Consider the following 881,800-nt stretch of genomic DNA (forward strand, 5'->3'; position numbering starts at 1 on the left):
CGCCGCGTCCACCGATGACCGAGCCGAACTTGGCCGACATGTTCTGGTAGGACTTCTGCGCTTCCGCCTGGCTCGGCAGCGACGCGATCTGGATATAGTAGCCACCGGCGGACGGCGTGCTGGTCGCAGCCGGTGTAGCAGCTGCGGTCTGCTGCTGCGCGGCCTGCGGCTGAGCAGGCGCAGTCGTCGTCGGACGAACATTGCCCTGATTGGTCACCGTCGCCACGACGTTTGCGGGCTGCGAGGACGGACGTGTTGCCGGAAGCGGCGCGGCGGACTGCGCAGCCGGCTTGGTGGCGGCAGGCGTGTTGGCCTGCGGCTGAGCCTGTTCCGGCGCGACCGGAACCCGCGATGCGGCGATGACGGCGGGAGCGCCCTCACCCGGCTTGGCGGTCTGCGGCGCAGCAAGTTCCTCGACCTTGTCAGCCTTCGGCGGCTGGGCTGCCGGCACCTCGACTTCCTGTGCGACAAGCGTGCCGTCAGGCTTGACGATCATGGTGCGGACCTTGCGCGGGGAAACGCCGGTCGCAGCCGAACCTTCGTTCTGTGCGGCCTTTTCTTCCGGCGAAAGCAGGCGCGGATCCTCGGTCTCGCCAACCGGCGTGCCAGCGGCTTCCATATCGGCGTCGTTTTCGCCTTCCAGCGGCAATTGTTCGGGGATCAGAGTCCGCTGAACCACATCCACGGGCTGTTCGTTGCTGGAAATCAGCGCCGGCTGCTTCGGATCGGCAGCGCTGCCGCCGGCAACGCGATCATAAACCGCCTTGTCCTGATTGGGCACGACACGACCGCCCGGATTTTCCGGCACGACCTTCATCGGGTCGTTATCGGCGGAGATGATGACCGGCGCGCCGTTGGAACCGGTGCTCGACGAACCACCGGAGACCAGCGCGTAAACACCGCCGCCGATCAGCACCACGCCGATGGCAGCCGCAACCGGCATGATCCAGCGGCGACCGCCGCGTTCATCCTCGTCACGATAAGCAGCCTGATTGTCGACGTACGTATTTTCGGGCTCACGAGGCGCATTACCACGGGAAGCGGCAGCCTCCTGCATGGAGCGGCGGAAATCCTCTTCCAGCGCCCGTTCGAACTCGTCGGCCTCTTCCGGAGCCTGAACAGGACGAGCCTGGGCAGCTCCGCGGTTTTCCGCGTGCTTGTGGCGGTCGAGACCACCGGCAACAGCAGGAGCAAACAGCGTCGCAAGCTCGGTGTCGATGTCGAGGTCTTCCTCATGGCGGCGGGGAGCCGGCTTCGGCTCAAAAACGCCAACCGGCAGTTCCGGTACATCCATCTCGACGATGGTTTCCGGATGCTCTTCCGTCTCACCGATCTGCGAGGGATCGAAAGGCAGGCTTTCCAGCGTCTGTGGCGCGACAGGCTGGGGAGCGGCCGGGCGCGGCTGAACCGGAGCGGCAGCAACAGGTGCGGCGGCAACGGCAGCAACAGGTGCGACAACGGGCGCAGGCCGGGGCTGCGGTGCGGGCTGCACCTTCACCGGCTGCGGTGCGGGTGCCTGAACGGCCACCGGCGCGGCCGGCTGCTGGCGGACCGGCTGCGGTGCAGGCGCTGGCGCGACCTCCGCTTCAGCGATGTCGGACAGATCCAGATCGAGATCGAGATCGTCAAGCGCAAGCTCGAAATCATCATCGTTGAAGCCGGCGAAATCAAGCTCCTCCGGGGGTGCTGCGGGCGCTGCATCGGCAACCGGCGCTGCCTTCACCGGAGCGGCAGTAACCACGGGCGGTTCAACCTTGGCAGCCTGCGCTGCGGGGACCGCCTGCACGAGCGGCGCTTCACCGCGACCGGGAATGGAATATTTCGCGACGTCGTAAATCAACTCGTCCATCGGCGAGAGATGTTTCGCCGCCGGCTTCTCGGCAGCCTCAACCGTCAGAGGCTCTGCGGCAGGCGTAAAGACCTCGGCGACCGAAGGCGTGAAGGATGGCGCGGTCTCTTCCGCCTGGACGACGGCAGGCACGGGAGCGACTTCGACCTGAGGCTCTACCCGGGCCGCGGCAGGCTGCCGTTCGGAGCGCGGCTCAACCCGCTTCGGGTCGGCAGCCGAAACATCGCGGCGGGCTCCGAAATTGGCAAGCGGCAACCGCAGGCTCGAAAATTCCAGCGAAGACCGGCCGCCATGCGATGGCGGACGAACGGAAATCGGAGCAGGCGCCTGTTCGGCGACGGCGATTTCCACTTCATCGGCGAGATCGAGGCTCTGGGACTCCGGTGTAGCAGCATAAGCGGCGGCAGCAATATTGCTGGAGACATCTGCCGGAAGCTCCGGCATGGCGTGCCATTCCGGCTGGACGGGTTCCGCGGCCTGCGGCTCTTCCCATGCCACCTGTGAGGCAGCCTGCTCGTAGACCATCGGCTCGGCAGGACGCGCCTGGCGCGAATGCACATCGAAAACTTCAGCCACCGCGCCGGCATCATCGCGGAAATCCGCCCGGATATCCTGCGTGGGGGTTTCGACGTAATTGTGGATATAGGCCTCATTGACCTCTGGAAGCAGCTCTTCCGCTGCTTCGGGAGCGAATGTCACCTCGGGTTCCGGTTCAGCTGCCGGCGCAAGTGCGGGCTCGCGGCGAGCGAAAACGGATTCGACCCGCTGCATGAAATCGCTTGGATGGATGCCTGCACGAACATCGTTTGCCGGATCAAGAACGATCGGATCAGCATGCGGCGCATCGTAAACCTCGAATTCCCGAAGCAGCTCGTCCTCGAGATTAAATTCGGGTTCGCGGCGGGCAACCGGTGAGGCAGCGCGTGGCGCAGCTTCGGAACCCGCATGCGAAGGACGATCTTCGAAGCCGACGATACGCGCCAGTTCTGCCAGAGGATCGTTGTCAGCGAAGCCTTCGGACCGGGCGTCCCGGTTATACGCGACATTTTTTTCGACCATTACGTGTTCCACCATCTACGCATTGCAGCTCTTGCCAGCGTATTGTGAGCAAATAATGGTGAGATGTTATCGCATTTCGTCAGGTGCGTCCGCTCCTAAAAGCGTCAGTCCAGACCTCAGAACATTCGCGACAGCATTCACCAGCCCAAGTCTGGCAATGCTCAATTCTCGGTTTTTATCGTTAATAAAACGTAATTCCTGATGGTCTTTACCCTTGTTCCAGTGTCCATGGAAGGAACTGGCGAGATCATAGAGGTAAAAAGCAAGCCGGTGCGGCTCATGCGAAAGGGCCGCGGATTCGATCAGGCGCGGATATTCCGCGAGTTTTGCAACCAGCTGCAACTCATTGATATCGCTGATCAAAGATACAGATGCCGCCATCTCCTCAGCCGAAGGAGAAAGCCCCGGAAACGCTTCCTGCGCCTGCCGGAAGATCGACATTGAGCGGGCATGCGCATATTGCACGTAAAAGACCGGATTATCCTTCGATTGTTCGGTCACTTTTGCAAAATCGAAGTCCAGCGGCTCGGAATTCTTCCGATAAAGCATCATGAATCGCACCGGATCGCGACCCACTTCGTCGACAACGTCGCGCAGGGTCACGAAGTCGCCGGAGCGCTTCGACATCTTCACCGGCTCACCATCGCGGAACAGCTTGACGAGCTGGCACAGAAGAACCGTCAGCTTCGACTTGCCCTCGGAGACGGCGCGCGCGACGGCTTCAAGACGCTTGACGTAACCGCCATGGTCGGCGCCGAGCACATAGATCATCTCGGAAAAACCACGGTCGAACTTGTTCTTGAAATAGGCGACGTCGGCGGCGAAATAGGTGTAGGAACCGTCCGACTTCATCAGCGCGCGGTCCATATCGTCGCCCACTTCGGTGGAGCGGAACAGCGTCTGTTCGCGGTCTTCCCAGTCATCAGGCAATTCGCCCTTCGGCGGCGGCAGCGTGCCCTTGTAGACATGGCCCTTGAAGGTGAGGTCGTTGATGGCCGACAGGATCGGCCCGCCATTGCCCTCATGCAGCGTGCGCTCCGAAAAGAACACGTCGTGCCGGACGTTGAGAAGCGCCAAATCCTCGCGGATCATCGCCATCATCGCGTCGATCGCCTTGTCCTTGACGATAGGCATCCACTTTTCTTCAGGCATGGCGCGCAGCTTGATGCCATATTCATCGGCCAGCGCCTGGCCGACGGGAACGAGGTAATCACCGGGATAGAGACCGGACGGGATGGTGCCGATATCTTCGCCCAGCGCCTCGCGATACCGAAGGAACACCGAACGGGCCAGCACATCGATCTGCGAGCCGGCATCGTTGATGTAATATTCTTTGGTGACGCCGTAACCAGCAAATGCGAGCAGGTTCGCCAACGTGTCGCCGACCACGGCGCCACGGCAATGGCCGACATGCATCGGGCCGGTCGGGTTGGCCGAGACATATTCGACGTTGATCTTCTGGCCCGCACCGATGGTGGAGCGGCCGAAATCGATACCCTGGTTGATCATATCTGCCAGCAGACGCTGCCAGTAACCAACCGACACTTTGAGATTGATAAAGCCGGGACCCGCGACATTGACGCTATCGACATCGCCATCCGCCTGAAGCGCCGGCACGATGAGTTCGGCCAGGGCGCGCGGATTGGTGCCGAGCGGTTTCGCCAGCACCATGGCGGCATTGGTTGCGACATCGCCGTGGCTGAGATCACGCGGGGATTCGACGGTAATTCGACTGAAATCGACCTTTTCGCGGTTCTCTTTCACGAGGTCGAGGGTCTCGAGCGCGTTTTTGATCCTGGTATCGAAATCGGCAAAAATGTTCATCGTTCCAACCTGCGCGAAGGGCTTCTGTTCATGTCCGGTATTTTAGCCGGTCGGCTTCGCGATCGCCCGCTGCCCTATCTCAAATCGGGGGTGTGGTCAAACAGCCGCTGGTGGGCGCGCAGTGCATAACTATCGGTCATGCCGGCCAGATAGTCGCCCACATGCCGGGCTTTTGCGGCGACGCTCATGCCGGAAATGCTGTCTACCCAGTAGTGGCTCTGCATCTCCGCCGGCGTTTCCATATATCGGTGGAAAAGATCGGTGACGATCTGCGTCGCGCCGGCGCGGATGCGCATGATGTCCGGGTGCCGGTAGATATGGGCAAACAGCAGCTTCTTGATCTGCCTGTCAGTCTCGGCCATCCCAGGCGAAAAGGTGGCGACGGTAAAATCGGCGGCCCTGATGTCGGCAGCCCGCTGCGGCTTCAGCCGGGCAAGATTTTGCTGCGCCACGCCGATCACATCCTCAACCATGTGAGTGATCTGGCGGCGCATGATCTCGTTGGCGAAACGTTCCTTGTCGAGCACGGGATATTTCGCCCGCACCTGCGCCATCAGGCCGCTGAGGAATGGTACCTCCTCCAGCATGTCGAAGGTGAGATAACCGGCCCGCAGACCGTCATCGATATCGTGGGTATTGTAGGCGATGTCATCGGCAATCGCCGCCACCTGCGCCTCAAGGCTGGCATAGCTGCCGATCTCGAGATCCTGCAACTCGCAATATTCGAGGATGGGCAGCGGAACCGGCCCTTTGATCCCCTCACCCTTCGCGTTCACCAGCGGGCCATTATGCTTGACGAGACCTTCCAGCGTTTCCCAGGTCAGGTTGATGCCGTCATATTCGGCATAACGGCGCTCCAGCTTGGTGACGATACGCAGGGACTGTGCATTGTGGTCAAACCCGCCATAGGGCAACAGCACCGCATCGAGCGCGTCTTCGCCGGTATGGCCGAAAGGCGTGTGGCCGAAATCATGCACCAGCGCCACGCCTTCGGCCAGATCCTCGTCCAGCTTCAGCGCGCGGGCGAGCGCCCGGGCAATCTGCGCCACCTCAATGGTGTGGGTAAGCCGCGTGCGGTAATGGTCTCCGTCGGGGCTGATGAAGACCTGCGTCTTGTGCTTCAGGCGGCGAAAGGCTGTCGTGTGGACGATGCGGTCCCGGTCACGCTGGAATTCGGAACGCGTCAGGCTTCCTTCTTCCGGAAACAGACGCCCGCGCGTCGTCCATGGATCCGAGGCGAAAACCGCCCTCTCCCCACTTCCGAAACCCAATGCGCGCTGGTCTATGATCATGCATCCACCTGTTGACTTCTTATGGCGGCGACTTCCTTTTGGTCTCGGCCATTGACCTTTTCATTCACCCTTCATACCTATCGCAGAGGTCAGCGCAAAGCATCATCGCCGCGCAGACGCCCTCACACAGGCTATAGACCGTTAATTTGACCGGTTTATAATGGTGACAACGAGATTATTGCTCTCCGGTTCTTGACCCCGGCAGGAGGAACGACATGGAAAACAGCGACATTACCCTTTCGGAAGCAGCGGCAAAGCGAATCGCCCAGATCGTCGCCGCCGACGCCGGCAAACAGGCGCTGCGCGTCTCCGTCGAAGGCGGCGGCTGCTCGGGCTTCTCCTACAAGTTCGATCTGGCCGAAGACCCCGCCGATGACGACATCGTGATTGCGCGCGGTGATGCCAAGGTGCTGATCGACAGCCTTTCGGTCGTCTATATGGCGGGCTCTGAAATCGACTTCGTCGATAATCTGCTCGGCCAGTCCTTCCAGATCAAGAACCCCAATGCCGTGGCAAGCTGCGGCTGCGGCACCAGCTTCTCGATCTGAGTGAAACGGTCCGCGGCTCTGCCTCAATGCTCTCAGCTTTGAGGTGATCCGCGTCCCTCTCCTGCCTCATCCCTGTCTCCCCGCCGCGCAGACGCGCGTCGGCTGGATTCCTGTAACAAGCACAGGAATGAGGGGGTAGAGACATGACGCTGACTTCGCGGCCCAATTCACTCTACAAACCTCCCCTCTATCCACCACATCCTCGCCACCACCTTCCAAAAACGGTGGCAATCGCTTTTGCATCGGGTAAAAGTACCCTCACAAAAGGGAAACTCCGATGAAGATTGCCACCTGGAACATCAACGGCGTCAAGGCGCGCATCGAAAACCTCTGCCAGTGGCTGAAGGATTCTTCGCCTGATATCGTCTGCCTTCAGGAGATCAAGTCGGTCGATGAGGGGTTTCCGCGGCTGGAGATTGAGGCGCTTGGTTATCACGTCGAGACCCACGGCCAGAAGGGCTTCAACGGCGTTGCCCTGCTCTCCAAGGTGAAGCCCGATGAGGTCAATCGTGGCCTGCCGGGTGATGATGCCGACGAGCAGGCGCGTTTCATCGAAGGCGTGTTTTCCGTCGACGGTGGCGCCATCCGCGTCTGCTCGCTTTACCTGCCGAACGGCAATCCGCCTGACGATCCGGTCAAATATCCCTACAAGCTCGCCTGGATGGAGCGGCTGCGGCGCTTTGCCGAAGATCGCCTCGCGTTCGAGGAGCCGCTGATCCTCGCGGGGGACTACAACGTCATTCCGGAACCGTTCGATTGTCACGACCCCCGCGTGTGGGAAGGTGACGCGCTGTTTCTGCCGAAGACCCGCGCAGCCTTCCGCAAGCTGGAGAACCTTGGCTTTACCGATGCCGCACGTGCGACGACGGATGAAGCAGGACTATATTCCTTCTGGGATTATCAGGCCGGCGCATGGCCGAAAAATAACGGCATCCGCATCGACCATCTGATGCTGTCAGCCGAAGCAGCCGACAGGCTGGAATCGGTCAGCATCGAAAAACATGTGCGTGCGTGGGAAAAACCATCCGACCACGTGCCGGTCTGCGGTTACTTCGATTTCAGCCCCGCTGGCTGACAGGCCATCTTTACCGAGCTCTGGCGCGGCAATTTTCAATCCGGATCGTCAATCCGCATGGTCTGCGCCATTGCGATTGCCGCGCGGCGATCGTTCTCACCCGCCAGCGAAAAGGCCTGCTCCTGCAGGTTCTGAATCCAGGTGCAGTCCGCCGCCGTGCATTTATCCAGCGCCGCCGTCATGAAGGCGAGGCCCTGCGTCGTCTGGCCTTCCTGGAAGATCAGGTTGCCGAAAATCGACATGGCGCCGGCATGGCCGTGTTTGCGGGCCTGGTTGAGCCATTTCTTTGCCTGCTGCACATCCGCGCGGCCACCCTCGCCGGCAAGAATCATCTCTGCCAGACGGAACTGGGCCTCAGCCACACCGAAGGTGGAAGCAACCTGGAAATAAAGCTGTCGGGCCTGTGAAAGGTCCATTTTGACGGGGCTTCCGGGAATGCCGTGGCGGTAATAATCAGCGAGAGACAGCAGCGCATTGACGAAAAAGCCCGTATCCTCCGATCCCGGTTCGACACCCTGATTGGCGATTTCGCTGTAGATCTTGAAAGCTTCGAAGTCGTTCTTGGCGACGCCATCGCCATAGGCATACATGTTGGCAAGCGCCCAGCGCGAGCCTGTATGGCCCTTTTCGGCCGCGTAGCGATAGGCCTCGACAGCTTCACCCTTGTTGCCGTTCTTGTAGGCCTTGAAGCCGAACTTGAACAGGTCGAAGGGGCCGGATTCCTTGGTCACGCCCGCATTGATGTCAAAAGCCGCGGCAGGCATTGCGAGCGACGCAAGCAACATGCCCATGAGGAGCGGCTTTAAAACGTTGGCTTCACATTTCAGCATTTCAGCGAACTTCTCTCACTCTTCCCGGCATATAGCCAATACTTGCGGAATACTGCAAAGCCGAACCCCGCCGGGTCGCGATTTTTCGAACACACTGCGTCTTTCCGGCAGCACTTTCCAGCGCACCACCGGTGGTCTCCTGCGGCAATTGCCCAAATTTTCCAGTTAGACAGATATAGGCATAATTTCCGGCAATATAACGGCGTTCCGCCATCCACCGGTCAGCGCCAAACAAGAAATCCGGACGAAATTCCCGTATTACTTGCTTAAACCCTGAATCCAAACCTGTTTTCACTTTCTGCAACCCCGCGGGCCCACATCAAACGCCTGCATGTTCTTCCGATCCCGCCGCCCTAAACATAAGCCAAGCACCCTGTTTGTGGCGGGAAATGGACAGATATGCTCACATTCCAACGCGACCCCACGCTTGCAGAAAAGTGTTGCCAAATCGTCACAAAACTTTCGGGTCAGAAAATTTTATCGAGAAGGAATCATAGTCGGACATGAAAAAAGGCCCGGTTGGTAAACCGGACCTTTATTTTAGCATTAGCGAAAGGATCAGATCAGAACTTGACCTTCACACCCGTCGAGATGGCTGCCACGAGGTCGTTGCCGAAATCGTAGCCTGCCTCGTTGCCGCAGGTGAAACCAGCGCCGCAGGGTCCGCCATTGATGGAGGAGCTGCCCGAGGTCAGGAGGCCGAGAGCGCCGGCAATCTTGAACTCGATGTTCTTGTTGGGCGAATAGACAATCTGTGTGCCGAGCGTCCACGTATCTGTCTGGGTGCCGATGACCGTGGACGTACCGCGATCCCAGGTCAGGCTGACGGCTCCGCTCCACTGTTCGTTGAACTTGTGACCAACGCCGCCGGAGATCGTCCAGCCGTCGCGATAGAACAGGTCAAGCGTGTTCAGGGTGTCTGCGCCACTTGGGACGCAGGGAGATGTGCCGACCGCGCAGAAAGGAATGACCTGAATCTGGCTCCAGTCTGTCCACTTCACGGAACCGAAAGCAAGCCAGTCCGGCGCTATGCCGGATTGAACTTTTAGTTCGATGCTGTCTGGCATGGAAACAGAGCCATAGATCGGCACGAGCTTGCCGCCGTATTTTGCAAGCGTCGGAGATATGGACGGCGGTGTCTGTGGGATCCCTCTAACATCGGCGAAGCCGGTCAAATCGTGATCGACAGCGCTGTTATAAACAAGGCTGGCGCGGAACGCGATCTCGGGAATCTCGTAGGCCATGCCGGCGCGCCAGCCCCAGCCGTCACCTTCCATCTCAAGTTTGCCGACGCCGCTGAAGCCGGACCAGGCCGGATTGAGGCCCAGAACGGCCGGCCCGAGAACCTGACGATACTTATAGCCGCTCAATTCCTGATAGAAGCCGCCGCCGATAATCGAGAAGTCACCCTTGCCAAGATCGAACTTCACCCGGCAGGTGGTCGCGTAATTGTGCGACTTGACCTTGGTTTCGATATTGTAGCTCGATCCCTGCCAGATACCGGGATTGAGATGCGCGCCCCAGGGCTGCGAATAGTCGAACATGCAGTCGCCGAAATCGCCGATCGATGCCTTGGCCCCGATGCGGGTCGACCAGAAGTTTTCGGAGTCATCTGCCGTCCTGGACCAGGATGCAGGCAAGGGGCCACTTTTCAGCGGATTGTCCCGCGCATTCTCTATCTTGCGCTGCGGTGCGACGAAGGTCGCGGAGCTGTCGAGAACGTAATCGGACGGATCGAACAACAGATCGATATTATAACCGCCGCGCTCGAGACCGCCGGCCAGTGAAGGCGTTACCGCCGCGATGCTGACTGCGAAACATACCGCGCCGCGAAAAATTGCAGTTTTTGCCATCTCTCTCCCCAATCAAGGCAATGTGATCATCAAAAGAGTGAAGCGCTTCGCGGAAAATGACAATCTGCCGCACACTGGCACAGTTCTGCGACACTTCTCCATTTTTTACGTAAGAATTTCATGTCCATCCCCTTGCATAATCATTTTAGGTTATTTTTCTAATTAAACGGAAGCGACACGACACAAAATGAAACAATTTCCCACGCGTGACGGGAATTGTCGCCAAATAACCACACACGCGCGTTTCCCGAAGAAAGCCGCTTATCACGCCGTTTTTGTTGGCTTTTTTGACTGATCGGGAGATTTTCGAGCGCGAGATGGCGAGAAATGATCGCCCTCCAGCGAGCAACATGATTCGTCGTTGCAACGCAGCAATCGATAGACGGCGACCCTGTCGCTCCATAACAAAAACGCCCCGTTTTTAGCGGGGCGTTTTTGTTCATGCAAAGCCGCAAGCGGCATGTCACCCCGCTTCGCTTACCCGCGTGAGCGCCGTTCTCAGGCTTGCGAGCTGAATTTCCAGCTCAGCCTTGCGCTCGCGTTCGGCGGCAACGACTTCCGGATCGGCATTGGCCACGAATTTCTCGTTCGACAACTTCTTGTCGATGCGTTCCATTTCCGCGTCCACCTTGCCGATCGCCTTCTCGAGACGAGCCTTTTCGGCCGCAAGATCGACCAGATTGCCAAGCGGCAGGCAGATGGTCGCCTCACCGACGATGATCTGGGCCGATCCCTTCGGCGCGACATCGGCGGCACGGATTTCATCGGCCCGCGCCAGACGCCGGATAGCGGCGGCGTGGCGATCGAGCCGTGCTTCCGTGGAGGTATTGGCGCCAACGACCACCAGCGAGGCAGTGGCACCCGGCGGCACGTTCATCTCGGCGCGCGTCGAACGAATGCCGGACACGAGATCGATCAGCCAGTTGATTTCCGCAGCCGCGGCGTCGTCGCGGAACTCCGGCTCCGGCCAGTCGGTAAGGCAAAGCAGATCATCGCGCTCCTTGCCCTCACCGGCCGTATGCGCCCAAAGCTCTTCCGTCATGAACGGCATGAAAGGATGCAGCAGCTTGTAGATCTCATCCAGAACATAAGCCGCGCAGGCCTGCGATTCCGACTTGGCCTTTTCATCGTCGCCGCCGAAGACCGGCTTCAGCAGTTCCAGATACCAGTCGCAGAACTGGTTCCAGACGAAACGGTAGAGAATGCCTGACGCATCGTTGAAGCGGAAGTTCTCAAGTGCCGCCGTCACATCGCGGGCCGTGTTGGCAAGCTCGGTCAGGATCCAGCGGTTGATCGTCAGCGAGGCGGTTTCCGGCAGGAAATGCGGGTCACGCTTCACGCCATTCATCTCGGCAAAGCGCGTCGCATTCCAGAGCTTCGTGCCGAAATTGCGGTAACCCGCAATACGTGCCGGATCGAGTTTCACGTCGCGACCCTGCGCCGCCATGATGGCAAGCGTGAAACGCAGCGCATCGGCACCATATTCATCGATCAGTTCCAGCGGGTCGATGACGTTGCCCTTGGATTTCGACATCTTCTGGCCGTTCTTGTCGCGAACCAGCGCATGAATATAGACCGTGCTGAACGGCTCAACCGGGTTACCGGCGTCGTCCTTCATGAAATGCAGGCCCATCTGCATCATCCGCACCACCCAGAAGGGGATGATGTCGAAGCCGGTGACAAGCACGTTTGTCGGATAATAGCGCGCCAGTTCCGGCGTCTGTTCCGGCCAGCCGAGCGTCGAAAACGGCCAGAGCGCAGAAGAGAACCAGGTGTCGAGCACATCTTCGTCGCGCGTCAGGATTTCGCCCGGAGCGAAGTTCTCAAGCTTTTCCTCGACCCAGGCCTTCCACGGGCCTTCATGGGCGATGTAATGCTGGATGGCCGCCTGCAGCGCCTCTTCCTCGGTCTTCTCGACGAACACCTGCCCGTCTGGGCCGTACCATGCCGGAATCTGGTGTCCCCACCACAATTGCCGCGAGATGCACCAGGGCTGGATGTTCTCCATCCATTGGAAATAGGTGTTTTCCCAGTTCTTCGGCACGAAATTGGTGCGGCCTTCGCGAACCGAGGCAATCGCCGGCTGCGCCAGCGTCTTGTTGTCGACCCACCACTGGTCCGTCAGGCGCGGCTCGATCGGCACGCCGCCGCGGTCGCCATGCGGCACCACATGCTTGTGCGGCTCGATCCTGTCGAGCAGGCCGGCTTCCTCAAAAATTTCGACGATGATCTTGCGGGCGGCAAAACGGTCCTGACCTTCCAGACGGTCCCATGCGCCATGCAGCGCCGCCGGATGGTCGAGGCCTTCGAGGAAATCCTCGTTCTCCTTGATGGAGATGGTACCATCGATATTCATGACATTGATGGCGCGCAGGCCACAGCGTTTGCCGACTTCGAAGTCGTTGAAATCATGCGCGGGCGTGATCTTGACCGCACCCGTACCGGCGGTCGGGTCGGCGTAATCATCGGCGACGATGGGAATCCTGCGACCGACAATGGGCAGGATGACGTGTTTGCCGACGATGCCCTTATACCGCTCGTCTTCCGGGTTCACGGCAATACCGGTATCACCAAGCATGGTTTCCGGACGCGTCGTGGCGACAACGATATAGTCGCGGGTCTCGAACTCGGTGGGCTTGCCCTCCTCGTCGAATGCGGTCGGGTACTGATAGGTAACGCCCTTTTCGAGCGGATAGCGCAGGTGCCAGAGATTACCCTTGACCTCGATCTGCTCGACTTCCATGTCGGAAATCGCAGTCAGCAGCTTGGGATCCCAGTTGACGAGGCGCTTGTCCTTGTAGATCAGGCCCTGCTTGTAGAGCGTGACGAAAACTTCGAGAACAGCCTCGGAGAGACCTTCATCCATGGTGAAGCGTTCGCGCGACCAGTCGCAGGACGCGCCGAGACGTTTCAGCTGGTTGAAGATCAGGCCGCCGGATTCGGCCTTCCATTCCCACACCTTCTCCACGAAGGCCTCGCGGCCCATGTCGCGACGGCCTGGAAGCTGCTGCTCCATCAGCTTGCGCTCGACGACCATCTGCGTGGCGATGCCGGCATGGTCCATGCCCGGCTGCCACAGCACATCCTTGCCGCGCATGCGCTCGAAGCGGACCAGAATATCCTGCAGCGTGTTGTTGAGCGCATGGCCCATGTGCAGGGACCCCGTCACATTCGGCGGCGGGATGACGATGGTGAAGGTTTCCGCGCCCGGCTTGGCGTTGGCGCCGGCACGAAAAGCGTTAGCCTCGTCCCAGGCTTTGGCGATCTTCGGTTCGACGGTGGCGGAATCGTAGGTCTTTTCGAGCATTTCCTGACCTGAATTTTAGAGTTCTTGTGTGGATTTTTTAAATAAGGATGGACAGTCGAGAGTCAACAGAAACCGACCCTCAGGACGCTCCGTGAGCGACCCGATGGCCGACTATGCCCCGATAACGCTTTCATCTTCAATAAAAAAGCCGCCCCTGTGCCGGGCGGCCCCTGTTTAACGCCGATGCCACGCCTCCCGAGGCGGGCGGGAAGCACCAGGCCCTGCGGCCAGCGTAAAATCAGCGGCGCGAGCCGCGCGCCACGCGCTCGATTTCTTCGCGCACGAGACGCTCCACCAGGGTTGGCAGATTGTCTTCCAGCCATTCCTGCAGCATCGGACGCAGCATCTCGGCCGCCATGTCCTCGATCGAACGACGTTCGACGCCGTCGAAAACCTCGGCCAGCTCACTGAAGGAACGCGCGATCTGCGCGCCCGCGGCGGCCGAGATGAGGTTGAGCGACAGGTCGGAGCCGGCCTGTGCTTTGTCTTCCGGCTGCGGCGCAACCAGATCGAGTGACGGCGCCTCGGCAATGGGTTCCTGCACGTCGATGTCGAAAACCTCCTCGGCGACGGCGGTTTCAATCGCACCGCGCAGCGCCATATGATCAAAATGGTTTTCCGGTACAGGCGCGCTTTCGATGGCAGCGGCAGCGGCCCGGTCCTCGGAAGCGGCGGGCGCCTGCTGTTCCGCAGCAGTTGCCGCAGCCGCCACCATCAGCGGCCGTACATCCGTCGGACGCTGTGGGGCGGCCCGTTCGGTCTGCGCCACGGCGGGAGAAGAGGAAGCTGGAGAAGCCTGCATCGCCGCGCGCTGGCCCTGCGAGGCGAAGGCCTGCGGCCCCATGGCGGCGTTGCGGTCTGCGGCAGCGCGAACCCGCGCGGCGACATCGGCGAGCGACATCGTCTTTTCGACGGGGATTTCCTGGGGCTCGGCCAGGGATTGTTCATAAGCCGGTGAAAAATCCTGTGCAGGCCGTGCGCCAAAGGCCTGGTTTGCCGGCGGAGGGACGCGGGCCGGCGGGCTGGCTGGCTCCGTCATGTAAGTTGCGTCGCCTGCCGCCTCGTCCTCATCGTCATAAACCGGCGGTAACTGGCCGGAAAATGCGCCGGCGGGCCCTGGCTCGTTGCTTTCGATGATCCGGCGTATCGACGCCAGAATCTCTTCCATGGACGGTTCACGCGCTACGCTTGGCTGAGCCATATCAATCCCCGGTTTCCACTCTCTAGCACCCGGCCTCGCATCCCTTCGGATGCCAGGGGCACTTCGCACCTGTTCAATCTGCACATCACGGCAGCGGCAGCCGAAAACAACCGCCGCGCCGACAGTCTGCAACAGGCCTGAGAAAGACGCTCCGCATCTTCGCAACCCGCTGCAGGGGTCATGCGGGGCAGAAATACGCACACCCCGAATCACCTTAGTTTAGGGTAGCATAGCCACGAACTAAATCACTGATTCGACAAGTTTCGTGATGATACACAGCTTTGTGGGCGCGATGTTCTCGAAGACGCACACGGGATAAATTTCCAATCTTCACAAAAACGCCGGGGTGGAAATTCCACCCCGGCGTCAAGAACAGAATGATGGTACGGTGATCAGAAAACGAATTCGGCTGCCTTGGCGAAACCCGGCAGCGGCTTGACCGAAGCATTGAAGAAGGTCGCGGCCGACGTGCTGGCGCCATCGCGGCGATAGACGGTGGCCTTTGCGGCATTGCCGTATCCGACAACGACGACGAGACGCCCGCCATCGCGCAACTGCTCGGTAAGTGCCGCCGGCACTTCCTCGACAGCGCCGTTCACGAAAATCAGATCGTAAGGCGCTTCGCTCGCATAACCTTTTTCGAGATCGCCGGTGACGACAGCGACATTGTCATAGCCAAGCGAAGCGAGCGTTTCGGTCGCCTGTGCGGCGAGCGCTTCATCGCATTCGAGCGAAACGACGGAGCCGGCAAGCTGGGACAGGATGGCGGCCGCATAACCGGAACCACCGCCGACTTCCAGGACCACGTCCTCCCTCGAAACGGCCGCGAGCTGCAGCAGCTTCGCGAGCGGCGAGGCCTTCATGACATAACGTGCCGGGCGGCCATCCCGGGCGGGACAGATCTGCAAATCCTCATCCACATAGGCAATCTGCCGTGCACCCGTCGGCACGAACGCCTCGCGCGGCACACTCAGAAACGCCTTCAGCACCGAATGCGAAGTCACGTCGGTCGTACGCAGCTGGCTGTCGACCATATTGGCGCGCGCGGTTTCGAAATCCATCATGTCGTTATCGCCTCAATTTCACGGATGCCGGTCGGGAAGTCCCGGCTCCAAAAGCTCAAAACGGCGCGGGCCTCCCCTCGCCTTTGAATAATCTCATAATTGGCCAAGAGCGCGCTTTCAAGCGCGGTAAGACGGATGTGGGGTAAAAAGCAGGATGGCAGTGGTTTTCTTCGCGGAACAAACGGCGAGACGTCGCCAATCGTGACGCGGAACAGGAAAAATTATCGTACCGTGGGAGAATTTTGGAGGCCTCGCCCGGAATTGAACCGGGGTACAAGGATTTGCAGTCCTCTGCGTCACCACTCCGCCACGAGGCCTCACTGACAGCTTTTTCGCTGTCGTGGCGGGGATTTAGAATAATCCTAATCGATGCGCAAGAGGCTCATTCTGAATATCGTCCTTTTTTTATTCTGAATAGCCGTTCTGCACACGTTCGCCTAAAGCGGCGTTGACTCCCTCCCTGCCTATCCCATAATCAGCACCAGCGCTGGGCGGCGCGCATCAAGACATCAAGGGAAAACGAAACTCTGTCACCGGAGGGAAAGCCCGTGCGCGATGATGAAAAATACCAACGCAGACATCTCTGGATGAGAACGTGGAAAGGCGAGCGTGGCCTGAACGGCGAACTGCTCAACGACTTCGTATGCATTGTCGAGGGGGAGATAGTCGGCCGAATCTCTGAACAAGAGACTGGCCCGATGCGCGGTACCTACAAATGGGATGGAGGGCATTCAAGGCGCATCAGGGTCAAGGTGCTTCCACAGGGCGGCTATGCGCCAGACGTGCACGAGGCGGCACGCAAGGTGGAAGATCACTATGACCTGTTGAGACAAGAGGCTGGGCTGCCTCCTGTCGTTGGTATAAAGGTGAAGGCATGAGCGACCAAACCAACAAGGCCGGCGACGGCATTCACGAGAACCACTGGTGCGAGCATCCGGGCTGCAAGCAGTGGGGCGGTTTCGGCTTCAGCCGGTCGAAGGCCGAGAAGTCATCCTGGCATTGCTGGGAGCATTACCCGCAGCGGGAGATATTCAAGTCAAACTGACCGCCATCAATTGGCGGCCAATCCTTTCGGAGCGCGAAAGCCTTTCGTCTCGGCTTCTTCGGGGTTGGAAAAGCACCACGACGGAATCACCATTCCGCGGTACGGGCTTTCCAATGTGTGGTAGATCCTGCGGTCCGTGCCGAACACCGGTTCGTCCTCAGGGCAGACTGGCCGATTTACGAGCCTTCCCTTGATGCTGAGCCAGTAAGACGCCTGCTCTGGCTGGGTGATCCGGCCCACAAAGAACGAAGCAATCGCAATCCCGACAATCAGCATGATGATCATCAGAATGTTTGCCGGCCGAAAAGTGCCGCTCGCGATGGTTGGGCTGAAAGCCATCAGCACGAACCCGGCGCCAGATACCGCGCGCCCATACCCGGAGTAGGCTGTGCCAAGCCACTCCTGAGGCTGTCCAGCAAGAACCCACAGGAATCCGAACAGACCCACATAGCAGGAGCCGGCGGCGATCAGTGTCGCGCCATAGACGCCGACATGGCTACCTTCCCCGCCCTGCCCTGTGTCTCTCTGCTGATGGATGAGAACGTCATAGGCGGTCGGGAAATAGCGCAGGAACATAATCGCGCTGGAGACAAGCAGAAAGAGCGAAGAAGCGCTGGAGATGAAAGGGTTCGGGCTCGCAAAGCCAACGGTCCAATAAAGGATGTTCGCGGCCACCGTCCACAAAAGAAGCGGATTATTCATTGTTCTGATCAGCCCTCTGCACCATCCGCAGCATCCCTGTCATATTCGCCAGGACGTCGGACTTCATTCTGTCAATGGCTCGCGCCCCCGATTCGACGGCGATTGAGTTAAGCCGCAGGCTCTCCCGAGCCTCGCTGATCTCACTGTCGAGTTGTGCGTGCCGATTTGGCCGGTAATTCCCACTCATGCGGCGGATGAAGGTTTTCAGCTTCATGTACGCCCCCTATCCTGCAGGGCCTCAAGCGTCATTTTCATGAGTTCCGCTTGCGTCTGCATCTGGTTTTTAAGGACTTCCGTCATGGTCGCGAATTTGATCGCGTCGTCCTTATGGGCTTCCTTGGCTGCCAATACTTGGTCCTGCGTTTGGAATAGCTTCTTCGTCAGCCACATCACTGCGCCGATCAGGAAGACAATCGCAATCCCGAGGACGCCATAGTCCAGAAGCTTGTCGAAGGCGGACAGCTGAACAGGATCAGGCATATCCGCCCTCCTCTCAAAATGGTTTCTCGGTCTGCCTGATCAGGTCAGGGAGTTTCGAGAGAATGATTTCCTCCAGACCCTTGGCGTCGACGCCGAGCTTTTGCATCGCTTCCGGGTTCTTCTCGATGACGTATTTCGAAGCCTCGGCCAGGATCGTGTCGTTGATGACGCCACCGACATTCGGGAGACCCGCCTTGCTTAAAGCAAACCGGATGGCATTAGCGGCCGACTGGTGAAGGGCCTCACGAAGCTTGGCTTCGATCTCGACGCGCTGCTTTTCGTCCGTCACTTTGAGGAGAGCAATCAGGCGGGCGCTAATCCATGTCACCAGCACCGGACCGACGGTAGACACCAGCAGCACAATGACAGGCTGCACGATTGTCCACACCTCATAAAGCCAGGACGATGGTGCTATGACCGGTCCAGCGTCTTGCGCCCATGCAGGAGCGAAGACGAATGTCAGGATGCAAGCGAAAGCCATCACCGCGGCAATGACATACCAGATGCGTGCCATGATCAGCCTCCCGCCTTCTGTGCTTGGTTGATTGCGTGCGTGATCGTCAGATACGCCGCAGAGGCCGCCACCAGCGTGGTGCCGAGCGTTGCGGTGTCTTTGTTCGCGCACAGTGCCTGAAGGCTCTCGTAGGCCGCCTGTGCGGCTGCTGCGGTCTTCGGCTTGAGCTTGTCGGCCACAATGAATGGCTGAAGCACGGCATAGGCAGTTTCACCAGCCGAGCACACCTGCGGCAGGCTGTTGCGAATGCCGGTATCAATCGATCCGGTGGACTGGCATGCGGACAAGCCAAAGGCTGCCACCGCCACAATGAGCAGAGACTTGAACATGATTGTTCCTTTGATGAAGGGGTTAAAGGCGGGCGGCCTGGACGTGCATCCAGTCGTAGTTCTTGGCGCGGCCCAGAGACAGCCATCCCTCGCTTTCCCACGCCACCCAGAAGGAAACAGCGTCGGGCTTTGCAAGGCGGGCTTTGTCGCGGCCCCATTTCAACTGGTTGCGCTCCGGGTCGAAGTCGATCGCGATGCCCCAGCTGTGCATCGAGTAGCTGGAGCCACCGCGCATCTTGCGAACGTTGAGAGATCCGCCGAACAGATCGATGCCGATGTTCTTGCGCTCGGCAGAGGAATAGGTGCCGGCAATCTTCTGGAACGCGCGCTCTGCGGACTCGGCTACCCGCTTGTGAACCGTAATCTTCTTGATCCGGGTGCCCTTGTCCCACGCCAGCCACGTGTCGAAAGGTATTTCGATGCTGGTCTGGTTCTGCCCCACGGCGCCGAAGAATGCTGGGACATCCGCTTGACGGGGCCACACCGTTTTTGACGGCTGGAACGTTTCCTTCTCTGGAACCTGCGCGCGCTCTTGGATCGCAGGCACAGAAGCGGTCGAAGAGAGGCGGAGAGCGGAAACTGTCGCCTCATTGGCAATACCGCTAGCCGGTATGCCCTTCGCGCTCTGGAAGGCCTTTAGGGCCGCCACAGAGATCGGCCCGAGCTTCCCGTCTATGACGCCAACAGGATAGCCGTGTGCCGTCAGCCGGCTTTGCAGCCACTGTTCAAAGTTCATAGCGATGTCCTGATTGTGGGTTATGGGTGCCGGGCTACGCCAGCGCTACTTGAGGAAAGCCAGCCATTCGGATAGCGTGCCGGAAACTCTGGGGGTCCAAATGAAACGTGAACTTGGCGTGCCGTTAAAAGACGGCGTGAAAGAAATTCAAAGACTATTGGCGCGACGTGACTTGTTCGCGACCATCAAGGATCACGAAATGGTCGATGCCCATGAGGCGGAGATCCGCCGCCGCGTGCAAAACGACCATCGTATTCCTTACGATATGCCTGGTACTGAGCAGTTCAGAGCCGCGAGATGACCGTGCAGATTTCCGTTATTCTGCCGAACTTCAACGGCGAAAAGTACCTGCGTCGCGCCATTTCCTCTTTCATCTCGCAAGACCACGAAGAGAAGCAGCTCGTCATCGTTGACGCGAAATCAACTGACGGCTCACACGAGATCATCAAAGAATTTACGGCTCGCCCTGATGTCCTCTGGGTTCAGGAGCCGGATCGGGGAATTTCTGACGCCGTCAACATCGGAAACAAAGCCGCGTCCGGTGACATCAAAGGTTTTATGGGATCAGATGACGTTCTGCTTCCCGGCGCACTGTCCAAGGTTGCTACGTACGCCGAACTGGTTGATTTTGATGGCGTGTATTTCAACAAGTACCTGTGCTTCGTGCAAGAGCGGCAGTTGATCCGCCGGCCGCCGCCGGTCGATACGATCTCCGTCGAGAACCTTCTCAAGCACGGCACGATCACCGACCTGCAGACTATTTTCTATCGCCGCCGCGTTTTTGAAAAATACCAGCACAACCCCGAAAACAAGACGTGCATGGATTACGAACTGCTCCTTGAACTCGCCAAAGACGGCGCTTTCCTTGCCCATGTCGATGACGAGATCATTCTCGAATACATGGATGGCAACATCTCTCACGGGTCCAACCAAAAGCAACTCGATGAAGCCCATGCCGTCGCTCTCCGCTTCAAGGGAGACTATGACGGGCCTATGTGGAGCGATGGGATGACTGGACGCATACCAACCACCGGGCAGACCGGCTCATCAAACAGTTACAAGGAAGCCTATGAGGACTGCGAAGCTCGTTTTGCTGCGGCGGTAAAGGACTTCGACGCCGAACGCGAAGCGCTGAAGGCTGAACGCGATGCCGTTCATGCCGAATTAGAGCGGTCGAGGCAGGAGATGTCTGACCGTATCACCTTCCTAGAGTCCAAGCTTCTGAAATACAAAAAGCCTTGGCGACTGCTGTTTAAGTGACCGGCCAGTCTATAGAACTTATCGCCGCCGGTGACTTGGCGGCCGCGACTTTATTGGTCAGGGATTCCAGTGTCGCTTGACATTTCACGACATGCTCTTTCCCATCTCGGCCAGCCTGTTGGATTTGACTGTCGCTGTGCGGCTTGAATGACCATTGTCCCCGCTCATCGCAAACCCAGAACGGTGTCTTCCAGTCTGCCGGCCGATCTGGGATAAGGCTGTCAGTCACAGAACCCATCAGATTAATCTGATCTTTGACGCCGCTCGGGTATGTGTGGGCGGCGCCGAGGGCCTCAGAAATAAAGCCAGACGTTATCTCAGATTCGCACCGGGCTGACAGTTCGATAATTTTTGCCCGTCGGACGGCATCGATTGGCGTAGCCGCTACAGAAATTCCATACGGAGATAAGACATCTGTGAGAGCGTCATCAGTCTGTTGGCCGTTCTCGTCCTCCGGCCAACGTGTCGCCGCGTTACCGCGACCTATCCAATCTTTGTAATTTGCGTCGTCTTCAGAAATGACCGTCTGACGAGCGGAAGAATAGATGGCTCCGTTATCGCGCAGCCAATACCAATCACGAGGGTTAAACATTTGAGGGTCTCTTGATTTAGAGGTGTCAGTGGTATTGCCCATCCTCGGTTTTTGCGAGAAACATCAGCTTCAACCAGAAGGTATCATCCGTGGGCTACATTCGTTTCTTGTTAGCTGTCTCCGTCGTCCTGGCTCATGCTGGCCCGCTATACGGCGTAGGGCTGATGACCGGAGGAGAAATTTCCGTTCAAGCGTTTTTCATTTTGAGCGGCTTCCTGATGGCGCTCGTTCTCAACGAGACGTACACATCCACTTCTCGATTTTACTGGAACCGATTTTCCCGAATTTACTCAGGCTACATGGTGGCCTTGTTGTGCGCTTTGATCGCCATGTATTTTTGCAACGACAATCTTCTGCACCGAATTTGGCAGGGGGAAACGGCGCTCGGGGCGAAGATCCTCGCGTATATTGCAAACTTTACGATCTTCGGTTCGGACCTAGTCCTTTTCTTGGATGGCCCGCCAACAGGCTTGGAAGTGGTCCCATTGAAGTTCCAGACGGCACCAACAACGACGTTGCTAGCACTGCCTCAATCTTGGTCGCTGTCGATTGAACTAATGTTTTATCTCCTAGCCCCCTTCGTATGTCGGTCACCCCTCAAGCTGGCCGGTATTTTTCTTCTGGCTGTCGCCTCTCGGTTGATTTTGGTCAAGCTTCTTGGAGATTTAGAGCCGTGGAATTTTCGAGTGTTCCCCGTTACCCTGATGTATTTTACTGCAGGATCACTTTGCTATTTTCTTGTGCCGGCAGCGAAAAAGGCCCCCAAACTCATCGGGAGAAGCCTGGTCGTCACTATCGCAATTTGGATCATGATCTTCGACCTGCTCCCCTCATCAGTAAATTGGCTGCTTCTGCCAACGATCGCTTTGGGAGCGCCGCTGACGCTGGAGACATTCAAAGGGAAAATAGAAAAAGGATTCGGTGACATGTCGTACATGATTTACCTGATCCACATCCCCGTGCTGTTCGCGCTGCAATTTTCAGGAATCCCATATCCACTCCTAGTCGTTACCATCACGATAGTAGCGTCGGCACCTCTCTGCCTTGTTAGCAACGCGCTCGACCGTAAGATCCGGCAGGGATACCCGAGCAAGAAGCTTCGGGTTGGATTGGCAACTTAAGAATCTGGCCAGAACTCATGGTATAGATTGATGAGGCTCCCGTCGTACTCGGCCTCGTTGCTGATGCCCCATGTCGATTGGTCACCGATCAGATAATTGAACTTCACCTTTCCATTCCACTCGATGAAATCGACATCTGATGTATTTATTCCTTCACCTTGGGCGTCAGGCGCCAGAAGCTGCTGGAAAGCCGTCAGGTGTGCGTTGCCGCCGAATGACTGGATATGGATGAAGTCATTCGTGCGTGCCATCGCTGTGATGTATTTGCCACCGACGCAGAAAAGATAGGTGACCATATACCACCCATTTTCCGCGTAACAGACCGTCGGGCATGCGGCATAGAAATCCCGATTGCACAGATCTCCGATGGGTTGCCAAGTTTCCAAATCTGACGACTGCAGAAAACGAAACGAGAAGGGCGATGCCTCATTCGTTTCATACACCAGAATATATCCGTGAGGTCCAGCGCAGACTGATGAATTGAAGAACTGGTAACCGCCAGATGATTGCCTGACGAACTGAGGTGGGTTTGGGATGGTCCATGTGGCGGGATCAATTTCCCACCTCATAATCCTGTTTGAGCCGGAGACTGGTGTCGTCGCCGCAAATATAAATATTCGGCCGGATTCGCTGTAAGCGCACCCCAAGCACCCAGAAAAAGGGATTTCCGCGATCGTCTGCCAAGTGTCAAGCGCATCATGATATTTCTCAATGATGATCGACACCCCGACGAACGCGGTCCATTGACGTCGGAACTCAGCTCGGTAGAGGCTGCCACCATATATAAAGGAAGATTTCTCCCACATCTCCAGCGGAGATTTATGGATGAATGGCGCTGTCGAATATATCATAGATATTGACCTCCAGCGTTCGTGCTTCCAGCGGCTGTTCCAGGGAAGAAGTTAGCGCCTCCACCATTGGTTTTGATCACCCCATTGGCGTTCGCGTAATATCGGGGACCGTTTGCCGCTCCGCTGAAACTTGCTGCTGCAGCTTCTATCGTGCCGCTTTCGGCCGATGCGAACGCGCCGTTGAATGTGGGACCGCCAGAGAGAGTAGTTGCTCTGCTAGTTATAGATATCGTCCCGCTGTCTTTGGCGAACAAATGCGTAGAGCAGTTTCCGTTGATCGTGTTCGAACCTGACGCAACACAGTACCCGCCGAGTTCCGCCAACACATGAGCATAGACACAGGCATTAAATGCCATGCTCTCGTAGCTGAGCGTTCCACCATTCGAAGCATACAAGCCGGACCCATTCTGAGCGACAATCGAACTGGCAGCTACTTGAAACCCCTTGACCTGAAATGCCGCGCCATAGGACGCACCAAATGGTGACACGGTAGCGCAATTTACAAAGCACAACGTCGGGTTTGCTACGTTGCCAACGACCTGGATCTTCGTTGGGCCGGTCTGACCGGGAACATAGCCTGCGAGTTGGAACGGATCGGTGTAGGTGCCATTCGCGACATTAATCGTGACCGTAAACCCGTTCAGGTCGATCTGCGTCTGCAGGTAATTGGAAGCCTTGGTTAGGGTCTTCCACGGCGATCCGACCGAACCATCGTTGTTATCGTTACCGGTGGTGGCGACGTAGAAGGTGGTGTCTGCATTCAACCGCCTGCGATATGCCGATGACTCGACGTTCACCATGCACCAGTTGGAGCCGTTGCGGATGAGCGTCACAACCGTGCCTGCTAGCAGGTCGCCTGCAGCCACCGGGGTGCCTCTCAGAGATAGGATAGGGCTTGCTCCGAGGGCGTTGACGTTCAAGGTCGCAGCGCCAGTGTTTGTGGTCGCGACCTTGACGTTGATCATCATTCCATCGACCAACGATGCGGGCACCGGTGCAAGGGTCGCTGTCAGAGCATTAGCCGTACCGCCCGCGACGGCATACAGCAGCCGTCCGGACTGAATCGCTTGCGAAAGCTGGAGTAATTTTGTCGCGTCAGGCGTGATGCCGGCCGACAAAAGCACGTTCCATATCTGCCCGATTGGCCAACCCGCCGTCCAGTTGAAGAGTTCCTGATCGGCCTCGCCGCAAGGGTAGCCGCTCTGCAACTCAGATGCCAAAGGCACGCGAGTGTTGTCATCGAGGCTGTTCCACGGAACAACACCGTTTGTATAGACCATGGGAGTTTCCTTTAATTGCAGAGATATGGATCGATTGGCTCTGGGCATAGCCATGATGAGCCGTCGCAGAGGCCGCCCCAGCCAGCGCCAAAGCCGAACACCTTGCCTGTCTGGAGACTCATGTATGGTGTAATGCCAGGAGCCAGCGGAAGAACCCGGAACGACACCGGGAGCATGATCTGTTCCAACGTCGTCAGCGTCCGACCCGGCGAAACAGCAACGCGCGCGCCGCCGAGGCTGGTGACGGTTGCCATGTCGCCCCAGAGGTGCTGAGCGGCGGCCGATAGGCTGTCGATATCCCAGAGTTGGCGCACCTGATAGCGACGGGCCAGCAGGAACCGACGGTAGACCTCATCATCATCAAGGCAGATATCGCCCGTGCCAGCTTCTTGGCAGTTAGACCAGACGCCACCCTCGCAAAGACCGACGATCGGCTGGTTTGGATTTGTCACGCCGCACGAGAAGCCAAACACCGGCACCGGAACGCATATGCAGTGACACCGGGGCCAACCAAGCTGGCGCCCGATGATGGTCAATTGATCTCCCGCCGCGTCGAGAATATCGAACTTCGAGGGGATTTCGCAGGTCTCGATAACCGCATCAGCGATTTGCTCCAAGTCCTGGCGGATGATGGAGAGAAGATTGGGCGACTCCCTGTATTGGGTGAGGATTTTATCGACCCGCTCCTCGACAAAGGCACTCTTATCTGGGCACTCCATGTCAAACCGCCGTCACTGTGATGTTGGCAAGCGTGATCGTTGCGATCTTGTCGAAGTCAATGGCCAAGGGCAGTGCTGCAAGAGCATTGGCAATCAGCGCACCCTGCCCTGCCGTCACTTCCACGTTCGGATAGACGCAGGAGATAATCGTGCGGATCATGTGCAGCGTGATGTCCTGCCCGTTCGCCGGCCGTTTGGCACCGGTGAGCCCCGCGAACAGCGTCTGAGCGATTGCTGCGTTCGATGGAGGCGGGCAGCCGTCGGCGCCGTTCTGCTTTGAAACCGTGATGGCCAGCTTTATCGGCGTCTCGATCGGCCGCATGATGCTGATAGACCGGCAGAAGCCGTCAATCTCCGTCGAAACCACCGTGTTGCCGTAGCTCGATATGCCCGGGACGATGTATTGCCGCGCGACCGTGGCCACTTCTTCATCCGAACCGCCAAGAGCCGCAACGCTGACCGAGTGAGCGGCGATGCCGTTTGCATCGGTGCTTCCGCTGTCGTTGCTGTAAATCTTCGCCCACATGACGCCGTCGACGTTCAGCACAGCCCGATAGAAGTCAGCATCGCGCGTGTTGGCTACGCCGGCGTTGGTGATTGCCTGGCGCAAACTCTCGTCACTTTCGCCCAGCACGCGCGAGATCAGGCGCAGACGGGCCAGGATATCGAGGTTGATGCCTTCCGCCTGTTCCGGGTCGCGAGACTGATAAGCCTCCTCCCCTATTTCCCAAGCCTGAGTGATCGCATCTGCCCTTAGACCGTTCAGCTGGCCCATCGGAGACTGTGAAGTCTGAATAAGACCGGGGCCGAAGGTGACGTTGTTCGCCGCTTCCAGCTCAGCAAGGATCACCGTCAGGGGTTTGCGCGAAAATCCGGTGCTGACTACGCCGTAATCCGTCATATCTGCACCTCTTCATCAAACATCGTGAGCACGTTGACCTCATCAATGATCACGCCTCGCGTATTGCGTTCGAAGCCAACCGAGAACGAGGTGATATCCTCAACCCCATCGGTGTTCATTATTTCTGCCTTGACGACGCTCTCGGCCAACGCCGGGTCATATTGGCGGCCAAGTATCTGGTCGAGCCAAGGAACGCCGCATGTCGTGTCCAGAAACCACTCTTCCGCGTGCGTCTGGAGCCTTTGGCGGACGTGCTGACCTACAGCCAAGGCATCAGTCGCCACGGCCAGGTTGCCGTCTGCGGCCAGATACAGGTCATTGCTGGCCTGATCGATCGCAAGGCCAATTCGGACTTCCGTCATAGAACCATCGCCCTCAGCTTTGTGGCAAGCGCGGCAAGAGCCGCCTGTTGCGTTATTGGCCAGATGCCGGTTGACGAGCCGGACGACACCGTTGTCGTCAACACGGCAAGAATCTCACAGACCTGCGCGAGGACATCGAGAAAATCGCCCTCGGCGCCATTCATCTGAAACTTGCCGTCCGGTGATGCCTTGAAGCCGAACGAGCCCGATCCGTTTGCCCGGAGGTGGAAGTTCTCCAGATCAATGCCGGGGATGTCCTGCGAAAGGCTCTCCCCGCCTGAGATCGACGCGCGCATATTCGACAGGTGGAACGATCTGGCGTCGGTTGGTGTGGCATCGCCGCCTTCTTCCCACCCATCCATCGCCCGCATCTGAGGAGTCAGCATTACCGGCGTACCTACCGGGATAGGGAACGTCATGCCGCCGTTTGCGGTCATGGGCTGATCCAGAGGCACTTCGAACAGTTCCGGCATGTCCAGCTGCTCGCCATTCACTACCGGCTTGTACAGCGGCTTCACGTTGACGGTGCGCCCATTCCACGCGGAGGTTGTCACGCCGGGTATAGGGCCCCAGGTTGCGTCCTTTTCAGCCTGCGCAAACTGGCCGATCAAATCCTGAGGGGTGTTTGTGGTCTTGCCGATATAGCCTGGCATTACTTTTTCACCCCTTCATCAACCTTCCCGCCTTTGATTGCCTCGGCGGTGATGTCGACCTTGAAGTCTCCATTGTGGTTGTCGCCGCTATAGGTGACGGTCGACACCCGATAGATTCCGTCATCCGCGTTCATTTCGAGCGTTTGGCTTTTAAGCTGCACACGTCGGTTCGGCCTGATCTCGGGGTTTAGAAGCGCAGAGACCCGCACCCCGTTATCCGTTATTGCCGGAGTTCCAATCATGCCGGTTTCCGGTGTGATCAGCGTGACGCTGCCCACATACCCATTCCCGGGGATGATCTCGATCGTTTCGTTCTGGATGGACCAGTAAAAGCCATTCCCTCGGCCGATCGTATCCATCTCTCTGGAGCATGAGCCGCACGCCGCATATGGGCGCTTGAAAGTCTTGCTTTCCAGATCCTCTGGATATTTGAACTCGCCGCGGCTTACCCCCTGCTTCTCCATCTGCTTGGCGATTTCATCCACCACTTCCTTGACCGGTGTTCCGGCTGGGAAGGATTTGCTTATGGTTGCTCGTCTGAGAGCTTTGTCACCATCGCCGCAGGAAATGATGGTCATGATATTCGGGCCGTCTCTACGGTGCTCTACGTCACGCACAGCGCCCTTGAATATCACGCCGACGTTCCCGCTTTCGCCTGGCGGGATATAACCGGCCTCAAGGGTGATCGTGTCCAGTTCCTTCCCGATGCTATTTCGAGTACTTTCGGCCAGATTAAAGAGGGTGATGTCTGCCGAGTTCGCGGAACTCGATATGCCCTTCGTTATCTGGAAAGCGATCTTGATCTGGTCGACTGTGCTGTTGCCAGGGTTGACGACATACCCACCATTGAACTTCGCCCTTACCTTCCGAAGATATTGCAGAGCCATTTACTGAACCTCCGCGACTTCCTCGTCCGTTGCATGGAAAAGGCGAACTGTGCCCGCCGGCAATGCCGATCGGTCAGGCTCCGCGCCTTCGGTGACGGACGCGGCGAAGATGACGCCAAGCCCGAAATCAAACGGCGCGAGAAGATCAATCCCTGTCACGATACGCCGCCCCTGAAGGACGGGCTTGTCATCAATCGAAAGGTCGAAAGACCAGCGATCAGACGATGGATTGTACCGGACGCGGAGCGTAATGCGCCGGCCGTCGATTATCGTCCCGAACTGCTGATCGGCCTGATCAAGTATCTCAAACCTGTTCATTACCCACCAAAGACGTTTGAGAGGATCGACTTGTTTGCCGCCGGCGCTGTCGTCACGCCGGCATCGCCGCGCTGAACTGTGCCGGAAGCCCTGTCCGCTGTGGTCGCTCCCTTTGAGGCGTTAGGGCTTGGCGCCGCGGCCTTCGTGCTTTTGGTGCCGCCTGCCTTACCCCGCTCAGCGTTGTCACCATCTGGATCGGCCGCATAAGACGTCCCGACGATGATCACTTCCTGAAGCTCGACCCGCGCTCTCAAAACCGTCGAGAAAGTTGCGTCTCGATCGGGATAGATGCCCTTGATCAGCAGGTTGTTGTAGACCTTCAGCCCTGACACCAGCGAGAACGGCACTCGGCTTTCCTGAAAAGCAACCAGAGCATTGAAAGATGCGGTTGCCGCATCGTTCGCTATCTCAAGGCCTAGCCTCTTCGGCATAACGACCGCATGATCGGTGATCTTGGCGCCGGTCTCGATGGGTATCTCGGTAATATCCAATTCCGAGGTGTGCCGTTCGGACAGCACGCAACTGATAGGAACAGGACCAATGGCAGATGAAAATGCGATGATCGATGCCATCAGAGCCCGCCTCCTACCAATCGTGCCGGTGGTGTTGCCGCGTTTGCAGATGCGTTTCCTACCGCCTGCCCTACCGCCGCCCCAACCTGCGGGGTGACGTTCTGAACACCTTGAACCGTTACGCCACCGACCTGTACTGTCACCGACTGGTTGCGGCTGTCGTTGACCGTGTTTTCGATGCTCTGAGTCGCATTAGCCGCGTTCATCTTGGCCATGTTGCTACGAGCATTCGAAACGCCGATATCGAGGTCATCAGCCACCTTGCCTGGAGAAGGCCCAAGACCCGCGCGGCGCGCAAGACGAGCGTTATCTAGATCGAGATTGACCTTGCCGTTGTCATTGGAGCCGCTGTAGCTTGAAACGACGCCCTCGCCGCCCCCGGCCAACAGGTTTTTCGCCCACTCTGGGACCGCCGCTGATATGGCGCTGGAAATGGCTGTCGCAGCTGCGTTGCCCATCTCTGACCAGAAGCCCAGCAGGTAGTTGCCGAGCGCCTTCAGGCCTGACCAGATGCCGTTTGCTATGGTGAGCCCGGTTGACGACCAGTCAAACGTCGTCGCGCCATCGGAGACCATGCCCCAGACCATTGACAGGCCATCTATGATAGCCCGCGCCATCAGACGGCCAATGTCCTGCCAATTGATTGAGCCGAAGGCTTCAGGAAGCTTCTTCACCCACTCAATGAACTGGCCGATGATGCTATCGCCGCCCTCAAGCCAAGTCAGGAAGTCTTCGACTGCGAGCCCAGCAAGAGCGAAAGCCGTGACAACCGGAAACGTCCAGGCAAAGAGCGCACCCATCGCCACGCCGAGCGCGGTCAGATACGGCCTCACCTTCTCGATATTTTCCGAGAGGAACGTGAAATGCCGAACAGCACGCTCAATCACGACACTGAACACGTCCACAGCAGCCGAAAACGTCTTGCTCAGCGCGTCTGACAGCTTCTGGGCCGCTCCGCTGGTGGAGAAGCGGTTGACGGCGTCCATGAGGTCGCCAAGCTTGTTTTTCGCGACTTCGAAGAAACCAGCCTGCCCGATCTTGTAGAGAAACCGCGTCCAGCTATCCCCAAGGTTGGAGATCATGCCGTTCCACGTCTTCGACTGCCGGATCATGGCGCCGCTGAAACGGTTGCCGAACTGCTCGCGGATGAAACCAGTAATCTCGGCGCCGCTTTTTTTCACGGTCTTGGTGAGGTCTTTGCCGTTTTCCGTCCAGGAGAACGTCACCTGGTCACCAGCCTGTGACGCGCGAAGACCAAACTCTTTCAGTCGCTCAAACTCGCCCGTCGAAGCATCCGCGATCATTTCAACCGCTGCCATCAGGTCCTTGCCCATGGCGGAAGATGCGTCACCAAGACTTTCGAGCAGGCCGGTCGTAGGGTCCAAACCATAAGCCCGCAGGCGAACGAATGCCTCACCGACCTGCTTCAGGTCATACGGAGTCTTTTGAGCGAACTCGGCAACCCAATCCAGTGACTGACGCGCCTTTTCAGTCGATCCCTCAATGGTGACAAGGGTAGTTTCCAGCGCTTCGAACTGCGCGTTTGTGCTGATCACCGCCTTGCCGAGGAATCCGAGGCCAGCCGTTAGCGCTGCACCAGCCGCGGCTGCGGCTGCTCCTGCGATCGATGCAAAGCGCGTCAGACCAGCTGCAGCGTTATCCAGACCGGAATTGAAGCGTTTTAGATCGGCTTCACCTTGAATATCGTACCCAAGTACGGCAATTAATTCATCAATGACCATTCGTTGGGTTCCTACTAGTCGCTAGTCGCCCAGCATCGAACCGAAGCCGGAGATGAAATGGGTATCGAAAAGAAGCGGATGTACTGCCCAGAGGAAAACAAGTACGTCCTTGCTGAGCGCACGAAGCCCAATCACCTCCTGCACCTTGTCCTGACGCTCCTGACGTTCGGCCTCTGGCTCATCGTCTGGATACTGGTGTCGTTCTCGAGCGGCCTCAGTTCATATCGCTGCCCGTCGTGCGGGGCCCGAACCAAAAGCGCTTTCTTCAACAAGGTGCGCGTCGACCATGCCAAGTAAGCTTGGCGTTCTGCTCGCTGCACTTTCCTTTTTTGCCGCTCCAGCCTTCGCGACTGAAATCGCTGGCCGCGCGTCCGTTGTCGACGGAGACACTATCGAGATCGCGGGCCAGCGAATCCGGTTTGATGGCATTGACGCCCCTGAATCTGGTCAAGTATGCCGCACCGCATCTGGTGAAGCCTACCGCTGCGGCCGGGTGAGCGCTGATGCTCTCGACAAGTTCCTTGCGCAGTCCCGCCCGACATTCTGCATCCCCAAGGGAAAGAGTTATGACCGGGTCGTGGCTGTCTGCCGGCGCGCAGACGGCGCCGACGTCAATAGCTGGATGGTCCGAAGCGGGCATGCCGTAGACTGGATCAAGTATTCCAAGGGCCGGTATGCCGACGAACAACGCGAGGCAAAGGCCAACCAGCGCGGCGTCTGGTCTGGTGAGTTTCAGATGCCTTGCGTTGTCCGCGGTTCTAGGTGCGACTAGGCACTGCCTTCTCTTGCATGGCCGCTTTGAGGTCTAAGGCCTCGTGCGCGTCCATCACGTCTTCCAGCGTTACCCATCGACGCAGATCGGCCTGAGTGTAAACTGGCGGGTCCGACAGGATCGGCCGCCAGAGCCACATATCAAGGTTCGGGGCAATGCGTTGAGCTTGGGCGGCAGTTAACCCACCGCCGCCGCTCTTGGGCGTCCATTGCCCTGCCCGCCGGAGAAAAAACTGCCGAATACCTCTTTCAGGACGAAAGCGCACACCGGGATGATGTTGCCAAGGTTTTCGGAGAAGTCGCCGTCGAGATCGGCCTGTTCGTAGTGGCCGGAAGGACGCTGGATTTTCGCCAGGCCAATGATGTCACCGACCAGTCGGGTGTATTCTTCAGCGTCGAGACGGTCGAACACATCCGTCAGCAAGCCGATAGCCTTGATGCCAACCTGTCGCTTGCCTTCTTCCGTGTTCGCCTGCTGGAGGTCACCGAGGATAACCGGCAACTGGTCAGCGATGCCGCCGGCCGCCTTCATAAGCCGAGCCTGTAGGCGAAGGGCCTCTGTTGCCAGAGGCCGATCAACCTTGACGGTCATGGCGCCGATCTTACGCTCAGCCATTCGGAACCTCCGGCGTCCATTCGCCTGTCACCAGAACCCATTCACGCACGACGGCGTTGGTGCCCTTCTGGTCATTCGGCGCGGTCTGGATGAAGCACTTGTCGGCCGTACCCCCCTCGCCGCTCGACGTGTCATAGACAGTAACCGGGAAAGCTGCGTTCGGAGACGCGAGCGCCTGTTGACGCTTGAGCTTCTGTGTGAGCAGCCGATGCGTCGGGCTGGTGTGCATCAGGCGCAGCGTGATAGTCGCGCCCTTGTTGGCCGATACCGAGAAGAGAGCGGAGCCGTCGGCGCCGATCAGCATCGTGCCTTTGTCCGCCAGTGGGGCGACAACGATAGCGTCGTCACCATCCCAGAGGCCCTGGATAAGCTGGCCGTCCACCATGTTGGAGGTGTTGACGAAGCCATATGCGGAAGTGATTGGCATTGTTCAGCCCTCCTTAGAACGTCATCTGATAGCGCACGACGGCGTAGTGGACCGCGCCGGCGTAGCGGAAGCGGCATTCGATCGCTGGAGCAATGCGAGCCTTACGCTGGCTTTCTGGGACATCAAAGACGCTCGGGACAGTGATCTGAACCGCCGCCTCATATTCGCCCGTCTCGGGGTTAAGGTCGCTTGCGATCAGCCCCGCCCTGGTTGCCTGCTGCATAACTGTGCGAACGGCACCAGCGAGCATCTGCATGCCGCTGTCATCGAACTTGATGCGGGCATTGTTGAGGAGGATGCCCAAGGTCTCTTCCTCGGTGCGCGCGATGATCCAGTCTGTCGTGTGAATTTCATCAAGGAACACGTTCGCGGTGAGCGTCGACCCTTCCACAACGAAATTTCGGCTTCCGATGTCGATAAATGTGTTCGCCATGTTGCCGACGGATTCGGACTGACCAACACCAGGGGTGAAGCCAGTAACGGCGGTGAGCGCTGCGGAGCCGATATTGACAGCCGGCACGCCGGGAAGGTTCTTGAACTTCGCCGTGTATGCGGTATTGGCGTCATCAAAGCTGCGCGTCTGCATGTAGGCAGCCAGAGACGCAGCAGGATATGCTGCTGCCGAGGTGTGGTAGAAAACACCGGCGCGATCGAAATCGCCCTTGTTGCCGCCAGCAATTGACGTGGTGTCTGCCGGGTTTTCTGTATCGACGTCGTTGCTGTCGATGATGGCGAGTTTGGGCTTTGCCTGAACCCAAGGCAGGAGGCCCGGAAGTGCGGCGACGTCGCGCAGATTGGCCGCAATGGTCAGGAAATACCAGTCGCTGTCATAGGCGTAGAGCAGATCAAGCTGCGCCTGCAGTTCGGCAGAGGTCATCGTGCCATCGTCGGCAACGTGGCCGATCTTGATCTGACGCGGGCGTGGGTTCTGCGAGAAAGCAGAGAGAGCGGCCTTATACGCGCTGGTCGTCGTCGCCCAATCTTCCGCGACTTCCTCGATCGAGCCATAAAGCTTGGTGCGCTTCGTGGTATCGACCTTGCCGGCGACTGTTTCGGTGGTGATGATCAGCTGCGTCCCGAAACCACGGCGGCTCGGGAAGGCATCATTGCGCGAGAGCTGTACGTCGACAACTCTGCTGTACGGAAGGACGGCCATACCGTTTTCCTTTCTGGTTTGGGGTTAGTCAGTTCGGCCGATGTCGAAGCTGTATTGCTCGATCACATCGATGTTGTGGGCGTCACGGGTGATGCCTCGAACTATGAGGTCCATCTGTGCCCGCGGCTGCCATGCGTTGTTGATCCAGTCTGGCACATGCCGGATCTGCGAAGATTCATGCATAATCAGCGATGGATAGGCCGGCTCCATCGCCTGGCTGATTTGCAGGGCGGAAAGGATCGGTCGAAGCGTATCGGTAGGCGTTGCGCCATAAGCATGGACTGAAAAACGCCATTCGCGCTCCATCACGGGCGCCGCCGATACTTGGCCAGCAGTTTCGGCATAATCCGTCGTGATCTGATGCTCTCGCACGTCGATTGCGCCGGTCATGTTGACCATGCAGTATTTGCCGCTCGGCGTTGGGCCACTCTGATGGGATTTGATGGTGGTCTGGCCTGTCTTGGCCTTCACCCATCGAACAATCGCGCTGTGGACTTCATCATCGGTCATGTTGACACCGCTTTTGCAACGCTTGGCAGCAAATCCACCGGTGCAGCGATGTCCTCTCCATTCCAAAGCATGCTGTTTGACTTGCACCACCCCCGCATCGCATCCCATTCGCGATCATTGAAGCTGATAAGGATAGCAGCGTCTGACGGTGGGCACTGACGCGCCAAAGCCATATTCATTTGGCCAGCGGGCGTCTCAGGCAGCTTTCGCCCCAGTAAAGCATCTCGAACAAGCGAAAGGCTTCTCTTCATGGCTTCAGCCTCCCCAATGCTGCGCGATAAAATTCCCCGTCTTGCTCACGGTCCCAGACGAACAACACACGGTAATTGATGCCTTTGCTCGTAATTCTGTCATCGAGGGCGATTAGAGCGCGGCTCCAGATGACCCAGCCAGCCTCGGTGCGGATACCTTCCGGCATATCCATCAGCTGTGCGCCTTTGACCGGCTGCACAACGGCCCTGATGTCGGTTGTTGTCGTCGCTCCGTCGACCCACTCGCCATTGTCATTGTAGTAACCTGGCGCTTCAGTGGTTCGGCTGACCGTCCAAGCACGCCGATCAATGCCGTAGCCTGCCAGTCTGGTCATTCGTCAATCTTCCAGGTTATGGCCGCTCGCATTTCGCCGCTGTCTATAAGCGGGTTGCTGGAGCCCTTTAGCTCGATCGTCACCGGACTGTTCGGCGGGCTGGAGAGAGAGGTGATTTCCGCCTGCACATCGCCTTGCGCCTTGATGCCGAGCTTAGACAGCACCTGCCGCAGCGGGACTTCACCACGCAGAATTTTCGATGCCGACGACTTCATGGCGCTTCGATAAGCGTTTCGGTTCGCCCGCATGGCATTCGACAGGAATGGACGCTCTGGGATCGGGCCCCCCCATCCACCTCCTGAGGCACCGCCGCGCGTCCCGAAGTGGTTCCAGATGCCCTTCATGATATTGTCTTGGTCGGCCTCGCCCTTTGGGAGACCAACCTTGATCTGCGACGGGCCTTTAAGCTTCGCCGCTACCGCCTTCAGGTTGACCCGCTGATTGCGCCTGATCTTCACTGTGAACATCTACGCTCTCCAGGTGCTCGCCCGCTTCCTTAGGCTTCCTTGTGGATTTCTGCGATGTCGCCGCATAGGTCCGCAGGTCGGATGACGCTAGAACAAGCTTTTCGCCAGCTTCGCTCAACTCAACGTCACGCGTTTTGCCGGGATGGATGAAGACAACGCCGGTCGTGGTGTGCACTGCTTGGCGCTCGTCGCTGGTGTTTCGAATTTTCATGGGACACCTCAAACCACGGCCACAGCCGGGAAATTCTTTCTGAGCAAAGCTAGAAACTCTCGCCCGTAGGCTGTCAGGGAATAGCCGGCGGCCGAATTGCTGCCATCGGAGCCGGAAACCCCGAAGAACTCTGTTTCGCTATCGCCCACCTTGTCTCGCTTTATGGCGCCGATACCGGCCGATCCGCTTCCAGAAGTGGTGCGGTCTGGCTCGCCTTCCAACGTCAGCCTGTGAGCGACAAGGAGCATTTGAGCCCTTGCCCTATCGCGCTCCAGCCAAGTGTCTCCGACCTCGTCAAATGCCTCGTTGAGCATAAGCTGAATGAGCACGTCACTGACCGGTGTAAACTCGGGGTAACGGGCTTTGAATGTCGCCGGTGTTGGCTGAACATAAGGCATATCTCAACTCCGGTGAGGAAAGCCCCGGCCGTTTCCAGCCGAGGCGGTGTCGTTATTCCGCCAGTTTGGCGTCGATCAGCTCTTTCAGCTTCACCTTCGAAATGTTGCCCGGGTACTGAAGGCCGAGTTCATCAGCCTGCTTCTTGAGGTCATCCATTTCGGTCGGCTGGTTGCCGGCTTCAGAGACTGCCTTTTCGGCAGCTTCAAGCTTGGTACGCAGTTCCGCGATCTGCTGATCGCGATCGGCAACCTGCTTCTTGAGGTCAATAACCTCTTCGCTGTCGCCCTCGTCGCCTGGCGCTTTCTTCTCGCCCTTGGCAAACCAGCCAGTGTCGAGCGCTGCCTTGAGGGCGCCGGCTTCGATTTCGCCCTCCCAGACCTGATAAGGGTCAAGGAAGACGAGACCTTCGGCTGTGTGCAGACCGCGCGGGCCGGGAGATACGTTCGTGATTTTGGTCATGTGACGATCTCCTTAGATGCCGTCGATGTAGGAAACAGCCTTCGGCAGGCGAATTTCCGTGCCACCGGTGCGCAGGATGCCGGCCACTTCCCAGGTCATGGAGGACTTCTGGAAAGGAGGCAGGAACCGGTGTGGCATCGGCAGGTGGAAGCGAACGACTTCCGGATCGCGGCGATAAGCCACCATGCGCGCCGTACCGCCGGAGCCGGCAGTGTTGAGCGCACGCAGGGTGCGGATCGTAAGCGGGCGGCCGGTCTCCGACGTGTAGGTGTTGTTTTCACGAAGGAAGGTCGCAATCGTCTTATCGGCGGCATTGCCGATCGGGCGGGTTGCGATGGCGTTGAACCGGGAGAACGGAAGCAGGATGGTATCAGCCATCTCGACTTCCTGGGTGGAGGTCACGATCCCTTCGATTGCGGAGTTGATATCCACAAGGATCTGCTCCGGGGTCTTTGTCGACCAGGTAGTCGTGGAGCCCGTACCCGTCGCCGCTGCGGTGGTTGCAGGAACGGTCGGGTCATTGACAAGACCAGTCCAACCCTTCTCCGCCTGACCGGTCATTGCTGTGGTCCAGAGGAACTGTTCAGCAATGGCGCGGGCTGCCTCGCCCTTTTCAGGGCCAAGCTGACGTCCTTCGAGCGCGGCGACCTGCACCTCTTCAAGCGACCACTCGTAGCCGATACCGGCCAGCTCGAAGCCTTTGAGGAACTGATCCCGGGTGACGTCGGCATAGGGCATATCGAAGCCCTTGCCGCTCAGGAACTCCGCCTTGCCGGCGGCGTCCGAGGAGCGGAACAGCGTGCCACGCGCCCACTCACTGCCTTCGGTGACCACAGGGATCAGAGAGGCATAGTCGAAGTTCGGGTATTTCCGCTGATAAACCGTGCGCTCGATGTTGTAGAACGCAGGGGTGACGAAGCCAAGCGCGGCCTGTGCGTCGGTGAAGTCAATCTTCTGCATGTTCGCGCCTCCTTAGCGCTTCGCCAGCCGGGTCAGACCGGCAGCGCTGAGCGTGTCCTGGAAGAACCAGCCGGTAAGGATGGTATTCGAGGTCGATACGTTGGTGATGGCGCCAGCAGACGTCACATAGGCCTGATCGCCGTCAGCGACAGCCACGCTGGACTGCACCCAGATGACGCCCTGCGTGAGGATGCCCGCAGTGGAATACTGAGGGTACGAGTCCGCCTGTACGCCGGTCGCAGCCACTGCGGGAGCGGCATAGTTGGCGATCGTGATACCCATCAGGGCGGCGGAAGGCGTGGCAGTGACGCCATGGTCACCGGTGCCACGGAAGACCGGCTTACCGAAGCCGATCGCTGTCGCATCCTCGACGGTGCGGGAAATGCGGTTGCTGGTTTCGCCATTCGCGATCATGCCGGCGTAGCCGACAGGGCGAACAGCATCATAAGTGGTCTGGACAGCAGGCATTGAACTGTTCTCCTGTTAAGCCGCGTTGCCGGTGTTTTTCCATGCATCGCGCAGCGACTGGTCGCGATCCTGGCGAGCCTTTTCGGACTCGGTGCGTGCATCGCCAGTCTGCCGGACGCCGTCAGCAACGACGCGGGCAAAGGGGTCAGCAGATTTGGCGTCCTTGGCAATCGCCCGGAACATGCCGGTGATCATGTCGTCGGAAGCATCCTTGATCATCTCGTCACCGAGCTTGGACTTGACCGCTGCGCGGCGAAGATCGGCGTCGGAGCCCTTGATCTCGATACGGCTGTCGATGGCCTTGATCTGCTCGATAAGGGCAGACCGGTCCGCAACAAGGCGGTCGATGTCTTCCGGCTTGATCTGTGCGTCGATCAGCTTCTGGTTTTCAGCCTTGAGTGTGCCGATCTCCTGATCCTTCGCGGCAAGATTGGCCTTGGCTTCGCCCGCAGCCGTTTCCATATCCGCAATCTTCTTGTTGAAGCCGTCGAGCGCGCGCTGCACGATCTGGGCGTCCTTGTCAGCCAACTCGACCGAGAGGCCGTCAACCATGAGGGTTCGGTTCGTCATCGACCGAGTTCCTTTCTCATCTACGAGGGGGATAGGGCTTGCGCCCCAGTTAACCGCACCGTCACCGATGCGAGCTTGAGAACCAGCCCGCGCCCGATCCACGATCGCGAGATGATTGATCTTGATGTTTGTCTGGGTGGCGTTGAACTGCTGGCCGTCGGGCGTTACGCCGTCGCCCCAGACCAGTTCGCAGGTGTAACCGGCGGAGAGTTCTCGCTTGCCGTCCTCGACTGCGGAAATAGCCGCTGCGTCCTTGAGGATCAGCGGGAGATGAACCCACTCGCCATCCTTCTTCGCAGCCGTGCTGACCTCGCCTACTGCAAGCTCTTTCCAGTTATCGGCCGTCACCGCCTCGTCGGGGTGGTTCATTGTCACCGGGGCGTGGGTGAAGCTCTGGAGGCTGGCATCAGCAAATACCTGATCGGCTGGACGATATACCCGCACGATCGGCATGGACGGCTTTCCCACCTCGTCGCCGGAATAAAGCTGGATGCCGGTGCGAACCGACTTGGCTTCGGCAATAAGATATCCGTCGGCCGTCCGACGAGTGCCGGACACCTTTACAGCGTCGGTAAATTGCATGATGGTTCGTTCCTCAAAAGAGGTTGATGATGGCGGCAAAAGAACACTGCTTTAAGATACCGTCAGCAGAGATGCCTCGGGTTCAAAAGCTTCTAAAAGGTACTGGATGTCGGTTTGGCGCCGTGTATGAGGAGCCTCCTGGCAAAAGGTGGTTCCACTGTATGTTCGACGCGAGCACCGAAGGCGGGTTTTTAGCTTACATGTATCTCAATCATTACGACGAGGTTTCAGCCTGACCGACGAACACTACAAAGCACTGCGAACGCTGATCCTTGACCAGAACGTCAAGATTGAAGCGCTGACCATGGAGGTCAGAGCGCTGCGTGCTGCTGTCGAAACAACTGAGGTCGTCTATCTCAGCCCTGAGGACATGAACGCCATGCCCATCGAGGTTCCCGAGGACGTCAAGCAGTTCCTGCCGGACTAAAACTCGACCACACCGCGAGCGATGCAGCGGCAGTTGATCGGCTGCCCCGGTGGCAATCCACCCTCCGCACCCGTCGCCTGTCCCCACTTGTAGACTTTGCCGTCAAGCTGCCTGTGCCGCTCTCTCACGCGCTCATCGTGAGCGGTGGTCCACGTATAGGCCGTTACCCCTGCCTGCTCCTGCCGGATGCGGTTGAGGTCGCTGTTCAACTTGGCTGTCTGATCTTTGGCAATGTTCTTTGCCCGCCGATCCGCAATTCCAAAGTCGTTCTGCAGCGCCTTGCGCAGCGTCGTTACCGAGTTGCCTGCGATGCTGTTCTGGTAGACCGTCTGCTGGATGCGCTTGATCGTGTCGTCTGCCAACCCAGAGATAAGCGAGACGTTGCGGGCGACAGCCGTGGTCAGATAGTCGGCCAGGGCTTCCTGCTGCACCACCGCAGCCAAGTTCACACCCAGAGCGCGGCGGGCTGTTTCGATAAAGGTCGATGTGTGCCGCTGCGCCTCAAGATCGAGGATGCGCTTCACGGTATTCGAAGCGTTGCGGGCCAGCGCCACAGCAAGCATCTGCACACGGCTGAACCAAGACTGGTCAGCATCGGCAAGCAAGGCTCCCTGTGCGCGTTTCTGCTCTCGCTCTGCCTGATACAGCTGGATGATGCTTTCGCGCGTCTCTGTGGCTATCTGGGTCAACATGGACCGAAGCGCCGAGTAGTATTCCTTCTCGGTCGACAGTCTCGGTTCAATCGTTGGCAGCGCTGCTGATGTTCCGGCCTGACGCCCCGCCCGCCTGCCGAGCTTCGACATGGAATAGCGGAGCATCATTCCTCCTCAGCGGGTGGCTGCGTGCCGTCTTCGTTGTCGTCGTCTTCGCCAAGGTCGAAGTTTGTACCGGTTTCAGCCATCGCCTGATCGAGGCCGGGATAGAAGCCGCTCTCCACCAACTGGTTGCCGACGACAGTGCGAAGCTCTCCACGCGTTAGTACGCCTGTGCGGCCAAGGATTTCGGCCGTCTCGGCGTTCATCTTGCCGATCTCCGCCTGTTCCTTCTCGCTCATCTGCTCAAGCGGAGCCCAGGTATAGAAGATTTCCGGCGGGCGAGAGCCCAGAGCAGAGCGGATCAGGCATTCATCCAGCCGATAGAGCGCTGGCGTGATCTCCAGAGATTGCGTCGAGGCAATCCGGTCATGGTAGTTAGCCATGCTGTGATCGCCGTTTGATCCGAGGCCAGAGGGTGCCGTGCCGAGGAACCGCGTCATTGGGATATCGGCAGCCCCGCAGAACTGCTGGATGAACTGCTGCATGACGTCTGGCAGCGTGGCGAAGGATATCGTCTTCCTGTCGTATTCCTCGTCTTTGTCGAGGATCAGCGCGCGGTTGATACCCTTTGCCGTGGCTGCCAGCATGAACCGATCAAGCAAGCGCTGCGAATATGTCGGGTCAGCGAGACTGGCCATGAAGTCGGGAATGCGGAACACGTCAACGTTGGCCTCAAAGACCAGAGACGCGATATTTGCAGCCGTGGCATCGGCGTTCTTCATAGCCGCATACATGGCCTCCAGAACGCTATCGCCCCACCCCTGATTGATCCCACCGTTCAGGAATGCATCCGCCTGTGCGGCGCCCACGAAGAGGGAAAAGCGCGATGGATGGATGCGGACCAGAGAGTTGGCGCCGGTCACCTCGTAATAAGCAGGCTTACCATAGAACTCGGACATGACGTCCTGATCGATCTCACCGGCGGCCAGATCGCGGCGGCCGAGAACCGTCAGATACCGAACGCCACCCTTCTTGATCCGCTCAGGCGCCAAAGGCGATGCCAGATCATTGTCACCGGTCCCGATGTAGAGAGCAGCGCCACCCCAGAGCCGTGCCTTGATCAGCACATCGAGCAGCTTCTTCCAGAAGCCGAGGCGGTTCTGCTCTGCCTCGATAAGCTCGATCTGCTTTTGCTCGGCCTGCCAGTCCCTGCCCTTGCGAACAGCGTCCAGCGCCGGGATATCGACTGCCTTACGCCCCATCCAGTTGGACCGGTAGATATTGGCGATCTGGACTTCATCCAGCATCTGGAAGCCGTAGGTCGTCAGCGCCATCTTGTCGCGCATCGGGTCGCCAAGGCCGGAGACGACAGACCGGAGGCTGTCATTCGTCCTCATCTTGATCACTTCACCCATTTGCGCTTCCTGATGTTTGGCGGGTTCTTCACGGTGTCCCGAACGATGGCCGGCAGTTCCTTGATCACGCCCTTAATCCCGTCACGCTTCTTTGCCTCGGCAAGCATCTGCCGGCGCTTTTCACATGAACTGCAGGGCATGGGCTATCCGACGTTCGAAAGCGTGTAATTCGACCCGCGCAGGCCTTCGACGGCATATCGCAGGGCGTCAATCACATGGTTGTTCTTGTCGTTCAGAACCGGCAGTACCTCATCGGTGACAGGGTCCGTTTTCCACGAGTAAAGCGTCAGTTCATCAATCATGTGCTTGCAACGTGGATGTACCACGATGTCATAGCTCTTGAGGAACTCGATGCCATCCTCGACCGAGCCCGCGCCTTTTTTGGCTGGCTTGATCCGGGTGTATCCATGGCGCTTCATGTAATCGATCGTCTCAGGGCGGGCGCTGTCAGCCGTGATAGGCCAGTTGCGCGCCATCTTGAGGTTGTCTTGGTCCAGCCTGTCGAAGAGATCAGGCGTCCTGTCGATCTCGCACCCGACCTTGTATACCTCGCGGTCCACATAGAGCGTGCGACCGATAATGAAACATCTGATAAGCACGGTCGGGTCGATCGAGAAGCCCCAGTCAGCGCCAAGGTAGAACCTGGCGTCGGCCGGCGTTTCGAACTGCTCGACCTTCCAGTTATGGAAGACCCTCGCTTCGCTGTTCCGCAGATACTCGCCAAGCCAGATATGCCGGTACTTGTCCGGGTCTCTGCTGGCGTCCCATTCCATGTCCTCGCGAAGCACATCCGGGAAGAACGGGTTGAGGTCCCAGTTCACCCTACGGACGATAGACCGCGGCGGCGCCCCTGATGGCAGCCTGAACATCGAATCCACCGGATCGCTCTCATGACGAGGGTTCCAGGTGAACCAGATCTCCGAGCCGTCCTTACGAATAGTCGGGCCTAGGTTCGTCAGGCTCGATTGCGAAACCGTCGTGGCTTCTTCCACCCAAGCGATGTCGATGCCTTCCAGGGACTTGATGCTTTCCACGTTCGAACGCAAACCAGCGAACACGAAATGCGAACCATTCGTTCCCTTTATCTCGGTGTCGGTAGACCGGAAGTATGCGCCGAAGCCCATCTCCCTGATCTTGTCATCCAGAAGCCGCTTGACCGAGTCCTTGATGGACTTCTGGATTTCACGAGCGCAAAGAACCCGGATAGGCCTCTGCCGAGCTTTGATGACCAATGCAGCGGCAAACGCGTGAGACTTCCCAGAACCTCGCCCACCATAGGCAGCGCGATATCGTATCGGAGAGCCATCCGGCATCTGCTCATCGAACAGAAACCGGAATGCCTTAGGTATCTGAACTTTCGCCATCATCCCCTACGAACTCGACAACGAAGTGGTTCTCAGTCACCACGGGCTTGTCGGCGTCACCAGTGTGCATGACGGATTGAAGTTTCGGATGCATGTAGGGTGCAGCATCCTTGGCTATCGCCGCAGCCGCGTCCCATTCCTGTTTCTGGAAGTGCTCATCCATAGCCCGCAGCATGACCTCAAGGGGCGTCATTCTGCCCGAGGCTATAGCTTCCTGCGCCGCCTTTGTGGATCGCACTGTACGGGCTCCCTTGGGCCTGCCAGAGCCTTCTCGTTTGCCACCGCGCATGTTTGATTTCCGGTTTGATTAATATTCAAAGTTGCGGCCGGCCTTGTGAATTGCCTATCGCACCATTTGCGAATCTATGCCGCTGTGGTTTTATCGGGCTTCCTCTACAACTCTAGGAGAGAGCCATGGGCATTGAGCGCCCCACCGCAGAGCAATTAGACAGTGTGCTAGACCTCATCCACGACATTGCCGCCGAGGCCGCGGGTGAAGACGGTATCCCACCTAAGGTAGATAGCGCGCTCGACAGGATCATCTCCCTGTCTCGCTACAAATTCGATGTCACCAATGAGAAAGCAAAGCGATGAAACTTTCAGACGGCGAGAAACTAATTCTACTGGCACTGGCGGATCAAAAGGACGGCAAGGAGGAAATTGACCTCGACTTTATCCGCTCCGCAATTTTCAACGGTCAGTCGTGGGCTATTTCGTGGGAATACCCTGGCATAGCGACCGAAGATACTGAGGAGGCTATTGCAAAGGAAACAGTCGACATCCTTTCAATGTGGTCTTACATCGAGAGCAGCGTGAAAAAGCTCACGGCAGACGAGCAAACCACGCTCGCAGCTAATGTCTATCCATATGATCTGACGTTCTCAGGTTTCGATGGCAACCACGATAAACACCACAGCGTTGCGTCATTCCTGATCAACAACATGGACCGCTTTTCCGAATTCAAGGGCCGGTCTTTGAACTCTCACTCCCAATCAAGTCTTCCCTCATACCGGAAGATGCTCCCAGCCTATGACGCAGAGATGCGCAACCTCGGCTTTGGTGGTCGAGGGCTCCCAGCCGACAGTATCGAGAAGATAATCAAAGGATGAAAGGATGAGGGCGCAAATTAAGCGCCCTCTCCCGCTCTTGCTCGGTGGTGGTCATGGGGTGGAGAGCCGCTTGTGGATGTCGGGGTAGTTAAGCCGAACCCAATCGGTTGCTCCCCTTGCGAAAGCCACCTTGACGGCGCTCTCAAGCTCATGCTCCAGCCCCTCAATTTTATCGATCATCTCAAGGATCTTGCCGGGGTCGGTAATAACCGCCTTATCCTTTCCTTCCGCCTCTTCACAGAGTTTGGGGAGATCGGGCATGCTGAACCCCATGCCGTTGGCAAGCTCTGTCATCGCTCCCTCCATGTGGGCGGGTGAAGGGGGTTAGGCGGCGACGGCCGGCGAACTGTAGTCGAAGAACCAGCCGTTATAGTCTGCCGTCTCCGGCCCGAATTGTTCAGCCTTGGGCAATTCACCGATCTCGGCCCAATACTCAGGGGTGGCGCCGCAATAGAGCCGCTTGTCACCATCGCCGGATATCTGCCAATCGCTGATCCATTCGCCCTTAGCGTTGTCGGGATCGTAAGACGCCCAGCCCTCTTGGGACTTGTAGAAGTTGACGGCTGACGCATCCCATCTGGCCTGGACAATACCGAAGTCAGCAGTGAGTACGAGAACCCACCGGCCATCCTTGGGCGCTTTGTCCATGGTCTGCCAGTTGAGCATCTCTCATCTCCTGAAACGAATTCAGCCCCACCTTGTTACGGGCGGGGCTGGTGAAAAATACGGGCGCACCATAATCGGCCCCGAAGGGTGGCAGCCTACCTGGGCTTTCGTCTGCCGTTTAACCGACTAGCGGGACTGCACTTACCTCAAGATTACATCCCGCTCGGATGAGGACCGCCGCCCGATCTCGTCGCTTCGCCTTCTCGGCTATCACTGACGATCTGAATTGGTCAGGAAGGAACGGCCAGGCATCCCAACCTTCACGAGCTATGCCCGCCTTCCTGATTTGCTGCGAGGGCCACACGCTACCGTGGCTGACGGGACAAGGCTACCACTAGGGCAGATATGCCTACCGGCCGTCATCGGTTTTAAGTGGCTGGCCAGACCACTGCGCTTCTGCGTTTCAGCGCCGCCTCGCATTCCGTTGCCCTGTTGGGCGAATTGGTCCCTCATGCTCCTTAGCCGAACCGTGGCCCGGCTACTGGTAGAACCCAGAGGTTCGGGATGCATGAGGTGTCTGGTTGCGGTGGCAGGATTTGAACCTGCGGCCTTCAGGTTATGAGCCTGACGAGCTACCGGGCTGCTCCACACCGACATATGTCAGTTCAGCATGCGGACGGTGATATCCCGATCCGCTGCTGTAAAGAATGTCACCGACCGGTTGTCAGTGATGACAATGGCGTTTCCGTCTTCATCAAAGAGTGCGAAGCAGTCTATGCCTTCATGCACAATCTTCTTGATGTAGCCTTCGCCGGTTCGTTTCGTTTGGGGCTGCTGCATTATGCCGCCTCCAGCTTGGCGCGTCTCCGGGCTTCCCGCTCGCGCCGTTGGTTGCCCTCCATCAGCCTTTGATTGAGAGCGGCCAACTCCGGACTGCTCAAGTCCAGTATCGGCCTTGCATCCGCGGTCATTCCAAATGCGATACCGTTCTGCCTGATCGTGCCGCAGTTGTTCGACGTTACATCGGATTGATCGCTTTCTCCCTCATTTTCGGACAATGAGCAATCTTCACTGTTCAACCGAACGAGGGCAATCTGGTTGAGATTGTTCGCAATTATCGAACAAAGCTTGACAATCTCGCGTCTCAACATTCGGTCTGACATGTCATTTTCTGCCGCGAAGGCCGCGATTTTCATGCCTTTTCTGACTTTCACCCACGACCAGGCATAAATCAACTTCCTTTCTGGCTCGGACAGGTAGCTGTTCACCCATGTCCATACCTGCTCCATTCGCGCCAGACTGGCCGCTGATGCGGTTTCCTTGCTGTGCGCTGTATCGGACCCATACGCCTCTTCGTGCCTCCTGACGGCCTCAGGCATGGCGCTGCCGTATTCCTTCGGGCCCTTGTGCTTTGGCATCAGTCGGAGCGTGTCAGCCATCTCCAGAACGCGACCCTCAACTGCTTTCCATGTCCATGCCTGATATTTCATGCCGCCTCTCCAATCATATCCAGAAGGTCGCCCTGAACGGGCTGAAAAAACTTGATCCCGATCAGGACGCGCAACACATGCGTGGTCGGTATTCCGCAGTTCATTGCCCTTGCCTTCCGGCGCAGGCTGCCGAGGTCTATTCTATCGAAGTCGTTCACCAATGTTGAACGCTTTTGCAGTTCAGGGTTCCGAATTATGACCGATGACACCGCCTTGATCATGTCGGAATACAGTTCGGCCGCATTGTTTCTGGTCCCTGTCATCAGCATGAAGACGAGCTTCAGGTGTTCCTCTCCGTGGACCGTGCCTATTTCCCTCACGGTGGGCTTGCAGTAGCACTCGAAAGGCTTCCGGCTGGTTGGGCTATGCAGATGCCCGTCAAAGAGCTTCACGCCGCACTGACGGGCAATCTTGTAGATGTCGCATCTGTGGGCGTGGTGCTTCATTCTGCCCTCGCCTCCATCTTCTTCCTCCACTTGGAGACAAAGCCCTTTTTGACTGTCCCGCGCATGTAAAGAATCGTGGTGTGGTTCTTGTGCGCCAACTGGCCGAGATAGGTTGCCTTCAAACCGGGGAATTGCGCGTCTGTCTCCAGAATGATCAGACGACGCGTCATTGATGTTTCCTGATCACGCTTTTCCGATTGGAAATGTTCGTAGGTAATCCCATGGGCGATACAGCGGAGTTTGATGAACTTCCGAACCTTATTCGGGTCGCGCTCTGCGTCTCTGATCGCTCGCTGGTGACGATTCCAGGTATTGACGTGCTCTCTGGGCTCCAGCTTCTTCATCTGCCTGGTCGGCGCTAGATAACGGACCACACCGACATCTGTCCTAGTGGCCTTAGCTTGCACAGCGATGTTGACGACCTTGCCCTTGCCCATCAATCGCTGGCGGACAGCCTTGGCCTTAGCTTTCAATTGCTCCTCATAGGAGATTGTCACCATCTGGTTCATGCTGCCTCGCTTTCAGGATCTGGGCCGTCGATGAATGCGACACGCGGCAGAGTGACCTTGGCACCGGTGAATGTGGTTCTGACCACACAGCCAGCCTTGAGAGGCGCGGGCACCGGTGCTTCTTCCACCTGCTTGACGATCGGGTCCGAGCGTCGAACGTTTCTTTTGCGATACGGGAATATTCCGCGGCGGGTACTGGTCATGTTCTTGACCGCGCTGCAGGTTATGCCGAGCTTTTCCGCCATCTCGTGCAGCGTGTAGCCGTCAAGCCAGAGGGCAGCAGCAGCGGCTATCTGTTCCTTGGTGTAAAGGGAGCGGTGGTGGGTCATGCTGTCGCCTCATTCATTTCAATGGACGATGAAGCCTTTTCGACGTTCTCATAGGAACCGAAATGACAAGGATCGCTAAGGCCGTATGGGTTAATCTCGATAAGGATGAAACTGCCGTCTGACAGCATCGCCAGATCAAACACGACCGTTTCAATGTGGAGCGCTGGCTTCAGCCTCTTTTCAAAGAACGCGTCGATGCTTTTGCGGATATCGCGGGCCGCCTTGACGATGCGAACCGGTGTTGGCGCCATGTAGTCATAGTGACTAACCGCGATAAGCTTTCCTTCCTTCACGAAGCATCGAAACTCGTAGCTGGGGGTGATGCGCGGATCGAAGTCCCGCACTGCAATGTAGGCCGCCTGCTCTGGCAACCACCGGAACTCCATCAGGTCGTCCATGACCCTCATAGAGCCCATCAGCATCATCATCGCTTCCTTGCCCGAGATCACTGCCGGAACTGCGAATGGCCAGATGTTGTCCTTTGGCGAACGGCTGCTCAGTCTCACGAACTTGCGATCCCATCCGATAAAATGATCAAGTCCAAGCGCCATTCCTTTCAGGAACGTATTCACCCCTTTGCCGTCGTAAAGCTCACACAGGCATTCCCAGACGCGCGGTACATCAATGTCGATGAGTCTTGTCGGCACTGAGAGCGCCATCACGTCCTTTGGCCACTGGTCCATGAGCGTCGGCTTGACACGAGAAAGCCACTGAAGAGATACCTTGCGATGCTCTTCGGGCGTTGGCATTTTGGGTTCCGGAATTTCGAACTTCATGCCGTTTCCCGCCTTTCCACGCTGATCTCTTTGCCCTTGCGTCGTGCCTTCTCGACAATGGTTCGCTTATTGCTGCCTTTGGCTTTGACGAATGGCTTGAGGTTGAAATGGGCGTCGGCATCGCTGATGGCAGGCTCATCGTTGAAATGCTCACCGCGGATCGGTCGGCCGTTCATGAAGCCAACGACGTGAGCCAGCAGTTCTGTTAGCGCAGCGGCCCTCGTTGGATAGATCTTCGGCTTGTCGCCCTTGTCCATGACGGGATTCGGTTTGGCTTCCCGGCATACCCGGATCATGGCTCTGTAACCGCCTGGCACTTCTTGGACGTATGCCGCGTATTGGTTCGTCATGCTGCGATCTCCATGTAGGCGCCGATCACTTCTGCCGCGACTTGCGGGACGATGGCGTTTCTAGCGGCATCAGTTGCCCCCACGCTTCTGGGAAGCCCATCACCCACAATTCGAAAGCGGGCGAGTGCACTTTGCCAAGGCTCGTTCCACGGAAAGGATTCGATGACCCTCCCCACTCGTCCAACCGTCCTGACACGTGGTTCTTGCCATGATTGCTCGTCCCGCTCGGTGTTGGCAGCGATCCACCAGTGGCGATCACGTCTATGGGGGGCGCGGACACCGAAAGCCGGGACAATGACGGCCCCGCAGGCATATCGATCGTCTTCCAAGTCTGCGCGTACGGCGGCGAACCATTCTTGGCCAATCTTGCTCGCAACCTGCTCTCCAAAGACCACTGGAGGTCTGCACTCGGAGATAAGGCGGTGAAAAGCGGGCCAGAGGTGTCGTTCGTCGGCATGGCCTCTCTGCTTCCCCGCGACCGAAAGCGACTGACAGGGGCATGATCCTGTCCACACTGGCCGCCTGTCTTCCCATCCAGCGAGGCGGAGAGCATATGACCATCCGCCAATGCCTGCGAAGAAGTGGCACTGCGTATAGCCCTTGAGGTCATCCGGCTGGACATCAACGATGCTCCTTTCGTCAACATCGCCAGGCGCGATGAGGTTCTTTGCTATGAGATTGCGAAGCCACTGAGCGGCGTAGGGATCGAATTCGTTGTAATAGGCGGCCATCACACCAACCTCCTCGACATGCGGCTGTCTTCGAATGCCGGTCCAAAGCTGGTGCTTGAGCCGTTCCATTGGATTTCCTGTCGCCGGGGGAACTCGTTCTCGCGGGACAGAGCCAGAATGAACTCGGCCTTGCCCTTGACTTCGGCCAAGGTGTCTTCCCACAGGCGGTAGTCGTCGGTTCCTTCCTCCGGCTCCATGCCGGCGACTGCCGGGTAGGCCTGATGGACGATGATCATGTTGTCGACGTCCTTGTCGATGTTGCCGAGCATGCTCTTGTAGGTCGGCCGGCGGCGCTTGGCGGCCATGAGGCGGTCACGGTAGGTCTTGCCCCATGTGCCATCATTGCTGTTCTTGTTGATGTGGGTGAGCGCGATGATCGGAATCTTCCGCTTCATGGCGATGTTCTTGAGCGTCGATGTCGCCCGGTTCGCCTTCTTGAAGTCGTCGGCGTCTTCCATCTTGCCGGTCCATGCCAGCTTGAGGATGTGGTCGAGAACGAAGCACTCGATGCCGTGTTCGCCCTGCAGCCGGTTGATGCGCTCGTCCACCTCTTCCAGCGTGATCTGCTTGGAAATGATGTCGATGAACTTCAGGCGCTTGATGTCGGCCCCTGCCCTTACCAGCTGGTCGACTTCATCCTGTGAGACTTGGCCACGCTTCTGGCGTTTCGCAGATATCCCGGTCCGTCTCGCCTTCTCTCGCATAATGATCTGATCGGTAGGCATTTCACCACTGAGACCGGCGATCGGGTGGCGCTCCGCCAGATTGAAGAAGCACTGCCAGGCTGCAGCAGACTTGCCGGTCTTCACGTCGCCGCCAATCACCAGCAGTTCACCGGTGCCAAGCGGCCCCATGAGATTGGTTAGTTCAGGAATGCCGAGGTCAAGACCGGCCACACGGCGCCCAGCAATGGCGTCAGACGTTACGCCGAGTGTTCGGTCCACCGCATCAAGAAAGCTTTCCTGCGGCTCGTTACGGGCCTCTATGTCGGTGATGATGGCAGACAGTCGCTGACGGCAGTCTTTAATCTGGTCGATGAACTCCAGTTCATCAGCTGCCCGGGTTGCCGCGGTGCTGGCGTCGTCGCCAACCGCGATTGCTTCCCGGCGGTGATAGTACTCGGTCACAGCATCGGCATAGTCGGGCGTGTTGACGATGTTGACGGCTTCAGCTGCAAGGTGAGCCACATACTGCGACACTGTCATGTCACCGATCTTGACCGACACCAGTTCCGGCGACATGTGCGACCGCACCGTGACGGCATTCGCTTCCTTGTTGATCGCCCGCAGCTTCAGGATAGCCGTGTAAATGTCCCGGTGGATGCGCTCGAAGAAGTGCGAGACGTCGAATGTCACTGGCACGCGACTTACGGCATCGTTGTTCATCAGCAACGCGCCGAGCAGTGCTTGCTCAGCCTCGATATTCGCCGGGATGAACGTTTGGTTCATGGCGTTCATAGTTCCAACTCCCCTTGACGGGCGTCTTTCCGGTCGAGCATGCGCAAGACCGTTTCGCCTTCGTGTTTCTTGTCCCAGATGAACCAGCCATTGAGCATCGGCGGCGCGCCCTGCCCCGTGAAATCAATCTTCCAGCGCATGAGGTAGACGCGGGCTGGCGGGTATTTCGCCCAGAAAGGCGCAAGGCCTCCGGCTCCCGGGAAGCCCCAATTCATGAGCAGGCCCATGTATTCGACGCCAAGTGTCTCCAGTGCGTGATACAGCCATCGAGCTTTGCCATTGCCCCATCCGCATTCCGCAAATGGCGGGTTCTCAAGAATGGCTGGAGCTGGAGCTTCCTTGAAATCGTAGAAGTCCTTGATCTGGGCACCGCACCCTCTGTCGATCAGGTCGCTGTCATAGGTGCCGATCCCATGGGCGCGGAGTTCGCTTCCGATAACGCCAGTGCCGCAAGCCGGTCCCCATATGATCTGAAAGGCCTTCAGGCGCTCCAGCTCGGCGTGAATGACTGCACGAATGGGTTCGATGGGGGTCGGGTAGAACTCGTTCTCCTCGCGCTCAAGCGCATCGATCTTTGAATAGGTGCCGTCGAGAAGCTTGACAGGAACAGGCTTGCTCTTTTTACCGGTGGCGCGGAACAAGCCGCGTGCGGATGGTGCATTCATGCGCCCACTCCCGCAAACAGATCGCCAGACGGCGCGCGCTCGTTGCGCTGTTGAAGAAAGTCTTGGAATGCCGGGCGATACCGGCCCGCGTGGATTTCGACGCCACGCCAGCACACAGCGAGCGCAGCAGCTTCGGCCGCATTGTCTCGGGTGGCCTTCTTCGCCGGCAGGATAATCCCTTCAAGCTCGCACTGCTCAATGGCGGCGCGCTTCCAGTCGTTCTTGCCGTGATTGTCGAGTGGCGGCTTGTATCCAGCGCCGAAGAACATCTTTCGCCAGGTCGCGGCGCTGATGGTTCCCCATGGCTTTCCCCAATTGCCGAGCGTGGCATAGACGGCGCCATGCAGCATGCAAGAAGATACCGTTGCGGCCGAACCTTTTGGGCTCATCTTGAGAGCGGTTTCCAGAACGATAAAATCCGGCTTCTCGTCCTTGATGAGCTTCGTCACCTTGAGGCCCATCTGGTCGGCGCAGTATTCTATGGATGCCTTTGCCGGGAACTCCATCACGTCGCAGCGGATCGACGCTAGAGCGTTCTTGGTTTCCCAGAGAGCCCAGCCAGCGTGTTTTGAAACGTCGAGACCGAGAACTCTCATGGCGTCACCTCCAACGGAACAACCCGATACGCCTGATTGTCGCCATGGGTGCGCAAGCGCTGGATGTGATATCCGTATGGCTCAATGCGCTTGCGGACGTCGGAAATGATAGCTGCGGTCTGCTTGAGGCGATTGTCTTCTATGCCTTGCTTCTGGCCGTGGATGGCTATGGAAAGGTCAATCCGGTTCAATCCGTCGGCGCCGGATGCAAGCAGCGTCTCAAACGCCTTGGCTTCTAGCGGAGACAGGTGCTGTTTGACCTTTGAAGGCTCTGGCAATTCGCCCATGTGGTTGCCGCAAGTGGGGCATGAAACCAAAATCATGTTCACCTCGTGGAAGAAAGAACCCGGTGCGGGGTCCGCTTTACATTCTCGCACCGGGTTAGTTGGGCCAGCGCTTGGGAGGTCGGCTGGCCGGGGGAACTCAATCGTCTTGCTTGAGGGTGAAGGGGTCACCGTCGCCCGTATCGGCGGCCGGTTCCTCCTTGGATCGCGCTGCCTGGGCTTTCTCCATCGCAGCCTTCCAGTTGTCGGCGTATTTCATTTGGCCGCGCTTCCATCCGGTCATATACGCGACGTCTTCATCGCTATTCGCTGGATGTTTGGAGCTGCCGGGGCCGCCTTCGCCAACGAGGCCATCTGCCTCGCCCTTCGCATCATACATCTGGAGCCGGTCGGCTCTGTCGGCGAACAGGTCACCGTTGCTGGCGTCTGGGATAAGGCCGAGCTTGGCGAGAATTTTCTGGTGCAGGCTATGCTTTGTCACGATCGAGGAGCCGTCACCCGCCTTCCGCGCTTTTTCGTGGAAGGTGATTTCCTCCTTCGCGAAACCCCATTCCTTGGCCCGCTTGAAGTTTTCCTTTCGCTTGGCTTCCGCGCCGGCGATGACAGCCAGTTCGTCGCGCTCCTGTCGGCAGAGAAAGCCGTAGAGCGCCGCTCGTTCATCCTCGTTGAGAGTTGTATTCCTGACCGCTGCTGTCATTCGCCCTTCCCTTTCCTATCCTCGTTTCGTTGCTTCCTTCGCTCTGCGCACTTCCTCAGCCAGAGCCGAAATTCTTCCATCAATGTCCGCAAAAGGATCACTGCCGAACCTCCCTTTCTCGACCTCCAGATCGTGCTGAAGGCGTTTAATTCGTCGTTCGCAGAGATTGAGGTAGCCAGCCCGAAGGCGCCCGAAGACCGTCAATGTCGGCATGGTTTCGCCGTTGATCAGGCGACGGAGAGCGCGGGGCTTCATGCCAACTTCGCGAGCTACACGCTCAAGCGCATTCATCTGATCGCCGTTACCGCGGGTCTCAATCTCAAGCATCTTGCGCCCGTATTCGCGCGCGATATCTGGAGAGAACATTTCAAGGGTACTCATCGACATTTCCCTGTTTTCGATTTTCCTAATTGTCTCGTGGTGGTTCGAAGTTTGTCTGATCACGGTTGCCGTCCTCGATAGGTTGAACCCATCGAGAGAGGCGCACACGAAAGGAGTTCAGCCGCCGCCCAGAGGCGAAAGCCAGTAGTTGTCGCGAGGCGTGCCGCCCGACCGTTCAGCCCGCCAGCCGAAAGGTTCGATAGCCTCGTTGATTTTGATGAAGTCGTTGCAGAGTGACACGAAAGACCAGATCGGTTCGGCCCGCCAAGACAGACCCGCTCTTGCCATAAGATGCTCTGCGGAAATTTGACCCGGATAAACCGCGCATAAGGCTTTGAAGACAGAGCCAGCGCGGGTGTCCGTCGTATGAGTGACCAAAGCCGGAAGGGGATATTGCTTGAGAGCAGCCATCACTTCTTCCTCGTCGCCAGGTGCGCCATAACGGCCGCCACAACGAGCGATGCAATGAACGCCGAGAAAGCCACAGATGCCCATATGAGGAGTTGCTGTTGATCAGGGTGCATAGAGGCGATCATGCCGCCCTCCGCCCGTAGAGTTCGTCACGGGTCATCAGACCGTTGCTGCGTGTCAGTTGACCGGCGGCGATCTGGCGAAGGCGACGGGCGACTTCGCGCTTGCCGTTGCGCGGGTGCTTGGTCGACGTGCGCAGCTTCTTCGATGGTTTGGAGATCACTGGCATGTTCGGGAGAACAGCAAGCCGAGGGCTTTCCAGATTGAGCGGAATGGACGCCGCGCCACCGAAGCCAATAGCAGCAGCAACAGCCATAACGGCACCATATCCAAAATGTGCAATTCTCATGATCAATTCCCCTTCTGAACTTGGATTGGCCGCTTCGGGTCGGATTTCTCGTATCCCTCGATCTGATGCTGGACAGAGAGGTCGAATAGGATTTCTGCGAGCTTTGCTTTCGGGGCGGTCATGCGCCACCACCAACGTCTTCGAGAATTGGTGCGGAGGAGTTACTGACGAGCTCCCCCGCCGATATCTGATGAGCATTCTCGCCGCCGGTTACATCGTCGCCTCCTGCGTTGGCCCGTTCACCGCTCCTCTCGTCAACCGGGAGACTTACGTTCGTCGGGGCTTTGGTCAGCGCAGCTTCGCTCGTCGTGGCGGCTGCGAATTCGTATTCGGGCCACGGCGCCCAAGCGATCGGATCGACGCCGGGATTGAAGCCAGACCATCGGTTGCCTTCCAGAAGCCCGCCAGACTGCGTGTAACGCGGCGGTATCCAGTAGGACTGCGAGACAACTCCGTGCTCGTCTACAGCGAGGATGTATTCCTTGCGGAAGCTTTCCGTGACTATCGGGCCATCTTTGCCCTTGCGGGTGTAAGGCACCATCTTGCCGCGCGGTGCCTGGGAGAGATCGTGGTTCCAGTTGCTCATGCTGCTGGCTCCACGCCGAGAACAAAATCGTTTGGCTCTACAAGACCGCCGGTGAGATCAGCGATCTTCCTCATCTGGTCGGGACGCGGAACGCGCTCTCCGTACATCCACTTACGGACGCCGGATTCCGATACGCTGCCCATCAGTTCACCGAACTGTGCTGGGCTGATCTTCTTGTCGGTTAGGTACTGTGTGAGCTTCATGCTGCAAAGTTACCCATATTGGGGAATATTTGCAACCCCAAAATGGGGCGCGACAGATATTGTTTAAATTTGCGATGTTACCCGATATGGGAAACAACCTTAAAAAGCTCAGAAACGCCTGCAAAATGACGCATGACCGTGCGGCTGAAGCTATGGGTGTTTCAAAGGGCCAATACATCAAGCTCGAGCGCGGGGAGCGCCGACTAACGCTTGAGTACATAAATCAAGCGGCAAAAGCTTTCGATGTTAGCCCGTCTGACGTGATTGTGGACGGTGATGATGGACTTGCATCACAAGATGAAGGTCCGAAGGTAGGGCGATCACGACCCGACTTCTCTGTGAAACTCGCTGACCTGTTCGCAAAAGTTATGCGTTTGAACGCAAACCAACAGGCTCAGATAATAGCTGTAGTGGAAGAACGATTGAAGGCTACGAAAAATCCTGAGCGACAATCACAAAGCAGTTCTCATGATTGATGCTTACCGTCCACTCGCCGCCATGGATTTTTTTCATCGTCTCTGCGATCGATCCGGCGTCCCGCTGCACGCGGCCAAGCAAACGCTTGATCTCCAGGGTTTCATCGGCGGCGAAATCCTTAAGTTCGTCAACAGATCTCTCGTGAGAATTATCAATTACCCGTATTTGATGATTGATTGCCACCCCGATACTCCCAGAACACTGCCTTCTTCAGCATCCTCTAATAGTGAACGAAATGAGAACATTTGCAAGTAGAGTCTTTTGGCGATGAAGAGGTTGTGATGAAACGACCCCAGCCTCCCCGCGAACGAGCTGCCCGCGCCCTGTGCCGTCTCAGCGACGTGCCAGAGAATACACCTTTCGAGCATAAGCCGATGTGGGAGAGCTTCTTGCCGGAGGTGGATGCAGTGCTTGAGGCGGCGCTGGGAGCAGTCGAGCTTGAGCGGTTAAAGCGGGACGAAGTGAAGACGCAGTAGCGGAGCGCAAAACAAGAGGGGGCGCGCACGGCGCGCGATTGGGGAAACATATGGGCGAATTAGTTGAAGGTGACGATGGCCTCCCGGCGGAGGATGTTGGTCCTTGGGCGAAGGAGAAACATGAATATCTCTGTCGCTATGTGGACATTTCTCGTGGAGCGCGCGGAAAGTTTATAGGCCCGTCAAAGGCCGGAGCCACCTATATCGACTTGTTCTGCGGTCCTGGCAGAGCTCAGGTGAGAAAAGGTGAATTCATAGACGGGAGTTGCGTTGCGGCTTGGAAGAAGAGCGTAGAAGGAGGGTACCCATTTACATCCGTCTTTATCGCTGACAAAGACGAGGCGAGACTTGAGGCTGCGACTGTGCGCTTAAAGGCTGCGGGCGCGCCTGTCGTTTCCTTTCACGGAGCCGCTATCGATACAGCGAAAATTATCCTCAATAGATTGGACCATAGAGGATTACATTTTACTTTTCTTGATCCGTATAACCTGGGTGTGTTGGATTTTTCGATATTCAGCACCCTGGCGAAACGAAAACGTATGGATATCCTAGTCCATCTAAGCAAAATGGACCTCCAAAGAAACTTAGGCCGGAACGTGAAGGCTGACGTTTCTGCCTTTGACGCCTTTGCGCCGGGATGGAAAGCCGTCATCGATACTGCGCAAGGGCAACAGGGAATTCGCGTCGAGCTTATAAATTACTGGAAGTCCTTGATCGCTGGTGTTGGGTTCGAAGCGTCTCCAGAAATGAAGCTTTTGAAGGGGGAGCAAGAGCAGCACCTATATTGGTTATTGCTGGTGGCTGGCCACGACCTTCCCCACAAATTTTGGAAGGTCGCGGCTAAGACGGATAAGCAGACCGCCTTTGATTTTTCTTAAGCTGCGGCGGCAGGCATCTCATCCCATGTTTTCCCGCGATAAGATCTGCCTGCTGCCTTTTTGTTCTTTCCGCCCCACTGTTTGAAGAAGAACGCCGCGCTATCATCCATGCATTGATCGAATATTTCATCGATCCATGCTGGGTCCATTGGTCGTGCATTAGGTCCGGATTCCCCACCGACGATAGCCCAATGAATGCCGTTGAGTTTACCGCCCTTCACAGAACCGATGAGCGGCTCGTAGGAAACGAAGCGAATAGCGGCCGGTACATTGCGCAAATCATCAAGGCGGTGAAGTACGCGTCCATCTTCGACACTGGTTCCGAGCCAGACATTCGGCAGGATGTCGAAACCATCGCTCAGGATTTCAGCCATTCGATCCGGACGTTTTGTCAAAATCTGATACGTGTGCCGGCGTGTGTCCTTCATCGCTCGCCAAACTTTGCGAACGAAATCCACAGGCACGTCAGGATGGAATAGGTCAGACATCGAGTTGACAAAAACATTACGCGGTTTCGACCATGTCGCCGGTATCGACAGCGCCTTTTCATCGAGAGAAATTGCACCGGTCCATTTTGCTCGACCGCCGCTCTTACGCGTGAGGCCTTTGTACTTTTCTACGCCCATAGCTTCGAGACGAGCAGCCATTCTCATAGCGTAGCAGTTCGTGCAGCCGGCGCTCATGATGGTGCATCCGGCTACCGGGTTCCATGTTGCGTCAGTCCATTCGATTGAAGTTTCAGCCATTGGCAAACCCTCTTGAAGATGGTCACCATTTTACCAAAGATCGTTAATTTTTCGATAAAAATCGACAGAAAAAAGGGAAATACTTTTCTATTTCAATCTCTTAGCTATGCGGTTTAAGCATTTCTCTGGGGTTTCTACGCGATACGCTACGGCAGGTTTCTTTTTGCTCTGGAAGAGGAAGAGATTTCCCTTATCTCCCGTTTCTACCAATTACCCTCAGAGCAAGAACCAAATAAACAAATAACCCTTTAGAAATTCAGCTTTATAGATTGGACCCGCAGATTTGCGACCCAATTGACCCGCAGATTTGCGACCCAAGGAATTATTCGAACGGCAGTCGGATGTAATAGATATTCGATTTCCGGTGTTCCCTGACCACGATCAGAACCCCCTCACCTTCGAGCTCGGAAACAGCCCTCAGAACCTTGTCCTCGGACATGCGGAGGCGTTTGGCTATCTCCTTGATGCCATACCAGCATGACTGGTCATCGCCGTTCATTCGCTTCGCCAGCCAGTAGCCGACGCGGAAGGCGCGATCCGATAGCGCGTCCATCTCACAGATGAAATCGAGCCACTTTCGCCGCTTGTCATAGAAGGCTGCGGCCGACTGGCCGTCGTCGTTTTTCAGGTTCATGCCGATACTCATAACCCTGCCCCATTTTGGGGTCAACAAATTATTCCCCATTTTGGGGTTGCAATGTTACCCAGTTTGGGTAATATCGGTTCCATCAGCAGCGACGAAGAAGCACCACCACCCGCCGATCTCGCTGCCATCACAAGAACCGGAGATGAGACGGATGGCCAAGATTGAACTCAGGCATTTGGATTTGGAGAAAGCTGCATTGCGCCGCGCGGTGGATAAACTCCACTCGCAGAAGATCGACACGGCTTGGGGCGCGAACGGCCTCGTAGGCGAGACAGCAATCAAGCTCCTCAACACCGAGGAATTTCTCATCCCCCGCGATGTCATGGGCCTCCAGCGCACTCCAGCAACGCGCGATGAAGCGTCTCTCAGCGCCCGGCTGATTATGGCCGGCATGTGCGGCGATTGGCCGGAAAAATACGGCCATTACCCCGACGACCCACGCGCCGCCAAAATTCTTCGCGCCGACTGATCGCATTCGGCATCCGTCTCCGGGCGGATCTCCAATTCGATCTCAACCACTGAGGATGAGCAAATGGCATGGGTAACTCGATACAGGATTGAAGACGGCGCCCGTGTTTTCAACGGCACCGAGTTCACGACCGACGAATGCGACGTGTTTGAGTATCGCAGCGAAGGTGAAGCGAACGACGATGCGGATGAGTTCGGCGGCGAGGTCGTCAAGTTCGAGCGTTATGCCACCCACGCTGATCCGTCTTCTTGCGCCATTCGGGTTTCCAACCCCATCGTCCACGGCGCCGTCATCGGTCGTCTGGAAGCGGCTGAGTGATGACTATGAGCGCAGAAGCAGAATACTGGCGAGAAGCCGTCATGTACGCTTTCGAAGGCATCGATCGCTTCGACGTGATCGAAGGTCTCGGGAAAGAGCAGCTTGACGAAATTGGCGAAGCTCTGGCCACGAGCGCTGAGAATCAGTCCATGGCCTTCGGCTGGGATGTCGCCTCATCAAACCGAGCGGCGGACATCAAGCGCCAAGAAGATGAGCTTCGCAAAGAGATTGCACGTGAGCGCAGGAAGATAACCTGCCGTTCCTGCAACGGCCACGGATACACGGTTAGCCAAGGCCCATACCACTCATCAACAAGCAGTTGCTTCAAGTGCAATGGCGCAGGCCGGCACGATCCGTGACTGCACCACCCGCCCCGCATAGGGCTTCAGACAAGGGATAGGGAACATGAGCGAGATTCACTTGAAGCTAGTTGATGATCACATGCCGGAAGATATTACGGCTTTGATCGAATACTTGCGAGAAATGGCGTGTGTTCATCCGCAAAGCGGCGAGCGGCAAATGCCTTCGAAGACTGATGACGCTGTTTTCGACATGGCGGCTAACTCACTCGAAAGAATGCAAACCGCTCTACGCATCATCGAAAACCCGATGGATCACTTCCGTCAGATGGCATCCGATGAAGGCGCGGACCTAGTTGCGCCAGTAGCGTTGAAACTAGCTGATGACCCGAATTACCTCAAGGGCATAGCTAGGGATGCGCTCTCTCTCCCATCCCCCACCAAGTAACCACAGCACAGCGGGAGAAGAAGATGAGCGCGGTAGCCGCATCTCCAAAATACAAGATTGGTGAAACGGTGATTTATGACGATCACCAAGGGCGTGCACAGACAGGTGCCGTTCAAAGTATCCAGGCGACTTGGACTCCGTGGGGCGATGGCGACCCCCTCATAATCTACAGCCTCTATCACCCGACCTACAGGCGAAACAATCATTACGCCGCCGAGGAAAACATTCTCGGCCTCGCCTAACCAACCCACCGGCTTTGTCAGAGTAACCCGAGATATGAAGGGGCAGGAAATGGCCACCGATACCGCAGCAATTCAGAAAATCAAAACCTTGAAGAGTGATGCCGCGAAGATCGGCGGCTTCCACGAATGGTTCACGAAGTCATTTGCTGACAAGCAGCATCACGACAAACAGAACTTCGGTTTCAATATCAACCACAGCAGCGAATACAACGCTTTCAAAACTACGGTGTGGTTCTACGCCTATGCCGGCCAATACGGCAGTTCGTCTGTTTACAGCCAACTTTCGGTTCAAGACCGCGACACGGTATGCAACGCCTTCATCAAGGCACTCAACAAGCACCAGAAGCTGATTTTTGCGACCATGGCCGACATCATGGAAAAGCAAGCCGCTTCGTTGCGCGAGACGGCTGAAAGCGAAATCGCCGCCATGCAGGCGATGCTCGAAACGCTGGACGTCCCAGAACAGGATGCCGCGTGATGCCCTCCGCTTTCTCCACCACCAACACACAAGAAGCGGATGATCCGACCGAGATTTATATCGAGCTCGGCAATCACATCCGGCGCATCGACACGCGTACCAGGTCTTTCAAGCGCCAGTTCCGCGCCGTCATCGCCGTGATGATCGCAGTTTGCAGCGTCTCAACGTCGTGGGCCTTCGTCGGATACCCGAAATATCAGCGCATGGCGCTTATCAATCAGGAGCAATTCGCATGGGCAAAGTAGCAGAACTGCATTCTGAGGCCGAACGTCTTGGATCGATCACCGATCGCCTTGTCCATCGCCTCAACCCTGAGGGGTTCGTTGAATTTCAACTTCGCCAGACCGTCAACGACGCCATCAAGGAACTTGGGCGCGAGAAGGTCATGGAAATCATCAAGGAGGCCGCAGAGTGACCTATTTCCGCACCAACTTTCAAGATTTCTGCGATCGATCAGGATGCAGCACCGAAGACGTCATGAGGGTTTACGAAGCTCTTGGTGGCGGCGCTTGGATGGCCGGCGGCGCTATTCGTCGAACACTCATCGGCCAGGCTCTCGACAGCGACTTTGATTTCTTCTTCAAGTCGGCCGAGGCTCTCGCAGACTGGGAATCGGGCTTGCCATCTGGGCTCAAGCTGGTCCGCGAGACAGAGCATCATAAGCATTGGAGGGGAACCATTGCCGGCTCCGATTTGCCAATCGATGTTCAGGCCATCAGGTTCAGATTTTATGACAACGCCGAGCAGGTAATCGACAGCTTCGATTACACCGTCACAATGTTTGTCCTCGATGGCGATGACATGGTCACCACGCCTTACGCGCTGTGGGATCTCGGCCGACGCAAACTCGCCGTTCACAAGATCAGCTATCCGGTCGCCACGATGCGCCGACTGCTCAAATATACCAAGCAGGGGTTCACCGCCTGCGCAGGTTGCCTCCAGTCCATCCTGAAAGAGACAGCGTCATCGCCGGAAGCGATGAGCCAGCTCGACATCGAATACGTAGATTGAGGATCGCGCCAATGACCTATCTCTATCTCGACATCGAAACCATCCCGGCGCAGACCGAAGCGGCAAAGGAACGAGTAGCTTCCACGGTTAAGCCTCCTGCTCAGATGAAAAAGGCTGATACCATCGCGACGTGGGAGAAAGAACAAAAGCCCGCAGCCGTCGAGGAAGCTATTGCTAAGACCAGTTTTGACGGCGGCATGGGCCATGTCTGCTGCATCGGCTTTGCAATCAATGACGGCCATATCCATTCGGAGAGCGTGAAGACCCTATTGGAGGAACGGCAGGCCATTGAGGCTTTCATCGAGGTGGTGGAAATCAGCCGCCAGAATGGCTGGGAAACCATTCAGATAGTCGGCCATTTCATAGCCGGTTTCGATCTCCGTTTCCTTACCCAGCGCGCTATCGTCCTGGGCGTCCGTCTCCCTGATTGGTGGCCGCGCGATCCTAAGCCGTGGTCAAACGAGGTTTTTGACACAATGGTCGCATGGGCCGGCGCTAAGGGAAGCATCAGCCTCGACGCGCTGTGCTTTTCTCTGGGCCTTGAAGGCAAAGGCGATGTTGACGGCTCCATGGTCGCTCAGATGTGGGCTGACGGCAAGCATGATGAGATCGGCTCCTATTGTCGCGATGACGTGGCGCGCGTCCGTAGGGTTCACCAGAAGATGCTGGCCGCTCTCGGGGAGGCCGCGTGATGGCAACCCAAGACGAAATAAAACTCCTTTTTGCGGAGTTCCCACGTGAGGCCATTAGCTGGCGCGCTCAGACCGTCACCAAGAATGGCGATAAGGCTATGGCTCTTGCCTACATTGATGCACGAGACGTCATGGATCGCCTTGACAGCGTGTTGGGCTCAGAGAACTGGCAGGACCGCTATGAGTTTAGCGGCCCACGCACCATTTGCTACCTGTCGATCAAAGTGGGTGATGAATGGATCACCAAGGCAGATGGCGCTGGCGATACTGATGTCGAGGCAGAAAAAGGCGCCATCTCTGATGCTTTTAAGCGAGCAGCGGTGAAATGGGGCATTGGGCGATATCTCTATGCCATGCCGACGCCATGGGTTCCCTGCGATACCTACGAGCAGGGCGGAAAGCTGCGCTGGCGCTCTTGGAAAGAGAACCCTTGGGATCATGTCCGCATGCCAAACGCTCCGAAGCCGAGCGCAGCAGCGCAGAAGCGAGAGCTTTCCGAGATCGATAAGGACCTGGCCGACTGCCACACCATCGTCGCCGTCGACAAGTGCGCAGCATACTGGCGCGACGTGGCAGCGAAAGACAATTGGTCTCGCGACTACAAACAAGCAGCAGCAGACAAATTTGAGGCGCGCCGTAACGCGGTGCAGAAGGAGGCCGCATGACCACGAGATACGACGCAGTTGCAGTTCGCCGCTACAAGGATCGCGACGGCAACGAGAAGAGCCAGTTCACGACAATCGGCACGGCATGGCCCATGCGCGACAAGGACGGATTTACCGTTCGCCTCAACGCCGTCCCAGCGCCCACAGATGGCGAGTTCGTTGTTTTGCTGATGCCACCACGCCAGAAGGACGAAAACCGTTCCAGCGGGCAATCCCGTGGCGATGCGGGGCAAGGCCGGAACGCAAACTTCTCGAATGACATGGACGACGATATCCCGTTCGCACCGGAGTGGCGCTAATGGGGCGCGCGCTTCTCGTTATTGATGGCGACCAGAACCGCCGCAAGGCTGTTGACTGGATCGGCAAGGCACCTTTCGGCACCCGCGTTGAGTTCAAGGCGTCGAAGCGCACCCTGCCCCAGAATGATCTTCTGTGGGCACTCCTGACTGAAGTTTCGCAGCAGCTGGAGCTTGGCGGCAAGAAGTATGAGCCCGCGCAGTGGAAGGCAATATTCCTCCATGCATTCGGTCGCGAAGTCAGCTTCCTGCCCAGCTTGGACCAGAAGACATTTTTGCCGATCGAGCTTTCATCATCCGACCTGTCGAAGGACGAGATGACCGACTTTATCGAATTCATCCTCAAGGAAGCGGCCGAGCGCGGCGTGGTCTTCAATGATCCTCGTCAGCTCGAAACGGCCGGTTCCAACAATTCTGGTGACAATCCCCCTGCCCGGTCACCAGAGGATGAGCCAGAGGCACCGCCCCCAGCCTCTGGCTCATCAACCCATCCAGATGCCGAATGGCTGAAAACCGCTGCACGGATGCTGTGGGCGGCAACAAACACCTACGGCAACACTGATGCCAACCTTGGCGTCCTTAACGCTCAGCGGCTCGCTGTGGGCGATTTGGTGACCGCCGAGATAACCCAAGGCGCGAAGGATAAGGCCGGGTCGATCTACCGAACCTGCAAGCAAGTCGTGATGCACGAGATCGGCCGCGAAAAAGCACTTGAAATCATCTGCCGTCACGCCGGCATCGAAGCAAATCAAATCGGAGGTGAAGCATGAACCGCTTAATCCGCCGCGCCATCCACCACTGGCTCGCTTGGAAGTCGAGACGGAACCTTGCCCGGGAATACAACTGGCAAGCCGAGATCGACGCCGACATTAAGCGAGCAAAACAATCCCACGGCAAGACAGGACGCGTCCGCGATCTGGAGCGCCGCAAGCGGGACATGATGACACGCGCGCTGGGAGGGCAGAGGTGATGGCCCGGACAGTCGAAGAATGGCGCGGCCGCACCGATGACACCATGCCGCCGCCTCGCGTGAAGGATCGCATTCGTGAGCGCCAGGGCAACAAGTGCGCCTTAACCGGCGTGGTGCTTGGTTCCGACGAGAAGGTTCAATACGACCATATCGTGCCGCTCTGGCTTGGCGGAGCCAACACCGAGAGCAATCTGCAGGCCGTCACCGCGGAAGCCCACAAGAAGAAAACCAAGGCCGAGGCAACCGTTCGGGCGAAGTGCAATCGCGTGCGCAAAAAGCATCTCGGTATCAAGGGTCAAAAGCGATCCGGCTTCCAGAGCAATTTCAAACGCAAGATCAACGGTGACGTGATCGACACCAGAACCGGGGAGATCGTGAACAGATGAGCACCGACAACCCAATGTCGTTCTACAGACAGAACGTGGATGCGTGGGGGCCGCTGGAGTGGTTTGACCGTCTGGCAAAGGCCGTGCACGCCCGCAGTCAAGCAGTGCGCGACAAAGACGATATCGCCTTCGAGACCTACAATAACATCGCTTCATCCAGCGCTACCCGCCTTGTGAGCGATTTCGAGGACAAGGTGCGGATGGCTTTGACCACGCTGCGCGAACTGGAGAAGGCGAACGTCGCATATGTCGATGCCAATACCGAACTCCTCTCCACCCTCGAAAGCTTGCAGCGCGAGGACGAGGAACTGAGGCAGCGGCTCGACGTCGGACCATGCGGTGAAGACGCGATCGACGTTGCCGAAAGCGCGGCGGACCATCTCCTTCACCGCGCCGAGGCAGCAGAGGACGAGGTGAAGATTATCCGAGAGGCGGTGGGCGAATTGCTGGATCAAGCGGAGCATGTCTGCCTTGGCGCTCATACGCCAGCCAACATCAAGGAGGCTGCGAGAAATCTGGCAACCCCGATCAAGAATGTTCACACAGCCCTCGCCAGCACAGGAGGCGAACACCATGCAGAGTGAAGAAAGCAACACGCTGGTCAAACTGGCAAAAGCGGTCATCGAACACGCACCCGAAGGCGGAGACGCATTCTGGGGTATCAAATTCAGCGATATTGAAGCCGCCCTGTCCGCTGCGGAGCCGGTGGATTATCAACTCGTGTTCTCGGATGGGAGAACATCACGCGTTCTATATTCCAAGGATGAAGCCGATCGCTTCAAGAAGGCGAGTGACATCACTGTTGACATTCGTGCACTCTACGCCGCCCCTCCCGCGCCATCCGTGGCGGTAAAGGCTAAGCTCATCGCGGAGCTTCGCGAGATGGCAGGAAGCATCACATATGCGGAAGAACCATCGCGAGTAATGCTGGAAGCTGCCGACGCCCTCTCCGCACAGGTGCATAACCAGTCTGTGGAAAACGGGGAAAGCGGGGACGAATGACGAAACATGCTGTCATCCCCGCCGGATGCTGGCCTGCTGTCCTTAGAGATGAGCACGCGGCAGCCTATGCCGGAGAAAAGACGGTCGATGCCTTCATCAGCCGTGTTGGAACCGTATGGCCTCGGCCGTTCATCGAGACCGGAACCGGCAAGGGCAGATTCAGAGCGTGGCGGAAGATCGACCTAGACAAGGCTATTGGCGTAGACGAAAACGCCGACCCGGAAGTGTGGTGATGATACCTGTCACCATGCCTCCATACACCTCGTTCAAGACGCTGGCCAACGGATCGACCGGCTACTATTGGACGTGTCCTACCCTATACCGCAAGGCTGGCTGCCCCTACCGCAGCGCGGCTCTTGGCGTCAACCTCTCTCAAGCAGAACTGGTGGCCGCAGCAAAGGTCTGGAACGATCGGCTGGAAGGTTGGCGCAGGGAAAAGGCAAACCCTCGTCACGAGCCCGATACGAGCCGATACGGCACTGTCGAGTGGCTTGTGAACGTCTACCTGTCTCACAATTCGTTTCTGGAGCGCGTAGGCGAGTTTAGCCGCGCCGATTACAAGCGTGTCTTCAAACGCGTGACAGACGTTCAGATAACGAAACCAAATGGTGACAAGGTCAGGTTTGGCGATGCGAAGGTCAACAACGTCGGCGTGAGCACTGCTGAAAAGGTCTATCTGCACTTCTCGGGCGATAGCGCCAACAGGATGGGTGAGAAGGTCGTCACCTATTGCAAGGCGATGTGGAAGCGCATGCGGCCGCATTACCCGGACCAGTTCCGAAATGATGTTGCGAACCCGTGGGAAGGCGTTACCGTCAAGAGACGTCAGAAGGCCACTAAGGGTTATGTCGATCGCAAAGCGGTCTATGAGTTCGCTGATGGGGCAATAGAGAATGGCCGCGGGGAGTTGGCTGCGGCGGCTGTGCTGGCCTTCGAATGGCTGATGCGACCATCATCCATCGGCGCAGGCTTCGCCCCGTGGACCGGCTATAGAGCCTCCGACCATCCCGATAAGATCCGGCTGAAGCATCGCAAGAACGATGCGCTGGCGCTGCACCCGCTCGAGTTCGTGGACGAGGATGGGTCGAAAGTCCTGCTCTATTCCCAAGCCGAAGAGGTTCTTCGCAAGGCGCCGAGATATGGCACATCAATCGTGTGCAAGAAGAACGGTCAGCTTTTTGGCGACGGTACGTTCTTGGCTCATGAAGTCAGGGAGATGGCAGACAAGCTCAGGAAGGATGAAAAACTCTCAGCGCCAGAATTCAGCCTGGATATGTGCAGGCATGGAGGCATGACGGAGCTTGAGGAGAAAGGCCTAACCGAAGGTCAAGGCAGAGTGCTGTCAAAGCACAAGACGGCTTCGGCTTATCGCGGGTATGCGAAAGAGACAGAGAAGCGCGTTCTAGAGGCCACGAAAAAGCGTTTTGGCCGTTCTGAATAGTCAAAATTTGTGAATGAAATCAATGGCCGTATTCGGCAGAAAATGTATCGTTTTTGGCCGCCTTATTCAGAACGCCTACTGAAAACATTACATTTTGTCGGGATTTGCAGTCCTCTGCGTCACCACTCCGCCACGAGGCCTCACACGCTCATCAATGGAGCGATGGCGGGCATTTAGAACGAATCCATTTGGGGCGCAAGAGGGATCGTTCCGAATGTCGTGTTTTTTCAGCCGGGTACGTGGAGTTCAACCGCCCACCTTGTCTAAGTCACTAAGATGACATGGCTTTTCGCGTCATCCCGCTGCTCCGGACGAAAAATTGCCCGCAGCCGAAGCGTTTTCGACTGCGGGCAACCTGTGCATTTTCAGGAACGGTCGATCAAATCCGTCCCATCAGAACCAGGATCAGCACGATGACCAGCACCAGTCCGAGACCGCCCGAAGGGCCGTAACCGTAATTATGATAACCCCAGCTTGGCAGCGCGCCGATGAGGAACAGAATGAGCAGGATGACAAGGATGGTGCCGAGCATGTTTAACCCTCCACTATTGGCATGTGTCCGACTGCTTCAATGACGCAGCGCGTGAAAAGTTCCCTCTTCCGGCCTCTCCAGCAGACTGAAAGAATGACGGCAGACGTGCCGTTTCAACAGGTTACACCGCTTTTGCCCAGACATGATGGTCCGGCCGGAAGGGGCGTGCCGTCCCCCGCGCCTGGCGGATCAATGTCCCGGACAGTGAAGATGAGAAACTGTGCATAGTCTCGCGCGTCGCATCCATCGCGAGTTCTGGATCGCTGCAATTTATTCGAGGTAATTTCTCGCTCTATGTCTATTTTCGGTTGTCCGCCATAGTGAAGACAGTCCCCCGTACCCTGAAACCGGCGGGAGACGGAGAGATCCGGCTTCGCTGGCAGTGCGCCGGATCTCTCCCGCCCCCTCCCTCGCTCCGTCCCACTCCTGCCGCAGGCAGGTCGGCACACGTACATGTGACCGACGACCATGCGTGCTACCCCTTGCCTCGTCTCAGCCTCTCCGGATAGACCCCCGTGACGGGAGGGAGAAACGAGAATCATATGTCCGGTTTTGCGAACCTCATCCCGCTTTTCATCTTTGGCTTCCTCGTCTATTTTTTCTTTCGCTGGGTCGCGCGCGACATTCAGAACCCAAAGCGCAAGTAGTCGGAAGGAATAATACTGCCGCATCCGCCGCTTCCGGGAACCTCCGCGCCTCCATATCGTTTTTGCAGATGGACCTCGGAGGACAGGATGAAAACGCTCGCATCATCGGCCGCAATAGCCCTTTCGCTCGCGCTTGCGGGATGCACGACCGCCGGTCCGGCACCCTATGTGGAGCCCATTCCCGGGAGCATCATCTATAAAGGCCAGCCGCGCACAAAGCTGACGAAGTCACCGATCGGCAGCACCTTCACCCATGAGTTCCGCATAGACAGCAGCACAAGGGCGGTGGAAACCTATCGCATCGCGCCGGATCGCTCACTGGAACTCATTGACCGGCGCATCCTTCGCGAATGGCTGTTCGGACGCGACGACTGACCGCACCGGTCGGCTCCGAAACGGATTGCGCATCCCGCCTGCTTCGTTTAGAGCCGGGCGCGAAACCAACATGGATGAGCGATGAACACGCGCTGGCAGAAACCCGTCCTGATCGCCTTCGAAACGCCGGGTGATTATACGAGCATCGAAACAACCCAGGCCGCCTCCTGGGCCCTGATCGAGGACTGGCCGGTGGAGGATGGCGAGGCGCTAGACAAGGCGCTGCTGGTCTGCGCCGCCGTGGATGCCGGCAGGAAAAAGCCTGAAGACGCGCGCAAGGCCTTCATCGCCGCCGCGATCGAAGCGGGGCTCGACATCAAGGCGTAACGGCCCCGTCACGCGTCGCGACGGAGGCGCCAGGGGCGCTAACGTCAAGTTCATGGTTCGATCGATCGATACAGAGGAAAGCGTCCGGATATATGAAAAAAGCCCTGTTCATCTTTCTTCTCTCCTGCCTGGCGATCGGCCTTCTCGGCCACCTCGTCGTGGCGTTCGTCGTCACCGGCTGACACGCCGTAAATCAGGCGTTAAGAATCCCTAAATTTCATTCTGCTGTTATGGAACCGCGTTAAACTTTTTCCGTTCTCTTTTCGATCGAACAAGGAGGATTGAAATGCGTGACGGACTGAACGGTTTTCTTGAGATTTCGATGATCGGCTTCGTGGTTGCAAGCTGCCTCTTCATGGTGAACCTGCCGATCTGATCGGGGAACGAGCTTCGCAGGAGAGCATTGCGGTAAAGCTGGTGATGATGCCACCGGCACAGAAAATGCGGCCTTTTGGGCCGCATTTCTTTTTCATAGGACTTTCAGGATCAGGCAGAAAGCTTGGCGGCGATTTTCGCCACATGCGCGCCCTGGAAGCGCGCGCCTTCAAGTTCGACTTCGGAGGGCTGGCGGGAGCCGTCGCCATCGGTAATGGTGGAGGCGCCGTAAGGGGAGCCGCCCTTGATTTCATCGACACCCATCTGGCCCTGGAAGGCATAGGGCAGACCGACGACGGCCATGCCGTGGTGCAGGAAGGTCGGCAGGAAACCGAGAATAGTCGATTCCTGGCCGCCATGCTGGGTGGCGGAAGAGGTGAAGGCGGAACCTACCTTGCCGACGAGCTTGCCGCCGAACCACAGGCCGCCCGTCTGGTCCCAGAAATTGCGCATCTGCGAAGCGACCGTGCCGAAGCGGGTGCCGGCGCCGACGATGATGGCATCGTATTCAGCCAGTTCGTCCACGGTGGCGATCGGCGCCGCCTGGTCGAGCTTGAAATGCGAAGACTTGGCGACCGCTTCCGGCACCAGTTCCGGAACGCGCTTGACGACGACGTCTGCGCCCGCCGATTTTGCACCCTCGGCAACAGCATATGCCATCGTTTCGATGTGACCGTAGGAAGAGTAATAGAGCACCAGAACTTTCGTCATTTTCTTTGTTTCCTTTGGGTTTATCGTTTCCGGCGTCCCGGCCAGAAGCCTTTTCAAAAACGTGATGATCATTAGCGGCGACCCGTTACAAGCATGTGATGAAAATCTAGCTCACAGGCTCCTTCCACGCCAGCGGCCTATCGGCATACGCACTGTTCACCATAAGTGAACGGAAAAGCGAAACGTCAACTATTTGCCGAAATACATTTTTTCAAAACCGCTTTGCAATCATCGGGCGCGGGGCTAACGTCTGATAAAACAGATGACGAGTACACCCATGTCCAATCCCTCTTCCGCTCAATCCGTCGTGACCGCCGCCATGCTCGCCATTGGCGACGAGTTGCTTTCGGGCCGTACCAAGGACAAGAATATCGGCCACCTCGCGGACGTGCTGACCATGTCCGGCATCGACCTCAAGGAAGTGCGTATCGTTGCCGATGAGGAGGACGCGATCGTCGAAGCGCTGAATGCGCTACGCAGCCGCTATGATTATGTCTTCACCTCGGGCGGCATAGGCCCGACCCATGACGACATCACCGCGGATGCGGTGTCCGTGGCGTTTGGCCTTCCCTGCGAGCACGATGCCGAAGCCTTGCGGATACTTGGCGACATGTATCGTGCCCGTGAGATGGAATTCACCGATGCGCGCAAGCGCATGGCGCGCATGCCGAAAGGTGCTGTCCACATCGCCAACCCCGTTTCCGTCGCCCCCGGCTTCATCATCGGCAATGTCTATGTCATGGCCGGCGTGCCGCAGGTGTTCCAGGCGATGCTCGACAACGTCATGCCGACGCTCCGCACCGGCGCCAAGGTGATGTCGCAGGCCGTACGCTCACCGTATGGCGAAGGCGATATCGGCACGCCGCTGACGGCCATCCAGAAAGCCCATCCCGAAACCAGCATCGGTTCCTATCCGAAATATGACGGGCAACGCTTTTCGACGGAAATCGTGGTGCGCGCCCGGGATGCAGGCGTGCTGAAGGCCGCGGCGGATGCGGTCGCGGCCATGATCGAAGCCATCGGACAGGAGAAAAGACTGGCGGCAGGCAGGGGCGACGCAACGGCTTGAGCGAGAAAGGGCCTTTGACGAACGGGCTTTGACCAAAATCAAGGTGGCGGCCTGCAAAGGCGGCCACTCTCCCCACAGAAATTAGATGTCACCGAGGAGAGATAAATGGGTTACAAAACGATATTGGCAGTGGTCGACAATGTTTCGAACACACAGAAGCTCGGCGAATTCGTGGTGAGCCTTGCAGACCAGTTTTCCTCGCATGTCATCGGCCTGCACATGGAAACGCTGGCCGCCGTTCCCCTCGTCGCGCCGATGGAAATTCCCGATCCCGCCACCGTGCAGGCCCTGCAGGATGTGGCACACAAGGAAACCACCGATGTCGGCTCGCTTTTCGAGCGTACGCTATCGGCCAACGGCATCTCGCATGAATGGCGAAGCTTCGTTACCTCGGTGGGTTACGCCTCCGCCTCTGCCATCGACAGCGCCCGTTGCGCCGATCTCGTCGTCGCCCGTCAGAGCAGTTCCTCGGCTTTGTCGGACAGCCGCACCGATATTGACAGCTTTCTCTATGAAAGCGGCCGTCCCGTTCTCCTCGTCCCGCATGTGCTCACCGTCGCCAAGCCGATCAAACGCGTCCTGATCGCCTGGAATGGCTCTCGCGAGGCGACGCGCGCCACTTTCGACGCCCTGCCCTTTCTGAAAGCCGCGGACAGCGTCGAGATATTCTCCGTCGACCAGGCAGAAAGCGAAACGCAGTCCTCCGGGTTTGCCGGTACGGAACTGGCCGCCACGCTCGCCCGCCACGGCGTGAACGTGACGGTGACCTCACAGGAGAAGATTGCCGGCCTTTCGCCGCAGGCGGCTATCGAAAATCGCCTTTCCGATAACAGCATCGACCTTCTGGTCATGGGCGCTTACGGCCATTCCCGCTGGTGGGAACTGCTGTTCGGCGGCGTTACCCGCACGCTGCTCGATTCCATGACGGCGATGACGCTGCTGTCGCGTTGAATATGGATGCGGCGCAAATGGCGCCGCCAGCCCCCGCCATCTCGCTCGAAAGGAGCGTCCGCCACTGGTTTCTTCTCCCCCCGGGGGAGAAGTCCGCGGCAGCGGGATGAGGGGGCGAGGGAAAAGATAGACCGAGAGCCAGCCCCCTCATCCGTCCCTTCGGACCACCTTCTCCACCTAGGGGGGAAGAAACAAGCGGCATTCTCTCAGCCAAAATCACGCCGGATAAGCGCAAAGCTTGCCTTTTTGCCGGTCTTGCGGCTATTAGCCAAAGCCATCGACAATTTTGACCAGATGGTAGACGACATGTCCCTTCCCGATAAAGCCTTTCCCGTTTCCTGGGACCAGTTTCACCGCGACGCCCGTGCGCTTGCCTGGCGTCTTGCCGGTCTCGACAAAGAGTTCCGGGCGATCGTCTGCATCACGCGCGGCGGCCTCGTTCCGGCGGCGATCATTTCCCGCGAACTGAACATCCGCATGATCGATACGGTCTGCATCGCCACCCGCCATGACTACGTCAACCAGGGTGATACGGTCCTCTTGAAAGGCGTAGCCCCCGAGCTGACTGTTGATGCCGGCGAAGGCGTGCTTGTCGTCGACGATCTGACCGATACCGGCAAGACGGCGCTGGAAGTGCGCGAGATGCTGCCGAAGGCGCATTTTGCCTGCGTTTACGCCAAGCCGAAGGGCGTGCCGACCATCGACACGTTCGTCACCGAAGTGAGCCAGGACACCTGGATCTATTTCCCCTGGGACATGGGCTTTACCTATCAGGAGCCGATCGCCAAGGGATCGCGCGGCTGAGTGCCCACAGGGACCCATTTCTCATCCGTCATTGCGGCCTTGAGCCGGAATCCAGCCACGGCGCGTCTGCGCCGTGAGTCTCTTGCGATCAAGGACTTGATCGCGCTGGACCCCGGATCTGGTCCGGGGTGACGGAGTGAGGATGCACCAACCGCGCAAGACTTCCCCCAGCAATATGCACTCTTTCGCCGTCCCACCCGGGGGCGGCTTTTTTGTGTGAAAAGGCCTTTTTGCCGACAGCGGAAAACACGGAAAAACCGCAGTGTCGCCATTATGCCTCACCCCGGAAATGCGGGGTTTTGCCTTTCCGTTGCGGAAACCAGCCTCGCGCAAGCTTCAAATTTTTCCGCCAAGTCACTGATTTTTCTGAGAGCTTTTCCTATCCCCGTTTTCCACAGGCACTCCACACAATATCTTGTGGTTAAAAATGGGTTTCAATCTATGGCTTGACGAATCTGTGTCGCGAGAGGAAAGTGACAAATATGTTGCGGCGGCAACGAACCGGAAAGTAACGAGGCCGGTTCTTCTCCATCTTTAGCGCGCATGTCCAAACGGCGTCCCGGCCATGAGGGGGCGGTTCGCCGATGGCTTTTCTGCGCCTTCGGAACCGCCAAAAACATTACGCGGGGACTGGCAGCAAGAATGTGTTAACACTATATATAGTAGGCTTGCAGCCATCTTAAACACGAGATACAGGGATGACATCCAAGGATGAACATCCCATCAGATTGGCAACAACCGGCTGCGCGAAGGCATCGCACGGCTGGAACGAATTTTTGCGCCCTTCACCGGGCGCCCCAATGGACGAGGACAGAAACCATGCGCATTGAACGCCGCTTCACGAAGCCCGGCCAATCGCCTTATGCGGAGATCGACTTCCGCAAGGCCGTCAGTGAAATCAAGAACCCGGATGGATCCATCGTGTTCCGTCTGGCTGACATCGACGTTCCCGCGCAGTTCAGCCAGGTTGCCACCGACGTTCTGGCGCAGAAATATTTCCGCAAGGCCGGCGTGCCGAAGTTCCTGAAGAAGGTTGAGGAAAATGACGTTCCTTCCTTCCTCTGGCGCTCCGTGCCCGATGAAAAGGCTCTGAAGGATGTTCCGGAAGCCGAGCGCTACGGCTCCGAGACCGATGCACGCCAGGTTTTCGATCGCCTGGCAGGCACCTGGGCCTATTGGGGCTGGAAGGGCAAATATTTCTCGTCCGAAGAAGATGCCCTCGCCTTCCGCGACGAGCTTGCTTATATGCTCGCCACCCAGCGTGTTGCCCCCAACTCCCCGCAATGGTTCAACACCGGCCTGCACTGGGCCTATGGCATTGATGGTCCCGGCCAGGGCCACTTTTATGTCGACCCCTTCACCGGCAAGCTGACCAAGTCCAAGTCGGCTTACGAACATCCGCAGCCGCATGCCTGCTTCATCCAGTCCGTTGAGGACGACCTCGTTAATGAAGGCGGCATCATGGATCTGTGGGTGCGTGAAGCGCGCCTGTTCAAATACGGCTCCGGCACCGGCTCCAACTTCTCTTATCTGCGTGGCGAAGGCGAAAAACTCTCCGGCGGCGGCAAATCGTCAGGCCTGATGAGCTTCCTCAAGATCGGTGACCGCGCAGCCGGCGCCATCAAGTCCGGCGGCACGACCCGCCGCGCAGCGAAGATGGTCGTCGTTGATGCCGACCACCCGGATATCGAAGCCTATATCGACTGGAAGGTGAACGAGGAGCAGAAGGTTGCCGCTCTCGTCACCGGTTCCAAGATCGTCGCCAAGCACCTGAAGGCGATCATGAAGGCCTGCGTCAACTGCGAAGCTGACAACGGCGATTGCTTCGACCCGGCCAAGAACCCTGCCCTGAAGCGCGAAATCCGCGCCGCCAAGAAGGACATGGTGCCGGAAAACTACGTCAAGCGCGTCATCCAGTTCGCCGAGCAGGGTTACAAGGACATCCAGTTCAAGACCTATGACACGGACTGGGATTCGGAAGCCTACCTCACGGTGTCGGGCCAGAACTCCAACAACTCCGTCTCGCTGAAGGACGATTTCCTGCGCGCTGTCGAAAATGACGGTGACTGGAACCTGACCGCCCGCAAGGACGGCAAGGTCATGAAGACGCTGAAGGCCCGCGACCTCTGGGAAAAGATTTCCCACGCCGCCTGGGCGTCTGCCGATCCGGGTCTGCACTTCAACACGACGATGAATGACTGGCACACCTCGCCGGCGGCCGGCCCGATCCGCGCTTCCAACCCGTGCTCGGAATACATGTTCCTCGATGACACGGCCTGCAACCTTGCCTCGCTGAACCTTCTGCAGTTCAAGGATCAGGCGACGAAGCGCATCGATATCGCCGATTATGAACACGCCGTCCGCCTCTGGACCGTCGTGCTCGAAGTGTCCGTCATGATGGCGCAGTTCCCGTCGCGCCAGATCGCCGAACTCTCCTATGAGTACCGCACGCTGGGCCTCGGTTACGCCAATATCGGCGGCCTCCTGATGTCCTCCGGCATTCCCTATGACAGCGCCGAAGGCCGCGCCATTGCCGGTGCGCTCACCGCCATCATGACCGGCGTGTCCTATGCCACCTCGGCCGAAATGGCCGGCGAGCTCGGCCCCTTCCCGGGCTTTGCGCCGAACCGCGAAAACATGCTGCGCGTCATCCGCAACCACCGCCGCGCCGCCCTTGGCCAGTCGGAAGGTTATGAGGGCCTGTCGGTCAACCCGGTCGCACTCGTCCATGGCGACTGCCCGGATCAGGACCTGATCGCCCACGCAACGGCCGCCTGGGACAAGGCGCTGGAACTTGGCGAAAAGCACGGCTACCGCAACGCCCAGACCACCGTTATCGCACCCACAGGCACGATCGGCCTCGTGATGGATTGCGACACGACCGGTATCGAACCCGATTTCGCGCTGGTGAAGTTCAAGAAGCTCGCCGGTGGCGGTTACTTCAAGATCATCAACCGCGCCGTTCCGGATGCGCTGCGTTCGCTCGGTTACTCCGAAAGCCAGATCGCCGAGATCGAGGCCTATGCTGTCGGCCATGGCAATCTCAACCAGGCTCCCGGCATCAACCCCTCGACGCTGAAGGCCAAGGGCTTCACCGATGAGAAGATCGAAGCCGTCAACGGCGCGCTGAAGAGCGCCTTCGACATCAAGTTCGTCTTCAACCAGTGGACGCTCGGCGCCGACTTCCTCAAGGAAACGCTGAAGGTTTCCGACGAGCAGCTCTCCGACATGAGCTTCAACCTGCTCGAGCACCTCGGCTTCGGCAAGAAGGACATCGAAGCGGCCAACGTTCACGTCTGCGGCGCGATGACGCTGGAAGGCGCACCGTTCCTGAAGAACGAGCACCTGCCCGTCTTCGATTGCGCCAACCCCTGCGGCAAGATCGGCAAGCGTTACCTCTCCGTCGAATCGCATATCCGCATGATGGCGGCGGCTCAGCCCTTCATCTCCGGTGCGATCTCCAAGACGATCAACATGCCGAACGATGCGACGGTTGAGGATTGCGGCGCAGCCTACATGCTCTCCTGGAAGCTGGCGCTGAAGGCCAACGCCCTTTACCGTGATGGTTCCAAGCTTTCCCAGCCGCTCAACGCGTCGCTGGTGGAAGATGAGGACGAAGAAGACCTGATCGAAGAACTGATCCAGCAGCCCGCCGCACAGCAGGCCGTGACGATCACCGAAAAGATCGTCGAGCGCGTTATCGAGCGCGTCTCACGCGAGCGTGAAAAGCTGCCGAACCGCCGTCAGGGTTACACCCAGAAGGCAACTGTGGGCGGTCACAAGGTCTATCTGCGCACCGGTGAATTCGGTGATGGCCGCATCGGCGAAATCTTCATCGACATGCACAAGGAAGGCGCTGCCTTCCGCGCAATGATGAACAACTTTGCCATCGCCATTTCGCTCGGCCTGCAATATGGCGTGCCGCTGGAAGAATATGTGGAGGCCTTCACCTTCACCAAGTTCGAACCGGCCGGCATGGTGCAGGGCAACGACGCGATCAAGAACGCCACGTCGATCCTCGACTACGTGTTCCGCGAACTCGCCGTCTCCTATCTCGGCCGCCACGATCTCGCCCATGTCGATACGTCCGACTTCTCCAACACGGCGCTCGGCAAGGGTATCCAGGAAGGCAAGACCAACCTCGTTTCCACCGGCTGGACCCGCGGTTACAAGCCGACCATCGTGTCTCGCAATGACGGCGAACGCACCGCTTCCGAGCCCAAGGGTTCGGCAACGGCAGCCCCTGCCCGCGCCTCGGCCAACGTGACCTCGTTTGCAGGCTCTGCCGCCCGCAAGCTGGAACCGACAGTCGCCATCGCAACCTCCGAAATCGTCTCCTTCAAGCGGGACTATGAAGAGCGCGCCAAGGAACTGGCCGAAGAAATCGCCGAAGAAGTGATCGACGAGGTCGTCCAGGAAGCCCAGCAGACGGCAACCGCCCTCTTCTCCGATAAGGCCGCCGCAGACGCCGCTTCGGCCAAGACGGAAGCCAAGAAGGTCGAAAACGAACGCCGCATGCGCTCGATCGCTCAGGGGTATACGGGCAACATGTGCTCGGAATGCCAGAACTTCACGATGGTGCGGAACGGCACTTGCGAGAAGTGCGATACTTGTGGTGCGACGAGCGGTTGCAGCTGAGCGTTAGCTTAGACACCACCAAAAAACGACTAGTCTTGAGGGCTCTTTCAGATATGAAAGAGCCCTTCTTCTTTTGATATTTTATCCCTTTCACTACTGGAAACCCGTAGTCCACAATGTTATCTTTCGAGTGGAATGACCGAAAAGCTTTAACCAATCTCGCCAAACATGGCGTCAGCTTTGAAACGGCCCGCAAGGTTTTTGAGGATCCATTTGCCGTGGATATCGAGGATCGTTCGGCTAATTACGGCGAAGTCCGACGACGTATAGTGGGGTTGGGCAACGGATTGGTTCTGACTGTGATCTATACCGAACGCAGCGAAGTGATCCGCATCATCTCGGCACGAAAGGCGACACGCGCGGAGCGCAAGGAATACGACGACAATGGCTGGTAAAATCGATCAAACAGACTGGGCCCGCCTTCACGCCATGACCGATGAAGAGGCGGAGGCGAATGCGCTTGCCGACCCCGACAATCCGCCGCTTTCTGCCGAGCAACTTGCTGCGGCTCCCAGAATGCCGCGCATCAAGATCATTCGCCGGGCCCTGAAGCTGACGCAGGAAGAGTTTTCCGCGCGTTATCATATTCCGCTCGGCACCCTGCGTGATTGGGAACAGGGACGTAGCGAGCCGGACCAGCCGGCCCGCGCTTATCTCAAGGTCATCGCCGTCGACCCGCAGGGCACGGCCGCCGCGCTCCGTAAAGGCGCGGCCTGACCCGCCTCACCCGATAAAATCCAACAGCAGCTTCACATTCAACGCCGCAATCACCACCGCGATCAGCCATGCGAAGCCTGAGAGCCAGAGCGGTGAGCGCAGCTCGCCCATCTTGGCCTTGTCACCGGTGAACATCACCAGCGGGAAGACGGCGAAGGAGAGTTGAAGGCTTAAGACCACCTGCGTCAGGATCAGCAGTTCGCCCGTGCCGCTATCGCCATAGAAGATGGTCACGCCCGCGGCGGGGATGATGGCGATGGCACGGGTGATGAGGCGGCGCAGCCAAGGGGCGAGCCGCATCTTGAGGAACCCTTCCATCACGATCTGGCCGGCAAGCGTTGCCGTGACAGTGGAATTGATGCCGCAGCACAAAAGCGCCACTCCGAACAGCGTCGGCGCAATCGCAAGGCCGAGCAGCGGCGCCAGCAGATTATGCGCCTCGCCGAGTTCGGCGACATTAGTCTGCCCCGCCTTGTTGAAGGTCGCCGCCGCCAGAATGAGGATCGAGGCGTTGATGAGAAGCGCGAACATCAGGGCGATGGTGGAATCGAGCGTCGCGAATTTCAGCGCCTCGCGCTTTTCGGCAATTGTCTCGCCGATTTCGCGGGTCTGCACGATGCCGGAATGCAGATAGAGATTATGCGGCATGACGGTCGCGCCGAGAATGCCGAGCGCCAGATAGAGCATGTCAGGATTGGTGACGATTTCGGTCGTCGGCGCAAAACCAAGGATCACCTGCCCCCAGTCAGGATCGGCGAGCGCTACCTGAATGGCAAAGCACACCGCGATGACGCCAAGCAGCGTGATGACGAGCGCCTCCACCCAGCGGAAACCGAGCCTCTGCAGATAAAGGATCAGAAAGACATCGAGCGCGGTGATGAGAACGCCGATTTCGAGCGGAATGCCGAAGATGAGGTTGAGGCCGATGGCCGTGCCGATCACCTCGGCAATATCGGTGGCGATGATGGCGATCTCGGCGAGCAACCACAGCAGTATGGCCACCGGCTTCGGATAGGCGTCACGGCAGGCCTGGGCGAGATCGCGGCCGGAGGCAATCGCAAGACGGGCGCAGAGCGATTGCAGCACGATCGCCATGATGTTCGAGACCAGCGCAACCGTCAGCAGCGTATAGCCGAACCTGGAGCCGCCGGCGAGCGACGTCGCCCAGTTTCCGGGATCCATATAACCGACGGCAACGAGATAGCCGGGACCAAAAAACGCCATCGCCCGCCGAAACGTGCCGGCATTCGCCTTGACGCGGATCGAGCTGTGAACGTCTGACAACGAGAGATCGTCGCCGTTTCGCCGCCATCCAAAGACTGGCTTCTCCATACTATGCGCTTTCTGAACGGAAATCTGATTAATGCAATTGCAAATCATTCGCATAAAGAGACGCAGGACGCAAGCTGACTTTTGACGCCGCGATGTGGCGCTTAGCCCTCTCCCGGCACTGCGACCGGTCACGCGGGTGCTGGACGATTGACAATGTGGTTACCTGACACCGCGCGCCATTGCCTCGCCATGTCAGCCATCGCTAGAAAGATCGGTGCCATCAGAAATTTGAAAGTGCGTCAGTCCAGCTGAGGAGAAGCGTATGAATATTGTCGCCCATGTCGAAATCCCCGTGACCGATCTTGATCGGGCGATCCGCTTCTATCGCGCGGTTTTTGATGTGCCATTTGCCGAAATCGTCGCGATCCACGATAGCAGAATGGCCTATTTCCCTTTTGACGAAAACAGCAATGGCGCCAGTGCCGCGCTTGCCGAAGGCCCGGCCTATGTACCGACGCGAGATGGAGCGATCGTCTATTTCAGTGTCGCTGATGTGGATGATGTTATTGCCAGAGCCCTTGCCGGTGGAAGCGAGCTCCTATTTCCCAAAACGGCGGTGAATGATGCACTCTTCGTCGCGGAGATTTCCGATAGCGAGGGCAACCGCATCGCCATTCAATCCGCCTGATCGGCCTTCCCAAGACAGAATGACCGGACTCACGTCCTTGTCATCACCTGTTCGCCACCCAAACGGAACAGTCGCGGTAGCGCTGGCGTTGATCTTTCACCAAAACGCTTAAATCTGGGGAAGTTCATGCGACAGCACCGGAATAACGACGTGGTGAACCATCCAGGCCGGTGGCCGAACTATATCATGGGGCACAGAAAGCCCCGCGAATGGCTGATGACGATCAGCGGTGTCCTGCTGCTCTTCGTCGTCGCGGCCGCCGTCGCCATGGGTTACCTCGTCAGCAGCCATCCCGGCAAGCCGGAGCCGAACCCCGGCATTGTCGAAGAACAGGCAGCAGAAGGCTGAGCGACGTGCGGGCCGGTCAGCTGAGGCCCGCGAGATGACCGCTGAACTGCGCCTCGTGCAGACGGCTGTAATGGCCCTTGGCAGCCAGGAGTTCGGCATGAGCGCCGGTTTCGGCGATGCCGCTCTGGTCGACCACCACGATGCGCGAGGCATCGCGGATCGTCGCCAGCCGGTGGGCGATGACGAGGGTGGTGCGGCCTTTGGCAAGCTCGGTCAGCGATTGCTGGATGGCCCGCTCGGTTTCCGTGTCGAGCGCCGAGGTGGCCTCATCGAGAATGAGGATCGGCGGATTTTTCAGGAACATGCGGGCAATCGCAAGACGCTGCTTCTGCCCACCGGACAACTTGACGCCACGTTCGCCAATGACGGTATCGAGCCCGAGCGGCATGGCCTCAATGACGCCGTCCAGCCGCGCGCGCCTAGCGGCATCCATGATCTCCGCATCCGAAGCGCCAAGCCGTCCATATTCGATGTTCTCACGGATCGTGCCGCCGAACAGGAAGACGTCCTGCTGCACGATGCCGATCTGATTGCGCAGCGAGGCGAGCTTCATCTTTCTGATATCGATGCCGTCAATGGTGATCGCACCGTTGGTGACGTCATAAAAGCGCGGCAGCAGCGAGCAGAGCGTCGTCTTGCCCGCACCCGACGGGCCAACGAAAGCTACGGTCTCGCCGGCGCTGATCTTCAGATCGATATTGGTAAGAACCTGCTTGCCCTCGGCGTAACCGAAGCCCACATGGCGATATTCGATATCACCGCGCAGCAATGGCGCTTCCACCGCATCGGGCGCATCGACAATATCGGGCGCGGTGTCGAGAAGCTCGGTGAACCGGCGGAAACCGGCAATGCCCTTGGGATAGGTCTCGATGACCGAATTGATTTTTTCCACCGGGCGGAAAAACACGCCGACCAGCAGCAGGAAGCCGACGAAGCCACCTTCTGTCAGGTCGCCATTCAGAACGAACCAGGCGCCGCAGATCATCACGATCATCTGTGTCAGCCGCATGCTCATGTAGCTCAGCGAGGTGCTGGCCGCCATGATCTTGTAGGCGTCAAGCTTGGTGCGGCGGTATTTCTGGTTGTCTTTTTCGAACAGCGCCCTCTCGTGATCCTCATTGGCAAAGGCCTGCACCACTCGCATGCCGCCGACATTTTCCTCGATACGGGCGTTGAAATCCCCCACACGGCCGTATAGCGCGCGAAAATTCTGCGTCATGCGACCGCCATACCGGCTGGTGACCCAGGCGGTGACGGGCACGACGGCGGCGGTGATGAGCGCCAGCGGCACATTGACCGACAGCATCAGCAGGAACGCGCCGATAAAGGTCATGATGGCGATGAACAGGTCTTCGGGCCCATGGTGGGCCACCTCGCCGATCTCTTCCAGATCCTTGGTCAGCCGCCCGACCAGATGGCCGGTCTTCTGGTTGTCGAAATACCGGAAGGAAAGCTTTTGCAGATGATCGAAGGCCAGACGGCGCATGTCGGTTTCGATATTGATGCCAAGCATGTGTCCCCAGTAAGTGACAGTCGCCATCAATCCGGTATTCAGTACATAGATGAGGAGCAGCCCGACGGAGGCGGCCAGGATGATAGCCCATTCACCGCCCGGCAGCAGCACGTCGACAAAGGCCTTCACCGCCATCGGAAAGCCGAGTTCCAGTACGCCCGACAAGACAGCGCAGGAAAAATCGAGAATGAACAGACCGCGATAGGGGCGATAATAGGCGAAGAAGCGGCGGAGCATAGCGTGACCTGGAGATCGGGCGCGGCAACCTTACGCCGCAAGAAAAACGGAGTTCAATTGTCATATTTCAATGCGCGCGCCAAGACCGATGTTCTATTTTTACCAAAATCGTTCAATAGGTTCAGCAATAAACACACAACGGTAATGTGATCCGATTATATTGCACTTATATGTATCGGTGTGACAGAGTGAATGCACCCTTCGGGGAGAATGCGAGAAAGAGCCTGCCGTGAGTAAGAATGACAGCCGTAAGCAGAGTGGCGAACCGAGATGGCTTGGTCCGGCCAGCCCGACGCGGATCGCCCTGATCCCGCCCATTTCGGCTGCGCGCTGGCTGCTCGTTCTCGTTGCCCTGGCCGGCATCTACTTCTTCCACGGCTTCCTGGTTCCGGTTCTCGCCGCCCTCGTCATCGGTTTCGCCAGCTGGCCGGTCTATACACGGCTTCTTCGGCAGGTGGGCGGCAACACCACGCTCGGCGCCACCATCGCCATCATTCTCATCCTCGCCTTCCTTGTCGTACCGATCTTCATCGCCGCTTCCTACACGGCCAGCGAAATCCGCGAATGGTTCGGCTGGGCAGTGCATGTCAACAAGACCGGCGCCCCCGTGCCGGAGTGGATCGCCGCCCTTCCCGCCGTCGGCCCATGGCTTGGCGAACAATGGGTGAAATATATCGGCACGCCGGGCGCCATCGGTGAAGTGATCCAGCTCGTCAGCGGCGCCAATATCGGCAATATCTACAGGGCGATCCTCGCCGCCGGCAACGGCGCGTTCCATCTGGTGCTGACGTTGCTGTTCATGCTGATCGCGCTGTTCTTCGTCTATCGTAACGGGGCCGGTTTCACCCGTCAGGTCGATCTGGTCGGTGAGCGTATCCTGCCGACGCGGTGGGAACGCATTTCCCGCGTCGTGCCCGCCACCATCAGCTCCACGGTCACCGGCATGACGCTGATCGCCATCGGCGAAGGCATCATCCTCGGCATCGCCTACTGGATCGCCGGTGTCCCCTCGCCCGTCACGCTCGGCGTGCTGACAGGCGTCATGGCCCTCATTCCGGGCGGTGCGCCTCTGTCCTTCACGCTGGTGTCGATCTATCTGGTCGCCAGCGGCTCGCCCGCCCACGGGTTGGCCCTGTTTGTCTGGGGTTCGGTGGAACTCTTCATCGTTGACAAGACCATCCGCCCGAAACTCGTCGGCGGGCCCATCAAGCTGCCATTCCTGCCGACGTTTTTCGGCCTCGTCGGCGGCGTCAAGACCATGGGTTTCCTCGGCCTCTTCATCGGCCCGGTGCTGATGGCGCTTCTGGTTGCGATCTGGCGCGAATGGGTGCGTGAGGTCGAACTTTCCGCGGCCGCCGAAGCTCCGACACCGCCTCCTGCGCAGGGTGAAGCCCTGGACGAGGTCGCCGTGCTCGAGGACAATAGCGAGGAAACCACGGCGTTTCGAAAGGCCGCTTTCTGATTGAAGCCTGCGCCAGACGCGGCAGCTCCGGTAACGACAGATATCCGCGAACGTCGCATCCGCCCATGCTCGGCCTCGTTGCGCATCCGCAACTATCGCTTCTCCGGTACGGGACCTGATCCTCGGCGCGTTGCGATCATTCTTAGTTCTAAGTTTTCATTCAGGTCTGAAACGGATGGAGAGCGGGAAATGCACCATCGCCGTCATCCTCACCTTGTGCCAAGGTTCTAATCACGTCAGATAAAATCACTCGGATGCAGATCCTCGTGACACACCGAGGATGACGTTGGGTGTTTGGCGCGATCCGTCGCTCGCGCTGCGTTTCATGTCGCGTGAATTCCTTCGGTTTGGACACCGCAAAGCGGCCGCGAACCTCTACCGCCGACTTAAAGCACCTTCTCCATGAAGAGGCTGAGCGGATCAGGCTTATAGGGCGCAAAAGCCTCGATCTCCACGAAACCCGCCTTGCGGTAAAGCCCTATCGCCTCCGGCTGGCTGATGCCGGTCTCGAGACGAATGGCAGAAAGGCCAAGCTCCTCACCACGCGCGATGAGCGTATCCATGATCAGCTTGCCGATGCGCAGACCCCGCGCCTCCGGATCGACGAACATGCGCTTGACCTCAGCCGTGCCATCGCCCGCTTCCACCAGCGCCCCGCAGCCGACCACGCGGCTACCCTGCCGCACCACGAAAAAAGAGACATTATCCTTCTCAAGCGCGCCGATATCGACCAGATGATTGCTTTCTGCGGGGTAAAGCGACGCCATATAGGCATTGGAAAGGTCGATGAGGCGCAGAACCGCGTCCTGACGGGGTGTCTCAAGCTTGATTTCGATGGCCAATGCGATGCCTGCCTTCTCTCAAAAAAATGCGTATTTCGTCGTAATGTCACTGCAATCGGGATAGATGAGTTTCTAGAGCATAATTCCCGACAGAGGCAACACACACCATGAAAACAGCCCTCGTTCTCATGACCTTTCTCGGTTGCGACGACAGCGCCACCGATTGCCATTACCTCGCCACCTCGCAACAGCGGTGGACGAGCATCGAACTGTGCGACGCTGTGTCGGAAAAGGAGCTGGAGCGTTTTGCAAACGCGTCCTATCCGGTGGTCGTGGCCGTGTGCCAGACACCGGGTGAACAGAGCCCGCAAACGGCCGGCACTCAGTCCGGTACTCCAGCACCGGCCGATGCCCAGCAGGCCACGGCGGAAGTGACGCCGAAAGAAGAGGAAAGTCTCACCAAACAGGCGATCGGCCGCGTCAGCCGCGTCCTTCCTTCCACCGAAGGCATAAAGCACTTCCTTGGAACGCCTGTGAGGATGGTCGAAAACAGCTATTCATGGATTGCCAAACGGTTCGATAAGTGATTGCGGGCAACCGATCTTCCCTCATTCCTGTGCTTGTCACAGGAATCCAGCGACGCGCGTCTCAGCGGCGGAGAGAGTCCTTCCAGCCCAAGGACTTGGGCTGGAAGGATCCCTGTGACAAGCACAGGGATGAGGATGAGAGGATGCCCCTTCCGGGAAAATTATGATACTCATGCGATTTGTATCAGCCGAAAATTAACCCGACCTCACGCCGCCTCCACCGCCAGCGCCTGCGCATAATATCTCGCCTTCTGCCGTTCTTCCGCAATGCTCAGCTTGCGCACCGCGTGCAACAGTTCGAACAGCGTTTCGGAACCGCTCACGTCACGGAAATGCGACAGCAGTTCGGCAGAGACGGAGGCGGCCGCCTCAGGAAGCTGCGAGCGGGCGGCACGGCGCCACATCAGCGTCGCTTCGCTGAAGACGTCAACGACGTCGCCCGACAGACCAATGGACTGGAACAGCGCCTTCAGCGCATGCGGCCGGCCCGTGGCCAGAATGGCGCGCACCTTGCGGTCATCAAGACCGGAGAGATTGACCATGGCCGCCGTGAAGAACTCAAGCCGGCCCGAACAGACGGCATGGATGAGCAATGCGGGCGTCAGCTCCAGCCTCTGGCGCAGATGCTCCACCAGTGCCGGCAGTTCCGGCGAGGAAACGCTCGATGCGATCAGGATGGTGGCGGAATCTTCCGCTTCGCGGAAAAGACTGTCGGCGCGGTTGCGCGTGATCAGCGCATGAACCAGCGCGGAATCCGCAAGTGCCTCGCTCACGCGGCCCACAAGCAGATGACGCGCATCGGCAGGCAAGGCCTCGCGGCGGAGCAGGAGATCACGGATATCGGCGTCGCAACCGTGACGTTCGGCGATGCGCCGGAGCGAAAACGGTGTGATGAAGGCTTCGTCATTTTCTAGCAGGATGGTGGTTTCGGGCAGGTCGCCAACTTCCGCAAGCGCGGCGCAGACCCCGCGCGGCAGGCCGGGCCTGGCGGCGATGAGCGCGCGGGTCAAGCTTTCACCACGCCCCGCCAGATCGACCAGATCGGCCTCGGCCAGAACCGGCGAACGGGCGATTACCGTGCAGGCGATTTCCGGCTGGTCTTCGGCAAGGGAAACGATAATGGCGCGCGGCGCATCATGGGCGTCCGCAAGCGCTTCGGCAAGCGCCAGCCGCACGCGCGGCGAAGGATCGTCGAGAAGATAGGTCATCGCCATATAGGCGGCATCGCGGTTTTCGCGCGCCATGCCGGAATGCAGATAGGCACGGCCGAGAGCATTGGCGGCATTCGCCCGCTCGGTCGATCCAGCCTTTTCAGACCAGCGAAGAAATGCCTGTACGATCACCTGAGCCTCGAAACACATTCATACAATGGATGGCGGCATCATCGCCGCCACCATGTATAAAACTCTAGGCGCAAATGGTTTACGTTTGGTTCACCATAAAAATTAACCCTCGCCGAAGAAGGCCTATATTTACGACGCAGTAGAGGGGCGCTGCAGCTGGAATACATCGCTGCCGCCATCGCAGTAATCCATATAGCCCATGCGCGCCACGGGACGGGCAAGTCCCATGTCGATGCGCCCATCGTGAATGATCGTTTCATCGATGTGGATCGCCATGACCTGACCGATGACCATCCAGGAATCCGCTGGCTCGCCGTCAATGTCCTTGAGCTGCTGAATCTGGGTTACCCGGCATTCGAGAACCGCCAGTGCCTCACCCACAAAAGGCGCATCCACCACGCGGCCATCGACAGCGGTAAGACCGGCAAGGGCGAATTCATCGACATCATAAGCGACGGGTGCCGAAGACGCATTCATCCGGTCTACCAGATGGCGGCTGACGAGATTGGCGGTAAAGACGCCGGTCTCCTCGACATTGCGCAGACTGTCCTTCCTGCCGCTGGAGGAGAACATCACGAGCTTCGGCCGGTCCGAAATCGCGTTGAAGAAGGAATAGGGCGAGAGGTTGAGGGAACCTTTCCTGCCCTTCGAGCCGATCCAGCCGATCGGGCGCGGCGCGACGATGGCCTTGAACGGATCATGCGGCAGGCCGTGCTGGTTGGTGTCCGTGGTGTAGAACATCAGACGTCCCCGACCCAGGTGACGACATCGGCAAGCTCCGGCCGAGGCCGTTCCACCGGCGGGAATGTCGTCGAACCGACATGAATGAACCCGGCGACCTTCTCCGCCGCATCGACGTCGATTTCCGCGAGAAAGGCCGGATCGAAAGCGAGCCATTCCGTCAGCCAGTTCGCTGCGAAACCGCTGGCATTGGCTGCGAAGATGAGATTGAGGCACACCGCGCCGGCCGACATGATCTGTTCCCACTCCGGAATCTTGAAATGCGGCTTTGCAGTGCTGATGACAGCAATGACGACGGGTGCGCGGGTGAAGCGGGTGCGCTCGGCTTCCTGCTGCTGCAGGTCGAGGTCCGGGTTCTTTTCGAGTGCGATCCGAAGCGCCGTTTCACCGAGACGGACGCGCTCCTCGCCGCGGAAAACCACGAAACGCCACGGCGCAAGCTTACCATGGTCAGGCACGCGCACGGCGAGCCGCAGGATATCTTCAATTTCCGTCTTCGAAGGTCCCGGCTCGGCAAGCTGCAGGGCCGGCGTGGAACGGCGAACCCTGAGGTAATCGAGGAGCTTGATATCACTTGTCATGATCAATAATCTTCCATTCTGCTGTCATCGCAAAAACATGGGCCTTGAAATAGCCACGGCATTGGTTTTGAAGTGATCCGGGAAAATCAAGAAGTCAATCGGTATCGAAAATGTCGGCAATCAAAATCGCGGCGCGTCTGACCATTGCATGTGCCGCGCTTGGCCTGTTATCGCAAGCTGCTTTTTCGCAGGACGCCTTCAAGGACTTCAAGCAACTCGGCGGCACGCCGAAAATGCCGAAACTCAATGCTTTCACCGCTCCCTCCGCCCCCAACGCGCCGACTAGCACCGCCCGCGACATAGTCATGGAAGCCAAGCTGACCGGCGACGGTGAAGCGGTGAAGGAAGGCCTGTCTTGGCGCGTATTCAGCCCCATCCCCGGCACCGACGGTAAATTGCCGATGCTGGCAAGCTCAGAGGGCGGCTCGGCGGAATTCCATCTGGTGCCGGGCGAATATTTCGTCAACGTCGCTTTCGGCCGCGCAGGTGTCACCAAGAAGCTCAACGTGCCTGCCTCCGGCAGCGTCCAGAAACAGGTGCTGATTCTCGATGCCGGTGGTTTCGTGCTGAACGCCGTTGCAGGATCCGACAAGCAGATTTCCGCCAACCAGCTGAAATTCTCTATCTATTCCTCTGACGCCCGTCCCGATGGCGAACGCGGGCTGGTTATGGAAGACATTAAACCGAACACCATCGTGCGCCTCAATGCCGGCACATATCACGTCGTTTCCCAATACGGTAATGCCAACGCCTCCGTGCGCGCCGATATCCAGGTGGAAGCCGGCAAGCTGACAGAAGCGACCCTTCAGCACCGGGCGGCACAGATCACTCTCAAGCTGGTATCCGAAGCGGGCGGCGAAGCCATTGCCGATACAGCCTGGTCTGTGCTGAACGGCGGCGGTGACGTTGTCAATGAAAGCGTCAGCGCCTTTTCGACCATGGTGCTGGCCGAAGGTGAATATACCGCCATCGCCCGCAACAAGGACAAGGTCTACCAGCGCAATTTCAAGGTAACCGCCGGCCGGGATTCGGATGTGGAAGTGCTGATGAAGGATCAGGCGCCGGAAGAGATGTCCGGGGATTTCGAGTAGGCGTCACCCACATCTCATCCGTCATGCCGGACTTGATCCGGTATCCAGCGACGACGCGTCTGTCATCGTGAAGAGAGTCTTTCGCGATCAAGGACTTGATCGCGCTGGACCCCGGATCTAGTCCAGGGTGGCGGAGGTGAATGCGTCGCCTTTGGCAGTGAAATTACCCGCACATCCCCACAAACAAAACGGCCCCCGAAGGGGCCGTAACTGATATTAGGCAACCTGCTTCTTCGCCGCAAGCTTGCGCTTCACATCCGGCGGCGTCGCTTCGTCCACGAGGCTGGTGATTGCCTCCTCAAGCGACATCGATGTCTGGTTCTGCGAGCCGAGACGGCGGATGTTGACGGTGCGCTCTTCCGCTTCCTTGCGGCCGCAGACGATGATGACAGGAACCTTGGTCACCGAGTGCTCGCGGATCTTGTAGTTGATCTTTTCGTTGCGGAAGTCGGTCTCGACCGCCATGCCCGCTTCGCGCAGCGCTTCCGCAACCTCACGACCATAATCATCCGCATCAGAGGTGATCGTCGCGACCACGACCTGGAGCGGTGCGAACCATAGCGGCATGTGACCGGCGAAGTTCTCGATCAGGATACCCAGGAAGCGCTCCATCGAGCCGCATATGGCGCGATGGATCATCACCGGCTGCGTCTTTTCCGAGTTCTGGTCGATATAGAAGGCGCCGAAACGCTCAGGCAGGTTGAAGTCCACCTGCGTCGTGCCGCACTGCCATTCGCGGCCGATGGCGTCCTTCAGGGTATATTCGAACTTCGGTCCGTAGAAGGCACCCTCACCCGGCAGGATGCCGGTCTTGATGCGTCCCTCCGACTGTTCCTCGATGGTCTTCAGAACCTCCATCATCACGCTTTCGGCGCGATCCCACAGATCGTCGGAACCAACGCGCTTTTCCGGGCGCGTGGAGAGCTTGACGACAATTTCGCTGAAGCCGAAATCTTCGTAGACGGAAAGGATCAGATCGTTGATCCGCAGGCATTCCGCCGCCATCTGCTCTTCCGTGCAGAAGACATGCGCATCATCCTGCGTGAAGCCACGAACACGCATCAGGCCGTGCAAAGCGCCGGACGCTTCATAACGGTGCACATTGCCGAATTCAGCAAGACGAACCGGCATTTCGCGGTAAGACTTCAAGCCATGCTTGAAAATCTGCACGTGACCGGGGCAGTTCATCGGCTTGAGCGCAAAGACGCGCTGATCGGCTTCCTCGTCATCGGGATGGGTAAAGGCATGGGCGGATTTCACCGCGAACATGTTTTCCTGATACCAGCCCCAGTGACCGGAGGTTTCCCACAGCGACTTGTCGAGCACCTGCGGCGCGTTGACTTCCTGATAGGTGTTGGCGAGCCGCCGGCGCATATAGGCCGTCAGCGTCTGGAACATGCGCCAGCCCTTGCCGTGCCAGAACACGACGCCCGGACCTTCTTCCTGGAAATGGAACAGGTCCATTTCGCGGCCGAGACGGCGGTGGTCGCGTTTTTCGGCTTCGGCCAGAACGTGAAGGTAATTATCGAGCTCCTCCTGCGTCGCCCAGGCGGTGCCATAGATGCGTGACAGCATTGCATTGTTGCTGTCGCCGCGCCAATAGGCGCCGGCCACCTTCATCAGTTTGAAGGCAGTGCCGATCTGGCCGGTGGAAGCCATATGCGGGCCACGGCAAAGATCGAACCAGTCGCCCTGATAATAGATCTTCAGGTCCTGACCTTCCGGAATCGCATCGACCAGCTCGACCTTGTAATTCTCGCCCTTGGCGGCGAAGACTTCCTTGGCCTTTTCACGCGACCAGACTTCACGGGTAAACGGCTTGTTGCGCTGAATGATTTCCTTCATGCGCTTTTCGATCTTCGGCAGATCTTCCGGCGTGAAGGGCTCGTTCTTGGCGAAGTCGTAATAAAAGCCGTTCTCGATAACAGGGCCGATCGTCACCTGCGTGCCGGGCCACAGTTCCTGCACGGCCTCGGCCATGACGTGGGCGGCATCGTGGCGGATGAGCTCAAGTGCACGCTTGTCTTCGCGCGTGACGATCTCGATCTTGCCATCGGTGATGGTGTCGGACAAATCGCGCAGGGTGCCATCAAGCGTTATGGCGACGGCTTTCTTGGCGAGCGATTTGGAGATGGATTCGGCAACCTCGCGGCCGGTCGTGCCGGGGGCGTAGCTGCGGACGGAACCATCGGGAAATGTAAGGGAAACGGCTTCAGACATCGTTTAGTGCTCCTGTCCAGTCCCGCCAACGAATGCGGGTGGTGTTGGAATAATGATTTGCCCGCGACAGGCGGGCACGCAGGCTGATAAAGGCTTTTGCCATTGCTGTCAAAGGTGAAGGCCGCTCAGCGAAGCATTTCCGCGAGACCATTGACCGTGTTGGCGTTGCGGGTCGTGCCTATACCGAGCCTTCTTGTGGTCAGCGCAGACAGCAGCCTGCTCTCGCTCGGTTTGCCCTTGAAATCGATCCACAAGTCACCGCCGATCACGGCGATCGTCTCCTGTCGGCGATACTTATCGAGAAATCCAAGGATACCTTCGCCAAGCGGTTCACGCATCACCCGCACGCAGACATCCGGCGGATTGCCCTTGGCGAAGGGATTGTCCGCCGCCAGCTTCAGCCAGTCGCCGCCGGAACGAACGAGAATATCGACATGTTTGCCGAAGCGATCTTCGAAGGCGCGCTCCAGCCTGTCCTCAATCTCGCGAACAGGTGTCGCTTCAGCGCGAAAAACAAGATTTCCGGTCGCGACAAGCGTCCTGCAGTCGGTAAATCCCAGCTCTTCCGCCATGGCCCTGAGATCGGCCATGATAAGTCGCTTGCCCACGCCGAGAACGATGCTGTGCAGCAGGGCCACATAGTCATTCATCGATGTCGGCTCCAGTAGCGCCACGGCATCCACCAGCGCCTGCTTCCATCAAGTACTTCCGGCACCGGATCCAGACCGCTTGTGCCGCCCGGTCCGCAGCGCGCCACACGAAACAGCGTCATCCAGCCGCCGGCCCAAAGCCCGTGGCGGGCAATCGCCTCGTAGCCATATTCCGAACAGGTGGGGATATGGCGGCAGGAGTTTCCGATGAAGCCGGAAAGCGTCAATTGATAAAGCCTGATAAAGCCGACACCGAAAAGCCGTCCTGGCGTCCTGGCAAAGCTGCCCGTCCAGTTACGCGATCGCCCGGATTTCACCTCGGTTTGCTGGTGCCGGCAGCCCGGTTCGCCGCACATGGCCTAACCCGCGGCGTCGAGAGCCTGCCGCCCTTCGATCTGGTCGAGCGCATCGACCACGGCTTCGAAGGTCAGCATGGTGGAGGCGTGGCGGGCCTTGAAATCCCTGACCGGTGACAGAACGCGCATGTCCTCGAAACGGCCCGTCGGGCCATCGCCATCCTGTTTCAACATGGCAAGCATGTCTTCCCGCGCCTGCCGGACTTCGCCGCTGGAGGCCCCGACGATGTGGTGCGCCATGATGGAGGCGGAGGCCTGGCCGAGCGCACAGGCACGAACCTCGTGCGAAAACGCCGTTACGATACCGTCTTCGACTTTCAGATAGACCTTCAGCTTCGAACCGCACAGCCGGGAGTGTTTCTCGGCGCTGGCGTCAGCATCCTCAAGAACGCCGATGAGCGGGATATTCCCGGCAAAGTCCAGAATGCGATTATTGTAGATATCGTCCATCATTGGTGCCCGGCGCGCTCAAGAATGCCCAAAACAGGACAGGTCAAATTTTTCTAACACAGCGTTTGTCGCAGTGAAGCTTTCCTGCCCTTCATTCTCATTATATGCTAACGAGCTTTCTGGACATCAAGCCGTGATCAAATTAACGGCTCCGATACCGAAAAAACAGCATCGGCCTTGCCAAAATGCTATAAAACAACCAGATAGCAGCAACTGCGAACATGGGTTCGCGATGTAAAAACGAATTCAGGTGCGGCCTTTACCCGCATCGGGAGAGACGGAATGGATGCGATCGTGAAGAATTTCCCCGGCGCTGGCGCAAAACCCGACGTGGCCGAAGCTCGCCCGAGCCAGGCCGAAGCGGAAGAAGCAGTGCGCGTTCTCTTGCGCTGGGCTGGAGAAAATCCCGCCCGCGAAGGACTTCTGGATACGCCGAAGCGCGTCGCCAAGGCCTATCGCGAGCTTTTTGCCGGTTACGAGCTGAATGTTCAGGACGTGCTCGGCACGACCTTCGAGGAAGTCGGCGGTTATGACGATGTGGTGCTGGTGCGCGACATTCCGTTCTTCTCCCATTGCGAACACCATATGGTGCCGATCGTCGGCAAGGCGCATGTCGCCTATCTTCCGGCCGGTCGCGTGCTTGGCCTGTCGAAGATCGCCCGCGTTGTCGAAATCTTCGGTCGCCGCCTGCAGACGCAGGAAAACATGACCGCGCAGATCGCAAGATCGATTGAGGAAACCCTGAAACCGCGCGGCGTGGCCGTCATGATCGATGCCGAACATATGTGCATGTCCATGCGCGGCGTCAACAAGCAGGGCTCGACCACCCTCACCACCTCCTTTACCGGCACGTTCAAGAACGACCCGGCCGAACAGGTGCGCTTCATGACTATGGTGCGGAACCGTTAAGCACCGGCCCGAAAGCCGTAATGCGGCTTTCGGAAAATCCGATGCGCAAGAAAATTCAGAGTGGCGGGCACTCGTCCGTTTCATCCGCCCCTCTCATCGTTCCGCCAGATGATTTTCCGAGGTTGCCATGTCCATTCCCTTTCCGTCCGCGCCCGTGGACAAGGAAGCGCTTGAAAACGCAGGTCTCTTTTCGCCGAAATTCGACGCCCACGGCCTCGTCACAGCCGTAGTCACCGACGCGCGCGATGGCGAACTGCTGATGGTCGCCCATATGAATGCACAGGCCCTGTCGCTGACGCTTGAGACCGGCATCGCCCACTATTACAGCCGTTCGCGCGACAAGATCTGGAAGAAGGGCGAAACGTCGGGCAACCTGCAGACCGTGAAGGAATTCCGCACCGATTGCGATCAGGACGCCGTGTGGCTGAAGGTCTCGGTCGCCGGCCACGATGCCACCTGCCACACCGGCCGCCGCTCCTGCTTCTACCGCACGGTCGAACTGGCTGATGGCCAGGCGGTGACGAAAATCACCGACGATACGCGCCATTTCGATCCGGCGACAACCTATTCAGGCACATAAACCGCCGCCTTCCATCGGCCGCACCAATTTGCTACCAATATAGCGGGTTCCGGGGCCAAGGGCGGAACCCGAAGAACTGGCAGGGAGTGCGGTCATGTTGGGATGGGGAAATCGTCAGAACCACCTTGCGGCGGGTAACACCGACGTCATCGGCAATGAACCGCCCGTTACACAGATCGTCGATAAACACCGGATAGCGCTCGCGCTTGGCGGTGGCGCAGCCCGGGGCTGGGCCCATATCGGTGTCCTGCGGGCCCTCGATGAAGCGGGCGTCAAGATCGGCATGATCGCCGGCACTTCGATCGGCGCGCTGGTTGGCGGATGTTATCTCGCCGGCAAGCTCGATGAGCTTGAGGAATTCGCCCGTTCGCTGACGATGCGCCGCATTGCCGGCCTGCTGGATCTCACGATCGGCGGCGGCGGGCTCTTCGGCGGAATGCGACTCACAAAACGCATGCAGGAGCATCTGGAAGGGCTGCGCGTCGAAAGCCTCGATCATCCCTTCATCGCCGTCGCGACGGAGTTGCGCACGGGTCATGAAGTCTGGATTCATCAGGGTGATCTCGTGACCGCCTTGCGTTCATCCTATGCGCTGCCCGGCATCTTCGAACCCGTGCAATGCAACGGCCGCACCCTCATCGATGGCGCCCTCGTCAATCCCGTGCCGGTTTCGGTCTGCCGGGCCTATGAGCAGGCGCTGGTCGTGGCGGTAAACCTCAATTACGATCTCTTCGGCCGCTCCGCCGTCGTCAAGCACGCCGCTGCACCGCCCGGCGGCGCACCGCACGACAGCGCGCCGCGCCCCGGCCTGCCGGGCGTCATGGTGCAGGCCTTCAACATCATTCAGGACAGGATTTCGCGCTCGCGTCTGGCAGGTGATCCGCCCGATCTGATGCTTCATCCCCGCATCAACGATATCGGACTGTCGGAATTCCATCGCGCCAGTGAAGCCATCGATAGGGGATATCAGGAAACGCGCGCGCGCATTCCGGAACTGGAGCGCATGCAGCAGGCGTTCCGGCGGTGAGGCGAGAAGCTCGCTCATTCCTGTGCCTGTCGCGGGAATCCAGCCGATGCGCGTCTGCGTGGCGGTAGGAACTCCTTTCAGCCCAAGGACTTGGGCTGACTAGATTCCTGTGACGAGCACAGGAATGAGGGAGAGGACACTAACTCACCCGGCAATATAAGCCTTGATATGCTCCGCTTCGGCCTCGATTTCACCGATCCGCGCCTTCACCACGTCGCCGATGGAGATGATGCCGGCAAGGCGGCCATTCTCTTCGACCGGCACATGCCTGAAGCGCCCGCCCGTCATGATTTCCATCAACTCATCGGTGGTGGAATCGTGGTGACAGCGGATGACATTTTTGGTCATGGCCACTGAAACGGATTGCTGGAGAGAAGCGGCACCCTGGCCCGCCACGGCCTTTACGAGATCGCGTTCCGTGAAGATGCCGAGAACGACACCATCGCCATCGGTCACGACGACGGAACCGATCTTATGTGCGTGCAGCGTGGCCGCGGCCTCACCGATGCTGACCTCAGGATTGACAGTCACGACGTCCCGGCCCTTGCGGTCGAGAAGATCCTTTACGAATGTTGGCATGCCTTCCTCCTCTTTGCAGCGATCCGCAGTGCCGCAGTCTCCCCCGGCGGTTGCAAATCATGAGGTATGGTGCGCTGAGGCCCGCGTGAATGCAATCCCGGATAGGACGCCCGAAAGCAAATTTGCGCCACGCCCGACAAGGAGCGTGATCGGCCTAGCGTAACGGGCGATCGAAAAAGCCGAAGAACAGGAAGCCGAGCAGAAACCCGAAAACATGGGCATCCCAGGCGATCTGACCGCCGACATCGCCGAACAGCGGCACGCCGACCGCAATCAGCACATTGCCGAACAGCCACATCAGCGTGAAGATCAGCACCGTACGGTTGGAGAGCGCCGCAAGAATGCTCTGCCGCGGCATCAGATGGCCGAAAGACGCGCTATATCCGCCCCGCGCCGGAAAGGCGAACCGGCAGGCCGCTCCCATCAGCGCCGAAACGACACCGGACGCTCCGATCAGCACCGTCACGTCCCCCCAGTTCAGAACCGCGTGGCCAAAGGCCGAAACGGCGGCGGAAATGCACCATAACAGCACGAAACGCACTGTTCCGATCCGGCGCAGAACCGGCGCGCCGAAGGCCATCAGCCACAATCCGTTAAAGAGGATATGCTCGATACCGCCATGCAGGAAAGAATAGGTCACCGGCGTCCACAGCCATTCCAGCCCCTGCTGGGAAAACGGCACCGCATAACGCAGCGGAATGAAGCCGAAGGTGAAGATGAACCAGCCATTGCCTTCCTCCGACAGAAGATAGGCGGGAACGACATAAGCAACGATCAGCGCGACCAGGATGCCCACCAGCAGCGATGGCAGATTGAAGACGGGATTGTTCGCATCGTCTTTCGGCTCCGGCGTTTCCGAAACCGGCGGCTGTTCGCCGTCCTCGTAGGACATGGTTCATCCCTGTCTTGGTCGAATTTTGCGTTTCCCGAGCAATATAGGAAGCCTGAAAGAAAAAAAAGCCGTCCCGCCTTCGAAGCGCGCGACGCCGGAACCGTAACCGGTAAAGGCGCCAGGCCAAAAACGGTCCGGCTTGCAGGCCCACCGTAAAAGAACGGGCAGCGCCATTAAATTGTGCTGAAGGAGCTTTCCCCGACAGGGCCGCACCGATGCCACGACAAATGCCGTCAGGCAATATCAACCCTTTGTTAACCTTAACAAATCTAGTTGGCACGAAAATCGCTACACCTCCAGATACAGACGTTCGGATGGACATGATGTCCCAAAAACGAACATGGAGAGATGCTATGAAGAGCATGGCCGGACTGGAGATATATGCCTATTGGGATGAATTGCGCGGCAAGAGCGCCGCTCCACGCCGCGAGGACATTGAACCCTCGAAGCTCAAGACTCATCTCGGCGACCTTTTCATCCTGACAGACAAAGGAGAGGAAACACCCTTCTTCCGTCTTGCCGGCACCCGTCTTTGCGACCTGTTCGGCCGCGAATTGCGGGACCGCCCGTTTTCAGAACTCTGGCCGGCGGCCGGCGCGTCCTTTCCCTGTCGCGTGGCGCTCGGCATCCTGCAACATCAATTGCCCGTGGTCTTCGACATCGATGCTGACGACGGCTACGGCGACGCGCCCCTGGCGTTCGAAATGCTGCTGCTGCCACTGCGCACGGAAGCAGGTGTCGCCCCGCGGCTCCTCGGCGCGCTGCTTCCACAGCAGCCACGGCACCACACATTGATGGTGCCGATACACCGTCTGTCGATGAAAAGCAGCCGGCTGCTGCGTATGGACATCAACCCGGCCGGATATTCGGCCAATGCCGCAGCCGCGTTGCGAACGGGTAGATGCTGAGGCGTCCAGGATCGACGAAGCGATGCTGAAAGCCCATGGCCGCACCGAGCGCGGGGCAACGAAACGTAACGATTTGGTCGATTAGAAAAATTGTAGAGATTAGGCAATACAGTCTGTTAACTCGCACAGGGTAGAAACGGACGATCATCATTCATTACAATTTGCGCTGCCCATGTTTTCGTCCCGTTCGGTCAACACCGCCCAAATTCTGCGCCCGGTTGAGGAAGTTCGCCTCGACGACGCCGTGCGTGTGTCCTTCAACGGCCGCCTCATGTTGCCCGATCACGAAGAATATGATTGCACCGCCACCGAGATGACCGCCGAGAGAGCGCAATTCACCTGCCCGGGTATCGCCCGCAATGGCGATCGCGTCATCGCCTATCTCCAGCATATCGGCCGGATCGAAGGCACGGTGACGTCGCTGACGGCATCCGGTTTCCTCATCGCCATCAATGCGCCCGAGCGCAAACGCGAAAAGCTCGCCGCCCAGCTCGCATGGATCGCCAAGCGTCAGTTGCTGGGCCTGCCGGAAGACCGTCGCCACGACCGCCTGACGCCGCGCAATGCCAGGGCGCAGCTGGTTCTCGAAGACGGCATGCTCGTCGCCTGCCGCCTGATCGACCTGTCGCTCTCGGGCGCAGCAATCGAGATCGAACACCGGCCGCCGCTCGGAAGCCGCGTCCAGCTCGGCAAAAACATGAGCGGCAAGATCGTGCGTCACTTCATGGAAGGCGTCGCCGTTGAATTCGATCGTGTCCAGTCACCCGACGCATTGATCGAGTTTCTTTAAAAAGGCCCCGCACGGCCCGACGCCATTCCCCGCAAAGCGTGAAGTCAGGCAGCGGACAAGGCTGCAGTCAGTCCATCGCACCGTGATGGGCAGTCGGGACCGGGCGGCTTTTTCAACGCACCTTTACCGCAGCATCGCCTCCTCGTCCCTGCCTGAAAATCCGGTCGGCGTGTGTTCGCGACGCGGACATCCCCGTTCAAAAACAAGTCGCCGCTTTCGACCTGTCGTCCAAACAACGTCCCGACAGGAACGCTCCCCTTGGTAATTTGCGGCACGACCGGGGCACGGACATAGCCTGCAACACGCCGTCCGAACTTTTTTCGAGAAAAAAGCAGTTTTTTTGAAGTTTTTTTCGGCACTTTTTCGACGCACGCCAGCAAGGAACACCTATCCCAAAACGGGAAATCCCCTACATCGCCCGCTTCCGCTACGGCCATGAACATGGGTATGAAAACACCTGCGAACGAAAAATCGCTGTCGATACAGCGGCATAAATGGCTACCAAAAACCTAAAGCCGGAATGCGTAAAATTCTAATAAAATTTGCTTCAAACACGTGTAAAAATCACTTCAAATACAGTTCAAAACATCGGCTAATTTGCTGAAATTTAAGCTCAAATTGCGCCACGAAAATTTCCGCCGGGTCAAAAAATACCTGCGAATGTCTCCTCAACACGGGGAGACAAGCAATGAACAACAACCGTATCGTTTTCATCCTGATCGCGTTCATCGTCGGCGCCTTCGCACAGCAGGCCAGCGCATCGCCGGCAGCGGTCATGCGCGTCATCGGCAAGGCCAATCCACCGATCGGCCACTATGAATTCTGCCAGACCTATCAGAGCGAGTGCCAGCCGACTTCGCTGGACAATGGCCCGATGAAGCTGACGGAAGAGCGCTGGAAGACGATGCTTGACGTCAACTACACCGTCAACACCACGATCACGCCGATGACGGACATGGAAATCTACGGCGTCGAAGAACGCTGGGCCTATCCTACCACCGTCGGCGATTGCGAAGATTTCGTATTGCTGAAGCGCAAGATGCTGATGAACAAGGGTTTCTCTGCCTCCAACCTGCTGATCACCGTCGTTCTGCAGCCGAATGGCGAAGGCCATGCCGTTCTGACCGTTCGCACCGACCGTGGCGACTTCGTTCTCGACAATATGCGCAACAAGGTCATGAACTGGTCGGAAACCGAATATACCTATCTGAAGCGTCAGGACACCGCCAACCCGGGTCGCTGGGTGAAAATTCAGGATGGCCGCGCCACCAATGCAGTCGGCGGCATCAACTGACCAACCCGTCTCCCCAAATAAAAAAGCCGGCCACCAAAAGGGGCCGGCTTTTTCATTTTCATCCATCATGCGTCAGAGCAGACCAAGTTCGGCCAGTTCGCGCCTGAGATCGGAAGGCATGTCCTCGCCGCCTCCTCCACCCCCGAGATCGCGCGGCGCCTCGTCATCCTTCAGGTAGCGCCAGCCCTGAAACGGCCGCTTCGGCGCAGGTGAGGTCTCGATCACCTCGGGTCCGAGAACGAGATCGCAGCGTGAAATACCGTCGTCTCCCTTGAAAGAACGGATATCGAGCAGCTTTTGCCGGGCCTGCACCTGCCCCTTGATGACCCAGTAGAGTGAGCCGCCTTCAAGCAGTTCCTCTACCCGTTTGGGGATCATGCGGGTGGTGTGGACGCTGTGCGGCTCAAGGCCCGCAGCCATGGCGGTGAGCGAGCGCTGCGCGACCCAATCCCTCAGGTCCTGGAGTGAATCCGCGCCGACGCAAAGTTTGATGAGATGTAGAGGCATGTCTCTATCAATGCCTTTTTGCGGCGGGCGTCAAGCATGCCGGACATGCCGGGCGCCCAGCCCGCTCAACACTCCACAACGTTGACGGCAAGGCCGCCGGTTGAGGTTTCCTTGTATTTCTCGCTCATGTCGTTGCCGGTCTGGCGCATGGTTTCGATACAGGCATCCAGCGGCACGAAGTGCTGGCCGTCGCCTTTCAGCGCCAGCGACGCCGCCGTGACCGCCTTGACCGCGCCCAGTGCGTTGCGTTCGATGCAGGGCACCTGCACCAATCCGGCGATCGGGTCGCAGGTCATGCCGAGATGATGTTCGAGCGCGATTTCCGCCGCATTCTCGATCTGCTCGGGCGATCCGCCCATCACCGCCGCAAGACCTGCCGCCGCCATGGCCGCAGCCGATCCCACTTCCCCCTGACAGCCCACCTCCGCGCCGGAAATCGACGCGTTATGCTTGATGATGCCGCCAATCGCTGCCGCCGTGAGGAGAAAGTCCCGCACGTCGTCGACGGTGGCATCCTCATGGAAATGCCGGAAATACCGCACTGTCGCCGGCACCACGCCCGCAGCGCCATTGGTGGGCGCGGTGACGACACGGCCGCCGGCCGCGTTCTCTTCGTTCACGGCCATGGCATAGACGCTCAACCAGTCATTCGCCATGACGGGATTCAACCGGTTGCTACGCCATTCCGCATTCAGTTTTTCATAGATCGAACGGGCGCGGCGACGCACCTTGAGGCCGCCGGGCATGATGCCGTCCACCTTCAGCCCGCGCTCGATACATCCGTTCATCGCGTCCCAAATCTGGTCCAGCCGTTCATTCAGCTCTTCGCGCGAAACAACCGTCTCCTCGTTCGCCCGTTTCATCTGGGCGATGGTGCGGCCGGACCGCGCGGCCATTTCCAGCATTTCCTTCGCCGTGGCGAAAGGATAGGGCACGCGCGGGCCGTTATCGATGGTCTTGCCGCGCTGCTTGATCGCCTCCAGTTCCGTATCGGTGACGACAAAGCCACCGCCGACGGAATAATAGATGCGCTTGACCAGCAGCCTGCCCTGGTTGTCGAAAGCGGAGAAGGTCATGCCGTTCGCATGGCCCGGCAGCGGATTCTTCTTGTCGAAGACGAGATCTTCGGCCGTCCTGAACTCGTAGGTCGGATGGCCGGGCGGCGTAACCGTACCGGCCTTCTCCACCGCCTCTATGATGGCGTCCATCGCGTCGGGATCGACAAGGTCCGGCCGCTCGCCGGTCAGGCCGAGAATGACTGCCCGGCCGGTGCCATGACCAATGCCGGTGAAGGCGAGAGACCCGTGCAGGCTGACCTTCAGGCGCGCAACGACGGCACCGGCGGGGCGCGGCCACTCGTCGCTGAGGATCAGCGCCAGAAAGCGGTTGGCCGCCGTCATCGGTCCCATCGTATGCGAACTGGAAGGGCCGATACCGATCTTGAAGACGTCAAAGACCGAAAGAAACATTGAGTTTTTCCTGCGTAATGGATTCCGTCGCATCATATCCAAAGCTGGAACTTATCGCCACAAAAGAGCGGCACCGGCTTTTGCAGCTGCGACATGGGCCTCCCGGAAACGAAAACAGCACGGTTTCCAGAGGAAAACCGCGCCGTTTCAAAACCCGTCAATCAGGAGAGATGCTTATGGGCTGCCAAAAATGTACGTCAATGCGAGAAAAGCGGCAAAGCCTGCGAGTGCGCGCAACGTGACGCCCCAGCAGGATTTCTGAGCGGTTTCTTCCATGATTACTCCAGCTATTCACTCTCCGGGGGATCTTCAAGACCCGGCCCGTGGAGGAAGCATTTATTAAAATCCGGCGCGGAAGGCAAATGCAAAAAGCGGCTAAATGAAGGCGTTTTCGACGGGCTGCCATTCGCGCTTTGCATAGGTATGTTAAAAAACAAAGCGTTAGCGCGACGCTGAAAATAGTGCCATTTCTGTCCTCGCCGCAATTTAGGCTAAAGTGTAACCGTTTTTTAAAGGTTTCATACAAACACCTGTTGAAAACGGCGGACGCGGGCACGTTGCGGTCGCAATTCTTCCGCTGAAACCCATCTTGAATGGCTGCGACCGCTGCTTTATCGACCATGGTCAAACAGCAACGATGCGAGTCCCACATGCAGACATCCTCTTTCCCCGACCGTGAAACTGTTGCTTCGAAACTGACCTCGCTTGCGAGTGAGGATAAGGCCTGGGTGTCGTTGCTGATGGAGAACGCGCTGCAGGACGAGAACCTGCTGGCAGGCCTTAACCTTTATCTCGACCAGCAGGCCGGCGCCCGTTTTCTTAATAGCCTGAAGCTTGAAGCCACCGGTGAATGGCTGGGTGGCCACGCCCCTGCCCGTCTGCAAATCCGCCTCGCGGAAATTGCGAAGGCAAGCCAGCATCCTGCTTATCTCGCCTTCCGCAAGGGGCTGACGGCTTCCGCCGGCCTTGAAAAAGCCTATCCCAAGGCGCCGATCTGACAGGCTCGACTAATCCGGCACCCTGTCGACCACGGCGATGATCGGCCCCATGGGGAACAATGAATCTCGCCTCTTCATCGCGGGAATATCGACGCTGGAAATGGTGCCGTCGAGATAGAGCGCATTCGGTGAATCCAGCACATCTCTGAACAGCGTGGCGAAATCGTAAAAGCGCACGGTATTGTCCGAAATGGCAAAATGTACCATGCCATCGCGAGAGACTCCGACGCCGTTGCGGCGCTTCAAGCTGTCGCTGTCGGGCAGAAAACGCGGATGCAGTCCGCCGTCGATAACAAGCATCGGCCCGGACTGGGTGGCAAAATCGGGCTTCGGGTCGGCCGCCAGATAGGCTTCGGTCGCCAGCACGCCCGCCCTGTGATCCTTCAGGTAAAACACGCCATTCGGAAGAAGATGGAAATTGCCCCACCCACCGCGGGTGCTGAGTGGCGAACGTTCCACGCCGTTTTCGATAAACAGCCCGACCGGGGAATAATCGGAATGATACATGCCGCCATTCATGGCGAAGACACTGAACATGTGCTGACGCCAGAGCGCGGAGGATAGATCGGCGAAAGAACGATATCCCTGTCCTGAGACATGGTCGCGGTCGTAAATCCGGATGGTGCTTTTCGCCGGATCGAAACTGCAGACGGTATAGCGGCCGCCCGCATGATCCACGATTCTGCAGAAATCCACCTGCCCGCCCGCTTCGGCCGAAAATGTCAGCAGCAACGGCAACAGCAGCTTCGCCAGTCTTTTCATCGATCTGTTCATGCCCACCCCGTGATTCTCTTTAGGGGAACATTCGCAGGGAAATTCGGTCAAAGAAAAGGCGTCACCCTGGCTTCAGGGAGACGCCGGACTTTCAGAAGGGGAGATGTCGTCAGCGACGGGCAGCGCGGTCGACGCTGCGGCCGGCATCCTGGGTCGCATCCACGGCGTTCGCCGTATCCCGGCCCATGCCGCGAATGGTGTTGCCGCAAGAACTGAGCGTCACGACGGTCAGCAGAGCCACGAAAACGGTCGAAAGAATGCGTGTGATCATTTGAAACTACTCCCCTATGACTTGCCGTCCGAGGCAAGCGCCGATGTGATATGCGTCACAATAACGTGAGTCCCAAAATTCGGTTCCAGCGGCGTTTCAAAAAATCCTGTCGATGAAAATTAACATGGTTTTGAGCTTCGCGAGGGAAACTGCGCGTGGATCGTGGCTTGAGAAATCCAGTGGGTGATATGACTGACATCAATAATCGGCTTCTGGTGATGACGGCGGGCGGCGTGAACCCTAACGTCATGATCAATGCGCTGGCAGCGCGATTTCCCGACATCCATGTGTTCATGGAACAGCCCGAAAGCAAATCGGCCATCCTCAAGCGCCGGGCAAGACGCCTCGGCTGGATTGTCGCAGTGGGCCAGCTGGCGACGATGGTCGCATCGCGGCTCGGCAAACGCTTCACGGTACGAAGAAGCAAAGAGATCATTGCGGAGCATGGTCTCCTGCCTGATCTGGGCGGCACCATTCCGGTCACGCATTTCGCTTCGCTGAACGATGAAGAATGTCGCAAGGCCGCCAATCTCCTGAAACCGGCTGTCATCTTCACCATTTCCTGCCGTCTGCTGACGCCGGAGACGCTCAGGGACCTGCACTGCCCCATCATCAATTTTCACGCCGGCATCAACCCGGCCTATCGCGGCCAGATGGGTGGATACTGGGCGCTGGTGGAAAAGGACCGGGGCAATTTCGGCGCAACCGTGCATCTCGTTGACAAGGGTGTGGATACCGGCGCCACACTTTACGAAAAACGGCTGAAACCCTCACCTTCCGACACCATCGCCACCTATCCCCTTCTCTTGACAGCAGCCTCGGTCGATATCGCCATCAATGCCATCGAAGACGCCTTGTCCGGCAGCCTTGCGCCGCAGCCGCCCTCGCCCGGAAAGTCGGTGCTCCGCTTTCCACCAACGATCTGGACATGGCTCTGGAACGGTCTGACGAAACGGGTCTGGTAGCGCCGCCAGCACCGCGCTCGGCTCAAGCTTCGTCGCAGATGCAGGGCTGTCTTGCCGCAACAGGCACAGACTTGGCCTCAAAAACGGTGCATGATAATCAAAAGGATCATGCACACATTGCCCGATATCTCCGCCACTTCCGTCATCCCTGCCTCCATCGAGGCCTCACCCGCGCAGGTGCTTGGCCCGGCAAGTCTTGCCGGTCTTTTTCCGCAGGGCGTGCGCGTTTATCTGACAGATACCGGAGCCGCCTCGCAGGTGAAGCTGGTCGATGCCGCAAAGCATCTGCGTGATCTCGGTTATGAGCCCGTTCCGCACCTTGCGGCGCGCCGTATCGCCTCTCGCATCGATTTCGAGGAACAGGTGAAGCGGCTTGCCGGCGACGCCGGCGTGACCGACGTGCTGGCGGTCGGCGGTGGCGTCGAGAAGCCAGAGGGCCCGTTCACGTCTACCATCGACATGCTTTCCACGGGCATTTTCGACCGTTGCGGCATCAGGCATATCGCAATTGCCGGTCATCCGGAAGGCAGCCCCGATTTCAACGACGAAACGGCGACGGCCGCGCTGCGGCTGAAACGCGATTTTGGCGAAAGAACCGACGCCGCCATGCGCATCGTCACCCAGTTCGGTTTTGATTCCGCCCGCTTCATCGCCTGGGCAGAAGGGCTTGCCGCATCCGGTATCGATCTGCCGGTGCATATCGGCGTTTCCGGCCCGGCCAAGATCACCACGCTCCTGAAATACGCCGCGCTCTGCGGTGTCGGCAATTCCATTGCCTATCTCAAGAAAAACGCGCTTTCCCTGACCACGCTTGCCAGGGGCCATTCACCGGAAAGCATCGTCGGGCCGATCGAACGGCACTGGCGGGACAATCCGCAAGGACCGATCCGGCAGATCCATGTCTTTCCCTTCGGCGGGCTGCAGGCGTCATCAGACTGGCTGGTCAGTCGTGGCAGCTGGCGGACCGAAAACGCGGATCACGCCGCAGCCACGGGTTCGGTGGCGATCTAAGCGGCGCGTCGACGGCGCATGATGGCCGTGACGCGTTCCTTCGCCTCATGCCGCCTTCGCGACCTCGACGAATGCATTGCGAATGCTTTCCGCCACTGCGAGCACCGGCCGCGACGCCTTGTCGCCCATAATCAGCCGGATATCGAAATAGCCGAGTTCCGGCAGGCCTTCCTTCTCACCCAGAATGACCATGTCGTTCAGCACATAAGATCGTGGCAGCGGCGCGATGGCGAGATCCGCGGCAATCGCCGCACGCTGTGCCATCGTGTGGCCGCTGAGATAGGCCACGCGGAAATTGCGCCCACGTTTTTCCAGCGAATGAATCGCCTCCGAACGCCAGATGCAGCCCTCTTCCCATATCGAGATCGGCAGCGGATCGCGCAGATAGGCCGTGCCGCATTTCGCACCCGCCCAGACGAGCCGTTCGCGCATCAGCACCTCGCCGGTATCCCTCAGCGGATGTGAAGCACAGTTGACGAGGGCGAGATCAAGACGCTGCTCGTCCATCCGCTTATAGAGATTGGAGCTGGCATCGATTGTGACGTCGATCATGATGCCGGGGAAAGCCTCGGCGAAACGCTTGAGAATGCCCGGCAGCAGCCCGCGCTCGCCAATATCCTCCGGTGCGCCAAGACGCACCACACCGGACAATTCGGGCATGACGAAACGCGACACGGCCTCGTTGGACAAGGCAATCATGCGGCGCGCATAAGTCAGAAGCGTCTCCCCATGCGCCGTCAATGTCACCGAACGCGCATCGCGCAGGAACAGCGTCGTTTTCAGCTGCTCTTCTAGCTTCTTGATCTGCATCGAAACGGCCGATGGTGTTCTGAACACGACTTCGGCGGCGGTCGAGAAGTTTCCCGTTTCCGCAATGGCGACGAAGGTCCTCAATATGTCGTTATCCAGCAACGGCAGCGGTTGGCGGAAAGTCACGGTCATGGCACGCACCTTCAAATATTTTGATTTATAGATGGATATCATTTCGTTTGATTGAATGTCAACAACGGCGCACCATCCTCACATCAATCGTGGTTCAGGAAAGGATGAAGACATGACCATGATACATTACCTGCCCGCGGCGAACCGCTCCCCGCATCGCCCGTCATCCGCCGGCTGGCTGCAGCGCCTGTCAGGCAATATCGCCTCCCATTATGCGTCATGGCGCCGTGCGAGGATGCTCCGCGCGCTGGAAGCGCTCCCGCCTGAAACATTGAAGGATATCGGATGGCCCACAACCGACAACTACGGCAGAAGCGTCATTCGCAAATGACCGCCGGCCGATGGCTCGCAGCCTTTCTTACGCCCGCGAGCCATCGCCCTCTGCAGGTAAATGGCGGCCCCCGGGCGTAAATTGGCCTGCCTGTTTTACATGCGACGCGACGCCCTTTAAAAAGGCTTGTCGCAAAATTTGCATATTTCAAAAGCTATTTTTTGACAGCCCCGATTCCACGGCGTATTTTTCGTTAAAGATGTCGCATACAGGACATCCAGAAGACCAATTCCAAGGGAGGAATTGCGTATTCGCAACGGAGCACGGGCAAATGAGCAGAAACTCCCAGAAGAAGCGCTCAATCGTCTTTTTTCTCATTCCGCAATTTACCATGCTGCCCTTCGCCGCAGCGGTTGAAACGCTTCGCATCGCCAACCGAATGTTGGGCTACCAGGCCTATGAATGGCGCATCGCCTCGCTCGATGGCCAGAAGGTCATGTCATCGAGCGGCATCTGTCTTGAGGCCGATACCTGTCTTGCAGATGAGCGGCGTTACGTCAGCGGCGAAAACCGCCCGGAAATGGCAATCATCTGTTCGGGCATCGATGTGGATCAACACATCAACAAATCGGTCAACGCCTGGCTGCGCGAAGCCTATAATCGCGGTATCGCCATCGGCAGCCTCTGTACCGCCGCCCATATCCTTGCGCAGGCTGGCCTCCTCAACGGCAAACGTTGCGCGATCCACTGGGAAAACCTGCCCGGCTTTTCCGAAGCCTTCCCGCAGGTGGAAGTCTACGCAGATCTCTTCGAAGTCGACAGCAACATCTATACCTGCGCCGGCGGCACGGCCTCGCTCGACATGATGCTGAGCCTGATCGGCCAGGATTTCGGCGAGAACCTCGTCAACCGCGTCTGCGAACAGCAATTGACCGACCGCGTGCGCAGCCCCAACGACCGCCAGCGCCTGCCGCTGCGCGCCCGCCTTGGCGTGCAGAACAGCAAGGTTCTGTCGATCATCGAATTGATGGAAGGCAATCTTGCCGAGCCGCTGTCGCTGCTCGATATCGCCGACGCCGCCGATCTGTCGCGCCGGCAGGTGGAACGCCTCTTTCGCCAGGAAATGGGCCGCTCGCCCGCCCGCTATTACCTTGAAATCCGCCTTGACCGCGCCCGTCACCTGCTGGTGCAATCGGCCATGCCGGTGGTGGAAGTCGCCGTCGCCTGCGGGTTCGTGTCAGCGTCGCATTTCTCGAAGTGTTATCGCGAAATCTACAATCGCACCCCGCAGCAGGAGCGCGCCGAGCGCAAGCTGCTGATCAGTGCTTCGCGCATGGCAATGGCGAGCCAGGCAGGCAAGGCCGCCCATTGAAGGCGGAGTTGAAGGTCCCGAGCGCGACAGGACTTGTCTCAGAGCAAAAACCTGTCCTCCGTCATGCCGGACTAGATCCGGCATCCAGCCACCGCGCGTCTGCGCCGTGAGAAGAGTATTTCGCGATCAAGGACCTGATCGCGCTGGCCCCCGTATCCAGTCCGGGGTGACGAAGCGCGGATGATGGAACTGTGGTAAGATCGCAGGTTCAGGGAGCAGCCAGCAAATCAGACCAATTCACCCAAACGGCCGAACCGCATGGGCGAGGTCCTCCGCCGTCATGCCGGCGCCCGCTCTGTCGCCCGCCTCGCCATGCAGCCAGACCCCGGCTGCAGCCGCTTCGAAGGCAGGTGTGCCCTGCGCCAATAGCGCGCCGATGATACCGGCCAGAACGTCACCCGATCCTGCCGTCGCAAGGCTCGCCGGGGCGTTCGTATTGACCAGCGCCCGGCCATCGGGCGAAGCGATCACCGTGTCCGCACCCTTATAGACCAGAACCGCGCCGCTGCGCGCCGCAGCGACCTGCGCCTTCTCGATCTTGCTCAGCGTCCCATCGGCCGCCAGATCGGCAAACAGCCGGGCGAACTCGCCCTCATGCGGTGTCAGCACGAATTTCCCCGCACCGGACGTGATACGCTCGAACAGGACATCCGTATCATCCCTGAAGGCCGTGATCGCATCGGCATCCAGCACCACCGACTTGTCGCCAAGCAGCGACACGAAGTGCCGCGCCTTTTCGAGATCGCCGAAGCCCGGGCCGAGAACGAAGGCGCCGTGACGCTCATCGTCAAGCCACACGCGCAGATCGTCGGCATTGTCCATCGGAACGTTCATCACGGCCGTCAATGTGACAGACAGCACGTCGAGCGCCGCTTTCGGCGCTGCGACAGTAACGATCCCCGCCCCCGCCTTCAGCGCTGAAAGCGCAGTCATGCGGCTAGCGCCCGTTGCATGGGCGGGGCCCGAGAAGACCGTCAGGTGCCCCCTGCGGAATTTATGGGTCTCCATACCGGCGCGCGGCAAGGCATCCCGCCAGACAAACGGATCGTTTTCCGCCACCGATCCCTTATGAGCCTCCAGGATACGCAACGGTATGCCGATATCGAAAACCTCCAGCGCTCCGCAAAGCTCCCGCCCCGGCATCAGCAGATGACCCGGCTTGCGCGCCATGAAGGTGATCGTGCGCTCCGCCCTGAACGATGCGCCAAGCGCCACGCCACGCCGGCCGCAAAGCCCCGAGGGCAGATCCACGGCAAGAACCGGCACCTTCGCCTGCATGACCGCCTCGATCAGCCGGACTAGCTCCGGCGGAACATCGCGGGACAACCCGGCTCCGAACACGGCGTCGGTCACCACGTCGCCGGAAAGAGGCGTATAGGCATCAAGCGGCAGCGGCGTCACGCCGCTCCGCTCCAAGGCCACGCGTGCATCCCCCTTGAGAAGGCCGATATCGCCGAGATGATGGACCACGACTTTAGCGCCGCTTTGCGCCAGCGCCCGCGCCGCGACATAACCGTCACCGCCGTTATTCCCGCTGCCGCACAGGACGACGAAGCGCAGCGTCTGCGGGTAATGCCGAAGCGCCGAAGCAGCCACCGCCTGCCCCGCACGCTCCATCAAATCGTATAGCGGGATGCCGGATTGGCCGGCTGCCGCATCGATGCGCGCCATCACAGCCGGGTCGAGAAGGAGGAACTCGGAAATGGAGGTCATGCCCCATCATTCCTTCAAAACGCAGGAAAGGCAATCGATACAAAAATAAGCAAAATTTGGAGACCAAAAAATACTCAAATGCATATAATATGTGCAATAGCTCAACCCGCGACCACAGCATAATCGAATTTTAAAAATTTCTAATATTAAAGAAAACCGCAGAAATGCTGATGGATTTTTCGGATTCTAGTGCCGAATTGCCGGTAGAACCGCGAAAAGCGAATGCATTTTGTGCGGGAAACGCCGCGGGGCGAAGTTTTTTCTTCAAGCCCGCTTCCGATCTGGCACAATACGTGCATTCTTGTGGCAGAGCGGGAGTTACCTGCTTTAACGGGAGAAGCGGAGAGATATTTTCTCATGAAAAAGATCGAAGCGATCATTAAGCCTTTCAAGCTCGACGAAGTGAAGGAAGCCCTTCAGGAAGTCGGACTTCAGGGAATCACGGTCACGGAAGCAAAAGGCTTTGGTCGTCAGAAAGGCCACACGGAACTCTACCGCGGTGCAGAGTACGTCGTGGACTTTTTGCCGAAAGTGAAAGTCGAAGTCGTATTGGCGGATGAGAATGCGGAAGCCGTCATCGAGGCGATCCGCAATGCGGCGCAGACCGGACGCATCGGCGACGGAAAGATTTTCGTTTCCAATGTCGAGGAAGTCATCCGCATCCGTACCGGTGAAACAGGCGTGGACGCCATATAATTAAAAAAGTCCCGAGCCGGGGAGGCTTGGGTTTTCACCTCGTCATCATCACACTCAAGGAAAAGTTTAAATGACGACCGCAAACGATATCTTGAAGCAGATCAAGGATAACGACATCAAGTTCGTGGACCTGCGCTTTACCGACCCCAAGGGCAAGCTGCAGCACGTCACCATGGACGTGGTATGCGTCGACGAAGACATGTTCGCCGACGGCGTCATGTTCGACGGCTCCTCGATCGCCGGCTGGAAGGCCATCAACGAGTCCGACATGGTGCTGATGCCAGATCCGGCCACCGCCCATGTCGACCCGTTCTTCGCCCAGTCCACCCTGGTCGTCCTTTGCGATATTCTCGACCCGGTCTCGGGCGAAGCCTATAACCGCGACCCGCGCGGCACCGCCAAGAAGGCCGAAGCCTACCTCAAGGCATCAGGTATCGGCGACACGGTTTTCGTCGGTCCCGAGCCTGAATTCTTCGTCTTCGACGATGTGAAATACAAGGCAGACCCCTACAACACCGGCTTCAAGCTCGATTCGTCCGAACTGCCGTCCAATGACGACACCGACTACGAGACCGGCAACCTCGGCCACCGTCCGCGCGTCAAGGGCGGTTATTTCCCGGTTCCGCCGATCGACAGCCTGCAGGACATGCGCTCCGAAATGCTGACGGTTCTCGCCGAAATGGGCGTCGTCGTTGAAAAGCATCACCACGAAGTGGCTGCCGCACAGCACGAGCTGGGCGTGAAGTTCGACACGCTGGTCTCCAGCGCCGACAAGATGCAGATCTACAAGTACGTTGTGCACCAGGTCGCCAATGCCTATGGCAAGACGGCAACCTTCATGCCGAAGCCGATCTTCGGCGACAACGGCTCGGGCATGCACGTTCACCAGTCGATCTGGAAGGGCGGCAAGCCGACCTTCGCAGGCGATGAATATGCCGGTCTTTCCGAGACCTGCCTCTATTACATCGGCGGCATCATCAAGCATGCAAAGGCCATCAACGCTTTCACCAACCCCACCACCAACTCCTACAAGCGTCTGGTGCCGGGTTATGAAGCGCCGGTTCTGCTCGCTTACTCCGCGCGCAACCGTTCCGCTTCCTGCCGTATCCCCTTCGGCTCCAACCCGAAGGCAAAGCGCGTCGAAGTCCGCTTCCCGGACCCGACCCAAAACCCCTATCTCGGTTTTGCGGCCATGCTGATGGCCGGCCTCGACGGCATCAAGAACAAGATCCATCCCGGCAAGCCGATGGACAAGGACCTTTACGACCTTCCTGCCAAGGAACTGAAGAAGATCCCGACCGTCTGCGGTTCGCTGCGTGAAGCGCTGGAAAGCCTCGACAAGGATCGCAAGTTCCTGACCGCCGGCGGCGTGTTCGATGATGACCAGATCGACTCGTTCATCGAGCTGAAGATGCAGGAAGTCATGCGTTTCGAAATGACCCCTCACCCGGTCGAATTCGACATGTACTACTCAGCCTGATCGGCCCTGAGGGCGCTCCACCGGGGCGCTCCATTCATCGCGGCGGTTTTCCCCGGAAAGCCGCCGTTTTCTTTTGAAGTTCAACCCTGACCGTGAAGAATGCCGAACACGCCAGCGACGCAGCAAACCCGCCTCACGGACTGGCTCATCTTTCTGGCCGTTCCCTTCTTTTTCGCCAGCAACGTCATTTTCGGCCGCGGCGTCGTCGGTGAGGTCTCGCCTTTCATCGCCGCCTTCATCCGCTGGATGGGCTCGACGCTCATCATCGCGCCCTTCATGATCGCCGACTGGCGCAACTGCCTTGCTTTCGTGCGGCACAAGACGCTGCTCTGGCTCGTCCTCGGCATTCTCGGCATGGGCATCTGCGGCGGCGTGGTCTATTGGGGCCTCACCATGACCACGGCCGCCAACGGCACGCTGATCTACACCACCTCCTCGCTGTTCATCATCCTGTTCCAGCGCATCTTTCAGGGCCGGCCAATCCGGAAGCTTGAAGTGGCGGGCATGATTATCGCCTTCGCCGGCGTCGCCGCCATCGTGCTCAAGGGCGATATCTCCGCTCTCCGGCACATGAATTTCAACATCGGCGACTTTGCAATTTTGACCGCGGCCATTGCCTTTGCGATCTATTCCGTGCTGCTGCGCGATCCGGCGGCGCGGCAGATGGCGTCCTTCAGTCTCTTCGGACTGATTGCATTTTCCGGCGCGCTTGTCCTTCTGCCGCCGGCAGCACTGGAACTGGCACAGGGCGGCATGCTGCCTGCCACGCCTGTTGCATGGGCGAAGATCGGCGGCATCATCCTGTTCGCCTCACTTCTGGCCTTTTATTGCTTTACCCACACGGTACGCGTTTTCGGTCCCGCCACGGCGGGAATTACGCTGTACATGATGCCGCCGGTCTCGATCCTCATGGCCACGGTGTTTCTCGGCGAATCCTTCGAGACCTATCATGCCATCGGCATCGTATTGGTCACCGGCGGCGTCATCATCGCCACCGCGCCGATCGGCAAAGGGCGCTGAACACGAACGGCAGAGCGGCGTCAAAGCGCCAGGTCTTGATATTTCGCGTTCCGATACCAACTAGTATTGGGAAAGGAAGTACATGCCATGAAACAAAGAAACGCAAAATTCACGCTTGGCGAGATCGTTCGCCACAAGGTGTTTCCGTTCCGCGGTGTGGTAATCGACGTGGACCCGGAATATGCCAATACCGAGGAATGGTGGAATGCTATTCCCGCGGAAATCAGGCCGGAACGCGACCAGCCCTTCTATCATCTTCTCGCCGAAAACGAGGAGACGGAATATGTCGCCTATGTTTCCGAACAGAACCTCGTCCACGACGAAAACGAGACGCCGCTCCGAAATCCCAATATCGGCCGCATCTTTGACAAGGCGCCGAACGGCGAATGGCGCCCGAAAATGTCCACGGCGCACTGACGCCCGCCAAGCATCTCCCTCCTCCCGGGGATATCGAACACGCATAAAAAAACCGGTCTGTCGCCAGACCGGTTTTCTGTTTTTTCAAGCTTGCGCGGCAATCAGGGCTTCGGCGCGCCCTTGGCAGCGTCCTGAGCAGCTTCGAGCTTCTTGCGAGCTTCTTCCGCCTTCTTCTGCATGCCTTCCTGCAGGCTGCGCTGGCTTTCGGCCAGCTGCGACTGGGTGATTGCCGGGCCGTCATAAGCGCCGGTGAAACCGGAAAGCGCGATCTTGATGGGGTTCGGCGCGCGGCGGAAGTTGATGGAGGTGAAGACCACCTCGCTACCCTTCTTCAGCGAAGCGATCATGGCGTCCGTCAGCGGCACTTCAGCCGTGCACTTGTCGGGAAGGCAAACGGCGTAATCGAGCTTCTGACCCTTGCCGCCATCGATCTGCATCATCACACCCGGAGGAATGAGGCGCGCGGTCGGAACGGAAACCTGCAGCAGCTTGCGGTTGACCTTGCCTTCAACGGTGATGAGGCCAACGGCCGTGATCATCTGGCCGTTCTGGGCGAGAACCACGTTCTGCACGACGCAGACATCGTTGTCTTCCTGCTTGGAGCAGGTCTTGAACCAGCCGAGCGGCGGAGCGCCAGCGCCCTGAGCAGCCGGAGCAGCATCCTGCGCCTGCGAGATGGCCGGAGCGGACACAGCGCCGAGAGAGAGGACCAGAGCGGACAGAGCCGTCCGGGTGAATGTGTTTGCCTTGTGCATCATAAGAGTTCCGTCTCCTGAATGTCTGCCAGAACAGAACCGCTCAAGGTCCTGTTCGTCGATGGCGGTATCCTTCTGCCCGTTCAACTGTCGTTTAAATGAGGCAAATGCGTGACCCGTCTCTTCCGGTCCCCCTGTTACATGCCGTTCGCGGCGATATCCAGCACTTCTTTAACTTTTTCTTGAGCGGAGCCAAGATTTCCCGCGCTTGCATGGGTCATGCAATGTCCGTGTGCTACATATCTGCCAGAATCATGACGATAAACGGTCCTGACGCACATCGGACGGACAGTTGAGACAGGACAGTGACATGCGCAACCTTGCGGCCCTCATCCCCGCATTGTTTCTTTTGGGATCATCCCTGCTCCCCGGCGGGAGTGCGGTAGCGCAACCGCTGCACGCCATCTCGATGCATGGCACGCCAGCGCTTCCCGCAGATTTTTCACACCTTCCTTATGTCAATCCGGACGTGAAGAAAGGCGGCCGCATTTCTTATGGCGTGGTCGGCACCTTCGACAGCCTGAACCCCTTCGTTCTCAAGGGAATGCGCACCACCGCCCGTGGTGTTTGGGATCCGGAATTCGGCAATCTTCTTTACGAGCCGCTGATGTCTCGCTCCAGCGACGAGCCCTTCAGCCTCTACGGGCTGCTCGCCGAAACCGTGGAGTGGGACGACGAGCGCAGCTTCGTTCAGTTCAACATCAACCCCAAGGCGAAATGGTCGGATGGCGAGCCGGTAACGCCTGATGACGTGATCTTCACCTTCAATCTCCTGAAGGAAAAGGGCCGCCCGCCGTTCAACAGCCGTCTCGACGGCGTAGCCAAGATGGAGAAGACCGGCGAACACAGCGTGCGCTTCACCTTCAACGAAAAGGCGAATCGCGAAACGCCTCTCATCCTCGCCTCTTCAACGCCGATCCTGCCGAAACACGCGACCGATCCGGAAAAATTCGAGCAGGCGGGCCTCGGTGCGGTTGTCGGCTCCGGCCCTTACCGAATCAAGACGCTGCGCCCGGGTGAACGAATCATCTGGGAGAGAAACCCCGACTACTGGGGCAAGGACATTCCCGGCAAAGTCGGTTTCGATAATTACGACGAGATCAGCATCACCTATTTCCTCCAGGTCACGACCATGTTCGAGGCCTTCAAGAAGGGCGATATCGACATCTACCCGGAAGGCGATGCCATCAATGGCACCTCCGATACCTCCCACTGGGGGCAGGCCTATAATTTCCCCGCCGTGCATCGCGGCGATATCGTCAAGGACGTGTTCCAGCCGCGCCTGCCGACCGGCATGTTCGGTCTCGTCTTCAACACCCGCCGTGCCGTCTTCGCTGACGAAAAGGTACGCGAAGGCCTTACCTATGCCTTCGATTTCGAGTGGATGAACAGGAACATCCTCGGCGGCTCCTTCAAGCGCACCCAGAGCTACTGGCAGAACTCGCCGCTCGGCGCCTATGGTAACGCCGCCGACGCGCGCGAGCTGGCGCTGCTCGGTGACGCGGCAAAGTCCATGCCGCCGGAGCTTCTGGCCGGCACCTATGCGCTGCCGACCACGGACGGCACGGGCGCCGACCGCAAGGTGCTCAAAATGGCCGTCGATAAGCTGAAAGAGGCTGGCTACAGCATCAAGAACGGCAGGATGTCCGATGCCAATGGCCGCCAGCTCGCTTTCGAAATCATGACGCAGAACCCGGCGCAGGAGCGTATCGCGCTCGCCTATCAGCGTTCGCTGAACCTGATCGGCGTCGCCATGGGCATTCGCTCGGTTGATGACGGGCAATACCAGTCACGCTCGAACAGCTTCGATTACGACATGATCATCCGCTCCCTGCCCTCGTCGCTTTCGCCCGGCATGGAGCAGCTGAACCGCTGGAACTCACTCTCGCGTGATGCGCAGGGCAGCTTCAACTATGCAGGTGTTGCCAATCCCGATATAGACCGGATGATAGAGGCGCTGTTGCAGGCCCGCTCGACGGAAGATTTCCAGGCGGCCGTGCGCGCTTATGACCGCCTGCTTGTGGCGGGACATTATATCATTCCGCTCTATTACATCGGCGCCCAATGGGTCGCCCGCTGGAAATATATCGACCGCCCGGATATCACTCCAATACAGGGCAATCAGAAACAGACCTGGTGGGACGCGCGGGCGCAATAACCTGCCACCGTCATGTCTATCATATAAGGAACATCAGCCATGGAACGCATCGTTGTTGACGTCGTATCGGACATGGTCTGCCCGTGGTGTTATCTCGGCAAGGCCCGGCTCGATCTCGCCATTGCCGAGGTGCAGGATGAAATCAGCGTCGACGTGAACTGGCGTCCCTACCGCCTCAACCCGGACTATCCGCCGGAAGGAGTCGACCAGAAAGCCGCTCTCGAGGAAAAGCTCGGCAAGGAGCGTCTGGAACAGGCCCATGCCACGTTGGTTCAGCTCGGCAGGGAAGTCGGCATTACCTACGATTTCGACGCGATCAAGATCGGGCCGAACACGCTCGATGCCCATCGCCTGTCGCTCTGGGCCCATTCCGAAGGCCGCGACGTCCAGGAACGCGTCGTGACCGGCCTGTTCAAGGCCAATTTCGAGGAAGGCCGCAATATCGGTGATCATGCCGTGCTGGTCGACGTTGCCGCAAAGGCTGGCATGGATGCGAAAGTCGTCGAGCGGCTGCTGGCTTCGGACGCGGACAAGGATACGGTCGTCGCTGAAATCGATGCCGCCCAGCAGATGGGTGTCGCCGGCGTGCCCTTTTTCATCATCGACCAGAAATACGCCATAAGCGGTGCACAAACACCCGATGTCCTGATTGCTGCATTGCGGGATATTGCAAAAATCAAGGCGGACGAGCATAGATCGATGAACTGACGGTCAAACCACCGGCGGTTTTCAACAACTCCATTTTGCCGGTGTTTCCGTGTCCGACCAGACCCTGAAAGGCATTCTGCTCGCCTTTGCAGCCTTCGCTGCCTATGCCTGGAGCGATGCCAGCGTTAAACTCATTGAAGGCCAGATTTCTCCCATAGAATCGGCCTTCTTCGGGGCCCTGTTCGGCCTCGTCGCCCTGCCCTTCATCCGCAAACGCAACGACAGCTGGCTGGATGTGGTGAAAACAACCAACCGGCCGCTCTGGATCATCCGCTTTTTTTCGGCCGGCACCGGCGCTGTCGGCAGCGTGACTGCCTTTACCCATCTTTCCATGGCGGAAGCTTTCGCGCTGATCTTCCTGCTTCCGTCCTTCGTCACCATCATGTCGGTGATGTTTCTCAAGGAACAGGTGGGCATTCGCCGCTGGTCGGCCGTCATCATCGGTTTTCTGGGTGTGCTCATCATCCTGCGGCCCGGATTCCGTGAACTGGGCATCGGCCATCTGGGCGCCATCATCGCCGGCTTCAGCGGCGCGCTCAGCATCGTGATCTTCCGCGCCATGGGCCCATCGGAAAAGAATGTTTCGCTTTATGGTGCGGGCGTGCTGGGCTGTCTCGTCATCAGCGGCGTTGCCATGGTGCCGAGCTTCGTCATGCCGGGTGGCGAACAATGGCTGCTGCTGGCAGGATACGGCCTGCTCGGCGCGCTTGGCAACATTCTGGTCATGTACGCCGCCCAATATGCGCCCGCCGCCATGATCGGCCCGACGCAATATAGCCAGATGCTCTGGGCCATCCTGTTCGGTTATCTGATTTTTGGCGATCGTATCGACGGCTGGATGTTGATCGGCATCGCCCTCATCGTCGGATCCGGCCTGCTGACACTGCTCCGCGAGAAACAGAGAAAGGTGCCATTGCCCGCCTCCATCGCCGCGACAGACCAGAACGTGGCTGTCGGTATTACGCCGGAAGACAGTCACTAGCCACAGAGAGCGAAAAAACCGGTGGCGCTTCAGGCACCGCCGGTCCGGCGTTCAATCAATCGCAAACCCTGACCCGATACATGTCGCCCCAGGCGTTCTGCCTCCAGGCTACATGGCAGCGGGGATAGACGGGTTCATAAACGACCGGCGGGCCATAAGCCGGCGCAGCATAGACGGGCGGACCATAAGCAGGCGCGTAATAGGCGGGGCCGTAGGCATAGCCCGGGTGCCTTGCACCCGCAATCAGCGCTCCGCCAATGATCGTGCCGGCAATGCCGGCGGCAAGGCCGCGGCCGAAATTATTGCGCGCTTCCGCCTGACTGGTGGTGGCAATTGTGGTGCCCGCAATTGTCAAGGCAACCAGACCAGCGGTGGCAAACCTGTTGATATTGGTCCACATCGTCCTGCTCCTTCATCACCCGGCGGCATCCACTCATCCGCCGCACCGGGTATGAGGATGAGATTACGCCTGCGAAGAATACCGGTAGATGTCCGTTTCGTTACATTGCGGTAATTTTCGCTGAGCCGCGTGGGGGCATTCGTGAGTGGCCAAAGGTGGGTGTGGCTTTACCCCCCTCTGCCCTGCCGGGCATCTCCCCCTCAAGGGGGGAGGATGGAGTGGTGGCAGTGCATCTTGCCGATCTCCCCCCTTGAGGGGGAGATGCCCGGCAGGGCAGAGGGGGGTAAACCCCACCCACCTGCGGTACCAAATAGCCCACCCTCTGAAACTCAAATCTACGACCGAGCCAGCTCCGCCAGCTGCGTCATGATCATCGCCGCACCCGTCAGCCGCTTTTCCGGCGTCGGCAGATCGCGGTTGAGGAACAGGCTGTGATCCGGACGGATCTTCGCCATCGATCCCTGCTTGCCAATGTAACCGACAAGCGCCGCCGGGTTCGGGAATTCCTTGTTGCGGAATTGAACGACAACGCCCTTCGGCCCGGCATCCAGCTTCTCGACATTGGCAATGCGGCAGAGCGACTTGATGTAGACGATCTTGAGAAGATGCTGCACTTCTTTCGGCAGCGGGCCGAAACGGTCGATCATTTCAGCGCCGAAACCGTCGATCTCGCTGATATCGGCAAGCTCGCCAAGCCGGCGGTAAAGGCCCATGCGAAGATGCAGATCGGGAACGTAATCTTCCGGGATCATGACGGATGTGCCGACCGAAATCTGCGGCGACCAACCGCTATCCTGCACCTGCTCGTCACCCTTCACTTCGGCCACCGCCTCTTCCAGCATCTGCTGATAAAGCTCGAAACCGACTTCCTTGATATGGCCGGACTGTTCTTCCCCGAGCAGATTGCCCGCACCACGAATATCAAGATCGTGGCTCGCCAGCTGGAAACCGGCGCCGAGCGTATCGAGCGATTGCAGCACCTTCAGCCGGCGCTCGGCAGTCGTGGTCAGCACCTTGTTGACCGGCAGGGTGAAGAGCGCGAAGGCGCGCACCTTGGAGCGGCCGACACGGCCGCGCAGCTGGTACAGCTGGGCAAGACCGAACATATCGGCGCGGTGCACGATCAGCGTATTGGCGGTCGGCACGTCAAGGCCGGATTCGACGATGGTCGTCGATAGCAGAACATCATATTTGCCGTCGTAGAAGGCGTTCATGATGTCTTCCAGCTCGCCCGCCGCCATCTGCCCATGCGCCACCGCCACCTTCAGTTCCGGCACATCCGATTGCAGGAAGGCGTGGATATCAGCGAGATCGGCAAGCCGCGGGCAAACGTAAAAACTCTGGCCGCCGCGGTAATGCTCGCGCATCAGCGTCTCGCGAATGACGAGCGGGTCAAACGGCGAAATGAAAGTGCGCACCGCCATGCGGTCGACAGGCGGCGTGGTGATGAGCGACAGTTCGCGAACACCGGTCATCGCCAGCTGCAGCGTACGTGGAATTGGCGTCGCAGAAAGCGTCAGCACATGCACATCGCTTTTCAGCTCCTTCAGCCGCTCCTTGTGCTTGACGCCGAAATGCTGCTCCTCATCGATGATGAGTAGGCCGAGATTGGCAAAGCTGATGCCCGCACCGAGCAGCGCATGCGTGCCGACGACGATATCGGTCTTTCCGTCAGCAACTTCCTTCTTGGTCAGCGCCAGTTCCTTGGAGCCGACGAGACGGGAAGCCTGCTGCACGCGGATGGGCAACCCGCGAAAACGCTCCGAGAAAGTCCGGAAATGCTGGCGTGCGAGCAGCGTTGTTGGCACCACGACAGCCACCTGCACGCCATTCATGGCGGCAAGGAAGGCGGCGCGCAGGGCCACTTCGGTCTTGCCGAAGCCAACGTCGCCGCAGATGAGACGGTCCATCGGCCGGCCGGCCGCGAGATCCTCCCGCACCGCCTCGATGGCGTTCAGCTGGTCCTCAGTTTCATCATAGGGGAAACGGGCAGCAAACTCATCATAGAGCCCATCGGGCGCGACAAGCTCCGGCGCATGGCGCACGAGACGCGCCGCTGCGATGCGGATAAGCTCATCGGCCATGTCGAGCAGGCGCTTCTTGAGCTTGGCCTTGCGCATCTGCCATGCGCCGCCGCCGAGCTTGTCGAGCGTTGCCTCCGCCGCGTCCGAGCCATAACGCGAGAGGAGATCGATGTTTTCAACCGGCAGAAACAGCTTGGCGTCATCGGCATAATGCAGTTCGAGACAGGCGCGCGGTGCGCCCGCCGCCTCGATGGTCTGCAGGCCGACAAAACGACCAATGCCGTGTTCGGCATGAACGACGAGCGAGCCCTCGTCCAGACCAGCCACTTCCGAGATAAAATCCGCACCGCGTTTGCGGCGCTTGGAGCGCCGCACCATGCGGTCGCCGAGAATATCCTGCTCGCCGATAACGGCAAGATTTCCGGTTTCGAAACCGGCTTCAAGGCTCAGAACCGCCGAGGCCGCCTCGCCTTTGCCAAGCTTCTCCACCTCTTTTAGCGAGGTAACCGGCTTGATCTTCTCAAGCCCGTGTTCGTTCAGCACCTGCAGCAACCGGTCGAGCGAGCCTTCCGACCAGCCTGTTATCAGCACCTTCCAGCCCTTGGCGCGGCGCTCGGCTATGTGCTTCACAGCCAGGGCAAAGACATTGACCCGCTCTTCGCTTTCGCCTTCGGTTGGCTGCCGCGCCCAGCGCGGGCCGACATGCGCGTCCAGCGTGGCGACGGGTCTCCCCTCGCTATCCTGCTCATTGAAGGGTGTCAGACGCACCGCATTGACGGCAGACAGGGCCGTGTCGAAATCCTTGCCGTTGAGATAAAGCTGGCCGGGAGACACGGGCTTGTAGGGCGCACCCTGCGTCGATCCCTTCGTCTCGCCGGAAGCGCGCCGCGCCTCGTAATAATCGAGCACCAGCTTGGAGCGCTCCTTGGCCGCCTCGCGTGCTGTATGATCGGTGACGATGCGGAACCCCTTCAGGTAATCGAAGGCGGTCTCCAGCTTCTCGTAAAACAGCGGCAGCCAGTGCTCCATGCCGGCATAACGGCGGCCCTCGGAAACGGCCTGATAAAGCGCATCGTCACGCGTCGCCGCACCGAACAGCGAGAGGTAATTCTTACGAAACCGGCTGATCGTATCGGGCGTCAGCGTCACTTCACTCATCGGGTTCAGATCGAGCGAGCGCGCCTGGCCGATGGTCCGCTGGCTGGCCGGATCGAAGGTACGGATGCTTTCCAGCGTATCGCCGAAGAAATCGAGCCGCACAGGCTCCTCGGTGCCCGGCACGAAAACATCGAGAATACCGCCGCGCACGGCGAACTCGCCCACTTCACGCACCGTCGCAACCCGGTCGAAACCGTTGCGCTCCAGCCGCGCGGCAATATCCTCCATGCGGATCTGGTTGCCGGGTCTCGCGGAGAAGCCAAGGCTTTCGATGATGTCGCGCGGCGCCATCTTCTGCAGCATGGCGTTGACGGTGACAAGCACGATGGCCGGATGCGGTTTCTTCGCGTGGCTGATGAGACCGGCAAGCGCCGCCAGGCGACGCGCCGACGTGTCGGCGCTTGGTGACACGCGGTCATAGGGAAGGCAGTCCCAGGCCGGCAGCGTCATGACCGGAATATCGGGCGCAACAAAACCGAGAATTTGTTCGAGATCGGCGATGCGCTGGCCATCCGACATCACATAGGCAACCGAGGTGCCTGCGCGCGCCATCTCGGCAAGCAGCAGCGCCTCCATGCCGGCAGGCACGTTTCCGATGCTCAGCGGCGTATCGGCCGACGACACCAGCTTTGCATCGAATCCGGCTATCATGGTTTCAGGCTTTCACATTGTCTGCGGTGACGAGATCGAAATCGGGACGATAGGATGCGATCTTTTCAAACAGCGGGGTCTGGAATTTTGCCGGGATGGCAAGCGCCCCCGTCACCATCTTGACGAGGTCGTTATCCTCTTCCGCCATGATGACTTCGAGCTCATCGAGCTGGTCATCGGAAAGCAGCGCGATATTGTCTTCCGCGAATTGCCCGAGAACGAGGTCCATCTCGCGAATGCCGCGGTGCCAGCAGCGGTAAAGTATCCGCCGGCGTCTCGGATCGAGGTCGGCACTCGTGCGCACCAGTCCAGTCATCGCATTCACCTTTCGGTTGACCATTCAACAGCATGTTGATCGCGACCTCCTATAGAACAGGAGGCGAACGCTTGGGAACCGGTTTTTATCGAAATAATACCACCGCCACGAAAATCTGCCGGTGATAACCCGCCTTTGTGACCTGCGAAGTCTTGCATAAGCCGTCCCCTTCCCCGATTTTGCTGGCCATGCGCCCGGCCATTCTCGATCCGCTGTTTGCCTCCGTCTCCACGCTTGCCGGCGTGGGGCCGAAGCTTGCCGATCTCCTGGCAAAACTTCTGGGACGAGAGAATGCGGACGATACGCGCGTTATCGACCTTTTGTTCCATGCGCCCTCAAACGTCATCGACCGCCGCAACCGTCCCGGCATCGCGCTTGCAGCACCCGGCGCCATTGTCACCATTCAGGGACGTGTCGACCGCCATCAGCCGCCACCGCCGGGTAACCGCTCCGCGCCCTATCGCGTCTTCCTGCACGATGAAACCGGCGAACTGGCGCTGACCTTCTTTCGCGCCAAGGGCGACTGGCTGTCCAAGGCCCTGCCTGTCGATGAAGAGGTTCTGGTCAGCGGCAAGGTGGACTGGTTTAACGGCCGCGCCTCCATGGTGCATCCGGATTTCATGGTGAAGCTTTCCGAAGCGGAAAATCTGCCCCTTGTGGAAGCGGTTTATCCCATGACCGCCGGCCTTTCCGCCAAGGTGTTGCGCAAGGCGATCGAAGGCGGGCTCTCGAAGCTGCCGGTTTTCCCGGAATGGATCGATGAGACGCTCAAGACCCGGCAGGGCTTCGGTGACGTGGCATCAAGCTTCCGCGAGCTCCACGACCCGCGCGACAGTGCCGATATCGAACCGCAAGCCCCGGCGCGCCGACGGCTCGCCTACGACGAATTCCTCGCCGGACAGCTCTCACTGGCGCTGGTGCGCCAGCGGCTGCGCAAGGTGGCGGGCCAGCCAATCCGCGCCAAGGGCGATATCGCCGCCAAAATCCTCGCGCAACTGCCCTTCTCGCTGACGGCAAGCCAGAGCGCCGCCGTCAAGGATATCCTGACCGACATGGCCGGCGAAGACCGCATGTTGCGGCTGTTGCAGGGCGATGTCGGCGCCGGCAAGACGCTGGTGGCGCTGATGGCCATGGCGACGGCGGTGGAGGCCGGCGGACAGGCGGTGCTGATGGCGCCGACCGAGATTCTCGCCCGCCAGCATTACGCCACCATCTCTAAACTCGCTCAGGCCGTGGGCCTCACGGTGGAAGTGCTGACCGGCCGCACCAAGGGCAAGGAGCGCCGCGAGATCGAGGAGCGCGTGGCCTCGGGCGAAGCGCAGATCGTCATCGGCACCCATGCGCTCTTCCAGGACAGCGTCACCTATAAGAACCTTGTGCTGGCCGTGGTGGATGAACAACACCGTTTCGGCGTGCATCAGCGCCTGCGCCTCACCGCCAAGGGCATCACGCCGCATATGCTTGTCATGACCGCCACGCCCATTCCACGCACGCTGGTTCTGGCCGCCTTCGGGGACATGGATGTCTCCAAGCTCACCGAAAAACCGGCGGGCCGCAAACCCATCCAGACGGTGACGATCCCCACCGAACGCATCGGCGATATTGTCGAGAGGCTGCGCGCAGCGCTGAAGGATGGCAAAAAAGCCTACTGGATTTGCCCGCTGGTGGAGGAGACGGAGGAGTCCGACCTCATGTCGGCAGAAGAGCGCCACGCGGTTCTCTCGCAGATGCTCGGCGCCAACATCGGCCTCATTCACGGGCGTATGAGCGGCCCGGAGAAGGACGCCGCCATGCTCGCCTTCAAGAACGGCGAAACCCGCCTGCTGGTGGCAACTACGGTAGTCGAGGTCGGCGTCGATGTGCCAGATGCCACCATCATGGTGATCGAACACGCCGAACGTTTCGGCCTCGCCCAGCTGCACCAGCTGCGAGGCCGCGTCGGACGCGGCGACGAGGCCTCCACCTGTATCCTGCTCTACAAGGGCCCGCTCAGCGAAAACGGCCGCGCGCGGCTCTCCATCCTGCGCGACAGCGAGGACGGATTCCTGATCGCCGAGGAAGATTTGAAGCTGCGCGGCGAAGGCGAGTTGCTCGGCACGCGTCAATCAGGCACGCCTGGCTTCCGCATCGCCAGCCTCGAGGCTCATGCCGACCTCCTGGAAATCGCCCGCAAGGACGCCGCCTATGTCATCGAGCGCGACCCAGAACTGACAGGTCCACGCGGCGATGCGTTACGCACCTTGCTCTATCTGCACCGCCGTGACGAAGCGATTCGTTTCCTGCACGCCGGCTGAAAGAGAACGCCCATGAACATGATCGACCCGCGCCGCCCGCCACCCGCCTTCCGCAAGGGCTACGCGCTCTGCTCGCCGCAGAATATCCTCCAGCCCGAAACATTTGCGAAGAGCGAGAAGAAGGCGATTGGCAAGGCGTTCAAGAAGCCCGGCCGCAAAAAGGCATGGAGCCGGGCGCTGGAAGAAGGCTGGAGCGTGAGGCTGGTCTATATGCGGCTCTTCGTGCCGGTGTTCCACGCCACGACCACCGGAGCAGAGGTCGATGATCTGGACGACGAGGATTGATATGGTCCATTGAATGGACTAATATAATGCTAACTTTAACGCCCGAGGTTAGCCGTGCAGATATCCGTGACTGATGCAAAAAGTCAGCTTACCGAACTGGTGCGCCGCGCCGAAGCCGGTGATGAGGTCATTCTCACCCGTCATGGCCACGCAGCCGTGCGGCTGGTTCCGGTCACCGTCGTGGCGGATAAAACATCCCGTAGCGCCGCGCTCGCAAAAGTGCGCGCGACTGTCGCCAACAAAGGCGATAATGGCCCGGATGCCGCGCATAGTCAGGATTTTCTCTATGACGAGCACGGCCTTCCGAAATGATCGTTATCGATACGTCGGCTCTGATGACGATCCTGCTCGATGAACCCAAAGCGGATGCCTGCGCCTCAGCGCTCGAAACTGATGAACCTCTGCTCATTTCAGCGGGGACGCTTGCGGAGGCCATGATCGTGGCGCAGCTGCGCGACCGTAGCCGGGAACTAGAGATGCTGATCGAAGGTCTGGGCGCCGAAATCAAACCCGTCACCCCCAAATCGGCGCATGGCGTTTCGGAAGCTTATCGCATTTGGGGCAAGGGCGTTCATCCTGCCGGACTAAATTTCGGCGACTGCTTTGCCTACGAGCTGGCGAAAACAGAGGGTTGCCGTTTGCTTTATGTCGGTAACGACTTTTCGCAGACGGACATCCCGGGCGTTCTCTAGATTAGACCGGCGCGATCATCTTCGGCGGCTTGAAATCCGGCGCCACAAGACCACCCGAGATCAGCAGCTTCGCCGCATCCTCCGGGGTCATGTCCAGCATCACGATCTTGTCCTTGGGCACGAACAGCAGGAAACCCGCCGTCGGCACCGGTGTGGGCGGCAGGAAGACGGCGACCATCTGCTGGCCCATCTCGTTGAAGCGATGGGCGAGTTCGCCCTTTGCCTCGGAAGCCACAAACACCATCGCCCATGTGCCTGACGACGGGAACTCGATCAGGCCAACCTTCTTGAAGGAGTTCGAGTGCTCCTTCAGGACGGATTCGAAAAGCTGTTTGATGCTTTTATAGATCGGCCGCACCAACGGCATGCGGTTGAGGATGGATTCACCGACGCCGACAATCCATTTCCCGATCAGGTTATTGCCGAGAAAGCCGATGAGGGTGATGCCGATGACAGCGATCAGCAGGCCGAAGCCGGGAATGGCCACATCGAAATATTGCTCGGGATCATAACGGGCGGGGATATAGGGCTTCACCCAGCTATCCGCCCATTGCAGGAAGCTCCACACCAGCCACATGGTAATGGTGACGGGTGCGAGGATCAGAACGCCCGTAAGGAAGCTGTTGCGCAACCGTGTCGCAAAGGAAATTTTGGGAGGAATGTCGGTCATTTACCGTTCGCGTTAAGCGCTGTCGCTATCGAAACCCGGATGAAAACTGACAATGCCGGATGGCGTTCCCCCATGCAAGCGAAGAACTGTGAAATATTCGTCAGGAATCCCCACAGCGCTTAGGCCCTCGACGGCTTGAAAACCGAAGCGTCCATAATAATCGGGATCGCCGGCAACGACACATCCCGATGCGCTCAGCCGATCAAGCGCACCAAGCCCTTCACGCACCAGCCGGGAGCCGATACCCTCGCCCTGCCGTTCCGGCGTCACCGAAAGAGGCGCAAGGCAAAACCAGCCGCTGTCGCCGCTTGAGAGCGTCACGGGCGAAAAGCCGATATGGCCGACGATCCCTTCGCTGTCTTCGGCCACGAGCGAAACCGTGAGCGCACCGGCCTCCCGCAGCCGCGCCACGATCAGATGTTCGGTCTTGTCGCTTTGGTCGACGTCACGGAAGGCTTCTTCTGTAACGCAGGCAATCGGCTCTTCGTCACCCTGGCGCTCCGGCCGTATGATCATTCCACCGTGACCGATTTTGCAAGGTTGCGCGGCTGGTCGACATCCGTACCCATGAAAACGGCGGTGTGATAGGCCAGCATCTGAATGGGCAGCGAGAAGACCATCGGTGCGATCAGTTCGTCGACGGTCGGCAGCGTGATCGTCGCCATGGTGTCGAGCTTGGAAGCGGCAGCTCCCTTCTCATCCGTGATGAAGATGATACGGCCGCCGCGGGCTGCGACCTCCTGCATGTTCGAAACGGTCTTTTCGAAAAAGCGATCATGCGGGGCGATGACGATGACAGGCATGTTCTCGTCGATCAGCGCGATGGGGCCGTGCTTCAGCTCGCCGGCAGCGTAACCTTCGGCGTGAATATAGGAAATTTCCTTGAGCTTCAGCGCGCCTTCCAGCGCCAGCGGGAAGCTGGTGCCCCGGCCGAGATAAAGCACATCCTTGAAGCGCGACAGATCGCGCGACAGGCCCTCTATCTGCGGCTGGATGATGTTGAGCACCTGGCTCATGATGCGCGGCATCTCGATCAGATGTTGCACAAGTTCCTTTTCCTGACCAGGCTTCAGCGTGCCGCGCGCTTTGCCGGCGGCAATGGCGAGCGAAGCAAGCACCGCAAGCTGGCAGGTGAAGGCCTTGGTGGAAGCGACGCCGATTTCCGGTCCGGCAAGGATCGGGAAGATGGCGTCCGATTCCCGGGCAATGGTCGATTCCCGCACATTGACGATGGCGCCGATCTTGAGATCGCTTTCCTTGCAATAGCGCAGCGATGCCAGCGTATCGGCTGTCTCACCCGATTGCGAGATGAAGAGCGCCGCCTGCGTTGGCTGAAGTGGCATTTCACGATAGCGGAACTCGGAGGCCACATCGATCTCCACCGGCAGGCGCGCATAACGCTCGAACCAGTATTTGCCGATCAGGCCGGAAAGATAAGCCGTGCCGCAGGCGGAGATGGCAAGTCCGGAAAGCTTGGCGAAATCGATGGCCTTATCGGCTTCTTTCACGGTCTTGGAGGCGAAATCCACATAATGGCCGAGCGCATGGGAAATGACTTCCGGCTGCTCGTAGATTTCCTTTTCCATGAAGTGGCGATGGTTGCCCTTGTCGACGACATAGGCCGTCGCCTGCGATATCTGCCGCTCGCGCTTCACCGGCTTGCCGGAGAAATCGATGATCTCAGCACCCTGCCGGGTCACGATGGCGCAGTCGCCATCCACCAGATAGGTGATCTCGTTGGTGAAGGGCGAAAGCGCAATGGCGTCGGAACCCAGGAACATTTCTCCGCAGCCATAACCGACGGCAAGCGGCGGGCCGGAGCGCGCCGAAAGCAGCGTACCGGGATCGTCCTTGAACATCACCACCAGCGCATAAGCACCGGTCACGCGGTTCAGCATCTTCAGCATCGCTTCGCGATGGCCAAGGCCCTCGCGGGTGTATTTCGCCAGAAGCTGCGCCACCACTTCGGTGTCGGTCTGGGTGGTGAAGGTCGCGCCCTCGGCGGTCAGTTCTTCGCGCAATTCGGCGAAGTTTTCGATGATGCCGTTATGGACGACGGCCACGCCATCGACGAAGTGCGGGTGAGCGTTGGTTTCGTTCGGCACGCCGTGGGTCGCCCAGCGTGTATGCGCGATGCCGACCACGCCCGGAAGCGGCTTTTCGGACACCAGCTTTTCCAGATTGAAGAGCTTGCCCTCGGCACGGCGGCGATCCATCGCGCCATTGTCGATCGTTGCAACGCCGGCTGAATCGTAGCCACGATATTCGAGACGCTTCAGTGCATCGACAAGCCGTTCCGCAACGGGCTCAGTTCCGACAATTCCGACAATTCCGCACATATATATCTCCAGACGGCGATCTTTTCGCCGAAACTTCTAATCTTTCCCGTGCAATCCGCAATTATGGCGCCGGTCACTTTCGGTATCGCTTCGTAACGTCCTTCAAGACGACTTTTTCTTCGCTTCCTTCAGCGCCTTCGCCCGCTCCCGCACTACGGTTGCGCGGCCCGGCTTTACCTCCTGGCGCGCACGCCCAAAAGCCAGCGCATCATCGGGCACGTCATCGGTGATGACGCTGCCGGAGGCGATATAGGCCCCCTTGCCAATCGTCACGGGAGCAACCAGCGACGAGTTGGAACCAACGAAGCTGTTCGCGCCGATCCGCGTCTCAGCCTTGTTGTAACCGTCATAATTGCAGGTGATGGTGCCGGCACCGATATTGCTGCCCGCGCCAACGAAGGCGTCGCCGATATAGGTGAGATGATTGACCTTGGCCCCCTCGCCGATCTCGGCCTTCTTGACCTCGCAGAAATTACCCACCTTAGAGTTGGCGTGCAGGTTGGCCCCCGGTCGCAGCCGGGCATAGGGACCAACAGTGGCACCTTCCGCGACATGCGCGCCTTCGAGGTGTGAGAAGGCATGGATCACGGCACCCGGTTCGACCGTCACGCCGGGACCAAAAACGACATTGGGCTCGATCAGCGCGTCCTGACCGATCGTCGTATCGAAGGAGAGGAAGACAGTTTCAGGCGCGATCATCGATACGCCGTCGACCATCAATTCATGGCGGCGGCGCTCCTGCCAGAGCTTTTCGATGAAGGCCAGTTCGGCGCGGTTGTTGCAGCCGACCAGTTCTGTTTCCGGTGCATCGATGGCGACGGCGCGGCGGCCGAGCGACCGGGCGATTTCGACCACGTCCGTCAGATAATATTCGCCCTTCACATTGCCGTTGCCGATCCGGTCGAGCAGATCAAGGGCATTGCGGCCATTGATCGCCATCAGTCCACTATTGCACCAGGTCACCCTGCGCTCTTCGTCGGTCGCATCCTTTTCCTCGCGGATCGCCACCAGCTCGCCATTCTCGACCAGCAACCGGCCATAACCCGTGGGCCGATCGGTATGAAAACCGATCACCGCGACATCGGCGCCGGAAGCAATGGCCTCGCGGGCCCGGTCGAGCGTGGCGGAGGTAATGAGCGGCACATCGCCATAAGCGATGATGAGATCGTCGAAGCCGCGTTCGATTGCCGCACGTGCGGCAAGCACGGCATGGCCGGTACCTTTGCGTTCCGTCTGAAGAAAAGTCTCAACCTGAAGTCCCGGCAGGCTCGCCGCCGTGGCAACATTGTCGGCGTCACGTCCGACGACGAGCGCCACCGTGCCGACGCCCGATCCAGCCACCGCCTCGACCACATGCGCAATCATCGGACGGCCGGCGACCGGATGCAGCACCTTGGATTTCGACGACTTCATGCGCGTGCTGTCGCCCGCTGCGAGAATAACGGCTAGAGAGCTGCGCTCCATAAGACCTCCAACACCCCGTCGGCGACTGCCTGGCAGCCGATACAGCGGCACATGTTTGACTTTGCGCCGTCCGGCAAAACGGACGGGCGCATCGGTAATTTCATTCCGGATTGCTATAACGGCGGCCCACTTAAGAAACCATGCAAATCTGCACCAAATTTCCGCACCGGTTTTCATCAAACGTGATTGGAGCGGGATCACATCCTGCTCCCACCGTCTGATTTATCGCCGGGAGTTGCGGGCAGTGAATTCCAGTACCTGCTGGCGGCCGTTCTCAATCAATCTTTCCATCTCGCGACGCGCGGCGGCCTCGTCATGCAGACGAAAGGCTTCCACGAGCTTCAGGTGCGAAGCTGAAACATCGGAAATTTCATTGGGATCGGTGTCCGGATTGCTCATCCGGAAAATGCCCGCCAGAGCCGCCTTTATCAGCGAACCAACGGTGCGCATGAACGGGTTGCCCGACATTTCGGTGATGAGGACATGGAAATTCATGTCCGCAAGCGCGCGCTTTTCTTTCGAATAAGCAGTATTGCCCATCTCATTGGCATAGGCGGCAAGCTTTGCGATATCCGCATCCTTTGCCCTGATGGCGGCAAGCCCGGCGCCATAGGGTTCGAAGGCTTTGCGGATGTCGTAGAGGTGCAGCAGGAACTCATCGCTGACGCCGGCCTCGAAGTGCCATAGCAGCACTTCGCTGTCGAACATGTTCCAGCTTTCGCGCTCCGTCACCCGCGTACCAATCCGCGCCTTGGGGGAAATCATGCCCTTGGCCGTCAGCGTCTTCATCGCTTCGCGCAATACGGTGCGCGAAACTTTAAGCCGCTCCATCAGCTCCGCATCGCCTGGCAGGATGTCGCCGGTCCTGAAGGTGCCGGACACGATGTCGAGACCGAGCTTGTGAACGACCTGTGCATGATTTGTCCGCAGCTTTCGTAGACCGATCGCCGCATCGAGCATTCCGCGCTGCAAGTGCCATGTCCTTCCGTTCGGTTGGCGATTTTAAAAATCGCGCCAGACGTGTATCTTCAGTCAGAATATAGTGAAAGACATCAAGTTGCCGGAAAAGCAAAGGCAAACTTCATCTACGCAATAAAACCCATGAAAATAAGCAAGGCCGCACATGCGTCGATGTACAGCCCCGATCTTTGCGAACGCAATTTCCCACGTCATCCTCGCCCTTCAGGCGAGGATCCATAGACATGGCGAGTATCATCCGGGTCAAGGCCGAGGATGACACCCTGTCCCACAACGCAGATTATTGCGGCAGCTTGTCGTCCACGCCGGCAACGTAGAAGTTGAGGCCGAGCAGGACCTTATCCTCAGCCTTTTCACCAGCCTTCAGCCATTCCGAGCCGTCCTGCTTCTTCACCGGGCCGGTGAAGGGGTGCAGTTCGCCGGACTTGATCTTGGCTTCGGTGTCCTCGGCCATCTTCTTCACGTCGTCAGGCATGTTGGTGTAGGGCGCCATGGTCAGGATACCGTCCTTCAGGCCGTCCCAGACCGATTCCGACTTCCAGGTGCCATCGAGAAGAGCCTGCGTGCGCTTGATGTAATAAGCGCCCCAGGTATCCTTGATCGCGGTCAGCTGCGTCTCAGGACCGGCCTTGATCATGTCGGAGGCCTGGCCGAATGCCTTGATGCCGCGCTCGGCTGCAACCTGCATCGGTGCCGTCGTGTCGGTGTGCTGCGTCAGGATATCGACGCCCTGGTCGATCAGCGCCTTCGCGGCATCGGCTTCCTTGCCGGGGTCGAACCAGGTGTTGGCCCAGACGACCTTGACCTTGAATTCGGGATTAACGGACTGCGCGCCGAGAACGAAGGCGTCGATGCCCATCACCACTTCCGGGATCGGGAAGGACGCGATGTAACCGGCAACGCCCTTTTTCGACATTTTCGCGGCGATCTGGCCCTGAATGTAACGGCCTTCATAGAAACGCGAATTGTAGGTCGCGACGTTTTCGGCCGTCTTGAAGCCGGTTGCGTGCTCGAACTTCACCTTAGGGAATTTCTGGGCAACCTTCACGGTCGCATCCATGAAACCGAAGGAGGTGGTGAACACCAGTTCGCAGCCGGAGCGGGCCATGCGCTCGATGGCGCGTTCAGCATCCGGGCCTTCCGGAACGCTTTCGAGGAACGGCGTTTCGATCTTGTCGCCGAAGTGCTTCTGCAGCTCTTCGCGGCCGATATCATGCGCCTGCGTCCAGCCGCCATCGGTGCGGCTACCGACATAGATGAAGCAGACCTTCTTGGCGTCGGCGGCTTCAGCGGAGGAAACAACGCCTCCAAGCGCCGCGATGGAAGCGGCAAGTGCGATGACCAGTTTTTTCATTTTTACCCCTGTTGGTTTGGAGACTGGATAGTTTTTACCTGTCCGGCACGAAGGATTTACCCAGCGATGCCGGCGTATTGATCAAGGTCGTGCGGCGATTATGCGAGATGAGCACCAGCACGACAATAGTGGCGATATAGGGCAGCGCCGAAAGCAGTTGCGATGGCACGCCAATGCCGAAGGCCTGCGCGTGCAATTGGCCGATGGTGACAGCACCGAACAGATAACCGCCCGCCAGCAGGCGCCACGGACGCCAGGAGGCAAAGACGACGAGCGCCAGCGCAATCCAGCCGCGCCCGGCGGACATGTTTTCCACCCATTGCGGCGTATAGACCAGCGATAGCTGCGCACCGGCAAGGCCCGCGCACGCACCGCCGAACATGACGGTGAGATAGCGGGTACGGATAACGTTGATGCCGAGCGCATGCGCCGAAGCATGGCTGTCGCCGATAGCGCGGATTTTCAGGCCAGCACGGCTCTTGAACAGGAACCAGCCTATGCCTGCGACAAGCGCGATCGACATGTAGAAAATCAAATCCTGCCGGAACAGGAGCGGTCCGATGAAGGGTATTTCCGACAGGACAGGAAACACGATCGGCTGCAGCTTGATGCCTGGCAGACCAACGAAACTTTCGCCCAGCATGCCCGAAACACCGAGGCCGAGAATGGTAAGGGCAAGGCCCGTCGCCACCTGGTTCGTCACCAGCGTCAGCGTCAGGAAACCGAACAGCAGCGAAAACACCGCACCCGAGGCAATGCCGGCCAGAATACCGAGATAGGGCGAACCCGTCATATGCGCGGTCGCGAAAGCGCAGACTGCACCCATGATCATCATGCCCTCGACGCCGAGATTGAGAACGCCCGAACGCTCCACCACCAGCTCGCCCGAGGCGGCGATGACCAGCGGCGTGGCAGCGGTGATGACGGTGAGGAGAATGGCCTGAAGCATATCCATCACGCCGCTCCTTCTCTGCGATGCGCCTTACCGTTGAAGACCACCTTGATGCGATAAAAAATCAGCGTATCGCAGGACAATACGAAGAACAGCATCAGCCCCTGAAACACCCGCGTCACCTTGTCCGAAACGCCAATGGAAAGCTGCGCCGCCTCGCCGCCGAGATAGGTCAGGGCCAGCACCAGCCCCGAGACGATGATGCCGAGCGGATTGAGGCGGCCGAGAAAGGCAACGATGATGGCGGTGAAACCATAACCCGGCGAAATGCTGGGCTGGAGATGGCCGATGGAGCCGGATGCTTCCGAAATGCCCGCAAGACCGGCCAGCGCGCCCGATAGCAGCAGCGAAAACCACACCATGCGGCTGGAGGAGAAACCGGCAAAGCGCCCTGCCCGCGCCGATTGGCCGAGCACCGTGACCTCGAAGCCCTTCAGCATGTAGCGCATCATGAACCACAGCGCGATGGCTGCAACGATGGCGAATACGAAACCCCAATGCGCCCGCCCGGAGACCAGCATTTCCGGCAGCACAGCACTCTCATTGAAGGGCTTTGTCTGCGGGAAATTATAACCGCCCGGATCGCGCCAGATGCCGCGCGTCAGCCAGTCGAGGAAAAGCTGCGCAACATAGACCAGCATCAGGCTGACGAGGATTTCGTTGGTATTGAACTTGGTCTTCAACAGCGCCGGAATACCGGCATAAAGCGCGCCGCCGACAGCGCCCATCACCATCATCAGCGGCAGGATGAGCGGCGAATGCCAGTCGGGATAAAGCACAGGCAGAATGGAGCCGGTAATCGCGCCAATGGTGAATTGCCCCTCCGCGCCAATGTTCCAGTTGTTGGAGCGATAACAGATCGACAGGCCGACGCCGATCAGGATCAGCGGCGCGGCCTTGATCGCCAGCTCATGCAGGGACCACACTTCCAGCAGCGGCTCGACGAAAAAAGCATAAAGCGCATGCGCTGGATTTTTGCCGAGCAGGGCGAACATGATGGCGCCGACGAGCAGCGTCAGCACCAGCGCCAGCAGCGGCGAAAGCAGGGTGAAAAGCCGGGAGACCCCTGCGCGTTTTTCAAGCTCAATGCGCATGCTGGGCGGCCCCCGAATGTGTGTGAATGCCGCCCATCAACAGGCCGATCTTTTCAAGCGTCATCTCCTCCACCGGATGAGCCTCTGAAAGCTTGCCGTCGGAAATCACTGCGATATTGGTGGCAACCTCGAAGATTTCATCGAGATCCTGGCTGATGACGATAACGGCCGATCCCGCCTTGGCAAGATCGACAAGCGCCTGGCGAATACGACTTGCGGCACCCGCGTCCACACCCCAGGTCGGCTGGTTGACGACAAGCACGGACGGCTGGCGGTCGAGCTCGCGTCCCACGATGAACTTCTGCAGATTGCCGCCTGAGAGCGACCCTGCCAGCGGATCGGCCCCGCTTTTGCGCACATCCATGGTTTCAGATATGCGCCGCGCCGCTGCCCTGATGGCCGACCCCCTGACAATACGCAGGAAACCGCCGGTCAGGAACGCCTTGCGATCGGAGCGGGCCCGCGCGAGCAACAGATTGTCGGAGAGGCTCATTCCGGGAACGGCGGCGTGGCCATGGCGCTCTTCCGGTACGAAACCCGCCCCCATCAGCCGGCGACCGTTGATGCCGATCCGGCCGACCGGCTTGCCGCGGAGATGGATCGCATCGTTATTATAAACCGGGTATTCCCCCGAAAGCGCGTCGAACAGCTCACCCTGCCCGTTTCCCGCGACCCCGGCAATCGCCAGCACCTCCCCGGCGCGCACGGTCATCGAAATCGATTTCAATGCCACGGCGAACGGCGTGCGCGGCGCGACCGAAAGCCCCATGACTTCGATCTGCGGCGCACCCAGTGCTTCGCCCGTCGCGCGCGACACACTGGCGACATCGCTGCCCACCATCATGCGCGCCAGCGATGCCGGTGTCTCCCGACGCGGATCGCAGGCACCAGTCACCTTGCCATGGCGCAGAACCGTGGCGCGGTCGCAGATGCGTTGAACCTCTTCGAGACGATGGCTGATATAAAGCACGGAACGGCCTTCGGCCTTCAGCTTCTCCAGGGTCTCGAAAAGCTTGTCGGCCTCCTGCGGCGTCAGAACCGAGGTCGGCTCGTCAAGAATGATAAGCCGCGGGTTCTGCAGCAGAGCACGGACAATTTCGATGCGCTGGCGCTCGCCGACCGAAAGATCGGCCACATGCGCATTGGGGTCGAGCGGCAGGCCATAGGCGCGCGACAGGGTCTCCGCTTCCCTGGCGATTTCCTTCAATGAAATTTTCGGATCGAGCGACAGGGCAATGTTCTCGGCAACCGTCAGCGCCTCGAACAGCGAAAAATGCTGGAAGACCATGCCGATGCCGAGCCTGCGGGCTTCGCTTGGCGAACCCACCGAAACCGGCTCACCCTGCCAGATGATTTCGCCCTCAGTCGGTGCGAGAACGCCGAACAGCATCTTGACGAGCGTGGATTTACCCGCGCCGTTTTCACCCAGGAGCGCATGGATTTCACCCGGCGCAATATCGAGATCGATACCGTTGCAGGCGGCGAAATTGCCGAACAGCTTGGTCAGCTTGCGAACGGACAGGAGAGGCACGGCCTCCGGCGCCAAAGTTCCAGTCACGAGTTCCCTCTCTCACCAACCGTCCATGCCTTCTTCGAGGCGTTTCAGACGGTCGCGGTCATTGTTCCCAATCCCGCACCAAAAAGTATGCAATGATACATGATCAGGACTTATTGATAACGGTTTTGCTGCTGCGCACAACTGAAAAAGAAGCTGCTTAAATGCAATTTGCACAAGCAATAAACGGCTTTACCTCTTCATCATTTCGCGCCGAGCGTTGGGAAAAACTGTAAAATTCCTCCGATGCAATACAGGTAGATGCCGCTCGCCACGAACCCCACCACCGCCCATGTTGGCGTCTGGAAATGCATCAGCAGCGCATAACCACCAAGGGCGCACCAGATGGCCACGACAAGAAGATTAAGGGACCGCAGCCGCTTCACCCGCACGGGATGCAGGAAATTGATCGGCAGAAATGTCAGGAACACCGAAACAGTCACGACTGTCATGGCGGTGGTGGCGCTGGCATCCATCACGAAGAGCGTGAAGATCACCATGTTCCACACCACGGGGAAGCCCGAGAAGAAATATTCGTCGGTCTTCATCCCCATATCGGCATAGTAGATAGCACTGGACACCACGATCATGCCCGCCGCCACAAAGGACCATGGCTCTCCAATCATGCCGCTCTGATAGAGCGCGAAGGCAGGCAGAAGCACATAGGTCACGTAATCGATGATGTTGTCGAGCGTATCGCCCGACCAGTTTGGCAGCACTTCCTTGACCCGGACCTTCCGGGCGATAGGGCCGTCTATCCCATCCACCAGCAGCGCAAGACCAAGCCACCAGAACATATCGACAAAACGGTGCTCGGAAGCAGCGACGACGCCAAGGAAGGCAAGAAAGGAACCGGACGCCGTTAGAATATGAACGGAAAAGGCGCGGATTTCCGCATAGGGAACACGCTTGTAGTTGAAAATTTTCATGGTCAGCGTCTGCGCCCCGCTTTTCATCCGCCCTGCTTATTCCGGTATGCGGCCATTCACCACGCTTTGCAACCGGCTCAGTCGGCTTATCCTAAGACTAATGTGGCGGCAGACCCAATGAATCTTCACAACCGGATGTTCCCGGACGGAAGTGGATTTGCCGATGCAAAGCCTTTATGATGCTCTGGAAATAACAACGGATCAGGACCATGAGACACTTCGATATCGCCATAACAGGTGCAGGACTTGCGGGTCAGATCGCGGCCATCGCACTGGCACGGGCGGGTCGCCACGTGGCGCTCGTAGCACCTTCCACCGACAGGAAGGACCGGCGCACCACGGCGCTCATGGACCAGTCTATCGGCTTCCTGGACCGTCTCGGCCTGTGGTCACGCATCGCGCCTTCGGCCGCCCGCCTTTCCACCATGCAGATCATAGACGGAACCGACCGTCTGTTGCGAGCACCGACAGTGCAGTTCCGTTCCTCCGAAATCGGCCTGGATGCATTTGGCTGGAACATCCCCAACGAGGCCTTGCTCGGTGTTCTCAGCGAAGCGGTGGAGCAGGAACACAATATTATCCGCCTCGACACCTTCGCCGAGGCGATCGATATCGGCGACGACCGCGTGACGGTGACGCTTGCGGACGGCGAAACGCTCTCTGCCGATTTCCTCATCGGGGCAGATGGCAGGAAGTCGATGGTCCGGGATGCAGCCGGCATCGGCGTGAAATCCTGGTCCTATCCGCAGACCGCCGTCGTTTTGAACTTCGGCCACAGCCGACAGCATGGAAATGTTTCGACGGAATTCCACACGCCCACCGGCCCTTTCACGCAGGTTCCCCTTCCCGGCAACCGCTCCAGCCTCGTCTGGGTCGTCACCCCGCAGCAGGCGGAAGAACTGACTGCCCTGCCACTGGAAGCGCTGAGCCTTCGGGTCGAGGAACGCATGCAGTCCATGCTGGGCGCCGTTACCGTCGAGGATAGCGTCCAGGCATGGCCGCTCTCTTCCATGACCGCCCATCGCTTCGGCAAGGGCCGCGTCGCCCTGATCGGCGAGGCGGCACATGGTTTTCCGCCCATCGGCGCACAGGGACTGAACCTCAGCCTGCGCGACATCATCTCACTGACGGAATTGCTGAGCGCCGTTTCCGACCGCCCCATTGCGGCCGATGCCGGCAGCAGCTTCGACCGCAGGCGGCGGGCGGATGTCTATAGCCGCACACTGAGCGTCGATCTCCTGAACCGCTCGCTGCTTTCGGATTTCCTGCCCATCCAGATGGCGCGCGCAGCCGGCCTGCACGTACTTTCCGGCATCGGCACGCTCCGAAGCATTGTCATGCGCGAAGGCATCGAACCCGGCCGGGGCCTGAAGGCCCTGCCCTCACTGCTGTTCGGCAGCTTCAAAAAGGCTGGATGAAATAAACCACGCCCGTCAGCGTGAGAACCGACAGCACCGTCGAAATCAGGATCGTCGCCGACGCCCGCTCCTGCCACACATGATATTGCTGGCCGATGACGAAGACATTCGTCGCGGTCGGCAAAGCAGCCAGCAGCACGGCGGAATAGATCCACACCGGCTCGAATCGCCCGAGCGACGACAGCACGAGATAAACGGCGAGCGGATGCAGGATGAGTTTTGCCGGCACGATGTAACTGATCTCCACCGGCACCCGCTTCATCGGCCGAAGTGCCAGCGTCACGCCCATTGCAAACAGCGCACAGGGTGCGGCTGATTGCGCCAGATAATCCACCAGCCGCTGCACAGCCTCCGGCGGTTGCCATGACAGCGAAGCGGCCAGGAAACCGGCGATGACGGATACGATGAAGGGATGGGTGATGACCTTGCGAGCCACATCCAGCGCAAGCTTCGCCGGGGAACGCTTGTCGCCGCCTGCAACGGCCATCATCGCCGGCGCGACAATGAAATGCGCGGCGTTTTCGAGGCAGACGATGAGCGCCACAGGCACCGCCGCCTTTTCGCCGAGCGCCAGAAGCGCAATGCCCGGGCCCATATAGCCGATATTTCCGTAACTTGCCGCGAAACTCTGGATCGTCGTTTCAGCGAGGCTGTTTTTCCGGACAAAACGACCGATCAGGAACACAACCAAGAAAATGCCATAGGTACAGACGAGGCTGGCGGCAACGAAATCCATCCGCGCCAGTTCTTCCACCGGCGTTTTCGACACCAGCTTGAAAAACAGCGCCGGCAGCGCCGCGTAGATGATGAAGGTGTTCAGCCAGCCCATCGCCTCGACCGGCTGTTTCGTGATGCGCGCAGCGCCGTAGCCGATCAAGATGAGGCCGAAAAACGGCAACAGCAATCCCACGATGTCAGTCACTATGTCTCCCCCGCAAGCAACTCCAGCGGGAGGCTTAGCCGATTTGCATCAGGATCGGAAAGGTCTCCTGGAACCAGATCGCCACATTGGTGATAAAACCGGATATGAAAGCGAGGCCGGTCAGCACCAGCAACACGCCGAGCAGCTTTTCCACGAGTCCGAGATGGCGACGGAAGCGGACGAGGAAACGCATGAAGGAGCCGGAAAACGCCGCCGCGATCCAGAACGGTACCGCAAGGCCAAGGGAATAAACCGCAAGCAACATTGCGCCGTCGCCGACCGTGTCGCGTGAAGCAGCAACGCCGAGAATCGCGCCAAGAACCGGGCCGATGCAGGGCGTCCAGCCAAAGGCGAAGGCGAGTCCCATGATATAGGCTCCGGACAGCGTCGCCGGCTTGCCCGCGCCCTGAAACCGGGCCTCGCGCGAAAACAGGCCGATACGGAACACGCCCAGGAAATTCAGGCCCATCAGGATGATGATGAAACCGCCGATCTTGGCGAGAATGTCGAGATTCTGGCGCAGAAGCGTGCCTATCGTTGAGGCGCCCGCGCCCAGCGCCACGAAGACGGTGGCAAAACCGAGTGTGAAAAAGAAGGCCGAAAACAGAACGGCCCTGCGAATCTCGGGCCGTGGTGCCGCGTCTTCCGTCCTGAACTGCTCGACCGACACACCCGCCATATAACAGAGATAAGGCGGCACCAGCGGCAGAACGCAGGGCGACAGAAACGAAAGAGCGCCAGCCAAAAGCGCGCTGAACAGGGAAATATCGGCAATCGACAAGAGAAACTCCGCATCCCGCAAAGCCGCCGCGATTCTTGAGAGCCGCTACCGCTTCACGCTTCATTTTCACGCATGTCGTTGCCGCAAAACGATTTCAGCCGCCAGGCAGACACACTTGACGCCGGTTTTATCCCCGGCCGCCCCCTCTCTCCAATCACCTTTTCGGGGGTGCGACAAAAAAAACCGGATTGATCGCCGAAAGCGCTTTTTTTGGGTTGACCGAACGGATCGCTCTACATATGTTCCGCGCACTTCCGAAGGGCAGCCAAGCCCGCCACGGGAGAGCGTAGCTCAGCCGGTAGAGCAACTGACTTTTAATCAGTAGGTCCAGGGTTCGAATCCCTGCGCTCTCACCACCTCATAATATTTTTCGTATGTATTTCCATGGGCTTACCCAACCGGCAGGCAATCATCCCGCCGGGTGTTCAAAGCGTTTCCAACATCAACACAGAAAACAAAAGCGTCGCCACCACGGACGCCTAGCGGTACGCGTAGATGTAACGTGCTATATTGTCATAAAAGCTGGAAAGATAAGCGGGCAGTCGCCTCAGTCGGGTGAACTTGCTGCCTTTATATTCCTCGCGCGTTCCGACGAGCGTATTCGGGTCGCCAAAGGGCAGAAAGTCCCTGTCGGAGACGTAAACGTTGGTGCCATATCCCCAACCGCACTCCAGGGCGCGGTCGAAAGGTAGCGTCATCACACGCGCCGTCTTCAGGAAACGCTCAGCGGCGCTGCGCGAAACGATGTAGCACGCAGATGAACCTTGAGGCCCATAGATGCAGCGGCCAAACGTATCCCCAAATGCACTCGTTCTGCGGCCTTTGAAACCCTTGCGGCGATGATTGGTCAATTTCACGACTGCATCGTCAGGCATGATCGCCACCATGGCCCTCACCCGCTCCGAAAAATCCGGCGTGAACGCCACGTCGTCTTCAACAATCACCGCGACAGGGGCATTGGTTGAAAGAAAGATCTCAAGCGCTTTAATGTGGCTGGCATAACAGCCATATTCTCCCGGCAGTGCGTGGCGCCCGTTGCGCAGTTCGAAGCGGCGTCGGTCGAAATCGCGCCAGTTTTCAGGGAGGACGGTCTTTCCATCAATTCCCTCCACCGGCCGCAAATCAAGATCAAGACCCGCGGCCCCTTCGAGCATTTTTTCCAGTCGCGCCCGCGCACGGGCAATCGAAATGATGTAGACGGGCAAATTGGACACAGGCTGCATTTCGCAAGACACCATAAGCGGGAAACAATGAACCGCCGCGTCCTACAACAATGGGAACGTTGCGTCCACGGTCACGCTCCACTGTCCATCGTCAGGAGTGCCGTGGCTGTAAGCCGGCAAGGAATGGTCGCAATCACTTCCGCGCGGCGGTACGGCGGCAGCGCCAGTTCCAGTCTCTCGGTTCACCGGTGTCCATATGGACCGATTCGGTATGGCAATAGGTGCCGACACCCCCGCGGTTGGGCAGGGAACGGAGATAGGTTGCGAGTTCCCACTTGGATACACCCTTGATCTGTATGTCGGCCGCATCGCAGGTATAGTGTTTTGAACCCTGCCTTATTCCCTTTGGCGGACGGTAGCCCGAGGTGACAATGGCCGGGCTGTTATAATGTCGCTCCACATCCTTGATCATGCTGATGAGCTCCGGCTTGAAACAACCGACTTCAACGCGATCTGTCTGCAGGAAAAGCCCGTTCGGCGCGACGCGGGTCAGGCCGGAGAGCGAGGCAAGCTTCATCAGCCCGGTGGGTTCATCGTCCTCTTCATCGAGATGAGCGTCGTCGAATTCGTCGGACATCATCGAGCGACCGGAGAGCGCAATGCCCATCGTCTTGTCCGCCGCTCCCGGAAGTGCGGCCACCTGCGTGCCACCTGCCGAACCGCTTTCGATCATTTTCGGCAGGCGCTTCTTGGCTGCACCGGCGAAAAATGCTGCAAGCGTGACGCCCTTGCCTTCGCCTTCCTGCTTCTCGTCGCCCATGGCGGCACTGGTCGCGGGCTGCACCGAAGCAAGCTGTTCCGATGCGGTTTGTGGCACCGGCACGGCAGCGGGCTGGCGGTTCTCGCTGTGCTGCTCCGGTACCTGCGCGGCTGACGGCACAGCAACAGGCGCGGATACCGGCTGCGGTTGCGCCACCTGCACAGGGGCGGAGTAAACGCTGCTGAGCGCAGGTGTGATTTTCTGGGAAGGCACGCCCGCCGCGGCCGCGCCGGGCGCCGTGGCGGCCGGGGAAGGCACTGCGGATGCGGTAGAATAGATGCTTGATGTTCCAGCGGAAATTCCCGTTGGCTGCGTCGTCAGTCCGGCGATATCGGCGGCAGCGCCGTAACCCTGTGCCGGGCCGCCCGCTGCCTGATGCTGCGCCGGAGCCGTGGTCGCGCCAGCCGCTGACGCCACGGCGGGATCCATATAATGCCCCTGCTGCGCACCGGCCGCGGGTGCAGCAGTTGCGGCCATCTGCTGCTTCTGCTGTCCGGCTACTTCCGGCTTTTTGGCAGTGGCGGCCATCTCCTCGTCAGTCACCGCCGAAACGCATCCGGAAAGCCCCAGCAACGAAACCGCGATGACGAGACGCCGACAAGAAACGCGTCCCTTTGCGCCCTCGACAGTTTTCATGGGTGGCCTCCGTATCTTTTATTTCCAACAGCAGCACGGGAACGGAATCGTGTGCTTCCCCCAAAACGGGACTGGCCGTTTCGATTCGCGGACTATGCCTCATCCCCTCAGGACAAGGCAAGAGCGCCCGAAAACGCTGCTGCTCACCGGAAAATCCCTACCAGGAACCGGTATTCTGCATAGATATCCACGGTTCGGCTGGTGCGAGGCTTTCGCCTTTCTGCAAAATTTCGAAAGAAATACCATCCGGTGAACGTACGAAGGCCATATGCCCGTCTCGCGGTGGCCGGTTGATGATGATGCCGTTCTGCTGCAGATGCGCGCAAAAGTCGTAGATATTATCGACCTCATAAGCGAGGTGACCGAAATTGCGGCCACCGGTATAATCTTCACTATCCCAGTTATAGGTGAGTTCGAGGCACGGCGCCTTGTTTTCCTTCGCCGCAGCAACGTCGTCGCGAGCTGCAAGAAACACCAGAGTGAAGCGGCCTTTTTCGTTCTCGATTCGGCGTATTTCGGCAAGGCCGAGCAGGTCGACATAGAATTTAAGTGATTCGCCAAGGTCTTTGACGCGAACCATCGTGTGCAGATACCGCATTTTATTCCTCTCCATTACACGGGTCCGAAGCCGTTAAACGCATGATCGCAAGCCCCGGACAAGGACGGCGACATAAAAGCAGCTGCGTAAATCAAAAACTAGGGCTTGCGTGAAACCGTTACCAAGATGTTAATCTGGCGCACAGGAATCAGTTGACCGGTGTATGGCGCGTAATCGAGGGGTTGGCAGGATATGGCTGATAGGATGTCATCGAAAACGATAGTCGATGTCGAGGACCTTTCGGGCGATGCCGTGGACCTGACCGAGATCACCGGCGTCGTGAAGTGGTTCGATGTCGCCAAGGGTTTCGGCTTCATCGTGCCCGACAACGGCACACAGGATGTGCTGCTGCATGTTTCCTGCCTGCGTCGCGACGGTTACCAGACGATCCTTGAAGGCACGCGCATTGTCGCCCTCATCCAGCGGCGCGACCGTGGCTTTCAGGCATTTCGAATTCTCTCCATGGATCAGTCCACCGCCGTTCACCCCTCGCAGCTGCCGCCGGTGCGCACCCATGTGCAGGTGACGCCGTCCAGCGGACTGGAGCGCGCCATCGTCAAGTGGTTCAACCGCACCAAGGGTTTCGGTTTCCTGACGCGTGGCGAAGGAACGGAAGATATTTTCGTGCATATGGAGACACTGCGCCGTTTCGGCCTGACCGAACTTCGCCCCGGGCAGGTTGTGCTGGTGCGTTATGGCGATGGCGACAAAGGCCTGATGGCCGCGGAAATCCACCCGGACAACCCGGTTTCGATCGGGATGTCGCATTGATGTCCGCCCTGCCCGATATGGTGAAGAGCGCCGTTATGGCGCTTCTTTTTTTCACGCTGGCCAGCGCCGCCCAGGCGCAGCAACAGCAGACATTCACCTCCGAACCGCTGCAGATTGAAACGGCCGGGGGAAAAAGCCACGATTTCACTGTGGAACTGGCGCTGAACAATGCCCAGCGCGAGCAGGGCCTGATGTTCCGCAAGAGCATGCCACCAGAAAACGGCATGTTGTTCAATTTCGGTGAACCGCGTGATGTCGCCATGTGGATGCGGAACACGCTTATTCCGCTCGACATGCTTTTCATTGGCCGTGACGGCCGCATCACCCACATCCACGAAAACGCGGTTCCACATTCGGAAGCCATCATCAGCTCCCGCGGGCCAGTGAAATTCGTGCTTGAACTGAATGGCGGCGCTGCGAAACGCTACGGCATCAAGCCTGGCGATATTGTGCGCAGCGCGCAAATCGGCAACCGGAAGTGACGTTACCGCGTTATTGCGTCTGAATGAGCCGGACGATGTTTCGCCCGGCTGGCGCAATGTTCAGTAGACCGGCTCTATATGGCTCAGAATCCTGCAGTTGGAAATGGAAGCGGCAAGGTTGATGGCGATGTCGATCGCCTCGACCGAATCAGCCGTGCCTTCCAGATAGATCACGTCATTTTCGACAGTGGCGGAAATGCGCGACTTTTCGAGACCTGATTCAAAGGCCAGTGCCGAGGTAATGGCCTGGCATACGCCTGCCATGCGGTCACCAAAGAAGCTTTCCTGAATACCTGACAGATTGAACATATGTGTTCTCCTTCTTATGGACATTACAACGCCTTTGGTGGCGGTTTTGTTCATCTCCGGTTCATCTATTTGTTCATCTTCCATTCATCTTGAAAAATTGGAACCCCCCAATCGATCACATTTTAGGTGATCGGGAACCATTTCGTGAGGCGGGCATTTCGCGCATGGGAGTGAAAAGGGAGTGAAAACCGCCATGAAGGCGCGTGAAACAGGAGGAGAATGACATGCTGATCAACAGAACGGAGCCGTGTCACCACGCCTCGTGGATGAAGCCGGTGGCGATCCACCTGCCCTTGTCCGCAGCAGTGGAAATCTACAGCCCGCTGGTAGCGCTGGACATGCTGATGTACCGCTGGCCGGAAGAACACGGCCCGGAATATGAAGAAGCACGCAGAAACTGCCTCGATGCCATCGCCGGACGATGCGACATCGAAAAAGCGCGGGAGTCGTTTCTCATCGCAAGCAGTCACGCTCATATTCTCAACATGCACTGACGTTCATTATCCGCGTTTATGACTGGCCCTTCTCCGTGAAGGGCTTTCTTTTGGCGTTCACTCTTTCAGGCACAATCTCCGCGCGGAAAACTCCCGCCTGCCGCCGGTGACATGTAACTGTCACGCAAACGTTATAATCGGCAGAGACAAATTCCGTGGAATCACCGGGCGGACAAACCGCCGGAAGCTCGGGAGTGGACCTGGCCAGCATGGAAACCGTCTTTGCCCTTTGCGCAATTCTGCTCGTCGCTTTCAACCTTCTCGGTATCTGCCTTGCCGGGTGGCGGCTAAAGCGGCGCGACCCGGAAAATTCCCTTGCGCGGCAAAAACCGCCTGTCTCGATCGTTGTGCCACTGCGCGGTGTGGAAAGTTTCACCCGTCTTACGCTGTCACGCGCCTTCGAGCTCGATTGGCCGGATTACGAACTGCTTTTCTGCGTTGCAGATGAATTCGACCCCGTCATTGCGCAAGTGCGCAAAGCTCAGAGCGCCTTTCCTTCCGTTTCAGCGCAATTGCTCATCGGCGACGACCGGATCAGTGCCAATCCAAAACTGAACAATTGCGTCAAGGGCTGGCTGGCCGCCCGGCATGAATGGGTCATCCTCGCCGATTCGAACGTATTGATGCCGAAGTCCTACGTGACGCGCATGATGTCGGCCTGGCGGAAAGACAGCGGCCTCGTGTGCTCCCCGCCGCTGGGCTCGCGGCCGACGGGTTTCTGGGCGCATGTGGAATGCGCCTTCCTCAACGGCGCGCAGGGCCGCTGGCAATATGCGGCAGAAGCCATCGGAATGGGTTTCGCGCAGGGCAAATCCATGTTGTGGAACAAACCGTTCCTCGAGGACCATGGGGGTATCCGCGCCCTCGCCGCCGAAATCGCCGAAGACGCCGCCTCGACGAAGCTGGTGCGAAACGCTGGCCGCAGGGTGCATCTTGTCTCCGCCCCTTTCGAGCAACCGCTCGGCCAGCGTCACGCCGGCGAAATCTGGTCACGCCAGGCCCGCTGGGCGCGGCTAAGGCGCGTGACCTTCCCGCAATATTTCGCGCCGGAAATCCTGACGGGCGCACTTCCCCCGCTTCTGTTCGCACTCACCGCGGCGGCCATGATGGACGTGAACCTCTTAGCGACCGCCCTCGCCGTCCTCGTCCTCATATACGGCCCCGAATTGGCCCTGACCGCCCTCAACGGGTGGCCAATATCGCTCCATACCCTGCCGGCCATGATCGCACGGGACATCATCATGCCCGTCATCTGGACGAGAAGCTGGATTGGCAGCGCAGTGGCATGGCGCGGCAATGTCATGACAATCGGTACGGCGGAAAGCACTTTGGCCGGCCCGCCAGCGGAATAATGACAATTTATGGGAAGAGGTTACGCCGGAAAGCTGATGCTTTGCCTTAAAATGGTCGGAGTGGAGAGATTCGAACTCCCGACCCTCTGGTCCCAAACCAGATGCGCTACCAGACTGCGCTACACTCCGCCGAGGCGATGGCTGGGGAATACACGGTTCATACGCAGTCCGCAACAGGGAAATTCATCTTTGTTCAGCCGCGACACCGTTGAGCAAAACGTAAGGTCGAACGGGCAGCGCATGAACCGACAGCAAGGGGATAATCGTCTTGACTCTCACTTGAACTCGGTCCATTTCAAATTCAACGTTCCTGACACGATTTGGTTATTCTATTCAGGTACGTGATGAATAATCCGGGGTTTCACCCCGCTGTCCAACCGGAGCAGTTTCGACATGTCTGCGAAGATTTACCGCCCTGCAAAAACCGCCATGCAATCCGGCAAGGCGAAGACCAATGTCTGGGTTCTGGAATTCGACGCCGAGGTTCCGCGCAAGATCGATCCGATCATGGGCTACACCTCCAGTTCCGACATGAAGCAGCAGGTCAAGCTGACATTCGAGACACAGGAACAGGCCGAAGCCTATGCCCAGCGCAAGGGCATCGAATATCGCGTGATCCAGCCGAAAGAAGCGACCCGCAAGGTGGTTTCCTACACCGACAATTTCCGTTTCAACCGCACCCAGCCCTGGACGCACTGAAACACGACGACCAAAGTTTTTGCCGGAGCATCGATTGCCCGGCATGACGGCCCCTTAGCTCAACTGGATAGAGCAACTGCCTTCTAAGCAGTAGGTCGCAGGTTCGAGTCCTGCAGGGGTCGCCAATATTTTCAAGCGCTTAGCGGCATTTCCTGAATCAGTTGTGATTTCGCGGGTTTGGTTTGTCCCTGCGCTGACTGATCGGGGCAACTCGAGGCATTTGATTTGGGCATATTTGCTTTTGAAGCGTTTCTCGCGATCTCTAAGTGAGAAATTCACGCGTCGGATCATCAATCGCACGATCGCAGCATTCGTCGTCATCCGCCAAAACTTGTTCGATGCTTCAATTGCCTACAGCACCTAATCGCTTCCCGCCGGAAATTTTTCACCGCATTGGATATCACTGCGAATTTCGATAGTGTCTTGCTACCGGAGTTTGTGATTCACGGCGGTGTTCGCGCGATTTTTTCAGATGGGGGATTTGGTGGCGGATCAGGAAACGGCGCAACTGAGGCAATTCCAGTTTATTCGCCATGGCGACCAGTCGAGCACGACGCTGGACTGGGAGAGTGGCCCCAGTATCGTCCAGAAGGCGCTCGGCCAAGCCCTTAACGCTCGCAACGTTGCTTTCCTCCTCGGCGCGGGTTGCTCGTCGCTGGAAATCGACGGTAAGCAGCGAGGCATCCCGACGATGGCCCCATTAGCTGCCGAGTTCTGCAAGCACCCACTACCTCCTGAGTTCGATGATGATTTCAACCTCATCACCCCGCCCCCGTGGGGTCTTACCTCCGATGACCCCGAGTTTCTTAATGCCAACGGAGCATCTCTCAACGAAACGGAGTACACGTGGAATCTCGAAAGGCTAATGGAGCTCCTGTTCAGCCTAGCGTTCATTTATAGACGCAGCGACAAAGCTAGCCACAGCGTCTCCTTAAAAACCGTTGAAGGCATCATCAACAAGGTAAAGACGTTTCTTTGGGAGCGGTGCACTGAGGGGGTGTTCGCCTCCGGAGACAATTCACTCTTGGATGTCTATGAAAGCTTCTACCGTCGCCTAGTATTGCGGGATCGGTCTCTACCACGTCCGTGGATTTTTACGACCAATTATGACCTTTTCAATGAGCGCGCGATGGACCGCTTGGGTCTACCGTATACCAACGGCTTTTCGGGAGTTGTTGAGCGTCGATTCAATCCCGCCACGTTCCGCTACGCTCTCGCCGAACAGCTCGACGTTACGAGTCGGAAATGGTCCGCCGTCGACGGATTTGTGTATCTCTGCAAACTGCACGGCTCGTTAAGCTGGACAGAGGACGACCATGGACTGTTTCCAATCCGTGAGGTCTGGCCACAGGATGCGGTTTCCAAGGTCATGATTTACCCTACTCCCGCGAAACAGAATTCAAGTCTTGGCTCACCTTATTCAGACCTTTTTCGCGAATTCCAGAGCCGTGTCGTACGAGAGCAGAGCGTTCTAATTACGGCCGGATTTGCCTTCGGAGACGAGCATCTCAACAACATCATCTATCAGGCGTTGACCATCCCGTCATTCAGATTGATCGTGTTCGCAAACCCCGACTCCAAGGGAGAGATTGCCAAGCTACGCGCCCTAAGCGACGAACGCATTTGGATTATTGGCGGCGATGGTCCCGACGAGAAAAACCCTGCTCACTATTTCAATACGATTGTCGAGTATTTTATGCCACAGCGTCAGAGCGATAGGATCGACAACGCAGTTAGGTTAGTCATTGAGACCATGGGAGCGACGAAGGACGCGACAGATGGGCAATGATGACCGCAAGCGCGCAATCGGAAAGGTGATATCCGTCTCGGCCGATCGGTTTGTGGTCGAGGTTCACGCTGGCACTGACAATTTCACCGTGGTCGGATTTGATGACATTCACTACGTCGCGCGGCTCGGATCGTTTCTTATGATCCCCACGCCTCCCGAGTATGTAGTCGCCGAGGTCGTGGGCTTGCGGGAAAGGGAGGGTCAATCCCGCGAAGGCGGAGAAATGGAAAACGCAAGTGGAGCCAAATTTCTCGATCTAGTCCCTGTCGGGATGCTCCCTATGGCGAGTGACGGCAAGTTTCGTTTCGGCGTCTCAGTTTTTCCATCGCTTTTCGCCGACGCCTTGTATTCACTGGACGCCGAACTAGATCGTATATTTGACACTGAAAATGGGACGGAACCGTCGAGGAATAAGGACGGTGGAACGCCGACGCCACCCGAAGCGACCCGGTACCGCAATCTCGCGATTGGCAAATCCGTCATCTTCGAAGATTACCACGTCAAAGTCAGGATCGACGATTTCTTCGGCGGTCACATCGCGGTTCTCGGCAATACTGGAAGCGGCAAATCGTGCACCGTCGCGTCGGTACTGCAGTCACTCTTTGAAAAGACGGACGAACATCGTGCCCGGGGCGCAACATTCGTCGTCTTCGACGTCAATGGCGAGTACCATGAAGCATTCAAGAAACTGGGAAACGAGTCCCAGATTGGCGTCAAACGGCTCATCATCGACGGCACCTCCGCCTCCCATACCTTTCGGCTCCCGCATTGGTTTCTCGATCTTTCTGAATGGGAGCTTTTGCTCCAGGCCAGCGAACGCACACAACTCCCGATCCTCCGAATGGCGCTAGGCCTAGTCACGTTGTTCGGTCAGGCCTCAGGAGCGCAACTCACCAAGATCAAAAACCACATCCTCGCGACTTGCATCACACAGATACTAGGTGATGAGACCCCGCCGGGGGCGAAAGAGACACGGATTCGCGGCATTCTTCAGCGGTTTCGCACGACCGAGATCAATGCAAACGTCCTTGGCTCCCATATCACTGTAGACTTCGGCAAGATGCCTGGCTTGGAAAGCGCATACAAACTATTGGCCGGCACCAATGGTGCCGGCGGATACATAGACCCCACCATTAAGTTCCCTGACTACGAGAATATCCCTTTCGATTTCACAGCGCTTGGAGACGCGATCGATCTAGCACTGCTTTACGAGGAATCTCACGGCAACCGCCAAATTCGAGATTACTGCTCGCAAATGGTCACACGCTTCAAGGCGCTGGAAAAACGGGGCGACTACGAGTTTCTCCGGCATGTATCCACCGACCAGGTGTCGCAGTCCGAATTTCTTGCGGGATTGCTGGGACTGACGGTCGGGCATGGGGGCGGACACTTTAAATCCGCCCAGATCGTCATTCTCGACATGAACCAGGTGGAGGACGAGGTTGTGGAACTGGTCAGCGCTGTGCTCGCGCGGATGGTGTTCCGGCTTCTTCGGCATGCCGAACCACGCAATCGGTTCCCCGTGCATTTATTGCTCGAGGAGGCCCACCGTTACGTAGCATCGACACCATCGCGATATGCCATGGATGCTGGACGAGTCTTTGAGCGGATCGCCAAGGAGGGACGGAAATATGGTTTATTTCTCCTGGTCTCCTCGCAGCGCCCGAGCGAGTTGTCCAAGACAGTCCTCTCCCAATGCTCCAATTTCGTCGTCCACCGAATTCAAAACCCCGACGACCTGTCCCAGATCAGGCAAATGACGCCCTTCATTTCCGACAGCGTGTTGAAACGACTCCCGTCCCTTCCGAAGCAGCATGCGCTCGTCTTTGGCAATTCCGTCAATCTTCCCACGACGTTCAAAGTTCGTCGTGCTGATCCGTTGCCCGCGAGCACTGACACACAGATAGTTGAACTATGGTTTCAGGAAGATGGACGGAAAGCCCTTTTGATGCTGGGTTCGAGTTCGGACGCCGAGCAATAAGGAAAATCTGCACGGTCCACACGGATGGTGCTGAACGGCACGCAGCTTAATCTGAGGTCGTTACAATACGACTGCTCTGCATCCTGCAGCTCAATTAGCAATACGGCTGACATCGACATCGGTCACGTCGCTTTCCCCCATGGAGCGCCACCTCCTCAGCCTCAGCCTCAGCCTCAGCCGCTGCCGGTCCCGAACCAAATGTCCAAGAAGCCCTTTACCTTACGCTTGCCGTAGAAGAGCTCTCCCAGTTGCCGGGCTCGATCTCTCCTATCAAAGGGTTTCGAGAAGGCAGTCATAGCTCCGTGAAGCTTTTCACGTGTACTTTCCTGGGAAGAAGCAATCATTTCTTTGACCTTCGTGTGCCCCAAGGCCTCAAAATCGTTCAAAACGCGATTGATCCCCCCCTCGAGTGCAGAGCAAAGGAAAAACCGGACTAGGACGTCTTTTTCGGGTTTCCGCAACTGCTCCCAAGATCGGATAACGTGGCTGATTGTATTGGGGAAGTGTAGCACGGCGACCGATAGATTTGTTGGGGTGACGTCCTTGGCCGCTTCGCGAATCTGACGATACATGTCCCTGTGAAAGCTAGGATCGATGGCGCTTATTAGCAAATCGAGTTGAAGTGTACCGGGTGGTGTAAATCGTCCTGACAAGATGTCCAGCAACATTTGAACCATGACATCGCGAAACTTCGGATCGGCAACCCTAAAACTCGATCCCTCTATCATTTCTAGGAAAACATCAGAAAGCCCGTCGGCGGCTGATAAATGGTCAGGCCAATCCGTGACCGGGACAGCCTGCAGCTGTTTTGTCAAATGCTCGCGAACCTTCGTCCAGCGGCTGGTTCTTAGCTCCCTTGCGTCGCGGATGAGGGCCACTGAATACTCAGAAAGTTCAAGCTTCGGTATGTCGTTGTCTGAAATTCGTTCCTCAAAACGCGCAAGTACTCCAGCCATCGACGCACCAAGAAGGCGTTGCAAGAAGTCATAGTGCCTATTCAACGTCTCCAGGTTTATCCATGGTAGATCACCGTTCTCGAACCCACGCCTTATCACCTCATTAGTCAATCGATTCTCGGTTCGACTAGCGCCCGCGTTGATGAGGGCGGTGAAGACAGTCGCCTTTTTGTGAAGGTGAGCGATCCTGTCAAGTTGTTCGGAAGAAGCGCCCTCGCCAGTTATCAAAGCGTTGGAGAAAGCCGTAAAAAACTCGGTTTCATCTGGAACCAACACGCCGTTGCGGGCTGGCTTTGTAGGCACAGGGAGCGACATCTGCCCAGGAGACTGCATAGCCAGGAAGAGTGCGGAACCGAACACGGCATCGCTTTCTGACTCCATCGATTCTGTCAAATGTTCAAAAAACTGTGATGTTGCGAAAATCTTTTCGGCATTGAGGTCTTTCCGCATGTTATGTGGAACCACGGAGTAAACCTCGGCAGCAAGCTCTAATTGCTCTCGGAACTTGACCATATCGCTTACCTCGGGTGCCTCAAGCTGCTCCACGAGATACGAAAAAATGGACGCTTTTAGTTCGTCATTGATCAAGTTGAGGGATAAAAGCTCGGGGAAAGCGGCACGCATTTCCGCGGGTCGCTCAGCGGCATAGGTTGGATACAGAGAGTTCTCACCACCGAAATCTATTCTAGCCTGACTTAGCCAACTTAAACGCACACCTTCCTTCGCTGCGTGGGCTGCAAACCCAAACAAAAATCTCGGGTCGCTCGATATCGCAAACTTGCCCAGTTCCCTCGGCAAGAGGTTGTTCGACGCTTCTGATGTGAGCTTCCGATGCAAATCGCCAAGGAACGAGACCCAACGAATTCCATCTTCAATCTGCAGAATTTTTTTGTCGTTTTGAGAGCCGTGGCTTGTAGCTATCAGCGATCTCACCAATACGGGTAGTTGATCGGGGTGTGCAATTTCAGTCACGGCCAGCAGTCCACGGTAATCCTGCGGGTCGAAGCTGAAACGACGCATGCGCATCACTGATGCGACCAAACTCTTCTGGAAATGAGGTTTGGCATCTCCGTTATAGACTTTGGAAAGGCTAGCAAAATTTGAAACGGAGTTCGGAAGTTCGCCGCTTTCATCCCATTCATCGGCATTCTCTTGGACAACTTGGTCCACACGAACGTCGAAACCTGCCGAATTCGAAATTTCAATAAGTTTTTCAGCGCTGTGAACGGCGGCGTCTTTGATCCGCTGATCAAGCATTAGCTGAAGTGCTAACTCCGGTTCGACGTTGAAGATCATTGCCGAAAGGTTCTGCTCGAGCTCATTGTCGTCGGCGATTTGACGAACTCGTGGTTCGATTGAATCTGGATTATTCAGAAGCCCTGGATTCTCTTCCAAAGCATCCTGATAGGCTATGTAAACTGCAACAGTTGGCAGCTTGAACCTCCCACCGTGCAGTACGTACATTCCAGCAAGCTCGTTGATAAAACCGATGATCTGCCTCGGCGTCGCGCTACCACTTCGATGTCTGATAATTCGGTCGAATACCAGATATACACGAAACAGTTCGTCGCGATCCGAGACATCGGGCAGGGCCTCCCCCATTTTTTCAATGAAAAACTCTCGAGAATTCGACATGACGGGAGGCGAAACCTGAAGTATTTCATCGAAGGTCTTCGTGAAAATTTCACGCGCCCCTAGAGGAGAAAGGGTCAACCGTTCTTTTTTTTCCGAACCGGTCGCCTCTTGTTCTTCGATCAGGTGACGGTGGTATGGTACTATAACGGTCACGGACTGCGATGGGTTATTTTTTTGAACCGACGAACTGCCCGAAAAAACAGCCCGCACTTGCGCCCAATAGTCATTAAGTTCTTTTTTTGGCAGACGGTCTATGTTGTCGAGGACGACAACTACTCTGACCTTTTCGGACTGTACAATCGACAGGATTTCCCTAAGCGTGGTCTGAAATTCGAAATCGTTTGGGTCGATTTCTCTTATGTATTGCGTCACCCTCTGATCTTCAAACTGCTTCGAGCCGATCAGCAATGTTTGTGAGAGCGCCGTTCGATATTTTCCCAACAGGCCTTTTAAGCCTGCGCCCGACTTTCTCCACTCGCAGAAAGTCTTTCGGAGGGCCCAAAGGAAAGTTCCGGCAACGAACAACACTAGCAGCTGGAATGAACCGGACCAGAAGAAGTCAGCCTTCACCGCAGATTTATCGAATTGATGTTTTGCCCAAAAATAATAGAGAGGAAGGAACGGGAGAGCTGCGATAACCAACACGCCCCACCAATCCAAAATCGACTGGTTCTGACCTTGCCCCCAAGTTTTATCCAGTTTTGAGTTCGCTCCAGCGGTTTTGGGTTGCTGTATTCGGGGCGGTAGCGGCGGGGTGTGGTGCGGAGCCATTTCGGCTGCGCAGCACCGCATCACGTCGCGGGTTGATTATCTGAGCGAACTCGGCGGGTGTCAGCCAGCCGAGGCCAGAGTGTGGGCGGTGATCGTTGTAATCGTAGCGCCAGTTTGAAAGCGCTGATCGAGCATGAGCTAGCGACGAGAAGAGAGTCTCATTCAGGAACTCGTCTCGCAACCGCCCATTGAAGCTTTCGATGAAGGCGTTCTGGATCGGCTTGCCCGGTGCGATATAGTGCCATTCCACCTTGGTCCGATCCGTCCATTGCAAGATCGCGTTGCTGGTGAACTCGCTACCATTGTCGCTGACGATCATCTTCGGCTTGCCTCGTCCCTCGATGATCCGGTCCAGCTCACGGGCAACCCGCAGACCGGAAAGCGACGTATCGGCGACGAGAGCCAAGCACTCCCTGGTGCAATCGTCGACCACCGTAAGCACCCGGAACCTGCGACCATCGGTGAGCTGATCCGACACGAAGTCCAGTGACCAGCGATCATTGGCGGCAAGCGGGATCAGCATCGGTGCTCGTGTGCCTATCGCTCGTTTCCGACCGCCGCGCTTGCGCACCGTCAGTTTCTCTTCCCGATAGAGCCGGAAGAGCCGCTTGTGGTTCACAAGGTGACCCTCACGCCTGAGCAGCACGTGAAGGCGTCGATATCCAAAGCGGCGACGTTCATGCGCCAGCGCCTTCATCCGCTCACGAAGGTCATAGTCATCGCTGCGCCTGGTTTCGTAACGGATCGTCATCCGGCAAAAGCCGATGGCTTTACACGCCCGCCGTTCGCTCATCTGGTGGTGATCCATCAGATGAGCGACAGCTTTTCGCCTTGCTGCGGGCGTCACCACTTCTTTCCCAAAAGGTCTTTCAAAGCCGCATTGTCCAGCATCGCATCTGCCAGGAGCCGTTTCAGCTTCGTGTTCTCGTCTTCCAGCGTCTTCAAGCGCTTGGCTTCGGATACGTCCATGCCGCCGAACTTGGCTTTCCACTTATAGATGCTGGCATCGCTGACGCTGTGCTTGCGGCAAAGCTCCGAGACCGGCGTGCCAACCTCGTGCTCCTTCAGAATGCCGATGATCTGTTCTTCTGTAAAACGATTGCGCTTCATTCCCTGGTCCTCTCATTGGGCCAGACCTTACTTCAAAATGGATTATTTCAACGGGGCAAGGTCAGTTCGTTGAACGAACCTCTCGGACTTTCCCCTTCACTTTCCGCTCGACCTCTTGCAACTGTGAGCGATGCTTTGGGAAAGTTGCAATCGCCCAATCTAGGAAGTGCTCCAAGAGCGACCTACGGAACGACGACCCCTGCGATTGCCAGATGTCGAACGTGAAAAAATGATATGCCCGGTTCTGCTTGGTTTTCCGTTGGTCGAGGATTTTTCGAGCGATCTCCACGACTGTGGATTTACCACTGCCCCACGGGCCGTCGAGCCCTATCGCTCGGTCACTTCCTGAGAAGTTCGCAATCGCTTTTGAGAGCGCCACGGCGGTCCGCTCATGACCTTTTCCGTTAAAATGGTCCTCGTTCGAAGGTTCGTCTATGAGAATCGACCTGCGTATAACACCCATAGCTACTTCGGACCCCCGCCCATTAACAACTGATAGGTGTAGGAATACTTTTCCTCAAGCGAGCCGACAACGGAGGCGACTACAAAATCTTGAGTGATCAACAAGTTTAATCGCAGATGTCTTTGTCTCCATCCTGACAAAGGCGCTGCCTGAACCAACGCATTTCTCTACCAAAAATTCAAGGAACTTGTCTCGCATTACAAATCGTCGATATCGTCAGGCCTCAGTGCGCCTTCCTCATTCAGCACATCTTTGAGTGGTCTGCCGCTAGCTTCGCTGAATGACACCTCAAACCTACCCTTGGGAACAACGGAGTTCGTGGGCAGCGACACAGCGCTGTACGGCCATTGGAACTGGGATGACTGGTGGCATGGCAGTGGCGAGATCACTGAGCAACATCGAACGTTTTGCATTTCTCGCATAGCGTCGGGCATCACGGACACGCCGTTCGATGTCGGCACCAGACCAGCCGTCGCTTGCCAGCACCACCTCGGCAAGCGCTTCGTCTGCAAGGTCTCCCCGAAGATAGAAACGGTAGATGTCATGGCGCGCTGTGTCATCCGGGAGAGGAATGCAGAAATGGCGCTCTAGGCGTCCTGCTCGAAGAAGCGCCGGATCGATAATCTCCGGGTAGTTCGTCGCACCGATCACAATAACGCCTTCGTGTGATTGTGCCCCGTCCAAAAGTTCCAGAAGACCGTTGATAACCTGACGATGGTAGTTGTCGTTGCTACTGCCCGTTCTGTCGTCGCGGCTAGTGAAACTGTCGAACTCATCAATCAGGAGGATCGACGGTGCCTGCCGCGCAGCCTCGGCAAACGCCTTGCGCGTTGCCTTCAGCATATCGCCGAGGTGATCCGATCGCCAGAAATGGCCCACACACTCGACGAGGTGTGTAAATCGGCGTTTGCCTGCTGCGAAAACCTACTGCACGATTAGTGGGAGGAGCATTTCACATGTCTGAAAAGATCACACTGCCTTTCCACCCGCATACGATCGCGACTCTCGACGGGGTCCTGATCGGCGATTTTGAGCCTACGGCGGATACGCTCATTTTTGAGTTTGAGATGGGAAGTGGCGAACGCTTCCAATTGAACCTTCACGAGATTCTGCAGGCATTGATTTTTTGTTCAGAAACCGGAGCTATCCCGCCCTTATCGTTAGATTGGATAAGTGAGGCGGCTGCGATCCATGGTAGGGTATTTCAAGAGAATGCATGACGATCGGCAAGATTACGAAGTGGATAGGGACACCGCCGAGAGAGTGCTGGGAAGAAACTATCCTTGGTACAGACCCCAAGGCAACGACCGCGGCTACTTTGCTGTCTGCGCGCGATGCGACAACCCAATTCGTTTGATTGGACTATATACGGGAGGGGTGACACCCCATGGACGCCACGTGGGACGTCCAAAGGATGGCTTTCCGTATTTTGATCGGATTTCCAACGACTTTTGTGCTTACGACCGTCCAAGAAACATCAACAAAGGCGACCGAAGGGAAATCTCTGATTTCGGTCGAAAGATAATCAGGATCGCGATCGAAGAATTCGATCGAGTTATATACGTCCTATCCCAAACGCTCGGCTTCCATGTTTCGACGACGCTTGCTGTAGAGATGCTCCGAGATTGGATAGCTGCAGAGGGGTATCTCTATACGGGTGCCCACCTGCGGAATATTCCATGGATGCTCGCATATTTCTCTCGACGACAATCTCTCTTCGGACGGCGAATCCGCAATAACGAAGAGTTGGTGGCTGCGATTGATAACCACGAACCAAATGCAAATTTCGAGAACCAGACCCTTGTGAAAGGTCGCCATTTTTACTCGGTAACGTTCGAATTCATAGGCCATCGCATACGCCCACTACCCGAGGCGAGGCTCGAAGAATCCCTGACTATGCGCGTGTTCGGAACTGCCCCGTGGGGAGGAGAACCACCATTGATCCTCGAACAACAGGTAGTGTTTGACGATTCACGTTTCGCGGCGTTGATGAATACCTCGCCGGAACGAGCACAAAGGAACGATCGATTGCTTACGATCGCCCAAACGGTTGGTGGCCACCTTGTCGAAGAATAGTTCGGAAATCTCGTCGCTCGGATTTGTAACTTTCAAAACCAGTAACGGCGTCGTGAATGTATCAACAAAGACGATCATTCAGTGCATTAGAATTGCAGTTGAAGAAAAGCGACTGCCACCGCTCGACCCTGCGTTCGAAGGCATTGGTCCGTAAATTGAAATCGTCAAAACCAACGCTCAAGTAGCTCGGCGAAATCGGTCTGAAGTAGTTTTCTGCGATTTCTCGGGCAAAAATCTCAATGTGTTTTATGAGGCTGGGATAGCACGCACCTTTGGAAAGCACGTCTACCGATCACCCAAAACGACGCCGATGTTCCGGCCGACCTTCAACACCATCGTTACCTCAAATATTTAGACAACAATCAGGGGCACACCGAATTTGCGACCATATTGCAACATCGGCTTTCGCCGGTCTCTGTCTCCAAAAAAAACGTTATTTGTTCCGACTACAGCCCAGACGGAAAGGCGATTCGCTTAATGGATGGGCACACATCTTCGGCAATGGCGTGCGACCAATCTAGCGGCTGCGCTGGAGGCGTCCACGGATGTCTATGACGGGTTCGCGACGAAGCTCGCCGATCCCACGACGGAACCGCTGCAGGCGCATTGCGGTCGATAACCATGACCACGATCGAGCCAAACGCTTAAGCGTGCCGACGCTGCCAGTCCAGGAATTTGCGGCGTAATTCCAATAGAATTCCAAATAGAAACTTCATAATCGAAGCTACAACTCGCCGATATCTCCCGGCTGCAGCGGCCCTTCCTTATCAAGGATATCGTCCAGTGATTTGCGCCCAGCCCTCTTGAAGGACAGTTCAAAACTGCCATCGGGGACAACAATATATTGCGACGACCTTCGCGCCGCCTCCAATAGGCTAGGTAAGTCGGCCGAAACCTCATCAATCGTCCAGTTCCGCGACATCGTCCCTTCCTCCAATTATCGACTATGAGATTTCTTAACCCGAAATTTACCAAAACAAGGCAAACTTTAATTAAGACTCCGCGCGGCTTTATGTACACCGCGAGGACGAAAAATGGCAGACCCCATTTTTTTGCTGGATACTAACATACTCAGCAATGCCGGCTTGCAACGTCCTCCACCTGGATTGCGCTCCTGGATGAAAGCCATTGGAGCCAAGTCACAAGCGCTCTCGTTTCCCGTAGTAGCAGAGTTAAGGCGGGGTGCCCACCTGGCCGCTCGAGATGATCCACAAAAAGCGAAGCGCCTCCACGACTGGATCGAAGACATCCTTGCCGTCGACTTCCGATTTGCCGAACTCACCCCCGAAGCCGCCGATCTCTACGCTGAAATGACGACCGTCGGTCCACTGCGGCATCTGTACATGCCGAACCCAAAGCAAAAGAAAGAGAAGCTTGGGCATGATCTTCTTTTCGCCGCCCTATCGATCACCCACGAGATGCCGATTGCTTCCTTCAACGTGAAGGACTTCATGCTGATCGACAGGTACTTTCCACTGCCTGGCGTTTTTCATCCGCTCGAAGCACAATGGCATGTACCTTACCACGCGGGCTCGCCCGGCAATACTTACGGAATGCCGCAAATCTTCCTACCCGAGTTCGTGTCCAGTGGTTTTGATTTCATGAGATAAAGTAAAACCTCTGTTGCTTTCTACGACAGATCGGACTCTTCGAGCCGATAGGCTGCCTTCCCGCAAAAGTTGGGCATGGAGATCAAGAAGAGCGCTCCTGTGTTCCTCAAGCAAGGATTTCGCCCGCCGAAACTCCCTCTGCAGTGTTGCTTCAACGGTCTTGTGAAGACCCTTATAGCGACGACGGTGTGCCGACAGTTCTCGCGGGCTATCGCCAGGCTCGACAGACATTTTGTTTCCAAGCCCCCACCTGGTTTCCATCATCGTTGCCAAATCTGTCGCGCGGTTGAGGTCGGCCGTCGGATCACCGCCGGCTCCGTTCCCATATTCACCAAACAAAATCTCCTCAGCAGCAATGCCCCCAAGCAGCGTCGCAACTTTATCTCTGAAGTATGTGGATGTCTTCCGGCTAAAAAGCCGCTCCTCAAACTCCGTGTGACCCAGAGATTGGGACCGGTTGCCAACCTGAATAGCTCTCTGGATCGAGACCGACACCAACTGGTCCGTCTCCAACAACACACCGAGGATGGCATGGCCAAGCTCGTGCGCGGCTACGCAACGTTGCACTGCCATCGGGATCGTTAGAACTGGCGGCATTGCGTCAATGAGGTCAGCGAGGACAACTGGACGCGCCGCCCGTCGCGCTGTGCGACGGGCATCGCGGACACAACGCTCGATGTCCGCCCCCGACCAGCCTCCGCTCAAGGAAACAATCTCACCGAGATTGTCGTCGATAAGGTCTCTCCCGAGATAGAAGCGGAAGATGTCATGACGCGCTGCCTCATCTGGAAGCGGAATAACGAAATGGCGCTCCAGGCGTCCTGCTCGAAGAAGCGCGGGGTCGATGATATCGGGATAGTTCGTCGCACCGATCACGATGACGCCTTCGTGTGACTGCGCACCGTCCAAAAGTTCCAGAAGGGCGTTGACCACCTGACGATGGTAGTTGTCGTTGCTACTGCTCGTTCTGTCGTCACGGCTGGTGAAACTATCGAATTCATCGATCAGGAGGATCGACGGTGCCTGCCGCACAGCCTCGGAAAAGGCTTTACGCATTGCCTTCAGCAAATCGCCGAGGTGACCTGCCGCCTGCCATCGAGCCGCCGACCCGAGGATTAGGGGAAGGTTACAGGTTCTTGCCAGAGCCGCCGCATAGGACGTCTTGCCCGATCCCGGAGGACCCGAAAGCAAGGCGCCTCGATCGGCATCGTGCCAAGAAAGCCTCCCAGCCTTCCATGCCGCCAAGTCCTCGGCGAGTTCAAGGCCCCAGGCTTTGGCACCGCCGTATCCAGACAGTTCATGCAGGGTCGGTCCAGACGACGCGAGAGCGGAGGGCCGCTTTCGATTTTCGATATGTGGATGTCGACGGAGACGCCCGATGCTGGCCGTCAGGGATCGTCCGCGCCGCAAACCGAGTTCGGCCCGCTTGGGCGATTGGCCCGCCAAAAATTCGGCGTCCGCTTCTGTAATATTCCCAAACCCCATCCGTCGACCCGCGATCTGGTAATCGGTTGGTGCCGGCAGGGCCAAAGAGACCACGATATCAGCGACGATGCGGACCTCGTCCGACATAAGTTCGTCGTCCTGGAGAAGAATGATCGCCCGCTTGAGTTCTCGCAGTTTCCTGAAGGCCTCGAAATCGTCGGCAAGATCAGTCTCTTCGTCTACGACGAGGACGTAGTTGTTGCCGCTTTCGCCACTCTCCGGCACCGTCCCCTCAAGCAACCACTTTGCGGCCATCTTGTAAGCATGAACGTCCACTTTCGGCGGCATGATGAAAGCTGCCACGAACGACGAACGCCTTTTCAGGAAGCATCGGATTGATCGCGACATTGCGATGATCGCAAGATGGGTCGGCAGGGTCAGCTCGTATTTCGAGCTGTAGTACGGATCGCGGTTGCCCATAAGATTAGCTGTATAGGACTGCATTGGATACCTCGGAACATGGAGAATAATGGTGACGCTGGCGGGACGGTCAGGTCCGTATTCTCCGCACCATGGTCTCAGGGCCGAGTAATTCTGTATCGAGATCGACTTCGACGAAACCGCGCAAGATCATCTGGGCCAATCCGGCAACTGGCTTGGTTTCGACGAAAACTGTCAGGCATTCGGCGATCGTCAGGTTGCCATGCTCTTCGAGGACAGCCAGCACCCGCAGCCGATCACCGAGTGCCAGAACTGCACCGCCGTACCTGAGCAGGTCTTTTGCATTTTGAAGGCGAGGCCCCTCGTAGACTTCATCGGCAAGCAGGCGGCGATAGCGCGTGCCCGCTGTCATGGCGACGGCCGCAATTGCGTCGGCGTCGATAGGCAACGCTCTGTCCGGACTGTCGATAAGCATCCTTCCACCGTCGTAGTTGACGATGCCGAAATCGGGCACGTGAGATACTGTGCGACAATCCAGGGAAACAGGCATGCAGCTCCACGAAGCGATGGCTGGATTGACATCCAGCAGACAGGCGGTGTCGCGCGCCACTTGTGACCGAAAAATGGATGGTCCGTCGCATTTGATCGTGGCGGCGGGAGCAAATGTACGGATGGATGCTGAATGACGGCTGGCGCGAACCGATCTCGCGCGCTCTGCGATACCCATATTGAAAACCTCAGACTAAACATGGCCGATCGTCGCCGCGATTGCGCAGCGAAACGAAATCAACCTATTCGTATGAGGTGGGTCATCTTTTGCATGCGAGAACAATTAGTGAACAAATATCCAAAGGTCAAGATATCCATTTAGATTTTATTGCGTCGACGATTGTTATTGGAAAAGCTGTAGAAGTGTCGGTGGTTTGGAATTGGCGATTGCGATCCATTGATCGCCAGTTGCTATCCGCACCGCCATTACGCTTCTTCGCGGCGATTGCTTCCAACCGAGCGCAGGAAGTACGGCCCAGACGCGCCTACTAAAGACAACAGCCAAGGCCATACAGCGGCCGGCTCAGTGGGGTGTGCCGCTTTTTTCAGAAAGGCACGGACGCCCAAGTCCTTTCCGAGGAGATGAGTCCATTTGCTATAAGGGCAACGGCGGAAAGTGGCGACCGGTCAGTTGGGATCATCACCGCCGAGGGGAACGTCCCACCCTCCGCAATACATTAGTTATGATTCATAATAATAAATAGCAAGATTAAAATCCCTGTCATATGGGCATCACGCGATTTGATTGGTGCCGGCATCACCTGATGTACACGCCACGACGTCAACGACTTGAGCCGATATTGACGACAGCGGAGGAGCCTACCTGAACGAAAGAATACTCGACCGCACCTCGCCTCCACCAGGCTGTCGTACTTTCGATCGCGTCATTCTTGTCAAGACTATCCGGTGCACCAAGCCTCTCCGACAACGCATCCAGAAATCCGGCGGGTCTTGACGTGGAATATGCGCACGCTTTGTGTCCATTTGGACCAGTAGCAAGCCAAAAAGACAACGACTCGACTCCCCCAGCCTCTTCTTGCCGCCAGCCCACAACGTCCACCGAACCGCCATCATAGGCAACGAAACTACGACGCCATTCCTCTGTTTCCGCGCCGGTCAGTCGCGGCCAGCCAAGTGCGTCCCCCTCGATCATCGCGGCCTGTACGGTGGGTGCTTCACAGATATTGAGGAGACGCTCCGGCGTCACGTCCGCCGACATTGCCGTAGCCACTCCGAAAACCAGAAATGCGGAGCAAAAGCTGCCAATGGTCGATACATCGAGATACCGATGGGAGCTTGTACCCTTTTCCTTCCTCATGTCTTCTCCGGTTCATCATCTTCTATGGGATCAGGCTAACCGCGTCGTAATGTTGCGGATGAATGCGGCCGGTTAAGGATCATGGCCGCTCATACCAGACGAAACAGACTTCCTGTCGTTTGCAAACGCTCCTCCAGCAATTCCATAAGCTGCTCCTCGCGAATACGCCCCTGTCCAAGGCCAAGCTTCATGGCCAACTCACGCCAACCAAATGTAGGCTGTATCTGGGGTGCGCCGTAGGCGTCAGCAAACCACGCGAGCGCGACTGCGTAGCCGTATCCGTATTCCATCTCAACCGAGCCGCCGACAGATATCCAGATATCGGCACCGATAAAAATCGGCGTCCTGAAATCGCCACCGACTACCATCGACGAGTCTTCTCTGGACGCGAAAACCCACTCCCTGGCGATAGCATCTCCAGTGACGAAGATGATGCTAGCCCAGTCATTATCGACGCTGTCGCATTTCAAATCGCCAAAGACAACGAGGGTAACATGCCCATCGCCCCCTTCAATGCATGTTGAGACTTTGCCACTGACATGCAGGTCCCCGTCAATCACGGTGATCCATGAAGGCGGGGCGAAATCCTCGTCAATATTCAGATCGCCGCGATGAATGCATGCGTCCGCAGTTTCATTTTGGGGACCTCCGGGAACCAACTGAAACCTCAGAAGGGCCTCGGCCACGGCAGGATTAGGCAGCTCTTGCGATCTCCGTACTACAAATTTCTGCCACTCCGCTGACGTTACACTGCTCAAATGCACCAGCTCTCACCTCTTTTCGTCCAACGTAAGTGAACGTCTGCCTGCCACCGGAAGCGGACCTTAGAAGGCTGATATAAACATGTCCAGCAGGGTTGGTTTGCGTACAAACGGCTTCACGGAGTACTTTTGTAGCAGTGGACTGTTTGGAGAGAGAATGATGCCGGAAAGACTTTTACCAGTTTTGCGTCTGTTGTCGGTCGTCACCGCGCTGCTAGGCCCGGCGGGCATGCCCGTTTTTGCAGAATCTCGTTACGTTGCGGCAGGAACAGCGGAACAGCCTACCGATTTGGGTGAGGTCAAGGATGTCCTGACATTCAGCGGACGAACCGGCGAAGGGCCGATGAGAGACGCATGGTTCTCATTCACGCTCCCGAGGGCCGGCCGCGTCAGGATCGCGGTAGACCAACCAGACGTCACATTCGATCTTCGCCTACCTGGCAGTCGCGGCGTCGATGGCGTTGTGATCAGTACCGCCTTCTCGCGTGAGGCCAGCATCGAGTACGAAGTGGATGCGGGAACGTACCTGTTGCGGACCTATGCGGACACGCCCTCAAGTTACACCGTCACCCTGAAGGCAAACTGAGACAGGCGCGGATCGAGTGGCTGGCCTGGCACTCAAATGGCTGGCAGCATGAATGACAAGGGGCGGGAAACTATCCGCCCGCCCTGAAATGACCGCTGTCGGAATTGCCGCTCATAGTCCTGACGTCCAAAAATGGCGTCGGAAGCCGAACGGGCAGTTCGGGCGGGAACCATCATTGAGGAAATCATGGATATCCGCAGGCATTGGCTGTGCGTTGCCACGTAACCTGACGCACAATTAGATAAATGGATTGCAGGTCGCCAGCGAATCCTGCGTGCGATCAGGACGTGTCCAGAAGTCACGTTTTTGCGGAGCCGGCCAGTCTTCGGGCTGGCCGGTTTTGCATAGAGCGACTCGCCAGCCAAGTCTGTTTTCAGATGCAAAAAGTGCTTCGACCTGCCCTATTGTCCCTGATCTTTTTGATGATCATCGCGCTGACTGTGGTGATGGGAGGTGTCATTGGATGGGATGCGGGGTGGTTTCATCTTGCCGATGACCATGCCACCACGATCAGCCGCGATCATGTCTCGCAGGTCCTTTCCCCGGATAATAATAGGCCTTACTTCTCGGTCTTCCCTACTTACCATGGGAACGATAACGCAGGCTGAGAAAAGCGCGCCTTTGCGCTTGATGCAGACCTACGCTGCATTCAAACACTCCGGATGGAGCAGCTACCGCTAATGGTTGACTAGGCCGGAGATCGCGCCTTTTGCGTGTGAAATATTGCCCACCGCTTAAAATCATTATATTATAAAGCAATCATTTGATGTCCGAATATCGATTTATAATTATTGTATTTTTGTAAAATATTGGAGACCCCATTGCGTTACGCCGTAATTTTAAGAACGACGAACGGTGAAAATCCTGTTTTTGAAAGCGATGACATCACGCGTTGCCTGGGATGGATTGCCGATCAGGCAAAAACCGATCCGACAATGGCAAAGGAAGAATACAGGGTAGTTGATAGAGACTTTGAACAAAGCGTCGGAATAGAGCAGGACGAACAGGTCCTGCGCGGAAGGTGGGACATTACCTCCGGCAGCTCTGATCCCGGTTGACCGGTCGCCGTTGCCCGTGACACATCTCGCCTATGCCATCACGCCGCGGAAGTGGCGCGCGCGCAGTTCGGCGACAAGCTTGCGCCAGCAGATGATATTTTGCCGGAGGTGCGTCTGGCCGATGCTGATATCAAGGCGCGCATCAAAGAGATTAACGACCAATTTGATGCAGCTCGGCCGAAGCGGTTGCGGGTTCGGGTAAAAAGCTATTCAACGGACAGGGTATCCATCGCAGTTTCCGATGCAGAAAGCCCCGCGCGCAAAAAGCTTATGCATCTCAACAGGCGGGGCAAGACAGGGATCGAAATCATAGACGCGATCAATAGAAGCGTCCGAGAAACCGTGACAGCAATTCATGATGAGAAAATCGCGAGATGGTTCTGTTCAACCTATGGAAACGAGCTGCTCAACCCTCAGGCATTCAGTATCGATGACGGTTTCAACGTGCTCGTTATTGTGCCCGAGGACTCAAGTTCCCGCCTAACGCACAGGCCCGACCGATATCCGTAAATTATCCACCCAGCTCGCGTAAGAAGTGCGTCGCCAGATATCTCGTAGCCATCGCGGAAAAACCGCCGACTATGATCGAGAAAGAGATCAAAAGTGATATTGTTTCTTGATGACCAACGAACAAGTAGAAAAACGGGAACGCTCCGCTTACTCCACAAGCCGCTGCAAACAAGTAGCCCGACCCCAACCAACGCCGCAGGTTCGCGAACAATACCCCTGCTATAAAAGCCGGTATCACGCCCATTAACCATCCAAACAGCGCTAAGAAAAGCACCTCGGAAACGGACTCAATCCGTAGTGCAAATGCAACTGTAGCGAATGTCGTGCCAAAAAGCGGGCCAATAACCATCGAAAACAAGATGATGTTCCAAGTCGTGGAGGGAGACAAACGGGACATCAGCACACCTCAAACTACGGCGGAACCCTTACCGCACTTGTGCCACTTCATCTGGTGTGCGGTCTGCCCGTCTTTCCCGTAGCAAAATCCTTTACGATCAAGCAACACTCGGTCAAGCGATCATCCGTACCGAATTGGCTCGACACTGATATCAAGCATCGACGCACGCTTCGCAGAGACGGAGGGTATTGGGATCGCGGTACAATTCAGCAGTACGGCAGGGAAGCTCGCCATATCCACACGCTACTTTTCGGCTAAGTGCGCTCCATGATCGGACGACCATTAGGCACGAAAGCCGCCCCGGCGGGATTACGCCAATAGCTGTCATCGACAATGTACCACCTACGCAGTGATCTGTTGTAGTAACGACCGACGCACAAGGATTTATCGTGGTTTCTATAAATTTTCGGCGGGCCTTAGCATCTGACCGCCTTCCCATCACCGACCTTCACGTTCGTGTGAGTAGAGAGACTTATGCTGGCATGCTCCCCTCCGAATATCTTGCGAATGTGATGCCAGGAGAGAAGGCCAATCTATGGGAGAGACGCCTTGCTACTCCTGTTGACTCCGAGAGACTGGTGGTCACTTTAGCGGAGGTAAACTCTGATCTCGCGGGTTTTGCATGTTTCGACCTTGATGAGGAGCCGCATTTCGGCACCTACCTCCATAACCTCTACGTCGATCGATCTTTCCAGGGAAAAAGGCTTGGCCCAAGGCTCCTCGTCGAAAGCATTAACCGTTTCCAAGCAGAACGGCGGGAAGTGCCAGTTCACCTCCTGACGATGCGTGAGAACTACCCAGCGCGCGGACTTTATGATCGCCTCAATGGCCGTGTAGTTGAGCAGAAGCAGAACGTCATGAGCCGCTATCTGGATGTAATTTTCGTCCGCTACCAATGGCCCTCTGCGCGAGTGATGGCTTCAAACGCTTCGACCCTTAGCGCTTACATAAAGGAGGAAGACGGCCGCTGATTTTCGCAGTTTTTACCGCCTGGTTATTGCACGAGCGGCGAACCGAATACTTTGGGAACGGCTGCTTCGTCGAACATGGCAAAACGCTCGACACAGTTATTTGTCAAAGTCGTTCCGTTAGAGTTGAGGGGGGCCGCAATTCCGGCAAATACTACACTTCTGCTGTCCACCATGTCGAAGCTAATGAAAGGTTGGCGTGGCTCAATAACGCAGTTTTGGCGGCATCTCGTTGAGCGCCAACTACCACAACTTGTGCGAACCCTCGCCGATTTAGCTCCGATTTAGCGCGCTGTAACAATGCTGCACCCGCGTCCTGCCAACGATCTTTAGCAGCAACGCAGAAGTCGTCGATCAAAGCGGTAGCACCACCCGGATCGTACACTGGCGGAGTTGGAAACTCTCGCGCTATGAGAAAACCGACTATCAATGTGTTCTCAACCGCGACAAGAGCCACAGTGTCCTCATCACAGAACAGTTTTTCAAACCATGAAAGGGTCGAAGCGGCTGAGTTGGCGGCTTTCTTCCAAAAGCGAGGCTCGTAGTTCTCGTATTCTTTGCGTCTTGCTTCGACAAGCTCCACGCACCGTAGCGCGTCCTCTTTCGAGGCGTTCCTAATTTGCATCTGGCTAACCTTATGGCTGCAGTCATCTCCAATTGCGGCCAGTAGAGTGAGGTGAAACACCTCTGTCAACGTCCGCAATGGGCCAAAAACATCCGAATTCAGTTGCGCCATTCCCGCTGATTGACGGCATCTCGTGCTTATGGCAGGACAGCTACGCCGAACCGTCGGCCAGAAATTCCTACGTAGGGGGATATCATGAGGCAGATACTTTTGCTGAGGCAAACCGAACTCTAAGCGCATAAGCGCAAGTTCATCCTTTCGCTTGTGCGCCACGCCCGAACTTTCATCGAGCATTGGAGCACTTATGCGAGCTATCGCGACCACGCCGGCTCTCGGCGAAGAGGTCTTCGACGTGAATTCCGGGATCGGCGGGACATTCACGGTCTCCATCATAGAAGATATTGGTGACGGAACCCTTATAGTCCGTATTCTGTATGGTGAGATCAAGGAAGACGGTTGGAAATCTTTCGGTCTTTTTGACGGAAATATATTCAAAACCCGGAGAGAGCGCCTTACCAATAGGCGCATTTTACGCTGACGTTCTGTGGCCATCCCCGCAACAGCGAGGGATGGCCAATTCCATGCCACGTACGATCATCCACTCTCTTCATTTCCTCAAGGCAGTTGTCAAACCCGGTGTGGCGGCTTTCCATATTGCGCCTGGGATTTGACGCGATAGCATGCATCTGAAAGCGAACGGGGGCAGAGGTCGTGTTTCAGCGTATTCTATTGGTAGCGGTTACGGCATGCATCGCTTGTGCCAGCGTCTCACATGCGGACATCACCCTTGAGCGTGTTCCAATTGACGGCTCCTCACCCGTTCTCCTGCTGAAAGGTGAGTTCACGACATCGGACAATCCTGACCAAGTTGCGCGTGAAGTCGCCGCAAGCGGTGCCAAGCTGATCACCTTCAACAGCAATGGCGGCAACGTCGCTACGGCGATGGCGTATGGGAGGATGATCAGATCGCTCGGTCTATCGACGCTGCAGCTCCGGTCCGCCGAATGCGCGTCAGCCTGTGCACTCGCTTTCGTCGGAGGCGTGAACCGGCAGGCAGAGCCCGGCGCGATCGGTGTGCACCAATCCTCTTTCTCCCCGGAAACGATTGTCGAGGGGCACACTGCAGTCGCTGCGGTTCAAGCGCTGACCGCCCAGATAATGACGTACCTTGTGGAGATGGATGTCGACCCGAAACTGCTCCAACTCAGCCTGTCCGTTCCCAGCAACGACATGCGTTATCTCACCGCCAGTGAGATGCAGAGCTATAGAGTGACGTGGGGAAGTCTGGCCGACTTAACGGAATCCGCTGCTGCATCCAAGGCCGCACCGACGGTGGTGCCTGCAACTCCACAAACCACTCAAACCCATTTGCCGACAACAGAGGAAAAAGCATTGGCCTTCGTAGCGTCATACCATGACGCTTGGTCTCGCGGGAACGTAGAGGCGCTGACGTTTTTGGAAAAGGCGTATGGCGACACTGTCGACTTCTACGGCAAACCCACACCTAAATCCGTGGTGATTGGCGAGAAGCGGAAATTTGCGGCCAGATGGCCAGTCCGCGCCTACAGCGTGCAGCCAGGCTCGACGAAGGTGACTTGCACGCAAACCTGCAAGGTTGACGGCATCGTTGACTGGTACACGAAACGCGACGTCGGAAACCGTGTTTCGTCCGGCTCGGCCGAGTTCTCTCTGGTTTGGGACCAGAGGGCGGGCGTGATCATCTCCGAAACGAGCAAGGTTATCCAGACCGACAAGAGCGTCTCTCAACCTATACGTCTGATATCCCAATGGACGGAACAGAATGGTGCCTGCCGTGGCGGCAGCGGAGACCTGCCGGAAACAAACGCGGCCTGTGAACGACGCGAAGTCATCAGCAACAAGCTGGAGGCTGCAGGATGGTGTTATGGTCGTGAGGGAGAATATGGCTATCAGATGCGATGGCACGCCTGTGACTCGACATCCTATAAACAGGAAAGCGCGGGAGGGATTGCTTCCCGCGCGGGGTTCAAGAAGCCAGACCTTTCCAGCTACCCTGCTCAAGGTCGTCTTTCCGGAAACACCGTTATGCCCGACTTCAAGGGGCGCGACCGCGAATTCAACAGTTTCAGAACCCGTATTCGAGACGGTATGCGTCAAGGGCCAAACTTCGCTGGCCGATATACCCTTATCCAGATCGGTTGTGGTACAGGGTGCTCATTCGTTATCGTCGCCAACAATCAAACGGGCCGCCCGGGTTCGTTCCCCCGTGGCGGGGAAGAGCACATGTATTTGAGCTTGGACTTTCGCCGCGACAGCCGACTGGTGGCCGCTCAGTGGCTGAACTACGACACCAATACATGTGTGGTCGAGTTCTTCGATTTTGACCGAGATATTTGGAAACCGATCACCAAAACTGACGTCGGTAAAGACGATGCGTGCTATCGGACGATCGCCGAAAACCTCCGTTGAGTTCAGTTTAGTGAGGAACTTCCCGAGCTTAAAAAACCACCTGGCTGCGCCCGGGCCGCTTACGCACGCGCCCGCCGAAGGCCAAACACGACACCTGCCAGCTACAGGTCGCTGAAATTAACCATTAAGTTGCGAGCGACAATCATTGCTACTTGCGGATCATTTTAGCCCTCGGCAATATACCGCGGGGGCTCTTATGAAAAAACGCTACTGGCTACTTTGCGGGCTTATCCTGTTCAGCATTTCGAAATTTTGGGGAACACCGTCGGAGCACGGGAGAACGACACCATCGTCGAGTTTTTCAGAGGAAGCACGTGCCCCGAAAGCTCCGCCATCAGCGATGAGCAACCAACGGCCGACCTCTACTCCTGCACACACCTCTTCCGGGTCGAGCGAGGCGGCCGGCCCGCGGGCTGTCGCGGAAACAACTACCAAGTTCGTCAGTGGGAACGGCGTTGCACTGCGTAGTGCAGCAAATCCAAAGTCTCAAATCATTGACAGACTGGATAGAGGACGGAAAGTCGAACTCCTCCAGTCAGATTTACAATGGTCGAAGATCAAAGATGTTCTGACTCAAAAAGTAGGATGGGTCGCAACCAGGTTTTTGCAGGATGACAAACCCAAGCAAGAGGAAATCTCAAAACCGTCGGAGCCGAAGAGTAAGCCTCCGCCGATACTCTCACCCGCCATCATCATCCAGCGGATCATCGCCGAGTCCGTCGCCGGCTATCCGGGCACATGCGCCTGCCCTTACAGCACGGATCGCAGAGGCCGAAGATGTGGCAGCCGAAGTGCGTATTCAAAGCCCGGCGGATATGCCCCAATCTGTTTCGCACAGGATGTTACGAAATCGATGATTGAAGCTTATCGCTGACTTATCCCTAAGGAGCACCCAATGAGACAAAATCAATCACGCGGCCATGCTCTTTGACGACGCACTCTACGACATCTTCCCCAACCGCTCGAGCAGGCCGTCGAGGTCCGCCCTGGCTTGAGCTGTGTCGCGACTGTCGCCGTTGCGCTCGGCAAAGGCTAACCGCCGACGAAACAAATCCTCAGCGCCAGCACCATCACCCGCCGAAAAGCTGGCAATCGCCAGATCGCGTAGCGTCGCGCCGATCACGTCGAGAATTTCGTGCTGTTCTGCAATTGCCAACCGTCGGCGCATAAGTTCCACCGACCTGTCGGGATGACCGAGCGCAAACTCGTTTTGGGCCAGGTTGCCGACTATACGCAACAGAGCCGGATCGTCCTTGCCAAAGACTATCTCGGCACGCGCGAGAGCCTCGGCATTGAGCTTGCGCGCCTCTTCGAATTCGGAGGCTTCGTGCAGGCAGAAAGCAAGATCGGTCATTGCGGCGAGCACGACGCTCTCTTCCGCTTCCGGGTCCTCCTCAATGATCGCAAGCGCGCCTCGATGCAGATCGATCGCCTCCTGCCACTTGTGATCACGGGCAATCGCGACAGCCCTAGCGGTCATCAGAGAGGCGCGTTCCGGTGGTGTCAGAAAGGGATGCTTGCTATCGATCACAAGCGCCGTTTCAACGGGGTCGACATAGGCGGGGTTGCCTTGTTTCCAGAGTACGAAGCCACGGATCAGACTCGATCTGCCAAGCACATGGGGTTGGTCAGCGGCGGGATTGTCCTCATCCTCGACCAGTTGCTCACAGACACGGGCCAGTTCCAGAAGCAACGCCTCAACACTAAAACGTTTTTTCGGATCGCGGATCATAGTCCTCAAGTCTTCTAGCCGCTGTTCGGGATCGATGGCTGCTGAAAACTCCTCGCCCATCCTCGTGAGCACCCGCTCGATCGCTTCCTCCGCGTCCTCTCGACCACCGGCCCGAGCACAGCGGAACAAGTAAAGCGCCTCTTCGAGATCGCGTTCCGTGCCCTTTCCTTCCTCCTTGGCAACGCCAAGCGTATAGGCAGCTCGTTCGAAACCACCCTCAAGCGCAGCGATGAGCAACCCAATGCCTTTCCGGGCATCTTCCTTCACGCTCGTTCCATAAAAATAGGCAACGCCTAGATTGTTCGCACCGCGGGCATTACCAGCCTGTAGCGCGCGGCGATACCAGTAAAGTGACAGGATCGAGCTCTTCCGAATGCCGGTTCCGGTGCTATAGCGATGGCCAAGGCTAACCATGGAATCACTGTCACCGAGGTGGGCCCCTTGCCTGAACAGCTTGACCGCCAGGCGATGATCTTGCTTTAACCCGGCTCTGCCGTCTGTATAAAAGTGGCCGAGATTGCCCATAGCCGTGCCACAGCCGGCTTTGACGCCTTGTTCGTAATAATCGCGAGCCTTAACGATATCGGCTGGGAAAGGGCCGTCGCCGTGCTGGTACATGCTGGCGATATTGTTCATCGCGTCACCATGCCCGAGGGCTGCGGCCCTTTCGTACCATTCGACCGCCTGTACCCTGTCGAGAATGACGTTACAGTACCCCTGGTCGAAAATGTCGCCCAACACGAAGGCCGCGTCGGCATCGCCGGACATCGCCCGCTGCTTCAGCTCGTCGAGAGGGACGTCGTAAAGTTTGTGCCAGCGTTTCTCAGGGACCGGACCTGCGGTGCGTTTCTCGAAATAGCGGTCTGCGAGCGTCGTCAGATACTTTTTCAGCATGGATGGCATTAGCGATCGGTCCCGGCTGTACATGAATGGGTATGACTAACACAAAAATGCTCTGCCAATTGCGCCGATATTTTTCCACGCGTAGCGTTCTAAACTTTTCCGTCCACGTTCGCTCGAATTGCCAGATGCAGGGCAACGCTGGGGCCGCCAATTTCCTCGTCTCGATACATGTTCAGGGCCTTTCCGTTGTTGTTGGCTTCCGCAAACCGAACTGAGAGCAGCTTAATGGCCAACTCGACGTCGCCATCCTCAACCTTCAAAGCTTCCAACAAGTGACGAATCCGAGTACCGCGTGGCATCGGGATGCTCGCGGTATTTCTTTCCGTAGCGGTGCGATTATTTTCGAGGGAAACAGTCTTCTCACCGACGACAAGCAGAAAACCCTCAAGCGATCGGTCCAGGCTGTCGGCTTGAAGCGTCAGCATCAATTCAGCGACCATAGAAACGGCGTCGAGAATTCGGCGGGCGCGCGCATCCTCAGGATCGATCGAGTCGATACCTCTATCAGTAGCGCGGGCGGTTTTGCAGGATTTCACAGACATTATAGCTCCTTCTGCCGGATATCGGCACTTTGGGGGGTATCCCTAAAGGTCGAGCCTCAGTGGAGCGGTGGTTAAAGCAGTCCGTGACGAATTCAGTAACGCCGGAGAAAAGCTCGAGGCAAATACTCTTTGTCATTTGCTTGGCCCTCCCCCTTCTGAACATCGAACGTTAGCAAAAATCTTGTTAACGAATAGGTAGAGCGCGCCAAGATTGCTTTCAACCTGTACCAAACGAAATTTGAGACCCGCCGACAATCCCCACTAGGAGATTTTCCAGCACACACACCCATCGCAGACCGCCAATGCGACTGTCATGCCTAAACCTCGATGAAAGCCAGATTAGGCCGTGGACTCATTATGGCGAAGAGTAAGACGAATAGACGCCAGCTTGGTCATGGCGAGAAAGTTCATGCCTAGTTTGTCATAGCGCGTCGCAATCCGTCGGTAACATTTCAGTTTGCTGAAGAAGCGCTCGATGAGGTTCCTCTTTTTTACAGCCAAGGGCTGAAGACGAGCGATATCTTCCGGTTGGATTTGGGCGGAATGTTTGCCCAAGACCGCTTTGTTTTCACCTTTGCGCGGAGCCAATCGGCGTCGTAGGCTTTGTCTGCCAGAAGCATGGCACCTACGGGAAGACTATCGAGTAATTGGTCCGGCGTGGTCAGATCATGGGCATTACCAAGTGTGATGGTGATGATGATCCTGATCGGCAGTCTGTTTCCATCAGTCGCGGCGTGGATTTTAGTGATAAGATCACTGCGACTTCGGCCAAGGCAGCGATCCTGATGTCAGCCTTGAGCGTTGCCGCTAAATGATGCACGCGAACCGAGGTGCCATCAATCATCGTCACGCCGTCATCAGGCTGCCGCGTGACTGCGCCCATCAGCCTGTCCCAGATTCCAGCAATGGTCCAACGACATAATCGATTTGTACGGACCATATCTTTCTGGTAAATCACGCGATGGGGTACCTGATCGTGGAACCCAGAAGGTGACGTTGAGCACCTGCCGGTCATCGACATGAGGCGCGCCATACGGCTTGTTAGGCAGGAGTGGCGAAATCATGCGCCATTCAAAGTTGGTCAGATCATAACGGCTCGCCCCGAATCTGAATCAGGTGATACGACTACAGGAAAGGCACGAAACTGACGTGGGATCGCCGATCTAGTCCATCAACTTGGGAAAAAAGACCAATCCTCGGCCAGGAATTCGAGCGTTTCATCGCGGAAATAATATAGAAAATGCCGAGTACTGGCGGTGTCTGCTCCGATCTTTTCCCATGACACGGCGTCACGGTGGGGGTCAGGACCGATTAATTCGTAGAACTCGCCCCAACGAGGAGCAACACCGCTGTAGCGGCCATGGCCGTCTGTTTTATACCATTCATGATCGTTGGTGCTGTCCCAACGCCAGCGGCTACAACCAGCAAATCTCAAAGTGCCCCATATCTCTTCAAATCTCGAACCGGACTTCGAAAACAGGCGCAACGCCCTGAGAATACCCCGCGGCTTTTTGTCGTACACGACCCTGTACGAGCGGAAGCGGACGTTGGCAGAGGAGGCCTCAACTGAAACCTGCGGCTCTGGGGCATTTGGATCGGCCACCCAACCCTCGCCGAGTTGCAATTTGACAAACTTTAACATGCATTACGATTAGCCAACTTGGATAGCCTATACCACTCAATTTATGAGTTCACGGCCTAGTGCGGCAGAAACATTTTTTGAAAAAATGGACGTCGAGAGCGATTTCAGCCAACTCCGAGCGTTTGACCGAAAGTTTCATCTTGCACTTACCAGCGGTGCCGGAACGGCCGATTGCTCTCTTTGATTGATACCTACCTGACAGCAGCGGGCCGCTAGTCGTCTTAGAGTTGATGTTTCGATCCTAAGAACAAAATCTTTGTCGCCCGACCCGACATACACCCAAGGGTGCTGGAAAATGTCAGCATTAACGAAAACATCTGCATCGAGCGTCTCTACAAATGGTGAGATCGCTCCGGGTTCAACACCCAGATTATTTTTCAAACTCTCCGAAGACGCCCAAAAAAGCCTGCTTCGGGGTAACCCAGCAACGTGCGCGAGCTTCGGTAGATTGATACGCTGATCTCGTTGTAAACACGCGAGAATAAAACGCTTTGGACCGCCTCGAACTTCAAAAGCTATCGTCTTGATGCAACGATGGGCTTCAGAGTCCGAAATCTCGTATACGTTTATCGCCTCAAATTTAATGTCCAGACGCTTCAGATATGACGAGACACTAGAAAATTCGCTCACCTCGCGTATCCTTCGTCTCGAGGCCTTTTCACAGTGCAGTGCTTTCAACTAACGGTGCGCATATGAACTCTCGCCAAGAGTTCTTGCTTTTATAGTATTTTTCAACCCCGAGATGCATCACGATTTCGCGATCCATCTGCCAGTCACGTCATTGCATCCAGCTTGATTGTTTTCGGTCAGGCCGACTGTAAAATTATAAGAAATCGCCCGAAAAAGTTACATCTCATTAAGATTTCATGCCTATGAGCACTGCCTCGACGTGGAATTCGCTCGCCGACAGTGTGAGCAGCAATGAGGACGCATGATGACGATAGCAAGCACCATAGGTTTTGCTTCTTTCTGAGCCAGGGGAATTCCGACCGGAAACCTCGGCCAGCGAGATTTCGCAGGATACGAGGCAGGAGATCGGAATGCGTCACTCCCATAAAGTCACCCAATACCTCTACCAGAAACGCGAGGGACTCGGCTTCCTTCCGTCTGCATCTATGAACCTGTCGACGGAGAACGTCGGCCCGACTTTGGTCGGGGGCTTGGAAATACCGGGCGTCCGCTAATCCGGCCGGCACCGCGTCGGGTAAAGATTATTGGCACGAGCCGCACTTTGGCTTGGCCTTGCGCGTGCCCGCCGACAAACAGGCCAAGACCCCACGTGGTCACACGTTCTTCAACGGCAACGGCGTCCACCACGAGAGCGAACTCGAGCACCGCGTCAGCTCTGTACTCCAAACTCTGGCTGGCCTTCGAGAACTCCAGTCGCAATACCCGAAGGTCCACTACATCGACGCCGACGGCGTTCTTCGTGAGCACACCTTCGATTACTTCATCGTTCTCAACGACGGCACACGGGTCGCCGTCGCGGTGAATAGCCGACGGCAACCAATCTCACCTGAGGGGCTAAAAGTTATGATTTCTTCGAAGGCCCCTATTAACCATGATCAACGAAGTGCACCAATCTGGGGCACAAATTGCCCCAGTCCGGCCGGGAAGCTCTATGCAGTGCCGAAAAATCGGTATTGGAAATTCGCTGACCAAAGGAGCCAGGCATGAGCGAGATAGGCGTACGAGCAAAGTGACCATTCAGACGGATCATCCCGTCTGGAAGCACCGTATGCCGTCATCGTGTTCAAGCCTAAGGAGGGCTTCATGCATTTTGCACGTCAGGTTTCCAAACACATTGCGCTTCACAAGGCAGGCCTCGGGTTCCTGAGCATGCCACCGATTAACCCGCGCACCTTCGGTTATGCCAACCGCAAGGCGGAGAACGGCACGTCCGATTCCGGGGACTCTGGTATAACGCGGCATCGTCGTAGGAACGACGACTGAAACCAAGTTCTGGAACGAGCCGGTAGCCGAACGTGCCGTGCGAAAGCCTCCGGCTACGCACGCCAAGACTTTGCGCGGCTTCTCGATCTTCAAGGAAACGGTAGTCTACCACGAGAGCGATCTCGAGCGCCGGGCATCTATCGTCATCCAGCTCCGCAAGGACGTGAAGGCCATTTACTCCCAATTCCCGGTGCTTCTGTACCGTGATGCCGAGGGGGTATGGCGAGAACACGTCTGCGACTTCTGCGTGGTTTTCGACGACGGCGAGATCGTAGCCGTCGCGGTGAAGCACGCCCGTAAGTCGGATGTGATGGCGGACCTGCTGAAGCGCATCAAGGCGGAAGGCTTTCTGCGGAAGAACAAGAACGGCACGACGACGCCTGGTGCGGTCAACGACATTCGCCTCATGACCGAGCGGGAGGCGACATACGGTGCTTACGAGAACGCCGAACGTATCATGCGTGCCCGCCGCATGCGTAACGAGGGCGAATACGCCCGCGCTTATGACGCCGTCCAGAAGTTTCGCGGACCTTTCCGCTTCGGCGAACTTCTCCGCGGGTGCGAGAACCGGGCGGCTCGTCGCACGGCACTCCTGTTGCTGATCGACGAGTGTGTCCTTCTGACCGAGACACCCGGCCGGATCGACGATCTGACCATGCTGATGGTCCGCCGATAACCCCAACCCATCACCCGACTTCTGATCGCCCCACAAGGAGCCTGCGATGCTGACCGACTTCCAGAGACCGAGCCTCTTCCGCCACGCCATCGTCAGAATGCGTCACGCCGATCGCTTCACCGATGACGACGTTAACTGGAAACCCAAGAAACGAGACGCCGACGGATGGACCTTTAGCAACGAGGCGAACGTCAGCGACGAACGCTTCGTGTTGCACGGTGAGGTCTATTCGAAACTCGTCGGCGGAACTGCCAAAATCCGCTATGGCTACAATGATCCTGAAAACCAGCGCCTGCGCGCGATTTTCGGCGACGACACGTTCTCGGACATTGTCGGCAAGCGCCGTGATCTCGCGCTGTTTCGCGAGAAGCTCATCAAGCGCTTCGATGCAGAATGGCTGACACTCGGCAAAAAGCCGCGATGGTCGAAGGAGAAGTTCGAGGCCAAGCTCAGAGCCTGGCGCAGGGAAATCATCGCCGAGATGCTCGGTCTCGATGACGAGGACGCCGAGGCCGACGTCCGCGCCGACGCGATGGTCGAAGTAAAGACCTTTCCGACGCCGTCGGTGAAGACGTTCCGGCGCGACTACAAGCGTTATCACGCCTGCGGCGGCGAAGTCCTCGGGATCGTCCACCGCCATCATGGTCCTGGCCTGCACCTTCGCAAGGTTGACGCGGATTCAACGGCATTCGCCCACAAGCAAGCCCTCAACTACATGACGGACCGCAAGCCCACGATGGCTAAGGTCTACCGTGACTATCTGGCCGCACTGGAGAAGGTGAACGCAGAGCGCGCCACACCGCTCCTGAAGGTCACGCGTCACAAGTTCGAGACGATGATCTCGAAATTCGACGAGTTCGACAAATGGGACGGCCGCCACGGTCGTGCCTCGGCGCTCAAGCGCTTCGGGATGTCGAAGAGAGGTGGCATCCCCGCGTTGTTCGTCGGCGAGCGCATCGAGATCGACTTCTGGAACGTCGATCTCATGACCCTGTTCGTTGAAACCGGGATGTGGGACATCCTTCCGCCATCGTATAAAGAGGCGGTGGTCGGTAAGCGCATCTGGTTCGTAGCAGCGATTGATGTTGCCACGCGCTACATTCTTGCGTTCAGGGGGAGCGTCAACCCGAACGCCGTTTCGGCAGCGGCGGCCATCCGTATGATCATGTCCGACAAGCGGCACATTTCCGAATTCGTCGGGGCGGAGACGCCGTGGATTGGGATGGTCCAGCCGCGCAACATCTTCAGCGACAACGGCACGGAATTCGCCAACGCGCTTGTCGAAGGCATCATGCGCGCGGCGAAGATCACCTTTAACCGGCCCCAGGCGGGCAATCCTAAAGCTCGTCCCTTCATCGAGAGCCTGTTCCACTCCATCGGGCCGCTGATCGCGTCGTTCTTCGACGGCAGAACGTTCGGGTCGATCGCCGAGAAGGGTGATTACAACCCGGAACATCAGATCAGCCTGCAGGTCGACGAGATGATCCAGCTCTTCACCCTGGCGATCTGCGACATCTACCACAACAAGCCGCACAGTGGCCTTGGTGGGGCGTCTCCGCATAACGCCTGGGTCAGGGCGACCCAGGAACATGACATCGAGTTCCCGAGCCAAGACCCCGAATTTATGCTGCATGTCTTCGGTACGAAGTTCAAACGCCGCATCGGGCAATACGGCATCCCATTCATGGGCATCCCGTACGCTAACGAGGAACTGGACCGCCAGCGCAAGAAGTACGGACAGATGGAATTCGAGATCAAAGTTGATCCCGAAAACCTCGAACACATCGCGGTCCGCGGCGACAAGGGCTGGTTTGTCGTCGAGAACAAAGTCGGTATCGCGCGCAATCTGACGCTGGCCGAGTGGATTGTCGCCCGCGCTGACCTGCGGACGCAACACGCCGCGGAGGCGGAGGCAGGTCTCGCGGCGATGTACCGTACCATCAACCGTCTCGCCGAGAGCGGCAGGGCAGCGGCGCTGCGTGCGAACCTTACCCCGCGCAACATGACGGCCGAACACTATGAGGCCCTCGAGGCTGAACTGTTCGGCGCGTGGGTCGCCGTGAAGGCGGCGGACACGCCGACCCTGACGTACGCCTTCGCGCTTCCCGCGGACCCCCTCCGCGAGGGATCGGTATCCGATTCCCGTCTGATCCCGGAATTCCACGTCGAACGCGAACGCGATGCGCGGAAGAAGAAGCGTGCCGCCGCCGTTGACCAGACGCCGACCGAGACGCCCACGCCCACCGAAACCACTGACAACTACTACGAGGAGTACTGAGTATGGAAAACGCTACGAACGTCATCGCTTTCGACGCAATCGCCGACAAGAAGGCCGAAGTCTACAGCGGCTACATCGAACACGCACGCGACACGCGGTTGGGGACGATGCTGCGCGACCTGGTCGAGAACGTGGAGGCTTGCCGCCGTGGCGTGGGATCGCGCCGGCGTGCGTTGTTCCTCATCGGGGCCTCGGGCAGCGGTAAGTCCTTCGCATTGCGCCATCACTTCAGCCGTATCCCCGAATTCCAACCGTGGAAGAACGAGTTCGGCGAGACTGTCCGGCCGCTGCTGAGCATCGAGGCACCGAAGCCGTGCACGACGAAAGACTTCGCCATGGCGATCCTCGATGCGATCGGAGTGCCGTCGAAGGCCAAGATGACGGAGGGCCAGCTCTTCGCGACCGTGAAGGCCCAGTTGCGCGAGCGCGGGATCATCTACCTTCACGTGGACGAAGCCCAGCATTTGCTGCGCCACAGCAGCAGCCGCGCGATCCTCGACCTCCAGGACCGCCTCAAGAGCCTGATGCAGATCGAGGACTGGCCGTTGCACACGATCTATTCCGGAATGCCGGAACTCGCGGAACTGCTTACGGGGGATCAGCAGTTGGCCAACCGTTCGATGGTCATGCGCTTCATTCCTCTGAGCCTGCCCGGCGACAAGGCCAGCATCGCGCAGGTATTGGCCGACATCGTGGAAGGCAAGTGCGGACTTAACCTAACCGATGAGCTCCGCACCGACGACTTCCTCGGCCGCCTGTGCGCTGCGAACAGCGGGTGCTACGGGAAGATCATCGAGGCAGTCCAGGCGGCGTGCTTCCTCGTCATGCACAAGGGCAAGGGAACGGTGGATCGCCGCGCCTTCGCTCACAACTACCAGCGTGACAGTGGTTGTCTTCCGACCGATAACGTGTTCACCGCCGCGCGCTGGAGCGAAATCGATCCCGGCAACGCGCTGGCCGACTTGGCTACCGCTGGTAAGGGAGGCAAGTAATGGTTCTGCCCGTAACGCTTCCCCATCATGACGACGAGGCGGCGATCGATCTGGTCGCTCGTCTTGCCACCGTCAACGGATACCCATCCCTGCGGGAGTTTCTCGCGCATACGGAGACCACGGCCAGTGCAATCGTTCATGGCGAGACGGACGCCCTGTCGCTAGTCAGCGAGTGGTCTGCGGTGCCAGTCGCTACGCTGGGGAAACTGGCGGTGAGGGTGTCTGGGGCGGGCGGCACCTGGCAGATGGGCTGTGCAACCCTCAGCAAGGAGATGCGGCTGGGGCGATTGCAGCGCTTCTGCGCCCACTGCGTCCTAGAGGACAGGGCAAACGGGACGGGACGTTTGGCGTCCCGCGCCTATCGCCGTGCATGGTGGTCGATCCGCGGAATTGAAGGATGCCCGGCTCACGGATGCACCCTGACGGAAGTGGCTGTCGACGCCGCAAGCGACGTCCACGACTTCCCGCAGTTCGTGAAAGCCAATCTCGGACTGATCGAGTACGCCGCGGCAGCGCCTGTCACGAGCCGCCAGCCTCGGCTGGATAAATATCTGCGCGACCGGGTGTTCCTGAATGGCGGGGACGGCTTCCTCGACAGGCTCGACGCCCACGTCGCTGCCGAGTTCTCCCGGTATCTCGGTGATCTCCTGGTCCTCCACGACGTCAGAGCGTGGATGCCCGCCGCGACAGACCTTCGTGAATGGGGTTTCAACCTCGCCGTCAAGGGAGAGGTCGAAATCCAGCGTCTTGTTGCGGACATTATCGATCGAAAGCGCCCAACGACCCAATACATTGAATTCGTACTTGGGCCGATGGTGAAATGGCTCCGACGCAACGCGGCAAAGGAAGCGTACCGACCTGTAATCGATCTCATGCAGGACATCCTCGAGCGCAACATGCCGTTCGGAGAGGGGCATATCATCTTCAATGCCGTGCAAGCGCGCCACCTCTACTGTGTCAACTCCGCTCATGCAGACTATGGGATCACGAAGGATCGGGTCAGAGTATTGATGAAAGCGAATGATCCTGGGTTTCGCGATGGCCTGCCTGACAGCCGCACTTATTTCGACGCCGCGGCTTTGCGGCCCATCCTGGAAGCCGCCAGAAGTACCCTGACGAGCAAGCAAGCAGGCGCGGCACTTGGTCTTCGTGATGAGCGAGTTCACGACCTTCTCGATGCGGGCATTATCGAGCAGGTAGAGACACGGTCTGATGCTGAACGGGCGTACACCCGCATTCGCAGGTCTGCGGTGGAAGAATTGGTTCAGCGCCTGACGGAAAACACGACAACGGTAACCCGAGACGCAGGGCACCTGTCGCTGGCCGACGCCGCCAGAACATGGCGTCGTCCGTTCCACACACTGGTATCCATGATCCTCGAAGGAAGCCTCGAGAGGTTTGTGCTCCCAGGCAACGCACCCGTTTTTCAGAGATTACGGGTGTCACCGCGCGCTTTGGTCAGCCCCTTGGCGGGAGGTGACGACGAACTGATGAGGCTCAAAGAAGCTGAACTCGCGCTCGGCACGACGACCAGCACCATCGCGGACTTGCTCAAGCGTGGCTATCTCCGTCAGCGAACCCTTCGTCGCGAGACCGGACGGACGGTGAAATTCATCGAGCGGCAGTCTCTCAGTGAGTTTCACGCGACCTATGTGTCGCTGACGGAGATCGCGCAATCCCGCAAGGGATACAGGGCCGCGATCAAGGCAGAACTCGACAAAGCTGGAATCGCGCCGATCTTCGAACCCGAAGGATTCATCGCCCGCTTCTACAGGAGATCAGAGATTACCCGGATTGGGTAAGATCGACCCCAAATCGGGTAGAGACCGTCTTATAAAACCCGCTCCCGCGGGTTTTTCTTTGGCTTGCTTCCGAATGTGCCCAAATCAAATGCCGCGGGATGCCCAAGATGTTTTGGAGGCCCCAAAAATTACCTAATGTTTTCAACGATTCATTCTGCAAAATGGACAAACCAAGACCGCGTAATCAAGTTGTCTTAGTTGGGCAGGGTTGGGAACGTTCGGCCGGCCGGGGTATTCAGACCGCGCCATGTGCCCGATTTATGGCCCAAAGACCCGCAAACGTCCCCAGCTGCACGGGCCTTTTGATTCTTCGCGTGGGCGCCGGATCATTCACTGACGGTTCAGGTCTGACTAAGCATTCTCGTGTTTATGGAACCGAAGGCGCCGACACACGTTCAAGTGCCTCAATGGGAGATGACATCATGAAGCTTCTGGCCGCGGTTGTTGCGCTCGTATCGGTCGGCATTCTCAGTGGATGCGTTGACGACAGCGGGTATCGCTCTGGCGGGTATTATTCCTCAGGAGTTTACTATCGCTCATACGACAGGGATCGCTATTACAGGGATCGCTATTACCGCGACTATGATCGCAAGGACTGGCGGGATCGCCGTGAGCACAGAGAGCGACGCGAGGATCGTAGAGATTGGCGCGGCGAACAGCCACGCCAGCCGGAATCCGGCGGCAATAATCGCGTGATACGTCCGCACATTTTGTATCGAAACGCTGATTGACCGCCGATACTAGGATGGCGTTTGGTTAGGATAAGCGGCCAAGCGATGGGCGCGATCTCAAGAACGAACTGCTCAACGGCCGGCTGCTCGCGCTGGTCCGCCTGCACCTTGGCCGACTAGCCGTAAGCGTATAACCAGACGTTATCCCGCCACGCGATGAAGGCCTGAGCTTCTTCCGCCCATTTCTGCTTCGTTGATCCGATATAGGATGCCAGCGTCACGCCGTCGCAGCACTGACGCTCACGCGCTGTGCTGTCGACAAGGTCTGGATGGCATTCTCCCTGTAGTCGCTGATGGTGGGCCCGATGTCAGGTGGGATAGGGGGGCCTACTGGAACGATTCCGCCATGCTTCCGCTTTCGCTTGCCGAGGTAGTTCAAGAACTCTATCCAGTCAGCTTCCGAAATCTCGATTGCCCCATCAGTGTCTTGGCCACCGTGGAACTCATCCTAATAGAAGCCGACAGGGAAGCCGCTTTCGTTGAATGTCGCGTATCTCATATCAGAACCCCGAAGCCCGCCATTTGTATGTCTGCCCCGGTGCACCGAAGGCGGACTGATTTATGTACCTCAATATCCAATTTATAGAACTCAACGAGATTGAGTTCGCATTGAATGACAAAGCTTCCGATCCTTGCGCATTGCCGGCACTCGCTAGTGGGGCAAATATCAGTCAGGTACTTGATGCAACTTCAAAAATTAGGTGCACCGCTTTCGACGGACCGCCTTGTCCTGCGCGAATTCACAAGAGGCGATTTCCCCGGCTATTCAGCCTACCATTCTCTGCAGGAGGTTTATCGATATCTTTACGCTGCACCTCCAACTGGAGATGCTTTGCGAGAGCAGTTCTCGGCGATTTTGGCGGCACCATTTGAGAAGGATGGCGACACCTATCGACTGGCCGTCGAGCGAAAGGCTGACAACGCACTGGTCGGTGAAGTCCTGTTGAAGCTGGCAAGTGTTGATGCACTGCAGGGAGAGGTTGGATATATTTTCAATCCAGAATTCGCGGGGAACGGGTATGCAACGGAGGCTGTTGGCGCGATGGTCAGCATAGGCTTCTCGTCAATCGGATTTCATCGAATCTTCGCGCGGCTGGACGCTGCGAATGAGGGTTCGGTCGGCGTTGTTGAGCGCCTTGGACTGCGTCGAGAAGCGCATTTGATCCAGAACGACCGCTTCCGAGACGTCTGGGGAGACGAGTATATTTACGCGGTTCTTGCTTCGGAATGGAAATCGCGCGCCGGCGTAATTTTGCCGTCCGCTTAGGGCCGACGGCCATAATCGCGCAGAAGCGCCAATTGCGGTCATTGATTAATTGTTTGCTGTCCCCTAAAATCCGCCCAATAGCAGAGGAGATGTATGCCCAGAGGCTTGTGATTTCGACCGCAATTTGCGGCTTCACCTGGCACCAGTATCGGTAGCCGGACCTTTTTGCATATCTTTTCTGCGGAGTTTCTCATGAAATTCGAGGACGTTATCATCCGGCCTTTCGAGGCCTCGGACACAGTAAATCTCTCCAACATCTGGCTCGAAGCCTCGTTGCTTGCTCATCCGTTTATCGGCGAGCGTCGTTTGATGGAGCAAAAGGCACTTATTGAGGAACAATATTTGCCTGGCGCCCAAACGTGGGTCGCAACATTAAACGGCCAAGCTGCGGGCTTTATCAGTCTGCTCGACACTTTCATCGGCGGCTTATTTGTTTCCCCGTGCCATCAAGGCCTCGGTATCGGGCGTAAACTCGTTTCGCACGCGCTGAATTTGAAGGGCGAGCTTTCGCTTGAAGCCTATACTGAAAACGTGCAGGCGATGGGCTTCTATAGATCGCTCGGCTTTCAGGAGCTTTCCCGTCGCGCGATTGATGATGAAGGTTATCCGTTCGAAAATGCCCGTTTGCGGCTAGTCGGCTAAAGACAACTCGTCGGGCGACACGGTAGCCGCCCGACAACCGCTTTGGCCAATCCCCGTCATTAGAATGAGCGGCGGAGGCCCACCGCTTTAGCCGATTTGCATACTTCCATCCTGCTCCCAAGCAGAACGCCTATGCCAGCACTTGCTCTACCCCTGCCCCATCAGCGTGAAATAGCCCCATGCGGCGGCGAAAAACAATATGACAGCAGCAATCGTCAATGCCCTCTTCGCTTTTGGCCCGAGCGGTTCGCGCGGCTTCTTCGGCGGCACCGGTTTGCGGAACTTCACCACATTGTCGTTCATTTCATCATCGTCCTGAATGTCGCTGCTGAAACCTCTGCCGCATCTGTGGCATCGGCTTTTGGAATACCTATCTCTAGCAGACCAGAACTATCATAAATATTACCAAGTTTTCACTTCACCCTTGGGGCAAGCTATGTCACTTCCCACAATCAGAGGAATATAACGGCGACAGACGGACGAACAAACCGGAGAGCGGCGGCAACTCTCTGTAGTATTTTGAACTTTGCGGGTGACGAGAATGAATGACGCCAATACCAGTGGCAGCGATACCAAAAACAGCCAGCCCGATCTGCGCGAGATTTTGGGGACGACCAGAAACGGCCGCAAGAAAAAGTCGCGTCGGTTCCTCTATGTGGCAGCAGCCATTGTGCTGATTGGCGGCGGTCTTGGTTATTATTACCAGTCACGCGCAGTCGGTGTGGCTTATAGCTACACCACGGAAGCAGCACGTCAGGGCGATCTCTCGGTCATCGTCACCTCCACCGGCTCGGTTCAGCCGACGGATCAGGTTGATATATCGAGCGAACTGTCCGGCACGGTGCGCAAGGTCAACGTCACCTACAACACCCCGGTCAAGGCCGGAGACGTTCTGGCGGAGCTGGATACCAACAAGCTGGAAGCCGACGTGCAGAGCGCCCGCGCCAAGCTCGCTTCCGCCAAGGCCAATGTGCTGAAGGCCCGCGCGGACCTTGGCTCGGCAAAGACATCCATGGAGCGCCTGCGATCCCTGGTTCAGAACCGCGTCTCCAGCCAGCAGGATCTGGACGCCGCGCAGTTCACCCATGATGCGGCGGCCGCAACGCTTGAGGTCAATGAGGCGACCGTGCTGTCGGCGGAAGCGGATCTGCGGCTCGCCGAGGTCAATCTGGGCAAGGCCAAGATCGTTTCGCCGATCGATGGCGTTATCCTCACCCGCAGCGTCGATCCGGGCGCCACGGTCGCCTCCTCGCTCAATGCCCCTGTTCTCTTTACCATCGCCGGCGATCTGCGCCACATGGAGCTGCAGGTCTCGGTGGATGAGGCCGATGTCGGCAAGGTGGAAACCGGGCAGAAGGCCACATTCAACGTCGATGCCTATCCCGACCGCAGCTTCCCGGCCGAGATCGAGACCGTGCGCTTCGCCTCGGAAACCGTATCCAACGTGGTGACCTATAAGGGCATATTGACGGTCGACAATGCAGAACTGCTGCTTCGCCCCGGCATGACGGCAACGGCCAATATCATCGTTGAAGAGATCAAGGATGCCCTGCTGGTACCCAATTCCGCGCTTCGTTATACACCGCCGCGCGAATCCGCTTCGCGTGGGGGCGGGTTGATGAGCCTGTTCCGACCGCCCCGCATGGGCCGCTCGCAAAACCGCGATGCCGGCCAGGCCGCCCAGGGTAAAAGGACGGTCTGGGTGCTGCGCAACAACAATCCGGTTTCCGTCGCAATCGAAACTGGCTCCACCGACGGCCAGCATACCGTGGTGAAATCTGGCGAATTAAAAGCCGATGACCAGGTAATTACCGACGCAACGGCCCGTAACGCCGGCTGACGGAGGACAAGCGCATGCAACAGCCGCCGCTCATCGAGTTCCGTGATGTCGTGAAGCAATATGGTCGCGGCGAAGCGACGATCCGCGCGCTCGACGGCGTCAGCCTGTCGATCTGCGAGAAGGAATTCGTCGCCATCATGGGACCGTCGGGATCGGGCAAATCCACCTCGATGAACATCATCGGCTGTCTGGACGTCCCATCGGCTGGCGAATATCTCTTCCAGGGCGTGCCGACCAGCGGCTTCGATAACGAACATCTGACGCTGCTGCGCCGGCACATGCTCGGTTTCGTGTTTCAGGGCTTCAACCTTCTCTCCCGCACCTCTGCGGTGGAAAATGTCGAACTGCCGCTGATCTATCGGGGCATGAAGGCCTCGGAACGGCGTGAGCGCGCCATGGAGGCGCTGGCGCAGGTGGGCCTCAAAGGCCGCGAAGATCACACCACGCAGGAGCTTTCAGGCGGCCAGCAGCAGCGTGTGGCCATTGCCCGCGCCATCGTCACCCGCCCCGCGCTGCTTCTGGCCGACGAGCCGACCGGCAATCTCGATACGAAGACGAGCGTCGAAATCATGGAACTGATAACCTCGCTCAATCGCGACAAGGGCATCACCGTCGTCATGGTAACCCATGAGGAGGATATCGCCGCTTATGCCGGGCGCCTGCTGCGTTTTGTCGACGGCCACCTCGCCTCCGATAGCGCCGCGGATCATAAGGAGACATTGGATGTTCTTTGAAACATCGCGTCTTGCGTTGCGCGCCATCAGCCGCAACCTGTTGCGCTCCTTTCTCACGGTGCTCGGCGTCGTCATTGGTGTGGCCGCCGTCATTGCCATGGTCACCATCGGCAACGGTACGACCGAGCAGGTAAAATCGGAACTGTCACGGCTCGGCACCAACATGCTGTTCGTGCGCCCCGGCCAGTTTGGCCCCGGCCGCGCCAGCACCGAAGCCAAGCGCTTCGATGACCGCGATGTCGAGGCGATCCGCAACCAGATATCGGGCATCCGCGCCGTCGCACCGCAGAACCGCAGTTCCGCCGCAACCGTCATTTTCGGCGGCAAGAACCACCAGACAAGCGTCATCGGCACCACCAATGATTACCTGATCGCCCAGGACTGGACGATCGCGCTGGGTCGTGACTTCCAGCCCGCCGAAGATCGCGGCGGTCAGATCGGCTGCATCATCGGCGAAACCGTGCGTCAGGAACTGTTCGGTGCGGAAAACCCTGTGGGACAGACGATCCGCGTCAGCAACATCTCCTGCCCCGTCATCGGCGTTCTCGCCCGCAAAGGCCAGTCCGGCCTCGGCGACGATCAGGACGACACGATCATCATGCCGCTCAAAATCCACCAGCGGCGCATTGGCGGCACCACCACCATTTCCTCGATCATGGTTTCGGCGCAGGATGGCGTTTCCACCGCCAAGGTGCAGAGCGACCTGCAAAACCTGCTGCGCGAGCGTCGCCGCATCAACATCGGCCGCGAGGATGATTTTACTGTCAACGACATGACGCAGATCGCTTCCGCCATGACCGGCACGACGACGCTTCTCACCGGACTTCTCGGCGCGGTCGCCGCCGTCAGCCTTCTCGTGGGCGGCATCGGCATCATGAACATCATGCTCGTCTCGGTAACGGAGCGCACGCGTGAGATCGGCATTCGGCTTGCCATCGGCGCATTGGAAAAACAGGTGCTGACACAGTTTCTGGTGGAAGCGGTGATGCTCTCGGCCTTCGGCGGCATCGTCGGCATCCTCACCGGCCTCGGCCTCGCCTACGCGGTCGTCAGCTTCCTCAACGTGCCTTTCGTCACCAGCCCATCGATCATCTTCCTCGCCTTCGCCTTTTCAGCCGCCATCGGCGTGATTTTCGGCTATTTTCCCGCGCGGCGTGCGGCGAGTCTCAGCCCGATCGAAGCCCTGAGACACGAGTGATCAATCCGGCCTAACGATCTGCGGCTTGCCGCCATTCCTCAAGCGCCTGTTCTACATCGGTCTGGTAAGACGGCGGGTAGTTTCGCTGCAGGAGGGCGTGCAAATATAATTCAACGGCCCGCCTTTGAGCGTCGTTCAACAGCGCAAATTTCTCCGGGCGGCCGCGCAGATGGGGCACGAACTCGTGCCGGTAACAACCGTCGAGATCGGCGATCATGTAGGCGGGTAGATGAAACCGCATTGCTTCGGCATCAAAAAACGCAGGACTGGCGGAGTGGAGGTCCACGTCCTCCACCGTGATCGCAGACCAATCGTCCTTTTCATCCTCGGCGCGGCGGGCGGCAAGCACATCATGGCTCGCGTAATCATCAATCGCGGCGGCCTCACGAAGACCCACACCGCCGCCTAGGGTGACGTGCGCGAAAGCAGCATTTACCGCCGCCCTTGCCGTGGCCGTGATCTCCCCTGCCGGTCTCAACACGTGAACCGCCCGTTCAATGATGGCCCCCTCCGCCCCCGTCTCCACGCACCGTTGGCCACTCGCCGCCTTCAGTTCGTTCGAACTGAACGCCTTCCGTGGTGGCTGATGACACGCGCCTGCGTGCTTTAGCCTCCCAAGAAAAGGAGAGGAAAAGAATACCGACAACCAACGTCAGGCCGACCAGAATGCCGGCAGCAACGAGGCCAGGTGTCCAAACATCAATCGAGCTGCTGCTATTCCCCACGCCGGCTACCCCCTCACTGAAACCATCCGCATTCAATCTTGCTTCATGACGTCAATCGGATAGGCTCTCCGGAAATCTACCGCATGGAGTCTCGATGTTCAAATCCGTATCCGATAGCGCTGCGGCTGCAGACGGCGGATCGCTTGCCCTTTTTGTGGAGCGACAGGACGGGCAGACGGAAGTGTTTGTGATCCATCGCTCGCTCGCATCGCGCGGGACGCCTCACTATAACAGGATCACGTCAAGCCTCCGGCCACTCTCTGCAGAAGATTGTCGGGAGATCGCCGCGGCTCTCGAACCGCTATTGATGACCACGCCATCAATCCATCCGCTGGCCGATTTCATCGAAGCCTTCAAACAGCAGTCATGATCCTTGGAAAGCTGATTTTGCGTGAGACGCAGTCTGCGGAAAAAACCTGAAACTTGTCATCCGTTACCCTCGGGCTTGACCCGAGGATCTACAAACGTCTCAAGCGATTTGACGGGGATGGAACCCTCGGGTCAAGCCCGAGGATGACGTCGCGTTTGTGGGAGCGCTGTGTGCATAAGAATGTCTACCTCTCCATCGCAGAGATAGCGTAACCAATCAAACGCTGGCTTCTGCCTCACGCTGCTTTGCAAGCGCGGCGAGATCCGCAGGCTTCAACTCAACCGATTCACCGCAGCCGCAGGCAGAGGTCTGGTTCGGATTGTTGAAGGTGAAACCGGAGCGCATCTTGGTCACTTCGAAATCCATCTGCGTGCCGAGCAGATAAAGCACGGCGGAAGGCTGAACCCAGACTTTCGCGCCTTCGAATTCCACCAGATCGTCCTTCGCATCCGGCTCGGTCACGAGGTCGATGGTATATTCCATGCCCGCGCAACCGCCCTTCTTGATGCCGACGCGCACGCCCTTGGCGTCCGGTCCGGAATTTTCGACGATCGCTTTAACGCGCGAGGCAGCAGCCCCGGTCATGGTCATGATTGCAAAGCCCATGGGCCCATTCTCCTTCGACAATCGAGTTCAAGGCTCGATGCTTATGGAATTCAATTTAAGTGCGCCTGACGATGTCATCAAGGGATGACACCAGGCAAAATCAAATCAGTACCAGCCGACGGCAACCTGCGCTTCTTCCGACATGCGGTCCGGCGTCCACGGCGGATCGAAGGTCATTTCGACGGTGACACCGGAAACACCTTCGACGGCGCCAACGGCGTTCTCCACCCAGCCCGGCATTTCGCCAGCGACGGGGCAACCGGGGGCAGTCAGCGTCATGACGATCTTGACCATCCGGTCATCTTCGATATCGATCTTGTAGACCAGCCCGAGTTCGAAGATGTCGGCCGGAATTTCCGGGTCATAAACGGTCTTCAGCGCCGCGATCACATCGTCGCTGAGGCGTGCAAGCTCATCCGGCGGAATGGTGGATACCTTTTCCTGAGCTTCGGTCGCATCCTGGGTCTTTGCAGTGGCATCGGCAGTCATGGTCTTAAACCTCAATCCTGATTTCAAGCTGCGATATCAGGCGAAAAATTTGCGCGCATATTCCAGCGCCTCGACAAGAGAGTCTACTTCGGCGCGGGTATTGTAAAGGCCGAACGATGCCCGGCATGTGGAGGTGACGCCGAAGCGTTTCAAGAGCGGCATGGCGCAATGGGTGCCGGCCCGCACGGCAACGCCGCGCCGGTCGATCACCATCGAGACATCATGGGCGTGAATACCCTCAAGCTCGAAGGAGAAAATGCCGCCCTTGTCCGGTGCATTACCGATGATGCGCAGCGAATTGATCTCGCGCAGCCGCTCCGCGGCATAAGCGGCAAGATCGGCCTCATGTGCAGCAATCGCGGCACGGCCGAGATTATCCATATAATCGAGCGCATAACCGAGGCCGATCGCCTGCACGATGGGCGGCGTACCCGCTTCGAAACGATGCGGCGGCTCGTTATAGGTGACATTGTCTTCGGAAACGTCGAGGATCATCTCGCCGCCGCCCTGGAACGGCCGCATCTCGCGCAGCCGGTCCGCCTTGCCATAGAGCACGCCGATGCCCGAGGGACCATAAAGCTTGTGGCCCGTCATCACATACCAGTCGCAATCGATATCGCGCACATCCACCGGCATATGAACCGCACCCTGTGATCCATCGATCAGCACCGGAATGCCACGCTCATGCGCGATACGGCAGATTTCCTTGACCGGCACGATGGTGCCGAGCGCATTCGACATATGGGTGATGGCAACGAGCTTGGTGCGCTCCGTCAGGCTCTTTTCGAAAGCCTCGATATGAAACGCGCCGTCATCATCAACAGGCACCCAGACCAGCTTGGCGCCCTGCCGCTCGCGGATGAAATGCCACGGCACGATATTGGAGTGGTGCTCCATGATCGAGATGACGATCTCGTCGCCCTCGCCGATCTTGGGCATGCCATAACCGTAAGCGACCGTATTGATCGCCTCGGTGGAGGATTTGGTAAAGACGATCTCGTCCACCGAACCGGCATTGAGGAACCGGCGCACTTTTTCGCGCGCCGCCTCATAGGCATCGGTTGCGGCATTGGAGAGGAAATGCAGGCCGCGATGCACGTTTGCGTACTCATTTGCATAAGCATGCGAAACGGCGTCGATCACCACCTGCGGCTTTTGAGCAGACGCGCCGTTGTCGAGATAGACCAGCGGCTTGCCATAGACCTCGCGCGACAGGATCGGGAAATCCCGGCGCACGGCTTCGATGTCATAAGGGGCCGCCATTGCGGTCTGGTCCATTTCTCGGGCCCTTTCATGGTGCTCTTCTGGAGAGCTCCGGGTTTTGCAGCCGTTACCGCTGCTTCACGTCACCCTCGGGCTCGTCCCGAGGATGACGACGGAGAGGTTGCTAAGCGTGATGCTCCAGCCAGCCGGAAATGATCGTCTCCAGCGCCTCTACCAGATTTTCTTCTTCCAGTTCCTCGACGATCTCGGCAACGAAAGCGTTGACGAGCATCGCCCGTGCCTTTGCCCGCGGAACGCCGCGTGCCATCAGGTAGTAGAGATGGTTGTCGCTGATATCGGCAACCGTCGCGCCATGGCCGCACTGAACGTCGTCGGCGAAGATTTCCAGTTCCGGCTTTGCCGAGAACTCGCCATCGTCAGACATGAGCAGCGTGTTGCACGCCATCTTCGCGTCGGTCTTCTGGGCATCCGGTGCGACCCGGATCATGCCCTGGAAAATGCCCTTCGCGCGGTCGAACACCACGTTGCGGAAAACTTCCGTCGAGGTCGTGTTCGGCACGTTGTGGCCAAGAACCATCGTCACGTCCGTATGGGTTTCGCCACCGAGAAGGTTGACGCCGCGAACGATGAGATCAGTGCCCTCGCCTTCCACATCGATGCGCAGTTCCTGACGCACCAGCTTGCCGCCGGCATTGATCAGGAAGAGACGTAACTTCGCTTCCGCGCCAAGCTTGATGCGCAGCTGGCCAAGGTGAATATCGGCGGCACCCTGCTGTTGCAAAAGGATCCAGGTTGCTTCCGCGCCATCCTCAACGACGATATCGCTGACCGAAGAGACAAGCGCCGCATCGAGCGTCACCGAAAGGTGACGTTCAATGACGGTCGCTTTCGAACCCTTGCCGAAGCGCACCGGGAAGCGGCTGTGAACCTGGCCTGCGCCATGGATAGCCTGCAGTTCGATCGGCTTGTCGAGCTCAGCATCGGCGGGAATTTCGACCACGAGGCCGTCACGCACAAAGCTGCCATTGATGCGGCCAATCGTGTCATCCTTGCTGGCTTCCGCAAGGCCAGCCGCGGCAGAGCCGTCGAGCAGGCTGTCGGCAAAGCGCGATACGCTGACACCATCGACCTTGCCGATATCGGCCGTGCCATGCAGCATGTAAGCCACAGGCGAACCGGCAATAATCGACGCAGCCTTCTCGATGACAGGCGCGGGCCGGTCTTCCGGAACCGTGCGCAGCAGGCTCTTCAGATCGGTATAGTGCCAGGCCTCGATGCGGCGTGTCGGAAGACCACCGGTCTTCAGATCGTCGAACAGCACGTCACGCGCGGCAACCACGGCGCCGTCGCCGGGCAGCTCGCTGAACTTGGCGGTGTAGGCATCGACCAGCGCGGTTTCCGCTGGCGTCAGCCGGTTGGTAGCTTGAATGTTCATGGACATCACCTCCTGGCCTTCGATCAGGCCGCTTCACCGATGATGTCGGCGTAACCGTTGTTTTCCAGTTCCAGCGCGAGAGCCTTGTCACCCGAGCGGATGATCTTGCCCTTGTAGAGAACGTGAACGCTGTCAGGCACGATGTAGTCGAGCAGGCGCTGATAGTGGGTGATGACAACGGTGGCGCGATCCGGCGACTTCAGCGCGTTGACGCCGTCAGCCACGATCTTCAGCGCGTCGATGTCGAGACCGCTATCGGTTTCGTCGAGAACGCAGAGCTTCGGCTCCAGAAGCGCCATCTGCAGGATTTCGGCACGCTTCTTCTCACCGCCGGAGAACCCGACGTTGAGCGGACGCTTCAGCATCTCCATGTCGATCTTCAGATCGCCGGCCGCTTCCTTGACGCGACGGATGAAATCAGGCGTCGTCAGCTCGGACTCGCCGCGCGCCTTGCGCTGCTCGTTCATCGCAACCTTCAGGAATTGCATGGTAGCGACGCCCGGAATTTCGACCGGATACTGGAAGGCAAGGAAAATGCCCTTGGCCGCACGCTCGGCAGCGTCCAGTTCCAGAATGCTTTCGCCGTTATAGAGAATGTCACCGGAGGTGACTTCATAGTCCTCACGGCCCGACAGGATGTAGGACAGCGTCGACTTGCCGGAACCGTTCGGGCCCATGATGGCCGCAACTTCACCAGCGGCAACCTTCAGGTTGAGACCCTTGATGATCTCGGTTTCGGTATCGGCGATCTTCGCGTGCAGGTCGATGATTTCAAGCATGGTATTGTTCCTGTTCATGGTGCGGTTTCAAGGACCGCCTCGTGCGCCCCATCAGGGCTTGTCTCAAATCTCTCATCCGTCATCCTCGGGCTTGACCCGAGGATCCGGGAAGTGGGTTGTCTCTGCTCAGGCCAAGGGCCGTAGATCCTCGGGTTAGGCCCGAGGATGATGTCGAGCAAGGAGTTAACCGACCGAGCCTTCCAGCGAAATGCCGATCAGCTTCTGCGCTTCCACGGCAAATTCCATCGGCAGTTCCTGAATGACTTCCTTCACGAAGCCGTTGACGATCAGCGCGATCGCCGCTTCCTCGGGAATGCCGCGCTGCAGGCAATAGAACAGCTGGTCTTCGGAAATCTTCGACGTCGTCGCCTCATGCTCGAAGTGCGCGGAGGAGTTCTTCGCCTCGATGTAAGGCACGGTATGAGCGCCGCACTTGTCGCCGATCAGCAGGGAGTCGCACTGCGTGAAGTTACGCGTGTTGGTCGCCTTGCGGTGGGCCGAGACCTGGCCGCGATAGACGTTTTCCGAGAAACCGGCGGCGATGCCCTTGGCGATGATGCGGCTCGACGTGTTCTTGCCGAGATGGATCATCTTGGTGCCGCTGTCGATCTGCTGGTGACCATTGGAGACCGCGATCGAATAGAACTCGCCACGGCTGTCATCGCCGCGCAGGATGCAGGACGGGTATTTCCAGGTGATGGCCGAACCGGTCTCCACCTGCGTCCACGAGATCTTCGAGCGGTTGCCACGGCAATCGCCGCGCTTGGTCACGAAGTTGTAGATGCCGCCCTTGCCTTCCTTGTCGCCCGGATACCAGTTCTGGACGGTGGAATATTTGATTTCGGCATCATCGAGCGCCACGAGTTCAACAACGGCGGCGTGAAGCTGGTTCTCGTCGCGCTGGGGAGCGGTGCAGCCTTCCAGATAGGAGACGTAGGCACCCTCTTCGGCGATGATCAGCGTGCGCTCGAACTGGCCGGTGTTCTTCTCGTTGATGCGGAAATATGTGGAAAGCTCCATCGGGCAACGAACGCCCTTCGGCACGAACACGAAGGAACCGTCGGTGAAGACGGCCGAGTTCAGCGTCGCATAAAAATTGTCCGTCGTCGGAACGACCGAGCCGAGATATTTCTTCACCAGCTCCGGATGCTCGCGCACGGCTTCCGAGATCGACATGAAGATCACGCCTGCCTTCGCCAGTTCCGCCTTGAAGGTGGTGACGACGGAGACGCTGTCGAACACGGCATCAACAGCGACCTGACGCTTTTCGACGCCGGCGAGGATTTCCTGTTCTTTCAGCGGAATGCCGAGCTTTTCATAGACCTTCAGCAGCTCCGGGTCGACTTCATCGAGCGACTTCGGGCCGGGGGTGCTTTTCGGCGCGGCATAATAATAGAGATCGTTGAAGTCGATCTTGGGGTAGCTGACGCGCGCCCAGGTCGGCTCTTCCATCGTCAGCCAGCGCTTGTAAGCCTCAAGACGCCATTCTAGCATCCATTCCGGCTCCTGCTTCTTGGCCGAGATGAAACGGATCACCTCTTCCGAAAGACCCTTCGGGGCCTTGTCGACTTCGATATTGGTTTCGAAGCCGTATTTATACTGGTCCACATCGATCTGGCGGACCTGATCGATCGTTTCCTGAACCGCTGCCATGTCGTTCTCCAATCTCGCCGGAGCCAAGGTCCGGTGGCTTGTCAACGTATCAAGGCGGAAAGCCGCCTTATTCATCTTCGGGCAAATCGCTCCGAGCCGTCGGCCGGGGCAGAGCTTATACCCATGTAGGTGCGGGATGGCGCTTTTCACACATCCCGGCAAGCGGAAAATTGCTAATCCGCAATTCTTTGCCGCATTTTACGCGGCCTGACCGGAAAGCTTGCGCCGTCCGGCAATTTTCGCAAACGCAGCGAGCGTCCGTTCGATGTCCGCCTCGTCAGTCGCGTAGCCAATCGAAATCCGGAGCGCGCCGAGCTTGGGATCGCGCCCCATCGCGGTCAAGACATGGCTTTCGCCCACCTTGCCCGATGAGCAGGCCGACCCTGCCGACAGTGCGATACCTTCTATATCGAAGGCGATCTGCCCGGTCTCGGCCTTCAGGCCCGGAAGCGTGAAAAACGTGGTATTGGCGACGCGCGTGACATCGTCACCGTGGATGATCACATCAGGCGCGTTCATGCGCATACCGTTTTCCAGCCGCGCCCGCAGCGCGGAAAGACGCGCCGCCTCAGCCTCGACATTCCGAGCAGCAACAGCGGCGGCAGCACCAAAACCGATAACGGACAGGGTATTTTCCGTACCCGAACGATGGCCCTTTTCCTGGCCGCCACCATGGATCAGCGGCTTCGGCATCATCACCTCGCCGCGCGAGATAAGAGCGCCGGCACCCTTCGGGCCACCGAGCTTGTGAGACGAAATCACAAGGAAATCCGCATCGAGCGCGTTGATATCGAGCGGCACGCGGCCGGCAGCCTGAACAGCGTCGACAACCATCAGACCGCCCGCCGCATGAACCAGCCGCGCCGCTTCCGCCACAGGCTGAAGGACGCCGGTTTCATTATTAACCAGCATGCAGGCGACCAGCGGCAGCCCGGACGACCTGTCATGCGAAGACAGCAACGCTTCAAGCGCGGCAAGATCAAGGACACCCGCTGACGTAACGGGAACTTCCGTTACGTCACTCTTTTCGAAACGGCCACCTTCGCGGAATGCGGGATGCTCGATGGCGGAAACATAGAGCCGGCTTACCCGAACCGGGCTGCGTCCCATCCTGAATTCCGGCACAAGCACCAGATTGGCCGCTTCCGTTGCACCGCTGGTAAAGGTCACATGCGCCGGCTCAGCGCCGCCAAGCGCCGCAACCTCCCGGCGAGCCGTCTCGACGGCGGCGCGGGCGGCACGCCCTTCGCGGTGGACGGAAGACGGATTGCCGGCAAGATCAAGCGCAGACACAAGCACCTCCCGCACGGCCGGCAGAAGCGGCGCCGTGGCGTTCCAGTCCATATATGTGCGCGTCAAAACCGTCATCGCCGAAAGGCTTCATCCAATCTTCAATGCGCGAAAACGCATTTTTCTTGAAATTACAGTTGCGCTTGCCTTATGACACCACCCGAGTGCTTTAGCACACGCAAAGTTTCGAATTATTCTAAACTGCGTTCTAGAAAAGATGACAGAGTTCGTCAAGTCTTCTCATCGGAAGAATGCGGTTGGAGAATGAAAAAACACGACCGGAGTACCAATGCCCGAAGTCATCTTTAACGGCCCTGCGGGTCGCCTCGAAGGCCGTTATCAACCCTCCAAGGAAAAGAGCGCGCCGATCGCGATCATCCTTCATCCGCACCCGCAGTTCGGCGGCACGATGAACAACCAGATCGTCTATCAGCTCTTCTATCTTTTCCAGAAGCGCGGCTTCACGACGCTCCGGTTCAACTTCCGCTCCATCGGCCGCAGCCAGGGCGAGTTCGACCACGGTGCGGGCGAGCTCTCCGATGCCGCCTCGGCGCTCGACTGGGTGCAGAGCCTGCATCCGGATTCCAAGAGCTGTTGGGTGGCGGGTTACTCCTTCGGCGCCTGGATCGGCATGCAGCTTCTGATGCGCCGCCCGGAAATCGAAGGTTTCATGTCGATTGCCCCGCAGCCGAACACCTACGACTTCTCCTTCCTTGCGCCCTGCCCGTCTTCTGGCCTCATCATCAATGGCGATTCCGACAAGGTCGCGCCCGAAAAGGATGTCAACGGCCTGGTCGAAAAGCTGAAGACGCAGAAGGGCATCCTCATCACCCACCGCACCGTCCCCGGCGCCAACCACTTCTTCAACGGCAAGGTGGATGAGCTGATGGGCGAGTGCGAGGACTATCTCGACCGTCGCCTGAACGGCGAGCTTGTGCCGGAACCGGCTGCCAAGCGTATTCGGTGATTTGGGGCGTATTTAAAGCAGGCCTTGATCGACCTATTATGATCCCGGCGGGCTTGGCTTACCCCCCTCTGCCCTGCCGGGCATCTCCCCCTCAAGGGGGGAGATCGAATCGTAGCACAACCTTTCGGCCATCTTGAACGTCCCAGCTGAGGCGAAGAGTAAGCCTCCTGCTGATCTCCCCCCTTGAGGGGGAGATGCCCGGCAGGGCAGAGGGGGGTAAGCCCCACCCGCCAACGTCATCAGCATCGCACCAAAACCCCACCCGTCACCGGCTCCTTCACCCCCGTCGTACCGGGATAGGTCAGCGGCAGCCCCTTCAGCGACCGAACGGCCAGATAGGCCCAGGCCTCCGCCTCCATCGCCCCACCATCGAACCCCGCGTCTTCCGCCGCAATCACCCGCGCTCCGACCTTTGCGGCTAGGTCTGCAAACTCCGCCATGATCACCGGATTGAGCCGACCGCCACCACAGACCACATAAGTCTTCGCCGCCTCCGGCAGATAGCTTGCCGACTTCAGAATGGCGGCCCCCGTCAGATGCGCCAAAGTCCGTGCACCATCGGCCAGCGAGACCTCACCCTTTTCCGGGGGCGCAAAATCGCCACGATCCAGCGAACGGCGAATATTTCCGGAAAAGAACGGGCTTTCCATATAGCGCGCCACCAGCGACGCGACGACGCTGCCGCCCGCCGCCGTCCTGCCGCCTTTGTCGAAGGCCTTGCCCGTATGGGCCTCGATCCACTGGTCGATCAGCATATTGCCGGGGCCGCTATCGAAAGCGGCAAGCTGGCCAGCTTCACCGATGAAGGTGAGGTTGGAGATACCGCCGATATTGACGAAGACCGCAGGCGTCTCAAACCCGTCAGGTAGGTTGGCAGACAGCGCCATGTGGTAGGCCGGAATGAGCGGCGCGCCCTGCCCGCCATGCACCATGTCATTGGCGCGCATATCGTAGACCACGTCGATACCGGTTTCTTCAGCCAGCAAGGGTCCGTCACCGATCTGGACCGTCAGCGCATCATCCGGCCGGTGCAGCACCGTCTGGCCATGAAAACCGATGACATCGATATCATCGGGCTGAAGCCGGTGACGGTGCAGAAAGGATTTCACCGCCGCCGCATGGGCAAGCGTCAGCTTGCGCTCTGCCTCATCAAGATCTCCGGGGCGTTCGCGCCGTTCACGGATGGATTTGGCCGTGACCAGCGCCTTCTGCCAGACGGCCCGCAGGCCGGGATCATAGGGAAAATAACGGCTCGGCCCATGCCGAACCACGCTTTCGCCATCGGTGCGCAGAAGCGCGATATCGATGCCGTCCATCGATGTGCCGCTCATCAGTCCGATTGCCGTTTTGACCTCGCCCACCTGCCGCTCTCCCGCAATCTCGAATCATGCTGACCTTGAATCCCGACATTCATGGCCGAAACGGGTGCACATTTCAAAAAACAATGATAAAGCCGCGACGGTCACCGGTTTTCGATGGCCGTAAAGATCAAACCAGAAAGTAAAAGGTTATGTCCAGGTTCAAGTCCGATTTCCTCCGCACGCTCGATGAGCGCGGCTTCATTCACCAGATCTCCGATGAGGCAGGTCTCGACGAATTGTTCGCCAAGGAAACCGTGACCGCCTATATCGGCTATGACCCGACGGCCTCGAGTTTGCATGTCGGCCACCTCACCCAGATCATGATGCTGCACTGGCTGCAGCAGACCGGCCACCAGCCGATCTCGCTGATGGGTGGCGGCACCGGCATGGTAGGCGACCCCTCCTTCAAGGAAGAAGCCCGCAAGCTGATGACGATCGACATGATTGAGGACAACATCACCTCGCTCAAGCACGTCTTCGCCAACTACCTCGATTACGACCGCCCCGGCAACCCGGCGCTGATGATCAACAATGCCGACTGGCTGCGCGGATTGAACTATCTCGAATTCCTGCGTGACGTCGGCCGCCACTTCTCGGTCAACCGCATGCTGTCCTTCGACAGCGTGAAGACACGCCTCGACCGCGAGCAGTCGCTGTCCTTCCTCGAATTCAACTACATGATCCTGCAGGCCTACGATTTCGTGGAACTGAACCAGCGCACGGGCTGCCGCCTGCAGATGGGCGGCTCTGACCAGTGGGGCAACATCATCAACGGCATCGACCTCGGTCACCGCATGGGGACGCCCCAGCTTTACGCGCTGACCTCGCCGCTTCTGACCACCTCCTCGGGTGCGAAGATGGGCAAGTCGGCCTCGGGCGCCGTGTGGCTGAACAAGGACCTGCTGCCGGTCTATGATTTCTGGCAATACTGGCGCAACACCGAAGATGCCGACGTCGTTCGCTTCGCCAAGCTCTTCACGACCCTGCCTATGGAAGAGATCGCGCGTCTGGCTACGCTCGGTGGATCGGAAATCAACGAGGCGAAGAAAATCCTGGCGACCGAGGTAACCGCAATCCTGCACGGCCGTGCCGCTGCGGAAGAAGCCGCGGAAACGGCGCGCAAGACCTTCGAAGAGGGCGCGCTGGCCGAAAACCTGCCTTCCATCGAGGTTCCGGCCTCCGAACTTGAAGCTGGCGTCGGCGTCCTCTCGCTCATCGTCCGCGCAGGTCTCGCCGGTTCGAATGGCGAGGCCCGCCGCCACGTTCAGGGCGGTGCGGTGAAGATCAATGATCAGGGCGTTTCCGACGAGCGCCAGATGATCGGCACCGGCGAAGTGACCAGTGATGGCGTCATCAAGCTGTCGGTAGGCAAGAAGAAGCACGTGCTGGTTCGCCCGGCCTGACACCCACACCGAACCTGTCATTGAGGGCCGCGAAAGCGGCCCTTTTTACTGGAACTCGAAAATCTGCCTGAAAACACCGGGCGCAATCAGCGACAGCGGGTTGATCGTCAGCTTCGGCTGGTCCGTCTGGCCGGAAAGCTTGAAGGTAATGCCGAGCAGGCCGCGGTCGCGCCCGTTGCCGAGGAAGATGCCGATAAAGGGCAACTCGCCGAACAGCCGGTTCAGCCCGTAGGCGGGCATGAAGGTGCCGGTCATGTCCATGCGGCCATTCTGATCCTTCAGCAGCCCCTGAAACGTTGCGCCGATCTGTTCACCGCGCACAACCCCGTTTTCCACCGCGATCGAACCGTTGACATACACAACCCGAGCAAAGCCGCGCTGGAACTTCTCCGAACTGACATCGATGTTGCGGCGGACCGCATTGTTGAGGCTCCTGCCATCCTCGCCCGTGGGCGTTGCGACGATGTCCTGCAACTTGGCCTCGTTGACCACCGAGAAATTGCGCAGATCCAGCGAGCCGCTCCAGTCGCTGCCATTGGCGGTCGTCAGTGCTAGGTTGAGAAGGCCGCCACGAATGCGGCTGTAGATATTGGCAAACCGCGCGAGCGAACCCGCATCGCTGCTGGTCAATGTCACAGTCCCCGTCGCGCCGCGATTGGTGGTCTGCGCGACCACCGCCTGTCCGTTGCCGGTCACGCCGCGAAAATCGATCGAGCGCACCTTGCCGTCACGCACGCTGACATCGGAATTGACATTGGCAAGGATCTCATCGTTGAACCCGTAGACCTTGTCAAACTGCGCCTTGATGGAAAGAGATGGCTGCGAACGAGACGTACCATCGCCACCGCCGGCGGGACTGCGCAGCTTCGACAGGAAAGGCCTTAGATCCGCGGATTTTCCGGAAGCATTGATAATATAGCCGTTTTTCGAAGCAGCCAACGAAACGGCATAATTATCGGAGGGCGAAAGCTGCACGCGGCTGAGATCGGCCGAGATCAGACCGCTCTTGTTGAAGGCAATGTCGCCGGCGGCGCCGAAACCATCGCCATCGAGGGAAAAATCCGTGATTGCGGTGCGACCGTCCGCCACTTCCATGGTAAAGGCGGCTTTTGCCGGAATGCCGATGCCCTTGCTCCAGCCAAGCCCCGGAAGAATGATCGACGCCTTGGTCAGATCGAGCCGTAGGTCCTGGCGTTTAGGATCGGCACCGTCGATCTCCAAAACGGTTGTGCCACCGAGAACCGAGGACAGCTCCGGCGCGAGTTTGGCAACCTGTGTCTCGGTCAATGTGGCCTTCAGGGACAGGGTGGGAGCCACACCGCTGTTCTTGCGCACGGGCTCCGTCATCTCGATATCCATCGGCACGTCATCGACGCGGCCTTTGCCCTGAAGCAGGAGCTGACGGTCGTTCAACGTCATGAAGCCGTCCAGCGCCGTCACCTTGTGGCCGGCGAAGGGTTTCGTCAGCGACAGGTTTTTCAGATCGAGATCGGCCGTCCACACCGGCGGAGGCGGGTTCTGGCTGGAAAGCAGGCCGATGGTCAGTTTCGCATTGGCTTGCACATCGCCGGCGAAATCCTCCGGCTTGAACTGCGTGTCCTTGAGCGCGTTGATCGGCTTCAGTGTCGCAAGCTCCGCTACGGCGTCTGCGGAGCCCGATACGCTGAGTTCGAGATTTCCAAGCAGAGGCTTGTCATAAACCGAGGAAATCACGAACCGGCTGTTCTCAAGCGCCAGCGAACGGTTGGACGGGAAATAGGACGTCGCCCGCTTGATTTCGACGGCCATCTTCCCGCCTACGAGATCGAAATGCGCATCGACATCACGCAGGGGCGGAATGTCGCCGGTGGTGTTGAGGCGCGTATCGTCAATGTCGAAACGAATCTGCATTTCGCTCTCGCCGAGCACCAGCGGGCAACCGGGACCGCACATCCGGCCCTGCGGGATGAAGATTGCGATGGAGCCATTGGTGACCGTGCCGCCATAAAGATTGGAAACCACCCAGTCGCGCGGCTTGTGCGCCATCCAGAAAGGCCAGAGCTGCTTGACTGCCGTGGCCTCCATCTTCGGTATCTGTCCGCCGAAGCTGATTTCGGGCGACCCTTCGCCGAACCGCATTTTCAGCGATCCCGCCATGTCTCCGAGTGGGCTCGTGACATAAAGCGATGAAACGTCGAGTTGCTTCGTCGCAGCCGTGAAGTGACCGTCCGCCTTCAGGCTGAAAGGAACCGGGGCCTCGCCCGAGGCTTCGGACGAAGCAACCGCATCGTCGACGCGGAGGGACAGACCAAAACCCTCCTCCGTATCGCTGATTACGCCGGCGACCGGAATGATCGTACGTCCGAGTTCCACCCGCGAGTTGTCGATGACAAGCGTGCTTTTTGCGAAATCGTAGCGCGCGTTCACAGTGCCGGCCGTGAAGGGCTGGGCCTCGCCGCCGATCCGAAGCGTGCCGTTACCGAGGCCGAGCGAGATGTCGAGACGCGGCTCCTGCCCCTCCTTGGCCCGGCGGGCAACGATGTTGATGCCCGTCTTGACATTCAGCCCCTCATGGAGGTTTCCGTCCGGATCGTATTTTTCCAGAAACGGGCCAATGTCGAAGCCATCGATACGGGCCTGGAAACCGTCGATCACGCCGCCCGCACCTGAGGTCTTGAGTGACACGCTGGCGATTTCACCGTTGAACAGCGTTTCCCCGTCAAGCGAATAGCCGCCCTGCTGGTCTGGCGTCAGCGACAGTTCCCGCACCTCGATGGTGCGCGGCTTTCCCAGTTCGCCCGGTGGCAGATGAACGGAGACGCTGGAAATATCGATTTCCTCGGTTCCGCTGCTCAGGAAAGCCTGTGCCAGCTTGTCGAGCTGCCCGAAGGCTTCCTGCAATTGCAGCGGCACGGCGTCGAGCTTGACGCTGGCAAGATCGAACCCGTTGCCCTTGGGCAAAAGCGCCGTATCCAGCTCCATCCCGTCGGCTTCTAGGCTCTCCACCGACACGCGACCCGCCAGAAGCGCGAGGGGATCGAGCGCCATGCCGATCGCCCGCGCCCTGCTCAGATGCTGGCCGGATTCCTTCTCGACGATATCCACATCCTCCGCCACCAGCGCAAGGCGCAGTCCGGTGGAGAACCTAATCGCCGATGATCCGATTCGCGCGCTGTAATGCGGTCCGAGCGCCCGTTCCAGCGCCTGCTGCGCCTGGCTGGACAGCGCATTGTCAATCGAACCGGTCTCGACGGAAAGAATGATGCCGCCGATGGAGAGGAAGGCGAGCACGAAAAGAGCCGCGAAAACCTTGAGGAAAGCACGCGCCATGGAACGCGGCGGCGGGCAATGCACGATGATGGGATCCTCGGCCTGAGCCGAAGGCAGATCGTGCAGCGCAACGATATCGCGCCTGCCGAACTTGACCTTTTCACCCCTGACTTCAGCCATACGCCCGTATTTGCCCCTGAATAGCTTTTGTTTCGCCGCAACACCGGAGCGGGATGGCGAAAAGTGTAAGCGGTCCTCGTCTGGAATCCCGCTCAAATTCCTTAACCCGGATCACGGTTGGGATTTGAGGTCGAAACGATCTGAAATCCCAATCGTGATCTGGACGACGCGCGGTTTCGCTATATATCGAATGTGGCAACTTTCACTCAACATCCCGGCGAAAGAAAGGTAGATTATGACAGACTTGACGATTGGCGGCCCGGCTCCCGATTTCACTTTGCCCCGCAACGGTGAAGGGACGGTGACATTGTCCAAACTCCAAGGCAAGGCCGTCGTTCTTTATTTCTACCCCAAGGACGACACGTCCGGCTGCACCGCCGAAGCGATCGATTTCAGCGCGCTGGGCGGTGAATTCGAAGCGGCCAACACGGTTGTCATCGGCATTTCGCCCGACAGCGTCAAAAGCCACGACAAGTTTGCGGCAAAACATTCGCTTTCCGTCATGCTCGCGTCTGACGAGGAGAGGAAGGTTCTGGAAGCCTATGGCGTCTGGAAGGAAAAAAGCATGTATGGGAAAAAATACATGGGTGTCGAACGCACTACATTCCTCGTTGGACCGGACGGCAAGATCGCGGAGATCTGGAACAAGGTGAAGGTCGCCGGCCATGCCCAGGCCGTTCTCGACGCAGCGAAGAAACTCTGAGGGGCCAACCCGTTGTGATGCCCCCGTTCAAAATCATGTCGCTGCGCGGTGGTGCGACGGATGCTATCGCAAGCGCCGATCTCGACAGGAAGACCGCGCTCGCACAGGAGACGGCGACACGGTGGTTCGAGCGCCGCCTGTCGCTGCGCTCTCCGCTGGACCCGCCCCTGCCAGAGCGCCCGGGCAGGCCGGAAAAGCCGGAACTCGTTCCGCCGACCGCAGTGGAACGCCGCTCGCTTCACAGCGTCAAGGGCCGTATCGCGCTGCTGCACGCCATTGCCCATATCGAACTCAACGCCGTCGATCTCGCGCTCGACATTGTCGCCCGTTATGCCAGCGAGCCGGTGCCGCACTCCTTTTTCGATGGCTGGATGCAGGTCGCCTTCGAGGAGGCAAAACATTTCCGGCTGGTGCGCGACCGGCTGAGAAGCCTCGGTGCCGACTATGGCGATCTGCCCGCCCATGACGGGCTGTGGCAGGCGGCGCATTCCACCCGCAACGATCTCACCGCACGGCTTGCCGTCGTGCCGCTCATCCTCGAAGCGCGCGGACTGGACGTCACCCCTTCCCTGCAGGCGAAGATGCGCGAAACCTGCGATCTGGAAAGCGCTGCCGTTCTGGACGTCATCTATAATGACGAAAAGGGCCACGTCGCCATCGGTGCAAAATGGTTCCGGTTCCTCTGTGCCCGTGAGAAAAAGGATCCGGCCGCGACCTTCAGGCTACTGGTGCGCGCCAATTTCCGCGGCCCTTTGAAACCGCCCTTTAATGACCTTGCCCGCGCCGAGGCCGGCCTGACGCCATCCTTTTACCGCTCGCTCACATCCGTCAGCCAGTAGCCGACGCTGCCGAAACGCCACTCCGGCAAAACTTCGTTAACCTTAACGAATTATGATTTCCTTCAAGAAATCGGCCAGTCCGGAGAGAGATTGTGACTGATACGGCGGAAAACCGGGTATTTGGCAAAAAGCGTGAGCCGCACGTGCTCATTCTCGCGCGCGGCGACAAGGTGCGGCACATGACCATCCGGCCCTGGATGGCGGCGCTTGCCGGCTGCACGATCGGCCTTTTTTCGCTCGGTTATCTCGGCGCCACCGGCTACCTTATCCTGCGGGACGACCTGATCGGCGCGACAATGGCGCGCCAGACCCGCATTCAGAACGATTACGAAGACCGCATCGCAGCCCTGAGAGCCCAGGTGGACCGCGTCACCTCCAGGCAGTTGCTGGATCAGCAGGTCGTTGAAAAGAAAGTGGAAAAGCTTCTGCAACAGCAGGCGGCGCTGACCTCGCGGCACGGCCGCATGAGCGAACTGTTGGAACGCGCGGAAAACTCCGGCGTCGCGACGTCGCCGACAGCACCCTCGTCCCTTTCAAACGCCATGGCGCCGGAAAAACGCGCCGATCTGTCGGGCGGTCTCTCGGCGATCGAAAAGCTGATGACATCGCGCCCACCACAGCCGGAACAACCCACCGCTAACGACAGACGTGCTGCTTACCAGCCGGAAGGCGGCGAGACGCCCTCGGACCGCGCCGATCGCGTATTTTCAAAGGTAACTCTGTCGCTGAAGGACATCGAGCGCCAGCAGATATCGCGGATAGCGCAACTGACGAGCGACGCCGAAGACAAGGCGAGTGCGATGCAGGACATTATCCGCCAGGCCGGGCTCAAGATCGATGAGAGCGGCACCGCCGACATTGGCGGACCCTATGCGGAGCCAGAGCGCGGCGAAACCGATCCCTTCAGCCTGTCGCTGACCAATCTCGACACCGCTCTCAACCGGCTGGATGTCGTCAGGGAAACGGCGACGACCCTGCCCTTCGGCAACCCTGCACCCGGCAGGGCGATCACCAGTCGATTCGGCAATCGGATGGATCCGTTTCTCGGCCGCCCGGCGCTACATACCGGCATCGATTTTCGTGCCGAGACCGGCGCAGACGTCAAATCCACCGGCGCTGGAAAGGTGACGGTAGCGGAAAATTCCGGCGGTTACGGCAATATGGTCGAGATCGATCACGGCCAGGGCGTGTCCACCCGATTCGGCCATCTTTCCGCCATTCTGGTCAAGGCCGGCGACCGGGTCGAAGCCGGCGACGTAATCGGCCGCGCCGGCAGCACCGGCCGTTCCACCGGTCCGCACGTGCATTATGAAGTGCGCCGCAACGATACGCCCGTGGATCCGATGCGGTTTCTGATCGCCGGGGCAGAGCTTAAAACCTATTTGAAATAGCGTCCCGGTTTTAACGCTTTTTTTGCTCTTTTAACGATAAATCCCGAAAAACCACGCCTGAGGCTTAAAAGCCCAGCCGCAAGCGGCACGTTTAACGCGCTTTTCCCGTTGTTTCCTTGACTTTCCGGCAATTTGGGCATATCCCCGCGCCAAGTCTTTGCAAGTGCCGTCGCGGCACGCAGGTGTTCTTACCGAACCAGAACGGAAAAAGTTCTTCCTTTGACAACATTCTCTGATCTTGGCCTGAGCCAAAAAGTTCTTTCCGCTATTGCAGATGCCGGCTACACGACGCCGACACCCATTCAGGCTGGCGCCATTCCGCCGGCGCTGGAAAAGCGTGATATCTGCGGTATCGCACAGACCGGCACGGGCAAAACCGCGTCATTCGTTCTGCCTATGCTGACCCTGCTTGAGAAGGGCCGCGCACGCGCCAGAATGCCGCGCACGCTGATCCTCGAGCCGACGCGCGAGCTTGCGGCACAGGTGGCGGAGAATTTCGAGAAATACGGCAAGAATCACAAGCTGAACGTCGCCCTCCTGATCGGCGGTGTTTCCTTCGAAGACCAGGACCGCAAGCTGGAACGTGGCGCCGATGTGCTGATCTGCACCCCTGGACGCCTTCTTGACCATTGCGAACGCGGCAAGCTGCTGATGACCGGCGTGGAAATCCTTGTCATCGACGAAGCCGACCGCATGCTCGACATGGGCTTCATTCCTGACATCGAGCGCATCGCCAAGATGATCCCCTTCACCCGCCAGACGCTGTTTTTCTCGGCCACCATGCCGCCGGAAATACAGAAGCTGGCTGATCGCTTCCTGCAGAACCCCGTCCGTGTCGAGGTCGCCAAGCCCTCCTCTACTGCAAAGACCGTTGCCCAGCGCATCGTCGCCGCCCATAACAAGGACTACGAAAAGCGCGCCGTCCTGCGCGATCTCGTCCGTGCCGAAGAGGCTGAACTCAAGAACGCCATCATCTTCTGCAACCGCAAGAAGGATGTGGCCGATCTTTTCCGTTCGCTCGACCGCCACGGCTTTTCCGTCGGCGCGCTGCATGGCGACATGGACCAGCGTTCGCGCACGACAATGCTGCAGAACTTCAAGGACGGCAATCTGAAGCTGCTCGTCGCCTCGGACGTCGCCGCACGCGGGCTTGATATCCCCGATGTCAGCCACGTCTTCAACTTCGACATTCCCATTCATTCGGAAGACTATGTTCACCGCATCGGCCGCACCGGCCGTGCCGGCCGCTCGGGCAAGGCTTTCACCATCGTCACCAAAAGCGACACCAAATATCTCGACGCCATCGAAAAGCTGATCGGCGAAAAGATCGAGTGGCTGAACGGTGATCTCTCCACCCTCCCCGCGCCGATGGAAAGCTTTGAAAGCAATTCCGGCCGTCGGGGCAAGGAACGGGGCGGCAGAGGCCGCGACCGTAACCGCCGGGACGCCGCACCGGTCGAAAACATCAATCAGGGCGCACAATCCGCTGCGGACGCAGATATCGCGGCTCATGGAGACGACAAGGTGAAAGCAGAACGCAAGCAGGAAAAGGCCCCGCGCAATTCCGACCGCAACAGTCGCAATCCGCTGCACGCCAATGACGACAACCGCGACCGTCGCCGCCACTATCGCGACCATGACGATGGCCCGACACCGGTTGGCTTCGGCGATGACATTCCCGCCTTCATGCTGATCGTGGCCAACGCCAAGGCCTGACCACAGCAATGGACACGATGACGTCGACCATCAAGCCGGGCCTCGATTTTCCGGGCGTCGGCGTGGGCCTTGTCATATTGCGTGAAGGCCGCCTCCTTTTATGCCGGCGCATGAAAGCGCCGGAAGCCGGGTATTGGAGCATCCCTGGCGGCAAAGTCGATCATCTCGAAATGTCGCTAGCCGCGGCGCTGCGCGAAGCCGAAGAAGAGACCGGGCTGACGATCGGCCACGTCGAATTTCTCTGCCATAGCGAATTTATCGACGCAGTGGACCGCCATCACTGGGTCTCCCTGATCTTCGTCACCCGCGACACAACAGGTCAGCCTTCGCTTACGGAGCCGGATAAGCTCTCCGCCATCGACTGGTTCGATCTCGACAAACTTCCTGAGCCGATCTCCGCCTTTGCAAAGGACGCTCTGGCCGCTCTGAAATAATGCTGAGGCAGCCCCGGGCGTCGAATAGTGACGTCGGATGCGGAATTTTCAAAATCGAAAACGGCGGATCAGATTGGGTCGAAGTCAGAATTTCGGACAACGGCACGCTTAATCCACGCCATTTCATTTCTGGAACGCTTATCGCGAGAGAACGGCTTTGCGTTAAGTTCTCCAAATTCAATTTTAAATTGCTTAAATTAGAGCTATGTAAAAAACCGCCCCAGTTTCCTGAAGCGGTTTATACGTAATAAAAAAAATATAATATAGAAGCGAATATAGTCTGGCAGTGCTTATAATCGGAACACTTTCCGAGGCTTTTTACAGCCAATTTCAGTCGTCCCCTGAAACAATTCCATCTAAGCTAATCATTTACTTTCCGTCAAGCAAATCTTCTCGCAAATGCGAAAAAAACATGGCGAAAAAGAGGTGGGGAATTAGAAGGTTTCTATATTAAACTTAGATATCAATAAATTACAGATATGAAAATAAAATGTGCAGATTTATAACGTGCACTGCAAAAGGCATAATCAGCAACAAGGCCTTCGCTGGAGTGTGCTTATACGCGCCACTTGTAATAGTTTTATGAAGTAAAACGGCAAGTGGCGGACTTATGAAATACTTCTTCAGTAAAGCGGCACAGAAAGAAGATATCGGGGCGAAAAAGAGCAGCGCTGCGGTATGGCCGCGAGGCACCATTATCGGCTGACGGCAACAACCACAAGATGCCGCGCCCATCTCAGCATTCGGATCGCCCGACATCGAAGCCAAGCTGCCGCAGTCCAGGCGCCGGCGTGCGATTATGATGGACGACCGGCGATTTTTCCTTTGGAAAACCGATTGGTGCCGATAAACATCAGATCGGGACAACAGGATTTCGACCACGTCATGCTTTCACTTCGCCTGCTAACGATCATCGCCGGTTTTGCCTTTGCGGGTTCAGCAAGCGCGGCATCGATCGGGATCGTTGCCCCGCAGAGCGGCCCCTACGAGCTTCTCGGGCAACAGGTCCGGCAAGGCGCCAAGGCGGCAGCCGCAAAACTCGGCCTGGATGTCGTGGAGATTCACGAGAGCTGCGAAGACGGCAGTGGCGGCGCGATTGCCGATGGCCTCGTGGCGGCGAAAGTAAGCGCCGCGATCGGCTTCCTGTGCACGGAAACGCTTCAGGACGTTCTGCCACCGCTCAAGGCTGCGGCCATTCCGGCCATCACGCTTTCCAGCCGCGCACCCATCCTGATGGAGGACGCGCTGAAATATGGCTGGCCGCTTTTTCGCCTCGCCCCATCGGATCGGGCCGAATCGGCAAGGGCTGCGGAAGTCATTCTTCGCGAATGGAAAGGCCACCCGATCGGGCTCGTGGATGACGGCACGATCTACAGCCGCGAATTGGTTGACCGTATCCGCTCTACGCTGGAGGAAAACGGGCTGAAGCCCACCTTTGCCGATACGATGCGACCCAATCAGGAACAGCAGGTGGCGCTTGTGCGCCGGCTGGCGCGCACCGGCATTACCCATGTCTTCATCGGCGCGGAACGAAACGATATCGCCGTCGTGGCACGGGACGCCGCTTCAGAGAATTTTCCGCTCACCATTCTGGGCGGCGATACGCTGAACGCCGCCAACACCCCCCTCGCACTGGCTGCGAACGTGATGGCCATCACGCGCCCGGCCTATGACACACTGCCTTCGGCGCAGGGGGCAGCCGGCGAACTGCGCGCCGCAGGCATCGAACCCGAAGGTTACGTCCTTCCAGCCTATGCCGCCACCGAACTGACGGCGGCGCTGGCGGAAGCGGCCCAGGCGCAGTCGAAACCGGCGCCGGAGATACTGGCGTCCGGCACGGCCTTCAGAACCGTGATTGGCGATCTCGCATTCAACCCGTCGCATGAGCTTTCGGACAATCCCTACCGCCTGCAGCGCTGGAACGGCCAGCGCTTCGAACCGGCGGACAAAGCCGAAAGGCAGTAACTAAAGCCGGCACCGGGACAAATTCGCGGAGCGGCAGCGGAAAACCATCAGCAACCTCGCCGCTGACCGTTTCAAACCCCGATGCATGGTGTTAAAGGCAAACTTACGCAACGCGTCGAGAGGAGTTTGCCCATGTCCCTGCCCATCCGGATAGCACCGTCGATCCTGGCTTCCAATTTCGCCAAGCTCGGACAGGAAGTCGCCGATGTCACCGAGGCCGGCGCGGACTGGATTCATCTCGATGTCATGGACGGGCATTTCGTGCCGAACATTTCCTTCGGGCCTGATGTCATCAAGGCGCTTCGGCCGCACAGCAATGCCTTCTTCGATTGCCATTTGATGATCGCCCCCGTCGATCCCTATCTCGAAGCCTTTGCCAAGGCCGGCTGTGACAGCATCACGGTGCATGCGGAGGCCGGCCCCCACCTGCACCGCTCTCTCCAGACCATTCGCGGACTGGGCCTGAAGGCTGGCGTCACACTCAACCCGGCAACGCCGCTTTCCGTTATCGAAAACGTGCTCGATGATGTCGACCTCGTGCTGATCATGAGCGTCAATCCCGGCTTCGGCGGCCAGAAATTCATTCCCGCCATGCTCGACAAGATCCGCGCAGCCAAGGCGATGATCGGTCAGCGGCCGATCGAACTGGAAGTGGATGGCGGCGTGACGGCGCAGACCGCAGGCGATATCATCGCCGCCGGCGCCAATGCACTGGTAGCGGGCTCCGCAGTCTTCAAAGGCGATGGCGTGGAGGATTATCGCAAGACGATCGCCCTCCTGCGCACGGCTGCGGAAGCCGGACGGGCGTAATCCGTCACCGCCGAATGCGGAAAGCCGGATGCGGCACAACGAGGCGTCGGGGGAATGTCATGGAAAGCAGCAGGCGGAATTTCCGCGACAGGGCTCTTCCAGCATTTTTCATTCTGCTTGGCGCGCTTGGCTGGAGCGTTTGTTCAGCGGCGTCGGCCGCCATCGGCCTCTATGCCCGTAACAGGCTGGAAACCGATCACGTTGCCGATATCATCACGCTTTTCTTCACGGGCGGATTTTTCGGCTGGCTGCTGGCGCTGGCAGCATTGCGCGTTCTCCCTGCCTTAAAATCCCAACAATTGCGTCTTGCGACAGCATGTCTCGCAATCGCTTTCTTCACGCTCGCCGTGGCGGCAGCATTGTTCGCGTTCGAGTACCGCATCTTTTATGCGCAATGGCATGCGCCAACGTTTTCCCGCATCTGGTTTTTTCAGCAGCTTTTCACGTCGCTCGGTGCAGTCTACCAGTTCGTCGTTCTGGGACTTGGTCTTTATTTTCCCTTCGCCGCACTTCCGCTCGTGCCCGCAGGGGCAATGCTCTGCCGGCGTGCACCGCAAGCGGCGTAGGCATGCAGCTTGATAGATTGAGATTAGCGGAACACTTTGCTAAACGGGCAGCAAATTTCCTCTACTAAGAAAGTCATTGCCATGATCCCTCGTTACTCCCGGCCGGAAATGGTCGCCATCTGGTCGCCGGAAACAAAATTCCGCATCTGGTTCGAGATCGAGGCGCATGCCTGTGACGCGCTGGCCGAGCTCGGCGTCATCCCGAAGTCAGCAGCCCAGACCATCTGGGAAAAGGGCGGCAGCGCCACCTTCGACGTCGCCCGCATCGATGAGATCGAGGCCGTCACCAAGCATGACGTCATCGCCTTCCTCACCCATCTCGCAGAATTCGTCGGTCCCGACAGCCGCTTCGTGCATCAGGGCATGACCTCGTCGGACGTGCTCGATACCACGCTCAACATCCAGCTTGTGCGCGCCGCCGATCTGCTGCTCGCCGACATGGACCGGGTGCTCGCGGCTCTCAAGACCCGGGCCTTCGAACACAAGAACACGGTGCGCATCGGCCGTAGCCACGGCATCCATGCCGAACCGACGACGATGGGCCTCACCTTCGCCCGCTTCTACGCCGAGATGCACCGCAACCGTGAGCGCCTTGTGAATGCCCGTGCGGAAATCGCCACCGGCGCAATCTCCGGCGCTGTCGGCACCTTCGCCAATATCGACCCCCGCGTCGAGGAACATGTCTGCGAAAAGCTCGGACTCATCCCCGAGCCGGTTTCCACGCAGGTCATCCCGCGTGACCGTCACGCCATGTTCTTCGCCACCCTCGGCGTCATCGCCTCGTCGATTGAAAACGTCGCCATCGAAATCCGCCACATGCAGCGCACCGAAGTTCTGGAAGCGGAAGAGTTCTTCTCTCCCGGCCAGAAGGGCTCGTCGGCCATGCCGCACAAGCGTAACCCGGTTCTCACTGAAAACCTCACCGGCCTCGCCCGTCTGGTGCGCATGTCGGTCGTCCCGGCCATGGAAAACGTTGCCCTCTGGCACGAGCGCGACATCAGCCACTCCTCCGTGGAGCGCGCCATCGGCCCCGACACGACAGTCACTCTGGACTTCGCATTGAACCGTCTGGCAGGCGTCATCGAAAAGCTGGTGATCTACCCGGACAACATGCTGAAGAACATGAACAAGTTCCGTGGTCTCGTGCATTCGCAGCGCGTTCTCCTGGCGCTGACGCAGGCTGGCGTATCGCGCGAAGACGCCTATCGTCTGGTCCAGCGCAATGCCATGAAGGTCTGGGAACAGGGTGCGGACTTCCTTGAGGAACTGCTGGGCGACGAGGAAGTGCGCGCTGCGCTCCCCGAAGAGGTCATCCGCGAAAAATTCGACCTCGGTTACCACACCAAGCATGTCGATACGATCTTCGCCCGCGTCTTCGGCAACGCCTGAGACTTGAGCTGAACCCGAGACCTTGACGTTAATGCCGCCGCGACCTTGATCGCGGCGGCATCACAACACAGATATGGCGCATGAAAGTTTCAGAAGCAGATATCCTGATCGTCCCCGGTTATACCAATTCCGGCCCGGATCACTGGCAGAGCCGCTGGGAGCGCAAGCTCTCCACCGCCCGCCGTGTCGAGCAGGCGGAATGGTCGAAACCGGTGAAGGAAGATTGGGTCGCCAGGCTGGTAGAGGAGGTCAACGCCTCCACCAGGCCCGTCGTCCTCGTGGCCCATTCGCTCGGCGTCCCGACCGTAATCCATGCCCTGCCCGAAATCGGCAAGAAGGTATCTGGCGCGCTTCTCGTTGCGCCGCCTGATGTCGCCAATCCCGAAATCAGGCCGAAGCATCTCATGACCTTCGGGCCTTACCCGCGCGATCCGCTGCCCTTTCCGGCGATCACCATCGCCAGCCGCAACGATCCCTTCGGCTCTTATGAACACGCCGACGACATCGCTGCTGCCTGGGGTTCGCTTTTGATCGATGCCGGCATGTCCGGCCACATCAATGCCGAGTCCGGGCACGGCCCGTGGCCGGAGGGCGGCATGGTCTTCGCGCAATTCCTGAGCCGCCTCAAAGGCGTCGAGCCATGACGAGAGCCGCCAACTGAAATCCGCATCGCCGCCCGCCCCTGCCGCGGCCCGGTTTTGCGGATGAAACAGTTCGGCGGCCCTGTCACAAGAATTGAAGGGAAATATGCCAGCCGCATTGTAGAATGCACTCTTTTCCTTTATGGGACCGCTTCAAAGACCAAACGCAACGCCACCAGAATCGGCGTCAACCAAGAGACCTGCAATTATGAACCGTCGCCGCCGTATTTACGAAGGCAAGGCCAAGATCCTTTACGAGGGTCCGGAGCCAGGCACGCTTATCCAGTTCTTCAAGGACGATGCGACCGCCTTCAACAAGAAGAAGCATGAAGTCATCGACGGCAAGGGCGTGCTGAACAACCGTATCTGCGAATACGTCTTCACGCATCTGAACAAGATCGGCATTCCCACCCACTTCATCCGCCGCCTCAACATGCGCGAGCAGCTGATCAAGGAAGTGGAGATGATCCCGCTCGAGGTCGTCGTGCGCAATGTCGCCGCCGGCTCGCTTTCCAAGCGCCTCGGCATCGAGGAAGGCGTGGTGCTGCCACGCTCGATCATCGAGTTTTATTACAAGTCGGATGAGCTCGAAGACCCGATGGTCTCCGAAGAGCACATCACGGCTTTCGGCTGGGCCAACCCCGCCGAGCTTGACGACATCATGGCGCTCGCCATCCGCGTCAACGACTTCCTCTCCGGCCTGTTCCTCGGCGTCGGCATTCAGCTCGTCGATTTCAAGATCGAATGTGGCCGCCTCTTCGAAGGCGATATGATGCGCATCATCCTCGCCGACGAGATTTCGCCCGACAGCTGCCGCCTCTGGGACATCGAGACCCAGAAGAAGATGGACAAGGACCTCTTCCGACGCGATCTGGGCGGTCTTCTGGAAGCTTATTCCGAAGTGGCGCGCCGTCTCGGCATCATCAATGAAAACGAACCGATCCGCGGCACCGGTCCTGTTCTGGTAAAGTAATATCGGCTCGTGAAATAATATTGGCCTCGTAGGGTAAAATCAGGAGAAGATCAGGTGATCAAGGCACGGGTGACTGTTACGCTGAAGAACGGCGTTCTCGATCCGCAGGGCAAGGCAATCGAAGGCGCGCTTGGCAGCCTCGGTTTTGGTGGCGTCGGCCATGTCCGTCAGGGCAAGGTTTTCGATCTGGAACTGGAAGGCGCCGACAAGGCGAAGGCCGAAACCGATCTGAAGGCAATGTGCGAAAAGCTCTTGGCCAACACGGTCATCGAAAACTACGCCATCGCCATTCTCTAAGCTCCAGGAGCCGCCGTCCATGAAATCCGCTGTCGTCCAACTTCCCGGCCTCAACCGCGACCGCGACATGATCGCGGCTCTGACGAAAATCTCCGGTCAGGCGCCTGTCACCATCTGGCAGACGGAGACGGATATTCCCGATGTCGATCTGATCGTCATTCCCGGCGGCTTCTCTTATGGCGACTATCTGCGCTGCGGCGCGATTGCCGCCCGCATGCCTGTCATGCAGGCCATCCGCGAGAAGGCGGAAAAGGGCGTGAAGGTTCTCGGCGTCTGCAACGGCTTCCAGATTCTGGTCGAAGCCGGCATGCTGCCGGGCGCCCTGATGCGCAACGCCTCGCTGAAATTCGTCTGCCGCGAAGTGAAGCTCGAAGTCGCCAATAACGACACCGATTTCACCCGTGCTTACGACAAGGGCCAGATCCTGCGTTGCCCCGTCGCCCATCACGATGGCAACTACTTCCTCGATGCGGATGAGTTGAAATCGGTCGAGGGCAACGGCCAGGTCGTGTTCCGTTATGCCGAAGGCACCAACCCGAACGGCTCGCTGAACGACATTGCCGGCGTCATCAATGCCAAGGGCAACGTTCTCGGCATGATGCCGCATCCGGAAAACCTGATCGAAGCCGCCCATGGCGGCAATGACGGCCGCGGCCTCTTCGCTTCGGCGCTTGGCGTCATCGCAGCCTGACAGACGGGCGGGCTTTGAGCCCGCCTTTTTTGATGCCGGCTGACGGCGTCGTTTTGGCCCTCTCTTCTGGATGACCTGATGTCTTTTGCCCGTCGATCGAATACCCTCAAGGCGACCGGATTGTTTCTAGCTGCGGCGACCCTGGCTGCTTGTCAGCCGAAACCACAGCCGACAGCCTCGGTCTCCCGCGCCGCTCTCCCCACAATGGAACGGATAGCGCTTGGCGCGAATGCCTGCTGGTTCAAATCGGGGGATGCGGCTTTCAAGGCCTATCGTCTGGCCCCTGAACTCAATTCCTTCTCAGGCCGTCCGCGCATCCTGCTCGTGCCGCGCAACAGTCCGGAATCGCGGCCCATGCTGGTCGTTCAGGCCGAAGGCAACCCGGCAAAGCTCGACGCTTTTGGCCCGGTGATGAACGAGGCCATTTCCAGCCGCATCGCAACCGACGTCAAGCGCTGGGCGAGTGGCGGCAAGGGCTGCTGATCTCATCGTAGTATTCTAGGTCTGCGTATCGGGCGAGACGTATCCGCGTCGCTCATTCCTGTGCTTGTCACAGGAATGAGGAAAGGGGAACGCTCGGCAAAAGGCAGACGCCGGCACAAGAAGCTCTTGCCACGTACCATTTATCAATTTGCCGAAGCTGGTCTAAGGGGCCTAAATAAAAAAACCCGCCAACGCCGGTTGGGAATGGCGTGGCGGGCTGCCGCACGGCTTGATGGCGCCGGGGAAAGAAGGCGCCGCTCTCCGGCAAAAAATTAAAGCGGCCGTGTCGGCCATGAAAAAAGCTGGGATTTCGCCGCTTCCTTCAGGGCTTCATCGCGCGTTACGCCGATATCTTCCAGAAGATCATCAGACAGTTCCCGCAAAGCGAGCCGTCCCTGCCGCTTCCGGTGCCAGTTGAACATGCCCGCAATCAGGCGACCAATTGGCGTGCTGGCGATCTTGGCCGGAAAAGGCGCCGGTGCGACCATGTCGCCGGCATCGCGGAACACGCGTTCCCGTTCGTAGCCATCAGGATAGAGCGTATCCGCTGTCGAAAGGTATTGATCCATCTTGCGCATATTGCACCTATTGTCTCCGTGCGTTTGTCTTCATTGAATGCAGACAATAAATACAATTGACTTGCGAAGAGATACAATGCATAAATTGTCACCATGACAAATTGGCTTCCCGATCTCACTGTGGGCGATGGCCCGATATATCTGCGCCTCGCCGACAGTATCGAGGGCGCAATTTCCGATGGCACCCTGCAGGCGGGCTCGAAATTGCCGCCACAGCGCAACCTCGCTTATGACCTCGGCGTGACAATAGGTACAATCAGCCGGGCCTACGCGCTTATCCACGAGCGCGGCCTGGTCAGCGGTGAGGTCGGCCGCGGCACCTATGTCAATGAGCGCAAGACCCCGGCCCCCTCAGCGCCCATGGAGACGGTGGCGGCAGCGTTCGGCAGCACACGCCACGCCGTCGATAGCAGCGCCGAATTCCGGCTCAACACCACGGCGGCACCCGATGTCGGCCAGAGCGTGCTGATCGCCAGACATATCGAGGCTGTCGCCCGCGAACATGCTTACGACGTCACCAATTACGCCCGTTCCTTTCCTGACAACTGGTGCATGGCGGGCGCTCGCTGGCTTTCCCAGAACGGCTGGTCGCCAAAACCGGAAAACATCGTCTCGACGCTTGGCGCCCATGCGGCGGTGATGAGTGTGGTGACGGCCATGACCGCCCCGGGAGACCGTATCGTCTTCGAACCCGTGACCTATTCCCATATCAGCCGCAGCGCTACACTTGCCGGACGGCGGGTGACGCTGGTTGAAGCGGATGACAAGGGCATTGTCCCTGACGATTTCGAGCGCGTCTGCGCCCAGCAGCATCCCAAGATGATCTTCCTGATGTCCGCCGGCCAGAACCCGACCTGCGCCACGCTGCCAGAAGAGCGTCGCCGTGCGATAGCCGATATTGCCCGCCGGTATGGTGTCTGGGTCGTAGAGGACAATCTTTATGGCGCGATGACGCGTGAGGCGATCCCGCTGATCGCAGAATTTGCGCCCGACATTACCTTCGTCGTCGGCGGCCTGTCGAAATCCGTTGCCGCTGGCGTTCGTGGCGGCTGGGTCGCCTGCCCGGCGCAATATTCGTCGCGCATCCGCATTTCCCACTCGATGCTGACAGGCGGTCTGCCCTTCATGCTGGCCGAAGTGAATGCCCGCCTCGTCAACAGCGGTGACGCCGACGACATTCGCAAGGATTGTATCGCCGAGATCAATCAGCGCGAGGCGATTGCCCGGCGGGCCTTTGCCGGGCTGGATTTCAATTCGCTGCCCGATATCGCCTTCCTGTGGCTGAGACTGCCCGAACCCTGGCTTTCCGGCACGTTCCGAAACGCGGCGATGAAAGAAGGCGTGCTGATAGATGACGAGGATGAGTTCAAGGCCGGCCGCACCGACAAGGTTTTCCATCGGGTGCGTGTCAGCCTTTCTGGTCCATCGAACCAGCAAGAGTTGACCCATGCCCTCGGCATCCTGCGCCACCTGCTCGACAACGGCTCGGCCGGTTACGAAAGCGTTGCCTAGAGGGCGGAGAGTCTTTCCTGCAACACCCGGCCTAATTCAGTAACTTATCATTTACCAAAGCGACAAACCTGCCATCCTTTCCGCAATTCGAGGTGGGGAATGATTCGATGGCAGCATTCGATTCCACAGGTGTGAGGGCGTGTTTCGCGCTGGCGATCCTTCTTGCGGCATGTGTCTTGATCGGCATCATGCCCGCCACTGCTGCGGAAGGCACCGTCTTCGACGAATTGCGCTTCGGCGCAACCACCTCGATCTCCAATCACGACAATGGCGGTGAGGATGGCGTCTTTCCGGCCTTCACCGCCTATTTTGATCCCTTCGCCAGTGCATCTGCGGTAACGCTCGGCCAAAAACTCTCCCGCCCACGGCTACATATCGGTGGCGAGATCGGCACTGAGGGCTCGGCGAATACCATTTACGGCGGCGTCAACTGGACCTTCGATCTCAACCCGAAGATCTTTCTCGATTTCGGTTTTGGCGGCCTCTGGCACGATGGCAAGCTGAGAAACAGTGCCGGCGAAACCGGTGCGGAATTCGGCTGCCGGGTGCTTTTCCACGAATATGCGGCGATCGGCTATCGTTTCGATAATAACTGGAATATTTCGACCCAGATCGAGCATGCATCACATGCCAATCTGTGCGATGGGCCCAATGACGGACTGACCCGCGTCGGCCTCATGGTCGGCTACAGGTTCTGAAGAAGCCAAGAAAGCAGCGTTTTGCGGGTAAAACCGCGCATTTTCCTGTCGCACCTTTGAGCCTCTTGCGCTAAAGAACCGGAAACTTCCCTCGGCTCGAACCGCGTGAGACCTATGTCGATTCCAAACTCCATCAAGATCACCCCGGAACTCGTTGCATCCCACGGGCTGAAGCCCGACGAATACCAGCGTATCCTCGACCTGATCGGACGGGAGCCCAGCTTTACCGAGCTCGGCATCTTCTCGGCCATGTGGAACGAGCACTGCTCCTACAAGTCGTCCAAGAAGTGGCTGAAGACCCTGCCCACCAAGGGACCACGCGTCATCCAGGGCCCCGGTGAAAATGCCGGCGTTGTGGATATCGACGATGGCGATTGCGTCGTCTTCAAGATGGAGAGCCACAACCACCCGTCCTATATCGAGCCCTATCAGGGTGCGGCGACCGGCGTCGGCGGTATCCTGCGTGACGTCTTCACCATGGGCGCACGCCCGATTGCCGCCATGAACGCCCTGCGTTTCGGCGCGCCCGACCACCCCAAGACCCGCCATCTCGTGGCCGGTGTCGTTGCCGGTGTTGGCGGCTACGGCAACTCCTTCGGCGTGCCAACGGTTGGCGGCGAAGTGGAATTCGATCCGCGCTATAACGGCAACATCCTCGTCAACGCCTTTGCCGCCGGTCTTGCCAAGTCCGACGCAATCTTCCTCTCGGAAGCCAAGGGTGTGGGCCTGCCGGTGGTTTATCTCGGCGCAAAGACCGGCCGCGACGGCGTTGGCGGCGCGACCATGGCCTCTGCCGAATTCGATGAGTCCATCGAAGAAAAGCGCCCGACCGTTCAGGTCGGTGACCCCTTCACCGAAAAGTGCCTGCTGGAAGCCTGCCTCGAACTGATGAAAACCGGCGCGGTCATCGCCATTCAGGACATGGGCGCCGCCGGCCTCACCTGCTCGGCCGTCGAAATGGGCGCCAAAGGCGACCTCGGCATCGAGCTTGACCTCAACGCCGTGCCGGTGCGTGAAGAGCGCATGACGGCCTATGAAATGATGCTGTCCGAAAGCCAGGAGCGCATGCTCATGGTTCTCGAGCCCTCCAAGGAAGAAGTCGCCAAGGCGATCTTCGTCAAGTGGGGTCTGGACTTCGCGATCGTCGGCAAGACCACCGACGACCTGCGCTTCCGCGTCATTCACAATGGTGAGGAAGTCGCCAACCTGCCGATCAAGGAACTGGGCGATCAGGCTCCCGAATATGACCGCCCGTGGACACCCGCGAAGGTGCCCACCCCGCTTGCGGAAAACGACGTTCCCGCTGCCGATATCGCCGACGCGCTGGTATCGCTCGTCGGTTCGGCCAACAATTCCTCGCGCCGCTGGGTCTACGAGCAGTATGACACGCTGATCCAGGGCAATTCCCTGCAGCTGCCGGGCGGCGACGCCGGCGTCGTTCGCGTCGAAGGCCACGACAAGAAGGCGCTCGCCTTCTCCTCCGACGTCACCCCGCGTTACGTCGAGGCCGACCCCTTCGAAGGCGGCAAGCAGGCCGTGGCCGAATGCTGGCGCAACATTACCGCAACCGGCGCCCTGCCGCTCGCGGCCACCGACAACCTGAATTTCGGCAACCCGGAAAAGCCCGAAATCATGAGCCAGCTGGTTCATGCCATCAAGGGCATCGGCGAAGCCTGCCGCGTGCTGGAATTCCCGATCGTTTCCGGCAACGTCTCGCTCTACAACGAGACCAATGGCCAGGCGATCCTGCCAACCCCCACCATTGGCGGCGTCGGCTTGCTGAAGGATTGGGGCCGCATGGCGCGCATCCGTTTTGCCGCCGCTGACGAAGCGGTGCTGCTTGTCGGCGCACCTGCCGGCCTCGGCACCCACATCGCGCAGTCGGTGTACATGCGTGATATCCATGGCCGTATCGACGGCCCTGCCCCGCATGTCGATCTCGCCGCCGAAAAGAAGAACGGCGATTTCGTGCGTGGCATCATCACGGATGGCCTCGCCACCGCCGTTCACGATTGCTCCTCGGGAGGTCTGGCGCTCGCGGTTGCCGAAATGGCGATTTCCTCCGGAATCGGCGCGACCATCGATGCGGTCGAAGGCCACAACCCGGTCCTCACCTTCTATGGCGAAGATCAGGGTCGTTACGTGCTCACCGTGAAGAAAACCGATCTCGACAAGGTACTGGGTGCTGCGAAGGCAGCCGGCGTTTCCTGCGCCAACATCGGCGTTACCGGTGGTTCCACCGTAAAGCTGGGCACGGCGCGCGCCGTCGAGATTAAAGAATTGCACTCGGCCTATGAATCGTGGTTCCCTCAGTTCATGGACGGCGAAACTCTAGTCGCCGCAGAATGAATTAAGGAGAAACACCATGCCCATGAAACCCGGCGACATTGAAGACATGATTAAGGCGGGAATTCCCGGGGCAAAGGTCACGATCCGCGATCTGGCCGGTGATGGCGATCATTACGCGGCGGAAGTCGTGGCAGATGCATTCAAGGGCAAGACCCGCGTGCAGCAGCACCAGATGGTCTATGACGCGCTGAAGGGCAATATGGGCGGCGTCCTGCATGCCCTTGCCCTGCAGACCTCGGCGCCCGAATGATGACTGAGATCACCGGTCTCTGTCCCATCGGCTGAAAGACCTGACGGCTGAAGAAAGGCCCGCGTGATAGTCCCACGCGGGCCTTTTCATATTCGACGTTATCGAAACCTCTAAAGAGCAGGCGGCGTTTGTGACTCGAGGTCGGCAAATGAGGCGGCTGGCAGAGGCCCGGCCGTCAGCAGGGTAAAGTCGTAACCGGACCTGCGATCAGGCCCGAGAACATATTGCCGGTGCATTCTGAGGAAATTCCGCTTGTTCTTCTTGTAACGCTCCGGTGAAAGCGAATGCTTGAAGCGGATCGGCACGATTTTCGGTTGCGGCGCATCGCCATGACCGGTCAGCGCCACCGTGTTGCAACGATATAGATGGATCGGATCTGTGAGACACTGGATATCGAACCATGTCACCTCAGGGTGACGTGCGATGACGCCAATGCTCTGACGAAGCCGCACGGCGCTCGACAGAAACGCGCATTGCAAGGCCGCCCCACCCAGCGTTGCGAAAGACAACTTCCGTCCATCCAGCGCCTCCGGCTTCAGCTCCAGCACGCGGCCGATGACCGCGAGGGCCAAGCTGGCGCCCATGCTGTGCGAGACCACCAGAACCTCATCCGAAGACTGCTCCAGCGCCGTCAGGACAAGCGCTGCCTTCTCTTCGATCCAGATTCGGGCAATCGGCTCGTCGCGGCCGACTGCGAGTGCGAACCGCCAGTCCGCATAAAGATGCAGGGTGTGAAAGCGCTCGGCAAACGGCAGGAAAGCCTTGGTGAAAAACAGGGCCGCAGCCGGAAGGCTGACCACCAGCAGCCACAGCGGTAAAGCGAAAAGCCAAGGCGACAGGCCAATCACCGCCGCAAGCACGCCACCGGCAAGCATCAGCAGGAACGGAAAAATAAAGAACAGCCCAAAACGCCATGCATGGCGGAAGTAGCGCGCCGCGCCCCCCTCACCGATAATGCCCGCTCCCGCCTTGAAGCCCTGCCAGATCTGCCGCCAGACCGGCGCATTCCGCAATTGTGAGATGACGGCATTATGATCATAGACGATGATGTCCGAACGCGTCCGCCAATCGCCTGACGAGGATTCCACGGTGAATGTTTCGCCGCCCGGCCTGTTCTCCAGCGGCCCCACTGCATAATCGACGGCCCATGTTTTTCCTGCCAGCGCGGCGGCACGCTGATAACGCAGATGATGGGCAGCGGCATCCAGCGGATCGAAACCCGGGAAATAAAGGACAAGTCGTGACGTGACGGTCGGCATGCATAAACCTTCGGGCTGGAGGCACCCGAAAGGATCGCTTGATACAGTGGGCGATGCACGTATAGTAAAAATCGCGACGGAAATATGATTTATTTAAAGGCGGAGAAAATTTGTCTGGCATCGTCGATCAACTGATAAACGGCGTCGTCAAGGGCGCTTTGTCGGAAGTCCTCACCAAGACCGGCATCCGCAAGACACGCCGCGCACGCCGAACGAAAAGCACCGGTTCTCTCGCCGGCGGTATTGTCGGCTCCGTTCTGGAAGCCGCAATCAAGGCCGCAGTCAAACCGAAGCCGGCCAAAAAACAGGTCAGCAAAAGACGCACCGCCGCCGCGCGCAGCCGGCAGAGATATCGCTAGGCGTCGGAAGACCGTTTTTTGGCGCGTTATGCGTTGCAGGAGGCACGCATTTTTTCCTTCCGACGGGTGGAAATCGCGCCACGACATGTTATTTAGAGGCTAACAGAAAGCAGCGGCCTTGAACCGCATGTGAAAGGAATAGGCCTATGAGCGGCATTCACGACATGATCGACAGCGAAGTGAAGAGCAACGACATCGTTCTTTTCATGAAGGGCACCCCGCAATTCCCGCAATGCGGTTTTTCCGGCCAGGTGGTACAGATCCTCGATTATCTCGGAGTCGACTACAAGGGCATCAATGTGCTTGCCGATGCCGACATCCGTCAGGGCATCAAGGACTATTCCAACTGGCCGACGATCCCGCAGCTCTACGTCAAGGGTGAGTTCGTTGGCGGCTGCGACATCGTGAGAGAGATGTTCCAGTCCGGCGAATTGCAGAGCCACTTCCAAGAACAGGGTATCAGCGTCCGCGGCGCGGCCTGATTTCGGCCGGTTCGTCCGGCCCACCCTGATTGTCAGAAATTTATGCCAGGCGTTGCTTCATGCAACGCCTTTGCCGTTCTTTTTGGGGCAATCCTGTGACAAATCTTTCACAATCCACCGCTTCGCGCGCAGGCTCGATGGGGCGTACGGAATTCATTGCGCTGGCCGCAATGCTGATGGCGTTGAACGCGCTCGCCATCGATATCATGCTGCCCGGGCTTCAGGAAATCGGCGCCTCGCTGGGCGTCGAGAATGAAAACCATCGCCAATATGTCATTTCGGCCTACCTTCTCGGTTTCGGCGTCGCCCAGCTTCTCTATGGGCCGATCTCGGACCGTTTCGGTCGCCGCAAGCCGATGCTCTTTGGTCTTGCGATCTACATCGTTTCAGCGCTTGCGGTCGTTTTCGTGCCGTCCTTCTCCGGCCTGCTGCTCCTGCGTTTCATTCAGGGCATCGGTTCTGCGGCAACACGCGTCATCACCATCTCGATCGTCCGCGACATCTATGGCGGCCGCCAGATGGCTGAAGTCATGTCGCTGATCATGATGGTTTTCATGGTCGTTCCGGTCATCGCGCCCGGCACTGGCCAGATCGTGCTCTTCTTCGGAAACTGGCACCTTATCTTTGCCTTCATGGCCGGCATAGCTGCCGTGGTAACGGCCTGGATGTATTTCCGCCTGCCTGAGACCCTGCATCCGGACGATGTCCGTCCTTTCACCGCCCGTTCGGTGCTCGGCGGTTTCAAGATCGTGCTCACCAACCGCATTGCGCTTTGCTACACGCTCTCCAGCACCTTCATCTTCGGTGCGCTGTTCGGCTTTATCAATTCCGCTGAACAGGTCTACAAGGGCATTTACGGCCTTGGTCCATGGTTCGCGGCGGCATTTGCCGGCGTCGCCCTGTTCATGGCCTTTTCGTCCTTCATCAATGCGAGGCTTGTCGGAAGGTTCGGCATGCGCAAGCTGTCGCACGGGTCGCTGCTCGGCTTCATCGCCATCACCTTCATCTGGCTTGTGGTGCAGGTGCTGGGACCGGATCCGATGCCTTTCGCCATCTTCATCGTGTTCTTCGCACTTGCCATGTTCCAGTTCGGCTGGATCGGCTCGAACTTCAACTCGCTGGCGATGGAACCGCTTGGCCACGTCGCCGGCACGGCCTCCTCGGTGATCGGCTTCATGGGAACCATTGGCGGTTCGCTGATCGGCGCCGCCATCGGCCAGGCTTTCGATGGTACCGCACTGCCAATGGTGGCAGGTTTCTTCGTCGTCTCCATCATCGGCCTGATCTTTGTACTGATCGGCGAAAAGGGTGTGTTATTTCATGCCCACAACAAGCCGATCCGCTAAGGGACGTGGAAAAATAAAAGGGCGCGGAATTCTGTTCCGCGCCCTTTTTTGTTTGCTGGTGGGTCTCGCCGACGGCCGTTACCCCGGAGCTGATCCGGGGTTCAGCCAGCCCAAGTCCTTGGGCTGAAAAAGGTCCTTCCGCCGCGCAGACGCGCCGCAGCTGGATGCCGGATCAAGTCCGGCATGACGGTGAAGGTTGTGCGCACCCCACAGATCCGGAGCCTCAGACCGTGAAAATCTTCTCGCGCAGCAATTCCCACGTCTCCTGATTAGGCGCCAGCAGCAGCCCGCCATCCACATGGCGGGGCAGATAAGGCGAGCCATCAAGGCGGGCGGCATAGGCGCCCGATTCCTGCGAGATCAATGTGCCGGCCAGGTGGTCCCAGGGCATCAGCTTGTTGTACATCAGGAAATGCATGTGACCGCCGCAGAACAGGCGGTATTCATGTGCGGCGCAGCGATAGCTGGTGAAGAGCCGCACATCGGCCAGGTTCACCAGAATCTTGCGGCGCGTCTCCACGTCGAAATAGCCGGTATTGGCGATACCCACCATCTGCGACAGTTCCGGCGCCGGCACGACCGACATCTGCGTCTGCGCGCCATCGGCGCTGCACAGCCATGCGCCGGAGCCCTTTTCGGCAATGGCCCAGTCATTGCCCATGGGATCGAAGATCAGGCCGGCGACAGTCTCGCCCTTGGAGATGATGCTCATCATCACGCCGAAAAGCGGCAGGCCGGACGCAAAATTATAGGTGCCATCGATCGGATCGACCACGACAGCCAGATCGGCATCGGCAAGCTTGCCAAGCAGCGAAGCGTCGGCCGCCACCGCCTCCTCGCCGATGAAGAGAGCATTCGGCATGATCTCCTGCACGCGGGCGCGGATCAACCGCTCTGCGGCCTCGTCAGCCTCGGTAACCAGGTCGATCGCTTCGGTCTTGATCCTGACGTCGCCATCGCCCAGATTGCGGAACCTCGGCAGGATTTCAACCGCAGCAGCCTCCTGAAGCGCATTGGCAAGAGAGGCGATGTCGAGTTCGAGAGCCATGGGCGAGATCCTTCCATTTGAGCATAAATCTTATAAGGCGACGATTTCCCGCCGCAGCATCTTCCAGCTTTCCTTGTCGGGAGCAGAAAGTATGCCCCCGGTCGTCTGGCCGGGCCGATAGGGCGTGTTGTCGAAACGCGCCGTGTAGCCACCCGCTTCCTGATGGATGAGCACGCCTGCAAGGTGATCCCATGGCATCAGCTTTTCATGGCCGATGAAATGAAGATTGCCGGCGGAAGCGAGCCAATATTCATGTGCGGAGCAGTTAAGCGACAATGCCATCTTTATCTTCGCCATATTGGCGGCGATCACCGGCCGACGATCCGGATGGCTGTGGCCCCACGAAAAGAGGCCGACCATGTCGGACAGTGGCGCGGGATCGGCAACCTTCAGCTTTGCCTGCGATCCGTTCTTGCGGTGGAGATAGGCGCCCTCGCCTTTCAGACTAATGATGGTGTCTCCCATGACGGGATCGTGGATAAGTCCAGCCACGGTCTCACCCTTGACGGTGACCGCGAGCAGCGTACCGAAGGCGGGAAAGCCGGAAGCGTAATTGAAGGTGCCGTCGATGGGATCGATCACGAAGGCAAGCGGCGCGTCGGCAAGGGCGGGAATGACGGAATGATCCGCGTCATAGGCCTCTTCGCCAACAATATGCGCCTTTGGAAACCGCTCGAGCAGCGCTGCGGTTATCAGCTTTTCGGCCAGAACATCCGCCTCGGTGACGAGATCGACGGCGGATGTCTTTTCGGAGATGGCGCCAGCGCTCAGGTTCCTGAAGCGGGGCATGATCTCATCCGTACCGGCAGCGGCAACGGTGGCAACGAGGAAATCGATATCTTTATCGGAAAGGGTCATCGCGCGGGGCACTTCTTCATAAGAGAGGGTGGGCCTCCCTAGGCTCTTCAGATGACGCCCCCGTGACAGAAAGCGCCGAAAAATCAAAAAGTCTGGGGTCGAGGAGATGGGAAGGGTTCACATGCGCCAGCGCCCGCAGCATCACATCCTTCCGACCGGGCATACGCCGCTCGATATCCGCCAGCATTTCCTTCATGGCGTTGCGCTGAAGTCCGTCCTGCGAGCCGCAAAGGTCGCAGGGGATGATCGGAAACTCCATTGCGGCCGCAAATTTCGCCATGTCTTCTTCGGCGCAATAGGCAAGCGGGCGCATGACCATCAGGTCACCCTCGTCATTCAAAAGCTTTGCCGGCATGCCGGCCAGACGTCCGCCATGGAAGAAGTTCATGAAGAAGGTCTCGAGAATATCCTCACGGTGATGGCCGAGCAGCAGCGCGTCGCAGCCCTCCTCCCGCGCGATGCGGTAAAGATTGCCGCGCCTGAGCCGCGAACAGAGCGAACAGTAAGTGCCGCCGGCGGGCACCTTCTCCTTCACCACCGAATAGGTGTCGCGATATTCGATGCGATGGGCAACGCCGATCTTCGCCAGATACTCCGGTAAGACATGCTTGGGGAAATTAGGCTGGCCCTGATCCAGATTGCAGGCGATCAGTTCAACGGGCAGCAGGCCGCGCCATTTGAGATCAAGCAGCAGCGCGAGCAGCCCATAGCTGTCCTTGCCGCCGGAAAGGCCCACAAGCCAGCGCTTCTGGCCATTCAGCATGCCGAAATCTTCGAAGGCCTGGCGCACATTGCGCAACAGCCGTTTGCGCAGCTTGTTGAACGAGACCGAACGCGGCGCATGATCGAACAGAGGATGCGAGGTGCCAGCTTCTTCCGGCGATTCCTGATCTGCCCCGATCTTTTCCGCGATGTCATCGACCCTGGTGAGAATATTCATCATCCGCTCGCTCCGGCACGACTGCCGTTATCCATGCAGGCAATGCTCCCATCCGCCCGGAAGATCAAGCCCCGAATACCGACCAACCTGTTTTCGTCGCCAGCATTTCCAGCGCATGTGACCCGAGCGCCGAGTTGCCGACCTTGTTGAGGCCCGGCGACCAGACCGCGATCGATGCCTTGCCGGGTGCCACCGCCATGATGCCGCCGCCGACGCCGCTCTTGCCCGGCAGGCCGACATGATAGGCGAAATCGCCCGACCCGTCATAATGACCGCAGGTCAGCATCAGCGCATTGATGCGCCTTGCGCGGCGGTCCGACACGACGGTATGCCCCGTCAGCGGGTTGCGGCCGCGATTGGCCAGAAACAGGGCGGCGCGGGATAGCTGCGCGCAGGTCATGGAAAGCGCGCACTGATGGAAATAGACCCCGAGCGTATATTCCACGGGGTGATGCAGATTGCCGAAGGAGCGCATGAAATTGGCGAGCGCGAAATTACGGAAACCCGTCGCCTGCTCGGATTTCGCCACCGTATCGTCGATGCTGATCGTGTCATCATCAGCGAGATACCGCACGAACCGCAGGAGCTCGCCGATCGCCTCGCGCGGCTGATGGCCGGACAAAACGATATCGGTCACCACGATCGCCCCGGCATTCACGAAGGGGTTGCGGGGAATTCCGTGCTCGTGCTCCAGCTGGACTATGGAGTTGAAGGACGATCCCGACGGTTCGCGACCCACCCGGTTCCATACCGTCTCACCGGCCTTGCCGAGCGCCAGCGTCAGCATGAAGACCTTGGAAATGCTCTGGATCGAAAACGGCGTCAGCGCATTGCCAGCCGTATAAGTCGTTCCATCGACCGTGGTGATGGCGATGCCGAACTGATTGGGATCGACCTTGGCGAGTTCGGGAATGTAATCCGCAACCTTCCCCTCGCCCAGCCTCGGCAGCATGCTGTCATGGATGGAATCGACGATACCCTGAATGTCCTGCATGAAGCCTTCCCCAGCAAACAAAAAAGCCGCCCCGAAGGGCGGCTTCCTGAATACTGAAACGCGTCGATTAACGCGAGTAGAATTCGACGACCAGATGCGGTTCCATGACGACCGGGTAAGGAACGTCGGAGAGCGACGGAACGCGAGCGTAGGTCGCAACCATCTTGTTGTGGTCAACTTCGATGTAGTCAGGAACGTCGCGTTCAGCGAGCTGAACGGCTTCCAGAACGGTGACGAGCTGCTTGGACTTCTGGCGAACTTCGATAACGTCGCCCGGCTTGCAACGGTAAGAACCGATGTTGACGCGAACGCCGTTAACCGTGACGTGGCCATGGTTGATGAACTGGCGCGACGCGAAAACGGTCGGAACGAACTTGGCGCGGTAGACGATGGCGTCCAGACGCGACTCGAGCAGGCCGATCAGGTTTTCAGAGGTATCGCCCTTGCGACGGTTTGCTTCGTCGAAGGTAGCGCGGAACTGCTTTTCGCGCAGTTCGCCGTAGTAGCCCTTGAGCTTCTGCTTGGCGCGCAGCTGCGTGCCGAAGTCGCTCATCTTGCCCTTGCGGCGCTGGCCGTGCTGGCCCGGGCCATATTCGCGGCGGTTAACCGGGGACTTCGGACGGCCCCAGATGTTTTCGCCCATGCGGCGGTCGATTTTGTACTTAGCCGATTCGCGCTTGCTCATCGTATTTCCTTCTCAAAGGTTTATACCGGCTTGTTGCCAAACCGGGTTAAGGAAACACGCCCTCCTCTGAGGCCCGTTGCAGGGCCTCTGACAGGCTTCTCACATGCGAATGGAGAAACCACGGGACATGTCGGTGATATTGACCGCCGAACGTCAGTTCTTAAACTGCAGGGCAGTCAACAAAACACACCGGACATCACTGCCCGGCGTTGGGGCGGCTTCTACAGAGCTTTCACGGTTTTGTCAAACAAGGCCTTTCGCTTTTTTCTAAAGTCTGCCCTTGAAAAGCAAAAGTGCCCACCCATCTCTTCGTCGTGATCAGAACTCGGGCCCCTCTGGCGTGTTACCGGACAACACGTGATGTCGAGTTTGTTAAGGTTGGGGCCCACGTATATTCTTGACACGCGTTCCCCATCCGTAAAGCCAACCTCGTCCGGCTAAAGGTTGACTGATGGACTTTCTTCTATCGGATTTTCTCGGCACACCCACCTGGATGTGGGGTGTCTTTATTTCTCTTGTCCTTGGCCTGCTCGCGCTCGATCTCGGCGTACTTCATAAGAATTCCAAGGAAATCGGCGTTCGTGAAAGCCTGCTGATGTCAGGCTTCTATATTGCCATCGGCCTCGCCTTTGGTGGCTGGATTTGGTATCAGTCCGGCCAGCAGTCCGCCATGGAATATGTCACGGGCTTCGTGGTCGAAAAAAGCCTGGCGATGGACAATATCTTCATCATCGCCATGATCTTCTCCTATTTTGCCATTCCGCGCCAATACCAGCACCGCGTGCTGCTCTGGGGTATCCTCGGCGTTATCGTCCTGCGCGGCATCATGATTGCCGGCGGCGCGGCCATCGTCGAAAACTTCCACTGGGTGCTTTACCTCTTTGCGGCCTTCCTCGTCTTCACAGGCCTCAAGATGCTGTTTTCCTCCGACCATGACGAGAACGACATCGGCAACAACCGCATCCTGAAATTCCTGCGCAGTCACCTGCCAGTGACAAACAGGCTGCATGGCGAAAAGTTCTTCGTCAAGGAAACCGATGAGACAACCGGAAAACTGAAGACCTTCGTGACGCCGCTCTTCCTGGCGCTCATCATGGTCGAAATCGCCGACCTCATCTTTGCCGTCGATTCGATCCCGGCGATCTTCGCTATCACCACCGATCCGTTTATCGTCTATACCTCGAACATCTTCGCGATCCTCGGCCTGCGCGCCCTCTATTTTGCGCTTGCCGCCCTGATCCATCGCTTCGCCTACCTGAAATATGCATTGGCTGCGGTTCTGGTCTTCGTCGGTTCCAAGATTTTCGTGGCCGACATGCTCGGCATCGCCAAGATTCCGCCGGCCGTTTCGCTGGGTGTCACCGTCGCCATTCTCGTCACCGGCGTCGTCGGTTCGCTGATCGCGACACGCAAGGAAGCGAAAGCCATCGAGTAATTACACGCGCGAAGGAGGCAGAAAAGCTGCCTCCTTCGTAACATTTTAAGAACTGGCCGGTTTGGTTACTTTATCGAGATGAAATATTACCGCGACGCTCACGTATTTTTTTGCAATTCTTAGAAGAAACGCGATAAAATCTCTCGAAGCATTTTAAATAGCCTATATTGTTTGGAAAGAGGATAAGATGGAAAAGGATGTAGCAAAATCAATAATAGAATTGTCTATATCTATTGACACGATTCTGGGGCAAATGTTCGAATGCATAGAAAAAATATCCGACGAAAAAATTAAATTCGCACTCTATAAATCAGCAAATGATTTAATGGGATATATTGCTAGAGACATTATATTCCCCCTGATTGAAATACATCCTGAATTGAATCCAGAATCGTAGATTTAGTGATATTTATTCGGGGAATTAATCGACGATTACTCGATTTACTAAGACATATTAGGCCGACATAGACGTCTTTATTTCGAAATTTATAAGTGCAACATATGAGATTTGAATCGATCGACCAGGCAATTTCTGAGCAGAAGCTTTGGCGAGCGAAGGAAATACTTCAAGGAAGGCTCAGCCATCCCGAAGTCGATCTGGCGCTCTTTCATAAATATGGCGAAGTGCTGCTTGAGATGAACGATCTCATCGAAGCGGGGCGTATGTTGTTCTGCTCGGGCGCAAGGGACGAGCGCTTCCGGGAAGCGATCGATATCTTCCTCTCAAGAAATGACAGGCGCGAACCGCAACGCTTTCTGGCGCGGTTGCCCTCTTCCATGAGACGGCAACGGCATCTTGCGGAATTTGTCGCTTCGCCGGAATTCGAACGCAGCGGATGGACTGCGGCGCAACTCTCCCACATCGTTCCAATACAAACTGATGTCGACGCTCGTCCCTGTCAACGGCCGCATCGCATGACCTCGATACTGGCGATCGTCTCTTTGGTTTGCCTCCTGGCCCTCAGCCTTGTGGGTCTCTACACGACAATCGGCTCCGCAGTGCGGCTTTTTGCAGATTGGTGATTACTCCGCCGCCAGCCTTGCATCATCCTCAGCCGCATCCGCATCGCCGGGCGCGGTTTTTGCGTCGAGATCGGGAAATGCCACGATACGCTTGCCGGAGAAATCGGCATGCACCACCACAAGCTCCTTCTCCTCGAAATAACTAAGGAGACGCCGTGCGCGGCGGGCGGAATGGGTGCCGTAGGCGCGGGCAATTCGGGCATCGGACGGGCAAGGTTCCTCGCCGAGCGCTGCCTTGACGAGCAGCAGAAAAACGCCCTGCAGGTCATCGGAAACCGACATCGACAATTCCAGCGCCTTCTCCCAGCCTTCGCTTGCCGCCATTGCCGCATCAACGCCTGAACGAGCAATCGCCACCTGCCGGCGGAATTCAGCCAGCGTCATCGGCGTGCCGGGAATGCGGCGCATGCGGGCGCGCACCAGGAAATCCTGATAAAGCACGGCATCGGTACGATAGGCGGATTGAGGGTCATCGAGAATTTCGACGAGAACCGCTGAAATCTTTTCCTCGCGCTCCTCGGGCGTTATTTCCGGCTGGCCCGCACGAGGCGACTGCTCCGGTGCTGGGCCGACGGCCGCGGGAGTAGACCGGGACAATTCAGCCAGAATATCCGTTGTTGGACGCGGAGCCGGCGGTGTGCGACGAACTGCGGGACGCGTGAATTCTTCCGGGTCCGGCGTAAAGATCAGGTCTTCGACGTCCTGCGGCGCATCCGGCAGCGGCATCAGCTTCGGTGAAGAAGAGCGCGCCGAGGTTTCCACCGCCCCGATGACGATTGGCAGCGGACGGCGCGAAAGCGCCGGGCCGAGCGCCACGAAATTACCGCGCTGGAGATCGCGGAACATTTCCGCCTGCCGCCGGTCCATGCCGAGCAGATCGGCAGCGCGCGCCATATCGATATCGAGGAAGGTACGGCCCATCAGGAAGTTAGAGGCTTCCGCGGCCACGTTCTTGGCAAGCTTGGCCAGTCGCTGCGTGGCGATGACGCCGGCAAGACCACGCTTACGGCCACGGCACATCAGATTGGTCATCGCGCCAAGCGAAGCCTTGCGTGCATCTTCCGTGACTTCACCGGCAACCGACGGCGCAAACATCTGCGCTTCATCCACCACCACAAGCACCGGATACCAGAATTCGCGATCGGCATCGAACAGGCCGTTGAGGAAAGCAGCGGCCGCCCGCATCTGCTGTTCGATATCGAGACCTTCCAGCGTCAGCACGCAGGAAACACGATGCTGGCGAATGCGGTTGGCGATGCCCGCGAGCTCGGCTTCCGTGCGCTCGCCATCCACGACCACATGGCCGAATTTATCGGACAGCGTAACAAAATCACCCTCGGGATCGATGATGACCTGCTGCACCCATGGCGCCGATTGCTCGAGCAGCCGGCGCAGCAGATGCGACTTGCCGGAACCGGAATTGCCCTGCACCAGCAAACGCGTCGCAAGCAATTCTTCAATATCGAGCTTGGCCTGCTGCCCGCCCGATAGAGTTCCCATGTCGATGCCGACCTGCAATGTTCCGTTCCTCGTACTGCCTCAGATCCGGCCGATTCCCCTCGCGGCGGCCGAACATGCTCTTTACCAAAAAATCGTCGATTGCGTCTCGCCTATGCCGGTAATGCACAGGCATTTGCGTTCCGGCCTAAGCAGGACGGCGCCAGGCGCGGGCAAAGGCAATACGCCGCCCGAAGACATTGAGCGCCAGGCCGAGAATCACGAGCGCTGCGCCGGCCACTTCGAAGACTGTGATATGTTCCGCAAAAGCCAGATAGGCGCTGATGAAGCCAACGACGGGCACCAGTAGAGAAAACGGCGCCACCGTTCCAGCCGGATACCGCAGAAGCAGATAACTCCAGATACCAGCGCCGACAATTGTCGCACCATAGGCCATATAGATCACCACGAACGCCATGGTCGGCGTCGCATGGACCACCCCATCGACTATCGCCCGAGGACCCTCCACCACGAGCGAAAGCAGGATCAACGGTAGAACAGGCACAAGGCTCGTCCAGGCAACGAAGGAGACCGCATTGACCTGGCCGATGCGGCGATTGACGATGTTACCGCAGGCCCATGCAATGGCGGAACCGACGCCCATCAGAAGCGGCACCAGCGCCGCCGCCGTCATGCGCTCGACGCCGATGACCGCAAGCCCGCCAAAAGCGATGATTGCACCGAGGATTTGCGACGGCAACGGCCGTTCCCCGAGGAACACCACGGCAAGCGCCAGCGTGAAAAAGGCCTGCGACTGCATGACGAGCGAAGCAAGCCCCGCTGGCAGCCCAAGCTTGATGGCCGGATAAAGCAGGCCGAACTGCACAAAACCCATGGCCATGCCGTAAACGATCATATGCCGCCAGGGCACATTGGGCCTGGGCAGGAAAAACACCAATGGCACTGCCGCAAAGAGATAACGAACCCCCGTCAAAAACAGCGGCGGCATATCGTTGACGCCGATCTTGATGACAACGAAGTTGAAGCCCCACAAAAACACGGTAACCAGGGCCAGAAGTATATGCGGCAATGCCATTTTATTATGTCCGAATGTCAGTCGATGGAGGGCGTCATACGCTGGCCGCCCTCTTCCAGCCAAAGGCAACGAGACCAGCGCCGATCAGGAGGCCACCGCCCGTGCGGTTGACAATCCGCTGAACCTTCGGCTTGCGGATCGTATTACGGGCGGCACTTGCCAGAAGTCCATAAAGCGCCGCGTTGACAGTAGCAAGCACAAGGAACGTCGCCTCGAAAATCAGCACCTGCGGCCAGAACGGCAATGTCGGCACCAGAAACTGCGGCAAAAAGGCCACGAAGAACACGATGCTCTTCGGGTTAAGCGCGGTAACGATATAGGCATGCAGGAAGATTTTGAGCGGTCTTTCCCGACCAGTCACGCCGGTTCCATCAGTACCATCGCCACCAACCGGCGAACGCCACAGCTTGATGCCGAGATAGATGAGGTAAGCCGCACCGATCCATTTCAGCCCGGTAAAAAGCGCTGCGGATGTGGCGAGCAACGCACCAAGCCCCAACATCGAGGCCGTCATGGCGGTGAAATCGCCGAGCGCCACGCCTGTCACCGTTGCGGTGCTCGCCTTGCGGCCATGGCCCAGCGCATAAGAAATGACCAGCAGGATCGTCGGTCCTGGAATGGCAAGCATGATGGCGGACGCGGCCACGAAGGCCAGCCAGTTTTCCAATGGCATGATGAATCTCCTCTATCCCGAGTCTTGAGCAAGCCACGGAAAATGTTTTGCTTCAAGCCGGATTGTACGAGCTGTGCAGCTCTCTCCTAATGCCCCCGGAAAACATCCCGGTACGAGTTTCTCCGTAATCCGCGGTCAAACCGGGACCGGCCCCCGCTCCCGCATGTGCGTGCGGAAGCGGCCATCATTGTCAAAACCGCGGCGCCCAGTAGGGCGTTTCCCAGTCTCGCCGCCGCTTCACGCGCGAAGGGTCGAGGCCGATATCGACCAGAAGGCGCTCTGGCAGATCGGCAGGGTCAGTTGGTGGCGCGCGGGGCACGACAGCGGCAATGAGAACCGCTTTGAGAGTTTTCCAGACGCCGAATGTGACGAACAGACGGTCCACCGCATCCGGCAGCGCATATGCTACCAGTGGTTGATTTTTTTGCATGGGAAATCCATCCCGGCGCCGCAAAGCGGCCAGGTCCTTTATCGGTGAAAAACGACAGGACGAAACGACGGGCACAGCAATGATGCCGCACAAACGCGCAGGTCACATGTCGAACGAAATGAAAACGCCAAACGGCAGGGAAATCAGGCCTAAGCCTTATCGGAGGGAGATGCCTCGCATCCCATAACCGCCGATATTCATGCCGGAAAGGCCAGACATGCCGTTAAGGCGCATATTCATGTCATTGGTCATTCCACGCCTCCATTTATAGCGGTTACAGACGAGAGACACCTTACACAGGAAATCCGGCGCGACAAGAGGTCGCAATCTCGAATTGTAAAGAGTCGCAAAAAAGATGCAAAAATGCAACAGACTCATGGAAGGGAAATCAGGACACGGAGACGCTGAGGCCAAAACCCTGCATCAGCCGCCGCGTGGCAAAGTCCGGCTTGCCAGATGTGAAGACGGCGAAGTCGAATCCATCGGGGTGTTCGGCATCCTGGGGCATCGGCACCAGATGACGGGCACGTCTTGCAATTGCCTCGGCGGGATCGAGCCAGTCTACCGGCCAGGGCGCCAGACGGCGAAACACGTTGGCCATGAAAGGATAGTGGGTGCAGGCGAGAACGACGATATCGGTGCGTTTTCCATCGCTTTCGATAAAACAGGGTTCGATTTCGGCAAGCACCGCCTCTTCCGACACCGGCTCCCCCCTGATCCAGCTTTCGGCCATGCGCGCAAGGTTTTCCGAGCCGACAAGGCGGACATGGCATTGCGTCGCGAAGGACTGGATGAGATCGCGCGTATAGGCACGCTTGACGGTGCCGGGCGTCGCCAGAACGGAGACGAGGCCGGAACGGGTGCGCTCCGCCGCCGGTTTGATGGCGGGTACTGTTCCGACAAAGGTCATCTGCGGAAACCGGGCACGCAGATCGGCACCGGCAAGCGTGAAGGCGGTATTGCAGGCGATGACGCAGACTTCCGGGCTGAAATCCTGCAGCAGTTTTTCAAAAAGCGAGAGAATGCGCGCCCTGAGCGCCTCCTCTTCCCAGCCGCCATAGGGAAAACCGGCGTCGTCGGCCACATAGATGAAACCGCGCTCGGGCATCAGCACGCGCGCTTCGCGCAGCACAGTCAGCCCGCCAATGCCGGAATCGAACACCAGCACCGGCTTCAGCACGTCGGTGGCCGCCTCACTCGTCTTCAGCATTCTCCCCTGCTCCCTCGGCCGATGGCCCCGTTGCCCGACCGGCCTGCTTCGGCCACTGCCGGGGAAAACCGTCGAGCGAATTGATCACGCCGCGGAAAACACTGATTTCCTGCTCGGAAAAACCGCGTCTCGACAGCACGGCACGCAGATTGTCGACCATTTTCGGCTTTTTTTCAGCGGGATGGAAATAACCGCGCGCATCCAGCGCTTCCTCGAGATGTTCGAACAGGCCAAAAACCTGCTCCTTGGTCGAAGGCCGCTGCTCGACGGACTGGAAAAGCGTCTCGCCCAGATCGTCCATGCCTGACTTCATCCACTCATAGGACATCAGGAGCACGGCCTGCGCAATATTGAGCGATGCAAAGGCGGGGTTGACCGGAAATGTCACGATCTCATCGGCCAACGCCACTTCCTCATTGGTGAGGCCCCAGCGTTCACGACCAAACAGGATGCCTGTCTTTTCGCCCGCCTTGAATTTTGCCCTGAGCGTATCGGCCGCAGTGACTGGCGATCGTACCGGCTTGAACCCATAACGCTCGCGCGCGGTCGTGGCATAAACGAAATTGAGATCCTTGATCGCCTCTTCCAGCGTATCGAACACCGTCGTCGCGTCGATGACGTGATCGGCCTTGGAAGCGGCGGAGCGCGCCTTTTCGCTTGGCCAGCCATCACGCGGGTTGACGAGGCGCAGCTCGGCAAGCCCGAAATTGGCCATCGCCCGCGCCACCATGCCGATATTTTCGCCAAGCTGCGGTTCGACCAGAATGATCGCCGGGCCTTCCGCCAGAAGTTCAAGCTCGCTGTTTGTGCCTGCCATCGTTGTTTGTCCGTTATTTTTAAAAGCGCGGCATAGACTTTGACGCCGATACCGTAAAGCGCGCTTCACTGGCACAGATTGCCGTTAAAATCAAAGTCGGAGAGAGCGCACACCCGCTCGGCTTTGCTGGAGATGAGAGCAACACCGCTCCCCCGTCATCCTCGGGCTTGAACCGAGGATCCACAACCCGTTGAAATCAATGGATCCTCTGGCCAAGCTCGAGGATGACGGGGAGTGTGACGAAAACCTCGCATCACTCTCCACCGGCTCAAACGGGACCCATTACTCCCCCTTGATGATGTTCGCCATCTCCTCACGCAGCGAGTCCCGGCCTTCGTCGCCAACCCGGTGAATGTCGCTGATGACAGGCCGCCCCTCCTCCTCGATCACATCGAAATGCACCTCGTCCACGGTCGCCTTCATCTCCGCCTCATCCATGCAGGCCCAGAGCTTGAATTTGGCCGTCACGTCAGTCACGCCATCCTTCACCGCGCCCGCCATCACGGACACATCCTGCAGCGGGCAGCCATCCTGCGAGTTGGTCACAACGTCATAACCGAATGGATCGCCCTTCTCGCCGCTTTCGGCCTCGTAAGCCGGCTTCTTGGAGGCTTCACGGTATTGCGCGACGAACTCCTTGCTGAAGAGGCTCGTCAGCATGTCCTCGTCGAATATGTATTTCCAGTTTTCCGCATCGCCGGACCAGTTCTTGACGGTGATGTCCATCACCTTCTGGACGGGATCGGTGGGACCGGCGGCGAGGGCGGCGTGGGAAAAGAGGGCGGCGGCAGACAGAAGCAGAATTTTCCGCATGATATGATCCCGGTAGAGGCCCAGAGACGGGCGAAGCGATTCGCCTGACTGTATTCCGGCATTATGGTTTGGCAATGCGCAAAGCGTTATTGCGCTGCGCCAAAAAAGCGCCCCCCATGGCTTTGCCTCAGGCGCGTGCGATGCTATAGCCCCACCGGATATTTTTCCGACTATGGGCGTCAACAGGCGCCACAGCTTCGAAGGTGAGGAATTCATGGCAAAGATCAAGGTAGCCAATCCAGTCGTCGATCTCGACGGCGACGAAATGACCCGTATCATCTGGCAGCTCATCAAGGACAAGCTGATCCTGCCATACCTCGATCTCGACATCGAATATTACGACCTCTCGGTTGAAAACCGCGACGCCACCAACGACCAGGTCACGGTTGACGCGGCCCACGCCATCAAGAAGCACGGCGTCGGCATCAAGTGCGCCACCATCACCCCGGATGAGCAGCGCGTCGAGGAATTCGGCCTGAAGCAGATGTGGAAGAGCCCGAACGGCACCATCCGCAACATTCTGGGCGGCGTCATCTTCCGCGAGCCGATCATCTGCAAGAACGTTCCGCGCCTCGTTCCGGGCTGGACGAAGCCGATCGTTGTCGGCCGCCACGCTTTCGGTGACCAGTACAAGGCAACCGATTTCAAATTCCCCGGCAAGGGCAAGCTGACGATCAAGTTCGTCGGTGAAGACGGCCAGGTTATCGAAAAGGACGTTTTCGACGCTCCGAGCGCCGGCGTGGCTCTTGCCATGTACAACCTTGACGAATCCATCCGCGAATTCGCCCGCGCCTCGATGAACTATGGCCTGATGCGCAAGTGGCCGGTTTACCTCTCCACGAAGAACACCATCCTCAAGGCCTATGACGGCCGCTTCAAGGATATCTTCGAAGAAGTCTACCAGACCGAATTCAAGAAGCAGTTCGACGAAATCGGCATCACCTATGAGCACCGCCTCATCGACGACATGGTCGCTTCCGCGCTGAAGTGGTCTGGCGGCTACATCTGGGCCTGCAAGAACTATGACGGCGACGTTCAGTCGGACACGGTTGCTCAGGGCTTCGGCTCGCTCGGCCTGATGACCTCGGTTCTTCTGTCCCCCGATGGCCGCACGGTCGAAGCGGAAGCGGCGCACGGCACGGTCACGCGCCACTACCGCCAGCATCAGAAGGGTCAGGAAACCTCGACCAACTCGATCGCCTCGATCTTCGCCTGGACCCGTGGCCTCGCCCACCGCGCCAAGCTGGACGACAATGCGGAACTGGCTAAGTTCGCGGCAACGCTCGAGACCGTCTGCGTCGACACCGTCGAAAGCGGCTACATGACCAAGGACCTGGCGCTCCTCATCGGACCGGATCAGCCCTGGCTCTCCACCACCGCCTTCCTCGATAAGATCGACGAAAACCTCAAGAAAGCGATGGCTGCCTAAGCCTGCTTTACCAAGACGTCAAAACCCGGCCTCAGTGCCGGGTTTTTTTATTTGCACGGTATAGACGAGGCATTCGTTCAATAGAACCGAAATGGACAACCAGATAGCGAACAAATATCGTTACGTGCCGGCTGGTTGAGCCAAGAGAAAAAACTCTGACACAACGCAGATTTCTTTTTGTTCACGGCATCTTGATTAGCGGTTGCACTAGGCGCAGAATTTGATTCTGCGTGTCCAGGGCCAGCAGGACAATAAGACTAAGATTAAACAGCATCTACTTGCACACAACTTGCCCGACACAGTCAAACGTTCATCGTAGCATCCACGCGATCTTGGAAAGACGCTAGGGATGTTGCGGACTTAAAAAATATGAAACGCAGGCCGAAAGCCCTTTGGGTTCGCCTGATGTTTCGACGATTTTGCTTGGGGAGGCAAAAGAGCATGAGTGAACTGATCTTTTACACCAACCCCATGTCGCGCGGGCGTATCGCGCGGTGGATGCTCGAGGAAGTGGGCGTTCCCTATCGAACCGAGATACTTCGTTTCGAAACCTCGATGAAATCGCCCGCCTATCGGCTGATCAATCCGATGGCCAAGGTGCCCGCCATCAAACATGGCGATACTATCGTCACCGAGGCCGCCGCGATCTGCGCCTATCTGGCTGACGCCTTTCCCGGTGCGAACCTAGCGCCCACACCCAAGTCACGCGGGCTCTATTACCGCTGGATGTTCTTTGCCGCAGGCCCGCTGGAAATGGCGGCGAGCATGAAGGCAATGGGTTTCGAAGTACCGAAGGAAAAACTGCGCATGGCCGGCTGCGGCAGCTATGCGGATGTGATGAATACGCTTGAACGGGCCGTCAGCGAAAACCGCTTCATCGCCGGCGATCTCTTTACCGCCGCCGATGTCTATGTCGGCGCCCATGTTGGCTGGGGCCTGCAATTCGGCACGATTGAAAAACGCCCGGCCTTCATCGACTACTTGGCGCATCTGACCGAGCGCCCGACCTTCAAGCGAGCCGCGCAGCTCGATGAGGAAGCGGCGAAGGATATGAAAGCGACGGACTAGAGCATTTCCGGTGATCACGGGATCACCGGAAATGCTCTAGTGTTTGTTTTTACCGCATTGTCCGACGCCGAAGCGAACACGCTTCGGCTGGAAATGCTTCAGCAGGCTTGGCGCTGCCGAGCGCACAATAGTCCCTGAACGATCCACAAACGGAAATTCACAAGAAAAAGGCGGGCCAAAATCCCGCCTTCTCATTTTCTGTCGATCAGGCCGCCAGAGCCGCTGCCACCGCTTCGATGGCCTCCTGCGCCTTGGCGCCATCAGGACCACCCGCCTGCGCCATGTCCGGTCGGCCGCCGCCGCCCTTGCCGCCAAGTGCGGCGGAAGCAGTGCGGACGATATCGACGGCGCTGAAACGGGACGTCAGATCTTCCGTCACGGCGGCGACAGCGCTTGCCTTGCCATCCTCGGAAACGGCGATCAGCAGCACGACGCCAGAGCCAAGGTTGGCCTTGGCCTCGTCGGCGAGCCCCTTCAGATCCTTGGCATCGATACCAGCAAGGGATTTTGCAAGGAAGTTGACGCCCGCGACCTGCTTGACGTCGCTTGCCCCGGCATCCGTCGAACCGCCGCCCATGGCGAGCTTCCGGCGGGCATCGGCGAGCTCACGCTCCAGCTTCTTGCGCTCGTCCAGCAGGCCTTCAACGCGCGACAGAACATCGCCCGGCTGAACCTTCAGCGACGAGGCGAGCGCCTTCACCCGCTCGTCCTGTTCGGCGAGATAGGCAAGCGCGCCCTGGCCGGTTACGGCCTCGAGGCGTCGCACGCCCGCACCCACGGCGCTTTCACCGAGAATGCGGATGAGACCGATCTGGCCGGTGGCGTCCACATGCGTGCCGCCGCAAAGCTCGACGGAATAAGGGCGGTTGGCTTTCGAGCCATGTAAGCCGGTGCCCATGGAGACGACACGAACCTCGTCACCGTATTTTTCGCCGAACAGCGCCATCGCGCCCTCGGCAATGGCGTCATCGACGCTCATCAGGCGGGTGACGACCGGCGAGTTCTGCAACACGATTTCGTTGGCCATCTCTTCGACGACCTTCAGCTCCTCGGCCGACATCGGCTTCGGATGTGAAACGTCAAAGCGCAGGCGCTCGGGCGCGACCAGCGAACCCTTCTGCGCGACGTGGGTGCCCAGCACTTCGCGCAAGGCCTCATGCAGCAGGTGGGTGGCGGAGTGATTGGCGCGAAGGCGCGAGCGGCGGTCATGATCGACCGTCAACTGAACGGCATCGCCCACTTTGAGACCGCCCTTGGAGACGGTGCCCATATGAACGAAGAGGCCTTCGCCGCGCTTCTGGGTGTCGGAAACGGCAAAAGCGCCATTATCGCCGGAGATGACGCCGGTATCGCCCATCTGGCCGCCGGACTCGCCATAAAACGGCGTCTGGTTGACGACGACCTGCACGGTCTCACCATCCACAGCGCTTTCGACGGCCTTACCATCCTTGACGATGGCCTGCACGACGCCCTCGGCGGTTTCCGTGTCATAACCGAGGAACTCGGTGGCGCCGAGTTTTTCCTTGAGTTCGAACCAGATCGTTTCGGTGGCCTTGTCGCCGGAACCGGCCCAATGCGAGCGGGCTTCCGCCTTCTGGCGCTCCATGGCATCCGTGAAGCCGGAAATATCGACGCCGATTTCGCGGGCGCGCAGTGCGTCCTGCGTCAGGTCAAGCGGGAAACCATAGGTGTCGTAAAGCTTGAAAGCGGTCTCGCCATCCAGCATGTCGCCCTTGTGCAGGGTCGAGGTGGCATCCGACAGCAGCGACAGGCCGCGTTCCAGCGTCTTGCGGAAACGGGTTTCCTCAAGCTTCAGGGTTTCGGAGATCAGCGCTTCGGCGCGGACCAGTTCCGGATAGGCGCGACCCATCTGCTGCACCAGCGACGGCAGCAGCTTGTAGATCAGCGGCTCGCGCGCGCCGAGCAGTTCGGCATGGCGCATGGCGCGACGCATGATGCGGCGCAGAACATAACCGCGGCCTTCATTGGACGGCAGCACGCCATCGGCGATCAGGAACGCAGACGACCGCAGGTGGTCGGCGATAACGCGGTGGCTGGCGCGCTTTTCGCCTTCAGCCGGAACACCCGTCGCTTCGACGGAAGCGGCGATCAGTGCGCGGAACAGGTCCGTATCGTAATTGTCATGCTTGCCCTGCAGCAATGCGGAGATACGCTCCAGACCCATGCCGGTGTCGATCGACGGGCGCGGCAGGTCGATGCGCTCTTCCTTCGTCACCTGCTCATATTGCATGAAGACGAGGTTCCAGATTTCGATGAAGCGATCGCCATCCTCTTCCGGCGAGCCGGGCGGGCCGCCCCAGATATGATCGCCATGGTCGTAGAAGATTTCGGAACAGGGGCCGCAGGGTCCGGTATCGCCCATCGCCCAGAAATTGTCGCTGGTCGGGATGCGGATGATGCGGTCGTCGGAGAAACCGGCGATCTTCTTCCAGAGGTTAAAGGCCTCGTCGTCGGTGTGATAAACCGTGACCAGCAGGCGATTGCGGTCGATGCCGAATTCCCTGGTGATCAGGTTCCAGGCGTGGGTGATCGCCTCTTCCTTGAAATAATCGCCAAAGGAGAAGTTGCCGAGCATTTCGAAGAAGGTGTGGTGACGGGCGGTGTAACCGACATTGTCGAGGTCATTATGCTTGCCACCAGCGCGCACGCATTTCTGCGCGGATGCCGCAGTAGAATAAGGACGGGTTTCCAGACCGGTGAAGACGTTCTTGAACTGCACCATGCCGGCATTGGTGAACATCAGTGTCGGATCGTTGCGCGGCACCAGCGGGCTGGAGGGCACAATCTCGTGTCCGTTCTTCTTGAAGTAGTCGAGGAAGGTCGACCGAATTTCATTTACACCGCTCATGCCCACACACCGCTCACAGCTGGAGTCCATCACCGCCATCGGAAATGATGGCTATATTGCAAAATCAATGGCTTTTATCGTCCGCATCCTGCCCTGTCCAGCCATGGAGACCGGCGAAGGCGTACCGACAAAGAAAAAGGGCCACACGACAGAAATCGCACGGCCCGTTTCGTTCAATTCGATTCACATCGAGACAGGCGATCCGGCAACGGATGCCTGAAGCTCGACGGCAGGATCAGCCTTCGTCACCGTCGCCGTCATCGCCGGAATCAGGACCGCCATTCTGCAGGAAACGATCCGCAATCAGGCCGGCGTTCTGGCGCAGCGCCAGCTCGATCTCGTTTGCCGTATCGGGGTTATCGCGCAGGAAGGTCTTGGCGTTTTCACGCCCCTGCCCCAGACGCTGGCTGTTATAGGAGAACCAGGCACCCGACTTTTCAACGATACCGGCTTTTACGCCGAGGTCGACAAGCTCACCGGTCTTGGAAACGCCTTCGCCATACATGATGTCGAATTCCACCTGCTTGAAAGGCGGCGCCATCTTGTTCTTGACGACCTTGACGCGGGTCTGGTTGCCGACAACCTCTTCGCGTTCCTTGACAGCGCCGATACGGCGGATGTCGAGGCGAACGGAAGCATAGAACTTGAGCGCATTACCGCCGGTCGTCGTTTCCGGCGAACCGAACATGACGCCGATCTTCATGCGGATCTGATTGATGAAGATGACCATGCACTTCGACTTGGAGATCGAAGCGGTCAGCTTGCGCAGCGCCTGGCTCATCAGACGCGCCTGAAGACCCGGCAGGCTGTCGCCCATCTCACCTTCAATTTCCGCCCGCGGCGTCAGCGCCGCAACGGAGTCGACCACGAGAACGTCGACCGCGCCGGAGCGCACCAGCGTATCGGTGATCTCAAGCGCCTGCTCGCCCGTATCCGGCTGCGAGATCAGCAGGCTCTGCAGATCCACGCCAAGCTTGCGCGCATAGACCGGATCAAGCGCATGTTCGGCGTCAACGAAGGCGCAGATGCCGCCCTTCTTCTGGGCTTCCGCAATGGTCTGCAGCGCCAGCGTCGTTTTACCCGAGCTTTCCGGACCGTAAATTTCAATGATGCGCCCCTTCGGCAGTCCGCCGATGCCGAGCGCGATATCCAGGCTGAGCGAACCCGTCGAAACGGTCTCCACCTCAACCACATTTTCATTGGAACCGAGCTTCATGATCGATCCCTTGCCGAACGACCGTTCGATCTGGGAGAGCGCCGCTTCCAGTGCCTTGCTTTTATCCACCGATTTATCCTCTACGAGACGCAAAGAATTTTGTGCCATCCGAACCACCTTTAGGTTATTGAAGCCGCACAGGCAATGTAGCAGTATGGGAACGGTATGTACTCTATTTGTTCTCATTTAACAAGGCTGAGCCAGCATATTGAAAACAAATAGTGATAAGTCGTTTGTTCTGCTTTCGTTTTTCTGTGCGCGGCCCCTTGCCGCAAACCGGAGGCGAGGTCAGGAAGACGTCAGTTTAGGCCGAATCGTCCGGCCTTACCATCCGCCAGAGAGGGAAACGCAAGCGTGAAGAAAATACTCGTTCTGGGCGGCGCGCATATCGACAGGCGCGGCATGATCGAGACTGAAACGGCGCCGGGCGCCAGCAACCCCGGCTCTTGGATGGAAGAGGCGGGCGGCGGCGGTTTTAACGCTGCACGCAATCTCTCCCGGCTCGGCTTTCAAGTCAGGATCATCGCCCCGCGCGGCGGCGACGTGACGGGAGAAGCCGTTGCGGAGGCTGCACGACAGGCTGGCGTGGAGGACACGCCGTTCACCTTCCTCGACCGGCGCACACCGAGCTATACCGCCATTCTGGAGCGTGACGGCAACCTCGTCATCGCGCTCGCCGACATGGATCTCTACAAGCTCTTCACGCCGCGCCGGCTCAAGGTCCGCGCCGTCCGGGAGGCCATCACCGCAAGCGATATCCTGCTCTGCGACGCCAACCTGCCCGAGGACACGCTGGCTGCACTTGGCCTCGTGGCCCGCGCCTGCGAAAAGCCGCTGGCGGCCATAGCCATTTCGCCGGCCAAGGCCGTGAAGCTGAAAGCGGCGCTGGCCGACATCGACATCCTCTTCATGAACGAGGCGGAAGCGCGCGCGCTCACCGGCGAGACGGCCGCTGACGTTCGTGACTGGCCGGATATCCTGCGCAAGGCCGGGCTTTCCGGCGGCGTCGTCACCCGCGGCGCAAGCGAAGTCGTGGCCTTCAACGGAAATGAAAAAGCAATCCTCCACCCGCCCCTCATCCGCGAAGTGAAGGATGTAACCGGTGCGGGCGACGCCATGGCGTCTGGCTACCTCGCTGCGATTGCCGAAGGAAAGACGATTGCCGAAGCTCTGAGAAGAGGCGCGGCCGCAGCGGCCATCACCGTGCAATCGCCCTTTGCGACATCCCACGACCTATCAAAAGACAGTGTCGAGGCCATGTTGGGGCTTGTTCCCCAGGCTGAAATACTGGCATGAACCGCTTTTAAGAACTGGAACAATGTAAATGACCCGCCCCATCTCCCCTCTCCTGCCCATCGTCTATTCTCAAGAAGTCGCCGCCGCCAAGCAGCGCGGTGCGCCGATCGTCGCGCTTGAATCCACCATCATCACCCATGGCATGCCCTATCCGGGCAATATCGAGATGGCGGAAAGCGTCGAGCAGATCATCCGTGATCAGGGCGCGGTTCCGGCCACCATCGCCGTCATTCACGGCACATTGCATATCGGCCTCGAGAAGGATCAGCTCGAGGCGCTGGCCCAGACCACCGATGCCATGAAGGTCTCGCGCGCCGATATCGCCTTTGCGATCGCCGAGCGCCGCACCGGCGCCACCACGGTTGCGGCGACCATGATCGCCGCTGCCCGCGCCGGCATCCGCGTTTTCGCGACCGGCGGCATTGGCGGCGTGCACAAGGGTGCGGAAGAAACCTTCGACATCTCCGCGGATTTGACGGAGCTTGCAAAGACCGGAGTGATCGTCGTCTGCGCCGGCGCCAAGGCGATCCTTGATATTCCGAAGACGCTCGAAGTCCTCGAAACCAACGGCGTACCCGTCGTCACTTTCGGTTCGGAAGAATTCCCGGCCTTCTGGTCTCGCTCCTCCGGCCTGCCAAGCCCGCTTTCGCTCAACAGCCCGGCCGCAATCGCCAACTTCCAGGTAACCCGCGAACAGCTCGGTATCGATGGCGGCATGCTGGTGGCCAATCCCGTGCCGGAAGCTGACGAAATTCCGCGCGAGGAAATGGAAATCTACATCAATCGCGCCATCTCGCATGCCGAGCGTGATGAAGTGACCGGCAAGGCGGTCACGCCGTATCTGCTGGGTGACATTTTCCGCCTGACGGATGGTCGCAGCCTCGAAACCAATATCGCGCTGGTTCGCAACAACGCGCAGTTAGCGGCTGAGATTGCGGTGGCGCTGAGCTAACCGTCGGGGTTGGGATCATCCTCAAGCTTGCGGGTGACGCCAGGGTTCGAAAACCTCACCTCCGTCATGCCGGAGCAGATCCGGCATCCAGCCACGGCGCGTCTGCGCCGTGAAAGAGTCTTTCGTGATCAAGGACTTGATCACGCTGGACCCCGGATCTGGTCCGGGGTGACGGATTGCGGATGATCAAGTTCTGCCAAACGCCTCGGCGCTGGGGACATCGTAAGCAATAAAAAAGGCCCGGAGAGCTTTCGCTTCCGGGCCTTGTTTTTCTATTTGAACCCGATCAGTTCTGAGCGACCGGCTTCACCAGCGGCGTCACGCGGCGGATGGTGACGCGGCGGTTCTGCTGTTCCGGGCCGAGTGTCTGGACCTTCAGGTAACGCTCGCCATAACCCTGCGTCGCGAGGTTTTCCGGCGGGATGCCGTAGACGTCGGTCAGCACGTTGGCGACGGAGGCAGCGCGCTCGTCAGACAGTACGAGGTTGCTTTCATCCGAACCGACGGCATCGGTATGGCCTTCGATGAGGAAGGTTTCCGCCGGGTTCTTTTCCAGCGCCTTGTTGATTGCGTCGGCCACCTTGCGCAAGGAGCGAGCCTGCGCCATCGGGATTTCAGCGCTGCCGGTCGCGAAGGTGATCGTATCGAGGTCGATACGGCGCACCTTGTCACGGATACGAGCCGAATAGCGCACTTCATCCAGCGAATAGACACGTTCCACCGGCTCGACAGGCGGCTGTTCCAGGAAGCGGTAATAATCGCGATCCGGATCGCTCGACGTGTCGATGATGTAGTCCGTCACGGGAATGCGCAGACGCATGGGCGGAAGATCGAGACCGGGGTCGCGATAAACGTAATCGCGGTCCGGATCCTCCATCAGCTCCGGTGCGTAGAACAGCACATATTCGCGGCCGCGATCGTCAATGCGCGAACGCTGGATCACGTCGCCATAACGGTTGCGGATCGTCACGACCTGCGTGCCATCCCGGCGCTCCACGGTTTCGCGGACACGGCCGCCCTGCAGGCGCTCGTAATAGGGCTCGCCGCCATCGCGGATGAAGCGCTGGTTGTCATCGCCACGAACGACGACGCGGTCACCGAATTGCAGGATGATCGGCGCATCGCCATCGCGATCACGCGGGCGACCCTCGCGCGGCTGCCATTCGCGTACACCGTCCGGCCGCTCATATTGCGGGCGGCGGTCGATGCGCTCGCCCTGCTGGGAAGTGATGGCTTCCAGCTTTACGGGTGGCGGCGGAGCCTTGCCTTCAGCAGCACCGGCGCGCTGCGCCTCGGCGTCGGAGGTCGGGACCTTGAAGTCGCCGGCCTGTTCGCGTTCACGACGGCGTTCCTCGCGGGTCTGGCGGTTGCCGGAGCGCTCCACTTCCTTGTCGCTGTCGAGAACGGCAGCACCCTTGTCGACCGGCAGGATGACGGTGTCGGCCGTCTTGGACGGGTCCTTGGCGATCGCCTTGGCCTTGTCCAGCTCCTCCTTCGTCATCGGCGGGGCTTCCGTCTGCGGAACGGCAACCTGGTTCGGCACCGGTTCGCCGGCAGGCGCCTGCCCGGTCGTCGCACCGCTCGGCGGCGGGGTCGGCGCGCCTGGCAGCGGGGCTGCGGGTTCCGTCCTACCCTGACCTTCTACCGGCGGCTGTTCGGAAGGCTGGCGGCCAGGTGCAGGGTTTGGCTGGGTCTCAGGTGCAGGCGGGCGCGCGGGGGTCGGCGCTTCTGTCGGAACAGGTGCTTCCTTCGCGGCGGGCTCGGGAGCGGCAGGCTTTTCCTCGGGAACGGCTTTTTCGGCCGGTTCGGCTTTCTGTTCCGGGGCCTTTTCCTCTACTGCCGGTTTTTTGGCGGGTGCCGGCTCACGGGACTTGGCCGGCTGCTCAGCATTTTCAGGGCGAGCTGCTGGCTCCTGTTCGGCCGCAGGCTCTTTCGCGCGCTCCTTACGGGGACGCTCGGGACGCTGTTCGCCCTCGCCTGCAGGCTGCTCGGCCCGTTCCGGGTTGCGCGGACGTTCCTTCGGCTGCTGTTCGGCAGGCGCAGCTTCAGGCGCGGCCTCACGCTGACGAGCCGGGCGCTGTTCACCCTCGCCCTGCGGCTCCTGCGCCCGTTCAGGCTTGCGGGGACGCTCCTGCGGCTGCTCGGCCGGCGCAGGCTCCGGGCGGGCCTCACGCTGCTGTGGTTCCGGCGGCGCTTCGCGCTTGGGCTCCGGCTCGCGCTGGGGCTCCGGTGCGCGCTCTTCACGCTTCGGTTCGGCAGGTTGCGCCTCTTCGGCGCGCTGACGCTTCTTCTTGAGTTCTTCTTCGGGGTTTTCCTGCGCCGGCTCCGCCTGCGCCAGGATTATCTGGCCGGGCGCGGTTTGAGAAACAGGCGCCTGGGCGCGGGCCGCGCCGGCAAAGCCTGCCGCTGCTGGCTCAACCGCGATCGCGAGAGACATGAGTGGAAAAACCACCCCGGTCAGCAATGTGTTTTTCTTTTTCAGCATCAGTGCTTCCTCATCTGCCGTCATTTTATGGGTCGCGAATGACGCGACGTCGTGGGCCCGGCTTGGCACGCAGGCGCTGTTCAACGCCTTACACACGCTCCGGTTCCCATGATGACCAAAGCCTTCTGTACCGGAAATGAACAGATCAAGGCCTTTTCGTGGAGGCTCTGCGGCACAAAGAAGGTCGCTAATATTGCAGTTGCATTTTTTGACCAAGCGGATGAATAATCACATCCGCGCTGAAGGCCACAGGCGGTATCCTCCGTCCTGCCGCGCCTTGGCGCCCATGGCGTCCGCACTGAAAACAACAACAGACCGCGGATGAACGACCAAAAGAGAGGATCGAAATGCCTATTTCCACCCGTCTGCTCGCAGCCGTATCGATTGCCGCCATCTCGCTCTTTTCCGGCGCGGCTCTCGCGCAGGACAAGATCGTCATCGGCACCGAAGGCGCCTACCCGCCCTTCAACAATCTCGAAGCCGACGGCACGCTGACCGGCTTCGATATCGACATCGCCAAGGCGCTGTGCGAACAAATGAAGGCCGAGTGCACCTTCGTGACCAATGACTGGGACGGCATCATCCCCGCCCTTCAGGCCAAGAAGTTCGACGCCATCATCGCGTCCATGTCGATCACCCCGGAACGTCTCCAGAAGGTCGACTTCTCCAAGAAATATTACAACACGCCGCCGGCGATCGCCGTGCCGAAGGATTCGCCGATCAAGTCCCTTGACGATCTCAAGGGCAAGTCGCTCGGCGCACAGGGCTCCACCACCCACTCCAACTACGCTGAAAAACACTTCCCGGATTCCGACGTGAAGATGTATCCGACCGCAGACGAATATAAGCTCGACATCGCCAATGGCCGTATCGACGCCGTCATCGACGATATCGTCGTGCTGTCGGAATGGCTGAAGACCGATGCCGGCAAGTGCTGCAAGATCCTGACACCGCTCAAGGTCGACGTCGACATCAACGGCAACGGCGCAGGCATTGCCGTTCGCAAGGGCGACACGGCGCTGGCCGACAAGTTCACGGCTGCCATTGCCGGCATCCGCGCCAGCGGCAAGTACCAGGAGATCAACAAAAAATACTTCGATTTCGACGTTTACGGCGAGTAAGCCGGTTCGATCTGTTGAAATCTCGTGGCGGAAGGCTTGCCCTTCCGCCATTTTTGTTTGAAAACGTCACCATAACAATCACGGCGGCTTAAGACCGCAGGGGAAAATTGGCATGAGCGGAGCATTTTCCGCCATAGGTGCGTTCTGGACCTATGTCTCGACACTTCTCGATCCCTTCTGCGGGCCGGTCGGTCTCTTCTCGCTTTTCGGAAACGGCACTCTCGTCGCCTGCGGCGATGCGGGCTGGGGCGATGAAATCGCTTTCGGCGTCAAGGTCACGATCTCGCTGGCGCTTGCCACCCTGCCAGTCGGGCTATTGATCGGCTTCCTGATCGCGCTCGCCGCGCAATCGGAAGAAAAATCGCTTCGGCTGGCCGCCGGAATCTATACCACCATCTTTCGTGGCCTACCCGAACTGCTGACGCTCTTCATCGTCTATTACGGCATCCAGATGCTGCTGCAATCCGTGGCAGGTTACATCGGCATTACCGGCCCCATCGAAATCAACGCCTTCGTTGCCGGCATGGTGGCGCTTTCGGTGGTGTTTTCATCCTATGCGTCTGAGGTGCTTCTCTCGGCCTTCAAGGCCATACCGAAAGGGCAATATGAGGCGGGTGACGCACTCGGACTTTCCCGCAGCCGCACCATGGTGCTCATCATCATTCCGCAGCTGGTGCGGATCGCCCTTCCCGGCATGACAAACCTGTGGGTCATCCTGCTGAAAGACACGTCCTACGTATCGATCATCGGCCTTGCCGATATCATCCGCCAGACCGGCATCGCCGCCCGCGTCAGCAAGGAAGCCTTCTTTTTCTACGGCATCGCCTGCCTGCTTTACCTCATTCTCGCGCTCCTCTCATCCATCGGCATCGGTTTCATAGATCGCTGGTCGCGCAAGTCGGAGGCCAGACGATGAGCCATATCAAGGAACTCATTCCGCCACGCCCAGCGCCCATCGTTGCGGACAAACCGCTGAACATCTCCCGTGTCGTCGGCATCGCTGTCATTACGCTCTGGCTGCTTCTCGCCGCCGGGCTGTTATTTGCGATGATCGAGGGTTGGGATTGGGACAAATTTGAACGGTATGGGCCCCGTTATATCGATGGCCTCATCACCACAATCACGCTGGTCGGCAGCTCGATCATTCTCGGCGCCATCCTGTCCGTGCCGATCGCTTTCGCCCGCATGTCTGAAAATCGCGTCATTGGCGCGCTCGCTTATGCCTACGTCTATGTCTTCCGCAGCACGCCGCTGCTGGCGCAGCTTTTCCTGATCTATTACGGTCTCGGCAGCTTTCGCCCGGCGCTGGAAGCCGTTGATCTCTGGTGGTTCTTCCGCGAAGCCTGGTATTGCGGCCTCCTGTCGCTGACGCTCAACACCGCCGCCTATCAGGCGGAGATCCTGCGCGGGGCGATCCAGAGCGTGCCGCGCGGCCAGCACGAAGGGGCGGCGTCGCTCGGTATTTCCAAGTTCATCACTTTCCGAAAGATCATACTGCCGCAGGCGCTGATCGTCGCTTTGCGCCCCTATGGCAACGAGATCATCCTGATGATCAAGGGTTCGGCGGTGGTCTCCATCGTCACCGTCTTCGACCTGATGGGCCAGACCCGTTACGCCTTTTCCCGCACCTTCGATTATCAGGCCTATCTCTGGGCCGCGATCTTCTATCTCACGATCGTCGAAACGCTGCGGCATGTCTGGGCCTGGCTGGAAGCCCGACTGACGCGACACCTCAAGCGTTGAGCCGCAGGATTGGCAGCACTCATCACAAGAGGCTGCCAACATTTTGAAAAATATAACAAATTTGTGACGCAACCCTGCCTTTGGCAAGGTTGGGTTAACCATGCCGTGTTCCCATATCAGATACAGCGGCAATGCTGTGATCGGTCATCATCGATATGGGAACCGCCCTCATGAACAAGGACATGGAAATGATGCTGCGAGGCTATGGCCTCACCACCGCCCAGATATTCTACCGCCTGCCGGACCATCCTCTGGTTCTCCAGACCTACGTCTGGCAGAATTACGATCTGGCCCCCGATTTTCCTGAAATGCACGGCTTCCTCAAGTTCTGGCAGGAAAAGCTCGACGGCCCCCTGCACTCCGTCCGCTATGTGCACCGGCAGGTTATCTCGGCGCAGGAATGGCGCGCGCTCAAAGGGGAGTTCATCCTCCACTAAGCCCTCACACCACATAAACATTGCGCCGGTCCCCGATGCGGCTTACAGCAAACGTCAATTGAAGACGCTGACGGATAAGGCACGATGACCAAGAACCAGAAGATCGACGAAGAGGCGCTCGCCGAGGCCTATAACCGCGCACTCGCGCTTGAAAAGGCCGGTGATGTGGACGCGGCGGTGAAGGCCTATGAGGAAGTCCTCGCCATCGATCCCGATGATCACGGTGGCGCAGCCGTGCGCATCGCCGCCATGGGCCGGGGCGAACAGCCGTCCAAAGCGCCCGACGCCTATGTCGAAACCCTGTTCGACCAGCATGCCGAAGCCTTCGAGGATATTCTTGTCGAGCAACTGGGTTACGCCGTGCCCATGATGGTGCGCCAGCGGCTGCAGACGCTCAATCTCGGCCCTTTCAAACGCCTGCTCGATCTCGGCTGCGGCACCGGCCTCACCGGTGAAGCGCTGCGCGATATGGCTGACGACATCACCGGCATCGATATTTCCGAAAACATGGTCGAGATCGCTCATGAAAAGGACCTCTACGAGACGCTCTATGTCGCCGAAGTTGAGGATTTCCTTGAGGACAATGACGACGAGCCCTTCGACATCATCACCGCCACCGATGTGCTGCCCTATCTCGGCGCGCTGGAACCGCTGTTTTTCGGCGCCGCCGAAAACCTCAATGCCGGCGGCCTGCTGATCTTCTCTTCGGAGACCCTGCCCGAAGAAATCATGGCCGGGCGCCCCTACATGGTCGGCCCGCACCAGCGTTTCGCCCATGCCGAAACCTATGTCCGCGAAAGACTGGCGGCGACCGGTTTCGAGGTGGTTGAAGTGACCGACATCAATGTGCGCATGCAGGACGGCAATCCGACGCCCGGTCATCTGGTGATTGCAAAGCTCAAGGGCTGATGCGACATCGATAGTGGATAAGCCTCGTCCTTCACAAAGGTCATGGCTGGTGCCCGACGTGGCGGCAATTTTCTTCTCCCCGCCGGGGAGAAGGTGGCCCGAAGGGTCGGATCAGGGGGCTGGCTCTCGGTCTATCTCTACCCTCGCCCCCTCATCCCGCTGCCGCGAACCTCTCCCCCACGGGGAGAAGAAACAAGCGGCATCCAATCGCCTCACATTTAACACCAACGGCCTGAATCAACCTCTGAGCAAGATCCGCCAGCCGGTTGAAGAGACTCCACTTTCCGCCCATCAACTCGCCTTCGGGCGCCAGACGATATCCGCCACCTTGAGCTTCTTCGGCACGATCTTCAGATCGTAGAACTCGTCCGCAAGCGCCTGTTGATAGGCGATGGCTTCATCCGGAACCAGCGAGACCCGTCCGAGATCGGCACCGGGGCGCGTCAGCGAGACCTTCGTGACATCCTCGGGGACACCGGTGATGGCCGACAGCGACTTGGCTGTCGCGTCGATGTTGGTCTGCGCTTTCGCACCCACATTCGCCAGTTCCTTCAGAATCAGCGGCACGAGATCGGGATTACTTTCAACAAAATCGCCATTGGCTAGGAAGTAGCTCCACGGATCGACGATGCCTTCGGCTGTCGAGAGAACCCTCGTCGTCGGCTCTTTCTCCGCCACGGCGAAATAGGGATCCCAGATCGACCAGGCATCGATGCTGCCGCTTCGAAAGGCGGCCGCCGCATCCGGCGGGGCAAGATCGACGGGCGTGATGTCTGCCAAGGTCAGCCCCGCCTTTCGCAACGCCTTCACAGTGACGTTATGGGCGCTGGAGCCACGCTTGAAGGCGACCTTTTTGCCTTTTAGGTCTTGGAGCGTCTTCAGCGGCGAATCCTTCTGCACGAGGATCGCCGATCCGCCTGCCGCCGCCTTGTAGGTGCCGACATAACGCAGATTGCCGCCGGCGGCCTGCGCGAAAAGCGGCGGCACATCGCCGGTCGGGCCTATATCCAGCGCACCGGCACCCAGCGCTTCAAGAAGCGGCGGCCCGGAGGAAAATTCAGACCACTTGACCTCGATGCCGCGATCCTTCAGCAGCGCTTCGAGCGCGCCCTGGCTCTTCGCGAGCGCTATCACGCCATTCTTCTGCCAGCCAATCCGCAACGTCGTGGTTGCGGCGCTTGCGCGCCGGATATGCGGCAGAAACACCGCCCCGGTCGCACCCGCAATCAATCCCAATGTTCCGCGTCGTGTCAGCATATGGATATCCCTCGCTATTCCATCCTTCGACAGTAAAAGCGTAGATATTCGAGCGATTTTATCAAAATCCTGGTTTGCGCGCAGACGGCGTTGAGAGAATTGAATGTGCGAATTTGCCGTTACCGGCGAAATAGAATTGTCGTGCCTCTGCGGCAGCTACCGGACGGACCTTCCGACAGTATCAGCCCTGGCAGGCCCGACCGACGCCCAAAAAACCACCCACGAATTAAAACGCCCTCCCCGGCGGCCGGAAAGGGCGTTGATCAAAAACTGACCGGCGACGGATCACTCTTCGCCGGATTTAGGATTATCCAGCAGCATGTAATCGAGCGGCAGTTCCGTCGTATATTTGATCTGCTCCATCGCAAAGGCGGAGGAGACGTCGCGGATTTCGATCTTGGCGATCATCCGCTTGTAGAAAGCGTCATAGGCGGCGATATCGGGCACGACCACGCGCAGCAGATAGTCGACATCACCGCTCATACGGTAGAATTCGACAACCTCCGGGAATTCGGAAACCACTTCGGAGAAGCGCTTCAGCCATTCGATGGAATGGGAGGCGGTGCGGATGGAGACGAAAACCGTGACCTTGGTATTGACCTTGACCGGATCGAGCAGGGCCACGCGCCGGCGGATGACGCCGTCTTCTTCCATCTTCTGGATACGCCGCCAACAGGGCGTCGTGGAAAGGCCGACCTTCTTCGCCAGATCGGCAACAGCCAGCGTGGAATCCTCTTGCAGAATGCGCAAAATCTTACGGTCTAGGCGATCCAATGCGTCTACCCTCCTGAATTAATTTCCTTTCAATACACTAATTTTTGCGGAAAAACAGAAAATTGTTTCACCAAAGCCGCATTTCCACATATTCTCGCAGAACCGGCAACAGTTCCTCCGTAAACCACGGGTTCTTTTTCAGCCACCCCGTGTTGCGCCAGCTCGGATGCGGCAAAGGAAGAATGCCGGGGCCGGAATTGGCGTGAAGATAGCTGCGCCAGTTTTGCACCGTTTCGGTCATGGTTTTGCATCGTCTTTCACCCAGGTGAAAAGCCTGGGCATATTGGCCGATCGCGAGGATCAGCTCCACCTGCGGCATCGCCGCCATGACCCGCGTGCGCCAGTGCGGGGCGCATTCCCGCCGTGGCGGCAGGTCGCTTCCCTTGTCATCATAACCGGGAAAACAGAACCCCATGGGAACGATGGCGAAACGATCCGGATCGTAAAATGTCTCCCGGTCGACATTCAGCCACTGGCGCAGCCTGTCGCCGGAAGCATCGTTGAATGGCAGGCCCGTTTCATGCACGCGCAGCCCTGGCGCCTGCCCGGCAATCAGAATGCGTGCTCTTGCCGACATGACGACCACGGGCCGGGGTTCATGCGGCAGGCGGTCAGCCATTCCCTTGAGCGGCATGTCGCGACAGAGACGACAGCGGGCAATCTCACCGCGCAGCCCGTCCAGCCCATCATCATGCACTGGCCCAACCCTCTCTCCTTCAGCCATGATCCCACCCCAGAAGATGGCGGACGATGGTGAGGAAACCCGCCGCCGGCGTTTCCATATCCGCGGCACGGTGATCCCTCCGCCACTGCGAGGGCTTTTCGAATTCTCCCGCCCAGATGCCAAGCGCCTGCCTGCGCGCGGCTTCCTGCTCGCTCGAAAACTGGAAATATCCCGACGCGACGGCAAAACCGGCCGACACCATGTCCGACGAAACATCCCTGCCGCCGGCGGAACAATAGACGAGCAGTCGCCCGTATCGATCTCTGGAACTGCCGGAGCAGGAGAAATCCGCCGGCGCGGCCAGCCGTTGCAGAACACGGCGCGCCTCCTCGCCGCATGGCCAGCTTTCGCCCCCGCGCAGACATGTCTGCGCAAGCTCCGGCGCATCGATGCCGAGCAGCCGGAAGCGTTCCCTGCCCTTGGAGAGCGTGTCGCCATCAATCACGAAGAAGCGGCCGCCATAGGTTTCGCTGTTGATATGATCGAGCTTGGCGGCAATCAGAACCCCTAGAAAAACCGTAGCAAGGAACAGGCCGCCGTCGCGGACTGCGGAAAAACCCCCGCGCCTGCCTCCATTTCGTCTCATGTAACAACAAACCCTTGTCAGAGATGGCAAACAAATCCTTTCACGGCAGCATCTTCTTAAGATTTTGGGCGTAGTCTGCAAGGGTTCATGTCACCCTGCGTTGTAACAATGAGTAAAAGCGTCAGCACGTCCACCGACAAGATCATCGTCGACCGCTCGAAAAAACATCGCAACAAGGCGGTTTTCGACGCGGTGAAGACGACGCGTGAACGCTTGCAGCAAGGTGCAGGCGCAAGCGATGCCTATGAACGCGAGATGCTGACCATGCACATCGCCGAGACCCTGCAGGGCGCGATGATCATGCCGCTTTTCATCGTGCTTGCCTCCATCATTGGCGTTTACATAACCCGCGATATCAGCCTCATCATCTGGTCGCTGGCTGCATTGAGTTTCCACGCCATTTCGCTGATGCTCGCCAAACGGGCTGCAAAACAGGAAATCACCGCCGAAAACCTCCTGCACTGGAAAAATCTTTTTCTCGGAATGCAGATCGTCATCGGGTGCATCTGGGCGATGTTCTCGCTGGCGGAGCCAACGCGTAATGACCCGACGCTCGTGCTTTTCTTCAAGGGCTCGACGCTGCTGATCGCGCTCTCGCTCACCGCCACGGCCAATTTCATGCTGCGGCGGGCAACCTTCATGACTTTCCTGCCGGTGCTGGCGGCTCTGTGCGTCACCTCTGTCTTCTCGCGCGATCCATTCGATGTCGGTCTTGCGCTGATGTTCGGCATGGCGATCCTGTTCTGCCACCGCATCACCAGCCGGCTTTACCAGACCAGCATCAAGCTCCTCTCCTCGCAGACGGAAAAGGACGACCTGATCGCCGAGCTCGAAGTCGCCAATTCGGTTTCCGACGAGGCGCGGCGACGCGCGGAAGAGGCCAATCTGGCCAAGTCGCGCTTTCTCGCTTCCATGTCGCACGAGCTGCGCACGCCCCTCAACGCCATTCTCGGCTTCTCCGAGGTCATGTCCTCGGAGGTGCTGGGGCCGCTCAACAATCCGCTCTACAAGGAATATTCCGGCGATATCCACCGCTCCGGCCAGCATCTGCTCGATCTCATCAACGAAATCCTCGACCTGTCGCGCATCGAGGCGGGCCGTTATGACCTGAACGAAGAAGCGATCTCGATGCTGGAAATCGCCGAAGATTGCATCGGCATGATCCAGCTTCGCGCCCGCGCCAAGAACATCAGGATCTCCCAGCAGTTTGAAAACAGCCTGCCGCAGGTCTGGGCGGACGAAAAATCGATCCGCCAGGTCGTCCTCAACCTGCTGTCCAACGCCGTCAAGTTCACCCCGCAGGGTGGAGAAATTCTCGTAAAGGCGGGCTGGACGGCCGGCGGCGGCCAATATGTGTCGATCAGGGACAATGGCCCAGGCATTCCCGAGGAGGAAATTCCGGTGGTGCTGTCAGCCTTCGGTCAGGGATCAATCGCGATCAAGAGCGCCGAGCAGGGAACAGGCCTTGGCCTGCCCATCGTTCAGGCCATCCTCGCCAAGCATGACGGCCAGTTCATTCTGAAATCCAAACTGCGTGAGGGCACGGAAGGCATCGCCATCCTGCCCGCGAAACGCGTGCTCCAGAGCCTGCCGGCGGTCGAAGAAACCCATGCCATCCAGCCACGCCGACGGTCCTTCGCTTAAGGCGCCCACAGGAAGGCGTCGCCCGGCTTTCCACCTGGAAATGCCTTGAAGCTGGCAACCTCAGAAGAACAGCGTCGTCACCAGCGAATACAGCACGAAAAATCCGTTCGCCATCAGCAGGCAGAAGACGGCAAAGGAGCCGAGATCCTTGGCGTGCCGGCCCACGGAGGAAATTTCCGGCGAAATGCGGTCCACCAGTTCCTCGATGGCGGTATTGAGCGCTTCCACCGAGAATAAAAGCAGCATCAACACCGTGAAAACGAGAAGATGCGCAAACGGCGCGCCCACGACCAGAAGCAGGCCAAGCCCGACGCAGAAGGCAAGAACTTCGTGACGAAAGGCAGCTTCCTGCCAAAGCCGACCGAGCCCCTGCAGGGAATAGCGCGCGGCAGCGAACAGATGCCGCCAGCCCTTTTCTTTACGAAAGACCGGTTCTGGCGGTGGCATGTGCGGCGTCGCGTCCATCTTCAGCCTCAATGATTGGTGGGCGCGGTGATGCGTGTGTCGACACCCGCTGCCTCAAACGTCGCCATGCCGGAATGGCAGGCGGCGGCGGCCTTGACGATGCCGGCGGCAAGGGCCGCACCGGTGCCTTCGCCAAGACGCATTCCAAGCGCCAGAAGCGGCGTCTTGCCAAGCTTTTCGATGGCTGCCAGATGGCCGGGCTCACCCGAGACATGGCCGATAAGGCAATGATCGAGCGCAGAGGAATTGGCAGCCTTCAGCAGCGCCGCGGCGGCCGTTGCCACATAACCATCTATCAGCACGGGAATGCGCTGGACGCGCGCAGCAAGAATGGCACCTGCAATCGCCGCGATTTCGCGTCCGCCGAGACGACGCATGATTTCCAGCGGATCGGACAGGTGGTCCTTGTGGAACTCTACCGCCGCCTTCACCGCCGCAATCTTGCGGGCCATGACGTCACCTTCCGAACCGGTGCCCGGACCGGTCCACTCTTCCGCCGTGCCGCCATAAAGCGCAAGATTGATCGCAGCCGCTATCGTGGTATTGCCGATGCCCATTTCACCGACGCAGAGAAGATCGGTGCCGCCGGCAATCGCCTCCATGCCGAAGGCCATGGTGGCGGCGCAGTCACGCTCCGAAAGCGCCGGTTCACAGGTGATATCGCCGGTCGGGTAATCCAGCGCCAGATCGAAAATCTTCAGGCCGAGATCATTGGCCACGCAGATCTGGTTGATCGCCGCGCCACCGGCGGCAAAATTTTCCACCATCTGCTGGGTCACAGACGTCGGATAGGGCGTGATGCCGTGGCGGGTCACGCCGTGATTTCCGGCGAAGATTGCCACCAGCGGACGGTTGACGGCAGGCGAACGGCCGGACCAGGCGGCAAGCCACATGGCGATTTCTTCGAGACGGCCGAGCGAACCGGCAGGTTTCGTCAGCTGCGCATTGCGCTCCTTCGCCGCAACAAGCGCGTGCGTGTCCGGGCCGGGAAGCTCGCGCAGCAGCGCGCGGAAATCATCGAAGGGCAATCCGCTCATGCTCATGATATCAGTCTCTCTCATAGCCGGTCTGGCTTTCGCATCGGCTCATGCGTCCGGAAACTTGTGTTTTCCGGCAAATCGGTCTTTGTTGCGCCTCTCATAATAGCGGATGCGCCGCGGAACAACCGGAAATGCAGCGACTGCAACGGAGAGAGCATGAAGGCCCGGGATTTTATAACAGATGTCATGCATTCCCTCGCCTTTCTGAGCCGCCTGCCCGTCCCTTCGCGATTCTTCGAAGGCGACTCGGGCGTGTCGATGGGCCGGGCCGCCCGTGCCTTCCCCGCCGCGGGACTGCTGATCGCCCTGCCCGCCGCTTTCCTGGTTGTCGTGTTTGCGCGCTTCGATGCCTCTCCGCAGCTCACCGGGTGGCTCGCCATCGGCCTGACGGCGCTCATGACAGGCGCGCTGCATGAGGACGGGCTTGCCGACATGGCCGACGGTTTCGGCAGCGGCCGGGACAAGGCGCGTATGCTTGAAATCATGAAGGACAGCCGTATCGGCAGTTATGGCACCATTGCCATGGTTCTTTCCTTTGCGCTCCGCGCCACTGCACTCGCCTCGCTGATCGAAACCCTACCGGGCAAAACCGCTGCCGCCTGTCTGATTGCAGCGCTTGTCACGAGCCGCGCGCTGATGGTGTGGCACTGGCAGTCCCTGCTCGCCGCCAAGACCTCCGGCATCGCCGTCAATGCGGGCCAGCCCGGAGAAAGCGAACGCAACATCGCGCTGGCCGCCGGGCTTCTTCTCTTCATATTGTTCACGCTGCACGCGCTGCCACTGTTTGAGATCGCGCTTGTGCTGGCGGTGGCGGTCATCGCGGCCATGCTGTTCGGCAGGCTGTGCGAGAGGAAGATTGGCGGCCATACCGGGGATACCATTGGGGCTTGCCAGCAGATCACGGAGATCGTGATTCTCGTCGCACTTGCCCTTGCGGCATGAGGGCCTGATATAGATCACCATGGAAACACCCTGCGTCCAGATCTGTCGCCTCGACACGACCCACACTCTCTGCATCGGCTGCGGCCGCACGCTGGATGAAATCGGCGGCTGGACGGGTTATAGCGACGAGACGCGCCGCTTGATCATGCGCGCGCTGCCGCAAAGATTGGCAAATCTGTCCGAGTCCGCCAAGGAGACACATACCGCATGAACAGACTGACCATCGTTCTCCTTCTGCTGGCCGTCGGCCTTGGCCTGCTCGTCGTTAATCACAATGGTGGCCGAACGCTCGGTATCGATAATGATCAGTTTGCCCAGGTCCTTTATCTTCTGCCCATCGCAGGGCTGCTGTCGGCCGGCATTCTGGCGGGAAGACGCGGCAACTTCGGCACCGTCATCCGGCAGCTCGCCGTCTGGCTCGTCATCATCCTCGGCCTCGTCTCGCTCTATCTCTATCGCTATGACCTGCAATCCTTCGGCGACCGGCTGCTCGGCGGTCTGATGCCCGGCCGCGCCGTCGTGGTGACAACATCGGCAGGCGAGCAGGAAATCGTGCTGCACAAATCCATGAGCGGCCACTTCGAAGCGAATGTCGGGATTGAGGGCAGGACGATCCACATGCTGGTCGATACAGGCGCCAGCTCCGTGGTGCTCGCAAATGCGGATGCGACCGCAATCGGCATCGACACCACAAATCTTCGCTATACCGTACCGGTAATGACCGCCAATGGCCGCACGGCAGCAGCACCCGTCACGCTGTCGGAAATCAGCATTGGCCCGATCATACGACGCAACATCCCCGCCCTCGTCGCCCAGGATGGCCAATTGGGCCAGAGCCTGCTTGGCATGAGCTTTTTGTCGACGCTTGGTTCGCTGCAGATGCAGACCGACGAATTGCGGTTGCGGGATCGGTGAGCACTGCCCCCTCGAGATTCATTTCGGGGAGTTTTCTCACGTCTTGGTACCGGAAAGGAAATTCCTCGTCGCGTCTGCAATCGGGATATTCTTTTCACGCGCAAGGGCTGCGGCGGGCCATTGCCCCTTGATTCCCTCGCATTTGATAATTTAAGTTGTTGCTGTTCTCAGGGCGGGGCGCAATTCCCCACCGGCGGTATCGGGACTTTCCCGGAGCCCGCGAGCGCTTCCGGTTTCCAAAGCCGGAAGGTCAGCAGATCCGGTGAGAGGCCGGAGCCGACGGTATAGTCCGGATGGAAGAGGACAAGGCATGGGACGCCTGCGCGTTAGCGGGCTTCGTATTGCATTGTTCGCCCAAGGGATATTTGGCGCTTCTCGAAGCGCGAAAATGCCGCAAAACGGCATAACCCTTGAAAGGCTTGAAATAGAATGACAGTTGCCAGAATTGAAGACGCCATTAACGCCATTTCCCGCGGCGAGATGGTGATTGTGGTTGACGACGAAGATCGCGAAAACGAAGGCGATATCATCGCCGCCTCCGACAGCATCACTCCCCAGCAGATCGCCTTCATGATGAACCATGCACGCGGGCTGATCTGCGTGGCCATGCCCGGAGAGCGCCTCGACGCGCTAGACATTCCGCTGATGGTGTCGCGCAATACCGAATCCCTCAAGACGGCCTTCACCGTGTCGGTGGATTACATTCCCGGCACCACGACGGGCATTTCCGCCGCCGACCGCGCAAAGACCGTGCGCGCGCTGGTATCGGAAGGCTCGCGCCCCGAAGATTTCGCTCGCCCGGGCCATATCTTCCCGCTGCGCGCCAACCCGCAGGGCGTTCTCGGACGCACGGGCCATACCGAAGCCGCCGTTGATCTCTGCCGTCTCGCCGGGAAGTTCCCCTCCGGCACGATATGCGAAATCGCCAATGACGACGGCACCATGGCCCGCCTGCCCCAGCTCGAAGTCTTCGCCGAGCGCCACGGCCTGCTGGTCGTGACGATCAAGGACCTCGTTTCCTATCTCGAGGGTGAGGTTGTCGAGGAAGTGGCGCAGAAGCAGGTCGCCTGACCTGCGCTCGCGTTGTGCTTTGAATACGAAAACGCCCGGCGCAAGCCGGGCGTCCAATTTTCGGGAAAGCGTTTCTGATCAGTTGCGCAGCCGATACCCTGTCTTGAACATCCAGCCGACAACGCCTAGGCATAGCGCCAGAAACAGCGTGATCATCGCCAGGCTGATGACGGGATTGACGTCAGCGATCTCGTAGAAACTCCAGCGGAAGCCGCTGATGAGATAAAGCACCGGATTGAAGTGACTGACCGTCTGCCAGAAGGGCGGCAGCATGTCGATGGAATAAAAGCTGCCGCCGAGGAAGGTCAGCGGCGGCACCACCAGCATGGGAATGAGGTTCAACTGCTCGAAATTCGTTGCCCAGATGCCGATGATGAAGCCGAACAGGCTGAAACTCACAGCCGTCAGCACAAAAAACAGGATCATCATGAACGGATGGGCGATGCTGATATCAACGAAGAACGACGCGGTTATCAGGATGATCGTACCGATCATCAGCCCCTTTGTCGCCGCCGCTCCGACATAGCCGACAAGGATTTCCGTCATCGCCACCGGTGCGGAGAGGATTTCATAGATCGTGCCGGTGAATTTCGGGAAGTAGATGCCGAAGGAGCCGTTGCCGATGCACTGCGTCAGAAGCGTCAGCATGATGAGGCCGGGCGTTATGAAAGCGCCATAGGAAACCCCACCAACCTCCTGAATCCGCGAACCGATCGCTGTGCCGAACACGATAAAATAAAGGGAGGTGGAAATGACCGGAGAGACCACGCTTTGCAGCAGGGTGCGGCGGGTGCGCGCCATTTCGAACAGGTAGATGGACTTGATGGCTTCGAAATTCATTTCTGGCCTCCCACCAGCGAAACGAAGATATCTTCGAGCGAACTCTGCCGCGTGGAAATATCCTTGAAATGGATGTTGGCGGCGAAAAGCGCGCTCAGGACATCGGCAATGCGGCCCTGCTCGCCATTATCCTCGATTTCATAGGTAATGGTGCAGCCATCTTCGGAAAGCGTGAGGCCGAAGGGCGCGAGACTTTTCGGCAAAGTCTCCACCGGCTGGGAAAGCTCAAGAAAAAGCTGCTTGCGGCCGAGTTTCTTCATCAACGCCGTCTTTTCTTCCACCAGCAGCAATTCGCCACCATTGATGACACCCACCCGGTCGGCGATTTCTTCCGCCTCCTCAATGTAATGCGTGGTGAGAATGATGGTGACGCCCTTGGCGCGCAGCTCGGAGACCACATTCCACATGTCGCGGCGCAGGGTCACATCCACGCCCGCCGTCGGCTCATCGAGAAACAGGACCTTCGGCTCGTGCGCCAGCGCCTTGGCAATCAGCACACGCCGCTTCATGCCGCCGGAAAGCTCCCGCAGCATGTTGTCCTTCTTGTTCCAGAGCGACAGGGATTTGAGGATGCTTTCGATCAGCTCCGAATTCTTCTTCTGTCCGTGTAGTCCGCGCGAAAAGCTGACGGTGTTCCAAACCGTCTCGAACTGGTCGGTCGTCAGTTCCTGCGGCACGAGGCCGATGAGGGCGCGGGTCTGGCGAAAATCCTTCACCACATCGTGCCCGCCAACCAGCACCGAACCGTCACCCGGATTGACGAGACCGCAGATGATCGAGATCAGTGTCGTCTTGCCGGCGCCATTGGGACCGAGAAGAGCGAGTATCTCCCCCTCCCGGATATCGAGGCTGACACCTTTGAGCGCCTGGAAGCCATTTGCGTAGGATTTGGTCAGATTCCGTATCGAAACAATGGCATTCATGGCGAATTCTTTCGAAAAACCGAGTAAGATGAACGCCATATAGACCGCAGAGGTTGCAAATGCCAGCCCGGCGGACTGAACACTGCGTTCGGCGGGAGCGGAAAATCAGCCGTAGACGCTATAGAAAAACTGCGCTGCGACGAAAACCAGAAACACGCCGAAGGCCCGCTCCAGCTGCTTCTTGCTGAGCGCATGCGCCAGCCGTGCACCATAGGGCGCGACGACAAGGGTAATGGGGATCAGGAGCACCACGGCGATCCAGTTGATGAAGCCGGTGGAAAATGGCGGCAGCCCCGCATCGCCCCAGCCGGCCCAGATGTAACCCGCAAGCCCCGGCAGCGAAATCAACACGCCGACACCGGAAGAGGTGGCAACCGCCTGATGAATGCTGCGTCCGTAAAGCGTCATGAAGGTGTTGTTCATCACCCCGCCGCCCACGCCCATCAGCCCGGAAAACAGCCCGATGCCGGTGCCCACCAGAAAACGGGCCGGGTTTGGCGGCAGATCGGAACCGAGATGCCAGCTCGCCCGGTTGAAGATCATCCGGAAGGCAAGCGCGAGCGCGATGAAGGCAAAGATCAGGCGCAGCGCCACACTCGAGGCATAGGCTGCAACAATAGAGGCGAGAACGGTGCCAAGCGGCACGGCGACGACCCAGCCTTTCAGAAGCTCGATATCGACGGCGCCCTTCTGGCGATGCGTCAGGAACGAGCGGATGGACGTCGGCACGATAATGGCGAGAGACGTTCCGAGCGAAAGATGCATTCGCACCGCCTCAGGCACATCCAGAAGTCCGAAGACCTGGTAAAAAACCGGCACCAGCACCGCGCCGCCGCCGATACCGAACAGGCCAGCCAGAAGGCCTGCAACCACACCCGCAGCAGCAAGTGCCGCAGCGAAGATCATTATCTCTGAAACTGGGGGCATGAAGGCAGGCTCCCGAAGGCCGTTGTCACAAACATGTGACGCTCATAGCGTATCAGAAAAGGGCGGCAAGCCATGTTGGCCGCAGGTCAGTACGGCGCGACATCTTTTGCCGCAAATCCGCGCCGGATGGACCGTTCTGTGGGATCGCTTCCCATTTCATGCCCTTGCAAAGACGCCGATATCCCCCCGATAAGGCTGTCTTCTTCAACCGGCCTTCGGGCCGGTCTTTTTTTTGTGGGAATGTGGCGGGCGATTATCGAGCTAGCGGCAGCAAAACATCCTCAAGCTTCGTCATTCCGACCATATCCAAAGATCCGGCGCCTATGTCATCGGCGGCAGCCCTATGACAAGCCGCACTCCGTGTTCGACGTCATCCTCGGCCTTGTGCCGAGTATCGCCAATAGCGGCGTTGCAGATGCTCGGGACAGGCCCGAGCATGACGGAGGAGACGCTTTCAAACTCAGCCGCCAACCTCCAACGGCGCGACTTAATCGCAATGCCTGTAACCTGACTTGCGGGTACGCAGGTCGAAGTGAAAATGGTTCCAGTGGTTGGGATCACTGCCCGGCCCGAGAACGGTGGAGAAATATTTGCAGCTATCCGATCTGACGGCCTTCAGTAGTGCCTTTTCGCGGAAAGCGAAGAAACTCTTCTTGCGGACATCGATTTCCTTGCCGTTCTTCAGCGTGATGGTGCCGATATCGATGGCGTTGCCCCGCGCATGTTCCGACCACGGATTGCTGGAACGGGAATTCATCTTGCGGCAGGAATAACCACCCATCGGCGTTATGCGGCCGACGCCGGAGAGATAGCGGAAACGCGAGGACGGTACGAGTTCGAACTTCACCCATTTCGCAAAGGCAAGCGTAACCTGGCAATTGAGCTTCACCGCCGGACGAACCGCGACGCCGCTGGCGAGACCGCTGAGTTCGATCGGGTAATCGATGCCGCAGGTCGGCCCGTCGGCAATACGGGCGACGTCGCGAAAAGCGACACCCAGACGGCGAAGCTCGGCGCGGCAGGCAACCTCCGAAGACGGCATGATGCCGGGCGGCATGGACCGGTCGCTCTGAAGTCCGCCGCGAACGGTCGGATCATTCGGCATGAGCATGGCCACCTCTTCCACCGGCTGGCGGCGGGAGGACGATCCGGGTGGCGGCGGCGGAATGAGCCCGGACTGGCGCCGCGCCGGAGAAACCGCAACCGGATTGTCGGTGCCGATACCGTCCACCACCGGCTGGGCCGAAGCCCCCTCGGCGATTTCGGCATCCTGCTCCTCCGCCAGTCCCCGCACCGGCTCCACGCCGAGCATGGAATCCATGTTCACGCCGCCTTCGCCCTCGGCAATCTGGCTGCTGGCCATTTGCTGCGGGGGTATCTCCTGGCTTTGCGTCGCCTGCACCGGCAGATTGCCATGACCGCCAGCCGCCATGCGTGCCTGATGCTGTGCGTCGAGGGTGGAATAACCCTGCCCTGCCTGGCGCATTTGCAGCAGCGGATCCTGCGAAGCATAAGGCTCCGGCATCGGCTGCGATATGGCCGTGGGATAATCGTTGCTCTGTCCGGCCCGCTCAACCTGATGGAAGGCACCTGCCGGCGCGCTGTAGCCCTGTTGCCGCGACGAACGGATTGCGCTCACGCGTGTGGTGCCGTCCACCTCCGCCGGTGGCACGAGGCCCTCCGCCGAACACGACACCATGACCGTGGAAATCATCAGCAACGTCACAAGACGACGCGGAAGGGAAACATACGCCATACGAGAACCTGTACCTTCAGCGGCCGCAATCCGCGGCAATACAGGTCAAATTTTAAAGAAATGAGGTAAACGAAACCTTATTGGTTGCGGGAAATAACGGATGGCTGGTTCTGATAGCCCAAAACAAAGGGCGCAGCCGGAACCGCGCCCTTCGTTAGATCGAGACGCCTGAAGTCAGGCCGCCCGCGAAACCTCGCGCTCGGTATCATGTCCAAGTTCGAAGCGCGACAGAAGCGAGCGCAACTGGCGGCTTTCCTCGGCGAGCGTCTGGCTGGCGGCGGTCGTTTCTTCCACCATGGCCGCGTTTTGCTGCGTCATCTGGTCCATGTGATTAACGGAGGTGTTGATCTCCTGGAGGCCGGTGGCCTGCTCCCGCGCCGCAGTGGCGATGGAATTCACGTGACCTTCGACCCGGTTTACGAGCGCCACGATTTCTTCCAGTGCATCGCCCGTGGAGCGGACGAGTGCGACGCCGCCGCCGACCTCCTCCGCCGAGCGATTGATAAGGGTCTTGATCTCCTTGGCGGCATTGGCGGAGCGTTGCGCCAGTTCGCGCACCTCCTGCGCCACCACGGCGAAACCACGTCCGGCCTCGCCGGCCCGCGCCGCTTCCACGCCGGCATTCAGCGCCAGCAGGTTGGTCTGGAAGGCGATCTCGTCGATGACGGAAATGATCTGTCCGATCCGCTTTGACGATTCCTCGATGCGGCCCATGGCATCGACCGCGTTGCGCACGATCTCGCCTGAGCGGCCGGCGCTGCTTTTCGTGTCCTGCACCATCTGCCGCGCCTCATTGGCCCGTTCGGATGCGGTGCGCACCGTGGCGGTAATCTCGTCAAGCGCTGCGGCCGTTTCCTCCAGCGCCGCCGCCTGCTGTTCGGTCCGGCGCGAGAGATTGCCGGTCGCGCCGCTGATATCTGCAGCACTGTCATTGACGACATGACCGGTCCGGGAAATCGCTTCGATGGCGCCATGGAGCGCACCCACGGCCCGATTGAAGTCCGTGCGCAGCTTTTCGTAGTCGTCGCCGATATCTGTCAGCGAAACAGTCAGATCCCCATTGGCAAGCGCCTCGAGCGCCTCCCCCAGACGCTCCATGGCATGGGCCTGCCGCTCGGATGCGGAACGAAGGACCATCTCGTTGCCCCGACGCGCTTCCTCCAGCGCCCGCTGCTGGTCGGCCTCACGCGCCTGCAGGGCGCTGCGCTCATTGACGCTGTCACGCAGCACCAGCAACGTCTTGGCAATCGCGCCGATTTCGTTCCGGCGATCGGCGAAGCGGATTTCGGCGGTGCCGTCGCCATCGGCGATCTGCTTCATGCTCTGCCGGATGAGATCGATCGGTCGAGTGACGCCACGCACGACGGCGGCGGCCACGGCAATGACGACAAGGCCGGACAAGATGCACAGGCCGATGTTGAAATACGCGTCGCTCCAGAACACCGCTTCGAGGTCGTCGACATAAACGCCCGTACCCACGATCCAGCCCCAGGGTGCGAAACCGGCGACATGGGAGAATTTCTCCACCGGCTCCGGGGCACCCGGTTTCGGCCAGTAATAATCGACAAAACCCTGACCGCCCGCCTTGACCGTATTCACGAACTCAACGAACAGCGCCTTGCCGTTCGGGTCCTTGTTGGCGGTAAGATCGGTTCCGTTCATTTCCGGCTTGATCGGATGCATCACCATTTTGGGGTGCATATCGTTGATCCAGAAATAACCGCTGCCGTTGCCATACCGCATGGCCGCGATTGTGACCTTGGCCTGCTGCTGTGCCGCCTCCCGCGTCAAGCTGCCGCTTTGTTCCAGGCGATAATATTGATCGAGAATAGCGACGGCCGTTTCGTTCATCGCCGCAAGCCCGGCTTTGCGCTCGCGTTCCATCTCGCCAAAGGTTTCGAACAGGCTGAATGTCAGCGCTGCGGTCAGGATTGCCAGAAACAATGCGACGAGCGCATATAGGCGCATAGATATAGTGACGTTTTTCATATTCCCCCCAACGCCGATGAGTGCACTTCGACCAGCCGATGCTAAGGGGAAAAAATTTATTATGATTAAATACGCCCATTATACGTTGGTATTATCTTCACGGGCGTCGAACACGGCCTGAAATACTCACCATCGCCATTGGCCGCCGGCGGGACAGCCAGTAATTCGATGAAAACCGCTCGAATTTAAAGGCAGCGTTAACCCTGCCTCCCTATCCTCTTTTGCCACAATACCGGTACTTGGAGGCGCGCGATGGCACGGCCGAATTTCCGCTACACGCATTATGACCTGAAGGAATTGCGGGCGGGCACGATCATTGAAGTATCTCTCTCGGCCATCAACAATGTCCGGTTGATGACGGGCGCGAATTTCCAGCGCTTCACCGAATTGCTCGATTTCAAATATCTTGGCGGCGTCGCGAAAAAGTCGCCAATCCGGATCGCCATCCCCGAAACGATGCACTGGCATCTGGTGATCGATGCCGACGGGCATAACGGCCTGGCGGAATCATCGGTCAAGATGCTGCCGGCGCAGCCGCAGGCCGCGCCTCAGCGCAAGGCATCCTGACTTATTTTAAAAAAAACAATGCGATAGCACAGTTTCGCGACTCTTTTTGGCAAGCGCCTGAATCATTGTGTGAAGATGAGGGCTAACGCGATTCCCGCTCGCGACGCAGTTTCGCCCACCAGTCGAGACGTTTGCGGATTTCGCGTTCGAAACCTCTGTCCGGTGGATCGTAAAAGGTGGTCCGCCCCATTTTTTCCGGGAAGTAATCCTGACCCGAAAAAGCGTCCGGCTCGTCATGATCGTAACGGTAGCCGTCACCATATCCCTCGCCCTTCATCAGCTTGGTCGGTGCATTCAGGATGTGTTTGGGCGGAACAAGCGAGCCATTTTCCTTCGCGGCGCGCATTGCAGCCTTGAAGGCCGTGTAGACGGCATTCGATTTCGGAGCGGTGGCGAGGTAGACGCAGGCCTGCGCCAGCGCAAGTTCACCCTCCGGTGAACCAAGATAATCATAGGCATCCTTGGCAGCATTGCAGACGGCGAGCGCCTGCGGATCTGCAAGGCCGATATCTTCCACCGCCATGCGCACCAGCCGCCGGCCGATATAGAGCGGATCCTCGCCGGCATCGAACATGCGGGCGAGATAATAAAGTGCGGCATCCGGGTCCGATCCACGCACCGACTTATGCAGCGCGGAAATGAGATTGTAGTGGCCGTCCTGGCTCTTGTCGTAGACGGGCGCACGGCGTTGCACGATGCGCGTGAGCCCTTCCGTGTCGAAGGTTTCATCTTTCCGCGCCGCGCGCCAGACTTCTTCGGCAAGCGTCAACACCGCGCGACCGTCGCCATCGGCCATGCGGATCAGGCTTGCGCGTGCATCCTCCGTCAGTGGCAGGGGCTTCTGCTCCGCCTCCTCCGCGCGCTTCAGAAGCTCGCTGAGACTGTCCTCGTCATGCGACCGAAATGTCAGGACACGGGCCCGCGACAACAGAGCGGCATTCAGTTCGAACGAGGGATTCTCGGTGGTCGCACCCACCAAAATAATGGTGCCGTCCTCCATGACAGGCAGAAAACTGTCCTGTTGCGCACGGTTGAAACGGTGAATTTCGTCGACGAAAAGCAGGGTCTGGCGACCGTTCATGCGCCTTGCACGTGCCGCTTCGAAAACCTTCTTGAGATCGGCGACGCCGGAAAAGATCGCTGATATCTGTTCGAAAGCCAGCCCCGCCTCGCCGGAAAGCAGGCGGGCGACCGTCGTCTTGCCAGTGCCGGGCGGCCCCCAGAAGATCATCGACCCCAGCGAGCCGCTATCGATCATGCGGCGCAGAACGCCCTCCTCGCCCGTCAGATGCGGCTGACCGCTTACTTCCGCCAGCGTCTTCGGGCGCAGGCGATCGGCGAGAGGCCGCCGGTTGGCGACCTCCACCGGCACTTGCGGGGCGAAGAGATCGTCACTCATCGGAGGAACTGCCGGATACGCTGCCCGTCACGCAGGATTTCCACCCGCCAGAAACCAGGATTGTCATCCAGCGCCTTTTCGACAGCGGCCGTGGAGCCGATATCTGCGCCGTTCAATGAAAGGATCACATCTTTCGGCAGAAAACCGACACGATAAGCCGGCGAGCCACGCTTTACATCGGTGATGACGACACCCGTGACCTGCGAGGGCATGCGCAATTCGTCAGCAAGCTTCGGCGAAAGATTGGCGACGGTCGCGCCGGCGAACGGATTGCGGCCTTCGATCAGCCGTTCGTCGCGGGGAGCGGTCTCGGGCGCAATATCAAGTGCAATCGTCAGCTTCTTTTCCTTGGCCTTGTCCATGACGGTCAGTTCAGCAGATTTGCCTATGCCGGCCGTGGTCAGGCGGTAACCGAGCGCATCGGGATGCTCGACCTCCAATCCGTTGACCGCAGTCACCACCTGGCCCGGCTCTATGCCGGCCTTTTCCGCGGGGCTGCCTTTGACAACGCTGACGACCAGCGCTCCCCGGGCGCGATGCAGGCCAAGCGCCTCCGCGACATCCGAAGTGACGGGATCGAAGGTCGCGCCAATGTAGGGCCGCTGGAAGTTCGCATCGCCCCGTTCAGCAGCAGCCACAAAAACCCGGACCAGATTGGCCGGAATAGCGAAACCGATGCCGTTCGAGCCGCCGCCCTTGGAGAAGATGGCAGTGTTGATGCCGATCAGCTCGCCAGCCATATTCATCAGCGCGCCGCCGGAGTTGCCCGGGTTGATGGAGGCGTCGGTCTGGATGAAGAAGCCGAAATCGCCCTGCGTCACCTGGTTGCGGGCAAGGCCCGAGACGATGCCGCTCGTCACCGTCTGACCGACGCCGAAGGGGTTACCGATCGCCAGCACCAGATCGCCGACTTCGATCTTGTCCGAATTGCCGAGCGGCAGCACCGGGAACTGCTCCTTGGCATCGATCTGCAGCACGGCAAGATCCACCCGGTCATCTTTCATGAGAACCTTGGAGGAAAATTCGCGCCCATCCGCAAGCGCCACCTTGATGTCGTCAGCACCGTCAATGACATGATTGTTGGTCACCACGAGACCGCCGGCTGTGACGATGACGCCTGAACCGAGCGACGACTGCTTTTCCGTGCGGTTCGGCATTTGCTGCCCGAAAAACTGTTCGAAGAAAGGATCACCGGCGAAGGGCGACAACCGCCGCTGCACGATGCGTTCGGCATAGACATTCACCACCGCGCCGGCGGTGCGCTTGACCAGCGGCGCGAAGGAAAGCTGCATTTCCGTGTGGCTGGACGGCACGGTCCTGTTGTCCTGCGCCCGGGCACCCGCTGGCAGGAGAATGAGCGCGGCGAGAAAGCCGGTGGACAGATACTTCAACACGCTTCGCATGTGATTCCTCATCGTCATCAGTATGATGGAGTTATAACGTCAAAGCCTGTAAAGCAAAGAGCGGCAAGATGATGACCGTGGGTTTCAGGCACGGCGGCTTCCGCTGATGGAACCAGCAAAGGCGTATTTTGGTTTCATCCGCACCAGCAGTCCTCAACAGAGACAAGCCATGCATTTGAAAAAGCCCCTCCTCGCCTGCGGCATCCTTTTTGCTTCCTCGCTCCTCTCAACGGCCGGTGCTGCAAGTTTCGACTGCACGAAATCCGATCTCGCAGCGGATGAAAAGGCCATCTGCGACAACCGCGCCCTGAACGATCAGGACGTGAAGATGGCCACCACCTTCGATATCCTAACCCAGCTGATGGCCATGGGCGCCCGCGACACGTTGCGCGACGAGCAGAGCCAGTGGCTGAAGAAGCGCCAGGAATGTGCAGCCGACGTTGCCTGCCTTGCCGGCGCCTATGAGGAGCGCATGAAACGTCTCGGCGAGGCGTTTCAGAGCATCAACCGGCCGCTCTGACCCGATCACACCGCGCGGAGGACGTTCTCCATGAGGCCATGCAGCTGGTCGCGATAACCGGTTCGGGCCGATGGCGCGTCTTCACGGGAGGTCATCACGACGGACAGTCGTTTTGCCGGCGCGATGTACAGCATCTGCCCGCCATAACCCCAGGCATAATAGACCGTCTCGCTCGCCATCTCCCTGATGAACCAGCAATAACCGTAACCGTCGCCGTTGAAGACCGAATTGGTGCGCTGTCGCCATGATTGCTCGATCCAGTCCTGCGAAATTAACCGCTCACCACCGGGTGTCACGCCGCCTCTGCGGTAAAGCTCGCCGAAGGCCAGCAGCGACCGCGCGGTCATCGCCATCTGGTTGCCGCCGAGATAGATGCCCTGCGGATCGCGCTCCCAGCCGCCGATGGAAAACCCTTCCAGGGGCCGAAACCAGTCTCGGGCAAGAGAAAGCGTCGAACGGCCGGATGCCTTCGTCAATATCGCCGACAGCAGATGTGTCGACGCCGTGGAATAAAGCATGCCGCCACCCGGCTCTCCGGCGAAACCCGACCCCAAGGCCATCCGCACCCAGTTGCGGCTGGCGACCCAACGGCCGTAATTCGGCCCGGACATGCGCTCCAGACCGGATTGCATTGACAGGAGGTTACCGACGGTGATCCGCTCCAGCCGGGGATCGGGGTTTTGCGGAAATTCACCGCGCAGAATGGTCGCGATCGGCTGGTCCGCACCTTGGAGAATCTTGCGATCAATCGCCATGCCGACCAACGCGGAGATGATTGATTTTGAGGCCGATTTGATATTGGTGGAGCCGTTCAAACCGGCACCATGATAGGCGCGGCTAGCGATCTCCTCGCCATCGATGCTGACAATGACGGTCTTGAGGCTGGACAGTGCATCCGCCTCCCGCAGCAACGGATCGAAACGGACGTTGTTCCCGGCGCTCTGGGCACGGGCAAGTGAGGCGAAGGGTAGCGATGCCATGAGGGCGAGTGCGGTTCGTCTTTTCATGGTGATGAAGTTAGGCATCGCTGCTTTCTGGAAAAGGGTCGCTGGACGAACATCACTCCAATGTGACTGCCACGCCAGAAACAATCTGCAGTCAGCTCCACATTTACGATGGAAAAACAAAACGTTGAAGGGATACCAGGAATCATCCCGCGAAGTAATTGAATCTGTTTGTGAGCCGAATTCACTCCAAATTCAGACAGCAAAAAGCCGCTCAGAGAGCGGCTCAATTTAAATGGAGGTGGAGAGCTTTCTCCTCCGCCCTGCCGGACTTGATCCGGCATCAGGCACGGCGCGTCTGCGCCGTAAGAAGAGTCTCTTGCGATCAAGGACTTGATCGCGCTGGACCCCGGATCGGTTCCGGGGTGACGAAGCGTGCTTGTATTGCTCTTCGAGCACTCCGGGAAGAAAGCGACGCATCAGGCGTAACCTTCCAACCCACTCTGCGATAGGATTACTCCGGCAATATCCGCACAGCACCCTTGTCTGCGCTCGACGCAAAGGCCGCATAGGCCTTCAGCGCCGTCGTGACATTGCGCTTGCGCGGTGCTTCCGGCTTCCAGCCTTTCTCTTCCTGCTCGGCCCGGCGCGAGGCCAGTTCCGCGTCGGGAACCTTCAGGTTGATCGTGCGGTTCGGAATGTCGATCTCGATCAGGTCACCCTGACGCACGAGGCCGATGGCGCCGCCCTGTGCCGCTTCCGGCGAGGCGTGGCCGATGGAAAGGCCTGACGTGCCACCAGAGAAGCGACCGTCGGTGATCAGCGCGCAGGCTTTGCCGAGGCCCTTGGATTTCAGGTAGCTGGTCGGATAGAGCATTTCCTGCATGCCCGGGCCGCCCTTAGGACCTTCATAACGGATGACGACGACGTCGCCCGCCTTGACCTCGTTGCCGAGAATGCCCTTAACCGCCGCGTCCTGGCTTTCGTAAACGACCGCCGGGCCGTTGAATTTCAGAATGGACTCATCAACACCTGCCGTCTTCACGATACAGCCGTCGAGCGCGATGTTGCCGTAAAGCACGGCAAGACCACCATCCTTGGAGAATGGTTTCTCGACCGAGCGAATGACGCCATTGTCGCTGTCGGTATCCAGATCGTCCCAGCGCGAGGACTGGCTGAAGGCAACCTGCGTCGGCACGCCGCCGGGGGCCGCCTTGAAGAATTCACGCACCGTCTCGCTGTTGGTGCGGGTGATGTCCCAACGGTCGATGGCGTCACCCAGCGTCGCTTCATGCACCGTATAGGTATCGCGGTTGATCAGACCGCCGCGCTCCAACTCGCCAAGAATGCGCATGATGCCACCCGCGCGGTGAACGTCTTCCATGTGAACGTCCTGCTTGGCGGGCGCGACTTTCGAAAGGCACGGAACCTTGCGGGAAAGACGGTCGATGTCTTCCATGGTGAAATCCACCCCGCCCTCGTGCGCGGCAGCCAGAATATGCAGCACCGTATTGGTGGAGCCGCCCATGGCGATATCCAGCGACATGGCGTTTTCAAACGCCGCCTTGTTGGCGATGGTCCGCGGCAGAACGGTTTCGTCTTCCTGCTCGTAATAACGGCGGGCCAGATCGACGATCAGATGACCGGCCTCGACGAAAAGTCGCTTGCGATCCGAATGGGTGGCAAGCGTCGAGCCGTTACCGGGCAGAGACAGGCCCAGCGCCTCGGTCAGACAGTTCATTGAATTGGCGGTGAACATGCCGGAACAGGAACCGCAGGTCGGGCAGGCCGATCGCTCGATAACCTTGACGTCCTCGTCAGAAATCTTGTCATCGGCGGCAGCCACCATGGCGTCGACCAGATCGAGCGCGACGGTTTTGCCATGCAGGACAACCTTGCCCGCTTCCATCGGACCACCGGACACGAAGACGGCGGGGATGTTGAGGCGCATGGCAGCATTCAACATGCCGGGGGTGATCTTGTCGCAGTTGGAAATGCATACCATGGCATCGGCGCAATGGGCATTGACCATGTATTCGACCGAGTCAGCGATGATCTCGCGCGAGGGCAGCGAATAAAGCATGCCGTCATGGCCCATGGCGATGCCGTCATCGACCGCGATGGTGTTGAACTCCTTGGCAACACCGCCGGCCGCTTCAATCTCGCGGGCCACGAGCTGACCGAGATCCTTGAGGTGGACGTGGCCGGGCACGAACTGCGTGAAGGAATTGACGACAGCGATGATCGGCTTGCCGAAATCGCTATCCTTCATGCCGGTGGCGCGCCAAAGGCCGCGCGCGCCCGCCATGTTGCGGCCGTGGGTTGTCGTTCTTGAGCGATAGGCTGGCATGGTGTTTTCCTCAATCTCGGGGCGAAGCGCGCCTGCCCGCAACGCGGTGGAAGCTGCCTCTGCCCTATTTTGCGGTGTTTCTAACGCAAACCGCAAGCGCTGTCACTGTCACCTTAGGGCAAAACAGTACGGTTCGGTACGGTACGCCTTTCCCTTAACGCGGGCGAGCGGACGACGGCCTATCACAAATGCGCGATTTCCGTCTGCCCGGCGCTGTTTTTCCGCAGCAGACTGAAACATATCTGTGCAGCGGCCGTATTGGCTATCATAATCGATTTATCGCCGATGCACCCGGCTTTTGTGGAGGTTCCAATGCCCGCCTATCGTCCGCCCCATATTTCGGCAAGCGAAATCACGCCGAAAAACATCTACCTTTCCAGACGCCGCTTCCTCGGCACAGCGGCGGGCCTTGCGGCAATAGGGCTTGCGGGCCGTGAGGCGGTTGCTGCTCCGCTCGCGGCGAAACCCGGCGCTTACAAGCTGGATGAAAAACTCACGCCGCTTGATGCCGTCACCAGCTACAACAACTTCTACGAGTTCGGCGTCGGCAAATCCGACCCCAAGGAAAATTCCGGCAAGTTCAAACCCACACCCTGGACCGTGAAAGTGGATGGCCTCGTTTCCAAGCCACAGGAATTCGGCATCGAAGAGCTGATGAAATATCAGCTTGAGGAACGCACCTACCGCATGCGCTGCGTCGAAGGCTGGTCGATGGTCATTCCATGGATCGGCTTCCCACTTGCAAGCCTGCTCGACAAGGTCGAACCGCTGGGCAGCGCGAAATATGTTTCCTTCGAGACCGTGGTGCGGCCAGAGGAAATGCCCGGACAGAGCGGCCTGTTCCAGCCCCTGTCATGGCCCTATGTCGAAGGTTTGCGCCTCGATGAAGCCCGCCATCCCCTGACCATCCTTGCCGTCGGCCTTTATGGCGAGACGTTGCCGAACCAGAACGGCGCACCGATCCGGCTTGTCGTGCCGTGGAAGTACGGCTTCAAGGGCATCAAATCCATCGTCCGCATTTCGCTTGTCGAGAAACAGCCGGAAACGACCTGGAAAAATTCCAACGCCCGCGAATACGGCTTCTATTCCAACGTCAATCCACATGTGGACCATCCCCGCTGGAGCCAGGCGACGGAGCAGCGCATCGGCGAAGGCGGCTTCTTTGGCACCCAGAACCGCCCTACCCTGATGTTCAATGGCTACGATGAAGTAGCGAGCCTCTACGCCGGCATGGACCTGAAGGCGAATTATTGACCATGGCTTTCGCCTTCACCTTACCCTCTCTGCCGAAGCGTTACCAACCGGCGGCCATCTGGTCGCTGTATGTCATCGGCCTTGCTCCCGGCGTCTGGTATTTCCACCTCGCCGCAACCGGAGGCCTCGGCTTCAACCCGGTCAAAGATTTCGAACACCTCCTTGGCATCTGGGCGCTTCGCTTCCTCTGTCTAGGCCTGCTGGTGACGCCGCTACGCGATCTCTTCAACATCAACCTCATCGCCTATCGTCGGGCGCTGGGCCTGATTGCCTTTTATTACGTATTGGCGCACTTTACCGTCTATCTGGTGCTGGACCGTGGCCTCGTCTTCAGTTCCATTGCCGGTGATATCCTGAAACGGCCCTATATCATGTTCGGCATGGCGGGGCTCGTCATGCTCCTGCCCCTGGCGCTCACTTCCAACCGCTGGTCGATCCGCAAACTCGGCAGCCGCTGGAACACGCTGCATAAACTCGTCTATCTCGTCCTCATCGTCGGCGTCCTGCATTTCGTGCTGGCGCGAAAATCGATCACGCTGGAGCCGGTGTTTTATATCAGCATGATGGTGGTATTGCTCGGCTATCGGCTGGTGCGGCCGACGATCATGGCGCGGAAGCGGGGAAGACGCGCCGTTGGCAATGCACAGCAACGCCCGTCAAAAACATGAAACCGACGGACCAAAACCCGAAAACCTCGCAACGCCCTAAAATTGCCGGCTCCAGTCAAGCGGCTGTTTCAGAGATTTTCAGCATCATGGCAATGGGGATGGCTCTCGCCCCCACTGATATTGCCCGGACGATGAACAGCGGTCATCGGAACGCACTATCAAAGCTTCTCGAACACATTGAGAATGGCGAGATCAATGAAGAAGACCTGCAAAAGCTTTGGCTGGCCCATCATGCTTCGGACCGTGTCGCCCTGATGGCGCCACTTGCCGATCTTATTCGTCAAATCAGCCAATATTCGCCCGATCGCCAGCCTTAAACACAGAAAACAACGCAAACAAAAAAGCCGGGCGATCTCTCGCCCGGCATTTTAACTCATGACACCCGAAAGGCATCAAACCTTATGCAGCTTCGGCAGCAGCAGCTTCAGCGGCAACGCGAGCCTTGTCGGCTGCGCCCTTGGCGTCAACGTCGCGCTCGACGAATTCGATGACGGCGAGAGCGGCATTGTCGCCCTGGCGGAAGCCGGCCTTCATGATACGCAGGTAGCCGCCGTTACGGTTTGCGTAACGTGCTGCGATCGCGTCGAACAGCTTGCGAACAGCGTCCTGATCCTTGATCTGCGAAATCGCCTGACGACGAGCGTGCAGGTCGCCGCGCTTGCCGAGAGTGACGAGCTTCTCAACGATCGGGCGAATTTCCTTCGCCTTCGGAAGCGTGGTGACGATCTGCTCATGGGTGATGAGCGAAGCAGCCATGTTGGCAAACATTGCCTTGCGGTGGCTGGCGGTTCTATTGAGCTTGCGGCCTGAATTACCGTGGCGCATTGCTATTCTCCTTCTACGCAGGTTCCTTCTTTAAGGCCTGCCGTTTCCTGGCACATGCAGGTGACTTACCTGCTGTTTGACGGGGAAAGGCAGTCTTTGAGGTCTGCCTTCTTGTTTGTTAGTACTGGTCTTCGTAACGCTTTGCGAGATCTTCGATGTTCTCAGGCGGCCATGCCGGCACTTCCATGCCGAGGTGCAGACCCATGGAAGCGAGAACTTCCTTGATTTCGTTCAGCGACTTGCGACCAAAGTTCGGCGTGCGGAGCATTTCGGCTTCGGTCTTCTGGATCAGGTCGCCGATGTAAACGATGTTGTCGTTCTTCAGGCAGTTTGCCGAACGAACCGACAGCTCGAGCTCGTCGACCTTCTTGAGAAGCGCCGGGTTGAACGCGAGTTCCGTAACCGATTCTTCTTCTGCTTCCTTCTGCGGCTCGTCGAAATTGACGAAGACGCCCAGCTGGTCCTGAAGAATGCGAGCGGCGAAGGCAACGGCGTCTTCGCCGGAAACCGAACCGTTGGTCTCGATCGTCATGATCAGCTTGTCATAGTCGAGAACCTGGCCTTCACGGGTGTTTTCAACCTTGTAGGACACTTTCTTGACCGGAGAATAGAGGCTGTCCACCGGAATGAGGCCAATCGGGGCATCTTCCGCGCGGTTGCGCTCAGCCGGTACGTAACCCTTGCCGTTGTTGACGGTGAATTCCATGCGGATTTCAGCGCCATCGTCGAGCGTGCAGATCACGTGGTCGGGGTTCAGGATCTCGATGTCACCAACCGTCTGGATGTCACCAGCGGTTACGGCACCCGGGCCCTGCTTGCGCACGACCATGCGCTTGGAATCGTCGCCATCCATCTTGATGGCGATTTCCTTGATGTTGAGCACGATATCCGTCACATCTTCCCGGACGCCGGGGATGGAGGAGAATTCGTGCAGGACACCGTCGATCTGCACGGCCGTAACAGCGGCGCCGCGCAGAGAAGACAACAGAACGCGACGCAGCGCGTTGCCGAGGGTAAGACCGAAACCACGCTCCAGCGGCTCGGCAACGAGCGTTGCCTTGGTGCGGCTGGACGAGGTGAACTCGACCTTGTTCGGCTTGATAAGTTCCTGCCAGTTCTTCTGAATCATCTTTAAACCTTCCGTTCGCCGCCACCATCCAATCGTGACGGACCGAGCATGAAAACACCGAGAGGAACCAAATTCAGCGGTTCATCGGTGGGTTCTTGAGCGCAAGTCCGCCGATCGAAATCGACGCGCACACGCCAGATACACGAAAATTCCGCCAGACCTGAGGTAAGGCGGAATTTCCGAACCACGGTCGCGTCAGACGCGGCGCTTCTTGCGCGGACGGCAACCGTTGTGCGGGATCGGCGTCACGTCGCGAATGGAAGTGATCATGAAACCGGCAGCCTGCAGGGCGCGAAGTGCCGATTCACGGCCGGAACCCGGACCGCAAACTTCAACTTCAAGCGACTTCATGCCGTGTTCCTGAGCCTTCTTCGCGCAATCTTCAGCAGCGATCTGGGCAGCAAACGGGGTCGACTTACGCGAACCCTTGAAGCCCTTGGCACCAGCGGACGACCAGGCAATAGCATTGCCCTGCGCGTCGGTGATGGTGATCATCGTGTTGTTGAAGGTCGAATTGACGTGCGCGACGCCAGACGTGATATTTTTGCGTTCGCGACGACGGACGCGTGCGGCTTCCTTGGCCATTTTATACCTTTCATTGATCTCTTCACCGCCGTAACACCAGCGGCTACACCGGCAATCAGCCCGTAACCGAGCTTTTCGCCAAACTCAGAAAGGCTGGCGCGGACTGCACCAGCCTCCCCTTTCCGGAGAACCGGAAAATTACTTCTTCTTACCAGCGATAGCCTTCGCCGGACCCTTGCGGGTGCGGGCGTTAGTGTGCGTGCGCTGACCGCGGACCGGAAGGCCACGACGGTGACGCAGGCCGCGGTAGCAACCGAGGTCCATCAGACGCTTGATGTTCATCGACGTTTCGCGACGCAGGTCGCCTTCGACCTGGTAGTCGCGGTCGATGGCTTCGCGGATCTGAAGAACTTCAGCATCCGTCAGCTGATGAACGCGCTTGTCAGCCGGAAGACCGACCTTGCCCATGATTTCCTGCGCGAATTTCGGACCAATCCCGTGAATGTAGGTCAGCGCAATAACAACGCGCTTCGCAGTCGGGATGTTGACGCCAGCGATACGTGCCACGTCTTTTCTCCTTGGTTCCAGTTGCCATCCGGCAAGTGGTGATTCCATTCGAGCGGCCGACAAGACCGCCAGTTCAAATTGATGTCCGTGACAAGTCAAAACGACCGAACCCGGATCTCCCTTCCCTAAGGGAAATCCGCGCCAGTCGCTTGGGATGTCGCGAGTTGGCGCGGTGTTTAACGGAATCAGCGCAAAAAAGCAACCGGCTCCGCCAAGATTCTTTTGCGATCCAAGGGATCAGCCGCCTTTCGAAAAGGAAGATGGGCAAGAACGCAGTCCTCGCCCATTCATTCCTTCGATCAGGCAGAGGCTTTGTCGAGAACGCGCTCGATGGCCTCGGTGACGGCATCGACATCTGCCATGCCATCCAGCGTCACCAGTTCGCCCTGTTCGCTGTAATAAGCGGACAGCGGCGCAGTCTTTTCGCGATATTCCGTCAGGCGCTTGCGGAAAGCTTCCGGATTATCGTCAGAGCGAACAGTACCGCCAGCGGCAATGGTTTCAGCCACGCGATTTTCGATTCGGCGAATCAAAGCCTCTTCGTCCACCTTGAGTTCGATGACGGCGTCGAGCACCAGGTTCTTCTTGCGCATGTTGTCGGCAAGCGCCTTCGCCTGCGGAACGGTGCGCGGATAACCGTCGAGAATGAAGCCCTTGGCACAGTCAGGAGCTTCGATACGTTCGGAAACGATCTGATTGACGATATCGTCGGATACCAGCCCGCCGGCGTCCATGACGGCCTTGGCGCGCTTGCCGATTTCGGTGCCCGCGCTGACCGCAGCGCGCAGCATGTCACCGGTTGAAAGCTGGGGGATCCCGTACTTGTCAGTAAGCCGCTTGGCCTGGGTTCCCTTGCCCGCACCCGGCGGACCCAAAAATATCAGTCTCATCGTCCCCTCTTTCCTCCACGCAACTTCGACTTCTTGATCAGACCTTCATACTGCTGGGCGATCAGGTGACCCTGAATCTGCGCAACCGTATCCAGAGTTACACTGACAACGATCAAAAGCGAAGTACCACCAAGGGCTAATGGAATGCCCGTACGTGCGATAAGTGTCTCAGGAAGGATACAGACGAAGACCAGATAAATCGCGCCGACCACAGTGATGCGGGTCAGAACGTAATCGATGTACTCCGCGGTGCGCTCGCCCGGACGGATGCCCGGAATGAAGCCGCCATGCTTCTTGAGATTGTCAGCCGTATCCTTCGGATTGAACACGATCGCCGTGTAGAAGAAGGCGAAGAAAGCAATCAGCAGGCCATAAAGCGCCATAAACAGCGGCTGGCCGTGTTGCAGCGAGGCGATGATAGAGGTCGCCCAGGTTGGCAGGTTAGTGTTACCCGCAAAGCCTGCAGCCGTTGCCGGCAGAAGCAGCAGCGACGATGCGAAGATCGCAGGAATGACGCCGGCCGTGTTAAGCTTCAGCGGCAGGTGCGAGGTATCGCCCTGGAACATGCGGTTCCCGACCTGTCGCTTCGGATATTGGATCAACAGACGGCGCTGCGCACGCTCCACGAAGACGATGAGGGCAATGACGCCGATTGCAACGACGACGACCGTCAGGATGAGCGGGGTCGAAAGCGCACCGGTGCGGCCGAGTTCCAGCGTGCCGGCCAGGGCCTTGGGCAGACCGGCGGCAATGCCCGCGAAGATGATCAGCGAAATACCGTTGCCGATACCGCGCGAGGTGATCTGTTCGCCGAGCCACATCAGGAACATCGTGCCGCCGAGCAGCGTGATGACGGTGGAAATGCGGAAGAACCAGCCCGGATCAACGACAAGGCCGTTACCGCTTTCGAGGCCGACCGCAATGCCATAGGCCTGCAGCGTGCCGAGCAGCACCGTGCCGTAACGGGTGTACTGGTTGATGATCTTGCGGCCGGCTTCGCCTTCCTTCTTCAACGCTTCGAGCGAAGGCACGACCGAGGTCATGAGCTGCACGATGATCGAAGCGGAGATGTAAGGCATGATGCCGAGGGCGAAAATCGCCATGCGCTCGACAGCGCCACCCGCAAACATGTTGAAAAGACCGAGAATACCGTTGGCCTGCCCACGGAAGGCCTGCGCATAGGCTTCAGGGTTCAGGCCCGGAAGCGGAATATGGGTGCCGAGACGGTAGACGAGAAGTGCGGCAAGAGTAAACCAGAGACGCTTTTTCAGATCCTCCGCCTTAGCGAAGGTCGAAAAATTCAGGTTCGAAGCCAGTTGTTCCGCTGCTGAAGCCATAAATTTCTCCGAATGACCCTTGCCAGCCAGCGCAACCGGCCGATGCGGAAAGGTCTAAAAGATACTGGTCAAAACCGGGCTTCGGACAAACGCGGCTCTGCGCCGCCATCATGCCTCACCCTGTTTTTTATGTCCTATCCCCTCCCCTATGGAAGTTCAAGAACTGTGAGGCTCTCCCTGCAGCACTTTCTGCCGCAAGCGGGGCCAAGGAAGCACACCGCGAAGAGATTTCCCTGATGCTCTATAAATCGATTTAGATCGAAAGCAACAGTGGCCAGGGAGCGCAAACGCCCGGAGCGACAAGCCCCGGGCGCCTGAAGTCTATATATTACTCGGCGGCTTCTGCTGCAACTGCGAGAAGCTTGATCGAGCCGCCAGCCTTTTCGATCTTTTCGATTGCGGGCTTGGAAGCACCGGCCACTTCGAAAGCGACCTTAGCCTTCAGCTCGCCGTCGGCGAGAATACGAACGCCGTCCTTGGCGCGGCGAATAACGCCGGCAGCCTTGAGAGCAGCAGCATCGATCGTTGCGGAAGCGTCAAGCTTCTTGGCGTCGATGGCGGTCTGAATGCGGCCGAGCGATACGACGACATATTCGGAAGCGAAGATGTTGTTGAAACCGCGCTTCGGCAGACGACGGTAGATGGGCATCTGACCGCCTTCGAAGCCGTTGATGGCGACGCCCGAACGAGCCTTCTGACCCTTCACACCGCGACCACCGGTCTTGCCCTTGCCGGAACCGATACCGCGACCTACGCGGATACGATCCTTGGAGGCGCCTTCGTTGTCTCTGATTTCATTGAGTTTCATGATAGGTTACTCCGTCTCACTTCTCGTCAACGACGCGAACGAGATGCTGGACCGCACGGATCATGCCGCGAACCGCCGGAGTGTCTTCCAGGGTGCGCTGACGATGCATCTTGTTGAGACCCAGACCCACCAGCGTCTGACGCTGGATTGCCGGGCGGCGAATAGGGCTGCCGATCTGTTCGACCGTAACAGTCTTCTTGGCTTCAGTAGTTTTCTTGGCCATGATCCAGCTCCTTATTCTTCAGAAGCGTTGCCGGAAGCGGCACGACGAGCCTGAAGGGTCGCATACTTCAGACCGCGCTGTGCAGCGATGTCCTTCGGATGAACCTGATGCTTCAGAGCGTCGAACGTCGCGCGAACCATGTTGTACGGGTTCGAAGAACCGGTCGACTTGGCAACAACGTCATGAACGCCGAGCGTTTCGAAAACGGCGCGCATCGGACCACCGGCGATGATACCGGTACCGGCCTTGGCCGAACGCAGCAGAACCTTGCCTGCGCCGTGACGGCCATTGACGTCGTGATGCAGCGTGCGGCCATCGCGCAGCGGAACGAAGATCAGATCGCGCTTCGCGCTTTCAGTTGCCTTGCGGATCGCTTCCGGAACTTCACGAGCCTTGCCGTGACCGAAACCAACGCGGCCCTTCTGGTCGCCAACGACGACGAGAGCGGCGAAACCGAAACGACGGCCACCCTTAACAACCTTTGCAACGCGGTTGATCGCGACCAGCTTGTCGACGAATTCGCTATCGCGCTCTTCGCGGTTCTGACGCTCTTCGCGGGAACCTCTTTTATCCTGTGCCATTGTCCTTGTCCTTTTTCTTTTACGGGTGGAACGGCAAACGAAAAGACCAGCGGCCCCGAAGACGAGATCCGCATGGTCCGGTGAAATTCCGCCCGGATCGATGTCCGGGCGGAAAAAAATCAGAAGTTCAGGCCGCTTTCGCGGGCTGCATCTGCCAGAGCCTTGATACGGCCGTGATAGATGAACGCGCCACGGTCGAATACAACATCCTTGACGCCAGCCTTGACGCCGCGCTCGGCAACCAGCTTGCCGACAACAGCTGCTGCTGCAACGTCGGCGCCAGTCTTGAGCGAGCCGCGCAGATCGGCTTCGAGCGTGGAGGCAGACGCAAGCGTCTTGCCAGCAACGTCATCGATGATCTGGGCGTAGATGTTCTTCGACGAGCGATGAACCGACAGGCGCGGGCGGCCGTTGGCAACCGCCTTGATCTGGCGGCGCACACGGCTCGCGCGACGTGCAAGTGCTTCTTTCCTGCTAGCCATTTCGCGTGATCCTTACTTCTTCTTGCCTTCTTTGCGTACAATACGCTCTTCAGCGTACTTTACGCCCTTGCCCTTGTAGGGCTCGGGACCGCGGTATTCGCGGATTTCCGCGGCAACCTGGCCAACCTGCTGCTTGTTGATGCCGGAAACGATGATTTCCGTCGGCTTCGGAACGGCAATGGTGATGCCGACCGGAGGCTCGTACACAACGTCGTGGCTGAAACCGAGAGCCAGCTGCAGGTTCTTGCCCTGCATGGCGGCACGGTAACCAACGCCGTTGATTTCGAGCTTGCGCTCATAGCCGTCCTTAACACCCTTGAAGATGTTCTCGATCATCGTGCGGGACATGCCCCACTTCGAACGAGCTTCCTTGGTGCCGTTAGCCGGCGTTACGGAAACGCCGTTATCTTCGAGCTTCAGCTGAATGTCGTCGTTAGCGACGAAAAACAGTTCACCCTTCGGGCCCTTAGCAGTAACCTTCTGGCCGTCGACATTGGCCGTCACACCTGCGGGAACCGGAACGGGCTTTTTACCGATACGAGACATTATTCAATCCTGTCTGTTCGTTATGGAGATCCTTGCTCGGGTCTTAGAAGACCGAGCAAAGAACCTCGCCACCAACGTTCTGTTCGCGAGCCTGGTGATCGGCCATCACGCCCTTCGGGGTCGAAAGGATGGTGATGCCGAGGCCGTTCGCGACCTGCGGAATGGACTTTACCGAGACATAAACCCGGCGGCCCGGCTTGGAAACGCGGCCGATCTCACGGATCACGGACGCGCCTTCGTAGTACTTCAGCTCGATGGTGAATTCGGACTTGCCGTTTTCGAAATCGACCTTGGAATAACCGCGAATGTAGCCTTCAGACTGCAGCACGTCGAGAACGCGTGCGCGGAGGCTGGAAGCAGGCGTGCTTACCGAAGACTTACGGCGAGCAGCACCATTGCGGATGCGGGTGAGCATATCACCCAAAGGATCAGTCATGGTCATGTGCCCGTCTCCTTACCAGCTCGACTTGACAATGCCCGGCACCTTGCCGGAATTGCCCAGCTCACGAAGCGCGATACGCGACATCTTGAGCTTGCGATAGAACGCGCGCGGACGGCCCGTTACTTCGCAGCGGTTGCGGATACGCGTCTTCGAGCCGTCACGCGGCAGCGAAGCGAGCTTCAGGGTGGCCTTGAACCGCTCTTCGATCGGAAGGGACTGGTTCATCACGATCGCCTTGAGGGCCGCGCGCTTGCTGGCCTGCTGGGCGACCGACTTGCGGCGGCGCTTGTTCTTTTCAACTGCGCTTGTTTTCGCCATATCGGAGTTCCTTTTCTACGCTCGTCGTTACGGTTAGTGACGGAACGGGAAGTTGAACTCTGTAAGCAGAGCCCGAGCTTCGTCGTCCGACGTCGCCGTCGTGCAAACGATGATGTCCATGCCCCACATCTGATCAACCTTATCGTAGTTGATCTCAGGGAACACAATGTGTTCCTTGATGCCCATGGCGAAGTTGCCACGGCCGTCAAAGCTCTTCGGGTTCAGGCCCCGGAAGTCGCGAACGCGCGGCAGCGCGATGTTGACCAGACGATCAAGGAATTCGTACATGCGGGCGCCACGAAGGGTAACCTTCGCACCGATCGGCATGCCTTCGCGAACCTTGAAACCAGCGATCGAGTTGCGAGCGCGGGTAACGACCGGCTTCTGGCCGGCAATCGCAGCCAGGTCACCGGCAGCGATCGTGGGCTTCTTGGAGTCGGCAGTCGCTTCGCCAACGCCCATGTTGATCACGATCTTTTCAAGCTTCGGGATCATCATGACGTTTGCGTAGGAGAACTTCTCCTGCATGGCGCCACGGATACGGGAAACGTATTCCGTCTTGAGACGCGGCTCGTACTTATCAGCCATCGATCACTTCTCCCGAACGCTTGGCCACGCGGACCTTCTTGCCATCCACAACCGAGAAGCCAACGCGGGTCGGCTTGCCATCCTTGTCGACGATGGCGATGTTGGAGATGTGCAAGGATGCTTCCTTGTTGATGATGCCGGCTTCCTGGGCCTGGGTCTGGCGCTGGTGACGCTTCACCATGTTTACGCCACGCACAACGGCCCGGTCTTCCTTCGGCAAAACCTGGATTACTTCGCCGGTACGGCCCTTGTCCTTACCGGTCAATACGACAACCTTGTCGCCTTTACGAATTTTCTGCATCGCATACGCTCCTTACAGTACTTCCGGAGCCAGCGAGATGATCTTCATGTGGTTCTTGGCGCGAAGTTCGCGCGGAACCGGTCCGAAGATACGGGTGCCGATGGGCTCTTTCTTGTTGTCGATAAGAACGGCTGCGTTGTTATCGAAACGGATGACGCTGCCGTCAGCGCGGCGGATGTCCTTGGCGGTGCGCACGACAACCGCCTTCATCACGTCGCCCTTCTTGACGCGGCCGCGCGGAATAGCTTCCTTGATGGAAACGACAATAATGTCGCCAACAGAAGCATATTTGCGCTTCGAGCCGCCCAGCACCTTGATGCACATGACACGACGTGCGCCGGAATTATCCGCCACGTCGAGGTTTGTTTGCATCTGAATCATGTCAGGTCGCCTTCTTGTTGTTACCGGAACGGTTGGGCAAACTCTCCCGAGCGAGCCCCCTGCTCCAGCTTATGAATATCTCTTTTTTTGCGCGGAAAAATCGTGACAGGGTGGTTTCCCGAAGGACCTTCCGTGCGCATCAAAGCAAAAGACGCTCGGGTCACGAGCGTCCTTGCGCTGCTTCATACAGGAATTCGCGCCAAGTGCAAGACACCTGGCGCGATTCTGATGAAATTAAGCCTGGGCGGAAACGACCGTCCAGCGCTTGTCCTTGGAGATCGGTGCGCATTCCTCGATGGAAACGACATCGCCGACCTTATACTGATTGTTTTCGTCGTGTGCCTTGTACTTCTTCGAACGACGAACGGTCTTCTGAAGCAGCGGGTGAGCGAATCGACGCTCAACACGAACTACGACAGTCTTCTCGTTCTTGTCGGACACAACGACGCCCTGCAGAATGCGTTTCGGCATATTATTCTTCCTTAGGCCTTGGCTTCTGCCGCCTTCTGGCGGGCAATGGTTTTAACGCGGGCGATATCCTTGCGGACTTCGTTGATGCGCGAGGACTTCTCCAGCTGACCAGTTGCCTTCTGGAAGCGCAGGTTGAACTGCTCCTTCTTCAGATCGGCGAGCTTGTCCTTGAGCTGGTCGGCGCTGAGGCCGCGAACTTCATCGGCTTTCATGTGCCTTGCTCCTTACTCTGCGATGCGCTGTACGAAGCGCGTCTTGACCGAGAGCTTGGCAGCGCCGAGACGAAGCGCCTCACGGGCGATCTCCTCGGACACACCGTCGATCTCGAACATCATACGACCGGGCTTGACCTTGCATGCCCAGTAATCGACCGAACCCTTGCCCTTACCCATACGAACTTCGGTCGGCTTGGCCGTAACCGGAACGTCGGGGAATACGCGGATCCACACGCGACCTGCGCGCTTCATGTAACGCGTGATCGCGCGGCGGGCCGCTTCGATCTCGCGTGCATTCACGCGGTTCGGTTCCTGCGACTTCAAGCCGAATTCACCGAATGCCAGGTCAAAGCCGCCCTTGGCGACGCCCTTGATGCGTCCCTTGAACTGCTTACGGTACTTAGTACGCTTTGGCTGCAACATTTTCTTACTTCTCCGAGCTTATCTTTCGCCAGCGTCAATCAAGCGTTTTCGCGACGACGATCGCCACGATCGCCACGCTCACGGCTTGCAGGGCCCTGTGCGTCGCCTTCGAGACCGCGACGCTCAGAAGCCATCGGATCGTGCTCAAGGATTTCGCCCTTGAAGATCCAGACCTTGATGCCGCAGATGCCGAATGCGGTTTCAGCTTCAGCCGTGCCGTAGTCGATGTCCGCACGCAGCGTGTGCAACGGAACGCGACCTTCGCGGTACCATTCGGTACGAGCGATTTCAGCACCGCCAAGACGGCCGCCGCAGGTGATCTTGATGCCTTCGGCGCCAAGACGCATTGCGGACTGAACAGCACGCTTCATCGCACGGCGGAAAGCCACGCGGCGCTCGAGCTGCTGAGCGATCGACTGGGCAACCAGCGTCGCGTCAATTTCCGGCTTGCGCACTTCAACGATGTTGAGGTGCGTTTCGGAGTTGGTCATCTCGGAAAGCTTCTTGCGAAGCTTCTCGATGTCTGCACCCTTCTTGCCGATGATCAGACCCGGACGAGCCGAGTGGATCGTGACGCGGCACTTCTTGTGCGGACGCTCGATGACGACCTTTGCGATACCGGCCTGCTTGAGTTCCTTGATCAGGTAAGCCCGGATCTTCAGGTCTTCATGCAGCAGCTTGCCGTATTCTGCGGTGTCAGCGTACCAGCGGCTATCCCAGGTACGGTTGATGCCGAGGCGGAAGCCGATCGGATTGATTTTCTGACCCATTATGCGGCCTCCCCTTTTTCCTCGACTTCACGAACAACGATCGTGAGGTGAGCGAACGGCTTTTCAATGCGGGAAGCACGACCACGGCCACGAGCGTGGAAACGCTTCATGGTGATGGACTTGCCAACATAGGCCTCGGCGACGACAAGAGCGTCGACGTCGAGGTCGTGGTTGTTTTCCGCATTGGCAATTGCAGATTCCAGCGTCTTCTTGACGGTGCCTGCAATGCGCTTGCGGGAGAATTCGAGCTCGGCGAGAGCGCGATCAACCTTCTTGCCACGGATAAGAGCGGCAACCAGGTTCAGTTTCTGGGGGCTGACGCGGAGCGTACGGGCAACGGCCTGAGCCTCGTTGTCCTTCAGCCGGCGTTCGGTCTTAGCCTTCGCCATGATTACTTCCTCTTTGCCTTCTTGTCCGCGCCGTGACCGTAATAGGTACGGGTCGGAGAGAATTCACCGAACTTGTGTCCGACCATGTCTTCATTAACCGAGACGGGCACATGCTTGCTGCCGTTGTAGACGCCGAAGGTCAGACCAACGAACTGCGGCAGGATCGTGGAGCGACGGCTCCAGATCTTGATTACTTCGTTACGTCCGCTCTCGCGCACCTTCTCAGCCTTGGTGAGAAGATAGCCGTCAACAAACGGACCTTTCCATACTGAACGAGCCATTAGTGACTACCTCTCTTACTTCTTACGCTGATGGCGCGAGCGCATGATGAACTTGTCGGTCGACTTGTTCGAACGGGTGCGCTTGCCCTTCGTGGGCTTGCCCCACGGAGTAACCGGGTGGCGACCACCCGACGTGCGACCTTCACCACCACCGTGCGGGTGGTCGACCGGGTTCATGACGACGCCGCGAACGTGCGGACGCTTGCCGCGCCAACGGGAACGACCGGCCTTGCCGTCGTTGATGTTGGCGTGGTCAGAGTTCGAAACAGCGCCGATCGATGCGAGGCAGGAGCCGTGCACCAGACGCTGTTCGCCCGAGTTGAGACGCAGGATGGCCATGCCGGCATCGCGGCCGACGAGCTGGACATACGTACCGGCGGAGCGAGCGATCTGACCGCCCTTGCCCGGCTTCATCTCGACGTTGTGGATGATCGAACCGACCGGAATGTACTGAAGCGGCATGGTGTTGCCGGGCTTCACGTCCACTGCCTTGTCGGAGGCGATCACCTTGTCACCAGCAGCGAGACGCTGTGGCGCGAGAATGTAAGCCTGTTCGCCGTCGGTATACGTAACCAGCGCGATGAACGCGGTGCGGTTGGGGTCGTATTCCAGACGTTCAACGGTGCCTTCAACGTCGAACTTGCGACGCTTGAAGTCAACCAGACGGTAGGTCCGCTTGTGACCGCCACCCTGGAAACGGACGGTGATCCGGCCCTGGTTGTTACGGCCACCCTTGGAGCTGAGGCCCTGGGTGAGAGCCTTTACCGGCTTGCCCTTGTAGAGCGAAGCGCGGTCCACGATAACCAGCTGGCGCTGGCTCGGCGTGGTCGGATTGAAACTTTTCAATGCCATTTTATTGTTCCCTTTTGGGTCTTTGCCCGCTTGGGCCTAACCTTTAGAGTCCGGTGGACACGTCGATGGATTGACCTTCGGCGAGCGTGACGACGGCTTTCTTGACGTCCTTCAGCTTACCGGCGAACCCACGGAAACGACGGGTCTTACCCTTGCGGATAAGCGTGTTCACAGCCGTGACTTTGACGCCGAAGAGAGCTTCCACGGCAGCCTTGATTTCAGGCTTGGAAGCATTCTTGGCGACGTTGAATACGACCTGGTTCTGTTCGGATACCAGCGTCGACTTTTCCGTGATCGAAGGAGATACGATCACATCGTAGTGGCGAAGATCCGTCATTTGAACCGCTCCTCCAGAGCCTCTACAGCAGCCTTGGAAAGCACCAGCTTGCCACGGCGCAGGATGTCGTAAACATTGATGCCCTGTACCGGCAGAACGTCCACGTTCGGGATGTTCTGAGCAGCGAGCTTGAAGTTGCCATCAAGTTCGGCGCCGCCGATAACGAGAGCGTTGGTCAGGCCAAGCGAAGCGAAGCTGCCCAGCAGAGCCTTGGTCTTTGCTTCGGACGCGACGAGCTGATCGACGATGATCAGTTCTTCAGCCTTCAGCTTTGCAGACAGGGCGTGACGCAGGGCGAGCGCACGAACCTTCTTGGGAAGGTCATGGGCGTGGCTGCGAACAACCGGGCCGTGGGCCTTGCCGCCGCCGCGGAACTGCGGTGCGCGAGCCGAATGGTGACGAGCGCGGCCCGTACCCTTCTGCTTGTACATCTTCGCGCCGGTGCGGGAAACTTCCGACCGGTTCTTGGACTTGTGGGTTCCCTGCTGCTTCTTTGCAAGCTGCCAGCGAACCATACGGGCCAGAATGTCCTGGCGGGGGTCGAGGCCGAAGATCTCATCCGACAGAGAAACCTTGCCGGCGTCTTTTCCCTCGAGGGTCTTGACGTTCAATTCCATGATAAGGCTCCCTTACTTCGCAGCCGACTTGACGGCGTCGCGGACGATGATCCAGGAACCCTTCGAGCCGGGAACTGCACCCTTCACGAGGATGAGGCCACGGTCTTCATCAGTCGAAACGACTTCGAGGTTCTGGGTCGTAACGCGGGTCTGGCCCATATGACCAGCCATGCGCTTGCCCTTCCAGACGCGACCCGGATCCTGGTTGGAACCAGTCGAACCGTGTGCACGGTGCGAGATCGAGTTACCGTGCGAAGCGCGGCCACCACCGAAGTTGTGACGCTTCATAGCACCGGCGAAACCCTTACCGATCGTGGTTCCGGTGACATCGACCAGCTGGCCGGTCTGAAAATGATTTGCGGTCAGTGTTGCACCGATGTCGATCAGGTTCTCGGGGGAAACCCGGAACTCGACGAGCTTTGCCTTCGGTTCGACATTGGCAGCGGCAAAGTGACCGCGAAGCGCCTTCGTCGTGTTCTTGACCTTGGACTGGCCGGCACCGAGCTGAACTGCGGTGTAGCCATTCTTGTCTTCCGTGCGCTGGGCAACGACTTGTACGTTATCCAGTCGCAATACTGTTACAGGGATATGTTCACCTGCGTCGTTATAGACGCGTGTCATACCCACTTTCTGTGCAATCACACCTGAACGCATTGGTTCATCCTCTTGCGAGCCTTGAAGGGAAAACCCTCTCTGGCCTTTGTTAAGGAGTGCCCTTCGACATCTCACGATGTTTCCGGTCTCCGGTTTGGAAGTCGTTGGATTGCTCCACGTACCTTCCTTGTTATTTCAGCCCTTACCTTGAATGGTTCGGGCCGGGTCTTAGAGCTTGATTTCCACGTCAACGCCAGCAGCGAGGTCGAGCTTCATAAGGGCATCGACAGTCTGCGGGGTGGGGTCAACGATATCGAGAAGACGCTTGTGCGTCCGCATTTCGAACTGTTCACGGCTCTTCTTGTCAACGTGGGGAGAGCGGTTGACAGTAAACTTTTCGATGCGGGTGGGGAGCGGAACCGGGCCGCGAACGCTGGCGCCGGTGCGCTTTGCGGTCGACACGATTTCACGGGTAGAGGCATCGAGGATCCGGTGATCGAACGCCTTGAGGCGGATACGGATATTCTGGCCGTTCATTCGTCTTGTCCTTGTTCTTTGTTATTCGTTTCCGCACGCGGAAACACATGAACTTCTATTGATCGTGGCGCCGCAGATTTTCAAAAATCGAGAGGAATGCGCGTCGCACCCCAATCATTTCAGTAGTCTGTATTGCTAAAAACACCGCGTTCCGCAATCGCTTGCGAATCCAGCGGTGAATGTGAGTGCGCGTTTACGCGCTTTCACCGAATTTTTCAAGCACTAAAAATGCAACGCCGCCAGGCTTTTTACCAAAAGTCCGGCGGCGGTGCTGTTCACACCGCCGCCAGCCTGAATTTCAACGGTCGAGATTACTCGACGATCGAGGCAACGATGCCGGCGCCGACGGTACGGCCGCCTTCGCGGATAGCAAAGCGCAGCTTTTCTTCCATCGCGATCGGAACGATCAGCTCGACGTCAACGGTGACGTTGTCGCCAGGCATAACCATTTCCGTGCCTTCAGGAAGCGTAACGATGCCGGTCACGTCAGTCGTACGGAAGTAGAACTGCGGACGGTAGTTCGTGAAGAACGGCGTATGACGGCCGCCTTCTTCCTTCGTCAGGATGTAGGCTTCTGCCTTGAACTTCTTGTGCGGCTTTACCGAACCCGGCTTGCACAGGATCTGACCACGCTCGACGCCGTCACGGTTAACACCGCGAACCAGTGCACCGATGTTGTCGCCAGCCTGGCCCTGGTCGAGCAGCTTGCGGAACATTTCAACGCCGGTAACAGTCGTCTTCGAGGTCGGACGGATGCCGACGATTTCGACTTCTTCACCAACCTTGACGATACCGCGCTCAACGCGACCCGTCACAACCGTACCACGGCCCGAGATCGAGAACACGTCTTCGATCGGCATCAGGAACGGCTGGTCGATCGGACGCTCAGGCGTCGGGATGTAGGCGTCAACCGCAGCCATCAGCTCGCGGATCGCGTCTTCACCGATCTTCTTGTCGGAATCTTCAAGAGCAGCAAGCGCCGAACCCTTGATGATCGGAATATCGTCGCCCGGGAAGTCGTAGGACGACAGAAGTTCGCGAACTTCAAGCTCGACGAGCTCGAGAAGCTCGGCGTCGTCAACCTGGTCGACCTTGTTGAGGAACACGACGATGGCCGGAACGCCAACCTGACGGGCAAGCAGGATGTGCTCGCGCGTCTGCGGCATCGGGCCGTCAGCGGCGGAGCAAACCAGGATCGCGCCGTCCATCTGGGCAGCACCGGTGATCATGTTCTTCACGTAGTCGGCGTGGCCGGGGCAGTCAACGTGAGCGTAGTGACGGTTGGCCGTCTCGTACTCAACGTGTGCCGTCGAGATCGTGATACCACGGGCCTTCTCTTCAGGAGCCGCGTCGATCTGGTCATACGCCTTGAACTCGCCGAAGAACTTCGTGATTGCTGCCGTCAGCGACGTCTTGCCATGGTCAACGTGACCGATCGTGCCAATGTTGACGTGCGGCTTCGTCCGCTCAAACTTGCTCTTTGCCATTAGTGGCTCTCCATTCTTGTCCCGTGACGGGAATAATCTTCAAAATTCGGTGGGGCGTACCCCGATCACTTCTGACCGGAGTACTTTGCCTGGATTTCCTGCGCCACGTTCGACGGAACCGGCGAATAGTGATCGAACGTCATCGAGTACTGAGCGCGACCCTGCGACATGGAGCGCAGGTTATCGACGTACTTGAACATGTTCGCGAGCGGAACATGCGCGTTGATGACGACGGCGATACCACGGCTTTCCTGGCCCTGGATCTGACCACGACGGGAGTTCAGGTCGCCGATAACGTCGCCGACATAGTCTTCCGGCGTTACGACTTCGACCTTCATCATCGGCTCGAGAAGCTGTGCACCAGCCTTCTTGGCTGCTTCACGGAAGCAGGCACGCGATGCAATTTCGAAGGCGAGAACCGACGAGTCAACATCGTGGAATGCACCGTCGACCAGCGTCGCCTTGACGCCGAGCATCGGGAAGCCAGCCAGCGGACCGGAAGACAGAACGCTTTCGATACCCTTCTGAACGCCCGGGATGTATTCCTTCGGAACAGCACCACCGACGATCTTCGACTCGAACTTGAAGTCTTCGCCTTCGGGGTTCGGTTCGAAGATGATCTTCACGCGAGCGAACTGACCGGTACCACCGGACTGCTTCTTGTGCGTGTAGTCTTCTTCGTGCTGACGCGTGATCGTTTCGCGGTAGGCAACCTGCGGAGCACCGACGGTTGCTTCAACCTTGAACTCGCGACGCATACGGTCAACGATGATGTCCAGGTGAAGTTCGCCCATGCCGGCAATGATGGTCTGGCCGGATTCGTCGTCGGTCTTGACGCGGAAGGACGGATCTTCAGCAGCCAGACGGTTGAGCGCGAGGCCCATCTTTTCCTGGTCGCCCTTGGTCTTTGGCTCGATCGCGATCTGGATGACCGGCTCGGGGAATTCCATGCGCTCGAGGATAACCGGCTTCAGCGGATCGCAGAGCGTATCGCCGGTGGTGGTTTCCTTGAGGCCAGCCAGAGCAACGATGTCGCCTGCATAGGCTTCTTCGATGTCTTCACGGCTGTTGGAGTGCATCTGCAGCATACGGCCGACGCGCTCGCGCTTGTCCTTGACCGTATTCATGACAGACGTGCCCTTTTCGAGCTTGCCCGAGTAGATGCGTGCGAAGGTGAGCGAACCAACGAAGGGGTCGTTCATGATCTTGAACGCGAGCATGGAAAGCGGCTCGGAATCGTCAGCGTGACGCTCGATTTCGGCTTCCGTCTTGGCGTCGATGCCCTTGATCGCCGGAATGTCCAGCGGAGAAGGCAGATAGTCGACAACGGCGTCGAGGAGCGGCTGAACGCCCTTGTTCTTGAACGCGGTACCGCAGAACATCGGGTGGAACTTCACGTCGATGGTGCCGCGGCGAACGAGTTCACGAATCTTGTCGTTGTCCGGGTAGTTGCCTTCGAGGTAGGCTTCCATCGCTTCTTCGTCGATCTCGACAACCGTCTCGATCAGCTTTTCGCGATATTCTTCAGCCTTGGCCTTCATGTCCTCGGGGATCTCGACGACGTCCCACTGGGCGCCGAGCGACTCGTCGCGCCATACGAGAGCATTCATCTCGATCAGGTCGATAACGCCCTTGAACTCGGTCTCAGCGCCGATCGGCAGCTGCATGACAACGGCAGTGGCGCCGAGACGGGTCTTGATCATTTCTACCGAGCGGTAGAAGTCAGCACCGGTCTTGTCCATCTTGTTGCAGAAGATCATGCGCGGAACATGATACTTCTCAGCCTGACGCCAGACGGTTTCCGTCTGCGGCTCAACACCGGCGTTGGCGTCGAGCAGCGCGATGGCGCCGTCGAGAACGCGCAGCGAACGCTCGACTTCGATGGTGAAGTCAACGTGGCCGGGGGTGTCGATGATGTTGAAGCGGCGGGTCTTGCCGTCACGGCCCTTCCAGAAGGTCGTGGTCGCAGCGGACGTGATGGTGATACCACGCTCCTGCTCCTGCTCCATCCAGTCCATCGTGGCTGCGCCATCGTGAACTTCGCCGATCTTGTGCGACTTACCGGTGTAATAGAGAATACGCTCGGTGGTGGTCGTCTTGCCGGCGTCGATATGCGCCATGATACCGAAATTGCGGTAGTCTTCGATTTTATATTCGCGAGCCATAATGGACTGCCTTTCGATATGCGATCGGTTAAGATTACCAGCGGTAATGCGAGAATGCGCGGTTAGCGTCGGCCATCTTGTGCGTGTCTTCACGCTTCTTGACGGCGGAGCCGCGGTTGTTCGCAGCGTCCATGAGTTCGCCGGAGAGGCGATCGATCATGGTCGTTTCGTTGCGCTTGCGCGCAGCGGTGATCAACCAGCGGATTGCGAGGGCCTGGCGACGCTCGGGACGAACATCAACCGGAACCTGGTATGTCGCACCACCAACGCGGCGCGAACGCACTTCAACATGCGGCGCAACATTGTCGAGGGCCGAATGGAACACGGCGAGCGGCTCCTGCTTCGTCTTGCCCTGAACGACGTCGAACGCGCCGTAAACGATGCTTTCTGCTACCGACTTCTTGCCGTGAAGCATGATGGCGTTCATGAACTTGGTGACGACCAGATCACCGAACTTCGGATCCGGGTTGATCTCACGCTTTTCTGCACTATGGCGACGGGACATACTTTTTGTCTCTCAATGTTATTGACGCTATACCACGCGGAGAACCTCGCGCAGCGCCGAATTGTTGTTGCCGAAATTACTTCGGACGCTTCGCACCGTACTTCGAACGGCGCTGCTTGCGGTTCTTGACGCCCTGGGTATCGAGAACACCGCGGATGATGTGGTAACGAACGCCCGGCAAGTCCTTCACGCGGCCGCCGCGGATCATGACGACAGAGTGTTCCTGAAGGTTGTGACCTTCGCCAGGAATGTAGCCGATGACTTCGAAGCCGTTGGTGAGGCGGATCTTGGCAACCTTACGCAGAGCCGAGTTCGGCTTCTTCGGGGTCGTCGTGTAAACGCGGGTGCAAACACCACGCTTCTGCGGGTTTTCCTGCAGGGCAGGAACCTTGTTGCGCTTTACCTGTGCCTGGCGAGGCTTGCGGATCAGCTGGTTTACGGTAGGCATATAACCATCCCTTGCAAAAACTACTTTAGCCACCCTCACGGGTGGCGGCTATGCCGTTGCCGGCGACGATGCACGCATATATCCTCATGCGCAAAACGTGGCCCGATCCGGTTTCACGGATGGACCACCAAGAGCAGAGGACACCGGATGAGGCGTCTTGCGTGCAACATTCGTGTCTTCTACGTGCAATGGAGACCCGTTTGAGATGATGTTCGGGAAAAAGCTTACCGAACGGCCAGCACCCACAGAGGCTCCGATGGCGGGCGTACTACTGTTTTAGCCAGCTTTCGTCAAGGGTGAATCCGCATTTTGCGCGCGCGCCCGGGGCCACGAACGCCACCGCAACGCCATTTCCCCCTCCCTATACCATAAGTCGGCATCAACGGCAGCGATTTTAACCTCCGGCCTTTGGCTTTTCATAAAATCCGTCTATTGATTCCCTCAGGCTGGCCGGACATGGCCGCGCCGCGGGCGGAACCGATTCCCCCTGCCCTGATGACAGCAACGAAAGATCAAGGAACCGCGTCATGAGCACCCTCCCCGACAACGACAACGGACGCGACGAGCCGATGGTCTTCATCGTCATCGGCAAGGCTTACGAAACCGACAACTCCGAGGGTATCGACATTCACGTCATCCTCAGGGCGCCGGATGACGACACAGCCGTTCGCGAAACGCTGAACGCGCTTTCCGAGGAGGGCTTCATCGAAGCCGATCTCGACCAGATCGGCATGCTGACCGAAATTCCCGATGAAGAGCCGCACGCCTCGGCCTATCAGGGCGCGCTCGAAGGCGAAGTCGCCATCATCCGCTTCGCCTGAAGAGCCTAGGCCATGGCGGTCAGACGTGTCGTCGCCAACATCGCTACCTCCGACCCCGCGCGGGCGCAGGTCTTTTATGGCGATATCCTCGGCATGCCGGTCGCCATGGACCACGGCTGGATCGTCACCCATGCCAGCCCGCTCAAGGCGCCGGCGCAGCTAAGCTTTGCGCGCGACGGCGGTTCCGGCACAGATGTGCCGGACTTCTCCATAGAAGTCGACAATTTCGATGAGGTCCGCGACCGGATCGTCGCAGCCGGACTGCCGATAGAATACGGCCCCACCGTCGAGTCCTGGGGCGTACGTCGCCTGTTCGTACGCGACCCTTTTGGAAAGCTTGTTAATATATTAAGTCACTTATAGAATATACAGTCTGAATAATAGTATTGATTCTTAAAAGATTGAATGCCGCACAAACATAGGCTTAGAATAGTTCCGACGCAAAATTTCGGGGTCGGGTTGGATACTTTATCGTCGTCAGACATTATCGATGACATTTATGAAGCGGCGCTTTTTCCCGACCGCTGGTCGCAGGTTCTGGCAAATGCCGGCGGCCGCCTCGGTTTCTGGGGCGGCGCCATCACCTGGGGCAAGGGGGAAGACCAGGCCTGGCTGCACACGCCCAACTTTCAAGAACTGATGAAGGACTACATGGCGGGAGGCTGGAATCACCGCAATGATCGCCTTACGCGTACTGCCCGTGAAGGCCGGTTCGCCTTCGTGCAGGATTTCGACGTCTTCACCCCTGATGAATGGGCCGAACTGCCGATCGTCCGTGAGTTCCTCAGGCCCCGCGGCCTGGGCTATGGTGCGACGACACAGGTCGCGCCGCCCGGCCATCCGGAGATGACAGTGCTGTTTGAACATAGGCTGGAAGCTGGCATAATCCGGCCTGATACGATGGCTGCGCTCGCCGGACTGAGGCCACATATCGCCCGTAGCCTTGCGCTCGCAACGCGGCTGCAACGGCAGAAAGCCGACGCGATGACCTTCGGCCTCAATGCCATTGGCGCTCCGGCAGCCGTGCTGCAGGCAAACGGCCTCATTCTCTCGGCCAACGATCTCTTCCTGTCATTGCAGAAATGTTTCGCCGCCCCCACACGCGACAGTATTGCCATTGCTGACGAGAGGGTGAACCGGCTCCTATACAAAGCGCTGGCCGGGCACGATGCCGGTTCCTTCCCTCTCCCCGCCGGTGAAGATAGACCCTGCATTCTTCACGTCATACCGCTGCGCAAGAAGGCGCTCGACTTATCTCCGAAAGGCAACGCCATCGTGCTCATATCGCAGCCCACCGGCACCATCGCCGACGCAAGCGCGTTATTGAAGGGGCTATACGACCTCACAAGAGGCGAGGCACGCGTGGCTTTGGAAATCATGAAAGGACTTTCGCTACCGGCAGTGGCGAAGCAATTGCAGATTTCCCATGAAACGGTGCGCAGCAACGCAAAGTCGATCTATGCCAAGACCGGCAGCGCAGGCCAGACCGATCTTGTTCGGCGCCTCTCTGTCCTGACCCGCTATAACATCCGGAAACAGGACTAACCCTGCTGCATATGCAGGAATGCCGGGCGGCGGTGGAGGCGCCCGGCCTCTGCCCATAAAAACAAAAACGCCCGGATTGCTCCGGGCGTTTTGCTTCGAACTTTGGGGGGCTCCGCAAAGCCCCTGCCCTGTCTGACCTTACTCGGCAGCCGGAGCCTGGTCCGTCATGTCCTGCAGCATCTGGTTTGCAGAACCTGCACCGGTCCCCTTGCGGCGTTCCTCGAGAATGAGGTCGTCGCGCGAGGTGGCGATGCGGCGGATCTGCGTCATGGTGCCGCCGGTACCGGCCGGGATGAGACGGCCGACGATGACGTTTTCCTTGAGACCCTGCAGCGTGTCCGTCTTGCCGGCAATCGCAGCTTCCGTGAGAACCTTGGTGGTTTCCTGGAAGGATGCGGCCGAGATGAAGGACGGCGTCTGCAGCGAAGCCTTGGTGATGCCGAGCAGAACCGGCTCGCCATAGGCAGGCTTCTTGCCTTCTTCGATCAGGCGGTCGTTGTTGTCATCGAGCTCGATGCGATCAACGTTGTCACCCACGATGTACTGGCTATCGCCAGCATCGGTGATTTCAACCTTCTGCAGCATCTGGCGAACGATCACCTCGATGTGCTTGTCGTTGATCACAACGCCCTGCAGACGGTAGACTTCCTGGATTTCGTTCACGAGGTAGGAAGCCAGAGCTTCCACGCCCTTGATCGCCAGAATGTCGTGCGGCGCAGGGTTACCGTCGAGGATGTATTCACCCTTTTCGATATAGTCGCCTTCCTGAAGGTGGAAGGGCTTGCCCTTCGGGATCAGGTATTCGACCGGCTCGACGCCGTCTTCCGCAGGCTCGATCATCACGCGGCGCTTGTTCTTGTAGTCGCGGCCGAGGCGGATCGTACCATCGATCTCTGCGATGATGGCGTGATCCTTCGGACGACGGGCTTCGAACAATTCCGCAACGCGCGGCAGACCACCAGTAATGTCCTTCGTCTTGGCGCTTTCCAGCGGCGAACGTGCAAGCACGTCACCCTGGGAGACCTTCGCACCTGGCTCGACCGACAGGATGGCGTCGACCGAGAGCTGGAAGCGGGCTTCGCCACCACGGGCAAGCTTCGCAACAGCGCCGGACGCGTCCTTGATGACGATAGCAGGCTTGAGATCCGAACCGCGCGGCGTCGAACGCCAGTCAATGACCTGACGCTTGGTGATGCCGGTGGATTCGTCGGTTGCTTCCAGAACGGAGAGACCGTCGACGAGGTCTTCGAAGTGAACGGTACCTTCCACTTCCGTCATCATCGGACGGGTGTAGGGGTCCCACTCTGCAAGACGCTGGCCACGCTTTACCTTGTCGCCATCATCAACGAAGATCTTCGAACCGTAAGCCACACGCTGTGTGGAACGTTCCGCGCCGCGCTCATCAAGGATCGTAACGGACATGTTACGGCCCATGGCGATGAGAACGCCTTCGGAGTTCCGCAGGATGTTGCGGTTCTTGATCTGGATCGTGCCTTCATAAGACGCTTCGAGGAACGACTGGTCGACCACGTTTGCCGTGCCACCAAGGTGGAACGTACGCATGGTGAGCTGCGTGCCAGGTTCACCGATCGACTGAGCGGCGATAACGCCAACGGCTTCGCCCATGTTGACAGGCGTACCGCGTGCAAGGTCACGACCGTAGCAGACGCCGCAGACACCAACCTGCACTTCGCAGGTGAGCGCCGAGCGGATGCGAACGGACTGGATGCCAGCCTTCTCGATGGCAGCCACGTCGGCTTCGTCGATCAGCGTGCCAGCCTTGACGATGTTCTCGCCGGTGACCGGGTTGTCGATGTCATCGAGAGCCGTACGACCGAGGATACGCGCGCCGAGCGAAGCAACCACCTGACCGGCATCAACGATGGCAGTCATGGTGAGGCCCTTGTCGGTGCCGCAATCCCTGGAGTTGACAATGCAATCCTGCGCGACGTCGACGAGACGACGGGTCAGGTAACCCGAGTTCGCGGTCTTCAGGGCGGTGTCTGCGAGACCCTTACGGGCACCGTGGGTCGAGTTGAAGTACTCGTTAACGGTCAGGCCTTCCTTGAAGTTCGAGATGATCGGCGTCTCGATGATTTCACCCGATGGCTTCGCCATCAGGCCGCGCATGCCGCCCAGCTGACGCATCTGGTTCGGAGAACCACGAGCACCCGAGTGAGACATCATGTAGATGGAGTTCATCGGCTTCTGGCGGCCCGTTTCCGGATCGAACTCGACAGCCTTGATGCGTGCCATCATCTCTTCGGCGACCTTTTCGGTTGCCTTGCCCCAGGCGTCGACAACCTTGTTGTACTTTTCGCCCTGGGTGATGAGACCGTCATTGTACTGCTGTTCGTATTCCTTCACGAGAGCTTCGGTGTCGCCAACGATCTTCACCTTGCTGTCAGGAATGACCATGTCGTCCTTGCCGAACGAAATGCCGGCGCGGCAGGCATGGGCAAAGCCGAGCTGCATGATGCGGTCACAGAAGATGACCGTGTCTTTCTGGCCGCAATGACGGTAGACCGTGTCGATCATCTTGGAGATGTTCTTCTTGGTCATTTCCTGGTTGCAGACGTCGAAAGGCACGTTGACGTTCTTCGGCAGAAGCTCGCCAATCAGCATACGGCCGGGGGTCGTCTCATGGATCTTCGAAACCGGCTTGCCATCGGCATCCACGGTCTTGAAGCGACCACGGATCTTGGCATGCAGCGTCACGACCTTGTTTTCAAGCGCGTGATGCAGCTCACCGATGTCGGAGAAGGCCATGCCTTCGCCCGGCTCGTTCTGGTTCATGATCGACAGGTAATACAGGCCGAGAACCATGTCCTGCGAAGGAACGATGATCGGGTGGCCGTTTGCCGGATGCAGGATGTTGTTGGTCGACATCATCAGCACGCGCGCTTCCAGCTGGGCTTCCAGCGAAAGCGGAACGTGAACAGCCATCTGGTCACCGTCGAAGTCGGCGTTGAAGGCCGTGCAGACGAGCGGGTGCAGCTGGATGGCCTTGCCTTCGACCAGCATGGGTTCGAAAGCCTGGATACCCAGACGGTGCAGCGTCGGTGCGCGGTTCAAGAGAACCGGATGCTCGCGGATGACCTCGTCGAGGATATCCCAAACCTCAGGCTTTTCCTTTTCAACCAGCTTCTTGGCCTGCTTGACGGTCGAGGAGTAACCCTTGGCGTCGAGGCGGGCATAGATGAACGGCTTGAACAGTTCGAGCGCCATCTTCTTCGGCAGGCCGCACTGGTGCAGCTTCAGTTCCGGACCGGTCACGATGACCGAACGGCCGGAATAGTCGACGCGCTTGCCGAGAAGGTTCTGGCGGAAACGGCCCTGCTTGCCCTTGAGCATGTCGGAGAGCGACTTCAGCGGACGCTTGTTGGCACCCGTGATGACGCGGCCGCGACGACCGTTGTCGAACAGCGCATCGACGGATTCCTGCAACATACGCTTTTCGTTGCGGATGATGATGCCAGGCGCACGAAGCTCGATCAGGCGCTTCAGACGGTTGTTACGGTTGATGACGCGGCGATAGAGATCGTTGAGGTCGGACGTCGCAAAACGGCCGCCATCCAGCGGAACCAGCGGACGCAGGTCCGGCGGAATGACCGGAACGACCTTCATGATCATCCATTCAGGACGGTTGCCCGATTCCATGAAGTTCTCGACGATCTTCAGGCGCTTCATCAGCTTCTTCTGCTTGAGATCCGACGTGGTCTCAGCAAGTTCGGCACGCAGGTCGCCGGCGATCTTTTCGAGGTTCATCGAAGCCAGCATCTCATAGATGGCTTCAGCGCCGATCATGGCGGTGAACTGGTCTTCGCCGAACTCGTCAACGGCGATCATGTACTCTTCTTCAGACAGAAGCTGGTTCTGCTTGAGCGAGGTGAGACCGGGTTCCGTGACAATGTAGTTCTCGAAATAGAGAACACGCTCGACATCCTTCAGCGTCATGTCGAGCAGGGTCGAGATACGCGAAGGAAGCGACTTCAGGAACCAGATGTGGGCAACCGGCGCTGCGAGCTCGATATGGCCCATGCGCTCACGGCGAACGCGCGACAGCGTCACTTCGACGCCGCACTTTTCGCAGATGATGCCCTTGTACTTCATGCGCTTGTACTTGCCGCACAGGCACTCATAGTCCTTGATCGGTCCGAAGATGCGAGCGCAGAAAAGACCGTCACGCTCAGGCTTGAACGTACGGTAGTTGATGGTTTCCGGCTTCTTGATCTCGCCGTAGGACCACGACAGGATTTTTTCCGGCGAAGCGATCGAAATCCGGATGGAATCGAAATGCTGCGCAGGCACCTGAGGATTGAAAAGATTCATGACCTCTTGGTTCATGCCTTGTCTCCTTGAGAGGCTAGCTGCTGCCCCTGTTTGCATCTGGACCGGCTTCTTCCCGGGTCGCCGTCCAGAGCTTTAAATACGGATTAACCGCATAATGCGGCGAAAGTATCCCGAACCGCAAAGACCGCTCGGGAAACCGGCAGGCGCCCTCTCAGGCGCCCGCCTCTGTCGTGTTTATTCCGCCGCGTCAGGCAGCTGGTCTTCGGGCTGGTTCTCGATCTTCGAGTTTTCCAGCTCGACGGACAGGCCGAGCGACCGCATTTCCTTGACGAGAACGTTGAAGCTCTCGGGGATACCGGCTTCGAAGGTGTCGTCGCCACGGACGATCGCTTCGTAAACCTTGGTACGGCCAGCCACGTCGTCCGACTTGACGGTGAGCATTTCCTGCAGCGTGTAAGCCGCGCCGTATGCTTCCAGAGCCCAGACTTCCATTTCCCCGAAGCGCTGTCCGCCGAACTGCGCCTTGCCGCCCAACGGCTGCTGGGTAACGAGCGAGTAAGGACCGATCGAGCGAGCGTGGATCTTGTCGTCGACAAGGTGGTTCAGCTTGATCATGTACATGTAGCCGACGGTGACCTTACGGTCGAACGGCTCACCGGTACGGCCGTCGTAAAGAACGGACTGACCGGATTCATGCAGACCTGCCTTCTTCAGCATCGCGGCAACGTCAGGCTCATGCGCACCGTCGAAAACCGGAGTCGCGATGGAAACACCGCGCTTGGCTTCTTCGGCGAGCTTGACGAGCGAGTCGTCATCAAAACGCTGAACCTCGTCATTGGCTTCAGACGCGTAGATTTCCGTCAGCTCGCTGCGAAGCTCGCTGATGTCCATCGTCTTGCGATACTCTTCGAGCATCTCGCCGATCTTCTTGCCCATGCCTGCGCATGCCCATGCGAGGTGGGTTTCGAGGATCTGGCCGACGTTCATTCGCGAAGGCACGCCGAGCGGGTTCAAGCAGATGTCGACATGCGTGCCGTCTTCGAGGAACGGCATGTCCTCGACGGGAACGATACGCGAGACGACGCCCTTGTTACCGTGACGGCCGGCCATCTTGTCGCCCGGCTGGATCTTGCGCTTAACGGCAACGAAGACCTTGACCATCTTCATGACGCCCGGAGGCATTTCATCGCCGCGCTGGACCTTTTCGACCTTGTCCATGAAGCGCTGCTCAAGGCGCGACTTGGATTCGTCGTACTGGCCGCGAAGTGCTTCGATCTCAGCCTGGGCCTTTTCGTCCTCGACGGCGAACATCCACCACTGCGAGCGGGGATATTCGGAGACGACGGCGTTGGAGAGCTCGACGCCCTTCTTGAAGCCCTTCGGACCGGCAATCGAAACCTGGCCACGCAGCATGTCGATCAGACGGCCGTAGACGTTACGGTCGAGGATCGCCTGCTCGTCGTCACGGTCCTTCGCCAGACGCTCGATCTCTTCGCGCTCGATAGCCATTGCGCGCTCGTCCTTCTCCACACCGTGACGGTTGAAGACGCGGACTTCCACGACCGTACCGAACGTGCCCGGAGGCATGCGCATGGAGGTGTCGCGAACGTCGGAAGCCTTTTCACCGAAGATGGCGCGCAGAAGCTTTTCTTCCGGCGTCATCGGGCTTTCGCCCTTCGGCGTGATCTTGCCGACGAGGATGTCGCCCGGCTGAACTTCCGCACCGATGTAGACGATACCGGCTTCGTCGAGGTTCTTCAGCGCTTCTTCCGAAACGTTCGGAATATCGCGCGTGATTTCTTCCGGACCAAGCTTCGTGTCACGCGCCATCACTTCGAATTCTTCGATGTGGATGGAGGTGAACACGTCGTCGGAAACGATACGCTCCGACATCAGGATCGAGTCTTCGTAGTTGTAGCCGTTCCAGGGCATGAACGCGACGAGCGCGTTACGGCCGAGAGCCAGGTCACCGAGGTCGGTCGACGGACCATCCGCGATGATGTCTCCCTTGGAGATGATATCACCGACGGACACCAGCGGACGCTGGTTGACGCAGGTGTTCTGGTTCGAACGCTGGAACTTCTGCAGACGGTAGATGTCAACGCCGGACTTGCCTGCATCGAGATCTTCCGTAGCGCGGATAACGATACGCGTCGCGTCGACCTGATCGACGACACCGCCGCGGCGAGCCGCGATGGCAGCGCCGGAGTCACGCGCAACGATCGGTTCCATGCCGGTGCCCACGAAAGGCGCCTCTGCGCGCAGAAGCGGAACGGCCTGACGCTGCATGTTCGAGCCCATGAGAGCGCGGTTGGCGTCGTCGTTTTCCAGGAACGGAATGAGAGCCGCTGCGACCGAAACGAGCTGCTTCGGCGAAACGTCCATCAGGTTGATGTTGTCACGCGGTGCGAGCATAACTTCGCCCGAGTGACGGCAGACGACGAACTCTTCCGAGAAAGAACCGTCTTCATTGAGCGGCGCGTTGGCCTGCGCGACGTAATACTTCGCCTCTTCCATGGCGGAGAGGTAGATAACGTCGTTCGTGACCTTGCCGTCGGTGATCTTGCGGTACGGGCTCTCGATGAAGCCGTACTTGTTGACACGGGCAAAGGTTGCAAGCGAGTTGATCAGACCGATGTTCGGGCCTTCCGGCGTCTCGATCGGGCAAATACGGCCGTAGTGGGTCGGGTGAACGTCGCGGACTTCGAAGCCGGCGCGCTCGCGGGTCAGACCACCCGGTCCAAGAGCCGAAAGACGACGCTTGTGGGTGATTTCCGAAAGCGGGTTCACCTGGTCCATGAACTGCGACAGCTGCGAGGAACCGAAGAATTCGCGAACGGCAGCAGCTGCCGGCTTCGCATTGATCAGGTCCTGCGGCATCACGGTGTCGATTTCGATCGAGGACATACGTTCCTTGATCGCACGTTCCATGCGCAGAAGGCCCAGACGATACTGGTTCTCCATCAGTTCGCCGACAGAACGCACACGGCGGTTGCCGAGGTTGTCGATGTCGTCGATTTCGCCCTTGCCGTCGCGCAGTTCGACCAGCATCTTGACGACGGCGAGGATGTCTTCCTTGCGCAGCGTGCGCACGGTGTCTTCCGCGTCGAGGTCGAGGCGCATGTTCATCTTCACGCGACCAACGGCCGAAAGATCGTAACGCTCTGCATCGAAGAACAGCGAGTTGAACATCGCTTCCGCCGAATCCATGGTCGGCGGCTCACCCGGACGCATGACGCGGTAGATGTCGAACAGGGCTTCCTGGCGGTTCTCGTTCTTGTCGGCAGACAGTGTATTGCGGATATAGGCGCCAACATTGACGTGGTCGATGTTGAGAACCGGAATCTCGTCAAAACCGGACTGCAGGATCAGACCGAGGGTCTTCTCGTCGATTTCGTCGCCGGCCTCGAGATAGATTTCACCCGTCTCGTAGTTGACGATGTCTTCGGCCAGGTAGTTGCCGTAAAGGTCTTCGTCGGTCGCCTTCAGCGCCTTGAGGCCCTTTTCGGAGAGCTGGCGGATAAGGCGCGGCGTGAGCTTCTTGCCGGCCTCGACGACCACTTCGCCGGTATCGGCGTCGATCATGTCGGTGACGACCTTGGCGTTCTTCAGCGCTTCGGGCTGGAACGGAATACGCCAGCCGTCGCCGTCGCGCTCATAGGAAGCCTTGGTGTAGAAGGTCGACAGAATGTCTTCGCCGTCCATGCCAAGCGCCATCAGCAGCGAGGTGACGGGAATCTTGCGGCGACGGTCGATACGCGCATAGACGATATCCTTGGCGTCGAACTCGATGTCGAGCCAGGAACCGCGATACGGAATGACACGGGCAGCAAAGAGCAGCTTGCCGGAAGAATGGCTCTTGCCCTTGTCGTGATCGAAGAACACGCCCGGCGACCGGTGCATCTGCGAAACGATGACGCGCTCGGTGCCGTTGACGATGAACGTGCCGTTATTGGTCATGAGCGGCATGTCGCCCATGTAGACGGACTGTTCCTTGATGTCCTTGATGGACTTCGCGCCCGTATCTTCATCGATATCGAACACGATGAGGCGCAGCGTCACCTTAAGCGGCGCTGCATAGGTCAGATCGCGCTGACGGCATTCCTCGACGTCGAACTTCGGCGCTTCGAATTCGTAGGATACGAATTCGAGCATGGAGGCGCCGGAAAAATCGGTGATCGGGAATACGGATTTGAAAACGGCATTCAATCCCTCGTCGGGACGGCCACCCTTGGGCTCGTCAACCATGAGAAACTGGTCGTACGAAGCCTTCTGAACCTCAATGAGGTTCGGCATTTCCGCTACTTCTGGAATTTTGCCGAAAAACTTGCGTACGCGCCTGCGACCGTTAAACGAAAGGGTCTGAGCCATCGTCGCTCCTTTAAAAATTGCATCCGGGCCTGCAACGGACGGGAACCGATGGCCAGTCGATCCCGTCAATCAATGGGTATCCTCAATCTCGTTCCACATCCCGGATCGATCAGGCCGGATTGCCTTGATGAGCCGGTTCGGAACCATTCTCTTGAAGAACCCATTACCCAAAAGCCATTTTCACGCGGCTTTTGGGTAATGAGTTTTAAAAACGATGACGACGGGAAGGGGCATTAAGCCCCTTCCCACCAGCAATCGCAAGATTACTTAACGTCAACCTTGGCGCCTGCGTCTTCAAGCTTCTTCTTGAGATCAGCAGCTTCAGCCTTGGAAACGGCTTCCTTGACCGGCTTCGGAGCGCCTTCAACGAGGTCCTTGGCTTCCTTGAGGCCGAGGCCGGTGATGCCGCGAACTTCCTTGATGACGTTGATCTTGTTGGCGCCAGCGTCAACCAGGATAACGTCGAACTCGGTCTTTTCTTCTTCCGGAGCAGCAGCAGCAGCAGCGCCGCCAGCAGCAGCAACGGCTACCGGAGCAGCAGCGGAAACGCCCCACTTTTCTTCGAGAAGCTTGGACAGTTCTGCAGCTTCCAGAACGGTCAGCGAGGAGAGGTCTTCTACGATCTTTGCGAGATCAGCCATTTTGATAGTTCCTTTTGTTCAGTTCGAACCAGTTTGAATATTTACAGCGAAAAACCGCCTTAAGCGGCTTCGTCCTTCTTGGCGTAAGCCGAGAACACCCGAGCCAGCTGGCTTGCAGGTGCGGCGACAACCGTAGCGACGCGAGTTGCCGGGGCATTGAGAAGGCCCAGCAGCTTTGCGCGCAGCTCGTCCAGCGAAGGCAGGGTCGCGAGCGACTTGACTGCTTCGGCGTTGAGCGTGGTTGCGCCCATGGCGCCGCCCAAAACAACGACCTTGTCGTTGGTCTTGGCGAAATCCATGACGACTTTCGGAGCGATCATCGGGTCAGTGCTGTATGCAATCAGCGTCTGTCCCTTGAAGAGATTGGTCATCCCTTCCGACTCCGTACCCTGAAGAGCGATCTTGGCCAGGCGGTTCTTCGCGACCTTGACGGTGCCTCCGGCAGCGCGCATCTTCGAACGGAAGTCGTTCATCTGCGCAACGGTGACACCAGCATAGTGGGCCACGACAACCGAACCGGAAGCCTTGAAGACTTCGTTCAGCTCCGTGACGAATTCGCGTTTTTCCGCTCTTTCCACTGTCTGTCTCCAGTAGACGGGGCCACATGATTGTGAACCCGTCGGGTTTGCCTTTGCCCCAAGGGACCTTTTTACAAAGATCCCGAGCGACGCTCGAGGATCCTGTCCCCCGCTCTGTCGCCGCAAACGGCTTCAGGCACAGGCACACCAGGTTCGAACCGGACAGTCAGGCATCGACAGATGCCTCAAATCCAGCCTCACCCGTCTCATGCAGGCTAAATGATTAAGGCCCGGCCCCGAAGGACATGGCCACCCGCAATCTCGGACAGGAGTTCCGGGTTTCCCCGGAAATCTCCGGCTCCTGGGAGCCGGAAATTCTTTTATTCACACTTCACTCCGGAAGCGCGAGAATTGATTAAGCCGTAACCGACGAAGGGTCGATCTTGACGCCCGGACCCATGGTCGAGGAGATGGCGACGCGCTTGACATAGTTGCCCTTGGCGCCAGCCGGCTTTGCCTTGATGACCGCATCGGCGAAAGCCTTGATGTTTTCCTCAAGAGCCTTGGCGTCGAACGAAGCCTTGCCAACGCCAGCGTGTACGATACCGGCCTTTTCGACGCGAAACTCGACAGCGCCGCCCTTGGATGCCTTGACAGCACCGGCAACGTCCATGGTCACGGTTCCGACCTTCGGGTTCGGCATCATGCCACGCGGGCCGAGTACCTTGCCGAGACGGCCGACGAGCGGCATCATGTCCGGGGTCGCGATGCAGCGATCGAAGTCGATCTTGCCGCCCTGAACGATTTCAACCAGTTCTTCCGCACCAACAACGTCAGCGCCGGCAGCCGTGGCTTCATCAGCCTTGGCGCCACGGGCGAAGACGGCGACGCGAACGTCACGGCCGGTGCCGTTCGGCAGGTTGACAACGCCACGAACCATCTGGTCCGCATGGCGCGGGTCAACGCCGAGGTTCATCGAAACTTCAACGGTTTCGTCGAACTTGGCGACTGCACGTTCCTTGACCATCGAAATGGCGTCGGTGAGAACGTAGAGCTTGTTCGGATCCACGCCTTCGCGGATCTTCTGAATGCGCTTTGCTACCTTGGCCATGATCAACCTACCACTTCCAGGCCCATGGCGCGGGCAGAGCCCTCAACCATTGCCATTGCGCCTTCGATGTCGGCTGCGTTCAGATCCTTCATCTTGGCTTCAGCGATCGACTTGACCTGAGCCTTGGTGATGGAGCCGACCTTGGCGCCCTTGCCAGGCGTCTTGGAACCGGAGGTGATCTTTGCTTCCTTCTTCAGCCAGTACGTCATCGGCGGCTGCTTCATGACGAAGGTGAAGGACTTGTCCTGGTAATAGGTGATGACGACCGGGATCGGCATACCCTTTTCCATTTCCTGCGTGGCGGCATTGAACGCCTTGCAGAATTCCATGATGTTAATGCCACGCTGACCAAGTGCCGGACCGATCGGCGGGGACGGATTGGCCGACCCAGCCTTTACCTGCAACTTGAGCTGGCCTGCAACTTTCTTAGCCATATCTCTCTGCCTTTCAATTCAAACCGGTTGCCCGGCTTCTCTAAGCCGGATTTCTCCGGCGGCTGCGGTTGCGTGGTGCGGCGCCCTGCCCCGGCTTAAAGAGCCAGTTAGCCTTCCACGCGCTTGGGGCATCGCCCCGCCAATCAGACCTTCTCGACCTGATTGTATTCCAGCTCGACCGGCGTTGCGCGGCCGAAAATCGAAACTTCCACCTTCAGGCGCGAACGCTCCTCGTCCACGTCCTGAACCACGCCGTTGAATGACGCGAAAGGACCGTCGGAGACGCGAACCTGCTCGCCGATCTCGAACGAAACCGAAGACTTCGGACGCTCGACACCTTCCTGAACCTGACCAAGGATACGCTCGGCTTCATAATCCGGAATCGGAACAGGCTTGCTGTCCGAACCGAGGAAACCGGTAACCTTCGGCGTGTTCTTGATGAGGTGATAAGCCTCATCCGTCAGGTTGGCGCGCACCAGCACGTAACCCGGAAAGAACTTGCGCTCGCTATCGACCTTGCGGCCGCGGCGCACCTCGACCACCTTTTCGGTCGGCACGAGGATTTTCTCGAAAAGATGGTCCAGACCCTTCTGACGGGCCTTTTCCTCGATCGACTCGGCGACCTTCTTTTCGAAATTCGAATATGCGTGAACGATATACCAGCGCGCTGCCATCTTTACTCTCCGTTCAATCCGTTACCGGCCGACGTTCAGCACAAGGCTGAGAATCCAGCCAATGAGCTGGTCAGCAGCAAAAAAGAACAGAGCCGCGAAAATGACCATCACCAGCACCATAGCCGTCGAAATCATGGTCTCGCGGCGCGACGGCCAAGTGATCTTTGACGCTTCGGCGCGAACCTGCTGCAGAAACGTAAACGGATTGGTTTTGGATGCCATTGACTGCCCACGCAATTACGGCGCGTAAAGCCGAACTAATCAGCCCCACGCACCGCGTGTCTGTTTTGACCCTACATAAACACCGATTCCACTTTTAACAAGAGGAAATCGACATTCGGCGAAATTCGCCGGTAAACCGGCCCCATCTGCCATGCAGCGAAAACCGCGCTTGCGAATGGAAAGTGGCAGGGGCAGAGGGGCTCGAACCCCCGACCTGCGGTTTTGGAGACCGCCGCTCTACCAACTGAGCTATACCCCTTAATCACCTGAACCGGCCGCGAAATCGCTTGGCCAATTCGGTATGCGCTCCTTTAAGGTGCAGGGAAAAGAATGGCAAGTGTGTTTTTTGTTTTTTCCACTCTGCCCCCGAAAATCATGCACCCGTCAGGTTTTGACGTATTTCCGCCAGTCATGCTCTTCCTTGAAACCAAGGATCTCGCGAATCTTGCGGTTGGAGATCAATCCCTCATGCTCTCCGATCTCGCGGCGGAATTGCACCTGAGGGAAATATGTCCGGGCAAGCTCGCGCGTGGGGACCGTTGCCGTAGCTGTATCATTAACGGCATTGAAGACCTGATAACCGAGGCCATCCTTTTCGATGCAAAGATGGCAGATCTGGCCGAGATCACGTGCGTCGATGTAGCCCCAGGCGTTGCGTTTGCGTGTTTCCGGATGGGCAAAGAAATCGGGAAACTTCTCATACTCATGGGGTTCGATGACATTGCCGATTCGCAGCGCGTAAATGTCGTATCCGCTTCGCTCGGCAAATGCCCGCGCGGTTCTTTCATTCACCACCTTCGACAGTCCGTAGGAATCCATCGGGTCGACATCGTAGTCCTCTTCAAGCGGGAAGTGGTGAAAATCCTTCTCGCCCTCGGCGAAACAGACCCCGTATGTGGTCTCGCTCGATGCTATTACTACCTTTCGGATGCCAAGCTTTATCGCGGCCTCGATGACATTATAGGTTCCCATGGCGTTGATACGGAACGTCTCGTTGTCCGGCTTGATCAAAATGCGTGGAACCGCAGCAAAATGGATCACCGCATCAAAGGGCAGAACACCCTTCCCGGTTTCGAACTCCGCGAAGTTCCGATGCATGGAAAGGGCATTAAAAACCTGCCCGCTGTCCGTGATATCGACGATGAGATTGGTCACGCCCGGCCTGTCGAGCGGAACGAGATCGATGTTGTGGACCTCATATCCCTTGCCGATGAGCCACGGGATCACATGCCGTCCGGCCTTGCCGGAACCACCGGTAAACAGAATGCGCTTCTTCATGATACTCCTCATCATCTCCCCAGCAATGAAGTAGCAGCCGGGACCGAGGAACGAAAGCGCCCATCCTCCAGGCGCGAGACACAAAACAAAAAACCCCGCTGTCTCCAGCGGGGTTTTCGTCAAGCCTTTTCAGGCCTTAAGATTACTCGACGATCGAGGCGACGATGCCGGCGCCGACGGTACGGCCGCCTTCGCGGATAGCAAAGCGCAGCTTTTCTTCCATCGCGATCGGAACGATCAGCTCGACGTCAACGGTGACGTTGTCGCCAGGCATAACCATTTCCGTGCCTTCAGGAAGCGTAACGATGCCCGTGACGTCAGTCGTACGGAAGTAGAACTGCGGACGGTAGTTCGTGAAGAACGGCGTATGACGGCCGCCTTCTTCCTTCGTCAGGATGTAGGCTTCTGCCTTGAACTTCTTGTGCGGCTTTACCGAACCCGGCTTGCACAGGATCTGACCACGCTCGACGCCGTCACGGTTAACACCGCGAACCAGTGCACCGATGTTGTCGCCAGCCTGGCCCTGGTCGAGCAGCTTGCGGAACATTTCAACGCCGGTAACAGTCGTCTTCGAGGTCGGACGGATGCCGACGATTTCGACTTCTTCACCAACCTTGACGATACCGCGCTCAACGCGACCCGTCACAACCGTACCACGGCCCGAGATCGAGAACACGTCTTCGATCGGCATCAGGAACGGCTGGTCGATCGGACGCTCAGGCGTCGGGATGTAGGCGTCAACCGCAGCCATCAGCTCGCGGATCGCGTCTTCACCGATCTTCTTGTCGGAATCTTCAAGAGCAGCAAGCGCCGAACCCTTGATGATCGGAATATCGTCGCCCGGGAAGTCGTAGGACGACAGAAGTTCGCGAACTTCAAGCTCGACGAGCTCGAGAAGCTCGGCGTCGTCAACCTGGTCGACCTTGTTGAGGAACACGACGATGGCCGGAACGCCAACCTGACGGGCAAGCAGGATGTGCTCGCGCGTCTGCGGCATCGGGCCGTCAGCGGCGGAGCAAACCAGGATCGCGCCGTCCATCTGGGCAGCACCGGTGATCATGTTCTTCACGTAGTCGGCGTGGCCGGGGCAGTCAACGTGAGCGTAGTGACGGTTGGCCGTCTCGTACTCAACGTGTGCCGTCGAGATCGTGATACCACGGGCCTTCTCTTCAGGAGCCGCGTCGATCTGGTCATACGCCTTGAACTCGCCGAAGAACTTCGTGATTGCTGCCGTCAGCGACGTCTTGCCATGGTCAACGTGACCGATCGTGCCAATGTTGACGTGCGGCTTCGTCCGCTCAAACTTGCTCTTTGCCATGTGAATTGCTTCCTGTGAACGTGAAGTAGTTTCCCCGGCGAACCGGTTTGGTGTCGCCGTTTAAGGCTTTGTAAGCGAATGCGCAAGACTTAATTGTGAAAGCGCCTTCGCGCGCGCTCTAAGCGTGCCTTGTGGGGCGTATATGGTGTATGTTTTGCGACATTCAAACCCGCGCCGTGGCATCACACAGAGATACAGACGAGCCGCCTTTCAGTCGCAGCCAATCACTAATTAAGATATTTCCATCACAACTTCTTTACCTGGGGCGGCTCGATGGCTTAAGGACACTTCATCGCCGGGGGGAGACGGGCGAGCGGAACCGGGCGCTGCCGCGCTGCCATGCATGTCTCGACCGCCGCTTTTCCCCGCGCCGCCTCTCTATCCGTTTCAGGACCAGCCAATGGAAATCTTCACAGCCGCCGGTTTCACGGCATTCTTACAGGTCATTGCGATCGATCTCGTTCTGGCAGGCGACAACGCCATCGTCATCGGCCTTGCCGCCGCCGGTCTTCCCGCGCATCTCCGCCGCAAGGCGATCCTTGTCGGCATCATCGCCGCCACGGTTCTCCGCATCGGGTTTGCCGCCGTCACTGTACAGCTTCTTGCCATCGTCGGCCTGCAACTCTTTGGCGGCCTGCTGCTCGCCTGGGTCTGCTGGAAGATGTGGAGCGAACTGCGCGAAGCTTCGGGATCCATCGAGGACGAGGTGACGGATGAAGAGGCCGACCTGACCAAGGGCCACAAGACGTTCTTCCAGGCAGCGACCCAGATCGTCATCGCCGACGTCTCCATGTCGCTGGACAATGTGCTCGCCGTCGCCGGCGCCGCGCAAGAACATGTGACTGTTCTGGTCATCGGGCTCATCGTCTCGATCGCGCTGATGGGACTTGCAGCCAACTTCGTCGCCAAGCTTTTGCACCGCTACCGCTGGATTTCCTATCTCGGCCTGATGGTCATCATCTACGTGGCGCTCAACATGCTGTATCACGGCACGCTCGAAGTCCTGCCCTACATTCAGGCCTATCTCGGCTGAGCCACCTGCAGAAACACACTTTCAGAAGGCCCGGAAGCCTCGCTTTCCGGGCCTTTTGCATGACGGGGGCCAGCTCACCGACCACCCGGCCTTTGCGTTGGTGGAACGAGCGGGGAATCAGCTGCCGCCTTCGCTGCAACATCCGGAGAAGATTGGGAAATCGTGATTTGTCGCCGGTAGATTCTGGCAATTGAGGTCAGCCACGGGCAAGCCTAGGGAGCTACTTATAAGTCATAATAATAAAAAGAAAGGTAGAGCTCCCAATGGCTTATGACTGGAGCGGCGGACGTACCCGTCGTCTTCGCCGAATGAAGCTTGGCGTCGTCGCCAGTTCTCTCATTCTGCTGGCGCTTCTGGCGTCGCTTGTTCTTGGCTGAGCATGCAGCCTGACACTGACCGGCGGCATGGCACGGTTTTCAAAACCGCCCTGCCGCCGCTCCATGAATATCATGGCGATCAGGTTTTTTTCTCTTCCACGCAGTGAACCGGTTGTTTCATGTCCGGATCCGTCATCACATCGTAGAGATCGGCTTCGTCTCCTTTGGACCACCAGACACGAGCGCCGCCCTGGTATTTTGCTCCGGAGCCTGAAACGACATTGGCGGCGACGATAACGCCGTCCTTCAAGCCCAGCCGAACAAGACTGATGTCGCCGGCATTGTAATAAACCGCCTCCACCGTCTCGGCGCCGCACCGATAGACGGCATCGGTTTTTTCAACCGTCGTATCCCCGGGAAGCGGAATCACCAGATCCTCGGCAAGCGCGCTGGAGGCAGCCGGCAAGGACAGAGCGGCAAGATAGAGTGCTGCAACGGATTTCTTCATGATGGGCCTTCCTGGTTTGACCCCGTCATAAGGTCACGCCAGCAAAGCCAAATTGCGGCAGCTCCAGGAACCGCCGCCATATCCCCGATTCATTGCCGCTGGACGCGTGCATCATTGCAATCCACCCCAAGCGGGGGCTGGCTATCGAAACAGCCAGTAAACAATGCCGAGAATCACGGCCCACATCGCCAAGGATATGGCCAGAACTACGAGATAATTTCGAAACCGTCTGGTCATCCGCCCCCATCGCCGGACGGCCGTTGCTCGACAACCGTAACCGTTGAATTGCTGGATGCGGATAAACCGCAGGGATCAGCCTGTCTACCAAGAGGCTGAATCACAGGCTATTCGGATATTTTACCCGCCCGAAATGGGGTCGATGGACGGAGCAGGACGCACAAATCCGCCAGCGCGCGGGTCTTCGCCACCAGCGCTACACGCTTCATGCGATATCGGCTTGGGAGAGGGCGGCGGAAACCGACCGCCGCCCCTACCCGCCTCAGCTCTTCAGCGCCGTGTTGCACAGGCTCCAGTAGCCGCCGCCCTTCTGGATCCATTTCAGGTCACCGAGCGTACCGTCATTCTTGTTCTTGTGATAGGAGTCGACACAGGTTTTCAGGCGGGCCTTTGCCGGCGTCTCGCTTGAATATTTCTTGTCAACAGCGCTCGGGAAAGCGACGCCCTTCGGAGCCTTGATCGTCGCTTTCTCGGGTTCCTTCTCGGTTGTGGCCGCGACCTGCTTGTCGTCGGCCGCATCTTCAGCCGCCGCCTCGCTGCCGCAGAACTTGGCGCGATAATCGTTCCACTTGACGTCCTTGGCGGACCCGTCAGCTTTCGCCGCCTGATATTTTACGCTGCACTCCTTCATGGTGAGTGCGGCAGCGGGGGAGACAAACGCCGCCGATGCCAGCAGCGCAAAGGATGAGAGAATGACAACCCTGTTCAACATCGAAGACTCCCGTTTGCATGATTGCCGGTCGACTATCTGACCGGATTTTCCGCTTGTCAACGAGCAGTGCGGCATGGATACAAAGTCCGGTTGAGCGAGCATAAATCCATCCTGCCGCGCCTCGGATTCCCCATGAGGCCCGATCCGAACCCACGCTCTCCGATCAAGCCGAAGAATCACGTCTTCGTGTGGCGTCAAGCCTCCATCGGAACGAAATTCCTAAATTTTCGTTAGCATCCCGAACGAATAATGAGGATTTATCGATGTTGAGGATGCCGAAGACCATCTCCGCGCTCGCTCTTGGCGTCGCATTATCTGCCGCTTTTGTTATGCCCGCTGAGGCGTTGAGCCTCATACAGCCTGCCTACGAAACGCAGGCACAAAATTCGGGCCAGCGCGGTTATCCCGCATCCGCCTTTGCCGCGGGAACCGGGGAAGAAGCCACGCCTGACGGATACGCCCTGTCGCAGGCCGAAATAAATCACGTAAAATGGTGCGCGGCGCGTTACGCCTCCTATCATCCTACTGACAATAGCTACCTGGCGCCCGCAGGCACAAGAAGCCAGTGCCGTTCGCCTTATTGAGCGCGACTGGGGGCGCGGCATTCATGGCGTATAGGATAAACTAGAGCCCATCACCGCATCGGCTGAATGCTCACGGCACAAATACCCGGAGACGCGAAACACGTCGCGCAGCGATAAGGTGATTTACTGAGAGGAAGCTGGAGCGGGTAGCGGGAATCGAACCCGCGTATTCAGCTTGGAAGGCTGCTGCTCTACCATTGAGCTATACCCGCGGTGGCGATTTCGATCCGTGCAGAATGGTGGAGGGAGTTGGATTTGAACCAACGTAGGCGTAGCCAACGGATTTACAGTCCGTCCCCTTTAACCACTCGGGCATCCCTCCAGTTATCTGCGAGGATCAAGCGACCAAGCTCTTCAGATTTCGCTGCGGCGAAGCGCCGTTGCGTCGTCTGTGGCGCGTATATGACGGCCTCGTTCGTTTCTGTCAACACGCCCTTTCACGAATTTTCGGGAAAAAATTCAATCCCCTTTGCAGCCCTGTGGATTATCACGGGGGCTGGTGCGCGGCACGCGCCGGAGATATAAGGCGCCATGAGCAAAGACGATCCCAACAACAAATCCACCCGCGACACACATTACGCCAACCTGCGTCGTGCCGTGCGCGACGCGAAGCGCGAGCGCGGTGAAATTCCGACCCCGCAGCAGTCGAAGCGCCGGAACCGCGGCGCCGACGATTGGAAGCCGCCGCAACTTGCGCCCGACCAGGTGCACCTTTACGGCCTGCATACCGTACGCGCAGCCCTTGCCAATCCGGAGCGGCAGATCGTCAAGCTTTCTGTTACCCAGAATGCCTTTGCACGTCTCGATATCGGCGAGGCGGAGGCGCAGCCCTTCCCGGTCGAGATAGTATCCCCGCAGGATATCGACAGGGTTTTGGGGCCTGAGGCGATCCATCAGGGCGTGATGCTGGAGACCCGGCCGCTGCCGGTCAAGCGGCTGGGCGCGCTGAAGGATAGCCCACTCATTCTCGTGCTCGATCAGGTCACCGATCCGCATAATGTTGGCGCCATCATGCGCTCGGCAGTCGCCTTCAATGCGGGCGCCGTCATCACCACGATGCGCCATAGCCCGACCGAGTCGGGTGTGCTGGCGAAATCCGCCTCAGGCGCGCTGGAACTCATCCCCTATATCCAGATCACCAATCTCGCCGATGCGCTGGGTGAACTGCACAAACTCGGCTTCTTCTCGGTCGGCCTCGATTCGGAGGGCCCCGCCCCGATTGAACGGACCTTCAGCGGCGAAAAAATCGCACTGGTGCTGGGCGCCGAAGGCAAGGGCCTGCGCCAGAAGACCCGCGAGACCGTCTCGGCGCTCGCCCGTCTCGATATGCCGGGAGCGATCAAATCGCTCAACGTGTCGAACGCGGCGGCCATCGCCCTTTACGCAACGCAGCAATTTCTGGGCAAAGCGTCGTCCTGACGCTTGCCATTCCTTGCGAAATCACAAAGCGCATCGCATGCTGCGCCTTTGTCATTCGCACGGAGCACATCTCAACATGACCGACCAGACCATCAAACCGACCGGCGAGCTGACGCTCAGAACGCTCGCCATGCCGGCCGACGCCAATCCGGCCGGCGATATTTTCGGGGGCTGGGTCATGTCACAGATGGACTTGGCGAGCGGCATTCGTGCGGCGGAACGCTCTCGCTGTCGCGTGGTCACGGCGGCAGTCAAGGAAATGGCCTTTGAACTGCCGGTGAAGATCGGCGACACGCTGTCCATCTATACCGATATTGCCCGCGTCGGCCGCACCTCCATCACGCTGACGGTAGAGGCCTGGGCGCAGCGGTCGCGTTACGACAAGCTGGAAAAGGTAACCGCCGGCACCTTCATCATGGTGGCGATGGACGAAAACGGGCAACCGACGCCCATTCCTCCGGCGGAGTAGGAGCGATGGAGGTCGCCGTCAACGCCGCAGAAGCCTATTCGCACATCCGCGCGGTGATGGGCATGGTGGTCGGCCTCAGCCTCGCCCGATTGCTGACCGGCCTTGCAGGTTTCGTGCAGCATCCCAAAAAAGAACGGATTTATCCCCTGCACATCGGCTGGGTGGCGTTCCTGTTTCTGATGCTGGTGCATTTCTGGTGGTGGGAGCACCGGCTTTCTGCCACAGGCCATGTACTGGGCTTCGGCGCGTTCCTTTTCCTGATCCTGTTCTGCTCGCTGTTTTATTTCCTGTGCGTTCTGCTCTTTCCCACGGAGATGAAGGAGTACAAGGGATATGAGGATTATTTCCTTTCCCGCAAAAGCTGGTTCTTCGCCTTTCTGGCAGCGCTTTTCGTCACCGATGTCGGGGATACTTTGCTGAAAGGCCAGGACTATCTCGCCTCACTTGGTCCGGAATACCTTATACGCACCGCCATCTACGTCATTTTGTTCACGCTGGCGATCTTCATCGAGAACCGCCGTTTCCATCGGTTTCTCGTCATCTTTGCGCTGATTTACCAGATCGCCTGGATTTTCCGTACTTACGATCTTCTGGCCTGAAGTTTACCCGTTCCGGCAAGCGGGCACGATCCCGGCGTGCCCGCCTGCCTCAAAAGTTCGTCGCCTCAGAACATCGTATTGTTGTTCGCCGCCGTCTCCGGCACGGGCTGGATTACATCCCAATGCTCGGTGATCTTGCCATCGGTCACCCGAAAAATATCGACGATGGCCCTGCCCCGGTCTCCGTCCTTTTCTGTTGAATGAATATGCAGATAGACAAGGTCGCCATCCGCGGCGCTTCTCACGATCCGCGCCTTGGACTGCGGGTTTTCCTTGAAGTGGCCGGTGAAGTAATCCACGAACGGTTTCTTGCCATCCGGCACCATGGGATTGTGCTGCTTGTAGCTGTCGACAATAACGGCAGCACCCTTTTCCACTTCGTGCTTGTTGAAGACGGTATCGTAAAACTCGATCACCAGCTTGCGATTGGCCTCTTCCCGGGCGAAATCCCGCCCGGCGGTTTCGGCCAGCACCGGAACGGCTGTCAATGCGGGCGCAAGAGCGAGAGCGGCGATGGCGAGACGACGTGTCATGACATTCATGGGTGATACCTCTCAATAACCGACGGTGAAGCGCTGGCGGGAATGCTGCGGCTTCTCGATTTCATCGACAAGCGCAATCGCGTAGTCTTCGAAGGAAATGCGGCTACCATCTTCATTGCTCAGAAGATTGTCCTTGCCGATGCGGAATTTGCCCGTTCTTTCACCCGGCACGAACTCGGCGGAAGGCGAAAGGAAGGTCCAGTCGAGCTGCTTTTCCTGTTTCAGCAAATCAAGAAACTCCGCACCCTTGGTGGCCTCGGCCTTGTAAGCGGCAGGAAAATCCGGCAGGTCGACGACACGCTGGCCGGGCGCGATTTCAAGACTGCCGGCGCCACCGACCACGAGGTAGCGTGGAACGCCAGAGGCACGCACGGCCTCGATCAGCGTCACCGGGTCGCTCGCCGTGAAATGCACCGAACTGATCACGGCATCGTGACCTGCAAGCAGTTTTGAAAGTCCGGTTTGATCGAAGACATCGCCTTTCTTTGCAACGACGTTCGGCAGGGTGGCAATCTTTTCGGGGCTGCGGGCAATGGCCGTAACATGATGCCCCCGGTCGGAAAGTTCCTTGAGAATACGGGACCCGGCATTGCCGGACGCACCGATGAGCGCGATTTTAGCCATGGCTTCTTCCTTTTGTTGCTATTGTCGTTGGTCTAAATAATAGACCGAAAGAAAGAGCTATGGTATCGCGTCCTCGGCCGCAAGAAGTCAGCAGCCGGTGATCTGGTCACACGGCGATGACCTGCAAGGATATGGGGTAATCGAAATGTCGGATACGCAGACGAAAGAAATCTTCGACTTCGAGCAGCCCTGCCCCATTCGGGATGTGCTGGACCGCATCGGAGACCAATGGAGCCTTCTGGTTCTCGAAGCGCTGCAGGGCGGCGTGCTGCGCTTCAACGAGTTGAACCGCAGGATTGACGACATTTCCAAGCAGATGTTGTCCCGTACGCTGAAGCGGCTGGAGGAGGATGGATTCATCCGGCGCACGCTTTATGCCGAGGTGCCGCCGCGCGTGGAGTATGAGCTGACAGGTCTTGGCCGCTCGTTTCTGGTACCGATGCAATTGCTGGTCCAATGGGCCGACGAAAACCACGTCCGCATCTGCAAGGCCCGCCTGCAATATTCCGAAAACGACAATCGCAGCTGACCATCAGAGCAATACCTGACCGGCAGCGGCACGCCGCATCTAGTCCAGTCGGTAAACCTTGCAGACCAACCCTTCCGGCTGGCGGTAGGTCATGAAGCCCATGGCATCATAATAACTCTGCCCGAGCGCATTGTCCGCGCCGATGCTGGCGTCGATATTCTTGAGGCCCCGCGCCTCCGCCGCCCTGCGCGTCGCGGCGAAGAGGGCGGATCCAACGCCTCTTCGCGCCGCCTGCGGACTGACATGGGTGCCGATGATGCCCCACCCTTCCGCCACGCCATAGGGATTGTCCGCCCGTGCATAACGCAGCGACTGGAAGCCCAGGATATGCCCGTCTTCATCCTCCGCGACCGAACACTCGATACGGTCGGCGTGCTGGATGTAATTCTCCAGCACCGCCGCGACGTCCGTCGGCGCTTTTCGAAGGCCGGCCGCGAATATCTCGTTTTGAACCGCTGCCATTCCCTTTGCATCGTCAAGTCTTGCAGGCCGTATTTTCATCGATACATCACCTCTTGTCCGTTGCGATGGTTCTGGGCAGGCAAAGCGCGGGTCTCTTCCTATTCAGGACCGGAAAATGAAGGAAGCACCGAAAGCGATCAGCGCAAAGCCGATGACGTGGTTGATGGTGATGCTTTCCTTCAGCCAGAAGATCGAAAACAGCGCGAAGACCGCGAGCGTGATGACCTCCTGAATGGTCTTGAGCTGTGCGGTGGAGTAAACCTCCGAACCGATGCGGTTCGCGGGAACGGCGAGCACATACTCGAAAAAGGCAATGCCCCAGCTGGCGACAATCGCCAGAAAGAGCGCGCTGCCCTTGTGCTTGAGGTGGCCGTACCAGGCGAAGGTCATGAAAACATTGGAGGCGATGAGCATCAGGACAGGCCAGATGTGGGCAGGGCTGATTGAGAACGGCATGTTGGGTCCTGGAAAAAAGAGGGATGTCGTAAAATGCAGCGGAAGAAAGCAGTCTGAGGGGACCCCTCATCCTGCCGTAATGGATTTGCTCTAGCGCATCCGGCCGAAAACCGGAATCGATTTCTACGGATCGCGGCAAGGCCGTGTTCAGCCGCTACGCAACGCATCCGGCGGAATTTTGTTCCGCATGCTCCGTTTCCTTTTTGTACTCATTTTTTCACTGTCTCCCCTTCCCTTTGCGCGTGACTCTCTCCATATTTCGCCCATGGCCAGATCACCGAAAAACTCCACCTCCTCGCCCTCGGGCTTCGAGGAAGCTCCGCAATCGTCATTCGAAGGCGCGCCGCTCGGCGGCAGCGTTGCCGATTGGGTCAAGCAACTTGAGGCGGAAGCGGAAGCATCCTCCGTGGAGACCCAGCGCGAAATTGCTTCGAAGGCGGGCAAGCACCGCAAGAAGATCGAAATAGAAGCGCGCAAGGAAGCGGAAAAGGCCGCCACAAAGCCGGCGAAAAAGACCACCGCGTCCAAAACGGCACGCGGCGTTTCGATCGGCGCGTCGAGCGATCCGAAAACGCGCGCCGCCGCGGGTCTCAATCCTGTGGCAGGGCTCGATGTCTCCTTGGAGGATGCCCAGTCCCTGGCACCGGGCGCGGTGACGGCGACGGTGGACGCGCTTTCCAAACTGATTGAAAGCGGCAACCCGCTCTTCAAGGATGGCAAGCTGTGGACACCCCACAGGCCGGCCCGTCCGCCGAAATCGGAAGGCGGCATCGCCATCGAGATGGTGACGGACTACAAGCCATCCGGCGATCAGCCGACCGCCATTGCCGATCTCGTCGAAGGCCTCAATTCCGGCGACCGCTCGCAGGTGCTGCTCGGCGTCACCGGCTCCGGCAAGACCTTCACCATGGCCAAGGTGATCGAGGCCACACAGCGCCCGGCCGTTATTCTGGCGCCCAACAAGACGCTGGCTGCCCAGCTCTATTCCGAATTCAAAAACTTCTTTCCAAACAATGCGGTGGAGTATTTCGTTTCCTATTACGATTATTACCAGCCGGAAGCCTATGTGCCGCGTTCCGACACCTATATCGAGAAGGAATCGTCGATCAACGAGCAGATCGACCGTATGCGCCACGCCGCAACGCGCGCCATTCTCGAACGTGACGACTGTATCATCGTCGCTTCGGTTTCCTGTATCTATGGTATCGGTTCGGTCGAGACCTATACGGCCATGACCTTCCAGATGCAGGTGGGCGACAAGCTGGATCAACGCCAGCTTCTTGCCGACCTCGTGGCCCAGCAATACAAGCGGCAGGACATCAACTTCGTGCGCGGCTCCTTCCGCGTGCGCGGTGATACGATCGAAATCTTCCCCGCCCACCTTGAAGATGCGGCCTGGCGCATTTCCATGTGGGGTGACGAGATTGAATCCATCACCGAATTCGACCCGCTGACCGGCCATAAGACCGGCGACCTGCAATCGGTGAAGATTTACGCCAATTCGCACTATGTGACACCGCGCCCGACGCTGAACGGCGCGATCAAGTCGATCAAGGAAGAGCTGAAGCTGCGCCTCGCCGAGCTTGAAAAAGCCGGCCGCCTGCTGGAAGCCCAGCGTCTGGAACAGCGCACGCGCTACGATGTCGAGATGCTGGAGGCCACGGGCTCCTGCGCCGGCATCGAAAACTATTCACGCTATCTCACCGGCCGCAATCCGGGCGAGCCGCCGCCGACCCTGTTCGAGTATATTCCCGACAACGCGCTGATCTTCATCGACGAAAGCCACGTCACCGTTCCTCAGATCGGCGGCATGTATCGCGGCGACTTCCGCCGCAAGGCAACGCTGGCCGAATATGGCTTCCGCCTGCCCTCGTGCATGGACAACCGTCCCCTGCGCTTCGAGGAATGGGATGCCATGCGCCCGCAGACCATTTCCGTCTCCGCCACCCCCGGAGGCTGGGAAATGGAGCAATCCGGCGGCGTTTTTGCCGAACAGGTCATCCGTCCGACCGGCCTCATCGATCCTCCGGTCGAAGTCCGCTCCGCCCGCACCCAGGTGGACGATGTTCTCGGCGAAATCCGCGAGACCGCCGCCAAGGGCTACCGCACGCTCTGCACCGTGCTGACCAAGCGGATGGCCGAAGACCTCACCGAATATCTGCATGAACAGGGTGTCCGCGTTCGTTACATGCACTCCGATATCGACACGCTGGAGCGCATCGAGATCATCCGCGACCTGCGCCTCGGCGCTTTCGACGTGCTCGTCGGCATCAACCTGCTGCGCGAGGGCCTCGATATTCCGGAATGTGGTTTCGTAGCCATCCTCGACGCAGACAAGGAAGGCTTCCTGCGCTCGGAGACCTCGCTGATCCAGACCATCGGCCGCGCCGCCCGTAACGTCGATGGCAAGGTCATCCTTTATGCCGACAATATCACCGGTTCGATGAAGCGGGCGATGGAGGAAACCTCCCGCCGCCGTGAAAAGCAGATGGCCTATAACCAGGAACATGGCATCACGCCGGAATCGGTCAAGGCGAGGATCTCCGACATTCTTGATTCCGTGTATGAACGCGACCACGTAAGAGCCGATATTTCAGGCGTTTCCGGCAAGGGCTTCGCCGATGGCGGTCATCTGGTCGGCAACAATCTCCAGGCGCATCTCAACGCGCTGGAAAAATCCATGCGCGACGCCGCAGCGGACCTCGACTTTGAAAAGGCAGCCCGTCTGCGCGACGAAATCAAACGCCTCAAGGCAGCCGAACTTGCCACCATGGACGACCCCATGGCCAAGGAAGAAGCACGTGCGGTCGAAGGCGGCGGGAAAAACAACAGACGGAGCCACTTGTCGATTTCCCCCGTTGAGGGGGAGACATCCGGCAGGGCAGACGGGGATGCCGCTTCCACGAACGAAAGCGGGAAGTCTCTCTTCGCCAAACCTTCGCTGGACGAGATGGGTCCGGGCTCCGACGCAGGAAAACCGCTTTTCCGCAAGAACACGCTGGACGAGATGACCGTGGGCCGTACCGAAAAGCCCGTAAGGGGCGCGGTGCCCGATAAGCCCGCGACCGAACCCGGCAAGAGGTTCTCCCCGCTGCTGGAAGGCCAGCCCGAACGCTCCACGGACGATCCGCGGCCGCTGGTCCGTGGCAAGATCGGCGCCGGTTCCTATGAAGATGCCGGAGAGCAGAAGCGCAAAAGCAGGACCAAGGGCAAGACTGGCCGTCCGGGCCGCTGATGCGCTTTGTGCAAAGCCCGCCTGACATGAACAGCGGCTAAGGCTCCCATCGTTCATGTCAGCGCCGTCTGCGCATGCCGGCGGCGCCTGTCAGCCTTCACAAGGCGTGATCAGCGACTTGACCGCGGTTGCCCCGAACAGCTTGACCAGATCCGCATCAAGCGATGTGGGAATATAGTCTTCGTTTTCCGCCGGTTTCATATAGATCGAGGAATAGATCGGGCCAGCGGGAAACGTGCCTTTGAAGCAGGCTTTCACGATCTTGATCTCGGTGCTGCCTCTGATACGGGGACCCTGAGCGCGGGAACGGCGCACCCGCTCCTGTAGCTCCGCGAGCCTTCCGACGTCTTCGGGCTTTACCCGCCATACGCTCGCCAACATACCATCCCGTTTTTCCGGCCGGAATTTAGCGAGCGCAGCCGCATCCGTATCCGCCACCAGCGCGTAGGTCGCAACGGTTTCTTCGGCTGCGCCGTCTGTCCTGCTCCGGGTGATCATCACGGCGTCACCGGACCGGAGGGAAAGATTGGCTGGCAGTTGCAATCCGACCCGCACATGCTCGAAATCCATCGTCAGAAAATCCTGCCGCATCAGCTTGGGAATGCTGGAAATCGGTACGGTCATGCAACCGGCGAGGAACAGTAGAAAAACAGACAGGCAGGCAAAACGCGATAATGGCAATGTCATCCTGTTGGAACCTGAAAAAAGCAGCTTAATGAAGTGGGCTTGTCAAACCACGTTTGCGGCGTCGCAATCGCCAGACCGCGCGCAAACTTGCGCGAACAACATTGCCGTAACATTATGAAATCAGGAACGCGTAGGCCCGGGGAACGTTGATCGTTTTCGGGAATGATGACAGGAGACCCATATGTATCGAAAAAAACTTATGGCCTTCTGTCTGTTCATGTCCTCCGGTTCAGCTTTCGCCGGCCATATCCAAGACGCCACCTTTCACAGCGCCGCCCTGAACGCGCCGCTCCCTGTCAATATCTATCGCCCCGAAGGTCCGCCGCCCGAAAACGGCTGGCCTGTACTTTACCTCCTGCACGGCCATGACGGCGACCAGAACAGCTGGCGCGATCTCGGCAATATCGAAAAGACGCTCGATACGCTCATCGAGGCTGGCGCCATCCGCCCTCTGGTTGTCGTGATGCCCGGCGTGAAAAACAGCTGGTATGTGGATTCTGCCGCCGTCGGCGGTCCCGGCGATTACGAGACCGCCCTCACCGGCGATCTGCGCCACCAGATCGAAAAAACGCTGCCGGTGCGAAAAGATCGTCAAGGCCGCGCCATTGTTGGCCTTTCCATGGGCGGTTTCGGCGCCCTGCATCTCGCCTATGGCCACGAGGACCTCTATGGCGCCGTCGCCAGCCTGTCGGGCGCCATCTGGCAAAACGTGCCCGCCTCCGATCTCGACAAGACACCCGCCGAACTCAAGCTCATTCAGGACAGCGCCTTTTTCCACCGCGTCGACCGCACCACCGTCACCAGCGGCATCGTGCTTCCCTCAACCGGCGATCATTTCTCCGGCGCCTTCGGCACCCCTTTCGATGCACGTCTCTTTAACGAAAAGAATGTCTTCACCCTCGTCGCACAGCATGTCGCAGAAAGTCAGGATCTCCCCGCCACCTATTTGACTGTGGGAGATGACGATGGCTTCTTCCTCTGGCGCGGTGCCATTGCCCTGCATGAGACCCTGCAGGCGGACAACCGCAAATCCGAACTGCGGGTGACGGATGGCGATCACGTCTGGTCCGTGTGGAAGGTTTCGATCATCGATGCGCTGAAATTCATCGACGGAGAGTGGGACAAGACAGCGGATCCCAACCGCGATTAAATCACGATCTGTCGTTCTTTGCCGGTGACACCGCCCGGCTTTATCCCCGCTTCTTTCCGCTTTTTCCCGCCACGTTCAACGCCACCGCAGCGCGGATCAGCGCTGCCAGCGCCTCCTCATCAACGACATCGCCCTCGTGAAAATCGATGGCGCGCCGCGTGTTGCCCTCAAGGCTCGAATTGAACAGGCCTGACGGGTCCTCCAGAGAGGCGCCCTTCGCAAATGTCATCTTCACCGCGCTTTTATAGGTTTCGCCGGTGCAGAGAATGCCCGCATGCGACCAGACCGGAACGCCGCGCCACTTCACCTCTTCCACCACTTCCGGATCGGCCTTCTGGATCACCGCGCGAACACGCGCGAGCGTCTCGCCGCGCCAGTCGCCCAGCTCCGCGATCTTCCGCTCGATGAAATCTGATGGTGCGGTCTGCTCCGCATCTTCAGTCACCGTGTTTTTCGCCATGACATCCTCCCGATTTCGACGCACGCCTGTTTCTTTTTCACCATAGACCAAATTTTCCTGTCATCCCATGAGGAACCAAATCCGCTCTTTGCCGTTTCTTCCCCGAACGCAATGTTCAGCATAAAAAGGGAAGAAACATCATGAAAATCAATGTCATCGCTCTCGCTGCCGCAGCAGCGCTCTCCTCTTCCGTGGCATTTGCCCAGACGGCTGCCACGGCTCCTGCTGCCGGCGCGGATGCGACCTTGTCGGGCCCCGGCATTACCATGGGTACGAAGGCAACCGGCCCGCTGAAGTTCGTCAATGTCCAGAAGACCGATCTCACCGCTTCCCAGCTTGATGGCATGGATATCTATAACGCCCAGAATGAAAACATCGGCGAAATCGAAGACGTCGTGATCGGCGATGGCAAGGCGGTGATCGGCCTCGTGGCCAGCGTCGGCGGCTTCCTGGGCATCGACAAAAGCTACGTGGTGCTCGATCCGGCCTCCGTGGCCGTTCATAATGACAACGGCACATGGAAGGCCTTTGTCGATACCACCAAGGATGCACTGCAGAACGCTCCGAAGCTCGATTACGACAAGCTGGACGACTGATTACCCCTGCAGTCGAGGCTTGTCCCCCCGCGCTCCGGCGCGGGGGTTTTTCATGCGTGGAAGTCTGAACATCAGGCAGCATTCCCACCGCCCGCACCCTTGCCTCACTGCCCGCCTCTCGCCTATCTTCGGCGCGCAACCTGCAAGGATCGATGCGTGCCCGTCAACAGCCTCCCCAAAATCACCTTCAGCGCCGCAATCATGTTGCTGAGCGCTCTCCCGCTATCCGCACAGTCCACCGGCTGGAAACCCGCCGAGCAGATAAAGACCTATGCCGTCAGCGGCAATACGGGCGGTGCGCTTTATCAGTCCATCGGCGAGCGCGGCCCGACTGCGGGCGTGCAGGCCATTGCCCACACCACCTTCAAGCTGACGTGGCGGAGAGACTACCGACCGCAGCCCGACGGTGCCTGTGTGCTGGCCAGTGCCAGACCCAATCTCACCATCATCTACACCTGGCCAAAGGCACCTGCCCATCTGCCGGCCGCCGTCGCCGCCAGCTGGAAGACCTTCATTTCCGGGGTGGAAACCCATGAGCGAGTTCATGGCGAGCACATTCTCGATATGGTGAGAAAGATCGAAGCCTTCAGCACCGGGCTACGGGCGGAAGACGATCCCAAATGCCAGAAGGTGCGCGCTGTTCTGCAGCAAAGGTTGGGTGAGCTTTCCAACGAGCAGCGGCAACGCGGCCGAGATTTCGACCGGGATGAACTGTCCCCGGGCGGGCGGGTTCACCAGCTCATACTCGCCCTCGTCAACGGCCCATGACAGGCAGTTACTCCGCCGCCTCGCCCTTCAGCAACGGCTCGGCGAGCGTCACGCTCTCCAGCTCGTAGGAATAGCCCTCGAGCATGGTATAGGCCTGTTCTATCGCCTCGATCTGCGCCTCCGCGTTGCGTATGGCTTCGGCTATGGACTGGCTTCGGGCGCGGAGCATCGAACTCAGCACATCGGTTTCCGGCTTCCGTCCGAGACGGTCCATATGTTTACGCACCCGGGTACGGTGCCGTTCGAGTTCCAGAATATGGAAGCGGCTTTTCAGAATATCATCGGTCAGCTTCCGGCGCATGGCAGCCACGGGATCAAAACTGCCGGGTTCCCGCTCGTCCAGAATGAATTCATTGACCAGCGTTTCCAGCATCAGCAGGCCCTTGAGATCCTTGGCATCGGCAAGCTGCGGATCGTAACCCGTGTCATCGAAGACCTTGCGGCGCACGGGATCCTTCAGAAGTTCATAGGCTGTCTGCAGGCGCGCGAACTGCTCGGCATCGCCACCGCTGTCGGGATGGGCAGCCTTCGCAACCTTGCGGTAGGCCGACTTGATCGCCGCCTCGTCGGCATCCCGCTCCACGCCAAGCAAAACATAGGGATCAATCACAAAAACACCTTCAAACGCAAACTGTTACCCGCACGCTGCTACCACTCTCAACCGGTCAGCAACCGGATCATAGGCCAAATCCGCCCCGTGCGGCACCCCGCGACGGCGCTTAAACCGGCAGAACACGAATTTACGCGCTCCCGCACGAGAGGGTCTCTCTGGCGAAAAAGCCCTTGATGCCGAAATTTGTCGGACCCAAGGCGACTATAACGACAGCCGGGACAAAATTGTGGACAGTGGCCGCAAAACGTCGACCGGCATCGGAACCGCCTCCAGCACGGGCCGCCACGAGAGATCGTCACGTGCCCCGAACAAGCGCATTTTCAGGAGGTTATGGTGGAATGTCGCCAAGGGGTGTAAGCTCCCCTTTTGGATCCGAGGGAGGGACGATCCGATGCCGCAAACCATTACCCAGACCGTGACGGATTATGTGCACGCCATGGCCTATGCGGATGAAGGCCTGATGCGCGATGTTTTTGACCCGCGCGCCAGCATCGTCGGCACATTCGAAGGCGCGACTGAATGGCTGTCTCTGGAGGATTTTGTTGATCAGGTCCGCAAAACCGAACGCGGCCTTCCCGATCACGACCCCGCCTTCGAAATCCTCGGCATCGACAAGGAGGGAGACAGCGCCTCGGTAAAGCTGACAACCCGGTTCGACGGTATGGATTTTTACGAATATCTGTCCCTGCTGGAACACGACGGCAACTGGACGATCGTGCACAAGCTCTATCACATAAAGCCGTAGCCACTGCACGAACATCAGTCGTGCAGTGCGTATGAAAGACAGGCCAAATCCTTGAAAATACTGGTGCCCCCGGCAGGGTTCGAACCCGCGACCCCCTGATTACAAATCAGGTGCTCTACCAACTGAGCTACAAGGGCAATCCAGTGCCTTGCCAACTATCAGATTCTGACCGGGTGTAAAGCGAAAACTGATCACGCAGCACGGGCGGCGCGCTTTTCCACACCATGCCCGCAGGCTTGGCGGCAGGATCGTCAAGACGGCAAAAGCGCAGCAATATAAGCGAAGTATTTACGCGGCGCGGCTAAAATGGTGATGAATTATACCCGATTGAGTGAGAACAACGCATCAAATGCGCGCAAGCATACAGAAAATTCAGCTAACGGGCACGATCGTCATCGCCGCGAGCTCCATCCTGCTGGCCACACTTGCCGCGCTGCCAAGCGTTTCCAACTATCTGCGTTACCGCACCAACGCGGCGCAGCTCACCCGCTTCGAAACCGCTCTCCAGTCCGCATGGCTGGTTTCGGCCGAGCGCGGTCCCGCGAACAATGTGATGGGCGCATCCACCGCTGAACAGGATCTGGTCGCAGCTCTCGCTGCCGCGCGCAAGGCAACGGACGACAAGCTGTCGGAACTGGAAGCTTCCTTCGCCGACGACATCAGGACCCAGCCGGAGCTGGCGAAATCGCTGGTCGAGACCCGCGAGAAACTCGCGCAGTCCCGCAACGCGGTGGATCAGGTAGCCGCCCTGCCGTTGTCGGCACGCAGCCACACGGCCATGTCGGGCGCCATATCATCGATGTTCAAGGCCGCCGACAGTGTCAATCTGCTGCGTGGCAAGGCAGCGCGTGCCATCATCAAGGTGACGCCCGATGTGGCGATAGACATCGCGATGACGGGCACCGCCGGTGTCATGCGGGACAGGATCGGCCGCCTCGGCTCCTATGTGATCATGGGTTTGCGGGCAAACAGACAGGAAAAGCTGGGTTATCGCGCCAAGTTCGATGCGGAGATGCAGAGCCTGCTATCACTGAAGGCATCGTTGACCAACTACACCGCCGCCTATCTTTCCACGCCGCGACTGGACAGGGCATTCCGCGATCTCGAAACCTATTATTTCGGTCAGGCGCTGCGCTACGCGCAGAATACGATCGTGATCGCCATGCCGTCCGCCCAGCCGAGCGTGCTTGAATTTTCCAGGAACTATATTTCGGGGATGCGTTCATCCGATACGTTGCGCGATCTCATTCTGGCCGAGACACGCGCGCGACTCGAAAAGAAGCAGCAGGAAGCCCTGATCTACGGCGCCACATCGCTTTTTCTCGCAGGTATTGCGGTTCTGGTCCTGCTGCGGCTCACATCTGTCTACAAAACAGCGCTGTTCCGGCCCATGCAATCCGTTCAGGCACAGATTGCGGCCATCGCCGCGGGCGATCTTTCAGAGGCGCAGCATGAGGACAGGGTCGCCCCGGAGGTGAAGAAGATGTTCCAGGAACTCGACTTCCTGCGGGAGCAGCTTCGTCAAAAGGGCGAAATGGAGAACCAGCAGCGCGCGCTGGCCGAACAGTTACGCGCACTTTCCGAGACGGATGCGCTGACGGGCGTCTTCAACCGACGGGCGCTCGAAAAGGCCGTTCGTTCCCTGTTGACGGGCGAGGACCAGTGTCAGTCGCTCGGCGTGATGATCGTCGACATCGACCATTTCAAATCGATCAATGACCGTTATGGCCATGCCATGGGTGACATTGCACTTCAAAAGACCGCGGCTTTGTTGCGGGGTGCATTGCGCAAGAACGACATTCTTGCCCGCTATGGCGGCGAAGAATTCGTCGTGGTGCTGCAGGATGTCAGCCATGCCACGGCAACGGCAACGGCCGACCGCCTCCGCCGCCTGATCGAAGCCCAGATCGTGGATGAACAAAGTGGATTGTCGCTGACGGCGAGCTTTGGCGTCGTCTGGCAGGAAGCGCGGGCGGTCAACAGCTGGGACGAGTTGATCGCGATTGCCGATGACCGGCTTTATGAAGCCAAGCGCGCAGGTCGCAACCGGGTCTGGGCCACCTATTTCCCGAAAGCCGCCAACGGTTAGAAGCCACCGGTTTCCGACCAACGGCGACGTCAGATCAGGTCCAGCGTCATCACGACAGGGCAATGATCGGAAGCCTTGGGGCGGTCCCAGCCAGTGCGCGGATAACGCTCCACCTCCTGCCCCGGCGGAAAGATGGTGCGATAAGGCTGGCCGGCGCGGACGATTTCGGGAACCCGCGTCGCGTTGCTTTCGGCCAGGCGCGGAGAAAGCCAGATGTAATCAAGCTGGCACAAATGCTGCTCCTGTGGGCCCCGCGAATGATAGAGCGTCCAGCGGTCCATGACATCGCGACGCAGCATAGGATTGATGACAAAATCGTCGGCAGTGAAGACATCGAGCGCACTTCTTGCCTCTTCGACGGGCGTGAAGCTGTAGCCATTGCGCCTGTCACCGGCAATCGCGACGCGTTCCTGATAGTCGTTCATGTCGCCGCAGATCGCGAAATTCTTGTTGCGCGTATTGCCCGCACCCCAGCGATTTTCGATGATGCGGCGCACAGCCATGGCTTCCGCCTCGCGGATCGGCATGGTGCCGAGCCGGGCGTCCAACGCTTCGCGGGCATTGGTCATGGACTTGAAATGCGTGACGTAAAGCGTCAGCGGCTTGCCGCCGATCCTCAGATCGATTTCAAGGCAATCCCGTTTGAATATCTTGTCATCGATCTGGTTGGTCGCGGCAAGTGCCGGATTGAAGAGGTCGAGATTGCGATAGGTCAGCGCCGCATGGCTCTTGATGTCGACCACCTCGATCTTCTCGCCATCCCGCGTCTCCTCGCGCATGACGACCGCGACATCAATACCGCGGCTGTCATTGCCCTCGACCAGATATTTCTGCAGATAGCCATTGCCGACCATGCGATAGAGATAGCCATATTCGAAGGCCTGCAGGGCCGCCATGTTGTCGACTTCCTGCAGGCAGAGAATATCGGCATCCGCGTCGGCGATGGCGAGCGCCGAAAGCTGGCGCGTATCGTCGGTGGATGAGACCATCCGCGCACTTTCAAGGGCCTGATAGGTCGCCTCGTCCCTGATATCAAAAAGCTGGATCGCCCTGTCGCGTCGCGTCTGGTTGCGAAAGCCGGTGAAATCGAAACGGGTGAGAAGATTTTCGATATTGAAGGTGGCAAGCCGAAGCGACATGAATCATTCCCATTGCTGCGACCCCAGCTTAGCCGGTGTCGCTCCGCCTTTCCAGCGTTCGGCAGTGCGTGCGCTCTAAAGCCGCCACCCGCTGCGAATGGCAACCGGAAGCCTGTCACCCACAGCTGCGACTTCACGCGAATAGGCCCTGACCGCCTGCCCATCCGGCAGGTCAAGACGAAGGGCATAACGCTCGCCCTCGTACAGAACCGAGGTGACGGTGCAGGCAATGCCTTCCGCATCCCGCACCACATCCTGCGGCCTCACAAGCACGTCGACCTGCGATGCTCCCGCGCCTCTCTCCATCGCCGCCCGAAGTGCGGACCAGTCGAGGTCGCGCGATGCCCCTTCCGGCAGTGGGAGGCTGAGGATCGTCCCCTGCCCGACCAGCGACCCGACCAGCCTGCCCTCCGGCCGCGCGTAAAGCTCCGCAGGCGCCGCGACCTGAAGCAGCTTGCCGTGCGACATGACGGCGACATCGGTTGCCAGCGCCATGGCTTCCGCCTGATCGTGAGTGACATAAATCATCGTCGCGCCGGAACGGGCATGGAAATCCCGAAATGTCTCTTCCATTTCCTGCCGCAGATGCCGGTCGAGGTTGGCGAGCGGTTCATCGAGCAATACGACGTCAGGCTCGGTGACGAGGCAGCGGGCGAGCGCAACACGCTGCCGCTGGCCACCGGAAAGTTCGGCGGGACGGCGATCCGCGAAGCTCTCAAGTCGGACGGCGGCAAGCGCCTGACGCACCCTCTCGCGGTATTTTTCGCCCGTAATACCGCGCACCTTCAAAGGGTAGCCGGCATTGTCGGCAACCGACATGTGCGGCCACAGCGCATAGGACTGGAACACCATTGCCATGTTGCGCCGCTCCGGCGCCACCATGCTGCCGGCATCGGCCAGCACCCGCTCGCCGAGCAGGATGGAACCATCCGTCGGCTGTTCGAACCCGGCAACCATGCGCAGCACTGTGGTCTTGCCGCAGCCGGAGGGTCCGAGCAGCGCCAGAAAACCGCCTTCCCGCACAGTGAGAGAAACATCGTCCACGGCCGGTTTCGAACCGGCACCGAAGCTCTTCGACAGGCGGTTAAGGATCAGTTTCGCCAAGGCACAACTCCTTTTGGCAGATAGCGCCCCAGAACTTCCAGCAGCAGCATGAGGAAAATCACCATGATGACGACAAGCACCGATAGCGCCGAGGCGAGATCGAAGCTGCCGCTGTCATCGAGGTTGTAGATGAGCACGCCGAGCGTCTGTGTGCCGGCAGACCAAAGGAGCGCCGAAACCGTCAGCTCGTTGCAGGCGATCAGAAACACGAGGATGACGGAAGCCCCTGCCGCGGGCCCGACCAGCGGCAGGATAATATCCTTGAGCCGTCGCCAGAAACCCGCGCCCGACAGCCTTGCTGCCTCTTCCAGCGATGGATCGAATTGCAGGAAAGCGCTGACCATTGGTTTCAGGCTGACCGCGAAGAAAGAGGAGAAATAGGCAAGCAGAATGATCCAGATCGTGCCGTAAAGCGTAATGCCGAGCAATGGAATAGGAGCGGCGAAAAGCAGCACGAAAGAGACGGAAATCACCACCCCCGGCAGCGCATAGGGAATATCCACCAGCGCCGAAAGCAGGAACATGAACCGGCTTTTGCCACGCACGAGGAAATAAGCCGTCAGCACCGTCACCACCAGGAGACACAAGGATGTCGCCGTCGCCAGAAACAGCGAATTGCGGAAGGCCGTGCGGGTCACGCTCTGCCGGTAAAGCAGTTCCTCATAGGCATGCAGCGTTGCGGTCTTGAGGTTGAGCGGCACGCCATAGGCGGGAGCGAGCGAGCTTGCCACCAGCGCCGTCAGCGGCGCCACCAGCATGAAGAACAGGATGAGCCACAGGGCAAGCTCCGCCGGCACCCGCCACAGCCCAAGCCGGAAGGTCGCCGCCTTGCCGGAAAGGCCAATGATGCGATAGTCCCTCCCCTTCATCGCCCGTTCCTGCAGCGCAAGCCCGGCCACGGAAATGATGGCGATCATGGTCGAGAGAATGGCGATATCACCGAAGGTGCTTGTGCCGAAACTGGCAAAACGGCTGTAGATGAGCGTCGGCAGGGTAAAGATCGAAGCGGGGATGCCGAGGATCGCCGGAATGCCGAAATTGCCGACGTTGGAGACGAAGGAGATCGCCGCACCGGCGATCAGTCCAGGCGTGGAAAGCGGCAGGATGATATCGCACAAAACGCGTCGCGGTGCAGCCCCGGAAAGCTTGGCGGCCTCAATGCCATCCTGCGGTAAGGCGAGCAGCCCGGCGCGCAGCGACAGATAGACGAGCGGCGCGTGCTGGACACCGAGCAAGAGTGCGATGCCAGCGATGGAATAAAGCGGCTGCGGCGAACCCATCGCCGGCGCAAGGCCGATGGCCTTCAACAGCGTACTCGACGGGCCGGTCATGCCGATCCACGACAGCGCCGTCACCTGCGGCGGGATCATCATCGGCAGCATGAACAGGAAGCTTAAAATCGACTTGCCACGGATGTCGCAGAGCGTCAGGGCGAGCGCGAAAGCGCCGCCGATTCCGAGTGAAATCAGCATGCCTAAAAACGAGGTGGAGAGCGTGTTCAGCGCCGCATCCCAGAGCGCCGGATCGGCCAGAAGTCGCCATATATCACCATTCAGTGACGAAACGACGCCGGTATAGGCGAGGCGTCCGAGCGGCAGCGCGCTCAGCGCAAAAACAACACTCACCACAAAAGGAAACAGCCAGCGCGGCTGGCTGTTTCCATAAGCCTTGGAACGGGTCATTCCGATTTATCAGCCCTTGGAACCGAAAATATCGGAGAAGGTCTTGAGATCCTGTTCGGAATTCTTCAGTGCATCGGCAGCGCTGAGCGGCAGAACCTTGATCTTGTCGCGGGCCGGGAAACCTTCCGGCATGCCGGCATCGGCACGGACAGGGATGTAACCGAGCTTGACGAAGCCCTGCTGGCCCTTTTCCGAAAGCACGTAATCGACAAACTTCTTGGCCGCTTCCTCGTGCTTGGTGCCCTTGATGATCGCGACCGGCTCGGTGACAGCAGAAACGCCCTCTTCCGGGAAGACGAATTCGACCGGTGCGCCCTTGGCCTTTTCACGGATCGGCATGTAATCGACCACCACGCCGTAAGCCTTTTCGCCCGAAGCGACGGACTTCAGCACCGCGCCGTTGCCACCGCCGGCAATGGCTTCATTGGCCTTCAGCTGCTTGTAGTAATCCCAGCCGAGGCCATTTGCGGCGGCAAGCGTCTGCGCGTGAATCAGTGCCGCACCCGACGTCAGCGGGCTCGGCATGGTTACGAGACCCTTGGCTTCCGCCTTCGCCAGATCTTTCCAGCTCGTCGGCTTCATCGCGGCGGCCGTATTGTACATTATGCCTGTCGTGATGAGCTTCGTGGAGTAATAGAAGCCGTCTGCATCATAGAGCGTGGCATCGATATTCTTGGCTTCGGGAGACTTGTGGGCGAGCAGCTGACCGGCCTGCTTCATGCGCTCCAGCGTCACGGTATCGGCGATCAGAAGCACGTCGGCAACCGGATTGCCGGCGCTGATTTCCGCCATCAGCTTGGCCATGATTTTCGGCGTTCCGTCACGTACCCACTCGACTTCGAGACCGGGATTGGCAGCCTTGAACCCGTCAACGGTCGCCTGCGCGTCCTCATTCGGCTGGCTGGTATAAAGCACCAGATCGGCGGCATTGGCAGCAGTGGCGATGAAGCCAAGCGATACGATGGCGGTGAAAGCGGAGAGCAGCGTTTTCATGGATCCAGTCCCTGTTGTTCGGTGGGACCGCTAAAACATGATTGCATAACATGTATGTGACAGGCAGGATTTTAGTGGTGTGATCTGTTGGGGCCAGCGGGATTGAGGGGAACAGTGCCTCTTGGTGCTTGCGGCTCACCCCCCTCTGCCCTGCCGGGCATCTCCCCCTCAAGGGGGAGATCGGCAAGAGGCGTTGACAGCACTTCATTTTCAACTGTTGCGATAGGCGATACCTTAACCGCGAGTCGATCTCCCCCCTTGAGGGGGAGATGTCCGGCAGGACAGAGGGGGGGAAGCCACAACCCCCGTCGCCGCCGAAAAACCTCGCAACCCTCAAATCGCCGGAACTACCTCAGCCGTTTCCGCCTGAGCCGTCGCAATCAACCGCCCGAGGCGCTTCATGCCTTCCTCGATCATCGCCTCGTTGGCGCAGGAGAAGCTGATGCGCAGCGTGTTCGTGCCCGAACCATCCGCAAAGAAAGCACGGCCGGGAACGAACGCAACCTTTTCCGTGGCGATGGATTTGGCAAGCAGCGCCGCCCCATCCATGCCCTCAGGCAGCGTCACCCAGATGAACATGCCGCCTTCCGGCTTCGTCCAGCTGGTCGTCTTCGGCATGTACTTCTCGAGCGCCGCCAGCATCGCATCGCGGCGTGCGCTATAGGCTGCCTTGATCTTGGCCACCTGCTTGTCGAAGCCGCGCGAGGCGACGCGTTCGATGGCGATCTGGTTGATCGTCGAGGAATGCAGGTCGGCGGCCTGCTTCATCAGCACCAGCTTTCGGATGACAGGAGCGGAAGCGACGATGTAACCGACGCGCAGACCCGGAGCGAGCGTCTTCGAGAAGCTGCCGCAATAGATGGTGCGGGTGTTTTCGATGCCGCCCGAACGGGCAATGTCGAGCGCCATGATCGGCGGAACGGCTTCGCCATCATAACGCAGCGACTGATAGGCCGCGTCTTCTATGACGGCGATATCGAGCTCGTCAGCAAGCTCCAGGAGCTTCTGCCGTCCGGCCAGATCGACGGTTTCGCCGGTCGGATTGGAAAAATCGGCCGATAGATAAGCGAACTTCACCGAACCGCCAAGCTTGGCCGCGGTTTCGCGGTAAGCCTCGGGCGTGCGGTTACCGCCGGGGTTCAGCTGGTCATAGTTGGGCTCATAGGCATTGAATGCCGAGAGCGCGCCGAGATAGGTAGGCCAGGTGACCAGCGCCGTATCCTTTGGCGACAGGAACAGCTTGCCGAGATAATCGAGACCCTGCTGCGAACCGGAAACGATGAAGACGTTGTCGGCGGTGCATTCGATGCCGATCTTGTCCATTTCGCCCGCCAGCCATTCGCGCAGCGGCTTGTAACCTTCGCTGACGGAATATTGCAGCGCGGCGTTGACCTGCGCGCCGGAAAAAATCTCCGCGTAAGCCTGCTGAAACTCCTCTGCTGGGAAAAGAGCGGGGTCCGGAATACCGCCGGCAAAGGAAATGATGTCGGGCTGCTCGAGCAGCTTCAGCAGCTCGCGGATTTCAGACGCTTTCATGCGCGAAGAGCGCGTGGCGAAAATTTGTTCCCAATTGAGCATGGGTACGTTTCCTCTTGTGTCGTTTTTATGCGTGCATCTTTACAGAAATGTCGATACGTCAGCAATACTGACTTATCAGTTTTTCGAATTATTTCTGCCTCCCTGCACATTGCCCTTAACTGGTCTCAATCGAGGCCGATTTCGCGGACAAAGCCAAATACACCCTTGCGCAAAGCTTCACAATCACACCTTTGCGATTGACGCCACGGGGTTTTCCGGCTGGATTGCACGCGAGCCACGACACGGCGAAAGCATCATGGGAGTTTGAGGACATGCTGAAGAATATCGACCCGGCGCTGAATGCCGACGTTCTGCACGCGCTGCGCGCCATGGGTCACGGCGACACGCTGGTGATCTCGGACACCAATTTCCCCTCCGACTCTGTTGCCCGCCACACCACAGTCGGCAAGGTTCTTCACATCGACAACGTCTCCGCTGCCCGCGCAATGAAAGCGATCCTGTCCGTCCTGCCGCTCGATACCCCGCTGCAGCCCTCGGTCGGCCGCATGGAAGTGATGGGCGCGCCCGATCAACTGGAACCGGTGCAGGCCGAAGTGCAGAGGGAAATCGACGCGGCTGAAGGAAAGTCCGCCCCCATGTACGGCATTGAACGCTTTGCCTTCTACGAAAAAGCCAAGCAGGCCTATTGCGTCATCACGACGGGCGAGACGCGGTTTTACGGCTGCTTTCTGCTGACGAAGGGCGTCATCCCGCCGGGCAAGTAAGATCGCACGACAAGATGGGCCGGGTATCTCACCCGTCATGACAATTTCAAGTTGTTGTGGCAAAAACTTCCTCTGGGTTCGCAAAACCAACCGGAGGGGTGAGGCATCATGACACGATATGTCCTGGCATTCTGGAATGTCGAAAACCTGTTTGCGCCGGAGGGTTATCCGGCGCGCGAGCCGTGGATTGCCGAGCGGCTGAAGAACGATCTGAAAGGCTGGACCGAAGACCTGTTCAAAACCAAGGTCAAACAGCTCGGCCTGATCATAAGTCAGATCGGCGGCGCGGGACCGGATCTGCTGGGTGTCTGCGAAGTCGAGAACCGTTTTGTGCTGGAGACGCTGGCGGAACATCTGAACGATCTCATGCCCACGCGGGCCTATCGCGTTGTGCACGCCGATTCCAGCAAGGACCAGCGCGGCATCGACACCGCCTTCATCTATGACAGCAGGAAGCTGCTGATCAACGAGAACGAGATTTTCAGCCATTTCGTCATGCGCCGCACCGGCACGCGAGACATTACCCAGTGCACCTTCATCACCAAGGGGGGCCGCCAGCTTATCGCGCTTTCCAATCACTGGCCGTCGCGATCCGGCGGCGCAGTGGAAAGCGCCGGTTTTCGCATGACCGCCGGTGAGACGCTGGGTTACTGGCACCAGCGCATCAGGGAAGAAAAAGGAAACAACATCGCCGTCATCGCTTTCGGCGACTTCAATGACGATCCTTCCGATGCTTCGCTGCGCTACCACGCCAATTCCACCCGCGAGCGCGACGATGTCGAAAACTCGCAATCGGCCATGTTCTACAATCTTGCCTGGAACTACCTGCGCCAGCCGGTGATGGATTCCGTCGGTTCAGCGCGAACGATTTATGGCACGCTCTACTTTAACGGCGATGCCAATATCTTCGACCAGATTCTCGTCTCCAGATCACTTCTTGTCGGCAGCAGCGGTTTCAAGGTGCGGGAAGAAACCGCAAAGGTCGAAGCCATCGCCGCCATGGTCAGTCACAGCAAGAACGAGGGGCCTATCCGCTTCGGCCTGTCGAAGGGCGACGCGGTCAAAAATGTCAATCTCGGCGGTTTTTCCGATCACTTTCCCGTTTCCGTTCTCGTCGAGGAAGACGACGCCATCATGTGAGGGCACATCGAAAACGAAAGGCCGGAGCTTTCGCCCCGGCCTCCAAAATTTTCATCAAGCAATGAAGCTTAGTTGACGGCCTTGTCGACCAGCTTGTTCTTGCCGATCCAGGGCATCATGCCGCGGAGCTTGGCGCCGACTTCTTCAATCTGGTGGCTGTCGTTGTTGCGACGGATGCCCTTGAAGCGAGCGCCGCCGGCCTTCCATTCCTGCATCCACTCGGAGGTAAACTTGCCGGTCTGGATGTCGTGCAGGACGCGCTTCATTTCAGCCTTGGTGTCGGCAGTGATGATGCGCGGACCGGTGACGTATTCGCCCCATTCTGCGGTGTTGGAGATCGAGTAGTTCATGTTGGCGATGCCGCCTTCATAGATCAGGTCAACGATCAGCTTCACTTCGTGCAGGCACTCGAAATAGGCCATTTCCGGAGCGTAACCGGCTTCGACCAGAGTTTCGAAACCAGCGCGGATCAGTTCGACGAGACCGCCGCACAGAACGACCTGTTCGCCGAAGAGGTCGGTTTCGCACTCTTCCTTGAAGTTGGTCTCGATGATGCCCGAACGGCCGCCGCCAACGCCGCAGGCGTAGGAAAGAGCGAGTTCAAGGGCGTTGCCCGAAGCGTTCTGGTGAACGGCAACGAGGCACGGAACGCCGCCGCCCTTCTGGTATTCGCCGCGAACCGTGTGGCCAGGGCCCTTCGGTGCGATCATGACGACGTCGACCGATGCCTTCGGCTCGATGAGGCCGAAGTGAACATTGAGGCCGTGCGCGAAAGCAATCGCTGCGCCATCACGGATGTTGCCGGCAATGTCGGCCTTGTAGATGTCGGCCTGCAGTTCGTCAGGCGTTGCCATCATCAGCAGGTCGCCCCACTTGGCGGCTTCGGCAACGGTCATGACCTTGAAGCCATCGGCTTCGGCCTTCTTGACGGTCGGAGAACCGGCCTTGAGAGCGATGACGACGTTCTTGGCACCGGAATCCTTGAGGTTCAGCGCATGGGCGCGGCCCTGGGAGCCGTAACCGACGACGACGACATTCTTGGACTTGATGAGATTGAGATCGGCATCACGATCATAATAAACGCGCATTTTATGGTCCTTCCCTAATGCTTGTCTCTCAGTTGTCTGAACCGGAAGCTTAAGCGACCTTGCCGCCCAGTTCCGAATGTACCTTTTCCGTGCCGTAGAGGGTCAGGAAGGCAATGACAGCCTTCTTCGCCCGGGCAGAAAAATCCTTGTCCGGCGCCTCGCCCAGCAGCATGCGCACATGCAGATCCGAGACGATAAGGCCGTAAAAACTGCGATATGCCTCTTCGGCATCATCGAAACGCAGGTAACCGGAACGGCGACCTGCCTCGATCAGCCCACGGGCGCGGCGGTCGATCTGGCGACGACCACGTTCCAGCAGCAGATCACCGAGCTTCGATCCATCCCGGCTCGCCTGCCCTATCGCCAAACGGTTAAGCGCCAATGACACGTCGCCCGCCAGCACATCCAGCAGATCATGGGCGAAAACCTCGAGGTGATCGGCAAGCTGCGGTGCGGAGACGCGGTCACCCGCCTTTTCGAAGGTGCGGACCTTGCTCTGCTGAAAGGTGATCATCGCCGCCAGCAGGCCATCGCGATCACCGAACCACTTGTAAAGGCTTTCCTTGGAACAGTTGGCGGCGCGCGCCAGTCCCGATGTGGTCAGCGCTTTCTCGCCGCCTTCGACCAATAGACGCAATGCCTGGTCCAGAACGGCGTTCTGGCGCGGCGAAAATTCCTGCGCTGTGATCGGGTCGGAAGCCAAGTCTTTCCACTCCAAGGGGCTCGATTGATGTACCGTACGGTACGGTTCGAGCGCCATTTAAGCGGAGGCTGCGTTGCGGTCAAGCGGATTCTTTAGAGGGGGATGAGAATTGACTCGGTGCGGCGTGGGATGAATAGCAACGCGGGTGCGTCTTCAGGCGGTTGTGTGTGGTAGCGGGTCGTCGTTGGGTGTGGCTTACCCCCCTCTGCCCTGCCGGGCATCTCCCCCTCAAGGGGGGAGATCAGCAAGAGGCCCCTTTCACCACTCCATCCTCGACCGTTGAGATAGTCGAAACCTAGCCGCATATCGATCTCCCCCCTTGAGGGGGAGATGCCCGGCAGGGCAGAGGGGGTAAGCCACACCCACCGAAGACCCGCTACGAATGCACAGCCCCAATCTACCCCGCCGCAATCTCGCGCGATGCATCGACGTCCCGTGACGGCGACAGCCCGTAAAAGCGGCTATATTCTCGGCTGAACTGCGAAGGGCTCTGATAACCGACGCGATGGCCCGCGGTGCCGGCATCCAGTCGCTCCAGCAGCATAAGCCGCCGCGCCTCATGCAGGCGAAGCTGCTTCTGGTACTGGACCGGCGTCATGGCCGTGATCGTCTTGAAATGATGATGGAAGGACGAGACGCTCATGCCGATGTGATCTGCAAGGTCTTCGACGCGCAGCTGGCGTGCGAAATTCTCGCGCAGCCATGCGATGGCGCGGGCGATGCGGTTGCCGTGACTTCCAGCGGCAATGATGTTCATCAGCTGCCCGCCGGCCGGTCCGGTCAAAATGCGATAAAGGATTTCCTGTTCGATCAGCGGCGCCACGGCGGCAATGTCTGCGGGACGATCGAGCAGGCGCAGCAGGCGGATGGCCGCATCGAGAAGTTCCGGCGTGGCTGTGTTGACCACGATGCCGCGCTGCGCATTCGTCGGCTCCACCGGTGGATCGATAGGAACACGCCGCATGAGATCGAGCAGCTTTTCACTGTCGATGGCAAGCGAGATGCAGAAATGCGGCACTTCCCTGCTCGCCTCCACCACCCGCCACGCAACCGGCAGATCAAGCGATGTCAGGAGATAATCGCCGGCACCGTAGTTGATGGTGTCCGTCCCCAATTGGACGCTTTTCGATCCCTGGATAACCATGGCGAGACAAGGGCGATAACTGCCGTGGCAGGGAGCGCTCGGAGTCGTACGCCGGCTGATGCCAAGGGAGCCGATTGCCGTCTGCACCTCGCCGTCGCTGGTGGCATGCCGCGCGGCGATGGAAGCAATTTCCTGATAGACATTGAACGACAAGGACATAGGGGAAATCCCTTGACTGACGGAAGAGGTGTGTTTGATGTCATCTATCTAGAAAGCCTCTCGGCCCGCGCAAAGAGCGCACCATCATATTTTTGCAGGATCGTGCAAAAAGCTAGGAGGATCGCTCTAACGCCCGTTCGTTCTTCCATTGCATATTCCGCCGTCCCCAACTCCCGAAAGGATATTCAGATGGCTATTGCAAGAGGTTACGCTGCGACAGATGCGTCGAAGCCGCTTACCCCGTTCACCTTCGAACGCCGCGAGCCGAATGATGACGACGTCGTCATCGATATCAAATATGCCGGTATCTGCCATTCCGACATTCATACCGTCCGCAACGAATGGAAGAACGCCGTCTACCCGATCGTTCCGGGCCACGAAATCGCCGGTGTCGTCCGTGCCGTTGGCTCCAAGGTCACCAGATTCAAGGTCGGTGATCATGTCGGCGTGGGCTGTTTTGTCGATTCCTGCGTCGGTTGCGCCACGCGCGATCTCGACAATGAACAGTACATGCCGGGTCTCGTGCAGACCTATAACTCCGTCGAACGCGACGGCAAGACCGCCACGCAGGGCGGTTACTCCGACCATATCGTCGTGCGGGAAGATTACGTCCTCTCCATTCCGGAAAACCTGCCGCTAGATGCCTCCGCTCCCCTGCTCTGCGCTGGTATCACGCTTTATTCGCCGCTTCAGCACTGGAATGCCGGCCCGGGCAAGAAGGTGGCTATCGTCGGCATGGGCGGTCTTGGCCACATGGGCGTGAAGATCGGTTCAGCCATGGGCGCGGATATCACCGTGCTTTCGCAGACACTCTCCAAGAAGGAAGACGGCCTTAAGCTTGGCGCGAAGGAATATTATGCCACCAGCGATGCCTCGACCTTCGAAAAGCTCGCCGGTACCTTCGACCTGATCCTGTGCACCGTTTCGGCGGAAATCGACTGGAATGCCTATCTCGGCCTGCTGAAGGTCAATGGCACCATGGTGCTTCTCGGTGTGCCTGAACATGCGATCCCCGTGCACGCCTTCTCGGTCATCCCCGGCCGCCGTTCTCTGGCTGGCTCTATGATCGGCTCCATCAAGGAAACCCAGGAGATGCTGGATTTCTGCGGCAAGCACGACATCGTGTCCGAAATCGAAAAGATCGACATCAAGGACGTCAACGAGGCTTATGAGCGCGTGCTGAAGAGCGACGTACGTTACCGCTTCGTCATCGACATGGCGTCGCTCGACGCCTGATGCGTCAGGAAACGGCGAAACAGGAAACGGCGGGAAGCCATGCTTCCCGCCGTTTCTTTGTCACTTGCCTCACGCCTCGTCCTTCAGCGTTTCTTTCTGGGTGATCAGCCGCGCGCTGTGCTGGCCACTCAAGTAAATCCAAAGCCAGCTCCACGCCACGGCCAGCCGCGAACGCGTTCCGATCAGGAAATAGATATGGGCAAGTCCCCATATCCACCATGCCAGCACGCCCTTGAGCTTGAACCGGCCAAAATCGATCACCGCCGCGCGTTTGCCGATCGTGGCAAGATTGCCCTGATGGCTGTAGCGGAAGGGTGAAGGAAACGGCTTGCCGTCAAGCCGCGCCTTGATGACCTTCGCGACGTAAGCGCCCTGCTGCTTTGCCGCAGGCGCAATACCCGGCACCGGCTTGCCGTTTTCCTGATTGACGGCGGCGGTATCGCCGATGACGAAGATATCGGGATCGTCTTCCAGATTAAGCTGTGGCCCGACAATGGCCCGCCCTGCCCTGTCGGCGGCGGCATTGAGCCATTTGGCCGCGGGAGAAGCCTGCACGCCGGCGGCCCAGACGACCGTACGGCAGGGATAATGGGTCTCGCCCACCGTCACGCCCTCATCGCTGCAGGCCGTCACCGGCGTTCCGAGCAGAACCTCGACGCCAAGTTTCTCAAGCGCCTCCTTGGCATAGGCCGAAAGATCCTCCGTAAAGACCGGCAGCACGCGGGGACCAGCCTCGACGAGCAGCACGCGGGTCTTTCGGGTGTCAACGTTGCGGAATTCCGCCGGCAACGCCTTATGGGCAAGCTCTGCAATCATGCCTGCCATTTCCACGCCGGTCGGGCCTGCCCCTATGATGACAAAGGTTAGCAGTGCCTGTCGTTCCTCTTCGCTGGTCGCCAGTTCGGCGCGTTCGAAGGCAAGAAGCAGGCGGCGGCGAATTGTCGTTGCATCCTCCAGCGTCTTGAGACCCGGCGCGGAACGCTCCCACTCATCGTGACCGAAATAGGCGTGGCGTGCGCCTGTCGCGAGCACCAAAGTGTCGAAACGGATCGTTTCACCGGTGTTGAGATGCACGGTCCGGGCCGCCCGATCCACGCCGGTCACCTCGGCAAGCAGCGTCGTGACCTCCTTGCGATCGCGGTAGAGATGACGGATCGGCCACGCGATCTCGGATGTCGCCAGCGCAGTCGTCGCAACCTGATAAAGCAATGGCTGGAAAAGGTGATGATTGCGACGATCGATCAATGTGATGCGGACAGGGGCCCCCTCCAGCCCGTGTACCAGCTGCAAACCGCCGAAGCCTCCACCCACGACGACAACATGATGTTCTTGCATATGTCTCTGCCTTCAAAAGCCCGAGCATCGGTCCGGAAAGTGAATTCCGACTATCGGAAACGCCGATACTCAACCCAGAACCTAGTTCGGCGGGACCGGTTCCGACATATCTCCCGCCGCCCTCGCGCACGGAGCATGCGCAAGGCAGAACATAGGCGAAAAAATTGGCTTTGGTTATGAAATAGCCTGACCGCAGGCCTGCCGAAAACGCCGGACTGTTTCCGCCATGCCATATTCCAGGGCATCCGCCGTCAACCCGTGGCCAATTGAAACCTCGGCCAGATAAGGGATACGTTTCATCAGCTTTGGCAGGTTCGCGACGGTGAGATCATGGCCCGCATTGACGGCAAGTCCGAGCGCCGCAGCATGGTCCGCCGTCCGCCCAAGCGCCTCGACGAGCACATCGGCCTTGTGCGGATCGTCATAACAGCCGCCATAGGGCCCGGTATAAAGTTCGATACGCGCAGCGCCCGTCTCAGCCGCCAGTTCCACCGGCTCGCGTTCGCCGTCGCCATCTGCGAAAAGCGACACCCGCATGCCGCCCGATTTCAGCCGTCCGACGACCTGCTTTAGAAATTTCGCATGCGCGCGGAAATCCCAGCCATGATCGGAGGTTGCCTGCGACGGATCGTCAGGTACGAGTGTGACCTGTTCGGGCTGGGTCTTTTCGCACAGAAGGAGAAAATCCTCACTCGGATATCCTTCAATGTTGAACTCCGCGGAGGGAAACCTGTCATCGATCAGCGCGCGCAGGGCCGGTAGATCCGAGAAGCGGATATGGCGCTGGTCAGGCCGCGGGTGTACAGTCAGCCCGCTCGCCCCCGCCTCCAGTGCAATATGCCCGAAATGCGCGACATCCGGCCACGGAAGATCGCGGCGGTTGCGTAACATGGCAATTGCGTTCAGATTGACAGAGAGTTTTGCGGGCATGGCATCGGGCTCCGGTTTGGAATTGACATCCTGTTTCACGCAGGTTGACGCCGACCGCAAGGAGGCTGATAAATTTTTTATCATACCGGGAACGAAAGTGCGCATGACACGTTCCGGTTTTGATGTAGCGTTTGGCATTATGTTTTTATCGAAAAACGGTCTGTTGCGGGGGAATAAGCAACAGACGCCTTTAAAAAGGCAGACACGCTGCCGGAGAGCGCGAAGGGGGAGACAATGCAGGATGGCCGGATGCCGTTCGAAAGTCACGGCGACGAGGACAAACCTAATCTAAGGGTCAACAGCTTTCTACCGGATATAAGCCTGCCCTCATCGCTGCCCGCGGAACCGGTTCCGATCGCCGACATGGCCAATATCTTCGGAGTGACCCACCGTACCCTGCATTTTTACGAAGAAAAGGCACTGCTGACCTCTAAACGCATCGGACAGATGCGGGTCTATTCTCACCGCAACGTCCAGCGCATGGCCGTTATCAACGTTTGCCGCGAAGTCGGTATTTCCGTGGCTTCGATTACGGAGATCATGGAAAAACTGGTCCGTTCTCTCTCACAGGAAGAGGCAGACGATATATTTCGCGACGCACTAAGGCAGCGAAAGCGAGAGTTGACGGCGGAGCTTTCCACGCTCCAGCGCCAGGCCCAGCAGATCGAGGAACTGCTCGTCACCGATAGCGACGAAGATGGCGCGGACGCGGCCGAGCGGGGACAGGCAAACGACATCGCGCTAACCGATCCTGAACGGAAATGTCTCGAACTCATGGCGGAAGGATACGCCCCTGTCAGGCTCGCCCGCGCCCTTGGCCTTTCGGCAAACGAGCTTAACATCCTCGAAGCGAAGATTATCGGCAAGTTCAGCGCCAGCAACCGTTTTCAGGCGGTGGCCAAGGCGGTTCTGCTCGGCGTCATCCGCGCCTGATCAGGATCAGCGAACGATGGTCAGGGTCTCAGCCGCGCGGGTAATGGCGGTGTAAAGCCACCTCTCGCGCGAGTCCCGGAACGCATAACTCTCATCGAAGAGAACCACGTTATTCCATTGCGAACCCTGGGCCTTGTGCACCGTCAACGCATAGCCGAAATCGAATTCGTCATAACGCTTGCGCGTGGACCACGGAATTTCGGTCTCCACGTCCTCGAAGGCCGCCTTCAGCAGTTTGATCTTGGCCGCACCGCGATCCATATCGTCGTCTTCAGGCCGGATCATCAGGTTGATACCAGGCTTCACCGTCTCGCGCGACGAACTCATCACCTGCCACAGCGAGCCGTTGAGTAGGCCCTTGGCCGGATCGTTGCGAAGGCAGACCAGCTTGTCGCCCGATTGCGGATAATCGGCGGTAAAACCCTTCAGCTCGCGAAGACGTTGATTGTAGCGGCGGCGGGTGCGGTTGGTGCCAACCAGCACCTGATCGGCATCGAGCACTAGCGACTGCGTCACCTCGGATTTGGAGATCACCTGCGCGGAACCATAATCGCCGCGCATGATCTCCCGGCCTTCCCGCACATCCATGGCAAGATGGATGATGGGATTGTCCTTCGCCTGGCGATGGATTTCCGACAGCAGATAATCCGGCTCCTGCTCGGTAAAGAAGCCTCCGCCCGAAACCGGCGGCAGCTGGCCGGGATCGCCGAGCACGAGGATCGGCGTGCCGAAACTCATCAGATCCTTGCCAAGCTGCTCGTCTACCATCGAACATTCATCGATGATGATGAGCGCCGCCTTGGCGAGCGGACTCTGGCGGTTGATGGAGAACATCGGGGCAATCGAGGTCTTGCCGGTTTCTTCGTCTTCCACCGTCTCCTCTCCGCGCGGGCGGTAGATCAGGGAGTGGATGGTGCGGGCATTGGTCGCGCCGCGGGAACGCAGCACCTGCGCCGCCTTGCCGGTGAAGGCCGCAAACAGCACCTCTCCATCGACGTTTTCCGCAAAATGCTTGGCAAGCGTGGTCTTGCCGGTTCCGGCATAGCCGAACAGCCGGAAAACCGGCGACCGGCCTTCCTTGAGCCAGCGGGAAACAGCCTTGAGCGCTTCGTCCTGTTGCGGTGAAAATAACATGCGCCCTCATCGCAGGATTCGAGCCCGGTACGCAACAGAAAAAGAACGAAAGATGAATATCGTGAGCGCTGAAGCGCAGGTTTACGCCCGGTTTTCCCCGTTCGTCATCAGGCTGCTGAAAAAAATATTTTGCGAAGGGAATAAATCACGGACCAACGGTGTCTCTTGTTGTGCCGGCGGCTCGAGCCCGCCCGAACCAAGGAGGATATGTCCATGAAAATCCGCTTCATCGTCCCCGCCCTCGTTCTGGCCTTTGCCGGAACAGCCTATGCCGCCCCGGCGGTCGAAACGGTCAAGACCGCAAAAGGCAATGTGCTCGCAGGTGAAAAAGGCATGACGCTCTACACTTTCAAGAACGACAAGAAGGGCGTATCCAATTGTTATGACAAATGCGCCACGAACTGGCCGCCCTTCTTCGCTGCGGAGAATGCGAAAGCCGAAGGGGCTTACTCCATCGTGACGCGTAAGGACGGCAAGAAGCAATGGGCGAAGGACGGCATGCCGCTCTATTACTGGATCAAGGACACCAAGAAGGGCGATGCCACCGGCGACGGCGTGAACGGTGTGTGGGATGCAGCAAAACCCTGACGAGATGGAAGCTGCGACGCGGGGGAGACAGTCCCCCGCGGCCGGCAGCTTCGAAGCGGAGATGCTGGCCCTGATACCGATGCTGCGCCGTTATTCCCGCAGCCTTTCGCGCTCAGATACCGATGGAGAGGACCTGTTGCAGGACTGCGTCGAAAAGGCGCTGGCCAATAAAGCAACATGGCGCGGAACCGGTTTGAAATCATGGGCCTACACGATAATGACGAATCTTTATCGCAACCGCCACCGGACAGAGAAACGGCATCCTTCGGAAAGTCTCGATGAAACGATCGCCGCTGCCGAAACGCTGGGCGATACGCTGGAGAACGACCGCCTGCACGGCGCGCTTGCGCTGCTTTCGCCTGAGATGCGCGCCGTACTGATGCTGGTGACGGTGGAAGGCTACAGTTATCAGGAGGCGGCGGAGACATTGTCGATCCCGCTCGGCACCGTCATGTCCAGACTGTCCCGCGCCCGCGAAACTCTTCGCCAGCATCTGGCGGCGGATAATATCATTCCCCTGCGGAGACCACGATGAAACGGGCTGATGCCATAACCGAAGACGACCTGCACGCCTATGTCGACGGGCTTCTCTCCGACGATGACCGCGCGGCTGTCGAGGCATGGCTCGCGGAAAGACCGGAAGAGCAGAGCCGGGTGGAAGACTGGAAGAGACAGGCCGACAGCCTGAGAAATGCCTTCGCCTCCTATGCCGCCGCACATCCGCGTGACGCATCGATGCTGACTCACGAAAAGGTCGCACGCGCCTGGCGGCTTAAACCCCTTCTCCTGCGAACCGCGGCAGCCTTCCTGATCTTCACGGCGGGTGCGGCAGCCGGCAGGCTTCTGCCTTGGTCCGTTTCCACACCGCAGGATGTGGTGCTGGCATCGCTGACGACGGACATTCCTGCCCAGGCGAAATCCGCTTATCTCATCTACGCGAGCGAAGTGCGTCATCCCGTAGAGGTGGGGGCCGGGGAACAGCAGCATCTGGCAACCTGGCTTGGCAAGCGGCTCGGCTACCCTTTCGCGATTCCCGATCTTTCGAAGATTGGATATGACCTCGTCGGTGGGCGTCTTATCCCCGTCAGCGGCAAGCCGGGTGCGATGTTGATGTACCAGGACAGGACCGGCAGGCGGGTGACGGTGCTGATAGGCCACAACGAGGAAAACCGCACCACCAGTTTCCGCATGGCCAGCGCCGATGGAATCGAGACCTTCTACTGGATCGACAACGAGCTGGGTTACGCCGTCTCCGCGGAACTGACGCGAGCCGAGGTACAGGCGATCGCCGAGGAATGTTACCGGCAGTTCCCGACATAGGGTCGCCGAGTGGAGCCGTTATTTCAGCATCGGCCAGAGACTGATGACGAGAAGCACGGCCATGCTGATGTTGAACCATTTGAGCCGGACTGGAACGGAGAGCCAGTCGCGAAGCGCCGAGCCGAAACCGGCCCAGGTGGAAACACTGGGAAGATTGACGGCAGCGAAGGCCACCCCCACAAGCATTACGGTAAGGAAATACTGCGTTTCGTCCGTATATGTCGCCATTGCCGTGACCGCCATCACCCACGCCTTGGGATTGACCCACTGGAACGCCGCTGCCGCAAGAAAACTCATCGGCTGCGAAGTCGCCGTGCCTTCATGGAGGCTGCGGGACGTTCCGATTTTCCACGCGATCCAGACGAGATAAAGCCCACCCGCAAATTTCAGCCCGGTGTAAAGTGCCGGTACCGAATGCAACAGTGCCCCGAGGCCAAATCCGACCCCGATCAGCAGCGAAAGAAAGCCCGCACCGATGCCGAGCATATGCGGGACGGTGCGACGGAAACCAAAATTCACGCCGGAAGCAAACAGCATCATATTGTTCGGACCGGGCGTGATGGAGGTGGTGAAGGCAAACAGCACCAGCGCGATAAATGTCTCGGCAGTCATGATCTCTCCTGTGAAGGCAACCCTACCCACGGGACCGCCATCAGACCAGCCCGGCAAACCGATCGACGAGGTCAATTTTTTTGATGGATCGATCCCGCCCGTGCCGGGTTGAGAAGTCGGAACAAAGGCTTATTCTTTCCGCGAAAACCCTGGAGCGAAACGATGTATGATGACATTCCCTACGTTGCCCTCCCATCCGGAAAAGAGGTCCCAGCCCTCGGCCTCGGGACGTGGAACATGGGGGAGACGAGATCATCCGCCGAGCAGGAGGTTGAAAGTATCCGACGGGCCATCGACCTTGGCATGACGTTGATTGACACTGCGGAAATGTACGCGGACGGCCGATCGGAAGAGATAGTCGGCAGGGCTATCGTCAATCATCGCGAAGACGTGTTTCTGGTAAGCAAGGTCTATCCTTGGAATGCCAGCGCCACCGGCACTGTCGACGCCTGCGAGCGCAGCCTCGCCCGGCTCGGCACCGACCACATCGATCTCTATCTGCTGCACTGGCGCGGAGAGCACCCACTCGAAGAAACCGTGGCGGCTTTCGAAAGACTGAAGAGGGACGGCAAGATCGGCGACTGGGGCGTCTCCAATTTCGACACGGACGACATGGAAGAGCTTTTCGCTGTTCCTGACGGCAGGAACTGCGCCGCCAATCAGGTACTTTACAATCTGTCCCGACGCGGGCCGGAGTTTTCGCTGTTGCCCTGGTGCCAGCAACACGGCGTGCCACTGATGGCCTATTCTCCCATAGAACAGGGCCGTATTCTCAAGAACCATGAACTCATACGCATCGCCAAGGCCTATCAGGCGACCCCGGCGCAACTGGCTCTGGCTTTTCTGCTGGAAAGGGAAGGCGTCATCGCGATCCCGAAATCCTCGAATCCCGCGCGCGTCGAAGAAAATCGCGGCGCGACCGATCTTGATATAACCGAGGAGGACTGGGCCGCCCTGGATGCCGTCTTCCCCCCGCCAACGCGCAAGACGGCGCTGGAAATGCTTTGACGCAACAAACGGTTAGGAGACACGTCGGAATCAATCGCTCAAGCGGTTGAATCGGAATGTGAACGCCAAGTCCCATAGGCAGCCCTGTCGCCCAAGGGAAAATCAGGCGGACCAATCGAAACGGCGCGGCAAGCCGCGCCGTTGCATCACGAGAACGCACCGTGCCTATTGCGGTATCCGGTGCTCATATTCCTCTTTCAGACCCAGCCATGTTTCCCAGAAGGGTTCCGGCTCCTCCTCCTGAAGGCGGGCAGCGAGAACATCAAGGTGCACGTGCCAACCGGCGCTGACATTGAGCCTTGTGGTGCGATCCGCCAGCCGGCGATGGATCAGCGTCAGGAGCACGTCCTTGCCAAGAGCCTGGAGTTCGATGGAAACCTCGGCACCCTCGCCCCATGTGAAGACAAGGCGGTGCGGCGGAACAACCGTAATAATGCGGGAAGCCATCCTGTGTTCTTCGGAAAAGCCCTCAGGGCGGCGTCCGGGTGGATTGGAAAGTTCATCATTCCGCCACACCAGCTCGAATGGTGCGCCGGCGGCAAGCCGCATCTCGCCGGAAGCCAGCCAGCGGCGGCGAAGGTCGCTTTCCGTCAGATAGGCCCATACCCGTTCGACCGGCCCCGGCAGCAGCCGCTCGATCTTCAGGGTCGTCGGTTCAACGAGGCGACCATAAGTGTCAGGCATTGCAATATCAGCCATTGTCATTTCCTCCATCTGCAGGGGTTTTTCCCTGATCTTCCTCCCTGAGCATCTGCTCAAGAATATCGAGGCGGCTGCCCCAGAACTGCCGGTAGAAATCCAGCCATTCATGCGCTTCTTCCAGCCGTTCCGGCGCAAGGCGGCAGACATGGATACGCCCCCTCACCTCACGGCGGATGAGCCCCGCATTTTCCAGCGCCTTGATGTGCTTTGAAGCCGCAGCGAGCGAGATGTCGAACGGCTGAGCCAACTGTGTCACCGTTCGCTCACCGCGGGAAAGATCCCGCAGCATCGTGCGTCGTGTGGCGTCGCCCAAGGCATGAAAGACAGTGTCTAGATGTGAAGCGGATAATTCAACCATGTTGTTGAATATAGACTCCCGCCCAAGAAAGTCAACCATATGGTTGAATATATATCAGCCAAGAGCAGGCCATAAAAAAACCCGCGGCGAACCGCGGGCTTGTATTCCAACATCTGCTCTGCACTCGGAGAAATCACATCCCCTGCGAACCACGGTTCATCGCGGCAATGCCCGTGCGGCAGATTTCGATCAGGCCGAGCGGCTTGATGATCGCCACGAACTGGTCGATTTTCGACGACTTGCCGGTGATTTCGAAGATGAAATGCTCCACCGTCGCATCCACGACCTTGGCCTGAAACGCATCGGCAAGCCGCAACGCCTCGGCACGGACTTCACCGGTGCCGGCAACCTTGATCAGCGCCACTTCCCGCTCGATCGGCCGCTCCTGCCCCAGTTCGCGGGCGCGAACGGTCAGGTCGAGAACCCGGTGCACCGGCACGATCCGTTCCAGCTGCGCCTTGATCTGCTCCAGCACGATGGGCGTGCCGCGCGTGACGATGGTGATGCGCGAGAGATGCGCCTCATGTTCGGTTTCCGAAACCGTCAGGCTTTCAATGTTGTAGCCACGGCCCGAAAACAGCCCGATGACCCGAGCCAGCACGCCGGGCTCGTTGTTGACGAGAACCGACAGCGTGTGGTTTTCGACGGCGGCCGTTTCCTTCTGAATGAAGTAGGCAGAGCCGGTGGGTTGTAGGTGTGCGTTCATGTCCTTTTCCTCTCCCGGCTCAGACTAGCTGACGGCCCTTGGCGTCAATGGCGTTGGCAACTGCTTCATCCGTCGCCTCATCCGGCAGCAGCATCTCGTTATGAGCCTTACCAGACGGAATCATCGGGAAGCAATTGGCGAGATTGGCAACACGGCAATCGAAAATGACCGGCTTCTTGACCGCGATCATCTCGGCAATCTTGTCATCCAATTCCTTCGGGTCGTCGCAATACATGCCAACCGCGCCATAGGCTTCGGCCAGCTTGACGAAATCGGGCATGGCTTCCGTATAGGAGTTGGACAGGCGGTTGCCGTGCAGCAGCTGCTGCCACTGGCGCACCATGCCCATATACTGGTTGTTGAGGATGAAAATCTTCACCGGCAGGCCGTACTGGATGGCGCAGGACATCTCCTGAATGCACATCTGGATCGAGGCGTCACCGGCAATGTCGATAACCAGCGCTTCGGGGTGCGCGACCTGAACCCCGATGGCCGCCGGCAGGCCATAACCCATCGTGCCGAGACCGCCCGAGGTCATCCAGTGGTTCGGCTCCTCGAAGCCAAAAAACTGCGCCGCCCACATCTGGTGCTGGCCGACTTCCGTGGTGATGTAGGTGTCACGCCCCTTCGATGCCTCATAAAGCCGCTGCAGGGCATATTGCGGCATGATGACATCGTTGGAATTCTTGTAGGCGAAGGAGTTGCGTGCGCGCCAGCGCTCGATCTGCGCCCACCAATCCGCCGTCTGCGCCTTCTCAGGCTTCTTCGGCAAAGCGCGCCACAGGCGAACCATGTCTTCGAGGACATGGCTGACATCACCAATGATCGGAACGTCGACGCGAACCGTCTTGTTGATCGAGGAGGGATCGATATCGATATGGATCTTCTTCGAATTCGGCGAGAAAGCGTTGATGCGGCCGGTAATACGGTCGTCGAAACGCGCGCCGACGCAGACGAGAACGTCGCAATCATGCATCGTCATGTTGGCCTCGTAGGAACCGTGCATGCCCAGCATGCCGAGCCAGTTCTTGCCGGACGCCGGATAGGCACCGAGACCCATCAATGTCGACGTGATCGGGAAGCCGGTCAGCTCGACCAGTTCACGCAGCAACCGGGTTGCTTCCGGGCCGGAATTGATGACGCCGCCGCCGGTGTAGAAAACCGGCTTTTTCGCCTTCGACATCAGTTCGATGGCGGCATGGATGGCGTTGAGGTCGCCCTGAACCTTCGGCTTGTAGCTCTTCTGCTGGACGGCAGCCGAAGGCGGCGTGTAGGTGCCGGTGGCGAACTGGATGTCCTTCGGGATATCGACAACGACAGGACCCGGACGTCCGGTCTGCGCAATGCGGAAAGCCTCATGGATGATACCAGCCAGTTCGTTGACGTCCTTCACCAGCCAGTTGTGCTTGGTGCAGGGGCGCGTGATGCCAACAGTATCGCATTCCTGGAACGCGTCCGAGCCGATCAGCGTGGTGGGAACCTGGCCGGACAGGCAGACGAGCGGAATGGAATCCATCAGCGCATCCTGCAGGGGAGTAACTGCATTGGTCGCGCCGGGACCTGAGGTGACGAGCATGACACCGACCTTGCCGGTCGAGCGGGCATAACCTTCAGCCGCATGGCCAGCGCCCTGCTCATGGCGCACGAGAATATGCTGGATGTCTTCCTGCTGGAAAATCTCGTCATAGATCGGAAGTACGGCGCCGCCGGGATAACCGAAGATGTGCTCGACGCCGTTGTCCTTCAGCGCCCGCAAAACGATCTCCGCACCTGTCATGCGATTGCTGTTTTCCGTATTGTCCTTATCCGTCATTGCCTGTTTCCATCCCGCTTTGGCTTTGGATATCGAGGAGCCCGAGGGCCTGTTTGAAGACATAAAAAAAGGCCCCTAGAGGAGCCTCGTTCAGCGCATGGGTGCTTTCGCCGGATGGTTACACCATCCTGCCCATGCGCCGTCCCACCACGATAAGTACGTTAAGATTTTTCATGGGCCGGAGTGTTAGCCACAAAAGCCCCAGCCGTCAACGCATATTGCATGAAAAAATCACCGTCGCCTTCTTTTATTACCGGAAAGCGCGTCTGCGCGAAATTTTCGAACGCAAGTGATACACCTGTTGTTAAGCATAATCTTTTATACCGGGAAGGCAGATGCTGCCGGAACCACCGCGATCATCCGCATGTACCGGGAAAAAATGTGAGTAACGACACGTTTCATAACGCATCCCGCATGGGCGAAAACGAACGGCGATCCGGCGAGCAGCCGGCCAACCGCATGCTCGGCCGTGTCATCGCCTGCGACGGCGCACGCGCCACCATTGTTGCGGAAACCGAACCGGGTACCACAGACGTATCGCAGCTCTGGTCCGTCGGACGCCTGATCTCCATTGAAATGGGCACGAGCCGCGTCGCCGCGCTTGTCTTTGCCATGCGGACCGGCGAAGAATACTGGGCGCCAGACAAGCCGAACAGGCTGCTGATCGACGTTGAACTCGTGGGCGAGGTTTATCGTACCGAAGATGGCAGCGAACGCTTTTCCACCGGCATCTCCCGTTATCCCTATCTCGGCGCGGTCGCGCATCGTATCCGTGCGAGCGACCTCTCCAGGATTTACGACGGCGGCAAGCGCGACGCCTGCGTCATCGGCAAGCTGACGCAGGACGATACGATCAATGCCGCCATCAATATTCCGCAGATGCTGGCCAAACATTTCGCCGTTGTCGGTTCGACCGGTGTGGGCAAGACCACTGCGGTCTCCCTGCTTTTGAACAAGGCAATCGAGACCGACCCGAAACTGCGTGTCCTCATTCTTGATCCGCACAACGAATTCGCCGCCGCCTTCCCAGATCATTCCGTCGTCATCGACACCGATACGCTGGACCTTCCCTTCTGGTTGATGCGCCTTGAGGAGTTCGCGGAGGTTGTGTTCCGCGGCCGCAAGCCCGTGCCGGAGGAAATGGATGTTCTGCGGGATCTGATTCCCGAGGCGAAAAAAGCATTTCGCGGAACCGAAGGTTCGGCCGTTCGCCGCACCTCCGACAAGAGCGCGATCACACCGGACACGCCGGTTCCCTACCGCATCGCCGATCTTCTCGCCCTCATTGACGAGCGCATCGGGCGGCTGGAGGGGCGTGGCGAAAAACCGGCGCTGCGCACGCTGAAAGGCCGCATTCTTTCGGCCATCAACGACACGCGCTATAATTTCATGTTCTCCAGCAATACGATCAGCGACACGATTCTGGAAACGGTGGCGCATATTTTCCGCATTCCCGGGGAAGGCAAACCGATTTCGGTATTCCAACTGTCGGGCATCCCGTCCGAAGTGGTAAACTCGGTGGTTTCCGTTCTTTGCCGTATGTCCTTCGAACTGGCGGTGCTGGCGCGCGGTTCGCTGCATATGCTCGTGGTGTGCGAGGAAGCGCACCGTTATGTTCCCGCCGACCCCGAGCGCGGCTTTTTCCCCACCCGGCAATCCATCGCCCAGATTGCCAAGGAAGGCCGGAAATACGGCATTTCGCTGGGCATCATCACCCAGAGACCCAGTGAGCTGGATCAGACAATCCTGTCGCAATGTTCGACTGTTTTCGCCATGCGGCTGTCGAACGAGATCGACCAGAAGATCATTCTCTCGGCTGTGCCGAACGCATCGGCCTCAACCACAAGCTTTCTTTCCTCCATCGGCAATGGCGAAGCCATCGCCTTCGGCGAGGCAGTCGGGGTGCCAATGCGCATGCGTTTCGACCGGGTGCCCACCATCAAATTGCCCAAGGCGAGCGGCACGATCAGCCACGCCAGCCAGGAAACGCCCGATACCGTTGACCTGAACGCCATCGTCACCCGCATGCGCGCCGCAAGCAGACCGGTTATCACAGGCTTTCAGCAGAGCGTGGAAGCGGCCTTTTCAGATCCGGCGGAACCGACCGCGCGGCCTCTCGATGCCGCCGATATCGATCCCTGGAAGCGGGAGTTGGGCGCGGCCGTAAGCGAGGAATACGAACCCTACCGCCCGGACATGCTACCTGGGCGCGCCCTGCCTGCATCACAAAATCCGGTAGGCACCGACACCGCCTCCAGCGCCGTCAACGAGTTGCGCAAAGCCGGTTTCCAGATGCAGGCGCAGAATGGTCCCCAGGGTGATACACGCCCGTCGCTGCGTGAAAGCCTGCTCAAGAAACCGCTCGGCAGTCTCTACAGGAAAGATTGAGTTCCTTCACGGCTGAATACGCATCCAGTCTTCATCCATCTGGTTGCGGAACCATGTCATCTGCCGTTTGGCGTATTGTCGGGTTGCAGCGGCCGATCTTTCAACTACATCCGCCGTGCTCATGCGCCCGGCCAGCATTTCAGCGATCTGGCCAACGCCAATCGCCTTCATGACGGTGGCATCGGCCGGAAGATCGAGGGCGAGAAGCGCCTGTACCTCCTCCACCGCACCGCTATGCATCATGGCTTCGAAACGCCGGTTGATACGCGCATGCAATACCGGCCTCTCCGGCAGGACCACGAGTTTTTGCGCCCGGTCCGGATCAACGATCATCGGGCCACGGGCAAGCTGAAAATCCCTGATGGACTTCCCGGTCGCTTCAAGCACCTCCAGCGCGCGGACAATACGCTGGCCGTCTCCCGGCTGGAGCATGTCGGCCATGACGGGATCGCGCCGGACAAGCTCGGCGTAAAGGATGGCTGCGCCTTCTTCGATCAACCGGGCCCGCATCGGCTCACGGATCGTGTCCGGAATGGCAGGCATGTCGGAAAGCCCGCCTGTCAGCGCCTTGAAGTAAAGCCCCGTGCCGCCGACGATGACGGGGAAACGCCCCTGCCCGCGCAGATCGGCAAGCACGACGGAGATGTCCCGCAGCCATTCGCCCGTGGAGTAGAGGCTGCTCGCCGGCACGTGACCGTAGAGGAGATGCGGCACCCCCTCCATCTCGTCTTCGGACGGTCGGGCGGTCAACACGCGCAGCGTGTCGTAAACCTGCATGCTGTCGGCATTGATGACGACACCGTCCCGCTCCACAGCCAGACGAAGCGCAAGCGCGGACTTGCCGCTAGCCGTCGGGCCGGTTATCAGGATCGCATCAAAATTCTCATCAAGGTTTTTCATCATGGCTCTGGTTGCCACGCTTATCGCCAATCCGTCAAATCCTGTTCTGACACCGGCCCTCGGCGAAGCGGCCGCGAAGGCCGTGAACGCATCGGGCCTCTACTGGCTGGCGGACGGGATTGCCTGCGATATCGCACTGCCCTCCGGCACCGCAATAGAGCAGGCACACAGGGCTATCGCTGACACCCTCGCCGGCCAGCCGATCGATATCGTAATCCAGGAGCAGGACCAGCGTCGCAAGAAACTCCTGATCGCAGACATGGATTCGACCATGATCGGTCAGGAATGCATCGATGAGCTGGCAGCTGAAGTCGGGCTGAAGGACAAGGTCTCCGCCATCACCGCACGCGCCATGAACGGCGAAATCGCCTTTGAACCGGCACTGCGGGAGCGCGTCGCGTTGCTGAAAGGACTGCCGGTTGCTGTCATCGATGACGTCATCGAAAAGCGCATCACGCTGACCCCGGGTGGCAAGGAACTCATCGCCACCATGAAGGCGAAAGGCTATTACACGGCCCTCGTGTCAGGCGGTTTCACCGTCTTCACCAGCCGTGTCGCCGCGGTGCTCGGTTTTGACGAGAACCGCGCCAATCTGCTTGGTGAGGCAAATGGCGAGCTTGATGGCACCGTTGCCGAACCCATCCTCGGAAAACAGGCCAAGGTGGATGCGTTGAATGATATTGCTGCCAAACTCGGCATTTCTCCAGATGAGGCGATGGCGGTTGGCGATGGAGCCAATGATCTGGGCATGCTGCATGTCGCGGGCGCGGGCGTGGCCCTGCACGCCAAGCCGGCCGTGGCGGCCGAAGCGCAGATGCGCATCGACCATGGCGACCTGACGGCGCTTCTTTATATTCAGGGTTATCGAAAGACGGACTTTGTCACCCCATGATCATTCGCGAGACTCCAAGACTTATTCTGCGGGAGTGGAAGGAGAGCGACCGAGACCTTTTCCGTGAAATCAATGCCGACGAGAAGGTCATGGAATTTTTCCCCTTCCGCCGCAGCCATCAGGAAGCGGACGCGGTTCTCGAAACCATCAATGGCATGATCCGCGGCAGTGGTTATGGCTTCTATGCGATGGAGCAGCGGGAAACAGGCGAATCCATGGGATTTTGCGGTATTTCGCCCGTCCTTAATCTCGACCCGCCCTTCCCGGTCGGCACCATGGAGATCGGCTGGCGGCTCGCCACCCGTTTCTGGGGACATGGCTATGTCACCGAAGCGGCGCAGTCGCTGCTCGTGATGGCCTTTGACGAAAAGGAGACGCCGGAAATCGTCTCCTTCGCTGTCTGGAACAACCACCGTTCGACCGCCGTGATGGAGCGAATCGGGCTGAAACGTGATCCCTTGCGGGATTTCGACCATCCCCGCGTGCCCGCGGAGACGCATCCCCATCTGCGTCCGCACGTCACCTATGCGCTGACGCTGGAGCAATGGCGGGCGCGTTGACGTCGTGACCCGCCGGTCCGGAATTATTTCACCGCGGCGTTGCCACCATCGGCAAAAAGCGCCGCGCCAGCGACAAAACTCGCCATCGGGCTGGCGAGGAAAAGCGCTGCCTGCGCCATTTCCTCGGGTTGGGCGATGCGTTTCATCGCATGCAGGCCGGCGGCCCAGTCCTTTTGTGCCTGATCCCCTGCCATCGGCGTGTCCACACCCCCGGGCAACAACGCATTGGCGCGAACGCCGCGGGCGGCATAATCGGCGGTAATACCCTTCACCAGCCCCATCAGCGCGGCCTTCGCAGCGCCATAAGCCGACATGCCCGGTATGCCGACACTGGTGCCGACGAAGCTTGAGGTAAAGACGATAGAACCGCCGCCGCGCCTCAGCATCAGCGGAATCTGATAGCGCGCGCCAAGAAAGGCGGAAGTCAGGTTGACGTTAAGCACGTAATCCCATTCGTCAGGCGAAATTTCCGCCAGCGGCTTGGCGGCACCCACGCCGCCCGCATTGTTGACGGCGATATCGAGACCACCAAAAACGTCGATGGCCGCCTCGGCCAAACGGGAATGGGTTTCCGCAACGCCAGCGTCGCCGGCAACCGTGTGCACAGGTCCGCCCGCCTCACGAATCTCGGCGGCAACCTCGTCCAGCGCCTTTTCGCCGCGCGCATTAATGACGACGGCGGCGCCATGAGCGGCAAACAGGCGCGCCGTCGCGCGGCCGATGCCGGACGACGCGCCGATGATGATGGCGACTTTGTTTTCAAGTAATTTCATAGCCTTGGCCTCCGTTCGGTGGAGGCCAAGGCTTAAAGAGCCGGCAGCATCGGAACCACCCGATTCCTGCCCGACCGTGCGGAAAGCGTTATTCCAGCGGCAGCGCCACCACGCGCAGATTGCCCTGCGCATCGGCCACCATCATGTGGGCGTTCTTGCGGCCTTCCGATTTCAGACCATTCACCCGCACCAGCACGTCGCCCGGAACCTCCATGAAGTCCTGTCCGACTTCCACAATCACATCGCCTGCCTTCATGCCCTTCTGTTCTGCGGACGAACCCGGATCGACACTTGCGACCAGCACGCCTTCAACGCTCTCGGCAATGCCCTTTTCCGTCCGCAACTCATTGCTGAGCACAACGAGATTCATGCCAAGCACGCTCTGCGGCGCTTCACGCACCTCCGGAGTCTGATCCTGGGCTTGATCGTCGCCGCCATCATTGTCTTCCGGCGCGATCACACCGCTGTCGCCGTCGTCAGTCTGCTGGTCGTCAGTCGAAGCTTTCTCATCCGTAGTATCCTGCAGCTGGCCCAGCTTGACCTTGACGGTCTCTTCCTTTCCGTCGCGCAGGATGACGACATCGACTTCCTTGCCAACCGGGCTTTCCGCCACGATCCGCAGAAGGTCGCGCATCTCGTGAATATCCTTGCCATCGAATTTCAGCACGACGTCGCCAGCCTGGATCGGACCGTTTTCCACCGGGCCGCCCTTGGCGACCCCGGAAATCAGCGCGCCCTTGGCGCTGTCCATGCCGAGGCTCGCGGCCACATCGTCCGTGACCGGCTGGACGCGAACACCCAGCCAGCCGCGGCGGGTCTCTCCGAATTCGATCAGTTGCTGAACGATGTTCTGTGCAAGCTCCGTCGGCACGGCGAAACCGATACCGATCGAACCGCCGCTCGGCGAAATGATCGCCGTATTGATGCCAATCACCTCGCCCTTCATGTTGAAGAGCGGTCCACCGGAGTTACCCTTGTTGATGGCCGCATCCGTCTGGATGAAATTGTCATAAGGGCCGGCATTGATATTGCGGCCGCGCGCTGAAATGACGCCAACGGTCAGCGATCCGCCAAGCCCGAAGGGGTTACCGACCGCCATTACCCAGTCGCCAATGCGCATGCTGCGCGAATCGCCAAATTTGACCGCCTTCAGCGGCGTTTTTGGCTCCACCTTCAGAACGGAAAGATCGGTCTTGGTATCGGTGCCGACAAGCGTCGCCTTGAGCTTCGAGCCATTCGGAAAAATCACCTCGATGGCATCGGCACCCTCGATGACGTGGTTGTTGGTGACGACATAACCGGCGGGATCGATCACAAAACCGGACCCGAGGGAATTGACCTTTTCACCGCCTTCCGGCTTCTGGCTGTCGAAATAATCCTTGAAGAACTCCTGGAAGGGCGAACCTTCCGGCAGACGTGGCGGAACCGGCCCCTTGCCATCTGTCTTGACGTTCTGCGACGTGGAAATATTCACCACCGCATCCAGCAGCGGCTCGGCAAGATCGGCAACAGATTCCGGCCCGTGGCTTTGCGCGCCCGCCGGAAGCGGCGCCGCAAGGCTGCCCGCAACAAGCGCTATTACCGCGACTGCGGAAATGCTGCTGCGAAAAGGCGAAAGAAGGGTCACGGCCATATGCGTCCTCGCGTTTCAAATCGTCTTGCCCTGCATATATCGTCAAAGCATAAGGCGGAATGATGAAGTGTAAAAATACCTTTTCGTGAACAGGCGGGGGACGCCTTGCCCTTAGCCACAGCATTGGCACGAAACCCCACCAAAAAGAAAGGGCCGGTAAAAACCGGCCCCTCCAAATTCATTTTATCCGCTATCAGTTCGCCGGCGCAGGTGCGGGCGCGGCCGGAGAGGCAGGGGCCGCACCGTCGATATTGTTGAAATAACGGAAGAAGGTCGAGTCCGGCGACAGAACCAGCGTCGTGCCATTGCCGTTCAGTGCGTTGGCATAGGCCGACATGGAACGATAGAACTCGAAGAAGTTCGGATCGCGCTGGAAAGCCTCGCCGAACACCTTGTTACGCTCCGCATCGCCTTCACCGCGCAGAACTTCGGACTGGCGGCGAGCGTCGGATTCCAGTTCCACAACCTGACGGTCGGCGATAGCGCGGCGGCGCTGCGCTTCTTCGTTACCACGGGCGCGGATCAGTTCGGCTTCCGCAAGACGCTCCGACTTCATGCGTTCGAAGGTCTGCTGGGAGACTTCCTGCGTAAGGTCGGTACGGCGGATGCGGACATCGACGATGCTGATGCCGAGCGATTCCGCATCGGGACGCAGATCGTCACGCACTTCCTGCATCATCGACGCACGTGCATCCGACAGCGCCGATTCGAAGCCGCGCAGACCGTAAACCCGGCGCAGCGATGCGTCGAGACGGGTGCGCAGGCGCGATTCAGCCGACATCTGGTCACCGGAGACCGTCTGCCGGAAGCGGCGCGCATCCGTAATACGGTACACCACGAAGGCGTCGACCTCGTAGAACTTGCCGCCGGAAACCTGAACACGGATATTATCGTGGTCGAAACGCAAGGCGCGGTTCTCGATATATTGCACGCGGTCAGCATCCATGAAGGCGAAGGGCAGCTTGAAATAGAGGCCTGGCGCTGTTTTCACGTCCTGGATTTCACCGAAGCGGACGACGATGGCCTGCTGGCGCTCGTTGACCACGAAGATCGACGAATAACCGAGAAAAAGCAGGACGGCGAGACCGACGAGAACGGCTGTAAGACGGTTACCCATATCAGTTGCCTCCCTGCGGTGCTGCGCCCGGATTGTTGCGCATGATCTCGTTCAGAGGCAGATAAGGCACCACGCCCTGTTTTTCATCGATGATGATCTTGTTGGATCCCTTCAGGACCTGTTCCATCGTTTCCAGGAACATGCGCTGACGGGTCACGTCAGGCGCGGTGCGATACTGGTCATAGATGGAGACAAAGCGCTGCGCCTCACCCTGCGCCTCGTTGACGACGCGCGACTTGTAGGCGTTCGCCTCTTCGAGGATCTGCGCGGCCTGACCGCGAGCGGCGCCGAGCTTCTGGTTGGCGTATTGATTGGCTTCCTGAACGAAGCGGTCTTCGTCCTGCTCGGCACGCTGCACTTCATCAAACGCGTCGGCCACTTCACGCGGCGGCGCCGCATCTTCGATGGCCACGGCATTGATGGAAATGCCGGCGCCATAACCGTCCATGGTGGACTGGATGATGGTACGCACATCCGCCGCAATCGCCTGACGGTTATCGCGGAAGATATCCTGCGCCGGACGACGGCCGACGACTTCGCGCATGGCGCTTTCGGAAACCTGCTGCAGCGTCTCGGCCGGGCTGTCGACGTTGAAGAGATAGGATTTCGGATCGGAAACCGTATAGAGCACCGAGAACTGAACATTCACGATGTTCTGGTCGCCGGTGAGCATCACGCCGCTCGACGAGGACGACGAGGCCCGCGAACCGATATTCTGCTGCTGCTCGGTGACCTTGACGATTTCAACCGTCTCGATCGGCCACAGATGGAAATGCAGACCGGGCATCGAGATTTCGTCCTTCGGACGGCCGAAACGCAGCTCCACCCCGCGCTCGTCCGGCTGGACGGTGTAGATGGACTGGATGCCGAGGAAAACCAGCACGACGAGAACCACGATGGCAACTGCGCCGCCATTGAAACCGCCGGGCAGCACATTTTTGAAACGGTCCTGGCTGCGCCGGATGATCTCTTCCAGATCGGGCGGACCGCCATTGCCGCCGCCACCGCCGCGAGGCCGGTTAGGCCCCTGCCCCCACGGGCCGCCACCGCCGCCCTGGTTGTTTCCTCCACCGCCGCCGCCCCATGGGCCGCCGCCGCCATTCTGATTGCTCCAGGGCATCAATACCTCTTTGTAAAAGCCTCTCCCGGTTCCGTTCGAAAGCGATTGCTCGCGTGCGGCGGGAATATCGACCCGTTATAGGAAGGAGAAGCGTTCGTTTCAACGCAGAGGTGGTAACTAAATACCCAATCTGGGTAAATAGTTCACTTTGCCGCGGCTCTCCGCATATACGTGGTAAACAGAACGGGATAATTGTCCTTTTCCCCAGCGGGAGCCGGGATTTCCTCGGTTTTCTCAAAAACGGCGGGATCGATCTCCGGGAAAAAAGTGTCGCCATCGAGCTTTACCGCGACGTGGGTGACGGAAAGTTGATCGGCGAAGGGCATGGCCTGACGGTAGATCTCTCCACCACCGGCCACGAAGACCTCATCCACGCCCAGTTCCCCAGCCTTGCTTTTGGCGAGCTTCAAGGCCTCCTCCAGTGAGGAGACGACATCGACACCCTGCGGCCGGTAATCGGCATTACGACTGACGATGATATGCGGGCGGCCGGGCAACGGACGCTCGCCGACGGATAAAAACGTCTTGCGACCCATGATGAGCGGCTTGCCCATCGTCATCGCCTTGAAGCGCTTGAGGTCGGTGGAAAGCTTCCACGGCATGTCGAGGTCGCGGCCGATGACGCCGTTCTCGGACACTGCGACGATGATGATGATACGCGGCTCGGTCATACCGCGATCGGTGCCTTGATGCTTGAATCGGCCTCGTAGTTTTCCAGCGTAAAGTCTTCGAACTTAAAGCCGAAAAGGTCCTTGACATCAGGATTGAGGCGCATCGTCGGCAAGGCCTTCGGCGTGCGCGTCATCTGCAGCCGCGCCTGTTCGAAATGGTTGGCATAGATATGCGCATCACCGAGCGTGTGGACGAAATCGCCCGGTTTCAGACCAACCACCTGCGCGACCATCAGCGTCAAAAGAGCATAGGACGCGATGTTGAACGGCACGCCGAGGAAAATATCGGCGGAACGCTGGTAAAGCTGGCAGGAGAGCTTTCCGTCAGCAACATAGAACTGGAACAGGCAGTGGCAGGGCGGCAGCGCCATCTCGTCCACCAGCGCCGGGTTCCAGGCGGAGACAATATGACGGCGCGAGTTCGGGTTGGTTTTCAGGCCCTCGATCAGAAGCGCGATCTGGTCGATGTGGCGTCCGTCCGGCGCGGGCCAGGACCGCCACTGTGCGCCATAGACCGGGCCTAGATCGCCGTTCTCATCGGCCCATTCATCCCAGATGGAAACGCCGTTTTCCTTGAGATAGGCGATATTGGTATCGCCGTTCAGGAACCACAGGAGTTCATGGATAATGGACCGCAGATGCAGCTTCTTGGTGGTGAGGACCGGAAACCCCTCTGCAAGGTCGAAACGCATCTGGTAACCGAACACCGAGCGCGTGCCGGTGCCGGTGCGGTCTCCGCGGTCGGAGCCGGTTTCCATCACATGCCGGAGAAGATCGAGATATTGTTTCATGCGTTCTGCCGCCGATTCCCTGATATCAGGCAGATATAATAGCACAGGGCGGCAGAACCAATCACCGGGGAAACGCTTATCCCCGTTTTTCCGGGAAAATCAGAGCGACTGAAGCTTTCCGAGTTCCTTGGCGACCAGGTAATAAAAGGTCACGCGCGATTTTGAGCGGTCGGCGGCCATGGCTTTCGCAACGGCATCGATTGCCTTGTCGGCGCTGTCATCGGTGACACCAAGCTTCTTGCCGCACCAGCTAGCCTTCACACGTGCAAGCTCTTCCGGATCGGACGCGGACACCAGCGAGGAATCCCGGTTGCGCAGGGCAATGCCGAGATGTTTGACGATCTTGCCGACAACGGCTTCGTCGGCGGCTGCATCGTATTTCTTCACATCTGCGAGATAGTCAGTCATGTCCACTCCTTCGTGTGTCCCCGGCCCGGTGTTGCTTCTAATGACCGGTTGCAGGGAGAATGAGACAGCAATCCCTCGTCGTCAAGAATTGTCTAAATTGCCGGCGTCAAACACGAAACCTTTTCATCGAATTGTCATCTCCCCCCTTTTCTCAGCCGGTCGAAACGCCTATATGAGCCTTGCCGGGGCAACCCGGCTATGGCGATAAACGGTCGGTGTAATAAACCTATTGGACCCGGGGGCGGTACCCGGCGCCTCCACCAAAAACCGGCGGCTTTAAGATGAAAGGCCGGCTTTTGATGGGGGCGAAATAGGATCGACAAGGGTGTAAAGATCGAACTTTTGCTCGGCATGATACCGCCGTTATCGGGTCACAAGTGTAGTTGCAAACGACAACAACGCTAAGGAATACGCTCTCGCTGCCTAATGGCGGTGCGGGAATTCCGCTCTAAAGCCCTCACGGTTAGCCCCGTGAGGCGGGGTTCGGAGGTACCTGGCAACAGAAACCTCCACCTTCTCCATTTTGCCTGAATTGGTTATATGATAGCTGACTTGCGGACAGCATCGGCTTTTCCATTGCTGCCGTTCGGGACATTGCGTATACTTGAGCAAAGCGTAACCATCCGGATCGGAATTGATCCCGGCTCAAGGATTACGCAGAGATTCAAAGTGTTACAGCGTCCTTGGTACCCAAGGCGCGCCGCGCATGAAAAAGACGTTCGAATAAGGGAAAGACAGGACCGCATGGGGCAGGATCATATCCGTTACGACATTCTCGCACAGGATGCCCTTCGCGGCGTTATTCGTAAGGTATTGGGCGAAGTGGCCGCCACCGGCCGACTGCCCGGCGACCACCATTTCTTCATTACCTTCTTGACCGGTGCACCCGGTGTGCGGATTTCGCAGCACCTCAAGGCGAAATATGCCGAGCAGATGACCATTGTCATCCAGCATCAATTCTGGGACCTGAAGGTCACCGAAACCGGCTTCGAAATCGGTCTCTCCTTCTCCGATACACCGGAAAAGCTCGTCATTCCCTATAATGCCATTCGCGGTTTCTACGATCCTTCCGTGAATTTCGAACTTGAGTTCGATGTCCCCCTGGCGGACGAGGAAGAAGCGGAAGACGCGGAAATCACCGCATATCCGGTGTCGCACGAGGCGAAGCCGGCTTCCGCTTCCGAAACGCCCAAGGCCGGCGAGGAAAAGAAGGAAGGCTCCGTCGTCTCGCTGGATGCTTTCCGCAAGAAGCAATAACGCCTGCCTGAGCGCGAAACCCGAGGAGACGTATCCGCATGGCCGCCGATATCGTCAATCTGCGCCAGTTCCGGAAGCAGAAAGCCCGCAGCGAAAAAGAAAAACAGGCGGAGCAGAACCGCCTGTCCTTCGGACGCACCAAAGCGGAAAAGAACCTCACATCAGCCCTGAATGAAAAGGCCGAAAAGGCACTTGACCAGGGCCGGCTCGAAAACGACGCTCACGGGCCCCGGAAGGACTGAGACCGACCTGCCGAGGGACAGACAGGGCCAGCAATCGGAAAAGAATCGTAAAACAGGGGCTTGCCGGCAAAACATGATTCAGATTTCCAGCCAAAGACCGATCTGATGATCCGCAAGCATTCCGCGACGTTGCACGGCCACCGGACCAGTATTTCGCTTGAGGACGCCTTTTGGGACGAGCTGAAAATCATCGCGGAGAGACGCAAGATCAGTTTCGCAGCCCTGCTGGCCGAAATCGATGACAACCGCCCCTCCGACAGCAATCTGTCTTCGTCGCTACGCGTTTATGTGCTGAACTGGCTCAAGACCCGATAAATTCACGACGGAGTCACCCGGCGACGCCAGCCCGCAATTTATGTTCGCCGACTACAAAACATTCCCGCCGAAAACTGGTAACGCTGCGAAAGTATTCATTAAACATTCGCGGACTAATCTGCGCTGCAAGGCATTCCCGTATTGCGTAGCCTTGTTTCCTGCCTTTGTCCGAACCTCCCCGTCCAGACATCCCCCGATGGGGATACCCAGGGTTTCTCCGGGAACAGCCAAGCTTTCTCCCCTTCATTCACTGTCTCTTCAACCGTTTCGGACCTGAAAGTCCGGATTGCGGGGTAGCGACCGGAGCCGGTCCAGACCGCGGACATGGAACCGAAGCAGAGATGAAAAGCGACGCCGAGCCCTTTTCGGAAAATTACGGATTGGCGGGAGCATTTTCCGGGGCGAGTTCCCGGATTGCATTTTCCGTCGGTGGCACCACCAGAACCGGCGCTGACTGCGGCTGCGGCACGGGCTGCTGCTGTTGCTGCTGCAAACGTTCCTGCTGTTCCTTTTCCTGCCGCAGACGTTCTTCGGCAGCAGCCTTCAGCCGTGCTTCTTCCTCTGCCTTCGCCTTGGCTTCCGCCTCCGCCCGTTCCTTTTCCGCCTGCCGCTCAGCCGCCTGGAAACGATAAAGCGCCACTTCGCGGCGCAGGCGTTGCTTTTCAAGAACGCTTGCCTGCATTGCCTCCACCCTGCGCCGCTCCTTTTCGAAGGCCCGCAGGGACAGGTAGTTGGTGAGCGCCGAAACGTCGGTTGTCAGGGCTGGCGCAGCAAGCGGACCGTTGTAATTCAGGCGCAAAGACGGCTCGGCGCCGGCAACCGTTTCGGTGCCGGGATTGAACAGGAGATCGAAGTCGCCATTCACCGTGAAAGCAGCAAGATCAACCGTCGCATCGGCTGTCAGCGTCAATGGATCGATCGCCGCCCGCAAATTCTGGAAATGCAGCGCACCACCATTCACCGAGAACGGCAGGGATACATCGCCGAGTCCGATCTCGCCCTGCCACAGGCTCTGGTCCACCAGCGGCCGAACTTTCGGAGCATCGATCGGCTGCTGCAAGCCATCCGCCGCCTGCAGTATTGGCGGCAGGGCACCGGGATTGAGCCCCTTCAGCACCAGCCCGCTGGCCCGGATTTCACCCGAGCCACCCGCTGATTTCAGCATTTCACCAACGCTTTTGCCGGTCGATTCTGCCGTAAGATCAATGGCCACGCGGCCGGTCGCAACCGGACCGTTCGCATTCGCCCAAAGGATCGGCTCCGGATTGGCGTCGGTTACCGCGATCTTGGTGCGGAAAATGCCCGCCCCCTCGCCCGTGGACATCGCAAACCGTCCTGCAATCTTGCCGCCCATGAAGCCGCCGGTGATGTCGTCGAGTGCGAGACTGCCCGAATCATGCGTTACCTTGGCCGTCAAACCCGTGACCGTGCCGAAAGGTCCAGCCTCGAAGCTTTCCGCCTTGAGCGACAGAGACGCCTTGAGCTGCGGGAAGGCCGGCATGGCCAGCGGCTTGGCATTGAGGCCCCCGGTTTCCGGATCGATCACCGGACCATAGATTGCGTCGCCAAGCCACGCGAGATCGGCGGTCCGGACTGAGAGATCGCCGCTGACGGAATGGGGCGCGGCGCGTTCGAACGTCAGGTTGCCGGAGAAGGGATTACCGCCTGCCTGTCCGCCGACAGAAGAAAGCGCAATTTTTTGTCCATCCACCGCAACTTTCGCATTGGCCTTCACCGCCATGCCCCCACCGAGCTGCGGCAGCCCAACGGCATTCATGATTAGATAGGGCTCGATATCAGCGCTTTCGAGGACGACATCGGCGCTGCCCTCACCGAAATTGGCAGCTGAAACGGCAAAGGAGCCGTTCGCCGAAAAATGTGTGCGTTCCGTCGAGAAGCGGATATCGGTCTGTGCCGGCGCGCCGAGCGTGCCATTGAGCTTGACGGACAGGAGGCCCTCGCCGTCAGCGTCGAAGGGCAACGGGTCAAGCCCGGCCTGGCCGAACAGGATGGCCGTCGACTGGTTTTTCAAGACAGCTTCCAGCGACATGGCCGTGTCATCGGTGATCGACAGGAAATCCGGCATCTTGGCGACGGCGGACAGCCGGCTGCCGTTAACGTTACCGGAGACGGCAACATTGGCGCCGCCGTTTTCGCTGTTGACCGAGACATCCATTGCAAGGTCGGAATTGGCGTACCATGGCGCGCTGGCCGCCAGGCGGCTGAGGAAGGGATGAGCAGGCAGTTTCTGCTGCAGCATCGTAAAGAAGGGCTGCATATCCGCCGCGTGCAGGTTCACCGTGCCCTTGCCCGCATATTTCAGCAAAGAGCCCTGCAATTCGCCTCTTGCCCTGACCTCTGCACCGGCGATATCGCCGGCCGTCATATTTTCCAGCGAAAGAACCCCGCCCGCCATCGTGAAGGCGGTCTCGACATGATTGGCGGTCACCCCGGCTATGTTGAACCGGTCGGCCTTGAACTTCGCAGTAATGCGGTGGTCGAGAACCGAGCTTCCGACCTGATCGCCAAGCGCCAGACTGCCGAGTGCCTTCAGCGCATCCAGGTCGATTTCGTTGCCCGCAAGATCGATCGAAAGATTGGAGGTCTTGCCGTCGGAGCGCCGTTCCAGCTCGCCTTTCAGCGACGCGTCGCCGATGGCGAGCTCCAGATTGTCGAAGCGCTGGTTCAGCGTCGTCAACGAGACATCGGCAGAAAAGCCGGCGGCATTGAGTTGCCGGATGGCCGGATCGACGGAGCCGGAAAGCCAGTTCGCCAGCCCCGAGGGCTGGTTGGACGCAACGAGCATATTGCCGTTGAAGGCCGGACCACCAAGCAGGGTCAACGATCCCTTGGCCTCCAGCTGGGTTCTTCCTGGCAACGTCGCCACCGCATTCACCACCTGCCAGCCGCTGCCCTGCGGCCGAACATCCAGCCGGATGTCACGAATGGTCGTGTCGTCGGAAACCAGGGCGGGAAGGCTGATGCTCGCCTTGCCCGGCACCGGCGGTACGGGAATGCGCGCCACCATGGCGGCAAAGGCCTCGATGCGCTGGCGCACGGAAACGGTGGGCTGGCGCGAGGTCTTGCCGGTCTGCACGACAGGCGGCGCAAAACGTGCGACATCGATCTGCTGGCCATCGGCCGTCAGCAGGAATTCGGGCTTGGCGCCGGTATCGAGCGTCGCCTCTCCGGTCACGACATAGGGATTTTCGTTACCGCCGAGTTCCATGCGGTAGCTCGGTATACGCACGCTCTCATTGGTCAGTTCAAAACTGCCGCGGGTGCGCGGCGAGGAGAAGAGCGATTGCCCGGCCTGTTTCTGCTTTTCGTCTTCCCTGAAGCTGAAAGAAAAGGAACCGCTATAGGCGGGCTTTCCCGCCGCTGCGGCGATGACGCCATCCAGATCGACCTCGACGGGATGCTCATCCGGCACGACACGAACGCGAAGGCCCATGCGGCCATTGGCATAATCAGGTTCGCTGCTTGAGAGGGAGAAAGAGCCGGGATGCCCGTCGACGGCAGCCCGCCCGTCCGCCTTCCATGGTCCGGCCAGCGAATTGGCGGACATATCGGCGGTAAGACCGGTGATCAGGCGGTTGCGGCCCGATTGCTCGTCGATGAACTCGATCTGGCCGCCCTCAATCTGGACGCTTTCCAGAACCACGGTTCGGGCGGGAATTTCCGCGCGGCTGCCGCGCATCCAGTCCAGCGTGCCGTCTTTCAGCAGCCTGATCTTCGCCTTGGGTTCCTCGATGCGCATGTCAAAGATGCGCGCCTCGCCGGAAAGGAAGGGCGCGAGCTCGGCGTCCATGGAAAAACGCGCGACCTGGATGAGCGGCGATCCATCGGCATCCGTCCCGGCCCGGACATCATGCAACGTTACCGAAGGGAACGGCAGGATGCGGGCCTCGACGCGGCCATGCACGACAACCTTCTTGCCGAGAATACGGCTCGCCTGGTCCTCAAAATCACGGCGGAAATCCGTCCAGTCGACGAAATAGGGAATAAGCAGCGCCGAAAACAGCACCACCGCCAGCAGTCCGCCCAGAAAAACCAGAATACGTCCGAGCACTGACCTGCATCTCCCTTCACGAACGCTGCAAACCTATTCTTTTTTGCCTTAACGGCAAGCAGCCTTTTGTACCAATCAAATGTGAGAACGATCAGACAAGACGGAACAACTTGCCCGGATTGAAAATGTTGTCCGGGTCGAGCGACATTTTGATGGCGCGCATCACATCCAATGCATTGCCGGCCTCTTCGGCGAGGAAACTCATCTTGCCCTGTCCTATGCCGTGTTCGCCGGTGCAGGTGCCGTCCATGGCGATGGCGCGGCGGTTGAGACGGGCAACGAAGGCTTCGGTTTTCGCTACGCTTTCCGCATCTTTTCCATCGAACAGAATAAGGACATGAAAGTTCCCATCGCCGGCATGGCCGACGATCGGTGCGAGAAAGCCGTTTTCCTGGATATCCAGCTGCGTTTCAACCACGCAATCCGCCAGCCTCGAAATCGGCACGCAGACATCGGTGGAAAGCCCGTCGAGATGGGGCGCAAGCGCCCGCGAGGCCCAATAGGCGTCGTGCCGCGCCTTCCAGAGCTTGTTGCGTTCGGCGGCATCGCTTGTCCAGCGGAAGTCGATGCTTCCGCATTCAGCTGCGATTTCTGCGAACTGCTGCGATTGTAGCGCCGCCGTTTCCTCGGTGCCGTGGAACTCCAAGAAAAGCGTCGGCTTCTCCGCATAGTTCAGGCCGGAATAGGCATTGCAGGCCCGGACCTGGACCTCATCGAGCAATTCGATACGGGCAACCGGAACCCCCATCTGGATCGTCATGATGACGGCATCGCAGGCCGCCTTGATGCTGTCGAATGTGCAGACGCCGCCGGCGATCTTTTCCGGTATGCCCTGCAGTCGCAGCGTCACCGAAGTGATGACGCCGAGCGTCCCCTCGGCCCCCACGAAAAGCCGCGTCAGGTCATAGCCGGCAGACGACTTGCGAGCGCGGCGCGCGGTGCGGATTTCCTCGCCGTTGGCGACGACGGCGGTAACGGCGAGCACATTGTCCTTCATCGTGCCATAACGCACGGCATTGGTGCCGGAAGCGCGTGTCGAGGCCATGCCGCCGATCGAGGCATTGGCGCCGGGATCGATCGGGAAGAACAGGCCGGTATCGCGCAGATAGACATTGAGGTCCTCGCGCGTCACGCCCGGCTCCACCGTCACATCAAGATCTTCGGCATTCACCTCAATGATGCGATTCATCCGGCTGAAATCGATGCAGATTCCGCCGCTGGGCGCATTCACCTGCCCTTCCAGCGAAGACCCCGTCCCAAACGGAATCACCGGCACCTTATATTGCGAGCAGACCTTCACGACGGCCTTCACATCATCAGCACTCTCGGCAAAAACGACGCCGTCAGGCGCCTGGAGCGTCAGATAGGTGGTGGTGTGGCCGTGCTGCTCCCGAAACGCCTGTCCGGTCTGGAGCCTGTCGCCGAGTTGCTGCTTCAAAACGGCGAGCGCAGACGCAATGCCCTCTTCGTTACGCTTTCCCGCCACCACATCTTTCAACGCCATCGTCCGTCTCCACCGCAACATCAGCCCGTAAAGGATTCGATCCGTTACGAAATTCCGTCAGGTGGTATGGGATAAGGTTAACGCTTTGTCCAGCCGCGCAATGGCGCCAGACGGCAAGGCGGCAACCGTTTTTTATTCCGCAGCAAGCAGCGGCTTGTCTTCCTCCAGCGCCTTGCGGCGGGCGGCAAGTTCCAGTTCGCGGTGAAGGCGGATTTCCTCATCCGCTTGCGGTTTGGCGAAGCGGGCGATCAGCAGGTAGGAGACCGGTGTGATGTAAAGCGTCACCAGCGTCGCGAAGCCCAGTCCGCCGACGATGACCCAGCCGAGCGCGATGCGCGCCTCGGCGCCGGCTCCCTGCGCCAGAACCAGCGGCACGCCGCCAAGGATGGTCGCGATCATCGTCATCATGACCGGACGCAGACGGATGCTGGTGGCTTTTTCGATAGCTTCCCGCACGGTTGCACCCTGATCGCGCAGATGGTTGGCGAATTCAACAATCAGGATACCGTTCTTCGCCATGACGCCAACGAGCAGCACGAGGCCGATCTGGCTGTAAACATTGAGGCTGGAGCCGGTGACGAGCAGCGCGATGACGGCACAGGCAAGGCCGAGCGGCACCGTTGACATGATGATGACCGAACTCAGCACGCTTTCGAACTGCGCGGCAAGCACGAGGAAGATGATGGCAATCGCGAAACCGAAGGTCAGCAGCATGCCGCTCGAATTCTCCTCCAGTGTTGCAGCCTCGCCCAGCGGCAGCAAGCGTGCACCGGGCGGCAGGACGGATTGCGAGAGCTCGTTCACCTTTTGCAGCGCCTCGCCCAGCGAAACGCCGTCCTTGAGATTGGCGGTAAAGCCGACGGAGGGAAGCTGCTGTTCGCGGTTGAGCTGCGGCGCGACCGCATTTTCCTTGAGCGACGCGATGACCGACATCGGCACGATCTTGCCGTCGCCCGTCTTCAGGAAGACATTCTCAAGATCGGTCGGATCATTGATCGGCCGGGTGGAGGACAGGAGCCGCACCGGGATCGCATCGCCATCCACGAAGACGTCGACAATCGAGCGCCCTTCCAGCAGCGACTGCATGGCGCGAGAGAGACCGGTGATGTCGATGCCGAGATCAGACGCGCGCTCACGGTCGATGGAGACCGAAATCTGCGCCTGATTGGGTTCGTTGTCGAAACGTGGCGTATCGAACAGGCCGCTTTCTTCCATGGAAAGCAGCAATTTCTGCGTCGCCTCTGTCAGCGCCGCATAATTGCTGCCGACCATCGCCATCTGCAATCCGTTGCCGGCGCCGCGAATGCGGAGGCTGTTCGGCTGCATCGCGTTGCCCCGCAACGCCGGAACCTTGTTGGCGGCAGAGGTGACATCGGCAGCGATCTGGTTCTGCGTGCGATCTCGGTCGGCCCAGGGCGCCAGCGTCAGCACCATGAAGCCGGTATTGGACGAGCCGTTCATGCCAGTGATGGAGTAGATGTTACGGATTTCCCCGCTGTCGCGAAGCGGCTGCAGGTTTTCTTCGATCCGCTGCAACTGGTCGCGGGTATATTCGAGGCTGACGCCCTGCGGCGCGGTGACCCGCATCATGATAGAGGCGCGGTCCTCGCGCGGCGTCAATTCATTCTGGATCATGCCGAAGGCGATCCATGACAGGCCGGAAAAGATGAGCGCAACGACGATGACAATGAGGGGGTTGTTGAGGCAGGCGGACAGCGTCGACTTGTATGTGGAGGCAAAGACATTACCGAACCAGGCGAGCGGCCCAGTCGGCTCCTTCAGCCCCTCCTTCAGCATGCGCGAAGCAAGCATCGGGCACAGCGTCAGTGCCACGATGGAGGACAAACCCACCGCGAAGGCCAGCACAAAACCGAATTCACGGAACAGGCCGCCAAGCTGACCCGGCAGGAAAGAAAGCGGAATGAACACGGCAGCCAGCGTCGCCGTCGTCGCGATGACGGCGAAAAACACCTCCTGCGTGCCGAGAACGGCAGCGGCCCGGGGCCCCATGCCTTCCGCCCGGCGGCGCACGATATTTTCCAGGACCACGATGGCGTCGTCGACCACCAGACCAGTCGCCAGAACGATGGCGAGCAGTGTCAGGATATTGACGGAGAAGCCGACCATATAAATGGCGACGATGGTGCCAATCAGCGCCACCGGCATGGTGATCGCCGGAATGAGGGTGGCGCGCCAGTCGCGCAGGAAAAGATAAAGCACCACAACGACGATGATCGCCGAGAGCCCGAGCGCCAGTTCGACCTCGTGCAGCGCGCCTTCGATGAAGACGGCATCGTCACTGGTCACGACGACACGCGTGCCCTCCGGCAGATTGGCAGACATGGCGTCGACGGCGGCTTTCACACCGGTCGAGATACTGAGCGTGTTTGACTGTGCCTGGCGGATGATGCCAAGACCGACGCCCTGAACGCCGTTCGAGCGCAGCGACGTGGATTCGTCGTCCGCCCCCAGCATGACGGTCGCCACGTCCCTGAGGCGGATATTGTTCTTGATGAGAAGATTGGAAAAATCCTCGGGCTTTGTCAGGCTCGCGGTGGCGCGCACGACGATATCCTGCGTCGTGCTTTTCAGCGAACCCGCCGGGACATCGAGGGCAGCGCTTGCAAGCGCGTTGGAAACATCGGTCACCGTCAAACCGCGGCTCGCCAATGCTGCCTGATTGAGATCGACGCGAAAGACCTTTTCCTGGTCGCCGTAAAGCTCCACATCGGCCACACCATCGACGGCAGCCAGACGGTCGATGATTTCGTCATCCACCAGCTTTGTCAGATCTTCCATACTGAGCGTGGACGACGTGACGGCAAGCCGCATGATCGGCTGGCTGTCGGAATCCGCCTTGATGATCTGCGGCTCGTCAGCATCGTCAGGCAACTGGTTGGTGACGCGGCCAATGGCATCGCGCACATCATTGGCCGCAACGGCCATGTCGACATTGTCGCCGAATTCCATCGTCACGCGGCTGGTGCCGAATTGTGAGTTGGACGCGATGGATTTGATGCCGCTGACACGCGCCACCGCACCTTCGATGGTCTGCGTTACCTCCTGATCGATCGTTTCAGGCGCGGCACCTTCATACGTGGTCCTGACGCTGATCGTCGGCCGGTCGACGTCGGGCAGTTCGCGCACCTCGACGCCGACCAGAGCCGCGAGGCCGGCAACGACCAGCAGCGTGTTAAGGACCGCCGCCAGAATTGGCCGACGCACGAACAATGCGGTAAAGGCGAGCTTGGAATCCTGACCGGAAGGCGGCTGGGTCGTCATTGGCTGGCAACCTCCTCGGGCTTGGGCTGGTTGCCGACCCGCACCGCCGCGCCTTCGCGCACGCGCTGCAGGCCCTCAATAACGACAGGTTCGCCTTCCGCCAGTTCAGCCTTGACGAGAACGGCATCCGGGTTGCGCTGCACGATCTGCACCCGCACCTTGTTGGATTTATTGTCAGCCACACGCCAGACATAGGAGCCTTCCGCATCCCACTGCACGGCCAGCGGATCAACCGAGGCATAAGTTTCCCCGGCGAAGCGCATGGTGACGCCGAATGACATGCCCGCCCTCAACTCATCCTTCTCATTTCCGAACTTTGCCCGGATGCGGATGGTGCGGCTCGCCTCGTCGACACGGTTGTCGACGGCCTCGATCTCCCCCTTGAAAGTCTCACCCGGGCGCGAAATCGACGTGGCCTCCACCGGCATGCCGATCTTGATCGCAGTCGCAAAACGCTCGGGAGCCCAGAAATTGACGAGAATTTCAGACCGGTCGTCAATGCTGACAATGGTGGACTGCGTCGTGACATTGTCACCGATATTGGCGGCGACGATACCGGCCACGCCTTCGATGGGCGCGACGATATCACGCCGCTTGAGATTGAGTTCGGCGGTGCTCAGCGCAAGCTTGGCGGCTTCTTCGGCAATCTGGGCATCCAGTACGTCGAGGCGCGAAACGGATTTCAGGTTCTTGTAGGAACTGGATTTTTCGACGGCGCTGCGCAGCGCCACCTGCGCCTTGTCGCGTTCGATCACCTGCTCCTCGTCATCGAGCCGCGCCAGCACCTGCCCCTTCACGACGCGTGCACCGGACGATGTACGAATTTCAGAAAGCGTGCCGGAAACCTGCGGCATGACGACGACGGACTGGATCGCCTCGCCATTGCCGATGGCGTTCAACCGGTCGTTGACCGTGCCTTTCTTCACAGGGGCGGTCACAACCAGTGTGGCGTTATTGTTGCGGCGTGCGCCACCCGCATTCTGTCCCGTCGGCGCGCCGGCCGCCGGTCCGCCGGCTGCGGCGACTTCGACCGAAGCAGCGGGTGCTTTGACCAGCCCGATGCTGGCGAGCATATTGCGGGCGTCGGGCGAATAGACGCCCCAGAGACAGAGACCTGCCCCCACCACGGCCAGACTGACACCCACCTGTTTCCAGACCCGCATATAGTTCTCCGGTTGATCATCGCAGCATAAGAAAGCCCCTGAAGCTCAGGCTTCGGGACATCAGCAGTATTCCCCGTCGTTTAAAACGAGGCAACGCACAAATACGTTTCTTACGTAATTGTAATTTGTGATGGATTCTCGTCGAACACACCATAAACGCTATATTATCGCAAATATTGTTCAGCGCGGTAGTCTGTCAGCACGAAATGAGCCGGAGGAAGCCATGAGCACCGTCACGAAAACACAAAATCCCGAAGCCGATCCGCGCGTGAAAGCGGTGTTCGATGATATCCGCACCACCCGCAAATCGGACTTCATCAACAATATGTGGCTTTACCTCGCCTTTGATCCTGATCTTCTGGAAAAGACATGGGGCGAGGTCAAGGCGGTGATGGCGACACCCTCGGCGCTCGACCCTCTGGTGAAGGAAATGCTTTACATCGCAGTGTCCGTCACCAATGGCTGCTCGTACTGTGCTCATTCCCATACGGCGGCCGCGAAAGCCAAGGGCATGACGAATGAACAGCATGCCGATCTGATGCGGATTATCGCGCTCGCCGCCAAGACCAACCAGCTTGCGGTGGCCCTTCAAGTGCCTGTCGATGCCGCTTTTGATGCCGACCAGAGGGCATGAACCCGAAATAATGCCTTGGAATAGGCGTTTTGAGCGGCGATACCGGAATAAAAGCAGAACGCGGTTCTGGCCTTTATATCCCGAATCACTACATTGGGCCGCATGAGCAACAGTTTTGACGATATGCCGTTCTTCGATGAGGAACCCGTGGCGCCGCGCAGGGCAACGAACAATGCCCCTTCGGAAAACGGCGGCGGGCTTGGCATTGCCGCCCGCGCCATGGCTGCGCGCGATCAAACGCGTGCCGCACCCGATTATCTGTCCGGCCTCAACCCGGAACAGCGCGATGCCGTGGAAACGCTGGACGGGCCGGTTCTCGTCCTCGCCGGCGCCGGCACCGGCAAGACCCGTGTTCTGACAACCCGCATTGCCCATATTCTCGCAACGGGCCGGGCCTATCCCAGCCAGATCCTTGCCGTGACCTTCACCAACAAGGCCGCCCGCGAGATGAAGGAACGCATCGGCGTTCTCGTCGGCGGCGCGGTCGAGGGCATGCCCTGGCTCGGCACGTTCCACTCCATCGGCGTCAAGCTGTTGCGTCGTCACGCCGAACTCGTCGGCCTGAAGTCGGATTTCACCATTCTCGATACGGATGACGTGGTGCGGCTGATCAAGCAGCTCATTCAGGCCGAAGGACTCGATGACAAGCGCTGGCCGGCCAAACAGTTCGCCGGCATGATCGACGGCTGGAAGAACAAGGGCCTGACGCCGCCGGATATTCCTGAAGGAGACAGCCGCGCCTTCGCCAATGGCAAGGGCCGCGAGCTCTATACCGCCTATCAGAACCGGCTGAAAACGCTGAATGCCTGCGACTTCGGCGACCTTTTGATGCACCCGATCAGCATCTTCCGCCGCCATACGGATATTCTGAAGGAGTATCACCAGAAGTTCCGTTACATTCTGGTGGACGAATATCAGGACACCAACACGGCGCAATATATGTGGCTGCGGCTGCTTGCGCAGCGCGCCAAGGGCGAGCCGCAAAACGTCTGCTGTGTGGGTGACGACGACCAGTCGATCTATGGCTGGCGCGGCGCGGAAGTGGACAACATCCTGCGCTTCGACAAGGATTTTCCCGGCGCCAAGGTCATCAAGCTCGAACGCAATTACCGCTCCACCGAGCATATTCTCGGCGCGGCCGGCCACCTCATCGCGCATAATGAGGGACGCCTCAGCAAGACGCTGTTTACCGAACGCAGCAGCCCTGACGACGAAAAGGTCGTGGTGCATGCGGCCTGGGATTCCGAGGAGGAAGCCCGCGCAGTCGGCGAAGAGATCGAGCAGCTTCAGCGCAAGGGTCACCTGCTGAACGACATGGCGATCCTCGTCCGCGCCTCCTTCCAGATGCGCGAATTCGAAGACCGTTTTGTCACGCTCGGCCTCAATTACCGCGTCATCGGCGGCCCGCGCTTTTATGAGCGCCTCGAAATCCGCGATGCCATGGCCTATTTTCGCCTCGTCTGCCAGCCGGCCGACGATCTCGCCTTCGAGCGGATCGTCAATACGCCGAAGCGCGGCCTTGGCGATACGACGATCCGCAACCTGCACGACTATGCGCGTGCCCGCGACATTCCGATGCTGGCGGCGGCGGCCGACATCATCGAAACCGACGAGCTGAAGCCGAAGGCGCGCAAGGCGCTGTTCGATGTGGTGCAGGATTTCCGCCGCTGGCAGGGTCTGCTCGAAAACACCGAGCACACCACGCTTGCCGAGCAGATTCTCGACGAAAGCGGCTATACCGCCATGTGGCAGGCCGACAAGACGGCCGAAGCGCCCGGACGCCTTGAGAACCTGAAGGAACTCATCCGCTCGATGGAAGCCTTTGAAAGCATGCGCGGTTTCCTCGAGCATGTCGCCCTCGTCATGGATGCCGAGCAGAACGAAAATCTCGATGCCGTCTCCATCATGACGCTGCATTCCGCCAAGGGTCTGGAATTCGACACCGTCTTCCTGCCCGGCTGGGAAGAAGGCCTGTTTCCGCACCAGCGGGCGCTGGATGAAGGCGGCCGCTCCGGTCTGGAGGAAGAACGTCGTCTTGCCTATGTCGGCATTACGCGTGCCAAGAAACTCTGCCATATCTGGTTCGTCTCGAACCGGCGCATTCACGGGCTGTGGCAATCCACCCTGCCCTCGCGCTTTCTGGATGAACTGCCGCCCGCCCATGTCGATGTCGCAGCATCCGACAGCAATTACGGCGGTTATGGCGGGCGTGGTGGCTACGGACAATCGCGTTTCGACAAGGCAGATCCCTTTGCGAACACCTATTCCACCCCGGGCTGGAAGCGTGCGCAGCAGAACCGTAGCGATGCCACCCGCGACAACTGGGGCACGCGCTCCGGCCATGCGGTGGAACGAATCGGTTATGGCGAAAGCGGCCCGCGCACCCGCACCATCGATGGGGAACTGGTGGCCAAATCCGTGGCCCACACGCCGTCAAAATTCTTCGTCGGCGACCGCGTCTTCCACATCAAGTTCGGCAACGGCAATATCGCTGCCATCGAGGGGAACAAGCTCACCATCGACTTCGACCGCGCCGGCCAGAAGCGCGTTTTGGATGGATTTGTGGAAAAGGTTTGATTCAACAACTATGAGTGCCTGAAGGCCGCTTTTCCCATAGCCCACGTCACGCCATTGCAATAAAGGAGTTGCAATGGGATGTGAGAACCGGGTGAGGACTGCTTTGCATATATTGCCGAAAAGCCAGCGCAAGCTTGCGGTTTTCCTGATCAACATGGACGGCGCCACCAAGCGCCTCGCGGATATGACCGCGCGCCTTGATGCCATGGGTCTCAAGGCGGAGCGCATCCCAGGCGTCAATGGCAGGGAGCTGAATTATCCAATCCCGGAATTCAGCGAAATTTCCTATATGCTGATGCATGGCCGCCGCACGTCACCTCCGGAAATCGGTTGCTATCTCAGCCATGTCGCCTGCGCCCGAAAATTCATGGAAGGCGATGCCGATATCTCGCTCATCCTCGAGGATGACGTGATCTTCGATGATGATTTTCTAAATGCGATTGATGAGGCGGCGCTGAATGACTCAGACTGGGACTTGCTGCGTCTCACGACGGTCAGCAATGGCCGGAAATTTCCGTTCCGTCCGCTCTCGAACGGTCGCTCACTAGCCATTGCGCTGACACGCGAAAAAGGCTCAGGCGCCTATCTCGTCAACCGTCGTGCCGGACAATGGATATCGAAGCTCATCCCGATGCGGCTCGCCTACGATATCGCCTTCGATCTTGAATATCTGTCCGGCCTGAAGGCCGCCTTCATCTATCCGCTCTGCGCCACGCAGGATGCGGATGGTGAAAGCCAGATCCAGAACAATCTGCGCATTTACCGCCTGCCGCGCTGGCGGTATTTTACTGTCCTGCCCTATCGGGCCTATCTGGAAACCAGCCGGTTCCTGCTGCGCGGTATTCGCTTCGCGGTCGCCAGGGCGCGCGTTGCAATGGAACGCGGCAAGGGCAACGCCGCCCCAGCCGGTCATTGATCGCTCCGTCTTACACTTCGCCGGGCGTGAAGCCGACAAGATAAATTGCCGCCACAACGGCTCCGACAATAAAAATCGAGACGACGAAAATCGTCATCCGGTTCAACGGTTTGCGTGTCGTTTTCTTCATGCTGCAATAATGCGTGGCCACATCGCTTGTTCCGCAACGCACAGGATAATCTCGTCCAAATCCGCCAGCTCTCGCAATTCGATTCCGATTCAGGCGCAGATGGGCTAAAGCTCGTGTCCATCTTCAGCTTTTCCGATCCGACATGACAGACACGACGCATCCACGCCTGAATCCGCTGCATCTCGCCGCCGCCTTCGCCAGCGGTTGTCTCTTGACGCTGATGGTGCATTTCAACGGACAGCTGGCCCATTACGGCAACGCGCTGTTTTCTTCCTGGACGGCGCACGGCACTGGCACGGTGGCGGCGCTGGTCTATCTGGCTATCATGCGTTCGAAGAAAGACCTTTCGGCCCCGGCAAAACCGAAAGCGCCGCTCTGGGCCTATTGCGGCGGCGTTGTGGGTGCCGCGATCGTCATCCTCACCTCCACCGCCGTCAATTCACCGCTGGCGCTTTCGGGAACCATTGCGCTCGGACTTGGTGGACAGGTCATCTTCAGCCTTCTGGCTGATATTTTCGGTCTGTTCGGACTGCCCAGAAGAAAGCCGGACCTTCGGGACATGGCGGCAGTGGCGCTCATTCTATGCGGCAGCGCACTCATCATCCTTGTCGGGAGAACGGCATGATCGTCTGGATCGCCATGGCCTTTACCGGCGGCGTCTTCGTGGCGCTGAGCCGCCAGATCAACGGCCGACTCAGCCTGTCAAACTCGCCGCTCATCGCGTCTTTCTGGAACCACATCGTCGGCTTTGCCGTACTGACCGTGATCGGACTCGTTGTCGGCGGCCTCATTCCACCGGGTGCGGCCGATGCACCCTGGCTTGCCTTTATCGGCGGCCCCATCGGCGTCGTCTTCATCGCTTCGGGAAGCTGGCTCATCCCTCGCATCGGCGCGGTCAACACCGCGCTTCTTGTCATAAGCGGCCAGATGGTCTCAGGTGTGATGCTCGATCTTTTCAGCGATCATCCGCCGAAAATCTGGGCCAGCGCTCTCGGCATCCTGCTCATTCTGGCCGGCATGGTGCTGACGCAGCGGCGCAGCCGTTAAATACTTTCGCCTCACGAGTCGCTGCCGCGCGAGAACATGCCGAGCAGAGTCTTGCCGCCGCTTTTACCACCACTGCTCGCAAGCGTCGGGCGGTTGCCGTTCAGCTTCGGCACGACCACCATGCGCTTGACCTCACCGCGCTTGAAGGCCGCGAGGAAGCGGGAATAGTCGCGGAACACAACGCAGCCGTTGGACTCGCCGCGTTTCGCTAGCATGTATGTATGGGCAAGAAGCCCGTCGCGGCCGTGCGGATTGACACCATTTTCCGGCGTCAGGCGAATGGCTTCAACGCCGTGGAAGCGCGCCTCGCGCATTGTCAGCTTGTAGCTTGAAGGCGGTGTGGACCCGCGCATCTTGACGTGAACATAATCGGGATTGTCGCGCATCTTGCCGATACCGGAATGCGCTTCCAGTTTCTCGCCATTCGGCATGTGCACCACGCCGGAAGAGATATCGTAGATCGCCGTGCCATTGCCACGGTCAGGCCACGGAACCGCATCCATCTTGCTTGGCTCACGCATCGGATTATCCGGTTTCGCGAAGGCCAGCATGGCGCCGGTGCTCTGTTTCGGCGCCTGCGGCGCCCGCAGCGGAACCGGCGCAGCGAAAGCAGGCGCAGAGGCGACACCGGGAACGCGCTCATCCGCCTTGGCCGTTGCCGCAGGACGCGGTGACGGCTCGACCGTTTGAGCTGTCGCGACATCAGGTCTGAAGCTTGGCAGCGGCACGTCGTCGGGAAGCAGACTGCTTGCCTCTTCCTCGACCTGCGGTCGGGCCAGCGCCACTTCGAATGCCGGATGCTGTGGAACGGCGCTCTGATAGGCAACCTCGGAGGTGCGTCCAAGCGCCGAATCGACGATCGCGGAAGGCTGAAGCGCGGCAAGTTCCTTGACGGTCGCCTGTCCTTTGGCGTTCGCCGCCGCGCCAAATCGTTCGCCGAATTCTTTCGCGCCGATCTCCGGCATGATGCCGGCAAGGCGGACGGCCTTCTGCTGGCCGTGACTGTGGTCGCTCAGGCGGGAAAACTTGCGGACGTGAATATCACGCGCCGCCGTGCGGGCAATCGCCGCCTCGGCGGTATCCAGCCTTGCCACAAGGGTCTTTTCAAATTGTCCGACGCCATGCGAGGCGGCGGCCATGCCGTGCAGCGAAGCGAAAGCGGCAAAGGCAAAAATGCCGGCAAAGGCACCGCCACCAAGAAGCGCCGACATTCGCCCGAACGAAAAGGATTTGCCTCTCTTGAGGGAATGCGAACCGGCAAGACCGGCGCCGTTATAGGCCGCAGCAGAAAACGCCATGATACTCGTTACTCGAACCGTTCACGCATACCCGGCCGACGCCGGAGGGATTTTGGGACATCCGAAGAACGGGCGAACACCGGGCCGCTTTCGGAACTGACTGGTTCGAAGCATGACGAATTATGGTAACCAAAGTGTTTACGAGTCCCTGCAAAAATATTTCGTTAAGGTCTGCGCATTGTGGGGCTAAGGCGAAACAATGACTTACGCGGATACCGGGTGCCTGTGCACCGCGTGGTCCCGGGGAAGCGCCCTAATGGCGTCATTGGCCTTGAAAAATTTCCGCCGTATTGTCAGGTAAATTCCGACTTTGCCGGAAATTTGCTGGAAATGCGGCAGGAGTGCGACATGAAAGGTCGCTGCTCCCACCACCAGCACATGCCGGGCAGGCGGAAAAAGGCTTGATCCCCCAGGAGCAGCTTGGCATCCTGCCCGGAAAAGGGAGGCCATCATGAAGGCGTTGCTGCTCATCGATATTCAGAACGGTTTCTGCCCGGGCGGCAATCTGGCCGTTGCCGATGGAGACAAGGTCGTGCCCACTGCCAATGCCCTGATCGACAATGGCGGCTACGACCTCATCGTCGCCTCGCAGGACTGGCACCCGGAAAACCACGGCAGTTTCGCCTCGCAGCACCCCGGCAAGAAACCCTTCGACATGGGCGAACTCTCCGGCAAACCGCAGATGATGTGGCCCGACCATTGCGTGCAGGGCACGGCGGATGCGGAATTCCACCCGGATCTGAAGACGGAAGCTTTCGACTACATTCAGCAGAAAGGCGAAAACCCCGCTGTCGACAGCTATTCCGCCTTTCGCGACAATGACCAGAGCGCGACGACGGGGCTTTCCGATTATCTGACCCGACAGGGCGTGACGCAACTTGATGTCTGTGGCCTCGCCACCGATTATTGCGTCAGTTTTTCGGTGCTCGATGCGCTGGACATGCTGCCCGGCGTCAAGGTCCGCTTCATCGAAGATGCCAGCCGCGGCATCGACCCGCAGGGTATAAAAGCCGCTATTGCGACGATGCGTGAAAAAGGCGCGATCATTCTTAAAAGCCGCGACATCTTGCGCGATTAAAGGGAGCTGCGCCTACCAGTTTACCGATTGCCGTGCTCGCCACAGGAGCCCTTTTGATGGGCCTCTGCGCAGTGGGCGCATCAGCGCGGCTTCGGTTTCTCCAGCACGTCTATATCCCCCGCCGCGTCCTCAAGACGTCTCAGGATCGCCGCCTGCGCATCGCGAAGCCCCTGATTGTAGAACATATATCCCAATTCCTCCGCCAGAAAATCCACGAAGATTTCCGCCTGCAGAAGGCCGATTTCAGCTTCGGCTTCCCGGGCAAGATAGTCCCGGACACGTGCGGCCAACGCGGCCTTCTCCTGCTTCTCCAGCATCGATCTTCCATGGTCAGATTGTTCAGCGGCGCCGGAAGAGGGCGATGAGACCGCCCGCCCGGCACCATACCGTAACGGAAGCTTCAAGTTAATCAATCGATCCATTCATGCAATTCGTTTGCCAGTCGGACGGGACGGCGATAGAGCGGCGGCAAGGAGTTCCAGAGATGTTCAATAAAGATTTTCGCGAGGGATTGAAGGGCGGTTTCCCGATCGCCCTCTCCGCCGCCCCTTTCGGTGCGCTGTTCGGCGCGGTCGCGGTCGATAACGGGCTGAGCGTCACCGAAGCCACGATCATGAGCGGCACCGTCTACGCCGGCGCAAGCCAGCTCGTCGGTATCGAACTGTTCGGCCAGAAGGTTGCCCCCTGGCTGATCGTTCTTTCCGTGTTCGCCGTCAATTTCCGCCATATCCTCTATTCCGCCGCCATCGCCCGAATGATCTCGAACTGGTCATTCCTACAGAAGGCCGCGGGTTTCTTCGTGCTGGTGGATCCGCAATTCGCCGAATCGGTGAGGAAATACGAAAATACCGGCACGGTGGGCTTTTCCTGGTACATGGGCTTTGCGGCACCCGTTTATGTGCTGTGGCTGGCCATGACCATTCTCGGCGCATCGCTCGGCAATATGATCGGCGACCCGAAAGCCATCGGTCTCGATGTCCTGCTCCCGATCTATTTCATGGGCATGGTGCTGAGCTTCCGTCAGCGAGAAAATTTCTACCCTGTCATGCTGGCAAGTGCAGTCGGCGCAACGGTTGCCTATCACATCGTCGGTTCGCCGTGGCATGTCAGTCTCGGCGCCGTCGCCGGAATTCTCGTCGCGGTCCTCTATCCGCCGAAACCGAATGGCGCGACGAATTCTGAGAATGGGGTGGAAACGCCATGAGTAACGTTCTGCACGCAGATACGATTTTCCTGATCGCACTCGCCGCCATCGCCACCTATCTCACCCGCATCGGCGGTTATGTGTTGATGACGCGGATGAAATCCATCCCGCCGCGGATGGAGGCGGGCCTGAACGCCGTTCCCGTGGCGGTTCTCACCACACTCGTCGCACCCGCCTTTTTTGAAGGCGGATACGAGGTGAAGATCGGCATGGTGGGCGCCCTTCTGGTCTGCCTGCGCTTTCCCGGCCTGACGATGCTCGCCATCGGCTGGGCCATCGTCATCGCCATCCGGCATTTCGGGCTGCTTTAAGCAACCCGCTCCAATGGCTTGGTCGCCGCAACGAGCCACGCCTTGACTTCTTCGTCGGTTATCAGGGGAGAAAGCTTCTCCAGCACGCCTGCGTGGTAGGCATTTAGCCAGTTGAGCTCCTCGTCAGTTAAAAGTGCGGTGACCACCAGCCTTCGGTCAATGGGGCACCATGTCAGCGTCTCGAAAGAGAACATCGGCTGGTCGCCTCCGGCCACCTCCTCCGCCTCGCGCACATAGATAAGGTTTTCGATACGGATGCCGAAGGCACCGGGACGATAATAACCCGGCTCGTTCGACAGGATCATGCCGGGCAAAAGCTCCTGTGTCGACAGCCGCGAAATGCGCTGCGGCCCCTCATGCACCGAAAGATAGGAACCGACACCGTGGCCGGTGCCGTGGGCATAATCCGCGCCAGCTTTCCAGAGAGCGATGCGCGCCAGCGGATCGAGATCGCAACCGCGCGTTCCCTTTGGAAACCGTGCGGTGCTTATGCCGATCATGCCCTTCAGGACCAGCGTGAAGAAGCGCTTCTGCTCCTCCGGAACGCTGCCGACGGCAACGGTGCGGGTGATGTCCGTGGTGCCGTTGACATATTGCGCACCGGAATCGACGAGGAACATCTCACCATCGGCAAGTGTGCGATCCGTATCTGTCGTGACGCGGTAATGGATGATGGCGGCATGTGCGCCGGCCCCGGAAATCGTGTCGAAAGAGACATCCTTGAGCGGGTTTTGCAGCCCCTGCCCCACCTTGACGCGAGCCGCCTCCAGCGCCTTGACGGCGTCGATTTCCGTCACCGTGCCGGGCTGCTGGCGATCCAGCCAGCAGAGATATTCGACCATGGCCGCTCCATCCTGCACATGGGCGGCGGCGGAACCGGCAAGCTCAGCTCTGTTCTTGCGCGCGCGCGGCAGACGGACTGGATCGGCTTCCTCGATCAGGGAGCCGCCCGCTGCGGTAATTGCGCCGGTCAGCGCCACTGGCGTCAGATCGGCGTCCACCATCACCCGGCCCTTGGCGCTGGCAATGGCGTGCAGGCGATCCGCGATCTTCGACGGCGGCAATTGTGTCGCGAGCTGCGCCAGATAGGCCTCGGCCTCGATGCCGGTCTTGCGCTTGTCGAGAAAAATATCGGCCCTGCCATCTGCATAAATGATCGCGCGGGCGAGCGGGTGCGGTGTATGCGGCACGTCGTTGCCGCGAACATTGAAAATCCAGGCGATGGACGAAGGGTCGGTCACCAGCAGTGCATCTGCCCCCTTTGCGGAAACGGTTTCCGCCAGTGAGGCAATCTTCTCCTTCGCCAGCTTGCCGGTAAATGCCTCTGGCTGAATGACGACGGGCTCCAGCGGTTCGGAGGGACGATCCTGCCACAGCGCATCGAGCGGGTTCTTTTCCAGAAGAACGATTGAACCGCCCTTGCCGGCGATCGCCTTGTCCAGCCGCTTCAATTCAGCGCCGGTGTGCAGCCACGGATCGATACCAAGCCGGAAACCCTTTGGAGCATGTTCGGCAAGCCAGACGGAGGGTGGCGCACCGACCAGATCACCACCAGTGAACACTGTCTGGTCAACCTGCGAGCTTAGCTGCGTCGTATAGCGCCCATCGACGAATACCACCGCTTCCGTCCGCGTTACCAGTGCAATGCCGGCGGAACCGGTAAATCCGGTCAACCATGAGAGGCGCTCGGCGCACTCAGGCACATATTCTCCCTGATATTCATCGGCACGCGGCACCAGAAACCCATCGATACCGAGGGCATCGAAACCGGCGCGCAGCGCCTCGACGCGAGCCTTGCCGAATTGCGGCGCGGATTTGTTTTCGAAGGTCTGGAACATGGGCATCTTTCGGGAACTGTCATGGAGAAAGCTGTTTGTCGGCACCATCAAATCGTTGGCGCGCAACGACAATGCCACGCGGATAAAGCCGGTTTCAAGACATAAGTGATGCCCGGGACTGCGCTGATAAATTGGGCATATTTCGCGAAATAAGTAATACTGAAGGCTTGGTGATATGCAAAAAATGCATTCCTACCCTGAGATATACCCTCTAACCAAACAAAAACACATCGCTTATATCAGGATCAACACAGCGAGAGAGACACTCTCCTGGCAAACAAGGATTTGAAGCAATGGCAAAATCTTTCCTCCGCACCGCCTTCGATCGCGTCGTTGAAGCACGCGAGCGTCAGGTCAGCCGTCATGTCAACGCCGCCCTTCTGAACCTCGACGACAAGTCGCTCGAAGCGCTCGGCATGAACCGCGCCGATCTGCGTCGCAAGGCAAAGTCCAGCTACGTATTCTGATTTTATCCGGCGCGGCATTCCTCCCTACCCCGCGTCCGGACAGGAATACGTCTACCCGCTTGAGCAAGCTCCTCCCAGGCTCGCGGGTTTTCAGGCGGCGCGAAAGCGCCGCCTTTTCTTTTGTCCGCAATAAATGTTGCGAGAGCTTCAGTCCTTGCGAAGATGCAGCGTCACCCAGCCATTGCGCCAGATGGTGCGGATATGGGAAAGCCTTGCGCCATTATAGGCGGAAAGCACTTTCCAGCGCTGTGACGCCAGAATGCCCGACAGGATGACAGTGCCGCCGGGTGCCAGATGCGTGACGAGCTGCGGCGCCATCTTGATGAGTGGCCGCGCGAGAATATTGGCGATGATGAGATCGAACGGGCCATGCTTGCGGAAGGCGTCCGAGTGAAAACCCGGCGCCGTCTCCAGCACCATGCCCGAAACAATGCCGTTAAGCCGGACATTTTCCTTCGCCACCCTCACAGCAACGGGATCGATATCCGTCGCAAGCACGGGAATAGGACGCATCTTGCGCACGGCGATCGCCAGAACGCCGCTGCCAGTGCCGAGATCGAGTGCGTTGCGCACGGGCCGCGCCCGCAGAACCTCTTCGATCATTTCGAGGCACCCCGCCGTCGTGCCATGATGGCCGGTGCCGAAAGCCTGTCCCGCCTCGATTTCGATGGCCAAATCGTTCGGCCGCACCTTGTCGCGATCATGAGCGCCGTGAACAATGAAACGCCCTGCCCGGACAGGCTTCAAACCTTCAAGCGATTTGGCGATCCAGTCGACATCAGGAACAATCTCCTTCTCGATGACAAGGCCCGGAAAGGCCGGCGCAAGCAGCGTACTGATGCGCTCGCGAAATTCCTCTTCCTGCTCCGCCATCAAATAGACAGAGGCTTCCCAGATGTCACGCTTCTCGTCCACCTCGGTCGTGGCGATCGCAACATCCTCCTCGCCGAAATAGTCCGACATCAAATCGAGAATTTCACCGGCCTTGATTTCGGTCGTGGTGACGTAAAGTCGGATTTCGCTCACGGCAGGCTGTTTCCTCTGGCTTCGGCTGTTCAATCTGCCTTTGCCACAAAACCGCACTCAGTCCAATAAGCCGAACGCAATTAAACCTTCGCGCCCTTCAGCAGATTCTGAAGCTTCTGCTCGGCAACATCGGGATTTTCACCATAGGCGATCGTTCCCGCAAAACGGCCATTGGCATCGAGAAGGATAACGGATGCCGTGTGATCCATGGTGTAATCGCCATTCGGGTCCTTCTCATCCACCGGCACTTTTTTGGCATAGATGCGATAGCCTTTCAGCGTCTCGGCAATCTTGTCGGCCGGTCCGGTAATGCCGGTGATCCGCTTCGACACGTTGGACACATACTGCTGCATGATTTCAGGCGTATCACGCTCGGGATCGACGGAAACAAAATAGGCCTGCAGCTTGTCGCCGGCCGGATCCACCTTCTCCATCCAGCCATTCAGCTCGAACAGGGTCGTCGGGCAGACTTCCGGGCAATGGGTGAAACCGAAGAACAGCGCTGTCGGCTTGCCCTGAAAGGCTTTTTCGGTAATCGGCTGACCCGTTTGAGCCGTCAGTTCGAACGGCACGCCATAGGCGGTCTCCACCATCTGCTCGCGGGTCTTTGTCATTTCGATCGTCAGCCAGCTGACGACGCCGGCTAGAACGAGCACGACCGCCCACAATACGATGCGAATATTTCTCATTGTCCAATCCTACCCCGAAAGCCGGCGCCGTGTCCGGGCGTCCGACAGACAGATAGCGAAGGACGGCGGCGACGGCAAATCAACTGGACGTATTTGAGCCGACCGCGCTGATTTGTCACAAAGCCCGACGACGGCGCGGCGTCACAGGCACCAGGCGATACCGCTCTGCACGGCGGAAAGGAAAATATCGGTGCCGTGCCGCACCCAGCCGTCAAACGCAAGAAGCACGATGGCAAGCGAAGCCACCACGGAAAGTCCAGCCAGAATAAACTTCAGAGGATAGGAAACGAGCGCGTTCATGTTCCTATCATAGCCCGTCCGCGCGCAGTCGAAAACCGGTAAAATACTGGAGTTTGCCGTGGCGAGATGGAGAATTGTTAGGGAAAGTTTAAAATCTTGCCATGCATTATGACCCCAGCGGCTTTTCAAGCCTCGACATGATGTCTCCCGGTCCATTCTCCGGCCGCCGCATAAAGCTCAATCCTGCGTGGGCCTGTTAGAGAGCCATCAGAGGAAACCTGCCGTCATGTCCAACGCCATCAAGCAATCCGGCGCATATCTCGAAATCGTTTCCTTTCATCTGGGCGATCAGGAATTCTGCATCGATATCATGGCGATCCGCGAAATCCGCGGCTGGGCGCCGGTGACCCCGATGCCGCACACCCCGCCTTATGTTCTCGGCCTCATCAACCTGCGCGGCGCCGTCATTCCCGTCATCGACATGGCCGGCCGCCTCGGCATGAAAATGACCGAGCCCTCCGAGCGCTCCGCCATCATCGTTACCGATATCGGCGGCAAGCTGGTCGGCCTTCTGGTGGAACAGGTCTCCGACATGATGACCATCCGCTCCGAAGACCTGCAGCCCGCGCCCGATATCATTCCGGAAGAACAGCGAAGCTTCTGCCGCGGCATCGTCGCGTTGGAAAAAAGCATGGTCTGCTTCCTCAACCTCGATACGGTTATCGCCGACGAACTGGCGCGCGAAGCCGCGTAATCCACGGCATCGGCATGGCAATTGCGGGGGCGAGCCTTACGGCTTGCCCTTTTCCCATTTCACCTGCTGGTTATAGAGCGGCACCGTCGATATCGCCATCTTGGCGGAACCATCGGTCAGTTCCCGCGCGTGCACCAGATAAATCAGTGTATCATTGGCCTTGTCGTAGACGCGGCTGACGACGAGTTTCTTCCAGACCAGCGACATCCCCTGCCGAAACACCTCTTCGCCGCCCTTCGAAAGATTGATGTCACCAATCTCCACCGGCCCGGTCTGGCTGCAGGAAATGGCGTTGTTGGAGGGGTCTTCGAACCAGTTGCCGTTTTTCAGCCGGTCGATGACGCCACGCTCGAAATAGGTCACATGGCACGTCACGCCTTTGATCTTCGGATCAGCGATCGCCTCTATCATGATATCATTGCCGATCCAGTCGACGCCGACCTCGCCAACCACCTGCGAATTCGCCGCAGTCACCGGAAGCAACACCAGAAAGCCCGCAAACAAGCCCGACAGAGTTTTCTTTGTCATCGCATCTTCTCCGTTACGCTGCTTCAAACATAGGTGGAAGCCACCGTTACGCAACCCGGGCGGCAGGCCGTTTTTTCATGCTGCACGGCTGGTAGCCCGTGGCGGTAAGTCGACCGGCCACCATGCCGATTTTCTCCGGCAGATCGTGGATATGGGCAACACTCAATGCTTTGGCCGCCGCAATCGACGCGGCCGCGCAGACAACGGCATCTTCCGCGGCATTATGGTGCACGAAACGCAGCTGAAGGTGATGAGCGATCACATTCAGCTTGTGCGACACCAGATTGGGCCAGACATGCCGGGCGATCTTGACGCTGCACAGATAGGAAAGATCGGGATAGGACTGTCGATATTTGTCGAAGGACGCGCGCATGACGCTGAAATCAAAGGCGGCATTGTGGGCTATCATCGTCGCACCATGGAAGTCGTCGATGAACTCCTCCATCACCTCGGGAAATTCCGGCGCATCCTCGACATCGGCAGGGCGGATGCCGTGCACGGCGATGTTGAAGGGCGAAAACCGCATGTCCTTCGGCCGGATCAGCCGTTCCTCGACACGAACGATCGTCCCGTCTTCTATCCAGGCAAGGCCGACGGAGCAGGCGCTGCCCCGCTCTTCATTGGCGGTTTCGAAGTCGATGGCGATGGTTTTCAAGAGTGATTCCCGTTGTTTCTTCCGGCATAAACCGGATCGGCCTCAAAGAGAACCGGCTTCGCTGGAATGCGCTTCCGAAAGCATCCAGTCGATGAGCGTCGCGAGATCGGGATTATCGAGCATACGCCTGGGATAAACGAGGAAATAGGCGAGCGTGCTGGTCATGTCTTTCCCGAATGGCGCAATCAATGCGCCTTCGGCAAGCTCGCGGGAAACGAGCGAACGCCGGGTCAGTGCAATGCCATGCCCGGCCTTGGCGGCATCCAGCGCGCCGTTGCTGTCGATGAAAACGGTGCCGCCGGACGCGTCGACTTCCGCTGCACCTGCCGCTTTCAGCCAGCGCCGCCATTCATTGCGGTTTTCATCATGCAGCAGCGGGACCGATTTCAGATCGCCCGCTTCCCGTAGCGGGCCGTATTTTTCAAGAAGCTGGGGCGAGCAGACCGGCAACGTGCTGTCATCAATGAAGCGGATGCTCTCAAGCCCTTCGTACCGTCCGAAACCGTGCCGGACGGCCAGATCGACGTCGTCCCTCGAAAAATCCACCAATCGGTTCGTGACGCTGATGCGCACATCCACCTGCGGGTGCTGCTGCTGGAAGGCGGGCAATCGCGGCATCAGCCATTGCACGGCGAAGGTCGGTGTGCAGCTCAGCGTCAAAACGGTGATCTCAGACCGCGCTGTCAGCTCCGCCGTCGCCTCGCGCATCATCCGGAAAGCGGTGCGGAGCGCGCCGTAATAACGCTCCCCCTCGCGCGTCAGCTGGATGCTACGCGGCTTGCGAAAAAACAATTGCACACCAAGCCGCGCCTCCAGCTCCCGGATTTGCAGACTGACGGCGCCGGGCGTGACATTCAACTCGTTGGAGGCAAGCGTGACGCTGCGATAGCGCGCTGCGGCCTCGAAGGCCTGCAGCCCTTTCAGAGACGGGAGTTCGGTGGACATGATTTAGCTCAACTCAATTATCGAACGAGAAACAATCGTTTGAAAACACCATAAAACAGAGAGTAAATGGACGCAACAAGACACAACGCGACGTGAAAACCATCACCTCCGAGCTTGAGATTAACTCAACCAATATCGGGTGGATGGCGGGGATTCGGTCTGCGATCATGCCGATGCTCATGCGTTTTGGAGATGATGATGGCGATACAGAAACAGATGGATGCCCGCGAATGGGCGATGCTTGTCGCGCTTTCGCTCCTGTGGGGCGGTTCGTTCTTTTTCATCGGTGTTGCGGTCAAGGAACTGCCTCCCGTCACCATCGTCGCACTGCGTGTTACCCTTGCGGCAATCGCGCTTCAGATCGTCTGCCGCATCATGGGCCTTCGCCTGCCGAGGCAATGGGCGGTGTGGCGCGCCTTTTTCGGCATGGGCCTTCTGAATAACATCATTCCATTCTGCCTGATCGTCTGGGGCCAGACCCATATTGCCAGCGGACTGGCTTCGATCCTCAATGCTACAACGCCGCTCTTCACGGTTATCGTCGCGCATTTTCTCACCACTGATGAAAAGATGACCGGCAATAAGCTGACCGGCGTATTGGTCGGCTTTGCCGGCGTAGCAACCATGATCGGCCCCGCCGCCTTTACCGGCTCATCCGGCCTCTGGGGCCAGATCGCCGTCCTCGGCGCGGCCATCTCTTATGCCTTCGCGGGCATATTCGGCCGCCGCTTCAAGGCCATGGGCGTGCCGCCGCTGATGACCGCCACCGGCCAGATTTCCTCTTCGGCACTGATGCTGATCCCGGCCGCCCTTCTCATCGACAAACCATGGACACTCGCGATGCCGAGCCTCGGAACCTGGGGCGCGCTTGTCGGCATCGCACTGCTCTCGACGGCGCTCGCCTATCTCATTTTCTTCCGCATTCTTGCCAGCGCCGGCGCCACCAACCTTGCCCTCGTCACCTTCCTCATCCCCGTCAGCGCCATCCTGCTCGGTTCCCTGCTTCTAGGGGAGCAACTGGAAGTGAAGCACTTCGCCGGCATGGCGATGATTGCTGCGGGTCTTGCGGCGATCGACGGCAGGCTGCCGTCAAAACTCAGAAGCCTGCTGGGCAACGCACCTGCTTGACAGAATTACACGGCAAAAGCATTGTGCGCCCATGATCGCGAAGCAGAACACCACCCGTCGTCACACCATCACCGGCCACCCGGCAGGGGAAGGTATGTCGTCGCGTTAAGCGATCCATTTCCACCCTGCCAGTCGAGCAGGGTTCGCACTCCTGCTCCCATACGCCCGAGGAGACAGGCATGCAGACTGTGAAATTTGCCGATAATGAAGATTCGCAATTCAGCTTGAATGAAGTCGTCCTGCGCGCCGCGCGGCTGGACGATGCTGAAGCCCTGACAGAAATGTTCAACCTGCCCGGCGTCCGTCACGGCACGCTTCGACAACCATTTCAGTCGGTTGAAAAAACACGAAAATCGATGGAGAACCGCGGCCCCAACGATATCGCCATCGTTGGCGAATGGCGGGGAAAGATCGTTGCCAATGCAGGACTGTTCCGCAGGGCAGGAAGACAGTCCCACATCGCCGATCTGGTAATCAGTGTCCACGACGATTTTGCCGGCAGAGGTGTCGGAACATATATTCTGGCGGCTTTGATCGACACCGCCGATAATTGGCACGATATCCGCCGCATCGAACTCAACGTCTTCACCGACAATCTCCCCGCGATCCGGCTTTACGAGAAATTCGGTTTTGAACTTGAAGGCACCCTGCGCAACGACGCCTATCGAGATGGCAAATACGTTGATGCCCACGTGATGGCACGACTTCGATAGTCGGTTAGCTGCGCAAGTGGTCGGCAAACACTTCCCGAATGGTCCGGCGCGACCATTCGGCCATTTTTTCGTTACGGCCGCGCTCGGCATCCAGAAGGATCAGCGCCTTCCATAAGGCCCACCCGCGCCCGCGCTGCCATGTGGCCTCATCCAGATCGAGCGCTCTGCGAAAAACAGCCCGGCTTTCAGCATCAAGCACATTCCACGCGAGAATGAGATCAGAAGACGGATCGCCTACGCCGGAACTGCCGAAGTCGATGACGGCCGAAAGCCTGCCATCCTTCACCAGCAGATTGCCCTCGGCAATGTCGCCATGCACCCACACCCGCTGCTTTTGCCAATGACTCGAAAGCGCAAGCTGCCATACCTCGATAGCCAGCGCCTGATCAACCTCATCGGCAAGCCGCGCCGCCGAGGCCTTCGCTTCCCCGTCATAGACTGCAAGCGAGCCCCCGCGATGAAAGTTATGCGCCCCTGCGACCGGGCCATCCACAGCATCCGCCTCGTGTAATGATTTCAAGAACGTGGCGACATCAATGGCAATGACCGACAGATCGACCTTCTCCAGATGCTGAGCAAGCGGTTCCCCTTCGAGCCAGCGATAGACCGACCAACGGAACGGATAACCCTGCCCCGGCTGCCCGAGCGCTACTGGAGCAGGGATCGGAAAAGGCAGGAAAGGCGCAAGCGTTGGCAGCCATCGATGCTCCTTCTCGACCTGCGCCACGTAACGGGTGGCGCTCGGCATGCGGATGAGCATTTCATCGCCAAGGCGAAAACTGCGATTGTCCCAGCCGCTCAGCTCCACCGGCCGAACATCTAACGCCGCCCATTGAGGAAACTGGCTGTCAACCAGCGCCCGGACCTGCTCTGCGCTGACGACGATGCGGTCATCCATGCCTTACCCTCCGTCTCAGGCACAAGCTCTAGCGGCAGAGGACAATATTTCCATGACGCCCCTCAGCCGCCGATCAGCGCCAGCCACTCGTCCTCATCCATGGTCTGCACGCCCAGTTCCGCCGCCTTGGCAAGCTTGGAGCCCGCTCCCGGCCCCGCCACCAGAATATCGGTCTTTTTCGAAACGGAACCGGCAACCTTGGCGCCCAGACTTTCCGCCCGGGCCTTCGCCTCGTCGCGGGTAAACTTCTCCAGCGAGCCGGTAAACACCACCGTCTTGCCTGCCACCGGGCTGCCTTCCGTAGAAGGCTTTTCCGCCTCTTTCGGACGAAGTTCCCTTATCAGCCGATCGATGACGTCTAGGTTGCGTGGCTCCTTGTAGAACTCGACAATGGCGCGGGCCACCACCTCGCCGATGCCGTCGATGGCATTAAGCTCGGCCCACGCCTCGCTTGCGGGATCCGCCGCCGCCTTCATGCTTTCTTCGAAATGGTCGTAAGTGCCATAGGATCGCGCCAGAAGCTTCGCCGTAGTCTCACCCACATGGCGGATGCCCAGCGCGAAGATGAGCCTGTGCAGATCTATCTCGCGGCGGGCATCGATGGCGTCGAACAGCTTCCTGACGCTGACCTTGCCGAAACCGTCGATATTTTCGAGCTTGGTCAGATGAGAAGCATCCTGCCGCGCCTTCAGCGTGAAGATGTCGGGTGCGGTCTTGATCGAGAGCGCAGGATCGTCACTTTCGAAGAAGAAATCGATCTGCTTGGTGCCCAGACCTTCGATATCGAAGGCATTACGCGAGACGAAATGTTTCAGATGCTCCACCGCCTGGGCCCGGCAGACGAAACCGCCGGTGCAGCGCGTGACCGAATCGAGCTTGCCGGTCTTCTCATTACGCTCCCGCACCGCATGGCTGCCGCAGACCGGACATTTTTCCGGGAAGGCGTATTTTGCCGCCCCGGCCGGTCGCTTTTCCAGAAGCACGTCCAGAACCTGCGGAATGACATCGCCGGCCCGCTGCACGATAACAGTGTCGCCGATGCGGATATCGTGATCTTCCGGGCGGATGCGCTCACCGCTATTCCCGATGCCCTCGATATAATCGGCATTATGCAGCGTGGCGTTGGTAACGACGACACCGCCGACAGTGATGGGGGTAAGACGCGCGACCGGCGTCAGCGCGCCGGTGCGGCCAACCTGAATTTCGATATTTTCAACCGTCGTGAAGGCTTGCTCTGCTGGAAATTTATGCGCGGTCGCCCAGCGCGGGCTGCGCGAGCGGAAGCCTAGCCGTTCCTGCAGATCAAGCCGGTCGACCTTGTAGACCACACCGTCGATATCGTAATCGAGATCGGGCCGCGCAACACCGATTTCATTATAATGCTCAAGCAATTGCTGGGCGGATGTGAATCGCTTCATCAGCGGATTAACCGGGAAACCCCACTCCCTGAACTTCTCGACGATGCCATATTGGGTATCAGCAATCCGCGTCGGCTGACCGCCATTCGAAACCTCGCCGAGGGCGTAGGCGAAAAACCGCAGCTTGCGCTTCGCCGTCACATTGGCGTCCAGCTGACGCAGGGAGCCGGAGGCAGTATTGCGCGGGTTCACGTAGGTCTGCTTGCCTTCCGCTTCCATCTGGGCGTTGAGCGCCAGAAAGTCGCTTTTGGCCATATAGACCTCGCCGCGCACTTCCACCACATCGGGCGCATCGGCGGGCAGCTCGTTCGGAATTTCCTTGATGGTCCTGATATTGGGAGTGACATTTTCGCCGGTCGTGCCGTCACCGCGCGTCGCCGCTGTCTTCAGCCTGCGGTTTTCGTAGCGGATGGACATGGAAAGCCCGTCGATCTTCGGTTCGGCAGTGAAAGCAATGGAGTCATCAGGCAGATGCCCGAGGAAACGATAAACCGAACTGACGAAGTCACGCAGATCTTCTTCCGAGAACGTATTGTCGAGCGACAGCATCGGTCGCGCATGCACGATGGGCGCAAAGGTCGGAAGCGGCGCGAAGCCTACTTTTTTCGATGGGCTGTCGGCCCGCACCAGCGCCGGGAAATTCGCTTCGATGGCGTCGTTGCGCCGCTTCAGCGCGTCATACTCCGCATCGGAAATCTCCGGCGCATCCTTGCCATGGTAAAGCGCGTCATGGCGGGCAAGCTCGGCCGCCAGAAATGCAAGCTCCGAAGAGGCTTCAAGCTCGGTGAGGTTTTCAACGGGTTTCTGGTCTTTCGACATGACGGCCTCTTTTCGGAATTACCGAACGCTTTTAGCCGAAATAACAAACATTAAAAACAGTTTTGCCGCTGGACTCACAATGCCGAAAGGCACTGCACTGGCATTGCCGCGAAGGTCAGTCCTTGGCTGCGAGAAGACGAGCGGCGGCAGCCCTCGCCTCGTCCGTCACGGACGCGCCAGCAAGCATACGGGCGATCTCTTCGGTGCGGTGCTGCGGCTCCATCGTGGCGACGCGCGTGGCGATACGCTCGCTTCCATCGCCGGACGGACCCTTTGAAATGAGAAGATGGGTCGCCGCCCGTGCCGCCACCTGCGGCGCATGGGTGACGGAAAGGACCTGCACGGTTTTGGACAGGCGGCGCAGCCGCTGGCCGATGGCATCCGCCACCGCGCCACCGACACCCGTGTCGATTTCGTCGAACACCAGGGTCGGTGCCGAACCGCGATCCGCCAGCGCCACTTTCAGCGCCAGCAGGAAGCGGGACAATTCGCCGCCTGATGCGACCTTCATGATCGGACCTGGGCGCGTGCCCGGGTTGGTCTGCACGTGGAATTCCACCGTATCGATGCCGTCGGCCGTCGCCTGCTCGGGATCGGAGGTGACCTCGACGGTAAACCGCGCCCGCTCCAGCTTCAACGCCGGAAGCTCGGCCATGACAGCGTTGGAAAGCGCTTCCGCTGCATTGCGGCGTTTGTCGGAAAGCGACTGCGCGGCACGGTCAAAATCAGCCTTCACGACGCCGAGATTGGCCTCGAGCTTGCCAAGCTTTTCTTCGCCGGCGTCGAGATCGGCGAGATCGGCCACCATTTTTTCGGCGAGAGCGGGGAGGTCTGGCACGGCGACATTATATTTGCGTCCGGCGGCGCGCAACGCGAACAGCCGCTCCTCCACCCGCTCCAGCTCGCGCGGATCGAATTCTGTGCGGCGCAGCGCCGCTTCCACTTCCATCTGCGCATTGGAAAGATTGTCCAGCGCGGCATCCAGCAATTGCACGGTGTCTTCCAGCAGGCCGGGAGCCTCGTGGCTCTTGCGCTCCAGACGCCGCATCATGGATGCTATGACAGGCACGGGCGAAGCATTGCCGTTCAGGAACTCGCTGGCTTCAGCAATATCGCCAGCGATGCGTTCGGATTTTTGCATCACCGCCCGGCGTTCGGCCAGTTCATCCTCCTCGCCATCGCGCGGCGAAAGAGTTTCCAATTCCTCGACGGAAGAGCGCAGGTAATCCGCCTCTCGCGCCGCAGCCTCGACTTTTGCGCGATGCGTCTTTAAGGCCCGGTCAGCATCTTTCCAGGTGCGATAGAATGCCTGAACAGCGCGAGCCTCTTCGCTCAGCCCGGCAAAGGCATCCAGCAGCGTGCGGTGCGCATCCGTATCGACAAGCGCACGATCATCATGCTGGCCGTGAATCTCGACCAGCATCTGACCAAGCTGGCGCATCATCTGCACGCTGATGGCCTGATCGTTGATATAGGCCTTCGTGCGCCCGTCGGAAGATTGCACGCGGCGGAAAATCAGGTCGCCATCGTCATCGAGACCGTTTTCGCGCAGGAGAAGCCGTGTCGGATGATTGTTCGGCACCTCGAAAGTCGCGGTGACCTGCCCCTTTTCCTCCCCGTGGCGCACAAGGCCGCCATCGCCGCGGCCGCCAAGCGCCAGCGAGAGACTATCGAGAAGAATGGATTTGCCCGCACCCGTCTCGCCCGTCAACACGGAAAGGCCCGCCTCGAAACCGAGGTCGAGCCTTTCGATGAGAACGATATCGCGAATTGAGAGCTGGACCAGCATGGCCTATGCCCCGTCTCAGGCGCCGATGAGCTTCTTGCCGGCGCGCGAAATCCAGGACCCCTTATTCTCACGCGGCTCCAGGCCCTGGCCCTTCAGCAGCTTGTAGGAATCCGCATACCATTGGCTGTCGGGATAGTTGTTGCCGAGAACGGCAGCCGCAGTCTGCGCTTCGTCCACCAGGCCCATCGCGTAATAGGCTTCCGTCAGACGCGCCAGCGCTTCCTCGATCTGGTTGGTGTTCTGGTACTGCTCGACGACAATGCGGAAACGCGAAACGGCGGCGAGATATTCCTTGCGCTCAAGGTAATAACGACCGACCTGCATTTCGCGGCCGGCAAGCTGATCGCGGGCGAAACGGATCTTGGCCTGCGCATCCGCGACATATTCCGAATCGGGATAATCGTTGACGACCTTGTTCATCGCCTCAACTGTGCGCTGCGCGGCGCGCTGGTCCTGCGTGACGTCGGAAATCTGCTTCGAATAGGCAAGACCGATCATGTACTGAACGTAAGCGGCGTCCTTGGAACGCGGATATTGCCGCAGGAAACGGCTACCGGTGGTGATTGCCACATCGTTCTTGTTGGTGCGCGTGGCAATGAAGGTCTGCATGACAAGCGCCTTCTGGCCCCATTCGGTGAAGGGGTACTGCTTATCGATCGCCTCGAACTTGCGTGAGGCTTCCGTCATATTGCCTTTGTTCATGTTCGCCAGCGCTTGCTTGTACAGAACGTCAGGCGGATCGGTCTCCACGCCAAGCTTGGTGATGTCGATATCGGGATCGGACTGGCAGGCAGTGACGACGACGCTCGCGCCGACCAACATCAACGAAACGGCGATCCCCCGCATCGTACCCTTCATTGCACCAGACCCTACATGCTTCATTCGACAGTTCCCACTTCCCGCGCAAATACATAAGCATCGGCTTTGTATTGGCGTTCTAGCCATAAAAGCATCCGCAGGGCAACGCAATGATGACGCATTAACGCATTTTTATGGCATCACCCCATGCAATCGCACCATTATCCGGCGATAATTTGCAACTTCCTGCTCCGTCTCACGAAAAAGCCGCCCCGAAGGAGCGGCTTTTTCTGTCAATTGATAGCCTTCAAAAGACCTTATGCGGACCAGGGGGCGAATTCGGGCATATTGACGGCCACAAATTCGCGGGCGCGCACCATCTGGTTGCGTGCGGCCGGAGCCTCTACGATCTCGTAAGCCGTACGGTCGCTCAGCAGGGCCTTCAGCGCATTGGCATTGACCTTGTGACCACCGCGATAAGAACGGTAGCAACCGATGAACTGAGCGCCCGCAAGTGCAAGGTCGCCCACCGCGTCAAGCGTCTTGTGGCGGACGAACTCGTCCTTGGCGTAACGCAGGCCTTCCATGTTGATGACGCTGTTGTCGTCGGAAATGACAACCGAATTCTCAAGCGAGGAGCCCAGTGCATAACCGGCGGCCCAAAGGCGCTCGACATCACGCATGAAGCCGAAAGTACGGGCACGCGACAGTTCGTTCTTGAACGTCTCTGCCGTCAGGTCACCCTTCCAGGACTGCTTGCCGATCAGCGGCGTGTCGAAATCGATGTCGACCTCGAAGCGCGTACCGTCATAAGGACGGAACTCCGCCCAGGACGCACCCGAATCGATACGCACCGGCTTGGTGACCCTGATATAGCGGCGCTTCACGCCAAGGTTCTTGATGCCGACCGATTCGATCGCTTCAATGAAGGGAGCAGAGCTGCCATCCATGATCGGCGCTTCCGGACCGTCTACCTCGACGACAAGGTTGTCGAGGCCCATGGCGTAGATGGCTGCCATGACGTGCTCGATCGTCGCTACCGACTGGGAAAGCGAACGGCCAAGCACGGTGCACAGATCGGTATTCCCGACATTGGCAGACACTGCCTTCAGCTCGGTGACGCTGCCATTGTCATGGAGGCGATGGAAGACGATGCCCGTTCCAGCTTCTGCGGGCTGGAACGTCATCGAGACCGGATTGCCTGAATGCACGCCAATGCCTTTAAGCTGAACGGCATGTGCGATAGTTGTCTGAAATCCGAGCAGTCCGATAGTCATTAGTATATGCCTTTTTTGCAAACCGCGCCGCTTGGGGCCAGCGCCGTTCAAGTTTTCAAGCCGGGTTTTAACGACCGGCGAAGTCAGTCTGTTCCTTCACCCAGCCTCATACATACGCACATGTACGTGCCACGACAAATCACTGTTCGTTTCGGATTGTTACATGCGTAAGCAGCTGACAACGCTAATTAATTTAGTGTTAATAACGTAAAATAAACAAAACGCCCGGATCGTCGGATCCGGGCGTTTCGAGAGGCTAATGGAATCGCCCTCAGTTGGACTGGCGACGCAGGAAGGCCGGGATTTCCAGCTGGTCATCATCGTGGTGGCTGGACGATGCAGGCGTTGCACGGCCGTGATCGTCGAGCTGGCCGCGACGCGGTGCGTAGAGGCTTGCTTCCGGCGAAAGCGGTGCGCGGCGCTGCGGCGCCATGCTCGGCGCATCCATCATGTCGGAAGGAACTTCTTCTTCTTCGCGGCGACCAAGCGAGTTGGTGATGCGCTTCAGAAGACCCATCGGGCCACGCTCTTCCTGGGCAGCAGGAGCGGCATGGGTGCGGTGGTCCAGCTCGGCCTTCACGACCGGCGGGAAGTCTTCGACCTTCGGCATGCGAACCGGCTCAGGCTGGCGGGCAACCGGTGCAGGTTCCTGATAGACGGGAGCCTGCGGCTGCTGCATGCGCGGTGCCGGAGCAGCATGCTGTTCCGGAGCGTGATAGACCGGTGCCGGAGCAACCGGAGCCGGAGCGGCCTGCTGAACCGGCTGGGCCGGACGAAGTGCCGCCGGTGCTTCAGCCGGAGAGGATGCGAACAGCTTGCTCTGCGGACGGAAGTCCTGGGCCGGCTGCTGATGTGCGGCAAAACCGAGTTCACGTTCCATTTCGGCCTCAGCCGAACGGATGGTCTGGGCGATGGGGTCTACGGCCTTCGGTGCCTGCGAAACTGCGGCAGGCTGTACTGCGGCCGGAGCGGGAGCAACGGCCGCGGAAGGACGGATAAGCGGCTTTGCAGCGGCGGCTGCGGCGCGCATTTCGGCAACGTTCTGTTCGCCGACGCCTGCAACGCGGTCAATGCCGGTTGCAACGACGGAGACGCGGATGAGGCCTTCAAGCGCTTCGTCGAAGGTTGCGCCGAGGATGATGTTCGCATCCGGATCAACTTCTTCGCGAATACGGGTCGCAGCTTCGTCGACTTCGAAGAGGGTGAGGTCGCGACCGCCGGTGATGGAGATCAAGAGGCCCTGCGCACCCTTCATCGAGGTTTCGTCGAGCAGCGGGTTGGCGATCGCCGCTTCCGCAGCCTGCATTGCGCGGCCCGGACCGGAAGCCTCGCCGGTGCCCATCATCGCGCGGCCCATTTCGCGCATGACCGAACGGACGTCGGCGAAGTCGAGGTTGATGAGACCTTCCTTCACCATCAGGTCGGTAATGCAGGCAACGCCGGAATAGAGAACCTGGTCAGCCATGGCGAAGGCGTCCGCAAAGGTCGTCTTGTCATTGGCAATACGGAAGAGGTTCTGGTTCGGAATGACGATCAGCGTATCGACGGACTTCTGCAGTTCCTCGATGCCCTGTTCGGCAAGACGCATGCGGCGGCCGCCTTCGAAGTGGAAAGGCTTGGTGACGACGCCGACCGTCAGGATGCCCTTGTTGCGCGCGGCCTGCGCGACGACGGGAGCAGCACCGGTGCCGGTGCCGCCGCCCATGCCGGCGGTGACGAAGCACATATGCGTGCCGTTAAGGTGATCGATGATCTCGTCGATGCATTCTTCAGCGGCAGCGCGCCCGACTTCCGGCTGGGAACCGGCGCCGAGACCTTCAGTGACGTTGACGCCGAGCTGAATGACCCGATCTGCCTTCGTCATGGTCAACGCCTGGGCATCCGTGTTGGCGACAACGAAGTCGACGCCCTGGAGGCCAGCCGTGATCATGTTGTTGACAGCGTTACCACCACCGCCACCGACACCGAAGACGGTGATGCGTGGCTTCAGCTCTGTGATATCAGGCTTCTGCAGCTGTATCGTCATTTTAACATTCCTTCTTTCTCTGGCCGCATCGCCCCGCTGGCCGATTCTTGAAACTCAACTCTGAAACCTCCGGCTTGCGCCCCGAGGCTACTCAAAAACTCTCTTTCAGCCATTGCCCCACCCGGGCTATCCGGCCGCTACCGTTACCAAACGGCGAGAACATTCCGCCTTGCGCCGCATGAATTTCGATGTCCGCCACCTGCGGATAGATCATCAGTCCGCAGGCGGTTGAAAATGCCGGGCCCTTTGCCGCGACCGGAAGACCAGCCACGCCCATGGGGCGGCCGATGCGAACGTTGCGGGCAAGAATGCGCCGCGCCGTTTCCGGCAGCCCCGTCAGCTGGCTTGCACCGCCGGTCAGGACGACGCGCTTGCCGACAATCGGGCTGAAGCCGGACTTCTGGATACGATCACGGATCAATTCCAGCGTCTCTTCGATACGTGCCCGCACGATGCGGGTAACCAATGCTCTTGAAACTTGCGATGGTTGATCGCGATCATCTTCGCCAATCGGCGGGATCGAAATCATGTCGCGCTCATCCGCGCCATTCAGCAAAGCCGAACCATGCACCACCTTCAGTCTCTCCGCATCTTCGATTCGTGTCGAGAGGCCTCGTGCAAGATCTGTCGTGACGTGATGGCCGCCAAGGCCGATCGCGTCCGTATGGATGAGCCGGCCCTCGGCAAAAACCGAGATCGTCGTCGTGCCGCCGCCCATGTCGATGGCGGCGCAGCCGAGTTCGACTTCATCGTCCACCAGTGCTGCTAGACCGCTGGCATAGGGCGTCGCGACCATGCCCTCGACGGACAGATGCGCGCGGTTGACGCAAAGTTCGAGGTTCTTCAGCGCCGTGCGTTCGACAGTCACCACATGCATGTCAACGCCGAGAAGATCGCCGTACATCGACAGCGGATCGCGGATACCGCGCTCGCCATCCAGCGAATAGCCCGTCGGCAGCGAATGCAGGATCGCCCGGTCCTGACGCATGGACTGCTGGCTTGCCGCCACCAGAACCTTGCGCAGATCGCTTGCTTCCACTTCCTGCCCGCCGAGATCGATGCTCGCGGTGTAGATATCGCTCGCTAGTCTTCCTGCCGAAACATTGACGATCAGGCTGTCGACGGTCAGGCCCGCCATACGCTCAGCCGCATCGACTGAAAGACGGATGACGCCTTCCAGCGCGTCGAGGTCGGCAATCACGCCAGACTTCACGCCGCGCGAACGCTGGTGGCCGATGCCGATGATTTCCACCTTGTGGGTGCGGCCAGGCAGGATTTCGCTTTCCTGACGGGGCGTCAGCCGGCCGATCATGCACACGACCTTGGTCGAGCCGATGTCGAGCACCGAAACGATGTGGCTGCGCTTCGAAGAAAGCGGCTTCAGACGAGGCAGACCGAAATGGGAAGAACCGAAAAAGCTCATGTGTTCTTCTCCGCTTTCTTGAGAGCCTTGGTGCGCGCATCGACGGCAGCCTGGCGGCGTTCGGCGGCACCTTCGGTCAGCTGGATCGTTGTACGGTCGGACAGGCGCAGGTCCACGGCAGCGACATCGCGCGACAGAACTTTCTCTTCCAGATCGAGCCGCGCGAGCAATTGCAGCGCCTGCGGCAGGTTTTCTTCTGGCAGCTTGACGACGATGCCGTTGTCGAGATGCAGGTCCCAGCGGCGGCCGGCGATACGCACGTAGGCTCGGACGCGGCTGCGGATTTCCGGCCAGTCAGCCAGCTGCTCGACGAAACCGGCAGCACCGGTTTCCGCGTCGCGGCCGACGAAAAGCGGCAGCGAGGCAAACTTGTTGTCACGCAGCGGCGCAATGACACTGCCGCTCTTTTCGATCAGCGACAGCTCCGAGCCGTGCTGCCAGATGCCAAAAGCCTGACGCTCCTTCAGACGAACCTCGACCGTCTTCGGATAGATCTTGCGGATATCGACATCCTCAACCCAGGGAAGCTGCACCAGCTTGCGGCGCGCGGCGTCGATGTCGAGCGCGATCAGGGACGTGCTGCCATCGAGACCGAGAAGCTGGAAGACATCGATTTCGGAGGTCTGCAGGTTGCCGGAGACCTTCACGTCCTCAACGGCGAAACCGGCCGCGGAGGTCGTTGCCTGCGTGACGATATTCGTATGGCCGCCGAGTGACATGCCATAAAGCCCGGTCGCCGCATAAAAGGCGACGGCCGCAATCGTACCGGTATGGGCGGGAATGTGGATACGTCCGGTCGCAAGGCTGACGCCGAAACGCACGACGCGACGCAGCGGACGCGGCAACACCATGCGATCGTCGGCACTGGCCGCCGCCGCGAATTGCTCGCGCTTTTTTGCCGTCGACTTTTTGCCGATCACCGCAAACACGAAGCGTCCTCCACCATCCAGCTGACAAGGTTACCAAAGGAGCGGCCAGCATGGGCCGCCATTTCAGGCACCAGGGAGGTCGGCGTCATGCCCGGCTGCGTATTCACTTCAAGCCAGATAACTTCGCCATCTTCTGAGAAACGGTCGTCGTAACGAAAGTCTGAACGGCTTACGCCACGGCACCCGATCGCCCGATGCGCCATAACCGCCAGTGTTTGAATTTTTTGGTAAATTTTCGGTGAAATTTCTGCGGGAATGACATGTTTCGAGCCACCAGCAGCGTATTTCGCATCGTAATCATAGAAATTGTGACCGAGCGGCACCACTTCGGTGACGCCCAGCGCCTCGCCGTCGAGCACCCCGCAGGTCAGTTCGCGGCCATGGATATAACGCTCGACCATGACATGGTCGCCGTATTTCCATTCAGAGGACGTGAGTATCTGCGGCGGGTGCGACTGGTCTTCCTTGACGATAACGACGCCGAAGCTCGAGCCTTCGCGCACCGGCTTCACCACATAAGGCGGCGCCAGCGGATGTTCGCTGGTGAAATCGAAGCGGTTCATGACTCGCTCGGCGGCGACAGGAATGCCGGCAGCAGCAGCAACCTTCTTGGCCTGCGCCTTGTCCATGGCAAGCGCCGAGGCGAGCACGCCGGAATGGGTATAGGGAATGGCGAGATATTCGAGGATGCCCTGAATGGTGCCGTCTTCGCCGAAGGGCCCATGCAGCGCGTTGAAAGCGACGTCCGGGCGCAGCGCATCAAGCACGGCGGCGACATCGCGGCCGACATCGACACGGGTGACCTTGTAGCCCTCGTCTTCCAGAGCCTGCGCGCAAGCGTTGCCCGACGACAGGCTGACCGGCCGCTCCGACGAAAATCCACCCATAAGAACAGCTACGTGCTTGCCGCTCATCGATACCTCTGACACCAACTCTCCGTTACGGACCACGCTCCGAACCGACCGGATTTCACGAACGGTGATTCTGGCACATGACCCTTGAGACCAGTTAAACGCCATTAAGGTTAATGAATCGTTTACTTTCGTTAACCGCCGCGCCCAACATGCCGAGTTTGTTAAAGAATCAGCATTGATCCGAATTCCCTCCTTGGAATCAGAGAGTTGCGCGGAATGCAACATGCAGGTTTTCAATGATCGGAAATAAAACGACGCCGGCGCGTCTGCTGCCGCGCGACAAAGGCAAGGCCGAAACGTTAACAGACAGGATTATTCCCCAGGCAAATTATCTGCCGTTTCAGGGTTTTAAAACCGCAGCCTGAATCAGTCTCTCAATCGACGAACATTCTCCGAGGCCTTGACCACACGTGTCGCCCGGATGGATCACATTATCTGCATTATTTCTTTTTTAGCATTCCATAAGAACAAAAATTGCGTTAACGCAGATGTTGCCTCCCAAGGCATGACATTGCAATCATCCAAAATGGAACCAATACCATGACCGACGCGATATCTCCGGTATCGCCGACCGCTGACAATTCGAACGCTGTAAAGACAAATTCGCCTGCACGAGTTCTCACTGCCAGTCTGGTCGGTACGACCATCGAGTTTTTCGATTTCTACGTTTATGCCACAGCCGCAGTGCTCGTGTTCCCGACATTGTTCTTCCCGAACAATGATCCGATGACGGCGCTTCTGGCGTCTTTCGCAACTTTCTCCATCGCCTTTTTCGCCCGCCCCCTCGGCGCCGTGGTCTTCGGTCACTATGGCGACCGCGTTGGCCGCAAGACGACGCTTGTCGCGGCGCTGCTGACCATGGGTGTCTCGACGGTCGTGATCGGCCTGCTGCCGTCCTATGAGACGGCCGGCGTTCTGGCGCCGCTGCTGCTCGCACTTTGCCGCTTCGGCCAGGGCTTCGGTCTTGGTGGCGAATGGGGCGGTGCCGTCCTGCTCGCGACGGAAAACGCCCCTCCCGGCAAGCGCAGCTGGTACGGCATGTTCCCGCAGCTTGGCGCACCCGTCGGCCTGTTCCTCTCGTCAGGCGTGTTCTGGATACTGCTGCACTTCATGTCGCAGGAAGCCCTGCTCAGCTGGGGCTGGCGTATTCCCTTCGTCGCCTCGATCATCCTCATCGCCGTCGGCATGTGGGTTCGCCTGTCGATAACCGAAACGCCCGATTTCCAGAAGGCGATCGAAAAGGAAGAACGAGTCGCCGTGCCGGTCGCGGAACTGTTCCGCAACCACAAGCGCAGCCTCGTGCTCGGCACCTTTGTGGCGCTCGCCACCTTCGTGCTCTTCTACATCGGCACGGCCTATCTGCTCTCCTACAACGTCAAGGTCCTGAAAATTCCGTTCCTCGACGCGCTGGAAGTGCAGATCCTCGGCTCCGTCGTTTTCGGTATCTTCATTCCGATTGCCGGCAAGCTTGCGGAAAAATTCGGTCGCCGCGAAATTCTGATCCTGACGACAGTGCTGATCGGCCTGTTCTCCTTCCTGCTGCCCGGCCTGATGACCGGCAGCGAAGGCTCGATCTTCGTCTTCGCGGCTCTCGCGATGATGCTGATGGGCATGACCTACGGCCTGATCGGAACGGCGCTCGCCGCCCCCTTCCCGACCCGCGTCCGCTATACCGGCTCTTCCATCACCTTCAACATGGCCGGCATCTTCGGCGCGTCGCTGGCGCCTTACATCGCCACGTGGCTGCAGGTGAACTACGGCATGGGTTATGTCGGCTATTACCTCTGCGTATCCGCCCTCATCACGCTGGCCTGCATTCTTCTGTCCCGCAAGGACGAAGTCTGAACCTGGACCAGCGATCAAAGAAGCCCGCGAAACCTTGGTTTCGCGGGCTTTTTCTTTATCCGCCTTGATCTTTATCTGACTTCTTCAACCTTCAAGCGACAGCCTGACGCCGCTCGACATATCCGGTCAAGCAGACGCGGTTGCGCCCGCCTCCCTTTGCGCGATAAAGCGCCAGATCGGCATCGTGCATGACCTTGTCGAAGATTTCGGCATCACCGCGGAAAGCCACCCCGATGGAAATCGTGACCGGGATCTGTAGATCCTGGTATTCCACGGGCGTGGTAGCGATCGCCGCGCGAACCTTCTCGCACATCTGCGTAAATGCCAGCCTGCCAATTTCCTGCACGACCACGAACTCCTCGCCGCCCAGGCGGGCGACATGCGCGTCAGCATCGAAATGCTCCCTTATCGTGCGGGCGACCCTTGAAATGACAAGATCGCCGACGAGATGGCTGTAAGTGTCGTTCACGGATTTGAAGTGATCAATGTCCAGAAAGGCAACGCAATAGTCGCTGCCAAGTTCGGCGCAGGCTGCATAGAGGCCAAGCCGGTTGCTCAAGCCGGTCAATGCGTCGGTATGGCTTAGATGCAGAAAGCGTTCGTGCGACTGTGCAAGAAGCTGAACTTCCTTTGCATTCAGCCAACTGACGAGGAACGTCACCGTAAAAGCGACAGCGCTCCCTAGCGTTACGCTTAAAAATAGACCGTTGACGAGATCCGTCACGAACCCGAGTTTTGCTAAGAGAGACAGGCCACCCGTGCACATCAGGACCACGATGATCGTCACAAGGCATGCGATACGAATGGAGAATTCCAGTGGCTCAAGGCGCCGGCGGCCTTGCGGCGCCGCTACCGAAAAACTAATCATTTTGATCTGTTTTTTCCAAAGACCCAACATCATATCAAAATTGCCTAAGTCACCGATGCGCTAACATTCCCAAATAAAAAGTATTTAATATCGCGGGTCGATATTTAGTCTCGCCCGCCGAAGTTTTCCTTCCTAACATTACAGCAAAAAATATTGATCGACCGTTACGATAAGCGAAACGGCCGATCAATATTAGTATCTTTCTAGATAGAGCGAGGGTTTGGTATCAGGCCCCGAGGAAAGGCTCAACTTCGCGGCCCGGCATGAACAACCCCAGGCGCTTGATTTCCCATTCCAGCCGGATGCCCGATTTGTCAAACACGCGCTTGCGGATCGTCTCGCCCAGATATTCCAGATCGTAACCGGTCGCATGGCCGGTATTGATCATGAAATTGCAATGCAGTGATGACATCTGCGCGCCGCCGATCACAAGACCACGACCGCCCGCCTCATCGATAAGCTCCCATGCGGAATGACCTTCGGGGTTCTTGAAGGTCGAGCCGCCGGTCTGTTCGCGGATCGGCTGCACGGTTTCGCGGTGATGACGCACCGCATCCATATCGGCGCGGATTTTCGCCTTGTCCTCGGGATAGCCCTCGAAGAGCGCACCGGTGAAGATCAGGCCTGCGTCGGCGCCGGAATGACGATAGCTGTAGCCCATATCGGCATTGGAAAGCACATGCTGGTTGCCCTGACGGTCGACCGCGTAGACTTCCACGACACGTTCACGCGTCTCGCCGCCGTTTGCGCCCGCATTCATGCGCAGCGCTCCGCCGATGGAGCCCGGAATGCCGTAATAGAAGTGGAAGCCGCCAATGCCATTATCCATGGCCATGGCCGCAATATGCTTGTCCGGGCAGATCGCGCCCGCCTTGATGCGGTTTTCACCGGCAAGCTCCACCTGGCCGAAGCCCTTGGCGGACAGGCGCACGACCACGCCCGGAATACCGCCGTCACGCACCAGAAGGTTCGAGCCGACGCCAACCACGGTCAGCGGCACATCTTCCGGCAGAATTTTCAGGAAGGCAATCAGATCATCCGTATCGTGCGGCTGGAACATCACCTCCGCAAGACCGCCGGCTCTGAACCACGTCACGCGGTCCATAGGCGCATCCGGTGTCAGACGTCCCCGCAATTCCTTTACCCCGTCGCCGAGCCTCCCCAGCAATTTAACCCCATCGACCTGTCTCATTCAGACTTTCCTGATATGCTCTTCAATTCCGAAGGCAGCGACGCTGCCCATTGCGTGATATTCCCAGCCCCCAAGAGAACCACGAAATCACCCGGATTCGCAATGGCTGCGACCTGTGACGCAAGGTCCTCCCGCTTTTCGAGGAAACGCGCGTCACGGTGGCCAGCGGCCTTGATGGCCGAAACCAGCGCTTCGGAGCTTGCGCCTTCGATGGGATCTTCGCCCGCTGCATAAACCGGAGCAAGAAGAATCGTATCGGCATCGTTGAAACAATGCGCGAAATCATCAAACAGGCTCGAAAGACGGCTGTAGCGGTGGGGCTGGTGTACGGCGATGATGCGGCCCTTGCAGGCTTCCCGCGCCGCCTTCAGCACAGCCTTGATCTCGACCGGGTGGTGACCGTAATCGTCAAAAACCTGCACCCCGTTGGCTTCGCCCGTCAGCGTGAAACGTCGTTTGACACCACCGAAGGAGGCAAGCCCCTTCTTGATGTCGGCTTCCGAAATACCGAGACGATTGGCAACCGCGATTGCCGCTGTCGCATTCGAAACGTTATGGCGGCCCGGCATCGGCAGGACGAGATCCTTGAACGAGAATATCTTGCCGGTGCGGCGACGGCGGATTTCCACGTCGAAAACCGAGCGCGTACCGTCGATGCGCACATTCGAAAACCGCACGTCGGCCTGCGGGTTCTCGCCATATGTGATGACCTTGCGGTCCTCGATCCGGCCAACCAATGCCTGTACTTCGGGATGATCGAGGCACATGACGCCGAAACCGTAGAAAGGCACATTCTCGACGAACTGACGGAATGCGGCGCGTACGGCGTCGAAATTGCCGTAATGGTCGAGATGTTCCGGATCGATATTGGTGATGACGGCGACGTCGGCCGGCAGCTTCAGGAAAGTGCCGTCGGACTCGTCGGCCTCCACCACCATCCACTCACCCTCACCCATGCGGGCATTGGTGCCATAGGCATTGATGATGCCGCCATTGATGACGGTCGGGTCGAGATTGCCGGCTTCCAGGAGCGTGGCGACCATGGAGGTCGTCGTCGTTTTGCCGTGCGTGCCGCCGATGGCGATGGCGTTACGGAAGCGCATCAGCTCGGCCAGCATTTCCGCGCGGCGCACGATCGGCAGGTGCTTTTCCCGCGCGGCGACGAGCTCCGGATTGTTCTTCTTAATCGCGGTCGAAACGACGACGACCTCTGCATCGCCGATATTGTCAGCCGTGTGGCCCACAAAAACCTCGATGCCCTTGTCACGCAGACGCTGCACATTGGCGCTGTCGGCCTGGTCCGATCCCTGTACCCGGTGGCCGAGATTGTGAAGCACTTCGGCAATGCCGCTCATGCCGATCCCGCCTATGCCGATGAAATGCACAAGGCCTATGGCTTTCGGCATCTTCATGCCCCAACTCCTTCAATATTCTTCTTGAATTCCTGTACGGACCGGCCGGAGGCAATCGCCTCCACCAGATCGGCCAGCACATCCGCCGCGTGTGGTTTGCCGGTTGCCTTCGCCGCCGCCGCCGTTGCGGAAAGCCGCTCGGGTTCGGCAAGCGCCGAGGACAGCAGGCCGGAGAGCTTCTGCGGCGAGAGCTCCGCCTGCTTGATGACGCTTGCCCCACCCGCCGCCGAAAGCGCAGCCGCGTTCGCCGCCTGATCATGATCCAGCGCATGCGGATAAGGCACGAGGATCGACGGACGGCCGATCACCGAAAGCTCCGATACCGTCGAAGCGCCCGAGCGGCTGATGACCAGATCGGCCTCGCCGATACGCGACGCCATATCGCCGAAGAAAGGCGAAACATCCGCCTTCACGCCGAGCTTCTGGTAGGACGCGATGACGCTGTCCTTGTCTTCCGGCCGCGCCTGCTGGGTGACGACGATGCGCTTGCGCTGCTCGTCTTTCAGGAGGCAGATTGCGGCGGGTACCGCGCTCGAGAAAAACTGCGCGCCCTGGCTGCCGCCAAAGACAACGAGCTGGAAAGGCTCGCCTGTCTGCGAGGCGGTGTAGGGTATTTCAGAGGCGGCCAGCACCGCTGGGCGCACCGGATTGCCGGTCGCGACGGTCTTCTCGGAATATTGACCATTGGCGGGCGGCAGGAAGCCGCCGGCAATTGCCTTTACCCGCCCGGCAAGTGCCTTGTTGGCGCGGCCCATCACGGCGTTCTGTTCGTGAATGATCGACGGCACTCCAAGCCCGGTGGAGGCCAGCAGCGGCGGCACGGTGGGATAACCGCCGAAACCGACAACCGCGACCGGCTTCAGTTTTGCGACCAGCCGACGCGCCGCGCGCAGGCCAACCCAGAGCTTCCAGAGCGAACGCGCCACGGAAATTGGGTTTTTGGAGCCGATGGTGGCAGACGGAACCACATGAATTTCATCTGCCGGAAACTTGCCCGCATAACGCTCGGCGCGGCTGTCGGTGACGAGATGCACCTGATAACCGCGTGCCTTCAGCGTATGCGCCAGCGCTTCTGCCGGAAACACATGGCCGCCGGTTCCACCGGCGGCAAGAAGAACAATACCCTTGCTCATGATCGTTTACTCCGCGGGAACGCCGGAACCAACGCGGAAGAAACTCCGCTCCTGCGCCCGCTTTTCAGGTCTGTGGCGTGTCAATGCCAGAAGGAAACCGGCGGTCACGCATATCGCCATCATTGACGAACCACCATAGGAAATCAGCGGCAAGGTCATGCCCTTGGCAGGCATCAGTTCCAGATTGACGCCGATATTGATCATCGACTGCATGCCGATCTGCAGCACAAGGCCAGCCACGGCGAAGCGGCAGAAATCATCCTTTTCCTTGAAGGCGTGCGACAGGCCGCGCAGCACGATGAAGGCGAAGATGGCAACAAGAAACATGCAGAAAACGATGCCGAATTCTTCCGCCGCAACCGAGAAGATGAAGTCGGTATGGCTATCGGGAATGATGCGCTTGACGATACCCTCACCCGGTCCGCGACCGAACCAGTCGCCGCGAATGATCGCTTCACGCGCCGTGTCCACCTGGAACGTGTCGCCCTCACCCGTCCAGAAACGGTCGATACGGCCGGCCACGTGCGGCAGCATGAGATAGGCGGAGATGATGCCGCCGACGCCGAGACCACCGAGCATGATGATCCAGAACCACGGCACACCTGCCATGAAGAACATGCCGCCCCAGACAACGGAGGTCAGGATCGTCTGGCCGAAGTCAGGCTGGGCGATGAGAAGTGCGGCCACGATTCCGAAGGTGATGATCGCAAAGAGATTGCCCGGAATTTCCGGATGGCGCGCCCGCTCTGCAAAAAGCCATGCGCAGACGATGACGAAAGCCGGCTTCATGAATTCCGACGGCTGGATCGAGAAAGTGCCGATGGAAATCCACCGCCGCGCGCCCTTCACCTCGATGCCGAAGAACAGTGCAAAGATCATCATCAGCAGCGAGGCGATCAGCATGATGACCGCCACGCGGCGCACCTGGCGCGGCGACAGGAAGGACAAGCCGACCATGATCGCCAGCGATGGCACCATGAACATCGCCTGACGCTCAACGAAAAAGAAGCTGTTGAGGCCGATGCGCTCGGCAACGGCCGGTGACGCCGCAAAGGACAGCATCAGGCCGATGCCCATCAGCGCGATGAATGCCGCCAGAAAGAAACGGTCGATGGTCCAGAACCATTCCGCGACCGGACCGCGATCAACTCGGCTTACCATGGCCTTCAGCCCCCTTTTCCAGAGTGAACGAGCATCGTCATGCCATCGAGCGCCGCGACCTGCGCGACAAACGAATCACCTCTGACTTCAAAGTTCTTATATTGATCGAAGCTTGCGCAAGCCGGGGACAACATCACGATATTGCCGGGCGTCGCGTCTTTTTCCGCATCCGCCGCCGCATGCTGCACGGCCTTGTCCAGGGTGCCGGATATTTCATAGGGCACCGCTTCACCGAGCGTCGCTGCAAATTCCGCCGCCGCCTCGCCGATCAGATAGGCTTTTGCAATGCGCGGGAAAAGCGGTGAAAGGCTGGCAATCCCGCCGGCCTTCGGCAGACCGCCGGCAATCCAGTAAATGCGGTCAAAGCTCGAAAGCGCAGGTGCCGCCGCATCGGCATTGGTGGCCTTGCTGTCATTGACGAAGGTGACATTGCCGCGTCGGCCAACCGGCTGCATGCGATGCTTGAGGCCGGGGAAGGATTTGAGACCTGCACAAACTTCATCCTCGGAAACACCGACTGCAAGGCAGGCCGCAATTGCCGCCGCCGCATTTTGCGCATTGTGGCTGCCGCGAAGCGTCTGGATACCGTCGAGATCGACCAGTAACGACGAAGTTCCCCCATGCGCCCGCAGGATGCGGCTGCCCTCGGCATAAAGACCTTCGGAAACAACATTGCGCTTGGAAATGCGCTCGACCCTGACGCCGGCACGCTCAACGCGATCGGCAATCAGCGTCGAGTAGCTGTCATCGACACCGACAATCGCCGTGCCGCTGCCGGCAACGAGCCGTTCCTTGACGTCGGCATAGTGCTGCATCGTACCGTGCCGGTCGAGATGATCGGGGGTGAGATTGAGAAGAATGCCGGCTGTTGGATTGATCGTGGGCGCCAGGTCAATCTGGTAGGACGAGCACTCAACAACGTAGAAGCGTCCCGCCTTCGGCGGATCGAGGCTAAGCACTGCCGTGCCGATATTACCGCCGAGCTGCGTATCGCGACCAGCCGATTTCAGAATATGTGCGATCAGCGCCGTGGTGGTCGACTTGCCGTTGGTCCCGGTAATCGCAATGAAGGGGCAATCCGGCGCGTGGGCGCGACGTTCTCGGACAAAGAGCTCGATATCGCCGATGATCTCGACGCCGGAGGCTTTCGCCAGATCGACGGACCAGTGCGGCTTCGGATGCGTCAGCGGCACGCCCGGTGCCAGCACGAAGGAGGAGAAACTCGACCAGTCAATCGTCCGAAGATCCGCCGTCTTGATGCCCTCGGCCTCGGCCTTTGCAACGCTGTCAGGATTATCATCGAAAGCCACGACGTCGGCACCGCCGGCGACCAGCGCCCGGGCCGTGACAAGACCCGAACCGCCGAGCCCGAAGAGAGCGACTTTCTTACCCTTAAACGACGTGACCGGGATCATCGCTCACCTCAGCTTCAGGGTAGCGAGGCCAAGCAGCGCGAGGCCAACGGAGATGATCCAGAAACGGATGACCACCTGGCTTTCCGTCCAGCCCTTTTTCTCGAAATGGTGATGGATCGGCGCCATCAGGAAGACGCGCCTGCCGGTGCGCTTGAACCAGAAGACCTGGATGATGACCGACAGGGTTTCCATGACGAAGAGACCGCCGACGATGACCATGACGATCTCGTGCTTGGTGGCGACTGCGATGGAGCCGATCAGGCCACCCAGCGCGAGCGAACCCGTATCGCCCATGAAGATGGCCGCGGGCGGCGCATTGAACCACAGAAAACCGAGGCCGGCACCGATAACGGCGCCGACAATAACGGCGAGTTCACCCGTGCCGGGCACGAAATTGATCTGCAGGTAATTGGCAAAAACGGCGTTACCGGCGAGATAGGCGATCACACCGAAAGTGGCGGCCGCGATCATGACCGGCACGATGGCGAGACCATCAAGACCGTCGGTCAGGTTCACCGCATTACCCGCGCCGACGATGACGAAAGCACCGAAGAGCACGAAGAAATAACCGAGATTGATCACAAATTCCTTGAAAAAGGGAAAAGCGATGGAGCTGCCGAGCGTGCCGCCATGCGGTGCCGAGGCAAGCGCCATCTTCATCATGAAGAACACGGCAATCGCCGCGATCAGGAATTCGATGCCGAGACGAGCCTTGCCGGAAAAACCCTTGTCGCTCTGTTTGGTGACCTTGAGATAATCGTCGTAGAAGCCGATGGCTCCGAAACCAAGCGTCACCATCAAGACCGCGACCACATAGACATTCGACAGGTCGCCCCACAGAAGCGAACCGCCGAGAATGCCGGCGAGGATCATCAACCCGCCCATGGTAGGAGTGCCGGCTTTCTTGAAATGCGTCTGCGGCCCATCGGCGCGGATCGGCTGGCCTTTGCCCTGACGCACGCGCAGCGAATTGATGATGGCCGGTCCAAACAGGAAGACGATCAACGCAGAGGTGAACATCGCCGCCCCCGCCCGGAAGGTGATGTACCGGAACAGGTTGAAGATTTGAATTTTATCCGACAGTTCGACGAGCCAGATCAGCATAATTGCCCTTTCAAAAGGCTATTTCAGACTTGGCGTTCCGTCTCGGGGAATGCCGGATACTTGTCAAGCAGGGCGGCGACAATCTTGCCGAAACCGAGGCCAAGTGACGATTTTACCATCAGCGCGTCTCCCGGTTGCACCCATTGCAGGGCGAAATCGGTGAGTTCCGCCGTCGTGGGGAACCAGATGACGGTGACGCTGTCAGGCAGCGCGTCGCGCAAAGCGGCCATCGCCTCGCCTGCCAGCCACACATGTTCGATACCCGCCGCAAGCAATGGCCCGGCCAATTCCTCATGTAGTTGCGCCGAAAATTCGCCCATCTCCAGCATGTCGCCGAGGACGGCAACGCGACGGCCATGGCCCTGCGTCGGCGTTTCCGCCAGCACCGCGATCGACGCCCGCATCGAGGCAGGATTGGCGTTGTAGCTTTCATCGATCAGAAGGAAGGAGCCGCCGTTGATCTGCAGATGGTGGCGCTGGCCACGCCCCTTCACCGCCTCAAGCGATCCCAGCGCTTCGAAAGCGCGGTCGAGATTGGCGCCCGTGATCGCCACGGCGCCAAGCACCGCCATCGCATTGTCCGCAATGTGCCGGCCCGGAATGTTGAGATGCAGTTCGCTGGTTTCGCCGTTCAGGATCGCCCAGATCGTCGAGCCAGTCGTCGTGCTCTCGAAATCCGCGAGGCGGAAATCCGCCTTGGCATGCTGACCGAAGGTCAGGATGTGTTCGATGCCCTGCTCCTGCGCCGCCTCTTCAAGCTGCTCGAACTGGGCATTGTCACGATTGAGGATGACGGAACCGCCCTGCTCCACGCCCTCGAAAATCTCCGCCTTGGCGGCGGCGATCTCTTCGATGTTGTTGAAGTTGCCGAGATGGGCGGGCGCGATGGTGGTGATGATCGCCACATGCGGGCGGACCATCTTCACCAAAGGCCGGATTTCGCCGGAATGGTTCATGCCGATTTCGAACACGCCGAATTCAGTATCGGCGGGCATGCGGGCAAGCGTCAGCGGCACACCCCAATGGTTGTTGAAGGAAGCCACCGCCGCATGCACCCGGCCCGATGGCGCGAGCGCCTGCCGCAGCATTTCCTTCGTCGTCGTCTTGCCGACCGAGCCCGTCACCGCGATGATGCGCGCCGATGTTCTTTGACGCGCCGCGATGGCAAGCTTGCCAAGGGCTGCAAGAACATCTTCGACCACGATCATCGGCACCGTCAGGCGGCCGAGCGCTGGCAGCTTGGCTTCAGCAACGACCAGAAGTCCTGCCCCGTTGGCAACCGCGAAACTCGTATAGTCGTGACCGTCGACACGATCACCCTTGATGGCGAAGAAAGCTTCACCCGGCTTCACCGTCCGGCTGTCGATGGAAATGCCGGTGATTCCTGTCGGCAGGTTGCCCACCGGGCGTCCTGCGGTGATGGCGATCATATCGGCGACTGTCCATAACCAGCTCAAATTTTCGATCCTTCCAGCGCTGCCAGTGCAGTGCGCACCTGTTCATGATCGGAAAAAGGCAGTGTCACGGAGCCAACGATCTGCCCTTCTTCATGCCCTTTGCCCGCGACGATCAGCGTATCGCCATGCGACAGCATCGATACCGCATGGCGGATCGCCTCGGACCTGTCGCCAATTTCCAGAGCGTCGGGCGCCGCCGCCATCACCTCGGAGCGGATCGTCGCCGCGTCTTCCGAGCGCGGATTGTCGTCCGTGACGATGACGATGTCGGAAAGACGGGTCGCGACCTCGCCCATGATCGGGCGTTTGCCCTTGTCGCGGTCGCCGCCGCAGCCGAAAACGGTGATGATGCGGCCGGAGGTGAAGGGCCGGACCGAGGTCAGCACGTTTTCCAGCGCATCGGGCTTGTGGGCGTAATCCACATAGGCAAGCGCGCCGTTTTTCGTTTGTCCCACTAATTCGAGACGGCCGGCAGCGCCGACAAGCTTTTCGAGCGCCTTGAGCGCCGTTGCGGCGGGAACACCCGTCGACATGGCAAGACCGGCGGCAACAAGCGCATTGGCCACCTGGAAATCACCCGCGAGCGGGATATCGACTTCGTGGATGACGCCGTCATGATGCACTTCGATCATCTGCTTGTGGCGGAAATGCTCAACGCGCTTCAAAGCGAGATATTGCCCGTTCCGTCCGACGGTGCGGACATCGAGACCCGCTTCGCGCGCCGCATGAACCGCCTTGTCCGACCAAGGATCGTCGGCGAAGATCACGGCGGGAGCGCCTTTTTCCATCAGCGTATCGAAAAGCCGCATCTTCGCGGCCATGTAATCCTCGACGGTTGGATGGTAATCCATATGGTCGCGGCCAAGATTGGTAAAGCCGGCGGCAGAAAGGCGCACGCCATCGAGGCGGCGCTGGTCAAGACCGTGGCTGGAAGCTTCCATCGCCGCGTGGGTGACGCCCTCGCTCGCAAGCTCGGCCAGAAGCGCATGCAGCGTCACCGGATCGGGCGTCGTCAGCGCGCCATAATCCTCCCGGCCGGGAGCGATGACACCGGTTGTGCCGATCTGGGCTGCGGCATGGCCGGCGAAAGCCCAGATCTGCCGCACGAAGGAGGCAACCGAGGTCTTTCCCGCGGTGCCGGTGACGGCGACCATGGTTTCCGGTTGTTTTCCGTAAAAGCGGGAGGCGGCAAGGGAGAGATAAAGGCGTGGGTCGGTCACGACCAGAACCGGCACTTCGGCTTCCACCGCGTGCCCGGAAACAACGGCAACGGCCCCCTTGGCAACCGCGTCCTTCACATAGGTCGCACCATCAGCCTTGGTGCCAGGAACCGCAACGAAGAGGCTGCCCGGCGCAGCCTTGCGGCTGTCTGCGGTGATCCCCCCGATTTCGATCGCCCCGATCTCAGACAGGAGCAATTCTTTCAATTCCGGAAACGCATTTCCGGATATATCTCGCAAATTCATCGACTGTTTCCGTCTTGTCCCCCCGGCACGAATCGCCGGAACATCATAAGCTAACAATCAATAAGACACGAGCAAGGCCGAGCCATCCTTGCCGAACTTCGGCTTCACGCCCAGCACCGCCGCCGTGCGGCTGATGATATCGTGCACCATGGGTGCTGCGGACGTGCCGGCGAGTGCCGCGCCATTGCCCTTGTCGGTCTTCGGTTCATCGATGAAGGACAGCACCACATATTGCGGATCATCCATCGGGAAAGCCGACAGGAAGGCGTTGAAGTTCTTGTCGTGCACATAACGGCCGTTGACGACCTTATCGGCCGTGCCGGTCTTGCCGCCGACGTTGAACCCATCGACGCGCGCATTTCGGCCTGAACCGTTGACGCCGTTCCATTCGAAGAGGAAGCGCATATCCTTGCTGGCGCCGGGTTTCAGCACCTGCTTTGCCACCTGATCCGCCTGTTCACGGGTGCGCGGCAGGAAGGTCGGCTCGATGAGTTTGCCGCCATTGACGAGTGCCGCACCGGCAACCGCCGTCTGCAGCGGTGTGGTTGAAACGCCGTGGCCGAAGGAGATGGTGATGGAGTTGATCTTCTTCCACTCACGCGGCTGCGAAGGCAGCGCCACTTCAGGCAGTTCGGTCTGCATGCGGGTGAGAAGACCAAGCCGCGTCAGGAATTCCTTGTGCCCTTCGGTGCCAACGGTATCGGCAATCTTGGCCGTACCGATATTGGACGAAAACTGGAAGATTTCCGGCACTGAGAGCATGCGGCCCTTGCCGTGGAAGTCCTTGATGGTGAAGCCGCCGATGCGGATCGGGTAACGCGCGTCGAACATATCACCGAGGCGGACACGGCCGGAATCAAGACCCATGGCAATGGTGAAGGATTTGAAGGTGGAGCCCATTTCGAACGTGCCGTTCGACATGCGGTTGAGCCAGCCTTCTTTCGCGCCTTCGGCCGGGTTGTTCGGATCGTAATCCGGCACCGAGGCCATGGCCAGCACTTCGCCGGTATGCACATCCAGAACCACGGCACCGGCGCCGATCGCCTGGAACTTGGTGATGGCCAAAGTCACGACTTCGCGCACGATGGACTGCACGCGCAGGTCGATGGAAAGCTTTACAGGCTCGAGCGGCTGATCGCTCGTCATGCCGAGCGCCGTGAGATCGGCAAGACCCTGGCTGTCGACGTAACGCTCCATGCCGGCAACACCGCGGTTGTCGATGTTAACGTGACCGACGACATGCGCTGCGGTCGGCCCGCCGGGATAGAAGCGGCGCTTTTCCGGACGGAAGCCAATGCCGGGAATACCAAGCGCGAGAATCTGGCTCTGCTGCTTCGGCGTCAACTGGCGGCGCAGCCACTGGAACCGCGAATTGGAGGAGAGCTTCTGATAGGTCGTACGCTGGTCGAGATCCGGCAGGACGGTGCGCAGCTTTTCGATGGCCTCGTCAATATCGACGATACGATGGGGCTCGGCAAACAGCGAGACGGTGCGGATATCGGTGGCCAGCACCTCGCCGTTACGGTCGAGAAGATCAGGGCGCGACGCCATCAGCCTGTCGGCCGGCGCGATGCTCGACACCGTCTCCTGCTCTGCCATGCCATATTGCACCAGACGGCCGCCGACGACGGCGTAAAAGGCGACGAAACCGAAAATGAGAAGGCCGACGCGGCTTTTCGCCTGCGCCGCGCGCTTCTTGCGCGCGCCTTCAAACGCCGCATGATCGGTGTGGATGCCGGTCGTGCTGGCGGAAAAGTGAGCCTTGCTCTTCAAAACCATGGCGCGGGAGAGAAAAGACATCAGCGGTTCACCGATCCTGTTATCGTGTCGTCCATGTCGGTTTCATCACCGGCGGTGGCGGAGGCAACGGGCACGGGTCCCGGTGCCGGGCGAGAAACACGGGCACGCGGCGTAGGCACCGGCACGCCGTTGACGGCAATCTGGCCTGCCGGCGGTGATTTTGGCTTGGAAGCGCCACCCAGCGTCGCGCCGGGTTTGGAGCCATTGACGGCAGCGGCGATGACATCCTCGACGCTCATGCCTTCAGGCTCGGGAGGCTGCGGCAATTGCGAACGCAGCATCGGCAGCTCGCGCGGCTGCGCCAGTTGCGTCGGCAGTGTCGGCGAAAGACCGAGTTCCGTTTGATAGGCATTGACGAGACGGTGCAGACGGTTCGGCTGCGTCAGCAGCGCCCAGTCAGCGCGCAGGAGATCGATCGTATCTTTCTCAAGCTTGATTTCCGCCTCCAGCTTGCGGACCTCCTCAAGCTTGAGATCGGCCTTGTGCTTGATCGAATAGGTCACGACCGCCGCAGCGACCATGACCCCCATCAAGATGACATCGAAAGTGCGCAGCATATCAGCCTCCCATCTTTTCAAGGCTGGCGAGATCGGGAAGCTCGAAAATCGAGAAATCCGCAGCGCGCGCCGGTGCCGTGGTGCGCAGGCCAGCGCGGAGCTTGGCCGAACGAGCCCGCGGATTAAGCTCCGCCTCCTCGTCGCTGGCAGCAATCATCGGCTTGCCGATATTCTCGAAAATGGAGGGCTTGTCCTCCACCATCGGCAGATGCCGGGAACCGGCTGCCTTGCCCGAACGGTCGGAGAAGAATTTCTTGACGATACGGTCTTCCAGCGAATGGAAGGTGACGACGACCAGCCGACCGCCGGGCTTCAGAACCTGCTCGGCGGCAAACAATGCCTGCGCCAGCTCACCCAGCTCATCATTGACGAAAACACGCAGCGCCTGGAACACCCGCGTTGCCGGATGAATCTTGTCCTTGGCTTTCCGTGGCGTGACGATCTCGATCAGGCCCGCCAGATCGCGGGTGGTGCGGAAAGGCTCTTCCGCCCTCCTCTTCTCGATAGCGCGGGCAATGCGACCCGGCTGCTTTTCTTCGCCGAGAAAACCGAAGATGCGGATGAGATCGCCAACCTTGGCGCGGTTGACGACATCGGCCGCCGAAACGCCGGAAGCGGACATGCGCATGTCGAGGGGGCCGTTTTTCTGGAAGGAAAAACCGCGCTCGGCCTCGTCGATCTGCATGGAGGATACGCCGATATCGAGAACGACGCCATCAAGGCCGCCCTCGGGCGCATGTTTCGAGAGATCGGAAAATTGCGATTGGATGAGCGAAAGCCGGTCGCCATTGGCTGCGACCATTGCCTGACCGCCGGAGATCGCCGTTGGATCGCGGTCTAGTGCGATGACATTTGCGCCGCGATCGAGAATGGCCTGGGTATAGCCGCCGGCGCCGAAAGTGCCATCCAGAATAATTTTGCCGGGGGCGGGTTCAAGCGCGCTGATGACTTCACGAAGCAGCACGGGGATATGGCGCTGAGGTCCGCCATCGGCATCAGAAGATCGTCCGCCAGAATTCGCCGCCATTGACTGTCCCCGTCCTAGGCGGGGCGAGCAGCCGAAAAACCGCGCCCCGTTCTTGCTTCCGCCTGCGCCGCCAAAAACGCATCCGGTTGCCAAAGCTGAAAATGATCCGCTCGTCCGACAAAGGTGACCTCGGTAGAGATGCCGGTGAATTCCCGCACAAAATCCGTCACCATCAATCGACCTTCCTGGTCGAGCTTCATGAAAACACCGCCGCCGTGAACCAGCAGCGACATTGCGTTCGCTTCCGGCGAGAAGGCATCCATGGACGCTATCTGCCGCTCGTAGCGCTCCAGCAGATCCGGACCGCCGACACTGATTGCCGGAAACGCAAAATCCTGGAGACAATAAAGCTCCTGAATGCCGCGCTTCGCCAGCACCGAACGAAACGGAGACGGAACCGAAACGCGCCCCTTGGCGTCGATCCTGTTCGTCACGTTCGATAAAAAGCGGTCCATTACCCAACTCGCCAAAACCGCATGCCGCAAAGCGATTCATCCGCCCTGCAGCCGACACCGGTACGCACGACACATCGCCAAGCGCCAGGGCGACGTGCCCTGCAGCAGCCCCTTGCAGGCTCCTCACTCGTTTCAGCGATTGCGGGTCAAAAACACGACCCAATGTGGTGTGCATTTGGGATACCATGGGACACTATGGGCGTCAATGGGATGAAGCCGGCACGATACCGCCTTCGCATCGGAAATTCATAAGCCGTTAAGTTTAACGAATGGTTTACTTTGCGAACCGATACGACATCAAAACGATGAAAGCCTGGGCCAACGTGCCCATTTTCCGATTGAGAAACAAATGCTTGCCAGTTCATGCGGAACACACGTCAATTAAATCTCTCAAGTGCGCTGACGCCGCCCGGGAAAACCGCAGCCGGTAGGCATCGACCATCCATAGCATTTTGCGACAGATCAATTGCTGCGGCCCGGTTTGTGCCGGAGCGACACACGTGTGCGCTTCAGCCAGAACCGTCATTCTCCCTCAACAACAACACGGCGAGGCTTGACTTTTTAAACTTTCAATTGATTTTGATTTCTGAAGTTGTGTTTTTCATTGTGAGATAATGATGTTGAATTACGTGGCAGGCTTGCCTGCCTTCATAAGTTATTTTCTGACCAGCCTGCTCTGCCTCGCAGCTTTTTCCGCCGTTTACACCCGCCTTACTCCCCATCGCGAAGGAGAGTTGATCAAGGCCGGCAACATTGCCGCCGTCGTCGCCTTTTTGGGGGCGTTGATCGGCTTCAGCCTGCCGCTGGCCTCGGCGGCTGCCAACTCCGTCAGCCTTCCCGACTATGTGATCTGGGCAGTGATCGGGTTGCTGGTTCAGGTTCTTGCATTCTACATCGCCAAGCTCAGCATGACCGACCTGCACCTCAAGATAACCGAGGACAATGTGGCGGCCGGGCTCTGGAGTGGCGGCATCGCTGTGGTCATCGGGATTCTGAACGCCGCCTGCATGGCCTATTGAGGAACGGACATGTATTTGGACGTGACAGAACATCCGCGTCTTGCGCTCGGTACGATTGCCGCAATAGGCCTCTTTATGGCTTTTTCACCGGACGAAGAGGTACTTTATACCTCAGTGGAAAAATGCCTCGCCTCAGGTGTTTATCCCAAGGCTTGCCAGGCGGCATCCGAAGACGCCAGCCAACATCACCTCGCAACCGCACCGAGATTTCGCAATATGGTCGCGTGCGAGATGGAATACGGTGCGGGAAACTGCTCTGAGCTGAAGCAAAATCTCAATTCCACCAACCCCACCGGCACCGGCGTTTTCACGCCTTCACCAGCCGGATTTGTGATGCCTCGGTCCGTCGAGAACTTTGCTGACTATAGCGAGTATCGACGCCGACAGAAAAACGGCACATCGGGTTCCTCAGGCGCGATGTCGGCCTATCGAAAACGCAACGGCGATCTCGTCACGCCGGATGTGAGAGCGGGCGAACAGAACGGCGGCTCGTTCGGAGGCGGTCCAAGCGGCGCGCTGGCAAATGACGTCAAGACGCTCAACGCCAAAACGAACGTCAAGGGCCGTGGCGGATTTGGCGGCCACTCCTTCTCCGGAAGCTGACATGCGGCGCATCACAGTTCCGCCGCGCCCGGATTGGCGCGAGAAAGCCAATGCGGTTGGCTTCTCCTTTCATGAAATGCATGGCGAGCCTTATTGGGTGGATGATGCTGCCTATTGCTTCGGGCTCGATGAAATCGAGCGCGAGATCGAAGAGCCGAGCCAGGTTCTGCACGATATGTGCATGGATCTGGTCGCCGACATCGTAAACAGCGAGGAGGCACTGGCCTGCCTCGCCATTCCTCGCGATCATCATGATATGATCCGGAATTCCTGGCGGCGGGGTGACCGGCACCTATATGGTCGTTTCGATCTTGCCTATGACGGACGCGGCCCTGCAAAACTGCTCGAATACAACGCCGACACGCCCACATCCGTCTTCGAAACGGGATATTTTCAGTATAATTGGCTGACGGATCAGGTTGCCCTTGGAAACCTGCCGATGCAAACAGACCAATTCAACTCGGTTCAGGAGGCTCTCATCGAGGCCTTCGGGCAATTCTCGAAAGACAGGATTTTCCATTTCGCGGCGGTGAGCGAGGATCAAGAAGATTGCGGCACGGCGATTTACCTTATGGACTGCGCCATTCAGGCCGGCCACCGCGCCCAGTTTCTCGACATCAGGGATATAGGCATCGATGCGAGCGGGCGTTATGCCGACCTCCAAAGTCGTGTCATCGAGCGCTGCTTCAAGCTTTATCCCTGGGAATATATGTTACGCGAGTCGTTCGCCGCCCAGTTGCCCGAACAAAGTGGCGTTTTCGTCGAACCGGCATGGAAGGCCGTGTTATCGAACAAAGGCCTGCTGCCCATGCTTTGGCGGCGCCACCCCAATCACCCAAATCTGCTACCGAGTTTCTTCGTCGACGATCCGGCAACAAATGAACTACGGGATTACGTGGTGAAGCCACTTCTCTCGCGTGAAGGCGAAAATGTGAGCCTTTACCAAAACGGTCGGGAGATATTCTCGGCGCCAGGCGGTTACGGTCAGGAAGGATATGTTTTTCAAGCCTACGCGCCTTTGTTCAAGAGCGAGTTTGGATACGCCGTGCTCGGCAGCTGGATCGTCGCCGACCGACCCTGCGGGCTCGGCATCAGGGAGGACGCCTCGCCCATCACGGCAAATCTCTCCCGTTACGTTCCCCACATCATCGAGGGATGATCCTCGCCGAAATTCGGAAGGAAAATTCGCCAGTTGGCCTGTAAGCCGGGTTCTGTATGGCCCCGGTTTGACCCGGAACGTGGCAGCCATTCATCTGGGACGGCATTTGCATGCCGCCTCGCGCAACCCACCCGGATGACGGGCCCGGAAACCGGCTGTGAACGGGCTTTCGCCCGCCCCGTGTCATCCCTATTCGGTCTTGCTCCCGGTGGGGTTTACCTTGCCGCCGCTGTTACCAGAAGCGCGGTGGGCTCTTACCCCACCCTTTCACCCTTACCATGCGGAGCGCATGGCGGTTTGCTCTCTGTGGCACTTTCCCTGGGGTCGCCCCCGCCGGACGTTATCCGGCACCGTATTTCCGTGGAGCCCGGACTTTCCTCACCTTACCGTCTTTCGACATTGGTAAAGCGCGGCTGCCCGGCCAACTGGCATGGGCTGCATAACCATGTTCCGCAGCGAAAGCCACCGAAAAGCGACGGCCAAGATTAAAGAAATGCGGGTTTGAAATCCGTCGAGAAAGCACCGTCGGCGATTTCTCCGTCTCGTAGCAGCAACGCGCCAAGCCGTCCGATCTCATCGGAGCTCTTGGCCGCCATGCCGTTACCACCGGTCAGAACGGCGATGCGCGGCGAGGCTGTGAAACCAATGGCGGGATAACCGCTGCCGGTTTTGGAGACGACACAGGCGGCCATCGAGACACGCGAGAGATCGATGGCAGGCACCAGCGTTCCGACGATGTCAGCGAGATGATCCCGCACGCTTTCACGTCCGCCGGAACGGAACCATTCCCGGATTTCCGGATCACTGCCGAGCCGCTTGTCATCGGGATCGCCGCCAATCTTCAGGTAGAATTTGCCATCGGGATAGCGGACGGGTGGCAGAAGATAGATATGTTTTGTCGTGTCGCGCGGCTCGTAGATCAGCGACGGCATGCCGGCATATTGATCCAGATCACCCTCATCTATCTCAAAGAAAGCAACGGTGCGTGCATAGACATCCAGCGCTACCGGCTGGGGCAACAGATCTTTGGTAATCGAGAAGCCGCCAGCCGCCACCAACACCCGGTCTGCGGTGTAAACCGCACCTGATGCCGTATGAACCGATGCCCGGCCACTTTCTTCCCGGGTGGAAACAACGATATCGTCGATCAGCGTAACACCCGCCTTTTCCGCCATTATGGCCTGTGCTTTCACCAGCGCGCGGGGATTGACGTAACCGGCATTATCCCTCTCGAAGACGCCTTCGCAGCTCTGTTCGAAGGAGAAATAGGGAAAGCGGCTTTTCAGGCTCTGGTCATCCAGGAGTTCCGTGGAAACCCCGAGCCGAGCCGCCGCCTTCAGAACATCATCGACAAAGGGATTGGCGCCGCCCCGCTCAGGTCCAACCATCAGGCAGCCGACCGGCGCGTAAAACTCGACACCGCTGCGTGTGGCAATATCGCCATAACGTGCAATGGAACGGTTAGCGAGCAACGCCCAGTCGGCATCGCCATCGATGGTGCGGGTAATCCGCGCCTCGTCATAATGGCTGGCGAAGACGCCTTGATGCGATTTTATATCTGCAGGCTCACCGGGACCGATCAGCGCGACGCCATCCACTGTTTCGGCCAGATGGCGGGCGGCGGCGGCGCCCATCATGCCGCGGCCAACGACGATATATTTGAAATGTCCCGCCATGCCGCCCTCTCTACCCGCTTACTTCCGTCGAAACCTTTTAGCCGCTTCGCCCGAAAATGTCAGACGAAAACCGGGGCCATTTCGGCGGCGAACTCATCCTCTGCCAGCTGACCGTTCAAAAGCAGCACGGCTCCCAGCCGTCCGATTTCGTCCGAAGATTTGGCGGAAACGAAATTGCCGCCGGTCAGAACCGCGATGTTGGAAGATTGCGTATAGCCGATGTAGGGATAGCCGCTGCGGGTGATGGAGGCGACACAGGAGCCGGAGGTCACGGGGCAGCCGGCAAGCTCCGGCATCAGTGATAGCGCCCGCTTCTTCAAAAACTCCACCTCCTCAGGCGTGCCGTCCGAATGGAACCAGCCAACCGCGTCAGCCAGCGTTTCCAGCCTGCCCTTCTCGCTCTCGCCGCCGATCTTCAGATAGACCTTGCCGTCGGGATAACGCACCGGCGGCAGGATGTAGACGATGTCGTCCTCGGTCTCCGCGAGGACGATGGTGGATGGCATCGCTCCAAACAGGGCCTGCCTTGCCTCATCCAACTCGAAAAACACGATGGTTCGGCCCGTTGCCGCCATATCGACCGGCGATGGAAGAAGTTCTGCCATGTTGGTAAAACCGCCGGCGGCTACGATGACCTTTTCGGCGGTGTGGATGGCCCCTTCGCGGGTCGAAACCTCAACGCCACGGGAGGTATCGCGAATATGCGCCACCGTCTCGCGCAGCAACCGTGCGCCCTGCGCTTCCGCAATGGCGCACTGCGCTTTCACCAGGGCGCGTGGATTGACGTGACCGGCATTCCGCGCCTCGAAATAACCGCCGTGATCGGCTGGCAGGGAGAACATCGAAAACCGGTCGGCAAGCACATCATGGCCCAGCGTCTCTATGCCAAGGCCTAGACGGTCGGCCGAGGAAAGGGCGCGCGAGACATAATCGCCGGCAAGACCCTTGCCGTTGCCGGTGAACAGGCAGCCCGCTTCGGTGAAAAAGCGGATGCCGCTCTTAGCCTCGATCTCGGCATAACGGTGGATGGAACGTTGCGCCAGTTCCGCCCAGACGGGATCGCCGTCAAACCCGCGAGTGATGCGCGCCTCGTCGTAATGGCTTGAGAACACGCCTTTATGGGTCTTGCGATCGGCGGGTTCGCCCGGGCCGATCAGCGCCACGTCATCCGTTTGCACTGAGAGATGCCGCGCCGCAGCCGCTCCCATCATCCCGGCCCCGACGACGATATATTTGAAATCCGGCATGTCATGCTCCGTATCAGCTTTGCTTCTGACTACAGCATGCCGGGTGGAAGCGGAATCGCTTTTCGCAATTTCTCAGACGATGGAGGCCTCAGCCGGCCAGCAGCGCCTGCACCTTGCCGCAATAACGCTTGGAGACCGGGTTCATGCGGGTTGCGCCATGGCCGGCATTGTACCGCAGGATCGTGCTGCAAACCTGACCGCCGCCCAACTGATGCGCCGTCGCCAGATATTGCATGCCCCAGCGAATATTGGTCTCGGGGTCGTACAGCGCCTTGGTCGTGCCGCGATAACCCATCATCCGCGCCGTTGCCGGCTTGATCTGCATCAGCCCGACCTCGCCGGCGCTGCCACGAGCCTTGGGGTTGAACTTGCTTTCAACCGAAACCACGGCATGCGCCAGATTGGTGGGAACGCCGTAACGCTTGGCATATTTGACGATCAGATCGGAATAATCGTTCCTGAGCGAAGAAGGCAGGCTCTTTTCTGGCATGGGATAACCGGGCTTGCGGAAGAAATTCTCCAGCGTCACGGTCTTGGTCTTCACGTCTTCATCTTTGGCAAAAGCAATCCCCGCCTGCGAAGCGAGTACAGCAATACCCACTACGACAGCAACAACAACCCTGTTCATATGTAGAAAAAGTCTCCAGATCGGAGGACCGGAACAATGAATCGGCACAATTAGTCAACGCCCGGAAAGTCGATCGCGACTCTCCGCTGTCCGGTCTCCTTGATTGATATTGACGGCAGGTTCCCCTGAAGAACGTCACCGCATACAGTGCTGTTCTTAAACTTCCTCAATGCGGATTAACTGTGGCAACCCAAAAAAAGCGACTTGCGGAGCGCGGCAAACCGGGATTCGTTTTCCAGAAACTGCGTTCAGGCGACCGAAAATTTCGGCAGGTTGGCAATCAGCCGGTGCAGGGTGTCAATGGTGGAAAAATCCGCAATGCCATCCACCAGTGCGGGCCGGAAATGCCTCTGGAACGCCGCCACGGCGCCCTCGGTTTTTTCACAATAATTGCCCGTTATTTCAACGCCGTAACCATAGATGGACAGCATCGACTGCAGCGCTTCGACGGGCTGGCCATGGTCGCCGCGCTGGAAAAAACGCCCGCCGCGGATTGGCGCGGGTTCAACCCAATGGCCGACACCGTGCTGCGACAGGATGTCCCACGGGAATTTTTCGCCCGGATCGACCTTGCGGATCGGCGCCACGTCCGAGTGGGCAAGCACCCTTTCAGGGGCGATATGCCACCGCTGGCCGCAATCGCGACATAATTCGATGACGGCTTCCACCTGCTCCATGGGGAATTCCGGCAGCCCGCCGGGATGACCCTGATTGGCGATTTCGATGCCGATGGAGCGGGAGTTGATATCCTCGTCCCCGGCCCAGGAGCTTTTTCCCGCGTGCCATGCACGTCGGGTCTCCGGCACAAGCTGGACGATGCGCCCGTCTTCGAAAACAAAGTAATGGCTCGATACCTGGCTTTCGGGATTGCAGAGCCACGACAGAGCGCCATCGGCTGTCGTCATGCCGGTATAATGAAGAAGAATGATATCGGGACCGGGCACGCCGATCCTCTCGCCGTGATTAGGCGAAGGCGCAACAGTTGCGCCCCCGAAATCCGGGGTAAAATCCGGCAGGCATTCACTCATGCGACGCGGCGTTCTTTCTCGATGGCCGCATAGGCGGCGTTGAGAGCCGCCATACGCTCATTCGCAGCCGCATGCAATTCCATGGGAACGCCACGGGCGATGAGCTTGTCGGGATGATGCTCCGCCACCAGCGAACGGTAACGCTTGCGGATATCCAGGAAGTCGTCGGACGGCGAAACACCGAGCACGCGGTAGGGATCGCGCCCATCCATATGCACATGCCGCGCCATGATCGTTTCGAAATGATCTTCGGTGATATGGAAGATTTCCGCGATACGGCCGAGGAAGGCGAGCTCACGCTCGTGGATCAGGCCATCCGCCTTGGCGATATGAAACAGGCCGTCGATGACGCTTTCCAGCATCTCGCAATTATCGTGACCGGAACCGCAAAGACCGGCAAGCCGCTCCGCATAGGCTTCGTAACCCGCAACGTCCTGACGCGCGAGGTTATAAAGACGGGCAACGTTTTTGGCTTCTTCTTCCGGAAAATCGAAAATCTGCCTGAAGGCCCGCACCTCGGCATCGTTGACGATGCCGTCGGCCTTCGCCATCTTGGCGGAAAGCGCGATGATGGCCACGGAAAAAGAGACCTTGCGGCGCGTTTCCGGATCACCTTCGAACAGGGTGCGGATGGCTTCCACCACGCGACCAAGCGCGTTGCCTGCCGCGTCGCCGATTGCGCCGAGCAGCCGTTCCCACAGGGATGAAATTTGCAAACAGGCGAAATCGAACATCATGACCGCAAGCATGACGGGATATTGCCGCGAATGCAATATCCACAGCGAGTAAGCGGCATTAACTTTTATTCATCTTTGCGACAGTTTTGCTTCAGGAACAAGATAGCGGGGTGAACGGAACTCCGAGTTTTCCACAGGGCACTGGGCCCGTGTCCGCAATGGGCCTATTGAAACGATTATATTCGCCCGGTCAGGTCAAGCCGCTGAAAAAGCGCGAGAAATCGGCGTTTTTCTTGATAAATTCACTTTACACCTACACGCGGCTGTCGCATCCATTTGCCAGACATGTCCAGACATGTGTTTGAGTATACGCAAAAGGAGAGCCATGATGGCCAAACAGAAAGTCGCAATGCTGACCGCGGGTGGCCTTGCGCCCTGTCTCTCTTCGGCCGTGGGCGGCCTGATCGAACGATACAGCGATATAGCGCCTGAGATCGATATCATCGCTTACCGCTCCGGTTATCAGGGCGTGCTTCTGGGTGATCGAATCGAAATCAGCAAAGACATGCGGGAAAAGGCGCATCTGCTGCATCGTTACGGCGGCTCGCCGATCGGCAACAGCCGCGTCAAGCTTACCAACGCCGCCGATTGCGCCAAGCGCGGCCTCGTCAAGGAAGGCGATAATCCGCTTCGTGTCGCTGCCGAGCGGCTGGCGGCCGACGGCGTCACCATTCTTCATACCATCGGCGGTGACGACACCAATACGACCGCAGCGGACCTCGCCGCCTATCTCGGCGCCAACGGCTACGACCTCACCGTCGTCGGTCTGCCGAAGACGGTGGACAATGACGTGGTTCCGATCAAGCAGTCGCTTGGCGCCTGGACGGCCGCCGAAGTCGGCGCGTCCTTCTTCGACAATGTCAGCAACGAGCAGAGCGCAGCCCCCAAAACCTTCCTTATCCACGAAGTCATGGGCCGCCATTGCGGCTGGCTGACGGCGGCCACCGCCCGTGCCTATATCCAGAAGACCAACGGCAACGAATATGTCGAAGGCCTGATGATGAACACGCAGATGAAGAACATCGACGGCATCTACCTGCCGGAAATGGCCTTCGACATCGAAGCGGAAGCCGAGCGCCTGAAGGAAATCATGGACAGACACGGCTACGTCACGCTGTTCGTCTCCGAAGGTGCCGGTCTCGATTCCATCGTCGCTGAACGCGAGGCTTCCGGCGAAGCGGTAAAGCGCGATGCCTTCGGCCATGTGAAGATCGACACGATCAATGTCGGCGGCTGGTTCCAGAAGCAGTTTGCCAGCCTCATCGGCGCAGAACGCTCCATGGTGCAAAAATCGGGCTATTTCGCCCGCTCTGCCCCCGCCAATGGTGACGATCTGCGCCTCATCCAGGGCATGGTCGATCTCGCCGTGGAAAGCGCACTCAACAAGGTCTCCGGTGTCACCGGCCACGACGAAGACCAGAATGGCAAATTGCGGACCATCGAATTTCCGCGTATCAAGGGCGGAAAGCATTTCGACCTCTCTGCCAAATGGTTTACCGAAGTGATGGAACATGTCGGTCAGCCGTTCACAGCGGCCTGATTTTACGGTAGGCTAAAATAAGACGGCGACAGGGAGGGCAAGGAGGAAGAGAATGTCTGGACAGGCCTGGCTGATTTTTTGCGCAGCATGTGCCGTGGTGTTCGCACTCCCCTCTCCCCTTGTATTTTCTGTCGCCTCTTATGCCGCCATCCGCGGCAAAAAGACGCTTTTGGCTTCCGTCAGCGGCGGCGCTCTCGGTATCGTAACCGCCATGACGATTTCAGCCATTCCTGTGGCCGGCTTTGCCTATATGCCGCAGTCTTTCGTGGAAATCGTGCAATGGGCCGGGCTCGGTTGGCTGATGCTGTTTTTCCTGTGGACTTTCGCCACTCCCGCCGCCCAGGCGGCCAATGCCGATAATGACAATCTGGCTGGCAAGTCCGGGAGCGGAACGTTCCGAGATTGTTACGCAACCGCCGCCCTGAGGCCGCGCTATTTCACCTTCTTCCTGGCGCTGTTGCCGCAATTCATCTCCACCACCGGCAATGCGGTAGAGACGTTTGCCGTGGCGCAGGCCGTAGTCCTGCTTCTGGCTCTGGCCATTCTCATCGTGCAGGGGCTGTTTCCCGAATCGACTCTGGCACTGGTGCGGCGCATGTCTGGCGACAAGAAAATCCGCCAGAAGTACCGCACGCACTTCATTTCCGGCCGCGCGGTCAGCGCCGGATACAGGCGCATCGCGGCCTGAAACACTGCAAGTCGCCTCCCGGCTTGCCGCTTTCCTTACAATAGGTTAATGAAGCTCGACGGGACACTGCCTGCTTCGCTCGACGCGGGGGTATCGAAAGACAGGCATAACGAAGGCGGCAACATGCGAAATTCGGGCAAATTCCGCGGAAGAAGGACACTTCTTCTGTCTTCCACCGTGGGTCTGGCACTGGCATTGAGCGCATGCACCAGCGTCGAATATACCGCGAAAGATGGGCCAAACGGCCCTAAAATCGCAACGGTCAACCCCGCAACCACTCCTGCGTCGACATCCGCGCAGCCGGCAGCGACCGAGGCCGCAGCAGCAACCCCGACAGCTGCATCGGTTCAGACCGCCGAAACCGCAGCCTCTTCTCAGGCAGCAGCACTTCCCACAGCCGTCGCCGTCAAGGGCGGACGCGTGGCGCTGCCGCCGGCTACCGAAATAGCTGCCGCCGCTGCGATCACTGCCCAGATGCAGCCGCAGCAGACCGAGGTCGCCCAAGCCGCCGTGGCGGCATCTGCACCCACCGCGGCCGCAGCACTCGCACCGGCAAGCGCCGCTCCCGCGGCGGCAGCCATCGAAACGGCGGCTGCGACGGCCAAACCTGCCTCCCATAATGCCGCGGCCGATCTGCCGCAGGTGGTTGCCGTCAAGGGCAGCTTCCCGCCGGCACCGCCGCCGCCCGGCTCACCCTCCATCGGCACCGAACTGACGGCCGAACGCAAAGTCATTCCGCTGCCCAAGCCGGACAGCACCGTTCTCGCCTATGCCGCCGGACCGACCAACGCCGCCCTTGCCGCCATCCGGCAGAATGAAGCGATGACTGCGCCGCTTAATACGCCACCTGCCGGACGCGAAAAACTGAGCGGGCTGATTTCCAAATACGCCAGCATGTATGATGTTCCGGAAGACCTGGTTCATCGCGTGGTGCAGCGCGAAAGCCGGTATAATCCCGGCGCCTATAACAGCGGTAACTTCGGCCTGATGCAGATCAGGCACGCTACGGCACGCTCCATGGGCTTCGATGGCCCCGCCTCGGGCCTGTTCGACGCCGAAACCAATCTCAAATACGCCGTCAAATATTTACGCGGCGCATGGGTGGTGGCGGGCAACGACCGCGACAACGCCGTCAGGCTTTACGCGCGCGGTTATTATTACGATGCAAAACGCAAGGGCATGCTGCACGTTCTGCGCAAGTGATCGCCTCTGGCGTCGCTCTGAGCGCGGTGCAGCCGTTTGTCCTTGAGCGTCGGGCATTTTCCTTTCGCCATCCCTGGTTTTGTCCCAAGGATTTGAAAACCTCGCAAATATCAGGACGTGCAGATCCTCGGGACGAGCCCGAGGCGACGTATCCGTAGCGGCGCCAGTTGCCTCCCCATCCGTCGGTGGGGCGGTTCTTTGTGTCCCGCACTGCCGGCCCCGTCTGGTTTTCCAGCGTCTCCATCATTCCCCGCCTTCGCCCACAGCCCCTGTCATCAAACTGTAGCGTCACGGCTGTAGACGCCTCTCAATCGACTGAGAGGTGAACAAATGACGAGTGCGGCACCCAAGACCGGCTTCAGCAAGAACACAAAACTGAAGTCCGCATTGCTCCAGCACAAGGCGCTCTCGAAAAGCGGCCTCTCCGAACGGTTCTTCGGCGTTCTTTTCTCTGGCCTCGTCTATCCGCAAATCTGGGAAGATCCCGAGATCGACATGGAGGCGATGGAGCTGGGCGAAGGTCACCGTATCGTCACTATCGGTTCCGGCGGCTGCAACATGCTGGCGTATCTCTCGCGCAACCCGGCCAGCATCGACGTGGTTGACCTCAATCCGCATCACATTGCGCTGAACAAGCTGAAGCTCGCCGCCTTCCGCCATCTGCCCGCCCATCAGGACGTGGTGCGTCACTTCGGCCGCGCCAATATGCGCAGCAACAGCCACGGTTACGATCGCTTCATCGCCGAACATCTTGATGCCACGACCAAGGCTTACTGGTCGAAGCGCACGCTTTCCGGCCGTCGTCGCATTTCGGTGTTTGACAGGAACATCTATCACACCGGCCTGCTCGGACGCTTCATCGGCGCAGGCCATCTCATGGCCAGGCTGCACGGTGTGAAGCTCACCGAAATGGCCAAGACCCGCACTATCGAAGAACAGCGCCGGTTTTTCGACAGCAAGGTCGCGCCGCTCTTCGACAAGAAGGTGGTCCGCTGGTTGACGAAACGCAAAAGCTCCCTCTTCGGTCTCGGCATACCGCCCCGCCAATATGACGAACTGGCAAGCCTTTCCGATGACGGCACGGTTGCCTCGGTTCTGAAGCAGCGGCTGGAAAAACTCGCCTGCAACTTTCCGTTGAGCGACAATTATTTTGCCTGGCAGGCCTTTGCACGCCGTTATCCGGAGCCGCATGAAGGCTCTTTGCCCGCCTATCTCAAGTCGGAATATTACGAGACAATCCGCAACAATACGGCGCGCGTCGCCGTGCATCACGCCACCTACACCGAGCTTCTCTCCAAAAAGCCGGCAAGCGCCGTCGACCGCTATATCCTCCTGGACGCGCAGGACTGGATGACGGATGTGCAGCTCAACGAATTGTGGTCACAGATCAGCCGCACCGCCGCATCAGGCGCCCGCGTCATCTTCCGCACCGCAGCCGAAAAGAGCGTGATCGAAGGCCGGCTTTCCCCCGATATCCGTAATCAGTGGGTCTATCTGGAAGAGCGCTCCAGCGAGCTCAACGCCTTGGACCGCTCGGCCATTTATGGCGGTTTCCATATTTACCAGAGGGCTATGGCATGAAAACCGTCGGTGAGAATGTAAGTCTTGCAGATAGTGCACATGCGAGCCTGATGGACCGCATGTATCGCCACCAGCGACATATCTACGATATCACCCGCAAATATTACCTTCTTGGCCGCGACCGGACCATTTCCGGCCTGAACGTACCAAAGGGCGGCACGCTCCTGGAAGTCGGCTGCGGCACCGGTCGCAACCTGCTGCTGGCCGGCCGCAGGTTTCCTGACGCCAAACTATTCGGCCTCGACATCTCCGCCGAAATGCTGCTGACCGCAGCCGAGAATTTCGCCGGCAGGGCGGAACGCCCGATTTTGCGCGTGGCCGACGCCACCGCTTTCCGCCCCTCCGAGTTCGGTCAGCCCGACGGGTTCGACCGGGTCATGATTCCGTATGCGCTGTCGATGATACCGGACTGGGAAAAGGCAGTGGAACAGGCGCTCAAGGCGCTGAAACCCGGTGGCGCGCTGCATATTGTCGATTTTGGCCAGCAGGAACAGCTGCCGAAGTGGTTCCGCACGCTCCTGCACGGCTGGCTCACGCGCTTCCATGTTACGCCCCGCGCCAATCTTCGCTATGTTCTGGCCAATATGGCAGGCCGTTTTGATGGCAACCTCGAATTTGAGGAAATCGCCCGTGGTTACGCCTGGCGGGCTGTCATTACCCTTCCGGTCACTGAAGCGCCGCAACCGAAAATCCACCGCATCCTGGCCGAGGCCTGATTCCAGAGGGCAGAACGGACCCCGCGCAGCGCCGAGGGGCGTCACCGTCAAGGCTCCTGCAGCGCCTTATTCGGCGATGAATGCGCAAATCGCTTCAAAATCCAGCGACTGTCGGGTGCAAAAAGCACGTTGCCACTTGCCATATCAGTTTGTTTACCATGTTATGCGTAAATCGGGAGATACGGCGCGCCGTTTTGGCGGCCGTATAGGGGCAATATTTTCATCAGGGTTCCAATGCGGCTGCGTTTATCGGCACTATTGTCGGCTTTGCTATTGATCGGCGGCTGCACCTCCACGAGTTACGATCTGCTCGAAACCGCGTCCGTATCCAAGCCAAAATTTTCCGATACCGACCCGCAGGATTTCGGCGTCAACAACCCGCACCGCCATGAGGTGCACGGCATCGACGTGTCCAAATGGAATGGCGATGTCGACTGGCAGACCGTGCGCAAGTCGGGCGTGTCATTCGTCTTCATCAAGGCAACGGAGGGGTCGGATCGAATCGATCCGAAATTCGGCGACCATTGGCGCAGCGCCGCAGCCGCGAATATTCTGCATGCGCCTTACCACTTCTATTATTTCTGCTCGACGGCAGACGCGCAGGCCGACTGGTTCATTCGCAACGTGCCGAAGGACGCCGTTACGTTGCCACCGGTCCTCGATGTGGAGTGGAACCCTGCCTCCCCCACCTGCAAGACGCGCCCGGCTCCCGGCATCGTACGCGCCGAAATGCAGCGCTTCCTCGACCGCATCGAAGCCCATTACGGCAAACGTCCGATTATCTATACCTCGGTTGATTTCCACCGCGACAATCTCGTCGGCCAGTTCAAGGACTATCATTTCTGGGTGCGGTCCGTCGCCGCGCATCCGACCAAGATCTATGAAGACCGGCAATGGGCCTTCTGGCAATACACCGCAACAGGCGTCGTACCCGGCGTAAATGGCCCGACCGACATCAACGTCTTTGCCGGAAGCGAGAAAAACTGGCGGAAATGGATCGCTTCGGCCAAATAGGACGGCCAAGAAGCAACACTTTCCAAAATTCGGCGTTGTTCAACCACGTCAGATCGCCCGATCCGTTTTTTTGTCGCAAACATATGGGTAAAGCGGGCTAACAACCTATCGAGGAAATTCCCATGCCCACGTTCCGGTCGCGCAGCATAATCTTTGCCGCCGCTCTGTCTCTTTTGTCTTCCAGCGCAGCCCTCGCCACGCCACCGGTTGCATCGCCTGACGATCCCAAGCAGGTCGCCTGCGGTGGTGATCTCGGTACGTTTCTTGAAGGCGTCAAGGCCGATGCGCTTGCCAAGGGCATTCCGGCAGATGCGATCCAGAAGGCATTGGCGGGCGCACAGATCGACCAGAAGGTGCTATCGCGTGACCGCGCGCAGGGCGTTTTCCGCCAGACTTTCCTCGAATTCTCGCAGCGCACCGTCAGCCAGGCCCGCCTTGATATCGGCCGCAGGAAGCTGCAGGAGCTCTCCTCCACCTTCGCCCGCGCCGAAAACGAGTTCGGCGTGCCCGCTGGCGTCATTGCCGCCTTCTGGGCCATGGAGACCGATTTTGGCGCCGTTCAGGGCGATTTCAATACCCGCAACGCGCTGGTAACCCTGTCGCATGATTGCCGCCGCCCGGAGCTCTTCCGCCCGCAGCTGCTCGCGCTGATCGAAATGGTTCAGCATGGCGATCTCGATCCTGCCACCAATACGGGCGCATGGGCCGGCGAAATCGGCCAGGTACAGATGCTGCCGAAGGATATCATCGCCTTCGGCGTCGATGGTGATGGTGACGGCCACATCAACGTCAAGAGCAGTGCGCCCGATGCCATTCTGACGGCGGCGAAATTCATCCAGCACCTCGGCTTCAAAAAGGGCGAACCCTGGATTCAGGAAGTTTCTCTGCCCGAGAACCTGCCCTGGGAAAAATCCGGCCTTGGCGGCCCGCTGACCGCCGGCGAATGGTTTGCGCTTGGCGTCACCCCGCGCGATGGCAACAAGAACTTCGCCTCCCTTCCCGCCGCACTCATCATGCCGCAGGGCCGCAAGGGTCCGACTTTCCTCACCTATCCGAACTTCAACATCTATCTGGAATGGAACCAGTCGTTCATCTACACGACCTCGGCTGCCTATTTCGCTACCCGCCTGATGGGCGGCCCGGTCTATGACAAGGGCAACCCAGATCCCGGCTTTGATGACGCCACCATGAAGCAGCTTCAGACCAAGCTCGAAGCACGCGGCCATAATGTCGGCAAGGTGGATGGCATTCTCGGTTCTGGCACCCGCGTCGCCATCCAGAAGGAACAGCAGCGCCTCGGCATGCCGGCGGACGGCTGGCCTACGGCAGCTCTTCTACAGGCGCTTTAACCTGTCTTAACGCTGCTCTCCGGCCCTTAATCTGTCGGCCGGAATCAAGGCGGAAATCGTTAATCTCGACCGGATGACTGGGGATAAAACCCCGGTCATTTACTTTTTTTAAACACATGAAGCACTGCGTGATAAGAAAATAACCATTCATTTTCAGATAATTACGGAAATTCCTTTTTTGAGTCCCTGAAAGACGTGCTGCACCGCATCACAAAAACCGCTTTTCAACTGCCACAAAACGGTCATATTATCGAAGCTGTCAACAAGAGGAGGCACCCATGGGACTTACAAAATCTCTCAATGCCTTGGCAGTCGGTTTGGCGTTTTTGTTCGTAGCGATGATGCTTTTCATCTGACGAGACGTGAAGACCAAACGCAGTGAAGAACCGTAGATGACACGAATTTAAAAAGCGCAGGCCCCGAGGGACCTGCGCTTTTTTCTGTCCGAAAATAGACTGGCTGAAATCACGCGGCGCTGCGGCGCAGACGCTCCAGGCCCAGATTTTCAAGCACGGCATCAACCAGCGGCGCGCGGTTCATGGTATAGAGGTGGAACTCATTGACGCCGCGCCGCTGGAGATCGGCGATCTGCTCGGCCGCAACCTCTGCAGCCACGCGGGCGCGGCCCTCCAGATCCTCGTCATAGCCTTCAAAACGCTCATCCAGAAACGCAGGAATGCTTGTGCCGCAACGTCCGGCGAAACGCTTGAGCTGGGTGAGATTCTGGATCGGCATGATGCCCGGAACCACTGGAATGGTGATCCCCGCCGCCGTAACCCGTTCCATGTAACGTTCGAACACGTCATTATCGAAGAAGAACTGCGTCAGCGCCCGGGTAGCGCCATTATCCGCCTTACGCTTCAGCATGTCGATATCAACAGCATCACTTGCGCTTTCCGGATGCTTTTCAGGATAGGCGGAGACGGAAATCTCAAAGTCGCCCAGCTCCTTGAGGCCCTTTACCAGCGCTGCGGCGTTCTCGTAACCCTGCGGATGCGGTTGGTAAGCCGTGCCGATACCAGTGGAGGGATCACCGCGCAGCGCCACGAAATGACGAACGCCCGCATTACGGAACTCGTCAACGACCTGGTGCACCTCATCGCGGCTCGCGTCCACGCAGGTCAGATGTGCGGCCGTCGCCAGATGGCTGTCGCCGATCATCCGGCGCACCGCGTCCAGCGTCGGCGCCTTGGTGGAACCACCGGCACCGTAGGTGACGGACACGAAGTCCGGGTTCCACTTCTTGAGCTCGGCAACCGTTTCCCATAGCTGGGTTTCCATCTCGGCGTTCTTGGGCGGGAAAAATTCGAAAGACAACCGGATGTCGCCATCACGGCGTGCGGTTTCCGACCTCAACATATCATGCCCTCCCGGAGCGAAGTAAAACCGCCTCTTGCGCCACATCGTCTGCCATCAGCAGCCGCTGGTCGCGGGCAACCCAGATCGTGACGTCCAGAGCTTCGTCGGACGCCTTTTCAGAATGCAGATCGACGGCGCGCTCCAGAGAAAGCCCGGCCTTCTTCATCCACTCTTCCATCAGCGGGTGCGAGAAGCCTAGCCGCACATGCGCGTGTTCGTCGCGCAGATATTCAAAGGAATGCGGCGCAAGATCGATGACGATCAACCGACCGCCCGGACGCAGCATACGCGCGGCTTCCGAAAGGGCGATCTCGGGCTGGTCGAGGAAATGCAGCACCTGATGGATGACAATCAGATCGAAATCCTGTCCCTCGAGCGGCAGATTGAGAATATCGCCATGGCGCACAGAGGCGTTCACCACGCCCGCCTTGTCGAGATTGGCGCGTGCCACCGAAAGCATGTCGCGGCTCGCATCCACGCCGATGGCACGGCGATAAATGCCGCTCAGAAGCTGCAGGATACGGCCGGTGCCCGTGCCGAGATCGAGCAGCGAATCGACGGGCGTGGTGCCCACCAGCTTCAGCAGCGCGCCTTCCACGGCTTCGTCGCTGACATGCAGGCGACGCAGTTCGTCCCAGGCGGACGCATTACGGCTGAAATAATCCTGCGCCCGCTCCGCCCTCACCCGCTTGACGGCGGCCAGTCGCTCACTGTCACGCTGAAGAACCGCGTCGGAAGGCGAGGCCGCTGCAAGCAACTGCCGAACAACACCCGCAGGCTCGCCATCCTGCCGCAAGCGAAAATAGGCCCACGCACCTTCCTGATAACGCTCGATCAGCCCCTCTTCCGTCAAAAGCTTGAGGTGACGGGAGATACGCGGCTGCGACTGGCCAAGGATTTCGGTAAGGTCGGTCACCGTCAGATCGCCGGCCGAAAGAAGCGCCAGCAACCGGAAGCGCGTCGGCTCACCCGCCGCCTTCAGGAGATCCACCAATTTGTCCAGACCGAACGCCACTCTGCCGCGCCTCGCAAGCTAATCAAGATATAAAGATATCTTTATGTCGATGTGGCGCGAGATGCAAGCGCAAAGTGCCGCGCGAGACGATCATCTCCACTTATTACACGGAAAAAGGCCCGCTTTGCGGCGGGCCTTTTTTGAAGTGATGACAAACGGATCAGCGTGTCAGACGCTTGTAGCTCACGCGGCCGGGCTTGATGCTTTCCGGGCCGAGGCGACGGACCTTGTCCTTTTCGTAGTCTTCGAAGTTGCCTTCGAACCATTCCACGTGGCTGTCACCCTCGAAAGCGAGAATGTGGGTCGCGAGGCGGTCCAGGAACATGCGGTCGTGGCTGATGATAACGGCGCAACCGGCGAAGGCTTCCAGCGCTTCTTCGAGCGCCGCCAGCGTTTCCGTATCAAGGTCGTTGGTCGGTTCGTCGAGCAGCAGTACGTTGCCGCCCGCCTTCAGCATCTTGGCAAGGTGCACGCGGTTGCGCTGACCACCCGAGAGGTTGCCGACCTTCTGTTGCTGATCGCCGCCCTTGAAGTTGAAGGCGCCGCAATAGGCGCGCGAGTTCACTTCGAACTTGCCGAGCTTGATGATGTCGTTGCCGCCGGAGATTTCTTCCCACACGGTCTTGTCACCCGCCAGCGCGTCACGGCTCTGGTCGACGTAACCGAGCTGGACGGTATCACCGACCGTGATCGAACCGCTATCCGGCTGCTCCTGACCCGTGATCATCTTGAACAGCGTGGTCTTGCCGGCGCCGTTCGGGCCGATGACGCCGACAATACCGCCCGGGGGCAGCTTGAAGGACAGGTTCTCAATCAGCACGCGGTCGCCATAGGATTTGGTGAGGTTCTCAGCCTCGATGACGACGCGGCCCAGACGCTCGGCGACCGGAATGACGATCTGCGCATCGCCGGGACGGCGGTTTTCCGCTGCTTCCACCAGCTCGTCATAGGCCTTGATACGCGCCTTGGACTTCGTCTGGCGGGCCTTGGGGCTGGAGGCGATCCATTCCTGTTCGCGGCTGATGGCCTTCTGACGTGAAGCATCTTCGCGGGCTTCCTGCTGCATGCGCTTGGCCTTCGCCTGCAGATAAGCGGAGTAATTGCCCTCGTAAGGAATGCCGCGACCACGATCGAGCTCGAGAATCCAGCCCGTGACGTTGTCGAGGAAGTAGCGGTCGTGGGTGATCATCATCACGGCGCCCGGATAGTCGCGCAGGTGCTTTTCGAGCCAGGCGATGGTTTCAGCGTCCAGATGGTTGGTCGGTTCGTCGAGCAGCAGCAGGTCTGGCTGCGACAGCAGCAAACGGCACAGTGCCACGCGGCGGCGCTCACCACCCGAAAGGCCGGTCACCGGCGAATCGCCGGGCGGGCAGCGCAGGGCGTCCATGGCCATCTCGACCTGATTTTCGAGGTCCCACAGGTTCTGGCTGTCGATGATGTCCTGAAGCTTCGCGCCCTCTTCCGCCGTTTCATCGGAATAGTTCATCATCAGCTCGTTGTAGCGGTCAACGATCGCCGTCTTGCTCGCCACGCCTTCCATGACGTTTTGCATCACGGTCTTGTTTTCGTCGAGCTTCGGCTCCTGCTCGAGGTAACCGAGCGTAGCACCTTCGGCGAGCCAGGCCTCACCGGTATATTCCTTGTCAAGGCCGGCCATGATCTTGAGAACGGTCGACTTACCGGCGCCGTTAGGGCCGAGGATACCGATCTTGGCGTCAGGGTAGAAGGAGAGATGCACATTCTCCAGAACCTTCTTCGCGCCATAGGACTTGTTCAGCCCAGCCATGTGATAGATGAATTGACGTGCCATTGTAGCGAATGCTCCACATCGGATTTTTAAGAGTACGTATCGGGAAATTTGCCGCTATGTAGGGTAAATAGGACCTTGGGGCAACCTCTGGCACGATTATGACCCCATGATTATGACAGGCTGCGCGATGAGACGACGGGTACGACGATGAATGAAACGACCGATAGCTTCGCATTCAGCCGGATTGAGAGGCTGGAAGCCCCTTCCGGCGCATCCATCGCCTTCCGTCATCAACCTTCCGCCCTTGCTCCCGCCCGCGGCGTGCTGATGATCTGCCACGGCCTCGTTGAACATGCCGGCCGCTACCGCCGTTTTGCCGACGTCATGTCGCAGCAGGGTTTCGAGGTCTATGCCCACGACCATCGCGGCCACGGTCGCACGAAAGCGGCGGATGCGCCTCTCGGCCGCTTTGCCTGGAAGGATGGCGCGGACAAGGTCGTGACCGACGTCATGGCGATGCGCCGGTTGGCCGGCGAGCGGCATCCCGGCCTGCCGGTGATCCTGTTCGGCCACTCCATGGGGGGCCTCGTGGCGCTCAATGCCGCTGTCAGTTACCCCGACGCCTTCGATGGTCTGTCGATCTGGAATTCCAATCTCAATCCCGGTCTTATGGGCCGTTTCGCGCAGATTGTGTTGCGGGTGGAAAAAATGCTGAAAGGCTCGGATGTGCCGAGCGCCATCCTGCCGAAAGCCACCTTCCGCGCCTGGAACGCGAAAATGCCGGAAAAGCGCACCCGTGCGGACTGGCTGAGCCACGACAAGGCGGCGGTGGACGCGTATGTGGAAGACCCGCTCTGCCAGTTCGAGGCGAGCGTTTCCCTCTGGCAGGATGTCTTTGCACTCTCCTATCGCGGCCCGAAACTTATCGAGCGTCTGCCGAAGGCTTTGCCGCTTTTGCTGGTGAGCGGTGATGAGGACGCCGCCACCAATGACGGCAGGGAGATCGTGTGGCTTGCCGAACGTTTCCGGGAGGCGGGCTTCAGCCATGTCGAGCACACGATTTACAAGGGCATGCGGCACGAAACCCTGAACGAAATCGGCTGGCAGCCCGTCGTAGCGGATTTCGCCGCCTGGTGCGGCCGCGTCGTGGATGACAGTAAAACGCCCTCCCCGTCATTCCGGCCTTGAGCCGGAATCCAGCCGACGCGCGTCTGCGCGGCGAGAAGAGTCTTTTCAGCCCAATGACTTGGGCTGGCTGGATTCCGGCTCAAGGCCGGAATGACGGAATTAGGGGACTCTCAAAATACCGAATGTCGAAGCTGCCGTATCAGCCCCAGTTTAGTGCCGTTCCAAAACGGAATAAGTCCATGAGATAAAATCACATGCGACGCGGCAAGCAGCGGTCTATAAACCGGCAGACACCAAGTACCGGGGGATAGATGACCGACAAGCCGAACAGGAAACCGCCGCTATCGGGCATCCGCGTCATCGAATTGGCGCGTGTTCTCGCCGGTCCCTGGGCGGGGCAGATGCTGGCCGATATGGGCGCAGACGTTATCAAGGTCGAAAACCCCGAAGGCGGCGATGATACACGCGCATGGGGACCGCCCTTCGTTGAGAGCGATGACGGAGAAAACCTCTCCGCCGCCTATTACCACGCCACCAATCGCGGCAAACGCTCCATCGTCGCCGATCTCAAAACACCCGAGGGCTGCGAACTGGTGCGCCGGCTGGTGCGCACCGCCGATGTCGTCATCGAGAATTTCAAGCGCGGCGGACTTGCAAAATATGGCCTCGATTACGAAAGCCTCAGGGCGCTCAATCCGAAGCTGATCTATTGCTCCATCACCGGCTTCGGCCAGACCGGGCCCTATGCCGATCTCGCCGGATACGATTATATCGTGCAGGGCATGTCCGGCTTCATGTCGATTACGGGCGAAGCCGACGGACAGCCGATGAAGGCAGGCGTGGCGGTTGCCGATATCTTCACCGGCATCTATTCCGTATCGGCCATTCAGGCGGCCCTGATCCACGCCATTCGATCTGGCGAAGGCCAGCATATCGACATGGCGCTTCTCGATGTGCAATCGGCCGTTCTCGCCAACCAGAACATGAATTACCTGATCTCCGGCAGGCCTCCCGTCCGGCTCGGCAACGCCCACCCAAATATCTCCCCCTATGAGGTGGTGCCAACGGCCGACGGCTTCCTGATCCTCGCGGTCGGCAATGACGGTCAGTTCCGCCGCCTCTGCAATATCCTCGGCATCGGCGCGATCGCCGATGACGAGCGATACGCGACAAACAAGGCCCGCGTGGCGCATAAGGTCGAGGTGCGGCAGATCGTTTCCACGGAGACGCTGAAATGGCAGAAGCGCGATCTTCTGACCGCCTGCGAGAAGAACGCCGTCCCCGCCGGACCGATCAATTCCATCGAGGAAATGTTCGCGGATCCGCAGGTGAAGGCACGCGGCCTCCGTATCGATCTGGAGGCGGAAGACGGCACTGTCATCCCCGGTGTCCGCACACCCATTATCATGTCTCAGACGCCGCTGCGTTATGAACACCCGAGCCCTAAGCTCGGCGAACATCAGGCGCAGGTGCTGGCCGAACTGGAAAACATCGAAAGGACCACGACGCCATGACTGCAGCCGGAATGAAAAGAACAGGCGGGCAATTGATCGTCGAAGCGCTGAAGGCCAATGGTGTCTCCCGCGTTTCCTGCGTTCCAGGCGAAAGCTATCTGGCCGTTCTGGATGCGCTTTATGAAAGCGGCATCGAAACCGTGGTCTGCCGTCAGGAAGGCGGCGCAGCCATGATGGCCGATACCTGGGGGCGGCTGACGGGCGAGCCTGGCATCTGCATGGTGACCCGTGGCCCCGGTGCCACAAATGCCTCGGCCGGCCTGCACATTGCAAGGCAGGATTCCATTCCGATGATCCTGTTCATCGGTCAGGTGCAGCGGGATGCCCGCGAGCGCGAGGCCTTTCAGGAAGTGGAATATCGCCGCGCCTTTACCGAATTCGCAAAATGGGTGGGCGAGATCGATGATGCCCGCCGCATCCCTGAATTCGTTACCCGCGCTTTTGCCGTCGCCACTTCCGGCCGCCCCGGCCCCGTGGTGCTGACGCTGCCCGAAGACATGCTGGTGGAAGAGGTCGAAGCTCCCGAGGCAAAGCCCTATACGCCCGTCGAGGCACATCCAGGCCTGTCGCAAATGGCCGCCTTCGCCAAAATGCTGGGCGAGGCAAAACGCCCGGTCTTCATCGCCGGCGGCACCCGCTGGTCCGAGGAAAGCGTGACGGGCTTCAAGGCTTTTGCGGAAAAGCACAAACTTCCCGTGGGCTGTTCATTCCGCCGCCAGATGCTGTTTGATCATCTGAGCCCCTCCTACGCAGGCGATGTCGGCATCGGCATCAACCCGGCACTGGCCAGGGAAATCAAGGAAGCCGACCTCGTGGTGCTGCTCGGTGGCCGCCTCTCCGAAATGCCCTCCTCCGGTTATACGCTGCTCGATATTCCCTACCCGTCGCAGAAGCTCATCCATATCTATCCGGAGGCGGAAGAACTCGGCCGCGTCTATCGGCCGGACCTCGCTATCTGCGCCGCCCCGAACGATTTCGTTGCCGCCCTTGCCTCCATCGATCTTGCCGGCAATGCCGCCTGGGCCGGTCGCACGGCCTCAATGCATGAGGCTTATCTCAAATGGTCAACGCCGCCGCAGACAGGCCCCGGCGCCGTGCAGATGGGTCCGATCATGGACTGGATCGAGGCGAACGTTGCTGAAGACGCCATCTTCACCAATGGCGCCGGCAATTACGCCACCTGGCTGCACCGCTTCCACCGCTTCCGCCGTTTCAACACGCAATCGGCCCCGACATCAGGCTCCATGGGTTACGGCCTGCCGGCGGCGGTGGCCGCCAAGCACCTGTTCCCGGAGCGCGAGGTGATCTGCTTTGCCGGTGACGGTTGCTTCATGATGCACGGGCAGGAATTCATCACCGCCGTGCGTTACGGGCTGCCAATCATCACCCTGCTGGTCAATAACGGCACCTATGGCACGATCCGCATGCATCAGGAGCGGGAATATCCCGGTCGTGTCAGCGGCACCGATCTCGTCAATCCGGATTTCAACGCCTTTGCCAAAGCCTATGGCGGACACGGCGAAACGGTGGAAAGAACGCAAGACTTCGCCTCCGCCTTCGAACGGGCACGGGCAAGCGGCAAACCGGCGATCATCGAGGTGAAGCTGGATGCGGAAGCGATCACGCCGACGCGTACCCTGACGCAGATCAGAACCCGAAGCTGATATCGCGCATGGACATGGCTTCGGCATGGTGTAAATCCTGACTGTGACTCACAGCTTAGGAAACGCCATGCCGGATACAGCCCCTCCCGTCATCACCCCACGCGGCGCGAAGATCGAGCCCTCGGCCGGCGCGCCTTTCGAGGCAGTGCGCGTGGCCCGCGATGTGCTGCACACGTCCCGCACGGCAGCACTCGCCACGCTCGATCCCGTCAGCGGTTATCCCTATACAACCGCGACCAATATCGGCATCGAGCCGGATGGCACGCCGTTCTTCTTCGCGGCCGGGCTGACGCTGCACGCCCGCAATATGGAAAGCGATTCTCGTATCTCGCTGACACTCGCCCCTTTCGGCAAGGGTGACGCGCTGACGCTGCCGCGCCTGACACTGGTGGGCAGGGCGGAACAAATCAGCCCGGATGAAGTGCCGATCGTCATCGCGCGCTACATTGCCCGCTACCCCAAAGCGAAACTTTATCTCTCCCTTCCCGACACAAGGCTTTACCGGCTGCGGACGGAAGGCGTGCAGATTAATGGCGGCCCGGCCCGCAACGCCAGCAATATCATCCCCGCCGATCTGCGCACCGATCTGTCAGGCGCAGAAGAACTGATGGCGGCGGCGGAAAGCGAAGCGACCCGCCTTAACGCCATCAAGGGCGAAGCAGCTCGGCTCGCCGCTCTAGCTGGCGCAAAGGCTGGCCGCTGGACGATCACCTCCATCGATCCGGATGGTATCGATTTCGCCTCGGCAAATGATCTGGCGCGACTATGGTTTGCGGAGCGGGTGGAGACGTTGAAGCAGTTTGAGAAGGCGCTTGCTTCGCCGGTGAGGTGACGGACGCAAGCGATTCAAAAAACATGAAAATTGCTTCTACTTGGTATTTTGTGGCCATGTCGCCGCGCCGCGCCGTCACCCCGGACTAGATCCGGGGTCCAGCGCGATCAAGTCCTTGATCGCGAGAGACTCTTTTCACGGCGCAGAAGCGCCGTGGCTGGATGCCGGGTCAAGCCCGGCATGACGGGGAGAGTTTTTGACCCCATCCCATCAAAAAAGGCCGGGCCGCATTCCGCGACCCGGCCTTTTCTTAAAGATCAGACTGATGCTCAGAGAGCAGCGGTGACGATGAATTCAACCTTGTAATCCGGCGTTGCCAGCGCGGCTTCGCTGGTGGCGCGGGCCGGCGGGTTTGCCGGGTCGATCCAGCCTTCCCAGACAGCGTTCATTTCGCCGAAGGTGGACATGTCGGAGAGGTAGATGATGGTCTGCAGGATCTTCGACTTGTCGGAACCGGCAGCAGCCAGCAGGCGGTCGACTTCAGCGAGAGCCGACTTGCTCTGTTCCGTCACGCTCGTACCTTCGCCAACCTGGCCGGCCAGATAAACGGTGTTGCCGTGAACGACGGCGCCGCTCATGCGCTTGCCCGGCTCGATACGCTTGATGGTCATGGAAAACTCCTGTTGATTGGCACTTGAAAAATAGAATGATGCGCGAAAAATCAGCCGCGCAGGTGATGGGTCTTTTCGTAGATCGCCGTGGAGCGCGCGCCGGAACGGCAATAGCCGAGCATCGGGCGCTGCAATTCATCGAGCGCATCCACCATGCCGGCAACGGCATCGGCATCGACGCCGTAGCGGCCGACCGGCACATGCATGATCGTCAGGCCAAGCTGCTCTGCACGCTCGGCAATATCGGCAAAAAGCGGCTGACCGTCTTCTTCGCCGTCCGGGCGGTGGCAGACGATCGACTTGAAGCCGAGTGCCTTGATCTCATCCAGATCGGCGACGCTGATCTGTCCAGTTACCGAATATTCGTCGTCTATGCGCCTGATATCCATGTCATGCCTCCTGAAACCGGCGTCCGCGCCGCTGGCCGTCATCCTTGAAATCCGCATCCGATGTAAGCGGTCAAATCCCATGCGTCAATGATGCGCGGTCTTCATTCGGTACGGCTCAGAGGATGGAAAAGCGCAGACCGAAGGAACGGCTTTCCCCCGGCTGAAGAATATTGAACTCACCGGCTGCCTCAAGCTCGCTACGCCCCACCCATCGATGCGAAACCGGCTCGATGCCGAGCACGTTCGCCGGAGCCTGCTGGTTGCGCCACATCTGCAGATAGGGCAGCGTCTCCGTGCGAAAACGCACGGTGAGCGTCTTCCCGCCAATGGCCGCAATCGGGCCGAGTTTCAATTCCGCCCATTCAGTCTTGCCGGCCGACACGCAGAAAACAGTGCCCGGCTCCTCGCCAAAACGCCAGCCATGGCCGCCGCCATCCAGCATTGCGCCTTCAAGCCGCACCGCATCGTCAAACAGGCGAGCGCCGACATTCATATGGTACATCAGGAATACTGGAATCGGCCGCCCGGACGTATTGACGATCCTGTCATCGAGGCTGACCTCGCCGCTTTCGCCATCGATCTTCCATGTCCGTTCCAGCAGCGCCGTGCCGCCATCGGCAAGCTTCACGGGAACCTCGACGCGCGCCAGCGCATTGGACTCGAGAACATCGAACGCGGTGATCGTTGCGGGATGCGAGGAGAAGGAGCCATGCAAGGGATATCGACGCCCCTCGCGGTCACCATCAATCGGTTCGGGATGACGGATATGATCGGGACCACAGGTAAAAAGAAAGCCTTCAAGCGAGTGGTCGATACGCGCATCGCCATCATCGGGAATGGCGCGGCCGGGCGCGATGTCTATGCCATCGACGACGCAGGCGCCGATATCGAAAACGGAGGTCTCATCGAGGAAAATGCGTGGCGATCTGCCAGCCTGAAACGAACGCAAGACAACCTCCCTGTGGCATTAAAAACGCGTGGTTCACGGAAACGCTACTAACCGTGACGGAAATTAAGATTGCATTAACCGCGAATTCACCTTTTTCACAATAGGGTCAAGATTACGGTGTGTTTATCGGTGACGAAGCAAGGGATAGCAGAATCGTGAAACAGTTTCTTAACGCAGCTCTGGGCCTGACGATCGCCGTGGCGTCGATTTTCGCTCCGCTACAGGCTGGCGCGCAGCAGCGTTATGGCGAACAGACCATGCTGGTTACGCCGGATGGCCGCGTTCTCGATTTCATGCCGGAACGTGGCGACATCGTCATCAGCCGTGACGCGATGGGCCGTACCGTGTTCTACGACCAGTACGGCAACCTGCTGGCCACCGAAATGCCCTCCGGCTACCAGCAGCGGCAGCAGGTACGCCAGCGCGACACCACCTATTATCCACCCGCCCCCGGTGGCCAGTATCGTGAGCCGCCGCGCGACTACGGTTATCAGGACAACGGCAACGTGCGCGATTATCGCGAATATCGCGGCGACGGCTCCGATGAGAATCTCTACACCGGTTCCGTGCCAGCCCCCGGCGCGGTGGAAAGCGGCCCGCTCGGCCAGCCGATGCCGGGAGAAAGCACCACGGCCGCCGTTCCGCAACCGGACCACCTGATCGAGCGGCATACGCCGGTAACGACGCCGGTCAACCGTTCCCGCCAGGAAATCGTCGCGCTCCAGACCTTCCTCGACCGCGAGGGCATCTCCCCCGGCGTGATCGACGGGAAGATGGGCGACAATGTCAACAAGGCCATAGCCGCCTGGCAGGACATGACGGGCGAAAAGCTCGACCCGAACAATTCAGAAGACATTCTGGAACGCCTGCGCGCCTCGGGCGGCATGCCGATTGTGGATTACACGATCACCGCCGCCGATGCCGCCGGCCCCTACGTGGCCTCCATCCCGGACGACTATGCCGAGAAATCGCAGCTTCCTGCCCTTTCCTTCACGTCGACCTCGGAAGCGCTGGCCGAACGCTTCCACATGGATGAGAACTATCTGAAAGAGCTGAACCCCGGCGTCGATTTCTCCGTGCCCGGCACCATCATCAAGGTCGTCAATCCCGGCGAGGCGAAGAAGGGGCAGGTCGCCCGCATCGTTGCGCACAAGGGTATCAAGCAGGTCTTCGCCTATGGCCAGGACGGCAATCTGATTGCCGCCTATCCCGCCACGATCGGCTCCACGGACACCCCCTCGCCAAGCGGCACCCATACGGTAGAGCGTATCGCGCTCAATCCGGGCTACACCTATAATCCCAAGATCAACTTCAAGCAGGGTCAGAACGACAAGATCCTGCAGATCCCGCCGGGCCCGAACGGTCCTGTCGGTACGGTCTGGATCGCCCTGTCGAAGCCGACCTACGGCATTCACGGCACGCCGGAACCCTCGAAGATCGGCAAGACGAACAGCCATGGCTGTATTCGCCTGACCAACTGGGATGCCACCGAACTGGCGAAAATGGTCCGTCCCGGTGTGGTGGTCGAATTCGCGGAGTAAATCGACTGGAAGAAAAAGAAAAAGCCCGGTGGTCCGGGCTTCTTTAGTTATGACGTTTCAGTCGCGCTTTTCCGTCAGGAAATATAGCAGCGCCGCTACCGGAAGAGCAAAGCCGATCCAGGAGGCGGCTTGCCATTCGCCGACCGCATAGGCCCAGCCGCCAACGGCGGAACCAATTGCACCGCCCATGAAAAACGTCGCCATATAGATGCCGTTCAGGCGGCTGCGGAATTCCGCCCCCAGCGTGAAGATCGCCCGCTGCCCGAGCACCAGATTGGTAGTGACACCGAAATCCAGAACGATTGCGGCAATGACAAGAATGGCGAGCGCCAGATGCGATCCCTCAGGCGCAAGATGCGTGACGACGAAAGAGAGTGCTACCGCCAGCAGTGCGAAGAATGTCGCCGCCCGCGTCCATCCGCGATCGGCCATCCGCCCGGCGATCGGGGCGGCGACGGTGCCGGCCGCACCAGCCAGTGCGAAGAGTGCGATCTCACCCTGGCTGAGATTGAAATGCGGCCCGCTCAGATAAAGAGGCGTCGTGGTCCAGAACAGGCTGAAGGCCGCGAAGAGAAAGGCATGATAGATCGCCCGCCGCCGCAGGACCGGCGTGTGAAGCGCCAGCCGGCCCATCGAAGCCATCAAGACGCCATAGCTCAGCCGCGCTTCAGGCATACGGGTCGGGAGGAGCCGGAAAAGCACCACGGCAAGAAGCGCCATGACGGCCGCAGACGTCAGAAATACACCGCGCCAGGAGACAACTTCCGACAGAAGGCTGGAAACCGGCCGCGCCAGCATGATGCCGGCCATCAGCCCGCTCATGACGTTCCCAACCACCCGCCCGCGAATGGCGTGCGGCGCCATATGGGCCGCATAGGGAACGATGACCTGCACCGCCACCGAACTGACGCCGACCAGGAAGGCCGCGATCAGGAACGGTGCGGCGTGCGGGGCAAACGCTGCGGCGGCAAGCGACAATACCGCCATCGAGACCGAACTGACCACCAGCTTGCGGTTTTCAACGAGATCGCCGAGCGGCACGACGAACAGCAGGCCGATGCCGTAACCGATCTGCGTCAGCGTCACGATCAGGCCAGTGGCACCGGCGGAAAGACCAAGCTCCGCTCCGATGATGCCGGCAAGCGGCTGGCCATAATAAAGATTGGCTGCAATCAGCCCGCAGGCTGTCGCGAGCAAAAAGGTCAGGGCCGGGGAAATGGATGTTGCCTCAACATCATCCCCATCAATCACACGCGTCGTCATCATTTTCTCCAATATGGAAACAATCGTTTCCTAAATACTCACAAAATTACTCGGCAAGCCTCATGGCAATATCCACCACGGCCACCATGTCTTTAAGGCTCCGCCCTGTCTTTCCCACCACGCGCATACCGTACATCATGCACAGCATCGCCCGCGCAAGATCATCGGGATCGGCCTTGGACCGCACGGAACCATCCTTCTGCCCTTCGGCAACGAGGCGGGCGACGATCCGCTCCCTCGCCTTCACGGCCCTCTCGACTACAACGGCGATGTCGTCGTCCAGTGCCGCCAGATCCGCAGCAGCACCAACCACCAGACATCCGTCGGAGCCGACACCGCCGTAGGATCGTTCGGCGTAAAACATCAGCCCCGCTCTCAGCCGCTCATAACCGGTGTCGAAACCGGCCACAGCTGCCTCAAAACGCTCGGTCTGTATGATCCTGTAGCGCTCCATCGTCGCGATGAAGACGGCTTTCTTATCCTTGAAGGCCTTGTAGAGGCTACCCTGGGCCAGCTCCATCGCATCGGTAAGATCGCCTACCGAGGTGGCGTGATAACCGCGCCGCGAGAATACCTTGATCGCGCCATCGAGCGCGCGTTCAAGATCGAACTCGCGCGGGCGGCCGCGATGGCGCTGTTCCAGGGAATGGGGCTGGCTGAAATTGCTCATGAGCGGAATATAGGAAACAATCGTTTCCAAATCAAGCAAAAATTTCGCGCCCTGAAGAGGACGTGGGAGCGCCTCGTAAAGGCCGCCTCTTCTCCGCATTTTTGTGGGGAACCCATTTCACCAAACCGTCGCACCGTCGCCGCAACCGGGCGGGATTCGCAACGCGAGGTCAGGCAGCCCTGCGTGTCACGAGACGTGCCAGGTGCGCAACGCGCCTCGGAAGTCTTTTCGGCAGGAGGTTGATGACTTCCTCGGCAAAGGCCGCCGCATTTTCTACCGCCTTGTCGATATTGCTAACCTTCTTGCCATCCAGACAGAGAAGCGTGCCGCCATAGTCGAAAATATCGCGATAGGCCGCCCGCTCGACAATCGCCGTGTTGAGCACGGAGACGTTCTTTTCCGCCAGCAGCATCTTGACGAGCAACAGCGAACGCGTTGCCACCATGGCGTTGACCCGTGTCAGCACGATGGAATGGGCGATCGCCTTACCCATCTTGCGGTTCAGGAATTCGATGTGATCGAGAACTTCGGCAGCGCCACGCGCATCCATGGCCGATCCCTGTACCGGGATCAGAACATGATCGGAAATACCGAGCGCCATGGTCAAAAGCGGCGTTTTTGCGCCGGGCAGGTCAATGATGAAACAGTCTGTATTGGCCCGGTTTTCGCGAATGTGGCCTTCAAGCGAAGCCATCGTCACATGCGAAATCACTGACAGGTTTTCTACCATGCCCGAGAGTTCGTACCAGCGGGAAATCCACAATTGCGGATCGGCATCCAGAACCGTCACCCGATGGCCGCTACGGGCGAGTTCGGTCGCCAGAAGCAGCACAGCCGTGGTTTTTCCGGCGCCGCCCTTGGTATTGGCGAAAGTGATGACTGACATGATACCCCCTGTTTGTCAGAGCCGTTTCATGCTCATTCACGCACCGACGCACTTCATGGTGCTTTCCATAATCTTAACGAACAGGGTTAATAAAACGCTAATAACGATTACGCCGCGGAACAAAAAGCCCGCGATGGCGTCGCGGGCTTCATGGATTAGAGGTCGTATGGTCGCTCGGCACCGATGCGGGGTACAGCGTCGCCGCAGGTTTCTTCTCCCCGCCGGGGAGAAGAAACAAGCGGCACCCTCTCAGCCTCTCACAAACCTGGCGATCAAAGGTAACTCCTTAAAAGCAAGCCTCAAAAAGTGCCTTGGTATTCTCAAGCGTCATCGGCACCGGATTGCCACCGCAGCTCGGGTCCTTGATCGCTTCCGCCGCCAGTTCGTCGATACGATCCGGCTTGATGCCCATGGCGGTGAGGTTCTCAGGCACGCCGAGTTCCTTGCGAAGCTCCAGCACATAGTCATAAAAGCCGTCGAAACCGCCGGAAATGCCAAGATAGGCAGCGGCGCGGGCAATCTTGTCCTCGATGGCAGGACGGTTGAAGCGCAGCACGGCCGGCATGACGACGGCATTGGTCATGCCGTGATGGGTGTTGTAGACAGCGCCGATCGGATGCGAGAGCGAATGGATGGCGCCGAGGCCCTTCTGGAAGGCAACCGCCCCCATGGCCGCCGCCGCCATCATGTTGGTGCGCGCTTCGATATCCGTGCCATCCTTATAGGCGCGCGGCAGGAATTCCTTGACGAGACGCAGGCCCTCCAGCGCCACACCGGCACTCATCGGATGATAGAAGGGCGAGGAATAGGCCTCCAGGCAATGGGCGAAAGCATCCATGCCCGTGCCGGCCGTGATGACTTTCGGCATACCAACCGCCAGTTCCGGATCGCATATGACGACACCGGGCAAGAGCTTCGGATGGAAGATGATCTTTTTCACATGCGTCTGCGAATTGGTGATGACGCTGGCGCGACCGACTTCCGAACCGGTGCCGGCCGTCGTTGGAACCGCGACAATGGGCGCGATCTTTGAGGCGTCTGCGCGGGTCCACCAGTCGCCAATATCCTCGAAATCCCAGACCGGGCGGGTCTGCCCGGCCATGAAGGCGATGGTCTTGCCAAGATCGAGGCCCGAGCCGCCGCCGAAAGCGACGACGCCGTCATGGCCGCCATCGCGATAAGCTTTCACACCCGCTTCCATGTTGATTTCGTTCGGGTTCGGATCGACCTCGGCGAAGATCGCCCGGCCGAGACCCGCCTCTTCCAGCACATCCAGCGCATGCGCGGTGATCGCCATATTGGCAAGGCCGCGATCCGTAACGAGAAGCGGCTTCTTGATACCAAGCGTCTTGCAGGCTTCCGCCAATTCCTTGATCCGGCCACGGCCAAGCTTGACGGCGGTGGGATAGCTCCAGTTGGCGACGATATTCATTTCGTGACTTTCTTCAGATGGTAGGATTTCGGACGGGTCAGGTTCTGGAAACCGAGGACGGAGAGCGAACCGCCACGGCCCGTTTCCTTCACACCGGTCCAGCAAAGCGCCGGGTCGAGATAATCAGCGCGGTTCATGAACACGGTTCCGGTTTCGATCTCGCGGCCGATGCGCCCGGCACGGGCGGCATCTTGTGTCCAGAGCGAAGCGGTCAGCCCGTATTTGCTGTCGTTCATCAGCGCGATGGCTTCGTCATCGTTCTTCACCTTCATGATGCCGACCGCCGGGCCGAAGGTTTCTTCGGTCATGAACTCCATCGAATGATCGACATTGACGAGGACTTGCGGCGCGACATAGGCGCTCTCACCATCATCGGCAGGGAACAGCTTCGGATCGACCAGTGCTTTGGCCCCCTTCGAGACGGCATCGGTAATCTGCGCACGAACCACCTTGGCAAAACGCTTGCTGGCCATCGGCCCGAGCGTGGTTTCCTGCTCCAGCGGATTGCCGAGCTTGTAGTTCGACACCCACGCGACCGACTTCTCGACAAAGGCGTCATAGAGGTTTTCGTTGACGTAGATGCGCTCGATGCCGCAGCAGCATTGCCCGGAATTATAGGTGGCGCCATCCATCAGCGTATCGACGGCGGCATCGAGGTCGGCATCCTCCATGACGTAACCGGGATCCTTGCCGCCGAGTTCAAGCCCAAGACCGGTGAAGGTGCCGGCAGCGGCGCGCTCGATCGCGCGGCCGCCTTCCACCGAACCGGTGAAGTTGACGAAGTTGAAAAGGCCCTCGGAAATGAGCGCCGAGGTCGTGCTGTGGTCGAGGAAGACATTGATGAAGACATCGTCAGGCACACCGGCCTCGACAAAAGCCCGCACCATGCGCTCGCCGACCAGCAGCGTCTGCGCCGCATGTTTGATGACGACCGTATTGCCGGCCATCAAAGCCGGCGCGACGGTGTTGATCGCCGTCATGTAAGGATAGTTCCAGGGCGCGATGACAAAGACCACGCCATGCGCCTCACGCTCGATGCGGCGTTCGAAATTGCCGCTTTCCTCGATGACGAGCGGCGCCAACGCATCGGCTGCAATCGAGGCGACATAGTTGGAGCGTTCGTTGAAGCCTTTGAACTCGCCGCCATAGCGCACCGGACGGCCCATCATATGGGCAAGTTCCGGCACGACCTCGTCCACCATTTCGTTGAGGCGTGCGACGCCCTTCAGCACCAGCTGAACGCGGTCCTCCAGCGGACGACGCGCCCAGTCCTTCTGCGCCTTGCGCGCTTTCGAAACGGCGGCCCGTGCCGCCTCCAGCGACATCGCCTCCCGCTCGGCATAAACCGAGCCGTCGATGGGCGAGATATTCTGGATCATGGTCATGATGTTTTCCCGTAATGATTAGGCTCGTTCGAAACCGCGCGCCACTTCCCAGTCGGTCACGCGGCGGTCGTATTCTTCTTGTTCCCACGCCCCGGCGCGGACGTAATGATCGATCACATCGTCGCCGAAGGCGCTGCGCAGCATTTTCGATCCGTCCAGAAACGCGGTGGCGTCACGCAATGTCTTGGGTATCTCGCGCACATCCTTGCCGCCATAGGCATCACCGACAAATTCGGGCTCAAGTTCAAGTTTATTTTCGATGCCGTCAATGCCTGCTGCAAGCAGGGCGGCCATAGCGAGATAGGGGTTGAGATCGGAGCCGCCCACGCGGCATTCGATGCGGATGCCCTTGGTATCGGCGCCGCAGAGGCGATATCCCGCCGTGCGGTTGTCGAGGCTCCAGATCGCTTTTGTGGGCGCGAAGGTACCCGCCATGAAACGCTTGTAGGAATTGATGTACGGGGCGAGGAAATAAGTAATTTCACTGGCGTGGGCCAGCAGCCCGGCAACATAATGCCGCATCAATTGCGACATGCCGTGCTCCGCATCTTTGTCCAGGAACGCGGGCGTCTTCCCGTCAAGGCTCCACAGCGACTGGTGAATATGTGAGGAACTGCCGGCGGCATTGTAGTTCCACTTGGCGAGGAACGTCACGGCCTTGCCTTTGGACCACGCGATCTCCTTGGTGGCGTTCTTGATGATCGCGTGCCTGTCTGCCATGGTCAGCGCATCGGCATAACGAACATTGATCTCCGCCTGCCCCGCGGACGCTTCGCCCTTGGAATTTTCAACCGGAATGCCGGCCCCCTGCAGGCCCTTGCGCAGCGCCCGCATCACATCTTCCTCCTTGGTCGTCTGGAAGATGTGGTAATCTTCATTATAGCCGCTGGCGAGGTTCAGCCCCTTGTAACCGCTTGCGCGCGCCGCGTCGAAAGTCTGGTCGAAGAGGAAGAATTCAAGTTCGGTCGCCATATAGGCCTTCAGCCCCATGGCCTCCAGCCGAGCCACCTGCTTCTTGAGAAGCGCGCGCGGCGAATGCGGAACCTCTTCGTGGGTGTGATGATCGAGCACGTCGCACAGCACCAGCGCCGTGCCTTCCAGCCACGGCACACGGCGCAGCGTCGAAAGATCGGGCTTCAGGACATAATCGCCGTAACCCTTCTCCCAGCTGGAGGATTTGTAACCGGGAACGGTCTCCATCTCCATGTCGGTGGCAAGCACATAGTTGCAGCTATGGGTTTCCTCAAAGGCGCTTTCGACGAAGAATTCAGCCTGGAACCGTTTGCCCATCAGACGCCCCTGCATGTCGACAAGGCAGGCCAGAACCGTGTCGATGCGCCCTTCGGCGACATCCATTTTAAGCGCGTCAAATGTGTAGCTCGTCATTTTATCCGTTCCCTTTATTGTCGTGACCGGGCGGCCGGGTTGCGGCCGCCCGTTTGTTTAAGCATCAGGCCTTTGCAGCCGCCGCTGCCATGGCAGCCTGCTTGTGCTCCAGCGCGAATTCCTCTTCCGGCGAGAGGATGAGGCGATGACGGCCGATGAAAGCGAAATAGGCGATGGCGACCGCAAACCAGACGGCGACCCAGAGCACGCCCTTTGTGAAGTTCGGATCCTGGATCTGGTAAAGCAGCGTGACGATGGCGATGATGACAGTCAGCACCGCACCTGGAATGCCGAAGGGCGAACGGAACGGCCGCTCGATATGCGGCAGGTTCTTGCGGAGCAGGATGAAGGAAATCGCCTGCATGATGTAGGAGAACATCGCGCCGAACACAGCCATGTTCAAAAGCACGCTGCCGATGATGCTGCCGCCCTGTTCCGCACCCAGCGCGAACCAGATGACCAGCATGACCGCAAGGCCGACGATCGCGCCGGTGATGTTGGCCACGTATGGCGTGCGGTATTTCGAGTGGGTGATCGACAGCACCGTCGGGAAATAACCCGCACGCGACAGCGAATAGATCTGGCGACCCTGCGCATAGAGTATCGTATGGAAGCTGGCGATGAGGCCGGTAAGCGCGACGAGACCAAGCAGCACGACACCGCCATCGCCATAGATCGCCTTGAAGCCATCAAGCAGCGGCTCAAGCGAGGAGCTGAGATGGAAGGCGCCGACGCCCGGCAGCGACGGGTTGAGCAGCACGATCATGAAGGCCGAAACCATCAGCGTGACCATGCCAAGGATGATACCCTTCGGCATGTCGCGTTTCGGATCGACGGATTCCTCAGCCGCGAGCGGCAGCTGCTCGATGGCGAGGAACAGCCAGACCGCGAAAGGCAGCGTGGCGAGAACGCCCGAAAAACCGAACGGGAAGAACGAGCCACCGCCCTCCGGCAATTCCACCGCCTTGCCATCAGGTCCGACGCCGATGTTGAGCGCAAAACGCGAAAAATCGATATTGGGAATGGCACTGATCCAGAAGAACACCAGAACGGCGAGCGAAATCAGCGTGATGACGAGCGTCACCTTGAAGGAAAGCTCGAGCCCGAAGACGTTGAGCGCAAGGAATATCGCGTAAAACGCTATCCACACGAAAGGTGAATAGGCCGGATCGAGGGCGAGAATGGAGTTCACATAGGCTGTGATGAAGGTGACGACGACCGCCGGCGTCAGAACGTATTCAACATTCTCGCAAAGACCGGTGATGAAGCCGCCCCAGGGGCCCATGGCCGTGCGGGCGAAGGAATAGGCCGCACCCGTGTGGGGCAGCGCCGGGCTCATTTCGGCGATCGAGAATGTCAGCCCGAGATACATGATGGCGATGATGATGCCCGCCACCAGCATGCCGCCCCAGCCGCCGGTGGAGAAACCGAAATTCCATCCGGAAAAATGCCCTGATATGACCGCGCCGACGCCAAGCGACCAGAGCGACCACACGCCCGCATAACGGGATAGTCCGCGTTTTTCGAAATAGGATGCATCAGCTTTCTTGTAGCTGACGCCTGACGATGAACTGTCCATGCCCTTCTCTCCTGATAAGAAAAAAACAAGCCAGTCAGCCGTTATTGGCCGATTGTGCCCCAGTCTTCGGCGCCATCAGGAAACTCCCGGATCGCGCCGCACGCATCTGCTGTTCCCGTACCGCTTCGTTTTCCCGGCTTCTTTGACCGGATGGCGGCAGTCTCCCTTCGATGCCTGACCCCGGTGTGTTCACCATCGGCCGGCCCCTGCTCCCTCACTCGTCGATCGATGCGAGTGCCTTCCCCATAAGCTCGTGTAGAAATGCGGCGATGTTCGCCTGCTCTCCTTCATCGGCGATCAGATCGTTGCGGATCTCGATCATGACGTTCAAAAGCCCGTCCGGCAGCGCATGGAGTCGCAACGTATGCGTCACGCCATCTTCCGGGCCATAAGGATCGTTGCGATTGACCGTGAGCGAGGCCCCTTCGGCACCTGTCAGCATGGCGTCAGCGAGACGGCTGTCGGTATCATGCAGGATGCCGATCTCAACCTCGCGGAACCGGCCGTGATAAACCGGCGTGAAACTGTGGATGGTCACCACCACCACCTTGCGGCCGTTCGCCTGCCGCTCGGCGATGATCTCGCTCACCCGCTCGTGAAACGGCACATACAGCGCTGACGTTCGGGCAAACCGCTCCGCTTCGGTGAGGTCGAAATTGCCTGGAATATCATATACTTCGCTTTTCACCGGCATGGCGGACGGCGATTCGGGCGGCCTGTTGCAATCATAGACCAGGCGGGAAAACCTCTGATAAATGAGCGTCGCGTCGAGCTTCTCCGAAAGCAGACGGGCAACCGCCAGAGCGCCGGGGTCCCATGCCACATGACTTGAAAGAACCTCGGGCGACAGGCCGAGCGTGCTTAATCTTTGCGGGACGGTGGCCGAAGCATGTTCGCAGACGAGCAGGACATCGCCCGCCGCACCGGCATTCTCGATGCCAACGGCCTGCCCTTCCGCTTCTGTGAAAAACCGCGAACGCACCGTCATGCACGTACCCCACCCGGAAAACCGTCTTCCCTAACGGCGAAAAGAATTCTTCACATTATGGCGGGTGTCAAATGGAATTTTGAAATTTTCTCTTCATTTTTCCATTGACTCAATCACGGGCAGAGATGTTTATTTTAGCGCACACACCGGCAGAAAGACCGGAAGGGGAAAGATTTGCGCAACACCGCGGCCACCGTGTCGGACGTCATCCATGCCCATTACGACGCGCTGACACGTTCCGAAAAACGGCTGGCAGAAAGCTTGCTCGGCAATTATCCGGTGTCCGGCCTCGGCAGCATCACCACGATTGCCGAAAATGCCGGTGTTTCCACCCCGACAGTGGCGCGGATGGTGCAGAAGCTCGGCTATAAGGGCTACCCCGAATTTCAGGCGCATCTGCACCAGGAGCTGGAAGCGACGATCTCCGGTCCGGTGGCCAAACATGACCGCTGGGCAACCAATGCGCCGGGCCTGCACATTCTCAACCGTTTCGCCGACGCCATTACCGGCAATCTGCGCGATACGCTTGGGGATCTCGATACCGCCGTCTTCGACAATGCCGCCGCGCTGCTTTCCGACCGCAAGCGCAGCATCTACTTCGTCGGCGGGCGCATCACCGGTGCGATTGCCGAATATTTCTTCACCCACATGCAGGTGATACGGCCGAAGACAACGCTGATGTCGTCCAACTCCAGCGCCTGGCCGCAATATATGCTGAATATGAGCGCCGGCGATGTGCTCGTCATTTTCGACATCCGCCGTTACGAGCACGATATGACGACGCTGGCAGAGGTGGCCAAGGCAAATGGGGTGCAGATCATCCTCTTTACCGACCAGTGGACATCGCCGGTGGCGCGTCATGCGCTGCATATTTTCCGGGTCAAAATAGAGGCCCCGTCCGCGTGGGATTCGTCTGTCGTTACGCTTTTTGTCGTCGAGGCGCTGATCGAAGCGGTGCAGAGCGGCACGTGGGACGAAACCAAGGAACGCATGAACGCACTGGAGGGCCTGTTTGAACAGACACGCCTGTTCCGACGCCCTGATAGAACGTGAATATGCGTAGCCGGCATACGACTTGACGCCGATGCCGCACGCTGATTGGATACCTGCGATCGCTACCAGCACGATAAAGCAGGGGAAAAACCAAGCTGGGGAACGCATCTGGTCTAACGGACAAAAACGGTCAACTCGCGCAATTGCTGGCAAAAAGCCCGATAATGGCGGAAAATGGGTTTAAAGTGGCGGAATCCGGATAAATGAATTGCCATCCAGCCGTCACATTAGCTTCATCGAGAATCCGTATCAGCGTCCGCAATATGAGAACACGAAGAGGAGAAAAAAGTGATCTCTCACTGCCGCCGACTGCTTGCTACAACCACCGCACTGGTCATCGCCTCCACCGCTATTGCCGTCGCTGAGCCGAGCGCCGAACTGATCGCCGCCGCCAAGAAGGAAGGCATGCTGACCACCATCGCCCTGCCGCACGACTGGTGTGGTTACGGCGACGTGATCGCCGCCTTCAAGGCGAAATATCCGGAAATCACCGTCAATGAACTGAACCCCGACGCCGGCTCCGCCGACGAAGTCGAAGCAGTTAAGGCAAACAAGGACAATAAGGGCCCGCAGGCGCCTGACGTCATTGACGTCGGTCTTGCTTTCGGCCCGCAGATGAAGGCCGAAGGCCTGCTGCAGCCCTACAAGGTCTCCACCTGGGACGAAATTCCTGACAACGTCAAGGATCCTGAAGGTTACTGGTATGGCGACTATTACGGCGTCATGTCGTTCTTCGTGAACAAGGATCTTGTCAAGGAAACGCCGAAGGACTGGGCAGACCTTCTGAAGGCTGACTATTCCGGTCAGGTCGCGCTTGCGGGTGACCCGCGCGCCTCCAACCAGGCGATCCTCGGTGTTCTCGCCGCCGGTCTTTCAACCGGAGCAAAATCCGGCAAGGAAGCCGGTGAAGCCGGCCTGAAATATTTCGCCGACCTCAACAAGGCTGGCAACTTCCTGCCGACTATTGGCAAGGCTGGTACACTTGCACAGGGTGCCACGCCGATTATCGTTGCCTGGGACTATAATGCGCTGTCCTGGAAGAAGACGCTGAACGACAACCCGCCGACGGAAGTCGTCGTTCCCGAGAAGGGCGTTCTCGCCGGTGTTTACGTGCAGGGCATTTCCGCTTACGCCCCGCATCCGAATGCTGCCAAGCTGTGGATGGAGCACCTCTACTCCGACGACGGTCAGCTCGGCTGGCTGAAGGGTTATTGCCACCCGATCCGCTTCAACGCCATGGTCAAGGCCGGCAAGGTTCCGCAGGACCTGATCGACAGCCTGCCGCCGGCAGCAGCCTATGAAAAGGCGATCTTCCCGACGCTCGAGGAAGTCGATGCCAACAAGGCGGCCGTCACTGGCGGCTGGGATAGCGTTGTCGGCGCGAACGTGAAGTAAATTGTTGAAAACGCACCCCGGCCGATCAAAGCCGGGGTGCTTCTTTTATAATATAGACCTTTATAGACAGACCGTTTGAAAACGGCGTTTGGGGACAAGGATGCCATCAACCAACACCGGCGGACCATCCGACGCGCGCAGAAAGCTGCCGCTGCATTGGATAGGCGTCGTACCTTTTGCCGTTTTTGTGCTGCTGTTTCTGATTATGCCGACGATGAAGATCGTCGTTGGCGCGTTCCAGCGGACAGACGGAACTTTCACGCTTGAAAACATTGCAGGGCTTTTTACCGCATCCATCCTTTCGGCCTACTGGATCTCGATAAAGATCAGCCTCGCTTCTGCAGCGCTCGGCTGCCTGATCGGCTTTGCCGTCGCCGCGGCCGTAGTGCTCGGTGGTCTGCCGCAGCGTATCCGCGGACCGCTTCTCACCTTTTCAGGCGTCGCCTCGCAATTCGCCGGGGTACCGCTTGCCTTCGCCTTCATCGCCACGCTTGGCCCGGTCGGCCTCCTGACCGTCTTCCTGAAGACGCAGGTCGGCATCGATCTCAGGATGCTCGGCTTCAACATCCTGTCCTTCTGGGGTCTCACCGTCACCTATCTGTTCTTCCAGATTCCGCTGATGATCCTCATCATCACGCCCGCGCTTGACGGCCTGAAGCGCGAATGGCGCGAAGCGGCGGAAATTCTCGGAGCCACCGGCTTTCAATATTGGCGCATGGTGGCCTTTCCGATCTTGCTGCCGTCGCTGCTCGGCACCATGTCGCTGCTGTTTGCCAATGCCTTCGGCGCAGTGGCCACCGCAATTGCGCTCACCGGCTCCTCGCTCAACATCGTACCGATCCTGCTCTTCGCGCAGATTCGCGGCGACGTTCTCGGCAATCCGCATCTCGGTTACGCGCTCGCCTTCGGCATGATCGTCGTGACAGGCATTGCCAATGCACTTTATATCTGGCTGCGCGCCCGCAGCGAAAGGTGGCTGAAATGAAGCGTTTCTTCGCCTGGGGCGCGCTGATTTTCGGCCTGCTCTATTTCGCCCTGCCGCTGATCGGCATGACCAATTTCTCGCTGAAAATGCGGCGCGGCGAATATTCTTTCGACGCTTATGCCAAGGTGCTGGGCGACCCGCGCTTCCAGGAAACCTTCAGCTATTCCGTCGTCATGGCGCTGTTCACCATCATTTTCGGCGTCCTGCTGGTGGTACCGACCGCCTATTGGGTGCGTCTGAAACTGCCGGGCCTGCGCCCCTATATCGAATTCATCACGCTTCTGCCGCTGGTCATCCCGGCCATCGTCATCGTCTTCGGTTATATCAGGCTTTACAACACCTCCAGCTGGCTGCCGCTGACCGGCACGAGCTTCGGCACCAACCTGCTTCTGATGTTCGGTTATGCCACGCTCGCCCTGCCCTATATGTACCGCGCCGTCGATACCGGCCTCAGAACCATCGACGTGGCGACACTGACGGAAGCGGCGCAGAGCCTTGGCGCGGGCTGGACGACCATCCTCTCGCGCATCATCCTGCCCAATGTTCTGGTCGCCGTGCTGTCGGGCGCCTTCCTGACCTTTGCCATCGTCATCGGTGAATTCACCATGGCAGCCCTTTTGAACCGCCCGGCCTTCGGCCCCTACATGCAGCTGCTGGGTGCCAACCGCGCCTATGAACCAGCCGCGCTTGCCGTGATTTCCTTCGGCATCACCTGGGGTTGCCTCGGCCTGATCCAACTCGTTTCACGCTACCAGAAGGGCGCGCCTCCCAAGGCCTGAGGACAATATTTCATGAGCTTTTTGACACTTAGCAACATCAAGAAATCCTTCGGCTCCGTCCAGGTCGTACATGATTTCAACATGGCCATCGAAAAGGGCGAGTTCGTCTCCTTCCTCGGGCCATCGGGCTGCGGCAAGACCACGGTACTGCGCATGATCGCCGGGTTCGAAATCCCGACCGGAGGCTCGATCGTCATCAATGGCAAGGACCAGACAACGCTCCGGCCCAACCAGCGCAATATTGGCATGGTGTTCCAGGCTTATGCCCTGTTCCCGAACATGAATGTCTATGAAAACGTCGCCTTCGGCCTGAAAGTCGCTGGCAAACCGAAAGCCGAAATCGACGCGCGCGTGAAAGAAATGCTCCAGCTCATCCACCTGGAGCATCTGGCTGACCGTTATCCCTACCAGATGTCGGGTGGCCAACAGCAACGCGTGGCGTTGGCCCGTGCGCTCGCGCCGAAGCCGGAAGTGCTTTTGCTGGACGAACCGCTCTCGGCACTGGACGCCAAGATCCGTGTTTCGCTGCGCGAGGAAATCCGTCAGATTCAGCAGAAACTCGGCATCACCACCATTTTCGTGACCCACGATCAGGAAGAGGCCCTGTCGATTTCCGACCGCATCGTCGTCATGAATGCCGGCCGCGCCGACCAGATCGGCTCGCCCTTTGATATCTACAACACGCCCGCGACCCGCTTCGTCGCTTCCTTCGTGGGCACGCTGAACCTCATCGACGCGATCGTGGCGGACTCCTCATCCAACACCATCCAGGTCGGGGAGCAGAAAATCACCCTGCAAAAGCCGGTCAATGCGGCAAACGGCGAAAAAATCACCCTTGCCCTGCGCCCTGAAGCGGGTTCGCTCGGCAGCGACGCGAAAGGCGATGTCGCCATTTCCGGCACGGTCACCTCCAGCCAGTTCCTCGGCTCGGTCATCCGCACCCGCCTCGATCTCGGCGGATCCACGCTGTCATTCGACATGTTCAACGATCCCGGCACAGCGCCGCCCGCCGTCGGTGAGCAGGTCACGCTGAAATTCGCAGCCGGTGACCTGATGCTCATCAAGGACTAAAACGCTTTTCCAGACGCAAAACCGCTTCGCCCATTTGCGGCAGATGGTAGAGCAGGTATGACTTCAAACCTGCATACCAACGATGTGAGGCCATGATGCGCGCGCTTTATTACGAACGATTCGGTGAGACCCCCGTTGTCGCGTCCCTGCCGGATCCGGAACCGACAGATGGCGGTGTGGTCATCGAGGTAAAGGCCACCGGCCTTTGCCGAAGCGATTGGCACGGTTGGATGGGACATGACCCGGATATCCGCCTGCCGCATGTTCCCGGCCACGAATTCGCCGGGGTGATTGCCGCTGTCGGCAAGAACGTCACCCGTTTCAAAACCGGTGATCGCGTTACCGTTCCCTTCGTCTCAGGCTGCGGTCATTGCCATGAATGCCGCTCCGGCAACCAGCAGGTCTGTGAGGCGCAGTTCCAGCCCGGCTTCACCCATTGGGGCTCCTTCGCCGAGTATGTCGCGATCGATTACGCCGATCAGAACCTCGTGCATCTGCCGGATACGATGAGCTACGCAACGGCGGCCGGCCTCGGCTGCCGGTTTGCCACCTCCTTCCGGGCAGTGACCGATCAGGGACGCCTGAAGGGCGGTGAATGGCTGGCGGTGCATGGCTGCGGCGGCGTCGGCCTGTCTGCCATTATGATCGGCGCCGGCCTCGGCGCGCAGGTCGTCGCCATCGACGTTGCCGAAGACAAGCTCGAACTTGCGCGGCAGCTCGGCGCGACCGCCACCATCAACAGCCGCGCGGTTGCCGATGTTGCCGAGGCGGTTCGCGAGGTGACGGGTGGCGGTGCACATGTCTCTGTTGATGCGCTCGGCCACCCGCAGACCTGCTGCAACTCCATCAGCAACCTGCGCCGGCGCGGCCGCCATGTGCAGGTGGGGCTCATGCTCGCCGACCACGCCATGCCCGCCATTCCCATGGCGCGGGTGATCGCGCATGAGCTGGAGATCTATGGTAGCCACGGCATGCAGGCGTGGCGTTATGAGGACATGCTGGCGATGATCGAAAGCGGCAGGCTCGCGCCGGAAAAGCTGATCGGCCGCCACATCACGCTTTCCGAGGCCGCAACCGCCCTGCCCGCCATGGACAGCTTCAGGGAAAGCGGCATCAGCATCATCGACCGGTTCGAATAGTGCAGGCTACTGAGACCGTCTGAGGTTTAAGGATTTCGCACCGATCAGGCGCTCCTGCGTCCGAATGTCCGGACCGGAGCGGCTCCCGGGGCAGACGCGTGGACCGACGATGCTGTCGGTCCACGCGCCGCGTGATCCGTCTGGCTATCGCTCCACTGACGGTTTACCAGCTGTTTCTTGCGGACCTCCAGCGGGTCGGGGGTGTCCTCCTCCTCCTGCCGCTTACTTCCCGCAGCTGCGGAGATCGTCGCCAGTCGCGAAATCCACCGCACTAGCTGCATGCCCTTGTGAACAAGCACGAAGATACCAACAATTGCGACCGCTATGATAATCACGAGGTTCCAGGGCGCGTCGCTGGCCCTCGCCGCCCGCTCCATGCGGTCTTTTGTCGTCGGATCAAAACCTAGCGTCGCCTTCAGCCTAGCGATGTCCGCATCGCTGAGCCTGCTGTAACGCTCGCCACGATACAGCACATAACCGCTCCTATCCCCGCTGTTGAGATAACCAATGTCGAATGCTTCCCCGTCGCGAAGAAAAGGCTCTCTGTCCGGCAGATCATAAACAAGATCGATGGTCTCGCCGCCGCCGAATCCGGGGATGACAAAAAACCGGGACTTCCGCGCCTCAGCTTCGCTCACGAATATCGCGGAAAATAGAAACGCGACCGAAAAAAGCGCAATATGCTTCATTCACTCTCTCCAAAAACAACGAGAATGATGACAACTGGCATTACCGAATTAATTTGAAGTATATACTTGCGATAACATCTTAAATTTAATATATATATTTTATATATCTAATGTAGATCGATTTATTACTTAGAATTAGACACACTAAATTATAATAAAATGGACTTCTAACGATGCGACATGACGTATCTCTGCCAACGCTATAAACCATTGGTGCGAACAGCGCCCCACGTTAAGCCGCAATCACACGCAATTGCTTTGAGCATAGCGCCGCGATGATGCGACAGAGCGCAACGTCGGCGAACATGACGGTGAGATACAAGGAACGCGACATGCTGTTTCTCGATAGCGTAACCATGAAAGAAACCCCGGGCGGACGGGATGAATATCCTTTCTCGGTTCCGGCGCTGCGCCATCTGGAACGCCTCGAGTTCAAGACGCCGATCACCTTTTTCGCCGGCAATAACGGTTCGGGCAAATCAACACTGCTGGAAGGACTGGCGGCGGGAATGACTGCCTATGCCATCGGCAATCACGGTCAGGTAACCGGCGACCTTTACCTTCAGCACGCCGAGACCGTAGCGAAGTCGTTCTATTTCGCCCGCAAGAAATATCCGAAAATCCGCATGTTTCTGCGCGCCGAAGACGTGCTTGGTTATATCCGCCGCCAGAATGAGGAAGCGCTGGACGATTTTCGCTGGGAGCGGGAAAAGGCACTGAAAAAAGGCGAGGATTTTCCAGAGGAAACGCCCGAGACATTTCGCAGGATCGTCAGGAACAATATACTCGACCGCCGTTCCCACGGCGAAGGGTTTATGGACATCATGCAGCAGAGGTTGCACGGTGCCGGTCTTTATTTTCTGGATGAACCGGAAAGCCCGCTTTCAATGCAGAAACAGCTCGAACTCGCCGCGCTCATCCGCCATGCGGCCGATCGAGGCGGGCAATTGATCATCGCCACCCATTCGCCCGTCCTTCTGGCCATTCCAGAGGCAACGATTTATCATTTCGACGAGGATGGCATCACCGAACGTCTTTATGACGAGTTGGAGACCATAATCTTCCTGCGGCGCTTTCTCGACAGCCCATCGAAATACCTGAGTGATTGAACAGCATAAGGCTTGAAATCGCGCTGCTCTTGCCGCATTCCCATAAGTAATACGAAATTTAGAAAAGAAGCAGCCTCATGTCTCCCACCACCACACCGGCGGCAGCCCGGCCCCTCAATAGCCAGGATTACAAAACGCTCGGCCTTTCGGCCCTGGGCGGTGCGCTCGAATTTTACGACTTCATCATTTTCGTATTTTTCGCGACCGTGATCGGCCATCTGTTCTTCCCGCCTGAGATGCCGGATTGGCTGGTGATGATCCAGACCTTCGGCATCTTTGCCGCCGGTTATCTGGTGCGGCCGCTCGGCGGTATCGTACTGGCGCATTATGGCGACCGTTACGGCCGCAAGCGTGTCTTCGCTTTCTCAATCCTCTTGATGGCTCTTTCCACGCTGAGCATGGCACTGATGCCGACCTACGCCACCATTGGCGTGGCCGCTCCCATCCTGCTCATCATCCTGCGCATGCTGCAGGGTGCCGCCATCGGCGGTGAAGTGCCCGGCGCCTGGACCTTCGTTGCCGAACACGTGCCCTTCCGCCGCGTCGGGCTTGCCTGTGGTTTCCTCACCTCCGGTCTTTCCTTTGGCATCATGCTGGGCTCGTTGATCGCCTTTGCCATCAATTCGCTTTTCACGCCGGAAGACGTGGCCGGTTACGCCTGGCGCATCCCCTTCCTGCTCGGCGGCATTTTCGGCCTCATCGCCGTTTATCTGCGCCGCTGGCTGGAAGAGACGCCAATCTTCATGGAAATGAAGAAGTCGAAGTCACTGACGGACAAGCTGCCGCTCGGGCTGGTGCTGAAGCACCATATGCGCGGCGTGATCATCTCCGCCCTGCTGACCTGGGTTCTGTCAGCGGCAATCGTCGTCACCACGCTGATGACGGCGACCTTCCTGCAAAAGCTCTACGGCTATACGCCAACGCAGGCGCTCGCCGGCACCAGCTTCGGCACGCTGTTCCTGATCTTCGGCGTCATCATTGCCGGGGCGCTGATCGACCGTATCGGCTCCGGCCTCTTCTTCATGGGCGCCAGCATCTTCTTCGGTATCGCCACCTTCACCTTCTACAGCTACGCCGGCACCTCGCTTCAGACCATGTTCTTGCTTTACGGCGTCATGGGCCTTTCGGTCGGCATGGCCGGTGCGGTGCCCTATGTCATGGTGCGGGCGTTTCCGGCATCCGTCCGTTTTTCCGGCCTCTCCTTCGCCTACAACGTCTCTTATGCCGTCTTCGGCGGGCTGACGCCGATCGGCGTGACGACGGCGCTTGCGATCAACCCCATGGCCCACGCCTGGTATCTGGTCTTCATCGCTGTCCTCGCCTTCGCGATCGGTCTCTACCTCTATCTGCGCGGCAGCGAGATAGAGAGCCATGTCGGCATTGAGGAACTGGCGGCATTGCGGTCGTAGGTTCCACAGTAAACAAAAAAGCGCGGGCAAGACCCGCGCTTTTTATTTGTCCCGGCAATGCGTGAACCATCAGGCCGCGCTATCGATTTTCTCCTCGCCGTTCGTCGGCACGTAGTTGAGCACCGGACCGAGCCAGCGCTCCACTTCCTCAACCGGCATATCCTTGCGGCGCGCATAATCCAGCACCTGATCACGCTCCACCTTGGCAACGCCGAAATAATAGCTTTCGGGGTGGCCGATATAGATGCCCGACACGGAAGAGCCCGGCCACATGGCGTAGCTTTCCGTCAGTTCCACACCCGCCGCATTGGTGGCATCCAGTAGGGCAAACAGAGTTTTCTTTTCGGTATGGTCGGGCTGGGCCGGATAACCAGGCGCGGGGCGAATGCCCGCATAGGCTTCCGAGATCAGTTCGTCGCCGGCAAAAGCCTCGTCCGGTGCATAACCCCAGAACTCCTTGCGCACCCGCTCATGCATGCGCTCGGCAAAGGCTTCCGCGAAACGATCGGCCAGCGCCTTGACGAGGATGGACGAATAATCGTCATTCGCCCGCTCGAAACGCTCGGCAATCGCCACTTCTTCGATACCCGCCGTTACCACGAAGCCGCCGACATAATCGGCAACACCGCTATCGACGGGTGCGACGAAATCGGAGAGCGCCACGTTGGGGCGTCCGTCTCGCTTGGAAAGCTGCTGGCGAAGCGTGAAGAAGGTCGCCAGCTCTTCATTGCGGCTCTCATCGGTAAACAGCCTGATATCGTCGCCAACCGCATTGGCCGGCCAGAAGCCGATCACCGCGCGCGGCCGGAACCAGTTCTCCTCAATGATCTTCTTCAGCATCGCCTGCGCATCGCTATAGAGCTGACGCGCCGCCTCGCCCTGCTTCTCGTCATCGAGAATCGCGGGGAAGCGGCCCTTCAATTCCCAGGTCTGGAAAAACGGCGTCCAGTCAATATAGCGAGAAAGCTCTTCCAGATCATAGGTCTCGAATACCTTTGTGCCGAAGAATTGTGGCTTGACGGCGCTATAGCTCGACCAGTCAATCTTGTGCGCATTCTCGCGGGCGCGGGAAAGCGGCAGGCGCTGCTTCTCACGCTCGTTGCGGGCGTGAGCCTCTGCCACCTTGGCATATTCGCTGCGAATACCGTCGATATAAGCCGGCTTCTGCTCGGCGGAGAGAAGCGCCGACACGACGCCCACGGCGCGCGAGGCGTCGGTCACATAGATCGCCTGCCCCTGCTCATACCGCGGATGAATTTTTACCGCCGTATGCACACGGCTCGTCGTCGCACCACCGATTAGCAGCGGGATGTCGAAACCCTGCCGTTCCATTTCTGCGGCCACATGCACCATCTCGTCCAGCGACGGGGTAATGAGGCCGGAAAGGCCGATCACATCCACCTTTTCGGCGATTGCCGTTTCGAGGATTTTCGTCGTCGGCACCATGACGCCGAGATCGATGATCTCGTAATTGTTGCAGGCGAGAACGACACCGACGATGTTCTTGCCGATATCGTGCACATCGCCCTTGACGGTCGCCATCAGCACCTTGCCGGCCGCCTTCTTCTCTTCGCCGCCGTTCAGGCGCTTTTCTTCTTCCATGTAAGGAAGAAGCACCGCCACGGCCTGCTTCATCACGCGGGCGGATTTCACCACCTGCGGCAGGAACATCTTGCCCGAACCGAAGAGGTCGCCCACCACGTTCATGCCGGCCATCAGCGGCCCTTCGATGACGTGCAGCGGACGCTCCGCCTTCTGGCGCGCCTCTTCCGTATCGGCCTCGATATATTCGGTGATGCCGTTGACAAGCGCGTGCTCCAGCCTTTTCTCGACGGGCAGTTCACGCCAGGAAAGATCCTGAACCTTGGTATCCTTGGCGCCCGTGCCCCGGAAACGCTCCGCGACCTCCAGCAGGCGTTCGGTCGCGTCATCGCGGCGGTTCAGCACCACGTCCTCGCAGGCCTCGCGAAGCTCCGGGTCGATATTGTCATAAACCGCAAGCTGACCGGCGTTGACGATGCCCATATCCATGCCAACCTGGATGGCGTGATACAGGAACACGGCATGCATCGCCTCGCGCACCGGTTCATTGCCGCGGAAGGAGAAGGACAGGTTGGAAACGCCGCCGGAAATATGCGTAAGCGGCATGGTTTCGCGGATGGTCTTGGTGGCCTCGATGAAATCAACGCCGTAATTATTGTGCTCCTCGATACCGGTCGCGACAGCAAAGACGTTCGGATCGAAGATGATGTCCTCAGGCGCCAGCCCGGCCTTTTCGGTCAGCAGCTTGTAGGCCCGCGCGCAGATTTCCACCTTGCGCTGATAGGTATCCGCCTGCCCCACCTCGTCAAAGGCCATGACAACGACTGCCGCGCCGTAATTGTGGACGAGCCGCGCCTGCTGGAGAAACTTCTCCTCGCCTTCCTTCAGCGAAATCGAGTTGACGATCGACTTGCCCTGAACGCATTTCAGACCGGCCTCGATGATCTCGAACTTCGACGAGTCGATCATGACAGGCACGCGGGCGATGTCGGGCTCGGCAGCGATGAGGTTCAAAAACTCCACCATCGCCTTTTCGGAATCGATCAGGCCTTCATCCATGTTGATGTCGATGATCTGCGCGCCGTTTTCCACCTGATCGCGGGCAACGGCCAGCGCCGCCGTGTAATCACCGGCGGTGATTAGCTTGCGGAACTTGGCCGAGCCGGTGACGTTGGTGCGCTCGCCGACGTTGACGAAAGGAATATCCTTGGTCAGCACGAAGGGCTCAAGGCCCGAAAGCGACATGAAGGGCTTATGCTCGGGGATCGGGCGCGGCTTGTAATCCTTGACCGCCTCGGCAATCGCCCGGATATGCTCCGGCGTCGAGCCGCAGCAACCGCCAACGATGTTCACGAGGCCGTCGCGGGCGAAACCCTGCACCTGACGCGCCATCATCTCAGGCGTTTCGTCATACTGTCCGAACTCGTTCGGCAGGCCTGCATTCGGATAGGCACAGACGAAGGTGTCGGCGACGTCTGAAAGCTCCTGCAGGTGCGGACGCATGGCATCCGCACCGAGCGCACAGTTGAGGCCGATGGTAAAGGGGTTGGCGTGGCGCACCGAATTCCAGAAGGCAGACGGCGTCTGGCCGGAAAGCGTGCGGCCAGATAGGTCTGTGATCGTGCCCGAGATCATGACCGGCAGGCGGATGCCCTTGGCCTCGAAACGCTCCTCGCAGGCGAAGATCGCCGCCTTGGCGTTCAGCGTATCGAAGATCGTCTCGATGAGGATGATATCGGCGCCGCCGTCGATCAGGCCGTCGATCTGCTCGCCATAAGCGATACGCAGATCGTCAAAGCTGACGGCGCGGTAACCGGGATTGTTGACATCTGGCGAAATCGAGGCCGTGCGGTTGGTCGGGCCGATGGCGCCGGCCACGAAACGGCGGCGGCCATCTTCCCGCTCGGCGCGCTGGGCGGCGCGGCGGACGATCTGCGCACCCTCGCGGTTGAGGTCATAGACCGCATTTTCCATCTCGTAATCGGCCTGCGCGATGCGGGTCGAGGAAAACGTGTTGGTTTCGAGAATATCCGCACCCGCCATGGCGTAGCGATAGTGGATGTCTTCGATAGCGTCCGGCTGGGTCAGAATCAGAAGGTCGTTATTGCCTTTCTGGTGACAGGCGCAGCCGATGAAGCGGTCACCACGAAAATGATCTTCGTCAAAACCAAGACCCTGAATCTGCGTGCCCATGGCGCCGTCGAGAATGAGGATGCGCTCGCTGGCGGCTTCGCGCAGCGCCTTGAAAATTTCCGCGCCGTCGCGCTTTGCCCCCTCAGGGCCAAACAGATCGTCAAACACGGGCACACTCCTCATTTCGATTTGCAAGATCGCAAGTCGTCAAGTCACATAAAGATATGTTTATGTCAATATATCTTCAAGGGACAGGCATGGCTTTGCGTCGTTGCGTCACGTTACGAAATATCGCTGACAGATGACAGGCTTATACGGCAAGGATATAAGCCGAAGCAGCAAACCGCATGGAGGACGCGATGTCTGAGGACGATCACAACAGCCGAAACTGGAATACCCTGCCCTGGCACCGCCAGTGGCTGGTAAAACAGGCCGAGGGGCTTTTCGACTTCTTCCAGTACCGGGCGCTCAATCCTGCCGGCGGCTTCTTCGATCTCGATGTCAAGGGCGCGCCGTTGCAGGCAAACGATCCCGTGCGCGGCATCCATGCCTCCGCGCGCATGGTGCATTGCTTCTCCATCGGCCATCTGCTCGGCCGTCCGGGCTGTGGCGATATTGTCGACCACGGCATGACCTATCTCTGGAACAGGCATCGCGACAGCGAGCATGGCGGCTATTTCTGGCAGGTTAACGATGCCGGCCCCGTGGACGCCACCAAGCAGGGTTACGGCCATGCCTTCGTGCTTCTGGCCGCCTCCTCCGCCAAGACCGTCGGCCACCCGCTCGCCGACCAGATGCTGGCCGATATTACCGAAGTGCTGGAAACCCGTTTCTGGGAAGAAAAACACGGCGCGATCGCCGAGGAATTCAACCGCGACTGGTCGCCCATCGATAATTATCGCGGCCAGAATTCCAATATGCATCTGACCGAAGCGTTGATGGCCGCCTATGAGGTGACCGGCGACAAAAACTACCTTGGCAAGGCCGAACGCATCGCCGATCTTCTCATCCGCCGTCGCGCCGGTGAACTGGATTTCCGGGTTCCGGAGCATTTCGACGACAACTGGACACTCGATAAGGACTATCGCGGCAACGAGATGTTCCGTCCCTCCGGCTCCACCCCCGGCCATTGGCTGGAATGGGCGCGCCTCCTCCTCCAGCTTTGGGTGTTGGGTGATCGCCGCCACGACTGGATGCCGGTGGCCGCCAAATCGCTGTTCGTGCAGTCCATGGCGCTTGGCTGGGATCGGGAAAAGGGCGGCTTCTTTTATACGCTCGACTGGAACGACACTCCCGACAAGCGGGCAAAGCTCTGGTGGCCAATGTGCGAAGCGGCGGGTGCGGCCCATTTTCTCAACGAAAACCTGCCGGCGGACCCTTTCTATGAAGACAGCTACCGCCGCATCTGGAGCACGATCGCCAACAGCTTCATCGACCATGAAAATGGCGGCTGGCATGAGGAACTGACGGAAAATCTGGTTCCCGCTCACACGCTGTTCCCAGGCAAGGGTGATATATACCACGCCCTCCAGGCCTGCCTCATCCCGCTTTTCCCGGCTACGGGCAGCCTGACAAGGGTGATCGGGGAAAGCGGCGGGGTTTATTAAGCGCGTTGTTCGCAACGGCGTTCGAAGACTTCTCCACTGTCATGCTCGGGCTTGTCCCGGGCATCTGCAGCCTATCGGCCGGACGCAACGCGGTTAGATCCCCGGCATTGGGCCGAGGATAAAGCAACAGTCAAAACCGGATTGTTTCCTCGAAGTCATCCCAGGACTGATACATTTCATAACGCCCGATGCCGGGGATCGGCACATGGCCGTAATAGGGCGAAAGTTGAAACTCGGCGGCCGCCTCGCTCTTGCCTGCCACGGCGGCAACATAGATCGCAGAGGCAAGCCCGGTGCGGTTCGCCCCATGTTCGCAATGGATGAGAACAGGCTTTTCCGCGTTGCGCAGCACCGCCGCCAGCGTTTCTGAATCTTCCACCGAGACTTTCTCGCTTGAGCTCAGCGGATAGTCGACCAGCCGGATGCCGTTGTTTTTCGCGGCCTTGCTTTCGGTATCATACCAGGCTTCACGCTTTTCATCGCGCAGGTTGATGATGGTCTTGATGCCATAGGCCTTGGCGTAAGCGGCGATGTCCTTGCCACTCGGCTGAGCCGAACGATAAAGCTCGCCGGGGATGACCTCGTGAAAATTCCCCGTCAGCTGGCCGATGCCCATATGTGCGCCGGCCAAAACCGGGAGGGCAACGAGGCCAATGGCCGTGATCTTCAAAAACTTCAGAAAAATACGCAAAACATCAACCCGCGACATCAATCGAATGTGTGGCAGATGACACCGCAAACCGGCGAAAACAAGTCACGCCCCGTGGCGGCCTGTGCGCTTCGCAAGCAGCCGGGCACGGCAGGCCCATGGAGCGGTTGCAATGCAGGGCCTTTGGACCCAAGCATAAATTCTCAAAATACCGTGATTGCCGGCACCGGCGTGATCTCTTCAATCAAATTCGGCGGAAATGACGGTAACCCGCCACTCCAGCCTTTGCGGTTCCACCCGCTCGTTGTTGCGCAGGCGAAATGTCCGGCAGGCGGCGAAGGTTTCGCCAGCTTCGATCCGCCTTTCGCTCACCTGATAGGGATCGAACGATACGGAAGCTCGAAAGGCTGGTTCGAAGCCCTCCAGCGTGTAGGTCAGACGCTGGACCGCGACATTGTTATCATTGCGGAAGCTGACGCGAATGGGCTGTGCAGGATCCGGACAGGCGGCCTCGAACCCGGCAGTCGCGACGATATGCTCCAACCGCTGGCTGCTGCGACGCCAGTCGTAAATGACAAAGGTAGCCGTGCCGGACCATATCAGGAGCAGGCAGATGACCACTGGTTTGAGATGCCGCGGAAATGCAATAAGGGTGAGGAGAAGAATGGCGCTGAGAACGGCTCCGACAATCACGTCGCCCCTCCTCCGCTAAAATAAATCTCCATACGTTTCTGCCCTCCCATGCCCTTCCAGCCACAAACGGCCGCGCGAGGCGGTCGTTGGGGTATTATCTCGACGGCGGCTCAAGCCTCTAGCATATGGCGCGAAGTACCGGCATCGCAGCCGTCAGCCACAACTCTATGGGTGCTCCCCCCGGTGTCAAGACAACCAAGCGTGACAGGTGGCGCTGGCATTGCCGTCCTCAGAAAGAACGGCGAAGGGAACCAAACGCCGCCGAAGACGTTCGCAGCATCAGAACAGCATGGCGGGACATAACGAAACGCCGCGGCGTGGAGGTAAGTAGGCCAGCCGGCAGGGACGACAAGCCGCCCCTTGGCACCGCCGAAAGCCACCCCATATTAAAAGTTACTAAACTATGCTACATATCAGTCAGCTCAGGGAGAAAACGATGAAAACGCTGATCGTAACGTCGCTCCTGGCCCTTTCGGCCAGCACCGCAATGGCCGCGGATGCCGTCTACGAAACACCGGCGCCTCCGGTCGCACAGGAAACGTTGCCGGTCTTCACCTGGTCTGGTCCTTATCTTGGTATTCAAGGTGGCGCGGGCTGGGCAAATGGTGATTTTTCGGCCGGTGCCCCCATAGGCTCGGATAATTTCGATGGCGGCATTCTCGGCGCCTTCGCCGGTTACAATTACCAATTCGACAATAATTTCGTTCTCGGCATCGAGGGTGACGTCGACTATAACTGGAATGACAATGATTATGCGGGTGTGAACATTGGCACCGACTGGCAAGGGTCCGTTCGTGGCCGCGTTGGTTATGCCTTCGATCGCGCCCTGCTTTATGGCACCGCCGGCTGGACCGCCACACGCGGTTTCATCGACACCCCCGGCGCCGGCAAGGATAGCGCCACCTTCAACGGCTACACCGTCGGCGCAGGTCTGGATTACGCCTTCACCGACAATGTCTTCGGCAGGCTGGAATATCGTTACAACGATTACGGCGACAAGGACATATTTGGCATCAATACCGACCTTGACCAGCACACCGTTAAGGTGGGCCTCGGCGTGAAGTTCTGATCACAATCGAGTTTTGTAGACCCGAAGCCCGGCCATCCGCCGGGCTTTTTTCGTTGCAGAAGATCAGCGCAGGCTACGATCCGCTCTGCGAAAAAACGGAACAATATGAACTCCGTAAAAATGAAACATTCACAAGCCGTTCAGCAGTTCCGTGCCATCATGCGGGCATAATGAGCCTCTATCTCCCGAAGCAGGCTTATGGAGTAGCCCGATGAAAAAGATAATTCTTTCCACGATTGCCGCGCTTGTTGCCACTGGCAGCATCTTCGCATCCTATGGCAGCGCCAGCGCGCAGGACTATCCCTACCGTCCGCGTTACGATCGGGGTTACGACCGTGGCGGCCCGCCGCCACCGCCCTATCGCGAACACCGTCGCCACAATGATGGCGCAGCCATTGCCGGAGGCCTCGCAGCAGGCGTCATCGGTGGTCTGATCGGCGGCGCCATCGCCAATAATAGCGGCCCCCGTTATTACGAACCGCCACCGCCGCCGCCGCGCTGCTGGTTTGAAGACCGGCGGGTTCCGAATTCCTATGACGGCGGCTGGCACACCGAAAGCATGCGGGTCTGCAACTAATGTCCGATCCTGCGGCCTGGTTTGCTTCAAATGGCAAGCCGGGCTGCTTTCAGCGAATGAGATGGCGGGATACGATTTTCATCCCCACCACGCGCTCTCACCGATACTGCGTGAGGCGCGACAGCACCCCTGCGATCAGCACAGAAAATCAACAACCATCTGATAAAAAAAGAAAAATGGTGGGCCTGGAGAGACTCGAACTCCCAACCAAGCGGTTATGAGCCGCCGGCTCTAACCATTGAGCTACAGGCCCCTTCGGAAAACGCTATCCGAAACACCGGTTTCGCAATGGTTCGAATCCGGTGGTCACGCTCTAACGCAATTTTTACAGCCCGACAAGCCATTGATGCTTTCGCTAAACAGTGCCGCCGTATTAGCTACACAATCTAAGGCAATACCCGTTCAAGGGACTCAATCAACGAGGAAACACCATGAAGACAAAATCGGCCCGCTTTTTTGCACTTACCGCAATGACAGCAGCAGCCATGATGCCGCTCTCCAGCCAGTTGCTCGCGCAGGAGGCCACCCCGCGTGAAGCCACAATCAGCGTTTCCGGCGAAGGCCAGGCGGCCATCGCTCCTGATATGGCAATCCTGTCGTTCAGCGTCGTCAAGCAGGCAGAGACCGCGGCGGCCGCTCTTTCGGAAAATTCAAAGGCGCTGGCCGATGTTCTGAAGGCGCTGAAGGAGGCGGCGATCGAGGATCGTGACCTGCAGACCAGCAACTTCTCGGTGCAGCCGCTTTACAAGCATTATGAGCCAAAGGACGGCGTCTATGTCGCTCCCGAAATCACCGGTTACCAGGTATCCAACGGCCTGACCGTGCGGGTGCGGGACCTGAAGAAGCTCGGCGCGATCCTCGATACATCCGTCAAGCTCGGCATCAACCAGGGTGGAGACATCAGCTTCACCAACGACAAGCCTGAAGCCACCGTCACCGAGGCTCGCAAACAGGCCGTGGCAGACGCTCTTTCCAAGGCCAAGACCCTGACGGAAGCTGCTGGCGTAAAGCTCGGCCGTGTTATCCAGATCACCGAAAACTCGCAGCGCCCGATGCCGGTGCCGCAGGCCATGATGCGCGCCTCCATGGCGAAGGAAGCGGACAGTGTCCCGATTGCCTCTGGTGAAAACAGCTACAGCGTTGTGGTCAACGTCACCTTCGCGCTCGAGCAGTAATCGGCAAGGGGCGGCTTTTGGGCCGCCCCGCATCGGCTCGACCTCCGCCGTAGCACAGATAAAATGAAACGCCCCTCGCTACCGTTCAGGAAGCGAGGGGCGTTTTGTCCATCTGCCGGGACGGGGATGCCGGCAGATCGATCAGGATCGCTGCCTTTAGCGGCGGATCACCGGGCAGCCGCGCTCATTGGCGAATACGATGCGGTCACGGCCGTGGCGGTCAAAACCTGCAACGACGACGCGGCGCGGAGATACATCAACAACACGCGCGCGGCGAAGACCCATGCGGCTTGCCTTTTCTTCCGCAAGCCAGGGCGAGCAGCCACGGCGCGGGCGATCCGGGCGGCCCCAGCCGGGACGATGACCATAACCATCCTGAACCTGAACTCGGAACTGTACATCCGAGCCGGCCGAAGCAGCTGGAGCGGTGACGGAAATACCACCAAGGGCGATGAGGGCAGCCAGGCCGGCTTTTGCGAAGGTGCTGAACATGAACTCACTCCGTTTGTTTCTTTGACGGCGGGGGAACATCCCCCGGCGATTGACGAGACCCTAGACTCGCCCATCTGAATATCAGCAGAACCGAATGTTCAGCAGGCGTTCAGGGTGGTTAACGCGCACACCCCGATCAGGATCCGCACATCACGGCGAGATATGCAGCACGACTTCGCGCCGATGCGACTGATCGCGATGTTCGAAGAGATAAAGGCCCTGCCAGGTGCCGAGCACGAGCCTGCCATCCGTGATGGGAACGCCGATGGAAACCATCGTGAGCGCCGATTTGATGTGGGCGGGCATGTCGTCTGGTCCCTCCAGGGTGTGGACAACCCACCGCATGGAAGGATCGCTCGAAGGCGGGACGAGACGGGAGAAAAACTCCGTGAGATCGCGCCGGACGTCGGGATCGGCATTTTCCTGGATGAGCAGGGAACAGGACGTGTGCCGGACAAAGACTGTCAGCAAGCCTTCCGTTACGCCGGCCTGATTTACGAAGCCTTTTGCTTCAGAGGTAAACTCGTAAAGGCCCTGCCCCTGGGTAGAGATGATTATTTTCTTCTGCGGCACGTTTTTCTTTCAAATAGTCGGGAACAAAATCGGCGCTGCGAACGTTGCACCATGTCAAATTCTATCCGATGGCGATAAGTATAAGACGACAGGGCGATAACAGCCCATGACAGCAGAACGGAAAACCGCCACTGCAGTTGCATAAAACGGGGAAGGGTTGGCAATATAATAATGAATTATCCAGGCTATCCCGTCCACAGACGAACACGGCATTTACAGCGCAGGACTGACACAGGGTGCGAAAGACTTTCTCATGGCACCCACTGACTATCGTGTCGATCTGACCAATTGCGACCGCGAGCCCATCCATATCCCCGGCTATATTCAACCCCATGGCTGTCTCATCGCCTGCGATAACGCTTTGCGCATGGTGCTGCGGCATTCGGCAAATTGCTGCGACATTCTGGGTGTGGAAGGCGATATCAATGGCCGGACCGCCGAAGAGGTTCTGGGCAAGGACCTCGTACACAACCTCCGCAACGCGCTGACTGTAACCGGGAGGACAACGCGCCCGGCCATGTTGCCCGCAACGGAAATGGGCGATGGCAGAAGCTTCGACATTTCGCTCCACCGCTACAAATCCACCACGATTATCGAATTCGAACCGTCCCGCAGCGAAACCCAGCCCCTGGGCACCGCACGCAAGATGGTGGATCGCATTCGCGAGGCGGATAGCGTGGAAAGCCTCATCTCCAGAACGACCAGGCTGGTAAAGGCGACGCTTGGCTACGACCGGGTAATGATTTACCGCTTTGAGGAAGATGGAGCCGGCAAGGTGGTCTCGGAAGCAAAGCAACCGGAACTGGAGAGCTTCCTCGGCCAATATTTCCCCGCCAGCGACATACCCCAGCAGGCCCGCACGCTTTATCTCAAGAACACGCTCCGCATTATCTCTGATGCCAGCGGCACACGAATCCCCGTGTTGCCCGCCCTCGATATCTCCGGCGAACCACTCGACCTCTCTTTCGCGCACCTGCGCAGCGTCTCTCCCATCCATTGCGAGTATCTTCGCAATATGGGCGTCGCCGCTTCCATGTCGATTTCGGTGATTGTCGATGGCGCCCTCTGGGGTCTGATCGCCTGTCACCATTATTCCCCGCGTGTCCTGACCATGCCGGTGAGGATTGCCGCTGAAATGTTTGGAGAATTCTTCTCCATGCATTTGCAGGTCCTCAAGCAGAAACGTCGGCTGGACACCGTCAACCATGCCCATGCCGCGCTCGATCGCTTCCTGCGGCTCGCCGCGCACCACGCCAATATCGAAGAACTGCTGATTGACAGTTTTCAGGATTTTGCCGATCTGATGCCGTGTGATGGTGTCGGTCTCTGGGTAGACAACAACTGGCACGGCCATGGCGCAACACCACCGCATGACGCCATTCCAAGGCTCGCGCGTTTCGTCGCCTCGGCTTCGGAAGGCAGGGTCTGGGCGACCCATGCGCTGTCGCAGGCGATACCTGAGGCGGAAATCTACGCCGACACGGCAGCTGGAATGCTCGCCATCCCACTTTCTCAGGTGAAACAGGACTATCTCCTGTTTTTCCGCAAGGAGATCGTGCAAAATCTGAACTGGGCCGGCAATCCGGAAAAATCTTATGAAACCGGCCCGATGGGGGACCGTCTCACACCACGCAAGAGTTTCGCGATTTGGAAAGAGACGGTGCATCAGAGGGCGCAGCCCTGGTCGGAAGATGACCGGGAGATAGCAGAAGCCGCCAGAATTGCGCTGGTCGAGGTCGCCTTCCATCACAGCGAGCTAATGGCCGGCGAAAGGGAACGCGCCGAAGTGCGGCAGCGCATGTTGAACGAGGAGCTCAACCACCGCGTCAAGAATGTTCTCGCCATCATCAAATCGCTGGTCGGCAATCCCTCACAGGAAGGCAAGACCCTGCAGGAATATGTGGCTGCCCTGAAGGGCCGTATTCAAGCCTTGTCCTTTGCCCATGATCAGATCATCCGAGGCGAAGGTGGCGGCGCGCTGCGCGATCTTCTCGACGCGGAATTGTCGCCGCATCGTTCCCCGGAAACGACGGTGAAACTCGAAGGTCCCCACGTCACACTTGATTCGCGCGCCTTCTCCGTCATGGCGCTCGTTCTGCACGAACTGGCGACGAACGCCGCCAAATACGGCGCGCTTTCGCAGAACGGTGGGCAATTGCATGTGCGCTGGTGGGTCAACGAAAACCGCGATTGCGAAATCGAGTGGCGGGAAGTGCTGACCACCAAACTGCCGACGCCATCCCGCGCCGGCTTCGGCACGGCGCTGATCAGCCGCAGCATTCCTTACGATCTCGGCGGACGCAGTACGTTGCGCTATTTGCCCGATGGATTGGAGGCAGAAATTATGCTGCCCTTCCGTCATGTCTCGTCAGCCACCGAAAGTGTCGAAGTACCCACAGAAAATGAGCCCGCGCGGCAATCCAGCCGCTATAACCGGGAGGAGCCGTTGAAAATATTACTCGTCGAAGATCAGATGCTGATCGCCATGGATGTCGAAAACATGCTCGAGGATAACGGCATCAAAACCATCGAAACGGCGACTTCGTCTGCGATGGCAATTGAAAAGCTGAAAAGCTATGTGCCTGACGTGGCAATTCTCGACATCAATCTCGGTTCGGACACCTCCATTCCCGTCGCCCGGGAACTTCACCGCCGTGGCATCCCGTTCATGTTCGCTACCGGCTACGCCGATGGCAGCATGGTGCCGGATGAATTCGGCGCTGTTCCGGTGATCAGGAAGCCCTATGATGAGGATGCTCTGATGGCCGGGATCGGGGTTTTGGTGGGCGACACGGAGCGCGTTTGAGCGACAAGTGACAAACGTCAACCGAGAGGTTTTCCGTGCGTTTGGGGGCGGATCATTTTTTAATTCGGCGACCGATCTGCTACCGACCGGTGAAACCCCGTTTCCTTGCTTCAGCTGGCGTGATGACGTCCCCCATCTTAATTCTGAAGGCCGTCACTGCATAGTTATCGACATCCACCTCGCATTGAAACGTGACATCGCGCCAGACGTCGCCGACGTTGAATGCGCCGCCAGTCGCGTCAAGAACATTGCCCGATATCCGTCCGCCCGTGTCGGAAAAGCCATACATGCCACGGGTATCAGCGTAAACCTGTCTTATTTGGGCCAGTGCTTCCGCTTGGCAAAGCTGCACGATACGACGCCGCGGCGGTAGATCGCCAAACATCTGCCGTCTCTGCGCCGGTGTCAGTAGAGCCGATGAAAGCAAACTCTTAGCCGCAGGAAGTTTCGCGGGCTTGTTTTCCCTTGCCTCAGAAGGCTTTTCCTCAGGCGGCTTTGGTTGCGGTACTGGCGGCTGCTCCGGCGACGTTTCTTCTTTCATCGGCGCAACCGCGATCTCTCCCTGCTCGGCGGAAGCTTTGAGGTCGCTGTTGGCGGCGGCGGGCGCAGGCTTTTCCTCGGCCGCTTTCTCGGGCTCGCGCGGCGGTTCTGCCGATGGCTGTGTCTTTTCCGCTTCTTCAGTCTTGCCGGCCTTGTCTTCAGGGTCTGCCTGCGCCTCTTCCGGCCGCATGGCGATGGAAGGCAACGTCGCCTGCGGTTGCGGCACCGGTTTCGCTTCTTCAGCCGGTGGCGCGGGAGGTGGTGGCGGAGGTTGCGGTTTTTCCTCTTTCGCCTTCTCCTCACCGGGCGGCGGGGCCTCTTCTGCCTTTTTTTCCTCAGGCGGTGGCACCAGATCGACGCTGATGCTTTCCGGTTCCTGCGGCTCGGCTACACGCTCCGGCAATTCGAAAAGGAAAATCGCCACGACGACAAGATGCAGAAGAACGGAGACGGGCATAGCCCATCCCTTCCACCGCCACCTGCCTGCCGAAACCTGTTGCATCTTACCGAACCAAATCGAACCCGGACATATCCAGCGGAAGCGGATCGCCTGCCTCACACATAAGGCTTGTCGCAGAGTTCGCCAGTGCGGAAAACAAAAAACCCGGCCAGAGCTGACTGACCGGGTTCAATTTTAAAGGAAGCAAAAGCTTAGCTGTCGAGGAAGCTGCGGAGCTTTCTCGAGCGGCTTGGGTGCTTGAGCTTGCGCAGCGCCTTCGCCTCGATCTGGCGAATACGTTCGCGCGTAACCGAGAACTGCTGGCCGACCTCTTCCAGCGTATGGTCAGTGTTCATGCCGATGCCGAAGCGCATGCGCAGAACACGTTCCTCACGCGGTGTCAGCGAGGCCAATACGCGGGTGGTCGTTTCGCGCAGGTTCGCCTGAATGGCGGCGTCGATCGGCAGCAGCGCGTTCTTGTCCTCGATGAAGTCACCGAGATGCGAATCCTCTTCGTCACCCACGGGGGTTTCGAGCGAGATCGGCTCCTTGGCGATCTTCAGAACCTTGCGCACCTTTTCCAGCGGCATGGCCAGCTTTTCGGCCAGCTCTTCCGGGGTCGGCTCGCGGCCAATCTCGTGCAGCATCTGGCGCGAGGTGCGAACGATCTTGTTGATCGTTTCGATCATGTGCACCGGAATACGGATCGTGCGGGCCTGGTCAGCAATCGAGCGGGTGATCGCCTGTCTGATCCACCATGTCGCATAGGTCGAGAACTTGTAACCGCGACGGTATTCAAACTTGTCCACCGCCTTCATCAGGCCGATATTGCCTTCCTGAATGAGATCGAGGAACTGCAGACCACGATTCGTGTACTTCTTCGCAATCGAGATCACGAGACGCAGGTTGGCCTCGACCATCTCCTTCTTGGCGATGCGCGCTTCGCGCTCACCCTTCTGCACCATCGAAACGATGCGACGGAATTCGGCGATGGAAATGCCGGTTTCCGTGGAGAGGTTCTGGATCTCCTGGCGGATTTCCCGGATCGTGTTGCTTTCTTCGCGCGCGAATTCCTTCCAGCCGCGGGCGGCCAGATTGGCGATCGACTTCATCCAGTTCGGATCGAGTTCCGCACCGTGATACTGCTCGAGGAAGCTGTCGCGCTTGACGCCATAGGATTCCGCAAGGCGCAGCAGCCGGCCTTCGTTCTGCATCAGACGCTTGGAAATGTCGTAGAGCTGCTCGACAAGGCTGTCGATGCGGTTCTGGTTCAGCGAAAGCGACTTCACGGCCGTGATCAGCTGATCCTTCAATTCCTTGTAACGGCGCTCCTGGCCGGAAGAAAGCGTACCGGTGCAGGCCAGACGCGCTTCCACCTGCTGATCCTGAAGCTTGCGCAGCTTCTTGTAGGTGTCGGCAATGGTGTCGAGCGTTTCCATGACCTGCGGACGCAGTTCGGCTTCCATCGCGGCAAGGGAAAGATTGGACTCGTCGTCGTCCTCTTCTTCCTCTTCCGGCGGCAGGCCGTCACCACCAACATCGGTGACATCCTCGTCACCGGTCGGAGCACGCAGCTTGCGGGTCTTTTCCTTTTCTTCGGCGGCCTTGCGGTCGGCCTCGATCTTTTCCGGGCTCTGGAACTGCGGCGCAGCCTTGGCTTCCGGGCCGGAATAGGTCGTTTCGAGATCGATGATCTCGCGCAGCAGCGTGGTGCCTTCGTTGAGTTCGTCGCGCCAGATGATCAGCGCCTGGAACGTCAGCGGGCTTTCGCACAGGCCCGAAATCATCGTCTCGCGGCCAGCCTCGATGCGCTTGGCGATGGCGATTTCGCCTTCGCGCGACAGAAGCTCGACAGAACCCATCTCGCGCAGATACATGCGCACGGGGTCGTCGGTGCGGTCGGTTGGTTCTTTCTTCTTGGCGGTCGCAAGCGCGGTGCCGCTGGAAGGCGCAAGTTCGCCACCCTCGGAATCGTCACCATCGGAATCGCCGTCGTCATCGCCACCGGCGGCTTCCTCGGCATCCTCGTCCTCGATCACGTTGATGCCCATGTCGGACAGCATCGCCATCGTGTCTTCGATCTGCTCGGAGGTCACCTCTTCGGACGGCAGGACCGAATTCAGCTCGTCCATCGTCACATAGCCGCGCTTCTTGGCGGCCTTGATCATTTTCTTGACCGCGTCATCCGAAAGGTCGAGAAGCGGGCCGTCCGTCGCACCGTCGCGTTCGTTTTCTGCTTCTTCGTTTTCTTTGACTTTGGTTGCCATCTATCTCGTCGCTTTCCCTGACGCTAACACCTGTTCCGCCGCATCGCCGTCCGCCCCTTGAGCATCCGGCGCATTGCCGCGAATCACTGTCAGACACCTAACGGAATGATCTTTAATTGCCGATTAACCACGGCAGCCTCAGGCAGAATGCAAAGACAGTGCACCCGGAAATGCTTGCTCATGCAATTTCTATCCGCCAAGGCTCATTCCACCTTACTTTTCCTGAATTGGTGATTCCCGCTATTTCCCGCCCCGTCAAGCCTTTGAAGGCGAGACAGCCACGGAAATTCTTAAAAAGAGCCGCATTTTGCGAATTATCACCAGACTATCCCCTATTTAGGACGCCTGCCGCAAAAGGCAACCCCACACACCTTTCAATTCTTGCCGCGACCATCATCCATGACCGACGGCCGGTCCCTTTACCCGGCCGGACATGACCCCGAAACCATCGATGATGGCCTCCTGATTTTCCATTCGGCCGATCTCCAGCTGAACCTCGGCAAGCGCGCGCACCAGAAGCGTGCCGCGCTCATCATCCGTTGCCTCGGCAATTTCGCGCTCCAGCTCCTTTTTCTGCCAGAGGAGCGACTTTGTCCTTTTGTGCAGGGAAAGCGCCTGCACGTAACCTTCCCGTGCATCCTCCATCGCCGCCTCGCCGGTCGCCGTCCACAGACGGGCATTGCGCACCTGCTGATCCATGGTTTTCAGCAGCACGTCAAAGCCCTGCTGCGACAGGCGCTCGATCAGCCCCGCCCGCGATATCGCAGCCGCATTTTCGGCCGCGTAGGTCAGAACCGTAGACCACAGGCGTTGCAGGTCACGGTTCTCATAGTCGATCGCGGCGATCTCGTCATATTCCTCGAGAAGCAGTTCGGGATGGTTGACGATGGTGATGGCCAGAACGCTCTCCCGAAGCGACGGCTTGGTCTGATAACCCCTGACGAGGCCGGATTGCGCCAACCGTTCCGAAATACTGCTGGCAGGTGTCGCCATAGCCCCACCCCGGCCCGGTGCGTTGCGCTGAAAGCCACGCCCCGGCGCCTGTGCGCCATTGCGGCGGAAATTGCCACCCTGCTGCCCGCCTGCCTGAAAGCGCGGCTGGAAGAAGGCATTCAGCCTGTCACGCATGTCCTGTTGATAGAAGCGCCGCACCGTCTCGTCACCAATAACGGCCACGATCTGCCGCAGGCGGCTCTCAAGCTGGGCACGCTTTTCCGGCGTATCGAAAGTAACGCCTGAGGTCTCGCGGCTCCAGATCATCGCGGCCAGCGGCTTTGCCTCGGAAAGAACGCGGTCGAAAGGCGCCCTACCCTCCAGACGCACGAGATCATCCGGATCCTTGCCGTCGGGCAGAAGCGCGAAGCTGACGGAGCGATCCGGCTTGATATGTGGCAAGGCGAGATCAGCGGCACGGTTGGCGGCGCGAATGCCGGCGCCGTCGCCATCGAAGCAGAGGATCGGCTGCGGCGACATCTTCCAGAGCAGATCGAGCTGGCTTTCGGTCAAGGCAGTGCCGAGCGGTGCGACGGCATTTTCGACGCCCGCCTGATAAAGCGCGATGACATCCATATACCCTTCGACTGCAATGACCGTGCCGCCCGCCGCCTGTGAGGCCCGACGTGCACGGGCGAAATTATAGAGAACATTGCCCTTGTGAAAGAGCTCGGTCTCGCTGGAATTGAGATATTTCGCCACCGCATCCGAAGCCATGGCGCGGCCGCCGAAGGCAATCACCTTTTCCCGCGAGGACAGGATCGGAAACATGATGCGGTCGCGAAAACGGTCATAGGAGACCGGCACGTTTTCATGGACCACCAGCCCGCAGGCTTCCATCTGCTCCTTCGACACACCCTTGCTTGCCAGATGCTCCTTCAGCGCGTTGCGACTGTCAGGCGCATAACCCAGCCGGAAGGTCTCGATGGTACGCCCGGTCAACCCGCGATCGCGCAGATAAGCCCGAGCCCGAGCGCCGAGCGCCGTCTGCAGCTGATCCTGAAAGAACAGCGTCGCCATTTCCATGACATCCTGCAGAGAGGTGCGCTCACGCTCCCGCTTCTCCGCCTGCGGATCGGGCTGCGGCATGGAAATGCCGGCCATATCGGCGATCTGCTGCACGGCTTCCGGGAAATTTAAGCCCTCAAGCTCAGTCAGGAAGCGGAAATGATCGCCGGAAACGCCGCAACCAAAGCAATGATACCGCCCTTTGCGGTCCTCACAGTGAAAGCTCGGGCTTTTTTCGCCATGGAACGGGCAGCAGGCCCAATAATCCCCGCGCGGCGCATTGGTCTTCTTCTTGTCCCAGGACACACGTCTGCCGATCACATCGGAGATGTTCACGCGGTCGCGTATCTCATCAAGGAAAGAGTTGGAAAAGCGCATGGGTTACCTGTTCGAGGCCGGTCTTTCATATAAGCGCAGAATGGCGCCAGCACCAACCCTATGAACCAGTTCACAGCCACAATACCCGTTATTCACAGGGTGGCGCAAAAGCTGGCAAAGCCCTTTGCGCCTGCTTCAGGCAAATTTGTGGCGCTGCATCATCACTAAAAATTATGTTTTTGTAATTTGAGCAGTCCGTCCGCGCGATGTAAAAACACAGCCACAGTCAAAGTAACGAAATCGCAGAAATCTGCCGACGCCCGCAGGCACGTCCCCCGAAAAACGCCTGCGCTTGAGAGCATTCTGATCCGCCGGAATGCGTTTTCGTCGACAGAAAAAGGCAGGGCAGCCCACATCTGCCCTGCCTTTACTTTTTTGGCATTGCCGAATTTACTTCAGCAGATCCTTCACGACGCCGGAGGCCTTCGCAAAGTCGATCTGACCGGGATAACGTTCCTTCAGCGCATTCATGCATTTGCCCATGTCACGCAGGCCGGAAGCACCGGTTTCGGCGATGACGGCCTGGCAAAGTTCGCGCACCTTCTCGGCCGGAATTTCTTCCGGCATGAATTCCTTGATGATGACGATTTCTTCGCGCTCCTGAGCGGCAAGTTCGGGACGGCCCGCACCTTCATAGATGCTGGCGGATTCTTCCCGCTGCTTCACCATCTTGGTCAGAATCTGCATGATATCTTCATCGCTGACGGGGTCCTTGCCCACGCCGCGGTTGGCGATATCGCGATCCTTGATGGCGGTCTGGATGAGACGCACGGTCGAGGTGCGGCGCGCGTCACGAGCCTTCAAAGCGTCTTTCAAAGTATTAGCGAACGTGTCGCGCAGCATTTCTTCTTCTCCTTGGGAAAGTGCATTCCGACGCTTTTCGATACGGAAACTTTCCACCCTATTTTTCGAAACGACATAAACGAGCAAACAGGCTCAAGCAAATCAAATGCATAAGGCCTTGAATATACGGCGGTTTAATTCCGCGTAAATCTTGGCCCTGCGGTTGACCGTTTGGGCTGCTTTCGTTATTTTCCGGCACCTGCACGAGATTTTAACGAAGGGTCGGAACGCGAGCTTTATCGCGCGCCCCTTTATGTCACGAAGCCTGCGACAAAAATGGCCCCTTACCCCCTGCCTTTCAAGAGGCGGGGTGCGAAGCGGCAGAAACGGAACGAGATGACCGAGACAGCGCCCTGGACTACCCGCAAACCGACCGCAATGCTTGTTCTTGCCGATGGCACGGTGATTGAAGGAACAGGCATAGGCGCAACCGGCAAGGTTCAGGCCGAGGTCTGCTTCAACACGGCGCTGACGGGTTACGAGGAAATCCTGACCGACCCCTCCTATCTCGGCCAGATCGTTACCTTCACCTTCCCGCATATCGGCAATGTCGGCACCAATGAAGAAGATATCGAAGACCTGACGCCCGCCGCCCGGCGCGGCGCCGTCGGCGTCATCTTCAAGGCCGACATCACCGACCCTTCGAACTTCCGCGCCGTCAAGCATCTGGATGCCTGGCTGAAGGCCCGCGGCGTCATCGGCCTCTGCGGCATAGACACCCGCGCCCTGACGGCATGGATCCGCGAAAACGGTGCCCCGAACGCGGTTATCGCCCATGATCCGAACGGCGTCTTCGATATCGAAGCGCTGAAGGCGGAAGCCAAGGCATGGAGCGGCCTCGTCGGCCTCGACCTCGCCATAGAAGCCACCTCCGGCCAGTCTTCCACCTGGGCTGAAACGCCGTGGGTCTGGAACAAGGGTTACGGCACGCTCGGCGAAGCCGATGCCAAGTATCACGTCGTCTGCGTCGATTTTGGCGTCAAGCGCAACATCCTGCGCCTGTTTGCCGGTCTCGATTGCAAGGTCACGGTCGTTCCGGCCCAGACTTCGGCTGAAGACATCATGGCGCTGAAGCCGGATGGCGTGTTCCTGTCCAACGGTCCCGGAGACCCGGCCGCGACGGGCGAATATGCCGTTCCCGTTATCCAGAACCTCATCAAGACCGACCTGCCGATCTTCGGCATCTGCCTCGGCCACCAGATGCTCGGCCTTGCGGTTGGCGCAAAGACCGAAAAGATGCATCAGGGCCACCATGGCGCCAACCATCCGGTCAAGGACTTCACGACCGGCAAGGTGGAAATCGTTTCGATGAACCACGGCTTTGCGGTGGATACCAAGTCGCTGCCCGAGGGCGTCGAAGAGACCCACATCTCGCTGTTCGACGGTACCAATTGCGGCCTGCGCATCACCGGCAAGCCGGTCTTCTCCGTCCAGCACCACCCGGAAGCATCGCCAGGCCCGCAGGACAGCCACTATCTCTTCCGCCGCTTCGTCAACCTGCTGCGTGAAAAGAAGGGCGAGGCAGCGCTCGCCGAGCGCTGATACTTTTCCAATCCGGACGTTACATGCGGCCCGCTTCTCAGCGGGCCGTTTTCATTTCACGCTTCACAAGCAGCACGAAGCGGATGGTGAGAAGAACGGCGGCTGTCGAAAGACCGATCACAAAGCCGAACCAGACACCGCGCCCGCCGAAACCGAGCGGAAAAGCCATGGTCCAGGCAAGCGCCAGCCCAATCGGCCAATAGGAGATCAGCGCCAGCATCGCCGGTATGCGCGCATCCTTCAACCCGCGCAGCAGGCCTGCCGTCACGGCCTGAATGCCATCGACAAGCTGGAAGATGCCGGCAATCACCACCAGGCTGCTCGCATAAGCGAGCACTTCCGCAGCTTCCGGAAGTTTGGGATCAAGGAACCACTTCGCCAGAAATTCCGGCACCGCCGCAAACAGGATGCCACCGCACAGGGCGATGCCACAGGCGATGGCGTAAATCATGATCGAAGCGCGGATGAGGTTCTTGAAGTCCCCCTGGCCCCGCGCCACGCCGACGCGAACGGTCGCTGCCTGCGAAAGGCCGAGCGGGATCATGAAGGCGATGGAAGCGAGCTGCAGGGCAATGCCGTGCGCCGCGAGCTGTACCGTGCCGATCTGCCCCATCAGGATCGAGGCGGCGGCAAACAGGGTCACCTCGGCAAGAATGGTGATGCTGATCGGCAGGCCAAGACGCAGCACTTCAAAAAGCGCATGCCAGTCCGGCCGCCAGAAGCGCACGAACAGCTCGTATTTCTTCGTTTCCTCGCGCGTCTGCACATAAGCCACGATGAAGATGAAGCTGAAGGCGTTGACGATGACCGCAACCACGGCCGCGCCATTCATGCCCATGGCCGGCAGCCCGAAATGTCCGAAAACCAGCGCGTAAGCCAGTATGCCATTCATGACAAGCATGATGATGGTGGCATAAAGAATGATGCCTGCCCGGCCGATGGCGCTGACAAGGCCGCGCAGCACATAAAACAACAATGCCGGCAGCAGGCCGAACTTGGCGATGGCGAGATAATGGCCTGTCAGCGACGCCACATCCGGGTTCTGCCCAAGCGCAACCAGAATGCGCTCTGCATTCATGAAGATCGGCAGCGCCAGCAGCCAATAGGCAATGGCCACCCACATGCCCATGCGCAAAGAGCGGCGCGCAGACGTTGCATCACCCTGCCCGTAAGCCTGGGCCACCATGGGTACGACGGCAACGGAGAAGCCCGAGCCGAAAATGAAGACGACAAAGAAAAACTGCCCGGCCAGCACCATGGCCGCCAGCTTCTCTGCACCCAGCTGACCGACGATCACCATATCGGTGGTATGGACGCCAAGCTGCGCGAGCTGCGCGCCGATAAGCGGAATCCCGAGAACAAGCGTAGCCTTGAAATGAGAAAACCACGACCCCGATCCGGAAGGAACGGTTCCTGCAACAACCGACGAAGACATTGTAATTCACCCGAACATTGGCCGTTGCCCGCGATTTGCGCAACGGCAGCACGAGGATGAATAAAATAATCGCTGTCTGCATGCAACCGGCAGCAGTGCATGGTTAAAAATTACGCAGTTCTGAAAAGGCTCGACAAATTCGCAATACGAGCCCTCACCAAACACAAGTTTAGTCGAATTTTACCATTCGCCTTTATCCATTAGAACATCGAATAGTTCTTCTAAACTCATAAGCTGCATGACGCAGAATATTCCCGCCTTCGAGGCATGTTTCCCCAACCATTGTTCAAGATGACCTTATCGGTGCATCGGGCTTCAAGGATCTGTAGCTTGCCAAAGAAAACCAATCTTATGACGCGCATTCTGGTTGCCGCGTCATCTCTTGTCGTCGCCGCCTTTGCGGGCTTCTCGTATTATATCGACAGCCTTCAGCATCGGGTCACCACCGAAGCGGTGGCGGAAAATATCGATTCTTCCGGCAAGCAGGCCGCCCAGAGCATCGCGAATTGGCTGAATGGCCGCATCATGCTGACGGAAACCGTGGCAAAGACGCTTGCCAAGCTTCCCGAGGACGGTGCGAAGCTGCAGTTTCTGGAGAATGAGGTGCTGACCGCGCAATTCATGTCCACCTATTTTGGCAATGCGGAAACCGGCACCTTCACCACCTTCCCGAAGACACCGCTGCCGGAAGGTTACGATCCACGCAAACGCCCGTGGTATCTGGATGCTGTGAAGGCCGGCAAAACCGTTCTCACCGAGCCCTATAATGACGCCTCGACCGGCGGGCTCATCATCACGGCCGCCATTCCCGTCTCCGTCAACGGCAAGCTTGCCGGTGTGACAGGCAGCGATTTCTCGCTCGACTCCCTGGTCAAGATGATCACGTCCGTGGATGCCGGCAAGGACGGGTATGCCTTCCTGGTCAGCAAGGATGGCAAGATCCTCATCCACCCCGATGCAAAATTCGTCGACAAACCGCTGACCGATCTCTTCAAGGTCAATACGCCAGCGATTTCCTCCGCGATCTCCCAGACCGAGATCGACGGCAAGGACAAGATCACGAGCTTCATTCCGGTCGCCGGCCTGCCTTCGGTCGACTGGTATCTTGGCTTTGTTGTTGATTCCGATGTTGCCTATGGCGCCATCGGGCAGTTCCGCATGGCCGCCACCATCGCCACCATTCTCGCCGCCACGATCATGATCGGCCTGCTGGCGACCGTGCTCTCCCGCTTCATCGTTCGCCCGGTAACGCAGATGACCTCCGCCATGGAAGGCCTGGCTGCCGGCAATCTCGAGGTCGCCATTCCTGGCCAGGAACGCACCGATCAGATCGGCTCCATGGCTGCGGCCGTTGCCGTGTTCCGCTCGAACGCCATGGAACGCCTGCGGCTCGAAGGGGACGCCGAACAGAACCGCACACTTTCCGAACAGGAGCGTAACGAGCGGGAACGACTGGCAGCAAAAGACGCGGCCGATATTCAGTTTGCAGTCGATTCACTGGCAAAGGGTCTTGCTCATCTCTCCAACGGCGATCTCAATTATCGTATCGATACGCCGTTTGTGTCCCGCATCGATCGCCTGCGCGACGACTTCAATAATTCCGTTGCGAAGCTGAATGCTGCGCTCAGCACCGTCGGACAGAACGCGCTTGCGATCGATGCCGGTGCAGGCGAAATTCGCCAGTCAGCCGACGATCTGGCGCGACGCACCGAACAGCAGGCAGCCTCCGTCGAAGAAACGGCGGCGGCGCTTGAGGAAATCACCACGACTGTCAAGGATTCCGCCCGCCGTGCGGAAGAAGTCGGCCGCCTGGTCGACCGCGCCCGCGGCAATGCCGAACAGTCCGGCGTCATCGTGGAAGATGCCGTGCGCGCCATGGAAGGCATCGAAAAATCATCGTCCGAGATCAGCAACATCATCGGCGTGATCGACGAGATCGCCTTCCAGACCAACCTGCTCGCGCTCAACGCCGGTGTTGAAGCCGCCCGCGCCGGTGAGGCCGGCAAGGGTTTTGCGGTTGTCGCCCAGGAAGTCCGTGAACTTGCCCAGCGTTCCGCCAATGCGGCAAAGGAGATCAAGACGCTGATCAACGCCTCCACCTCGCAGGTGCAGTCCGGCGTCGAACTCGTCGGCAATGCCGGCAAGGCGCTGGAAACCATCGTCCGCGAAGTGCAGGAGATCAACCGCCACATCGACGCGATCGTCACCGCATCGCGCGAACAGTCGACCGGCCTCCAGGAAATCAACACCGCCATCAACACCATCGATCAGGGCACGCAGCAGAATGCCGCCATGGTCGAGGAGCAGACGGCAGCAAGTCATGGCCTCGCCTCGGAAGCGGCGGCGCTGAATGAGTTGCTAGCGCAGTTCCAGCTCGCCACGGCTACGCGGCGGCAGGCGGAATATGGGCGGGCTGCTTAAGGGAGAATGGATATTGGCCGATCGTTATAGCACCGGATCATGGCCAACCATCACCACGCTCGACGTCATCCTCGGGCTTGTCCCCGAGGATCCAACCACGTCTCGTATAAAACATACGTCGCAGATGCTCGGGACACGCCTGAGCATGACGGAGGTGAAATCTTACGCCTTTCTCACCTCATGGCCGGAGCGATCCGGCCATTTTTTTGTCCACCCTCCTAATAGTCGGTTCCCGCCATTCACGCGATCCGCTAGAGCTTGATCGATCATGATCATGCGGAGGGATTCATGCTGGAACTGATTTGGCGCGGCATTGCCATGGGCATTGGCGGCACCGTGTTTATGGACATATGGGCAATCATACTGCACCGGTTCTTCGGCCAGTCCGCCCCGAACTGGGCGCCGGTCGGCCGCTGGTTCTGGCATGTGCCGAAAGGCAGGATATTTCACGACAGCATCGCCACGGCTGAACCCTACGAGCATGAACTGGCGCTCGGCTGGATTTCGCATTACGCCGTCGGGATTCTCTATGGTGTCATTCTTGCCCTGGTGGTCCCAGTCACCTGGTTTGCAAACCCGTCCTTCATAGCGCCGTGGGTCGTCGGCATCATAACGGTGGGCGCAGGCTGGTTCCTGCTGCAGCCGGGTCTCGGCATTGGCTGGGCCGCATCGAAGACACCGAACCCAACGAAGGTTCGCGTCCTCAACCTCGTGGCCCATACCATCTTCGCCCTCGGCATGTATGTCGTGGCGCTCTTGATGAGCTAAACGAAAAGGGGGCTGAAAAGCCCCCTCTCCTCAGATATTCGCCGAGAAGGTATCGCAGTCCTCGACCCGGCCGCTCTGGAAGCCGCGCTTAAACCATTCCATGCGCTGCGCCGAGGTGCCGTGGTTGAAGCTATCGGGCACCACATAGCCTTGAGTCTGCTTCTGCAGCGTATCGTCGCCGATCTGGTGGGCGGCGTTCAGGGCTTCCTCAAGGTCGCCGGTCTCAAGAATGCCCTTCTGTTCGGTAAATTTGCCCCAGATGCCCGCATAACAATCCGCCTGAAGCTCCACACGCACCGACATCTTGTTGGCGTCCGTCTGGCTCATCGACTGACGGCGGCGGTTGAACTCAGGCAGAACGCCGGTCAGGTTCTGGATGTGGTGGCCGACCTCATGAGCAATCACGTAAGCCTGCGCGAAATCGCCAGCCGCGCCGAAACGCTGGTCCAGTTCCTTGAAGAAGCTGGTATCGAGATAGACCTTACGGTCGCCCGGGCAATAGAACGGACCGCTGGCAGCGGAAGCATAACCACAGGCGGAAGACACCTGCCCGGAGAACAGAACCAGCGTCGGCTTCTGATAGGTTTCGCCTGCCGACTGGAAAATGCCGCTCCACGTATCCTCGGTCTCGGCAAGAACGGTGCGGACGAAGGCGGTCGTCTCGTCGGACGATTGCCCCTGTGGTCGCGTGCCGGACTGCTGGGTCCCCGATTGCGTCGTACCGCCGCCATCCATCGACAGATCGCCGCCGGTCAGCAGCGTCAGTGGGTTGATGCCGAGCACCCAGCTGATCAACAGAATGACCAGAAGACCGCCAATCCCGATACCGCCGCCGCGACGCCCGATTGGCACGCGCATCCCGCCTCGGGAAAAAGGATCACTCGGCCCCGCCGACATGCCGCGCCGATCCTCAATATTGTCCGACTGGCGGCGCCCTCTCCATTCCATGCTATTCTCCCGGCGACTATCGCCTCAACAAGCTGCCTTATAACGGCACTATAATACATCTTGTTCCGGAAGAAAGCAGAGGCGGTCAGCGGAGTCTTTCATGCGGCTCTGCGTCTTTGTTTCAGTACGGTCAGAAGCAGGAAGGCAAAGACCAGAGCGCCGGCGGAAATGACCACAAATCCCGCTCCGCCGCCACCGAAAGCAACCTTATTCATGAGGCGTCCGGGAACGAAGGTGAATCCTCCCGCAATCACGATGCCGCCCAGATAAACGCTCTGCATAATCCGCATATGGCGTCTGATATCGCCACGCCGGGCGAAGTAGATCGATTGCAGACAGCCATATATCGTGAAAGCGGAGAGCAGATGGATCGGGCTGAAACCGTAAAACATCCTCAATTCATGGATGAAGAAGGTCGAAACGGAAGTCGAAACCATCAGCAGCACCCAGATCTTGCCGAGCAGCCGGTGGATGGCGGTTCCCTTGGGACGCAGGAAGATGAAGGCCCCGAGAATGGCTGCGGGCATGACGGTGGCGACATGGAATTGCACGGCAAGCGGTGCGTCTAACAGAGGCTGGAATGACATGGGTGCTGTTTCGGCTCGGTTGAAATCACCGGCAATTTCGGCGAAACATGCGGACAGGAAAAACGGATTGGCGCCATCAGCAGGAAAACTTCGTGGATCACCCGTATCTGCAATCCACGCTTCGTGAAATGCACGCCGTTCTGCAATCGCGCAGGCTGTGGCTGACATTCCTTGCGGTACTGGCGATCTTCATCGTGACCGGGCCCTTCGGAACGAGCGAAACCATGAGCTTCGCCGACCGGTTGCTTTACTGGACAATCATTCAGGCCGGCGCCTGGATATTTGCCATATCCTTTTCCATCATCGCCAAAACGATCCTATCAGGCCACATCGACAACATGCTGGCACGCATGATGATCGGCTCGCTGACCGCGGCACTCCCGATCGGGCTGCTGCTCACCATCACCAATCAGATTTTCTACGGCAAGGAGATGGGCTTAACACCGGCTTTGAAAAGCAGCCTCTCATCCCTCCCCCTCTGCGCGATCTTTTGCCTGTTGAGTTACCTCACAACCTGCCAGTCCTTCGAAAAAGCGGCGGAGGCTGAAACGGGCACAGATGCAAATGCAGATCGGGAGGTCAAAGGCATCATCCCCTTGCTGGAACGATTGCCGCCGCAAAAACGCGGAGAATTGTTGCGACTATCGGTTCAGGATCATTACACGCAAATCGTCACCACGCGCGGGCAGCAGCTGGTTCTGCTGCGTTTTGCCGATGCGCTGAAAGAACTCGGCCATACGGCGGGTCTGCAGGTGCATCGTTCCCACTGGATTGCCGATGCCGACTTTATTTCCCTGCGCAAGCAGACAGGCCGTCTGCACATCATTACAAGAGATGGCACGGAGATCCCCGTCAGCCGCTCTTACACCGCGGCGGTACAGGCCCGTTTTGCCGCGCTTGCCCCTGCCCGTTAAGAGTTTCTGTCGATTCCGGAATTTATGGGGTTCCGTTCTCAAAAACATTTGCCTATAAGCCGCTTCTAGCCTGAAAACATTTGAATTGCGCTCCCCGGCCGGTGATCTTCCACCCTGGCCGGTGTTTTGCGCAACCGAAAAGCGGAACGAGAGAGCCCATGCCGAAGCGCCAAGATATCAAGTCCATCCTCATCATCGGCGCGGGACCGATCGTTATCGGTCAGGCATGTGAATTCGATTACTCCGGCACGCAGGCCTGTAAGGCGCTGAAGGAAGAAGGTTACCGGGTCATTCTGGTCAACTCCAACCCGGCGACGATCATGACCGATCCAGGTCTCGCGGACGCCACCTACGTCGAGCCGATCACCCCTGAGGTCGTGGCCAAGATCATTGCAAAGGAGCGTCCCGACGCGCTGCTGCCGACCATGGGCGGCCAGACCGCGCTCAACACCGCGCTTTCTCTTAAGCGCATGGGCGTTCTCGACCGCTACAATGTCGAAATGATCGGCGCGAAGCCCGAAGCCATCGACATGGCTGAAGACCGGGCCCTCTTCCGCGAAGCCATGGCCCGCATCGGCCTTGAAACCCCGCGCTCGATGCTCGCCAACGCCACGGAAATCAAGGATGCAGACCGCAAGAAGCATGAAGCTGCGCGGGCGGAACTGAAGGGCAAGCTCTCCGGCCCCGAACTCGACAAGGCGCTGGACGACCTCGAAAACCAGTGGAACCTCGGCGAAACCGACCGCAAGCAGCGTTACATGGCCCACGCCATGGCCATTGCCGCCCAGGCCATCGATCATGTCGGCCTGCCCGCCATCATCCGCCCGTCGTTTACGCTGGGCGGCACGGGCGGCGGCATTGCCTATAACCGCTCGGAATTCTTCGACATCGTCTCCGGCGGCCTCGACGCCTCGCCGACGACGGAAGTTCTGGTCGAAGAATCGGTTCTGGGCTGGAAGGAGTATGAGATGGAAGTCGTCCGCGACACCGCGGACAACTGCATCATCATCTGCTCCATCGAAAACATCGATCCGATGGGCGTCCACACCGGTGACTCCATCACTGTCGCGCCAGCGTTGACGCTGACCGACAAGGAATACCAGATCATGCGCAACGCCTCAATTGCGGTGCTGCGTGAGATCGGCGTCGAGACCGGCGGCTCCAACGTGCAGTTCGCCGTCAACCCGAAGGACGGCCGCCTCGTCGTCATCGAAATGAACCCGCGCGTGTCGCGCTCCTCTGCGCTGGCTTCCAAGGCAACCGGCTTCCCGATCGCCAAGATCGCCGCCAAACTGGCCATCGGCTACACGCTGGACGAACTCGAAAACGACATCACCGGCGGCGCCACCCCGGCATCGTTCGAACCGTCCATCGACTACGTCGTCACCAAGATCCCGCGTTTCGCCTTCGAGAAGTTCCCGGGCGCGTCGCCGATCCTCACCACCGCGATGAAGTCGGTCGGTGAAGTCATGGCCATCGGCCGTACCTTTGCGGAATCCCTGCAGAAGGCGCTGCGCGGTCTCGAAACCGGCCTTACCGGTCTCGATGAAATCGAAATTCCCGGTTACGAAGAGGGCGAAGGCTCCAAGAACGCGATCCGTGCTGCCATCGGCACGCCGACGCCGGATCGCCTGCGCATGGTCGCCCAGGCGCTGCGCATGGGCATGACCGAAGAGGAAGTCCACGAGAACTCGAAGATCGACCCCTGGTTCATCGCCCAGTTCAAGGCCATCGTCGATACGGAAGCCCGCATCCGCGAGCACGGGCTGCCACAGGACGCCGAAAACCTGCGCATGCTAAAGGCCATGGGCTTCTCCGATGCCCGCCTCGCCAGCCTGACCTCCAAGCGTCCGAAGGAAGTGGCCGAACTGCGCAACAGCCTGAACGTCCGCCCGGTCTTCAAGCGCATCGACACCTGCGCCGCCGAATTCGCCTCGCCGACCGCCTACATGTATTCGACCTATGAAATACCCTTCGTCGGCGCCGCCCGCTCTGAAGCGCAGGTCTCCGACCGCAAGAAGGTCGTCATCCTCGGCGGCGGCCCGAACCGTATCGGCCAGGGCATCGAGTTCGATTATTGCTGCTGCCACGCAGCCTTCGCGCTGAAGGATGCCGGCTTTGAAGCGATCATGATCAACTGCAACCCGGAAACGGTGTCCACCGACTACGACACTTCCGACCGCCTCTATTTCGAGCCGCTGACGGCCGAAGACGTGATCGAGATCATGCGCGCCGAACAGGAAAAGGGTGAACTCGTCGGCGTCATCGTGCAGTTCGGTGGCCAGACGCCGCTGAAGCTTGCAGAAGCGCTGGAAAAGAACGGTATCCCGATCCTCGGCACCGCGCCTGACATGATCGACCTTGCCGAAGACCGCGACCGCTTCCAGAAGCTCTTGATGAAGCTCGATCTGGCCCAACCGAACAATGGCATCGCCTATTCGGTCGAGCAGGCCCGCCTTGTCGCTTCTGAAATCGGCTTCCCGCTGGTGGTTCGCCCGTCCTACGTTCTGGGTGGCCGCGCCATGCAGATCATCCATTCGGAAGGCCAGCTCCAGACCTACCTGCTCGACACGGTTCCGGGTCTCGTACCCGAGGACATCAAGCAGCGTTACCCGAACGACAAGACCGGCCAGATCAACACCCTGCTCGGCAAGAACCCGCTGCTGTTCGACAGCTACCTGACCAACGCCGTTGAAGTGGACGTCGACGCGCTGTGCGATGGCGAAAACGTCTTCGTATCCGGCATCATGGAGCACATCGAAGAGGCTGGCATCCACTCGGGCGACTCGGCCTGCTCGCTGCCTTCGCGTTCGCTCAGCAAGGAAACGCTCGACGAACTGGAGCGCCAGACGACGGCGCTTGCCAAGGCGCTCAAGGTTGGCGGCCTGATGAACGTTCAATACGCCATCAAGGACGGCACGATCTACGTTCTCGAAGTCAACCCGCGCGCTTCGCGTACCGTGCCTTTCGTCGCGAAAACAATCGGCGCGCCGATCGCCAAGATCGCCGCCCGCGTCATGGCGGGCGAGAAGCTCGATCCGGCGATTGCCGCTTACGGCGAGAAGCCTGATCCGCGTAACCTCAAGCACATTGCCGTCAAGGAAGCCGTCTTCCCCTTCGCGCGCTTCCCCGGCGTCGACATTCTGCTCGGACCGGAAATGCGCTCGACCGGTGAAGTCATCGGCCTCGACACTGATTTCGCGCTCGCCTTCGCCAAGAGCCAGCTCGGCGCCGGTGTCGACCTGCCGCGCTCCGGCGCGGTCTTCGTCTCGGTCCGTGATGAGGACAAGGAAGGCGTTCTGCCCGCCATCCGCATTCTCGTGGAAAGCGGCTTCAGAGTGCTGGCCACCGGCGGCACCCAGCGTTTCCTTGCCGAAAAGGGCATCAACGCCGAAAAGATCAACAAGGTGCAGGAAGGCCGTCCGCATATCGAGGACGCAATCCGCAACCGTCAGGTCCAGCTCGTCATCAACACCACCGACAGCAACAAGGCGATTTCCGACTCGAAGTCGCTGCGCCGCGCAACGTTGATGCAGAAGGTGCCCTATTACACGACGATGGCAGGTGCCGAAGCAGCCGCCCTCGCCATCAAGGCGCTGAAGGCCGGCAATCTGGAAGTGAAGCCGCTGCAGAGCTACTTCAACTAAGAGATCAGCAAGAAAGCCTGACGAACTGAATAAACGCCGGAACGCCGCGAACCACCAGGTTGGCGGCGTTTCTCATTGCGTAATACACCTGCAATCCAACGCCGGTATCAAAAAAAACATCATTTCCACCCGCAGGCCGATGACGATTTTTCCCTGTCCCGAGAATTCTCCGCCATCGCCGATCACCCAGTTCCTGAACCCGCATCTGGAGCAAAAGCATGACTGGACGACCGCCCGGCCCGATCCGTGTAGCTTTCCCACTGCGCATCGAACCGGTGATTTTGAATGCTGTCCGCCAGACTGCGAGCGACGAGCTGCGCAGCATTAACGCGCAGATCGAAATTCTTCTGAAAGAAGCCCTTAGGCAGCGTGAGCGAGAGGTAGGCCATGACACGGGCCAAAAATCGAACGAGAGCGAATAGCATCTGAAACGGCAGGCTTTAAGCCGCCAGTGCTTCCCGGACGCAGTTGCGGCCTTCGCTCTTGGCGCGGTACAGCGCGCGGTCGGCCATGTCGGCCAGCGTCTGGAGATCACAGTGTATCTCGCCGCTTGTCGCAATGCCGATGCTGATTGTCACACCGACACGCAGCCCGCCGCAGTCCACCTCTTTCAAAGCAACCGCGTTGCGAATGCGCTCGCCTATCATTGACGCCTTTTGGCTTCCTGCGCCGGGCAGGAAGATGATGAATTCCTCGCCGCCATAACGAGCCAGCACGTCGCCACTGCGAATACTGCCGCCGATCCGCTTTGCCACTTCCTGCAGGACGCTGTCACCGACGGAATGGCCGAAGCGGTCGTTGATCGATTTGAAGTGATCGATATCGAGCAGCATTGTCGCATCGGTGGGATCAGGCCTTGTGGGCATCGTCTGAAAGAAGAAGCGCCTGTTCTTCACGCCTGTCAGCGGATCGGTATTGGCAAGGATCAACAGTTTCCGCTCCGAGCGTTCAGCCACCAGCACCATCACGAACAGGGCAATCGCAAAGTTGAGCATAATGATGAGGAAGAACGCATTGACGATGTTGATGGAGGCGAGAGAGGGTGAAAGCACCCCCTTTACCACCAGAAGTGAAATCAGCCCCGAGACGGTGGTGATCGCGCCCAGCGCGATGCGGGAAAGAAGCGGCTCCTTGCGCCAGCCGCTAAACAGCACCGCGGCCGTGCCGAGATAGGCAAGCGCCGCACAGCCATTGAACAGCGCAGCGCGCAACGCATTGTTCTCCGCCACCTCATACGCGATGACAATCCCGAGAACCACGACAAGACAAGTCCCAAGCAGAGTTTTCTGCGATACAAAACGGCCGTCGCTCAACGTTTTAAGACCAAGCCAGATAAGCGCATAACCTGCAATACCGGATACGATACTGCCCAACCGCCACAAGGCCGGCGACAATATCTTCCACTCGCCATATCCGGCAAGCGTTGAGCCGACGGCCATTGCCGCAAAGCCCGCGGCAAGAGTGACAGGACCGCGCAGGCCGCGATTGGTCAGCATCAAATAGATAAAACTCATTAGCCCCACGATGTAGGAGCATTTTTGCATTAGTATGACTGTTGCAAGGTCAAGTTCACCAAGCATAATACGCTCGTCTATAAATATTTTGATGAGACATATAAAATGACTCGAATAAATTTCAATTAAAACGAAAAACTAACGATGCGTAAAGCATAACAACGCCAAGTTGATATTCGATAGAATATATACTTAGAAAAGACTATTCAAAATTTCTTACATAAAGCATGTCCTGTTTGAATTTCTTGATTTCCATCTCTTTAGCCTGCTCATCAGGGAGGCGAAGCAGGTAGGATGGGTGCACGGTGACAAAAAGCGTCCGCCCTTCTTGCATTGGCAAGGGACGGCCGCGAATCTCCGAGACCTTTTCTTTGCCGCCGGTCAGCGCATATAGCGCCGTTGCACCCATCGCAACGATCAGCTTCGGCTGAACAAGCGCGATTTCCTGGTTGAGCCACCAGCGGCATTGCTCCACTTCCCCCGCATTCGGCCGCTGGTGGATGCGCCGTTTGCCGCGCGTTTCGTATTTGAAGTGTTTCACGGCATTGGTAACGTAAAGCCCGCCGCGGTCCACACCGATCTCTCTGAGCGTCCTGTCGAACAGCTGGCCTGCGGGGCCGACAAAAGGTTTTCCGGCCAGATCCTCGTGATCGCCCGGCTGCTCACCGACGACCATGATCTTCGCGTTTTCCGGCCCGTCACCAAAAACGGTCTGCGTCGCCTTGCAATGCAGGGCACACCGTGTGCAGTGGCGCGCTTCATGCGCCAGCGAAGCAAGCGTGCCATCCGGCAAAGGTGGCTGCTCTTCCCGTGCGGAAGCCGCTGCCTGGAGGCGATGGTGAAACGGCTTCGGTTGGCTCGCCTCCTTCGCCGCCATCTCCAGCACCCGCGCCTCCGCACCCAGAATCAGGTCAGGGATGAGCTCGGCTTCCGGCAGATTCTTCCAGTATTTCTTCGGCATCTCCGCTGTCATGGCCTTGATCTTCAAGCGGGCCGGGTTGAAAATATTGGCGTAATAGGTCCGCCAGAGATCGTCCGTTTCATCCTTGAGATCAGGCTTGGCGGCAGCCTCCCGTGATGTCTGCAGCAGGTTTCCGTCCCATCGGGCGCTGCCCTTCGGCGAGACAATCAACCAGTCCATGTCGGTGAAGCGACGTTGAAAAAACGGAGCCGTACGTTCGATGATGAAATGGTCCGGTTCGAACCACGCCACGAATCGCCGTCGCCCGCCCTGCCCTTGCGGCAATGGCAGCTCCTTGAAACGCACGAAGGCCGTCATCTTGTGATAATCGCGACGGACAGACTTTTCGAGCAGCCGCACATCGGAAACATCCGGATCGGACTTGAACTGCAGCAGGGCCCGATCCCGTTTCAGCCGCCACAATAACCTGTAGAGCAGCGCGAAACGGCCGGGATCGCTGTGGCAGATGACGGCCTGCGCCAGTGCGACAAATGCGGCAGATACGGAAACCGGGGCGGCGCCCTCCGTTGGCAATGGCGCACCGGAAAAGTCGAGAAGCCCAAATCCGTCATCCTGCAGCCGCCAGTCGATCTTCCCCGGCGGTATATTGGCCGCAAGCGCCGCGCGCGCAGCATCGCGCCACTCGGTGAAATCCCCCCGCCCCTCCAGCATCGGGCCATACATCACAACAACGACAATTGTTCAGGCTGCGGCGCAAACATCGCGCGCAGATCCGGCCGTTCGATCAGCTTGCCCGGTGTCCATCCCTCCGCGACGATAAAGGCCTTCACCTTTTTGAGAGATACGCCGAAGCGGGCGATATCTTCCAGCCGCAGGCTGCGGAACTTCCGCGACGAGAGAATCGAGGCAACCGTCTTGGTGCCGAAACCGGGTACACGCAGCAACATTTCGCGATCCGCCGCATTGACGTTTACCGGAAACTGATCGCGATGCTTCAATGCCCAGGCAAGCTTCGGGTCGATGTCAAGATCCAGCATGCCGTTTCCGCCGATAGCGGTTATCTCGCCGATATCGAAACCGTAAAAACGATAAAGCCAGTCCGCCTGATAGAGGCGGTGTTCGCGCATCAGCGGCGGCTTGATGAGTGGCAGGTTCTTCGACGAATCCGGAATTGGGCTGAACGCCGAATAATAGACGCGCCGCAGACCATAGCTTCCATAGAGCCGCGCGCTGGTGGAAAGAATGGTGCTGTCATCGGCGCCGTCGGCGCCCACGATCATCTGCGTGCTCTGTCCGGCGGGCGCAAAACGCTTGGTTTTTCGCGTTCTGACGGTAGGCTCGCCCGCCTCCTCGATCTTCAGGCGAATATCGGCCATAGAGCGGCGAATATTGGCGGGCTGCTTTTCCGGCGCAAAACGGCCGATGCCGCTATCGGTGGGCAACTCGATGTTGATCGACAACCGGTCCGCATAAAGCCCCGCCTCCTCGATCAATTTCGGAGACGCTTCCGGGATGGATTTTAGGTGGATGTATCCACGAAAGCCATGGGTGACCCGCAGTTCACGCGCCACACGCACCATCTCCTCCATCGTGTGATCAGAGGAACGGATGATACCCGAGGACAAGAACAACCCTTCAATATAGTTGCGCCGGTAAAATTCGAGCGTCAGCCACACCACCTCTTCTGCGGTAAACCGCGCCCGTTCCACATTGCTGGAAGAACGGTTGATGCAATAGGCGCAATCATAGATGCAGAAATTGGTGAGCAGGATTTTCAGGAGCGATATGCAGCGCCCATCCGGCGCATAGGCATGACAGATGCCAGACCCTTCTGTCGAGCCCAATCCGCCAGAGGCTGCGGAGTTCCGTTTCGCCGTCCCGCTCGATGCGCAGGAGGCGTCGTATTTCGCGGCGTCAGAGAGAATGGCCAGCCGTTGCCTGATTGACTTCTTCATAATAATGTTCACTATATGTTCTCTTAAAGATTGTCAATCAGGATGTTCAAGTCATTGGAAAGACGAAGAAATATTGATGCCTCAAATTTGCTGGCATTTCGCTGTCGTCTTCTGATATAGTCCGCTCAGTTATGATTTTGGCATGGTTCCGGAGTTCCCCTCCGGAACCTGTTTCTTTTTGTGTCTGCAGGTAAAGCGACCGGAATGCGAAGGATAAAAAAATGGTAGAAAAAGTACCGATGACCCAGGGTGGATTCGTCAAGCTTCAGGAGGAGCTTCGCTGGCGCCAGCAGGAGGAACGCCCCCGCATCATCGAGGCGATTGCGGAAGCGCGCGCCCATGGCGACCTTTCGGAAAACGCCGAGTACCATGCTGCCAAGGAAGCGCAGAGCCATAACGAGGGCCGCATCACGGAACTCGAAGATCTGACGGCGCGCGCTGAAGTCATCGACCTTTCCAAGATGTCGGGTTCGAAGATCAAGTTCGGTGCCACTGTGAAGCTGGTTGACGAAGACAGCGATGAGGAAAAGACCTATCAGATCGTCGGCGACCAGGAAGCCGACGTAAAGGCCGGCCGTATTTCCATCTCTTCGCCGATTGCCCGCGCCCTGATCGGCAAGGAAGTTGGCGACAGCATCGAAGTCAACGCGCCTGGCGGCGCCAAGGGTTACGAGATCCTCGCGGTTCAGTGGGGCTGATTGCCCCATGCAATGCGCCCGCCAGCGGGCGCATTGCTTTTGACCTGTTGCTCCCCTGAACCAGCCGCAAAGACGGAAGCCCATCTTGTCCCACGTCAGCCTGAAAGATGTGCAGGTGCTTGCGCCGAATTTCAAACGCAGGCTCTCCGGCGTCACCTCTACAATCGTTCAGCTGATACCGGTGCAGAACCGGCTGGGACAGAAGGTCGCCACCATCGGCCCCGGCCTGCCGCCGCATCTGCCGCATTTGCGTTTCCGCGACCTGTGGCGGCTCTGGCAAGGCGGCCCGTTTGGCGGCCCGCGCATCTGGCATGCCCGCCGCAACCTCGAAATGTTGCCTGGAATTTTCATGCGTGATGTGCTGCGCATGAAGGTGAAGCTTCTCTTCACCTCGGCCGCGCAGAGGCGGCATTCCGCCTACACCCGTTTCCTGATCTCCAGGATGGATGCCGTGGTGGCCACCAACATCCGCTCGGGCTCATTTCTTGAAGCGCCCCATCGCGTTGTCATGCATGGCGTGGATACCGAACTTTTCCACCCGGCAACCGGTCCTGAGGACACGATAGCCGCGACCGGCTTGCCGGGACAATATCTGATCGGCTGCTTCGGGCGGGTCCGCCACCAGAAGGGCACCGATCTTTTCGTGCGTGCCATGATCGAACTTCTGCCCGCCTATCCGCAATGGACAGCTGTGGTTTCAGGCCGCGTGACAGCGGAACACAAGGCTTTTGCCGAAACCCTTGAAGCAGATGTCAGGGCCGCCGGCCTCTCAGATCGTATCGTGTTTCAGGGTGAAGTTGATGACATCAAGCCGTGGTACAGGCGGCTGACGCTCTATGTCGCGCCTTCGCGCAACGAGGGCTTCGGGCTGACTCCGCTTGAAGCAATGGCCTCGGAAACGGCCGTCGTCGCCAGCAATGCCGGTGCCTACGAGGAAATGATCGTCAAGGGCGAGACCGGGGCGGTTGTTGAAGCGGGGGACTATGCTTCGCTGAGGGATGCGATAAAGACCTATCTCGCCGATCCCGCCATGGCCAAAGTCCATGCGAGTACCGGACTTGCGCATGTGCGCAGCACTTTTCCGCTGGAAAAAGAAGCGGCCAGTCTTGGCGAAGTCTATGAGGCGTTGCGGCGGGGGTAATGCGTCGCAAACCGGAAAATCAGATTTCCACGAGACCGACGCGCTTGACCTGACGGATGGTCAGCATGGTGCGCACCGTATCGACATTCTCATCCGCAGTCAGAACCTCGATGACGAAGTCCTGAAATTCCGTCAGGTTTCTTGCGACGCAATGTAACAGGAAGTCGCTTTCGCCGGATACCATCCAGGCCTGGCGCACGAGAGGCCACCCGGCCGTCGCCGCGGCAAAGGCCTTCAGATTGCTGTCCGACTGGCGCTTGAGACCGATCATGCAGAAGGCGACGAGATCAAAACCGAGCTTCGGCGCGTTCAACATGGCGTGATAACCCTCGATTACCCCCGCCTCCTCGAGCTTGCGGACGCGCCTCAGGCACGGAGGAGCCGAGATACCCACCCTTTCGGCCAGTTCCACATTGGTCATGCGCCCGTCGCGCTGCAATTCGCGCAGGATTTTCAGATCGATGGCATCGAGTTCGACGCTGGTCACGGAGGAGTACCTCGTTAAGCTGGAGAACTTCCTTGTACTATTCGGCGCGGGATTCGCAACAATATGCCGCCAGCCGGTCACAAAATTGCGCGTGCATCCACAACTGCCTTGTTGGTAACGCAAGGCTGCCCTTGAATAAAGGCACTAGACAACCTTAAATACCCGCCAACGAAGGGGTTATGGCCCGTCCGCCCTGCCGCGGCTGGAAGGCCCTCGCTGAAGACCCTGCTATTGAGAAGGAAATTTCCCATGTCTGCCCGCCATACCAAGGTATTGATCATCGGCTCCGGTCCCGCAGGCTACACGGCGGCGATCTACGCGGCGCGCGCAATGCTGAAGCCGGTGCTGATCGCCGGCATGGAACAGGGCGGTCAGCTGATGATCACCACCGATGTCGAGAATTACCCGGGCTTTGCAGACCCTATCCAGGGCCCGTGGCTGATGGACCAGATGCTGAAGCAGGCGACGCATGTCGGCGCGGAAATCGTCAGTGACCTGGTGACCGAAGTTGAAACCAGCGTTCGCCCGTTCGTCGTGAAGACCGATTCTGGCCAGGTATGGACCGCCGACACGCTGATCATCGCCACCGGCGCCAAGGCCAAGTGGCTCGGCATCGAGAGCGAGCAACATTTCCAGGGCTTCGGCGTTTCCGCCTGCGCCACCTGCGATGGTTTCTTCTATCGCAATAAGGATGTGATCGTGGTGGGCGGCGGCAATTCCGCCGTGGAAGAGGCGCTTTATCTCGCCCATATCGCCAAGTCGGTAACGGTCGTGCACAGACGCGACAGCTTCCGTTCGGAAAAAATCCTTCAGGAACGGCTCTTTGCCAAGGACAACGTCAATATCCTCTGGAACACGGAAGTTGCCGAAATTACCGGCGCGCCCGCAAAACCGCCGATGCCGCCCTCCGTTTCCGGCGTCAAGCTGCGCGACACCAGAACCGGCGCGATCAGCGAAAGGCCCATTGACGGCGTCTTCGTCGCCATCGGCCACGCGCCTGCCGTGGAGCTCTTCAAGGGCAAGGTGAAGCTGAAGGACAACGGTTATATGTGGACCGCTCCCGATTCCACCGCCACCGACGTGGAAGGCATTTTCGCGGCCGGCGACGTCACCGACGACATCTACCGTCAGGCAATCACCGCCGCCGGCATGGGCTGCATGGCCGCGCTGGAAGCGGAACGTTATCTCACCGCGCATCAACCGCTTGCTGTCGCAGCGGAATAACTGAAAGGCAGGATAGGCATGGCAATGCCATTGGACTGGGATAAACTGCGCATATTTCATGCCGCAGCCGAAGCAGGGTCTTTCACCCATGCTGCCGACAAGCTGCATTTGTCCCAGTCGGCCATCAGCCGCCAGGTCAGCGCGCTGGAGCAGGATGTCGGCGTCAAGCTGTTTCATCGCCACGCCCGCGGCCTGATTCTTACCGAACAGGGCGAACTGCTCTATCGCACCGCTCACGATGTGCTGCTGAAGCTCGAAACGGTGAAGATGCAACTCACCGAAACGACGGAAAAGCCCAGCGGCAAGCTGCGCGTCACGACGACGGTGGGCCTCGGTCAGGGCTGGCTGACGGACAAGGTGCAGGAATTCCTGCAGCTCTATCCGGAAATGTCGATCCAGCTCATTCTCGACAATGAGGAGCTGGATGTGAATATGCGCCACGCGGATTGCGCCATTCGCCTGCGCCAGCCCCAGCAATCGGACCTCATCCAGCGCAAGCTGTTCACGGTGCACATGCACGTCTATGCCGCGCCGTCTTACATCAATCGCCATGGCGAGCCCCAGTCGGTTGAGGATTTGGACAACCATCGCATCATCTCGTTTGGCGAACCCGCGCCGAACTACCTGCTAGATGTCAACTGGCTCGAAAATGCCGGGCGGTCTTCCGACAATACCCGCACCCCGCATCTGCAGATCAACAGCCAGACCTCGATCAAGCGCGCCTGCCTGCTGGGAATAGGTATCGCCTGCTTGCCGGATTACATTGTCGGCCGGGACCCCGGCCTCATCCAGTTATCGCTCGCGGCCGACATTCCGTCATTCGACACCTATTTCTGCTATCCGGACGAGATGAAAAATGCTGCAAAGCTGAAGGCCTTCCGCGATTTTATCGTCGCCAAGGCGCGCAACTGGAATTTCTGACGTTTAAATAGCCGAACGGATGAAATAGACGTTATTTTTCAAGGAGATACAGGGGAATTCATGGAAGGGCGACCAGTCGCCCTTCGCCAACTTTGCACATAAAATATACCTGAAATATCGAGGCCTGCACCCGACGCATGCCTGACCTGCACAAAAAAGAATTGTTTCGTGCACAAAAAAGCACCATATCGCTCTCAGCTGATGCACACGGTGGCTTTTCCTCCCAGTTCCACCGCATCAGCTGTTCCCCTCTGGAGGTTTTTGACCTTCACACTTAAAGGGCCCTGGATACATCCGGCGGCCCTCTTTTTTTACCCGCAAGAATTTTCTCCAAATTGGCGAAATATCGGATGATGCAACCTTGTTTTGCATTGTCGCTCCCACCATATCTTGGTTGGCTGTCACGCTCGCTCAGGCACGCGACAGCTGTTCCCCTCTGGAGGTTTTGACCTTCAAACTTATCAGGCCGCGGAAATATCCAGCGGCCTTTTTTTTGCCGATGCCACCGCGCCCGTGCGGTCCTCACAGAGACGTGACTTGTATATCGATAATGGTCGATATAAATATCGGGTATGTCAGATATTGAAGAAACCCCAATGAACCCGGAGGAAGTCCTCAAAGCCCTTTCGCACCCCGCACGGCTGAAATTTCTGGAATGGCTGAAGTCTCCGGAAAGCTACTTCTGTCAGGAGCATCCGCTCAGCATGGGTGTTTGCGCCAACCAGTTTCAGATCAGCGGCCTGTCGCAATCCACCGTCTCCTCGCATCTTGCGGTACTGCAGGCGGCGGGCCTGATAAGGTCGAAGAAGGTGGGGCAATGGGTGTTTTTTGAGCGCAACGAGGAAACCATCGATGCTTTCCGCAATTATCTGCAAACCAATCTCTGAGCCTCCCAAGCTTTGAGCCCCGGGGTGCCGGACCGGAACCGCGACACGGTTTCGCACCGGCACCCATATCAGGATAGCGCGCCTGCCGCGCAATTTCGCCAACCGACCAGAAAGTGAAGTCGCATGACCAGTCTTTTCGAACCGGCACAGGCCGGCGATATCGCACTCGCCAACCGCATCGTCATGGCCCCTCTCACCCGCAATCGCTCCCCGGGCGCCATTCCCAACAATCTCAACGCCACCTATTACGAGCAGCGGGCGACAGCCGGCCTGATCGTCACTGAAGGCACGCCCATTTCCCAGCAGGGCCAGGGTTACGCCGATGTTCCCGGTCTTTATAAGCGGGAAGCGATTGAAGGCTGGAAAAAGATCACTGACGGCGTTCATTCGGCGGGCGGCAAGATCGTTGCCCAAATCTGGCACGTGGGCCGAATTTCCCACACCTCGCTGCAGCCGCATGGCGGCCAGCCGGTCGCCCCCTCGGCCATCACCGCCAAATCGAAGACCTATATCATCAATGATGACGGCACCGGTGCCTTTGCCGAAACCTCCGAGCCCCGTGCCCTCACCATCGACGATATCGGCCTCATCCTCGAGGATTACCGCAGCGGCGCGCGCGCGGCACTGGAGGCCGGTTTCGACGGCGTCGAAATCCATGCCGCCAATGGTTACCTGATCGAGCAGTTCCTGAAATCCAGCACCAACCAGCGCACGGATGATTACGGTGGCTCCATCGAAAACCGCGCTCGCTTCCTGCTGGAAGTCGTCGACGCGGTGGCGGAAGAGATCGGCGCCGGCCGCACCGGCATCCGCCTCTCGCCAGTTACCCCTGCCAACGATATTTTCGAGGCTGATCCGCAACCGCTCTATAATTACGTGGTTGAGCAGCTGGGCAAGCGCAATCTCGCCTTCATCCATGTCGTAGAAGGTGCGACGGGCGGTCCGCGCGATTTCAAGCAGGGCGACAAGCCTTTCGATTACGCGTCCTTCAAGGCGGCTTATCGCAATGCCGGCGGCAAGGGCCTGTGGATCGCCAACAATGGTTACGACAGGCAGAGCGCCATCGAAGCCGTGGAAAGTGGCAAGGTTGATGCCGTTGCTTTCGGCAAGGCCTTCATCGCCAATCCTGATCTGGTGCGCCGCCTGAAAAACGACGCGCCGCTGAATGAACCGAACCAGCCGACCTTCTATGGCGGCGGCGCCGAAGGTTACACCGACTATCCGGCCCTCGCCCAATAGCAATGAAAAAGACGCCGCATCGTTGAAAAGCGATGCGGCGTTTTCGTTCATTGCGCGCTTCTCGCCTGCCGGGCGGCAAAATCGGAAAAGGCGCCCATTACGAAGGCATTGGGCAGATGCAGCGCCTGCAACAGCCCATTGCCCGTTTCCCGACCGGTGCTCATCAGCGCCACCTGCAGACAATAGATAGCAAGCAGCACCAGCGAACGGCCAAGATTGGGCCGCAGGTCCTCGTATCGCAAAGCGAGGACCGCCAACGACAGGATCGGAACGGCGATCAGAAGGCCGAGCCCCTTGTGCAGCGACAGCAGCGATCCATCGTAATAGATCGACAGCCCGGCCAGCAGCACCTGAGCGAAGATCAGCACGGGCACGCTTGCCGAAATCACGGCAAAGGCGCGACGCCTGGTCGACATTCCGTTCGCAACCGCGCCCATCACGCCCTGCCTTCGGCGTCGGCCGGATGCGCAAGGTTCGACGGCCGCGGCCTCTCGTCAAGGCAACCGAGACCCGCCAAAGTGGTCGCCACCGCAATGTCGATAGGTGTCTTCGGCTCGCTTCCAAGGAAATCTGTCAGCTTACGATTGCTCATCCTGATCGGCATCTGCCAGAGATATTGCATTTCCAGCACTTCGCGGAACAGCGGAACGAACGGCGCAACCATTTTGATGCCTGTCCAGGATAAACGTCGCCGCTTGACCGGATGGCCCACAACCCGCTCGATCGCTTCAATCAGTTGCAGCCCGTCGAAATCCCAGAAACCTTCCATGTGATAGACGGCAAAGGCCGGAAGCTCGTCTGCACGGTCGAGCAGTCGGCCAATGGTTTCCGCCACGTCAGGCAGATAAGCCCATTGGTGTCCTGCATGGCGGGCGGAAGGGTTCTGCACGCTGCGAACCGGCCTGCCGGGTCGCACCAGCATCTGCGAAAACCAGTTGTTTCTCGCATCCGGCCCAAAGAAGTCGCCCGCCCGGACGATCAGCACCGGCACGCCGCGCATTGAAGCCAGTTTAAGCCGCCGCTCCATCTCCACACGCAACGCGCCCTTGCGGGTAAAAGGCTTTTGGGGGCTCTCCTCGCTCAGCAGCGGAAAGGCGTCAGAGCCGAAATTATAGATGGTCCCCGGGAAAACAATCCTCGCCCCACAGCTTTCAGCAGCCGCGATCGTGTTGTCCAGCATCGGCAATACCTGCTTCTCCCAATCGCGGTATCCGGGAGGATTAACCGCATGGACGATCAGCCGAACACCTTGTGCCGCCTTCAAGACGTCCTGTCCGCTCATGGCGTCACCCACCACGAACTCGACATCGCCAGTGATGTGGGAAGCCCCCTTCCGCCGCGTCATCGCCCTCACGCGCCATCCCCGTTGCTGCAGCATACGGGAGACCTGGCCGCCGACACCCCCATTCACGCCCAGGACCAGCGCCAGTGGCCGATCATTCTCTGCTGAATCTGCGTTGTTTTCATATATCATCGCCGTACTCCTTGTTCTGGGATGGAGTATCGTCGCGTTTTGCGATATACGAAATTATCGAAATCAGTGGATCGGCTATACAAAATTTTATGAGCAAGAACCGCGACGTCAGCTGGGATTTTTATCGCACCTTCCTTAGCGTGCTGAGCGACGGTTCGCTGTCCGCCGCCGCCCGCGAGCTTGGCATCACCCAGCCGACGGCGGGACGTCATATCGGCGCGCTGGAAGAGGCCGTCGGCTTTCCTCTGTTCATCCGCTCGCCGCACGGCTTGATGCCGACGGAAGCAGCCCTTGCGCTCCGCCCCTATGCGGAAAATCTGGCGGCGACGACCGCCGCCCTCATGCGCGCGGCCTCCGGCGAAGTCGGCAAGATCGAAGGCACGGTGCGCATCAGCGCATCTGACATCATCGGCGTCGAAATGCTGCCGCCGATTATCACGGCCATGCAGGAGGTTCACCCGCGGCTTGAAATCGAGCTGTCATTATCAGATACGCTGGAAGACCTTCTAAGACGCGAGGCGGATATTGCCATTCGCATGACCGAGCCCCTGCAGGACGCGATCGTCATGCGTTACATCGGCAATTTCCGTCTGGGATTTCATGCGACGCGCGACTATCTGGCAAAAGCCGGAACGCCAAAGAGCATGGAAGACCTGAACCACCACCGGATGGTCGGTTTTGATCGCAAGACGCCGTTCATCCGGGCGGCCATCCAGCGGATGCGTTCGCTCGATCCTGACATCCCCGATGTTGAGGAAATTTCCTTCGAAATACGCGCCGACAGCAACCTTGCACAACTTGCCATGATCCGCGCCAGCGCGGGCATCGGCGTCTGTCAGATTGGCTTGGCCCGCAAGGACCCGCGACTGGTTCAGGTTCTGCCGAACATCGATATCCCGCTCCATACCTGGGTCGCGATGCACGAAAACCTCAAGACCTCACCGCGATGCCGCGCCGTCTTCAGCGCCCTGGTCGAAGGCCTCAAGGGTCATCTCAAGGAAACCGATCCGGGCGCGCCACCGAAACGGCGCTAAGGCAATACCGCGTCGATACGAGGCAGCCCGCGATCCGCACCTGAAAGGGACCGGCGGAACGGAAAAGCGATCCTGGTTTGCTTAAAATCCACGGATCGCCCGTCAGAATGGTTCGGCCTGCTGCGTTGTCTTGTCCACCACCTCGGCTTCCGGGCGATCGCCGCCCTGGCTGTATTCTTCATGCCAGTGGCCGCTCTCATCCTGATAGCTGATTTCCTCGTCATCGCCACCCACCTGCTGTTCGGCAGCGACGATGCGCGCAGCCTCGACGGCATCCGCATAGGTAGGAAATGTTTCGGAATAAGCGCCGTTCATGCGGTAGGCGAAGCCTCCGTCATGTTCGACGATTTCATACACCACTTTGGTCATGCATGTTCCTCCTGTTTCGGTAGGCGACATGGCAACCACAACCGCGCTTCAAGCATTGCACCCGATGGGGACACCGCGGCATGAGCAGCATGTCCTGCGACATCACTATCCTACCAAAAGCACTCAAGCGCAAATCCTGCTTGATCTGAGGGACGATACGTCACAGCCTGAGCCGATCCGGGGGAAGGGAAATCAATGGCGGGTTCTATTCTGAAACAGGAGCGTATGCTGCTTCTGGCGATACCGGCGGCAATCGTCGCCTATCTGGCCGAACATGCAATTTTCGAAGCGGGAAAGACGGCGACGATCATCGCTGCCGTCGTGCTGATCGGGCTCATTGTTCTCGTCTCGATGCGGGTTGCCCATCACGCCGAAATCCTGGCCGCCAAGGTGGGCGACCCCTATGGCACCATGATCCTGACGCTGTCGGCGGTTGCGGTGGAAGTGCTGATACTCGCCATCATCATGAGCGAATCCAGTTCACCCACGCTGGTGCGGGATACGATCTATTCCGCCGTGATGATCGACATCAACGGCATTCTTGGTCTCGCCGCGCTTCTTGGAGGCCTTCGCCACGGAGAACAGCCGTATAACGATGATTCCGGCAAGACCTATGGCGTGATGATCCTGACAGCCATGGGCATATCGATGATAGTGCCTGAGTTCATTCCTGAACAGAGCTGGCACATCTACTCAGTGTTCACAATCGTGGCGATGATTGCGCTTTATGCGCTGTTCCTCAAAATGCAGGTGGGCCCGCACAGCTATTTTTTCAGCTACACTTACCCTCGAAAGCCACATCCGGCCGGCCAGCCATCCGGCAGCCATGCGGAAGAGGACGATGAAGGCAACGTACCACTCTCCATCGGCCTCATCATCGCCGGCGTGGTTCTGATCGGCGTACTGGCGGAATTCATGTCCGCCTTCCTGGGCGAAAGCCTTGAAGGCACCAGCGCACCGCCAGCGCTGATGGCCGTAGTGGTGGCGACGATCTCGGCATCGCCGGAAATCCTCACCGCGCTCAGGTCCGCCCTGCGCAACCGTATGCAGGCCGTGGTCAATATCGCCATGGGCGCATCGCTCTCGACGGTCATCCTGACCGTGCCCGTGATGGAGGGTATCGCGCTCTATACCGGCCAGCCCTTCATCATGGCCATGACGCCCGTTCAGACCGTCATGGTCTTCATCACGCTCATCGCCGCCGCCATCAACCTCAATGACGGTGAAACCAACGCGATTGAAGGAATGACGCATTTCATTCTCTTCGCCACCTTCATCATGCTGCTGTTCCTGGGGCTTTGACCGAAACGAAAAAAGCCCGGCATCGCTGCCGGGCTTCTTCAATTGAGGTTACAAACCGATCAGCGGCAATCGGCGCAGAAGCGCTGGATGCGCTTGCAGGCCTCTTCCAGCAACTCTTCCGAGGTGGCATAGGAAATGCGGAAGTTCGGGCCGAGACCGAAGGCCGAGCCCTGCACAACGGCAACGCCTTCGGCTTCAAGAAGCTCGGAGACGAAATCCGTATCCGTCTCGATGAGCTTGCCCGACGGCGCGGTCTTGCCGATCAGGCCGGCGCAGGACGGGTAAACATAGAACGCACCTTCCGGAGCCGGGCAGCTGATGCCCTTGGCCTGGTTGAGCATGGAGACGACCAGGTCACGGCGGCCTTCGAAGATTTTCTTGTTCGCCGGAATGAAATCCTGCGTGCCGTTCAAGGCTTCGACCGCGGCCCATTGTGCGATGGAGCTCGCGCCCGAGGTCTGCTGACCCTGGATCATGTCCATGGCCTTGATGAGCGGCAGCGGGCCGGCAGCGTAACCGATACGCCAGCCGGTCATGGCATAGGCCTTGGAAACGCCGTTCATCGTCAGCGTGCGGTCATAGAGCGAAGGTTCTACTTCCACCGGCGTGACGAATTTAAAGTCGCCATAGGTCAGGTGCTCATACATGTCATCCGTGAGGATCCATACATGCGGGTGCTTGACGAGCACATCGGTCAGCGCCTTCAACTCGTCGTGCGAATAGGCCGCGCCCGACGGGTTGGACGGCGAGTTGAACACGAACCACTTGGTCTTCGGCGTGATCGCCTTTTCCAGCGCTTCCGGCTTCAGCTTGAAATTGTCTTCCAGCGTCGCGTCGACGAATACCGGCGTGCCGCCGCAGATCGAGACCATTTCGGGATAGCTGACCCAGTACGGCGCCGGGATAACGACTTCATCACCGGGGTTCAGCGTCGCCATGAAAGCGTTGAACAGGATCTGCTTGCCGCCGGTGCCGACAATCGTCTGCTCCGGCTTGTAGTCGAGGCCGTTTTCACGCTTGAACTTGTCGGCAATAGCCTTGCGCAGTTCCGGAATGCCGGAAACAGGCGTGTATTTCGTTTCACCGCGTTTAATCGCGTCAATGGCCGCTTCCTTGATATTGTCGGGCGTATCGAAATCCGGCTCGCCGGCGCCAAGGCTAATCACATCGCGGCCCTGCGCTTTAAGCTCGCGGGCTTTCTGGCTAACGGCGATGGTGGCGGATGGCTTTACGCGGGAGAGAATGTCGGCAAGGAAGGCCATTTTTAATCGGTCCTATTGGGGTTGACATCGCAGAGCTTGGAAATCTCGTCTGCTGCGGCAATTTCTATGTCGAAAGACGGGCCTAGTTTCAAGGCCAAAAGCCAGCCTATCCGCCGTGGGGTACAATTTAAGCCTTCCTTAACCCGGAAGTAACGCTTGTTGAGCTACATTCGCGAGCCTAGGGGTCGTGTCTCTCTATAGCTGGTTGAAAAATGGCGCCCAAAAGCATCTTTTCCAGTCTTGTCCGCGAGGCCGATGGCACATGGTCCACCGCCTATAACAGCTTCAACCTCAAGTCCGCCCTGCAGCCCATATTCCGTCGCACATCAAGCGGCCCGCTGGACATCGATTCCTTCGAAGGTCTTGTGCGACCCCACCGCAACGGTGAACCGGTAACACCAGGTGAATTTTTCTCGCTGGTGGCACCCGAAGACATCGAAAATATCGACAGCATCCTGCGGACCATCCACATTCTCAACACCGGCAGGCTCAGCCGCTCCCGCGCGCGCATCTTCGTCAATTTCCATCCCGGCCTGTTCCAGACGCCAGCCAAGATGCGGCAGGAAGTGGAGCGCATGCGTCTCGCAGCCCACGAGGCCGGCATGACGGCAGACCGTATCGTCTGCGAAATCTCCGAGAAGAAGGCCTCCGACACCCAGATGGTCGCGGATTTCGCCTACCACATGCACGATATCGGCTTTCGCGTGGCGCTCGATGACTACGGCGCCGGCGATACCGCCATCGAACGGGTAAAGCTCATCAAGCCGGACTATGTGAAATTCGAAGCGGGCTGGGTGCGCGACTTCATGCAGAATTCTGCGGGCGCCGCTCTCCTGCGCGTCATTGTCAGCCAGTTTCGGGAGGATGGCATAGAGCCGGTTTTCGAGGGGTTGGAAACCGGTTGGCAGGTGGAGCAATGTGAAGAACTCGGCGTTTTCCTGATGCAGGGCTACATTCTGGCAAAACCGGAACTTGCGCCCACCAGTTTCGACGCGCGCTTTCCCGAGCTGGGCAGCGCATATTTTTCCCCTGCCGCACGAATGGAGAAAGGCTCCGCGGCTTTTTTCCGTGAGGAGCGCACCTCTGACGCGCATCCCCTGCGCCAGACCCGGACATTCGGAAAACGCGGCCTCTGACGCCAATTCCGGTTCAAAAACGCCCCCGCCACAATATTGCCGCAATAAATGCCGCGGAACGCCAGAATTCGGTCTCCAAGCCGTCCATTTCGAAGCCTCTTTTGTCCTTTAAGAACAGGGACAAGAGGCGACAGCCATGTTTACCAACGACCGCACTTCCGTTGAAAGGTTAAGGGCACAGAGAACGCTGTTTTCCCTCTGGATGGCGGTCGCGGCTTTCCTTGTCATCATCACCATGGCAGCCGGCATCGCGACATCGGCCAATGCGGCTGCGCAAGCGGTGGACACCCTGCATACCTCCGCCATACCGCAGGTGGCTGCGACGACGAAGGCAGGTCCGCATATCCTGCTCATCGTCCTCTCCGCCGCGGCGTTCGTCGGCCTCGGCCTTGGCGGCCTGATGCTTACCCGGCGCAGCCTGAAGGACGAGGCCCGCCGTTATAGATAACGGCCCTCCCCTCGACTTGCGGCATCGGCATGTTGCTGCTAAAGCACCCGGGAAACAGTCGTCCGACACAGCTGGATGACACCTCACAAAATCCCCTGTTTGCCCGGCCGTGACGTCAATGATCTCCCGGCCCCGCGTTGCTGGTGCCAATAATGACGCGAATTCAGGCCAATATGCTGCTTCTGCTCGCCGCAGCAATCTGGGGAGGCGGCTTTGTCGCACAATCCTCAGCCATGGCCTCGATTGGCCCTTTCTGGTTCGTCGGTTTGCGTTTCGCCATCGCCGCCATCGCCGTGCTGCCCTTCGCGCTCATGGAAACCCGGTCCCTGAAATCACCGCCCCGCCCGCGTCAGATCGGCAGCTTCATTCTCGTCGGTCTTGCGCTGTTCGGCGGCGCCACCACCCAGCAGGTCGGGCTGCTGACCACGACCGTCACCAATTCCAGCTTCCTGACCGGGCTCTATGTCATCTTCGTGCCCGTGATTGCCGTTCTGCTTTACCGCCGTCACCCCCACTGGGTCGTCTGGCCCTGCGCGCTGATGATGCTCGGCGGTATATTCCTCCTTTCCGGCGGCGCCTTCGAGACGCTGACGAAAGGGGATATTCTCAGCATCATCTGCGCTTTCTTCTGGGCGATCCAGATCACGCTCGCAGGGCGCTTCGTCTCCGAAAGCGGCCGGCCGCTTGCGCTCTCCTGCACACAATTCGCGGTTTGCTCGCTTCTTAGTTGCATGATCGGCGTTGTGTCCGAACCGATCAGCATGGTCGCCATCGAGGCGTCGATGGTAGAAATTCTCTATGTCGGCCTCGTTTCTTCCGGCCTCGCCTTTGTGCTTCAGGTGATTGCCCAGCGCTACACAACAGCGCCGCAGGCCGCGATTTTCCTGTCGTCGGAGGCGCTCTTCGGCGCCCTGCTGGCCTCGATTTTCCTCAAGGAAACCATTTCCAGTGCCGGCTATGTCGGCTGCCTGATCATTTTCATCGCCATCCTGATCGTGGAATTGGTACCGGAACTGACGCGCAAACGGCAAAAAACCGCGACAGAAGCGGCGTGACGCGAAAAGAACTGTTTTTTCTGTTTTCTCGGGAAATCGCGGTCACGCGTCCAAATTTTTGCCGGGAAAGCTCAGACCGACCGGCAATTATTTCATCAACTATCACTTATGCGAAAAAAATGTGCGGTTCCCACGCGCAACTCTACCGCAGGTTTTTTATCTGACAAAAAGCCCGTAAAAACTTTTGCTTGCCAATTTTCGATAAACGCAGCAATCTACTGCGGTTCGGGCAATTTGCGAGCATGGGAAGGCCTATAAATTTGCGCACTGGGGACGCTATAAACCTCGGGCGGTGGGACGAAAAACGTTGGATGAGAACGCCATTACTTCCCGCTGCGAAGGTCCATTTTCTCAATAGTCAAAAACTGCCTGCCAACGCCCACGCGGGGCAAAACTGTAATGCTGCCTGTAGCTGAACGCGGGCAGAGCGAAAAGGACCTGATGCATGGCCGAAACTGGCACCGTAAAATTCTTCAATACAGACAAAGGCTTCGGCTTCATCAAGCCAGACAATGGTGGCGCTGATATCTTTGTTCACATCTCTGCCGTACAGGCTTCCGGCCTGTCCGGACTTTCAGAAAATCAGAAAGTGAGCTTCGACACGGAACCGGATCGTCGCGGCAAAGGGCCGAAGGCAGTCAATCTGCAGATTGCTGGCTGACCCTAAAACGGCTTTCTTTTCTAGTTGAAGCCCGGCAGGAATGCCGGGTTTTTTTGTGCGCGCCGCAGGCCGCAGCCGTCCGGCGCTCACAGTCCCTTGAGATAGGGGTTGGTCAGCCGCTCCTCACCCAGCCGTCCGCCCGGGCCGTGGCCGCAGATGAAACCGACATCGTCGCCAAGCGGCAGCAGCTTATCGCGAATGGACGCCATCAGCTGCTCGTGGTTTCCACCCGGCAGATCCGTGCGCCCCACCGACCCGGCAAACAGCACGTCGCCGACATGGGCGAAGTTCTGGTCGCGGTTGTAATAGATTACGTGACCAGGCGCGTGCCCCGGGCAATGATAGACCTCGAAGACGTGATCGCCAAAGGAAACCTTGTCACCTTCCTTCAGCCATGAATCCGGCACGACGTTCTTCAGACCGCTGATGCCGTATTTCTGCGCCTGCACCTCAATTCTCTCCAGCAGGGGCCGGTCATCTTCATGCGGCCCGATCACCGGCAGGGAGAGTTTTTCGCGCAACTCATCCGCACCACCGGCATGGTCGAGATGGCCGTGCGTCAACCATATTTCCTTGAGCGTGATGCCGTTTTCAGCAACCACCTGAAGAATGACGTCCACATCCCCGCCAGGATCGACGACGACGCCTTCCTTGGTGTCCTGATCAAACAGGACGGTACAATTCTGCTCAAATGGCGTGACCGGAATAATCCCGGCCTGCAACTTTCCCATATCCCGTGTCTCCTGTCTGATAGATCCGCCATCCTATAGCCCGCTACCGGTTACGGCACAATGGCGACAGGTCGCCTTGTTCTCAGCGGCGAATTCACGAAGAAAATCCCTATTCCATACAGTTAGATAACACGAAGAGGCGGCTCGATGAGACATCATCTTCCCGAAAAATGTGGAACGCCCTGGGGATTGCGACGTTGTAGCACCAGTCTTGAAAGGAGTGAGACACATGGACAAGACGCTTAAAATGCTGATCGCTGGTGGCGCCTTCGCCTTGATGGCGGGCTATGCAAATGCCGCCATGGTCGCAACAACCGCCTCGGATATTTCTGTCCGGTCTGGCCCCGGTGACGACTATCCGGAAGTCGGCCTCGCCACGCGTGGCAGCAACGCCGTGCTGGACGGCTGCATGGAAGGCAGCAGCTGGTGTCGCATCGAGGTGAACGGTCTGCGCGGCTGGGCCCATGCCGATTACCTGAACGTGATGTATGAAGGTTCGCCCGTCATTCTCAAGGAACGCCGCACGGAACTCAGCGTGCCGGTCGTGACCTACGAAAAAACTTCGAGTGTTCAGGCTGAACCGAACCCCGGCGATCCGAATCTGGGCCGCGTCGGCGAAGTCGATCCGCCGCAGTCGGTCATCACCTATATTGACGAGCACCCTGCCGATACCATCACCTATGACGGTGACATTGCCGTTGGCAGCGTCCTGCCGGCCGATACCCGTCTGGTTGAAGTTCCAGATTATCAGTATCGGTATGTGCGGGTGAACGATGTATCTGTACTCGTAGAACCCTCGACACGTCGTATCGTCTACGTCTACCAGTAAGACGGCCATGACCACAGTAATGCTGAGAGCGCGGAGTTTCCGCGCTCTTTTGTATTTGCGGTAAAGGTCGCTCAGGATTCCAGTTGCACCGGCACCCTCGCCATATTATCCACCGCAACAGAAAATGATCGCGGCATTCTCCCGAGCGGACGCATTTTCGGCTATGTTTACAGAATATTGGCGCATCGGCGCCTGCAACATATGATCAGACAGCCGCAGAATATGAAGGAACCGCAGTGCCACCGCAATCGCTCAAAACCGCCGCCGCCAGACAGACACCGGCACTGCCGAAGGTTGACGACGGCAAGATTGACTTCGACACGATCGAAGCGCTGTTTTTCGCCTATCGCGATTTCGTCTCCGATCCCGACGTCATCCTGTCGAAACTTGATTATGGGCGCGCGCATCACCGGGTGGTCTATTTTGTCAGCCGGCAGCCGGGCATGACCGTGGCGGATCTGCTCGATACGCTGCAGATCACCAAACAGAGCCTCGCCCGAGTGTTGAAGCAATTGATCGACGACGGTTACATCCGCCAGATGGCAGGTCCTGAAGACCGCCGCCAGCGCCGGCTCTATCCGACGCTGACAGGCCGCGAACTGGCGTTGGCGCTCAGCGAACCACAATCACGCCGCATCGACCGCGCGCTGGAAGGCCTCGGTCCCGATGCGCGCGCCTGCGTGCGCAAATTTCTGGCGCAGATGCGCAGCCCGGCGACGATGACCAGCGTGGAGGATGAGTGACGATGGCGCAAGCTCCGGCAAAACGTCCACCGGCGGACGACGATGCGGCTCATCTCCTGATCGTCGACGATGACGCTCGCATCCGCGATCTCCTGCAGCGTTTTCTTGGCGACAAGGGATATCGCATCTCCGTTGCGGCCGATGCAGCAGAAGCCCGCCGCAAGATGGTGGGCATCCGTTTCGATCTGCTGATCCTCGACGTGATGATGCCCGGAGAGAACGGGCTTTCGCTGACCCGCTCGCTGAACGAAGACAAATCCGTGCCGGTCATTCTTCTGACCGCCCGCTCGGAAGCGGATTCACGTATTGCCGGGCTGGAAGCGGGAGCGGACGATTATCTCGCCAAGCCTTTTGATCCGCGCGAACTGGTCCTGCGCATCAACAATATTCTGCGGCGCAACACCTCCCCGGACACGCCCAAGATCGAACAGATCATGTTCGGCCCCTACAGCTTCTCCATTCCCAGGAGGGAACTGCGGCGCGGTCCGGAAACGATCCGCCTGACAGATCGCGAACAGGAGATCATGCTGCTTTTTGCGCTACGCGCCGGCGATACCATTCCACGGCACGAGCTGGTGGAAGCGGAGTCGGAAGTGGGCGAAAGAACGATCGACGTGCAGATCAACCGTCTTCGCCGCAAGATCGAGGACGACCCTGCCAACCCGGTCTATCTGCAAACGGTGCGTGGCATCGGTTACCGCCTCAGCGTGGACTGACGAGCACCCAACGAAGGGCGAACGCACGACCATGGCGAGCCTCGATTTTCTCGACACGTTTAAAAAAAGCGCCGTCGCAAAGACCTGGCGCTCCCTCGGCAGATGGCTGCGACACTGGCTGCCCACCGGGCTTTACACCCGTTCGCTCCTCATCATCATCCTGCCGATGATCCTGCTACAGGCCGTGGTCGCGGCCGTCTTCATGGAGCGCCACTGGCAGCTGGTGACCGAACGCCTTTCGGCAGCGGTGACCCGGGATATCGCCGCGATCATCGAACTTCTACAGACAGACCCCGAAGAGGATGACTATCAGCGGGTCATCCGCATCGCCCGCGACAAGCTGGGTCTCAGCGTCTATATCGAGCCCAAGACGGACCTGCCGGCGCCACGGCCGGAGCCGCTGTTCTCGATTCTCGATACCATCCTCGCAAACCAGCTCAGCCAACAGATCGGCAGGCCCTTCTGGATCGATACCTATGGCAACGGCTCACTGGTGGAAATCCGTGTCCAGCTGGATGACAAGACGCTCCGCGTCTTCACCAGCAGAAGCGCGGCCTATGCCTCCAACACCCACATCTTCCTTGTCTGGATGGTTGGCGCATCGCTGGTGCTCATCGCCATTTCGATCCTCTTCCTGCGCGGCCAGATCAAGCCGATAGAAGCGCTTGCCAAGGCGGCGGAGAATTTCGGCAAGGGCCAGAAGGTCAGCGCCTATTCTCCCCGCGGCGCGGATGAAGTACGCCGGGCGGGCCTTGCCTTCATCCTGATGCGGGAGCGCATTGAACGGCAGATGGAGCAGCGCACCGCCATGCTGAACGGTGTCAGCCACGATCTGCGCACCATCCTCACCCGCTTCAAGCTGCAGCTGGCGCTCGCCGGCGACAATCCGGATCTTGAGGGGCTCGACAAGGATGTGGAAGACATGCAGTCGATGCTGGAAGCCTATCTGACCTTTGCCCGTACGGATGTGGAAGAGGATGTCGGCACGCTGGAGCTTCCCGGACTTCTCGAAAAAATCGGCCATGATTTCGAACTGCACGGCAAGAAATTCAGCTACGAACTCTATAATATCGAGAGGATCATCGCGCGGCCGAACGCACTTTCACGGCTCGTCGCCAATCTCGCCGAAAATGCCCGGCGTTACGCCAGTAACCTCCACGTCGATATCCGCAAGGCGCCACGCTCCATTATCATGACCTTTGACGATGACGGTCCGGGCATTCCGGAGAATTCACGCGAGGATGTATTCAAGCCGTTTTTCCGACTGGACGAGGCGCGCAACCTCAATGCCTCGGGCACGGGTCTTGGCCTTTCCATCGTCCGCGACATCGCCCGCAGCCATGGCGGCGACGTGTCGCTGGATAAAAGCCCGATGGGCGGATTGAGGGTTATTGTCAAAATCCCGGCTTGACGGCAGGCCGCCAATCAGCACATTTTCTCGCCGTTACGCACCGGCCTTTCAACCGCAGCCAGTACGATATCTCCATTGGCGTCGGCAAAGCCAAGCGTCAGGACCTCGGAGCGGAACGGCCCGATCTGGCGCGGCGGAAAATTCACCACGCCCAGAACCTGCCGGCCGATAAGGCTTTCCGGCGTATAGTGCACAGTGATCTGCGCCGAGGACTTCTTGATGCCGATCGCCGGCCCGAAATCGATCTTCACCTTGATTGCCGGTTTGCGCGCCTCGGGAAAAGGCTCGGCTTCCACGATCGTACCGACGCGGATATCCACCTTCTCGAAATCGGCATAGGAAATTTCGCCGCTCATCGCCCGCCTCCTCAGCCCGCCAGTTCTTCAGCGCGGGTCTTGGCAGCGGCGACCGCCCTGTCGAACAGGGGCTGCATGCCGTCTTCGGCCATCAGCACGGAAAGTGCCGCGGCCGTGGTGCCGCCCGGCGAAGTCACATTCTGGCGCAGGCGCGCCGCCTCGTCGGAGGACTGGTGCAGAAGCTCGCCGGCGCCAGCCACGGTTTCACGCGCCAGACGCATGGCCACATCCGCCGGCAGACCGGCTTTGCGGCCGGCTTCAGCCATGCATTCCACGAGATAAAAGACATAGGCTGGCCCGCTGCCCGAAACCGCGGTCACGGCATCGATATCGCTTTCGGCATCCACCCATTCGACCGGACCGCTGACCTTCAGCAATCCGTCCACCACGGCTTTAAGCTCGGGCGTCACAAGTTCATTTGCATATGCGCCGGTAACACCACGGCCCACCATCGCTGGCGTATTGGGCATGGCGCGTACCGCGGCAATCGCACCGAAATGCGAAACGAAGGTGGCAATGGTGGTGCCGGCCGCGATGGAGACGACGACCGTTTCCGGGCCCAGCAGGGGCTTCAGCGAAGGCAGCACTGCTTCCATCATCTGCGGTTTCACCGCCACGAAAAGAATGCCAGCCTTGACGCCTTCAGGCGCGCTTTCGCTATGGGCCGCACCCGCTTCCGTAATCGTTGTGCGCATGGCGTCGGAGGGCCGCGGGTCAACGACAATGACCTGCGATCCCGGCACGCCCTTTTTCAGCCAGCCAGACAGCATGGCGCCGCCCATATTGCCGGCGCCCACGAGGACGAGCGGCCCGGAAGCCTTGTACACCATGTTACGCTTCTCCAACGGTCTCGAACATGACCGCTTCGATTGCACTTTTCGCATCCAGACCCGACCAGACGACGAACTGGAATGCCTGATAATATTGCTCGCAGGCCTCCAGCGCGCTGGAGAGCAGCACTTCCACCTGCTGGTTGTTCGGCTCGGCACCGCCTGACAGAAGCAGCGACTGGCGGAAGATCACGACATCTTCCTGCCGCCACAGATCGAAATGCCCCATCAGCACCTGACCGTTGACCTGCGACAGCAGGCAAATGACTTCGTTGACACGGTGATCGGGCACCTTGATGTCAAAGGCGCAGGCAAGATGCAGCGCTTCGAAATCTTCCATCCACGCAAACGAAACGTGATAATCGGCCCAGTGGCCCGCCACAGTCATGGCGATCTCGTCCTCGCCCGAACGCTCGAACGACCAGTCATTCGAGGCAGCGACAATCTCGATCATATCGACAGGATTGGACTGACGCTCAATTTCAAATTCTATCAGACTCATGCGGCACCTTCTCAGCCGGTCGGAATGTCGTGTTTTGAACGCCGGGCACAAAACGCACATACAAACCGGGATAAACATTTGAGACGATTGCCCGACACCACCAGAATAACGCATTCACCCTGTCTGGAGCTTACCGGTCTTTTCGAATCATCATTTAAAATCAGTGTATAATGGCCGAGTCCCGCTGCCACCCCTCGCTCGCCATTTTTGCTTTTTGAGCAGTGGATATCTTCTCCCCCATCACCTCAGGCGAGAGTCTTAAGCGACTCTGCCGATTGTGTTTTTTGGAAGTGTCCACAGGCCCAAAAAATTCGCGTCTGAGCACGACTTTCGGCAACCGGAGATCAAGTCGGACAGAGAGAGCCGAAAAACAAAAAGCCCCGGAATCGCCTGCGATCCGGGGCTTCTGAGAAAAGTGATGAAGAATCAGTCCTTCGTGGCCGAAAGCTTTGCTTCGAGAGCCTCGATCCGGGCGCGCAGGGCGTCATTTTCATCCCGCGCCTGGATAGCCATCTCCCGCACGACGTCGAATTCCTCGCGCCGGACGACATCCAGACTGTTCAGCCAGCGATCGGCCTGTGCGTGGAACGCAGCCTCGGCTTCCTTGCGCACGCCCTGGGCCGCGCCGGCCGCATCCGTCATCAGCTTGGCGAATTCATCGAGAAAACGATTGGTGCCTGTCGTGCTCATGGCGCTCATCCTTCGTCGGTTCAGGGGCATCATCTTGCCCGCTGTTGATAGCATTCAGGTAGGCACTCCACCGTCGCCTTGCAAGCGAAATCGAAAAATCCCAAGAGCTTGCGTCACCTTTGGTATGTTGAGCCATAGCTTAAAGAATCACCTTGACCGCCGCCACCGCAATCGCCATTTTCCTTGGCGTCAAAGAACCGGTGAGCATCATCGCCCGGTCCTTTGAGACAATGGATGATCCGTTGTCCGCCCAGCAACGATGACGGAATATATACGGATTGATAGCCGCTCCCACTTCACTCGCCATCATGCCCTTCCCGAACATCGACCCGATAGCGTTGTCCATCGGTCCTCTGGCGATCCACTGGTACGGCATCGCCTATGTTGCGGGGATCATGCTCGGCTGGCTTTACGCCCGCCGCCTCGCCCGCACGGATCGCCTGTGGCCTAACGACGCCTCACCCATCTCGGCGCAGCATCTTGACGATTTCATCCTGTGGGCTGCTGGCGGAATCGTGCTTGGCGGACGCATCGGCTACATCCTGTTCTACGATCTCGCTGCGGTCGCCGCCAATCCCATCAGAGCCATCGAAATATGGAATGGCGGCATGTCGTTCCATGGCGGCCTGATCGGCACGACGATCGCCATGATTCTTTTCGCCCGCAAGAACGGCATTCCTGTCTGGAGCATGTTCGATATCGTCGCGGCCGTAGCGCCCATCGGGCTGCTCTTCGGGCGCATTGCCAATTTCATCAATGGCGAATTGTGGGGCCGCATTGCCGATGTGCCATGGGCGGTCGTCTTTCCCACAGGCGGCCCTTTCGCTCGCCATCCGAGCCAGCTTTATGAGGCTGGCCTCGAAGGCCTCGTGTTGGCCATCGTTCTGGCCATCGCCATTTACGCCTTCAAGGCTCTGAAGCGGCCCGGCACCGTCACCGGCATCTTCGTCTGCGGTTATGCGCTGTCACGCATCTTCGTGGAATTCTTTCGCGAACCGGACGCGCAGATCGGTTACCTCGCCGGCAACTGGCTGACCATGGGCATGGTTCTGTCCACTCCAATGTTCCTTCTGGGCCTCTGGGCCGTCCTGCGCGCGCGCCGCGCGACAAAAGTCGCCTAAAGCGGTATGGCCAGCCATGACCACACCGCTCGCGCAACGCATCAAATCACTTATCCGGCTCAACGGTCCGCTTAGCGTAACCGACTTCTTTTCACTTTGCCTCGCCGATCCGGAACATGGCTATTACAAGAGCCGCGAGCCCTTCGGCCGTTCGGGTGATTTCATCACCGCCCCGGAGGTGAGCCAGCTTTTCGGTGAAATGCTTGGTGTTTTCGTGGTTCATGCCTGGCAGAGGCACGGTGCACCCGCTGAAACCCGGCTGGTGGAAATCGGCCCCGGCCGCGGCACCATGATGGCGGACATGCTGCGCGTCATCCGCCGCATCGCGCCGCCGCTCTATGAGACGATGCGGGTGCATCTGGTGGAGACAAGCCCCCGCCTTTCCGCCATCCAGAAGGAAACGCTGGCCGAACATGCGGGTCGACTGGCATGGCATGACAGTTTCGACGATGTGCCTGAAGGTTTCCTGCTGCTTGTCGCCAACGAACTTTTCGACGCCATTCCGATCCGGCAATTCGTCAGGACGCCGCAGGGTTTCCGCGAACGCGTGGTCAGCCTCGACGCCAATGGCGACCTCGTCTTCTCCACGGGCCTTGCCAGCATAGACCCGGCGCTGCTTCCGCCGCAGCCCGAACGGCAGCCGCTTGGCACGATATTCGAGATTTCGCCTGCCCGGGAAGCGGTGATGACCGCAATCTGCCAGCGCCTGTCCGCCCATGGCGGCACCGCGCTCGCCATTGATTACGGCCATCTGGTTGCCGGCTATGGCGACACGCTGCAGGCCATGCGCAACCATGCCTTCGATCCGCCGCTCGCCCATCCAGGCGAAGCCGATCTGACCAGCCATGTCGATTTCGAAAGTCTTGTGAAAACGGCCGAGGCGACCGGTGTTCACGTTAACGGCACCCTGAGACAGGGCGATTTCCTCTACGGCCTCGGCCTCAAGGAACGGGCCGGGGCGCTCGCCGCCAAGGCAACCGCGGACCAGACCCTCGCCATCGCCGAAGCCGTCAACCGCCTCGCCGGCGAAGGCGCCGGCAAGATGGGGGAACTTTTCAAAGTCATCGCCGTTTCCAGTCCCGCGCTCCATCTTCTGCCGTTTCGTGCGGTGGATTGACAGCGTAATAACCTCTGGGCCAACATCGTCGCGACACACGAAGCAGGCACACTGCATCACACACGCCGCGCAACGCCGCGGCAACAGGAAACATCTCGCATGACCCTGCTCCACTGGGCTACAGCGAAATTCTCCAAGGAACTCCCGCACCATGCAGAACGTAACGCTGCCCCTCCCCATCCAGAGTCCCCTCCTCGCCGCCTTCGATAAAAATCGCATCCGCCATGGCTTTTTCACCCGGCAGGGCGGCGTTTCCGATGGTCTTTATCAAGGCCTCAATGTCGGGCTCGGATCTGATGACGAGCCGGAACGGGTGCAGGAAAACCGCCGCCGCGTAACCCAATGGTTCGGCCTTGCCCCAGACCGCCTCGCCACGGTCCATCAGGTCCACTCCCCCGAGGTTGTCGTGGTTGACGGAACCTATGACGGCAGCCGTCCGCAGGCAGATGCGATGGTGACAGCGACACCCGGTTTCGTCCTCGGCGTGTTGAGCGCCGATTGCGGCCCCATCCTGTTCGCCGATGCGGAAGCAGGCGTCGTGGGTGCCGCCCATGCCGGCTGGAAGGGTGCTTTGTTCGGCGTGCTGGAAAACACGATCGAGGCGATGACGAAGCTCGGGGCCAACCGCGATCGTATTGCTGCCTCGCTCGGCCCCTCCATCAGCCAGGACAATTATGAGGTCGGGCCGGAATATGTCGCGCGTTTCACCGATATCGAGCCCGCTTACGCGGATTATTTCTCCAGGGCGGAGAAAGAGGGCCACGCCTTGTTCGATCTCAAGCAGTTCACCATCGACCGCCTGACCAAAGCCGGTGTGAAGGCGGAAAATCTTGGTCTCTGCACCTACCCGGACGAAGAACGCTTCTATTCCTACCGCCGCACCACCCACCGCGCCGAACCCGATTACGGCCGGCAGATTTCCGCAATCGCAATTCTGGAGGACTAAGATGGCCCTGCATTTCGAGCTTTCGGAATTCGATGCCCGCCGCGAGCTGCTGCTCGCGAAAATGGCCGAGGAGAAGCTGGATGCGCTGCTGCTTTTCGCCCAGGAAAGCATGTACTGGCTGACCGGCTACGATACTTTCGGCTACTGCTTCTTCCAGACGCTGGTGGTGAAATCGGATGGCTCCATGACGCTGCTGACACGCTCGGCCGATCTGCGTCAGGCCCGCAATACTTCGATCATCGAGAACGTCCTCCTCTGGGTCGATCGACCCAATGCCGACCCGACGCTCGATCTCAAAAATCTGCTGAGCGATCTCGACCTTCTGGGCGCAAAGATCGGCGTGGAATATGACACCCACGGCATGACCGGCCGTGTCGCCCGCCTGCTGGATAACCAGCTTGCGAGCTTCGGCCAGATGGTCGATGCGTCGTATCTCGTCAGCACCCTCAGGCTCGTCAAAAGTCCCGCCGAAATCGCCTATGCCCGCAAGGCTGGCCAGCTGGCCGATGAGGCTCTCGATGCAGCATTGCCGCTCATCAAGCCCGGCGCGGACGAGGCCGCCATTCTTGCGGCAATGCAGGGTGCGGTGCTCGCGGGCGGCGGCGACTACCCCGCCAATGAATTCATCATCGGCTCAGGCGCGGATGCGCTTCTCTGCCGCTACAAGGCAGGCCGTCGTGTCCTCGACAGCAAGGATCAGTTGACACTGGAATGGGCCGGCGTCAGCGCCCATTACCATGCCGCCATGATGCGCACGGTGGTGATCGGCGAACAGGACTTCCGCCAGAAGGAGCTTTACAGCGCCTGCCTGCAAAATCTGACCGCGATCGAGGAGGTACTGCGCCCCGGGCACACATTCGGCGACGTCTTCGATGTGCATGCCCGCGTCATGGACGAGCGCGGCCTCACCCGCCATCGGCTGAACTCCTGCGGTTATTCGCTGGGCGCGCGCTTCTCCCCGTCCTGGATGGAGCATCAGATGTTCCACTCCGGCAATCCGCAGGAGATCACCGCTGACATGACGCTCTTCGTGCATATGATCGTGATGGATTCCGATTCCGGCACGGCCATGACGCTCGGCCAGACATATCTGACCACGGACGGCGCGCCGGAGCCACTGTCGCGTCACAGCCTCGATCTTCTCACAGCTTAAATCGCCCCCGGGTTTGACACAGCGGGAAAACCGCCCTTACATTGCGCCACCTTGGGCAAGAAGGAGCGGAACATGAGAGGGAAAATCGCATGAGCCGGTTGGGGGTTGCCCTCATTGTTCCGGCTTTGGCACTGATCCTGTCCGGCTGCAACACCACGGAAGCGCTGACGCCACAGGTGGATGTTGGCCACAATGCATCACAGTCGACGCCGGTAACACAGGGTGATCTCGACCAGATGGCGGCAGCCGCCGACCGCGCACCCGCAGGCGGGCCGGCAATCGCATCGTCAGTCCCTGCCTATGCACCCCAGAACTCTCTGCAGGCACAGGCACAGGCGCTGTCCAATGGCAGCCAGTACGGGGAACCGCTCCGTCAGAACCAGGCCGCGGCCCCCGCCGTCACGCAACAACCGCCATCACAGCAGACGGCTTCCCTTGCACCTGCCACCGCCGCGAATTCCATCCGCTTCCTGCCCATCATCGGCGCACCGGTTCAGGCGGTGACACCGCTATCCCGCCAACTGGGGGCCGAAGCGCGGGCCAAGGGGCTGACAATCCGCGCATCCAACGACAATTCCGCCGAAAATATTCTGAAGGGATATTTTTCCGCCTTTGCCGATGGCGGCAAGGTCAATGTCGTATACGTGTGGGACATTCTCGACGCCAATGGCGTGCGGCTGCACCGCCTGCAGGGGCAGGAGGCAGTGACCGCGCGAGGCAGTGATCCATGGGCCGCCGTGACCGACAAAGTCATGCAGGACATCGCTGCAAAAACACTCAACGACTACACGTCATGGAAGCAGTCTCAAAGCGGATGAGGTGAAACGACGGGAGAAGTCACAGAGATTTCACGAAAATCATTGCGAAAGCGCGGAGTCCTCTTGCAATCGGAAGCAACAGCGCTATTAAGGCGCGCATGGCAACAAGGCGTATCCGGCAAAGGCTTTTCAGCCGGATGTTCCTCCCCTTGAACGACGCTTGGTTACGGCGGATTGAGCCCCGTGGCGCAAGGCGATGGCATGGAAACAGGCGGCCGCAATGAAGGTTTTCGCAGGCAATTCGAACCGGCACCTTGCCGAAGCGATCTGCAAGTATCTTAATGTTCCTCTCGGAAATGCCACTGTAAAGCGGTTTGCTGACCAGGAAATATTCGTAGAAATCAGCGAGAACGTGCGCGGCGAGGACGTCTTTATCGTCCAGTCCACCTCCTTCCCGGCAAATGATCATCTGATGGAACTGCTCATCATGATCGATGCCATGCGCCGCTCCTCGGCCAAACGAATTACCGCGGTGCTTCCCTATTTCGGTTACGCCCGCCAGGACCGCAAAGCCGGCCCCCGCACTCCGATTTCCGCCAAGCTCGTTGCCAATCTCATTACCGAAGCCGGCGCCGACCGCGTTCTCACCCTCGATCTTCATGCCGGACAGATCCAGGGCTTTTTCGATATCCCCACCGACAATCTCTTTGCAGCACCGATTCTTGCCCGCGACGTGAAGGATCACTACGACACCAACAATGTCATGGTCGTTTCGCCTGACGTCGGTGGTGTGGTTCGCGCCCGTGCGCTGGCAAAGCGCCTCGACTGTCTTCTGGCCATCGTCGACAAGCGCCGTGACCGTCCCGGCGAATCCGAAGTCATGAACGTCATCGGCGATGTCTCCGGCAAGGACTGCATCCTCATTGACGACATCGTCGATTCCGGCGGCACGCTCTGCAACGCCGCTGAAGCCCTGCTGAAAAAGGGCGCGACCAGCGTTACTGCCTATATCACCCATGGCGTACTGTCCGGCGGCGCGGTGGCCCGCGTGGCCTCTTCCAAGCTGCGCGAACTCGTCATCACCGACAGCATCCAGCCGACCACCGGTGTCCAGTCCGCGCATAATATCCGCGTGGTGAGCACCGCCGGCCTGCTCGGCGAAGCAATCAACCGGACCGCGCAGGAACAGTCGGTTTCCGGCCTGTTCGACTGAATAAATTCAGCAATCACGCTGAGGGTTTCCTACGTCTGCCGGTTTTTCCGGCATGCGCTTGAGCCAAAGTGGACGCTTATTCACTCAACGTGATCCTCGGCCTTGTGCCGAGGAGCTAACCACGTCGATAAAATCAAGGCGCGCGGGCAATAGGGACAACCCCGAGGATAAGTCGGAACTGTCTTGCCGCTCGCTCCCACCCCAGCGATGCTGCACCTCGAACTCCCAACTAAGACGACGCCGCACCCGTGTCCGGGGGCCGTTGGAGACGGGTGGCTGCAGCCCTGATTTTCGGCCACCAGCCCCGAACACGGGTAAGTATGGCGTGGCGGCCATTGCGCCAAAGGCTGATCGTATCGGCTGAGATGGCAGCACCGCTGAAGAGGTGACGGTGGTGGCTTATCGCCAGCACCCGGTACAGAAACAGTGTCGTCAGGGCCGAAAACAGGATGGACATCACCACATCGCTGAGGAAATGCCCGCCGGCCGCGATGCGAAGACCGGACATGAGAATGATTGCCCCGGCGGCAAGGGCACCAACTACCCATCGCCCATAGGGCCGCAGGCGCGGCCAGACAAGCACACAGAGAGGCAGGAAAAAACTCGCGATCAGCGCGGTTTCACCCGAAGAAAACGAACAGTTCGAATAGCATTGCGTGCTGAACTGAAAAGGTGGGGTGAAAAGCTGATGCCCGCCAAATTCGGTAACGCTGAACGGACGCGCGCGACCGATCATGGCCTTCAGCACGCCGTTGACCAGCAGCCCGGCACAGAGGATCACGGGACCACAAAGGAACGCCCAGACTCGCCAGCCGGTTCGCTGCGAAGTGCCGAGCCGGAGATTGCCGACGAGGACCAGGAAAGTCAGAAGCGCGGCGAGCTCGACACCTTCCCGCAACGTGTCGCGCAGCCATTCGGGAAACGGCTCCCGGCCAGGCCATGGCTGGCCCACCGGCGAGAAAAACAAGGCGGAAAAGCGCAGATCTATAGAGGGAAAGGTCGCAAACAGGATCACCAGCGCAAGCGCTGCGAACGTGACCCAGATGGTGATCCGCATATGCGAGACATCATTGTCCATTGGCGCTCTCCGGGATGCACTGTGGTGGCAGGCGCCACAGCCCGATTTCCCTGCCCTCGGCAAAGCCCGGGCCGGCGGTCCAGTGCGCCACCGGCTCCTCGCCTGCAAGACACGCCGGCAAGCCATCGGCACTTGCCAGAAACAGCGGATTTTTCGCTTCGCCCGGCTTCAATGGATAAAGAAGGGCATAATGGCTGGATGGCACGCCGGTTTCCGGAAGCGCACGCGTCAACATCTGTTTCTCGTCCCGCAACTGGTAAAAGAGCTCGGCCAATATCGAACGATCATTGGCGACAATTGCGTCCGCACCTGCTTCACGCGCCCGCGACAGGCCGGTCGATACCAGCTCGGAGCTTCCGAGATAACGTGCCATCGCCAGTTTACCGTTCGGCAGGCGCAGGCCCGTTCCCACTATCGTCATCAGCGGCAGCGCGATTGCGACGATGCCGCCGAGGACCAGTGTGGATACGATGAGCCAACGTCGCGATGCCAGGATCGGCACCGCCAGCAGTACGCCTGCCGCATAAGCTCCCACCGCCCAATTGGCGAGTGCCCGCGACATGAGACCCTGTGCCGTGATCAAAAGCACGATCGGTACGGAAAGAGCGACGAGTGCGCGTGCTTCACCGGTTTTTGCGCGGATTGTCGCAACAATCATACCGACGAAGACGTATGGCCCAACCACACCTGCCTGGGAAAAGAAGAATTCAAGCGCGGAGCCGATCTTGAGTTGGACACCGTGCCAGTTGGCATTGTCGGCGGTGTGGCGTGCCGTCATGAAATCATGGGCCGCATTCCACCACAGATTGGGCGCGATGACGGCAACGCAGACGAGCGCAGCAATGACCGCGTCACGCGGCCGGATCCGCCATGCTTCGCAAAGCCAGCTGGCGGCGATGAAGCACGGCAGAAAATAGATCATCGCATATTTCGACATCAGCCCGAGGCCGAAACAGAGACCCAGAGCGATGCTCCAACCCAACGCCGCCCTGCCCTCGCTGCGGGCGAGCGCAAGCTTGCGCACGGATATCATCGACAGCACGATGAACAGCATCATCGGCGTATCGGTCGAGATCAGCAGGCTGCCGAGCGTCACGGCTGGCAAGGTCAGATAGATCACTGCCGCAAGCGAGGCCAGCCTGACATCATAGATCATGCGGCCGAGCACAAAAATGGCCGCCGCCGCAACGCCATGCACGACGGGTGCGGCGAGCCGCACCTGAAACGTGCCCTCCCCGCCGCCCAGAATGGTGGCCGCGCGAATAAGCCAGCCGATGAGCGGTGGCTTGGAATAGGCGCCGAGCGCCATTTCGCGACCCCACAGCCAGTATTGCGCCTCATCGACAAAAAGGTCGGTGCGGTTGAAGGCGAGCCCGAGGACGCGCAGGGCAGTTACGAGGACAATCGCCGAAAACGCGAATGTCAGCCATTGGCGCTCAGCGCCTGCCCGCGCATAAGGCAGGGTCGCCGCCTCATGCATGCTGGCGGCGTTCTGCATGGATCAACCAGAGATTTCGAGCATAGATAAAGAGGCCGGATGCCTGCCCGATAACAAAGACCGGATCGCGCCGCCACAGTGCATAGGAGAGCAGCACCACACCGCCAAGAATCGAAAAATACCAGAAAGCCACCGGCATGACCGACCGGTTGGCCCGTTCCGATGAAATCCATTGAACCAGAAAACGCATGGTGAACAGCATCTGGCCCATGAAACCGGTCAAGACCCATACGAATTCTTCCCAGCTGTTCACATGCAGCATGGACCATAAAGCCGGTACGTTCACGGCAATGTCTCCGTTATGAAAGTTTCAGCCCAGCTTGACCGCTTGCGCCGGCGCAAAAGCCATGCGACGCCGATCAGGTCGTGGATGCCCACCAGCGCCCGGCCGATATTGGTATAATGGGAATTTCCATGCAGCCGCGCCCGGTGCGTGACGTCGACATGGGCGACCTGCCAGCCGTCACGATTGAACAGCGCCGGGAAGTAGCGGTGGTGATGGTCGAAATAGGGCAAAGCGAGGTAGGCGTCGCGGCGAAAGGCCTTGAGGCCGCAGCCGGTATCGCGCGTGCCATCCTTCAAAATTCGCGCCCGAAGCCCGTTGGCAAAGCGGGAGGAAAGGCGTTTTCCCAGCGTGTCGCGCCGGCCGACGCGCTGGCCGGCCACCAGCCCAAGCCGGCGCGGTGCATTGGTGGACAGAAGCGGTGCAAGAAGTGCCGGCAGATTGTCCGGCGGATTCTGGCCGTCGCCGTCCAGCATACATACGATAGGCGCGCGCGCCGCCTGCACTCCGCTGTGGATCGCAGCCGATTGACCGCCCTGGCGGTCGTGCCGCACCAGCCGCAACATGCTGTAACGGGCAGCGAGCTCCAGAACCGCTTCCGCCGTGCGGTCAGAAGAAGCGTCATCCACTACCACGATCTCGAAGCGGCCGACCGTCGCACAGGCGCTCACGATCTCTGCCACCAGCGTTTCAACGCTCGCTTCTTCATTGTGCATGGGCACCACAACGGCAAAATCCGGGGCAGATCGCAAATTGGCTCCGTCACATCCGTCTGCGCGGGTTCCGCAAACATCATCGATTGTGGCGAGAGAAGGAGCGTGAAAAGCTTGCATGAACATGAACAGCCGTTGATCTTCGCTGGATATGCGCCCGTTCTGTTGCAGTTTTATTACGTGGTGCCTATCCGCGCGGCTCTTCGATTTTTTCACGCCATGCGGGAAATTATCCTACAATTCCCTGTCCTTTAACGCGACCGTAAACAATTTTTGCAACGGTACGGCCACGTTTTTTGGGGGGAGGAAAACAGGATGCCGGGTGGAAATCCGACTGCTGTCAAAGCTAAATCATTGTCAATTAAAGCCAAATTTGCCGCGCTCGTTACCGGTGCGACACTGGTTTCCTGCCTGTCGGTGGGGCTGCTGTCCTACGAGATGGGTAAATCGGGGCTGATCGACGCCAGCAAGATCAGGCTCGAAACGGTTGCAGGCAACCAGTCCAAGCAGCTTGATGCCTATACGTTGCGCGTCGAACAAAGCATTTCCGAACTGTCGCAGAACGCCGCGGTGGCCCAGGCGCTCGAAACGATGACCACCGTTGTTCCAACGGAAAAGGACGCCATCATCCAGGCTTTCCGCCGAGAGGGCGTCTCCGAAGAGGAGCGCGCCTCCTTCAACGGCGAAGGGTTGCGGCTGCTCTACGCCATTCGTCATGCGACCATCAACGCCGCCATTGCCAGCGTCTGGCGTAATACCCGTGTCAGCGATATCTACGTGATCGACAAGAACGGCCTGATTATCTATTCCGTGACCAAGGGAAAGAACTTCCTGACCAATGTAACGGAACCGCAGAACGCCGCGATCAAGGAGCTGTTCGACCGCATCGAAGCCGGCAAGGACGGCGTCGTCAGCACCACGGGCTTCAGCGATGGCGAGAATAATTCGGCCATGATCGGCATGCCGCTCGCCGTCTCCAACTGGGGTCAGCTCCAGCGCAAGGGTGCCGTTATCATGCGCATCGCCGCCGATCGCATCGGCGCGGTGGTGACGCCCGAGGAAACCGGCAAGACCATCGATGACGCCGTTCTCCTGAGCGCCGACGGGAAACTCAGGGCTGGCGTCCTCTCGGGCGGTGCGGATGCTGCCGTTTCCGAAAGTCTCGCTGCCCTTTCCAACGTAAACGACGCCGGAACGGTCATGGCGCAGACACCTGCGGGCAATATCTTCTATGCCTATCGTCCGGTCGCCGTCTTCGGACAGAAACATCTTCTTGCCATCGGCCAGCAGGAAAGCAAGGTTCTCGCCGCTGCCAACGATCTCGCCTTCTGGGCAGCGGTCGCAACGCTGGCCGTACTTGCAATAATGACGCTGATCGGGATTTTCGTTTCCGCGAGCCTGACCAAGCCGTTGACCGGACTAGCCGGTCTTATGGAGCGCCTGAACGGCGGTGAAAACAACATCGAGATCAAGGCAGTTTCCCGTGGCGACGAGATCGGCACCATGGCGCGCGCGCTGGAATCCTTCCGCCAGGGCATTCTGGACAAGCAGCGGATGGAAGCCGAAGCCCACCGCAAGGGTGAAGAACTGGACGAGGAACGCGCCCAGCGCGAGATGGAGAAGGCAAGAAGCGCCAGGGAACTGGAAGAAGCCGTGGACGCGCTCGCCACCGGTCTTGCCAATCTCGCCGCCGGCAGGCTCGATCTTCGCATCGAAAAATCCTTCGTTCCGTCACTCGATCATCTGCGCATCGACTTCAACAACTCCATGGCAGGGCTGGAAGCGACGATCTCCAATATCGGCGGAAGCGCCAATGCCATCCGCTCCGGTTCCGGCGAGCTGAAAAGCGCCTCGGAAGACCTGTCGCGGCGCACAGAACGTCAGGCAGCAGCCCTCGAGGAGGCGGCAGCGGCGCTCGGAGACATGACGCAGGCTGTCAATCTGTCGCTGTCGCGCTGCAATGTCGCCGTCGCCGCTACGGCGGATACGATGCAGGATGCCCATAGATCCACGGCTGTCGTCAAAGAAGCGATCGTTGCCATGGAACGCATCGAGACCTCTTCGGCCAAAATTCGCCAGATCATCGATGTCATCGACCAGATTGCCTTCCAGACCAATCTTCTGGCGCTGAATGCCGGTGTTGAAGCAGCGCGCGCCGGCGAGGCCGGCAAGGGCTTTGCAGTTGTGGCGCAGGAAGTTCGCGAACTGGCCCAGAAATCGGCCGCCGCCGCCCGCGACATCACGCAGCTCATCGCCACCTCTGCGGGTGATGTGGAAAGCGGTGTGGCGCTGGTGCTGAAGACCGGTGAAAGCCTGGAACAGATCCAGAAACGCATCCAGTCGGTCAACGACCAGATCGGCGAAATCGCTACCGCGTCGCGCGAACAATCCGGCCGTCTCAGCGAGATCAATGCCTCCGTCAATGAACTCGACCACGTGACGCAGCAGAACGCCGCCATGGTGGAGGAGACAACGGCCGCCGCCTTCTCGCTCGCCAACGAGGCGGATGGCCTGACCGAACAGGTGGGGCAATTCTCCGTGGGCGATCCCCGCCGGCGAGACCAGCGTTACGCGGCATGATGCGCAACAAAAAGGGCCGGAGGCAAAACCTCCGGCCTTTTATTTTGCCTGAAAACCCGGTCCGGGCTCCCAGGGGCAGAAGCCCCTGGGAACACGCCGGCGACCTGGCACCACAGCCCCTCGCCGGCTTCCGGGGAGGACCTCAGAAGAAACCAACCTTGTTCGGGCTGTAGGACACGAGCAGGTTCTTGGTCTGCTGGTAGTGGTCGAGCATCATCTTGTGGGTCTCGCGACCGATGCCAGACTGCTTGTAGCCGCCGAAGGCCGCACCCGCCGGATAGACGTGATAGCAGTTCGTCCACACACGGCCCGCTTCGATGCCCCGCCCGGCGCGGTAGGCGATGTTCGTGTCACGGCTCCAGACGCCAGCGCCCAGCCCGTAAACCGTGTCATTGGCGATTTCGAGCGCCTCTTCCACCGTCTTGAAGGTCGTGACGGAGACAACGGGACCAAAGATTTCCTCCTGGAAAATCCGCATCTTGTTGTTGCCCTCAAAGACGGTCGGCTGAATGTAATAACCGTCCTTCAGATCACCTGTCAGCGTCTTGCGGTCGCCGCCGGTCAGAACCTTGGCACCTTCCTTCTTGCCGATCTCCAGATAGCTCATGATCTTGTCAAACTGTTCCTGCGAGGCCTGTGCGCCCAGCATGGTCGACGGATTGAGCGGATCGTCCTGGCTGATGGCTTGAACGCGCTTGATCGCTTTTTCCATGAAACGGTCATAGATCGATTCATGCACCAGAGCACGCGAGGGGCAGGTGCAGACCTCACCCTGGTTCAGCGCGAAGAAGGCAAAACCTTCCAGCGCCTTGTCGAGGAAGGCATCGTCCTCGTTCATCACGTCGGCAAAGAAGATGTTCGGCGACTTGCCGCCCAGTTCCAAGGTGATGTTGGTGACGTTGTCGGCGGCATAACGCATGATTTCCTTGCCGACCGAGGTGGAACCGGTAAAGGCGATCTTGGCGATGCGGTTGCTCTGCGCCAGCGGCTTGCCGGCTTCAAGGCCAGTACCATTGACGATGTTGAGGACGCCAGGCGGCAGAAGGTCTTCAATCAGCTCCATCACGATGAGAATGGAGGCGGGCGTCTGCTCGGCCGGCTTCAGCACCACGCAATTGCCTGCTGCAAGCGCCGGTGCGAGTTTCCACGCAGCCATCAGGATCGGGAAGTTCCATGGAATGATCTGGCCGACGACACCGAGCGGTTCATGGAAGTGATAGGCGACGGTATCGTTATCGATCTCGCCGATCGTGCCTTCCTGAGCGCGGATGCAGCCTGCGAAATAGCGGAAATGGTCGATGGCGAGCGGGATATCCGCATTGGTGGTTTCACGCAGCGGCTTGCCGTTATCCCAGGTTTCAGCCCGGGCGATGAGATCTAGATTGTCTTCAATGCGCTGGGCGATCTTGAGCAGGATGTTGGAGCGCTCGGTTATGCTCGTCTTGCCCCATTTGTCGCGGGCCTTGTGGGCCGCGTCGAGCGCAAACTCGATGTCGGCTGCATCCGAACGCGGCACTTCGCAGATCTTGTGGCCGGTCACCGGCGAGAGATTGTCCATGTAGCGGCCGGATTTCGGCTCCACCCACTTGCCGCCAATGTAATTGCCGTATTTCAGCTTGAAGGGCGCTTCGCCCGCTTTCTGCTGAACCTGAATATTCATGATTTCATCCTCCCTGATGAAAACGATCCTGAGCGGACCGCATGAAAGGAAGGTGGGCCCAGATGGCGCGGTTCGGTAGAGGGGCGACGCGGTTCCGCAGCGCACATTGTCTCACATCTGCGACAAAGCCGCGTTGATCCGGCGTGATCGGCCGGATCGCAACCACAAGAACGTCAATGAACGTCGAATTTCTTCATCTTGCGATGAAGCGTGGCCCGGCTGATGCCGAGCAAGGACGCGGCCTGCGTGACATTGCCGTTGGTGCGCGACAACACGCGCCGCAGCGCCGAACGCTCCGCTTCCGCGAGGTCGGAACCGCTGTCATGGCGCTGTTCCTGCAGGATATCCGCGGCCGGGAGACCCTGCGCGATGCCGGCATCGTCCAGCTTCAGCGCAAGACGAGCGGCGCGGGTCGCGCCGAGCACGAGATCGTCCTGATCCACGGCGAGCAGCGAAAGCGCCGCCCCGAACCCACTTGGCACGACGACGATGCGTGCCCCCGGAAAGGCACGGCGGAACAGATTGCCCTCGATGCGCTGCGCCGCGTCCTTCACCGCCTGGGTGACAAAAGAAAAGGTCATCTCGTTGATGTCGTCGCGGCAGGTGGAAATATCGAGCGCACCCGTCACCCGGCCGGTATGATCGCGAATGGGAGCCGTGGTGCAGCACAGTTCCGTATTCGACGTGAAGAAATGCTGGTCACGATAGACAACCACCGAACGCTCGTCGACGAGCGCGGTGCCTATGCCGTTTGTGCCAACGCTCTCTTCGCTCCAGACGGCGCCGGACCAAAGGCCGAGCGCCCGGAAATCGCGATCATCGCCGGACGCGCCTCGCCGCTCCAGCGCAACGCCCTGAGCATCGGTCAGGAGCAGGCAGCAGCCGGATCTCCCGACACTGTGGAAAATTCGGTCAAGTTCGTCGGTGCTTTCAGCAATCAGGCCAGCGGCACTTTCACGGGCGCGCCGAAACTCCGTCTCGCTGAGAAAGATCGGCTTGCGATTTTCTTCCGGTGCAAGACGGTGCTTGACCATGCAGCGACGCCACGAGGCGACAATCGGCGAACTTGCGGCTGCGGAACGGTGGCGTGCGGTTTCATACACGCGTTCCGCATGGGCGATGTCTGTCGGCATGCGCTCCTCCCAAAGCTTTTGGGCGATGGTGCGCTGGAAGCGTCGATGTTTCAACAAAAAACTTCGCGACCGGCATCGGAGGCGCAGCTGACGGTCAGACCGCCTTGAAGTAACGCCTGCCGGCAGTGACCTCCGGTTCGTCCTCAACGGACAGGAAGGTGTCATCCACGAGGCTGGCAATGGATGTCAGCGGACCGGGCTTGCCGAAAAAGAAGCCCTGCACCTGCAGGCAGCCTTCGCGGCGCAGGAACTCGACATGGGCCTTGGTCTCCACACCCTCCGCAAGCACGGGAATATTCAGGCTATGTGCCAGAATAAGCGTCGAACGCACGATCGCTTCGGACTGCACATTGGTCGACAGCCCGTCGATGAAGGCGCGGTCGATCTTGATCTTGTCGAAAGGGAAACTCTGCAGCGTCGAAAGCGAGGAATAGCCCGTGCCGTAATCATCCATCGCGATCTTGACGCCGAGCGCCTTGAGCTTGCGGATGGTGACAAGCGCATGGCGGTGATCGGCGATGATGCTGCCCTCGGTGATTTCCAGCTCGAGCCTTTCAGGCGCAAGGCCCGTTTCTGCCAGGATTTTTTCGACCTTGTCCGGGAACTCGTTATCCGCAAGCTGCTGCGGCGCCACATTCACCGCAATGGAAAGCGATTTTTTCCAGAGTGCCGCCTGCGCGCAGGCTTCTCTCAGAACCCACTCGCCGAGTTCGACGATGAACCCCGTCTGCTCCGCGATCGGGATGAATTCGGCGGGAGAAATCATGCCCCGATCGGGATGGTTCCAGCGCAAAAGCGCTTCGAAGCCGACGATACTGCCGCTTCTGGTGTCGTTCTGCTGCTGGTAATAAAGCTCGAACTCGTTATTGGCGAGGCCGCTGCGCATGGCGACGGCAAGCACATTGCGCTCGCGCGCGGCCTCATCCATCGATTTATCGTAAAAGCAGATCGTATCCGAACTGCCGCTTTTTGCCCGGTACATCGCGACATCCGCCTGCGCCATCAGCGTATCGGCATCGATGGAGCCGGTATTGCGGACCGAAATGCCCACACTCGCACCGACCGAAAATGTCTGCCCGTTCCATTCCACCGGCCTGCTGATCTGGTCGATCAGCCTCTGGGCGAATTCGGCGCCATCGGCGCGGGTATAATAGGAATTTGTCATCGCCACGAATTCATCACCGCCCATGCGCGCCAGAAATTCGCCGGCCTTCAGCACGGAACTCGCCCGGTCGGCGATGGTGCGAAGCACGGCGTCGCCCGCCGCATGGCCGTGAACGTCATTGATTTCCTTGAAACGGTTGAGATCGATGGAAAGAAGCGCGGTGTGTGCGCCCAACGAAATATGACGGGTGCGACGATTGAGATGTTCGATGAAGGCTGCCCGGTTGGGAATGCCGGTCAGCGGATCGTGCAGCGAAAGATGGCGATAGCGGGCGACTGCCTGCTGGGTGGACTGGGCGTCGATGACATAAGTGGAAAGCCCCAGTGCCAGCAGCAACAGCGTTACCGCAATGGCACCTCCGCCCATGATGGCCGGCGGCAGCAGATTTTCAGGAATGACGATGCGCGGGTCGAAGGCGAAAGACATGGAGGCCATGCCGGTATAATGCATCGACGCTATCGCCAGGATCAGAAACGCCACCGCGCTGTACTGGCAGAACCGGTTGACGGGCCGCGAGACCCGATTGACTGCAACGGCGCCCAGCACTGCCCCCAGCATGAGGGACGCGATGACATAGTTCTGATCCCAGAAAATCATGCCCTGAACATTGTAGGCCGCCATGCCGGTGTAGTGCATGGCTGCAATGCCGAGACCAAGGATGATCCCGCCGGCTTCCACCAGCACGCTGCGCCCGCCATAGGCAGAAATTCCGAAACCGGCAGTCGTTGTGGTAATCGCAATCAGAAGTGACAGCCCGGTCAGATACGGATCGTATCCCACGTCACCCGCGGCAACATAGCCCAGCATCGCCACGAAATGGGTGGTCCATATCGCCGCGCCGCCATTGACACCTGCCAGAAACAGCCAGTTGACCTTCTGCACCCCCGTCGCCAGACGTGCTTTCGAAAAAAGGCGCATCGACACGAAACTACCGAGCATGCAGACGAAAACCGCTGCGACGGTATATCGATAGTCGTGATCGATGGTAAGGCACTGGAGAACTTTGAGCATTGTCATCTACGCAGTTGGAATTTCGCGTAGCCTTATCATTCGCCAAGTTTTCGCCCGGTTTACATGAATGGATAAGCACATATTAAAAGTTGCAACATGCGAGTGAATTAGTACAACCTAATAAACCCGCAAGGCGTGCGATCGAAAAGCAGGCCTCTCTTGTCTTTGTCTCCCGTTTGTATTATAGCGCCCGCACCCGTGTAGACACCCTTGGAGGCAACGCGGGTGGGATGGCGCTTGCCGCCTCCCCAGTTCAGCGCCCGCGGGCATGAACTCTCCATATAACCTCGAAAGGAATTGCCATGAGCAAAGAATCGTATGAGCTCAAGGCCGAGGCGCGCGAACGAGTTGGTAAGGGGTCCTCTCGTGAACTTCGCCGCAACGGTTTGATTCCCGCTGTCATCTATGGTGACAAGCAGGCCCCCATTTCTATCGCCCTGTCCACCAACGAAGTCACCAAGCGTATCCACGCCGGCGGTTTCATGACGACGGTGGCGACGATCGACGTCGACGGCAAGAAGATCAAGGTTCTCCCGAAGGATTACCAGCTTGATCCGGTCCGCGACTTCACCATGCATGTCGACTTCCTGCGCGTTTCGGGCAACACGCTCGTCAACGTCGAAATTCCGGTTCACTTCGAAAACGAAGAAAAGTCGGACATCAAGATCGGCGGCGTTCTGAACATCGTTCGCCACACGGTGGAATTCCACTGCCCGGCCAACGACATTCCGGAAGCCATCACGGTTGACCTCTCCGGCCTGAAGATCGGCGACAGCGTTCACATCTCGAACGTCAAGCTGCCGAAGAACATCACGCCCGTTATCGCCGACCGTGACTTCACGATCGCAACGATCGTTGCCCCGGCAGCAGGCGTTGAAGAAGAAGCAACTGAAGAAGCTTCCGAGGAATAAAATCGGCGGCCGCAAGGCCGGACAGCTTTGAAGAACAAGGCCCGTTCCGTTTCCGGAACGGGCCTTTTAGTTTTTATGAACTTTAAAAACAGAAAGCTCGCTCCCCGCCAGCGATGCGGGCCCTGTTTCAGCGTCGATTAACACTTCCATGAAACGATACCCTTGCGCCCTCATGGAAACACCGGCGGGTCGAGAAATAGCGTGGGGAAAGGGCTCGGCCCGGAATCTGACGCATCTCTGTCCGAAAGGATGAAACACGGCGCAGCAAGTCTGGGGCAAAGGGTAGCTGCAATCGAACATGGCTCATTCCGTCGAAAGTCGCTTTATCGCGATTGTTTCCGGCGCACTTCTTACAGTGGTCGCCCCGCTCTTCACGCTTTTGCTGACACTTTCTTATAACGAGGCTATTCGCAGCCAGCGCAACCATATCGAAATTCTGCTGTCGACGAATACGCAGGCGCTGGCCCGCCCCCTGTGGGACCTCGATGACGACACGATAAACCAGATTACCGGAACCCTTGTCTCCGATCCCATGATCCGTATGGTCGAGGTCAAGGATACGTCCGGCCAGCTTGATGTCGTTCAGACCGCCGGCAGCGACATCATCCAGGATGCCGCCTCGACGACGCGCGAGGTCATCTACAAGACGACCAAGGGGCCCGTCACGGTCGGCCAATTGACGGTGTATTACGATGATGTCGGTCTTCTGACCTCCCTAAGCCGCACCGAACTGGCCTTTATCACGATTTTCATCCTCGCCATTCTCACCATGGTCCTTGCCGCCATTGCCGGTAACCGCTTCATGGTCATCCGTCCGCTGATGCGGCTGGCCGCGGCAATAGAAGCGACACGACGCCTCGGCTCCCGCCACCACGTCGACTGGCGGTCGAAAGACGAGATCGGCCGGCTGGCGAAAAGTTTCAACGAAATGCAGAGCCAGCTCGAAAAGGAAGAGCTGGAGATAAAGAACGCCCACGCCCGCAAGACGGAAATCTACAACCGCACGCCGGCCATGCTGTTTTCGCTGGACAGGCACGACAGGATCGCCGCCGTCAGCGACTACTGGGTGCAGGCGACCGGTTATGACCGCGCCAGAATACTCGGCCTGAATTTCGCCGACCTCATCCACCCCGATGACCGGACATTATTCCAGGAACGCAAGGCGGCGCATCAGGCGGCTGACACCCAACAGGCAGGCATCACCGTTCGCTTCCACTGCAGGGATGGCAGCGTCATGGATGCCCTCATCCTAGAAAAAGCCCTCGATTCCAGCGATACGGCCCATCACAGCACCTGCCTCTGCGTTATGACCGACGTGACCGAACTTCGGCAGTCGGAAAAACGTAATCGCCAGCAGGCCATTTCCGACCATCTGACCGGCCTCTTCAACCGTCAGGGCTTCGAGGCCATCCTCGACCTGCAGATTCGCGATGCGGACAGGAACGGCAGCGAACTCGCGTGCCTGTTCATAGATCTCGACCGGTTCAAGGCCATCAACGACAATCTCGGTCACGCCGCAGGCGACGCCGTTCTGCGCGAATTCACATTAAAACTGCAGCCGCTGCTGACACCGCTGGACAGCGCCTCGCGTCTGGGCGGAGACGAGTTCGCAATCCTGCTGGCCGGTGACAAGGTGGAAGAGCGCGCCCTGCAGTTCTGTGAGCGCATCTGCACCCTGCTGGACACTCCATTTGAAATCGAGAACAACAGCATCCGCCTCAGCGCCAGTATCGGTATGGCGGTCTACCCCCTTCACGCCGCGAGTGCCTCCGAGCTTCTGCAGAACGCCGACATGGCCATGTATACCCGCAAGCGGACAGGCAAGAACGGCTCCCAGGTCTTCGACAGCTCGATCATGGACAGGGCTCGCGAACATGCGGAACTGGAACGGGATATCGCGCAGGCGCTTTCCGAAGACTGGTTCGAGGCCTACTTTCAGCCAATTCAAAACATTGCAACCGGCCAGACAGCGGGTTTCGAGGCCTTGCTGCGCCTCAACCATCCGGATAAGGGGTTGCTTTCCCCTGCTGCCATCATCAGCCTTGCGGAAGAGAACGGGACCATTCACCGTATCGGCAACGTGATCCTTGATCAGTCGGTCGCCAATCTCGCCAGGCTGTCGCGCCTGCCGGGCATGGCGCAAACCTATGTGGCGGTGAATTTTTCGCCATTGCAGTTCGAACCGGGACTGCCGACACGCATTGCCGGACTGTTGCACCGGCACGGCATTCTTCCCGGGCGGCTGGTCATCGAAATCACCGAAGCGGTCATCATGAAGGACGATCCGCAGATCCGGGCGATCCTCACCGCCATCCATCAGCTGGGTTGCCGCATCGCGCTGGATGATTTCGGCACGGGTTACTCGTCGCTCAGCTATCTCAGCCGCTTTCCGGTCGATATTGTAAAAATCGACCAATCCTTCACCCGCTCGATCTGCGACGATACGGTGGAAATCCGGCAGCGCAACCGCATGCTCGTCGAAGGTATCGCAGCCATCTCGCACAAGATGAATTGCGTTGTCATCGCCGAGGGTGTCGAGACGGAGGAGCAGAAGCTGCTTCTGGCGGATATGGGTGCCGATTATGGCCAGGGTTACTTTTTCGCTCGCCCGCAGCGCGTCGAGCGGCTGATTGCCGCCTATGAGGCCGGGTCTGGACAAAGCCGCACAGCGGCGCGACAAGCCTGAGCCGCGGGGAGTAGTTATGGGATTGATCCGCTTTTGCCTGGTCTTTCTTGCTCTTGCCAATCCCGTCTGCGCGGCCAAGCTTTTCCTCACCACGGAAGTCTACCCGCCCTACAACCTGCAGGGCAGTGACGGCAGCGTACGCGGCGTCTATTTCGACCAGCTCAAGATCATTCTTGAGGACACCGGCACCAGCTACGAGGTCGCCGTCATGCCGTGGGCCCGGGCGATCGCCCTCGCCACAACACAGCCGATGCATTGTGCCTTCGCCACGGCGAGGACCGCCGAGCGGGAAAAGCTCTTCAAATGGGTCTCGCCAATCCATATCGATCGCAACATTCTCGTGGCGCGGCGCAAGGCGAATATCAATGTCGTGAGCCTCGAAGACGCCAAGAAATACCGGGTTGGAACCCAGCGCGGTGACTACACCGAAACCCTTCTGGAAACGCTCGGTTTTCCGCAGGTGGATGTCGGCGCGGATTTCGAGATCACGCTTCACAAGCTGACGGCCGGACGCATCGACCTTATGCCCATGTCGGAAAGCACCTTCAAAAGCCTGCCGGCGCACACTTTCAGGGAAGTGATAACGCTGTCGAGACAGCAGCTTGGGCTTGCCTGCAACAAGAGCGTGCCGGACGAGGTTATCGCGAAATTGCAGGCCCGTCTCGATGAGCTGATCGCCGACGGGACACAACAGCGGATCTTCGACCGTTACGATCTCATCAGGCCCTGAGCGTCGGCCGGCATTGCCGCACCCCCACAAAAAGATTGACAGCCAGCGGATTTCAGGGTGGTGACAACAGCATCATCAGGCACAACGCGGACATGCTTCATGAAGATCATCGCAGGACTTGGTAATCCCGGCACGCAATATGCCGGAAACCGGCACAATATCGGCTTCATGGCGGTGGATGCGTTACAGCGCCTGCCTTCGTTCGCGCCCTGGTCAAAGAAATTCAAGGCCGAGATTTCCGAAGGCGAGATCGCCGGAGAAAAGGTCCTGCTGATGAAACCGCAGACCTATATGAACCTGTCGGGCGAATCCGTGGGCGAAGCGATGCGCTTCTTCAAACTCACGCCGGCGGACATCATCGCCATCCATGACGAACTCGATCTTCCGGCCGGGCGCGTGCGCATCAAGACCGGCGGCGGTCACGGTGGCCATAACGGCCTGAAATCGCTCGACGCCCATTGCGGTAAGGATTACCGACGCCTGCGCCTCGGCATTGGGCATCCCGGTGACAAGGAGCGCGTGCACGGCCATGTGCTGGGCGATTTCGCCAAGGCCGACCGGGTCTGGCTGGAGCCGCTGCTGGATGCGATTGCCGACAACGCCGCCATGCTGGTGAAGGCGGAGGATTCCCAGCTGATGAACAGGCTGGCGCTGGCCACGGGCAGCAAGCCCGAAGCCGAGAAGCCGGCCAAGGCAGCCAAACCCGCCGCGCAGTCTCATATCCACCAGGCACGCAACAGCGCCCAGCCTAAAAAGCTGCCGGAGACCGGGCCGATGGCCGAGATGCTGAAACGGATGTTCGGCAAGAAGGATTAGATCGCGAATGTCTTCGAAGACCATCGCCCCGCGCGAAGCCGGAACCAGCGATCTGGCTGGATTGCTTGATCTCTACCGGGCGCTTAATCCATCCGACCCGGAAATGACGACGGAAGAAGCAAAGACGGCTTTTGCGGCCATGCTCGCCCAGCCGGGTCTGACCGTGTTTCTTGCGACCGAAGGCGAGGAAGCGGTCGCTACCGCCACGCTGCAGATTGTTCCAAATCTCACGCGCGCCGCCCGTCCTTATGCTCTTATCGAAAACGTGGTGACACTGGAAAACCGTCGCGGCCGCGGATATGGCCGCGCGGTCGTACGCCATGCCGTCGAGGCGGCTTTTGCGGCGAATTGTTACAAGGTGATGCTGCTGACAGGGCAACAACGCCCGGAGGTTCACGCCTTTTACGAAAGCTGCGGCTTCGTGCAGAACAAGACCGGTTTTCAGATCCGGCAGGATTGATGCTCACTCCTCCGGCTCGGTCGTGAACATCAGCGGAAATCCCGCTTCCTTGCCGAGATCGGTCGCCTCCTTGGCCTTCGTCTCGGCAATATCACGTTCGCAAACGACGACCACCGCGCTGCCGAAACGGTGCGCCGTCATCATCACCCGGTGGCCGGTCTCCTCGCTCATGCGGAACACGGCTTTCAGCACCACAGTCACGAACTCACGTGGCGTATAGTCGTCATTCAGCAGAATGACCTTGTAGAGCTTCGGCCGCTCCAGCTTTGGCTTGACCTTCGGTTTTGGTTTGAGATCGACAGGACTGTCGCTCATCATGGCCGCTCGTGCCTGCCGTTCATCGCGGTTGCTCATGGGAAAACCCCGTTGATGACGAAAGATTGATCGCTTGACCCGCTTATATTGCGCCGCACCCACGCCATCGGCAAGTCTGTCAGGAATTCCTCGCCTTTAAGAAGCCTTTGCCGGCCCAAATCGACCCGCGGGCTTGACCTTCCCCCGCCCTTTCCGCAAAAGGCTCCTCAACGAATTCTTTCAAACGGACAGGTTTCAAGCCATGGGCTTCAAATGCGGTATCGTTGGATTGCCGAATGTCGGCAAGTCCACTCTTTTTAACGCGCTGACGAAAACGGCCGCCGCACAGGCCGCCAACTATCCCTTCTGCACCATCGAACCGAATACCGGCGAAGTGGCGGTGCCCGATGCGCGCATGAAAATCCTTGCCGACATCGCCGGCTCGAAGGAAATCATCCCGACCCGCATCTCCTTCGTCGATATTGCCGGTCTGGTTCGCGGCGCATCGAAGGGCGAGGGTCTCGGCAACAAGTTCCTCGCCAACATTCGCGAAGTCGATGCCGTCGTACACGTGCTGCGCTGCTTTGAAGACGACGATATCACCCATGTCGAAGGCCGCATCAACCCGGTTGGCGATGCCGAAACGATCGAGACCGAGCTGATGCTCGCCGATCTCGAAAGCCTGGAACGCCGCGTCGAACAAACGCGTAAGCGCGCCACCAGCAAGGACAAGGAATCTCTCGCCCAACTGCCTGTCATGGAAGCCGTCATCGCGCTGCTCACCGACGGAAAGCCGGCACGCCTGCTTTTGAAGACACTGGCGGACGAGGAAATCGAAATCCTCAAAGGCCTCAACCTTCTGACATCGCACCCGGTGCTTTATGTCTGCAACGTCTCGGAAGCCGACGCATCGTCCGGCAACGAGCACACAGCAGCCGTCGCAGAAATGGCGAAGCAACAGGGTGCGGAATGCGTGATCATCTCGGCGGCGATCGAAGCCGAAGTCGCGCAGCTTCCAGCCGATGAAGCCGAAGAATTTCTCTCGGCCCTTGGTCTTAACGAGGCCGGCCTCGACCGGCTGATCCGTGCGGGATACCACCTGCTCGACCTCATCACCTATTTCACCGTCGGCCCCAAGGAAACACGCGCATGGACGATCGTGCGCGGCACCAAAGCACCCGCCGCCGCCGGCGTCATCCACAGCGATTTCGAACGCGGCTTCATCCGCGCCTTCACCATCGGCTTTGACGATTACGTTACCTACAAGGGCGAAGTCGGCGCCAAGGAAGCTGGCAAGGGACGCGACGAAGGCAAGGAATATGTGGTTCAGGACGGCGACGTCATCCACTTCCGCTTTAATACCTGATGCGATCTGAACGGGCTTGCTTCTTTTATGGGGCGGGCCTAGCCGCTTGTTTCTTCTCCCCGACCGGGGAGAAGATTGCCCCTAGGGTCGGATGAAGGGCAACGATGCCGCAGCTCGCTAGCTTCGCCCGCTCATCCCGCTGCCGCGACCTTCTCCGCGGCGGGGGAAGATGCAAGACGCATCCGCTCGCTCCATAGCGCCTTCCCGCTCCGATATTGCGCCACCGATTTGACCTTTACGTAAAGGGAAAAATCCTCTTAGATGCGACGGTATTGACTGTGCGAAGGGAGGAAACCATGGCGCCGGTCGCGACCTATGCTTACGAGGATTTCACGGTAGGGCGGGAGTTTCCGCTTGGACCGCAACCGATCTCCGCAGGGCAGATCATTGCTTTCGCCAGCGAATTCGATCCGCAACCCATGCATCTTTCCGAAGAAGCAGGCCGCCAGAGCATTCTTGGTGGGCTTGCAGCTTCCGGCTGGCACACCTGCAGTCTGCTGATGCGAATGATGGCGGACAGCTATATCTCGGATTCGACGTCGCAGGGTAGCCCCGGCATCGACTACGTCGATTGGAAGAAGCCGGTTCTGGCAGGAGATACGCTTTCTGGGAAATCCATCGTGCTGGAGCAGCGCCCTTCGGCTTCGCGCCCCGGTATCGGCCTCGTGAAATTTCGCCACGAGCTTTATAACCAGCGCGACGTTCTGGTGTCGGACGGCGAAAACACCGTGATGTTCCTGATGCGCGGCAATGGAGGTATTGCGGCATGAGACTGGCAGAACTCTCCCCGATCGGCGAACGAGTGACCCTCGATACGCTGCATTTTTCGGCCGAAGACATTATTCGCTTCGCCCGCGATTTCGATCCGCAGCCATTTCATCTTGATGCCGAAGCCGCAAAGAACAGCGTTTTCGGCGCACTTTGCGCATCTGGATGGCACACTGGTGCAGGCTGGATGAAGTGTTTTCTCTCGTACTGGGCCAAAGAGGTTAAAAGACTGAAGCTTGAGGGCCTTGAACCGCCAAAACTCGGCCCTTCACCGGGCTTTCGCGAACTTAAATGGAAAAAGCCGGTCTTCGCGGGAGACGATGTCACCTACTTCGTCACCCTGCTCGATACCCGGGCGCTGGAATCCCGGGCCGGTATCTGGCTGAACACCACATTTAACGAAGGGGTCAACCAGTCGGGAGAGACCGTCCTGACTTTCCAGAGCGGGGTTCTGGAATTCGAATAATCGAGCGTCGGGGCATGTCATTGCGACCTGCCCCACCCGCCGCTCAATGACCGGAAAATTCCACCAGAGTCCGTACCTCGACACCGAGGTCCTCGAGTTTCTTGCGGCCGCCGAGATCAGGCAGATCGATGACGAAGCAGGCGGAGACGATCTCCGCGCCCATCTGGCGCAAAAGCTTGACCGCGCCCTCGGCAGTCCCGCCGGTCGCAATAAGGTCATCGACCAGAATGACCTTTTCACCCGGCTGCACCGCATCAACATGCATTTCCATTTCATCGACGCCGTATTCCAGGCTATAGGCAACCCTTACAGTGGCATGCGGGAGCTTGCCCTTCTTACGGATCGGCACGAAGCCGGCCGAAAGCTGATGCGCCACCGCGCCGCCCAGAATGAAGCCGCGCGCTTCCATGCCCGCGATCTTGTCGATCTTCGTTCCCGCATAAGGTTGTACGAGTTCGTCCACGGCGCGGCGGAATGCGCGGGGATTGCCAAGCAACGTGGTGATGTCCCTGAAGATGATGCCCGGCTTCGGATAGTCGGGAATGGAACGGATGGCAGCGGAAAGCTCCGAAGCGATAACGGTCATGGTATTTCCAGTTAAAAATGGGAAATGGATGGTTCGGGCCACCCTATCAACTTGACGGCGGCGCACCAACTAAAAAGGACCGGCGCAACCTTCGGCCAACGCCGATTGGTATGGAGCATCGCAAATCCGCATCTTGTGAACGACAACCAGGTCAATGCCAGACTTCAAATAAAAAGGCCCCCATGGAGACCATGGGGGCCGATGACTGCCGGCACCGAAGTGCCGATCAATGTTCCTTGTTGGCGTAGACCGATTTCTTGGTGAGATAGATCAGCGCGGTGAAGATGAACAGGAACACCATGACCATGAAGCCGGTGCGCTTGCGCTCTTCCAGATGCGGTTCTGCAGCCCACATCAGGAAGGCGGCCACATCCTTGGAATATTGGTCCACGGTCTGCGGTGCGCCATCGTCGTAAGTCACCTGATCGGCGCTGATCGGCGGCGCCATCTTCAACGCGACCGCGCTGACGAAATACGGATTGAAATGTGTGCCTTCGGCCACTTCAACACCAGCCGGCGGGTCCTGATATCCGGTCAGCAGCGCATGGATGTAATCCGGGCCGCCCTCCTGATAACCGCCGACGATCGGGATCATGTCGATGATGAATTGCGGGAAACCACGCTCCACGCCGCGCGCCTTGGCAAGCAGCGACATGTCTGGCGGTGCGGCGCCACCATTGGCGGCAGCAGCCGCCTCATGGTTCGGGAATGGCGACGGGAAATGATCTGACGGCACGGCCTTGCGATTATACATTTCGCCGTCGGCATTCGGACCGTCCTGCACTTCATATTCAGCGGCGAAAGCCTTTACCTGCTCTTCCGAATAGCCAAGATCCTCCAGCGTACGGAAAGAGACAAGGCTCATGGAATGGCAGGCCGAGCAGACTTCCTTGTAGACCTTGAGACCACGCTGCAGCTGGCCCTTGTCATATTTGCCGAAAGGACCGGCAAATGACCAGCTCTGCTCCTCGGGCTTGATCACCGGGAAGTGGCCCCCGGCAATCGCATGTTCCGTCTTGGTGGCGAGGTCATGGCTCTCCTCCGCCGCCGAGGCGACGGTGAAGGAACAGCCGATGGCGGCGAAAAGCGCGATGCTCGTTACAAGCTTCTTCATTGTCGTCATCCTTCCTTCGCGCTCAGATTTCGGCAGCCGCAGGCGCGGCACCCGACTTGGCGGCGTTCTTTTCGAGAACGGCCTCGGTAATCGAATTCGGAATACGCCGGGGCGTTTCGACCAGACCGAGGATCGGCATGATGACGAGGAAGAAACCGAAGTAATAAAGCGTGCCGATCTGCGACATGATGACGTAGGTGCCTTCCGCCGGGCGCGAACCCAGCCAGCCGAGCATGATGGCATTCACCACGAATAGCCAGAAGAACATCTTGTACCAGGGACGATAGACGGCGGAGCGAACCTTCGACGTATCGAGCCAGGGCAGGAAGAACAGCACGACGATTGCGCCGAACATCACGAGAACGCCACCCAGCTTGGAATCGATGACCCAGATGTTGAAGGTGATGGCGCGCAGCATGGCGTAGAACGGCAGGAAGTACCATTCCGGAACGATATGCGCCGGGGTCTTCAAGGGATCTGCCATGATGTAGTTATCAGGGTGGCCAAGGAAGTTCGGCATGTAGAAGACGAACCAGGCATAACCGATCAGGAACACGGAAACACCGAGCGCATCCTTCAGCGTCGCATAGGGCGTGAAGGGAACGGTGTCGGTCTTGCTCTTCACTTCGACGCCGGTAGGATTGGTCTGGCCGGTGACGTGCAGCGCCCAGATATGCAGGATAACGACGCCCGCAATCATGAACGGCAGCAGATAGTGAAGCGCAAAGAAGCGGTTCAGCGTCGGCTGATCCACGGCAAAGCCGCCGAGCAGGAACTGCTGGATCCATTCGCCGATGGCAGGAAACGCCGTGAAGAAGCCGGTGATGACGGTCGCTCCCCAGAAGGACATCTGGCCCCAGGGCAGAACATAGCCCATGAAGCCCGTCGCCATCATCAGCAGGAAGATGACGCAGCCAAGAATCCAGAGGATTTCACGCGGCGCCTTGTAGGAGCCGTAATAGAGGCCACGGGCGATGTGCAGGTAAACCGCGATAAAGAAGAACGACGCGCCGTTGGCATGCATGTAGCGCAGCAGCCAGCCGTGGTTGACGTCGCGCATGATCTTTTCGACGGAATTGAAGGCAACCGTCGTTTCGGCCGCATAATGCATGGCCAGCACGACGCCGGTGAGGATCTGCACGATCAGCATGACGGATAGCATCGCGCCGAAAGTGTAGGCGTAGTTCAAATTACGCGGGACAGGATAGGCAACGAAGCTGTCATAGATCATGCGCGGCAAGGGAAGCCGCGAATCGATCCACCTCTCGATGCCGGTAGACGGCTGATAACTGGAATGACCACTCATGAATATCTGTCCCCTTATCCGATCTTGATCACGGTATCGGATGTGAATGCAAATGTCGGGATGGCGAGGTTCTGCGGCGCCGGACCCTTACGTATGCGGCCCGCCGTATCGTAGTGCGAGCCATGGCAGGGACAGAACCATCCGCCGAAATCGCCGGCCTGGCCGAGCGGAACGCAGCCGAGATGGGTGCAGGAACCGACCATGACGATCCAGTTTTCCTTACCCTCGCCGGCGGAACGGTCGATATCGGTCGCCTGCGCGTCGGCGGCAATGTTGGCGTTGCGCGCCACCGGATCCTTGAGTTCGCCAAGAGCGACCGCCTTGGCTTCCTCGATTTCCTTTTCCGTGCGGTTGCGGATGAAAATCGGCTTGCCGCGCCACTTGACGGTAAGTGACATGCCCGGCTCGACCGCCGCGACATCCACCTCGATGGAGGCCAGCGCCAGCGTCGATGCATCGGGGCGCATCTGGTCAATGAAAGGCCATGCAACTGCGGCGGCACCGACGGCACCCGCCATTCCTGTCACTAGATAAAGAAAATCGCGACGGGTCGGTTCACCCGAAGCGTCGTGATTGGTTACGTGCTCGCTCACCGCTACACCATCCTCTGCGCTGTTTTTGCCGTAAATCGCATGAGTCCTCCCGCTATGATTTGATCCAGGACAATCTCCGTCCCACCGTCCTGGACACAACTGCGGCATCAAGAAACCGCGTCACTCTGTGTGATCGCAAAATATTGACCGACTTGGCAAGAGCAAAGCACACAAAGCTGCCGTAATTCTGCCCGAAGCGCCCGATTTGCTTCTCATTTTTTCGCCGCCTCTGGCAGTCGGGCAACATTGTGCACCCAAAGGCGCCATGTTAGGAGACTACGAGGGAGAGCTTGGAAAGCAGGGATTCGGATGACGGCGAAGCTCTCGTGCATGGTCTCCACGGCGGTTGCTGCCGTTCTCGTCATTGCCAGCCTGCGCTACATCACCGATTTCTGGCTTCTTGCCTTTGTCACCAGCTTCCAGCTTCATATCGCCATCATCTGCATCCTGTTGTCATGGCTGGTATTTTGGCTCATGCGCGACGCCTTTTCCGCCGTGCTCTTGGTCTGGTCGATTGCGCTCGCCGTCCATGCGGTGGCCATGCTTCTGGATTTTTCGACATCGGCCACGGCCGCACCGGAGGCGCAGCCGTTCCGGCTGCTTTCCTTCAATGTGCTGATGGATAACGCCGCCAATGCGGAGGTGATTGCCGACGCGATTGTCGAATCACGCGCCGATGCGGTTTATCTCTTTGAAGCTGACGCCCTGCAATCGGCTCTGCCGCGTCTGCAACAGACATATCCGCACAGGCTGGGCTGCTTCAAGGGAACGCCGGGCTGTGACCTCGTGATCCTGTCGAAGCGGCCTTTGCTCGAAGGCCATTTTCATAGTCTTAGCGACCTGCGCCGCGACCGTTTCGCGATCGCCAAAATCGATCTCGACGGCAGGGAAGTCACGCTTGCCGCTGCACATCTTACCAAGCCCTATTTCGACGATTATCACCGCGACGAGCTGGACGAGGTCAGCGAAATTCTCTACCGCGTCACCGGACCGCTCATTCTTGCAGGAGACTTCAATTCGGCAAGCATCGCTCCCGATATGCGGGATTTTCTGGCCGCCAACGATCTCAGGAAAGCGCCTTGGGAACCCGCGACTTGGCCAACGGAAGCGGGACGTTTCGGCATAGCCATCGACCATATCTTCGCCCGTGAACCGGCAACGCTGATAAAAACCACGCGCCTGCCGGACAGTCTCGGCTCCAATCATTACGGTCTGATGGCCGACTTCATGATCGGCAAATAGCGCCGCGCTTTACGGGATCGCCTCGTCGGCCGCGAGAAACCCGCCCGATTGCCGTGCCCAGAGCTCCGAATAGAGTCCGCCCCGCGAGACCAGTTCCGAATGTGTGCCCTGCTCGACGATGCGCCCCTGATCCATCACGATCAACCGGTCGAGCGCCGCGATGGTCGAAAGGCGGTGGGCGATTGCCAGCACCGTCTTGCCCTGCATCAGCTCGTCCAGATTACTCTGGATCGCAGCCTCTACCTCGGAATCGAGCGCCGAGGTCGCCTCATCAAGCACGAGGATTGGTGCATCCTTCAGCATCACACGGGCAATGGCGATGCGCTGGCGCTGGCCGCCGGAGAGTTTCACCCCGCGTTCGCCCACATGGGCGTCAAAACCGGTGCGTCCGCGCTGATCCTCCAGCCGCTTGATGAAGTCGTCCGCCTTGGCCCGTCGCGTCGCCTCCTGCAATTGCGTTTCGCTGGCGTCGGTGCGGCCGAACAGGATGTTGTCCCTGATAGAGCGATGCAGCAGCGAGGTGTCCTGCGTAACCATGCCGATATGGGCCCGCAGCGATTCCTGGGTTACACCCGCAATATCCTGCCCGTCGATGAGAATGCGTCCCTTCTCGACATCGTAAAACCGCAGCAGCAGATTGACGAGGGTGGATTTCCCCGCGCCGGAGCGTCCGACGATGCCTACCTTTTCCCCTGCCCTGATGTCGAGATTGAGGTGGTCGATGACACCGTTCTTTCGGCCATAGTGGAAACTGACATTCTCGAAACGAATGCTCGGTTTTTTAACCTCCAGCATAACCGCGTCAGGCGCATCGACGAGACCGATCGGCTGAGAGATCAACTCGGCGGCGTTCTGCACCGTGCCGAAATTGCGCATGATGCCGTTGAACTGCGTCATCAGGCGCCCCAGCAGGAAATTGAGACGCAGCACCAGCGCCAGCGTGAAGGCCACCGCACCGGAACTGATCTTGCCGGAAAGCCACAGATCGATGCAGAGAGCCGCCATGGACGTGATCATAACGCCTGACAGCAGCGCCATCGATGCCCGCACGCCGGTAATGAACCGCGTGAACGTCATCGTCGCACGCTGAAAGATATCGAAGCCCTGCCGCATGTAGCGGTCATTGGCGTCGTCGCGCCCGAAAAGCCGCAGGGTCTGGATATTGCTGTAGGCATCTACCATGCGGCCGGAAAGCATGGAGGCGGCTTCCGCCGTTTCTTTTGAATGATAGCGGATGCGCGGCACGAAATAGCGCGCCAGCAGCGAGAAGATCGCCACCCAGACAACGACAACGACCGCAAGCCGCCAGTCCAGCCCCCCGATCAGAAACAGCATCGAGACGGAATAGATGCCGACGAACCAGACGCTTTCCATCAACGAGGTCACAAGGTCGCCCGCCGCCTGCCCGCCGGACCAGACCTTGGTGACGATGCGGCCGGAAAAATCGTTCTGGAAAAAGGTCAGCGACTGCCGCGCCACATGCATGTAGGATTGCCAGCGCACCAGGTTGTAGAAGCCGGGCGTGATGATCTGCTGATCCACCAGCGCCGTCAGCATCGTGACGATGAAGCGGATGACGCCGATCAGGACAAGCATGCCGACGAGTTCGCCGCCATGGGTGGAAAGCAACCCGGCCCAGCCTTCTTCCGGTTTTACCGTCGAGAGAATATCAACGAGCCGACCAACGAACCAGAAAAGCGCCGCCTCGATGGCCGCAGTCAGCCCACCCAGCACCAGCATCGCGAAGAACGGCGCTTTCGCCTGCGAAATATAAAACCAGATGAAGGCGAACGTGCTTTCCGGCGGCCGCAAATCGTCCTTGCGGTCGAAGGGCTTTATCCAGTTCTCGAAATACTCGAAGATGCGGGTAATGAGCATGATCCGGATATAGGCGGATTCCCGGTGCGGGAACAGCCGCGGAGGCTACGGTGAGAGATTATATTTCGGTAACGTTCCGAGAATGAAAAAGGCGGGAATAAAAGACGGAGGGCGGGAACCCTGTTTCCCGCCCTTCGTCTTTCCTTACTCCGCAGCCGCTTCCGCCTCGTGATCGGCGATGAAGCCGCCGGACTGGCGCCGCCACAGATCGGCGTAAATGCCGCCTATTGCCACCAGTTCCGCATGGCTGCCCGCTTCCACGATCCGGCCCTTGTCCAGAATGATCAGCCGGTCCATTTCGGTCAGCGTCGAGAGACGGTGGGCGATGGCGATCACCGTCTTGCCTTCCATAAGCGAGAACAGGTTCTCCTGAATTGCCGCCTCGACTTCTGAATCGAGCGCCGAGGTCGCCTCATCAAGTACCAGAATCGGCGCATTCTTGAGGAAGACGCGCGCAATTGCGATACGCTGGCGCTGGCCGCCCGACAGTTTCACGCCGCGTTCACCTACCTGGGCATCGAGGCCCTGGCGACCATGCATGTCGACCAGCGTTTCGATGAAATCCCAGGCATTGGCCCGCTTTGCTGCCGCAATCACCTGCTCGTCGGTGGCTTCCGGATGACCATAGGCAATGTTGTCGCGGATCGAGCGGTGCAGCAGCGACGTATCCTGCGTCACGACACCGATCAATTCTCGCAGGCTGTCTTGCGACACCTTGGAGATGTCCTGACCGTCGATGGTGATCCTGCCGCCTTCCAGATCGTAAAAACGCAGCAGCAGGTTCATCAGCGTCGTCTTGCCCGCCCCCGAACGCCCGACCAGACCGACCTTTTCGCCCGGCTTGATATCAAGCGTCAGCCCGTCGATCACGCCCTTGTTCTTGCCATAGTGGAAGCGGACGTTGTCGTAGCGGATGCCGCCCTGCGGGGCCGCAAGTTCCGGAGCCTTCGGAACATCGACGATATCGTGCGGTTTCGTCATCATCGACATGCCGTCATAGACCGTGCCGATATTTTCGAACAGTGAGGTGACTTCCCACATGATCCACTGCGACATGCCGTTGACGCGCATCGCAAGGCTGATGGCAATGGCGACGGAGCCAGCCGTCACCGAACCCTGCATCCAGAAATAGAGACCGAGCGCGGCCGTTGAAAACAGAACCACCGCATTGTTGAGGTCGATCAGGATGTTGAAGCCGGAAATCTTGCGCATCTGGCGGTGAACGGTTCCGAGAAACACGTTCATGCCCTCACGCGCGTATCTCTCCTCGCGGCCCGCATGGGAAAACAGCTTGATCGTCGAGATATTCGTATAGCTGTCGACTATCCGGCCCGTCATCATGGAGCGCGCATCGGCCTGCTCCTGCGCCAGCCGGCCGAGCTTGGGCACGAAATAGGCGAGGATACCCATGTAGATACCCAGCCAGACCAAAAGGGGGATAACCAGTCGCCAATCGGCAGCCGCGACCATGAACAGCATCGAAACGACAAAGCTGATCGCGTAGACGAAGACGTCGATGACCTTCAGTGCCACTTCGCGGATCGCCAGCGCCGTCTGCATGACCTTGGTCGAAACCCGGCCGGCAAATTCATTGGCGAAAAACGTCATGGAATGGCGCAGCAGGAAACGGTGCATTTTCCAGCGCGCAATCATGCCGAAATTGCCGGCAAGCGTCTGGTGCATCGTCATGGTGTGGATCGCGCCCATCAGCGGCAGCAGAAACAGCACCAGCCCGGCCATGATGATCAGATGCCAGCCCTCATCGGCAAAAAACGTCTCACGATTGGCCGTGGAAAGCCAGTCGACGATATTGCCGAGGAATTTGTAAAGCATCGCTTCCGCAACGGCGATGCCCATCGACATCAGGCCGAGCAGCAGCAGCCAGGGCCAGGCGGGCTTCACATAATGCCACAGGAACGGCAGAAGCGTCTTCGGCGGCACGGAAGGCGTCGAAGACGGAAAGGGATCGAGACGTTTTTCAAACCAGCCAAACATAGGCCAAGCTCCGGCAATAAATCGCCCCGTCGTCAAAGGTAAGCGGACGCAATATGGCCCACGACGGAACGGAAAAGTCTTTGAACATGGCCGTGACAGCCACATGACGAATCGGAATATGGGAAACGCGGCCGAGCCGCGGAGTAACACCTAGGCCAGCAGCAGCACTACTGGGGCCGGGAGGCGAATACGAATGTCATTTGGCATAAGAACCTCCCTTGGCTGGTGTTGAAGATATGGCCTTGTAGCGCAAAAATTAAGCAATGACCAGCCGGAAAGACACCGACACGCTCGAAAACTCGAGATGTGTCGAGTAGCACAAAGGGACGGATTTACCCGCAAAGGTTTCCGACCGCCGCCTGCCGTGCTGCACCGCCTTATTCGGCTGCGTCCTGCGCCTGACCACTCTCATATTCCGTGATCAACTCGATCATTCCGGCCTGAGTATGGCGCTTGAGTTCCCGCCGGTCGCTGGGCTGCGGGGCAAAGGTGACGGTCAGGCCGGTATCCCTTATCGTGCCGATGGCGAAAGATGCGCCGGAGAGCATGCGTACGCCCTCATGCAGCCATAGAGGATCGGTCGCGAAATGCTGGCCGATACCGACCACGATGGGAATGCCCTGCCAGTGTGAAATGCGGTCGTAATGGATGTGGCCTGCCAGAATACCAATGACATCATGTTCGAACAGCAGCTCGTCCAGAATCTCGGTATCGTCAAAGGACAGGGATTCCCACTCCGCATCGGGACGGTCGAAATCAAGCGCCGGCGCATGGTGCATCACCAGCAGCTTCGGCAATTCGGGATGGTTTTCCAGCTCATCCTCAAGCCATTCGACCTGTCCGGGTTCGAAAGCACCCCCGACCTTGCCGGGAACGCTGGTGTCCATGACGATGATGTGAATGCCGGCAATCACCTCGGCATGGTCATAGGGCTCGTCCAGATCCTCGTGGCGATCGAGCATCACGGGATAAAATCCATCGCGGCGGTCGTGATTGCCGAGCGCGAAGAGCACAGGCATACCGAGTTCCGCTTCCTTTATCAGACGCTTGAGCTCCTCATAGCTGCCGGCATCGCCCCGATTGGTCAGATCGCCGCTGACGATGATGAATTCGGGCGGCGGCACCAGCGCCTTGATCTGCGCAAGCGTCGTGGAAAGCGTGGCCGAGGTCTCTGAATAAAGATCGTCATCCTGCACCTGCGGATTGCCCACATGCAGATCGGTCAGATGGACGAAATTCACCCGTTCGGACATGCTATCCCCCTGTTCCTGCGTGCAGAAGATCCGGCTCAAGTAGGCCGACGTCAACCGTTCCCGATGGTTCGGGCAAGCCTGATGATGTACTGGTGAATGGGTAGCCGCCCAGTGTGTCACGCGCATGAATATCCGGTCTGGAATGACACCCGAGAGGGACTTTTCGCAAACTGCCTGTCGTCCCCTGTCCGCGCGTGATAATCGGACGAGCACAGCAACCGCAGTGAGATCTCCATGTCCGGCACCACGACCGAAATCAGAATCGCCCTTTACCAGCCCGACATTCCCGGCAATACCGGCACCATCCTGCGGCTGGCCGCCTGCCTTGGCCTTGGCGTCGACATCATCGAACCCGCAGGTTTCGACATCTCGGATCGCAATCTGAAACGGGCCGGCATGGACTACATTGCGGCGGCTGCCCTCACGCGCCATGTCAGCTGGGATCGCTTCGAGGAATGGCGGGCAACCACCGGCCGGCGGCTCGTCCTCGCCTCCACCAAGGCAGCCCTGCCCTATACTGATATCACCTATCGTGCCGACGATATCCTGCTCTTTGGCCGCGAAAGTGCGGGCGTGCCTGATCACGTGCATGAAAAGGCGGATGAGCGAATCATCATTCCGATGGTCGCCGGGCAGCGCTCGATCAACGTTGCGATGTCGGCTGCGATGGTCACCGGCGAGGCCTTGCGCCAGACCTCATGGTCCTGACCTGCCATCTTTACAGCCAATTTTTCGGGCAAACTTGAAAATTGGCCGTTTTTGCCGCGAAACTGTCGCAACCCGGCCTGTACCGGAGGCGTTCACGCTCCTATACTGATTAGCCGGACAATAAAAATCGCCCTCGCCGAGACGGTCCGCCGGCGGGTGTGTGGAGACGTCGCATGCAGTCCACCATTGTCATCGTCAATCTTCTCGGCGCGGTCGCGCTGCTGCTCTTCGGCCTCGCCCAGGTGAAGGATGGCGTGACCCGTGCCTTTGGCATGAAACTGAGGAGCGTACTCGCCACCGGCACCCAGAACGGGCCCCGATCCTTCTTTTCCGGCTTCTTCGCCACCGTCGCGCTGCAGAGCTCCACGGCAACCGCTCTCACCGTCGCCTCCTTCGCCGAACGTGACCTCATCAAGCCGCGCATGGCACAGGTCGTGCTGCTTGGCGCCAATGTCGGCACCGCCGTGACCGCGTGGATCGTGGCGGCGGGCGTCGAATGGTTGTCACCGCTTCTGATCCTCGCGGGCATCGTGCTCAAGAAGGGAAGCTCCAACGCCAGGCAGGGCGGCGGAACGGCGCTGATCGGCATCGGCCTGATGCTTTTGTCACTGCATCTGCTGAGCGGCGCGACCGAGCCCATGCGCGCCTCGCCCGCGCTTGCCGTCTTTATCGGCCTGCTCGACGGGGCGTGGCCCGTTGCGCTGATTTTCTCCGCGGTGCTTGCCTTCGTCTCCTCCTCCAGCCTTGCCGTGGTGGTGTTGATCCTGTCGCTTGCGGCCACCGGAACGCTTTCCACCGGCCTCGTCATCGTCCTCATTCTCGGCGCCAATCTCGGCGGCGCCATTCCTCCGGTCATCGCCACGCTTTCCGGCCCCGCCTCGGCGCGGCGCATCACCATCGGCAATCTCGCCGTTCGCACCACTGGCTGCCTCATCGCCCTGCCGCTCGCCTCCTATGGCGCGGAGTTCCTACAGCAATTGCCGCTTTCACCCGCGAAACTGCCGGTCGACGCCCATCTCATCTTCAACGTCATCCTGGCCGCGCTCGCATGGCCCTTCTCGGGCCTCATCTCGGATCTGATGACGAAGCTGGTTCCCGGTGATCCGAAAGCCGAAGACGGCCCGAATTTCCTCGATCAACAGGCGCTGGCAACGCCGGTGGTGGCACTGGCCAATGCAACGCGGGAGGTCCTGGGCGTCGGCGACAGCATCGAGCGAATGCTGATCCGCGCCGAAAACGCCTTCAAGCACAACGACCTGGCGCCGCTTGCCGAAATATCCCTGCTCGAAAAAAAGGTCGACCGCCGCCAGCAGGAAGTAAAGGTCTATCTGTCCCAGCTCGGCCGCAAGGGGCTTGACGATGAGGATGCCCGCCGTTCGATCGCAATCATCGATTATGCCATCAACCTCGAACATATCGGTGACATCATCGAAAAAGGCATTTGCGAACAGATCCGCAAGAAGGTGCTGAACAGCTTCAAATTTTCCGATGACGGTTATGAGGAGTTGAAGACCCTGTTCGACATGACCATCGAGAACCTGCGCGCCGCCCAGAGCATTCTGGTGACCGGCGATTTCGAACTTGCCCGCAGGCTGATGGAAAGCAAGGTGGATATTCGCCGCCTCGAAAAACAATCCTCCAACCGCCATCTGGAGCGGCTGCGCGACGGGCTGACGGAAAGCATGCAGACAAGCACGCTGCATCTCGACATGCTGCGCGACCTCAAGCGTATCAACGCCCATATCGTTTCGGTGGCGCACCCCATTCTGGATGAAAGCGGCGTGCTGATCGAAAGCCGTTTGCGATACGCCGAGCCGCGCGCCTAGAGGATTTCAGGAAGCGTCGTCCGGTTTTTCGGTACGGAAAGACGAAAGCACTCTAAAAATCAGTCTGCCGAGGGAAGCCGGCGCATGGTGAATTCGATGCGGTCACCTTCCAGCTGCCGCCAGCTTTCCACTTCCGTCCAGTAAGCGGCCTTGGGAAAGCTGTCGAACCATTCTCGGGCCTTGGCGCGGGCTTCTTCGCGTCCCAGACAAAACGTCTGCCGCACGAACATGCCCTCACGCTTTTGTTCGCCGCCGGCGCTGTCGCGCTCCCTGCGGTGATTGGCAATTCTGCGCTTCAGCCCGTCGAGGGGCGGCGGTCCGGTAAATTTCGTCATGATATTCACCTCTGGCACCTACGTCTTTAAAGATAGTGTCGACACGCTGACTTGGCGAGTCGAATTTGTGCGCGGCGCAAACACCTGCTAGAGGCGGCATGACAGACTACACCGCAGGAGAATGAGACATGGAACGGCCGATCTTGCCGAAGGGCTTGCCCGAGGACATTGAAGACAAGAAGGCCGTTGCCCAGGCATGGTTCCAGCATCTGCGCGACACCATCGTCGCCTCCTTCGAAACCCTGGAAAACGAACTGACCGGCCCCTTGTCCGATCAGGAACCGGGCCGTTTCGTCCAGAAAGACTGGCTGCGTGACAATGGTGAAGGCGGCGGCGGCAAGATGTCTATTATGGAAGGGCGCGTCTTCGAAAAGGTTGGCGTGCACACCTCCACCGTCTACGGCGAATTTTCGCCGGAATTCCGCAAGCAGATACCGGGCGCGGAAGAAGACCCGCGCTTCTGGGCATCGGGACTGTCGCTCATCGCCCATCCGGTCAATCCCAATGTGCCGGCCGTGCATATGAATACCCGCATGGTGGTCACCACCAGCCACTGGTTCGGCGGCGGCGCGGACCTGACGCCGGTGCTTGGCCGCAGGCGGACGCAACAGGACGCCGATACCCAGCTGTTCCACCGCGCCTTCGAGATCACCTGCAACCGCCATCCCGTGGCGGACTATCCACGATACAAGACGTGGTGCGACGAGTATTTCTACCTGAAGCACCGCGACGAGCCGCGCGGCACCGGCGGCATCTTTTTCGACTGGCTGCATCCGCAAGAGCAAAATGGCGGCTGGGACGCCAATTTCGCCTTCGTGCAGGATGTCGGCCGGGCCTTCAATCTGGTCTATCCGAAGATCGTTCGCGCCAATTTCAACCAGAACTGGACGGAAGAGGACCGCGACGAGCAGCTTATTCGCCGTGGCCGCTACGTGGAATTCAACCTTCTCTACGATCGCGGCACCATCTTTGGACTGAAGACCGGCGGCAACGTCGAATCGATCCTGTCCTCCCTGCCGCCGGTAGTGCGCTGGCCCTGAAAACCTCACGCAAATTTGACGCTTATCAGCCATTTTGTCGCAAATAGCGTAAATTAGGACTTATGGAAAAATCAAGGCAGTGGTAGTCTCCTCCCGCAGACGTACTGGAGGAGCTATCGTCATGATTACTTCGAACAGCATGCCTATTTCTGCTTCCGCCGAGGGAGCATCGCAATCCATCGATACCACCGCATTGATTGACCGCCTGGCCGCCGAAATGCGCTCAACAGGCGATCGCGAACTGCCGCATTCCTTTTATGTCGAACAGGTGAAACGCACGCTCGCCGGAAAAGCCGTGAAGCGCGCAGATAACGACGAACGACCCAGCACAAAAATCCCGCCGGCCGGGACGTCCTCCGTTTTCCAGTGCTGGGCGATGCCCGAATAAGTCCGGTATCAGCGCTCAAGGACGCCGCTTTGGAACATAAGCGGCGGACTTTTGTTTCATAACGGAAGGGCAGCACGTCACTTCAATGCTGCCTTTTTCTGAAGCAGGGAGGCAAGACCATGAGACTTTTTGAATGTGGAACGCTCGTGCCGGGCTGCGCCTGGCATACACGGGCAGATGACGATGCTGAAGTCGTCCGCCGCACGGTGGAGCATATGCGCTCGGCCCACGGCGAAACCATTATCCGCGAAAATATGATCGAGAACATCAAGGCCCGCATCCGCGACGAGGCGAATGCGGCTTAGACCGGAGTGTCAGCGCTCTGGCAATATCAGTTCTGAAGCATCTCTTTAAGCCGGGCGGTCAACGCTGCCCGGTCAAGCGAGAAATTGACGTCGATCCACTTTTCCTCAAGGCTTTTCAGCACCTCGCCGACCTGCGGACCGGCCGCGACTCCCGCTGCCATCACGTCTGCACCGCTTAACGGAAATCCGGGCTTCTGGAATTTCTCCGCCCTCGCCAGCAGTGTCGAAAACCGCGCAACCTTCTGCATGGCTGTCTCGCCGGCCGAAATATCGGCACGAGCGGAGGAAAGCGCGAGTTTCAGCCGCGTCTTCACGCCTTCGACACCTTGACGATAAAGCAGCCGGTCGAGCGCCGTCTCCTTCAGTTCGGGATCTGCCGGCGGGGCCGCGGCCCAATGGGCAAGGTAGGCAGCTTCTGCCTTCGACAGCCTCAGCCGCGCGGCCAGAGAGGCCATCCTCTCGCCATCCGGCGGCACGATCGCGGCAAGCCGCAGCATTGGATCTACCGCCCAGCCAAGAGCCTGCTCCGTCGCGACCAGACCGTGAATGGCGTCGATACCCCATTTCTCGGTTTCGGGAAGAATTTCCGTTAGAACGCCCGATTGCCGCATCCAGAGCAGGGCGCGGGAAGGATCGCGGGCCGAAAGCAGCTTTTTCAACTCGCTCCACACCCGCTCGGACGAAAGCGTCGCCAGCCTGTCCTTGGCCCGTGCGCTGGCTCGCAAGCCATCGGCATCCGGGCGGCCAGAGCCATAATGGGCAAAAAAGCGGAAAAAGCGGAGAATCCGCAGATAATCTTCCGAAATTCGCGTCGCCGCATCGCCGATGAAGCGCACGATTCCGGTTTCGATATCGGGCAACCCGTTGATGAGGTCGATGATCTCGCCCTTTTCATCGGCATAAAGAGCATTGATGGTGAGATCGCGCCGCTCGGCATCGGTCTGCCAGTCGGTGCCGAAGGCCACCTGTGCGTGGCGGCCATTGGTCTCCACATCGCGGCGCAGCGTCGTCACCTCGAAACCTTCACCGTCGATGACCAGCGTTACCGTGCCATGCTCGATGCCTGTTGGCACCGCCTTGATGCCCGCGGCCTTGGCCCGCGCAACAACCACGTCAGGGGTCAGCGTCGTGGCCATGTCGATATCGACCACCGGCAGCCCCATCAGCGCGTTGCGCACCGCGCCGCCGACGATCCGCACCTCGCCGCCATCGGCATTCAAAAGCGCGAAAATGCGCTTCAGCGCCGGTTTTTCGAACCAGTCCTGGCCGGCAAGGCTGTTCATGAATAAAACCTTTCGTAAATCGTCCTGACGATGCCCGCCGTAATGCCCCAAATGTAGCGTTCACCATAGGGCATTTCATAGAAAAACCGCTCCTTCCCCTGAAAGATGCGGCTACCGCGCGCGTGGTTTTCAGGGTTCATCAGGAAGGACAGCGGCACCTCGAAAACTTCGTCCACTTCCGCCGGATTGAGCGTGAGGTCGAAGCCCGGCCGAACAACGGACAGCACCGGCTTTATCCGGAAACCCGTGCCGGAGATATAATCCGGCAATCGCCCCACCGTTTCCACGAAGGACCGGGACAGACCGATTTCCTCCTCCGCTTCGCGCAATGCTGCCTCTTCCGGCGTGCGGTCCTCGGCGTCGATACCGCCGCCCGGGAAGGAAATCTGACCTGAATGTTTGCGTAAGGTGGAGGTGCGCTGGGTGAAGATCACCCGGGCATCATTGCCGTCATCGATAACCGGGACCAGCACGGCGGCGTCTTTCAGTTTGATGCCGTTCCCGGACAGCACCACGCCCGGATTGAGGACATGGTCGCCATTTTCGCGCTCGGCCACGCCCTCGCCCTCCTGCAGCACCCGGCGGCGGAAGTCGCTGGCAGTAAAAGCCTTGAGGCCTATTGTCGTGATCGTCATTGCGAAAGCCGTTCCAGTTCATTGGCGGGCATGACTGGAAAAACGACGCCGCCCGAGCGCACCGCGAACATGTCGACGCCGTTTACCTCGATCACTTCACCGAGGGCGACGAGGTCGTACATCACGGCTCGCGAGACAAGCGCTTCCAGACGGCCGCGGACCAGAAGATAGGGCTTCAACTCGCGGTTTTCGCCCGAAATTTCAAACCGCAGCGGATGCTCCCGCCCCGCCTCTACCACGTCGCCAACATTCGTCCGGAAAGTGAGCACAGGCTCCCCATCCTCCTCGCCCACCGTCACCTTCATTTCCACGGCGACGAAAGGCGCATCGACGACCCGTATCCCGACTTTTTCCACAGGAGTTACAAGATAGGTTTTGCCATCCTCATCCTTGCGCAGAACAGTCGAAAACAGCCGCACCAGCGGCGCCCTGCCAATGGGCGTGCCGAGGTAGAACCAGGTGCCGTCAGCGCGGATTTCCATGTCCAGATCGCCGCAAAAGGGTGGATTCCAGCGGTCCACCGGGGCCGGTCCGCGCCTGGCGTCACCGGTCTGTTCCGCGGCGCGGGAAATCAACGCCGCAAGGCCAGCCGCATCATCAGCCGAATTTATCGTCTCCGCTGCCATATTCGAGTCTCGCTTTGCCGATAAGGAAATACTAAGTCACGACATAGTCATTCGAATGGCGCTTGTCAGCGGCCAAGAGAGCAATAAGCTATATGCAGCGCAAAATCCGTTCCGGCTGGCGGCCAGCAAAACCGGAATGCAAATGTGACAGCGGCGAAGGTATGAGGAGAGCGACATGGGCGTGATGAATACCGGCGAAACCCTCGATGAAAAGGCGATCATCGCCTCGGCCGAAAAGGCGCTGTCCGACATTGCGGCGATCCGCGCGGAAGTCTCCAAGGTTATCTTCGGCCAGGAAAAGGTGGTGCAGAACACGCTTCTCGCCATCCTCTCCGGCGGCCACGCCCTTCTCGTCGGCGTTCCCGGCCTTGCCAAGACCAAGCTCGTCACCACACTCGGCACCGTGCTTGGCCTCGACGCCAACCGCATTCAGTTCACACCGGATCTGATGCCGTCAGATATTCTCGGTTCCGAAGTCATGGACCAGGATGAAAACGGCCGCCGCTCGTTCCGCTTCATCAAGGGACCGGTTTTTGCGCAGTTGCTGATGGCCGATGAAATCAACCGCGCCAGCCCGCGCACGCAGTCCGCGCTGCTGCAGGCCATGCAGGAATACCACATCACCATGGCCGGCCAGACATATGAGCTGCCGAAGCCGTTTCACGTTCTCGCAACGCAGAACCCGCTGGAACAGGAGGGCACCTATCCGCTGCCCGAAGCCCAGCTCGACCGCTTCCTGCTGCAGGTGGATGTCGGTTATCCCGAACTTGCCGCCGAACGCCAGATCCTGCTCGACACCACGGGCACCGCCTCGGGCGAAGCACGCGGCGTCATCGATGCGCCCCGCATGATGGAGATACAGGCGCTCATCCGCCAGATGCCGGTCAGCGACAAGGTGGTGGACGCCATTCTATCGCTCGTCCGTTCCGCCCGCCCCGGCCACGGCAACAAGTTGACCGATAAGAACGTTGCCTGGGGTCCCGGTCCGCGCGCCGGCCAGTCGCTGATGCTGACGGCCCGTGCGCGTGCGCTTTACGAAGGCAGGCTCGCGCCCTCGCTTGACGATGTCTATGCGCTGGCCGAACCGGTGCTGGAACACCGCATGGCGCTGACCTTTGCGGCCCGCGCCGAAGGCATGTCGGTGCGCGATGTCATCGCTGCCCTCGTGGAGCAGGCGAAGAACTGAAGCGACGTTCGCGAAAGGACTGCATGTGGCATCCATCGGCCAGATCGTAGACAAGACGCCGGGTAGCGAAGTTCTGGCGCGCGCGCGCCAGCGCGCCGCCCTGGTGCCGGACTGCATGGTCGAGGCAAAGCGCATCGCCAACACCGTCACCGCAGGCTGGCATGGCCGCCGCAAGCGCGGCATCGGCGAAAATTTCTGGCAGTTCCGCCCCTATGCCGAAGGCGAAAGTCTCTCGCGTATCGACTGGCGGCGTTCGGCCCGCGACGATCATACCTATGTGCGTGACCGCGAATGGGAAGCGGCCCACACCATCTGGCTCTGGGCTGACATGTCGCCGTCGATGATGTTCAAATCGACCCTCGGTTCCGTCTCCAAGGAAAGCCGGGCCCTGGTGCTGATGCTGGCGCTGGCGGAAATCCTCGCGCGCTCCGGCGAACGCATCGGCTGCCCCGGTATCATGGAACCGGTTTCGGCCCGGAATGCCGCCGAACGGCTCGCCACCGCGATCATGCATGCGCCGCCGACCGAAGGCATGCCGGAAACGGGCATGATCCGTGGCGCGAGCGACATCGTGCTGATCGGTGATTTTCTCGATGATGCACAGGCCGTGATGGAGCGCATTTCACCGCTCGCACGGCGGGGCTTGCGCGGCCACGTGGTGGAAATTGCCGACCCGGCCGAAGAAACCTTCCCCTATTCCGGCCGCACCGAATTCAGCGATCCGGAAACCGGCGAAAAACTGGTGTCCGGCCGCGCCGAGACCATTCGCGAAGACTATACCCGCGCCTATCTCGCAAGGCGCGAGGCACTCTCCTCGTCGCTTCGCCGGCTGGGCTGGAACTTCGTGTTCCACCGCACCGACCATCTCGCTTCCGAGGCATTGGTGGCCATGCACATGTATCTTTCAGGCGCGCCGGCACAGGGCGGTGGGCAAGGCGGTGGCCGCCGATGAGCGCATTGCCTTTCGTCTTCACCAGCCCCTACATCCTCTTCGGCTTGCTGGCGCTGCCTGCCATCTGGTGGCTGCTGCGGCTGACCCCGCCGCGCCCCAAGGCAGAGGTCTTCCCGCCACTGAAGATTCTGGCGACGGTGTTGAAACGCGAGGAAACGCCGTCGAAAAGCCCGTGGTGGCTCACCTTGCTGCGCATGGCGCTTGCCGCCGCCGTGATTCTTGCTCTCGCCGATCCCGTGGTAAATCCACGCAACAGCGGCATCGCCGGCAGCGGCCCGCTGGTGCTGGTGGTTGACAATAGCTGGGCGTCTGCGCCCGACTGGGAGCGGCGCGTGGCGACCGCGGAAGCCCTGATCGGGGATGCAGAGCGTGCCGAGCGCCCCGTCGCCATCGCTTTTACAGCTGATGCCGAACACGACGCCGTGCCCGGAACGACAGCGGTCGCCCTGGAAAAGCTGGCAGCGGCAAAACCGAAGCCGCTCGTGCCCGATCGTGTCCGTACGGCCGAAGCCATCACCGAAGCGCTTAACGGCACGACCCCCGGCACCCTCGCCTATATCGCTGATGGCGTGCAGACGGCGCAGGACGAAAGCGCCCTGAAAACGCTGGCCAGTCTTTCACCAGCCGAATTCCGTATCGTCAGCGGCGACGGCAACGCCATTGCCGCGATAACGGGCGCAACCAATAATGCCGACGCCATGAGCGTTTCGCTTTCAAGGCTCGATACTGCGGAAGCTGCCCGGTTGACGGTCAACGCGCAGGACAGCCAGGGCCGCATCCTCGCCAATGGCATCGCCACCTTCGCCCGCGGCCAGGCTGAAACAACGGCAACGGTGGAAGCGCCCTTCGAACTGCGCAACGATTTCGCCCGTCTTTCCCTTGAAGGTGTTTCCACGGCGGGTGCAGTGCATCTTCTCGATGACGGCTTCCGCCGCCGCCGCGTGGCGCTGCTGGCAGGCGAAACCGGCAACGACTTCCAGCCGCTGCTGCAACCGCTTTATTACATCAGCCGCGCACTTCAGCCCTTCGTCGATCTCATTCCGCAGCGGCAAGCCGATCTGGCGCAGGCTATCCCGGAAATCCTGCAATCCAACCCCTCCGTCATTGTCATGGCCGATATCGGCCGCCTGCCGCAGGAAACCTATGAGCCGATGCAAAAATGGCTTGCGGGCGGCGGCACGTTGATCCGCTTCGCCGGGCCACGCCTTGCCGCAGCCCCCGCCGACGACCCGCTGGTGCCGGTGACGCTGAGACAGGGCGAACGCGCGCTCGGCGGCGCACTCTCCTGGGCTGAACCGCAACCGCTTGCCGATTTCCCTGCATTCGGCGCTTTCGCCGGCATGCCGAAAGCCGATGGCATTCTCGTCAAACGTCAGGTTCTGGCCGAGCCGACACCGGACCTCGCCGAACGCACCTGGGCAAGCCTTGCCGATGGCACGCCGCTCGTCACCACCCGCAACGTCGAGGCAGGCCGCATCGTGCTGTTCCACGTCAGCGCCGAGGCCAGCTGGTCCGACCTGCCGATATCAGGCCACTTCGTCGATATGCTTCGCCGTATCGTGCAATTGTCCAAGGCGGGCGGCGCTTCGGCTTCCGCCAATGCCCCGGCCGCCGCTCTGCCACCCTTCCGGCTGCTGACGGCGGAAGGCGCGCTATCTGCCGAAATCGGCACTGCCCGGCCGCTAGAAATGCGCGCAGGCCAGCTTCCGCGCACCGGCTTCGACAATCCCCCCGGCCTTTACGGCACAGAGGACGGTTTCGTGGCTCTCAATCTCCTGCCGGCGGGTGCGACGCTGCGCCCGCTCGATACCTCTGCCGCCGGTGTCAGCACGTCAAGTGAAGCGCTGATCGGCGAGACGGCGAAATCGCTGCGTCCCACCCTCTTCATCGCTGCCTTCCTGATGCTGATCGCCGACAGCCTGATCGTGCTCTTCATGAACGGCGCCTTCGCCCGCCTGCCGAAAGCCCGCAGCGCCACAGTGGCCACAATGCTGCTGGCGCTTGGCACCTTTGCCGCCATGGCGCCAAACGATGCCCGCGCCGACGATCCCAAACCCGGCGACGAGCAGATATTCGAGCGGCTGGACACCACCCATCTTGCTTATGTCCGCACCGGCGAAGACGATGTCGACCGCATTTCAGAACAGGGTTTGCAGGGTTTGAGCGAATTCCTGACCTGGCGCACGACGCTGGAGCCCGGCCAGCCTGTCGGCCTTGATATTTCCAAGGATGAATTGTCCTTCTACCCAATCATCTACTGGCCGGTTTCGGCCTCCGCGCCCATGCCGTCCAGCGCCGCCATCTCGCGCATCGACGCCTATATGCGCGCCGGCGGCACCGTGCTGTTCGATACGCGTGACCAGTTCTCCTCGCTCGATACCGGCGCGACCAGCGCCAATGGCGAGCGTTTGCAGGCGATCCTCGCCAATATCGATATTCCGCCGCTGGAGCCCGTGCCGGAGGATCACGTCCTGACGCGTTCCTTCTACTTGCTCACCAATTTCCCCGGCCGTTACAATGGCTCGCCGCTCTGGGTGGAATCGCGTCAGGGTGCCGCCAAGACCACCTCCGGCCTCTCCTCCTCCGGGGACGGCGTGACGCCGATCATGATAACCGGCAATGATTTCGCCGGCGCATGGGCCGTCGATGCGCAGGGCGCACCGGTTCTGCCCACCGTGCCGCCTGACGAGATGCAGCGCGAACATGCCTTCCGCTCCGGCGTCAACATCATGATGTATATGCTGACCGGCAACTACAAGGCCGATCAGGTCCACGTTCCGGCACTTCTCGAACGGTTGGGGCAGTGACATGACATTGACCTTCGCTCCCTTCCTGCCATGGATCGTGATCGCCGTTCTGGCCGTCGCAGCACTTCTCCTTTCCTTCATAGGCCTGTGGCGCGGCGTGCGTGGCGCATGGTTGCGCGGGCTGGCGCTCGCCGCCCTGCTTGCCGCCATCGCTAATCCGCTTTTGACGCAGGAGGAGCGCGAGCCGCTTTCCACCATCGTCCCCGTCATCGTCGATCGTTCGCAGAGCCAGGACGTGCAGGACCGGCCGCAGATGACGGATACGGCGCTTAACGCGCTGAAAGAGCGGCTGTACCGTTTCCCGCGCATCGAGCCGCGCATCGTTGAAGTGCGCGATAATGGTGAAAGCGATTCGCCCTCGACCCAGCTTTTTTCGGCCTTGTCCTCCGCCGTTTCCGATGTGTCGCCTTCCCGCGTGGGTGGCGCGATCTTCCTGAGCGATGGCCAGATTCACGATATTCCCAATGCCCTGCCCAACGCCGAGCAGGCGCTCGGCTTCCGCGCGCCCGTGCACGGCCTGATCACGGGCAAGGCTGATGAGTTCGACCGCCGTATCGAAATCGTTCGCGCCCCGCGCTTCGGCATCGTCAATGAGGAACAGCAACTGACGCTGCGCGTCTTCGATGACGGACGCCCGGCAGGCGGTGGCGCGGCTGAGGTGACGGTGAAGATGAATGGCGAAGAGATCGCCACACTACAGGCGACACCCGGTCAGCCGACGCCGTTCCGCTTCAAGGTCCCACGCGGCGGCAACAATGTCATGGAATTTTCCGTCGCCGAAATCCCGGGCGAAGTGACTGTTGCCAATAACCGCGCCGTTCACCTGATCGAAGGCATCCGTCAGAACCTGCGCGTGCTGCTCGTCTCCGGCGAACCGCACGCCGGCGAGCGGGCATGGCGCAACCTCCTGAAATCCGACGCCTCGGTCGATCTGGTGCATTTCACCATTCTGCGTCCTCCGGAAAAGCAGGACGGCACGCCGATCAACGAACTCTCGCTGATCGCCTTCCCCACCCGCGAGCTGTTCGTCGAGAAGATCAATGATTTCGATCTCATCATCTTCGATCGCTACCAGCATCGCGGCGTGCTGCCGATCCTCTATTACGATTACATCGCCCAATATGTCGAAAAAGGCGGCGCACTTTTGATTGCCGCCGGGCCGGAGCATGCCGGTCAGGATTCGATCGCCATGACGCCGCTCGCCTCCGTCCTCCCGGCGCAGCCGACCGGTCAGGTGCATCAGGCCGCCTTCTACCCGCGCCTTTCGGAAGCGGGCAAGAAACACCCGGTCACCCGCGGGCTAGAGGGATCAGGCAACGAGCCGCCCCAATGGGGCCGCTGGTTCCGCACCATCAGCGTCGACCCGCCGCAGGGCCAGACCGTGATGCTGGGCGATGGTCAGGACCCGCTGCTGGTGCTCAACCGCCAGGGTGAAGGCCGTGTCGCCATGCTGCTGTCGGATCAGGGCTGGCTCTGGGCGCGTGGTTATGAGGGCGGCGGCCCGCATGTGGCGCTTTACCGCCGCATCGCCCACTGGCTGATGAAAGAACCCGAGCTTGAGGAAGAGGCGCTGACGGCGCGCGCCAACGGCCGCACCCTGCAGATCACCCGTCAGACCATCGGCGACGATCCCGGTCAGGCCAGCGTGCGTTTCCCCTCCGGCAAAACCGAGAACATGGCTTTCACCAGCAGCGAGCCCGGTCTCTACAGGATCGAACGCCGCATGGATGAAACCGGCCTGTTCGAAATCAAGAACGGCGATTTCACCACCCTCGTCCATGTTGGCGCAGTGGACGCCCCCGAATTCAAGGCGATGATTTCAACGACCGAAACGCTGAAGCCGCTGGCAGATGCCACCAAAGGCAGCGTGCACCGTGTCGCCGATAATTCCGGCCGGGTCGCACTGCCGGATATATTGCCGGTCCGCGGCGATATCAGGGTTGCCGATGAGGATCGCATGCTGATACGCATGACCGACGAGACGGTGCTGAAAGGCGTCAACAGCCTGCCGCTCTTTGCAGGTTTCGCCGGGCTAGGCGCGTTGCTGCTTGCCTTCTCCGCTCTATGGTGGCGTGAAGGCCGGTAAGGGCGTTCCAGCAAAGATCGTGGGGCCTTCCCCTCGTCTCGGCACGTAAACGGGAAACGGCCACCGCCCGGCGGCCGGGGAAGATGAATATGAATTTCGTTTTAAGCGATGCCGCCGATCCAGAGGCCGAAAAAGCCATCCGCGATCCTCTGGTGGCCTATAATCTTGCTCGTTTCGGCGAAAGCGACAAACGCGACATTATCATCACCATCCGCAATGACGACAATGAGGTCACCGGCGGCCTGGTGGGCCACACCGCCCGCGGCTGGCTTTATGTGCAGCTTCTTTTCGTGCCGGAGACGATGCGCGGACAAGGCACGGCCGCGAAACTTCTGGCCATGGCCGAAGACGAGGCGAAAAAGCGCGGCTGTATGGGCGCCTATATCGACACGATGAACCCGGATGCGCTGAGGACTTACGAACGGTACGGTTTCACCAAGATCGGCTCGCTTGGGCCACTCTCCAGCGGCCAATCCATCACCTGGCTGGAGAAACGGTTCTAGAGCGCCGGCCACGCAAATTTCAGGCGGCGATGCCCGACACCTCGCTGTCGACCGTGCGTCCCATGGTGTCGCGAATCTGTTGACGCAGCCACACGGCTCCCGCATCCGCATCGGTCTGCAATGTCCAGACCATGGCGACAGGCGGGAAATTCAACGTCACCGGCACCGGGCTCACTTCCAGTCCCAGCATCGGCGCATAACGCTGAGCAATGCGCGAAGACACGGTCGCCAGCACGGCTGAGGAGCGCGCCGTTGCCAGCACCGAAAGAAAATCCGGCGCAGCAGCGACGACGTCGATTTCCAGTCCGGTCAGTTCCAGCGCGTCCTTGATACAGCCATGCAGACTGTCGGTCTGCGATATCACCGCGTGCTTGGCCGACAGATAGGCGTCCAGTCCAACGGGATTGGGCAGATCGAGCAGAGCCGGGTTGAAGCAGCAGAGCACGCTGGAAGAATAAAGCGGTTCGCAATGGTGCCGCTGTTCCTTCGAATAGGTGCATCCGACAGCCATGTCGATCACGCCCGTATCCAGCATAGCGGTGATTTCCTGCTGTTGCCCGTTGCGCGCAAGGATACGGATACCGGGTGCGATCTCGCGCAGCCGCGCGGACAGATCCGGCAAAAGCAACAGCTCAACCTCGCTTGACATGCCGAGCCGGAACGTCCGCCGCTCGGTCGCCGGATCGAACACATCAGCCGTCAGCACCGCCGCCTGCGCTTGTCTCAGCGCCTGGCGTACCGGCCCCGCCAGATTGAGCGCCCGCGCCGTCGGCTTCATTTCCTGCCCCACGCGAATGAACAGCTCATCCTGAAACAGTGTGCGCAGGGTGGAGATATTATGGCTCATGGCAGGTTGCTGGATTTTCAGCCGCCGCGCCGCGCGCGTGACGTTCATCTCTTCCATCATCGCATCGAAAGCGACGAGGAGATTGAGGTCGAAGGAACGGAGATTGAAATGATCGATAGTTTGCATAAGTCACATCGATTTGATTGCTAACCTGCCTACACTTAACTGGAGATCGGAAAGTTTCAAGACATTCCTAAACCCAGGAGCCTTCAATGCCATCACGTCGCTCACTTCTCAAAGGCGCCGCCAGCGCCCTCATCGCCGCCCCCTTTGTTGCGCCCTCCGTCGCATTTGCCAAGGCACCGCTTGTCGCCACGCAGGCGCCCGGCTTCTACCGGCTGATGGTCGGCAAGGTGGAAGTTACTGCGCTTTCGGACGGCGTCATTGCGCTGCCGCTTGCCAAAATCTACACCAACACCACGACGGAACATGCGACGAAGGCGCTTCAGGATGCGTTCCTTCCGGAAGAGACGCCTACGTCCGTCAATGCGTTTCTCGTCAACACCGGTGACAGGCTGGTGCTGATCGATGCCGGCACCGGCTCCTATCTTGGCCCAAGCCTCGGCAGGCTCGTCGCCAATATCGAAGCCTCGGGCTACAAAGCGGATGAGATAGATGACGTCGTTCTCACCCATATCCATACCGATCATTCCGGCGGTCTCTCCGCGGATGGCAAGCGCGTCTTCGCCAACGCGACCCTGCGCGTGAATAAGCGCGAAGCCGCTTTCTGGCTCGATGAGGCGAAGGCCAAGGCAGCACCGGAGGCGCTGAAGAAGGGCTATGCCGAAGCCAAAGAAAGCATCCAGCCCTATATCGATGCCGGCAAGTTCGAGACGTTCGGCGACAATGCAGCGCCGGTTCCCGGTCTCGGCTCAGTCCTTTACGCCGGCCACACGCCGGGCCACAGCGGCATCGTTCTCGAAAGCAACGGCCAGAAAATCGTCTTCTGGGGCGATATTACCCATGGCGATATCCTCCAGTTCGATGAACCTGATGTCGCCGTCGCATTCGACGTCGATCAGAAGGCAGCCGTCGCCACGCGTGATCTGGCATTTAAACAGGCGGTGGAAGGCAAATATCTGGTGGCAGGGGCGCATATCGCCTTCCCCGGCATCGGTCATGTGCGCACCGACAGCACCAATTATGATTGGCTGCCGGTGAATTACACGACGCTATAAAGCCGAACAGAATGGCCTGATCCTCAAGGGTCAGGCCATCGTCCCGCACTGACACCCTATGTCAGCGCCACCTGGCGCGTTTCCGTATTGATCATCGTCGCCGCAATGGCGGCCAGTACCAGCAGCCCGGCAAATATGCCGATCGCGACACCAAAACCCTGCGCAATGGCATAACCGAGGAGTGATGGCGCCAGCAGGCCGCCAAGCCGCGCCATCGCCCCTGCGGCACCCATGCCGGTTGCCCGTGATTCCGTCGGGTAAAGTTCCGGCGTAAATGCATAGAGAGCGCCCCAGGTGCCAAGCAACGCAAAGCTCATGATGAGAAGCGAGGCGGCAATCATCGCACCGCCGGAAGCAAGCGTGAAAAGCAGGCATCCGAGCGCGGAGAGCAGGCAGAAGCCGATCAGCGTCGGCTTGCGACCCCACTTTTCGACACCATAGGCCGCAAGCGCGTAACCGGGGATCTGTGCCAGCGCCACCAACACAAGGAAACCATAACCGCGTACGAAACCGAAGCCATCTCCCGCCAGCTTCGCCGGCATCCAGGTGAAGACGCCGTAATAGGAAACGGAAACGAGAAACCAGATTGAGAGGATCATGATGCTGCGTTGGCGCAGCGCCGGTGAAAATATCCCCTGCCCCTTGGACACTTCAGGCTGGAAAAGCCCTGCCCCGGCATCGAGCGGAGCGCGGCCATTCGTGACCAGCATACGGTTGACGACGGCCTTTGCTTCCTCCGACCGACCCGTGCGCAGGAGATAAAGCGGCGATTCCGGCACGAGAAAGCGAAGGCCAAGGCCGAGGACAGCCGGGAACGCGGTTACGGCAAAGATATATCGCCAGGCATCGGCAACACCGGCAAGGCTGGCACCCCAGGCTGCAAGCGCCACGATCAGCGTCCCGACAGCCCAGAAACCTTCCAGAAAGACGAGCCAGCGCCCACGATTCCTGGCGGGCAGGAATTCCGCCATCATCGCATAATCCACCGGCAGCGTGCCGCCCACGGCGGCCCCGGTGAGAAAGCGCAGGACAAGCAGAATGGTGAAATCCGGCGAGAATATCGAAAGCACGCCGAACAGGGCATCACAGGCCACCGTGACGATCAGCACCCGGCGACGGCCATAACGGTCCGCCAGCCGTCCGAAACCCGCAGCACCCAGCAACATACCGAAAAAGAACGCTGTTCCGGTCTGCAGCGCCTGCGGCACCGTCAGCCCAAAGGTTGCGGCAATGGAGGCCGCAGTGAAACCGACGGCCAGAACCTGCATGGCATCCGCCGCCCAGACGAGGCCGAATATGCCCATCAGCCTGCGCTGATAGGCGCCTGCGCCCGCGCGCTCCAGCGCATCATTCATGGTGATTGCCGTCATGCCTCGTCCCTTCGCAAAAACCGACTTTCACTTGCTATCGTATGGGGGGAGGAAACGGAATTGAATTCTGTGGAGGGAGACGCGTTGTTTCGAAACAGGCTACCGGAAGAAGATTTTACCAGACAAAAAGATGTGCACGGCGGTCTCGATGTTTGCCATAGCGCGCAACGCCCCTTCCGTCATCCCGGCCTCGAGCCGGGATCCAGTCACGGCGCGTCTGCGCCGTGGGAAGAGTCCTTTTCAACCCAAAGACTTGGCCTGGCTGCATTCCGGCTCAAGGCCGGAATGACGGGGCTTATGTTGCGCCAAGAAGCAAAAAGCTCTTCGGATATCCCGTCACCCGTAAACCCGAAGAGGCGCCTCGAAACCCTCATCTTCCACTGTCGCGGCCGGCATCACGGCCTCGCATTTGCGCCAGCCGATATTGCCCTTCAGCCGCTGGTGCACGTCATTGCCAAGCGGCACGACCAGCACCCGGTTCGGATCAACCGGCCCCGGAAAATCAAGCGCCGCATAAGCGACCTTCTCGAACCCGAGCGGCATGTAATAGGGCGGATCGCCGATCAGTATCACGGCTTCGGAGCCCTTGCGCCTTGCCGCCGCAATGGCGATCCGGACGAGTTCCCGGCCGATGCCCTTGTTCTTGTGAGAGGGCCGAACCGCAAGCGGGCCAAGCATATGACCCTTCACATTGCCTGCCAGAACCGGCGTCATGCGCACCGAGGCAATCGTCTCGCCATCATCGGCGCAGACGAAGGAGAGCGACCGGTCATGCGGACCCTGCTCGCGGATGCGTGCTGCCGCACGGGTGTGCCGGCCGGGGCCAAATGCTTCTTCGTTGATGACTTCGATGATGGCGTCGTGCGACGCGTCCTCGGTGAGGTAGACAAGATCGTGCTTGGACATGAAGAGACCGAAACTTCCAGAATGCAGATGCGACAATAGATGACGGCTGCGCCGGTTAGGGCGTTCAGGAGCGTCAGCGTCGTCGGAGCATCCGTAGTTCGATCATAATCAAAAATTTCCTCAGATTTGTGAAAATCGCAATTATCAGGAAAATAACGACCCGTCCAGAACAAATCTCGTCGCCGCCCCATTCCAGCTCTGCAGCACGGAAACGCATTGTTCAATGCCGTGCGGGTTCGCGACAACGAGTGAAACGGGTAGGATTGCCGCCAAGGAAACAATCAAGGAGATCGTCATGGGCATGCTGGTGGAAGGCGTATGGAAAGACGTCTGGTACGACACCAAGGAAACCAAGGGGCATTTCAAGCGCAGCGCCTCGCAATTCCGCAACTGGATAACGGCGGATGGCGCACCCGGCCCTTCCGGAGAAGGCGGCTTCGCGGCGGAGAGGGACCGTTACCACCTCTATGTCTCCTTCGCCTGCCCCTGGGCGCACCGAACCCTGATTTTTCGCAAGCTGAAAAAGTTGGAAGAGCTTGTTTCGGTCTCGGTTGTCGACCCTTTGATGCTGGAAAACGGCTGGGAATTTAAGCCTGAAGGTGAGCGGACGCCAGGTGCGACCGAGGATCACCTCTTCGGTTCATCCGCGCTCTGGCAGGTCTACACCAAAGCGGATCCCAAATATTCCGGCCGCGTGACCGTGCCGGTGCTCTGGGACAAGAAGCGCGGCACCATCGTTTCCAACGAATCGGCGGAAATCATCCGCATGTTCAACTCCGCCTTCAACGACCTCACCGGCTCGCAGACCGATTATTATCCTGAGACGTTCCGCGCCGAAATAGACGCGTTGAACGACGTGATTTACGACACCGTCAATAACGGCGTCTACAAGGCTGGCTTTGCCACAACGCAGGATGCCTATCAGCAGAATGCGGTCAAGGTCTTCGAAACGCTGGACATGCTGGAAGACCGGCTGAAGCACCGCCGTTTCCTGTTCGGTTCGGAGCAGACGGAAGCGGACTGGCGCCTGTTCACCACGCTGGTTCGGTTCGACCCCGTCTATGTCGGCCATTTCAAGTGCAATATCCGCCGCATCCACGACTATCCGCACCTCACGGGTTACCTGCGCGATCTTTACCAGACGCCGGGCGTGCCTGACACGGTCGATATGCGCCATATCAAGGAACATTATTACCGCAGCCACCGCACCATCAATCCGACAGGCATCGTGCCCATCGGCCCCGAGCTGGACCTGACAAAGGCCCATGGCCGCGACCCGCTTTCCTGACGAGGGTGGACACTGCTACCAGTGATCGGCGAGCGCCGCCTCGCCGGCAAGTTCTGCAAGGCGGCGGCGGGTTGCGGCCGTCACCCCTTCGGGCAGATTTGAAAGATCGAAAAAGCCGCTTTCGGCGATTTCATGATCCGGCTTTTTCGGCTTGGTCTGGGTAACCTCAAGCCGATAAAGCGCGACATGGTCGCGATTGCTGCCTTCCAGATTGAGATAAACATGGAAAAGCTCAGGCTTTGACGTGGCTTCGAGATTGCCTTCCTCCCTAATTTCCTTGTGAAGCGCCGCGAGCAGGGTTTCACCCCGCTCCACCCCTCCACCCGGCAGATACCAGCCCGGCAGATAGGTGTGGCGGACGAGGAAAATCCTGCCGGTTCCATCATAGCAGGCGGCACGCACGCCAAGAGTTGCGCCGCGCGTGAACAGAAAAACGAAATGCAGCAAACGAATGAAGACGCGCATATGGAACGGACGGGCCTGCCGCCCGGTTGTCTCGTCATTCACCCTGTTTCTCCCCGCCTGCCGGCTTTTGTTGGACGTGCGGCATATCATAGGTTATCTCTGCCGCCATGTTCAAACTTGCGCATATTTCAGACGTCCATTTGGGGCCACTTCCAAAACTCACTTTTCGCGAACTTGCATCCAAGCGTATCACCGGTTTCGTCAACTGGCATCGCAACCGCCGCAAGCATCTCTTCACCGATACGCTGGAAAAGCTGCTGGACGATCTGGAGACAAAATCACCGGATCATCTGGCTATCACCGGCGATCTCGTCAATCTTGCGACCGGCATTGAAATTCGCGCCGCCGCCGACTGGCTGGAAGAGGTGGGTGACCCCGAAAAGACCTCCGTCGTTCCCGGCAATCACGACGCCTATGTGTCCGGCGCGCATGACAAGGCCATGCAGGCCTGGTACCCCTATGTTCGTGGCGATGGCGACCCTGCCGAGTGGGACGACGACCGCAAGATATTCCCCTATATGCGCGTGCGCGGCCCCATTGCGCTGATCGGCTGCTCCACATCGATTGCGACGCCACCTTTCTCGGCCACCGGCTATTTCGGCAACCGGCAGGCGCGCGCCACCGCGGAACTGTTGAAGAAAGCCGGGGAACAGGGGCTGTTCCGCGTCGTGATGATTCACCACCCGCCGATCCGTGGCGCCGCCCCAACGCACAAGCGCATGATCGGCATACGCCGTTTCGCCGCGGCGCTTGGCGTCGGCGGTGCGGAGCTCGTGCTGCATGGCCATACACATTTGAACACAGTCTATTGGCTGAACACGCACCATGGTGAAGACCACATTCCCGTGGTCGGTATCGCCTCTGCCAGCCAGGGGCCCGGTGGGGAAAAACCGCGCGCGGCCTATAATCTCTTCAGCATCTCCGGCGGTCCCGGCACCTGGAACGTGACCTGCGAGCGGCACAGCCTCAATGAGACGGCAACCGGTGTCGCGCTTGAGGATATCAGGGTATTTTATGAAAACGGGCGGCCGCTGGGGTTTTCGCGGCCTGCGGAGCAGAGCCCGGAGGAGTAAACCTTAGCGCGTGCAGCTTACCCCCCTCTGTCCTGCCGGACATCTCCCCCTCAAGGGGGGAGATCGACTCGTGGCGATCTTTCGGTCATCTCAACCTTGGCAAACGAGGCTATGTTAGTGCTTCCTGCTGATCTCCCCCCTTGAGGGGGAGATGTCCGGCAGGGCAGAGGGGGGGTGCTTTGCCCCACCCTCAATGCAAGCCTTACTTCACCCGCTCTTCCAACACTCGGTTGGCCGCAGAAACGATCGCTTCCAGCGAAGCCGCCACGATATTCGTATTCACCCCTGCTCCGAACAGCTTGCCGCCCGGATGTTCCATCTCGACATAAGCGATGGCCGAGGCATTCGAGCCGTGCTGCAGCGAGTGCTCGGAATAATCATTCACCGAGAGATCAATGCCGAGATAAACCGACAGCGCATTGATGAACCCGTCGATCGGACCGGTCCCCTTGCCTTCAATGCGCTTCACCTCACCATTGTCGGTGATCTCGGCGGCAACAATGCGCACGCCCTTGAAATCGCCGGCCGGATAGGTGTGGTGATCGACGAATTTGAGGCGCGCATTCGGCTGCGTCACGTAGCGCTCGATAAAGCGCTCATAGATGCGCTTGGCCGGCAGCTCGACACCCTCTTCATCGGTGATGCGCTGGATATCCTCGCGGAACTCCACCTGCAAATTGCGCGGCAGGTTGATGCCGTAATCCTGCTGGAGGATATAGGCGATGCCACCCTTGCCGGATTGCGAGTTGATGCGGATGATCGCCTCGTAGGAGCGTCCCACATCCTTTGGATCGATCGGCAGATAGGGCACTTCCCAGACGGGATGATTGGCGACCTTGATAGCCTTCATGCCCTTGTTGATGGCGTCCTGATGCGAGCCGGAAAACGCCGTGTAGACCAGTTCGCCTACGTAAGGGTGGCGCTCGGGGATCGTCATCTCGTTGGAATATTCATAGACCGCCTTGATGCGCTCGATATCGCGGCAGTCCAGCTCAGGATCCACACCCTGCGTATACATGTTCAGCGCCAGCGTCACGACATCGACATTGCCGGTGCGCTCACCATTGCCGAACAGGGTGCCTTCAACGCGGTCCGCACCCGCCATCAGGCCCAACTCGGTCGCCGCAATGCCCGTGCCGCGGTCATTGTGCGGGTGGAGCGAGATGATGACGTTTTCGCGGTTGTCGATATTGCGGCACATCCATTCGATCTGGTCGGCATAGATGTTCGGCGTCGCCATTTCCACCGTCGATGGCAGGTTGAGGATCAGCTTGTTGTCGGCCGTCGGCTTCACAACCTCGACCACGGCGTTGCAGATTTCCAGCGCCACTTCCAGCTCGGTTCCGGTAAAGCTTTCTGGAGAATATTCGAAACGGTAACCGCCGCCGGCCTTGGCCGCCATGTCGGTGATCATCTTGGCCGCATCGACCGCGATCTGCTTGATACCGTGCACATCCTTGCCGAACACCACGCGGCGCTGCAGTTCCGATGTCGAATTGTAGAAATGGATGATCGGCTTGTTGGCGCCTTCCAGCGCTTCGAAGGTGCGGGTGATCAGTTCCGGGCGGCATTGCACCAAAACCTGCAACGAGACGTCATCAGGCACATTGCCCTCTTCCACGCACCAGCGGGCGAAATCGAAATCCGTCTGCGACGCGGAAGGGAAACCGATCTCGATTTCCTTGAAACCCATTTCGAGCAGCAGCTTGAACATGCGGGCCTTGCGGTCGTGACCCATTGGGTTGACCAGCGACTGATTACCGTCGCGCAGGTCCACCGAACACCAGATCGGCGCCTTGGTGATCGTCTTGGAAGGCCAGGTGCGGTCGGGGATGTTGATCGTGGGATAAGGGCGATACTTCACGCTCGCGTCGGTCATGCCCTTGGAAACAGTGGTGGTCTTGGCGTCCATGTCGCTTCCTCCTTGCGCCATCCGCGGGCTTATTCAAGCCATCGGCGGATGCGCGGCCCTTGAGGGCCTAAATCCAGTATAAATGAGATTTCGAGATGAGGAGCGTTTGCGCCAGCGGGCTTTCGGCCGCCGGGCGCTCCTCACTGGACCCGGCAACCGCGTGTAAGGTCGAGGCTAAGAAGCGAGAGTGCACCGCACGACGAGGCCTTCGCAGAAATCTGCGCGCTCATGCCGGAAATGGTTGCGATGCTGTTACTCATGGCGATGTGTATAAACAGCGGCTGGCGGTCTGACAAGTGATCTTGTGCGGTGCAGGCCTATTTTGCGTGTCGGCCGATCTCAAGCCTTTCCGCGATCCACAATTTGACAAGCGACTGCCGGGTCACCCCAAGTCTCCGAGCCTCATTGTCCAGGTCGTTGACGACCCACGTCGGAAAATCGATGTTGACACGTTTGGGCTCGATATTCAGATGCCGCGCCGTTGTCCAGTCGAGATACTCACCGATGTCCTCGCCATCATCAGCCATTCTGTCGAATTCTTCTGCGCTTATTGTCTTCATAATGATGCCTCTCTAATTCACGGGCGCGCCGAACGGAAATGATTCGAATACGCCCATCCCGCAGCGTATGCACTGCGAGCCATAATTTGCCGCCGAGAAGAGCGATGAGCGCAAACCGCTCTTCACCGACGCCCAGCGCGGTAACGGTCAAACCGAATTTGTCGTGCCACAACGCCTGAGCATCGACAAAATCAATCCCGTGCTTGTCTTTATTGCCAGCGCTCTTGGCCGGATCAAATTCGAATTCCATGAGAATATAATATAAAAACTATACCATTTCCACTATCCAACCACGCCTTACCAACCGTTGCAACGCCATCATCAACCCGCCGCCGATCAAGCCCCAGAAAGCGCCGGAAACGCCGCCGAAGGAGAGGCCGGAGGCCGTGATGAGGAAAGTGATGGCCGCAGCCTCGCGGGTTTCGGGGTCCTTGAACGCGGCGACCGCTGAGCCGGAAAAGGCGCCGACCAGCGCCAGCCCCGCCACCGCCTGAATGAGGATGGGCGGCGCAAGCGCCACGAAGGCCGTGACCACGCCGGCTAGCAGACCGAAAATAATATAGCCGACACCGCCGATGATCGCCGCCCAATAGCGCCGCTTTGGATCAGGATGGGCATCCTCGCCCGCGCACATCGCCGCCGTTATTGCCGCAAGATTGACCGCATGGCCGCCAAAGGGCGCGGAAAGCAGCGAGAAAAAGCCGGTCGCGGCGAAAAGCGGGCCGGGCTGCGGGTCGTAGTGATTGACCTTCAGCACCGCAATGCCGGGAATATTCTGCGAGGCCATGGTGACAATGAAGAGCGGCAGCGCGATGGAGACGACGGCATGCAGGCTGAAGACGGGCGTTACCCATTCCATCGGCGGCGTCAGCGATTGCGCGACGCTATCGAACGCACCCGCCGGAATATCGACGCCGAAAATCATCACCAGCACGAAGGCGGCAAGGGCCGCAGGTACTGCAAACAGCCGCCTGAAAGCCCCCACGACAATCCACGCCAGAATGATCGGCAGGCCAAGCGCCGGGTTGAAGCCGATCGCCTTGATCGGGGCGAAACACAGGCCGATGATGACACCCGACAGCATGGCATTGGCGAGTGGCGCCGGAATGGAGGCAACCGCTCGACCGAGCGGCTTGAACAGGCCGGCAACGATGATCAGGACGGCGCAGACAATGAAGCCGCCGACAGCCGCAGGAAAACCGCCCTCGATCACGCCCGTCGTGGCCAGAAGTGCGGCGCCCGGCGTCGACCATGCAATGCTGACCGGCAGCCGGGTGGCGACGGAAAGAACGATGGCGCAAAGCCCCATCGCCACCGAAAGTGCCATCAGTCCCGACGCGGCCTCGAAATCGGTCGCGCCCACGGCTTTGAGGCCCTGCAGCACGACGGCAAAGGAACTGGCGAAACCGACAAAGGCGGTGAGGCAGCCCATGAACAGGCTCTGGACGGAAAAATCTCTCAGCATGAAGCACTCTGCGGCCTGCTGCCCGTCGCAAGAAACCGCAGCGATCTGCACTGGCGACGGACACGAACAAATTTGAAGCGTGAAGCGCGAATCTGAAGATAGCAGCACGCTCTGGATGAAGCATGGCTATATTCAGGATCAAAAAAGACGGGGCTTGGCAAGATGAACCGCCGGACTTCGGGTACGCCGGCATGGAAAACGTCATCAAAGTTTAGCGGCAGCACGCTAATCCTCCCTGCATCGCAACGGATCATCCGCCACAGGAGGGAGCTTCATGTTTCGTATCGTCACCATTGCAGCCCTGGGTTTTGCAGCCCTTCCGGCGGCTGCCCAGACCCTGCCGCAGTCGGCCTTTCTGGGCCAGATCGTCGTTTCCTCCGGCCTCTCCATCGATGGCGTCACCTTCGGCGGGATCTCCGATCTCGCTTTCGACAGCGAAACCGGGCGTTATCTCGCAATTTCCGACGACCGCGTGGAAAAGGGCCCGGCCCGTTATTACGAGCTGGAACTGGCGGTGTCGGAAGGCGTCGCCACCCTCAATATCGCCGCCATGCATGAATTGAAGGATGAGACCGGCGCGGCCTTCGCTCCCAAAGGCATCGACGCGGAAGGCATCACACTCGACCCCAAGGGCGGCAAGCTCTATTGGTCTTCGGAACGCGACCTGAAAAACCAGCCGGCGATTTATGTGTCAAACCTCGATGGAAGCGATGTCAAACGGCTGGCGCTGCCCGACGCCTATCTCATCGATGACGCGAAGACCAGGGGCGTGCAAAACAATCTCGGCTTCGAAGGACTGACATTGACACCTGGCAGACTGATCGCCGCCACCGAAAATGCGCTCATTCAGGATGGCCCGAAGGCGACGCCGCAGGCGGGCAGCCCGGCCCGTATTCTCGTCATCGATACCGCGACCCTGAAGCCGGTCGCTGAACATATCTATGTGACGGAGGCGATCTCCAACACACCGACAGCCGCCGAGCCGAAATACAATGACAATGGCCTCTCCGCTCTTGCGGCCCTGCCGGACGGCCGCCTCGTCGCCGTCGAGCGCAATTTCGCCTCCGGGGTCGGCAACCATATCCGCTTCTTCGTCGTCGACCTCTCCCGCGCCGAGAATATTCTCGGCAAGGACAGGATCGATCCGGCATCCGTGGCCGCCGTTTCCAAATCGGCATGGTTCGAAATCAGGGAAGGCGACTTCGGCCTCGACATAGACAATATCGAAAGCCTTGCTTTTGGACCGGTCGTGGATGGCAAACAGCTCTTTGTCATCGCCTCGGACGATAATTTCAACCCGGGCAAGCAGTTCACCCAGTTTGCAGCCTTCGCAGTGCCGGCGAACCTCGGTCAGTAACACACGATAAGGATAGTGCCGGCCCCTGACAGCCCACAGCGCCGGCATGAGCGGACACGACACAACAGGAAACCTGCCTTCACCAGCGGAGAAGACGTGAACCGGCGAAGGCCCCGATCAGACCGGTGAGGAGAATACCCAGCGAATACCAGATCAGCACGAAGGCCAGGCCGTTTTCGCTGCAGAACCAGGAATAGACCCAGGCTCCGGCCGCTCCGGCCGCAAGTCCCGCAGCAAAACCTGCCAGGGCGGGATCGGCAGGAGCAGATCGTTTGAGAGCGGCAAAATTCGCAAAAAACACCGGAACAGAAAAGGCGACGATCAAGAGCGGGCAATGCAGGGCTGAAGAACCCAGGATGAGCCTGCGGTAAGCTTCAGGCAGGGCAAATCCCAGCTGCACGAAGGCCATCACCGCCATTGCCGAAACGATCACCGCGATCCCGACAAACAGGCACCTTCTTTCTCCCTCCGGCCGGGCAAGACGCCTGACCGCGAAAAAAGCGACCATCGCCAGCAGGGCATTGTAGAAAGACTTCACCCAGAAAGCTGGCTCGCTCACCGCATCCCGCATATCGCCGCGCGGTCCCAAAATGATGAACATCAGCAGAAGTGAAACGCCAATCGCCGGCAGGGCTGCAAAGGCCAGCCGACGCTCGAGCGCAAAAGCCGGAACGGGCCTGAGATCTGCTGCCAGTCGCTCGATAATATCTTCCGTTTTCTTCACGTATCGCCTCGCAACTTCGCCGCCAGGGTTTTTAATGTCCTGTGAATGCCGACTCGTGCCGCAAGCTCGGTCTGGCCGGTTTTTTTTGCCGCTTCGGCGATGGACTTCCCTTCAAGCTTCACACTGCGAATGAGCTCGCGTTGCCGCTCCGGCAAATCCTCGAGCAGCCGTTCGACATCCATCCGCGCGGTGACGGCGTCGACAGACCAATCCGCCTCCAGGGTCTCATCCAGCTCCACCTCCCCCCGCATGCGCGCGCCCCTGCGATAGTGATCGATGAGCTTGTAGCGCGCTATCGAAAAAAACCAGGCCGTGAACGGTCTTGAGCGATCATAGGTCGCCCGCTTCGCATGCAGCGACAATAGCGTTTCCTGCACAAGATCTTCCACTTCTCCCCTTGAAGCGGCGTCCATGCGCCGACCGTAGTAAGCAGTCAGCAGCCGGCGCAGGGCATGAAGCAAATGCCTGTAGGCGCCTTCGTCCCCATCGAGGGAACGCAGCATCAGCGTCTTTAAAGTGTCTTCTGAAAGGCTGCCTGTCATTGTCACTATCGGGTTATTCGCAGTCGGCAGCATATTGTTACACGGTGGTTTGAAAAATCTCGCCCGAAGATGTTGTCACAAACGTGTGAAGCTGTAACGACCGCCCATTTCTCCCGAATGGACAATCGTGATCCCCGACATGATGCCGGCGGACATTCGATAACGTCCAGAGGAGACCCTTCATGACCCGCATTTTCACCGCCTTTGCCGCCGCCTCCCTGCTCTCTACTGTTTCCCTCACGGGCATCGCCCATGCCGACGGCATGAAGACAGACGCCATGAAGCCCGACGCGATGAAAATGGAGACGATGAAAAAAGATGGCATGTCCGTGACCGGCAAGAAGGCCTGCATGCACAAGGCCGGTATGGAAATGGACAAGATGAAGAAAGCCGACATGATGAAGGCCTGCGATATGATGAAATAACAACGGCCCGAAAGGAAAAAGCCCGCATCGGTTTTCACCGATGCGGGCTTTACCGACTGAAAATCCGGAACTCAGAGTTCCGACTGGCTTTCGACGATCTTGCCGACGAGGCCATAGTCCTTGGCCTCTTCCGCGCCGAGCCAGTAATCGCGATCGATATCCTTGGCGATCTTTTCTTCGCTCTGGCCGGTGGCCTTGGAGAAAATCTTGATCAGGCGCTGGTTCATCTTGATGATTTCGCGTGCCTGGATTTCGATGTCAGACGCCATGCCGCGCGTACCGCCGGAGGGTTGGTGCAGCAGGAAGCGGGTGTTCGGCAGGCAAAGGCGACGTTCTTTCGGCACCGAAACATAGATCAGCGCGCCGGCGGAGGCGACCCAGCCCGTGCCGATGATGTAAACCTTCGGCTTGATGAACTTGATCATGTCGTGGATGGAATCACCCGATTCGACATGACCGCCCGGAGAATTGACGTAAACGCGGATGTCGTCGTCGCTGGCGGCGGCAAGGGCCACGAGCTGCGTGCAGACCTTCTGCGCCAGTTCCTGCGTGATGCCACCATAGATGAAGATCGAACGCGACTTGAAAAGATTCGCTTCCGTTTCCTTGCCAATCGGCAGTTCCTTGCTCTTGTCGTCTTCGTCTTCGTTCATCAACGGCTCTCTCCAGCAAAATTCGTGCATGCCCTTCGGACATAGTGCGACTTGTTACGTAAGGCAATGAGCAAAAAAGACAAGGTTCGCGCCCGAACAATAAACAGCACCCCCGGCAGATGACGCATGGACAGCTCGTTCGTCTTCGCGATATCGTCAGCGTCTCATTGCAGTGCCGCACGCTGCGGAACCCCAAGACAGCAGGTGAGCGGCGATAATCTTAAGAGGGAACCATGCTGAAAAGACTAAGCCTTGCAGCCGCCGCGCTCGGCCTTACCACCCTGCCCGCTTTCGCGCATTTGAACCCGGAAGAACACGGCTCCTTCATGGCCGGTGTGTCTCACCCCTTCTTCGGTGCGGATCATATTCTGGCGATGGTGGCGGTCGGCATCTGGGCCTCCCAGATTGCTGTCGCGCAAAGTGACCGAAGGGCGCTGTGGATCGTGCCGGCCGCCTTCGTCGGCACCATGGCTGTGGGCTTCCTGATGGCGGTTTACGGCATCGACCTGCCCTTCGTCGAACCCGCCATTCTCGCCTCCGTCATCGGCCTTGGCCTTCTGGTCGCCATGGCGGCAAAGCTTCCCACCGCAGCAGCCGCGGCCGTGGTCGGCGCTTTCGCGCTTTTCCACGGCCATGCGCATGGCGGCGAACTCGGCAGCGCGGGCGCGCTGCAATTCGGCATCGGCTTCATGATCGCCACCGCCATCCTGCACCTTGCCGGCATCGCCCTCGGTCTCGGCATCGCCCGCTTCGGCTCGGTCGCCAGCCGCACGGTTGGCGCGCTCACGGCGATTGCGGGCCTCTCGCTCGCTTTCGGCGGCTGAGGATCATTACCGAAATTTAAAATTCGGACCGCTTTGAAAAGCCAAAATTGTGGCCTACCTCCTTATCGTAGAATTTCGCTTCACGGTAAGGAGGCAGCACATGTCACCGGAAGAAAGCCAGCTTCTCAAGGGCCTGTTCGAAAGAACCAAGGCCGCATCCGCCACCCCACGTGACCGCGAGGCGGAAACGTTGATCGCAGACGCCGTGCGCGATCAGCCCTCAGCTCCCTATTATCTCGCTCAGGCGGTGATCGTGCAGGAGAAGGGACTGGAAGCGGCAGCAGCCCATATCAAGCAGCTCGAAGAGCGCATCCACGCATTGGAAAGCGCCAACCCGGCCCCTCAGGCCGCAGCGCAGGGCGGCTTTCTCAGTTCCATCTTCGGCACCGGCCAGCCGCAGCCGCCAGCTCCGACACCAGCACCTGCTGCTGCCGCGCCGGCCTCGTGGCGCAACGATACCGCTGGCCAGACGGCCGGTCCGTGGGGATCGCCGGCAGCCCAGCAGCAGCCCGGTGGACCATGGGGTCAGCAGCCGGCAGCAGCCGGTCGGTCTGGCGGCGGCTTCCTGCAGGGCGCGCTTGGCACCGCAGCCGGCGTTGCAGGTGGCATGCTGCTTGCGAACTCGCTGAGCGGCATCTTCGGCAGCCACATGTCGTCTCTCGGTCTCGGCTCGCCCTTCGGCGGCAATAGCGGCACTGGCAATGCGCCAGTCGAAGAAACGGTCATCAACAACTATTATGGTGACAGCGCGAACCCGCAGGATAACAATGACGACGATATCCAGCAGGCCGATTACGACGACAGCGCCGATGATGCCGATTTCGATTCAGGCGACGACAGCTCGTTCGCCTGAACTTTTTATCCTTTGAGCCGGATCAGCCGCGGCCGCGATAAGTGGCAACGCCCTGATCCGGCAGCCATACGCCCTCGGGCGCCGGTCCGGTCTGCCAGAAGACGTCGATCGGAATGCCGCCGCGCGGATACCAATAGGCGCCGATACGCAGCCACTTCGGCTGCAGCAATTCCACAAGGCGCTTGGCAATATAGACCGAGCAATCCTCATGGAATGCGCCATGGTTGCGGAAGGACTGCAGGAACAGCTTCAGCGACTTCGATTCCACCAGAAAGTCGCCGGGAATATAATCGATGACGATATGGGCGAAATCCGGCTGGCCGGTCATCGGGCAAAGCGAGGTGAATTCGGGCGCGGTAAAGCGCACGACATAATCGGTGCCGGCATTGCCGTTGGGCACCTTTTCGAGAACGGCCTTTTCAGGGCTCTCTGGCGTATCGACCTTCGTGCCCAGCTGCGACAGGCCGGAAACATCCGTCACGGACATGGAAAACTCCTGTTTTTTAAACGATCACTTTGACGCCATGCGCCTTTTCGCCTTCCGGCTCGACGTGAATGGCAAGGCTGGCGCCCGGTATGACGTCCCTTATGGCATCTTCAAGGCGGTCGCAAATATCATGCGCCTCACGCACCGTCATGATGGCAGGAACGACGACGTGAAAATCGATGAAGGCGGCCGAACCGGCGCGGCGGGTTCTGAGATCATGGACACCGATAATGCCACCGGAATTAGCTGCGATCGCCTTCTTGATCGCCTCATCCTCCTCGGGCTCCACTGCCCGATCCATCAGGCCACCCAGCGAATGCAGGATGACCTTCGAGCCTTGAAACAGAATGTTGACGGCCACGAGAATGGCAAGCGCGGGATCGAGAATGGCATAGCCCGTCATCAATGCCAGGACGAGGCCGACAAGTACGCCTGCCGATGTCACGACATCAGACATGATGTGGTGGCCGTCGGCCGCAAGCGCCGGCGAAGAATGCTGTTTGCCGACGCGGATCAATATTGTCGCCCAGACAGCGTTAATGATCCCGGCCGCGGCATTGATGGCAAGACCAAGTACAGGCGCTTCCGGCAGTCTCGGATTGAAGAGTGCGCCCCAGGCCTCCTGCACGATCAGCAGGGCGGCGACAACGATCAGCACCCCTTCGACGACAGCGGAAATATACTCCGCCTTGTGGTGGCCGAACTGGTGATCGTCATCGGCGGGCTTCTGCGCATAACGAATGACGAAATAGGCGATGAAAGCCGCGACCACGTTGACGGTCGATTCCAGACCGTCGGACAGCAGCGCGACCGAGCCGGTAACCCACCAGGCCACAAGCTTGAGGCCGAGTACACCGAAAGAAAGCGGAATGCCCCAGAATGCGAGCTTCCTGACCAGCGCATTGCCTTCAACGTTCATTTTCTGTCCCCGTGCGGATGCGAACGAATTGCATCATCAAGTCCCAAAACGCACGAACCGCGCGCACGGGGGTACCCGTGCGCGCGGTTCGCTATTTGAGCGTTCTATCGTTCAAACGAGGATCAAGGTCAAGGGCCTTGCGCTCGCGTCCAAAACATCACTATCCGCTTTTCTGCTCGCAGAAACGAATGCGGTTGCCGAAGGGATCGGTCACTTCCATCACATTACCCCATGGCAGTTCTTCAACGCCGGGCTTCATGAAGCGATAATCCTTTGCCGCCAGTTCCCGCTGATAGGCGAGAACGCCATGCATCGTGACAAAGACGTTGGAGCCCGGCGTCGCATCGCCGTGGTGGCCGCTGAGATGCAGCCCCATTCCGGCGCGTGAAATCTGCATGTAGAGCGGGAAATTTTCGCCGAAGCGGTGTTCCCACTCGACCTCGAAGCCGAGAAAATCGATATAGAACTCCCGTGCCTTGGCCTCGTCGAACACCCTGAGGATGGGGAATATCCGCTCGAAAGCGATATCTCCGTCTATGCGCGTCCCGGCATCGGCCATGCTGCCTTCACCCTCTTCAGGCCATAAAATGAAACCGGCCGCAACAGGTGCGGCCGGTAAGGTCAGCTTATTCGGCTGCGACGATCTTGCCGTCCTGCCACTTGAACAGCGAGAAGGTCTGCGAGGTCAGGTCACCGCTTTCGCCATAGGTGACCTTGCCAATTGCGGTCGGGAAGGCTTCACCGCTCTTCAGGACCTTGGCAACCGCTTCGGAATCCTTGGCGCCAGCCTTTTCGATGCCGGCTTTCAGGACTTCGACAGCAGCGTAAGCATTAAGCGTGAAGGCTTCCGCCGGAATGTTGGCGGCCTTCAGCGCTTCCGCGGCAGCCTTGGAATCAGCGTTCTTCAGCGCGTCGGAAGCATTGGTGAAGATCGTGCCTTCGCCAGCCTGCGAACCGATGTTCCAGAACTCGCTGTTCGACAGGCCGTCACCGCCGATAACGGCAGCCTTGGAGCCGATATCCTTCAACTGGCGCACCAGAAGACCGGCTTCCGGATGGTAACCGCCGAAATAGATGATCTCGGCATTGTCGGACTTCAGACGTGCCGTCAGCGCGCCGAGGTCCTTTTCGCCCGGCGTCAGGGCATCGTAGAGAACTTCGGTCACGCCGCCGGCATTCAGCGTCGCCTTGAAGGCATCTGCCAGGCCTTTGCCGTAAGCGCCCTTGTCGTGAATGATGGCGACCTTCTTGTCCTTGAGGTTGGCGAGAACGTATTTCGCCGCAACCTCGGCCTGCTGGTCATCGCGACCGCAGGTGCGGAAGACGTTGGAAAGGCCGCGGTTGGTAAGGCCCGGCGCAGTCGCCGTCGGCGTCACCATCAGCACGCCGTTTTCGGCAAAGACGTCCGAAGCGGGAATGGCGACGCCGGACGTCACCGGACCGACGACGAAGTGAATGCCTTCGGCAACCAGCTGATTCGCGGCTGAAACGCCCTGCTTCGGCTCGCCGCCATCGTCGGCCAGCTTCAGCACGACCTGTTCGCCGAGGATGCCGCCCTTTTTGTTGATTTCATTGACTGCCGTCTGGGCGCCGTTCTTGACCTGGTCGCCATAAGCGGCGACAGGACCGGTAAGCGGCGCAATCAGGCCGATGACGATTTCGGCATGGGCAAGGGGTGCGAATGCGAAGGACGCTGCAAGCGTCACGCTGGTCAATGTCTTCAGTTTCATCCTGGTGTCTCCTTAAAGGGGGTCGCGGGACCCGGTGAGCGCCATGGGCGCCGACCGAATGAAACTATCGGACGCCTCCCGGCGAAAACTCGTTCCATTTTTGAATTCCGAGCCTTCCACTCAACTCATACGGAAGGATTGATGATCTATGCAAGTCACCTTTGCTGGATTAGGTCTATTAGAGGTAAATCAAACGCGAAGCGGGCCATGATCCTATCACTCCGAAGCACGGTATCGCCCCATGGAAATGCTTGGCGTTTGGCCGCCGCTGGAGGATAATCGCGGCATGATCACAGCAGATGACGAATTTCTGACGGGCCTGCCCGTTTTCCAGCGCTTTGAGGACGTGGTTGATCCGACGCTTTATCGTGCCCTGCCACCGGGATGGGGGCTTGCCATCGCCGATATCGTCGATTCAACGGCGGCGATCCAGACCGGCCGATACAAGGCGGTGAACATGGCCGGCGCGGCGGTCATTTCCGGTGTGTCGAACAGTCTCGGACGTCACGACCTGCCCTTCGTTTTCGGCGGCGATGGCGCCGCCGTCACCGTGCCCCCGGGCGGGCTGCCGCTTGCCAGCGCCGCTCTTTCTTCCGTTCAGCGTTGGGTGAAGGACGATCTCGACCTTACGATGCGGGTAGCGCTGGTTCCGGTTGAGGATATTCGTGAGAATGGCTTCGATGTGCGCGTCGCGCGTTTTCAGGCAAGCGACGATGTATCCTATGCGATGTTTTCAGGTGGCGGCAATAGCTGGGCTGAAGCACGGATGAAGGAAGGCCTTTATATCCTGCCCACCGCAGCCGCAGGCGAACGCCCGGATCTGACCGGCCTCTCATGCCGCTGGAATCCCATTCCGGCGACCCGTGGCAAGGTTGTATCCATCATAGCGGTGCCGGGGCAGTCGCGGGACATGCCGGCATTCCGCAAGCTTGTTACCGATCTTGTCGATCTGGCCGAGCAGGACGGAAGGCATGGCCACCCCGTGCCTGAGGAGGGCCCGAAGCTCGGTTTCGTGCGGGAGGGACTGAATCTCGAGGCACGCGCAGGAGCGGCCCATCGCGACGTCTGGGGCCAGTTGCGCCGTTCGTCCCGTATTCTCGGCGAGACCCTGCTTATCAATTTGCTCGGCTTGACGGGTCTTTCGCTCGGACGGTTCAATGCGGAGCGCTATCGGCGCTCCGTCGCCAGCAATACCGATTTCAGGAAATTCGACGACGGTTTGAAGATGACCGTGGATATCGACGGCGCAAGGCTCGAAAAAATTCGCGACCGGCTGGAGCAAGGCCGCCTGTCTGGAAGCTGTTATTTCGGCCTGCATGAGCAGGACGCCGCATTGATGACCTGTATCGTACCCTCCCCGCTTTCACGGGATCACATGCATTTCGTGGACGGCGCTGACGGCGGATACGCGGCTGCAGCAACCCTGCTCAAGCAGCAGATGCAGGCTGTTCCCGCCCGCTGATCGCACCCGGCGCAAAGACCAGCGCGCTCCTTGCGGGATCACCCTCCCGGTCAGGTAACTCACAAACGAAAAACCGGCGTCAAGCGCCGGTTTCAATTCAATGCTGCCGGAGGCCTGACGGCCCCGGATCAGGCGGCTGTCTTGCTGCTCTTCTGCGCCTGGCAATAAATTTCCTCAAGGGAGGCCAGGATTTTCTTAACGGATTCGGAGTTGCTGGAATAATAGATGGTCTGCGCATCCCGTCGTGTCTTTACCAGCCGCTGGGCCCGCAATTTCGAAAGATGCTGCGAAAGAGCGGACTGGCTGAGACCAACCTGAGAGGCGAGAACACCGACCGGCACTTCCGTATCCACCAACGTGCATAAGATCATCAGGCGCTTGGGATTCGCCATCGCTGAGAGCAAGTCTGCAGCGGCGATGCTATGTTCCGACAGAGATTGGTTATCCATACGCTCAAGTCTCCTGATGACAGTCGGAAAGACGGTCATGGTGGCTATTATAGGTGTTCCAAAAGGTGTTTTTATAATTCGGTGGATACGTTGTATATACCTAAATCTTGCTTATATCGTGTCCCTTTCAAAGACTATTCTTCACTAATTATCCATCTAAGACACTTCACCTAAAATATCGGCGTTCTGCCTGATTTTTATCACATTTACAATAAAAACATGTATTAGAATAAGTATTCATAAGCAACAAATGATAAAAATTTCAGCTCCCAAATCACCATAACCCGCGACCGATTTTGAGGCTTTAAGCTTATACCACCTTAAATTTAGCAACGCGCTACAGAATCTAGTTTTACTTTGCGCAATTTTCTCGAAATTTGCAATATGGTTTTTATTAGTAATAATTTTCATGCATAACTTATGATGTCAAAGATACTCTTTCCAACAGGGGGAAGGTAACTTGCCCGGAATATCTGCGGAAAAACAAAAGGGACCCCCGGTGAGGGAGGTCCCTTTTGTTTCCTGGCAAAAGCCAGTTATTTTTTGCGATGACGGGTCAGCCCTGCCACGACTTCGTCAGCGGAAATCGTGCCGACGATCGCGCCATTGTCGACGACACCGATTGCGCCGGAATGTTTGGCCAGCGCATCGAGAATGTCGATCAGGGGGGATGACGGGCGGGCGGTGGCCGCGACGGTCATCTGGCCGTTGCGTTCATCTACGCCCCGCTTCATCACATCCGCAGCGGTCAGCATGGAGATCGGGTTCATATTCTGCACGAAATCCGCGACATATTGCGTGGCCGGTTGCTTGACGATCTGCTGCGGCGTCCCGCACTGGATGATGCGTCCGCCTTCCATCATGGCGATACGATTCCCGATGCGGAAAGCCTCATCCAGATCGTGGCTGACAAAGAGAATCGTTTTCTTCAGCCGGCTCTGGAATTCGAGAAGCTCATCCTGCAGGCGGCTTCTGATAAGGGGGTCGAGCGCCGAGAATGGTTCGTCCATCAGCAGGATCGGCGCGCCGGTGGCAAACGCTCTCGCCAGTCCCACACGCTGCTGCATGCCGCCGGAAAGCTCTCCCACCTTGCGGTCGGCCCAAGCGGAAAGATTGACCAGTTCGAGCTGCTCGGCCACCATGCGTTTGCGCTCCGCTTCCGGTACGCCGGAAAGCTCGAGCCCGAAACCGACATTGTCGGCCACGTTACGCCACGGCAGAAGACCGAATTGCTGGAACACCATGGAAACCGTATGCATGCGCAGGTCGCGGAGCGATTTGGCCGTTGAGCGATAGGGATCGACAAAGCCGGTCTTGGTCTTCACCCCCACATTGCCACGTACCACGGGCGCAAGCCCGTTGACGGCCCTGAGCAGCGTCGACTTGCCCGAGCCGGAAAGCCCCATAAGCACGAGTATCTCGCCTTCGCTCACCGACAGCGATGCATTGGCGACACCGAGCACCAGGCCGGTCTCGGCATTGATCTCGTCGCGCGTACTGCCTCTGTCGATCATCGGCAGCGCGGCATCGGGCCGATCGCCAAAGACGATATCGACATTTCCGAAGATGATGGCGTCACTCATAGATCATCCTCCGTACCGGGAAGGCGGAAAAGCCGGTCAAGAACGATCGCCAGTATGACGATACACAATCCCGCCTCGAAGCCCATGGCGATATTGACGGTGTTCAAGGCGCGCACGACAGGCACGCCCAAACCATTGGCGCCGACAAGCGCAGAAATGACCACCATCGACAACGACAGCATGATCGTCTGGGTAAGACCGGCCATGATCTGCGGCGCGGCAAAGGGCAGCTCCACCTTGCGCAGCACCTGCGACGGCGTTGCTCCGAAGGCGACGGCCGCCTCGACCAGCGCCGGCGGCGTGGAGACAATGCCGAGGCGTGTGAGCCGCACCGGAGCCGGAATGGCGAAGATGACGGTGGCGATCAGCCCCGGAACCATGCCAAGGCCGAACAGCACCAGCGCCGGAATGAGATAAACGAAGGTGGGGATGGTCTGCATCAGGTCCAGCACCGGGCGCATGCCGGCATAGATCCATTTGCGCCTCGCCGCCAATATGCCAAGCGGTATGCCGATGATCATGCACACGGCGCTGGCGGCGATGACCAGCGCCAGCGTCTCCGTCGTCGCTTTCCAATAGCCGAGATTGATGATGAGCAGCAGGCCGAGTGCGGTGAAGACGGGCATGCCGATCGAGCGTCGCGTCCAGGCCGAAAGCGCCGTGACAATCGCCACGATGACCAGCGGATGCGGCGCCTGGAGCACATAAAGCAGGGCGTTGATGACGCTTTGGAAAATGAAGGAAAGCCAATCGAAGAAAAAAGCGAGATTGCCGGTCAGCCAGTCGATGGCCTCCTTGGCATATCGGCCGACGGGCAGGCGGTTTTCAGGAGCGCTGAGCCATTCCACGGTAAGAAAAGACCTTTCTTAAACAAATGCAGAAACAACGACCGGCAGACGGCGGCCGGACGCGGTGCTGGCGCATGACCTGCAATGCGTTGAAAATGCGCGGGCAAGGTCATGCATGGGCATCGATATTTCCCGCTGCATCCAGCCTGTCGCAGAGGCCGGATACAGTCATGCACAGTCTTGCGTTTTAAAGGCCAAGCGCCTTCTTGACGGCGGGCAGGGCGTCGGCGCTGCCATCCTTGGTCTTGACGTTGGCGAGCCAGGGCTCGACCGCAGCCGGATTGGCCTTCAGCCATGCGGTGGCGGCAGCTTCGCCCTCAAGCCCGTCATTCAGGATTTTGCCCATGATCTCGTTTTCCATGGGCAGGGAAAATTGCAGGTTCTTGAGGAAGGCGCCGACATTGGGGCATTCCTCGACATAACCCTTGCGAACATTGGTGTAGATCGTCGCACCACCGAAGTTGGGACCGAAGACCTCATCGCCGCCCGTCAGGTAGGTGAGCTTGAAATTCGCATTCATCGGATGCGGTTCCCAGCCGAGGAAAACGATCGGCTCGCCGGATTTTTCCGCGCGGGCGACCTGCGACAGCATCCCCTGCTCGGAGGATTCGACGACTTCGAACGCCTTCAATCCGAATGTATCCTTGGCCACCATGTCGAGGATCAGGCGGTTGCCGTCATTACCGGGCTCGATGCCGTAAATCTTGCCGCCAAGCGCGTCGCTGTGCGTGGCGATGTCCTTGAAATCCTTGATGCCGAGTTCGGCACCCTTGGCGTTGGTCGCCAGCGTATACTTGGCGCCGGTCAGGTTTTCCCGCAGCGTTTCGACCGATTTGTCTTCGCGGTAAGGCGCGATATCCCCTTCCATGGTCGGCATCCAGTTGCCGAGGAAGACATCGATGTCTTTGTTTTTCAGGGATGTATAGGTAACGGGAACCGAGAGAAGCTTGACGTCGGTTTCATAGCCTAGGCTTTTCAGTAGCACCGTGGCGGTGGCCGTTGTGGCAGTGATGTCGGTCCAGCCCACATCGGAAAACCGCACCGTGCCGCAACTTGCCGGTTCGGCGGCACCGGCCGCGCTGAACGTCATGGAGGAGATTGCTGCGGCCAGAACCAGACAGCGACGTCTATTTGCAAACATTGTTTGCTCCCTTTTTTTCGTTCCCTTGCCATTATCAATATCTTCCGGCCACAATCAACTCGCGTGCATTTGCGTGCTTTGGCCCGCCCGTTTGCGACAAAAACGGCAAAAACGTCGGGATTCGAACCTGCAAATGGGAAAAAGCAGACAGCAGAAATCTGTGTTTTTCGCGCCTGCGCACTTTTCAATCCACATCTTCCTCGTCAAAAGACGCCTGATGCGGCATCGGATCGGGCTTTGTGATCGCCTGGTGAAATCCGGCGCGCCGTTTCGTGAGGTTGCGAGGCGTCCGAAAGGCGCGAAGGCGCTCCGGGAGTGGATAATGGCAAAACTCTATTTCAATTATTCGACGATGAATGCCGGCAAATCGACCATGCTGCTGCAGGCGTCCTATAATTATCAGGAGCGCGGCATGCGCACGCTGATCTTCACGGCCGCGTTTGACGACCGCGCCGGCGTCGGCCGTGTCGCCTCGCGCATCGGCCTGTCCTCCGACGCCCTGACCTTCGATGAAAATACCGATTTGTTCGCTGAAGTATCGGCCCTGCATGTACAGGCGCCCGTCGCCTGCGTTTTCGTCGACGAGGCCAATTTCCTCTCAGAACACCATGTCTGGCAGCTTGCCGAGATTGTCGACCGGCTGGACATCCCGGTCATGACCTATGGTCTGCGCACGGATTTCCAGGGCAAGCTCTTCCCTGCCTCGAAAGAACTGCTTGCGATTGCCGACGAGCTGCGCGAAATCCGCACCATCTGCCATTGCGGCCGCAAGGCGACGATGGTGGCCCGCTTCGACAATGCGGGAAATGTCGTCACGGAAGGCGCGCAGATTGAGGTAGGCGGCAACGAAAAATATGTTTCCTTCTGCCGCCGCCACTGGGTGGAGGCGTTCAACGGCGGCTGAGCGGCTGCGTCCGGTTGCCGCATTTGATTTTTCGCAAAGATGACCGCCCGGCTCCTGCGCTAGAACGGCGGGGACACATTCGCTTGGATGTGCTTTCTCTCAGGAGCAAAATTATGCAGAACAAAATTGCCGGATTTGCCAGCCTCGTCATTGCTGGACTTTTTGCCTTCCCCGCCCTGTCTGCCGAAATCGAAGTGAAGATGCTCAACAAGGGCAGCGATGGTCAGGCGATGGTCTTCGAGCCCGCAACCGTCAAGGCTGCCGTAGGTGACGTCATCACCTTCATTCCGGTGGACAAGGGCCATGACGCGGCAGCCGTGAAGGATATGATCCCCGAGGGGGTTTCCGAGTTCAAGGGCAAGATGAACGAGGCGGTGAAGCTGACGGTCGAGAAGGAAGGCGCCTACGTCGTCAAATGCACGCCGCATCTCGGCATGGGCATGGTCGCGCTCGTTGTCGTGGGCGACGCCGTGCCGGCCAACCTCGATGCCGTCAAGAGCGGCAAACTGCCGAAAAAGGCACGCGACCGGCTGAATGAGGAGATCGCCAGGCTCGGCCTCTGACTGTTTGCCCTCCGGCTCCGCGGCGGCCATTACGTCGCAGTCCGTATGGAGAGCGATGATGGCAGGCGCGGACCGCAGGTTGAGAAAAGTTTCGCAATCATGTTGTATCCCGGTTGACCGGGACATATCTGCAGGACAGTAAATGACCGGAGTCCGACCAGGCGCCGAAGGGCGCCCCACCGGATGGCGGTTTTATTCCGGCATCCAGCCCCGCGGGCAGAGGAGACTATGACGACATGATAGACCGGATCACCGCCACGATTCAGGCAGCCTTCAGTGCCATCGGCAGGGCCGCCGGTCTTCTCGTCGCCTGGCTTTTATGGCCCTTCATGGCCGCCCATGGCTGGTACAGCGGCCGCAACTGGCTCATCAAGGGCCCGATCGCTCTGGTTCTCATCCTGCTTGCCGGCTTCTACGGATATTTCGTCTGGCAAACGCAGGTCTGGAGCAATTTCGATCCGGATTACATTTCCCGTTACAAGCTTGCTGAACGGACCGTGCCGCCCGGACAGGAACTGCCGGCCGCCTCCCCGACGTCGCCCGCTGGCGCAACCGGTGCAGCCGCCAACACATCCGCGCCGGTGTGCCAGCGCTCAGCCATCGTTGACGCTGCCGCCGATCTCACCGATTTCAACGTCAACCAGAATGCATGGATTTCCTCCATGCTGCTCTATCGCCTCGGTCTCTTCGGCATGGACTGGGATAGCACACCGTTTCTCGACAACAAGGCCTCATTCCAGCGCGGCGTCAACCAGGCCGTGCGCCGCACCTCGGTGGAGCTGGTGGATACGCTCGGGCGCGTGCGCGGGACATCGGGCATCAACAACAACCTCCAGGAAGCGCGTGGCAATATGCAGTTCAGCGAATATTCCTGGTATTTTGGTCTCGATCCTTTCGGCCCGAAGACGCCGACTCCCAGCTATTACCGCGCCGCGATCCGCAGCTTCCAGGCCTTCAATGGCGAGCTCGTCGCCTGCAAGGCCGTCTTCGACACCCGCGCCGACAACCTGATCCAGTTCATCGACCGCATTGCCGGCGATATCGGCTCGACATCGGCCATCCTGCGTGAGCGTTCGGAAAACTATAATGGCGGTTGGTTCGATACCCGCGCCGACGACCGTTTCTGGTTCGCCTATGGCCAGCTCTACGGTTATTATGGCGTACTTTCCGCAGCCGGATCCGACTTCGCGCAGGTCATCCGCGAACGCAACCTCACGAACCTGTGGAACGACACGCTCCTGCAGACCCGCGCAGCCTTGCGCATCCAGCCGGCGATCATCTCCAATGGTGAGGAGAGCGGCTGGATCATGCCGTCGCACCTGGCCACCATGGGATTTTACGTTTTGCGCGTTCGCTCCAATCTCGTCGAGCTTCGCTCGGTTCTCGACCGATAAGGCGCAGGTTTTCCCGAAGGGCGGGACCGATCAGACGATCAGGCCAAGGCGTATGGTCTTGGCCACCAGCTGGGTGCGGTTCACGCAGTCGAGTTTGCGGATGGCGTTGTTCATATAGGCGTTGACGGTATGTTCCGAGATGGAGAGAAGCTCGGCAATCTCCACCGAGGTCTTCCCCTGCGCCGTCCAGCGCACCACGTCGAGTTCCCGCTTCGTCAGCGGTGAAGGCCCTCTGGAGCCAGTGCGGCAAAGCCGGTCATAGACCTCCAGCGCGTGTAGCGCGATCATGCCCAGCTCGTTCAGCGCGGCCTGTTGCAGGGTATCGCGATCGCCTGCGAAATTCATCAGATACCGATTGCCGTTCATGCCGTGTACCGGGACCATGAGACCCGAAGTGATGCCCATGCTGCGCACGGAGGATACGGCATCCTGAAGCGTTTCACACGCAATGTCCGGGTCCTGCAACGACCAATATTGCGGCATCATCGATGATGCGCCGCGCCTGATGACGGGACAATCCCCGAGCGCACCGTCGCTGGTCATCGCATTCACGACCCAGATTGGCAGGCTGCTTTCAATGACCGTCGGCAAACCATAGGCATTTTGGCCGCCGGGCAGGAGCAGCAGGGTCACATAGGCGTAACCGAAAGCGTGCATCACTTCCTGCAGCGCCTCCAGCCATTGGGACTTGTCGGCAGCAGCCGACAGATCATCGCATAGCCTCGCCTGACGCTCCGTCTTCACCATTCACGCCCCTTCTCCGCGCCGGGTCTTGACGCCAGGAGCGAAAAAATGCGTGGCCATGACGGGGTTGCGACCTTCATATCGTCTGGATTACCCTGCTAAAGCACCGGCTTTTCGGCCTTGTCCTTCGGCTTGGCCATCAGTTTCTCCAGGAAACCAAGCATGACCGCCGAGGCGACAAAAGCCAGATGGATGATCGTGAACCACATCAGCTTGCTGTCCGAGTACTGATTGGCATTGAGAAAGATTTGCAGCAGGTGAATGGACGAAATGGCCACGATTGACGACGCGACCTTGATTTTCAGGCTTCCGGCATCAAGCTTGCCCAGAAACGAAACCTCCGCATCGGCATCGTCGAAACGGCTGACAAAGTTCTCGTAACCGGAAATCATCACCATGACGATCAGGCTGGCGACGAGTGCCGCATCGATCAGGCCCAGCATGGCAAGGATCATGTCGGCTTCGTCGTAGGTAAAAACGTTCTTCGCAACTTTCAGAAACTTGAGCGCGAAAGAAAAAGCGTAGACAGCCAGCGCCGCGACCAGGCCGAGATAAAAAACGACCAGCAGCCAGCGGCTGGAGAGAATGATCCGCTCGACGAGCAGTTCAAGAGACTTCATTTCCGTATCCGATTATTTAACTGTTATTTTCGGGTATGCTTTCTTTCGCCATGTAAACTGGCCGCGAAGATCGTAGCAAGCATCAATGTCGGCACTTTGACCGCATCGTGGCGTTTTCGCCCTGACCCATCTTTTTTGGCCACGGCCCGCAAACGTAATATTTTTGCAACATAGCGCCCCGCTTTAAAACATGATGCAAAAAGTCATATATAATATGTTGACAGTTATCGTCATGTTTTTTAGTCCTCGCTTATCGGCTCGCCCGTAACCAATCAGAACATATCCAGCCGCGCCTGAGCGCGGCGCGTTTTTGCGCGCCGTAGCTCCTGTGCGCGCATATTCGGGGGTAATCAATGTCCATCTCACGCACGCATTCCGCGCTGCTTCTCTGCACCGCCGTGTCTCTTCTGCCCCTGACCGGCCACGCACAGGCACAGGCACAGGCACAGGCACAGGATGCCGCTTCCGGTACCAATGGCACCACCACGCTCGAAAAAATCGTCGTCAAGGGCAAGCGCGTCAAAAGCGCCAATGCCGTCGCCGATACGCCGCTGGCGAGCCAGACGACTGCGGAAGATATCCGCAAGAAGGACATCGGCAGCATCAAGGACCTCGGCAACAGCACGGAACCCGGCGTCGATTACGTCGATGCCAAGCCCGGCCGGCCCGGCGGCCTGTTCATTCGCGGCCTCGGCGGCGCACGCGTCGTCACCTTGATCGACAATATTCCCGTTCCTTACTTCAACAATTTCGCCCGTCAGGGTCAGGCAACCACCACCCTCAGCGACACAAGCTCAAGCTTCGATTTTTCCTCGCTCTCGACGGTCGATGTGGTGCGCGGCGCAGATTCCAGCCGTATCGGCTCCGGTGCTCTCGGCGGCGCGCTGGTGCTGCGCACGCTCGAGCCGGAAGACCTGATCGGCGAAGGCAGGGACTGGGGCGGTGTCGCCAAGACCACCTATGACAGCGAGGACAGAAGCGTGGGCGGATCGCTCGCCGTCGCCAGGAAGATCGAGAACACCTCGGTCCTGTTCCAGGGCTCCTACAAACGCGGCAATGAAACGGACAACAAGGGTACGGCAGACATCTACGGCACGCGTCGCACCAAGCCCAACCCCGCCGACACCTATGAAAGCAACCTGATGTTCAAGATCCGCCAGGATCTGGAAGGTGGCCACCGCATAGGACTTACTGCCGAACGGTATTCGCTGAGAGACCGCAGCGACATGAAAACCCTTCAGGGTGTCAGCGTATCGGGCTCGACCTATCGCATCGGCGATTACCGCGGTTACGAGGACACTGAGCGCGACCGCGTCTCGCTTGATTATGAATACGAGGCGCCCTCGACTGACGGCGTGATCGATGCCGCCAATCTGTCGCTCTACTGGACGCGCCTCTCCAAGGAATCCGGCGCCGGCGACCGGCTGACCAATAATTCCCTCTATATTCGCGAAGACAGCATGCGCAACAGCGCCTTCGGTATCGTCGGCGGCCTGGAATCCGGGTTCGAGCTTGGCGGCGTGCAGCACACCGTCCGTTTCGGCGGCAACGCCATGACCACCGATTTCAGCCAGGAGCTTTTCGCCAACACGGCCGGTTCGACCTCATCGTCGCAATCGGACATGCCTGACGTGAGCGGCAAGAGCCTCGGCCTTTATCTCGATGACGAAATCGCCTTCGGCAACGGCTTCCGACTGACCCCCGGCCTGCGCTTCGATTCCTACGATTACGATCCCGATGGCTCCGTTTCCAGCAACAGCGGCTACCGAACATTCGGCCTGCCGAGCGGCAATAGCGGCTCGCGCTTCTCGCCGAAGCTTCTTGCCACCTATGACGTCACGCCCGAACTACAGCTTTTCGCACAATGGTCGATGGCCTATCGTGCCCCCACGATCAACGAACTGTATCTGAACTTCTCCAACGTTAGCTCCGGTTACGCTGTTGTCGGCAACTCCGCCCTCAATCCCGAGACCAGCAACGGTTTCGAGATCGGTGCGAACTACGCCTCCGGCGACCTGACGGGAAGCCTGACGCTGTTCCACAACAAGTACAAGAACTTCATCGAACAATATACGACCTCGACAACGCTCTTCCCCGGCTTCGGCGGCAGGGGCAACGGATCGCTCTTTACCTATCGCAACCGCAACAACGTCGAAATCTCCGGTGTGGAGGCCAAGGTCCGCAAGGATCTGGCAAACGGCTTCTTCGCCCACGCTTCGCTCGCCTACGCCTATGGCAAGGACACCGACACCAACGAGTTCATCCGCACGGTGGCACCGTTCAAGTCCGTCCTCGGCGTGGGTTATGCGCAGGATGTCTGGGGCACGGAACTGACGGGCGTTTTCTCCGCCGGCATGCGTGACGACAGGGTGGCCAACACTTTCGACGCCCCCGGTTACGGCGTCTTCAACCTGACCGGTTGGTGGGAACCCGAGCAGACCAAGGGCCTGCGCATCCAGGCCGGCATCTACAACCTGTTCGACAGGAAATACTGGAATGCCGTCGGCGTCCGCGACGTGAACCCGAATTCGGTCAGCACCGTCAATCAGCCGGTCGATTTCTACACGGAAGCAGGCCGCACCTTCAAAATCTCCCTGACCCAGAAGTTCTAAATCCGAGGCGGAAGCATCAACTCCAGTCGGGCGGCCTTTCGGGTCGCCCCTTTTTGTCAGCGGCAATAGAGATAGCCGCCTTTTCGCTCCAGCACGTCGAGATGCAGGTGATCCTGATGGGTAGCATCGCTGCCGGGCGAAAGGACCGTGCGGAAAAACAGGCAAGCGGCAGCGGTAATCGTGCGCTGGAAAGCGCCTTCCGGCGTCCCGTCCTCACCGCGTGGCTTCATCACCAGCGGCTCGCCCTTATCGAAGGAAATGGTGGAAATATCCACGGCATTGCCCTTGGCATGTTCGGAAATCTTGCCGTTTTCCACGCTGTTGCGGTTGCGGCAAATGTAGGTCGAAGCGTTGGCGATCGTCGTCACCTTTCTGTCCGGGAAAGCGAGAGCCGTCGCCGGCACCATCATCTCCTTGGTCCAGCGTGAAAGGGCAAGCGCGGTTTCGCAGCGCATGGTCCCCGATGGCTCCAGCTTGATGCCAGGCAGAACCACCGATAGCTCGACGGGCGATTCGATGCCGCACCCCTGTTCCTCGTCGCGGACGGGCTCAAGAGGTTTGAACTCGGCGCCAATCTCCTTCAACGAGGCAAGACATGCCTGGAGTGCGGCCGGGTCCTCCGGCTTCACCGGCTCCGGTGGCTTCTCCTCAGGTTTCGCCGCTTCGACAGTCGATTTCTTCTGCTCCACGCCATCCTTGTCCTCGCCTTCCTTCTTGGCGTCATCGGAACCCTTGTCTGCGGGTGTCTTTTCACCATCGGATTGCTGGTTTCCGGAAGCATCGGGTTTCGCGACCGGCTGCTCCTCGGGCTGCGGCTTGGGAACGGGTTTGGGTGCTTCCGCCGGCCTTTGCGGCGTCTCGTCGGATGGCTTTTCCGAGGGGGTGGAGGACTGCCCCTCACCCGGTTTCGGCTGCGGCACCGGCACCTGCGCCGGCGGTTCAGAGGCAGAAATCAGTGCGAGGGTGGTTACCAGAAGACACAGGCGATGAAGCATTTTACGGGGCACTCCTGACCGTTTCGGCAGGGGTGCAACGCCGCGGCGGCCCGTAAGGTTCATTCCCTTGCCGAAATCCGCTTGCCAAGGCGGATCGTGCACGCTAACAATTTTCGCATGAACATCGTGTCTAAGAACATTGCTAACTGGTGGTGGAGCAGCTTTACGCGGCCTTGACCAGTCATGTCTTCAGACAAAGTCCAAGCCGCCCGAATTTTCAGGCGGCTTTTTTGTTATCTTGCCGCCTGTCATCGGGCCTGAACAACGGGAAGTGCGAAAGAAATGGTAACGATCATTCAGGATGACGGAGCGGAAACCTACGAGACGAAAGGCGGCATCAAGGTCAGCCGAAAGCGCCGGCCTGCCGATTATGCCAACGCCATCGACAATTATGTCGAAAAGCTCGATTCCCATCGCGGCGCGGTTTTCTCGTCCAACTATGAATATCCCGGCCGCTACACGCGCTGGGACACGGCCATCATCGACCCGCCGCTCGGAATTTCCTGTTTTGGCCGCAAGATGTGGATTGAGGCCTATAATGGCCGCGGCGAAGTACTGCTTTCCTTCATCACCGAAAAGCTGAAGGCGACGCCCGATCTCACGCTCGGCGCTTCCACCACGCGTCGTCTTGATCTCACCGTCAACGAACCGGACCGCGTCTTCACCGAAGAAGAACGCTCAAAAATCCCGACCGTCTTCACTGCGCTGCGCGCCATAGTCGACCTCTTCTATTCGAACGCGGATTCGGCAATCGGCCTGTTCGGTGCCTTCGGTTACGACCTCGCTTTCCAGTTCGACGCCATCAAGCTGTCGCTGGCGCGCCCGGAAGACCAGCGCGACATGGTGTTGTTCCTGCCCGATGAAATCCTGGTCGTTGATCACTATTCCGCCAAGGCCTGGATCGACCGTTACGATTTCGAAAAGGGCGGCGTGACGACGGACGGCAAGTCCTCCGACATAGCACCCGATCCCTTCAAGACAACCGATACGATCCCGCCCAAGGGCGATCACCGTCCCGGCGAATATTCCGAACTTGTCGTGAAGGCCAAGGAAAGCTTCCGCCGCGGCGATCTGTTCGAGGTCGTCCCCGGCCAGAAATTCATGGAACGCTGCGAAAGCAACCCGTCGGCGATTTCGCGCCGCCTGAAGGCGATCAACCCGTCCCCCTACTCCTTCTTCATCAATCTCGGCCATCAGGAATATCTGGTCGGCGCTTCGCCGGAAATGTTCGTGCGCGTCTCCGGCCGCCGCATCGAGACCTGCCCGATCTCAGGCACCATCAAGCGCGGTGACGATCCGATTGCCGATAGCGAGCAGATCCTGAAGCTGCTCAACTCGAAGAAGGATGAGTCCGAACTGACCATGTGCTCGGATGTGGACCGCAACGACAAGAGCCGCGTCTGCGAACCCGATTCGGTCAAGGTCATTGGCCGCCGCCAGATCGAGATGTATTCGCGCCTCATCCACACGGTGGACCACATTGAAGGCCGCCTTCGGGACGATATGGACGCCTTTGACGGCTTCCTCAGCCACGCCTGGGCCGTGACCGTCACCGGTGCACCGAAGCTCTGGGCCATGCGCTTCATCGAAGGCCATGAAAAGAGTCCGCGCGCCTGGTATGGCGGCGCCATCGGCATGGTCGGCTTCAACGGCGACATGAACACCGGACTTACGTTGCGCACCATCCGGATCAAGGACGGCATTGCCGAGGTGCGTGCGGGTGCGACCCTGCTCAACGATTCCAATCCGCAGGAAGAAGAAGCCGAAACCGAACTCAAGGCGTCCGCCATGATATCAGCCATTCGCGACGCGAAAGCCACCAACGCCGCTTCCACCAAGCGCGATGCGGCCAAGGTCGGTACTGGCGTGAAGATCCTGCTTGTCGATCACGAAGACAGCTTTGTCCACACGCTGGCGAATTATTTCCGCCAGACCGGTGCGACCGTCTCCACCGTCAGATCGCCGGTCGCAGCCGACGTATTCGATCGCTTCCAGCCCGATCTCGTCGTGCTTTCCCCCGGACCGGGCAGCCCGACGGACTTCGACTGCAAGGCGACGATCAAGGCGGCCCGCGCCCGCGAATTGCCGGTCTTCGGCGTCTGCCTCGGCCTTCAGGCTCTGGCGGAAGCCTATGGCGGCGAGCTTCGCCAGCTTGCGGTGCCGATGCATGGCAAACCCTCGCGCATCCGCGTGCTGGAACCGGGCCTCGTCTTCTCCGGTCTCGGCAAGGAAGTGACCGTTGGCCGTTACCACTCGATCTTTGCCGACCCCTCCACCCTGCCGCGTGATTTCATCATCACGGCCGAAAGCGAGGACGGCACGATCATGGGCATCGAACATGCCAAGGAACCCGTGGCTGCCGTTCAGTTCCACCCGGAATCGATCATGACGCTTGGCCAGGACGCCGGCATGCGCATGATCGAGAACGTGGTGGTGCATCTGACCCGCAAGGCGAAGACGAAAGCCGCGTGATGGCTGCCGCCGATACCACCAACATCGAGCCGATACGGGCGGAGCACGTTGAAAGCTTTCATCGTGCTCTCGATGCGGTATCGCGCGAGCGGAAATATCTGAGCTTCCTGGAGGCGCCGCCGCTCGATGCGGTGCGCGCCTTCGTTCTCGACATGATCGAAAACAACCATCCGCAATTTGTAGCGATTGCGGATGGCGAAGTGGCGGGCTGGTGCGACATTCGCCGCCAGGACAGAGTAACCCGCGCCCATTGCGGCACACTCGGCATTGGTATCCTACAGGCCTACCGTGACAAGGGACTTGGCGCGCAGCTGATGCGGCGAGCGCTCGATTCCGCCCGTCAAGGCGGGCTGCATCGTGTCGAGCTGAGCGTGCATGCGGACAACGCCAGAGCCATAGCGCTGTACGAAAAAATCGGCTTTGTGCATGAGGGCCGGGCCCGCGATGCCGTTCTGATCGACGGGCGCTATATCGACAGCCTGAACATGGCGATCATCCTCGGCAACTAACCCCTCGGCAGCGCAGCGGAAATACAAAGCGCGAATTTCTTCAGCAGCTGCAGATCGAAATGTCCCTCCCGGCGCAGCATCCAGGTCAGCGCGTCATTCGCCGTCCATGGCTTCTTGTAGGGTCTGACCGAAGTCACGGCGTCGTAAACGTCGCAGATGGCCGCGATACGCGCGTAAAGGCTGATCTCGCTGCCGGCACGCCCGCTGGGATAACCGCCGCCGTCAATTCGCTCATGATGATTGAAGCAGACATCAAGCACCATCTCAGGCATCTGCTCGTTTCGCGACAATATTTCCCGCCCGAATGCCGGGTGGAGATTGATGATTTTGCGTTCGTCGGCGCTTAACCCATCCGCCTTGTTGAGAATGGACGAGGGGATTTCCACCTTGCCAATATCATGCAGCAGGCCACTGACGCCGAGCAGATCGACCGTTCCGCGGTCGAGCCCGAGATAATTACCGAAGAGGATCATCAGCCCGCTGACGGAAACCGAGTGCACGAAAGTCGTTTCATCTTTCGATTTCAGGCGGGTGACCCCGATGAAGATCGCCGGGTTCGACTGCACGGCATCGGAAATCTTGCCCGCCGCCGCCGCCATGCCCTTCAGCGACACAAGGCCGCCGGCTTCTGCGGAAGCAAAGGTCTCGGAAATAGTGCCTGCCGCTGATCGGACCGCATGGGTTACGGCGGCAATGGTTTCCGGGCAATTGTCCGGCGCCAGCGAAACCGCAGCCGAACGCCTGCCGCCTTCGGTATCGTATCCCCTGGCCGTGTTGATGATGATGCTTTCGGCGCCGCTTGATTTCAGTTGCCGCATCAATTCCTCCTGCCGCAAAAGAAAGCGGTGCCGCTTTAAAAATCCCTGATTCGAAAGCGTTCCTTCGACCGCTTCGATAAACATGCCAAGTGTCAGTTGCTGGGTGGAAATTCGTTTGAGCATCAGACGCTTTTATTTTCCTTCCCGGGAATATAACCTAAAACCGCAATTCGTAAAAATGCCGGCGCACAACCGGATGAACTATAAAGGTGAAGTCAAGCCTTCCCAATCCCGCCTAAACTTGAACCTCGAAGATTAGATACCACAAATATGAAAATTTTTTACTCTCGATATATTTAAAACTCAAAGAATCAATTCGAATAGATCCGGAAACAACCCTCGAATGTAAATAATGAAGATTCTCGCATACGACGTAAATCAGGAGCCGAAGAAAGCCGCATGAATTCCAGACTTGAACAGCGCATCGACCAGGGTACGGGCCGTGAACCGGCAGACATGGTTCTCAAGAACGGCCGCTTCTTCGATCTCGTCACCGGAGAACTCGTTGCCTCGGATATCGCCATTTGTGGCGATACGATCGTGGGAACCGGTGAAAGCTATGAGGGTTACCGGGAAATCGATATTTCCGGCAAAATCGTCGTCCCCGGTTTCATCGATACGCATCTCCATATCGAATCGTCGCTGGTGACACCGCATGAGTTCGATCGCTGCGTTTTGCCGTATGGCGTCACCACCGCCATTTGCGATCCTCATGAAATTGCCAATGTGCTCGGGGTGGAGGGGCTTCAGTTCTTCCTCGACAGCGCCATGGAAACCATCATGGACATCCGCGTGCAGCTTTCCTCCTGCGTGCCCGCCACTCACCTGGAAACCGCTGGCGCCGACCTGCCGATTGAAAAGCTGCTGCCGTTCCGGAACCACCCGAAGGTCATCGGCCTTGCTGAATTCATGAATTTCCCCGGTGTCATCCACAAGGACCCGGTGTGCATGGCGAAGCTGGAGGCTTTTCAGGGCCAGCATATCGACGGGCACGCACCGCTTCTTTCCGGAACAGCGCTGAACGGTTATCTCGCTGCCGGCATCCGCACCGAGCATGAATGCACGAGTGCAACGGAAGCGCTGGAGAAAATCCGCAAGGGCATGCACATTCTGGTGCGCGAAGGCTCGGTCTCGAAAGACCTGCATGCCCTGATGCCCATCATAACCGAGCGGCTGTCGCCCTATCTGGCGCTCTGCACCGATGACCGCAACCCGCTCGACATCGCCGAACAGGGCCATCTCGACTACATGATCCGCACCGCGATCGCCAGCGGCGTGGAACCGCTCGCCATCTATCGCGCCGCCTCGATTTCCGCCGCTAAAGCCTTTGGCCTGCGCGATCGCGGTCTTGTCGCGCCCGGCTGGCGCGCCGATCTCGTGGTGATCGACAGCCTGGAAAGCTGCAAAGCCAGCATGGTTCTTTCCGGCGGCCGGATCGTCAACGATGCGCTCTTTGCCACGCGCAAACCGGTCGCACCGGTCGGTCTCGACAGCGTCAAGGCAAGACCCGTGCTCGCCTCGCATTTTGGCGTGCCGGTCACGGAAGGCGAAAGCCCTGTCATGGGCGTGCTTCCCGGCAAGATCATTACCGAGCACCGTCGCTACAGGCTGCCGACGGACGGCAACCAAACCACCGTCGATCTCGAAAACGATATCATCAAGGTCGCCGTCATCGAACGCCACGGCAAGAACGGCAACCATGCCAATGGTTTCGTTCAAGGTTTCGGCCTGAAAAAGGGCGCCATCGCCTCCACCGTCGGCCATGACAGCCATAATATCTGCGTTGTCGGGGTGAGCGAAGACGACATGGCGCTGGCCGCTAACCGGCTGGGCGAAATCAAGGGCGGTTTTGTCGTGGTGGAAGACGGCAGGGTGACAGGCGAAATCGCTTTGCCCGTCGCCGGGCTGATGAGCCTTGAACCCTACGAGACCGTTCGCGATACGCTGCACACCCTGAGAAAAGCAGCCTATGCGCTGGGCACCACGCTGGAAGAACCCTTCCTTCAGGTCGCCTTCCTGCCCCTGCCCGTCATCCCCCATCTCAAGATTTCCGACATGGGCATGGTGGATGTGGACCGGTTTGCGCTGATCTGATGGTGGCTTGGCGACTAGCGGCAGCGAAGAACGCTTCGCCTCCGTTTTTGAGGCCGCTGGCGCGGCCTCATGCCTTCGTCTCCGCAGGCCAGGTGACATAATAATATTTGCCCGCGACCCTGCCGAAATAGGCATTTTTTCCCGTCGCCTTTTCGACATAACTCCCGTTTCCGTCCTTGGAAAGCGCACCGTCTTCGCTGCGCTTCAGTTGAGTATTGAGAAAGTCGACCCAGTTGGTCTTGGCGGTATCGGTAGCTGTGGTCGGCGTTGCTTTTTTCTGGTTGGGATCCCACGCATTGATCGTTTTACCCTGAGTGGGATTGGTAACCTGCAGGGCCCCGCGCTCGAGAGCGCCTACCATTGCCCGGGCGCGCAGATATTGCGCCGGATCGTCGCCAGCCAACGCGAGCTTCGCTTTCAGATTCCGCATGAAAGCGGGCGACGCGATATAGTCGGCCGAAGAGGTTTTTGCCGCTGGTGTCGATGAGGATGTGCGGGCCGCCGATTTCCCGGAAGGAAATACATCGCGGATGGACGGAAGGGCAGCCTTGGCTTTGCCGCCTGAGGACCTAGTATTACCGCTGTTGGGCTGATTGAAATTCTTGATTGAAACGGACATGACAATTCCTGCTTCACTAACGAGTGGTGATGGAAATATACAGGACTCGATGTTTGACGCCGAAAGCTTGCCCAAGACTTGCAGTACAGCCGCAATAAATGCGAAACCATTATTTATGCGGAGGAAAAACGATAATATAAACATTCTAAATTATGAATATACTTAAATAGCTTCGTTACGACGTTAAGACAAAGCCATGACGTCACATGCGGCGGTGGCAACCCGCCCCGCAGCCAGAGACTCTTCGCAGATCAGCACAGGCAGCTTATCGCCTCGGGATCAGCGACCTGCGAAAATAAACGACGCGCTCCGTTTCCTCAAATCCCAGGGCCGCATGCATGCGATGGGAGCTGAGATTGGCGATATCGGCATCGGAGGCAAGTTCGCTGACGCCTTGGTCGATGGCCCAGCGGGTCACCTGCTCCACCAGAAGGGCGGCGACGCCCTGCCTGCGAAACGCCTCCTCCACGTAGATTCCCTCAAGAAACGCCACGGGTGACGTATCGCAGCCGTTGACGTAATCCCGCCGCAGGCTGACCTCGGCAAAACCAATGGCCGATCCGTCAAGATCGTGAACGATAAATCCAGCCCCGGTTTCGCAAACGTCCTGCAACTCAGCCCGATGGTCTTCAGGCGCCGTATCGGGCCAGAGACGGTGTCGCAGAAGGCACCAGTCATCCGGATAGTCGCCAGCATTTCGGACGTCGAAAGTCCCGCTCATTCAACGCTCCCGCAAAACACGTCCAGCCCCTCAAGCTTGACGATGCCGCCATCAAACAGCGGCTCGAAACCCGGCATCGGCAGGATTGTCGTCACGTTCATGCCCCTGGGGATGGGAAACTCCACCGGCTTGCGCGTCAGGTTGAAAACGAAAAGCAGCGTATGCTCGCCCTTGTGACGCGTGAAGGCCAGCACGTCGAGATTTGTTTTCAGGAACGTCATGTCCCCGTCACGCAGCGCGCCATGGCTTTTCCGGAACGACAGAACCGCCCGGTAATGGTTCAGTATCGAGTCCGGCCTTCGTTCCTGCGCATCCGCGGCGTGCATGGCATGCGCATAGGGCACCGGCAGCCACGGTTTTTCAGCGGTCGAAAAGCCGGAATTCTGCTTGCCTGTTTCCCACACCATCGGGGTGCGGCATCCATCGCGCCCCTTGAAGGCTGGCCAGAAGCGGATGCCATAGGGGTCGCGCAAATCAGCGAAAGCCAGCTCAGCCTCCGTCAAGCCAAGTTCCTCGCCCTGATAGAGGCAAATGGACCCGCGCAGGCTGGCGAGAACGCAGATGGCAAGCTTGGCAACCCGCGTCTGTTCTTCGGCGCCTTCCGAAAACCGGCTGAGATGGCGCACCACGTCATGGTTGGAGAAGGCCCAGCAGACCCACCCGTCCGTCACCACCTTGCCGAAAGTCTCGACCGACCCGCGGATGTGTTTGGCGGTGAAATCCGGTCCCAGAAGGTCGAAGGTGTAGCACATGTTGAGCTTGTCGTTGCCGGACGTGTAAGCAGCAACGGTCTTCAACGATCGCGCGCCGTCACCAACTTCACCCACGGTGGCGCGGCCCTCATACTCATCGAGCAGTGCGCGGAAGCGCTTCAGGAATCCGATATTTTCCGGCCGGGTCTTGTCATAAAGATGGTCCTGCATGCCGTAGGGGTTGACGTCCGAAGCGTCGAGCCCGAAGCTTTCCTCGTCGAACAGCGGCGGGTTGTCACGCAGGAGCTTGTCGTGGAAATAGTGATTGACGGTATCGAGCCGGAAACCGTCCACGCCGCGATCCAGCCAGAAGCGTACCGTTTCCAGCAGCGCATCCTGAACCTCGGGATTGTGGAAGTTCAGGTCCGGTTGTGACGTCAGGAAGCTGTGCATGTAATATTGCTTGCGCACGCCATCCCACTCCCAGGCCGGCCCGCCAAAAACTGAAAGCCAGTTTGTCGGTGCCGTGCCGTCCGGTTTGGGATTGGCCCACACATACCAGTCAGCCTTGCTGTTCGTCCGGCTCGCCCGGCTGTCCACGAACCATGGATGCTGGTCCGACGTGTGCGAGATGACCTGGTCGATGATGACCTTCAAGCCGAGGCGATGCGCCTCGGCCATCAGCGCATCGAAATCAGTGAGCGTGCCGAACAGCGGATCGACATTGCAATAATCCGAGACGTCATAGCCCATATCCGCCATGGGCGAGGTGAAGAAGGGCGAAAGCCAGATTGCGTCGACACCGAGCGAGGCGATGTATGGCAAGCGCTTGGTCACGCCGGCGAGATCACCATAGCCGTCGCCCGTCGTGTCCTGAAACGAACGCGGATAGACCTGATAGATCACTGCTCCCTTCCACCAGTCCGATTGCGCTTGGGGTTTGTGGACCGGGGCATGGGATAACGTCATCGGCAATCTCCTGATCGTGTCTGACGGAGAGAATATAAAGCCGCCGCCTCCGCGTAAACCTTAACTTCGCACCTGCACAAACGGCCAAAATCACCTTGTCAGCAGCGCGCACTCGTCGTAAGCCGCATGGCTGGAAAAAACGGGAGGATGACGGCGTGGGCGGACGATTTCTGTCGATTGGCGAATGTATGGTGGAACTGTCGCAGGCCGGCAACGGGCTGCTGCGTAAGGGTTTTGCCGGCGACACCTTTAATACCGCCTGGTATGCGCGCGCCTGCCTGCCGGAGGACTGGTCCGTCGATTATTTCACCGCACTCGGCGACGATCCGCTTTCGGAAGACATGCTGGCATTCATTGCGGAAGCCGGCATCGGCACGGAAAAAATCCGCCGCATCAAGGGCGGCACGCCCGGCCTTTACCTGATCAACCTGAAAGACGGCGAACGGACCTTCAGCTACTGGCGCAATGCCGCGGCGGCAAGACAGCTCGCTGCGGACGCGGACCACCTGCGCAAAACGGTCGAAAACGCCGACGTGGTCTATTTCTCCGGCATTACGCTCGCCATCCTCGCCTCCGCCCATGATGTCGATACATTCCTTGCGGAACTGCGCCGCGCCAGGGCGGCGGGCAAGCTCGTGGTCTTCGATCCCAACATCCGCCCGCGCCTCTGGGCGGACAAGGACATCATGCTGGAGACGATCTCCAATGGCGCCCGCGCCGCGACGCTTGTCATGCCGAGCTTCGACGACGAGGCGAGCCATTTCGGCGATACCTCCGTGGAAGCGACCATTGCCCGTTACCGTTCGCTCGGTGTTGAAAACATCGTTGTGAAGGACGGCGCCAAAGGCGCAACACTCGATTTTGGCGGCAGCCACAGCCATGCCCCGGCGATGAAGGCCGTTGAGGTGGTGGACACGACGAGCGCCGGCGACAGTTTCAACGGCGCCTTCCTTGCCCGCTACGTGACCGGTAACTCACCGGAGGAAGCGGCCACCTTTGCGGCAAGGGCCGCCGCAACCGTGATTGGCCACCACGGCGCGCTGATCAGCCCCGAATTGCTCCCTCTCGTCGGATAGCCGCCACGCCCGGCCAGCAAACAAGGTTTTGCAGCCGTCACAGACCCTGACATGATCCTGTAACAAGCGCGCCGCATATACGGGCGGAAGCCGGGCAATGGGGATTCGCCCGTGCGCAGATGAGCAGGATCGGTGTTCATGACGAGAATCACGATTGTCACAGATGCCTGGCACCCGCAGGTCAACGGCGTGGTTCGCTCGATCGAAAACACCAATACCGAACTCGCGCGGCTCGGCGTCGACGTGCGCATGGTGACGCCACAGAGTTTTTACAGCATCCCCTGCCCCACCTATCCGGAAATCCGCCTTTCGGTTGCCGGCTATCGCCGCGTGGCGGCGGAGATCGAAAAAAGCCAGCCCTCCTTCGTGCATATTGCCACAGAAGGGCCGCTGGGTTTCATGGCGCGGCGCTGGTGCGTCAAGAACCGCATGCGTTTTTCAACCAGCTATCACACCCGCTTCCCCGAATATGTGGCGGCGCGCTTTCCCGTGCCGGAAAGCTGGCTTTATGCCTTCGTGCGCTGGTTCCACAATGGCGGCAACACCTGCATGGTGGCGACGCCAAGCCTTGAGACAGAACTGGAGGCGCGCGGCGTGCGCAACCTCAAACGCTGGAGCCGCGGCATCGACGCCGAGCTTTTCCATCCCCGCCCGAAGGCAAAGCTGCCCTTCGACCTGCCGAGACCGATTTTCATGACCGTGGGACGTGTAGCGGTGGAGAAGAACCTGCCGGAATTCCTCGATCTCGACCTGCCGGGATCTAAGGTCGTCATCGGCGACGGCCCCGCCCGCCATGAATTGCAGGAAAAATACCCTGACGTCCTTTTCACCGGCGTCAAGACCGGCGAGGATCTTGCCGACGCCTATGCGCAGGCCGATGTCTTCGTTTTCCCGTCCAAGACAGACACCTTCGGCAACACCATTCTGGAAGCTCTGGCAAGCGGCGTGCCCGTGGCCGCCTTCCCCGTTACCGGACCAATCGACATCCTTGGCGGCAACCCGGCGGCCGGAGCGCTGGACGACAATCTTCGCGATGCCTGTCTTGCCGCGCTTCATTGTTCGCCCCAGGCGGCGCTGACGCTCTCCAGGAGCTACAGCTGGGAAAAGGCATCCAGGCAATTCCTCGACAATGTCATTCATGCCGCTGGCAAATCGCTGCCGCTGCTCTCCCGCTCCCAACTTGCATGAGTCGATCCCCGAGATTTTCTTCAGGGATAGTGGACGAAACCGATCGGGAATGTCACAAGGCGATCAGGACGCGACTGCCGTTATCTTTAGAACGGGGTCGGGCTGCTGATTGACGTCAGGCGGCTGCCGCGAGATTACGCTGGCCGTCCTTTAGTCCGATAAACCGGTGCCTACCAGGCACCGACCAGAGATTCGCCCGTCAGCGGCACGGCCCGTTCCTTTCCGTCTCGGTCCTTGACCGAAAGAGATGCGGCCATCTGCCTGGGCGACTTGCGGAACCAGTTGGCGGCGACGCTTGCCATATCTCCGATCGCCGCCTGTTTGTGCCATTCGGCAAAGCGCCTGGCTGTTGCTTCAGGCTCCGAACGATAGAAGAAATCGCCGGATTGGCCGAGATCGTTGATGGATGCCGCCATGGCGGAGAGTGGCCGCTGGAACATTTTTGCCGGCACCGACAGCCCCCGGGCGCTATCGGCAAAAGCCGGCGCCATGAAATCGATCGCCCAGCCATCGGCGTCGATCCAGCAGTGGAAATTCTCGCCCGCACCTGTCACGTAACCATCGTCGCGATGATCCGCGAACAGGAGCACCTGTCCGCCAAGATTATAGGCCGCAAGCCCGCCCTTCGGCACGGCCTTCACCTTGTAGTGCTGCTGCAGGATGAAGGCGCCGAAAGTGCTGAAATACATCGAGGCCGAAGCGGGATCGGCATTCTGGGCGAGGAGCAGGCTGTTGATGACGCGGTAGATCCGCTGATAGTCGGTCTGCTTGATCAGCATGATTTTTACTCTTCAAAACAAGGCGTTGGATGAGCGTCCGCCGCTTGTTTCTTCTCCCCGAGGGGGAGAAGTCCGCAGCAGCGGGACGAGGAGGCTAGGCCAGCGATATACGGAGAGCTTGCCCCCTCATCTGACCCTTCGGGCCATCTTCTCCCCGGCGGGGAGAAGAAAATTGCCGCGACGTCTCACGCCAGAATCAACGTCTCTTCTTCGCCTTGCTCTCGAACGGATTGTCCGACCCGCGATAATGCACGCGGATCGGCACGCCCGGCATGTCGAAATCCTTGCGCAGGCCATTGACGAGATAACGCGTATAGCTCTCCGGAATGGCTTCCGGCCGCGTGCAGGAAATCATGAAGGCGGGCGGGCGGGCCTTGACCTGCGTCATATATTTCAGCTTCAGGCGGCGGCCGGAGACGGCCGGCGGCGGGTGCTGCGTGGTCTGCGCGTCGAGCCAGCGGTTAAGCCTTGCGGTGGAGATGCGGCGGTTCCAGACCTTGTCGGTATCGATGATATTCTGCATCAGCCGGTCGAGACCATACCCCGTCTGTCCGGAAATCGGCACGGCGCGAATGCCGCGCGCCTGCGGCAGAAGACGCTCGGTCTTTTCACGCAGATCGGCCAGATAGGCCTGCGGGTCTTCGACGAGATCCCATTTGTTGAAGGCGAGCACGGCGGCGCGTCCTTCGCGGATGACGAGATCGACCAGCTGCAAATCCTGCTTTTCGAACGGAATGGTGCTGTCGAACACGATGACGACGGTTTCGGCGAAGCGGATGGAGCGCAGCGAATCCGCAACCGAGAGCTTTTCCAGCTTCTCCGTCACCTTGGCCTTGCGGCGCATGCCAGCCGTATCGAACATCTTGATGGTGCGGCCGCGCCAGTCCCATTCGACGGAAATACTGTCGCGGGTGATACCGGCTTCGGGGCCGGTCAAAAGGCGATCTTCGCCGAGGAAACGGTTGATCAGCGTCGACTTGCCCGCATTCGGCCGGCCGATGATGGCGACGCGCAGCGGCTTGGTCTCGTCATAGACGGGCTCTTCGTCTTCCTCGTCCTCGCTGCCGGGCTCGCTGCGTGGCAGAACGATATCCGTTTCCGCCTCGTCCACCTCCGGCGGGAAGGCGACGTCTTCGCCGATCGCCTCGACAATGGCGTCGCGCAGGTCGATCATTCCCTGGCCGTGTTCGGCCGAGATCGGGCAAGGATCGCCAAGACCGAGCGTGAAGGCATCATAGAAACCGGCGTCGGAACCGCGCGCTTCGGATTTATTGGCCACCAGCACCACCGGCTTGCCGCGACGTCGCAGCATTTCCGCCAGCGTCTCGTCGGCCGGCGTCAGGCCTGCCTTTGCATCCACGACGAAGAGTGTCACGTCGGCATCGTCGATCGCCGCTTCCGTCTGGGCCCACATGCGGCCCTGAAGCGTTTCCGGCCCGGATTGCTCCAGACCGGCGGTATCGATGATGGTGAAACGCAGGTCGACGAGCTTTGCCTCGCCAGGCCGGCGGTCGCGGGTCACGCCGGGCGTATCATCCACCAGCGCCAGCTTCTTTCCGACGAGACGGTTGAAAAGCGTGGACTTGCCGACATTGGGGCGCCCGACTATGGCGACGGTGAAGCTCATTGATCCTGGTTCCTTAAAGCACGTCTGCCCAAAACGTTACCTGTTTTGGGCAAAGGACATGCGTAAAATAATGCGTTGGATCGCTTTGGCAATGCGAAGATTGTCGGCGCGATCTCGGGCGGGGCAGCGGCGTTAGGCAGCCTTGCCCGAAGCGGTGATGTTATCGAGCATGATCTGCGCGCGATTGGTGACGTTGCGCGGCGCCTGCGTGTCGCCGACGATCTGCTCGAACCATTGCTTGGCCTTGGCGAAATCGCCAGCCTTATAGGCGGCAAGACCGAGCGCCTCGCGGGCGGAAGCGCGCATGGTCTGGCCGTCAGTGCTGAGCGGTTCGGCAAGCGCAGCCACCTGATCATAGGTGCCATTATCGACCAGCAGCCAGGCGGCGCGAACCTTGGCGGCATCACGGAAGACCTGCGGCGCGGAATTATCGTTGCCGATCGCGGTGAAGGCGGCGATCGCACCGGCCGCATCGCCCTTCTGTGACAGCAGCGTTGCCGAACGGAACTTCGCCAGAACGGGATAGTTGCCGTGACCGGAGGTTTCGAGATCGGCGAAAGCCTTCAGCGCCTCATCCGTCTTATTTTCGGAAGCGAGTGTCAGGGCCGCCAGGAACTGATCGCCGGAATTGGAGGCACGGCTGGTGTTCCAGTATTCGTAGATGCCGGCACCGGCGGCACCGAGAACAACGAGGACGGCGGCACCCACGACCACGATACCGTAACGGCCCCAGAAACGCGACAGCTGCTCGGAGCGGATCTGCTCGTTCACTTCGCGGATAAAGGTATCATTCTCGTTTGCCATCAAATTCTCCAATACCCGCGCGGAGATCGTGTCCCGATCCATCCGTCCGCGGACATACCAAGCCGCTTACCCGGATCGGCAAAAGTAAGGCCAACCGGGTCATGGTCGGCCTTCTAGCCTATTTTGCCTGATATGTAAGGGGGAAACGTCGATTTCCTACATGGCGATGGGCTGAACGCCGATCAACCATTCGTGCAGTTTCAGGATGAAAGCCCCCCACAGAACGATGCCGCCGACGACCGCCACCAGATCGTAGCGGCTTGAAACGAAGTCGCGGACCACTTTTTCGCCTGCCCGTTCCCGGCGCTTCAGCGAAATCCGCATCACCACGCCCCAGGCAAGGAACGACACGAAAAGCAGGATCGAAGACGTCTCTCCATTGGCGAGAAGATGCGCGAGCGCCCAGATTTTGACGGCCAGAATGAGCGGATGTTTGGTCTTCGTTGCGATATGGCCAGCCGAGATGAGGCTGGCCACGAGACAGATCATCGCCAGCAACATCAGGGTAATGGCGATGTGGCTCATCCAGACCGGCGGATACCAGAGCATGCCCGTCTCCTGCCGCGCTTCGCCGAAAGCGTAAATGACAAGGCCGAGCGTGATGAGGCTGACGACGGAATAAACGCCCTTGAATGGCCCTTCACCCATCGTCGCGATCATGCGCGCGCGAAACTGCGGTGCGATCACCTTCAGAAGATGGGTGAGCAAAAACAAGGCAAGACAGAGTGCGAGAAAAAGCATGGAACACGGCCCCCGGAGTGGAACGAAGCGGCTCAATCACCGCAGTCAAGAACAGGAATTAGGCTGAAAGTCATGAAAACGCCAGACTATTCAAAGCTTCGCCTTATTCCACCCGCAAAAGGCCACGGTGTTCATATGACGGAAGACTGATGTTTCGCCCCTTTGCCGCCTTTTCCCTGTCGCTTCTCGCCGCCCTTCCCGCTTTTGCGCAAGAGGTGCAGAAGCCGAAGCAGCTTGTCATCGTTTCCTTCGACGGTGCGGGCGACAATACGCTTTGGGAAAGAAGCCGGACGACGGCGAAAGAAGTCGGGGCGCATTTCACCTATTTTCTCGCCTGTACGCTGGTGATGGATCGCAGGACCAGCGCCAAGACCTATCAGGGACCGGGCCAGAAGGCCGGCCGCTCCAATGTCGGCTTCGGCCAGTCGCCGGATGAGGTGGAGGCAAGGCTTAGAAACATCTGGGCCGCCTATCGCGAAGGCCACGAGATCGCCAACCACACCTGCGGCCATTTCGACGGCGGGCAATGGACCGCCGAACAGTGGGACGGCGAATTCACCACCTTCACCAGCACGCTGGAAAACGCCTGGCAGATGATCGGCAAGAAGGGCGAGGAGCCCGAAGGCTGGCGCGACATGGTCAAAAAGATCAATGGTTTCCGCGCGCCCTATCTGTCGCAGGGTCCGGCGCTGACCGCCGCGCAGAAAAAGCACGGCTTCGTTTACGACGCCACCAGCATCACCAAGGGACCGGAATGGCCGGTGGAGCGGGAAGGTATCCAGCATTTCGGCCTGCCGCTGATACCCGAAGGCCCGGGCAACCGCCCGATCATTGCCATGGATTACAACCTCTTCATCCGCCACTCCGTCGGCGTCGAAACGCCCGATCGCTCGAGCGAGTTCGAAGAGCGCGCCTACACTGCCTTCCGCAACGCTTTCGACAGGCAGTACAATGGCGAACGCATTCCCCTGCAGATGGGCTTTCACTTCGTGAAAATGAATGGCGGCGCCTACTGGAACGCCTATGAAAGGCTGCTGCGCGAGGTCTGCCTCAAGACCGATGTCGCCTGTGTGAGCTATGCTGAAGCCATGCCGATGATCGAGGCGCGCAAGAAGCTGAAGACCGAGGGCTGAAGCCTCTTCATGAAAAAAGGCGGCCGATTGGCCGCCTTTTTGTTTGTCAGGGTCGATCAGCATCCAGCTCGCCGCCTCTTGCTTCCCGAAGCAGGTAGCGCTGGTCGATTTCAGGCAGTTCCTGCCCTTCGATGGCCGCTTCGAAAGCTTTAAGACGTTTGTAGATCGACAGGAGTTCAACAATGGTCGTCCATGAGTTGACGAGGTACTGGAACGAGCCACGGACCTGTTCAAAGACGTTGAGCACCTGGTTCATCAGCCCGAGCGTTACCTTGCCGGCAACGATCGACGGGATGAGTACCAGTGTGCCGAAGATGTTGTCCGCCTGCAGATAAAAGATGCGGGCGACGTTGAAGTAGAGATAGTGGAAATAGAGGCGGAAATAATTCTTCCGGACATTCGCGAACAACTCGCTGATGGTCAGGGGATCCGCGCGATCTTCATGGTCTTCACCATAGACAAGTTCTTTTCGATACGCCGCTTCGACGCGCTGATTGCGGAACTCGAGGCCGGGCAGTTTGATACCCACGAGCGCCAGGAAAACGGTTCCGAACACTGACCAAACGATCGCAGCCCATACCAGCGCATGCGGCACGGTCCCGAAAAACGGCAGGTCCGTGATGGTTTCCGAGAAAGTGAACAGGACAGGTAGAAATGCAATCAGAGTCATGATCGCGCGCACGAAGCCTACGCCCAGCCCCTCGACCGTGGAGGAAAAGCGCATCGTATCTTCCTGCACACGCTGCGAGGCACCTTCGATATGCCGCAGACGATCCCAGTTCGACATGTAGAATTCGTTCATCGCCGTGCGCCACCGGAAAATGTAGTGGCTGACGAAAAACAGATTTAGAACGCCAACGAAGATGGCGACGAAGGCAATGCCTGCGAAACCAAGCGACCCCATATATAGCTGCTCAGCCGTAACAGGCGCCGTTCGCGCCAGAGCCTGCTGGATGAGGTCGTAGAACGGCCCGTACCAGGCATTCACCGCAACACTCACCTGCACCGAAAAATACGTCGCGAAAATAATAAGCGCCGAACCGAGCACTGACCAGTTTTGCCAGCGATGGGGCCGATACCAGAACCAGAATGCGGAAAAGATCAGCGCGGCAACGGCGTAATAGATGTAGAACCACAGGAACGGCGTGGACCAGAAAACCGAAACGCCGATGACAGGCTCCTGTCCGGCAGGCAAAGGCGGCAGGCCAATAGCGGCGCCCCAATTGCGGCCGCCGGCATACCAAACGCCGATCATGGCCATCGCCCAGACGAAGGCAGACGTGAAGAACAATTTCGGTTTGGGAAAGAAGGAATGAAACACGTTTCGAACTCACGCGCGTTTGAAATCAGCCATTATTGGCGAAGCACTAGATTGCCCGAACCTAGGGCAGAAATTTGTGCACAGCAACGGCGAAGCGCTGACCTTAACAAGATGTAAGGCAGAGTCCGCGGACGATACCCAGCGGAAACGCAGGATGAAAGGGGAAGAGACGGCGGCCCGCGGCCTTAACCACGCCGCTCCGTGGCGAGCACCGGCAGCATCAGCAGAATGCTGACGACGAGCACGGCGGAGGCGAGAACGCTGGGCGCGGTAAAACTTCCCGTCGCCTCGGCAATCCAGCCGGCGGCAAGCGGCCCGACGATCTGGCCCGTCCCGAAAGCGGCCGTCATCAGCGCAAAGGCGCGACGCGGGCTCGGACCCGCAAATTCCCGGCCGAGCTGTAGCCCGTAAGCGGTGATGACCATGAAGGTCAGCCCCAGGAGCAGACCACCCATGAGCACACCGGACACGGGCGGCAGCATCACGGAGGCGAAGACGCCGACGGCTTCCACGGCAAGAACGATCACGAAAGCACGTTTCAGCCCCTGCGCCCTCAATAGCGGCTTCCAGAGGAACAGGGATACCGCAGCGGCGCAGCCGGTGATGAACCAGGCGAGGAACTCCACGAAAACACCGGCTGCTGCCATGCGCGCTATCGCCACGATGAAGGTGGCTGTGATGACATAACCGAAGCCAAAAAGACCGTAGGCCAACGTCGTCAGGAAAAGCGGTCGTGTCCAGCTGAGCGGCGGTTCCGCCACCGCGGAAGCATGCCGCGGCGGGCCTGCCGGCAATATCCTGAAGACGAGCATAAAGGTCAGGAAGGAGAAGACGGCGCCGGCGATCCATTCCTCCCGCCACGAGGCGCCACCGCCATCGAAGACGACACCGATGAGATAGACCGCAAGCGAGGAGATTGCGATCCCCGCGCCAACGCCCCCATAATGCAACGCCTGGATATTGTCCCTGCCGGCCTTGACGGCATGGCCGATAACGATCTGCGAGGTGAAGATCATGGTCAGCGCACTGGCGATACCGGCGAGAAACCGGATGACTGTGAAAGCGGCGACGGAATTGAAAGCCGCCATCGCCAACAAAAGCGCTCCGGTTGCAAACAGGCCGCTCAGCGCCACCAGCCTTTCCCGTCCCGAGCCCCATGAATAGGCGGCGAGAACCGCACCCGCCAGATAACCGGCAAAGTTACCAGCCGCCACGATCCCCGCATCCCCCGCGGACAGGGGCACATTCGCCATCATGCCGGGCAGGATCGGCGTAAAGGAAAAACGGCCGAAGCCCATGGCGGAGGCCATCATCAGGGCACCGGCGAAACCGAGCGCTGTCAGATGTCTGGCGGAAAGTGGCTTGTCGATGCTCATGCATGGCTTATCGCAACGGGGAGGATAAGGGACAAGCGAGTTATTTTGATCGGCGTTATAAGCGGTCGTTATCGGTCACGCGGTGAGCATCGAGGGTGCCGCGGATTTCTTCTCCCCGCCAGGGAGAAAGTGGCTCGAAGGGTCGGATGAGGGGGCCAGGTTGCCCCCTCATCCCGCTGCCGCGAATTTCTCCCCTCGGGGAGAAGAAACAAGCGGCACGCGCCCGCTCCGGCAGCGAAAACAAGGCGGCAAAGGAGGCGTCGTCAGTCCGCGAGCGTCAGCACCAGCGGTCCGTTCTTGGTCGCGACCACGGTATGCTCATACTGTACCGTCGGCGCGCTTGGATCGCTGTAGAGCGTCCACGGATCATCATCGCCGTCTTCCGCCCAGTAAGCCCCCGTCGAAAGAAATGGCTCGACAGTGAAGACCATGCCTTCCTGCATGATGCGTCGCTCATCCTTGTCCGGCCAGGTCGCCAGTTCCTTCGGCTCCTCGTGCAGCGAACGGCCAATGCCATGGCTCGCCAGATTGGTGATCAGCGTGTAGCGGTTTTTCTTGGCGAAAGCGCCGATGGCATTACCGATATCGGCAAAGGGCCGGCCTGTCTTCACCTGCTGCAGGCCTGTCCACATGGCGCGCTTGCCATCGCGGCACAGCCGCTCGATTTCCTTTTTGACCGGCGGCACGGCGAAAGACGAACCCGTGTCGCCGAAAAAACCGTTCTTCACGGCCGAGACATCGATATTGACGAGGTCGCCCGCCTTGATAATGCGCGCTCCCGGAATGCCGTGGGCCACTTCCTCGTTGACGCTGATGCAGGTCGCACCGGGAAACTTGTAGCAGAACTCCGGCGCCGATTCCGCATCGTTATCCTCGAGCACCTTGCGGCCGATGGCATCCAGTTCGGCCGTGGTGATGCCCGGTTCCAGCGCATCCGCCATGGTCTGCATGGCAACGGCGCATATACGGCCGATATCCTTCAGCATGACCAGTTCTTCGTCGGTGGAGATAACCATATGTCTTTCCGTCATTGTGAATGGCGGGTCTCGTGGCGCCCGCCTTGGTAATCATGAGGCCGTGGCTTTCACCGGATCGGCGCTCCCCGTCAATTCTTTTCTGACGATCGGAGCGACTTTCGTACCATAAAGCTCGATGCCGCGCATGATCTGATGATGTGGCATCAGGCCGATGGCCATCTGCAGCAGGAAGCGATCATTCCTGAATACCCCATGCGCCTTGATGATCTTTTCTGCCACCAGCTCCGGCTCGCCGAGAAAAAGATTGCCTTCCGGGCCACGCGCTGCATCGAAATGGGCGCGGTTGGTCGGCCCCCAGCCGCGCTCGCGGCCGATGCGGTTCATCACCTCCGCCTGCGGACCGTAAAACTGATCGGCCGCCTTGTCGGTGGTATCGGCAATGAAGCCATGCACGTTGATGCTGGTGCGCAGCGTCGTCTTGTCCTGACCGGCCCGCCGGGCAGCCTCGTGGTAGAGATCGAAGAGCGGCGCGAACCGGCGATATTCGCCCCCGATGATGGCGAGCGCTACCGGCAGCCCCATGGCGCCGGCGCGGGCGACCGATTGCGGCGTGCCGCCAACGGCGATCCAGACAGGCAGACGTTCCTGCAGCGGTCGCGGATAAACGCCCCGACCGTTGATGGCCGGGTGCTTGGTGCCCGACCAGGTGACGATTTCCTGTTCGCGCAGCGCCAGCAGCAGATCGAGCTTTTCGGCAAACAGCACGTCGTAATCTTCCAGATCATAACCGAACAGCGGATAGGATTCGATAAAGGAGCCGCGCCCCGCCATGATCTCGGCACGGCCGTTCGACAGGAGATCGACGGTGGAAAACTGCTGGAACACGCGAACGGGATCATCCGAACTCAGCACCGAAACGGCGCTCGTCAGACGTATGTTCTTCGTCTTCACCGCCGCCGCAGCAAGCACGGTGGAGGGCGAGGACACAACATAGTCCGGGCGGTGATGTTCGCCGAGCCCGAACACATCGAGACCTACCTGGTCGGCAAGTTCGATTTCCTCCAGAAGCTCCCTGAGCCGACGCGCGCCTTCCGGCCCCCGGCCATCGGCGGGGTTCGGGTTGACATCCGCGAAAGTGTAAAGACCGAGTTCCATGAACATACCTCTGTTTGCCTGTCCGAGAGATAGGGACTGAGGCCCCCGCAGACAAACGCATAATATGGAAGTTTAGCTTCGAAAAAATGGATGGGCGCCGCCGGATCCGCGTCCTGTGACGCCGGACAGAAATGGCGATTGCCAGCCTGCCTTCTTGGGCATACGCTGGTTAAATATGTGCGAAGTAATGCAAAAAGGGGAAAGCATGCATCGGACAGTTATCGTGACAGGCTCCACGAGCGGCATCGGCCTTGCCATTGCCCAGAGATTTGCAAGGGAGGGCGCAAATGTCGTGCTGAACGGTTTCGGCGACGAGGACGAGATCGAAAAACTCCGTCTGGTGCTGGAAGCCGAAAGCGGCGGGCGCGTGCTTTACCATCCCGCAGACATGACGAAACCGGACGAGATCGCCGATCTCATCCAGTCGTCGCACGATAAGCTCGGCTCGGTCGACGTGCTCATCAACAATGCCGGCATCCAGCATATCGCGCCCATCGAGGAGTTTCCGACGGAAAAATGGGACTGGATCATCGCCATCAATCTGACCAGTTCCTTCCATACCATGCGCGCCGCGATACCGCTGATGAAGAAGGCTGGCAAAGGCCGCATCATCAACATTTCCTCGGCCCATGGCCTCGTCGCCTCGCCGTTCAAATCGGCCTATGTGGCGGCCAAACACGGCATCATGGGCCTGACGAAGACGGCGGCGCTGGAGCTTGCGCAGACCGGGGTCACCGTCAACGCCATCTGTCCCGGTTATGTGCTCACCCCGCTGGTGGAAAAACAGATACCTGAGATGGCCAAGGTGCGTGGCATCAGCGAAGAGGCGGTGAAGAACGACGTGATGCTGGAATTGCAGGCGACCAAGCAATTCGTCACCGTCGATGATGTCGCGACCGCGGCCATATTCCTGGCCAGCGACGCCGCCAGCAACATCACCGGCACGCATATTTCCGTCGACGGTGGATGGACGGCACAATAATCGCCAAATTTTCTTTCCATTGTGGAAAGAATGAATTGCCAAAACGGAAATCGATATGCCCGCCGGGGCGTGCATAGATGAACAACAAGAAACCGGCTCGGCCGCCGGACAAAAAGCAAGGCATTGCATGAACGACGCGATCAGCTTCATCCTCAACAGCGAAACGATCTCGCTTAGGGATTTCGGACCGACAGACACGCTTCTCGATTACCTCCGCATCAGCAAGCGGTTGACCGGGACCAAGGAAGGCTGCGCGGAAGGCGACTGCGGCGCGTGCACGGTGCTGGTCGGGCGGCTGCTGGACGGTTCGCTGCGTTATGAAAGCGTCAATGCCTGCATCCGTTTTCTGGGCTCGCTGCACGGCAGCCATATCGTGACGGTGGAGCATCTGGCAGCCCGCGACGGCACGTTGCATCCCGTGCAACAGGCCATGGTGGATTTCCACGGCTCGCAATGCGGTTTCTGCACGCCGGGCTTCATCATGTCGCTTTACGGCCTGTGGCTGACCAGCGAAAACCCCGGCCGCGCCGATATCGAGAAGTCGCTGCAAGGCAATCTCTGTCGGTGCACGGGTTACGAGCCGATCGTAAAGGCCGCCGAAAAAATCGCTGCCGCCCGCCCGAGCGCCCTGTTCGACCCGCTGCAACGGGACCGCACCGATATCATGGCACGGCTTTGGGCGATCCGCGAAAACGAGACGATCACCATCGTCAGCGGCGAAGACCGCACCATAATTCCGGCAACGCTTGCTGATCTTACCGAAATCTACGCCGCGGAGCCGAAAGCGACCATCGTTGCCGGCTCAACCGATGTCGGCCTGTGGGTGACGAAGCAGATGCGGGCGCTGAACCCTGTCATTTTCATCAACAATCTCGGCGACCTGCAGACCATCACGGTGGGGGAAGACGGTATCACGCTCGGCGCGGGCGTCACCTACAGCCAGGCCTTCAAGACCATCGCAGAGCATTTCCCGCCGCTTGCCCGGTTGTTCGATCGTCTCGGCGGCGAGCAGGTGCGCAACATGGGCACCATCGGCGGCAACATCGCCAATGGCTCGCCTATCGGAGATACACCGCCGGCGCTGATCGCGCTTAACGCGACGCTGACTCTGCGTTCTTCCTCGGGAAACCGCAGCCTGCCGCTGGAAAGCTATTTCATCGATTACGGCAAACAGGACCGGCTCAGCGGCGAATTCGTCGAAAAGCTCTTGATTCCGTTCCAGAAGCCGGAAAGCCACTATGCCGTCTACAAAATTTCCAAACGCCGCGACGAGGATATTTCCGCGCTGTGCGGAGCGTTCAATTTGACGCTTGATGCTGAGGGCGCAGTCGAAGACATCCGCATCGCCTTCGGCGGCATGGCCGGTACGCCGAAACGCGCTGCACATCTGGAGGCGGCGCTTCTCGGTAAAGCGTGGTCGCAGGACACGATTGATGCCGCGCGCGATGCGTTGGATGAGGATTTCACCCCGCTGACCGACTGGCGGGCGACCGCCGAATATCGGCAACTGACGGCCAAGAATTTGCTGACACGGTTTTTCCTCGAGACAGCAGGGGAAAAGCAGGAACTTGCCCGCTTCTCGCTGGAGGAAGCTTGAACCATGGACACCACAAGCTTCGACAAGACCAAGACCGAAATCGACGGCCCGATGCACACCTCGCTCCGGCACGATTCCGCCCACAAGCACGTGACGGGCAGCGCCGAATATATCGACGATATTCCCGAACCCGCGGGCCTCCTCCACGGCGCGCTGGGCATGGCGGACCGTGCCCACGCGGAAATTGTGTCGATAGACCTCTCCGAGGTCGAAGCCACACCGGGCGTTCTCTGGGTGATGACCGGTAAGGACGTGCCCGGCGAAAATGACATTTCCTCCGGCGGCCGTCACGACGAGCCGCTGCTTGCCGAAACCAAGGTCGAATTCCACGGCCAGCCGATCTTCGCGGTCTTCGCCGAGACGCGCGATATTGCTCGCAAGGCCGCCCGGAAAGCAAAGATCACCTATAAGGATCTGCCGCATTTCACCGACATCGATACAGCGATTGAAAATGGCGGCGCGCTCGTCATCGATCCGATGACGCTGAAGCGTGGCGATGCGAAGCTGGAAATGGATGTCGCGCCACGCCGCCTCACGGGCACGATGCGGATCGGCGGACAGGAACATTTTTACCTCGAGGGCCACATCGCCATGGCGGTGCCGGGCGAAGACGATGATGTGACGGTGTGGAGCTCCACCCAGCATCCGAGCGAAATCCAGCACATCGTCAGCCACATCCTGCAGGTGCCATCCAATGCCGTTACCGTGCAGGTGCGCCGCATGGGCGGCGGCTTCGGCGGCAAAGAAACGCAGGGCAACCAGTTCGCCGCGCTCTGCGCCATCGCCGCCAAGAAGCTGAACCGGGCCGTGAAAATCCGGCCGGACCGCGACGAGGACATGACGGCAACAGGCAAACGCCACGATTTCCGCGTCGATTACGAGCTGGGCTTCGATGACGAGGGCCGCATCCACGCCGTCGATGCCACCTATGCCGCCCGCTGCGGTTTTTCCTCCGATCTATCCGGCCCGGTCACGGACCGCGCGCTGTTCCATGCGGATTCCAGCTATTTCTATCCGCATGTGCACCTCACCTCGCGGCCGCTCAAAACCCACACCGTCTCCAATACCGCCTTTCGCGGTTTCGGCGGCCCGCAGGGCATGCTCGGCGCGGAACGATTTATCGAAGAAATCGCCTATGCCGTCGGCAAGGACCCGCTCGATATCCGCAAGCTGAATTTCTACGGCGAGACCGGTTCCGGCCGCACCACGACGCCCTATCATCAGGAAGTCGAGGACAACATCATCGCCCGCGTTGTCGAGGAGCTGGAGACGTCAAGCGACTATCGCGGACGACGCGAGGCGATCATCGAATTCAACAAAACCAGCCCGGTCATCCGCAAGGGCATTGCGCTCACCCCTGTCAAATTCGGCATCTCCTTCACCATGACCGCCTTCAACCAGGCCGGAGCGCTGGTGCATATCTATAATGACGGCTCCATCCATCTGAACCATGGCGGCACCGAAATGGGCCAGGGCCTTTACACCAAGGTGGCGCAGGTCGTGGCCGATGCCTTCCAGGTGGATATCAACAGGGTGAAAATCACCGCCACCACCACAGGCAAGGTGCCGAACACGTCAGCCACCGCCGCCTCGTCAGGCACCGACCTTAACGGCATGGCCGCCTATGACGCCGCACGCCAGATCCGCGATCGGCTGATCAAATTCGCCGCCGAGAACTGGAACGTGCCGGAAGAGGAAGTCGTCTTCCTGCCGAACCGGGTCCGCATCGGCCTTGAGGAAATCGCCTTCAACGACTTCATCAAAAAGGCCTATTTCGCCCGCGTGCAGCTTTCCGCCGCCGGTTTTTATAAGACGCCGAAAATCCACTGGGATCGCGCCGCCGGCCGTGGCACGCCGTTTTATTATTTCGCCTATGGCGCGGCGTGCTCGGAAGTATCGATCGACACGCTGACCGGTGAATACCTGATGGAACGTACCGATATCCTCCACGATGTCGGCAAGTCGCTCAACCCGGCCATCGATATCGGCCAGATCGAGGGCGCCTTCGTGCAGGGCATGGGCTGGCTGACCACGGAGGAATTGTGGTGGGACGGCAAGGGGCGGCTGCGCACCCACGCGCCTTCCACCTACAAGATCCCGCTCGCCTCCGACCGGCCGAAGAGCTTCAACGTCAGGCTGGCGGAATGGTCGGAAAATGCCGAACCCACCATTGGCCGCTCCAAGGCCGTGGGCGAACCACCCTTCATGCTGGCCATCTCGGTTCTCGAAGCCCTCTCCATGGCCGTCGCTTCCGTCGCCGATTACAAGGTCTGCCCGCGGCTCGACGCGCCAGCGACGCCGGAGCGGGTGCTGATGGCGGTGGAACGGTTGAAGAAGATTTGAGGGAGGACGTACCCATGCGGCCGAGCCCCCTCATCCGTCCCTTCGGGCCGCCTTCTCCCCGTCGGGGAGAAGAAAGATGCCGCGCTGTCGAGGCAATTCAAAACGGCTGCGATCGTAGCATGAAGCTTGCCAGAAGTTTCTTCTCCCCGCCGGGGAGAAGGTGGCGCGCAGCGCCGGATGAGGGGGCCAGCCCCAATGCCTGACGCCTCCCTCTCCACTTTCCTCGCCCGCTACACCTCCACAATCCTCGTGGAAATCGAAGCCGTGAAAGGCTCGTCACCGCGCGAGGCCGGCACCTTCATGCTGGTCAGCCAGAAGGCAATCTGGGAAACCATCGGCGGCGGCCAGTTCGAATATATGGCCATAGACCATGCCCGCGCCATGCTGCGCAGCGGTGTTGCCGAAGACCGCATGGATATACCGCTCGGCCCCGAAATCGGCCAATGCTGCGGCGGGCGCACGCTCCTGCGCTTTCGGCTGGTCACGGCGGATATTGCCGCCGCGCTTGAGGCAAAGCTGAAGGGCGAAGCCGAACAGCAGCCCGCCGTTTTCATTTTTGGTGCCGGCCACGTGGGCAAGGCGCTGGCTGAGGCCCTGTCGCTGTTGCCCCTGACCCTGACCGTGATCGAAACACGCGAAAACGAGCTGCGCGATCTTCCGTCTGCAGCGGCGTCCATACTCACCCCCATGCCGGAAGCATTCGTTCGGAAAATCCCGGCAAATGGGGCCGCGGTCATCGTTACCCACGATCATGCACTCGATTTCATGATCGCGAAGGAGGCGCTCGCCCGCAACGATCTCGCCTATGTCGGCATGATCGGCTCGAAGACCAAACGCGCTACCTTCGCGCACTGGCTAGAGCGGGAGGGCGAGCCGCCTTCCCGCCTTGCAAAACTCGTCCTGCCCATCGGCGGTAGCAGTGTCAGAGACAAGCGTCCCGCCGTCATAGCGGCCCTTGTGGCAGCCGAGTTGCTTCAAGCGCTTTTTGCCACCGAAACCGGGCATCGCCACAAAAACCAGTCCGCCCATCTTTAAGGCCAAGATCGCGTTTCAACGCATCCGGCAGGCTGTCGTCTGCCAGATTGTCGGGGCGAAAGCTTTGATAGGCGAAATTTTCCGCTCTTCGCAGACCCGCGCGCAGGCGGGACCACGCGCGCAAGATTGCCGTGCGCATGTTCGTCTCCATAGTCGATTTTCAGAAGTTCAGTTTATCTGTCGGATTGAAAATGCCTTGATTTCCTGACGGAAACCAATGAAACCTTTGAACGGACGCATAAAGAGAGCTTATCCATGAAAATGTCGCGCCAGTTTCCGCTGAATGCCCTGCGTGTATTTGATGCCGCGGCCAGACATCTGAGTTTCACCAAGGCTGGCGAAGAGCTGGGCATGACGCAGACGGCGGTCAGCTATCAGGTGAAACTGCTGGAGGAGAATATTGGCGAGCCGCTTTTTGTCAGAAAGGCGCGGCAGGTTTCCCTGACCGAGGCCGGGCAAAAGCTTGCGCCGAAAGTCGCAGAAGCCTTCAATAATTTGCGGGAGGCGGTCGATAATGTGCGCGATACATCAGACACGACGCTGACGATCCATTCCACTGCCACCTTTGCCTCACGCTGGCTCTCGCGGCATCTGGGCGCTTTCCAGCTCGAGCATCCCTCCATCGCCGTCCGTCTGGAAACGTCTGGGACATTGATCGATTTCAGCCAGTCGGACTGCGATGTCGCTATTCGCTGGAGCAGCGATAATGGTAAAGGGCTGGTCTATCATGAATTGCTGCGCGGCGTTTTTACCCCAATGCTGCACCCTGACCTTGCCGACAGCATCGGCGGATTGCACCGCCCGGAAGATCTGCTGCGCCTGCGCATCATCGACCCCGGTGACATCTGGTGGAGCCAGTGGTTCAAGGAGGTCGGCATCGAAAATCCGGGCCTCGACCGTTATCCACGCAGCCGCCTCAATGTGCAGGCCTTCGAAGCTGCTGCGGCGATCGCCAGCCAGGGCGTGGCCATGCTCACCCCGGAACTTTATGCCGATGAGATTGCGCTCGGCCGCCTTTTTCAACCCTTCGAGCATCTCAGCACCGAGGGCAAGAACTACTGGCTGGTTTATCCCGAAAACCGCCGGAACATCCGCAAGATCAAGCTGTTTCGCGACTGGATATTGAAGCGGATCGAAGAATGTCGCCCGCGCCAGCCAACTTAGTACCCCATATCAGGTGCATAAAAACACCGCGGCGTATCCTCATCCGGGAACAGACAGAGGTGATATTCCCCGTCTTCGGATCGACGCGCCTGACTCTGGGACCAGTTGAAAACGTGACGTCGCGTGACCATGCGGTGATCACCGGGCGCAAGCGAGACCTCGTAACCATCAGACGTCACCCGAACGCTGCGCGTCGGGATCATCTGGCAGTCGCCAGTTTCGGCATCGCCGTTACAGCAGTAGCTTTCATATTTGAATCCCTTGTGGGATTCATGGGCAAGCGCGGTGGCGCTGAATGCAAAAAGCAGAAAAAGAACCGTCAGAACAAGGCGCATCGGCACGGTCTCCGTTGAAAACAACGGCGGCAGCCGGAAGATCATTGCGTCCCTTAACTTAAAATCTCATATCACTCACACCCGGACACAATGGCACCGGGAACTGCGACACCTGCCCCCTGATCTGCTCCGCCCAGGGTTCGCAGCGCCCGCTTTCGGAAAAACCGCCAGCGAAACATGTCATGGGAGCCCTGCGCATCGGCGCGAGAGTCCACAGCCTGATATTCTAACACATCAGCAGGCTGCACACAGGATCATAGCTGAGTCGCCTTAGCCAGCTAAGCACAAACTCAACGACAGGATAGACCGTTTCCAGCTTTCGAGGGCTTGATCGCCCAGCCGGAACGGACCGGCCCAGGATTGCAGACACAACCGCTTTGCATTGTGAACAATCTCTGCCAGGTCTCTGCTTTTCCCTTCCCTAAAGGTCAAATTTCTCGCAAGGTGCGCTGCACAAGGATCAGGGGAACCGCATGTACGAATACGCCATTGCGTGGGAATGGATGGCCTTTGCCGTCCGCTGGCTCCACGTCATCACCGCCATCGCCTGGATCGGCTCGTCCTTCTATTTCATCGCGCTCGATCTCGGGCTGGTCAAACGGGCGCATCTGCCGCCGGGGGCTTATGGCGAGGAGTGGCAGGTGCATGGCGGCGGTTTTTACCACATCCAGAAATATCTGGTCGCGCCTGCCCAGATGCCCGAACACCTGACATGGTTCAAATGGGAAAGCTACGTCACCTGGCTTTCCGGTTTCGCCATGCTCTGCATCGTTTATTATGGCGGCGCGGACCTGTTCCTCATCGACCATTCCGTGCTTGATCTCACCCAGTTCCAGGCCATCGCCCTGTCGCTGGCATCGCTCGCCATCGGCTGGCTATTTTATGATTTCCTCTGCAAATCGCCGCTCGGCAACAATACCTGGGGCCTAATGATCGTGCTTTATGTCGCGCTGGTGGCGATGGCCTGGGGTTACACGCAGGTCTTCACAGGTCGCGCCGCCTTCCTGCATCTGGGTGCGTTTACCGCCACCATCATGTCGGCGAACGTCTTTTTCATCATCATCCCCAACCAGAAGATCGTCGTCGCAGACCTGATCGCCGGGCGAACGCCGGACCCGAAATATGGCCGCATCGCCAAACAGCGCTCGCTGCACAACAACTACCTGACGCTGCCCGTCATCTTCTTCATGCTGTCGAACCATTATCCGCTCGCCTTTGCCACGCAGTTTAACTGGATCATCGCAGCGCTGGTGTTCCTGATGGGCGTTACCATCCGCCACTGGTTCAACACCACCCATGCCCGCAAGGGCAAGCCGACATGGACCTGGCTTGCGACCGCCCTCATCTTCATCGTCATCATGTGGCTTTCCACCGTGCCGAAAGTGCTGACCGGCGAAGAGGAGCATAAGGCCGCCACCCTCTCACCCATGCAGCAGCAATTCGTCAGCGATGCCCATTTTACCAAGGCCCGTGACGTCGTTCAGGGTCGCTGTTCCATGTGCCATGCCGCCGAGCCGGCGTGGGAAGGCGTGCCGTTCACACCGAAATCGGTGAAGCTCGAAACCGACGAACAGATCGCCGCCCATGCGCGTGAAATCTATTTGCAAGCCGGGCGCAGCCATGCCATGCCTCCCGGCAACATCACCGCCATCACCCCGGATGAGCGCAAGGCGCTGACCGCATGGTATGAAAGTGCGGTTTCCGGGGCTGGAAAAGCCGAAGGAAAGACTGAATGAGCCTGGTTCTGCTGCGTGGCCGCCTGCTGAGCTTCCGCCGCGCGCCGCTCGCAATCGACGATACGCAAAGCTATCTCTATATTGAAGATGGCGGCCTGCTTCTCGAAAACGGCAAGATCGCCGCCATCGGCGAATACGCCGATATCCGTAAGACAGCACCCGAAGACGTCGAGGAAAAGGACCACCGCCCGCACCTTATCGTGCCGGGCCTCATCGACATGCACCTGCATTTCCCGCAGATGCAGGTCATCGGCTCCTATGCCGCCAACCTGCTGGAATGGCTGAACACCTATACCTTCCCGGAAGAATGCCGCTTCGTTGAAACCGCGCATGCTCAACGCATCGCCACGCACTTCTACGACGAGCTCCTGCGCCACGGCACGACAACGGCCGCCGCCTATTGCTCCGTGCACAAGACCTCCGCCGACGCCTTCTTCGCGGAAGCCATGAAGCGCAACATGCTGATGGTCGGCGGCAAGGTGATGATGGACCGCAATGCCCCGCAGGGCCTGCTGGACACGCCGGAAACCTCTTATGACGAGACACGCCAGGTCATCGCTGACTGGCACGGCAAGGGCCGCAACCACGTCGCCATCACCCCGCGCTTCGCCATCACTTCCACGCCGAAACAGATGGAAGCCGCACAGGCGCTGGCGCAGGAGTTTCCCGATCTTTTCATCCAGACGCATCTGTCCGAAAATCTCGACGAGATCAAATATACCTGCGAGCTTTACCCTGAAGCGACCGACTACACCGACATCTATGTGCGTTACGGCCTGATGGGCAAAAAGACCCTTCTCGGCCATGCCATTCATTTGTCCGATCGCGAGGCGGATGTGCTGTCGGAAACCGGCGCGGTGGCAGTGCATTGCCCCACATCGAACCTCTTCATCGGCTCCGGCCTCTTCCCGATGAAAAAGCTGCAAAGGCGCGAAAAGCCTGTTCGTATCGCGGTTGCCACCGATATCGGCGGCGGATCGAGCTATTCCATGCTGCGCACCATGGACGAGGCCTACAAAATCCAGCAATTGCTGGGCGAACGTCTCAACCCGCTGGAAAGCTGGTATCTGATGACCCGCGGCAATGCCGAAGCGCTCTCCATGGTCGACCGCATCGGCACGTTGGAGGCCGGCACGGATGCCGACATCACGGTGCTGAACGCCTCCTCGACGTCAGCCATGGCCCTGAAGATGGAAGTGGTGAAAAACCTCACCGAAGAACTGTTCCTGATGCTGACCATGGGCGACGACCGCACAGTGGTAGAGACCTATGTGGCCGGCCAGCCGATGAAGAGCGTGCTGGCATAGTTCGGCTGCGGCCGAAACATAAAGCTGCTAACTCGTTTACATCCGTCACATATTGGATCGAGCGTGTGCCGCCTCTTTCTTCTCCCCGCCGGGAAGAAGAGACAAGTGGCACTCGCTCGCTCCACATGATTGCCTGACGCCATTTCGGACGAAATGCGAATGACCTCTGGAGTGCCCGGTGCCGAACCTAGACACAACCACCCTGCTGATGATCCTCACGACATTTATCGTTGCCGGCATCGTCAAGGGCGTGACCGGCATGGGGCTGCCGACTGTTGCGATGGGCGTGCTCGGCCTCTTCATGCCCCCGGTCATCGCCGCCGGCCTGCTCATCCTGCCCTCCTTCATCACCAATATCTGGCAATTGCTGGCCGGGCCTGATTTCCGGGCCATCGTGAAGCGGCTGTGGCCGATGATGATCGCTATCACCCTCGGCACCATCATCGGCATCCGGTTGATGACGGCGGGCACCGGCGTCTGGACCACCTCAGCGCTCGGCCTGTGCCTCGCGGTTTACGCAGCCTACAGCCTGCTTGCCAGACCGATCTCAATACCGGCAAGGCTGGAACCAAAACTCTCCCCCATCATGGGGCTGGTGACGGGCCTTCTTACCGGCGGCACCGGAATTTTCGTCGTACCCGCTGTGCCCTATATCCAATCGCTGGGTTTTAGCCGAGACGATCTGGTGCAGGCACTCGGCCTTTCCTTCACCATTTCCACCCTTGCACTTGCCGCCGGTCTCGCTTCTCAGAATGCTTTTCATGTCGAGCATCTGTCGCTTTCCGCACTCGCCGTCCTGCCAGCGCTTCTCGGCATGTGGCTTGGCCAGAAAATCCGCCATATCGTTAGCCCGGCGACATTTCGGCGCTGGTTCCTCATCTGCCTGCTCGTGCTTGGCTGCGAACTATCCCTGCGCGCTTTTTGGTGAAACAAGAACGACGATTTCGATGTCGCAACCGTGCTATTCATGTTAAGTGAAGCCATCATTCAAATGTGAAGGCTTTATCCATGGGCAAAATCCTGACCATAGCTGACCTGAAAAACCAGGCGCAGCGCCGTGTGCCAAAGATGTTTTTCGACTACGCCGATAGCGGCGCCTGGACGGAAAGCACCTACCGCGCCAATGAGGATGATTTTGCCAAGATAAAGCTGCGCCAGCGAGTGCTGGTGGATATGACCGACCGATCGCTCGCCACCGAAATGGTCGGCGAGAAGGTTTCGATGCCGGTAGCGCTTTCCCCTACGGGCCTTACGGGCATGCAGCATGCCGATGGCGAAATGCTGGCTGCCAAGGCGGCGGAGGAATTCGGCGTGCCTTTCACGCTCTCCACCATGAGCATCTGCTCCATCGAGGATGTGGCCTCCGTCACTTCGAAACCCTTCTGGTTCCAGCTTTATGTGATGAAGGACCGCGACTTCGTCAACAACCTCATTGACCGCGCCAAGGCCGCCGGGTGCTCGGCGCTGGTGCTGACGCTCGACCTGCAGATCCTTGGTCAGCGGCACAAGGATCTGCGCAACGGCCTCTCGGCCCCGCCGAAATTCACCCCGAAACATATCTGGCAGATGGCGACCCGGCCCAAATGGTGCCTGGACATGACGCGGACCAAGCGCCGCAGCTTCGGTAACATCGTCGGCCACGCCAAGAACGTCTCCGACCTCTCGTCGCTCTCTTCCTGGACGGCCGAGCAGTTCGATCCGCGTTTGTCCTGGAAAGACGTTGAATGGATCAAGGAACGCTGGGGCGGCAAACTTATCCTCAAGGGCATTCTTGACGAGGAAGACGCCCGCGCTTCACTCGATACCGGCGCCGATGCCATCATCGTCTCCAACCATGGCGGCCGCCAGCTCGACGGCGCGCACTCCTCCATCGCCATGCTGCCGAAAATCGTCGATGCCGTTGGCGGCAGGGTCGAGGTGCACATGGATGGCGGCATCCGCTCCGGTCAGGATGTGCTGAAGGCCGTGGCGCTTGGCGCAAAGGGCACCTATATCGGCCGGCCCTTTCTCTATGGCCTCGGTGCGGATGGCAAGCAGGGCGTGACGACGGCGCTCGAGATCATCCGCAAGGAAATGGATGTCAGCATGGCGCTCTGCGGCAAGCGGCTGATTACCGATGTGGATCGCAGCATTCTGGCGTGATGTCAGAAGGCAGAACTTCCGGCGTGACAACCGCAGCTCGCAGACCTCTCTACGGTCATGCCGGACTAGATCCGGCATCCAGCCGCGGCGCGTCTGCGCCGCGAAAGAGTCTCTCGCGATCAAAGACTTGATCGCGCCGGATCCCGACTCAAGCCCGGGATCACGGCGGTCGGTATAGCCTTCGCGCTACACCACCCAGCCCCTCAATGCCCGACCGTTTTCGAAAACACGTTCACGATCACCACGCCGGTGATGATGAAGCCGAGGCCGATGACGGCGGCAATATCCAGCGTCTGGCGGAACACGAAATATCCGATGCCGGAAATCAGCACGATGCCAAGCCCGCTCCAGATCGCGTAGGCCACGCCGACCGGCAGCGCCCGCAGCGTGAACGACAGAAGATAAAAGGCTGCACCGTAAAACAACGCCATCAGCACTGTCGGCACCAGCCTGGTGAACTGCTGCGATTGCTGCAGGAAGGAGGTGGCGATTACCTCGCAGACAATGGCTGCGACAAGCGCGCCATAAGTGAAGACCGCGGTATTCATCGTCACGTATCCTTCTTCGTCTGGGCGATCATCCGGGCCCTCAGAGCCGCCCTGTCGCCACCCGCTTTGCCGTCGTCGGCCAGCAGATCGGCAAACCAGATGCCGTCGGCAGCCAGCCGCACCATCTCCAGTACCACCCCGTCATCCGTTTCTTTATGACGGACAAGACGACCCTCGATCCAACTGTTCCACATGCGTCGAAGCGACGGTTCGCCGACCATCGAAACGGAGATCGCTGCCCATTGCCGACCCGAATCCCTGCCCCGATCAGAGAAAACCGCGTTTACATAGGCCCGCGTGAAGCTTCCAAAAGCTTCACGATCCTGTGAGATGAGCGCATCGATCTCGTTGTCCAGCGCCGCCAGAAGGTCAGTCATGACGGCTTCGAGCAGCACCTGCTTGGAAGGAAAATGGTGAAACAGCCCGCCCTTGGTCACTCCCGCCGCATCCGCCACCGCCTGCACGGAAAGTGCTGCAACCCCTTGTTCAGCAGCAAGTTTCGCCGCGCAATCGAGTAGATTGCGGCGCACCACCTCAGGCTGCTTCTTGCGTTCATGAGCGTTCGTCATGTCGGAAAACATACCGGATGGTTGGTTTCTTTTCAAGGAAATTGTGAGGGCAGCTGTCGGGTTGAAATTCATACTTAATTAAGCATGAAAGCGATCTCTAAAGTTTTAGCGGTTTTGTTGCCGGAAAGTGTCAGTAAAACTTTGCCCAGCGCGGCGATCAAACAAAAGGGGTGAACTATGTCGGGAATGATCAAACGGGGAATGGCGGGTGCCTGGATTTTTGCACTCGCCTTCTTTTGCGCGATCCTCTCGCTCCATGCGTCGCCGGCGCAGGCGGGCTATGCCCATTTCATCATGGACGCCAATACCGGCAAGGTTCTGGCCGCCCGCAATGCCGATGTGCTGAACCACCCCGCCTCGCTCACCAAGATGATGACGCTTTACCTGACCTTTGAGGCGCTGCATGCCGGCAAACTTCGCTGGGACCAGAAGATAACCATGTCCAAGAATGGGGCATCGGTCATCCCCTCGAAGCTCTATGTGCGTCAGGGCCAGACCTTCACCGTGCGAGAAGCCGTCTACGGCATGATCGTCAAATCCGCCAATGACATGGCCGAAGGTATGGGCGATCACCTCGGCGGCTCCGAGGCACGGTTCGCCGAAATGATGACCCGCAAGGCCCGCCAACTCGGCATGACCAAAACGGTCTTCCGCAACGCGTCCGGCCTGCCCAACAAGTCTCAGGTGACGACGGCACGCGACATGGCGAAGCTCGGTCTTGCCTTGCAACGGGATTTTCCCAAAGAATACAACCTCTTCGCCACGCAATCCTTCAATTTTCGTGGAAAGCGCATCCGTGGCCACAACAATCTGATGTATCGTTATCAGGGGATGGACGGCATCAAGACCGGCTATACCAACGCCTCCGGCTTCAATCTCGTCAGTGCAGTCAATCACAATGGCCGCCGCGTCGTCGGCGTCGTGCTGGGCGGCAAGACCGCGCGCAGCCGCGATGCCCAGATGGCTGCACTTCTCGACAAGGCCGTGCCGCAGGCATCGAGAGGCCGCAACACCGAACAGCTCGTCGCCAGTGCCAATGTCAGCCGCACCTTCGATGTTGCCGCCGCCGTGCCGCCGGCTGCCGTGCCGCTGCCGATGTTCGCCGAGCGCCGGGCAGATCCGGTTGCCATGCAGATTGCCACCGCAAACGCCGATGTGGCGGACATGATGCAGGTCTCGGCCATCCCGCGGCCTGCTCCCGCCGCGGCCCCTTCCGGCCAGCGCAGCCGGTGGGAGGTGCAGATCGCCGCCACCGACAGCGAAGCCGCCGCCCGCTCGCTGCTCGCCAATGCGCGCTCCAATATCGGCAACTATTCCGGCATCGCCCCCTACACTGAAGCCGTGCAGAGCGGATCGGCGACGCTCTACAGAGCCCGCTTCACCGGCTTCGAAGACCAGTCCTCAGCAGTCTCCGCCTGCAAGGCGCTGAAGGCACGCTCTTATGCATGTGTGGTGATGACCAGTGAGGGGTGATCCCTAGCGCTTCAGCCAGCCGTTTTCCAACGCATCGGCCAGATAAGGAATACCGTTGACCCGAGCCATTTCGGACATGGCCAGGTTGTCGTAACGGATATTGCGGAAATAGACCTGCCAGCCGCGTGCGGTTTCTTCGAGAACTGCATAGGTGGCAAGCGGGTGACCGGCCTCAACGTGGTGATCGAAAGGCGTATCGTCCCTCCACCCAGGACAGCCGACGCTGCCCGGATTGACGATCAGCCGGCCATCTGAAAGCTGCACGGCGCGTGGGATATGGGTATGGCCGCAAAGCATCAGCGGCTGCGTGATACCCTCAGCCATGGATTCGATTTCGGCCAGAGGCCGCAATTTCAGGACACCTTCAGGCGACAGCGTTTCCAGCCAATATTCCAGATCGTCACGGGGCGAACCATGACAGCAATAAGCGACGTCCTTGAACACCATGCTGAACGGAAGAGTTTGCAACCAGTCCCGGTGCGCAGTGCTCAGCTGCGCATGGGCGGGCCTTTCCCAGCTCCCCATCTCCTCCGGCGCACGCTCGATCAGTTCCCGGTCGTGATTGCCGCGGATGCTGGGAATCCAGTTGCCGACCAGCACGTCGCCGGTAAAACCGGCCTCCAGCGGACCGCTGAAACAATCGCCGAGATTGACAATGTCCTCGATACCGAGCCTGGCGATATCCTCAAGCACCGCCTCCAGCGCGGCGCAGTTTCCGTGAATATCGGCAATGGCGGCAAAGATCATCGGTGTCAGCTTCCTCGATAGGTGGAATAGCTATAAGGCGAGAGCAGCAAGGGCACATGGTAATGACCGCTCTCGTCGGCAATGCCGAAACGGATCGGGATAATATCGAGGAAGGCCGGCTTCGGAAGCACGACACCCTTTCCTCGCAGATAATCGCCGGCATGGAAAACCAGCTCATACTCACCGGCCCTGAAACTGTCGCCAACGAGCAGCGGCCCGCCATCGACACGGCCGTCGCCATTTGTCTGCACCGTCTTCAGCTTGTCACGGCGATCACCGGAGAGCCGGTAGAGATCGATCACCAGCCCCTCGGCAGGCGTGCCGTGCGCGGCGTCGAGAACATGGGTTGTCAGACCGGTCATAGGCTGGGCTCCGCGATTACATAGGGCCTGTCGAAAAAATACTCTTCCAGATTGTTGCCCGGCCCGTCACGGTCGGCAACCAGAAAATCCGAAACCGCCTGCAACGGCATCAGCGGATAGTGCCAGACATTGCGGCGGTAATTCACGCCCTGATCGCCCCGCGCCAGAAACACCCGCGGCCGCCCCGGGCGGCCGCCATCGTCTTCGGCAACGACGACGAGGAAGGGCCGGCCGGAAAGCGGCGAAAAACTCTGGCTGCCGAGCGGATGCCGCTCCATCATCTCGATTTCATGCGGAAAGGCGCGCGGCTGCCCGCGGAAGATATTGAGGATCACACGTGCCCCCTCGCCTGCCGCCTCCGGCGCTGCGAGCGCATGATGCCGCTCCGTCTGGCCGCCATTGATGTACCGCATGGAAGAAGGTGTTGTTTCGATCACGTCGCCGAAGGACGCAAACGCCTCCTTGGTAAGAGGTTGTATGTTGAGAAAATCAGTCAAATGTCATTCACCTTGGGCATGCCAGTTTCGGAGAAGGGAGAGGCGCGCCTGCAAATCCGGAATACTCTGCGTTATCGTTTTCCAGACGACCGAGAGTTCTGCTCGGAAGTAATCATGCACGATCAGATTGCGCATACCCTTCATCTTGATCCAGGGGATTTCCGGGTGCTGCTGTAAAAACGCTGGGTAGTGCCTGTCGAGCTTGGCGACCGCCGCGCCAATCAGGGCAAGACCCATCATCACCGCCATCTGCGTGCGCGTGTCGGAAGAAAAAGCGGCCTCATCCATATCCTGAATGAAATCCCGTATCCTGGAAGCAGCAACATCGATCTCTTTCAGATAGAGCAGAAGCCGATCTGTACTCATACCGCTTTGGCTTCCTTCAGAACGCGCGCCCGAATATCCGAATGCAAGCCGCCCGAGGTGACGACATCGACCTCGACACCAAGCATCGTCTTCAGTTCCTCCAGCAAACCGCCGAGATCAAACAGCGTCGTACCCGGCAGCGCGTCCACCAGAATGTCGAGATCGCTGTCCGGCCTGTCCTCGCCGCGGGCGACGGAGCCGAACACGCGGGGATTTGCCGCATTGAAGCGTTTCGTCGCTTCGCGGATCGCTTCCCTGTTCTTTTCCAGCACCTCGGAAGGTCTCATCGTCATCTCCAAACGGCGCGATTCTAGCAGAATGGTCGCAACGCGCCAATCATCCCTCCGGCAGCATTGCGCAAAGACGAAGCCAGGCGATCTTTTCAACCTGCGCCGTGGCGGTCGCGAATTCTTCGGCTGCGCCGTTACCTATGCGTGTCTCGAAGGCCGAGAGTATATCGTGCCTGTTCAGCCCCTTGACCGCGATGATGAAAGGAAAACCGAATTTATCGGTATAGGCGCTGTTCAATTCGGTAAAACGGGCGTGCTCTTCCGGGGTAAGCCTATCGAGCCCGGCACCGGCCTGTTCGTTGCGGCTGTCTGCCGTCAACTCGCCGGCAATTGCCAGCTTCCCGGCAAGATCGGGATGCGCCCGCAAAACGCCAAGCCTTTCCGCCTCGGAAGCCGCGCGAAACTGCGCGCTAAGCGCGGCATGAACCGCCTTCGCCGTCAGTTCCAGGCCGGCCCCACCAGCGTCATAGGCCCGCTCGGCAATGAATGGCGAATGTTCGAACACGCCGCCAAAACGGGTAACGAAGTCCTCACGCCTCAGCATCAAAGCGCCTCCGGCTTGTGATGCTCATGCCAGTGACGGGCGATCTCGATGCGCTGCGGGATCCACACCTTTTCGTGGCCAAGCACATATTCGATGAAGCGGCGAAGTGCCGCTGCGCGACCCGGACGGCCGACAAGACGACAATGCAGGCCGACACTCATCATCTTCGGCGCACCTTCGATACCTTCCTGATAAAGCACGTCGAAAGCGTCCTTCAGATAGGTGAAGAACTGGTCGCCGGAATTGAAGCCCTGCGGCGTGGCAAACCGCATGTCGTTGGTCTCAAGCGTGTAGGGAATGATCAGGAAAGGCTCATCCTTCACACCCTTCACCCAATAGGGCAGATCGTCGGCATAGGAGTCCGACGAATAGAGAAAACCACCCTCCTCCATGACAAGCCGCAGCGTATTGTCCGAGGGCTTGCCCTGATACATGCCATAGGGACGTTCGCCGGTGACCTCCGTGTGCAGACGGACCGCTTCGACGATGTGCTTACGCTCTTCCTCCTCGGAAAAATCCTTGTATTCCAGCCAGCGGTATCCGTGGCTGGCGATTTCCCAACCCGCTTCCTTCATCGCCGCAACCGCTTCCGGGTTGCGGGCCATGGCTGCGGTCACGCCGTAAACGGTGGTGGTGACGCCAAGCCCGGTGAACATGCGCCACAGCCGCCAGAAGCCGGCGCGCGAGCCATATTCATAGATCGATTCCATGTTCAGGTTGCGCTGGCCAGGCCAGGGCTGGGCGCCGACGATTTCCGACAGCAGCGATTCCGACGCCTTGTCATTGTCGAGAATGCAACTCTCGCCGCCCTCTTCGTAATTGATGACGAATTGCACGGCAATGTGCGCACCGCCCGGCCATTTCGGATCGGGAACATTGCGGCCATAGCCCACCAGATTGCGGGAGTAGTTTTCGGAAATCATTCAGCCACCCAGACCATCTCTCCCAATCGGCAACCGATTTCGGAGACACAAACAGAACTTCGAAGATGCCTGATCCAGACGGATGACGCAGCGCACTTCGAATATGCGATGTCGAACGGTAGCATTCGCATACGGAATGTCGAGATCAATTTTGCCGACATTCCGAAGCTTTTTTGTATACGATTATGATGACGCGCGAGTCAGGCAATCTTGCGGGCGGAAACGCGGCCCATGGGATGAAGCGAGTGCACCCGGAAAGGCGCTCCCGGCTCATCTTCGATGAAGAGCGCAAGGCTGGAAAATTGCAGGGACCGGGACAGCAGCGGCTCGAACACCTTGCGCACGGCCCGCTCGATCCTCTGGCTGCTGGCGGGTTCCACACCGCCGGTCAACGACATCTGGAACCGGAACTCGTCCATCACATGCGGGCTGCCCCAGCGGTGCAGATTGGTGAGCTGCGAGGCCGACAGCCGGTCCGGATCGGCACGCTCGATCTCCGCCTCTGTGAGAGGCGCCCGGTAACGGTCGAATTCCTGCACGACGCGGGCCGCGAAAAAATGCAGCACTTCACAGGGCCGTTCGGGGACGAGGCTGAAGACATTGTCATGCCTCGCCACCACAAGTTGCGGCAACGGAAAGGGTTCCTGCCTGCCGGAAAAATACATCAGGTCGCGCAGGAGCGCCGCTTCGGACTGACCCTCGGCAAGGCGGAAAGGAGCCTTGATGGTGCCATGGAAACCATACCGGCGCGGCAGGGCCGTGTGATAGGAAATCTCCTGCATGCCAAGATCGATCATACCGGGCGGCTCAACCGCCTGACCGGAATAGGCATCGCGCCCCAGCCACGCAGCGGCTACCTGCGTCAGGGGGTCATTGGGGGAAGGCGTGAAATGAATGGCGTATCGCATGCGCTGTCACCTCGCCGCAAAAGCGGACAAACCTGCCTCGTTGCAGGCCAGCAAATAAGTGATTTGCGTGACAGATTAACGACGTAAGCGGTCTGGTCAGAACTTTCCGATGCCCGCCATGGCTATGTTCACGTGTTCTTGAAGCTGGAAACTCCGCGGCACGTCCGGTGCCTTTCCGCAAACGGCCTGTAGCGCGGTATCGGCAAGAGAATGGGCAAGACCGAAGCTCACCTTGAAGCCGCCCGTCAATGCCACAAGCTTCGGGTGACCGGCAACCGTTCCCACCATGGGGTCTCTGCCCGCAGCCTTCGGCCGCAGCCCGGCCCAGCGTTCGAGAACCGGCGCCCCGCCAAGCCAGGGGACAATCGCGGCCGCATCCGCAAGCAGTTTTTCCAGCTTCTCATCCGTATCGAATGGGTCGGAAAAACAATCTTCGCTGGTACTGCCGATGGCGACCGTTCCGTCTTCGTGCGGCACGATGTAAAGACCGTTCAGGAACACCACCGGCATGGCCGGATCGACCGCCGCGTCGAGCAGCGCCGCCTGCCCCTTCACCGGCTGCCCGAGCACCAGCCCGGTGTCGAGGCCCAGTGCGTCCCGGATCAGGGGAAAGGATCGATGCCCATTGGCGATCACGGCGTGGCCGAACACGACCTCGTCACCCGAAGACAGCGCCGCCCGGCCTGTCTCCGCGTCAAGCGAAAGAACGCGGCAGCCCTTGATCAACCGCACATGCCGCGCCTTGCCGAGAAACGCCGAAAGAAGCGCAATCATTGCACGCGGAGCCACCCGCGCCGCCAGCGTATCGAACACGAAACCCGCTGCGCCAGCCGCGTCATCCACCCAGCCCGCAACCGCTGGGCTGTCACCGACATGCCAATGGAACCGGCGCTCACCCGAGACCCAGTTCTCCTGCGCATCCCTTTCATGCCGCTCGGCGATGGGACGCAGATGCGGCTTCGGCAATGGGATGATCCGGCCAGAGCGGCGATAACCGGCGGAAAGCCCCGTTTCCGCCTCCAGCCCGGCGATCTCTTTTTCCAGCGCCACGAGGGCGGCGAACTGGAACTGCTTCTTGTCCGACCAGCGGTCCGGCATATGAGGCATCAGCGCGCCGAGCAGCCCGCCACTCGCGCCGCCACCGGGATGGTCCGCCTCCACCAGCAACGTATCGATGCCGAGCCGTTCCGCCTTAACCGCAGCCCATAGACCCATGATACCACCCCCGACGATGAGGAGAGGGACGGAAGCAGGCAAAGGCGTTCTTGGTGATTGACCCTGTTCGAAAGCGGGATTATCGGCTTTAGCCATGAAAGATTCCAACGACACTATCAGAGAGACTGGCGCACAGGCCGGTTCGGCAACCGGCGAAACCCACACTGCACTCGACTGGCGTGACGGGGATATGCCCTATTCGCTGGCTTTTGACGACCATTTTTATTGCCAGACGGATGGCAGGCTGGAATGTGGCCACGTCTTCCTGTCAGGAAACGGCCTGCCGCAACGCTGGCGGGAACGCGAAGGCGTCTTCCGCATCGGGGAACTGGGCTTCGGCACCGCGCTCAATCTGTGCGAGACATGGCGCCAATGGAAAGAGCTCCGCAACGGCCGCTCCACGTTGCATTTCATCTCCTTCGAACTCTACCCGATGAAGGCGGACGAGATCGGCCGGGCACTTTCCCGCTGGCCGGAGGTGGACGCCGAACGCAGGGCGCTCACCGCCCTCTGGCCCGCCGAACCGAAGGGGAAGGTAGAGATTGAACTCGATGGTGAAACACGCCTGACGGTGGTCTGCGGCGAGGCGCTCACCGGTATTTCCAACAGTCACGAAACCTTCGATGCCTGGTTCCTGGATGGTTTCGCACCTGCGCGCAACCCGGACATGTGGTCGCTGGAGATCATGCAGGCACTGTTCGCCAGGACGGCGCCGGCAGGCACCTTCGCCACCTATGCCGCCGCAGGCTTCGTCCGCCGCAATCTCATCGCCGCCGGTTTTGATGTGGAACGACGCAAGGGTTTCGCAGGAAAACGGGAAATGCTCTGCGGCACCAGGCCCCCGGTTTGACCAAAACGACATCAGCGACCGGTTGCGTCATCAGATACCCGGCGCGGAATATCTTCACCCAGCCACTGGGCGATCTTGTCTTCGAGAATTTCGGGGCTGATGGGCTTCGACAGATAATCGTCCATGCCGGCCTGCAGGCATAGATCGCGGTCAGCATCCTGCGTATGGGCCGTCACGCCAATGATCGGCACATGCCGGCCTTCGGCGGCCGCAAGTTCGGCCGTCCGGATCGCCTGCGTTGCCTGATGCCCGTTCATGACAGGCATGGAGACATCCATGAGGATGATCGCGGGATTATATTCCTCCCACGCCTGAACGGCCTTTTTCCCATTGCCGACGATCAGGAACCGCAGACCCGTCTGCTGCAAAATCTGCGTGAAAACAATCTGGTTGACGTCATTGTCCTCGGCCACCAGCACATCGATCAGGCTGGGCCGCAGCCGGACGGAAACTGTCGGCACCTCTGCCCGCCGCTTCTTTTCTGAAGCAGGACCTTCCGGCCGGGACGAACCGCCGTCCGAGGCACCTGCGAAAGCTTCCGGCCGCGCGCGTTTCAGCCGCACGTCGCGCACCACGTCGAACAGGGTGGAGCGCAACAGCCGCGCCCGCGCGGGCTTCATCAAATGGGCCTGCACGTTGAGATCGGTAAAGAGCGTCTCGTCACCCACGACATCCATGGACGTGAGGAAAATGATGGCGATGTCGTCGAAACGGCGATCCGCCCTGATCCGCTCCACGACGTCCAGGCCGTTCATGACAGGCATGTGATAATCAAGAATGATGGCGTCGATCGAAAGACCCACCGCTACGGCCTCCTGCAGCACGGCGATGCCCGTGGGCCCACCCTCGACGGCATGGCCGTCTATGCCCCAGCTTTGCAGCTGCTCCGTCAGGATGCGCCGGTTGACATCGTTGTCATCGATGACGAGCACCCGGATATTTTCGATCGCCACCGAAAGAGGTGGGACATCCCTCCGCCTTTCGGTCATCTGAAACGGGATGTTGACCTCGAAACTCGACCCCTTGCCCACTTCGCTGACGACATCGATCTTGCCGTTGAACAGTCCGACAAGGCCGACGGTGATCGCCAGGCCGAGCCCGGTTCCTTCGTGACGGCGCGTGGCGGAACTATCGACCTGGCTGAACTTGTCGAAGATCGTCTCCAGCTTGTCGGAGGGAATACCGATCCCGCTGTCTTCGACACGCAGCGACAGGATAGCCTCCGAAGCTTCCGCTGACTGCGCAGAAAGCTCCACCAGCACATGACCGGTTTCGGTGAACTTGACGGCATTCCCGACGAGGTTTGTAACAATCTGGCGGAAGCGTCCGGCGTCACCGATGACCTTGCCGAAAACCGACGGGTCGATCCGCACCACCAGCTCTATATTCTTCTCCAGCGCCGCCGAGGACAGGAGCGAAACCACGTCCTCCACGGCTTCCGCCGGATCGAAAGATACGCTGCGCAGTTTCATCTGCCCGGCTTCGATCTTGGAGAAATCGAGGATGTCGTTGATGATCGTCAGAAGCGCATTGCCTGACTTGACGATGATGTCGGTGAAAGTCTTCTGACGCGTATCGAGGTTGGATTTGGCCAGAAGCTCCGCCATGCCAAGCACGCCGTTCATCGGCGTGCGGATTTCATGGCTCATATTGGCCAGAAATTCCGATTTGGCGCGATCCGCCGCTTCCGCCCGCGAAAGCAGACGTTGCAATTCGCCTTCGCGCATCTTCATCTCGGTCACGTCGGTGACGATCACGAGCCAGTAATTGCCGGAACTGTTGGTGGCTTCCAGGTTGAGCCAGCTCTTGCCGGCGACATGGATTAGCCAGGAGAACGGCCGGTTGGCGGCAATGTTGTCTTTCCAGGCATTGAGCATCGCGGCCGCTTCCTCGGCCGTGCCGAAATCTCCGCGCGCGGCACAATGGGCAAAGAAGCCGGACCAGTCGCGATCCTTTTCCAGCAGCTCGGGAGGCACGTCGAACATCCGCGCCATCGCCTCGTTGGACATGATGATCGTGCCCTGCTCCACCAGCACCAGGCCCTGCGCCATGGCGCGCGTCGCGCCCTGCATATATTCGCCGACGCGCTCCAGCTCGGCCTTCGCCTTGCTGATTTCGGCGTCGCGCATTCGCACATCCGTCACATCGGCATAGGTGCTGAGGATTTTTCCGCCTTCGAGGCGCGTTTTGGAGATGACGGTCACCTTGCCGCTTTTGCTGCGCACCTCGCGGGGGGCAAAGGCCCCATCCTTCAGGAGCCGCTGCGCCCGCTCGCTATAGACCTCGTCGAAAGGCCGATCGCCATAATCATAAAGGCCGCTATCGAAATTCATCCTCATGAATTCGCGATAGTCTTTGCCCACAAGTGATTTCTCGCCGCCGATTTCGCCCCAGACCTGGTAGAAGAACGGATTGACATATTCGATGACGAGATCGGCGCTGAGAAGCAGCACCCCCACGGGCAGCGCGTGAAGTACCGCTTCGAGCTGGCGATGCAGCGCCTCGGCTTCGGCCTGTGTGGCGATCAGCGCCTTTTCCCGCTCCTGCAGGAGGCTGACATCGGTGACGGAGCCCACGAGGTAATATTCGTCATCCGGTGTCGCAACGCGGCCGAGCCGCGTGATGACGGGAATGGACCGTCCGTTGCGCTGAGGCATGTTTCCCGTGCGTTCGAGCGCCTCCCCGGTCCGCAAGATCCGTTCGTTTTCCTGCTGGAACTGGGAGCCATTCTGCGGGAACATTTCGGATTCGGTCTTGCCGATATAGTCGGCGAGATTGCCGCCGAGAAATGCGCCATAGGCGGCATTGGCATAGGTCAGCCGCCTGTCCTGATCCCTCAGGAAAACCCCCACAGGCAATTGTTCGAGGGCAGCGCGCAGCAACCAGGTCTCGCGGATCTGGGCGCTGAGAAGGGTCTCGTGCGCCTTGAACTCGGTCACATCGATGCGCAGGCCAACCAGCATGCCGTTTTCCAGCCGCTTGTTGACCATGCGCACCCAGCGGCCATCGGCGAACTGCTCCACCCTTTCGAGATAGGGCAGGGAAAAATCACGCAACTGCTCCCGCATCCAGCCTTCGAACGCAGGGTCGTCTTCTTTGACGCGACGATATCCGCTCGAAAAATAGAGCGCCTCCATCAGCGCCTCGAGCCGGATGCCTGGCTTCAGCTCGACGCCAAAACCGCTATAGAACTCCGCGAAACGGGCATTGCAATAAACCAGCCGGTTTTCCGGATCGTAGACGACGATGCCGGCATCGATGAAATCCATGAGGCCGCTACTGAACAGCAGGTCCGACGCCCCGCCGATATCCGCCGTCCCCGTCAGAACGCCCAAGGGCATGTCTTCCACCGTTTCGAACAGGAACAGGCTGCCGTCATCATCGGTGAAGCGCTCGCAGCGAAGTGTGTATGGCAGGGAGGAAACCGAGGCATGGCAGGCGATCATCTCGTCCGTCGCAAAAACGAGTGAACGGCGCTCCCTGTCCTCCCGCTCCGCATCACGGATATCAGCCGAGAGGGAAAGGCTGGTGTGGCCTTCGAACGCCCTGAGGGGACGCCCCATCAACCGTGCGTAGGCGGCGTTGACCACGAGATAGCGCAGCTCGCTGTCCTTGATGCACGCGGGCAGGTTCAGGGCAGCAACAGCCCTGCAAGCCTTTTCCAGCAACCCGCTGCCCTCGGTCAATCGATACTCCACAGCGTGCAGTTTCACTTTTGTCGAATCAAATATTTCTAGATGACTTCGCAAAAACGTTATGTGAGAAAATCTGTTTTTGCTATGCGCCCTGCCCGGCAATACACTTTTTTAACCATAATTATTCGCTGCGGCCCAGCTCTTCGGCCAGCTGGCGGCAGCGTTCCGCATGGCTGCCATGCGCCGTCCGGCAGCCATGTCATGAAACTATCGCTTGACTTTGGCGAGTAAAACGCCCACATGCCGGTCAAGCTTTCACCTTCGGCAGCCGCGTGAGCTGCAGCGTATGTTGAGAAGACTTGGTCCGAGAGAGACTTGGCCCGCATGAAGGAAAAGCGCAGAGAATACAGAAGACGGCATGTGCCGCACTGATGCGCAGAAAGTTATTCCAACCCACAAGTTCCCAATTCACGCGGGGTTCTTGACGCCGAAACCGCCGGACAGCAGCCCTGTTCCGGACGATTGGTTTTTGGCGCCCCGAAAGGCATTATATTGACCAGTTTTAGCGAACTCGGCCTCTCCGAAAAGATTGTTGCCAGCGTTACCCAGCTTGGCTACACAACCCCGACCCCCATTCAGGCAAAAGCCATTCCGCTGCTGCTCGAAGGCCGCGACCTCATCGGCCTCGCACAGACCGGAACCGGCAAGACCGCCGCTTTCGGCCTGCCGATCATCGAAATGCTGATGAAGCAGGCGGACCGCCCGGCAAACCGCACCTGCCGCACGCTCATCCTTGCCCCGACCCGCGAGCTGGTGAACCAGATCGGCGAAAACCTGCGCGCTTTCGTGAAGAAGACGCCGCTGCGCATCAACCAGGTGGTTGGCGGCGCATCGATCAACAAGCAGCAGCTCCAGCTCGAAAAGGGCACGGACATTCTGGTGGCAACCCCCGGCCGCCTGCTTGACCTCATCGCCCGCAACGCCATCTCGCTCTCCAAGGTCACCTATCTGGTGCTGGACGAAGCGGACCAGATGCTCGACCTCGGCTTCATCCACGATCTGCGCAAGATCTCGAAGATGGTGCCCGCCAAGCGCCAGACGCTGCTCTTCTCCGCCACCATGCCGAAGGCGATCGCCGATCTGGCCCACAGCTACCTGACCGATCCGCTGAAGGTCGAAGTGACCCCGCCCGGCAAGGCAGCCGACAAGGTGGAGCAATATGTCCACTTCGTCGCCGGCAAGAACGACAAGACCGAGCTTCTGAAGAAGTCGCTCAACGAGAACCCGGATGGCCGCGCCATCGTGTTCCTGCGCACAAAGCACGGTGCGGAGAAGCTCTACAAGCATCTCGAACATATCGGCTTCAAGGTCGCCTCCATCCACGGCAACAAGAGCCAGGGCCAGCGCGAGCGCGCCCTGAAGGGCTTCAAGGACGGCGAGATCAAGGTTCTGGTCGCAACCGACGTCGCGGCACGCGGCATCGATATCCCGGCCGTGACCCACGTCTTCAACTATGACCTGCCGGAAGTACCTGACGCTTATGTCCACCGCATCGGCCGTACCGCCCGTGCCGGCCGCGACGGCATCGCCATTGCTTTCTGCGCACCCGACGAGACCCGCCTGTTGCACGACATCGAAAAGCTGATGAAGATCGATATTCCGGTTGCTTCTGGTGAACGCCCGGCCGGTCTTGCCAGCCCGACGCGCCCCAACAACAACCGCGGCGGACGCAATAACAATGGCGGCCAGCAGCGCGGCCCGCGCGAAGGCGGACGCCACAACGGCGAATCCCGCCCGTCTCGCCACCACGCGCCGCGCGATGCGGACAATGATCTTGAAGTCACCTCAGACTTCAAGCGCGTGAAGCAGGCCGAAGGCGACGCAGGCCGCCCGGCTGGCCCGCGCAAGCATCGTCGTCCGGCCCGCAAGCCCGGCGGCAGCGGCGCCAACCGCCACGCCCCTGCCGGCGGCAACGGCCAGGAAAAACGCGCTTCCGGCAACGGCCATCGCGGCCGCAACCGTTAAGTCGTTCTGAATGGATTGAGGACGCCGCGGCATTGCCGGGCGTTTCTTCTCCCCGCCGGGGAGAAGATGGCCCGAAGGGTCGGATGAGGGGGTAAAGTTGCCGTATCTCATCACCCTTGCCCCCTTATCCCGCTGCCGCGACCTTCTCCCCGGCGGGGAGAAGAAACAAGCGGCACGCGCTCGCCAATAATCAAGCCCCGCAGCCACACCCGGTAGCGGGGCTTTTCTTCGCCTTCAGTTCCCCTGCGCGACCGGACGACGCCGTGACGGCAGGGTCATCGCCAGCACGCCCGCAATCACGCAGACGAGCCCACCCCACATGGCAGGCGTCGGCATTTCCCCCAGAAACGCCATGCCGATGGCGACCCCGACCGGCACCCTGAGATAGGCCTGCGAGGTGGTACCGACCGAACCGAGCGTCTGCATCAGCCGGAAATAGATCATGAAGGCGAGCGCGGTCGAAAACACACTGAGGCACAACAGCGCCGCCAGTGATGCCGCCGAAGGCGACAAGGTCCAGGGTCGGTCGACAATCAGGCTCACGGGCAGCAGCAGGACAGCACCGCAGATAAGCGAGCCAGCGGCCGGCATGATCGGATCGAGCCCTCTGAAATTTTTACTGAAAATGGCCGCGCAGGCATAAGAAAATGCCGCTGTCAGCACGGCGAGCTGGCTCCATATCGCCTCGCCTGCCCCATCAAGTGCCTCCATGCCGATAATGAGGCAAACGCCCGTCATGCCGGCAATCGTGCCGAACAGCTTGCGCCCGCTGACTGCCTCATGCCGGATCACGAGCGCCGTGAGAAGAAAGGTAAAGATCGGCGTCGTGGCATTGAGAATGACGGCGAGGCCGGCATCGATGCTCTGTTCAGCCCAGGCGATCAGCGTGAAGGGGAGAACGCTGTTGATACAGGCCTGAATGAAGAACAGCCGCCACGTCGCTAAATCCGTGGGCAAACGCAACCCGCGCAGCCGGATCACCGCGAAGAGCAGCAGACCGGCGATCATTGTGCGCGATGCGATGAAGGTAAGGGGCGGAATGGTCTCCACCCCGATCTTGATGAAAGTGTAGGATGCGGCCCACAGCGTGGACAACAGGGCCAGAAGCAGCAATTCGCGGGCGATGGGGTTCTCAGAGGACACGGATCGATTTCCAACTAGATTGAGGGTGACCCGTTCTTAACCGGAAAACAGGCGCCTATGCTTCGGCCGCGGCCGAAGTATCAATCCTGCTCTAAAAAGAAGCCCCGCGCGGCGTTGGCCACGCGGGGCTTCGGCAAAACAAATCGATGTCCGGTCAGGCAGATCAGGCCCGGCGCTCATCCACTGAGAAAGCGCCCGGACCGGCCACGAACAGATAGAGGAAGATGAAGCAGAACAGGATGGCGGCATCACCCCCGTTGAGTGCCGGGAAGAAGCTCTTCGGCCCATGCGCGATGAAATAGGCAACCGCCATCTGGCCGGACAGGATGAATGCGACCGGACGCGTGAAAAGACCGATCAGCACGAGAATGCCGCCGACGAATTCCAGAATCGCCGCCACCAGCAGCATCGTCGGCAGGGAGCCTTCCATCTGCGATGCCGGAAAACCGAACAGTTTCTGCGTTCCATGCGAAATGAAAAGCAGCGCCGTCATGATGCGCAACGCCCCGAGTGCCTGTGGGCGATAGCGGGAGAGAGAATCGAAAATTGCCATGTTGATGTGTCCCCGTTGAAGTGGTGAAGCGCCGATAAGAGCGCGATGACACGTTTATGGATACACCTCCGAAATAGCGGAAATCACGTTTCCGATATTGCAGAACTACCTAAAATACTCAAAACGCCATTTTCTACAAATAGTTGATTTCACCATAGAAAATTGACTTTCTTACAGAAGAATCAACTCAGGGCTTCAGACATTTTTTCGATCGCAACAGGCGGAAAAACCGTCCCGCCTCACGCCTGCAGCACCACCACCTTCGAACCGACAGGCACGCGGCTATAGAGGTCGATGATGTCGTGGTTCAGCATGCGGATGCAGCCGCTCGACATGGCGTGGCCGATGGACTGCGGCTGGTTGGTGCCATGCAGGCGGAACATGGTGTCGTTGCCGCCGCGATAAAGATAGAGCGCGCGGGCGCCAAGCGGATTGTTCGGGCCGCCGGGCATGCCGGCTGCGAATTTCAGATTGCGCGGATCGCGGCGCATCATGTTCGCGGTTGGTGTCCAGGATGGCCATTCCGCCTTGCGACCGATATAGGCGTCACCCTTCAGGGCAAGACCCTGGCGGCCTACACCGACGCCGTAGCGCATTGCGCGACCGTCGCCGAGAACATAATAAAGCCGCCGCGCCGGCGTATCCACAACCACCGTTCCAGCCGGATGGCGCGTATCATAGGCCACCTCCTGCCGGCGCAGTTCGGGCTTCACCTTATCGAGATGCATGGCGGGAAGCGGGAATTTTTCCTCCGGCTTCGCCGCGTAATCCAGCCTGTGCTGGCCGATGCCGGTGTTTGCGCAGCCAGCCAGAAACAGCGGCAATCCAAACAGAACACCACGACGTGAAATAGACATGTAACCCCCGCCAAATCATGTGATTAACGAGAGGTATAATTTTATGGTTAACAAACCCCTAATATGAGGTTGCAGTAATTAACCCGCCGCAACCGATGCGGCAGGTTTGCGATTGGCGAGATAAACGCCTGTCACCGCCAGAACCGTGCCTGCAATCATTGCAGGCGTCAGCGTCTCGCCGAAAAGCAGGGCGGCTTCCACCGCGGCAAGCGGCGGCACGAGATAGATCAGCGAAGCGGCGCGCGAAACCTGGCCGCGCCGGATCAGATAAAGAAGCAGCGCCACGGCCCCGATGGAAATCGCGCCGACAGACCAGGCGAGCGTGGCGGCAAGGCCGAGGCTCCAGTCCACATGCCCATCTTCCAGCAGAAACGCGAAGGGAACCGTTACCAGCAGCGCGCCGACATATTGCAGCGTTGCCACCGCCATGATGTTGCCGCCATGCACGTACTTCTTCTGGTAGAGCGTGCCATAGGTGACCGAGGTCATGCCCAGCACATTCACCGCCACGGCGTAAAGCGGCACCGACAGCCCGCCAGCACCCGCGGCCATGACCTTCGGCAGCACCGCGATGGCGATGCCGGCAAAGCCGATGAGCAGGCCGGCGCGCTGCAGCGGCGAAATCCTTTCGCCGATCATGAAACGGGCGGCCACCGCCGTCATCAGCGGCTGCAGGCCGGCGATAATGCCGCCGATCGCCGCCGGCACGCCCTGCCCTATCGCCCACCAGATCATGCCGAGATAAAGACCGTGCAGGAAGACGCCTGACAGGATCGCCCGGAAGATATCGACACGACTTTCGGGCCACTGGATGGACGAAAAGCGGCAGATCGCCCACAGCAAAACGCCCGCCAGAAGATAGCGCAGACAGAGGAAGGTCAGCGGCCCGGTATAATAGACCGCATATTTGGCGGTGACCCAGCCCGTCGACCAGAGAAAGACGAAGATGGCCGGAGCCAAACGGTCGAGCGACATGGGCGCATCCTCTGTGTAGCATGATGTCCGCTACCGGTGCGGAACAGACGGCGAATTGATGTTTCTGCGGCTTCACGCAAACCGGCGAATAGTCGAGCCGGGTGTCCAGCATGGCGGTATCCGCATCCCGGCAAAAGGTCAAAGGCGTTTTGGTGATCACATCTTTCAGATTTTCTGATGCGACGCCGGACATTCATCAACCGAAAGCGAGCGAACAAAATTTATGCATTCGCCCACGGCGCAAACAGCGCCACCGCCCGCTTACACCGCTCGTCGCCCCGCAACCAATTTGCCGATGCCGCATTTATAGGCGGAAGCCGAAAAAACGCTTCTTTTTTAAAACTCTAGGGCGACAAAAAATCTTCTCGGGGAGGCCTGCATAGTTCTTGCATTGCATTTGTCGTTGTATTCATATGGCAAAAAAGGGGACATCGAAGTTGGCATTTGACGAAATGATAAATGCGGACAACACGCCGCGAAGCCCATATGAAAACTATAACGAATGGTACAGCCGGCAGGACAGGGCACACCTGATCCAGAAATCAAAAGACGCGGAAAACATCTTCAGAAAAACCGGCATTACTTTCGCAGTCTATGGCCACGCCGATAGTTCAGAAAAACTGATACCCTTCGATATTATCCCGCGCATCATCTCCGGCCGTGAGTGGCGCAAACTGGCCCAGGGCATCGAACAGCGTGTTCTCGCCCTCAATGCTTTCCTCGACGATATCTACCACAAACAGGAAATCATCCGCGCCGGGCGCATCCCCCGTGAGATCATCGAAAAGAACGAAGCCTTCCTGCCGGAAATGATCGGCTTCACGCCGCCTGGCGGGGTCTACACCCATATCGTCGGCACGGATATCGTCCGCACCGGCGAAGACCAGTTCTATGTTCTGGAAGACAATGCCCGCACGCCTTCCGGTGTCAGCTACATGCTGGAAAACCGCGAAACGATGATGCAGATGTTCCCGGAACTTTTCCATGAAAACCGCGTGCGACGGGTGGAGGATTACCCCTATCTGCTGCGCCAGTCGCTTGCCTCGCTCGCCCCTCCGGGCTGCACCGGCAAGCCGCGCGTCGCGGTGCTGACCCCCGGCATCTATAATTCCGCCTATTACGAGCACTCGTTCCTCGCCGACATGATGGGTGTGGAACTGGTGGAAGGTTCCGACCTTCGCGTCATGGACGGCAAGGTGAAGATGCGCACGACGCGCGGTTATGAGGCCATCGACGTTCTCTACCGCCGCGTCGACGACGACTTCCTCGACCCGCTGACTTTTCGGCCGGATTCGGCGCTTGGCGTTCCCGGCATCATGGATGTCTATCGCGCCGGCAACATCACCATCGCCAACGCCCCCGGCACCGGCATTTCCGACGACAAGGCGATCTATTCCTACATGCCCGAGATCGTCGAATTTTATACCGGCCGCAAGCCGCTCCTGGAAAACGTGCCGACCTGGCGCTGTTCCGAGCCGGACAGCCTGAAATACGTTCTCGACAACCTTGCCGATCTCGTCGTCAAGGAGGTCCACGGTTCAGGCGGTTACGGCATGCTGGTCGGCCCCACCGCATCGAAAAAGGAACGGGCGCTGTTTGCCGAAAAGCTGAGAGCACGCCCCTCCAACTATATTGCACAGCCGACGCTGTCGCTCTCCACCGTGCCGATCATGGTCAAGAACGGCATCGCGCCGCGCCATGTCGATCTGCGTCCTTATGTCCTTGTTTCGGACAAGGTGCAGATCATTCCCGGCGGCCTGACCCGCGTTGCGCTCAAGCAGGGCTCGCTGGTGGTCAATTCCAGCCAGGGCGGCGGCACCAAGGATACGTGGGTACTGGAGGATTAAGCCATGCTGGGCAGAACGGCAAACGGGCTCTACTGGATGTTCCGGTATATCGAGCGCGCTGAAAACATCGCCCGGCTCATCGATGCGGGCCTGCGCGTTTCACTGACGCGCTCAGGCAGCGGCGACGAGGATTGGGACGGCGTGCTGCAAAGCGCGGGCGTGCATGAGGAATTCCTCGAAACACGCGAAAAGGTGACGGCGGCAAATGCTATCGATTATCTTCTTCGCGAGAAATCGAACCCATCCAGCGTCATGTCCTGCATCGAAGCGGGGCGCAACAATGCCCGCATGGTGCGCACGGCGTTGACGCGCGAGACATGGGAAGCCACCAACGAATTCTGGATCGAACTGAAGAACATCCTCGGCCGCAAGCTCAACCATGCGGAACTGCCGCAGACCATCGACGTGATCAAACACCGTGCCGGTCTGGTGCGCGGCGCCTTCCACGGTTCAATGCTGCGCAACGATCTCTACAATTTCTCCCGTATCGGCACCTTCATCGAACGCGCCGACAATACGGCGCGCATTCTCGACGTCAAATATTACGTGCTGCTGCCAGCTGTGGCGCATGTCGGCTCATCGCTCGACAATGCGCAATGGGAATCCATTCTGCGCTCGGTTTCGGCCCACCGTTCCTATGGCTGGGTCTATGATGCGGAATACAAACCGGCCAACATCGCCGACTTCCTTATTCTCAATGGACGCATGCCGCGTTCGCTTGCCTATTGTTACGAGAAGATCGCCAGCAACCTCAATTACATCGCCGAGGACTACAGCGAGCGGCACAAGGCACACGATACGGCGGAAAGCATCCGCGACAGCCTGCGCGCGACCACCATCGCCCGGGTCATGGACGAGGGCCTGCACGAGTTTCTGGAAAGATTCGTCCATCGCAACGGGCAACTGGGACAGGAAATAACGGAAGGCTACCGCTTCTATCAATGAGCGCGTAGACGGGGACAGCTTATGCGTCTGAAAATCACCCATACGACGGAATATGTCTATGACGAGCCGATGCCCTATGCCTTGCAGCGGTTGCGCCTGACACCGCAGACCGGCCCGAGCCAGACGGTGGAGGACTGGGATGTCTCGGTCGATGGCGCCACCGTCGAAGTGACCTATGACGACCATTTCGGCAATCGCGTCGCGCTGGTGGAAACGGAAGGCCCACAGCAGCGGGTCAAAGTGGTGGCGAGCGGCACGGTGAACACGCAGGACAAGGCCGGCGTGTTCGGTCACCACATCGGCAACGCACCGCTCTGGCTCTTCCTGCGCGAAACGCCACGCACCAAACCCGGAAAGCTGGTACGCGAACTGGTGAAGGTGAGCGTCGGCGAGAGCGAGCTTGCCCGCCTCCACAATCTCATGGAAAACATTCACGGCAAGGTGGAGTATGTGCCCGGCTCCACCGACATCGAAACCACGGCCGAAGCGGCACTGGAGGCTGGCAGGGGCGTCTGTCAGGACCACGCCCATATTCTCATTTCCGCTGCCCGGCAGATGGGCCTGCCTGCCCGTTATGTATCCGGTTATCTGATGATGGAGGCGGTGGAGGAACAAACCGCTACCCACGCCTGGGCCGAGGTGCATCTGCAGGGCCTTGGATGGGTCGGCTTCGACGCCGCCAACAATATCTGCCCCGATGACCGTTATGTCCGCATCGCATCCGGTCTCTGCTATCGCGATTGCGCGCCTATATCTGGCATGCGCATCGGCCCGGCCGGTGAGACGCTGAGCGTTTCAGTTACCGTGCAGCAATCGCAGAGCCAGAGCCAGTCCCAGAGCTGAGATCATGGCCGCCAGAGACGACGATACGATCGGTTTCTATACTGACAACGCAACCGCCTATACCACCCGCGGGCAGGCAGCAGACCGCCCGCATCTCAAGACATTTCTGTCGCAGTTGGAAAAAGGCGCGACCATCCTCGAACTTGGATGCGGCGGCGGGCAGGACAGCGAATATATGCTGGCAGCCGGTTTCGACGTGCATCCCACCGATGGAACGCCCGATATAGCGAAGGCTGCGGAAGCCCGACTCGGCATTCCTGTCAGGACATTGCTGTTCGAAGATATCGATGAGGTCGGACGCTATCACGGCATCTGGGCCAATGCCTGCCTGCTGCACGTGCCCCGCCCTGCCCTGCCGGGCATCATCGGCCGCATCCACACCGCGCTGAAACAGGGCGGCGTCTTTTATGCGAGCTTCAAGGCCGGAGAGGCTGAAGGACGCGATACGTTCGGCCGCTATTACAATTATCCGTCCAGGTCATGGCTGGAGGAGCTTTACGGGCAATATGACTGGACGGGCGTAGAGATCGAAGCCCGGCAGGGAAGCGGTTACGACAAGCTGCCGACAGACTGGCTGCATGTCATGGCCAAAAAGCACTGACCAACCGCGACAGGTTGACGGTTGCAAAAAGGCGCAGCACCCGTTTTAATCGCCGTTCTCAATTGAAAGCATGATCCGGTTTATCCTTTTGGGACAAAACCGGCCGGGAGACGGCATTGTACAGCATTTCCGACTATCGCGACTGCCAGTCGCATGGACCCATCATAGCAGAAAGGGTCTGGACGGCGTGGTGGCAAGATAGCGGCCTCAAGGTGGGCGATGTCCTCGAGCACCTGAAAGAGATGACAAATCCTCACGCCCTCCCCACCGGTTTCGTCGCCCATGATGGCGACGCCTATGTCGGCTCCGCTTTTCTCATTCATTGCGATCTCGAGGAGCGCCCGCACTATCTTCCCTGGGTCGCGGCCCTGTGGGTGGAAGAAGACCGCCGACGCTCTGGCGTGGCGCGCGCGTTGATGCAGGCCGCAACAAAAAAGGCCGCCGAACTCGGTCACGAGACGTGCTACCTCTGCTGCGAGGCAAGTCTTGAGGACTATTACCTCAACTGCGGCTGGACCATCCTCGAACGGGGCGTCGGCAAGCACGATCTTACGGTGCTGACCTACAAGACATGACGCCGCCCGCCGCCTACCCATCATTCCTGACCACATCTCGACCATAGGAGGCACCATGCAACCGCCAACAGCCATCATGGAAACCGCGATCTATGTGAATGGTCTCGAAGCCGCCGAGGCTTTTTACCGCGATGTGTTCGGGCTGGAGATCATCCGCAAGGTGCCCGGAAGCTTCGTCTTTTTCAGATGCGGGCAGCAGGTACTGCTGGTTTTCGACCCCGAGAAGTCGCGCAAGGCCGATCCCGATAATCCCATCCCTCGCCATGGCACGGCAGGTGAAGGCCACTTCTGCTTTTTCGCAAGGGACAAATCGGAGGTAGACGGCTGGAAAGCGCACTTCGAAACGCTCGGGATTCCTATCGAGCACTATCACCGCTGGCCGAATGATAGCTATTCCGTCTATATCCGCGACCCCTCCGGGAACTCGGTGGAAGTGGGAGAAGGCAAGCTCTGGGGTATTTGAACAGGGCTGACCGCAAAGAAACAGGACGCCACCGTGAAGAACATCTATGTCGTAACTCATCCTCAGTCGGTCCACCATATCGAGAACCGGGTCGGCGGCTGGTATGATACCGGACTGACGCCGCACGGCAGGACCGATGCCAGGGCGGCGGCTGCCAGACTGGCGACGCTGGTCGGTGGTGAGCCTGTGGAAATCTTCAGCTCCGACCTGCTTCGCGCCTCGCAGACCGCAGAAATCATCGCGGAACGCTTCGGGCAGCCAATGGAGATCATGAGTGACCTCAGAGAAATGAGCTACGGTGAGGCCGAAGGCATGTCGCAGCAATGGCTTGATGAGCGTCAAATCCCGGCACCGCACCATAATCGCCTTGACCATCGTGGCGGTATTGCCGATGGCGAGACGAGACGCGAATTTGCTGAAAGGGTGTATCGAGCCGTAAACATGATCATCGCGCGGCACTGCGCCACGCAGATAATCGTGACCCATGGCTTCGCCCTGACCTTCGTCATCGCGGCATGGATCAAGATGCCGATCGACAGCGCCGGTTATGTCAGCTTTCCGGCGCGCTCCGGCAGCATAACGCATTTGAAGGAAGACGATTACTGGCAGAACCGCGCCGTCGTTTCACTGGCGGATGTTTCGCATCTGACTAACGGTGATGGCTGACAAGAGCCCGCTTGAAAATCGTCCTCGCAAAGGGACGATTGGACACAAAACCTAAACTCTAGCGTCATCCTCGGGCTTGACCCGAGGATGACGTAGAGAGGTGGGAATACTCCGAGACCACACCTCAACCCTTTACGTGCTACTTTCGCAGATCAAATCTGCCGAACCACGATCTCTTCTTCCGCATCGACCGCCAGCGGGTTCTTCAGCGGCAGGCCGAAACCGGCGGCTTCGATTTCGAAGACGTCGCCCGCTTCCGGCTTGATACCTTCGGCGAAGGAAAGCGTTGCCGTGCCGAACATGTGCACATGCACATCGCCAGGCGCACGGAACAGGCCGTATTTGAAGTGGTGATATTCGAGGTTCGCGAAGGTATGGGACATGTTGTCTTCACCCGATACGAACGGCTTTTCGAAAATGACCTTATCGCCGCGGCGGATGCGCGAGGTGCCGCGAATATCGGACGGCGGCGCGCCGACGCGGATTTCCGGGCCGAAGCTTGCTGGACGGAGCTTGGAATGGGCGAGGTACAGATAGTTGATCCGCTCGGTAACGTGATCGGAAAACTCGTTCGAGACGGCGAAGCCAATACGCACGGCTTCGCCCTTGTCGGAAATCACGTAGATGCCGGCCATCTCAGGCTCTTCGCCGCCATCCAGCGCAAACGAAGGCGAGGTGAGCGCCGCACCGGGCGCTGCCGCCACATGGCCGTTGCCCTTGTAGAACCACTCGGGCTGAACGCCCTTTTCACCGGCCTTCGGCTTGCCGTTTTCCAGACCCATGCGGAACATCTTCATGGAGTCCGTCAGGCTTTCCTCGGCGGCTTCCGTGGTTTTCTTGTGCATGCTGTCGCGGGTCGCGGCCGAACCGAGATGGGTAAGGCCGGTGCCGGTCAGATGCAGATGAGCCGGATCGGGATGGGTGATCGGCGGCAGGAAGCGACCTTCGGCATAAGCCTTTTCAAGATCGACGGCATCGCCCAGACCATGCGCGGAAATGACATCTGCAAGGTTCTTGCCGCCATTGGCGGCTTCCATGGCAAGCGCATAAACGGACTCTGCGCCCTTGACTGCGCGTGCCTCTCCGCCTTCTTCGCGAACCGCTACGGTGATGTTGCCGCTGGCATCTTTAATCTGTGAAATGAGCACGGGATTTCCTTCCTCCGGCGCAGTGCGCCTTTATCTCTTCTACGCGGCGCCTTGCGCCTGCATCTTATGAAAGTGGCCGGAAACCGGCCACTTTTTGGACTGCGATAGGGGTGAGCCGATCAGCCCTTGTTCTTGTTGTAGACGTCGAAGAACACGGCGGCGAGCAGCACGAGGCCCTTGACCATCTGCTGGAAGTCGATGCCGAGACCGACGATAGACATGCCGTTGTTCATGACACCCATGATGAAGGCGCCAATGACCGCACCGGTGATCTTGCCAACGCCGCCGGATGCCGAAGCACCGCCGATGAAGCAGGCCGCGATAACGTCAAGCTCGAAGCCCACGCCGGCCTTCGGCGTTGCCGAGTTGAGGCGGGTCGCGATGATCATGCCGGCGAGACCAGCCAGAACGCCCATATTGACGAAGGTCAGGAAGCTCAGGCGTTCGGTGTTGATACCCGAAAGCTTGGTCGCCTTTTCATTGCCGCCCATGGCGTAAATGCGACGGCCGATCGTCGTGCGACGCGTCACGAAGCTGTAGAGCGCAACGAGAGCAAGCATCACGATCAGCACGTTCGGCAGGCCGCGATAGGTGGAAAGCTGGTAACCAAGAAACAGGATCGCGGCCGAAATCAGCAGGTTCTGGGCGATGAAGAAACCGAAAGGCTCGACATCGATGCCATGCTTCACATTCACGACACGGCGACGCCATGCGAGATAGAACAGCACGACGGTAATCAGCACCGTCAGGATCATCGAGGTGGTGTTGAGACCTTCAATGCCGCCGATATCGGGCAGGAAGCCGGTGCTGATGATCTGGAAATCGGTCGGGAACGGACCGATGTTCTTGCCGCCGAGCACGAAGAGCGTCAGGCCGCGGAACACCAGCATGCCCGCCAGCGTCACGATAAAGGACGGAATGCGGTGATAGGCGATCCAGTAACCCTGGGCCGCACCGATGATGCCGCCGATGACGAGACAAATCAGTGCCGCCAGAAAGGGGTTCATGCCCCATTGCACGGTCAGTATGGCCGCGATCGCGCCGACGAAGGCGACGATGGAACCGACCGAAAGGTCGATATGCCCGGCCACGATGACAAGCAGCATGCCCAGCGCCATGATGACGATGAACGAGTTCTGCAGGATGAGGTTGGTCAGGTTCACGGGGCGGAACAGGATGCCGCCGGTATAGAACTGGAAGAAAACCATGATGGCGACGAGCGCGATCAGCATGCCATATTCGCGGATATTGGAGCGAATATAGGATGTGACCGAGACGACGTTACTTTCTTCGTTTGTTGTGTTTGCCGAACTCATGAGTTCTTCTCCCCTGAGCGCATGATAGCGCGCATGATGCTTTCCTGGCTCGCCTCTCCCTTCGGCAATTCAGCGACGATGCGGCCTTCGTTCATGACGTAGATGCGGTCGCAATTGCCGAGCAGTTCGGGCATTTCCGATGAGATCATCAGAACGCCTTTACCATCGGCAGCGAGCTGGTTGATGATGGTGTAGATTTCATATTTCGCGCCGACATCGATACCGCGGGTCGGTTCATCGAGGATCAGCAAGTCGGGATTGGAGAACAACCACTTGGAGAGCACAACCTTCTGCTGGTTGCCGCCCGAAAGGTTGACCGTTTCCTGAAAGATGCCCGACGAGCGGATGCGCAGGCGCGTGCGGAAATCGCTCGCCACCTTCATTTCCTTGATGTCGTCGATGATGCTGGCATTCGAGACGCCGGCAAGATTGGCGAGTGTGGTGTTGTGCAGGATGTTGTCGTTTAGCACGAGACCGAGATGTTTGCGGTCCTCCGTGACATAGGCAAGACCGGCATCGATTGCCTTGCGCACGGTGCTGACGTCAACTGGCTTGCCGTTGATCAGCACTTCACCGGTGATCTTGTGGCCATAGGACTTGCCGAACACGCTCATCGCAAATTCGGTGCGCCCTGCCCCCATCAGGCCAGCAATACCGACGACTTCGCCCTTGCGCACGGTGACGTTGATATCATGCAGAACCTGGCGGTCGCGGTGCTGCTGGTGATAGGCGTTCCAGTTCTTCACTTCGAGAATGGTTTCGCCGATCGGCACGTCGCGCGGCGGATAACGATCTTCGAGATCGCGGCCCACCATGTTGCGGATGATGACGTCCTCGCTGATTTCTTCCTTGTGACAGTCGAGCGTCTTCACGGTCATGCCGTCGCGCAGCACGGTGATCTGGTCGGCCACCTTGCGCACTTCATTCAGCTTGTGGGTGATGATGATCGAGGTCATGCCCTGCTTGCGGAATTCCATCAGCAGGTTCAACAGCGCCTCGGAATCGCTTTCGTTCAGCGAAGCGGTCGGCTCATCAAGGATAAGCAGCTTCACGCTTTTCGACAGCGCCTTGGCGATTTCGACCAGCTGCTGCTTGCCGACGCCAATATCGGTGATCAGCGTCTCCGGTGATTCCTTCAGGCCCACTTTCTTCAGAAGTTCGCGGGTACGGTTGAAGGTCTCCTGCCAGCTGATCACGCCGTTCGAGGCGACCTCGTTGCCAAGGAAGATGTTTTCCGCAATCGACAGGAGCGGCACGAGCGCCAGTTCCTGGTGAATGATGATGATACCAATATCTTCACTGTCGTTGATGGCGCGAAAGTTTCGCACTGCGCCTTCATAGTGGATTTCGCCCTCATAGGTGCCGGCGGGGTAAACACCGGAAAGGACCTTCATCAAGGTCGACTTTCCCGCGCCGTTCTCACCGACGAGTGCGTGGATCTCACCTTCCTTAACCTTGAGGTTGACGTTCTCAAGCGCTTTCACGCCCGGAAACGTCTTGGTGATGTTCCGCATTTCGAGAATGGTATTGGCCATATCGCAATCCAGCGCCCGATTAATTCCGGCGTTTTTATTTTTATGGAAAAACGGGGATGACGCCAAGCCATCCCCGCATGTGTATCAGGCTTATTTCAGCTGGTCTTCCTTGTAGTAACCGCCATCGACGAGAACCTGCTTGTAGTTCTCCTTGGTTACTGCAACCGGCTTCAGCAGGTAGGACGGAACAACCTTGACGCCATTTTCATAGGTCTTGGTGTCGTTCACTTCAGGCTCCTTGCCCTGCATAACGGCATTCACCATGTTCACGGTAACCTTCGCGAGTTCGCGGGTGTCCTTGAAGATGGTGGAATACTGTTCGCCGGCAATGATCGACTTCACGGACGGGATTTCAGCGTCCTGACCGGAAACGACCGGCAGCGGCTGATCCTTCGTGCCATAACCAACGCCCTTCAGCGAGGAGATGATGCCGATGGAAAGACCGTCATAAGGCGACAGAACGGCGTCAACCTTGGCGTCGGTGTAGTAGGCCGAGAGAAGGTTGTCCATGCGGGCCTGGGCCGTTGCCGGATCCCAGCGCAGCGTGCCGACCTTGTCCATGCCGGTCTGGCCGGACTTCACGACGAGCTTGCCGCTGTCGATGTAAGGCTGGAGAACAGACATAGCGCCGTCGTAGAAGAAGAAGGCGTTGTTATCATCAGGGGAGCCGCCGAAGAGTTCGATGTTGAACGGACCCTTGCCATCCTTCAGACCGAGCTTGTCGACGATCGAAGTCGCCTGCAGCACGCCAACCTGGAAGTTGTCGAAGGTGGCGTAGTAGCTGACGTCGCCGCTGTTGCGGATCAGGCGGTCATAAGCGATGACCTTGATGCCCTGCTCGCCGGCCTGCTTCAGCACGTCCGACAGCGTGGTGCCGTCGATCGAGGCGATCACGAGGACCTTGACGCCCTTGGTGACCATGTTTTCGATCTGGGAAAGCTGGTTCGGAATATCGTCGTCGGCATACTGCAGGTCGGTCGTGTAACCAGCTTCCTGAAGCTGCTTGACGATGTTGTTGCCGTCATCGATCCAGCGCGCGGAAGACTTGGTCGGCATGGCGATGCCAACAGCGCCCTTGTCCTGTGCGAAAGCCGGCACTGCGAAAGACGCAGCACCGATGGCACAAGCTGCCATCAGCGAAATAATGGACTTCATTAACTCTCTCCCTTGAGCCCTTCTCTGGACCCGCATGCTGCGGTGCACCAGGAAATTCATGCCGTCAGAGGAAGAAGCCGCGCCCTGCTCGCTCCCTTTTCGCAATTGCGAAATGGAACAGCTGCCGCTCCTCCCCGGCATTCCGCAAATTGTTCTGAATCCATATAACTGTCAAATAGAATAAATCAGTTTCCATATATCAATTATGATATATTAAATCGATACAAAAACCGATGAGGGGTATAAAATCGCGAATGAGCAACCAGAAAGTGTATGAGCAGGCGCAAACAACGGATGCCCTTTTTGTCTTTGAAGACAACCCGTTGCTGCGGGCCGGATTGAAGATGAGCCACCTGCGCATGCTGGTCATGATCGAGGAGCACGGGCAGGTCAGCGCGGCTGCCGCCGCCATGAACATGACGCAGCCGGCGGCCTCGCGCATGCTCTCGGAAATGGAAGCGATCGTCAAATCGCCGCTCTGTCAGAGAGCATCGCGCGGTGTGGTTCTGACGAAGTTCGGCGAGGCGCTGGCGCGACGGGCGCGCACCATATTGCTGGAGCTGCGTGAGGCGAGTCGCGAACTCAATCAGATGAAGTCCGGCAGCGGCGGATCCGTTTTCATCGGCGCGGTGACCGCGCCCGCCATAAGCCTCGTGGTTCCCGCCATAAGACGGGCCATGGACACCTATCCCGGCATTGAAATCAATGTTCAGGTGGAGAGCAGCAACGTGCTGGCGCGGGAATTGCTGGCTGCGCGCCACGATTTCATCATCGGCCGCATACCGGATGACTTTGATCCAGGCCTGTTCTCCATCCACGAAATCGGCATTGAGCGCGCCTGTCTGGTGGTGCGCGAAGGCCACCCGCTTCTGGGCGGCGATCCCGTCACCCTGCAGGATCTTTCCGGTTACGACTGGGTGTTCCAGCCCCCTGGCGCGCTTTTGCGGCGCACCATGGAGGATGTCTTCCTTACCCACGGCGTCGCCATGCCGCGCAACGTCATCAACACGCCATCCGTGGTTCTCACGCTTGCGCTTGTCTGCAACACCGATGCCATTGCGCCGATTGCGCAGGACATGGCCGAATTCGTGGCCGGCCAGCGGGCCGATATCGGCCGGACCCGCATATTGCCGACGGATTTCGAACTGGTCGTCAAGCCCTACAGCATCATCACCACCAAGGGGCGCGTCCTGCCGCCCAGCGCCCGTCTGCTTTACGATCTGGTGCTGGATGAAAGCCGCAAGCTGACTGCCCAGTGACGGCGGCAAGCCAGACGCCACCTTCATCCACTACAAGGGCCGGAAATCGTGACCGGCGAAGGAACAGCCGTATGCTCTTCGGACAATCCGTTTTCCAGTCTGTCGTCGAAAGACTGAAGCAGGAGAAAGAAGACGAAGGCGCAGAGCCGCCGCCGCCCGCGGATCACCGCATTGCCGGCTTCAGCTCAGGCTTCGTTGTCGATACGCATATCGAAGCGCCGCCGGCTGCGAACGGCAATCTCGACGCTTATCTCGCCTTCCTGGAAGACGCCGCGCCACCGGCGGAACCCCAGCCGGAACCGGAGAGCGAACCGGAACCGATGCCGGCCCACCTCGAAAAGACCTCACTTGCCGATGTTTCGGCGGAACTGGCGATCCAGGAGACCGACACTGCGGCAACGCTCGCGGAAAAGCGCCGCGCCTTCGCCCGCCTCAATCATCCCGACCGGGTGAAACCGCAGTTCCGGCACAATGCGACACTGCGCATGACGGCAGCCAATCTCCTGATCGACCAGGCGTTCCGCATGCTTCGGATGCGAGAGCATTTCCGGTAAGAGGCGGGCAGCTCAAGACAGGCGATGAACGGAAAATGGCGACGCGTCAGCCGGCATCGTCCTTATCGGTGGGTGGATTTTCGGCGGCGGGCGCAACCGCCCCGTCCCCACCCTTTTCGCCGTCGCTTGCGGGTTTGAATTTTACCAACAGTTCATAGGCCGCATAGACGCCTATGCCGCCCACGACGGTTCCCCAGAAGAACTCGCGATTGACGAATTCGATGACAGCCCATGCCACACAGAAACCGACGATGAGCAACCGCACCCACAGGGGACGATAAAGCGGATGACTCGTATCGATATTCAGCATGGTGTTTCCGTCTCTGGCTTTTCCGGTCAGTCGCTCGCTGCCGCGCGGGCACCGCATGGCACGGGGATTCCATGCGTCTTGACCGTTTCGCAGACAAATTGCAACGCAAATCGGACCGAGGGATATCAGGCTGCCGTGATGGAGATTACCTGATAACCGGGGGTAACGTGCGACCACGGATGAAATCCGCCGCCCCTTCCGCCCAGCATTGCCGATCTGAGCATGGGGAAACACCGGCGCCGGACGTCAGTCGCGCAGGCGGCCGAGCAGCGCCAGCAATTGGTCGCGGGCCTTCTTGCCGCCGATACGGTCGATGAGCTTTTCCTCGCGGTCGCGCCAGACATCGGAAAGGCGCTCGAGAAGACGGCTACCCTCGGCCGTCATGTCGAGGAAATGAACGCGCCTGTCCTCTTCCGACCTGCGGCGGACGAGCAGACCTTTCTCTTCCATGCTGTCGACGATGGCAACGAAATTAGCCCGCTGGATGCCGAGCGCCTCGGCAACATCGCTTTGTTTAAGACCCGGATTTCCGCCGACGATGACGAGAACGGAAAAATCGGCCGGCCGCAATCCCTGCTCCGCCAGCACATCGGAAAAACCGTTTGCCACGGCAAGTTGCGAGTGCCGCAAATGATAGCTGATCGCAGTCGTCAGCAAACCGTAATCGATCGCCGTAAGATGCGTCGTTTGCGCGCTGCCGCTTTCGACCTTTTCCGTCCGCGGCCCGTTGCTATGTGCCAATCGCAAAGCCATCCGATCCCCCGCCTGATTCGTCCTTTACCCTGCCGAAATCATAACTGACAAAGTCACGAAACTGTATCCTAAATAAATGTAGATGATACTAATATTGTATAAGAATTTGACAGTTAATGGTCGGAAACCCAATGCTGCCCGCCATCTGGCGACAAAATCTGCGCCGAAAGCATGACTATTTACCCGCCAATTTTGAGGGGCCGGAACAGCGGGGCCACCCTTCTCTGGCAGGCATACGGGCACTCCGGTCCACGACGGATGAACATGCTGAAACTGCATGCGGGACCCGTGACAAGCTACTACTTATAAGTGAAATCGATTTCCGCGAGACCTGGGACGCCAAACGACGCAGCCCCGCGCGCAAAGACGCCAAAAACCCGCACGCCCCCACTCCCGGCCCTCTTCCCCCTGCGGTCTCGAAAACTGGCAAGGTTTCGCAAATCTTGGATTTTTAGTCATTGATGCGGAAAGAAAGCTGGGGTATGAACCAACCGCTGCACGCGATTCAAGCGTGACCGCTGCACCCGTAGCTCAGCTGGATAGAGTGTTGGATTCCGATTCCAAAGGTCACAGGTTCGAATCCTGTCGGGTGCGCCATTTTACGCAGAACGTATCACCCCGGATTGCCACGCTTCGTTTTTGACGGGAGCCTATGGAAAGCATGTATGGCGTTGCCGCATCCGGGAGGAGGCATGCTTTGACAAGTGCGCGTCGCGGCAGTCTGAGACGGATTCCCCGAAAACGCCGTTAGACTCCGTCCCGATCGATATTACTGAAGCATTGAAGGCGATGGGCGAAGGCTGGCGGCGGCGGATCAGTGGTGGTCTGAGATAAGCTATCCGGCCTTCGACAACCCAGAGGCAAAAAGCCGCCCGGTGGTTAGAACCACCGGGCGCTGGTTTCAGGCGATTGAAGTCGCAGGATCAAAACTCACGCCATTCATCTCTCGATCTGTCGACGGCGGCATTGCCCGCGAAGGCGGCAGCGAGCTTGTGGCCGAGCGCACGCACGGGTGATGCTACCGGTCTTTCGCCGCCGGCGGCGGTGCGCATCTGCGCGGGCTGGCTCTGCGGCTGATAGGCGCTGTCGCCGAGGCGGAATTGCGACAGCAACTGGTTGAGAGAGGCCACCTCCTTGGCCAGGCTGTGGCTTGCGGCATTGGTTTCTTCGACCATCGCCGCGTTTTTCTGGGTGTCCTGATCCATCTGGTTGACCGCGGTGTTGATCTGCTGCAGGCCCGAGGACTGCTCCTGCGCCGCCTCCACGATGGAAACCACGTGGCGGTTGATTTCCTGCACTTCGGATACGATCGTCACCAGCGCCTTGCCGGTGTCACCCACCAGCTGCACGCCCTGCTGCACCTGATCGTTCGAGGTGGTGATCAGCGCCTTGATCTCCTTGGCAGCATGGGCGGAGCGTTGCGCAAGCTCGCGCACCTCCTGGGCCACGACGGCGAAGCCCTTGCCGGCCTCACCGGCGCGGGCGGCCTCCACGCCGGCATTCAGGGCAAGCAGGTTTGTCTGGAAGGCGATCTCATCGATCACCCCGATGATATTGCTGATTTCATTGGCAGAATTCGCGATCTGCTCCATGGCGACCACGGCGCGGCGCACCACTTCGCCAGATTGTTCCGCGCCCGCCTTGGCGCGACTGACGATCAGGCCCGCCTCCTGCGCGCGTTTGGTGGAATCCTGCACGGTCGTGGTTATCTCCTCCAGGGCCGCAGCGGTTTCCTCCACGGCCGCCGCTTGCTGTTCGGTACGTCTCGCCAGATCGTCAGCGGCCGATTTGATTTCGTTTGCCCCCGCGCCAATGCCGTTGGCGTTCTGCGCAACACGGGTCAGGGCTGCCTGCAGCTTTTCCGCCGATGTGTTGAAATCGTTGCGCACGGTATCGAGCGTTGTCGTGAACGGCTCGCGGATGCGGTAGGAGACATCGCCGTCGGAGAGTTTCGAGAGACCGGCAGCGAGGTTGTCGACGGCGAATTTGACGTCGGCCGCTTCCTTCGCCTTCTGCTGCTCACGGTCGATCCGGTCCTGTTCCGACAGGCTGCGGTTCGCTTCGGTTTCCTGCTCGAGACGAATGCGCTCGATGGCATTTTCACGGAAAACCTGAACCGCCTGCGCCATCTGGCCGACTTCGTCTTTGCGTGCCATTCCGTCGATTTCCGCCGTCGTTTCACCGGCGGCCAGCGAGACCATGCGCTCGCGCAGGCGGGCAATCGGCGTGGTGATGCCGCGCGAAGCCACGAAAAGCGCCAGAATAATGCCGGCCGCGAAAGCAACGCCGACAGCCATCAGCGAGGTGAGGATGGTCGAATTGGTCTGATCGGTCAGGTCGTCGCTTCCCTTGACGACACCCTTGGCAAGCCTGTCAAGAAGATTGGCGATGTCGGCGCCCGTAGCGCGCATGGCAACGTCAGCCCTCAGAAGCTCCGCAGCGGATTCCTGGTTGCGGTTGGCCGAACCGAATTCCACGGCCTTGTCCGTGATGGCGATAATGGCCTTGACGTCTCGCAACAGCCTGTCGAGTGCTGCTGTCTCTTCCGGAAAAATGGCTTTGACATCGTCCAGCCGCGTTACCACCTCCGCCCTGTCCCCCGCATATTCCTGCTTCACGATTTTAAAGTCGGGGCTATTGGCGTCATAAACCATGATCTGATACGCACCATAGGCCATGGACTGCAGGTTGCGGTTTGCCCGGGCAAGCTCCACCAGGGCGGCGTTGTCTTCGGCGATAAAATCGGAATAGGCCGTGTCCGCGTGCTTGTAGCGGTCGGACATGAAGCCGGTGGCGCCAAGACCGACGATGCAGATCGGCAGAATGAGGGAAAGAATTTTTGTGCGGATGCTGGCGTTCTGGAGAAAGGACACGGAAACCTCACGTCATGAAAAAAACCGCTCCTTCCCCGTGCCACAGGAGGTGTTCGGCAAGGCTGGCATGGCACGTCGAGGACCCTGGTCATCAGGGCTTCGATAGCCGCATCATCGGCTGGGATTGCCTCTGCATCATGCATACGCCGAAGAAAGTCCGGGCCTGTCCCTGCAATACGCACAGGTCGTCTCCCCCGTGGCATGGCGCCCCTGAAAGGCCAGGCGCCAGGCCGCATCTTGAGGAAAAGCTGAGCAGAGCCGATCAATCGGCTGCTCGTGATTACTTTTATCGCAAAATAATTATGATCAAAAACTTTATAATTTCTTCACGCCGAAAAATTGCAGGTGCCGACAGGGATTCGCGGTGCAGCTGCTGCCCGCGATATCAAATGACGGAACCAGTATGGAGCAGTGATCTTGCATCATTACCCGACGCAGCGCGGCCGGCGGTGGCGGCGCATCTCGAACCGTCAACGGGAATGCAGGACCTGCGGTTGTGCGGCAGGCGGCCCGCCCGGCTTCGCTGCACTGCGCACGGGGCCGCCGGACTGGCCGGGTTCCCGCTCCGCCTCTTCCTCGACGAGGCTGGCATGGGCCTGCAGATGCAGGCCCATCATCGCGACGAGCAGGAAAAACCAGACGAAACCCGCGCTCAGAAGAAACAGGGTTTCCAGAAAGCCGTATAGCAGGACGTAAAGCCAGACGCCGACATAAAGCCGCGTCAACGGACTGTTGCGCGTGGCGCTGTCCATTTTGCCGAGATTATGGAGCGGCAGCAGATAAATCCATATCAGCACCAGAACCAGCCCCGGCACGCCACCTTCCAGCAGCAGGTCGAAATAGCCGCTATGGGAAGCCGGCGCGGTGGTCGCCCAGCTATTGTCCTCGGTGAAGCTCGACATCAGCGTATCGCTGCGCCAGAAGGCCTGGTAGCCATATCCCAGGATCGGGCTTTTGCGGATGTAATCGATGGCGACAGCCCAGATATCGGTTCGGCCCGTAAAGCTGGCGTCGATGCCCATTTTCGTCAGCATCTGTGAAAACACCGGGTCTACCGTGGTGCCCACGGTCACGGCCGCGCAGAACAAAAGAAGCAGGGTCACGACCATATAACGCCACCGGGGCCAGCGAACGATGAACCAGCCGGTTGCCACGATGATCGGCATCAGGCCAAGCACCGTCTTGCCACCTGTCTTGACCAGGAAGAAAACCGACAGCAGCAGCACCGAGAGGCCGCCGATGAAGGACCAGCGCCTGCAAAGATAAATCGACACGATGATCAGCACCGCCATGACCGATGCGGCCTCGTTCTTGTGCTGGAAGACCCCGCGCCAGTTGCCGGCCAGCAGCGGCTCCAGCGCATCGCTTGCCAGGTGAATGGACCGCGAAGGCAGGGCGACGACGCCGAAATAACACAGGAACAATATGATGAGGACGCAGGTGGCGAGCAGCGTCGTGAAATGCCGCTCGGTGCGCGGCAGCTGCAGGAACCCGCCGGCGAGCACGCAGATGATGGCGCACATGACAAGCCGACGTAGCGAAAACGATGGTGCTTCACCGAGAAGCGAGGTCAAGGCAAACCAGCCGAAAATTGCCGCTGTCAGCAGGCGCGGCGCAAGGATGATGGAGAACGAGCGCTCCCTGGCCATGAATGCCACAAAACTGCAGAGCAGGATGACTGCGGTGAGCTGGTTGAGCAGGTTGGACCCGGCCGCCATGGCGGACCCCAGATAGGTGGAGGAGAGCGAGATATAGGGCGAAAAACCGACTGTGAAGTACAGGAACGTCACATAAAACAATGTGTCCCGCCAGTAGCCACGCCCCTGTCCGTCATGCGGTGCATCCATAAGGGGTTTTTCTCTTCCTCTTTCCACCGCCTCGGCATCCCGTCCGACGCTTTATCCGGTTACCCGAATATCCTCCCAAAATCCTATTTTTTAGTTATATATAATGCACGGAAGAATAGTAATTCCGTCATTTCCGACCGCGCTTCCGGAACGAGGTCAAAGGGTTAGAAACGGAGAAGGACTGCCGGGAAAGAAGCTGCGCCCTCAAGAACGGCTCTCAGGCGTTAACTTCGCATCGAAAATTTAATGCGCTGATTTCCTTAATATTTACCACGAAATTCCTGGCCGGAAAGCCCGCCTCTACTTGCACGACAAGAGAACCGTCTTCGCATGCCGGAGGTATACTCACGCAGCCAGCAGATACTCTATTTAGCGTATATTAACAACTCAAGATATATCTTTGGGTTGATTTCGTAAATGCGCATAGGCTGGAGACCCAGGGTGGACGTTCCGAGGCACACCAGGACGGACGATAGCGATAACGGTCAGTTGACGCGATGCCCGGCGCCGCAAAGCTCAACCGGCGTCCGCCCCATGCGCAGGGACGACGTGCCGGCTGTCGAGCGGGTGCTGAACAGCGCATTCAGGAAGACAGGGCCCACGACGAGCTTCGATTTTCGTTCCTATGTAGAGACGTTGTTCTTCAGCAGCCCCGTTTTTGATCCGGATTACGGCAGCGTGGTTTACGATGCGGGAGAGAATGGCGTGACAAGCGTCATTCTGGCCGTGCCCATGCGGTTTGTCGCCAATGGAAGAACCGTTACGGCGCGCCTGCTCTGTGCTTTCGCGTCGGATGGAAAACTTGGCGCACTCGGGGCCGCGCGCCTGTCCCGCGGCATGCGGGCATCGAAACACGACATGCTGTTTTCGGATACAGCCTCGCCTGTCAGCGCCGACCATTGGGTTGCGACCGGCGGCAACATGCTGCCCATCGAAAGCCTGCAATGGCACAAGGCGCTGAAGCCCTTCTCAACCATCGCACTGCGCATGCCGCGCCGTTCGAAACTGGCCAAGACAACGCTTGCCCTGGCGGCGCTCGGCTTCGTGGACGGCGTCCTGCGCAAATGGAAAAAAGGCCTCAGGCCGCAACAGGCTCCGGGCGCCAGGGTAAAAGAAGTGGATTTCGAAACCTTCCGCCGCGCAGCGCTGCCGATGATCGAGCGTTTTTCCGTCCGCCCGGAATGGTCCCATGACGAATTTCACTGGCTGATCGGCATGAGCAGGACGAATGAGAGCCTGGGCGAACTGAAAAGCCTGACGATCGAGACGGCCGAAGGTCATGTCATGGGAGCCGCCCTGTTTTTCGGCCAGCCGGCGCGAACCGCCTATGTGCTCAATCTCGTCTGTGATGCCGGCCGAGAAAACGATGTCCTCAACACACTGTTCCACCATTTTGACAATGAGAATTACGCCCATGTCACTGGCATGGCGCAGCCCTTTCTGATCAACGCGCTTTACCGCCAGAACCACATGAGCTTCCGCCATGACGGATATTTCTGCATGGCCACCCGGGACGATCTGCTGAGGGAAAGGGCGCTGGCCGGGGATATCTATATAGGCGGACTATGCTCGGAGAGCTGGAGCAAACTCATCACCGATTATTGAGGCCCGCGCAGACCGGCACCAGCCGGGCCGCCGCCTCAAGCCTTGGTAAAACGCCCCACATTGGCCGATATCAGATGGCGCAGGGCCTTCGCGTAACGTTTGGAGCGTGTCTTGGCCGCCAGCGCGCTGGTCCAGTCCACCATCGATCCGTTGATATCGAAATCGCCGAGCTGACCTTCGGGTATATCGCCCTTTTCGATCCGCTCGACGATGGAAGCGAGCGCCGAATAGAATTCCGGCGAGCGATAAGGCGGGTGCAGTGAATACATGCCTTTATCCGTACCGAGAAAATCCAGCCTGTAGACGCCGCTGCGCATCATGTTGGTGCTCAACACCTCCTCAGCGGGCATCGAGACGGGCTGCTGATTATAGGCATAGGAGCGGATGCGCCGTTTGACATCGGGCCTGAGCAGTTCCAGCGAACCGATCCGCTTGGCGAAGCGTTCCATGTCGATCATGAAAAGACGTGTGGAAACGGTGGCGAAGCGCCAGGTGGGAATACGCGACGGCAACTTGCGCGGCTCAGGAATGTTCTTCACGCCGGGCATGCCGACATGGCGGGAAATATCGAGATCGCCCCGCACTGTCGGCGGCCCGGAAAACGGCGTGATGCACAGCGCATCCGGATTGGCTTTCTGCAGCGCGATCGCCTCGGAAAACCAGCTCTGGCTGCCGCCGCCAAACATCATGTCGCTGTCCATGTGCAGCACGTAACGGGCGTTGACCCGTTTAAGACCGTGGAAATAGACGTGGAAAGGACCGCCGTCGAAAGCCTTGGCGGGATAGGGAACCGCCGACCGGGAAAAGAAGGTCTCGGACACCGCCTTGCGCGCCTCATCGCTGTAGTCGACGATATCGACGACGAGATGCGGATAGTTGATCTGCATTTCCTCCAGCATGTCGAAAAGTCGTTTGCGCGACGCTTCGAAGCCTTTGCCCTTGTAGCGACCCGCCCCCACCTGGCCGGTATCGACAGTCAGCAGAATGCGGTCCACCTGTCCGCCCCAGACCCGTAGCTGATGCGGCAACGTCAATGCGGCATGCGGAGCGTCGAAGGGATGCAGATTGACCTGCAGCGCTTTCTGGACGGGAGGAAGCGGCATTTCAGCATTCATAGTCACGCACCACGGTTCCGGAATTCATTGATGATGGCCATCATGGGTTTTTCGTTGAAGCTCCAGTCGAGCGGCAACGGTCGGTTCGCCGTGCCGTCACGACGCGGATAGGCCCAGCGGATCCAGGTATACTGGTCCGAAATACCCCATGTGGTGATCGAGGAAAGCGGGCCGCCGGCCGAGGCCGCCTCAAGAAAATCCCGGACCTGACCGTTGATCAGCAAATCGCGTTCCGCTTCCGGACCGGGCAGCGTCTGGTCCATCACATCAAGCTCCGTCACCAGAACGGCAAGGCCGTAACCGCGCATTTCCGTCACGAAGGCGGCAAGCTCGTCCTTGGCGATCGGCCAGCCGCCGCGCAGGTGCCCCTGCAGACCGATGGCGTTGATGGGCGCCCCTTTTTCCAGAAGCTCGAGAATGAGATTGCGGAACGCCTCGCGCTTGGCCGGCGATTTTTCGACCGCGAATTCCACGTCATATTCATTGAGAACGAGCTGCGCTTTCGGATCGACCTGATGGGCGATATCGAAGGCCTTCTTGATGGCGTCCGGCCCGGCGCCGTAATACCAGGCGTCACGCCGGGCGCGCACATTGCCGGGAACATCCGGGATCGGTTCGTTCACCACGTCCCAGCTATGGACCACATCCCCGTAACGCTCCATCACCTTGACGATATGGGTTTCCATCAGCTTCTCGACCTTGCCGCTGCCACCGATGCCGGCAATCCAGGGGGCATTTGAGGCGTACCAGATGAGCGGATGGCCATGCATGGAAAGCTTGTGCTGACGCGCGAAGTTGGCGAGTGCATCGGCGGGCGCAAAATCGAACACCGCTTCCGATGGCCGCATGACCTCCCATTTCATTTCAGTCACGGGGGTGATGCGCGAGCAATATTTCACGATCGCCTCGCCGATGCGGCTATCGGCGGTGAGGTCAGGCAGATAAATGGCCGCGCCGTAAGGGGCGGTTTTGGTCGAGGTTTTTTTCTGCGCGGCAGAGGCCGTGCCGGTCACGGCGTGCAAAAGGCCCGCGCTTGCCGCACCGCCCAGAAAATTCCGCCGCCCGATCCGCATTCATCCGCCTCCACAACCCCGGCGCATCGAGGGAAAACCGGGATCGATCTTCGCCAGCAACGATGCGCAGCCCAAAATGTCGGAGCGTTTCCGCACATCCGGATGGACCCGGCACGCTCCATTCTCAAAACATAACATTCTGATCATGCCAAAAGGATATTAAAGATTTGCAAGGTTAACCGCCGCTATACCACGTCATAATTGGCCAGCGCCGCTTAATCCGGTAGTAACTTCGCCATGCGAATTCTTGGCCCATGCCTCACGGAGTTTAAAGCTTGATATCCGTTTCGATTGTCATCCCCGTTCGCAATGGCGAGCGTTACATCGTGGAAGCGATCGAAAGCGCATTGCTTCAGGGCAAAACCGTCTGCGAGGTGCTGGTGGTCGATGACGGCTCCACTGATAGCACCGCGCAAAAGGTGCAGGGTTTTTCCGATCCGCGCGTTAAACTGCTTGCCCGGCCGCAGGGACGGCAGGGCGTTTCCGCGGTTCGCAATTTCGGTCTTTCGCAGGCACGTGGCGAGTGGACGATGTTTCTCGATGCCGATGACCGCCTGAAGCCTGGCGCCGTCGCGGCGCTTTGCGCCGGCGTCACCGGCCCGGATGTCGTTGCCGTTTATGGCGATTACGAGCGTATCGATGAAAACGGTGCAAAGATCGGCCGTCGCAACCTCATCCGTCGCCGCGAAAAGCCTGACGGCTTCATCCTTCGGCCGCTGCTCGGCGGAAACTTCATCGTCAATGGCGGCATCATGCTGGTCAGAACCCGAATCTTCCAGGATTTCGGCGGTTTCGACGAGACCCTGCGGTATGCGGAAGACTGGTACGGCTGGTGCAGGTTGGCCGCCGCGGGCCGCTTTGTTTATCTTCCCGGCCGCCACGTCCTCGATTATCGGGTTCACCGGACGAGCGTTATGATGAACCGGCTCTTGACCTTCCGCGATTGCGAACCGGCAATCGAAGCCGTGTTTTCCGATCCCGCCATCGTCGCAGCCATACCCCCGCAGGAGCTCGGACGGCTTCGCCGCAAATCCGAAAACCATATGAACGCCTATACTGTTGCCCAGGCGTTTCGTGCCCGCCGTTACCGGGAAGCCTTTTCGGCACTGGCCGACACCGTCATTCATCGCCCGCGCCAGAGCCTCCGGGCCGTCGTTTTTTCCGCCGCAGCACTTGCCGGAATTTAGGAGTTTCCATGTCCGATATCATGCCGGAAGCGGTGGTGTGCATCCCCAGTTTCCGCCGGCCGGAAGGCCTGAAGAAGACACTTTCATCGCTTGCAGCCCAGAAGGCCGATTTTCCCTTCGCGGTCGTCGTGGTCGATAATGATGGTGCAGGCCAGCAGGGTCTTGCTGTTGCGCGCGCCTTTTTTGCCGAAAACGACATGGCCGGGCTGGCCCTGGTAGAACCGACACAGGGCAATTGTTACGCCATCAACACGGCGTTCCGCACCGCCCGGCAGAGCTATCCTTCGGCGCAATGGTTTCTGATGATCGATGACGACGAGGCCGCCTCCCCCTTCTGGCTTGGGCAAATGGTCTCGGCGGCGAAATCCTTCGACGCCGATATCGTCGGCGGACCCGTCAACCGCGAATTCGACGCCCCGGCTTCCAGGGCGGTTCTTTCGCATCCGCTGTTCGGTTCCATAGAAGCACCGACCGGTCCGGTCGACCAGATCCACGGCTCGGGCAATTGCCTGATTTCACGGCGAGTGTTCGAAACCTTGCCGAAGCCGGAATTCGACGTGCGGTTCAACTTCCTCGGCGGCGGCGACATGGATTTCTTCACACGCTGCCGCAAGGCCGGTTTCAAATTCGCATGGAATGCGAACGCCCTCATCATCGAATACGTGCCGGAAAGCCGCATGGCGCCGCGCTGGATCATGGAGCGCTCGCTCCGGACCGGCATCATCAATTACAGCATCGATCGCGCCCGCCGCCCCGGCCTGAAGGGCGGACTGCTGCTCGCCGCCAAAAATGCCGTCAGCCTGTGCCTGTCGCTCTTCCGTGCCGTTTCCGCATTGCTGAAAACCGGTTCGCTGCTGCCCGCCACCCATCCGCCCCTCATGTCCCTGGGCCGGGTGATGGCGAGCCTCGGCATCACGCTCACCCCCTATAAGGCGCCGGCGAAGAAGAGCTGACGCCCGATCTTACCGTCACGTTTAACCCAGCGTCTTTTGCCTGCCGAACGACATCGGGTTCGCGCGCCGTTTCTGCAAACCGAAAGACGAAAAGGCCGTCGCAAGTACGAGAAGCGGCACGAGCACCGGCCAGAAAAAACAAAGGACAATGCCGGTTACCCGATAAAAATCCCAGCTCTTGTCGCGGCGGGCGCCTTCAATATAGGTCATGGCGAGAGAGGTAACGGTGCCAATTCCATATATGAAAAGAGAAATGGACGTAATCACCATTGGTGGCCTCGAAATATCTCTGATTCGAATAAATTTGTAATATTTGTGTAGTGTAGCGCACCCGTTCGCAGTTGCAACGGGTTTCGGCGCCGCAGCGCGCTGATTCAATAAGTTAGAAAAACCTTACATTTATCGGGCAAGACGGCGCAATGATCTAGCGGTTCTGCCCCGAAGCGCCAAAGCGATACTTCAGCAGCGAATATATGGCGATCGGATTGGTCAGCAGGTAACGTTTTCCAAGACGCTTCGGCTCAAGCATCGCCCGGTAGAGCCATTCCAGCCCCATATCCTGCATCCACTGCGGCGCCCGGCTGTTCTTGCCGGCAATGAAATCAAAAAGGCCGCCGCAGGTCTTGATCACGGCGACGCCGGAAAGCCTGTCCAGATTGCGCGAAACGAAGCGCTGCTCGAGCGGGATGCCGAAGCCGACCCAAAGAATATCGGTCTTCGAGGCGACAATATCGGCAATGATTTCGTCCCCGCGACCCGGACTGAAATAACCATTATGGCGTCCCGAAAAGACGAGGCGCGGATAAAGCCTCTGCATTTCCTCGACCGCCGCACGGTTCACCTCTTCGGAACCGCCAAGGAAATAAAACCGGCTGCCCGTCTCTTCGGCGCGCTTGGCCACCGCATGGACGAGATCCGTCGTTGCAACCCGTTCTCTCAACGCCCGGGCACAGAACTTGCGGGAAAAGATCACCAGCGACATGCCATCGGCGTGAATCTGGTCCGCCTGCCGTAGCATGGCGTCGAATTCGCGGTCGTGGTGGCAGAGCGCGATGACCTGACCGTTTGCGGATGTCGAATAAAACGGCCTTGCACCCGGCGTACGCTCCGTCGTTGCACGCAGGATGAAATCCCGCGCGGTTTCATCGATGGTTGCGTCAGTAATGGGTAGGGACGCAAGAGAAATAACCGGCCAGGAATGACCAGTCTCCTCCGTCTGCGGCATCTCTCTCCCTGTCATAATCTGTCCGGCGTCCAAGATAGGCATCGTTTCATTGTTATGGGCACGCATATGCATAAAATAGAAGGCTTCAAACACTACGAAGAACTATCATTAATATTTTTATAAATCCTCCGCTTGAGGCGGGGAAATTGCACGCCCGCTGGTTGAATGACCTTCCCCTCGCCTATTTCCGTTTGGCGTCCGATGGTTTAATGGACGGAAACATCAATGACAAAGGTCCCGGCCATGGAAACCATTTCAATCGACAACCGCGGCGATTTCGGCCTCTGGGCAATAGAACGGGCGAAGGAAATCGTTGCCAACGAGGCGTCCGATCTCGCCGTTTCCGTCCGTGATGGCGACGAGGCAGGCATTCGCGATGCCGGCAATGCGCTGGGTGCGGCCATCGCCGCCGCTCTCCTTGAAGTTTATGATGGTCTGATCTCGGAAGAATAAGTCGGCGCGGGGTCCCAGGTTTAACGCGCCGCGGCTTCCGCATGATCGTCCCGGCGCAGATAACCCCACAGCCCGAGTGCGATCGCAATGGCGAGGCCGAGAAACAGGCCGCCAGCGCCGCCAGCGACGAGGAAGACCAGCTTGCCCGGCGGCCAGCTTCTGGAGTTCGGCGCAACCGGCTGCGAAATAACGCGGACATTGGTGGAATCGATCGATTGCTGTTCGGCGAGCTGGCGTGACCGGGTAAGATAGGTCTCATAGATCGCCGCTGCCGAGCGGGCGTCGCGCTCAAGATCCCTCAGCCGCACCTGCGCTTCGTTATCGGTAAAGACATTGGCACGCTCCGCCACGGCTTTCAGTCGCAGCGCATCGAGCGAGGAGCGCGCTTCGGCGACATTTGTCTTGGCTGCCTGCAGAATGCGCCGCGCCTCGTCGGCCATGCCGCGTTCCAGCATGGCCCGTTCCGCACCTGCAGTCGCCAGCCGCGGATGACGCGCGCCGTAGGTCAGCGTCATGGCTCCGATCTGCTGCTGCAGGGTGCTGTATTGCGCCCGGATCGTGTTCATGGTCTGGCTATCGAAAATCGCATCGCTTTGCGTGCGGTTCTGCGCGATTGCCGCCTCCATCTGCTTCAGCCGGGATTCTTCCTGGATGACGCGCTGCTGGGCCGCGAGAACCTGTGCATTGAGCTCACCGGAGGCCAGGTTGCTGACAAGCTGGCCATTATTCTCCTGCAGGCCGTTTTCGCGACGGAAATCGGCCACCCGCTTTTCAGCCGCAGTAACATTCTCGCGCATTTCCTCAAGCCGCTTCCTGAGATCGTCGACGACACGCTGGCTGCTGTCGGAGGTCGTCTGGAACAGCTCGGTTTCAAACGCCTTCACGATGGCCTTTGAGACCGTCACGGATTTGTCCGCATCATTGGTCCAGACGGAAAGCGTCACCACGAAGGAGCGTGGGTCGCGTTCCGCTGCGACCCGGTCGCCGAGGGAGCGGAGTGCACCGAGCCGGTTGTCGCCATCTTCCGGCCTGGATGAAAACATCGCCTTCAGCCGGGCGAGCGGCGGCGGGCTGATGAATTCCGGATCCTGATCGAGCTTCAGTTCCTCCACCACCCGCGCCAGTACGTTGCGCGACGTGATCGTGCGCAGCTTGCTTTCGACTTCGAGAATCTGCGTGTCACGCTGCTGGTTCGGCGAGAACACGCCGTCGTTGACAACGTTAAGATTGGAGGGATTGACGACGATATCCGTATAGGCCGTGTAGCGTGGCGGCGTCATATACGCATAGCTGAGCGCAGCCGCGACGCAGAGAATGATTGCTAGAACGATCCAGACGATGCCCCTGCGAAGCCAGATGAGGACGTCGTCAACGCCGATCCTGTCGATATGGCTGAGGCCCGGCAATGCTGCGGCCAGACTTCCGCTGGGCGACGACGCCTTCACCGGTCTCGCGGCCGGAGCGGGCTCGACGGCAGCCGCCGCCGGTTTCGGCTCGAGATGCTCTTTCAGCACCGTGCGTTCGAAAACCTCGTCGTCATCCACCAGATCATCCAGCAGGGAACCATGAGTTTTCGCGGCCGGCGCCGTTTTTTCATCGAGCGGACGTACCTGCTTATGTCCCGCCTTTTGAAGCCTGTACATCAGCCAATCCAACTCGAACGAACCAAAAAAAGCCGGCAACTGATGATCCTCATCGTCGCCATAGCCGCTATCGACGGACAAGTTTAAATATGACGGGTGAATTTTAGGTTACCCGCATCATTGCCGTCATCATCGCCTATTCGCGGCCTCCAGGGAAGGGGAGGATTGACGTGAATGGATCGATACGGTTCTTTCAAGCGTTACATTTTTGAACTATCCATTTGGCCCTCAAGGATTTTACGGAAGCGGAGTTGAGAATGAGCCTGAAATTTGGAACGAGCGGCCTTCGTGGCCTCTCCGTCGATCTGAAAGGAAAAGCGTCGGCCGTCTATGCCACGGCATTTGCGAGGCACCTTCTCACATCGGGCCAGGCAAAGGCGGGCGACCCCATTCTCGTTGGCCGCGATTTCCGCGATTCGAGCCCCGATGTGTCCGCCACCTGCATCGCGGCGTTGAAAAAGGCAGGCCTCACGCCGTTCGATTGCGGCACGGTGCCCACCCCGGCTCTGGCGCTTTATGCTCTGTCGCTGAAGGCGGGCGCGCTGATGATCACGGGCTCCCACATCCCGGCCGACCGCAACGGCATCAAGTTCTACCGCCCGGATGGCGAAATCGACAAGCAGGACGAGACGGCCATCGCAGCCCTCGCCGCCGAAATCGAAGCGGAAGGCATCAGCGACGAAACGGCGACTGCCGAAGACCATTCCGCCATCGCAGCCGAACTATTCTACGAGCGCAACATCGCGCTGCTGCCGGAAAAGGCTCTCTCAGGCCTCAAGATCGGTGTTTACCAGCATAGCACGGTGGCGCGCGATCTCTTTGTCGACGTTCTCGCCCATTACGGCGCCGATGTCGTTCCGCTCGGCCGCTCGGAGACCTTCATCCCCGTCGATACGGAGGCGGTCTCGCCGGAGACGCTTTCGCTTCTCAAAAAATGGGCTCCTGAGCACAGTCTCGACGCCATTGTTTCCGCCGATGGCGACGGTGACCGTCCCCTGCTGGCCGATGAAAGGGGCGTACCGCTGCGCGGCGACCTCATTGGCCTCATCACCGCCAATTTCCTTGGCGCAGGCGTCGTTGTCACCCCTGTAACGTCCAATTCCGGCATCGAGGCCAATGGTTCCTTTGAGGTCGTTCGTACGAAGGTTGGCTCGCCTTTCGTCATTGCCGGCATGGCAGACGCCCTTTCAGCCGGCAAGAACGGCGTGATGGGCTTCGAGGCGAATGGCGGCCTGCTGACGGCCTCTTCCTTCACGCTCAACGGCAGGCCCCTCTCGCCGCTGCCCACGCGTGACAGCTTCCTGCCCGTTCTCGCCGTGCTGCTTCTTTCGTCGGAGCAGAAAAAACCGCTGTCGCAAATCGCCGCCGCCTATAACCTTCCGGTCGCCGCCGCCGACCGCCTGGAAAATTTCGCGCAGGAAAAGAGCGCCGCCCTGATGGCGCATCTGCGCGCCTCGCGCACCAATCTCGAAGCCTTCCTCGCCCCGGTTGGCACGGTGAAAGGCCTGAGCGACATCGACGGCCTGCGCGTGTCATTGACCGACGGCAGCACCATCCACTTCCGCCCCTCCGGTAACGCGCCGGAAATGCGCTGCTACGTCGAAGCTGCCAATCAGGATGAGGCCGAGACGCTTTTGAGCAAGGGGCTCGACCTTATCCGAAATTTTGGATGAGAGTGGATGCCGCATACGCGATGGTGTAGACTGCTTGTATGAAGAAAGCGGACGCCATCAGCAAACTCAAGCAACACGCCCAAGCGGTGGAAAGCATGGGCGCAACCTCGCTTTATCTTTTTGGCTCGACGGCCCGTGATGAAGCCATTGCCTCGAGCGACCTGGATATTTTCATTGACTATGATCCGGGTCGCCGTTTCTCATTGCTCGATCTCGTCGGTATCAAGCAGTTTCTGGAAGAGGAATTGGCGGTGGAAGTGGACGTGACGACACGCAATAGCCTGCACCCGCTGCTCCGCAATGACATCGAACAATCCGCGGTGCGGATATTTTGATGGCCGCACGTAAGGTCGAGCCTGTTCTTGCCGAAATTCTGGAAGCCATAAACGGCATTGAAAACCATACTGCAGGTCTGTCACTTGCTGATTTCAAGCAAAATTGGCTTCTCAAACTTGCTGTGCAGCGCGCTCTGGAAATAGTTTCCGAGGCATCCCGCCACCTACCCGAAGACTTGCTGGAGCTGGCGCCGGATGTCCCGTGGAAGCAGGTTCGCGGTATCGGTAATATTTTGCGTCATGAATACCACAAAATCGCTGACGACATCGTTTGGGCGGTTGTCACCGACTATGTGGCACCGCTTAAAACTGCTGTTGAGACTATCCGACGATCCATCGAAAGTGAAAACTGAGTACTTTTCGGTGTGATGTCCGAAATGTCGCACCCTGCCCGTGCCTGTTGCTCTTCCGGCTCCACGGAGCGATAAGAGCCGGAGGGCCACGAGAGGCGGATTATGACCGGCGAAACCATTACCCTTTATGAAGCGATCGGTGGCGATGCGACCGTCAGGGCGCTCACCCGGCGCTTCTATCAACTGATGGATACCCTGCCGGAAGCAGCCCGCTGCCGCGCTATCCACCCGGCCGATCTTTCCGGCAGCGAAGCGAAGTTCTACGATTACCTGACCGGATATCTTGGCGGACCGCCGGTCTACGTCGAGAAGCACGGCCACCCGATGCTGCGCCGCCGCCATTTCGTCGCCCCCATCGGCCCTGCCGAGCGGGATGAATGGCTGCTCTGCTTCCGCCGCGCCATGGAGGAGACGATCGAAAATCCCAAGCTGCGCGACATCATATGGCCCCCGATCGAGAGGCTCGCCTTTCACATGCAGAACCGGGAGGCGGACAGCCAATGAACACGCAGAACGCGATCATAGCGACCGTGCCCGGGGCCAGATTACGGGCCTTCATTCTGTTGCTGGGCAGCCTGCTGGGTGCTGCCGGCGTCATGCTTGCCGCCGCTGCCACCCATACCGGCGAAACCTATATGCTCGGTAATGCTTCCGCCATGGCGCTGGCGCATGCGCCGGTTCTTATCGCGCTCCATATCGGTGCGGATCGCATCAGGACCGCCATTCCGGCGGGCTTGATCCTCGGTCTCGGCACGGCGATCTTCGCCGGCGATCTCGTTATCAGGCATTTTTCCGGCCATAGCCTGTTTCCATACGCTGCGCCCCTGGGCGGCATCGGCATGATCGCGGGTTGGCTGGTGTTGTGCGCGGGAGCGTTTCTGAAGCCGAAAGGCTGATTGTTTTAGGGCATCTGCATCGTGACCCGGAGTGCGAGCGGAGCTCCCTCACACCTGGCGCCATCTTGCCCTCTCGGCAAGGATTTGACGCTAACCACGCGTCCAGCGAAACGGCAGAATGTTGCGGCCTTTTTCAGCCGCCACACCTGTTTGAAAGGCCGTCGTTTCACCCGGCTGGCGGGCGCGCTGATGAGGAAAGGTCACCACATTGCCGCCGCTTCCGGCAGCGCGGCTGCGTCTTTCGCGTTCGCCGATGATGTCATAAAATTCCGTCGTGGCCGGATCGCTCGCCTGTTCGGCCATCTTGTGCAGTTCCACACCACACGGCCTGTCCGCCGTGCGGTGCTCGTCCGGAAAATTATTGCGCTCGTCGCTCATCGCTGGGGCTCCGTTCATTCATCGTCTGAAGCGCCCGCTCCAGACTGGATTTGCTGCCATTGCGCAGCGGAATGAACGTCTTGCCGAACTTCTTGCAACCGGACTTCACCCGCAGACACGCATCGTGGCTGATACAGTCGATCGGGCAGAAAACGCAGTCGACGGAAGGAAGCACGGTATCGATGCGCGAAACCGCCTCACGCAGGCCGCCGTCGTGGTGGATCAGTTCGGCGCCGAAATTGCTGGCGATCTGGCGAAGATGGGCAACCTGACAGTCACGGCCGCCGACATAAAGAAAGCTTTTCGGACCGGAAAGCTGCTGTTCGGCCACGTCCCGCTCGGTCTGGGGAGCGCCTTTGCCCTGCTTGCCGCCACGTTCGGCCTTCTTCTTTTCCTTGCGTGCCATTCCCTCACCTGCCGGTTGGTTTTTGATACCCCGATATCGGGCCCCGACGTTCGGGATGCCGGCAACATAATAAAGATGAGTTTTGGAGTAAAGTATAAAGGTGATAAATTTCCTCATGTTTTTATGCGGAGGGCTTATCACATAATCGCGAGAAGCAGGCCGATCAGCCGTTTATCCGCAACCCGCCCATGAAAAGCTGTTCCAGATGGCGGGCCGCGTCTTCGAAACGTCCCTCGCCGCCATTCTTGTCGCCCAGCACCGCCCGCACCTGTACATCGAAATCGGCATAGTGCTGGGTGGTCGACCAGATCGAGAAAATGAGGTGGTAAGGGTCACATTTGGCCATCCGCCCGGCCTTCACCCAGGCGCGGATCACCTCGGCCTTCTCATCCACCAGCTGTTTCAACGGGCCTTTCAATTCATCTTCGATATGCGGCGCGCCTTGCAGTATTTCGTTCGCAAACAGCCGGCTTTCGCGCGGGAAATCGCGCGACATTTCCAGCTTGCGGCGAATATAGGAGCGGATCTCGCTTTCAGGATTACCCTCGGCATTGAAAGCGCGCAGCGGGTCGAGCCACGTGTCCAGCACCCGCTCGATCAGGGCCCGATGCATCGCCTCCTTGGTGCGGAAGTAATAAAGCACATTCGGCTTGGACATGCCGGCCGCTTCCGCAATCTGGTCGATGGTGGAGCCGCGGAACCCATTCGTGGAAAAAACACTGAGCGCGGCTTCAAGAATCGCTTCCTGCTTTTCCTCCTGAATGCGGGTCCGCTTCTGTGTTTTCGCTGCGCGCGGTATGGCCATTCTCAGCTCTCTGTTTCTTTTCAATGCAATTGCCGCTACAGTATGCTTAAAAAATAATCGACGTTCATAGCTTAGGCAAAATTACTGCGATTCGTCACAAAATCCCTTGCTGACACCATCGCGAATTTGCAATGTTTACCAGTCGGTCAATTTATCCATCATCGCCGCCACAAGGCAATGGCTGTTATCTTAACCGGCAAAAAAGGGAACGGCACAAGCTTTGCTTTGATAAAAACAAAACAGGTGAGGACGACACTTCATGACGGCGGGTAAGAACTTGACGGTTAATGGCGACCGTCTGTGGGATAGTCTGATGGATATGGCGAAGATTGGCCCCGGCATTGCCGGCGGCAATAATCGCCGCACGTTGACGGATGAGGATGCGGAAGGCCGCCGCCTTTTTCAGCGCTGGTGCGAAGCGGCAGGCCTGACGATGGGCGTCGACCGCATGGGCACCATGTTCGCCACCCGCGCCGGCGAGGACCCGGACGCGCTCCCCGTTTATATTGGCAGCCATCTCGATACCCAGCCGACCGGCGGCAAATATGACGGCGTGCTTGGCGTGCTGGCCGGTCTGGAAGTCGTGCGCAGCCTGAACGACCTCAATATCCGCACGAAACACCCCATTGTCGTCACCAACTGGTCGAACGAGGAAGGCGCCCGCTTTGCGCCTGCCATGCTGGCGTCGGGGGTCTTCGCCGGCATTCACGATCTCGATTACGCCTATAGCCGCACGGATACCGACGGCAAGACCTATGGTGAGGAGCTGAAACGTATCGGCTGGCTGGGTGAGGAAGAGGTCGGCGCGCGCAAGATGCACGCCTATTTCGAATATCACATCGAACAGGGCCCGATCTTGGAGGCCGAAAACAAGCAGATCGGCGTCGTCACCCATTGCCAGGGCCTGTGGTGGCTTGAGGTGACGCTGACCGGCAAGGAAGCCCATACCGGCTCCACCCCGATGGCCATGCGCGTTAATGCCGGCCTTGCTGCCGCGCGCATCCTCGAAAAGGTGCAGGAAGTGGCGATGGCCCACCAGCCGGGAGCCGTCGCCGGCGTCGGCCAGATGATCTTCACGCCCAATTCCCGCAATGTGCTGCCCGGCAAGGTGGTCTTCACCATCGACCTCAGAACCCCCTCGCAGGCAAAGCTCGACAGCATGCGCGCCATCTTCGAACGCGAGGTGCCCGCCATCGCCGAAGAACTCGGCGTCGGCTGCTCGATCGAAGCCATCGGCCATTTCGACCCCGTCACCTTCGATCCTATCCTCGTCGGCCGCGTACGCTCCGCCGCCGAAAGACTGGGCTACAGCCACATGGACATCATCTCCGGCGCCGGCCACGACGCCTGCTGGACGGCCAGAGTCGCCCCCTCCACCATGATCTTCTGCCCCTGCGTGGACGGGCTTTCCCACAACGAGGCCGAAGAAATTTCACCCGAATGGGCAAAGGCCGGCTGCGACGTGCTGTTGCATGCGGTGCTGGAGACTGCGGAGATCGTTGAATGACCGCCACCATCATCAAGAACGGTACCATCGTCACCGCCGATCTCACCTACAAGGCCGACATCAGGATCGAAGACGGCAGAATCACCGAGATCGGCCCTGATCTCACCGGCGGCACCGTGCTGGATGCCACCGGATGTTACGTGATGCCCGGCGGCATCGATCCGCATGTGCATCTGGAAATGCCCTTCATGGGCACCTATTCCGCCGATGATTTCGAGAGCGGCACGCGGGCGGCGCTTTCCGGCGGCACGACCATGGTGGTGGATTTCTGCCTGCCGGAGCCGGGGCAATCGCTTCTCGATGCCCTGCAACGCTGGGACAACAAGGCGACGCGCGCCAATTGCGATTACTCCTTCCACATGGCCGTCACCTGGTGGGGCGAACAGGTCTTCGATGAGATGAAGACGGTGGTTCAGGAAAAGGGCATCAACTCCTTCAAGCACTTCATGGCCTATAAAGGCGCGCTGATGGTGAATGACGACGAGATGTTCGCCTCCTTCTCGCGCTGCGCGGAGCTCGGCGCCATTCCCTTCGTGCATGCGGAAAACGGCGATATCGTCGCGCAGATGCAGGAAAAACTGATGGCGGAAGGCAATGTCGGGCCGGAAGCGCACGCCTATTCCCGCCCGCCCTCCGTCGAAGGCGAGGCGACCAACCGCGCCATCATCATCGCCGATATGGCCGGTGCGCCGCTTTACGTCGTCCACACCTCCTGCGAACAGGCGCATGAAGCCATCCGCCGCGCCCGGCAAAACGGCATGCGGGTTTATGGCGAGCCGCTGATTCAGCACCTGATCCTCGACGAAGGTGAATATGCCAATCCCGACTGGGATCACGCCGCCCGCCGCGTCATGTCACCGCCCTTCCGCAACCGTCAGCATCAGGACAGCCTCTGGGCGGGTCTGGCCTCCGGCTCGCTGCAATGTGTGGCGACCGATCATTGCGCCTTCACGACCGAGCAGAAACGCTTCGGCCTCGGTGATTTCCGCAAGATCCCGAACGGCACCGGCGGGCTGGAAGACCGCATGCCGCTGCTCTGGACCCATGGCGTGGCAACCGGCCGGCTGACGATGAACGAGTTCGTCGCCGTCACTTCCACCAACATCGCCAAGATTCTCAATATCTATCCGAGGAAAGGCGCGATCCTCGTCGGCAGCGACGCCGATATCGTCGTCTGGGACCCGGCGCTTACAAAGACCATCAGTGCGGCAAACCAGCAATCGGCCATCGATTACAACGTGTTCGAAGGGCAGAAGGTAAAGGGTCTGCCGCGCTACACGCTCTCGCGCGGGCTGGTGAGCGTTGAGGAAGGCACCATCGAGACACAGCCCGGCCACGGCCAGTTCATCGCCCGCGATCCCTATCCGGCCGTCAGCCAGGCGCTTTCCACCTGGAAGGAGCTCGTATCGCCACGCAAGGTGGAACGCACAGGCATTCCGGCATCGGGCGTGTGATCATGAGCGAGCCGAAACGCGAAATCCTCATCGCCGCCGCCATTCTCCTCAACGAGAAGCGGCAGATGCTCGTGGTGCGCAAGCGCGGCACCACGCAGTTCATGCAGCCGGGCGGCAAGATCGATCCAGGCGAAACGCCGGAACAGGCGCTTCACCGCGAGCTGGCCGAGGAAATCGGCCTGACGCTGCCCGAAAATGCCGCGCGTTATGAAGGCATCTTTCGCGAGGAAGCCGCCAATGAGCCGGGCGCTGATGTCGTCGCCCATGCCTTTACCGCCAGGCTTCATTCCGAGGTCACCCCGCAGGCGGAAATCGAGGAAGTCCGCTGGCTCGATCTCGACCGCACCCCCGGCGTCACCATCGCCAGACTGACGGAAACCCAGATGCTGCCGCTGGCGCGCGCCGCACTTACGGAAAGTGAAACCAAGCCGCGATGAACCAGGCCTCTTCCTATTCCGTCGTTTCCGCCAGAAAACTGGGCCTCACTTTCGAAACGGGGGACGGCCCGGTTCACGCGCTGTCCAATGTCGATCTCGACGTGAAAAAGGGCGACTTCGTCTCCTTCATCGGCCCTTCCGGCTGCGGCAAGACGACCTTTCTGCGGGTCATCGCCGATCTCGAAAAACACACGTCCGGTGAGATCACCGTCAACGGCACCACGCCGGAAAATGCCCGCAAGGACCGGTCCTACGGCTACGTCTTTCAGGCCGCCGCGCTCTATCCATGGCGCAGCATCGAAAAGAACATCGCCCTGCCGCTCGAAATCATGGGTTACAGCAAGGCCGAGCAGCGCGAGCGCATCGACCGCACCATGGACCTCGTCAACCTCAACGGCTTCGGCAAGAAATACCCCTGGCAGCTTTCCGGCGGCATGCAGCAGCGCGCCTCCATCGCCCGTGCGCTCGCCTTCGATGCCGACCTGCTTCTGATGGACGAGCCCTTCGGCGCGCTGGACGAGATCGTACGCGATCATCTGAACGAACAGCTGCTGAAACTCTGGGATACGACCGGCAAGACCATCTGTTTCGTCACCCACTCGATTCCGGAAGCGGTTTATCTCTCGACCAAGATCGTCGTGATGTCGCCGCGGCCGGGCCGGGTGACCGATGTGATTGAATCCACTTTGCCGCGGGAAAGGCCGCTGGAAATCAGGGAGACGCCGGAGTTTCTGGCGATTGCGCACCGGGTGCGTGAGGGGTTGAAGGCGGGGCACAGCTATGAGGGGTGATGCTGGAAAAGACGCCGTTGCGGCAGGTTTTACCCCCCTCTGTCCTGCCGGACATCTCCCCCACAAGGAGGGAGATCGGCAAGGAGCGCTACCAATGCTCTTTCCACAGGCGTTGAGATGGCCGCGACCATGCCACGAGTCGATCTCCCCCCTTGTGGGGGAGATGCCTGGCAGGGCAGAGGGGGGTAAGCCTCACCCACAGGTCACCGCTAATCATCACCCTCGATGCACGCAGCGGAGCAAAACCCCATGACCCTCCTCCGCCACCGCGTCCTCCCGATCCTCACCGTCCTCCTCGCCATTCTCATCCTCTGGCATCTCGCCGTCATTTACCTCAACATGCCCTTCGCCCGCGACCAGGCCACCCGCGCTGGCCAGACGCCGGGCTTCCTCGAACTCCTGCCGCAAACCTTCGCACAGGAGCGCCCGGTCCTCCCCGCGCCGCATCAGATCATCGCGGAACTCTGGGATACCACCGTCAACAAGGCCGTCACCTCCAAGCGCAGCCTCGTCTACCACGCCGGCGTCACGCTTTCGGCCACGCTGCTCGGTTTCGCCATCGGCGCGGTGCTGGGAATCCTGCTGGCGGTCGCGATCATCCATAACCGCGCCATGGACCGCTCCGTCATGCCGTGGATCATTGCCAGCCAGACGATCCCCATTCTCGCCATCGCGCCGATGATCATCGTTGTCCTGAACTCCATCGGCATTTCCGGACTGCTGCCGAAGGCGCTGATCTCGACCTATCTCTCTTTCTTCCCCATCGTCGTCGGCATGGTGAAGGGCTTAAGAAGCCCCGAAACCCTGCAGCTTGACCTGATGCACACCTATAATGCCTCACCGGCGCAGATCTTCTGGAAGCTGCGCTGGCCCGCCGCCCTGCCCTATCTCTTCACATCGCTGAAGATCGCCATCGCCATCGCGCTTGTCGGCGCCATCGTCGGTGAATTGCCGACAGGCGCTGTTGCGGGTCTCGGCGCGAGACTGCTCTCCGGTTCCTATTATGGCCAGACGGTGCAGATATGGGCGGCGCTGTTCATGGCAGCCGGTGTCGCCGCCATTCTGGTATCGATCATCGGCGTCGCCCATGCCGCCGTCCTCAAGCGAATGGGAGCACGGCCATGACGAACCCCGGCTGGTTTATCGGCGCTATCCTGTTCTGGCTTGCGGCCTGGGCCTTCAACGAATGGCTGGTACGCCAGGCCTTTATTTCCCAGACAGCGAAACGCATAAGTCGCCTCGCCGTGCCGCTGCTGTTCGGCCTTGCCATTCTGGTTCTCTGGGAAGGGGTGGTCCGCGGATTTTCCGTGCCGCCCATCCTGCTGCCGGCGCCGAGCGCCATTCTCGCCCGCCTTCTCGGCTCACTGCCGATCCTCTGGGCGGATTTCCGCCAGACCTTCATCAAATCCGTACTGACGGGTTACATCCTTGGCTGCGGCCTCGGGTTCCTCGTCGCCATCCTCATTGATCGGTCGCCTTTCCTGCAACGCGGTCTTCTGCCCATCGGCAATTTCGTCTCCGCCCTTCCGGTCGTCGGCGTGGCACCCATCATGGTGATGTGGTTCGGTTTCGACTGGCAGTCGAAAGTCGCCGTCGTCGTCATCATGACCTTCTTCCCGATGCTGGTGAACACGGTGCAGGGGCTTGCCGCCGCCAGCCACATGGAGCGCGACCTGATGCGCACCTATGCTGCCGGCTGGTGGCCGACGCTGATAAAGCTGCGCCTGCCCGCCGCCTGGCCCTTCATCTTCAACGCGCTGAAGATCAATTCCACGCTCGCCCTGATCGGCGCCATCGTCGCGGAATTCTTCGGCACGCCCATCGTCGGCATGGGTTTCCGCATCTCGGCGGAAATGGGCCGCAGCAATGTCGATATGGTCTGGGCCGAGATTGCCGTGGCGGCGCTCGCAGGTTCGGGCTTTTACGGTCTTGTGGCGCTCGCAGAACGGGCCGTCACCTTCTGGCATCCGTCCGTCCGTGGGGGACGAACGTAAATAACGAAAAAGGGAACAGCGATGAAAATGAAACTTGCATCCATGCTTCTTGCCGGGGCGTCACTGCTGACCGCATTTAGCGCTCAGGCCGCCGACAAGATCACCCTGCAGCTGAAATGGGTCACCCAGGCGCAGTTCGCCGGATATTACGTCGCCAAGGACAAGGGCTTTTATGAAGCCGAAGGCCTGGATGTCGACATAAAGCCCGGCGGCCCGGATATTGCGCCCGCGCAGGTTCTGGCCGGCGGCGGGGCCGACGTCATCGTCGACTGGATGCCGTCTGCGCTTGCCACGCGTGAAAAGGGCGTGCCGCTGGTCAATATCGCCCAGCCATTCAAATCATCGGGCATGATGCTGACCTGCCTGAAGGAAACCGGCATCAAGAAGCCCGAGGATCTCAAGGGCAAGACGCTGGGCGTCTGGTTCTTCGGCAATGAATATCCATTCCTGTCGTGGATGGCGCATCTGAAAATCCCGACCACCGGCGGCGCCGATGGCGTGACCGTGCTGAAGCAGGGTTTCAACGTCGATCCGCTACTGCAGAAACAGGCCGCCTGCATTTCGACGATGACCTATAATGAATATGGCCAGGTCCTCGATGCCGGCATCAAGCCTGATGACCTCGTCACCTTCAAATATGAAGACGAAGGCGTGGCGACGCTGGAAGACGGGCTCTACGTTCTAGAAGACAAGCTGAAGGACGCCAAGTTCAAGGAGGACATGGTCAAATTCGTCCGTGCCTCCATGAAGGGCTGGAAATGGGCCGAGGAAAACCCTGACGAGGCCGCCGATATCGTTCTCGAAAACGACGCCTCCGGCGCGCAGACCGAAAAGCACCAGAAGCGCATGATGGGCGAAGTGGCAAAGCTGACGGCCGGCTCGAAGGGCGCTCTCGACAAGGCGGATTACGAGCGAACAGTGAAGACCCTGCTCGGCGGCGGCTCCGACCCCGTTATCACCAAGGAGCCCTCGGGCGCATATACGACCGAAATTACCGACGCTGCGTTGAAGTAGGCGCGGGCGGGAAGATAGGATCGCGCGGCGTTGACCGCGCGATTTTCTTGAATGACAACCTCTCTTCCGTCATCCTCAGGCTTGACCCGAGGATCTACCGACGTTTCGATTGCGGCGATGTGCCTGGATCCGCGTCAAGCCCGAGGATGACGGCGTATTAAGCGTTCTCAGAACTCCAGGCCGCGTCACGCATTGGTAACCCATCAAACCAATTACAACACCTCGACCTATACAAAAATGTATATCAACCCTCGTGGCTATGCGGATTGATTTGCACGACAACAAGAATTACAGTCCCGCCCACAAGACTGCCAAATTTGATCTTGTAGAAAAAGCACAGGGCAAAGGTGCTTGAGATTCGCGTTGAGGGGCGTTCGAATCGGGAGGATCGAAAAGGGAGTATTGTGATCCCTTGTTTCACATTCGCCATCGCATGACCTTTTAAGATACGGGCCGCAGCCTGCAGGACATGTGAGCGGATATTGCGCGAGCCAAGACATATGCAGCATAAAGTCACGTTTAACCGTATTCTTTTCCTTCTTCTTCTGTCCGCAACGGCGCTTCCCCTTCCAGCAGCCGCGGAGGGAGAGGCACAGGCGCCGGTGAAACAGCAGAACGTGCCCTCGATCATCGTCGCGCATGTCGCAAAGCGCGACCTCGTTGACCGTGTTATCGCGACAGGCACAATCCGCCCGGTGGACGAAATCTACGTCCAGCCCTTGGTCGACGGCCTGTCGATCGACACGTTGAACGCCGATATCGGCGACCGGGTGGCGGCGAATGCGGTTCTGGCCGTCCTGTCCTCCGATAGCCTCGTCCTGCAAAAGAGCCAGCTCGAAGCCAACAAGGCCAAGGCCGAAGCTTCCGTCACCCAGTCCAAGGCGCAGGTGCTGGAGGCGCAGGCCAATCTGGCCGACGCCCTTCGCCAGCGCGACCGCGCCGCCAAGCTCAGCCAGACCGGTTCAGGCTCCATTTCCGAAACGGAAAAGACCGAAGCCCTCGCGCAGGTGGCGCAGGCTCGCCTCGATGCGGCCAAGCAGGCCGTTTCCGCCGGCGAAGCCGACATCAAGGTGGTTGACGCGCAGATCGCCGATATCGATCTCAAGCTCACGCGCACCGGCGTGAAAACCCCGGTCGCCGGCATCGTTTCAGCCAAGAACGCCAAGGTGGGCGCGATTGCCAGCGGCGCCGGAAACCCGCTTTTCACCGTCATCAAGGACGGCGCCATCGAACTTGTTGCCGATCTTTCCGAAACCGACATTCAAAACGTGAAAGTCGGCCAGAAAGCCTATTTGACGGTTGCTGGCGGAAGAGCGAAAATAGAAGGCAAGGTGCGCCTCGTTTCGCCGACCGTCGATCCGACGACGCGCCTCGGTTCCGTGCATGTGGTGCTGCCGGAAAACAGCCCGGCGCGATCGGGCATGTATGCCAGCGCAGAGATCGTGATCGAGGAGACGAACGCGCTCGCCTTGCCGCTCTCGGCTGTCACTTCCGGGCGTGAAGGCTCGACCGCCCGCAAGGTGGAGGGCGACGTCGTCAAGCAGGTGAAGATCGAGACCGGCATAGAAGACGGTGGATTCATCGAGATCGTCAGCGGCCTTGCCGCTGGAGACAAGGTTGTCGAGAAAGCTGGAGCATTCGTGCGTGATGGTGACCGGATAAGACCGGTGGAAGCCCAGACGGCTGCGTCCAACTGACTGAGGGAATGAAATGAACTTCTCCGCATGGTCAATCCGTAACCCGATTGCGCCGCTTCTCGGCTTCGCGCTTTTGATGATGCTCGGCATGCAGGCGTTCAATACGCTGCCGATCACCCGTTTTCCGAATATCGACGTGCCTGTCGTCGCCGTCACCGTGACCCAGAGCGGGGCTTCGCCCTCCGAACTGGAGATGCAGGTGACGAAGGAGATCGAGGACGCCGTTGCCGCCATCAGTGGCGTCGACGAAATTCAGTCCACCGTGGTCGACGGCCAGTCGACGACAACGGTCGTGTTCCGCATCGAAAAACCGACGGAAGAAGCGGTTCAGGACACCAAGGACGCCATCGACAAGATCCGCAGCGATCTTCCCTCCGATATCGAAGTGCCAGTCGTCAGCAAGATCGACGTCGAGGGACAGGCGATCCAGACCTTCGCCGTTTCTTCGCCGAACATGACGCTGGAGGAACTGTCCTGGTTCGTGGATGACACGATCAAGCGCTCGCTGCAGGGCCAGTCCGGCATCGGCAAGGTCGACCGTTACGGCGGCGCGGACCGCGAGGTGCGCGTTTCGCTCAGCCCCGAAAAGCTCGATGCCTATGGCATCACCGCGACAGAGGTGAACAGCCAGCTGCGCGGCACCAATATCGACCTCGGCTCCGGCCGCGGCCAGGTGGGCGGCAACGAGCAGACCATCCGCACGCTGGGCGATACACGCGATGTAAGCCAGCTTGCCAACACCACGATTGCGCTTTCCAACGGCCGCTTCGTCAAGCTTTCCGAACTCGGCACGGTTACGGACACATATGAAGAGCAGAAGTCCTTCTCGCGCTTCAACGGCAATCCCGCCGTCACCTTTGCGGTGTTCCGCTCCAAGGGCGCGAGCGAGGTTTCGGTCGCCGAAACCGTCGCGCAAAGTCTCGATCAGGTCCGCAAGGACCACCCCGATGTCTCGATCGAGATGGTCGATGACGCCGTCTATTTCACCTATGGCAACTACAAGGCCGCACTAGACACGCTGATCGAAGGCGCGATCCTCGCCGTTATCGTGGTCCTTCTCTTCCTCCGGAACTGGCGCGCGACACTGATCGCCGCCGTGGCGCTGCCGCTTTCCGCGATCCCGACCTTCTGGATCATGGATATCATGGGCTTTTCGCTCAACCTCGTCAGCTTCCTCGCGCTTACGCTCGCCACGGGTATTCTCGTGGATGACGCCATCGTGGAAATCGAGAACATCGCCCGCCATATCAAGATGGGCAAGACGCCGTATCGCGCGGCCCTCGAAGCAGCCGATGAAATCGGACTTGCCGTCATCGCGACCAGCTTCACCATCATCGCCGTCTTTGTGCCCGTCTCGTTCATGCCGGGTATTCCGGGCCAGTACTTCATCCAGTTCGGCCTCACTGTCGCCTTCTCTGTATTCTTCTCGCTGGCAGTGGCCCGTCTCATCACGCCCCTGATGGCGGCCTATCTGATGCGCGCCGAAGACGCGATGGACGATCACCACGACAATGACGGCAGGCTGATGAAGGCCTATACGCGCATGGTGACCGCCACCACACGGAAATGGTGGGCGCGTTATCTCACGCTATTGGGAGCGATTGCCTTCCTCATCGCCTCAGTGATGCTGTTGAGCCAGGTCCCCGGCAGCTTCCTGCCGCCTGATGACGCCTCGCGCGTCACCCTGTCCGTTGAACTGCCGCCCAATGCGACGCTGGATGAGACCGACCGCACGACGACGCAGATCTACCAGGCGATCCGTGACATCAACGGCGTGGAAAGCGTCTTCATCCTCGGTGGTGCTTCGCCCAAGGGGGACCTGGAGCTGCGCCGCGCCACCGTCAATGTCATCCTTGAGCATATCGATCACTCGCTGCTGAAAACGCTCGTCAACAAGGGGCTCGGCTCCATTCCGCTCATCGGCCAATATCTTCCCAAGCTGGAGGAGAAGGGCCGTACACGTCCGCAATGGGATGTCGAGCGGGATATTTTCGCGCAGGTGCGTGGCATTGCGGATGTCCGCATCATCAAGCTGAACGACCGCGCGGAACGCGAGCTTTCCTTCAACTTCCTTTCAACCAACGAGAAGGATCTGAACGACGCCGTGGGCATTCTCGAAAGCCGCCTGCGCGCTTCGCCCATCCTTGCCAATGTCAGCTCGGAAGGCGCTCTGCCCCGTCCCGAATTGCAGATCCGCCCGCGCAAGGATGAGATCGCCCGCCTGGGCATCACGCCGCAGCAGATTTCGCAGACCGTGCGCGTCGCCACCATCGGTGATATCGATGCGCAGCTGACGAAAATCTCGCTGGATGACCGGCAGATCCCGATCCGCGTGCAGGCTTCGCTCGATACCCGCCGCGATCTCGCCACCATCCGCGCCTTGAAGATCAAGACCGCCTCCGGTTCGCTGGTGCCGCTCTACAGCGTGGCCGATATTGATTACTCGGAAGGCCCGAGCTCGATCAAGCGCAACGACCGCAACCGCGTCGTCTCCATCGGCTCGGATGTGCCTTTCGGCACGGCGCTCGATACGTCGACGGCCGAGTTCAAGCGCATCGTTTCGGAAACCAACCTGCCGGCAAGCGTTCGGCTTGCCGAAAGCGGTGACGCCAAGGTGCAGGGCGAAATGCAGCAGGGCTTCGTCAACGCCATGCTGCTTGGCCTTATGCTGGTGCTGGTCGTGCTCATCCTGCTGTTCAAGGATGTCATCCAGCCCTTCACAATCCTGTTCTCGCTGCCGCTTGCCATCGGCGGTGTGGCCGTCGCGCTCATCATCACCCAGAACGCGCTCTCCATGCCGGTTCTCATCGGCATTCTGATGCTGATGGGCATCGTGACCAAGAACGCCATCCTGCTGGTGGATTTCGCCATCGAAATGCGCCGTCACGGCATGGAGCGGGTGCATGCCATGGTGGAGGCGGGACGCAAGCGCGCCCGCCCGATCATCATGACCTCCATCGCCATGTCGGCGGGCATGCTGCCCTCCGCGCTCGGCGTCGGCGAAGGCGGTTCGTTCCGCGCACCGATGGCGATTGCCGTCATCGGCGGCATCATCGTTTCCACGGTGCTGTCGCTGATCGTGGTGCCGGCCTTCTTCCTGATCATGGACGACCTGTCGCGTCTGCTCGCCCACCTCTTCGGCCGTTTCGTCGGCAAGAAGGAAGAGGAGGAGGAGGCCCTCTCCAACGAGAAACTCTCGGAGATCGCCCGCGAAAACAGCCTCGCGCTTTCCTCGCTGGAGGCACGGGTGGCCAGTATGGAAAAGGGCAGCGGCGACAAGGCCGCGGACAAGGGCAGCAATATATTGCGACTGCCGCCGCTTGCCGCCGAGTGAGTGCTGCAGCTTGAAGATTGAGACGCCGGGTCATGTGCCTGGCGTTTCCATATACTTTGGGAGAGCACGACATCGCGGTGCCCCCTCATCCCGCTGCCGCGGACTTCTCCCCTCGGGGAGAAGAAATATGCCGCATGCGCTCGCTCCATATTTCCCTTGTGATTGGAAGCATGAGCAGCCCCATCATTTCCTTCCTCACAACGGCCGCACTCCCGTTTGATCGAAATCAATTCGCTTTCCACCTGAACTGCTAGTCTCCCTCGCATCGGGAATTGCCGGTCGAGGAAAATGCGATGAGTTCAGTGCAGATGGGCGTGAGGGGCAAGGAACATCCCCGGTTTCGTATCGCTTCGGACAGCCCGGCAAAAGGTTTGAGCGGGAGCCGAATGGACGTGAACAAGACCGTGAAGCTGAGCAACAGGGACAGGAACATTCTGCTGCGTGCGCCCTTGATCGGGATCGCGGATGACGCGGTGGCGCTGAAGCTGATGGAGGCGGCGACCATCACCAATGTGAATGCCCGCCATGTGCTTTTTAAGGAAGGCGAACTGGCCCAGCATTTCTATTGCGTGCTGTCGGGTTATGTCAGGCTCTACCGGCTGGATAGGCACGGCCGCGAAGCGGACGTGCGCGTCAGCGGCCCCGGCGATACCTTCAATGAATGCCTGATCTTCGGTAGCGACACCTATCGTTACAGCGCGCAGGCGGCGGAAAGCTGCACCGTGGCGCGTTTCGAACTCACCAGGCTGCGCAGCCTGATCGATCAGGAACCGGCCATCGCCAAGGCCGTCATGCGCTGCCTGTCCAACAGCCTGCTGGCCGCCATGGACTGCGTTGCCAATGACCGCCTGCAGACGGCACCGCAGCGTGTTGCCCATTACCTCATCAATCAGGGCCCGCGCGACGCGACATCCTTCTCGCTGCGGTTGCCGTTCCAGAAAAGCCTGCTCGCCGGCAAGCTCGGCCTTGCGCCGGAGGCCCTCTCCCGCGCTTTCTCCACCCTGAAAAAGTCCGGCGTCACGGTGCGCGGTCGCATCGTCCAGGTCAATGACGTGGCGGCGCTGAAACAGATCTGAAAATACGGGGAGAGGACGAAGGGCGGGAGGCCATCAGGCATTCCGCCCTTCGGTGTATTGCACGGAAGTCATCCAGGCTGCGGTATAAAACCGAAACTGTCGCCCCGCCGCTCGACCGTAAAAAAGCCGCCGAGATGGCCGCCGGACACCAGCCAACCATGGTCAGCCGCCGCCGACAACGCTTCGAGACGCGTCGCGTGGGCGAGTTCGGAATCGATATCATAGACAAAAGCAATTCCGGGATCGGCCGCCTGCATGTCCCCGACATGCAGCACATCGCCCCATAACATCAAGCGCTTATCGTCTCTTCCTATGAGGTAAGCCATCTGTCCGGGCGTATGACCGGGCACCGCGATTGCCTCTATGTCCTCGGCAACCATCCCCACCGAGATCGGCCGCAACATCGCGCCGCAAATATCGATCAGGCGGGCAGCCAGATCGAAACCGCCCTGCCGGGCGGGCGGCAATGTCTTTCGCGCCTCTGCATTGGTGAAAAAGGCAAGATCGGCCTCCGGCACCCATATCTCCGCCTTGGGAAAATAAGGCCGGTCGCCATCGATGAGGCCCAGCGCGTGATCACCGTGAATATGGGTGAGGATGACACGGCTGACATCATCAGGCTGAATACCGGCGGCAATCATAGCCGCGCGGGCATGGCCATAGGCCTCGCCCCAGGCCGTGCCGCAGCCGGCATCGATCAGCCAGATGCCCTCAGGTCCCGAAAGCGTGAAGCAGTTGACGTCCATATCCACTGTTTCGCCGTGATGGCCGGCAAGGGCCGCAGCCAGCGCTTCGGCACCCTGGCGGTGAATGAGATGGCTGACCGGTGCCTTGTAGACACCGTCGACAAAACGGGAAACTTCGTAAGCGCCGAAACGGCGGGGCATCGTCATTGTTCAGAGACCGCCCTGCTCTTTCAGGAAACCGACGATGCGGTCCACGCCATCGCCCCGTTTCATGTCGGTAAACACGAACGGCATGGCGTTGCGCATGCGGGTCGCATCACTGTCCATGACGGTCAGATCGGCACCGACATAGGGCGCAAGGTCCTTCTTGTTGATGACGAGCAGGTCCGAACGGGTGATGCCTGGCCCGCCCTTGCGAGGAATTTCCTCACCCTGGCAGACGGAAATCACATAGATGGTGATATCGGCAAGATCAGGCGAAAAGGTCGCCGCGAGGTTATCACCACCGGATTCGATGAAGACCACGTCGAGATCGGGAAAGCGCTGGTTGAGCCCGGCAATCGCCTGCAGATTGATCGTGGCATCTTCGCGAATGGCCGTATGCGGGCAACCGCCGGTCTCCACCCCGACGATCCTTTCGGAAGGCAGCGCCTGCATGCGCACCAGTGCCTCGGCATCTTCCTTGGTATAGATATCATTGGTGACGACGGCGACCGAATAATCGGCGCTCATCGCCTTGCAGAGCTTTTCCGTCAGCGCCGTCTTGCCGGAACCCACCGGCCCGCCAATCCCAACGCGCAGCGGACCATTACCCGATTTCATCACTCTGTTCCCTTCACTATGCTGTGGTCCAATCTTACGACAACCTCTCAACAGCTCAAATATACGCAAGGATCGTGCCACTTGTTTCTTCTCCCCGCCGGGGAGAAGGTGGCCCGAAGGGTCGGATGAGGGGGCTGGCTCTCGGTATATCTCTACCTTTGCCCCCTCATCCCGCTGCCGCGACCTTCTCCGCGGTGGCGAGAAGAAACAAGTGGCACGCGCTCGCCCCATGGATTGCCGTCGCTTTCACGACCGGAAAAGCCGTGTCCCCTGAGTTTCATGACGCATCGCCGCCGTATCGGCGATGATCGTGGCGCTGCCGAGGTCATCAAGCGTGGATTGGACGGCCCGTGCCGCCACCTCGGCAATCACCGCCTCGCTTGCGGCGAGAATGGCAACGCCATCTTTCTGGCCCGCGACGCCGAGACGGATACCGGCAGAAACGATCTGCGAAACACCTGCATGCAGAAAGGCGGCAAGCGTCTCGCGCAGCGGCACGCCGTGGCCAGCGGCCACAGCGCCTATGGCGACGGGATAGGGAGCCTCTTTCGGCAACAGCTCCAGAACCTCGTGCGGCCAGGCGCTGGCGGCGGAAACGAAGGCGTCCCCCAGAAGCACGGTCTCCCGATAACGCTCCGCCGAACCGGCGAGCGCGCGGCCAAGATCAGCGGTTTCGCTGAGCGCTACGGCATCCTGCGAGCATCGCCAGGCATCTGCCAGAAACACCGCATCGTTCCACAGGCTGCCGTGGCGCAGCAGCGTTTCCACCCAGCCGCTCAACTCGGCGGCATTACGCACACGCCCGTCCTCCACCGTCTTTTCCAGCCCGCCCGAATAGGAAAAGCCGCCGACAGGAAACGCCGGCGACATCCAGGCCATCAGGCGCAGCAGCGCGGCAACGCCGCTTTCCCCGCTCACGCCTCAGCCGTGATCATGATGGTGGTGGCCATGCCCATGCCCGTGCCCGTGCCCGTGATCATGGCCATGCGAGTGGCCGCCATGGGCGTGATAAGCGCCGCGCGCCGGCTGAAACGGCTCTTCCACCTCGCGCACTGTAGCGCCCAGACCTTCCAGCATGGCGCGAATGACATGGTCACGCAGGATGAGAATACGCTCCTCCTCGATCTGCGCCGAAAGATGCCGGTTGCCCAGATGCCAGGCGAGCTCAATCAGGTGAAGGCGGTCCTTCGCCTTGATTTCGAACAGCTTTTCATCCGCCGCACGAACCTCGATCAGATCGCCGTTTTCGACCATCAAAAGGTCGCCATGGGCAAACAGCACGGCTTCCTTCAGGTCCAGCATCACCATCTCGTCATTCTGCAGATGCAGAAGCTTGCGGCGCAGATGCCGCTGGTCATGCGCCAGCGTGACATAGCCGGAGGGCTCGTCGGCAGGGGTTCCGGCCGGGTGATAGGAGGTGACGCGCAGCATGGGATGATCCGTTTCAGAAACAGTCTTGGGGGTCTGATTTTTGACGGATAGGCGGGGGGATTTCAAGGTGTGTTTTTAGGGCGGCAATGCCTCGGAAAACAAAAAGCCCGGCATCGCTGCCGGGCCTCTCTCAAACAACAAAACCAAAATCAGGCCGCAGCGCGGCTTTTCAGGTTTTCCAGAATGTTCTGCGGCGAGGAAACGCCGTAGGGGTCGCTATCGCAATTGTCCGAATAGCCTTCTTCCTCAAACCACTGCTCGACGACGCCATCGTTGATGACGGCGGCGTAACGCCAGGAGCGCATGCCGAAGCCGAGATTGTCCTTGGCGACCAGCATGCCCATCTTGCGGGTGAACTCGCCCGAACCGTCAGGGATGACCTTGACGTTTTCGAGGTTCTGACCCTTGGCCCAGGCGTTCATGACGAAAGCATCATTGACCGACAGGCAATAGATTTCATCAACGCCGAGCGCACGGAATTCCGGCGCCAGCTTTTCAAAATCGGGAAGCTGGTAGGTCGAGCATGTCGGCGTGAAAGCGCCGGGCAGCGAAAAGAGGACGACCTTCTTGCCCTTGAAATAATCGTCGGAGGTCATGTCCTGCCAACGGAAGGGGTTCGGGCCGCCAACGGCCTCATCGCGAACGCGCGTGCGGAAGGTTACGGCGGGCACTTTTTTGCCGAGCATGTCTTGTCTCCTGTTCTGGCGTTTTGCGAGGCATCGCTTGGGATCGATCCGCGCGGAATTCTTTTGCCGTTTCCATAGCGCAAGACGCGCTGCGGTGCAGCATAAAAATGGGATTCCAGCCACCAAATGCGCGAAATGCCGCACGGAATTGGGGATCAATTGTGCAGGTCTATCGACCAGCGCAACAGCGGCGGCAAGGGCGTCCACCAACCGGTTTGAACGCCCGCTTCCCGCAACATCGCGGCTGACCACGTGTTACAGCCGGCGAACGCATTGAACTGGCCATTCGCCTCGAAAAAAGCGTCCGTCAGGCCGTAGCCGGCGCCGGATACCGGACTGACACCGTCATCGTTTCCGGCAAAACTCGCCCGGATGCCCGCGACGAGACGCTGATAACCCGCTTCGGAAATTCGAAGCCGTTTCACTCCGGCGAGATCAGCGGGAAAATCACCTGTCACATCCACATGCATGACGGAGCTGTCCAGCGTGAAAGAGCGCAGAACCGGCATCGGTTTCAAATCGGCCCAGGTGGGCGTCTGAATGTAAAACGAGCGGCCGCCCCAGCCGAACACCAGATAGGCCGCAGCTGGATGATTGACCGCGATCCCACCCTCCTGCAAGGCGGCAAAGACCCGCCGCAGATCGTCATCAACCGGCAGGGCGATATCGGTGTGGATCGGGTTGGATAAGAGCAGGATTTCCCTGCTCTTTTCGCCTTCGCCCACCTGCTCGGCAAAAAACGGGCGCGGCGCAACCGTGCCCAGCACAAGAAGCAGGAGGAGCAGCAGCAGGCCGCCGCCGATCCATCGTGTGAGGCGTCTCAAGAGCGCCTGCCGTCAGAACAGGAAATAACGCTGCGCCATCGGCAGCACGGTCGCCGGTTCACAGGTCAGAAGCTCGCCATCCGCACGTACTTCATAGGTCTCGGGGTCAACCTCGATATGCGGCGTCAGCGAATTGTGGATCATCGAGGCCTTGGAAATGCCGCCGCGCACATTCTTCACCGGCAGCAGCTTCTTCGCGACACCGAGACGCTGGGCAAGGCCACCGTCAAGCGACGCCTGCGAGACAAAAGTGACCGAGGAATTGGTGCGCAGCTTGCCATAGGCGGCGAACATCGGCCGGTAATGCATCGGCTGCGGCGTGGGGATGGAGGCATTCGGATCGCCCATCGGCGCGGCAGCGATCGAGCCGCCGAGCAGCACCATTTCCGGCTTCACGCCGAAAAACGCCGGGTTCCAAAGAACCAGATCGGCACGCTTGCCGACTTCGATGGAGCCGATCTCGTGGCTGACACCCTGGGCGATGGCCGGGTTGATGGTATATTTGGCGATGTAACGACGAACACGGAAATTGTCGTTTTCGCCGGTCTCTTCCTTCAGGCGGCCACGCTGGCGCTTCATCTTGTCAGCGGTCTGCCAGGTGCGGATCGCCACCTCGCCGACACGGCCCATGGCCTGACTATCGGAGGAAATGATCGAAAACGCGCCGATATCGTGGAGAATATCCTCCGCCGCAATGGTTTCCTTGCGGATGCGGCTTTCGGCAAAGGCGATATCTTCGGGGATGGACGGCGACAGGTGGTGGCACACCATCAGCATGTCGAGATGTTCCGCCAGCGTATTGACGGTGTAAGGCCGCGTCGGGTTGGTCGAGGACGGAATGACGTTGGGATTGCCGCAGACCTTGATGATGTCAGGCGCGTGGCCACCGCCCGCCCCTTCGGTGTGGAAAGCATGGATGGTGCGGCCCCTGATAGCCGCAACCGTGTCTTCCACGAAACCGCTTTCATTCAGCGTGTCGGTATGGATCATCACCTGCACGTCATATTCGTCGGCCACCGTCAGGCAATTGTCGATGGCGGCGGGCGTCGTGCCCCAGTCCTCATGCAGCTTCAGCGAGGAGGCACCGGCGAGGATCATTTCTTCCAGCGGAGCCGGCAGAGAGGCATTGCCCTTGCCCGCAAGCGCGAGGTTCATCGGGAAAGCATCGAAGCTTTCGATCATCCGCTCGATATGCCATGCGCCGGTGCAGGTGGTGGCAAGCGTGCCGTGCGCCGGGCCGGAGCCGCCGCCAAGCATGCAGGTCACACCACTCATCAGCGCTTCTTCGATCTGCTGCGGGCAGATGTAATGGATATGCGCATCCATGCCGCCGGCCGTCAGGATCTTGCCTTCGCCGGCAATCGCTTCCGTCGAGGGACCGACGATGATCGTCACGCCGGGCTGCGTATCGGGGTTGCCCGCCTTGCCGATGGCGTGAATGCGGCCGTTCTTCAGGCCCACATCTGCCTTGTAGATGCCGCTATGGTCAACGATGACGGCATTGGTGATGACGGTATCGACAGCGCCCTCTGCCCGCGTCGCCTGGCTCTGGCCCATGCCGTCGCGAATGACCTTGCCACCCCCGAATTTCACTTCCTCGCCATAGGTCGTGTGGTCCTTCTCGATCTCGATGAAGAGTTCGGTATCAGCAAGACGCACCTTGTCGCCAACGGTCGGGCCGAACATGCCGGCATAGGCGGCGCGGGAAATCTTGTATGGCATGGGTTCAGGCTCCTTCGGACGCGGAGAAAATCGATGTGGGGGAAAATCGTGTCAGCCGGCCCGTTCCCGCAAGGGCATCGACCAGCTGTTGTTCGGCGGTAAAGGGATGGCCGCTCCAGCCCTGGTGGCTGAAACCGGCAATCGTCACCTCGTCATCATCGCCGCTGACATTTTCAAGAACATGGGCAATGGCAACGAGGCCGGTGCTGGGGCAGACGTACGGTGCGGGCTTATAGGCTTCGAGCGCCGTATCGAGCCTCTCATGCACACCGCGAGAAATAATGACATGGCTCTTGCCGCCAGCTCGCGCGATGGCCGCGAATTCGCCGGTATAATCGGCGCAGAAATCAGTGAGTTCCGGCCAGGCTGCGCGGATGCCAGGTTCCATTTCGGCAAATTTCGCAGGATCGCGCACCGACCAGATGGCGGCGGCTTGGCGCACACCATGGCTCTCGCGCCATTCGCTTCCCTCCGTCATCTCACGGCCTGGCCGCCCGGTGTTGCACACGGCCACCACATCGGTGCGCGTACCGCCCAGCCCAAGAGACCGGCAATCATTAAAACGGACGACGATATCCGACCGGTCGATAAGCAGGGCCGCGCCTGGCGGCAGCTCCCCGTTTCCGACGATCGTGATCCGCCGCCCCATGGGTTCAGAAACCTTCCGAGAGTTGGCGCAGTTCTTCCGCCCGCTTGCCGCTCGTCTCGGCCAGGCAGGAAGAGATCAGCATCGGCTCCATTGAGCCGCCACGCGCCTGAAAACCGGCAAGTGCGCAATTGGCGTCACGGAACGCCACCCATGAGCGCTGAGCTGTCACCAGCGCGTCGGTTGCACCCTTTCCATCCGCATCCGCCGCCTTGTCACGTTCGATGAGCAGCTTGCGCAGCTTCTGATAAGCGACATTGAGCTCTTTGTCGGCCTTTTCGTAATCCTTGCCGGCGCAAATCGTCATGTCCGCCTGCGTCTGCGGTTCCTTGCAGTTCGGCTCAGTCTGCGCTGCGGCCGACGCCGAGAGACCTGCCGTCACGCAGAAGACGGCGGCCGTGACGAGGTTGTTCTTGCTGATCGCCATCGCTCAGGCCGCCGCGCCGTCATAAGCCTGCGGCTTCAGCGCCCGCGGATCGACGCCATCGAGACAATTGGCATTGACCGCCACCATCGGCGTACCGTCAGGCCCGTCGGCATACGCAAAGCTTTCAATGCCGCAGGTGGAGCAGAAAAAATGATGGATCCTGTGTTTGTTGAAGAGATATTCCCTCAGCGTGCCCTCGCCGGAAAGCAACGTGAACTTGTCACGCGGCGCGAAGGCGAGCGTGGAGCCCAGCCGTTTGCACCGCGAACAATTGCAGACAACAGTGTGATCGAGATCGGCATCGACCTCGAAGCTGACGCTGCCGCACTGGCAGCTTCCATGATAATGCGCCGTCGCCATTTCATAACCTCCCCATGACCTGTTGACGGAAACCATAAACCTCCCGCTTGCCGGAAAGCGGCACCAGCGTCACTTCCCGCTTCTGGCCAGGCTCGAAACGCACCGCCGTGCCGGCCGGAATATCGAGACGCATGCCGCGCGCCTTTTCGCGATCGAAAAGGAGACCCGCATTGGTCTCGAAGAAATGGTAGTGGCTGCCCACCTGCACCGGCCGGTCGCCCGAATTGGCCACTTCGATCGTCACGGTCGGCTGGCCGGCATTGAGTTCGATGGTGCCTTCGGCGGCAATGATTTCGCCTGGTTTCATCGGTGTTCCCCTTATCGTTCTTATGCGGCCGTGGCTGCCGCGCAGCCTTCCGCCTTCAGCACCCGTTTTGTGGATGCCGGGTTATTGATGAGCTTTCCCGCCGGGCGGACGGGTCTTCGCACCAGTTCGCCACCGCAATTCGGGCACGCGCCCTTGAGCACGCCGGTCACGCAATCGGCGCAGAAAGTGCATTCGAACGAGCAGATCATCGCGTCCCGGCTGTCGGGCGCTAGATCACGGTCACAGCATTCGCAATTGGGCCGAAGTTCCAGCGCCATACGTCACCTCACCGGATCGGTTCGTGAACGGTCACCAGCTTGGTGCCGTCAGGGAAGGTCGCTTCCACCTGCACATCGTGGATCATCTCGGCAATGCCGTCCATTACCTGATCACGGGAAATGACATGCGCGCCCGCCTCCATCAGGTCGGCCACGGCGCGGCCATCGCGTGCGCCCTCCACCACGAAATCGGTAATCAGCGCAATCGCTTCGGGATAGTTCAGCTTGACGCCGCGTTCCAGCCGGCGGCGCGCCACCATGGCGGCCATGGAAATCAGCAGCTTGTCTTTCTCTCTTGGGCTAAGGTTCATCGTCGTCCCACGGCTTGGCATCTGCTCCACAAACGAGGTTTGCTGGAGACCAGATCCGACATTTGACAGACCCCGAAGAACGCCTGTCACGAGACGATCCGAGGGGTTTACAGATTCCAGACTTTCGGCACTGGCGCGCCGTTTCGCAAGAGCGAAATGATCGGAAAAAGCAATTTTCTCAAGGAGAAACCATCAGCAGCGGACACGCGCACGACGAGCTTGCCCTGCCACTCGCTGGCACCGCCGCTTTCCCCGGCAATCGCCCGGATTTTAGGCAGAAGCGCCTCGGCCATAGGCCCGATATAAAGCAGCGTGGCAAAGGCAACCTGCCCGGCCAGAACCGCAGGTTTCGCGGTCAGCGCCGCCACCTCGCCCGCAAGCAGAAGTTCTTCGGCATGCACCAGCTTGCCGCCGTGGCGAATGCGCCAGCGGTCGCGGAAAAGCCCGTGCGTCATCGCCTCGCCCATGGCCTGGCGGCCAAGCAGCACGGCTTCGACTGCGATGAATTCTGAGGACTGGTCAAGATCGGCTTCCAGCCTTCGCGTCAGCGACGCCCGGTCGAAGAGGATCGTTTCCTGCGGCAGCCAGTGCAGCTTCGCACCCGGCCCGGCGGAAACATGCGCGGTCACGGTGGCGGTGCCCGACGACGCCTTGTAGACCTTTTCGCAGGCCTGCGTGGTGACCACAAGCGAGGTATCGGCGCCGGCGACTGCCTGCCATTCAAGTTCGTCTCCGCCGGTCAAACCGCCGGAGGAATTGATGAGAATGGCTTCGGCTTCGTTCGAGTAGGTTTCCGGAAGACGGATCTTGGCGCAGCCCTCCTGAAACAATTCGTCCAGCCGGCTGCGCCCTTCAACTGCCTTCGTTACAATGCGTCCTCTGCCACGGGCGCGCTGTTGCCGGACAGGTTGAGCGTCTTCGCAACCGGAAGGGCTGATGGCTTGCTGTTGCTGCTGCACGCGGTCTCCGAAGCGGTTGCGGAAGCGGGATTGGCCTTGGCGACGCAATCCTTCTTGACGACGGCGTCCACGACAAGCTGACCTTCCGTGTTTCGGAAGAAATCCCACATTCTCTCGGCTGCATCAACCGTCCGCGTCACTTCGCCTGTGGGCATCTTGCGCTCCACGGCGGGCTCCGCTTTCGGCGTCTGCTCGCCGCCCGGCTTGCGGGTAACAACGGCGTTTGCGGCCAGAACCTCGGCCTTCATGGTGGCGCGCGGCCAGGCGTGGTCCCAGTCGTTGATGACATAGGACTGGATACGAGCGCCTGCCTTGCAGACATCGTAAGAATTGACCGTGAAGCTCTCGCCCACCTTGCTTTTGGCGGCGCCCTTGCAACCGTCCATTTCAGCCCAGCGCTTCAGCGCCGTCTCGCCGCTATATTGCCAGTAGGATTTGCCGCCGCCCTGATAGGGGTTGGCTGGATCCTTCAGCCCGGCAAAGGCGATGATCGACATCGGCCGCGCGGGTGTGCAGCTTGCCGCATCCGGTGCCCATTTGCCTTCGGTCTCCAGCGGATAACCCGCGCGCAACGACGCAACGAAACCGGCGGCATTAAAATCCTTGGCTCCGGTGCAGATGAATTGCGACAGCATGCGCCCGCCGCCAGAATAGCCGGAACCGTAAAAACGTTCCTCATCGACGCAGAACTTGCCCTTCACCATGGCAATCGCTTCATGAATGAAGCTCACCTCGTCCAGCCCGCCGGGGCGTGTTGTAACGCCGGGGACATTCCAGGCATGGGTGCCCGGCAACTCGCCGTTCAGGCTGCCCGCCAGCGCCACGACCATGAGACCGTCACGCTCTGCGAGCTTGTCCCAGCCGCTGCGGTTCAGCTGGCCATGCGGATTGCTGTTCGAGCCGTGGAAATCGAATACGACAGGCAGCGGCTTTTTTCCATCATAGGCGGATGGAACAAAATAGACGCCGTCGCGTTTCTGCCCGTTAGAGAGAATGGAAAAATCATGCCGACCCGGTTCCATGCCGGGGCCAATACCCTGACCGCAGGTCGATGCCGACGCTGCGACCCCTGCGCCTGCGCTGATTACCAGCCCGAGGAACAGGCTGCGTGCGAAACGCACCCACCGGGAAGCCCGGCCCACTGCAAAGTCTTGAATCATTGACACGCCTTTATTGGCACAGTTTTCCGACAATACGTCGGACGTGCGTGGAATGTAAGGGATCAACTGTCGCGGCGTGCGAATAGACTTTTCCTGTGTCTCGCATGCAGCATTTTCGCTGCCAATATCACAGGCGGTTATTCAATGAAATGCTAAAATTACGCATGAAAGCCATGTCGAGGCGCATAGGCTTTCAAAATATTAATCGCCCGTTTGCACGCCGTGATCGGCGCGCACAGGCTTTGGTCTCGGTTTATACTGTCAGATGCCGCCTCGCTTCCGGCATATCCAGCGTTTCAGCGAGGCCTTGATGCACGATCTCGCCGCGATCCATGATGTAGACGTAATCGGCAAGCTCACGGCAGAAATCCAGATATTGCTCGACCAGCAGGATCGCCATGCCGGTGGAATCGCGCAGATATTTGATGGCTCGGCCGATATCCTTGATGATCGACGGCTGGATGCCCTCGGTCGGTTCGTCGAGAACGAGGATTTTCGGCCGCGTGACCAGCGCCCGGCCGATGGCAAGCTGCTGCTGCTGCCCGCCGGAGAGATCGCCGCCGCGGCGTGACAGCATGGTCTGCAGCACGGGAAACAGGCTGAAAATATCATCCGGGATGAACCGCTCCTTGCGCGACAGCGGCGCATAACCGCTCTCCAGATTCTCCTGGACGCTGAGCAACGGAAAGATTTCCCGCCCCTGGGGCACGTAACCGACGCCGCGTTTTGCCCGCTGGTAAGGTGCGAGCCCGTCCAGCGCCGCATCGCCGAAACGGATCGTGCCGGCGCTGGTGGCCTGCTGGCCGGTGACGGCGCGCAAAAGCGAGCTTTTGCCGACGCCGTTGCGGCCGAGAACGCAGGTGATCTTCCCCATCTCGGCCTTCAGCGACACGCCGCGGAGCGCCTGCGCTGCGCCGTAGTGGAGGTTGATGTTGTCGACTGTCAGCATGGTGAAACTCCAATGACGGTATGGTGGGCGGCGCTACCCCCCTCTGCCCTGCCGGGCATCTCCCCCTCAAGGGGGGAGATTGGCAAGTGGCGAACACTCTTCCCCATAGCATCGTGGCAAAGGAACGAGCGAGGGCGGCATCTGATCTCCCCCCTTGAGGGGGAGATGCCCGGCAGGGCAGAGGGGGGTACGGTCACGGCAAACGCAAACACCACCATCACCGCCCCAGATAATTCTCGATCACCTTCGGATCGCTCGACACAAAGTCGATCGACCCCTCAGCCAGCACCGAGCCTTCCGCAAGACAGGTCACCTTCACCCCAAGGTCGCGGATGAAGCCCATATCGTGCTCAACCACCACCACCGAACGCGTCTTGGCGATTTCCTTCAGGAGCACCGCGGTTTCAGCGGTCTCTGCATCCGTCATGCCCGCCACCGGCTCATCCACCAAGAGAAGCTTCGGCTCCTGCGCCAGCAGCATGCCAATTTCCAGCCACTGCTTCTGCCCATGCGAGAGATTGGCGGCGAGATCGCCGCGGCGGTGACCGAGCCGCACGGTGGCGAGGATTTCCTCGATGCGCGCCTTGTCTTCCTCCGTCAGCCGGTAGAACAGGGTTGCGAACACGCCGCGCTTGCGGTTCAGCGCGAGTTCCAGATTGTCCCACACGGTATGGCTTTCAAACACCGTCGGTTTCTGGAATTTTCGGCCGATGCCGAGCTGGGCGATGTCGGCCTCGTCCTTTTTGGTAAGGTCGATGCTGTCTTCAAAGAGTACCGTGCCGGTATCCGGCCGCGTCTTGCCGGTGATGATATCCATCATCGTCGTTTTGCCAGCACCATTCGGGCCGATGATGGCGCGAAGTTCGCCCGGCTCCACCACGAAGGAGAGGGAATTCAGCGCCCTGAACCCATCGAAGGAAACGGAGACGCCATCGAGATAAAGCAGGCTCTTGGTTCTGTTTTCGGAAACCGTGTTCATGGGCTTACTCCGCCGCCTGTTGCGCAACCGCGCTGTCGTTGCCAGCCTCACGCGCCGCGCTTGCAACCCGCTTTTCCCGCCGTCCGGCCAGATAATGCTGCACGGTACCGACGATGCCCTTGGGGAAGAACAGCGTGACAGCAATGAAGAGACCGCCGAGCGCAAACAGCCAGAACTCCGGGAACGCACCGGTGAAATAGCTCTTGCCGCCATTGACCAGCACCGCGCCGATGATCGGCCCGATCAGCGTGCCGCGCCCGCCGACCGCCGTCCACACCACCACTTCGATGGAGTTGGCGGGCGAAAATTCGCCGGGATTGATGATGCCCACCTGCGGCACGAACAAGGCACCCGCAATGCCCGCCATCATCGCCGAAACGACGAAGGTAAAGAGCTTGATGTTTTCCACCCGGAAGCCGAGGAACCGCACCCGGCTTTCAGCATCCCGCACACCCACCAGCACCTTGCCGAACTTGGAATTGACGATGCCCGATGCGATCAAAAGCGAGAGCGCCAGCATCACCGCCGTCATGGCAAACAGCACGGCGCGGGTGCCATCAGCCTGCACGGAATACCCAAGAATATCCTTGAAATCGGTCAGGCCGTTATTGCCGCCGAAACCCATATCGTTGCGGAAGAAGGCAAGCAGCAGCGCATAGGTCATGGCCTGGGTAATGATCGAGAGATAGACACCGTTGACCCGCGAGCGGAAGGCGAACCAGCCGAAGACAAAGGCGAGCAGGCCCGGCACGACAAGCACCATCAGCGCCGCAAACCAGAACATGTCGAAGCCGTGCCAGAACCACGGCAGTTCCTTCCAGTTGAGGAACACCATGAAATCGGGCAGCACCGGATGGCCATAGACCCCGCGCGTGCCGATCTGCCGCATCAGATACATGCCCATGGCATAACCGCCGAGCGCAAAGAAGGCGGCGTGGCCGAGCGAGAGAATGCCGCAATAACCCCAGACCAGATCAAGCGCGAGCGCCAGCAGCGCATAGGCCAGATATTTGCCGAGCATCGACATGATATAGGTCGGGATGCGGAACGCGCTATCGGCTGGCAACAGCAGGTTGGAGGCGGGAACCAGCACGGCGATGGCAAGGATGATGCCGATGGCGATGGAAATGCGGCGATCGAGCGCGCGCAGGAGGAAGCCGGTAATCATGCTTCGATCGCCCTTCCCTTGAGTGCGAAGAGACCGCGCGGCCGCTTCTGGATGAACAGGATGATAAGAACGAGCACGAGGATCTTGCCGAGCACGGCGCCCACCGTCGGCTCAAGAAACTTGTTGAGCACGCCGAGCGACAGGGCGCCGACCAGCGTTCCCCAGAGATTGCCGACCCCGCCGAACACCACCACCATGAAACTGTCGATGATGTAGCTCTGGCCGAGATTGGGAGAGACATTGTCGATCTGCGACAGCGCGACGCCCGCAAGCCCGGCGACACCGGAACCGAGCGCGAAGGTGAAGGCATCCACCCAAGGCGTGCGAATGCCCATGGAAGACGCCATGCGGCGGTTCTGGGTCACGGCGCGCATCTGCAGGCCGAAGGCGGAGCGCTTCAGGAGAACCAGCAACGCGAAGAAGACGGAGAGCGAGAAACAGACGATCCACACCCGGTTCCAGGTGAAATTGAGATAACCGACGCTGAAGGAGCCGGACATCCAGCTCGGGCTGCCGACCTCCCGATTGGTGGGGCCGAAGATGGAGCGCACGCCCTGTTGCAGGATCAGCGAGATGCCCCAGGTGGCGAGCAACGTTTCCAGAGGTCGTCCATAGAGATAGCGGATGACACCGCGTTCCATGACGAGGCCGACGCAGGCCGTGACCAGAAAGGCGGCCGGCAGGGCAATCGCCAGCGACCAGTCGAACAGGCCGGGGAAATGGCTGCGGATCAACTCCTGCACCATGAAGGTGGAGTAGGCGCCGATCATCACCATTTCACCATGCGCCATGTTGATGATGCCCATGACGCCGAAGGTGATGGCAAGGCCGATGGCGGCGAGCAGCAGCACGGAACCAAGTGACAGGCCGTACCAGACATTCTGCGCGTAATCCCAGAAGGCAAGGGAACTCTCGATGCTGGAAATCGCCTCGTCCACATCCGGTTTCAGGCTCGGATCGACCGATGGCGTCGCCGCCATCAGAATGCTGATCGCATCGCGCCCGCCAAGCGCCTTGATGGTGGCGATCGCTTCTTTCTTCACCTCAAGGGGGCGGTCGGAGGAGAGCAGCGAGACAGCCCGCGCCTCCTCCATCCGGGTCCGCACCTCATTATCGGTTTCCTTGGCGATGGCCGCTTCCAGCAATTCGAGATTTTCGGCGCTTGGCGCTTTCAGGACGGCGTCAGCCGCTGCAAGCCGCACGGATTTTTCCGGGCTGAGCAACGTCAGCCCGCCCATCGCGGCGCGGATGACGCGGCGAAGATTATTGTTGACCCTGATCTTGGTAACGGTCGCCTTCGGCGCCGAGCCGGCGCTTTCACCCGTCAGCGGGTCGATCAGCGTGAAATCGGAACCTGCAGGCTTGGTCATGAAGACGAGATTGTCTGACTTGCGCACGTAGAGATCACCCGCCGCAAAAGCCTCCAGCGCCGGCACCACGCGCGCATCGCCAGTGGCGGCAATCTGCCCGATCAGCACTTCGGCCTGCTTGAAATCAGCCGTGCCGAGCTGGTCGATCAGCGCCTTTGGGTCGCTCTGCGCGAGGGACTGGGCGGCGATCCCCATGGTGAGCCAGAGGAAGATGGCTCCGAGAAAAGATCGGATCGTCATGTCGGGTTCCTTGGAGCGGCGATGTATTTTTGGCGAGGAGTATGCGGCTTACCCCCCTCTGCCCTGCCGGGCATCTCCCCCACAAGGAGGGAGATCGGCAAGATGCGCTCGCATCGCTCCATCTCAACGGAGGAGAAATGCGGGGCCTCGCCGCTTGCCGATCTCCCCACCTGTGGGGGAGATGCCCGGCAGGGCAGAGGGGGGCATGCTTGTTCAGTTTCCAATGATAAAACCGCCCCCACTAAGGGAGCGGCCCATCACAGCGCCCCCGCTAATCAGCTACCCTTACCGCCGCACTTACCCGTGGCCACGTTGAAGTTGCCGCAGGACATCGGCTTCCTCCAATCCGAGATCAGATCCTTCGAGTCCGGCAGATAATCCGACCATTCGTCACCCACCACCTGCGGTGTCTGCTGCACGATCTCAAACTGGCCATCGGCCTGGATTTCGCCGATCAGCACCGGCTTGGTGATGTGGTGGTTCGGCATGACGGTTGAATAACCGCCAGAGAGGTTCGGCACGGAAACGCCGATGATCGAGTCGAGAACCTTGTCCGTATCGGTCGTGCCGGCGGATTCCACGGCCTTAACCCAGGCGTTGAAACCGATATAGGCGGCTTCCATCGGGTCGTTGGTCACGCGCTTGTCGTTCTTGGTGAAGGCATGCCAGGTCTTGATGAACTCGGCATTGACTGGCGCATCGACGGACTGGAAGTAGTTCCAGGCGGCAAGGTGGCCGACCAGCGGCGCGGTATCGAGACCGGCGAGCTCTTCTTCACCCACCGAGAAGGCGACGACCGGAATGTCTTCGGCCTTGATGCCCTGGTTGGCCAGTTCCTTGTAGAAGGGCACGTTGGCGTCACCATTGATGGTGGAAACAACGGCGGTCTTCTTGCCGGCCGAGCCGAATTTCTTGATGTCGGACACGATCGTCTGCCAGTCGGAGTGACCGAACGGCGTGTAGTTGATCATGATGTCCTCTTCCTTGACGCCCTTCGACATCAGGTAGGCCTTCAGGATCTTGTTGGTGGTCTGCGGATAGACATAGTCCGTGCCGGCCAGAACCCAGCGCTCGACGCCCTCGGTATTGGCAAGGTAATCCACGGCCGGAATGGCCTGCTGGTTGGGGGCGGCACCCGTGTAGAAGATGTTGCGCGAGGATTCTTCACCCTCATACTGAACCGGGTAGAACAGGATCGAGTTCAGCTCTTCGAAAACAGGCAGAACGGATTTGCGCGAGGAGGACGTCCAGCAGCCGAAAACGGCGGCGACCTTGTCCTGCGAAATCAACTGGCGGGCCTTTTCGGCGAAAAGCGGCCAGTCGGAGGCCGGATCGACCACGACGGCTTCGAGCTTCTTGCCGAGAACGCCACCCTTTTTGTTCTGCTCATCGATGAGCATCAGCATGGCGTCTTTCAGCGTGGTTTCTGAAATGGCCATCGTACCGGAAAGAGAATGCAGCACGCCGACCTTAATCGTGTCATCGGCAGCGAAGGCGCCGTGGAAGGCGGTGGTGGACAGGATTGCGCCAAGCAGCGCGGCACTGAGCGTCTTGCGGAACATCATCGGAAGGACCCCTCTCCTTGTTGGCCTCTCGTGGAGGCTCAGCGGCATCTTCGGCCGCTGCTGGAGGGACTATCGATCTCGTAAGCGCGAAACCGTATACGTCAATTGACGTAGGCGGGGTGGCGAAAGGTGCAGGGGACGGAACTACCGGACAGAGCGGCCTATGTAGACCGAGAGGTCTCGGCTTGTTTCTTCTCCCCGCCGGGGAGAAGTCCGCGCAGCGGGATGAGGGGGCAAGGGTCGAGATATTGGGAGAGCCTGCCCCCTAATCCGACCCTTCTGGCTACCTTCTCCCCGCCGGGGAGAAGAAAGGCGCGGCAACGTTTCACATCAAGAATGCGGCTTGCGGTCGCTCTCTTCGTCCCGGATCGCCTCGTCATGATACCAGGAGCCAAAATCCACATGCGGCTCTCTCGCCTCGCGTTCGAGGTCGCTCAAGCCATTGGTACGGAACTTGGACGCGCCAGCGCGCCCGCCAACAGGGAATTGGTAGATCGTTGCCGTCTCACGATGAAAGCCAGTCGCCATTTCGGTCATCTCACTCTGTTTGCATCGAAGCACTTGGTCATGGAATCAAACCCGTGAAAGCCGGATTCGCTCCCTTTGATTAAAAAAAAATCACGTTGCGGAAAATATAGGCATAGACAGTGGTTTCGACAAGAAAAACCATTCCGAAAGCGCTGGTTTTTAGGGCAAATGCCAATCCCTCGCGCGCAATTGAATTTCCCGCATCGCAGCATCGCATGGGACTGCCGGGCGCCAGCTATCTATCAGGATTCAATGATGAAACTTGAGGGGTGATTTACCCTGTTGCGTCGCAACAGAAGCCCCTTTGCAGGAAATCCAGAGGCCCTGCGCCAATGGCCCCTGAAAGATTTTTCGAAAAAATCGCCGGATATCGCGAATCTGGCACGCGGCATGCATCTAAGGGGTCAGCCCTTGAACGCGAATGCGCTTCCGGTGGTGAAAGCCGCGGGAGGCCTCAAGGCTTCGCATTGTTACCTATGAGAGGTTCGTAATGACTAAGTTCAAACTCGAGTACATCTGGCTGGACGGATACAAGCCGGTCCCCAACCTGCGCGGCAAGACCCAGATCAAGGAATTCGATGAATTTCCGACACTCGAGCAGCTGCCGCTTTGGGGCTTTGATGGCTCCTCCACGCAGCAGGCCGAAGGCCACTCCTCCGATTGCGTGCTGAAGCCCGTCGCGATCTACCCGGATCCGGCCCGCTCCAACGGTGCGCTCGTCATGTGCGAAGTCATGATGCCCGATGGCGTCACCCCGCATCCGTCGAACAGCCGCGCAACCATCCTCGACGACGAAGATGCATGGTTCGGCTTCGAGCAGGAATACTTCTTCTACCAGGACGGCCGCCCGCTCGGCTTCCCGGAACAGGGCTACCCGGCTCCGCAGGGTCCTTACTACACGGGCGTCGGCTTCAAGAACGTCGGTTCGGTTGCCCGCGAAATCGTTGAAGAGCACCTTGATCTCTGCCTCGAAGCCGGCATCAACCACGAAGGCATCAACGCCGAAGTGGCCAAGGGCCAGTGGGAATTCCAGATTTTCGGCAAGGGCTCCAAGCGCGCCGCCGACCAGATCTGGATCGCTCGTTACCTGCTGCTGCGTCTTTGCGAACAGTACGGCATCGACGTCGAATTCCATTGCAAGCCGCTCGGCGACACCGACTGGAACGGTTCGGGCATGCACTGCAACTTCTCCACCAAGTACATGCGTGAAGTTGGCGGCAAGGAATATTTCGAAGCCCTCATGGCCGCTTTTGCCAAGAACTGGAAAGAGCACATCGACGTTTACGGTCCGGACAACCACCTTCGCCTGACCGGCAAGCACGAAACCGCTCCGTGGAACAAGTTCTCCTACGGCGTGGCAGACCGTGGCGCGTCGATCCGCGTTCCGCATTCCTTCGTCAACAACGGTTACAAGGGTTACCTCGAAGACCGTCGTCCGAACTCGCAGGGCTGCCCCTACCAGATCGCTTCCGTCGTTCTGAAGACGATCGCGGAAGTGCCGCTCGCAAAGTCGGCTGCTGCCTGATATCGAACTGATGGCGTCGCCCGAACCGGGCGACGCCATTTTTCTGTCCACCGAACGGACAGGTGACCTTTCGCCCGTCGCCACATGCGGCATAGTCATCCCGGCGCAGGCATCTGCGTGGTTTTGAGCGATGGCATCGCCGCTTCCTTGACCCGGACAGGGTTCGCCCCGGTGCCTCAAAGCAGGCCATGTGCTTTCGAGCAGAAAGGTGAACGATGGGCATTCTCGACAAATTTTCCCTCAAGAACCGCACCGCCATCATCACCGGCAGCGGCCGCGGCCTCGGTTTTGAAATCGCCAAAGCCTTTGCCGAAGCTGGCGCCCATGTCTGGCTGACCGGCCGCAATGCCGAGACGTTGCAACAGGCGGTCGACACGTTGCGCGAAGCGGGCGGAAAGGCGGATTATGCCGCCTTCGATATTGCCGATACCAGAGCCGGGGCGGCGCTGGTCCACCGCATCATGAGCGAACTCGGCCACCTCGATATTCTCGTCAACAATGTCGGCGCGCGCGACCGCCGCCCGCTGTCCGAGTTCAGCGATGAGGACGTGCTGGAATTGATCCGCACCGACCTCACCTCCTCCATTTCCCTGTCGCGCGATGCGGCGGAAGCCATGGCGGCAAAGACCTATGGCCGCATCATCACCATCACCTCCATTCTTGGCCATATCGTGCGGCCGGGCGATGCGATCTATCCCGTCGCCAAACAGGGGCTGACGGGCCTGATGCGGGCGATTGCCGTGGAATATGGCGCGCGCGGCATCACCAGCAACGCCATTGCGCCGGGCATGTTCGCCACCGAAACCAACGCCGCCCTTGCCGAAAATCCTGAGATGGTGGCCTTTGCCAAGCTTCGTGTACCGCTGGAGCGCTGGGGCAGACCGGACGAGATTGCCGGTGCGGCCCTGTTTCTGGCCAGCGACGCGGCCTCCTTCGTCAACGGCCATGTGCTGACGGTGGATGGCGGCATGTCGGTGCGCCTGTGAAAGGCCGCGGGCGGAAAGGCGCTCAATAGGCATGGCGGCACGGCAACGCATCATCCCCGTCAGGCGCGAATATAACCGCTGGGTCGCCAACCAGACGCTGGAAGATTATGCGTTGCGTTTTACCGCCAAAAGCGCCCGGCAATTTTCCTCCAACCGCATTTCCCACACCGCGATCGGCGCGATTTCCTTTCTGGCTTTGGAAGCCATCGGTGGAGCCATCACGCTTTCCTACGGCACCACCAACGCTTTTTACGCCATCCTTGTCGCCGCCGTGGCCATGCTCGCCGTCGGCCTTCCGATCAGCCGTTATGCCATCCGGCACGGCGTCGATATCGATCTGCTGACACGCGGCGCAAGCTTCGGTTACATCGGCTCCACCATCACCTCACTCATCTATGCCGCCTTCACCTTCATGCTCTTCGCCATCGAGGCGTCGATCATGTCCGGCGCGCTGGAACTGGCGCTCGGCATTCCATTGTGGATCGGCTACATCATCTCCGCCGTCATGGTCATTCCGCTCGTCACCCATGGCGTGCGGCTTATCAGCCGTTTCCAGATCATCACCCAGCCCTTCTGGATCGTCCTCAACATCCTGCCCTTCATCTTCATCGCCTTGATGGACTGGGAAAAATACGATCTCTGGCGCGCCTTTGCCGGCATTCACCATGCGTCCGGCCCGCCGGGCACCATCGCGGATTTCAATCTCGTGGAATTCGGCGCAGCCTCCGCCGTCATTCTGGCTTTGATGTCGCAAATCGGCGAACAGGTCGATTTCCTGCGCTTCCTGCCGGCCGAAGGCCAGAGTAGGCTTCGCCACCGCATAGCCGTCTTTCTCGCTGGTGCCGGTTGGGTCGTCGTGGGTGTGCCGAAGCTCTTGGCCGGTTCATTCCTTGTCGTGCTGACCTTCAGCTCCGGCGTTTCGGTCGATCGCGCCGCCGATCCGGCGCAAATGTATCTCACCGCCTTCGGTTATATGATCCCAAACCAGACGGCGGCAATGCTGCTGATGGTCGCTTTCGTGGTCGTCTCGCAGCTGAAGATCAACGTCATGAACGCCTATGCGGGGTCGCTCGCCTGGTCGAATTTCTTCTCCCGCCTCACCCACAGCCACCCCGGCCGCGTCGTCTGGCTGGTGTTCAATGTGGCGATTGCGCTGCTCTTGATGGAACTCGGCATCTACCGGCTGCTTGAGGAAACGCTCGGCATCTTCTCCATCATCGCCATGGCGTGGCTCTGCACCATCTCGGCCGATCTCTTCATCAACAAGCCGCTCGGCCTTGCCCCGCCGGGCATTGAGTTCAAGCGCGCCCATCTCTACGACATTAATCCCGTTGGCGTCGGCTCCATGGCGCTTTCCGCCACCATTGCGCTGATGGCGCATTTCGGCACCTTCGGCCCGCTCGCCGCCTCGCTCGCGCCCTATCTCACGCTCATCGTCGCCTTCATCGCCTCGCCGCTGATTGCCTGGGGGACCAAGGGCAAATTCTACCTTGCCCGCAAGCCGCGCCAGCAATGGCGCGAAGAAAGCAGCATCACCTGCTCCATCTGCGAGCATCCTTTCGAGCCTGAGGACATGGCCTGGTGCCCGGCCTATGCCGCGCCGATCTGTTCGCTCTGCTGCTCGCTGGACAGCCGCTGCCACGACATGTGCAAGCCGAAGGCGAAGCTGAACTATCAGGTCGCGACCGTCGCCAAAACCTTCCTGCCGAGGCAACTGGTGGCAAAGCTCGCCACCCGCCTCGGGCGCTACGGCATGGCGGCGGCGATTGCCGTCACCACAATCGGTGGCATTCTGGCCATGATCGCGCATCAGGTCGGCACGGCCTCGCCGGAAACGGCAGATGTGGTGAACCGCACCATCCTCATCGTGTTTTTCGTCTTCGCCGTCATTGCCGGCATCGTCTGCTGGTTCCTCGTCCTTGCCCATGACAGCCGGGTGGTGGCGGAAGAGGAATCCTCCCGCCAGAACACGCTGCTCTTGAAGGAAATCGCCGCCCACAAGAAGACAGATGCAGCCCTTCAGGACGCCAAGGAAACGGCGGAGGCCGCCAACCGCGCCAAGAGCCGTTATGTCGTGGGCCTCAGCCACGAGCTACGCACGCCGCTGAATGCCGTTCTCGGCTATGCCCAGATCCTCGAACGTGACGAGACCATTCCCCCTCCCCGGCAATCGGCGATCAAGGTCATCCGCCGCTCCGCCGACCACCTCTCGGGTCTGATCGACGGACTTCTCGATATTTCCAAGATCGAGGCGGGCCGCCTGCAGGTCTATTCCAACGAGATCAACATTCAGGATTTCCTCGACCAGATCGTCGATATGTTCCGCCCGCAGGCGCAGGCCAAGGGGCTGGAATTCCGCCACGACCGCTCGCCCGCTCTGCCGCAATATGTGCGAACCGATGAAAAGCGGCTGCGCCAGATCCTCGTGAACCTGCTTTCCAACGCCATCAAGTTCACCGATCATGGCGCCGTCACCTTCCATGTCGGTTATCGCAGCCAGGTGGCGAGCTTCACCGTGTCCGATACCGGCCGCGGCATTGCCGAAAAAGACCTCGCCCGCATCTACGAACCCTTCCAGCGTGGCGAGGCCGAAAGCGTGCGCCCGATGCCAGGCCTCGGCCTCGGCCTCACCATCACAAGGCTTCTGACAAATACGCTCGGCGGCGAAATTTCCGTTTCCAGCGAAAAGGACAAAGGCTCCACCTTCCGCGTGCGCCTCATGCTATCCGCCGTGCACCGGCCAAACACGGCGCCAGCGCCGGAAAAGACCATCCGCTCCTATTCCGGTCCACGCCGCACTATCGTCGTGGTCGATGACAACGAGGATCATCGCGAGTTGATGCGGCAGGTGCTTTCGCCGCTCGATTTCGTCGTGCTGACCGCGCAATCCGGCCCCGAATGTCTCACCCTTATCGAAGGGGTGAAGCCCGATCTTTTCCTTATCGATATTTCCATGCCCGGCATGACCGGCTGGCAGCTGGTGACGAAGCTGCGCGAGGCGGGCCAGACGGCCCCGCTCATCATGCTCTCGGCCAATATTGGCGACGGCACTGTCGCGGGCGCCGGCGATGACAATCACAACGACGCCATCGCCAAGCCGGTCGATATCCGCCACCTCTGCGACAGGCTCGCCGTGCATCTCGGGCTGAAATGGATTTACGATACCGATCTGCCCCCCGCACCGGAGCCGCAGCCGCCTGCCGAGATCGTCCATCCGGGAGCCATTCACATCCAGGATTTGCAGCGGCTGGGCGAAATAGGCTACATACGCGGCATCGAAGCGAAACTCGCCGATCTTGCCCGCAACACGGAAAACCTGCCCTTCACGCAGGAGCTCGGCGCCTATGTGCAGGCTTTCGATCTGGCCGGTTACGCGCATTTTCTCAAGCGGTTCGAAGACAGTGACAGGGGAGACCTCAAGGCATGAGCGCTCAGGCGGCGGCCCCGAGAGACATCGTATTGCTGGTGGATGACAGCCCGGAAGCGCTGGGATTCCTGACCGACGCGCTGGAACAGTCCGGCTTTTCCGCCCTCATCGCCACATCGGGACAGGCCGCGCTCAACATTGCCGAACGCATTACGCCCGATATCATCCTGCTCGACGCCGTCATGCCCACCATGGACGGTTTCGAAACCTGCCGCCGCCTGAAGGCCAATGCGGCGGTAGCGCAGGTGCCCGTCATTTTCATGACGGGACTGACCGAGACCGAACATGTGGTGCGGGCGCTGGACTCCGGCGGCGTCGATTATCTGACCAAGCCGATCAATATCGATGAGCTGCGCGCCCGCATCCGCGTGCATCTATCCAATGCCCGTTCCGCGCAGAGCGCGCGCGTGGCGCTTGACGCCGCCGGCCGACATCTGCTTGCCGTGCGCGCCAATGGAGCTATCCACTGGTCTACGCCGCAGGCAACGCGGCTCGTCAATGCTGCGACCGGCCGGGATGACGGCATGGAAATCGTCGTCAGCCATATCGGCCGCTGGCTTGGCGAAAGGGCGGCGTCGGAAACCGGTCGCGATGCACCGCTGACGATCACCCAAGCCGGACGCCCGGCCTTGCAGCTCTCCTTCCTCGGCGCGATGGGCCCGGATGAGCATCTGTTTCGCCTGACCGCCGCCAACGAAAAGTCAGATGACCATCTGCTGAAAGAGCATTTCGCGCTGACCACGCGGGAGTCAGAAGTGCTTTTGTGGATCGCCAAGGGCAAGTCCAACCGCGATATCGGCGATATTCTCGGCCTGTCCGCCCGGACGGTGAACAAGCATCTCGAACAGATCTACGTGAAGCTCGGCGTGGAGAACCGCGCCTCTGCCGCGGTCAAGGCGGCGCATATTCTGCATCAGGGGTGACGGCTCGCCAAATTATGGTAGGCTCTTCCGACACATTCTCGCTCAAATACGCAAATTCTGCTTGTTGAACGAGCGGTAACCCCTTGTTTCTTCTCCCCGCCGGGGAGAAGTCCGCGGCAGCGGGATGAGGGGGCAAGGGTAGCGATAAGACCGAGAGCTTGCCCCCTCATCCGGCCCTTCGGGCCACCTTCTCCCCGGCGGGGGAGAAGAAATAGGCGGCAACCACCTCCCAAAAAATCACCACCCCCTGCCCTGAACCCCAACACAGGAACGCACACCCATGAACCGTTTCATCATCCTCTCCGGTTGCTCCGGCGGCGGAAAATCCACGCTTCTCGCCGAGCTCGCCCGGCGCGGTTTCGCCACCGTGGAGGAACCCGGCCGCCGCATCGTCATCGAAGAAACCCGCGATGGCGGCAACGCTCTGCCGTGGATAGACCTCGAAGCCTTTGCGCGCCGCGCCATCGCTGTGGCGCTCGAAGACCGTCAGCATGCGCCAGAGCACGGCACCGTCTTCTTCGATCGCGGCCTGATCGACGCCGCCTCGGCTCTACGCGAGGTCAGCGGTGACCCCCTCATCGAAACGCTGCAACGCGAACATCGCTATAACAGGCTGGTCTTCCTTACCCCGCCCTGGCCGGAAATCTATCAGGCAGACACGGAGCGTCGGCATGATTTTGCCGCGGCCGTGGCCGAATACGACCGCCTCGTCAGGGATTATCAAGCTCTTGACTATGAAACCGTCGTCCTTCCGAAATCAGGCGTCGAAGAGCGTGCTGACTTCATTTTGGAGCGGCTGGACGGAGCGCAGCTGTCTCAGCGATTTTCCAGCAGCTGCGACACGGTCACGAACTCGAACCCGCGCTGACGCAGTCCATCGATGATCAGCGGCAAGGCCTGCCGTGAAGCCTCGCGGCTGCGATACATGACATGCATGATGATGATCGAGCCGTTTTTCGTGTGCTCGATAACGTGCTTCGCAAGAGCCGCTGCATCCTCGGCGATATCTGGATAGGATTCCGGCTCGACATCCCACATGATTGTTTTCCGGTCATGCCGGTATAGATACCACGGCAAGCCGAGCAGCTTCTTGCCATAGGGCGGGCGGAACATGATCTCACCTTTATGACCCGCAGTCCGAATGGCCGCATCGGTGCGCTCGATCTCGTCCCTGATCCGCGCGGACCCCATCAAGGCCATGTTGGAATGCGTATAGCTGTGGTTTCCAACCTGATGGCCATCGCTGACGATCATGCGGGCCTGCGGCAGGTTTTCTTCAGTTTCCTTGCCCGTCAGGAAAAAGGTCGCTTTGATCCCGCGTTCCCTCAGGATCGCCAGGACCTCAGGCGTGAAACGCACCGAGGGCCCGTCGTCAAACGTCAGGGCCACCACCGGCTTCGGCGTCTCGACCCTCGGAATGATCTCCCCGAACAATTGCGTCGTCCGGGATTTGCTGAAGAGATGAACGCCACCGAGCACCACCGCCAGCATGGCAAGACCAAGGATTAGAGACACCACCCGTTTCATCGCCATTGCCACCCCTCATTGCAGTTTTCGGGAGGTTTTGTCTCTCGCCTTATTGTCTCCAGTGTGGCGCCTGTCGCGCAAAAGAAAAGCCCGGCATTACTGCCGGGCTTCGATAGGGTGTCGCAAAAGGCTTAGCTGCCCTGCTGGATGTAGGTGAACTTGCCGTCCGGACCCTTCTTCCACTCGTACATGACATAGCCAGGAAGCTTCGGGTCACCCTTCTCGTCGAAGGAGATCTCGCCGAGCGCCGTCGGGAAGCTACCCTTCTTCAGCGCTTCGGCAACCTTTTCAGGCTCCACGGAACCGGCTGCCTTGGCAGCGCCGGCGATCGCCTGCAGGGCTGCATAGGAGTAGAGCGTATAGGCTTCCGGGTTGAAACCGGCGGCCTTGAACTTCTCTACCAGTTCCTTGTTTTCAGGGCGCAGTGTCGGATCAGGACCGAAGGTGTTGAGCGTGCCTTCGACGGCGTCGCCGGCGATGGAAGCCAGTTCGTTCGATACGATACCGTCGCCCGAGACGAGCTTGGCCTTCAGGCCCTGGTCAGCCGCCTGGCGGATGATGAGGCCGGCTTCGGTATGCAGGCCGCCCCAGTAGATGATGGAAACGCCGGCTTCCTTCATCTTGGAGATCAGCGCCGAGAAGTCCTTGTCGCCGACATTCACGCCTTCGTACATGGCTTCCTTCACGCCGGCGGCATTGGCTGCCTTCTTGGTTTCATCGGCAAGGCCCTGACCGTAAGGCGTCTTGTCGTGAATGATGGCGATCTTGGCGTCCTTGAAATGATCGGCAAGATACTTGCCGGCGATGCCGCCCTGCTGGTCGTCACGGCCGCAGGTGCGGAACGTGTTCCACAGACCGCGCTCGGTGAACACGGGGTTGGTCGCGGCAGGCGTGATTTCGAGAATGCCGTTTTCGGCGTAAACTTCGGACGCCGGAATGGAAACGCCGGAGTTGAAGTGACCGACAACGAATTTCACGCCGTCAGCGACGAATTTATTGGCGACCGAAATACCCTGCTTGGGGTCGGATACGTCGTCGCCCAGCACGATCTTGATCTGCTCGCCATTAATGCCGCCGGCGGCATTGATGTCTTTCGCAGCCTGTTCGGCACCCTTCTGGATCTGAGCGCCGAAAGCAGCGTTCGGGCCAGTCAGCGGTGCGCCGACGGCGATCACGACATCGGCCCAGGCCGAACCGCCAAACGCGACCATGGCGGTCAGCGCGACAGCGGAAAGAAGAGACTTCTTCATTACTTTACTCCCAGTTCCTTTGGATGGGTTGTTTGCGAGGACCTGTTCAGTACCCACCTTAACCGAACAGGAAACGTTCCACTCTGCCGAGTATTAGTGACCCCGGAAAATACCGGCTGTCAATTTTTCTTTTTATAGGAAAATGCCGACGTGCGGTCGTAGAGCCAATAGTAATTATTGACCATCTGGCTCGTCCGGCGCATGCGGAAACCGATGCTGGAAAAAACCAGAAGAAGAACGACGTCAAACACGTAGTAGAAGCCGTTGATGAACGGCCCATCGAACAGCGCGTGATGCAAAAACCGCATCACCACGCCCAGCGCGAGCGTGTAGATCACCACCCGCGTATAACCACCCCAGCCGTCGGCAACGGATTTGCCGGTGCGCCAAGCCGTCCAGAAACCCAGAAGAACAACCAACGCGCGCAGAACATACCGCACGCCGTTATCCGTCTCGAAAAAAAGGCCCTGCATCTCTTTCCCCATCAGTGCCGGGCTGAATACCCAGGCCCTGCCTTGTCTGTCGTCCCGTCGTTTGCCGCCGGGCATTTTATTGTTTACGCCCCGCCATGGATCCTTAAGGTTTTGACCAAAGGACGACGGACCGCCGTTTGCAGTCTTGCGCCGCAAAATTTCCGGCGCAAGTAAAATCTTTCAGTGCCGTCCGCCTTCGAGATAGGCGGCGCGTACCTGCGGATCGGCGAGCAGTTCCTTGCCCGAACCGCTCATCGTCACCTTGCCGTTGACCATCACATAAGCGCGGTCGGAAAGCTTGAGCGCGGCGAAGGCGTTCTGCTCCACGAGGAAGACGGTCAGACCCTCTTCCTGATTGAGTTTCTTGATCGCCTCGAAAATGCCCTTGACGATCAGCGGAGCGAGACCCAGCGAAGGCTCGTCCAGCAGCAGGAGCTTCGGACGCGCCATCAGCGCGCGGCCGATGGAGAGCATCTGCTGCTCGCCGCCGGAAAGCGTGCCGCCGCGCTGGCTCTGACGCTCCTTCAGGCGCGGAAACATCACGAAGATCTTCTCGACGTCTTCCTTGAAATATTTCAGGTTATCGAGATTGGCGCCCATCTGCAGGTTTTCCAGCACTGTCATGCGCGGGAAAATCCGGCGGCCTTCCGGTGATTGGGCGATGCGCTTGCGGGCGATCAGATGGGTCGGCAGCTGGGTAATGTCCTCGCCATCGAAGATCACCTGGCCGGCGCGCGCCTGCGGGCTGCCGCAGATGGTCATCATCAGCGTCGACTTGCCAGCGCCATTGGCGCCGATCAGGCTGACGATTTCGCCCCTCTTCACTTCGACATCGACACCGGCCAGAGCCCGGATATTGCCATAATAGGTTTCGACACCCTGGACTTTCAGAAGCGGTTCACCGGACATCAGGCCGTTCCTCCGTCGAGTTCTTCCGCAATCACGTCTTCCACTTCATCATCCTCGACACCCAGATAGGCGGCGATGACCTTCGGGTCGTTCTTCACATGGTCCGGCGTGCCGTCGGAAATCTTCTGACCGTATTCCAGAACCACCACGTGGTCGGAAATCTGCATCACCACGGACATGTCGTGCTCGATGAGGAGCAGCGACGTACCCTCGTCGCGGATGCCGCGCAGCAGCGTGTTGAGCGCCAGGGATTCCTTCGGATTGAGACCGGCGGCCGGCTCATCGAGGCAAAGCAGTTCCGGCCCCGTGCACATGGCGCGGGCGATTTCCAGGCGGCGCTGCGCGCCATAGGGCAGATCGCCCGCCGGATCGTCGGCACGATCGATCAGATCGGCCTTTTCCAGCCAGTATTTGGCTTTTTCGATAGAAGCATCCACCGCCCGCCGGTATGCGGGCAGGCCGAGAAGGCCGAGGATCGTGTAACCCGAGGCCTTCATCAGCGCATTGTGCTGCGCCACCAGCAGGTTTTCCAGAACGGTCAGGCCCGAAAACAGGCGGATGTTCTGGAAGGTGCGCGCCACCTTTGCCTTCTTGGTGATTTCGAAATCCGGCAGGCGCTCGAGTAGATGCGTCTCGCCATCCTGCTGGCGCATGGTGATCATGCCCATGGTGGGCTTGTAGAAGCCGGTGATGCAGTTGAAGACCGTGGTCTTGCCCGCACCGTTCGGGCCGATCAACGCGGTGATCTCGCCGCGCTTCGCCTCGAAGGAGAAGTCGTTGATGGCCATAAGGCCGCCAAAGCGCATCGAGAGATGTTCGACCTTGAGGATCGTGTCGCCAGTGGTATTGGGTGTCATTGTTGTTGTTCCGGAAGCCATCAACCGTGACCTTCCTTGGTAAAGCTGCCGGAGACGGCCCTGCGTTCTTTAAGGAAAGCCGTGGGTTCACGCGAGCCGACGAAACCGCGCGGCTTGAACAGCATGACGATGACCATGGCAAGCCCGAACAGCAGCATACGATAGAGTTCCGGCGTGAAATCGGGCCCGAAGACATGCTTCAGGAACTCCATTTCGCGCAGAAGCTCGGTGCCGCCGACCATGACGAGCGCCGCAATGGCAATGCCGGTCAGCGAGCCCATGCCGCCGAGAACGACGATGGCGAGAATGACGGCGGATTCGAGGAACACGAAGCTTTCCGGCGAAACGAACCCCTGACGGGCGGCGAAGAAGGAGCCGGCAAAACCGCCGAACATTGCGCCCGTGGCAAAAGCGGTGAGCTTGGTGATGACCGTATCAATGCCGAGCGAACGGCAGGCGATCTCGTCCTCACGCAGCGCTTCCCACGCCCGGCCGATGGGCATGCGGCGCAGGCGGATGGTGACATAGGCCGTCAGCATGCACAGCAGCAGGATCACGTAGAACAGGAAGATCTTGTAATAGGCCGAGGACATCGACAGGCCGAACGCCTTGGCGAAATTGTTCGGCGCGCCGACATCGAACGACCAGATGCCGAAGATCGACGCCTTGGCGATGCCGGAAATACCGAAAGTGCCCTTGGTCACATCCGTCCAGTTGAGCAGCACGAGACGGATGATTTCACCGAAGGCGAGCGTGACGATTGCCAGATAGTCGCCGCGCAGGCGCAGCACCGGAAAGCCGAGGATGATGCCCCAGAAGCCTGCCAGAATGCCGGCAACGGGCAGCAGCACCCAAAACGAGAGGCCGAACTGGCTGGAGAGCAGCGCATAAGAATAGGCGCCCACCGCATAAAAGGCGACGTAGCCGAGATCGAGCAGGCCGGCGAGGCCGACGACGATGTTCAACCCCCAGGCCAGCATCACATAGATCAGGATCTGGATGCCGAAATTGTCGACGAATTTCAGCGAGCCCTGGAAACCGAAGAGCTGCACCGCGATAACGGGATAAAGCAGCAGCAGAACCAGCGCCAGCTTCAGAAAGTGCTTGTGGAAAAAGCCCTTTTCCTCGGAAATCTCCAGAACGCCGCTCTTGGCCTTGGCCAGCTTGCGACGATCCAGCGACGGCTTGATAAAGCCGACCATAAGGAAGCGGCCGATGGCGGCAACGGCGACGAAGATCGCCAGAAGGCCCCAGCGCGTGCCCCAGATCAGCTGGTTGTTGATGTCCTGATAGGTGACGATGCCGACATAAAGAATGAACATGCCGAACGAGATGACGCCCGCAATCAGGCCCTCCTTCACGGCTGTCGCCATCAGGCTGGGGCCGGAAGAGGTGTTTTCGGAAGCGATATTGGCCATGGGATCACACCTTCTCGACTTCCGGGCGACCGAGGATGCCGGTCGGCTTGAAGATCAGCACGAAAGCCAGGATGCCGAAAGCCGCGACATCCTTGTAGGCGATGGAGAAATAGGCCGACCACAGCGATTCGATCAGGCCGATCAGGAGGCCGCCGAGAACAGCGCCCGGCAGCGAGCCGATGCCGCCCAGAACGGCTGCCGTAAATGCCTTGACGCCGGGAATGAAGCCGTCGCTGAAAGAGGCAACACCATAATACATCAGATACATGGTGCCGGCGACCGCGGCGAGTGCTGCACCCATGATGAAGGTGATGGAGATGGTCTTGTCGACATCAACGCCGAGCAGCGCCGCCATCTTGCGATCCTGTTCGGTGGCGCGCTGCGCCCGGCCGAGAGGCGTCTTGTTGACGATATACCAGAAGGCGAAGAGCAGCACCGAGGTGACGACCATGATGATCAGCTGCTTCAGCGACACGGTGATGGCGCCGAAATGATAGCTTTCGGTCACCAGCGACGGGATCGGCTTGTTGCGTGGACCCTGCGTGACCTGGATGAAGTTGGACAGCGCGATCGACATGCCGATGGCAGTGATCAGCGGCGCAAGACGGAAGGAGCCTCTGAGCGGGCGGTAGGCGACGCGTTCGATCACCCAGTTCCACAGGCCGGTCATCAGCATGGCGACGACCATCATCAGAAGCAGAAGAAGCGCCACCGGAATGCCGGCGACAAAGGATGTCACGATCAGGAAAACGATCAGCGCGGCGAAGCCGCCGAGCATGAAAATATCGCCATGGGCGAAGTTGATCATGCCGATGATGCCGTAAACCATCGTATAGCCGATAGCGATGAGGCCGTAGATCGATCCAAGAGTCAGCCCGTTTATGAGCTGCTGGATAAAATACTCCATGTCTTTCCCCCGGGCACGACCTCAAATGGGCCACGCCTCGTTATGTTAATTATAGGGGCGCCCTTGCAGGCAGACCCCCACCCTCAAAATGCATATCGTGTTCGTTAAAAATGTGAAGTCAAAAACGGGCGATCCTGCACAAAATTTGGAATTTCCACACCAGCTGCCGCTTTCCCGATCAAAAGAGCCATGATTTTGGCAGGAAGTGCTGAAAAAATGACGGTCGAATGCTTATTTTAGCATTGTCCAACGCCATTATTTGACGGGCAACGGGCAAAGGAGTAGCGAAGATCGGAACGGCGATATCCCGCAGACGGGATTTAATTGGCAAAGAGATGATCGACATATTGACGAAAGCGGCGCTGGACGCCGGGCAGGCCATCATGGCGGTCCACCGTGCCGGCCCGCATGTGTCGTACAAGGATGACTGTTCGCCGGTGACGGAAGCCGATCAGCGTGCCGAAGCGATCATTCTTGCGGCCCTGGCGGCCCATTTTTCCGATATACCGGTGGTTGCCGAAGAGGCCGTGTCGAGTGGCATCCTGCCGGAAACCGGAGCGGAATTCTTTCTCGTCGATCCGCTGGATGGAACCAAGGAGTTCATTTCCGGCAAGGATGATTTCACCGTCAACATCGCGCTCATCCGCAACGGCGCTCCGGTGGCCGGTGTGGTTTACGCCCCCTGTCGCGGACAGGCGTGGACCGGCGAGGGCAACGCCGCCGAAAAACTCGTCATATCGGCCGAAGGCGTCATCCTGTCGCGCCACCCCATCCGGGCCCGCCAGCGCGGCGCTTCCCCCGTGGCGCTGATCAGCCGCTCGCACTGCACCGCACGAACGGAAGCCTTCGTGGCCGAACATGGACTGAAGGACTGTATTTCTGTCGGCTCGTCGCTGAAATTCTGCATGCTGGCTGAGGGTGCCGCCGATATCTACCCGCGCTTCAGCCGCACCATGATGTGGGACACGGCGGCGGGCGACGCCGTGCTGCGCGCCGCCGGCGGCCGGACGCTGGACTGCTCGGGCCTTCCGCTAACCTATGCGGTGAAGGGCGATGGCGAGGATGCGCTGGCCAATCCGGATTTCATTGCCGAAGGGGCGATGGCGGTGGAACACGCGGGGTAACGGGCGCTCGGCGTTTGCTGCGGCTCTTGCGACGGGCGGCATTGGTGAGCTTCGGTGTGTGCGGCTTTACCCCCCTCTGCCCTGCCGGGCATCTCCCCCTCAAGGGGGGAGATCGACTCGCGGATAGGTCTCCCCCATCTCAACGTTTGCGAATGAAGTGGCGGTAGCGCTTCCTGCCGATCTCCCCCCTTGAGGGGGAGATGCCCGGCGGGGCAGAGGAGGGTAAAGCCACACACACCAAGGCCCCCCAAAAAATAATCTTGTCCCCGCTCATCCCCGCCCCACGCCACCACCTCACAATGCCCCCGCAACGAAACACCGCAGCGCGGAAGGCACATCATGACCGAACAGACGGCGAGACTTCGGCTTCCCTATATCCTCCCCTCGCAGGCGCAGAAACACGTCACCCACAACGAGGCGCTGCAACGGCTCGACGCGATCGTGCAGCTGGTCGTCAAGGCTGTGGTTGCCGCACCGCCCGAAAACGCCGCCGAGGGAGATTGCTTCCTCCTCTCCGCCGACGCTACCGGCGATTGGGCCGGCAAGGGCGGCAGGCTCGCCTTCCGGCAGGATGGCGCGTGGCTCTCGATCACACCGCAGCCCGGCTGGACGGCATGGTTTGCGGCCGAAAGCAGATATCGCGTCCTGCGCGACGGCGGCTGGCGTGACCTGCCACTGCCGGCCACCGGTCGGCTGGAAAGCATGGGAATCGGCACGGAGGCCGATGCCGTCAACCGGCTGGCGCTCGCCTCCCCCGCCAGCCTTTTCACCCACCCGCAGAATGACGGCAGCCACCGCATGACGATCAACAAGGCGGGCCGGGCCGATACAGCCTCATTGCTGTTCCAGTCCGGCTGGAGCGGCCGCGCAGAGATGGGTCTGGCGGGAAATGACGGGTTTTCGATCAAGGCCAGCACGGACGGCGCCTCATGGCACACCGCCATAGTCTGCAGCGGCGATGGTCGCGTCTCGATGCCCAACCGCCCGCTCGCCGTCGCTGGCCTGCCGGCGGGCACGACGAAGCCGGCCAATGGCTCTGCCGCCGGTTTTTCCCTGCTCTCCCTCGCTGAGGGCGGCTTTGCGCTCGGTGATGCGGTGAGTGGTGGTGGGCGCGACCTGGTGGTGCCAGCGAAGGGCCTCTATCTGGCCATATTGACGCTTGCCGTAGTCTCGTCTTCCGGCCACCGGGTGACGCTGTTGATCAACGGCACGGCGGCCGATTTCGACATCGCGGGCAATGTGTCGGACTCAGGCGCGTCGCAGTCGGCAACCGCCTTCCTTCGCCTCGATGCCGGCGACCGCCTGCGGCTGCACCATGAGGGAACGGTGGAATTAACCCAGGGCAACGGCAAAACGTGCCTCTCGCTTGCGTGGATCTGATCTGGACAACCGATGAGAGAGAAAAATTGCGATTTTTGGAAAAATTTTTCCCCGACAAAATAAGGCGACTCGAACAAATCAGGCGAAACCGTTCAAATTCTTAATAAATTGTCACGAGCTGCTTAGGCAATTTTTAAAGGTACGGGGCTAAAGTTCCCGTCATATGGTCTTGAGTTTGTATAGAGTGTCCAATGACCGAAATGATACGCCCACGAGTTAAATATGTCATCGGCCCCGATGGCAGCCCTCTGACGATTGCGGATCTTCCGCCTGCCAATACCCGGCGCTGGGTCATTCGCAGAAAGGCAGAGGTTGTTGCCGCCGTGCGCGGTGGACTGTTGAGCCTCGAAGAGGCCTGCGAGCGTTATACGCTCACCGTTGAAGAATTCCTGTCCTGGCAGTCCTCGATTGCCGATCATGGCCTTGCCGGCCTGCGCACCACGCGCATTCAGCAATACCGCCACTGAGAAAGTGCGCCGGCGCGCCAAAGGCGCCCAACGCCGGATTTTCAAAACGCCCCGTCAGTTTATCGACGGGGCTTTCGGTTTGATTTCGGATTTTTCATTCAGAACCATGCCTGCTGACGGTGAGAGATTGTCACCGGTTTGTGTCCGCTGCGTTTGCTATCCCGCTGTTTCAATTCGGGCGCAAGCCGCTACAGTGGAGATACGAACAGCAATGGGAAGGCAGAGATAATGGATATCAAGACAACCGAAACCGGATCGCGCGGCGAATATCTCGCAACCGTCGACGGCCATACGGCGGAAATGACCTATTCCCGCACCTCCCCTTCCCTCATCATCATCGATCATACCGGCGTGCCCGATGCGCTTCGCGGCAAAGGCGTCGGCCAGGCACTTGCCGCCCACGCCATCGATGAAGCCCGCAAGGGCGGCTGGAAGATCATTCCGCTCTGCCCCTTCTTCAAGGCCCAGACCCTGCGCCATCCAGACTGGGCCGATGTTATCCAGGGCTAAGCGCGCTTTATCCTCTGTCTGAGGGCAGAAGTCGCAAGCGTCGCGGCATATTTCTTCTCCCCGCCGGGGAGAAGGTAGCCCGAAGGGTCGGATGAGGGGGAAACGCCAGTAATATGCGGAGAACTTGCCCCCTCGTCCCGCTGCCGCGAACTTCTCCCCGGCGGGGAGAAGAAAAAAGCGGCTTACGCTTAATCCCTCACAGCCGTTGCAAATATCGCGTCATTTCATAAATGCGTGTCACGCCACCTTCAACGGTGGGGTCCCGGCATGCATGCTCCGGCGGACCTCTTCCCGGAATTCGAGCGTATCCTTTGCGCCGTGCACGGCCACGGCATGCTGCACGGCCGCCTCCATCAGCTCCTCCTGGGAATCGGCCGAAATGGCAACGGTGCATCTGCTGTCACTGGGAAATTCACGGCAATCGATATATTGGCGGGCCATTTTTTCCTCCCTGCAATGGCCGCCCGCACCCGCACGGGTGCGTGCGCGTAAAAGCCTCCGGCTCACGGTCGGAACCCCTGTAAAATACGCCTTTCCGCATGTCCGGACAATCGAAATCGGGGCGGCCGCCCCGTCGTGGCGCGCTGGTGAAGCAGCAAGGCAAAAGGCCGCCCTGATGGAGCGGCCTTTCGAAAAAAAGCATGTCGTCCCGTCATTGAAAGCCGCCTCCTGATCCACCGGCAGCCGTCAATGAGGACGAGGTTCGTCAGTTCTGCGCCACCTGTCAGGCGCGGGCGCGGATGGCTCCGTCGCGGTTTTCCAGTGCGGCGGCCTTTTCATATTCGGCCTGCACCTCTTCTAGCGATGCCTCGGCGGCCTCCTGCTGGGCCTTCAGTTCCCGGATGGAAACCTGAAGATTATCCGCCCGCTGGCGCGCGGCCTTGGCGAAGGTCGGATAGGCGAAATGCGTCGGATCGGTAATGCCCGACTTGCTCTCTTCCAGAGAGATCTGATGCACCAGTTCCTTTGCCATCCGCTCGAATTCGGACATCATCTGCTGCAGCTGGTTAAGCTGCCTGCGTTTTTCATTGACCTGAAATTCCTTCAGGCGAACCAGGCTGTCACGCGACTTCATACGCAATACTCCATGGATAGCGAGACCCGGATCAAAAAGGGCACTATGCCCCCTCGACCGGCCCGTTTAACCCGCCCTTTCAACCGGCCGGGTTAACCCGTTGTGCCGGAATGATTCCCGAAAGTTACCCGGCGTTAATAAAAAACCGCCGCCGTTAACCTTTCGTTTACGGGCATCGTTAATGATAAACACGATCATTTAAGGGTCGGTAAATGCCAGGTCAAAAAAAATGGGCCAGACGATGTAAGAGTCGATTGAATCACTTAGCGGGAAATCCTCACGTTAAGCTTCAATTTTGGCGATGGTGGATTCACGTGCAAAAACAGCGAAATGCCTAGTTTGCTTAATAAATTCGATACACCTTGCCAAAGGCAATTAGAATTTGTTAACCATTTGGTGGCAGCCTGCAAATCAGGCAACGTCTGGATCCGCATCGCGCGAGGCAATGTTTTACCGGTTCGCGGGCGGCAAAGGGGATAATTATGCGGGTTCTACTGATTGAAGACGACAGCGCGACAGCGCAGAGCATTGAACTGATGCTGAAGTCGGAAAGCTTTAACGTTTACACGACCGACCTCGGTGAGGAAGGCGTGGACCTTGGCAAGCTTTACGACTACGACATTATTCTTCTCGACCTTAACCTCCCCGACATGTCGGGTTACGAGGTGCTGAGAACGCTTCGGCTTTCCAAGGTCAAGACGCCGATCCTCATCCTGTCCGGCATGGCCGGCATTGAGGACAAGGTTCGCGGCCTCGGTTTTGGCGCAGACGATTACATGACGAAGCCGTTCCACAAGGACGAGCTTGTTGCCCGCATTCACGCAATCGTCCGCCGTTCCAAGGGCCATGCGCAGTCGGTCATCTCCACCGGCGAGCTGATCGTCAATCTCGATGCCAAGACGGTTGAAGTGGGCGGCCAGCGCGTTCACCTGACCGGCAAGGAATATCAGATGCTTGAGCTGCTTTCGCTGCGCAAGGGCACGACGCTGACCAAGGAAATGTTCCTGAACCACCTTTATGGCGGCATGGACGAGCCGGAACTGAAGATCATCGACGTCTTCATCTGCAAGCTGCGCAAGAAGCTGGCAAACGCCGCCGGCGGCGCGAACTACATCGAAACCGTCTGGGGCCGCGGTTATGTTCTGCGCGAGCCGGATGGCTCGACTGAATATCTCGAAACCGCCTGATTCCTGCTGGAACAGGGCTGTTTTGAAAGACCCGCTGGAAACGGCGGGTTTTTTGTTGACTGCGGGTCGCGGCAGGTCGGCAACGGCGTCCCGCTCAGGCGGAGGCGCCAGAGGACAAAAAATGACGGACGCAATCCCCACCCTCGTGACAAATCGCCTTAACCTTCGCCCACCGCGACTGGACGATTTCCCGGCCTATCGTGATTTCATGGCGTCACCGCGCTCCACCGGCGTCGCCGGACCGCATGATCTTGCCGCCGCATGGGCCATGTTCTGTCAGGACAGGGCATTGTGGTCGTTCTTCGGTCACGGCGCGCTGATGATCGATCTCGCCGAGAGCGGCGAATGCATCGGTCAGGTCGGCATCAATCACGGCCCCCTCTATCCCGAGAAGGAACTGGGCTGGCTGCTTTACGACGGTCATGAAGGCAGGGGTTATGCTGCGGAAGCCGCAACGGCGCTGCGGGACTGGGCCTTCGATACGCTGAAGCTTCCAACCCTCGTCAGCTATGTCGGCGCAGGCAACCGCCAATCCGCCGCTGTTGCGGAGCGAATCGGCGGAGTGCTGGACCCTGTCGCGCTGCGCCCGCTGCCATCAGATCTGGTCTATCGCCATGATGTGCGAAGGGATCGGCATGCAAGGACGTGATCGATAGAGCCGCATTTATGCGGCCCGTCTTTATTTTAAAGCGTCACGCAGAAAGGTCGTGACTGCACCACGGATCTCCTGATGCAGTGCCGCCCTGTCTCTTCCGCCACCGCTGCGGCATATGAATGCTTCATCGGGCGATTCTTCCAGCAGGCGTTTTTCGCCATCTTCCTTGCATATCTGCATGAAACTCAAATGGGTGGCGTCCGATATCACATGATAGGTGGTCGTCGCCTTTGGCAGAAGAGCGGCGACACGGTCTGAATCGGCTTTGATCGCCGCAATCTCCGGCGTTTCCACGCCAGCGGCCATCACCAGAACCGGAACGTCCACCTGTCGCAACGTCTCAGGCAGAAAGCCCGCAGCCGGGCCCAGATCAAGCGAAACGACAGCGCGAATTCGGTTATCATACCTACTCATTGAGAGGCGCGGATCGGCCTTTCCACCACCAATAATTCCCACCTTGCTTAAGAGCCGGTTGGCTTTGCATTGCGGCGGCAGCGGCGTCACATCGCAACCTTCAAGAGCCAGATCGGCACTATATCTTGCGCCTGCGAGTTCCATCGCGGTCCAGCCGCCGAGCGAATGGCCGATGACTGCGATGCGCCGACTGTCGATGCGCCCGGCAAGCGCCTCATCTTTGAGGAGCGCTGTCAGGACCGTACTGATGGCGCGTGGCCTTTCCCAAAGTGCCACCACCTCGTTTCCCTTCTGCGCCTCGAAATCTTCGCCAGCATGATCGGGTGCGGCGACGACATAACCATCATGCACCAGTTCACCCGCAAGCCAGTTGAGGTTGCGCCAGCTGCCGCCGTAACCATGAGACAGCAGCACAAGCGGGTGAGAACCCGGGGCACGGGAGGCGTCCCGGAGAACATCAAGCCCGAAAAATATGGCGTTCTCGCCGACAGTCTCCGCTTTCCCTGAAGACGTGGTTGGATACCACATTGAAACTGCGAGAGTTTTTCCGCCTTGATCAGCCGGCAACTCAATCTGTTTGAAACCTATGGCCTCTTTGGCGGTCACGCTTGCGGTCAGCGCGAAAAGGAGCATTGCAGCTAGTGCCAGTATGCGCATATTTGTCTCTCCGTTGGTCTGGACGGAGAAAAGATTGGCTTATCTAATTGCTGGAGAGACCTTGAACGCGCTCGTCGTCGTGCTCGATCGTGATCGAGGCCGTCGCGGCAACGGCCAGGTTCACGTGGCGGATCAGATCGCTGCAAGCTGCTGGAGATGGCCTGTCATGCCGACACCCTCCCCGCCCGAATTCACCGTATCGAAGTAGTCGTGCCAGCCGCTCTCGGCGGTTGCCTCCACTACTATGAGTCAAAGCCCTTTGTCCGTGCTTTGGACATCGTGGAGTTAGGGTGTCCTGATCCGCTCGAAAAGCCGCACCGGGCTTTCCCGGAACATCGTCTCTCTGATGGGAGAGAAGCCGAAGCGGGTGGCGATTGCGAGGGAGGGTACGTTGAGCGGATCGATCATGCACACGATCCGGTTCGATATGCCCTGCGTGTCGAACCAGCCAAGCGCGGCCTGCACGGCTTCGCTCGCCACGCCCTTGCCCGTCAGATCCCTGTCGATCTTCCACATGGCCTCCGGTGCGGTGTCGAAATCCGCGCCATGTCCGCGGCGCATATGGGCGAGACCCACCTCGCCGACGATTCGTCCCGTGGACAGTTCCTCGACCACGAAGGGCCCGAAACCGAAGACGGACCAGTGGCCGATGAAACGCAAAAGCCGCGCGAAAGCGAGTTCGGGGTCGAGCGGCGCTATTGAGTTCACCCCCGGAATGGGTTGAACGGCCGCGCTCCAGAAAGCGCAATAACGCGCTTCGTCCTCGATGGCATGCGGCCGAAGACAAAGACGCGCGGTTTCGACACGAATCATGAGACCCTCCCCTGGAAACGAAAAAGGGCCGGGCGCTGGCAAAACCGGCCCGACCCCTGATGGCATCACTGTCGCATTGAAACGATCACGCCGCGATCGTCTTTGCCGTGAAGACGATACGATCGTCATGCACCTTGTATTCCACCGTCATATTGGCCTCCTCGGCCAGAAGCAGCGTGTAATAGGGCTGAACGGAATGGGCGTCGACCGCCTCTTCCAGCCTGCCCTCGTAGATTTCCACGAACTTGCCCGGCACGCGCATCATCCGGCCCTTGACGGTGATTTCGAACTTGGCGTCGCCATCGGGGTTTTCAAGCAGCACATCCACATTGCCACCGCGCGGTATCGCGCCATAGGCCACGAGGAAGAGGTTGAGCAGAAGCTTGACGCGGTTCTTGGCAACGATGGCGCGCGGGCCGTTCCAGCTGACTTCCGCCTTCTTTTCGGCCTCTGCAAAATCCTTGGCGGCCTTTTCGGCCTCGCCGGTATCGATCGACGCGCCGGCGGAACCGGAAGCACCGAAAGCAAGGCGGGCGAACTTCAGCCGCACGGATGCGTTAAGGGCTGACGTGCGGATGAGATCGAGCGCATCGTCATCCGTGCCGCCCTCGTCCAGCAGTTCGAGGCCGTTATTGATGGCGCCGACAGGAGAAATCACATCATGGCACACACGGCTGCACAGAAGAGCCGCCAGATCGGGACCGGACAGCGTGATATTGAGTTTGCTGGTCATAAAATTCTCTCCTGCGCAAGGGAGGCGCGGACGGTGTGGAAATTGTTAAGCCATAATGACACCATATTTGGTAAACCGATTGTTAATAGGATGGTTTCAAAATGCCAAATGCCTTAACAGGCCACACTGGAGCCCCGTGTATCCGCCAGGATGCGCGAAACATGCTGTAGAACTTTGACTCTGCGCGTCGGCCCTTTCGAAAAACCGATTCGGATTTTCGAACCGATGCGCTAACGAAACAGACGGACGGACATGACGATGCGCCTTAAGAAAACCCGCACCATTGCACGCCTCGGACTGGGAAAGATCGTCGCGCTCCTCGCGAGCCTGCTGATATGGGTCGCACCGACCGCGGCCCAGAACAGCGATCAATATTCTTTCCAGGAAGTCGTGGATGCAGGCCACGGATTCTTCGGCGAAACCACCGGCGGCCTTGCCAAGGTGGTGGAGCGCGCCTTCCAGCAATACGGTCTTCCGAACGGTTACATTCTCGGCCAGGAGGGCTCCGGCGCCTTCGTTGCCGGCCTCACCTATGGCGAGGGCACGCTTTACACCAAGAATGCCGGCCAGCACCCCGTCTTCTGGCAGGGACCGTCGCTCGGCCTCGATTACGGCGGCCAGGGCACCCGCGCCATGATGCTGGTCTACAATCTGCCCTCGGTTGATTCGCTCTATCGCCGTTACGGCGGCGTCAGCGGCTCCGCTTTCATCGTCGCCGGCGTCGGCATGACCTATCTGAAAAGCAGCGAAGTCACGCTCGCCCCCATCCGCACCGGCATCGGCGCACGCCTCGGCATCAATGTCGGTTACCTGAAGCTCACCCAGCAGCCGACCTGGAACCCCTTCTGATAAGACGGTTGATAGGACGAGACGGTGCGGCGGATTTCTTCTCCCCGCCGGGGAGAAGGTGGCCCGAAGGGTCGGATGAGCGGGCAACCTTGCCGTATCTCATAACCCTCGCCCCCTCACACCGCTGCCGCGGACCTCTCCCCCTCGGGGAGAAGAAACAAGCGGCAAGGTCCCGCCCACGAATTGCCAAAGGGAAACCCCTCCCCACGGTTGCAATAATAGCGTAACGTACCCTCGCGCCCCTCTTTCCGAATGCGCGCGTATCTGAGTTTCGGAGACTGTCCCGCGTGATCGAATATGCCATTCTCTTCGGATTGGGTTTTCTCACCGCAACCCTGCTGGCCCTGCTGATCGCACCCGCGATCCACCGCCGCATCGTCGCTTATACGGAAAACCGCATACGCGCGACAATGCCCATCAGCCCGCAGGAAGTCCGCGCCCAGAAGGACATGGCGCGTGCGCTCTACGCCGCCGAAAACGCCAAGGTCCGCCAGGAACTGGAAACGGAGCGGGAAAAGAACACCTCGCTACGCCTCGCCAACGAGGCCGCTTCCAGCGATGCCTATCGCCTCGGCGAGCAGAACCGCAGCTTTTCCCTGAAGATCGAAGAGCTGACGCTGGAGATCGGCGAATTGCGCGCCGCACTTGACGCCAGCGAAGAGCGCGCCGGCATCATCCAGGCCAACCTCCTGCAGCAGGAGCAGGCTGCCAATGAGCGCGCCAGCCAGATGTCCGATCTCACCGCCCGCCTCACCAACCTGACGCGCGAACTTGATGATTCGAAAATCCTCGCCGCCACCCGCGATCTCGAAGCCGAACAGGCCAAACAAAGCGCCACACGCTTCCGAAAGGAAGGCGAGACCGTCACCCGCGAGCTTCAGGATATCGCCAGCCGCAACCGGGAAGCGATGGAAGCCGTGGCGCGCGAAAGCCGCAAGGTAACGAGGCTTGAGGAGCAACTGGCCAGCACCATCGCCAAAAACGCCGACCTCGACACGATGCTGACCCTGCGCAACCAGGAGGTCGCGCGCCTCAAGGAACAGTTGGCCGCAACCGGCGGCCGCAGCAACGACATGATCATCCGCCTGCCGAACCCCGCCGTTCCCGCCGAAAAGCCGGTTGAGCGGCGGCAAGCCGCAGCGCCGGCCCCTGCCGCCCCGCTCGAAACCGCGCCCACCATCGAGACGGACGCACAACAGACGGCAGCCCCAGAGGATGCCGCCCCCGCCTTCCCGCAGGAGGAGCCGAGCGCACAGCCGGGCGCATTGGCACCGGAAGGTTTGGAACAGGAAATCGAGGATATCCGCAATCAGGGCACCGCGCTCACCGAGCGCCTGTTGAATGTGCGTGGTACCGGTAATGACGAGCCCATCCGCCGCGAAATCGCGAGGATCGCCGCCGAAATGATCGCGCTGACAGCCGCGCAGGAGGGTGAGGCATCGCCTATTCCGGGGCTGCTGGCCAAGGCGTCTGGTTCATCGGGGCGGGAGAGCCTTGCGAAGCGGGCGAAGGTGGTGATGGAGAAGCGGAAGCGTTAGGTACTCGGTGTATGCCGCTTCACCCCCCTCTGCCCTGCCGGGCATCTCCCCCACAGGTGGGGAGATCGATATGCGGCAAGGTTTTGCCGATATCAACGTTAGAGAATGAAGTGGCGATAGCGCATCTTGCCGATCTCCCTCCTTGTGGGGGAGATGTCCGGCAGGACAGAGGGGGGTAAACCCCACCCACCAAGGCAAGCGTAAACTTCATCCGCAAAGATGGCGTTAAGCACTCCTCACACCCGCCCGATCACCCCCGCCATCTGATAAAGCGCCAGCCCGGAAGCCGTCCCCGCATTCAAGCTATCCAGCTGCGGCGACTGCGCAATCCGCGCCGTATGAAACCGCGACAGCACCGATTGCGGCAACCCCTCGCCTTCCGTGCCGATGACGAGCGCCATGCGTTCAGCGCGGGGAATATCGCGGATTTCGGTCTCGCCACCGGGTGAAAGGCTCCAGATCGCAAAACCGGCTGCCGCGAGCCGCTCCAGCATCTCCACTGCCCCGCCGCCGCGATGATAGGGAACCGACAGCACCGACCCCACGGAAACCCGCAGCGCCTTGCGATAGAGCGGGTCGCAGCACGTCTCGTCCAGCAGCACCGCATCGGCATAAAAGGCTGCGGCGTTGCGAAACATCGCGCCGAGATTATCGTGGTTGGAAATGCCGCAGCCGACGAGCACCAGGGAGGACGCGGGAAGTGCTGCCGTCATCTCTTCCAGGCCGTCATCGCGCACCCGCCGCCCGAGCGCCAGAATGCCACGATGCAGGTGGAAACCGACGATACCATCCAGCACCGGCGCTTCGGCCACATAAACGGGCACATCTTCGGGGAAATCGGAAAGAATATCCGCAACGCCGGAAAGCCGGTTGCGCAGGATCAGGATGCTCTCCGCCGCAAAGGCCCCACCCGCCTTGTGGGCGGCGGCCAGCATGCGCAGCACCACCGTACCTTCGGCGATGAAACGCCCCTGCCGGCCGGTGAGATCACGCTCGCGAATATCGCGAAAGGCGGCAATGCGCGGATCGGCCGGGTCGTCGATCGAGATCAGCGCCCGGCCATCCGGCAGGTTATTGACCTCACTGGCCATCAACAGTCACGTCGGCCAGGAACCGGCCGCTGGCGACGTTGAAGACCAGCGCCTTGCGCGTGCCGTTGGCCAGCCGGCCGTAAAACAGCATGTCACCGCCAGAATAGCTGACATTGTCGATCGTGAAGCCCTGCGGCAGGCTGGCGGTGACGGCCATCGGGCCACTACCAGTGGGAACGGCGAGGTTTGGCGCTTCCGTCTGCGTCTGAGCGGCCTTAGACGGCCCCATCGCCTTGTAGACAACCGCACCGAAGACAGCCATAAGGCTGATAAACATCACGGAGCCCGACACGATCTGCAAACGGATCATCTTGCGGCGAACTTTTTCCATGGCCGGATCAAGCGGCTTGTCTTCCTGTTCGTCTTGCTCGATCTGCGTCATCGGGTTCCCTGAAATGCTGATGGATCGGAAAAAATAAGAATGAACGACCCCTTTAAACAAGGCGGAGACGCAAGGAAAGTCCTGATTGCCGGGGAAGACGCCGAAGGCCGCCTCGATTCCTGGCTGGCGGGCGAAGTGGGCAGCGACTTCTCCCGCAGCCGCCTGAAGGCGCTGATCGAACAGGGCGCGGTTTCCCTCAACGGCAAGCCGGTGACCGAGCCGAAAAAGAAGGTGCATCCCGGCGACCGTATCGAGATCGTCATGCCCGAACCGGAAGACCCGGAACCCAAGGGCGAGGACATTCCCCTTAACGTGGAATATGAGGATGAAGACCTGATCGTGCTCGTCAAGCCCGCCGGCCTCGTCGTGCATCCCGGCGCCGGCAACTGGACGGGAACGCTGGTCAACGCCCTCATTCATCATTGCGGCGACAGCCTCTCCGGCATTGGCGGCGTCAAGCGCCCGGGCATCGTACACCGGCTGGACAAGGAAACGTCAGGTGTCATGGTCGTTGCGAAGAACGACAACGCCCACCGGCATCTGGCCGCACAATTTGCCGACCATGGCCGCACCGGGCCGCTGGAACGCGCCTACAAGGCCATCGTCTGGGGCCGCCCGCGCACGCTGCGTGGCACAATCGACGCAGCACTCGGCCGCAGCGTCGACCGCACCAAACGCGCCGTCAAGCACGAGGATTCGGATGATGCCCGCGAGGCAATCACCCATTACGAGGTAGTCGAGCGTTATCACGAGCGGCCGGACGCCACCTGTCTCGCCTCGATGGTGGAATGCCGTCTCGAAACGGGCCGCACCCACCAGATCCGCGTGCACATGGCCCATATCGGCCACCCGCTGATCGGCGATCCCGAATATGGCGCGGCTTTCCGTACCAAGGCGAACCTTCTGGAAGAACCGGCAAAGGGCATCGTCGGGCGCTTTCCGCGCCAGGCACTGCATGCCTATCTGCTCGCTTTCGAACACCCTCGCACTGGTGAGGTGATGGAGTTCGAAACCGAGCTTCCAGAAGACATGGAAGCCTTGGTCGCCGCATTGCGTGCCTGAAAACGCCTGGCGCAGTTCCAAAAAACTGCGCCGCACATTTCGCCGGAAGCTTCGGATAACAAAAAAAGATTAGCGGAACGCGATATTCTGCCAACGGTCCTCTTCATAGACCGCCCCAATTTCGCTTTAATCCTCGCACCTCCTTTGCCTCGCAAAGCCTTGAACCGCCGCACGTTCGAACTGCCTTGAACGGAGCCGGCACGATGACGGGATCGCGTGCGCATGACGATTAAAGACCGCCGGTTTATATTCCAGGAGCTGCGCAGCGTCGAAGGTTACATCGACCCGCCGGATGCGCTCGTCTTCAAGACACTTCTGCAGGCGCAGACGAAAAGCGCCCTTAGTGGCGGCATCGCGGAAATCGGCGTCTATTACGGTCGCTCCTATTTCCTGCTGCGCAAATTCGCGCAGAGCCAGGAAAAGGTGCTGGGCGTCGATCTTTTCGATCTGGACCCGCCGCAAGACGGCAGCCTCGACCAGTATGAACGCCTGATGGAAAACGGCCGCCGGCTGGGTTTCACAATGGATCGGGACCTTATCATCAAGGGTGACAGCACGCGGCTGACACCAGACGACATCACGTCCCGCATCGGTCCGGCACGCTTTTTCAGTATTGGTGGTGGCCATCACCTGCATCACGTGCTGGCCGATGCGAAACTGGCCATGGAGGTGATCGCGCCGCACGGCATCATCGTTTTCGATGACACCTTCAACCCCGCCTGGCCGGAAGTGACGGTGGGTGTCGCCGATTTCCTGCGCACCCACGGCCACAGCCTCGTTTGCTTCGGCATGACGAAATACAAGACCTATGTGTGCCACCGCGAATTTCACGCAACCTATGCGCAGGCCATTGCCATCGATCCGGACCTGCAGGCGCTTGCCCATGTCGAGACGCAGTTCCTCGGCGCGAGGGTGGTGCGTCTGCACAATCCGATGCGCAGACGGGTGATGTACGAGCTGATGGTACGCTCCGGCCTTGGCGGTTTTTCGGAACGAATTTACCGCTCGAAAGTTAAACAGGTCAAAGAAGGGGTCGCCTCGACATAACGCATGTGTGAACGCAGCGTTCGCTTGAAACGCGGCGTGAGCGTACATATCTGTCACATGGGTTCGTGCGGGGTCGGTAACGACCCGCAGCTTACGGCGCGCCTCCGGCGGGTTATTCGCCGATCAAAGAGGGTGCCGTTCCAGACCATAGATAAGGGGGTGCTTTATGGCCCGCAATAGTTTGCCTACGATTACAGCCGGCGAAGCCGGTCTCAATAGATATCTCGACGAAATCCGCAAATTCCCGATGCTGGAGCCGCAGGAAGAATACATGCTTGGCAAGCGTTATGCCGAGCATGGCGACCGCGACGCCGCGCACAAGCTCGTCACCAGCCATCTGCGTCTCGTGGCCAAGATCGCCATGGGCTATCGTGGTTACGGCCTGCCGATCGGCGAGGTCGTTTCCGAAGGCAATGTCGGCCTGATGCAGGCGGTGAAGAAATTCGATCCGGAACGCGGATTCCGTCTGGCCACCTATGCAATGTGGTGGATCAAGGCCTCGATACAGGAATATATCCTGCGCTCGTGGTCGCTGGTGAAGATGGGCACAACCGCCAACCAGAAGCGTCTGTTCTTCAACCTGCGCCGTCTGAAGGGCCGCATCCAGGCCATCGACGATGGCGACCTGAAGCCGGAGCATGTCAAGGAAATCGCGACGAAGCTGCAGGTGTCGGAAGAAGAAGTCATCTCGATGAACCGCCGCCTGCATGGCGACGCATCGCTGAATGCGCCGATCAAGGCGTCCGAAGGCGAGTCCGGCCAATGGCAGGACTGGCTGGTGGATGACCATGACAGCCAGGAAGACGTGCTGATCGAGCAGGACGAACTGGAAACCCGCCGCCGCATGCTGGCGAAAGCCATGGGCGTGCTGAACGACCGCGAACGCCGCATCTTCGAGGCCCGCAGACTTGCCGAGGAGCCGGTGACGCTGGAAGAACTCTCCTCAGAGTTCGACATCAGCCGCGAGCGCGTTCGCCAGATCGAAGTCCGTGCCTTTGAGAAGGTGCAGGAAGCGGTGCAGAAGGAAGCGCTGGAAGCGGCGCGCGCCCTGCGCGTGGTGGATGCGTAAGACAGCCCGCTCATGACGCCAATGCGCTGACCATGAATCATCCTCGGCCTTCGGCCGGGGATTTTTTGTTGGTAAAAGGCGGGCGATAGGAAATGGTCTGCCTCTGAGACCGACGATAGTGCTGGAGGAAAACCGGTAGGAAAAATATCGATGCTTCAGAGGATGCCGCTTACCCCCTCTGCCCTGCCGGACATCTCCCCCACAGGCGGGGAGATCGGCAAGACGCGCTACCGCCACTTCATCCTCGGCCGTTGAGTTGGTCGAGACCTCGCGGCATATCGATCTCCCTCCTTGTGGGGGAGATGCCCGGCAGGACAGAAGGGGGTGAGCCGCACCCACCAACATCCCCGAAACCCATCACCTGACACAGCAAAGACACCGCCGTAGCCATGTAACGAAAAGGGCGGCCTGAGCCGCCCTTTCAATCCTTATTGACCGCCCGTCGCCGGCGCTGATGCCGCCCATTCGCTGAGCGCCTTGTCGAAGGCGGCGATACCGTCATTGCCCTTTTGCAGGGTCAGCAGTGCACGCCGGCCGTTGCGGTAGGACACCGGAATGTCGATCCAGTTGCGGCTCTTCAGAAGCTCCAGATTGGTCTTCATCGCATCCGGGAAGTCGTTGAGCGCGATCATGTGGAAATCGTCGGTGATTTTGGCCGGAACCGCGATCAGCGCGTTGCCGCGATCCTGCTCGGTGCTCTTCATCGCAATACGCTGGACGCTGTCGATCGCGCCGCCTTCAAAGCCGGGCGAAACCGAGAAGACGATCTCGATCAGATGGCTTGCGGGCAGCGACGGATCGGTATTGCGCTTGAAGGTGATCAGCGCGCTGAGGCCACGGCCGGGAACGGTAATCTGCCCCTGCACCGTGGGCGAAGGCTTGCCTTCGGCATCATTTTCCTGCTGCAGCGACCAGGACACGCTGCCTTGAATGGCGGTCGGAACCGTCTGGCCCAGCACTTCCTCATAAAGGAACATGCGGTCGCCGGAAGCCGCGGCGGCAGGTTGCTGTCCGGCAGGTGCGCCAGCCGGTGTGCCGGCAGGTGCACCTGTATTGCCGGCCGGGCTTTCGCCTGCCGGCGGAGGCGCAACATTCTGCTCGTAGACCGACTGACCTTCCGCCGTGACGGGCTGGCCGTTGGCGCCCGGCGCCTGGCCCTCGTCACGCTCGGTGCCATCGGCCAGAAGCCGCTGGGTGAACTTTGTGCCGGTAACCGAACCATCATCTCCATGCGACTGGTTCGGGTGGTTGTTTGGTGTGGCCGTCGGTTGCTGCTGGCCAGCCGCAGGCGGCTGCTGGGTCGCGGGCGGCGTGGTGGGCTGCGTCTGCGCCGTCTCCGGCGAAGATGTCTGGGTACCACCGTTCTGGGCAGAATTGACCAGCCCGCCCACCATGTCGTTCAGCGCATCGCGGTTCAGCCAGAAGGCATAACCACCGCCGGCAAGCAGCGCCACGCCCACAAGTGCCAGCACCACGGAGGCGTAGTTGCGGCGCGGCTTCTTCTTGACCATGTAGGCAGGCGTTGCCGCAGCGGCGCCGAGGCCGGGCGTTTCATCCGAAGACTGGCGGGTGGTGGACGACGCGCCGTCGTAACCGATCAGCTCGTCCAGATCATCCCAGGGCGTACGCTCCCTGTTGTCCTTCGCCTGCGCCTGATCGCCGAAGGGATCGTTATCGGCACGCGGCAGGACGGGGGCGTCTTTGGCGGGAATGGCGATATCCGCATCCTGAAAATAGGACGAGAAATCTTCCACGACGGCCTTTTTCGGAGTGGCCTCCTCGCTCTGTCGCTGCTCGGACAACTCGTCCCGGGCGCCGAAAGCCGGAGTCTGGCCGAACCGCTGATCCGCATCGTCCCGCCTTTCGGGATCCAGCGTCACTTCCGGTTCCTGATAATGATGCGCGGGATAATCGGCAACGAGCGGATGCTCATCCGCCTCGGCGCGCCTGTCGGCATAATCGTCCGCCGCGCGCAGGTCCTCGTCCCGCGCCTCATTCAGCTTGCGCCAGTCATCTTCATCCACCGGCTGCGCCCAGTGGGCCGGAACGGACGCATCCTCTGCGAGCGGTGCGGTTTCGAATTCACGATCATGCTCGTCGGCCGAACGATAGGCCGGCTCTTCCTCCGCACGGGTGAAATAGGTTTGATGCACCTCGTCGGAAGCGACGGGCGATACCGGCGCCACGGGCGCGGGCGCCTCATAAAGCTCTTCCGGCTCGGCTTCGCCATGCTGTTCTACGCGCGGCTCTTCGTGTGGCTCAGCGTAAACCTGATCATCCCGCTCGGCTACGGGCGTTTCACGGCCAGGTTCTTCTTCGGTGGCCTGCTCTTCGTAGACCGGCTCGCGCTCGTCGGCCTCGACGGGGGCGGGCTCTTCATAAACCTGCTCCTGCTCTTCGTGCGTAACAGGCTCGGCGGCATGCGCCGCGCGGTCGTCTTCTTCGATTTCGTGCTGATGGTAAGGCGCGGCCGCGTCTTCCGCGACGGGGGAGAACGCGTCATCCTCCTCCAGCGCCGGAAGCGCCTCGGCATATTCGCTGTCCACTTCGGCAATGGCGGCGTCCAGCTTGGCGATCTGCCGGCGCAACAATTCTTCCGGCGGACGTGGCTTCATATTCTCGAGCTGGCGCACAACCGCACTGCGCGCCTTGTCGTAAACCTTCGCCCGGTTTTCGGGAGTATTGTTCGCCAAGCCATCCACGGCCTTGCGAATGACTGCTACAAAATCCGCCATAAGCACTTTCTCGTCGTGACCGGCGACGTACCGGCCCGATATGGTTTATGAATCTAGATCGCCGAGGACATTAATCCTCAAACGGATCAGTCACAAGTATGGTGTCGTCACGCTCGGGACTTGTCGACAGGAGCGCAACCGGCGCCCCGATCAGTTCCTCCACCTGCCGGACGTATTTGATTGCCTGAGCAGGCAAATCCGCCCATTTTCGGGCACCGACGGTAGATTCTTTCCAGCCTTCCAGCGTGATGTAGATCGGCTCCACACGCGCCTGCGCGCCCTGGCTGGCCGGAAGATGATCGATTTCCTGCCCGTCAAGCTTGTAGCCGACGCAGATTTTCAGCTCATCCAGACCGTCGAGAACGTCGAGCTTGGTCAGCGCAATGCCGGTAATGCCGTTGGTGGCGACCGACTGGCGCACCAGCGCGGCATCGAACCAGCCGCAACGGCGCTTGCGGCCCGTGACGGTGCCGAATTCATGACCCTTTTCACCCAGGAACTGACCGATTTCGTCATTGAGTTCGGTCGGGAACGGGCCTTCGCCAACGCGCGTGGTGTAAGCCTTGGTGATGCCGAGGATATAACCCAGCGAACCAGGACCCATGCCCGAGCCGGCAGCGGCCTGGCCGGCAACCGTGTTGGAAGAGGTCACATAGGGATAGGTGCCGTGGTCGATATCGAGCAGCGAACCCTGCGCGCCTTCAAACAGGATGCGGGCACCGGCGCGGCGCTTCTTGTCGAGCAGCAGCCACACGGTTTCGCTGAACGGCAGGATGCGCTCGGCAATCGAGCCCAGCTCTTCCATGATCGTTTCATGCGAGACTTCGGCCGCACCGAAGCCGCGACGAAGTGCGTTGTGATGCGTCAGGATGCGATCGACCTTGGCGGAAAGCGCCTCCATGTCGGCGAGATCCATGACGCGGATGGCGCGGCGGCCGACCTTGTCTTCGTAAGCCGGGCCGATGCCACGGCGTGTGGTGCCGATCTTGGTGCCGCTGTTGGAGGCGGCGTCCTCGCGCATGCCGTCCAGTTCACGGTGCAGCGACAGAATGAGCGTGGCATTGTCGGCGATACGCAGGTTTTCCGGGGTAACCTTGACGCCCTGCGCTTCCAGACGGCCGATTTCGGCGATCAGCGCATGCGGGTCGACGACGACGCCATTGCCGATGACGGCGAGCTTGCCGGGACGCACGACGCCGGACGGCAGAAGCGAAAGCTTGTAGCTGACACCATCAATGACAAGCGTGTGGCCGGCATTGTGACCGCCCTGGTACCGCACGACGACATCTGCCCGCTCGGACAGCCAGTCAACAATCTTGCCTTTGCCCTCGTCGCCCCATTGCGAGCCGACCACCACAACATTCGTCATTTCTTGCTTTCCTGCTCATGGCGCCTGCGCGCCCGATAACCCGATGGGAAACCCAAACCCGCGAATGTATACTGTGTTGTTTTACGGAAAGCGACCCTGTTTCTTATGGAGAATTTTGCTTTTTCCGTGACAAGCCGCGGATTTCCCGCATTATCTCGCCCCGTGGGCGGCCAAGCGCGGGTGCAAGGCCGCCGCTCACCCCTCACCGTTTTCCCGCCCTTATGAAGAAGCGAAACATCAGCGTGCCTTCGAAAGCCTATATCGCCCTCATCATCGCCACGCTCTGCTGGGGTGGCAACACCGTTGCCGGCAAGCTCGCCGTCGGCCACATCAGCCCCATGGCCTTCACCTTCCTGCGCTGGGTCTTCGCCGTCGCCATCATCTTTGCCATTTCAGTGCCGCAGTTGATCAAGGACTGGCCGGTGGTGAAAAAACGCCTGCCCTATTTCTTCGTGCTCGGCAGCGTCGGTTACACGGCCTTCAACGTATTTCTCTACACCGCCCTGCAGCACACCTCGGCCATCAATGCCGCCGTCATACAGGCTGGCATTCCCATGGTCATTTTTGTTCTGAACTTCATCCTGTTCCGCACCCGGGTGCTGTTCGGCCAGATCGCCGGTTTCTGCCTGACCATTGCAGGCGTGGCGCTGCTCGCCTCGCATGGCGATCCGGTCTCGCTGCTGCAACTGGAAATGAATGTCGGCGACGCCGTCATGCTGCTCGCCGTGCTGGTTTATGCCATCTACACCGTCATCCTGCGCTGGAAACCCACGGTCGACTGGCGGACGCTGATGGCCATCCCCGCCTTTTTCGCACTGCTTACGTCTGTACCGCTGGTCTTCTGGGAAATGTCGCGCGACAGCGTCGTCTGGCCGGATCAGAAGGGCTGGGTGCTGGTGGTCTATGCCGCCATTTTTGCGTCGCTCATCGCACAGATCCTTTACATCAAGGGCGTGGAACAGATCGGCGCCAATCGCGCCGGCCTGTTCATCAATCTGGTGCCGGTTTTCGGCACGTTGCTGTCGGTCGTCGTGCTCAGTGAGACCCTGCACACCTACCAGATCGCAGCGCTCATCATGGCGCTGGCCGGCATTGCCGTGGCGGAACGAAAAAAATCGCCGGCTTCCTGAACCCACAGGGTCAGAAAACCGGCGCAGTCTGGCAGGCATGAAAGGATGGGTTTAAAGCGCGGTTTCGCGCTCGACCGGAGAAAGGGCGGCATTGCCAAGGACGATATCGCCCTTATCGGTGGTGACGATCAGCACTTTTTCGAGCGATCCATCATTGTTCAGCGAAAAGGCAAGGCGCAACGCACTGGAAGACCAGCCAGCGCCGGCCAGGGCGGCGCGCTTGATCGCGGCGCAGTCACCGCAATCTCCAAGGTTTGCAGAAGGCGTTGCCGGAAGATCGGTTGCGAGACCGGAAAAATAATCGTCGAGCGCGCCCATGGTGGTGTTCACATCGCGGTTGACGCGCAACAGTTCCTCACGGCGCACGGCCGTCAGCGGCGCCGCGATGGTCGAAACGCATTGACCTGCGGAAAGGACGCAGCCATCGAAACCATCAGGTGCGGAAACACCAATCTGCGTAACGGCGGACTTCTCGACGGCGGCAAAACCGCGGGCAAAACCGGCAGCGCCAGCCGCGTCGGCATGGTTGGACATGGAAGCAACGGCAATTCCGCAGATGGCGGCAGCAATAATCTTCTTCAGCATTTTCATACCCCGTTTTGCGATCCGCCGGCTTGTGCCGGTCTCGATTTAGTTGTGGAGCGTCTCTTTCAAGGGACGCTCTCCGTCTGTGATCCCACAATGGCACAACACTGTTTTCAGCCGCTTTAAGCCGATTGCTACAATTTTACCGGTTTTCATTTTTGTACAGCGGGCGCGATTTATGAACATGCGCCGGTATCGTCGCCGCGGATTCCGCGGCAACGTCGGGAAGAGAAAAAAAGGGGCCGCATCGCTGCGGGGTATCAAAGGGTGGTAGAGGGTTTTGCAAACGATGCAGCCCCTGCTTCAAACACATGACCCGCCCGCCAAACCGGTTCCTGTTTGGAGGATGGGCATATGCCGGCCGCCCTGACCGTGACATCGGGAAACTCCCCGGTTTAGGCCGCCTGCCCCGCCCATCCTGCGCCGCGCGCACGCCTGATGACCGGTATGGGCAAAGTATAGTCTGGCTGGCAGCACCGGGGACGCGCGGGGATGACGCATTCGGAAAAAAGGCGCCGGGAGGCGGTTTCGCCCCATCCCGGCCACAGGAATTTTCAGCGGGTTAACGCCCGCCCGATCGGCGGCATTTGAATTAACCTTGTCTTAAAACCCGACGTTAATGGTTAGCAATTTAAGAATAACGGAACGAAAGGGTTCCGTTATGCGTGGCGTATTTGCCGTTGTTTTCCTGATGCTCGTTCTCGCCGGCTGCGCCACCGCACCGTCGCAGGTGACCAATGCCTGTGCGATTTTCGAGCAGCGCAACGGCATCTTCAACAATTGGCGGCGTGATGCGAAAGCGGCAGAACGAGAGTTCGGCGTGCCCGTGCCTGTCATGATGGCGACGATCTATACCGAATCCGCCTTCCGCCCTTATGCGCGGCCTCCGCGCACCAAGCTGCTGGGCTTCATTCCCTGGAAACGGCAATCGACAGCCTATGGCTACGCCCAGGCACTCGACGGCACATGGAGTGTTTACCAGCGAGAAACCGGCCGCTGGTCGGCAAGCCGTACCGATTTCACCGATGCCATCCACTTCGTCGGCTGGTATCACGCCAAGAGCCGCCGCGAAAACGGCATTGCACTGAACGATCCCTATAACCTCTACCTTGCCTATTATTCCGGCCATGCCGGTTATGCGAAGGGCAGCTGGCGCAACAACTCAGCCGTCCAGAAGGCTGCCCGCCGCTCCGCCAACATGGCGTTGCGTTACGAGGCGCAGTTGCAACAGTGCGGGTATCGTTGAGGCCGGGCGGGACGAGGCTGGTCTAGGGATTACTTGACGGAGCAGTAAATCCCTCCTCCGTCATCCTCGGACTTGACCAGAGGATGACCTTGAGTTTGGGCGAATGCACATCATCCGCACCCCGTCACCCCGGACTAGATCCGGGGTCCAGTGCCATCAAGTCCTTGATCGCGAAAGACTCTTTTCACGGCACAGACGCGCCGTGGCTGATGCCGGGTCAAGCCCGGCATGACGGAAGACAGCATCACTCCCCGTAAACCGAGAGAAATTCCCGCACGGCATCAATCTCGCTGGAGCGAATTTCATGCCCGCCCGGATGCCATACCGTCTCCGCGGCTCCACCCTGCGCCTTCAGGCTCTGTTCCAGCGCCTTGGTCAGCGGCACCGGGCAGATCGGATCGCGCTCACCCGCCGTGATCAACACCCGGCGCGTGGCTTTGGCAGGGGAAATCTTCGGCTCGAACGGGATGAGCGGATGCATCAGCACTGCGGCATCGAAAAGCCCGGGCTGTTCGATCAGCACATTGGCGAGAATATTTGCGCCATTGGAAAAGCCGAGGCCGATGACCGGACCGGCCTGATAATGTTCCCGGTTGGCCTTGACGAAATCCGCAAGCTTCCCGGTGGCCCGGGCAAGATCGGCCATGTCGTACACGCCCTCGCCGGTGCGGCGGAAAAACCGCGCCGCGCCGTGTTCGGAGACATCACCGACAGGCGAGAGGATGGTTGCCTGCGGCAGGAGACGCGAGCCGAAATCGAAGAACTGGTTTTCATCACCGCCAGTGCCGTGCAGCAGGACGAAAAGCGGTGCACCGACAGCACCGGCGCGGGACTTGTGGAAATAGCTGTCCTTGGTCATCGAAAAATCCTTTCTGGAAGGAGAGGTTCAGTGGCATCCACGCGGCTTTTTCAGCCGAACGGAACATTCCCATGTGGAGCAAGTGCCGCTTGTTTCTTCTCCCCGAGGGGAGAAGTCCGCGGCAGCGGGATGAGGGGGTGAGGGTGCGGTCTATCGCTGGCGTTGCCCCCTCATCCGTCCCTTCGGGCCACCTTCTCCCCGCCGGGGAGAAGAAAGCGCGGCAACATCCTGCCAAAAGCCATCGCGCGATTAAGCAGCCTTCTCATCCCCCAGCGGCTCCAGATGCTCTTCCAGCACGGAGCGCAGATGCGCATGCTGGGTCGGCAGCTTCAGCGCCTCGCCGAGATGGGCAGTGTCCTCGTCGCGGTCGAAACCCGGCTCGTTGGTGGCAACTTCAAACAGCACGCCGCCCGGCGTGCGGAAATAGATCGCCCAGAAATAATCGCGGTCGATGACGGGTGTCACCTGATAGCCGGTGTCCATCAGCGCCTTGCGCACCTCCAGCTGCTTTTCGCGGTTTTCGACCGCAAAAGCGATGTGGTGCACGGAGCCAGCACCCAGCCGCGCGCCTGATATATTCGGCATGGTTTCGATGTCGATGACATCGGCACCGTTGCCGCCGGGCATACCAAGGCGCAACACGCCGTCCTGACGGTCGACTTCCTGATAACCCATGAATTTCAAAAGCTCGGCCGTCGCACCTTCATCGCGAAGTCGCAGCGACGCACCCTGAAAACCATGGATCGCCTGATCCTGACCGATGCCATTGCCGATCCACTGCGCACGGTTGTCATCCCTGACCTCGACCAGCGCAAAACCGTCACCATCGGGACCTGCAAAATGCAGGCGCTTGTTTCCAAAGGCTTCGTCGGCCTTCAGGCCATCCACGCCGGCCCTCGAAAGACGCTCCTGCCAGTAGCCGAGCGACCCGTCCGGTACGGAAAACAGCGTCGTGCCCACTTCGCCGGTGCCGGGACGGCCGCGGGCGATATGTGGAAACGGGAAATAGGTCATGACAGAGCCGGGCGTGCCGACTTCATCGCCATAATAGAGATGATAGACATCAGGCGCGTCGAAATTGACCGTCTTCTTTACCCGGCGCAGGCCGAGCGTATCGGTGAAAAAACTGTTGTTCTGGCGCGCGCTCGCCGCCATGGATGTGACGTGGTGCAGGCCCTTGATCTGGTTGAGCATGATAAACCCCTTCTTGCCTGGCGGGCCGCATGGTTGGGCCCGTCCTCTTCATGGCGTAAAGATGGGGTAACAGTGCTCTCGGGCATAGAGTGGACAACGGGAACGGATTGTTCCCGAATGGTGAACGATAAAACCGACTGTTCAACGACCGATGACCCAGTCAATGATCGTCGGCGACACCCAGGCTCCAGTAACCGACCGCGCGCAGAGCAGCTTTCGGCACGGAAATCTCGTCGGTAAGGAAGGATTTTGCCGCCCTCGCCTCGGATTTTTCGCAGGCGACAAAGACATGCAATCCTTCATGGTCCCCGCTCCAGGCATGGTCGCGCAGCGCTTTTTCAATAAGGCCGGCGGTGCCGGCGGCCTTGCCGCGACGATAGAGCCATGTCCACTCGACATTTGCCGCGCAAACGATTTCCTGCCGCTCGGCTTCGTCATCGATCTCGGCATAGACGCTGAGCTTCTTCCCGGCCGGCATTTCGGCCGCCATGCGCAGCATCACCGGCAGCGCCGTCTCATCGCCGGCAAAGATATAACGTTCGGCCTCCGGGCAGACACCGCTCGGGCCGATGATGCCGAGAACATCACCGGGCTTGGCCGTTGCGCCGAATGTCGCGCCCGGCATGTGGTCACCCTCATGCATGACGAAGTCGATATGGACTTCACCGCGCGCGATATCGCCGGAACGGATGGTGTAGACGCGGCGCGTGAGAAGATCCTCGCCCGCCGGCCAGACGATGGCCCCGGTGGGCGCAAGATAAGGCCAGACCGGCGTTCGGGCCTGATCCGGGACCAGAAGCAGCCGCACATGCATGCCGCCCGTCATCAGCCTTTCAATGCCGCTTTCGACGGAAACCACCAGCCGGCGCATATGCGGCGTCAGATTATAGGCGCGGGCAATCTTGCCGACGAAAAGATTGGGCAGTTCGCGCTGCTGCGCGCCATGGCCGCTCCAGCGGAAATCCAGCCCCGTCTCCCCGGAAAACTCGACAATATGCTCGGCCACCATGGCCTTGACCGACATCAATATATGTTCGGAAATGCAGCTGACGCTTGCGGCGAAACGACCGCCTTCTGCGCTGAAACGGCCATGGCCGTATTCGGTCTTGAACCGAACCGTCGCGCCTTCGCGCTCCATCTCCATATGCTCGGAAAAATGATCCTCGAAAGCATCGACGATCGACAGCGGATCGGGCAGCGAGACGGAGGTTTCGGCAGACAGGAGAGACACGGGCATAATCCTTCACTTCATAGTCTAGTATTCTTTAGACCGGAGGCTGCCGCGCGTAAAGACATTTTGGTTTTGAATCCCGTCATGCCGGACCTGATCCGGCATCCAGCCAGCCCAAGTCTTTGGGCTGAAAGGACTCTTCTCGCCGCGCAGACGCGCGTCGGCTGGATTCCGGCTCACGGCCGGAATGACGGAAGTATATGCAGAGAGGGCTTACACCGATTCCGGCAATTGCCAGTCGATCGGGTCGCGGCCATGGGAGATGAGAAAGGCATTCGCCTTGGAAAAATGGCCATTACCGAAAAAGCCGTTATGGGCGGAAAGCGGTGACGGGTGCGGCGAGCGCAACACCAGATGTTTGCGCTGGTTCACAAAGGCCGCCTTCTTCTGGGCATAGGAACCCCAGAGCAGGAAGACGACATGGTCGCACTCGTCGTTGACGGCGCGGATGACGGCGTCGGTGAATTTTTCCCAGCCCTGCCCCTGATGCGAGGCGGCGCGGGCCTCTTCCACCGTCAGCACGCTGTTGAGCAGAAGCACGCCCTGTTTCGCCCAGCTTTCCAGAAAACCGTGGCCGACCGGGCGAATGCCGAGATCGGCCTGCAATTCCTTGTAGATATTGACGAGCGAGGGCGGGATGCGCACGCCGGGCTGCACGGAAAAGCATAGTCCATGCGCCTGGCCGGCGCCGTGATAGGGGTCCTGCCCCAATATGACGACCTTCACCTCATCGAGCGGTGTCAGATCGAGAGCGCGGAAATAGTCCGCGCCCTTCGGGAAGATACGCTTGCCGGCTGTCTTTTCGGCAAGCAGGAACTCTTTCAGCTTTTGCATGTAGGGGCTGGCGAATTCTGCGGAAAGCACGCGCTTCCAGCTGTCTTCGAGTTTAACGCCTGCCTCTGCCATGCCTGCCTCCATCAGAGCTTATTTGAACCGGTTGCCGCGCTGCAGCACTTCGATCTTGTAACCATCGGGATCGCAAATGAAAAAATATTTTGCGAAAGGCTGGCCCTTGTAATCAGCCTCGATGATCTTGCCGGGGGAAAGCCCGATCTCGTTGAAGCGCTGATGCTCGGCGTCAACATCGGCGACGCTGACGGCGAGATGGCCATAACCGTCGCCCAGCGCATAGGGCACTTCGCGGCCACGGTTGACGGTCAGCTCCAGCTCGAAATCGCCCTCGGCACTGCTGAGATAGATCAGCGTGAAATTCTCGAACTCGGCGCGTTCCGCCACTTCAAGCCCGAAAGCCTGTTTGTAAAATTCCACCGAACGCTTTTCGTCCAGCACCCGGACCATCGAGTGGATCAGCTTGGCCATGGTGTTTTCCTTCTTCTTCCTGTTGACGGCCCGGTTATGCTCCGGGCATCGCGGCCAAGGGGATAAAGACAGTGTGCGGCGCTTTCAACCCTAAAGGCGCGCCACAGAGCCGCGGAGAACACAGATCACGGCAAATGTGATGGCAAAAGCTGCCGGTTTCCGGTGCGGTGGAGCCTGCGGCAACGGGACCCATCCTTTTCGGCCCACCGCTCTATCCTGAGTGCTAAAGTCATGATACCGGCTAGGAATGCGCCTTTTATACCTCTGTCTTGGCTGGCTTATGGTCGCGACCGGCATTGTCGGCGCGTTTCTTCCCGTTTTGCCCACCACGCCTTTTCTGCTTCTGGCGCTCTGGTGTTTTTCCCGCTCCTCGCCAAAACTCGAGGCGTGGCTTCTCGCCCATCCCAGATACGGCCCTTCCCTGCGGCGATGGCGCGAACGCGGCGCAATAGCCCGCAAAGCCAAGATCGCGGCGCTTTCGGCCATGTCCGTCAGCTACGCCGCTTTCTGGTTCCTGAGCGAGCCGCCGCCGTTGCGCGCAGCCGTCGTCGCCGCCGTCATGCTGGGCTCAGCGCTCTTCATCGCCACCCGCCCGGAAAATTGAGGCGGAGGACAGCCCCTATCGGTGGCGAGACTGCGGAAGTACGTAGGGAATATGCCGCGCCGGCAGCCGGCCGACGACACCACCAATGCCATAGACCCTTGCAATGGTCTCATCGCTGATCGTTTCCAGCGATGGGCCACTGGCCGTCACCCGGCCGCCATGCATGACGATAAGTTGATCGGCAAATTCCGCCGCCAGATTGAGATCGTGCAGGATGGCGAGAACCAGCCCGCCGCCGCTTGCAAAATCCCGCGCCGTTTCCAGCACGGCGATCTGGTGGCCGATATCGAGACTTGCGGTGGGCTCGTCGAGGAAGAGCGCCCTTGCCTCGCCATTTTCAACCGGGTTCGGTACCTGCGCCAGCGCCCGCGCAAACTGCACCCGCTGCTGCTCGCCGCCTGAGAGCATGTTGTAGGACCGCTGTTCGAAACCGCGCAGCCCGGCCTTGGCAAGAGCCCGGCGGGCCTGCTCTTCCGGCGCACGCGACCCCTGCGAGACCGCCCCCATGCGGACGATTTCGAGCGCAGTGAAAGGGAAGGCGAGCTGGGTGCTCTGGGGCAGCACGGCGCGGAGCCGCGCAAGCTGGACCGCCGTGAACACCGGCAGGTCGACATCATTATAGGTCACCAAACCGGCCTCAGCGCGCATCTCGCCCGAAAGAACCTTCATCAGCGTGGATTTGCCGGCACCGTTGGGACCGATGATGACATTGACCTTGCCGGGTTTCAGATCGACGCTGACTTCATCAAGCAGCCGACGGCCGGAGCGGATGAGGGTAAGGTTTTCGGCCCGGATCATGACATGTTCCGCGTGGAAAAACCGCCGCGTCCCAGCAGCAGGAACAGAAAGACCGGCGCACCGATGAGCGCCGTGACGACGCCGATCGGCAGTTCCGCCGGTGCGGCCACCGTGCGGGCGAAACTGTCGGCCAGCAGCAAAAGCGCCGCCCCTCCAAGGGCGGAGGCCGGCAACAGGAAACGATGCGACGGGCCGATGGCGAGGCGAAGCAGATGCGGCACGACGATACCGACAAAGCCGATTGAACCCGCCGCCGCCACGCTCGCCCCGCAGGCGGCGGCAACGGCCAGAATGACGACCCGTTTCAGCCGCTGCACCGGTATTCCCATGTGGAAGGCGGCCGCATCCCCGAGGATCAGCGCATCCAGCCCGCGCGCGACGAAGGGAATGATGGCGAGAACGACGATGATGAAAGGCAGGGTGGCCAGTACCTTGGCGGGCGTTGCCCCGCCGAGAGAACCGAGCGACCAGAAGGTGATGTCGCGCAGCGCCCGGTCATCGGCGACGAATATCATCAACCCGGTCATCGCACCGCTGATGGCCGCCACCGCAATGCCGGCCAGAATGAGTGTGGTGGTTGAGGTCGCGCCGTCCTTCGTGGCGATCAGATAGAGCACCCAGGTGTTCAGGAGCCCGCCGAAGAAGGCCATGATCGGCAGGAAGTGAGGGCCGAAAAAAAGCGCGACCGTGGCAAGCGCGCCTTCCCCGAGCGAAATGGCGGCAACAGCAAAGAGCGCAGCGCCCGAGGTGACGCCGACAATACCGGGATCGGCCAATGGATTGCGGAACAGGCCCTGCATCATCGCCCCTGAAACAGCGAGTCCCGCGCCGATCAACATGCCGAGCGCCGTGCGCGGCAGGCGCACCGCCTCGAGAATGATCCTGTCGCGCGCATCGAGCTGATCCGCGCCGCCGGTGAGATAGGCAAGGAGTTCGGAGATGCCGACGCCCGTGGGTCCGCTGATCAGCGATACGCCACAGGCAAACAGCAGGATGCCGACGAGCACGACAAGGGCAACAACGCCCTGACGGGATCTGTCGCCCGCAACGCTGCCCTCGGTCGAACTCAAGACGGCTAGGCTCACGGCTTCACCACATCAGGATAGAGCTTGTTTGCCAGCTCCCGGCCTGCAGCGGGCGTGCGGGGGCCGAAACCGATAAGATAAAGCCCATCCATGCTGATGAGCGCCTTGCTGGCGGCGGCGGGTGTAGACTGGAACGCGGGAAGCGAGAAAGTCTCATCCGCCTTGGCGGCGTGGTCGCCGCGCGCCATTGTGAGCACCACGTCGGGCGCCGCGGCAATGACCGCCTCGTCCGTCAGCGGTTTGTAACCGGTAATGTCCTCCGCCGCGTTGATACCCCCAGCCATTTCGATGATCGCCGCCGCCTCAGTATCCTTGCCCGCCGCCATGACGCGGCCACCGGCAGTGGAAAGCACGAACAGAACGCGTTTCCGGCCCTGTTCCGGCACGGCGGAGACGTCCTTGGTGAGCGCATCAAGCCCCGCCCTGGTCTCGGCAGCCAGCGCCTTCGCCTTGTCCGAGAGCCCCACGGCCGCACCGACATCCTCGATCTTTTTAGGGATTGCATCGCCGCTCGGCGGCGTATCGACGGTGACGAAAGGCACCGCGCTGGCTTTCAGGATGGCGATGACGTCCGCCGGGCCTGAGCCGTCTTCGGAGAGAATGAGATCGGGTTTCTGCGACAGGATACCTTCTGAAGACAGTGCCCGCATATAACCGACGTCAGGCTTTGCAAGCGCATCGGCCGGATAGCTGCTGGTGCTGTCGCGCGCCACGATACGGTCTCCTGCACCCAGCGCATAAAGGATTTCCGTAACCGTACCGCCCAGGGCAACGATGCGTTTAGCCTCCGGATTACCCTTGTCCGAAGCCATGGCGGCCGGCGCGGCAAAGGCAATTGCGGCGGGCACGAGGGCGGCGAAAACAAAGGAACGAAGACGGGAATTCAACATGGCGTTATCCTGAAAAACGACCTGGCGCAGGTTCACCCGCGCCACTAATCTTGAGTTATTTGCACATGTTTATACGCCGCGCAATCGATAAGTGGAGTATTTTTGTTCGCTTTGGCGTGAACCCCTTCCCAACCCCGCCCGCGGACGATATCCTGACTGAAACAGGAAACTTAAAGGGAGACTTTCATGTTTATCGCAATGAACCGCTTTCGCGTCGTGCCGGGTTACGAAGACACATTCGAATCCATCTGGCGCGAGCGCAAATCGCATCTGAGCGAATTGCCGGGCTATATCGAATTTCACATGCTGAAAGGCCCGAAGGCGGACGATCACACGCTTTATGCCTCGCACACCGTCTGGGCCACCAAGGATGATTTTCTTGCCTGGACCAAATCCGAACAGTTCCGCGCCGCCCATGCCAAGGCCGGCGAAAACCGCGGCAAGGTGGAATATCTCTCCGGGCCGCATTTCGAAGGCTTCGACGTCATCATCCACGAAGACAAGAATGGCGAGCGCCGTTCGATTGCCGCCTGAGGCTACCGATGAGCATTGCAGTCCAAAAGACGAACGACGACAGGCGGGCACGCGCCGCCGCCGCGCTCGCTGAAAAACCTGATGGCATCGTGGAGGCCATCGCCGCCAAGGCCGAGGTGACACCAGCTGAAATTCTGGCGATCCTGCCCGAAGGTGCCGCCGTTTCCGCTGCCGCCGACCGCTTCGATGCGATCTGGAACGAGATGCGCAGTTGGGGTGAAATCCTGATGATCGTGCAGACCGGCGATATCGTGCTGGAAGTGCCGGGCCATCTGCCTGAAGGCACGGAGAGTCACGGCTGGTTCAATATCCACGGCGACAGTCCCATCGGCGGTCACATCAAGAAGGACAATTGCGCCGGCATCACCTTCGTCGACCGCGGCTTTCACGGACGCCGCTCCTGTTCCGTCTGGTTCATGAATGCCGCCGGCGGCGCCATGTTCAAGGTGTTCGTCCGCCGCGATGAGAACAAGGAGTTGCTGGCCGAACAACTGGCGAAGTTCGAAGCGCTGCGGAACGGTTTCCGCGGCTGAGAGCTGAGCGGAGGCCGCCGGCAAGGAGTTGCTCCCTTGGACGATGCGGCCTCCCACCACCCTCATTCCTGTGCTCGTCACAGGAATCCAACCAGCCCAGGCCCTTCGGCTGAAAAGAATCTTCCCGCCACGCAGACGCGTGTCGACTGGTGTCCTGTGACAAGCACAGGAATGAGGGCGGAGGGGATGCGAATGGCATAGATCCTCCCGTCGCTCCCTTGCCATCCACACCAAATGTCCACCTGACCGGATTTGAAAATCCGGTTCATCGCACGTTCAGTGCCGTTTTTTATCATCCGGTTCAATTCCACCGGAACCAGCACGGAGCAAGCACCATGACCGACCACCAGCCCCTTCTTTCGCGCCGCAGTTTCGCCGGTCTTCTCGCGCTTGCCCCGCTCTTTGCGGCAGCCGGCGCGGCGGCGGCACCGGCGAGCCTGCGCGGCAGCGTCTCCTATCGCGAACGCATCGCCCTGCCGCCGGGCGCAACCGTTACCGTGCGCCTGATCGATGTGTCGCTGGCGGACGCGCCGTCACAGACGATTGCCGAAACCACCATTCGCCCGCGCGGCCAGGCGCCGGTGCCCTTCGTGCTGCGTTATGACGACCGCGACATCCGTGGCCGCCGCTCCTATGCGCTGAGCGCCGAAATCCGCGACCGCGACCGGCTGCTCTTTACCACCACCCGGCGCTATTCCGTCCTGACCGGTGGCCGCGACGATACCGATCTCGTGCTGGAGCGCGTCGGCGCCGGCCCGGGCCGCCCGGAGCCGGAAGCCGGTATCGACGGGCGCTGGCTGGTCGAGGAAATCCGCGGCGAGAGGGTTCGCGGCCGCCGGCAGGCGACGCTGGAAATCTCCCGCGAAGGCCGCGTTTCCGGAAATGCCGGCTGTAACGGCATTGGCGGTGAAGTGAAGATCAACCGTAACCGTGTCGATTTCGGCCGGATGATTTCCACCCAGATGGCCTGCGCGCCAGACATCATGCGCCAGGAGCGGCAGTTCATCGAAGCGCTGGAAGGCGCCCGCTCCTTCAGGCTGGAGCCGCGCCGCGGCGCGCTGGAACTGCTCGACGGCCGCGGCCGCACGGCAATGCGCCTGCGCCGCGCCTGAGGTTGGCGACCGCCCCGGCAAAACACCCCGCGTCGCCGTGCTGGCCATGGAACATTCCATGTCGCTTCCGGCACGGCGCGCTTCCCTTTCCCGCCCTATGACTTTGACTGCGTTCGTCTTGACGCTTTGCTCCACCGCGGAGCTGCGCTATGGAACGCGCCGAACTGCGTCGGCTGATACCGGCGCGACGTCTCTGAGGGAAAACGAATGACATCCTATGTTCTGACCGTAGCCTGCAAATCGACCCGCGGCATCGTCGCCGCGATTTCCGGTTATCTGGCGGAGAAAGGCTGCAATATCGTCGACAGTTCGCAGTTCGACGACCTCGAGACCGGCAAGTTCTTCATGCGCGTCTCCTTCATCTCGGAAGAGGGCGCCTCCCTTGAAGCCATTACCGACGGGTTCCGGCCGGTGGCGGAAAAATTCGGCATGGAAGCGGATATCTACCCGGACGGCCAACGCATGAAGACGCTGCTGATGGTGTCGCGTTTCGGCCATTGCCTCAACGACCTGCTCTATCGCTGGAAGATCGGCGCGCTGCCGATCGACATCGTCGGTGTCGTGTCCAACCATTTCGATTATCAGAAAGTTGTCGTCAATCACGACATCCCCTTCCACCACATCAAGGTGACGAAGGAGAACAAGCCGAAGGCCGAAGCCCAGCTCATGGAGCTGGTCGAGACAACAGGCACGGAACTCGTCGTGCTCGCCCGCTACATGCAGGTTCTTTCCGATGACCTGTGCCGCAAAATGTCGGGCAAGATCATCAACATCCACCACTCCTTCCTACCAAGCTTCAAGGGCGCGAACCCCTACAAGCAGGCCTATGAGCGCGGCGTGAAGCTGATCGGCGCGACAGCGCATTATGTGACAGCCGATCTCGACGAAGGCCCGATCATCGAGCAGGACACGGTGCGCATCACCCACGCGCAATCAGCCGATGACTACGTTTCGCTTGGTCGCGACGTGGAAAGCCAGGTGCTTGCCCGCGCCATCCACGCCCACATCCACCACCGCACATTTATCAACGGCAACCGCACCGTGGTCTTCCCGCCAAGCCCGGGAAGCTATGCTTCCGAGCGGATGGGGTGAAATCGGGATACACCTGATAAAGCCGGCGGAATTATTTTCGCCGGCCAGCAACCCAGCATCTCCAGTAACCGTTTCTTCGCCGTAGCCTAACAGCGAGGTCATTCACATGAAAAAGCTCGTCATTACCGGCGTCGCGTTGCTCATCGCGGCGGGGTCCGGTTTCGCCCAGCAGCCGCCCCCACCGCCGCCGGGACCGGCGGATGCCAGTCAAAGCACCGATGCTCCACCACCGCCTCCTCCTCCCGGCCCTGGCGGCCCCAAGGAAGCAGGCTGGCGCGGCGGCCCGCATGGCAAGAGAATGCCGCCACCGCCCTCCAAGGCGGCGCATTTCAGGATCGAAGACGGCGAACGCAAGATCGACGTCAAATGTGCCGACGACGAGCCGATGAAGGCCTGCGCCGACATCATGATGCAGATCATCGACAAGATGAACGAATAGGGCCGGCAGGTCCTGCACTGAGGCGGCGCAGCAGCGCCGCTTCAGGGAAACACCACCCGCGCTCTCAGCCCACGCCCACCCGCACCATCCTCCAGCATCAGCCGCCCGCCGAACAGCCCGGCGATCTCCTCGATGATCGCAAGGCCGAGGCCCGCGCCGGGGGCCGCGTTTTCTTCGCCGCGGGCGAAGCGCTGGCGCACCATGGCGCGTTTTTCAGGCGGGATGCCTGGGCCGTTATCTTCCACTTCCAGCCAGACGACGCCCGTCTCCCTGCCCACGCGGACGGTGACTTCCGCGCCGCGACCGGCATAATTGATGGCGTTGGAAACGAGGTTGCCGATCAACTCGCCGATCAAGAGCGGTTCGGCGAGAATGGTCGCCTCGACCTCGCCTTCGAAACCGAGATCGATACCCGCCTCAGCGGCCCGCGGCACGAAATCGGCCGTCACGTTCTGCGCCACAGCCACGAGGTCTATCGCGGAAAAATCATGTTTCTCGCTGGAGCCGGCAGCATCGATATTGGCCATGCGCAGAAGCTGGGCAAGGATATGCTCGGCATGGGCGACCGATGCCCCACCCTTCAGCGCCGCCGCCTGCGCTTCCTCAAGGCTGGCGGCGCGGGCGGAAAGAGCCAGCTGGGTGCTGATGATGGCAAGCGGCGTGCGCAGCTGGTGGCTGGCATTTCCGGTGAAATGCCTGAGCGCATCAAGCGCCGATTGCAGCCGCACCATGAAGGAGTTGACCGTCTCCACCAGATTTTCCACCTCGACAGGCACGGATTGGCGGATGGGGTGCAGATCGTTCGGGCTGCGCTCGGCAATGGCTTCACTGAGCCGGTAAAGCGGGCGCAGCGAAATCGTCACCGCGATCCAGACGATGATCGCCGCCCCGACGATCATAAAAAGCAGGCGCAGCGCCGAGCGCAGGATGATTGCCTGCGCCAGCTGGCTGCGGGCAATGGTGGTTTCGGCAACCGTGACGGAAAAGGGCACGGAATTGATGCCGGTGGAAGCGAAACGCCTGATGGCAGCGATGCGGATCGGTTCATCGCGAAACACGGCATCGCGATAGGCGGGCGTATCACCCTTCGGGTTCTCCACCGTCGGCAGGTTCTGATAGCCGGTGAGGAATTGCCCGTTCGGCCCGTCGACACGGTAAAACACCCGATCCTGGGCAGCCGATGTCAGCATTTCCAGCGCCACATAGGGAATGTCCACTTCCAGCGAACCGTCCTCGGCCACCACCACCCGCTCGGCAATGGCGAGCGCGGAACCGGAAAGCACCCGGTCTGAAACCACATTGGCGGTGTTGACCGCCTCGCGCCATGTATCGGTCAGCGCAACGCAGCCGATGATGGCAGTGGAGATGAGGAGCCAGCCTAGAAGTCGCCGCCTGAGCGAATAGGCGGCCTGTATCATTCAGCCATCTCCGGCAGCTTTTCGAGATAATAACCGATGCCGCGCGCCGTCTTCACCGTCAGCCCGTGCGGCGCGAGCCGCTTTCGCAGGCGGCTGACATATTGCTCGATGGCATTTGCGGAAATATCGTCGTCGAAACCTGTCAGTGACTGCACGATCGCCTCTTTGGCGACAACCTTGCCCGCCCGCATGAACAGCACCTCCAGCAGAGCCACTTCGCGCGCCGGAATATCGAGCGGGCGACCGTCCGCCGAAAAGGTGCGGGAATTAAGATCGAACAGCACCTTGCCGAAACTCAGCGCCGAAGAGCGCAGCCCCGCATTGCGGCGCAGAAGCACCCGCACCCTCGCCTCGAATTCGGTGATATCGAAGGGCTTGATCATGTAATCGTCGGCACCGAGATCGAGCCCCTTGACCTTTTCTTCCGGCGTGCCGCGCGCCGTCAGGATCAGCACTGCCGCTTTGTCCTGGCGCGAACGCATGGAGCGCAGCACCTCGATGCCATCCATTTCCGGCAGGTTGAGATCGAGAATGACCAGATCGAAACTTTCCGCCGTAATTGCCGCATCGGCGGAGGCGCCATCAGAAACCACGTCCACCGCATAACCGCTGCCGCGCAGAAGCGCCGAAAGCCCTTCCGACAGCACCTGATTGTCCTCGACCAGCAAAATACGCAAATCTTCCTCCTGCAACATTGCCGAGTTTAACCAGACCCTTACCGCTTGTGAATGGCCAGCGCCTGCGGCATGATCTTTTCCATGCGTATCTGCCTTCTTCTCTGTCTCTGTCTCTGCATGGCCTCGCCTGCGCTTGCCCAGGCCGTCGTTTTTCCGGCTCCCTCCGGCAAGGCGGATGCGCAGACACTGGTGGTCTATTCCTCGCTCGACGAACCGCTGGCGACCCCGATGATCGAGGGTTTCCAGAAGGCCAATCCCGATATTGCCGTCCATTATGAGGATATGCTGACCGGCGAAATCTACGACCGTATCGTGAAAGAAACCGACGCCGGCAAGAAGACCGCCGATTTCGCCTTTTCCTCGGCCATGGACCTGCAGGTGAAGCTGAGCAATGACGGTTATGCCCAGCGGTCGGATCTCGCCATGAGCGCCCGCTGGCCCGCCTGGGCGAACTGGCGCAACACCGCCTATGCGCTGACCTTCGAGCCGGCGGTTTTTGTCTATCACAAGCCAAGCTTCACCACCGAAAAGCCGCCCGCCACCCGCGCCGAATTTGTCGATTATCTCGAACGTCACGCCAAAGAGGTGCATGGCCGTATCGCGACCTATGACATCGAACGCTCCGGCGTCGGCTTCCTGTTCATGTCACGCGACCAGGAGCAGTTCGGCGATATATGGAGCGTCATCAAGGCCATGGGTGCCGCGGGTGTGAAGGTTTATTCCACCTCCTCGGCCATTCTGGAGCGCGTCTCCGACGGCCGCTTCGTGATGGGTTACAATATTCTCGGCTCCTACGCGGCAGACTGGGCCTCACGCCACCCGGATGTCGGCATCGTTCTGCCGAAGGATTATACCGTCGTGATGTCGCGCATCGGGCTGGTGCCGGAAGCCGCAGCCAATCCTGAACTCGGCCGCCGCTACCTCGAATTCTTCATGTCCAAGGAAGGTCAGACGATCATGGCCCGGCAATTGCAAATCCCCGCCGTCAGCCCGGAAGTGGCGGGCGAAAACACGGCGAACACCATGCAGGCCATCCACGGTGCGCAATTGCGGCCGGTCCCGGTCAGCCCCGGCCTGATGGTCTATCTGGATCAGGTCAAGCGCACCCGCCTCATCGAGCGTTGGAACGAGGCGCTGCGGTCGCAGTAGGTTTGAGCGCCCCACCATCCCTCAGTCCTGTGCCTGTCACAGAAATGAGGGTGAAGCAGGCTTCAAAGGCGCAAAACAAAGCCGTCCACACGCCACAGTGGACGTCCGGCACAAATTAATAGAGAGTAAATGCGCAAGGACTTGCGTTGCGTCAGTTAGATGACAGCTTTTTGTGATGCTCTGCAATCCTTCTTCATTCCGTGGAGGCGGAAGAAGATGCGGGAGGAAATCTTGAGGATTGCCAAGGCCCAGCGTTGAGTACTCAGCGTCGGCACAGATGCGCCCTGAAGCCCTTCCGCATAAACGAGAAACGACGCCCAAAAAGGGCATCCTGAGGAGGGTTTTCTACGTGAAACATTTTCTTATCGGCACATTTCTGGCGGGCATGATCGCGCTTCCGGCGGCTGCGGCAGATTACACCGTCATCGCACCGGCCAATCCCGGCGGCGGCTGGGACCAGACCGCGCGCTCGCTGCAGAGCGTGCTGCAGGAAGAAGGCATTTCCAAGAGCGTTCAGGTGCAGAACGTACCGGGCGCCGGCGGCACCATCGGTCTTGCGCAATTCGCCAGCCAGCAGAAGGGTAACCCGCACGCCCTCATCGTCGGCGGTTACGTCATGGTCGGCGCGATCCTCACCAACAATGCGCCCGTGACGCTGAAGGAAGTGACCCCGATCGCACGCCTGACCGGCGAATATGAAGCGATCGTCGTTCCGGCATCCTCGCCGCTGAAGACCATCGGCGATCTCATCGACCAGCTGAAGAAAGACCCGGGCAGCGTTTCCTGGGGCGGCGGCTCTGCCGGCGGCACCGACCATATCGCCGTTGGCCTGATTGCCAAGGCAGCCGGCGTCGATCCGACCAAGATCAACTACATCGCCTATTCCGGCGGCGGCGAAGCACTTGCCTCGATCCTCGGTTCGCAGGTCACCGCTGGCGTTTCCGGCTATGGCGAATTCGAAGGCCAGGTCAAGGCCGGCACGCTGCGCCTTCTCGCCGTCACGAGCGAAAACCGTCTTGAGGGCGTCGACGCGCCGACGCTGAAGGAAAGCGGTCTTGATGTCGTCGTGCAGAACTGGCGCATGGTTGCGGCAGCCCCCGGCATTTCCGCCGATCAGGAAAAGGCCATCAACGCCGACGTCGAAAAGCTGGTGAAATCCGCCAAGTGGCAGGAAACCCTGAAGACCAAGGGCTGGATGGATACCTATCTCGCCGGTGACGCCTTCAAGGAACAGCTTGCCAAGGACACCGCCGCCACCGAAACCATCCTCAAAGACATCGGACTGGTAAAATGAGCCAGGGTTCCAACCCTTCGCATGATCAAAAGCGTCGCCCCGACTGGGCGGCGCTGGTCATCGCCGTCGCCCTCGTCGCTGTTGCCAGCGTCATCTTCTGGGATAGCGCCCGCCTTGCCAGCGTCACCGGTTACTCGCCGGTTGGCCCGGCCACCGTGCCTTACGCGATTGCCTTCTGTCTTGTCGGACTGGCGATCTGGACGGCCGTCGAGGCCTGGCGCGGGGATTTTCCCGAGCGTGACAGGCAGGAAATCGCTCCGGTCGTGTGGGTCATTGCCGGCCTTGCCGCCCAGATGCTGCTGCTGACAGTTGCCGGCTTTTCCATTGCCACCGGTCTGCTGTTCGCCTTCACGGCACGCGCTTTCGGCAAACGCAAGCTCTGGTTCTCGATACCGGTCGGCATTGTGCTGAGTTTTGCCATCTGGACCGTTTTTGCCCAGCTGCTGCAGCTTTCGCTGCCCGCCGGACCTCTGGAACGGCTGTTCTTCTGACAGCCATTCCAACCATATTCGAGATCACAGGAACCGCCGGCGCGCACTGACGCCAAGCCAGCCGTTCCGCCCGCCCTTCCGCTCGACAGGGGGACATCTGTCCATGAGTACCTTTGAATTCCTGCTGCACGGTCTTGAGGTTGCTGCCCAACCCATGAACCTGCTCTACGCGCTGATCGGCGTGACGCTCGGCACCGCCGTCGGCGTTCTGCCCGGCATCGGCCCCGCCTTGACCGTCGCGCTGCTACTGCCCGTCACTTACCGGCTCGATGCTGCCGGTTCGCTCATCATGTTCGCCGGCATCTATTATGGCGGCATGTATGGCGGTTCGACCACCTCCATCCTGCTCAACACGCCGGGCGAAAGCGCCTCGATCGTGACCGCGCTAGAAGGCAACAAGATGGCCCGCAAGGGCAGAGGCGGCCCGGCGCTTGCCACCGCCGCCATCGGCTCCTTCGTGGCCGGCCTCATCGCCACCATCGCGCTCGCCTTCGTCGCGCCCTACATCGTCAAGCTGGCGCTGGTCTTCGGTCCGCGCGAATATTTCGCACTGATGGTGCTGGCTTTCGTCACCGTTTCCTCCGCCTTCGGGGATTCGGCGCTGCGCGGTCTCACCTCGCTGTTCATCGGTTTTGCGCTGGCCATCGTCGGCATCGACCAGCTGACCGGCCAGACCCGCATGAGCTTCGGCATTCCCGACCTGCTCGACGGCGTGGAAGTCACAACGCTTGCGGTCGCCATGTTCGCCATCGGCGAAACCCTGTTCATCGTGGCGCAGGGCCAGAGCGGCGACGACAAGGTCGAAGCCGTCAAGGGTTCGGTCTGGATGAGCGCGCAGGATTGGGCGCGTTCGTGGAAGGCGTGGCTGCGCGGCACCCTGATCGGCTTCCCGATTGGCGCGATGCCTGCCGGCGGCGCCGAAATCGGCACGTTCCTGTCCTATGCCACCGAAAAGAAGCTGACCAAATATCCGGAAGAATTCGGCAACGGCGCGATTGAAGGCGTTGCGGGTCCGGAAGCGGCGAACAACGCCTCGGCCGCCGGTACGCTGGTGCCGCTCCTGACGCTCGGCCTGCCGACGACGGCAACAGCGGCCATCATGCTCGCCGGTTTCCAGCAGTTCGGCCTGCAGCCCGGGCCCCTGCTGTTTGCCACCAATCCGCAGCTGGTCTGGGGCCTGATCGCCAGCCTCTTCATCGCCAACCTGATGCTCTTGGTACTCAACCTGCCGCTCGTTGGCCTGTGGGTAAAGCTGCTGACCATTCCGAAGCCCTGGCTTTACGCCGGCATCCTGCTGTTCGCAACGCTCGGCACCATCGGCGCCAACCCGTCGGTGTTCGAACTCGGCATGCTGCTCGCCTTCGGCATCCTCGGCTACATCATGCGCATCTTCGGTTATCCGATCGCGCCTGCGGTTGTCGGCCTCATCCTTGGCCCGCTCGCCGAACAGCAGCTTCGCCGCGCACTGGCCATCGGCCAGGGCGACCCGACCGTGCTGTTCACCTCGCCGATTGCCGTTGGCCTGTTCATCGTCGCGGCAGCCGCCTTCATCATTCCGCTCATCATGCGTATCCGCGGCCGTGGCGAGGTGCTGACGCAGCTTGCCGCCAACGAGGATTGAGAACCAAAGAACCTCCCAAGGCAACTGGCCCCGTATCTCCGGATACGGGGCTTTTTTTGTGGAACGTTATGGATTGCGGCGAGGTTGGGGGCGGCATAGATTTTATGAAACCCTCTGAGGAACCCTGTCATGCGCAGCCTTGCAATCCTGACCATCCTTGCTTTAACCGGTTGCACTACCGCCGCCCCCGATGTGGAACCCATTCCCGGCAGTATCACCTATGGCGGGCAGCCCCGTACCAAACTGACAAAGTCCCCCGTCGGCAGTACGCTCAGCAACGAATTCGTGATGGGCGACGGAAGGCTGGCGATCGAGACTTACCGGGTGCAGCCGGACCGATCGTTGAAACTGGAGAGGCGCGAAATCGTCGGCGACTGGCCACCGGATTGACAGCGGCTGTCACGTTGGTCGTGATGGGTAAAACAGACGGGTAAAAGGCACCGACCAAAGTGACGCCGGCCTTTCCTTCCCCTCAACGTCACCTCGGACTTGATCCGATCACCACCAACGCAGTGGGATACTCGGGTCAAGCCCGAGCATGACGGGGAAGAGGTTCGAGCAGATGTTTCATCTGCCCCCGCATTTCCCGCTCACGGCAATTCAGAACCATTCTAAAACATAATTTTGATTTCCGCCCGCCTTGCCAATAAAGCTGATAACGGACATCAAGTTAACCGGACGGAAAGCTTTCCGCCGGTCCGGAACCATTCGCAAGGGACATATTCGTGGCCATCAACTTCACCTTCCCCGTTCGGCTGCTGGCGGCAGCGGCCTTCAGTCTTGGCGCGATGACCGCAAGCGCCGAGGAAATGACGATCAAGCACGCCCAGGGCGAGACCGTGCTGAAAGCCGCGCCGAAAAAGGTTCTGGTTCTTGATGTTCCCTCGCTCGACAATCTCGATGCACTTGGCGTCGAACCGACGGGCGTCGTCGGCTCCAACCTGCCGACCTATCTGCAGAAATATGCCGACGGGAAATATCTGAAGGTCGGCACGCTGTTTGAGCCCGATTACGAGGCGATCAATGCGGCAGAGGCCGATCTCGTCATCGTTGGCGGCCGTTCGCGGGCAAAATATCCGGATGTTGCCAAGATCACACCGGCCATCGACATGTCGGTGGATTCCAAGGAATTCATCGGCAGCGTGAAAGCCAACATCGCCAAGCTTGGCGATATCTTCGGCAAGCAGGAAGAAGCCAAGAAGCTCGATGCCGCCATCGATGAAAAGGTGGCGAAGCTGAAAGAGATCGCCCCCAATTCCGGAACGGCGATGATCCTCGTCACCAATGCCGGCAAGGTCGGCGTTTATGGCCCAGGCTCGCGCACCGGCTGGCTGCACACCGAAATCGGCTTCAAGCCGGTCGCAGCCGACATCGACGACCGCTTCGACCGCGGCGACGTCGTCTCCTTCGAATATCTGGCCGAGGTCAACCCCGAATGGCTGTTCGTGATCGACCGCGATGCCGGCATCGGCCGCGCCACCGATCCCGGCAAGGCGGCCGCGCAGGTGCTGGATAACGAACTGGTCCACCAGACCAACGCCTGGAAGAAAAAGCAGATCGTTTACCTCGACCCGCAGGCGGCCTATATCGTCAGCAGCGGTTATACGGCGCTCACCACCCTGCTCGATCAGGTCTACAAGGCTGTCTCCGACAAGAAATCGTAAAAGCCTCTAGGCATGCGCTTCTGAAGGCTGCTCCATACTCGACGTCATCCTCGGCCTTGACCCGAGGATCCATCGCGCGTCAGGTTGTGGATCCTCGGGTCAAGCCAGAAGATGACCAAGGAGAGGTCGGACACCTGTTTCGGCAGCCTGCCAGGTTACGGGGAGCTTTTACCATTTACGAAAAACCGCCAACGTGAAATCCCTGTCTCTCATCCTTGTCCTGTTGCTAGCCCTGGTGCTCGCCATCACCAGCCTGTTCGTCGGCGTAAGCAACGTTTCGCTCGCAACGCTTTTCGCACCCGACACGAGTGCAGACGCGCTGCGGGTGCTGCTCGTCAGCCGTATTCCGCGCACGCTCGCGCTGATGCTTGCGGGAAGCTCGATGGCGATTGCCGGCCTCATCATGCAGATGCTGGTGCGAAACCGCTTCGTGGAACCTTCCACGGCAGGCACGACGGAATCCGCCGGCCTCGGCCTGCTCGCCGTCACCCTTTTGGCACCGGATACACCGATCTTCGGCAAGATGCTGGTGGCAGCAGCTTTTGCCCTCGCCGGCACCGCGCTGTTCCTGCGCATCCTGCGGCAGGTGCCGCTGCGCGACGTGCTGCTGGTGCCGCTGATCGGCATCATGCTTGGCGGCGTCATTTCCGCCGTCACCACCTTCTTCGCCTATCGCTTCGATCTGCTGCAATCGCTCGGGGCATGGATGACGGGGGATTTTTCCGGCGTACTGCGCGGCCGTTATGAGTTGCTGTGGATCGGTTTTCTCTTCGCCATCGCCGCCTATCTCGCCGCCGACCGCTTCACCGTGGCGGGCATGGGCCGCGACTTCACCACCAATCTCGGCCTCAATTATCGCCGGGTAATGGCGCTCGGCCTCACCATCGTTTCGCTGGTCAGCGCTGTCGTGGTGGTGACGGTGGGCATGATCCCCTTCCTGGGCCTCATCGTGCCGAATGTCGTGAGCCTGATGATCGGCGACAATATGCGCCGCTCGGTGCCGTGGGTGGCGACGCTCGGCGCGGTATTTGTGCTCTCCTGCGACATCATCGGCCGGACGGTGCGCGCGCCTTACGAAATACCCATTGGAACCGTGGTCGGCGTCATCGGCAGCGCGCTGTTCCTCTATATCCTGCTGCGGAAACGCAACCATGCGTGAGAGAAACCCTGACAGGCGCGCAAAAATCGTTCTGCTTGTGCTTGCCGCACTGGCGCTCATTTCCATGACCGCCTTCATGACGCTCGGCGCCAGGGGAAGCTGGAATTTCGTGCTGCCGTTTCGCGGCATCAAGCTCCTGTCGCTTTTGCTGGTGGCCTACGCCATCGCCGTTTCCACCGTGCTGTTCCAGACGGTCACCAACAACCGTATCCTCACCCCTTCGGTCATGGGTTTCGATTCACTCTACGTGCTGTTGCAGACCGGGCTGATTTTCGTCTTCGGCTCGGCAACAGTCGTGATGATCGATCCTCAACTGAAATTTCTGGTGGAAACCGGGCTGCTCGTCGCCTTTTCCGCCCTGCTCTATCGCTGGCTTTTTGTCGGAGCGGAACGCAGCCTGCATCTCCTCGTCCTGGTCGGTATCGTCTTCGGCGTGTTTTTCCGCAGCCTCTCGGGCTTCATGCAGCGGGTCCTCGATCCGAACGAATACACGGTGCTGCAGGATGTGCTTTTCGCCAGTTTCAATTCCATCGATCCGACGCTGCTCACTGTTTCCGCCATCATCATCGGCGTGGTGACCATTATCGGGCTGCGCCTGATGCACACGCTCGACGTGCTCTCGCTCGGCCGCGCGACGGCCATCAGCCTCGGGGTCGAATACAAGCACACCGTGACCGTCATCCTCGTGCTGGTCTCCGTACTTGTCGCCGTCTCCACTGCACTCGTCGGCCCGGTCATGTTCTTCGGCCTGCTGGTCGCGGCCCTCGCCCATTATCTCACCGGCAACGGCAAACACGCCTATGTGCTGCCGGCGGCGATCCTCATCGCCGTGATCTGTCTCGTCGGCGGTCAGGTGGTGCTGGAGCGGGTTTTCGCCTTCGATACGGCGCTCTCCATCATCATCGAATTTCTGGGCGGCATCGTCTTTATCGGTCTCATTCTGAAACGAGGTGCGCGATGATCATCGCCAGTCAGATCAGCAAATCCTATGGTGACAGCGTCGTCATCGACGGCGTCTCGGTTTCCATCCCGGCAGGCGGCGTCACCTCCATCATCGGGCCGAACGGCGCGGGTAAATCCACGCTCCTGTCCATCGTCGCAAGGCTGATGTCCATGGATACGGGAACCGTCACGATCGACGGGCTGGATGTCACGAAAACCCCCTCCGATACGCTGGCGAAGCGGCTCTCCATCCTGCGGCAGGACAATCACATCTCCTCGCGCCTGACCGTGCGCGACCTTGTCGGCTTCGGCCGCTACCCCTACTCCAAGGGCCGCCCCACCATCGAGGACAAGGCCCATATCGACCGGGCGCTTGAATATCTGCACCTTGAAAATCTGGCCGACCGGTTTCTGGACGAACTGTCCGGCGGCCAGCGCCAGCGCGCCTTCGTGGCCATGGTGCTGTGCCAGGATACGGATTATGTGCTGCTTGACGAGCCGCTCAACAACCTCGACATGAAACACGCCTCCAGCATGATGAAAATCATGCGCAAGGCGGCCGACGAGCTGAAGAAGACCGTGGTTCTGGTTCTGCACGACATCAACTTCGCCTCCTGGTATTCCGACACCATCATCGCCATGCGCGAGGGCCGCATCTGTCATCAGGGTCCTGCGGAAGAGATCATCCGCCCCGATATTCTCAAGGAAATCTATGACATGCCGATCAGCGTCAGTGAGATAGACGGCCGGCGCATCTGCCTGTTTTACGAATGACATGATGATTGTGCAGGATTTTTGCTGTCCCGTCGCCTAACATGGAACAGGGCCACAGGCCCGGACGTTAATCGACGGACTTTTCCAAAGCGGCATTCCGTCCGCAACTTCAGGAGACATCGATGAAGACGCACAAGACGAAGAACGACCTGCCTTCAAACGCCAAGTCGACCGTTATCGGCATTCTAAACGAATCGCTGGCTTCGGTGATCGACCTTGCGCTCATCACCAAACAGGCGCACTGGAACCTGAAAGGCCCGCAATTCATCGCCGTGCATGAACTTCTCGATACGTTCCGCACCCAGCTCGACAATCATGGCGACACGATTGCCGAACGTGTGGTCCAGCTTGGCGGCACGGCGCTCGGCAGCCTGCAATCGGTCTCCTCGACAACCAAGCTCAAGGCCTATCCGACCGACATCTACAAGATCCATGACCATTTGGACGCCCTGATCGAACGTTATGGCGATGTGGCCAACATGATCCGCAAGGCCATCGACGATTCCGATGAAGCGGGCGACCCCACGACGGCCGACATCTTCACCGCCGCCTCGCGCGATCTCGACAAGGCGCTCTGGTTCCTCGAAGCGCATGTGCAGGAAAAGAGCTGAGCGGAAATCCGCCCACTTCAAAAACAAAGCGCCCGGATATCCGGGCGCTTTTTTTCTTCTCAAGCATCAGTGCCGCCGCAAAACGGCAAGCCCGATGTCCCGCAACATCTCATGGTCGAGAATGCCGCGCTGGGCGCTGCGGATAAGAACCGCCGCGCACTCGTTGGCAACGTGGCTGCTGCGATCTTGAAGGCACTCGAAACATACGCCATCGAAAATATTCTGCAGATCGGTGATCTGCTCCGGCGACAATTGTGCGCCAACCCGTTCAAAAGCTGCATACGACAAGGCTCATCCTCCTGATGATATGCCAAGTATCGTTTCTTTTTTTCGTGGACAGGAAATTTGTACACCCGAACGAATCACTTGTCGAATCAGATTTTAACCAAATGTAAATAGATTATTTCCTGGCACCGCATCTGGGCGCTCCATTGTGAGACGGCAATAAAAACCAGATGAAACAATATCTTCGCTCAACTATCCATGGCGTCCGAGCCCGCCGCTTCCCGGAAGGGCAGATAAATTCGCAGGCGGGCGGATTTCCACCGAAACCGCAAAAGAAACTGTTGCATTCCAAAAACGATTGAGCGATATAGCACCCGTCGCCGCTTCGGCGGCCCACGGTTCAGCATACTACCCCGGACCGGTGGATTTGAGCGGGTGTAGCTCAGGGGTAGAGCACAACCTTGCCAAGGTTGGGGTCGAGGGTTCAAATCCCTTCGCCCGCTCCAAATTTCCAGAACAGGCCGATAAATCTCTGGCATGCCCGATGCGAGGCGCATCGCCATACGCGAAAATTTCTCGCGCAAAGAAACCGGGAAGAGAGTTCTCTCCCCGGCCCTCGTCGTCAGGCGGCCTCGTCCCAGACGGGCGCAAGCCCTTCCGGCGAAACGATGCGGCCGTCCGGTCTTGCAAGCGCACGGATTGCCGCCATTTCATCTGCCGAAAGCTCGAAGTCGAAGATGGCGAGATTTTCCTCGACCCGGGCCTCACTCACCGTTTTCGACAGGGCGACGACGCCCTGCTGCTGCACGAGCCAGCGCAGAACCACCTGTGCTACCGACTTGCCACGGCCCGCGGCAATCTCCTTCAGCACCGGATCGTCAAACACTTTACCATCGGCCATGCCGTAATAACCCGTCACCAACATGCCCGCAGCTTTGGCGGCGGCGATAACCACATCCTGATCGATGTAGGGGTGGTATTCGATCTGGTTGGTCACGATCGGGGCATAGGACAGCTTCACCGCTTCGGCCATCAGCGCCGTGCTGAAGTTGGAAACGCCGATATGGCGCACCTTGCCGGCCTGCCTCACCGCGTTCAGCGCGCCGATCTGCTCGGCAAGCGAAACCGCCTCGTTCGGCCAGTGCAGCAGCAGCAGGTCCACATGGTCGGTCTTCAGCTTTTTCAGGCTATCATCGACAGAGGCGAGGAAGGCATCGTGCCTGTAGTTCTCGACCCAGACCTTGGTGGTGAGAAACACTTCGCCGCGCGCAACGCCCGAAGCAGCAATGGCTTCACCGACCTCGGCTTCATTGCCATAGATCTGGGCGGTATCGATATGGCGGAACCCGGCCTTCAGCGCATGGGGAACGATACGCAGCACATCGGGGCCGGGAATGCGAAACGTGCCGAAACCAAGCGCCGGGATTGACACGCCGTTTGCAGTGACATCAAACATATATTTTCTCCTTTGAGGTGGCCCGGCCGACTTGGGAGCGGTCGGGTATTTCATGAAAAACTCAGGCAGTCTTCAGTGTCAGCGCGGCGCGGCGGTCGAGCGCGCTGCTCCAGATGGTCAGAAGCAGGGCAACCGCGACGAGGATGGCGCCGACCCAGGGTGTGGCACCCAGGCCCAACGGTGATTCCACCACCAGACCGCCGAGCCACGCGCCGATGGCGATGCCGAGATTGAAGGCGGCGATGTTGAGCGCCGAAGCGACATCGACGGCGCCGGGACGATGCTCCTTGGCAAGCTGCACCACATAAAGCTGCAGGCCGGGAACATTGGCGAAGGAGAGGAAACCAAGCGCGGCAAGCGTGATGAGCGTCAGCACCGGCGAAACCGCGGTGAAGGAAAAGACGAGCAGCACGATGGCCTGCGCCAGGAAGAGGCCAATGAGGGCCCTGGCCGGATTATGGTTGGCGATCCGGCCGCCACCGATGTTGCCGGCCGCGATGGCGATACCGTAAAGCACGAGGATCAGGCTGACGCTCTTTTCCGAAAATCCGGTCACATCCTGCAGGATTGGCGCAAGGAAGGTGAAGGCGACGAAGGTGCCGCCGTAACCAAGCGCGGTCATGGCGAAGACGATGAGCAGGCGGCCGGAGCCGAGAACACGGACCTGATCGAGCAGGCTTGCCGGCGGCGCCTTCTTGAGTGTGTTCGGGAGAAGCGCTGCAATGCCGAGGAAGGCAATGACACCAAGGGCAGCAACGGCCCAGAAGGTGGCGCGCCAGCCGAAGACCTGGCCGATATAGGTGCCGAGCGGAACACCGGTGACGATGGCGACCGTAAGGCCCATGAACATCATGGCAATGGCCGAGGCGCGACGGTTTTCCGGCACGAGATCGGCCGCGATGGTGGAGCCGACCGAGAAAAAGACGCCATGGGCGAAAGCGGCAATGACGCGGGCGACCAGCAGCATCTCATAATTGGGTGAGAGGGCTGCAAGACTGTTACCGACGATGAACAGGGCCATCAGGCCGAGCAGCAGCGGCTTCCTCTCTATCTTGCCGGTCAATGCGGTCAGGATCGGCGCACCAAAGGTCACACCCAGTGCATAGACACTGACGATGAGACCGGCGAGCGGCAGGGTGATATGGAGATCGTTCGCGACAGTCGGCAGCAGACCGACAATGACGAATTCCGTTGTTCCGATCGCATAGGCCGCGATCGTCAGGGCAAATATGGCCAATGGCATGACGGATACCTCTTCGCCCGCAGCTGGATCGCGGGCCTTCTGGACAGCTTGGGGCTGCCCGGTTGGATCAAATTGTATGAGCGCAATATGGGCGAAGGGGACTTGCATGATAATCGGCAAAGCCGGATAAATACCTTTGAATTGATTTCATAGGTGATGCGCGATGGATAACAGGGCCGGAGAGATGGAAGTCTTCGTGGCGGCGGCGGAACTCGGCAGCTTTTCAGCCGCCGGGCGCAGGCTGAAGCTTTCGCCCTCGGCCGTCAGCAAACTTGTCACACGTATCGAAGACCGTCTCGGCACCAGGTTGCTGACCCGCTCCACCCGGCTCGTAACGCTTACGCCGGAGGGCGAGGTCTATCTGGCGCGGGCCCGACGCATTCTCGCCGACATAGCCGAGACCGAGCAGATCGTGGCGAGCGGCGGCAAGGTGGTGCCGCGCGGGCTGCTACGGGTCAACGCGACGCTGGGCTTCGGCGAACGTTATCTCCTGCCGCTTGCACCGGAATTCCTGTCGCTTTATCCGGAAATCGAGCTGGATATTTCGCTGACTGACGGTGTCATCAGCCTGATCGAGGAACGCACGGACATTGCCATACGCTCCGGCGCCATGGGCGATTCATCGCTGAAGGCAAGAAAGCTGAAGGAAGTACGCCGCGTTATCGTCGCCTCCCCCACCTATATCGAACAATACGGCATGCCGGAAACGCCGCAGGATCTGGCGCGGCACAATTGCCTGAGCTTCAATTTCAGTCGCAGTCTCAATGAATGGCCGTTCCGCGACCCCGGTTCTGCCGATGTCTATCGCCTGCCAGTCACGGGCAATGCCTCCGTCAATAGCGGCATGGCCATGCGCAGGCTTTGCCTCTCGGGGCTTGGGCTCGGTCGGGTCGGTGAATTCCACGTCGAACCCGATATCAGGGCTGGCCTGCTCGTTCCCGTACTGGAAGACTATAGCGCCGAGGACATGGAGGTGATCCACGCGGTTTATGCCGGCCACGAGCATCTCGCAGCCCGCGTGCGCGCCTTCATAGATTTCCTTGCCGCAAGGGTCGGGCGCTGATTATCACACCAGCCCATGTACCAGCTTCGCAAGCCAGTCGACAAAAACGCGGACCTTGTTGGTCACGTGCCGGGTCTGGGGATAGACGACATAGATCGGCATCGCCTCCCGTCGCCATTCGGAAAGCACCGGCACCAGCTCTCCGCGCGAAAGGGCGTCGCGCACCATGAAGATCGGCAGCTGCACGATGCCCATGCCGGCGAGCGCCGCATTCAAGTAGGTGCGGCTGTCATTGACGGAAACGACGTAGTTGGGCGTCAGCTCGACGCTGCGTATGCCATTGTCGAAGGAGGCCGGCATGATCTGCCCGGTGGTGGCGTTGAGGTAACCCACCGACAGATGATCCTTCTCCAGGTCCTCCGGTTCTCGCGGCATGCCAAAATTTTCGATATAGGACGGCGACGCAAATGTTTCGAACCGGAGTTCGCCTACTTTTCGGGCAATCAGCGACTGGTCTCGCAACACGCCGACACGCAGTGCACAGTCGACATTTTCCGCGATATAATCGACCAGACGGTCGCCGACACCGAGATCGAGACGGATTTGCGGATAGCGCTGGTAAAATTCGCAAAGATGTGGGATAACCACAAGGTCCGCAAAGACACCGGCCATCTCCACGCGCAACCGGCCGGATGGCTGCACCTGCGCGCTGGACATGCTGCCGTCAAGTTCTTCTATTTCCGATAAAATCTGCGATGCACGCTCATAATAGAGAGCGCCGTCCGTTGTCAGCATCACTCGCCGCGTCGTGCGGTTGAGAAGCGTGGTCTGCAAATGCGCCTCGAGCGCCTGGACCATATTGGTGACCGTGGTTTTCGGCATGTTCAGCGCTGTCGCGGCGCGGCTGAAATTGCCGGTTTCCACGACACGCGTAAAAACCCGCATGGCGGAGAGCTGATCCATGATGAGATTATCCGTATTTTTGGAATAGTGTTTTCATTTTGGCATACTTGATCGTTTTTCCCCGAACAATAATATGAATTTCAGATTTTGCAAATGTGATGCACTGCTCAAGGTGGTGCAACGGGACCGGATCAGATGAACGCGCACTGGGAGAATATCAAAAGCTGTGGGGGCTTCGCGTCCCAGCTTTCCGTGCGCCGATATGAAGGTTCGAGCCTGTGCAGCCAACCGCCCGTCGTGCTTTATCTGCGCGGCGGTTCGTTTCTGGAACCCGGCCTGGAGCCGGGCGGCAATTGCCCGGAACTTCCGGTCGCGCGCGCGCTTGCAGAAAGCGGCGCCGTCGTCGTGGAGGCCGATTACAGCAGGCCGTCCGGCAACGAGTTTCCGATGGTTATCGACTGCGCTTACGAAGCGCTCGATCGCCTGAGCCGGGATCGCAAGCATTATGGCGGCGCGAAATCGCTGCTGTTCGTGGCCGGCGAAGAGGCAGGCGGCAATGTGGCGGCGGGGCTTGCCTTGAAGGCCCGTGACCGCATGCCGGGCAAACTTGCCGGTCAGATACTTCTGTCGCCCATGATCGATCCGATGATGACGACGGAATCCTTCCGCGACGCGGACAGGATCGGCATGCGCCAGCGCTGGGCGGATGGCTGGAGCCATTACCTTGCCAAGGCGTGCGGGTTTTTTCACCCCTATGCCGCACCCTGCCAGTGCACGCGGCTGAACCGGGTGGCTCCGGCGCTGATCTTTACCGCCGAGGACGACCCTCTGCGCGACGAAACGGTCAATTACGGAGACCGCCTCATCGCCTCAGGCGTTAGCGTTAGGCAGCATGTTTTCCCTGCCGGCGTCGGCTGGACGGGGCTTTATCAAGGAGAGGGCGGCGGATGGGTCTCATCCGTCTGTTCGGAGTTCAAGACTTTCGTTGACCAGTTAAACCACTGAAATTTCTCATTTTGAGCATGTCCAGTAAAAGTGCGTAGCGGTTTTACGTCCGGATCATGCGACGAAGTAAAATAGATGAACGACCTGCTCCCGATCGGGGGCGAAGGAGATACCCATGACGCTGAACACAAAGCGCCGGGCCCTGACGGGCGCCGGTATCGGGCTTGCCATGTCCGTTGCAGCAGCAGCACTGTTTTTCGACCTCCCCACCAGTCGCGATGCAACGGCCGCTTCCACGCCTGCTGAAACACCAGCGATCCCTGTCACCGTTGCCAAGGTTGAAAGCCGCGACGTGATGCGCTGGGAGGAATTTTCCGGCCGTCTGGAAGCCGTTGACCGGGTGCAGATCCGCTCCCGCGTCGCCGGCCAGATCAAGGCTGTGCATTTTCGCGAAGGCGCGCTGGTGAAGGAAGGCGATCCCCTCTTCACCATCGATCCGGCCCCCTATCAGGCCGCCGTTGCCGGCGCTGAAGGACAGGTTGCGTCCGCCGAAGCCAAGGTCAGCCTTGCGAAAACGGAACTCGACCGTGGCCGCCGGCTTTCCGACAACCGCACCATCTCGCAGAGCGATCTCGACCAGCGCCAGAGCTCGTTTGCGGATGCCGAAGCCCAGCTTCGCGCCGCCCGCGCAGCACTCACCACGGCGCAACTCGATCTCGGTTACACCGAAATCCGCGCACCTGTTTCAGGCCGCGTCGGCCGCATCGAAATCACCGCCGGCAACCTCGTCGCCGCCGGTTCCACCTCGCCGGCACTGACGACCCTCGTGTCGGTCAACCCGATCTATGCGAGCTTCAACGCCAGCGAAGGCGTGGTGGCCAAGGCTCTTGCCGAGCTGCCGAAGACCGATGGCGCCCTGCCGGCTCTCGAACAGATCCCGGTGGAAATCGGCACGCTTTCGGATGAAGGCACGCCGATCAAGGGTACGCTGCACCTGATCGACAATCAGGTGGATTCGGCAAGCGGCACCATCGGTGTGCGCGCCGTCTTCGACAATCCCGATGGCAGGTTGATCCCCGGCCAGTTCGTGCGGGTGCGCATGGGCGAACCGAAGCCGGAAAACCGCATCGTCATCAGCGATCGCGCCATCGGCACGGATCAGGACAAGCGCTTCGTCTTCGTGGTCGATGCCGAAAACAAGGTGAGCTACCGCCAGATCAAGCCGGGCGCGCCGGCCGATGGCCAGCGCATCATCGAAAGCGGCCTTGCTGCCGGTGATACGATCGTCGTCAATGGCCTGCAGCGCATCCGTCCCGGCGCAACCATCGCACCTCAGGCGGAAGATAAGGTTGCTGCCTCGCAGTAATCCATCTCTTTGATCAGTAAGCGTCCCGCGCTTTCGCGAGACGCGCATTCAGACAGAACCGGCCTTCACCGGCGGCAGAATTGCCGCCGGAGCGGCCTTCGCATTCCAAAATATACCCGGAGAGGGACTGGATATGAATATTTCCAGATTTTTTGTCGACCGGCCGGTATTCGCCGGCGTCTTGTCGATCCTGATTGTGGTGGCAGGCCTTCTTGGCATGCGCGCCCTGCCGATTTCGGAATATCCCGAAGTCGTTCCGCCATCCGTCGTCGTGCGCGCCACCTATCCCGGTGCGAACCCGACCGTTATCGCTGAAACCGTCGCGACACCGCTCGAAGAACAGATCAACGGTGTCGAGGACATGCTCTACATGGGCAGCCAGGCGACGTCGGACGGCGTGCTGACGCTCACCGTCACCTTCAAGCTCGGCACCGATCCTGATAAGGCCCAGCAGCTTGTGCAGAACCGCGTCTCGCAGGCCGAACCGCGCCTGCCGGCGGAAGTGCGCGCGCTCGGCATCACCACGGTCAAGAGCTCGCCCGACTTCATCATGGTCGTCAACCTTGTCTCCAAGACCGACGCCTATGACATCACCTATCTGCGCAATTATGCGACGCTGAACGTCAAGGACCGTCTCGCCCGCATCGAAGGCGTGGGTCAGGTGCAGGTCTTCGGCGCGGGTGACTATTCCATGCGCGTCTGGCTCGATCCGCAGAAGGTGGCCGAGCATGATCTCGCCGCCAGCGACGTCTCCGACGCCATCCGCCAGCAGAACGTGCAGGCCGCGGCCGGCGTCATCGGTGCTTCACCAAGCCCGAACGGTGTCGACCTGCAGCTCAACGTCAATGCCCAGGGCCGTCTGACGACGCCGGAAGAATTCGGCAACATCATCGTCAAGAGCGGCGCAAACGGCGAAATCACCCGCCTGCGCGATGTCGCACGCATCGAACTCGGAGCAGCCGATTACACGCTGCGTTCTCTGCTCGATGGTGAGCCGGCCGTGGCTGTTGCGGTCCTTCAGGCCCCCGGCTCCAACGCCATCGAAATCGCCGACAATGTCCGCGCGACCATGGATAATCTGCAATTGGCGATGCCCGATGGCGTGAAATACGAGATCGTCTACGATACGACGAAATTCGTGCGCTCCTCCATCGAGAAGGTTGTCGATACACTCCTCGAGGCCGTTGGCCTCGTGGTGCTTGTCGTCATCCTCTTCCTGCAGACGTGGCGCGCCTCGATCATTCCGCTGATCGCCGTTCCGGTCTCGATCATCGGCACCTTCGCGGTCATGTATGCCTTCGGCTTCTCCATCAACGCGTTGACGCTGTTCGGCCTTGTGCTCGCCATCGGCATCGTGGTGGATGACGCGATCGTGGTCGTCGAAAACGTCGAGCGAAATATCGAAAACGGGCTCTCACCGCGTGACGCCACCTATAAGGCGATGCGCGAAGTCTCCGGTCCGATCATCGCCATTGCGCTGGTACTGGTCGCCGTCTTCGTGCCGCTCGCCTTCATCTCCGGCCTGTCCGGCCAGTTCTACCGGCAGTTCGCGCTGACGATTGCCATCTCCACCGTCATTTCGGCCATCAACTCGCTGACGCTGTCACCCGCACTTGCGGCCCTGCTGCTGAAGGAACATGGCGCACCGAAGGACTGGCTCACCCGCTTCATGGACAATATCCTCGGCTGGTTCTTCCGCGGCTTCAACCGTGCCTTCGGCGCGGCCTCGAACGGCTACGGCAAGACCGTCGGCGGGCTGGTGACGCGCAAGAGCCTCGTCATGATCGTCTACATGGCGCTGGTGGCCGCCACCTATGGCATGTTTACGACAGTTCCGAGCGGCTTCGTGCCGGCGCAGGACAAGCAGTACCTCATCGGTTTCGCGCAGCTTCCTGATGGCGCAACGCTCGACCGTACCGAAAGCGTGATCAAGCGGATGAGCGAGATCGCCATGGAAACGCCCGGTGTCAGCCACGCCATCGCCTTCCCCGGCCTGTCGATCAACGGCTTCACCATCGGTTCCAATTCCGGGATCGTTTTTGCGGTTCTCGACGACTTCGAAAAACGCAAGACACCGGAACTGTCAGGTGGCGCCATCGCCATGCAGCTGAACCAGAAATATGCCGGCATTCAGGACGCCTTCATCGCCATGTTCCCGCCGCCGCCGGTCAACGGTCTCGGCCAGACAGGCGGCTTCAAGCTGCAGATCGAAGACCGCGCCGGTTACGGCTACCAGACGCTGGACGAAGCGGCGAAAGCCGTTATCGCCAAGGCATATCAGACGCCGGAGCTGGCAGGCATTTTCTCCAGCTACCAGATCAACGTGCCGCAGCTCTTCGCCGATCTCGACCGCGCCAAGGCGGAACAGCTGGGCGTCTCCGTCAGCGACGTCTTCCAGACGCTGCAGATCTATCTCGGCTCGCTCTATGTCAATGACTTCAACGCCTTCGGTCGCACATACAGCGTCCGTGTGCAGGCGGATTCACAGTTCCGCGCCCACGCCGAAGATATTGGCCGCCTGAAGGTTCGCTCGGCAACGGGTCAGATGATCCCGCTGTCGACGCTCCTGAAGGTGAATGCGACGACCGGACCGGAGCGCACCAACCGTTATAACGGCTTCCTTGCGGCCGATATCAACGGCGGACCGGCACCGGGCTTCTCCTCGGGTCAGGCACAGGCCGCGATCGAAAAGATCCTCGCCGAAACCCTGCCCGCGGGCGTCGATTACGAATGGACGGATCTGACCTATCAGCAGATTCTCGCCGGCAATTCCAGCATCGTGGTTTTCCCGCTGGCGCTGCTGCTCGTCTATCTCGTGCTCGCTGCGCAATATGAAAGCCTGACCCTGCCGATCGCGATCATCCTGATCGTCCCGCTCGGCGTGCTCGCAGCCCTCACGGGCGTCTGGCTGACGGGAGGGGATAACAACATCTTTACGCAGATCGGCCTTGTCGTCCTTGTCGGTCTCTCAGCGAAAAACGCGATCCTGATCGTGGAATTCGCCCGGGAACTGGAATTCGAGGGACGAACGCCGCTTCAGGCGGCCATCGAGGCAAGCCGGCTTCGCCTGCGCCCGATCCTGATGACCTCGCTCGCCTTCATCATGGGCGTGGTGCCGCTGGTCGTCTCGACAGGTGCCGGTGCGGAAATGCGCGCCGCCATGGGTGTCGCGGTCTTCTCCGGCATGATCGGCGTGACGTTCTTCGGCATCTTCATGACTCCGGTCTTCTATGTGCTGGTGCGCAAGCTGGCGGGCAACCGTCCGCTCATCCAGCACAAGCAGGAAGAACCGGCCAATTCGGACTACAAGCTCGAAAAGGCCGGCTGAGACCGACACCTATCCACCGCAACCTTCGACGCAAGCCCGCCGCGCATCCCGAGATGCGCGGCGTTTCATATGGAAAGATGTGTATGCGCCTCTTCTGAAATTGAATCAGTTTCAAGTGCTTAACGGTAATACAGGCCGCGTTCCGGCCGCACCACAATTGGCAAAAGTCAATATAGATGTTGGTGACTGCGCGCAGAGGAAGAAACAATGATATTTTATGCTTTGTATTTTGTGTTATTTTCCAAGAACAGGGTGATTCGGACTAAATGATTTAGTTCAGGGGCGACATGATGGAGCAGGATTACGAGAACTGGGCGACGACCGTTGCCTATTCGATAGTGATGCATGAGGGTCTTGATCTCGCGCTTTCCGCGCAAAATCTCGATAGAGGCAAGACCAGAAACAATCGTGAGCGGTTGATGGAAGCCATTCGCACATCCTTGCTGGAAGCGCGCTCACGCAGCCACGTGACAGCGGCGCAACGGGTTTAAGCCGACCTCCTGAGATTGTTGCGGCAGCTTTCCTGGGCACGCCGCTGCAGGATCAGGCCGGAAGCAGGTCGGTCCGCACCGCGGCTTTCAGCGGCAGATGATCCGAAGCGATACGCGCCAGTGCGCTGTCATGCGCTTCGACCTGCTCGATCAGCCCTTCACGATTGGCGATGATCCGGTCCAGAGCCAGCACCGGCAGGTTGGACGGAAAACTGGGTACGGCTGGCGGCAGAGCGCCGAAAGCATCGCGAAACGTATTGAGTGATGAACCATTGCCGAGGCGCCATTCATTCAGGTCTCCCATGAGAATGGTCGGGCATTCATCCCTCGCTTCAAGAAGGCCGATCAGAGCCTTCGCCTGCTGGGCACGGGAATGCCGCAGCAGCCCGAAGTGAGCGGCAATGACCCGCAGGGTGCCGCCGCGCTTCAGATCCAGTTCGACAACGAGCGCGCCACGCGGCTCCAGTCCGGGCAGCTTCAGGGTATGAACCTCCTTGACCGCGCCCTCCTTGAACAGGACGACATTGCCATGCCACCCATGCGCCTTCACCCCGACCTGTACAGGCACGGGGACAAGGCCGCTTTCCCTTTCCAGCCGGGCGAGATCGAGCAGGCCGGTGCGTTCGCCGAAGCGGCTGTCGGCCTCTTGCAGCGCAATGATATCCGCCCCGATTTCCTGAATCACGCGACTGGTGCGATCAGGATCGAACTTGCGGTCCCGGCCCACGCATTTATGCACGTTATAGGAGGCGATAACGGGAAAATCATGCGCCTTTTCCGCAGGCTTGGCATTCTGCCGCTGACGGTGATTGCGCAGCGAGTCCATCACAAAGGCCGGCAGACTGGTATTCCGCGCCAGTACCGCTTTTTCGTTTTCCAGCACGCCGTCTTTTTTCACACGTCATCTCCGCTCAAAGATAGGGCGAGGCCAGCCACAGTACCCGTTCCACAAAACGAACAACGAACGGACGCGCTTTCAGTTCGCTCAGTCTTACAGGTATTGCGGCGTCGCGCGCCGTCGAGATCGTCTGCGTGATGGCCTGTCCGAATGCTTCGTCCATAACCTCCAGATCGATCTCGAAATTCAGACGCAAAGAGCGGGGATCGAGATTGGACGAACCGATGTAACTCCACCGTCCGTCGATCACCAGCATCTTCGAATGATTGAACGCTCCCGTCGCCCTCCATATCCGGCAATAGTTGCGCAACATCTGATCGAACTGCGCCGTCATCGCCCTGTCGACAAGCACCAGATTATTGCTTTTCGGCACGACGATATCAACGACGACGCCGCGTCGCGCCGCCGTAATCAGCGCCGAAATAAGCTCCCGATCCGGGAGAAAATAGGGCGACATGATGAGAATCGACGACCTTGCGATGGAAAAAGCGCCGGTCAGCATCTTGTGATTGGTCTCGATGCTTTTGTCCGGCCCGGAGGAGCAAACGCGGGCAACGATCTGCGAGCCCGGCACGCCTTCGGGAATGGCGATATCCCAGACCGGCGTGTCCAGAAGTTCCTTTGTCGTGAAACGCCAGTCTTCCGCCGCAATGGAGAAAAAATCCGCTACCACCGGTCCGCTGATCTTGAAATGTGTGTCGTGCGATTGTCTTCCCTGGCCGAATTCCTCGGTAAAGCCCTCGCGTATGTTCATGCCGCCACTAAAGGCGACACGCCCGTCCACCACGAGAATCTTGCGGTGGGTGCGCAGATTGGCGTAGGGCAGCCGCAGCCCCATGATGACGTTGCCGTTGAAGACGTTGGCGACGATGCCCCTCTCCCGCAGCGTCGGCAGGATGCTCGGAACCGAATAACGCGCGCCCACGGCATCGATGAGCACCCTCACCTCCACGCCGCGCTGTTTTGCCCGCTGGAGGGCGGAAACGAAGCGGGCGCCGATCCGGTCATTATCGAAAATATATGTTTCGAGGATGATCGACCGTTTCGCCTGCTCGATCGCTTCCAGCATCGCCGCATAGGCGGCGTCACCCGTGGCGATGGGTTCGATGCTGTTGCCAGTCGTCAGTGCATGGCGGGTCACCCGGTCACCCAGTACCTTCATCGCCGCGAAACGGCGGCCGAACCGCTCGGCCACCAGCTCACCGCCAGCGTCGAAACGGGCCACGCGGTCCATGATCTCGTCCTGCATGAAGGACCGCTGCTGGGTGATGTTGGACCGGCGGATGCGGTTGATGCCGGCAATGGCATAGATGACCGCACCGACGATGGGCGACAGCACGATGACGCCGACCCAGCCCAGTGCCGAGCGAACTTCTTCCTTCGTCATGGTGGCGTGCACGGCCGCCACGGTTCCCATCAAAACGGAGAGAACGGCAAGAATATGCGGCCAATAGGCGATGATGAGAGCGAGCATGAATACAACTATAGGGCATCAGGCGGAAAAGTGTAACGCGGTTTTCCGAAAGCCGCCGCCTTAACGAGAAATCGGTGCAGCGATCCCGCAACGAGAGGCGTTCCCTGACGGCGGCAAAACGACCGCCATGCTTTTGCGGGACAGACCCTTGCGGGATTAACGGTGGAAACTGGTCTTGCGATATGTCATGAGAGCGCATCTTGATCTTTGGGCGGGGGCAGCATTGGTGGGCTTTCTGCCGCGTTTGAACGCAAGAAGGCCGTGATGCAGGACAATACCCAAGGCGCCGTCATCGTCATTTCCAGCCATGTCATGCGGGGCTCCGTTGGCAACCGCGCGGCAGTCTTCGCGCTGGAGACACTCGGTTTTCCGGTTTGGGCAGTGCCCACCATCGTCATGCCCTGGCATCCCGGCCACGGACCATCCACCCGCATGCGCTTTCAGGACGAAGACTTCGACAAGGCGATGACCGACCTCGAAAACGCCAAATGGATCGGCGAGGTCAAGGCGGTTCTGACCGGTTATTTCGGCAGCGCCTCGCAGGTGCGTGCCGTCGCAAGGCTGATCCGAAATCTCAAGGAAAAGAACCCGGCGCTGATTTACGCCTGCGATCCTGTCATGGGTGATCTGGGCGGGCTTTATATTCCCCTTGAGACCGCCGAAGCCATCCGCGATCACCTCATTCCGCTTGCCACGGTCGCCACGCCCAACCGATATGAACTCGCCTGGATGAGCGGCGCCGCGCTTGAGACCAACAGCGCCATCATGGATGCAGCGCTTTCCCTCGGCCCGCCAAAAATGCTTGTCACCTCGGCGGTGCCGATGATGACGGGCGGCACCGGCAACCTTTACCTCAGCGGCCGCCACGCGCTGCTCGCCGAACATCGCGCCATTGAAAATGCGCCTAACGGCCTCGGCGACCTGATGTCGGCGCTGTTTCTTGCCCGCCTGCTGGAAGGTCTGGATGACGAAAAGGCGCTGCAGCTCGCAACCGCCAGCGTGTTCGAAATTCTGGCCCGCACAAAAAAACGCGACATGAACGAACTGACGCTGGAGACGGATTCTTCAAGCCTCTCCACACCCATGGCCATGGTGCAGATGCGTCATCTCTTGCATCCTTCGCGCAGCAAGCGCAAATAGCGGCTAGAGCATTTCCGTGAAACGTGGCCCTCGGTCTTCGTCCGGAAATGCGACAAGCAAGGAGTTGGAGCGGTTTCACGGCTCGAAGAAAAGCGAAAATGCTCCAAAGGATTGGTCTTCAACGCACCGAGTTCTTTCCTTGATCTCGGTCCAACCACAACGGTACTGCGATAGATGAAAGATTTTCCGGAAAACCTTCTCAACGGCTATAAGAACTTCATGAGCGGTCGTTATGCCGACGAGCGCGAAAGATACCGCGTTCTGGCCGATACCGGACAGAAACCGCAGACCCTGTTCATTGCCTGTTGTGACTCCCGCTCCGCGCCGGAAACCATTTTCGACTGCGGCCCGGGAGAGCTTTTTGTCGTCCGCAACGTTGCCAACATGGTGCCGCCCTTCGAGCCGGACGGGCAATATCACGCCACCTCGGCGGCGATCGAATATGCGGTTCAGGTGCTGAAGGTGAAGGATATCGTCGTCATGGGCCACGGTCGCTGCGGCGGCATTCAGGCAGCGCTCGATCCCAATCTGGAGCCGCTGTCGCCCGGTGATTTCATTGGCAAATGGATGAACATGGTCAAGTCGGCCGCCTCGCAAATCCAGAGCAACGACGTCATGACCGCCTCTGAGCGGCAGACGGCGCTGGAACGAGTCTCCATCCGCAACTCCATCGCCAATCTGCGCGGCTTCCCCTTCGTCAAGGCACAGGAAACCGCCGGCAAGGTGAAGCTGCACGGCGCATGGTTCGATATTTCGACCGGCGAATTGTGGGTGATGGACAGCAAGACCGGCGACTTCCGCCGCCCGGATCTGTGATTGGCAGGTAATAGCTACCGGCCAAACTCAACGCTCGTCACCCCGGACTAGATTCGGGGTCCAGCGCGATCAAATCCTTGATCGCCAAAGACTCTTTCACGGCGCGGACGCGCCGTGACTGGATGCCGGATCAAGTCCGGCATGACGGAAGTGGGAATTCGCGCGTGAAAAGCGGCCTTATTGGCCGTCAATCGCCTTGCCGATGAAGGCGATCGCCTGCTGGTAGACACTTGCGGCGTTCCAGCCCTGAATTGCCGCGTAATTCGCCTGCCCCTGCTGGTAGCCTGCACCGCGCTGCCAGCCATGGCCGACGAGGAAGTTTGCGGTGGAAGCCAGCGCGTCGGCGCGCGAACCGACGAGATCGATCCGACCGTCGCGGTCGAAATCCACGCCGTAGCGCACGACGTTCAGCGGCAGGAACTGCGTCTGGCCGATTTCACCATGGGCGGCACCCTTGGCGTTGACATTCAGCGAGCCGCTGCCGACGAGTTTCAGAGCCGCATAAAGCTGCTCGGTGAAATAGTCCGAACGGCGGCAGTCAAAAGCAAGCGTTGAAACGGCGGAAAGCGTGTGCTGGTTGCCCATGAAACCGCCAAATCCTGTTTCCATGCCCCAGATGGCGAGCAGCGGACCAGCCGGCACGCCATAGGCACGCTCGATGGAGGCGAACAGTGCGGCGTTGTTCTTCTTCATGGTCTTGCCGCGCGAAATGATCGTCTGACCGCCGCGCTTCTGCATGAACTGCTCGAAGGACAGCTTGAAGCTGTGCTGACCGCGATCGGCGCGGATCGTCGCCTGGTTGTAGGAGACGCCGGAGAAAGCCCGGTCGAGCACCGAGGCGCTGACGCCGCGACCCGCCGCTTCCTGCTTGAAGGCGCTGACCCAGGCATCGAAGCCCGCCGAAGTGTTGCCGCATTGCGCGGCCATAACCGGCGTCGCTGCCAGAACCGAGACCATGGCCACACCAGCCAGAATTACCTTCATTGCCCGCATCAAAATCTGCCTTCGATATCCTTTGGGGAGTTTTTCCCGAGAACCAAACCGTCAATACTGTATGATTCAGGTGCCAAAACTGTCTTTTGGCGGCCTAAATTGCCTTTCGGCAGCAAGGCCTGCAAATAAACTGGCCGTGATCTCGCCAATTATAAAACCCGCCTGCCCCACACAGAACAGACGGGTTATACTTAACGAACCTTAAAAATTCGTATCTCGGATCAGGCGGCCGCCTTGCGCGGCTTGATGAAGCCACGATTGATCAGCAGTTCGGCGATCTGGACGGCGTTAAGGGCAGCACCCTTGCGCAGGTTGTCAGAAACAACCCACAGGTTGAGACCGTTTTCGACCGTCGCATCTTCGCGGATACGCGAGATGTAGGTCGCGTCTTCGCCAGCGGATTCAACCGGCGTGATGTAACCGCCGTTTTCGCGCTTGTCGATGACGAGGCAACCCGGTGCTTCGCGCAGGATGTCACGGGCCTGATCGGCAGTGATCTCGTTTTCGAACTCGATATTGACCGATTCCGAATGGCCGATGAAGACAGGGACGCGCACGGCCGTGCAGGTCACCTTGATCTTCGGATCAAGCATCTTCTTGGTTTCGGCCAGAACCTTCCATTCTTCCTTGGTGTAGCCGTCTTCCATGAAGACGTCGATGTGCGGGATAACATTGAAGGCGATACGCTTGGTGAACTTCTTGGCTTCGACCGGGTCGGCCACGAAAACGGCGCGGGTCTGCTGGAAAAGCTCGTCCATGCCTTCCTTGCCGGCGCCGGACACCGACTGATAGGTGGAGACGACGACGCGCTTGATCTTGGCGAAGTCATGCAGCGGCTTCAGCGCGACAACAAGCTGCGCCGTGGAGCAATTGGGGTTGGCGATGATGTTCTTCTTGGTGAAGCCTGCAACCGCATCGGCGTTGACTTCCGGAACGATCAGCGGAACGTCCTGATCGTAGCGCCATGCGGATGAGTTATCGATGACGACGCAGCCCTGCTGGCCGATCTTCGGCGACCACTTCTTGGAAACATCGCCGCCTGCAGACATCAGGCAGATATCCGTGTCGGAAAAATCGTAGTTCTCGAGATTCGAGACCTTCAGCGTGCGGTCGCCATAGGAGACTTCCGTGCCCTGCGAACGGGCGGAAGCGAGCGGCACGACTTCATCGGCGGGAAAACCGCGTTCGGCCAGGATATTGAGCATTTCGCGACCGACGTTACCGGTGGCGCCTGCAATTGCAACTTTGAAACCCATGATCAAGCTCTCTTTCTGTCTCTCCTCTTTTTGGTGAGGTGGGAACCCGCATCATCAGATCGCGGCTTCCTCGATCCCCAGCCAAACCGGGGAGAGAGCGGTGGCCAGAGACGTCAGACGGTTTTAATCGTCGTTTTGGCCGTAATTCGGATAGAATAAGAAAGGCGCGGATCATCGCCGGCGGATTGTGCCGGTCCTTCCATGACGAACATGTCTGCAACATGCATGCGCAAGGTGATGCTCCTTCTTCGCGAGAAGCTATTAGAAGGTTTCTCGGTTCTGTCAAGGAAAAAGGCGCGTCATGCAGCCGCACGGACCAAAGCACAAATCGCCGCAGCGACATATTCGGGACGTTTAACATTAGACTAAAGTCATAATCCGAAAGCATCGCTCTTATTGGGGTTAATTTTCTGTCACTCTCAAGATCCGCGCATTGCAGCCGCAAGGTGAGTCCAGAGGAGAGAGTTGGGCTCCGCAATGCGTCGATTGGGACATCTGTGGAGGACAGACAATGGCAAATGTTGCAGCCGTAAGCGGCGCCGCCCGTCCGATGACGGGTGAAGAGAAGAAGGTGATTTTCGCCTCTTCTCTCGGAACAGTCTTCGAATGGTACGATTTCTATCTCTATGGCTCGCTGGCGATTTACATCGGCGCGAACTTCTTCAGCCAGTATCCGGAAACGACGCGTAACATCTTCGCCCTGCTGGCCTTTGCCGCTGGATTCCTCGTCCGCCCCTTCGGCGCACTGGTCTTTGGCCGCCTCGGTGATATCGTCGGCCGCAAATATACCTTCCTCATCACCATCCTCATCATGGGTGTGTCCACCTTCCTCGTCGGCGTGCTGCCCAGCGCATCGCAGATCGGCATCGCCGCTCCGATCATCCTGATCGTTCTGCGCATGCTGCAGGGTCTTGCACTCGGCGGTGAATATGGCGGAGCTGCAACTTACGTGGCCGAACACGCACCGAACGGCCGCAGGGGCTATTACACCTCCTGGATCCAGACGACGGCAACGCTCGGCCTGTTCCTGTCGCTGGTGGTTATCCTCGGCGTGCAGTTCGCGCTCGGCAAGGAAGCTTTCGCTGCCTGGGGCTGGCGCATTCCCTTCCTCGTTTCCGTTCTGCTGCTTGGCGTATCCGTCTGGATCCGTCTGAAGATGAACGAATCCCCCGCCTTCAAGAAGATGAAGGAAGAGGGCAAGACGTCGAAGGCGCCGCTCAGCGAAGCCTTCGGCCAGTGGAAGAACGCCAAGATCGCGCTCATCGCGCTTGTCGGTGCCGTCATCGGCCAGGCCGTTGTCTGGTACACCGGCCAGTTCTACGCCCTTTTCTTCCTGCAGAGCATTCTGAAGGTCGACGGACAGTCGGCCAACATCATGGTGGCGGCAGCGCTCATTCTTGGCACCAGCTTCTTCGTTATCTTCGGCTGGCTTTCAGACAAGATCGGCCGCAAGCCGATCATCATGGCCGGCCTCATCCTTGCCATGCTGACCTACTTCCCGCTGTTCAAGGCACTGACCTGGGCAGGCAACCCGGCGCTTGCACAGGCACAGGCGAGCGTTCGCGCCACCGTGACTGCCGCACCGGGCGACTGCAAGTTCCAGTTCAACCCGACAGGCACGGCAAAGTTCACCACGTCCTGCGATATCGCCACCTCGTTCCTGACACGCAACTCGGTGCCTTATGACGTGGTTGCGGGCGCAGCCGGCCAGCCGGCCACCGTGAAGATCGGCGACGCCACCATTACCAGCTACGACGCCGTCGCCGCCGGCGCGGACGCGGCAGCCAAGGACAAGGCGTTCCAGAAGCAGGTCAACACGGCGCTCCACGATGGCGGTTACCCGCTGGTGCGTGGCGCGGCACAGGTGCCGGACGCGAAACTGGACGCCTTCATTGCCGCAAACCCGGAACTGAACCTCAATGCAGACGCCGTTCGCGCTGCCGACAAGAAGATGGTTGCGACCGACAAGCTGGTGGCTGACAAGCTGCTGACCCCGGCCGAAACCGGTGGTGCAGCCGAAATGGCCGTTTACACCGTGGCCGGCGGCGGCGCCTTCTCCATGGTGGCCGATCCGGCTGCCGTGAACTGGGTTGTCATCATCGCGGTTCTCACCGTCCTCGTGATCTACGTGACGATGGTCTATGGCCCGATCGCAGCTTTGCTGGTCGAACTGTTCCCGACCCGCATCCGCTACTCCGGCATGTCGCTGCCATACCACATCGGCAACGGCTGGTTCGGCGGCCTTCTGCCCGCCACCGCCTTCGCCATGAGCGCGGCCAAGGGGGACATCTATTATGGCCTCTGGTATCCGATCATCTTTGCAGGCATCACGCTGGTCATCGGCATGCTGTTCCTGCCGGAAACCAAGGATCGTGATATCCACGCCATGGATTGAGTGGCAGTCGATGAAACGCAGCAATCACCCGGCGCTTCGGCGCCGGGTTTTTTGTTGCCGCCGTACCGCCATCGCCGAAAATGGGCTTTTCCAGCCTGTCAATCCGCCGCAGGTAGAAAAACAGCAAGAACAAGACAAAAACACTCGAAATGGGCTATGACGGCTTATCAGGACGGGAATGGGAGAGCAGTTTTGAGAATCGGGACACCTAAGGAATTATATGAGGGCGAAGCCCGCGTTGGCATGACGCCGGATAGCGCGCAGGCTTTGCAGAAACTGGGATATGATTGCGTCATCGAAGCCGGCGCCGGCAAGGCGGCCGGTTTTTCTGACGACGCCTATCGCGCCGCAGGCGTGACCGTGGTCGACAGCGCTGAGGCGCTTTACACCGGCTCCGACATCATCGCCAAGGTTCGTCCGCCTGAAACATCGGAGATTGATCGCCTGTCTTCTGACAAGACGCTGATCTCGTTTTTCTATCCCGCCCAGAACAAGGACCTTCTGGAGCAGGCGAAGGAAAAGGGCGCTAACGTCATCGCCATGGACATGGTGCCGCGCATTTCCCGCGCCCAGAAGATGGACGCGCTCTCCTCCATGGCCAATATCGCCGGTTATCGCGCGGTGATCGAGGCGGGCAATAATTTCGGCCGGTTCTTCACCGGGCAGGTCACCGCCGCCGGCAAGGTGCCCCCCGCCAAGGTGCTGGTCATCGGTGCCGGCGTTGCCGGTCTTGCCGCCATTGGCACGGCCACATCGCTCGGCGCGATCACCTATGCCTTCGACGTTCGCCCTGAAGTGGCCGAGCAGATCGAATCCATGGGCGCGGAATTCGTCTATCTCGATTTTGCCGACCAGCAGCAGGATGGCGCAGCGACCGGCGGTTATGCCGCCCCCTCCTCGCCGGAATTCCGCGAGAAGCAGCTGGAGAAATTCCGCGAGCTTGCACCGCAGATCGACATCGTCATCACCACGGCGCTGATCCCGGGCCGCGACGCGCCGAAGCTGTGGCTTGCCGACATGGTGGCGATGATGAAGCCGGGTTCGGTCATCATCGACCTCGCCGCCGAGCGCGGCGGTAATTGCGATCTGACGGTTCCCGACCAGCGCGTCGTGTCCGACAACGGCGTCATCGTCATCGGCTACACCGATTTCCCAAGCCGCATGGCGACGCAGGCCTCGACCCTCTACGCCACCAATATCCGTCACATGATGACCGATCTGACGCCTGCCAAGGATGGCAAGGTCGTTCATAACATGGAAGATGACGTCATCCGCGGCGCGACGGTCACCTATCGGGGTGAAATCACATATCCTCCGCCGCCACCGAAAATTCAGGCCATTGCCGCGCAGAAACCGAAGGAAAAAGCAAAAGAGCTGACGCCGGAGGAGAAACATGCCAGGGAAAAGGCCGAGTTCAAGGCACAGACCAAGAACCAGGTCGGGCTTCTGGTCGCCGGCACGGCCGTCTTGCTGCTCGTTGGCCTCTACGCGCCGGCAAGCTTCATGAGCCACTTCATCGTCTTCGTGCTTGCCTGCTTCGTCGGCTTCCAGGTGATCTGGAATGTCAGTCACTCGCTGCACACGCCGCTGATGGCCGTGACCAACGCGATTTCCGGCATCGTCATCATCGGCGCGCTGCTGCAGATCGGTTCCGGCAACTGGCTGGTGGTGATCCTTGCCTCGCTTTCCGTCCTGATCGCGACGATCAACATTGTCGGCGGTTTCCTCGTGACACGGCGCATGCTCGCCATGTTCCAGAAGTCCTGAGCGTGCGGGGATTTAAATAAATGACCATTGGTATCGTTTCCGCGGCCTATGTTGCCGCAGCCGTTCTTTTCATCCTTTCGCTAGGCGGTCTTTCCGGACAGGAAAGCGCCAAACGCGCCGTGTGGTACGGCATAACAGGCATGGGCCTCGCCATCATCGCCACCGTCTTTGGCCCTGAAATCAGCAAAGGCGTTGGGCAGTGGCTCGTCGTGCTCCTGATGCTGGCGGGCGGCTCCGTGCTCGGCTACTTCGTCGCAAGCCGTGTACAGATGACCGAGATGCCGCAGCTTGTGGCGGCGCTTCACTCCTTCGTTGGCCTTGCCGCCGTTTTCATCGGCTTCAACGCCCATATCGAGGAAGCGCATGTCGCCTCGCTCGATGAAACCGCGCGTTCCTTGCTGACGGGCTTTTCCGCCATCCTCGCCCACAAGACGCCGGTGGAACTGGCGATCATGAAGGTCGAGGTCTTCCTCGGCGTCTTCATCGGCGCGGTGACCTTCACCGGCTCTGTCGTTGCCTTCGGCAAGCTTGCCGGCAAGGTGGATGGCAAGGCGAAGAAGCTGCCGGGCGGACATCTGCTGAACGCTGGTGCTGCGATCCTGTCGCTGGTGCTGCTCATCATGTATTGCAACGGCGCAGGCGCATGGACGTTGGTCCTGATGACGCTTGCCGCCTTCTTTATCGGTTACCACCTGATCATGGGCATTGGCGGCGCCGACATGCCTGTCGTCGTCTCGATGTTGAACAGCTATTCCGGCTGGGCGGCAGCAGCCATCGGCTTCACGCTCGGCAACGATCTGCTGATCGTCACGGGCGCGCTGGTCGGCTCCTCGGGTGCGATTCTCTCCTACATCATGTGCAAGGCGATGAACCGCTCCTTCATCTCGGTCATCCTCGGCGGCTTCGGCGGCACGACGGGCCCGGCGATGGAAATCGAGGGCGAACAGGTGGCGATCGACGCCGAAGGCGTGGCCGCAGCGCTGAACGACGCCGACAGCGTCATCATCGTGCCCGGTTACGGCATGGCGGTGGCGCAGGCGCAATCGGCCGTGTCGGAACTGACCCGCAAGCTGCGCGCCGACGGCAAGACCGTGCGCTTCGCCATCCATCCGGTGGCTGGCCGTCTTCCGGGCCACATGAACGTGCTGCTCGCCGAAGCGAAGGTGCCTTACGACATCGTGCTCGAAATGGAAGAGATCAACGACGATTTCCCAAGCACCGACGTCGTCATCGTCATCGGCTCCAACGACATCGTCAACCCGGCAGCGCAGGACGACCCCAACTCGCCCATCGCGGGCATGCCGGTGCTGGAAGTGTGGAAGTCGAAACTCGTCATCGTCTCCAAGCGTGGCCAGGGAACGGGTTATTCCGGCATCGAGAACCCGCTGTTCTACAAGGACAATACGCGGATGTTCTATGGCGATGCGAAAAAGTCGATCAACGATCTTCTGCCGCTGATCAAGTAAATGAAAAGGGCGTTTCCGGGAGACCGGGAACGCCCTTCGACTTTCTGAGAAACGACGATAGGTTTCGTCCGGGGTGACGGTGTGCGGATGCTATGGCCGCGCCAAACAGAATCGTCCCGCGGGATGTTGTCGATAGACCGCCTTCAAAGCACCCGGTAACGCCGGTTGAAATACATCAGCGCCTCATCACCCGCATTGATCTTCATATCCACGACCTCACAGATAAGAATATCGTGCGTGCCGCCGTCATGGGCCTCGCGGATACGGCAATCGAATGAGACGAGCGCATCTTCGAGAACCGGCGCACCGGTTTCGAGCACGCCCCAGTTGCCCGCAGCGAAACGTTCCTCGGCAGGCGTCTTGCCGCCGAAGAGCGTGCTCAGCACCTCATGATGGGCGGCGAGCGTGTTGACGCAGACCACACCATTGGCCTTCACCACCCTGTAAGCGGAAGAATTGCGGTTGAGGCAGATGAGAAGCGTGGGCGGATTGTCGGAAACGCTGCAAACCGCCGTCGCGGCGAAGCCTGCCCGGCCTGCGGCGCCATCCGTCGTGACGATATTGACCGCCGCACCGAGCCGCGCCATGGCGTTTCTATAATCGAGGCTGCGTTGCTCTGCAGTCTTCGTCTCCATTGCCGCTTCCTTTTCAAGAGACATCATCTGCATCTAACCCATCCTTCCTTAACAGGCCATCAAGCCAGCACACAGGCGTCGTCAAAGCCAAGGCGCGGCAGGCGGCCAAAGAGCTTTGACGGATCGCCATGACCGAGATTGATGAGGAAATTGGATTTCCACGTCGTGCCGGCAAAAAACGCCGCATCCACCTTGCCCTTGTCGAAACCGGACATGGCCCCGGTATCCAACCCCAGCGCGCGGGCGGCAAGGATCAGATATCCGGCCTGAAGCGTGGCGTTGCGAAAGGCAGTTTCTTCGGCCACGGCAGGGCTGGAGGTAAACCACGAACGCGCATCGGCGTGCGGAAACAGTTTCGGCAGTTTCTCGTAAAATTCGCTGTCGATGGCAGCGATGATCGTGACCGGCGCGGCCATGGTCTTTTCGAGATTGCCCGAGGAGAGTGCCGGCCGAAGCTTTTCCTTGGCTTCCGGGCTGCGCACAAAGACGAAACGTGCCGGCGAGCAATTAGCCGACGTCGGTCCCATCTTCGTCAGGTCGTAAAGCGCGTGCAGCGTCTCGTCACTGATCGGCTTGTCCGTCCAGCCATTGTGGGTGCGTGCTTCGGTGAAAAGCGTTGCGAGTGCTGCATCATCCAGTGCTTTCGTCATCGTGCTCTAAAATCCTGTCAGAATGTTTGGCCAACCGGCAGCAGAAACTGCAAAAGCCGGGCGTTGAAAAGGTCGGGTTCGGTAATATTGACCGCGTGAGCCCCGAAATCGAGAAGGCAAAGCTCGCTTTGCGGCAAACCGTCGGCAAGACGCAACGAGCGGGTATAGGGCACCAGAAGATCGTCCTTCGTCGCCACCACCAGCACCGGGCTCCCTATCTCGCCAAGCCGTGCGTCCACATCGAAGGCTCGCAGCGCCGCAATGCGGCGGAGCACATTGTCCTTGCCCTGAAAATTCGCCACGCCATGGGCATCGTCCCGTGCCAGCCGCTCCTGATTGTCAGACATCCACGCCCCCGGATAAAGGAACAGCGGCTGCGCTTTGACAAAAGCCTCGACGCCCGACTTTTCCAGAAGCTCGATCCGCACATCAAAGCAGCGCCCGGAATGCGGATCGGCCTTGCTCCACGCGTTGATAAGCACCAGCCGGTCGATAAGGCCGGGCCGCCGCAGCGCGATATCGAGGCCGATCAGGCCACCGAGGGCATGTCCCATGAAGTGGAATTTTTCGAGGTTCAGGGCTGAGACAATTTCCAGCACATCATCCGCCATGGCGGAAATGCCGCCATCGAGCGGCACTTCGCCGCCTGTCCTGCCTGTTCCGCGATGGTCATAGGTGACGACCCGGAAATGGCCGGAAAGAGCCTCGATCTGCGGCGTCCAGTAAGCACCCGATCCGCCCAGTCCCGAGGACAACAGGATAGTGGGGGCCTCAGGCTCGGTGCGACCATGAACCTCGAAATGCATCATCTGCCTTTTCGCCCTATTTGCCGATATGGGCGACGGTGGCGATTTCCACCAGCGCATCGGGCTTGACGAGGCCGCACTGGATGCAATAACGCGCCGGCTTGTCGCCGGGGAAATATTCCGCATAGACTGTGTTGACGGCCTGATAATTCGCCCAGTCGGTGATGAAGATGTGGTTCATCGTCACGTCTTCCATCGTGCCGCCGGCGGTCTCGATGACCGACTTGATGGTTTCGAGAACATGGCGGGTCTGCGCGCTGGCATCGCCCACATGCACGACATTGTTGTCCTTGTCGAAGGGCAGCGTGCCGGACACGTAAACCACGCCATCGGCGAGGGTTCCCGGCGAAAAGGGAGCGATGGGTTTGCTGGTGCCAACAGGTACGATGATCTTTTTCGGCATTTCGTTCTCCTCTTTGTGTTTCTCAATCAATCGGTGACAGGTGCTGCCTGCGAGATGACGCCGCAGAAATCATTGACGGTGGCGACCCAGCCGAAAAACTTCTCGACATTGTAGACCGTCGCCTGCTGGATAAAGTCCGGCCCGAGATGATGCGTGGCATCCTCCAGCATCACCCCGAAATATTCGAGGTGGAAAGCATCGCGCAGCGAGCTTTCCACGCAGACATTGGTGGCGATGCCGACAAAGACCAGATTGCGGATGCCGCGGGCGCGCAGCACGCTATCCATATTGGTATTGAAGAAACCGCTGTAACGCGTTTTCGGCACCAGAATATCGCCGGGCTGCGGTTGCAGCTCGTCGACAATGGCGTAGTCCCATGTGCCCTTGGCCAGCAGCTGGCCCTGCAGTTCCGGCCTTTTGCGCATGGTCTTCAGCGCATTGGACTTGTGCCAGTTGGGCGAACCCGGCCCGCCCGCCTCGACATAGTCCTTGTCCCAGCCATTCTGGAAATAGATGACCTGGACACCGGCGGCCCGCGCCGCATCCAGCGTCTTCTTGATGTTGGCGATGGTGCCCTTTGCGCCTGAGATGTCGAAACCGGCCAGATCGACGTAACCGCCCTCGGTCGAATAGGCGTTCTGCATGTCGACCACGACAACGGCGGTCTCGCTGGGTTTCAGGGTAATCGGCTCCGGCCTTGCGGGAAGCGTCACGCTTTCCGAACGGCTCTCCGGGCCCTTGTAACCTGCCACGACGGCTTCGCTCATTCCGCTGCCTCCAGTGCCGCTTGAACATGCGCGCGGCTCTTCATCAGCGGCTGCACGTATTTGCCGAATTTTTCGACCCCTTCGAGGAAATCATCGAAGGTCAGCATCACGCCCCCCGTTCCCGGCACCTCGCTCATTTCATCCAGCATGGCCGCCACTTCCTCGTAGGAGCCAATCAGGGTTCCCATGTTGATATTGACCGCAGAGACGGGGTTGGACATATGCCGGACATTGGTGTCGGAGCCGGATTTGGTGTCAACGGCGCTCTGCAGGCCGAGCCACTTGATCGCATCCTGATCCGCACCGGCCTTGTAATGCTCCCACTTCGCCCAGGCATCCTCGGATTTTTCCTCGGCTAGCACCATGGTCAGCACCACGGACTTAACCTCGCGGCCGCTCTTTTCCGTTGCCGCCAGAAGCCGCTCATTGGTGGGCGCAAAGGCCTTGGGTGTGTTGACACCAACGCCAAAGCAGAAGCTGTAGTCGGCGAACTTGGCCGAAAACGCCATGCCGGAATTGGAAGAACCGGCGCAGATGAGCTTCACATCACCCTGCGGCACCGGCTTCATGCGGCAATCATCCATCTGGAAGAACTTGCCCTTGTAGTCCGACTGACCTTCCGTCAGCAGCTCTTTCAGCACAGTCGTATATTCACCGAGATATTCGTAACGATCACCGAAATAATCATCGCCCGGCCAAAGACCCATCTGGCTATATTCCGGCCGCTGCCAGCCGGTAATGAGGTTGATGCCGAAACGGCCACCGGAAATGGAATCGATCGTCGTCGCCATTCGCGCAACGATCGCCGGCGGCATGACCAGCGTGGCGGCGGTGCCGAACAGCTTGATCTTTGACGTGACGGCGGCCAGCCCCGCCATCAGCGTGAAGGATTCCAGATTGTAATCCCAGAATTCGGTCTTGCCGCCAAAGCCGCGCAACTTGATCATCGACAGCGCAAAGTCAAAACCATATTGCTCCGCCTTGAGCGTGATCGCCTTGTTCAGGTCGAAGCTCGGCTTGTATTGCGGCGCGTTTTCGGAAAGAAGCCACCCATTGTTCCCGATCGGGATAAAAACACCAACTTCCATTTTGCTGTTCCCTTTTTTGCGTCAGGTGTCTCCTGACTTGCCAAAAGAGTAGCAGGTTCTGTGCCAGACCAAATAAAATAATTTTATCAAATGGATAAAATTTCGGGACAGATTAAGCCTTGACCGAAAGGCAAATTTTTTATCATTTGGTAAAAATATTTGCCTGTTTATTCAGCAAATATCGAGAGCGGCACATCAAAGGCAAGTGGCCCCTACCACAGTCGCAGCTGATTTAAGAAATCCGAAGGCTCTCCTCCGTCATGCCGGACCCGATCCGGCATCCAGCCACGGCGCGTCTGCGCCGTGAATGGAATCTTTCGCGATCAAGGACTTGATCGCACTGGACCCCGGATCAAGTCCGGGGTGACGGCGGTTGGGAGTTAAGACTCAATCAAATGCGCACGCGCGAGGGGGCATTTCTGCGCGATGAGGACAACAACCGCGCAGTTATGCGAAACCCTCAGCCCATCCGCTGCTGCGCATAAGCATGGACCGCCCGAAACGCCTCTTCAGCGCCGGCAACAACACGCTCTTCTTCTTCCACCGTCAGCGAAATTTCATCGAGGGCCGCAGTAAACGTGCGCCAGTGCAGGCCACGTCCTTCCGGTGCGCCGGCCAGATGGCGCGCGCCGAATTCTTCATCCAGACCGAGCTTGGCTGCATCCTTCAGCAGGAAGGCAGCGCCAAGATTGGAGCCCTCGACCACGTAAAGCCAGCCCATGGCCTCCGGCAGATCGAAGGGCGTTTCGGCGGTAAAGCGCGGTTCGGACGTTTCCGGAATGGCAAGACCGAGATCGGCAAGGTCCTGCTCGATCATGGGAAGACGACGACGGCCCTTGAGGTCGGGGAGCAGACCATCAAGCGTGTGATTGGAGAAAAAGGCATCGAGATCGCGGTGGAAGAGATATTGCGTTTCCACGAATTTGCCGAAGTTCTCCCGGCTCATGAACGGCTTCGCCGCCATGATGAAGGCATCCAGATCGCCATGCGCACCGCGCGTTGCAGCTTTCAGGCGCTTGACGCGGCTCTGCTCGATCTCTGCTACAGGCGCTGCCGGCTCGGCGATGGTCATGATGATGGTCCCTTTATCCCTATATTCAGACTGCCTGATAAAAATCTTTACTCCAACAGTCAAATTTATTTTCGCACTATCGACACGCCTTGGAAAGAGCATCGGGCCGCCATCTCCTTGGCAGGGCAGCCTACTCTAAGCTTTCTTGACCCTTCGCCTCAACACCTGACGGCGCGGCCAGAAACGAAGAGAAACCTCAAATCGCACTTCCGGACAATCATATTGCAATTAGCTCTTTACAACTAACATGTCAGCATGCCATCAATTCGTAGTCACCTTGGAGGAGCATCTTAATTGACCCAGAAATTCGGCCTTTCGGCAGCCCTGACAACCCCTTTCAAAACGGACGGAACGGTCGATATCGATGCCATGATCGCCCATGCCCGCCGCTGCCTGTCAAATGGTTGCGACAGCGTGACGCTTTTCGGTACGACAGGCGAAGGATGCTCGGTCGGCAGCCGCGAGCGGCAGGTCATTCTCTCCCGCTTCATCGAGGCGGGTGTTGCGCCTGCCCGTCTGGTCACTGGCGTTCTGGTGGATTCCATTGAGGACGCGGCCGACCAGTCGGCGGAAGCGCTGAAAGCCGGTGCCCGCAATATTCTGCTCGCGCCACCCTCCTATTTCAAGAATGTCAGCGATGACGGCCTGTTTGCCTGGTTCTCGGCGGTGTTCGAAAAAATCGGCAAGGATGCGCGCGACATTCTCGTCTACAATATTCCTTCCGTAACCATGGTCACCTTGTCCGTGGAACTGGTCGGAAGGTTGAAAAAGGCATTTCCCGGCGTCGTCACGGGCGTGAAGGATTCCTCCGGCAACTGGAGCCACACCGAGCGCCTGCTGAAAGAGCACGGCGATCTCGCAATCCTGATCGGCGATGAGCGCGACTTGGCCAAGGGTGTTCGCCTCGGCGGTCAGGGTGCGATATCGGGCGTAGCCAATTTCCTCACACAGGAAGTGCGCGCCATGGCCGTCGACGGCAAGGATGACAAGCGCGTCGAGGATCTTGTTGTGGAACTTCTGAAATTCCCGGTTACACCAGCCGTCAAGGTGCTGGTATCACACACGACAGGGGAAAATATCTGGTCGGATGTGCGCGCACCGCTCGTGGCCATTTCACCGGAAGGCCGGCGGCAGATCGAAGGCGCTTTCGACGCGCTGTTTCGCAAACAGGCCGCCTGAACGGAGCTGAAAGGTTGAGCATGGACGATACCGGCGAACAGACATTGCGGGAACGGGCGTATGAGAGCTTTACGCATCACCTTCTCTCGCGTGATGTTCGCCCGGGGCAATTCATCTCGCAGCGCCGCCTTGTGGAACTGACGGGTCTGCCGCTCGGCGCAATCCGGGAGGCAATTCCGCGGCTGGAGGCGGAAGGGCTGATCAAGACCGTGCCGCAGCGGGGATTACAGGTCGCCCATATCGACATCAATCTCATCCGCGAAGCATTCCAGTTCCGTATCTTCCTCGAAAAGGAAGCCGTGGCGCTGTTTACCCGTTCTGCCTCAGACGCAGCGATTGCGAAACTGTTGAAACAGCACCGCGATATCGCCGAAGCGGCCGAAAATGGCGGGGAATCGCCGGAACTGGAACAGCACGCGCAGCAGGTGGACTGGGGCATGCACGATGCCTTCATTGATGCGCTCGGCAATTCGATCATCTCGAATGCCTACCGGGTCAATTCCATCAAGATGCGCCTCATCAATCAGGAGCGCTTTCGCATCGCCGGCCATGTGAAGTCGGTCATGAAGGAACATCTCGCCATTCTCGAAGCCATCGAGAGGCGATCCGTGGAAGACGCCGTGGAACGGCTGACCGCCCATATCCGCAACGCAAGGGACAGGGCGCTGGCGGTTTAGGGCAAATCCGGCGGGACAAAGAGGGTCTGCGCCGGCCTTGCAGGGAATAAGCAACAAGCCGGGGTGAGGAGAATTTCCGGCTAACTGGAGGAGAACAGACATGACGCATTCATTGCTCAACCCCACGCGCCGCGCCTTTCTGGCAGGCACGGCGGCGCTTGGCGGCAGCGCGGTGCTCGGCATTCGCCCGGCATCGGCGGCGGTGAACTGGAAGAAACACGCGGGCACTACCCTTGAAGTCAATCTCGTCAAAAGCCCGCGCAGCGAAACGCTGATCAAATATCTCGGCGAGTTCGAAGAGCTGACCGGCATCAAGGTCAATGCCGAAGCGACACCGGAACAGCAGCAGCGCCAGAAGGTGGTTATCGAACTCTCCTCCGGCAAGCCGAGCTTCGACGTGGTGCATCTGAGCTACCATGTGCAGAAGCGCCAGTTCGAAAAGGGCAAGTGGCTGGCTGATATCAGCGGCTTCCTGAAAGACCCGTCACTCACCGATCCGTCGCTTACCGAAAAGGACTTTGCCGAGGCCGGCATGCTGTTTGCCAAGGATAGCGACGGCGTGCTGCGCTCGCTGCCCTTCTCGGTGGATTACTGGATCGTCTACTGGAACAAGGAGCTCTTCGAAGCCAAGGGCCTGAAATACCCCGAAACTTTCGAGGAGCTGGTAACGGCCGCGGAAAAGATCACCGATCCCTCCACCAACACCTATGGTTTCGTGGCGCGTGGCCTCAAGAACGCCAATACACCGGTCTGGACCTCGCTGATGCTCGGCTACGGCGCACAGCCGATCGTGGATGGCAAGGTCAACACCGAATCCAAGGAGGCGGTTGAAGCGGCAAAGCTTTATCAGCGCCTGATGACCAAAGCCGCTCCTCCCGGCGTCTCCGGCTTCAACTGGGCGGAAGCGCAATCGGCCTTCCTGCAGGGCAAGATCGGCATGTGGTTCGATGGCGTCGGTTTTGCGCCGCCGATCGAGAACCCGGAAAAATCCCGTGTCGTCGGCAAGGTTGGTTATGGCGTCATGCCGAAGGGCCCGGCAGCGCAGGCCGCTGGCACATTCGGTGATGGCCTCGGTGTCGTCGAAGCCAGCAGCAAGAAGGAAGCCGCTTACCTCTTCTGCCAGTGGGCGATTTCGCATGAAATGGGCGCTCGCCTTTTGCAGGCAGGTGCAGGTGTCCCGTTCCGCCAGTCCATCCTCGAAGACCAGAAGGTCCGCGAGGGCGTCAAGATGCCGGCCGCCTGGCTGGATGCCGTTGTCGGTTCCGGCAAGGTCTCGCAGCTTGCCCTTCCCGTTATCATTCCGGTGACGGAGTTCCGCGACATCTACGGCGTCGGCCTCACCAACATGATCGGCGGTGCCGACCCGGCGGCGGAACTCAAGAAGGCAACGGAACAGTTCACACCCGTTCTGGCGCGTAGCGAGGGATAATGGCCTCCGTGAGCATCGAAAACACCAAGACAGGCGTCAGTCGCAAAGAAGGGAGCAGGCCGGCAAGGCTTGCTCCCAACTACTGGCCTTTCGTCATACCGGCACTGGTCGTCATTTCGGCTGTCATCGTTTTTCCATGGGTCTTCACGCTCTGGATGAGCGCGCATCGCTGGACGCTCGGGCAGGAGCAGAGCTTCATCGGGTTCGAGAACTACGTAAGGCTCGCAAGCGACGCCAGGTTCTGGGAATCGCTCTGGCACACGCTCGTTTATACCGTGCTGTCAGTTGTCGCTCCGCTCTTCCTAGGAACATTGGCGGCGCTGGTTTTCGATGCACAGTTTCCGCTGCGCGGTTTTCTGCGCGGCGTTTTCGTCATGCCGATGATGGCGACCCCGGTCGCCATCGCGCTCGTCTGGACCATGATGTTCCACCCGCAGCTCGGCGTCCTGAACTATCTCCTGTCCTTCATCCACATCGGCCCGCTGGAATGGATCTACAATCAGTCGACCGTCATTCCGTCGCTGGTACTGGTGGAAACCTGGCAATGGACGCCGCTCGTCATGCTGATCGTGCTCGGTGGGTTGGCGGCCGTTCCGCGCGAACCCTATGAAAGCGCGGAAATCGACGGCGCCAATGCCTGGCAGAAATTTCGCTACCTGACCATGCCGATGATCGCGCCGTTCCTGATGATCGCCGTCATCATCCGCTCCATCGATGCCGTCAAGAGCTTCGACATCATCTATGCGATGACCCAGGGCGGACCCGGCACGGCCTCCGAAACCATCAACATCTACCTCTACAATACGGCGTTTGCTTATTACGACATCGGTTACGGCTCGGCCATGGCCGTCGTCTTCTTCATCATCATCGTGGCGCTTTCCTTCGTGCTTCTGATGGTGCGCCAGCGCTCGCAATGGAACGAGATGGAGGAACACTGATGTCCGCAAAAATCCTGAAACGCAGAAATCTCGACCGGCTCGGCCTGTTCTTCGTGGCGCTGGTGATGATTTCGCCGGTCATCCTGTTCTTCATCTGGATGATCTCGCTGTCGCTGAAATATGAAATCGACAACGGCGCCTATCCGCCAATCCTCATTCCCGAACGTTTCGCCTGGTCGAACTATGTGAAGGTGTTCGAAGAGAACAATTTCTTCCTCTATTTCTGGAATTCGGTCCTCGTCACCGGTGCCGCCACCATTCTGGCGCTCGTCATCGGCGTTCCCGCCGGTTACGGCATCGCGCGGCTGAAGGCGGAAAAGTCGGCGGTCGTCATCATGATCGCCCGCATGACACCCGGCCTTTCTTTCCTCATTCCGCTGTTCCTGCTGTTCCAATGGCTGAACCTGCTCGGCACGCTCTGGCCGCAGATCATCATCCATCTTGTCGTGACGGTGCCGATCGTCGTCTGGATCATGATCGGTTATTTCGAGACGACGCCGAAGGAGCTGGAAGAGGCCGCAAGCATCGATGGCGCATCCTCCTGGCAGGTGTTTCGCCTCGTGGCGCTGCCGATCGCCAAGCCCGGCATCGTCGTCTCCTTCATTCTGGCGGTCATCTTCTCGTGGAACAACTTCGTCTTCGGCATCGTGCTGGCCAGCCGTGAAACCCGCACCCTGCCGGTCGCGGTCTACAACATGCTGTCCTTCGAACAGGTGAGCTGGGGTCCGCTTGCCGCCGCAGCTCTGATCGTGACGCTGCCGGTGCTGCTGCTCACCATGTTCGCACAGAAACAGATCGTGGCGGGCCTTACCGCCGGCGCCGTCAAGGGCGGCTGAACCATCAAACAAATACGGGAACCTGCACATGGCACCGGTCAATATCCAAAACGTCCAGAAGCGCTTCGGCTCGGTCAACGTCATCCACGGCATCGATATCGACATCAAGGATGGCGAATTCGTCGTGCTCGTCGGCCCTTCCGGCTGCGGCAAATCCACACTGCTGCGTATGATCGCCGGGCTGGAAGAGCTGAGCGATGGCGAAATCCATATCGGCCCGCGCGAGGTGAGCCACCTGCCCGCCCGCGACCGCGATATCGCCATGGTCTTCCAGAACTACGCGCTTTATCCACACATGACGGTCAAGGACAATATGGGCTTTGCGCTGAAGCTGAAGAAGGTGAGCGCCGAGGAAACCAAGGCCAAGGTGAACCGGGCGGCCGCCATTCTGGGACTGGAAAAACTGCTCGACCGTTATCCGCGCCAGCTCTCGGGCGGCCAGCGCCAGCGTGTCGCCATGGGCCGCGCGCTGGTGCGCGATCCGCAGGTCTTCCTGTTCGATGAACCGCTTTCCAATCTCGATGCCAAGCTGCGCGTGCAGATGCGCGGCGAGATCAAGGCCATGCACCAGCGCATCGGCACGACGACCATCTACGTCACACACGACCAGGTGGAAGCCATGACCATGGCGGACAAGATCGTGGTGCTACATGACGGCGTAATCGAACAGATTGGCGCGCCGCTCGAACTTTACGACAATCCCGCCAACCTCTTCGTTGCCGGCTTCATCGGCTCACCCGCCGTGAACTTCATTCGCGGCCGGGTCGAAGAAGGCGTCTTCCGCACTGCCAAGGGTCTCAGCCTGCCGCTGCCCGCCCATGCCGATATCGGCAAGCTCGGCGGCCGCGACCTCGTCTACGGCGTGCGGCCCGAACATATCCGCGCGGCCGAGACCGGCATTGAAGGCCGGGTCGAACTGGTCGAAGGCACCGGCTCGGAAATCTATGCCAAACTCGATTGCAAGGGTGACGACATCGCCTGCCTGTTCCGCGAACGCCTCAATGTCCGCTTCGGCGATACGATCCACATTGCCATCGATCCGGCAACCGTGCATCTGTTCGACAGGGACAGCGGCAAGCGTCTCTGAATACGGCAGGAGTGAGCAGCATGGCAGACAATCAGGGCGGCAAGCATGTCCTCTGCGTGGGGGCAGCCGTGCTCGACACCCTGTTTCGCGTTCACGACATGCCAAAGGGCGAAGGCAAGGTCCTGCCCTATGAAATGCTGCAGATCGCCGAAGGCATGGCGTCCAGCGCTGCCTATGCCGTGCATCGCATGGGCGGCCGCGCCAGCCTGTGGGGAGCGGTGGGCGACGATGAGACCGGAAGCCGTATCCTGCGCGATCTCAGCGAAAGCGGCATCAACACGAGCGGTATGACGGTCGCGACCGGCGCACGCTCGGCCCTGTCAACGATTATCATCGATAACAGGGGAGAGCGGCTGATCGTGCCGTTCTACGATCACCGGCTGCACGAGAAGAAGCGGTCCTGCACGCCGCAAGACATCGCGCCTTTCGACGCCGTTCTGGTGGATGTGCGCTGGCCGGAACTGGCGCTTGATGTGCTCACGGTGGCGCGCACGCTTGGCAAACCCGCCATTCTCGATGGAGACGTTGCACCCGTCGAAATCCTTGAGAAGCTTGCACCAGCCGCGAGCCATATCGTCTTTTCCGAACCCGCTGCTGCCCGGCTGACGGGGCTTGAAACGGTGAAAGACATGCTGCCGGTGCTGCATGCTCGCTACCCTGAGACCTTCATCGCCGTTACCGCCGGACCGGCGGGTTGCTGGTGGACCGAGGCGGGTGATCCCAAGGTGCATTTTCAGGAGACGATGTCCATCGAAGCAATCGACACACTGGCGGCGGGCGATGTTTTCCACGGCACGTTTGCGCTCGCAATGGCTGAGCGCATGGAAAGCCGCGCCGCCATCCGCCTCTCCTCCGTTGCTGGCGCGCTCAAATGCACAGTCTTCGGCGGCCGGGCCGGCGCACCGACGCGCGAAGAGACGGAAGACGCAATGCGGCACTGGCTGGAGCGTGATGGCGAACCCGCGCTGCGCGCCTCCTGAGGGCATCCATTGCCCGCATAAAACTATTCCATTTTTGCGATGCCGTTTCGCCGCGAACTAGGCTAACGTCAAGTCAGAGCAAAGCTTTTCGCAAGATGCGCTCGCCTCGACCTCAGCCCGCATTCCGCAAAAGTGATCGCCCGATGCATCAGACGACCCGCCCGAGACTGCGCGATATCGGTTTCCGGCCCGGCCATTTCGAAACCGGCCGGCTCAACGCCATCACCGATGTCGAAGGGGTGGCCGTTGGCCATTCGACCGTCATCGAAGGAGACAAAATACGCACCGGCGCAACCGCGATCCTGCCGCATGACGGCAACCTGTTTCAGGACAAGGTGCCCGCCGCCTTCGCCGTCTATAACGGCTTCGGCAAATTTGCAGGCTCAACCCAGATTGAGGAATTGGGCGAACTCGAAACGCCAGTTATCCTCACCAATACGCTGGCAACCGGTCGTGCCATCGAGGCGATCAACCGCCATACGCTGGCGCAGCCGGGGAATGAAAAAGTCGTCTCGATCAATGCCGTCGTCGGCGAGACCAACGATTCCCGCCTGAACGACATCCGCGCCGGCCGCCCGACCGTCGAGGAAATCTCGTCCGCGTTGAAAAATGCGACCATCGGCCCCATCGCAGAGGGCGGGGTGGGCGCAGGAACCGGCACGGTCGCCTTCGGCATGAAGGGCGGCATCGGCACCGCCTCCCGCCTCGTCACCATTGCCGGTGATGCTTACACCATCGGCGTTCTCGTACAATCCAACTATGGCGGCCATCTGCTGGTCTGCGGCAAACCCTATGTCAGCGCTGATCACCAGGACAAGGATGGCTCCATCGTCATCATTGTCGCCACCGACGCGCCGCTCTCTTCCCGCAATCTGAAGCGCTTGGCGGCCAGAAGCTTCGGCGGACTTGCCCGCACGGGTGCGGCACTCAGCAATGGCTCCGGTGATTATGCGCTGGCATTTTCCACCGATCAGCGCCTGCGCCGCACGCCTGCGCGCCGCAAGGCCGTTACGGACTACCCCGAGCTTTCCAACGACGCGATCTCGCCGCTCTTCGAAGCCACGATAGAGGCGACGGAGGAAGCGATCGTCAATTCGCTCTGCGCAGCAGAAACGACAACCGGCTTCAATGCCGGCACCGGCAAGGCCTCCACGGTCGAAGCCATTTCCATCGACACCCTCAAAACCCTTCTTTCAGCCTGACTTTTCCAGACGGAGTTTTCATGACTAGCCCATCCGGTCGCATCGTTTACGTCAACGGCGAGTTCCTGCCCGAAGCGGACGCCCGCCTTTCCATCTTCGACCGAGGATTCCTGTTTGGCGACGGCATCTACGAGGTCACCTCCGTTCTGGAAGGCAAATTGATCGACAGCGACCTGCATATGGCGCGGCTGGAACGCAGCGCCCGCGAGATCGATGTCGCCCTGCCGGTCACGACCGGCGAGATCGTCGAGGCCGAACGTCGCCTGATCGCCGACAACAATCTCGTCGAAGGCATGATCTATCTGCAGCTGACGCGTGGTGCGGAAGATCGCAACTTCCTGTTCTCTGCCGATCTGAAGCCGACGCTGGTCATGTTCACCCAGGCGAAGAAGCTGATCGGCACTCCGGTCGAAGAGGTCGGGATCGCCGTCAAGTCGGTTCCCGACCAGCGCTGGGAACGCCGCGACATCAAGAGCGTCTGCCTGCTTCCGCAGGTCATGGCAAAGCGCATCGCGAAGGCCGAAGGCTGTGACGAGGCGTGGATGATCGAGAACGGTTTCGTCACTGAAGGCGCGTCCTCCACCGCCTATATCGTCACCGCCGATAAGAAGATCATCACCCGCGGCAACAGCAACAAGACCCTGCCCGGCTGCACCCGCCTCGCCGCCCTGCAACTGGCAAAGGAAGCAGGCTTCACGCTGGAGGAACGCCCCTTCACGCTGGAAGAGGCGCTGAATGCCGATGAAGCCTGCCTGACCAGCGCCTCCAACTTCGTGGTTTCGGTCACGAAGATCGACGGCAAGCCGGTAGGCAACGGAAAGCCCGGACCGATGGTAAGCCGCCTGCGCGCGCTCTACCTCGAAAACGCACGCCGCACGGCGATCTGATCGAACGCGTTTTGTTTATCGCATTCCGGTCGGAGAACCGCGGCCGGAAATGCTCTAGTCTTCGAGAACCGCCCAGATGCGCTCGACAACGGGCCGGCGGTTCTCCTTGGAGCGATAGAGCCTGATATCGACCGCGATATCGTAGGTCGGGTCTGCGGCCCGCACCAGAGCGCCGCTATCAAGCTCGTGCCGCATCAGGCTTTCCGGTACCCATGCCACACCCCAGCCGGCCATCGCCATGGCTTTCAGCCCCACCGACATGCTGCCCTCATGCACCCGCTCGAATTGCGGCAGCCGCGCGCTCAGGAGATCGCGCAGCAAAGGCCCGAAGAAAGAGGCCTTTTCATAATCCAGATAAGCGAAGGGTTTTTTCGCACCTTGCTGAAGCGCGTGCAGCGGTGAACCGTCTTTTGCGGGCGCTGAAACGGGAATGATCTTTTCCGCGCCGAGCACGCGGAATTCGAAAAGCTGCGCATCGAGCAGCATCGGCACTTCGGGATGGGCATAGGTCAGAAGGAAATCGCTTTGCCCGTCCACCAGCGAGTTGAGGTTTTCCTCCATGCTGCCGGAATCGGGCCGCAGAACCGAAAACAGCGGCCCGGCCTTCTCGTTCACCCGTTTCAGCCAATCCGGAAAGAAGGTGAAGGATAAAGTATGCAGCGCCGTCAGCCGCACCGTCCTGGCATCCGCCCCCTCCTCCTGAAGCAGCGTGCGCCGTGCGTGGTAAAGCTGTTTCAGCGTTTCCTGGGCGACAGGCACGAATTTCGCCCCCGCCTCTGTCAGCCGGGAAGGATAGGATGCCCGATCGACCAGCGTCGCGCCCACCCAGGCTTCCAGCTGCTTGATGCGCCGGCTGAAAGCCGATTGCGTCACATGCCGCTCATCCGCCGCCTTCGAAAAATTCAGCGTTCCGGCCAATGCCAGGAAATCCTCGAGCCATTTGACTTCCAAGGGTCTGTTCTCCCACGAAGATGCCATCCCGGCCTGCCGGGAACACGGCTCTTTATTAGGAGGAATAGGAGCTGATTGAAACCCGTTAGAAGGTTTCAGGCTGTTGAGGAAATAGCCCGAGCCCCATTCTCGTCATCCCTCGGCTTGCACATCCTCTGGACAGGTCCGAGCATGTGGCGCGCGGCGGAGTTGGCCTCGGTCTCGTTAGCGGCTCCGTGAATATTCAATCATCCGCGCCCGGCTGCAAACCAGCTCGATCCGGTCGTCCCCCAGACGATTGAGGCAGACACGCTTCGTCCATGGCCCATCAATCAGCGTGAAGAGGAAACGGCCATTGCCGAGCGCCTTCAAGGGCATGCTGCGGCGGACGGGGCCGATGCCCATCGTCAGTGAGGAGCCGTTGATCGAAAATTCAGCGCCCTCATCCGAACGCCACGACCCCGACAGATCATCCGGCACCGTATGCTCCCCGACCGGTAGGAAACGGCGCGTCGCGTGGCCGGCCTCGCCGACGATTGCATCGCCCTCAAGCCTCAGACGCATGGGCGACGATGCGGAGCGGGAAGAAACCCAGCCATCGACATCTTCATAGAGCGTGTCATCGCCATCGATGAAGGTGGATGTGCTGCCCTTGATCTCCAGCCACCACGGACCGCTTTCGGTGACATAGAGGCCTTCCGGCAGGTTGGCGGCCGGCTTGGGCAAAGGCAGGCCGGTCAAAGCCGCCATGCTTTCAAGCGCAATCTTGAAGCCATTGGTATCCTCGCGGTTCGAGACCACGACGAAGCCCGTTCCGTTTTCGGGGTCGAGCAGGAAATATGTCTTGTAGCCGGGGTGTGAACCGCCATGGCCGACGAAACGCCTATTCCCGAGATGCGACCAGCGCAGGCCGAGCCCATATTCGCTCATACGCCCATCCGCCAAGGGACGTTCAGTGGAAAGCCTCTCCAGAACACCTGCAAAGCCACCCTCGCCCCGCATCAAACCCTGCAACCAACGGGTCAGCGCCTCGGCGCTGCCGGCAAGACTGCCTGAAGCGGAAATATGCAGGCCCGCGGCCGAAAGCTGCCACTTGTCTTCGGACTTCCAGTAACCCGGCACAAGCCCATCCACCGGATCGTTCCAGACGTCGGGCGCCTTCAGGAAAACGCCAAAGGGGCCGGCAATCTGCGTCTGCACGAAATCGTCAAAACGGAAACCATTGCGCTCCAGCGCCGCTTCCACCAGACGGTAACCGGTATTGGAATAGGAAACTTCGCTGCCGGCATCGAAATTCAGCCGGGTCAGCCGGGACAGGTATTCGAGAAGCGGACCGGCCTTCGTTTCGGTATAGACGGAAAGCCCAAGCAAGGAGAGACACTCGCGCGTGTCCGGCAGGCCGCCGCTCATATCCAGCGCCTGCCCGACCGTGACATCGCACAGCGGCGATTGCAGCTCCGGCAGATGTTTGCCGAGCGGATCGTCGAGCCCGATCAGATCCGCATGGGCCAGCACCATGGCGCAAAAGACATGCTTGGTGACTGAGGCATACCGCACCACGCTCTGCGGCGTGAAGGGCGCAAAGGTCGAGAGGCTCTCGACACCGCCGGCATGGGTAAAACGGATACCATCGAGATCAAAACCGATGACCGCCCCGCCCGGCTCGTTGCCTGTCCACTGCGAGACGAAGGTCTCTGAAAGGGCTGACGCGGCGTTCCAGTCGAGTTGCTGTGGCATGGTTCGGTCTCTTATCTCGTCGTCTTTACAGAAAAGCCTCGGCACCGCCGCTTGTTTCTTCTCCCCGCCGGGGAGAAGGTGGCCCGAAGGGCTGGATGAGGGGGCGACGCCAGCGATATGCGGAGAGCTGGCCCCCCTCATCCCGCTGCCGCGGACTTCTCCCCGGCGGGGAGAAGAAGCGAGCGGCACCCGCTCGATCCATGGTCGCATGGACTCAGGCCGGCTCTTCCAGCCGGATGCTCAGGCTACGCAGCTCTTCCGTATGCGGATGTTTCGTCCGTCCCTCGCGCAGATCACCCGCGCTCAGCTGCTCCACCATCTCCCCATTCAACATCACGCCCACCTGCGGGCAAAGATGCGCAATGACAGCCAGATTGTGGCTGACGAGAATATAGGTAAGGTTGCGCGCCGCGCGCAGGTCCTGCAACAGGTTGAGGATTTCCGCCTGCACCGACACATCGAGCGCCGAAGTAGGCTCATCAAGCAGCAGCACCTGCGGATCGGCGATCAAGGCGCGGGCAATCGCCACGCGCTGGCGCTGGCCGCCGGAAAGCTGGTGCGGGAACCGGAAACGCACCGCCTGCGGCAGGGCGACGTCCGAGAGCGCCTGCTGGATGCGCTTTTCGATATTGTCCATGCCGTGCACCAGCGGCAGTTCGCTGAGGATACGGTCGATGGTCTGGCGCGGATGCAGCGACCCGTAGGGGTCCTGAAACACCATCTGCACCTGCCGGAAGAATTCCGGCGTACGACGCAGAGGGGCATCCTTGCCGGCAAAGGCGATACGCCCTTCCCAGCTTTCATTGAGGCCGGCCATGGCGCGCAGGATGGTGGACTTGCCCGAGCCGCTTTCACCGACGATGCCGAAGCTGCCGCCCTTTTCCACCGAAAAGGTGACGCCCTTCACCACTTCGCGGTCGCCGAACTTGATACGGAGGTTTTCGACGTCGATCATTGGCTGGACCACGCTGCATCACGGTTGAGAACGGGAAGACGCTCGCGCGGATGCGTCAGCGAGGGAATGCAGTTCAAAAGTCCCTGCGTATAAGGATGCTGGGCTTTCAGAAGCTCGGAAGCCTTCAGCTCCTCCATCACCCGGCCGGAATACATCACCGCAACACGATCGCAGAAATGCGAAACGAGCGGCAGGTCATGGCTGATGAGGATAAGACCCATGCCCCGCTCCGACACCAGCTCCTCGATCAGCCGCAGGATTTCCGCCTGCACCGTGGCGTCGAGCGCACTCGTCGGCTCGTCGGCGATCAGCAATTCCGGATCGGGCGCGAGCATCATGGCGATCATCACGCGCTGGCCCATGCCGCCTGAAACCTCATGCGCATAGGACGAGGCGACCTGACGCGGATTGCGGATTTTCACCTGATCGAGCAGCGCGATTGCCGCTTCCATGGCGGCTCGCTTACTGCCGCCCTTGTGGGTGCGCCATGCTTCGGCCACCTGCGCACCAATAGTCTTCACCGGGTTCAGCGAATATTTCGGGTCCTGCAGGATGAAGCCGGCCCGCTTGCCGCGGATCTGGCGCATCTGCCTTTCGCTCGCGGACAGCACGTCGATGCCGTCAAAAGCGAGCTTGTCGGCACGGATATCGGCATTGGAGGGCAGGAGCTTCATCAGCGCACGGGCCGTCAGGCTCTTGCCGGAACCGGATTCGCCGACAATGCCGAGTTTTTCAGTGCCGAGTTTCATGGAGACACCACGCACCGCCTCGAAACGGCTGGTGCGGGTCTGGAAGGCGATCTTCAGATTTTCGATTTCGACCAGCATGGCTCAATGTCCCTTCGGGTCGAGAACGTCGCGCAGGCCATCGCCGAGGAAGTTGAAGGCGAGCGAAACGAGGAAGATGGCGATACCGGGAATGGTGGCGACCCACCATTGTTCGAAGATGAAGCGCTTGGCTGTCGCAATCATCGCGCCCCATTCCGGCGAAGGCGGCTGCGCGCCCATGCCGAGGAAGCCGAGGCTGGCGGCGGTGATGATGATGGAGCTCATGTCGAGCGTGATGCGCACGATAAGGCTCGGCACGCAGAGCGGCGCGATATGACGGGCGATGATGCGCCAGGCGGAAGCACCGGTCAGGCGATAGGCCGCGACGAAGTCGCTGCCGCGCACCGTCATGGTTTCGGCGCGGGCCAGACGCGCATAAGGCGGCCAGGCGGTGAGCGCGATGGCGAGAATGGCGCTTTCGACGCCCGGTTTCAGCGCCGCGACAAAGGCCAGCGCAAGGATGAGCCGCGGAAACGCTAGAAACACGTCCGTCACGCGCATCAGCACCGTATCGACGATGCCGCCGAAATATCCGGCGATGCAGCCGATGGCGAGACCGATGGGGGCGACGAGAACGACGACGGCAATGACCATGCCAAGCGTGACGCGACCACCGTAGAGAATACGCGAGAGAATGTCGCGGCCGAGTTCGTCCGTGCCGAACCAGTGCTCGGCGCTCGGGAACGCCAGGCGGTTGCCGAGGTTCTGCGTCGCCGGATCGTAGGGAGCGAGCAGCGGCGCCAGCAGCGACAGCGCGATGAAGAGGACGATGATCGTTAGACCGACCACCGCCAGCGGATTGGACTTGAGGTTGAGCCAGATGCGATACCGGTTGCCCCAGGCAGCCTGTGTTCGCGAATGCGGCGTCTCATCCAGCGCCCAGTTTCTGAAATTAGCTAACATCATCGAACGCGAGGATCCATAACTCTGTAAAGCACGTCTGCGAGCAGGTTGAGGGCGACATAGATGAAGCCGATCAACAGGGTTGCTCCGACGACGGGGTTCATGTCCGCGTTCATGAGCGAGACGGTGAGATATTGACCAAGGCCCGGCCAGCTGAAGACGGTTTCCGTCACCACGGCGCCTTCGAGAAGGCCGGCATAGGTGAGCGCGAGAACTGTGACGAGCTGCACGGCGACCGTCGGGAAGGCGTGTCCCCAGATCACGGTCATGGCAGAAAGCCCTTTGGCGCGGGCGGTGATGACATATTCGCCCTTCAACGCATCGATCATGAAGGCGCGCGTCATGCGGGTGATATAGGCCATGCTGAAATAGGCGAGAATGCAGACGGGCTGCACCATATGGGCGATGGCGTCGTAAAAGGCGTCCCAGTCGCCCGCAAGCAGCGTGTCGACCGTCATCAGGCCGGTAACCTGCGTGATCATGCCGTCATAGATGATGTCCTGACGCCCCGGCCCCGGTGCGACGCCAAGCGTCGCGTAAAAGACGAGCAGCGAAATCAGCGCCAGCATGAAGACCGGCACCGAGTGGCCGGCAAGGCAGACGACGCGGATGACCTGATCCGTCAGCTTGCCCTGCTTGACGGCGGCCCAGACACCAAGCGGAATGCCGATCAGCGCGGCAAGAATGAGCGCTGCGGTGGCAAGTTCGAAGGTGGCGGGGAAAACGCGCTTGATATCGATCCAGACCGGATTGCGGGTCAGGATCGAATTGCCGAAATCGCCATGCAGAACCTGCGTGACATAATGGAAAAACTGCACGACCAGCGGCTGGTCGAGACCCATTTCGGCCCGGACCCGCACGATGACGTCTTCGGGCGCATTGTCGCCGACCGCCGCGATGACGGGATCGACGGGCATGACGCGCCCTATCATGAAGGTGATGATCATCAAACCGAACAGCGTCAGAAGGACGCTGCTCAGTATCGACGATATGCTTTTAACGCGCTTGTTCAATGTCACGCTTTCTTCGCATCGTGGTAGGAATTGCCCTCGGAGAGAACGCCGAGTTCGAAACCGGAAACGCCCTTGCGGAAGGCTGCCGTCTTGGTGGTCTGGAACATGAACACGAAGGGGCTGTTTTCCATGTGCTCGCGCTGCAGGGCTTCATAAAGCTCCACGCGCTTTGCAGGATCCTTCTCGTCACGCGCGGCTTCCGCCTTGGCGGCAAAGTCGTCGTTCTTGAAGCGCGAACGCCACAGGAAGGGCTTCGACTTGGCGTCGTCGCCATTGTCCTTGTTGATGTTGAAGACATCGGCGTTGGAATGCGGATCGAAATAATCCGTGCCCCAGGCCGACAGCGCCATCTGGTGTTCGCGGGCGCGCATCTTGGTCAGAACCTGGCGGTTCTCGGCCGATTGCAGGCGTACCTTGATGCCGATATCGGCAAGGTTTGCCTGGATGGCCTGCGCCAGATCCGGATAAGGCTGGGCGGAATAATGGTCCATGCTGATTTCGAAACCATCGGCAAGGCCGGCTTCGGCCATCAGTGCCTTGGCCTTTTCGACATCGCGCTGGAACGGAATGTCGTTGACGGCGCCGGGGAAGCCCTTCGGCTCGAAGCTCTGGTGGATTTCGTGCGTCAGCGGCACGATGTTTTCCTGCATGCCCTTGTAGTCCAGCGCCCACTTGATCGCCTGCCAGACCTGCGGCTTCGCAAGGTTCTCATTGCCCTGGTTGAGCGAGATCAGCACCAGCGAAGCGATGGACTTGCGCTCCAGCTCGATATTGGCGTCGTCCTTGACGGTACGCAGCTGCTCCGAGGTCAGGTCACGGGCAATGTCGATATCGCCCTTCTGCAGCATCAGCAGCTGGGAAGACGGATCGGTAACGTGGCGCAGGATGATACGCTTGATGTTGCCCTTGTAGGGACCGTTCGGGTTGACGTTGAGCGCGACGCTTTCGCTGGGTTTCCAGGCCTGCAGCACGAAATCGCCGGAACCGGCGCTGTTCTTCTGCAGCCAGCCATTGCCGAGGTCTTCACCGGAAGCATTGGCAAGAACCACCTTCTTTTCGACGATCGCGCCAATATTGGCCGAGAGGCAATAAAGCAGGAAGGAGATGGCGGTCGGCCTCGCCGTCGTCAGCTTCACCGTCTTCTCGTCGGCGGCGACAATGGTCGTCTCGACATTGTCAGGCGCAAAGCCGAACTGGCTTATGATGAAGGCCGGGCTCTTGTTCATCTTGATGGCGCGCTGCAGCGAGAAGGCAACGTCTTCCGCCGTGACCTTGGCGCCGCTCGAGAAGGTCGCGTCGTCGCCGATGGTGAAGGTGAAGACCTTGCTGTCCGCATCGGCTTCCCACGACTTGGCGATGACGGGATCGACCTTGGTGGAATCCTCGCGGTTGGCGCGCACCAGCTTCTGATACATGTTGGAGATGATTTCACCGCCGACGGCCTCGAAACCTTCATGTGGGTCAAGGCTCGTCATGTTGTCCAGCTGCTGCGCAACGACCAGAATATCCTTCGGCGTGGCGGCAAAGGCCGGGATGCGCGCATAGGACAGGAACGGAACGGCGGCGCCGGCAATCAACAGGTTGCGTCTTGAAATCATCGAAAATCCCCTTTCGGACCTTATTTTTCGGAAAATGGTGGGTTTGCCCCAATCCAGTCGTTTTTTTTATGTTTTCCCGCGATTACCACGAGCAAACGAGGCCCGACCAATTCCAAATTTGGCAGAGCCTATGCACGGATTGCATTTGCTCCCGCCTTGACCTTTCCTCTACCAATTCCGAAAACTTGTCCGCAGGCGCGTCCGCGCAATCCCATTTCCGAAGGTGAGACCATGACCGATCAAAAAACCGTACCCGTCTTCGACGGCCACAATGACGTGCTTCTGCGGTTATGGCGATCGGGCAACGCTTCTCCCGAAACACTTCTGATCGAAGGCGATACCGTCGGCCATATCGATCTGCCTCGTGCAAAAAAAGGCGGCCTCGCCGGTGGCCTCTGCGCCGTCTATGTACCTTCGCCCAGTATGGATAAGGACGCCAACGGCGACTACCCGACGCCCACCGAGGCGGATGCGCTGAAGGCGACGCTTGCCATGGCGGGCCTTTTGTTCCGGGCCGAGAAGCAGTCAAAGGGCGCGCTGAAAGTCTGCCGCACGGCCGCCGATATCCGCAAGGCCATGGCCGAGGGCGCCTTCGCCTCCGTCTTCCATATCGAAGGCGCAGAAGCGATCGGTGCTGATCTCGATGCCCTCCACGTTCTTCACGAGGCGGGCCTGCGCACACTCGGACCGGTCTGGAGCCGCCCGAACATCTTCGCCTACGGCGTTCCCTTCCGTTTCCCCTCAACACCGGATATCGGCCCGGGCCTGACGGATGCCGGCAAGCGGCTGATAAAGACCTGCAACGAACTGAAGATCATGGTCGACCTGTCGCATATGAACGAACAGGGTTTCTGGGACATCGCCAGGATATCGGATGCACCGCTGGTGGCATCACACTCCAACGCTTACGCAATCTGTAACCACAGCCGCAACCTGACGGATCGTCAGCTGGATGCCATCCGCGATACGGGTGGCCTCGCTGGCATCAACTTTGGTGTCTTGTTCCTGCGTCAGGACGGCGTGAAGAACCCGGATACCGATCTCAACGAACTCGTCCGCCATGTGGACTACATCGTGAACCGCATCGGCATCGATCACGTGGCGCTCGGTTCGGATTTCGACGGCACCACCATACCCGCCGCCATGAAGGATGCGGCCGATCTGCAATTGCTGGTCGAAGCGATGCGCAAGAGCGGTTATGACGACGTGGCGCTTGCCAAAATCTGCCACGGCAACTGGATTCGGGTGCTGGAAAAGACCTGGGGCGCGTGAGGCAGAAATAAAGTTTCATCCCCGGCGCAAAGCGCCGGAGACAGAAAGCGGCGGGCCTTCAGGCCTTTGCCGCTTTTTTCCTGCCGGTCGCACGGAAGGTGAGAAGCCCGGCCACCAGCCCGATCATGGCCCATTTCATCGGCAGCACGTCCGCCGTCTCGCTGCGGATCGGCAGCACGGTTACGGTTCCCGGCTGCGATTCGTAACCCATCTGGCCCTTTGCCTTAGCCTCGGCAATCTGCTGCGGCGAAACGACCCATTCGGCACCGCGCATCTTGTCCACCGACATATATCCGGCGCCCGCCACGAGCGCGACGACGAGTGAAACGACTATTCTTGTAGGCGTGTTCATTGGTATCTCCTTCAATCCAAAGGAGCGTGTAGTTGCATCAAATGCCGCCACCAAGCAACCGGCGCGATCAATTTCGTCGCGTTTTCATCAAACTCGGAAATCGCACATTTCGTGGTTGCATTCATCGGAATATAATTGGCAAAATCATCCGGAAACCTGTCCAAACTTCACATCGACACGTCACGCATTTCTGCTAAGCAAATTTCCGCAACTGAAACGAATTAGCGACACAATCCTGTGGTTCGCCAACCGACGGGACGGCGCTGGAAAAGATAAATGGCAGACAAGAGCGAAATTACAGAGACCGATATTGCCGACTCCGCGGTTGAAAGCTTTTTTGCCAGGAACCGTGCCTACCTGACGGCCGCGGCCATAACGCTCATCTTCGTGATGATGACGTTTGCAATTTATCGTCTCACCTCGGAAGTAAGATACGACGATGTGATTGCGGCCCTTCTCGACACGTCTTTTTCCTCGGTTCTTCTTGCTATCGTCTTTACCGCGCTGAGCTTCCTGTCACTGATTTTTTATGACGCCAATGCCATCGAATATGTCGGCAAGAAAGTGCGGTTTCCGTCAATGGCGGTCACGGCCTTCGCGGCCTATGCCATCGGCAACACCGCCGGCTTCGGGCCGCTGAGCGGCGGCGCCATCCGCTTCCGCGCCTATTCCCGGCTGGGGCTTTCCCCGGGAGACATCGCACGGGTCATCGCCTTCGTCACGCTGTCGTTCGGCCTTGGGCTTTTGTCGGTGAGCGCGCTTTCAACCTTCATCGTCGCGCCCCGCATCGCCGCAATCATCGGTTTCGACCCGCTCGTGCTGAGAGGCGCGGCGCTCGCCGTCATCGCCATTCTCGTGGCCACCGCCTATATCGGGCGCAATGGCAGGGCGATACGCCTCGGCAAATGGCGGCTGCGCCTTCCAGACAGCCGTACGTCTTCGCGTCAGTTCCTGGTGTCTGCATTCGACATCGCCGCCTCGGCTTCCGTTCTTTACGTGCTCTTGCCGGAAACGCATCTCGGCTGGCCGACCTTCTTCGCGATCTATGCCACGGCCGTGGGGCTTGGCGTTCTCAGCCACGTGCCCGCCGGCCTCGGGGTCTTCGAAACCGTGATGGTCGCCGGTCTCGGCAATGCGATCAGCGTTGATCAGCTGCTCGGAAGCCTCGTTCTCTATCGCGTCATTTACCACGTGCTGCCGCTGGTGGTCGCCATTCTGGTGATGATCGTTTCGGAAATGAAGCAGTTTGCGGCAAAGCCCGTTGTATCCGATATCAGCCAGCTTGCCGTGCGGCTGGCGCCACCGCTGCTGTCCACATTCGCGATCATTCTCGGGACCATGCTGATTTTCTCGAGCGTGACACCGACGCCGGGCAGCAACCTGGATTTCCTCTCGAACTTCGTCCCGTTGCCTATCATCGAGGCCGCTCACTTTCTGACCAGCATTCTCGGCCTTGGCCTCGTCGTCGCCTCCCGTGGCTTGGGGCAGAGACTGGATGGCGCATGGTGGATCGCCCTCGTTGCGGCATCTCTGGCGCTCATTCTCTCGCTTCTCAAGGCGATCGCGGTTTTCGAAGCGATCTTTCTCGGCTTGTTCATCGTCGCGCTCGCCGCCAACATGCGCAGCTTCAACCGTCACGCCTCTCTGGTCAAACAGGCGCTCGGGCCAAGCTGGCTCGCGGCCATGGCCGTCATCGTCGCCGGCGCGGCCACCATCCTTCTCTTCGTCTATCGCGATACCGATTACAGCCATACGCTCTGGTGGCAGTTCGAATTCTCCGAGGAAGCGCCACGCGGACTGCGCGCCCTTTTAGGCCTCGTGCTTGCCTCCTCCACCATCGCCATCTTCAGCCTCATGAGGCCGGTGGCCTTTCGCCCGGATGCCATCAAGGCCGAAGATATCGCAAGTGCTACAGACATTGTCATGAAGCAGGATGCGGCCGACGCCAATCTGGTGCGCATGGGCGACAAGCACGTGATGTTTTCCGAAAGCGGCAATGCCTTCATCATGTACGGCATTCAGGGCCGCTCATGGATCGCGTTTGCCGATCCGGTCGGCGATGAAGATGATTTCCCTGATCTCGTGTGGCAATTCGTCGAAGGAGCCCGTGCCGCTGGCGCACGTGCCGCCTTCTATCAGATTTCGCCCTTCCTGCTGTCCCATTGCGCCGATGCGGGTCTGCGCGCCTTCAAGCTGGGCGAACTGGCCCTGGTCGATCTCACCGCATTCGAACTCAAAGGTGGCAAGCTTGCCAATCTTCGCCAGTCGCTGAGCCGCGGCGCGCGCGACGGGCTGACCTTCGAGGTCATCGAAAAGACCCAGGTGCAGGATGTTCTGGAAGAGCTGAAACAGGTTTCCGACGGCTGGCTCGCCCACCATAACACCCGCGAAAAACGCTTTTCGCTCGGTGCTTTCGAGCCGGACTACATTCTGTCGCAACCCGTTGCCGTGCTGCGCAAGGATGGAAAGATCACCGCCTTCGCCAATCTGATGGTGACGGATACGAAAAAGGAAGCCACCGTCGATCTCATGCGCTTTTCGCCTGATGCGCCGCGCGGCTCGATGGACTTTCTCTTCGTCAGCATCATGCAATATCTGCGCGAGGCCGGTTACGAGAGCTTCAATCTCGGCATGGCGCCCATGTCCGGCATGTCTAAACGCGACGCGGCGCCCGTCTGGGACCGGATCGGCAGCACACTGTTCGAACACGGTGAACGATTCTACAACTTCAAGGGGCTTCGCGCCTTCAAGGCCAAGTTCCACCCGAAATGGGAACCGCGTTACCTTGCCGTGCAGAACGGTGCAGATGCCGCTCTGGCGCTGATGGATGCGACGGTTCTGATCAGCGGCGGTGTCAGAGGAGTGATCGGAAAATGAGAAGATTCAGCATGCTCAAAGCAGTTCTGGCCGCCTCCGCCCTGTTTGCATCCCCCTTGTTCGTTTCTGGCGCCGTTTTTGCTGAGGACAAGCCCGCATACGAAACCGGCATGATCCCCGCCGGGCACATCATGGTGCCTGATGGCGACATCCTCGCCAGCGTCTTCCTGATTTCCGATGCGGACGGATGGTCGGCGGCCGATGAGACCCGTGCCAAGGCGCTGGTAGAAAAGGGCGCCGCCGTGGTCGGCATCGACTTCAAGGAATATCTGAAGGCGCTCGAGGCCGACGATGACGAGTGCATCTATATGATCTCGGACATCGAGTCACTCTCGCAGCAGATCCAGCGCACCGCCGGCACCAGCAGCTATCGCCAGCCCATTCTTTCCGGCATCGGCAAGGGCGGAACGCTGGCGCTGGCGATGATTGCGCAGAGCCCTGTCTCCACCGTGCGGGAGGCCATCGCCGTGGACCCCAAGGCCGGCCTGCCTCTCGAGAAGATCCTCTGTACCCCCGCCACCAAGGATAAAGTGGATGGCGAAACCGTTTATGGTCTGACCGACGGTCCCCTTCCTGCCCCCGTCAGCGTGCTGTTCACCTCTGCTGCGGATCAGAAGGGCCGCGACCACGTCAACGCGCTTGTCAAGCTGCATCCCGATATCGACGTGACGGATGTGGATGACAAGGCGGACGAGGTTCTGACCCAGACCCTCTCCGACCAGGTCGACGCCGCAGGCGACACCGACAGTCCGCTCGGCCTGCCGATCAAGGTTCTGGAAACCAGCCCTGTCATGGATACCATGGCGGTGATCTATTCCGGCGACGGCGGCTGGCGCGATCTTGACGAGGAAGTGGGCGGCGCCTTCCAGAAGGAAGGCATACCCGTCATCGGCGTCGATTCACTCCGCTATTTCTGGAAGGAAAAGAAACCACAGGAGGTCGCAAGCGATCTCGGCCGCATCATCGATACCTATCGCAAGGAATGGAAAGTCCGCAATGTTGTGTTGATCGGCTATTCCTTCGGTGCCGATATTATCCCCGCCACCTATAATCTGCTGCCCGACCGCGACAAATCGCATGTCGTGCAGCTGACCCTGATGGGTCTTTCCACCGAAGTGGATTTCGAAATTTCCGTCGAAGGCTGGCTTGGCGTGGCCGGCGAAGGCAAGGGCGGCAAAACGGTGGATGACATCGCGAAGATCGATCCGAAGCTGGTGCAATGCATATATGGCACGGAAGAAGAAGACGAAGACCCCTGCCCCGGCCTGAAAGCCAAGGGCGTGGAGGCGGTCGGCATTGAGGGCGGCCACCACTTTGACGAGGATTATGAGGGGTTGGCCAAGCGTATCGTGACATCGCTGAAGACCCGGCTGCCGAAATAGCGGCGTCTCACTCACCACCTTGACCCGGGCTACGACAGGAGCCCTCGACAGTCCTTGGCGAATGGGCCGCCGACGCTTTTCCGCATCGCGCTTGCGGAATCGCCTAAACTATTATTCAAAAGAACCGGACTGCAGTGGATGTTGATCTATTTCTGCAACCCTGCTGCTGTTGATCGCAAACCATCGATTTATATATCCGGACCGGTTCAGGGAGCCGCCGCATGCTTTCCTCAAAACGAAAAACAAAAACGCCGGTCCTAGTGGAACGCATCGACCACTTTGTCGCACAAGTCAAAGAGGCGATGAAAAACGACGACGCCTCGCGCAACAGAAAGATCCGCGATCTGTGGGACGCCGAGGTCCGCTACCATTTCGACAATGGGCGCACCGAAAAGACTCTCGAACTTTACATCATGAAGTACCGTAACGCCTTGAAGGCCGAATTCGGTCCCAAGAGCACGCCGCTTGCCATTTGCAACATGAAAAAACTGCGCGAGCGGCTGAAAACCTACATCGAACGTGCCGACTATCCGAAAACGGGCGTAGCAACCTCGATCGTCGAGAAAATCGAACGCGCGGAATTTAATACAGCCGGCCGCAAACCCACCGTTCTTCTGCGCATCGCGGATTTCATTTCTGCGATGAACGGCATGGGCACGAAAGAAGAGATGCAGACCCTGTGGAATGCTGAAATCAGCACCATGAAGGGCAGAGCCCAGACAACGATCATCTCCTACATCACCAAATATCGCAACGCCATCCGCGAGGCGTTTGGCGACGATCACCCGATGCTGAAAATCGCCACCGGCGACGCTGCGATGTATGACGATGCGCGACGGGTGAAGATGGAGAAGATCGCCAGAAAGCACGGCGCGCTGATCACCTTCGAGAACTACCGCCAGGTTCTGAAGATCTGTGCCGACAAACTCCTGTCAGCCGATCCCCTGATGATCGGCATCGGCCTGATCGGCATGACCGGACGCCGACCCTACGAAGTCTTTACCCAGGCGGAATTTTCGCCTGCTCCCTATGGCAAGGGCATTTCCAAATGGAGCGTCCTGTTCAACGGCCAGGCCAAGACAAAACAGGGCGAGGGAACGAAATACGGTGTGACCTATGAGATCCCGGTGCTTGCGCGCTCGGAAACCATTCTTGCCGCCTACAAGCGCCTGCGCGAAAGCGGGCAGGGAAAATTGTGGCATGGCATGTCGATCGATGATTTTTCATCGGAGACGCGCCTGTTGCTCAGGGACACGGTTTTTAACCTCTTCGAAGATCTCTGGCCGAAGGAGGAGCTTCCCAAGCCCTATGGTCTTCGGCATCTCTATGCGGAGGTGGCCTATCATAATTTCGCACCTCCCCACGTGACCAAGAACAGCTATTTCGCCGCCATTCTGGGGCATAACAACAACGATCTCGAAACCTCCCTCTCCTATATGACCTACACGCTGCCGGAGGATCGAGACGATGCGCTTGCACGGGCAAAGCGCACGAACGAGCGGGCATTGCAGCAAATGGCCGCCATTGCGCCGGTTTCCCGCAGCAATCCATAACGCAGCCGCACCTGCCTTGCGGCCAAGCACGCCATGGATAACCCGACGCGCAGGACTGTCCCCGCGGAGATTTCGACATGCCGTTGCGCCCCGATCCGGGCGCGCGCTCCTGTGCCCCTGCTTTGGATAAACCGCCGATTTTTCTACCCCTTCCAGCCACGATGTATTGTACCGACACCGCTGCGAACAAAATAATTAAATGAATCAATATTTTATAAATTAAACACTAACGAATTATATCAAGTATAAATTAAATAAATACAGCCACACGCAAGTTATATCCGAAACAATATTGACAGTTTCACGAATGAATATTGTCCGGAGGCTTGGGGTGCTGCCCGCATATACAACTTACACCCTCTATAATCGCGACCTGGCATCGTCACTGAAACGCGTCGCAAACGATCCGATCGTATCGCGCGACGCCAAATACTACGCCGACAATATTGGCAAGATCAAAAATCTCGATGAGTTTCTGAAGGACCACAGGCTATATTCCTACGCCATGAAGGCCTATGGCCTGGGCGAGATGACCTATGCCGCCGCCTTCATGAAGAAGGTGCTGGAAAGCAATCTCAACGACCCGAACAGTTTCGCCAACAAGCTGAAGGACACCCGCTACCGCGACTTCGCGGCGGCGTTTGATTTCGGCACTATCAAATCGGAAAAAACGGTTCAAACGCAAACCCAGCAGGACCGGCTGGTTGCCGCCTATCACGATGCACACAAACAACGAGACGACGAACTGAAGGAGGAAACGCGGTATTACAACATCGTCATCGACACGGTCGGCCATGTGGATGACATCTTCAAAAACACGCGGTTGCGGGACTATGTTTTCAAATCCTTCGGCATCGACGCCGAAGCCTTCAACTACAAACATCTGCGGGATGTTCTGACCAGCGATATCAGCAGCGCCGACAGTTACGTCAACAGAACCTACAAACCTCTGGTCGAAGAATGGCAGGCAAAGACCGCCGATCTGCGCATCGAACGCGCAAAAGTCCCCTCCGCCGATAAGGCGTCGCTGGCCAAAATCGATTATCTGCTCGGCCAGTACAACAAGCGCATCGCCAATGCACACAAGCTCTTCGAAATGGCGGCAGCGTTTAATTTCCGCGATGACGGTTTCGTGGATGACGGCACGAAAGCGCAGACGGCAACCCAGAAGCGGCTGATCAACGAAACCTATGTTTTATCGTATCCTCGCCTGACGCAGACCGGCGCAGTTCTCAATCGCGACTTCTTCGCGCAAAAGATGAACGAGATTACCGATGCCGGACAACTCATATCCAATTCCCGTCTTAGAACGATGTTGATCGTCGCCTTCAACCTCAGGGACGACACCGATACCGACAAGAAAATCCAGTGGGCGCTTCGCGAAAATCCCGACGATCCGCAAAGCGCGCTTCACACCGAAAAGGACAAAGGCTTCATCGATCTTGCGAGAGCGTTCAATTTCGACCGGGAAGGCAAGATCGCTGCCGGAAAGACGATCCAGACCGCCGCCCAGCTCAGTACGATGATGACACTTTATTTTAGCCGCTACGACGACGCACAGGAGGCGGCGGACCAAAAGACGATCAAGGACTACAAACGCTATATCGGCCTGACGAAAAACCTGGAGGACTTCCTCTCCGCTGCACCGGCAGCCGTTACCATTCGCAATTTCGCGCTGAAGGCATTCAACATCAGCCCCGAAGAGGTTTCCACGTTCAAGTTGAAGAAGGTCTTCACCAGTGACCTGTCGGACCCGAAAAGTTATGTCCGCAGTCTCAAAGACGAAAGGTTCGTCCGGCTGGCGAAAGCCTATAATTTCGATGCCGAAGGCAGGATCGGCTCGCCACGGCTGGCCCAGGCCGAAAACGAGATTACCCGCATCTCCCGGAACTACGTTCTCGAAATGACCCGATGGAACACGGCCTCGAAGAGCAGGGAGACAACAGGCAAGCAGGATGAGGAACTCGCCGCCTATCGCCAGAAAAACAGCAAAGACAAGATAAAGGAAAAGGCAAAGACGGAGGCCGCCTATTACCGCCAGCAAATGGAGACGTTGGAAACCGTTGATCAGTTGCTTGCCGACCGCCGTCTGGTGGATTTCATGCTTGTTGCCCAACGCATCGACCCCAAATCGGTCAGCACCGATTATCTGAAAAAGATCTTCAAATCCGACCTCAAGGACCCCAAAAGCTTCGCCAACACCGAAAAGGATCCCCGCTTTCGCGCGCTTGCCGGTTCCTTCAACTTCGACACCAAGGGGAATATTCGCGCGACAGCCAGCCAGCATGTCCAGAACAACCGCGGCCTGATGGAAACGCGTGACAAATACGTTCGGCAGACGCTGGAGGAAAGGGCGGGAGAAGAAAACGCCGGTGTTCGTCTTGCTCTCTATTTCAAGCGGATGGCCGGCGGCATTTCCAATGCCTACGACATACTGGCTGACAATGCGCTTTCGGAATTCACCCGCACCGCCCTTGGAATTCCCGCGGAAACCGCGAATTCCAAGGTCGAGATGCAGGCAAAGATGATCGAAAAGAAACTGAAGATGAGGGACCTGCAGGAAGCCGGCAAGGTCGACAAGCTGATTGACCGCTTTTTGCTGAGGTATGAAATGAACAACTCGCCTTCCGATCCCCGTCTCGACTTGTTCGGCAATGGCAAAATGTCCATCAGCGGCAATACGCTGGCAACCCTCGCCCAGCTTCGGAACGCCCGCAGCCGCTAACTCGTCTGCCTGAAAAGGCTGGCTGGCTCTCGGATGGAAGCTGATACTGGCTCCGGCGGCCAGTGTCAGGGCAGTCAAACCCGCCCGTAGCCCTGATGCTGTAGAGCAGTATCATCACAGTCAACAACAGCCTGTCAGCGCACCAAAGCCGAAATTCCATTCAGGTGCGCCCCGCTGAAGCACGGGCCCGTCGAGACGACCGTCCATCGCGCCGTCTGCTAGTGTAATGTACCTGCAATGACCTGTTCCTATCCCTGCTGAAATTTACCGCAGCTGAAAGGAATTCCCATGTCCGACAGGTCATCACTTGCAGTCCCGCCGGCAATCACCCTCATCGCCGCCACATCGCTCTTGCTCACAGCCTGCGCATCAACCGTGATGAAAACTTATGTCGGCGCACCCATCACCAGCGTGATGCTGGACTATGGGCCGCCTGACAATGTCTATAGCCTCGGCCCCGGCCAGCAGGCCTATCAGTGGCGCAAGAACAAGACGCAGGTTGTGGCCGGATCATCAAGCGGCGAGGTCCGCTCGACGCGGCATGGCGAGCGTTACGACGTGTCCGAAACGCCTGGTTATGTCGAGCGCATCGATTGCTACTACACTTTCTACACCCGCGGTTCCGGTAACGACTGGTATGTAACGAGCTTCCGGCAACCCTCACTCGAATGCGAATGAACCTCTTACGGCCCCCTCGCCGTTCGAGCCATTTCCCCTTACCGCCGCTTCGACCCGAAAGCGGCGGTCTTATGCTTCTGGGGCACATGTCAGCGGATCAGAAACGATAGTTCAGGCCCGCCTTGACGACGTGATCGCTGACATCCGTCTTCGATCTGCCGCTGGAGGTCGTCGTCGATACATTTCCCGTGTTCACGTAGTTATATTCGAACTTGGCCGAGAGGCCGCCGCCGAAACTCTGTTCGACACCCGCTCCCACGAGATAGCCCCGCTTCCAGTCGTCCGGTCCGGTAACGCCGTTTCCATCCTTGAATTTCGTCGTGGTCAGACCTGCGGTGCCGTAAAGAAGGGTACGATCAAGCGCCACACCGGCCTTCAGCTTGGCGGCGCCACGAAAACGCTCTCTCAGGCGGCCATTCGGCACCCGCGCCTCGTTGCCGAGATACGAGCCCTCCAGCTCCGCCCCGACGACACCGGAGCCGAACTGGAAATTGTAACCGGCCTGTACGCCACCCGTCAGACCACGGCCACTGGCCAGAGGATTGACTTTTGGTGAGGCGACGCCGCCATGTGCGCCGATATAAGCCCCATTCCAGGAAAAGGCTGGCGGACTGGTATAATCGAATTGCTGCGCATTGTAGTTGGCAAGATCAGCGGAATAGGCGCTCGGTGCCGCCATAATACTGATGGCAACAAGCGATTTTGCAATGAACGACATGAATGACTCCAGACGAAACCAGGGGCGTCTCAATCTGAGGCGCCAGGATTTCCGTTCGCGTTGAAGAACCGGAAACCGGCTCCCATGGTCTCCTGTGCGAATGAGCGCAGCAGATACGGGCATTTTCCGCGCGAGAATTGCGCCTGGATTACACGCGGCTGTTTTATTTAAATATAATTGTTATTTTTCATGTGATTATACTTATTTCTTTAATCTTATTTTAAGAACTTCAGGAGTCCGGACTTCCCGGAGGCGATTCATGGCCCCGCACCGCTCCCTGGCGTGACGGAGCGGACCTCCAGCCGAACGCAGAAGCCGGGATCAAGGTCGAGGAACAGCACCCTGCCCCCATGCAGCTCAGCTGCTTTCTGCACGAGATTGAGGCCAAGGCCGGCACCGGAGGAGCTGGTGTTGATGCGATGGAACGGTTCGAACACCTGCTCGCGTTCGTCAACGGGTATGCCCGGACCTTCATCACAGACATCTATGGTTCCTGCTGCACCCACCCGGACGACAATGGCGCCCCTGCCGCCGCCGTGATCGATGGCATTGCGGATGAGGTTGACGACCGCCATCTCAATGATCGACGTCTGGACCGTCAGCAGGGCTTCTTTTTCGCCCGGCTCGAAATCGAACTCGTAACCGGCATCCATCGCAATCGGGGCAAGATCGGTCGCGATACGTTCGACGAGAACATTCAAATCCTGCTCTTCCGCAGGCAGGTCTACCGCGCCCACCGCCTGCATTTCGAGAAGCTGGTGTGCGACGCGGGTAAGCCGGTCGATATCCGCCCGCAGCTGCCGGCTCAGCGCGTCATCGGGAAGAAGATCGGCGCGGACGCGCACGATCGCAATCGGCGTCCTCAGTTCATGGGCGGCGTCGGCCAGGAAGCGGTTGCGGCGATTATAGCCCTCGTCCAGTTTCGAGAGGGCAACATTGAAGGCATCCACCAGCGGAATGATTTCACTCGGCACCTTCGAGCGAGCGATACGGGCGGACCGGTTCTCGAAATTGATCGACTGCGCTTGGGTGACCGTTTCCATGAGGCCACTCAGTGAACGGCCGACCGCACGTGGGGTCACCAGCAATGTCGCAATACCCGTCAGCAGCAACATGGGCACCACGGCCACAAGAATAATGAATCCAATTCCCGGCAGCACGGTCAACCAGCGAATGGCACCATCCGCATCCCTTTCCAGATCCAGCTGTATGTTGATCCAGATATTCACGCCATCATTCGCGAGACCTTTTTCCGTCCCGGCAATGAACTGCAGCCGTCCGGCGGGCGTATCGCGGTTCTCCATCGTGGCCCGGACTGTTTCCCCAGCCTCCAGACGCGCCCTTTCGATGCCCAAAGGAAATGCCCCCGTCACGACGGAAGTGGGGATATCTCCATATCGAAGGACGATTCCTTCCGCGTCCCGGACCATGAACCAGAGATTGCGATAGCGCTGTTTCAGCGCCTCCAGATCGGGTGTAGCCGACACCTGTGTCCGTCCCTGCCCATCCTTTGTCACGCTTTCCGCAATGATGCGCACAGCCTCTTCATTGGCGCCTTCCAGCCTTGGATCGATGATCCAGATCCAGCCAACGAGAAGAACGACGAAGAGAACGAGCAAGAAAGCCTGCAGGACGAGAAGGCGCTTCATCAGCCCCCATCGCAGGGATTGGTTGTGCTGCGAACTCATGACTTTGCCCGAATGAGATAACCGATATTGCGCACGGCTCTAATCTCCACCGTGGCTCCCGCCTGCGCCAGCTTCTTCCTGATACGGGAGATGTGGGCATCGAGCGCATTGGACTCGATCTCGTCGTCGAGCGTATAAACCGCCTCGATCAGGTTGGACCGCGTCACGATACGGTTCGGGCGCCGCATCAGGGCTTCGAGCGCCAGATATTCCCGACGCCGCAACTCGAGGATGGAGCCGGCAACGCTGACTTCATTGCTTCTTTGATCAATGCTCAGATTTCCGAAAATCGCATATCTGTCGGAAATGGAAGGGCCGCGCCTGTGAAGGGCCCTGAGGCGGGCGAGCAGTTCCTCTATCGCAAAAGGCTTGGCGAGATAGTCATCCGCGCCGGCATCCAGCCCGTCAACGCGGTGATCGACACTTCCAAGCGCCGTCAGGACAAGGATCGGTACGGAATGTTTGCTGCGGCGAAGCGCCGATACAAGGTTCAGCCCCTCACCATCGGGCAGGCGGCGATCCAGGACAAGCACATCGTAGGAGCCGTCACGCGCAAGGACATCCGCATCGCTGATGGTACTGACATGATCGGCAAGCACATCGCGCCGGCGCAAGGCTTCGAGCAGCGCACGCGCCATTTCGGGTTCGTCCTCGAGAAGCAGGATTCGCAATGACTTTCCCCCAAAGATGAGCTCTTGCCATCCCCACCACTGATTGGTGAATGTTGCAGATAGATTGCAGCCCGGCCGCCCCTTCTTCTTGTACCATCCCAAACGGCGTAATCCGACTGGCATCGAAGGCGTTGGCCGCGCCACCTATCGCTGTCCCGAGGGTTGTCCGCGCTTGTCGAGTTCCGCACGCAGGCGTCAGGCCCCGGGGCCTGGCCTGTATCCGTGCCTCGCATAAAATCGATCAAGCTCCCGTTGTTGCGGCACCTCGCCGGTATAGATGGCGATATAATCCGCAATTCTCTTCATCCGCACTGCCACATCTTCCTCGGCCTGCATGGAAATGTAGCCGATCTGCACGAGATAAGTGGTGCGGGCGCGCACATCCGCAGTATTTTCGGGATGGCCGAAACGGACGAACATGCGCGAAAGCGCCTCCATTCTCACAGCATCCGCCTTGCGAACCTCGGCAAGAATATCATCGGACTGCAGCGCCCAGCTGCGCACCGCGAATTCGAATTTGCTGTCAAAAAGCGAGGGATCCAGCCAGCAATCGAAGACGTTCAGCATCGCCTCGGCCAAGGTTTCCGCGTAGGCCTCCGATTGCCTGAGGATGCTTCCCGTGTTCTTGTCGCGCCAGCGGGACAAAAGCGCCGCCAGCAACTCCTCCCGATCCTTGAAGAACCAGTAAAAGCTGGTGCGCGAGAGATTGAGCTTCTTCGCCAACGGCAAAATCTTGACGGAATCCACCCCCGATTCCAGCAGGGACTCGTAGGCGGCCTCAAGCCAACCCTCCTGCGATCCACGCCAACCGGTTTCGTTCAATGTCGCGTCCATGACAGTTGAGTAGCAAATCAGTCCCTGCGCGACAAGGCGAGGCGTACACTCTTGTCTAACTTATAGACACTGGTGTTTTGTTAATTGACACATATGTACATTTTCTCTTAGCCTCGCACCATACCCCCCTTGGAGCAGGCCCATGTCGAACGATCCCCTTCTTCAACCCTATCAGCTGAAGCACCTGACGCTGCGCAACCGTATCATCGTGACGTCGCATGAGCCCGCTTATCCGGAAGACGGCATGCCGAAAGGGCGTTATCGCGCCTATACCGTCGAGCGTGCGAAAGGCGGCGTGGCGTTGACGATGACCGCAGGCTCAGCCGCCGTTTCGAAAGACAGCCCTCCCGTCTTCAACAATTTGCTCGCGTACAAGGATGAAATCGTTCCGTGGATCAGGGAAATGACCGACGCCGTCCACGAGGCGGGGTCGGCAATCATGATCCAGCTCACTCATCTTGGCCGGCGCACCCGGTGGGACAAGGGTGACTGGCTGCCGGTGCTCGCACCTTCACACCAGCGGGAAGCCGCTCATCGCGCCTTTCCGAAAAAAATCGAGGATTGGGATATTGAGCGTGTCGTCAAGGATTTCGCCGACGCCGCCGAGCGTATGAAGGCTGGCGGCATGGACGGGGTGGAGCTGGAGGCCTATGGTCATCTCATCGATCAGTTCGCCTCCCCGCTGACCAACGAGCTGGATGGCCCCTATGGTGGCTCGCTCGAAAACCGCATGCGTTTCTGCCTCGACGTTTTCCGGGCGATACGCAGGCGCGTGGGTGAGGACTTCATCCTCGGTGTTCGTTACACCGCCGATGAATGTCTGGAGGGTGGCACCGGAAAGGCAGAAGGCCTCGAAATCTCCAGACTGCTGAAAGAAAGCGGTCTGATCGATTATCTCAACGTCATCAGGGGGCATATCGACACCGATCCCGGCCTGACCGACGTTATCCCGATTCAGGGCATGGCAAGTGCGCCGCACCTCGATTTTGCCGGGGAAATCCGTGCAGCGACACGTTTCCCGACCTTCCATGCCGCCAAAATTCAGGACGTTGCCACAGCCCGGCATGCCATCGCCACCGGCAAAGTGGACATGGTCGGCATGACCCGCGCGCACATGACCGATCCGCATATCGTGCGCAAGATCATGGAAAAGCGGGAGGACGATATCCGCCCCTGCGTCGGCGCTAATTACTGTCTCGACCGCATCTATCAGGGCGGCCTTGCCTTCTGCATTCACAATCCGGCAACCGGCCGCGAGGAAACCATGCCGCACGCCATCACCAGGGCCGCGAAAAGCCTGAAGGTGGTTATCGTCGGCGCCGGGCCGGGAGGCCTCGAAGCCGCAAGGGTCTGTGCCGAACGCGGCCATACGGTCGTGGTCTTCGAGGCAGCGAGCCATCCGGGCGGGCAGATTCGCCTCACCGCGCAGAGCGAACGCCGCCGGGAAATGACCGGCATCATCGACTGGCGCATGAGCCAGTGCGAAAAGCTCGGCGTCGTCTTCCACTTCAACAGCTGGGCGGAAGCGGACACGGTTCTCTCGCAAAAACCCGATGTGGTGATCATCGCCACAGGCGGCCTGCCGCATACCGAGGTGCTGTCTAAGGGCAACGAACTGGTCGTCTCCGCGTGGGATATTATTTCCGGAGACGTCAGGCCGGGTGCCAATGTTCTCGTCTATGACGACGCGGGAGACCATGCCGGCCTTCAGGCGGCCGAGCTCATCGCCAAGGCTGGCGGCAAGGTGGAAATCATGACACCGGATCGCTCCTTTGCCCCTGAAGTCATGGCCATGAATCTCGTTCCCTATATGCGCTCGCTGCAAAAGCTCGACGCCACATTTACCGTCACTTACCGGCTGGAAGCAGCCGAAAGAAGCGGCAACCAGATCGTCGCCCACGTCGGCAGCGACTATGGCGGCATTTCCAGACAGCGCACCGTCGACCAGATCGTCGTCAATCACGGAACAGTCCCGCTGGACGAACTGTATTTCGAACTCAAGCCCGGCTCGACAAATCTCGGGGAGGTTTCCTATGACGCCCTGCTCGCCGGAGAGGCTCAGACCGTCGCGCGCAATCCGACAGGCACATATCGGTTGTTCCGCATCGGCGATGCCGTCGCGGCGCGCAACACCCATGCGGCGATCTACGACGCCCTGCGCCTCGCAAAGGACATTTGAGGCGCGGGTCGCGTTGCGGCCCCAGGGGCGCATCGAGGGGATCATTCGATGCCGACGATGTTCACTTGTCAGGCAGGATGGCGGCTGTCGCCCGGATCATCGCACAGGCATAAGCTCGAGTGGGCCACAGTAAGATCCACTATATGGACCTCTATACGCGAGTCTAAAACTGCGTAATTGCGGCCTTTTACTATTGATTTTATCATTCTTCCTGTGTATCCCGAACGTATGGTTTTGTAACGGTCCATATCGTGGAGGCGATATACCGATACGCTCAGACTTTTGGAGGGGTCTGGCCGGTCTTGCGATGACAGATATATCCTGATGCCGGCCATGATCGTGGCTGGGGCCCGGACATTCTGCCTTGCTGACCACCATCCATTGCGAAGGTTGTTCTGCGGGAGAGGAGGCCCCAATGACCATGACCGCAAACGCGAATGACGACGTCTTTGTGCTCGACGGCGAGCTACTGCACACGGAGCCGGTAACGGGCTCCTGGTTCATGCGGCCGGTCGAGGCCATGGCAGCCATTCTTTTGGCGCTGATGATCGGCCTGCTTCTGCTCGGCGTGACATCACGTTATGCCTTGCATCTGCCGATTGTCTGGATCGATGAAACGGCGTCGTTGTGCTTCCTGTGGTTTGCCATGCTGGGTGCGGCCATTGCCATCGACCGTAGCGAGCACCTGCGCCTGACGCTGTTCCTCAACATGTTTCCGCAGCGTTTTCTGGGTTACATCAATTCTTTGGCGCTGGTGCTGGTGGCGACATTTCTTGCGGCTATCATCAAGCCCGCAATCGAATACGCCATCGAGGAATGGGTCGTCACATCGGCGGCGCTGAACATTCCCATGACTTTCCGCGCCGCAGCCCTGCCATTCGGCGCCTCCCTGATGTTGCTCCTGGTCATGAACAACCTCTTCCGGAGGGAAAGGCTGCGGGACATCGTCGCCGCTATCGTCACGGTTGCGGTGGCTGCCGGCCTTCTGTTTCTGGCGTCGCCCACACTGGAATCCTTTGGCAATTTTAACCTGGCGATCTTCCTCGGCCTGTTCGTGGCGGTGTTTCTGGCGCTCGGCGTGCCCATTGCCTTCTGTTTCGGCCTTGGAACATTGTCCTATCTGACTTTCACCACCTGGGTTCCGATGATCGTTATGGTCGGGCGCATGGATGAAGGAATGTCGGGCATCATTCTGCTGTCGGTGCCGGTATTCGTGCTGCTGGGCTGCGTCCTTGACGCAACCGGCATGGGCAAGGCGATCGTCGAACTGCTGTCCTCGATGTTCGGCCACATCCGCGCGGGCATGTCCTATGTTCTGCTCGGTTCGCTGTTTCTGGTCTCGGGCATTTCCGGCTCCAAGGTTTCAGATATGGCAACGGTCGCACCTGCGCTGTTTCCGGAAATGAAGCGACGCGGCCACAAGCCCAAGGAAATGATCGCACTGCTGGCCACCGGCGCCGCCATGGCCGATACCGTTCCGCCGTCCATCGTTCTCATCGTCCTCGGTTCGGCAGCGGGCGTATCGATTGCCGGCCTGTTTACCTCCGGCTTCATGATCGCCATGGTGCTGCTTCTGGTGCTGGCGGTATTGGCCCGGTGGAAAGCGCGCAATGAAAACATGGATGGCGCCAGACGCACTCCGTGGCCGCTGGTCGGCAAGGCGGCACTCGTTGCCGCACCCGCTCTGGTTCTGCCTTTCCTTATCCGCAGCCTTGTGGGCGGCGGTGTGGCAACGGCGACCGAAGTATCCACCATTGCAGTGCTCTATGCCATGATTATCGGCGCGGTGCTTTATGGCGGGATCAGCCTGAAAAAACTCTACTCGATGCTGGTGGAGACAGCGGCGCTCTCGGGCGCGATCCTGCTGATCCTCGGCTGCGCCTCCGCCATGGCCTGGGGTTTGACGCAAAGCGGTTTCGCCTTCGAATTGACCGCGATGATAACCGACCTGCCGGGCGGCTGGATGACCTACATGATCGTGTCGATCCTGATCTTCATGATCCTCGGCTGCGTGCTGGAAGGACTGCCTGCAATCGTTCTGCTCGCGCCGATCATGTTCCCCATTGCCCGCACGCTCGGCATCAACGACATCCATTATTCGATGGTCGTTGTGGTCGCCATGAATATCGGCCTGATGGCGCCGCCCATCGGCATCGGCTTCTACATTGCCTGCAAGATCGGCAATGTCTCGCCCGATGAAGCCATGGGTGCCATCTGGCCCTATCTCGCAGCCATGGTCATCGGCCTGCTGCTGATTGCCGGAATTCCGGGTCTGTCCACAATTCTGCTCTGACACCGTGGCGGGTCCGCACCCGCCATGCCGACGAACGACACATGCTTTTATTTGGGAGGAGAAAGCAATGATCATCAACAGACGTACCATGCTCGCCGGCGCCGGTTCTGCCGTTCTTGCCACCGCGTTCGTATCGCGCGCACGCGCCGCGGAATTCAGCTACAAATATGCCAATAACCTGCCGGCTGCGCACCCCATGAACGTGCGCGCCAAGGAAGCGGCCGATCGTATCGAGAAAGAAACCGACGGGCGGGTCAATATCAAGATATTCCCCAGCAGCCAGTTGGGGGCCGATACCGACATGCTGAGCCAGGTGCGTTCCGGCGGCGTTGAATTCTTCACGCTCTCGCCGCTGATCCTGTCCACGCTGGTACCAAACGCGTCCATCAGCGGCATCGGCTTTGCCTTCCCGGATTATGATTCCGTATGGGCGGCCATGGACGGCGATCTCGGCAAATATGTACGCGGTGAAATTGCCAAACAGAATCTCGTCGCCATGGATACGATCTGGGACAACGGTTTCCGCCAGATCACCAGCGCGTCGAAACCCATCACCACGCCTGCCGATCTCGAAAGTTTCAAGATCCGCGTGCCGGTGAGCCCTCTCTGGACCTCGATGTTCAAGGCCTTCAAGTCGGCTCCCGCTTCCATCAACTTCGCGGAAGTCTACACCGCGTTGCAGACCGGCGTCGTCGACGGCCAGGAAAACCCTCTGGCCATCATTTCCACCGCGAAGCTCTTCGAAGTGCAGAAGTTCTGCTCGGTTACCAATCACATGTGGGATGGTTTCTGGTTCCTCGCCAACAAGCGCGCGTGGGAGCGGCTGCCGGACGACCTGCGCACCATCGTTGCCAAGAACCTCAATCAGGCCGGCAAGGATGAACGCGCCGACGTGGCGAAGCTCAACGCCTCGGTGAAGGAAGACTTGATCAGCAAGGGCATGGCCTTCAACGATACTGACGCATCGCTCTTCCGTGCAGCCCTCAAGGAAGCCGGATTCTATTCCGAGTGGAAAAGCAAATATGGCGACGAAGCCTGGGCCATTCTTGAAAAGGCCGTTGGCGCCAGCCTGACCTGACCGGTCAGCAAATAATCGGTCCCGCCGCAAGCGGGGCCGATCCGATCACTTCTGGCTGTTTTAATGGAGACTGTTTTGACAGGTCGCCTGACGGGAAAACGCGCGCTTGTATTTGGCGCAGGATCATCGGGGCCGGGCTTTGGCAATGGCAAGGCTGCGGCCGTGCAATTTGCCCGCGAGGGCGCGTGCGTGGCCTGTGTCGACCTCTCCGCCGGCGCGGCTGAAGAAACCGCGCAGATCATCCGCGAAGAAGGTTTTGAGGCAATCGCCGTTGCCGCCGATGTCACGAAGCTGGAATCCGTATCAGCGGCAGTTGCACGAACCTGCGATGCCTTTGATGGCATCGACATCCTGCACAATAATGTCGGCGTGACGCATATGGGCGGGCCGGTGGAGCTGGATGAGGAGCGCTTTCGCGCCTCCGTCGATCTCAACATCGGCTCTGTCTATCGCACCGCCAAGGCTGTTCTGCCGGTGATGCTGAGGCAGGGCGGCGGCGCCATCGTCAATATTTCCTCACTCGCCTCGATCCGCTGGACCGGCTATCCTTATTTCGCCTATTACGCCATGAAGGCCGCGGTCAACCAGGCCACCGTGGCGCTGGCGATGCAATACGCACGGCAAGGTATTCGCGCCAATTGCGTTCTGCCGGGCATGATCGATACGCCGCTGATCTACAAGCAGATCAGCAGCCAGTACGCCTCCGTCGAGGAAATGGTGGCGGCGCGTAATGCCGCGGTGCCCGTGGGGCGCATGGGTGATGCCTTCGATATCGCCCGCGCCGCCGTTTTTCTGGCATCCGATGAAGCAAAATTTATCACGGGCATCTGCCTGCCGGTCGACGGCGGCCAAAGTTGCGCAGTGGGGGCGTTTACCTGATATGGCCACGGTGGTTGCGGCGGAAAACGATCTGACAGGGGCACGTGCCGTGGACCGGGCGCTGGCGCTGCTGTCCATGGTGGGGCGGCACGCCGAACGCGGTGTGTCGCTTTCCGGCATCGTCGCCGAAAGCGGGTTGAACAAGCCAACGGCCCGCCGCCTGCTGCTGGCGTTGATCCGGGCAGGCCTCGTGGAACAGGACGAAGAGACACGCCGATATTATCTCGGCGAGGAAGCCTACGTGCTGGGCAGCCTGTCATCACGCCGTTTCGGATTGTTGCAGATGGCTCAGGACGGACTGACGCGTATTTCCCGCCGTACCGAGGATTCGAGCTTCCTTTCGGTACGCCGCGATACGTTTTCGCTCTGCCTCTATCGTGAGGAAGGCACCTGGCCCGTGCGTACCCATGCGCTCCAGGCCGGTTTCGAGCACCCGCTGGGTATCGGCGCCGGATCTCTCGCCATGCTGGCCGCCCTGCCCGATGCCGAAGTGGATAGCGTCATCGCCGCCAATAGCGGCCTCATCGCCGCGAATTATCCCGGCATCACGCTCGACGGGCTACGCCGTGATGTCGAATTGACCCGGGCAAACGGCTACTCGCTCAATCCCGGCCTCATCCTTTCCAATTCATGGGGTATCGGCGTCGCAATCCGCACGCCGGATGGAGCGGTGGCGGGAGCGATGAGCATCGCCGCCGTCGATAGCCGCATGCGGCCGGAGCGTCAGCCAGAACTGGCGGCGCTGCTGCGCGAAGAGGTGACACGTATCGAAACACGCATCGCAGAAATGATGGCCAGCCGCGCACGCACGCGCGGAGACGGCGAACCGAAGCGACAGGCAAGGAGAACGAGCAAATGAGCAAAGCGCAGATCGTCGGCTGGGCGCATTCGCCTTTCGGCAAATCGCCCCTTGAAAATACCGAACAGCTGATGGCGTCAGTCGTCGCGCCGGCCATAGACCATGCGGGCATCGACGTTGGCGATATCGACGGCATTTTTGTCGGTGTGATGAACAATGGTTTCTCGAAACAGGATTTTCAGGGCGCCCTGGTGGCAATGGGTGATGAAAGACTGGCCTATACGCCCGCCGTGCGCTTCGAAAATGCCTGCGCGACGGGATCGGCCGCCCTGTACAGCGCGATGGATTTCATCGAGGCGGGGCGGGGCCGCATTGCGCTCGTCGTGGGCGCCGAAAAAATGACGGCGCTTCCCACCGCCGAGGTAGGCGACATTCTGCTCTCTGCTTGCTACCGCGCAGAAGAGGCCAATATCCCCGGCGGTTTTGCCGGCCAGTTCGGTCGCATCGCCCAGGCCTATTTCCAGCGTTATGGCGATCGCTCGGAGGAGCTTGCGATGATCGCCGCCAAGAACCACGCCAACGGCGCGGTCAATCCCTATGCCCATATGCGCAAGGATTTCGGCTTCGAATTCTGCAACACCGTGTCCGATAAGAACCCGTATGTCGCAGGCCCGCTGCGCCGTACCGACTGCTCGCTGATTTCCGACGGCGCGGCGGCCATCGTTTTGGCCGACGAAGAAACCGCAGCCAGCCTCCACCGGGCGATCGGCTTTCGGGGCAGAAAACAGATCAATGACATTCTGGCGCTGAGCCGCCGCGACCCGCTGGCCTTCGAGGGCGCCCGCCGCGCATGGGCCGGCTCGCTGGAACTTGCGGGCGCTACGCTCGACGACCTTTCCTTCGTTGAAACGCACGACTGCTTCACCATAGCTGAACTTATCGAATATGAGGCCATGGGGCTCGCAAAACCAGGCGAAGGGCACCGGGTCGTGCACGAAGGCACCGCGCTGAAGACCGGCCGTTTGCCAATCAACCCTTCAGGGGGACTGAAATCGAAAGGCCACCCGGTCGGAGCGACCGGCGTTTCCATGCATGTAATGGCAGCGATGCAGTTGATGGGCGAGGCTGGAGACATGCAGATCCCCGGCGCCTCGCTTGCCGGCGTTTTCAACATGGGCGGCACCGCGGTTGCCAACTATGTTTCGATCATGGAGCGCGTGAAATGAGGACACCTGGCCCCGTGCAGCATCCTCCGGGCGGTGTCACACCATCAACCACGCGGGTGATGAACCTTTCGCATTTTCTGACGCAGGCCGCGCGCCGCAACCCGCATCATATCGGCTTCGTCTGGGGTGAAACGACCTGGAGCTGGGCGCAAATGGAAGCCCGCGTCGACGCCATGGCGCATGCGCTGGTCAATGAATTCGGTGTCGTCAAGGGTGACCGTATTCTGGTGCAGTCTTCCAACAACAACCAGATGTTCGAATCGATGTTCGCCTGCTTCCGGGTGGGCGCGGTGTGGGTGCCGACCAATTACCGCCAATCGCCAGATGAAGTCGGCTACCTGGCAAAGGCCAGCGGCGCACGCGGCATGATCTGCGCCAGCGCTTTTCCCGAACATGCGAAAGCAAGCCGTGAAGCCGCAGCAATCGATTTCACCATCGCCATCGGTCAGACGGAATTCGGTGAGGATTATGATGCGATTGTCGCCCGTCATCTGGGTCAGAAGGTCAAGGGCGAGGCGGTGGATCGCGACGATCCCTGCTGGTTCTTCTTCACGTCGGGCACCACCGGGCGCCCCAAGGCGGCGGTGCTGACCCACGGGCAGATGGCCTTTGTCATCACCAACCATCTCTGCGATCTGATGCCCGGCACGGGAACAGGCGACGCATCCATCGTTGTCGCTCCGCTTTCGCACGGCGCGGGTATTCACCAGCTGGTGCAGGTGGCGCACGGGGCAAAGACCGTGCTGCCGGCATCGGAAAAACTCGATGTCCCCGCCGTTTGGGCGCTGATCGAGAAATGGCGTGTCACCAATGCCTTCACCGTGCCGACCATTCTGAAAATGCTGATTGAAGACCCGTCCGTGGATCGTTTCGATCATTCCTCGCTGCGCTATGTCATCTATGCCGGCGCGCCGATGTATCGCGCCGACCAGAAACGGGCATTGGCAAAGCTCGGTCCGGTGCTGGTGCAATATTTCGGCCTCGGTGAAGTCACCGGCAATATCACCGTGCTTCCCCCTTCTTTTCATAGCGCAGAAGACGGTCCGGAAGCGCGGGTCGGCACCTGCGGGTTCGACCGGACAGGCATGGAAGTGCAGATCCAGAACGACGCAGGCGAAGAGGTGGAGGCGGGAGAAACCGGCGAGATCTGCGTGATCGGTCCCGCCGTCTTCGCCGGTTATTACAACAACCCCGACGCCAATGCCAAAGCCTTCCGCAACGGCTGGTTCCGCACCGGCGATCTCGGCCACCGCGATGAAAACGGCTTCGTTTACATCACCGGGCGCGCCTCCGACATGTATATTTCCGGCGGCTCGAACATCTATCCGCGCGAGATCGAAGAAAAAATTCTCATGCATCCCGATATCAGCGAGACGGCGGTTCTGGGTGTGCCAGATGCTGTGTGGGGCGAAGTGGGCGTGGCGGTCTGCGTGGCGAGAGAAGGCGCTGACATCGCCGGCATCGACCTCAGGGCCTATCTGGAAGGCAAGATGGCCCGTTACAAGCTGCCGAAAACAGTCGTGTTCTGGGATGCCATGCCAAAATCCGCCTATGGCAAGATCACCAAGAAAATGATCCGCGAAGAGCTGGAAAGGCGCGGCCAGATGCCGGTTTTCGAGGAAAAGCGGACAGGCTGACGCGCGCGGCATTCAACCGGGAGGAGAGGGTATGACACAACGGACGGCAGGGACAAAAGGGGCTGTCGCGATCACCGGCGGAGCATCCGGCATCGGTTTTTCCACCGCGCAGCTGCTGATGGCGCGCGGATGGCAACCCTGGCTGCTGGATCTCAAGCGCGAAGCGCTGAACGCGGCCTGCGAGAAGCTGGGTATCGACGCCTCGCGTGGCATCGTGTGCAACGTGGCGGATGAAGCGTCGATAGAGGAGGCATTCGCCGCATTGACGGTGACTGGCGTTGAACAGGCGGTTGATCTGGTGGCCGTCGTCAACAGCGCCGGCATCGGCATCGACAAGCTTTCCGTCGAGACCAGCGTCGAAGAATTTCGCCGCATCGTCGACGTCAATCTCGTCGGCAGCTTCGCGGTGGCTCGCGCGGCGGCGCGTTACTGGCTAGACCGTGAGATTCCCGGCTCCATCGTCAACATCAGCTCGGTTTCCGGCATGTGTGGCAACCGGGGCCGCAGCGCCTATGGTGCCTCGAAAGGCGGCGTCAATCTCCTGACGATGGTGATGGCGAACGAGCTCGGACAATCGGGCATCCGCGTCAATGCAATTGCACCCGGCCCGGTCGATACACCACTGACCCAGGCGGTCCATACCGAGAATGTTCGCGATCAGTGGCACAGCCGTGTTCCCATGCACCGCTATGGCAGAACCGATGAAATCGCCTCTGCCGTGGCGTTTCTGGTGTCGGATGATGCGAGCTACGTCAATGGTCAGGTTCTTGCCGTGGATGGCGGCTTCATCACCGCGGGGCTGGCGGTATGACGCCGATGGCACAGGCAGCGCTTCCGCGCAGCATCGTCCACCCCGGGCCGGAGACACCCGAGCGCTTTCGCGCCATCGGCTGCCGTGCCCATCCCGTCACGTTAATCGTCCGTGCGGGCATGTGCGTCAACGAAGCGATTGCCGCTGCCTTTGCGGAACGGGGTTTCGAGGGTGGCTACATCAGGCTGAAAAACGTGCCGATGAAGCGGCTGGAATACGTTATGCCCGCGGCCGCTCCTGATGCCTCCCATGCGGCCTGGTACAGCGAAACCTTTTCCATGCCTGAGGGCACGATCATCGATGCCGGCCTTCATATGGGACGTCGCGATGGCCAGCCGTTTCTGCACTGCCATGGTTCGTGGAAAAGTGCTCAGGGCGTCGTCTCTATGGGACATCTGCTTCCCTTCGAAGCCGAATTTGCCCAAGAAATACAATTTGAGGCGCTGGCGCTTGACGGAGCGATCCTCGACGCTCGGCAGGATGAGGAAACGAATTTTCCGCTTTTCACGCCCATCCCCCGGCCGCGTAGGCATCAGGATGCGGGACTGAGGGCGCTTTTATGCACTGTTCGGCCTAACACCGACATCTGCCTCGCCCTCGAAGCGGCCTGCACGGAATTCGGCCTGCCGGAAGCCGATGTCAATGGCATTGGAAGCCTTATCGGCGCGGACTACGATGACGGAACGTCCATTACCGCCTACGCCAGCGAAATCCTTATCCGCGCAGGCCATATCAGCTCCGACAGTGAACGCACGGCGCTGGATATTGCGATGGTCGATCTCACCCGCCACATCAGCGGCGGGCGGTTGGTGCGCGGCAAAAACCCCGTTTGCGTCACCTTCGAACTTCTTCTGACGGAGAAACGTGAGGCCGCAGCTTGAGCGGCGCAGGGACGTTTGGCGACACGGCGCCCCTGTTCGTCCCATTCTGTTCACGCCGCTTGCGATTTTTCCGTCGGCAGCCATTCCTCCAGCGTCACCTCGAAAGTCATGCAGACAGGGTTGGCGCCTGCGATGAAGGGGCCGCCGTAAACCACACCCTCCGTATCAGCCACAACGCCGGTCAGCGCGGCGCGCAACGAGCCATCAGGCTGGGCACGTACTTCGCCGGCTATCGAAACGATTTCAACGGCGGGGCCGCTTATCTGCAGAAAATCGCCGCTGCGGGTGCCGAGGCACGCATCCACCAGGCTGCCCAGCGCACCGCGCACGAAGGCATTGCGGAAACCCTCGGCCAGGCACAGTTTCTCGACGCCGAGCACAAGATCTTCATTGGGGGCTATGCGGGCATAGGCCACGCGCCCCATGGAACCGGATTCGACAATATCATGCATGTTCATCGGCGCGCTCCATGCGATTTTTCGGTTGAAGAAGGGGAATATTCGTTTCTGGATCGAAAGACTGTTGCAACAGGAAACTGTCGAGCGAGGTCACAAGCGCGGAAATGCCACCCTCGCCGACAATGCAGGATTCTGTCAGCAAATGACCGCCTCTGACCAAACCCGCCGCCGTTCGCATGGCGGCGTGGCAATGCACGATCGGCTCGCCTTTCATGCTGCGCCCGAGCGTGGCGTTGCCGAAGATGAGCCACGCCGCACCGGCGTCGATGGGCTTCGTATAAGCGATGACGGCGTTGCCGGATGGATCAGGCGGAGCAACGCAATAGGACAATCCATCGAAGTGCCCTCCGAGTATGGTCAGGGAGGCGCTTTCAATGCCTTCCCCCGCAAGCGGCTGAACGATGCCGTCGTAAAGGCTGCGCCCCGGCTTGATGAACAGCCGGACATGGCGCGCCGAGGGCGAGCGCAGGCTGTTGATGCGCACAGGCGCGGAAATACCGGGATGGATCAACGTCCTGGGTCTTGGAAAATGCTGCTGCGATATCGGTGCCATGCCCGCTCCTCCCTGCTGCCTGTACCATGCAGTACGGTACTAAAAAACCAGCCGAAGGTGCTTTCGAATGGCGCAGCCAAAGCATCGAAACCAAGACACTTCTTTCGCACGCCGACGGATCGGCGGCAGATTTTTTCGCTGCATGTTTGGGAGAGACCGGCATGACGAAGCCGCTCGACAGGATCGACCGCAAAATACTCCGCGCCCTGCTGGAAAACGGCAGGCTGAGCAATACGGAACTATCCGAGAAGGTGGGACTTTCACCCAGCCCCTGTTGGCAGCGAGTCAAGCGGCTGGAAGAGGAAGGTGTCATCCGCGGCTATACGGCAATTCTCGATCAGGCGCAGCTAGGCTTCACCGAGACGGTAATCATCGAGGTCATGCTGGAGCGTCACGATGATGAGGTTCTGGAACGCTTCGGCGAAGCCATGGCGGCTCTTCCAGAGGTGCTGGAAGCTTATCTGACCACCGGCGAATATGATTATCTCATTAAGGTCGCGGTGGCGGGAACCGCAGGTTACGAGCAATTTCTGCGCCGCAAGCTCTACAAGATCGAGGGCGTGCGCCATTCGCGCTCCTGCTTTGCACTCAAATGTCTCAAGCACACCTTGTCGGTCGTGCCAGATACCGAGCCTCCGTCTCGTCCGACCTGAAAACACTTGTAGGTCGGATAAGCGCCCGTTGCACCACCCGTGATGCAACGGGCACTTTTAAGCTCCTGCCCGCGGCCCCGCACCATGGGTAAGCGTCCCTTTCGGTAACAGCTTCATGACGAAACTCGCCACGGACGATTTCTCGTGCAATGCGGATGCAGGGCTGGGATGAAGAAGCTTGCGACGGTGGGCCTTCCGCAGCTCTCCGTCCGGCACCCCAACATCCCGCTCTATTTTAGTGGCCGCCCTTGGTGGACGGCGCCGGCGTGTTGAGCAACTGCTGCTCCCAGAGATAGGCGATGCCGCTGCCGCCGAAGTGCTGGATGAGAATTTCGGTCAGCTCCTCAACATGCTCGGTGCGGGCCCAATCGCGTTGCCATTCACCCGCAAGCGCCATTACCGTCATCACATTTGCGCCGGCCGTGATCATGCGCTGGATGGCAACTTCATGAGATTCCTTCGAAATCCCGCCGGAAGCGTCGGTAATCACGGTCACGTCCCAGCCTTCGCCAGCGGCCTGGATCACGGGCATTGCAACGCAGACTTCGGTCCACAGTCCGGCAATGATCAGCTGCTTGCGGCCGGTCGCCTTGACAACGTTCACTACATTCTCGTCCTGCCAGGTGTTCACCCAGGTGCGATCGATGACTTGCTGATCAGGAAACACGTCGGTGATCTGCTTGAAGAGAAGTCCGCCGCGTGCCGCAATTACGCTGGTGAGGACAGTCGGAACATCGAAGGCTTTGGCCAGCTTCGCCAGCGCCGTCGTGAGATTGACCACAGCCTGCGGATCGTGGCTGTTCAGGTTTGCGAGCTGATAGGGCTGATGATCAATCAGAACGAGGACGGAATCTTCGGGGCGGAGAAGTGAATCAAGGCCGTTACGAAAGGTCATGGGTTCATCCTGTGTTGGCGGTTTATCGAAGCGCTTGCGCAAGGGACCTGCATCCCTTCGGGCGTTGCCGCGGGAGGAAACTTGTCATTCCTGTTTATGATGCGGTAGTCCTTGTCAGCGTTGAGCTGTGTTGCAGAATGGGGAACGCAGAGTGGATATCGAAGACATCAGGACATTTGTCGAAGTTGCAGATGCGGGAGGTGTCTCTTCGGCCGCAGTGCGGCTCGGCATCTCCAAGTCCATGGTCAGCAGGCGGCTGGCGCGGCTTGAGGCTGAACTTGGCGTTCAGCTTCTGGCCAGGTCCACACGCGGCGCTTCCCTGACGGAGGCGGGCGCCACCTTCCGGGACTATGCCGCCAGGATTTCAGCCGACATCGATATGGCGCGGGAGACGATTCTTCCGGCTGGTGAGCTTCGCGGGCGTCTGCGGATTGCGGCGCCGCTCTCTTTCGGCCCAACGCATTTCGCGCTCGTTATTGCGCAAATGGCGCGCCGCTATCGTCAGCTTCAGATCCAGACCTGCTACACTGATCGTTTCGTGGATCTGATCGCCGAAGGATATGATTGCGCGATCCGGGTCGGGAACCTTCCGGATTCAAGCCTCGTCGCCAGACGCGTCGGTCCGCTCTATGGAATTTTTGTTGCCAGCCCGGATTACATCAAGGTCCACGGCTCGCCGCAAACACCCGAAGAACTTGTGGCTCATCAGGCTCTCATGCAAGGCACGGAAACCTGGCAGGTGATGGACGGGGACAGGGTGATAACCGTTCGTCCGCAGGGACAGTTCAAGGCCGATAACGGAGTTGCTCTTGCTGTCGCCGCGGCGGCCGGATTGGGAGTCGCCGTGCTGCCTTACGACCTCGTCAAAAATTATCTGGCTGCGGGCGAACTGGTGGAAGTGATGAAAGGTCATCCTCCACCCCCGGCCGGGATATATGTCGTCCGGCCGCCGGGTCAGCATCCCGCAAGAAAAGTCCGGGTGCTGACCGAAATGCTGATCGAGTGCTTCGGCAGTGGGAAGGGCTCAAGCGCCTGACCGCATGAATGGGTCGCAGCAACCTCAAGGTGTCATTACGACGCGGCCAAGCGGCTTGGCTCTCTCCGCATATTCATGTGCCATCGAGGCGTCGCTCAACGGAAACACGCGGTCGATCACGACCTCCATGCGTCCCTCGGCCACGGCCTTGAGAAGCTGGATGACAGTTCCGTATACCGCCGGCCTCTCGAAGAGCGGCCCCATGAACACACCGTGCAGCGTTTGATTGTTCTGCATCGGCGGCCAGAGGTCGGCATGGAGGCTGCCGCCACCTGCATTCCCGACGAACACGAGGCGACCCTCGGGCGCGAGAGCGGATAAGGACGCTTGCAAAGTCGAACCGACAGGATCGATGACGAGGTCAGCCCCCATGCCACCGGTCAGCCGGAGAACCTCCTCAACGACATCCTTCTCCAGCCGATCGATGACATGTGATGCGCCGAGGCCGCGCAGGCGTGCCTGTCTTTCACTACCGCCCGCCACAGCAATGACGGTCGCGCCGGCGTCACGCGCCAATTGGACGGCAGCCAGACCCACGCCGCCGGCGGCAGCCTGTATCAGAACTGCCTCTGCCTTTTGCAAGCCGCCTCTAGTGATCAGACAATGATGAGCCGTGCCGAACGAAATCGGCAGGGCCGCGGCCTGTGCCATTCCGACGCCTTCCGGCAAAAGCCATGTGCGCGAGGCCGGGACGGACCAGAGTTCCGCATGGGACCCCTGCATATCGAATGCAGCCACCCTTTCGCCGACCGCCCGGTCGCGGACATTTTTACCAACGGAAATCACGGTCCCTGCAGCGGCATAGCCGACAATCCACGGGGATTGCTGTGGTGTCGACCGGCGATTGATCAGATCGCCGCCTTCAATGGAAATCGCCTCGACGGCAATAAGCACATCATCCGGCCCGCAAGCCGGATCGGGCACATCAGCATATCTCAAAACTGTCGGAGGACCGGGGTTGTCGTAAACTGCGGCTTTCATGTATTTTTCCTTGGCTGGCAGGGAGCATGATGCGACGCTATTTTTTCGCTTCGCGGTTCGGGAACGAAGGGATGTGCAGACTGCGCCGATTTTTCCACAGGGATCGGTTACCGATCGGTGCCCCGTCCGATTTTCATCGTGCGAAGCACCGGCTGCAGTGCGCTTTCACGCAAGCGCGCCGCCGTCGACGGTAAGGATCGTCCCTGTGATCTGCCGGGCGGCAGGCGTTGCGAGAAAAGCGACGGCGGCCGCGACATCTTCCGGCTGATTGAAGCGGCCAAGCGCGCTCAGGCTGCGCTGGTAGTCCGCTGATTCTCCCGTCTCGGGATTCGAATCGGTGTTCGTCGATCCCGGCTGAACGAGATTGACCGTTATGTCCCGAGCACCCAATTCTCGCGCAAGTCCGCGATTGAATGCCTGAAGCGCACTCTTGGTCATGTAATAGACCGTACCGGGCACGCCGACGATGCGATCCGCGCCCGCTGAGCCGATATTTATGATCCGGGCACCTTCCTTGAGGTGTGGAATGGCTGCCTTCCACGCCAGAACAGGCCCGCGGACGTTAACCGCCAGCAACGCGTCGAGATCCTCGACTGCGAAATCGGCAATATTATTGTATCGTCCTATCGCGGCATTGTTGACGAGAATGTCGAGGCCGCCCAGAGCCCGGACCGTCTCGTCCACGGCGTGTTGTATTGCGGCCGGATCGGCGCTGTCAGCCTGGATCGCGACGGCCGTGCCCCCCGCGGCCTGAATCGCCCGAACGAGTTGCGCGGCGCTCTCGGCTGACCGCTCATAGGTTATTGCTACATTCGCTCCCTTCCCAGAAAGAGCGCGCACAATTGCTGCGCCTATGCCACGCGAACCACCCGTTACCAGAGCATTCTTTCCAGCCAGTTCCTGCATAATCCGGACCCTTTCAATCTCATGTCGCCCCGATGCGCGGTCTCGAGGTATGTTCCACCTGATTACCGGGGATCGTGGCAGCTCAATTCGTTAAGCCTGAAGATAGGCGGGCACGGCGAAAGCTACATGCCCGATCTTCCCAGAGACTTGCCTGATCCTTCCAAATCACTACATGCCTGAGATGATGGCCGGCTCTGTGAAACCAATCACCCAACTGCTGAAGGACGTTGCTCCCTTTGTTGAGCGTCAGGGGGGAACCGTTGCCATTCCGACCCCTGTCCCGCGCCTGACGCTATGGACAAGTACACGCACCACGCCACCCACACCGGCGGTGTTCGAGCCGATGTTCTACGCCGTTCTACGGGGCACGAAGGTTTTGACCATGGGCGCCAATCGTTTCGAACTGCTGGCGGGCGACTGCGCGACATCGTCCTTCGGCCTGCCCTATATCCACCAGCTGACTGACGCGACGCCAGAGCTTCCCTACATCGGCATCAGCCTTCATCTCGATATCGGAATGCTCACGCGTGTCGTGCTCGACATGCCCAAGCATGAGGATCGCTGGACATGTGCGGTCGCATCAGACAATCTGAACGGACCTGTCGGCGATGCATTTGTTCGCCTTGTCGGACTTCTGGCCACGCCCGATGACGTCGGCGCGCTCGCGCCACACTACGAGTTCGAGCTCTATTATCGTTTGCTGCAAAGCCCGATGGGCGACACGCTTCGGCAGGTCGGACGGCGAAACGACCGGTTCCAGCAACTCAAGACGGCGGCCGACTGGCTTGCCACCAATCACAACGAACCGATTGTCATTCCCGAGCTGGCGGCCTCGTCCGGCATGAGCGTCACCTCTTTTCACCGGCACTTCAAGGCTGTCACGGGATTTAGCCCCCTGGCCTTCCAGCGTCATATACGCCTGCTGGAAGCCCGAAAGCTTCTCGCCTCCGGAAGCACCAATGTCTCCCGCGTGGCGTATGACGTGGGCTACGCAAGCCCTTCGCAATTCAGTCGGGAGTATAAGAGCATGTTTGGCACAGCGCCCGTCGCCGACCTGCAGCGCTGAACTCTTCCGGGGACGGCAGGCCAAAGCCTCCGCAAGCAATAATCGTAAAACGGAACACTGAAGACCTATTCCGGTTATTCCCAAGGCGTGTTGATGATCAACGCTGCCATACTGAATGAAGATTTTCGGCGTTATCGCCAGACAAGAAGCCTCTCGGCGGAGTGCACAAGCCCGTGCTGCGGTTCAAACCGGCTCCACACACGGCAAAACCTTTAAGGAGACAATGTATGGTCATTCATAAATTCGCCATTGCTGATGCAGCATTTGAACGCTCACCAGGACAAGACGGTGACATTTTCACCGCCAACCTCCTCGATCAGCGTCATGGCGGGCCGGTCACTATCGGATTCGGGCGTTATGGACCAAACCAGATTCTCGAAGAAACAATGGCCGTACACGACACGATGGTCATCCTGGAAGGAAGTATTACCGTTTCCGATAGCCACAAGACGGTGATGGCAGGTCCGGGAGAGATCATCGCCATGCAGAAAGGCGACAGGGTTACGATCCGCTCTCACGAAGAAGGAGCGTTGACTGCTTATGTGACCTATCCTCATTGGCAGCAGCCGTAGGCGTGATCGGCACAGGCAAGCACGGCTTTGGGCCAGGGTGCATCCGAGACTTTGTGAAGCCGGGTTGTTTTCGGATTGTTCGACTGTGTTTGGGTGCATCCACTTGCGCGCGTGCTCGGGGGCGGATTTGTGCTAGTGTTATGCTATGCCCGAAACGCAAGAAAGCCCTCTTTTGGGAGAGGGCTTTCGTGTTTACTTTCTTCGTAATTTTGGTTGCGGGGGCAGGATTTGAACCTGCGGCCTTCAGGTTATGAGCCTGACGAGCTACCGGGCTGCTCCACCCCGCGTCCAGCGCATTCGGCAAGGCCGAATGTCGCGGTTACGTCGTTGCTTTAGCGACGACGGATCTTTTCCGGAGTAAATTGCGGAGCAATTTATCTCCTGTAAGGGACGCACTTGGCGTTTTCCTTAAGTTTTGTCTTAAACTGCAAAAGGCCGCTTTTGGCGGCCCTTTTTTGTCGGCTGGGCCGAGGGATGTGATGAGAAGATTTTTGATGCGTTTTGCAGACCTGGCAGCGACCTACTCTCCCGCGTCTTGAGACGAAGTACCATTGGCGCTGGGGCGTTTCACGGCCGTGTTCGGAATGGGAACGGGTGCAGCCGCCCCGCGATAACCACCAGGTCGGCAAAACGCAACATTGTTCATGTTTTCACATGAACGTTGTTTTCGAGAAGCTGGAGAGCTCAAGGCTCTATTTAATTTACACGTCGTTTCTGTGACTTATCCGTATGTTGCCTTGCTCGAGGTCGAGCGTGGCGCCCATACAGGACGCTAGTCCGTCGCCAATCGTTTGGCGCGCCGTCTGCAGCGTAGTGGCCGAAGGCCACGTCAGCGTGAAGACAGAACAGATCATCAAGCTTCGCTTGATGAGCATGAACAATGGGAACGAAGAAGTCGATCGAGCTATTAGTAACGGTAAGCTTCACACATTGCTGTGCTTCCACACCCGTCCTATCAACGTGGTCGTCTTCCACGGCTCTGATAGGGAACACTCGTTTTCAGGTTGGTTTCCCGCTTAGATGCCTTCAGCGGTTATCCATTCCGTATATAGCTACTCTGCTATGCCCTTGGCAGGACAACAGATCCACCAGAGATACGTCCATCCCGGTCCTCTCGTACTAGGGACAGATCCTGTCAATATTCCTACACCCACGGCAGATAGGGACCGAACTGTCTCACGACGTTCTGAACCCAACTCACGTACCGCTTTAAATGGCGAACAGCCATACCCTTGGGACCTGCTCCAGCCCCAGGATGCGATGAGTCGACATCGAGGTGCCAAACAACCCCGTCGATATGGACTCTTGGGGGTCATCAGCCTGTTATCCCCGGCGTACCTTTTATCCGTTGAGCGATGGCCCTTCCACACGGGACCACCGGATCACTATGACCGACTTTCGTCTCTGCTCGACTTGTCAGTCTCGCAGTCAGGCTAGCTTATGCCATTGCACTCGACGACCGATTTCCGACCGGTCTGAGCTAACCATCGCGCGCCTCCGTTACTCTTTCGGAGGCGACCGCCCCAGTCAAACTACCCACCATACACTGTCCCGGATCCGGATAACGGACCGCGGTTAGACATCCACGAAGATAAGGGTGGTATTTCAAGGATGGCTCCACAGAAACTGGCGTCCCTGCTTCAAAGCCTACCACCTATCCTACACATGCCTTGGCGAATGCCAGTGTAAAGCTATAGTAAAGGTGCACGGGGTCTTTCCGTCTGACCGCAGGAACCCCGCATCTTCACGGGGAATTCAATTTCACTGAGTCTATGTTGGAGACAGCGGGGAAGTCGTTACGCCATTCGTGCAGGTCGGAACTTACCCGACAAGGAATTTCGCTACCTTAGGACCGTTATAGTTACGGCCGCCGTTTACTGGGGCTTCAGTTCAGAGCTTGCACCCCTCCCTTTAACCTTCCAGCACCGGGCAGGCGTCAGACCCTATACGTCGTATTGCTACTTCGCAGAGCCCTGTGTTTTTGATAAACAGTCGCTACCCCCTGGTCTGTGCCACCCCATCATACTTGCGTACAAAAGGGTCACGCTTCTTCCGAAGTTACGCGTGCAATTTGCCGAGTTCCTTCAACATAGTTCTCTCAAGCGCCTTGGTATACTCTACCTGACCACCTGTGTCGGTTTCGGGTACGGTCTATACGGTGGAGCTATTTCCTGGAACCTCTTCGCCGCCCAACCAATCCAATAAGGTTGAACAACACACGAGATCCGTCACTACCACCAGGCCCACGAATATTAACGTGGTTCCCATCGACTACGCGTGTCCGCCTCGTCTTAGGGGCCGGCTAACCCTGCTCAGATTAACTTTAAGCAGGAACCCTTGGTCTTTCGGCGAGGGAGTCTCTCACTCCCTTTATCGTTACTCATGTCAACATTCGCACTTCCGATATCTCCAGCAGCCCTCACGGGTCCGCCTTCACAGACTTACGGAACGCTCCGCTACCACTTGCATTGCTGCAAATCCTCAGCTTCGGTGCATGGCTTTAGCCCCGTTACATTTTCGGCGCAAAGACCCTTATTTAGACCAGTGAGCTGTTACGCTTTCTTTAAATGATGGCTGCTTCTAAGCCAACATCCTGGTTGTTTTGGGATCCTCACATCCTTTCCCACTTAGCCATGACTTGGGGACCTTAGCTGGAGGTCAGGGTTGTTGCCCTTTTCACGACGGACGTTAGCACCCGCCGTGTGTCTGCCGACTAGTACTCCTCGGTATTCGGAGTTTGGTTAGGATCAGTAAGACGGTGAGTCCCCATAGCCCATCCAGTGCTCTACCCCCGAGGGTATTCGGTCGACGCTCTACCTAAATAGATTTCGCGGAGAACCAGCTATTTCCGAGTTTGATTGGCCTTTCACCCCTAGCCACAAGTCATCCCGAACTATTGCAACAGTTATGGGTTCGGCCCTCCAGTTGGTGTTACCCAACCTTCAGCCTGCTCATGGCTAGATCACTCGGTTTCGGGTCTAATGCAACTAACTCAATCGCCCTGTTCAGACTCGCTTTCGCTGCGCCTACACCTACCGGCTTAAGCTTGCTAGTTACACTAAGTCGTTGACCCATTATACAAAAGGTACGCCGTCACCCTTGCGGGCTCCGACTGTTTGTAGGCATCCGGTTTCAGGTTCTATTTCACTCCCCTCGTCGGGGTGCTTTTCACCTTTCCCTCACGGTACTTGTTCGCTATCGGTCATGCACGAGTACTTAGGCTTGGAGAGTGGTCTCCCCATGTTCAGACAGGATTTCACGTGTCCCGCCCTACTCAAGGACAATGACTGTTCTACGCGTAAGGGGCTATCACCCTCTATGGCCGACTTTTCCAGATCGTTCCGCTTTATTCATCATTGCCACTGGCCTGGTCCGCGTTCGCTCGCCACTACTTGCGGAGTCTCGGTTGATGTCCTTTCCTGCAGGTACTTAGATGTTTCAGTTCCCTGCGTTCGCTTCTTACCCCTATGTATTCGAAAGTAAGATACCTTATCACAATGCTTGGAAACCCAGGCCGTTCGTTAAAACAGACTGGA

At 59.2% G+C, this 881,800-nt stretch carries 878 protein-coding genes, 13 tRNA genes, 2 rRNA genes, 2 other RNA genes, 2 pseudogenes and 1 riboswitch (2 of these 898 cut by a window edge); of the genes and pseudogenes, 398 read left to right on the top strand and 499 right to left on the bottom strand.

Going from position 1 to position 881,800, the window contains the following annotated elements; genetic code table 11:
• From ACZ47E_RS06325 to ACZ47E_RS06335, 3 genes are all read right to left on the bottom strand, one after another.
• Positions 1 to 2,908, bottom strand: partial view of an SPOR domain-containing protein gene (locus ACZ47E_RS06325; protein ID WP_464016916.1) — the 5' portion only. Its footprint begins 137 nt before the window's first position; the window shows 2,908 of its 3,045 coding nt (coding positions 1–2,908); its start codon is at positions 2,906 to 2,908; its stop codon lies off the left edge, out of view.
• A gap of 66 nt (positions 2,909 to 2,974) precedes the next feature.
• Positions 2,975 to 4,732 carry an arginine--tRNA ligase gene (gene argS / locus ACZ47E_RS06330; RefSeq protein ID WP_004442158.1) on the bottom strand — a complete coding sequence of 586 codons (1,758 nt, stop codon included), beginning with the start codon at positions 4,730 to 4,732 and terminating at the stop codon, positions 2,975 to 2,977.
• 74 nt (positions 4,733 to 4,806) lie between these two features.
• The gene (locus ACZ47E_RS06335; protein ID WP_278066802.1) at positions 4,807 to 6,024 is read right to left on the bottom strand and encodes a deoxyguanosinetriphosphate triphosphohydrolase; all 1,218 of its coding nucleotides are present in this window, start codon (positions 6,022 to 6,024) and stop codon (positions 4,807 to 4,809) included.
• Between the two features lie 215 nt (positions 6,025 to 6,239).
• Between ACZ47E_RS06335 and erpA the strand changes: the two genes are divergently transcribed.
• Both erpA and xth read left to right on the top strand, forming a co-directional pair.
• Positions 6,240 to 6,572, top strand: a complete 333-nt coding sequence (gene erpA, locus ACZ47E_RS06340) for an iron-sulfur cluster insertion protein ErpA (RefSeq protein WP_003515615.1) — start codon at positions 6,240 to 6,242, stop codon at positions 6,570 to 6,572.
• A gap of 277 nt (positions 6,573 to 6,849) precedes the next feature.
• The gene (gene xth / locus ACZ47E_RS06345; protein ID WP_004442163.1) at positions 6,850 to 7,647 is read left to right on the top strand and encodes an exodeoxyribonuclease III; all 798 of its coding nucleotides are present in this window, start codon (positions 6,850 to 6,852) and stop codon (positions 7,645 to 7,647) included.
• 35 nt (positions 7,648 to 7,682) lie between these two features.
• On the opposite strand, the gene exoR is transcribed toward xth, so the two are convergent.
• The 7 genes from exoR to ACZ47E_RS06380 form a co-directional block, all read right to left on the bottom strand.
• The gene (gene exoR / locus ACZ47E_RS06350; RefSeq protein ID WP_004442165.1) at positions 7,683 to 8,477 is read right to left on the bottom strand and encodes an exopolysaccharide production regulator ExoR; all 795 of its coding nucleotides are present in this window, start codon (positions 8,475 to 8,477) and stop codon (positions 7,683 to 7,685) included.
• Between the two features lies 1 nt (position 8,478).
• Positions 8,479 to 8,772, bottom strand: coding sequence for a hypothetical protein (locus ACZ47E_RS06355; protein WP_278067460.1), 294 nt, complete (start codon positions 8,770 to 8,772; stop codon positions 8,479 to 8,481).
• Positions 8,773 to 9,040: 268 nt separating this feature from the next.
• The gene (locus tag ACZ47E_RS06360) at positions 9,041 to 10,330 is read right to left on the bottom strand and encodes an OmpP1/FadL family transporter (protein ID WP_278066803.1); all 1,290 of its coding nucleotides are present in this window, start codon (positions 10,328 to 10,330) and stop codon (positions 9,041 to 9,043) included.
• A gap of 463 nt (positions 10,331 to 10,793) precedes the next feature.
• Positions 10,794 to 13,637, bottom strand: coding sequence for a valine--tRNA ligase (locus ACZ47E_RS06365; RefSeq protein ID WP_035211956.1), 2,844 nt, complete (start codon positions 13,635 to 13,637; stop codon positions 10,794 to 10,796).
• A gap of 238 nt (positions 13,638 to 13,875) precedes the next feature.
• The gene (gene popZ / locus ACZ47E_RS06370) at positions 13,876 to 14,838 is read right to left on the bottom strand and encodes a cell division protein PopZ (RefSeq protein WP_278066804.1); all 963 of its coding nucleotides are present in this window, start codon (positions 14,836 to 14,838) and stop codon (positions 13,876 to 13,878) included.
• A gap of 392 nt (positions 14,839 to 15,230) precedes the next feature.
• Positions 15,231 to 15,902 (bottom strand): protein-L-isoaspartate O-methyltransferase family protein, encoded by a 672-nt coding sequence (locus ACZ47E_RS06375; protein WP_022556281.1) that lies wholly within the window; start codon positions 15,900 to 15,902, stop codon positions 15,231 to 15,233.
• 243 nt (positions 15,903 to 16,145) lie between these two features.
• A tRNA-Cys gene (locus tag ACZ47E_RS06380) sits at positions 16,146 to 16,219 on the bottom strand.
• A gap of 231 nt (positions 16,220 to 16,450) precedes the next feature.
• Between ACZ47E_RS06380 and ACZ47E_RS06385 the strand changes: the two genes are divergently transcribed.
• Positions 16,451 to 16,780: a hypothetical protein gene (locus ACZ47E_RS06385; protein WP_152596193.1), complete on the top strand. Its 330-nt coding sequence runs from the start codon at positions 16,451 to 16,453 to the stop codon at positions 16,778 to 16,780.
• Positions 16,777 to 16,947, top strand: coding sequence for a hypothetical protein (locus ACZ47E_RS06390; RefSeq protein ID WP_464016917.1), 171 nt, complete (start codon positions 16,777 to 16,779; stop codon positions 16,945 to 16,947). Before ACZ47E_RS06385 ends, ACZ47E_RS06390 begins: the two co-directional genes overlap by 4 nt.
• A gap of 6 nt (positions 16,948 to 16,953) precedes the next feature.
• Here the strand turns inward: ACZ47E_RS06390 and ACZ47E_RS06395 are convergent, their stop codons facing one another.
• Genes ACZ47E_RS06395 through ACZ47E_RS06420 form a run of 6 tightly spaced genes read right to left on the bottom strand, consistent with a single transcriptional unit; the run spans position 16,954 to position 19,708 of the window.
• Positions 16,954 to 17,649, bottom strand: a complete 696-nt coding sequence (locus ACZ47E_RS06395) for a sunset domain-containing protein (RefSeq protein WP_464016918.1) — start codon at positions 17,647 to 17,649, stop codon at positions 16,954 to 16,956.
• Positions 17,642 to 17,863, bottom strand: coding sequence for a hypothetical protein (locus ACZ47E_RS06400; RefSeq protein ID WP_182590506.1), 222 nt, complete (start codon positions 17,861 to 17,863; stop codon positions 17,642 to 17,644). Before ACZ47E_RS06400 ends, ACZ47E_RS06395 begins: the two co-directional genes overlap by 8 nt.
• Positions 17,860 to 18,129 (bottom strand): hypothetical protein, encoded by a 270-nt coding sequence (locus ACZ47E_RS06405; protein ID WP_464016919.1) that lies wholly within the window; start codon positions 18,127 to 18,129, stop codon positions 17,860 to 17,862. Before ACZ47E_RS06405 ends, ACZ47E_RS06400 begins: the two co-directional genes overlap by 4 nt.
• 13 nt (positions 18,130 to 18,142) lie before the next feature.
• The gene (locus tag ACZ47E_RS06410; protein WP_464016920.1) at positions 18,143 to 18,643 is read right to left on the bottom strand and encodes a hypothetical protein; all 501 of its coding nucleotides are present in this window, start codon (positions 18,641 to 18,643) and stop codon (positions 18,143 to 18,145) included.
• Between the two features lie 2 nt (positions 18,644 to 18,645).
• Positions 18,646 to 18,972, bottom strand: a complete 327-nt coding sequence (locus ACZ47E_RS06415; protein ID WP_464016921.1) for a cell wall anchor protein — start codon at positions 18,970 to 18,972, stop codon at positions 18,646 to 18,648.
• 22 nt (positions 18,973 to 18,994) lie between these two features.
• Positions 18,995 to 19,708 (bottom strand): peptidoglycan-binding protein, encoded by a 714-nt coding sequence (locus ACZ47E_RS06420; protein ID WP_464016922.1) that lies wholly within the window; start codon positions 19,706 to 19,708, stop codon positions 18,995 to 18,997.
• Positions 19,709 to 19,808: 100 nt separating this feature from the next.
• On the opposite strand from ACZ47E_RS06420, the gene ACZ47E_RS06425 reads away from it, so the two are divergent.
• Together ACZ47E_RS06425 and ACZ47E_RS06430 are read left to right on the top strand one after the other, a co-directional pair.
• A complete protein-coding gene (locus tag ACZ47E_RS06425; RefSeq protein WP_464016923.1) occupies positions 19,809 to 20,009 on the top strand; it encodes a hypothetical protein in 201 nt (66 codons plus the stop codon).
• Positions 20,006 to 20,968: a glycosyltransferase gene (locus tag ACZ47E_RS06430; RefSeq protein ID WP_464016924.1), complete on the top strand. Its 963-nt coding sequence runs from the start codon at positions 20,006 to 20,008 to the stop codon at positions 20,966 to 20,968. The genes ACZ47E_RS06425 and ACZ47E_RS06430 overlap by 4 nt, the downstream gene beginning before the upstream one ends.
• Here ACZ47E_RS06430 and ACZ47E_RS06435 read toward each other — a convergent pair.
• A complete protein-coding gene (locus tag ACZ47E_RS06435; protein ID WP_464016925.1) occupies positions 20,961 to 21,602 on the bottom strand; it encodes a DUF4376 domain-containing protein in 642 nt (213 codons plus the stop codon). The genes ACZ47E_RS06430 and ACZ47E_RS06435 overlap by 8 nt on opposite strands.
• Positions 21,603 to 21,649: 47 nt before the next feature.
• Between ACZ47E_RS06435 and ACZ47E_RS06440 the strand changes: the two genes are divergently transcribed.
• On the top strand, positions 21,650 to 22,681 hold the full coding sequence (locus ACZ47E_RS06440) for an acyltransferase family protein (protein ID WP_464016926.1): 1,032 nt from the start codon (positions 21,650 to 21,652) through the stop codon (positions 22,679 to 22,681).
• On the opposite strand, the gene ACZ47E_RS06445 is transcribed toward ACZ47E_RS06440, so the two are convergent.
• The 10 genes from ACZ47E_RS06445 to ACZ47E_RS06490 are packed head-to-tail and all read right to left on the bottom strand — an operon-like array spanning position 22,678 to position 30,966.
• Positions 22,678 to 23,532, bottom strand: coding sequence for a hypothetical protein (locus tag ACZ47E_RS06445; RefSeq protein ID WP_464016927.1), 855 nt, complete (start codon positions 23,530 to 23,532; stop codon positions 22,678 to 22,680). The two genes, ACZ47E_RS06440 and ACZ47E_RS06445, sit on opposite strands and share 4 nt — an antisense overlap.
• Positions 23,529 to 24,812: a hypothetical protein gene (locus ACZ47E_RS06450; protein WP_464016928.1), complete on the bottom strand. Its 1,284-nt coding sequence runs from the start codon at positions 24,810 to 24,812 to the stop codon at positions 23,529 to 23,531. The genes ACZ47E_RS06445 and ACZ47E_RS06450 overlap by 4 nt, the downstream gene beginning before the upstream one ends.
• 11 nt (positions 24,813 to 24,823) lie before the next feature.
• On the bottom strand, positions 24,824 to 25,531 hold the full coding sequence (locus tag ACZ47E_RS06455) for a baseplate wedge 1 family protein (protein ID WP_464016929.1): 708 nt from the start codon (positions 25,529 to 25,531) through the stop codon (positions 24,824 to 24,826).
• A 1-nt stretch (position 25,532) separates the two neighbouring features.
• The gene (locus ACZ47E_RS06460) at positions 25,533 to 26,432 is read right to left on the bottom strand and encodes a hypothetical protein (protein ID WP_464016930.1); all 900 of its coding nucleotides are present in this window, start codon (positions 26,430 to 26,432) and stop codon (positions 25,533 to 25,535) included.
• The gene (locus ACZ47E_RS06465; RefSeq protein ID WP_269833503.1) at positions 26,429 to 26,794 is read right to left on the bottom strand and encodes a hypothetical protein; all 366 of its coding nucleotides are present in this window, start codon (positions 26,792 to 26,794) and stop codon (positions 26,429 to 26,431) included. Before ACZ47E_RS06465 ends, ACZ47E_RS06460 begins: the two co-directional genes overlap by 4 nt.
• Positions 26,791 to 27,447: a Gp138 family membrane-puncturing spike protein gene (locus ACZ47E_RS06470; protein ID WP_464016931.1), complete on the bottom strand. Its 657-nt coding sequence runs from the start codon at positions 27,445 to 27,447 to the stop codon at positions 26,791 to 26,793. Before ACZ47E_RS06470 ends, ACZ47E_RS06465 begins: the two co-directional genes overlap by 4 nt.
• A complete protein-coding gene (locus ACZ47E_RS06475; RefSeq protein ID WP_464016932.1) occupies positions 27,447 to 28,334 on the bottom strand; it encodes a phage protein in 888 nt (295 codons plus the stop codon). The genes ACZ47E_RS06470 and ACZ47E_RS06475 overlap by 1 nt, the downstream gene beginning before the upstream one ends.
• Positions 28,335 to 28,652, bottom strand: a complete 318-nt coding sequence (locus tag ACZ47E_RS06480; RefSeq protein ID WP_111814196.1) for a phage baseplate plug family protein — start codon at positions 28,650 to 28,652, stop codon at positions 28,335 to 28,337. It lies immediately after the preceding gene.
• Positions 28,652 to 29,224: a phage baseplate protein gene (locus ACZ47E_RS06485; RefSeq protein ID WP_464016933.1), complete on the bottom strand. Its 573-nt coding sequence runs from the start codon at positions 29,222 to 29,224 to the stop codon at positions 28,652 to 28,654. The genes ACZ47E_RS06480 and ACZ47E_RS06485 overlap by 1 nt, the downstream gene beginning before the upstream one ends.
• Positions 29,224 to 30,966 (bottom strand): tape measure protein, encoded by a 1,743-nt coding sequence (locus ACZ47E_RS06490; RefSeq protein WP_464016934.1) that lies wholly within the window; start codon positions 30,964 to 30,966, stop codon positions 29,224 to 29,226. Before ACZ47E_RS06490 ends, ACZ47E_RS06485 begins: the two co-directional genes overlap by 1 nt.
• A 57-nt stretch (positions 30,967 to 31,023) precedes the next feature.
• On the opposite strand from ACZ47E_RS06490, the gene ACZ47E_RS06495 reads away from it, so the two are divergent.
• On the top strand, positions 31,024 to 31,263 hold the full coding sequence (locus tag ACZ47E_RS06495) for a hypothetical protein (protein WP_111814200.1): 240 nt from the start codon (positions 31,024 to 31,026) through the stop codon (positions 31,261 to 31,263).
• Positions 31,253 to 31,738, top strand: a complete 486-nt coding sequence (locus ACZ47E_RS06500; protein WP_464016935.1) for a thermonuclease family protein — start codon at positions 31,253 to 31,255, stop codon at positions 31,736 to 31,738. Before ACZ47E_RS06495 ends, ACZ47E_RS06500 begins: the two co-directional genes overlap by 11 nt.
• A gap of 177 nt (positions 31,739 to 31,915) precedes the next feature.
• Here the strand turns inward: ACZ47E_RS06500 and ACZ47E_RS06505 are convergent, their stop codons facing one another.
• The 12 genes from ACZ47E_RS06505 to ACZ47E_RS06560 form a co-directional block, all read right to left on the bottom strand.
• A complete protein-coding gene (locus ACZ47E_RS06505) occupies positions 31,916 to 32,353 on the bottom strand; it encodes a phage tail assembly chaperone (RefSeq protein WP_464016936.1) in 438 nt (145 codons plus the stop codon).
• On the bottom strand, positions 32,346 to 32,780 hold the full coding sequence (locus tag ACZ47E_RS06510) for a phage structural protein (protein ID WP_454686834.1): 435 nt from the start codon (positions 32,778 to 32,780) through the stop codon (positions 32,346 to 32,348). The genes ACZ47E_RS06505 and ACZ47E_RS06510 overlap by 8 nt, the downstream gene beginning before the upstream one ends.
• A 13-nt stretch (positions 32,781 to 32,793) precedes the next feature.
• Complete coding sequence (locus tag ACZ47E_RS06515) at positions 32,794 to 33,936, bottom strand: DUF3383 family protein (protein ID WP_464016937.1); 1,143 nt, start codon at positions 33,934 to 33,936, stop codon at positions 32,794 to 32,796.
• Positions 33,937 to 33,960: 24 nt separating this feature from the next.
• A complete protein-coding gene (locus tag ACZ47E_RS06520; protein ID WP_464016938.1) occupies positions 33,961 to 34,446 on the bottom strand; it encodes a phage neck terminator protein in 486 nt (161 codons plus the stop codon).
• 247 nt (positions 34,447 to 34,693) lie between these two features.
• Positions 34,694 to 35,032 (bottom strand): phage head completion protein, encoded by a 339-nt coding sequence (locus tag ACZ47E_RS06525; protein WP_464016939.1) that lies wholly within the window; start codon positions 35,030 to 35,032, stop codon positions 34,694 to 34,696.
• A complete protein-coding gene (locus tag ACZ47E_RS06530) occupies positions 35,029 to 35,499 on the bottom strand; it encodes a hypothetical protein (protein ID WP_464016940.1) in 471 nt (156 codons plus the stop codon). Before ACZ47E_RS06530 ends, ACZ47E_RS06525 begins: the two co-directional genes overlap by 4 nt.
• Entirely contained in the window at positions 35,435 to 35,710 is a 276-nt protein-coding gene (locus ACZ47E_RS06535; RefSeq protein WP_464016941.1) for a hypothetical protein, read from the bottom strand. The genes ACZ47E_RS06530 and ACZ47E_RS06535 overlap by 65 nt, the downstream gene beginning before the upstream one ends.
• Before the next feature lie 8 nt (positions 35,711 to 35,718).
• Entirely contained in the window at positions 35,719 to 36,108 is a 390-nt protein-coding gene (locus ACZ47E_RS06540) for a DUF4054 domain-containing protein (RefSeq protein ID WP_107341704.1), read from the bottom strand.
• Positions 36,109 to 36,160: 52 nt separating this feature from the next.
• Entirely contained in the window at positions 36,161 to 36,568 is a 408-nt protein-coding gene (locus ACZ47E_RS06545) for a hypothetical protein (RefSeq protein ID WP_037093815.1), read from the bottom strand.
• Positions 36,569 to 36,580: 12 nt separating this feature from the next.
• Positions 36,581 to 37,528, bottom strand: coding sequence for a DUF2184 domain-containing protein (locus ACZ47E_RS06550; protein ID WP_464016942.1), 948 nt, complete (start codon positions 37,526 to 37,528; stop codon positions 36,581 to 36,583).
• A gap of 12 nt (positions 37,529 to 37,540) precedes the next feature.
• The gene (locus ACZ47E_RS06555; protein WP_464016943.1) at positions 37,541 to 37,996 is read right to left on the bottom strand and encodes a structural cement protein Gp24; all 456 of its coding nucleotides are present in this window, start codon (positions 37,994 to 37,996) and stop codon (positions 37,541 to 37,543) included.
• A gap of 15 nt (positions 37,997 to 38,011) precedes the next feature.
• A complete protein-coding gene (locus ACZ47E_RS06560; protein ID WP_464016944.1) occupies positions 38,012 to 39,148 on the bottom strand; it encodes a DUF2213 domain-containing protein in 1,137 nt (378 codons plus the stop codon).
• A 304-nt stretch (positions 39,149 to 39,452) separates the two neighbouring features.
• On the opposite strand from ACZ47E_RS06560, the gene ACZ47E_RS06565 reads away from it, so the two are divergent.
• Positions 39,453 to 39,575, top strand: coding sequence for a hypothetical protein (locus ACZ47E_RS06565; protein ID WP_464016945.1), 123 nt, complete (start codon positions 39,453 to 39,455; stop codon positions 39,573 to 39,575).
• Here the strand turns inward: ACZ47E_RS06565 and ACZ47E_RS06570 are convergent.
• The 5 genes from ACZ47E_RS06570 to ACZ47E_RS06590 form a co-directional block, all read right to left on the bottom strand.
• Positions 39,572 to 40,393: a phage head morphogenesis protein gene (locus ACZ47E_RS06570; protein ID WP_464016946.1), complete on the bottom strand. Its 822-nt coding sequence runs from the start codon at positions 40,391 to 40,393 to the stop codon at positions 39,572 to 39,574. The two genes, ACZ47E_RS06565 and ACZ47E_RS06570, sit on opposite strands and share 4 nt — an antisense overlap.
• On the bottom strand, positions 40,393 to 41,745 hold the full coding sequence (locus ACZ47E_RS06575) for a DUF1073 domain-containing protein (RefSeq protein WP_464016947.1): 1,353 nt from the start codon (positions 41,743 to 41,745) through the stop codon (positions 40,393 to 40,395). The genes ACZ47E_RS06570 and ACZ47E_RS06575 overlap by 1 nt, the downstream gene beginning before the upstream one ends.
• On the bottom strand, positions 41,733 to 41,885 hold the full coding sequence (locus ACZ47E_RS06580) for a hypothetical protein (RefSeq protein WP_279853079.1): 153 nt from the start codon (positions 41,883 to 41,885) through the stop codon (positions 41,733 to 41,735). The genes ACZ47E_RS06575 and ACZ47E_RS06580 overlap by 13 nt, the downstream gene beginning before the upstream one ends.
• Before the next feature lie 3 nt (positions 41,886 to 41,888).
• The gene (locus ACZ47E_RS06585; protein ID WP_464016948.1) at positions 41,889 to 42,977 is read right to left on the bottom strand and encodes a PBSX family phage terminase large subunit; all 1,089 of its coding nucleotides are present in this window, start codon (positions 42,975 to 42,977) and stop codon (positions 41,889 to 41,891) included.
• 109 nt (positions 42,978 to 43,086) lie between these two features.
• Positions 43,087 to 43,347, bottom strand: a complete 261-nt coding sequence (locus tag ACZ47E_RS06590) for a hypothetical protein (RefSeq protein WP_464016949.1) — start codon at positions 43,345 to 43,347, stop codon at positions 43,087 to 43,089.
• Positions 43,348 to 43,523: 176 nt separating this feature from the next.
• Between ACZ47E_RS06590 and ACZ47E_RS06595 the strand changes: the two genes are divergently transcribed.
• Together ACZ47E_RS06595 and ACZ47E_RS06600 are read left to right on the top strand one after the other, a co-directional pair.
• The gene (locus ACZ47E_RS06595) at positions 43,524 to 43,703 is read left to right on the top strand and encodes a hypothetical protein (RefSeq protein ID WP_111808794.1); all 180 of its coding nucleotides are present in this window, start codon (positions 43,524 to 43,526) and stop codon (positions 43,701 to 43,703) included.
• On the top strand, positions 43,700 to 44,218 hold the full coding sequence (locus ACZ47E_RS06600) for a YfbU family protein (protein ID WP_464016950.1): 519 nt from the start codon (positions 43,700 to 43,702) through the stop codon (positions 44,216 to 44,218). Before ACZ47E_RS06595 ends, ACZ47E_RS06600 begins: the two co-directional genes overlap by 4 nt.
• Positions 44,219 to 44,269: 51 nt before the next feature.
• Here the strand turns inward: ACZ47E_RS06600 and ACZ47E_RS06605 are convergent, their stop codons facing one another.
• The 21 genes from ACZ47E_RS06605 to ACZ47E_RS06705 all read right to left on the bottom strand — a co-directional run bounded on the left by ACZ47E_RS06605 (position 44,270) and on the right by ACZ47E_RS06705 (position 55,144).
• The gene (locus ACZ47E_RS06605; RefSeq protein ID WP_464016951.1) at positions 44,270 to 44,512 is read right to left on the bottom strand and encodes a hypothetical protein; all 243 of its coding nucleotides are present in this window, start codon (positions 44,510 to 44,512) and stop codon (positions 44,270 to 44,272) included.
• 30 nt (positions 44,513 to 44,542) lie between these two features.
• Positions 44,543 to 44,884, bottom strand: coding sequence for a hypothetical protein (locus ACZ47E_RS06610; RefSeq protein ID WP_464016952.1), 342 nt, complete (start codon positions 44,882 to 44,884; stop codon positions 44,543 to 44,545).
• A gap of 518 nt (positions 44,885 to 45,402) precedes the next feature.
• Positions 45,403 to 45,480 (bottom strand) — tRNA-Met (locus tag ACZ47E_RS06615).
• Between the two features lie 4 nt (positions 45,481 to 45,484).
• On the bottom strand, positions 45,485 to 45,664 hold the full coding sequence (locus ACZ47E_RS06620) for a DUF1150 family protein (RefSeq protein WP_464016953.1): 180 nt from the start codon (positions 45,662 to 45,664) through the stop codon (positions 45,485 to 45,487).
• Complete coding sequence (locus ACZ47E_RS06625; protein ID WP_464016954.1) at positions 45,664 to 46,314, bottom strand: DUF6362 family protein; 651 nt, start codon at positions 46,312 to 46,314, stop codon at positions 45,664 to 45,666. The genes ACZ47E_RS06620 and ACZ47E_RS06625 overlap by 1 nt, the downstream gene beginning before the upstream one ends.
• Complete coding sequence (locus ACZ47E_RS06630; RefSeq protein WP_111814247.1) at positions 46,311 to 46,760, bottom strand: hypothetical protein; 450 nt, start codon at positions 46,758 to 46,760, stop codon at positions 46,311 to 46,313. Before ACZ47E_RS06630 ends, ACZ47E_RS06625 begins: the two co-directional genes overlap by 4 nt.
• Positions 46,757 to 47,269, bottom strand: a complete 513-nt coding sequence (locus ACZ47E_RS06635; RefSeq protein ID WP_464016955.1) for a hypothetical protein — start codon at positions 47,267 to 47,269, stop codon at positions 46,757 to 46,759. The genes ACZ47E_RS06630 and ACZ47E_RS06635 overlap by 4 nt, the downstream gene beginning before the upstream one ends.
• On the bottom strand, positions 47,266 to 47,598 hold the full coding sequence (locus tag ACZ47E_RS06640; protein ID WP_464016956.1) for a GcrA cell cycle regulator: 333 nt from the start codon (positions 47,596 to 47,598) through the stop codon (positions 47,266 to 47,268). Before ACZ47E_RS06640 ends, ACZ47E_RS06635 begins: the two co-directional genes overlap by 4 nt.
• Positions 47,595 to 48,374, bottom strand: coding sequence for an ATP-grasp domain-containing protein (locus ACZ47E_RS06645; protein ID WP_464016957.1), 780 nt, complete (start codon positions 48,372 to 48,374; stop codon positions 47,595 to 47,597). The genes ACZ47E_RS06640 and ACZ47E_RS06645 overlap by 4 nt, the downstream gene beginning before the upstream one ends.
• Positions 48,371 to 48,724, bottom strand: a complete 354-nt coding sequence (locus tag ACZ47E_RS06650; RefSeq protein ID WP_464016958.1) for a hypothetical protein — start codon at positions 48,722 to 48,724, stop codon at positions 48,371 to 48,373. The genes ACZ47E_RS06645 and ACZ47E_RS06650 overlap by 4 nt, the downstream gene beginning before the upstream one ends.
• Entirely contained in the window at positions 48,721 to 49,455 is a 735-nt protein-coding gene (locus tag ACZ47E_RS06655) for a DNA cytosine methyltransferase (protein WP_464016959.1), read from the bottom strand. The genes ACZ47E_RS06650 and ACZ47E_RS06655 overlap by 4 nt, the downstream gene beginning before the upstream one ends.
• Positions 49,455 to 50,912 (bottom strand): DnaB-like helicase C-terminal domain-containing protein, encoded by a 1,458-nt coding sequence (locus tag ACZ47E_RS06660; protein WP_464016960.1) that lies wholly within the window; start codon positions 50,910 to 50,912, stop codon positions 49,455 to 49,457. The genes ACZ47E_RS06655 and ACZ47E_RS06660 overlap by 1 nt, the downstream gene beginning before the upstream one ends.
• Positions 50,909 to 51,577: a hypothetical protein gene (locus ACZ47E_RS06665; protein WP_464016961.1), complete on the bottom strand. Its 669-nt coding sequence runs from the start codon at positions 51,575 to 51,577 to the stop codon at positions 50,909 to 50,911. Before ACZ47E_RS06665 ends, ACZ47E_RS06660 begins: the two co-directional genes overlap by 4 nt.
• Positions 51,574 to 52,173, bottom strand: coding sequence for a hypothetical protein (locus ACZ47E_RS06670; RefSeq protein WP_111791173.1), 600 nt, complete (start codon positions 52,171 to 52,173; stop codon positions 51,574 to 51,576). The genes ACZ47E_RS06665 and ACZ47E_RS06670 overlap by 4 nt, the downstream gene beginning before the upstream one ends.
• Positions 52,170 to 52,496, bottom strand: coding sequence for a hypothetical protein (locus ACZ47E_RS06675; protein WP_152596151.1), 327 nt, complete (start codon positions 52,494 to 52,496; stop codon positions 52,170 to 52,172). Before ACZ47E_RS06675 ends, ACZ47E_RS06670 begins: the two co-directional genes overlap by 4 nt.
• 100 nt (positions 52,497 to 52,596) lie before the next feature.
• Positions 52,597 to 53,154, bottom strand: a complete 558-nt coding sequence (locus ACZ47E_RS06680; protein WP_464016962.1) for a hypothetical protein — start codon at positions 53,152 to 53,154, stop codon at positions 52,597 to 52,599.
• 15 nt (positions 53,155 to 53,169) lie between these two features.
• The gene (locus ACZ47E_RS06685) at positions 53,170 to 53,535 is read right to left on the bottom strand and encodes a helix-turn-helix domain-containing protein (RefSeq protein WP_139786511.1); all 366 of its coding nucleotides are present in this window, start codon (positions 53,533 to 53,535) and stop codon (positions 53,170 to 53,172) included.
• A 117-nt stretch (positions 53,536 to 53,652) separates the two neighbouring features.
• Complete coding sequence (locus tag ACZ47E_RS06690) at positions 53,653 to 53,823, bottom strand: hypothetical protein (RefSeq protein ID WP_162694869.1); 171 nt, start codon at positions 53,821 to 53,823, stop codon at positions 53,653 to 53,655.
• 244 nt (positions 53,824 to 54,067) lie between these two features.
• A complete protein-coding gene (locus tag ACZ47E_RS06695) occupies positions 54,068 to 54,355 on the bottom strand; it encodes a hypothetical protein (protein ID WP_464016963.1) in 288 nt (95 codons plus the stop codon).
• A gap of 118 nt (positions 54,356 to 54,473) precedes the next feature.
• Positions 54,474 to 54,941, bottom strand: a complete 468-nt coding sequence (locus ACZ47E_RS06700) for a hypothetical protein (protein WP_464016964.1) — start codon at positions 54,939 to 54,941, stop codon at positions 54,474 to 54,476.
• Complete coding sequence (locus tag ACZ47E_RS06705) at positions 54,938 to 55,144, bottom strand: helix-turn-helix domain-containing protein (RefSeq protein WP_045534125.1); 207 nt, start codon at positions 55,142 to 55,144, stop codon at positions 54,938 to 54,940. Before ACZ47E_RS06705 ends, ACZ47E_RS06700 begins: the two co-directional genes overlap by 4 nt.
• A gap of 125 nt (positions 55,145 to 55,269) precedes the next feature.
• Here ACZ47E_RS06705 and ACZ47E_RS06710 point away from each other — a divergent pair, with 125 nt between their 5' ends.
• Positions 55,270 to 55,620: a helix-turn-helix domain-containing protein gene (locus ACZ47E_RS06710; RefSeq protein ID WP_464016987.1), complete on the top strand. Its 351-nt coding sequence runs from the start codon at positions 55,270 to 55,272 to the stop codon at positions 55,618 to 55,620.
• Here ACZ47E_RS06710 and ACZ47E_RS06715 read toward each other — a convergent pair.
• Complete coding sequence (locus tag ACZ47E_RS06715) at positions 55,574 to 55,804, bottom strand: hypothetical protein (protein WP_464016965.1); 231 nt, start codon at positions 55,802 to 55,804, stop codon at positions 55,574 to 55,576. The genes ACZ47E_RS06710 and ACZ47E_RS06715 overlap by 47 nt on opposite strands.
• 98 nt (positions 55,805 to 55,902) lie before the next feature.
• Here ACZ47E_RS06715 and ACZ47E_RS06720 point away from each other — a divergent pair, with 98 nt between their 5' ends.
• Both ACZ47E_RS06720 and ACZ47E_RS06725 read left to right on the top strand, forming a co-directional pair.
• Positions 55,903 to 56,097 carry a hypothetical protein gene (locus tag ACZ47E_RS06720; RefSeq protein ID WP_464016966.1) on the top strand — a complete coding sequence of 65 codons (195 nt, stop codon included), beginning with the start codon at positions 55,903 to 55,905 and terminating at the stop codon, positions 56,095 to 56,097.
• Between the two features lie 50 nt (positions 56,098 to 56,147).
• Complete coding sequence (locus tag ACZ47E_RS06725; RefSeq protein WP_464016967.1) at positions 56,148 to 56,975, top strand: three-Cys-motif partner protein TcmP; 828 nt, start codon at positions 56,148 to 56,150, stop codon at positions 56,973 to 56,975.
• Here the strand turns inward: ACZ47E_RS06725 and ACZ47E_RS06730 are convergent.
• Positions 56,972 to 57,721 carry a DUF5131 family protein gene (locus tag ACZ47E_RS06730; RefSeq protein WP_464016968.1) on the bottom strand — a complete coding sequence of 250 codons (750 nt, stop codon included), beginning with the start codon at positions 57,719 to 57,721 and terminating at the stop codon, positions 56,972 to 56,974. The genes ACZ47E_RS06725 and ACZ47E_RS06730 overlap by 4 nt on opposite strands.
• Positions 57,722 to 58,043: 322 nt before the next feature.
• Positions 58,044 to 58,355 (bottom strand): helix-turn-helix domain-containing protein, encoded by a 312-nt coding sequence (locus ACZ47E_RS06735; RefSeq protein ID WP_464016969.1) that lies wholly within the window; start codon positions 58,353 to 58,355, stop codon positions 58,044 to 58,046.
• A gap of 163 nt (positions 58,356 to 58,518) precedes the next feature.
• Here ACZ47E_RS06735 and ACZ47E_RS06740 point away from each other — a divergent pair, with 163 nt between their 5' ends.
• The 19 genes from ACZ47E_RS06740 (at position 58,519) to ACZ47E_RS06830 (ending at position 67,084) form a co-directional block, all read left to right on the top strand.
• A complete protein-coding gene (locus ACZ47E_RS06740; RefSeq protein WP_464016970.1) occupies positions 58,519 to 58,836 on the top strand; it encodes a hypothetical protein in 318 nt (105 codons plus the stop codon).
• 63 nt (positions 58,837 to 58,899) lie between these two features.
• Positions 58,900 to 59,154, top strand: coding sequence for a hypothetical protein (locus ACZ47E_RS06745; RefSeq protein WP_464016971.1), 255 nt, complete (start codon positions 58,900 to 58,902; stop codon positions 59,152 to 59,154).
• A 5-nt stretch (positions 59,155 to 59,159) separates the two neighbouring features.
• The gene (locus tag ACZ47E_RS06750) at positions 59,160 to 59,513 is read left to right on the top strand and encodes a DnaJ-like cysteine-rich domain-containing protein (protein WP_464016972.1); all 354 of its coding nucleotides are present in this window, start codon (positions 59,160 to 59,162) and stop codon (positions 59,511 to 59,513) included.
• A gap of 46 nt (positions 59,514 to 59,559) precedes the next feature.
• Entirely contained in the window at positions 59,560 to 59,901 is a 342-nt protein-coding gene (locus ACZ47E_RS06755; protein ID WP_464016973.1) for a hypothetical protein, read from the top strand.
• A 23-nt stretch (positions 59,902 to 59,924) separates the two neighbouring features.
• Positions 59,925 to 60,143 carry a hypothetical protein gene (locus ACZ47E_RS06760; protein WP_107341749.1) on the top strand — a complete coding sequence of 73 codons (219 nt, stop codon included), beginning with the start codon at positions 59,925 to 59,927 and terminating at the stop codon, positions 60,141 to 60,143.
• Between the two features lie 49 nt (positions 60,144 to 60,192).
• Positions 60,193 to 60,621 carry a hypothetical protein gene (locus ACZ47E_RS06765; protein ID WP_464016974.1) on the top strand — a complete coding sequence of 143 codons (429 nt, stop codon included), beginning with the start codon at positions 60,193 to 60,195 and terminating at the stop codon, positions 60,619 to 60,621.
• A complete protein-coding gene (locus ACZ47E_RS06770) occupies positions 60,621 to 60,866 on the top strand; it encodes a hypothetical protein (RefSeq protein WP_464016975.1) in 246 nt (81 codons plus the stop codon). Before ACZ47E_RS06765 ends, ACZ47E_RS06770 begins: the two co-directional genes overlap by 1 nt.
• A complete protein-coding gene (locus ACZ47E_RS06775; protein WP_464016976.1) occupies positions 60,854 to 61,036 on the top strand; it encodes a hypothetical protein in 183 nt (60 codons plus the stop codon). The genes ACZ47E_RS06770 and ACZ47E_RS06775 overlap by 13 nt, the downstream gene beginning before the upstream one ends.
• Positions 61,033 to 61,632, top strand: a complete 600-nt coding sequence (locus ACZ47E_RS06780; RefSeq protein WP_464016977.1) for a hypothetical protein — start codon at positions 61,033 to 61,035, stop codon at positions 61,630 to 61,632. The genes ACZ47E_RS06775 and ACZ47E_RS06780 overlap by 4 nt, the downstream gene beginning before the upstream one ends.
• Positions 61,633 to 61,643: 11 nt before the next feature.
• Entirely contained in the window at positions 61,644 to 62,324 is a 681-nt protein-coding gene (locus tag ACZ47E_RS06785; RefSeq protein ID WP_464016978.1) for a ribonuclease H-like domain-containing protein, read from the top strand.
• Positions 62,324 to 62,989, top strand: a complete 666-nt coding sequence (locus ACZ47E_RS06790; RefSeq protein ID WP_464016979.1) for a Rad52/Rad22 family DNA repair protein — start codon at positions 62,324 to 62,326, stop codon at positions 62,987 to 62,989. The genes ACZ47E_RS06785 and ACZ47E_RS06790 overlap by 1 nt, the downstream gene beginning before the upstream one ends.
• The gene (locus ACZ47E_RS06795) at positions 62,986 to 63,288 is read left to right on the top strand and encodes a hypothetical protein (RefSeq protein ID WP_112635687.1); all 303 of its coding nucleotides are present in this window, start codon (positions 62,986 to 62,988) and stop codon (positions 63,286 to 63,288) included. Before ACZ47E_RS06790 ends, ACZ47E_RS06795 begins: the two co-directional genes overlap by 4 nt.
• Entirely contained in the window at positions 63,288 to 64,055 is a 768-nt protein-coding gene (locus ACZ47E_RS06800) for a recombination protein NinB (protein ID WP_464016980.1), read from the top strand. The genes ACZ47E_RS06795 and ACZ47E_RS06800 overlap by 1 nt, the downstream gene beginning before the upstream one ends.
• Entirely contained in the window at positions 64,052 to 64,255 is a 204-nt protein-coding gene (locus ACZ47E_RS06805; RefSeq protein WP_464016981.1) for a hypothetical protein, read from the top strand. Before ACZ47E_RS06800 ends, ACZ47E_RS06805 begins: the two co-directional genes overlap by 4 nt.
• On the top strand, positions 64,255 to 64,641 hold the full coding sequence (locus ACZ47E_RS06810; protein WP_464016982.1) for an HNH endonuclease: 387 nt from the start codon (positions 64,255 to 64,257) through the stop codon (positions 64,639 to 64,641). Before ACZ47E_RS06805 ends, ACZ47E_RS06810 begins: the two co-directional genes overlap by 1 nt.
• Positions 64,638 to 65,225 (top strand): hypothetical protein, encoded by a 588-nt coding sequence (locus ACZ47E_RS06815; RefSeq protein WP_464016983.1) that lies wholly within the window; start codon positions 64,638 to 64,640, stop codon positions 65,223 to 65,225. Before ACZ47E_RS06810 ends, ACZ47E_RS06815 begins: the two co-directional genes overlap by 4 nt.
• Entirely contained in the window at positions 65,215 to 65,643 is a 429-nt protein-coding gene (locus ACZ47E_RS06820; protein ID WP_464016984.1) for a hypothetical protein, read from the top strand. The genes ACZ47E_RS06815 and ACZ47E_RS06820 overlap by 11 nt, the downstream gene beginning before the upstream one ends.
• On the top strand, positions 65,640 to 65,876 hold the full coding sequence (locus ACZ47E_RS06825) for a hypothetical protein (protein WP_099085282.1): 237 nt from the start codon (positions 65,640 to 65,642) through the stop codon (positions 65,874 to 65,876). Before ACZ47E_RS06820 ends, ACZ47E_RS06825 begins: the two co-directional genes overlap by 4 nt.
• Complete coding sequence (locus ACZ47E_RS06830) at positions 65,876 to 67,084, top strand: hypothetical protein (protein WP_464016985.1); 1,209 nt, start codon at positions 65,876 to 65,878, stop codon at positions 67,082 to 67,084. Before ACZ47E_RS06825 ends, ACZ47E_RS06830 begins: the two co-directional genes overlap by 1 nt.
• Before the next feature lie 379 nt (positions 67,085 to 67,463).
• Here the strand turns inward: ACZ47E_RS06830 and ACZ47E_RS06835 are convergent, their stop codons facing one another.
• Positions 67,464 to 67,616, bottom strand: a complete 153-nt coding sequence (locus ACZ47E_RS06835) for a DUF3309 family protein (RefSeq protein ID WP_004442177.1) — start codon at positions 67,614 to 67,616, stop codon at positions 67,464 to 67,466.
• A 734-nt stretch (positions 67,617 to 68,350) separates the two neighbouring features.
• On the opposite strand from ACZ47E_RS06835, the gene ACZ47E_RS06840 reads away from it, so the two are divergent.
• On the top strand, positions 68,351 to 68,638 hold the full coding sequence (locus tag ACZ47E_RS06840; RefSeq protein WP_004442182.1) for a hypothetical protein: 288 nt from the start codon (positions 68,351 to 68,353) through the stop codon (positions 68,636 to 68,638).
• An 81-nt stretch (positions 68,639 to 68,719) separates the two neighbouring features.
• Positions 68,720 to 68,965 (top strand): DUF982 domain-containing protein, encoded by a 246-nt coding sequence (locus ACZ47E_RS06845; protein ID WP_004442183.1) that lies wholly within the window; start codon positions 68,720 to 68,722, stop codon positions 68,963 to 68,965.
• A gap of 486 nt (positions 68,966 to 69,451) precedes the next feature.
• On the opposite strand, the gene wrbA is transcribed toward ACZ47E_RS06845, so the two are convergent.
• Positions 69,452 to 70,051, bottom strand: coding sequence for an NAD(P)H:quinone oxidoreductase type IV (wrbA, locus tag ACZ47E_RS06850; protein WP_004442185.1), 600 nt, complete (start codon positions 70,049 to 70,051; stop codon positions 69,452 to 69,454).
• Between the two features lie 277 nt (positions 70,052 to 70,328).
• Here wrbA and ACZ47E_RS06855 point away from each other — a divergent pair, with 277 nt between their 5' ends.
• From ACZ47E_RS06855 to ACZ47E_RS06880, 6 genes are all read left to right on the top strand, one after another.
• Entirely contained in the window at positions 70,329 to 71,120 is a 792-nt protein-coding gene (locus ACZ47E_RS06855) for a competence/damage-inducible protein A (protein WP_278066805.1), read from the top strand.
• A gap of 105 nt (positions 71,121 to 71,225) precedes the next feature.
• Positions 71,226 to 72,071 carry a universal stress protein gene (locus ACZ47E_RS06860; protein ID WP_278066806.1) on the top strand — a complete coding sequence of 282 codons (846 nt, stop codon included), beginning with the start codon at positions 71,226 to 71,228 and terminating at the stop codon, positions 72,069 to 72,071.
• Positions 72,072 to 72,377: 306 nt separating this feature from the next.
• Complete coding sequence (gpt, locus tag ACZ47E_RS06865) at positions 72,378 to 72,875, top strand: xanthine phosphoribosyltransferase (protein ID WP_006698845.1); 498 nt, start codon at positions 72,378 to 72,380, stop codon at positions 72,873 to 72,875.
• Positions 72,876 to 73,694: 819 nt separating this feature from the next.
• Positions 73,695 to 77,513, top strand: a complete 3,819-nt coding sequence (locus tag ACZ47E_RS06870) for a vitamin B12-dependent ribonucleotide reductase (protein ID WP_044460026.1) — start codon at positions 73,695 to 73,697, stop codon at positions 77,511 to 77,513.
• A 116-nt stretch (positions 77,514 to 77,629) separates the two neighbouring features.
• Positions 77,630 to 77,908, top strand: a complete 279-nt coding sequence (locus ACZ47E_RS06875) for a BrnT family toxin (RefSeq protein ID WP_004442197.1) — start codon at positions 77,630 to 77,632, stop codon at positions 77,906 to 77,908.
• A complete protein-coding gene (locus tag ACZ47E_RS06880) occupies positions 77,898 to 78,230 on the top strand; it encodes a helix-turn-helix domain-containing protein (protein ID WP_034498976.1) in 333 nt (110 codons plus the stop codon). Before ACZ47E_RS06875 ends, ACZ47E_RS06880 begins: the two co-directional genes overlap by 11 nt.
• Before the next feature lie 6 nt (positions 78,231 to 78,236).
• Here ACZ47E_RS06880 and ACZ47E_RS06885 read toward each other — a convergent pair whose 3' ends face one another.
• Entirely contained in the window at positions 78,237 to 79,562 is a 1,326-nt protein-coding gene (locus ACZ47E_RS06885; RefSeq protein WP_278066807.1) for an Nramp family divalent metal transporter, read from the bottom strand.
• A 262-nt stretch (positions 79,563 to 79,824) separates the two neighbouring features.
• Between ACZ47E_RS06885 and ACZ47E_RS06890 the strand changes: the two genes are divergently transcribed.
• Both ACZ47E_RS06890 and ACZ47E_RS06895 read left to right on the top strand, forming a co-directional pair.
• Positions 79,825 to 80,190 (top strand): VOC family protein, encoded by a 366-nt coding sequence (locus ACZ47E_RS06890; RefSeq protein WP_004442206.1) that lies wholly within the window; start codon positions 79,825 to 79,827, stop codon positions 80,188 to 80,190.
• A gap of 126 nt (positions 80,191 to 80,316) precedes the next feature.
• A complete protein-coding gene (locus ACZ47E_RS06895) occupies positions 80,317 to 80,538 on the top strand; it encodes a hypothetical protein (protein ID WP_004442209.1) in 222 nt (73 codons plus the stop codon).
• A 16-nt stretch (positions 80,539 to 80,554) separates the two neighbouring features.
• Here the strand turns inward: ACZ47E_RS06895 and ACZ47E_RS06900 are convergent, their stop codons facing one another.
• Positions 80,555 to 82,288, bottom strand: a complete 1,734-nt coding sequence (locus ACZ47E_RS06900; RefSeq protein WP_137068753.1) for an ABC transporter ATP-binding protein — start codon at positions 82,286 to 82,288, stop codon at positions 80,555 to 80,557.
• A 229-nt stretch (positions 82,289 to 82,517) separates the two neighbouring features.
• On the opposite strand from ACZ47E_RS06900, the gene ACZ47E_RS06905 reads away from it, so the two are divergent.
• Positions 82,518 to 83,750: an AI-2E family transporter gene (locus ACZ47E_RS06905; protein ID WP_022556286.1), complete on the top strand. Its 1,233-nt coding sequence runs from the start codon at positions 82,518 to 82,520 to the stop codon at positions 83,748 to 83,750.
• Positions 83,751 to 84,136: 386 nt separating this feature from the next.
• On the opposite strand, the gene ACZ47E_RS06910 is transcribed toward ACZ47E_RS06905, so the two are convergent.
• Positions 84,137 to 84,592: a GNAT family N-acetyltransferase gene (locus tag ACZ47E_RS06910; RefSeq protein WP_022556287.1), complete on the bottom strand. Its 456-nt coding sequence runs from the start codon at positions 84,590 to 84,592 to the stop codon at positions 84,137 to 84,139.
• 107 nt (positions 84,593 to 84,699) lie between these two features.
• On the opposite strand from ACZ47E_RS06910, the gene ACZ47E_RS06915 reads away from it, so the two are divergent.
• The gene (locus tag ACZ47E_RS06915; protein ID WP_004442223.1) at positions 84,700 to 85,119 is read left to right on the top strand and encodes a hypothetical protein; all 420 of its coding nucleotides are present in this window, start codon (positions 84,700 to 84,702) and stop codon (positions 85,117 to 85,119) included.
• A gap of 206 nt (positions 85,120 to 85,325) precedes the next feature.
• Here the strand turns inward: ACZ47E_RS06915 and ACZ47E_RS06920 are convergent, their stop codons facing one another.
• From ACZ47E_RS06920 to ACZ47E_RS06930, 3 genes are all read right to left on the bottom strand, one after another.
• Positions 85,326 to 86,480, bottom strand: coding sequence for a DUF2336 domain-containing protein (locus ACZ47E_RS06920; protein WP_037093663.1), 1,155 nt, complete (start codon positions 86,478 to 86,480; stop codon positions 85,326 to 85,328).
• 111 nt (positions 86,481 to 86,591) lie between these two features.
• Positions 86,592 to 87,203, bottom strand: coding sequence for a flavin reductase family protein (locus ACZ47E_RS06925; protein ID WP_278066808.1), 612 nt, complete (start codon positions 87,201 to 87,203; stop codon positions 86,592 to 86,594).
• Positions 87,203 to 87,784, bottom strand: coding sequence for a nitroreductase family protein (locus ACZ47E_RS06930; RefSeq protein ID WP_153775593.1), 582 nt, complete (start codon positions 87,782 to 87,784; stop codon positions 87,203 to 87,205). Before ACZ47E_RS06930 ends, ACZ47E_RS06925 begins: the two co-directional genes overlap by 1 nt.
• 110 nt (positions 87,785 to 87,894) lie before the next feature.
• Here ACZ47E_RS06930 and ACZ47E_RS06935 point away from each other — a divergent pair, with 110 nt between their 5' ends.
• Positions 87,895 to 88,875 carry a hypothetical protein gene (locus ACZ47E_RS06935; RefSeq protein WP_022556292.1) on the top strand — a complete coding sequence of 327 codons (981 nt, stop codon included), beginning with the start codon at positions 87,895 to 87,897 and terminating at the stop codon, positions 88,873 to 88,875.
• 216 nt (positions 88,876 to 89,091) lie between these two features.
• Here ACZ47E_RS06935 and thrS read toward each other — a convergent pair whose 3' ends face one another.
• The 4 genes from thrS to ACZ47E_RS06955 form a co-directional block, all read right to left on the bottom strand.
• The gene (gene thrS / locus ACZ47E_RS06940) at positions 89,092 to 91,095 is read right to left on the bottom strand and encodes a threonine--tRNA ligase (RefSeq protein ID WP_004442234.1); all 2,004 of its coding nucleotides are present in this window, start codon (positions 91,093 to 91,095) and stop codon (positions 89,092 to 89,094) included.
• Between the two features lie 125 nt (positions 91,096 to 91,220).
• Positions 91,221 to 91,745 carry a DUF1697 domain-containing protein gene (locus ACZ47E_RS06945; protein WP_037092531.1) on the bottom strand — a complete coding sequence of 175 codons (525 nt, stop codon included), beginning with the start codon at positions 91,743 to 91,745 and terminating at the stop codon, positions 91,221 to 91,223.
• Positions 91,742 to 92,101: a membrane protein insertion efficiency factor YidD gene (gene yidD, locus ACZ47E_RS06950; RefSeq protein WP_004442241.1), complete on the bottom strand. Its 360-nt coding sequence runs from the start codon at positions 92,099 to 92,101 to the stop codon at positions 91,742 to 91,744. Before yidD ends, ACZ47E_RS06945 begins: the two co-directional genes overlap by 4 nt.
• Positions 92,102 to 92,104: 3 nt before the next feature.
• Entirely contained in the window at positions 92,105 to 92,551 is a 447-nt protein-coding gene (locus ACZ47E_RS06955; protein WP_278067461.1) for an iron-sulfur cluster assembly scaffold protein, read from the bottom strand.
• 282 nt (positions 92,552 to 92,833) lie between these two features.
• Between ACZ47E_RS06955 and folE the strand changes: the two genes are divergently transcribed.
• The 3 genes from folE to ACZ47E_RS06970 all read left to right on the top strand — a co-directional run bounded on the left by folE (position 92,834) and on the right by ACZ47E_RS06970 (position 95,067).
• Positions 92,834 to 93,460: a GTP cyclohydrolase I FolE gene (gene folE / locus ACZ47E_RS06960; RefSeq protein ID WP_003495569.1), complete on the top strand. Its 627-nt coding sequence runs from the start codon at positions 92,834 to 92,836 to the stop codon at positions 93,458 to 93,460.
• 127 nt (positions 93,461 to 93,587) lie between these two features.
• Complete coding sequence (hisI, locus tag ACZ47E_RS06965; RefSeq protein WP_045533743.1) at positions 93,588 to 94,040, top strand: phosphoribosyl-AMP cyclohydrolase; 453 nt, start codon at positions 93,588 to 93,590, stop codon at positions 94,038 to 94,040.
• A gap of 94 nt (positions 94,041 to 94,134) precedes the next feature.
• A complete protein-coding gene (locus ACZ47E_RS06970; protein ID WP_004442259.1) occupies positions 94,135 to 95,067 on the top strand; it encodes a patatin-like phospholipase family protein in 933 nt (310 codons plus the stop codon).
• Positions 95,068 to 95,211: 144 nt separating this feature from the next.
• On the opposite strand, the gene ACZ47E_RS06975 is transcribed toward ACZ47E_RS06970, so the two are convergent.
• Both ACZ47E_RS06975 and ACZ47E_RS06980 read right to left on the bottom strand, forming a co-directional pair.
• The gene (locus tag ACZ47E_RS06975; protein ID WP_006698832.1) at positions 95,212 to 95,646 is read right to left on the bottom strand and encodes a CBS domain-containing protein; all 435 of its coding nucleotides are present in this window, start codon (positions 95,644 to 95,646) and stop codon (positions 95,212 to 95,214) included.
• A gap of 154 nt (positions 95,647 to 95,800) precedes the next feature.
• Positions 95,801 to 96,538, bottom strand: a complete 738-nt coding sequence (locus tag ACZ47E_RS06980) for a rhomboid family intramembrane serine protease (protein WP_045533745.1) — start codon at positions 96,536 to 96,538, stop codon at positions 95,801 to 95,803.
• Positions 96,539 to 96,891: 353 nt separating this feature from the next.
• Between ACZ47E_RS06980 and ACZ47E_RS06985 the strand changes: the two genes are divergently transcribed.
• Together ACZ47E_RS06985 and ACZ47E_RS06990 are read left to right on the top strand one after the other, a co-directional pair.
• A complete protein-coding gene (locus tag ACZ47E_RS06985) occupies positions 96,892 to 97,446 on the top strand; it encodes a PAS domain-containing protein (RefSeq protein ID WP_167497153.1) in 555 nt (184 codons plus the stop codon).
• A 172-nt stretch (positions 97,447 to 97,618) separates the two neighbouring features.
• A complete protein-coding gene (locus ACZ47E_RS06990) occupies positions 97,619 to 98,236 on the top strand; it encodes a PilZ domain-containing protein (protein ID WP_004442270.1) in 618 nt (205 codons plus the stop codon).
• A gap of 44 nt (positions 98,237 to 98,280) precedes the next feature.
• On the opposite strand, the gene ACZ47E_RS06995 is transcribed toward ACZ47E_RS06990, so the two are convergent.
• Positions 98,281 to 98,679 (bottom strand): hypothetical protein, encoded by a 399-nt coding sequence (locus tag ACZ47E_RS06995; RefSeq protein WP_464016986.1) that lies wholly within the window; start codon positions 98,677 to 98,679, stop codon positions 98,281 to 98,283.
• 245 nt (positions 98,680 to 98,924) lie between these two features.
• Between ACZ47E_RS06995 and ACZ47E_RS07000 the strand changes: the two genes are divergently transcribed.
• Positions 98,925 to 99,530, top strand: coding sequence for a transglutaminase-like cysteine peptidase (locus ACZ47E_RS07000; protein WP_004442271.1), 606 nt, complete (start codon positions 98,925 to 98,927; stop codon positions 99,528 to 99,530).
• A 72-nt stretch (positions 99,531 to 99,602) separates the two neighbouring features.
• Here ACZ47E_RS07000 and ACZ47E_RS07005 read toward each other — a convergent pair whose 3' ends face one another.
• Together ACZ47E_RS07005 and ACZ47E_RS07010 are read right to left on the bottom strand one after the other, a co-directional pair.
• Positions 99,603 to 100,037 (bottom strand): DUF1489 family protein, encoded by a 435-nt coding sequence (locus tag ACZ47E_RS07005; protein ID WP_004442274.1) that lies wholly within the window; start codon positions 100,035 to 100,037, stop codon positions 99,603 to 99,605.
• Positions 100,038 to 100,102: 65 nt separating this feature from the next.
• Positions 100,103 to 101,506, bottom strand: coding sequence for an L-serine ammonia-lyase (locus tag ACZ47E_RS07010; RefSeq protein ID WP_022556299.1), 1,404 nt, complete (start codon positions 101,504 to 101,506; stop codon positions 100,103 to 100,105).
• Positions 101,507 to 102,156: 650 nt separating this feature from the next.
• On the opposite strand from ACZ47E_RS07010, the gene ACZ47E_RS07015 reads away from it, so the two are divergent.
• The gene (locus tag ACZ47E_RS07015) at positions 102,157 to 102,504 is read left to right on the top strand and encodes a hypothetical protein (protein ID WP_004442278.1); all 348 of its coding nucleotides are present in this window, start codon (positions 102,157 to 102,159) and stop codon (positions 102,502 to 102,504) included.
• Positions 102,505 to 102,513: 9 nt separating this feature from the next.
• On the opposite strand, the gene ACZ47E_RS07020 is transcribed toward ACZ47E_RS07015, so the two are convergent.
• Together ACZ47E_RS07020 and ACZ47E_RS07025 are read right to left on the bottom strand one after the other, a co-directional pair.
• Complete coding sequence (locus ACZ47E_RS07020; protein ID WP_278066809.1) at positions 102,514 to 103,278, bottom strand: phosphodiester glycosidase family protein; 765 nt, start codon at positions 103,276 to 103,278, stop codon at positions 102,514 to 102,516.
• A 109-nt stretch (positions 103,279 to 103,387) separates the two neighbouring features.
• Complete coding sequence (locus ACZ47E_RS07025; RefSeq protein WP_004442283.1) at positions 103,388 to 103,549, bottom strand: entericidin domain-containing protein; 162 nt, start codon at positions 103,547 to 103,549, stop codon at positions 103,388 to 103,390.
• A 188-nt stretch (positions 103,550 to 103,737) separates the two neighbouring features.
• On the opposite strand from ACZ47E_RS07025, the gene ACZ47E_RS07030 reads away from it, so the two are divergent.
• Both ACZ47E_RS07030 and ACZ47E_RS07035 read left to right on the top strand, forming a co-directional pair.
• Entirely contained in the window at positions 103,738 to 104,514 is a 777-nt protein-coding gene (locus ACZ47E_RS07030; protein ID WP_153775601.1) for a formyl transferase, read from the top strand.
• A 90-nt stretch (positions 104,515 to 104,604) separates the two neighbouring features.
• Positions 104,605 to 105,525 (top strand): methylenetetrahydrofolate reductase, encoded by a 921-nt coding sequence (locus ACZ47E_RS07035; protein ID WP_034498988.1) that lies wholly within the window; start codon positions 104,605 to 104,607, stop codon positions 105,523 to 105,525.
• A gap of 45 nt (positions 105,526 to 105,570) precedes the next feature.
• Here the strand turns inward: ACZ47E_RS07035 and ACZ47E_RS07040 are convergent, their stop codons facing one another.
• Positions 105,571 to 106,509, bottom strand: a complete 939-nt coding sequence (locus ACZ47E_RS07040; RefSeq protein WP_169692031.1) for a LysR family transcriptional regulator — start codon at positions 106,507 to 106,509, stop codon at positions 105,571 to 105,573.
• 70 nt (positions 106,510 to 106,579) lie between these two features.
• On the opposite strand from ACZ47E_RS07040, the gene ACZ47E_RS07045 reads away from it, so the two are divergent.
• Positions 106,580 to 106,798: a DUF1127 domain-containing protein gene (locus ACZ47E_RS07045; RefSeq protein WP_004442294.1), complete on the top strand. Its 219-nt coding sequence runs from the start codon at positions 106,580 to 106,582 to the stop codon at positions 106,796 to 106,798.
• A gap of 271 nt (positions 106,799 to 107,069) precedes the next feature.
• Positions 107,070 to 108,110, top strand: a complete 1,041-nt coding sequence (locus ACZ47E_RS07050) for a GlxA family transcriptional regulator (protein ID WP_004442297.1) — start codon at positions 107,070 to 107,072, stop codon at positions 108,108 to 108,110.
• Between the two features lie 237 nt (positions 108,111 to 108,347).
• Here the strand turns inward: ACZ47E_RS07050 and ACZ47E_RS07055 are convergent, their stop codons facing one another.
• Positions 108,348 to 109,823 (bottom strand): NAD(P)H-hydrate dehydratase, encoded by a 1,476-nt coding sequence (locus tag ACZ47E_RS07055; protein ID WP_278066811.1) that lies wholly within the window; start codon positions 109,821 to 109,823, stop codon positions 108,348 to 108,350.
• A gap of 357 nt (positions 109,824 to 110,180) precedes the next feature.
• On the opposite strand from ACZ47E_RS07055, the gene ACZ47E_RS07060 reads away from it, so the two are divergent.
• The 4 genes from ACZ47E_RS07060 (at position 110,181) to hspQ (ending at position 113,436) form a co-directional block, all read left to right on the top strand.
• Positions 110,181 to 110,519 (top strand): P-II family nitrogen regulator, encoded by a 339-nt coding sequence (locus ACZ47E_RS07060; RefSeq protein WP_003515720.1) that lies wholly within the window; start codon positions 110,181 to 110,183, stop codon positions 110,517 to 110,519.
• A gap of 70 nt (positions 110,520 to 110,589) precedes the next feature.
• On the top strand, positions 110,590 to 111,999 hold the full coding sequence (glnA, locus tag ACZ47E_RS07065; RefSeq protein WP_004442307.1) for a type I glutamate--ammonia ligase: 1,410 nt from the start codon (positions 110,590 to 110,592) through the stop codon (positions 111,997 to 111,999).
• Between the two features lie 99 nt (positions 112,000 to 112,098).
• Positions 112,099 to 113,019 (top strand): DMT family transporter, encoded by a 921-nt coding sequence (locus ACZ47E_RS07070; protein ID WP_045533755.1) that lies wholly within the window; start codon positions 112,099 to 112,101, stop codon positions 113,017 to 113,019.
• 87 nt (positions 113,020 to 113,106) lie between these two features.
• A complete protein-coding gene (gene hspQ, locus ACZ47E_RS07075) occupies positions 113,107 to 113,436 on the top strand; it encodes a heat shock protein HspQ (RefSeq protein ID WP_004442310.1) in 330 nt (109 codons plus the stop codon).
• A 101-nt stretch (positions 113,437 to 113,537) separates the two neighbouring features.
• Here the strand turns inward: hspQ and ACZ47E_RS07080 are convergent, their stop codons facing one another.
• Positions 113,538 to 114,194 carry an invasion associated locus B family protein gene (locus tag ACZ47E_RS07080; protein ID WP_004442311.1) on the bottom strand — a complete coding sequence of 219 codons (657 nt, stop codon included), beginning with the start codon at positions 114,192 to 114,194 and terminating at the stop codon, positions 113,538 to 113,540.
• A gap of 307 nt (positions 114,195 to 114,501) precedes the next feature.
• Between ACZ47E_RS07080 and ACZ47E_RS07085 the strand changes: the two genes are divergently transcribed.
• Genes ACZ47E_RS07085 through ACZ47E_RS07095 form a run of 3 tightly spaced genes read left to right on the top strand, consistent with a single transcriptional unit; the run spans position 114,502 to position 118,039 of the window.
• On the top strand, positions 114,502 to 116,349 hold the full coding sequence (locus ACZ47E_RS07085; RefSeq protein WP_278066812.1) for an extracellular solute-binding protein: 1,848 nt from the start codon (positions 114,502 to 114,504) through the stop codon (positions 116,347 to 116,349).
• Between the two features lie 39 nt (positions 116,350 to 116,388).
• Complete coding sequence (locus ACZ47E_RS07090) at positions 116,389 to 117,057, top strand: DsbA family oxidoreductase (RefSeq protein WP_113380544.1); 669 nt, start codon at positions 116,389 to 116,391, stop codon at positions 117,055 to 117,057.
• A gap of 49 nt (positions 117,058 to 117,106) precedes the next feature.
• Positions 117,107 to 118,039 (top strand): DMT family transporter, encoded by a 933-nt coding sequence (locus tag ACZ47E_RS07095; protein ID WP_004442314.1) that lies wholly within the window; start codon positions 117,107 to 117,109, stop codon positions 118,037 to 118,039.
• Between the two features lie 55 nt (positions 118,040 to 118,094).
• On the opposite strand, the gene ACZ47E_RS07100 is transcribed toward ACZ47E_RS07095, so the two are convergent.
• The 3 genes from ACZ47E_RS07100 to ACZ47E_RS07110 all read right to left on the bottom strand — a co-directional run bounded on the left by ACZ47E_RS07100 (position 118,095) and on the right by ACZ47E_RS07110 (position 122,588).
• On the bottom strand, positions 118,095 to 118,439 hold the full coding sequence (locus tag ACZ47E_RS07100) for a hypothetical protein (RefSeq protein ID WP_004442315.1): 345 nt from the start codon (positions 118,437 to 118,439) through the stop codon (positions 118,095 to 118,097).
• A 335-nt stretch (positions 118,440 to 118,774) separates the two neighbouring features.
• Positions 118,775 to 122,272 (bottom strand): transcription-repair coupling factor, encoded by a 3,498-nt coding sequence (mfd, locus tag ACZ47E_RS07105; protein ID WP_137068763.1) that lies wholly within the window; start codon positions 122,270 to 122,272, stop codon positions 118,775 to 118,777.
• A gap of 4 nt (positions 122,273 to 122,276) precedes the next feature.
• Positions 122,277 to 122,588 carry an FAD assembly factor SdhE gene (locus ACZ47E_RS07110; RefSeq protein WP_278066813.1) on the bottom strand — a complete coding sequence of 104 codons (312 nt, stop codon included), beginning with the start codon at positions 122,586 to 122,588 and terminating at the stop codon, positions 122,277 to 122,279.
• A 188-nt stretch (positions 122,589 to 122,776) separates the two neighbouring features.
• Between ACZ47E_RS07110 and recG the strand changes: the two genes are divergently transcribed.
• The 4 genes from recG to ACZ47E_RS07130 are packed head-to-tail and all read left to right on the top strand — an operon-like array spanning position 122,777 to position 125,859.
• Positions 122,777 to 124,882 (top strand): ATP-dependent DNA helicase RecG, encoded by a 2,106-nt coding sequence (gene recG, locus ACZ47E_RS07115; RefSeq protein ID WP_278066814.1) that lies wholly within the window; start codon positions 122,777 to 122,779, stop codon positions 124,880 to 124,882.
• Positions 124,883 to 124,894: 12 nt separating this feature from the next.
• Entirely contained in the window at positions 124,895 to 125,167 is a 273-nt protein-coding gene (locus ACZ47E_RS07120; protein WP_022556312.1) for a hypothetical protein, read from the top strand.
• A gap of 54 nt (positions 125,168 to 125,221) precedes the next feature.
• Complete coding sequence (locus tag ACZ47E_RS07125; protein WP_004442323.1) at positions 125,222 to 125,479, top strand: type II toxin-antitoxin system Phd/YefM family antitoxin; 258 nt, start codon at positions 125,222 to 125,224, stop codon at positions 125,477 to 125,479.
• A complete protein-coding gene (locus tag ACZ47E_RS07130; RefSeq protein WP_278066815.1) occupies positions 125,476 to 125,859 on the top strand; it encodes a type II toxin-antitoxin system VapC family toxin in 384 nt (127 codons plus the stop codon). Before ACZ47E_RS07125 ends, ACZ47E_RS07130 begins: the two co-directional genes overlap by 4 nt.
• Position 125,860: 1 nt before the next feature.
• Here the strand turns inward: ACZ47E_RS07130 and ACZ47E_RS07135 are convergent, their stop codons facing one another.
• The 10 genes from ACZ47E_RS07135 to pcsA all read right to left on the bottom strand — a co-directional run bounded on the left by ACZ47E_RS07135 (position 125,861) and on the right by pcsA (position 137,194).
• Entirely contained in the window at positions 125,861 to 126,529 is a 669-nt protein-coding gene (locus ACZ47E_RS07135) for a DUF502 domain-containing protein (RefSeq protein ID WP_004442327.1), read from the bottom strand.
• Positions 126,530 to 126,541: 12 nt separating this feature from the next.
• A complete protein-coding gene (locus ACZ47E_RS07140) occupies positions 126,542 to 127,045 on the bottom strand; it encodes a GNAT family N-acetyltransferase (protein ID WP_278066816.1) in 504 nt (167 codons plus the stop codon).
• Positions 127,042 to 128,868 (bottom strand): glutamine--fructose-6-phosphate transaminase (isomerizing), encoded by a 1,827-nt coding sequence (gene glmS / locus ACZ47E_RS07145; RefSeq protein ID WP_278066817.1) that lies wholly within the window; start codon positions 128,866 to 128,868, stop codon positions 127,042 to 127,044. The genes ACZ47E_RS07140 and glmS overlap by 4 nt, the downstream gene beginning before the upstream one ends.
• 102 nt (positions 128,869 to 128,970) lie before the next feature.
• The gene (glmU, locus tag ACZ47E_RS07150; RefSeq protein ID WP_244404894.1) at positions 128,971 to 130,332 is read right to left on the bottom strand and encodes a bifunctional UDP-N-acetylglucosamine diphosphorylase/glucosamine-1-phosphate N-acetyltransferase GlmU; all 1,362 of its coding nucleotides are present in this window, start codon (positions 130,330 to 130,332) and stop codon (positions 128,971 to 128,973) included.
• 222 nt (positions 130,333 to 130,554) lie between these two features.
• Entirely contained in the window at positions 130,555 to 131,292 is a 738-nt protein-coding gene (locus ACZ47E_RS07155; protein ID WP_278067462.1) for a FadR/GntR family transcriptional regulator, read from the bottom strand.
• A 298-nt stretch (positions 131,293 to 131,590) separates the two neighbouring features.
• Positions 131,591 to 132,664 carry a BMP family ABC transporter substrate-binding protein gene (locus tag ACZ47E_RS07160; RefSeq protein WP_004442334.1) on the bottom strand — a complete coding sequence of 358 codons (1,074 nt, stop codon included), beginning with the start codon at positions 132,662 to 132,664 and terminating at the stop codon, positions 131,591 to 131,593.
• A gap of 34 nt (positions 132,665 to 132,698) precedes the next feature.
• A complete protein-coding gene (locus tag ACZ47E_RS07165) occupies positions 132,699 to 133,619 on the bottom strand; it encodes an ABC transporter permease (RefSeq protein ID WP_278066818.1) in 921 nt (306 codons plus the stop codon).
• Positions 133,619 to 134,710, bottom strand: a complete 1,092-nt coding sequence (locus ACZ47E_RS07170; protein WP_278066819.1) for an ABC transporter permease — start codon at positions 134,708 to 134,710, stop codon at positions 133,619 to 133,621. Before ACZ47E_RS07170 ends, ACZ47E_RS07165 begins: the two co-directional genes overlap by 1 nt.
• Positions 134,700 to 136,256, bottom strand: coding sequence for an ABC transporter ATP-binding protein (locus ACZ47E_RS07175; RefSeq protein WP_278067463.1), 1,557 nt, complete (start codon positions 136,254 to 136,256; stop codon positions 134,700 to 134,702). Before ACZ47E_RS07175 ends, ACZ47E_RS07170 begins: the two co-directional genes overlap by 11 nt.
• Before the next feature lie 212 nt (positions 136,257 to 136,468).
• The gene (gene pcsA, locus ACZ47E_RS07180) at positions 136,469 to 137,194 is read right to left on the bottom strand and encodes a phosphatidylcholine synthase (protein ID WP_006698811.1); all 726 of its coding nucleotides are present in this window, start codon (positions 137,192 to 137,194) and stop codon (positions 136,469 to 136,471) included.
• 209 nt (positions 137,195 to 137,403) lie between these two features.
• Between pcsA and ACZ47E_RS07185 the strand changes: the two genes are divergently transcribed.
• Positions 137,404 to 138,612 (top strand): UbiH/UbiF family hydroxylase, encoded by a 1,209-nt coding sequence (locus ACZ47E_RS07185; RefSeq protein ID WP_278066820.1) that lies wholly within the window; start codon positions 137,404 to 137,406, stop codon positions 138,610 to 138,612.
• Here the strand turns inward: ACZ47E_RS07185 and ACZ47E_RS07190 are convergent.
• Together ACZ47E_RS07190 and ACZ47E_RS07195 are read right to left on the bottom strand one after the other, a co-directional pair.
• A complete protein-coding gene (locus tag ACZ47E_RS07190; protein ID WP_004442347.1) occupies positions 138,596 to 139,534 on the bottom strand; it encodes an AEC family transporter in 939 nt (312 codons plus the stop codon). The two genes, ACZ47E_RS07185 and ACZ47E_RS07190, sit on opposite strands and share 17 nt — an antisense overlap.
• 34 nt (positions 139,535 to 139,568) lie before the next feature.
• A complete protein-coding gene (locus ACZ47E_RS07195; RefSeq protein WP_022556323.1) occupies positions 139,569 to 140,315 on the bottom strand; it encodes a cytochrome c biogenesis CcdA family protein in 747 nt (248 codons plus the stop codon).
• A 280-nt stretch (positions 140,316 to 140,595) separates the two neighbouring features.
• On the opposite strand from ACZ47E_RS07195, the gene ACZ47E_RS07200 reads away from it, so the two are divergent.
• A tRNA-Lys gene (locus tag ACZ47E_RS07200) sits at positions 140,596 to 140,671 on the top strand.
• A 123-nt stretch (positions 140,672 to 140,794) separates the two neighbouring features.
• On the opposite strand, the gene ACZ47E_RS07205 is transcribed toward ACZ47E_RS07200, so the two are convergent.
• The 3 genes from ACZ47E_RS07205 to ACZ47E_RS07215 all read right to left on the bottom strand — a co-directional run bounded on the left by ACZ47E_RS07205 (position 140,795) and on the right by ACZ47E_RS07215 (position 143,532).
• Positions 140,795 to 141,538 carry a glycosyltransferase family 25 protein gene (locus tag ACZ47E_RS07205; RefSeq protein WP_072494471.1) on the bottom strand — a complete coding sequence of 248 codons (744 nt, stop codon included), beginning with the start codon at positions 141,536 to 141,538 and terminating at the stop codon, positions 140,795 to 140,797.
• 133 nt (positions 141,539 to 141,671) lie between these two features.
• The gene (locus tag ACZ47E_RS07210; protein WP_464016806.1) at positions 141,672 to 142,934 is read right to left on the bottom strand and encodes a YcbK family protein; all 1,263 of its coding nucleotides are present in this window, start codon (positions 142,932 to 142,934) and stop codon (positions 141,672 to 141,674) included.
• 157 nt (positions 142,935 to 143,091) lie between these two features.
• Positions 143,092 to 143,532: a VOC family protein gene (locus ACZ47E_RS07215; protein ID WP_045533768.1), complete on the bottom strand. Its 441-nt coding sequence runs from the start codon at positions 143,530 to 143,532 to the stop codon at positions 143,092 to 143,094.
• A 192-nt stretch (positions 143,533 to 143,724) separates the two neighbouring features.
• Between ACZ47E_RS07215 and ACZ47E_RS07220 the strand changes: the two genes are divergently transcribed.
• Entirely contained in the window at positions 143,725 to 144,303 is a 579-nt protein-coding gene (locus tag ACZ47E_RS07220; protein WP_004442353.1) for a cold-shock protein, read from the top strand.
• Positions 144,303 to 144,785 (top strand): DUF192 domain-containing protein, encoded by a 483-nt coding sequence (locus tag ACZ47E_RS07225; RefSeq protein WP_004442355.1) that lies wholly within the window; start codon positions 144,303 to 144,305, stop codon positions 144,783 to 144,785. Before ACZ47E_RS07220 ends, ACZ47E_RS07225 begins: the two co-directional genes overlap by 1 nt.
• A 60-nt stretch (positions 144,786 to 144,845) precedes the next feature.
• Here the strand turns inward: ACZ47E_RS07225 and ACZ47E_RS07230 are convergent, their stop codons facing one another.
• Positions 144,846 to 145,094 (bottom strand): BON domain-containing protein, encoded by a 249-nt coding sequence (locus ACZ47E_RS07230; protein WP_003522642.1) that lies wholly within the window; start codon positions 145,092 to 145,094, stop codon positions 144,846 to 144,848.
• A gap of 224 nt (positions 145,095 to 145,318) precedes the next feature.
• Here ACZ47E_RS07230 and ACZ47E_RS07235 point away from each other — a divergent pair, with 224 nt between their 5' ends.
• Positions 145,319 to 145,588 carry a DUF982 domain-containing protein gene (locus ACZ47E_RS07235; protein WP_004442357.1) on the top strand — a complete coding sequence of 90 codons (270 nt, stop codon included), beginning with the start codon at positions 145,319 to 145,321 and terminating at the stop codon, positions 145,586 to 145,588.
• 209 nt (positions 145,589 to 145,797) lie between these two features.
• Complete coding sequence (locus tag ACZ47E_RS07240) at positions 145,798 to 146,940, top strand: ceramide glucosyltransferase (protein ID WP_278067464.1); 1,143 nt, start codon at positions 145,798 to 145,800, stop codon at positions 146,938 to 146,940.
• Between the two features lie 52 nt (positions 146,941 to 146,992).
• Here ACZ47E_RS07240 and ACZ47E_RS07245 read toward each other — a convergent pair.
• A tRNA-Pro gene (locus ACZ47E_RS07245) sits at positions 146,993 to 147,069 on the bottom strand.
• Between the two features lie 264 nt (positions 147,070 to 147,333).
• Between ACZ47E_RS07245 and ACZ47E_RS07250 the strand changes: the two genes are divergently transcribed.
• The 4 genes from ACZ47E_RS07250 to ACZ47E_RS07265 all read left to right on the top strand — a co-directional run bounded on the left by ACZ47E_RS07250 (position 147,334) and on the right by ACZ47E_RS07265 (position 151,409).
• The gene (locus tag ACZ47E_RS07250; protein WP_004442361.1) at positions 147,334 to 147,639 is read left to right on the top strand and encodes an ETC complex I subunit; all 306 of its coding nucleotides are present in this window, start codon (positions 147,334 to 147,336) and stop codon (positions 147,637 to 147,639) included.
• A 48-nt stretch (positions 147,640 to 147,687) separates the two neighbouring features.
• A tRNA-Arg gene (locus tag ACZ47E_RS07255) sits at positions 147,688 to 147,764 on the top strand.
• Between the two features lie 359 nt (positions 147,765 to 148,123).
• Positions 148,124 to 149,428 carry an SIR2 family protein gene (locus ACZ47E_RS07260; RefSeq protein WP_464016807.1) on the top strand — a complete coding sequence of 435 codons (1,305 nt, stop codon included), beginning with the start codon at positions 148,124 to 148,126 and terminating at the stop codon, positions 149,426 to 149,428.
• On the top strand, positions 149,418 to 151,409 hold the full coding sequence (locus ACZ47E_RS07265) for an ATP-binding protein (RefSeq protein ID WP_464016808.1): 1,992 nt from the start codon (positions 149,418 to 149,420) through the stop codon (positions 151,407 to 151,409). The genes ACZ47E_RS07260 and ACZ47E_RS07265 overlap by 11 nt, the downstream gene beginning before the upstream one ends.
• Before the next feature lie 173 nt (positions 151,410 to 151,582).
• On the opposite strand, the gene ACZ47E_RS07270 is transcribed toward ACZ47E_RS07265, so the two are convergent.
• The 4 genes from ACZ47E_RS07270 to ACZ47E_RS07285 form a co-directional block, all read right to left on the bottom strand.
• Positions 151,583 to 154,771 carry a P-loop NTPase fold protein gene (locus ACZ47E_RS07270; RefSeq protein ID WP_464016809.1) on the bottom strand — a complete coding sequence of 1,063 codons (3,189 nt, stop codon included), beginning with the start codon at positions 154,769 to 154,771 and terminating at the stop codon, positions 151,583 to 151,585.
• Positions 154,692 to 155,881 (bottom strand): IS3 family transposase gene (locus tag ACZ47E_RS07275; protein WP_092651477.1). Its coding sequence is split into 2 segments (ribosomal slippage): positions 154,692 to 155,632 and positions 155,632 to 155,881, totalling 1,191 coding nucleotides; the frame shifts between segments, so codons are not numbered across the junction. Before ACZ47E_RS07275 ends, ACZ47E_RS07270 begins: the two co-directional genes overlap by 80 nt.
• Before the next feature lie 61 nt (positions 155,882 to 155,942).
• Entirely contained in the window at positions 155,943 to 156,344 is a 402-nt protein-coding gene (locus ACZ47E_RS07280) for a P-loop NTPase fold protein (protein ID WP_464016810.1), read from the bottom strand.
• Positions 156,345 to 156,638: 294 nt separating this feature from the next.
• Positions 156,639 to 157,187 carry an AAA family ATPase gene (locus ACZ47E_RS07285; RefSeq protein WP_464016811.1) on the bottom strand — a complete coding sequence of 183 codons (549 nt, stop codon included), beginning with the start codon at positions 157,185 to 157,187 and terminating at the stop codon, positions 156,639 to 156,641.
• A gap of 113 nt (positions 157,188 to 157,300) precedes the next feature.
• On the opposite strand from ACZ47E_RS07285, the gene ACZ47E_RS07290 reads away from it, so the two are divergent.
• The 3 genes from ACZ47E_RS07290 (at position 157,301) to ACZ47E_RS07300 (ending at position 159,039) form a co-directional block, all read left to right on the top strand.
• Complete coding sequence (locus ACZ47E_RS07290) at positions 157,301 to 157,564, top strand: hypothetical protein (RefSeq protein ID WP_464016812.1); 264 nt, start codon at positions 157,301 to 157,303, stop codon at positions 157,562 to 157,564.
• 178 nt (positions 157,565 to 157,742) lie between these two features.
• Complete coding sequence (locus ACZ47E_RS07295) at positions 157,743 to 158,420, top strand: hypothetical protein (RefSeq protein ID WP_464016813.1); 678 nt, start codon at positions 157,743 to 157,745, stop codon at positions 158,418 to 158,420.
• A 481-nt stretch (positions 158,421 to 158,901) separates the two neighbouring features.
• Positions 158,902 to 159,039 carry a hypothetical protein gene (locus ACZ47E_RS07300; RefSeq protein ID WP_464016814.1) on the top strand — a complete coding sequence of 46 codons (138 nt, stop codon included), beginning with the start codon at positions 158,902 to 158,904 and terminating at the stop codon, positions 159,037 to 159,039.
• Between the two features lie 105 nt (positions 159,040 to 159,144).
• On the opposite strand, the gene ACZ47E_RS07305 is transcribed toward ACZ47E_RS07300, so the two are convergent.
• Positions 159,145 to 159,342, bottom strand: a complete 198-nt coding sequence (locus tag ACZ47E_RS07305) for a hypothetical protein (protein WP_464016815.1) — start codon at positions 159,340 to 159,342, stop codon at positions 159,145 to 159,147.
• A gap of 112 nt (positions 159,343 to 159,454) precedes the next feature.
• Here ACZ47E_RS07305 and ACZ47E_RS07310 point away from each other — a divergent pair, with 112 nt between their 5' ends.
• Entirely contained in the window at positions 159,455 to 160,030 is a 576-nt protein-coding gene (locus tag ACZ47E_RS07310) for a PIN domain-containing protein (RefSeq protein WP_464016816.1), read from the top strand.
• Here ACZ47E_RS07310 and ACZ47E_RS07315 read toward each other — a convergent pair.
• The 4 genes from ACZ47E_RS07315 to ACZ47E_RS07330 all read right to left on the bottom strand — a co-directional run bounded on the left by ACZ47E_RS07315 (position 159,989) and on the right by ACZ47E_RS07330 (position 164,521).
• Positions 159,989 to 161,959, bottom strand: coding sequence for an AAA family ATPase (locus tag ACZ47E_RS07315; protein ID WP_464016817.1), 1,971 nt, complete (start codon positions 161,957 to 161,959; stop codon positions 159,989 to 159,991). The two genes, ACZ47E_RS07310 and ACZ47E_RS07315, sit on opposite strands and share 42 nt — an antisense overlap.
• Before the next feature lie 46 nt (positions 161,960 to 162,005).
• Positions 162,006 to 162,623, bottom strand: a complete 618-nt coding sequence (locus ACZ47E_RS07320) for a hypothetical protein (protein WP_464016818.1) — start codon at positions 162,621 to 162,623, stop codon at positions 162,006 to 162,008.
• 603 nt (positions 162,624 to 163,226) lie between these two features.
• The gene (locus ACZ47E_RS07325) at positions 163,227 to 163,763 is read right to left on the bottom strand and encodes a hypothetical protein (RefSeq protein WP_464016819.1); all 537 of its coding nucleotides are present in this window, start codon (positions 163,761 to 163,763) and stop codon (positions 163,227 to 163,229) included.
• 89 nt (positions 163,764 to 163,852) lie between these two features.
• On the bottom strand, positions 163,853 to 164,521 hold the full coding sequence (locus ACZ47E_RS07330) for a hypothetical protein (RefSeq protein ID WP_464016820.1): 669 nt from the start codon (positions 164,519 to 164,521) through the stop codon (positions 163,853 to 163,855).
• A 160-nt stretch (positions 164,522 to 164,681) separates the two neighbouring features.
• Between ACZ47E_RS07330 and ACZ47E_RS07335 the strand changes: the two genes are divergently transcribed.
• From ACZ47E_RS07335 to ACZ47E_RS07345, 3 genes are all read left to right on the top strand, one after another.
• Positions 164,682 to 165,110, top strand: coding sequence for a PPC domain-containing protein (locus ACZ47E_RS07335; protein ID WP_464016821.1), 429 nt, complete (start codon positions 164,682 to 164,684; stop codon positions 165,108 to 165,110).
• A gap of 821 nt (positions 165,111 to 165,931) precedes the next feature.
• Positions 165,932 to 166,168 carry a hypothetical protein gene (locus tag ACZ47E_RS07340; RefSeq protein ID WP_464016822.1) on the top strand — a complete coding sequence of 79 codons (237 nt, stop codon included), beginning with the start codon at positions 165,932 to 165,934 and terminating at the stop codon, positions 166,166 to 166,168.
• A 51-nt stretch (positions 166,169 to 166,219) separates the two neighbouring features.
• Positions 166,220 to 166,678 (top strand): hypothetical protein, encoded by a 459-nt coding sequence (locus ACZ47E_RS07345; protein ID WP_464016823.1) that lies wholly within the window; start codon positions 166,220 to 166,222, stop codon positions 166,676 to 166,678.
• Between the two features lies 1 nt (position 166,679).
• Here the strand turns inward: ACZ47E_RS07345 and ACZ47E_RS07350 are convergent, their stop codons facing one another.
• Positions 166,680 to 167,075: a hypothetical protein gene (locus ACZ47E_RS07350; RefSeq protein WP_464016824.1), complete on the bottom strand. Its 396-nt coding sequence runs from the start codon at positions 167,073 to 167,075 to the stop codon at positions 166,680 to 166,682.
• A 482-nt stretch (positions 167,076 to 167,557) separates the two neighbouring features.
• Here ACZ47E_RS07350 and ACZ47E_RS07355 point away from each other — a divergent pair, with 482 nt between their 5' ends.
• The gene (locus tag ACZ47E_RS07355; protein WP_464016825.1) at positions 167,558 to 168,046 is read left to right on the top strand and encodes a GNAT family N-acetyltransferase; all 489 of its coding nucleotides are present in this window, start codon (positions 167,558 to 167,560) and stop codon (positions 168,044 to 168,046) included.
• Between the two features lie 151 nt (positions 168,047 to 168,197).
• Here ACZ47E_RS07355 and ACZ47E_RS07360 read toward each other — a convergent pair whose 3' ends face one another.
• Complete coding sequence (locus tag ACZ47E_RS07360; protein WP_464016826.1) at positions 168,198 to 168,626, bottom strand: GNAT family N-acetyltransferase; 429 nt, start codon at positions 168,624 to 168,626, stop codon at positions 168,198 to 168,200.
• 753 nt (positions 168,627 to 169,379) lie between these two features.
• Between ACZ47E_RS07360 and ACZ47E_RS07365 the strand changes: the two genes are divergently transcribed.
• The gene (locus ACZ47E_RS07365) at positions 169,380 to 171,116 is read left to right on the top strand and encodes a COG3904 family protein (protein ID WP_464016827.1); all 1,737 of its coding nucleotides are present in this window, start codon (positions 169,380 to 169,382) and stop codon (positions 171,114 to 171,116) included.
• Between the two features lie 196 nt (positions 171,117 to 171,312).
• The gene (locus ACZ47E_RS07370; protein WP_464016828.1) at positions 171,313 to 171,990 is read left to right on the top strand and encodes an SH3 domain-containing protein; all 678 of its coding nucleotides are present in this window, start codon (positions 171,313 to 171,315) and stop codon (positions 171,988 to 171,990) included.
• Between the two features lie 66 nt (positions 171,991 to 172,056).
• Here ACZ47E_RS07370 and ACZ47E_RS07375 read toward each other — a convergent pair whose 3' ends face one another.
• The 5 genes and pseudogenes from ACZ47E_RS07375 to ACZ47E_RS07395 all read right to left on the bottom strand — a co-directional run bounded on the left by ACZ47E_RS07375 (position 172,057) and on the right by ACZ47E_RS07395 (position 176,565).
• The gene (locus tag ACZ47E_RS07375; protein WP_278066824.1) at positions 172,057 to 173,751 is read right to left on the bottom strand and encodes an SEL1-like repeat protein; all 1,695 of its coding nucleotides are present in this window, start codon (positions 173,749 to 173,751) and stop codon (positions 172,057 to 172,059) included.
• Between the two features lie 89 nt (positions 173,752 to 173,840).
• Positions 173,841 to 174,293, bottom strand: a complete 453-nt coding sequence (locus ACZ47E_RS07380) for a hypothetical protein (RefSeq protein WP_278066825.1) — start codon at positions 174,291 to 174,293, stop codon at positions 173,841 to 173,843.
• Positions 174,294 to 174,632: 339 nt separating this feature from the next.
• Positions 174,633 to 175,357, bottom strand: a pseudogene (locus tag ACZ47E_RS07385) (IS5 family transposase).
• Between the two features lie 107 nt (positions 175,358 to 175,464).
• A complete protein-coding gene (locus tag ACZ47E_RS07390) occupies positions 175,465 to 175,935 on the bottom strand; it encodes a hypothetical protein (protein ID WP_278066826.1) in 471 nt (156 codons plus the stop codon).
• A gap of 135 nt (positions 175,936 to 176,070) precedes the next feature.
• The gene (locus tag ACZ47E_RS07395) at positions 176,071 to 176,565 is read right to left on the bottom strand and encodes a YbaK/EbsC family protein (RefSeq protein ID WP_278066827.1); all 495 of its coding nucleotides are present in this window, start codon (positions 176,563 to 176,565) and stop codon (positions 176,071 to 176,073) included.
• A gap of 1,360 nt (positions 176,566 to 177,925) precedes the next feature.
• Here ACZ47E_RS07395 and ACZ47E_RS07400 point away from each other — a divergent pair.
• From ACZ47E_RS07400 to ACZ47E_RS07430, 7 genes are all read left to right on the top strand, one after another.
• Positions 177,926 to 178,564: a hypothetical protein gene (locus ACZ47E_RS07400; RefSeq protein WP_464016829.1), complete on the top strand. Its 639-nt coding sequence runs from the start codon at positions 177,926 to 177,928 to the stop codon at positions 178,562 to 178,564.
• A gap of 46 nt (positions 178,565 to 178,610) precedes the next feature.
• A complete protein-coding gene (locus tag ACZ47E_RS07405; protein WP_464016830.1) occupies positions 178,611 to 180,842 on the top strand; it encodes a Mu transposase C-terminal domain-containing protein in 2,232 nt (743 codons plus the stop codon).
• Between the two features lie 2 nt (positions 180,843 to 180,844).
• Positions 180,845 to 181,834 carry an ATP-binding protein gene (locus ACZ47E_RS07410; RefSeq protein ID WP_464016831.1) on the top strand — a complete coding sequence of 330 codons (990 nt, stop codon included), beginning with the start codon at positions 180,845 to 180,847 and terminating at the stop codon, positions 181,832 to 181,834.
• Positions 181,834 to 183,636 carry a TniQ family protein gene (locus ACZ47E_RS07415; protein WP_464016832.1) on the top strand — a complete coding sequence of 601 codons (1,803 nt, stop codon included), beginning with the start codon at positions 181,834 to 181,836 and terminating at the stop codon, positions 183,634 to 183,636. The genes ACZ47E_RS07410 and ACZ47E_RS07415 overlap by 1 nt, the downstream gene beginning before the upstream one ends.
• A gap of 422 nt (positions 183,637 to 184,058) precedes the next feature.
• Positions 184,059 to 184,367, top strand: a complete 309-nt coding sequence (locus ACZ47E_RS07420; RefSeq protein ID WP_234823695.1) for a hypothetical protein — start codon at positions 184,059 to 184,061, stop codon at positions 184,365 to 184,367.
• 682 nt (positions 184,368 to 185,049) lie between these two features.
• On the top strand, positions 185,050 to 185,634 hold the full coding sequence (locus tag ACZ47E_RS07425) for a GNAT family N-acetyltransferase (protein ID WP_006698802.1): 585 nt from the start codon (positions 185,050 to 185,052) through the stop codon (positions 185,632 to 185,634).
• A gap of 192 nt (positions 185,635 to 185,826) precedes the next feature.
• Positions 185,827 to 186,276, top strand: coding sequence for a GNAT family N-acetyltransferase (locus tag ACZ47E_RS07430; RefSeq protein ID WP_004442365.1), 450 nt, complete (start codon positions 185,827 to 185,829; stop codon positions 186,274 to 186,276).
• 147 nt (positions 186,277 to 186,423) lie between these two features.
• On the opposite strand, the gene ACZ47E_RS07435 is transcribed toward ACZ47E_RS07430, so the two are convergent.
• On the bottom strand, positions 186,424 to 186,579 hold the full coding sequence (locus ACZ47E_RS07435; protein ID WP_006698800.1) for a hypothetical protein: 156 nt from the start codon (positions 186,577 to 186,579) through the stop codon (positions 186,424 to 186,426).
• Between the two features lie 238 nt (positions 186,580 to 186,817).
• Between ACZ47E_RS07435 and ACZ47E_RS07440 the strand changes: the two genes are divergently transcribed.
• Genes ACZ47E_RS07440 through ACZ47E_RS07450 form a run of 3 tightly spaced genes read left to right on the top strand, consistent with a single transcriptional unit; the run spans position 186,818 to position 190,048 of the window.
• Positions 186,818 to 188,116, top strand: coding sequence for an efflux RND transporter periplasmic adaptor subunit (locus tag ACZ47E_RS07440; RefSeq protein WP_278066829.1), 1,299 nt, complete (start codon positions 186,818 to 186,820; stop codon positions 188,114 to 188,116).
• Positions 188,117 to 188,130: 14 nt separating this feature from the next.
• Positions 188,131 to 188,850, top strand: a complete 720-nt coding sequence (locus tag ACZ47E_RS07445; protein ID WP_045533772.1) for an ABC transporter ATP-binding protein — start codon at positions 188,131 to 188,133, stop codon at positions 188,848 to 188,850.
• Positions 188,840 to 190,048 carry an ABC transporter permease gene (locus ACZ47E_RS07450; protein WP_004442376.1) on the top strand — a complete coding sequence of 403 codons (1,209 nt, stop codon included), beginning with the start codon at positions 188,840 to 188,842 and terminating at the stop codon, positions 190,046 to 190,048. Before ACZ47E_RS07445 ends, ACZ47E_RS07450 begins: the two co-directional genes overlap by 11 nt.
• A 10-nt stretch (positions 190,049 to 190,058) precedes the next feature.
• Here the strand turns inward: ACZ47E_RS07450 and ACZ47E_RS07455 are convergent, their stop codons facing one another.
• A complete protein-coding gene (locus ACZ47E_RS07455; protein WP_004442379.1) occupies positions 190,059 to 190,574 on the bottom strand; it encodes a DUF6714 family protein in 516 nt (171 codons plus the stop codon).
• Between the two features lie 293 nt (positions 190,575 to 190,867).
• Between ACZ47E_RS07455 and ACZ47E_RS07460 the strand changes: the two genes are divergently transcribed.
• Complete coding sequence (locus tag ACZ47E_RS07460) at positions 190,868 to 191,143, top strand: hypothetical protein (protein ID WP_004442381.1); 276 nt, start codon at positions 190,868 to 190,870, stop codon at positions 191,141 to 191,143.
• Between the two features lie 216 nt (positions 191,144 to 191,359).
• Here the strand turns inward: ACZ47E_RS07460 and sufA are convergent, their stop codons facing one another.
• The 7 genes from sufA to ACZ47E_RS07495 all read right to left on the bottom strand — a co-directional run bounded on the left by sufA (position 191,360) and on the right by ACZ47E_RS07495 (position 198,697).
• Positions 191,360 to 191,749: a Fe-S cluster assembly scaffold SufA gene (gene sufA, locus ACZ47E_RS07465; RefSeq protein WP_004442383.1), complete on the bottom strand. Its 390-nt coding sequence runs from the start codon at positions 191,747 to 191,749 to the stop codon at positions 191,360 to 191,362.
• A gap of 105 nt (positions 191,750 to 191,854) precedes the next feature.
• Entirely contained in the window at positions 191,855 to 192,238 is a 384-nt protein-coding gene (locus ACZ47E_RS07470; protein WP_004442386.1) for an SUF system Fe-S cluster assembly protein, read from the bottom strand.
• A gap of 36 nt (positions 192,239 to 192,274) precedes the next feature.
• Positions 192,275 to 193,516 (bottom strand): cysteine desulfurase, encoded by a 1,242-nt coding sequence (locus ACZ47E_RS07475; protein WP_006698795.1) that lies wholly within the window; start codon positions 193,514 to 193,516, stop codon positions 192,275 to 192,277.
• 109 nt (positions 193,517 to 193,625) lie between these two features.
• Entirely contained in the window at positions 193,626 to 194,897 is a 1,272-nt protein-coding gene (gene sufD / locus ACZ47E_RS07480) for a Fe-S cluster assembly protein SufD (RefSeq protein WP_278066830.1), read from the bottom strand.
• Between the two features lie 23 nt (positions 194,898 to 194,920).
• Positions 194,921 to 195,676, bottom strand: coding sequence for a Fe-S cluster assembly ATPase SufC (sufC, locus tag ACZ47E_RS07485; protein ID WP_003522658.1), 756 nt, complete (start codon positions 195,674 to 195,676; stop codon positions 194,921 to 194,923).
• 183 nt (positions 195,677 to 195,859) lie between these two features.
• Positions 195,860 to 197,329 (bottom strand): Fe-S cluster assembly protein SufB, encoded by a 1,470-nt coding sequence (sufB, locus tag ACZ47E_RS07490; protein WP_006698793.1) that lies wholly within the window; start codon positions 197,327 to 197,329, stop codon positions 195,860 to 195,862.
• Between the two features lie 198 nt (positions 197,330 to 197,527).
• Positions 197,528 to 198,697 carry a cysteine desulfurase family protein gene (locus ACZ47E_RS07495; protein ID WP_278066831.1) on the bottom strand — a complete coding sequence of 390 codons (1,170 nt, stop codon included), beginning with the start codon at positions 198,695 to 198,697 and terminating at the stop codon, positions 197,528 to 197,530.
• A 211-nt stretch (positions 198,698 to 198,908) separates the two neighbouring features.
• Between ACZ47E_RS07495 and ACZ47E_RS07500 the strand changes: the two genes are divergently transcribed.
• On the top strand, positions 198,909 to 199,586 hold the full coding sequence (locus tag ACZ47E_RS07500; protein WP_003522662.1) for an alpha/beta hydrolase: 678 nt from the start codon (positions 198,909 to 198,911) through the stop codon (positions 199,584 to 199,586).
• 239 nt (positions 199,587 to 199,825) lie between these two features.
• Here the strand turns inward: ACZ47E_RS07500 and ACZ47E_RS07505 are convergent, their stop codons facing one another.
• Positions 199,826 to 200,947, bottom strand: coding sequence for an anhydro-N-acetylmuramic acid kinase (locus ACZ47E_RS07505; RefSeq protein ID WP_107339302.1), 1,122 nt, complete (start codon positions 200,945 to 200,947; stop codon positions 199,826 to 199,828).
• A gap of 149 nt (positions 200,948 to 201,096) precedes the next feature.
• Here ACZ47E_RS07505 and tyrS point away from each other — a divergent pair, with 149 nt between their 5' ends.
• Positions 201,097 to 202,350 carry a tyrosine--tRNA ligase gene (tyrS, locus tag ACZ47E_RS07510; protein ID WP_006698791.1) on the top strand — a complete coding sequence of 418 codons (1,254 nt, stop codon included), beginning with the start codon at positions 201,097 to 201,099 and terminating at the stop codon, positions 202,348 to 202,350.
• A 45-nt stretch (positions 202,351 to 202,395) separates the two neighbouring features.
• Here the strand turns inward: tyrS and ACZ47E_RS07515 are convergent, their stop codons facing one another.
• On the bottom strand, positions 202,396 to 205,779 hold the full coding sequence (locus ACZ47E_RS07515) for a YhdP family protein (protein WP_464016833.1): 3,384 nt from the start codon (positions 205,777 to 205,779) through the stop codon (positions 202,396 to 202,398).
• Between the two features lie 235 nt (positions 205,780 to 206,014).
• Between ACZ47E_RS07515 and bcp the strand changes: the two genes are divergently transcribed.
• The 14 genes from bcp to ACZ47E_RS07585 all read left to right on the top strand — a co-directional run bounded on the left by bcp (position 206,015) and on the right by ACZ47E_RS07585 (position 218,677).
• Positions 206,015 to 206,482, top strand: coding sequence for a thioredoxin-dependent thiol peroxidase (gene bcp / locus ACZ47E_RS07520; RefSeq protein WP_004442409.1), 468 nt, complete (start codon positions 206,015 to 206,017; stop codon positions 206,480 to 206,482).
• 17 nt (positions 206,483 to 206,499) lie between these two features.
• Positions 206,500 to 207,321, top strand: coding sequence for a ferritin-like domain-containing protein (locus ACZ47E_RS07525; RefSeq protein ID WP_278066833.1), 822 nt, complete (start codon positions 206,500 to 206,502; stop codon positions 207,319 to 207,321).
• A gap of 92 nt (positions 207,322 to 207,413) precedes the next feature.
• Positions 207,414 to 208,712, top strand: a complete 1,299-nt coding sequence (locus tag ACZ47E_RS07530) for a M23 family metallopeptidase (RefSeq protein ID WP_113381331.1) — start codon at positions 207,414 to 207,416, stop codon at positions 208,710 to 208,712.
• 219 nt (positions 208,713 to 208,931) lie between these two features.
• Positions 208,932 to 210,428: a DEAD/DEAH box helicase gene (locus tag ACZ47E_RS07535; RefSeq protein ID WP_004442417.1), complete on the top strand. Its 1,497-nt coding sequence runs from the start codon at positions 208,932 to 208,934 to the stop codon at positions 210,426 to 210,428.
• Between the two features lie 8 nt (positions 210,429 to 210,436).
• Positions 210,437 to 210,862, top strand: coding sequence for an NUDIX domain-containing protein (locus tag ACZ47E_RS07540; protein WP_278066834.1), 426 nt, complete (start codon positions 210,437 to 210,439; stop codon positions 210,860 to 210,862).
• A gap of 885 nt (positions 210,863 to 211,747) precedes the next feature.
• On the top strand, positions 211,748 to 212,827 hold the full coding sequence (locus tag ACZ47E_RS07545; protein ID WP_278066835.1) for an ABC transporter substrate-binding protein: 1,080 nt from the start codon (positions 211,748 to 211,750) through the stop codon (positions 212,825 to 212,827).
• Between the two features lie 132 nt (positions 212,828 to 212,959).
• Positions 212,960 to 213,637, top strand: coding sequence for a ribulose-phosphate 3-epimerase (gene rpe, locus ACZ47E_RS07550; protein ID WP_004442425.1), 678 nt, complete (start codon positions 212,960 to 212,962; stop codon positions 213,635 to 213,637).
• Positions 213,638 to 213,696: 59 nt separating this feature from the next.
• On the top strand, positions 213,697 to 214,203 hold the full coding sequence (locus ACZ47E_RS07555) for a hypothetical protein (protein WP_278066836.1): 507 nt from the start codon (positions 213,697 to 213,699) through the stop codon (positions 214,201 to 214,203).
• A gap of 81 nt (positions 214,204 to 214,284) precedes the next feature.
• Positions 214,285 to 215,592, top strand: coding sequence for an adenylosuccinate lyase (gene purB / locus ACZ47E_RS07560; RefSeq protein ID WP_004442427.1), 1,308 nt, complete (start codon positions 214,285 to 214,287; stop codon positions 215,590 to 215,592).
• Positions 215,593 to 215,672: 80 nt separating this feature from the next.
• Complete coding sequence (locus ACZ47E_RS07565) at positions 215,673 to 216,236, top strand: alpha/beta hydrolase (protein ID WP_004442428.1); 564 nt, start codon at positions 215,673 to 215,675, stop codon at positions 216,234 to 216,236.
• Between the two features lie 205 nt (positions 216,237 to 216,441).
• Positions 216,442 to 217,206, top strand: coding sequence for a phosphoribosylaminoimidazolesuccinocarboxamide synthase (gene purC, locus ACZ47E_RS07570; protein ID WP_004442430.1), 765 nt, complete (start codon positions 216,442 to 216,444; stop codon positions 217,204 to 217,206).
• A gap of 54 nt (positions 217,207 to 217,260) precedes the next feature.
• On the top strand, positions 217,261 to 217,503 hold the full coding sequence (gene purS / locus ACZ47E_RS07575) for a phosphoribosylformylglycinamidine synthase subunit PurS (protein WP_003507918.1): 243 nt from the start codon (positions 217,261 to 217,263) through the stop codon (positions 217,501 to 217,503).
• A 19-nt stretch (positions 217,504 to 217,522) separates the two neighbouring features.
• Positions 217,523 to 218,194: a phosphoribosylformylglycinamidine synthase subunit PurQ gene (purQ, locus tag ACZ47E_RS07580; RefSeq protein WP_004442432.1), complete on the top strand. Its 672-nt coding sequence runs from the start codon at positions 217,523 to 217,525 to the stop codon at positions 218,192 to 218,194.
• A 78-nt stretch (positions 218,195 to 218,272) separates the two neighbouring features.
• Positions 218,273 to 218,677, top strand: coding sequence for a hypothetical protein (locus ACZ47E_RS07585; RefSeq protein WP_112554587.1), 405 nt, complete (start codon positions 218,273 to 218,275; stop codon positions 218,675 to 218,677).
• Between the two features lie 272 nt (positions 218,678 to 218,949).
• Here the strand turns inward: ACZ47E_RS07585 and ACZ47E_RS07590 are convergent, their stop codons facing one another.
• Entirely contained in the window at positions 218,950 to 219,255 is a 306-nt protein-coding gene (locus ACZ47E_RS07590) for a DUF1127 domain-containing protein (protein ID WP_004442436.1), read from the bottom strand.
• A gap of 93 nt (positions 219,256 to 219,348) precedes the next feature.
• On the opposite strand from ACZ47E_RS07590, the gene ACZ47E_RS07595 reads away from it, so the two are divergent.
• The 4 genes from ACZ47E_RS07595 to ACZ47E_RS07610 all read left to right on the top strand — a co-directional run bounded on the left by ACZ47E_RS07595 (position 219,349) and on the right by ACZ47E_RS07610 (position 224,064).
• Positions 219,349 to 220,767 (top strand): aminotransferase-like domain-containing protein, encoded by a 1,419-nt coding sequence (locus ACZ47E_RS07595; RefSeq protein ID WP_045533790.1) that lies wholly within the window; start codon positions 219,349 to 219,351, stop codon positions 220,765 to 220,767.
• A gap of 107 nt (positions 220,768 to 220,874) precedes the next feature.
• Positions 220,875 to 221,465, top strand: a complete 591-nt coding sequence (locus tag ACZ47E_RS07600) for an acyloxyacyl hydrolase (protein ID WP_278066837.1) — start codon at positions 220,875 to 220,877, stop codon at positions 221,463 to 221,465.
• A 114-nt stretch (positions 221,466 to 221,579) separates the two neighbouring features.
• Positions 221,580 to 223,814 (top strand): phosphoribosylformylglycinamidine synthase subunit PurL, encoded by a 2,235-nt coding sequence (purL, locus tag ACZ47E_RS07605; RefSeq protein WP_112766787.1) that lies wholly within the window; start codon positions 221,580 to 221,582, stop codon positions 223,812 to 223,814.
• A gap of 16 nt (positions 223,815 to 223,830) precedes the next feature.
• Positions 223,831 to 224,064: a BolA family protein gene (locus ACZ47E_RS07610; protein ID WP_003516012.1), complete on the top strand. Its 234-nt coding sequence runs from the start codon at positions 223,831 to 223,833 to the stop codon at positions 224,062 to 224,064.
• 110 nt (positions 224,065 to 224,174) lie between these two features.
• Here the strand turns inward: ACZ47E_RS07610 and ACZ47E_RS07615 are convergent, their stop codons facing one another.
• Positions 224,175 to 225,323: a hypothetical protein gene (locus tag ACZ47E_RS07615; protein ID WP_278066839.1), complete on the bottom strand. Its 1,149-nt coding sequence runs from the start codon at positions 225,321 to 225,323 to the stop codon at positions 224,175 to 224,177.
• Positions 225,324 to 225,433: 110 nt separating this feature from the next.
• Here ACZ47E_RS07615 and ACZ47E_RS07620 point away from each other — a divergent pair, with 110 nt between their 5' ends.
• The 3 genes from ACZ47E_RS07620 to ACZ47E_RS07630 all read left to right on the top strand — a co-directional run bounded on the left by ACZ47E_RS07620 (position 225,434) and on the right by ACZ47E_RS07630 (position 227,510).
• The gene (locus tag ACZ47E_RS07620) at positions 225,434 to 225,682 is read left to right on the top strand and encodes a hypothetical protein (protein WP_004442452.1); all 249 of its coding nucleotides are present in this window, start codon (positions 225,434 to 225,436) and stop codon (positions 225,680 to 225,682) included.
• A 146-nt stretch (positions 225,683 to 225,828) separates the two neighbouring features.
• Positions 225,829 to 226,164, top strand: coding sequence for a Grx4 family monothiol glutaredoxin (gene grxD / locus ACZ47E_RS07625; protein ID WP_004442454.1), 336 nt, complete (start codon positions 225,829 to 225,831; stop codon positions 226,162 to 226,164).
• Between the two features lie 137 nt (positions 226,165 to 226,301).
• Positions 226,302 to 227,510 carry a multidrug effflux MFS transporter gene (locus ACZ47E_RS07630; protein ID WP_006698780.1) on the top strand — a complete coding sequence of 403 codons (1,209 nt, stop codon included), beginning with the start codon at positions 226,302 to 226,304 and terminating at the stop codon, positions 227,508 to 227,510.
• 223 nt (positions 227,511 to 227,733) lie between these two features.
• Here the strand turns inward: ACZ47E_RS07630 and ACZ47E_RS07635 are convergent, their stop codons facing one another.
• From ACZ47E_RS07635 to rpsD, 5 genes are all read right to left on the bottom strand, one after another.
• Positions 227,734 to 228,558 carry an inositol monophosphatase family protein gene (locus ACZ47E_RS07635; protein WP_022556490.1) on the bottom strand — a complete coding sequence of 275 codons (825 nt, stop codon included), beginning with the start codon at positions 228,556 to 228,558 and terminating at the stop codon, positions 227,734 to 227,736.
• Positions 228,559 to 228,588: 30 nt separating this feature from the next.
• Entirely contained in the window at positions 228,589 to 229,416 is an 828-nt protein-coding gene (locus tag ACZ47E_RS07640; protein ID WP_278066840.1) for an inositol monophosphatase family protein, read from the bottom strand.
• Positions 229,417 to 229,432: 16 nt separating this feature from the next.
• Complete coding sequence (ttcA, locus tag ACZ47E_RS07645; RefSeq protein WP_464016834.1) at positions 229,433 to 230,359, bottom strand: tRNA 2-thiocytidine(32) synthetase TtcA; 927 nt, start codon at positions 230,357 to 230,359, stop codon at positions 229,433 to 229,435.
• A 61-nt stretch (positions 230,360 to 230,420) separates the two neighbouring features.
• Positions 230,421 to 231,350, bottom strand: coding sequence for a glutaminase (locus ACZ47E_RS07650; protein ID WP_004442464.1), 930 nt, complete (start codon positions 231,348 to 231,350; stop codon positions 230,421 to 230,423).
• 67 nt (positions 231,351 to 231,417) lie between these two features.
• Positions 231,418 to 232,035: a 30S ribosomal protein S4 gene (gene rpsD / locus ACZ47E_RS07655; RefSeq protein ID WP_004442465.1), complete on the bottom strand. Its 618-nt coding sequence runs from the start codon at positions 232,033 to 232,035 to the stop codon at positions 231,418 to 231,420.
• A gap of 451 nt (positions 232,036 to 232,486) precedes the next feature.
• Here rpsD and ACZ47E_RS07660 point away from each other — a divergent pair, with 451 nt between their 5' ends.
• The 3 genes from ACZ47E_RS07660 (at position 232,487) to ACZ47E_RS07670 (ending at position 234,493) form a co-directional block, all read left to right on the top strand.
• Entirely contained in the window at positions 232,487 to 233,470 is a 984-nt protein-coding gene (locus ACZ47E_RS07660) for a TerC family protein (protein WP_004442467.1), read from the top strand.
• A 187-nt stretch (positions 233,471 to 233,657) separates the two neighbouring features.
• Positions 233,658 to 233,867 carry a hypothetical protein gene (locus tag ACZ47E_RS07665; RefSeq protein ID WP_037092959.1) on the top strand — a complete coding sequence of 70 codons (210 nt, stop codon included), beginning with the start codon at positions 233,658 to 233,660 and terminating at the stop codon, positions 233,865 to 233,867.
• A gap of 104 nt (positions 233,868 to 233,971) precedes the next feature.
• The gene (locus tag ACZ47E_RS07670) at positions 233,972 to 234,493 is read left to right on the top strand and encodes a hypothetical protein (protein ID WP_278066841.1); all 522 of its coding nucleotides are present in this window, start codon (positions 233,972 to 233,974) and stop codon (positions 234,491 to 234,493) included.
• On the opposite strand, the gene ACZ47E_RS07675 is transcribed toward ACZ47E_RS07670, so the two are convergent.
• From ACZ47E_RS07675 to ACZ47E_RS07705, 7 genes are all read right to left on the bottom strand, one after another.
• The gene (locus tag ACZ47E_RS07675; protein ID WP_022556494.1) at positions 234,494 to 236,011 is read right to left on the bottom strand and encodes a helicase HerA domain-containing protein; all 1,518 of its coding nucleotides are present in this window, start codon (positions 236,009 to 236,011) and stop codon (positions 234,494 to 234,496) included.
• Between the two features lie 127 nt (positions 236,012 to 236,138).
• On the bottom strand, positions 236,139 to 237,026 hold the full coding sequence (locus ACZ47E_RS07680; RefSeq protein ID WP_107339294.1) for an EamA family transporter: 888 nt from the start codon (positions 237,024 to 237,026) through the stop codon (positions 236,139 to 236,141).
• Positions 237,027 to 237,060: 34 nt separating this feature from the next.
• A complete protein-coding gene (locus tag ACZ47E_RS07685; protein ID WP_045533800.1) occupies positions 237,061 to 237,699 on the bottom strand; it encodes a LysE family translocator in 639 nt (212 codons plus the stop codon).
• Between the two features lie 190 nt (positions 237,700 to 237,889).
• The gene (locus tag ACZ47E_RS07690) at positions 237,890 to 238,129 is read right to left on the bottom strand and encodes a hypothetical protein (RefSeq protein ID WP_006698773.1); all 240 of its coding nucleotides are present in this window, start codon (positions 238,127 to 238,129) and stop codon (positions 237,890 to 237,892) included.
• A 388-nt stretch (positions 238,130 to 238,517) separates the two neighbouring features.
• A complete protein-coding gene (gene murI, locus ACZ47E_RS07695; RefSeq protein WP_004442486.1) occupies positions 238,518 to 239,339 on the bottom strand; it encodes a glutamate racemase in 822 nt (273 codons plus the stop codon).
• Positions 239,323 to 240,156 (bottom strand): RNA methyltransferase, encoded by an 834-nt coding sequence (locus ACZ47E_RS07700; protein WP_278066842.1) that lies wholly within the window; start codon positions 240,154 to 240,156, stop codon positions 239,323 to 239,325. Before ACZ47E_RS07700 ends, murI begins: the two co-directional genes overlap by 17 nt.
• A gap of 282 nt (positions 240,157 to 240,438) precedes the next feature.
• Positions 240,439 to 240,969, bottom strand: coding sequence for a hypothetical protein (locus ACZ47E_RS07705; protein WP_162749614.1), 531 nt, complete (start codon positions 240,967 to 240,969; stop codon positions 240,439 to 240,441).
• 214 nt (positions 240,970 to 241,183) lie between these two features.
• Between ACZ47E_RS07705 and ACZ47E_RS07710 the strand changes: the two genes are divergently transcribed.
• Both ACZ47E_RS07710 and ACZ47E_RS07715 read left to right on the top strand, forming a co-directional pair.
• The gene (locus ACZ47E_RS07710) at positions 241,184 to 242,398 is read left to right on the top strand and encodes an NADP-dependent isocitrate dehydrogenase (RefSeq protein WP_035210117.1); all 1,215 of its coding nucleotides are present in this window, start codon (positions 241,184 to 241,186) and stop codon (positions 242,396 to 242,398) included.
• 441 nt (positions 242,399 to 242,839) lie between these two features.
• On the top strand, positions 242,840 to 243,466 hold the full coding sequence (locus ACZ47E_RS07715; RefSeq protein WP_278066843.1) for a glutathione S-transferase family protein: 627 nt from the start codon (positions 242,840 to 242,842) through the stop codon (positions 243,464 to 243,466).
• 205 nt (positions 243,467 to 243,671) lie between these two features.
• On the opposite strand, the gene alaS is transcribed toward ACZ47E_RS07715, so the two are convergent.
• On the bottom strand, positions 243,672 to 246,335 hold the full coding sequence (gene alaS / locus ACZ47E_RS07720) for an alanine--tRNA ligase (RefSeq protein WP_278066844.1): 2,664 nt from the start codon (positions 246,333 to 246,335) through the stop codon (positions 243,672 to 243,674).
• A gap of 67 nt (positions 246,336 to 246,402) precedes the next feature.
• Here alaS and ACZ47E_RS07725 point away from each other — a divergent pair, with 67 nt between their 5' ends.
• Positions 246,403 to 246,555: a hypothetical protein gene (locus ACZ47E_RS07725; RefSeq protein WP_278066845.1), complete on the top strand. Its 153-nt coding sequence runs from the start codon at positions 246,403 to 246,405 to the stop codon at positions 246,553 to 246,555.
• A gap of 15 nt (positions 246,556 to 246,570) precedes the next feature.
• Here the strand turns inward: ACZ47E_RS07725 and recA are convergent, their stop codons facing one another.
• Positions 246,571 to 247,659 (bottom strand): recombinase RecA, encoded by a 1,089-nt coding sequence (gene recA, locus ACZ47E_RS07730; RefSeq protein WP_004442498.1) that lies wholly within the window; start codon positions 247,657 to 247,659, stop codon positions 246,571 to 246,573.
• Positions 247,660 to 247,905: 246 nt separating this feature from the next.
• Here recA and ACZ47E_RS07735 point away from each other — a divergent pair, with 246 nt between their 5' ends.
• On the top strand, positions 247,906 to 248,847 hold the full coding sequence (locus ACZ47E_RS07735; protein WP_244404869.1) for a carbohydrate kinase family protein: 942 nt from the start codon (positions 247,906 to 247,908) through the stop codon (positions 248,845 to 248,847).
• Between the two features lie 28 nt (positions 248,848 to 248,875).
• Entirely contained in the window at positions 248,876 to 249,799 is a 924-nt protein-coding gene (locus ACZ47E_RS07740) for a pseudouridine-5'-phosphate glycosidase (RefSeq protein WP_004442502.1), read from the top strand.
• A gap of 286 nt (positions 249,800 to 250,085) precedes the next feature.
• Here ACZ47E_RS07740 and ACZ47E_RS07745 read toward each other — a convergent pair whose 3' ends face one another.
• The gene (locus tag ACZ47E_RS07745; protein WP_278066846.1) at positions 250,086 to 252,284 is read right to left on the bottom strand and encodes an OmpA family protein; all 2,199 of its coding nucleotides are present in this window, start codon (positions 252,282 to 252,284) and stop codon (positions 250,086 to 250,088) included.
• Positions 252,285 to 252,631: 347 nt separating this feature from the next.
• Here ACZ47E_RS07745 and ACZ47E_RS07750 point away from each other — a divergent pair, with 347 nt between their 5' ends.
• The 5 genes from ACZ47E_RS07750 (at position 252,632) to ACZ47E_RS07770 (ending at position 256,494) form a co-directional block, all read left to right on the top strand.
• Entirely contained in the window at positions 252,632 to 253,405 is a 774-nt protein-coding gene (locus tag ACZ47E_RS07750) for an ABC transporter substrate-binding protein (protein ID WP_004442506.1), read from the top strand.
• Positions 253,406 to 253,517: 112 nt separating this feature from the next.
• Positions 253,518 to 254,321, top strand: a complete 804-nt coding sequence (locus ACZ47E_RS07755) for an ABC transporter permease (RefSeq protein ID WP_022556506.1) — start codon at positions 253,518 to 253,520, stop codon at positions 254,319 to 254,321.
• On the top strand, positions 254,318 to 255,148 hold the full coding sequence (locus tag ACZ47E_RS07760) for an ABC transporter permease (RefSeq protein ID WP_112766794.1): 831 nt from the start codon (positions 254,318 to 254,320) through the stop codon (positions 255,146 to 255,148). Before ACZ47E_RS07755 ends, ACZ47E_RS07760 begins: the two co-directional genes overlap by 4 nt.
• Before the next feature lie 170 nt (positions 255,149 to 255,318).
• Positions 255,319 to 255,585 carry an usg protein gene (locus ACZ47E_RS07765; protein WP_004442513.1) on the top strand — a complete coding sequence of 89 codons (267 nt, stop codon included), beginning with the start codon at positions 255,319 to 255,321 and terminating at the stop codon, positions 255,583 to 255,585.
• A gap of 84 nt (positions 255,586 to 255,669) precedes the next feature.
• Complete coding sequence (locus ACZ47E_RS07770) at positions 255,670 to 256,494, top strand: class I SAM-dependent DNA methyltransferase (protein WP_006697640.1); 825 nt, start codon at positions 255,670 to 255,672, stop codon at positions 256,492 to 256,494.
• A gap of 291 nt (positions 256,495 to 256,785) precedes the next feature.
• On the opposite strand, the gene ACZ47E_RS07775 is transcribed toward ACZ47E_RS07770, so the two are convergent.
• From ACZ47E_RS07775 to ACZ47E_RS07790, 4 genes are all read right to left on the bottom strand, one after another.
• On the bottom strand, positions 256,786 to 257,751 hold the full coding sequence (locus ACZ47E_RS07775) for an aliphatic sulfonate ABC transporter substrate-binding protein (protein WP_004442522.1): 966 nt from the start codon (positions 257,749 to 257,751) through the stop codon (positions 256,786 to 256,788).
• A 285-nt stretch (positions 257,752 to 258,036) separates the two neighbouring features.
• On the bottom strand, positions 258,037 to 258,525 hold the full coding sequence (locus tag ACZ47E_RS07780; RefSeq protein ID WP_003507846.1) for an Lrp/AsnC family transcriptional regulator: 489 nt from the start codon (positions 258,523 to 258,525) through the stop codon (positions 258,037 to 258,039).
• A gap of 67 nt (positions 258,526 to 258,592) precedes the next feature.
• On the bottom strand, positions 258,593 to 259,249 hold the full coding sequence (locus tag ACZ47E_RS07785; RefSeq protein ID WP_278066847.1) for a uracil-DNA glycosylase family protein: 657 nt from the start codon (positions 259,247 to 259,249) through the stop codon (positions 258,593 to 258,595).
• On the bottom strand, positions 259,242 to 259,835 hold the full coding sequence (locus tag ACZ47E_RS07790) for a thermonuclease family protein (protein ID WP_173614719.1): 594 nt from the start codon (positions 259,833 to 259,835) through the stop codon (positions 259,242 to 259,244). The genes ACZ47E_RS07785 and ACZ47E_RS07790 overlap by 8 nt, the downstream gene beginning before the upstream one ends.
• 108 nt (positions 259,836 to 259,943) lie before the next feature.
• Between ACZ47E_RS07790 and pdhS2 the strand changes: the two genes are divergently transcribed.
• The gene (pdhS2, locus tag ACZ47E_RS07795) at positions 259,944 to 261,479 is read left to right on the top strand and encodes a two-component system sensor histidine kinase PdhS2 (RefSeq protein WP_173614720.1); all 1,536 of its coding nucleotides are present in this window, start codon (positions 259,944 to 259,946) and stop codon (positions 261,477 to 261,479) included.
• A gap of 60 nt (positions 261,480 to 261,539) precedes the next feature.
• Here pdhS2 and ACZ47E_RS07800 read toward each other — a convergent pair whose 3' ends face one another.
• Both ACZ47E_RS07800 and cobT read right to left on the bottom strand, forming a co-directional pair.
• Positions 261,540 to 261,926: a diacylglycerol kinase gene (locus ACZ47E_RS07800; protein WP_373887379.1), complete on the bottom strand. Its 387-nt coding sequence runs from the start codon at positions 261,924 to 261,926 to the stop codon at positions 261,540 to 261,542.
• A gap of 26 nt (positions 261,927 to 261,952) precedes the next feature.
• A complete protein-coding gene (gene cobT, locus ACZ47E_RS07805) occupies positions 261,953 to 262,987 on the bottom strand; it encodes a nicotinate-nucleotide--dimethylbenzimidazole phosphoribosyltransferase (protein ID WP_004442543.1) in 1,035 nt (344 codons plus the stop codon).
• Positions 262,988 to 263,140: 153 nt separating this feature from the next.
• Between cobT and ACZ47E_RS07810 the strand changes: the two genes are divergently transcribed.
• The 4 genes from ACZ47E_RS07810 to ribB all read left to right on the top strand — a co-directional run bounded on the left by ACZ47E_RS07810 (position 263,141) and on the right by ribB (position 265,912).
• Complete coding sequence (locus ACZ47E_RS07810; RefSeq protein WP_278066848.1) at positions 263,141 to 263,926, top strand: adenosylcobinamide-GDP ribazoletransferase; 786 nt, start codon at positions 263,141 to 263,143, stop codon at positions 263,924 to 263,926.
• Positions 263,927 to 263,945: 19 nt separating this feature from the next.
• The gene (locus ACZ47E_RS07815) at positions 263,946 to 264,137 is read left to right on the top strand and encodes a DUF1289 domain-containing protein (RefSeq protein ID WP_006697635.1); all 192 of its coding nucleotides are present in this window, start codon (positions 263,946 to 263,948) and stop codon (positions 264,135 to 264,137) included.
• Positions 264,134 to 264,841 carry a TIGR02281 family clan AA aspartic protease gene (locus ACZ47E_RS07820; protein WP_278066849.1) on the top strand — a complete coding sequence of 236 codons (708 nt, stop codon included), beginning with the start codon at positions 264,134 to 264,136 and terminating at the stop codon, positions 264,839 to 264,841. The genes ACZ47E_RS07815 and ACZ47E_RS07820 overlap by 4 nt, the downstream gene beginning before the upstream one ends.
• A gap of 159 nt (positions 264,842 to 265,000) precedes the next feature.
• Positions 265,001 to 265,150, top strand: a riboswitch (FMN riboswitch).
• A gap of 120 nt (positions 265,151 to 265,270) precedes the next feature.
• Positions 265,271 to 265,912 (top strand): 3,4-dihydroxy-2-butanone-4-phosphate synthase, encoded by a 642-nt coding sequence (ribB, locus tag ACZ47E_RS07825; protein ID WP_004442547.1) that lies wholly within the window; start codon positions 265,271 to 265,273, stop codon positions 265,910 to 265,912.
• A gap of 78 nt (positions 265,913 to 265,990) precedes the next feature.
• On the opposite strand, the gene ACZ47E_RS07830 is transcribed toward ribB, so the two are convergent.
• The 5 genes from ACZ47E_RS07830 to ACZ47E_RS07850 all read right to left on the bottom strand — a co-directional run bounded on the left by ACZ47E_RS07830 (position 265,991) and on the right by ACZ47E_RS07850 (position 272,347).
• Positions 265,991 to 266,752, bottom strand: coding sequence for an ABC transporter permease (locus ACZ47E_RS07830; protein ID WP_004442548.1), 762 nt, complete (start codon positions 266,750 to 266,752; stop codon positions 265,991 to 265,993).
• Positions 266,749 to 267,675: an ABC transporter ATP-binding protein gene (locus ACZ47E_RS07835; protein ID WP_278066850.1), complete on the bottom strand. Its 927-nt coding sequence runs from the start codon at positions 267,673 to 267,675 to the stop codon at positions 266,749 to 266,751. The genes ACZ47E_RS07830 and ACZ47E_RS07835 overlap by 4 nt, the downstream gene beginning before the upstream one ends.
• Before the next feature lie 105 nt (positions 267,676 to 267,780).
• The gene (locus ACZ47E_RS07840; RefSeq protein WP_037092974.1) at positions 267,781 to 268,602 is read right to left on the bottom strand and encodes a sulfite exporter TauE/SafE family protein; all 822 of its coding nucleotides are present in this window, start codon (positions 268,600 to 268,602) and stop codon (positions 267,781 to 267,783) included.
• 487 nt (positions 268,603 to 269,089) lie between these two features.
• Positions 269,090 to 270,358, bottom strand: a complete 1,269-nt coding sequence (locus tag ACZ47E_RS07845) for an extensin-like domain-containing protein (RefSeq protein WP_045533815.1) — start codon at positions 270,356 to 270,358, stop codon at positions 269,090 to 269,092.
• Positions 270,359 to 270,532: 174 nt separating this feature from the next.
• On the bottom strand, positions 270,533 to 272,347 hold the full coding sequence (locus tag ACZ47E_RS07850) for a methyl-accepting chemotaxis protein (RefSeq protein WP_278066851.1): 1,815 nt from the start codon (positions 272,345 to 272,347) through the stop codon (positions 270,533 to 270,535).
• Between the two features lie 252 nt (positions 272,348 to 272,599).
• Between ACZ47E_RS07850 and ACZ47E_RS07855 the strand changes: the two genes are divergently transcribed.
• Positions 272,600 to 272,914, top strand: a complete 315-nt coding sequence (locus tag ACZ47E_RS07855) for a DUF1883 domain-containing protein (RefSeq protein ID WP_004442557.1) — start codon at positions 272,600 to 272,602, stop codon at positions 272,912 to 272,914.
• Between the two features lie 82 nt (positions 272,915 to 272,996).
• Here the strand turns inward: ACZ47E_RS07855 and ACZ47E_RS07860 are convergent, their stop codons facing one another.
• Positions 272,997 to 274,313: a replication-associated recombination protein A gene (locus tag ACZ47E_RS07860; protein ID WP_035211375.1), complete on the bottom strand. Its 1,317-nt coding sequence runs from the start codon at positions 274,311 to 274,313 to the stop codon at positions 272,997 to 272,999.
• Positions 274,310 to 275,716, bottom strand: a complete 1,407-nt coding sequence (locus ACZ47E_RS07865; RefSeq protein WP_278066852.1) for a DegQ family serine endoprotease — start codon at positions 275,714 to 275,716, stop codon at positions 274,310 to 274,312. Before ACZ47E_RS07865 ends, ACZ47E_RS07860 begins: the two co-directional genes overlap by 4 nt.
• 169 nt (positions 275,717 to 275,885) lie before the next feature.
• Here ACZ47E_RS07865 and ACZ47E_RS07870 point away from each other — a divergent pair, with 169 nt between their 5' ends.
• Positions 275,886 to 276,236, top strand: coding sequence for a lysozyme inhibitor LprI family protein (locus ACZ47E_RS07870; RefSeq protein ID WP_278066853.1), 351 nt, complete (start codon positions 275,886 to 275,888; stop codon positions 276,234 to 276,236).
• A gap of 5 nt (positions 276,237 to 276,241) precedes the next feature.
• On the opposite strand, the gene ACZ47E_RS07875 is transcribed toward ACZ47E_RS07870, so the two are convergent.
• Positions 276,242 to 277,243 carry a serine hydrolase domain-containing protein gene (locus ACZ47E_RS07875; protein WP_278067467.1) on the bottom strand — a complete coding sequence of 334 codons (1,002 nt, stop codon included), beginning with the start codon at positions 277,241 to 277,243 and terminating at the stop codon, positions 276,242 to 276,244.
• Between the two features lie 451 nt (positions 277,244 to 277,694).
• Complete coding sequence (ilvD, locus tag ACZ47E_RS07880; protein WP_004442566.1) at positions 277,695 to 279,530, bottom strand: dihydroxy-acid dehydratase; 1,836 nt, start codon at positions 279,528 to 279,530, stop codon at positions 277,695 to 277,697.
• A 312-nt stretch (positions 279,531 to 279,842) separates the two neighbouring features.
• Here ilvD and msrP point away from each other — a divergent pair, with 312 nt between their 5' ends.
• From msrP to ACZ47E_RS07895, 3 genes are read left to right on the top strand one after another with little or no spacing between them, the layout of a single operon-like run.
• Positions 279,843 to 280,784, top strand: a complete 942-nt coding sequence (gene msrP / locus ACZ47E_RS07885; RefSeq protein WP_278066854.1) for a protein-methionine-sulfoxide reductase catalytic subunit MsrP — start codon at positions 279,843 to 279,845, stop codon at positions 280,782 to 280,784.
• Positions 280,785 to 280,786: 2 nt separating this feature from the next.
• The gene (gene msrQ / locus ACZ47E_RS07890) at positions 280,787 to 281,452 is read left to right on the top strand and encodes a protein-methionine-sulfoxide reductase heme-binding subunit MsrQ (RefSeq protein WP_278066855.1); all 666 of its coding nucleotides are present in this window, start codon (positions 280,787 to 280,789) and stop codon (positions 281,450 to 281,452) included.
• Positions 281,449 to 281,769 carry a hypothetical protein gene (locus ACZ47E_RS07895; RefSeq protein WP_004442573.1) on the top strand — a complete coding sequence of 107 codons (321 nt, stop codon included), beginning with the start codon at positions 281,449 to 281,451 and terminating at the stop codon, positions 281,767 to 281,769. Before msrQ ends, ACZ47E_RS07895 begins: the two co-directional genes overlap by 4 nt.
• Before the next feature lie 82 nt (positions 281,770 to 281,851).
• Here ACZ47E_RS07895 and rplQ read toward each other — a convergent pair whose 3' ends face one another.
• From rplQ to rpsL, 31 genes are all read right to left on the bottom strand, one after another.
• Positions 281,852 to 282,277: a 50S ribosomal protein L17 gene (rplQ, locus tag ACZ47E_RS07900; RefSeq protein ID WP_003521014.1), complete on the bottom strand. Its 426-nt coding sequence runs from the start codon at positions 282,275 to 282,277 to the stop codon at positions 281,852 to 281,854.
• Between the two features lie 118 nt (positions 282,278 to 282,395).
• Positions 282,396 to 283,406, bottom strand: a complete 1,011-nt coding sequence (locus ACZ47E_RS07905; protein ID WP_003495228.1) for a DNA-directed RNA polymerase subunit alpha — start codon at positions 283,404 to 283,406, stop codon at positions 282,396 to 282,398.
• A gap of 195 nt (positions 283,407 to 283,601) precedes the next feature.
• Positions 283,602 to 283,991 carry a 30S ribosomal protein S11 gene (gene rpsK, locus ACZ47E_RS07910; protein ID WP_003495225.1) on the bottom strand — a complete coding sequence of 130 codons (390 nt, stop codon included), beginning with the start codon at positions 283,989 to 283,991 and terminating at the stop codon, positions 283,602 to 283,604.
• 138 nt (positions 283,992 to 284,129) lie between these two features.
• Positions 284,130 to 284,498 (bottom strand): 30S ribosomal protein S13, encoded by a 369-nt coding sequence (gene rpsM, locus ACZ47E_RS07915; RefSeq protein ID WP_022556532.1) that lies wholly within the window; start codon positions 284,496 to 284,498, stop codon positions 284,130 to 284,132.
• 299 nt (positions 284,499 to 284,797) lie between these two features.
• Positions 284,798 to 285,388 carry an adenylate kinase gene (locus ACZ47E_RS07920; RefSeq protein WP_464016835.1) on the bottom strand — a complete coding sequence of 197 codons (591 nt, stop codon included), beginning with the start codon at positions 285,386 to 285,388 and terminating at the stop codon, positions 284,798 to 284,800.
• Positions 285,385 to 286,725 carry a preprotein translocase subunit SecY gene (gene secY, locus ACZ47E_RS07925; protein WP_004442582.1) on the bottom strand — a complete coding sequence of 447 codons (1,341 nt, stop codon included), beginning with the start codon at positions 286,723 to 286,725 and terminating at the stop codon, positions 285,385 to 285,387. The genes ACZ47E_RS07920 and secY overlap by 4 nt, the downstream gene beginning before the upstream one ends.
• 328 nt (positions 286,726 to 287,053) lie before the next feature.
• A complete protein-coding gene (gene rplO, locus ACZ47E_RS07930; protein WP_003521009.1) occupies positions 287,054 to 287,533 on the bottom strand; it encodes a 50S ribosomal protein L15 in 480 nt (159 codons plus the stop codon).
• Between the two features lie 16 nt (positions 287,534 to 287,549).
• Positions 287,550 to 287,756, bottom strand: coding sequence for a 50S ribosomal protein L30 (rpmD, locus tag ACZ47E_RS07935; RefSeq protein ID WP_003495212.1), 207 nt, complete (start codon positions 287,754 to 287,756; stop codon positions 287,550 to 287,552).
• An 11-nt stretch (positions 287,757 to 287,767) separates the two neighbouring features.
• Entirely contained in the window at positions 287,768 to 288,337 is a 570-nt protein-coding gene (gene rpsE, locus ACZ47E_RS07940) for a 30S ribosomal protein S5 (RefSeq protein WP_004442585.1), read from the bottom strand.
• A gap of 119 nt (positions 288,338 to 288,456) precedes the next feature.
• Complete coding sequence (rplR, locus tag ACZ47E_RS07945; protein ID WP_003507787.1) at positions 288,457 to 288,819, bottom strand: 50S ribosomal protein L18; 363 nt, start codon at positions 288,817 to 288,819, stop codon at positions 288,457 to 288,459.
• A gap of 12 nt (positions 288,820 to 288,831) precedes the next feature.
• Positions 288,832 to 289,365 (bottom strand): 50S ribosomal protein L6, encoded by a 534-nt coding sequence (gene rplF / locus ACZ47E_RS07950; protein ID WP_003495204.1) that lies wholly within the window; start codon positions 289,363 to 289,365, stop codon positions 288,832 to 288,834.
• Between the two features lie 43 nt (positions 289,366 to 289,408).
• Positions 289,409 to 289,807: a 30S ribosomal protein S8 gene (gene rpsH, locus ACZ47E_RS07955; RefSeq protein ID WP_004442588.1), complete on the bottom strand. Its 399-nt coding sequence runs from the start codon at positions 289,805 to 289,807 to the stop codon at positions 289,409 to 289,411.
• Positions 289,808 to 289,819: 12 nt separating this feature from the next.
• Positions 289,820 to 290,125, bottom strand: a complete 306-nt coding sequence (gene rpsN / locus ACZ47E_RS07960; protein WP_004442591.1) for a 30S ribosomal protein S14 — start codon at positions 290,123 to 290,125, stop codon at positions 289,820 to 289,822.
• Positions 290,126 to 290,158: 33 nt separating this feature from the next.
• On the bottom strand, positions 290,159 to 290,713 hold the full coding sequence (gene rplE / locus ACZ47E_RS07965; protein ID WP_003495201.1) for a 50S ribosomal protein L5: 555 nt from the start codon (positions 290,711 to 290,713) through the stop codon (positions 290,159 to 290,161).
• Positions 290,706 to 291,014 carry a 50S ribosomal protein L24 gene (rplX, locus tag ACZ47E_RS07970; protein ID WP_003521006.1) on the bottom strand — a complete coding sequence of 103 codons (309 nt, stop codon included), beginning with the start codon at positions 291,012 to 291,014 and terminating at the stop codon, positions 290,706 to 290,708. Before rplX ends, rplE begins: the two co-directional genes overlap by 8 nt.
• 12 nt (positions 291,015 to 291,026) lie before the next feature.
• A complete protein-coding gene (gene rplN / locus ACZ47E_RS07975; protein ID WP_003495199.1) occupies positions 291,027 to 291,395 on the bottom strand; it encodes a 50S ribosomal protein L14 in 369 nt (122 codons plus the stop codon).
• 234 nt (positions 291,396 to 291,629) lie between these two features.
• Positions 291,630 to 291,866: a 30S ribosomal protein S17 gene (rpsQ, locus tag ACZ47E_RS07980; RefSeq protein ID WP_003495195.1), complete on the bottom strand. Its 237-nt coding sequence runs from the start codon at positions 291,864 to 291,866 to the stop codon at positions 291,630 to 291,632.
• Between the two features lie 11 nt (positions 291,867 to 291,877).
• Complete coding sequence (gene rpmC, locus ACZ47E_RS07985) at positions 291,878 to 292,078, bottom strand: 50S ribosomal protein L29 (protein WP_003495193.1); 201 nt, start codon at positions 292,076 to 292,078, stop codon at positions 291,878 to 291,880.
• Between the two features lie 12 nt (positions 292,079 to 292,090).
• Positions 292,091 to 292,504 (bottom strand): 50S ribosomal protein L16, encoded by a 414-nt coding sequence (gene rplP, locus ACZ47E_RS07990; protein ID WP_003495190.1) that lies wholly within the window; start codon positions 292,502 to 292,504, stop codon positions 292,091 to 292,093.
• Positions 292,505 to 292,542: 38 nt separating this feature from the next.
• The gene (gene rpsC, locus ACZ47E_RS07995) at positions 292,543 to 293,274 is read right to left on the bottom strand and encodes a 30S ribosomal protein S3 (protein ID WP_004442600.1); all 732 of its coding nucleotides are present in this window, start codon (positions 293,272 to 293,274) and stop codon (positions 292,543 to 292,545) included.
• Complete coding sequence (gene rplV, locus ACZ47E_RS08000) at positions 293,274 to 293,663, bottom strand: 50S ribosomal protein L22 (RefSeq protein ID WP_003521005.1); 390 nt, start codon at positions 293,661 to 293,663, stop codon at positions 293,274 to 293,276. Before rplV ends, rpsC begins: the two co-directional genes overlap by 1 nt.
• Before the next feature lie 2 nt (positions 293,664 to 293,665).
• The gene (rpsS, locus tag ACZ47E_RS08005; RefSeq protein WP_003507772.1) at positions 293,666 to 293,944 is read right to left on the bottom strand and encodes a 30S ribosomal protein S19; all 279 of its coding nucleotides are present in this window, start codon (positions 293,942 to 293,944) and stop codon (positions 293,666 to 293,668) included.
• A gap of 15 nt (positions 293,945 to 293,959) precedes the next feature.
• Positions 293,960 to 294,796: a 50S ribosomal protein L2 gene (rplB, locus tag ACZ47E_RS08010; RefSeq protein ID WP_003521004.1), complete on the bottom strand. Its 837-nt coding sequence runs from the start codon at positions 294,794 to 294,796 to the stop codon at positions 293,960 to 293,962.
• A 43-nt stretch (positions 294,797 to 294,839) separates the two neighbouring features.
• Positions 294,840 to 295,133, bottom strand: a complete 294-nt coding sequence (locus tag ACZ47E_RS08015) for a 50S ribosomal protein L23 (RefSeq protein ID WP_003521003.1) — start codon at positions 295,131 to 295,133, stop codon at positions 294,840 to 294,842.
• Complete coding sequence (gene rplD / locus ACZ47E_RS08020; RefSeq protein WP_003495173.1) at positions 295,130 to 295,750, bottom strand: 50S ribosomal protein L4; 621 nt, start codon at positions 295,748 to 295,750, stop codon at positions 295,130 to 295,132. The genes ACZ47E_RS08015 and rplD overlap by 4 nt, the downstream gene beginning before the upstream one ends.
• Positions 295,751 to 295,762: 12 nt before the next feature.
• A complete protein-coding gene (gene rplC / locus ACZ47E_RS08025; protein WP_004442604.1) occupies positions 295,763 to 296,404 on the bottom strand; it encodes a 50S ribosomal protein L3 in 642 nt (213 codons plus the stop codon).
• A 168-nt stretch (positions 296,405 to 296,572) separates the two neighbouring features.
• Positions 296,573 to 296,881 carry a 30S ribosomal protein S10 gene (gene rpsJ, locus ACZ47E_RS08030; protein WP_003507767.1) on the bottom strand — a complete coding sequence of 103 codons (309 nt, stop codon included), beginning with the start codon at positions 296,879 to 296,881 and terminating at the stop codon, positions 296,573 to 296,575.
• Between the two features lie 311 nt (positions 296,882 to 297,192).
• Complete coding sequence (gene tuf / locus ACZ47E_RS08035) at positions 297,193 to 298,368, bottom strand: elongation factor Tu (protein WP_004442617.1); 1,176 nt, start codon at positions 298,366 to 298,368, stop codon at positions 297,193 to 297,195.
• Between the two features lie 65 nt (positions 298,369 to 298,433).
• Positions 298,434 to 300,533 (bottom strand): elongation factor G, encoded by a 2,100-nt coding sequence (gene fusA, locus ACZ47E_RS08040; protein WP_004442619.1) that lies wholly within the window; start codon positions 300,531 to 300,533, stop codon positions 298,434 to 298,436.
• Positions 300,534 to 300,567: 34 nt separating this feature from the next.
• The gene (gene rpsG, locus ACZ47E_RS08045) at positions 300,568 to 301,038 is read right to left on the bottom strand and encodes a 30S ribosomal protein S7 (protein ID WP_004442621.1); all 471 of its coding nucleotides are present in this window, start codon (positions 301,036 to 301,038) and stop codon (positions 300,568 to 300,570) included.
• 76 nt (positions 301,039 to 301,114) lie between these two features.
• On the bottom strand, positions 301,115 to 301,486 hold the full coding sequence (gene rpsL, locus ACZ47E_RS08050; RefSeq protein ID WP_003507760.1) for a 30S ribosomal protein S12: 372 nt from the start codon (positions 301,484 to 301,486) through the stop codon (positions 301,115 to 301,117).
• Positions 301,487 to 302,013: 527 nt separating this feature from the next.
• On the opposite strand from rpsL, the gene ACZ47E_RS08055 reads away from it, so the two are divergent.
• From ACZ47E_RS08055 to ACZ47E_RS08065, 3 genes are all read left to right on the top strand, one after another.
• The gene (locus ACZ47E_RS08055; protein ID WP_003523731.1) at positions 302,014 to 302,307 is read left to right on the top strand and encodes a hypothetical protein; all 294 of its coding nucleotides are present in this window, start codon (positions 302,014 to 302,016) and stop codon (positions 302,305 to 302,307) included.
• A gap of 12 nt (positions 302,308 to 302,319) precedes the next feature.
• Entirely contained in the window at positions 302,320 to 302,670 is a 351-nt protein-coding gene (locus ACZ47E_RS08060; RefSeq protein ID WP_153776982.1) for a VOC family protein, read from the top strand.
• Positions 302,671 to 302,766: 96 nt separating this feature from the next.
• Positions 302,767 to 303,852 carry a helix-turn-helix transcriptional regulator gene (locus tag ACZ47E_RS08065; protein WP_084317321.1) on the top strand — a complete coding sequence of 362 codons (1,086 nt, stop codon included), beginning with the start codon at positions 302,767 to 302,769 and terminating at the stop codon, positions 303,850 to 303,852.
• Positions 303,853 to 303,990: 138 nt separating this feature from the next.
• On the opposite strand, the gene rpoC is transcribed toward ACZ47E_RS08065, so the two are convergent.
• The 11 genes from rpoC to tuf (ACZ47E_RS08120) form a co-directional block, all read right to left on the bottom strand.
• Entirely contained in the window at positions 303,991 to 308,199 is a 4,209-nt protein-coding gene (gene rpoC / locus ACZ47E_RS08070) for a DNA-directed RNA polymerase subunit beta' (protein ID WP_004442633.1), read from the bottom strand.
• Positions 308,200 to 308,379: 180 nt separating this feature from the next.
• Positions 308,380 to 312,516, bottom strand: coding sequence for a DNA-directed RNA polymerase subunit beta (rpoB, locus tag ACZ47E_RS08075; protein ID WP_022556539.1), 4,137 nt, complete (start codon positions 312,514 to 312,516; stop codon positions 308,380 to 308,382).
• Between the two features lie 263 nt (positions 312,517 to 312,779).
• Positions 312,780 to 313,157, bottom strand: coding sequence for a 50S ribosomal protein L7/L12 (gene rplL, locus ACZ47E_RS08080; RefSeq protein ID WP_004442635.1), 378 nt, complete (start codon positions 313,155 to 313,157; stop codon positions 312,780 to 312,782).
• Between the two features lie 59 nt (positions 313,158 to 313,216).
• Positions 313,217 to 313,735, bottom strand: a complete 519-nt coding sequence (rplJ, locus tag ACZ47E_RS08085) for a 50S ribosomal protein L10 (protein ID WP_004442637.1) — start codon at positions 313,733 to 313,735, stop codon at positions 313,217 to 313,219.
• A gap of 355 nt (positions 313,736 to 314,090) precedes the next feature.
• The gene (rplA, locus tag ACZ47E_RS08090; protein ID WP_003507704.1) at positions 314,091 to 314,786 is read right to left on the bottom strand and encodes a 50S ribosomal protein L1; all 696 of its coding nucleotides are present in this window, start codon (positions 314,784 to 314,786) and stop codon (positions 314,091 to 314,093) included.
• A 2-nt stretch (positions 314,787 to 314,788) separates the two neighbouring features.
• Positions 314,789 to 315,220, bottom strand: a complete 432-nt coding sequence (rplK, locus tag ACZ47E_RS08095) for a 50S ribosomal protein L11 (RefSeq protein ID WP_004442641.1) — start codon at positions 315,218 to 315,220, stop codon at positions 314,789 to 314,791.
• A gap of 143 nt (positions 315,221 to 315,363) precedes the next feature.
• A complete protein-coding gene (gene nusG / locus ACZ47E_RS08100) occupies positions 315,364 to 315,894 on the bottom strand; it encodes a transcription termination/antitermination protein NusG (protein WP_003523721.1) in 531 nt (176 codons plus the stop codon).
• A 21-nt stretch (positions 315,895 to 315,915) separates the two neighbouring features.
• On the bottom strand, positions 315,916 to 316,116 hold the full coding sequence (secE, locus tag ACZ47E_RS08105) for a preprotein translocase subunit SecE (protein ID WP_004442643.1): 201 nt from the start codon (positions 316,114 to 316,116) through the stop codon (positions 315,916 to 315,918).
• Between the two features lie 183 nt (positions 316,117 to 316,299).
• A tRNA-Trp gene (locus ACZ47E_RS08110) sits at positions 316,300 to 316,375 on the bottom strand.
• Positions 316,376 to 316,500: 125 nt separating this feature from the next.
• Positions 316,501 to 317,394 carry an NAD-dependent epimerase/dehydratase family protein gene (locus ACZ47E_RS08115; protein WP_278066857.1) on the bottom strand — a complete coding sequence of 298 codons (894 nt, stop codon included), beginning with the start codon at positions 317,392 to 317,394 and terminating at the stop codon, positions 316,501 to 316,503.
• A 142-nt stretch (positions 317,395 to 317,536) separates the two neighbouring features.
• A complete protein-coding gene (tuf, locus tag ACZ47E_RS08120) occupies positions 317,537 to 318,712 on the bottom strand; it encodes an elongation factor Tu (protein WP_004442617.1) in 1,176 nt (391 codons plus the stop codon).
• Positions 318,713 to 319,112: 400 nt separating this feature from the next.
• Between tuf (ACZ47E_RS08120) and ACZ47E_RS08125 the strand changes: the two genes are divergently transcribed.
• On the top strand, positions 319,113 to 319,745 hold the full coding sequence (locus ACZ47E_RS08125; RefSeq protein ID WP_004442646.1) for a TerC family protein: 633 nt from the start codon (positions 319,113 to 319,115) through the stop codon (positions 319,743 to 319,745).
• Between the two features lie 456 nt (positions 319,746 to 320,201).
• Here ACZ47E_RS08125 and ACZ47E_RS08130 read toward each other — a convergent pair whose 3' ends face one another.
• Both ACZ47E_RS08130 and ACZ47E_RS08135 read right to left on the bottom strand, forming a co-directional pair.
• Positions 320,202 to 320,570, bottom strand: a complete 369-nt coding sequence (locus tag ACZ47E_RS08130; RefSeq protein WP_278066858.1) for an MliC family protein — start codon at positions 320,568 to 320,570, stop codon at positions 320,202 to 320,204.
• Positions 320,571 to 321,069: 499 nt separating this feature from the next.
• The gene (locus tag ACZ47E_RS08135; protein ID WP_077987469.1) at positions 321,070 to 321,519 is read right to left on the bottom strand and encodes a hypothetical protein; all 450 of its coding nucleotides are present in this window, start codon (positions 321,517 to 321,519) and stop codon (positions 321,070 to 321,072) included.
• A 263-nt stretch (positions 321,520 to 321,782) separates the two neighbouring features.
• Between ACZ47E_RS08135 and ACZ47E_RS08140 the strand changes: the two genes are divergently transcribed.
• The gene (locus tag ACZ47E_RS08140) at positions 321,783 to 322,103 is read left to right on the top strand and encodes a BA14K family protein (RefSeq protein WP_004442654.1); all 321 of its coding nucleotides are present in this window, start codon (positions 321,783 to 321,785) and stop codon (positions 322,101 to 322,103) included.
• Positions 322,104 to 322,241: 138 nt separating this feature from the next.
• Here ACZ47E_RS08140 and ACZ47E_RS08145 read toward each other — a convergent pair.
• Positions 322,242 to 322,315: transfer RNA gene (locus tag ACZ47E_RS08145), tRNA-Gly, on the bottom strand.
• Positions 322,316 to 322,340: 25 nt separating this feature from the next.
• Positions 322,341 to 322,425: transfer RNA gene (locus ACZ47E_RS08150), tRNA-Tyr, on the bottom strand.
• A 209-nt stretch (positions 322,426 to 322,634) separates the two neighbouring features.
• Between ACZ47E_RS08150 and ACZ47E_RS08155 the strand changes: the two genes are divergently transcribed.
• The 3 genes from ACZ47E_RS08155 to ACZ47E_RS08165 all read left to right on the top strand — a co-directional run bounded on the left by ACZ47E_RS08155 (position 322,635) and on the right by ACZ47E_RS08165 (position 324,590).
• Entirely contained in the window at positions 322,635 to 323,522 is an 888-nt protein-coding gene (locus ACZ47E_RS08155; protein ID WP_006700352.1) for a TrmH family RNA methyltransferase, read from the top strand.
• A 76-nt stretch (positions 323,523 to 323,598) separates the two neighbouring features.
• Positions 323,599 to 323,991 carry an acyl-CoA thioesterase gene (locus ACZ47E_RS08160; protein WP_004442658.1) on the top strand — a complete coding sequence of 131 codons (393 nt, stop codon included), beginning with the start codon at positions 323,599 to 323,601 and terminating at the stop codon, positions 323,989 to 323,991.
• 5 nt (positions 323,992 to 323,996) lie between these two features.
• Positions 323,997 to 324,590 carry a hypothetical protein gene (locus tag ACZ47E_RS08165; RefSeq protein WP_278066859.1) on the top strand — a complete coding sequence of 198 codons (594 nt, stop codon included), beginning with the start codon at positions 323,997 to 323,999 and terminating at the stop codon, positions 324,588 to 324,590.
• A 65-nt stretch (positions 324,591 to 324,655) separates the two neighbouring features.
• Here ACZ47E_RS08165 and ACZ47E_RS08170 read toward each other — a convergent pair whose 3' ends face one another.
• Together ACZ47E_RS08170 and ACZ47E_RS08175 are read right to left on the bottom strand one after the other, a co-directional pair.
• Positions 324,656 to 325,132 (bottom strand): nuclear transport factor 2 family protein, encoded by a 477-nt coding sequence (locus tag ACZ47E_RS08170; protein WP_037089965.1) that lies wholly within the window; start codon positions 325,130 to 325,132, stop codon positions 324,656 to 324,658.
• Positions 325,133 to 325,144: 12 nt separating this feature from the next.
• Positions 325,145 to 325,756, bottom strand: coding sequence for an NAD(P)-dependent oxidoreductase (locus tag ACZ47E_RS08175; protein WP_136882775.1), 612 nt, complete (start codon positions 325,754 to 325,756; stop codon positions 325,145 to 325,147).
• A gap of 145 nt (positions 325,757 to 325,901) precedes the next feature.
• On the opposite strand from ACZ47E_RS08175, the gene ACZ47E_RS08180 reads away from it, so the two are divergent.
• On the top strand, positions 325,902 to 326,285 hold the full coding sequence (locus ACZ47E_RS08180; RefSeq protein WP_004442667.1) for a winged helix-turn-helix transcriptional regulator: 384 nt from the start codon (positions 325,902 to 325,904) through the stop codon (positions 326,283 to 326,285).
• A 39-nt stretch (positions 326,286 to 326,324) separates the two neighbouring features.
• On the opposite strand, the gene ACZ47E_RS08185 is transcribed toward ACZ47E_RS08180, so the two are convergent.
• A complete protein-coding gene (locus ACZ47E_RS08185; protein ID WP_081859515.1) occupies positions 326,325 to 326,747 on the bottom strand; it encodes a GNAT family N-acetyltransferase in 423 nt (140 codons plus the stop codon).
• Positions 326,748 to 326,849: 102 nt separating this feature from the next.
• Entirely contained in the window at positions 326,850 to 327,203 is a 354-nt protein-coding gene (locus ACZ47E_RS08190) for a DMT family protein (protein WP_003507620.1), read from the bottom strand.
• A 265-nt stretch (positions 327,204 to 327,468) separates the two neighbouring features.
• Between ACZ47E_RS08190 and uvrB the strand changes: the two genes are divergently transcribed.
• Complete coding sequence (gene uvrB, locus ACZ47E_RS08195; protein WP_278066860.1) at positions 327,469 to 330,438, top strand: excinuclease ABC subunit UvrB; 2,970 nt, start codon at positions 327,469 to 327,471, stop codon at positions 330,436 to 330,438.
• 90 nt (positions 330,439 to 330,528) lie between these two features.
• Here uvrB and ACZ47E_RS08200 read toward each other — a convergent pair whose 3' ends face one another.
• The gene (locus ACZ47E_RS08200; RefSeq protein ID WP_004442676.1) at positions 330,529 to 331,125 is read right to left on the bottom strand and encodes a hypothetical protein; all 597 of its coding nucleotides are present in this window, start codon (positions 331,123 to 331,125) and stop codon (positions 330,529 to 330,531) included.
• A gap of 181 nt (positions 331,126 to 331,306) precedes the next feature.
• Here ACZ47E_RS08200 and ACZ47E_RS08205 point away from each other — a divergent pair, with 181 nt between their 5' ends.
• Positions 331,307 to 332,275, top strand: a complete 969-nt coding sequence (locus tag ACZ47E_RS08205) for an alpha/beta hydrolase (RefSeq protein ID WP_278066861.1) — start codon at positions 331,307 to 331,309, stop codon at positions 332,273 to 332,275.
• Between the two features lie 40 nt (positions 332,276 to 332,315).
• On the opposite strand, the gene ACZ47E_RS08210 is transcribed toward ACZ47E_RS08205, so the two are convergent.
• Complete coding sequence (locus tag ACZ47E_RS08210; protein ID WP_278066862.1) at positions 332,316 to 332,735, bottom strand: DUF1801 domain-containing protein; 420 nt, start codon at positions 332,733 to 332,735, stop codon at positions 332,316 to 332,318.
• 140 nt (positions 332,736 to 332,875) lie between these two features.
• On the opposite strand from ACZ47E_RS08210, the gene ACZ47E_RS08215 reads away from it, so the two are divergent.
• Positions 332,876 to 333,331 (top strand): PRC-barrel domain-containing protein, encoded by a 456-nt coding sequence (locus tag ACZ47E_RS08215; protein ID WP_004442682.1) that lies wholly within the window; start codon positions 332,876 to 332,878, stop codon positions 333,329 to 333,331.
• 201 nt (positions 333,332 to 333,532) lie between these two features.
• Entirely contained in the window at positions 333,533 to 334,099 is a 567-nt protein-coding gene (locus ACZ47E_RS08220) for a DUF922 domain-containing Zn-dependent protease (RefSeq protein WP_153776300.1), read from the top strand.
• Between the two features lie 7 nt (positions 334,100 to 334,106).
• Here the strand turns inward: ACZ47E_RS08220 and ACZ47E_RS08225 are convergent, their stop codons facing one another.
• On the bottom strand, positions 334,107 to 334,709 hold the full coding sequence (locus tag ACZ47E_RS08225; protein WP_003522436.1) for a J domain-containing protein: 603 nt from the start codon (positions 334,707 to 334,709) through the stop codon (positions 334,107 to 334,109).
• A 394-nt stretch (positions 334,710 to 335,103) separates the two neighbouring features.
• Between ACZ47E_RS08225 and ACZ47E_RS08230 the strand changes: the two genes are divergently transcribed.
• Positions 335,104 to 335,457: a nuclear transport factor 2 family protein gene (locus ACZ47E_RS08230; RefSeq protein WP_004442686.1), complete on the top strand. Its 354-nt coding sequence runs from the start codon at positions 335,104 to 335,106 to the stop codon at positions 335,455 to 335,457.
• A 61-nt stretch (positions 335,458 to 335,518) separates the two neighbouring features.
• Here the strand turns inward: ACZ47E_RS08230 and ACZ47E_RS08235 are convergent.
• Positions 335,519 to 335,594 (bottom strand) — tRNA-Thr (locus ACZ47E_RS08235).
• 212 nt (positions 335,595 to 335,806) lie between these two features.
• Here ACZ47E_RS08235 and ACZ47E_RS08240 point away from each other — a divergent pair.
• Positions 335,807 to 337,546, top strand: a complete 1,740-nt coding sequence (locus ACZ47E_RS08240; RefSeq protein WP_045531852.1) for a GGDEF domain-containing protein — start codon at positions 335,807 to 335,809, stop codon at positions 337,544 to 337,546.
• Positions 337,547 to 337,575: 29 nt separating this feature from the next.
• On the opposite strand, the gene ACZ47E_RS08245 is transcribed toward ACZ47E_RS08240, so the two are convergent.
• From ACZ47E_RS08245 to ACZ47E_RS08265, 5 genes are all read right to left on the bottom strand, one after another.
• Complete coding sequence (locus tag ACZ47E_RS08245; protein WP_004442690.1) at positions 337,576 to 338,685, bottom strand: endonuclease/exonuclease/phosphatase family protein; 1,110 nt, start codon at positions 338,683 to 338,685, stop codon at positions 337,576 to 337,578.
• 75 nt (positions 338,686 to 338,760) lie between these two features.
• A complete protein-coding gene (locus ACZ47E_RS08250; RefSeq protein ID WP_278066863.1) occupies positions 338,761 to 339,789 on the bottom strand; it encodes an ABC transporter ATP-binding protein in 1,029 nt (342 codons plus the stop codon).
• The gene (locus ACZ47E_RS08255) at positions 339,777 to 341,471 is read right to left on the bottom strand and encodes an ABC transporter permease (RefSeq protein WP_464016836.1); all 1,695 of its coding nucleotides are present in this window, start codon (positions 341,469 to 341,471) and stop codon (positions 339,777 to 339,779) included. The genes ACZ47E_RS08250 and ACZ47E_RS08255 overlap by 13 nt, the downstream gene beginning before the upstream one ends.
• 9 nt (positions 341,472 to 341,480) lie before the next feature.
• Complete coding sequence (locus tag ACZ47E_RS08260) at positions 341,481 to 342,464, bottom strand: ABC transporter substrate-binding protein (RefSeq protein ID WP_004442696.1); 984 nt, start codon at positions 342,462 to 342,464, stop codon at positions 341,481 to 341,483.
• Between the two features lie 333 nt (positions 342,465 to 342,797).
• A complete protein-coding gene (locus tag ACZ47E_RS08265) occupies positions 342,798 to 344,042 on the bottom strand; it encodes an aminotransferase-like domain-containing protein (protein WP_004442697.1) in 1,245 nt (414 codons plus the stop codon).
• A gap of 272 nt (positions 344,043 to 344,314) precedes the next feature.
• Here ACZ47E_RS08265 and ACZ47E_RS08270 point away from each other — a divergent pair, with 272 nt between their 5' ends.
• Both ACZ47E_RS08270 and ACZ47E_RS08275 read left to right on the top strand, forming a co-directional pair.
• A complete protein-coding gene (locus tag ACZ47E_RS08270) occupies positions 344,315 to 344,767 on the top strand; it encodes an RbsD/FucU family protein (RefSeq protein ID WP_022556554.1) in 453 nt (150 codons plus the stop codon).
• Positions 344,768 to 344,875: 108 nt separating this feature from the next.
• Complete coding sequence (locus tag ACZ47E_RS08275; RefSeq protein ID WP_278066865.1) at positions 344,876 to 345,907, top strand: endonuclease/exonuclease/phosphatase family protein; 1,032 nt, start codon at positions 344,876 to 344,878, stop codon at positions 345,905 to 345,907.
• A gap of 68 nt (positions 345,908 to 345,975) precedes the next feature.
• On the opposite strand, the gene ilvC is transcribed toward ACZ47E_RS08275, so the two are convergent.
• The 3 genes from ilvC to ACZ47E_RS08290 all read right to left on the bottom strand — a co-directional run bounded on the left by ilvC (position 345,976) and on the right by ACZ47E_RS08290 (position 349,001).
• Positions 345,976 to 346,995 carry a ketol-acid reductoisomerase gene (gene ilvC, locus ACZ47E_RS08280; RefSeq protein WP_113381164.1) on the bottom strand — a complete coding sequence of 340 codons (1,020 nt, stop codon included), beginning with the start codon at positions 346,993 to 346,995 and terminating at the stop codon, positions 345,976 to 345,978.
• A gap of 49 nt (positions 346,996 to 347,044) precedes the next feature.
• Positions 347,045 to 347,698: a TetR/AcrR family transcriptional regulator gene (locus ACZ47E_RS08285; RefSeq protein ID WP_004442706.1), complete on the bottom strand. Its 654-nt coding sequence runs from the start codon at positions 347,696 to 347,698 to the stop codon at positions 347,045 to 347,047.
• 397 nt (positions 347,699 to 348,095) lie between these two features.
• Positions 348,096 to 349,001, bottom strand: coding sequence for an AraC family transcriptional regulator (locus ACZ47E_RS08290; RefSeq protein WP_004442707.1), 906 nt, complete (start codon positions 348,999 to 349,001; stop codon positions 348,096 to 348,098).
• 189 nt (positions 349,002 to 349,190) lie between these two features.
• Here ACZ47E_RS08290 and ACZ47E_RS08295 point away from each other — a divergent pair, with 189 nt between their 5' ends.
• Positions 349,191 to 350,237: an NAD(P)-dependent alcohol dehydrogenase gene (locus tag ACZ47E_RS08295; RefSeq protein WP_004442709.1), complete on the top strand. Its 1,047-nt coding sequence runs from the start codon at positions 349,191 to 349,193 to the stop codon at positions 350,235 to 350,237.
• Between the two features lie 69 nt (positions 350,238 to 350,306).
• On the opposite strand, the gene ACZ47E_RS08300 is transcribed toward ACZ47E_RS08295, so the two are convergent.
• Positions 350,307 to 351,572, bottom strand: coding sequence for an NAD(P)/FAD-dependent oxidoreductase (locus ACZ47E_RS08300; protein ID WP_004442710.1), 1,266 nt, complete (start codon positions 351,570 to 351,572; stop codon positions 350,307 to 350,309).
• A gap of 174 nt (positions 351,573 to 351,746) precedes the next feature.
• Entirely contained in the window at positions 351,747 to 352,502 is a 756-nt protein-coding gene (locus ACZ47E_RS08305) for a pyridoxine 5'-phosphate synthase (RefSeq protein WP_278066866.1), read from the bottom strand.
• Between the two features lie 234 nt (positions 352,503 to 352,736).
• Here ACZ47E_RS08305 and ACZ47E_RS08310 point away from each other — a divergent pair, with 234 nt between their 5' ends.
• Positions 352,737 to 353,435 carry a MerR family transcriptional regulator gene (locus ACZ47E_RS08310; RefSeq protein WP_072494615.1) on the top strand — a complete coding sequence of 233 codons (699 nt, stop codon included), beginning with the start codon at positions 352,737 to 352,739 and terminating at the stop codon, positions 353,433 to 353,435.
• A 6-nt stretch (positions 353,436 to 353,441) separates the two neighbouring features.
• Here the strand turns inward: ACZ47E_RS08310 and ACZ47E_RS08315 are convergent, their stop codons facing one another.
• The gene (locus ACZ47E_RS08315) at positions 353,442 to 354,569 is read right to left on the bottom strand and encodes an ATP-dependent DNA helicase (RefSeq protein WP_004442716.1); all 1,128 of its coding nucleotides are present in this window, start codon (positions 354,567 to 354,569) and stop codon (positions 353,442 to 353,444) included.
• 207 nt (positions 354,570 to 354,776) lie between these two features.
• Here ACZ47E_RS08315 and ACZ47E_RS08320 point away from each other — a divergent pair, with 207 nt between their 5' ends.
• From ACZ47E_RS08320 to ACZ47E_RS08330, 3 genes are read left to right on the top strand one after another with little or no spacing between them, the layout of a single operon-like run.
• Positions 354,777 to 355,157, top strand: coding sequence for a COG4315 family predicted lipoprotein (locus tag ACZ47E_RS08320; RefSeq protein ID WP_051634433.1), 381 nt, complete (start codon positions 354,777 to 354,779; stop codon positions 355,155 to 355,157).
• Positions 355,141 to 355,692, top strand: coding sequence for an RNA polymerase sigma factor (locus ACZ47E_RS08325; protein ID WP_022556561.1), 552 nt, complete (start codon positions 355,141 to 355,143; stop codon positions 355,690 to 355,692). The genes ACZ47E_RS08320 and ACZ47E_RS08325 overlap by 17 nt, the downstream gene beginning before the upstream one ends.
• Positions 355,689 to 356,477 (top strand): anti-sigma factor family protein, encoded by a 789-nt coding sequence (locus tag ACZ47E_RS08330; RefSeq protein WP_045531873.1) that lies wholly within the window; start codon positions 355,689 to 355,691, stop codon positions 356,475 to 356,477. The genes ACZ47E_RS08325 and ACZ47E_RS08330 overlap by 4 nt, the downstream gene beginning before the upstream one ends.
• An 18-nt stretch (positions 356,478 to 356,495) precedes the next feature.
• On the opposite strand, the gene ACZ47E_RS08335 is transcribed toward ACZ47E_RS08330, so the two are convergent.
• Positions 356,496 to 357,089 (bottom strand): LysE family translocator, encoded by a 594-nt coding sequence (locus ACZ47E_RS08335; protein ID WP_035209723.1) that lies wholly within the window; start codon positions 357,087 to 357,089, stop codon positions 356,496 to 356,498.
• A 162-nt stretch (positions 357,090 to 357,251) separates the two neighbouring features.
• Between ACZ47E_RS08335 and ACZ47E_RS08340 the strand changes: the two genes are divergently transcribed.
• Entirely contained in the window at positions 357,252 to 358,097 is an 846-nt protein-coding gene (locus ACZ47E_RS08340) for an aldo/keto reductase (protein WP_045531875.1), read from the top strand.
• Between the two features lie 165 nt (positions 358,098 to 358,262).
• On the opposite strand, the gene ACZ47E_RS08345 is transcribed toward ACZ47E_RS08340, so the two are convergent.
• The 4 genes from ACZ47E_RS08345 to ACZ47E_RS08360 form a co-directional block, all read right to left on the bottom strand.
• Entirely contained in the window at positions 358,263 to 358,796 is a 534-nt protein-coding gene (locus tag ACZ47E_RS08345; protein WP_037089932.1) for an SRPBCC family protein, read from the bottom strand.
• The gene (locus ACZ47E_RS08350; RefSeq protein WP_006697797.1) at positions 358,789 to 359,157 is read right to left on the bottom strand and encodes an ArsR/SmtB family transcription factor; all 369 of its coding nucleotides are present in this window, start codon (positions 359,155 to 359,157) and stop codon (positions 358,789 to 358,791) included. The genes ACZ47E_RS08345 and ACZ47E_RS08350 overlap by 8 nt, the downstream gene beginning before the upstream one ends.
• Before the next feature lie 133 nt (positions 359,158 to 359,290).
• On the bottom strand, positions 359,291 to 359,863 hold the full coding sequence (ilvN, locus tag ACZ47E_RS08355) for an acetolactate synthase small subunit (RefSeq protein ID WP_004442728.1): 573 nt from the start codon (positions 359,861 to 359,863) through the stop codon (positions 359,291 to 359,293).
• 19 nt (positions 359,864 to 359,882) lie between these two features.
• Positions 359,883 to 361,676 (bottom strand): acetolactate synthase 3 large subunit, encoded by a 1,794-nt coding sequence (locus ACZ47E_RS08360; RefSeq protein ID WP_112766551.1) that lies wholly within the window; start codon positions 361,674 to 361,676, stop codon positions 359,883 to 359,885.
• A gap of 381 nt (positions 361,677 to 362,057) precedes the next feature.
• Here ACZ47E_RS08360 and ACZ47E_RS08365 point away from each other — a divergent pair, with 381 nt between their 5' ends.
• On the top strand, positions 362,058 to 364,064 hold the full coding sequence (locus ACZ47E_RS08365) for an ATP-binding protein (protein WP_022556567.1): 2,007 nt from the start codon (positions 362,058 to 362,060) through the stop codon (positions 364,062 to 364,064).
• Between the two features lie 6 nt (positions 364,065 to 364,070).
• Here the strand turns inward: ACZ47E_RS08365 and miaA are convergent, their stop codons facing one another.
• Positions 364,071 to 364,967: a tRNA (adenosine(37)-N6)-dimethylallyltransferase MiaA gene (gene miaA / locus ACZ47E_RS08370; protein WP_112553875.1), complete on the bottom strand. Its 897-nt coding sequence runs from the start codon at positions 364,965 to 364,967 to the stop codon at positions 364,071 to 364,073.
• Between miaA and serB the strand changes: the two genes are divergently transcribed.
• Positions 364,966 to 365,856, top strand: a complete 891-nt coding sequence (gene serB / locus ACZ47E_RS08375) for a phosphoserine phosphatase SerB (protein ID WP_037089924.1) — start codon at positions 364,966 to 364,968, stop codon at positions 365,854 to 365,856. The two genes, miaA and serB, sit on opposite strands and share 2 nt — an antisense overlap.
• A complete protein-coding gene (locus tag ACZ47E_RS08380; RefSeq protein WP_037089922.1) occupies positions 365,853 to 366,416 on the top strand; it encodes a GNAT family N-acetyltransferase in 564 nt (187 codons plus the stop codon). The genes serB and ACZ47E_RS08380 overlap by 4 nt, the downstream gene beginning before the upstream one ends.
• Before the next feature lie 23 nt (positions 366,417 to 366,439).
• Here the strand turns inward: ACZ47E_RS08380 and ACZ47E_RS08385 are convergent, their stop codons facing one another.
• The 7 genes from ACZ47E_RS08385 to ACZ47E_RS08415 form a co-directional block, all read right to left on the bottom strand.
• Positions 366,440 to 367,189, bottom strand: a complete 750-nt coding sequence (locus ACZ47E_RS08385) for an SDR family oxidoreductase (protein WP_278066868.1) — start codon at positions 367,187 to 367,189, stop codon at positions 366,440 to 366,442.
• Positions 367,190 to 367,277: 88 nt separating this feature from the next.
• On the bottom strand, positions 367,278 to 368,822 hold the full coding sequence (locus ACZ47E_RS08390; RefSeq protein WP_045531887.1) for a Do family serine endopeptidase: 1,545 nt from the start codon (positions 368,820 to 368,822) through the stop codon (positions 367,278 to 367,280).
• Between the two features lie 193 nt (positions 368,823 to 369,015).
• Entirely contained in the window at positions 369,016 to 369,939 is a 924-nt protein-coding gene (gene hflC / locus ACZ47E_RS08395) for a protease modulator HflC (protein ID WP_004442736.1), read from the bottom strand.
• Position 369,940: 1 nt separating this feature from the next.
• A complete protein-coding gene (gene hflK / locus ACZ47E_RS08400) occupies positions 369,941 to 371,059 on the bottom strand; it encodes an FtsH protease activity modulator HflK (RefSeq protein ID WP_004442737.1) in 1,119 nt (372 codons plus the stop codon).
• 143 nt (positions 371,060 to 371,202) lie between these two features.
• Positions 371,203 to 371,730, bottom strand: a complete 528-nt coding sequence (locus tag ACZ47E_RS08405) for a dihydrofolate reductase (protein ID WP_072494623.1) — start codon at positions 371,728 to 371,730, stop codon at positions 371,203 to 371,205.
• Complete coding sequence (locus ACZ47E_RS08410; RefSeq protein WP_004442739.1) at positions 371,727 to 372,521, bottom strand: thymidylate synthase; 795 nt, start codon at positions 372,519 to 372,521, stop codon at positions 371,727 to 371,729. Before ACZ47E_RS08410 ends, ACZ47E_RS08405 begins: the two co-directional genes overlap by 4 nt.
• Positions 372,522 to 372,620: 99 nt before the next feature.
• Entirely contained in the window at positions 372,621 to 372,929 is a 309-nt protein-coding gene (locus tag ACZ47E_RS08415) for a DUF2853 family protein (protein WP_004442740.1), read from the bottom strand.
• Positions 372,930 to 373,071: 142 nt separating this feature from the next.
• Between ACZ47E_RS08415 and ssrA the strand changes: the two genes are divergently transcribed.
• The 4 genes from ssrA (at position 373,072) to ACZ47E_RS08435 (ending at position 374,743) form a co-directional block, all read left to right on the top strand.
• Positions 373,072 to 373,443: a transfer-messenger RNA gene (gene ssrA, locus ACZ47E_RS08420) on the top strand.
• A 230-nt stretch (positions 373,444 to 373,673) separates the two neighbouring features.
• On the top strand, positions 373,674 to 374,186 hold the full coding sequence (locus ACZ47E_RS08425) for an SspB family protein (protein WP_004442741.1): 513 nt from the start codon (positions 373,674 to 373,676) through the stop codon (positions 374,184 to 374,186).
• A gap of 38 nt (positions 374,187 to 374,224) precedes the next feature.
• Complete coding sequence (locus tag ACZ47E_RS08430; protein WP_004442742.1) at positions 374,225 to 374,428, top strand: DUF4169 family protein; 204 nt, start codon at positions 374,225 to 374,227, stop codon at positions 374,426 to 374,428.
• Between the two features lie 105 nt (positions 374,429 to 374,533).
• Positions 374,534 to 374,743 (top strand): ribbon-helix-helix domain-containing protein, encoded by a 210-nt coding sequence (locus ACZ47E_RS08435; protein WP_034498861.1) that lies wholly within the window; start codon positions 374,534 to 374,536, stop codon positions 374,741 to 374,743.
• Positions 374,744 to 375,116: 373 nt separating this feature from the next.
• On the opposite strand, the gene ACZ47E_RS08440 is transcribed toward ACZ47E_RS08435, so the two are convergent.
• From ACZ47E_RS08440 to ACZ47E_RS08455, 4 genes are all read right to left on the bottom strand, one after another.
• Positions 375,117 to 378,815 carry an AsmA family protein gene (locus ACZ47E_RS08440; RefSeq protein ID WP_278066869.1) on the bottom strand — a complete coding sequence of 1,233 codons (3,699 nt, stop codon included), beginning with the start codon at positions 378,813 to 378,815 and terminating at the stop codon, positions 375,117 to 375,119.
• Between the two features lie 91 nt (positions 378,816 to 378,906).
• A complete protein-coding gene (locus ACZ47E_RS08445) occupies positions 378,907 to 380,319 on the bottom strand; it encodes an FAD-binding oxidoreductase (RefSeq protein WP_004442745.1) in 1,413 nt (470 codons plus the stop codon).
• Between the two features lie 132 nt (positions 380,320 to 380,451).
• On the bottom strand, positions 380,452 to 383,601 hold the full coding sequence (locus ACZ47E_RS08450) for an efflux RND transporter permease subunit (protein ID WP_278066870.1): 3,150 nt from the start codon (positions 383,599 to 383,601) through the stop codon (positions 380,452 to 380,454).
• Positions 383,598 to 384,764 (bottom strand): efflux RND transporter periplasmic adaptor subunit, encoded by a 1,167-nt coding sequence (locus tag ACZ47E_RS08455; RefSeq protein WP_278066871.1) that lies wholly within the window; start codon positions 384,762 to 384,764, stop codon positions 383,598 to 383,600. The genes ACZ47E_RS08450 and ACZ47E_RS08455 overlap by 4 nt, the downstream gene beginning before the upstream one ends.
• 223 nt (positions 384,765 to 384,987) lie before the next feature.
• On the opposite strand from ACZ47E_RS08455, the gene ACZ47E_RS08460 reads away from it, so the two are divergent.
• From ACZ47E_RS08460 to ACZ47E_RS08480, 5 genes are all read left to right on the top strand, one after another.
• Positions 384,988 to 385,398 carry a carboxymuconolactone decarboxylase family protein gene (locus tag ACZ47E_RS08460; protein ID WP_278066872.1) on the top strand — a complete coding sequence of 137 codons (411 nt, stop codon included), beginning with the start codon at positions 384,988 to 384,990 and terminating at the stop codon, positions 385,396 to 385,398.
• Between the two features lie 102 nt (positions 385,399 to 385,500).
• Entirely contained in the window at positions 385,501 to 387,975 is a 2,475-nt protein-coding gene (locus ACZ47E_RS08465; protein WP_464016837.1) for an ATP-dependent helicase, read from the top strand.
• A gap of 103 nt (positions 387,976 to 388,078) precedes the next feature.
• Positions 388,079 to 388,891 (top strand): glycosyltransferase family 25 protein, encoded by an 813-nt coding sequence (locus tag ACZ47E_RS08470; protein ID WP_278067468.1) that lies wholly within the window; start codon positions 388,079 to 388,081, stop codon positions 388,889 to 388,891.
• Between the two features lie 272 nt (positions 388,892 to 389,163).
• Positions 389,164 to 389,646, top strand: coding sequence for a DMT family transporter (locus tag ACZ47E_RS08475; RefSeq protein ID WP_004442751.1), 483 nt, complete (start codon positions 389,164 to 389,166; stop codon positions 389,644 to 389,646).
• Entirely contained in the window at positions 389,643 to 390,068 is a 426-nt protein-coding gene (locus ACZ47E_RS08480; protein ID WP_022556583.1) for a DMT family transporter, read from the top strand. Before ACZ47E_RS08475 ends, ACZ47E_RS08480 begins: the two co-directional genes overlap by 4 nt.
• 11 nt (positions 390,069 to 390,079) lie before the next feature.
• Here the strand turns inward: ACZ47E_RS08480 and ACZ47E_RS08485 are convergent, their stop codons facing one another.
• Positions 390,080 to 391,366 carry a DUF2778 domain-containing protein gene (locus ACZ47E_RS08485; protein ID WP_278066874.1) on the bottom strand — a complete coding sequence of 429 codons (1,287 nt, stop codon included), beginning with the start codon at positions 391,364 to 391,366 and terminating at the stop codon, positions 390,080 to 390,082.
• A gap of 451 nt (positions 391,367 to 391,817) precedes the next feature.
• On the opposite strand from ACZ47E_RS08485, the gene pncA reads away from it, so the two are divergent.
• Positions 391,818 to 392,444 carry a bifunctional nicotinamidase/pyrazinamidase gene (pncA, locus tag ACZ47E_RS08490; RefSeq protein ID WP_107339252.1) on the top strand — a complete coding sequence of 209 codons (627 nt, stop codon included), beginning with the start codon at positions 391,818 to 391,820 and terminating at the stop codon, positions 392,442 to 392,444.
• A gap of 80 nt (positions 392,445 to 392,524) precedes the next feature.
• Here the strand turns inward: pncA and ACZ47E_RS08495 are convergent, their stop codons facing one another.
• Positions 392,525 to 392,761: a DUF2164 domain-containing protein gene (locus ACZ47E_RS08495; protein ID WP_278066875.1), complete on the bottom strand. Its 237-nt coding sequence runs from the start codon at positions 392,759 to 392,761 to the stop codon at positions 392,525 to 392,527.
• Positions 392,762 to 392,928: 167 nt separating this feature from the next.
• Here ACZ47E_RS08495 and ACZ47E_RS08500 point away from each other — a divergent pair, with 167 nt between their 5' ends.
• Together ACZ47E_RS08500 and ACZ47E_RS08505 are read left to right on the top strand one after the other, a co-directional pair.
• Positions 392,929 to 393,648 (top strand): AzlC family ABC transporter permease, encoded by a 720-nt coding sequence (locus ACZ47E_RS08500; protein ID WP_045531905.1) that lies wholly within the window; start codon positions 392,929 to 392,931, stop codon positions 393,646 to 393,648.
• The gene (locus tag ACZ47E_RS08505; RefSeq protein ID WP_004442758.1) at positions 393,645 to 393,959 is read left to right on the top strand and encodes an AzlD family protein; all 315 of its coding nucleotides are present in this window, start codon (positions 393,645 to 393,647) and stop codon (positions 393,957 to 393,959) included. The genes ACZ47E_RS08500 and ACZ47E_RS08505 overlap by 4 nt, the downstream gene beginning before the upstream one ends.
• On the opposite strand, the gene ACZ47E_RS08510 is transcribed toward ACZ47E_RS08505, so the two are convergent.
• The gene (locus ACZ47E_RS08510) at positions 393,956 to 395,797 is read right to left on the bottom strand and encodes an aminopeptidase P family protein (protein ID WP_107339250.1); all 1,842 of its coding nucleotides are present in this window, start codon (positions 395,795 to 395,797) and stop codon (positions 393,956 to 393,958) included. The genes ACZ47E_RS08505 and ACZ47E_RS08510 overlap by 4 nt on opposite strands.
• Positions 395,798 to 396,090: 293 nt before the next feature.
• Here ACZ47E_RS08510 and ACZ47E_RS08515 point away from each other — a divergent pair, with 293 nt between their 5' ends.
• Positions 396,091 to 396,264: a hypothetical protein gene (locus ACZ47E_RS08515; protein ID WP_003522343.1), complete on the top strand. Its 174-nt coding sequence runs from the start codon at positions 396,091 to 396,093 to the stop codon at positions 396,262 to 396,264.
• Between the two features lie 147 nt (positions 396,265 to 396,411).
• On the opposite strand, the gene ACZ47E_RS08520 is transcribed toward ACZ47E_RS08515, so the two are convergent.
• The 3 genes from ACZ47E_RS08520 to ACZ47E_RS08530 all read right to left on the bottom strand — a co-directional run bounded on the left by ACZ47E_RS08520 (position 396,412) and on the right by ACZ47E_RS08530 (position 398,279).
• Positions 396,412 to 397,290, bottom strand: coding sequence for a 50S ribosomal protein L11 methyltransferase (locus ACZ47E_RS08520; RefSeq protein WP_142184865.1), 879 nt, complete (start codon positions 397,288 to 397,290; stop codon positions 396,412 to 396,414).
• Between the two features lie 80 nt (positions 397,291 to 397,370).
• Positions 397,371 to 397,979 (bottom strand): cytochrome oxidase assembly protein Sco, encoded by a 609-nt coding sequence (sco, locus tag ACZ47E_RS08525; protein ID WP_022556589.1) that lies wholly within the window; start codon positions 397,977 to 397,979, stop codon positions 397,371 to 397,373.
• A 141-nt stretch (positions 397,980 to 398,120) separates the two neighbouring features.
• Positions 398,121 to 398,279: a hypothetical protein gene (locus ACZ47E_RS08530; protein WP_278066876.1), complete on the bottom strand. Its 159-nt coding sequence runs from the start codon at positions 398,277 to 398,279 to the stop codon at positions 398,121 to 398,123.
• Positions 398,280 to 398,505: 226 nt separating this feature from the next.
• Here ACZ47E_RS08530 and ACZ47E_RS08535 point away from each other — a divergent pair, with 226 nt between their 5' ends.
• Positions 398,506 to 398,973, top strand: coding sequence for a chemotaxis protein CheW (locus tag ACZ47E_RS08535; protein ID WP_003522339.1), 468 nt, complete (start codon positions 398,506 to 398,508; stop codon positions 398,971 to 398,973).
• 36 nt (positions 398,974 to 399,009) lie between these two features.
• Here the strand turns inward: ACZ47E_RS08535 and ACZ47E_RS08540 are convergent, their stop codons facing one another.
• Genes ACZ47E_RS08540 through gcvA form a run of 3 tightly spaced genes read right to left on the bottom strand, consistent with a single transcriptional unit; the run spans position 399,010 to position 401,101 of the window.
• Positions 399,010 to 399,501 (bottom strand): CreA family protein, encoded by a 492-nt coding sequence (locus ACZ47E_RS08540; protein WP_107339249.1) that lies wholly within the window; start codon positions 399,499 to 399,501, stop codon positions 399,010 to 399,012.
• 46 nt (positions 399,502 to 399,547) lie between these two features.
• A complete protein-coding gene (locus tag ACZ47E_RS08545; RefSeq protein WP_107339248.1) occupies positions 399,548 to 400,156 on the bottom strand; it encodes a 3'-5' exonuclease in 609 nt (202 codons plus the stop codon).
• Positions 400,157 to 400,198: 42 nt separating this feature from the next.
• Positions 400,199 to 401,101, bottom strand: a complete 903-nt coding sequence (gcvA, locus tag ACZ47E_RS08550) for a transcriptional regulator GcvA (RefSeq protein WP_278066877.1) — start codon at positions 401,099 to 401,101, stop codon at positions 400,199 to 400,201.
• Between the two features lie 198 nt (positions 401,102 to 401,299).
• On the opposite strand from gcvA, the gene ACZ47E_RS08555 reads away from it, so the two are divergent.
• Entirely contained in the window at positions 401,300 to 402,229 is a 930-nt protein-coding gene (locus tag ACZ47E_RS08555; protein ID WP_006697766.1) for a DMT family transporter, read from the top strand.
• A gap of 179 nt (positions 402,230 to 402,408) precedes the next feature.
• On the top strand, positions 402,409 to 402,942 hold the full coding sequence (locus tag ACZ47E_RS08560; protein WP_035209694.1) for a GNAT family N-acetyltransferase: 534 nt from the start codon (positions 402,409 to 402,411) through the stop codon (positions 402,940 to 402,942).
• Positions 402,943 to 402,946: 4 nt separating this feature from the next.
• Here the strand turns inward: ACZ47E_RS08560 and ACZ47E_RS08565 are convergent, their stop codons facing one another.
• The 9 genes from ACZ47E_RS08565 to ACZ47E_RS08605 all read right to left on the bottom strand — a co-directional run bounded on the left by ACZ47E_RS08565 (position 402,947) and on the right by ACZ47E_RS08605 (position 415,233).
• A complete protein-coding gene (locus ACZ47E_RS08565; RefSeq protein ID WP_278066878.1) occupies positions 402,947 to 403,840 on the bottom strand; it encodes an aminoglycoside phosphotransferase family protein in 894 nt (297 codons plus the stop codon).
• A 62-nt stretch (positions 403,841 to 403,902) separates the two neighbouring features.
• Positions 403,903 to 406,077 carry an NAD-dependent DNA ligase LigA gene (gene ligA, locus ACZ47E_RS08570; protein WP_035209691.1) on the bottom strand — a complete coding sequence of 725 codons (2,175 nt, stop codon included), beginning with the start codon at positions 406,075 to 406,077 and terminating at the stop codon, positions 403,903 to 403,905.
• Between the two features lie 115 nt (positions 406,078 to 406,192).
• Positions 406,193 to 407,866: a DNA repair protein RecN gene (gene recN, locus ACZ47E_RS08575; protein WP_004442779.1), complete on the bottom strand. Its 1,674-nt coding sequence runs from the start codon at positions 407,864 to 407,866 to the stop codon at positions 406,193 to 406,195.
• A gap of 15 nt (positions 407,867 to 407,881) precedes the next feature.
• Positions 407,882 to 408,748 (bottom strand): outer membrane protein assembly factor BamD, encoded by an 867-nt coding sequence (locus ACZ47E_RS08580; protein ID WP_006697761.1) that lies wholly within the window; start codon positions 408,746 to 408,748, stop codon positions 407,882 to 407,884.
• A 233-nt stretch (positions 408,749 to 408,981) separates the two neighbouring features.
• Positions 408,982 to 409,941: a UDP-3-O-acyl-N-acetylglucosamine deacetylase gene (gene lpxC / locus ACZ47E_RS08585; RefSeq protein ID WP_004442781.1), complete on the bottom strand. Its 960-nt coding sequence runs from the start codon at positions 409,939 to 409,941 to the stop codon at positions 408,982 to 408,984.
• A gap of 271 nt (positions 409,942 to 410,212) precedes the next feature.
• Positions 410,213 to 411,967, bottom strand: a complete 1,755-nt coding sequence (gene ftsZ / locus ACZ47E_RS08590; protein ID WP_004442782.1) for a cell division protein FtsZ — start codon at positions 411,965 to 411,967, stop codon at positions 410,213 to 410,215.
• Between the two features lie 91 nt (positions 411,968 to 412,058).
• Positions 412,059 to 413,390, bottom strand: a complete 1,332-nt coding sequence (ftsA, locus tag ACZ47E_RS08595) for a cell division protein FtsA (protein WP_004442783.1) — start codon at positions 413,388 to 413,390, stop codon at positions 412,059 to 412,061.
• Entirely contained in the window at positions 413,387 to 414,319 is a 933-nt protein-coding gene (locus ACZ47E_RS08600; RefSeq protein ID WP_004442784.1) for a cell division protein FtsQ/DivIB, read from the bottom strand. The genes ftsA and ACZ47E_RS08600 overlap by 4 nt, the downstream gene beginning before the upstream one ends.
• Positions 414,307 to 415,233, bottom strand: a complete 927-nt coding sequence (locus ACZ47E_RS08605) for a D-alanine--D-alanine ligase (protein WP_004442785.1) — start codon at positions 415,231 to 415,233, stop codon at positions 414,307 to 414,309. Before ACZ47E_RS08605 ends, ACZ47E_RS08600 begins: the two co-directional genes overlap by 13 nt.
• 236 nt (positions 415,234 to 415,469) lie before the next feature.
• Here ACZ47E_RS08605 and ACZ47E_RS08610 point away from each other — a divergent pair, with 236 nt between their 5' ends.
• Entirely contained in the window at positions 415,470 to 415,598 is a 129-nt protein-coding gene (locus ACZ47E_RS08610; protein ID WP_257784223.1) for a hypothetical protein, read from the top strand.
• Positions 415,599 to 415,773: 175 nt separating this feature from the next.
• A complete protein-coding gene (locus ACZ47E_RS08615) occupies positions 415,774 to 417,078 on the top strand; it encodes an MFS transporter (protein ID WP_004442787.1) in 1,305 nt (434 codons plus the stop codon).
• A gap of 91 nt (positions 417,079 to 417,169) precedes the next feature.
• On the opposite strand, the gene ACZ47E_RS08620 is transcribed toward ACZ47E_RS08615, so the two are convergent.
• The 13 genes from ACZ47E_RS08620 to mraZ form a co-directional block, all read right to left on the bottom strand.
• A complete protein-coding gene (locus tag ACZ47E_RS08620; RefSeq protein ID WP_278066879.1) occupies positions 417,170 to 417,979 on the bottom strand; it encodes a GGDEF domain-containing protein in 810 nt (269 codons plus the stop codon).
• A gap of 193 nt (positions 417,980 to 418,172) precedes the next feature.
• A complete protein-coding gene (murB, locus tag ACZ47E_RS08625) occupies positions 418,173 to 419,138 on the bottom strand; it encodes a UDP-N-acetylmuramate dehydrogenase (RefSeq protein ID WP_004442789.1) in 966 nt (321 codons plus the stop codon).
• Positions 419,135 to 420,550, bottom strand: coding sequence for a UDP-N-acetylmuramate--L-alanine ligase (murC, locus tag ACZ47E_RS08630; protein WP_004442790.1), 1,416 nt, complete (start codon positions 420,548 to 420,550; stop codon positions 419,135 to 419,137). The genes murB and murC overlap by 4 nt, the downstream gene beginning before the upstream one ends.
• Complete coding sequence (murG, locus tag ACZ47E_RS08635) at positions 420,547 to 421,683, bottom strand: undecaprenyldiphospho-muramoylpentapeptide beta-N-acetylglucosaminyltransferase (RefSeq protein WP_278066880.1); 1,137 nt, start codon at positions 421,681 to 421,683, stop codon at positions 420,547 to 420,549. Before murG ends, murC begins: the two co-directional genes overlap by 4 nt.
• 6 nt (positions 421,684 to 421,689) lie before the next feature.
• Positions 421,690 to 422,844, bottom strand: a complete 1,155-nt coding sequence (gene ftsW / locus ACZ47E_RS08640; RefSeq protein WP_004442795.1) for a putative lipid II flippase FtsW — start codon at positions 422,842 to 422,844, stop codon at positions 421,690 to 421,692.
• Between the two features lie 5 nt (positions 422,845 to 422,849).
• On the bottom strand, positions 422,850 to 424,259 hold the full coding sequence (gene murD / locus ACZ47E_RS08645; protein WP_278066881.1) for a UDP-N-acetylmuramoyl-L-alanine--D-glutamate ligase: 1,410 nt from the start codon (positions 424,257 to 424,259) through the stop codon (positions 422,850 to 422,852).
• A 3-nt stretch (positions 424,260 to 424,262) separates the two neighbouring features.
• On the bottom strand, positions 424,263 to 425,363 hold the full coding sequence (mraY, locus tag ACZ47E_RS08650; RefSeq protein WP_003522196.1) for a phospho-N-acetylmuramoyl-pentapeptide-transferase: 1,101 nt from the start codon (positions 425,361 to 425,363) through the stop codon (positions 424,263 to 424,265).
• Positions 425,364 to 425,386: 23 nt separating this feature from the next.
• Entirely contained in the window at positions 425,387 to 426,820 is a 1,434-nt protein-coding gene (locus ACZ47E_RS08655; RefSeq protein WP_004442800.1) for a UDP-N-acetylmuramoylalanyl-D-glutamyl-2,6-diaminopimelate--D-alanyl-D-alanine ligase, read from the bottom strand.
• On the bottom strand, positions 426,817 to 428,286 hold the full coding sequence (locus ACZ47E_RS08660; protein WP_278066882.1) for a UDP-N-acetylmuramoyl-L-alanyl-D-glutamate--2,6-diaminopimelate ligase: 1,470 nt from the start codon (positions 428,284 to 428,286) through the stop codon (positions 426,817 to 426,819). Before ACZ47E_RS08660 ends, ACZ47E_RS08655 begins: the two co-directional genes overlap by 4 nt.
• Before the next feature lie 57 nt (positions 428,287 to 428,343).
• Positions 428,344 to 430,086, bottom strand: a complete 1,743-nt coding sequence (locus ACZ47E_RS08665; protein WP_278066883.1) for a peptidoglycan D,D-transpeptidase FtsI family protein — start codon at positions 430,084 to 430,086, stop codon at positions 428,344 to 428,346.
• Positions 430,086 to 430,643, bottom strand: coding sequence for a cell division protein FtsL (gene ftsL / locus ACZ47E_RS08670; protein WP_278066884.1), 558 nt, complete (start codon positions 430,641 to 430,643; stop codon positions 430,086 to 430,088). Before ftsL ends, ACZ47E_RS08665 begins: the two co-directional genes overlap by 1 nt.
• A 1-nt stretch (position 430,644) precedes the next feature.
• Entirely contained in the window at positions 430,645 to 431,670 is a 1,026-nt protein-coding gene (gene rsmH / locus ACZ47E_RS08675; RefSeq protein WP_278066885.1) for a 16S rRNA (cytosine(1402)-N(4))-methyltransferase RsmH, read from the bottom strand.
• 14 nt (positions 431,671 to 431,684) lie between these two features.
• On the bottom strand, positions 431,685 to 432,125 hold the full coding sequence (gene mraZ / locus ACZ47E_RS08680) for a division/cell wall cluster transcriptional repressor MraZ (RefSeq protein WP_278066886.1): 441 nt from the start codon (positions 432,123 to 432,125) through the stop codon (positions 431,685 to 431,687).
• Between the two features lie 617 nt (positions 432,126 to 432,742).
• On the opposite strand from mraZ, the gene ACZ47E_RS08685 reads away from it, so the two are divergent.
• The 3 genes from ACZ47E_RS08685 to ACZ47E_RS08695 are packed head-to-tail and all read left to right on the top strand — an operon-like array spanning position 432,743 to position 434,906.
• Positions 432,743 to 433,144: a DUF350 domain-containing protein gene (locus ACZ47E_RS08685; protein ID WP_278067469.1), complete on the top strand. Its 402-nt coding sequence runs from the start codon at positions 432,743 to 432,745 to the stop codon at positions 433,142 to 433,144.
• Between the two features lie 9 nt (positions 433,145 to 433,153).
• Entirely contained in the window at positions 433,154 to 433,747 is a 594-nt protein-coding gene (locus tag ACZ47E_RS08690; protein WP_278066887.1) for a DUF1190 domain-containing protein, read from the top strand.
• A 1-nt stretch (position 433,748) separates the two neighbouring features.
• A complete protein-coding gene (locus ACZ47E_RS08695; RefSeq protein WP_278066888.1) occupies positions 433,749 to 434,906 on the top strand; it encodes a glutathionylspermidine synthase family protein in 1,158 nt (385 codons plus the stop codon).
• 25 nt (positions 434,907 to 434,931) lie between these two features.
• Here the strand turns inward: ACZ47E_RS08695 and rnpB are convergent.
• The 6 genes from rnpB to ACZ47E_RS08725 all read right to left on the bottom strand — a co-directional run bounded on the left by rnpB (position 434,932) and on the right by ACZ47E_RS08725 (position 440,222).
• An RNA gene (gene rnpB / locus ACZ47E_RS08700) (RNase P RNA component class A) lies at positions 434,932 to 435,335 on the bottom strand.
• 56 nt (positions 435,336 to 435,391) lie between these two features.
• Positions 435,392 to 436,582, bottom strand: a complete 1,191-nt coding sequence (locus tag ACZ47E_RS08705; protein WP_278066889.1) for an NAD(P)/FAD-dependent oxidoreductase — start codon at positions 436,580 to 436,582, stop codon at positions 435,392 to 435,394.
• 59 nt (positions 436,583 to 436,641) lie between these two features.
• Entirely contained in the window at positions 436,642 to 437,829 is a 1,188-nt protein-coding gene (locus ACZ47E_RS08710) for an FAD-dependent oxidoreductase (RefSeq protein WP_278066890.1), read from the bottom strand.
• Between the two features lie 88 nt (positions 437,830 to 437,917).
• Complete coding sequence (locus ACZ47E_RS08715; RefSeq protein WP_004442810.1) at positions 437,918 to 438,457, bottom strand: lytic transglycosylase domain-containing protein; 540 nt, start codon at positions 438,455 to 438,457, stop codon at positions 437,918 to 437,920.
• A 248-nt stretch (positions 438,458 to 438,705) separates the two neighbouring features.
• Positions 438,706 to 439,485: an N-acetylmuramoyl-L-alanine amidase gene (locus tag ACZ47E_RS08720; RefSeq protein WP_072494644.1), complete on the bottom strand. Its 780-nt coding sequence runs from the start codon at positions 439,483 to 439,485 to the stop codon at positions 438,706 to 438,708.
• Entirely contained in the window at positions 439,482 to 440,222 is a 741-nt protein-coding gene (locus ACZ47E_RS08725) for a J domain-containing protein (protein ID WP_034498855.1), read from the bottom strand. The genes ACZ47E_RS08720 and ACZ47E_RS08725 overlap by 4 nt, the downstream gene beginning before the upstream one ends.
• Positions 440,223 to 440,550: 328 nt before the next feature.
• On the opposite strand from ACZ47E_RS08725, the gene ACZ47E_RS08730 reads away from it, so the two are divergent.
• The 7 genes from ACZ47E_RS08730 (at position 440,551) to ACZ47E_RS08760 (ending at position 448,313) form a co-directional block, all read left to right on the top strand.
• Positions 440,551 to 441,762: a pyrophosphate--fructose-6-phosphate 1-phosphotransferase gene (locus tag ACZ47E_RS08730; protein ID WP_278066891.1), complete on the top strand. Its 1,212-nt coding sequence runs from the start codon at positions 440,551 to 440,553 to the stop codon at positions 441,760 to 441,762.
• 52 nt (positions 441,763 to 441,814) lie between these two features.
• Complete coding sequence (locus tag ACZ47E_RS08735) at positions 441,815 to 442,450, top strand: LysE family translocator (RefSeq protein WP_113381187.1); 636 nt, start codon at positions 441,815 to 441,817, stop codon at positions 442,448 to 442,450.
• 123 nt (positions 442,451 to 442,573) lie between these two features.
• Positions 442,574 to 443,653, top strand: coding sequence for a lytic transglycosylase domain-containing protein (locus tag ACZ47E_RS08740; RefSeq protein WP_278066892.1), 1,080 nt, complete (start codon positions 442,574 to 442,576; stop codon positions 443,651 to 443,653).
• A 330-nt stretch (positions 443,654 to 443,983) separates the two neighbouring features.
• Positions 443,984 to 445,234, top strand: coding sequence for a BtaA family protein (locus tag ACZ47E_RS08745; protein ID WP_184288307.1), 1,251 nt, complete (start codon positions 443,984 to 443,986; stop codon positions 445,232 to 445,234).
• Positions 445,231 to 445,950: a class I SAM-dependent methyltransferase gene (locus ACZ47E_RS08750; protein ID WP_184288304.1), complete on the top strand. Its 720-nt coding sequence runs from the start codon at positions 445,231 to 445,233 to the stop codon at positions 445,948 to 445,950. Before ACZ47E_RS08745 ends, ACZ47E_RS08750 begins: the two co-directional genes overlap by 4 nt.
• 234 nt (positions 445,951 to 446,184) lie before the next feature.
• Positions 446,185 to 446,964, top strand: coding sequence for a glycoside hydrolase family 25 protein (locus tag ACZ47E_RS08755; protein WP_004442823.1), 780 nt, complete (start codon positions 446,185 to 446,187; stop codon positions 446,962 to 446,964).
• A 122-nt stretch (positions 446,965 to 447,086) separates the two neighbouring features.
• A complete protein-coding gene (locus ACZ47E_RS08760) occupies positions 447,087 to 448,313 on the top strand; it encodes a lytic murein transglycosylase (protein ID WP_045531946.1) in 1,227 nt (408 codons plus the stop codon).
• Positions 448,314 to 448,778: 465 nt separating this feature from the next.
• Here the strand turns inward: ACZ47E_RS08760 and metF are convergent, their stop codons facing one another.
• From metF to ettA, 3 genes are all read right to left on the bottom strand, one after another.
• A complete protein-coding gene (gene metF / locus ACZ47E_RS08765) occupies positions 448,779 to 449,672 on the bottom strand; it encodes a methylenetetrahydrofolate reductase [NAD(P)H] (RefSeq protein ID WP_278066893.1) in 894 nt (297 codons plus the stop codon).
• A 1-nt stretch (position 449,673) separates the two neighbouring features.
• Complete coding sequence (locus ACZ47E_RS08770; RefSeq protein ID WP_004442828.1) at positions 449,674 to 450,687, bottom strand: ArsR/SmtB family transcription factor; 1,014 nt, start codon at positions 450,685 to 450,687, stop codon at positions 449,674 to 449,676.
• A gap of 160 nt (positions 450,688 to 450,847) precedes the next feature.
• Positions 450,848 to 452,497: an energy-dependent translational throttle protein EttA gene (ettA, locus tag ACZ47E_RS08775; RefSeq protein WP_022556616.1), complete on the bottom strand. Its 1,650-nt coding sequence runs from the start codon at positions 452,495 to 452,497 to the stop codon at positions 450,848 to 450,850.
• 147 nt (positions 452,498 to 452,644) lie between these two features.
• Between ettA and ACZ47E_RS08780 the strand changes: the two genes are divergently transcribed.
• From ACZ47E_RS08780 to ACZ47E_RS08795, 4 genes are all read left to right on the top strand, one after another.
• Positions 452,645 to 453,625 (top strand): alpha/beta hydrolase, encoded by a 981-nt coding sequence (locus ACZ47E_RS08780; RefSeq protein WP_278066894.1) that lies wholly within the window; start codon positions 452,645 to 452,647, stop codon positions 453,623 to 453,625.
• 251 nt (positions 453,626 to 453,876) lie between these two features.
• Positions 453,877 to 455,079, top strand: coding sequence for a succinate--glutarate CoA-transferase (gene caiB / locus ACZ47E_RS08785; RefSeq protein WP_072494648.1), 1,203 nt, complete (start codon positions 453,877 to 453,879; stop codon positions 455,077 to 455,079).
• Entirely contained in the window at positions 455,076 to 456,743 is a 1,668-nt protein-coding gene (locus ACZ47E_RS08790) for a thiamine pyrophosphate-binding protein (RefSeq protein WP_035209347.1), read from the top strand. The genes caiB and ACZ47E_RS08790 overlap by 4 nt, the downstream gene beginning before the upstream one ends.
• A 67-nt stretch (positions 456,744 to 456,810) precedes the next feature.
• Positions 456,811 to 457,575, top strand: coding sequence for a HugZ family pyridoxamine 5'-phosphate oxidase (locus ACZ47E_RS08795; protein ID WP_278066895.1), 765 nt, complete (start codon positions 456,811 to 456,813; stop codon positions 457,573 to 457,575).
• Positions 457,576 to 457,844: 269 nt separating this feature from the next.
• On the opposite strand, the gene ACZ47E_RS08800 is transcribed toward ACZ47E_RS08795, so the two are convergent.
• The 3 genes from ACZ47E_RS08800 to ACZ47E_RS08810 form a co-directional block, all read right to left on the bottom strand.
• Positions 457,845 to 458,186: a RidA family protein gene (locus tag ACZ47E_RS08800; RefSeq protein ID WP_004442838.1), complete on the bottom strand. Its 342-nt coding sequence runs from the start codon at positions 458,184 to 458,186 to the stop codon at positions 457,845 to 457,847.
• 50 nt (positions 458,187 to 458,236) lie between these two features.
• Positions 458,237 to 458,575, bottom strand: coding sequence for a protein tyrosine phosphatase family protein (locus ACZ47E_RS08805; protein WP_003522797.1), 339 nt, complete (start codon positions 458,573 to 458,575; stop codon positions 458,237 to 458,239).
• A 115-nt stretch (positions 458,576 to 458,690) separates the two neighbouring features.
• Entirely contained in the window at positions 458,691 to 459,524 is an 834-nt protein-coding gene (locus ACZ47E_RS08810; protein ID WP_080822954.1) for an aldose 1-epimerase family protein, read from the bottom strand.
• 155 nt (positions 459,525 to 459,679) lie between these two features.
• On the opposite strand from ACZ47E_RS08810, the gene ACZ47E_RS08815 reads away from it, so the two are divergent.
• Positions 459,680 to 461,065 (top strand): L,D-transpeptidase family protein, encoded by a 1,386-nt coding sequence (locus ACZ47E_RS08815; RefSeq protein ID WP_004442842.1) that lies wholly within the window; start codon positions 459,680 to 459,682, stop codon positions 461,063 to 461,065.
• Between the two features lie 57 nt (positions 461,066 to 461,122).
• Here ACZ47E_RS08815 and ACZ47E_RS08820 read toward each other — a convergent pair whose 3' ends face one another.
• The 8 genes from ACZ47E_RS08820 to ACZ47E_RS08855 all read right to left on the bottom strand — a co-directional run bounded on the left by ACZ47E_RS08820 (position 461,123) and on the right by ACZ47E_RS08855 (position 470,654).
• On the bottom strand, positions 461,123 to 462,328 hold the full coding sequence (locus ACZ47E_RS08820) for an MFS transporter (RefSeq protein WP_278066896.1): 1,206 nt from the start codon (positions 462,326 to 462,328) through the stop codon (positions 461,123 to 461,125).
• Positions 462,329 to 462,374: 46 nt separating this feature from the next.
• On the bottom strand, positions 462,375 to 462,998 hold the full coding sequence (locus ACZ47E_RS08825) for a TetR/AcrR family transcriptional regulator (protein ID WP_278067470.1): 624 nt from the start codon (positions 462,996 to 462,998) through the stop codon (positions 462,375 to 462,377).
• Between the two features lie 169 nt (positions 462,999 to 463,167).
• Positions 463,168 to 463,884 (bottom strand): ParA family protein, encoded by a 717-nt coding sequence (locus tag ACZ47E_RS08830; protein ID WP_004442847.1) that lies wholly within the window; start codon positions 463,882 to 463,884, stop codon positions 463,168 to 463,170.
• Positions 463,885 to 464,170: 286 nt separating this feature from the next.
• On the bottom strand, positions 464,171 to 465,316 hold the full coding sequence (locus ACZ47E_RS08835; protein ID WP_278066897.1) for an iron-containing alcohol dehydrogenase: 1,146 nt from the start codon (positions 465,314 to 465,316) through the stop codon (positions 464,171 to 464,173).
• Positions 465,313 to 466,701: an aldehyde dehydrogenase family protein gene (locus ACZ47E_RS08840; protein ID WP_278066898.1), complete on the bottom strand. Its 1,389-nt coding sequence runs from the start codon at positions 466,699 to 466,701 to the stop codon at positions 465,313 to 465,315. Before ACZ47E_RS08840 ends, ACZ47E_RS08835 begins: the two co-directional genes overlap by 4 nt.
• 18 nt (positions 466,702 to 466,719) lie before the next feature.
• Entirely contained in the window at positions 466,720 to 468,087 is a 1,368-nt protein-coding gene (locus tag ACZ47E_RS08845) for a glutamine synthetase family protein (protein ID WP_006697733.1), read from the bottom strand.
• 64 nt (positions 468,088 to 468,151) lie between these two features.
• Positions 468,152 to 469,666 (bottom strand): amino acid permease, encoded by a 1,515-nt coding sequence (locus tag ACZ47E_RS08850; protein WP_464016838.1) that lies wholly within the window; start codon positions 469,664 to 469,666, stop codon positions 468,152 to 468,154.
• Between the two features lie 214 nt (positions 469,667 to 469,880).
• On the bottom strand, positions 469,881 to 470,654 hold the full coding sequence (locus ACZ47E_RS08855) for an N-formylglutamate amidohydrolase (RefSeq protein ID WP_142184894.1): 774 nt from the start codon (positions 470,652 to 470,654) through the stop codon (positions 469,881 to 469,883).
• 174 nt (positions 470,655 to 470,828) lie between these two features.
• On the opposite strand from ACZ47E_RS08855, the gene ACZ47E_RS08860 reads away from it, so the two are divergent.
• From ACZ47E_RS08860 to ACZ47E_RS08885, 6 genes are all read left to right on the top strand, one after another.
• Positions 470,829 to 471,707 (top strand): MurR/RpiR family transcriptional regulator, encoded by an 879-nt coding sequence (locus ACZ47E_RS08860; protein ID WP_004442858.1) that lies wholly within the window; start codon positions 470,829 to 470,831, stop codon positions 471,705 to 471,707.
• A 288-nt stretch (positions 471,708 to 471,995) separates the two neighbouring features.
• A complete protein-coding gene (locus ACZ47E_RS08865) occupies positions 471,996 to 473,102 on the top strand; it encodes an ABC transporter substrate-binding protein (RefSeq protein WP_278066899.1) in 1,107 nt (368 codons plus the stop codon).
• A 100-nt stretch (positions 473,103 to 473,202) separates the two neighbouring features.
• Positions 473,203 to 474,087 (top strand): ABC transporter permease, encoded by an 885-nt coding sequence (locus ACZ47E_RS08870; RefSeq protein WP_037089843.1) that lies wholly within the window; start codon positions 473,203 to 473,205, stop codon positions 474,085 to 474,087.
• On the top strand, positions 474,084 to 474,866 hold the full coding sequence (locus ACZ47E_RS08875) for an ABC transporter permease (RefSeq protein ID WP_004442862.1): 783 nt from the start codon (positions 474,084 to 474,086) through the stop codon (positions 474,864 to 474,866). The genes ACZ47E_RS08870 and ACZ47E_RS08875 overlap by 4 nt, the downstream gene beginning before the upstream one ends.
• A gap of 12 nt (positions 474,867 to 474,878) precedes the next feature.
• Complete coding sequence (locus tag ACZ47E_RS08880; RefSeq protein WP_278066900.1) at positions 474,879 to 475,937, top strand: ABC transporter ATP-binding protein; 1,059 nt, start codon at positions 474,879 to 474,881, stop codon at positions 475,935 to 475,937.
• 95 nt (positions 475,938 to 476,032) lie between these two features.
• Positions 476,033 to 477,076: a zinc-dependent alcohol dehydrogenase family protein gene (locus ACZ47E_RS08885; RefSeq protein ID WP_107339231.1), complete on the top strand. Its 1,044-nt coding sequence runs from the start codon at positions 476,033 to 476,035 to the stop codon at positions 477,074 to 477,076.
• A 44-nt stretch (positions 477,077 to 477,120) separates the two neighbouring features.
• Here the strand turns inward: ACZ47E_RS08885 and ACZ47E_RS08890 are convergent, their stop codons facing one another.
• Positions 477,121 to 477,765 carry a hypothetical protein gene (locus ACZ47E_RS08890; protein WP_107339230.1) on the bottom strand — a complete coding sequence of 215 codons (645 nt, stop codon included), beginning with the start codon at positions 477,763 to 477,765 and terminating at the stop codon, positions 477,121 to 477,123.
• A gap of 332 nt (positions 477,766 to 478,097) precedes the next feature.
• Here ACZ47E_RS08890 and ACZ47E_RS08895 point away from each other — a divergent pair, with 332 nt between their 5' ends.
• Both ACZ47E_RS08895 and ACZ47E_RS08900 read left to right on the top strand, forming a co-directional pair.
• Positions 478,098 to 478,874, top strand: coding sequence for an AAA family ATPase (locus tag ACZ47E_RS08895; RefSeq protein WP_278066901.1), 777 nt, complete (start codon positions 478,098 to 478,100; stop codon positions 478,872 to 478,874).
• A gap of 77 nt (positions 478,875 to 478,951) precedes the next feature.
• Entirely contained in the window at positions 478,952 to 480,283 is a 1,332-nt protein-coding gene (locus ACZ47E_RS08900) for an MFS transporter (protein ID WP_464016839.1), read from the top strand.
• 69 nt (positions 480,284 to 480,352) lie between these two features.
• Here ACZ47E_RS08900 and metH read toward each other — a convergent pair whose 3' ends face one another.
• Entirely contained in the window at positions 480,353 to 484,126 is a 3,774-nt protein-coding gene (gene metH / locus ACZ47E_RS08905; protein WP_278066902.1) for a methionine synthase, read from the bottom strand.
• A 179-nt stretch (positions 484,127 to 484,305) separates the two neighbouring features.
• Between metH and ACZ47E_RS08910 the strand changes: the two genes are divergently transcribed.
• On the top strand, positions 484,306 to 485,565 hold the full coding sequence (locus ACZ47E_RS08910; protein WP_278066903.1) for an AGE family epimerase/isomerase: 1,260 nt from the start codon (positions 484,306 to 484,308) through the stop codon (positions 485,563 to 485,565).
• Between the two features lie 130 nt (positions 485,566 to 485,695).
• Here ACZ47E_RS08910 and ACZ47E_RS08915 read toward each other — a convergent pair whose 3' ends face one another.
• Positions 485,696 to 486,256 carry a dual specificity protein phosphatase family protein gene (locus ACZ47E_RS08915; RefSeq protein WP_112554333.1) on the bottom strand — a complete coding sequence of 187 codons (561 nt, stop codon included), beginning with the start codon at positions 486,254 to 486,256 and terminating at the stop codon, positions 485,696 to 485,698.
• A 198-nt stretch (positions 486,257 to 486,454) separates the two neighbouring features.
• Positions 486,455 to 486,907, bottom strand: a complete 453-nt coding sequence (locus ACZ47E_RS08920) for a hypothetical protein (RefSeq protein WP_464016840.1) — start codon at positions 486,905 to 486,907, stop codon at positions 486,455 to 486,457.
• 436 nt (positions 486,908 to 487,343) lie between these two features.
• On the opposite strand from ACZ47E_RS08920, the gene ACZ47E_RS08925 reads away from it, so the two are divergent.
• Both ACZ47E_RS08925 and ACZ47E_RS08930 read left to right on the top strand, forming a co-directional pair.
• Positions 487,344 to 487,976 carry an outer membrane protein gene (locus ACZ47E_RS08925; protein ID WP_022556638.1) on the top strand — a complete coding sequence of 211 codons (633 nt, stop codon included), beginning with the start codon at positions 487,344 to 487,346 and terminating at the stop codon, positions 487,974 to 487,976.
• Positions 487,977 to 488,187: 211 nt separating this feature from the next.
• Positions 488,188 to 488,553, top strand: coding sequence for a hypothetical protein (locus tag ACZ47E_RS08930; RefSeq protein WP_004442874.1), 366 nt, complete (start codon positions 488,188 to 488,190; stop codon positions 488,551 to 488,553).
• Positions 488,554 to 488,730: 177 nt separating this feature from the next.
• On the opposite strand, the gene ACZ47E_RS08935 is transcribed toward ACZ47E_RS08930, so the two are convergent.
• A tRNA-Ile gene (locus ACZ47E_RS08935) sits at positions 488,731 to 488,806 on the bottom strand.
• Between the two features lie 178 nt (positions 488,807 to 488,984).
• On the opposite strand from ACZ47E_RS08935, the gene ACZ47E_RS08940 reads away from it, so the two are divergent.
• Positions 488,985 to 489,728 (top strand): SIMPL domain-containing protein, encoded by a 744-nt coding sequence (locus tag ACZ47E_RS08940; protein ID WP_278066905.1) that lies wholly within the window; start codon positions 488,985 to 488,987, stop codon positions 489,726 to 489,728.
• Between the two features lie 156 nt (positions 489,729 to 489,884).
• Here ACZ47E_RS08940 and ACZ47E_RS08945 read toward each other — a convergent pair whose 3' ends face one another.
• Both ACZ47E_RS08945 and ACZ47E_RS08950 read right to left on the bottom strand, forming a co-directional pair.
• Positions 489,885 to 490,220 (bottom strand): hypothetical protein, encoded by a 336-nt coding sequence (locus tag ACZ47E_RS08945; RefSeq protein WP_004442876.1) that lies wholly within the window; start codon positions 490,218 to 490,220, stop codon positions 489,885 to 489,887.
• 150 nt (positions 490,221 to 490,370) lie between these two features.
• Entirely contained in the window at positions 490,371 to 490,793 is a 423-nt protein-coding gene (locus ACZ47E_RS08950; RefSeq protein ID WP_278066906.1) for a secondary thiamine-phosphate synthase enzyme YjbQ, read from the bottom strand.
• A 253-nt stretch (positions 490,794 to 491,046) separates the two neighbouring features.
• Between ACZ47E_RS08950 and ACZ47E_RS08955 the strand changes: the two genes are divergently transcribed.
• Positions 491,047 to 493,599, top strand: coding sequence for an HWE histidine kinase domain-containing protein (locus ACZ47E_RS08955; protein ID WP_077987416.1), 2,553 nt, complete (start codon positions 491,047 to 491,049; stop codon positions 493,597 to 493,599).
• A 79-nt stretch (positions 493,600 to 493,678) separates the two neighbouring features.
• On the opposite strand, the gene ACZ47E_RS08960 is transcribed toward ACZ47E_RS08955, so the two are convergent.
• The 4 genes from ACZ47E_RS08960 to ACZ47E_RS08975 all read right to left on the bottom strand — a co-directional run bounded on the left by ACZ47E_RS08960 (position 493,679) and on the right by ACZ47E_RS08975 (position 500,067).
• Positions 493,679 to 494,596 carry a DUF930 domain-containing protein gene (locus ACZ47E_RS08960; RefSeq protein ID WP_072494666.1) on the bottom strand — a complete coding sequence of 306 codons (918 nt, stop codon included), beginning with the start codon at positions 494,594 to 494,596 and terminating at the stop codon, positions 493,679 to 493,681.
• Positions 494,597 to 494,790: 194 nt separating this feature from the next.
• Entirely contained in the window at positions 494,791 to 496,845 is a 2,055-nt protein-coding gene (gene rpoD, locus ACZ47E_RS08965) for an RNA polymerase sigma factor RpoD (protein WP_004442883.1), read from the bottom strand.
• Between the two features lie 393 nt (positions 496,846 to 497,238).
• Positions 497,239 to 499,224, bottom strand: coding sequence for a DNA primase (gene dnaG / locus ACZ47E_RS08970; protein WP_278066907.1), 1,986 nt, complete (start codon positions 499,222 to 499,224; stop codon positions 497,239 to 497,241).
• Positions 499,225 to 499,614: 390 nt separating this feature from the next.
• Positions 499,615 to 500,067 (bottom strand): GatB/YqeY domain-containing protein, encoded by a 453-nt coding sequence (locus tag ACZ47E_RS08975; RefSeq protein WP_107339158.1) that lies wholly within the window; start codon positions 500,065 to 500,067, stop codon positions 499,615 to 499,617.
• Positions 500,068 to 500,403: 336 nt separating this feature from the next.
• Here ACZ47E_RS08975 and carA point away from each other — a divergent pair, with 336 nt between their 5' ends.
• Positions 500,404 to 501,609, top strand: coding sequence for a glutamine-hydrolyzing carbamoyl-phosphate synthase small subunit (gene carA, locus ACZ47E_RS08980; RefSeq protein ID WP_045531978.1), 1,206 nt, complete (start codon positions 500,404 to 500,406; stop codon positions 501,607 to 501,609).
• Positions 501,610 to 501,646: 37 nt separating this feature from the next.
• Here carA and ACZ47E_RS08985 read toward each other — a convergent pair whose 3' ends face one another.
• Positions 501,647 to 503,044: an MATE family efflux transporter gene (locus ACZ47E_RS08985; protein ID WP_107339157.1), complete on the bottom strand. Its 1,398-nt coding sequence runs from the start codon at positions 503,042 to 503,044 to the stop codon at positions 501,647 to 501,649.
• A gap of 330 nt (positions 503,045 to 503,374) precedes the next feature.
• Here ACZ47E_RS08985 and mcpU point away from each other — a divergent pair, with 330 nt between their 5' ends.
• Both mcpU and ACZ47E_RS08995 read left to right on the top strand, forming a co-directional pair.
• Positions 503,375 to 505,465, top strand: a complete 2,091-nt coding sequence (gene mcpU / locus ACZ47E_RS08990) for a methyl-accepting chemotaxis protein McpU (RefSeq protein WP_107339156.1) — start codon at positions 503,375 to 503,377, stop codon at positions 505,463 to 505,465.
• Between the two features lie 288 nt (positions 505,466 to 505,753).
• Positions 505,754 to 506,233, top strand: a complete 480-nt coding sequence (locus tag ACZ47E_RS08995; protein WP_107339155.1) for a DUF2938 domain-containing protein — start codon at positions 505,754 to 505,756, stop codon at positions 506,231 to 506,233.
• Positions 506,234 to 506,263: 30 nt separating this feature from the next.
• Here ACZ47E_RS08995 and ypfJ read toward each other — a convergent pair whose 3' ends face one another.
• Both ypfJ and ACZ47E_RS09005 read right to left on the bottom strand, forming a co-directional pair.
• Entirely contained in the window at positions 506,264 to 507,181 is a 918-nt protein-coding gene (ypfJ, locus tag ACZ47E_RS09000; protein WP_004442894.1) for a KPN_02809 family neutral zinc metallopeptidase, read from the bottom strand.
• Between the two features lie 98 nt (positions 507,182 to 507,279).
• Positions 507,280 to 507,768: a DUF2306 domain-containing protein gene (locus tag ACZ47E_RS09005; protein ID WP_107339154.1), complete on the bottom strand. Its 489-nt coding sequence runs from the start codon at positions 507,766 to 507,768 to the stop codon at positions 507,280 to 507,282.
• Between the two features lie 92 nt (positions 507,769 to 507,860).
• Between ACZ47E_RS09005 and ACZ47E_RS09010 the strand changes: the two genes are divergently transcribed.
• The 3 genes from ACZ47E_RS09010 (at position 507,861) to ACZ47E_RS09020 (ending at position 512,751) form a co-directional block, all read left to right on the top strand.
• Entirely contained in the window at positions 507,861 to 508,682 is an 822-nt protein-coding gene (locus ACZ47E_RS09010) for a LytTR family DNA-binding domain-containing protein (RefSeq protein WP_427832838.1), read from the top strand.
• Between the two features lie 158 nt (positions 508,683 to 508,840).
• Entirely contained in the window at positions 508,841 to 512,329 is a 3,489-nt protein-coding gene (carB, locus tag ACZ47E_RS09015) for a carbamoyl-phosphate synthase large subunit (protein WP_107339153.1), read from the top strand.
• Positions 512,330 to 512,547: 218 nt separating this feature from the next.
• Positions 512,548 to 512,751, top strand: coding sequence for a type II toxin-antitoxin system antitoxin (locus tag ACZ47E_RS09020; protein ID WP_037089818.1), 204 nt, complete (start codon positions 512,548 to 512,550; stop codon positions 512,749 to 512,751).
• An 18-nt stretch (positions 512,752 to 512,769) separates the two neighbouring features.
• Here ACZ47E_RS09020 and ACZ47E_RS09025 read toward each other — a convergent pair whose 3' ends face one another.
• The 3 genes from ACZ47E_RS09025 to ACZ47E_RS09035 all read right to left on the bottom strand — a co-directional run bounded on the left by ACZ47E_RS09025 (position 512,770) and on the right by ACZ47E_RS09035 (position 516,720).
• A complete protein-coding gene (locus ACZ47E_RS09025) occupies positions 512,770 to 513,909 on the bottom strand; it encodes a GGDEF domain-containing protein (protein ID WP_278066909.1) in 1,140 nt (379 codons plus the stop codon).
• 136 nt (positions 513,910 to 514,045) lie between these two features.
• Positions 514,046 to 515,488: a UdgX family uracil-DNA binding protein gene (locus ACZ47E_RS09030; protein ID WP_278066910.1), complete on the bottom strand. Its 1,443-nt coding sequence runs from the start codon at positions 515,486 to 515,488 to the stop codon at positions 514,046 to 514,048.
• Positions 515,488 to 516,720, bottom strand: coding sequence for a putative DNA modification/repair radical SAM protein (locus ACZ47E_RS09035; protein ID WP_035209288.1), 1,233 nt, complete (start codon positions 516,718 to 516,720; stop codon positions 515,488 to 515,490). The genes ACZ47E_RS09030 and ACZ47E_RS09035 overlap by 1 nt, the downstream gene beginning before the upstream one ends.
• Before the next feature lie 221 nt (positions 516,721 to 516,941).
• On the opposite strand from ACZ47E_RS09035, the gene greA reads away from it, so the two are divergent.
• Together greA and ACZ47E_RS09045 are read left to right on the top strand one after the other, a co-directional pair.
• A complete protein-coding gene (gene greA / locus ACZ47E_RS09040; RefSeq protein WP_003522847.1) occupies positions 516,942 to 517,418 on the top strand; it encodes a transcription elongation factor GreA in 477 nt (158 codons plus the stop codon).
• An 85-nt stretch (positions 517,419 to 517,503) separates the two neighbouring features.
• Positions 517,504 to 518,559 (top strand): glycosyltransferase family 4 protein, encoded by a 1,056-nt coding sequence (locus ACZ47E_RS09045; RefSeq protein WP_278066911.1) that lies wholly within the window; start codon positions 517,504 to 517,506, stop codon positions 518,557 to 518,559.
• Between the two features lie 19 nt (positions 518,560 to 518,578).
• Here ACZ47E_RS09045 and ACZ47E_RS09050 read toward each other — a convergent pair whose 3' ends face one another.
• Entirely contained in the window at positions 518,579 to 519,046 is a 468-nt protein-coding gene (locus tag ACZ47E_RS09050; protein WP_004442906.1) for an Lrp/AsnC family transcriptional regulator, read from the bottom strand.
• A 249-nt stretch (positions 519,047 to 519,295) separates the two neighbouring features.
• On the opposite strand from ACZ47E_RS09050, the gene trxB reads away from it, so the two are divergent.
• From trxB to ACZ47E_RS09070, 4 genes are all read left to right on the top strand, one after another.
• Positions 519,296 to 520,270: a thioredoxin-disulfide reductase gene (gene trxB, locus ACZ47E_RS09055; RefSeq protein ID WP_112554060.1), complete on the top strand. Its 975-nt coding sequence runs from the start codon at positions 519,296 to 519,298 to the stop codon at positions 520,268 to 520,270.
• Positions 520,271 to 520,294: 24 nt separating this feature from the next.
• Positions 520,295 to 521,191, top strand: coding sequence for a LysR family transcriptional regulator VtlR (locus ACZ47E_RS09060; RefSeq protein WP_034498849.1), 897 nt, complete (start codon positions 520,295 to 520,297; stop codon positions 521,189 to 521,191).
• A gap of 596 nt (positions 521,192 to 521,787) precedes the next feature.
• Positions 521,788 to 522,078 (top strand): ArsR/SmtB family transcription factor, encoded by a 291-nt coding sequence (locus ACZ47E_RS09065; RefSeq protein ID WP_107339146.1) that lies wholly within the window; start codon positions 521,788 to 521,790, stop codon positions 522,076 to 522,078.
• 123 nt (positions 522,079 to 522,201) lie between these two features.
• On the top strand, positions 522,202 to 523,317 hold the full coding sequence (locus ACZ47E_RS09070; RefSeq protein WP_006699634.1) for an alkene reductase: 1,116 nt from the start codon (positions 522,202 to 522,204) through the stop codon (positions 523,315 to 523,317).
• Positions 523,318 to 523,364: 47 nt separating this feature from the next.
• Here the strand turns inward: ACZ47E_RS09070 and ACZ47E_RS09075 are convergent, their stop codons facing one another.
• Positions 523,365 to 523,754 carry a DUF6220 domain-containing protein gene (locus tag ACZ47E_RS09075; RefSeq protein WP_107339144.1) on the bottom strand — a complete coding sequence of 130 codons (390 nt, stop codon included), beginning with the start codon at positions 523,752 to 523,754 and terminating at the stop codon, positions 523,365 to 523,367.
• Positions 523,754 to 524,791 (bottom strand): NAD-dependent epimerase/dehydratase family protein, encoded by a 1,038-nt coding sequence (locus ACZ47E_RS09080; protein ID WP_278066913.1) that lies wholly within the window; start codon positions 524,789 to 524,791, stop codon positions 523,754 to 523,756. The genes ACZ47E_RS09075 and ACZ47E_RS09080 overlap by 1 nt, the downstream gene beginning before the upstream one ends.
• Positions 524,792 to 524,880: 89 nt before the next feature.
• Between ACZ47E_RS09080 and ACZ47E_RS09085 the strand changes: the two genes are divergently transcribed.
• Positions 524,881 to 525,825 carry a LysR family transcriptional regulator gene (locus tag ACZ47E_RS09085; protein ID WP_006699631.1) on the top strand — a complete coding sequence of 315 codons (945 nt, stop codon included), beginning with the start codon at positions 524,881 to 524,883 and terminating at the stop codon, positions 525,823 to 525,825.
• 102 nt (positions 525,826 to 525,927) lie between these two features.
• On the opposite strand, the gene ACZ47E_RS09090 is transcribed toward ACZ47E_RS09085, so the two are convergent.
• Positions 525,928 to 526,194: a DUF2188 domain-containing protein gene (locus ACZ47E_RS09090; protein WP_004442919.1), complete on the bottom strand. Its 267-nt coding sequence runs from the start codon at positions 526,192 to 526,194 to the stop codon at positions 525,928 to 525,930.
• A 195-nt stretch (positions 526,195 to 526,389) separates the two neighbouring features.
• On the opposite strand from ACZ47E_RS09090, the gene ACZ47E_RS09095 reads away from it, so the two are divergent.
• Positions 526,390 to 527,496: a calcium:cation antiporter gene (locus ACZ47E_RS09095; protein WP_077987404.1), complete on the top strand. Its 1,107-nt coding sequence runs from the start codon at positions 526,390 to 526,392 to the stop codon at positions 527,494 to 527,496.
• 59 nt (positions 527,497 to 527,555) lie between these two features.
• On the opposite strand, the gene ACZ47E_RS09100 is transcribed toward ACZ47E_RS09095, so the two are convergent.
• Entirely contained in the window at positions 527,556 to 528,758 is a 1,203-nt protein-coding gene (locus tag ACZ47E_RS09100) for a pyridoxal phosphate-dependent aminotransferase (RefSeq protein WP_107339140.1), read from the bottom strand.
• A 212-nt stretch (positions 528,759 to 528,970) separates the two neighbouring features.
• On the opposite strand from ACZ47E_RS09100, the gene ACZ47E_RS09105 reads away from it, so the two are divergent.
• The 4 genes from ACZ47E_RS09105 (at position 528,971) to ACZ47E_RS09120 (ending at position 532,058) form a co-directional block, all read left to right on the top strand.
• Positions 528,971 to 529,894, top strand: a complete 924-nt coding sequence (locus ACZ47E_RS09105) for an EAL domain-containing protein (protein ID WP_107339139.1) — start codon at positions 528,971 to 528,973, stop codon at positions 529,892 to 529,894.
• A gap of 136 nt (positions 529,895 to 530,030) precedes the next feature.
• Positions 530,031 to 530,342: a hypothetical protein gene (locus tag ACZ47E_RS09110; RefSeq protein ID WP_004442924.1), complete on the top strand. Its 312-nt coding sequence runs from the start codon at positions 530,031 to 530,033 to the stop codon at positions 530,340 to 530,342.
• 152 nt (positions 530,343 to 530,494) lie between these two features.
• Positions 530,495 to 531,397 carry a DMT family transporter gene (locus ACZ47E_RS09115; RefSeq protein ID WP_034498771.1) on the top strand — a complete coding sequence of 301 codons (903 nt, stop codon included), beginning with the start codon at positions 530,495 to 530,497 and terminating at the stop codon, positions 531,395 to 531,397.
• Positions 531,398 to 531,842: 445 nt separating this feature from the next.
• Positions 531,843 to 532,058 carry a cold-shock protein gene (locus tag ACZ47E_RS09120; protein WP_003494703.1) on the top strand — a complete coding sequence of 72 codons (216 nt, stop codon included), beginning with the start codon at positions 531,843 to 531,845 and terminating at the stop codon, positions 532,056 to 532,058.
• 86 nt (positions 532,059 to 532,144) lie between these two features.
• Here the strand turns inward: ACZ47E_RS09120 and ACZ47E_RS09125 are convergent, their stop codons facing one another.
• Positions 532,145 to 532,789: an MBL fold metallo-hydrolase gene (locus ACZ47E_RS09125; protein ID WP_004442926.1), complete on the bottom strand. Its 645-nt coding sequence runs from the start codon at positions 532,787 to 532,789 to the stop codon at positions 532,145 to 532,147.
• Between the two features lie 229 nt (positions 532,790 to 533,018).
• Between ACZ47E_RS09125 and ACZ47E_RS09130 the strand changes: the two genes are divergently transcribed.
• The 4 genes from ACZ47E_RS09130 to ACZ47E_RS09145 all read left to right on the top strand — a co-directional run bounded on the left by ACZ47E_RS09130 (position 533,019) and on the right by ACZ47E_RS09145 (position 536,488).
• Complete coding sequence (locus ACZ47E_RS09130) at positions 533,019 to 533,618, top strand: DUF1236 domain-containing protein (RefSeq protein WP_278066914.1); 600 nt, start codon at positions 533,019 to 533,021, stop codon at positions 533,616 to 533,618.
• Positions 533,619 to 533,854: 236 nt separating this feature from the next.
• Positions 533,855 to 534,361 carry a MarR family winged helix-turn-helix transcriptional regulator gene (locus ACZ47E_RS09135; protein WP_004442928.1) on the top strand — a complete coding sequence of 169 codons (507 nt, stop codon included), beginning with the start codon at positions 533,855 to 533,857 and terminating at the stop codon, positions 534,359 to 534,361.
• A 2-nt stretch (positions 534,362 to 534,363) separates the two neighbouring features.
• Entirely contained in the window at positions 534,364 to 535,077 is a 714-nt protein-coding gene (locus ACZ47E_RS09140) for a response regulator (protein WP_006699625.1), read from the top strand.
• Positions 535,078 to 535,108: 31 nt separating this feature from the next.
• A complete protein-coding gene (locus tag ACZ47E_RS09145) occupies positions 535,109 to 536,488 on the top strand; it encodes an ATP-binding protein (protein WP_142185153.1) in 1,380 nt (459 codons plus the stop codon).
• Positions 536,489 to 536,502: 14 nt separating this feature from the next.
• Here ACZ47E_RS09145 and ACZ47E_RS09150 read toward each other — a convergent pair whose 3' ends face one another.
• The 4 genes from ACZ47E_RS09150 to ACZ47E_RS09165 form a co-directional block, all read right to left on the bottom strand.
• A complete protein-coding gene (locus ACZ47E_RS09150) occupies positions 536,503 to 536,844 on the bottom strand; it encodes a tRNA-binding protein (RefSeq protein ID WP_278066915.1) in 342 nt (113 codons plus the stop codon).
• Positions 536,845 to 536,855: 11 nt separating this feature from the next.
• On the bottom strand, positions 536,856 to 537,674 hold the full coding sequence (gene proC / locus ACZ47E_RS09155) for a pyrroline-5-carboxylate reductase (protein WP_004442932.1): 819 nt from the start codon (positions 537,672 to 537,674) through the stop codon (positions 536,856 to 536,858).
• Between the two features lies 1 nt (position 537,675).
• Positions 537,676 to 538,176 carry a type III secretion system chaperone family protein gene (locus ACZ47E_RS09160; protein ID WP_004442934.1) on the bottom strand — a complete coding sequence of 167 codons (501 nt, stop codon included), beginning with the start codon at positions 538,174 to 538,176 and terminating at the stop codon, positions 537,676 to 537,678.
• Between the two features lie 426 nt (positions 538,177 to 538,602).
• Positions 538,603 to 538,866 (bottom strand): accessory factor UbiK family protein, encoded by a 264-nt coding sequence (locus ACZ47E_RS09165; RefSeq protein ID WP_004442935.1) that lies wholly within the window; start codon positions 538,864 to 538,866, stop codon positions 538,603 to 538,605.
• A gap of 308 nt (positions 538,867 to 539,174) precedes the next feature.
• Between ACZ47E_RS09165 and lgt the strand changes: the two genes are divergently transcribed.
• The 6 genes from lgt (at position 539,175) to ACZ47E_RS09195 (ending at position 545,174) form a co-directional block, all read left to right on the top strand.
• Positions 539,175 to 539,987: a prolipoprotein diacylglyceryl transferase gene (gene lgt, locus ACZ47E_RS09170; protein ID WP_278067471.1), complete on the top strand. Its 813-nt coding sequence runs from the start codon at positions 539,175 to 539,177 to the stop codon at positions 539,985 to 539,987.
• Between the two features lie 16 nt (positions 539,988 to 540,003).
• On the top strand, positions 540,004 to 541,104 hold the full coding sequence (locus tag ACZ47E_RS09175; RefSeq protein ID WP_077987400.1) for a class I SAM-dependent methyltransferase: 1,101 nt from the start codon (positions 540,004 to 540,006) through the stop codon (positions 541,102 to 541,104).
• A 151-nt stretch (positions 541,105 to 541,255) separates the two neighbouring features.
• On the top strand, positions 541,256 to 542,050 hold the full coding sequence (gene pgeF, locus ACZ47E_RS09180) for a peptidoglycan editing factor PgeF (protein ID WP_153776209.1): 795 nt from the start codon (positions 541,256 to 541,258) through the stop codon (positions 542,048 to 542,050).
• A gap of 1 nt (position 542,051) precedes the next feature.
• Positions 542,052 to 543,203 (top strand): M24 family metallopeptidase, encoded by a 1,152-nt coding sequence (locus ACZ47E_RS09185; RefSeq protein ID WP_278066916.1) that lies wholly within the window; start codon positions 542,052 to 542,054, stop codon positions 543,201 to 543,203.
• 89 nt (positions 543,204 to 543,292) lie between these two features.
• Positions 543,293 to 544,021, top strand: a complete 729-nt coding sequence (locus ACZ47E_RS09190; RefSeq protein WP_006699618.1) for a hypothetical protein — start codon at positions 543,293 to 543,295, stop codon at positions 544,019 to 544,021.
• A 220-nt stretch (positions 544,022 to 544,241) separates the two neighbouring features.
• A complete protein-coding gene (locus tag ACZ47E_RS09195) occupies positions 544,242 to 545,174 on the top strand; it encodes a ribose-phosphate pyrophosphokinase (RefSeq protein WP_003522877.1) in 933 nt (310 codons plus the stop codon).
• A gap of 229 nt (positions 545,175 to 545,403) precedes the next feature.
• Here ACZ47E_RS09195 and ACZ47E_RS09200 read toward each other — a convergent pair whose 3' ends face one another.
• The 4 genes from ACZ47E_RS09200 to ACZ47E_RS09215 are packed head-to-tail and all read right to left on the bottom strand — an operon-like array spanning position 545,404 to position 548,872.
• Positions 545,404 to 546,252, bottom strand: a complete 849-nt coding sequence (locus tag ACZ47E_RS09200; protein WP_278066917.1) for a phosphatase PAP2 family protein — start codon at positions 546,250 to 546,252, stop codon at positions 545,404 to 545,406.
• Positions 546,242 to 547,750, bottom strand: a complete 1,509-nt coding sequence (locus ACZ47E_RS09205; RefSeq protein WP_278066918.1) for an ArnT family glycosyltransferase — start codon at positions 547,748 to 547,750, stop codon at positions 546,242 to 546,244. The genes ACZ47E_RS09200 and ACZ47E_RS09205 overlap by 11 nt, the downstream gene beginning before the upstream one ends.
• Entirely contained in the window at positions 547,725 to 548,012 is a 288-nt protein-coding gene (locus tag ACZ47E_RS09210; RefSeq protein WP_278067472.1) for a lipid-A-disaccharide synthase N-terminal domain-containing protein, read from the bottom strand. Before ACZ47E_RS09210 ends, ACZ47E_RS09205 begins: the two co-directional genes overlap by 26 nt.
• A gap of 20 nt (positions 548,013 to 548,032) precedes the next feature.
• Positions 548,033 to 548,872 carry a glycosyltransferase family 2 protein gene (locus ACZ47E_RS09215; RefSeq protein ID WP_278066919.1) on the bottom strand — a complete coding sequence of 280 codons (840 nt, stop codon included), beginning with the start codon at positions 548,870 to 548,872 and terminating at the stop codon, positions 548,033 to 548,035.
• A gap of 189 nt (positions 548,873 to 549,061) precedes the next feature.
• On the opposite strand from ACZ47E_RS09215, the gene ACZ47E_RS09220 reads away from it, so the two are divergent.
• Positions 549,062 to 551,326: a methyl-accepting chemotaxis protein gene (locus ACZ47E_RS09220; protein WP_045532019.1), complete on the top strand. Its 2,265-nt coding sequence runs from the start codon at positions 549,062 to 549,064 to the stop codon at positions 551,324 to 551,326.
• A 142-nt stretch (positions 551,327 to 551,468) separates the two neighbouring features.
• On the opposite strand, the gene adh is transcribed toward ACZ47E_RS09220, so the two are convergent.
• The 3 genes from adh to ACZ47E_RS09235 form a co-directional block, all read right to left on the bottom strand.
• Positions 551,469 to 552,986: an aldehyde dehydrogenase gene (gene adh / locus ACZ47E_RS09225; RefSeq protein ID WP_004442948.1), complete on the bottom strand. Its 1,518-nt coding sequence runs from the start codon at positions 552,984 to 552,986 to the stop codon at positions 551,469 to 551,471.
• Between the two features lie 173 nt (positions 552,987 to 553,159).
• Complete coding sequence (locus ACZ47E_RS09230; protein ID WP_278066921.1) at positions 553,160 to 554,119, bottom strand: helix-turn-helix domain-containing protein; 960 nt, start codon at positions 554,117 to 554,119, stop codon at positions 553,160 to 553,162.
• Positions 554,120 to 554,213: 94 nt separating this feature from the next.
• Positions 554,214 to 556,295 (bottom strand): putative bifunctional diguanylate cyclase/phosphodiesterase, encoded by a 2,082-nt coding sequence (locus tag ACZ47E_RS09235; RefSeq protein WP_278066922.1) that lies wholly within the window; start codon positions 556,293 to 556,295, stop codon positions 554,214 to 554,216.
• 302 nt (positions 556,296 to 556,597) lie between these two features.
• Between ACZ47E_RS09235 and ACZ47E_RS09240 the strand changes: the two genes are divergently transcribed.
• The 5 genes from ACZ47E_RS09240 (at position 556,598) to ACZ47E_RS09260 (ending at position 561,898) form a co-directional block, all read left to right on the top strand.
• A complete protein-coding gene (locus ACZ47E_RS09240; protein WP_004442950.1) occupies positions 556,598 to 557,206 on the top strand; it encodes a 50S ribosomal protein L25/general stress protein Ctc in 609 nt (202 codons plus the stop codon).
• A gap of 298 nt (positions 557,207 to 557,504) precedes the next feature.
• Positions 557,505 to 559,892, top strand: coding sequence for an EAL domain-containing protein (locus tag ACZ47E_RS09245; RefSeq protein ID WP_278066923.1), 2,388 nt, complete (start codon positions 557,505 to 557,507; stop codon positions 559,890 to 559,892).
• 16 nt (positions 559,893 to 559,908) lie between these two features.
• Entirely contained in the window at positions 559,909 to 560,622 is a 714-nt protein-coding gene (locus tag ACZ47E_RS09250; protein ID WP_048902733.1) for a substrate-binding periplasmic protein, read from the top strand.
• Between the two features lie 99 nt (positions 560,623 to 560,721).
• On the top strand, positions 560,722 to 561,438 hold the full coding sequence (gene pth / locus ACZ47E_RS09255) for an aminoacyl-tRNA hydrolase (protein ID WP_045532026.1): 717 nt from the start codon (positions 560,722 to 560,724) through the stop codon (positions 561,436 to 561,438).
• Between the two features lie 7 nt (positions 561,439 to 561,445).
• Complete coding sequence (locus ACZ47E_RS09260; protein ID WP_004442955.1) at positions 561,446 to 561,898, top strand: GNAT family N-acetyltransferase; 453 nt, start codon at positions 561,446 to 561,448, stop codon at positions 561,896 to 561,898.
• 3 nt (positions 561,899 to 561,901) lie between these two features.
• On the opposite strand, the gene clpS is transcribed toward ACZ47E_RS09260, so the two are convergent.
• Complete coding sequence (gene clpS, locus ACZ47E_RS09265; RefSeq protein ID WP_035260429.1) at positions 561,902 to 562,213, bottom strand: ATP-dependent Clp protease adapter ClpS; 312 nt, start codon at positions 562,211 to 562,213, stop codon at positions 561,902 to 561,904.
• Between the two features lie 241 nt (positions 562,214 to 562,454).
• Here clpS and ychF point away from each other — a divergent pair, with 241 nt between their 5' ends.
• The 3 genes from ychF to ACZ47E_RS09280 all read left to right on the top strand — a co-directional run bounded on the left by ychF (position 562,455) and on the right by ACZ47E_RS09280 (position 564,792).
• A complete protein-coding gene (gene ychF, locus ACZ47E_RS09270) occupies positions 562,455 to 563,558 on the top strand; it encodes a redox-regulated ATPase YchF (protein WP_004442957.1) in 1,104 nt (367 codons plus the stop codon).
• 296 nt (positions 563,559 to 563,854) lie between these two features.
• Complete coding sequence (locus ACZ47E_RS09275; protein ID WP_022556693.1) at positions 563,855 to 564,328, top strand: MaoC family dehydratase; 474 nt, start codon at positions 563,855 to 563,857, stop codon at positions 564,326 to 564,328.
• Positions 564,325 to 564,792 carry a MaoC family dehydratase gene (locus ACZ47E_RS09280; RefSeq protein ID WP_004442959.1) on the top strand — a complete coding sequence of 156 codons (468 nt, stop codon included), beginning with the start codon at positions 564,325 to 564,327 and terminating at the stop codon, positions 564,790 to 564,792. The genes ACZ47E_RS09275 and ACZ47E_RS09280 overlap by 4 nt, the downstream gene beginning before the upstream one ends.
• Before the next feature lie 43 nt (positions 564,793 to 564,835).
• Here the strand turns inward: ACZ47E_RS09280 and ACZ47E_RS09285 are convergent, their stop codons facing one another.
• The 4 genes from ACZ47E_RS09285 to petA all read right to left on the bottom strand — a co-directional run bounded on the left by ACZ47E_RS09285 (position 564,836) and on the right by petA (position 568,391).
• Positions 564,836 to 565,378, bottom strand: a complete 543-nt coding sequence (locus tag ACZ47E_RS09285; RefSeq protein WP_004442960.1) for an adenine phosphoribosyltransferase — start codon at positions 565,376 to 565,378, stop codon at positions 564,836 to 564,838.
• Positions 565,379 to 565,604: 226 nt separating this feature from the next.
• Positions 565,605 to 566,492: a cytochrome c1 gene (locus tag ACZ47E_RS09290; protein WP_004442961.1), complete on the bottom strand. Its 888-nt coding sequence runs from the start codon at positions 566,490 to 566,492 to the stop codon at positions 565,605 to 565,607.
• Between the two features lie 22 nt (positions 566,493 to 566,514).
• On the bottom strand, positions 566,515 to 567,798 hold the full coding sequence (locus ACZ47E_RS09295; RefSeq protein WP_004442963.1) for a cytochrome b: 1,284 nt from the start codon (positions 567,796 to 567,798) through the stop codon (positions 566,515 to 566,517).
• A gap of 14 nt (positions 567,799 to 567,812) precedes the next feature.
• A complete protein-coding gene (gene petA / locus ACZ47E_RS09300) occupies positions 567,813 to 568,391 on the bottom strand; it encodes a ubiquinol-cytochrome c reductase iron-sulfur subunit (RefSeq protein WP_004442965.1) in 579 nt (192 codons plus the stop codon).
• A 309-nt stretch (positions 568,392 to 568,700) separates the two neighbouring features.
• Here petA and ACZ47E_RS09305 point away from each other — a divergent pair, with 309 nt between their 5' ends.
• On the top strand, positions 568,701 to 569,633 hold the full coding sequence (locus ACZ47E_RS09305; RefSeq protein ID WP_278066924.1) for an endonuclease/exonuclease/phosphatase family protein: 933 nt from the start codon (positions 568,701 to 568,703) through the stop codon (positions 569,631 to 569,633).
• A gap of 9 nt (positions 569,634 to 569,642) precedes the next feature.
• On the opposite strand, the gene ACZ47E_RS09310 is transcribed toward ACZ47E_RS09305, so the two are convergent.
• From ACZ47E_RS09310 to ACZ47E_RS09320, 3 genes are all read right to left on the bottom strand, one after another.
• Positions 569,643 to 571,511, bottom strand: a complete 1,869-nt coding sequence (locus ACZ47E_RS09310) for an ABC transporter ATP-binding protein (RefSeq protein WP_004442969.1) — start codon at positions 571,509 to 571,511, stop codon at positions 569,643 to 569,645.
• Positions 571,512 to 571,655: 144 nt separating this feature from the next.
• Positions 571,656 to 573,506 carry an ABC transporter ATP-binding protein gene (locus ACZ47E_RS09315; protein WP_278066925.1) on the bottom strand — a complete coding sequence of 617 codons (1,851 nt, stop codon included), beginning with the start codon at positions 573,504 to 573,506 and terminating at the stop codon, positions 571,656 to 571,658.
• A gap of 377 nt (positions 573,507 to 573,883) precedes the next feature.
• Positions 573,884 to 574,759, bottom strand: a complete 876-nt coding sequence (locus tag ACZ47E_RS09320) for a phosphodiesterase (RefSeq protein ID WP_072494693.1) — start codon at positions 574,757 to 574,759, stop codon at positions 573,884 to 573,886.
• A gap of 234 nt (positions 574,760 to 574,993) precedes the next feature.
• On the opposite strand from ACZ47E_RS09320, the gene ACZ47E_RS09325 reads away from it, so the two are divergent.
• Together ACZ47E_RS09325 and ACZ47E_RS09330 are read left to right on the top strand one after the other, a co-directional pair.
• Positions 574,994 to 575,467 carry a tRNA (cytidine(34)-2'-O)-methyltransferase gene (locus tag ACZ47E_RS09325; RefSeq protein ID WP_220329384.1) on the top strand — a complete coding sequence of 158 codons (474 nt, stop codon included), beginning with the start codon at positions 574,994 to 574,996 and terminating at the stop codon, positions 575,465 to 575,467.
• Positions 575,468 to 575,640: 173 nt separating this feature from the next.
• The gene (locus tag ACZ47E_RS09330) at positions 575,641 to 577,293 is read left to right on the top strand and encodes a Na/Pi cotransporter family protein (RefSeq protein WP_278066926.1); all 1,653 of its coding nucleotides are present in this window, start codon (positions 575,641 to 575,643) and stop codon (positions 577,291 to 577,293) included.
• 59 nt (positions 577,294 to 577,352) lie between these two features.
• Here ACZ47E_RS09330 and ACZ47E_RS09335 read toward each other — a convergent pair whose 3' ends face one another.
• Complete coding sequence (locus tag ACZ47E_RS09335) at positions 577,353 to 577,628, bottom strand: hypothetical protein (protein WP_004442978.1); 276 nt, start codon at positions 577,626 to 577,628, stop codon at positions 577,353 to 577,355.
• A gap of 128 nt (positions 577,629 to 577,756) precedes the next feature.
• On the opposite strand from ACZ47E_RS09335, the gene hemF reads away from it, so the two are divergent.
• From hemF to ACZ47E_RS09350, 3 genes are all read left to right on the top strand, one after another.
• Positions 577,757 to 578,668 carry an oxygen-dependent coproporphyrinogen oxidase gene (hemF, locus tag ACZ47E_RS09340; protein ID WP_278066927.1) on the top strand — a complete coding sequence of 304 codons (912 nt, stop codon included), beginning with the start codon at positions 577,757 to 577,759 and terminating at the stop codon, positions 578,666 to 578,668.
• Between the two features lie 121 nt (positions 578,669 to 578,789).
• Positions 578,790 to 579,056 carry a hypothetical protein gene (locus ACZ47E_RS09345; protein ID WP_004442981.1) on the top strand — a complete coding sequence of 89 codons (267 nt, stop codon included), beginning with the start codon at positions 578,790 to 578,792 and terminating at the stop codon, positions 579,054 to 579,056.
• Positions 579,057 to 579,175: 119 nt separating this feature from the next.
• Positions 579,176 to 579,361 carry a DUF1059 domain-containing protein gene (locus ACZ47E_RS09350; RefSeq protein ID WP_080824577.1) on the top strand — a complete coding sequence of 62 codons (186 nt, stop codon included), beginning with the start codon at positions 579,176 to 579,178 and terminating at the stop codon, positions 579,359 to 579,361.
• Between the two features lie 26 nt (positions 579,362 to 579,387).
• On the opposite strand, the gene ACZ47E_RS09355 is transcribed toward ACZ47E_RS09350, so the two are convergent.
• The 3 genes from ACZ47E_RS09355 to ACZ47E_RS09365 are packed head-to-tail and all read right to left on the bottom strand — an operon-like array spanning position 579,388 to position 581,905.
• Positions 579,388 to 580,644: a CCA tRNA nucleotidyltransferase gene (locus ACZ47E_RS09355; protein WP_278066928.1), complete on the bottom strand. Its 1,257-nt coding sequence runs from the start codon at positions 580,642 to 580,644 to the stop codon at positions 579,388 to 579,390.
• On the bottom strand, positions 580,641 to 581,279 hold the full coding sequence (locus ACZ47E_RS09360; RefSeq protein WP_045532048.1) for a CoA pyrophosphatase: 639 nt from the start codon (positions 581,277 to 581,279) through the stop codon (positions 580,641 to 580,643). Before ACZ47E_RS09360 ends, ACZ47E_RS09355 begins: the two co-directional genes overlap by 4 nt.
• Positions 581,276 to 581,905 (bottom strand): DUF1285 domain-containing protein, encoded by a 630-nt coding sequence (locus ACZ47E_RS09365; RefSeq protein ID WP_004442985.1) that lies wholly within the window; start codon positions 581,903 to 581,905, stop codon positions 581,276 to 581,278. Before ACZ47E_RS09365 ends, ACZ47E_RS09360 begins: the two co-directional genes overlap by 4 nt.
• Before the next feature lie 175 nt (positions 581,906 to 582,080).
• On the opposite strand from ACZ47E_RS09365, the gene ACZ47E_RS09370 reads away from it, so the two are divergent.
• The 5 genes from ACZ47E_RS09370 (at position 582,081) to ACZ47E_RS09390 (ending at position 589,439) form a co-directional block, all read left to right on the top strand.
• Entirely contained in the window at positions 582,081 to 583,091 is a 1,011-nt protein-coding gene (locus ACZ47E_RS09370; RefSeq protein WP_004442986.1) for an AAA family ATPase, read from the top strand.
• 25 nt (positions 583,092 to 583,116) lie between these two features.
• Positions 583,117 to 584,043, top strand: a complete 927-nt coding sequence (locus ACZ47E_RS09375; protein WP_004442988.1) for a DUF58 domain-containing protein — start codon at positions 583,117 to 583,119, stop codon at positions 584,041 to 584,043.
• Complete coding sequence (locus ACZ47E_RS09380; RefSeq protein ID WP_045532052.1) at positions 584,040 to 586,850, top strand: DUF4159 domain-containing protein; 2,811 nt, start codon at positions 584,040 to 584,042, stop codon at positions 586,848 to 586,850. Before ACZ47E_RS09375 ends, ACZ47E_RS09380 begins: the two co-directional genes overlap by 4 nt.
• A gap of 1 nt (position 586,851) precedes the next feature.
• The gene (locus ACZ47E_RS09385) at positions 586,852 to 588,936 is read left to right on the top strand and encodes a hypothetical protein (protein ID WP_278066929.1); all 2,085 of its coding nucleotides are present in this window, start codon (positions 586,852 to 586,854) and stop codon (positions 588,934 to 588,936) included.
• An 89-nt stretch (positions 588,937 to 589,025) separates the two neighbouring features.
• Complete coding sequence (locus ACZ47E_RS09390) at positions 589,026 to 589,439, top strand: GNAT family N-acetyltransferase (RefSeq protein ID WP_004442995.1); 414 nt, start codon at positions 589,026 to 589,028, stop codon at positions 589,437 to 589,439.
• A 19-nt stretch (positions 589,440 to 589,458) separates the two neighbouring features.
• Here ACZ47E_RS09390 and ACZ47E_RS09395 read toward each other — a convergent pair whose 3' ends face one another.
• Entirely contained in the window at positions 589,459 to 590,412 is a 954-nt protein-coding gene (locus ACZ47E_RS09395; protein ID WP_022556707.1) for a LysR family transcriptional regulator, read from the bottom strand.
• Between the two features lie 86 nt (positions 590,413 to 590,498).
• On the opposite strand from ACZ47E_RS09395, the gene ACZ47E_RS09400 reads away from it, so the two are divergent.
• On the top strand, positions 590,499 to 591,464 hold the full coding sequence (locus tag ACZ47E_RS09400) for an MBL fold metallo-hydrolase (protein ID WP_278066930.1): 966 nt from the start codon (positions 590,499 to 590,501) through the stop codon (positions 591,462 to 591,464).
• Between the two features lie 56 nt (positions 591,465 to 591,520).
• On the opposite strand, the gene ACZ47E_RS09405 is transcribed toward ACZ47E_RS09400, so the two are convergent.
• Together ACZ47E_RS09405 and ACZ47E_RS09410 are read right to left on the bottom strand one after the other, a co-directional pair.
• Positions 591,521 to 592,834 carry an MFS transporter gene (locus ACZ47E_RS09405; protein ID WP_278066931.1) on the bottom strand — a complete coding sequence of 438 codons (1,314 nt, stop codon included), beginning with the start codon at positions 592,832 to 592,834 and terminating at the stop codon, positions 591,521 to 591,523.
• A 336-nt stretch (positions 592,835 to 593,170) separates the two neighbouring features.
• Positions 593,171 to 593,740 (bottom strand): GNAT family N-acetyltransferase, encoded by a 570-nt coding sequence (locus tag ACZ47E_RS09410; protein ID WP_107339111.1) that lies wholly within the window; start codon positions 593,738 to 593,740, stop codon positions 593,171 to 593,173.
• A gap of 295 nt (positions 593,741 to 594,035) precedes the next feature.
• Between ACZ47E_RS09410 and ACZ47E_RS09415 the strand changes: the two genes are divergently transcribed.
• Positions 594,036 to 595,028: a glutathione S-transferase family protein gene (locus ACZ47E_RS09415; RefSeq protein ID WP_278067473.1), complete on the top strand. Its 993-nt coding sequence runs from the start codon at positions 594,036 to 594,038 to the stop codon at positions 595,026 to 595,028.
• A 15-nt stretch (positions 595,029 to 595,043) separates the two neighbouring features.
• Here the strand turns inward: ACZ47E_RS09415 and ACZ47E_RS09420 are convergent, their stop codons facing one another.
• A complete protein-coding gene (locus ACZ47E_RS09420; RefSeq protein WP_004443008.1) occupies positions 595,044 to 595,535 on the bottom strand; it encodes an NUDIX domain-containing protein in 492 nt (163 codons plus the stop codon).
• 65 nt (positions 595,536 to 595,600) lie between these two features.
• On the opposite strand from ACZ47E_RS09420, the gene ACZ47E_RS09425 reads away from it, so the two are divergent.
• Entirely contained in the window at positions 595,601 to 596,566 is a 966-nt protein-coding gene (locus tag ACZ47E_RS09425; protein ID WP_107339110.1) for a metallophosphoesterase family protein, read from the top strand.
• Positions 596,567 to 596,768: 202 nt separating this feature from the next.
• On the opposite strand, the gene leuA is transcribed toward ACZ47E_RS09425, so the two are convergent.
• The 4 genes from leuA to ACZ47E_RS09445 form a co-directional block, all read right to left on the bottom strand.
• On the bottom strand, positions 596,769 to 598,478 hold the full coding sequence (leuA, locus tag ACZ47E_RS09430; protein ID WP_278066932.1) for a 2-isopropylmalate synthase: 1,710 nt from the start codon (positions 598,476 to 598,478) through the stop codon (positions 596,769 to 596,771).
• Positions 598,479 to 598,795: 317 nt separating this feature from the next.
• Positions 598,796 to 599,038, bottom strand: coding sequence for a type II toxin-antitoxin system BrnA family antitoxin (gene brnA, locus ACZ47E_RS09435; protein WP_004443014.1), 243 nt, complete (start codon positions 599,036 to 599,038; stop codon positions 598,796 to 598,798).
• Positions 598,998 to 599,288: a BrnT family toxin gene (locus ACZ47E_RS09440; RefSeq protein WP_004443015.1), complete on the bottom strand. Its 291-nt coding sequence runs from the start codon at positions 599,286 to 599,288 to the stop codon at positions 598,998 to 599,000. Before ACZ47E_RS09440 ends, brnA begins: the two co-directional genes overlap by 41 nt.
• Positions 599,289 to 599,306: 18 nt before the next feature.
• Positions 599,307 to 600,503 (bottom strand): benzoate/H(+) symporter BenE family transporter, encoded by a 1,197-nt coding sequence (locus ACZ47E_RS09445; RefSeq protein WP_464016841.1) that lies wholly within the window; start codon positions 600,501 to 600,503, stop codon positions 599,307 to 599,309.
• Between the two features lie 274 nt (positions 600,504 to 600,777).
• On the opposite strand from ACZ47E_RS09445, the gene ACZ47E_RS09450 reads away from it, so the two are divergent.
• Positions 600,778 to 601,860 (top strand): esterase-like activity of phytase family protein, encoded by a 1,083-nt coding sequence (locus tag ACZ47E_RS09450; RefSeq protein ID WP_022556715.1) that lies wholly within the window; start codon positions 600,778 to 600,780, stop codon positions 601,858 to 601,860.
• Positions 601,861 to 601,939: 79 nt separating this feature from the next.
• Here the strand turns inward: ACZ47E_RS09450 and ACZ47E_RS09455 are convergent, their stop codons facing one another.
• Together ACZ47E_RS09455 and ACZ47E_RS09460 are read right to left on the bottom strand one after the other, a co-directional pair.
• Complete coding sequence (locus tag ACZ47E_RS09455) at positions 601,940 to 602,584, bottom strand: NrsF family protein (protein ID WP_022556716.1); 645 nt, start codon at positions 602,582 to 602,584, stop codon at positions 601,940 to 601,942.
• The gene (locus tag ACZ47E_RS09460) at positions 602,581 to 603,126 is read right to left on the bottom strand and encodes a sigma-70 family RNA polymerase sigma factor (protein ID WP_048902735.1); all 546 of its coding nucleotides are present in this window, start codon (positions 603,124 to 603,126) and stop codon (positions 602,581 to 602,583) included. Before ACZ47E_RS09460 ends, ACZ47E_RS09455 begins: the two co-directional genes overlap by 4 nt.
• 182 nt (positions 603,127 to 603,308) lie before the next feature.
• Between ACZ47E_RS09460 and ACZ47E_RS09465 the strand changes: the two genes are divergently transcribed.
• The gene (locus tag ACZ47E_RS09465) at positions 603,309 to 603,551 is read left to right on the top strand and encodes a pentapeptide MXKDX repeat protein (protein ID WP_022556718.1); all 243 of its coding nucleotides are present in this window, start codon (positions 603,309 to 603,311) and stop codon (positions 603,549 to 603,551) included.
• Between the two features lie 71 nt (positions 603,552 to 603,622).
• On the opposite strand, the gene ACZ47E_RS09470 is transcribed toward ACZ47E_RS09465, so the two are convergent.
• On the bottom strand, positions 603,623 to 604,204 hold the full coding sequence (locus tag ACZ47E_RS09470) for an ATP-dependent Clp protease proteolytic subunit (protein ID WP_003523060.1): 582 nt from the start codon (positions 604,202 to 604,204) through the stop codon (positions 603,623 to 603,625).
• A 233-nt stretch (positions 604,205 to 604,437) separates the two neighbouring features.
• Here ACZ47E_RS09470 and ACZ47E_RS09475 point away from each other — a divergent pair, with 233 nt between their 5' ends.
• Both ACZ47E_RS09475 and ACZ47E_RS09480 read left to right on the top strand, forming a co-directional pair.
• Positions 604,438 to 605,028, top strand: coding sequence for a HupE/UreJ family protein (locus ACZ47E_RS09475; protein WP_004443023.1), 591 nt, complete (start codon positions 604,438 to 604,440; stop codon positions 605,026 to 605,028).
• Between the two features lie 100 nt (positions 605,029 to 605,128).
• Positions 605,129 to 605,881: a DUF2076 domain-containing protein gene (locus ACZ47E_RS09480; RefSeq protein ID WP_278066934.1), complete on the top strand. Its 753-nt coding sequence runs from the start codon at positions 605,129 to 605,131 to the stop codon at positions 605,879 to 605,881.
• Positions 605,882 to 605,903: 22 nt separating this feature from the next.
• Here ACZ47E_RS09480 and queF read toward each other — a convergent pair whose 3' ends face one another.
• The 4 genes from queF to ACZ47E_RS09500 form a co-directional block, all read right to left on the bottom strand.
• The gene (gene queF / locus ACZ47E_RS09485) at positions 605,904 to 606,368 is read right to left on the bottom strand and encodes a preQ(1) synthase (protein ID WP_004430149.1); all 465 of its coding nucleotides are present in this window, start codon (positions 606,366 to 606,368) and stop codon (positions 605,904 to 605,906) included.
• 16 nt (positions 606,369 to 606,384) lie between these two features.
• Positions 606,385 to 607,287 (bottom strand): cation diffusion facilitator family transporter, encoded by a 903-nt coding sequence (locus ACZ47E_RS09490; protein WP_112766621.1) that lies wholly within the window; start codon positions 607,285 to 607,287, stop codon positions 606,385 to 606,387.
• A 160-nt stretch (positions 607,288 to 607,447) separates the two neighbouring features.
• On the bottom strand, positions 607,448 to 607,846 hold the full coding sequence (locus ACZ47E_RS09495; RefSeq protein WP_278066935.1) for a glyoxalase superfamily protein: 399 nt from the start codon (positions 607,844 to 607,846) through the stop codon (positions 607,448 to 607,450).
• A gap of 67 nt (positions 607,847 to 607,913) precedes the next feature.
• A complete protein-coding gene (locus tag ACZ47E_RS09500; protein WP_004443027.1) occupies positions 607,914 to 609,017 on the bottom strand; it encodes a branched-chain amino acid ABC transporter substrate-binding protein in 1,104 nt (367 codons plus the stop codon).
• 286 nt (positions 609,018 to 609,303) lie between these two features.
• Here ACZ47E_RS09500 and ACZ47E_RS09505 point away from each other — a divergent pair, with 286 nt between their 5' ends.
• Complete coding sequence (locus ACZ47E_RS09505) at positions 609,304 to 610,479, top strand: DUF3095 domain-containing protein (protein WP_244455553.1); 1,176 nt, start codon at positions 609,304 to 609,306, stop codon at positions 610,477 to 610,479.
• A gap of 128 nt (positions 610,480 to 610,607) precedes the next feature.
• Here ACZ47E_RS09505 and ACZ47E_RS09510 read toward each other — a convergent pair whose 3' ends face one another.
• The 4 genes from ACZ47E_RS09510 to ACZ47E_RS09525 form a co-directional block, all read right to left on the bottom strand.
• Positions 610,608 to 610,928, bottom strand: a complete 321-nt coding sequence (locus ACZ47E_RS09510) for an ArsR/SmtB family transcription factor (protein WP_003524068.1) — start codon at positions 610,926 to 610,928, stop codon at positions 610,608 to 610,610.
• A gap of 536 nt (positions 610,929 to 611,464) precedes the next feature.
• Positions 611,465 to 612,511: a choline ABC transporter ATP-binding protein gene (gene choV / locus ACZ47E_RS09515; protein ID WP_004443032.1), complete on the bottom strand. Its 1,047-nt coding sequence runs from the start codon at positions 612,509 to 612,511 to the stop codon at positions 611,465 to 611,467.
• Positions 612,508 to 613,359 carry a choline ABC transporter permease subunit gene (gene choW / locus ACZ47E_RS09520; RefSeq protein ID WP_004443035.1) on the bottom strand — a complete coding sequence of 284 codons (852 nt, stop codon included), beginning with the start codon at positions 613,357 to 613,359 and terminating at the stop codon, positions 612,508 to 612,510. Before choW ends, choV begins: the two co-directional genes overlap by 4 nt.
• Before the next feature lie 187 nt (positions 613,360 to 613,546).
• On the bottom strand, positions 613,547 to 614,449 hold the full coding sequence (locus ACZ47E_RS09525; protein WP_373887382.1) for a choline ABC transporter substrate-binding protein: 903 nt from the start codon (positions 614,447 to 614,449) through the stop codon (positions 613,547 to 613,549).
• 373 nt (positions 614,450 to 614,822) lie between these two features.
• Between ACZ47E_RS09525 and ACZ47E_RS09530 the strand changes: the two genes are divergently transcribed.
• The 3 genes from ACZ47E_RS09530 to ACZ47E_RS09540 all read left to right on the top strand — a co-directional run bounded on the left by ACZ47E_RS09530 (position 614,823) and on the right by ACZ47E_RS09540 (position 617,361).
• Positions 614,823 to 615,404, top strand: coding sequence for a thymidine kinase (locus ACZ47E_RS09530; RefSeq protein ID WP_107339386.1), 582 nt, complete (start codon positions 614,823 to 614,825; stop codon positions 615,402 to 615,404).
• A 113-nt stretch (positions 615,405 to 615,517) separates the two neighbouring features.
• The gene (locus ACZ47E_RS09535) at positions 615,518 to 615,967 is read left to right on the top strand and encodes a pseudoazurin (protein ID WP_037089744.1); all 450 of its coding nucleotides are present in this window, start codon (positions 615,518 to 615,520) and stop codon (positions 615,965 to 615,967) included.
• Between the two features lie 236 nt (positions 615,968 to 616,203).
• Entirely contained in the window at positions 616,204 to 617,361 is a 1,158-nt protein-coding gene (locus ACZ47E_RS09540; protein ID WP_004443043.1) for a DUF2333 family protein, read from the top strand.
• A gap of 30 nt (positions 617,362 to 617,391) precedes the next feature.
• On the opposite strand, the gene ACZ47E_RS09545 is transcribed toward ACZ47E_RS09540, so the two are convergent.
• Positions 617,392 to 618,108, bottom strand: a complete 717-nt coding sequence (locus ACZ47E_RS09545) for a helix-turn-helix transcriptional regulator (protein ID WP_004443044.1) — start codon at positions 618,106 to 618,108, stop codon at positions 617,392 to 617,394.
• 95 nt (positions 618,109 to 618,203) lie between these two features.
• Positions 618,204 to 618,725, bottom strand: coding sequence for a TIGR00645 family protein (locus ACZ47E_RS09550; RefSeq protein ID WP_004443046.1), 522 nt, complete (start codon positions 618,723 to 618,725; stop codon positions 618,204 to 618,206).
• Positions 618,726 to 619,078: 353 nt separating this feature from the next.
• On the opposite strand from ACZ47E_RS09550, the gene ACZ47E_RS09555 reads away from it, so the two are divergent.
• Positions 619,079 to 621,337, top strand: a complete 2,259-nt coding sequence (locus ACZ47E_RS09555) for a TonB-dependent hemoglobin/transferrin/lactoferrin family receptor (RefSeq protein WP_278066936.1) — start codon at positions 619,079 to 619,081, stop codon at positions 621,335 to 621,337.
• Between the two features lie 56 nt (positions 621,338 to 621,393).
• Here the strand turns inward: ACZ47E_RS09555 and ACZ47E_RS09560 are convergent, their stop codons facing one another.
• Positions 621,394 to 622,332: an extensin-like domain-containing protein gene (locus ACZ47E_RS09560; protein ID WP_278066937.1), complete on the bottom strand. Its 939-nt coding sequence runs from the start codon at positions 622,330 to 622,332 to the stop codon at positions 621,394 to 621,396.
• 282 nt (positions 622,333 to 622,614) lie between these two features.
• On the opposite strand from ACZ47E_RS09560, the gene ACZ47E_RS09565 reads away from it, so the two are divergent.
• Both ACZ47E_RS09565 and ACZ47E_RS09570 read left to right on the top strand, forming a co-directional pair.
• A complete protein-coding gene (locus ACZ47E_RS09565) occupies positions 622,615 to 624,804 on the top strand; it encodes an anthranilate synthase (RefSeq protein ID WP_464016842.1) in 2,190 nt (729 codons plus the stop codon).
• Positions 624,804 to 625,313 (top strand): GNAT family N-acetyltransferase, encoded by a 510-nt coding sequence (locus ACZ47E_RS09570; protein WP_278066938.1) that lies wholly within the window; start codon positions 624,804 to 624,806, stop codon positions 625,311 to 625,313. The genes ACZ47E_RS09565 and ACZ47E_RS09570 overlap by 1 nt, the downstream gene beginning before the upstream one ends.
• Here ACZ47E_RS09570 and ACZ47E_RS09575 read toward each other — a convergent pair.
• Positions 625,310 to 626,254 (bottom strand): HD-GYP domain-containing protein, encoded by a 945-nt coding sequence (locus tag ACZ47E_RS09575; RefSeq protein WP_278066939.1) that lies wholly within the window; start codon positions 626,252 to 626,254, stop codon positions 625,310 to 625,312. The genes ACZ47E_RS09570 and ACZ47E_RS09575 overlap by 4 nt on opposite strands.
• 276 nt (positions 626,255 to 626,530) lie before the next feature.
• Here ACZ47E_RS09575 and ade point away from each other — a divergent pair, with 276 nt between their 5' ends.
• Complete coding sequence (ade, locus tag ACZ47E_RS09580; protein WP_278066940.1) at positions 626,531 to 628,225, top strand: adenine deaminase; 1,695 nt, start codon at positions 626,531 to 626,533, stop codon at positions 628,223 to 628,225.
• 67 nt (positions 628,226 to 628,292) lie between these two features.
• On the opposite strand, the gene ACZ47E_RS09585 is transcribed toward ade, so the two are convergent.
• The 3 genes from ACZ47E_RS09585 to bglA all read right to left on the bottom strand — a co-directional run bounded on the left by ACZ47E_RS09585 (position 628,293) and on the right by bglA (position 631,226).
• Positions 628,293 to 628,844 (bottom strand): hypothetical protein, encoded by a 552-nt coding sequence (locus tag ACZ47E_RS09585; protein WP_004443060.1) that lies wholly within the window; start codon positions 628,842 to 628,844, stop codon positions 628,293 to 628,295.
• A gap of 265 nt (positions 628,845 to 629,109) precedes the next feature.
• Positions 629,110 to 629,565: an aminoglycoside 6'-N-acetyltransferase gene (gene aac(6'), locus ACZ47E_RS09590; RefSeq protein ID WP_037089732.1), complete on the bottom strand. Its 456-nt coding sequence runs from the start codon at positions 629,563 to 629,565 to the stop codon at positions 629,110 to 629,112.
• Complete coding sequence (bglA, locus tag ACZ47E_RS09595; RefSeq protein WP_072494719.1) at positions 629,562 to 631,226, bottom strand: beta-galactosidase BglA; 1,665 nt, start codon at positions 631,224 to 631,226, stop codon at positions 629,562 to 629,564. The genes aac(6') and bglA overlap by 4 nt, the downstream gene beginning before the upstream one ends.
• 155 nt (positions 631,227 to 631,381) lie before the next feature.
• Here bglA and ACZ47E_RS09600 point away from each other — a divergent pair, with 155 nt between their 5' ends.
• Both ACZ47E_RS09600 and ACZ47E_RS09605 read left to right on the top strand, forming a co-directional pair.
• Complete coding sequence (locus ACZ47E_RS09600; RefSeq protein WP_278066941.1) at positions 631,382 to 632,302, top strand: sugar kinase; 921 nt, start codon at positions 631,382 to 631,384, stop codon at positions 632,300 to 632,302.
• A 138-nt stretch (positions 632,303 to 632,440) separates the two neighbouring features.
• Positions 632,441 to 633,490, top strand: a complete 1,050-nt coding sequence (locus ACZ47E_RS09605; RefSeq protein ID WP_022556737.1) for a bifunctional monoglucosyl/glucuronosyl diacylglycerol synthase — start codon at positions 632,441 to 632,443, stop codon at positions 633,488 to 633,490.
• Between the two features lie 170 nt (positions 633,491 to 633,660).
• Here the strand turns inward: ACZ47E_RS09605 and ACZ47E_RS09610 are convergent, their stop codons facing one another.
• From ACZ47E_RS09610 to ACZ47E_RS09625, 4 genes are all read right to left on the bottom strand, one after another.
• On the bottom strand, positions 633,661 to 634,269 hold the full coding sequence (locus ACZ47E_RS09610) for a DUF2026 family protein (protein WP_278066942.1): 609 nt from the start codon (positions 634,267 to 634,269) through the stop codon (positions 633,661 to 633,663).
• 196 nt (positions 634,270 to 634,465) lie between these two features.
• Positions 634,466 to 635,896, bottom strand: a complete 1,431-nt coding sequence (gene der, locus ACZ47E_RS09615; protein WP_004443070.1) for a ribosome biogenesis GTPase Der — start codon at positions 635,894 to 635,896, stop codon at positions 634,466 to 634,468.
• Between the two features lie 132 nt (positions 635,897 to 636,028).
• The gene (locus ACZ47E_RS09620; RefSeq protein ID WP_004443073.1) at positions 636,029 to 636,700 is read right to left on the bottom strand and encodes a tetratricopeptide repeat protein; all 672 of its coding nucleotides are present in this window, start codon (positions 636,698 to 636,700) and stop codon (positions 636,029 to 636,031) included.
• A 156-nt stretch (positions 636,701 to 636,856) separates the two neighbouring features.
• On the bottom strand, positions 636,857 to 637,441 hold the full coding sequence (locus ACZ47E_RS09625; protein ID WP_464016843.1) for an NnrU family protein: 585 nt from the start codon (positions 637,439 to 637,441) through the stop codon (positions 636,857 to 636,859).
• Positions 637,442 to 637,590: 149 nt separating this feature from the next.
• Between ACZ47E_RS09625 and ACZ47E_RS09630 the strand changes: the two genes are divergently transcribed.
• A complete protein-coding gene (locus tag ACZ47E_RS09630) occupies positions 637,591 to 638,574 on the top strand; it encodes a polysaccharide deacetylase family protein (protein WP_072494723.1) in 984 nt (327 codons plus the stop codon).
• A gap of 46 nt (positions 638,575 to 638,620) precedes the next feature.
• Here the strand turns inward: ACZ47E_RS09630 and bacA are convergent, their stop codons facing one another.
• The 4 genes from bacA to ACZ47E_RS09650 form a co-directional block, all read right to left on the bottom strand.
• Positions 638,621 to 639,895, bottom strand: a complete 1,275-nt coding sequence (bacA, locus tag ACZ47E_RS09635; RefSeq protein WP_006699415.1) for a bacteroid development protein BacA — start codon at positions 639,893 to 639,895, stop codon at positions 638,621 to 638,623.
• Between the two features lie 185 nt (positions 639,896 to 640,080).
• Entirely contained in the window at positions 640,081 to 641,271 is a 1,191-nt protein-coding gene (locus ACZ47E_RS09640) for an MFS transporter (RefSeq protein WP_022556741.1), read from the bottom strand.
• 263 nt (positions 641,272 to 641,534) lie between these two features.
• A complete protein-coding gene (gene map, locus ACZ47E_RS09645) occupies positions 641,535 to 642,287 on the bottom strand; it encodes a type I methionyl aminopeptidase (RefSeq protein ID WP_004443083.1) in 753 nt (250 codons plus the stop codon).
• Positions 642,288 to 642,338: 51 nt separating this feature from the next.
• Entirely contained in the window at positions 642,339 to 643,403 is a 1,065-nt protein-coding gene (locus tag ACZ47E_RS09650) for an LLM class flavin-dependent oxidoreductase (protein WP_278066943.1), read from the bottom strand.
• Positions 643,404 to 643,608: 205 nt separating this feature from the next.
• Here ACZ47E_RS09650 and ACZ47E_RS09655 point away from each other — a divergent pair, with 205 nt between their 5' ends.
• The 5 genes from ACZ47E_RS09655 (at position 643,609) to ACZ47E_RS09675 (ending at position 650,524) form a co-directional block, all read left to right on the top strand.
• A complete protein-coding gene (locus tag ACZ47E_RS09655) occupies positions 643,609 to 644,385 on the top strand; it encodes a 3-hydroxybutyrate dehydrogenase (RefSeq protein WP_004443086.1) in 777 nt (258 codons plus the stop codon).
• A gap of 127 nt (positions 644,386 to 644,512) precedes the next feature.
• On the top strand, positions 644,513 to 645,982 hold the full coding sequence (gene xdhA / locus ACZ47E_RS09660) for a xanthine dehydrogenase small subunit (protein ID WP_278066944.1): 1,470 nt from the start codon (positions 644,513 to 644,515) through the stop codon (positions 645,980 to 645,982).
• Between the two features lie 3 nt (positions 645,983 to 645,985).
• A complete protein-coding gene (xdhB, locus tag ACZ47E_RS09665; protein ID WP_278066945.1) occupies positions 645,986 to 648,325 on the top strand; it encodes a xanthine dehydrogenase molybdopterin binding subunit in 2,340 nt (779 codons plus the stop codon).
• 195 nt (positions 648,326 to 648,520) lie between these two features.
• Complete coding sequence (gene xdhC / locus ACZ47E_RS09670; RefSeq protein ID WP_278066946.1) at positions 648,521 to 649,360, top strand: xanthine dehydrogenase accessory protein XdhC; 840 nt, start codon at positions 648,521 to 648,523, stop codon at positions 649,358 to 649,360.
• Positions 649,361 to 649,615: 255 nt separating this feature from the next.
• Positions 649,616 to 650,524 (top strand): LysR substrate-binding domain-containing protein, encoded by a 909-nt coding sequence (locus ACZ47E_RS09675; RefSeq protein ID WP_112766635.1) that lies wholly within the window; start codon positions 649,616 to 649,618, stop codon positions 650,522 to 650,524.
• Here ACZ47E_RS09675 and ACZ47E_RS09680 read toward each other — a convergent pair.
• Positions 650,521 to 650,859, bottom strand: coding sequence for a hypothetical protein (locus ACZ47E_RS09680; RefSeq protein ID WP_006699610.1), 339 nt, complete (start codon positions 650,857 to 650,859; stop codon positions 650,521 to 650,523). The two genes, ACZ47E_RS09675 and ACZ47E_RS09680, sit on opposite strands and share 4 nt — an antisense overlap.
• Before the next feature lie 473 nt (positions 650,860 to 651,332).
• On the opposite strand from ACZ47E_RS09680, the gene puuD reads away from it, so the two are divergent.
• The 4 genes from puuD (at position 651,333) to ACZ47E_RS09700 (ending at position 656,044) form a co-directional block, all read left to right on the top strand.
• On the top strand, positions 651,333 to 652,595 hold the full coding sequence (gene puuD, locus ACZ47E_RS09685) for a urate hydroxylase PuuD (protein WP_278066947.1): 1,263 nt from the start codon (positions 651,333 to 651,335) through the stop codon (positions 652,593 to 652,595).
• Positions 652,592 to 653,902 carry a guanine deaminase gene (gene guaD / locus ACZ47E_RS09690; protein ID WP_278066948.1) on the top strand — a complete coding sequence of 437 codons (1,311 nt, stop codon included), beginning with the start codon at positions 652,592 to 652,594 and terminating at the stop codon, positions 653,900 to 653,902. The genes puuD and guaD overlap by 4 nt, the downstream gene beginning before the upstream one ends.
• A gap of 208 nt (positions 653,903 to 654,110) precedes the next feature.
• Positions 654,111 to 654,830, top strand: a complete 720-nt coding sequence (locus ACZ47E_RS09695) for a sulfite exporter TauE/SafE family protein (protein WP_278067474.1) — start codon at positions 654,111 to 654,113, stop codon at positions 654,828 to 654,830.
• An 80-nt stretch (positions 654,831 to 654,910) separates the two neighbouring features.
• Positions 654,911 to 656,044, top strand: a complete 1,134-nt coding sequence (locus ACZ47E_RS09700) for an alpha-hydroxy acid oxidase (protein ID WP_037089715.1) — start codon at positions 654,911 to 654,913, stop codon at positions 656,042 to 656,044.
• Positions 656,045 to 656,247: 203 nt separating this feature from the next.
• On the opposite strand, the gene ACZ47E_RS09705 is transcribed toward ACZ47E_RS09700, so the two are convergent.
• Entirely contained in the window at positions 656,248 to 656,592 is a 345-nt protein-coding gene (locus tag ACZ47E_RS09705; RefSeq protein WP_004443106.1) for a DMT family transporter, read from the bottom strand.
• A 2-nt stretch (positions 656,593 to 656,594) separates the two neighbouring features.
• Complete coding sequence (locus ACZ47E_RS09710; RefSeq protein ID WP_278066949.1) at positions 656,595 to 657,173, bottom strand: TetR/AcrR family transcriptional regulator; 579 nt, start codon at positions 657,171 to 657,173, stop codon at positions 656,595 to 656,597.
• A gap of 189 nt (positions 657,174 to 657,362) precedes the next feature.
• On the opposite strand from ACZ47E_RS09710, the gene ACZ47E_RS09715 reads away from it, so the two are divergent.
• A complete protein-coding gene (locus tag ACZ47E_RS09715; protein WP_278067475.1) occupies positions 657,363 to 658,634 on the top strand; it encodes a D-alanyl-D-alanine carboxypeptidase in 1,272 nt (423 codons plus the stop codon).
• 3 nt (positions 658,635 to 658,637) lie between these two features.
• Here the strand turns inward: ACZ47E_RS09715 and ACZ47E_RS09720 are convergent, their stop codons facing one another.
• The 9 genes from ACZ47E_RS09720 to ACZ47E_RS09760 form a co-directional block, all read right to left on the bottom strand.
• Positions 658,638 to 659,381, bottom strand: coding sequence for a metallophosphoesterase family protein (locus tag ACZ47E_RS09720; protein ID WP_112557358.1), 744 nt, complete (start codon positions 659,379 to 659,381; stop codon positions 658,638 to 658,640).
• 5 nt (positions 659,382 to 659,386) lie between these two features.
• Positions 659,387 to 659,743 carry a hydroxyisourate hydrolase gene (gene uraH / locus ACZ47E_RS09725; RefSeq protein ID WP_037089711.1) on the bottom strand — a complete coding sequence of 119 codons (357 nt, stop codon included), beginning with the start codon at positions 659,741 to 659,743 and terminating at the stop codon, positions 659,387 to 659,389.
• Complete coding sequence (locus ACZ47E_RS09730) at positions 659,740 to 660,240, bottom strand: ureidoglycolate lyase (RefSeq protein WP_004443111.1); 501 nt, start codon at positions 660,238 to 660,240, stop codon at positions 659,740 to 659,742. The genes uraH and ACZ47E_RS09730 overlap by 4 nt, the downstream gene beginning before the upstream one ends.
• A gap of 3 nt (positions 660,241 to 660,243) precedes the next feature.
• Positions 660,244 to 660,606: a HepT-like ribonuclease domain-containing protein gene (locus ACZ47E_RS09735; RefSeq protein ID WP_035211918.1), complete on the bottom strand. Its 363-nt coding sequence runs from the start codon at positions 660,604 to 660,606 to the stop codon at positions 660,244 to 660,246.
• Positions 660,603 to 660,893, bottom strand: a complete 291-nt coding sequence (locus tag ACZ47E_RS09740) for a nucleotidyltransferase family protein (protein WP_004443113.1) — start codon at positions 660,891 to 660,893, stop codon at positions 660,603 to 660,605. Before ACZ47E_RS09740 ends, ACZ47E_RS09735 begins: the two co-directional genes overlap by 4 nt.
• Positions 660,894 to 660,942: 49 nt before the next feature.
• On the bottom strand, positions 660,943 to 661,440 hold the full coding sequence (uraD, locus tag ACZ47E_RS09745) for a 2-oxo-4-hydroxy-4-carboxy-5-ureidoimidazoline decarboxylase (RefSeq protein WP_278066950.1): 498 nt from the start codon (positions 661,438 to 661,440) through the stop codon (positions 660,943 to 660,945).
• On the bottom strand, positions 661,440 to 662,363 hold the full coding sequence (gene puuE, locus ACZ47E_RS09750) for an allantoinase PuuE (RefSeq protein WP_113381260.1): 924 nt from the start codon (positions 662,361 to 662,363) through the stop codon (positions 661,440 to 661,442). Before puuE ends, uraD begins: the two co-directional genes overlap by 1 nt.
• 200 nt (positions 662,364 to 662,563) lie before the next feature.
• Entirely contained in the window at positions 662,564 to 663,271 is a 708-nt protein-coding gene (locus tag ACZ47E_RS09755) for a DUF1045 domain-containing protein (RefSeq protein ID WP_004443119.1), read from the bottom strand.
• A gap of 96 nt (positions 663,272 to 663,367) precedes the next feature.
• Positions 663,368 to 664,582: an NAD(P)/FAD-dependent oxidoreductase gene (locus tag ACZ47E_RS09760; RefSeq protein ID WP_278066951.1), complete on the bottom strand. Its 1,215-nt coding sequence runs from the start codon at positions 664,580 to 664,582 to the stop codon at positions 663,368 to 663,370.
• On the opposite strand from ACZ47E_RS09760, the gene mnmC2 reads away from it, so the two are divergent.
• Positions 664,581 to 665,336 carry a tRNA (5-methylaminomethyl-2-thiouridine)(34)-methyltransferase MnmC2 gene (mnmC2, locus tag ACZ47E_RS09765; RefSeq protein WP_004443123.1) on the top strand — a complete coding sequence of 252 codons (756 nt, stop codon included), beginning with the start codon at positions 664,581 to 664,583 and terminating at the stop codon, positions 665,334 to 665,336. The genes ACZ47E_RS09760 and mnmC2 overlap by 2 nt on opposite strands.
• Before the next feature lie 11 nt (positions 665,337 to 665,347).
• Here the strand turns inward: mnmC2 and ACZ47E_RS09770 are convergent, their stop codons facing one another.
• Entirely contained in the window at positions 665,348 to 669,022 is a 3,675-nt protein-coding gene (locus ACZ47E_RS09770) for a response regulator (protein ID WP_464016844.1), read from the bottom strand.
• A gap of 501 nt (positions 669,023 to 669,523) precedes the next feature.
• On the opposite strand from ACZ47E_RS09770, the gene ACZ47E_RS09775 reads away from it, so the two are divergent.
• Positions 669,524 to 670,996: a DEAD/DEAH box helicase gene (locus ACZ47E_RS09775; RefSeq protein WP_004443127.1), complete on the top strand. Its 1,473-nt coding sequence runs from the start codon at positions 669,524 to 669,526 to the stop codon at positions 670,994 to 670,996.
• A 234-nt stretch (positions 670,997 to 671,230) separates the two neighbouring features.
• Here the strand turns inward: ACZ47E_RS09775 and ACZ47E_RS09780 are convergent, their stop codons facing one another.
• From ACZ47E_RS09780 to ACZ47E_RS09795, 4 genes are all read right to left on the bottom strand, one after another.
• Entirely contained in the window at positions 671,231 to 672,139 is a 909-nt protein-coding gene (locus ACZ47E_RS09780; protein WP_278066953.1) for a DMT family transporter, read from the bottom strand.
• Positions 672,140 to 672,302: 163 nt separating this feature from the next.
• On the bottom strand, positions 672,303 to 672,692 hold the full coding sequence (locus tag ACZ47E_RS09785) for a DoxX family protein (RefSeq protein ID WP_004443130.1): 390 nt from the start codon (positions 672,690 to 672,692) through the stop codon (positions 672,303 to 672,305).
• 239 nt (positions 672,693 to 672,931) lie between these two features.
• A complete protein-coding gene (locus tag ACZ47E_RS09790) occupies positions 672,932 to 673,549 on the bottom strand; it encodes a L,D-transpeptidase (RefSeq protein ID WP_004443131.1) in 618 nt (205 codons plus the stop codon).
• Positions 673,550 to 673,627: 78 nt separating this feature from the next.
• Positions 673,628 to 674,524 carry a DMT family transporter gene (locus ACZ47E_RS09795; RefSeq protein WP_278066954.1) on the bottom strand — a complete coding sequence of 299 codons (897 nt, stop codon included), beginning with the start codon at positions 674,522 to 674,524 and terminating at the stop codon, positions 673,628 to 673,630.
• 437 nt (positions 674,525 to 674,961) lie between these two features.
• Here ACZ47E_RS09795 and ACZ47E_RS09800 point away from each other — a divergent pair, with 437 nt between their 5' ends.
• The 7 genes from ACZ47E_RS09800 to ACZ47E_RS09830 all read left to right on the top strand — a co-directional run bounded on the left by ACZ47E_RS09800 (position 674,962) and on the right by ACZ47E_RS09830 (position 680,464).
• Positions 674,962 to 676,371, top strand: a complete 1,410-nt coding sequence (locus tag ACZ47E_RS09800; RefSeq protein WP_022556767.1) for a circularly permuted type 2 ATP-grasp protein — start codon at positions 674,962 to 674,964, stop codon at positions 676,369 to 676,371.
• Positions 676,372 to 676,374: 3 nt separating this feature from the next.
• A complete protein-coding gene (locus ACZ47E_RS09805) occupies positions 676,375 to 677,316 on the top strand; it encodes an alpha-E domain-containing protein (protein WP_004443135.1) in 942 nt (313 codons plus the stop codon).
• 21 nt (positions 677,317 to 677,337) lie between these two features.
• Positions 677,338 to 678,159: a transglutaminase family protein gene (locus ACZ47E_RS09810; RefSeq protein WP_004443136.1), complete on the top strand. Its 822-nt coding sequence runs from the start codon at positions 677,338 to 677,340 to the stop codon at positions 678,157 to 678,159.
• A gap of 4 nt (positions 678,160 to 678,163) precedes the next feature.
• Entirely contained in the window at positions 678,164 to 678,760 is a 597-nt protein-coding gene (locus ACZ47E_RS09815; protein WP_035210646.1) for a class I SAM-dependent methyltransferase, read from the top strand.
• A 116-nt stretch (positions 678,761 to 678,876) separates the two neighbouring features.
• On the top strand, positions 678,877 to 679,335 hold the full coding sequence (locus tag ACZ47E_RS09820) for a GNAT family N-acetyltransferase (protein ID WP_107341328.1): 459 nt from the start codon (positions 678,877 to 678,879) through the stop codon (positions 679,333 to 679,335).
• Positions 679,336 to 679,390: 55 nt separating this feature from the next.
• Positions 679,391 to 679,798, top strand: a complete 408-nt coding sequence (locus ACZ47E_RS09825; protein WP_278066956.1) for a VOC family protein — start codon at positions 679,391 to 679,393, stop codon at positions 679,796 to 679,798.
• Positions 679,799 to 679,831: 33 nt separating this feature from the next.
• Positions 679,832 to 680,464 (top strand): histidine phosphatase family protein, encoded by a 633-nt coding sequence (locus ACZ47E_RS09830; protein ID WP_278066957.1) that lies wholly within the window; start codon positions 679,832 to 679,834, stop codon positions 680,462 to 680,464.
• A gap of 152 nt (positions 680,465 to 680,616) precedes the next feature.
• Here ACZ47E_RS09830 and araD1 read toward each other — a convergent pair whose 3' ends face one another.
• The 4 genes from araD1 to chvE form a co-directional block, all read right to left on the bottom strand.
• Positions 680,617 to 681,612 (bottom strand): 2-keto-3-deoxy-L-arabinonate dehydratase AraD1, encoded by a 996-nt coding sequence (araD1, locus tag ACZ47E_RS09835; RefSeq protein WP_112556929.1) that lies wholly within the window; start codon positions 681,610 to 681,612, stop codon positions 680,617 to 680,619.
• Between the two features lie 119 nt (positions 681,613 to 681,731).
• Positions 681,732 to 682,928 carry a sugar ABC transporter permease GguB gene (gene gguB / locus ACZ47E_RS09840; protein WP_004443145.1) on the bottom strand — a complete coding sequence of 399 codons (1,197 nt, stop codon included), beginning with the start codon at positions 682,926 to 682,928 and terminating at the stop codon, positions 681,732 to 681,734.
• On the bottom strand, positions 682,925 to 684,463 hold the full coding sequence (gene gguA, locus ACZ47E_RS09845) for a sugar ABC transporter ATP-binding protein GguA (RefSeq protein WP_278066958.1): 1,539 nt from the start codon (positions 684,461 to 684,463) through the stop codon (positions 682,925 to 682,927). The genes gguB and gguA overlap by 4 nt, the downstream gene beginning before the upstream one ends.
• 90 nt (positions 684,464 to 684,553) lie before the next feature.
• Positions 684,554 to 685,618 (bottom strand): sugar ABC transporter substrate-binding protein ChvE, encoded by a 1,065-nt coding sequence (gene chvE, locus ACZ47E_RS09850; RefSeq protein WP_004443148.1) that lies wholly within the window; start codon positions 685,616 to 685,618, stop codon positions 684,554 to 684,556.
• A 254-nt stretch (positions 685,619 to 685,872) separates the two neighbouring features.
• Between chvE and ACZ47E_RS09855 the strand changes: the two genes are divergently transcribed.
• Entirely contained in the window at positions 685,873 to 686,877 is a 1,005-nt protein-coding gene (locus tag ACZ47E_RS09855; RefSeq protein WP_004443150.1) for a LysR family transcriptional regulator, read from the top strand.
• A gap of 71 nt (positions 686,878 to 686,948) precedes the next feature.
• Positions 686,949 to 687,431, top strand: coding sequence for a hypothetical protein (locus ACZ47E_RS09860; RefSeq protein WP_112556927.1), 483 nt, complete (start codon positions 686,949 to 686,951; stop codon positions 687,429 to 687,431).
• 46 nt (positions 687,432 to 687,477) lie between these two features.
• Here the strand turns inward: ACZ47E_RS09860 and ACZ47E_RS09865 are convergent, their stop codons facing one another.
• Together ACZ47E_RS09865 and ACZ47E_RS09870 are read right to left on the bottom strand one after the other, a co-directional pair.
• Positions 687,478 to 687,741 carry a hypothetical protein gene (locus tag ACZ47E_RS09865; protein WP_112556925.1) on the bottom strand — a complete coding sequence of 88 codons (264 nt, stop codon included), beginning with the start codon at positions 687,739 to 687,741 and terminating at the stop codon, positions 687,478 to 687,480.
• A 246-nt stretch (positions 687,742 to 687,987) separates the two neighbouring features.
• Positions 687,988 to 688,494: a MarR family winged helix-turn-helix transcriptional regulator gene (locus ACZ47E_RS09870; protein ID WP_004443154.1), complete on the bottom strand. Its 507-nt coding sequence runs from the start codon at positions 688,492 to 688,494 to the stop codon at positions 687,988 to 687,990.
• 520 nt (positions 688,495 to 689,014) lie between these two features.
• Between ACZ47E_RS09870 and ACZ47E_RS09875 the strand changes: the two genes are divergently transcribed.
• Positions 689,015 to 689,091: transfer RNA gene (locus ACZ47E_RS09875), tRNA-Arg, on the top strand.
• A 326-nt stretch (positions 689,092 to 689,417) separates the two neighbouring features.
• On the opposite strand, the gene ACZ47E_RS09880 is transcribed toward ACZ47E_RS09875, so the two are convergent.
• Both ACZ47E_RS09880 and uppW read right to left on the bottom strand, forming a co-directional pair.
• Positions 689,418 to 691,367 (bottom strand): methyl-accepting chemotaxis protein, encoded by a 1,950-nt coding sequence (locus ACZ47E_RS09880; protein ID WP_278066959.1) that lies wholly within the window; start codon positions 691,365 to 691,367, stop codon positions 689,418 to 689,420.
• Between the two features lie 470 nt (positions 691,368 to 691,837).
• Positions 691,838 to 693,214: a Wzy-type polysaccharide biosynthesis protein UppW gene (gene uppW, locus ACZ47E_RS09885; protein ID WP_278066960.1), complete on the bottom strand. Its 1,377-nt coding sequence runs from the start codon at positions 693,212 to 693,214 to the stop codon at positions 691,838 to 691,840.
• A gap of 534 nt (positions 693,215 to 693,748) precedes the next feature.
• Here uppW and ACZ47E_RS09890 point away from each other — a divergent pair.
• A complete protein-coding gene (locus ACZ47E_RS09890; protein ID WP_244455480.1) occupies positions 693,749 to 694,819 on the top strand; it encodes a GNAT family N-acetyltransferase in 1,071 nt (356 codons plus the stop codon).
• A gap of 35 nt (positions 694,820 to 694,854) precedes the next feature.
• Here the strand turns inward: ACZ47E_RS09890 and uppG are convergent, their stop codons facing one another.
• Positions 694,855 to 695,934: a polysaccharide biosynthesis glycosyltransferase UppG gene (gene uppG / locus ACZ47E_RS09895; RefSeq protein WP_278067476.1), complete on the bottom strand. Its 1,080-nt coding sequence runs from the start codon at positions 695,932 to 695,934 to the stop codon at positions 694,855 to 694,857.
• Positions 695,935 to 695,936: 2 nt separating this feature from the next.
• Complete coding sequence (gene uppI, locus ACZ47E_RS09900) at positions 695,937 to 697,007, bottom strand: polysaccharide biosynthesis UDP-hexose transferase UppI (RefSeq protein WP_006699578.1); 1,071 nt, start codon at positions 697,005 to 697,007, stop codon at positions 695,937 to 695,939.
• A 275-nt stretch (positions 697,008 to 697,282) separates the two neighbouring features.
• On the opposite strand from uppI, the gene uppH reads away from it, so the two are divergent.
• Positions 697,283 to 698,194 (top strand): polysaccharide biosynthesis endo-1,4-beta-xylanase UppH, encoded by a 912-nt coding sequence (gene uppH, locus ACZ47E_RS09905; RefSeq protein ID WP_004443231.1) that lies wholly within the window; start codon positions 697,283 to 697,285, stop codon positions 698,192 to 698,194.
• Positions 698,195 to 698,202: 8 nt separating this feature from the next.
• Positions 698,203 to 699,147: a polysaccharide biosynthesis UDP-hexose transferase UppJ gene (uppJ, locus tag ACZ47E_RS09910; protein ID WP_309761317.1), complete on the top strand. Its 945-nt coding sequence runs from the start codon at positions 698,203 to 698,205 to the stop codon at positions 699,145 to 699,147.
• Between the two features lie 21 nt (positions 699,148 to 699,168).
• Here the strand turns inward: uppJ and ACZ47E_RS09915 are convergent, their stop codons facing one another.
• On the bottom strand, positions 699,169 to 699,417 hold the full coding sequence (locus ACZ47E_RS09915) for a hypothetical protein (RefSeq protein WP_045532155.1): 249 nt from the start codon (positions 699,415 to 699,417) through the stop codon (positions 699,169 to 699,171).
• A 154-nt stretch (positions 699,418 to 699,571) separates the two neighbouring features.
• The gene (uppL, locus tag ACZ47E_RS09920) at positions 699,572 to 700,372 is read right to left on the bottom strand and encodes a polysaccharide biosynthesis UDP-hexose transferase UppL (RefSeq protein WP_004443235.1); all 801 of its coding nucleotides are present in this window, start codon (positions 700,370 to 700,372) and stop codon (positions 699,572 to 699,574) included.
• 243 nt (positions 700,373 to 700,615) lie between these two features.
• Between uppL and ACZ47E_RS09925 the strand changes: the two genes are divergently transcribed.
• On the top strand, positions 700,616 to 700,825 hold the full coding sequence (locus tag ACZ47E_RS09925) for a hypothetical protein (RefSeq protein ID WP_003491679.1): 210 nt from the start codon (positions 700,616 to 700,618) through the stop codon (positions 700,823 to 700,825).
• Positions 700,826 to 700,845: 20 nt separating this feature from the next.
• Here the strand turns inward: ACZ47E_RS09925 and uppM are convergent, their stop codons facing one another.
• Positions 700,846 to 702,468, bottom strand: a complete 1,623-nt coding sequence (gene uppM, locus ACZ47E_RS09930) for a polysaccharide biosynthesis protein UppM (protein ID WP_045532332.1) — start codon at positions 702,466 to 702,468, stop codon at positions 700,846 to 700,848.
• Between the two features lie 257 nt (positions 702,469 to 702,725).
• On the opposite strand from uppM, the gene uppO reads away from it, so the two are divergent.
• From uppO to ACZ47E_RS09955, 5 genes are all read left to right on the top strand, one after another.
• Entirely contained in the window at positions 702,726 to 704,141 is a 1,416-nt protein-coding gene (gene uppO, locus ACZ47E_RS09935) for a polysaccharide biosynthesis phosphomannomutase UppO (protein WP_112556909.1), read from the top strand.
• A 38-nt stretch (positions 704,142 to 704,179) separates the two neighbouring features.
• Positions 704,180 to 704,476, top strand: a complete 297-nt coding sequence (locus ACZ47E_RS09940) for a nucleotidyltransferase family protein (RefSeq protein WP_006699572.1) — start codon at positions 704,180 to 704,182, stop codon at positions 704,474 to 704,476.
• Entirely contained in the window at positions 704,476 to 704,829 is a 354-nt protein-coding gene (locus ACZ47E_RS09945) for a HepT-like ribonuclease domain-containing protein (RefSeq protein ID WP_006699571.1), read from the top strand. The genes ACZ47E_RS09940 and ACZ47E_RS09945 overlap by 1 nt, the downstream gene beginning before the upstream one ends.
• Before the next feature lie 102 nt (positions 704,830 to 704,931).
• On the top strand, positions 704,932 to 705,333 hold the full coding sequence (locus tag ACZ47E_RS09950) for a group II truncated hemoglobin (protein ID WP_004443244.1): 402 nt from the start codon (positions 704,932 to 704,934) through the stop codon (positions 705,331 to 705,333).
• Entirely contained in the window at positions 705,330 to 705,725 is a 396-nt protein-coding gene (locus ACZ47E_RS09955; RefSeq protein ID WP_278066962.1) for a DUF423 domain-containing protein, read from the top strand. Before ACZ47E_RS09950 ends, ACZ47E_RS09955 begins: the two co-directional genes overlap by 4 nt.
• Before the next feature lie 90 nt (positions 705,726 to 705,815).
• On the opposite strand, the gene ACZ47E_RS09960 is transcribed toward ACZ47E_RS09955, so the two are convergent.
• The 3 genes and pseudogenes from ACZ47E_RS09960 to rutR all read right to left on the bottom strand — a co-directional run bounded on the left by ACZ47E_RS09960 (position 705,816) and on the right by rutR (position 707,314).
• Positions 705,816 to 706,103 (bottom strand): hypothetical protein, encoded by a 288-nt coding sequence (locus ACZ47E_RS09960; protein WP_077987283.1) that lies wholly within the window; start codon positions 706,101 to 706,103, stop codon positions 705,816 to 705,818.
• Positions 706,084 to 706,407 (bottom strand): annotated as a pseudogene (locus ACZ47E_RS09965) (DUF2325 domain-containing protein); the annotation flags it as partial. The gene ACZ47E_RS09960 and the pseudogene ACZ47E_RS09965, both read right to left, overlap by 20 nt.
• Before the next feature lie 265 nt (positions 706,408 to 706,672).
• Positions 706,673 to 707,314 (bottom strand): HTH-type transcriptional regulator RutR, encoded by a 642-nt coding sequence (gene rutR, locus ACZ47E_RS09970; protein ID WP_112556903.1) that lies wholly within the window; start codon positions 707,312 to 707,314, stop codon positions 706,673 to 706,675.
• A gap of 259 nt (positions 707,315 to 707,573) precedes the next feature.
• Between rutR and ACZ47E_RS09975 the strand changes: the two genes are divergently transcribed.
• The 10 genes from ACZ47E_RS09975 to ACZ47E_RS10020 all read left to right on the top strand — a co-directional run bounded on the left by ACZ47E_RS09975 (position 707,574) and on the right by ACZ47E_RS10020 (position 720,618).
• The gene (locus ACZ47E_RS09975; protein WP_278066963.1) at positions 707,574 to 708,821 is read left to right on the top strand and encodes a Zn-dependent hydrolase; all 1,248 of its coding nucleotides are present in this window, start codon (positions 707,574 to 707,576) and stop codon (positions 708,819 to 708,821) included.
• On the top strand, positions 708,818 to 710,275 hold the full coding sequence (gene hydA, locus ACZ47E_RS09980; protein ID WP_278066964.1) for a dihydropyrimidinase: 1,458 nt from the start codon (positions 708,818 to 708,820) through the stop codon (positions 710,273 to 710,275). Before ACZ47E_RS09975 ends, hydA begins: the two co-directional genes overlap by 4 nt.
• Before the next feature lie 2 nt (positions 710,276 to 710,277).
• Positions 710,278 to 710,712: an NUDIX hydrolase gene (locus tag ACZ47E_RS09985; RefSeq protein ID WP_004443258.1), complete on the top strand. Its 435-nt coding sequence runs from the start codon at positions 710,278 to 710,280 to the stop codon at positions 710,710 to 710,712.
• Entirely contained in the window at positions 710,709 to 711,503 is a 795-nt protein-coding gene (locus tag ACZ47E_RS09990) for an ABC transporter ATP-binding protein (RefSeq protein WP_278066965.1), read from the top strand. The genes ACZ47E_RS09985 and ACZ47E_RS09990 overlap by 4 nt, the downstream gene beginning before the upstream one ends.
• A gap of 249 nt (positions 711,504 to 711,752) precedes the next feature.
• Positions 711,753 to 712,628, top strand: a complete 876-nt coding sequence (locus ACZ47E_RS09995; RefSeq protein WP_278066966.1) for an ABC transporter permease — start codon at positions 711,753 to 711,755, stop codon at positions 712,626 to 712,628.
• On the top strand, positions 712,625 to 713,497 hold the full coding sequence (locus ACZ47E_RS10000) for an ABC transporter permease (protein ID WP_278066967.1): 873 nt from the start codon (positions 712,625 to 712,627) through the stop codon (positions 713,495 to 713,497). The genes ACZ47E_RS09995 and ACZ47E_RS10000 overlap by 4 nt, the downstream gene beginning before the upstream one ends.
• A 21-nt stretch (positions 713,498 to 713,518) precedes the next feature.
• Positions 713,519 to 714,511: an ABC transporter substrate-binding protein gene (locus ACZ47E_RS10005; RefSeq protein WP_022556797.1), complete on the top strand. Its 993-nt coding sequence runs from the start codon at positions 713,519 to 713,521 to the stop codon at positions 714,509 to 714,511.
• Positions 714,512 to 715,011: 500 nt separating this feature from the next.
• Entirely contained in the window at positions 715,012 to 716,208 is a 1,197-nt protein-coding gene (locus ACZ47E_RS10010) for an efflux RND transporter periplasmic adaptor subunit (RefSeq protein WP_004443272.1), read from the top strand.
• Between the two features lie 13 nt (positions 716,209 to 716,221).
• On the top strand, positions 716,222 to 719,542 hold the full coding sequence (locus ACZ47E_RS10015) for an efflux RND transporter permease subunit (protein ID WP_004443274.1): 3,321 nt from the start codon (positions 716,222 to 716,224) through the stop codon (positions 719,540 to 719,542).
• A 386-nt stretch (positions 719,543 to 719,928) separates the two neighbouring features.
• A complete protein-coding gene (locus ACZ47E_RS10020; RefSeq protein WP_006699560.1) occupies positions 719,929 to 720,618 on the top strand; it encodes a Crp/Fnr family transcriptional regulator in 690 nt (229 codons plus the stop codon).
• Between the two features lie 68 nt (positions 720,619 to 720,686).
• Here ACZ47E_RS10020 and aidB read toward each other — a convergent pair whose 3' ends face one another.
• The 21 genes from aidB to ACZ47E_RS10125 all read right to left on the bottom strand — a co-directional run bounded on the left by aidB (position 720,687) and on the right by ACZ47E_RS10125 (position 738,045).
• The gene (aidB, locus tag ACZ47E_RS10025) at positions 720,687 to 721,511 is read right to left on the bottom strand and encodes an AidB family quorum-quenching N-acyl homoserine lactonase (RefSeq protein ID WP_278066968.1); all 825 of its coding nucleotides are present in this window, start codon (positions 721,509 to 721,511) and stop codon (positions 720,687 to 720,689) included.
• Between the two features lie 3 nt (positions 721,512 to 721,514).
• Positions 721,515 to 722,126 carry an urease accessory protein UreG gene (gene ureG / locus ACZ47E_RS10030; protein ID WP_004443279.1) on the bottom strand — a complete coding sequence of 204 codons (612 nt, stop codon included), beginning with the start codon at positions 722,124 to 722,126 and terminating at the stop codon, positions 721,515 to 721,517.
• A 246-nt stretch (positions 722,127 to 722,372) separates the two neighbouring features.
• Complete coding sequence (locus ACZ47E_RS10035; protein WP_278066969.1) at positions 722,373 to 723,044, bottom strand: urease accessory protein UreF; 672 nt, start codon at positions 723,042 to 723,044, stop codon at positions 722,373 to 722,375.
• A 3-nt stretch (positions 723,045 to 723,047) separates the two neighbouring features.
• Positions 723,048 to 723,557: an urease accessory protein UreE gene (ureE, locus tag ACZ47E_RS10040; RefSeq protein WP_278066970.1), complete on the bottom strand. Its 510-nt coding sequence runs from the start codon at positions 723,555 to 723,557 to the stop codon at positions 723,048 to 723,050.
• A gap of 149 nt (positions 723,558 to 723,706) precedes the next feature.
• Positions 723,707 to 724,243, bottom strand: coding sequence for a peroxiredoxin (locus ACZ47E_RS10045; RefSeq protein ID WP_006699556.1), 537 nt, complete (start codon positions 724,241 to 724,243; stop codon positions 723,707 to 723,709).
• A 155-nt stretch (positions 724,244 to 724,398) separates the two neighbouring features.
• Positions 724,399 to 725,067, bottom strand: a complete 669-nt coding sequence (locus ACZ47E_RS10050; protein ID WP_278066971.1) for a TIGR02117 family protein — start codon at positions 725,065 to 725,067, stop codon at positions 724,399 to 724,401.
• Positions 725,068 to 725,079: 12 nt separating this feature from the next.
• A complete protein-coding gene (gene ureC / locus ACZ47E_RS10055; protein ID WP_006699554.1) occupies positions 725,080 to 726,789 on the bottom strand; it encodes an urease subunit alpha in 1,710 nt (569 codons plus the stop codon).
• 4 nt (positions 726,790 to 726,793) lie between these two features.
• Complete coding sequence (locus ACZ47E_RS10060) at positions 726,794 to 727,438, bottom strand: Urease operon accessory protein (RefSeq protein WP_278066972.1); 645 nt, start codon at positions 727,436 to 727,438, stop codon at positions 726,794 to 726,796.
• Positions 727,439 to 727,442: 4 nt separating this feature from the next.
• Entirely contained in the window at positions 727,443 to 727,862 is a 420-nt protein-coding gene (locus ACZ47E_RS10065; protein ID WP_278066973.1) for a lysozyme inhibitor LprI family protein, read from the bottom strand.
• A 3-nt stretch (positions 727,863 to 727,865) separates the two neighbouring features.
• Positions 727,866 to 728,222, bottom strand: a complete 357-nt coding sequence (locus tag ACZ47E_RS10070) for a GFA family protein (RefSeq protein ID WP_004443300.1) — start codon at positions 728,220 to 728,222, stop codon at positions 727,866 to 727,868.
• Between the two features lies 1 nt (position 728,223).
• A complete protein-coding gene (locus ACZ47E_RS10075; protein ID WP_004443301.1) occupies positions 728,224 to 728,529 on the bottom strand; it encodes an urease subunit beta in 306 nt (101 codons plus the stop codon).
• A 20-nt stretch (positions 728,530 to 728,549) separates the two neighbouring features.
• Positions 728,550 to 728,807: a DUF1272 domain-containing protein gene (locus ACZ47E_RS10080; protein WP_045532186.1), complete on the bottom strand. Its 258-nt coding sequence runs from the start codon at positions 728,805 to 728,807 to the stop codon at positions 728,550 to 728,552.
• 8 nt (positions 728,808 to 728,815) lie between these two features.
• Positions 728,816 to 729,118 carry an urease subunit gamma gene (locus tag ACZ47E_RS10085; RefSeq protein ID WP_004443305.1) on the bottom strand — a complete coding sequence of 101 codons (303 nt, stop codon included), beginning with the start codon at positions 729,116 to 729,118 and terminating at the stop codon, positions 728,816 to 728,818.
• A 107-nt stretch (positions 729,119 to 729,225) separates the two neighbouring features.
• Complete coding sequence (locus tag ACZ47E_RS10090; RefSeq protein WP_167497173.1) at positions 729,226 to 730,077, bottom strand: urease accessory protein UreD; 852 nt, start codon at positions 730,075 to 730,077, stop codon at positions 729,226 to 729,228.
• The gene (locus tag ACZ47E_RS10095) at positions 729,984 to 731,237 is read right to left on the bottom strand and encodes a CE1 family esterase (RefSeq protein ID WP_278066974.1); all 1,254 of its coding nucleotides are present in this window, start codon (positions 731,235 to 731,237) and stop codon (positions 729,984 to 729,986) included. Before ACZ47E_RS10095 ends, ACZ47E_RS10090 begins: the two co-directional genes overlap by 94 nt.
• Before the next feature lie 253 nt (positions 731,238 to 731,490).
• Entirely contained in the window at positions 731,491 to 732,186 is a 696-nt protein-coding gene (urtE, locus tag ACZ47E_RS10100; RefSeq protein ID WP_004443309.1) for an urea ABC transporter ATP-binding subunit UrtE, read from the bottom strand.
• Between the two features lie 217 nt (positions 732,187 to 732,403).
• Positions 732,404 to 733,165 carry an urea ABC transporter ATP-binding protein UrtD gene (gene urtD, locus ACZ47E_RS10105; protein ID WP_278066975.1) on the bottom strand — a complete coding sequence of 254 codons (762 nt, stop codon included), beginning with the start codon at positions 733,163 to 733,165 and terminating at the stop codon, positions 732,404 to 732,406.
• Between the two features lie 4 nt (positions 733,166 to 733,169).
• Entirely contained in the window at positions 733,170 to 734,333 is a 1,164-nt protein-coding gene (gene urtC, locus ACZ47E_RS10110) for an urea ABC transporter permease subunit UrtC (protein ID WP_006699546.1), read from the bottom strand.
• The gene (gene urtB / locus ACZ47E_RS10115) at positions 734,330 to 735,943 is read right to left on the bottom strand and encodes an urea ABC transporter permease subunit UrtB (protein WP_006699545.1); all 1,614 of its coding nucleotides are present in this window, start codon (positions 735,941 to 735,943) and stop codon (positions 734,330 to 734,332) included. The genes urtC and urtB overlap by 4 nt, the downstream gene beginning before the upstream one ends.
• A gap of 275 nt (positions 735,944 to 736,218) precedes the next feature.
• Positions 736,219 to 737,508, bottom strand: a complete 1,290-nt coding sequence (gene urtA, locus ACZ47E_RS10120; RefSeq protein WP_004443324.1) for an urea ABC transporter substrate-binding protein — start codon at positions 737,506 to 737,508, stop codon at positions 736,219 to 736,221.
• A gap of 330 nt (positions 737,509 to 737,838) precedes the next feature.
• On the bottom strand, positions 737,839 to 738,045 hold the full coding sequence (locus tag ACZ47E_RS10125; protein WP_162719335.1) for a DUF2735 domain-containing protein: 207 nt from the start codon (positions 738,043 to 738,045) through the stop codon (positions 737,839 to 737,841).
• Positions 738,046 to 738,526: 481 nt separating this feature from the next.
• On the opposite strand from ACZ47E_RS10125, the gene ACZ47E_RS10130 reads away from it, so the two are divergent.
• The 5 genes from ACZ47E_RS10130 (at position 738,527) to ACZ47E_RS10150 (ending at position 745,765) form a co-directional block, all read left to right on the top strand.
• Complete coding sequence (locus ACZ47E_RS10130; protein WP_006700347.1) at positions 738,527 to 739,561, top strand: glutamine synthetase beta-grasp domain-containing protein; 1,035 nt, start codon at positions 738,527 to 738,529, stop codon at positions 739,559 to 739,561.
• 215 nt (positions 739,562 to 739,776) lie between these two features.
• The gene (locus ACZ47E_RS10135; RefSeq protein WP_072494778.1) at positions 739,777 to 740,547 is read left to right on the top strand and encodes an SDR family oxidoreductase; all 771 of its coding nucleotides are present in this window, start codon (positions 739,777 to 739,779) and stop codon (positions 740,545 to 740,547) included.
• 31 nt (positions 740,548 to 740,578) lie between these two features.
• Positions 740,579 to 743,974, top strand: a complete 3,396-nt coding sequence (locus tag ACZ47E_RS10140) for a hybrid sensor histidine kinase/response regulator (RefSeq protein WP_278066976.1) — start codon at positions 740,579 to 740,581, stop codon at positions 743,972 to 743,974.
• Positions 743,971 to 744,897 carry a response regulator transcription factor gene (locus tag ACZ47E_RS10145; protein ID WP_004443339.1) on the top strand — a complete coding sequence of 309 codons (927 nt, stop codon included), beginning with the start codon at positions 743,971 to 743,973 and terminating at the stop codon, positions 744,895 to 744,897. The genes ACZ47E_RS10140 and ACZ47E_RS10145 overlap by 4 nt, the downstream gene beginning before the upstream one ends.
• A 280-nt stretch (positions 744,898 to 745,177) precedes the next feature.
• Positions 745,178 to 745,765, top strand: coding sequence for an AAA family ATPase (locus tag ACZ47E_RS10150; protein ID WP_278066977.1), 588 nt, complete (start codon positions 745,178 to 745,180; stop codon positions 745,763 to 745,765).
• On the opposite strand, the gene ACZ47E_RS10155 is transcribed toward ACZ47E_RS10150, so the two are convergent.
• The 7 genes from ACZ47E_RS10155 to ACZ47E_RS10185 form a co-directional block, all read right to left on the bottom strand.
• Positions 745,714 to 746,430, bottom strand: a complete 717-nt coding sequence (locus ACZ47E_RS10155) for a polysaccharide deacetylase family protein (protein ID WP_278066978.1) — start codon at positions 746,428 to 746,430, stop codon at positions 745,714 to 745,716. The two genes, ACZ47E_RS10150 and ACZ47E_RS10155, sit on opposite strands and share 52 nt — an antisense overlap.
• A gap of 125 nt (positions 746,431 to 746,555) precedes the next feature.
• A complete protein-coding gene (locus tag ACZ47E_RS10160) occupies positions 746,556 to 747,674 on the bottom strand; it encodes a branched-chain amino acid ABC transporter substrate-binding protein (protein WP_004443345.1) in 1,119 nt (372 codons plus the stop codon).
• A 119-nt stretch (positions 747,675 to 747,793) separates the two neighbouring features.
• Positions 747,794 to 748,147 carry a DUF6867 family protein gene (locus ACZ47E_RS10165; protein WP_004443347.1) on the bottom strand — a complete coding sequence of 118 codons (354 nt, stop codon included), beginning with the start codon at positions 748,145 to 748,147 and terminating at the stop codon, positions 747,794 to 747,796.
• 180 nt (positions 748,148 to 748,327) lie between these two features.
• A complete protein-coding gene (locus tag ACZ47E_RS10170) occupies positions 748,328 to 749,056 on the bottom strand; it encodes an ABC transporter ATP-binding protein (protein ID WP_004443349.1) in 729 nt (242 codons plus the stop codon).
• Positions 749,056 to 749,934, bottom strand: a complete 879-nt coding sequence (locus tag ACZ47E_RS10175; protein ID WP_278066979.1) for an ABC transporter ATP-binding protein — start codon at positions 749,932 to 749,934, stop codon at positions 749,056 to 749,058. Before ACZ47E_RS10175 ends, ACZ47E_RS10170 begins: the two co-directional genes overlap by 1 nt.
• Positions 749,934 to 751,286 carry a high-affinity branched-chain amino acid ABC transporter permease LivM gene (gene livM / locus ACZ47E_RS10180; protein WP_427832844.1) on the bottom strand — a complete coding sequence of 451 codons (1,353 nt, stop codon included), beginning with the start codon at positions 751,284 to 751,286 and terminating at the stop codon, positions 749,934 to 749,936. The genes ACZ47E_RS10175 and livM overlap by 1 nt, the downstream gene beginning before the upstream one ends.
• A 49-nt stretch (positions 751,287 to 751,335) precedes the next feature.
• Positions 751,336 to 752,238 carry a branched-chain amino acid ABC transporter permease gene (locus ACZ47E_RS10185; protein ID WP_004443357.1) on the bottom strand — a complete coding sequence of 301 codons (903 nt, stop codon included), beginning with the start codon at positions 752,236 to 752,238 and terminating at the stop codon, positions 751,336 to 751,338.
• A gap of 335 nt (positions 752,239 to 752,573) precedes the next feature.
• Between ACZ47E_RS10185 and cysQ the strand changes: the two genes are divergently transcribed.
• The 4 genes from cysQ to ACZ47E_RS10205 all read left to right on the top strand — a co-directional run bounded on the left by cysQ (position 752,574) and on the right by ACZ47E_RS10205 (position 755,719).
• On the top strand, positions 752,574 to 753,362 hold the full coding sequence (cysQ, locus tag ACZ47E_RS10190; RefSeq protein WP_137068935.1) for a 3'(2'),5'-bisphosphate nucleotidase CysQ: 789 nt from the start codon (positions 752,574 to 752,576) through the stop codon (positions 753,360 to 753,362).
• Positions 753,363 to 753,701: 339 nt separating this feature from the next.
• A complete protein-coding gene (locus ACZ47E_RS10195) occupies positions 753,702 to 754,742 on the top strand; it encodes a DUF2793 domain-containing protein (protein WP_278066981.1) in 1,041 nt (346 codons plus the stop codon).
• A gap of 191 nt (positions 754,743 to 754,933) precedes the next feature.
• The gene (sciP, locus tag ACZ47E_RS10200; protein WP_003491799.1) at positions 754,934 to 755,209 is read left to right on the top strand and encodes a CtrA inhibitor SciP; all 276 of its coding nucleotides are present in this window, start codon (positions 754,934 to 754,936) and stop codon (positions 755,207 to 755,209) included.
• Between the two features lie 228 nt (positions 755,210 to 755,437).
• Positions 755,438 to 755,719, top strand: coding sequence for a GNAT family N-acetyltransferase (locus ACZ47E_RS10205; protein ID WP_004443362.1), 282 nt, complete (start codon positions 755,438 to 755,440; stop codon positions 755,717 to 755,719).
• Positions 755,720 to 755,956: 237 nt separating this feature from the next.
• On the opposite strand, the gene ACZ47E_RS10210 is transcribed toward ACZ47E_RS10205, so the two are convergent.
• Together ACZ47E_RS10210 and ACZ47E_RS10215 are read right to left on the bottom strand one after the other, a co-directional pair.
• Positions 755,957 to 756,160 (bottom strand): DUF1059 domain-containing protein, encoded by a 204-nt coding sequence (locus tag ACZ47E_RS10210; protein WP_004443364.1) that lies wholly within the window; start codon positions 756,158 to 756,160, stop codon positions 755,957 to 755,959.
• A 283-nt stretch (positions 756,161 to 756,443) separates the two neighbouring features.
• Positions 756,444 to 756,794 (bottom strand): flagellar export protein FliJ, encoded by a 351-nt coding sequence (locus ACZ47E_RS10215; RefSeq protein WP_003491821.1) that lies wholly within the window; start codon positions 756,792 to 756,794, stop codon positions 756,444 to 756,446.
• A 482-nt stretch (positions 756,795 to 757,276) separates the two neighbouring features.
• On the opposite strand from ACZ47E_RS10215, the gene ctrA reads away from it, so the two are divergent.
• Together ctrA and ACZ47E_RS10225 are read left to right on the top strand one after the other, a co-directional pair.
• A complete protein-coding gene (gene ctrA / locus ACZ47E_RS10220) occupies positions 757,277 to 757,981 on the top strand; it encodes a response regulator transcription factor CtrA (protein WP_004443365.1) in 705 nt (234 codons plus the stop codon).
• Positions 757,982 to 758,102: 121 nt separating this feature from the next.
• Positions 758,103 to 758,630 (top strand): GNAT family N-acetyltransferase, encoded by a 528-nt coding sequence (locus ACZ47E_RS10225; RefSeq protein WP_035211687.1) that lies wholly within the window; start codon positions 758,103 to 758,105, stop codon positions 758,628 to 758,630.
• Between the two features lie 30 nt (positions 758,631 to 758,660).
• Here ACZ47E_RS10225 and ACZ47E_RS10230 read toward each other — a convergent pair whose 3' ends face one another.
• The 4 genes from ACZ47E_RS10230 to chpT form a co-directional block, all read right to left on the bottom strand.
• Entirely contained in the window at positions 758,661 to 759,464 is an 804-nt protein-coding gene (locus ACZ47E_RS10230) for an alpha/beta hydrolase family protein (protein WP_464016845.1), read from the bottom strand.
• 375 nt (positions 759,465 to 759,839) lie between these two features.
• Positions 759,840 to 759,947, bottom strand: a complete 108-nt coding sequence (locus ACZ47E_RS10235; RefSeq protein WP_312619911.1) for a DUF6616 family protein — start codon at positions 759,945 to 759,947, stop codon at positions 759,840 to 759,842.
• Positions 759,948 to 759,992: 45 nt separating this feature from the next.
• The gene (locus tag ACZ47E_RS10240) at positions 759,993 to 760,520 is read right to left on the bottom strand and encodes a GNAT family N-acetyltransferase (RefSeq protein WP_035211693.1); all 528 of its coding nucleotides are present in this window, start codon (positions 760,518 to 760,520) and stop codon (positions 759,993 to 759,995) included.
• Between the two features lie 85 nt (positions 760,521 to 760,605).
• Complete coding sequence (chpT, locus tag ACZ47E_RS10245; protein ID WP_004443377.1) at positions 760,606 to 761,253, bottom strand: histidine phosphotransferase ChpT; 648 nt, start codon at positions 761,251 to 761,253, stop codon at positions 760,606 to 760,608.
• A 252-nt stretch (positions 761,254 to 761,505) separates the two neighbouring features.
• Here chpT and ACZ47E_RS10250 point away from each other — a divergent pair, with 252 nt between their 5' ends.
• Both ACZ47E_RS10250 and ACZ47E_RS10255 read left to right on the top strand, forming a co-directional pair.
• On the top strand, positions 761,506 to 762,102 hold the full coding sequence (locus tag ACZ47E_RS10250) for a DUF1134 domain-containing protein (RefSeq protein WP_278066982.1): 597 nt from the start codon (positions 761,506 to 761,508) through the stop codon (positions 762,100 to 762,102).
• Positions 762,103 to 762,389: 287 nt separating this feature from the next.
• Positions 762,390 to 763,640, top strand: a complete 1,251-nt coding sequence (locus ACZ47E_RS10255; RefSeq protein ID WP_278066983.1) for a coiled-coil domain-containing protein — start codon at positions 762,390 to 762,392, stop codon at positions 763,638 to 763,640.
• A gap of 236 nt (positions 763,641 to 763,876) precedes the next feature.
• Here the strand turns inward: ACZ47E_RS10255 and ACZ47E_RS10260 are convergent, their stop codons facing one another.
• Together ACZ47E_RS10260 and ACZ47E_RS10265 are read right to left on the bottom strand one after the other, a co-directional pair.
• A complete protein-coding gene (locus ACZ47E_RS10260; RefSeq protein WP_278066984.1) occupies positions 763,877 to 764,731 on the bottom strand; it encodes a TrmH family RNA methyltransferase in 855 nt (284 codons plus the stop codon).
• On the bottom strand, positions 764,721 to 765,113 hold the full coding sequence (locus tag ACZ47E_RS10265) for a hypothetical protein (RefSeq protein ID WP_278066985.1): 393 nt from the start codon (positions 765,111 to 765,113) through the stop codon (positions 764,721 to 764,723). The genes ACZ47E_RS10260 and ACZ47E_RS10265 overlap by 11 nt, the downstream gene beginning before the upstream one ends.
• A 39-nt stretch (positions 765,114 to 765,152) precedes the next feature.
• On the opposite strand from ACZ47E_RS10265, the gene ACZ47E_RS10270 reads away from it, so the two are divergent.
• The 3 genes from ACZ47E_RS10270 (at position 765,153) to rpoH (ending at position 768,291) form a co-directional block, all read left to right on the top strand.
• Positions 765,153 to 766,175, top strand: a complete 1,023-nt coding sequence (locus tag ACZ47E_RS10270) for an RluA family pseudouridine synthase (protein ID WP_113380773.1) — start codon at positions 765,153 to 765,155, stop codon at positions 766,173 to 766,175.
• A gap of 222 nt (positions 766,176 to 766,397) precedes the next feature.
• Positions 766,398 to 767,222, top strand: coding sequence for a class I SAM-dependent methyltransferase (locus ACZ47E_RS10275; protein WP_278066986.1), 825 nt, complete (start codon positions 766,398 to 766,400; stop codon positions 767,220 to 767,222).
• A gap of 166 nt (positions 767,223 to 767,388) precedes the next feature.
• Positions 767,389 to 768,291, top strand: coding sequence for an RNA polymerase sigma factor RpoH (gene rpoH, locus ACZ47E_RS10280; RefSeq protein WP_004443393.1), 903 nt, complete (start codon positions 767,389 to 767,391; stop codon positions 768,289 to 768,291).
• A gap of 428 nt (positions 768,292 to 768,719) precedes the next feature.
• On the opposite strand, the gene ACZ47E_RS10285 is transcribed toward rpoH, so the two are convergent.
• Together ACZ47E_RS10285 and ACZ47E_RS10290 are read right to left on the bottom strand one after the other, a co-directional pair.
• On the bottom strand, positions 768,720 to 771,026 hold the full coding sequence (locus tag ACZ47E_RS10285) for a hypothetical protein (RefSeq protein ID WP_278066988.1): 2,307 nt from the start codon (positions 771,024 to 771,026) through the stop codon (positions 768,720 to 768,722).
• 70 nt (positions 771,027 to 771,096) lie between these two features.
• Positions 771,097 to 772,395, bottom strand: coding sequence for an adenylosuccinate synthase (locus tag ACZ47E_RS10290; protein ID WP_004443399.1), 1,299 nt, complete (start codon positions 772,393 to 772,395; stop codon positions 771,097 to 771,099).
• Between the two features lie 242 nt (positions 772,396 to 772,637).
• On the opposite strand from ACZ47E_RS10290, the gene ACZ47E_RS10295 reads away from it, so the two are divergent.
• Positions 772,638 to 773,525 (top strand): DMT family transporter, encoded by an 888-nt coding sequence (locus tag ACZ47E_RS10295; protein WP_006700330.1) that lies wholly within the window; start codon positions 772,638 to 772,640, stop codon positions 773,523 to 773,525.
• A 51-nt stretch (positions 773,526 to 773,576) separates the two neighbouring features.
• On the opposite strand, the gene ACZ47E_RS10300 is transcribed toward ACZ47E_RS10295, so the two are convergent.
• The gene (locus tag ACZ47E_RS10300) at positions 773,577 to 774,110 is read right to left on the bottom strand and encodes a transglutaminase-like cysteine peptidase (protein ID WP_142185084.1); all 534 of its coding nucleotides are present in this window, start codon (positions 774,108 to 774,110) and stop codon (positions 773,577 to 773,579) included.
• A gap of 661 nt (positions 774,111 to 774,771) precedes the next feature.
• Here ACZ47E_RS10300 and ACZ47E_RS10305 point away from each other — a divergent pair.
• Complete coding sequence (locus ACZ47E_RS10305; RefSeq protein ID WP_004443407.1) at positions 774,772 to 775,356, top strand: transglycosylase SLT domain-containing protein; 585 nt, start codon at positions 774,772 to 774,774, stop codon at positions 775,354 to 775,356.
• 244 nt (positions 775,357 to 775,600) lie between these two features.
• On the opposite strand, the gene ACZ47E_RS10310 is transcribed toward ACZ47E_RS10305, so the two are convergent.
• The 5 genes from ACZ47E_RS10310 to ACZ47E_RS10330 all read right to left on the bottom strand — a co-directional run bounded on the left by ACZ47E_RS10310 (position 775,601) and on the right by ACZ47E_RS10330 (position 779,960).
• A complete protein-coding gene (locus tag ACZ47E_RS10310; RefSeq protein ID WP_004443409.1) occupies positions 775,601 to 776,215 on the bottom strand; it encodes an alpha/beta hydrolase in 615 nt (204 codons plus the stop codon).
• Positions 776,216 to 776,464: 249 nt separating this feature from the next.
• A complete protein-coding gene (locus tag ACZ47E_RS10315) occupies positions 776,465 to 777,409 on the bottom strand; it encodes a VOC family protein (protein WP_278066989.1) in 945 nt (314 codons plus the stop codon).
• A gap of 160 nt (positions 777,410 to 777,569) precedes the next feature.
• Entirely contained in the window at positions 777,570 to 778,646 is a 1,077-nt protein-coding gene (locus ACZ47E_RS10320; protein WP_278066990.1) for a siderophore-interacting protein, read from the bottom strand.
• A 207-nt stretch (positions 778,647 to 778,853) separates the two neighbouring features.
• Positions 778,854 to 779,546, bottom strand: a complete 693-nt coding sequence (gene ung / locus ACZ47E_RS10325) for a uracil-DNA glycosylase (RefSeq protein ID WP_004443416.1) — start codon at positions 779,544 to 779,546, stop codon at positions 778,854 to 778,856.
• Positions 779,547 to 779,564: 18 nt separating this feature from the next.
• A complete protein-coding gene (locus ACZ47E_RS10330) occupies positions 779,565 to 779,960 on the bottom strand; it encodes a VOC family protein (protein WP_006700431.1) in 396 nt (131 codons plus the stop codon).
• Positions 779,961 to 780,207: 247 nt separating this feature from the next.
• On the opposite strand from ACZ47E_RS10330, the gene ACZ47E_RS10335 reads away from it, so the two are divergent.
• Positions 780,208 to 780,564, top strand: a complete 357-nt coding sequence (locus ACZ47E_RS10335) for a YbaN family protein (protein ID WP_004443420.1) — start codon at positions 780,208 to 780,210, stop codon at positions 780,562 to 780,564.
• 15 nt (positions 780,565 to 780,579) lie between these two features.
• Here ACZ47E_RS10335 and ACZ47E_RS10340 read toward each other — a convergent pair whose 3' ends face one another.
• From ACZ47E_RS10340 to ACZ47E_RS10350, 3 genes are read right to left on the bottom strand one after another with little or no spacing between them, the layout of a single operon-like run.
• Complete coding sequence (locus ACZ47E_RS10340) at positions 780,580 to 781,362, bottom strand: heme ABC transporter ATP-binding protein (RefSeq protein WP_278066991.1); 783 nt, start codon at positions 781,360 to 781,362, stop codon at positions 780,580 to 780,582.
• A complete protein-coding gene (locus ACZ47E_RS10345) occupies positions 781,359 to 782,447 on the bottom strand; it encodes a FecCD family ABC transporter permease (RefSeq protein WP_112765876.1) in 1,089 nt (362 codons plus the stop codon). The genes ACZ47E_RS10340 and ACZ47E_RS10345 overlap by 4 nt, the downstream gene beginning before the upstream one ends.
• Positions 782,444 to 783,337: a heme/hemin ABC transporter substrate-binding protein gene (locus ACZ47E_RS10350; RefSeq protein ID WP_278066992.1), complete on the bottom strand. Its 894-nt coding sequence runs from the start codon at positions 783,335 to 783,337 to the stop codon at positions 782,444 to 782,446. The genes ACZ47E_RS10345 and ACZ47E_RS10350 overlap by 4 nt, the downstream gene beginning before the upstream one ends.
• Positions 783,338 to 783,523: 186 nt before the next feature.
• Between ACZ47E_RS10350 and ACZ47E_RS10355 the strand changes: the two genes are divergently transcribed.
• From ACZ47E_RS10355 to ACZ47E_RS10375, 5 genes are all read left to right on the top strand, one after another.
• Positions 783,524 to 783,871, top strand: a complete 348-nt coding sequence (locus ACZ47E_RS10355; protein WP_004429958.1) for an antibiotic biosynthesis monooxygenase family protein — start codon at positions 783,524 to 783,526, stop codon at positions 783,869 to 783,871.
• Between the two features lie 8 nt (positions 783,872 to 783,879).
• Positions 783,880 to 784,404, top strand: a complete 525-nt coding sequence (hutX, locus tag ACZ47E_RS10360) for a heme utilization cystosolic carrier protein HutX (protein ID WP_278066993.1) — start codon at positions 783,880 to 783,882, stop codon at positions 784,402 to 784,404.
• A 335-nt stretch (positions 784,405 to 784,739) separates the two neighbouring features.
• The gene (locus ACZ47E_RS10365; protein ID WP_278066994.1) at positions 784,740 to 785,516 is read left to right on the top strand and encodes a YbaY family lipoprotein; all 777 of its coding nucleotides are present in this window, start codon (positions 784,740 to 784,742) and stop codon (positions 785,514 to 785,516) included.
• A gap of 207 nt (positions 785,517 to 785,723) precedes the next feature.
• Positions 785,724 to 786,608, top strand: a complete 885-nt coding sequence (gene purU, locus ACZ47E_RS10370) for a formyltetrahydrofolate deformylase (RefSeq protein ID WP_006700424.1) — start codon at positions 785,724 to 785,726, stop codon at positions 786,606 to 786,608.
• A 106-nt stretch (positions 786,609 to 786,714) separates the two neighbouring features.
• Positions 786,715 to 787,047: a hypothetical protein gene (locus tag ACZ47E_RS10375; protein WP_077987250.1), complete on the top strand. Its 333-nt coding sequence runs from the start codon at positions 786,715 to 786,717 to the stop codon at positions 787,045 to 787,047.
• Between the two features lie 41 nt (positions 787,048 to 787,088).
• On the opposite strand, the gene ACZ47E_RS10380 is transcribed toward ACZ47E_RS10375, so the two are convergent.
• Complete coding sequence (locus ACZ47E_RS10380) at positions 787,089 to 788,465, bottom strand: sensor histidine kinase (protein ID WP_278066995.1); 1,377 nt, start codon at positions 788,463 to 788,465, stop codon at positions 787,089 to 787,091.
• The gene (locus ACZ47E_RS10385) at positions 788,462 to 789,142 is read right to left on the bottom strand and encodes a response regulator (protein ID WP_004443444.1); all 681 of its coding nucleotides are present in this window, start codon (positions 789,140 to 789,142) and stop codon (positions 788,462 to 788,464) included. The genes ACZ47E_RS10380 and ACZ47E_RS10385 overlap by 4 nt, the downstream gene beginning before the upstream one ends.
• Before the next feature lie 81 nt (positions 789,143 to 789,223).
• Between ACZ47E_RS10385 and ACZ47E_RS10390 the strand changes: the two genes are divergently transcribed.
• From ACZ47E_RS10390 to dps, 10 genes are all read left to right on the top strand, one after another.
• Positions 789,224 to 790,291 (top strand): ABC transporter substrate-binding protein, encoded by a 1,068-nt coding sequence (locus tag ACZ47E_RS10390; protein ID WP_006700422.1) that lies wholly within the window; start codon positions 789,224 to 789,226, stop codon positions 790,289 to 790,291.
• A 385-nt stretch (positions 790,292 to 790,676) separates the two neighbouring features.
• Positions 790,677 to 791,585 (top strand): Bug family tripartite tricarboxylate transporter substrate binding protein, encoded by a 909-nt coding sequence (locus tag ACZ47E_RS10395; protein ID WP_153776944.1) that lies wholly within the window; start codon positions 790,677 to 790,679, stop codon positions 791,583 to 791,585.
• A complete protein-coding gene (locus tag ACZ47E_RS10400) occupies positions 791,582 to 792,076 on the top strand; it encodes a tripartite tricarboxylate transporter TctB family protein (protein WP_006700420.1) in 495 nt (164 codons plus the stop codon). The genes ACZ47E_RS10395 and ACZ47E_RS10400 overlap by 4 nt, the downstream gene beginning before the upstream one ends.
• A gap of 103 nt (positions 792,077 to 792,179) precedes the next feature.
• Positions 792,180 to 793,697 (top strand): tripartite tricarboxylate transporter permease, encoded by a 1,518-nt coding sequence (locus ACZ47E_RS10405; protein WP_004443452.1) that lies wholly within the window; start codon positions 792,180 to 792,182, stop codon positions 793,695 to 793,697.
• A gap of 129 nt (positions 793,698 to 793,826) precedes the next feature.
• Positions 793,827 to 794,087, top strand: coding sequence for a hypothetical protein (locus ACZ47E_RS10410; protein ID WP_004443453.1), 261 nt, complete (start codon positions 793,827 to 793,829; stop codon positions 794,085 to 794,087).
• Positions 794,088 to 794,422: 335 nt separating this feature from the next.
• Positions 794,423 to 795,361 (top strand): siderophore ABC transporter substrate-binding protein, encoded by a 939-nt coding sequence (locus ACZ47E_RS10415; protein ID WP_004443455.1) that lies wholly within the window; start codon positions 794,423 to 794,425, stop codon positions 795,359 to 795,361.
• Positions 795,362 to 795,554: 193 nt separating this feature from the next.
• Positions 795,555 to 796,520: an ABC transporter permease gene (locus ACZ47E_RS10420; protein WP_278066996.1), complete on the top strand. Its 966-nt coding sequence runs from the start codon at positions 795,555 to 795,557 to the stop codon at positions 796,518 to 796,520.
• A complete protein-coding gene (locus ACZ47E_RS10425) occupies positions 796,513 to 797,481 on the top strand; it encodes an iron chelate uptake ABC transporter family permease subunit (protein WP_278066997.1) in 969 nt (322 codons plus the stop codon). Before ACZ47E_RS10420 ends, ACZ47E_RS10425 begins: the two co-directional genes overlap by 8 nt.
• On the top strand, positions 797,478 to 798,236 hold the full coding sequence (locus ACZ47E_RS10430) for an iron ABC transporter ATP-binding protein (protein ID WP_278066998.1): 759 nt from the start codon (positions 797,478 to 797,480) through the stop codon (positions 798,234 to 798,236). The genes ACZ47E_RS10425 and ACZ47E_RS10430 overlap by 4 nt, the downstream gene beginning before the upstream one ends.
• A 122-nt stretch (positions 798,237 to 798,358) precedes the next feature.
• Complete coding sequence (gene dps / locus ACZ47E_RS10435) at positions 798,359 to 798,847, top strand: DNA starvation/stationary phase protection protein Dps (protein WP_004443462.1); 489 nt, start codon at positions 798,359 to 798,361, stop codon at positions 798,845 to 798,847.
• Positions 798,848 to 798,913: 66 nt separating this feature from the next.
• Here the strand turns inward: dps and ACZ47E_RS10440 are convergent, their stop codons facing one another.
• On the bottom strand, positions 798,914 to 799,135 hold the full coding sequence (locus ACZ47E_RS10440; protein WP_004443464.1) for a hypothetical protein: 222 nt from the start codon (positions 799,133 to 799,135) through the stop codon (positions 798,914 to 798,916).
• 368 nt (positions 799,136 to 799,503) lie between these two features.
• Between ACZ47E_RS10440 and ACZ47E_RS10445 the strand changes: the two genes are divergently transcribed.
• Positions 799,504 to 799,578: transfer RNA gene (locus ACZ47E_RS10445), tRNA-Gly, on the top strand.
• 116 nt (positions 799,579 to 799,694) lie between these two features.
• Here ACZ47E_RS10445 and ACZ47E_RS10450 read toward each other — a convergent pair.
• On the bottom strand, positions 799,695 to 800,528 hold the full coding sequence (locus ACZ47E_RS10450; RefSeq protein ID WP_278066999.1) for an aldo/keto reductase: 834 nt from the start codon (positions 800,526 to 800,528) through the stop codon (positions 799,695 to 799,697).
• Between the two features lie 61 nt (positions 800,529 to 800,589).
• Entirely contained in the window at positions 800,590 to 801,771 is a 1,182-nt protein-coding gene (locus tag ACZ47E_RS10455; protein WP_004443466.1) for an MFS transporter, read from the bottom strand.
• Positions 801,772 to 801,934: 163 nt separating this feature from the next.
• On the opposite strand from ACZ47E_RS10455, the gene ACZ47E_RS10460 reads away from it, so the two are divergent.
• On the top strand, positions 801,935 to 802,834 hold the full coding sequence (locus ACZ47E_RS10460; RefSeq protein WP_278067000.1) for a LysR family transcriptional regulator: 900 nt from the start codon (positions 801,935 to 801,937) through the stop codon (positions 802,832 to 802,834).
• 3 nt (positions 802,835 to 802,837) lie between these two features.
• On the opposite strand, the gene ACZ47E_RS10465 is transcribed toward ACZ47E_RS10460, so the two are convergent.
• A complete protein-coding gene (locus ACZ47E_RS10465; protein WP_004443468.1) occupies positions 802,838 to 803,737 on the bottom strand; it encodes a LysR family transcriptional regulator in 900 nt (299 codons plus the stop codon).
• 135 nt (positions 803,738 to 803,872) lie between these two features.
• On the opposite strand from ACZ47E_RS10465, the gene ACZ47E_RS10470 reads away from it, so the two are divergent.
• The 4 genes from ACZ47E_RS10470 to ACZ47E_RS10485 all read left to right on the top strand — a co-directional run bounded on the left by ACZ47E_RS10470 (position 803,873) and on the right by ACZ47E_RS10485 (position 809,807).
• Positions 803,873 to 804,682 carry an alpha/beta hydrolase fold domain-containing protein gene (locus tag ACZ47E_RS10470; protein WP_004443469.1) on the top strand — a complete coding sequence of 270 codons (810 nt, stop codon included), beginning with the start codon at positions 803,873 to 803,875 and terminating at the stop codon, positions 804,680 to 804,682.
• A 115-nt stretch (positions 804,683 to 804,797) separates the two neighbouring features.
• The gene (locus tag ACZ47E_RS10475; protein ID WP_004443470.1) at positions 804,798 to 805,988 is read left to right on the top strand and encodes an efflux RND transporter periplasmic adaptor subunit; all 1,191 of its coding nucleotides are present in this window, start codon (positions 804,798 to 804,800) and stop codon (positions 805,986 to 805,988) included.
• A gap of 133 nt (positions 805,989 to 806,121) precedes the next feature.
• Complete coding sequence (locus tag ACZ47E_RS10480; RefSeq protein WP_004443471.1) at positions 806,122 to 809,316, top strand: efflux RND transporter permease subunit; 3,195 nt, start codon at positions 806,122 to 806,124, stop codon at positions 809,314 to 809,316.
• A gap of 287 nt (positions 809,317 to 809,603) precedes the next feature.
• Complete coding sequence (locus ACZ47E_RS10485) at positions 809,604 to 809,807, top strand: hypothetical protein (protein WP_004443472.1); 204 nt, start codon at positions 809,604 to 809,606, stop codon at positions 809,805 to 809,807.
• 52 nt (positions 809,808 to 809,859) lie between these two features.
• On the opposite strand, the gene ACZ47E_RS10490 is transcribed toward ACZ47E_RS10485, so the two are convergent.
• A complete protein-coding gene (locus ACZ47E_RS10490; protein ID WP_004443473.1) occupies positions 809,860 to 810,705 on the bottom strand; it encodes an endonuclease/exonuclease/phosphatase family protein in 846 nt (281 codons plus the stop codon).
• A gap of 13 nt (positions 810,706 to 810,718) precedes the next feature.
• The gene (locus ACZ47E_RS10495) at positions 810,719 to 812,179 is read right to left on the bottom strand and encodes a phospholipase D-like domain-containing protein (RefSeq protein WP_004443474.1); all 1,461 of its coding nucleotides are present in this window, start codon (positions 812,177 to 812,179) and stop codon (positions 810,719 to 810,721) included.
• A 264-nt stretch (positions 812,180 to 812,443) separates the two neighbouring features.
• On the opposite strand from ACZ47E_RS10495, the gene pdxY reads away from it, so the two are divergent.
• Both pdxY and ACZ47E_RS10505 read left to right on the top strand, forming a co-directional pair.
• Positions 812,444 to 813,319 (top strand): pyridoxal kinase PdxY, encoded by an 876-nt coding sequence (gene pdxY, locus ACZ47E_RS10500; RefSeq protein WP_048902853.1) that lies wholly within the window; start codon positions 812,444 to 812,446, stop codon positions 813,317 to 813,319.
• Positions 813,320 to 813,493: 174 nt separating this feature from the next.
• Positions 813,494 to 814,135, top strand: a complete 642-nt coding sequence (locus ACZ47E_RS10505) for a carbonic anhydrase (RefSeq protein ID WP_022556845.1) — start codon at positions 813,494 to 813,496, stop codon at positions 814,133 to 814,135.
• A gap of 177 nt (positions 814,136 to 814,312) precedes the next feature.
• On the opposite strand, the gene ACZ47E_RS10510 is transcribed toward ACZ47E_RS10505, so the two are convergent.
• Both ACZ47E_RS10510 and ACZ47E_RS10515 read right to left on the bottom strand, forming a co-directional pair.
• Entirely contained in the window at positions 814,313 to 815,128 is an 816-nt protein-coding gene (locus tag ACZ47E_RS10510; RefSeq protein ID WP_004443477.1) for a lytic murein transglycosylase, read from the bottom strand.
• Positions 815,129 to 815,349: 221 nt separating this feature from the next.
• Positions 815,350 to 816,384: an aspartate-semialdehyde dehydrogenase gene (locus ACZ47E_RS10515; RefSeq protein ID WP_003522626.1), complete on the bottom strand. Its 1,035-nt coding sequence runs from the start codon at positions 816,382 to 816,384 to the stop codon at positions 815,350 to 815,352.
• 511 nt (positions 816,385 to 816,895) lie between these two features.
• On the opposite strand from ACZ47E_RS10515, the gene ACZ47E_RS10520 reads away from it, so the two are divergent.
• The 3 genes from ACZ47E_RS10520 (at position 816,896) to ACZ47E_RS10530 (ending at position 822,012) form a co-directional block, all read left to right on the top strand.
• Positions 816,896 to 818,779 (top strand): MFS transporter, encoded by a 1,884-nt coding sequence (locus ACZ47E_RS10520; RefSeq protein WP_004443480.1) that lies wholly within the window; start codon positions 816,896 to 816,898, stop codon positions 818,777 to 818,779.
• A 192-nt stretch (positions 818,780 to 818,971) separates the two neighbouring features.
• Positions 818,972 to 820,546 (top strand): Re/Si-specific NAD(P)(+) transhydrogenase subunit alpha, encoded by a 1,575-nt coding sequence (locus ACZ47E_RS10525; protein ID WP_006697607.1) that lies wholly within the window; start codon positions 818,972 to 818,974, stop codon positions 820,544 to 820,546.
• A gap of 20 nt (positions 820,547 to 820,566) precedes the next feature.
• The gene (locus ACZ47E_RS10530) at positions 820,567 to 822,012 is read left to right on the top strand and encodes an NAD(P)(+) transhydrogenase (Re/Si-specific) subunit beta (RefSeq protein ID WP_464016846.1); all 1,446 of its coding nucleotides are present in this window, start codon (positions 820,567 to 820,569) and stop codon (positions 822,010 to 822,012) included.
• A 143-nt stretch (positions 822,013 to 822,155) separates the two neighbouring features.
• On the opposite strand, the gene rutF is transcribed toward ACZ47E_RS10530, so the two are convergent.
• The 7 genes from rutF to ACZ47E_RS10565 form a co-directional block, all read right to left on the bottom strand.
• Positions 822,156 to 822,680, bottom strand: coding sequence for an NADH-dependent FMN reductase RutF (gene rutF, locus ACZ47E_RS10535; protein WP_004443483.1), 525 nt, complete (start codon positions 822,678 to 822,680; stop codon positions 822,156 to 822,158).
• 26 nt (positions 822,681 to 822,706) lie between these two features.
• A complete protein-coding gene (locus ACZ47E_RS10540) occupies positions 822,707 to 823,297 on the bottom strand; it encodes a malonic semialdehyde reductase (protein WP_278067002.1) in 591 nt (196 codons plus the stop codon).
• A gap of 17 nt (positions 823,298 to 823,314) precedes the next feature.
• On the bottom strand, positions 823,315 to 824,106 hold the full coding sequence (gene rutD / locus ACZ47E_RS10545) for a pyrimidine utilization protein D (RefSeq protein WP_278067003.1): 792 nt from the start codon (positions 824,104 to 824,106) through the stop codon (positions 823,315 to 823,317).
• 13 nt (positions 824,107 to 824,119) lie between these two features.
• Positions 824,120 to 824,506 carry a pyrimidine utilization protein C gene (rutC, locus tag ACZ47E_RS10550; protein WP_004443491.1) on the bottom strand — a complete coding sequence of 129 codons (387 nt, stop codon included), beginning with the start codon at positions 824,504 to 824,506 and terminating at the stop codon, positions 824,120 to 824,122.
• A gap of 26 nt (positions 824,507 to 824,532) precedes the next feature.
• Entirely contained in the window at positions 824,533 to 825,273 is a 741-nt protein-coding gene (gene rutB / locus ACZ47E_RS10555; protein ID WP_004443492.1) for a pyrimidine utilization protein B, read from the bottom strand.
• The gene (gene rutA / locus ACZ47E_RS10560; protein WP_004443493.1) at positions 825,270 to 826,361 is read right to left on the bottom strand and encodes a pyrimidine utilization protein A; all 1,092 of its coding nucleotides are present in this window, start codon (positions 826,359 to 826,361) and stop codon (positions 825,270 to 825,272) included. Before rutA ends, rutB begins: the two co-directional genes overlap by 4 nt.
• A gap of 460 nt (positions 826,362 to 826,821) precedes the next feature.
• Complete coding sequence (locus tag ACZ47E_RS10565) at positions 826,822 to 827,433, bottom strand: biliverdin-producing heme oxygenase (protein WP_037091883.1); 612 nt, start codon at positions 827,431 to 827,433, stop codon at positions 826,822 to 826,824.
• 294 nt (positions 827,434 to 827,727) lie between these two features.
• Between ACZ47E_RS10565 and ACZ47E_RS10570 the strand changes: the two genes are divergently transcribed.
• The 9 genes from ACZ47E_RS10570 to ACZ47E_RS10610 all read left to right on the top strand — a co-directional run bounded on the left by ACZ47E_RS10570 (position 827,728) and on the right by ACZ47E_RS10610 (position 836,648).
• Positions 827,728 to 828,612 carry a dihydrodipicolinate synthase family protein gene (locus ACZ47E_RS10570; protein WP_037091886.1) on the top strand — a complete coding sequence of 295 codons (885 nt, stop codon included), beginning with the start codon at positions 827,728 to 827,730 and terminating at the stop codon, positions 828,610 to 828,612.
• 20 nt (positions 828,613 to 828,632) lie between these two features.
• Entirely contained in the window at positions 828,633 to 829,289 is a 657-nt protein-coding gene (locus tag ACZ47E_RS10575) for a GntR family transcriptional regulator (RefSeq protein ID WP_004443498.1), read from the top strand.
• 100 nt (positions 829,290 to 829,389) lie between these two features.
• Positions 829,390 to 830,718, top strand: a complete 1,329-nt coding sequence (locus ACZ47E_RS10580; protein ID WP_278067004.1) for an ABC transporter substrate-binding protein — start codon at positions 829,390 to 829,392, stop codon at positions 830,716 to 830,718.
• A complete protein-coding gene (locus tag ACZ47E_RS10585) occupies positions 830,718 to 831,656 on the top strand; it encodes a carbohydrate ABC transporter permease (RefSeq protein WP_006697599.1) in 939 nt (312 codons plus the stop codon). The genes ACZ47E_RS10580 and ACZ47E_RS10585 overlap by 1 nt, the downstream gene beginning before the upstream one ends.
• Before the next feature lie 14 nt (positions 831,657 to 831,670).
• Positions 831,671 to 832,492 carry a carbohydrate ABC transporter permease gene (locus ACZ47E_RS10590; protein WP_169538611.1) on the top strand — a complete coding sequence of 274 codons (822 nt, stop codon included), beginning with the start codon at positions 831,671 to 831,673 and terminating at the stop codon, positions 832,490 to 832,492.
• Positions 832,493 to 832,520: 28 nt separating this feature from the next.
• Positions 832,521 to 833,579 carry an ABC transporter ATP-binding protein gene (locus ACZ47E_RS10595; protein ID WP_278067005.1) on the top strand — a complete coding sequence of 353 codons (1,059 nt, stop codon included), beginning with the start codon at positions 832,521 to 832,523 and terminating at the stop codon, positions 833,577 to 833,579.
• A 20-nt stretch (positions 833,580 to 833,599) separates the two neighbouring features.
• Entirely contained in the window at positions 833,600 to 834,559 is a 960-nt protein-coding gene (locus ACZ47E_RS10600) for a sugar kinase (RefSeq protein ID WP_278067006.1), read from the top strand.
• A 143-nt stretch (positions 834,560 to 834,702) separates the two neighbouring features.
• The gene (locus ACZ47E_RS10605; protein WP_278067007.1) at positions 834,703 to 835,761 is read left to right on the top strand and encodes a DmpA family aminopeptidase; all 1,059 of its coding nucleotides are present in this window, start codon (positions 834,703 to 834,705) and stop codon (positions 835,759 to 835,761) included.
• A 20-nt stretch (positions 835,762 to 835,781) separates the two neighbouring features.
• Positions 835,782 to 836,648, top strand: coding sequence for a D-amino-acid transaminase (locus ACZ47E_RS10610; RefSeq protein ID WP_006697595.1), 867 nt, complete (start codon positions 835,782 to 835,784; stop codon positions 836,646 to 836,648).
• Positions 836,649 to 836,702: 54 nt separating this feature from the next.
• On the opposite strand, the gene ACZ47E_RS10615 is transcribed toward ACZ47E_RS10610, so the two are convergent.
• From ACZ47E_RS10615 to ACZ47E_RS10645, 7 genes are all read right to left on the bottom strand, one after another.
• Positions 836,703 to 837,599, bottom strand: a complete 897-nt coding sequence (locus tag ACZ47E_RS10615) for a LysR substrate-binding domain-containing protein (protein ID WP_072494812.1) — start codon at positions 837,597 to 837,599, stop codon at positions 836,703 to 836,705.
• 204 nt (positions 837,600 to 837,803) lie between these two features.
• Positions 837,804 to 839,315 carry a serine hydrolase domain-containing protein gene (locus ACZ47E_RS10620; protein WP_278067008.1) on the bottom strand — a complete coding sequence of 504 codons (1,512 nt, stop codon included), beginning with the start codon at positions 839,313 to 839,315 and terminating at the stop codon, positions 837,804 to 837,806.
• A 214-nt stretch (positions 839,316 to 839,529) separates the two neighbouring features.
• Entirely contained in the window at positions 839,530 to 840,270 is a 741-nt protein-coding gene (locus ACZ47E_RS10625; protein ID WP_278067009.1) for an ABC transporter ATP-binding protein, read from the bottom strand.
• Positions 840,267 to 841,097: an ABC transporter ATP-binding protein gene (locus tag ACZ47E_RS10630; protein ID WP_004443518.1), complete on the bottom strand. Its 831-nt coding sequence runs from the start codon at positions 841,095 to 841,097 to the stop codon at positions 840,267 to 840,269. The genes ACZ47E_RS10625 and ACZ47E_RS10630 overlap by 4 nt, the downstream gene beginning before the upstream one ends.
• 3 nt (positions 841,098 to 841,100) lie before the next feature.
• Positions 841,101 to 842,003, bottom strand: a complete 903-nt coding sequence (nikC, locus tag ACZ47E_RS10635; RefSeq protein ID WP_004443520.1) for a nickel transporter permease — start codon at positions 842,001 to 842,003, stop codon at positions 841,101 to 841,103.
• A complete protein-coding gene (locus tag ACZ47E_RS10640; protein ID WP_034498671.1) occupies positions 842,000 to 843,013 on the bottom strand; it encodes an ABC transporter permease in 1,014 nt (337 codons plus the stop codon). Before ACZ47E_RS10640 ends, nikC begins: the two co-directional genes overlap by 4 nt.
• A gap of 2 nt (positions 843,014 to 843,015) precedes the next feature.
• Positions 843,016 to 844,611, bottom strand: a complete 1,596-nt coding sequence (locus ACZ47E_RS10645; protein ID WP_004443523.1) for an ABC transporter substrate-binding protein — start codon at positions 844,609 to 844,611, stop codon at positions 843,016 to 843,018.
• Between the two features lie 231 nt (positions 844,612 to 844,842).
• Here ACZ47E_RS10645 and ACZ47E_RS10650 point away from each other — a divergent pair, with 231 nt between their 5' ends.
• Entirely contained in the window at positions 844,843 to 845,883 is a 1,041-nt protein-coding gene (locus tag ACZ47E_RS10650; RefSeq protein ID WP_045532261.1) for a dipeptidase, read from the top strand.
• 58 nt (positions 845,884 to 845,941) lie between these two features.
• On the opposite strand, the gene ACZ47E_RS10655 is transcribed toward ACZ47E_RS10650, so the two are convergent.
• The gene (locus ACZ47E_RS10655; protein WP_045532263.1) at positions 845,942 to 846,235 is read right to left on the bottom strand and encodes a hypothetical protein; all 294 of its coding nucleotides are present in this window, start codon (positions 846,233 to 846,235) and stop codon (positions 845,942 to 845,944) included.
• A gap of 276 nt (positions 846,236 to 846,511) precedes the next feature.
• Here ACZ47E_RS10655 and mprF point away from each other — a divergent pair, with 276 nt between their 5' ends.
• The 5 genes from mprF to ACZ47E_RS10680 all read left to right on the top strand — a co-directional run bounded on the left by mprF (position 846,512) and on the right by ACZ47E_RS10680 (position 855,450).
• Positions 846,512 to 849,112 (top strand): bifunctional lysylphosphatidylglycerol flippase/synthetase MprF, encoded by a 2,601-nt coding sequence (gene mprF / locus ACZ47E_RS10660; protein WP_004443529.1) that lies wholly within the window; start codon positions 846,512 to 846,514, stop codon positions 849,110 to 849,112.
• An 11-nt stretch (positions 849,113 to 849,123) separates the two neighbouring features.
• Positions 849,124 to 850,494: a virulence factor gene (locus tag ACZ47E_RS10665; protein ID WP_045532266.1), complete on the top strand. Its 1,371-nt coding sequence runs from the start codon at positions 849,124 to 849,126 to the stop codon at positions 850,492 to 850,494.
• A 221-nt stretch (positions 850,495 to 850,715) separates the two neighbouring features.
• Entirely contained in the window at positions 850,716 to 852,047 is a 1,332-nt protein-coding gene (gene telA, locus ACZ47E_RS10670; RefSeq protein ID WP_004443532.1) for a telomere resolvase TelA, read from the top strand.
• Between the two features lie 331 nt (positions 852,048 to 852,378).
• Positions 852,379 to 854,772, top strand: a complete 2,394-nt coding sequence (locus tag ACZ47E_RS10675) for a DUF1217 domain-containing protein (protein WP_278067011.1) — start codon at positions 852,379 to 852,381, stop codon at positions 854,770 to 854,772.
• A gap of 288 nt (positions 854,773 to 855,060) precedes the next feature.
• Positions 855,061 to 855,450 (top strand): hypothetical protein, encoded by a 390-nt coding sequence (locus ACZ47E_RS10680; RefSeq protein ID WP_113380802.1) that lies wholly within the window; start codon positions 855,061 to 855,063, stop codon positions 855,448 to 855,450.
• 97 nt (positions 855,451 to 855,547) lie between these two features.
• Here the strand turns inward: ACZ47E_RS10680 and ACZ47E_RS10685 are convergent, their stop codons facing one another.
• From ACZ47E_RS10685 to ACZ47E_RS10700, 4 genes are all read right to left on the bottom strand, one after another.
• The gene (locus ACZ47E_RS10685; protein WP_113380803.1) at positions 855,548 to 856,168 is read right to left on the bottom strand and encodes an outer membrane protein; all 621 of its coding nucleotides are present in this window, start codon (positions 856,166 to 856,168) and stop codon (positions 855,548 to 855,550) included.
• 257 nt (positions 856,169 to 856,425) lie between these two features.
• A complete protein-coding gene (locus ACZ47E_RS10690) occupies positions 856,426 to 857,817 on the bottom strand; it encodes a sensor histidine kinase (protein WP_278067012.1) in 1,392 nt (463 codons plus the stop codon).
• 35 nt (positions 857,818 to 857,852) lie between these two features.
• Positions 857,853 to 858,527 carry a response regulator transcription factor gene (locus ACZ47E_RS10695; protein WP_022556873.1) on the bottom strand — a complete coding sequence of 225 codons (675 nt, stop codon included), beginning with the start codon at positions 858,525 to 858,527 and terminating at the stop codon, positions 857,853 to 857,855.
• A gap of 195 nt (positions 858,528 to 858,722) precedes the next feature.
• Positions 858,723 to 859,361 carry a TetR/AcrR family transcriptional regulator gene (locus ACZ47E_RS10700; protein WP_006698730.1) on the bottom strand — a complete coding sequence of 213 codons (639 nt, stop codon included), beginning with the start codon at positions 859,359 to 859,361 and terminating at the stop codon, positions 858,723 to 858,725.
• Positions 859,362 to 859,503: 142 nt separating this feature from the next.
• On the opposite strand from ACZ47E_RS10700, the gene ACZ47E_RS10705 reads away from it, so the two are divergent.
• The 9 genes from ACZ47E_RS10705 (at position 859,504) to ACZ47E_RS10745 (ending at position 871,144) form a co-directional block, all read left to right on the top strand.
• Entirely contained in the window at positions 859,504 to 861,540 is a 2,037-nt protein-coding gene (locus ACZ47E_RS10705) for an NADH:flavin oxidoreductase (protein ID WP_278067013.1), read from the top strand.
• Positions 861,541 to 861,955: 415 nt separating this feature from the next.
• Positions 861,956 to 863,833 (top strand): TRAP transporter large permease, encoded by a 1,878-nt coding sequence (locus ACZ47E_RS10710; protein ID WP_004443556.1) that lies wholly within the window; start codon positions 861,956 to 861,958, stop codon positions 863,831 to 863,833.
• Positions 863,834 to 863,900: 67 nt separating this feature from the next.
• A complete protein-coding gene (locus ACZ47E_RS10715; RefSeq protein ID WP_004443559.1) occupies positions 863,901 to 864,911 on the top strand; it encodes a TRAP transporter substrate-binding protein in 1,011 nt (336 codons plus the stop codon).
• Positions 864,912 to 864,986: 75 nt separating this feature from the next.
• Complete coding sequence (locus ACZ47E_RS10720) at positions 864,987 to 865,790, top strand: SDR family NAD(P)-dependent oxidoreductase (RefSeq protein WP_162719315.1); 804 nt, start codon at positions 864,987 to 864,989, stop codon at positions 865,788 to 865,790.
• Between the two features lies 1 nt (position 865,791).
• Positions 865,792 to 866,649, top strand: a complete 858-nt coding sequence (locus tag ACZ47E_RS10725; RefSeq protein ID WP_464016847.1) for an IclR family transcriptional regulator — start codon at positions 865,792 to 865,794, stop codon at positions 866,647 to 866,649.
• Complete coding sequence (locus ACZ47E_RS10730) at positions 866,646 to 867,815, top strand: acetyl-CoA acetyltransferase (RefSeq protein WP_278067014.1); 1,170 nt, start codon at positions 866,646 to 866,648, stop codon at positions 867,813 to 867,815. Before ACZ47E_RS10725 ends, ACZ47E_RS10730 begins: the two co-directional genes overlap by 4 nt.
• The gene (locus ACZ47E_RS10735; protein WP_278067015.1) at positions 867,812 to 869,452 is read left to right on the top strand and encodes an acyl-CoA synthetase; all 1,641 of its coding nucleotides are present in this window, start codon (positions 867,812 to 867,814) and stop codon (positions 869,450 to 869,452) included. Before ACZ47E_RS10730 ends, ACZ47E_RS10735 begins: the two co-directional genes overlap by 4 nt.
• A gap of 31 nt (positions 869,453 to 869,483) precedes the next feature.
• Positions 869,484 to 870,263, top strand: a complete 780-nt coding sequence (locus ACZ47E_RS10740; RefSeq protein ID WP_278067016.1) for an SDR family NAD(P)-dependent oxidoreductase — start codon at positions 869,484 to 869,486, stop codon at positions 870,261 to 870,263.
• The gene (locus ACZ47E_RS10745; RefSeq protein ID WP_278067017.1) at positions 870,260 to 871,144 is read left to right on the top strand and encodes a PPC domain-containing DNA-binding protein; all 885 of its coding nucleotides are present in this window, start codon (positions 870,260 to 870,262) and stop codon (positions 871,142 to 871,144) included. The genes ACZ47E_RS10740 and ACZ47E_RS10745 overlap by 4 nt, the downstream gene beginning before the upstream one ends.
• Positions 871,145 to 871,194: 50 nt before the next feature.
• On the opposite strand, the gene ACZ47E_RS10750 is transcribed toward ACZ47E_RS10745, so the two are convergent.
• A complete protein-coding gene (locus ACZ47E_RS10750; RefSeq protein ID WP_072494828.1) occupies positions 871,195 to 871,602 on the bottom strand; it encodes a PPC domain-containing DNA-binding protein in 408 nt (135 codons plus the stop codon).
• Entirely contained in the window at positions 871,589 to 872,155 is a 567-nt protein-coding gene (locus ACZ47E_RS10755) for a PPC domain-containing DNA-binding protein (RefSeq protein ID WP_004443577.1), read from the bottom strand. Before ACZ47E_RS10755 ends, ACZ47E_RS10750 begins: the two co-directional genes overlap by 14 nt.
• Before the next feature lie 161 nt (positions 872,156 to 872,316).
• Here ACZ47E_RS10755 and ACZ47E_RS10760 point away from each other — a divergent pair, with 161 nt between their 5' ends.
• A complete protein-coding gene (locus ACZ47E_RS10760; RefSeq protein ID WP_278067018.1) occupies positions 872,317 to 872,808 on the top strand; it encodes an Lrp/AsnC family transcriptional regulator in 492 nt (163 codons plus the stop codon).
• 235 nt (positions 872,809 to 873,043) lie between these two features.
• Here the strand turns inward: ACZ47E_RS10760 and ACZ47E_RS10765 are convergent, their stop codons facing one another.
• Positions 873,044 to 873,703 carry a hydrolase gene (locus ACZ47E_RS10765; protein WP_278067478.1) on the bottom strand — a complete coding sequence of 220 codons (660 nt, stop codon included), beginning with the start codon at positions 873,701 to 873,703 and terminating at the stop codon, positions 873,044 to 873,046.
• A 151-nt stretch (positions 873,704 to 873,854) separates the two neighbouring features.
• Between ACZ47E_RS10765 and ACZ47E_RS10770 the strand changes: the two genes are divergently transcribed.
• Positions 873,855 to 874,739, top strand: coding sequence for a LysR family transcriptional regulator (locus tag ACZ47E_RS10770; RefSeq protein WP_278067019.1), 885 nt, complete (start codon positions 873,855 to 873,857; stop codon positions 874,737 to 874,739).
• Between the two features lie 24 nt (positions 874,740 to 874,763).
• On the opposite strand, the gene ACZ47E_RS10775 is transcribed toward ACZ47E_RS10770, so the two are convergent.
• Both ACZ47E_RS10775 and ACZ47E_RS10780 read right to left on the bottom strand, forming a co-directional pair.
• Positions 874,764 to 875,720 (bottom strand): quinone oxidoreductase family protein, encoded by a 957-nt coding sequence (locus ACZ47E_RS10775; RefSeq protein ID WP_278067020.1) that lies wholly within the window; start codon positions 875,718 to 875,720, stop codon positions 874,764 to 874,766.
• Positions 875,721 to 875,885: 165 nt separating this feature from the next.
• Positions 875,886 to 876,626: an SDR family NAD(P)-dependent oxidoreductase gene (locus tag ACZ47E_RS10780; RefSeq protein ID WP_278067021.1), complete on the bottom strand. Its 741-nt coding sequence runs from the start codon at positions 876,624 to 876,626 to the stop codon at positions 875,886 to 875,888.
• Between the two features lie 196 nt (positions 876,627 to 876,822).
• Here ACZ47E_RS10780 and ACZ47E_RS10785 point away from each other — a divergent pair, with 196 nt between their 5' ends.
• Positions 876,823 to 877,692 carry an AraC family transcriptional regulator gene (locus tag ACZ47E_RS10785; RefSeq protein ID WP_278067022.1) on the top strand — a complete coding sequence of 290 codons (870 nt, stop codon included), beginning with the start codon at positions 876,823 to 876,825 and terminating at the stop codon, positions 877,690 to 877,692.
• 227 nt (positions 877,693 to 877,919) lie between these two features.
• Positions 877,920 to 878,264 (top strand): ethanolamine utilization protein, encoded by a 345-nt coding sequence (locus ACZ47E_RS10790; protein ID WP_004443592.1) that lies wholly within the window; start codon positions 877,920 to 877,922, stop codon positions 878,262 to 878,264.
• Positions 878,265 to 878,474: 210 nt separating this feature from the next.
• On the opposite strand, the gene ACZ47E_RS10795 is transcribed toward ACZ47E_RS10790, so the two are convergent.
• The 3 genes from ACZ47E_RS10795 to ACZ47E_RS10805 all read right to left on the bottom strand — a co-directional run.
• A tRNA-Met gene (locus tag ACZ47E_RS10795) sits at positions 878,475 to 878,551 on the bottom strand.
• Between the two features lie 220 nt (positions 878,552 to 878,771).
• Positions 878,772 to 878,886 (bottom strand): 5S ribosomal RNA (gene rrf, locus ACZ47E_RS10800).
• A gap of 264 nt (positions 878,887 to 879,150) precedes the next feature.
• Positions 879,151 to 881,800 (bottom strand): 23S ribosomal RNA (locus ACZ47E_RS10805); it runs 149 nt beyond the window's last position.

It is taken from the genome of Agrobacterium sp. 5Ca39 (assembly GCF_055382365.1).

Bases quoted from the DNA above. Each gene is read 5' to 3' on its own strand.
- argS (WP_004442158.1), bottom strand. From the start codon at position 4,732: ATGAACATTTTTGCCGATTTCGATACCAGGATCAAAAACGCGCTCGAG.
- ACZ47E_RS06335 (WP_278066802.1), bottom strand. From the start codon at position 6,024: ATGATCATAGACCAGCGCGCATTGGGTTTCGGAAGTGGGGAGAGGGCG.
- erpA (WP_003515615.1), top strand. From the start codon at position 6,240: ATGGAAAACAGCGACATTACCCTTTCGGAAGCAGCGGCAAAGCGAATC.
- xth (WP_004442163.1), top strand. From the start codon at position 6,850: ATGAAGATTGCCACCTGGAACATCAACGGCGTCAAGGCGCGCATCGAA.
- exoR (WP_004442165.1), bottom strand. From the start codon at position 8,477: ATGCTGAAATGTGAAGCCAACGTTTTAAAGCCGCTCCTCATGGGCATG.
- ACZ47E_RS06360 (WP_278066803.1), bottom strand. From the start codon at position 10,330: ATGGCAAAAACTGCAATTTTTCGCGGCGCGGTATGTTTCGCAGTCAGC.
- ACZ47E_RS06365 (WP_035211956.1), bottom strand. From the start codon at position 13,637: ATGCTCGAAAAGACCTACGATTCCGCCACCGTCGAACCGAAGATCGCC.
- popZ (WP_278066804.1), bottom strand. From the start codon at position 14,838: ATGGCTCAGCCAAGCGTAGCGCGTGAACCGTCCATGGAAGAGATTCTG.
- ACZ47E_RS06375 (WP_022556281.1), bottom strand. From the start codon at position 15,902: ATGATGGATTTCGAAACCGCGCGCGCCAATATGGTCGACAGCCAGCTG.
- ACZ47E_RS06390 (WP_464016917.1), top strand. From the start codon at position 16,777: ATGAGCGACCAAACCAACAAGGCCGGCGACGGCATTCACGAGAACCAC.
- ACZ47E_RS06395 (WP_464016918.1), bottom strand. From the start codon at position 17,649: ATGAATAATCCGCTTCTTTTGTGGACGGTGGCCGCGAACATCCTTTAT.
- ACZ47E_RS06400 (WP_182590506.1), bottom strand. From the start codon at position 17,863: ATGAAGCTGAAAACCTTCATCCGCCGCATGAGTGGGAATTACCGGCCA.
- ACZ47E_RS06405 (WP_464016919.1), bottom strand. From the start codon at position 18,129: ATGCCTGATCCTGTTCAGCTGTCCGCCTTCGACAAGCTTCTGGACTAT.
- ACZ47E_RS06410 (WP_464016920.1), bottom strand. From the start codon at position 18,643: ATGGCACGCATCTGGTATGTCATTGCCGCGGTGATGGCTTTCGCTTGC.
- ACZ47E_RS06415 (WP_464016921.1), bottom strand. From the start codon at position 18,972: ATGTTCAAGTCTCTGCTCATTGTGGCGGTGGCAGCCTTTGGCTTGTCC.
- ACZ47E_RS06420 (WP_464016922.1), bottom strand. From the start codon at position 19,708: ATGAACTTTGAACAGTGGCTGCAAAGCCGGCTGACGGCACACGGCTAT.
- ACZ47E_RS06425 (WP_464016923.1), top strand. From the start codon at position 19,809: ATGAAACGTGAACTTGGCGTGCCGTTAAAAGACGGCGTGAAAGAAATT.
- ACZ47E_RS06430 (WP_464016924.1), top strand. From the start codon at position 20,006: ATGACCGTGCAGATTTCCGTTATTCTGCCGAACTTCAACGGCGAAAAG.
- ACZ47E_RS06435 (WP_464016925.1), bottom strand. From the start codon at position 21,602: ATGGGCAATACCACTGACACCTCTAAATCAAGAGACCCTCAAATGTTT.
- ACZ47E_RS06445 (WP_464016927.1), bottom strand. From the start codon at position 23,532: ATGATATATTCGACAGCGCCATTCATCCATAAATCTCCGCTGGAGATG.
- ACZ47E_RS06450 (WP_464016928.1), bottom strand. From the start codon at position 24,812: ATGGTCTATACAAACGGTGTTGTTCCGTGGAACAGCCTCGATGACAAC.
- ACZ47E_RS06455 (WP_464016929.1), bottom strand. From the start codon at position 25,531: ATGGAGTGCCCAGATAAGAGTGCCTTTGTCGAGGAGCGGGTCGATAAA.
- ACZ47E_RS06460 (WP_464016930.1), bottom strand. From the start codon at position 26,432: ATGACGGATTACGGCGTAGTCAGCACCGGATTTTCGCGCAAACCCCTG.
- ACZ47E_RS06465 (WP_269833503.1), bottom strand. From the start codon at position 26,794: ATGACGGAAGTCCGAATTGGCCTTGCGATCGATCAGGCCAGCAATGAC.
- ACZ47E_RS06470 (WP_464016931.1), bottom strand. From the start codon at position 27,447: ATGCCAGGCTATATCGGCAAGACCACAAACACCCCTCAGGATTTGATC.
- ACZ47E_RS06475 (WP_464016932.1), bottom strand. From the start codon at position 28,334: ATGGCTCTGCAATATCTTCGGAAGGTAAGGGCGAAGTTCAATGGTGGG.
- ACZ47E_RS06480 (WP_111814196.1), bottom strand. From the start codon at position 28,652: ATGAACAGGTTTGAGATACTTGATCAGGCCGATCAGCAGTTCGGGACG.
- ACZ47E_RS06485 (WP_464016933.1), bottom strand. From the start codon at position 29,224: ATGGCATCGATCATCGCATTTTCATCTGCCATTGGTCCTGTTCCTATC.
- ACZ47E_RS06490 (WP_464016934.1), bottom strand. From the start codon at position 30,966: ATGGTCATTGATGAATTAATTGCCGTACTTGGGTACGATATTCAAGGT.
- ACZ47E_RS06495 (WP_111814200.1), top strand. From the start codon at position 31,024: ATGGGTATCGAAAAGAAGCGGATGTACTGCCCAGAGGAAAACAAGTAC.
- ACZ47E_RS06500 (WP_464016935.1), top strand. From the start codon at position 31,253: ATGCCAAGTAAGCTTGGCGTTCTGCTCGCTGCACTTTCCTTTTTTGCC.
- ACZ47E_RS06505 (WP_464016936.1), bottom strand. From the start codon at position 32,353: ATGGCTGAGCGTAAGATCGGCGCCATGACCGTCAAGGTTGATCGGCCT.
- ACZ47E_RS06510 (WP_454686834.1), bottom strand. From the start codon at position 32,780: ATGCCAATCACTTCCGCATATGGCTTCGTCAACACCTCCAACATGGTG.
- ACZ47E_RS06515 (WP_464016937.1), bottom strand. From the start codon at position 33,936: ATGGCCGTCCTTCCGTACAGCAGAGTTGTCGACGTACAGCTCTCGCGC.
- ACZ47E_RS06520 (WP_464016938.1), bottom strand. From the start codon at position 34,446: ATGACCGATGATGAAGTCCACAGCGCGATTGTTCGATGGGTGAAGGCC.
- ACZ47E_RS06525 (WP_464016939.1), bottom strand. From the start codon at position 35,032: ATGACCAGACTGGCAGGCTACGGCATTGATCGGCGTGCTTGGACGGTC.
- ACZ47E_RS06530 (WP_464016940.1), bottom strand. From the start codon at position 35,499: ATGTTCACAGTGAAGATCAGGCGCAATCAGCGGGTCAACCTGAAGGCG.
- ACZ47E_RS06535 (WP_464016941.1), bottom strand. From the start codon at position 35,710: ATGAAAATTCGAAACACCAGCGACGAGCGCCAAGCAGTGCACACCACG.
- ACZ47E_RS06540 (WP_107341704.1), bottom strand. From the start codon at position 36,108: ATGCCTTATGTTCAGCCAACACCGGCGACATTCAAAGCCCGTTACCCC.
- ACZ47E_RS06545 (WP_037093815.1), bottom strand. From the start codon at position 36,568: ATGACCAAAATCACGAACGTATCTCCCGGCCCGCGCGGTCTGCACACA.
- ACZ47E_RS06550 (WP_464016942.1), bottom strand. From the start codon at position 37,528: ATGCAGAAGATTGACTTCACCGACGCACAGGCCGCGCTTGGCTTCGTC.
- ACZ47E_RS06555 (WP_464016943.1), bottom strand. From the start codon at position 37,996: ATGCCTGCTGTCCAGACCACTTATGATGCTGTTCGCCCTGTCGGCTAC.
- ACZ47E_RS06560 (WP_464016944.1), bottom strand. From the start codon at position 39,148: ATGCAATTTACCGACGCTGTAAAGGTGTCCGGCACTCGTCGGACGGCC.
- ACZ47E_RS06565 (WP_464016945.1), top strand. From the start codon at position 39,453: ATGGAGGTCAGAGCGCTGCGTGCTGCTGTCGAAACAACTGAGGTCGTC.
- ACZ47E_RS06570 (WP_464016946.1), bottom strand. From the start codon at position 40,393: ATGCTCCGCTATTCCATGTCGAAGCTCGGCAGGCGGGCGGGGCGTCAG.
- ACZ47E_RS06575 (WP_464016947.1), bottom strand. From the start codon at position 41,745: ATGGGTGAAGTGATCAAGATGAGGACGAATGACAGCCTCCGGTCTGTC.
- ACZ47E_RS06580 (WP_279853079.1), bottom strand. From the start codon at position 41,885: ATGCCCTGCAGTTCATGTGAAAAGCGCCGGCAGATGCTTGCCGAGGCA.
- ACZ47E_RS06595 (WP_111808794.1), top strand. From the start codon at position 43,524: ATGGGCATTGAGCGCCCCACCGCAGAGCAATTAGACAGTGTGCTAGAC.
- ACZ47E_RS06600 (WP_464016950.1), top strand. From the start codon at position 43,700: ATGAAACTTTCAGACGGCGAGAAACTAATTCTACTGGCACTGGCGGAT.
- ACZ47E_RS06605 (WP_464016951.1), bottom strand. From the start codon at position 44,512: ATGACAGAGCTTGCCAACGGCATGGGGTTCAGCATGCCCGATCTCCCC.
- ACZ47E_RS06610 (WP_464016952.1), bottom strand. From the start codon at position 44,884: ATGCTCAACTGGCAGACCATGGACAAAGCGCCCAAGGATGGCCGGTGG.
- ACZ47E_RS06620 (WP_464016953.1), bottom strand. From the start codon at position 45,664: ATGCAGCAGCCCCAAACGAAACGAACCGGCGAAGGCTACATCAAGAAG.
- ACZ47E_RS06625 (WP_464016954.1), bottom strand. From the start codon at position 46,314: ATGAAATATCAGGCATGGACATGGAAAGCAGTTGAGGGTCGCGTTCTG.
- ACZ47E_RS06630 (WP_111814247.1), bottom strand. From the start codon at position 46,760: ATGAAGCACCACGCCCACAGATGCGACATCTACAAGATTGCCCGTCAG.
- ACZ47E_RS06635 (WP_464016955.1), bottom strand. From the start codon at position 47,269: ATGAACCAGATGGTGACAATCTCCTATGAGGAGCAATTGAAAGCTAAG.
- ACZ47E_RS06640 (WP_464016956.1), bottom strand. From the start codon at position 47,598: ATGACCCACCACCGCTCCCTTTACACCAAGGAACAGATAGCCGCTGCT.
- ACZ47E_RS06645 (WP_464016957.1), bottom strand. From the start codon at position 48,374: ATGAAGTTCGAAATTCCGGAACCCAAAATGCCAACGCCCGAAGAGCAT.
- ACZ47E_RS06650 (WP_464016958.1), bottom strand. From the start codon at position 48,724: ATGACGAACCAATACGCGGCATACGTCCAAGAAGTGCCAGGCGGTTAC.
- ACZ47E_RS06655 (WP_464016959.1), bottom strand. From the start codon at position 49,455: ATGGCCGCCTATTACAACGAATTCGATCCCTACGCCGCTCAGTGGCTT.
- ACZ47E_RS06660 (WP_464016960.1), bottom strand. From the start codon at position 50,912: ATGAACGCCATGAACCAAACGTTCATCCCGGCGAATATCGAGGCTGAG.
- ACZ47E_RS06665 (WP_464016961.1), bottom strand. From the start codon at position 51,577: ATGAATGCACCATCCGCACGCGGCTTGTTCCGCGCCACCGGTAAAAAG.
- ACZ47E_RS06670 (WP_111791173.1), bottom strand. From the start codon at position 52,173: ATGAGAGTTCTCGGTCTCGACGTTTCAAAACACGCTGGCTGGGCTCTC.
- ACZ47E_RS06675 (WP_152596151.1), bottom strand. From the start codon at position 52,496: ATGATTTTGGTTTCATGCCCCACTTGCGGCAACCACATGGGCGAATTG.
- ACZ47E_RS06680 (WP_464016962.1), bottom strand. From the start codon at position 53,154: ATGACAGCAGCGGTCAGGAATACAACTCTCAACGAGGATGAACGAGCG.
- ACZ47E_RS06685 (WP_139786511.1), bottom strand. From the start codon at position 53,535: ATGAGTACCCTTGAAATGTTCTCTCCAGATATCGCGCGCGAATACGGG.
- ACZ47E_RS06690 (WP_162694869.1), bottom strand. From the start codon at position 53,823: ATGGCAAGAGCGGGTCTGTCTTGGCGGGCCGAACCGATCTGGTCTTTC.
- ACZ47E_RS06695 (WP_464016963.1), bottom strand. From the start codon at position 54,355: ATGAGAATTGCACATTTTGGATATGGTGCCGTTATGGCTGTTGCTGCT.
- ACZ47E_RS06700 (WP_464016964.1), bottom strand. From the start codon at position 54,941: ATGAGCAACTGGAACCACGATCTCTCCCAGGCACCGCGCGGCAAGATG.
- ACZ47E_RS06705 (WP_045534125.1), bottom strand. From the start codon at position 55,144: ATGAAGCTCACACAGTACCTAACCGACAAGAAGATCAGCCCAGCACAG.
- ACZ47E_RS06710 (WP_464016987.1), top strand. From the start codon at position 55,270: ATGACGCATGACCGTGCGGCTGAAGCTATGGGTGTTTCAAAGGGCCAA.
- ACZ47E_RS06720 (WP_464016966.1), top strand. From the start codon at position 55,903: ATGAAACGACCCCAGCCTCCCCGCGAACGAGCTGCCCGCGCCCTGTGC.
- ACZ47E_RS06725 (WP_464016967.1), top strand. From the start codon at position 56,148: ATGGGCGAATTAGTTGAAGGTGACGATGGCCTCCCGGCGGAGGATGTT.
- ACZ47E_RS06730 (WP_464016968.1), bottom strand. From the start codon at position 57,721: ATGGCTGAAACTTCAATCGAATGGACTGACGCAACATGGAACCCGGTA.
- ACZ47E_RS06735 (WP_464016969.1), bottom strand. From the start codon at position 58,355: ATGAACCTGAAAAACGACGACGGCCAGTCGGCCGCAGCCTTCTATGAC.
- ACZ47E_RS06740 (WP_464016970.1), top strand. From the start codon at position 58,519: ATGGCCAAGATTGAACTCAGGCATTTGGATTTGGAGAAAGCTGCATTG.
- ACZ47E_RS06745 (WP_464016971.1), top strand. From the start codon at position 58,900: ATGGCATGGGTAACTCGATACAGGATTGAAGACGGCGCCCGTGTTTTC.
- ACZ47E_RS06750 (WP_464016972.1), top strand. From the start codon at position 59,160: ATGAGCGCAGAAGCAGAATACTGGCGAGAAGCCGTCATGTACGCTTTC.
- ACZ47E_RS06755 (WP_464016973.1), top strand. From the start codon at position 59,560: ATGAGCGAGATTCACTTGAAGCTAGTTGATGATCACATGCCGGAAGAT.
- ACZ47E_RS06760 (WP_107341749.1), top strand. From the start codon at position 59,925: ATGAGCGCGGTAGCCGCATCTCCAAAATACAAGATTGGTGAAACGGTG.
- ACZ47E_RS06765 (WP_464016974.1), top strand. From the start codon at position 60,193: ATGGCCACCGATACCGCAGCAATTCAGAAAATCAAAACCTTGAAGAGT.
- ACZ47E_RS06770 (WP_464016975.1), top strand. From the start codon at position 60,621: ATGCCCTCCGCTTTCTCCACCACCAACACACAAGAAGCGGATGATCCG.
- ACZ47E_RS06775 (WP_464016976.1), top strand. From the start codon at position 60,854: ATGGGCAAAGTAGCAGAACTGCATTCTGAGGCCGAACGTCTTGGATCG.
- ACZ47E_RS06785 (WP_464016978.1), top strand. From the start codon at position 61,644: ATGACCTATCTCTATCTCGACATCGAAACCATCCCGGCGCAGACCGAA.
- ACZ47E_RS06790 (WP_464016979.1), top strand. From the start codon at position 62,324: ATGGCAACCCAAGACGAAATAAAACTCCTTTTTGCGGAGTTCCCACGT.
- ACZ47E_RS06795 (WP_112635687.1), top strand. From the start codon at position 62,986: ATGACCACGAGATACGACGCAGTTGCAGTTCGCCGCTACAAGGATCGC.
- ACZ47E_RS06800 (WP_464016980.1), top strand. From the start codon at position 63,288: ATGGGGCGCGCGCTTCTCGTTATTGATGGCGACCAGAACCGCCGCAAG.
- ACZ47E_RS06805 (WP_464016981.1), top strand. From the start codon at position 64,052: ATGAACCGCTTAATCCGCCGCGCCATCCACCACTGGCTCGCTTGGAAG.
- ACZ47E_RS06810 (WP_464016982.1), top strand. From the start codon at position 64,255: ATGGCCCGGACAGTCGAAGAATGGCGCGGCCGCACCGATGACACCATG.
- ACZ47E_RS06815 (WP_464016983.1), top strand. From the start codon at position 64,638: ATGAGCACCGACAACCCAATGTCGTTCTACAGACAGAACGTGGATGCG.
- ACZ47E_RS06820 (WP_464016984.1), top strand. From the start codon at position 65,215: ATGCAGAGTGAAGAAAGCAACACGCTGGTCAAACTGGCAAAAGCGGTC.
- ACZ47E_RS06825 (WP_099085282.1), top strand. From the start codon at position 65,640: ATGACGAAACATGCTGTCATCCCCGCCGGATGCTGGCCTGCTGTCCTT.
- ACZ47E_RS06830 (WP_464016985.1), top strand. From the start codon at position 65,876: ATGATACCTGTCACCATGCCTCCATACACCTCGTTCAAGACGCTGGCC.
- ACZ47E_RS06835 (WP_004442177.1), bottom strand. From the start codon at position 67,616: ATGCTCGGCACCATCCTTGTCATCCTGCTCATTCTGTTCCTCATCGGC.
- ACZ47E_RS06840 (WP_004442182.1), top strand. From the start codon at position 68,351: ATGAAAACGCTCGCATCATCGGCCGCAATAGCCCTTTCGCTCGCGCTT.
- ACZ47E_RS06845 (WP_004442183.1), top strand. From the start codon at position 68,720: ATGAACACGCGCTGGCAGAAACCCGTCCTGATCGCCTTCGAAACGCCG.
- wrbA (WP_004442185.1), bottom strand. From the start codon at position 70,051: ATGACGAAAGTTCTGGTGCTCTATTACTCTTCCTACGGTCACATCGAA.
- ACZ47E_RS06855 (WP_278066805.1), top strand. From the start codon at position 70,329: ATGTCCAATCCCTCTTCCGCTCAATCCGTCGTGACCGCCGCCATGCTC.
- ACZ47E_RS06860 (WP_278066806.1), top strand. From the start codon at position 71,226: ATGGGTTACAAAACGATATTGGCAGTGGTCGACAATGTTTCGAACACA.
- gpt (WP_006698845.1), top strand. From the start codon at position 72,378: ATGTCCCTTCCCGATAAAGCCTTTCCCGTTTCCTGGGACCAGTTTCAC.
- ACZ47E_RS06870 (WP_044460026.1), top strand. From the start codon at position 73,695: ATGCGCATTGAACGCCGCTTCACGAAGCCCGGCCAATCGCCTTATGCG.
- ACZ47E_RS06875 (WP_004442197.1), top strand. From the start codon at position 77,630: ATGTTATCTTTCGAGTGGAATGACCGAAAAGCTTTAACCAATCTCGCC.
- ACZ47E_RS06880 (WP_034498976.1), top strand. From the start codon at position 77,898: ATGGCTGGTAAAATCGATCAAACAGACTGGGCCCGCCTTCACGCCATG.
- ACZ47E_RS06885 (WP_278066807.1), bottom strand. From the start codon at position 79,562: ATGGAGAAGCCAGTCTTTGGATGGCGGCGAAACGGCGACGATCTCTCG.
- ACZ47E_RS06890 (WP_004442206.1), top strand. From the start codon at position 79,825: ATGAATATTGTCGCCCATGTCGAAATCCCCGTGACCGATCTTGATCGG.
- ACZ47E_RS06895 (WP_004442209.1), top strand. From the start codon at position 80,317: ATGCGACAGCACCGGAATAACGACGTGGTGAACCATCCAGGCCGGTGG.
- ACZ47E_RS06900 (WP_137068753.1), bottom strand. From the start codon at position 82,288: ATGCTCCGCCGCTTCTTCGCCTATTATCGCCCCTATCGCGGTCTGTTC.
- ACZ47E_RS06915 (WP_004442223.1), top strand. From the start codon at position 84,700: ATGAAAACAGCCCTCGTTCTCATGACCTTTCTCGGTTGCGACGACAGC.
- ACZ47E_RS06920 (WP_037093663.1), bottom strand. From the start codon at position 86,480: ATGTGTTTCGAGGCTCAGGTGATCGTACAGGCATTTCTTCGCTGGTCT.
- ACZ47E_RS06925 (WP_278066808.1), bottom strand. From the start codon at position 87,203: ATGTTCTACACCACGGACACCAACCAGCACGGCCTGCCGCATGATCCG.
- ACZ47E_RS06930 (WP_153775593.1), bottom strand. From the start codon at position 87,784: ATGACAAGTGATATCAAGCTCCTCGATTACCTCAGGGTTCGCCGTTCC.
- ACZ47E_RS06935 (WP_022556292.1), top strand. From the start codon at position 87,895: ATGTCGGCAATCAAAATCGCGGCGCGTCTGACCATTGCATGTGCCGCG.
- thrS (WP_004442234.1), bottom strand. From the start codon at position 91,095: ATGTCTGAAGCCGTTTCCCTTACATTTCCCGATGGTTCCGTCCGCAGC.
- ACZ47E_RS06945 (WP_037092531.1), bottom strand. From the start codon at position 91,745: ATGAATGACTATGTGGCCCTGCTGCACAGCATCGTTCTCGGCGTGGGC.
- yidD (WP_004442241.1), bottom strand. From the start codon at position 92,101: ATGTGCGGCGAACCGGGCTGCCGGCACCAGCAAACCGAGGTGAAATCC.
- ACZ47E_RS06955 (WP_278067461.1), bottom strand. From the start codon at position 92,551: ATGGACGATATCTACAATAATCGCATTCTGGACTTTGCCGGGAATATC.
- folE (WP_003495569.1), top strand. From the start codon at position 92,834: ATGGATGCGATCGTGAAGAATTTCCCCGGCGCTGGCGCAAAACCCGAC.
- hisI (WP_045533743.1), top strand. From the start codon at position 93,588: ATGTCCATTCCCTTTCCGTCCGCGCCCGTGGACAAGGAAGCGCTTGAA.
- ACZ47E_RS06970 (WP_004442259.1), top strand. From the start codon at position 94,135: ATGTTGGGATGGGGAAATCGTCAGAACCACCTTGCGGCGGGTAACACC.
- ACZ47E_RS06975 (WP_006698832.1), bottom strand. From the start codon at position 95,646: ATGCCAACATTCGTAAAGGATCTTCTCGACCGCAAGGGCCGGGACGTC.
- ACZ47E_RS06980 (WP_045533745.1), bottom strand. From the start codon at position 96,538: ATGTCCTACGAGGACGGCGAACAGCCGCCGGTTTCGGAAACGCCGGAG.
- ACZ47E_RS06985 (WP_167497153.1), top strand. From the start codon at position 96,892: ATGAAGAGCATGGCCGGACTGGAGATATATGCCTATTGGGATGAATTG.
- ACZ47E_RS06990 (WP_004442270.1), top strand. From the start codon at position 97,619: ATGTTTTCGTCCCGTTCGGTCAACACCGCCCAAATTCTGCGCCCGGTT.
- ACZ47E_RS06995 (WP_464016986.1), bottom strand. From the start codon at position 98,679: ATGTTCATGGCCGTAGCGGAAGCGGGCGATGTAGGGGATTTCCCGTTT.
- ACZ47E_RS07000 (WP_004442271.1), top strand. From the start codon at position 98,925: ATGAACAACAACCGTATCGTTTTCATCCTGATCGCGTTCATCGTCGGC.
- ACZ47E_RS07005 (WP_004442274.1), bottom strand. From the start codon at position 100,037: ATGCCTCTACATCTCATCAAACTTTGCGTCGGCGCGGATTCACTCCAG.
- ACZ47E_RS07010 (WP_022556299.1), bottom strand. From the start codon at position 101,506: ATGTTTCTTTCGGTCTTTGACGTCTTCAAGATCGGTATCGGCCCTTCC.
- ACZ47E_RS07015 (WP_004442278.1), top strand. From the start codon at position 102,157: ATGCAGACATCCTCTTTCCCCGACCGTGAAACTGTTGCTTCGAAACTG.
- ACZ47E_RS07020 (WP_278066809.1), bottom strand. From the start codon at position 103,278: ATGAACAGATCGATGAAAAGACTGGCGAAGCTGCTGTTGCCGTTGCTG.
- ACZ47E_RS07025 (WP_004442283.1), bottom strand. From the start codon at position 103,549: ATGATCACACGCATTCTTTCGACCGTTTTCGTGGCTCTGCTGACCGTC.
- ACZ47E_RS07030 (WP_153775601.1), top strand. From the start codon at position 103,738: ATGACTGACATCAATAATCGGCTTCTGGTGATGACGGCGGGCGGCGTG.
- ACZ47E_RS07035 (WP_034498988.1), top strand. From the start codon at position 104,605: ATGATAATCAAAAGGATCATGCACACATTGCCCGATATCTCCGCCACT.
- ACZ47E_RS07040 (WP_169692031.1), bottom strand. From the start codon at position 106,509: ATGATATCCATCTATAAATCAAAATATTTGAAGGTGCGTGCCATGACC.
- ACZ47E_RS07045 (WP_004442294.1), top strand. From the start codon at position 106,580: ATGACCATGATACATTACCTGCCCGCGGCGAACCGCTCCCCGCATCGC.
- ACZ47E_RS07050 (WP_004442297.1), top strand. From the start codon at position 107,070: ATGAGCAGAAACTCCCAGAAGAAGCGCTCAATCGTCTTTTTTCTCATT.
- ACZ47E_RS07055 (WP_278066811.1), bottom strand. From the start codon at position 109,823: ATGACCTCCATTTCCGAGTTCCTCCTTCTCGACCCGGCTGTGATGGCG.
- ACZ47E_RS07060 (WP_003515720.1), top strand. From the start codon at position 110,181: ATGAAAAAGATCGAAGCGATCATTAAGCCTTTCAAGCTCGACGAAGTG.
- glnA (WP_004442307.1), top strand. From the start codon at position 110,590: ATGACGACCGCAAACGATATCTTGAAGCAGATCAAGGATAACGACATC.
- ACZ47E_RS07070 (WP_045533755.1), top strand. From the start codon at position 112,099: ATGCCGAACACGCCAGCGACGCAGCAAACCCGCCTCACGGACTGGCTC.
- hspQ (WP_004442310.1), top strand. From the start codon at position 113,107: ATGAAACAAAGAAACGCAAAATTCACGCTTGGCGAGATCGTTCGCCAC.
- ACZ47E_RS07080 (WP_004442311.1), bottom strand. From the start codon at position 114,194: ATGATGCACAAGGCAAACACATTCACCCGGACGGCTCTGTCCGCTCTG.
- ACZ47E_RS07085 (WP_278066812.1), top strand. From the start codon at position 114,502: ATGCGCAACCTTGCGGCCCTCATCCCCGCATTGTTTCTTTTGGGATCA.
- ACZ47E_RS07090 (WP_113380544.1), top strand. From the start codon at position 116,389: ATGGAACGCATCGTTGTTGACGTCGTATCGGACATGGTCTGCCCGTGG.
- ACZ47E_RS07100 (WP_004442315.1), bottom strand. From the start codon at position 118,439: ATGTGGACCAATATCAACAGGTTTGCCACCGCTGGTCTGGTTGCCTTG.
- mfd (WP_137068763.1), bottom strand. From the start codon at position 122,272: ATGATAGCCGGATTCGATGCAAAGCTGGTGTCGTCGGCCGATACGCCG.
- ACZ47E_RS07110 (WP_278066813.1), bottom strand. From the start codon at position 122,588: ATGACTGGACTGGTGCGCACGAGTGCCGACCTCGATCCGAGACGCCGG.
- recG (WP_278066814.1), top strand. From the start codon at position 122,777: ATGCGCCCGGCCATTCTCGATCCGCTGTTTGCCTCCGTCTCCACGCTT.
- ACZ47E_RS07120 (WP_022556312.1), top strand. From the start codon at position 124,895: ATGAACATGATCGACCCGCGCCGCCCGCCACCCGCCTTCCGCAAGGGC.
- ACZ47E_RS07130 (WP_278066815.1), top strand. From the start codon at position 125,476: ATGATCGTTATCGATACGTCGGCTCTGATGACGATCCTGCTCGATGAA.
- ACZ47E_RS07135 (WP_004442327.1), bottom strand. From the start codon at position 126,529: ATGACCGACATTCCTCCCAAAATTTCCTTTGCGACACGGTTGCGCAAC.
- ACZ47E_RS07140 (WP_278066816.1), bottom strand. From the start codon at position 127,045: ATGATCATACGGCCGGAGCGCCAGGGTGACGAAGAGCCGATTGCCTGC.
- glmS (WP_278066817.1), bottom strand. From the start codon at position 128,868: ATGTGCGGAATTGTCGGAATTGTCGGAACTGAGCCCGTTGCGGAACGG.
- glmU (WP_244404894.1), bottom strand. From the start codon at position 130,332: ATGGAGCGCAGCTCTCTAGCCGTTATTCTCGCAGCGGGCGACAGCACG.
- ACZ47E_RS07155 (WP_278067462.1), bottom strand. From the start codon at position 131,292: ATGCTCGATGCGGCGATCGGTCTACGAAAGCTGCGGACAAATCATGCA.
- ACZ47E_RS07160 (WP_004442334.1), bottom strand. From the start codon at position 132,664: ATGAAAAAACTGGTCATCGCACTTGCCGCTTCCATCGCGGCGCTTGGA.
- ACZ47E_RS07165 (WP_278066818.1), bottom strand. From the start codon at position 133,619: ATGGATATGCTTCAGGCCATTCTCCTCACCGTCATCACCGCTGCCACG.
- ACZ47E_RS07170 (WP_278066819.1), bottom strand. From the start codon at position 134,710: ATGCGCATTGAGCTTGAAAAACGCGCAGGGGTCTCCCGGCTTTTCACC.
- pcsA (WP_006698811.1), bottom strand. From the start codon at position 137,194: ATGAAAATTTTCAACTACAAGCGTGTTCCCTATGCGGAAATCCGCGCC.
- ACZ47E_RS07185 (WP_278066820.1), top strand. From the start codon at position 137,404: ATGAGACACTTCGATATCGCCATAACAGGTGCAGGACTTGCGGGTCAG.
- ACZ47E_RS07205 (WP_072494471.1), bottom strand. From the start codon at position 141,538: ATGCAGCCTGTGTCCAATTTGCCCGTCTACATCATTTCGATTGCCCGT.
- ACZ47E_RS07210 (WP_464016806.1), bottom strand. From the start codon at position 142,934: ATGAAAACTGTCGAGGGCGCAAAGGGACGCGTTTCTTGTCGGCGTCTC.
- ACZ47E_RS07215 (WP_045533768.1), bottom strand. From the start codon at position 143,532: ATGCGGTATCTGCACACGATGGTTCGCGTCAAAGACCTTGGCGAATCA.
- ACZ47E_RS07220 (WP_004442353.1), top strand. From the start codon at position 143,725: ATGGCTGATAGGATGTCATCGAAAACGATAGTCGATGTCGAGGACCTT.
- ACZ47E_RS07225 (WP_004442355.1), top strand. From the start codon at position 144,303: ATGTCCGCCCTGCCCGATATGGTGAAGAGCGCCGTTATGGCGCTTCTT.
- ACZ47E_RS07230 (WP_003522642.1), bottom strand. From the start codon at position 145,094: ATGTTCAATCTGTCAGGTATTCAGGAAAGCTTCTTTGGTGACCGCATG.
- ACZ47E_RS07235 (WP_004442357.1), top strand. From the start codon at position 145,319: ATGCTGATCAACAGAACGGAGCCGTGTCACCACGCCTCGTGGATGAAG.
- ACZ47E_RS07240 (WP_278067464.1), top strand. From the start codon at position 145,798: ATGGAAACCGTCTTTGCCCTTTGCGCAATTCTGCTCGTCGCTTTCAAC.
- ACZ47E_RS07250 (WP_004442361.1), top strand. From the start codon at position 147,334: ATGTCTGCGAAGATTTACCGCCCTGCAAAAACCGCCATGCAATCCGGC.
- ACZ47E_RS07265 (WP_464016808.1), top strand. From the start codon at position 149,418: ATGGGCAATGATGACCGCAAGCGCGCAATCGGAAAGGTGATATCCGTC.
- ACZ47E_RS07270 (WP_464016809.1), bottom strand. From the start codon at position 154,771: ATGGCTCCGCACCACACCCCGCCGCTACCGCCCCGAATACAGCAACCC.
- ACZ47E_RS07280 (WP_464016810.1), bottom strand. From the start codon at position 156,344: ATGGGTGTTATACGCAGGTCGATTCTCATAGACGAACCTTCGAACGAG.
- ACZ47E_RS07285 (WP_464016811.1), bottom strand. From the start codon at position 157,187: ATGCTGAAGGCAACGCGCAAGGCGTTTGCCGAGGCTGCGCGGCAGGCA.
- ACZ47E_RS07290 (WP_464016812.1), top strand. From the start codon at position 157,301: ATGTCTGAAAAGATCACACTGCCTTTCCACCCGCATACGATCGCGACT.
- ACZ47E_RS07300 (WP_464016814.1), top strand. From the start codon at position 158,902: ATGGGCACACATCTTCGGCAATGGCGTGCGACCAATCTAGCGGCTGCG.
- ACZ47E_RS07305 (WP_464016815.1), bottom strand. From the start codon at position 159,342: ATGTCGCGGAACTGGACGATTGATGAGGTTTCGGCCGACTTACCTAGC.
- ACZ47E_RS07310 (WP_464016816.1), top strand. From the start codon at position 159,455: ATGGCAGACCCCATTTTTTTGCTGGATACTAACATACTCAGCAATGCC.
- ACZ47E_RS07315 (WP_464016817.1), bottom strand. From the start codon at position 161,959: ATGCAGTCCTATACAGCTAATCTTATGGGCAACCGCGATCCGTACTAC.
- ACZ47E_RS07320 (WP_464016818.1), bottom strand. From the start codon at position 162,623: ATGGGTATCGCAGAGCGCGCGAGATCGGTTCGCGCCAGCCGTCATTCA.
- ACZ47E_RS07325 (WP_464016819.1), bottom strand. From the start codon at position 163,763: ATGAGGAAGGAAAAGGGTACAAGCTCCCATCGGTATCTCGATGTATCG.
- ACZ47E_RS07335 (WP_464016821.1), top strand. From the start codon at position 164,682: ATGATGCCGGAAAGACTTTTACCAGTTTTGCGTCTGTTGTCGGTCGTC.
- ACZ47E_RS07350 (WP_464016824.1), bottom strand. From the start codon at position 167,075: ATGTCCCGTTTGTCTCCCTCCACGACTTGGAACATCATCTTGTTTTCG.
- ACZ47E_RS07355 (WP_464016825.1), top strand. From the start codon at position 167,558: ATGCTCCCCTCCGAATATCTTGCGAATGTGATGCCAGGAGAGAAGGCC.
- ACZ47E_RS07370 (WP_464016828.1), top strand. From the start codon at position 171,313: ATGAAAAAACGCTACTGGCTACTTTGCGGGCTTATCCTGTTCAGCATT.
- ACZ47E_RS07375 (WP_278066824.1), bottom strand. From the start codon at position 173,751: ATGCCATCCATGCTGAAAAAGTATCTGACGACGCTCGCAGACCGCTAT.
- ACZ47E_RS07380 (WP_278066825.1), bottom strand. From the start codon at position 174,293: ATGTCTGTGAAATCCTGCAAAACCGCCCGCGCTACTGATAGAGGTATC.
- ACZ47E_RS07390 (WP_278066826.1), bottom strand. From the start codon at position 175,935: ATGTTAAAGTTTGTCAAATTGCAACTCGGCGAGGGTTGGGTGGCCGAT.
- ACZ47E_RS07405 (WP_464016830.1), top strand. From the start codon at position 178,611: ATGCTGACCGACTTCCAGAGACCGAGCCTCTTCCGCCACGCCATCGTC.
- ACZ47E_RS07410 (WP_464016831.1), top strand. From the start codon at position 180,845: ATGGAAAACGCTACGAACGTCATCGCTTTCGACGCAATCGCCGACAAG.
- ACZ47E_RS07415 (WP_464016832.1), top strand. From the start codon at position 181,834: ATGGTTCTGCCCGTAACGCTTCCCCATCATGACGACGAGGCGGCGATC.
- ACZ47E_RS07420 (WP_234823695.1), top strand. From the start codon at position 184,059: ATGAAGCTTCTGGCCGCGGTTGTTGCGCTCGTATCGGTCGGCATTCTC.
- ACZ47E_RS07425 (WP_006698802.1), top strand. From the start codon at position 185,050: ATGCAACTTCAAAAATTAGGTGCACCGCTTTCGACGGACCGCCTTGTC.
- ACZ47E_RS07430 (WP_004442365.1), top strand. From the start codon at position 185,827: ATGAAATTCGAGGACGTTATCATCCGGCCTTTCGAGGCCTCGGACACA.
- ACZ47E_RS07435 (WP_006698800.1), bottom strand. From the start codon at position 186,579: ATGAACGACAATGTGGTGAAGTTCCGCAAACCGGTGCCGCCGAAGAAG.
- ACZ47E_RS07440 (WP_278066829.1), top strand. From the start codon at position 186,818: ATGAATGACGCCAATACCAGTGGCAGCGATACCAAAAACAGCCAGCCC.
- ACZ47E_RS07445 (WP_045533772.1), top strand. From the start codon at position 188,131: ATGCAACAGCCGCCGCTCATCGAGTTCCGTGATGTCGTGAAGCAATAT.
- ACZ47E_RS07450 (WP_004442376.1), top strand. From the start codon at position 188,840: ATGTTCTTTGAAACATCGCGTCTTGCGTTGCGCGCCATCAGCCGCAAC.
- ACZ47E_RS07460 (WP_004442381.1), top strand. From the start codon at position 190,868: ATGTTCAAATCCGTATCCGATAGCGCTGCGGCTGCAGACGGCGGATCG.
- sufA (WP_004442383.1), bottom strand. From the start codon at position 191,749: ATGGGCTTTGCAATCATGACCATGACCGGGGCTGCTGCCTCGCGCGTT.
- ACZ47E_RS07470 (WP_004442386.1), bottom strand. From the start codon at position 192,238: ATGACTGCCGATGCCACTGCAAAGACCCAGGATGCGACCGAAGCTCAG.
- ACZ47E_RS07475 (WP_006698795.1), bottom strand. From the start codon at position 193,516: ATGGACCAGACCGCAATGGCGGCCCCTTATGACATCGAAGCCGTGCGC.
- sufD (WP_278066830.1), bottom strand. From the start codon at position 194,897: ATGAACATTCAAGCTACCAACCGGCTGACGCCAGCGGAAACCGCGCTG.
- sufC (WP_003522658.1), bottom strand. From the start codon at position 195,676: ATGCTTGAAATCATCGACCTGCACGCGAAGATCGCCGATACCGAAACC.
- sufB (WP_006698793.1), bottom strand. From the start codon at position 197,329: ATGGCAGCGGTTCAGGAAACGATCGATCAGGTCCGCCAGATCGATGTG.
- ACZ47E_RS07495 (WP_278066831.1), bottom strand. From the start codon at position 198,697: ATGACGGTTTTGACGCGCACATATATGGACTGGAACGCCACGGCGCCG.
- ACZ47E_RS07500 (WP_003522662.1), top strand. From the start codon at position 198,909: ATGCCCGAAGTCATCTTTAACGGCCCTGCGGGTCGCCTCGAAGGCCGT.
- tyrS (WP_006698791.1), top strand. From the start codon at position 201,097: ATGTCCAGGTTCAAGTCCGATTTCCTCCGCACGCTCGATGAGCGCGGC.
- ACZ47E_RS07515 (WP_464016833.1), bottom strand. From the start codon at position 205,779: ATGGCTGAAGTCAGGGGTGAAAAGGTCAAGTTCGGCAGGCGCGATATC.
- bcp (WP_004442409.1), top strand. From the start codon at position 206,015: ATGACAGACTTGACGATTGGCGGCCCGGCTCCCGATTTCACTTTGCCC.
- ACZ47E_RS07525 (WP_278066833.1), top strand. From the start codon at position 206,500: ATGCCCCCGTTCAAAATCATGTCGCTGCGCGGTGGTGCGACGGATGCT.
- ACZ47E_RS07540 (WP_278066834.1), top strand. From the start codon at position 210,437: ATGGACACGATGACGTCGACCATCAAGCCGGGCCTCGATTTTCCGGGC.
- ACZ47E_RS07545 (WP_278066835.1), top strand. From the start codon at position 211,748: ATGCTTTCACTTCGCCTGCTAACGATCATCGCCGGTTTTGCCTTTGCG.
- rpe (WP_004442425.1), top strand. From the start codon at position 212,960: ATGTCCCTGCCCATCCGGATAGCACCGTCGATCCTGGCTTCCAATTTC.
- ACZ47E_RS07555 (WP_278066836.1), top strand. From the start codon at position 213,697: ATGGAAAGCAGCAGGCGGAATTTCCGCGACAGGGCTCTTCCAGCATTT.
- purB (WP_004442427.1), top strand. From the start codon at position 214,285: ATGATCCCTCGTTACTCCCGGCCGGAAATGGTCGCCATCTGGTCGCCG.
- ACZ47E_RS07565 (WP_004442428.1), top strand. From the start codon at position 215,673: ATGAAAGTTTCAGAAGCAGATATCCTGATCGTCCCCGGTTATACCAAT.
- purC (WP_004442430.1), top strand. From the start codon at position 216,442: ATGAACCGTCGCCGCCGTATTTACGAAGGCAAGGCCAAGATCCTTTAC.
- purQ (WP_004442432.1), top strand. From the start codon at position 217,523: ATGAAATCCGCTGTCGTCCAACTTCCCGGCCTCAACCGCGACCGCGAC.
- ACZ47E_RS07585 (WP_112554587.1), top strand. From the start codon at position 218,273: ATGTCTTTTGCCCGTCGATCGAATACCCTCAAGGCGACCGGATTGTTT.
- ACZ47E_RS07590 (WP_004442436.1), bottom strand. From the start codon at position 219,255: ATGCGCAAGATGGATCAATACCTTTCGACAGCGGATACGCTCTATCCT.
- ACZ47E_RS07595 (WP_045533790.1), top strand. From the start codon at position 219,349: ATGACAAATTGGCTTCCCGATCTCACTGTGGGCGATGGCCCGATATAT.
- ACZ47E_RS07600 (WP_278066837.1), top strand. From the start codon at position 220,875: ATGGCAGCATTCGATTCCACAGGTGTGAGGGCGTGTTTCGCGCTGGCG.
- purL (WP_112766787.1), top strand. From the start codon at position 221,580: ATGTCGATTCCAAACTCCATCAAGATCACCCCGGAACTCGTTGCATCC.
- ACZ47E_RS07610 (WP_003516012.1), top strand. From the start codon at position 223,831: ATGCCCATGAAACCCGGCGACATTGAAGACATGATTAAGGCGGGAATT.
- ACZ47E_RS07615 (WP_278066839.1), bottom strand. From the start codon at position 225,323: ATGCCGACCGTCACGTCACGACTTGTCCTTTATTTCCCGGGTTTCGAT.
- grxD (WP_004442454.1), top strand. From the start codon at position 225,829: ATGAGCGGCATTCACGACATGATCGACAGCGAAGTGAAGAGCAACGAC.
- ACZ47E_RS07630 (WP_006698780.1), top strand. From the start codon at position 226,302: ATGGGGCGTACGGAATTCATTGCGCTGGCCGCAATGCTGATGGCGTTG.
- ACZ47E_RS07635 (WP_022556490.1), bottom strand. From the start codon at position 228,558: ATGGCTCTCGAACTCGACATCGCCTCTCTTGCCAATGCGCTTCAGGAG.
- ACZ47E_RS07640 (WP_278066840.1), bottom strand. From the start codon at position 229,416: ATGACCCTTTCCGATAAAGATATCGATTTCCTCGTTGCCACCGTTGCC.
- ttcA (WP_464016834.1), bottom strand. From the start codon at position 230,359: ATGATGAATATTCTCACCAGGGTCGATGACATCGCGGAAAAGATCGGG.
- ACZ47E_RS07650 (WP_004442464.1), bottom strand. From the start codon at position 231,350: ATGCAGGACATTCAGGGTATCGTCGATTCCATCCATGACAGCATGCTG.
- rpsD (WP_004442465.1), bottom strand. From the start codon at position 232,035: ATGAGCAAGCGCGAATCGGCTAAGTACAAAATCGACCGCCGCATGGGC.
- ACZ47E_RS07660 (WP_004442467.1), top strand. From the start codon at position 232,487: ATGGACTTTCTTCTATCGGATTTTCTCGGCACACCCACCTGGATGTGG.
- ACZ47E_RS07665 (WP_037092959.1), top strand. From the start codon at position 233,658: ATGGAAAAGGATGTAGCAAAATCAATAATAGAATTGTCTATATCTATT.
- ACZ47E_RS07670 (WP_278066841.1), top strand. From the start codon at position 233,972: ATGAGATTTGAATCGATCGACCAGGCAATTTCTGAGCAGAAGCTTTGG.
- ACZ47E_RS07680 (WP_107339294.1), bottom strand. From the start codon at position 237,026: ATGGCATTGCCGCATATACTTCTGGCCCTGGTTACCGTGTTTTTGTGG.
- ACZ47E_RS07685 (WP_045533800.1), bottom strand. From the start codon at position 237,699: ATGCCATTGGAAAACTGGCTGGCCTTCGTGGCCGCGTCCGCCATCATG.
- ACZ47E_RS07690 (WP_006698773.1), bottom strand. From the start codon at position 238,129: ATGCAAAAAAATCAACCACTGGTAGCATATGCGCTGCCGGATGCGGTG.
- murI (WP_004442486.1), bottom strand. From the start codon at position 239,339: ATGCTGAAGACGAGTGAGGCGGCCACCGACGTGCTGAAGCCGGTGCTG.
- ACZ47E_RS07700 (WP_278066842.1), bottom strand. From the start codon at position 240,156: ATGGCAGGCACAAACAGCGAGCTTGAACTTCTGGCGGAAGGCCCGGCG.
- ACZ47E_RS07705 (WP_162749614.1), bottom strand. From the start codon at position 240,969: ATGCGGAAAATTCTGCTTCTGTCTGCCGCCGCCCTCTTTTCCCACGCC.
- ACZ47E_RS07710 (WP_035210117.1), top strand. From the start codon at position 241,184: ATGGCAAAGATCAAGGTAGCCAATCCAGTCGTCGATCTCGACGGCGAC.
- ACZ47E_RS07715 (WP_278066843.1), top strand. From the start codon at position 242,840: ATGAGTGAACTGATCTTTTACACCAACCCCATGTCGCGCGGGCGTATC.
- alaS (WP_278066844.1), bottom strand. From the start codon at position 246,335: ATGAGCGGTGTAAATGAAATTCGGTCGACCTTCCTCGACTACTTCAAG.
- ACZ47E_RS07725 (WP_278066845.1), top strand. From the start codon at position 246,403: ATGGCTTTTATCGTCCGCATCCTGCCCTGTCCAGCCATGGAGACCGGC.
- recA (WP_004442498.1), bottom strand. From the start codon at position 247,659: ATGGCACAAAATTCTTTGCGTCTCGTAGAGGATAAATCGGTGGATAAA.
- ACZ47E_RS07740 (WP_004442502.1), top strand. From the start codon at position 248,876: ATGACCCGCCCCATCTCCCCTCTCCTGCCCATCGTCTATTCTCAAGAA.
- ACZ47E_RS07745 (WP_278066846.1), bottom strand. From the start codon at position 252,284: ATGCTGAAAAAGAAAAACACATTGCTGACCGGGGTGGTTTTTCCACTC.
- ACZ47E_RS07750 (WP_004442506.1), top strand. From the start codon at position 252,632: ATGCCTATTTCCACCCGTCTGCTCGCAGCCGTATCGATTGCCGCCATC.
- ACZ47E_RS07755 (WP_022556506.1), top strand. From the start codon at position 253,518: ATGAGCGGAGCATTTTCCGCCATAGGTGCGTTCTGGACCTATGTCTCG.
- ACZ47E_RS07760 (WP_112766794.1), top strand. From the start codon at position 254,318: ATGAGCCATATCAAGGAACTCATTCCGCCACGCCCAGCGCCCATCGTT.
- ACZ47E_RS07765 (WP_004442513.1), top strand. From the start codon at position 255,319: ATGAACAAGGACATGGAAATGATGCTGCGAGGCTATGGCCTCACCACC.
- ACZ47E_RS07770 (WP_006697640.1), top strand. From the start codon at position 255,670: ATGACCAAGAACCAGAAGATCGACGAAGAGGCGCTCGCCGAGGCCTAT.
- ACZ47E_RS07775 (WP_004442522.1), bottom strand. From the start codon at position 257,751: ATGCTGACACGACGCGGAACATTGGGATTGATTGCGGGTGCGACCGGG.
- ACZ47E_RS07785 (WP_278066847.1), bottom strand. From the start codon at position 259,249: ATGGCTGAAGGAGAGAGGGTTGGGCCAGTGCATGATGATGGGCTGGAC.
- ACZ47E_RS07790 (WP_173614719.1), bottom strand. From the start codon at position 259,835: ATGAGACGAAATGGAGGCAGGCGCGGGGGTTTTTCCGCAGTCCGCGAC.
- pdhS2 (WP_173614720.1), top strand. From the start codon at position 259,944: ATGAGTAAAAGCGTCAGCACGTCCACCGACAAGATCATCGTCGACCGC.
- ACZ47E_RS07800 (WP_373887379.1), bottom strand. From the start codon at position 261,926: ATGCCACCGCCAGAACCGGTCTTTCGTAAAGAAAAGGGCTGGCGGCAT.
- cobT (WP_004442543.1), bottom strand. From the start codon at position 262,987: ATGAGCATGAGCGGATTGCCCTTCGATGATTTCCGCGCGCTGCTGCGC.
- ACZ47E_RS07810 (WP_278066848.1), top strand. From the start codon at position 263,141: ATGAAGGCCCGGGATTTTATAACAGATGTCATGCATTCCCTCGCCTTT.
- ACZ47E_RS07815 (WP_006697635.1), top strand. From the start codon at position 263,946: ATGGAAACACCCTGCGTCCAGATCTGTCGCCTCGACACGACCCACACT.
- ACZ47E_RS07820 (WP_278066849.1), top strand. From the start codon at position 264,134: ATGAACAGACTGACCATCGTTCTCCTTCTGCTGGCCGTCGGCCTTGGC.
- ribB (WP_004442547.1), top strand. From the start codon at position 265,271: ATGACAGTTGCCAGAATTGAAGACGCCATTAACGCCATTTCCCGCGGC.
- ACZ47E_RS07830 (WP_004442548.1), bottom strand. From the start codon at position 266,752: ATGAATTTCGAAGCCATCAAGTCCATCTACCTGTTCGAAATGGCGCGC.
- ACZ47E_RS07835 (WP_278066850.1), bottom strand. From the start codon at position 267,675: ATGAATGCCATTGTTTCGATACGGAATCTGACCAAATCCTACGCAAAT.
- ACZ47E_RS07840 (WP_037092974.1), bottom strand. From the start codon at position 268,602: ATGCCCCCAGTTTCAGAGATAATGATCTTCGCTGCGGCACTTGCTGCT.
- ACZ47E_RS07845 (WP_045533815.1), bottom strand. From the start codon at position 270,358: ATGGCGTATGTTTCCCTTCCGCGTCGTCTTGTGACGTTGCTGATGATT.
- ACZ47E_RS07850 (WP_278066851.1), bottom strand. From the start codon at position 272,347: ATGAAAAACGTCACTATATCTATGCGCCTATATGCGCTCGTCGCATTG.
- ACZ47E_RS07855 (WP_004442557.1), top strand. From the start codon at position 272,600: ATGGCACGGCCGAATTTCCGCTACACGCATTATGACCTGAAGGAATTG.
- ACZ47E_RS07860 (WP_035211375.1), bottom strand. From the start codon at position 274,313: ATGAGTGACGATCTCTTCGCCCCGCAAGTGCCGGTGGAGGTCGCCAAC.
- ACZ47E_RS07865 (WP_278066852.1), bottom strand. From the start codon at position 275,716: ATGCGAAGCGTGTTGAAGTATCTGTCCACCGGCTTTCTCGCCGCGCTC.
- ACZ47E_RS07870 (WP_278066853.1), top strand. From the start codon at position 275,886: ATGCATTTGAAAAAGCCCCTCCTCGCCTGCGGCATCCTTTTTGCTTCC.
- ACZ47E_RS07875 (WP_278067467.1), bottom strand. From the start codon at position 277,243: ATGAAAAGACGAACCGCACTCGCCCTCATGGCATCGCTACCCTTCGCC.
- ilvD (WP_004442566.1), bottom strand. From the start codon at position 279,530: ATGCCAGCCTATCGCTCAAGAACGACAACCCACGGCCGCAACATGGCG.
- msrP (WP_278066854.1), top strand. From the start codon at position 279,843: ATGCCCGCCTATCGTCCGCCCCATATTTCGGCAAGCGAAATCACGCCG.
- msrQ (WP_278066855.1), top strand. From the start codon at position 280,787: ATGGCTTTCGCCTTCACCTTACCCTCTCTGCCGAAGCGTTACCAACCG.
- ACZ47E_RS07895 (WP_004442573.1), top strand. From the start codon at position 281,449: ATGAAACCGACGGACCAAAACCCGAAAACCTCGCAACGCCCTAAAATT.
- rplQ (WP_003521014.1), bottom strand. From the start codon at position 282,277: ATGCGCCACGGTAATTCAGGCCGCAAGCTCAATAGAACCGCCAGCCAC.
- ACZ47E_RS07905 (WP_003495228.1), bottom strand. From the start codon at position 283,406: ATGATTCAGAAGAACTGGCAGGAACTTATCAAGCCGAACAAGGTCGAG.
- rpsK (WP_003495225.1), bottom strand. From the start codon at position 283,991: ATGGCCAAGGAAGCCGCACGCGTCCGTCGTCGCGAACGCAAAAATATC.
- ACZ47E_RS07920 (WP_464016835.1), bottom strand. From the start codon at position 285,388: ATGAGACTGATATTTTTGGGTCCGCCGGGTGCGGGCAAGGGAACCCAG.
- secY (WP_004442582.1), bottom strand. From the start codon at position 286,725: ATGGCTTCAGCAGCGGAACAACTGGCTTCGAACCTGAATTTTTCGACC.
- rplO (WP_003521009.1), bottom strand. From the start codon at position 287,533: ATGAAACTCAATGAAATCAGAGACAACGAAGGCGCCTCCAAGGATCGT.
- rpmD (WP_003495212.1), bottom strand. From the start codon at position 287,756: ATGGCCAAGAAAACTACTGAAGCCAAGAAGACTGTTACGGTCGAACAG.
- rpsE (WP_004442585.1), bottom strand. From the start codon at position 288,337: ATGGCACAGGATAAAAGAGGTTCCCGCGAAGAGCGTCAGAACCGCGAA.
- rplR (WP_003507787.1), bottom strand. From the start codon at position 288,819: ATGGCTAGCAGGAAAGAAGCACTTGCACGTCGCGCGAGCCGTGTGCGC.
- rplF (WP_003495204.1), bottom strand. From the start codon at position 289,365: ATGTCTCGTATCGGTAAAAAGCCCGTTCCGGTTCCCGCAGGTGTGACG.
- rpsH (WP_004442588.1), bottom strand. From the start codon at position 289,807: ATGACCATGACTGATCCTTTGGGTGATATGCTCACCCGCATCCGCAAT.
- rpsN (WP_004442591.1), bottom strand. From the start codon at position 290,125: ATGGCGAAAACAAGCGCAGTTGAAAAGAACAAGCGCCGCCGCAAGTCG.
- rplE (WP_003495201.1), bottom strand. From the start codon at position 290,713: ATGGCTGATAAGTACGAGCCGCGTCTCAAGACGGAATACGTTTCCCGT.
- rplX (WP_003521006.1), bottom strand. From the start codon at position 291,014: ATGCAGAAAATTCGTAAAGGCGACAAGGTTGTCGTATTGACCGGTAAG.
- rplN (WP_003495199.1), bottom strand. From the start codon at position 291,395: ATGATTCAGATGCAAACAAACCTCGACGTGGCGGATAATTCCGGCGCA.
- rpsQ (WP_003495195.1), bottom strand. From the start codon at position 291,866: ATGCCGAAACGCATTCTGCAGGGCGTCGTTGTGTCCGACAAGAACGAG.
- rpmC (WP_003495193.1), bottom strand. From the start codon at position 292,078: ATGAAAGCCGATGAAGTTCGCGGCCTCAGCGCCGACCAGCTCAAGGAC.
- rplP (WP_003495190.1), bottom strand. From the start codon at position 292,504: ATGTTGCAGCCAAAGCGTACTAAGTACCGTAAGCAGTTCAAGGGACGC.
- rpsC (WP_004442600.1), bottom strand. From the start codon at position 293,274: ATGGGTCAGAAAATCAATCCGATCGGCTTCCGCCTCGGCATCAACCGT.
- rplV (WP_003521005.1), bottom strand. From the start codon at position 293,663: ATGGCGAAGGCTAAGACCGAACGCCGGCTGAAGGACAACGAGGCTCAG.
- rpsS (WP_003507772.1), bottom strand. From the start codon at position 293,944: ATGGCTCGTTCAGTATGGAAAGGTCCGTTTGTTGACGGCTATCTTCTC.
- rplB (WP_003521004.1), bottom strand. From the start codon at position 294,796: ATGGCATTGAAAAGTTTCAATCCGACCACGCCGAGCCAGCGCCAGCTG.
- ACZ47E_RS08015 (WP_003521003.1), bottom strand. From the start codon at position 295,133: ATGACGGATCTTCGCCACTACGATGTGATCGTATCTCCTTCGATCACG.
- rplD (WP_003495173.1), bottom strand. From the start codon at position 295,750: ATGGAATTGAACGTCAAGACCCTCGAGGGAAAAGACGCCGGCAAGGTT.
- rplC (WP_004442604.1), bottom strand. From the start codon at position 296,404: ATGCGTTCAGGTGTGATTGCACAGAAAGTGGGTATGACACGCGTCTAT.
- rpsJ (WP_003507767.1), bottom strand. From the start codon at position 296,881: ATGAACGGCCAGAATATCCGTATCCGCCTCAAGGCGTTCGATCACCGG.
- tuf (WP_004442617.1), bottom strand. From the start codon at position 298,368: ATGGCAAAGAGCAAGTTTGAGCGGACGAAGCCGCACGTCAACATTGGC.
- fusA (WP_004442619.1), bottom strand. From the start codon at position 300,533: ATGGCTCGCGAATATAAAATCGAAGACTACCGCAATTTCGGTATCATG.
- rpsG (WP_004442621.1), bottom strand. From the start codon at position 301,038: ATGTCCCGTCGCCATAGTGCAGAAAAGCGTGAGATCAACCCGGATCCG.
- rpsL (WP_003507760.1), bottom strand. From the start codon at position 301,486: ATGCCTACCGTAAACCAGCTGATCCGCAAGCCTCGCCAGGCACAGGTA.
- ACZ47E_RS08055 (WP_003523731.1), top strand. From the start codon at position 302,014: ATGAGCACCCTCCCCGACAACGACAACGGACGCGACGAGCCGATGGTC.
- ACZ47E_RS08060 (WP_153776982.1), top strand. From the start codon at position 302,320: ATGGCGGTCAGACGTGTCGTCGCCAACATCGCTACCTCCGACCCCGCG.
- rpoC (WP_004442633.1), bottom strand. From the start codon at position 308,199: ATGAACCAAGAGGTCATGAATCTTTTCAATCCTCAGGTGCCTGCGCAG.
- rpoB (WP_022556539.1), bottom strand. From the start codon at position 312,516: ATGGCTCAGACCCTTTCGTTTAACGGTCGCAGGCGCGTACGCAAGTTT.
- rplL (WP_004442635.1), bottom strand. From the start codon at position 313,157: ATGGCTGATCTCGCAAAGATCGTAGAAGACCTCTCCTCGCTGACCGTT.
- rplA (WP_003507704.1), bottom strand. From the start codon at position 314,786: ATGGCCAAGGTAGCAAAGCGCATTCAGAAGATCCGCGAAGGCGTGGAT.
- rplK (WP_004442641.1), bottom strand. From the start codon at position 315,220: ATGGCTAAGAAAGTTGCAGGCCAGCTCAAGTTGCAGGTAAAGGCTGGG.
- nusG (WP_003523721.1), bottom strand. From the start codon at position 315,894: ATGGCAGCGCGCTGGTATATCGTTCACGCATATTCGAATTTCGAAAAG.
- secE (WP_004442643.1), bottom strand. From the start codon at position 316,116: ATGGCATCCAAAACCAATCCGTTTACGTTTCTGCAGCAGGTTCGCGCC.
- ACZ47E_RS08115 (WP_278066857.1), bottom strand. From the start codon at position 317,394: ATGAAGAAGCGCATTCTGTTTACCGGTGGTTCCGGCAAGGCCGGACGG.
- tuf (WP_004442617.1), bottom strand. From the start codon at position 318,712: ATGGCAAAGAGCAAGTTTGAGCGGACGAAGCCGCACGTCAACATTGGC.
- ACZ47E_RS08125 (WP_004442646.1), top strand. From the start codon at position 319,113: ATGGAAATCTTCACAGCCGCCGGTTTCACGGCATTCTTACAGGTCATT.
- ACZ47E_RS08130 (WP_278066858.1), bottom strand. From the start codon at position 320,570: ATGAAGAAATCCGTTGCAGCACTCTATCTTGCCGCTCTGTCCTTGCCG.
- ACZ47E_RS08135 (WP_077987469.1), bottom strand. From the start codon at position 321,519: ATGTTGAACAGGGTTGTCATTCTCTCATCCTTTGCGCTGCTGGCATCG.
- ACZ47E_RS08140 (WP_004442654.1), top strand. From the start codon at position 321,783: ATGTTGAGGATGCCGAAGACCATCTCCGCGCTCGCTCTTGGCGTCGCA.
- ACZ47E_RS08155 (WP_006700352.1), top strand. From the start codon at position 322,635: ATGAGCAAAGACGATCCCAACAACAAATCCACCCGCGACACACATTAC.
- ACZ47E_RS08160 (WP_004442658.1), top strand. From the start codon at position 323,599: ATGACCGACCAGACCATCAAACCGACCGGCGAGCTGACGCTCAGAACG.
- ACZ47E_RS08165 (WP_278066859.1), top strand. From the start codon at position 323,997: ATGGAGGTCGCCGTCAACGCCGCAGAAGCCTATTCGCACATCCGCGCG.
- ACZ47E_RS08170 (WP_037089965.1), bottom strand. From the start codon at position 325,132: ATGAATGTCATGACACGTCGTCTCGCCATCGCCGCTCTCGCTCTTGCG.
- ACZ47E_RS08175 (WP_136882775.1), bottom strand. From the start codon at position 325,756: ATGGCTAAAATCGCGCTCATCGGTGCGTCCGGCAATGCCGGGTCCCGT.
- ACZ47E_RS08180 (WP_004442667.1), top strand. From the start codon at position 325,902: ATGTCGGATACGCAGACGAAAGAAATCTTCGACTTCGAGCAGCCCTGC.
- ACZ47E_RS08185 (WP_081859515.1), bottom strand. From the start codon at position 326,747: ATGGCAGCGGTTCAAAACGAGATATTCGCGGCCGGCCTTCGAAAAGCG.
- ACZ47E_RS08190 (WP_003507620.1), bottom strand. From the start codon at position 327,203: ATGCCGTTCTCAATCAGCCCTGCCCACATCTGGCCTGTCCTGATGCTC.
- uvrB (WP_278066860.1), top strand. From the start codon at position 327,469: ATGGCCAGATCACCGAAAAACTCCACCTCCTCGCCCTCGGGCTTCGAG.
- ACZ47E_RS08200 (WP_004442676.1), bottom strand. From the start codon at position 331,125: ATGACATTGCCATTATCGCGTTTTGCCTGCCTGTCTGTTTTTCTACTG.
- ACZ47E_RS08205 (WP_278066861.1), top strand. From the start codon at position 331,307: ATGTATCGAAAAAAACTTATGGCCTTCTGTCTGTTCATGTCCTCCGGT.
- ACZ47E_RS08210 (WP_278066862.1), bottom strand. From the start codon at position 332,735: ATGGCGAAAAACACGGTGACTGAAGATGCGGAGCAGACCGCACCATCA.
- ACZ47E_RS08215 (WP_004442682.1), top strand. From the start codon at position 332,876: ATGAAAATCAATGTCATCGCTCTCGCTGCCGCAGCAGCGCTCTCCTCT.
- ACZ47E_RS08220 (WP_153776300.1), top strand. From the start codon at position 333,533: ATGTTGCTGAGCGCTCTCCCGCTATCCGCACAGTCCACCGGCTGGAAA.
- ACZ47E_RS08230 (WP_004442686.1), top strand. From the start codon at position 335,104: ATGCCGCAAACCATTACCCAGACCGTGACGGATTATGTGCACGCCATG.
- ACZ47E_RS08240 (WP_045531852.1), top strand. From the start codon at position 335,807: ATGCGCGCAAGCATACAGAAAATTCAGCTAACGGGCACGATCGTCATC.
- ACZ47E_RS08245 (WP_004442690.1), bottom strand. From the start codon at position 338,685: ATGTCGCTTCGGCTTGCCACCTTCAATATCGAAAATCTTCTCACCCGT.
- ACZ47E_RS08255 (WP_464016836.1), bottom strand. From the start codon at position 341,471: ATGACCCGTTCCAAGGCTTATGGAAACAGCCAGCCGCGCTGGCTGTTT.
- ACZ47E_RS08260 (WP_004442696.1), bottom strand. From the start codon at position 342,464: ATGAAAACGCTGCTCTCCGCTTTCACCGCCATCGTATCGCTTGGCTTC.
- ACZ47E_RS08265 (WP_004442697.1), bottom strand. From the start codon at position 344,042: ATGCTCAATTGGGAACAAATTTTCGCCACGCGCTCTTCGCGCATGAAA.
- ACZ47E_RS08270 (WP_022556554.1), top strand. From the start codon at position 344,315: ATGCTGAAGAATATCGACCCGGCGCTGAATGCCGACGTTCTGCACGCG.
- ACZ47E_RS08275 (WP_278066865.1), top strand. From the start codon at position 344,876: ATGACACGATATGTCCTGGCATTCTGGAATGTCGAAAACCTGTTTGCG.
- ilvC (WP_113381164.1), bottom strand. From the start codon at position 346,995: ATGCGCGTTTATTATGATCGTGATGCCGATCTCAATCTCATCAAGTCC.
- ACZ47E_RS08290 (WP_004442707.1), bottom strand. From the start codon at position 349,001: ATGTCCTTGTCGTTCAATGTCTATCAGGAAATTGCTTCCATCGCCGCG.
- ACZ47E_RS08295 (WP_004442709.1), top strand. From the start codon at position 349,191: ATGGCTATTGCAAGAGGTTACGCTGCGACAGATGCGTCGAAGCCGCTT.
- ACZ47E_RS08300 (WP_004442710.1), bottom strand. From the start codon at position 351,572: ATGCAAGAACATCATGTTGTCGTCGTGGGTGGAGGCTTCGGCGGTTTG.
- ACZ47E_RS08305 (WP_278066866.1), bottom strand. From the start codon at position 352,502: ATGCCCGCAAAACTCTCTGTCAATCTGAACGCAATTGCCATGTTACGC.
- ACZ47E_RS08310 (WP_072494615.1), top strand. From the start codon at position 352,737: ATGCAGGATGGCCGGATGCCGTTCGAAAGTCACGGCGACGAGGACAAA.
- ACZ47E_RS08315 (WP_004442716.1), bottom strand. From the start codon at position 354,569: ATGTTATTTTCACCGCAACAGGACGAAGCGCTCAAGGCTGTTTCCCGC.
- ACZ47E_RS08320 (WP_051634433.1), top strand. From the start codon at position 354,777: ATGTCCATGAAAATCCGCTTCATCGTCCCCGCCCTCGTTCTGGCCTTT.
- ACZ47E_RS08325 (WP_022556561.1), top strand. From the start codon at position 355,141: ATGCAGCAAAACCCTGACGAGATGGAAGCTGCGACGCGGGGGAGACAG.
- ACZ47E_RS08330 (WP_045531873.1), top strand. From the start codon at position 355,689: ATGAAACGGGCTGATGCCATAACCGAAGACGACCTGCACGCCTATGTC.
- ACZ47E_RS08335 (WP_035209723.1), bottom strand. From the start codon at position 357,089: ATGACTGCCGAGACATTTATCGCGCTGGTGCTGTTTGCCTTCACCACC.
- ACZ47E_RS08340 (WP_045531875.1), top strand. From the start codon at position 357,252: ATGTATGATGACATTCCCTACGTTGCCCTCCCATCCGGAAAAGAGGTC.
- ACZ47E_RS08345 (WP_037089932.1), bottom strand. From the start codon at position 358,796: ATGGCTGATATTGCAATGCCTGACACTTATGGTCGCCTCGTTGAACCG.
- ACZ47E_RS08350 (WP_006697797.1), bottom strand. From the start codon at position 359,157: ATGGTTGAATTATCCGCTTCACATCTAGACACTGTCTTTCATGCCTTG.
- ilvN (WP_004442728.1), bottom strand. From the start codon at position 359,863: ATGAACGCACACCTACAACCCACCGGCTCTGCCTACTTCATTCAGAAG.
- ACZ47E_RS08360 (WP_112766551.1), bottom strand. From the start codon at position 361,676: ATGACGGATAAGGACAATACGGAAAACAGCAATCGCATGACAGGTGCG.
- serB (WP_037089924.1), top strand. From the start codon at position 364,966: ATGGCTCTGGTTGCCACGCTTATCGCCAATCCGTCAAATCCTGTTCTG.
- miaA (WP_112553875.1), bottom strand. From the start codon at position 364,967: ATGATGAAAAACCTTGATGAGAATTTTGATGCGATCCTGATAACCGGC.
- ACZ47E_RS08380 (WP_037089922.1), top strand. From the start codon at position 365,853: ATGATCATTCGCGAGACTCCAAGACTTATTCTGCGGGAGTGGAAGGAG.
- ACZ47E_RS08385 (WP_278066868.1), bottom strand. From the start codon at position 367,189: ATGAAATTACTTGAAAACAAAGTCGCCATCATCATCGGCGCGTCGTCC.
- ACZ47E_RS08390 (WP_045531887.1), bottom strand. From the start codon at position 368,822: ATGGCCGTGACCCTTCTTTCGCCTTTTCGCAGCAGCATTTCCGCAGTC.
- hflC (WP_004442736.1), bottom strand. From the start codon at position 369,939: ATGGGTAACCGTCTTACAGCCGTTCTCGTCGGTCTCGCCGTCCTGCTT.
- hflK (WP_004442737.1), bottom strand. From the start codon at position 371,059: ATGCCCTGGAGCAATCAGAATGGCGGCGGCGGCCCATGGGGCGGCGGC.
- ACZ47E_RS08405 (WP_072494623.1), bottom strand. From the start codon at position 371,730: ATGACCGAGCCGCGTATCATCATCATCGTCGCAGTGTCCGAGAACGGC.
- ACZ47E_RS08410 (WP_004442739.1), bottom strand. From the start codon at position 372,521: ATGAAACAATATCTCGATCTTCTCCGGCATGTGATGGAAACCGGCTCC.
- ACZ47E_RS08415 (WP_004442740.1), bottom strand. From the start codon at position 372,929: ATGACTGACTATCTCGCAGATGTGAAGAAATACGATGCAGCCGCCGAC.
- ACZ47E_RS08425 (WP_004442741.1), top strand. From the start codon at position 373,674: ATGGGGCAGGATCATATCCGTTACGACATTCTCGCACAGGATGCCCTT.
- ACZ47E_RS08430 (WP_004442742.1), top strand. From the start codon at position 374,225: ATGGCCGCCGATATCGTCAATCTGCGCCAGTTCCGGAAGCAGAAAGCC.
- ACZ47E_RS08435 (WP_034498861.1), top strand. From the start codon at position 374,534: ATGATCCGCAAGCATTCCGCGACGTTGCACGGCCACCGGACCAGTATT.
- ACZ47E_RS08445 (WP_004442745.1), bottom strand. From the start codon at position 380,319: ATGGCGTTGAAAGATGTGGTGGCGGGAAAGCGTAACGAAGAGGGCATT.
- ACZ47E_RS08450 (WP_278066870.1), bottom strand. From the start codon at position 383,601: ATGACGACCCAGCCGCCTTCCGGTCAGGATTCCAAGCTCGCCTTTACC.
- ACZ47E_RS08455 (WP_278066871.1), bottom strand. From the start codon at position 384,764: ATGCGGGTCTGGAAACAGGTGGGTGTCAGTCTGGCCGTGGTGGGGGCA.
- ACZ47E_RS08460 (WP_278066872.1), top strand. From the start codon at position 384,988: ATGAGCACCGTCACGAAAACACAAAATCCCGAAGCCGATCCGCGCGTG.
- ACZ47E_RS08465 (WP_464016837.1), top strand. From the start codon at position 385,501: ATGAGCAACAGTTTTGACGATATGCCGTTCTTCGATGAGGAACCCGTG.
- ACZ47E_RS08475 (WP_004442751.1), top strand. From the start codon at position 389,164: ATGACAGACACGACGCATCCACGCCTGAATCCGCTGCATCTCGCCGCC.
- ACZ47E_RS08480 (WP_022556583.1), top strand. From the start codon at position 389,643: ATGATCGTCTGGATCGCCATGGCCTTTACCGGCGGCGTCTTCGTGGCG.
- ACZ47E_RS08485 (WP_278066874.1), bottom strand. From the start codon at position 391,366: ATGGCGTTTTCTGCTGCGGCCTATAACGGCGCCGGTCTTGCCGGTTCG.
- pncA (WP_107339252.1), top strand. From the start codon at position 391,818: ATGAAGGCGTTGCTGCTCATCGATATTCAGAACGGTTTCTGCCCGGGC.
- ACZ47E_RS08495 (WP_278066875.1), bottom strand. From the start codon at position 392,761: ATGCTGGAGAAGCAGGAGAAGGCCGCGTTGGCCGCACGTGTCCGGGAC.
- ACZ47E_RS08500 (WP_045531905.1), top strand. From the start codon at position 392,929: ATGTTCAATAAAGATTTTCGCGAGGGATTGAAGGGCGGTTTCCCGATC.
- ACZ47E_RS08505 (WP_004442758.1), top strand. From the start codon at position 393,645: ATGAGTAACGTTCTGCACGCAGATACGATTTTCCTGATCGCACTCGCC.
- ACZ47E_RS08510 (WP_107339250.1), bottom strand. From the start codon at position 395,797: ATGTTCCAGACCTTCGAAAACAAATCCGCGCCGCAATTCGGCAAGGCT.
- ACZ47E_RS08515 (WP_003522343.1), top strand. From the start codon at position 396,091: ATGGCAAAATCTTTCCTCCGCACCGCCTTCGATCGCGTCGTTGAAGCA.
- sco (WP_022556589.1), bottom strand. From the start codon at position 397,979: ATGAGAAATATTCGCATCGTATTGTGGGCGGTCGTGCTCGTTCTAGCC.
- ACZ47E_RS08530 (WP_278066876.1), bottom strand. From the start codon at position 398,279: ATGAACGCGCTCGTTTCCTATCCTCTGAAGTTTATTCTGGCTGGACTT.
- ACZ47E_RS08535 (WP_003522339.1), top strand. From the start codon at position 398,506: ATGTCCAACGCCATCAAGCAATCCGGCGCATATCTCGAAATCGTTTCC.
- ACZ47E_RS08540 (WP_107339249.1), bottom strand. From the start codon at position 399,501: ATGACAAAGAAAACTCTGTCGGGCTTGTTTGCGGGCTTTCTGGTGTTG.
- gcvA (WP_278066877.1), bottom strand. From the start codon at position 401,101: ATGTCCACCGAACTCCCGTCTCTGAAAGGGCTGCAGGCCTTCGAGGCC.
- ACZ47E_RS08555 (WP_006697766.1), top strand. From the start codon at position 401,300: ATGGCGATACAGAAACAGATGGATGCCCGCGAATGGGCGATGCTTGTC.
- ACZ47E_RS08560 (WP_035209694.1), top strand. From the start codon at position 402,409: ATGCAGACTGTGAAATTTGCCGATAATGAAGATTCGCAATTCAGCTTG.
- ACZ47E_RS08565 (WP_278066878.1), bottom strand. From the start codon at position 403,840: ATGGATGACCGCATCGTCGTCAGCGCAGAGCAGGTCCGGGCGCTGGTT.
- ligA (WP_035209691.1), bottom strand. From the start codon at position 406,077: ATGTCGAAAGACCAGAAACCCGTTGAAAACCTCACCGAGCTTGAAGCC.
- recN (WP_004442779.1), bottom strand. From the start codon at position 407,866: ATGCTGGTCCAGCTCTCAATTCGCGATATCGTTCTCATCGAAAGGCTC.
- ACZ47E_RS08580 (WP_006697761.1), bottom strand. From the start codon at position 408,748: ATGAAGCATGTAGGGTCTGGTGCAATGAAGGGTACGATGCGGGGGATC.
- lpxC (WP_004442781.1), bottom strand. From the start codon at position 409,941: ATGACTATCGGACTGCTCGGATTTCAGACAACTATCGCACATGCCGTT.
- ftsZ (WP_004442782.1), bottom strand. From the start codon at position 411,967: ATGACGATACAGCTGCAGAAGCCTGATATCACAGAGCTGAAGCCACGC.
- ftsA (WP_004442783.1), bottom strand. From the start codon at position 413,390: ATGAGCTTTTTCGGTTCTTCCCATTTCGGTCTGCCTCGTCTGAAGCCG.
- ACZ47E_RS08605 (WP_004442785.1), bottom strand. From the start codon at position 415,233: ATGAGCGGCAAGCACGTAGCTGTTCTTATGGGTGGATTTTCGTCGGAG.
- ACZ47E_RS08610 (WP_257784223.1), top strand. From the start codon at position 415,470: ATGATCGGAAATAAAACGACGCCGGCGCGTCTGCTGCCGCGCGACAAA.
- ACZ47E_RS08615 (WP_004442787.1), top strand. From the start codon at position 415,774: ATGACCGACGCGATATCTCCGGTATCGCCGACCGCTGACAATTCGAAC.
- ACZ47E_RS08620 (WP_278066879.1), bottom strand. From the start codon at position 417,979: ATGATGTTGGGTCTTTGGAAAAAACAGATCAAAATGATTAGTTTTTCG.
- murB (WP_004442789.1), bottom strand. From the start codon at position 419,138: ATGAGACAGGTCGATGGGGTTAAATTGCTGGGGAGGCTCGGCGACGGG.
- murC (WP_004442790.1), bottom strand. From the start codon at position 420,550: ATGAAGATGCCGAAAGCCATAGGCCTTGTGCATTTCATCGGCATAGGC.
- murG (WP_278066880.1), bottom strand. From the start codon at position 421,683: ATGAGCAAGGGTATTGTTCTTCTTGCCGCCGGTGGAACCGGCGGCCAT.
- ftsW (WP_004442795.1), bottom strand. From the start codon at position 422,844: ATGGTAAGCCGAGTTGATCGCGGTCCGGTCGCGGAATGGTTCTGGACC.
- murD (WP_278066881.1), bottom strand. From the start codon at position 424,259: ATGATCCCGGTCACGTCGTTTAAGGGTAAGAAAGTCGCTCTCTTCGGG.
- mraY (WP_003522196.1), bottom strand. From the start codon at position 425,363: ATGCTGATCTGGCTCGTCGAACTGTCGGATAAAATTCAAATCTTCAAC.
- ACZ47E_RS08660 (WP_278066882.1), bottom strand. From the start codon at position 428,286: ATGAATTTGCGAGATATATCCGGAAATGCGTTTCCGGAATTGAAAGAA.
- ACZ47E_RS08665 (WP_278066883.1), bottom strand. From the start codon at position 430,086: ATGTCTTTTCTCTCCCGCGCCATGGTTTTGAAGAGCAAGGCTCACTTT.
- ftsL (WP_278066884.1), bottom strand. From the start codon at position 430,643: ATGCTGCGCACTTTCGATGTCATCTTGATGGGGGTCATGGTCGCTGCG.
- rsmH (WP_278066885.1), bottom strand. From the start codon at position 431,670: ATGGCGGCGAATTCTGGCGGACGATCTTCTGATGCCGATGGCGGACCT.
- mraZ (WP_278066886.1), bottom strand. From the start codon at position 432,125: ATGGACCGCTTTTTATCGAACGTGACGAACAGGATCGACGCCAAGGGG.
- ACZ47E_RS08685 (WP_278067469.1), top strand. From the start codon at position 432,743: ATGTTGAATTACGTGGCAGGCTTGCCTGCCTTCATAAGTTATTTTCTG.
- ACZ47E_RS08690 (WP_278066887.1), top strand. From the start codon at position 433,154: ATGTATTTGGACGTGACAGAACATCCGCGTCTTGCGCTCGGTACGATT.
- ACZ47E_RS08695 (WP_278066888.1), top strand. From the start codon at position 433,749: ATGCGGCGCATCACAGTTCCGCCGCGCCCGGATTGGCGCGAGAAAGCC.
- ACZ47E_RS08705 (WP_278066889.1), bottom strand. From the start codon at position 436,582: ATGGCGGGACATTTCAAATATATCGTCGTTGGCCGCGGCATGATGGGC.
- ACZ47E_RS08710 (WP_278066890.1), bottom strand. From the start codon at position 437,829: ATGCCGGATTTCAAATATATCGTCGTCGGGGCCGGGATGATGGGAGCG.
- ACZ47E_RS08715 (WP_004442810.1), bottom strand. From the start codon at position 438,457: ATGAACAGGGTTGTTGTTGCTGTCGTAGTGGGTATTGCTGTACTCGCT.
- ACZ47E_RS08720 (WP_072494644.1), bottom strand. From the start codon at position 439,485: ATGAGTGAATGCCTGCCGGATTTTACCCCGGATTTCGGGGGCGCAACT.
- ACZ47E_RS08725 (WP_034498855.1), bottom strand. From the start codon at position 440,222: ATGATGTTCGATTTCGCCTGTTTGCAAATTTCATCCCTGTGGGAACGG.
- ACZ47E_RS08730 (WP_278066891.1), top strand. From the start codon at position 440,551: ATGGCCAAACAGAAAGTCGCAATGCTGACCGCGGGTGGCCTTGCGCCC.
- ACZ47E_RS08735 (WP_113381187.1), top strand. From the start codon at position 441,815: ATGTCTGGACAGGCCTGGCTGATTTTTTGCGCAGCATGTGCCGTGGTG.
- ACZ47E_RS08740 (WP_278066892.1), top strand. From the start codon at position 442,574: ATGCGAAATTCGGGCAAATTCCGCGGAAGAAGGACACTTCTTCTGTCT.
- ACZ47E_RS08745 (WP_184288307.1), top strand. From the start codon at position 443,984: ATGACGAGTGCGGCACCCAAGACCGGCTTCAGCAAGAACACAAAACTG.
- ACZ47E_RS08750 (WP_184288304.1), top strand. From the start codon at position 445,231: ATGAAAACCGTCGGTGAGAATGTAAGTCTTGCAGATAGTGCACATGCG.
- ACZ47E_RS08755 (WP_004442823.1), top strand. From the start codon at position 446,185: ATGCGGCTGCGTTTATCGGCACTATTGTCGGCTTTGCTATTGATCGGC.
- ACZ47E_RS08760 (WP_045531946.1), top strand. From the start codon at position 447,087: ATGCCCACGTTCCGGTCGCGCAGCATAATCTTTGCCGCCGCTCTGTCT.
- metF (WP_278066893.1), bottom strand. From the start codon at position 449,672: ATGTTGAGGTCGGAAACCGCACGCCGTGATGGCGACATCCGGTTGTCT.
- ettA (WP_022556616.1), bottom strand. From the start codon at position 452,497: ATGGCACGTCAATTCATCTATCACATGGCTGGGCTGAACAAGTCCTAT.
- ACZ47E_RS08780 (WP_278066894.1), top strand. From the start codon at position 452,645: ATGAATGAAACGACCGATAGCTTCGCATTCAGCCGGATTGAGAGGCTG.
- caiB (WP_072494648.1), top strand. From the start codon at position 453,877: ATGACCGACAAGCCGAACAGGAAACCGCCGCTATCGGGCATCCGCGTC.
- ACZ47E_RS08790 (WP_035209347.1), top strand. From the start codon at position 455,076: ATGACTGCAGCCGGAATGAAAAGAACAGGCGGGCAATTGATCGTCGAA.
- ACZ47E_RS08795 (WP_278066895.1), top strand. From the start codon at position 456,811: ATGCCGGATACAGCCCCTCCCGTCATCACCCCACGCGGCGCGAAGATC.
- ACZ47E_RS08800 (WP_004442838.1), bottom strand. From the start codon at position 458,186: ATGACCATCAAGCGTATCGAGCCGGGCAAGCGCATGAGCGGCGCCGTC.
- ACZ47E_RS08805 (WP_003522797.1), bottom strand. From the start codon at position 458,575: ATGGATATCAGGCGCATAGACGACGAATATTCGGTAACTGGACAGATC.
- ACZ47E_RS08820 (WP_278066896.1), bottom strand. From the start codon at position 462,328: ATGACGACGCGTGTGATTGATGGGGATGATGTTGAGGCAACATCCATT.
- ACZ47E_RS08825 (WP_278067470.1), bottom strand. From the start codon at position 462,998: ATGAGCAATTTCAGCCAGCCCCATTCCCTGGAACAGCGCCATCGCGGC.
- ACZ47E_RS08830 (WP_004442847.1), bottom strand. From the start codon at position 463,884: ATGTCAGTCATCACTTTCGCCAATACCAAGGGCGGCGCCGGAAAAACC.
- ACZ47E_RS08835 (WP_278066897.1), bottom strand. From the start codon at position 465,316: ATGAATATCGTCGCCAACTGGAGCTATCCCACCGCCGTCAAGCTTGGC.
- ACZ47E_RS08840 (WP_278066898.1), bottom strand. From the start codon at position 466,701: ATGACCATGATCCAGAATATCTCGCCCATCGACGGCTCGGTTTATGCC.
- ACZ47E_RS08845 (WP_006697733.1), bottom strand. From the start codon at position 468,087: ATGACGAGCTACACATTTGACGCGCTTAAAATGGATGTCGCCGAAGGG.
- ACZ47E_RS08850 (WP_464016838.1), bottom strand. From the start codon at position 469,666: ATGGACAGTTCATCGTCAGGCGTCAGCTACAAGAAAGCTGATGCATCC.
- ACZ47E_RS08855 (WP_142184894.1), bottom strand. From the start codon at position 470,654: ATGACGGTGCGTTCGCGGTTTTTCACAGAAGCGGAAGGGCAGGCCGTT.
- ACZ47E_RS08870 (WP_037089843.1), top strand. From the start codon at position 473,203: ATGCCATCAACCAACACCGGCGGACCATCCGACGCGCGCAGAAAGCTG.
- ACZ47E_RS08875 (WP_004442862.1), top strand. From the start codon at position 474,084: ATGAAGCGTTTCTTCGCCTGGGGCGCGCTGATTTTCGGCCTGCTCTAT.
- ACZ47E_RS08880 (WP_278066900.1), top strand. From the start codon at position 474,879: ATGAGCTTTTTGACACTTAGCAACATCAAGAAATCCTTCGGCTCCGTC.
- ACZ47E_RS08885 (WP_107339231.1), top strand. From the start codon at position 476,033: ATGCGCGCGCTTTATTACGAACGATTCGGTGAGACCCCCGTTGTCGCG.
- ACZ47E_RS08890 (WP_107339230.1), bottom strand. From the start codon at position 477,765: ATGAAGCATATTGCGCTTTTTTCGGTCGCGTTTCTATTTTCCGCGATA.
- ACZ47E_RS08895 (WP_278066901.1), top strand. From the start codon at position 478,098: ATGCTGTTTCTCGATAGCGTAACCATGAAAGAAACCCCGGGCGGACGG.
- ACZ47E_RS08900 (WP_464016839.1), top strand. From the start codon at position 478,952: ATGTCTCCCACCACCACACCGGCGGCAGCCCGGCCCCTCAATAGCCAG.
- ACZ47E_RS08910 (WP_278066903.1), top strand. From the start codon at position 484,306: ATGGAGGACGCGATGTCTGAGGACGATCACAACAGCCGAAACTGGAAT.
- ACZ47E_RS08925 (WP_022556638.1), top strand. From the start codon at position 487,344: ATGAAAACGCTGATCGTAACGTCGCTCCTGGCCCTTTCGGCCAGCACC.
- ACZ47E_RS08930 (WP_004442874.1), top strand. From the start codon at position 488,188: ATGAAAAAGATAATTCTTTCCACGATTGCCGCGCTTGTTGCCACTGGC.
- ACZ47E_RS08940 (WP_278066905.1), top strand. From the start codon at position 488,985: ATGAAGACAAAATCGGCCCGCTTTTTTGCACTTACCGCAATGACAGCA.
- ACZ47E_RS08945 (WP_004442876.1), bottom strand. From the start codon at position 490,220: ATGTTCAGCACCTTCGCAAAAGCCGGCCTGGCTGCCCTCATCGCCCTT.
- ACZ47E_RS08955 (WP_077987416.1), top strand. From the start codon at position 491,047: ATGGCACCCACTGACTATCGTGTCGATCTGACCAATTGCGACCGCGAG.
- ACZ47E_RS08960 (WP_072494666.1), bottom strand. From the start codon at position 494,596: ATGCCCGTCTCCGTTCTTCTGCATCTTGTCGTCGTGGCGATTTTCCTT.
- rpoD (WP_004442883.1), bottom strand. From the start codon at position 496,845: ATGGCAACCAAAGTCAAAGAAAACGAAGAAGCAGAAAACGAACGCGAC.
- dnaG (WP_278066907.1), bottom strand. From the start codon at position 499,224: ATGCGCTTTTCCAACTCTTTCCTTGATGAGATACGCGACCGCGTGAAC.
- ACZ47E_RS08975 (WP_107339158.1), bottom strand. From the start codon at position 500,067: ATGCTGCGCGACACGTTCGCTAATACTTTGAAAGACGCTTTGAAGGCT.
- carA (WP_045531978.1), top strand. From the start codon at position 500,404: ATGACCGAGACAGCGCCCTGGACTACCCGCAAACCGACCGCAATGCTT.
- ACZ47E_RS08985 (WP_107339157.1), bottom strand. From the start codon at position 503,044: ATGTCTTCGTCGGTTGTTGCAGGAACCGTTCCTTCCGGATCGGGGTCG.
- ACZ47E_RS08995 (WP_107339155.1), top strand. From the start codon at position 505,754: ATGCTGGAACTGATTTGGCGCGGCATTGCCATGGGCATTGGCGGCACC.
- ypfJ (WP_004442894.1), bottom strand. From the start codon at position 507,181: ATGGAATGGAGAGGGCGCCGCCAGTCGGACAATATTGAGGATCGGCGC.
- ACZ47E_RS09005 (WP_107339154.1), bottom strand. From the start codon at position 507,768: ATGTCATTCCAGCCTCTGTTAGACGCACCGCTTGCCGTGCAATTCCAT.
- carB (WP_107339153.1), top strand. From the start codon at position 508,841: ATGCCGAAGCGCCAAGATATCAAGTCCATCCTCATCATCGGCGCGGGA.
- ACZ47E_RS09020 (WP_037089818.1), top strand. From the start codon at position 512,548: ATGACTGGACGACCGCCCGGCCCGATCCGTGTAGCTTTCCCACTGCGC.
- ACZ47E_RS09025 (WP_278066909.1), bottom strand. From the start codon at position 513,909: ATGCTTGGTGAACTTGACCTTGCAACAGTCATACTAATGCAAAAATGC.
- ACZ47E_RS09030 (WP_278066910.1), bottom strand. From the start codon at position 515,488: ATGTATGGCCCGATGCTGGAGGGGCGGGGGGATTTCACCGAGTGGCGC.
- ACZ47E_RS09035 (WP_035209288.1), bottom strand. From the start codon at position 516,720: ATGAAGAAGTCAATCAGGCAACGGCTGGCCATTCTCTCTGACGCCGCG.
- greA (WP_003522847.1), top strand. From the start codon at position 516,942: ATGGTAGAAAAAGTACCGATGACCCAGGGTGGATTCGTCAAGCTTCAG.
- trxB (WP_112554060.1), top strand. From the start codon at position 519,296: ATGTCTGCCCGCCATACCAAGGTATTGATCATCGGCTCCGGTCCCGCA.
- ACZ47E_RS09060 (WP_034498849.1), top strand. From the start codon at position 520,295: ATGCCATTGGACTGGGATAAACTGCGCATATTTCATGCCGCAGCCGAA.
- ACZ47E_RS09065 (WP_107339146.1), top strand. From the start codon at position 521,788: ATGAACCCGGAGGAAGTCCTCAAAGCCCTTTCGCACCCCGCACGGCTG.
- ACZ47E_RS09070 (WP_006699634.1), top strand. From the start codon at position 522,202: ATGACCAGTCTTTTCGAACCGGCACAGGCCGGCGATATCGCACTCGCC.
- ACZ47E_RS09075 (WP_107339144.1), bottom strand. From the start codon at position 523,754: ATGGGCGCGGTTGCGAACGGAATGTCGACCAGGCGTCGCGCCTTTGCC.
- ACZ47E_RS09080 (WP_278066913.1), bottom strand. From the start codon at position 524,791: ATGATATATGAAAACAACGCAGATTCAGCAGAGAATGATCGGCCACTG.
- ACZ47E_RS09085 (WP_006699631.1), top strand. From the start codon at position 524,881: ATGAGCAAGAACCGCGACGTCAGCTGGGATTTTTATCGCACCTTCCTT.
- ACZ47E_RS09090 (WP_004442919.1), bottom strand. From the start codon at position 526,194: ATGACCAAAGTGGTGTATGAAATCGTCGAACATGACGGAGGCTTCGCC.
- ACZ47E_RS09095 (WP_077987404.1), top strand. From the start codon at position 526,390: ATGGCGGGTTCTATTCTGAAACAGGAGCGTATGCTGCTTCTGGCGATA.
- ACZ47E_RS09100 (WP_107339140.1), bottom strand. From the start codon at position 528,758: ATGGCCTTCCTTGCCGACATTCTCTCCCGCGTAAAGCCATCCGCCACC.
- ACZ47E_RS09105 (WP_107339139.1), top strand. From the start codon at position 528,971: ATGGCGCCCAAAAGCATCTTTTCCAGTCTTGTCCGCGAGGCCGATGGC.
- ACZ47E_RS09110 (WP_004442924.1), top strand. From the start codon at position 530,031: ATGTTTACCAACGACCGCACTTCCGTTGAAAGGTTAAGGGCACAGAGA.
- ACZ47E_RS09115 (WP_034498771.1), top strand. From the start codon at position 530,495: ATGACGCGAATTCAGGCCAATATGCTGCTTCTGCTCGCCGCAGCAATC.
- ACZ47E_RS09120 (WP_003494703.1), top strand. From the start codon at position 531,843: ATGGCCGAAACTGGCACCGTAAAATTCTTCAATACAGACAAAGGCTTC.
- ACZ47E_RS09125 (WP_004442926.1), bottom strand. From the start codon at position 532,789: ATGGGAAAGTTGCAGGCCGGGATTATTCCGGTCACGCCATTTGAGCAG.
- ACZ47E_RS09130 (WP_278066914.1), top strand. From the start codon at position 533,019: ATGGACAAGACGCTTAAAATGCTGATCGCTGGTGGCGCCTTCGCCTTG.
- ACZ47E_RS09140 (WP_006699625.1), top strand. From the start codon at position 534,364: ATGGCGCAAGCTCCGGCAAAACGTCCACCGGCGGACGACGATGCGGCT.
- ACZ47E_RS09145 (WP_142185153.1), top strand. From the start codon at position 535,109: ATGGCGAGCCTCGATTTTCTCGACACGTTTAAAAAAAGCGCCGTCGCA.
- ACZ47E_RS09150 (WP_278066915.1), bottom strand. From the start codon at position 536,844: ATGAGCGGCGAAATTTCCTATGCCGATTTCGAGAAGGTGGATATCCGC.
- proC (WP_004442932.1), bottom strand. From the start codon at position 537,674: ATGGTGTACAAGGCTTCCGGGCCGCTCGTCCTCGTGGGCGCCGGCAAT.
- ACZ47E_RS09160 (WP_004442934.1), bottom strand. From the start codon at position 538,176: ATGAGTCTGATAGAATTTGAAATTGAGCGTCAGTCCAATCCTGTCGAT.
- ACZ47E_RS09165 (WP_004442935.1), bottom strand. From the start codon at position 538,866: ATGAGCACGACAGGCACCAATCGTTTTCTCGATGAATTCGCCAAGCTG.
- lgt (WP_278067471.1), top strand. From the start codon at position 539,175: ATGCCCTTCCCGAACATCGACCCGATAGCGTTGTCCATCGGTCCTCTG.
- ACZ47E_RS09175 (WP_077987400.1), top strand. From the start codon at position 540,004: ATGACCACACCGCTCGCGCAACGCATCAAATCACTTATCCGGCTCAAC.
- pgeF (WP_153776209.1), top strand. From the start codon at position 541,256: ATGCAGAACGTAACGCTGCCCCTCCCCATCCAGAGTCCCCTCCTCGCC.
- ACZ47E_RS09185 (WP_278066916.1), top strand. From the start codon at position 542,052: ATGGCCCTGCATTTCGAGCTTTCGGAATTCGATGCCCGCCGCGAGCTG.
- ACZ47E_RS09190 (WP_006699618.1), top strand. From the start codon at position 543,293: ATGAGCCGGTTGGGGGTTGCCCTCATTGTTCCGGCTTTGGCACTGATC.
- ACZ47E_RS09195 (WP_003522877.1), top strand. From the start codon at position 544,242: ATGAAGGTTTTCGCAGGCAATTCGAACCGGCACCTTGCCGAAGCGATC.
- ACZ47E_RS09200 (WP_278066917.1), bottom strand. From the start codon at position 546,252: ATGGACAATGATGTCTCGCATATGCGGATCACCATCTGGGTCACGTTC.
- ACZ47E_RS09205 (WP_278066918.1), bottom strand. From the start codon at position 547,750: ATGCAGAACGCCGCCAGCATGCATGAGGCGGCGACCCTGCCTTATGCG.
- ACZ47E_RS09210 (WP_278067472.1), bottom strand. From the start codon at position 548,012: ATGCTGCATGTGAACAGCTGGGAAGAATTCGTATGGGTCTTGACCGGT.
- ACZ47E_RS09215 (WP_278066919.1), bottom strand. From the start codon at position 548,872: ATGTTCATGCAAGCTTTTCACGCTCCTTCTCTCGCCACAATCGATGAT.
- ACZ47E_RS09220 (WP_045532019.1), top strand. From the start codon at position 549,062: ATGCCGGGTGGAAATCCGACTGCTGTCAAAGCTAAATCATTGTCAATT.
- adh (WP_004442948.1), bottom strand. From the start codon at position 552,986: ATGAATATTCAGGTTCAGCAGAAAGCGGGCGAAGCGCCCTTCAAGCTG.
- ACZ47E_RS09230 (WP_278066921.1), bottom strand. From the start codon at position 554,119: ATGCCGACAGACATCGCCCATGCGGAACGCGTGTATGAAACCGCACGC.
- ACZ47E_RS09235 (WP_278066922.1), bottom strand. From the start codon at position 556,295: ATGCTCAAAGTTCTCCAGTGCCTTACCATCGATCACGACTATCGATAT.
- ACZ47E_RS09240 (WP_004442950.1), top strand. From the start codon at position 556,598: ATGAGCAAAGAATCGTATGAGCTCAAGGCCGAGGCGCGCGAACGAGTT.
- ACZ47E_RS09245 (WP_278066923.1), top strand. From the start codon at position 557,505: ATGGCTCATTCCGTCGAAAGTCGCTTTATCGCGATTGTTTCCGGCGCA.
- ACZ47E_RS09250 (WP_048902733.1), top strand. From the start codon at position 559,909: ATGGGATTGATCCGCTTTTGCCTGGTCTTTCTTGCTCTTGCCAATCCC.
- pth (WP_045532026.1), top strand. From the start codon at position 560,722: ATGAAGATCATCGCAGGACTTGGTAATCCCGGCACGCAATATGCCGGA.
- ACZ47E_RS09260 (WP_004442955.1), top strand. From the start codon at position 561,446: ATGTCTTCGAAGACCATCGCCCCGCGCGAAGCCGGAACCAGCGATCTG.
- clpS (WP_035260429.1), bottom strand. From the start codon at position 562,213: ATGAGCGACAGTCCTGTCGATCTCAAACCAAAACCGAAGGTCAAGCCA.
- ychF (WP_004442957.1), top strand. From the start codon at position 562,455: ATGGGCTTCAAATGCGGTATCGTTGGATTGCCGAATGTCGGCAAGTCC.
- ACZ47E_RS09275 (WP_022556693.1), top strand. From the start codon at position 563,855: ATGGCGCCGGTCGCGACCTATGCTTACGAGGATTTCACGGTAGGGCGG.
- ACZ47E_RS09280 (WP_004442959.1), top strand. From the start codon at position 564,325: ATGAGACTGGCAGAACTCTCCCCGATCGGCGAACGAGTGACCCTCGAT.
- ACZ47E_RS09285 (WP_004442960.1), bottom strand. From the start codon at position 565,378: ATGACCGTTATCGCTTCGGAGCTTTCCGCTGCCATCCGTTCCATTCCC.
- ACZ47E_RS09290 (WP_004442961.1), bottom strand. From the start codon at position 566,492: ATGAAGAAGCTTGTAACGAGCATCGCGCTTTTCGCCGCCATCGGCTGT.
- ACZ47E_RS09295 (WP_004442963.1), bottom strand. From the start codon at position 567,798: ATGAGTGGTCATTCCAGTTATCAGCCGTCTACCGGCATCGAGAGGTGG.
- ACZ47E_RS09305 (WP_278066924.1), top strand. From the start codon at position 568,701: ATGACGGCGAAGCTCTCGTGCATGGTCTCCACGGCGGTTGCTGCCGTT.
- ACZ47E_RS09310 (WP_004442969.1), bottom strand. From the start codon at position 571,511: ATGCTCATTACCCGCATCTTCGAGTATTTCGAGAACTGGATAAAGCCC.
- ACZ47E_RS09315 (WP_278066925.1), bottom strand. From the start codon at position 573,506: ATGTTTGGCTGGTTTGAAAAACGTCTCGATCCCTTTCCGTCTTCGACG.
- ACZ47E_RS09320 (WP_072494693.1), bottom strand. From the start codon at position 574,759: ATGTCCGAACGGGTGAATTTCGTCCATCTGACCGATCTGCATGTGGGC.
- ACZ47E_RS09325 (WP_220329384.1), top strand. From the start codon at position 574,994: ATGTCCGGCACCACGACCGAAATCAGAATCGCCCTTTACCAGCCCGAC.
- ACZ47E_RS09330 (WP_278066926.1), top strand. From the start codon at position 575,641: ATGCAGTCCACCATTGTCATCGTCAATCTTCTCGGCGCGGTCGCGCTG.
- ACZ47E_RS09335 (WP_004442978.1), bottom strand. From the start codon at position 577,628: ATGACGAAATTTACCGGACCGCCGCCCCTCGACGGGCTGAAGCGCAGA.
- hemF (WP_278066927.1), top strand. From the start codon at position 577,757: ATGGAACGGCCGATCTTGCCGAAGGGCTTGCCCGAGGACATTGAAGAC.
- ACZ47E_RS09345 (WP_004442981.1), top strand. From the start codon at position 578,790: ATGATTACTTCGAACAGCATGCCTATTTCTGCTTCCGCCGAGGGAGCA.
- ACZ47E_RS09350 (WP_080824577.1), top strand. From the start codon at position 579,176: ATGAGACTTTTTGAATGTGGAACGCTCGTGCCGGGCTGCGCCTGGCAT.
- ACZ47E_RS09355 (WP_278066928.1), bottom strand. From the start codon at position 580,644: ATGAACAGCCTTGCCGGCCAGGACTGGTTCGAAAAACCGGCGCTGAAG.
- ACZ47E_RS09360 (WP_045532048.1), bottom strand. From the start codon at position 581,279: ATGACGATCACGACAATAGGCCTCAAGGCTTTTACTGCCAGCGACTTC.
- ACZ47E_RS09365 (WP_004442985.1), bottom strand. From the start codon at position 581,905: ATGGCAGCGGAGACGATAAATTCGGCTGATGATGCGGCTGGCCTTGCG.
- ACZ47E_RS09370 (WP_004442986.1), top strand. From the start codon at position 582,081: ATGGGCGTGATGAATACCGGCGAAACCCTCGATGAAAAGGCGATCATC.
- ACZ47E_RS09380 (WP_045532052.1), top strand. From the start codon at position 584,040: ATGAGCGCATTGCCTTTCGTCTTCACCAGCCCCTACATCCTCTTCGGC.
- ACZ47E_RS09385 (WP_278066929.1), top strand. From the start codon at position 586,852: ATGACATTGACCTTCGCTCCCTTCCTGCCATGGATCGTGATCGCCGTT.
- ACZ47E_RS09390 (WP_004442995.1), top strand. From the start codon at position 589,026: ATGAATTTCGTTTTAAGCGATGCCGCCGATCCAGAGGCCGAAAAAGCC.
- ACZ47E_RS09395 (WP_022556707.1), bottom strand. From the start codon at position 590,412: ATGCAAACTATCGATCATTTCAATCTCCGTTCCTTCGACCTCAATCTC.
- ACZ47E_RS09400 (WP_278066930.1), top strand. From the start codon at position 590,499: ATGCCATCACGTCGCTCACTTCTCAAAGGCGCCGCCAGCGCCCTCATC.
- ACZ47E_RS09405 (WP_278066931.1), bottom strand. From the start codon at position 592,834: ATGACGGCAATCACCATGAATGATGCGCTGGAGCGCGCGGGCGCAGGC.
- ACZ47E_RS09410 (WP_107339111.1), bottom strand. From the start codon at position 593,740: ATGTCCAAGCACGATCTTGTCTACCTCACCGAGGACGCGTCGCACGAC.
- ACZ47E_RS09415 (WP_278067473.1), top strand. From the start codon at position 594,036: ATGGGCATGCTGGTGGAAGGCGTATGGAAAGACGTCTGGTACGACACC.
- ACZ47E_RS09425 (WP_107339110.1), top strand. From the start codon at position 595,601: ATGTTCAAACTTGCGCATATTTCAGACGTCCATTTGGGGCCACTTCCA.
- leuA (WP_278066932.1), bottom strand. From the start codon at position 598,478: ATGGACGCCAAGACCACCACTGTTTCCAAGGGCATGACCGACGCGAGC.
- brnA (WP_004443014.1), bottom strand. From the start codon at position 599,038: ATGAAGACAATAAGCGCAGAAGAATTCGACAGAATGGCTGATGATGGC.
- ACZ47E_RS09440 (WP_004443015.1), bottom strand. From the start codon at position 599,288: ATGGAATTCGAATTTGATCCGGCCAAGAGCGCTGGCAATAAAGACAAG.
- ACZ47E_RS09445 (WP_464016841.1), bottom strand. From the start codon at position 600,503: ATGCTGAGAGATTTTTCCGTCCAGAGCCTGTTCATGGGCTGCCTCACC.
- ACZ47E_RS09450 (WP_022556715.1), top strand. From the start codon at position 600,778: ATGTTTCGTATCGTCACCATTGCAGCCCTGGGTTTTGCAGCCCTTCCG.
- ACZ47E_RS09460 (WP_048902735.1), bottom strand. From the start codon at position 603,126: ATGACAGGCAGCCTTTCAGAAGACACTTTAAAGACGCTGATGCTGCGT.
- ACZ47E_RS09465 (WP_022556718.1), top strand. From the start codon at position 603,309: ATGACCCGCATTTTCACCGCCTTTGCCGCCGCCTCCCTGCTCTCTACT.
- ACZ47E_RS09470 (WP_003523060.1), bottom strand. From the start codon at position 604,204: ATGAACGAAGACGAAGACGACAAGAGCAAGGAACTGCCGATTGGCAAG.
- ACZ47E_RS09475 (WP_004443023.1), top strand. From the start codon at position 604,438: ATGCTGAAAAGACTAAGCCTTGCAGCCGCCGCGCTCGGCCTTACCACC.
- ACZ47E_RS09480 (WP_278066934.1), top strand. From the start codon at position 605,129: ATGTCACCGGAAGAAAGCCAGCTTCTCAAGGGCCTGTTCGAAAGAACC.
- queF (WP_004430149.1), bottom strand. From the start codon at position 606,368: ATGTCCGTGACGGATGTTTCCGGCCTGTCGCAGCTGGGCACGAAGGTC.
- ACZ47E_RS09490 (WP_112766621.1), bottom strand. From the start codon at position 607,287: ATGAACGTTGAAGGCAATGCGCTGGTCAGGAAGCTCGCATTCTGGGGC.
- ACZ47E_RS09495 (WP_278066935.1), bottom strand. From the start codon at position 607,846: ATGGCCGATGCCGGGACGCGCATAGACGGAGATATCGCTTTCGAGCGG.
- ACZ47E_RS09500 (WP_004443027.1), bottom strand. From the start codon at position 609,017: ATGAAACTGAAGACATTGACCAGCGTGACGCTTGCAGCGTCCTTCGCA.
- ACZ47E_RS09505 (WP_244455553.1), top strand. From the start codon at position 609,304: ATGATCACAGCAGATGACGAATTTCTGACGGGCCTGCCCGTTTTCCAG.
- ACZ47E_RS09510 (WP_003524068.1), bottom strand. From the start codon at position 610,928: ATGGATAACCAATCTCTGTCGGAACATAGCATCGCCGCTGCAGACTTG.
- choV (WP_004443032.1), bottom strand. From the start codon at position 612,511: ATGAGTGACGCCATCATCTTCGGAAATGTCGATATCGTCTTTGGCGAT.
- ACZ47E_RS09525 (WP_373887382.1), bottom strand. From the start codon at position 614,449: ATGACGTTCAGCGCGGCCGGTGCCGCCGAACCGGCAAGTTGCGGCACG.
- ACZ47E_RS09530 (WP_107339386.1), top strand. From the start codon at position 614,823: ATGGCAAAACTCTATTTCAATTATTCGACGATGAATGCCGGCAAATCG.
- ACZ47E_RS09535 (WP_037089744.1), top strand. From the start codon at position 615,518: ATGCAGAACAAAATTGCCGGATTTGCCAGCCTCGTCATTGCTGGACTT.
- ACZ47E_RS09540 (WP_004443043.1), top strand. From the start codon at position 616,204: ATGATAGACCGGATCACCGCCACGATTCAGGCAGCCTTCAGTGCCATC.
- ACZ47E_RS09545 (WP_004443044.1), bottom strand. From the start codon at position 618,108: ATGGTGAAGACGGAGCGTCAGGCGAGGCTATGCGATGATCTGTCGGCT.
- ACZ47E_RS09550 (WP_004443046.1), bottom strand. From the start codon at position 618,725: ATGAAGTCTCTTGAACTGCTCGTCGAGCGGATCATTCTCTCCAGCCGC.
- ACZ47E_RS09555 (WP_278066936.1), top strand. From the start codon at position 619,079: ATGTCCATCTCACGCACGCATTCCGCGCTGCTTCTCTGCACCGCCGTG.
- ACZ47E_RS09560 (WP_278066937.1), bottom strand. From the start codon at position 622,332: ATGCTTCATCGCCTGTGTCTTCTGGTAACCACCCTCGCACTGATTTCT.
- ACZ47E_RS09565 (WP_464016842.1), top strand. From the start codon at position 622,615: ATGGTAACGATCATTCAGGATGACGGAGCGGAAACCTACGAGACGAAA.
- ACZ47E_RS09570 (WP_278066938.1), top strand. From the start codon at position 624,804: ATGGCTGCCGCCGATACCACCAACATCGAGCCGATACGGGCGGAGCAC.
- ACZ47E_RS09575 (WP_278066939.1), bottom strand. From the start codon at position 626,254: ATGCTCAAACGAATTTCCACCCAGCAACTGACACTTGGCATGTTTATC.
- ade (WP_278066940.1), top strand. From the start codon at position 626,531: ATGAATTCCAGACTTGAACAGCGCATCGACCAGGGTACGGGCCGTGAA.
- ACZ47E_RS09585 (WP_004443060.1), bottom strand. From the start codon at position 628,844: ATGTCCGTTTCAATCAAGAATTTCAATCAGCCCAACAGCGGTAATACT.
- bglA (WP_072494719.1), bottom strand. From the start codon at position 631,226: ATGACGTTATCCCATGCCCCGGTCCACAAACCCCAAGCGCAATCGGAC.
- ACZ47E_RS09605 (WP_022556737.1), top strand. From the start codon at position 632,441: ATGACGAGAATCACGATTGTCACAGATGCCTGGCACCCGCAGGTCAAC.
- ACZ47E_RS09610 (WP_278066942.1), bottom strand. From the start codon at position 634,269: ATGCTGATCAAGCAGACCGACTATCAGCGGATCTACCGCGTCATCAAC.
- der (WP_004443070.1), bottom strand. From the start codon at position 635,896: ATGAGCTTCACCGTCGCCATAGTCGGGCGCCCCAATGTCGGCAAGTCC.
- ACZ47E_RS09620 (WP_004443073.1), bottom strand. From the start codon at position 636,700: ATGGCAAACGAGAATGATACCTTTATCCGCGAAGTGAACGAGCAGATC.
- ACZ47E_RS09625 (WP_464016843.1), bottom strand. From the start codon at position 637,441: ATGCTTTTTCTCGCACTCTGTCTTGCCTTGTTTTTGCTCACCCATCTT.
- ACZ47E_RS09630 (WP_072494723.1), top strand. From the start codon at position 637,591: ATGTTTCGCCCCTTTGCCGCCTTTTCCCTGTCGCTTCTCGCCGCCCTT.
- ACZ47E_RS09640 (WP_022556741.1), bottom strand. From the start codon at position 641,271: ATGAGCATCGACAAGCCACTTTCCGCCAGACATCTGACAGCGCTCGGT.
- map (WP_004443083.1), bottom strand. From the start codon at position 642,287: ATGGTTATCTCCACCGACGAAGAACTGGTCATGCTGAAGGATATCGGC.
- ACZ47E_RS09650 (WP_278066943.1), bottom strand. From the start codon at position 643,403: ATGGAACTCGGTCTTTACACTTTCGCGGATGTCAACCCGAACCCCGCC.
- ACZ47E_RS09655 (WP_004443086.1), top strand. From the start codon at position 643,609: ATGCATCGGACAGTTATCGTGACAGGCTCCACGAGCGGCATCGGCCTT.
- xdhA (WP_278066944.1), top strand. From the start codon at position 644,513: ATGAACGACGCGATCAGCTTCATCCTCAACAGCGAAACGATCTCGCTT.
- xdhB (WP_278066945.1), top strand. From the start codon at position 645,986: ATGGACACCACAAGCTTCGACAAGACCAAGACCGAAATCGACGGCCCG.
- xdhC (WP_278066946.1), top strand. From the start codon at position 648,521: ATGCCTGACGCCTCCCTCTCCACTTTCCTCGCCCGCTACACCTCCACA.
- ACZ47E_RS09675 (WP_112766635.1), top strand. From the start codon at position 649,616: ATGAAAATGTCGCGCCAGTTTCCGCTGAATGCCCTGCGTGTATTTGAT.
- ACZ47E_RS09680 (WP_006699610.1), bottom strand. From the start codon at position 650,859: ATGCGCCTTGTTCTGACGGTTCTTTTTCTGCTTTTTGCATTCAGCGCC.
- puuD (WP_278066947.1), top strand. From the start codon at position 651,333: ATGTACGAATACGCCATTGCGTGGGAATGGATGGCCTTTGCCGTCCGC.
- guaD (WP_278066948.1), top strand. From the start codon at position 652,592: ATGAGCCTGGTTCTGCTGCGTGGCCGCCTGCTGAGCTTCCGCCGCGCG.
- ACZ47E_RS09695 (WP_278067474.1), top strand. From the start codon at position 654,111: ATGATCCTCACGACATTTATCGTTGCCGGCATCGTCAAGGGCGTGACC.
- ACZ47E_RS09700 (WP_037089715.1), top strand. From the start codon at position 654,911: ATGGGCAAAATCCTGACCATAGCTGACCTGAAAAACCAGGCGCAGCGC.
- ACZ47E_RS09705 (WP_004443106.1), bottom strand. From the start codon at position 656,592: ATGAATACCGCGGTCTTCACTTATGGCGCGCTTGTCGCAGCCATTGTC.
- ACZ47E_RS09710 (WP_278066949.1), bottom strand. From the start codon at position 657,173: ATGTTTTCCGACATGACGAACGCTCATGAACGCAAGAAGCAGCCTGAG.
- ACZ47E_RS09715 (WP_278067475.1), top strand. From the start codon at position 657,363: ATGGCGGGTGCCTGGATTTTTGCACTCGCCTTCTTTTGCGCGATCCTC.
- ACZ47E_RS09720 (WP_112557358.1), bottom strand. From the start codon at position 659,381: ATGATCTTTGCCGCCATTGCCGATATTCACGGAAACTGCGCCGCGCTG.
- uraH (WP_037089711.1), bottom strand. From the start codon at position 659,743: ATGACCGGTCTGACAACCCATGTTCTCGACGCCGCGCACGGCACGCCT.
- ACZ47E_RS09735 (WP_035211918.1), bottom strand. From the start codon at position 660,606: ATGAGTACAGATCGGCTTCTGCTCTATCTGAAAGAGATCGATGTTGCT.
- ACZ47E_RS09740 (WP_004443113.1), bottom strand. From the start codon at position 660,893: ATGAGACCTTCCGAGGTGCTGGAAAAGAACAGGGAAGCGATCCGCGAA.
- uraD (WP_278066950.1), bottom strand. From the start codon at position 661,440: ATGCTGAGGCGTGAGGACTTCGTTACCCGTTTTGGCGGCGTGTTCGAA.
- puuE (WP_113381260.1), bottom strand. From the start codon at position 662,363: ATGATTTCCGAAAACTACTCCCGCAATCTGGTGGGCTATGGCCGCAAT.
- ACZ47E_RS09755 (WP_004443119.1), bottom strand. From the start codon at position 663,271: ATGCGATACGCCATTCATTTCACGCCTTCCCCCAATGACCCCCTGACG.
- mnmC2 (WP_004443123.1), top strand. From the start codon at position 664,581: ATGAAAGATTCCAACGACACTATCAGAGAGACTGGCGCACAGGCCGGT.
- ACZ47E_RS09760 (WP_278066951.1), bottom strand. From the start codon at position 664,582: ATGGCTAAAGCCGATAATCCCGCTTTCGAACAGGGTCAATCACCAAGA.
- ACZ47E_RS09785 (WP_004443130.1), bottom strand. From the start codon at position 672,692: ATGGCAATTTTCGATTCTCTCTCCCGCTATCGCCCACAGGCACTCGGG.
- ACZ47E_RS09790 (WP_004443131.1), bottom strand. From the start codon at position 673,549: ATGTCTATTTCACGTCGTGGTGTTCTGTTTGGATTGCCGCTGTTTCTG.
- ACZ47E_RS09795 (WP_278066954.1), bottom strand. From the start codon at position 674,524: ATGTCGCTCGACCGTTTGGCTCCGGCCATCTTCGTCTTTCTCTGGTCG.
- ACZ47E_RS09805 (WP_004443135.1), top strand. From the start codon at position 676,375: ATGCTGGGCAGAACGGCAAACGGGCTCTACTGGATGTTCCGGTATATC.
- ACZ47E_RS09810 (WP_004443136.1), top strand. From the start codon at position 677,338: ATGCGTCTGAAAATCACCCATACGACGGAATATGTCTATGACGAGCCG.
- ACZ47E_RS09815 (WP_035210646.1), top strand. From the start codon at position 678,164: ATGGCCGCCAGAGACGACGATACGATCGGTTTCTATACTGACAACGCA.
- ACZ47E_RS09825 (WP_278066956.1), top strand. From the start codon at position 679,391: ATGCAACCGCCAACAGCCATCATGGAAACCGCGATCTATGTGAATGGT.
- gguB (WP_004443145.1), bottom strand. From the start codon at position 682,928: ATGAGTTCGGCAAACACAACAAACGAAGAAAGTAACGTCGTCTCGGTC.
- gguA (WP_278066958.1), bottom strand. From the start codon at position 684,463: ATGGCCAATACCATTCTCGAAATGCGGAACATCACCAAGACGTTTCCG.
- chvE (WP_004443148.1), bottom strand. From the start codon at position 685,618: ATGAAGTCCATTATTTCGCTGATGGCAGCTTGTGCCATCGGTGCTGCG.
- ACZ47E_RS09855 (WP_004443150.1), top strand. From the start codon at position 685,873: ATGAGCAACCAGAAAGTGTATGAGCAGGCGCAAACAACGGATGCCCTT.
- ACZ47E_RS09860 (WP_112556927.1), top strand. From the start codon at position 686,949: ATGCTCTTCGGACAATCCGTTTTCCAGTCTGTCGTCGAAAGACTGAAG.
- ACZ47E_RS09865 (WP_112556925.1), bottom strand. From the start codon at position 687,741: ATGCTGAATATCGATACGAGTCATCCGCTTTATCGTCCCCTGTGGGTG.
- ACZ47E_RS09870 (WP_004443154.1), bottom strand. From the start codon at position 688,494: ATGGCTTTGCGATTGGCACATAGCAACGGGCCGCGGACGGAAAAGGTC.
- uppW (WP_278066960.1), bottom strand. From the start codon at position 693,214: ATGGATGCACCGCATGACGGACAGGGGCGTGGCTACTGGCGGGACACA.
- ACZ47E_RS09890 (WP_244455480.1), top strand. From the start codon at position 693,749: ATGCGCAGGGACGACGTGCCGGCTGTCGAGCGGGTGCTGAACAGCGCA.
- uppG (WP_278067476.1), bottom strand. From the start codon at position 695,934: ATGAATGCTGAAATGCCGCTTCCTCCCGTCCAGAAAGCGCTGCAGGTC.
- uppI (WP_006699578.1), bottom strand. From the start codon at position 697,007: ATGCGGATCGGGCGGCGGAATTTTCTGGGCGGTGCGGCAAGCGCGGGC.
- uppJ (WP_309761317.1), top strand. From the start codon at position 698,203: ATGTCCGATATCATGCCGGAAGCGGTGGTGTGCATCCCCAGTTTCCGC.
- ACZ47E_RS09915 (WP_045532155.1), bottom strand. From the start codon at position 699,417: ATGGTGATTACGTCCATTTCTCTTTTCATATATGGAATTGGCACCGTT.
- uppL (WP_004443235.1), bottom strand. From the start codon at position 700,372: ATGCCGCAGACGGAGGAGACTGGTCATTCCTGGCCGGTTATTTCTCTT.
- ACZ47E_RS09925 (WP_003491679.1), top strand. From the start codon at position 700,616: ATGGAAACCATTTCAATCGACAACCGCGGCGATTTCGGCCTCTGGGCA.
- uppM (WP_045532332.1), bottom strand. From the start codon at position 702,468: ATGTACAGGCTTCAAAAGGCGGGACATAAGCAGGTACGTCCGCTCGAT.
- uppO (WP_112556909.1), top strand. From the start codon at position 702,726: ATGAGCCTGAAATTTGGAACGAGCGGCCTTCGTGGCCTCTCCGTCGAT.
- ACZ47E_RS09940 (WP_006699572.1), top strand. From the start codon at position 704,180: ATGAAGAAAGCGGACGCCATCAGCAAACTCAAGCAACACGCCCAAGCG.
- ACZ47E_RS09945 (WP_006699571.1), top strand. From the start codon at position 704,476: ATGGCCGCACGTAAGGTCGAGCCTGTTCTTGCCGAAATTCTGGAAGCC.
- ACZ47E_RS09950 (WP_004443244.1), top strand. From the start codon at position 704,932: ATGACCGGCGAAACCATTACCCTTTATGAAGCGATCGGTGGCGATGCG.
- ACZ47E_RS09955 (WP_278066962.1), top strand. From the start codon at position 705,330: ATGAACACGCAGAACGCGATCATAGCGACCGTGCCCGGGGCCAGATTA.
- ACZ47E_RS09960 (WP_077987283.1), bottom strand. From the start codon at position 706,103: ATGAGCGACGAGCGCAATAATTTTCCGGACGAGCACCGCACGGCGGAC.
- rutR (WP_112556903.1), bottom strand. From the start codon at position 707,314: ATGGCCATACCGCGCGCAGCGAAAACACAGAAGCGGACCCGCATTCAG.
- ACZ47E_RS09975 (WP_278066963.1), top strand. From the start codon at position 707,574: ATGACGGCGGGTAAGAACTTGACGGTTAATGGCGACCGTCTGTGGGAT.
- hydA (WP_278066964.1), top strand. From the start codon at position 708,818: ATGACCGCCACCATCATCAAGAACGGTACCATCGTCACCGCCGATCTC.
- ACZ47E_RS09985 (WP_004443258.1), top strand. From the start codon at position 710,278: ATGAGCGAGCCGAAACGCGAAATCCTCATCGCCGCCGCCATTCTCCTC.
- ACZ47E_RS09990 (WP_278066965.1), top strand. From the start codon at position 710,709: ATGAACCAGGCCTCTTCCTATTCCGTCGTTTCCGCCAGAAAACTGGGC.
- ACZ47E_RS09995 (WP_278066966.1), top strand. From the start codon at position 711,753: ATGACCCTCCTCCGCCACCGCGTCCTCCCGATCCTCACCGTCCTCCTC.
- ACZ47E_RS10000 (WP_278066967.1), top strand. From the start codon at position 712,625: ATGACGAACCCCGGCTGGTTTATCGGCGCTATCCTGTTCTGGCTTGCG.
- ACZ47E_RS10005 (WP_022556797.1), top strand. From the start codon at position 713,519: ATGAAAATGAAACTTGCATCCATGCTTCTTGCCGGGGCGTCACTGCTG.
- ACZ47E_RS10010 (WP_004443272.1), top strand. From the start codon at position 715,012: ATGCAGCATAAAGTCACGTTTAACCGTATTCTTTTCCTTCTTCTTCTG.
- ACZ47E_RS10015 (WP_004443274.1), top strand. From the start codon at position 716,222: ATGAACTTCTCCGCATGGTCAATCCGTAACCCGATTGCGCCGCTTCTC.
- ACZ47E_RS10020 (WP_006699560.1), top strand. From the start codon at position 719,929: ATGGACGTGAACAAGACCGTGAAGCTGAGCAACAGGGACAGGAACATT.
- aidB (WP_278066968.1), bottom strand. From the start codon at position 721,511: ATGACGATGCCCCGCCGTTTCGGCGCTTACGAAGTTTCCCGTTTTGTC.
- ureG (WP_004443279.1), bottom strand. From the start codon at position 722,126: ATGAAATCGGGTAATGGTCCGCTGCGCGTTGGGATTGGCGGGCCGGTG.
- ureE (WP_278066970.1), bottom strand. From the start codon at position 723,557: ATGCTGCGCGTCACCTCCTATCACCCGGCCGGAACCCCTGCCGACGAG.
- ACZ47E_RS10045 (WP_006699556.1), bottom strand. From the start codon at position 724,243: ATGCTCGGCAAAAAAGTGCCCGCCGTAACCTTCCGCACGCGCGTTCGC.
- ureC (WP_006699554.1), bottom strand. From the start codon at position 726,789: ATGCCATACAAGATTTCCCGCGCCGCCTATGCCGGCATGTTCGGCCCG.
- ACZ47E_RS10060 (WP_278066972.1), bottom strand. From the start codon at position 727,438: ATGGGGCGGCGGATCACGATCGTCGGAAACGGGGAGCTGCCGCCAGGC.
- ACZ47E_RS10065 (WP_278066973.1), bottom strand. From the start codon at position 727,862: ATGGCGATCAGCAAGAACAACCTCGTCACGGCCGCCGTCTTCTGCGTG.
- ACZ47E_RS10070 (WP_004443300.1), bottom strand. From the start codon at position 728,222: ATGGCGACGGCGCATTATCATGGAAGCTGCCAGTGCGGCAGCGTCAGC.
- ACZ47E_RS10075 (WP_004443301.1), bottom strand. From the start codon at position 728,529: ATGAAACCAGGCGAAATCATTGCCGCCGAAGGCACCATCGAACTCAAT.
- ACZ47E_RS10080 (WP_045532186.1), bottom strand. From the start codon at position 728,807: ATGGCGCTGGAACTTCGGCCCAATTGCGAATGCTGTGACCGTGATCTA.
- ACZ47E_RS10085 (WP_004443305.1), bottom strand. From the start codon at position 729,118: ATGAACCTTAGCCCAAGAGAGAAAGACAAGCTGCTGATTTCCATGGCC.
- ACZ47E_RS10095 (WP_278066974.1), bottom strand. From the start codon at position 731,237: ATGATTCAAGACTTTGCAGTGGGCCGGGCTTCCCGGTGGGTGCGTTTC.
- urtE (WP_004443309.1), bottom strand. From the start codon at position 732,186: ATGCTGACAGTCGACAACATCAACCTCCACTACGGCGCAGCGCAGGCG.
- urtD (WP_278066975.1), bottom strand. From the start codon at position 733,165: ATGAACACGGTTTCCGAAAACAGAACCAAGAGCCTGCTTTATCTCGAT.
- urtC (WP_006699546.1), bottom strand. From the start codon at position 734,333: ATGATTACCGGCTTCCTCCTGCGCGCGCTCGATCGCCGCATTTCCATC.
- urtB (WP_006699545.1), bottom strand. From the start codon at position 735,943: ATGACGATCCGATCTTTTCTCGGAGCCATCTTCCTCTGGCTCACCATG.
- urtA (WP_004443324.1), bottom strand. From the start codon at position 737,508: ATGATGTTCCGCAAGACGCTCAGTGCCGCGCTGCTTGGCGCAATCCTG.
- ACZ47E_RS10125 (WP_162719335.1), bottom strand. From the start codon at position 738,045: ATGACCGAAATGGCGACTGGCTTTCATCGTGAGACGGCAACGATCTAC.
- ACZ47E_RS10130 (WP_006700347.1), top strand. From the start codon at position 738,527: ATGACTAAGTTCAAACTCGAGTACATCTGGCTGGACGGATACAAGCCG.
- ACZ47E_RS10135 (WP_072494778.1), top strand. From the start codon at position 739,777: ATGGGCATTCTCGACAAATTTTCCCTCAAGAACCGCACCGCCATCATC.
- ACZ47E_RS10140 (WP_278066976.1), top strand. From the start codon at position 740,579: ATGGCGGCACGGCAACGCATCATCCCCGTCAGGCGCGAATATAACCGC.
- ACZ47E_RS10145 (WP_004443339.1), top strand. From the start codon at position 743,971: ATGAGCGCTCAGGCGGCGGCCCCGAGAGACATCGTATTGCTGGTGGAT.
- ACZ47E_RS10150 (WP_278066977.1), top strand. From the start codon at position 745,178: ATGAACCGTTTCATCATCCTCTCCGGTTGCTCCGGCGGCGGAAAATCC.
- ACZ47E_RS10155 (WP_278066978.1), bottom strand. From the start codon at position 746,430: ATGGCGATGAAACGGGTGGTGTCTCTAATCCTTGGTCTTGCCATGCTG.
- ACZ47E_RS10160 (WP_004443345.1), bottom strand. From the start codon at position 747,674: ATGAAGAAGTCTCTTCTTTCCGCTGTCGCGCTGACCGCCATGGTCGCG.
- ACZ47E_RS10165 (WP_004443347.1), bottom strand. From the start codon at position 748,147: ATGCAGGGCCTTTTTTTCGAGACGGATAACGGCGTGCGGTATGTTCTG.
- ACZ47E_RS10170 (WP_004443349.1), bottom strand. From the start codon at position 749,056: ATGTCCGGTGAACCGCTTCTGAAAGTCCAGGGTGTCGAAACCTATTAT.
- ACZ47E_RS10175 (WP_278066979.1), bottom strand. From the start codon at position 749,934: ATGGCTTCCGGAACAACAACAATGACACCCAATACCACTGGCGACACG.
- livM (WP_427832844.1), bottom strand. From the start codon at position 751,286: ATGGCGACAGCCGTGAAGGAGGGCCTGATTGCGGGCGTCATCTCGTTC.
- ACZ47E_RS10185 (WP_004443357.1), bottom strand. From the start codon at position 752,238: ATGGAGTATTTTATCCAGCAGCTCATAAACGGGCTGACTCTTGGATCG.
- cysQ (WP_137068935.1), top strand. From the start codon at position 752,574: ATGATCGACATATTGACGAAAGCGGCGCTGGACGCCGGGCAGGCCATC.
- ACZ47E_RS10195 (WP_278066981.1), top strand. From the start codon at position 753,702: ATGACCGAACAGACGGCGAGACTTCGGCTTCCCTATATCCTCCCCTCG.
- sciP (WP_003491799.1), top strand. From the start codon at position 754,934: ATGACCGAAATGATACGCCCACGAGTTAAATATGTCATCGGCCCCGAT.
- ACZ47E_RS10205 (WP_004443362.1), top strand. From the start codon at position 755,438: ATGGATATCAAGACAACCGAAACCGGATCGCGCGGCGAATATCTCGCA.
- ACZ47E_RS10210 (WP_004443364.1), bottom strand. From the start codon at position 756,160: ATGGCCCGCCAATATATCGATTGCCGTGAATTTCCCAGTGACAGCAGA.
- ACZ47E_RS10215 (WP_003491821.1), bottom strand. From the start codon at position 756,794: ATGAAGTCGCGTGACAGCCTGGTTCGCCTGAAGGAATTTCAGGTCAAT.
- ctrA (WP_004443365.1), top strand. From the start codon at position 757,277: ATGCGGGTTCTACTGATTGAAGACGACAGCGCGACAGCGCAGAGCATT.
- ACZ47E_RS10225 (WP_035211687.1), top strand. From the start codon at position 758,103: ATGACGGACGCAATCCCCACCCTCGTGACAAATCGCCTTAACCTTCGC.
- ACZ47E_RS10240 (WP_035211693.1), bottom strand. From the start codon at position 760,520: ATGATTCGTGTCGAAACCGCGCGTCTTTGTCTTCGGCCGCATGCCATC.
- chpT (WP_004443377.1), bottom strand. From the start codon at position 761,253: ATGACCAGCAAACTCAATATCACGCTGTCCGGTCCCGATCTGGCGGCT.
- ACZ47E_RS10250 (WP_278066982.1), top strand. From the start codon at position 761,506: ATGACGATGCGCCTTAAGAAAACCCGCACCATTGCACGCCTCGGACTG.
- ACZ47E_RS10260 (WP_278066984.1), bottom strand. From the start codon at position 764,731: ATGGCCAGTGAGGTCAATAACCTGCCGGATGGCCGGGCGCTGATCTCG.
- ACZ47E_RS10265 (WP_278066985.1), bottom strand. From the start codon at position 765,113: ATGACGCAGATCGAGCAAGACGAACAGGAAGACAAGCCGCTTGATCCG.
- ACZ47E_RS10270 (WP_113380773.1), top strand. From the start codon at position 765,153: ATGAACGACCCCTTTAAACAAGGCGGAGACGCAAGGAAAGTCCTGATT.
- ACZ47E_RS10275 (WP_278066986.1), top strand. From the start codon at position 766,398: ATGACGATTAAAGACCGCCGGTTTATATTCCAGGAGCTGCGCAGCGTC.
- rpoH (WP_004443393.1), top strand. From the start codon at position 767,389: ATGGCCCGCAATAGTTTGCCTACGATTACAGCCGGCGAAGCCGGTCTC.
- ACZ47E_RS10285 (WP_278066988.1), bottom strand. From the start codon at position 771,026: ATGGCGGATTTTGTAGCAGTCATTCGCAAGGCCGTGGATGGCTTGGCG.
- ACZ47E_RS10290 (WP_004443399.1), bottom strand. From the start codon at position 772,395: ATGACGAATGTTGTGGTGGTCGGCTCGCAATGGGGCGACGAGGGCAAA.
- ACZ47E_RS10300 (WP_142185084.1), bottom strand. From the start codon at position 774,110: ATGCTGAAGAAGATTATTGCTGCCGCCATCTGCGGAATTGCCGTTGCT.
- ACZ47E_RS10305 (WP_004443407.1), top strand. From the start codon at position 774,772: ATGCGTGGCGTATTTGCCGTTGTTTTCCTGATGCTCGTTCTCGCCGGC.
- ACZ47E_RS10310 (WP_004443409.1), bottom strand. From the start codon at position 776,215: ATGACCAAGGACAGCTATTTCCACAAGTCCCGCGCCGGTGCTGTCGGT.
- ACZ47E_RS10315 (WP_278066989.1), bottom strand. From the start codon at position 777,409: ATGCTCAACCAGATCAAGGGCCTGCACCACGTCACATCCATGGCGGCG.
- ACZ47E_RS10320 (WP_278066990.1), bottom strand. From the start codon at position 778,646: ATGCCCGTGTCTCTCCTGTCTGCCGAAACCTCCGTCTCGCTGCCCGAT.
- ung (WP_004443416.1), bottom strand. From the start codon at position 779,546: ATGGCAGAGGCAGGCGTTAAACTCGAAGACAGCTGGAAGCGCGTGCTT.
- ACZ47E_RS10330 (WP_006700431.1), bottom strand. From the start codon at position 779,960: ATGGCCAAGCTGATCCACTCGATGGTCCGGGTGCTGGACGAAAAGCGT.
- ACZ47E_RS10335 (WP_004443420.1), top strand. From the start codon at position 780,208: ATGCGCCTTTTATACCTCTGTCTTGGCTGGCTTATGGTCGCGACCGGC.
- ACZ47E_RS10340 (WP_278066991.1), bottom strand. From the start codon at position 781,362: ATGATCCGGGCCGAAAACCTTACCCTCATCCGCTCCGGCCGTCGGCTG.
- ACZ47E_RS10350 (WP_278066992.1), bottom strand. From the start codon at position 783,337: ATGTTGAATTCCCGTCTTCGTTCCTTTGTTTTCGCCGCCCTCGTGCCC.
- ACZ47E_RS10355 (WP_004429958.1), top strand. From the start codon at position 783,524: ATGTTTATCGCAATGAACCGCTTTCGCGTCGTGCCGGGTTACGAAGAC.
- hutX (WP_278066993.1), top strand. From the start codon at position 783,880: ATGAGCATTGCAGTCCAAAAGACGAACGACGACAGGCGGGCACGCGCC.
- ACZ47E_RS10365 (WP_278066994.1), top strand. From the start codon at position 784,740: ATGACCGACCACCAGCCCCTTCTTTCGCGCCGCAGTTTCGCCGGTCTT.
- purU (WP_006700424.1), top strand. From the start codon at position 785,724: ATGACATCCTATGTTCTGACCGTAGCCTGCAAATCGACCCGCGGCATC.
- ACZ47E_RS10375 (WP_077987250.1), top strand. From the start codon at position 786,715: ATGAAAAAGCTCGTCATTACCGGCGTCGCGTTGCTCATCGCGGCGGGG.
- ACZ47E_RS10380 (WP_278066995.1), bottom strand. From the start codon at position 788,465: ATGATACAGGCCGCCTATTCGCTCAGGCGGCGACTTCTAGGCTGGCTC.
- ACZ47E_RS10390 (WP_006700422.1), top strand. From the start codon at position 789,224: ATGCGTATCTGCCTTCTTCTCTGTCTCTGTCTCTGCATGGCCTCGCCT.
- ACZ47E_RS10395 (WP_153776944.1), top strand. From the start codon at position 790,677: ATGATCGCGCTTCCGGCGGCTGCGGCAGATTACACCGTCATCGCACCG.
- ACZ47E_RS10400 (WP_006700420.1), top strand. From the start codon at position 791,582: ATGAGCCAGGGTTCCAACCCTTCGCATGATCAAAAGCGTCGCCCCGAC.
- ACZ47E_RS10405 (WP_004443452.1), top strand. From the start codon at position 792,180: ATGAGTACCTTTGAATTCCTGCTGCACGGTCTTGAGGTTGCTGCCCAA.
- ACZ47E_RS10410 (WP_004443453.1), top strand. From the start codon at position 793,827: ATGCGCAGCCTTGCAATCCTGACCATCCTTGCTTTAACCGGTTGCACT.
- ACZ47E_RS10425 (WP_278066997.1), top strand. From the start codon at position 796,513: ATGCGTGAGAGAAACCCTGACAGGCGCGCAAAAATCGTTCTGCTTGTG.
- ACZ47E_RS10430 (WP_278066998.1), top strand. From the start codon at position 797,478: ATGATCATCGCCAGTCAGATCAGCAAATCCTATGGTGACAGCGTCGTC.
- dps (WP_004443462.1), top strand. From the start codon at position 798,359: ATGAAGACGCACAAGACGAAGAACGACCTGCCTTCAAACGCCAAGTCG.
- ACZ47E_RS10450 (WP_278066999.1), bottom strand. From the start codon at position 800,528: ATGTTTGATGTCACTGCAAACGGCGTGTCAATCCCGGCGCTTGGTTTC.
- ACZ47E_RS10455 (WP_004443466.1), bottom strand. From the start codon at position 801,771: ATGCCATTGGCCATATTTGCCCTGACGATCGCGGCCTATGCGATCGGA.
- ACZ47E_RS10460 (WP_278067000.1), top strand. From the start codon at position 801,935: ATGGATAACAGGGCCGGAGAGATGGAAGTCTTCGTGGCGGCGGCGGAA.
- ACZ47E_RS10465 (WP_004443468.1), bottom strand. From the start codon at position 803,737: ATGGATCAGCTCTCCGCCATGCGGGTTTTTACGCGTGTCGTGGAAACC.
- ACZ47E_RS10470 (WP_004443469.1), top strand. From the start codon at position 803,873: ATGAACGCGCACTGGGAGAATATCAAAAGCTGTGGGGGCTTCGCGTCC.
- ACZ47E_RS10475 (WP_004443470.1), top strand. From the start codon at position 804,798: ATGACGCTGAACACAAAGCGCCGGGCCCTGACGGGCGCCGGTATCGGG.
- ACZ47E_RS10480 (WP_004443471.1), top strand. From the start codon at position 806,122: ATGAATATTTCCAGATTTTTTGTCGACCGGCCGGTATTCGCCGGCGTC.
- ACZ47E_RS10485 (WP_004443472.1), top strand. From the start codon at position 809,604: ATGATGGAGCAGGATTACGAGAACTGGGCGACGACCGTTGCCTATTCG.
- ACZ47E_RS10495 (WP_004443474.1), bottom strand. From the start codon at position 812,179: ATGCTCGCTCTCATCATCGCCTATTGGCCGCATATTCTTGCCGTTCTC.
- pdxY (WP_048902853.1), top strand. From the start codon at position 812,444: ATGCAGGACAATACCCAAGGCGCCGTCATCGTCATTTCCAGCCATGTC.
- ACZ47E_RS10505 (WP_022556845.1), top strand. From the start codon at position 813,494: ATGAAAGATTTTCCGGAAAACCTTCTCAACGGCTATAAGAACTTCATG.
- ACZ47E_RS10510 (WP_004443477.1), bottom strand. From the start codon at position 815,128: ATGCGGGCAATGAAGGTAATTCTGGCTGGTGTGGCCATGGTCTCGGTT.
- ACZ47E_RS10515 (WP_003522626.1), bottom strand. From the start codon at position 816,384: ATGGGTTTCAAAGTTGCAATTGCAGGCGCCACCGGTAACGTCGGTCGC.
- ACZ47E_RS10520 (WP_004443480.1), top strand. From the start codon at position 816,896: ATGGCAAATGTTGCAGCCGTAAGCGGCGCCGCCCGTCCGATGACGGGT.
- ACZ47E_RS10530 (WP_464016846.1), top strand. From the start codon at position 820,567: ATGACCATTGGTATCGTTTCCGCGGCCTATGTTGCCGCAGCCGTTCTT.
- rutF (WP_004443483.1), bottom strand. From the start codon at position 822,680: ATGCAGATGATGTCTCTTGAAAAGGAAGCGGCAATGGAGACGAAGACT.
- ACZ47E_RS10540 (WP_278067002.1), bottom strand. From the start codon at position 823,297: ATGACGAAAGCACTGGATGATGCAGCACTCGCAACGCTTTTCACCGAA.
- rutD (WP_278067003.1), bottom strand. From the start codon at position 824,106: ATGATGCATTTCGAGGTTCATGGTCGCACCGAGCCTGAGGCCCCCACT.
- rutC (WP_004443491.1), bottom strand. From the start codon at position 824,506: ATGCCGAAAAAGATCATCGTACCTGTTGGCACCAGCAAACCCATCGCT.
- rutB (WP_004443492.1), bottom strand. From the start codon at position 825,273: ATGAGCGAAGCCGTCGTGGCAGGTTACAAGGGCCCGGAGAGCCGTTCG.
- rutA (WP_004443493.1), bottom strand. From the start codon at position 826,361: ATGGAAGTTGGTGTTTTTATCCCGATCGGGAACAATGGGTGGCTTCTT.
- ACZ47E_RS10565 (WP_037091883.1), bottom strand. From the start codon at position 827,433: ATGACCATCGCCGAGCCGGCAGCGCCTGTAGCAGAGATCGAGCAGAGC.
- ACZ47E_RS10575 (WP_004443498.1), top strand. From the start codon at position 828,633: ATGGACGATACCGGCGAACAGACATTGCGGGAACGGGCGTATGAGAGC.
- ACZ47E_RS10580 (WP_278067004.1), top strand. From the start codon at position 829,390: ATGACGCATTCATTGCTCAACCCCACGCGCCGCGCCTTTCTGGCAGGC.
- ACZ47E_RS10585 (WP_006697599.1), top strand. From the start codon at position 830,718: ATGGCCTCCGTGAGCATCGAAAACACCAAGACAGGCGTCAGTCGCAAA.
- ACZ47E_RS10595 (WP_278067005.1), top strand. From the start codon at position 832,521: ATGGCACCGGTCAATATCCAAAACGTCCAGAAGCGCTTCGGCTCGGTC.
- ACZ47E_RS10600 (WP_278067006.1), top strand. From the start codon at position 833,600: ATGGCAGACAATCAGGGCGGCAAGCATGTCCTCTGCGTGGGGGCAGCC.
- ACZ47E_RS10605 (WP_278067007.1), top strand. From the start codon at position 834,703: ATGCATCAGACGACCCGCCCGAGACTGCGCGATATCGGTTTCCGGCCC.
- ACZ47E_RS10610 (WP_006697595.1), top strand. From the start codon at position 835,782: ATGACTAGCCCATCCGGTCGCATCGTTTACGTCAACGGCGAGTTCCTG.
- ACZ47E_RS10620 (WP_278067008.1), bottom strand. From the start codon at position 839,315: ATGCCACAGCAACTCGACTGGAACGCCGCGTCAGCCCTTTCAGAGACC.
- ACZ47E_RS10625 (WP_278067009.1), bottom strand. From the start codon at position 840,270: ATGATCGACGTCGAAAACCTCCGTATCAAGTTCGGCGACCGCGAAGTG.
- ACZ47E_RS10630 (WP_004443518.1), bottom strand. From the start codon at position 841,097: ATGCTGGTCGAAATCGAAAATCTGAAGATCGCCTTCCAGACCCGCACC.
- nikC (WP_004443520.1), bottom strand. From the start codon at position 842,003: ATGATGTTAGCTAATTTCAGAAACTGGGCGCTGGATGAGACGCCGCAT.
- ACZ47E_RS10645 (WP_004443523.1), bottom strand. From the start codon at position 844,611: ATGATTTCAAGACGCAACCTGTTGATTGCCGGCGCCGCCGTTCCGTTC.
- ACZ47E_RS10650 (WP_045532261.1), top strand. From the start codon at position 844,843: ATGACCGATCAAAAAACCGTACCCGTCTTCGACGGCCACAATGACGTG.
- ACZ47E_RS10655 (WP_045532263.1), bottom strand. From the start codon at position 846,235: ATGAACACGCCTACAAGAATAGTCGTTTCACTCGTCGTCGCGCTCGTG.
- mprF (WP_004443529.1), top strand. From the start codon at position 846,512: ATGGCAGACAAGAGCGAAATTACAGAGACCGATATTGCCGACTCCGCG.
- ACZ47E_RS10665 (WP_045532266.1), top strand. From the start codon at position 849,124: ATGCTCAAAGCAGTTCTGGCCGCCTCCGCCCTGTTTGCATCCCCCTTG.
- telA (WP_004443532.1), top strand. From the start codon at position 850,716: ATGCTTTCCTCAAAACGAAAAACAAAAACGCCGGTCCTAGTGGAACGC.
- ACZ47E_RS10680 (WP_113380802.1), top strand. From the start codon at position 855,061: ATGTCCGACAGGTCATCACTTGCAGTCCCGCCGGCAATCACCCTCATC.
- ACZ47E_RS10685 (WP_113380803.1), bottom strand. From the start codon at position 856,168: ATGTCGTTCATTGCAAAATCGCTTGTTGCCATCAGTATTATGGCGGCA.
- ACZ47E_RS10690 (WP_278067012.1), bottom strand. From the start codon at position 857,817: ATGAAGCGCCTTCTCGTCCTGCAGGCTTTCTTGCTCGTTCTCTTCGTC.
- ACZ47E_RS10700 (WP_006698730.1), bottom strand. From the start codon at position 859,361: ATGGACGCGACATTGAACGAAACCGGTTGGCGTGGATCGCAGGAGGGT.
- ACZ47E_RS10705 (WP_278067013.1), top strand. From the start codon at position 859,504: ATGTCGAACGATCCCCTTCTTCAACCCTATCAGCTGAAGCACCTGACG.
- ACZ47E_RS10710 (WP_004443556.1), top strand. From the start codon at position 861,956: ATGACCATGACCGCAAACGCGAATGACGACGTCTTTGTGCTCGACGGC.
- ACZ47E_RS10715 (WP_004443559.1), top strand. From the start codon at position 863,901: ATGATCATCAACAGACGTACCATGCTCGCCGGCGCCGGTTCTGCCGTT.
- ACZ47E_RS10725 (WP_464016847.1), top strand. From the start codon at position 865,792: ATGGCCACGGTGGTTGCGGCGGAAAACGATCTGACAGGGGCACGTGCC.
- ACZ47E_RS10730 (WP_278067014.1), top strand. From the start codon at position 866,646: ATGAGCAAAGCGCAGATCGTCGGCTGGGCGCATTCGCCTTTCGGCAAA.
- ACZ47E_RS10735 (WP_278067015.1), top strand. From the start codon at position 867,812: ATGAGGACACCTGGCCCCGTGCAGCATCCTCCGGGCGGTGTCACACCA.
- ACZ47E_RS10740 (WP_278067016.1), top strand. From the start codon at position 869,484: ATGACACAACGGACGGCAGGGACAAAAGGGGCTGTCGCGATCACCGGC.
- ACZ47E_RS10745 (WP_278067017.1), top strand. From the start codon at position 870,260: ATGACGCCGATGGCACAGGCAGCGCTTCCGCGCAGCATCGTCCACCCC.
- ACZ47E_RS10750 (WP_072494828.1), bottom strand. From the start codon at position 871,602: ATGAACATGCATGATATTGTCGAATCCGGTTCCATGGGGCGCGTGGCC.
- ACZ47E_RS10755 (WP_004443577.1), bottom strand. From the start codon at position 872,155: ATGGCACCGATATCGCAGCAGCATTTTCCAAGACCCAGGACGTTGATC.
- ACZ47E_RS10760 (WP_278067018.1), top strand. From the start codon at position 872,317: ATGACGAAGCCGCTCGACAGGATCGACCGCAAAATACTCCGCGCCCTG.
- ACZ47E_RS10765 (WP_278067478.1), bottom strand. From the start codon at position 873,703: ATGACCTTTCGTAACGGCCTTGATTCACTTCTCCGCCCCGAAGATTCC.
- ACZ47E_RS10775 (WP_278067020.1), bottom strand. From the start codon at position 875,720: ATGAAAGCCGCAGTTTACGACAACCCCGGTCCTCCGACAGTTTTGAGA.
- ACZ47E_RS10780 (WP_278067021.1), bottom strand. From the start codon at position 876,626: ATGCAGGAACTGGCTGGAAAGAATGCTCTGGTAACGGGTGGTTCGCGT.
- ACZ47E_RS10790 (WP_004443592.1), top strand. From the start codon at position 877,920: ATGGTCATTCATAAATTCGCCATTGCTGATGCAGCATTTGAACGCTCA.